Source organism: Methylomonas sp. PHL2-19 (genome assembly GCF_059331595.1).
Genome location: NZ_CP196839.1, coordinates 3,170,784 through 4,093,529, shown reverse-complemented (window position 1 = coordinate 4,093,529; position 922,746 = coordinate 3,170,784). Strand labels below are relative to the sequence as shown.

General features: G+C 51.2%; 830 protein-coding genes, 15 tRNA genes, 3 rRNA genes, 6 pseudogenes and 1 riboswitch (1 of these 855 cut by a window edge). Of the genes and pseudogenes, 568 read left to right on the top strand and 286 right to left on the bottom strand.

Annotated features, from left to right (window positions below; genetic code table 11):
- The 9 genes from xrtD to grxD form a co-directional block, all read left to right on the top strand.
- A protein-coding gene (gene xrtD / locus ACR02O_RS18825) for a VPLPA-CTERM-specific exosortase XrtD (protein ID WP_494522174.1) crosses the window boundary here: on the top strand, nt 1-314 show its 3' end. Its footprint begins 1,288 nt before the window's first position; 314 of the gene's 1,602 nt are visible here — the last part of the coding sequence; its start codon lies beyond the left edge, outside the window; the stop codon is at nt 312-314.
- An 80-nt stretch (nt 315-394) separates the two neighbouring features.
- Nucleotides 395-1,516: a GDP-mannose 4,6-dehydratase gene (gmd, locus tag ACR02O_RS18820; protein ID WP_458137969.1), complete on the top strand. Its 1,122-nt coding sequence runs from the start codon at nt 395-397 to the stop codon at nt 1,514-1,516.
- Between the two features lie 4 nt (nt 1,517-1,520).
- Nucleotides 1,521-2,495, top strand: coding sequence for a GDP-L-fucose synthase (fcl, locus tag ACR02O_RS18815; protein WP_458137968.1), 975 nt, complete (start codon nt 1,521-1,523; stop codon nt 2,493-2,495).
- 457 nt (nt 2,496-2,952) lie between these two features.
- Nucleotides 2,953-4,486: ribosomal RNA gene (locus tag ACR02O_RS18810) — 16S ribosomal RNA — on the top strand.
- A 60-nt stretch (nt 4,487-4,546) separates the two neighbouring features.
- Nucleotides 4,547-4,623, top strand: a tRNA-Ile gene (locus ACR02O_RS18805).
- A 117-nt stretch (nt 4,624-4,740) separates the two neighbouring features.
- Nucleotides 4,741-4,816 (top strand) — tRNA-Ala (locus ACR02O_RS18800).
- A 322-nt stretch (nt 4,817-5,138) separates the two neighbouring features.
- Nucleotides 5,139-8,033 (top strand): 23S ribosomal RNA (locus ACR02O_RS18795).
- A gap of 160 nt (nt 8,034-8,193) precedes the next feature.
- Nucleotides 8,194-8,309: ribosomal RNA gene (gene rrf, locus ACR02O_RS18790) — 5S ribosomal RNA — on the top strand.
- The 16S, 23S and 5S rRNA genes sit together here with 2 tRNA genes alongside, the layout of an rRNA operon.
- Before the next feature lie 133 nt (nt 8,310-8,442).
- Entirely contained in the window at nt 8,443-8,763 is a 321-nt protein-coding gene (gene grxD / locus ACR02O_RS18785) for a Grx4 family monothiol glutaredoxin (protein WP_319960677.1), read from the top strand.
- 122 nt (nt 8,764-8,885) lie between these two features.
- Here grxD and rnt read toward each other — a convergent pair whose 3' ends face one another.
- Entirely contained in the window at nt 8,886-9,512 is a 627-nt protein-coding gene (rnt, locus tag ACR02O_RS18780) for a ribonuclease T (RefSeq protein ID WP_205453725.1), read from the bottom strand.
- A gap of 90 nt (nt 9,513-9,602) precedes the next feature.
- On the opposite strand from rnt, the gene ACR02O_RS18775 reads away from it, so the two are divergent.
- A complete protein-coding gene (locus tag ACR02O_RS18775; protein WP_033157256.1) occupies nt 9,603-10,385 on the top strand; it encodes an MlaA family lipoprotein in 783 nt (260 codons plus the stop codon).
- Between the two features lie 65 nt (nt 10,386-10,450).
- Here the strand turns inward: ACR02O_RS18775 and mtaB are convergent, their stop codons facing one another.
- From mtaB to ACR02O_RS18740, 7 genes are all read right to left on the bottom strand, one after another.
- Nucleotides 10,451-11,737, bottom strand: coding sequence for a tRNA (N(6)-L-threonylcarbamoyladenosine(37)-C(2))-methylthiotransferase MtaB (gene mtaB / locus ACR02O_RS18770; protein ID WP_101051628.1), 1,287 nt, complete (start codon nt 11,735-11,737; stop codon nt 10,451-10,453).
- Between the two features lie 62 nt (nt 11,738-11,799).
- Nucleotides 11,800-13,029, bottom strand: coding sequence for a nucleoside recognition domain-containing protein (locus ACR02O_RS18765; protein WP_033157458.1), 1,230 nt, complete (start codon nt 13,027-13,029; stop codon nt 11,800-11,802).
- A gap of 15 nt (nt 13,030-13,044) precedes the next feature.
- A complete protein-coding gene (purB, locus tag ACR02O_RS18760; RefSeq protein ID WP_101051510.1) occupies nt 13,045-14,403 on the bottom strand; it encodes an adenylosuccinate lyase in 1,359 nt (452 codons plus the stop codon).
- Between the two features lie 31 nt (nt 14,404-14,434).
- Nucleotides 14,435-15,127: a DUF3226 domain-containing protein gene (locus ACR02O_RS18755; protein WP_101051511.1), complete on the bottom strand. Its 693-nt coding sequence runs from the start codon at nt 15,125-15,127 to the stop codon at nt 14,435-14,437.
- Complete coding sequence (locus ACR02O_RS18750; RefSeq protein WP_101051512.1) at nt 15,127-16,269, bottom strand: AAA family ATPase; 1,143 nt, start codon at nt 16,267-16,269, stop codon at nt 15,127-15,129. Before ACR02O_RS18750 ends, ACR02O_RS18755 begins: the two co-directional genes overlap by 1 nt.
- A 9-nt stretch (nt 16,270-16,278) precedes the next feature.
- A complete protein-coding gene (mnmA, locus tag ACR02O_RS18745) occupies nt 16,279-17,376 on the bottom strand; it encodes a tRNA 2-thiouridine(34) synthase MnmA (protein ID WP_101051513.1) in 1,098 nt (365 codons plus the stop codon).
- On the bottom strand, nt 17,373-17,828 hold the full coding sequence (locus ACR02O_RS18740; RefSeq protein ID WP_033157261.1) for an NUDIX hydrolase: 456 nt from the start codon (nt 17,826-17,828) through the stop codon (nt 17,373-17,375). The genes mnmA and ACR02O_RS18740 overlap by 4 nt, the downstream gene beginning before the upstream one ends.
- A gap of 125 nt (nt 17,829-17,953) precedes the next feature.
- Between ACR02O_RS18740 and clpS the strand changes: the two genes are divergently transcribed.
- Both clpS and clpA read left to right on the top strand, forming a co-directional pair.
- Nucleotides 17,954-18,277: an ATP-dependent Clp protease adapter ClpS gene (clpS, locus tag ACR02O_RS18735; protein ID WP_020482550.1), complete on the top strand. Its 324-nt coding sequence runs from the start codon at nt 17,954-17,956 to the stop codon at nt 18,275-18,277.
- 9 nt (nt 18,278-18,286) lie between these two features.
- A complete protein-coding gene (gene clpA / locus ACR02O_RS18730; protein ID WP_033157262.1) occupies nt 18,287-20,563 on the top strand; it encodes an ATP-dependent Clp protease ATP-binding subunit ClpA in 2,277 nt (758 codons plus the stop codon).
- Nucleotides 20,564-20,597: 34 nt separating this feature from the next.
- Here the strand turns inward: clpA and infA are convergent, their stop codons facing one another.
- The 3 genes from infA to ACR02O_RS18715 form a co-directional block, all read right to left on the bottom strand.
- Nucleotides 20,598-20,816 carry a translation initiation factor IF-1 gene (infA, locus tag ACR02O_RS18725; protein WP_013819653.1) on the bottom strand — a complete coding sequence of 73 codons (219 nt, stop codon included), beginning with the start codon at nt 20,814-20,816 and terminating at the stop codon, nt 20,598-20,600.
- 102 nt (nt 20,817-20,918) lie between these two features.
- A complete protein-coding gene (locus ACR02O_RS18720; protein WP_494522173.1) occupies nt 20,919-23,033 on the bottom strand; it encodes a RelA/SpoT family protein in 2,115 nt (704 codons plus the stop codon).
- 378 nt (nt 23,034-23,411) lie between these two features.
- Entirely contained in the window at nt 23,412-23,885 is a 474-nt protein-coding gene (locus tag ACR02O_RS18715) for a hypothetical protein (RefSeq protein WP_033157264.1), read from the bottom strand.
- A gap of 360 nt (nt 23,886-24,245) precedes the next feature.
- On the opposite strand from ACR02O_RS18715, the gene ACR02O_RS18710 reads away from it, so the two are divergent.
- The 8 genes from ACR02O_RS18710 to ACR02O_RS18675 all read left to right on the top strand — a co-directional run bounded on the left by ACR02O_RS18710 (nt 24,246) and on the right by ACR02O_RS18675 (nt 32,812).
- Nucleotides 24,246-24,968, top strand: coding sequence for an Aq_1264-related membrane protein (locus ACR02O_RS18710; protein WP_494522172.1), 723 nt, complete (start codon nt 24,246-24,248; stop codon nt 24,966-24,968).
- A gap of 28 nt (nt 24,969-24,996) precedes the next feature.
- Entirely contained in the window at nt 24,997-26,289 is a 1,293-nt protein-coding gene (locus tag ACR02O_RS18705) for a cobyrinic acid a,c-diamide synthase CobB (RefSeq protein ID WP_494522171.1), read from the top strand.
- Nucleotides 26,290-26,377: 88 nt separating this feature from the next.
- Nucleotides 26,378-27,430, top strand: a complete 1,053-nt coding sequence (recA, locus tag ACR02O_RS18700) for a recombinase RecA (RefSeq protein WP_494522170.1) — start codon at nt 26,378-26,380, stop codon at nt 27,428-27,430.
- On the top strand, nt 27,393-27,890 hold the full coding sequence (locus tag ACR02O_RS18695) for a regulatory protein RecX (protein WP_494522169.1): 498 nt from the start codon (nt 27,393-27,395) through the stop codon (nt 27,888-27,890). The genes recA and ACR02O_RS18695 overlap by 38 nt, the downstream gene beginning before the upstream one ends.
- Nucleotides 27,891-27,967: 77 nt before the next feature.
- The gene (locus tag ACR02O_RS18690; protein ID WP_494522168.1) at nt 27,968-28,279 is read left to right on the top strand and encodes a nucleotidyltransferase family protein; all 312 of its coding nucleotides are present in this window, start codon (nt 27,968-27,970) and stop codon (nt 28,277-28,279) included.
- Nucleotides 28,269-28,607, top strand: coding sequence for a HepT-like ribonuclease domain-containing protein (locus ACR02O_RS18685; protein ID WP_494522167.1), 339 nt, complete (start codon nt 28,269-28,271; stop codon nt 28,605-28,607). Before ACR02O_RS18690 ends, ACR02O_RS18685 begins: the two co-directional genes overlap by 11 nt.
- Nucleotides 28,608-28,690: 83 nt before the next feature.
- Nucleotides 28,691-31,303, top strand: a complete 2,613-nt coding sequence (gene alaS, locus ACR02O_RS18680) for an alanine--tRNA ligase (RefSeq protein WP_494522166.1) — start codon at nt 28,691-28,693, stop codon at nt 31,301-31,303.
- Nucleotides 31,304-31,870: 567 nt separating this feature from the next.
- A complete protein-coding gene (locus ACR02O_RS18675; RefSeq protein WP_445366460.1) occupies nt 31,871-32,812 on the top strand; it encodes a RexA family antiphage protein in 942 nt (313 codons plus the stop codon).
- A 360-nt stretch (nt 32,813-33,172) separates the two neighbouring features.
- Here the strand turns inward: ACR02O_RS18675 and ACR02O_RS18670 are convergent, their stop codons facing one another.
- A complete protein-coding gene (locus ACR02O_RS18670) occupies nt 33,173-33,448 on the bottom strand; it encodes a hypothetical protein (protein ID WP_458139356.1) in 276 nt (91 codons plus the stop codon).
- 66 nt (nt 33,449-33,514) lie between these two features.
- Between ACR02O_RS18670 and ACR02O_RS18665 the strand changes: the two genes are divergently transcribed.
- The 9 genes from ACR02O_RS18665 (at nt 33,515) to ACR02O_RS18625 (ending at nt 40,595) form a co-directional block, all read left to right on the top strand.
- Nucleotides 33,515-34,735 carry an aspartate kinase gene (locus ACR02O_RS18665; protein ID WP_494522165.1) on the top strand — a complete coding sequence of 407 codons (1,221 nt, stop codon included), beginning with the start codon at nt 33,515-33,517 and terminating at the stop codon, nt 34,733-34,735.
- Nucleotides 34,736-35,012: 277 nt separating this feature from the next.
- Nucleotides 35,013-35,222: a hypothetical protein gene (locus ACR02O_RS18660; RefSeq protein WP_494522164.1), complete on the top strand. Its 210-nt coding sequence runs from the start codon at nt 35,013-35,015 to the stop codon at nt 35,220-35,222.
- Nucleotides 35,223-35,400: 178 nt separating this feature from the next.
- On the top strand, nt 35,401-35,586 hold the full coding sequence (locus ACR02O_RS18655; protein ID WP_033157280.1) for a heavy metal translocating P-type ATPase metal-binding domain-containing protein: 186 nt from the start codon (nt 35,401-35,403) through the stop codon (nt 35,584-35,586).
- 63 nt (nt 35,587-35,649) lie between these two features.
- Nucleotides 35,650-35,901, top strand: a complete 252-nt coding sequence (locus ACR02O_RS18650; protein WP_225587427.1) for a hypothetical protein — start codon at nt 35,650-35,652, stop codon at nt 35,899-35,901.
- A gap of 90 nt (nt 35,902-35,991) precedes the next feature.
- Nucleotides 35,992-36,606, top strand: coding sequence for a hypothetical protein (locus ACR02O_RS18645; RefSeq protein ID WP_033157282.1), 615 nt, complete (start codon nt 35,992-35,994; stop codon nt 36,604-36,606).
- A 69-nt stretch (nt 36,607-36,675) separates the two neighbouring features.
- Nucleotides 36,676-39,126, top strand: coding sequence for a heavy metal translocating P-type ATPase (locus tag ACR02O_RS18640; protein ID WP_494522163.1), 2,451 nt, complete (start codon nt 36,676-36,678; stop codon nt 39,124-39,126).
- The gene (locus ACR02O_RS18635; protein WP_494522162.1) at nt 39,127-39,969 is read left to right on the top strand and encodes a sulfite exporter TauE/SafE family protein; all 843 of its coding nucleotides are present in this window, start codon (nt 39,127-39,129) and stop codon (nt 39,967-39,969) included.
- Nucleotides 39,970-40,042: 73 nt separating this feature from the next.
- Nucleotides 40,043-40,118, top strand: a tRNA-Thr gene (locus ACR02O_RS18630).
- Between the two features lie 87 nt (nt 40,119-40,205).
- On the top strand, nt 40,206-40,595 hold the full coding sequence (locus tag ACR02O_RS18625) for a hypothetical protein (protein ID WP_494522161.1): 390 nt from the start codon (nt 40,206-40,208) through the stop codon (nt 40,593-40,595).
- Between the two features lie 1,952 nt (nt 40,596-42,547).
- Here the strand turns inward: ACR02O_RS18625 and ACR02O_RS18620 are convergent.
- The 3 genes from ACR02O_RS18620 to ACR02O_RS18610 all read right to left on the bottom strand — a co-directional run bounded on the left by ACR02O_RS18620 (nt 42,548) and on the right by ACR02O_RS18610 (nt 43,317).
- Nucleotides 42,548-42,793, bottom strand: a complete 246-nt coding sequence (locus ACR02O_RS18620; RefSeq protein ID WP_494522160.1) for a hypothetical protein — start codon at nt 42,791-42,793, stop codon at nt 42,548-42,550.
- On the bottom strand, nt 42,786-42,959 hold the full coding sequence (locus tag ACR02O_RS18615; RefSeq protein WP_494522159.1) for a hypothetical protein: 174 nt from the start codon (nt 42,957-42,959) through the stop codon (nt 42,786-42,788). The genes ACR02O_RS18620 and ACR02O_RS18615 overlap by 8 nt, the downstream gene beginning before the upstream one ends.
- 205 nt (nt 42,960-43,164) lie before the next feature.
- On the bottom strand, nt 43,165-43,317 hold the full coding sequence (locus tag ACR02O_RS18610) for a hypothetical protein (protein ID WP_494522158.1): 153 nt from the start codon (nt 43,315-43,317) through the stop codon (nt 43,165-43,167).
- Between the two features lie 1,046 nt (nt 43,318-44,363).
- Here ACR02O_RS18610 and ACR02O_RS18605 point away from each other — a divergent pair.
- The gene (locus tag ACR02O_RS18605) at nt 44,364-45,806 is read left to right on the top strand and encodes an alkaline phosphatase PhoX (RefSeq protein WP_494522157.1); all 1,443 of its coding nucleotides are present in this window, start codon (nt 44,364-44,366) and stop codon (nt 45,804-45,806) included.
- Between the two features lie 145 nt (nt 45,807-45,951).
- Entirely contained in the window at nt 45,952-46,677 is a 726-nt protein-coding gene (locus ACR02O_RS18600) for a PEP-CTERM sorting domain-containing protein (RefSeq protein WP_101051524.1), read from the top strand.
- Between the two features lie 183 nt (nt 46,678-46,860).
- Here ACR02O_RS18600 and purM read toward each other — a convergent pair whose 3' ends face one another.
- Nucleotides 46,861-47,904 carry a phosphoribosylformylglycinamidine cyclo-ligase gene (gene purM, locus ACR02O_RS18595; RefSeq protein WP_101051525.1) on the bottom strand — a complete coding sequence of 348 codons (1,044 nt, stop codon included), beginning with the start codon at nt 47,902-47,904 and terminating at the stop codon, nt 46,861-46,863.
- A gap of 129 nt (nt 47,905-48,033) precedes the next feature.
- Here purM and ACR02O_RS18590 point away from each other — a divergent pair, with 129 nt between their 5' ends.
- Nucleotides 48,034-48,816: a DUF2066 domain-containing protein gene (locus ACR02O_RS18590; protein ID WP_494522156.1), complete on the top strand. Its 783-nt coding sequence runs from the start codon at nt 48,034-48,036 to the stop codon at nt 48,814-48,816.
- Here the strand turns inward: ACR02O_RS18590 and ACR02O_RS18585 are convergent.
- From ACR02O_RS18585 to putA, 9 genes are all read right to left on the bottom strand, one after another.
- On the bottom strand, nt 48,802-49,302 hold the full coding sequence (locus tag ACR02O_RS18585; protein ID WP_033157297.1) for a hypothetical protein: 501 nt from the start codon (nt 49,300-49,302) through the stop codon (nt 48,802-48,804). The two genes, ACR02O_RS18590 and ACR02O_RS18585, sit on opposite strands and share 15 nt — an antisense overlap.
- 19 nt (nt 49,303-49,321) lie before the next feature.
- Nucleotides 49,322-50,689, bottom strand: coding sequence for a P-loop NTPase family protein (locus tag ACR02O_RS18580; RefSeq protein WP_458139362.1), 1,368 nt, complete (start codon nt 50,687-50,689; stop codon nt 49,322-49,324).
- Between the two features lie 171 nt (nt 50,690-50,860).
- Nucleotides 50,861-52,282: a nitrogen regulation protein NR(I) gene (ntrC, locus tag ACR02O_RS18575; protein WP_033157299.1), complete on the bottom strand. Its 1,422-nt coding sequence runs from the start codon at nt 52,280-52,282 to the stop codon at nt 50,861-50,863.
- Nucleotides 52,269-53,324 (bottom strand): nitrogen regulation protein NR(II), encoded by a 1,056-nt coding sequence (glnL, locus tag ACR02O_RS18570; protein WP_033157300.1) that lies wholly within the window; start codon nt 53,322-53,324, stop codon nt 52,269-52,271. Before glnL ends, ntrC begins: the two co-directional genes overlap by 14 nt.
- 561 nt (nt 53,325-53,885) lie before the next feature.
- Nucleotides 53,886-54,662, bottom strand: coding sequence for an exodeoxyribonuclease III (locus ACR02O_RS18565; RefSeq protein WP_458139364.1), 777 nt, complete (start codon nt 54,660-54,662; stop codon nt 53,886-53,888).
- A gap of 122 nt (nt 54,663-54,784) precedes the next feature.
- The gene (locus ACR02O_RS18560; protein ID WP_458139381.1) at nt 54,785-55,777 is read right to left on the bottom strand and encodes an alpha/beta hydrolase; all 993 of its coding nucleotides are present in this window, start codon (nt 55,775-55,777) and stop codon (nt 54,785-54,787) included.
- 203 nt (nt 55,778-55,980) lie between these two features.
- Nucleotides 55,981-56,775 (bottom strand): ParB/RepB/Spo0J family partition protein, encoded by a 795-nt coding sequence (locus ACR02O_RS18555; RefSeq protein WP_033157303.1) that lies wholly within the window; start codon nt 56,773-56,775, stop codon nt 55,981-55,983.
- Nucleotides 56,776-56,940: 165 nt separating this feature from the next.
- Nucleotides 56,941-60,006 carry a hypothetical protein gene (locus tag ACR02O_RS18550; protein WP_494522155.1) on the bottom strand — a complete coding sequence of 1,022 codons (3,066 nt, stop codon included), beginning with the start codon at nt 60,004-60,006 and terminating at the stop codon, nt 56,941-56,943.
- A gap of 176 nt (nt 60,007-60,182) precedes the next feature.
- Nucleotides 60,183-63,263, bottom strand: coding sequence for a bifunctional proline dehydrogenase/L-glutamate gamma-semialdehyde dehydrogenase PutA (gene putA, locus ACR02O_RS18545; RefSeq protein ID WP_458139367.1), 3,081 nt, complete (start codon nt 63,261-63,263; stop codon nt 60,183-60,185).
- A gap of 123 nt (nt 63,264-63,386) precedes the next feature.
- Between putA and ACR02O_RS18540 the strand changes: the two genes are divergently transcribed.
- Complete coding sequence (locus ACR02O_RS18540) at nt 63,387-64,745, top strand: type VI secretion system contractile sheath domain-containing protein (RefSeq protein ID WP_458139368.1); 1,359 nt, start codon at nt 63,387-63,389, stop codon at nt 64,743-64,745.
- Here ACR02O_RS18540 and dctA read toward each other — a convergent pair.
- Both dctA and ACR02O_RS18530 read right to left on the bottom strand, forming a co-directional pair.
- Nucleotides 64,728-66,038, bottom strand: coding sequence for a C4-dicarboxylate transporter DctA (dctA, locus tag ACR02O_RS18535; RefSeq protein WP_458139369.1), 1,311 nt, complete (start codon nt 66,036-66,038; stop codon nt 64,728-64,730). The two genes, ACR02O_RS18540 and dctA, sit on opposite strands and share 18 nt — an antisense overlap.
- A 226-nt stretch (nt 66,039-66,264) precedes the next feature.
- Entirely contained in the window at nt 66,265-66,846 is a 582-nt protein-coding gene (locus ACR02O_RS18530) for a hypothetical protein (protein WP_458139370.1), read from the bottom strand.
- A gap of 136 nt (nt 66,847-66,982) precedes the next feature.
- On the opposite strand from ACR02O_RS18530, the gene ACR02O_RS18525 reads away from it, so the two are divergent.
- The 10 genes from ACR02O_RS18525 (at nt 66,983) to ACR02O_RS18480 (ending at nt 76,620) form a co-directional block, all read left to right on the top strand.
- The gene (locus ACR02O_RS18525; RefSeq protein WP_494522154.1) at nt 66,983-67,423 is read left to right on the top strand and encodes an LEM-3-like GIY-YIG domain-containing protein; all 441 of its coding nucleotides are present in this window, start codon (nt 66,983-66,985) and stop codon (nt 67,421-67,423) included.
- Between the two features lie 309 nt (nt 67,424-67,732).
- On the top strand, nt 67,733-68,047 hold the full coding sequence (locus tag ACR02O_RS18520; protein ID WP_494522153.1) for a hypothetical protein: 315 nt from the start codon (nt 67,733-67,735) through the stop codon (nt 68,045-68,047).
- A complete protein-coding gene (locus ACR02O_RS18515; RefSeq protein WP_458139373.1) occupies nt 68,040-68,327 on the top strand; it encodes a type II toxin-antitoxin system RelE/ParE family toxin in 288 nt (95 codons plus the stop codon). The genes ACR02O_RS18520 and ACR02O_RS18515 overlap by 8 nt, the downstream gene beginning before the upstream one ends.
- A gap of 134 nt (nt 68,328-68,461) precedes the next feature.
- Entirely contained in the window at nt 68,462-69,925 is a 1,464-nt protein-coding gene (locus tag ACR02O_RS18510; protein WP_494522152.1) for an NAD(P)H-hydrate dehydratase, read from the top strand.
- Nucleotides 69,925-70,395, top strand: coding sequence for a tRNA (adenosine(37)-N6)-threonylcarbamoyltransferase complex ATPase subunit type 1 TsaE (gene tsaE / locus ACR02O_RS18505; RefSeq protein ID WP_458139375.1), 471 nt, complete (start codon nt 69,925-69,927; stop codon nt 70,393-70,395). The genes ACR02O_RS18510 and tsaE overlap by 1 nt, the downstream gene beginning before the upstream one ends.
- Before the next feature lie 44 nt (nt 70,396-70,439).
- Nucleotides 70,440-71,987 (top strand): N-acetylmuramoyl-L-alanine amidase, encoded by a 1,548-nt coding sequence (locus ACR02O_RS18500; protein WP_494522151.1) that lies wholly within the window; start codon nt 70,440-70,442, stop codon nt 71,985-71,987.
- Between the two features lie 85 nt (nt 71,988-72,072).
- Nucleotides 72,073-73,953 carry a DNA mismatch repair endonuclease MutL gene (mutL, locus tag ACR02O_RS18495; protein ID WP_494522150.1) on the top strand — a complete coding sequence of 627 codons (1,881 nt, stop codon included), beginning with the start codon at nt 72,073-72,075 and terminating at the stop codon, nt 73,951-73,953.
- Complete coding sequence (miaA, locus tag ACR02O_RS18490; protein ID WP_494522149.1) at nt 73,954-74,892, top strand: tRNA (adenosine(37)-N6)-dimethylallyltransferase MiaA; 939 nt, start codon at nt 73,954-73,956, stop codon at nt 74,890-74,892. It abuts the gene before it with no gap.
- Nucleotides 74,885-75,484, top strand: coding sequence for a 5-formyltetrahydrofolate cyclo-ligase (locus ACR02O_RS18485; protein WP_033157315.1), 600 nt, complete (start codon nt 74,885-74,887; stop codon nt 75,482-75,484). The genes miaA and ACR02O_RS18485 overlap by 8 nt, the downstream gene beginning before the upstream one ends.
- On the top strand, nt 75,481-76,620 hold the full coding sequence (locus tag ACR02O_RS18480; RefSeq protein WP_494522148.1) for a type III PLP-dependent enzyme domain-containing protein: 1,140 nt from the start codon (nt 75,481-75,483) through the stop codon (nt 76,618-76,620). The genes ACR02O_RS18485 and ACR02O_RS18480 overlap by 4 nt, the downstream gene beginning before the upstream one ends.
- A 22-nt stretch (nt 76,621-76,642) precedes the next feature.
- Here the strand turns inward: ACR02O_RS18480 and ACR02O_RS18475 are convergent, their stop codons facing one another.
- The 5 genes from ACR02O_RS18475 to ACR02O_RS18455 are packed head-to-tail and all read right to left on the bottom strand — an operon-like array spanning nt 76,643 to nt 79,876.
- Complete coding sequence (locus tag ACR02O_RS18475) at nt 76,643-77,053, bottom strand: hypothetical protein (RefSeq protein ID WP_494522147.1); 411 nt, start codon at nt 77,051-77,053, stop codon at nt 76,643-76,645.
- 5 nt (nt 77,054-77,058) lie between these two features.
- Nucleotides 77,059-77,976 (bottom strand): class I SAM-dependent methyltransferase, encoded by a 918-nt coding sequence (locus ACR02O_RS18470; RefSeq protein WP_494522146.1) that lies wholly within the window; start codon nt 77,974-77,976, stop codon nt 77,059-77,061.
- Nucleotides 77,977-78,032: 56 nt separating this feature from the next.
- Complete coding sequence (locus ACR02O_RS18465) at nt 78,033-78,434, bottom strand: hypothetical protein (RefSeq protein ID WP_494522145.1); 402 nt, start codon at nt 78,432-78,434, stop codon at nt 78,033-78,035.
- On the bottom strand, nt 78,427-79,182 hold the full coding sequence (locus tag ACR02O_RS18460; protein ID WP_171694681.1) for a tRNA threonylcarbamoyladenosine dehydratase: 756 nt from the start codon (nt 79,180-79,182) through the stop codon (nt 78,427-78,429). The genes ACR02O_RS18465 and ACR02O_RS18460 overlap by 8 nt, the downstream gene beginning before the upstream one ends.
- Nucleotides 79,175-79,876, bottom strand: a complete 702-nt coding sequence (locus ACR02O_RS18455) for a TatD family hydrolase (protein ID WP_494522144.1) — start codon at nt 79,874-79,876, stop codon at nt 79,175-79,177. Before ACR02O_RS18455 ends, ACR02O_RS18460 begins: the two co-directional genes overlap by 8 nt.
- A 93-nt stretch (nt 79,877-79,969) precedes the next feature.
- Here ACR02O_RS18455 and ettA point away from each other — a divergent pair, with 93 nt between their 5' ends.
- The 7 genes from ettA to ACR02O_RS18420 all read left to right on the top strand — a co-directional run bounded on the left by ettA (nt 79,970) and on the right by ACR02O_RS18420 (nt 88,165).
- On the top strand, nt 79,970-81,634 hold the full coding sequence (gene ettA / locus ACR02O_RS18450) for an energy-dependent translational throttle protein EttA (protein WP_319960593.1): 1,665 nt from the start codon (nt 79,970-79,972) through the stop codon (nt 81,632-81,634).
- 191 nt (nt 81,635-81,825) lie between these two features.
- Nucleotides 81,826-82,068 (top strand): RNA chaperone Hfq, encoded by a 243-nt coding sequence (hfq, locus tag ACR02O_RS18445; protein WP_020482487.1) that lies wholly within the window; start codon nt 81,826-81,828, stop codon nt 82,066-82,068.
- 11 nt (nt 82,069-82,079) lie between these two features.
- The gene (hflX, locus tag ACR02O_RS18440) at nt 82,080-83,345 is read left to right on the top strand and encodes a ribosome rescue GTPase HflX (RefSeq protein WP_494522143.1); all 1,266 of its coding nucleotides are present in this window, start codon (nt 82,080-82,082) and stop codon (nt 83,343-83,345) included.
- Nucleotides 83,346-83,510: 165 nt separating this feature from the next.
- A complete protein-coding gene (hflK, locus tag ACR02O_RS18435) occupies nt 83,511-84,704 on the top strand; it encodes an FtsH protease activity modulator HflK (RefSeq protein ID WP_458139380.1) in 1,194 nt (397 codons plus the stop codon).
- Nucleotide 84,705: 1 nt separating this feature from the next.
- The gene (gene hflC / locus ACR02O_RS18430; RefSeq protein WP_033157325.1) at nt 84,706-85,560 is read left to right on the top strand and encodes a protease modulator HflC; all 855 of its coding nucleotides are present in this window, start codon (nt 84,706-84,708) and stop codon (nt 85,558-85,560) included.
- Between the two features lie 70 nt (nt 85,561-85,630).
- Nucleotides 85,631-86,827, top strand: coding sequence for an ATP phosphoribosyltransferase regulatory subunit (locus ACR02O_RS18425; RefSeq protein WP_458139311.1), 1,197 nt, complete (start codon nt 85,631-85,633; stop codon nt 86,825-86,827).
- Between the two features lie 42 nt (nt 86,828-86,869).
- Nucleotides 86,870-88,165 (top strand): adenylosuccinate synthase, encoded by a 1,296-nt coding sequence (locus ACR02O_RS18420; RefSeq protein WP_458139312.1) that lies wholly within the window; start codon nt 86,870-86,872, stop codon nt 88,163-88,165.
- A 104-nt stretch (nt 88,166-88,269) separates the two neighbouring features.
- On the opposite strand, the gene ACR02O_RS18415 is transcribed toward ACR02O_RS18420, so the two are convergent.
- Together ACR02O_RS18415 and ACR02O_RS18410 are read right to left on the bottom strand one after the other, a co-directional pair.
- Nucleotides 88,270-89,115 carry a sulfurtransferase gene (locus ACR02O_RS18415; RefSeq protein ID WP_494522142.1) on the bottom strand — a complete coding sequence of 282 codons (846 nt, stop codon included), beginning with the start codon at nt 89,113-89,115 and terminating at the stop codon, nt 88,270-88,272.
- Between the two features lie 2 nt (nt 89,116-89,117).
- Entirely contained in the window at nt 89,118-90,095 is a 978-nt protein-coding gene (locus ACR02O_RS18410; RefSeq protein ID WP_494522141.1) for an NAD(P)H-quinone oxidoreductase, read from the bottom strand.
- Between the two features lie 78 nt (nt 90,096-90,173).
- Between ACR02O_RS18410 and argC the strand changes: the two genes are divergently transcribed.
- Nucleotides 90,174-91,202, top strand: coding sequence for an N-acetyl-gamma-glutamyl-phosphate reductase (gene argC / locus ACR02O_RS18405; protein ID WP_494522140.1), 1,029 nt, complete (start codon nt 90,174-90,176; stop codon nt 91,200-91,202).
- A gap of 84 nt (nt 91,203-91,286) precedes the next feature.
- On the opposite strand, the gene xdp1 is transcribed toward argC, so the two are convergent.
- Together xdp1 and prsT are read right to left on the bottom strand one after the other, a co-directional pair.
- Complete coding sequence (gene xdp1, locus ACR02O_RS18400) at nt 91,287-92,045, bottom strand: exosortase-dependent surface protein XDP1 (protein WP_319960587.1); 759 nt, start codon at nt 92,043-92,045, stop codon at nt 91,287-91,289.
- 234 nt (nt 92,046-92,279) lie between these two features.
- Entirely contained in the window at nt 92,280-95,081 is a 2,802-nt protein-coding gene (gene prsT, locus ACR02O_RS18395; protein ID WP_494522139.1) for an XrtA/PEP-CTERM system TPR-repeat protein PrsT, read from the bottom strand.
- Nucleotides 95,082-95,289: 208 nt separating this feature from the next.
- Here prsT and ACR02O_RS18390 point away from each other — a divergent pair, with 208 nt between their 5' ends.
- From ACR02O_RS18390 to ACR02O_RS18275, 24 genes are all read left to right on the top strand, one after another.
- Nucleotides 95,290-96,495, top strand: a complete 1,206-nt coding sequence (locus ACR02O_RS18390) for a sensor histidine kinase (RefSeq protein WP_494522138.1) — start codon at nt 95,290-95,292, stop codon at nt 96,493-96,495.
- A complete protein-coding gene (locus tag ACR02O_RS18385; RefSeq protein ID WP_425257011.1) occupies nt 96,482-97,864 on the top strand; it encodes a sigma-54-dependent transcriptional regulator in 1,383 nt (460 codons plus the stop codon). The genes ACR02O_RS18390 and ACR02O_RS18385 overlap by 14 nt, the downstream gene beginning before the upstream one ends.
- A gap of 55 nt (nt 97,865-97,919) precedes the next feature.
- Nucleotides 97,920-98,231: a flagellar hook-basal body complex protein FliE gene (fliE, locus tag ACR02O_RS18380; RefSeq protein ID WP_033157335.1), complete on the top strand. Its 312-nt coding sequence runs from the start codon at nt 97,920-97,922 to the stop codon at nt 98,229-98,231.
- A gap of 17 nt (nt 98,232-98,248) precedes the next feature.
- Entirely contained in the window at nt 98,249-100,000 is a 1,752-nt protein-coding gene (gene fliF / locus ACR02O_RS18375) for a flagellar basal-body MS-ring/collar protein FliF (RefSeq protein WP_171694692.1), read from the top strand.
- Nucleotides 99,993-101,003: a flagellar motor switch protein FliG gene (gene fliG, locus ACR02O_RS18370; protein WP_033157336.1), complete on the top strand. Its 1,011-nt coding sequence runs from the start codon at nt 99,993-99,995 to the stop codon at nt 101,001-101,003. The genes fliF and fliG overlap by 8 nt, the downstream gene beginning before the upstream one ends.
- Nucleotides 100,990-101,694, top strand: coding sequence for a flagellar assembly protein FliH (locus ACR02O_RS18365; RefSeq protein ID WP_319960583.1), 705 nt, complete (start codon nt 100,990-100,992; stop codon nt 101,692-101,694). The genes fliG and ACR02O_RS18365 overlap by 14 nt, the downstream gene beginning before the upstream one ends.
- On the top strand, nt 101,691-103,040 hold the full coding sequence (gene fliI, locus ACR02O_RS18360) for a flagellar protein export ATPase FliI (protein WP_033157338.1): 1,350 nt from the start codon (nt 101,691-101,693) through the stop codon (nt 103,038-103,040). The genes ACR02O_RS18365 and fliI overlap by 4 nt, the downstream gene beginning before the upstream one ends.
- Nucleotides 103,040-103,492, top strand: a complete 453-nt coding sequence (fliJ, locus tag ACR02O_RS18355; protein WP_101051562.1) for a flagellar export protein FliJ — start codon at nt 103,040-103,042, stop codon at nt 103,490-103,492. The genes fliI and fliJ overlap by 1 nt, the downstream gene beginning before the upstream one ends.
- Before the next feature lie 27 nt (nt 103,493-103,519).
- Complete coding sequence (locus ACR02O_RS18350; RefSeq protein ID WP_494522137.1) at nt 103,520-104,884, top strand: flagellar hook-length control protein FliK; 1,365 nt, start codon at nt 103,520-103,522, stop codon at nt 104,882-104,884.
- 141 nt (nt 104,885-105,025) lie between these two features.
- Entirely contained in the window at nt 105,026-105,451 is a 426-nt protein-coding gene (gene rpsF, locus ACR02O_RS18345; protein ID WP_033157341.1) for a 30S ribosomal protein S6, read from the top strand.
- A gap of 25 nt (nt 105,452-105,476) precedes the next feature.
- Entirely contained in the window at nt 105,477-105,707 is a 231-nt protein-coding gene (gene rpsR, locus ACR02O_RS18340; RefSeq protein ID WP_020482464.1) for a 30S ribosomal protein S18, read from the top strand.
- 67 nt (nt 105,708-105,774) lie between these two features.
- The gene (locus tag ACR02O_RS18335; RefSeq protein WP_240348250.1) at nt 105,775-106,638 is read left to right on the top strand and encodes a hypothetical protein; all 864 of its coding nucleotides are present in this window, start codon (nt 105,775-105,777) and stop codon (nt 106,636-106,638) included.
- A gap of 46 nt (nt 106,639-106,684) precedes the next feature.
- Nucleotides 106,685-107,131, top strand: a complete 447-nt coding sequence (gene rplI, locus ACR02O_RS18330) for a 50S ribosomal protein L9 (RefSeq protein WP_033157343.1) — start codon at nt 106,685-106,687, stop codon at nt 107,129-107,131.
- A gap of 4 nt (nt 107,132-107,135) precedes the next feature.
- Nucleotides 107,136-108,077 carry an ADP-glyceromanno-heptose 6-epimerase gene (gene rfaD, locus ACR02O_RS18325; protein ID WP_458139319.1) on the top strand — a complete coding sequence of 314 codons (942 nt, stop codon included), beginning with the start codon at nt 107,136-107,138 and terminating at the stop codon, nt 108,075-108,077.
- 137 nt (nt 108,078-108,214) lie between these two features.
- Nucleotides 108,215-109,375 (top strand): nitric oxide-sensing protein NosP, encoded by a 1,161-nt coding sequence (gene nosP, locus ACR02O_RS18320; RefSeq protein WP_458139320.1) that lies wholly within the window; start codon nt 108,215-108,217, stop codon nt 109,373-109,375.
- Nucleotides 109,368-110,504, top strand: coding sequence for a GGDEF domain-containing protein (locus tag ACR02O_RS18315; RefSeq protein WP_494522136.1), 1,137 nt, complete (start codon nt 109,368-109,370; stop codon nt 110,502-110,504). The genes nosP and ACR02O_RS18315 overlap by 8 nt, the downstream gene beginning before the upstream one ends.
- A 437-nt stretch (nt 110,505-110,941) precedes the next feature.
- Nucleotides 110,942-111,496: an RNA polymerase sigma factor gene (locus ACR02O_RS18310; protein ID WP_494522135.1), complete on the top strand. Its 555-nt coding sequence runs from the start codon at nt 110,942-110,944 to the stop codon at nt 111,494-111,496.
- An 85-nt stretch (nt 111,497-111,581) separates the two neighbouring features.
- Nucleotides 111,582-112,547 (top strand): FecR family protein, encoded by a 966-nt coding sequence (locus tag ACR02O_RS18305; RefSeq protein ID WP_494522134.1) that lies wholly within the window; start codon nt 111,582-111,584, stop codon nt 112,545-112,547.
- 94 nt (nt 112,548-112,641) lie between these two features.
- Complete coding sequence (locus ACR02O_RS18300; RefSeq protein ID WP_494522133.1) at nt 112,642-114,969, top strand: TonB-dependent siderophore receptor; 2,328 nt, start codon at nt 112,642-112,644, stop codon at nt 114,967-114,969.
- Between the two features lie 619 nt (nt 114,970-115,588).
- Nucleotides 115,589-117,982, top strand: a complete 2,394-nt coding sequence (gene ppsA / locus ACR02O_RS18295; protein WP_458139325.1) for a phosphoenolpyruvate synthase — start codon at nt 115,589-115,591, stop codon at nt 117,980-117,982.
- Nucleotides 117,983-118,324: 342 nt separating this feature from the next.
- On the top strand, nt 118,325-119,233 hold the full coding sequence (locus tag ACR02O_RS18290) for a hypothetical protein (protein WP_494522132.1): 909 nt from the start codon (nt 118,325-118,327) through the stop codon (nt 119,231-119,233).
- A 303-nt stretch (nt 119,234-119,536) separates the two neighbouring features.
- Nucleotides 119,537-120,796: a lipid IV(A) 3-deoxy-D-manno-octulosonic acid transferase gene (waaA, locus tag ACR02O_RS18285; protein ID WP_458139327.1), complete on the top strand. Its 1,260-nt coding sequence runs from the start codon at nt 119,537-119,539 to the stop codon at nt 120,794-120,796.
- A 96-nt stretch (nt 120,797-120,892) separates the two neighbouring features.
- Nucleotides 120,893-122,104, top strand: coding sequence for an argininosuccinate synthase (locus tag ACR02O_RS18280; protein ID WP_033157351.1), 1,212 nt, complete (start codon nt 120,893-120,895; stop codon nt 122,102-122,104).
- A gap of 142 nt (nt 122,105-122,246) precedes the next feature.
- On the top strand, nt 122,247-122,861 hold the full coding sequence (locus ACR02O_RS18275; RefSeq protein WP_101051572.1) for a hypothetical protein: 615 nt from the start codon (nt 122,247-122,249) through the stop codon (nt 122,859-122,861).
- A 76-nt stretch (nt 122,862-122,937) separates the two neighbouring features.
- Here ACR02O_RS18275 and ACR02O_RS18270 read toward each other — a convergent pair whose 3' ends face one another.
- On the bottom strand, nt 122,938-123,273 hold the full coding sequence (locus ACR02O_RS18270) for a c-type cytochrome (RefSeq protein ID WP_020482446.1): 336 nt from the start codon (nt 123,271-123,273) through the stop codon (nt 122,938-122,940).
- 207 nt (nt 123,274-123,480) lie between these two features.
- Nucleotides 123,481-124,872 (bottom strand): siroheme synthase CysG, encoded by a 1,392-nt coding sequence (gene cysG, locus ACR02O_RS18265; RefSeq protein ID WP_458139328.1) that lies wholly within the window; start codon nt 124,870-124,872, stop codon nt 123,481-123,483.
- A gap of 74 nt (nt 124,873-124,946) precedes the next feature.
- On the opposite strand from cysG (ACR02O_RS18265), the gene ACR02O_RS18260 reads away from it, so the two are divergent.
- The gene (locus ACR02O_RS18260; RefSeq protein WP_020482444.1) at nt 124,947-125,177 is read left to right on the top strand and encodes a sulfurtransferase TusA family protein; all 231 of its coding nucleotides are present in this window, start codon (nt 124,947-124,949) and stop codon (nt 125,175-125,177) included.
- 60 nt (nt 125,178-125,237) lie between these two features.
- Here ACR02O_RS18260 and ACR02O_RS18255 read toward each other — a convergent pair whose 3' ends face one another.
- Nucleotides 125,238-125,894: a histidinol-phosphatase gene (locus ACR02O_RS18255; protein WP_458139329.1), complete on the bottom strand. Its 657-nt coding sequence runs from the start codon at nt 125,892-125,894 to the stop codon at nt 125,238-125,240.
- A gap of 153 nt (nt 125,895-126,047) precedes the next feature.
- Between ACR02O_RS18255 and ACR02O_RS18250 the strand changes: the two genes are divergently transcribed.
- Entirely contained in the window at nt 126,048-126,575 is a 528-nt protein-coding gene (locus ACR02O_RS18250) for an RNA pyrophosphohydrolase (RefSeq protein WP_020482442.1), read from the top strand.
- Here ACR02O_RS18250 and cpdA read toward each other — a convergent pair.
- From cpdA to ACR02O_RS18210, 8 genes are all read right to left on the bottom strand, one after another.
- A complete protein-coding gene (gene cpdA, locus ACR02O_RS18245; RefSeq protein WP_494522131.1) occupies nt 126,572-127,360 on the bottom strand; it encodes a 3',5'-cyclic-AMP phosphodiesterase in 789 nt (262 codons plus the stop codon). The genes ACR02O_RS18250 and cpdA overlap by 4 nt on opposite strands.
- 3 nt (nt 127,361-127,363) lie before the next feature.
- The gene (locus tag ACR02O_RS18240) at nt 127,364-127,816 is read right to left on the bottom strand and encodes a GDP-mannose mannosyl hydrolase (protein ID WP_458139331.1); all 453 of its coding nucleotides are present in this window, start codon (nt 127,814-127,816) and stop codon (nt 127,364-127,366) included.
- Nucleotides 127,817-127,852: 36 nt separating this feature from the next.
- Nucleotides 127,853-129,166: an amino-acid N-acetyltransferase gene (gene argA / locus ACR02O_RS18235; protein ID WP_458139332.1), complete on the bottom strand. Its 1,314-nt coding sequence runs from the start codon at nt 129,164-129,166 to the stop codon at nt 127,853-127,855.
- A 78-nt stretch (nt 129,167-129,244) separates the two neighbouring features.
- The gene (locus ACR02O_RS18230) at nt 129,245-130,072 is read right to left on the bottom strand and encodes an AlbA family DNA-binding domain-containing protein (RefSeq protein ID WP_458139333.1); all 828 of its coding nucleotides are present in this window, start codon (nt 130,070-130,072) and stop codon (nt 129,245-129,247) included.
- 287 nt (nt 130,073-130,359) lie between these two features.
- Entirely contained in the window at nt 130,360-132,207 is a 1,848-nt protein-coding gene (ilvD, locus tag ACR02O_RS18225; RefSeq protein ID WP_494522130.1) for a dihydroxy-acid dehydratase, read from the bottom strand.
- A 94-nt stretch (nt 132,208-132,301) separates the two neighbouring features.
- Entirely contained in the window at nt 132,302-132,940 is a 639-nt protein-coding gene (locus tag ACR02O_RS18220; protein WP_084153328.1) for a TIGR04211 family SH3 domain-containing protein, read from the bottom strand.
- 47 nt (nt 132,941-132,987) lie between these two features.
- Nucleotides 132,988-133,887 carry an ornithine carbamoyltransferase gene (gene argF / locus ACR02O_RS18215; RefSeq protein ID WP_033157364.1) on the bottom strand — a complete coding sequence of 300 codons (900 nt, stop codon included), beginning with the start codon at nt 133,885-133,887 and terminating at the stop codon, nt 132,988-132,990.
- A gap of 2 nt (nt 133,888-133,889) precedes the next feature.
- A complete protein-coding gene (locus tag ACR02O_RS18210) occupies nt 133,890-135,065 on the bottom strand; it encodes an acetylornithine transaminase (protein WP_171694712.1) in 1,176 nt (391 codons plus the stop codon).
- 272 nt (nt 135,066-135,337) lie between these two features.
- Between ACR02O_RS18210 and ACR02O_RS18205 the strand changes: the two genes are divergently transcribed.
- Both ACR02O_RS18205 and dhaL read left to right on the top strand, forming a co-directional pair.
- Entirely contained in the window at nt 135,338-135,850 is a 513-nt protein-coding gene (locus tag ACR02O_RS18205; RefSeq protein ID WP_225893059.1) for a hypothetical protein, read from the top strand.
- Between the two features lie 164 nt (nt 135,851-136,014).
- Nucleotides 136,015-136,662, top strand: a complete 648-nt coding sequence (gene dhaL / locus ACR02O_RS18200) for a dihydroxyacetone kinase subunit DhaL (protein WP_494522129.1) — start codon at nt 136,015-136,017, stop codon at nt 136,660-136,662.
- A 13-nt stretch (nt 136,663-136,675) separates the two neighbouring features.
- Here dhaL and dhaK read toward each other — a convergent pair whose 3' ends face one another.
- Complete coding sequence (dhaK, locus tag ACR02O_RS18195) at nt 136,676-137,662, bottom strand: dihydroxyacetone kinase subunit DhaK (protein ID WP_494522128.1); 987 nt, start codon at nt 137,660-137,662, stop codon at nt 136,676-136,678.
- A 33-nt stretch (nt 137,663-137,695) separates the two neighbouring features.
- On the bottom strand, nt 137,696-138,517 hold the full coding sequence (locus ACR02O_RS18190) for an HAD-IIA family hydrolase (protein ID WP_494522127.1): 822 nt from the start codon (nt 138,515-138,517) through the stop codon (nt 137,696-137,698).
- Between the two features lie 192 nt (nt 138,518-138,709).
- Here ACR02O_RS18190 and ACR02O_RS18185 point away from each other — a divergent pair.
- From ACR02O_RS18185 to ACR02O_RS18135, 11 genes are all read left to right on the top strand, one after another.
- Nucleotides 138,710-138,785: transfer RNA gene (locus tag ACR02O_RS18185), tRNA-Phe, on the top strand.
- Nucleotides 138,786-138,808: 23 nt separating this feature from the next.
- Nucleotides 138,809-138,884: transfer RNA gene (locus ACR02O_RS18180), tRNA-Phe, on the top strand.
- 543 nt (nt 138,885-139,427) lie between these two features.
- A complete protein-coding gene (rimP, locus tag ACR02O_RS18175; protein WP_171694716.1) occupies nt 139,428-139,913 on the top strand; it encodes a ribosome maturation factor RimP in 486 nt (161 codons plus the stop codon).
- Nucleotides 139,903-141,414, top strand: coding sequence for a transcription termination factor NusA (nusA, locus tag ACR02O_RS18170; protein ID WP_494522126.1), 1,512 nt, complete (start codon nt 139,903-139,905; stop codon nt 141,412-141,414). The genes rimP and nusA overlap by 11 nt, the downstream gene beginning before the upstream one ends.
- A 14-nt stretch (nt 141,415-141,428) precedes the next feature.
- Entirely contained in the window at nt 141,429-144,137 is a 2,709-nt protein-coding gene (infB, locus tag ACR02O_RS18165) for a translation initiation factor IF-2 (protein WP_494522125.1), read from the top strand.
- Nucleotides 144,137-144,553 carry a 30S ribosome-binding factor RbfA gene (rbfA, locus tag ACR02O_RS18160; protein WP_101051576.1) on the top strand — a complete coding sequence of 139 codons (417 nt, stop codon included), beginning with the start codon at nt 144,137-144,139 and terminating at the stop codon, nt 144,551-144,553. Before infB ends, rbfA begins: the two co-directional genes overlap by 1 nt.
- Nucleotides 144,553-145,470: a tRNA pseudouridine(55) synthase TruB gene (truB, locus tag ACR02O_RS18155; RefSeq protein WP_494522124.1), complete on the top strand. Its 918-nt coding sequence runs from the start codon at nt 144,553-144,555 to the stop codon at nt 145,468-145,470. The genes rbfA and truB overlap by 1 nt, the downstream gene beginning before the upstream one ends.
- A gap of 109 nt (nt 145,471-145,579) precedes the next feature.
- Nucleotides 145,580-145,849 carry a 30S ribosomal protein S15 gene (gene rpsO, locus ACR02O_RS18150; protein ID WP_171694720.1) on the top strand — a complete coding sequence of 90 codons (270 nt, stop codon included), beginning with the start codon at nt 145,580-145,582 and terminating at the stop codon, nt 145,847-145,849.
- Between the two features lie 83 nt (nt 145,850-145,932).
- Complete coding sequence (pnp, locus tag ACR02O_RS18145) at nt 145,933-148,011, top strand: polyribonucleotide nucleotidyltransferase (RefSeq protein WP_458139344.1); 2,079 nt, start codon at nt 145,933-145,935, stop codon at nt 148,009-148,011.
- 248 nt (nt 148,012-148,259) lie between these two features.
- Nucleotides 148,260-149,912, top strand: a complete 1,653-nt coding sequence (locus tag ACR02O_RS18140; RefSeq protein WP_458139345.1) for an alpha-keto acid decarboxylase family protein — start codon at nt 148,260-148,262, stop codon at nt 149,910-149,912.
- 122 nt (nt 149,913-150,034) lie between these two features.
- The gene (locus tag ACR02O_RS18135) at nt 150,035-150,994 is read left to right on the top strand and encodes a GNAT family N-acetyltransferase (protein WP_458139346.1); all 960 of its coding nucleotides are present in this window, start codon (nt 150,035-150,037) and stop codon (nt 150,992-150,994) included.
- A gap of 86 nt (nt 150,995-151,080) precedes the next feature.
- On the opposite strand, the gene ACR02O_RS18130 is transcribed toward ACR02O_RS18135, so the two are convergent.
- Entirely contained in the window at nt 151,081-152,148 is a 1,068-nt protein-coding gene (locus ACR02O_RS18130; RefSeq protein ID WP_494522123.1) for an OmpA family protein, read from the bottom strand.
- Between the two features lie 409 nt (nt 152,149-152,557).
- On the opposite strand from ACR02O_RS18130, the gene ACR02O_RS18125 reads away from it, so the two are divergent.
- From ACR02O_RS18125 to ACR02O_RS18100, 6 genes are all read left to right on the top strand, one after another.
- Nucleotides 152,558-153,205, top strand: a complete 648-nt coding sequence (locus ACR02O_RS18125) for a uracil-DNA glycosylase (RefSeq protein WP_171694725.1) — start codon at nt 152,558-152,560, stop codon at nt 153,203-153,205.
- Nucleotide 153,206: 1 nt separating this feature from the next.
- The gene (uvrC, locus tag ACR02O_RS18120; protein ID WP_458139383.1) at nt 153,207-155,036 is read left to right on the top strand and encodes an excinuclease ABC subunit UvrC; all 1,830 of its coding nucleotides are present in this window, start codon (nt 153,207-153,209) and stop codon (nt 155,034-155,036) included.
- A complete protein-coding gene (pgsA, locus tag ACR02O_RS18115) occupies nt 155,026-155,586 on the top strand; it encodes a CDP-diacylglycerol--glycerol-3-phosphate 3-phosphatidyltransferase (RefSeq protein WP_033157381.1) in 561 nt (186 codons plus the stop codon). Before uvrC ends, pgsA begins: the two co-directional genes overlap by 11 nt.
- Before the next feature lie 63 nt (nt 155,587-155,649).
- Nucleotides 155,650-156,255 carry a TetR/AcrR family transcriptional regulator gene (locus ACR02O_RS18110; RefSeq protein WP_101051582.1) on the top strand — a complete coding sequence of 202 codons (606 nt, stop codon included), beginning with the start codon at nt 155,650-155,652 and terminating at the stop codon, nt 156,253-156,255.
- 45 nt (nt 156,256-156,300) lie between these two features.
- A complete protein-coding gene (gene tviB / locus ACR02O_RS18105) occupies nt 156,301-157,572 on the top strand; it encodes a Vi polysaccharide biosynthesis UDP-N-acetylglucosamine C-6 dehydrogenase TviB (RefSeq protein ID WP_415878716.1) in 1,272 nt (423 codons plus the stop codon).
- Nucleotides 157,573-157,574: 2 nt separating this feature from the next.
- On the top strand, nt 157,575-158,579 hold the full coding sequence (locus tag ACR02O_RS18100; RefSeq protein WP_415878715.1) for an NAD-dependent epimerase: 1,005 nt from the start codon (nt 157,575-157,577) through the stop codon (nt 158,577-158,579).
- Between the two features lie 54 nt (nt 158,580-158,633).
- Here the strand turns inward: ACR02O_RS18100 and ACR02O_RS18095 are convergent, their stop codons facing one another.
- The 4 genes from ACR02O_RS18095 to ACR02O_RS18080 form a co-directional block, all read right to left on the bottom strand.
- A complete protein-coding gene (locus ACR02O_RS18095) occupies nt 158,634-160,709 on the bottom strand; it encodes a sulfatase family protein (RefSeq protein ID WP_494522122.1) in 2,076 nt (691 codons plus the stop codon).
- A 36-nt stretch (nt 160,710-160,745) separates the two neighbouring features.
- Nucleotides 160,746-162,008 carry a putative O-glycosylation ligase, exosortase A system-associated gene (locus tag ACR02O_RS18090; protein ID WP_458139404.1) on the bottom strand — a complete coding sequence of 421 codons (1,263 nt, stop codon included), beginning with the start codon at nt 162,006-162,008 and terminating at the stop codon, nt 160,746-160,748.
- A gap of 58 nt (nt 162,009-162,066) precedes the next feature.
- Nucleotides 162,067-163,026 (bottom strand): glycosyltransferase, encoded by a 960-nt coding sequence (locus ACR02O_RS18085; protein WP_458139405.1) that lies wholly within the window; start codon nt 163,024-163,026, stop codon nt 162,067-162,069.
- A 172-nt stretch (nt 163,027-163,198) separates the two neighbouring features.
- Entirely contained in the window at nt 163,199-163,966 is a 768-nt protein-coding gene (locus ACR02O_RS18080; RefSeq protein ID WP_494522121.1) for a polysaccharide deacetylase family protein, read from the bottom strand.
- On the opposite strand from ACR02O_RS18080, the gene ACR02O_RS18075 reads away from it, so the two are divergent.
- The 7 genes from ACR02O_RS18075 to sufD all read left to right on the top strand — a co-directional run bounded on the left by ACR02O_RS18075 (nt 163,965) and on the right by sufD (nt 170,125).
- Nucleotides 163,965-164,165 (top strand): hypothetical protein, encoded by a 201-nt coding sequence (locus ACR02O_RS18075; protein WP_458139407.1) that lies wholly within the window; start codon nt 163,965-163,967, stop codon nt 164,163-164,165. The two genes, ACR02O_RS18080 and ACR02O_RS18075, sit on opposite strands and share 2 nt — an antisense overlap.
- 33 nt (nt 164,166-164,198) lie before the next feature.
- Entirely contained in the window at nt 164,199-164,648 is a 450-nt protein-coding gene (locus ACR02O_RS18070; RefSeq protein WP_458139408.1) for an SUF system Fe-S cluster assembly regulator, read from the top strand.
- A gap of 14 nt (nt 164,649-164,662) precedes the next feature.
- Nucleotides 164,663-166,111: a Fe-S cluster assembly protein SufB gene (gene sufB, locus ACR02O_RS18065; protein ID WP_494522120.1), complete on the top strand. Its 1,449-nt coding sequence runs from the start codon at nt 164,663-164,665 to the stop codon at nt 166,109-166,111.
- A gap of 491 nt (nt 166,112-166,602) precedes the next feature.
- Nucleotides 166,603-166,818, top strand: a complete 216-nt coding sequence (locus ACR02O_RS18060; protein WP_458139410.1) for a hypothetical protein — start codon at nt 166,603-166,605, stop codon at nt 166,816-166,818.
- Nucleotides 166,819-166,848: 30 nt separating this feature from the next.
- Nucleotides 166,849-167,502: a hypothetical protein gene (locus ACR02O_RS18055; protein WP_494522119.1), complete on the top strand. Its 654-nt coding sequence runs from the start codon at nt 166,849-166,851 to the stop codon at nt 167,500-167,502.
- Nucleotides 167,503-168,089: 587 nt separating this feature from the next.
- The gene (sufC, locus tag ACR02O_RS18050) at nt 168,090-168,839 is read left to right on the top strand and encodes a Fe-S cluster assembly ATPase SufC (RefSeq protein WP_458139412.1); all 750 of its coding nucleotides are present in this window, start codon (nt 168,090-168,092) and stop codon (nt 168,837-168,839) included.
- Complete coding sequence (sufD, locus tag ACR02O_RS18045) at nt 168,836-170,125, top strand: Fe-S cluster assembly protein SufD (RefSeq protein WP_494522118.1); 1,290 nt, start codon at nt 168,836-168,838, stop codon at nt 170,123-170,125. The genes sufC and sufD overlap by 4 nt, the downstream gene beginning before the upstream one ends.
- Here the strand turns inward: sufD and ACR02O_RS18040 are convergent.
- Entirely contained in the window at nt 170,120-170,680 is a 561-nt protein-coding gene (locus ACR02O_RS18040; protein ID WP_458139414.1) for a Uma2 family endonuclease, read from the bottom strand. The genes sufD and ACR02O_RS18040 overlap by 6 nt on opposite strands.
- Before the next feature lie 80 nt (nt 170,681-170,760).
- Between ACR02O_RS18040 and ACR02O_RS18035 the strand changes: the two genes are divergently transcribed.
- From ACR02O_RS18035 to ACR02O_RS17980, 12 genes are all read left to right on the top strand, one after another.
- Nucleotides 170,761-171,984: a SufS family cysteine desulfurase gene (locus ACR02O_RS18035; protein WP_458139415.1), complete on the top strand. Its 1,224-nt coding sequence runs from the start codon at nt 170,761-170,763 to the stop codon at nt 171,982-171,984.
- Nucleotides 171,984-172,436 carry a Fe-S cluster assembly sulfur transfer protein SufU gene (gene sufU / locus ACR02O_RS18030; RefSeq protein ID WP_033157393.1) on the top strand — a complete coding sequence of 151 codons (453 nt, stop codon included), beginning with the start codon at nt 171,984-171,986 and terminating at the stop codon, nt 172,434-172,436. The genes ACR02O_RS18035 and sufU overlap by 1 nt, the downstream gene beginning before the upstream one ends.
- A gap of 10 nt (nt 172,437-172,446) precedes the next feature.
- Complete coding sequence (locus tag ACR02O_RS18025; RefSeq protein ID WP_458139416.1) at nt 172,447-173,217, top strand: class I SAM-dependent methyltransferase; 771 nt, start codon at nt 172,447-172,449, stop codon at nt 173,215-173,217.
- 35 nt (nt 173,218-173,252) lie between these two features.
- Nucleotides 173,253-173,567, top strand: a complete 315-nt coding sequence (locus ACR02O_RS18020; protein ID WP_458139417.1) for a non-heme iron oxygenase ferredoxin subunit — start codon at nt 173,253-173,255, stop codon at nt 173,565-173,567.
- A gap of 95 nt (nt 173,568-173,662) precedes the next feature.
- A complete protein-coding gene (gene lgt, locus ACR02O_RS18015; RefSeq protein WP_458139418.1) occupies nt 173,663-174,451 on the top strand; it encodes a prolipoprotein diacylglyceryl transferase in 789 nt (262 codons plus the stop codon).
- 85 nt (nt 174,452-174,536) lie between these two features.
- Nucleotides 174,537-175,634: a peptide chain release factor 2 gene (prfB, locus tag ACR02O_RS18010; RefSeq protein ID WP_171694740.1), complete on the top strand. Its 1,098-nt coding sequence runs from the start codon at nt 174,537-174,539 to the stop codon at nt 175,632-175,634.
- 51 nt (nt 175,635-175,685) lie between these two features.
- Nucleotides 175,686-175,919, top strand: coding sequence for a hypothetical protein (locus tag ACR02O_RS18005; protein WP_129871371.1), 234 nt, complete (start codon nt 175,686-175,688; stop codon nt 175,917-175,919).
- Between the two features lie 69 nt (nt 175,920-175,988).
- Nucleotides 175,989-176,219, top strand: a complete 231-nt coding sequence (locus tag ACR02O_RS18000; protein ID WP_033157397.1) for a DUF433 domain-containing protein — start codon at nt 175,989-175,991, stop codon at nt 176,217-176,219.
- Nucleotides 176,216-176,584 (top strand): DUF5615 family PIN-like protein, encoded by a 369-nt coding sequence (locus ACR02O_RS17995; protein ID WP_033157398.1) that lies wholly within the window; start codon nt 176,216-176,218, stop codon nt 176,582-176,584. Before ACR02O_RS18000 ends, ACR02O_RS17995 begins: the two co-directional genes overlap by 4 nt.
- A 39-nt stretch (nt 176,585-176,623) precedes the next feature.
- Nucleotides 176,624-178,120: a lysine--tRNA ligase gene (gene lysS, locus ACR02O_RS17990; protein WP_458139419.1), complete on the top strand. Its 1,497-nt coding sequence runs from the start codon at nt 176,624-176,626 to the stop codon at nt 178,118-178,120.
- Nucleotides 178,121-178,174: 54 nt separating this feature from the next.
- Nucleotides 178,175-178,663: a flavin reductase family protein gene (locus ACR02O_RS17985; protein ID WP_458139420.1), complete on the top strand. Its 489-nt coding sequence runs from the start codon at nt 178,175-178,177 to the stop codon at nt 178,661-178,663.
- A 223-nt stretch (nt 178,664-178,886) separates the two neighbouring features.
- Entirely contained in the window at nt 178,887-179,105 is a 219-nt protein-coding gene (locus ACR02O_RS17980) for a Nif11-like leader peptide family natural product precursor (protein ID WP_033157401.1), read from the top strand.
- A 79-nt stretch (nt 179,106-179,184) separates the two neighbouring features.
- Here the strand turns inward: ACR02O_RS17980 and ACR02O_RS17975 are convergent, their stop codons facing one another.
- Complete coding sequence (locus tag ACR02O_RS17975; protein ID WP_494521800.1) at nt 179,185-180,456, bottom strand: IS256 family transposase; 1,272 nt, start codon at nt 180,454-180,456, stop codon at nt 179,185-179,187.
- A 201-nt stretch (nt 180,457-180,657) separates the two neighbouring features.
- Here ACR02O_RS17975 and folP point away from each other — a divergent pair, with 201 nt between their 5' ends.
- The 3 genes from folP to ACR02O_RS17960 all read left to right on the top strand — a co-directional run bounded on the left by folP (nt 180,658) and on the right by ACR02O_RS17960 (nt 183,545).
- Complete coding sequence (gene folP, locus ACR02O_RS17970) at nt 180,658-181,476, top strand: dihydropteroate synthase (protein WP_458139421.1); 819 nt, start codon at nt 180,658-180,660, stop codon at nt 181,474-181,476.
- Complete coding sequence (locus ACR02O_RS17965) at nt 181,473-182,393, top strand: 1-aminocyclopropane-1-carboxylate deaminase/D-cysteine desulfhydrase (protein ID WP_494522117.1); 921 nt, start codon at nt 181,473-181,475, stop codon at nt 182,391-182,393. Before folP ends, ACR02O_RS17965 begins: the two co-directional genes overlap by 4 nt.
- Nucleotides 182,394-182,495: 102 nt before the next feature.
- Nucleotides 182,496-183,545: a hypothetical protein gene (locus ACR02O_RS17960; RefSeq protein ID WP_458139423.1), complete on the top strand. Its 1,050-nt coding sequence runs from the start codon at nt 182,496-182,498 to the stop codon at nt 183,543-183,545.
- A 4-nt stretch (nt 183,546-183,549) separates the two neighbouring features.
- Here ACR02O_RS17960 and ACR02O_RS17955 read toward each other — a convergent pair whose 3' ends face one another.
- The 5 genes from ACR02O_RS17955 to ACR02O_RS17935 form a co-directional block, all read right to left on the bottom strand.
- Nucleotides 183,550-183,759 (bottom strand): dodecin, encoded by a 210-nt coding sequence (locus ACR02O_RS17955; RefSeq protein WP_033157405.1) that lies wholly within the window; start codon nt 183,757-183,759, stop codon nt 183,550-183,552.
- A gap of 5 nt (nt 183,760-183,764) precedes the next feature.
- Nucleotides 183,765-184,391 carry a thiamine phosphate synthase gene (thiE, locus tag ACR02O_RS17950; RefSeq protein WP_494522116.1) on the bottom strand — a complete coding sequence of 209 codons (627 nt, stop codon included), beginning with the start codon at nt 184,389-184,391 and terminating at the stop codon, nt 183,765-183,767.
- A complete protein-coding gene (thiD, locus tag ACR02O_RS17945; RefSeq protein WP_494522115.1) occupies nt 184,388-185,173 on the bottom strand; it encodes a bifunctional hydroxymethylpyrimidine kinase/phosphomethylpyrimidine kinase in 786 nt (261 codons plus the stop codon). Before thiD ends, thiE begins: the two co-directional genes overlap by 4 nt.
- A complete protein-coding gene (locus ACR02O_RS17940; protein WP_494522114.1) occupies nt 185,170-187,125 on the bottom strand; it encodes a BRCT domain-containing protein in 1,956 nt (651 codons plus the stop codon). Before ACR02O_RS17940 ends, thiD begins: the two co-directional genes overlap by 4 nt.
- Nucleotides 187,126-187,319: 194 nt before the next feature.
- Complete coding sequence (locus ACR02O_RS17935) at nt 187,320-187,832, bottom strand: transcriptional repressor (protein ID WP_240348259.1); 513 nt, start codon at nt 187,830-187,832, stop codon at nt 187,320-187,322.
- Nucleotides 187,833-188,029: 197 nt separating this feature from the next.
- Here ACR02O_RS17935 and ACR02O_RS17930 point away from each other — a divergent pair, with 197 nt between their 5' ends.
- The gene (locus ACR02O_RS17930) at nt 188,030-189,265 is read left to right on the top strand and encodes a diguanylate cyclase domain-containing protein (RefSeq protein ID WP_216614699.1); all 1,236 of its coding nucleotides are present in this window, start codon (nt 188,030-188,032) and stop codon (nt 189,263-189,265) included.
- A 44-nt stretch (nt 189,266-189,309) separates the two neighbouring features.
- Here ACR02O_RS17930 and ppdK read toward each other — a convergent pair whose 3' ends face one another.
- Nucleotides 189,310-192,048, bottom strand: coding sequence for a pyruvate, phosphate dikinase (gene ppdK, locus ACR02O_RS17925; RefSeq protein WP_494522113.1), 2,739 nt, complete (start codon nt 192,046-192,048; stop codon nt 189,310-189,312).
- Between the two features lie 143 nt (nt 192,049-192,191).
- On the opposite strand from ppdK, the gene ACR02O_RS17920 reads away from it, so the two are divergent.
- The gene (locus tag ACR02O_RS17920; protein ID WP_205453847.1) at nt 192,192-193,373 is read left to right on the top strand and encodes a BaiN/RdsA family NAD(P)/FAD-dependent oxidoreductase; all 1,182 of its coding nucleotides are present in this window, start codon (nt 192,192-192,194) and stop codon (nt 193,371-193,373) included.
- Between the two features lie 14 nt (nt 193,374-193,387).
- Here ACR02O_RS17920 and ACR02O_RS17915 read toward each other — a convergent pair whose 3' ends face one another.
- Nucleotides 193,388-193,933 carry a flavodoxin gene (locus tag ACR02O_RS17915; RefSeq protein ID WP_171694752.1) on the bottom strand — a complete coding sequence of 182 codons (546 nt, stop codon included), beginning with the start codon at nt 193,931-193,933 and terminating at the stop codon, nt 193,388-193,390.
- 428 nt (nt 193,934-194,361) lie between these two features.
- Between ACR02O_RS17915 and ACR02O_RS17910 the strand changes: the two genes are divergently transcribed.
- From ACR02O_RS17910 to queA, 8 genes are all read left to right on the top strand, one after another.
- Nucleotides 194,362-195,669 (top strand): citrate synthase, encoded by a 1,308-nt coding sequence (locus ACR02O_RS17910; RefSeq protein WP_415878691.1) that lies wholly within the window; start codon nt 194,362-194,364, stop codon nt 195,667-195,669.
- Between the two features lie 3 nt (nt 195,670-195,672).
- Nucleotides 195,673-195,864 (top strand): DUF1674 domain-containing protein, encoded by a 192-nt coding sequence (locus ACR02O_RS17905; RefSeq protein WP_494522112.1) that lies wholly within the window; start codon nt 195,673-195,675, stop codon nt 195,862-195,864.
- A gap of 38 nt (nt 195,865-195,902) precedes the next feature.
- Entirely contained in the window at nt 195,903-196,274 is a 372-nt protein-coding gene (gene sdhC / locus ACR02O_RS17900) for a succinate dehydrogenase, cytochrome b556 subunit (protein WP_415878689.1), read from the top strand.
- A 13-nt stretch (nt 196,275-196,287) separates the two neighbouring features.
- Nucleotides 196,288-196,668 (top strand): succinate dehydrogenase, hydrophobic membrane anchor protein, encoded by a 381-nt coding sequence (gene sdhD, locus ACR02O_RS17895; protein WP_171694755.1) that lies wholly within the window; start codon nt 196,288-196,290, stop codon nt 196,666-196,668.
- Between the two features lie 3 nt (nt 196,669-196,671).
- Nucleotides 196,672-198,456 carry a succinate dehydrogenase flavoprotein subunit gene (gene sdhA, locus ACR02O_RS17890; protein ID WP_415878688.1) on the top strand — a complete coding sequence of 595 codons (1,785 nt, stop codon included), beginning with the start codon at nt 196,672-196,674 and terminating at the stop codon, nt 198,454-198,456.
- Nucleotides 198,456-199,238: a succinate dehydrogenase iron-sulfur subunit gene (locus tag ACR02O_RS17885; RefSeq protein WP_240348263.1), complete on the top strand. Its 783-nt coding sequence runs from the start codon at nt 198,456-198,458 to the stop codon at nt 199,236-199,238. Before sdhA ends, ACR02O_RS17885 begins: the two co-directional genes overlap by 1 nt.
- The gene (locus tag ACR02O_RS17880; RefSeq protein ID WP_415878687.1) at nt 199,235-199,477 is read left to right on the top strand and encodes an FAD assembly factor SdhE; all 243 of its coding nucleotides are present in this window, start codon (nt 199,235-199,237) and stop codon (nt 199,475-199,477) included. Before ACR02O_RS17885 ends, ACR02O_RS17880 begins: the two co-directional genes overlap by 4 nt.
- A gap of 149 nt (nt 199,478-199,626) precedes the next feature.
- Nucleotides 199,627-200,646, top strand: a complete 1,020-nt coding sequence (queA, locus tag ACR02O_RS17875; protein WP_458139433.1) for a tRNA preQ1(34) S-adenosylmethionine ribosyltransferase-isomerase QueA — start codon at nt 199,627-199,629, stop codon at nt 200,644-200,646.
- Between the two features lie 20 nt (nt 200,647-200,666).
- Here queA and ACR02O_RS17870 read toward each other — a convergent pair whose 3' ends face one another.
- The 6 genes from ACR02O_RS17870 to ACR02O_RS17845 all read right to left on the bottom strand — a co-directional run bounded on the left by ACR02O_RS17870 (nt 200,667) and on the right by ACR02O_RS17845 (nt 209,093).
- On the bottom strand, nt 200,667-201,128 hold the full coding sequence (locus ACR02O_RS17870) for a type IV pilin protein (protein ID WP_084153333.1): 462 nt from the start codon (nt 201,126-201,128) through the stop codon (nt 200,667-200,669).
- Nucleotides 201,129-201,311: 183 nt separating this feature from the next.
- Nucleotides 201,312-206,357 (bottom strand): PilC/PilY family type IV pilus protein, encoded by a 5,046-nt coding sequence (locus tag ACR02O_RS17865; RefSeq protein ID WP_494522111.1) that lies wholly within the window; start codon nt 206,355-206,357, stop codon nt 201,312-201,314.
- 53 nt (nt 206,358-206,410) lie between these two features.
- On the bottom strand, nt 206,411-206,911 hold the full coding sequence (locus tag ACR02O_RS17860) for a pilus assembly PilX family protein (RefSeq protein ID WP_033157422.1): 501 nt from the start codon (nt 206,909-206,911) through the stop codon (nt 206,411-206,413).
- Nucleotides 206,912-206,919: 8 nt separating this feature from the next.
- Nucleotides 206,920-207,987 (bottom strand): PilW family protein, encoded by a 1,068-nt coding sequence (locus ACR02O_RS17855; RefSeq protein ID WP_033157423.1) that lies wholly within the window; start codon nt 207,985-207,987, stop codon nt 206,920-206,922.
- On the bottom strand, nt 207,984-208,454 hold the full coding sequence (gene pilV, locus ACR02O_RS17850; RefSeq protein ID WP_033157424.1) for a type IV pilus modification protein PilV: 471 nt from the start codon (nt 208,452-208,454) through the stop codon (nt 207,984-207,986). Before pilV ends, ACR02O_RS17855 begins: the two co-directional genes overlap by 4 nt.
- Nucleotides 208,455-208,460: 6 nt before the next feature.
- Nucleotides 208,461-209,093, bottom strand: a complete 633-nt coding sequence (locus tag ACR02O_RS17845; protein ID WP_084153334.1) for a GspH/FimT family pseudopilin — start codon at nt 209,091-209,093, stop codon at nt 208,461-208,463.
- 413 nt (nt 209,094-209,506) lie between these two features.
- Between ACR02O_RS17845 and ACR02O_RS17840 the strand changes: the two genes are divergently transcribed.
- The 13 genes from ACR02O_RS17840 (at nt 209,507) to ACR02O_RS17780 (ending at nt 222,029) form a co-directional block, all read left to right on the top strand.
- Nucleotides 209,507-209,869: a response regulator gene (locus tag ACR02O_RS17840; RefSeq protein ID WP_033157425.1), complete on the top strand. Its 363-nt coding sequence runs from the start codon at nt 209,507-209,509 to the stop codon at nt 209,867-209,869.
- A gap of 39 nt (nt 209,870-209,908) precedes the next feature.
- Nucleotides 209,909-211,999: a chemotaxis protein CheA gene (locus ACR02O_RS17835; RefSeq protein WP_033157426.1), complete on the top strand. Its 2,091-nt coding sequence runs from the start codon at nt 209,909-209,911 to the stop codon at nt 211,997-211,999.
- 19 nt (nt 212,000-212,018) lie between these two features.
- Entirely contained in the window at nt 212,019-212,534 is a 516-nt protein-coding gene (locus ACR02O_RS17830; RefSeq protein ID WP_051670100.1) for a chemotaxis protein CheW, read from the top strand.
- Nucleotides 212,535-212,576: 42 nt separating this feature from the next.
- A complete protein-coding gene (locus tag ACR02O_RS17825; protein WP_033157427.1) occupies nt 212,577-214,922 on the top strand; it encodes a methyl-accepting chemotaxis protein in 2,346 nt (781 codons plus the stop codon).
- A gap of 45 nt (nt 214,923-214,967) precedes the next feature.
- Entirely contained in the window at nt 214,968-215,474 is a 507-nt protein-coding gene (locus ACR02O_RS17820; protein WP_033157428.1) for a chemotaxis protein CheW, read from the top strand.
- Nucleotides 215,471-216,232, top strand: coding sequence for a ParA family protein (locus tag ACR02O_RS17815; RefSeq protein ID WP_033157429.1), 762 nt, complete (start codon nt 215,471-215,473; stop codon nt 216,230-216,232). The genes ACR02O_RS17820 and ACR02O_RS17815 overlap by 4 nt, the downstream gene beginning before the upstream one ends.
- Nucleotides 216,232-216,741, top strand: coding sequence for an STAS domain-containing protein (locus tag ACR02O_RS17810; RefSeq protein ID WP_051670102.1), 510 nt, complete (start codon nt 216,232-216,234; stop codon nt 216,739-216,741). Before ACR02O_RS17815 ends, ACR02O_RS17810 begins: the two co-directional genes overlap by 1 nt.
- A 24-nt stretch (nt 216,742-216,765) precedes the next feature.
- Nucleotides 216,766-217,602, top strand: coding sequence for a CheR family methyltransferase (locus tag ACR02O_RS17805; RefSeq protein ID WP_033157430.1), 837 nt, complete (start codon nt 216,766-216,768; stop codon nt 217,600-217,602).
- A complete protein-coding gene (gene cheD, locus ACR02O_RS17800; protein WP_033157431.1) occupies nt 217,599-218,237 on the top strand; it encodes a chemoreceptor glutamine deamidase CheD in 639 nt (212 codons plus the stop codon). The genes ACR02O_RS17805 and cheD overlap by 4 nt, the downstream gene beginning before the upstream one ends.
- A 9-nt stretch (nt 218,238-218,246) precedes the next feature.
- Nucleotides 218,247-219,308 (top strand): protein-glutamate methylesterase/protein-glutamine glutaminase, encoded by a 1,062-nt coding sequence (locus ACR02O_RS17795; RefSeq protein ID WP_494522110.1) that lies wholly within the window; start codon nt 218,247-218,249, stop codon nt 219,306-219,308.
- A 4-nt stretch (nt 219,309-219,312) separates the two neighbouring features.
- Nucleotides 219,313-220,515 carry a methyl-accepting chemotaxis protein gene (locus tag ACR02O_RS17790; protein WP_033157433.1) on the top strand — a complete coding sequence of 401 codons (1,203 nt, stop codon included), beginning with the start codon at nt 219,313-219,315 and terminating at the stop codon, nt 220,513-220,515.
- Nucleotides 220,516-220,559: 44 nt separating this feature from the next.
- The gene (locus ACR02O_RS17785) at nt 220,560-220,859 is read left to right on the top strand and encodes an STAS domain-containing protein (RefSeq protein ID WP_033157434.1); all 300 of its coding nucleotides are present in this window, start codon (nt 220,560-220,562) and stop codon (nt 220,857-220,859) included.
- A gap of 72 nt (nt 220,860-220,931) precedes the next feature.
- Complete coding sequence (locus ACR02O_RS17780) at nt 220,932-222,029, top strand: AI-2E family transporter (RefSeq protein ID WP_033157435.1); 1,098 nt, start codon at nt 220,932-220,934, stop codon at nt 222,027-222,029.
- A gap of 5 nt (nt 222,030-222,034) precedes the next feature.
- On the opposite strand, the gene ACR02O_RS17775 is transcribed toward ACR02O_RS17780, so the two are convergent.
- Nucleotides 222,035-223,447: a PhoH family protein gene (locus ACR02O_RS17775; protein WP_033157479.1), complete on the bottom strand. Its 1,413-nt coding sequence runs from the start codon at nt 223,445-223,447 to the stop codon at nt 222,035-222,037.
- A 321-nt stretch (nt 223,448-223,768) separates the two neighbouring features.
- Between ACR02O_RS17775 and ACR02O_RS17770 the strand changes: the two genes are divergently transcribed.
- The 10 genes from ACR02O_RS17770 (at nt 223,769) to ACR02O_RS17725 (ending at nt 232,388) form a co-directional block, all read left to right on the top strand.
- Nucleotides 223,769-224,308 carry a hypothetical protein gene (locus tag ACR02O_RS17770; protein WP_171694768.1) on the top strand — a complete coding sequence of 180 codons (540 nt, stop codon included), beginning with the start codon at nt 223,769-223,771 and terminating at the stop codon, nt 224,306-224,308.
- A 25-nt stretch (nt 224,309-224,333) separates the two neighbouring features.
- On the top strand, nt 224,334-225,056 hold the full coding sequence (locus tag ACR02O_RS17765; protein ID WP_494522109.1) for a tetratricopeptide repeat protein: 723 nt from the start codon (nt 224,334-224,336) through the stop codon (nt 225,054-225,056).
- Nucleotides 225,056-227,014: a DNA repair helicase YoaA gene (gene yoaA, locus ACR02O_RS17760; RefSeq protein WP_494522108.1), complete on the top strand. Its 1,959-nt coding sequence runs from the start codon at nt 225,056-225,058 to the stop codon at nt 227,012-227,014. Before ACR02O_RS17765 ends, yoaA begins: the two co-directional genes overlap by 1 nt.
- Before the next feature lie 61 nt (nt 227,015-227,075).
- A complete protein-coding gene (gene tsaB / locus ACR02O_RS17755) occupies nt 227,076-227,762 on the top strand; it encodes a tRNA (adenosine(37)-N6)-threonylcarbamoyltransferase complex dimerization subunit type 1 TsaB (protein WP_494522107.1) in 687 nt (228 codons plus the stop codon).
- A gap of 101 nt (nt 227,763-227,863) precedes the next feature.
- Nucleotides 227,864-228,484, top strand: a complete 621-nt coding sequence (locus ACR02O_RS17750) for an L-threonylcarbamoyladenylate synthase (protein ID WP_101051618.1) — start codon at nt 227,864-227,866, stop codon at nt 228,482-228,484.
- 5 nt (nt 228,485-228,489) lie between these two features.
- Nucleotides 228,490-229,143, top strand: a complete 654-nt coding sequence (locus tag ACR02O_RS17745) for a site-2 protease family protein (RefSeq protein ID WP_033157440.1) — start codon at nt 228,490-228,492, stop codon at nt 229,141-229,143.
- Between the two features lie 2 nt (nt 229,144-229,145).
- Nucleotides 229,146-229,967: a segregation and condensation protein A gene (locus ACR02O_RS17740; RefSeq protein ID WP_033157441.1), complete on the top strand. Its 822-nt coding sequence runs from the start codon at nt 229,146-229,148 to the stop codon at nt 229,965-229,967.
- Between the two features lie 223 nt (nt 229,968-230,190).
- On the top strand, nt 230,191-231,075 hold the full coding sequence (gene scpB / locus ACR02O_RS17735) for an SMC-Scp complex subunit ScpB (RefSeq protein WP_458139391.1): 885 nt from the start codon (nt 230,191-230,193) through the stop codon (nt 231,073-231,075).
- A 25-nt stretch (nt 231,076-231,100) separates the two neighbouring features.
- Entirely contained in the window at nt 231,101-231,823 is a 723-nt protein-coding gene (gene rluB / locus ACR02O_RS17730) for a 23S rRNA pseudouridine(2605) synthase RluB (RefSeq protein ID WP_082769390.1), read from the top strand.
- 88 nt (nt 231,824-231,911) lie between these two features.
- Entirely contained in the window at nt 231,912-232,388 is a 477-nt protein-coding gene (locus ACR02O_RS17725; protein WP_458139392.1) for a hypothetical protein, read from the top strand.
- 424 nt (nt 232,389-232,812) lie between these two features.
- Here the strand turns inward: ACR02O_RS17725 and ACR02O_RS17720 are convergent, their stop codons facing one another.
- Nucleotides 232,813-233,121, bottom strand: coding sequence for a sll1863 family stress response protein (locus ACR02O_RS17720; protein ID WP_458139393.1), 309 nt, complete (start codon nt 233,119-233,121; stop codon nt 232,813-232,815).
- 311 nt (nt 233,122-233,432) lie between these two features.
- Here ACR02O_RS17720 and ACR02O_RS17715 point away from each other — a divergent pair, with 311 nt between their 5' ends.
- Nucleotides 233,433-234,986: a hypothetical protein gene (locus ACR02O_RS17715; protein ID WP_458139394.1), complete on the top strand. Its 1,554-nt coding sequence runs from the start codon at nt 233,433-233,435 to the stop codon at nt 234,984-234,986.
- 39 nt (nt 234,987-235,025) lie between these two features.
- Here the strand turns inward: ACR02O_RS17715 and ACR02O_RS17710 are convergent, their stop codons facing one another.
- The 5 genes from ACR02O_RS17710 to ACR02O_RS17690 form a co-directional block, all read right to left on the bottom strand.
- The gene (locus ACR02O_RS17710) at nt 235,026-238,130 is read right to left on the bottom strand and encodes an error-prone DNA polymerase (RefSeq protein WP_458139395.1); all 3,105 of its coding nucleotides are present in this window, start codon (nt 238,128-238,130) and stop codon (nt 235,026-235,028) included.
- Complete coding sequence (locus ACR02O_RS17705) at nt 238,114-239,604, bottom strand: Y-family DNA polymerase (protein WP_458139396.1); 1,491 nt, start codon at nt 239,602-239,604, stop codon at nt 238,114-238,116. The genes ACR02O_RS17710 and ACR02O_RS17705 overlap by 17 nt, the downstream gene beginning before the upstream one ends.
- A 7-nt stretch (nt 239,605-239,611) precedes the next feature.
- Nucleotides 239,612-240,226 (bottom strand): translesion DNA synthesis-associated protein ImuA, encoded by a 615-nt coding sequence (gene imuA / locus ACR02O_RS17700; protein WP_458139397.1) that lies wholly within the window; start codon nt 240,224-240,226, stop codon nt 239,612-239,614.
- A complete protein-coding gene (lexA, locus tag ACR02O_RS17695) occupies nt 240,223-240,834 on the bottom strand; it encodes a transcriptional repressor LexA (protein ID WP_458139398.1) in 612 nt (203 codons plus the stop codon). The genes imuA and lexA overlap by 4 nt, the downstream gene beginning before the upstream one ends.
- 281 nt (nt 240,835-241,115) lie before the next feature.
- Nucleotides 241,116-241,922 (bottom strand): response regulator, encoded by an 807-nt coding sequence (locus tag ACR02O_RS17690; RefSeq protein ID WP_033157448.1) that lies wholly within the window; start codon nt 241,920-241,922, stop codon nt 241,116-241,118.
- A gap of 153 nt (nt 241,923-242,075) precedes the next feature.
- Here ACR02O_RS17690 and ACR02O_RS17685 point away from each other — a divergent pair, with 153 nt between their 5' ends.
- From ACR02O_RS17685 to ACR02O_RS17660, 6 genes are all read left to right on the top strand, one after another.
- Nucleotides 242,076-242,639, top strand: coding sequence for a DUF447 domain-containing protein (locus ACR02O_RS17685; protein ID WP_033157449.1), 564 nt, complete (start codon nt 242,076-242,078; stop codon nt 242,637-242,639).
- Nucleotides 242,636-243,322, top strand: coding sequence for a (5-formylfuran-3-yl)methyl phosphate synthase (locus tag ACR02O_RS17680; protein ID WP_101051623.1), 687 nt, complete (start codon nt 242,636-242,638; stop codon nt 243,320-243,322). The genes ACR02O_RS17685 and ACR02O_RS17680 overlap by 4 nt, the downstream gene beginning before the upstream one ends.
- A 123-nt stretch (nt 243,323-243,445) precedes the next feature.
- Nucleotides 243,446-246,751, top strand: a complete 3,306-nt coding sequence (locus tag ACR02O_RS17675) for a bifunctional diguanylate cyclase/phosphodiesterase (protein ID WP_101051624.1) — start codon at nt 243,446-243,448, stop codon at nt 246,749-246,751.
- Nucleotides 246,752-246,894: 143 nt separating this feature from the next.
- Entirely contained in the window at nt 246,895-247,809 is a 915-nt protein-coding gene (locus ACR02O_RS17670) for an AEC family transporter (RefSeq protein WP_033157484.1), read from the top strand.
- Nucleotides 247,806-249,026, top strand: coding sequence for a competence/damage-inducible protein A (locus ACR02O_RS17665; RefSeq protein WP_458139399.1), 1,221 nt, complete (start codon nt 247,806-247,808; stop codon nt 249,024-249,026). Before ACR02O_RS17670 ends, ACR02O_RS17665 begins: the two co-directional genes overlap by 4 nt.
- Complete coding sequence (locus ACR02O_RS17660; protein ID WP_494522106.1) at nt 249,017-250,903, top strand: ATP-binding cassette domain-containing protein; 1,887 nt, start codon at nt 249,017-249,019, stop codon at nt 250,901-250,903. The genes ACR02O_RS17665 and ACR02O_RS17660 overlap by 10 nt, the downstream gene beginning before the upstream one ends.
- A 12-nt stretch (nt 250,904-250,915) precedes the next feature.
- On the opposite strand, the gene ACR02O_RS17655 is transcribed toward ACR02O_RS17660, so the two are convergent.
- Nucleotides 250,916-251,323 carry a hypothetical protein gene (locus ACR02O_RS17655; RefSeq protein ID WP_494522105.1) on the bottom strand — a complete coding sequence of 136 codons (408 nt, stop codon included), beginning with the start codon at nt 251,321-251,323 and terminating at the stop codon, nt 250,916-250,918.
- A gap of 102 nt (nt 251,324-251,425) precedes the next feature.
- Here ACR02O_RS17655 and ACR02O_RS17650 point away from each other — a divergent pair, with 102 nt between their 5' ends.
- Genes ACR02O_RS17650 through ppk2 form a run of 4 tightly spaced genes read left to right on the top strand, consistent with a single transcriptional unit; the run spans nt 251,426 to nt 255,376 of the window.
- Nucleotides 251,426-252,484: a bacteriohemerythrin gene (locus ACR02O_RS17650; RefSeq protein WP_494522104.1), complete on the top strand. Its 1,059-nt coding sequence runs from the start codon at nt 251,426-251,428 to the stop codon at nt 252,482-252,484.
- Nucleotides 252,435-253,211, top strand: a complete 777-nt coding sequence (locus ACR02O_RS17645; protein ID WP_494522103.1) for an ATP-binding protein — start codon at nt 252,435-252,437, stop codon at nt 253,209-253,211. The genes ACR02O_RS17650 and ACR02O_RS17645 overlap by 50 nt, the downstream gene beginning before the upstream one ends.
- Nucleotides 253,212-253,230: 19 nt before the next feature.
- Complete coding sequence (gene nosR, locus ACR02O_RS17640; protein WP_494522102.1) at nt 253,231-254,550, top strand: response regulator c-di-GMP phosphodiesterase, NosR family; 1,320 nt, start codon at nt 253,231-253,233, stop codon at nt 254,548-254,550.
- A gap of 43 nt (nt 254,551-254,593) precedes the next feature.
- Complete coding sequence (gene ppk2 / locus ACR02O_RS17635; protein ID WP_458139402.1) at nt 254,594-255,376, top strand: polyphosphate kinase 2; 783 nt, start codon at nt 254,594-254,596, stop codon at nt 255,374-255,376.
- Nucleotides 255,377-255,453: 77 nt separating this feature from the next.
- Here ppk2 and ACR02O_RS17630 read toward each other — a convergent pair whose 3' ends face one another.
- Nucleotides 255,454-256,491, bottom strand: coding sequence for an IS110 family RNA-guided transposase (locus tag ACR02O_RS17630; protein WP_458138193.1), 1,038 nt, complete (start codon nt 256,489-256,491; stop codon nt 255,454-255,456).
- Nucleotides 256,492-256,555: 64 nt separating this feature from the next.
- Nucleotides 256,556-257,739, bottom strand: a protein-coding gene (locus tag ACR02O_RS17625; RefSeq protein ID WP_458137018.1) for an IS3 family transposase whose coding sequence is annotated in 2 segments (ribosomal slippage) — nt 256,556-257,475 and nt 257,475-257,739 — 1,185 coding nt in all. Because the reading frame shifts where the segments join, the coding sequence is not laid out codon by codon here.
- Nucleotides 257,740-258,406: 667 nt separating this feature from the next.
- Between ACR02O_RS17625 and ACR02O_RS17620 the strand changes: the two genes are divergently transcribed.
- Nucleotides 258,407-260,836: a TonB-dependent siderophore receptor gene (locus tag ACR02O_RS17620; RefSeq protein WP_494522101.1), complete on the top strand. Its 2,430-nt coding sequence runs from the start codon at nt 258,407-258,409 to the stop codon at nt 260,834-260,836.
- Between the two features lie 18 nt (nt 260,837-260,854).
- Complete coding sequence (locus ACR02O_RS17615; RefSeq protein WP_319961994.1) at nt 260,855-262,036, top strand: PepSY-associated TM helix domain-containing protein; 1,182 nt, start codon at nt 260,855-260,857, stop codon at nt 262,034-262,036.
- Nucleotides 262,037-262,479: 443 nt separating this feature from the next.
- On the opposite strand, the gene ACR02O_RS17610 is transcribed toward ACR02O_RS17615, so the two are convergent.
- Nucleotides 262,480-262,767: a type II toxin-antitoxin system RelE/ParE family toxin gene (locus tag ACR02O_RS17610; RefSeq protein WP_319961993.1), complete on the bottom strand. Its 288-nt coding sequence runs from the start codon at nt 262,765-262,767 to the stop codon at nt 262,480-262,482.
- Nucleotides 262,768-262,782: 15 nt separating this feature from the next.
- Entirely contained in the window at nt 262,783-263,055 is a 273-nt protein-coding gene (locus ACR02O_RS17605; RefSeq protein WP_319961992.1) for a type II toxin-antitoxin system ParD family antitoxin, read from the bottom strand.
- A gap of 296 nt (nt 263,056-263,351) precedes the next feature.
- Here ACR02O_RS17605 and ACR02O_RS17600 point away from each other — a divergent pair, with 296 nt between their 5' ends.
- Complete coding sequence (locus ACR02O_RS17600) at nt 263,352-263,594, top strand: DUF2281 domain-containing protein (RefSeq protein WP_033155290.1); 243 nt, start codon at nt 263,352-263,354, stop codon at nt 263,592-263,594.
- Nucleotides 263,594-263,992: a type II toxin-antitoxin system VapC family toxin gene (locus ACR02O_RS17595; RefSeq protein WP_033155289.1), complete on the top strand. Its 399-nt coding sequence runs from the start codon at nt 263,594-263,596 to the stop codon at nt 263,990-263,992. The genes ACR02O_RS17600 and ACR02O_RS17595 overlap by 1 nt, the downstream gene beginning before the upstream one ends.
- A gap of 9 nt (nt 263,993-264,001) precedes the next feature.
- Here ACR02O_RS17595 and ACR02O_RS17590 read toward each other — a convergent pair whose 3' ends face one another.
- Together ACR02O_RS17590 and ACR02O_RS17585 are read right to left on the bottom strand one after the other, a co-directional pair.
- A complete protein-coding gene (locus tag ACR02O_RS17590) occupies nt 264,002-265,423 on the bottom strand; it encodes an Nramp family divalent metal transporter (protein ID WP_225892873.1) in 1,422 nt (473 codons plus the stop codon).
- Between the two features lie 119 nt (nt 265,424-265,542).
- Complete coding sequence (locus tag ACR02O_RS17585; protein ID WP_033155288.1) at nt 265,543-266,505, bottom strand: helix-turn-helix domain-containing protein; 963 nt, start codon at nt 266,503-266,505, stop codon at nt 265,543-265,545.
- Nucleotides 266,506-266,826: 321 nt separating this feature from the next.
- Between ACR02O_RS17585 and ACR02O_RS17580 the strand changes: the two genes are divergently transcribed.
- From ACR02O_RS17580 to ACR02O_RS17570, 3 genes are all read left to right on the top strand, one after another.
- Complete coding sequence (locus tag ACR02O_RS17580) at nt 266,827-267,924, top strand: IS5 family transposase (protein WP_415878136.1); 1,098 nt, start codon at nt 266,827-266,829, stop codon at nt 267,922-267,924.
- A 259-nt stretch (nt 267,925-268,183) separates the two neighbouring features.
- Entirely contained in the window at nt 268,184-268,642 is a 459-nt protein-coding gene (locus tag ACR02O_RS17575) for a hypothetical protein (protein ID WP_033155287.1), read from the top strand.
- A 12-nt stretch (nt 268,643-268,654) separates the two neighbouring features.
- Entirely contained in the window at nt 268,655-269,215 is a 561-nt protein-coding gene (locus tag ACR02O_RS17570; RefSeq protein ID WP_033155286.1) for a hypothetical protein, read from the top strand.
- Nucleotides 269,216-269,313: 98 nt separating this feature from the next.
- On the opposite strand, the gene ACR02O_RS17565 is transcribed toward ACR02O_RS17570, so the two are convergent.
- Nucleotides 269,314-269,520 (bottom strand): DUF1289 domain-containing protein, encoded by a 207-nt coding sequence (locus tag ACR02O_RS17565; RefSeq protein WP_033155285.1) that lies wholly within the window; start codon nt 269,518-269,520, stop codon nt 269,314-269,316.
- Nucleotides 269,521-269,940: 420 nt separating this feature from the next.
- On the opposite strand from ACR02O_RS17565, the gene ACR02O_RS17560 reads away from it, so the two are divergent.
- From ACR02O_RS17560 to ACR02O_RS17545, 4 genes are all read left to right on the top strand, one after another.
- The gene (locus tag ACR02O_RS17560) at nt 269,941-272,340 is read left to right on the top strand and encodes a TonB-dependent receptor plug domain-containing protein (RefSeq protein ID WP_494522100.1); all 2,400 of its coding nucleotides are present in this window, start codon (nt 269,941-269,943) and stop codon (nt 272,338-272,340) included.
- A 713-nt stretch (nt 272,341-273,053) separates the two neighbouring features.
- Entirely contained in the window at nt 273,054-274,853 is a 1,800-nt protein-coding gene (locus tag ACR02O_RS17555; RefSeq protein ID WP_494522099.1) for a hypothetical protein, read from the top strand.
- On the top strand, nt 274,850-275,980 hold the full coding sequence (locus ACR02O_RS17550; protein WP_494522098.1) for a type 2 periplasmic-binding domain-containing protein: 1,131 nt from the start codon (nt 274,850-274,852) through the stop codon (nt 275,978-275,980). Before ACR02O_RS17555 ends, ACR02O_RS17550 begins: the two co-directional genes overlap by 4 nt.
- 145 nt (nt 275,981-276,125) lie before the next feature.
- Nucleotides 276,126-277,223: an IS5 family transposase gene (locus tag ACR02O_RS17545; protein ID WP_458137750.1), complete on the top strand. Its 1,098-nt coding sequence runs from the start codon at nt 276,126-276,128 to the stop codon at nt 277,221-277,223.
- A 292-nt stretch (nt 277,224-277,515) separates the two neighbouring features.
- On the opposite strand, the gene cysZ is transcribed toward ACR02O_RS17545, so the two are convergent.
- Together cysZ and mtnA are read right to left on the bottom strand one after the other, a co-directional pair.
- Nucleotides 277,516-278,265, bottom strand: coding sequence for a sulfate transporter CysZ (gene cysZ / locus ACR02O_RS17540; RefSeq protein ID WP_494522097.1), 750 nt, complete (start codon nt 278,263-278,265; stop codon nt 277,516-277,518).
- Nucleotides 278,259-279,296 carry an S-methyl-5-thioribose-1-phosphate isomerase gene (mtnA, locus tag ACR02O_RS17535; RefSeq protein WP_494522096.1) on the bottom strand — a complete coding sequence of 346 codons (1,038 nt, stop codon included), beginning with the start codon at nt 279,294-279,296 and terminating at the stop codon, nt 278,259-278,261. Before mtnA ends, cysZ begins: the two co-directional genes overlap by 7 nt.
- Nucleotides 279,297-279,695: 399 nt before the next feature.
- Between mtnA and ACR02O_RS17530 the strand changes: the two genes are divergently transcribed.
- The 6 genes from ACR02O_RS17530 (at nt 279,696) to ACR02O_RS17505 (ending at nt 284,876) form a co-directional block, all read left to right on the top strand.
- Nucleotides 279,696-281,018: a TRZ/ATZ family hydrolase gene (locus tag ACR02O_RS17530; protein WP_494522095.1), complete on the top strand. Its 1,323-nt coding sequence runs from the start codon at nt 279,696-279,698 to the stop codon at nt 281,016-281,018.
- A 142-nt stretch (nt 281,019-281,160) separates the two neighbouring features.
- Nucleotides 281,161-281,868: a bifunctional 2-polyprenyl-6-hydroxyphenol methylase/3-demethylubiquinol 3-O-methyltransferase UbiG gene (ubiG, locus tag ACR02O_RS17525; protein ID WP_458137961.1), complete on the top strand. Its 708-nt coding sequence runs from the start codon at nt 281,161-281,163 to the stop codon at nt 281,866-281,868.
- Between the two features lie 6 nt (nt 281,869-281,874).
- Nucleotides 281,875-282,546 (top strand): HAD family hydrolase, encoded by a 672-nt coding sequence (locus ACR02O_RS17520; protein ID WP_458137960.1) that lies wholly within the window; start codon nt 281,875-281,877, stop codon nt 282,544-282,546.
- Complete coding sequence (locus tag ACR02O_RS17515; RefSeq protein ID WP_445368629.1) at nt 282,537-283,265, top strand: SDR family NAD(P)-dependent oxidoreductase; 729 nt, start codon at nt 282,537-282,539, stop codon at nt 283,263-283,265. Before ACR02O_RS17520 ends, ACR02O_RS17515 begins: the two co-directional genes overlap by 10 nt.
- Before the next feature lie 7 nt (nt 283,266-283,272).
- Nucleotides 283,273-283,821, top strand: a complete 549-nt coding sequence (gene sufT / locus ACR02O_RS17510) for a putative Fe-S cluster assembly protein SufT (protein ID WP_033155276.1) — start codon at nt 283,273-283,275, stop codon at nt 283,819-283,821.
- Between the two features lie 167 nt (nt 283,822-283,988).
- Nucleotides 283,989-284,876 (top strand): GGDEF domain-containing protein, encoded by an 888-nt coding sequence (locus tag ACR02O_RS17505; RefSeq protein ID WP_458137959.1) that lies wholly within the window; start codon nt 283,989-283,991, stop codon nt 284,874-284,876.
- A gap of 40 nt (nt 284,877-284,916) precedes the next feature.
- Here ACR02O_RS17505 and ACR02O_RS17500 read toward each other — a convergent pair whose 3' ends face one another.
- The 8 genes from ACR02O_RS17500 to ACR02O_RS17465 all read right to left on the bottom strand — a co-directional run bounded on the left by ACR02O_RS17500 (nt 284,917) and on the right by ACR02O_RS17465 (nt 295,925).
- Nucleotides 284,917-285,615, bottom strand: coding sequence for a response regulator (locus ACR02O_RS17500; RefSeq protein ID WP_494522094.1), 699 nt, complete (start codon nt 285,613-285,615; stop codon nt 284,917-284,919).
- A 24-nt stretch (nt 285,616-285,639) separates the two neighbouring features.
- The gene (locus ACR02O_RS17495) at nt 285,640-288,378 is read right to left on the bottom strand and encodes a DUF4118 domain-containing protein (protein WP_458137957.1); all 2,739 of its coding nucleotides are present in this window, start codon (nt 288,376-288,378) and stop codon (nt 285,640-285,642) included.
- Entirely contained in the window at nt 288,375-288,965 is a 591-nt protein-coding gene (gene kdpC, locus ACR02O_RS17490; protein ID WP_494522093.1) for a potassium-transporting ATPase subunit KdpC, read from the bottom strand. Before kdpC ends, ACR02O_RS17495 begins: the two co-directional genes overlap by 4 nt.
- A gap of 9 nt (nt 288,966-288,974) precedes the next feature.
- Nucleotides 288,975-291,086 (bottom strand): potassium-transporting ATPase subunit KdpB, encoded by a 2,112-nt coding sequence (gene kdpB, locus ACR02O_RS17485; protein WP_494522092.1) that lies wholly within the window; start codon nt 291,084-291,086, stop codon nt 288,975-288,977.
- A gap of 19 nt (nt 291,087-291,105) precedes the next feature.
- Nucleotides 291,106-292,923 (bottom strand): potassium-transporting ATPase subunit KdpA, encoded by a 1,818-nt coding sequence (gene kdpA / locus ACR02O_RS17480; protein WP_494522091.1) that lies wholly within the window; start codon nt 292,921-292,923, stop codon nt 291,106-291,108.
- Nucleotides 292,923-293,012, bottom strand: a complete 90-nt coding sequence (locus ACR02O_RS17475; RefSeq protein WP_033155269.1) for a potassium-transporting ATPase subunit F — start codon at nt 293,010-293,012, stop codon at nt 292,923-292,925. Before ACR02O_RS17475 ends, kdpA begins: the two co-directional genes overlap by 1 nt.
- A 518-nt stretch (nt 293,013-293,530) precedes the next feature.
- Nucleotides 293,531-294,187 carry a hypothetical protein gene (locus ACR02O_RS17470; RefSeq protein WP_494522090.1) on the bottom strand — a complete coding sequence of 219 codons (657 nt, stop codon included), beginning with the start codon at nt 294,185-294,187 and terminating at the stop codon, nt 293,531-293,533.
- Nucleotides 294,188-294,797: 610 nt separating this feature from the next.
- Nucleotides 294,798-295,925, bottom strand: coding sequence for an aminotransferase class V-fold PLP-dependent enzyme (locus tag ACR02O_RS17465; protein ID WP_494522089.1), 1,128 nt, complete (start codon nt 295,923-295,925; stop codon nt 294,798-294,800).
- 256 nt (nt 295,926-296,181) lie between these two features.
- On the opposite strand from ACR02O_RS17465, the gene ACR02O_RS17460 reads away from it, so the two are divergent.
- Nucleotides 296,182-297,729 (top strand): cation:proton antiporter domain-containing protein, encoded by a 1,548-nt coding sequence (locus tag ACR02O_RS17460; RefSeq protein WP_033155266.1) that lies wholly within the window; start codon nt 296,182-296,184, stop codon nt 297,727-297,729.
- A gap of 108 nt (nt 297,730-297,837) precedes the next feature.
- Here the strand turns inward: ACR02O_RS17460 and ACR02O_RS17455 are convergent, their stop codons facing one another.
- Nucleotides 297,838-298,023, bottom strand: a complete 186-nt coding sequence (locus ACR02O_RS17455; RefSeq protein WP_458137951.1) for a hypothetical protein — start codon at nt 298,021-298,023, stop codon at nt 297,838-297,840.
- Between the two features lie 181 nt (nt 298,024-298,204).
- Between ACR02O_RS17455 and ACR02O_RS17450 the strand changes: the two genes are divergently transcribed.
- The 3 genes from ACR02O_RS17450 (at nt 298,205) to ACR02O_RS17440 (ending at nt 302,357) form a co-directional block, all read left to right on the top strand.
- The gene (locus ACR02O_RS17450) at nt 298,205-298,654 is read left to right on the top strand and encodes a tellurite resistance TerB family protein (protein WP_458137950.1); all 450 of its coding nucleotides are present in this window, start codon (nt 298,205-298,207) and stop codon (nt 298,652-298,654) included.
- A 32-nt stretch (nt 298,655-298,686) separates the two neighbouring features.
- A complete protein-coding gene (locus ACR02O_RS17445) occupies nt 298,687-299,043 on the top strand; it encodes a hypothetical protein (RefSeq protein WP_033155747.1) in 357 nt (118 codons plus the stop codon).
- Between the two features lie 428 nt (nt 299,044-299,471).
- On the top strand, nt 299,472-302,357 hold the full coding sequence (locus ACR02O_RS17440; protein ID WP_494522088.1) for a hypothetical protein: 2,886 nt from the start codon (nt 299,472-299,474) through the stop codon (nt 302,355-302,357).
- A 125-nt stretch (nt 302,358-302,482) separates the two neighbouring features.
- On the opposite strand, the gene ACR02O_RS17435 is transcribed toward ACR02O_RS17440, so the two are convergent.
- Complete coding sequence (locus ACR02O_RS17435; protein WP_494522087.1) at nt 302,483-303,865, bottom strand: hypothetical protein; 1,383 nt, start codon at nt 303,863-303,865, stop codon at nt 302,483-302,485.
- Nucleotides 303,866-303,867: 2 nt separating this feature from the next.
- Nucleotides 303,868-306,381 carry a DUF2339 domain-containing protein gene (locus ACR02O_RS17430; RefSeq protein ID WP_494522086.1) on the bottom strand — a complete coding sequence of 838 codons (2,514 nt, stop codon included), beginning with the start codon at nt 306,379-306,381 and terminating at the stop codon, nt 303,868-303,870.
- A gap of 323 nt (nt 306,382-306,704) precedes the next feature.
- On the opposite strand from ACR02O_RS17430, the gene ACR02O_RS17425 reads away from it, so the two are divergent.
- Both ACR02O_RS17425 and ACR02O_RS17420 read left to right on the top strand, forming a co-directional pair.
- Nucleotides 306,705-308,312, top strand: coding sequence for a methyl-accepting chemotaxis protein (locus ACR02O_RS17425; protein ID WP_458137946.1), 1,608 nt, complete (start codon nt 306,705-306,707; stop codon nt 308,310-308,312).
- Nucleotides 308,313-308,519: 207 nt separating this feature from the next.
- Nucleotides 308,520-309,431, top strand: a complete 912-nt coding sequence (locus tag ACR02O_RS17420; protein WP_458137945.1) for a DMT family transporter — start codon at nt 308,520-308,522, stop codon at nt 309,429-309,431.
- A gap of 7 nt (nt 309,432-309,438) precedes the next feature.
- Here the strand turns inward: ACR02O_RS17420 and recN are convergent, their stop codons facing one another.
- The 4 genes from recN to htpG form a co-directional block, all read right to left on the bottom strand.
- Complete coding sequence (gene recN, locus ACR02O_RS17415; RefSeq protein WP_494522085.1) at nt 309,439-311,121, bottom strand: DNA repair protein RecN; 1,683 nt, start codon at nt 311,119-311,121, stop codon at nt 309,439-309,441.
- A 4-nt stretch (nt 311,122-311,125) separates the two neighbouring features.
- Nucleotides 311,126-312,007 carry an NAD(+) kinase gene (locus ACR02O_RS17410; RefSeq protein WP_494522084.1) on the bottom strand — a complete coding sequence of 294 codons (882 nt, stop codon included), beginning with the start codon at nt 312,005-312,007 and terminating at the stop codon, nt 311,126-311,128.
- Between the two features lie 788 nt (nt 312,008-312,795).
- Nucleotides 312,796-313,596, bottom strand: coding sequence for an abortive infection family protein (locus tag ACR02O_RS17405; RefSeq protein ID WP_033155250.1), 801 nt, complete (start codon nt 313,594-313,596; stop codon nt 312,796-312,798).
- Nucleotides 313,597-313,726: 130 nt separating this feature from the next.
- Nucleotides 313,727-315,664: a molecular chaperone HtpG gene (htpG, locus tag ACR02O_RS17400; protein WP_494522083.1), complete on the bottom strand. Its 1,938-nt coding sequence runs from the start codon at nt 315,662-315,664 to the stop codon at nt 313,727-313,729.
- A gap of 126 nt (nt 315,665-315,790) precedes the next feature.
- Here htpG and ACR02O_RS17395 point away from each other — a divergent pair, with 126 nt between their 5' ends.
- From ACR02O_RS17395 to ACR02O_RS17250, 30 genes are all read left to right on the top strand, one after another.
- The gene (locus tag ACR02O_RS17395; protein ID WP_445368649.1) at nt 315,791-317,419 is read left to right on the top strand and encodes a tetratricopeptide repeat protein; all 1,629 of its coding nucleotides are present in this window, start codon (nt 315,791-315,793) and stop codon (nt 317,417-317,419) included.
- A gap of 4 nt (nt 317,420-317,423) precedes the next feature.
- A complete protein-coding gene (locus tag ACR02O_RS17390; protein ID WP_033155247.1) occupies nt 317,424-318,107 on the top strand; it encodes a sensor histidine kinase in 684 nt (227 codons plus the stop codon).
- A 110-nt stretch (nt 318,108-318,217) separates the two neighbouring features.
- Nucleotides 318,218-319,288 carry a dTDP-glucose 4,6-dehydratase gene (rfbB, locus tag ACR02O_RS17385; protein WP_033155745.1) on the top strand — a complete coding sequence of 357 codons (1,071 nt, stop codon included), beginning with the start codon at nt 318,218-318,220 and terminating at the stop codon, nt 319,286-319,288.
- A 24-nt stretch (nt 319,289-319,312) separates the two neighbouring features.
- A complete protein-coding gene (gene rfbD, locus ACR02O_RS17380; protein ID WP_033155246.1) occupies nt 319,313-320,209 on the top strand; it encodes a dTDP-4-dehydrorhamnose reductase in 897 nt (298 codons plus the stop codon).
- Nucleotides 320,210-320,211: 2 nt separating this feature from the next.
- A complete protein-coding gene (gene rfbA, locus ACR02O_RS17375; RefSeq protein WP_458137940.1) occupies nt 320,212-321,096 on the top strand; it encodes a glucose-1-phosphate thymidylyltransferase RfbA in 885 nt (294 codons plus the stop codon).
- Entirely contained in the window at nt 321,096-321,644 is a 549-nt protein-coding gene (gene rfbC / locus ACR02O_RS17370; RefSeq protein ID WP_494522082.1) for a dTDP-4-dehydrorhamnose 3,5-epimerase, read from the top strand. The genes rfbA and rfbC overlap by 1 nt, the downstream gene beginning before the upstream one ends.
- A 61-nt stretch (nt 321,645-321,705) precedes the next feature.
- Nucleotides 321,706-322,503, top strand: coding sequence for an ABC transporter permease (locus tag ACR02O_RS17365; protein WP_458137938.1), 798 nt, complete (start codon nt 321,706-321,708; stop codon nt 322,501-322,503).
- Nucleotides 322,504-322,505: 2 nt separating this feature from the next.
- Nucleotides 322,506-323,222 (top strand): ABC transporter ATP-binding protein, encoded by a 717-nt coding sequence (locus tag ACR02O_RS17360; protein ID WP_458137937.1) that lies wholly within the window; start codon nt 322,506-322,508, stop codon nt 323,220-323,222.
- A 33-nt stretch (nt 323,223-323,255) separates the two neighbouring features.
- Nucleotides 323,256-324,197: an NAD-dependent epimerase/dehydratase family protein gene (locus ACR02O_RS17355; RefSeq protein WP_458137936.1), complete on the top strand. Its 942-nt coding sequence runs from the start codon at nt 323,256-323,258 to the stop codon at nt 324,195-324,197.
- 121 nt (nt 324,198-324,318) lie between these two features.
- Nucleotides 324,319-324,891 (top strand): SIS domain-containing protein, encoded by a 573-nt coding sequence (locus tag ACR02O_RS17350; RefSeq protein ID WP_458137935.1) that lies wholly within the window; start codon nt 324,319-324,321, stop codon nt 324,889-324,891.
- A 29-nt stretch (nt 324,892-324,920) separates the two neighbouring features.
- A complete protein-coding gene (locus tag ACR02O_RS17345; RefSeq protein WP_458137934.1) occupies nt 324,921-325,907 on the top strand; it encodes a GDP-mannose 4,6-dehydratase in 987 nt (328 codons plus the stop codon).
- 3 nt (nt 325,908-325,910) lie between these two features.
- Nucleotides 325,911-326,732 carry a transketolase gene (locus ACR02O_RS17340; RefSeq protein WP_458137933.1) on the top strand — a complete coding sequence of 274 codons (822 nt, stop codon included), beginning with the start codon at nt 325,911-325,913 and terminating at the stop codon, nt 326,730-326,732.
- A complete protein-coding gene (locus tag ACR02O_RS17335; RefSeq protein ID WP_458137932.1) occupies nt 326,729-327,655 on the top strand; it encodes a transketolase family protein in 927 nt (308 codons plus the stop codon). The genes ACR02O_RS17340 and ACR02O_RS17335 overlap by 4 nt, the downstream gene beginning before the upstream one ends.
- A gap of 7 nt (nt 327,656-327,662) precedes the next feature.
- Complete coding sequence (locus ACR02O_RS17330; protein ID WP_494522081.1) at nt 327,663-328,271, top strand: hypothetical protein; 609 nt, start codon at nt 327,663-327,665, stop codon at nt 328,269-328,271.
- Nucleotides 328,271-329,320, top strand: coding sequence for an aminoglycoside phosphotransferase family protein (locus ACR02O_RS17325; protein WP_458137930.1), 1,050 nt, complete (start codon nt 328,271-328,273; stop codon nt 329,318-329,320). The genes ACR02O_RS17330 and ACR02O_RS17325 overlap by 1 nt, the downstream gene beginning before the upstream one ends.
- A complete protein-coding gene (locus tag ACR02O_RS17320; RefSeq protein ID WP_458137929.1) occupies nt 329,307-329,978 on the top strand; it encodes a class I SAM-dependent methyltransferase in 672 nt (223 codons plus the stop codon). The genes ACR02O_RS17325 and ACR02O_RS17320 overlap by 14 nt, the downstream gene beginning before the upstream one ends.
- Before the next feature lie 25 nt (nt 329,979-330,003).
- Nucleotides 330,004-331,041 carry a zinc-binding dehydrogenase gene (locus ACR02O_RS17315; RefSeq protein WP_494522080.1) on the top strand — a complete coding sequence of 346 codons (1,038 nt, stop codon included), beginning with the start codon at nt 330,004-330,006 and terminating at the stop codon, nt 331,039-331,041.
- Nucleotides 331,042-331,050: 9 nt separating this feature from the next.
- Nucleotides 331,051-333,108, top strand: coding sequence for an acyltransferase family protein (locus ACR02O_RS17310; RefSeq protein ID WP_494522079.1), 2,058 nt, complete (start codon nt 331,051-331,053; stop codon nt 333,106-333,108).
- Nucleotides 333,108-335,213 carry an acyltransferase family protein gene (locus ACR02O_RS17305; protein WP_458137927.1) on the top strand — a complete coding sequence of 702 codons (2,106 nt, stop codon included), beginning with the start codon at nt 333,108-333,110 and terminating at the stop codon, nt 335,211-335,213. The genes ACR02O_RS17310 and ACR02O_RS17305 overlap by 1 nt, the downstream gene beginning before the upstream one ends.
- On the top strand, nt 335,200-335,961 hold the full coding sequence (locus ACR02O_RS17300) for an SDR family oxidoreductase (RefSeq protein ID WP_458137926.1): 762 nt from the start codon (nt 335,200-335,202) through the stop codon (nt 335,959-335,961). Before ACR02O_RS17305 ends, ACR02O_RS17300 begins: the two co-directional genes overlap by 14 nt.
- A gap of 16 nt (nt 335,962-335,977) precedes the next feature.
- On the top strand, nt 335,978-337,243 hold the full coding sequence (locus tag ACR02O_RS17295; protein ID WP_458137925.1) for a methyltransferase domain-containing protein: 1,266 nt from the start codon (nt 335,978-335,980) through the stop codon (nt 337,241-337,243).
- A gap of 4 nt (nt 337,244-337,247) precedes the next feature.
- Nucleotides 337,248-338,453, top strand: a complete 1,206-nt coding sequence (locus ACR02O_RS17290; protein ID WP_458137924.1) for a methyltransferase domain-containing protein — start codon at nt 337,248-337,250, stop codon at nt 338,451-338,453.
- 5 nt (nt 338,454-338,458) lie between these two features.
- Nucleotides 338,459-338,983, top strand: coding sequence for a WbuC family cupin fold metalloprotein (locus ACR02O_RS17285; protein ID WP_458137923.1), 525 nt, complete (start codon nt 338,459-338,461; stop codon nt 338,981-338,983).
- Nucleotides 338,984-338,986: 3 nt separating this feature from the next.
- Nucleotides 338,987-340,849: a TIGR04372 family glycosyltransferase gene (locus ACR02O_RS17280; protein WP_494522078.1), complete on the top strand. Its 1,863-nt coding sequence runs from the start codon at nt 338,987-338,989 to the stop codon at nt 340,847-340,849.
- 152 nt (nt 340,850-341,001) lie between these two features.
- A complete protein-coding gene (locus tag ACR02O_RS17275) occupies nt 341,002-342,840 on the top strand; it encodes a TylF/MycF/NovP-related O-methyltransferase (protein ID WP_494522077.1) in 1,839 nt (612 codons plus the stop codon).
- Between the two features lie 910 nt (nt 342,841-343,750).
- Nucleotides 343,751-345,031: a hypothetical protein gene (locus tag ACR02O_RS17270; protein WP_494522076.1), complete on the top strand. Its 1,281-nt coding sequence runs from the start codon at nt 343,751-343,753 to the stop codon at nt 345,029-345,031.
- A gap of 116 nt (nt 345,032-345,147) precedes the next feature.
- Nucleotides 345,148-346,419, top strand: a complete 1,272-nt coding sequence (locus tag ACR02O_RS17265; RefSeq protein WP_494522075.1) for a TIGR04372 family glycosyltransferase — start codon at nt 345,148-345,150, stop codon at nt 346,417-346,419.
- A 270-nt stretch (nt 346,420-346,689) separates the two neighbouring features.
- Complete coding sequence (locus ACR02O_RS17260; RefSeq protein ID WP_415878136.1) at nt 346,690-347,787, top strand: IS5 family transposase; 1,098 nt, start codon at nt 346,690-346,692, stop codon at nt 347,785-347,787.
- A 74-nt stretch (nt 347,788-347,861) separates the two neighbouring features.
- On the top strand, nt 347,862-348,890 hold the full coding sequence (locus tag ACR02O_RS17255; protein ID WP_494522074.1) for an acyltransferase family protein: 1,029 nt from the start codon (nt 347,862-347,864) through the stop codon (nt 348,888-348,890).
- 81 nt (nt 348,891-348,971) lie between these two features.
- A complete protein-coding gene (locus tag ACR02O_RS17250; protein ID WP_458137750.1) occupies nt 348,972-350,069 on the top strand; it encodes an IS5 family transposase in 1,098 nt (365 codons plus the stop codon).
- Nucleotides 350,070-350,398: 329 nt separating this feature from the next.
- Here the strand turns inward: ACR02O_RS17250 and lhgO are convergent, their stop codons facing one another.
- Complete coding sequence (gene lhgO / locus ACR02O_RS17245; RefSeq protein WP_494522073.1) at nt 350,399-351,607, bottom strand: L-2-hydroxyglutarate oxidase; 1,209 nt, start codon at nt 351,605-351,607, stop codon at nt 350,399-350,401.
- A 92-nt stretch (nt 351,608-351,699) separates the two neighbouring features.
- On the opposite strand from lhgO, the gene ACR02O_RS17240 reads away from it, so the two are divergent.
- The 5 genes from ACR02O_RS17240 to ACR02O_RS17220 all read left to right on the top strand — a co-directional run bounded on the left by ACR02O_RS17240 (nt 351,700) and on the right by ACR02O_RS17220 (nt 356,717).
- Nucleotides 351,700-353,178, top strand: a complete 1,479-nt coding sequence (locus ACR02O_RS17240) for a PfkB family carbohydrate kinase (RefSeq protein ID WP_458137917.1) — start codon at nt 351,700-351,702, stop codon at nt 353,176-353,178.
- On the top strand, nt 353,175-353,867 hold the full coding sequence (locus tag ACR02O_RS17235) for a nucleotidyltransferase family protein (RefSeq protein WP_458137916.1): 693 nt from the start codon (nt 353,175-353,177) through the stop codon (nt 353,865-353,867). The genes ACR02O_RS17240 and ACR02O_RS17235 overlap by 4 nt, the downstream gene beginning before the upstream one ends.
- A 116-nt stretch (nt 353,868-353,983) precedes the next feature.
- Complete coding sequence (locus tag ACR02O_RS17230) at nt 353,984-354,964, top strand: glycosyltransferase family 2 protein (RefSeq protein WP_458137915.1); 981 nt, start codon at nt 353,984-353,986, stop codon at nt 354,962-354,964.
- Nucleotides 354,961-355,836, top strand: coding sequence for a glycosyltransferase family 2 protein (locus ACR02O_RS17225; protein ID WP_458137914.1), 876 nt, complete (start codon nt 354,961-354,963; stop codon nt 355,834-355,836). The genes ACR02O_RS17230 and ACR02O_RS17225 overlap by 4 nt, the downstream gene beginning before the upstream one ends.
- Nucleotides 355,837-355,844: 8 nt before the next feature.
- Nucleotides 355,845-356,717 carry an SDR family oxidoreductase gene (locus ACR02O_RS17220; RefSeq protein ID WP_458137913.1) on the top strand — a complete coding sequence of 291 codons (873 nt, stop codon included), beginning with the start codon at nt 355,845-355,847 and terminating at the stop codon, nt 356,715-356,717.
- A 495-nt stretch (nt 356,718-357,212) separates the two neighbouring features.
- Here ACR02O_RS17220 and ACR02O_RS17215 read toward each other — a convergent pair whose 3' ends face one another.
- A complete protein-coding gene (locus ACR02O_RS17215; protein WP_458139247.1) occupies nt 357,213-358,136 on the bottom strand; it encodes an IS4 family transposase in 924 nt (307 codons plus the stop codon).
- A 189-nt stretch (nt 358,137-358,325) separates the two neighbouring features.
- Here ACR02O_RS17215 and rfbF point away from each other — a divergent pair, with 189 nt between their 5' ends.
- The 34 genes from rfbF to dnaE all read left to right on the top strand — a co-directional run bounded on the left by rfbF (nt 358,326) and on the right by dnaE (nt 396,154).
- Nucleotides 358,326-359,090, top strand: a complete 765-nt coding sequence (rfbF, locus tag ACR02O_RS17210) for a glucose-1-phosphate cytidylyltransferase (RefSeq protein ID WP_458137912.1) — start codon at nt 358,326-358,328, stop codon at nt 359,088-359,090.
- On the top strand, nt 359,090-360,172 hold the full coding sequence (rfbG, locus tag ACR02O_RS17205) for a CDP-glucose 4,6-dehydratase (protein ID WP_458137911.1): 1,083 nt from the start codon (nt 359,090-359,092) through the stop codon (nt 360,170-360,172). The genes rfbF and rfbG overlap by 1 nt, the downstream gene beginning before the upstream one ends.
- Entirely contained in the window at nt 360,173-361,483 is a 1,311-nt protein-coding gene (gene rfbH, locus ACR02O_RS17200; protein WP_458137910.1) for a lipopolysaccharide biosynthesis protein RfbH, read from the top strand.
- 4 nt (nt 361,484-361,487) lie between these two features.
- Nucleotides 361,488-362,360, top strand: coding sequence for an NAD-dependent epimerase/dehydratase family protein (locus tag ACR02O_RS17195; protein ID WP_458137909.1), 873 nt, complete (start codon nt 361,488-361,490; stop codon nt 362,358-362,360).
- A complete protein-coding gene (locus ACR02O_RS17190) occupies nt 362,357-363,376 on the top strand; it encodes a GDP-mannose 4,6-dehydratase (protein WP_458137908.1) in 1,020 nt (339 codons plus the stop codon). Before ACR02O_RS17195 ends, ACR02O_RS17190 begins: the two co-directional genes overlap by 4 nt.
- Entirely contained in the window at nt 363,376-364,704 is a 1,329-nt protein-coding gene (locus ACR02O_RS17185) for a lipopolysaccharide biosynthesis protein (protein WP_458137907.1), read from the top strand. The genes ACR02O_RS17190 and ACR02O_RS17185 overlap by 1 nt, the downstream gene beginning before the upstream one ends.
- A 17-nt stretch (nt 364,705-364,721) precedes the next feature.
- Nucleotides 364,722-365,669, top strand: coding sequence for a glycosyltransferase family 2 protein (locus ACR02O_RS17180; RefSeq protein ID WP_458137906.1), 948 nt, complete (start codon nt 364,722-364,724; stop codon nt 365,667-365,669).
- Nucleotides 365,670-365,671: 2 nt separating this feature from the next.
- Complete coding sequence (locus ACR02O_RS17175) at nt 365,672-366,661, top strand: acyltransferase family protein (RefSeq protein WP_494522072.1); 990 nt, start codon at nt 365,672-365,674, stop codon at nt 366,659-366,661.
- A gap of 7 nt (nt 366,662-366,668) precedes the next feature.
- A complete protein-coding gene (locus tag ACR02O_RS17170; RefSeq protein ID WP_458137904.1) occupies nt 366,669-367,589 on the top strand; it encodes a glycosyltransferase family 2 protein in 921 nt (306 codons plus the stop codon).
- The gene (locus ACR02O_RS17165) at nt 367,586-368,677 is read left to right on the top strand and encodes a glycosyltransferase family 4 protein (protein WP_494522071.1); all 1,092 of its coding nucleotides are present in this window, start codon (nt 367,586-367,588) and stop codon (nt 368,675-368,677) included. The genes ACR02O_RS17170 and ACR02O_RS17165 overlap by 4 nt, the downstream gene beginning before the upstream one ends.
- Nucleotides 368,678-368,833, top strand: coding sequence for a hypothetical protein (locus ACR02O_RS17160; protein WP_458137902.1), 156 nt, complete (start codon nt 368,678-368,680; stop codon nt 368,831-368,833).
- Nucleotides 368,830-369,570 (top strand): FkbM family methyltransferase, encoded by a 741-nt coding sequence (locus tag ACR02O_RS17155; RefSeq protein WP_494522070.1) that lies wholly within the window; start codon nt 368,830-368,832, stop codon nt 369,568-369,570. Before ACR02O_RS17160 ends, ACR02O_RS17155 begins: the two co-directional genes overlap by 4 nt.
- Nucleotides 369,571-369,580: 10 nt before the next feature.
- Nucleotides 369,581-370,837, top strand: coding sequence for a glycosyltransferase (locus tag ACR02O_RS17150; RefSeq protein WP_458137900.1), 1,257 nt, complete (start codon nt 369,581-369,583; stop codon nt 370,835-370,837).
- Between the two features lie 12 nt (nt 370,838-370,849).
- Nucleotides 370,850-371,620, top strand: coding sequence for a glycosyltransferase family 2 protein (locus ACR02O_RS17145; RefSeq protein WP_458137899.1), 771 nt, complete (start codon nt 370,850-370,852; stop codon nt 371,618-371,620).
- Nucleotides 371,621-371,663: 43 nt separating this feature from the next.
- On the top strand, nt 371,664-373,019 hold the full coding sequence (trhP, locus tag ACR02O_RS17140) for a prephenate-dependent tRNA uridine(34) hydroxylase TrhP (protein WP_494522069.1): 1,356 nt from the start codon (nt 371,664-371,666) through the stop codon (nt 373,017-373,019).
- Between the two features lie 14 nt (nt 373,020-373,033).
- Entirely contained in the window at nt 373,034-373,519 is a 486-nt protein-coding gene (rraA, locus tag ACR02O_RS17135) for a ribonuclease E activity regulator RraA (RefSeq protein ID WP_494522068.1), read from the top strand.
- Nucleotides 373,520-373,556: 37 nt separating this feature from the next.
- On the top strand, nt 373,557-374,513 hold the full coding sequence (gene ispH / locus ACR02O_RS17130; RefSeq protein ID WP_033155221.1) for a 4-hydroxy-3-methylbut-2-enyl diphosphate reductase: 957 nt from the start codon (nt 373,557-373,559) through the stop codon (nt 374,511-374,513).
- A gap of 25 nt (nt 374,514-374,538) precedes the next feature.
- Nucleotides 374,539-374,895 (top strand): rhodanese-like domain-containing protein, encoded by a 357-nt coding sequence (locus ACR02O_RS17125; RefSeq protein ID WP_494522067.1) that lies wholly within the window; start codon nt 374,539-374,541, stop codon nt 374,893-374,895.
- The gene (locus ACR02O_RS17120) at nt 374,888-375,286 is read left to right on the top strand and encodes an RNA-binding S4 domain-containing protein (protein WP_494522066.1); all 399 of its coding nucleotides are present in this window, start codon (nt 374,888-374,890) and stop codon (nt 375,284-375,286) included. Before ACR02O_RS17125 ends, ACR02O_RS17120 begins: the two co-directional genes overlap by 8 nt.
- Before the next feature lie 235 nt (nt 375,287-375,521).
- Nucleotides 375,522-377,312, top strand: a complete 1,791-nt coding sequence (locus tag ACR02O_RS17115) for a hypothetical protein (RefSeq protein WP_494522065.1) — start codon at nt 375,522-375,524, stop codon at nt 377,310-377,312.
- A gap of 22 nt (nt 377,313-377,334) precedes the next feature.
- On the top strand, nt 377,335-380,277 hold the full coding sequence (locus ACR02O_RS17110) for a DUF748 domain-containing protein (protein ID WP_494522064.1): 2,943 nt from the start codon (nt 377,335-377,337) through the stop codon (nt 380,275-380,277).
- Between the two features lie 94 nt (nt 380,278-380,371).
- On the top strand, nt 380,372-380,818 hold the full coding sequence (locus ACR02O_RS17105; protein WP_494522063.1) for a hypothetical protein: 447 nt from the start codon (nt 380,372-380,374) through the stop codon (nt 380,816-380,818).
- A gap of 108 nt (nt 380,819-380,926) precedes the next feature.
- The gene (locus ACR02O_RS17100) at nt 380,927-381,214 is read left to right on the top strand and encodes a hypothetical protein (protein WP_494522062.1); all 288 of its coding nucleotides are present in this window, start codon (nt 380,927-380,929) and stop codon (nt 381,212-381,214) included.
- 110 nt (nt 381,215-381,324) lie between these two features.
- On the top strand, nt 381,325-382,917 hold the full coding sequence (locus tag ACR02O_RS17095; protein ID WP_171695802.1) for a cyclic-di-GMP receptor FimW-related protein: 1,593 nt from the start codon (nt 381,325-381,327) through the stop codon (nt 382,915-382,917).
- A gap of 62 nt (nt 382,918-382,979) precedes the next feature.
- Nucleotides 382,980-385,304: a ribonuclease R gene (rnr, locus tag ACR02O_RS17090; RefSeq protein ID WP_494522061.1), complete on the top strand. Its 2,325-nt coding sequence runs from the start codon at nt 382,980-382,982 to the stop codon at nt 385,302-385,304.
- Nucleotides 385,301-386,044: a 23S rRNA (guanosine(2251)-2'-O)-methyltransferase RlmB gene (gene rlmB, locus ACR02O_RS17085; protein ID WP_458137894.1), complete on the top strand. Its 744-nt coding sequence runs from the start codon at nt 385,301-385,303 to the stop codon at nt 386,042-386,044. The genes rnr and rlmB overlap by 4 nt, the downstream gene beginning before the upstream one ends.
- A gap of 5 nt (nt 386,045-386,049) precedes the next feature.
- Complete coding sequence (locus tag ACR02O_RS17080; RefSeq protein WP_458137893.1) at nt 386,050-386,346, top strand: c-type cytochrome; 297 nt, start codon at nt 386,050-386,052, stop codon at nt 386,344-386,346.
- Complete coding sequence (locus ACR02O_RS17075; protein ID WP_458137892.1) at nt 386,346-387,644, top strand: FCSD flavin-binding domain-containing protein; 1,299 nt, start codon at nt 386,346-386,348, stop codon at nt 387,642-387,644. Before ACR02O_RS17080 ends, ACR02O_RS17075 begins: the two co-directional genes overlap by 1 nt.
- A gap of 203 nt (nt 387,645-387,847) precedes the next feature.
- Complete coding sequence (bamA, locus tag ACR02O_RS17070; RefSeq protein WP_425257495.1) at nt 387,848-390,184, top strand: outer membrane protein assembly factor BamA; 2,337 nt, start codon at nt 387,848-387,850, stop codon at nt 390,182-390,184.
- 83 nt (nt 390,185-390,267) lie between these two features.
- Entirely contained in the window at nt 390,268-390,768 is a 501-nt protein-coding gene (locus ACR02O_RS17065) for an OmpH/Skp family outer membrane protein (RefSeq protein ID WP_020485707.1), read from the top strand.
- Nucleotides 390,769-390,873: 105 nt separating this feature from the next.
- Entirely contained in the window at nt 390,874-391,323 is a 450-nt protein-coding gene (gene fabZ, locus ACR02O_RS17060; RefSeq protein WP_033155210.1) for a 3-hydroxyacyl-ACP dehydratase FabZ, read from the top strand.
- Nucleotides 391,324-392,094 carry an acyl-ACP--UDP-N-acetylglucosamine O-acyltransferase gene (gene lpxA, locus ACR02O_RS17055; RefSeq protein WP_033155209.1) on the top strand — a complete coding sequence of 257 codons (771 nt, stop codon included), beginning with the start codon at nt 391,324-391,326 and terminating at the stop codon, nt 392,092-392,094.
- The gene (gene rnhB, locus ACR02O_RS17050; protein WP_458137891.1) at nt 392,069-392,659 is read left to right on the top strand and encodes a ribonuclease HII; all 591 of its coding nucleotides are present in this window, start codon (nt 392,069-392,071) and stop codon (nt 392,657-392,659) included. Before lpxA ends, rnhB begins: the two co-directional genes overlap by 26 nt.
- Before the next feature lie 6 nt (nt 392,660-392,665).
- Complete coding sequence (dnaE, locus tag ACR02O_RS17045; RefSeq protein ID WP_458137890.1) at nt 392,666-396,154, top strand: DNA polymerase III subunit alpha; 3,489 nt, start codon at nt 392,666-392,668, stop codon at nt 396,152-396,154.
- Between the two features lie 188 nt (nt 396,155-396,342).
- Here dnaE and ACR02O_RS17040 read toward each other — a convergent pair whose 3' ends face one another.
- On the bottom strand, nt 396,343-397,527 hold the full coding sequence (locus ACR02O_RS17040) for an OmpA family protein (RefSeq protein WP_033155207.1): 1,185 nt from the start codon (nt 397,525-397,527) through the stop codon (nt 396,343-396,345).
- A 168-nt stretch (nt 397,528-397,695) separates the two neighbouring features.
- On the opposite strand from ACR02O_RS17040, the gene ACR02O_RS17035 reads away from it, so the two are divergent.
- From ACR02O_RS17035 to ACR02O_RS17015, 5 genes are all read left to right on the top strand, one after another.
- Nucleotides 397,696-398,139, top strand: a complete 444-nt coding sequence (locus ACR02O_RS17035) for a tetratricopeptide repeat protein (RefSeq protein WP_458137889.1) — start codon at nt 397,696-397,698, stop codon at nt 398,137-398,139.
- 6 nt (nt 398,140-398,145) lie between these two features.
- Nucleotides 398,146-399,552, top strand: a complete 1,407-nt coding sequence (gene gltX / locus ACR02O_RS17030) for a glutamate--tRNA ligase (protein ID WP_494522060.1) — start codon at nt 398,146-398,148, stop codon at nt 399,550-399,552.
- Between the two features lie 41 nt (nt 399,553-399,593).
- Nucleotides 399,594-399,669: transfer RNA gene (locus ACR02O_RS17025), tRNA-Ala, on the top strand.
- 23 nt (nt 399,670-399,692) lie between these two features.
- Nucleotides 399,693-399,768 (top strand) — tRNA-Glu (locus ACR02O_RS17020).
- Nucleotides 399,769-399,833: 65 nt separating this feature from the next.
- Nucleotides 399,834-399,909 (top strand) — tRNA-Glu (locus ACR02O_RS17015).
- Nucleotides 399,910-400,182: 273 nt separating this feature from the next.
- On the opposite strand, the gene ACR02O_RS17010 is transcribed toward ACR02O_RS17015, so the two are convergent.
- Entirely contained in the window at nt 400,183-401,781 is a 1,599-nt protein-coding gene (locus tag ACR02O_RS17010) for a lytic transglycosylase (RefSeq protein ID WP_494522059.1), read from the bottom strand.
- Between the two features lie 85 nt (nt 401,782-401,866).
- Between ACR02O_RS17010 and ACR02O_RS17005 the strand changes: the two genes are divergently transcribed.
- From ACR02O_RS17005 to ACR02O_RS16945, 13 genes are all read left to right on the top strand, one after another.
- Nucleotides 401,867-402,589, top strand: coding sequence for a class I SAM-dependent methyltransferase (locus ACR02O_RS17005; protein WP_101055427.1), 723 nt, complete (start codon nt 401,867-401,869; stop codon nt 402,587-402,589).
- Nucleotides 402,582-403,022, top strand: a complete 441-nt coding sequence (gene rnhA, locus ACR02O_RS17000) for a ribonuclease HI (protein WP_101055429.1) — start codon at nt 402,582-402,584, stop codon at nt 403,020-403,022. The genes ACR02O_RS17005 and rnhA overlap by 8 nt, the downstream gene beginning before the upstream one ends.
- A 23-nt stretch (nt 403,023-403,045) precedes the next feature.
- Nucleotides 403,046-403,327, top strand: coding sequence for a hypothetical protein (locus ACR02O_RS16995; protein ID WP_494522058.1), 282 nt, complete (start codon nt 403,046-403,048; stop codon nt 403,325-403,327).
- A 7-nt stretch (nt 403,328-403,334) separates the two neighbouring features.
- On the top strand, nt 403,335-403,592 hold the full coding sequence (locus ACR02O_RS16990) for a GIY-YIG nuclease family protein (RefSeq protein ID WP_494522057.1): 258 nt from the start codon (nt 403,335-403,337) through the stop codon (nt 403,590-403,592).
- A 129-nt stretch (nt 403,593-403,721) separates the two neighbouring features.
- Nucleotides 403,722-405,155, top strand: coding sequence for a porin family protein (locus ACR02O_RS16985; RefSeq protein WP_494522056.1), 1,434 nt, complete (start codon nt 403,722-403,724; stop codon nt 405,153-405,155).
- 162 nt (nt 405,156-405,317) lie between these two features.
- Nucleotides 405,318-405,869, top strand: coding sequence for an FMN-binding protein (locus tag ACR02O_RS16980; protein ID WP_205800452.1), 552 nt, complete (start codon nt 405,318-405,320; stop codon nt 405,867-405,869).
- Complete coding sequence (locus ACR02O_RS16975) at nt 405,869-406,357, top strand: Aq_1264-related membrane protein (protein ID WP_205800454.1); 489 nt, start codon at nt 405,869-405,871, stop codon at nt 406,355-406,357. The genes ACR02O_RS16980 and ACR02O_RS16975 overlap by 1 nt, the downstream gene beginning before the upstream one ends.
- Nucleotides 406,358-406,507: 150 nt before the next feature.
- Nucleotides 406,508-407,002: a nucleoside triphosphate pyrophosphohydrolase family protein gene (locus ACR02O_RS16970; protein WP_033155197.1), complete on the top strand. Its 495-nt coding sequence runs from the start codon at nt 406,508-406,510 to the stop codon at nt 407,000-407,002.
- Nucleotides 407,003-407,016: 14 nt separating this feature from the next.
- Nucleotides 407,017-407,895: an NAD(P)-dependent oxidoreductase gene (locus ACR02O_RS16965; RefSeq protein WP_033155196.1), complete on the top strand. Its 879-nt coding sequence runs from the start codon at nt 407,017-407,019 to the stop codon at nt 407,893-407,895.
- The gene (locus ACR02O_RS16960) at nt 407,895-408,677 is read left to right on the top strand and encodes a hydroxypyruvate isomerase family protein (RefSeq protein ID WP_494522055.1); all 783 of its coding nucleotides are present in this window, start codon (nt 407,895-407,897) and stop codon (nt 408,675-408,677) included. Before ACR02O_RS16965 ends, ACR02O_RS16960 begins: the two co-directional genes overlap by 1 nt.
- Before the next feature lie 43 nt (nt 408,678-408,720).
- The gene (locus ACR02O_RS16955; RefSeq protein ID WP_033155194.1) at nt 408,721-409,095 is read left to right on the top strand and encodes a VOC family protein; all 375 of its coding nucleotides are present in this window, start codon (nt 408,721-408,723) and stop codon (nt 409,093-409,095) included.
- 5 nt (nt 409,096-409,100) lie between these two features.
- On the top strand, nt 409,101-409,634 hold the full coding sequence (locus ACR02O_RS16950; RefSeq protein WP_415880518.1) for a hypothetical protein: 534 nt from the start codon (nt 409,101-409,103) through the stop codon (nt 409,632-409,634).
- Nucleotides 409,621-410,163: a hypothetical protein gene (locus ACR02O_RS16945; RefSeq protein ID WP_415880519.1), complete on the top strand. Its 543-nt coding sequence runs from the start codon at nt 409,621-409,623 to the stop codon at nt 410,161-410,163. Before ACR02O_RS16950 ends, ACR02O_RS16945 begins: the two co-directional genes overlap by 14 nt.
- On the opposite strand, the gene trkA is transcribed toward ACR02O_RS16945, so the two are convergent.
- Nucleotides 410,160-411,515, bottom strand: coding sequence for a Trk system potassium transporter TrkA (gene trkA, locus ACR02O_RS16940; RefSeq protein WP_205450593.1), 1,356 nt, complete (start codon nt 411,513-411,515; stop codon nt 410,160-410,162). The two genes, ACR02O_RS16945 and trkA, sit on opposite strands and share 4 nt — an antisense overlap.
- 297 nt (nt 411,516-411,812) lie before the next feature.
- Between trkA and secA the strand changes: the two genes are divergently transcribed.
- The 3 genes from secA to trmL all read left to right on the top strand — a co-directional run bounded on the left by secA (nt 411,813) and on the right by trmL (nt 417,677).
- Nucleotides 411,813-414,563 carry a preprotein translocase subunit SecA gene (gene secA / locus ACR02O_RS16935; RefSeq protein ID WP_205450590.1) on the top strand — a complete coding sequence of 917 codons (2,751 nt, stop codon included), beginning with the start codon at nt 411,813-411,815 and terminating at the stop codon, nt 414,561-414,563.
- A 137-nt stretch (nt 414,564-414,700) separates the two neighbouring features.
- Nucleotides 414,701-417,205 carry a glycogen/starch/alpha-glucan phosphorylase gene (locus tag ACR02O_RS16930; RefSeq protein ID WP_101055453.1) on the top strand — a complete coding sequence of 835 codons (2,505 nt, stop codon included), beginning with the start codon at nt 414,701-414,703 and terminating at the stop codon, nt 417,203-417,205.
- 4 nt (nt 417,206-417,209) lie between these two features.
- A complete protein-coding gene (gene trmL / locus ACR02O_RS16925) occupies nt 417,210-417,677 on the top strand; it encodes a tRNA (uridine(34)/cytosine(34)/5-carboxymethylaminomethyluridine(34)-2'-O)-methyltransferase TrmL (protein ID WP_494522054.1) in 468 nt (155 codons plus the stop codon).
- A 12-nt stretch (nt 417,678-417,689) separates the two neighbouring features.
- On the opposite strand, the gene ACR02O_RS16920 is transcribed toward trmL, so the two are convergent.
- Nucleotides 417,690-418,184, bottom strand: coding sequence for a YchJ family protein (locus tag ACR02O_RS16920; RefSeq protein WP_494522053.1), 495 nt, complete (start codon nt 418,182-418,184; stop codon nt 417,690-417,692).
- A 165-nt stretch (nt 418,185-418,349) separates the two neighbouring features.
- Here ACR02O_RS16920 and ACR02O_RS16915 point away from each other — a divergent pair, with 165 nt between their 5' ends.
- Nucleotides 418,350-419,579, top strand: a complete 1,230-nt coding sequence (locus tag ACR02O_RS16915) for a dicarboxylate/amino acid:cation symporter (protein ID WP_494522052.1) — start codon at nt 418,350-418,352, stop codon at nt 419,577-419,579.
- A gap of 13 nt (nt 419,580-419,592) precedes the next feature.
- Here ACR02O_RS16915 and ACR02O_RS16910 read toward each other — a convergent pair whose 3' ends face one another.
- A complete protein-coding gene (locus ACR02O_RS16910; RefSeq protein WP_205450584.1) occupies nt 419,593-420,630 on the bottom strand; it encodes a GGDEF domain-containing protein in 1,038 nt (345 codons plus the stop codon).
- A 477-nt stretch (nt 420,631-421,107) separates the two neighbouring features.
- On the opposite strand from ACR02O_RS16910, the gene ACR02O_RS16905 reads away from it, so the two are divergent.
- The 3 genes from ACR02O_RS16905 (at nt 421,108) to ACR02O_RS16895 (ending at nt 424,801) form a co-directional block, all read left to right on the top strand.
- Nucleotides 421,108-421,183: transfer RNA gene (locus ACR02O_RS16905), tRNA-Val, on the top strand.
- A gap of 657 nt (nt 421,184-421,840) precedes the next feature.
- Nucleotides 421,841-423,991: an adenosylcobalamin-dependent ribonucleoside-diphosphate reductase gene (locus ACR02O_RS16900; protein WP_494522051.1), complete on the top strand. Its 2,151-nt coding sequence runs from the start codon at nt 421,841-421,843 to the stop codon at nt 423,989-423,991.
- A 120-nt stretch (nt 423,992-424,111) separates the two neighbouring features.
- Nucleotides 424,112-424,801: a TSCPD domain-containing protein gene (locus tag ACR02O_RS16895; RefSeq protein ID WP_458137873.1), complete on the top strand. Its 690-nt coding sequence runs from the start codon at nt 424,112-424,114 to the stop codon at nt 424,799-424,801.
- Nucleotides 424,802-424,902: 101 nt separating this feature from the next.
- On the opposite strand, the gene ACR02O_RS16890 is transcribed toward ACR02O_RS16895, so the two are convergent.
- The 3 genes from ACR02O_RS16890 to ACR02O_RS16880 form a co-directional block, all read right to left on the bottom strand.
- The gene (locus ACR02O_RS16890) at nt 424,903-425,052 is read right to left on the bottom strand and encodes an IS3 family transposase (protein WP_458139245.1); all 150 of its coding nucleotides are present in this window, start codon (nt 425,050-425,052) and stop codon (nt 424,903-424,905) included.
- A gap of 60 nt (nt 425,053-425,112) precedes the next feature.
- Nucleotides 425,113-425,517, bottom strand: coding sequence for a DUF6538 domain-containing protein (locus ACR02O_RS16885; RefSeq protein ID WP_458137872.1), 405 nt, complete (start codon nt 425,515-425,517; stop codon nt 425,113-425,115).
- Nucleotides 425,518-425,608: 91 nt separating this feature from the next.
- Nucleotides 425,609-425,696, bottom strand: a tRNA-Ser gene (locus ACR02O_RS16880).
- A 389-nt stretch (nt 425,697-426,085) separates the two neighbouring features.
- Here ACR02O_RS16880 and ACR02O_RS16875 point away from each other — a divergent pair.
- The 7 genes from ACR02O_RS16875 to ACR02O_RS16845 all read left to right on the top strand — a co-directional run bounded on the left by ACR02O_RS16875 (nt 426,086) and on the right by ACR02O_RS16845 (nt 437,664).
- The gene (locus ACR02O_RS16875) at nt 426,086-426,508 is read left to right on the top strand and encodes a response regulator (protein WP_033158109.1); all 423 of its coding nucleotides are present in this window, start codon (nt 426,086-426,088) and stop codon (nt 426,506-426,508) included.
- A 43-nt stretch (nt 426,509-426,551) separates the two neighbouring features.
- On the top strand, nt 426,552-428,573 hold the full coding sequence (locus ACR02O_RS16870) for a two-component system response regulator (protein ID WP_494522050.1): 2,022 nt from the start codon (nt 426,552-426,554) through the stop codon (nt 428,571-428,573).
- Between the two features lie 209 nt (nt 428,574-428,782).
- The gene (locus ACR02O_RS16865; RefSeq protein ID WP_494522049.1) at nt 428,783-431,650 is read left to right on the top strand and encodes a TonB-dependent receptor; all 2,868 of its coding nucleotides are present in this window, start codon (nt 428,783-428,785) and stop codon (nt 431,648-431,650) included.
- Nucleotides 431,650-432,159 (top strand): YfiR family protein, encoded by a 510-nt coding sequence (locus ACR02O_RS16860; protein WP_494522048.1) that lies wholly within the window; start codon nt 431,650-431,652, stop codon nt 432,157-432,159. The genes ACR02O_RS16865 and ACR02O_RS16860 overlap by 1 nt, the downstream gene beginning before the upstream one ends.
- Before the next feature lie 16 nt (nt 432,160-432,175).
- Nucleotides 432,176-435,679: a response regulator gene (locus tag ACR02O_RS16855; protein ID WP_494522047.1), complete on the top strand. Its 3,504-nt coding sequence runs from the start codon at nt 432,176-432,178 to the stop codon at nt 435,677-435,679.
- Between the two features lie 122 nt (nt 435,680-435,801).
- Nucleotides 435,802-436,809, top strand: a complete 1,008-nt coding sequence (locus ACR02O_RS16850) for a cytochrome-c peroxidase (RefSeq protein ID WP_494522046.1) — start codon at nt 435,802-435,804, stop codon at nt 436,807-436,809.
- Nucleotides 436,810-437,130: 321 nt separating this feature from the next.
- Nucleotides 437,131-437,664, top strand: coding sequence for a hypothetical protein (locus ACR02O_RS16845; RefSeq protein ID WP_319961371.1), 534 nt, complete (start codon nt 437,131-437,133; stop codon nt 437,662-437,664).
- Nucleotides 437,665-438,036: 372 nt separating this feature from the next.
- Here ACR02O_RS16845 and ACR02O_RS16840 read toward each other — a convergent pair whose 3' ends face one another.
- Nucleotides 438,037-438,615 carry a beta-class carbonic anhydrase gene (locus ACR02O_RS16840; protein ID WP_033158105.1) on the bottom strand — a complete coding sequence of 193 codons (579 nt, stop codon included), beginning with the start codon at nt 438,613-438,615 and terminating at the stop codon, nt 438,037-438,039.
- A gap of 155 nt (nt 438,616-438,770) precedes the next feature.
- Between ACR02O_RS16840 and ACR02O_RS16835 the strand changes: the two genes are divergently transcribed.
- Entirely contained in the window at nt 438,771-439,655 is an 885-nt protein-coding gene (locus ACR02O_RS16835; RefSeq protein ID WP_494522045.1) for a LysR family transcriptional regulator, read from the top strand.
- A gap of 879 nt (nt 439,656-440,534) precedes the next feature.
- Here ACR02O_RS16835 and ACR02O_RS16830 read toward each other — a convergent pair.
- From ACR02O_RS16830 to ACR02O_RS16820, 3 genes are all read right to left on the bottom strand, one after another.
- Nucleotides 440,535-442,082, bottom strand: a complete 1,548-nt coding sequence (locus tag ACR02O_RS16830; RefSeq protein WP_458137867.1) for an AbiV family abortive infection protein — start codon at nt 442,080-442,082, stop codon at nt 440,535-440,537.
- Nucleotides 442,083-442,459: 377 nt separating this feature from the next.
- Nucleotides 442,460-443,359 (bottom strand): carbohydrate kinase family protein, encoded by a 900-nt coding sequence (locus tag ACR02O_RS16825; RefSeq protein WP_458137866.1) that lies wholly within the window; start codon nt 443,357-443,359, stop codon nt 442,460-442,462.
- Nucleotides 443,356-444,834, bottom strand: coding sequence for a RimK family ATP-grasp domain-containing protein (locus tag ACR02O_RS16820; protein ID WP_415878525.1), 1,479 nt, complete (start codon nt 444,832-444,834; stop codon nt 443,356-443,358). The genes ACR02O_RS16825 and ACR02O_RS16820 overlap by 4 nt, the downstream gene beginning before the upstream one ends.
- Nucleotides 444,835-444,996: 162 nt before the next feature.
- Here ACR02O_RS16820 and ACR02O_RS16815 point away from each other — a divergent pair, with 162 nt between their 5' ends.
- The 15 genes from ACR02O_RS16815 to ACR02O_RS16745 all read left to right on the top strand — a co-directional run bounded on the left by ACR02O_RS16815 (nt 444,997) and on the right by ACR02O_RS16745 (nt 463,518).
- Complete coding sequence (locus ACR02O_RS16815) at nt 444,997-446,094, top strand: DUF2817 domain-containing protein (RefSeq protein WP_494522044.1); 1,098 nt, start codon at nt 444,997-444,999, stop codon at nt 446,092-446,094.
- Nucleotides 446,091-447,209: a GNAT family N-acetyltransferase/peptidase C39 family protein gene (locus ACR02O_RS16810; RefSeq protein WP_458137863.1), complete on the top strand. Its 1,119-nt coding sequence runs from the start codon at nt 446,091-446,093 to the stop codon at nt 447,207-447,209. Before ACR02O_RS16815 ends, ACR02O_RS16810 begins: the two co-directional genes overlap by 4 nt.
- A gap of 78 nt (nt 447,210-447,287) precedes the next feature.
- Entirely contained in the window at nt 447,288-447,443 is a 156-nt protein-coding gene (locus tag ACR02O_RS16805; RefSeq protein ID WP_165385966.1) for a hypothetical protein, read from the top strand.
- Nucleotides 447,444-447,571: 128 nt separating this feature from the next.
- Nucleotides 447,572-448,756, top strand: coding sequence for an alanine transaminase (alaC, locus tag ACR02O_RS16800; protein WP_494522043.1), 1,185 nt, complete (start codon nt 447,572-447,574; stop codon nt 448,754-448,756).
- Nucleotides 448,757-448,793: 37 nt separating this feature from the next.
- Nucleotides 448,794-450,104 carry a homoserine dehydrogenase gene (locus ACR02O_RS16795; RefSeq protein ID WP_036275601.1) on the top strand — a complete coding sequence of 437 codons (1,311 nt, stop codon included), beginning with the start codon at nt 448,794-448,796 and terminating at the stop codon, nt 450,102-450,104.
- Nucleotides 450,105-450,107: 3 nt separating this feature from the next.
- Entirely contained in the window at nt 450,108-451,202 is a 1,095-nt protein-coding gene (gene thrC, locus ACR02O_RS16790) for a threonine synthase (RefSeq protein WP_458137860.1), read from the top strand.
- 54 nt (nt 451,203-451,256) lie between these two features.
- Nucleotides 451,257-453,002, top strand: a complete 1,746-nt coding sequence (recJ, locus tag ACR02O_RS16785) for a single-stranded-DNA-specific exonuclease RecJ (protein ID WP_458137859.1) — start codon at nt 451,257-451,259, stop codon at nt 453,000-453,002.
- 6 nt (nt 453,003-453,008) lie between these two features.
- A complete protein-coding gene (locus ACR02O_RS16780; protein ID WP_458137858.1) occupies nt 453,009-454,550 on the top strand; it encodes an ArnT family glycosyltransferase in 1,542 nt (513 codons plus the stop codon).
- On the top strand, nt 454,531-455,226 hold the full coding sequence (locus ACR02O_RS16775; RefSeq protein ID WP_458137857.1) for a phosphatase PAP2 family protein: 696 nt from the start codon (nt 454,531-454,533) through the stop codon (nt 455,224-455,226). Before ACR02O_RS16780 ends, ACR02O_RS16775 begins: the two co-directional genes overlap by 20 nt.
- Nucleotides 455,223-455,684, top strand: a complete 462-nt coding sequence (locus ACR02O_RS16770; protein WP_458137856.1) for a YaiI/YqxD family protein — start codon at nt 455,223-455,225, stop codon at nt 455,682-455,684. Before ACR02O_RS16775 ends, ACR02O_RS16770 begins: the two co-directional genes overlap by 4 nt.
- A 69-nt stretch (nt 455,685-455,753) precedes the next feature.
- A complete protein-coding gene (dapA, locus tag ACR02O_RS16765) occupies nt 455,754-456,629 on the top strand; it encodes a 4-hydroxy-tetrahydrodipicolinate synthase (RefSeq protein ID WP_458137855.1) in 876 nt (291 codons plus the stop codon).
- 2 nt (nt 456,630-456,631) lie between these two features.
- Entirely contained in the window at nt 456,632-457,387 is a 756-nt protein-coding gene (bamC, locus tag ACR02O_RS16760; protein WP_458137854.1) for an NlpB/DapX family lipoprotein, read from the top strand.
- Nucleotides 457,388-457,486: 99 nt separating this feature from the next.
- Nucleotides 457,487-461,380, top strand: a complete 3,894-nt coding sequence (purL, locus tag ACR02O_RS16755) for a phosphoribosylformylglycinamidine synthase (RefSeq protein ID WP_458137853.1) — start codon at nt 457,487-457,489, stop codon at nt 461,378-461,380.
- 183 nt (nt 461,381-461,563) lie between these two features.
- Nucleotides 461,564-462,877: a histidine kinase gene (locus ACR02O_RS16750; protein ID WP_458137852.1), complete on the top strand. Its 1,314-nt coding sequence runs from the start codon at nt 461,564-461,566 to the stop codon at nt 462,875-462,877.
- Nucleotides 462,874-463,518: a response regulator transcription factor gene (locus tag ACR02O_RS16745; protein WP_494522042.1), complete on the top strand. Its 645-nt coding sequence runs from the start codon at nt 462,874-462,876 to the stop codon at nt 463,516-463,518. Before ACR02O_RS16750 ends, ACR02O_RS16745 begins: the two co-directional genes overlap by 4 nt.
- Before the next feature lie 102 nt (nt 463,519-463,620).
- Here the strand turns inward: ACR02O_RS16745 and ACR02O_RS16740 are convergent, their stop codons facing one another.
- Together ACR02O_RS16740 and ACR02O_RS16735 are read right to left on the bottom strand one after the other, a co-directional pair.
- Complete coding sequence (locus tag ACR02O_RS16740) at nt 463,621-464,451, bottom strand: HDOD domain-containing protein (protein WP_458137850.1); 831 nt, start codon at nt 464,449-464,451, stop codon at nt 463,621-463,623.
- Between the two features lie 146 nt (nt 464,452-464,597).
- Entirely contained in the window at nt 464,598-466,349 is a 1,752-nt protein-coding gene (locus ACR02O_RS16735) for a methyl-accepting chemotaxis protein (RefSeq protein WP_033158087.1), read from the bottom strand.
- Between the two features lie 125 nt (nt 466,350-466,474).
- Between ACR02O_RS16735 and ACR02O_RS16730 the strand changes: the two genes are divergently transcribed.
- The 13 genes from ACR02O_RS16730 to ACR02O_RS16670 all read left to right on the top strand — a co-directional run bounded on the left by ACR02O_RS16730 (nt 466,475) and on the right by ACR02O_RS16670 (nt 480,576).
- Entirely contained in the window at nt 466,475-466,957 is a 483-nt protein-coding gene (locus ACR02O_RS16730; RefSeq protein WP_458137849.1) for a low molecular weight protein-tyrosine-phosphatase, read from the top strand.
- Nucleotides 466,958-466,979: 22 nt separating this feature from the next.
- The gene (locus ACR02O_RS16725) at nt 466,980-467,699 is read left to right on the top strand and encodes a dienelactone hydrolase family protein (RefSeq protein WP_458137848.1); all 720 of its coding nucleotides are present in this window, start codon (nt 466,980-466,982) and stop codon (nt 467,697-467,699) included.
- 126 nt (nt 467,700-467,825) lie between these two features.
- Complete coding sequence (gyrA, locus tag ACR02O_RS16720) at nt 467,826-470,441, top strand: DNA gyrase subunit A (RefSeq protein ID WP_458137847.1); 2,616 nt, start codon at nt 467,826-467,828, stop codon at nt 470,439-470,441.
- 2 nt (nt 470,442-470,443) lie between these two features.
- Nucleotides 470,444-471,523, top strand: a complete 1,080-nt coding sequence (serC, locus tag ACR02O_RS16715; RefSeq protein WP_494522041.1) for a 3-phosphoserine/phosphohydroxythreonine transaminase — start codon at nt 470,444-470,446, stop codon at nt 471,521-471,523.
- 10 nt (nt 471,524-471,533) lie between these two features.
- Nucleotides 471,534-472,619, top strand: a complete 1,086-nt coding sequence (pheA, locus tag ACR02O_RS16710; RefSeq protein ID WP_458137845.1) for a prephenate dehydratase — start codon at nt 471,534-471,536, stop codon at nt 472,617-472,619.
- 11 nt (nt 472,620-472,630) lie between these two features.
- On the top strand, nt 472,631-473,734 hold the full coding sequence (gene hisC / locus ACR02O_RS16705) for a histidinol-phosphate transaminase (RefSeq protein ID WP_458137844.1): 1,104 nt from the start codon (nt 472,631-472,633) through the stop codon (nt 473,732-473,734).
- Nucleotides 473,727-474,602, top strand: a complete 876-nt coding sequence (locus ACR02O_RS16700; protein WP_458137843.1) for a prephenate dehydrogenase — start codon at nt 473,727-473,729, stop codon at nt 474,600-474,602. Before hisC ends, ACR02O_RS16700 begins: the two co-directional genes overlap by 8 nt.
- Before the next feature lie 10 nt (nt 474,603-474,612).
- A complete protein-coding gene (gene aroA, locus ACR02O_RS16695; RefSeq protein ID WP_458137842.1) occupies nt 474,613-475,929 on the top strand; it encodes a 3-phosphoshikimate 1-carboxyvinyltransferase in 1,317 nt (438 codons plus the stop codon).
- Between the two features lies 1 nt (nt 475,930).
- Nucleotides 475,931-476,587, top strand: a complete 657-nt coding sequence (gene cmk, locus ACR02O_RS16690; RefSeq protein WP_458137841.1) for a (d)CMP kinase — start codon at nt 475,931-475,933, stop codon at nt 476,585-476,587.
- A gap of 96 nt (nt 476,588-476,683) precedes the next feature.
- Nucleotides 476,684-478,345 carry a 30S ribosomal protein S1 gene (gene rpsA / locus ACR02O_RS16685; RefSeq protein ID WP_033158077.1) on the top strand — a complete coding sequence of 554 codons (1,662 nt, stop codon included), beginning with the start codon at nt 476,684-476,686 and terminating at the stop codon, nt 478,343-478,345.
- A gap of 66 nt (nt 478,346-478,411) precedes the next feature.
- On the top strand, nt 478,412-478,717 hold the full coding sequence (locus ACR02O_RS16680; RefSeq protein WP_084153381.1) for an integration host factor subunit beta: 306 nt from the start codon (nt 478,412-478,414) through the stop codon (nt 478,715-478,717).
- A gap of 167 nt (nt 478,718-478,884) precedes the next feature.
- Nucleotides 478,885-479,844 carry an acetylxylan esterase gene (locus tag ACR02O_RS16675; protein WP_458137840.1) on the top strand — a complete coding sequence of 320 codons (960 nt, stop codon included), beginning with the start codon at nt 478,885-478,887 and terminating at the stop codon, nt 479,842-479,844.
- A gap of 3 nt (nt 479,845-479,847) precedes the next feature.
- Complete coding sequence (locus ACR02O_RS16670) at nt 479,848-480,576, top strand: esterase family protein (protein WP_033158075.1); 729 nt, start codon at nt 479,848-479,850, stop codon at nt 480,574-480,576.
- A 64-nt stretch (nt 480,577-480,640) separates the two neighbouring features.
- On the opposite strand, the gene ftsH is transcribed toward ACR02O_RS16670, so the two are convergent.
- The 3 genes from ftsH to purE all read right to left on the bottom strand — a co-directional run bounded on the left by ftsH (nt 480,641) and on the right by purE (nt 484,116).
- Nucleotides 480,641-482,455, bottom strand: a complete 1,815-nt coding sequence (ftsH, locus tag ACR02O_RS16665) for an ATP-dependent zinc metalloprotease FtsH (RefSeq protein WP_494522040.1) — start codon at nt 482,453-482,455, stop codon at nt 480,641-480,643.
- Between the two features lie 72 nt (nt 482,456-482,527).
- On the bottom strand, nt 482,528-483,622 hold the full coding sequence (locus tag ACR02O_RS16660) for a 5-(carboxyamino)imidazole ribonucleotide synthase (RefSeq protein ID WP_458137838.1): 1,095 nt from the start codon (nt 483,620-483,622) through the stop codon (nt 482,528-482,530).
- A complete protein-coding gene (gene purE, locus ACR02O_RS16655; RefSeq protein ID WP_445369701.1) occupies nt 483,619-484,116 on the bottom strand; it encodes a 5-(carboxyamino)imidazole ribonucleotide mutase in 498 nt (165 codons plus the stop codon). The genes ACR02O_RS16660 and purE overlap by 4 nt, the downstream gene beginning before the upstream one ends.
- Before the next feature lie 146 nt (nt 484,117-484,262).
- Here purE and ccmA point away from each other — a divergent pair, with 146 nt between their 5' ends.
- From ccmA to ACR02O_RS16570, 17 genes and pseudogenes are all read left to right on the top strand, one after another.
- Nucleotides 484,263-484,895 (top strand): cytochrome c biogenesis heme-transporting ATPase CcmA, encoded by a 633-nt coding sequence (gene ccmA, locus ACR02O_RS16650; protein ID WP_458137837.1) that lies wholly within the window; start codon nt 484,263-484,265, stop codon nt 484,893-484,895.
- Nucleotides 484,886-485,560 (top strand): heme exporter protein CcmB, encoded by a 675-nt coding sequence (gene ccmB / locus ACR02O_RS16645; protein ID WP_033158071.1) that lies wholly within the window; start codon nt 484,886-484,888, stop codon nt 485,558-485,560. The genes ccmA and ccmB overlap by 10 nt, the downstream gene beginning before the upstream one ends.
- Nucleotides 485,560-486,321, top strand: a complete 762-nt coding sequence (locus ACR02O_RS16640; RefSeq protein WP_458137836.1) for a heme ABC transporter permease — start codon at nt 485,560-485,562, stop codon at nt 486,319-486,321. The genes ccmB and ACR02O_RS16640 overlap by 1 nt, the downstream gene beginning before the upstream one ends.
- On the top strand, nt 486,318-486,485 hold the full coding sequence (ccmD, locus tag ACR02O_RS16635; RefSeq protein ID WP_033158069.1) for a heme exporter protein CcmD: 168 nt from the start codon (nt 486,318-486,320) through the stop codon (nt 486,483-486,485). The genes ACR02O_RS16640 and ccmD overlap by 4 nt, the downstream gene beginning before the upstream one ends.
- Nucleotides 486,482-486,916, top strand: a complete 435-nt coding sequence (ccmE, locus tag ACR02O_RS16630; RefSeq protein ID WP_458137835.1) for a cytochrome c maturation protein CcmE — start codon at nt 486,482-486,484, stop codon at nt 486,914-486,916. The genes ccmD and ccmE overlap by 4 nt, the downstream gene beginning before the upstream one ends.
- On the top strand, nt 486,913-488,850 hold the full coding sequence (locus tag ACR02O_RS16625) for a heme lyase CcmF/NrfE family subunit (RefSeq protein WP_494522039.1): 1,938 nt from the start codon (nt 486,913-486,915) through the stop codon (nt 488,848-488,850). Before ccmE ends, ACR02O_RS16625 begins: the two co-directional genes overlap by 4 nt.
- A 5-nt stretch (nt 488,851-488,855) precedes the next feature.
- A complete protein-coding gene (locus ACR02O_RS16620; protein WP_458137833.1) occupies nt 488,856-489,386 on the top strand; it encodes a DsbE family thiol:disulfide interchange protein in 531 nt (176 codons plus the stop codon).
- Entirely contained in the window at nt 489,383-489,841 is a 459-nt protein-coding gene (locus ACR02O_RS16615) for a cytochrome c-type biogenesis protein (RefSeq protein WP_458137832.1), read from the top strand. Before ACR02O_RS16620 ends, ACR02O_RS16615 begins: the two co-directional genes overlap by 4 nt.
- On the top strand, nt 489,838-491,046 hold the full coding sequence (gene ccmI / locus ACR02O_RS16610) for a c-type cytochrome biogenesis protein CcmI (RefSeq protein WP_458137831.1): 1,209 nt from the start codon (nt 489,838-489,840) through the stop codon (nt 491,044-491,046). Before ACR02O_RS16615 ends, ccmI begins: the two co-directional genes overlap by 4 nt.
- On the top strand, nt 491,046-492,425 hold the full coding sequence (gene hemN / locus ACR02O_RS16605) for an oxygen-independent coproporphyrinogen III oxidase (RefSeq protein ID WP_458137830.1): 1,380 nt from the start codon (nt 491,046-491,048) through the stop codon (nt 492,423-492,425). The genes ccmI and hemN overlap by 1 nt, the downstream gene beginning before the upstream one ends.
- A gap of 848 nt (nt 492,426-493,273) precedes the next feature.
- Nucleotides 493,274-493,663: pseudogene (locus ACR02O_RS16600) on the top strand (type I restriction enzyme HsdR N-terminal domain-containing protein); the annotation flags it as partial.
- Between the two features lie 634 nt (nt 493,664-494,297).
- Nucleotides 494,298-495,281, top strand: a complete 984-nt coding sequence (locus ACR02O_RS16595) for an HsdM family class I SAM-dependent methyltransferase (protein ID WP_458137829.1) — start codon at nt 494,298-494,300, stop codon at nt 495,279-495,281.
- Nucleotides 495,275-496,699 (top strand): restriction endonuclease subunit S, encoded by a 1,425-nt coding sequence (locus tag ACR02O_RS16590; protein ID WP_458137828.1) that lies wholly within the window; start codon nt 495,275-495,277, stop codon nt 496,697-496,699. Before ACR02O_RS16595 ends, ACR02O_RS16590 begins: the two co-directional genes overlap by 7 nt.
- 316 nt (nt 496,700-497,015) lie before the next feature.
- Complete coding sequence (locus tag ACR02O_RS16585) at nt 497,016-497,234, top strand: hypothetical protein (RefSeq protein ID WP_458137827.1); 219 nt, start codon at nt 497,016-497,018, stop codon at nt 497,232-497,234.
- Nucleotides 497,231-497,500 carry a type II toxin-antitoxin system RelE family toxin gene (locus ACR02O_RS16580; protein ID WP_458137826.1) on the top strand — a complete coding sequence of 90 codons (270 nt, stop codon included), beginning with the start codon at nt 497,231-497,233 and terminating at the stop codon, nt 497,498-497,500. The genes ACR02O_RS16585 and ACR02O_RS16580 overlap by 4 nt, the downstream gene beginning before the upstream one ends.
- An 87-nt stretch (nt 497,501-497,587) precedes the next feature.
- Nucleotides 497,588-497,830, top strand: a complete 243-nt coding sequence (locus ACR02O_RS16575) for a hypothetical protein (RefSeq protein WP_494522038.1) — start codon at nt 497,588-497,590, stop codon at nt 497,828-497,830.
- Nucleotides 497,831-497,896: 66 nt separating this feature from the next.
- Nucleotides 497,897-498,922 (top strand): restriction endonuclease, encoded by a 1,026-nt coding sequence (locus ACR02O_RS16570; RefSeq protein WP_494522037.1) that lies wholly within the window; start codon nt 497,897-497,899, stop codon nt 498,920-498,922.
- Between the two features lie 270 nt (nt 498,923-499,192).
- Here the strand turns inward: ACR02O_RS16570 and ald are convergent, their stop codons facing one another.
- Nucleotides 499,193-500,308, bottom strand: coding sequence for an alanine dehydrogenase (ald, locus tag ACR02O_RS16565; RefSeq protein WP_171694958.1), 1,116 nt, complete (start codon nt 500,306-500,308; stop codon nt 499,193-499,195).
- Nucleotides 500,309-500,571: 263 nt separating this feature from the next.
- Between ald and ACR02O_RS16560 the strand changes: the two genes are divergently transcribed.
- A complete protein-coding gene (locus ACR02O_RS16560) occupies nt 500,572-502,233 on the top strand; it encodes an ATP-binding protein (protein WP_033158061.1) in 1,662 nt (553 codons plus the stop codon).
- Between the two features lie 232 nt (nt 502,234-502,465).
- On the opposite strand, the gene ACR02O_RS16555 is transcribed toward ACR02O_RS16560, so the two are convergent.
- Nucleotides 502,466-503,818 (bottom strand): IS1182 family transposase, encoded by a 1,353-nt coding sequence (locus tag ACR02O_RS16555; RefSeq protein ID WP_494522036.1) that lies wholly within the window; start codon nt 503,816-503,818, stop codon nt 502,466-502,468.
- Nucleotides 503,819-504,028: 210 nt separating this feature from the next.
- Between ACR02O_RS16555 and ACR02O_RS16550 the strand changes: the two genes are divergently transcribed.
- From ACR02O_RS16550 to ACR02O_RS16525, 6 genes are read left to right on the top strand one after another with little or no spacing between them, the layout of a single operon-like run.
- On the top strand, nt 504,029-504,880 hold the full coding sequence (locus ACR02O_RS16550) for a sulfotransferase family protein (RefSeq protein WP_458137823.1): 852 nt from the start codon (nt 504,029-504,031) through the stop codon (nt 504,878-504,880).
- Nucleotides 504,881-504,908: 28 nt separating this feature from the next.
- Complete coding sequence (locus ACR02O_RS16545) at nt 504,909-513,812, top strand: DUF4347 domain-containing protein (protein ID WP_494522035.1); 8,904 nt, start codon at nt 504,909-504,911, stop codon at nt 513,810-513,812.
- Between the two features lie 22 nt (nt 513,813-513,834).
- Nucleotides 513,835-515,424 (top strand): TolC family protein, encoded by a 1,590-nt coding sequence (locus tag ACR02O_RS16540; protein ID WP_458137821.1) that lies wholly within the window; start codon nt 513,835-513,837, stop codon nt 515,422-515,424.
- Entirely contained in the window at nt 515,424-516,191 is a 768-nt protein-coding gene (locus tag ACR02O_RS16535; protein ID WP_458137820.1) for an efflux RND transporter periplasmic adaptor subunit, read from the top strand. Before ACR02O_RS16540 ends, ACR02O_RS16535 begins: the two co-directional genes overlap by 1 nt.
- Before the next feature lie 7 nt (nt 516,192-516,198).
- Nucleotides 516,199-517,536 carry an efflux RND transporter periplasmic adaptor subunit gene (locus ACR02O_RS16530; RefSeq protein ID WP_458139244.1) on the top strand — a complete coding sequence of 446 codons (1,338 nt, stop codon included), beginning with the start codon at nt 516,199-516,201 and terminating at the stop codon, nt 517,534-517,536.
- Nucleotides 517,521-519,653, top strand: coding sequence for a site-2 protease family protein (locus tag ACR02O_RS16525; protein WP_458137819.1), 2,133 nt, complete (start codon nt 517,521-517,523; stop codon nt 519,651-519,653). Before ACR02O_RS16530 ends, ACR02O_RS16525 begins: the two co-directional genes overlap by 16 nt.
- Before the next feature lie 45 nt (nt 519,654-519,698).
- Here the strand turns inward: ACR02O_RS16525 and ACR02O_RS16520 are convergent, their stop codons facing one another.
- Nucleotides 519,699-519,905, bottom strand: a complete 207-nt coding sequence (locus tag ACR02O_RS16520; protein WP_155931079.1) for a hypothetical protein — start codon at nt 519,903-519,905, stop codon at nt 519,699-519,701.
- Nucleotides 519,906-520,449: 544 nt separating this feature from the next.
- Here ACR02O_RS16520 and ACR02O_RS16515 point away from each other — a divergent pair.
- The 5 genes from ACR02O_RS16515 (at nt 520,450) to ACR02O_RS16495 (ending at nt 526,403) form a co-directional block, all read left to right on the top strand.
- Nucleotides 520,450-521,412 (top strand): PQQ-dependent catabolism-associated beta-propeller protein, encoded by a 963-nt coding sequence (locus ACR02O_RS16515; RefSeq protein WP_033158059.1) that lies wholly within the window; start codon nt 520,450-520,452, stop codon nt 521,410-521,412.
- Nucleotides 521,409-522,146, top strand: coding sequence for an ABC transporter ATP-binding protein (locus ACR02O_RS16510; RefSeq protein WP_033158058.1), 738 nt, complete (start codon nt 521,409-521,411; stop codon nt 522,144-522,146). Before ACR02O_RS16515 ends, ACR02O_RS16510 begins: the two co-directional genes overlap by 4 nt.
- Nucleotides 522,143-522,952: an ABC transporter permease gene (locus ACR02O_RS16505; protein ID WP_033158057.1), complete on the top strand. Its 810-nt coding sequence runs from the start codon at nt 522,143-522,145 to the stop codon at nt 522,950-522,952. Before ACR02O_RS16510 ends, ACR02O_RS16505 begins: the two co-directional genes overlap by 4 nt.
- A 635-nt stretch (nt 522,953-523,587) precedes the next feature.
- The gene (locus ACR02O_RS16500; RefSeq protein ID WP_494523472.1) at nt 523,588-525,180 is read left to right on the top strand and encodes a peptide chain release factor 3; all 1,593 of its coding nucleotides are present in this window, start codon (nt 523,588-523,590) and stop codon (nt 525,178-525,180) included.
- Between the two features lie 275 nt (nt 525,181-525,455).
- The gene (locus ACR02O_RS16495; RefSeq protein ID WP_494522034.1) at nt 525,456-526,403 is read left to right on the top strand and encodes a histone deacetylase family protein; all 948 of its coding nucleotides are present in this window, start codon (nt 525,456-525,458) and stop codon (nt 526,401-526,403) included.
- 26 nt (nt 526,404-526,429) lie between these two features.
- Here ACR02O_RS16495 and ACR02O_RS16490 read toward each other — a convergent pair whose 3' ends face one another.
- A complete protein-coding gene (locus ACR02O_RS16490; protein ID WP_415878486.1) occupies nt 526,430-526,921 on the bottom strand; it encodes a cytochrome P460 family protein in 492 nt (163 codons plus the stop codon).
- Between the two features lie 240 nt (nt 526,922-527,161).
- On the opposite strand from ACR02O_RS16490, the gene ACR02O_RS16485 reads away from it, so the two are divergent.
- A complete protein-coding gene (locus tag ACR02O_RS16485) occupies nt 527,162-529,237 on the top strand; it encodes a carbon starvation CstA family protein (protein ID WP_494522033.1) in 2,076 nt (691 codons plus the stop codon).
- A 141-nt stretch (nt 529,238-529,378) separates the two neighbouring features.
- Here the strand turns inward: ACR02O_RS16485 and leuB are convergent, their stop codons facing one another.
- Genes leuB through ACR02O_RS16470 form a run of 3 tightly spaced genes read right to left on the bottom strand, consistent with a single transcriptional unit; the run spans nt 529,379 to nt 531,014 of the window.
- Nucleotides 529,379-530,485 (bottom strand): 3-isopropylmalate dehydrogenase, encoded by a 1,107-nt coding sequence (leuB, locus tag ACR02O_RS16480; RefSeq protein WP_445369684.1) that lies wholly within the window; start codon nt 530,483-530,485, stop codon nt 529,379-529,381.
- 34 nt (nt 530,486-530,519) lie between these two features.
- Nucleotides 530,520-530,747, bottom strand: a complete 228-nt coding sequence (locus ACR02O_RS16475; protein WP_494522032.1) for a hypothetical protein — start codon at nt 530,745-530,747, stop codon at nt 530,520-530,522.
- Between the two features lie 57 nt (nt 530,748-530,804).
- Nucleotides 530,805-531,014, bottom strand: a complete 210-nt coding sequence (locus tag ACR02O_RS16470) for a hypothetical protein (RefSeq protein ID WP_415878482.1) — start codon at nt 531,012-531,014, stop codon at nt 530,805-530,807.
- 310 nt (nt 531,015-531,324) lie between these two features.
- On the opposite strand from ACR02O_RS16470, the gene ACR02O_RS16465 reads away from it, so the two are divergent.
- Nucleotides 531,325-533,472, top strand: coding sequence for a hypothetical protein (locus ACR02O_RS16465; RefSeq protein ID WP_494522031.1), 2,148 nt, complete (start codon nt 531,325-531,327; stop codon nt 533,470-533,472).
- A gap of 344 nt (nt 533,473-533,816) precedes the next feature.
- Here the strand turns inward: ACR02O_RS16465 and ACR02O_RS16460 are convergent, their stop codons facing one another.
- The 4 genes from ACR02O_RS16460 to ACR02O_RS16445 form a co-directional block, all read right to left on the bottom strand.
- Complete coding sequence (locus tag ACR02O_RS16460) at nt 533,817-533,960, bottom strand: hypothetical protein (protein WP_458137814.1); 144 nt, start codon at nt 533,958-533,960, stop codon at nt 533,817-533,819.
- 231 nt (nt 533,961-534,191) lie between these two features.
- Nucleotides 534,192-535,739 carry a hydroxymethylglutaryl-CoA lyase-like TIM-barrel protein gene (locus ACR02O_RS16455; protein ID WP_494522030.1) on the bottom strand — a complete coding sequence of 516 codons (1,548 nt, stop codon included), beginning with the start codon at nt 535,737-535,739 and terminating at the stop codon, nt 534,192-534,194.
- Nucleotides 535,740-536,168: 429 nt separating this feature from the next.
- Nucleotides 536,169-536,690: a DUF1097 domain-containing protein gene (locus ACR02O_RS16450; RefSeq protein WP_494522029.1), complete on the bottom strand. Its 522-nt coding sequence runs from the start codon at nt 536,688-536,690 to the stop codon at nt 536,169-536,171.
- A gap of 325 nt (nt 536,691-537,015) precedes the next feature.
- Complete coding sequence (locus ACR02O_RS16445) at nt 537,016-537,837, bottom strand: hypothetical protein (RefSeq protein ID WP_319961313.1); 822 nt, start codon at nt 537,835-537,837, stop codon at nt 537,016-537,018.
- A gap of 599 nt (nt 537,838-538,436) precedes the next feature.
- On the opposite strand from ACR02O_RS16445, the gene ACR02O_RS16440 reads away from it, so the two are divergent.
- The 10 genes from ACR02O_RS16440 to ACR02O_RS16395 all read left to right on the top strand — a co-directional run bounded on the left by ACR02O_RS16440 (nt 538,437) and on the right by ACR02O_RS16395 (nt 551,143).
- Nucleotides 538,437-539,195, top strand: coding sequence for a class I SAM-dependent methyltransferase (locus tag ACR02O_RS16440; RefSeq protein ID WP_033158048.1), 759 nt, complete (start codon nt 538,437-538,439; stop codon nt 539,193-539,195).
- A 175-nt stretch (nt 539,196-539,370) separates the two neighbouring features.
- Nucleotides 539,371-539,706, top strand: a complete 336-nt coding sequence (locus ACR02O_RS16435) for a trypco2 family protein (RefSeq protein ID WP_494522028.1) — start codon at nt 539,371-539,373, stop codon at nt 539,704-539,706.
- Between the two features lie 25 nt (nt 539,707-539,731).
- Entirely contained in the window at nt 539,732-541,183 is a 1,452-nt protein-coding gene (locus tag ACR02O_RS16430; RefSeq protein WP_494522027.1) for a trypsin-like serine peptidase, read from the top strand.
- Nucleotides 541,180-542,166, top strand: coding sequence for an AAA family ATPase (locus ACR02O_RS16425; RefSeq protein WP_415878474.1), 987 nt, complete (start codon nt 541,180-541,182; stop codon nt 542,164-542,166). Before ACR02O_RS16430 ends, ACR02O_RS16425 begins: the two co-directional genes overlap by 4 nt.
- A complete protein-coding gene (locus ACR02O_RS16420) occupies nt 542,166-545,132 on the top strand; it encodes a formylglycine-generating enzyme family protein (protein ID WP_494522026.1) in 2,967 nt (988 codons plus the stop codon). Before ACR02O_RS16425 ends, ACR02O_RS16420 begins: the two co-directional genes overlap by 1 nt.
- Before the next feature lie 118 nt (nt 545,133-545,250).
- Complete coding sequence (locus tag ACR02O_RS16415; protein WP_494522025.1) at nt 545,251-546,069, top strand: formylglycine-generating enzyme family protein; 819 nt, start codon at nt 545,251-545,253, stop codon at nt 546,067-546,069.
- 125 nt (nt 546,070-546,194) lie between these two features.
- Nucleotides 546,195-547,391: a 1-acyl-sn-glycerol-3-phosphate acyltransferase gene (locus ACR02O_RS16410; protein ID WP_319961308.1), complete on the top strand. Its 1,197-nt coding sequence runs from the start codon at nt 546,195-546,197 to the stop codon at nt 547,389-547,391.
- On the top strand, nt 547,384-548,253 hold the full coding sequence (locus tag ACR02O_RS16405; RefSeq protein ID WP_319961307.1) for a phosphatase PAP2 family protein: 870 nt from the start codon (nt 547,384-547,386) through the stop codon (nt 548,251-548,253). The genes ACR02O_RS16410 and ACR02O_RS16405 overlap by 8 nt, the downstream gene beginning before the upstream one ends.
- Entirely contained in the window at nt 548,237-550,744 is a 2,508-nt protein-coding gene (locus tag ACR02O_RS16400; RefSeq protein WP_494522024.1) for a PEP/pyruvate-binding domain-containing protein, read from the top strand. The genes ACR02O_RS16405 and ACR02O_RS16400 overlap by 17 nt, the downstream gene beginning before the upstream one ends.
- Nucleotides 550,745-550,777: 33 nt before the next feature.
- Nucleotides 550,778-551,143 (top strand): hypothetical protein, encoded by a 366-nt coding sequence (locus ACR02O_RS16395; RefSeq protein ID WP_205454082.1) that lies wholly within the window; start codon nt 550,778-550,780, stop codon nt 551,141-551,143.
- A gap of 54 nt (nt 551,144-551,197) precedes the next feature.
- Here ACR02O_RS16395 and ACR02O_RS16390 read toward each other — a convergent pair whose 3' ends face one another.
- On the bottom strand, nt 551,198-551,674 hold the full coding sequence (locus ACR02O_RS16390; RefSeq protein WP_494522023.1) for a hypothetical protein: 477 nt from the start codon (nt 551,672-551,674) through the stop codon (nt 551,198-551,200).
- A gap of 518 nt (nt 551,675-552,192) precedes the next feature.
- On the opposite strand from ACR02O_RS16390, the gene ACR02O_RS16385 reads away from it, so the two are divergent.
- From ACR02O_RS16385 to cysK, 9 genes are all read left to right on the top strand, one after another.
- Nucleotides 552,193-552,408 carry an addiction module protein gene (locus tag ACR02O_RS16385; RefSeq protein WP_494522022.1) on the top strand — a complete coding sequence of 72 codons (216 nt, stop codon included), beginning with the start codon at nt 552,193-552,195 and terminating at the stop codon, nt 552,406-552,408.
- Complete coding sequence (locus tag ACR02O_RS16380) at nt 552,405-552,608, top strand: hypothetical protein (RefSeq protein WP_494522021.1); 204 nt, start codon at nt 552,405-552,407, stop codon at nt 552,606-552,608. The genes ACR02O_RS16385 and ACR02O_RS16380 overlap by 4 nt, the downstream gene beginning before the upstream one ends.
- A gap of 578 nt (nt 552,609-553,186) precedes the next feature.
- Nucleotides 553,187-554,224, top strand: a complete 1,038-nt coding sequence (locus ACR02O_RS16375; protein WP_494522020.1) for an AAA family ATPase — start codon at nt 553,187-553,189, stop codon at nt 554,222-554,224.
- Nucleotides 554,225-554,661: 437 nt separating this feature from the next.
- The gene (gene hrpA / locus ACR02O_RS16370; protein WP_494522019.1) at nt 554,662-558,555 is read left to right on the top strand and encodes an ATP-dependent RNA helicase HrpA; all 3,894 of its coding nucleotides are present in this window, start codon (nt 554,662-554,664) and stop codon (nt 558,553-558,555) included.
- Between the two features lie 42 nt (nt 558,556-558,597).
- On the top strand, nt 558,598-559,305 hold the full coding sequence (locus tag ACR02O_RS16365) for a rhomboid family intramembrane serine protease (protein ID WP_415878466.1): 708 nt from the start codon (nt 558,598-558,600) through the stop codon (nt 559,303-559,305).
- 155 nt (nt 559,306-559,460) lie between these two features.
- The gene (locus ACR02O_RS16360; RefSeq protein ID WP_033158040.1) at nt 559,461-559,784 is read left to right on the top strand and encodes a hypothetical protein; all 324 of its coding nucleotides are present in this window, start codon (nt 559,461-559,463) and stop codon (nt 559,782-559,784) included.
- 84 nt (nt 559,785-559,868) lie between these two features.
- Nucleotides 559,869-560,069, top strand: coding sequence for a hypothetical protein (locus ACR02O_RS16355; RefSeq protein WP_494522018.1), 201 nt, complete (start codon nt 559,869-559,871; stop codon nt 560,067-560,069).
- A 319-nt stretch (nt 560,070-560,388) separates the two neighbouring features.
- Nucleotides 560,389-560,706 (top strand): hypothetical protein, encoded by a 318-nt coding sequence (locus ACR02O_RS16350; RefSeq protein ID WP_494522017.1) that lies wholly within the window; start codon nt 560,389-560,391, stop codon nt 560,704-560,706.
- A 90-nt stretch (nt 560,707-560,796) separates the two neighbouring features.
- Nucleotides 560,797-561,774 carry a cysteine synthase A gene (gene cysK / locus ACR02O_RS16345; protein WP_494522016.1) on the top strand — a complete coding sequence of 326 codons (978 nt, stop codon included), beginning with the start codon at nt 560,797-560,799 and terminating at the stop codon, nt 561,772-561,774.
- A 612-nt stretch (nt 561,775-562,386) separates the two neighbouring features.
- Here cysK and ACR02O_RS16340 read toward each other — a convergent pair.
- Entirely contained in the window at nt 562,387-563,136 is a 750-nt protein-coding gene (locus ACR02O_RS16340) for an IS5 family transposase (protein ID WP_129871393.1), read from the bottom strand.
- Between ACR02O_RS16340 and ACR02O_RS16335 the strand changes: the two genes are divergently transcribed.
- The 13 genes from ACR02O_RS16335 to ACR02O_RS16275 all read left to right on the top strand — a co-directional run bounded on the left by ACR02O_RS16335 (nt 563,130) and on the right by ACR02O_RS16275 (nt 581,319).
- Nucleotides 563,130-563,831 (top strand): hypothetical protein, encoded by a 702-nt coding sequence (locus ACR02O_RS16335; protein ID WP_494522015.1) that lies wholly within the window; start codon nt 563,130-563,132, stop codon nt 563,829-563,831. The two genes, ACR02O_RS16340 and ACR02O_RS16335, sit on opposite strands and share 7 nt — an antisense overlap.
- A 908-nt stretch (nt 563,832-564,739) precedes the next feature.
- Nucleotides 564,740-565,996: a glycosyltransferase family protein gene (locus ACR02O_RS16330; protein WP_415878462.1), complete on the top strand. Its 1,257-nt coding sequence runs from the start codon at nt 564,740-564,742 to the stop codon at nt 565,994-565,996.
- Between the two features lie 63 nt (nt 565,997-566,059).
- On the top strand, nt 566,060-567,415 hold the full coding sequence (locus ACR02O_RS16325) for a glycosyltransferase family 4 protein (protein WP_494522014.1): 1,356 nt from the start codon (nt 566,060-566,062) through the stop codon (nt 567,413-567,415).
- Nucleotides 567,390-569,399 carry an alginate lyase family protein gene (locus tag ACR02O_RS16320; protein WP_494522013.1) on the top strand — a complete coding sequence of 670 codons (2,010 nt, stop codon included), beginning with the start codon at nt 567,390-567,392 and terminating at the stop codon, nt 569,397-569,399. Before ACR02O_RS16325 ends, ACR02O_RS16320 begins: the two co-directional genes overlap by 26 nt.
- Nucleotides 569,400-571,532, top strand: a complete 2,133-nt coding sequence (locus ACR02O_RS16315) for an alginate lyase family protein (protein WP_494522012.1) — start codon at nt 569,400-569,402, stop codon at nt 571,530-571,532.
- Nucleotides 571,529-572,857 carry a phosphotransferase family protein gene (locus tag ACR02O_RS16310; protein ID WP_494522011.1) on the top strand — a complete coding sequence of 443 codons (1,329 nt, stop codon included), beginning with the start codon at nt 571,529-571,531 and terminating at the stop codon, nt 572,855-572,857. Before ACR02O_RS16315 ends, ACR02O_RS16310 begins: the two co-directional genes overlap by 4 nt.
- Entirely contained in the window at nt 572,841-573,488 is a 648-nt protein-coding gene (locus ACR02O_RS16305; RefSeq protein ID WP_458137775.1) for a histidine phosphatase family protein, read from the top strand. Before ACR02O_RS16310 ends, ACR02O_RS16305 begins: the two co-directional genes overlap by 17 nt.
- A complete protein-coding gene (locus ACR02O_RS16300) occupies nt 573,485-574,762 on the top strand; it encodes a phosphotransferase family protein (RefSeq protein ID WP_494522010.1) in 1,278 nt (425 codons plus the stop codon). Before ACR02O_RS16305 ends, ACR02O_RS16300 begins: the two co-directional genes overlap by 4 nt.
- Nucleotides 574,763-574,782: 20 nt before the next feature.
- Entirely contained in the window at nt 574,783-576,585 is a 1,803-nt protein-coding gene (locus tag ACR02O_RS16295; protein ID WP_494522009.1) for an ABC transporter ATP-binding protein, read from the top strand.
- On the top strand, nt 576,582-577,793 hold the full coding sequence (locus ACR02O_RS16290; RefSeq protein WP_458137772.1) for a glycosyltransferase family protein: 1,212 nt from the start codon (nt 576,582-576,584) through the stop codon (nt 577,791-577,793). The genes ACR02O_RS16295 and ACR02O_RS16290 overlap by 4 nt, the downstream gene beginning before the upstream one ends.
- Nucleotides 577,783-578,625 (top strand): polysaccharide deacetylase family protein, encoded by an 843-nt coding sequence (locus ACR02O_RS16285; protein WP_458137771.1) that lies wholly within the window; start codon nt 577,783-577,785, stop codon nt 578,623-578,625. Before ACR02O_RS16290 ends, ACR02O_RS16285 begins: the two co-directional genes overlap by 11 nt.
- Before the next feature lie 14 nt (nt 578,626-578,639).
- Nucleotides 578,640-580,163 carry an alginate export family protein gene (locus ACR02O_RS16280; RefSeq protein WP_458137770.1) on the top strand — a complete coding sequence of 508 codons (1,524 nt, stop codon included), beginning with the start codon at nt 578,640-578,642 and terminating at the stop codon, nt 580,161-580,163.
- A 13-nt stretch (nt 580,164-580,176) separates the two neighbouring features.
- On the top strand, nt 580,177-581,319 hold the full coding sequence (locus ACR02O_RS16275) for a glycosyltransferase family protein (protein ID WP_458137769.1): 1,143 nt from the start codon (nt 580,177-580,179) through the stop codon (nt 581,317-581,319).
- Here the strand turns inward: ACR02O_RS16275 and ACR02O_RS16270 are convergent.
- The 6 genes from ACR02O_RS16270 to ACR02O_RS16245 form a co-directional block, all read right to left on the bottom strand.
- Complete coding sequence (locus tag ACR02O_RS16270; RefSeq protein WP_458137768.1) at nt 581,316-582,557, bottom strand: S8 family peptidase; 1,242 nt, start codon at nt 582,555-582,557, stop codon at nt 581,316-581,318. The two genes, ACR02O_RS16275 and ACR02O_RS16270, sit on opposite strands and share 4 nt — an antisense overlap.
- Nucleotides 582,558-582,563: 6 nt before the next feature.
- On the bottom strand, nt 582,564-583,271 hold the full coding sequence (locus ACR02O_RS16265; RefSeq protein ID WP_415878449.1) for an anti-sigma factor family protein: 708 nt from the start codon (nt 583,269-583,271) through the stop codon (nt 582,564-582,566).
- 4 nt (nt 583,272-583,275) lie between these two features.
- Nucleotides 583,276-583,836 (bottom strand): RNA polymerase sigma factor, encoded by a 561-nt coding sequence (locus ACR02O_RS16260; RefSeq protein ID WP_458137767.1) that lies wholly within the window; start codon nt 583,834-583,836, stop codon nt 583,276-583,278.
- Between the two features lie 119 nt (nt 583,837-583,955).
- Nucleotides 583,956-584,699 (bottom strand): TorF family putative porin, encoded by a 744-nt coding sequence (locus tag ACR02O_RS16255; RefSeq protein WP_458137766.1) that lies wholly within the window; start codon nt 584,697-584,699, stop codon nt 583,956-583,958.
- Nucleotides 584,700-584,832: 133 nt separating this feature from the next.
- A complete protein-coding gene (locus ACR02O_RS16250; protein WP_458137765.1) occupies nt 584,833-585,579 on the bottom strand; it encodes a DUF5765 domain-containing protein in 747 nt (248 codons plus the stop codon).
- Nucleotides 585,580-586,086: 507 nt separating this feature from the next.
- Nucleotides 586,087-586,554 (bottom strand): ProQ/FinO family protein, encoded by a 468-nt coding sequence (locus tag ACR02O_RS16245; RefSeq protein ID WP_033158021.1) that lies wholly within the window; start codon nt 586,552-586,554, stop codon nt 586,087-586,089.
- Between the two features lie 267 nt (nt 586,555-586,821).
- Between ACR02O_RS16245 and hemF the strand changes: the two genes are divergently transcribed.
- The 13 genes from hemF to ACR02O_RS16180 all read left to right on the top strand — a co-directional run bounded on the left by hemF (nt 586,822) and on the right by ACR02O_RS16180 (nt 597,906).
- Nucleotides 586,822-587,736: an oxygen-dependent coproporphyrinogen oxidase gene (gene hemF, locus ACR02O_RS16240; RefSeq protein WP_494522008.1), complete on the top strand. Its 915-nt coding sequence runs from the start codon at nt 586,822-586,824 to the stop codon at nt 587,734-587,736.
- A 235-nt stretch (nt 587,737-587,971) separates the two neighbouring features.
- Nucleotides 587,972-588,898: a hypothetical protein gene (locus tag ACR02O_RS16235; RefSeq protein ID WP_494522007.1), complete on the top strand. Its 927-nt coding sequence runs from the start codon at nt 587,972-587,974 to the stop codon at nt 588,896-588,898.
- 74 nt (nt 588,899-588,972) lie between these two features.
- Nucleotides 588,973-589,049: transfer RNA gene (locus ACR02O_RS16230), tRNA-Val, on the top strand.
- A 48-nt stretch (nt 589,050-589,097) separates the two neighbouring features.
- On the top strand, nt 589,098-591,005 hold the full coding sequence (thrS, locus tag ACR02O_RS16225; protein WP_494522006.1) for a threonine--tRNA ligase: 1,908 nt from the start codon (nt 589,098-589,100) through the stop codon (nt 591,003-591,005).
- A gap of 22 nt (nt 591,006-591,027) precedes the next feature.
- A complete protein-coding gene (gene infC, locus ACR02O_RS16220; protein ID WP_081607885.1) occupies nt 591,028-591,552 on the top strand; it encodes a translation initiation factor IF-3 in 525 nt (174 codons plus the stop codon).
- Between the two features lie 159 nt (nt 591,553-591,711).
- Nucleotides 591,712-591,909 (top strand): 50S ribosomal protein L35, encoded by a 198-nt coding sequence (rpmI, locus tag ACR02O_RS16215; RefSeq protein WP_033158016.1) that lies wholly within the window; start codon nt 591,712-591,714, stop codon nt 591,907-591,909.
- A gap of 29 nt (nt 591,910-591,938) precedes the next feature.
- The gene (rplT, locus tag ACR02O_RS16210) at nt 591,939-592,301 is read left to right on the top strand and encodes a 50S ribosomal protein L20 (protein ID WP_020481986.1); all 363 of its coding nucleotides are present in this window, start codon (nt 591,939-591,941) and stop codon (nt 592,299-592,301) included.
- A gap of 140 nt (nt 592,302-592,441) precedes the next feature.
- Nucleotides 592,442-593,461 (top strand): phenylalanine--tRNA ligase subunit alpha, encoded by a 1,020-nt coding sequence (gene pheS / locus ACR02O_RS16205; RefSeq protein ID WP_458137761.1) that lies wholly within the window; start codon nt 592,442-592,444, stop codon nt 593,459-593,461.
- A 15-nt stretch (nt 593,462-593,476) separates the two neighbouring features.
- Nucleotides 593,477-595,852 (top strand): phenylalanine--tRNA ligase subunit beta, encoded by a 2,376-nt coding sequence (gene pheT / locus ACR02O_RS16200; protein ID WP_458137760.1) that lies wholly within the window; start codon nt 593,477-593,479, stop codon nt 595,850-595,852.
- A gap of 2 nt (nt 595,853-595,854) precedes the next feature.
- Complete coding sequence (gene ihfA, locus ACR02O_RS16195; RefSeq protein WP_026146839.1) at nt 595,855-596,151, top strand: integration host factor subunit alpha; 297 nt, start codon at nt 595,855-595,857, stop codon at nt 596,149-596,151.
- Nucleotides 596,135-596,488: a MerR family transcriptional regulator gene (locus ACR02O_RS16190; RefSeq protein ID WP_020481982.1), complete on the top strand. Its 354-nt coding sequence runs from the start codon at nt 596,135-596,137 to the stop codon at nt 596,486-596,488. Before ihfA ends, ACR02O_RS16190 begins: the two co-directional genes overlap by 17 nt.
- 70 nt (nt 596,489-596,558) lie before the next feature.
- Nucleotides 596,559-596,635 (top strand) — tRNA-Pro (locus ACR02O_RS16185).
- 218 nt (nt 596,636-596,853) lie between these two features.
- Nucleotides 596,854-597,906: a phosphotransferase gene (locus tag ACR02O_RS16180; protein ID WP_494522005.1), complete on the top strand. Its 1,053-nt coding sequence runs from the start codon at nt 596,854-596,856 to the stop codon at nt 597,904-597,906.
- A 751-nt stretch (nt 597,907-598,657) separates the two neighbouring features.
- Here ACR02O_RS16180 and ACR02O_RS16175 read toward each other — a convergent pair.
- The 3 genes from ACR02O_RS16175 to ACR02O_RS16165 form a co-directional block, all read right to left on the bottom strand.
- Entirely contained in the window at nt 598,658-599,047 is a 390-nt protein-coding gene (locus ACR02O_RS16175; RefSeq protein ID WP_458137758.1) for a hypothetical protein, read from the bottom strand.
- A gap of 312 nt (nt 599,048-599,359) precedes the next feature.
- On the bottom strand, nt 599,360-601,525 hold the full coding sequence (locus ACR02O_RS16170) for a DEAD/DEAH box helicase family protein (protein ID WP_458137757.1): 2,166 nt from the start codon (nt 601,523-601,525) through the stop codon (nt 599,360-599,362).
- Nucleotides 601,522-602,604 (bottom strand): hypothetical protein, encoded by a 1,083-nt coding sequence (locus ACR02O_RS16165; RefSeq protein ID WP_458137756.1) that lies wholly within the window; start codon nt 602,602-602,604, stop codon nt 601,522-601,524. Before ACR02O_RS16165 ends, ACR02O_RS16170 begins: the two co-directional genes overlap by 4 nt.
- A 549-nt stretch (nt 602,605-603,153) precedes the next feature.
- Here ACR02O_RS16165 and ACR02O_RS16160 point away from each other — a divergent pair.
- Together ACR02O_RS16160 and ACR02O_RS16155 are read left to right on the top strand one after the other, a co-directional pair.
- Nucleotides 603,154-605,730: a tetratricopeptide repeat protein gene (locus ACR02O_RS16160; protein ID WP_494522004.1), complete on the top strand. Its 2,577-nt coding sequence runs from the start codon at nt 603,154-603,156 to the stop codon at nt 605,728-605,730.
- A gap of 91 nt (nt 605,731-605,821) precedes the next feature.
- The gene (locus ACR02O_RS16155; RefSeq protein ID WP_458137754.1) at nt 605,822-606,598 is read left to right on the top strand and encodes a hypothetical protein; all 777 of its coding nucleotides are present in this window, start codon (nt 605,822-605,824) and stop codon (nt 606,596-606,598) included.
- Between the two features lie 516 nt (nt 606,599-607,114).
- On the opposite strand, the gene ACR02O_RS16150 is transcribed toward ACR02O_RS16155, so the two are convergent.
- Both ACR02O_RS16150 and ACR02O_RS16145 read right to left on the bottom strand, forming a co-directional pair.
- The gene (locus ACR02O_RS16150) at nt 607,115-607,411 is read right to left on the bottom strand and encodes a hypothetical protein (protein ID WP_458137753.1); all 297 of its coding nucleotides are present in this window, start codon (nt 607,409-607,411) and stop codon (nt 607,115-607,117) included.
- A gap of 45 nt (nt 607,412-607,456) precedes the next feature.
- The gene (locus tag ACR02O_RS16145; RefSeq protein ID WP_458137752.1) at nt 607,457-608,065 is read right to left on the bottom strand and encodes a helix-turn-helix domain-containing protein; all 609 of its coding nucleotides are present in this window, start codon (nt 608,063-608,065) and stop codon (nt 607,457-607,459) included.
- 197 nt (nt 608,066-608,262) lie between these two features.
- Between ACR02O_RS16145 and ACR02O_RS16140 the strand changes: the two genes are divergently transcribed.
- From ACR02O_RS16140 to ACR02O_RS16130, 3 genes are read left to right on the top strand one after another with little or no spacing between them, the layout of a single operon-like run.
- Complete coding sequence (locus ACR02O_RS16140) at nt 608,263-608,622, top strand: type I restriction-modification system subunit M N-terminal domain-containing protein (RefSeq protein WP_458137751.1); 360 nt, start codon at nt 608,263-608,265, stop codon at nt 608,620-608,622.
- The gene (locus ACR02O_RS16135) at nt 608,589-609,317 is read left to right on the top strand and encodes an HsdM family class I SAM-dependent methyltransferase (RefSeq protein WP_494522003.1); all 729 of its coding nucleotides are present in this window, start codon (nt 608,589-608,591) and stop codon (nt 609,315-609,317) included. The genes ACR02O_RS16140 and ACR02O_RS16135 overlap by 34 nt, the downstream gene beginning before the upstream one ends.
- The gene (locus ACR02O_RS16130) at nt 609,298-609,408 is read left to right on the top strand and encodes a hypothetical protein (protein ID WP_458137748.1); all 111 of its coding nucleotides are present in this window, start codon (nt 609,298-609,300) and stop codon (nt 609,406-609,408) included. The genes ACR02O_RS16135 and ACR02O_RS16130 overlap by 20 nt, the downstream gene beginning before the upstream one ends.
- On the opposite strand, the gene ACR02O_RS16125 is transcribed toward ACR02O_RS16130, so the two are convergent.
- Nucleotides 609,389-610,138 (bottom strand): IS5 family transposase, encoded by a 750-nt coding sequence (locus ACR02O_RS16125; protein WP_129871393.1) that lies wholly within the window; start codon nt 610,136-610,138, stop codon nt 609,389-609,391. The genes ACR02O_RS16130 and ACR02O_RS16125 overlap by 20 nt on opposite strands.
- 73 nt (nt 610,139-610,211) lie before the next feature.
- On the opposite strand from ACR02O_RS16125, the gene ACR02O_RS16120 reads away from it, so the two are divergent.
- Nucleotides 610,212-610,634 carry an AAA family ATPase gene (locus tag ACR02O_RS16120; protein ID WP_494522002.1) on the top strand — a complete coding sequence of 141 codons (423 nt, stop codon included), beginning with the start codon at nt 610,212-610,214 and terminating at the stop codon, nt 610,632-610,634.
- Here ACR02O_RS16120 and ACR02O_RS16115 read toward each other — a convergent pair.
- Nucleotides 610,600-611,367 (bottom strand): annotated as a pseudogene (locus ACR02O_RS16115) (IS5 family transposase); the annotation flags it as partial. The gene ACR02O_RS16120 and the pseudogene ACR02O_RS16115 overlap by 35 nt on opposite strands.
- On the opposite strand from ACR02O_RS16115, the gene ACR02O_RS16110 reads away from it, so the two are divergent.
- Nucleotides 611,293-611,745 carry a hypothetical protein gene (locus ACR02O_RS16110; protein ID WP_494522001.1) on the top strand — a complete coding sequence of 151 codons (453 nt, stop codon included), beginning with the start codon at nt 611,293-611,295 and terminating at the stop codon, nt 611,743-611,745. The pseudogene ACR02O_RS16115 and the gene ACR02O_RS16110 overlap by 75 nt on opposite strands.
- Before the next feature lie 10 nt (nt 611,746-611,755).
- On the opposite strand, the gene ACR02O_RS16105 is transcribed toward ACR02O_RS16110, so the two are convergent.
- Nucleotides 611,756-612,499, bottom strand: a complete 744-nt coding sequence (locus ACR02O_RS16105; protein WP_494522000.1) for a site-specific integrase — start codon at nt 612,497-612,499, stop codon at nt 611,756-611,758.
- Between the two features lie 132 nt (nt 612,500-612,631).
- On the opposite strand from ACR02O_RS16105, the gene ACR02O_RS16100 reads away from it, so the two are divergent.
- Nucleotides 612,632-613,903 carry an IS256 family transposase gene (locus tag ACR02O_RS16100; RefSeq protein ID WP_494521800.1) on the top strand — a complete coding sequence of 424 codons (1,272 nt, stop codon included), beginning with the start codon at nt 612,632-612,634 and terminating at the stop codon, nt 613,901-613,903.
- Between the two features lie 27 nt (nt 613,904-613,930).
- Here ACR02O_RS16100 and ACR02O_RS16095 read toward each other — a convergent pair whose 3' ends face one another.
- The 3 genes from ACR02O_RS16095 to ACR02O_RS16085 form a co-directional block, all read right to left on the bottom strand.
- Nucleotides 613,931-614,731 (bottom strand): DUF6538 domain-containing protein, encoded by an 801-nt coding sequence (locus ACR02O_RS16095; RefSeq protein ID WP_494521999.1) that lies wholly within the window; start codon nt 614,729-614,731, stop codon nt 613,931-613,933.
- A gap of 108 nt (nt 614,732-614,839) precedes the next feature.
- Nucleotides 614,840-614,926, bottom strand: a tRNA-Leu gene (locus ACR02O_RS16090).
- Between the two features lie 249 nt (nt 614,927-615,175).
- Entirely contained in the window at nt 615,176-615,886 is a 711-nt protein-coding gene (locus ACR02O_RS16085; protein ID WP_033159358.1) for a DUF6901 family protein, read from the bottom strand.
- 197 nt (nt 615,887-616,083) lie between these two features.
- Between ACR02O_RS16085 and ACR02O_RS16080 the strand changes: the two genes are divergently transcribed.
- The 3 genes from ACR02O_RS16080 (at nt 616,084) to ACR02O_RS16070 (ending at nt 618,556) form a co-directional block, all read left to right on the top strand.
- The gene (locus ACR02O_RS16080; protein WP_033159357.1) at nt 616,084-616,473 is read left to right on the top strand and encodes a lipocalin-like domain-containing protein; all 390 of its coding nucleotides are present in this window, start codon (nt 616,084-616,086) and stop codon (nt 616,471-616,473) included.
- A 102-nt stretch (nt 616,474-616,575) separates the two neighbouring features.
- Complete coding sequence (locus tag ACR02O_RS16075; protein WP_458137743.1) at nt 616,576-617,391, top strand: ferritin-like domain-containing protein; 816 nt, start codon at nt 616,576-616,578, stop codon at nt 617,389-617,391.
- Nucleotides 617,384-618,556: an NnrS family protein gene (locus ACR02O_RS16070; protein ID WP_458137742.1), complete on the top strand. Its 1,173-nt coding sequence runs from the start codon at nt 617,384-617,386 to the stop codon at nt 618,554-618,556. Before ACR02O_RS16075 ends, ACR02O_RS16070 begins: the two co-directional genes overlap by 8 nt.
- 328 nt (nt 618,557-618,884) lie before the next feature.
- Here ACR02O_RS16070 and ispG read toward each other — a convergent pair whose 3' ends face one another.
- A complete protein-coding gene (ispG, locus tag ACR02O_RS16065) occupies nt 618,885-620,105 on the bottom strand; it encodes a flavodoxin-dependent (E)-4-hydroxy-3-methylbut-2-enyl-diphosphate synthase (RefSeq protein ID WP_319961503.1) in 1,221 nt (406 codons plus the stop codon).
- 102 nt (nt 620,106-620,207) lie between these two features.
- On the opposite strand from ispG, the gene ACR02O_RS16060 reads away from it, so the two are divergent.
- The 8 genes from ACR02O_RS16060 to nqrM all read left to right on the top strand — a co-directional run bounded on the left by ACR02O_RS16060 (nt 620,208) and on the right by nqrM (nt 627,317).
- The gene (locus tag ACR02O_RS16060) at nt 620,208-620,936 is read left to right on the top strand and encodes a metallophosphoesterase (RefSeq protein WP_458137741.1); all 729 of its coding nucleotides are present in this window, start codon (nt 620,208-620,210) and stop codon (nt 620,934-620,936) included.
- A gap of 186 nt (nt 620,937-621,122) precedes the next feature.
- Nucleotides 621,123-622,469, top strand: a complete 1,347-nt coding sequence (locus tag ACR02O_RS16055; RefSeq protein WP_458137740.1) for a Na(+)-translocating NADH-quinone reductase subunit A — start codon at nt 621,123-621,125, stop codon at nt 622,467-622,469.
- Nucleotides 622,469-623,668: an NADH:ubiquinone reductase (Na(+)-transporting) subunit B gene (locus tag ACR02O_RS16050; protein WP_319961502.1), complete on the top strand. Its 1,200-nt coding sequence runs from the start codon at nt 622,469-622,471 to the stop codon at nt 623,666-623,668. Before ACR02O_RS16055 ends, ACR02O_RS16050 begins: the two co-directional genes overlap by 1 nt.
- Complete coding sequence (locus ACR02O_RS16045; protein ID WP_033159350.1) at nt 623,661-624,524, top strand: Na(+)-translocating NADH-quinone reductase subunit C; 864 nt, start codon at nt 623,661-623,663, stop codon at nt 624,522-624,524. The genes ACR02O_RS16050 and ACR02O_RS16045 overlap by 8 nt, the downstream gene beginning before the upstream one ends.
- 8 nt (nt 624,525-624,532) lie before the next feature.
- Complete coding sequence (locus tag ACR02O_RS16040) at nt 624,533-625,201, top strand: NADH:ubiquinone reductase (Na(+)-transporting) subunit D (RefSeq protein ID WP_020481963.1); 669 nt, start codon at nt 624,533-624,535, stop codon at nt 625,199-625,201.
- A complete protein-coding gene (gene nqrE / locus ACR02O_RS16035) occupies nt 625,201-625,809 on the top strand; it encodes an NADH:ubiquinone reductase (Na(+)-transporting) subunit E (RefSeq protein WP_101052580.1) in 609 nt (202 codons plus the stop codon). The genes ACR02O_RS16040 and nqrE overlap by 1 nt, the downstream gene beginning before the upstream one ends.
- A 10-nt stretch (nt 625,810-625,819) precedes the next feature.
- Nucleotides 625,820-627,040 carry an NADH:ubiquinone reductase (Na(+)-transporting) subunit F gene (gene nqrF / locus ACR02O_RS16030; protein ID WP_033159347.1) on the top strand — a complete coding sequence of 407 codons (1,221 nt, stop codon included), beginning with the start codon at nt 625,820-625,822 and terminating at the stop codon, nt 627,038-627,040.
- 88 nt (nt 627,041-627,128) lie between these two features.
- Nucleotides 627,129-627,317: a (Na+)-NQR maturation NqrM gene (gene nqrM, locus ACR02O_RS16025; RefSeq protein WP_033159346.1), complete on the top strand. Its 189-nt coding sequence runs from the start codon at nt 627,129-627,131 to the stop codon at nt 627,315-627,317.
- A gap of 28 nt (nt 627,318-627,345) precedes the next feature.
- Here the strand turns inward: nqrM and ACR02O_RS16020 are convergent, their stop codons facing one another.
- The 3 genes from ACR02O_RS16020 to xseA all read right to left on the bottom strand — a co-directional run bounded on the left by ACR02O_RS16020 (nt 627,346) and on the right by xseA (nt 629,777).
- Nucleotides 627,346-627,918 carry an alpha-ketoglutarate-dependent dioxygenase AlkB family protein gene (locus ACR02O_RS16020; protein ID WP_171695024.1) on the bottom strand — a complete coding sequence of 191 codons (573 nt, stop codon included), beginning with the start codon at nt 627,916-627,918 and terminating at the stop codon, nt 627,346-627,348.
- Nucleotides 627,915-628,319, bottom strand: coding sequence for a bacteriohemerythrin (locus ACR02O_RS16015; RefSeq protein ID WP_051670515.1), 405 nt, complete (start codon nt 628,317-628,319; stop codon nt 627,915-627,917). Before ACR02O_RS16015 ends, ACR02O_RS16020 begins: the two co-directional genes overlap by 4 nt.
- Before the next feature lie 114 nt (nt 628,320-628,433).
- Nucleotides 628,434-629,777, bottom strand: a complete 1,344-nt coding sequence (xseA, locus tag ACR02O_RS16010) for an exodeoxyribonuclease VII large subunit (protein WP_458137739.1) — start codon at nt 629,775-629,777, stop codon at nt 628,434-628,436.
- 160 nt (nt 629,778-629,937) lie between these two features.
- On the opposite strand from xseA, the gene dmeF reads away from it, so the two are divergent.
- Nucleotides 629,938-630,945: a CDF family Co(II)/Ni(II) efflux transporter DmeF gene (gene dmeF / locus ACR02O_RS16005; protein ID WP_494521998.1), complete on the top strand. Its 1,008-nt coding sequence runs from the start codon at nt 629,938-629,940 to the stop codon at nt 630,943-630,945.
- On the opposite strand, the gene ACR02O_RS16000 is transcribed toward dmeF, so the two are convergent.
- Nucleotides 630,908-631,567, bottom strand: coding sequence for a class I SAM-dependent methyltransferase (locus ACR02O_RS16000; protein ID WP_458137737.1), 660 nt, complete (start codon nt 631,565-631,567; stop codon nt 630,908-630,910). The two genes, dmeF and ACR02O_RS16000, sit on opposite strands and share 38 nt — an antisense overlap.
- A gap of 64 nt (nt 631,568-631,631) precedes the next feature.
- On the opposite strand from ACR02O_RS16000, the gene ACR02O_RS15995 reads away from it, so the two are divergent.
- Nucleotides 631,632-631,708 (top strand) — tRNA-Asp (locus ACR02O_RS15995).
- Nucleotides 631,709-631,777: 69 nt separating this feature from the next.
- Here ACR02O_RS15995 and ACR02O_RS15990 read toward each other — a convergent pair.
- Nucleotides 631,778-632,281 (bottom strand): NUDIX hydrolase, encoded by a 504-nt coding sequence (locus ACR02O_RS15990; protein ID WP_458137736.1) that lies wholly within the window; start codon nt 632,279-632,281, stop codon nt 631,778-631,780.
- Between the two features lie 68 nt (nt 632,282-632,349).
- Here ACR02O_RS15990 and ACR02O_RS15985 point away from each other — a divergent pair, with 68 nt between their 5' ends.
- The gene (locus ACR02O_RS15985; protein ID WP_458137735.1) at nt 632,350-632,979 is read left to right on the top strand and encodes a TetR/AcrR family transcriptional regulator; all 630 of its coding nucleotides are present in this window, start codon (nt 632,350-632,352) and stop codon (nt 632,977-632,979) included.
- Here ACR02O_RS15985 and lplT read toward each other — a convergent pair.
- The 5 genes from lplT to ACR02O_RS15960 form a co-directional block, all read right to left on the bottom strand.
- Nucleotides 632,918-634,093 (bottom strand): lysophospholipid transporter LplT, encoded by a 1,176-nt coding sequence (gene lplT / locus ACR02O_RS15980; RefSeq protein WP_458137734.1) that lies wholly within the window; start codon nt 634,091-634,093, stop codon nt 632,918-632,920. The genes ACR02O_RS15985 and lplT overlap by 62 nt on opposite strands.
- A gap of 46 nt (nt 634,094-634,139) precedes the next feature.
- The gene (locus tag ACR02O_RS15975; protein ID WP_458137733.1) at nt 634,140-636,305 is read right to left on the bottom strand and encodes an AMP-binding protein; all 2,166 of its coding nucleotides are present in this window, start codon (nt 636,303-636,305) and stop codon (nt 634,140-634,142) included.
- Nucleotides 636,306-636,506: 201 nt separating this feature from the next.
- Nucleotides 636,507-637,136 (bottom strand): cohesin domain-containing protein, encoded by a 630-nt coding sequence (locus ACR02O_RS15970; RefSeq protein ID WP_458137732.1) that lies wholly within the window; start codon nt 637,134-637,136, stop codon nt 636,507-636,509.
- A gap of 63 nt (nt 637,137-637,199) precedes the next feature.
- On the bottom strand, nt 637,200-638,669 hold the full coding sequence (locus ACR02O_RS15965) for a putative Ig domain-containing protein (protein WP_458137731.1): 1,470 nt from the start codon (nt 638,667-638,669) through the stop codon (nt 637,200-637,202).
- 269 nt (nt 638,670-638,938) lie between these two features.
- A complete protein-coding gene (locus tag ACR02O_RS15960; RefSeq protein WP_494521997.1) occupies nt 638,939-639,568 on the bottom strand; it encodes a cytochrome b/b6 domain-containing protein in 630 nt (209 codons plus the stop codon).
- 136 nt (nt 639,569-639,704) lie between these two features.
- Here ACR02O_RS15960 and ACR02O_RS15955 point away from each other — a divergent pair, with 136 nt between their 5' ends.
- From ACR02O_RS15955 to ACR02O_RS15875, 17 genes are all read left to right on the top strand, one after another.
- Complete coding sequence (locus ACR02O_RS15955; protein WP_458137729.1) at nt 639,705-640,370, top strand: response regulator transcription factor; 666 nt, start codon at nt 639,705-639,707, stop codon at nt 640,368-640,370.
- Complete coding sequence (locus ACR02O_RS15950; protein WP_494521996.1) at nt 640,367-641,710, top strand: sensor histidine kinase; 1,344 nt, start codon at nt 640,367-640,369, stop codon at nt 641,708-641,710. The genes ACR02O_RS15955 and ACR02O_RS15950 overlap by 4 nt, the downstream gene beginning before the upstream one ends.
- Nucleotides 641,711-641,745: 35 nt before the next feature.
- Nucleotides 641,746-643,137, top strand: coding sequence for an argininosuccinate lyase (argH, locus tag ACR02O_RS15945; protein ID WP_494521995.1), 1,392 nt, complete (start codon nt 641,746-641,748; stop codon nt 643,135-643,137).
- A 60-nt stretch (nt 643,138-643,197) separates the two neighbouring features.
- A complete protein-coding gene (locus tag ACR02O_RS15940; RefSeq protein ID WP_171695036.1) occupies nt 643,198-643,899 on the top strand; it encodes a type IV pilus assembly protein FimV in 702 nt (233 codons plus the stop codon).
- Nucleotides 643,896-645,125 carry a hypothetical protein gene (locus ACR02O_RS15935; RefSeq protein WP_319961493.1) on the top strand — a complete coding sequence of 410 codons (1,230 nt, stop codon included), beginning with the start codon at nt 643,896-643,898 and terminating at the stop codon, nt 645,123-645,125. The genes ACR02O_RS15940 and ACR02O_RS15935 overlap by 4 nt, the downstream gene beginning before the upstream one ends.
- A 19-nt stretch (nt 645,126-645,144) precedes the next feature.
- Nucleotides 645,145-645,681 (top strand): GTP-binding protein, encoded by a 537-nt coding sequence (locus ACR02O_RS15930; protein WP_033159328.1) that lies wholly within the window; start codon nt 645,145-645,147, stop codon nt 645,679-645,681.
- A 5-nt stretch (nt 645,682-645,686) separates the two neighbouring features.
- Nucleotides 645,687-646,343 (top strand): hypothetical protein, encoded by a 657-nt coding sequence (locus ACR02O_RS15925; protein WP_205454134.1) that lies wholly within the window; start codon nt 645,687-645,689, stop codon nt 646,341-646,343.
- A gap of 40 nt (nt 646,344-646,383) precedes the next feature.
- A complete protein-coding gene (locus ACR02O_RS15920) occupies nt 646,384-646,746 on the top strand; it encodes a roadblock/LC7 domain-containing protein (RefSeq protein WP_101052602.1) in 363 nt (120 codons plus the stop codon).
- Between the two features lie 27 nt (nt 646,747-646,773).
- Nucleotides 646,774-647,250 carry a PAS domain-containing protein gene (locus ACR02O_RS15915; protein WP_033159326.1) on the top strand — a complete coding sequence of 159 codons (477 nt, stop codon included), beginning with the start codon at nt 646,774-646,776 and terminating at the stop codon, nt 647,248-647,250.
- A 12-nt stretch (nt 647,251-647,262) separates the two neighbouring features.
- Complete coding sequence (locus ACR02O_RS15910; protein ID WP_033159325.1) at nt 647,263-648,009, top strand: phosphate/phosphite/phosphonate ABC transporter substrate-binding protein; 747 nt, start codon at nt 647,263-647,265, stop codon at nt 648,007-648,009.
- Between the two features lie 10 nt (nt 648,010-648,019).
- The gene (locus ACR02O_RS15905) at nt 648,020-648,619 is read left to right on the top strand and encodes a histidine phosphatase family protein (protein ID WP_033159324.1); all 600 of its coding nucleotides are present in this window, start codon (nt 648,020-648,022) and stop codon (nt 648,617-648,619) included.
- 42 nt (nt 648,620-648,661) lie between these two features.
- A complete protein-coding gene (locus ACR02O_RS15900; protein WP_494521994.1) occupies nt 648,662-651,460 on the top strand; it encodes a class I adenylate cyclase domain-containing protein in 2,799 nt (932 codons plus the stop codon).
- Nucleotides 651,461-651,516: 56 nt separating this feature from the next.
- Nucleotides 651,517-652,584, top strand: a complete 1,068-nt coding sequence (locus ACR02O_RS15895) for an SPM autocatalytic domain-containing protein (RefSeq protein WP_240618024.1) — start codon at nt 651,517-651,519, stop codon at nt 652,582-652,584.
- A gap of 389 nt (nt 652,585-652,973) precedes the next feature.
- A complete protein-coding gene (locus ACR02O_RS15890; protein WP_101052607.1) occupies nt 652,974-654,959 on the top strand; it encodes a TOL_0244 family TonB-dependent receptor in 1,986 nt (661 codons plus the stop codon).
- A 63-nt stretch (nt 654,960-655,022) separates the two neighbouring features.
- Complete coding sequence (locus ACR02O_RS15885; RefSeq protein WP_033159321.1) at nt 655,023-655,562, top strand: YfiR family protein; 540 nt, start codon at nt 655,023-655,025, stop codon at nt 655,560-655,562.
- Nucleotides 655,563-655,575: 13 nt separating this feature from the next.
- The gene (locus tag ACR02O_RS15880) at nt 655,576-660,687 is read left to right on the top strand and encodes an EAL domain-containing protein (RefSeq protein ID WP_494521993.1); all 5,112 of its coding nucleotides are present in this window, start codon (nt 655,576-655,578) and stop codon (nt 660,685-660,687) included.
- Nucleotides 660,680-661,540, top strand: coding sequence for an HDOD domain-containing protein (locus ACR02O_RS15875; protein ID WP_494521992.1), 861 nt, complete (start codon nt 660,680-660,682; stop codon nt 661,538-661,540). Before ACR02O_RS15880 ends, ACR02O_RS15875 begins: the two co-directional genes overlap by 8 nt.
- Nucleotides 661,541-661,558: 18 nt before the next feature.
- Here the strand turns inward: ACR02O_RS15875 and ACR02O_RS15870 are convergent, their stop codons facing one another.
- On the bottom strand, nt 661,559-662,878 hold the full coding sequence (locus ACR02O_RS15870) for a PepSY-associated TM helix domain-containing protein (RefSeq protein WP_494521991.1): 1,320 nt from the start codon (nt 662,876-662,878) through the stop codon (nt 661,559-661,561).
- Nucleotides 662,879-663,136: 258 nt separating this feature from the next.
- Here ACR02O_RS15870 and ACR02O_RS15865 point away from each other — a divergent pair, with 258 nt between their 5' ends.
- The 3 genes from ACR02O_RS15865 (at nt 663,137) to ACR02O_RS15855 (ending at nt 666,049) form a co-directional block, all read left to right on the top strand.
- Nucleotides 663,137-665,434: a DNA internalization-related competence protein ComEC/Rec2 gene (locus tag ACR02O_RS15865; RefSeq protein WP_494521990.1), complete on the top strand. Its 2,298-nt coding sequence runs from the start codon at nt 663,137-663,139 to the stop codon at nt 665,432-665,434.
- A 106-nt stretch (nt 665,435-665,540) separates the two neighbouring features.
- A complete protein-coding gene (locus tag ACR02O_RS15860) occupies nt 665,541-665,855 on the top strand; it encodes a PilZ domain-containing protein (protein ID WP_240348293.1) in 315 nt (104 codons plus the stop codon).
- 11 nt (nt 665,856-665,866) lie between these two features.
- Complete coding sequence (locus ACR02O_RS15855; RefSeq protein ID WP_205454142.1) at nt 665,867-666,049, top strand: YbdD/YjiX family protein; 183 nt, start codon at nt 665,867-665,869, stop codon at nt 666,047-666,049.
- A 201-nt stretch (nt 666,050-666,250) separates the two neighbouring features.
- Here ACR02O_RS15855 and ACR02O_RS15850 read toward each other — a convergent pair whose 3' ends face one another.
- The 4 genes from ACR02O_RS15850 to ygfZ all read right to left on the bottom strand — a co-directional run bounded on the left by ACR02O_RS15850 (nt 666,251) and on the right by ygfZ (nt 670,920).
- Nucleotides 666,251-667,999: a DEAD/DEAH box helicase gene (locus ACR02O_RS15850; RefSeq protein ID WP_494521989.1), complete on the bottom strand. Its 1,749-nt coding sequence runs from the start codon at nt 667,997-667,999 to the stop codon at nt 666,251-666,253.
- A 122-nt stretch (nt 668,000-668,121) separates the two neighbouring features.
- A complete protein-coding gene (locus ACR02O_RS15845; RefSeq protein WP_494521988.1) occupies nt 668,122-669,096 on the bottom strand; it encodes a COX15/CtaA family protein in 975 nt (324 codons plus the stop codon).
- Nucleotides 669,097-669,109: 13 nt separating this feature from the next.
- The gene (locus tag ACR02O_RS15840; protein WP_494521987.1) at nt 669,110-669,952 is read right to left on the bottom strand and encodes an HDOD domain-containing protein; all 843 of its coding nucleotides are present in this window, start codon (nt 669,950-669,952) and stop codon (nt 669,110-669,112) included.
- A gap of 14 nt (nt 669,953-669,966) precedes the next feature.
- Nucleotides 669,967-670,920 (bottom strand): CAF17-like 4Fe-4S cluster assembly/insertion protein YgfZ, encoded by a 954-nt coding sequence (gene ygfZ, locus ACR02O_RS15835; RefSeq protein WP_458137719.1) that lies wholly within the window; start codon nt 670,918-670,920, stop codon nt 669,967-669,969.
- A gap of 101 nt (nt 670,921-671,021) precedes the next feature.
- On the opposite strand from ygfZ, the gene ACR02O_RS15830 reads away from it, so the two are divergent.
- The 3 genes from ACR02O_RS15830 to ACR02O_RS15820 are packed head-to-tail and all read left to right on the top strand — an operon-like array spanning nt 671,022 to nt 673,497.
- A complete protein-coding gene (locus ACR02O_RS15830; protein WP_445369558.1) occupies nt 671,022-671,429 on the top strand; it encodes a protein YgfX in 408 nt (135 codons plus the stop codon).
- Nucleotides 671,429-672,298 (top strand): HDOD domain-containing protein, encoded by an 870-nt coding sequence (locus tag ACR02O_RS15825; protein WP_458137718.1) that lies wholly within the window; start codon nt 671,429-671,431, stop codon nt 672,296-672,298. Before ACR02O_RS15830 ends, ACR02O_RS15825 begins: the two co-directional genes overlap by 1 nt.
- Nucleotides 672,298-673,497 (top strand): sensor domain-containing diguanylate cyclase, encoded by a 1,200-nt coding sequence (locus tag ACR02O_RS15820; protein ID WP_445369556.1) that lies wholly within the window; start codon nt 672,298-672,300, stop codon nt 673,495-673,497. Before ACR02O_RS15825 ends, ACR02O_RS15820 begins: the two co-directional genes overlap by 1 nt.
- 264 nt (nt 673,498-673,761) lie before the next feature.
- Here the strand turns inward: ACR02O_RS15820 and ACR02O_RS15815 are convergent, their stop codons facing one another.
- Nucleotides 673,762-674,202 carry a tetratricopeptide repeat protein gene (locus ACR02O_RS15815; protein ID WP_445369555.1) on the bottom strand — a complete coding sequence of 147 codons (441 nt, stop codon included), beginning with the start codon at nt 674,200-674,202 and terminating at the stop codon, nt 673,762-673,764.
- 277 nt (nt 674,203-674,479) lie between these two features.
- Between ACR02O_RS15815 and ACR02O_RS15810 the strand changes: the two genes are divergently transcribed.
- The 3 genes from ACR02O_RS15810 to ACR02O_RS15800 all read left to right on the top strand — a co-directional run bounded on the left by ACR02O_RS15810 (nt 674,480) and on the right by ACR02O_RS15800 (nt 676,708).
- Complete coding sequence (locus ACR02O_RS15810) at nt 674,480-675,346, top strand: hypothetical protein (protein WP_192395307.1); 867 nt, start codon at nt 674,480-674,482, stop codon at nt 675,344-675,346.
- A 140-nt stretch (nt 675,347-675,486) separates the two neighbouring features.
- Nucleotides 675,487-676,578, top strand: coding sequence for a redox-regulated ATPase YchF (ychF, locus tag ACR02O_RS15805; protein WP_171695057.1), 1,092 nt, complete (start codon nt 675,487-675,489; stop codon nt 676,576-676,578).
- Nucleotides 676,579-676,630: 52 nt separating this feature from the next.
- Nucleotides 676,631-676,708 (top strand) — tRNA-Met (locus ACR02O_RS15800).
- 559 nt (nt 676,709-677,267) lie between these two features.
- Here the strand turns inward: ACR02O_RS15800 and ACR02O_RS15795 are convergent.
- On the bottom strand, nt 677,268-678,080 hold the full coding sequence (locus tag ACR02O_RS15795) for an arylamine N-acetyltransferase family protein (RefSeq protein ID WP_458137717.1): 813 nt from the start codon (nt 678,078-678,080) through the stop codon (nt 677,268-677,270).
- 98 nt (nt 678,081-678,178) lie between these two features.
- A complete protein-coding gene (locus ACR02O_RS15790) occupies nt 678,179-678,667 on the bottom strand; it encodes a metallophosphoesterase family protein (protein ID WP_458137716.1) in 489 nt (162 codons plus the stop codon).
- A 235-nt stretch (nt 678,668-678,902) separates the two neighbouring features.
- Here ACR02O_RS15790 and ACR02O_RS15785 point away from each other — a divergent pair, with 235 nt between their 5' ends.
- From ACR02O_RS15785 to ACR02O_RS15765, 5 genes are all read left to right on the top strand, one after another.
- Nucleotides 678,903-679,331: a YciI family protein gene (locus ACR02O_RS15785; protein WP_458137715.1), complete on the top strand. Its 429-nt coding sequence runs from the start codon at nt 678,903-678,905 to the stop codon at nt 679,329-679,331.
- Between the two features lie 48 nt (nt 679,332-679,379).
- A complete protein-coding gene (locus ACR02O_RS15780; RefSeq protein WP_458137714.1) occupies nt 679,380-679,979 on the top strand; it encodes a hypothetical protein in 600 nt (199 codons plus the stop codon).
- Nucleotides 679,980-679,997: 18 nt separating this feature from the next.
- Nucleotides 679,998-681,656 carry an NACHT domain-containing protein gene (locus tag ACR02O_RS15775; protein ID WP_494521986.1) on the top strand — a complete coding sequence of 553 codons (1,659 nt, stop codon included), beginning with the start codon at nt 679,998-680,000 and terminating at the stop codon, nt 681,654-681,656.
- A gap of 86 nt (nt 681,657-681,742) precedes the next feature.
- Nucleotides 681,743-682,492, top strand: a complete 750-nt coding sequence (locus tag ACR02O_RS15770) for an IS5 family transposase (protein ID WP_458137371.1) — start codon at nt 681,743-681,745, stop codon at nt 682,490-682,492.
- A 48-nt stretch (nt 682,493-682,540) separates the two neighbouring features.
- The gene (locus ACR02O_RS15765; protein WP_494521985.1) at nt 682,541-682,921 is read left to right on the top strand and encodes a pentapeptide repeat-containing protein; all 381 of its coding nucleotides are present in this window, start codon (nt 682,541-682,543) and stop codon (nt 682,919-682,921) included.
- A gap of 144 nt (nt 682,922-683,065) precedes the next feature.
- Here the strand turns inward: ACR02O_RS15765 and uvrA are convergent, their stop codons facing one another.
- Nucleotides 683,066-685,882 carry an excinuclease ABC subunit UvrA gene (uvrA, locus tag ACR02O_RS15760; RefSeq protein WP_494521984.1) on the bottom strand — a complete coding sequence of 939 codons (2,817 nt, stop codon included), beginning with the start codon at nt 685,880-685,882 and terminating at the stop codon, nt 683,066-683,068.
- Between the two features lie 101 nt (nt 685,883-685,983).
- Nucleotides 685,984-686,505, bottom strand: coding sequence for a hypothetical protein (locus ACR02O_RS15755; protein ID WP_458137710.1), 522 nt, complete (start codon nt 686,503-686,505; stop codon nt 685,984-685,986).
- Between the two features lie 77 nt (nt 686,506-686,582).
- Between ACR02O_RS15755 and ACR02O_RS15750 the strand changes: the two are divergent.
- Both ACR02O_RS15750 and ACR02O_RS15745 read left to right on the top strand, forming a co-directional pair.
- Nucleotides 686,583-687,640, top strand: a pseudogene (locus ACR02O_RS15750) (IS481 family transposase).
- A gap of 176 nt (nt 687,641-687,816) precedes the next feature.
- Nucleotides 687,817-688,566: an IS5 family transposase gene (locus tag ACR02O_RS15745; RefSeq protein WP_458137371.1), complete on the top strand. Its 750-nt coding sequence runs from the start codon at nt 687,817-687,819 to the stop codon at nt 688,564-688,566.
- Between the two features lie 68 nt (nt 688,567-688,634).
- On the opposite strand, the gene ACR02O_RS15740 is transcribed toward ACR02O_RS15745, so the two are convergent.
- Nucleotides 688,635-688,976 (bottom strand): coiled-coil domain-containing protein, encoded by a 342-nt coding sequence (locus ACR02O_RS15740; RefSeq protein WP_458137709.1) that lies wholly within the window; start codon nt 688,974-688,976, stop codon nt 688,635-688,637.
- A 152-nt stretch (nt 688,977-689,128) separates the two neighbouring features.
- On the opposite strand from ACR02O_RS15740, the gene ACR02O_RS15735 reads away from it, so the two are divergent.
- The 8 genes from ACR02O_RS15735 (at nt 689,129) to ACR02O_RS15700 (ending at nt 700,141) form a co-directional block, all read left to right on the top strand.
- Nucleotides 689,129-690,514, top strand: coding sequence for an MFS transporter (locus ACR02O_RS15735; protein ID WP_494521983.1), 1,386 nt, complete (start codon nt 689,129-689,131; stop codon nt 690,512-690,514).
- Nucleotides 690,515-690,550: 36 nt separating this feature from the next.
- A complete protein-coding gene (locus ACR02O_RS15730; protein ID WP_033158801.1) occupies nt 690,551-691,012 on the top strand; it encodes a single-stranded DNA-binding protein in 462 nt (153 codons plus the stop codon).
- Between the two features lie 464 nt (nt 691,013-691,476).
- A complete protein-coding gene (locus ACR02O_RS15725) occupies nt 691,477-695,406 on the top strand; it encodes a response regulator (protein ID WP_494521982.1) in 3,930 nt (1,309 codons plus the stop codon).
- Nucleotides 695,407-695,413: 7 nt separating this feature from the next.
- Nucleotides 695,414-696,409 carry a response regulator gene (locus tag ACR02O_RS15720; protein WP_319960733.1) on the top strand — a complete coding sequence of 332 codons (996 nt, stop codon included), beginning with the start codon at nt 695,414-695,416 and terminating at the stop codon, nt 696,407-696,409.
- 171 nt (nt 696,410-696,580) lie between these two features.
- Nucleotides 696,581-697,744 carry an MlaE family ABC transporter permease gene (locus tag ACR02O_RS15715; RefSeq protein ID WP_101053301.1) on the top strand — a complete coding sequence of 388 codons (1,164 nt, stop codon included), beginning with the start codon at nt 696,581-696,583 and terminating at the stop codon, nt 697,742-697,744.
- Between the two features lie 2 nt (nt 697,745-697,746).
- Entirely contained in the window at nt 697,747-698,538 is a 792-nt protein-coding gene (locus ACR02O_RS15710) for an ABC transporter ATP-binding protein (RefSeq protein ID WP_033158798.1), read from the top strand.
- The gene (locus ACR02O_RS15705) at nt 698,535-699,527 is read left to right on the top strand and encodes an MlaD family protein (RefSeq protein ID WP_033158797.1); all 993 of its coding nucleotides are present in this window, start codon (nt 698,535-698,537) and stop codon (nt 699,525-699,527) included. Before ACR02O_RS15710 ends, ACR02O_RS15705 begins: the two co-directional genes overlap by 4 nt.
- A gap of 20 nt (nt 699,528-699,547) precedes the next feature.
- Entirely contained in the window at nt 699,548-700,141 is a 594-nt protein-coding gene (locus tag ACR02O_RS15700; protein WP_165385963.1) for a PqiC family protein, read from the top strand.
- Nucleotides 700,142-700,204: 63 nt separating this feature from the next.
- Here ACR02O_RS15700 and ACR02O_RS15695 read toward each other — a convergent pair whose 3' ends face one another.
- The 3 genes from ACR02O_RS15695 to ACR02O_RS15685 all read right to left on the bottom strand — a co-directional run bounded on the left by ACR02O_RS15695 (nt 700,205) and on the right by ACR02O_RS15685 (nt 705,881).
- Entirely contained in the window at nt 700,205-702,391 is a 2,187-nt protein-coding gene (locus ACR02O_RS15695) for a CHASE2 domain-containing protein (RefSeq protein ID WP_494521981.1), read from the bottom strand.
- 122 nt (nt 702,392-702,513) lie between these two features.
- Nucleotides 702,514-703,005: a hypothetical protein gene (locus ACR02O_RS15690; protein ID WP_458137652.1), complete on the bottom strand. Its 492-nt coding sequence runs from the start codon at nt 703,003-703,005 to the stop codon at nt 702,514-702,516.
- Between the two features lie 44 nt (nt 703,006-703,049).
- Complete coding sequence (locus ACR02O_RS15685) at nt 703,050-705,881, bottom strand: TonB-dependent receptor domain-containing protein (protein ID WP_494523471.1); 2,832 nt, start codon at nt 705,879-705,881, stop codon at nt 703,050-703,052.
- A 24-nt stretch (nt 705,882-705,905) separates the two neighbouring features.
- On the opposite strand from ACR02O_RS15685, the gene ACR02O_RS15680 reads away from it, so the two are divergent.
- The gene (locus tag ACR02O_RS15680) at nt 705,906-706,040 is read left to right on the top strand and encodes a hypothetical protein (protein ID WP_458139248.1); all 135 of its coding nucleotides are present in this window, start codon (nt 705,906-705,908) and stop codon (nt 706,038-706,040) included.
- A gap of 6 nt (nt 706,041-706,046) precedes the next feature.
- Here the strand turns inward: ACR02O_RS15680 and ACR02O_RS15675 are convergent.
- The 3 genes and pseudogenes from ACR02O_RS15675 to ACR02O_RS15665 all read right to left on the bottom strand — a co-directional run.
- Nucleotides 706,047-706,418: pseudogene (locus ACR02O_RS15675) on the bottom strand (FecR domain-containing protein); the annotation flags it as partial.
- A gap of 195 nt (nt 706,419-706,613) precedes the next feature.
- Nucleotides 706,614-707,279: a Crp/Fnr family transcriptional regulator gene (locus tag ACR02O_RS15670; RefSeq protein ID WP_033158819.1), complete on the bottom strand. Its 666-nt coding sequence runs from the start codon at nt 707,277-707,279 to the stop codon at nt 706,614-706,616.
- 225 nt (nt 707,280-707,504) lie between these two features.
- Nucleotides 707,505-710,822 (bottom strand): bifunctional diguanylate cyclase/phosphodiesterase, encoded by a 3,318-nt coding sequence (locus tag ACR02O_RS15665; RefSeq protein WP_494521980.1) that lies wholly within the window; start codon nt 710,820-710,822, stop codon nt 707,505-707,507.
- Between the two features lie 620 nt (nt 710,823-711,442).
- Here ACR02O_RS15665 and ACR02O_RS15660 point away from each other — a divergent pair.
- From ACR02O_RS15660 to ACR02O_RS15635, 6 genes are all read left to right on the top strand, one after another.
- Nucleotides 711,443-711,625: a hypothetical protein gene (locus tag ACR02O_RS15660; protein WP_033158792.1), complete on the top strand. Its 183-nt coding sequence runs from the start codon at nt 711,443-711,445 to the stop codon at nt 711,623-711,625.
- Nucleotides 711,626-711,667: 42 nt separating this feature from the next.
- Complete coding sequence (locus tag ACR02O_RS15655) at nt 711,668-711,961, top strand: hypothetical protein (protein WP_033158791.1); 294 nt, start codon at nt 711,668-711,670, stop codon at nt 711,959-711,961.
- Nucleotides 711,962-711,968: 7 nt separating this feature from the next.
- Complete coding sequence (locus ACR02O_RS15650; protein ID WP_033158790.1) at nt 711,969-712,403, top strand: hypothetical protein; 435 nt, start codon at nt 711,969-711,971, stop codon at nt 712,401-712,403.
- Nucleotides 712,404-712,448: 45 nt separating this feature from the next.
- Complete coding sequence (locus ACR02O_RS15645) at nt 712,449-713,696, top strand: HlyD family secretion protein (RefSeq protein ID WP_033158789.1); 1,248 nt, start codon at nt 712,449-712,451, stop codon at nt 713,694-713,696.
- A 2-nt stretch (nt 713,697-713,698) separates the two neighbouring features.
- Nucleotides 713,699-715,828, top strand: a complete 2,130-nt coding sequence (locus ACR02O_RS15640; RefSeq protein WP_225892856.1) for a peptidase domain-containing ABC transporter — start codon at nt 713,699-713,701, stop codon at nt 715,826-715,828.
- 84 nt (nt 715,829-715,912) lie between these two features.
- Nucleotides 715,913-716,257, top strand: a complete 345-nt coding sequence (locus ACR02O_RS15635; protein WP_033158788.1) for an FUN14 domain-containing protein — start codon at nt 715,913-715,915, stop codon at nt 716,255-716,257.
- A 162-nt stretch (nt 716,258-716,419) separates the two neighbouring features.
- Here ACR02O_RS15635 and ACR02O_RS15630 read toward each other — a convergent pair whose 3' ends face one another.
- The 4 genes from ACR02O_RS15630 to ACR02O_RS15615 all read right to left on the bottom strand — a co-directional run bounded on the left by ACR02O_RS15630 (nt 716,420) and on the right by ACR02O_RS15615 (nt 719,910).
- Nucleotides 716,420-717,085 carry a phage tail protein gene (locus ACR02O_RS15630; RefSeq protein ID WP_205454198.1) on the bottom strand — a complete coding sequence of 222 codons (666 nt, stop codon included), beginning with the start codon at nt 717,083-717,085 and terminating at the stop codon, nt 716,420-716,422.
- Between the two features lie 27 nt (nt 717,086-717,112).
- Nucleotides 717,113-718,045, bottom strand: coding sequence for a PEP-CTERM sorting domain-containing protein (locus ACR02O_RS15625; protein WP_494521979.1), 933 nt, complete (start codon nt 718,043-718,045; stop codon nt 717,113-717,115).
- A 635-nt stretch (nt 718,046-718,680) separates the two neighbouring features.
- Nucleotides 718,681-719,508, bottom strand: a complete 828-nt coding sequence (locus tag ACR02O_RS15620) for an MOSC domain-containing protein (protein WP_494521978.1) — start codon at nt 719,506-719,508, stop codon at nt 718,681-718,683.
- 12 nt (nt 719,509-719,520) lie between these two features.
- Complete coding sequence (locus tag ACR02O_RS15615; RefSeq protein ID WP_101053327.1) at nt 719,521-719,910, bottom strand: PilZ domain-containing protein; 390 nt, start codon at nt 719,908-719,910, stop codon at nt 719,521-719,523.
- Nucleotides 719,911-720,048: 138 nt separating this feature from the next.
- On the opposite strand from ACR02O_RS15615, the gene ACR02O_RS15610 reads away from it, so the two are divergent.
- The 4 genes from ACR02O_RS15610 to ACR02O_RS15595 all read left to right on the top strand — a co-directional run bounded on the left by ACR02O_RS15610 (nt 720,049) and on the right by ACR02O_RS15595 (nt 725,400).
- The gene (locus tag ACR02O_RS15610) at nt 720,049-721,272 is read left to right on the top strand and encodes an ABC transporter substrate-binding protein (RefSeq protein ID WP_458137648.1); all 1,224 of its coding nucleotides are present in this window, start codon (nt 720,049-720,051) and stop codon (nt 721,270-721,272) included.
- Nucleotides 721,273-721,305: 33 nt separating this feature from the next.
- Nucleotides 721,306-723,402: an excinuclease ABC subunit UvrB gene (gene uvrB / locus ACR02O_RS15605; protein ID WP_458137647.1), complete on the top strand. Its 2,097-nt coding sequence runs from the start codon at nt 721,306-721,308 to the stop codon at nt 723,400-723,402.
- A 133-nt stretch (nt 723,403-723,535) separates the two neighbouring features.
- The gene (locus ACR02O_RS15600) at nt 723,536-725,155 is read left to right on the top strand and encodes a putative bifunctional diguanylate cyclase/phosphodiesterase (protein ID WP_458137646.1); all 1,620 of its coding nucleotides are present in this window, start codon (nt 723,536-723,538) and stop codon (nt 725,153-725,155) included.
- Between the two features lie 32 nt (nt 725,156-725,187).
- A complete protein-coding gene (locus tag ACR02O_RS15595; protein ID WP_033158783.1) occupies nt 725,188-725,400 on the top strand; it encodes a TraR/DksA C4-type zinc finger protein in 213 nt (70 codons plus the stop codon).
- 12 nt (nt 725,401-725,412) lie between these two features.
- Here ACR02O_RS15595 and ACR02O_RS15590 read toward each other — a convergent pair whose 3' ends face one another.
- The gene (locus tag ACR02O_RS15590) at nt 725,413-726,549 is read right to left on the bottom strand and encodes a GNAT family N-acetyltransferase (RefSeq protein WP_494521977.1); all 1,137 of its coding nucleotides are present in this window, start codon (nt 726,547-726,549) and stop codon (nt 725,413-725,415) included.
- A gap of 51 nt (nt 726,550-726,600) precedes the next feature.
- On the opposite strand from ACR02O_RS15590, the gene ACR02O_RS15585 reads away from it, so the two are divergent.
- The 6 genes from ACR02O_RS15585 to ACR02O_RS15560 all read left to right on the top strand — a co-directional run bounded on the left by ACR02O_RS15585 (nt 726,601) and on the right by ACR02O_RS15560 (nt 730,655).
- Nucleotides 726,601-727,203, top strand: a complete 603-nt coding sequence (locus tag ACR02O_RS15585; protein ID WP_494521976.1) for a DUF938 domain-containing protein — start codon at nt 726,601-726,603, stop codon at nt 727,201-727,203.
- A gap of 88 nt (nt 727,204-727,291) precedes the next feature.
- Nucleotides 727,292-727,882, top strand: coding sequence for a LemA family protein (locus ACR02O_RS15580; RefSeq protein ID WP_494521975.1), 591 nt, complete (start codon nt 727,292-727,294; stop codon nt 727,880-727,882).
- 1 nt (nt 727,883) lies between these two features.
- A complete protein-coding gene (locus ACR02O_RS15575) occupies nt 727,884-728,744 on the top strand; it encodes a TPM domain-containing protein (protein WP_494521974.1) in 861 nt (286 codons plus the stop codon).
- A gap of 103 nt (nt 728,745-728,847) precedes the next feature.
- Nucleotides 728,848-729,597 (top strand): IS5 family transposase, encoded by a 750-nt coding sequence (locus tag ACR02O_RS15570; RefSeq protein ID WP_033159547.1) that lies wholly within the window; start codon nt 728,848-728,850, stop codon nt 729,595-729,597.
- Nucleotides 729,598-729,649: 52 nt separating this feature from the next.
- Nucleotides 729,650-730,102: a TPM domain-containing protein gene (locus tag ACR02O_RS15565; RefSeq protein WP_458137641.1), complete on the top strand. Its 453-nt coding sequence runs from the start codon at nt 729,650-729,652 to the stop codon at nt 730,100-730,102.
- 124 nt (nt 730,103-730,226) lie between these two features.
- The gene (locus ACR02O_RS15560) at nt 730,227-730,655 is read left to right on the top strand and encodes an Hsp20/alpha crystallin family protein (RefSeq protein WP_494521973.1); all 429 of its coding nucleotides are present in this window, start codon (nt 730,227-730,229) and stop codon (nt 730,653-730,655) included.
- Nucleotides 730,656-730,821: 166 nt separating this feature from the next.
- On the opposite strand, the gene ACR02O_RS15555 is transcribed toward ACR02O_RS15560, so the two are convergent.
- The 3 genes from ACR02O_RS15555 to ACR02O_RS15545 all read right to left on the bottom strand — a co-directional run bounded on the left by ACR02O_RS15555 (nt 730,822) and on the right by ACR02O_RS15545 (nt 738,750).
- Nucleotides 730,822-731,349 (bottom strand): DUF4184 family protein, encoded by a 528-nt coding sequence (locus ACR02O_RS15555; RefSeq protein ID WP_458137639.1) that lies wholly within the window; start codon nt 731,347-731,349, stop codon nt 730,822-730,824.
- Between the two features lie 79 nt (nt 731,350-731,428).
- Nucleotides 731,429-733,168: a sulfite reductase subunit alpha gene (locus tag ACR02O_RS15550; RefSeq protein ID WP_458137638.1), complete on the bottom strand. Its 1,740-nt coding sequence runs from the start codon at nt 733,166-733,168 to the stop codon at nt 731,429-731,431.
- A 98-nt stretch (nt 733,169-733,266) separates the two neighbouring features.
- Entirely contained in the window at nt 733,267-738,750 is a 5,484-nt protein-coding gene (locus ACR02O_RS15545; RefSeq protein WP_494521972.1) for a glutamate synthase-related protein, read from the bottom strand.
- Between the two features lie 252 nt (nt 738,751-739,002).
- Between ACR02O_RS15545 and ACR02O_RS15540 the strand changes: the two genes are divergently transcribed.
- Nucleotides 739,003-740,223 (top strand): UbiH/UbiF/VisC/COQ6 family ubiquinone biosynthesis hydroxylase, encoded by a 1,221-nt coding sequence (locus ACR02O_RS15540; protein WP_494521971.1) that lies wholly within the window; start codon nt 739,003-739,005, stop codon nt 740,221-740,223.
- Between the two features lie 5 nt (nt 740,224-740,228).
- Here ACR02O_RS15540 and glnD read toward each other — a convergent pair whose 3' ends face one another.
- Together glnD and map are read right to left on the bottom strand one after the other, a co-directional pair.
- Entirely contained in the window at nt 740,229-742,874 is a 2,646-nt protein-coding gene (glnD, locus tag ACR02O_RS15535; RefSeq protein ID WP_494521970.1) for a [protein-PII] uridylyltransferase, read from the bottom strand.
- Complete coding sequence (gene map / locus ACR02O_RS15530) at nt 742,871-743,635, bottom strand: type I methionyl aminopeptidase (protein ID WP_494521969.1); 765 nt, start codon at nt 743,633-743,635, stop codon at nt 742,871-742,873. Before map ends, glnD begins: the two co-directional genes overlap by 4 nt.
- 281 nt (nt 743,636-743,916) lie before the next feature.
- Between map and rpsB the strand changes: the two genes are divergently transcribed.
- The 9 genes from rpsB (at nt 743,917) to ACR02O_RS15485 (ending at nt 752,091) form a co-directional block, all read left to right on the top strand.
- Entirely contained in the window at nt 743,917-744,660 is a 744-nt protein-coding gene (gene rpsB / locus ACR02O_RS15525; protein ID WP_020481858.1) for a 30S ribosomal protein S2, read from the top strand.
- Between the two features lie 122 nt (nt 744,661-744,782).
- Nucleotides 744,783-745,661 carry a translation elongation factor Ts gene (gene tsf / locus ACR02O_RS15520; RefSeq protein WP_415878345.1) on the top strand — a complete coding sequence of 293 codons (879 nt, stop codon included), beginning with the start codon at nt 744,783-744,785 and terminating at the stop codon, nt 745,659-745,661.
- An 83-nt stretch (nt 745,662-745,744) separates the two neighbouring features.
- On the top strand, nt 745,745-746,464 hold the full coding sequence (gene pyrH / locus ACR02O_RS15515) for a UMP kinase (protein WP_020481856.1): 720 nt from the start codon (nt 745,745-745,747) through the stop codon (nt 746,462-746,464).
- Between the two features lie 4 nt (nt 746,465-746,468).
- Complete coding sequence (gene frr, locus ACR02O_RS15510; protein ID WP_020481855.1) at nt 746,469-747,026, top strand: ribosome recycling factor; 558 nt, start codon at nt 746,469-746,471, stop codon at nt 747,024-747,026.
- 12 nt (nt 747,027-747,038) lie between these two features.
- Complete coding sequence (gene uppS / locus ACR02O_RS15505; protein WP_415878344.1) at nt 747,039-747,803, top strand: undecaprenyl pyrophosphate synthase; 765 nt, start codon at nt 747,039-747,041, stop codon at nt 747,801-747,803.
- A gap of 40 nt (nt 747,804-747,843) precedes the next feature.
- Nucleotides 747,844-748,767 (top strand): phosphatidate cytidylyltransferase, encoded by a 924-nt coding sequence (locus ACR02O_RS15500; protein ID WP_033158770.1) that lies wholly within the window; start codon nt 747,844-747,846, stop codon nt 748,765-748,767.
- A complete protein-coding gene (gene ispC / locus ACR02O_RS15495; RefSeq protein WP_458137634.1) occupies nt 748,764-749,948 on the top strand; it encodes a 1-deoxy-D-xylulose-5-phosphate reductoisomerase in 1,185 nt (394 codons plus the stop codon). Before ACR02O_RS15500 ends, ispC begins: the two co-directional genes overlap by 4 nt.
- Nucleotides 749,949-749,952: 4 nt before the next feature.
- On the top strand, nt 749,953-751,317 hold the full coding sequence (gene rseP / locus ACR02O_RS15490) for an RIP metalloprotease RseP (protein WP_494521968.1): 1,365 nt from the start codon (nt 749,953-749,955) through the stop codon (nt 751,315-751,317).
- Between the two features lie 63 nt (nt 751,318-751,380).
- On the top strand, nt 751,381-752,091 hold the full coding sequence (locus tag ACR02O_RS15485) for a DsbC family protein (protein WP_458137632.1): 711 nt from the start codon (nt 751,381-751,383) through the stop codon (nt 752,089-752,091).
- Between the two features lie 53 nt (nt 752,092-752,144).
- On the opposite strand, the gene ACR02O_RS15480 is transcribed toward ACR02O_RS15485, so the two are convergent.
- The 4 genes from ACR02O_RS15480 to mutS form a co-directional block, all read right to left on the bottom strand.
- A complete protein-coding gene (locus tag ACR02O_RS15480) occupies nt 752,145-752,735 on the bottom strand; it encodes an OmpA family protein (RefSeq protein ID WP_494521967.1) in 591 nt (196 codons plus the stop codon).
- Between the two features lie 14 nt (nt 752,736-752,749).
- Nucleotides 752,750-753,196 carry a FecR family protein gene (locus ACR02O_RS15475; protein WP_225892855.1) on the bottom strand — a complete coding sequence of 149 codons (447 nt, stop codon included), beginning with the start codon at nt 753,194-753,196 and terminating at the stop codon, nt 752,750-752,752.
- Between the two features lie 281 nt (nt 753,197-753,477).
- Nucleotides 753,478-755,739: a CHASE2 domain-containing protein gene (locus ACR02O_RS15470; RefSeq protein WP_494521966.1), complete on the bottom strand. Its 2,262-nt coding sequence runs from the start codon at nt 755,737-755,739 to the stop codon at nt 753,478-753,480.
- Nucleotides 755,740-755,878: 139 nt separating this feature from the next.
- Nucleotides 755,879-758,479, bottom strand: coding sequence for a DNA mismatch repair protein MutS (gene mutS / locus ACR02O_RS15465; RefSeq protein WP_494521965.1), 2,601 nt, complete (start codon nt 758,477-758,479; stop codon nt 755,879-755,881).
- Between the two features lie 166 nt (nt 758,480-758,645).
- On the opposite strand from mutS, the gene ACR02O_RS15460 reads away from it, so the two are divergent.
- On the top strand, nt 758,646-759,356 hold the full coding sequence (locus tag ACR02O_RS15460; RefSeq protein ID WP_494521964.1) for an integrase arm-type DNA-binding domain-containing protein: 711 nt from the start codon (nt 758,646-758,648) through the stop codon (nt 759,354-759,356).
- A gap of 1 nt (nt 759,357) precedes the next feature.
- Here the strand turns inward: ACR02O_RS15460 and ACR02O_RS15455 are convergent, their stop codons facing one another.
- Complete coding sequence (locus tag ACR02O_RS15455) at nt 759,358-760,629, bottom strand: IS256 family transposase (protein ID WP_494521800.1); 1,272 nt, start codon at nt 760,627-760,629, stop codon at nt 759,358-759,360.
- A gap of 361 nt (nt 760,630-760,990) precedes the next feature.
- Nucleotides 760,991-761,120: riboswitch (cobalamin riboswitch) on the top strand.
- 87 nt (nt 761,121-761,207) lie between these two features.
- Here ACR02O_RS15455 and ACR02O_RS15450 point away from each other — a divergent pair.
- From ACR02O_RS15450 to cysG (ACR02O_RS15385), 14 genes are read left to right on the top strand one after another with little or no spacing between them, the layout of a single operon-like run.
- Complete coding sequence (locus ACR02O_RS15450; protein WP_101052980.1) at nt 761,208-761,384, top strand: CbtB domain-containing protein; 177 nt, start codon at nt 761,208-761,210, stop codon at nt 761,382-761,384.
- Between the two features lies 1 nt (nt 761,385).
- Nucleotides 761,386-762,033, top strand: coding sequence for a CbtA family protein (locus tag ACR02O_RS15445; RefSeq protein WP_101052982.1), 648 nt, complete (start codon nt 761,386-761,388; stop codon nt 762,031-762,033).
- Between the two features lie 2 nt (nt 762,034-762,035).
- Nucleotides 762,036-763,331 (top strand): cobyrinic acid a,c-diamide synthase CobB, encoded by a 1,296-nt coding sequence (locus ACR02O_RS15440; RefSeq protein WP_101052984.1) that lies wholly within the window; start codon nt 762,036-762,038, stop codon nt 763,329-763,331.
- Nucleotides 763,328-764,128: a precorrin-4 C(11)-methyltransferase gene (gene cobM / locus ACR02O_RS15435; protein WP_494521963.1), complete on the top strand. Its 801-nt coding sequence runs from the start codon at nt 763,328-763,330 to the stop codon at nt 764,126-764,128. Before ACR02O_RS15440 ends, cobM begins: the two co-directional genes overlap by 4 nt.
- A 2-nt stretch (nt 764,129-764,130) precedes the next feature.
- Entirely contained in the window at nt 764,131-764,952 is an 822-nt protein-coding gene (locus tag ACR02O_RS15430) for a sirohydrochlorin chelatase (RefSeq protein WP_171695199.1), read from the top strand.
- Between the two features lie 6 nt (nt 764,953-764,958).
- Complete coding sequence (locus ACR02O_RS15425; protein WP_026600442.1) at nt 764,959-765,627, top strand: precorrin-8X methylmutase; 669 nt, start codon at nt 764,959-764,961, stop codon at nt 765,625-765,627.
- A 4-nt stretch (nt 765,628-765,631) separates the two neighbouring features.
- Nucleotides 765,632-766,735 carry a cobalt-precorrin-5B (C(1))-methyltransferase gene (locus ACR02O_RS15420; protein WP_415878329.1) on the top strand — a complete coding sequence of 368 codons (1,104 nt, stop codon included), beginning with the start codon at nt 765,632-765,634 and terminating at the stop codon, nt 766,733-766,735.
- A gap of 2 nt (nt 766,736-766,737) precedes the next feature.
- Nucleotides 766,738-768,045 carry a precorrin-6y C5,15-methyltransferase (decarboxylating) subunit CbiE gene (cbiE, locus tag ACR02O_RS15415; protein WP_458137626.1) on the top strand — a complete coding sequence of 436 codons (1,308 nt, stop codon included), beginning with the start codon at nt 766,738-766,740 and terminating at the stop codon, nt 768,043-768,045.
- Nucleotides 768,035-768,811 (top strand): precorrin-2 C(20)-methyltransferase, encoded by a 777-nt coding sequence (cobI, locus tag ACR02O_RS15410; RefSeq protein ID WP_101052992.1) that lies wholly within the window; start codon nt 768,035-768,037, stop codon nt 768,809-768,811. Before cbiE ends, cobI begins: the two co-directional genes overlap by 11 nt.
- The gene (locus tag ACR02O_RS15405) at nt 768,804-769,541 is read left to right on the top strand and encodes a cobalamin biosynthesis central domain-containing protein (protein WP_101052994.1); all 738 of its coding nucleotides are present in this window, start codon (nt 768,804-768,806) and stop codon (nt 769,539-769,541) included. The genes cobI and ACR02O_RS15405 overlap by 8 nt, the downstream gene beginning before the upstream one ends.
- 4 nt (nt 769,542-769,545) lie before the next feature.
- A complete protein-coding gene (locus ACR02O_RS15400; protein WP_101052996.1) occupies nt 769,546-769,938 on the top strand; it encodes a cobalamin biosynthesis protein in 393 nt (130 codons plus the stop codon).
- Nucleotides 769,935-771,296 (top strand): precorrin-3B C(17)-methyltransferase, encoded by a 1,362-nt coding sequence (cobJ, locus tag ACR02O_RS15395; RefSeq protein WP_494521962.1) that lies wholly within the window; start codon nt 769,935-769,937, stop codon nt 771,294-771,296. The genes ACR02O_RS15400 and cobJ overlap by 4 nt, the downstream gene beginning before the upstream one ends.
- Nucleotides 771,289-771,648 carry a (2Fe-2S) ferredoxin domain-containing protein gene (locus tag ACR02O_RS15390; RefSeq protein WP_101053000.1) on the top strand — a complete coding sequence of 120 codons (360 nt, stop codon included), beginning with the start codon at nt 771,289-771,291 and terminating at the stop codon, nt 771,646-771,648. The genes cobJ and ACR02O_RS15390 overlap by 8 nt, the downstream gene beginning before the upstream one ends.
- A 17-nt stretch (nt 771,649-771,665) precedes the next feature.
- Entirely contained in the window at nt 771,666-773,054 is a 1,389-nt protein-coding gene (gene cysG, locus ACR02O_RS15385) for a siroheme synthase CysG (RefSeq protein WP_101053002.1), read from the top strand.
- 159 nt (nt 773,055-773,213) lie between these two features.
- Here the strand turns inward: cysG (ACR02O_RS15385) and ACR02O_RS15380 are convergent, their stop codons facing one another.
- From ACR02O_RS15380 to ACR02O_RS15355, 6 genes are all read right to left on the bottom strand, one after another.
- Nucleotides 773,214-773,333 (bottom strand): transposase, encoded by a 120-nt coding sequence (locus tag ACR02O_RS15380; protein WP_117433616.1) that lies wholly within the window; start codon nt 773,331-773,333, stop codon nt 773,214-773,216.
- Between the two features lie 175 nt (nt 773,334-773,508).
- Nucleotides 773,509-774,084, bottom strand: coding sequence for a hypothetical protein (locus tag ACR02O_RS15375; RefSeq protein WP_205454230.1), 576 nt, complete (start codon nt 774,082-774,084; stop codon nt 773,509-773,511).
- A 286-nt stretch (nt 774,085-774,370) separates the two neighbouring features.
- Nucleotides 774,371-776,023 (bottom strand): ATP-binding protein, encoded by a 1,653-nt coding sequence (locus ACR02O_RS15370; RefSeq protein WP_458137623.1) that lies wholly within the window; start codon nt 776,021-776,023, stop codon nt 774,371-774,373.
- Nucleotides 776,024-776,157: 134 nt separating this feature from the next.
- Nucleotides 776,158-777,921: a DUF4942 domain-containing protein gene (locus ACR02O_RS15365; protein WP_494521961.1), complete on the bottom strand. Its 1,764-nt coding sequence runs from the start codon at nt 777,919-777,921 to the stop codon at nt 776,158-776,160.
- Nucleotides 777,922-778,034: 113 nt separating this feature from the next.
- Nucleotides 778,035-778,532 (bottom strand): hypothetical protein, encoded by a 498-nt coding sequence (locus ACR02O_RS15360; protein ID WP_033158744.1) that lies wholly within the window; start codon nt 778,530-778,532, stop codon nt 778,035-778,037.
- 149 nt (nt 778,533-778,681) lie between these two features.
- Nucleotides 778,682-779,344 (bottom strand): hypothetical protein, encoded by a 663-nt coding sequence (locus ACR02O_RS15355; protein ID WP_101053444.1) that lies wholly within the window; start codon nt 779,342-779,344, stop codon nt 778,682-778,684.
- Nucleotides 779,345-779,508: 164 nt separating this feature from the next.
- Between ACR02O_RS15355 and ACR02O_RS15350 the strand changes: the two genes are divergently transcribed.
- Entirely contained in the window at nt 779,509-779,886 is a 378-nt protein-coding gene (locus ACR02O_RS15350; protein ID WP_033158743.1) for a hypothetical protein, read from the top strand.
- On the opposite strand, the gene ACR02O_RS15345 is transcribed toward ACR02O_RS15350, so the two are convergent.
- From ACR02O_RS15345 to ACR02O_RS15295, 11 genes are all read right to left on the bottom strand, one after another.
- Nucleotides 779,864-780,400 (bottom strand): hypothetical protein, encoded by a 537-nt coding sequence (locus ACR02O_RS15345; RefSeq protein WP_033158742.1) that lies wholly within the window; start codon nt 780,398-780,400, stop codon nt 779,864-779,866. The two genes, ACR02O_RS15350 and ACR02O_RS15345, sit on opposite strands and share 23 nt — an antisense overlap.
- Before the next feature lie 520 nt (nt 780,401-780,920).
- Nucleotides 780,921-782,741: a VWA domain-containing protein gene (locus tag ACR02O_RS15340; protein ID WP_458137622.1), complete on the bottom strand. Its 1,821-nt coding sequence runs from the start codon at nt 782,739-782,741 to the stop codon at nt 780,921-780,923.
- An 88-nt stretch (nt 782,742-782,829) separates the two neighbouring features.
- Complete coding sequence (locus tag ACR02O_RS15335) at nt 782,830-784,041, bottom strand: DUF3150 domain-containing protein (RefSeq protein ID WP_458137621.1); 1,212 nt, start codon at nt 784,039-784,041, stop codon at nt 782,830-782,832.
- A gap of 83 nt (nt 784,042-784,124) precedes the next feature.
- Nucleotides 784,125-784,892 carry a hypothetical protein gene (locus ACR02O_RS15330; protein ID WP_458137620.1) on the bottom strand — a complete coding sequence of 256 codons (768 nt, stop codon included), beginning with the start codon at nt 784,890-784,892 and terminating at the stop codon, nt 784,125-784,127.
- A gap of 2 nt (nt 784,893-784,894) precedes the next feature.
- Nucleotides 784,895-785,836, bottom strand: a complete 942-nt coding sequence (locus ACR02O_RS15325) for an AAA family ATPase (protein ID WP_458137619.1) — start codon at nt 785,834-785,836, stop codon at nt 784,895-784,897.
- Nucleotides 785,837-785,947: 111 nt separating this feature from the next.
- Nucleotides 785,948-786,160 (bottom strand): hypothetical protein, encoded by a 213-nt coding sequence (locus ACR02O_RS15320; RefSeq protein WP_033159580.1) that lies wholly within the window; start codon nt 786,158-786,160, stop codon nt 785,948-785,950.
- A 351-nt stretch (nt 786,161-786,511) separates the two neighbouring features.
- On the bottom strand, nt 786,512-787,513 hold the full coding sequence (locus ACR02O_RS15315; RefSeq protein WP_494521960.1) for a YqaJ viral recombinase family nuclease: 1,002 nt from the start codon (nt 787,511-787,513) through the stop codon (nt 786,512-786,514).
- Nucleotides 787,510-787,845, bottom strand: a complete 336-nt coding sequence (locus ACR02O_RS15310; RefSeq protein ID WP_415878312.1) for a hypothetical protein — start codon at nt 787,843-787,845, stop codon at nt 787,510-787,512. Before ACR02O_RS15310 ends, ACR02O_RS15315 begins: the two co-directional genes overlap by 4 nt.
- Before the next feature lie 94 nt (nt 787,846-787,939).
- Nucleotides 787,940-788,989 carry a phage recombination protein Bet gene (gene bet / locus ACR02O_RS15305; protein ID WP_494521959.1) on the bottom strand — a complete coding sequence of 350 codons (1,050 nt, stop codon included), beginning with the start codon at nt 788,987-788,989 and terminating at the stop codon, nt 787,940-787,942.
- A 142-nt stretch (nt 788,990-789,131) separates the two neighbouring features.
- Nucleotides 789,132-789,695: a single-stranded DNA-binding protein gene (gene ssb, locus ACR02O_RS15300; RefSeq protein ID WP_458137616.1), complete on the bottom strand. Its 564-nt coding sequence runs from the start codon at nt 789,693-789,695 to the stop codon at nt 789,132-789,134.
- Nucleotide 789,696: 1 nt separating this feature from the next.
- Nucleotides 789,697-789,960 (bottom strand): hypothetical protein, encoded by a 264-nt coding sequence (locus ACR02O_RS15295; protein WP_133120691.1) that lies wholly within the window; start codon nt 789,958-789,960, stop codon nt 789,697-789,699.
- Between the two features lie 14 nt (nt 789,961-789,974).
- Here ACR02O_RS15295 and ACR02O_RS15290 point away from each other — a divergent pair, with 14 nt between their 5' ends.
- From ACR02O_RS15290 to ACR02O_RS15240, 11 genes are all read left to right on the top strand, one after another.
- Nucleotides 789,975-790,628: a hypothetical protein gene (locus ACR02O_RS15290; protein ID WP_101053448.1), complete on the top strand. Its 654-nt coding sequence runs from the start codon at nt 789,975-789,977 to the stop codon at nt 790,626-790,628.
- Nucleotides 790,629-790,640: 12 nt separating this feature from the next.
- Nucleotides 790,641-790,841: a DUF7706 family protein gene (locus ACR02O_RS15285; protein ID WP_033159584.1), complete on the top strand. Its 201-nt coding sequence runs from the start codon at nt 790,641-790,643 to the stop codon at nt 790,839-790,841.
- Nucleotides 790,842-790,989: 148 nt separating this feature from the next.
- Nucleotides 790,990-791,589, top strand: a complete 600-nt coding sequence (locus ACR02O_RS15280) for a hypothetical protein (RefSeq protein WP_033159585.1) — start codon at nt 790,990-790,992, stop codon at nt 791,587-791,589.
- Nucleotides 791,586-792,695 (top strand): helix-turn-helix domain-containing protein, encoded by a 1,110-nt coding sequence (locus ACR02O_RS15275; protein ID WP_033159586.1) that lies wholly within the window; start codon nt 791,586-791,588, stop codon nt 792,693-792,695. The genes ACR02O_RS15280 and ACR02O_RS15275 overlap by 4 nt, the downstream gene beginning before the upstream one ends.
- Nucleotides 792,696-792,789: 94 nt before the next feature.
- Complete coding sequence (locus tag ACR02O_RS15270; protein ID WP_458136872.1) at nt 792,790-793,965, top strand: integrase; 1,176 nt, start codon at nt 792,790-792,792, stop codon at nt 793,963-793,965.
- 267 nt (nt 793,966-794,232) lie between these two features.
- The gene (locus tag ACR02O_RS15265) at nt 794,233-795,687 is read left to right on the top strand and encodes an ATP-binding protein (RefSeq protein ID WP_033159587.1); all 1,455 of its coding nucleotides are present in this window, start codon (nt 794,233-794,235) and stop codon (nt 795,685-795,687) included.
- Between the two features lie 193 nt (nt 795,688-795,880).
- The gene (qatA, locus tag ACR02O_RS15260; protein ID WP_033159588.1) at nt 795,881-797,824 is read left to right on the top strand and encodes a Qat anti-phage system ATPase QatA; all 1,944 of its coding nucleotides are present in this window, start codon (nt 795,881-795,883) and stop codon (nt 797,822-797,824) included.
- 269 nt (nt 797,825-798,093) lie between these two features.
- Nucleotides 798,094-798,699, top strand: a complete 606-nt coding sequence (qatB, locus tag ACR02O_RS15255) for a Qat anti-phage system associated protein QatB (protein ID WP_201798989.1) — start codon at nt 798,094-798,096, stop codon at nt 798,697-798,699.
- Nucleotides 798,696-800,063, top strand: a complete 1,368-nt coding sequence (gene qatC / locus ACR02O_RS15250; RefSeq protein ID WP_033159590.1) for a Qat anti-phage system QueC-like protein QatC — start codon at nt 798,696-798,698, stop codon at nt 800,061-800,063. Before qatB ends, qatC begins: the two co-directional genes overlap by 4 nt.
- 13 nt (nt 800,064-800,076) lie before the next feature.
- Entirely contained in the window at nt 800,077-800,847 is a 771-nt protein-coding gene (gene qatD / locus ACR02O_RS15245; RefSeq protein WP_033159591.1) for a Qat anti-phage system TatD family nuclease QatD, read from the top strand.
- Nucleotides 800,848-800,990: 143 nt separating this feature from the next.
- Complete coding sequence (locus ACR02O_RS15240) at nt 800,991-801,263, top strand: HU family DNA-binding protein (protein ID WP_033159592.1); 273 nt, start codon at nt 800,991-800,993, stop codon at nt 801,261-801,263.
- A gap of 13 nt (nt 801,264-801,276) precedes the next feature.
- Here the strand turns inward: ACR02O_RS15240 and traN are convergent, their stop codons facing one another.
- The 18 genes from traN to ACR02O_RS15150 form a co-directional block, all read right to left on the bottom strand.
- Nucleotides 801,277-804,060, bottom strand: a complete 2,784-nt coding sequence (traN, locus tag ACR02O_RS15235) for a conjugal transfer mating pair stabilization protein TraN (protein ID WP_494521958.1) — start codon at nt 804,058-804,060, stop codon at nt 801,277-801,279.
- Complete coding sequence (locus ACR02O_RS15230; RefSeq protein ID WP_336643898.1) at nt 804,060-805,091, bottom strand: TraU family protein; 1,032 nt, start codon at nt 805,089-805,091, stop codon at nt 804,060-804,062. Before ACR02O_RS15230 ends, traN begins: the two co-directional genes overlap by 1 nt.
- Nucleotides 805,088-806,296 (bottom strand): TrbC family F-type conjugative pilus assembly protein, encoded by a 1,209-nt coding sequence (locus ACR02O_RS15225; protein WP_494521957.1) that lies wholly within the window; start codon nt 806,294-806,296, stop codon nt 805,088-805,090. The genes ACR02O_RS15230 and ACR02O_RS15225 overlap by 4 nt, the downstream gene beginning before the upstream one ends.
- Nucleotides 806,283-806,873, bottom strand: coding sequence for a signal peptidase I (gene lepB / locus ACR02O_RS15220; protein WP_240618072.1), 591 nt, complete (start codon nt 806,871-806,873; stop codon nt 806,283-806,285). The genes ACR02O_RS15225 and lepB overlap by 14 nt, the downstream gene beginning before the upstream one ends.
- Nucleotides 806,851-807,168 carry a hypothetical protein gene (locus ACR02O_RS15215; RefSeq protein WP_101053600.1) on the bottom strand — a complete coding sequence of 106 codons (318 nt, stop codon included), beginning with the start codon at nt 807,166-807,168 and terminating at the stop codon, nt 806,851-806,853. Before ACR02O_RS15215 ends, lepB begins: the two co-directional genes overlap by 23 nt.
- The gene (gene traC, locus ACR02O_RS15210; RefSeq protein ID WP_494521956.1) at nt 807,158-809,572 is read right to left on the bottom strand and encodes a type IV secretion system protein TraC; all 2,415 of its coding nucleotides are present in this window, start codon (nt 809,570-809,572) and stop codon (nt 807,158-807,160) included. The genes ACR02O_RS15215 and traC overlap by 11 nt, the downstream gene beginning before the upstream one ends.
- A complete protein-coding gene (locus ACR02O_RS15205) occupies nt 809,569-809,826 on the bottom strand; it encodes an RRXRR domain-containing protein (RefSeq protein WP_494521955.1) in 258 nt (85 codons plus the stop codon). The genes traC and ACR02O_RS15205 overlap by 4 nt, the downstream gene beginning before the upstream one ends.
- A 13-nt stretch (nt 809,827-809,839) precedes the next feature.
- Complete coding sequence (gene traA, locus ACR02O_RS15200; protein WP_026600538.1) at nt 809,840-810,139, bottom strand: TraA family conjugative transfer protein; 300 nt, start codon at nt 810,137-810,139, stop codon at nt 809,840-809,842.
- A gap of 129 nt (nt 810,140-810,268) precedes the next feature.
- Entirely contained in the window at nt 810,269-810,781 is a 513-nt protein-coding gene (locus tag ACR02O_RS15195) for a TraV family lipoprotein (protein WP_494521954.1), read from the bottom strand.
- Nucleotides 810,778-811,602, bottom strand: a complete 825-nt coding sequence (locus ACR02O_RS15190) for a DsbC family protein (RefSeq protein ID WP_494521953.1) — start codon at nt 811,600-811,602, stop codon at nt 810,778-810,780. Before ACR02O_RS15190 ends, ACR02O_RS15195 begins: the two co-directional genes overlap by 4 nt.
- A gap of 27 nt (nt 811,603-811,629) precedes the next feature.
- The gene (locus tag ACR02O_RS15185; protein ID WP_494521952.1) at nt 811,630-813,009 is read right to left on the bottom strand and encodes a TraB/VirB10 family protein; all 1,380 of its coding nucleotides are present in this window, start codon (nt 813,007-813,009) and stop codon (nt 811,630-811,632) included.
- Entirely contained in the window at nt 813,009-813,968 is a 960-nt protein-coding gene (locus ACR02O_RS15180) for a TraK protein (protein ID WP_494521951.1), read from the bottom strand. The genes ACR02O_RS15185 and ACR02O_RS15180 overlap by 1 nt, the downstream gene beginning before the upstream one ends.
- Entirely contained in the window at nt 813,965-814,576 is a 612-nt protein-coding gene (locus ACR02O_RS15175; RefSeq protein ID WP_033159425.1) for a TraE/TraK family type IV conjugative transfer system protein, read from the bottom strand. Before ACR02O_RS15175 ends, ACR02O_RS15180 begins: the two co-directional genes overlap by 4 nt.
- Nucleotides 814,573-814,854 (bottom strand): type IV conjugative transfer system protein TraL, encoded by a 282-nt coding sequence (gene traL, locus ACR02O_RS15170; protein WP_033159426.1) that lies wholly within the window; start codon nt 814,852-814,854, stop codon nt 814,573-814,575. Before traL ends, ACR02O_RS15175 begins: the two co-directional genes overlap by 4 nt.
- Nucleotides 814,855-815,050: 196 nt before the next feature.
- Nucleotides 815,051-815,524, bottom strand: coding sequence for a nuclear transport factor 2 family protein (locus ACR02O_RS15165; RefSeq protein ID WP_033159427.1), 474 nt, complete (start codon nt 815,522-815,524; stop codon nt 815,051-815,053).
- A 31-nt stretch (nt 815,525-815,555) separates the two neighbouring features.
- Nucleotides 815,556-816,161: a glutathione S-transferase family protein gene (locus ACR02O_RS15160; protein ID WP_494521950.1), complete on the bottom strand. Its 606-nt coding sequence runs from the start codon at nt 816,159-816,161 to the stop codon at nt 815,556-815,558.
- Nucleotides 816,162-816,176: 15 nt separating this feature from the next.
- On the bottom strand, nt 816,177-817,466 hold the full coding sequence (locus ACR02O_RS15155) for a pyridoxamine 5'-phosphate oxidase family protein (RefSeq protein WP_494521949.1): 1,290 nt from the start codon (nt 817,464-817,466) through the stop codon (nt 816,177-816,179).
- Between the two features lie 146 nt (nt 817,467-817,612).
- Nucleotides 817,613-818,158: a carboxymuconolactone decarboxylase family protein gene (locus tag ACR02O_RS15150; RefSeq protein WP_458137603.1), complete on the bottom strand. Its 546-nt coding sequence runs from the start codon at nt 818,156-818,158 to the stop codon at nt 817,613-817,615.
- Nucleotides 818,159-818,291: 133 nt separating this feature from the next.
- Here ACR02O_RS15150 and ACR02O_RS15145 point away from each other — a divergent pair, with 133 nt between their 5' ends.
- The gene (locus ACR02O_RS15145) at nt 818,292-819,194 is read left to right on the top strand and encodes a LysR family transcriptional regulator (RefSeq protein WP_458137602.1); all 903 of its coding nucleotides are present in this window, start codon (nt 818,292-818,294) and stop codon (nt 819,192-819,194) included.
- A gap of 10 nt (nt 819,195-819,204) precedes the next feature.
- On the opposite strand, the gene ACR02O_RS15140 is transcribed toward ACR02O_RS15145, so the two are convergent.
- Nucleotides 819,205-820,080: a helix-turn-helix transcriptional regulator gene (locus ACR02O_RS15140; protein ID WP_458137601.1), complete on the bottom strand. Its 876-nt coding sequence runs from the start codon at nt 820,078-820,080 to the stop codon at nt 819,205-819,207.
- A 139-nt stretch (nt 820,081-820,219) separates the two neighbouring features.
- On the opposite strand from ACR02O_RS15140, the gene ACR02O_RS15135 reads away from it, so the two are divergent.
- The 3 genes from ACR02O_RS15135 to ACR02O_RS15125 all read left to right on the top strand — a co-directional run bounded on the left by ACR02O_RS15135 (nt 820,220) and on the right by ACR02O_RS15125 (nt 821,736).
- Nucleotides 820,220-820,801 carry a carboxymuconolactone decarboxylase family protein gene (locus ACR02O_RS15135; RefSeq protein ID WP_033159433.1) on the top strand — a complete coding sequence of 194 codons (582 nt, stop codon included), beginning with the start codon at nt 820,220-820,222 and terminating at the stop codon, nt 820,799-820,801.
- A 28-nt stretch (nt 820,802-820,829) separates the two neighbouring features.
- Nucleotides 820,830-821,432: a cysteine hydrolase family protein gene (locus ACR02O_RS15130; RefSeq protein ID WP_033159434.1), complete on the top strand. Its 603-nt coding sequence runs from the start codon at nt 820,830-820,832 to the stop codon at nt 821,430-821,432.
- Nucleotides 821,433-821,514: 82 nt separating this feature from the next.
- Nucleotides 821,515-821,736 (top strand): tautomerase family protein, encoded by a 222-nt coding sequence (locus ACR02O_RS15125; protein WP_033159435.1) that lies wholly within the window; start codon nt 821,515-821,517, stop codon nt 821,734-821,736.
- A 36-nt stretch (nt 821,737-821,772) separates the two neighbouring features.
- On the opposite strand, the gene ACR02O_RS15120 is transcribed toward ACR02O_RS15125, so the two are convergent.
- From ACR02O_RS15120 to ACR02O_RS15100, 5 genes and pseudogenes are all read right to left on the bottom strand, one after another.
- The gene (locus tag ACR02O_RS15120; RefSeq protein WP_033159436.1) at nt 821,773-822,399 is read right to left on the bottom strand and encodes a TIGR04282 family arsenosugar biosynthesis glycosyltransferase; all 627 of its coding nucleotides are present in this window, start codon (nt 822,397-822,399) and stop codon (nt 821,773-821,775) included.
- A 3-nt stretch (nt 822,400-822,402) separates the two neighbouring features.
- Nucleotides 822,403-823,197, bottom strand: a complete 795-nt coding sequence (locus ACR02O_RS15115) for a sterol desaturase family protein (protein WP_458137600.1) — start codon at nt 823,195-823,197, stop codon at nt 822,403-822,405.
- A pseudogene (locus tag ACR02O_RS15110) lies at nt 823,194-823,760 on the bottom strand (TIGR04283 family arsenosugar biosynthesis glycosyltransferase); the annotation flags it as partial. The gene ACR02O_RS15115 and the pseudogene ACR02O_RS15110, both read right to left, overlap by 4 nt.
- A 15-nt stretch (nt 823,761-823,775) precedes the next feature.
- Nucleotides 823,776-824,843 (bottom strand): IS630 family transposase, encoded by a 1,068-nt coding sequence (locus tag ACR02O_RS15105; RefSeq protein ID WP_458137599.1) that lies wholly within the window; start codon nt 824,841-824,843, stop codon nt 823,776-823,778.
- Between the two features lie 169 nt (nt 824,844-825,012).
- Nucleotides 825,013-827,166, bottom strand: coding sequence for a dihydrolipoyl dehydrogenase family protein (locus tag ACR02O_RS15100; protein WP_033159438.1), 2,154 nt, complete (start codon nt 827,164-827,166; stop codon nt 825,013-825,015).
- A gap of 279 nt (nt 827,167-827,445) precedes the next feature.
- Here ACR02O_RS15100 and ACR02O_RS15095 point away from each other — a divergent pair, with 279 nt between their 5' ends.
- Complete coding sequence (locus ACR02O_RS15095) at nt 827,446-827,940, top strand: MerR family transcriptional regulator (RefSeq protein ID WP_051670526.1); 495 nt, start codon at nt 827,446-827,448, stop codon at nt 827,938-827,940.
- A gap of 166 nt (nt 827,941-828,106) precedes the next feature.
- Here ACR02O_RS15095 and ACR02O_RS15090 read toward each other — a convergent pair whose 3' ends face one another.
- From ACR02O_RS15090 to ACR02O_RS15050, 9 genes are all read right to left on the bottom strand, one after another.
- Nucleotides 828,107-829,171 (bottom strand): cobalamin-independent methionine synthase II family protein, encoded by a 1,065-nt coding sequence (locus ACR02O_RS15090; RefSeq protein ID WP_494521948.1) that lies wholly within the window; start codon nt 829,169-829,171, stop codon nt 828,107-828,109.
- Between the two features lie 67 nt (nt 829,172-829,238).
- On the bottom strand, nt 829,239-829,538 hold the full coding sequence (nrtS, locus tag ACR02O_RS15085) for a nitrate/nitrite transporter NrtS (protein WP_165786332.1): 300 nt from the start codon (nt 829,536-829,538) through the stop codon (nt 829,239-829,241).
- A gap of 230 nt (nt 829,539-829,768) precedes the next feature.
- Nucleotides 829,769-830,731 carry an arsenosugar biosynthesis radical SAM (seleno)protein ArsS gene (arsS, locus tag ACR02O_RS15080; RefSeq protein ID WP_033159440.1) on the bottom strand — a complete coding sequence of 321 codons (963 nt, stop codon included), beginning with the start codon at nt 830,729-830,731 and terminating at the stop codon, nt 829,769-829,771.
- 2 nt (nt 830,732-830,733) lie between these two features.
- The gene (locus ACR02O_RS15075) at nt 830,734-831,381 is read right to left on the bottom strand and encodes a DUF3047 domain-containing protein (protein WP_494521947.1); all 648 of its coding nucleotides are present in this window, start codon (nt 831,379-831,381) and stop codon (nt 830,734-830,736) included.
- A gap of 2 nt (nt 831,382-831,383) precedes the next feature.
- Complete coding sequence (locus tag ACR02O_RS15070; RefSeq protein WP_033159442.1) at nt 831,384-831,938, bottom strand: HvfX family Cu-binding RiPP maturation protein; 555 nt, start codon at nt 831,936-831,938, stop codon at nt 831,384-831,386.
- A 17-nt stretch (nt 831,939-831,955) separates the two neighbouring features.
- Nucleotides 831,956-832,717 carry an HvfC family RiPP maturation protein gene (locus ACR02O_RS15065; protein WP_101053409.1) on the bottom strand — a complete coding sequence of 254 codons (762 nt, stop codon included), beginning with the start codon at nt 832,715-832,717 and terminating at the stop codon, nt 831,956-831,958.
- A complete protein-coding gene (locus ACR02O_RS15060; RefSeq protein WP_033159444.1) occupies nt 832,714-833,586 on the bottom strand; it encodes an HvfB family MNIO-type RiPP peptide maturase in 873 nt (290 codons plus the stop codon). The genes ACR02O_RS15065 and ACR02O_RS15060 overlap by 4 nt, the downstream gene beginning before the upstream one ends.
- A gap of 15 nt (nt 833,587-833,601) precedes the next feature.
- Nucleotides 833,602-833,925, bottom strand: a complete 324-nt coding sequence (locus tag ACR02O_RS15055; protein WP_033159445.1) for a hypothetical protein — start codon at nt 833,923-833,925, stop codon at nt 833,602-833,604.
- A 115-nt stretch (nt 833,926-834,040) separates the two neighbouring features.
- Nucleotides 834,041-835,342: a tetratricopeptide repeat protein gene (locus ACR02O_RS15050; RefSeq protein WP_051670530.1), complete on the bottom strand. Its 1,302-nt coding sequence runs from the start codon at nt 835,340-835,342 to the stop codon at nt 834,041-834,043.
- A gap of 207 nt (nt 835,343-835,549) precedes the next feature.
- On the opposite strand from ACR02O_RS15050, the gene ACR02O_RS15045 reads away from it, so the two are divergent.
- Nucleotides 835,550-836,458 (top strand): HD-GYP domain-containing protein, encoded by a 909-nt coding sequence (locus tag ACR02O_RS15045; protein ID WP_033159446.1) that lies wholly within the window; start codon nt 835,550-835,552, stop codon nt 836,456-836,458.
- A gap of 73 nt (nt 836,459-836,531) precedes the next feature.
- Here ACR02O_RS15045 and ACR02O_RS15040 read toward each other — a convergent pair whose 3' ends face one another.
- From ACR02O_RS15040 to ACR02O_RS15030, 3 genes are all read right to left on the bottom strand, one after another.
- Nucleotides 836,532-836,642 carry a GDCCVxC domain-containing (seleno)protein gene (locus tag ACR02O_RS15040; protein WP_432205825.1) on the bottom strand — a complete coding sequence of 37 codons (111 nt, stop codon included), beginning with the start codon at nt 836,640-836,642 and terminating at the stop codon, nt 836,532-836,534.
- A gap of 485 nt (nt 836,643-837,127) precedes the next feature.
- On the bottom strand, nt 837,128-838,555 hold the full coding sequence (locus tag ACR02O_RS15035; RefSeq protein ID WP_133120690.1) for an MptA/MptB family glycosyltransferase: 1,428 nt from the start codon (nt 838,553-838,555) through the stop codon (nt 837,128-837,130).
- Entirely contained in the window at nt 838,519-839,079 is a 561-nt protein-coding gene (locus ACR02O_RS15030; protein WP_033159447.1) for a carboxymuconolactone decarboxylase family protein, read from the bottom strand. Before ACR02O_RS15030 ends, ACR02O_RS15035 begins: the two co-directional genes overlap by 37 nt.
- Nucleotides 839,080-839,356: 277 nt before the next feature.
- On the opposite strand from ACR02O_RS15030, the gene ACR02O_RS15025 reads away from it, so the two are divergent.
- Nucleotides 839,357-840,106 (top strand): IS5 family transposase, encoded by a 750-nt coding sequence (locus tag ACR02O_RS15025; RefSeq protein ID WP_129871393.1) that lies wholly within the window; start codon nt 839,357-839,359, stop codon nt 840,104-840,106.
- Here ACR02O_RS15025 and ACR02O_RS15020 read toward each other — a convergent pair.
- The 11 genes from ACR02O_RS15020 to mobH all read right to left on the bottom strand — a co-directional run bounded on the left by ACR02O_RS15020 (nt 840,095) and on the right by mobH (nt 852,564).
- Nucleotides 840,095-842,209, bottom strand: a complete 2,115-nt coding sequence (locus tag ACR02O_RS15020; RefSeq protein ID WP_458137597.1) for an NAD(P)-binding domain-containing protein — start codon at nt 842,207-842,209, stop codon at nt 840,095-840,097. The two genes, ACR02O_RS15025 and ACR02O_RS15020, sit on opposite strands and share 12 nt — an antisense overlap.
- A 28-nt stretch (nt 842,210-842,237) precedes the next feature.
- Nucleotides 842,238-842,978, bottom strand: coding sequence for a glycosyltransferase family 2 protein (locus ACR02O_RS15015; protein ID WP_458137596.1), 741 nt, complete (start codon nt 842,976-842,978; stop codon nt 842,238-842,240).
- 12 nt (nt 842,979-842,990) lie between these two features.
- A complete protein-coding gene (locus ACR02O_RS15010; protein WP_133120689.1) occupies nt 842,991-843,839 on the bottom strand; it encodes a transporter in 849 nt (282 codons plus the stop codon).
- Nucleotides 843,840-843,864: 25 nt separating this feature from the next.
- On the bottom strand, nt 843,865-844,182 hold the full coding sequence (locus tag ACR02O_RS15005; RefSeq protein WP_033159450.1) for a hypothetical protein: 318 nt from the start codon (nt 844,180-844,182) through the stop codon (nt 843,865-843,867).
- A 299-nt stretch (nt 844,183-844,481) separates the two neighbouring features.
- Complete coding sequence (locus ACR02O_RS15000) at nt 844,482-844,682, bottom strand: zf-HC2 domain-containing protein (RefSeq protein ID WP_033159451.1); 201 nt, start codon at nt 844,680-844,682, stop codon at nt 844,482-844,484.
- Entirely contained in the window at nt 844,675-845,292 is a 618-nt protein-coding gene (locus ACR02O_RS14995; RefSeq protein WP_033159452.1) for a sigma-70 family RNA polymerase sigma factor, read from the bottom strand. Before ACR02O_RS14995 ends, ACR02O_RS15000 begins: the two co-directional genes overlap by 8 nt.
- Complete coding sequence (locus ACR02O_RS14990; protein WP_033159453.1) at nt 845,283-846,326, bottom strand: methyltransferase domain-containing protein; 1,044 nt, start codon at nt 846,324-846,326, stop codon at nt 845,283-845,285. Before ACR02O_RS14990 ends, ACR02O_RS14995 begins: the two co-directional genes overlap by 10 nt.
- Nucleotides 846,327-846,345: 19 nt before the next feature.
- A complete protein-coding gene (locus ACR02O_RS14985; protein WP_033159454.1) occupies nt 846,346-847,467 on the bottom strand; it encodes an inorganic phosphate transporter in 1,122 nt (373 codons plus the stop codon).
- A 200-nt stretch (nt 847,468-847,667) separates the two neighbouring features.
- Nucleotides 847,668-848,300, bottom strand: coding sequence for an IncC plasmid conjugative DNA transfer DtrJ family protein (locus ACR02O_RS14980; RefSeq protein WP_101053405.1), 633 nt, complete (start codon nt 848,298-848,300; stop codon nt 847,668-847,670).
- Nucleotides 848,297-850,141, bottom strand: coding sequence for a conjugative transfer system coupling protein TraD (gene traD / locus ACR02O_RS14975; protein ID WP_494521946.1), 1,845 nt, complete (start codon nt 850,139-850,141; stop codon nt 848,297-848,299). Before traD ends, ACR02O_RS14980 begins: the two co-directional genes overlap by 4 nt.
- Nucleotides 850,138-852,564 carry a MobH family relaxase gene (gene mobH, locus ACR02O_RS14970; protein ID WP_494521945.1) on the bottom strand — a complete coding sequence of 809 codons (2,427 nt, stop codon included), beginning with the start codon at nt 852,562-852,564 and terminating at the stop codon, nt 850,138-850,140. Before mobH ends, traD begins: the two co-directional genes overlap by 4 nt.
- A gap of 130 nt (nt 852,565-852,694) precedes the next feature.
- Here mobH and ACR02O_RS14965 point away from each other — a divergent pair, with 130 nt between their 5' ends.
- Nucleotides 852,695-853,159 (top strand): hypothetical protein, encoded by a 465-nt coding sequence (locus ACR02O_RS14965; protein ID WP_494521944.1) that lies wholly within the window; start codon nt 852,695-852,697, stop codon nt 853,157-853,159.
- 10 nt (nt 853,160-853,169) lie between these two features.
- Nucleotides 853,170-854,039: a plasmid replication initiator TrfA gene (gene trfA / locus ACR02O_RS14960; protein WP_494521943.1), complete on the top strand. Its 870-nt coding sequence runs from the start codon at nt 853,170-853,172 to the stop codon at nt 854,037-854,039.
- A gap of 520 nt (nt 854,040-854,559) precedes the next feature.
- Here the strand turns inward: trfA and ACR02O_RS14955 are convergent.
- The 4 genes from ACR02O_RS14955 to mobI form a co-directional block, all read right to left on the bottom strand.
- On the bottom strand, nt 854,560-855,708 hold the full coding sequence (locus ACR02O_RS14955) for a 5'-methylthioadenosine/S-adenosylhomocysteine nucleosidase family protein (protein ID WP_494521942.1): 1,149 nt from the start codon (nt 855,706-855,708) through the stop codon (nt 854,560-854,562).
- Nucleotides 855,705-856,154, bottom strand: a complete 450-nt coding sequence (locus tag ACR02O_RS14950; RefSeq protein ID WP_494521941.1) for a hypothetical protein — start codon at nt 856,152-856,154, stop codon at nt 855,705-855,707. Before ACR02O_RS14950 ends, ACR02O_RS14955 begins: the two co-directional genes overlap by 4 nt.
- Nucleotides 856,155-856,164: 10 nt before the next feature.
- Entirely contained in the window at nt 856,165-859,218 is a 3,054-nt protein-coding gene (locus ACR02O_RS14945; protein WP_494521940.1) for a hypothetical protein, read from the bottom strand.
- Between the two features lie 222 nt (nt 859,219-859,440).
- Entirely contained in the window at nt 859,441-859,926 is a 486-nt protein-coding gene (gene mobI / locus ACR02O_RS14940; protein WP_494521939.1) for a conjugative transfer protein MobI(A/C), read from the bottom strand.
- A gap of 488 nt (nt 859,927-860,414) precedes the next feature.
- Here mobI and traF point away from each other — a divergent pair, with 488 nt between their 5' ends.
- The 3 genes from traF (at nt 860,415) to ACR02O_RS14925 (ending at nt 866,136) form a co-directional block, all read left to right on the top strand.
- Complete coding sequence (gene traF, locus ACR02O_RS14935; protein ID WP_494521938.1) at nt 860,415-861,428, top strand: conjugal transfer protein TraF; 1,014 nt, start codon at nt 860,415-860,417, stop codon at nt 861,426-861,428.
- A complete protein-coding gene (locus ACR02O_RS14930) occupies nt 861,425-862,876 on the top strand; it encodes a conjugal transfer protein TraH (RefSeq protein ID WP_494521937.1) in 1,452 nt (483 codons plus the stop codon). The genes traF and ACR02O_RS14930 overlap by 4 nt, the downstream gene beginning before the upstream one ends.
- Nucleotides 862,877-862,938: 62 nt before the next feature.
- Nucleotides 862,939-866,136 (top strand): conjugal transfer protein TraG N-terminal domain-containing protein, encoded by a 3,198-nt coding sequence (locus tag ACR02O_RS14925; protein WP_494521936.1) that lies wholly within the window; start codon nt 862,939-862,941, stop codon nt 866,134-866,136.
- Here ACR02O_RS14925 and ACR02O_RS14920 read toward each other — a convergent pair whose 3' ends face one another.
- From ACR02O_RS14920 to ACR02O_RS14910, 3 genes are all read right to left on the bottom strand, one after another.
- Nucleotides 866,137-866,742, bottom strand: coding sequence for a hypothetical protein (locus tag ACR02O_RS14920; RefSeq protein WP_240618057.1), 606 nt, complete (start codon nt 866,740-866,742; stop codon nt 866,137-866,139).
- 122 nt (nt 866,743-866,864) lie between these two features.
- A complete protein-coding gene (locus ACR02O_RS14915; RefSeq protein ID WP_494521935.1) occupies nt 866,865-867,353 on the bottom strand; it encodes a PIN domain-containing protein in 489 nt (162 codons plus the stop codon).
- 6 nt (nt 867,354-867,359) lie between these two features.
- Nucleotides 867,360-867,704: a UPF0175 family protein gene (locus ACR02O_RS14910; RefSeq protein ID WP_033159614.1), complete on the bottom strand. Its 345-nt coding sequence runs from the start codon at nt 867,702-867,704 to the stop codon at nt 867,360-867,362.
- 223 nt (nt 867,705-867,927) lie between these two features.
- Here ACR02O_RS14910 and ACR02O_RS14905 point away from each other — a divergent pair, with 223 nt between their 5' ends.
- On the top strand, nt 867,928-869,280 hold the full coding sequence (locus ACR02O_RS14905) for an IS1182 family transposase (RefSeq protein WP_494521934.1): 1,353 nt from the start codon (nt 867,928-867,930) through the stop codon (nt 869,278-869,280).
- A gap of 177 nt (nt 869,281-869,457) precedes the next feature.
- Here ACR02O_RS14905 and ACR02O_RS14900 read toward each other — a convergent pair whose 3' ends face one another.
- From ACR02O_RS14900 to ACR02O_RS14880, 5 genes and pseudogenes are all read right to left on the bottom strand, one after another.
- Nucleotides 869,458-870,009: a FlhC family transcriptional regulator gene (locus ACR02O_RS14900; protein WP_494521933.1), complete on the bottom strand. Its 552-nt coding sequence runs from the start codon at nt 870,007-870,009 to the stop codon at nt 869,458-869,460.
- Nucleotides 870,006-870,317: a flagellar transcriptional regulator FlhD gene (locus ACR02O_RS14895; protein WP_494521932.1), complete on the bottom strand. Its 312-nt coding sequence runs from the start codon at nt 870,315-870,317 to the stop codon at nt 870,006-870,008. The genes ACR02O_RS14900 and ACR02O_RS14895 overlap by 4 nt, the downstream gene beginning before the upstream one ends.
- Before the next feature lie 18 nt (nt 870,318-870,335).
- Nucleotides 870,336-870,983, bottom strand: coding sequence for a transglycosylase SLT domain-containing protein (locus tag ACR02O_RS14890; RefSeq protein WP_494521931.1), 648 nt, complete (start codon nt 870,981-870,983; stop codon nt 870,336-870,338).
- A gap of 349 nt (nt 870,984-871,332) precedes the next feature.
- Nucleotides 871,333-872,079 (bottom strand): annotated as a pseudogene (locus ACR02O_RS14885) (IS5 family transposase); the annotation flags it as partial.
- A 165-nt stretch (nt 872,080-872,244) separates the two neighbouring features.
- The gene (locus ACR02O_RS14880; protein WP_494521930.1) at nt 872,245-872,607 is read right to left on the bottom strand and encodes a hypothetical protein; all 363 of its coding nucleotides are present in this window, start codon (nt 872,605-872,607) and stop codon (nt 872,245-872,247) included.
- 251 nt (nt 872,608-872,858) lie between these two features.
- Between ACR02O_RS14880 and ACR02O_RS14875 the strand changes: the two genes are divergently transcribed.
- The 3 genes from ACR02O_RS14875 (at nt 872,859) to ACR02O_RS14865 (ending at nt 875,986) form a co-directional block, all read left to right on the top strand.
- Nucleotides 872,859-874,676: a serine hydrolase domain-containing protein gene (locus tag ACR02O_RS14875; protein WP_494521929.1), complete on the top strand. Its 1,818-nt coding sequence runs from the start codon at nt 872,859-872,861 to the stop codon at nt 874,674-874,676.
- A gap of 99 nt (nt 874,677-874,775) precedes the next feature.
- Nucleotides 874,776-875,525, top strand: coding sequence for an IS5 family transposase (locus ACR02O_RS14870; RefSeq protein ID WP_129871393.1), 750 nt, complete (start codon nt 874,776-874,778; stop codon nt 875,523-875,525).
- A gap of 89 nt (nt 875,526-875,614) precedes the next feature.
- Nucleotides 875,615-875,986, top strand: coding sequence for a TfoX/Sxy family protein (locus ACR02O_RS14865; RefSeq protein ID WP_033158739.1), 372 nt, complete (start codon nt 875,615-875,617; stop codon nt 875,984-875,986).
- A 10-nt stretch (nt 875,987-875,996) separates the two neighbouring features.
- Here the strand turns inward: ACR02O_RS14865 and ACR02O_RS14860 are convergent, their stop codons facing one another.
- Together ACR02O_RS14860 and ACR02O_RS14855 are read right to left on the bottom strand one after the other, a co-directional pair.
- Nucleotides 875,997-876,482, bottom strand: a complete 486-nt coding sequence (locus ACR02O_RS14860; protein ID WP_033158713.1) for a P-loop nucleotide/nucleoside kinase family protein — start codon at nt 876,480-876,482, stop codon at nt 875,997-875,999.
- A 1-nt stretch (nt 876,483) separates the two neighbouring features.
- On the bottom strand, nt 876,484-876,882 hold the full coding sequence (locus tag ACR02O_RS14855) for a YybH family protein (protein WP_033158712.1): 399 nt from the start codon (nt 876,880-876,882) through the stop codon (nt 876,484-876,486).
- A 264-nt stretch (nt 876,883-877,146) separates the two neighbouring features.
- Between ACR02O_RS14855 and ACR02O_RS14850 the strand changes: the two genes are divergently transcribed.
- The 5 genes from ACR02O_RS14850 to ACR02O_RS14830 all read left to right on the top strand — a co-directional run bounded on the left by ACR02O_RS14850 (nt 877,147) and on the right by ACR02O_RS14830 (nt 882,106).
- Complete coding sequence (locus ACR02O_RS14850; protein WP_165385959.1) at nt 877,147-877,287, top strand: DUF1697 domain-containing protein; 141 nt, start codon at nt 877,147-877,149, stop codon at nt 877,285-877,287.
- Between the two features lie 406 nt (nt 877,288-877,693).
- Nucleotides 877,694-878,416 (top strand): response regulator transcription factor, encoded by a 723-nt coding sequence (locus tag ACR02O_RS14845; protein ID WP_033158711.1) that lies wholly within the window; start codon nt 877,694-877,696, stop codon nt 878,414-878,416.
- Nucleotides 878,413-880,170, top strand: a complete 1,758-nt coding sequence (locus tag ACR02O_RS14840) for an ATP-binding protein (RefSeq protein WP_494521928.1) — start codon at nt 878,413-878,415, stop codon at nt 880,168-880,170. The genes ACR02O_RS14845 and ACR02O_RS14840 overlap by 4 nt, the downstream gene beginning before the upstream one ends.
- Before the next feature lie 2 nt (nt 880,171-880,172).
- A complete protein-coding gene (locus tag ACR02O_RS14835; RefSeq protein WP_494521927.1) occupies nt 880,173-881,489 on the top strand; it encodes a hypothetical protein in 1,317 nt (438 codons plus the stop codon).
- Nucleotides 881,459-882,106: a methylamine utilization protein gene (locus ACR02O_RS14830; protein ID WP_171695252.1), complete on the top strand. Its 648-nt coding sequence runs from the start codon at nt 881,459-881,461 to the stop codon at nt 882,104-882,106. The genes ACR02O_RS14835 and ACR02O_RS14830 overlap by 31 nt, the downstream gene beginning before the upstream one ends.
- A 60-nt stretch (nt 882,107-882,166) precedes the next feature.
- On the opposite strand, the gene ACR02O_RS14825 is transcribed toward ACR02O_RS14830, so the two are convergent.
- Together ACR02O_RS14825 and ACR02O_RS14820 are read right to left on the bottom strand one after the other, a co-directional pair.
- A complete protein-coding gene (locus ACR02O_RS14825; protein ID WP_494521926.1) occupies nt 882,167-882,994 on the bottom strand; it encodes a spondin domain-containing protein in 828 nt (275 codons plus the stop codon).
- A 288-nt stretch (nt 882,995-883,282) separates the two neighbouring features.
- On the bottom strand, nt 883,283-883,699 hold the full coding sequence (locus ACR02O_RS14820) for a winged helix-turn-helix transcriptional regulator (protein ID WP_494521925.1): 417 nt from the start codon (nt 883,697-883,699) through the stop codon (nt 883,283-883,285).
- 108 nt (nt 883,700-883,807) lie between these two features.
- Here ACR02O_RS14820 and ACR02O_RS14815 point away from each other — a divergent pair, with 108 nt between their 5' ends.
- Complete coding sequence (locus ACR02O_RS14815) at nt 883,808-884,356, top strand: MAPEG family protein (protein WP_445369141.1); 549 nt, start codon at nt 883,808-883,810, stop codon at nt 884,354-884,356.
- Nucleotides 884,357-884,384: 28 nt separating this feature from the next.
- Here ACR02O_RS14815 and ACR02O_RS14810 read toward each other — a convergent pair whose 3' ends face one another.
- Nucleotides 884,385-885,095, bottom strand: coding sequence for an autoinducer binding domain-containing protein (locus ACR02O_RS14810; protein WP_101052365.1), 711 nt, complete (start codon nt 885,093-885,095; stop codon nt 884,385-884,387).
- A 237-nt stretch (nt 885,096-885,332) separates the two neighbouring features.
- On the opposite strand from ACR02O_RS14810, the gene ACR02O_RS14805 reads away from it, so the two are divergent.
- The 37 genes from ACR02O_RS14805 to ACR02O_RS14625 all read left to right on the top strand — a co-directional run bounded on the left by ACR02O_RS14805 (nt 885,333) and on the right by ACR02O_RS14625 (nt 909,898).
- The gene (locus ACR02O_RS14805; protein ID WP_101052366.1) at nt 885,333-885,764 is read left to right on the top strand and encodes a GNAT family N-acetyltransferase; all 432 of its coding nucleotides are present in this window, start codon (nt 885,333-885,335) and stop codon (nt 885,762-885,764) included.
- Nucleotides 885,765-885,771: 7 nt separating this feature from the next.
- Nucleotides 885,772-886,872 (top strand): NAD(P)H-dependent oxidoreductase, encoded by a 1,101-nt coding sequence (locus ACR02O_RS14800; RefSeq protein ID WP_101052367.1) that lies wholly within the window; start codon nt 885,772-885,774, stop codon nt 886,870-886,872.
- 11 nt (nt 886,873-886,883) lie between these two features.
- Nucleotides 886,884-887,429, top strand: coding sequence for a class IV adenylate cyclase (locus tag ACR02O_RS14795; RefSeq protein ID WP_101052368.1), 546 nt, complete (start codon nt 886,884-886,886; stop codon nt 887,427-887,429).
- On the top strand, nt 887,398-887,877 hold the full coding sequence (locus tag ACR02O_RS14790; RefSeq protein WP_240618010.1) for a PaaI family thioesterase: 480 nt from the start codon (nt 887,398-887,400) through the stop codon (nt 887,875-887,877). The genes ACR02O_RS14795 and ACR02O_RS14790 overlap by 32 nt, the downstream gene beginning before the upstream one ends.
- Before the next feature lie 12 nt (nt 887,878-887,889).
- The gene (locus tag ACR02O_RS14785) at nt 887,890-888,231 is read left to right on the top strand and encodes a cupin domain-containing protein (RefSeq protein WP_101052370.1); all 342 of its coding nucleotides are present in this window, start codon (nt 887,890-887,892) and stop codon (nt 888,229-888,231) included.
- A gap of 70 nt (nt 888,232-888,301) precedes the next feature.
- Complete coding sequence (locus ACR02O_RS14780; RefSeq protein WP_101052371.1) at nt 888,302-888,910, top strand: GyrI-like domain-containing protein; 609 nt, start codon at nt 888,302-888,304, stop codon at nt 888,908-888,910.
- A 34-nt stretch (nt 888,911-888,944) separates the two neighbouring features.
- A complete protein-coding gene (locus tag ACR02O_RS14775) occupies nt 888,945-889,505 on the top strand; it encodes a histidine phosphatase family protein (RefSeq protein WP_101052372.1) in 561 nt (186 codons plus the stop codon).
- Between the two features lie 47 nt (nt 889,506-889,552).
- Nucleotides 889,553-890,356, top strand: a complete 804-nt coding sequence (locus ACR02O_RS14770) for a shikimate dehydrogenase family protein (protein WP_494521924.1) — start codon at nt 889,553-889,555, stop codon at nt 890,354-890,356.
- A 206-nt stretch (nt 890,357-890,562) separates the two neighbouring features.
- Nucleotides 890,563-890,964 carry a DUF4260 domain-containing protein gene (locus tag ACR02O_RS14765; protein WP_101052374.1) on the top strand — a complete coding sequence of 134 codons (402 nt, stop codon included), beginning with the start codon at nt 890,563-890,565 and terminating at the stop codon, nt 890,962-890,964.
- The gene (locus ACR02O_RS14760) at nt 890,918-891,616 is read left to right on the top strand and encodes a class I SAM-dependent methyltransferase (protein ID WP_205454250.1); all 699 of its coding nucleotides are present in this window, start codon (nt 890,918-890,920) and stop codon (nt 891,614-891,616) included. The genes ACR02O_RS14765 and ACR02O_RS14760 overlap by 47 nt, the downstream gene beginning before the upstream one ends.
- Before the next feature lie 268 nt (nt 891,617-891,884).
- Complete coding sequence (locus ACR02O_RS14755) at nt 891,885-892,292, top strand: DUF7768 domain-containing protein (RefSeq protein ID WP_101052375.1); 408 nt, start codon at nt 891,885-891,887, stop codon at nt 892,290-892,292.
- A gap of 75 nt (nt 892,293-892,367) precedes the next feature.
- The gene (locus tag ACR02O_RS14750; protein WP_101052376.1) at nt 892,368-892,928 is read left to right on the top strand and encodes a hypothetical protein; all 561 of its coding nucleotides are present in this window, start codon (nt 892,368-892,370) and stop codon (nt 892,926-892,928) included.
- Nucleotides 892,929-893,071: 143 nt separating this feature from the next.
- On the top strand, nt 893,072-894,064 hold the full coding sequence (locus ACR02O_RS14745) for an alpha/beta hydrolase (protein WP_494521923.1): 993 nt from the start codon (nt 893,072-893,074) through the stop codon (nt 894,062-894,064).
- Nucleotides 894,061-894,690, top strand: a complete 630-nt coding sequence (locus ACR02O_RS14740; RefSeq protein ID WP_494521922.1) for a class I SAM-dependent methyltransferase — start codon at nt 894,061-894,063, stop codon at nt 894,688-894,690. Before ACR02O_RS14745 ends, ACR02O_RS14740 begins: the two co-directional genes overlap by 4 nt.
- Nucleotides 894,691-894,797: 107 nt before the next feature.
- Nucleotides 894,798-895,532: a class I SAM-dependent methyltransferase gene (locus ACR02O_RS14735; protein ID WP_494521921.1), complete on the top strand. Its 735-nt coding sequence runs from the start codon at nt 894,798-894,800 to the stop codon at nt 895,530-895,532.
- Nucleotides 895,533-895,538: 6 nt separating this feature from the next.
- Complete coding sequence (locus ACR02O_RS14730; protein WP_494521920.1) at nt 895,539-895,814, top strand: GFA family protein; 276 nt, start codon at nt 895,539-895,541, stop codon at nt 895,812-895,814.
- Nucleotides 895,815-895,986: 172 nt separating this feature from the next.
- Entirely contained in the window at nt 895,987-896,496 is a 510-nt protein-coding gene (gene lspA / locus ACR02O_RS14725; protein ID WP_494521919.1) for a signal peptidase II, read from the top strand.
- Entirely contained in the window at nt 896,493-897,989 is a 1,497-nt protein-coding gene (locus tag ACR02O_RS14720) for an amidase (RefSeq protein WP_494521918.1), read from the top strand. Before lspA ends, ACR02O_RS14720 begins: the two co-directional genes overlap by 4 nt.
- On the top strand, nt 897,977-898,801 hold the full coding sequence (locus ACR02O_RS14715; RefSeq protein ID WP_458137573.1) for an alpha/beta fold hydrolase: 825 nt from the start codon (nt 897,977-897,979) through the stop codon (nt 898,799-898,801). The genes ACR02O_RS14720 and ACR02O_RS14715 overlap by 13 nt, the downstream gene beginning before the upstream one ends.
- 19 nt (nt 898,802-898,820) lie before the next feature.
- Nucleotides 898,821-899,510 carry a CTP synthase C-terminal region-related (seleno)protein gene (locus ACR02O_RS14710; protein ID WP_458137572.1) on the top strand — a complete coding sequence of 230 codons (690 nt, stop codon included), beginning with the start codon at nt 898,821-898,823 and terminating at the stop codon, nt 899,508-899,510.
- Entirely contained in the window at nt 899,507-899,797 is a 291-nt protein-coding gene (locus tag ACR02O_RS14705) for a DUF1330 domain-containing protein (protein ID WP_033158694.1), read from the top strand. The genes ACR02O_RS14710 and ACR02O_RS14705 overlap by 4 nt, the downstream gene beginning before the upstream one ends.
- A 42-nt stretch (nt 899,798-899,839) precedes the next feature.
- Nucleotides 899,840-900,229, top strand: a complete 390-nt coding sequence (locus tag ACR02O_RS14700; protein WP_033158693.1) for a tautomerase family protein — start codon at nt 899,840-899,842, stop codon at nt 900,227-900,229.
- A gap of 40 nt (nt 900,230-900,269) precedes the next feature.
- Nucleotides 900,270-900,902 (top strand): FMN-binding negative transcriptional regulator, encoded by a 633-nt coding sequence (locus ACR02O_RS14695; protein ID WP_033158692.1) that lies wholly within the window; start codon nt 900,270-900,272, stop codon nt 900,900-900,902.
- 24 nt (nt 900,903-900,926) lie between these two features.
- Nucleotides 900,927-901,400 carry a GNAT family N-acetyltransferase gene (locus ACR02O_RS14690; protein ID WP_033158691.1) on the top strand — a complete coding sequence of 158 codons (474 nt, stop codon included), beginning with the start codon at nt 900,927-900,929 and terminating at the stop codon, nt 901,398-901,400.
- Between the two features lie 3 nt (nt 901,401-901,403).
- Nucleotides 901,404-901,991, top strand: a complete 588-nt coding sequence (locus ACR02O_RS14685) for a phosphatase PAP2 family protein (RefSeq protein WP_051670375.1) — start codon at nt 901,404-901,406, stop codon at nt 901,989-901,991.
- 38 nt (nt 901,992-902,029) lie between these two features.
- Nucleotides 902,030-902,185 (top strand): hypothetical protein, encoded by a 156-nt coding sequence (locus tag ACR02O_RS14680; protein ID WP_165385957.1) that lies wholly within the window; start codon nt 902,030-902,032, stop codon nt 902,183-902,185.
- Nucleotides 902,186-902,297: 112 nt separating this feature from the next.
- Nucleotides 902,298-902,903, top strand: coding sequence for a DUF6624 domain-containing protein (locus tag ACR02O_RS14675; RefSeq protein WP_033158690.1), 606 nt, complete (start codon nt 902,298-902,300; stop codon nt 902,901-902,903).
- A 166-nt stretch (nt 902,904-903,069) separates the two neighbouring features.
- On the top strand, nt 903,070-904,005 hold the full coding sequence (locus ACR02O_RS14670; protein ID WP_225892847.1) for an alpha/beta fold hydrolase: 936 nt from the start codon (nt 903,070-903,072) through the stop codon (nt 904,003-904,005).
- 86 nt (nt 904,006-904,091) lie between these two features.
- Nucleotides 904,092-904,763, top strand: coding sequence for a glutathione S-transferase family protein (locus ACR02O_RS14665; protein ID WP_494521917.1), 672 nt, complete (start codon nt 904,092-904,094; stop codon nt 904,761-904,763).
- Nucleotides 904,764-904,860: 97 nt separating this feature from the next.
- Entirely contained in the window at nt 904,861-905,265 is a 405-nt protein-coding gene (locus tag ACR02O_RS14660; RefSeq protein ID WP_033158687.1) for a GFA family protein, read from the top strand.
- A gap of 27 nt (nt 905,266-905,292) precedes the next feature.
- Complete coding sequence (locus ACR02O_RS14655; protein WP_033158686.1) at nt 905,293-905,778, top strand: protein tyrosine phosphatase family protein; 486 nt, start codon at nt 905,293-905,295, stop codon at nt 905,776-905,778.
- A 92-nt stretch (nt 905,779-905,870) separates the two neighbouring features.
- Nucleotides 905,871-906,515 (top strand): glutathione S-transferase family protein, encoded by a 645-nt coding sequence (locus tag ACR02O_RS14650; RefSeq protein WP_051670373.1) that lies wholly within the window; start codon nt 905,871-905,873, stop codon nt 906,513-906,515.
- Nucleotides 906,516-906,539: 24 nt separating this feature from the next.
- Nucleotides 906,540-906,842: an antibiotic biosynthesis monooxygenase family protein gene (locus tag ACR02O_RS14645; RefSeq protein WP_033158685.1), complete on the top strand. Its 303-nt coding sequence runs from the start codon at nt 906,540-906,542 to the stop codon at nt 906,840-906,842.
- A gap of 100 nt (nt 906,843-906,942) precedes the next feature.
- Complete coding sequence (locus ACR02O_RS14640) at nt 906,943-907,557, top strand: hypothetical protein (protein WP_458137571.1); 615 nt, start codon at nt 906,943-906,945, stop codon at nt 907,555-907,557.
- Between the two features lie 117 nt (nt 907,558-907,674).
- Nucleotides 907,675-908,292, top strand: a complete 618-nt coding sequence (locus ACR02O_RS14635) for a TetR/AcrR family transcriptional regulator (protein WP_458137570.1) — start codon at nt 907,675-907,677, stop codon at nt 908,290-908,292.
- Nucleotides 908,289-908,825, top strand: coding sequence for a methyltransferase family protein (locus tag ACR02O_RS14630; protein WP_458137569.1), 537 nt, complete (start codon nt 908,289-908,291; stop codon nt 908,823-908,825). Before ACR02O_RS14635 ends, ACR02O_RS14630 begins: the two co-directional genes overlap by 4 nt.
- A 203-nt stretch (nt 908,826-909,028) precedes the next feature.
- A complete protein-coding gene (locus ACR02O_RS14625) occupies nt 909,029-909,898 on the top strand; it encodes an AraC family transcriptional regulator (protein ID WP_458137568.1) in 870 nt (289 codons plus the stop codon).
- Between the two features lie 1,701 nt (nt 909,899-911,599).
- Here ACR02O_RS14625 and ACR02O_RS14620 read toward each other — a convergent pair.
- From ACR02O_RS14620 to chrA, 8 genes are all read right to left on the bottom strand, one after another.
- Nucleotides 911,600-912,448, bottom strand: coding sequence for an EAL domain-containing protein (locus ACR02O_RS14620; RefSeq protein ID WP_458137567.1), 849 nt, complete (start codon nt 912,446-912,448; stop codon nt 911,600-911,602).
- 322 nt (nt 912,449-912,770) lie between these two features.
- On the bottom strand, nt 912,771-913,232 hold the full coding sequence (locus ACR02O_RS14615) for a cytochrome c (protein ID WP_458137566.1): 462 nt from the start codon (nt 913,230-913,232) through the stop codon (nt 912,771-912,773).
- 35 nt (nt 913,233-913,267) lie between these two features.
- Entirely contained in the window at nt 913,268-913,978 is a 711-nt protein-coding gene (locus ACR02O_RS14610; protein ID WP_458137565.1) for a cytochrome b/b6 domain-containing protein, read from the bottom strand.
- Nucleotides 913,979-913,996: 18 nt separating this feature from the next.
- A complete protein-coding gene (locus tag ACR02O_RS14605) occupies nt 913,997-914,890 on the bottom strand; it encodes a dienelactone hydrolase family protein (protein ID WP_494521916.1) in 894 nt (297 codons plus the stop codon).
- A 158-nt stretch (nt 914,891-915,048) separates the two neighbouring features.
- Nucleotides 915,049-915,459, bottom strand: coding sequence for an ExbD/TolR family protein (locus ACR02O_RS14600; protein ID WP_171695287.1), 411 nt, complete (start codon nt 915,457-915,459; stop codon nt 915,049-915,051).
- Nucleotides 915,459-916,235: a MotA/TolQ/ExbB proton channel family protein gene (locus ACR02O_RS14595; protein ID WP_415878195.1), complete on the bottom strand. Its 777-nt coding sequence runs from the start codon at nt 916,233-916,235 to the stop codon at nt 915,459-915,461. The genes ACR02O_RS14600 and ACR02O_RS14595 overlap by 1 nt, the downstream gene beginning before the upstream one ends.
- A gap of 20 nt (nt 916,236-916,255) precedes the next feature.
- On the bottom strand, nt 916,256-917,065 hold the full coding sequence (locus ACR02O_RS14590; RefSeq protein WP_494521915.1) for an energy transducer TonB: 810 nt from the start codon (nt 917,063-917,065) through the stop codon (nt 916,256-916,258).
- 609 nt (nt 917,066-917,674) lie between these two features.
- A complete protein-coding gene (chrA, locus tag ACR02O_RS14585) occupies nt 917,675-919,051 on the bottom strand; it encodes a chromate efflux transporter (protein ID WP_494521914.1) in 1,377 nt (458 codons plus the stop codon).
- Nucleotides 919,052-919,518: 467 nt separating this feature from the next.
- Here chrA and ACR02O_RS14580 point away from each other — a divergent pair, with 467 nt between their 5' ends.
- Complete coding sequence (locus ACR02O_RS14580) at nt 919,519-919,878, top strand: hypothetical protein (RefSeq protein ID WP_415878192.1); 360 nt, start codon at nt 919,519-919,521, stop codon at nt 919,876-919,878.
- Between the two features lie 65 nt (nt 919,879-919,943).
- On the opposite strand, the gene ACR02O_RS14575 is transcribed toward ACR02O_RS14580, so the two are convergent.
- The 4 genes from ACR02O_RS14575 to ACR02O_RS14560 form a co-directional block, all read right to left on the bottom strand.
- The gene (locus tag ACR02O_RS14575; protein WP_415878191.1) at nt 919,944-920,543 is read right to left on the bottom strand and encodes a hypothetical protein; all 600 of its coding nucleotides are present in this window, start codon (nt 920,541-920,543) and stop codon (nt 919,944-919,946) included.
- Nucleotides 920,544-920,823: 280 nt separating this feature from the next.
- Complete coding sequence (locus ACR02O_RS14570; protein ID WP_494521913.1) at nt 920,824-921,684, bottom strand: carbon-nitrogen hydrolase family protein; 861 nt, start codon at nt 921,682-921,684, stop codon at nt 920,824-920,826.
- Entirely contained in the window at nt 921,677-922,279 is a 603-nt protein-coding gene (locus tag ACR02O_RS14565) for a GNAT family N-acetyltransferase (RefSeq protein ID WP_033158668.1), read from the bottom strand. The genes ACR02O_RS14570 and ACR02O_RS14565 overlap by 8 nt, the downstream gene beginning before the upstream one ends.
- A 116-nt stretch (nt 922,280-922,395) precedes the next feature.
- Nucleotides 922,396-922,704, bottom strand: a complete 309-nt coding sequence (locus ACR02O_RS14560) for a DUF6156 family protein (protein WP_033158667.1) — start codon at nt 922,702-922,704, stop codon at nt 922,396-922,398.
- Nucleotides 922,705-922,746 lie beyond the last annotated feature (42 nt).

Here is a 922,746-nt window from a genome sequence, read left to right as displayed (position 1 = left end):
GTCAGGCATTGCAGGTAAATCGGGCCATTATTCAAAAAGGCGAAAGCAGACAATTAGTGTATTTTTGGTTTCAGCAGCGCGGTCGGATGATAACGAATGAATATATGGTCAAATGGTATTTATTTTACGATGCCATCACTATGAATCGCACCGACGGGGCGTTGATTCGCTTAGTGACCCCTGTAGATAAGGTGGAAGATATTGCCATAGCTGACAAACGGCTGCATCTATTTTTAAAAGATTTATTGCCTGAGTTACCCGCCTATTTGCCGGGTAAGATTATTGAGCCTGTTTATTCGGCTTTACCGGGTTAATCAATTAAGACGTCGGCTTCATTGCCTGACGAATTTATGCGGTTTTACGTCGATTTGACTCAAAAGAAAAGGAGCTGTAAATGAGTAGAAAAAAAGCATTGATCACTGGCATAACCGGGCAAGACGGATCTTATCTTGCCGAATTTCTGTTGGAAAAAGGCTATGAAGTGCATGGCATCAAACGGCGTTCGTCATTATTTAATACCGAACGCGTTGATCATATCTATCAAGACCCGCATATTAAGGATCCCCAATTCTTTCTTCATTACGGCGATTTGACGGATAGTTCGAACCTTACCCGTATCCTTAGCGAAATTCGTCCGGATGAAGTCTACAACTTGGGCGCGATGAGTCATGTCGCTGTATCGTTTGAGTCTCCTGAATATACGGCCGATGTGGACGGTATGGGGACATTACGGCTATTGGAAGCCATTCGTTTTCTCGGTATGGAGAAAACTACGCGTTTTTACCAGGCATCAACTTCTGAGTTGTATGGCTTGGTCCAAGAAATTCCGCAGAAAGAAACTACGCCGTTTTATCCCCGCTCGCCTTATGCGGTAGCTAAACTTTATGCCTATTGGATCACCGTTAATTATCGTGAAGCATACGGTATGTATGCCTGTAACGGTATTTTGTTCAACCACGAATCGCCGCGCCGAGGCGAAACTTTTGTGACGCGCAAAATTACTCGCGGCCTAAGCAATATCGCAATTGGTCTGGATAAATGTCTATACATGGGCAATATGGATTCTCTTCGAGATTGGGGGCATGCTAAGGACTATGTGCGGATGCAATGGATGATGTTGCAGCAAGAACAGCCCGAGGATTTTGTGATAGCCACTGGCGTGCAGTATTCGGTAAGGCAATTTATCGAAATGTCGGCTAAAGAATTGGGTGTGTCTATTCGTTGGGAAGGCGTGGGAGTGGACGAAAAGGGTTATATCGATGCTATTACCGGAGATAAAGCGCCTGGTATGGAGGTTGGACAAAACATCGTCGCTATCGATCCACGCTATTTTAGACCGGCCGAAGTGGAAACCCTGTTGGGTGACCCAAGTAATGCCAAGAACAAATTGGGTTGGGTGCCGCAGATTACCTTGCAGGAAATGGTGGCCGAAATGGTGGCTTATGATCTTGAGCAAGCGCAAAAACATGCTCTGCTGAAAGAACAAGGTTACAACGTGGCTGTTAGTCGGGAGTAACAGCATGGTAGATAAGCAAGATAAGATTTATCTGGCGGGTCACAGAGGTATGGTCGGCTCGGCAATTTATCGGCAATTGACTGAGGCTGGTTATCAAAACATTGTAGTGCGTACGCATGCTGAATTGGATTTGACCGATCAAACGGCGGTACGGAACTTTATGCAGCAAGAGTGTCCGAATCAGGTGATTCTCGCTGCGGCCAAGGTTGGCGGTATTCATGCAAACAACGAATATCCGGCTGAGTTTATCTATCAAAATCTGATGATGGAAGCCAATGTGGTCCATCAAGCTTGGCTTGTCGGGTGTAAGCAACTGCTGTTCTTGGGCAGTTCTTGTATCTATCCGAAATTCGCTGATCAGCCTATGCGAGAAAGTGCGCTGTTGACCGGGGTATTGGAGTCGACCAATGAACCCTACGCAATTTCCAAGATTGCCGGGATTAAGTTGTGCGAATCCTATAATCGGCAGTACGGCGTAGATTATCGGTCTGTGATGCCGACCAATTTGTATGGCGAAAATGATAATTTTCACTTGCAAAATAGCCATGTTATCCCGGCATTAATTAGAAAGTTTCATGATGCCAAGGTTAGTAATTCTCCGACTGTCAGTGTGTGGGGAACTGGTAAGGCTATGCGCGAGTTTTTGCACGTCGAGGATATGGCTGCTGCTTGTCTGCATGTGATGGCCTTGGACAAAGAGCAATATCAATCTTGCACTGAACCCATGCTGTCGCATTTAAATGTTGGGACTGGTGAAGATGTAACGGTGTGTGAATTGGCTGAAATCATCCAAGACGTCGTTGGTTTTCAAGGGCAAATTAACTGGGATAGTACCAAGCCTGATGGTACTCCGCGAAAACTGATGGATGTCTCAAAGCTTAAGTCTTTGGGTTGGCAACCAAAGATACCGCTGAAAGCAGGTCTGGAGCTTACCTATCGTTGGTTTTTAGAACATCAAGGCCAGTTTAAGGCGGAATAGTGTTGCCAAAATCCGTGCGCCTGCGAGGCATGTTTATCAAGTAGGGAAAAGAAAGTTTGCGCGAATAGAAATAATTTCTTGACGCGAGGATGTTGGGTGATTAGAATGAGCGGCTCTTCACTGCTCTGGCTTTTAAGTTTTAGCGGTGAAGCGGTCGACTTAGTTCGGCGGGTTTGAAGTTGTTGATTGACGGGTTTGTTTTTTTAGTTTCTGTTTTTGAAGCCACTTAAAAATAAATTTGACAAACACTGAAAACGCTGTAGAATGTGTCGGCTCAACAGGGCGAAATGCTCTGGCTCTTTAACAAACGAAATCGAAATAATTTGTGTGGGTATGTGTAGCGACTATGTGCTGTTTAAAAATAGTCGACACAGAAACCACGTCAATTCGCAAGAAAAGATGTTCTGTAGTCGAGCCAAGATTGGTCACTAATCTTATTTAGTGACAAGTTAAAATTAAACTGAAGAGTTTGATCATGGCTCAGATTGAACGCTGGCGGTATGCTTAACACATGCAAGTCGAACGGTAGCAGGCCTTCGGGCGCTGACGAGTGGCGGACGGGTGAGTAATGCATAGGAATCTGCCTATTAGTGGGGGACAACGTGGGGAAACTCACGCTAATACCGCATACGCCCTACGGGGGAAAGCTGGGGACCTTCGGGCCTGGCGCTAATAGATGAGCCTATGTCGGATTAGCTAGTTGGTGGGGTAAAGGCCTACCAAGGCGACGATCCGTAGCTGGTCTGAGAGGATGATCAGCCACACTGGGACTGAGACACGGCCCAGACTCCTACGGGAGGCAGCAGTGGGGAATATTGGACAATGGGCGAAAGCCTGATCCAGCAATACCGCGTGTGTGAAGAAGGCCTGAGGGTTGTAAAGCACTTTCAATAGGAAGGAATACCTATCGGTTAATACCCGGTAGACTGACATTACCTATACAAGAAGCACCGGCTAACTCCGTGCCAGCAGCCGCGGTAATACGGAGGGTGCAAGCGTTAATCGGAATTACTGGGCGTAAAGCGTGCGTAGGCGGTTGTTTAAGTCAGATGTGAAAGCCCTGGGCTTAACCTGGGAACTGCATTTGATACTGGGCAACTAGAGTTTAGTAGAGGGGAGTGGAATTTCAGGTGTAGCGGTGAAATGCGTAGAGATCTGAAGGAACACCAGTGGCGAAGGCGGCTCCCTGGACTAAAACTGACGCTGAGGTACGAAAGCGTGGGTAGCAAACAGGATTAGATACCCTGGTAGTCCACGCCGTAAACGATGTCAACTAACTGTTGGGTTCTTAAAGAACTTAGTAGTGGAGCTAACGTATTAAGTTGACCGCCTGGGGAGTACGGCCGCAAGGCTAAAACTCAAATGAATTGACGGGGGCCCGCACAAGCGGTGGAGCATGTGGTTTAATTCGATGCAACGCGAAGAACCTTACCTACCCTTGACATCCAGAGAATCTGTTAGAGATAGCGGAGTGCCTTCGGGAACTCTGAGACAGGTGCTGCATGGCTGTCGTCAGCTCGTGTTGTGAAATGTTGGGTTAAGTCCCGTAACGAGCGCAACCCTTATCCTTAGTTGCCAGCGGGTCATGCCGGGAACTCTAGGGAGACTGCCGGTGATAAACCGGAGGAAGGTGGGGACGACGTCAAGTCATCATGGCCCTTATGGGTAGGGCTACACACGTGCTACAATGGCCGGTACAGAGGGCTGCGAACTCGCGAGAGTAAGCGAATCCCAAAAAGCCGGTCCCAGTCCGGATCGCAGTCTGCAACTCGACTGCGTGAAGTCGGAATCGCTAGTAATCGCGGATCAGAATGCCGCGGTGAATACGTTCCCGGGCCTTGTACACACCGCCCGTCACACCATGGGAGTGGGTTGCAAAAGAAGTAGGTAGTTTAACCTTCGGGAGGGCGCTTACCACTTTGTGATTCATGACTGGGGTGAAGTCGTAACAAGGTAGCCCTAGGGGAACCTGGGGCTGGATCACCTCCTTACAAAGACGGCACACCGTTACACGTACTCACAACAAATTATTTCGATTGAAAGACGCACCTGGGTCTGTAGCTCAGTTGGTTAGAGCGCACCCCTGATAAGGGTGAGGTCGGAGGTTCAACTCCTCCCAGACCCACCAACGCATAAAAGGCGAAAGCAATAAGGCGAAACACAATCAGACCACACGCCTGGTTAGAATAACTGGCGCTGTGTCTAGTCACGTTTCGGCTTGAGTCTTGGTCTTTAGTCTGCTTTAGGGGCCATAGCTCAGCTGGGAGAGCGCCTGCCTTGCACGCAGGAGGTCGGGAGTTCGATCCTCCCTGGCTCCACCATCATGCTGAACGCTGAGGGTCAACCAGTTCGTCAAACGTAAGAAAAATAGTGGGTGAACATCAACGCTATACAGTTTTATCAGCGGCAGCGGATAAAGACTTTATAGCATTGGTATTCGTACCGATAGCTCTTTAACAATATGGAAATCTGTAACTATAGTAATGATCAGCAATGATCAACACTAAAACGAGTTGCGGTTTGAATGACGTCGTTCTCGAAAGGGAAAGGCAGAAAACAAACGGCATGTCGTTCTCAAGCAGAAAAATCAGCGAAAATGTCAGCTGACAGTATAACCAAAATACAGACGTATTCGGGTTATATGGTCAAGTGAATAAGCGCATACGGTGAATGCCTAGGCAGTAAGAGGCGATGAAGGACGTTGTAGCATGCGAAAAGCTTTGGGGAGCCTGCAAACCGGCTGTGATCCAGAGATGTCCGAATGGGGAAACCCGGCGCGCATAAGCGCGTCATCTTTGAGTGAATACATAGCTCACTGAAGCGAACCCGGAGAACTGAAACATCTAAGTACCCGGAGGAAAAGAAATCAACCGAGATTCCCTAAGTAGTGGCGAGCGAACGGGGACTAGCCCTTAAGCTAGGATAAGGTTAGTGGAACGGTCTGGAAAGTCCGGCGATACAGGGTGATAGCCCCGTACACGAAAACCTTTTTCTAGTGAAATCGAGTAGGTCGGAGCACGTGAAACTTTGACTGAATATGGGGGGACCATCCTCCAAGGCTAAATACTCCTTACTGACCGATAGTGAACTAGTACCGTGAGGGAAAGGCGAAAAGAACCGCGGAGAGCGGAGTGAAATAGAACCTGAAACCGTATGCGTACAAGCAGTGGGAGCCCCTTCGTGGGGTGACTGCGTACCTTTTGTATAATGGGTCAGCGACTTACATTTTGTGGCAAGCTTAACCGAATAGGGGAGGCGTAGCGAAAGCGAGTCTTAATAGGGCGTTTAGTCGCAAGGTGTAGACCCGAAACCGGGCGATCTATCCATGGCCAGGCTGAAGGTTGGGTAATACTAACTGGAGGGCCGAACCCACGTCTGTTGAAAAAGACGGGGATGAGCTGTGGATCGGAGTGAAAGGCTAATCAAGCTCGGAGATAGCTGGTTCTCCTCGAAAGCTATTTAGGTAGCGCCTCGTGTATCACTGCTGGGGGTAGAGCACTGTTTCGGCTAGGGGGTCATCCCGACTTACCAACCCGATGCAAACTCCGAATACCAGCAAGTGCCAGCACGGGAGACACACGGCGGGTGATAAGGTCCGTCGTGAAAAGGGAAACAGCCCAGACCGTCAGCTAAGGTCCCCAAATCTATGCTCAGTGGGAAACGATGTGGAAAGGCACAGACAGCCAGGAGGTTGGCTTAGAAGCAGCCATCCTTTAAAGAAAGCGTAATAGCTCACTGGTCGAGTCGGTCTGCGCGGAAGATTTACCGGGGCTAAGCATAGTACCGAAGCTACGGATTTACACGTAAGTGTGAGTGGTAGAGGAGCGTTCCGTACGCCTGCGAAGGTCGATTGAGAAGTCGGCTGGAGGTATCGGAAGTGCGAATGCTGACATAAGTAACGATAAAGGGGGTGAAAAACCCCCTCGCCGAAAACCCAAGGTTTCCTGCGCAACGTTAATCGACGCAGGGTTAGTCGGCACCTAAGGCGAGGCTGAAAAGCGTAGTCGATGGAAAACAGGTTAATATTCCTGTACCAGTAGTAACTGCGATGGGGTGACGGAGAAGGCTATATCAGCGGTCGGTTGGAAGTGGCCGTTTAAGCAGGTAGGCATGCATCTTAGGCAAATCCGGGGTGCTTTATGCCGAGACGTGATGACGAGCGGTTCGAAAGAACAGCGAAGTGATAGATGCCCTGCTTCCAGGAAAAACCTCTAAGCTTCAGGTTACTAGTGGCCGTACCCTAAACCGACACAGGTGGGTGGGATGAAAATTCTAAGGCGCTTGAGAGAACCCAGGTGAAGGAACTAGGCAAAATGATACCGTAACTTCGGGAGAAGGTATGCCCTCATTACGTGAAGGTCCTCGCGACTGGAGCGGAAGGGGGTTGCAAAAAATCGGTGGCTGCGACTGTTTAGCAAAAACATAGCACTCTGCAAACACGAAAGTGGACGTATAGGGTGTGACGCCTGCCCGGTGCTGGAAGGTTAATTGATGGGGTTATCTTCGGAGAAGCTCTTGATCGAAGCCCCAGTAAACGGCGGCCGTAACTATAACGGTCCTAAGGTAGCGAAATTCCTTGTCGGGTAAGTTCCGACCTGCACGAATGGCGTAACGATGGCCACACTGTCTCCACCTGGGACTCAGTGAAATTGAAATCGCTGTGAAGATGCAGTGTACCCGCGGCTAGACGGAAAGACCCCGTGCACCTTTACTATAGCTTGACACTGGACTTTGAACCTACTTGTGTAGGATAGGTGGGAGGCTTTGAAGCGGGAACGCCAGTTCTCGTGGAGCCAACCTTGAAATACCACCCTGGTATGTTTGGAGTTCTAACCTCGACCCGTTATCCGGGTTAGGGACAGTGTCTGGTGGGTAGTTTGACTGGGGCGGTCTCCTCCTAAAGAGTAACGGAGGAGCACGAAGGTACCCTCAGCCTGGTCGGAAATCAGGCAATGAGTGCAAAGGCATAAGGGTGCTTGACTGCGAGACGGACAAGTCGAGCAGGTACGAAAGTAGGTCTTAGTGATCCGGTGGTTCTGTATGGAAGGGCCATCGCTCAACGGATAAAAGGTACGCCGGGGATAACAGGCTGATACCGCCCAAGAGTTCATATCGACGGCGGTGTTTGGCACCTCGATGTCGGCTCATCACATCCTGGGGCTGAAGCAGGTCCCAAGGGTATGGCTGTTCGCCATTTAAAGTGGTACGCGAGCTGGGTTCAGAACGTCGTGAGACAGTTCGGTCCCTATCTGCCGTGGGCGTTTGAGATTTGAGGGAAGCTGCTTCTAGTACGAGAGGACCGAAGTGGACGAACCTCTGGTGTTCCGGTTGTCATGCCAATGGCATTGCCGGGTAGCCACGTTCGGACAGGATAACCGCTGAAAGCATCTAAGCGGGAAGCCCCTCCCAAGATGAGATCTCACTGGGACTATAAGTCCCCTGAAGGGCCGTCGGAGACTACGACGTTGATAGGCACGGTGTGGAAGTCCAGTAATGGGCGTAGCTAACGTGTACTAATTGCCCGTGAGGCTTGACCATATAACACCCAATGCGTTTGGGTGTCACTGACACGCTGATAAACGCAAGATAACGACACACTCGATACAGATTTCCATGAAGACAGGTAAACGGCAAATGCCGGGAAGCAAATACGCTTCAAACCTGTGCATGACGGCTGCAAAACAGCCAAACCAGTTTGCTTGGTGAACATAGCAAGCGTGAACCACCCGATCCCATCCCGAACTCGGAAGTGAAACCGCTTAGCGCCGATGATAGTGTGGCAGGTTGCCATGTGAAAGTAGGTCATCGCCAAGCTCTTAAACCAAAAGCCCTGCTTACCCATAGCAGGGCTTTTTTTTTGACCCAAAATCACCCCACTGCTGCTCTCTTCTCTTTTGCGGACGGGGTTGTTAGAATCCCCTCTCATCAATGTTTAACGAGAAAACGCATGAGTGCAATAGACAGAATCCAAGCCCAATTAGCCAGCCATCCTGTGGTCTTATACATGAAAGGCACCCCGGACTTCCCTCAGTGTGGATTTTCCAGCCGGGTGGTGCAAGTCTTGCGGGCATGCAATGCGGATTATGCCCATATCAATATCTTCGAAGACCCTGAAGTGCGTGAAGCCTTAAAAGAATACTCGCACTGGCCTACCTATCCCCAACTGTATATCAACGGCGAGTTAATCGGCGGCTGCGACATTGTCATCGATCTCTTTAATAAAGGCGAGCTTGATAATATGCTGGCGAGCGTTGGCTCCAAACTTTAGTCGAAAAAGGTATATTAATTAAGCAGCAGCGTGCCTATTCGACCGTGTATTGCGATGGACTTTCTGCCATTCTCGCCAATGTGTTTGGGTGTAATGTGTTCTAAGTCGCTAATTGGCTACATTTACGTCGCTTCGTACTCGCTTAATTTTTTCCAGCGGTTGATAATCATACAAAACAACTCGGCAGTTTGTTCGGCGTCGTAAAGTGCTGAATGTGCTTTTTCGTTATCCCAGACAATTCCGGCAGCTTGAGCAATTTTTGCTAAAACTGTTTGGCCGTACATTAGCCCTCCGAGTGTGGCGGTATCGAAACTACTGAATGGATGAAACGGGCTTCGTTTGTAGTTGGTTCGTTCAATAGCGGCGTTCAAAAAATTGATATCGAAAGCTGGGTTGTGACCAACCAAAATAGCTCTCTTGCATTCGTTACGTTTTACAGCGGCTTTGATAGGGGTAAACAGCTTGGTAAGCGCATCCTTCTCTTCTATAGCCATGCGGAAAGGATGGTATGGATCGATACCGGTAAATTTGAGCGCTGCGTCATCCAGCTCTGAGTTTTTGAAAGGAATGATATTGCAGTGATGTTTTTCGGTGACATGCAGCCATCCATCAGTGTCTGGTTCGACTATTACGGCGGCGATTTCCAATAGTGGATTTTTTTTTGAATTAAAGCCGGCGGTCTCTATATCGACAATAACAGGAAGGTAACCTCTGAAACGGTTGCCTAACGGATTTAGGTTTATTTCCATTGAGTTTGATGGGCTAAAAAAGTCGGTTGTGCGTTATGTTACGTGAGTTTTGGATAGGTATAAACAATATTCAATTGGTGAGGTGAAGTTATGCAAGATCGGAAAAAAGGTTGGGTTATCTTAGGGTTACTGACCGTATTAAACGGTTGTGCCACGACCCGCGGTGTCGATCCTAAAGATCCTTGGGAGGGCTGGAACAGAGGCGTGCAATCATTTAATGACGGCGTGGACGATTATGTCATGAAACCGGTTGCCAAAGGCTACGATTGGGTGATGCCCGATTTTGCGGACCAAGCGGTTACTAATTTTTTCAGCAATGTCGATGACATAGGTGTTTGTACCAACGATGTTTTGCAAGGAAAACTCCTGCAATCGGGTCAGGACGGCGCGCGTTTCTTGGTGAACACCACCATCGGTGTCGCCGGGCTTATCGATGTTGGGACGATGATCGATTTGCCGAAGCATAATGAAGATTTTGATCAAACCTTAGGCTATTGGGGAATACCTACCGGCCCTTACTTGGTCCTGCCGTTTTTCGGACCCAGTTCGCCACGTGGCGTGTTCGGGTTGGTTGGCGATGCCGCGATGAATCCGTTTACTTATGCCGGTATCTACATAAATCCAAATTGGATTGGCGCGGCGGTTTCGATTGGTCCTGGTGCATTGAAAGTCATCGACGCGCGCTCAGATCTGCTGGGTATGGAAAAAGTCGCTACCGAGGCGGCACTGGATCGTTACGAGTTTTTTAAAAATGCCTATCTTTCCAGACGTAATTATCTGGTTCACGATGGCAAGGTTCCAGACGAAGATGTGTTGAAATTCGACGAAATGCAGGGCGGTGGGCGTGGACCGCTCGATCCGAATCCGTATTGATTTAAACTGTTCTACTCTTATGTAAAAGGCCGTAAAGCAAATAGCTTTGCGGCTTTTTTATTGCTTCAATCCAAGCGGACGAGCACGAAATCCGGTTTCGCTTCTATCAGTACTCCCGACATTATCCTATTTTCCAGAATGAGGTCGGGTGCCACATCGCAGGCTACCCTTAGATAGTTCGGTGTGTAGCCGAAATGGCGGACCACGCCATCTTGCTGAGCTTCTTTTTGCCCTTCCCATAAAATGTTGGCCTGTTCGCCGAGGTTTTCGGCAATGAAGTTATGCTTCATTGTGTCGGCTAATTCATGCAATTGCTTGCTGCGCAGTTTCTTTGTGTTCTGATCGACTTGATCCGGCAAACCCGCGGCTTTGGTGCCTTCCCGAGGCGAATAGCTGAAAATGTGAATATGACCAAAACCCAGGCTTTTGATGTAATCAAAACTTTCCTGCCATTCCAGTTCGGTTTCGCCCGGAAAGCCGACGATGATGTCGGTAGTGATATTGAAATGCGGAATCGTCGCTCGGGCCAGTTTAACAATCTGGCCGAATTCCTCCGTTTTACAGCGCCTGGCCATGCGCCGTAGTACGCTGTCACTGCCGCTCTGCAAGGGCAAATGCAGATGTGGCATCAGTCTTGAATTTTTGAACAACTCGAAGAAACCATCCGGCAATTCCCAAGGTTCCAGAGAACCCATGCGCAGGCGTGGAATCTCCGTCTTAGCCAGGATTTCGCTAACCAATTCGACCAAATTACTGTTGATGTCACTGCCGTAACCGCCCAAATGCACACCGGTGATGATGGCTTCGTTGATGCCTTGAGCGTGCAGCGCGTTGATCTCGTCAATGACTGCTTGAATCGGCCGGCTGCTTTCCTCGCCGCGAGCAACGGTAACGATGCAGAAGGTGCAGCGGTAGCGGCAGCCGTCCTGTACCTTGACGAAGGCGCGCTGGCGGCCACGGCTGAACAGCGACACTTCGCCGGGTTCGGTCGACATCGTCGGCATGCTATCCAAATTCAGTTCGGCCAGGGTTTTCTCCACCAGCTGGTTTTTGTCCTGGTTGCCGACTATCAAGTCCACGCCCATCAATTGCGCGGCTTCTTCCTCGTTCAGTGTCGCGTAACAGCCGCTGACCACCAGCTTGGCTTGCGGATTATCACGGTGAATGCGGCGTATCATTTGCTTGGATTTTTTCACGGCGTCCTGAGTCACCGCGCAGGAATTGATGATCACCAATTGCGCGTCGCTCAAGTTACGGGTGATGTCGTGGCCTCTAGCCTGAAAGGCTTGTGCCCAGGTTTCCAGTTCCGCTTCGTTGAGACGGCAGCCGAGGGTTTTTAAATGTATCTGCATGTAAATATAAAACAAAATGTAGGGTGCATAAGCGTAGCGTCATACGCCGACAATCAAAATAATTAACCAAAAAACCAATAAGTCACCAAAATCGCGGTCACGATGCCGCCAAGGTCTGCAACGATGCCGCAGGCGGCAGCATGGCGAATCTGCTTGATGTTCACCGCACCGAAATACACCGCCAACACATAAAAGGTGGTCTCGGTGCTGCCTTGCACCACCGATGCCAGCCGGCCGGCAAAGGAATCGGCACCGTGGGTCTGCATGGTGTCTATCATCATCGCCCGCGCGCCGCTGCCGCTGAACGGTTTCATCAGTGCAGTCGGCAGGCCGTCGATGAAACGGTTGTCGATGCCGGCAGCATTGACCAATAGCCTTACACCGTCGGTAATCAATTCCAACGCGCCGCTGGCCCGGCACACTCCGAAAGCCACCAGCATCGCCACCAGATAAGGAATGATGGTGATCGCGGTCTGGAAACCGTGCTTGGCGCCTTCGACGAACAATTCGTAGGCGTTCAGACCTTTGTAGGCAGCGGCGGCGATGAACGACACCACCAAGCCGAACAAAATCACATGGCTGACCAGAGCCGATTGCTTGAGCATTTCTGCCTGATCCAAGCCCGCGAAATAAGCCAGTATGCCGCCGACCAAGATGGTGATGCCGCCCAGATAAGCCATCACCACCTTGTCCAGCAAATTGATCTTCTGCACGGCGGCGACGGCCAGCAGGCCGGTCAGCGTCGACATATAGGTGGCGATCAATATCGGAATGAACACGTCGGTCGGATTGGCGGCACCCAGTTGAGCCCGGTAAGCGAAGATCGTTACCGGAAACAGCGTCACCGAGGAGGTGTTGATCACTAGAAATAAAATCTGCGCATCGCTGGCCCGCTCGGGATGCGGATTCAAGGTTTGCATTTCCTGCATGGCCTTGATGCCCATCGGCGTCGCGGCATTGTCCAGCCCCAACATATTGGCGGCGATGTTCATCACCATTGCCCCCTGCGCCGGATGACCTTTGGGAATCTCCGGCATCAACCGGCTGAATAGAGGATTCAGTGCCTTGGTCAATAGATCGATGAAACCGCTATGCTCGCCGACTTTCATGATGCCCAGCCACAAGGCCAGCACGCCGCTAAGCCCCAGCGAAATCTCAAACGCGGTCTTGGATAGGCTGAACATCGCATTCATCAACTCGGAAAACACCTGGGTATCGCCCAGCACCAGCAGCTTGAAGGCGGCGGTGGCGAAGGCGGTCAGGAAGAAGAATATCCAGATGAAGTTCAGCAACAACCGGTCCCGTGATTAGCCGATTTTCTTGGCCAAATCTGCCGCGTAGCCGGTGTAGCTGTGCGGCGTGAGTTTCAGCAACTCGGCCTTGGCTTCCGTAGGAATTTCCAGCTTCTCGACGAAGGCACGCATGCCGTCGCCGGTGACGCGATTGCCGCGGGTCAGCTCTTTCAATTTTTCGTAAGGCTTTTCGATACCGTAGCGGCGCATCACGGTTTGGATGGGCTCGGCCAACACTTCCCAGTTTTGGTCCAGGTCTTGATCGAGTAACGCCGGATTGATTTCCAATTTGGAAATACCTTTCAAGGTCGATTGTATGGCGATGCTGGTGTGGGCGATGCCGACGCCGATGTTGCGCAAAACTGTGGAATCGGTCAAATCGCGCTGCCAGCGCGAGACCGGCAGTTTGTCGGCCAGGAAGCCAAAAATCGCATTCGCCAATCCCAGATTGCCTTCGGAGTTTTCGAAGTCGATCGGGTTGACCTTGTGCGGCATGGTCGAGGAGCCGACTTCGCCGGCCACGGTTTTTTGCTTGAAATAACCCAGCGAAATATAGCCCCAGACGTCGCGGTCGAAGTCCAGCAGAATAGTGTTGAAACGGGACAGGGCGTGAAAAAACTCGGCCATGTAATCGTGCGGCTCGATCTGGATAGTGTATGGGTTGAAAGTCAGGCCCAGCGACTCGACAAAGTTTTGCGCAAAAGCAGCCCAATCCACATCCGGATAGGCGACGCTGTGTGCGTTGTAATTGCCGACCGCGCCGTTGATTTTGCCCAGCAGTTCGACGTTCGCCAGTTGTTGGCGCTGGCGTTGCATGCGGGCGACGACATTGGCGAATTCCTTGCCAACCGTGGTCGGTGTCGCCGACTGGCCGTGGGTACGCGACAGCATCGGTTGTTCGGCGCTATTCAGTGCCAATTGCTTGATCGCGTCTATCGTCGCATCGACTTCCGCCAGCATCAGGCCGCGGCCTTCCTTCAGCATCAGCGCATAAGACAGATTATTGATGTCTTCCGAGGTGCAGGCGAAGTGGAAAAACTCATTGATGGCCTGCAGTTCCGCGTTGCCTTCGATCTTTTTCTTCAGGAAATACTCGACTGCCTTGACGTCGTGGTTGGTGGTTTTCTCGATGTCCTTGACCGCTTGGGCGTCGGCTTCGGAAAAATCGCTGACGATGTTATTCAGCACGGTGGTCGCTTCGGCGGATAAGGCTGGCACTTCGGCAATTTTGGCTTCGGCGGCCAGTGCTTGCAGCCAGCGCACTTCTACCTCGACCCGGTAACGGATCAAGCCGTATTCGCTGAAAATGGGGCGCAAGGCGTCGACTTTGCCGGCGTAGCGGCCGTCGATGGGGGAGATGGCGGTGAGTGTCATAAAGCTATTTCCTTAGAAAATATTTGGATAATTATTTAAAAACCGAGACTAACCAGTTGCTGAAATTAGCAGCGGCTTCGATAGTTAATAGGTTTTCGGACAACGCATCCGGCAATCTTATGCCAGGCTCTTTTTGCCAAGCTCGCCATGTATAGATTCTGGCTTTCGACAAATGAATGTCTTTAAATAGCTTGGTCGGTAAGTTATTTATTGAGAAGTTTGCGTGAGCTAATAGCGATTGTTGTTCGGCGCTGGCTGAAATCATTTGCTCGACAAAATTTTCAATCATTCCGTCATTTTGATGATCGGGCATGATCCATAAGCCAATATCAGGTAAGCCGTTTGTGTGCTTGAAAATATCGCCTGTTTTGTAATTAGGCTGATCCGATATTTCGTAGAGGCCGTAATTTTGTTTTTGTAAAAAGTCGTTTATTTTCTTGGTGACCAAATCTCGTCTTGAAGTAACTCCACCATTGTTGTCTAGCTCAAAGTCAGCATCTATTACAATGGCTAACTTATCAATATCACCGCTACGTAAGCGTTTAATTTCTGTTGGTAAATGGTCAATCAGGTTGGTCCAGCCGTTTCGTTGTGAGCCCCTGTCCTTCGGAGTGACGATAGTTATTTCGGGTACTTCGACATCAATAAGTCCCAGTTTCTTGCAGAATGCTTTGAAAAAGGCTCGATCATCATTACCTTCAACTAACAATATCTTTTTAGACATTATCTAATCTCAAGTTCTGATGCAGTTATGGTTTGTAACTCGGCTTCATCGTAAACAGTGGTAATGATCTTTCCATTATCGCTGGTGAGTTTGCTTCTGGATACTTTCAGCAAAATGCCATCGCCAGGGCTTTCAATTGCCGTTTTGGTAAAACTCTCGATACAATCCCAGCTATGGGTCGTTGCAAATACTTGTATATTTAATTCTTTTGCAAGTTGAAAAATGATACGCCAGACTTCTTCTTGAACACTGTAGTGCAAGCCGTTTTCAAACTCGTCAATTAATAAAATGCCATCTTTTGCAGGAAATACAGATAATATCAGCTGTAATATGCGCGACATGCCGTCGCCCATGCTGCTGAGAGGGATTCTATTTTCAACATCTTTGGTTTTAACGATCGCAAAACGGCTGTTGTTTTGATGAGATTCGATGAATGCAAGTTTTTCAATACGATCATCAATCAACTTTAAAGCTTTTATGACAATATTCTCGTATGGGCTTAGTGTTATTTCATCCCAGAGAGTAGATAGTTGTTCTGATGATAAAAAATCTGACGGAACATAACTTAATCCAAATGAATAAAGTTTAGAATTCAGGAGCCAAAATGTAGAAAACTGATTTTTGGTTTCCTCTAATTCCTGAATTGTATTTTTACCTGATTCTAAGGTTATGCGAATTGCCGGATATAATAAAGCTGAATCTTTAACATTTGACAAGTCAGGTTTTACGATAACTCTTCGGCGAGTGGAAAATGGCTGCCCGTCTTCATCAATATCTGATTCATCTTTAAAATAATAAAAGATATACTCAATTTTTAGAAGATTTTTTTCATTGGATGATAAAGATATATTGATATTTTCACTTGAAGGGAACTTTCGATTAGGAAAGAGGTTTTTTAGCCCTAGCCAATTTTTTATACTACCGTCAAGAGATGTGCGATCTAAACTATATGATTCGTCATGTTCATTCAGTATTGCGCTGAGTAGCTCAAGATTTGCGTCCCCAGCATAGATGCGCAGTGCCTCAAGAATAGAGCTCTTGCCACTATTATTTTTTCCTACAATTAAATTCACGCGGCCAAGCTTTGGGATTTCCAAATCCTCTAACATGCGGAAATTTTTAATGCGTAAATTGGTTAGCATTGTTAATCCTTATGTTTGATTATATTTCGACTCAATTATCCCGCCACCCAAACAAACTTCGCCCTTATAAAACACCACCGACTGTCCCGGCGTAATCGCTCGTTGTTGTTCGTCGAAGCGGACTTTGACGCGGCTGCCGCCGTCGGTTGGTTCGACTATGCATTCCTGGTCAGGCTGGCGGTAGCGGGTCTTGGCGGCGCAACGAATGGTTTCAGTCAAAGGCCGGCTGCAGCACCAATCCAGTTGACCTGCTTCCAGGGTGTTATGCAGCATCAGCGGATGTTCATGCCCTTGGCCGACGATCAGCACGTTGTTATCCAGGTCTTTGTCCAACACGAACCAGGGTTCGTCAGGCGCGTCCTTGACGCCGCCAATGCCCAAGCCCTGGCGTTGGCCCAGGGTGTAATACATCAAGCCATGATGCTTGCCGATATATTGCCCTTCCGGAGTGCGCATTTCACCAGGTTGGTGCGGCAAATAGCGTTGCAGAAATTCCTTGAATTTGCGTTCGCCGATGAAGCAAATGCCGGTGCTATCTTTCTTCCGGCTGTTGGCAAAGCCGGCTCTGTCGGCCATTGCGCGGATTTCCGGCTTGTGCAGGTGGCCTATTGGAAACAGGGTACGAGACAAGGCTTTTTGTCCCATCGCATAGAGAAAATAGCTTTGCTCTTTGTTGGGATCCAGGCCTTTTAATAGCTGGAATTCGCCGTCTTGTTCGCGAACGCGGGCATAGTGGCCGGTGGCAATATATTGGGCGCCCAAGTCTTCAATGGCGTAATCCAAAAAAGCTTTGAATTTGACGTGTTTGTTACAAAGTATGTCGGGATTGGGGGTGCGGCCGGCCTTAAACTCTGACAAAAACACTTCAAATACCTCGTCCCAATATTCGGCGGCGAAGTTGACGGTTTTTAGTTTTATGCCAAGTTTGTCGCAAACTTGCTGTGCGTCGGCTAAGTCTTGCATCGCCGTGCAATATTCGGTGCCGTCGTCTTCCTCCCAGTTTTTCATGAACAAGCCCGTGACTTTGTGGCCTTGTTCTTGCAGGGCTAGAGCGGTAACGGAAGAATCGACGCCGCCGGACATGCCGACGATGATGTGTTTGCTCATTCTAAATCGATAAAAGACTGTAAGATGCTAAGCGGAAAGCGGTGACCTTTCAGGTATTCGTCCACAGTGGTCAATACCAAAGGGCTGCGCAATTGCTGGCGTTTTGCGTAAATTTCATTGCGGCTTAACCAGTGAGTGTCGATAATGCCGTCGTCGAGAGCTTGTTCTGGATTGTGGTTGTTGACTGTGCCGGAAAAACAGAAGCGAACAAAGCTGGGCATATGCGGATTTCTGCGCCATAACTGTGTGGCGATTAAAGCCTCCGGTTCAAATTGCCAAGCTGTTTCCTCGCAAACTTCGCGTTTGACGGCACTGATTAAATCTTCACCTTCTTCCAAATGACCAGCGGGCTGATTGAACGCAAGGCCTCGTGCCGTTGTCTCCTCAACCAGCAGGAAGCGACCGTCTTTTTCGATCACGGCGGCGACGGTGACGTGAGGTTTCCAAACCATGATATTGATAGAAAACGGTAAAAGGCGCGCATTTTACTAGAAATGTTTTTTATGTGCCTAAAGATTGAAATTTAATGTTTAAGACGCTATTTTTAAGACCACAATGATTCACAGCACCAAAGATTATGTCAGATTTTGAACCCTTGAAAGATGGTGACGGTAACACCGCGCTGCAAGAAGCCAAACCGCAGCTGAAAAGACCGCCACTGTATAAGGTTATGTTGCTTAATGACGACTTTACGCCGATGGATTTTGTCGTCGAAATATTGACTGATTTTTTTAACATGAGCCAAGAGAAAGCAACGCAGGTGATGTTGCAAGTGCATACGCAGGGTGTCGGCGTTTGTGGTACCTACACCAAAGACGTGGCTGAAACCAAAGTACATATTGTTAATGAATATTCCCGTGAGCACCATCACCCGCTGATGTGCACGATGGAAGAGGCGTGAGGGGTAACCATGCTAAGTAAAGAACTTGAAGTGACATTGAATGCTGCTTTTACCGGAGCTCATGCCAAAAGACACGAATTCATCACGGTCGAGCATTTGTTGCTGGCCTTGTTGGACAATGTCACGACGATACCGATTTTGATCGCTTGCGGCTGCAATGTTAATGCATTGCGGGCCGAACTAACCCGATTTATAGATGAAACCATTTCCTTGATTCCGGAAGGTATACAGCGCGAAACGCAACCCACTTTGGGTTTTCAGCGTGTTTTACAGCGCGCCGTATTTCATGTCCAGGCTTCCGACAAAAAAGAAGTCACCGGCGCGAACTTATTTGTTGCCTTGTTTAGTGAACAGGATTCGCACGCGGTTTATCTGTTGAACAAACAAGACATCACTCGTTTGGATGTGGTCAATTATCTGGCGCACGGGGTTTCCAAAATCGAGCAGTTCAGAAAAGAAAATAACGAAGAGCCGGAATCCGAGCGCGGCAGCAATGAAGCTTTGTCCAGCCCATTGGAAAAATACGCAACCAACTTGAACGAAGAAGCCCTGAAAGGCAACATCGATCCTTTAATCGGCCGCGAGCTGGAAGTGGAAAGAACCATTCAGGTGCTTTGCCGCCGCCGCAAAAATAATCCGCTATTGGTAGGGGAGGCTGGTGTCGGTAAAACCGCTATAGCTGAAGGTTTGGCGAAACGAATTGTTGAAGAACAAGTGCCGGATATTTTGTTGAATAGTGTGATTTATTCACTAGATATGGGTGCACTGGTGGCGGGTACCAAGTATCGCGGCGACTTTGAAAAACGACTCAAGGCTTTAATTAGCCAGCTCAAAAAAGAACCGGACTCGATTTTATTTATTGACGAAATTCATACCATTATTGGTGCGGGTTCCGCTTCCGGTGGGGTTATGGATGCCTCTAACTTGATCAAACCGGTGTTGGCGTCCGGACAATTGCGTTGTATTGGGTCCACTACTTATCAAGAATATCGGGGTATTTTCGAAAAAGACCACGCTCTAGCGCGGCGCTTCCAGAAAATCGATGTGATAGAGCCATCGATAGAAGATACTGTATTAATTTTGAAGGGCTTGAAGTCGCGGTTTGAAGAGCATCATGGCCTGAAATACACCCAAGAAGCATTGCGACTGGCGGTGGAATTATCAGCGCGTTATATCACAGACAGGCATTTGCCTGACAAAGCCATTGATGTGATCGACGAAGCCGGGGCCAGGCAGCGGTTGTTTGCCGGTATTGATCGCAAGGATCTGATCGATACTGCCGAGATAGAAGAAATCGTCGCCAAAATTGCCAGGGTTCCGGCACAATCGGTATCGTCAAACGACATTGATAAATTGTCGAGCTTGGAAAAAAACCTGAAGATGCTGGTGTTTGGCCAAGACGAAGCCATTTCAGAGCTGGCGTCGGCAATTAAGCTATCGCGGGCCGGATTGCGCGATACCACTAAAACGATCGGTTCGTTCCTGTTTGCCGGTCCTACCGGGGTCGGTAAAACCGAAGTGACTCGGCAGCTAGCCAAAGTATTGGGCATTGAGTTGATTCGCTTCGATATGTCTGAGTACATGGAGCGGCATACTGTATCACGCTTGATCGGCGCGCCTCCGGGGTATGTCGGGTTCGATCAGGGCGGATTGCTGACCGAAGCGGTGACCAAACATCCGCATGCCGTGTTGTTGCTGGACGAGTTGGAAAAAGCGCATCCGGATGTATTCAACCTGTTACTACAGGTGATGGATCACGGCACCTTGACCGACAACAACGGTCGCAAAGCGGATTTTAGAAATATCATTTTGATTATGACCACTAATGCCGGTGCGGAAGAAAGCAGCCGGGCATCTATCGGCTTTACCCAGCAAAATCATGCTTCCGATAGTATGAAAGTGATCGAGCGAGGGTTTTCGCCGGAATTTAGAAATCGTCTGGACGCAATTGTGCAATTCAAACCGCTGGATTTGGCGGTGGTGGGCAGTGTGGTCGATAAGTTTATTTTCGAGCTGGAAGCCATATTGGCGGACAAAAATGTCACATTGACTTTAGAACCTGCGGCGAGAGCGTGGCTGGCCGAACATGGTTGCGATCCAAAAATGGGTGCGCGGCCAATGGCGCGATTGATTCAGGAAAAGATCAAAAAACCGCTGGCAGAAGATTTATTGTTCGGTCGTTTAGCGAATGGCGGTCACGTGCGAGTGCATGTCGAGAACGATGCGTTGGCTTTTGCGATCGAGAGCAAACAACTAATCGTTTCGGAATTGAATCAAGTAGTATAAAGCGAGGGAAGCAATCGCTTTCCCGAAAGACGGGTTAGCGATTGCGGAAAGTAATGCGGCCTTTGGTCAAGTCGTAAGGTGTCATTTCTACGCGGACTTTATCGCCAGTCAGGATGCGGATGTAGTGTTTGCGCATTTTGCCGGAGATGTGGGCGGTAACGATGTGACCATTTTCCAATTCGACGCGAAACATAGTGTTGGGCAGGGTATCGATAACCTTGCCATCCATTTCAATCTGATCTTCTTTTGCCATAGTCAAAGCTCTAAATTTAAAACGCCTATGTTAGCATGAATCCTCTGCTGAGCCGCTAAAAAAGTCTCCCGGATAGTTGAATTAGTGCTGATACAGGGCGCGTCAGACTTTCCTTCTCACTTCAATAATATTTGGCAAATGGCTGATACGTGCCAGCACCAAACTAAGTTGCTCGGTATTTTCGATTTGAATTGTCATATTCAGAATCGCGGACAAATCGTCGTGGGTCTTCAATGAGGCGTTGCTGATATGTACTTTCCCGGCGGCTAATACCTGAGAAACGTCGTTCAACAAATTTTGCGCGTTAAAGGCATGAATCAAAATCGGTACGCTGTGATGTACAGTTTGTTGACCGCTCCAATCGGCTTTCAACAATTGCAATTGCTGCTCGGGCGACAGATGCCGAATATTCTCGCAGTCGCGGCGATGAATAGTGATACCGCGTTTATGCGAGATAAAGCCGATAATTTCGTCACCCTTTACCGGCGAGCAGCAATGGGCCAGCGTGGTCACTACATTATCAATGTCATCGATAGTAATCGCTGATTGCGTAGAGGATTTGCTGGGCACCAATTTGATCGGTGTTGGTTCCAATTCCGGAATTTTCAACGCGCCGGCCAATTGCCGGTTGTTGATGTCGCCGTGGCCTAGCGCTTCATAAAAATGTTCTGTATCCGCGAATTTAAAATGCCTTAACAATTCGTTGATATCGACGGTTTTCAAGCCTAGCCGCTTGCTTTCCTTATCCAGCAGCAATTTGCCGGCCGCAATATTTTCGGCTTGCTGTTGTTGTTTGAACCAGCTTTTTACCTTGCTGATGGCTCGCGGGGTTTTTAGGTAACCGAGGTTGGGATTCAGCCAATTGTGATTGGGTTGACCGTTTTTAACGGTGATGATTTCCACCTGCTCCCCAGAGCACAGCTTGTAAGTCAAGGGCTTGATCTGGCCGTTAACTTTTGCGCCGCGGCAACTGTGACCCACCTCGGTATGGATCGCATAAGCAAAATCCAGTGGCGTAGCGCCCTTGACCAGGTCGATCAATTTGCCGGCAGGCGTCAGCACGAATACCCGGTCGGAGAACAGCTCGGTATGAAAGTTTTCCAGCAAGCCGTCAGTGTTATCTTTGTCTTCCAGCAGTTGTCGGAGCGAGGCGATGTTCTTCTCGGTGGCGGCGTTGAACTTGCTGCCCTCTTTATAACGCCAGTGCGCCGCCACACCCAGCTCTGCAAAGTCGTGCATGGCTTTGGTACGGATTTGAATTTCGATACGGTTGCCGTCTTCATCCAAAACTACGGTATGCAGGGACTGATAGCCGTTTTCCTTAGGGTTGGCGATGTAATCGTCGAATTCCCGCGGAATATGCTGCCAATGGCTGTGCGCCAAGCCTAGCACCATGTAGCAGGCCGACAAACTGTCCACCACCACGCGCACTGCCAATAAGTCGTACAGTTCGTTTATCGCCAGTTGCTTGCGGCGCATCTTGTTCCAGATGCTATAGATATGCTTGGGCCTACCGTAGACCTTGGCCTGTATGCCTTCCTGGTTTAAACGGTCTTGAAGTGCCGCTAAAAACCGCTCAATAAAGGCTTGGCGTTGTTCCCGATTGACAGCCAATGAGTCGGTGACAAAGCGGTAATGCTCAGGATCGGCATAACGAAACGCCAGGTCTTCCAATTCCCATTTGAATTGATTAATACCCAGGCGATTGGCGAGCGGCGCATAAATATCCAGGGTTTCCCTGGCAATGAAGCGGCGGATATTTTCTTGCTCGTGTTGGAGTCCGCGCAGCCGCTGAATGCGAAAAGCCAATTTAATCAGCACCGCCCGCACGTCATGGGTCATTGCCAGCAGCATGCGTCGCAATATCTCAGCTTGATTGGGCTGGTTTGCCATGTCGGTACTGTAAATGCTGACATTATTCAACCAGCTCACGTCTTTAACTAAGTCGGCGACTAACGGTCCGAATTGCTCGCGTATTGTCGAGTCGCTGAGTTTCCCGGCAACACGTGAATCGCTGAGCAGCGCCGCCAGAATAGTTTCCAGATCGATATGCACACTCATTAAAATCGAGGCGACATCGACGCCTTTGGGGCGGAGAGTGTCCTTGCAGTTCGCCGAAAGTTGCTCGACCAGCTTCAGCGCGTGGCTTATCTGTAAGCTATCGGCGTCTGAAAACCCGGGAAACAGTTTGCTGACGGAAGAATTATTTTGAGTCATGCCAATATTGTAAGACTAGCGAGGTGGGGCGGAAAATAGGGAATTTCCTGAAACTTGGGGTTCGAATCCAGGCGTCAGATTAAACGGCTAGCGACGCGCTTTACCCGTCCGCGTTCCCCAAGTGTCTATACGGGCAAAGCTATTGGGCAAAATTCAGGACACTCTCAAGCAGCCTACTCAGGCAGTAAGAAAACCACTCAAGTATGGCCGGATTTATTAAACCGGCCCTCAATATAGTCGCTCACGCTTATGCTTAGGCCGAGTTTTCAAGATGGATTCCCGCTTACGCGGGAATGACGGAGCAGGGAAATTTAAGTGTCCGATTAACAGGCAGGAAACTCTAAGATTCTTAGCATTAAGTGCCTGGGGAGACAGCCATTAATAAGCATCTTTATCCGTGATTTTGCCCTTGTCGTTGACCGCCACCTTCCATTTGCTGCCACCCACCTCAATAAACAATTCGTATTCTTCGCCCACGCCGTTCGGATTAATCACCAATTCCGCCTTATGCAGCTTATAGCCGGGGAAGTTATCGGCCAGCACTTTGGTCACGTCAGGTGATATTTCTAGACCGTTGTCCAGCAGGATTTCGTTCGCAAACAACGCGCCGTCGGTTCTAAATAACTCATGCTTCAATTCGTCTTCCGTATCCTTAAAGCTGACTTCCAGTAGCTGTTGACCAAAGTGGGTTTCCTGAGTCGCTTTCAGGTCCTGCGCTTGCGGGTGTCGTTTCAAAATATTGGCCCTGACTTTATCCGGGATTGCCACGCTAGCAGAATCTTGGGCTTGAGCGGTTGATAAGCTGCTGTAAAAGGTGGTAGCGGCAAGTAAGGAAAGTAATAAAGTACGCATATGTTCTCCTGCTGTGTTGGATCCCCCAATGACTTAAAGCGCTGGGGATGGTTTCATCGTTGTTTTTGCGGTATTAGCAAAAGGTGGACGTTGGAAAAATTCATTCAAAACCAGAACGTGCTCTTCTGAGAGCTTGAAGCACTCTTGGCGCTTAACCATGGTCGATTATGCGATAAAAATAAAAATCGCCGGTAGGATTTTTCCGCGAACTTGGCATAGATCAATATTTACATATCGATTATTCTAAAAGCAGTTTGATGCCATTGAGCCGCTGGGGAGCCGATTTGGCTTGTCAGAAGCTTCCGCAGCACCAGTCTAGCGCCATGGATCGTGCCCACTTTGCCTTTTTCTTAATTGCCTATGCCGAAGCAATATCGCCGTTTTCGAGATATATCCACCAGCGAGAAAATATTAAATACTGTCTTCCTGTTGACCATCGGGCTGGGCTATCTGATGGCCCTGGTGAATTTGTATTACACCCATCAGGGCCGCGACGGTAAGCGCGGTTTGTCGATAGACGACATTGTCATCATGTACCACGGTTCGACCACTCAGTCCAGGCTTGGCGCGGCAGTCAACGGCATCATGGAGCCGAATCTGAAATACAAAAGCGATAAGGAAGTGATCTTGAAATGGATCCAGGATGGCGCGGGGCAGCCTGCTTACGAGCAAAGAATTGCGCCGATTTTGAACCGCGACTGCATCCACTGTCATAACCCGGCCGCCAACCCGAGCCTGCCCAATCTGACGCATTACGAAGGTGTCGCGGAAGTGGCGCATAAAGGCGGGGCGTCGACGCCGGCGCTGGTCAGGGTGTCGCATATTCATTTATTCGGCATTGCCTTCATCCTGTTTTTCATTGGCAAAATTTTTCTGCTCTGCGATATGAATATCTACGTCAAGCGGGTGGCGCTGGTGATTCCGTTTTTTGCAATGCTATTAGACGTGGTGTCCTGGTTTGTCACCAAGCATATTTCCGAATTTGCCTATGTGGTAGTGCTTAGCGGTGCATTGATGGGCTTATCGATGGGCGTCCAAATATTAATGAGTGTTTATCAAATGTGGTTTTACCGAAAGGACTGATGTTTTGACTGTTTCTCCCATTTCATCCATGACGACCAACCCGCGCAGTTGTCCGGCCATGTTAATCAGCGCCCCGGCTTCCGGGCAAGGCAAAACGACCGTCACCGCCGCGCTGGCTTACTATCATAGACAGCAAGGCCGTCGGGTTCGGGTATTCAAGACCGGCCCGGATTTCATCGATCCGCAGATTTTGGCTTACGCCAGCGGCCAGCCGGTTTATCAACTGGATTTATGGATGATGGGCGAGGTGCATTGCCGCGAATTGCTGTATCGCGCCGCCGGCGAAGCCGATCTGATCTTGATCGAAGGCGTGATGGGCTTGTTCGATGGCGACAGTAGCAGCGCCGATTTGGCCCAAGCCTTGTCGGTGCCGGTGGCGGCGGTGATTGATGCGCAAGGGATGGCGCAAACCTTTGCCGCGGTCGTATTCGGTTTGGCGAACTATCGGCCGGGTTTGGCGTTCGCGGGCGCGATAGCCAACAAGGTCGGTAGCGCGGGCCACGCCAGGATGTTGCAAGAAGCCTTGCCGGCCGGCATGCCTTTGTTGGCGGCGATGAGTCGAGACGAGGCAGTCGGCTTGCCTTCCAGGCATTTGGGCTTGCTGCAGGCCAATGAAATCGGTGATCTGGATACCCGGTTGGGGCGGGCTGCGGAATTATTAAATAGTTTTACGCTCTGTGTTTTACCCGAGCCAGTCGCCTTTGTCGCCGCTTTGGCCCATCCGCCGCCACGCTTGTTGCAGGGTAAACGCATCGCGGTGGCGCGAGACGCGGCGTTTTCGTTTATTTATCAAGCCAATTTGGATTGTTTGCGAGCGATGGGGGCGGAGCTGTTGTTCTTCTCGCCGTTGGCTGATAGTGCCTTGCCGGAGGCCGATAGCGTTTATTTGCCGGGCGGTTATCCGGAATTGCATTTGCAAACGCTGGCCGAAAATTTGGCGATGAAGGAGGCTTTAACCGCCCATCATCTAGCCGGCAAAGCCATCTATGCCGAATGCGGCGGCTTCTTATATTTGCTGGATAATCTGGCTGATAAAGAAAGTCAGCGAGCGGCGATGGTAGGCTTGTTACCCGGCAGCGCCGTCATGCAAACCCGCTTGGCCAATTTAGGAATGCATAGCCTGCAATTGGAGCAGGGCGAGATTCGTGGTCACAGCTTTCATTTTTCCAAGCTGGATACCGCGTTAGAACCGTTTGCCGTCTCCACCGCGCAACGCAGCTTTGGGCATGGCGAAGGCTTTTTCCGCAAAGGCTCCCTGCAAGCCTCTTATCTGCACTTGTATTTTCCCTACAACCCACAGCTTGCCGCTAGCTTTTTCTAAGCTGAGAAGGGATATTAAAACTGTTTCACAGCCAGGGTCTATGGGATAATGCGCGGCTTTCACCGGCCAGACAACAGCAGGTACTCAAATGGACGAAAACAAGAAAAAGGCGCTGGGCGCCGCGTTGATGCAGATCGAAAAACAATTCGGCAAGGGCTCCGTGATGCGGATGGGCGATGTCGCCGCCAGCCGCGACATCGAAGTCGTATCTACCGGCTCCCTGTCCTTGGATATTGCGTTGGGTGTGGGCGGTTTGCCGCGCGGCCGGATTATCGAAATTTACGGCCCGGAGTCGTCGGGTAAAACCACACTGACCCTGCAAACCATCGCCCAGATGCAAAAGTTGGGCGGCACCGCTGCCTTCGTCGATGCCGAGCATGCGCTGGACCCTATCTACGCGCAAAAGATCGGCGTCAACATCGACGACTTGCTGGTCTCGCAGCCTGATACCGGCGAACAAGCCCTGGAGATCACCGACATGCTGGTGCGCTCCGGCGCGGTCGACATCGTGGTCGTCGACTCGGTGGCGGCTTTGACGCCGAAAGCCGAAATCGAAGGCGACATGGGCGACTCGCACATGGGCTTGCAAGCGCGCTTGATGTCGCAAGCCTTGCGCAAGCTGACGGCCAATATCAAACGTTCCAACACCTTGGTGATTTTCATCAACCAGTTGCGGATGAAAATCGGCGTGATGTTCGGCAACCCGGAAACTACCACCGGCGGTAATGCGCTGAAGTTTTATGCCTCGGTGCGTCTGGATATTCGCCGCATCGGCGCGATCAAGAAAGGCGACGAGGTGATCGGTAACGAGACCCGCGTCAAAGTGGTCAAAAACAAAGTGGCTCCGCCGTTCAAGCAAGCCGATTTCGAAATTCTGTATGGCGAAGGCGTGTCCTTCTTCGGCGAACTGGTGGATTTAGGTGTGGAATTCGGCTTCGTACAAAAATCCGGTTCCTGGTATGCCTACAACAACGAGAAAATCGGCCAGGGCAAGGACAACGCCAAGCAGTTTTTACGCGATAACCCGGAGAAAGCCGTCGAACTGGAAAAAGCGATTCGTGAGAAAGCCTTTGCCAAATTAGCGACAGCGCCGGCAGCAGCCAGTGAAGACGACGACGCCGAGTTTGTCGACGGCGATTGAGCGCCGGCAACAGATCGAAGCCATTTGCCTGAGGTTGTTGGCCCGGCGCGAACATAGTCGTCGGGAACTGCTGGATAAATTGGCCTTGCGCGGTTTTGACCGCGACGACGTTGAACCGGTTATCGATCAGATAGCCGAGCGGAACTGGCAAAACGATGCACGCTATGCCGAAGCCTATGTCCGCCAACGTATCCAGAATGGCTATGGTCCGATGCGAATTCGCTATGAACTGCAACAGCGCGGTATCAACGACGCCGATCTGGATGAACAGGTCGAGGAGCAAGGCGGTTGGCAAAATGTGCTGCTGGATGTGTATTCGCGTAAATACGACGACGAAAAATCGCTGACCCAAAACGAATGGCTAAAGCGCAGCCGCTTTTTACAGCAACGCGGTTTCAGCGGCGAGATGGTCAAGCGCTTGGTTGCGGAGTTGAAAATTAAATTGAATAGAGCTGGTTAGCTCGTAGCTCTGAATAGCGAAGCGTATTCGGAGAAATAGTTGATAAAGTTCAAGCAAATCTAAGCTAATAGCTATTTATGCATCCTCTGATTCAGCAAAATAAATCCGCAATCGTCGACTTATGCAGGCGCTATCGGGTTAAGCGTCTAGAGATATTCGGCTCGGCCGCGCGGGCTACCGACTTCGATTTGGAACACAGCGATGCGGACTTTTTAGTCGAATTTGCCGAGGACGGTCAGTCGTCTTCGTTGCAGGTATTTTTTGCCCTACGGCAAGAACTGGAGAATCTAATTGGGCGGCATGTGGATTTAGCGGAGACTACAGCGTTGAAAAACCCTTATTTGCTAGCCAGCATCGAACAAAGTCGCGAATTGGTTTATGCAGCGTGATCCTCGGGTCTTTTTGTGGGACGCTCATTCCGCTGCTGGAGCGATTCTGGAGTTTGTTGACGGTAAAACTATTGCGGATTACAGATCAGACCGTTTATTACGCTCTGCTGTGGAGCGCCAATTTGAGATTATTGGCGAAGCTTTAAACCAGTTATGCAAAATAGAACCTGCTTGGGCCGAACGCATTCCGGATTTGCCGCAAATTGTGGCTTTTCGCAATCTATTGATTCACGGATATGCGTCGGTTAACGATTTAACGGTTTGGAATACCATCGAATCATCTTTGCCAGCATTGCACGAAACGCTGGCGAATTTGTTAAACGATTGAAAGTCCTATAGATGAGCTCTTATCATCAGCATATGCAACGTAAATTTACTTTCTGAAGTATCAAATCAACCGAAGTAACCACCATGAAAAAAATGACCAGCGCCGAATTGCGGGCCGCCTTTTTGGAATTCTTTCGCCAACACGGCCACGCCGTGCGTCCCTCCAGTTCGCTGGTGCCGGGTAATGATCCAACCTTGTTGTTTACCAACGCCGGGATGGTGCAGTTTAAGGACGTATTCTTGGGCCGCGAAAAGCTCGACTTCACCCGCGCCGCCACGAGCCAACGCTGCGTGCGGGCCGGCGGCAAGCATAACGATTTGGAAAACGTCGGTTATACCGCGCGCCACCATACCTTTTTCGAGATGCTCGGTAATTTCAGCTTCGGCGATTATTTCAAACGCGACGCGATTCATTTTGCTTGGGATTTTTTGACCAAGGAATTGGGCATTCCTAAGGAAAGACTTTGGGTGACCGTGTTTGATGAAGACTCCGAAGCCGAAGCGATCTGGCTGGAAGACGTCAAGCACGATCCGAATCGTTTCTCGCGGATCGGCGCCAAGGACAATTTCTGGTCGATGGGGGATGTCGGCCCCTGCGGTCCCTGCACCGAGATTTTCTACGATCACGGCGAGCATGTGGCCGGAGGCCCTCCGGGCAGCCCGGACGAAGACGGCGACCGTTACATCGAAATCTGGAATCTGGTGTTCATGCAATACGACCGGGACAAGGACGGCAACCTGACGCCGCTGCCGGCGCCATCGGTCGATACCGGTATGGGCCTGGAAAGGATTTCGGCGGTAATGCAGGGCGTACACAGCAACTACGAAATCGACCTGTTCCAAAACCTGTTAAAAGTGGCGGCGCAATTGGCCGGCACCACCGACTTGAGCAACAGCTCGTTGCGGGTCATCGCCGATCACATTCGTTCCTGCGCTTTCATGGTCGCTGACGGTGTGTTGCCGTCGAATGAAGGTCGCGGTTACGTGTTGCGCCGAATTATCCGTCGGGCGATTCGTCACGGTTACCGCTTGGGTATTCAGGATACCTTCTTCTACAAACTGGTCGCGCCGCTAGTGGCGGAAATGGGGGATGCTTATCCAGAACTGGCGAATGCCCAGGAACAAGTCGAGCGGATACTGAAAAAAGAAGAAGAGCGCTTCGCGGAAACCCTCGAACAGGGCATGAAAATTCTGGAAGCCTGCGTCGCTAAAATGGACGGCCATGTCATTCCCGGCGATGTGGTGTTCTTGTTGTACGACACCTACGGCTTCCCGGTGGATTTGACCGCCGATTTCGCCCGCGAACATAATCTCAGCGTCGATCATGCCGGTTTCGAAGTGGAGATGGCCGCTCAGCGTGACCGGGCTCGCGCCGGCGGTACGTTTGCCGCTGATTACGATCAAGACATCAAGCACGACAGCAGCACCGAATTTACCGGTTATTTTCATTTGGACGGCTCGGTGCAAATCCTGGGCTTGTTCAAGCAAGGCCAGCCGGTCGAAGCGTTGGAAGCCGGCGACGAAGGCGTGGTGATTCTGGATCAAACTCCGTTCTATGCCGAGTCCGGCGGCCAAGTCGGCGACACCGGGCGCATCGAATGTGGTGACGCGGTTTTCGAAGTTCACGATACCCAGAAACAGGGCGGCAAACTATTCCTGCATAAAGGTAAAGTGTTGCGCGGCACGCTCAGCGAAGGCCAAGCTTGCGAAGTCAGCGTCGATGCCGAAATCCGCAAAGCGACCGAACGCAATCACTCGGCGACGCACTTATTGCACGCCGCGCTGCGGGCGACCTTGGGCGAGCATGTTCAGCAAAAAGGCTCGCAGGTCAATTCCGAACGCTTGCGTTTCGACTTTTCGCATTTCGAACCGATGACGCCAGCGGAAATTGCCACCGTCGAACGCTTGGTCAACGAACAGATTCGTTTAAACAACGCGGTCGCCGCCGAAATCATGGCCAAGGACGATGCGGTGAAAGCCGGCGCGATGGCCTTGTTCGGCGAGAAATACGGCGACGAAGTGCGGGTATTGACGATGGGCGAATTTTCCACCGAGCTTTGCGGCGGCACCCACGTGCAACGTACCGGCGACATCGGCTTGTTCAAAATCATCGGCGAAACCGGCGTCGCGGCCGGCGTCAGACGTCTGGAAGCTGTCACCGGCCAAGGCGCCTTGGATTGGATCGAGCAGCGAGAAAAAGCCTTGCTCATCATCGCCGGCTTGCTGAAAGCCGCACCGGACAAAGCTGCCGACAAAGTCCATCAACTGATGGAAAAAACCCGCGGTCTGGAAAAAGAATTGGAAAAACTCAAAGCCAAACTGGCTAGCTCGGCCGGCGATGAAATGACCAGCCAAGCCGTCGATGTCAACGGCGTGAAAGTGTTGGCCGTGAAACTGGACGACGTCGACCCGAAAGCCTTGCGCGATTTGGCCGATCAGTTGAAAAACAAACTGGGCAGTGCAGCCTTGGTCTTGGCGGCGGTCAGCGGCGATAAAGTCAGCCTGATCGCCAGCGTGTCTAAGGATGCGATGGATAAAGTCAAAGCCGGGGAGTTGGTGAATTTTGTTGCGACCCAAGTCGGCGGTAAAGGCGGTGGTCGGCCGGATATGGCGCAAGCTGGCGGTAACGATCCAGCCGGATTGCCGGCGGCGTTGGCGGCGGTGCCGGAGTGGGTGAGGGAACGTTTGGCTGGTTAATTTCGGAGAAGGCTATGACAAATGCAGAAACTAGGTCTCCGAATTGGCATAGGGCGATTCTAAAACAGAGGATGGACTTGCTTAAGTCAAATCAAGCTGAGTTGCTTACTTTGCAACAATTACGCGGCCTATTGAAAGCTGCCAATACCGAAGATGTTCGGGATCGCAACGATAGGGTTTGTAGGCTTGAATTAGGCCGATAGGCATTTCTGACGGTGATGTGTCGCTATCGCGACGGATTGTTTTGAAGTCGGTTCTCGGACCGACGACCGAGATACTTTCTTTTGCGTCGCCAAAAGAAAGTATCCAAAGAAAAGGCGACCCGGATGCCGCTTATTCCCTGCGCTCCTCGCTTTTGGCGGGGGTTGCCGAAAGGGGCTTCCTGCCCCTTCGTCAACGCGATGCATCCCTGCATCGCCCCTGCGGGCTGTTCCCGTCAAAAGCTCCGGTGCTCGGCGCGGCATACGGGATAAAGCCCGCCCCAACCTATGAAGCGGCATTCAGCACGGGTAAACAAAAACTGTCATAGATAAGCGGTTATTTAACTTTTAGGATAAAAAAGCAGACATGAAACTGAGCTATTATGGATATGTTTTTACTGAGGTAAAAACTGGCGTTAAATACAGAATGCCTATTAAGAACTTCATTCAAGCCTTTTGTCAGTTTAAAGATCCAAATTATAAAAACAAATTTACACATAATGGAGAACATATCTTTTTGTTGCATGGGCCTGGTGACTTGTATTTGTTTATCCAGACTCGAAGCAAAGAAGTTATCAAAAAGATAAATTCGCAAGATACTAGTGTGGGTGAAATTTATGATGTACTTGATAAGGATGAGATGCTCGGTTTTGCATCTTACGTTTTTGTCATGGATAGCTACCTTGGATTTGCTTCTACAACGATGGCGCCACGTCTTGCATCGTTTGGTAATTTCATAAATGACGTTTTGTCGTCGATAGGAATTACGGAATATCAATTTAACTTAATACCATTTCTTCACCAAGCCACGAAAGCAGAAGCTATGTCTATGCCTTTTATTGGGAAATCGACGATTCAGATAAATAAATCGAATGATTTTTTTGATGATATCGCCAATTACCTTGGAGGTAGCGCTGATGAGTTTGAAGATGTTGATAGTTTAGAAATTGTGATCAAACCTAAAGCTAGAAAGGATATCGGAAAAGCTGTCAAAAAAATGATGGCAAGAATTCCTGATGAAGGTCTTGAGAAGCTTGTTGTTCGCGCAAAAGATGATCTTCACCCATCCTTGATTGATTTATATCTGGCTGGCAATGGGATAGTAGCAGACAATATCAACACGCGGGATGAGAGAGAAATTGCTACAAAGATTAGGGAGAAAATTACCAACAATTCAGTTCTCAAAAAGAAGGTGATCGAACATGAGCAGGATGAAGCGATCAAGCAAGGTAATGTTGAATCTATTTCTAAGTTTTGCGATGCTGGTTCCTGGTCCAGTGCTTTATCTGATCTACAAGAAAACGACTGAGCTTCACTGGATTTCTCCTTGGTTGTTATCCGAAAACAAGAAAGATCTGGCTAATATGATTGCTGGTTTTTCTTACACAATGCTTGGTTTTCTAGCGACTGTAATTACTATTTTATTTGTTTTCACGAAATCGCCTAATTTTGAGGCTTATAAAAGAAATGGATACCTCGATACGTTTTTCTTTACCTATTATTTTTCGATAATTTGTTTATTAATCACTGCTTCGTTATCGGTTTACGGATTTTCTCCAAATAGCAATTCTTTGCCGTTCTATTTGTTACTTATGTCTTTTATAAATAACTTGGTGCAAATTTTTCTTGTTACATTTGTCATATGTAACATCGCTAGGAAATCGGCTGATTAACGCGAAAGAAATATTATAGGTTTTTCAATAAATGCCTGGATGGTTTTTGCCCCGTATGCCGCGCCGAGCACCGGAGCTTTTGGCGGGATCAGCCCGTAGGGGCGATGCAGGGATGCATCGCGTTGACGAAGGGGCAGGAAGCCCCTTTCGTCAACCCCCGTCAAAAGCGAGGAGCGGAGGAAATAAGCGGCATCCGGGTCGCCTTTTCTTTGGATACTTTCTTTTGGCGACGCAAAAGAAAGTATCTCGGCCGTCGGTCCGAGAACCGACATTAAAATACCCGTCGCGATAGCGACACAACTATAAAAGCCTAACAGCCGAGAAAGGTCTAAAAAAGCATGGCATTGTACGTCTATAAATTTGGCGGCACTTCCGTTGGTACGGTGGAACGTATCAAGGCGGTCGCCGAGAAAGTCAAAAAAGCCCGCGATGCGGGCGATCAGATTGTGGTGGTGGTGTCCGCGATGAGCGGCGAAACCAATCGCCTCGTGGCCTTGGCAAAAGAGTTGCAGCCGCAGCCGACCGACCGCGAGCTGGATGTGTTGCTGTCCACCGGCGAGCAAGTCACCATCGCGTTGCTGTCGATGGCCTTGCATCAGCTCGGTTGCGAGGCGCGTTCCTATACCGGCGCGCAAGTGCGGATTCTCACCGATAGCGCCTTCACCAAGGCCCGCATTCGCGAGATCGACGAAGCCAATATGCGTGCCGATCTCGACGCTGGTCGCGTGGTGGTGGTAGCGGGATTCCAGGGTGTGGACGAGCATGGCAATATCACCACGCTGGGTCGCGGTGGTTCGGATACCACCGGCGTGGCGTTGGCGGCGGCTCTGAAAGCCGACGAATGCCATATCTACACCGACGTGGATGGCGTCTATACCACCGATCCGCGCGTGGTGCCGAAAGCCCGCCGCCTGGACCGCATTACTTTTGAAGAAATGCTGGAAATGGCCAGCCTCGGCTCCAAAGTCCTGCAAATCCGTTCGGTTGAGTTCGCCGGCAAATACAATGTCAAATTGCGCGTGTTGTCTTCGTTTATGGAAGGCAACGGCACCCTAATTACCTACGAGGAATCAGAAATGGAAAGAGCGTTAATTTCAGGCATCGCGTTTAACCGGGACGAGGCCAAGCTGACCTTGACCGGCGTGCCTGATCTGCCGGGCGTGGCGTCGAAAATCTTGGGACCGATCGCCGCCGAGAATATCGAGGTGGACATGATCGTGCAGAACATCTCCGCGCATGGCACCACGGATTTTACCTTTACCGTCAACCGCAACGATTTCGCCCGCGCGCAGAAAGTGTTGGACGGTTTGCGCGCCGACCTGGGCGGCAATACCACGGTGATTGGCGATAACAGTATCGTCAAAGTGTCGATTGTCGGCGTTGGTATGCGTTCGCATGCCGGTATTGCCAGCACGATGTTTAAAGTGCTGGCCGACGAGGGTATCAATATCCAAATGATCTCGACATCCGAAATCAAGATTTCCGTGGTGGTTGACGAGAAGTACCTGGAACTGGCGGTGCGCGCGCTACACAAGGCGTTTGGTCTGGATCAGGAGTAGTTCCGGCACACTGTGTTTGCTCGTTGCTAGCGCTAGACAGTCAATAAATTCCCAGCTTTTTGTATCGTATTCAGATACAAGGCTGGGGATTTTTTTTGAACTCCTTTAGCAAAAACTATGTTAAATAACTTAAAAATAACGAGGCATTTCCCTTGTTTTTTCTGGTTTTTTATAAGGCGTTTACTTTTAGTTAATATAATCAAACGATTATATTTTGGCATTCTTTATGCTGTTTACCTCCGGTGGATTTTTAATTTTTTCTGCGTGAGGTATGTTAATGGCTCAAGAATTAATTGTTGCAAATCAAGAAGTCGTGGCACAGCAAATCAATACTGCCGGCTTGGTGCTGGGAGCAGGTTTGGCGGTGGCGTCAATGATATTGGTACCTGCCTTGGCGATGCGTCTTGGTTTGAGCGCAAGTTTGACTGGCGCCCTGAGAATTGCATTGATGAAGGCATCCAGCCGAGCCGCACACGGCAAACGATGATCGCAGTCGCTACCTCAGCGGATGTATTGATTGGTCAGCTTCAGAGTGATCGATCATTTCCTGCTTGCGCTGGCCTTGTCAGCGTATGATTTTGTTTTCGCTCGTGCCGTGTTTACCAAGGTTATTTAGGCGCTATAATCCGCACATGTGCACAGGTAATAAGTGAGTTCGTGTAACAATGGATGATAATAAGAAAAGCTGCGATCTTTGCGGGCTAGCTGTTGAAGTGGAAGGGTTTAGATTAAAAACCCTGCAAGGCGACAAGCGCTTTTGCTGCGAGGGCTGCAAAGGGATTTATCAAATGTTGCACGAGGCACAGGTTTTACCTGAAGACGCCGACGATTCAACCCAGCCCCAGTCTTAACCAGCAACGAGGACGCATATGGCACATGTTCACAACCCAAAGAAGAGCTCGAACGATTCATCCATGACTAAGCAGGTGGTGGCTGGTACACTAGCCACTGCAACTGTAAACACTGGAGGAAAATTGATGACTAAATTAGCGAAACACCCTCTGTTGGTGTTCGGTGCGGGCATGGTGGCGGGCTATTTTGTGTACAAATACAGAAAGGAAATTATTTCCAGCGCCACAAAAACGATTGATGCCGGCAAGGATTTTGTATTGCATCAAAAAGAAAACCTCGAAGACATCGTTGCCGAAGCGAAAGAAGGCAATTAACCCCGTTCGATTCTTGGACATTTGGCTGTAACTTGAAACGGGTGGTCGTTGCCATGGCAGGACCGCCCGTTTTACTTTTCCCTGTTGACTATGGCTATCCAAAAAGAATTTGTACTACGTTACCGCCATGACGGTCATGTGCGTTTTCAGGTGCCCGCGCAAGCTTGTCAACCGACTGCGGCGAACTTAATCAGCACCAAGCTTGCCGCAATTAATGGCGTCCAATCAGTGAAACTTTATCGCGGGCAGGGCAAATTATCAATCCGATACGATGGGGCTGTCTGTGGCTTTACCAGTTTGGCGGCACAGCTGTTTCAAATTCTTGCCGAGCTGGAACAGCAAGGTTATTTCGACAGTAAGCCGCTAGCGGAGAAGGCTAAAAAGTCTGTTCTCGGCATTAAAAAGCGCTTGAAAGGCACCCGGATTGGTGGCTGGTTCAGTGATAAATATCAAGCCGGCAAGGAAACGGTACAGGCGGCCAAAATTATCGGCAAAGTCAGTACCAAAGGCCCGAAAGCCCTGTTTAAAGATCCCGAAAAAGCCACGATAGATTTCTTGAATGATGTGCTGGTCTTGTATTTGATAAAAACCCACTGGACCCGCATCACCCAGGAGTGGCTGGTCAAACCCATCGTGCATCGTTACGAGTGGATGGCGGTGTTTTATATGTTTTTCTTATTAGTACGTTCGCGCCGGCCCAAGTAGAGATTGTCAACGCCCATCCTATGATTTCCATAGGATGGGCTCGCTAGTCCATCAAATCCTCAGTCGCCCATGGAAACCGATACTCTAAACTACGCGCATTTTTCCGTTCGACATCAGCTAAAAAATCGGATTCGGATCATTACGCCGGTGTTGCTTAACGACCCGGAGCGTGGCTATATTTTGGAAATCTTGCTGAAAAAGCGCCCGGAAATTAAAAGTGTGCGCTCGGTGTTTGAAATCGGTTCGGTAGTCATCGAATTCGATTCTAATCGTTTGCCGGCAAAAAACTTGCTGATTATGTTGGACGCGGTGTTGGGCAATATCGCGTTAAAGCAGACTGAGTTAAAAAAAGACAAGAAAAAAGCATTCGACGGGCCGTTGCAAGAAGTTGATTTGGCCGTGCAAGGCATGAGTTGCGCATCCTGCGCGCTTTTGATCGAAATGGTCTTGAACCGCGACGAACGGGTTAAAAAAGCCGGCGTTAATTTTGCCACTGAAACCGTCACGGTGCAGGGCCAGATCAGCAAGGCGGAGGTGATCGATAAAATCGAAAAGCTGGGATACAGCGCCATGCCTATCGACACGCTTTCGCAGCGGAAGAAGCTCATCGAAAAGGAGTTGCAACGAATTGACGTAGCCCGGCGTCGATTTGTATGGGCAGGGCTGTTAACCACTCCGGTGGTGACGATAGCCATGATGATGGGCGGCCGAACCTGGATGCATTGGTTGCAGTTTGCTCTGACCACGCAGGTGGTATTTGGCACAGGCTGGCAATTTTTCAGCAAGGCGTATCGGCTGGCCAAACAGCGCGCGGCCAACATGGATAGCTTGATTGCGCTGGGCGTGGGTTCCGCTTACGGCTACAGCATTCCGTCTCTATTTAGACGGCGCGGCCATGTTTATTTCGAAGCGGCGGCGGCCATCATCACGTTTGTGTTGCTGGGCCGTTATCTGGAAGAACGGGCCAGAGGCAAGGCCGGGGAAGCGATCCGGAAATTGGTGGATTTGCAACCGCAAACCGCGACTTTACTGGCAGATGACGGCAGCGAGCGCAGCATTGATGTAGACGAAATCAAGATCGACGACGTGATGCTGGTCAGACCGGGTGAAAAAATTCCTACCGACGGCCAGGTGATTGCCGGGCTTTCCACCGTCGATGAAGCAATGATTACCGGCGAAAGCATGCCGGTGGTGAAAAGTGTCGGCCACGCCGTGATCGGCGGTTGTGTCAACGGCAACGGCGTATTGCATATCAAGGCCACGGCGATAGGCATGGATACGGTGTTGGCGGGCATTGTGCATATGGTCGATCAAGCCCAGGCAGCCAAACTGCCGATTCAAAAACAGGTTGATAAAATATCGGCGGTATTCGTGCCGGCGGTGATGGCGATTTCCGCCGCAACGCTGGTGGGGTGGTTGCTGGCTGGCGCGCCGTTTGCGTTTGCTTTCGGCAATGCCATCACCGTTTTGTTGATTGCTTGTCCCTGCGCGTTGGGTCTGGCGACGCCGGCGGCCATCATGGTCGGCACGGGTCAAGCCGCTAAGCAGGGCGTGTATATCCGCAATGGCGAAAGTCTGGAAATAGCCAGTAAACTGAATGCCATCGTTTTCGATAAAACCGGCACCATCACCGAGGGCAAGCCCAGGGTCAGCAAGGTTTATAAAATATCCCGCCTGGCTGAAAACAAACTAGTCATGTTGGCGGCGTCCGCCGAGCACAACTCAGAGCATTTTCTCGGCAAAGCCGTGGTGGCCTATGCCCGAGACGCGGGGGTCGAGTTACAGGATTGCGCTTATTTTTATAGCGAAACCGGTCAGGGTATTCGCGCCGAGGTGGACGGTTATAAATTGTTACTGGGCAACCGGGCTTGGCTGGAGAATCAGCAAGTTGATATAAGTCGCTTGGTGGAGCAAGCCGACAATTTTGCTGATCAAGGGCAAACCCCGGTTTACATGGCGATAAACGGCAAGGAAGCGGCCATATTTGCGATTGCTGATAATCCGCGCTCGGAAGCCGCCGCCGCTATTGCGCGGCTGCACGACTTGGGTATTAAAACCATGATGGTCACTGGCGATACCGAAAAAACCGCTTATTGCATCGCGGATACGGTCGGCATCGCGGATGTGGTCGCTAATGCCAAGCCCGAGCAAAAGCTGCAAATCATTCGTCAGTTGCAGGATGAAGGGCATAATGTCGGCATGATAGGTGATGGCATCAATGATGCGCCGGCGCTGGCCGCGGCCAATGTCGGCTTTGCAGTAGGCGGCGGCACCGACATCGCCATCGAATCAGCGGACCTGACGCTGGTGCAGGGCGATATTGGCAAGGTCACCGACACTATCGAACTTAGCGCATTTACCATCCGCGTCATTAAGCAAAACCTATTCTGGGCGTTCGGTTACAACACCATAGCGATTCCGGTGGCGGCGCTGGGCAAGCTCAATCCGATGATAGCCTCCGCGGCGATGGCCTTGAGCTCGGTGTCTGTCATCGTCAACTCACTTCGATTGAACAAATAAATGGAACACAATATGGAAGGTATGGATCATGCCATGCACGGCATGACCGAAATGGCTGCGGCCACGGGATTTGATTACTCCCTGGCGTTCGTTGCCGGATTCTTGGGCAGCGGTCACTGCCTGGGGATGTGCGGGGCGCTAGTATCCGGTTACTTCATGCGGGCAGGGAAAAGCCGCAGTTATCTACCTTACATTGCCTATCAAGCCGCTCGCATTTCCGTGTATACGATGATCGGCGTATTGGCTGCTTCTTTGGGCGTAGTGCTGGTATCCAGCGGCTTGTTCGGCAAAATCCAAAGTATCTTACAAATGTTGATGGGCGCGGTCGTCATTGTGCTGGCGCTGGGCGTATTGGGCTGGATACCTTGGCAAGGCTCGATACGCTTGATTCCCATGCAAGTGTTACGCAAAGGCTATGCTGCGGCGAATCAAAAAGGGCCGCTGCTAGGTTCGGTTATCGCGGGTCTCTTGAATGGTTTGATGCCCTGTATGTTGACGTTTGCGATGGCTGTGAAAGCCACCACGGCTGCTACCTTGCTTGAGGGGGGCGCGTTGATGTTGGCATTTGGTGCAGGGACTTTACCGATGATGCTGTTTATCAGCGTCGCCTTCGGCAAAATGAGTGTGAAATTACGCGGTTTAATGCTGAAGGCGGCGGCGTTCATCATGTTGTTGATGGGGGCCAATACCATTAACAACGGTTTGAGTTTTTACAAAGATCAAAACTTCAACCACAGTCATTTTCTGATGTTTGTGCAGGATAAACTCGATGAATTAATTGTTTTTCTGCACGAAACCCTCAATTACATCGGCAGCATGCTGAGCAGTATTCAAGGTGTGTGATTGCAATTCGGCGAGTTGACCGAACTTAGTGCTGGAAAAGTTCGAAATTACAGGTATAATGTGCGAATGAATTGCTGGTGTAGCTCAGTTGGTAGAGCAGCTGATTTGTAATCAGCCGGTCGCGGGTTCGAGTCCCATCGCCAGCTCCATATTTATCAAAGGCTTAGGTGTTTTTTCACCTAGGCCTTTTTTATTGGTGCTACGCTAGTGCTACGGCTTCGCGAAAAAGTTTTGTTTTGTGGCCCCCGTTTTTATTCGGTGTTGATCCCCAAGCCCGCCGGTTATCGATTGCCGATACCATGCCGCCCGGCAACAGCGATCAGGATCAGCGCCGCCGTGCTGGCTTGGCTGGGTTGCATGTGGATCAGGCCAGGCAACCAGCGCCCACCATCAATCCCCACCTTCGGCCTTTTGTCGGTTTAGTCAGTTTTGTCGGTAGGGGGTGGCCCCCATTTTTATTCGGTATTGATCCCATAGCCCGCCGGTTTTCGATTGCCGTTACCTTGCCACCCGGCAAAAGCAACCAAGATCAGCGCCGCCTTATTGGCTGGCTGTGTTGTATGTCGATCAGTCCGGACAGCTACCACCCGCCATCAATCCCCACCTTCGGCCTTTTGTCGGTTTAGTCAGTTTTGTCGGTAGGGGGTGGCCCCCGTTTTTATTCGGTATTGATCCCCGGCCCGCCGGCTTATCGATAGCCGATACTTTGCCACCAGGCACAAGCAACCAGGATCAGCGCCGCCTTGTTGGCTGGCTGTGTTGTATGTCGATCAGTCTGGACAGTCACCACCCACACTAATCCCCACCTTCAGCCTTTTGTCGGTTTAGTCAGTTTTGTCGGTAGGGGGTGGCCCCCGTTTTTTATTCGGTATTGATCCCCGGCCCGCCGGCTATCGATAGCCGATACCTTGCCACCAGGCACAAGCAACCAGGATCAGCGCCGCCTTGTTGGCTTGGCTGTGTTGTATGTCGATCAGTCCAGGCAACCACCGCCCGCCATCAATCCCCACCTTCGGCCTTTTGTCGGTTTAGTCAGTTTTGTCGGTAGGGGGTGGCCCCCGTTTTTATTCGGTATTGATCCCCGGCCCGCCGGCTTATCGATAGCCGATACTTTGCCACCAGGCACAAGCAACCAGGATCAGCGCCGCCTTGTTGGCTGGCTGTGTTGTATGTCGATCAGTCTGGACAGTCACCACCCACACTAATCCCCACCTTCAGCCTTTTGTCGGTTTAGTCAGTTTTGTCGGTAGGGGGTGGCCCCCGTTTTTTATTCGGTATTGATCCCCGGCCCGCCGGCTATCGATAGCCGATACCTTGCCACCAGGCACAAGCAACCAGGATCAGCGCCGCCTTGTTGGCTTGGCTGTGTTGTATGTCGATCAGTCCAGGCAACCACCGCCCGCCATCAATCCCCACCTTCGGCCTTTTGTCGGTTTAGTCAGTTTTGTCGGTAGGGGGTGGCCCCCGTTTTTATTCGGTATTGATCCCCGGCCCGCCTGCTTATCGATAGCCGATACCTTGCCACCATGCGCAAGCAACCAGGATCAGCGCCGCCTTGTTGGCTTGGCTGTGTTGTATGTCGATCAGTCCAGGCAACCACCGCCCGCCATCAATACCCACCTTCGGCCTTTTGTCGGTTTAGTCAGTTTTGTCGGTAGGGGGTGGCCCCCATTTTTATTCGGTATTGATCCCCGGCCCGCCGGTTATCGATTGCCGATACCCTGCCGCCCGGCAACAGCAATCAGGATCAGCGCCGCTGTGCTGGCTTGGTTGGGTTGCGTGTGGATCAGACCAAGCACAAACAAACAGGCATACAGTCAGCGTTCGCCATGGGGTAGGGGGTGGCAAAAGTCTAGGGGTTGAAGGTGCTAGACCGATTGCAATTAGATATTTGCAGGGCCGCGAGTTTTCGGAGGGGGGTATATCCCATTCATGGCGCGAATAGGGTGGGGGCGGGTCAAAAGTCTAGGGCTTGCCCGGTCCTTTGCGTCGCCCTAGCTACATTTTCGCTAACGGGTTATTGAATAGAAAAAGCCCACTATAACCATAATAAGTTATTGTTATATAAAAATAATAATAGAATACTAATATAGTCTTTTTATATAAGCACCGACAAAACCGACGCCAAAGGCCCGCCTGGTGGGGGCGGGTCAAAAGTCTAGGGGTTGGCCGGTCCTTTGCGTCGCCCTAGCTATTTTTTCGCTGGGTGATTTTTTGGAAATACAAAAAGCCACTTGCTAACATTGTGTGCCTGTGCCGCCGTGCTTCTGTTGCATGGATGATAGCCACCAGGCGACCGCGCCCGGTTGCGGTCCGCCATGGCCGCCGGTTCGGGTTGGACTATTCGCGCACAAACGCGGGCCACCCCCCACCGACAAAACTGACTAAACCGACAAAAGGCCAGCCGGCCACCTGGGCAACTGTGCCGCCGGCTATCGATCCCCCGCCGGGGTAAGGCATGGCGGCCAAGCCAACCAGGCCGCCCAAGGCTTCGCCGCCGTGCTTCTGTTGTATGGATGATGGCCACCAGGCCCCAGCGCCCGAATGCGGGCCACCATGGCCGCCGGGCCGGGCTGACCTATACGCGCGAAAACGTGGGCCACCCCCTACTGACAAAACTGACTAAACCGACAAAAGGCCAGCCGGCCACCTGGGCAACTGTGCCGCCGGCTATCGATCCGCCGCCGGGGCAAGGCATGGCGGGCAGGGTCACCAGACCGCCCAAGGCTTCGCCGCCGTGCTTCCGTTGTATGGATGATAGCCACCCGGCCACCGCGCCCGATTGCGGGCCACTATGGCCGCCGGGCCGGTCTGATCTATCCACGCGAAAACGCGGGCCACCCCCCACTGACAAAACTGACTAAACCGACAAAAGGCCAGCCGGCCACCTGGGCAACTGTGCCGCCGGTTGTCGGTCCGCCGCCAGGGTAAGGCATGGCAGCCACGCCAACTAGGCCGCCCAAGGCTTCGCCGCCGTGTTTGTGTTGCATGGATGGTTGCCACCATGGCACGGCGCCCGATTGCGGGCCACCGTGGCCGCCGGTTCGGGTTGGGTTATTCGCGCGAAAACGCGGGCCACTCAATAGACCGTCGCAGCCTGTGATAACTTTGATCACCAAAGCCCCCTACCGACAAACTGACTAAACCGACAAAAGGCCAGCCGCTCAACTGGGCACCAGCGCCGCCGGCCATCGATCAGCCGACAGGGTAAGGCGTGGCAGCCAGGGCAGCCAGGCTGCCCAAGGCTTCGCCGCCTCGTTTGTGTTGCATGGATGGTAGCCACCAGGGCACCGCGCCCGATTGCGGGCCACCGTGGCCGCTGGTTCGGGTTGGACTATTCGCGCACAAACGCGGGCCTCCCCCCACCGACAAAACTGACTAAACCGACAAAAGGCCAGCCGCTCAAACTGGGACCAGCGCCGCCGGCAAGGTCGCTAAATCCGAAGGCGAAAAAAACCGGCCTAGGCCGGTTGGTTTTGGGCGGGTGACCTCGTTTTCTGGTGCTACGCTGGTGCTACGCATTTCGTTAAAAATAAGCATATTTCGTGTAGCACCGTTAAGGTGATGATAGGCTGAAAGCCTTGGTTTGTAAAGGTTTGTTAAGTTTGAGTAATCAGCAGAAAATAGCGGGCCTTCAAATTTGTAATCAGCCGGTCGCGGGTTCGAGTCCCATCGCCAGCTCCATATATATCAAAGGCTTAGGTGTTTTTCACCTAGGCCTTTTTTATTGCTTGTACAAAATACCGTCCAAAATCGTTTGTGTAATCGGTAAAACCCCTGGTGACAAATTTTCACCCGGTTCTTAAGTTCCCTGTCACCGATAGGGACTGCAGTTAAATCTCCCTTTCCTCCGAAACGTGCGTGCGGTTTTCTGTGCGCAGTTCTCCAGTTGATGCTTTTCTCATGTTGGGTGTCTTTCAGTGTTACTGAAGCAATTCTGTATTCCGGAAATATTTGATGATGTGCCGTTCTGCACATGCCAATTCGCTGAGGTTTCTTGAGCAAAACAGAGAAAATAAGCAGTTTTCGTCCATTCGGACTTATTTCGCCAAACTTTTTTTACGGACAGGACTGCAATATCCGCTCTTGAGCGTCTTGTAGCCTAATGGCCATGCTGAGTCCCTGGTGCGCACGACGTTTGTCGCCACGCATTGTCGGGGATTCAATTTCTTCTAGGTTGAAGGGCAGGAGCGGCTGCCAGTAAGAGTCGATAAGGTGATTTTAGTCGCACCAGAATGGGTGCTAGCGGCGTATTACATGTCATGAAAACTTAACAGAACTGCAACTTTAATTTCTTGAGCGCTGGTTAACATTCTTTCTGCAAATTCTGTGAGGCAGATTTTTGCGGAAGACCAAAAACAATTAACCGACTTTGCTTTAGGAATGACTTTTTTATGAAAGCTTTTAAATTAACTCTGATTGCCGCAGCTGTTACCGCTGTCGTTTCACCTTTGACTGCGCAAGCGGCTTCAACCGAATTCGACAATTTTACGCCAATGACAGGCAACACGGTTCCTGTTAACCCAGGTTCAGCGACACCTTATAAATTGTCTTCGCCCAATTTTACTCAACAAACCATCGCCGACCGTAAGACCCAAAACACCTTGGTGCCAGGTTCCAACTCAGGTAGCTGGGACATGATAGCCGCCAACGAAACCGGTCCTGACGCCGGCCGTTATTTGTTCATGCCGTTCGAAACCGGTTCCGCGGGCGTGCAACGTATCGATCTTTGGAATAACGACTACAACTCGCGCACCACCACTATCGTTGCGCCAGGTACGCAAGGTTTTATTTCCGGCGATGCCTCATTATGGACACCATGGGGTGGTTATTTGACCGCTGAAGAATCTTGGGGAACTGGCAGCAGCAAAGGCCGTTTGTTTGAAGTGACCAATGCCACCACTGCGGCGGCGAATGGCGGCACATTTATCCAACGTTCCATTCTGCCGCGCGTTTCTCACGAAGGTTTGGCGTTCGACAAAAACAACAACTTGTATTTTGTCGATGAATTGAACGGTGGGTCTGTATACAAATACGTATCGGCCAATCCATTTGCCACTAGCGGCGACAGCTTTTTTGCCGCGGGGCAAACATTTGCTTTAAAAGTCGGTGCAGGAGCCCAGTTTGAAGGCACTACCGGTGCTGCTATCACCGGTGCATCAACATGGGAAGCTATTACCGATGTCAACGGTGGCGTTTTAGCCGGTATTTCCGCACAGCTTAGCGACGGCACGATCGACGGCCGCGTCAGCGCTGATAATGCCGCTGTAAAAGGCACAGGTTTTAATCGCCCTGAAGACATGGAAATTCAAAACTTGGCTAACGGTAACCAGTTTTTGTACTTCACGACTACCGATTCAGACACCGACGGCAACCAAGGCACCGGCCGCAGCCGCGTTTATTCTATTGATCTTGGTACTAGCGAAGTCAAACTGTTTGCCGACAGCAACACCATCGATTTGGCGACTGGTTTGGCGGCAGGCGGTGAATTCAAAAATGCCGATAACTTGGCTATTGATGCCGAAGGCAATATCTACATCGTTGAAGATCAAGATGGTGGTGTGGAAGATGTATGGTTTGCCAAGGATGCAGATCGTGACGGGGTTGCCGAGTCTCTCTCCAAATGGATCAGTTTGACTACTCAAGGTGCTGAAAGCACCGGTTTGTATTTCGACAAATTCAATCCAAACAAAGCGTATATCAACGTACAGCATCCAGCTGATGGCATTGATCGCACCATTGAGTTGACTGCTGCGCCAGTACCGGTACCTGGAGCGGTTTGGTTGTTCGGTTCAGCAATTGCCGGCATGATCGGCCTGCGCCGCCGTAAAGCCTGATTGCTTAGGGGGCAGGGCGTGTTCCCAAATTGATTGATCGAAAGCCCGACTTTATGTCGGGCTTTTTTGTGATGGATATTCTTCCGGGCCCGATAAGCAGTCCGGAAATGTCTTCTTGACCACCAATAATTAAGAGAATCCAAACATGAACAAAAAAATGATGATGGCTAGCGCGCTAGTGGTTCTATCTGTAAGCGCCGGCGCGGAAGCGGCTGTAATTACACAATGGAATTTCAACTCGAATCCTGCTGATTCTGCCACCGGTACCGGCACAGGCGCCCCTAGCATCGGTAGCGGCTCGGTTTCGCTGGTAGGAGGCACCACAGCAACTTTTGCTAGCGGCGATGCGAGTGGCGGTTCATCCGACCCGGCGATAGGCGATGATAGTGGTTGGAATACCACCAGTTATGCGGCTCAAGGTGCCGGCAATAAAACCCGCGGTACGCGGTATCTGGTTAGCACTGTGGGTTTCAATAACATTCAGGTTAGTTACGACTTACGCCACAGCAATACGTCTTCTAAATATGAGCAAGTGCAATACACTACGGACGGTAGTACCTGGACTGATTTTGCCTTGTTTAGCGGCGCAGCAGGCGATACTTGGTTCAACGGCCGTTCAGTCGATTTCAGCAGTATCGCCGGGGTAGCCAACAATGCTAATTTTGGCTTTCGTGTCTTAGCGGCATTCGCGCCTTCAACAAGCGCATACGCGGCATCTTCTCCAACCGGTACTTATGGTTCTACCGGCACCTGGCGTTTTGATATGGTAACGGTATCAGGCACTGCGGTAGTAGCCGTACCAGTCCCTGGCGCAGTTTGGTTGTTCGGTTCCGCATTGTTAGGTTTTTTGGGCGTTCGCCGCAAAGCTTAATCACCGTAGTTCAAGATATTGGCAATTTCTTTAGGAATGGCGACATGAGGTGGCTTGCTTCAAAGCAGCTGGCAACTCACTGATCAGGAAATGACCTTCTTGGTGTTGAATTGATCGCAGATGAAACGGGAGAGTTTTTAACGCCATGCCTGTGGATTCAGACATGGCGGAGGATTTTCAGACTCAGGAGTAGATTACGTGTGGTTTGCCGTCGCCGAGGACTATGTCGCCGATGCTGAAGGCGGTTTCGCCTTGCTGTGCCAATATTTCCAGCGTAGCGGCTTCGTCTTCTGCCGCGACGCAGACTATCATGCCGATACCGCAATTAAAGGTAACCAGCATGTCGGCTAATTCGACATTGCCTTGTTCTTGCAGCCAGGCAAAAATCTCCGGCAATTGCCAGGCGGATAGCTGAATGCTGGCGTTCAAACCGTTGGGCAATACGCGCGGCAGGTTTTCGGTGATCCCGCCGCCGGTGATATGGGCCATTGCGTGTACCGGCACAGTTTTCAGTAGTTCCAGCAGGGGCTTGACGTAAATACGGGTTGGAGTCAGCAGGGTTTCGCCTAGTGGTTTGCCGTTGACATTGTCGGACCAAGCCAGACCACTACGGGCGACGATTTTGCGAATCAAGGAATAGCCGTTGGAATGCGGGCCGGACGAGGCCAGGGCGATCAGTTTGTCGCCGGCTTTGACTTGGCTGCCGTCGATGATGCGATCTTTTTCGACGATGCCGACGCAAAAGCCTGCCAAGTCGTAATCGCCATCAGAATACATGCCGGGCATTTCCGCCGTTTCACCGCCAACCAAAGCCGCGCCGGATTGCTCGCAGCCTTTGCCTATGCCTTCGATGACGTTGGCGGCGGTATCGACTTCCAGTTTGCCGGTGGCGAAATAATCCAGGAAAAACAGCGGTTCAGCGCCCTGGACGATGATGTCGTTCACACACATGGCCACCAGATCGATGCCGACGCTGTTGTGGATGTTTAAATCCAGCGCCAATTTCAATTTGGTGCCGACGCCGTCGGTGCCGGAGACCAACACCGGCTGTTTATAACGATCCAGCGGTAATTCGAACAGCGAACCGAAGCCGCCTAAACCGGCCATGACGCCCGCATTACGGGTTTTGGCCGCGATGGGTTTGATGCGCTCGACCAAAGCGTTGCCGGCTTCAATATCGACGCCCGCGCTTTTATAATTCAGGCGGTCTTGTTGTTGTTCGCTCAATGTCAGTCTCTCGTTAAAGTTAAGGTTGAAACGGGCGATATTGTACTATAGTTCCCATTAATGCACTGTCAGGGTAGGCTTGTGGTCAAAGTTTTTATGAAGGGTAAATCGGGGTTTTTCAGCCTTTGTATGTGGGGATTGTTGTGCAATTGCCCAATAGCGGAGGCTGTCGAAGTAAAAGGTTTGTATGAGATTGAACTGATCGCCAACAGCCAATCCGCGGAGGATAGGACGCAAGCAATCAAGCAGGCCATGTATGCCGTTTTGAGTCGGGTCTTGGTGTCTGAGGATATTTCCAAAATTCCGGTAGTGCAGCAGGCGTTGTCCAGTGCGCAGAACTATGTCAAGCAATCGCAATTTTCCTTGATTTCCGCCGATGAACTGCCTGACACCGACGCGCGCTTGCTTAGAGTGCAGTTTGATGAAGATCAACTGATGGAAGTCATGCGCAAAAGCCAAGTGGGTATCTGGAGTGAAATTCGGCCGGAAACCCTGGTGTGGCTGGTTGTCGATGACGAAGAGGGTAGACGGTTTTACAACGCTGACAGCATGCCGGAGTTGGAAAGTGCATTGGCGTTTGCGTCCAAAATTAAGGGCGTGCCGATGATATTTCCGATGCTGGATTTGGAAGAACAGCAAAAAATTTCGCTAAGCGAAGTGCTGGGAGCTGATTCCCGCAATTTGTTGGCAGTATCTGCTCGCTACGAAGTGACCTCCGTGATGGCGGGTCGCATCGCCAAAAAAGGCGATTGCTGGCAGGGCGAATGGGCGTTTTATTTCGATGGCAAGATCAAGCAATGGAGCGGGGCTTGTTTACCTTTGAAAGCGGCAGCGGTTGCGGGCGTGCAAGGCGCCTATGATGTGCTGTCGAATTATTACGGCGTTAAACCGGAGTCCTCAGCCGCCCACTAAGCTGTAGATGCCGTAGGCCCCGCCGTAAGTGGTTAGAAAATAGAATAAAGACACCACCAAACTGGCCGGAGTATTAACCTGCAATACGTCTTTAAATATCCGCGCAATAATCGCCATGTCCCACATCAAAAACAACGCCAAGGTTGCATAGCTGGGCGTATCTTCCGCTACGGTCACCCAAAATACGATAGGAATCAGAAAGATCGCGACGACATTTTCACAAAACAAAATAGCCGACGCGACTTGTATGAAGGTGTTAAAAGTTCTATTCAGCAGTAAAACCAGCGCGATAAAGCCCAGCGTTAGCAAGGTCTCCAGCAGCACTTCGAAGGCTGAATCAATGTCGTCCGACATGTTGAATTGAATAAAAAACACCGCGATAAAATAAAAAATCGCATTGTTTTTAAAAAAGCGCGTCGATCTGGGCAGATCCAATACCGAGACATTGAACCAGCACAGCGGGAAATAATGTCTGAAAATTTCCATCACGACGCACGCTACTTAATCAGTTTTCCTCTGAGTCGGCATAAGAATATGCGTCGTATTGGCTGCGATATTCCGGTTGCTGACCGTGGCTGAACTGGTCGTTCAATGCTTGTACCAGATCTTTGGTTTGTTCTATGAGACCGTTCAGTTTTTTGCGGTTTTTCTTGTTTTTACCGACTGGGTCGGTGATGGGCATTAAAATTCGCCAGAAACTCAGGCTTTTTTCAAACAAACCCGCCAAGTCTTCACTGAGATTCAATTGTTTCTGCCGCTTGTGCAAGTGCTTGATCAGAAATTTGGCATGCACGCGGCTGACGATTATATGTAGCGGCGTCAATAAGGCAATCAGTGTTGCGAGGATGGCCGGGCCGATAATCGGGTCGATCAGTAGTTCGAGTATCCCCACCGCAATTTCCGCAAATAACATCAGCATTACGATAAAGCCCAGCACAATGAGCGTGGAGGCGTTGCATCTGTCCTTCCAGGTGGTTAACGCTTCTTCCACTTCTTGGAAAATGGTGTCATCGATGGCGCGGATGCTGTTTTCCAGCGTGCCGAGTATGCGGTACGAGCGGTCATTATAAATGTTGTTGAAGCGCTGATCGAACAGCGAGGTATCGCCCGATTGCGATAACACGATGAATTGGCCGGTGTGGATACCCAGTTCGGCCAGGCGGCGTTGCCAGGACGCGGCGATTTCCTGGCTTTTCAGCGCATCGATAGTTATTTCCGAATGGTCGATCACGAAAATGAATTTATTGGCATCCTGGTGAGCAACGATCTCTGCCAGGGTGTCCTTGATCAAATCGGCATCGGCCTCGAACAAGTCATTAAATACCAATACCAAATCGGAGATGCCTATCACGTATTTTCGCAACAGGCCGGAGACTGGATTTTCCGCAGCGGGATTGAATACCGGGGTGTCAATCAACAGCTTGTTTTTTAATTTGCCGCTATTGACCGTGACCAGTTCCAGATAGCCGTTGAGTTTGCTGCCTTCGCCGTTGGCGACCAAATCGATTTGACGGCTGATTTGATAGAAAGGTAAGCGGTGGTCGGCGTCCAGTGCGGTGCCGGGTAGCGTCGCGGTATTGGTTTGTGGCGTATATTGCAGTACGGTGAATTTATGGCGGGCGGTGTGTAGTTGCACGCCCAGGTAACGATTAACAAAGTCTGATTTGGCGGGCGAGTAACCGCCCAGCGTGCTGACGATGGGCCACCAACTTGTCTTGCGTGCGGTGGTCTCGTCGTTATCGATCAACCCCAGTTCAAACTCGATTTCATCCAGGTCCTGGAATATCTTGGCGGTTTTTTGCAAAACCGGATCGTTCGCCGCGAACTGCCGTTCAAGATTGCTCAGGTGTTTACTTACCGTTTTATCCGCCATTAGATATGAACCTTCTCTGCTTGTTATTGAGGTTAATCAGACGGCGGGAGTATACACCGATGGCATTTAAACGGATAAAAAAACCTGCCGGTTTTTGCCGGTCAAAATGCCCCCGCAAACGGGCGTCGCAAATACCAAGCTGCGCCGGAAATGGCGGCTTTCCGGCCGCGCTTATTCTCTAATATCCAGCTCCTTGATTTTGCGGGTCAAGGTATTACGGCCATAGCCCAATAATAGTGCCGCTTCGTGTTTGCGGCCATGCGTATGATTCAAAGCCGCCTCGATCAACAGGGTTTCCAAGGTGGGGATAGCCTGCTTGGCGATGTCCACTTTACCGGTCGATAATTGCTGCTTGACCCAATTTTTAAACTGGCTTTCCCAATCTCCCGGTGTTGTGTCGCCGGATGCGGAATCGCCGCTATTGTGCGTCAGTTCCGGCGGTAAATCTTCCAGATGAATTTCCCGGCCCGAGGCCATCACCGTCAGCCAGCGGCAGATATTCTCCAATTGCCGCACGTTGCCTGGCCACCTCAAGCCGCTTAAAAATGCCTCGGTTTCCGGTTTTAACAGTTTGATTTCGGTATTCAGTTCCTTCGCGCTTTGATAGAGATAATGCCGCATCAACAAGCCTATATCCTGCCGGCGTTCGCGTAAGGGCGGGATATGAATCCGAATCACGTTCAGGCGGTGAAACAAATCTTCGCGAAACCGGCCTTGCGCCACCAACGCTTCCAGATCCTGGTGGGTGGCGGCAATGATCCGCACGTTGACTCGCACTGAGGTATGCGCGCCCACCGGATAAAACTCGTTATCTGCCAGCACCCGCAGCAAGCGGGTTTGCAATTCGGCGGGCATGTCGCCGATTTCATCCAGAAACAATGTGCCATTGTTGGCCTGCTCGAAACGGCCGATCCGTCTGGCTTGGGCGCCGGTAAAAGCGCCTTTTTCGTGGCCGAACAGTTCCGATTCCATCAAGTCTTTGGGGATGGCCGCCATATTCAAGGCAATGAATGGCTGGTCCGCGCGCGGACTGTGACGATGCAGGGCCTTGGCGACCAGTTCTTTGCCGGTACCCGATTCTCCATTAATTAACACTGTGATATGCGAGCGGGCCAGACGGCCTATCGCCCGAAACACTTCCTGCATGGCCGGCGCTTCGCCTATGATCTCCGGGGTTTCCTCGACGGTAGGCGGGGCTTGCACAAGGTCGCTTTGCCGCTGTTTGCTGTGCGCGCAGGCGCGTTGTACGGTTTCGACCACTTCGGTGACGTCAAAGGGTTTGGGCAGGTATTCGAAAGCGCCGCCGTGAAATGCCGACACCGCGCTTTCCAGATCGGAATGCGCGGTCATCACGATCACCGGTAAATCCGGATAACTGTTTTGAATATTGCGCAGTAACTCGAAGCCGTCCATGCCCGGCATGCGAATATCGGTGATCAGCACTTGTGGTAGGCCGCCGGGTAACGATTTCAGCAACTCGTTGGCGCTGGCGAAGCTTTGGGTATGCACGCCGGCTTTTTGCAAGGCTTTTTCAAGTACCCAGCGGATGGATTTGTCATCATCGACAATCCAGACCTTGTCAGGTATTTGCATGATTCGTCTCCAAAGGTAGGTAGATGGAAAATACGGTATTGCCCGGCTCGCTTTCGCATTCGATCAAGCCGTTATGCTGGTTGATCAAAGATTGAGCAATCGACAGGCCAAGTCCGGTACCCTCGGCGCGGCCGGTGATCATCGGATAAAAAATCTGTCCCATCAGCTCGGGTTTGATACCCGGGCCGTTATCGATAATGTCGATTTTGACGGTCAGCTTGTAGCGTTTGCGGCCTATAGTCATATGCCGCTGCACCCGGGTTTTTATCGTAATCACGCCATGGTTTTGCACGGCTTGTACGGCGTTGCGGACGATATTGAGTATGGCCTGGATCAGCTGGTTTTTGTCGGCGAAAATCTCCGGGATGCTCGGATCGTAATTGGTCTGCAGCATAATGCCGTGGGCGGCCTCCACCGTAACCAGATGCCGGACCCGTTCCAATACCTCGTGAATATTGAGCTGGCTTTTATGCGCGGGTTTGTTGGGGCCGAGCATTTTGTCCATCAGATCCTGCAAGCGGTCCGATTCGGCGATAATGATTTGCGTATATTCCTTTAATTCAGGATCTTGCAATTCCAGGTCCAACAATTGTGCTGCGCCGCGCAAACCACCTAGCGGGTTCTTGATTTCATGCGCCAGGCCGCGCACCAGCATGCGGCTGGTGTTTTGCTGGGCCAGCAACTGTTCTTCTTTGGTGATCCGCAAATGCCGGTCTACCTGTTGCAGTTCGATCAGGATTTCGCTTAATTTCCCATCCTCGAGCAAGGGCGTGGCGCTGAGGTTAACCGTAATCGATTGGCTGAGCCGTTCTAGGATTAATTCTCTATCGACCAGCGGCTCGAGCAAATACAAGCGGGGTAATAAATCGTTAAATAGCGTGTTGTGCGCGGTTTTGAACAGTTTGTGCGCCGTTTGGCCGAGCAAATGCTTGGCGCTGTCGGCAAGCAGCATTTCGCCGGCGGGATTGATATAGGTCAGGCGCAAGTCCTTGTCGAACAGCAGGATTGCTTCGTTTAAATGATCCAGTATCTTTTTGTGCACGGGTTAATTTAAGTGTTAAGAGTTGTAGTGAACAAGCAATTTGCACGCCAAGCGTAAAGTTGCCTTATTGCTTCATTTGTCTGATAAAAAACGGCTCTAATGCACAATATTAGTGCGTTCGCCCAGTTTGGTGATTCATGTTAGTGCAAAGGTGGGTGCGGAGTGGGATTTTTATCGCTATCCCGGCTTTAAGCCTTATGCTTAGGAATACGATCAATATCGATTAAGGCGGCTAAAATGTTTGGGGACCTTATCAGCAGCTCGGATACGCGGCTATGCGGCATATGATTGCACAGTGTTGGTGCATATGAGATTGAATTGAGTCAAGCGACGTTCCGGGGTGAGAGTGATCCATTCAAGCTGTTTGCATCGTGTATCCTGGTCGCTGTTCCCGCGGAGATGAAGGTGTCATGGGTTGAAGGGCTAGTGAATAAACCGGTAGGTGATCTCTGGCAATGGCACACTTTGAACTGAATTGGTGCGCCTTTCGGTATCGGTAACCAGGCTGGTGCGTCAGTCGAACAGCTGCTTCGCTAATTCGGTGCGTTTGTCGATTGGCGGCTAGTCTGCGTAATCAACGATCAATGGCGCATGGTCGCTGAAGCGTTGCTCTTTAAAAATGCTGGTTGACTGTGCACGATTGGCGATACCCGGCGTGGCGACTTGGTAATCGATACGCCAACCGACATTTTTGGCCCAAGCCTGGCCACGATTGCTCCACCACGTGTAGCAGGCGTCGGTAGCGTCGGGATGTAGTCTGCGATAAACATCTACCCAGCCCAACTCATCATATATTTGGGTCATCCAGGACCGTTCCGCCGGCAAAAACCCGGAGTTTTTCTGGTTGCCGCGCCAATTTTTCAAATCCGCTTCTTTATGGGCGATATTCCAGTCGCCGCAAATGACCACTTCCCGGTCGCTGGCTTTGAGGTCGGCAAGATGCGGATAGAAGCGTTCCATCACGCTGTATTTGACGGTTTGTCGTTCCTCGCTGCTGGAGCCGGACGGCAGATACAGGGAAATGACCGATAGATTACCGACTTGCACTTCCAGATAGCGGCCCTCGCTATCGATGTCGGCATGCCCTAAGCCTGCTATTACTGCATCTGCCGGCTGTTTGCTGTAGATGCCTACGCCGCTGTAGCCCTTCTTTTCAGCATAATGAAAATAACCGTGGAGACCTTTCGGAGCCAGCATCTCGGCTGTCATATCGCCGGCCTGGGCTTTAAGTTCTTGTAGGCAGACGAAGTCTGGATTTTGGGTGTCTAACCAGTCGTAAAAACCTTTTCTGGTTGCCGAGCGAATGCCGTTTAGATTGGCGGAGATGATGCGGAGCATGGACTTTGGTTGGGGAATAGGTTAATAAACTGCGTCGCAGTTTAACAGTTTCGATGCCATCGCCCCAAAGCGCTTACGGCCGCTTGGCCGACACTCCGCGCACGTCTGTCGGGAATGAGGCTTTAGCCCTTACTCAACAATTGCCGGGCTCGGCTATCAGCTCCGGAAGGCAGTTGGTTCGGGCCAGATTTGATCCAGGCGACGATGTCCTGCCAGGCGGTGGGGGCTTGTAAATCGCGGAGCAGCATGTGGTAACCATTTTGGTAAATAGCCACCGTTTTTTCCGCGGTATCGGTAGTCAGCATTTGTTGCAAAAAAGCGTAGGTCGGTTCTTTTGGGATGACTTCGTCTTTCTCGCCGTACAGCATCAAGGTATGAGCCCTTAGCGAGTTTGCACTATCGAACGCCGCATCCATCAGGTTGGTTAAGCCGTATACCGTTTCCACACGGGTGGCTTTGATGACCATCGGATCGCGGCCCATCGCCCGCAACATATCGATATTATCCGACGGTAAAATTTCCAGTCCACTGCCGGTCAAGGTCAGCCAGGGCATGCTGTGCGCCAGCGTCCACAGCAAACTGGTTTGATACCAAGGCATGGTTGATCTGGCCCATAGCGCCGGCGCGGCCAGGATGATGCCGGCGACGTCCGGCATGTTTTCCTGCTGCATGGCGGTGATCACAATCGCACCGCCCATGCTTTCGCCCAACAGGTAAAGCGGTTTATCTGGGTAACGCTGTTTCAGCAGTCGGGTTAATTGTTTTAAATCCTGCGCGTAAGCGTCACTGCCGGCCCACAAGCCGCGCTGCGGTGCCGCGCCGAAACCGCGTTGATCATAGGCGAAACAGGCGATGCCGAGTTTGCTGAAATAATTGCCCGGCGCATCGAAAAAGTGGCTGTAATCGTTAAAACCGTGCAGCGCAATGATCACTGCATTGGGTTCTGCCTCGGGCAGCCACCGCCGTAGTGGCAGACTTGCGCCGTCTTCGGTTAGGAAAGCATTGTCGCCTAACTGCGCGGTATTGGTTTTGGCACCGGGTGGATAGCTCATCGGCATGCAGCCGCTCAGTGAGAGCAGCACTAACAAGCCGGCCAGTTTGCCGGCGTGTGGCATGCGTTGTCGATAGGTTCTGCGAGCGTTCACTATTTTAAAAACAAGATTGTTCATCGCTAACACATTATTTCAGTATTGAATTTCCCAAAATATCCCGGCGTGTGATGCGCAAAACGGGGCATTGTTCCGGTCAAACTTATCTTAGCTGAAGTGGATGCCCAATTTTATGACAATTCAGGAATGGCTCGTTTCCTGTTATCGAACTATTCATCATCCCACAACACGGGAAATGCTTTACGCACCCGCTCGATGGCCTCTTGATCGACGTTTTTACCACGCAAAGCCAGTACCAGCGCGTAAACATCCTGAGTGCTGACTTTAAACGTGCGTTTGGGATCAGCTTTAACGGCGCTCGATAGGTGTTTGATGGCCGTGCGGAACGGCAAAGGCTTGGCGGCCGGTTGCGCTGGCCGAGACAGTTCGCTTTCGATAATCGCTTTTTCGTTGCCGGGCGGTGCGTTTAAGGCTTTACGCAAGATGTCGCGGGCCCTGGCCCAGGATAGCTCTCCACCCGCCAGTTTTTCGCGCATGGCTTCCGTCGTCAGTGGCGCGTAGCGAATGATGTCGTCAATCCAGCTGACGCTTTTGTCGAAGAATTCGGCGATGCGCTCCCTGGACCAGTTGGCATTGTTCAAGTAAATCACCGTTTGAAAATAATCGGTGATGCGGGTATCGACCCGGTCGGAATTCAGCTTCAGATTCAGTGCCTTGATCTCGTCCGGATCGCCGGTGACGATTCTGACGTCCACTCTGTCGAAATAGCCGGGATTGGCGCGGCGGATACCTTGAATGGCTTCCATGCGGTGAAAGCCGCCGACCAGATAATATTCGCGGTTGTTGCGCTCCCACACCACTAACGGTTCGAACAAGCCATTGACCACGATGTCTTTTTCCAAATGCGCGACTTTCGCCCGATCCAGTTCTCTGTGGTTGGTGAGGGTGTGGTGAAATTCGATTTGGTCGATGGGAAGATATTCATAGCGTTTGGTGGCTAGCATATTCGATTCTCCGAGAAAGCGGGATCCGCCTCGGGGTGTGTCGGCCTGGTGCCTATTCCCTTGTCCGGGCAGATAAGCAGCCACCATCGCATTTTTTCTAACGAAATTCAATCGTTTGGCATTGGCGATACGCGGCTCCTGCGGACGGTGGACGGCTTTGCGAGGCTAACCGAGTACTTTCATCATGATGGATAAGTAGTCTGTATAACCGATGGCGGCGGCCATGATAATTAGCAGCATGCCCTGAAAAATCGGGCGCTGCACAAACGGTTTATAGGTATCTTCGGCGTAGCGTTCCGCCAACTCGGAGAGGCTGGTCAGTTTGCCGGCGAGGGATGAATCTTTCACGTTGCCATGATTGGCTATCGATAATCGGCGCAGGTTTTTCATGGCGTTTTGCTCGGTTTCATCCGCTAACGCTTTCAGGCGGAAGTCGCAATAGAACAAGTATGCGATGCAAACGCCGATCACGATCAGCAGACCGGCCGGCGTATGCCAGTTATCGAAATAACTCATGCGCGCCAAAACCATCAGAGCGGCGGCGAATAGCGGATACGAGATCAGGCGGCTTGTCTGTTGCGTCATATCGCCGACCAAACGTATCGTCACCCAGTCCTGAAGGTACGCTGCATCGATATTCAATGTGTCGCTGTATTCCTTCGTCATGGACGCCGGCCAGGGCGCCGCGCGCGGAATGGTGCGGATAAACTGGATGATCGCTTGCGCTGCCTCGGTGACGCTGATCATCAAAAACAGGAATGCCGGCACCAAGATCGCCTTCAGCAGGATTAAATCGAGGTAATAGACTAAAGGGCCGCGATACGGCGTAAAAGGCACGCCCAAGGACAAAATCACCACAAACGATAAGATCCACGCTAAAAATGTCAAAATGCTGATTCGCCTAATATGCATATTTCGTTTCAGTCGCCTGTCCAAATATCTATCGTGCGCGTAACAGCGATTGTCGGCGGATACGCCGAACTTACCGCTGAAGTTCAGCTGTTCCCAAAGCAATAGCGGAAACTTGGCGGTTTCGATAACCCAATACACTGTGACAACCAGTGCGGCGAAGCGGATTGCCTCCGTCGACCACATGCTTACGCCTTCGATTAAGGCCAATGGTTCGGGTTGTGGGTTATTGAGCACGAAAGCCGCTAGTCCGCAGCCAATGGCGAAAGCGATTAGCAACCAGACTCTTTGCCGGCGCAGCACGGCGGCTTTCACCGGGAGTTTGGCGGCGGTCGCGATTTTGATTTTGCGCCGAAAATACAGCCCGAGCCCGATCAATACGAATGCGCCGATTAACATTTTCAATGCCAGGCGCGGAAATCTTGAAAACGATTGCGCGGTTGCCGAATCCGGTGTCGGCGCGGTGTCGCTGAGATCGCCTCCGGATTGTATCAGGGTCTCCATAGGCCCTAAGGCATCACATTTTTGCCGGTCGGTTTTGCCGGTGTCCGTGTTGAGAGGGAAAGCTTTGCTACGGCCGATTTCATGCAAGGCGGGTTGATTGAATACCTCGCTGTCCAGCAATTGTTGGCGCGTGGTCGTATCGCACCCGGTTGCTGCGCCAGTCGCTTCGGAGGGCTCATGGTTGGAATCCCACAAGGCCATTTGCGCGGCTAAAAAATATGCAGTTTGATAGCTGTCGCGGAACGGCGGGATACGAGTTTGTAATGCCGGCGGTAATTGCAAACCGAAACTCGAGACAACAATCAGGTTACGAGCCCACTCGTTTTGCTCCGGGTGTAGAAGTCGGGCATCCATCACGTTTGTGAAATACCAAACATCCGGAAATTTGGCATGCAGCGCTTGCAGCACCAGTAGTTTGTCGTAGACATCGCTGCCGAGGATACCGATGGCACCTATGGCTTGGTCGTGGTCTTCCAGTTCCTGTTCCAGTTCTTCAACCCTGTCGGTTAACCGGCGCATGTAATCAAACTGACTGTCGCCGTCGGCATGCTCCATGGCTTTGGAAGCCTCGGCGGCACTGTTGGTATCATTGTTGCCGGATTTGTTGCCGGTGCTGGTACTACTTTGGCCGCGCAGGGTTTTGCCGTCCAAGCCTCGGAAATAGGTGTATTGGTGTACGTATTTTTGCAAGTAATTCGCGCAACCCGCTGTTGAAATCATGGGGTCGCGGCATGCGCCAAACGAGTGTTTTCCGTTCATGGCGGTTTCGACTAACGCATCGGCAAATGTGGTGCCAATATGGTAGGCGTACAGTGATTCGGTTTCGGAGATCAATACCACGTGTTTAGTGGGCTTAGCCAGCTCGGCTTGGTCGCCGATCCGTACGCCGCGGAGTTCCAGTTCCTGGCTCAGCGCGCCCGCCAGCTGGCTGTCGGTCGCCGTGGTGCGGAGGAACGACAGGTGATTTTTGAAGTGCTCGGCCAAGTTGCTCGGTTGATGGGCCGTTGCCGCTTGGTTGCCGTACATTAATTTACCTTCATCGACCGTTGCTCGGGGCGAATACATTCGAAACAACGGCGCGTCCTTGGGCTTGCCGACTTTCAGTGCCTCGCTCGCCATGGCTTGCAGATCGTCCGAAGTTGCCGGTCCCAGTACGTTGAGCTCTAGCTTGTTGTTTTTCTCGTAAAGTTTGCGCAAATTTTTGAAAAGATCTTTTAGCGGCTCATAGCCGAAGGCTTTGCTGTCAAGGTATAGCAGCAAAATAGGCGGATGTTTCTCCGCTTCCGGACTCCGGGCCATCGGTTGGGCTTTCCAAACCAAATGTTCGAATGCGATCAAGGTACTCGATTTGTTCAGCAGGTAATTGACGTAACCGATATGCTCCTCGTCGCTTGGGCCGTACTCTTGTTTGGAATTGCCGATTAACCCTGATAATACCGCGTAGCGGATACGGCGCCGGGTTTCCACGTCTTCTTGATAATGACCATTGGGCATTAGTGTGGCGATGACGATTTGCCGCCCGTCGGGAATGTCTTCCAAGTGGGACTGAAGGGTTTTTATCAATTCCTTCTGGTCTTTATATTGCTGATACCCCTGACTATTCACATTTTGGTTGGCGATGGCTTCGAATGGGTCTTGCCACAAACGCGCGTCTATGTCGGACTTAAAGCCGGCTTGTTGCAATTGCGATAAGGACGCTTTATTGGGTCTGGAATCGTTGAAGGGGCTTTGGCCTACGAACAGGCTGCCGCCCAAAATGATCAATAGCACGCTTAATAAGTTAGGCGAGATCGCTGTGGATTTGTTTTCTTTAGACATAAGCGCCAATCTCTGATTGCGATGGAGAGTAGTGGGGCATACCCGGTTGTGCAACTAGACTAACACTAGAGGTTTTCGGCTTCAAAGGCAGAAACTAACAACGTTTTTTGTAAAATTGCACTATCGAGCAGGGCGCGGATTTCAAATTTCGCGAACCGAGACCATGAAATCCATGTTTATTTTCGCAACAACCAAGGATTGCCGCCGATAGCGGTGAGGTTGGTGGTCAGGGTTTGTTCGTTGGCAAAGCGTTGCAAGTAATGGGGGCCGCCGGCTTTCGGGCCGGTGCCGGACAGGCCCATGCCGCCGAACGGCTGCACACCCACCACCGCGCCTATCATGTTGCGGTTGATGTAAATGTTGCCGACCCGCGCGTGCTCTTGGATGTAACGCATATTGGCGTTGATGCGGCTGTGAATGCCCAGTGTCAAGCCGTAGCCGCTGGCATTGATGGCCTCGACCACTTTTGCCAGCTCGTTGGCTGGGTAACGGACTATATGCAGGATGGGGCCGAACACTTCGTGGTCAAGGAAGGATAGGGCAGGTATTTCCGCTAACGTCGGTGGAAAAAAACAGCCGTTTGTTAGATCGTCGGTCAAGGGCAGTTGATATAACAGCTTGGCGTCGTGTTCAAGCTTCTCGATGTGCTGTTGCAGGGCGGCTAACGCGCGTTGATCGATAATAGGGCCGACGTCGGTGGCAATATCCAGCGGCGAACCGACCCGCAGCACACGCATCGCGCCGATCAAGCGCGCAATGACGCTGTCGGCGATGTCGTCCGGTAGAAACAATACCCGCAATGCCGAGCAGCGTTGGCCCGCGCTGTTAAATGCTGATTGCAAGGCGTCCGTCACCAGCTGTTCCTGGTGCGCGGAGCTGTCGGCGATCATCGCGTTTTGCCCGCCGGTTTCGGCAATAAGCGTGGCGATGGCGCCGTTACGACTCGCCAGTTGCCGGTTGATATTCAGGGCGGTGGCGACGGAGCCGGTAAACGCCACGCCGGCGACGCGCTCGTCGCTCAGCAAATGACGGCCAATCTCGGCGCCCTCGCCCGGCAAAAACTGCAGTACCTGTTCCGGGACGCCGGCGCTATGTAACAGGCGCAAACAGGCCGTGGCCGTTAATGATGTTTGTAGCGCCGGTTTCGCGATTACCGTATTGCCGGCCACCAACGCGGCGGCGATTTGGCCGATGAAAATCGCAATCGGAAAATTCCACGGACTGATGCAGACAAACACGCCGCGCCCGACACTAAATAATTGATTGTCTTCACCGGTTGGACCCGGTAAGCGCAGTGGCTGAGCAAATTGTTCGACCGCGCAGGCCGCGTAATACCGGCATAGATCGACAGCTTCCCGCACTTCCGCCAGCGCGTCGCGCACGGTTCGGCCACCTTCGCGAATGCACAGCGCCACCAATTTCAGGCGCTGCTGCTCCAATAAATCTGCCGCTTTTAGCAGATACCCGGTGCGGGTTGCGACCGGGCATAAACGCCAGTCATCGAACGCGCGTGTGGCTTGTTGCAAGGCTTGTTCTATATCATTTGCGGAACTGAACACCACTTCGCCAACCAGGCTGAGCTGGTCGTGCGGACTATAAACCGGATGCGGTTCGCCATGCATTTGTTGACCAGCAATCAATGGTGCGGCTTGCCAAGTCTGGTCCGACATAGCAGCCAATTCATTTTGCAACTGCTGTAATTTCTCGGGATCGCTTAAATTCAGCCCCTGCGAGTTCTTGCGTTGCGCGCCGAATAAGTCAGTGGGAACAGTAAGAGGGTTAGTCTCGACTTCGTTTAACTGGTTCAAAGGATCGCCGGACAGCATGGCAGAGCTAATCGCCGGATTTTCGATTTGATTGATAAACGAGGTATTCGCACCGTTCTCCAGCAAGCGTCTGACCAAATAAGGCAACAAATCCCGGTAGCTGCCGACCGGCGCATAGACGCGGCAATTGATCGGGCGTTGATTGAGCAATTCATCATACAAAGCGCTCCCCATGCCATGCAGTCGCTGGAACTCAAACCCCGGATGCTCTTTGCCAAACTCGCAAATCGCCGCGACGCTGTGGGCATTATGCGTGGCAAATTGCGGATAAAAAGCTTGAGGCTTGGACAGTATCAGCCGAGCGCAAGTCAGATAAGACAAGTCGGTGGCAGGCTTTCGGGTGAACACCGGGTAGTCGTCCCAGCCGTTTTCCTGGGCGCGTTTGATCTCGCTATCCCAGTACGCGCCTTTTACCAAGCGAATGGGAATGATGCGCTTCTGGGATTCGGCCAATGCCGCCAGCCAATCGATCACCGCCAACGCGCGTTTTTGATAAGCTTGCACTGCCAGACCGAAGCCCGGCCAAGCGGCCAGCGCCGGATCGTCAAATACCGCCGCGAAAATATCCAAAGACATATCCAGCCGTTCGGCTTCTTCCGCGTCGACAGTCACGGAAATATTCGCCGCGCGGGCCAGCTTAACCAAAGCTAACAGTTTGTCGCTGATGGCCGGCACCGCATAACGCTGCTGTAATGGCTCATAACGCGGATATAACGCCGACAGCTTGATGGAAATGCCGGGGTTGGTAAATAAATCGGCTGTTGCTGATTCGGCCAGCGTTTCAATGGCATGCCGATAGGCCGCGCAATAGCGTTCCGCATCGTCTTGGGTTAAGGCCGCTTCGCCGAGCATATCGAAAGAATAGTGATAGGCCGGATTGCGGTCGGATTGTTTGATAGCCGCGTTTATGTTTTCGGCGATGACGAAATGTTCGGCCATTTGCTGCATGGCTTGCTTGATCGCCGCGCGGATCAGCGGCTCGCCCAGCCGGCTTAATAATCCATCGAAAACCCGCTGCCGAACCAGTTCTTCCATTTTTCCGCTCATCCATAACGCACCGCTTGCCAGGTTAACCGGCAGCGAATCACTGTGCAGCCAGTGGCTATACCAATCGGCATCGGCGAGTTTGTCGCGCAAGAACAGGTTTTGCGTGTCGCTATCCGGAATCCGCAGCAGCGCTTCGGCGATGCTCATCAAGACGATGCCTTCATCGCTGCTCAGGCTGTATTCGTGCAAGAAGGCTTCGAAAATGCCCGGCTGTTTATACTTGGCACGTACCGTTTCTATCAAAGCTTGCGAACAGGCGCCGATGGCCTGGCTATCGTAATCTCCCAACCTGGCGATCAGGCCTGAGATGGCTTGCGGCTCTGCTTGGGTAAATGCTTGATTGATGCGCCGGCGCAGTTCGGCTAAACGGTTGGCGTTGCTCATGGCTATCACCTGTTGGACTGACACCCATAAGCATACCGCTATCCGGAAAAACCGGCTGGCTTGTTGGACCGGGTTTGCTCTGCTACTGTTGATGCTAAAGCACTGAACGCGCGAGGAGAAAACATGTCAGGCAGAATTGATTTTACGATGGGTTTTAATGCCGGAAAAACGGCCAAGGCCGGCGGCGGCGAAAGTAGCTACCGGGTTTATATTTTCGGCAATTTTTCCGGTGCCGCCGTGTCTTGGGAGCAAAGCAAAATCCGCAAAATCGATGTCGATAACTTTGAGCAAGTGCAGGCGCAAGTCACACCCTCACTGGAAGTCAGTTCGGGCATCACGCTGCAATTTCCGGCGTTGGAGGATTTTCATCCCGATGCCTGGTTGGGAAAAGTCAAGCTGCTGGCCGATTTGCGGACTTTAAAATCGGAACTGGGCAACCCCAATACCGCCGCGCAGGCGGCGGCGAAAATTCAGGCCTTTTTTCCTGGCGTAGTCGCCAGCGAAGCAGCAGCGCCTGTGGCGGAAACGGAAAGCCAAGAGGATATGCTGGAACGTCTGCTGGGGAAAAAGCCGGAAGGCGCAGTCGCGGCGTCCGATTCTCTGGATAGTTTGTTGAAACAGATTGTGGAGCCGCATGTCGCCAAAGACGCTAATCCGCAGCATCGGGCGTTAATTGATGTGATCGACGCCGCGACCGCACAGTTTGTGAAAGCCCTGTTACACCGGCAGGATTTTCAAGCCTTGGAAGCTTTGTGGCGGGCGACGTATGAATTGGTGCATGAAGAAGCCGCCGACGCGCAACAGCTCTATTTGCTGGATATTAGCCAAGCCCAATTGCTGGCGGAGCTGGAAAAAGGCGGTGAGAGTGTCGTCCAGCGTTTGCAGCAACATATGCAAACCGGTGACGGCGAGCAGGATGTGTTGATCGTGGCCGATTATCTGTTTGCCGAAAATGCGGACGACAAAGCCTTGCTGGGTTATTGTGCGGATTTAGCCGCCAAATGCGGGGCGGGGTTTCTGGCGGGCGCAGGGAACGGTTTGGTGGTCGAGGCTTTGCAGAATCCGCCGGATTGGCTGGCATATCGCCAGCAGATCCAGGCCGACAGCGTGATCTTGACCTATCCGCGCGTGCTGATGCGTTTACCTTACGGCAGTAAACGCGATCCACTGGAGAGCTTGACGTTTGAAGAGTGCAGTAATATCCCGCAGACCGACGAGTTGTTGTGGGGAAATTCGGCCTTTTTAGCGGCCAGGGTATTGTTGAGAGCTGCTCAGGATGACGCCACCGCGGAGCAATTCTTTTTTGCCGATGTACCGGCGTTTAGCTACGAACTGGACGGCGAGCAGGTATTGCAGCCCGCGACGGAAGTGGTGTTGAACGAAGTGCAGGCGAATAATCTATTGGCGCAAAACATCATGCCGGTAGTCAGCTATCGGCAACGGCAAGGGCTGCGCTTACTGGGGTTAGACACCCTGGCTTGACCGGTTTTGACCAAGCTGTGCCCGCATCTTTTCCCTATCCAGCTCGCCTTCCGAATGCGACACTACAATCGTAGCTACCGCATTGCCGACGATATTGGTCAAGGCCCGCGCTTCCGACATAAAGCGGTCTATGCCCAGGATCAGCGAAAGTGCCGCGACAGGTACCGCCGGCACTACCGCCAGTGTAGCCGCCAAGGTGATAAAGCCGGCGCCGGTGACACCGGACGCGCCCTTGCTGGTCAACATTGCTACCAACAACAGCGTTAATTGTTGCGTCGGGTCTAAATCGACATTCAAGGCCTGGGCGACGAATAGCGCGGCCATGGTCAGATAAATATTGGTGCCGTCCAGATTGAACGAGTAGCCGGACGGTATCACCAAACCCACCACCGAGCGGGAGCAGCCCAGTTTTTCCAGCTTGTTCATCAACGGCACCAGCGCCGATTCCGACGACGAGGTGCCGAGCACCAGCAACATTTCTTCCTTGATGTAGCGCAACAGCCGAAAAATATTGAAGCCGGTCAGTGCGGCTATGCTGCCTAGAATCAAGACGATGAACAAGCCGCAGGTCAGATAAAAACTACCCATCAGCGCGGCCAGCGGTTTCAATGCGGCCACGCCGTATTTACCGATGGTAAACGCCATCGCCGCGCCGGCCCCGAACGGCGCCAGCTTCATGATCACGCTCATCATCGCAAAAAAGATGTGCGAGCATTCTTCGATAAACACATACACCGATCTGCCGGCGCTGCCCATTTGCTGCAAGGCAAAACCAAACAACACCGCCACTAGCAACACTTGCAGCAAATCGCCGGAACCGGTGAAGGCGTCGGTAAAGGTTTTGGGGATGATATGCAGCAGAAAATCGGCGGTACTTTGCTGGCTGGCCTGTTTCACATAACCGGAGACGGCTTGAGCGTCCAGCGTGGCCGGATCGACGTTAAAGCCTTGGCCTGGTTTGAGCAGATTGGCCACCAGCACGCCCAACCCCAGCGCGAAAGTCGAGACGATTTCGAAATACAGCAAGGCTTTGACGCCCACCCGGCCAGCCTTTTTCATATCGTCGGCACCGGCGATGCCCAGCACAATAGTGCAAAACACCACCGGGCCTATCAACATCTTGATCAGGCTGATAAAGCCGTCTCCTATGGGTTTGAGCGAGATAGCGTGTTCGGCGTCCAGGTAACCGAACAGGCCGCCGGCAACGATAGCCAATAGAACCCATAGATAAAGCCGGGCGGAGGGGCTGGCTGCTTGTGACGATGGCGGTTTGCTGAGGTTTTCCGAGTTCATGGTTTAGCGCGTGGCTCTTAGAATGTAGCGCGGGTGTTGAGCGCACTATCGTTTAAAAGCTGCGCGTATGGCAAGGATAAGTTACGAGGCCAACAGCCCGTCTTACGATGGTATGGAATCGTTCGTCGCCAACTTAAACCACAAGGCTATGGTGGACTCAATTATTGCAGTAAAAGGCTGCCGGAATCTTTTTGATTTAGACAAAGCGGCTGTTAGCGCCTTCCAGTTATTTGTCTTCCTTCTTGTCAAACACGCCGCTGAAGCTAAAGCCAATATCGATTTTGCCGATTTCCTCGATCACTTTCTGGCTCAATTCATCTACCGGCTTATCGGAAAACACCGCGTAGCGCATTAGATTTTCCGTGTAGGTTTGCTTGTCTTTGTATTGGCTGTAAAACGCAAACATCAATGCGGCGATGCCTGTCACCGTGGTTTGCACTATCGCCGACTTATACCATTCGCGCTCGCCCAGCCGGTCTTTCAACAACACCCCCAGCGAAGGCCACAAAAACACCGCCACCGCAGAAATCAGCGACAGCCAGAAAAACACTTTGTTTAAAATCGCATAACTCCTGGCTTTAACATACAAATCGTAAATCAACACCAGCTTGCGCTCTTCGTCTACAGTTGTAGGCTTTGCCGTGCTCGTTGAATCTGTCTTACAGACGGCGGTTTTGGCGTAATCCATCAGCAACTTCGCGCTGGTTTGATTGGGGTTGAGGATGCTCACCACATCTTTATCGCAGGATTCCGACGCGCAGCCGCTCAGCGCAAGCAGTGTCATGATGATTAACAGAAATTGGCGCATGGTTTTGCTCCGTATCGATTTAGTGGGGCAATTGTGACATAAGCGGGTTGACATCCTGCGGGGAAAATTGCATTGGGCGAGGCTTGAGTTTCTCGCTGCCTAATGCCAGCCCGTTGTGGTTGGTCACTCGATCTGTTTGAATGACAGAAATTTACACGTTACCGATAGTTATACAATTAACAACATAGCTCCGATTGTTGATGTAATGAACCCTTATTATATTTATTCGCTTAAAGATCCACGTAACTCACCGGCGCAGCCTTTCTATATTGGCAAAGGAACGGGTAATCGAGCTTGGGAGCACACCCTTCGAGTAGATCAAACTCAAAAAGGAAGGCGCATTGCCGAAATTCAGGCGGCCGGACATGCTGTCATTACCACCGTATTAGCTGATGATCTTACTGAAGTACAAGCACTTAAACTTGAAGCGGAGTTAATCTCTGCTTTTGGCACAGTGACCAATGGGGGTATTCTCACTAATGTTGTGTCACCGAGTGGCGAATCCGAAAGTTGCGCAAGGGGCTTATTATTCCTTCTGGTTCTGTCGAGAAGGCGCAAGTGGCACTTGAGCTTTTGAAGTCAGCGGTCCTTGAGTTGGCTCAAGCAAATCCAGACGGAATTACAAACTCCGATACGGCTAAATCACTGGGTCTCCAATGTGACTATCTTGGCGGTTCGAAAGATTATTTGTCTTGGAGCATCTTAGGGTTACTGATGCGTGAGGGTAAAATGATTCGCGGTGAGTCCAAGAAACATAAGGCTACTGTCAAATGAGCACGTTATGGGTTTTGTAAACCTGTTCTGAACGTTTCAAGAATATGGGAAAGTTTGGCAAAACCTTTGGAGCGGGTTGAACAGCCCACCCCGCCTATTTTCAGAATTGGCTATGCAATGGTTTGGCGTTATGCTTTTCAAACTTCCTTGTGCGGCCCTGTGGGTCATAATGGGCCTGAAAAATAATGCAATAACTAAATCTTTGGAATTCATCATGTTAAACATCGAAATCGATAACCCTGAGTTGGAAGCCAGCCTGCAGCAGTTGTTTGGCAATAATCAGCAGTCCGTTGCCAGTGCCTTTGCCGAGTTTGTACAGCAGCGCAAAATCAAGCAGGATATCGGTGTGTCAATTACACAATTGGCTGCTGGCGAAGGCCTGCCGTTGCAACAGGTGATGCAGGACATTCGCCGGAAATATGAGTGAGTACCGCATTGTCTTTTCGCCGCGCGCCGGACAGCGCTTGGCGGAAATAGCCGACTATCTTTATCGGCAAAACCTGTCGCAGCGCTTTGTGCTGGATTATCTGCAACGTTTTGAAAATTGGCTAAATACCCTGCCGGTGCAGTTTCCCGAGTCGGGTACGCCGATGCCGGAGTTTGGCGACAACATTCGCCGGGTGGTCTATCAACAATACAGCTTTGTTTACCGTTTAAACGGTGATGCCATCGAGATACTAACCGTGTACCGTGAAAATCAACCATGAGCACCGAATTGATTTTTTCCAAACGGCCGAGAGTTTGATTTAAGTTAGTTTTGCCGACTGGTACTGGAGCAATCCAGCTAAGCAATCTTGGCAAGATCACCGACAAAAATCCTATCGACTTTTCCAAGGTCACCATGCAAACACCCCCAAACAAACTCTTTTGCACCGCCCAAATCCGCGAAGCCGAGCGTTATGTGATCGACGAACTGGGGATTCCTGGTAGGGAATTGATGCGGCGGGCCGGATACGCGCTGTTCGAACAAATACAGCGGCGTTGGCCGGAACACGCCGCGATCACGGTGTTTTGCGGCGGCGGCAATAATGGCGGCGACGGTTATGAGGTGGCGACGCTGGCCTTGCAGGCTAATTACCAGGTAACCGTTTACGCCTTGACCGATCCGCATGGATTGCCGGGCGATGCGCTTGCTGCGTATCAAGATTTTTTAAAGGCTGGAGGTTGTGTCAGCGACTTCGAAGCCGGGCAATCCAGGCTGCAAGGCGTGATCGTCGATGCCTTATTCGGAATTGGTTTGAGTCGCGAAGTCGGGCAAGGTTATGCGTTAGCCATCGCCGCAATTAACGATTCAGACTGTTCGGTAGTTGCCGTGGATGTACCGTCCGGTTTACATGCCTACACCGGTTCGGTGTTGGGTTGCGCAGTCAAAGCTGATGTGACGGTGACTTTTATCGGTTTGAAGTGCGGCTTGTTTACCGGCGCAGCGCCGGAATATTGCGGCGAGATTATTTGCAACACTTTGGATATCGACGAGGCAGTGTTGGCGGCAATGCCGCCGTTCGCGGAATTGCTGGAAAAGTTAGCGTTACCGCGTCGTTCGCGGACGGCGCATAAAGGCCATTTTGGTCACGTACTGCTGATTGGCGGCAATCTGGGTTATACCGGGGCGATTCGTTTGGCGGGTGAGGCGGCCTTGCGTTCCGGGGCCGGTCTGGTTAGTATCGCCACCCGCGCTGCGCATAGCGGGCTGATCAATATTGGCCGGCCGGAGTTGATGTGCCACGGCGTGGAATGTGGCGAAACGCTGCACGCCTTATTGGATAAAGCCAGCGTCATCGTGATCGGGCCCGGCCTTGGTCAGGACGATTGGGCCAGGGAAATGTTTGGCACCGTCATGGGTCGCGATAAGCCTTGCGTGCTTGATGCCGACGCGCTGAATTTGCTGGCGGAGCAACCGAAGCGCCACGAAAACTGGGTTTTAACACCGCACCCCGGCGAAGCCGCGCGCTTGTTGGCATGTAATACCCGGCAAATCTCGGCAGACCGCTTTGCAGCCTTATCGGATATTCAGAGTCAGTACGGTGGTATCTGTTTGTTAAAAGGCGCCGGTACCTTGATTAGCAACGGTGAAACGGTATATGTCGGCACCACCGGTAATCCCGGCATGGCCAGCGGCGGCATGGGCGATGTGTTGTCCGGCTTGATCGGCGGTTTGCTGGCGCAAGGCTTGAGTTTGGAGCAGGCGACTAGGCTGGGTGTCTATGTGCATGGCGAAGCGGCTGATAGTCTGGCTGCAGAATTGGGCGAGCGCGGCTTGTTGGCCGGTGATTTGCCGGAACGAATCAGGAAATTATTGTATTAATGAACATCACGCTGGAAACCCCCGAAGATACCGAAGCGCTGGGCGCTGCGCTTTGGCAAGCCTTGCCGGCAAAATGTCTGCTGTTTTTGTACGGCGATTTGGGTGCCGGCAAGACGACGCTGGTGCGCGGCTTATTGCGCGCTGCCGGCCATTCAGGCGCGGTGAAAAGCCCTACTTACACCTTGGTCGAGGAATACGAAGTCGATGGCCGGCGCTTGTTTCATTTTGATTTGTATCGGCTGAAGGACCCCGAGGAATTGGAGTGGATGGGCATGGACGATTATCTCAACCAAAACGCATTGTGCTGCATCGAATGGCCGCAAATGGGTGCCGGCTTTCTGCCCAATGCCGATGTGGAGGTTAGCTTGAATTATTTTGAGCAGCAACGTACCGCTGAAATCAATGTGTTAGCAAAAAATCGGCTTGGCGACATAAAACTAAACTGGAAAAACAATAACCTACTGCTATAATTTCAACGAAGTTGTCACTAGTGGAAATGTGGGGTATGCAGCAGATGTCTAAAATTTTCTGGATATGGGGTTTGTTATTACCCACGTTTTCGGTGCTCGCGGCTCAGACTGAACTGGGTCCGATCAGTTATTCATCCACCAATCAACTGCTGGTCAATTTGCCGAGCACGGTCAAGCATCATGCGTTTGTGTTGAAAAGTCCCAATCGTCTGGTTATGGATTTTAGCGATGCCAAAATGGCGCAGGATTTGAATCAACCGGTTGCGGATCATCCCTTGTTTGGTTTTGCCCGCAGCGCAATGCGTAACAACAAGGATTTGCGTATCGTCGTCGAATTGAAATCTGATGCGGACGCCAAAGTCGCGATGGTCGGTAAGAATTTACAAATCGATTTGGCGGCAAAAGATCAGCCAGCGCAGCCGCAATTGACAGCCAAGCCGGCGGAAAGAGCATTTACTCCGGTTGCGGCGGTTAAAACGGAAAAGCCGACAGCTACCCCGGAGGTTGCTGCTGCCGAAAAAGCCGATAAATCCACTAAAAAATCCGAGACCACTGCCAAACCTGTCGCGGTTAAATCAGTCGCCAAAGCCAAAGGCCGTCACATCATCGTTGCTATCGACGCTGGCCACGGCGGCAAAGATGTCGGTGCGCAGGGCGCGAACGGCACGCAGGAAAAAGACGTGGTGTTTGCGATTGCCAAAAGTTTGCAAGGCATGGTCAACAGCCAGCCGGGTATGAAAGCGGTGATGATTCGCGATGGTGACTATTTTGTGAAATTAAACGAACGCCGCCGTATTGCCCGCGCGGCCAAGGCAGATTTGTTTGTGTCGATACATGCCGATGCGTTTAGCGACAGCCAGGCGCACGGTGCCTCGGTATATACGTTGGCCAATAAAGGCGCGTCAAGTGCCGGCGCCACGTGGCTGGCTAACAGCGAAAACGCGGTGGATGGCGGTGCTGGCGAGGACAGAGATGACACCTTGACCTCGGTGTTGATGGATTTATCCAATAAGGCGGCGAAGGAAGCGAGCCAAAATATCGGTAATAAAGTGTTGAGAAGCGTGAAGGGTGTTGGTCATTTGCATCGCAATACCGTGCAAAAAGCCGGATTCGTCGTGTTAAAGTCGGCGGAAATTCCGTCGATCCTGGTCGAAACCGCCTTTATTTCCAATCCGGAAGAAGAGCGCCGTTTAAACACCAAGGCTTATCAAAACAAAATGGCCTCTGCCGTATTTAGCGGGATCGTCGGCCACTTTAAACAATATGCCCCGGCCGATACGATGATGGCGCAGCTGAATCGTTCCGGCAAATCCAAAGCCGTGCAATTGGCGGCAGTGGATGTGGATAATAGTGAGCCGGTGGCTAAAGCAAAACCGGAACAAAAACCGGTGTTGGCGGCTAGAGAGCTGGATGCTGCTCCAGCAGTGGTGGCAAGCAATGCAGGCACTCACCATGTCATCAATCGCGGCGAAACCCTGTCCGGTATTGCTCAGCAATACGGCATAAGCATGCGGGCCTTGCGGATGGCCAATGCGATGAATGACGGCAATGTACGGGTTGGGCAGGTGTTGCAAATTCCGCATGACAGCTGATTAAACTATCTTAAAACGGCGCGAATCATTTCGCCCCGTTTCATTTCCATCCGCTAAAATATGCGCTTTTGTTTGAGCGCGGCCAATGCGGATTCATGCTTTACCTACCCAATTAGTCAATCAAATCGCTGCCGGCGAGGTGGTCGAGCGGCCGGCGTCCGTGGTCAAAGAACTGGTGGAAAATTGTTTCGATGCTGGCGCCACCCAGATTCAAATCGATGTGGAGCAGGGCGGCACTCGGCAAATTCGAATCCGCGATAATGGTTGCGGCATCGTTAAGGATGACCTGGCTTTGGCTTTATCCCGGCATGCCACCAGCAAGATTGCTTCGTTGGATGATTTGGAGCATGTGATCAGCATGGGCTTTCGCGGCGAGGCCTTGCCCAGCATCAGTTCGGTGGCGCGTTTGACTCTGATTTCCCGTACTGCCGATGCCGACTGCGCCTGGCAGGTCAACGCCGATGGCACCGAGCAAAACTTCGATCCGCAACCCGACCCGCATCCGCCCGGTACCACGGTGGATGTGCGCGACCTGTTTTACAACACCCCGGCTCGGCGTAAGTTTTTAAAAGCCGAGAAGACCGAGTTTTCTCACATAGAAAGCCTGATTCAAAAATTGGCCTTGGCGCGTTTTGATGTCGGTTTTCTGTTGAATCACAATCAGCGCGAAGTCCTGAACCTGAAACCGGCGGACACCCAAGCCGCCCAGGAAAAACGTATCGCCGCGATTTGCGGTTCGGCCTTTGTCGAGAATTGCGTGAAAATCGATTTTGCGGCGTCGGGCTTGCATTTACATGGTTGGGTCGGCTTGCCGACCTTTTCCCGCAGCCAGCAGGACATGCAGTTTTTCTACGTCAACGGTCGCTTAATCAAAGACCGCTTGGTCGCCCACGCCGTCAAGCAGGCCTATCAGGACGTGCTGTATCACGGTCGGCATCCGGTGTTTGTGTTGTACTTGGAACTCGACCCAGCGCTGGTTGACGTCAATGCGCATCCGACTAAATTGGAGGTGCGGTTTAGGGAAGGACGGATGGTGCACGATTTTCTGTTTCAGGCTTTGCACCGCAGCTTGGCGGATCAACGACCCGGCGCTACCGCGGTGGCGCAGCACATTGAAACTGTAGGCGAAGTTTCGCCTGCGCAAGCGCCGATGACGCAGTTGCGGACGCCTTTGAATCAGCAAACCTCTTTACCGCTGACGATGCCGGAGTCGGATGTGGACAGCATGCCGCAACGAGTTACGCCTGAAGCATTCGGCGCTTATCGCTACCCGTCCGAACGAGCCAATATGTCGGATGTGGCCGAGCAAATCACAGCCTATGCCAAACTGTATCCGCAGACCGAGCGAGCCAACTCAACCCTGCCAGTCGGCGACTCGCCGATACCGCCACTGGGTTTTGCCTTGGCGCACATCCACAATATTTACATCCTGGCGGAAACGGCCAATGGCATTATTTTGGTGGATGCCCACGCTGCCCATGAACGGGTGACTTACGAGCGCCTAAAACAACATTACCATCAGCGGGCGATAGTCTCCCAGCCCTTACTGTTGCCGATCAAATTGCAAGTCACCGCTGCCGAGGCCGATCTGGCAGAGCAAGAGCACGAATTTTTTATGAATCTGGGGTTCGAAATCAACCGTTCAGGCCCGGAAACGGTGGTGCTCAGAGCCACGCCGGCCCTGCTGGCAAAAGCTGATGTCGATCAGTTGGTGCGCGACATCCTGGCCGATCTAGCCACTCACGGCGTCAGCCATAAAGCACTGGAAAGTATTAACGCGATTCTGGCGACCATGGCTTGTCACAGCTCGGTGCGGGCCAAGCGCAAACTCAGCATCGAAGAAATGAATGCCTTGCTGCGCGACATGGAGCAAACCGAGCGCATCGGCCAATGCAACCACGGCAGACCGACCTGGGTGGCGCTGAGCCATCAGGACTTGGACCGGTTTTTCATGCGTGGGCAATAAATGAGCGAGTTGCAAAAACCGTCGGCCATTCTGTTGATGGGGCCGACCGCATCCGGCAAGACCGCGCTGGGCGTGGCGCTGGCGCAAGCCTTGGACACGGAAATCATTAGCGTCGATTCCGCCTTGGTTTACCGTGGCATGGACATCGGCACCGCCAAACCCACATTAGCCGAGCGCGACGGCGTGCCGCATCATTTAATCGACATTCTCGATCCCCGCGAAAGTTTTTCCACCGGTCAATTCCGTGACAGCGCTTTGGCGTTGATGGCAGATATGACTGAACGTGGCAAGTTGCCGATTTTGGTGGGTGGCACGATGCTGTACTTTAGCGCCTTGACCCAAGGTTTGGCGCAATTGCCGGCAGCCGATCCGGAAATTCGCCAGCGATTGGACGACGAATTGCAAACCTTGGGGAAAGACACCTTGCATGCCCGCCTGGCGCAAGTCGATCCGCAATCGGCGGCGCGGATCCACGTCAACGACCCGCAACGTATTCAACGGGCGTTGGAGGTCTTTGAAATCAGCGGCCGGCCGTTATCCAGTTTCTTCGACACGGATCAGCAGGCCGAGCATCCGTACCGGTTTATCAAATTGATTATTGCGCCTGAGCAGCGTAGTACCTTGCATGACAAGATTGCCGAGCGCTTCGATCTGATGTTGAAACACGGTTTTCTCGACGAAGTGCAGGCTTTATGGCGACGCGGCGATCTGGACGAGAGCATGCCGTCGATACGCTGTGTTGGGTATCGGCAGGCTTGGTCCTATCTAAGCGGCGAATACGACCTGGCAACCATGCGGGAAAAAGCTATTATCGCGACCAGACAACTGGCCAAACGGCAATTTACCTGGCTACGTAAAGAACAGGATGCCCAGCATTTGATTACCGGTTCTAAAGACCTGGTCGGACAAGCCTTGACCTATTGCCGCGCCTATGAATAAAGCCGAACAACGCCAAATCGCCTACGCAGCGCGTAATGCTCAGGCAGATAAAGATGCGATCAGCGCCGACATTTGCCGGCGTGTCGTCGAGCAAGCCTGGTATCAAGAGGCTCGGACGGTGATGTGGTATTTAAATAGCCGTTCAGAGGTGCAGACTTTGCCTACCGTAGCCGCAGAACTAAATTCGGGTAAGCGCATAGTCGTACCTTATTGTACGGTCGATACCGCGGGCCATAAGCAACTGGGTTTGTGGCAGTTGGAATCACTCGACGAATTGCAAGCGGGCATGTGGAATATTCTTGAGCCGCCGCGGGCACGTTGGCTGGAGCCGGCAAAACAAGTGGTTGCTGATGAGCTGGATGTCGTCGTCGTGCCCGGCGTAGCGTTTGACAAGCAAGGCGGGCGCTTGGGCAACGGTGCCGGTTATTACGACCGGCTACTGCAAAAAGTGCGGCCCGACGCGGTGTTGGCGGCGATTTGTTATGAAGCCCAACTATTGCCGCAGGTGGCGATGGATACACATGATGTGTTCATGGACTATGTGCTTACCGAGCGCGCGATTTATTCAGGCAACAGGCATGCTCAACGATGAATTGGAGCGAGCTAAAGCAACAAATTCCCACCAGCCCCGCCTTGGTGCTGGACGAAGCGCAAATTCTCGCCAATCTTACACCGCTACAAGCGCTAAAGCAGGCAAGCGGCTGCAAGATTTTATATTCGATGAAAGCGTTGCCGTTGGCGGCATTGCTGGCGCTGATAAAAGATCAAGTCGACGGCTTTTCGGTCAGTTCCTTGTTCGAGGCGCGGTTGGCGAGAGAGGTGTTGGCAGAAGCGGGCGGTAGCATCCATTTGACCACGCCGGGCTTGCGCCCCGACGAGTTCGCAGAGTTGGGCCGGCTTTGCAGCCATATCAGTTTCAATTCCTTGCCGCAGTGTCAGCGGCTAAAGGCGTTGGCTGACGGTTATTCGCCAGGTTTGCGAGTTAATCCCAAGCTGTCTTTTGCCGATGATCAACGCTATGACCCGTGCCGGCCGCATTCGAAATTGGGGGTCGATATCGAACTGCTGCGGGATGGTTTGCCGGCTGATGTGGAAGGACTACATTTTCACACGGTGTTTGCCTGCCGGGATTTTACGCCCTTGCAACACACGCTGGAAAAGCTGCGGCCTCTTCTAAAACGCAATCGGCTTAAATGGCTGAATTTGGGCGGCGGCTATTTGTATCACACCATCACCGAACAACAGGATGTTGCCGAGTTGATTAGGAATGTGCGAGCCGAATTTGGCGTCGATGTGTATGTGGAGCCGGGTAAGGGGCTGGTCGGAAATGCCGGTTATTTACTGACCACCGTGCTGGATCGGTTTGTCAGTGACGGCAAGCAGGTGTTGATTTTGGACACCTCGGTGAATCATCATCCGGAAGTGTTCGAATATCAGATGAAACCGCGCTTGCTGGAAGAAGAGGGTGCCGGTGAACAATCGGCAATTTTGGCGGGCTCGACCTGCCTGGCCGGTGATGTGTTCGGCGAATATCGGTTTGGGCGGATTCCCGAGGTTGGCGAGCGTTTAGTGTTTGCCGACGTGGGGGCGTATTCGCTGATCAAGGCTAACCGGTTTAACGGTTATCAATTGCCGGATGTTTACAGCGTCAATCCGGCCCGCTGGGTGCTGCAAAAACGTGATAGCTATGTCGATTATCGCCGGCAATGGGCGAATAGCGGCGATTAGCGTTTCGCCGCCGGTTTTACGTTTAAGGGTGGGCGTGCGGCGGCGCTTGCTCTTGGTCCAGGCCGCTCATTAGCGCTTCCATCTTCTGAATACTGGCATCGCAGCCTTCGATGCTGGCTTGTACCTTGGCTTTAAAGCGCAGGCCCATGTGTTCGCCATCGCTTTCCCGTTCCGCATATTCGTTCAACAGATGACAGGCATCGTGCATGGTTTGTTCGGCATTTTCGAAGGCCTCGTTATCCGGCAATTGCTCGGCTTCACTGAGCATCATCAGTCGGCTTAATAGCGCACTCTGGTGGCGGAATACCGATTCGGCGTAGTCGGCAAAGCTGTCATGCTGGCTATTGGCCGGCACGCTGGCGCAACCCATTGCACCGCATACTACCAATGTAAATAGAGTCAGAAACTTCAAACGCGGTAAAACCATCGGCATGGTGTTTAAGCCTTTTGCGCAGTAAAAATGCAATATTCGGTGAGTTTTTCGGTAAACAACTGATGTTGGGCCAGACCGACCAAATAATTGGCTGTTTGTGCCTTGGAACGCAGCCCCAGCCATTGGCTGATGGTTTGTACCGGTTTCAGGCGTTTGGCGACTTTGTACATGTGCTCGACTGATGCCTGTGTTTGCGCGGTGATGTCGTGGCAAACAATCGTTTGAAAACCTTGCTGTTCCAACAAGCCGGTAAATTCGTCGCGCGCGCACAGATTCGGTACGGCCCAACCGTTCAAGCAGGTTACCACTGCCCGCCATTGATGTTCGTCGAATTGACGCTGCAACACAAAGCCGTCGCAAACCACAATTCGGCCGCCAGGCTTTAATACCCGCCAGGCTTCGCGCAAAAAGTCGCCTTTTTTTAACGCATGGCAGGAGCTTTCCAAAGCCCAGACGACATCAAAAGAGGCGTCGGGGAAGGGCGTGGCGCAAAAATCCGCGACTTCGAAATCGACTAATTCTGCAACGCCGTGGCGCTTGGCGTGCTGACGGGCATAGTCGGCTTGCTTGGCGCTGATGGTGATGCCGGTTACCCGATTGCCGTGCTGTTTAGCCATCCAGATCGTGCTGCCGCCGATGCCGCAGCCGGCGTCCAGGACTTTGTCGCTGGCCTGAATGCCGGCTTTTTTATAAAGAATCTGATTTTTGTTCAGCAAGGCTTGATGTTGATCGTAAGGCTTAGCTTCGTCCCAATAGCCGTAATGCAAGGCCAGATTGTCGCGGTTGCACCAAGCGACCAGATAATCGTTGTAACAGTCATCGTAGTGCTTGGCCGCGTCGGCCTGTAGTTCGCTGCTGGATAATTCGGTGTCATCGCGCAGGCTTTGGTCGCGGTAGTCTTGATCGGGTTCTAGGGTGTACATCGTAGCGGGAATCGAGGAACGGGACGGCTGAGCGTAAGGCAAGGTAAACGGCCGGATTAGTTGGGTTGCCGGCCATTATAATTCAGATCGGCGATTCGCTTCATGTTAGCCGACAGATTGTGCAATTGCGGGTGATTGATTTCCAGCAATGCAAATATCTGTTTTATTGCTAAGTCTTTGATTTTCTCGGGCTCCACGCCAAAGCGAATCTTGAACAAACGACGCTGTTTACCAATTGGAAGCGCTGCAAGAATTTCGGTTAGGCGGTGATCGATCAATTGTCTAGCCAAGGCCATTTCCGGACTCATGTTTTCGTCTTTCGCTTGAAAACTGGGTTGAGCAGGCGCGGGAGCCGGCTGATTTGCCGTGGCCGCGCGCTGCCGCATCTCCTGCAAACGCGAACTTTTGCCTGGATTGACCAGTAAGGAATCCGCTGGACGGCTGGGTAATTTATCCATGATGTTTATTGTGGTGCGAATGTACGGGATCGTGAATCAAGTTGCGGATGACTACCGAAGCGCAGACGCCGCCGAACGCCGCCGGCAAATAGGAAATCGTGCCGTAAGCGGACTTTTTATAATTGCTGCCATCGGTAAACATCAACGAATCTTTATTCACCACTTCCGGCGAAAACACCACCTTCACGCCGCGGCTGATGCCGTGTTTGCGCAAACGTGTGCGAATGAATTGCGCAAACGGACAGTTATAGGTTTTGGAAATATCGACCACCTTGAGGTGGGTGGGGTCCATCTTACCGCCCGCACCCATGGAGCTGACGATTTTCATTTTGTTGGTTTTGGCGGCGCGGATTAGATGGATCTTCGGCGTCAGGCTATCAATGGCGTCGACTATGTAATCGTAATGGGTGGTTAGCAAGTCGGCGGCGGTGTCCGGGGTGATGAATTCGTGGCGGATATGCAATTTCAAATCCGGATTGATCGCCAGCAGACGCTCACCCATGATGTCGGCTTTAGACTGACCATGCGTTGTGGCCAGCGCCGGCAACTGCCGATTGCGGTTGCTCGGGTCCACCACATCGCCATCGACGATGGTCATTTCGCCGACGCCGGCCCGGCAGATAAATTCGGCGGCAAACGAGCCCACGCCGCCCATGCCCACCACCAATACATGGGATTGTTGCAGCTTGTCTAGTTTGGGTTTGCCGATTAGGAGTTCGGTGCGAGAGAGCCAGCTTAAATCAGTCATGCAGAAATACTCGTTTGAAATTGCTCAGGATTTGTTGGCGCAAGGTCGCGATGTCCAAATCAAGCATTTTAGCCGCTGCGGCATATATTGCGTCAATGGATACGTTTGCGGTGTCGGTTTCCAGGAATAGGCGATCAGTTGGCGTGCATCTTAGTGCTTCGCCGGCATGGCTGCGAGGATTTAGCAAGGCGGCGCCAAAGGATAGATAAACCCCGTGTCTCAGTAATTGTTCAGCCAAGGCAGGGTTGCCGTTAAAGCCGTGAATGACCCACGGCGTCTGGATGTTTGGAGTGGATTTTTTAATCTGGATCAGCTCGTTAAAGGCGCGTACGCAATGAATGATCAACGGTTTGCCAAGTTGGTTGGCGAGCTTGATCTGGCCTATGAATGCGGGGATTTGCATAGCCAACGGCGTGGCAATAGCTTTGTCCAGTCCGCATTCGCCAATTGCCAATAGCTGTGGATCCAGGCTTGCTGCGCTGATTTTCCATAAAGCGGTTTCGGCGTCTTCTTTATCGAGATGCCAGGGATGTAGACCCAAGCTGTAAAAACCGTGGCGTCTTGCCGTGACGTCGAAATCCTGGGTGGCGATGCTGATCATTCCAACGGCCTGATGGCTGCCGGTTTGGTGGCAATGGATGTCAATGTAGGCATCGACCGAGCTCAGCGTGTTGTTAGCTGTTTCAATAATCACTGAATTACCACCTGATACTCGATAAAAATTAACACCCTTAAAAAACCGTTATCGCACGGTATAATGCTATTTTATTTCTTCAGCAGAAAAACAATGGCGCAATATATTTTCTCGATGAACCGGGTCGGCAAGATCGTACCGCCCAAAAAGTACATCCTTAAAGACATTTCTTTATCGTTTTTTCCTGGCGCCAAAATCGGTGTGCTCGGTTTAAACGGCTCCGGTAAATCCACGCTGCTGCGCATCATGGCTGGCATCGACAAGGAAATCGAAGGCGAAGCGATTCCGCTGAAAGGCACCAAGATCGGCTATCTGCCGCAAGAACCGCAATTGGATCCGAATAAAACTGTGCGGGGCAATATCGAAGAAGCGGTTGCGGAAATCAAAGATGTGCTGGCCCGATTGGACGCCGTCTATGCCGCTTACGCGGAGCCGGATGCCGATTTCGACGCGCTGGCCGCCGAACAAGCCAAGCTGGAGGACATTATCAATGCGTGTGACGGCCACAACCTGGATCGCACGCTGGAAGTGGCGGCCGATGCCTTGCGCCTGCCGGATTGGGATGCCGATGTCACCAAGTTGTCCGGCGGTGAAAAACGCCGGGTGGCGCTGTGCCGCTTGTTGCTGTCCAAGCCTGATATGCTGCTGCTCGACGAACCGACCAACCACTTGGATGCGGAGTCCGTAGCGTGGTTGGAGCGCTTCCTGCACGATTATCCAGGTACCGTGGTAGCGGTAACCCATGACAGGTATTTCCTCGATAATGTGGCCGGCTGGATCTTGGAGCTGGATAGAGGCATGGGTATTCCGTGGGAAGGCAATTATTCGTCTTGGCTGGAGCAAAAAGAGAAGCGCCTGGAGCTGGAGGAGAAACAAGAGTCTTCTCGGCAAAAAGCCATGAAAGCCGAGCTGGAGTGGGTGCGCTCAAACCAAAAAGGCCGGCACGCGAAGAGCAAGGCGCGTCTGGCGCGCTTTGAGGAGTTGTCATCGGTCGAGACGCAAAAACGTAACGAGACCCAGGAAATTTATATTCCACCCGGTCCACGGCTGGGCGATGTGGTCATCGACGTCGAGAACATCAGCAAGGGTTTTGGCGACAGGTTGTTGATCAACAACTTGAGTTTCAAATTGCCGCCGGGAGGTATCGTCGGCATCATCGGTCCGAACGGCGCGGGTAAAACTACACTGTTCCGGATGATGGCGGGATTTGAAAAGCCGGATGCCGGCGAAATCAAATTTGGTCAAACCGTGCAGATGGCTTACGTCGATCAGTTGCGCGACGACATGGACAACAACAAGACGGTTTGGGAAGAAATTTCCGACGGTCTGGACATGATTACCGTCGGTAAATACGAAACGCCGTCGCGGGCGTATATCGGCCGGTTCAACTTCAAGGGTGGCGATCAACAAAAACGCATAGGTGAACTGTCCGGCGGCGAGCGTAATCGCGTGCATTTGGCCAAGCTGCTGAAAAGCGGCGGCAACGTGTTGCTACTCGACGAGCCGACCAACGATTTGGACGTGGAAACCTTGCGAGCCCTGGAAGAAGCCTTGTTGGCTTTCCCCGGTTGCGCGGTGGTGATCTCGCATGATCGCTGGTTCCTGGATCGGATCGCCACACATATGTTGGCGTTCGAAGGCGATAGCGAAGTTGTGTGGTTTGAGGGTAATTATGCCGACTACGAGGCCGATAGGCATCGCCGCCTGGGCACAGATGCCGACAATCCGCGTCGTATCAAATATAAAAAAATCGGCTAAGCTGAACTTAAGCAGCCGTTGTTATTTTCGCAACGGCTTTGCTAATAAAGATTCGATTGAACTTGAAATAGCGGCGAGCAGTCCCAAAGTCACTAACAGTTTTTTATTGATCCGCAGCCCGCGTGTTGAAATTGGTGGGTCTAGCGGGTAATGTATTAATAGCGCACCGAACAATAATAAGGAGAAATAGGATGTCGAAAGCACAAAACTTGCAGGACAACTTTTTGAATGCCCTCAGAAAAGAACACACCCCCGTGTCGATTTTTTTGGTTAACGGTATCAAACTGCAAGGCCGCGTCGATTCTTTCGACCAATACGTGGTGATGCTTAAAAACACTGTGAATCAGATGGTTTACAAGCATGCCATATCCACTATCGTTCCCGGCAAAAATGTCACGATGCACCGTGACCCCGACGTTAGCGACGAAAGCTAAGAGGTTATTTTTTGTTTGAACGTCCCGATGCGGGTGAACGAGCCATTCTCGTTCACCTCAATTTGCAAGTTGGTCAAGAAGACCTCGACGAGCTGAAAGAACTAACCAAATCCGCAGGCGCCCAACCCACTCATGTAGTCACCGGTAGCCGGTATCGGCCTGACCCGAAATATTTCGTCGGCACGGGCAAGGTTGAAGAAATCAGGTCGGCGATCATCGAACATGAAGCCAATATTGTTATCGTCAATCATCCACTCACACCCAGCCAAGAGCGTAATTTGGAGAAAGCCCTGGAAGTCAGGGTGGTGGATCGCAACGGCCTGATTCTGGATATTTTTGCGCAGCGGGCGCAAACCTTTGAAGGTAAATTGCAGGTCGAACTGGCGCAGCTCAAACATCTGTCTACCCGATTGATTCGCGGCTGGACGCATTTGGAGCGGCAAAAGGGCGGTATTGGTTTGCGTGGTCCCGGCGAAACCCAGCTGGAAACTGACAGGCGGTTGTTGGCGGTGCGTATCAAGCAGATTCAACAGCGCCTGGGTAAAGTTGAAAAGCAGCGTCATCAAGGCCGAAGTAAGCGTAAAAAGGCCGAAACTCCTACCGTATCTTTAGTTGGCTATACCAACGCCGGTAAGTCCACCTTGTTTAACACCTTAACCGGTGCCGACATTTATGCGGCCGATCAATTGTTTGCCACATTGGATCCTACCTTGCGGCAATTGTCGCTGAGTAATGGCGGCGAAATCATTTTGGCCGATACCGTGGGCTTTATTCGGCATTTACCTCATGAATTGGTGGCGGCATTCAGATCTACTTTGCAAGAAGCCAGCGAGGCGGATTTGCTATTACATGTGATCGATGCGGCGGCGGAAGATCGCGAAGATACGATCTATCAGGTTAACCAAGTCTTGAGCGACATCGACGCCGCTAAAATCCCCCAGTTGATGGTGTTCAACAAAATTGATTTGCTCGAGGATGTGGCGCCGCATATTGATTACGATGCTGACGGGAAACCCGTCAGCGTCTGGATTTCCGCGCAAAACGGGGTAGGCTGTGATTTGTTGCAGCAGGCCTTGTCCGAGTTATTTGCTAGCAGCAAGGTGATTCGAAAATGCTATTTGCCAGCCGGCCAAGCGGGATTAAAAGCAAAGTTATTCACTTTCGTGAAAATAATCGACGAAGTCAATAACGATAGCGGCGATTGCGAATTGACGATAGAAATCGACAAAAAGCATTTGGGCTTGTTGAAGGGTATTGACGTTCATGAGCAGGCTTAGCCGGGGGATTGACGTAAGAATCCCCCAGTTATTTGCTCGGAAATGGTTAAGTTACGATAGAATGGCGATTTTTCGGATAGACCAGCCAGTGCTTCGAATCATCGAACAGGCGGTCATTACGAAATAGCTTTAGAGTTTTCAAATCCAATCTTTGGAGTGTTTGGTATGTCTTGGAATGAACCCGGCGGTGGTAAAAAAGACCCCTGGAGTGGTCGTAATGATAAGAATGATCCACCCGATTTGGACGAGGTAATTCGTTCGCTACAGGACAAGCTGGGCGGTATTTTCGGTGGCGGTTCTAAAGGTGGTATCGGCAATGGCCCGTCGATGAAAGGTGTCGGTTTGCTGGCTGCCGGTGCAATCGTTCTATGGGGTTTGAGCGGGTTCTATACCGTCGACGAAGGTACGCGCGGCGTGGTGACTCGCTTCGGTGCCTATGTCAATACCACACAGCCCGGTCTGAACTGGCATATCCCGTCGCCTATAGAGCAAGTGGCGGTCATCAATGTCGAGCAACAACGCTTTATTGAAGTGGGTTACCGTTCCGGTGGCGGGCAGGGTATGGGTTCAGTGCCTAAGGAAGCGATGATGCTGACTAAAGACGAAAATATCGTCGACGTCCGTTTAGCTGTCCAATACCAAGTCAAAGATGCCAAGGACTATGCGTTCAACGTACTCGACCCTGCCTCAACGCTGAAACAAGTCACCGAAAGCGTGCAGCGTGGCGTGATCGGTCGCAGTGATATGGACTTTGTGCTGACCGAAGGCCGTAGCGACATTGTTTTGGCGGTTAAGTCAGAAATTCAAGCGGTCATGGATGCCTACAAAACCGGTATTTTGATCACCAGCGTTAACTTGCAGGACGCGCAGCCACCTGAACAAGTACAAGGTTCCTTTGAAGATGCCATCAAGGCGCGGGAAGACAAGCAGCGCTTGATCAACGAAGCCGAGGCATATTCCAATGACGTGGTGCCTAAAGCCCGTGGTGCGGCCTCACGTATTGTGCAGGAATCTGAAGCCTATAAAGAAAAAGTGATTGCCCGAGCTAACGGTGATGTCAGCCGCTTCTCGCAATTGCTGGCCGAATACAAAAAAGCACCGGCGGTAACCAAGCAGCGGATGTATATCGAAGCGATGGAATTGGTCCTGGGCCGTTCCAACAACGTGCTGGTGGATGTGAAAGGCGGTAATAACATTATGTATCTGCCGTTGGAAAAGTTGGCGAATAAGGCTGCTGAAGATGCCGCCCCGGCCCCCGTAGTCAGCCACGAGCCGGTTTCTTTAAGCCCCCAACCCGTGAAAGAAATTAAAACCGATGTGCGCGCGTCAAGCCGTGAGCGCGATGTGAGAGGACGCTAAGATGGGAAATAAGATTTTAGTCGCCGTTGGCGCAGTAGTCATCTTGCTCTCGATGTCGGTATTTACCGTGGCAGAAACCGAGCGGGTAATTAAGTTTCAATTAGGCGAGATTGTCGGTGCCGATTTCCAACCGGGCATGCACTTTAAACTGCCGTTTATCAATAATGTTAAAAAGTTCGAAGCGCGCATTCTGACCATGGATTCCACGCCGGAGCGCTTTTTAACGGCGGAAAAGAAAAATGTTATCGTTGATTCGTTTGTCAAATGGCGGATAGGTGATGTCAAGACCTTTTACACCACCGTTGCCGGTGATGTGAACCAGGCTAATATTCGTCTCGATCAAATCATCAAAGATTCGGCACGCAGCGAGTTCAGTAAACGCGAGATCAAACAATTGGTTTCTACTGATCGCAGTGCGATCCGCGATGCGCTGATTACCAATGTGTCGCCACATGCCGCGAAACTGGGCATCACTATTGTTGATGTGCAAGTCAAGCGCATCGACTTGCCTGCCGAAGTGAGTACCTCGGTTTATCAAAGGATGGAAGCCGAGCGGGCGCGGGTAGCTCGGGAGTTCCGTTCGCAAGGTTCGGAAGCCGCCGAGCGGATTCGCGCCGATGCTGATAAGCAGCGGGAGATCATTTTGGCCAACGCATATCGCGATTCCGAAGTGATGCGAGGTGAAGGCGACGCTAAAGCTGCGGATATTTTCGCTAAAGCATACAGTGAAGACAGCGATTTCTTTGCGTTTTATCGTAGCCTGATAGCATATAAAGAAAGCTTGGGCAAATCCGGCAACATCATGGTGCTGGAACCGAATTCCGACTTCTTCAAATATTTCAAGAATCAGAAATAACCTCCATTTGAATGACTAGTAGTCAAACGCCCCGCTATGCGGGGCGTTTGCTGTGTTTGAGACAGACAAAATGCAAAAAAAAGACACCTGGCTATTGCCGGAAGGAATTAGCGAAGTATTGCCGGAACAAGCCGCGCATCTGGAGAAGTTGCGCAGAAAGCTTTTGGATACTTTCGCCTGCTGGGGTTACCAGTTGGTCATTCCGCCGTTTGTGGACTTTCTCCACTCCTTGCTGATCGGTTCAGGACATGACCTGGATTTACAGACGTTTAAGCTGACCGATCAATTAAGCGGCGAAATGTTGGGGGTGCGCGCGGATATGACGCCGCAAGTGGCGAGAATCGATGCTCATCACTTCCAGCACGACGGTCCAACTCGCTTGTGCTATGCCGGTACTGTGCTTCACACTTTGGGCGATCCCCTGGAAAAAAGCCGTAGCCCGATGCAAATTGGTGCTGAACTATACGGGCATGCTGGTCTGGAAAGTGATTACGAAGTCATCCAGTTAATGCTGGAAATGTTGGCGATTAGCGGTTTGCAAAACGTGCACTTGGATTTAGGGCACGTCGCTATCTACCGAGCTTTGGCTGAACATGCCGGTCTTGATCCGCAACAGGAAGCTGAATTGTTCGATGTTCTGCAACGTAAGGCCAGAACCGAACTGGCGGAATTACTTGCCGAGTTTAATATAGACACGCGCTATAAAGACGTCTTCAGTGCTTTACCTAAGCTGAATGGCGGCCGGGATGTACTTGATAAAGCTAAAGCCTTATTGACCGGTTTTGCCGGTGCCGATGAAATTGCCGGCGCCTTGGCGGATTTGCAGGGTATAGCCGATAAATTACGCCGAGATTTTCCGGCGTTGACGGTGAGCTTCGATTTGGCCGAGTTACGGGGTTATCACTATCATACCGGCATGGTATTCGCGGCTTTTGTGCCTGCTCTGGGTAAAGAAATTGCCCGTGGTGGCCGTTACGATAATATCGGTGAAGTATTCGGAAGAGCGCGAGCCGCTACCGGTTTTAGTGCAGATTTAAAAGTATTGGCGGGCATGTATAAAGTCGATGACGAAGTAGCGCAGTTAGTGTTTGCCCCTTTTGCGGAAGATGCTGATTTGCGGGAAGCTATTAGAGATTTACGTGCGCAAGGCGTGGCAGTGATTCAACATCTGCCGGAACAACAAGGCGGCGCTGAACAGCAGGGCTGCAATGCTATTTTAGAAAAACACAATCAACGCTGGGTTGTTAAATCAATAAGCTGTCGTTAGATCAATAAGCTGTCGTTAAACCACTAGTTTAAGGTTAGAAATATGGGAAAGAATGTTGTTGTTATCGGCACGCAATGGGGCGATGAAGGTAAAGGTAAGCTGGTCGATCTTTTAACCGAACAAGCTGCTGCGGTGGTGCGCTTTCAAGGCGGCCACAATGCCGGTCACACCTTGGTGATTAACGGCGAAAAAACCGTATTGCATCTGATTCCGTCCGGTGTATTGCGGGAAGGCGTGCAATGCATGATAGGCAATGGCGTCGTGCTGTGCCCGGAAGCGTTATTGAAGGAAATCGAGATTTTGGAAAAATCCGGCGTACCGGTCCGGCATAGGTTGCAGATCAGCGAAGCCTGCGCCTTGATTTTACCGATACATGTTGCTATCGATCAGGCTCGTGAGAAGGCTAGAGGCAGCAAGGCCATCGGCACGACTGGCCGCGGTATTGGGCCTGCCTATGAAGACAAGGTAGCCAGACGCGGCTTGCGAGCCGGCGATTTGCGCAATACCGAAGAATTCGCCGCTCGCTTAAAAGAGCTGGTCGAATATCACAACTTCATGTTGATTAATTATTACCATGCCGAGCCGGTTAATTATGACGAGGTACTGGCAAATACCTTGCGTTTGGGTGAGATCATCAAGCCGATGCTGACCGACGTTGGCGAGGCTATCTACAGCTATCAAAACCAAGGCGAAAACGTGCTGTTCGAAGGCGCGCAAGGCGCACTTCTTGATATAGACCACGGTACTTATCCCTACGTCACTTCATCCAATACCACGGCGGGCGGTGCGGCTACCGGTACTGGAGTAGGGCCTTTGGCGCTGGATTATGTGTTGGGTATTACTAAAGCCTATTCCACTCGCGTCGGTAACGGCCCGTTCCCCACCGAATTGCTGGATCATTACGGCGAGCATCTGGGCGTGAAAGGCCACGAGTTTGGCGCCACCACGGGCCGTAAACGCCGTTGCGGCTGGTTCGACGCGGTGTCCATGCGTAAATCGGCGCAATTAAATAGCTTGAGCGGTATCTGCCTGACTAAGCTCGACGTGCTGGATGGTCTGGATAAAATTGGTATCTGCACCGCTTACAAGATTAACGGTGAAATGACTGAGACCGCCCCGCTAGGTGCTGATCAATATGCGGCGTGTGAAGCCGTGATCGAGGAAATGCCGGGTTGGACAGGTACGACTGCTGGCGTTACTGATTTTGCGCAATTGCCGGAAAATGCCAAAGCCTATATTGCTAGGCTGGAACAACTGGTCGGTGTAAAAGTCACGATCTTGTCTACCGGCCCGGATCGGAACGAAACCATAGTCTTGGAAAATCCGTTCCAGGCTTAATGCTTAAGCAATAAACCTGCCTTTAAGACGCTGAATATATTCAGCGTCTTTACAGTTTTAATCGTTCAGAAAATACAGCACCGCTGTTTCGGTTTATGCTGGGGTCAATCTCTAGCGACAGCTCTGTTCCGGTTGGTAATCCATTCGCTCCATGAGCCGGCGTAAAGTTTTGAACCAGTCAGTCCTGCAATTTCCATCGCTAACAGGTTATGGCAGGCGGTCACACCCGATCCGCACATATGTACTACTTGCTCGGCTGGATAAGGAGCTACTAGTGCGCTAAATTGCTGGCGTAGCTGATCGGCGGGTAAAAATAATCCCGATTTGTCCAGATTGGTTTGCAAGGGCCTATTTCTCGCTTTGGGTACATGGCCGGCTACTGGGTCTATAGGCTCTTGTCGGCCATGGAAGCGTTCAGGTGCCCTGGCATCTATCAAGGTGATTTTTCGTGTCGCCAAACCGTTTGCCACTTGATCGGCATCCAGCCATTGTTTGTTGTCCAGATAGACGCGGAATTGGCTGGCGGTAATGTTTGGAAGCACGGTAGTGACCGGAAAATCTTGCTTTTGCCAGCGTGTAAATCCGCCATCCAGCACCGCGACTTGAGTATGGCCCATGGTGCGCAGCAGCCACCACATCCGCCCGGCAAACGCGCCACCGGCATCGTCGTACACCACGATTTGACTGCGGTTGTTAACGCCCCAATCGCCCAACTTTTTACCTAATACGTTAAAGTCAGGCAATGGATGGCGACCAGTATACGATTGCACCGGCGAAGACAAATCCTGATTTAAATCAGCATAGCGCGCGCCGGGAATATGACCTTGTCGATAGGCTTTATGCCCAGCTGTCACCTCAGCTAGCGAGAATCGGCAGTCGAATATTCGCCAATCCGGATTGTTCAAATTAGCAGCTAGAATGTCTGTGGAAACCAGTGTGGTGTAGGGCATGCTTATACCTCCAAAATTATTTTACCGATATGTTGGCTGCTTTCCATGCGCTCGTGGGCTTGCGCGGCCTTAGCTAATGGAAAAACCGAATCGATGATGGGTTTGATTTGGCCGGATTCCAGTAGTGGCCAAACCTTTGCAAAAAGTTGTTGGGCTATTTTAGCTTTGAAATCATCGTTGCGGGGGCGCAAAGTCGTGCCGGCAATGGTTAGCCGTTTCATCAATACGGAAGCCAGATTGATTTCGCTTTTACCGCCGTGTTGGATGGCGATCTGCTGGAGTCGGCCATCGATAGCCAGGCATTTCAAGTTACGGGGTAAGTAGTCGCCGCCGATCATGTCTAAAACGACATTAACGCCTTTGCCATCTGTCTGATGCATAAGGGCTTCGACAAAGTCCTGCTGCCGATAATCGATCGCAAGGTCTGCGCCCAATTTTTCGCAATACTGGCATTTATCTTCGTTACCTGCGGTGACAATCACTTGCGCGCCAAATGCTTTGCCAAGCTGAAGGGCGGTGGTGCCGATGCCGCTGGTGCCTCCATGCACCAGTAACGTTTCGCCGGCTTGCAGTTTCGCGTAGTCGAAGACGTTGCTCCAGACCGTAAAAAAGGTTTCCGGTAACGCGGAGGCCTGAATAAAACTCAGGCCTTGCGGTATTGGCAGGCAGCAACAGGCGCTTGCCAGGCAATATTCCGCATAACCGCCGCCGGTCAGCAGTGCGCACACAGGGTCGCCAATATTGAGGTGTTTTACTTGGCTGCCAAGTTCAGCGATAGTGCCCGCTACTTCCAGGCCTAGAACCGGGGATGCGCCGGGTGGCGGAGGGTACAGGCCTTTGCGTTGCATCAGGTCCGGGCGGTTTACTCCGGCTGCGGCCACTTTTATCAATACTTGATGTGGGGCGGGTGAGGGTAGAGCTTGATCGGCGACGATTAAATCGGTCAACTCAGAGGAGCGATAAATCTCGATGGCGCGCATGGTGTTAAGCTTTGCGGGGAGAGTGGCGTATTATATGCGCCGCATTAGATTAACAGTATTTTTTCAACGAGAGCATTCATGATACGTGCAGGCATTGTCGGCGGTACCGGGTATACCGGCGTCGAATTATTAAGAATTTTGGTATTGCATCCCCAGGTCGAAGTGAGTGTGGTGACTTCGCGCGCGGATGCCGGAATGCGAGTGGATCATTTGTATCCGAGTCTACGGGGCTGCTGTGATGTGACATTTAGCCTGCCGGAGCTGGGTAATTTAAAAGACTGCGATGTGGTGTTTTTCGCAACGCCAAACGGTACTGCGATGCTGATGGCTCAGGCATTGATGGAACTTGGTATCAAAGTCATCGACTTATCCGCCGATTTCAGAATCAAAGACCGGCAGGAATGGGAGAAATGGTATGGCATGCAACATGCGAGCCCGGATCTCATCGCCGAAGCGGTCTACGGTTTGCCGGAAGTCAATCGGGAGCAGATCAAGCAGGCGCGATTGATTGCATGCCCTGGGTGCTATCCGACTGCCGTGCAATTGGGATTTTTGCCGTTATTGGAGGTCGGCGCGATTGATGAGCAGCATTTGATCGCCGATGTGAAGTCCGGCGTCAGCGGTGCCGGGCGCAAGGCGGAAATATCGTCGTTGATGAGTGAGGCAGGTGAGAGTTTTAAGGCTTATGCAGTCGCCGGGCACAGACATTTGCCGGAAATCAGGCAGGGTTTGCAAAATGTCGCCAAACAGGCAGTTGGTTTAACTTTCGTGCCGCATCTGACGCCGATGATACGCGGTATTCACGCCACGCTGTATGCGCGATTAAACCGAAAGCTGGATTTGCAAAATCTGTTTGAAGAGAAGTATCGCGATGAAAGATTTGTCGATGTGTTGCCAAGCGGCAGTCATGCCGACACTCGCAACGTGCGCGGCAGTAATCGCTGTCAAATTGCAGTGCATCAACCGCAAGGTGGCGATACGGTAGTGATTTTGTCTGTGATTGATAACTTGGTGAAAGGCGCGTCGGGGCAGGCGGTGCAAAATATGAATCTGATGTTCGGGCTGCCCGAGTATCTGTCTTTAGAGACGGTTGCTTTATATCCTTAATATGTATTAAAAAACGTGGTGCATAAAAAAACCGTCTTCCAGTTTGGTCTGGAAGACGGTTTCTTATTTAGAGCTTCTGTGCGCTTATGCGGCCAAGGCTTGAGTTTTGCGATTCATTCTCCAGCCCAGCATGCCGCCAGCCAGCAACAACAGGCTGGTTGGCTCCGGCACGCTGCCGGCACCGCCGCCACCGCCTGGCGTTCCTGATGTGCCTTCAAGCTTGGTGAGCTTGAAGTAGTCGTTGCTGTTGTCGACGTTAGAGTCTCCCAAGCCGGAACCCCATCTGCTGCTGTACGCGCTAATCAGCCAAAGACTTGAAGACAGGCTGTTTGGGTTGATGTCTTCAGCCACGTCGCCAACGGTATTGTAACTACCTACGAATTCCCAGCTGTTGCTAAGAAGACTGGAAATACTTTTTCCGGAAATATCTGCTGCGCCAGTAAGCGCACCGGTAGCCGGTACCGTGCCTTTGTATCTGAGAACCGATATATCTGAGTCGTAGGCCGTGGTATCCGGCCAACCGACAGTTAGTTTGTCTAAAATCGTGCTGCCATCAAACCGAAATAGTACCGCTTCGATTCTGCCGTTGTTATCAACCGCATGGTCTGGGTAGCTATTTGTCGTCTCCGAGCCGCTTAATACACCCAGGCCGTTAGCACTACCGTACCAAGCTAGTGTGGCTGCTGAAAAAGTTGAAGTGCTTGTAGTCCCAACTGAGTATGCAGCCATACTTTGAATGCCCGTCGGTGTCACTGAACTAGTACCGTTTATAGTCCATATGGTGGCGTTAACCGACCACGGGGCCAGCAGCAGAGTTGCTATAGCCAAGAGTTTTAGGGTCATAATGTCCTCGCAATTTTTGAAATTTTACCTTCCGGTATTGTCTTCGTCGGCCTGGAAATAACCATTGTACTATTGGTCATGAACAAAGTTTTACGGTCTGTTTATATCTGAGCACTTATTGGGCCATAGTAAAAATTATTATTCTAATACAATGCGTTAATTGTTTTTTTGTGAATAAAATAAGTCGGCGATTACGCATGGTGTAAAAAATTACGACATGTTTTGAAAAATCGACTATCTGCTCAGCTTTTCAAGCAGTGCTTTGGCTTGTTCGCGGCCATTGAAAATAGCTTCGCCTTTTAGCGCTTCTTGTAATTCTTGCTTAGCCTCTTCCTGGCGTTGCAACTGATTGAGGGCAACTGCGATATGGTAGCGTATCTCAGAATCTTGCGAGAGTAGTGAGTGTGCATTTCGTAAGTAATGAAGCCCCTGTTCTATTTGTCCCGTGTTAACCAGAATCCAGCCCAAGGTGTCGTTCGTTGCCGGTTGGTCAGGAGCCAATTTATGGGCCTGTTCGGCAATCGACAAGGCTTTGCTGTTGCCGTTATTGAGATATACATAAGCAAGGTTGTTCAGGAACTGCGGTTCGTTGGGGAATTGTTTCAATAGCTCGACGTAGTACTTTTCCGCCTCTTTAAACTTTCCGCTTTTCAGTAATTCGTTTGCAAAGGCTGCCATCGGTAGCTGGTCTTGAGGATGCTTTTTGACCCACTGATCCAGTAAATTGTAGGCTTTGTCCGGCTGATCGATTTTTTTCAAATTTTCATAAAGCAGCATCAATGAAGCTGTATCCGGCTCCAGCTCGAAAGCTGTTTGGTAATGGCTGTTGGCCAAACTAAGGTTTTTGTCATGATCGGCGATGTTTCCCAATAGTCGGTGGGGAAAGGCGCGTTTGGGATATTGTTTTAACAGGCTTTCTGCGCGGCTCAACGCGAATACCGGTTTCCCATGGAGCAGTTCCATTTCCACCAAGGCAATTTGCGAAGGTATATGATTTTCGTCGACCAAAACGGCTTTTTTCAAGGTCTTTATGGCTTCAAAATAATCGCCTGCATCTATTTGATAACGAGCAGCTTTGTAAAGTTGTTTGACATTAAACCGGGCTTGGTCAGCCATGCGGATAAATACACCTAAGGCTTTGTCCTTATTGTTATTAGCCAAGTAACTTCGAGCCAGGGCGTCCATAACCTGGGGGTTGTTCTTGTCGATCACTTCCGCTGCTTGTGCGGCGGCATTAGCCTCAGCAGCTTTGCCCATCTTCAGATTCAACTCAACCAAAGCCAAAAGAGTCGGTAATGATTTTTGATCAATCATCTTCGCTTTTGCCAGCCAGTCATTGGCTAGCTCATAGCGTCCGGCACTTTGTTCGACTTTGGCCAGCTCAATAAGAATATCTATGTCCCCCGGATGATTCTGCTGCAAGGTTTGCAGGCGCTGTCTGGCTTGATCAAGTTTGTTCTCGCCGACGTCCAGTTTACTTAGGTTGATTTGCGCGTCGAGAAAATTGGGGTTCAGTTCAATCGCCTTCTCGAAACTTTGCCGGGCCAGCTTATATTGCCCGGTATTGACTTGAGCGGTCCCCAGTAAATTTAGTAGTGTAAAGTTTTTCGACGCTTTTTCATGCAGGGCTTGTGCGGTTTTCAACGCTTTTTCCGGTTCGCCACGGCTCATGTAAAGTGCCACGAGAGGAATACCGGCCTTGACCGCATCCGGATTTTTTTTGAATGCCACTTCAAGGTCTTGAACTGCTGCCTGTTCCTGGCCCATTGCTAATCGGTTAAGGCCTATTTCGGCTTGTAGGCTGCCACTGTCATTGCCTAAAGCAGCGGCTTTTCCAAACATATTATTAGCCATATCGTGTTTGCCGGCCTGCATGAAAGCGCTTCCCAATAAAAATGCCAGACGCTGATCCTGGGGATTGCGGATTTGCACCGGGCGGAGCAGATCAATAGCTTGCTCGGGTTCGTTTTTTTGTAAAAGTATGGTGGCCAACAATTTATACGTGCCTGATTGTTCCGGGTATTGCTTAACGTACAGACGCAAATACTCCGCTGCCAAGTCGTATCGTTGCAGGCTGTAGTTAACCAAGCCGGAGAGCATTAAAGTCGGACCATGTGCCGATAAATATTCCGGTTTGATGCCGGTGATGATGTCGGCCGCCACTTCCAATTCTTTGGTCGCCGCTTCTTTCTGGTTATTGCGTTCGAGTAAAACCGCATGTAGATAGGCTGCTTTCGGTTCAAATGGATAAGCCCGGCGCACATATTCCAAATCTTGCCGTGCCCGATCATCTTGCTTCAAGTCCATTAACAGGCCTGCTCTGGCAAGCCGTGTGTCTACGTGATCGGGGTTGAGCTCAATTGCTTTGTCGTAAAATTTTAAAGCTTCATCCAGTTCCATGTTGGCATGCTTGATCGAGCCTTTTGTATACCAAACGCCGGCATCGCTGGCTTGGATTTGTATGGCTTTCTCGGCAGCTTGATCGGCGCCTTTAATGTCGCCACGCTTTAACAGGGCATTCGCGCGCCCGATTGTGGCGTTCACCTGATTGGGAGCAATTTGCAAGGCAATGTCGAATTCATTCAGCGCTTCGCTGATTAGATTGAGTTGCAGGTATGCGTTACCGCGGTAAACATGCAAAACCGGACGCAAACCGCTATTGAACTGCGCCGGATCGATTTCCTTCAATAGGTCGTTGTAACGGATTTGGTAGGTATAGAGCTTGGCCAGGTTTTCCGCAATTAAAGATGGGTCCGCGCCTAATTGTTTGGCTAAGCCAAGTTGGACTTCTGCTTCCGTCAACGATTTCTGTTGCAAGTAAATTTCGCCAAGCAGCATGTGAGCCGAAACATATCTTTCATTTTGCTGCAGCGCATTCTTTAACTGGATGATCGCTTCGGCGTTGTTCTGATTTCTGTAGGACTGTAACGCCTCTTCGTAAAACTTGCCGGCTTGGATGTCATCGGCAAAGCTTATCTGTACGGGGCTGAGCGCGAGAATCAGCAGTAATTTATTGAGTGGGAGATGGGATTTCATCGGATGTTTGCGCATAGCGAAATTGGGAGTTGCTCAAGTGTGCACATAGCATAGTCGCAAAGCCAACTCGTCACCAGTCCGGAGCTAATAGCCGGCTTCTTGTCGTCAAAAACTTGACTGGGTGCATTTAAGATGATGATTTTAAATGTAAATTTAAATGGTCTAAATTTTGCTTTTAGCGTCTAGACAATCAATTAGGCGACTAAATATGGGTACTTTAGAGCTGCATCAACAACAAAAAACCGAGCGCTTGACCGATGCATTCCGGATATTTAACGAACTTTCAGAAAATCTGGCGCATTCTTACCAAGGTTTGGAAGAGCAAGTAGCTAAGCTGAATCGCGAGTTGCAGGCCGCGCGTAGCGAGCGACTAAACACGCTGATCGAGAAGGAAAAGCTCGCCAGTCGCTTGCAACAGATTCTGGCGGCCTTGCCGGCGGCAGTGGTTGTGCTTAATTCGCACGGTTTAGTCATCGATTGCAATGTCCATTCCGTGGACTTTCTGGGTGAACCTTTGCTGGGCCAATTGTGGTCGAGTGTGGCTGCGCGCAGTTTGCAACCGGTGTTCGAATCGCCGCATGAACGACAGCTCCGAGACGGACGTAAAGTCAATATCACTCATAGTTCATTGGGTAACGATAACGAGCAAATTATTTTGTTATCGGATGTCAGCGAATTGCGTTCCTTACAAGACACGCTGGCTCAGCATAAGCAGCTAAGCGCCATGGGCGAAATGGTGGCCGGTCTGGCGCATCAGGTGCGCACGCCGCTGGCGACTGCGATTTTGTATGCGTCGCAAATGAGCAAACCCGCGATAAGCGATGAAAAACGCCAACAGTTCTCCGAGAAAATTTTAGAACGCCTGCATCACCTGGAGCGCCAAGTGAACGACATGCTGATTTTTGCTAAACAGGGTCGAATGGCCATGCAAAGCTTTTCATTGCGGCGGCTACTGGCGCATCTTGCCGAAGCGGCTGATAGTTTTGCCTGCGAATTTAGCATTGAAAATCGCATCAGCACCGATCAGTTACTTGGCAATGAGGATGCGCTGCGAGGAGCGCTACTGAATTTAATCAATAACGCGGCCGAGGCGGGTGCGCGCAACATTGCATTAACGGTCCGGCGTAGCGATTTAGGCTGCATCGACATCAAGGTGACGGATGATGGGCCCGGTATAGCCCAAGCCCAGCAAACTAAATTATTCGAACCGTTCTACACCACCAAATCCAATGGCACCGGCTTGGGGTTGGCGGTGGTGGACAGTGTGGCACGCGCCCATGGCGGCAGTGTCATATGCCGTTCGACGCCGGGGCTGGGGACGAGTTTTAGTTTGAGTCTGCCCTGTGTCAGTCAATACACCCTCGGCTTATCCGTCGGTCATGCCAAAATGGAGCAAAATGATGAAACAGTATGATGTACTTATCGTCGAAGACGACATGGCTTTATGCGAGGCCCTATGCGATACCTTGGAAATTGAAGGCTATCGGGTCATCTCCGCTAAACACGGTATCGAGGCTTTGAGCCAATTAGCCAAGCATCCGGTCCGGCTGGTGGTCAGCGATGTGCAAATGCCGGTGATGGACGGTTTTCAGCTGTTACAGAATATTCAGCAAAAGTTCGAACAGTTACCTGTGTTGCTGATGACGGCTTACGGCACCATTCCCAAAGCGGTGGAAGCTATGCAATCCGGTGCGGCCGACTATCTGATCAAACCGTTCGAAGCCGGGATGTTGGTCGATAAGGTGGCGTCGTTGATTACGCGGCAAGCTCCTGTGGTTAACGAGCGGGTGGTGGCTGACGAGAGCATGAAAAAGCTTTATGCCTTGGCCAGTAAAGTTGCCAAAACCGACGTGACCATGTTGCTGGAAGGCGAGAGCGGTACCGGTAAGGAAGTGCTGGCCCGTTACGTTCATCGCAACTCGCATTATCATGCCGGCCCGTTCGAGGCTATTAATTGCGCGGCGATTCCGGAAAACATGCTGGAAGCGATGTTGTTCGGTTATGAAAAAGGCGCATTTACCGGCGCTATTCAATCGGCGCCCGGCAAGTTCGAGCTGGCGCAAGGCGGCACCTTATTACTGGACGAGATTTCCGAGATGGATATTTCGCTGCAAGCCAAATTGCTGCGGGTGTTGCAGGAAAAAGAGGTTGAACGCCTGGGTAGCCATCGCAAAATTGCGCTGAACGTCAGAATTTTGGCGACTACCAATCGCAAATTAAAAGAGTATGTGCAGGATGGCCGGTTTCGCGAAGATCTTTATTTCCGCTTGAGCGTATTTCCACTCAAAATTCCGCCGCTCCGGGAACGGACGGGCGACATTTTGCCGTTGGCGCTGGAGTTGTTGCACAAACATAGTCCGTCTGGGAAAGCGGTTGGCGGCTTTGACGAGGCGGCCATGATCAAGTTGTCTGAATACAGTTGGCCGGGTAATGTCAGAGAGTTGGAAAACGTGGTGCAGCGGGCCTTGATCCTGCAAAGCCGGCATCAAATTGGCGCCGACGACCTGATTTTTGAGGAAGATATGTTGGTTTTGCCGAGTTTGCCCGCTGCTGTGCAAAGTCTTGCCGTAGAATCGCGGCAAACCGACGGCGAGAATAGCCCTTTCGAACTCGGCAGCTTGGGCGACGGCGTGCGTTCGGCTGAGGAAAAAATCATTTTGCAAATGTTACGCGACGTCAGCGGTAGCCGGAAAACCACAGCCGCCAAGCTGGGGATCAGTCCGCGTACTCTGCGTTACAAAATTGCGCGGATGAAAGAAGCGGGAGTGATGGTACCAGGTTAAATTTTGGCTTGAAAAATGCTTATGCTAAGCAAGGCAACCTAAAAGAGTCATTATCATGTCAGATATGAATGTTAACCAAGTGCTCGCCCAGATGCGGGCCATGTCCATAGAGGCCGGTGCCAAGCCACAGCCTAGCGACACCTCCGGCGATTTTGCCGCCATGTTGAAACAATCCATCGACGCAGTGAATAACACTCAGCAAACCGCCAGCGGTTTGGCTAAATCCTTTGAGATGGGTCAGAGCGACGTCAGCTTGGCGGAAGTGATGATTGCCTCGCAAAAAGCCAGCGTTTCCTTTCAGGCCATGCTCCAGGTGCGTAATAAACTGGTGGATGCTTATAAGGACGTGATGGGCATGTCAATGTAGGCAGCGGAAGATAAGCCATGAGCGAACTAGACAGAAATCTACCGATGGAGGCCCATACCCAATCAAGTATGGCAAACGCCGACAAAATGCACCCTGCTTTGAAAAGCCTGAGCAAAATGCCGATGGTGCGCCAGCTGGGTCTGATGCTGGGTTTGGCGCTCAGCGTGGCAATAGGCGTGGCGGTCGTGTTGTGGTCGCAGGCCCCGTCTTACGATTTACTGTTTTCCGGCGTGGCGGAAAAAGATTCTGCGGAAATTCTCGATGCGCTGAGCAAGTTAAATGTCGATTACAAGGTCGAAACCGGCTCCGGCGCGATCATGGTGCCGGCCGATAATGTCCGGGAGCTGAAATTGAAACTGGCCGCGCAAGGCTTGCCGCGCAGCGCCAGCCTGGGCTACGAACTGCTGGATAAAGACAACGGCTTCGGCGCCAGCAAAAATGTCGAGCAAATGCGTTTTCAACGCGCATTGGAAGGCGAAATTGCCCTGACGATTCAAACCATTCAAAACGTCAAATCCGCAAAAGTGCTGCTGGCTATTCCGGTGCAATCGGTATTTGTCCGGGAACGCAAAAAGCCCAGCGCCTCGGTGGTCGTAGAGCTCTACCAAGGCCGCACCCTGGAAAAGGAGCAAATCGAATCCATTGTGCATTTGGTCGCTTCCAGCGTGCCATTGATGGAAGCCAGCCAGGTGACGGTTGTGGATCAGAAAGGCCGCTTGTTGAACAGCAAGGAAGGCGGCGAAGACATGTCCTTGTCCAGCAAGCAGTTCGAATACAAGAAAAATATAGAAGAGCATCTACGTGGCCGGATCGAAAACATCCTGACGCCACTGGTAGGCGGCGACGGCATGCGGGCGCAAATTTCTGCGGACGTCGATTTCACCGTCACCGAAAAAACCCAGGAAATGTTTAACCCGGATTTGCCTGCTCTGCGTAGCGAGCAAACTCAGGAAGAAAATAACTCCTTATCCAAAGTGCAAGGTGTGCCCGGCGCCTTATCCAATCAACCCCCACCCACGGGTACCGCGCCTGAAGTCGCTAGCGGCCAGGAAAAACAAGCCGCCGCAGAATCCGGTTCCGGCTCGTCCAACAAAACCGCGACTCGTAATTACGAACTGGATAAAACCATTACTCATACTAGACTGGCCACAGGTGCCTTAAGACGCTTGTCGGTGGCGGTAGTGGTGGACGACAAAAAAGTGGTGCAAGCCGACGGTAAAGCGACCTTAGTAGCTTACTCGCAAGAAGATCTGAATCAACTTCGCGACTTGGTCAAACAGGCAGTGGGTTATGATAACAGCCGCGGCGATCAGGTAACGGTCACCAATGTCGCGTTTAGATTGCCCGATGCTCTGGAAGAAGTCCCTTCCGAACCCATCTGGCAACAACCCTGGTTTGCCAGCGCGCTGAAACAATTGGCCGCCGTTGCTGTGGTGGTGTTGCTGATCATGGGGGTATTGCGTCCCGGCCTGCGCACCTTGGTGGCGAAGGAAGAACAGTTAGAAGCCCTTGAGCAAGCCAAAGCAATCGCGGAAGCGACGGGTGGTGTGGTGCGTTTCGACGAGACCGGCAAGCCGGTGGCTGTGGCGGTGTCGGTGGATGAAGAAACCGGCGAGGTGCGCACCATCACCACTGGCGTGGAGGATTTATTGTTACTCGAAGCGCCGCAAAGTTACGAAAAACGTTTGGAATATGTGCAAAAACTGATTGACGAAGATCCTAAATTGGTCGCGCAAGTGATCAAAACCTGGTTGAAAGACGATGGCTGAGCAAGAGAAATTAACGCATGCGCAACGGGCTTCGCTGCTGTTATTGGCAGTGGGGCAGGATAGAGCAGCCTCGGTATTGCGGCATATGGGACCGAAAGAAGTGCAATTGATCGGTTCGAACATGGCGCAGCTTGGACCGATTAGCTCGGGCATGGTTGATGAGGTATTGGAAGAATTCATCATCGAAATCAAAAACGAAACCGGCCTGGGTCTGGACTCCGACGAATACATCCGCAACATGCTGACCAACGCGCTGGGCGCGGACAAAGCCGGCAGCATCATCGACCGGATTTTGTTGGGCGCCAACAGCAAGGGTATCGAACAACTGAAGTGGATGGATACTCGGTCCATCGCCGACTTGATTCGTCTGGAACATCCGCAAATCATTTCCATAATTTTGTCCTTGCTGGATGCCGATCAGGCCGCCGACGTGCTGACCTTATTGCCGCAAAACATGCGCTCGGATATTTTGATGCGCATCGCCACGCTGGAAGGCGTGCAACCCGCCGCTTTGCGCGAGTTGGACGACATCATGGAGAAACAGTTGACCGGCAGCGACGGCGTCAAATCCTCGCAAATCGGCGGTATCGATGCAGCGGCCAATATCCTTAACTTTATCGAAAGCGGTATCAGCGATCCGATGATGCAAGACATCAACGAAGCCAACGCCGATTTGGGTCAACGTATCCAGGATAAAATGTTTGTGTTCGGCGATTTGATCAATGTCGATGATCGCGGTATTCAAACCCTGTTGCGCGAAGTGTCCACCGATCAGCTGCTGTTGGCTCTGCGCGGCGTGGAAACCGGTTTACGCGACAAAGTGTTTGCCAATATGTCCAGGCGCGCGGCGGAAATGTTGCGTGACGACTTGGAAGCTGCACCGCCTGCGCGTTTAAGCGAAGTGGAGGCCGCGCAAAAAGATATTCTGGCGATAGCCAAACGCTTGTCCGATGCGGGTGAAATAGCTTTGGGTGGCGGTGGCGGTGGCGATGAGTTCGTCTAAGGGCAATAAGTTTTCCGAGTCTGAATTACAGGCTCTGGATCGCTGGACCAATCTGCAGGATTTCAGCAACCCGCGTTCCGAAGCCGTCGAATTGGAGGAAGTAACCCAGGTTTTGACCGCCGAACAGATTGAAGAAATTCAAAAGCAGGCCTACGCAGAAGCCTTCGAACAAGGTAAGCAGCAAGGTTATGCGGACGGGCAAAAGGAAGGTTTTGAAGCTGGGCGCAAACAAGGCTATGAAGAAAGCGTGCATTTGCTGCAAAAGCAGGCGGCCGAGTTCGCCAATTTACTGGAGGCGCTCAGCGAGCCCTTCAAACAACTCGACGAGTCGGTCGAGCAGGAGTTGGTGAAATTAACCATCGCGATTGCCAGTCAGTTGATTCGCCGGGAGTTGAAGTTAGAGCCCGGCGAGATCGTCGGCGTAGTCAGGGAGGCGATCAATGCCTTGCCGCTGGCATCTCAGAAGGTCACCGTCAACTTGCACCCCGAAGACGCGGCCTTGGTCCGCACCGCGTTAAAACTCGATGAAAACATGCCGCCTTGGCGCTTACATGAAAACCCCTTGTTGAGTCGTGGCGGTTGTACCGTTGAAACTGAAATGTCCAGAATCGATGCCAGCGTCGAAAGCCGGGTAGCCGCCGTGATCGCCACCGTATTAGGCGGGGAGCGCCGCGAGGATTTTGGGCGATGATTCCCAGTGCCGACCGTTCCGACTTGTGGTTGGCGCGCTTGCAGCCGTATCGGGAAAGATTGGCTGCGGACCCGCTGGAATTGGTGGTCGAAGGCAAATTGTCGCGGATGGTGGGCTTAACCCTGGAAGCGGAAGGTTGCCGGGCGGCAATCGGTTCATTGTGTCAAGTAATTACCAAATCCGGCAAGATCATCACGGCTGAGGTCGTCGGTTTTGGCGGATCCCGCTTATTTTTGATGCCGACCGGCGATACGCACGGCCTGGAACCAGGCTGCCGTGTCATTCCCATGGGCAAGAACAGTCTGGCCAGCGTCGGTTTTGGTTTATTGGGCCGGGTGCTAGACGGTGCCGGCAAGCCCTTGGATAGTAAGGGGCCGCTGGATACCGATGCCAAGGTCTCTTTATCCGGCGTTACCATCAATCCGCTCAGCCGCAAACCGATCCGCGAGGCGTTGGATGTCGGTGTGCGGGCGATCAACGCCATTCTCAGCGTCGGCCGTGGACAGCGCATGGGCTTATTTGCCGGTACCGGCGTGGGCAAAAGCGTGTTGTTGGGGATGATGACCAAGTTTACCAATGCCGATGTGGTCGTGGTGGGATTGGTCGGCGAGCGGGGCAGGGAGGTCAACGAATTTGTGTTGAAAATTCTTGGCGAAGAAGGTTTGCGCAGAGCCGTGGTAGTCGCCTCGCCGGCTGACGACTCGCCGTTGATGCGGGTGCACGGCGCCTTGCTGGCGACCAGTATTGCCGAATATTTTCGCGACCAGGGTTTGGATGTGTTGTTGTTGATGGACTCCTTGACTCGATATGCTCAGGCGTACCGGGAAATCGCCTTGGCGATAGATGAACCGCCGGCGACCAAGGGCTATCCGCCCTCGGTGTTTGCGAAATTGCCACAATTGGTAGAGCGTGCCGGAAACGGCGATGAAGGCGGCGGTTCGATTACTGCGTTTTATACGGTATTGGCGGAAGGCGACGATACTAACGATCCGATTGCCGATGCGGCGCGGGGTGTACTGGACGGCCATGTGGTGCTGTCGCGCTCGTTGGCGGAGTCCGGGCACTATCCGGCAATCGATATTGAAGCCTCGATCAGCCGGGTGATGCCGGACATCATAGAACCGGAACATCTGCAAATGGCGCGCGATTTGCGGCGATTGTATTCCATCTATCAACAGAATAAGGATTTGATCAGCGTCGGTGCTTATCGGCCGGGAGCCGATCCGCGCATCGACAAAGCGATAGAAAAAAATCCGGCGATCATGGATTTTCTACAACAAAGCATGGACGAATCGGTGGACTTGAGCCGGAGTCTGAGCGAGTTAGCGCAATTGCTGGCGAGCTGATGAAAAAGTCGCAGCGACTGAAAGTGATTATCGACTTACATGCGCGTCAGGAACATGACGCTTTGCAGGCTTTGGGTATCTGTCAGCAAAAACTCCAAGAGCAGCAGGCCCAGCTGGAAAATTTACAAAGTTACCGTTTGGATTATTTAGGTAAGTTCGCCGTCAGACAGCAGGCGGGGATCAACATCAGTCAGTTGATGGAATTCAGGGCTTTTGCCGATAAGCTCGATCAGGCTATTGAAAGCCAGCAGCAGACGGTAAGCAACCATGAGCGCGAGGTGCAGCGGGCCCGTAAGCGCTGGGAAGAGGCGCATCAACGTACCAAAAGTTTGCAAAAAGTCAGTGAGCTGGCTTTGATTGAAGAAATGAAAGTCGAACAAAAGCGCGAGCAGGCCGAGCAAGATGACCGGGCGGCGCGATCAGGACGCAAGGATGGCACGGGAAGTGCTTGATTAAATAAAAATGTCAGGAGAAATGCCATGAATATCCAAGGTTTAAATCCGCTGTCTCTATTAGCCTCCGTCGATAGCGCCGGTGCTGCGACGACAGCTCTATTGGGCGAAGGTGGTGGTGGTGGCGTGTTTTCGGCGACGCTGCTTGAGCAGCTGGCACAATTGCAAAACAGTTTATTGAGTAAAGGGGCGGCCGGTGACGCCGGCTTGGCGAATTTACAGCAGCTGGGCGGATTGGGGACGGATGCTCTGAACAGTCAAAGCTTGCAAGATTTTACCGCTCTATTCGGCAAGAGTTTGCCGACGGCAACCAAACTTGATCAGGATATTAATCTCGACGATACCATGCAAGCCTTGGCGGGTGTTTTGCAATACTTGCAAGGCTTGGAGGCCACCGGTGCCGCGCCGCAAGCTCCGGTTTTACCGGTTGCATCGGCCGATCAAGAGAATCTTGCCGATATAGTGACGGAAAATATCGAGGCTGCACATGATGAGCAGGCGGTGAATGCTGCGATCTATGTAAGCACGCAAGCTCAGCCCTTGCCGGTGGCGGATAGCGTGAGTGTTGTTAACGACGCGCTGAAATCAGCGGTAGCAACCAGCGAGGCGATGTCTGCGATCAAAAACAGTCCGGAGCTGTTGAGTATGGATGCCAAAAAAGAGGCGTTGACGGCATTGAGTGGCGCTGATGAAGGGCGGAAGACGATGGTAGCGGAGAGCGGTTTTGCCAAAACCCTGGCCGCCGAAGACGGCGCGTCCCCGCAATTTGCGCAAGACAGCGCGGCTGATACTTTTCAAACCGAGCAGCGCGATGTGCCGAAGCAGCAAATTGGCGGTAGCGAGGCTGATGTGGGGTTATCGAGAATGACGGCCGACATCAACCAGCTGAATAAATCGGTAAATAGCGTCGGGCAAACGTCAGCGCCGACGATAGAAAAACATTTGACTCATCCGGAATGGAACACCGAGCTGGGCGAAAAATTGTTGTGGATGCATAAACAAGCGGTGCCTTCCGCTGAAATTCGGCTGAATCCTGAGCATCTCGGCCCTATTTCCATCAAGATCGATGTCAATCAAGATCAAGCCAATGTGGTCTTCACCGCCCAGCACGCGGCGGTCAGGGACGCAATCGAAGCGGCAATCCCCAAGTTGCGGGAAATGTTGGGTGGGCAAAACTTGAATTTGGCGGATGTTAATGTTTCCCAGCAACAATCAGAACAAAGACCGGGGCGCGAGTCCTTCCAAATGGCCGGCGAGCAAAATCGCAGTGGCAATAGTCAAAGCCAAGGCCATGCCGATACTGCGGCAACCGAGCCCTCCAACACTATGCTCGAAGAAATTGAAGCAGGTCGTGCTATCGCCAGTAATGGCTTATTGAGTCTGTTTGCCTAGTCAACTTTAGGCGCTGTTGAAAAATTGCTTTGCAAAAACAGCGCCTATTTCTATAATGCCCAGCTTTTTGGGGAATTTATCCCCACCCCTTGCCTCACTGTTCAAACGGATGGGAGGCTTTTAAACCCGTAAGGAGAAATCATGCGACATTATGAAATTGTCTTCTTAGTCCACCCTGATCAAAGTGCTCAGGTGCCGGCTATGATAGAACGTTATAAATCCACCGTTGAAGAAGCCGCAGGCAAAATTCACCGTTTGGAAGATTGGGGCCGTAGACATTTGGCTTACCCTATCAAAAAAATTCATAAAGCACACTACGTGTTGATGAACATCGAATGCGATCAAGCCACTCTTGAAGAACTGGAAAGCGGTTTTCGTTTCAACGACGCCATTTTGCGTAGCCAAACGCTGGCGCAAAAAGCGGCCGTAACCGAGCCTTCCGCGATTGCTGTCAGCGGTAACGACGGTCAAAAAGCCGGTAGCCGCGTTAAGGAAGAAGTCGAAGAAGAAACCGAAGAAGCTGAAGTAGAAGTCGTTGAGACTGAAGTCGCAGCGGATTCCGAATAATCAACATTGAACCAAGAGAATTGTGATGGCACGTAACAACATTAGACGCAAAAAAGGTTGCCGTTTTAGCGGCGAAGACGCGATCAAAATCGATTATAAAGATCTGGATTTATTGAGCGAGTACGTTACCGAAACCGGCAAAATCATTCCTAGCCGCATTACCGGTACCAGTGCGAAATATCAAAGACAGCTGACTTCCGCTATTAAACAAGCGCGTTTCTTGGCTTTGTTGCCGTTCTGCGACGCACACAAGTGATTTAGCACGGGGGGCGTAGCGCGTGCAATTTCTGGCCACTTTCATTATGAAAGGACGGATGCAGGCCATGACGGTCGCATCCAGCCTGGCCTTGCTATCGCTGCTGTTTCCTCCTGTCAGTATTGTAAGTTCAGCCGCTGTCTCATTGGTAACATTGAGGCGTGGGGCTAGCGAAGGCTTGTATGTGCTGATGTGCTCATGTCTTGCTGCCGCCGTATTAAGCACCTTATTGATCGGTAATTACCAGTACGCATTGCTTTACGGTTTGGCCTTTTGGCTACCGGTTTGGCTGATTTCGATAGTACTGCGCGAAGGCCGTTATCTGACACTGGCAATTGAAATTGCCGTGTTGCTGGGTGTGGCGGTGGTGCTGGGGATTTATACGATTCAGGACCAACCGGTACAGCTTTGGCGCGAAGTGTTGAGCTTTATGCTGCAGCCCATGCTTGAAGGCAAAACCGATGTGCCGCTTGAGCAAATTAGGCAGTCTGCAGAATTGTTGGCGCATTTCATGTCCGGAGTTGCCGCGGCAGGCAGCGTTTACGGCTTGCTGTTCGGTTTGTTTTTGGCCAGATGGTGGCAAGCAGCGCTATACAATCCGGGCGGTTTCAGAGCCGAGTTTTTGGCGTTGAAAGGGCATGTGCATCTGACATTAGGCACCTTGTTGGTGGCCGGAGTAGCCATGCTGACTTCCGGTAAAACCGCGGAACTTTGTTGGAACGTGCTACTGGTGCTGCTGGTGACCTACACAATGATAGGCACCGCAGTGTTGCACGCGGCGTTCTCGGTGATGAAGGGTAGTCGTTTCATGGTGCCTTTTTTATATGTCACATTGATGTTGATCCCGCATGTGATGGTGGTGATCGTGTTATGCGGACTGACTGACACCTGGCTGGACTTACGAAATAAACTAAAACCAAATGGAGCGTAAGCTCCCGATTTTTCGACAATCAAGTCGATCTAAGAGGTAGAAAACGATGGAAGTCATTCTTCTGGAAAAAACCGCCAATCTGGGTAACCTGGGCGATAAAGTAACCATCAAAGCGGGTTACGGCAGAAACTATTTGATCCCGCAAGGCAAAGCAGTGCCTGCTACGCCCAAGAAAATCAGAGAGTTTGAAGAGCGTCGCGCCGAGCTGGAAAAACAAGCGGCTGAAAAATTGGCTGCTGCAACTGCTCGCGGCGAAGCAATCAGCAAATTGAACGTATCCATTGCCCACAAAACCGGCGACGAAGGCCGTTTGTTCGGTTCTGTTGGTACACAAAACGTTGCTGATGCCATTACCGCTGCCGGCGTAAAAGTTGAGAAGCACGAAATCCGTATGCCAAACGGCGTCATCCGTAACATCGGCGAATACGACATTGCTATCAATCTGCATACCGACGTCGTTATTACGCTGCCGGTAAAAGTGGTAGCCGAGTAAAACCGTGATCATCGTAACCGGTGGCGCCGGCTTCATCGGCAGCAATCTGGTATTGGGCCTGAATGCCCGCGGTTATGATGATATTTTGGTCGTCGACCATTTGACCAACGGTATCAAATACCGGAATTTGGTCGAGTGCAAGATAGCGGATTATCTGGACAGAAGCACCTTTTTGGAACGACTGCAACAAGGTGCTTTCCAAGCAGAAACGATAGAAGCCATATTTCATCAGGGCGCCTGTTCCAGCACGACAGAGTGGGACGGCCGCTACATGATGGACAACAATTATGAATACAGCAAAACGCTGTTTCATTATTGCCAAAGCCATAAAATCCCGTTCATTTACGCCTCCAGCGCCGCTACTTACGGTGCCGATTTAACCTTCAAGGAAGAATTGGCTTACGAAGGTCCGCTGAATGTCTACGGTTATTCCAAGTTTCAGTTCGACCAATATTTGCGCAGACAGCAAAAATTGACCGCGCAAGTGGTGGGTTTACGCTACTTCAATGTCTACGGTCCGCGCGAAGCCCACAAAGGCAGCATGGCCAGCGTAGCCTTTCATTTGAATAATCAGATCAAAGATTCCGACGAATTACGCTTATTCGAAGGTTGCGACGGTTACGGCAACGGCGAGCAGCGCCGCGATTTTGTTTATGTCGGCGATGTGGTGGCTATTAACCTTTGGTTTCTGGATAACCCGCAAGTGTCCGGCATCTACAACTGTGGCACGGGTCGTAGCCAGACCTTTAATGACGTAGCCAATGCGGTAATCAAATTTCACCAGCGCGGCCATATCAAATATATTCCCTTCCCCGAGCACCTGAAAGGCTGCTACCAAAGCTTCACCGAAGCCAATCTGGATAAATTACGCGCCGCTGGTTGCAAACATTCGTTCCAAACCGTCGAGCAAGGCGTACAACTTTATATGGAATGGTTGAACGGCTAGTCAGGTCAATTTCTGTCATCGATCCAGATGATTTTTATAAGCAAATAACGACAAATCTCGATTTTTCTACAGCATGGTCTGGAGCCCGGTTGTAGAATATTTCCCTAATTCGTCAACAGTAACTGCCGAGAACGCAGATGAGTCCCCGCACGGCAATTCGCATTGCCCATTCCTGTTTAGCTGACCCCCAGCGGGCGGTCGAAGAGCTTGCTTTAGGTTTGCAGCACGCCGACACCACCTTGGTCATTTTCTTTTGTTCGAATAGTTATGACCGAACTGTGCTGGCTTCCGAAATAAGACGTCGATTTCAAGGTATCCAAGTGCTTGGCTGTACGACTTCCGGCGAAATTGGCGGTGCAGGATTACGTCAACAAAGCCTGGTAGGTGTCGGCTTTTCCGCACCGGATTTTATGGCAACCAGTGGCCTAATTCCTAATTTGCAACAGTTTCGCATCGCCGAAGGGCACGCGCTTGTCAACGAGCTTTTGTATGGCTTGCAAGATAGAGTGACGCATCTTAACGCGGAAAATTGCTTCGGTTTTTTGTTGATCGACGGCTTATCGGTCCGTGAAGAGCAGGTCACCCATGCGATACAAGACGCATTAGGCAATATCGCCATGATTGGCGGCTCGGCGGCCGACGACTTGCAGTTCCATAAAACATACGTTTATTGCGAGGGTGACTTCCATACGGACAGTGCCGTGTTGTTGCTGGTGCATACCTCGTTACCGTTCAAAATATTCAAAGCCCAGCATTTTGAGCCGACCGCGGAAAGATTGGTAGTCACTCTCGCCGATGCCAGACGCCGCGTCGTATATGAAATCAACGGCCTACCAGCCGCGCCGGAATACGCCAGACTCATTGGGGTTTCGGCAGACGCTTTAAGCCCAGCGTACTTTGCCGCGGCGCCGGTCGTGGTATCTATCGACGGAAACTATTATGTGCGGGCGATTCGTAGCGCCAACCAAGATCAAAGCCTGACTTTTTACTGCGCGATTGAGGAAGGCTTGGTATTGAGAGTGGCGCTGGGCGTCGATCCTATCGAAAGTCTGCAACAGGTTTTTGCCGAAGTTCGGGCCGAGATAGGCCAACCTCAGGTTGTTATCGCTTGCGATTGCATCCTGAGAAAGCTTGAGCTGGTACAGCGCGGGTTAACGGCGCAAGCAGAACAAATCCTGAGTGATAACAAGGTGATAGGTTTCAATACTTATGGCGAACAGTTTCGCGGCGTGCATGTGAATCAGACCTTCGCCGCGGTTGCCATCGGGGCAGTAGATAGGTGTGACGAGGATGATTGATATAGATGCACTCGATATAGAGAGCGAATTAAGGGCGGAAATCGTTCGCCTGAATAAAGTGGTGGAAGCCTTAATGAATCGAGTAGAGCATAGCGCCACTCAACACTACTCGGATTTTGATCAGTTTCAAACCACCATCATGCTGGAAAATTTGGTACGGGCGCGGACAAAGGAACTGCATGCGGCGTTGCGGGAAAACGAGAAAATTAATCGGGCCCTGCAGGAAGCCGAGGAGAAATTTCACCGGGTGCTGGATCAATCCTTGGTCGGCATCACCATGATTATCGAAGACCGCTTTCATTATGTGAATCCCAAGTTCGCGGCAATCTTCGATTACCCGGTCGATCAACTCATGACGATGGACATCATGGAACTCGTCAGCGATGCCGATGAACCTACCGTGCGCGCAGCGATGCAGAAAGCGCTGAACCAAGAGCTTGCCAAAATTAATTTTGTCGCCAACGCCGTGCGTAGGAATGGCCAAATGATCACGGTGGAGGTATCGGTGAGTCCGGCCATAGATATTGGTGGCAAGCCTGCGCTGATAGCGGTCTTGGCGGATATTAGCGAGCGATTGCGCTCCGAGCGGCAAGTCCAAGCGCTACACGAGCAACTCCAATATCAGGCGATTCATGATCCGTTGACCGGACTATATAACCGCCTGTTCCTTAACGAGAATTTGGAACGTGAATTGCTGTTGGCAGAGCGACAAGGCTACGAGGTGAGCGTGGTGATGAGCGATCTGGATCATTTCAAAATGATCAATGATTGTTATGGACACCAGGCTGGCGATGCAGTTTTGAAAGCATTTGCCGACATCCTGAAGCGTCATGCCCGCGCCAGCGATTTGGATTGCCGTTATGGCGGCGAAGAGTTTTTTCTGGTGTTGCCGGATACTTCGCTGCAAACCGCTAGTGAACGCGCCGAATCGATACGTTTGGCCCTGATTGCGCAGCCCATTGCCGTTGCCGACATCAGTATCCATGTCACCGCATCATTTGGTGTAGCCACCTACCCGGCAAACGGTCTATCCCCGGTGGCCTTGATCGGGGCGGCGGACAAAGCGCTCTATCTAGCCAAGGACGCTGGCCGCAATCAGGTCGTCGCAGCTGCCCAGCCATTGTCGTAGATGTTTTTAGCCCAGTTTGCGGATAGCCCGATTCGGTTTGTTTCTGTTGCGAAGTGCTTGCCGATTGCTCGCCGCTGCTGAGGTTGACCGCTTCTAGCTGCAGCCTGGCCGCGCTTTATTCGATACGTTAGATGCCGATGTTCTGGCGGATTCGGCTCAACGCGCTCAGCATGCGTGCGATTTGGTGCGCCCGGCACCATTGCCCGCTGATTTACCAAAACACATTCTCGATACTTTCGCACGGGGCGTAACCAAACCTAGAATGTCGCTGCCAATCAGGGATTCGCCGCAAAGCGCTGTGGCATATCACGTATTTTCTCTGTCTGTCATTCCCGGTATGTGCCGGCGAAAAAACTTAATAGCCTGATTTCTATTTGCTTGTGCGATTGGGCGCGTATCGTGCTGGTAACATCCGGACAATAACGCAGCGATGGCACATGTCCGACCAAGTATTTTCCGCAAAACCTTCCGACAGCGGCGAGCAAGCCGAACTCAGCGCCGAACAGTTTGCGGCATTCATCGATAAACATCGCGATGAACTCAGTCGTTTTATCGTGCGTAAACTGGGTTCGGAAGACCTGTCCGCAGACATACTGCAAGATGCTTATTTGCGACTGAGCCGCCAGCAAGCGCAGGAAACCATCGAGAATCCGCGGGCTTTTGTGTTTCGGGTTGTCGGCAATCTGGTGATCGACTACCAACGCCTTAGCGCCAATCGTCTCAAGCAGGATGTCGACGACGACACCTACAACGCCGTTCCCGAACAGTCGCCCGGCCCCGAGCAGCGTTATCAACAGAACCAGCGTTTGCAAGCCATTCATCAGGCCTTGGCGGAATTGCCCGAAGACTGCCGTCTGGCTTTTTACTGGAACCGGGTCGAAGGCCTTAGCCATACCGAAGTCGCGGCCCGCCTGCGCATTTCGGACAGTATGGTCGCCAAGTATCTGGCGCGGGCCATGCGGCATTGCCGGGACAGACTCAAACAACATTGAGGCACATGCCGACCGCCCGGAAAATATCAGCAAGAACCGCCGCGTCATCCGTCATAATAGTTTCAACCGTCCACACCTTATGCCGATGAGTAACGTACCCGTTTCCGAAATCACCACCTTGTCCGATCAGGCCATTGATTGGGTGATACGGCTGCGCGCCGGAAACGCCGGCGAGCAGGAGCGACGCGCGGCCGCCGAATGGCAAAATCGCAGCCCCTCGCACCGTCGCGCCTTTGCTGAGGCCGAACAACTGTGGTTGGACATGGGCGAGGGCTGGTCGGTAACCGATCTGCCGATTCCGGCGCAATCCATGAGCCGCCGGTATAGCCGGCCCGTCTGGCGCGGCTTGGCCGCGGCCGCGGTTGCCTTGGCTCTGGTGTTGCCGTTTTCCGGCCTTGGCGACCGCTGGTTCAGCGACTATTACACCGCTGTCGGCGAACAAAAAACCCTGACTTTGGCCGACGGCAGCCAGGTGCTGTTGAATACCGATACCGCATTGACGGTTGCCTATTCGGATACCGGCCGCAAACTGACATTGAAACACGGCCAGGCCTTGTTCAAGGTCGCCGCCGACCGTAAACGGCCGTTTGAGGTCGCCACCGATACTGTAGTGGTCAAAGCCTTAGGCACGGTCTTTGAAGTGTTGCAGCAAGACCACGCCGCCCGCATCACGGTGCAGGAACACGCGGTGGGTGTCAAAGGTCTGCAGGCCCCGGATTACCTGCCCGACGCCCGCATTCAAGAAGGGCAACAAGCGGTTTACAGTGCCGCCAACGGCTTGCAAGCTGCAGTGCCGGCCGATCCGCAGCAAAGCGCCGCCTGGCAACGCGGTAAACTGGTCTTTAAAAATCAAGCCCTGGCCGATGTGGTTGCGGAATTGGACCGCTATTTCCCCGGAAAGATCGTCATCAGCGACGCCAAATTGGCGGCGCTAAGGGTCAGTGGTGTCTTCCCCCTGGCGGACCGCGCCGCCACGCTGGCGATGCTGCAACAAATCCTCGCGGTAAAAATCAGTCAAATCACGCCGTGGTTGACCGTGTTGCACGGCTAGCGCAAAAAAATCCCGCCGCCATTACAAGATTTTTCCAGCCGTCCGTCTTAACCGGTACGCGGCAATGGTGCCGCCGCCACGTTAAGGACTACAGATGAAAAAATCGCTCGATACCGGTAGCATCCATCCCGGCCAGGCCCGTATGTTTAAACCCAAGCCTATTGCCGCATTATTACTGCTCGGCACTGTCAGCCTGGCCGCGATGGCCGGCGACGCTGCGCAAGCCTTCAACATCCCGGCGCAAGCCCTGGACAGCGCGCTGACCGAGCTTGCCTACCAGACCAACCTGCGCCTGCTCTATCCGGCGGACCTGGTCGGCAAACTCCGCTCCAGCCCGGTGTCCGGCCAATACACCCCGGAGCAAGCCATGCAGCGGATGTTGCAGGATTCCGGCTTGACGGTGCGGAAAACGGCGGACGATACGTTTACGTTGGAACCCGCCGCGAATGCCGAGCCGCGCACGGCTACGATGCCGGCGGTAACGGTGATGGGGAAGGCGGTTTATGATTCGACTGATCCTTACAATCCGGATTACAGCCTACCTAACGCGGCTACTGCCACCAAAACCGACACGCCGATCATGGAAACACCTTATTCCATCCAGGTCGTGCCGAAACAGGTTTTGGAGGATGTGCAAGCCATACGGCCAGGTGACGCTTTGAATTACGTCAGTGGTATCTATCAAGGATCGGCGAATTCCGGTGACTGGCTGGATTGGACAAAGCGGCGCGGTTTCGATCCGTTTCCTACCGGCGACTACCGGGACGGTGGCGCGTTTCCGCTTTCCAGTGCCTGGGGTGGGCGAGATTTGGCCAATATCGAGCAAGTCGAAGTGCTAAAAGGCCCCGCTTCGTTATTGTACGGTCAGGCAACACCAGGTGGTGTCGTCAATTATGTGACCAAGAAGCCGCTGGCAACGCCCTATTATTCCTTGCAACAACAATTCGGTTCTTACGATTATTACCGAACCACGCTGGATGCGACCGGACCGATTACTCAGGATAAAAACCTGCTGTACCGTTTCAATTTGGCATACAAAGATGCCAATTCATTTCGGGATACTGTCAGTAGTGACCGCATCTTTATCGCTCCGACCGTGACCTGGATTATCAGTCCGCGCACTCGAATGAATTTTGAATTGGAATATGATCACGGCCATATGGTGTGGGATCGCGGCATTCCGGCGATTGGCTCGCGTCCCGCCAATGTGCCACGAAGCCGTTTCCTTGGGGAAGCAGACCCCCAAAGCGAGTTTGAACGAATTTTAGTCGGCATGAACTGGTCGCACTCATTTAATGAAAACTGGACGTTTAATCATCGGTTTACCGCAGTTTTCAATGGTATTGACCAAGTCGCGAGTTTTCAAAATATAGATGCCGACAATACAACTCTTAATCGCTATATTGAGCTAGCGTCGGTTAAGCCGGAGGATGATGCCTCTTATTTTAACTCTGTCAATTTAACCGGGCATTTTGATACTTGGGGTTTGCAGCATACCTTGCTGTTAGGATGTGACTATTTTAGACAAGCAAAAAATGGAGCGATTAAAGGTTTTTCAGCCCCGACAACAAGTATTTACAATCCAATTTATTTGAGTGGGGCGGAAATACAAAGTCAAGTGTCATCACTTCAAGAGACTAAATTTACTGACTCAAACGATTGGTTTGGTTTGTATTTGCAGGATCAAATCAAGTTATCTCGAAATATTCAAATGCTTGCCGGTTTTCGCTATGACAGTTCCGAGAGCGACTGGACATTCGGAACAAGTAGTGGCCGCAGTCCTCGGACGGATAGCGTCACGCCACGCGGGGGCATGGTTTGGCAGCCCATCCCTGAGCTTAGTGTTTACGGCAGTTACTCGGAGAATTTCACCGGCATTAACGGTAACGGCCTCGGCGGTGTTTTGTTAGCACCCGAAACAGCGCAACAGTGGGAGTTCGGTTTAAAAACGGAATTATTCAACCAACGATTTTTGGCTACCTTGGCGTGGTTCGATCTAACCAAGCAAAATGCCTTAGTGGCTGATCCAAGAGATACCCGCTTTTCCGCCGCAGTAGGCGAAGCGAATGTTGCGGGGCTAGAGGTCGATTTGAAAGGCGAAATTCTGACGGGCTGGAATATGATAGGCAGCTATGCCTACACGCCGGATGCCGTCACGACAATTGGTAGTGACGCTGAAATCGGCAAGCGGTTTCCGGGCGTTCCGCGTCACGGCGGCAGCTTGTTTACCACCTATGAGTTGCAGTCCGGCCTCATGCAGGGATTGAAATTCGGTGGCGGGGTGATTATCCGCAGTTCTCAACACACCGAATCGACTAATAACGAAGTCGTATTGCCCGGCTACGCGACCGTTAATTTACTGACCAGTTATTTCCTGGAAAGTAGGGGCGAGCAAATTAACCACGCAATTAAACGTCAATAATTTGTTGAATAAAGAATATTACCCCGCAGCGGCGTTTAGTCGAAACAGTATCGAAGTGGGCGCGCCCAGGACGCTTATGGGCTCGGTGCGGATTGAGTATTGACCCGCGTAAGGCGGAAGCCGGCAGGCGTGCTCGTTCCCACGCGCTGCGCTTCTTTCTGGTTCCCAACCTCTAGGTTGGGAACCTCGGCCTTGGAAGCTCCAGCTTTCTAACTCTACAGGAAGCAAGAGCTTCCAAGTGTTTGGTTCCCAAGCGGGAGCTTGGGAACCAGGGAGGACTGTTCTCCTTCCCACGCGCTGCGTGGGAATTCCAGACTTCGCCGCGCTGCGGCACTAAATTACCATGTCCGCACGATTGGGTTTTAGTCCCTGAGCGCAAAGGATCGGCTTCCGGCCCGATGGTTTAAAACCCGTTTCAAACCCAGCCCGAAACCCTAGTCCTTAAGTTAACGGCATTGGGAGTGAATCCAGACCTTAACAATTAACCCGCCTTAAAATCTGCCAAAACCTTGCGTACCGGGATTTCATCCGCCCCAGGCGACAGCTCCAAACCCTTGCCGATTACCGCCAACGGCGTATGCTTATCAGGACAAGCATAACAACAGCCAAGGAGCGCAACATGTCCACGCACAATCAATACATCCGCTGGTTTGCAGAACTTACCATCCACGATATTCCGCTGGTCGGCGGTAAAAATGCCTCGCTCGGCGAGATGTATCGCGAGCTGGCCACCGAGGGGGTGATGGTCCCCAATGGTTTTGCGATTACCGCCGAAGCTTACCGTTATATGCTGGATCAGGCCGACGCTTGGCCGCGTTTGCACGCCTTACTCGACGACGTCGATGCCGACGATGTTGCCGATTTGGCACGCCGTGCGCAACAGGCGCGCGATTTGGTGTATGCGGCGCCGTTGCCGGCCGATTTGCAGCAGCAAATTCTGGATGCTTTTGGGCAATTACAACGGCAATATCAAGACGATTTAACCGTCGCGGTGCGTAGCTCCGCGACTGCAGAAGATTTGCCTACTGCCAGTTTTGCCGGCCAGCAGGATACTTATCTGAATATTCGCGGCGGCCAAGCCTTGCTGGATGCCTGCAAACGGTGTTTTGCCAGCTTGTTTACCGACCGGGCGATTCATTACCGGCTCGATCAAGGCTTCGATCATTTCAAAATCGGTTTGTCGATAGGCGTGATGAAAATGGTGCGTTCCGATTTGGCGGCCAGCGGTGTGATGTTTTCCCTGGATACCGAGTCGGGCTTTAGCGATGTCGTGTTTATCACCGGTGCTTACGGTCTGGGTGAAAACGTGGTACAGGGCGCGGTCGATCCGGACGAATTTTACGTGCATAAACCCACTTTCGCCCAAGGTTATCGAGCGGTATTGCGGCGTACGCTGGGAGCAAAAAAAATCAAGATGATCTATAGCGACGGCCGCACCCGCGAACCGATTCGCAACGTCGCCACCTCAAATCAGGAGCGCCGGCAATTTTGTATCGACGATGCGGAAGTGCTGCAATTGGCCGATTACGCGCTGAAAATCGAACGCCATTATGGCCGACCTATGGACATGGAATGGGCTAAGGATGGGTTGGACGGTAAGTTGTATATCGTGCAGGCCCGCCCGGAAACCGTGGCCTCACAAAAGCGGGGTAACGTGTTAGAACAATACCAGCTCAAACAGGCAGGCGAAGCCATCGTCAAAGGCCATGCCGTGGGCAGCAAGATTGCAGTTGGGCAGGCGCGGGTGATAGACAACGTCGCCAAACTCGGTAGTTTCAAACCGGGCGAAGTGCTGGTGGCCGATATGACCACGCCGGATTGGGAGCCGGTGATGAAAACCGCCGCCGCCATCGTCACCAATCGCGGTGGGCGCACTTGTCATGCCGCTATCATTGCCCGCGAATTGGGCGTGCCGGCGGTGATCGGTTGTGAGAACGCGACGGCCGCGATAGCGAGCGGCAGCGTGGTGACGGTGTCGTGCGCGGAAGGCGATGTCGGCAAAGTCTATGCCGGCCGGCTGGATTTTGACGTGACGCAGACGGATTTGTCGCAACTGCAACGGCCAAAAACCAAGATCATGCTCAATCTGGGCAATCCGGAGTTGGCGTTTAAACTCAGTTTTCTGCCCAACGACGGCGTCGGTCTGGCGCGGATGGAGTTCATCATCACCGAATATATCAAGGCCCATCCGATGGCTTTGATTCACCCGGAAAAGGTCGCGGATGCCGGCGAACTGGAGCAACTTAAGCAGTTGACCGAAGGCTATGCCCAACCGGAAGAGTTCTTTATTCAACGTCTGGCGGAAGGTGTCGGTACGATCGGCGCGGCGTTTTATCCGAAGCCGGTGGTGGTGCGGATGTCGGATTTCAAAACCAACGAATACGCCACCTTGCTGGGCGGACGTTGGTTCGAGCGCGACGAAGCCAATCCGATGATTGGTTTTCGCGGCGCCTCGCGCTATGTGCACCCGGCTTATGCCGAGGGGTTTGCGCTGGAATGCGCGGCCATGAAGCGGGTGCGCGAGCAAATGGGCCTGAAAAATGTGGTGTTGATGATCCCATTCTGTCGGCGCATAGACGAGGCCGAGAGAGTATTGGCTTACATGGCGGAGCTGGGTTTAAGGCGTGGCGATGACGGCCTGGAAATTTACGTGATGTGCGAAATACCGAATAACGTCATCTTGATCGATGAATTCGCTAAATTATTCGATGGTTTTTCGATCGGTTCCAACGACTTGACCCAATTGACCTTGGGTGTGGATCGGGATTCCGAAATCGTTGCCAACGACTTCGACGAGCGAGATGCCGGCGTGAAGACGATGATTCGCCTGGCCGTGGAAGGTGCTCGCCGCAACGGCAGGCATTCAGGTCTTTGCGGTCAAGCGCCGTCCGATTACCCGGAAATGGCCGAATATTTAGTCGAAATCGGCATTGATTCGATGAGCTTGAATCCGGATACGGTGTTGCAGACTACCCAGCGTCTGCTGGATTTGGAACGTAGGTTGAGACGATAGCTACGCTGGGCGTTTGATGGCTCTGTGACTTGCCGCTGATGTTTTCAATACAATGTTACACCTAACTCTGTGTTGCTCTCGAACTTTGGTCGGAAACGGTTGCTCGAGTAAGGGGAAAATCTAAATTATGTTATTTCACCTGTTTTTTGTGAGCTAAATCACGGAATTTGATTAGGGGCTGAGAATAAGTAAATTCTAATTGTTTGTAATTAATACGTTTTATAGGTGGCATAAGGATTGCGTTAGGGAGGCAGGTGCCTGTCAGTGATGGCTTACAAGATTGTTAAGTCCTGGACTCAAGGTGCTTTCTCCCCAAAACTTAAGATTTAAGGTAAAAAACGTATGATCAAAACAAAATTGGCTAAAGCTGTTTCGATGGCGGTCGCGGGTGTTGCGCTTTCAGCGGGTGCATCTACCGCATCAGCGCACGTCATGTACAACACCTTCACGACAACGGCGGCCAGTGCAACCGATGGTTGGAATTACACTTATGACGGTCCTGATGACAATACAGTTGCGACCGGCCCTGAAAGCGGTGGCTATCAAGGTACCCAAGTGCCTTGGCTTGGTACAGCAGGCGGTGCGTTGCCGTTTGGATATACCGGTCGCGCGCATTTGAACTGGGCTGCGGCGATTCACGGACCAGGAACCTTGGAGGTGTCTGCCGCCGACGCACTGGCTGATTATGGCGTGGCAGCGGAAATTGATACGGGCGCCGGTGCTTGGAAAGATAATGGCCTGGGTAACGACGGTTTACCCACTGCAACAGGTCCAACCGGTTGGAAACACCAAATTGACATGGGTTTGATTAAATCCGACATCTCTACTGTACTGAGGCTGAACCTGACCTCGCTGGGCACCATTAACGGTAATTTTGGCGTTACCGTGTTTAAAGGTATGGATACTACCAACTCGGTAGCTTATAGCCACCACGGTAGTTGGAATAACACCGGCAAGCCGGAAAATACCAGCAACCCTTTCTACAATACGGGCGTTGGTTCCGGTATGGAGTACCTGACTCATGACGCTACCGTAGATGCCGTGAATTATCTTGAGTTTTTCGCAGAGGCAGGCCAAGTTTATACCATTGCGCTGGGTGGTAACGGCGTCGGCAGATGGAATGCAAACGTCTCCGGCTATGAATTGTCCATCGCCGCAGTACCGGTCCCTGGCGCCGTTTGGTTATTCGGCAGTGCGATGGCCGGTATGATCGGTTTTGGCGGTCGCCGTAAAGCTGCTGTCGCGGCGTAAGGATGAAAGCATGCTGCAAGTCTGACGGTTTGTAGCGCAAGGAAATGTGGTTTTAGGAATAATCAGGAAGATTCGCCAGGGATGGCGTCTTTGTTACGGGGCTGCTAAGGATGTGGTCGACCGTTCCTCCCAATAGATTCGTCGCTACCTTGTACCGAGTTCTAATCATAAGTTAGCAGTTAAATTTTAGATTTACCCTTTGATATACTCCCTGGTATTTTTGAGGGTGTGCTAATGTCCAATGACGCAACGCTAGCTTTAAAACGCTTTGTTTCGCAGCTGGCTTACAGGTTTTAAAAGCCGATGCGTCGTCTCTATACATTGGTTTTCGGTTTAATTTTACCCGCCGTTTTGTTTAGGCTTTACTGGCGCGGCATCAAAGCGCCGGCCTACCGGCAGCGTTGGCGCGAACGCTTAGGCATCTATTCCACCCCATCAAAGCGCGATGTCATTTGGTTGCACGCGGTTTCGGTGGGCGAAGCGGAAGCGGCTTTTCCATTGCTTAAGCTATTGCAGGCTGAATATCCGGAAATACCGGTGTTGGTCACCACCACCACGCCGACAGGGTCGGCGCGTGTTCAAGCTGTACTGGCTGACCAAGTCGAACACGTCTATCTGCCTTACGATTTACCTTTTATAGTCGCGCGCTTTCTTAAGCATTTTCGGCCAAGGCTGGCGGTGATCATGGAAAAGGAGATCTGGCCGAATTTGTTTGCCGCCTGTGCGATGCAGGCGATTCCACTATTTGTGATTAACGCGCGATTGTCCGAGCGATCTGCGCGTTCTTATCAAAAAATCCCGCGGTTGGTTAAACCGGCTTTAGCTTGCGTGCACACGATTGCAGCGCAAACCGAGGAAGATCGCTCGCGGTTTATCGAGATTGGCGCCGAATCGACGCAAGTACAGGTGCTAGGGAATATCAAGTTTGATGTGACCATAGATGCGGCCACGGTTGCGGCTGGGCAGGCTTTGAAACAACAATTGTTTGCCCGGCGCTGGGTTTGGATTGTCGCCAGCACTCATCAGGGCGAAGAAGAGATATTTCTGGTGCTTTACCCGCTCCTTAAAGCATCGATACCCGAATTGCTATTGTTGATAGTGCCGCGTCATCCTGAGCGCTTTCAAGCAGTTAAAAGGCTCTGCGAACAGCAGGGTTTGGTGGTGGCGATGCGTAGCGAGCAAAAGCAGCATCACGAGCAAACCGATGTTTATATCGCGGACAGCATGGGCGAGTTAAAAATGTTGTACGCCGCTGCCGATCTGGCTTTTGTCGGCGGTAGTCTGGTGCCGGTCGGTGGTCACAACGTATTGGAACCGGCTGCCATTGGCGTACCCGTGTTATTTGGCCCGGAAATGTTTAATTTTCAGGAAATTGCTGAGCGCATTTTAGCCTTGGAGGGAGCGATACAGTGTCGTGATAGCCAAAGCCTAAGCGATGCAGTGTTGCGTCTCTATCGTGATGTGGCGTTTAGAAATAGGTTGATCGATAACGGCAGGTTGTTTGTAGAAAATAACCAAGGCGCGACAAAGCGGGTGGTGGGTTTGTTGGCGCAGTGCCTGTAGTTTTACGTATGGGTTAGGGTGGTTAGCGGGCAACTCGTTGAGGTTTTCCGTTATAATTCGCCCGTTTTTTAATTTGTAAAAGGTGTGAAGCGCATTATGTCGGATATTAAAAAAGTGGTGTTGGCCTATTCCGGTGGTTTGGATACCTCGGTTATTTTGAAATGGCTGCAAGATGTCTACGACTGCGAAGTGGTGACATTTACCGCCGACATCGGCCAGGGTGAAGAACTGGAACCGGCTCGCGCTAAAGCAACTGCTGCCGGCATCAAGGAAATTTATATCGACGATTTGCGCGAAGAATTTGCTCGTGACTTCGTGTTTCCGATGTTCCGTGCCAATACCATTTACGAAGGCGAGTATCTGCTCGGCACTTCGATTGCCCGTCCCTTGATTGCCAAACGCTTGATCGAAATCGCCAATGAAACCGGTGCTGACGCGGTCTCTCACGGCGCGACCGGCAAGGGCAACGACCAAGTGCGCTTTGAGTTGGGCGCTTACGCCTTGCGTCCGGATATTAAAATCATCGCCCCTTGGCGCGAATGGGATTTGAACTCCCGGCAGAAGCTGCTGGATTATGCCGAACAGCATGGCATTTCCGTGGAAATGAAAAAAGGTAAAACCTCACCTTATTCCATGGATGCCAATTCGCTGCATATTTCGTACGAAGGCCGGATTTTGGAAAATCCCTGGACGGAACCGGAAGAAGATATGTGGCGCTGGACCGTATCGCCCGAGAACGCCCCTGATCAAGCGACCTATGTTGAGCTGACTTATCAAAATGGTGACATCGTTGCTATCGACGATGTGCCGCATACGCCGCATCAGGTGATGGAAAAATTGAACAAAGTTGCCGGTGCTAACGGCGTTGGTCGTCTGGACATCGTCGAGAATCGCTATGTCGGTATGAAGTCCAGAGGCTGCTACGAAACCCCTGCCGGCACTGTGATGTTGAAAGCGCATCGAGCCATCGAATCGCTGACCCTGGACCGCGAAGTGGCGCACTTAAAAGACGAGTTGATGCCGCGTTATGCGTCCTTAATTTACAACGGTTACTGGTGGAGTCCGGAGCGGGCGCTGTTACAAACCATGATCGATGCCTCACAGGTCAACGTCAACGGCAAGGTCCGGGTGAAGTTGTATAAAGGCAATGTGGTTGTGGTCGGTCGCGCCTCGGAAACCAATAGTCTGTTCGATGAAAATATCGCGACTTTTGAAGAAGATGGTGGTGCTTACAACCAAAAAGACGCCGAAGGCTTTATTAAACTGAATGCCCTGAGAATGCGGATTGCCGCCAAAAAAGGTCGTTGATCGCGGTTTGTATAAAACAGGACATTTTTGATTTAGCTTGTATAATGCGCCGATGTATTTCCGGCGGGCATGGGGTGCCGTTTAGGCGCCGCGTGCTCTAGGAAATCAATAGAGCTTCCCGATTAGCAACACTAAAAGAATAATGAGCGATATGCCTGAGATTAATCTGGATGATGTCAATACCGATAAGCATGAGATAGTCTATCTGCGCGCCCATCAGCATCAGGCGCTGATGAAGGCTAATCGCTTTTTGTTAATGCTGGTTCTGGCGTTGATGGCGGCGGTTTTTTTGTTGGGTTTTGTCTTACTGCCTAAACAAAATCTGTTGACCGAAATACAAAAGCATCAGGCTATCTCGGCAGTGTATGCCACGCAGAATCCGGCGCTATCCGCCGAAATCAGCGCCTTGAAAGGTCAGTTGTTCGGCTTGTTAAGCGGGTCTATCGACAGCAAGCTAAGAGCTCTGGAAGAGAATATCAAAAAGGGTAGCGTGGCCGATTCCCTGGAGACCATTCAGGATCTGAAAGGCGATGTCAAAATACTCACTACCTATTCCGTTGATTCGCCGGCAAAAGTGGAAGGTGCGGCTGCCAATCAGGCCCTGATCAAGGAATTGAACGACATTAAGGATTTGGTTTATCTGACCTTTGTGTCTTGCGGATTGATGATTGCGGCGGTTGCCGGAGTTTGGCTACGCAACCGCTACCGCTTAACCCATCAACGCAGCCAACAGGCGTATCTCGGTCGTCAAGACTAACTTGTAGTATAACGACCATAAAAAAGCCGCTGTCCCGTGAGGGGCAGCGGCTTTTTGTTTGCCTGTAAGGCTACGATTATTTTTTCAGATATTCGTAAACTGCATCGATAGCTTGGTCTTCGGTGTAACCTGCTTTTTTCACAGGACCGACTTCCATGATAGCCGCAACAGCTTTAGGCATACCGTTTTTGCCTTCTTTCAGAACTTTAGCGAACTGGTCTTTAGGCAGTTTGCCGGCGCTGATCAAGGCCGATAATTGTGGGTTGGAAGCGATGTCATGGCAAGCGCCGCAACCACGACCGAAAGCACGCTCATAAATTTTCGCGCCGATTTCTTCCGCTTCGTTAGCTGCAACTTGTCCGCTGATAGCGATCAAAGCTGCGCCTACTAATAAACCGAATGATTTTTTCATATGATTCTCTCGTTGTGTTTAAAAAAAGAACTGCATATTGTTATTTGCATAGGCAGTTCATTGGGAAATTAAGCGGGTAAAGGATAGGGAACTTTAGCGAAAAATTCAATCGATTTTCTCTGTCGTTCGCGCCTTTACCGGGTTTGCGGGCTGATTTTTCCAAGTAAAACTTAACATCGTCTGAAATAAGGAAAAATTCACACGTGCTTAGTTTTGGCCGGGTTGAAACCATTCCAACTGTTTGCGCAGGCGCACTACGGTGCCCACTATGATCAAGGTCGGTGGTTTAATGTCCGCGTTTTCGACACGTTTAGGCATATCGCCCAGGGTGCCGGTAATGACTCGCTGATGGCGGGTAGTGCCTTGTTGAATCAATGCAATTGGTTGATCGACCGGGCAGCCGTGATCGATCAACGATTGGCAGATAGTCTCCAAACCGACCAGACCCATATAAATCACGACGGTCTGGTTGGGAGAGGCTAACTGGCTCCAGTTGAGGTTGATGTTGCCGTCCTTCAAATGCCCGGTAACGAAGGTGCACGACTGTGCATGGTCTCGATGTGTCAGCGGTATGCCGGCATAGCTGGCGCAGCCGGCGGCAGCGGTAATGCCTGGTACGACTTGAAACTGAATGCCTTGCTGCATCAGGGTTTCGATTTCCTCGCCACCTCGGCCGAAAATAAACGGATCGCCGCCTTTCAGGCGTGCGACGCGCTTGCCCGACAAAGCCAGATTCGCCAGCAACTCGTTGATCGATTCCTGCGGTAAGCTGTGATTGCTGCGTTGCTTGCCCACGTAGATTTTCTCCGCGTCGCGGCGAGCCATTTCTAATATTTCCTGGGAGACGAGCCTGTCGTAGACGATCACATCCGCTTGCTGCATCAAGCGCAGGGCTCGGAAAGTCAATAAATCCGGATCGCCGGGGCCGGCACCGATCAAATACACCTCGCCGCGATTTTGTGTCTGCTCAGCCGCATCAAGTTTGGCTTGTAATTCTATTGCAGCTTGCTCGCGGCGGCCGGAAAACACCAATTCGGCGATGTGGCCTTGCAAGGCGTCTTCCCAGAATACCCGGCGGCGGTTGGGTTCTTTGAGTCGTTCCTTAACCAATGCTCGAAAATCCTCGGCAAACTGCGCCAGCAGCCCGAACGCGCCGGGAATGGCGCTTTCCACCTTGGAACGCAGTAAGCGCGCGAGAACCGGTGACACGCCGCCGGAAGACACTGCTACGATTAACGGCGAGCGGTCAACGATCGCTGGAAAGATAAAACTGCACAAATCGGGATTATCGACCACATTCACCGGAATATTATGAGCTGTTGCAGCTTGCGCAACCGTTTCGTTGACCGTGCGCTGGTTGGTGGCCGATATGACCACGCGCATGCCTTTCACATCGTCCGCAGCAAAGGCCTTTTGTTGGATTACTACTTGATTATTGCGCCCCATTTCCGCGACGCTGGCGCTAATTTCCAGCGCTACCAAGGTAATACGCGCGCCGGTTTTTGCCAGGAGCTCGATTTTACGCGAGGCGATTTCGCCGGCGCCGACAACCAGGCATGGCTGGTCTTTTAGTTTTAAGAAAAGCGGGAAGTAATCCATGGTGCTTGATTTTCGTGGTCTGGGGTTGGTGTTATTATAAGCGTTGTCTAAAGAACAGTTGAGTGAACACCACTATGATCGAATTTGATTTGGAAGTCGATGCCAGCGGATTGCAATGTCCGTTACCGTTGCTGCGTTTGAAAAAGGCGATTATGGAAGTGGAAAGCGGCAGGGTAGTCAAAGTGATTGCTACCGATCCGGCGGCCCATTTGGACTTTGGCGTCTATATCGATCAGGCGGGACATATTCCGCTGAAGATATTCAAGGAAGCCGATAAACAAGTATTCTTTATACAGAAAAAATAGAAGCGATTCAATATTATAAAGGGTCAAAAGGGCGCTTCTTTTGACCCTTGTCCTCAGCTTTTATTTCCTCAAGCTAATAATCGGCCAGTTTGCTTGCCGAGCAACTTCCCGTAGTTTTTCGTCGGGATCGACAGCAACCGGTTGATCGACCAAGCTCAATAGCGGCAAATCGTTATGCGAATCGCTGTAGAACCAACTGCCTGCCAGCGTTTCCGTGGAATTGGCCAGCCAGTCGTTCAGCTGCACTACTTTTCCTTGCTGAAAGCAGGGTGTGCCGTTGAATTTACCGGTGTAGCGACCATCGACAAATTCCGGTGTGGTAGCCAGCAGGTTGTCGATACCGTATAGCTTGACGATCGGTTCGGTGACGAAGCGATTGGTGGCAGTAATCACCAGCAAGGTGTCGCCGGCCGCGCGATGCTTTTCCACCAAAGCCTGGGCAGCCTCCAGCATGATCGGCTCGATCAGCGTTTCGACGAATTCAGCGCGCCAGCGATGCAGCTGCTCTGCGTCGTGTTGGGCTAGTGGCGCCAGTGAGAAATGCAAAAACTCGACAATATCCAGCGTGCCGTGTTTGTAATCCTCGTAGAATTTTTTATTGGCCTGTTCATACTGGTCTTTGTCGACAATGCCACGGTCGACTAAAAATTGGCCCCATAAAAAATCGCTGTCATCGGCGATCAGCGTGTTATCCAGATCAAAAATCGCTAAGCTCACGGCAAATCCGTCGTCATAAAGAAAAAAGTAGCGGCCTGTGGCGTCCGCCGGTTATTTGTGGAACAATTGCGCCATTCATTTTAATGGCCGTGCCGTTGTTAATTTTAACATCCAGGCATTAGCAACAGGGCGGCAAATAATACAGGTTTTTACATGATAGACTCGAAAGGATACCGGCCTAATGTCGGCATTATCCTTTGCAATGACGAGGGTCGTGTGTTTTGGGCAAAGCGCAAGGGCGCTAACTCGTGGCAGTTTCCGCAGGGCGGGATCGATGGCGACGAGGACCCGGAAACCGCGATGTATCGGGAGTTGTGGGAGGAAACCGGCTTGTGTGCAGAGCATGTGCAGTTGCTGGGGCGCACCCGTTATTGGTTGCGCTATAAACTGCCGGATCGGTATATCCGCAAAAATTCCACGCCCTTGTGCATCGGGCAGAAACAGATTTGGTTTATTTTGCGCTTGATGACAGATGAATCGAATGTCAGGTTCGATTGCGGGCACAAGCAGGAGTTCGATAACTGGAAGTGGGTGGAGTACTGGTATCCGCTGAAAGACGTGGTCTACTTCAAGCGCCGGGTGTACCGCAAAGCGATGGACGAACTGGGAGCTTTGCTGATTGCCAATGACGTGGGTGTCAACGCCGAGAGTTATTTATCCGGAAGATTGGCGTTTGGTTAGTAACTGTGCTGGTTGGTTTGTAAGCCGCTCATGCTGATGGGCAGGTGATAGCATCTGGATCGCAAGTCGCCGTCATCCCCCAATTCGAAGACCCTGTACCCGGGTGCTAGCGTGTCCAATTCAAACTCAGTGGCAAACGGTTTGAACTGAAAACAGCTGGCCGGCGTGGCGTATATCGCTATTTGTCTATGACTAGTTTGCATTTCCTGATGCAAATGGCCGCAAGTGATGGCTTTAACTTGTGGGAAGTGTTCCGCTATTGCTAGCAATTCCTCACCGTTCTCAATTTGCATCGTATCCATCCAGCTACTTTGGCTTGTAACGCAATGATGGTGTATCGCCAGCAGGGCGGGCGCGTCATTTGTGCTTAGTGTTTGCTGCAAAAATGCCAGTTCTTCCTGTGATACAAGCCCGCCAGGGCACCCGGGTTTTTGGCTGTTTAACGCAATAATCTGCCAATTCTTCAGCAGCACATGTTTACGGCAACTGACGAAGTCAACGTTCGACTCGGTTTGCATCAGTTCCCAGTCGTCATGATTACCCGGCAAACACAGGCAAGGTGTTTGATAAGTTTGCAGATGCCGGCAAATTCGCCGGTAGCTATCGGCGCTAGGGTCTTGGCCCAAATCGCCGGTCAATAAAATCAAATCGAATGGGCCGTGCGTGACATGCGCGTGGGCCAAGGTGTTTTGGAAATACTGTTCGGTATCGATACCCAACATTTTATCGCCGGCATGCGGCAATATATGCAGGTCGGTTAACTGCAAGACTTTTAAAGCAGGCATTGGTCAGCGCAGATAGGGGTAGTAGGCTTGACTGTTAGGGTGCACTTCACTCAAGTCTTCGTGTTTGCCAATCCAACGGTAATTTGAGTGTTGTTGTGCCGGTAACTGATTAATATCGATATCCAGCTGTAATTGATAGCCTAAAACCACGTAATGGGTGCCGATACCAGGCTGTTTGGCAAAATTAGTCTCATATAGATGGGTGAATGCACCGAGTAAATCTGCGCTTTCTATGCTGTAAGCAGTGCCTAATTCGGTTTCAGTGATTCTTTGGAACGCATCTTCCAGGGTTTCGGATTTAAAAATTCTGCCGCCGGGCACAAACCAATAGCCTGCCGCCGGTTCATTCACGCGCATGCCCATCAATATTTCGTCCTTGCTGGAACGTACAATTAAATCGATAGAGACTAAGGGCGTGTTTTTTACGACTGTCAGAAAATCCTGTTTATCGAGCATCCTATATTCCGTGAGCTGAGTGGGTGGAAGGTGATGTTAAACGTCTTTATACAATACCTTGGCATTGCGCTGATAGTTGTAAGCGCTTTTCATCGGTTCGGGCAAATCGTCGATTTCGCAAGGTGTAAAACCGCGCTCGACGAACCAATGCACGGTTTGCGTGGAACGTACGAACAAGCGGCGAATAGTTTCGGATTTGGCTTTGTTGCTTAGATAGTCCAACAAGCTGTTGCCGCGCGCGCCTTTTTGATAATCGGCATGCACTGCCAGACAAGCAATCTCCGCACTGTTGCCGTCGGCCATCACATGAAACGCCGTGCAACCAATGATCAAGCCATCACGCTCGATGACTATATAGTCGCCAATTTCCATCTCTAGCTTTTCCCGCGAACGCTTGACCAGGATGCCTTGCTGCTCCAAGGGTTTGATCAACTCCATAATGCCGCCGATGTCGTCCAATGTCGCTGCCCGTATGGTTTCGAAGGCGTTAGAGCTAATCAGTGTACCGATACCGTCGCGGGTAAACAGTTCCAGGAGTAAGGCGCCGTCCACATGCCTATTGATCAAGTGCGCGCGCTGTACGCCTTTTTCGCAACTTTGCACCGCGGCGCGCAAGGAGCGGGCGACTTCATCTGGGACCGTTGGTATCTCTTGCAATAATGCTGAAACTTGAGCGGTAGTGAGCTGTTGTATGGGGTGATTATCGCCAGGCGATACGCAATTTTGTTCGGTCAACAAAATCAACTTTTCGGCTTGCAAGGCGATGGCTACTTCGGTTGCCACTTCCTCGGCCGACAGATTAAAAATTTCGCCGCTGGGCGAATAACCGATAGGTGAAATCAGCACCACATTGTGTTGATCCAGTTGCTGATGAATGGCTTGTGCATCGATACGCCGGACCTTGCCGGTGTGACAATAGTCGATGCCATCCAGTACGCCCAAGGGTTTGGCCGTAACGAAATTGCCGGACGCGACACGTATTTTGGCGCCGGCCATCGGCGAGCCGGACACACCCATCGATAACAGGGCCTCAATTTCCACCCGTACCAAACCTGCGGCCTGCTTGACGTATTGCAAGGTCGTGGCGTCGGTGATCCGTAAATGGTGGTGAAACTGCGGCGTGTTGCCATGCCCGGTGACTTGTTCGTCGATCTGCGGGCGAATGCCGTGCACTAGTACCAGCCGGACGCCCAGACTCCTCAGCAACGCGAAGTCGTGAATCAGATTGTCGAACTCCGGCTCCGTTACCGCGTTCCCGCCGAAAAAGATCACAAAGGTGCGGTTGCGATGAGCATGGATGTAAGGCGACGAATTTCTGAACCAATTAACGAAAGTTGATTGATGTTCCATGGAGTGTTTACGAATCGTTTACTATGTTGCCGGTTGCTTAGTTTAACTTTGCCAGCGTTAAAACCCAATCAGGGCTGGTTATTTGGTTTTTTTCCAACGGCTGGCCACATAATCCAGCGCTTCTTGAATGTTCAGGTCCCGAGTACCGCCGCCAGTTCGCACGAAGAATTTGGGGGTGTTGCTCTGCGTCAGAAACACCGGCCGGTGCGAGGGGGAAACAATAACCCTGCACACATCACGGTCGGCCAATTTATGAAAAAGCACGTGGATCAGCGGGCACAAATCGGCCCCCAGATTGCTGGAGATCGCAGTCATCAAGGTTTGCTCGAAACCATCGTGGTCCGGTTTTTTCAGGGTTTGGAAATCCGATTCCAGGCCGAGGACTTCGCCATTGTCGGCCACGCCGATCAGCAAGGTGCCGCCAACCGGACTGTTAAAGAAACCGGCCAGCGTTTTCATAATCACCCCTTCCAGGGCTTTATTGACGCGCTGTTCCTGAATATCCCAGCGTAGCGACGATTTAAACTCCAGCAGCGGTCCTTCGCCTTGGCGGATGATGGTCGGCAAATCCTTTTCCAGCTCGACTTTCAACGCATCCAAAGCGACCAACCGCTTGTGCAGTATCTGATAAAAACCCAGCGATAGCAGACCTAGTATCGCGCCGATTTCGGCGTAGAACAGAATCAGGTTGTTCTGATTGATTTGGCCGGTCATTACTTCAGTGAACTGGCCGAGCACGAATTCGATAGAGGAGAGCGGGTCGGCGTTGCGTTCGCGCGAACTGATGTAATCGTAACTGGGCGCCAATAAAAATATTCCCATGCCGGCACCGATCCAGCCGGCTATGAAATAGATTTTCAGCTTTTGTTTCCAGATGTAGAGCAGTTGCAGCAGGAAGCGTTTCATCAGCGATTGGGATTAAGGCCAAGTTGCAGCGGAAATGGATCAATTACACGATTTAGCCGGTTTGATCGCTTCAGTTGCAATCGCTACCAAAAATTATGTGCTGCCTCTATGGGGTACAGCATTGAAAATTCTGGCGAAGCTTGTAAGGAGTTAACCGGAATAGTAAGGCTGCTTCCAGATATTTTGGAAGCAGCAAATGACCACGTGTTGGTTGATATGCAAAGTTGAAGACTTGATGGCGTCTTAACTGCCAAAGCCATCGAGCCTTTTGTTGCATCGTAAAGGTACTAATCTTCGAGCCTGGACAAATCCCGCACGGCGCCCTTGTCGGCGGAGGTGGCAAAATGAGCATAAGTCTTCAGCGCCACTGAAACTTTGCGGGGGCGCAGCTTGGCTGGTTTCCAGCCCAATTTATCCTGTTCGGTCCGGCGCTGGGCCAGTTCCTCGTCGCTCACCATTACGTTGATCGTGCGCTTGGGAATATCAATACGAATACGGTCGCCATTTTTTACCAAACCAATCGCGCCGCCAGCTGCCGCTTCCGGCGAACAGTGGCCGATGGACAAGCCGGAGGTGCCGCCGGAAAAACGGCCGTCGGTCAATAGCGCGCAGGCTTTGCCCAAACCCTTGGATTTGATGTAGCTGGTCGGATACAGCATTTCCTGCATGCCGGGTCCGCCTTTGGGGCCTTCGTAACGCACCACTACTACATCGCCGGCTTTGACTTTGTTATTGAGGATGTTTTCTACCGCTTCATCTTGCGATTCGACCACATGGGCGTTGCCTTCAAATACCAGCAGGCTGTCATCGACACCGGCGGTTTTGATCACGCAGCCATCCAGAGCGATATTGCCGTGCAATACCGCCAACCCGCCTTCCTGGCTGAAGGCATGGTCAATGGAGCGGATACAGCCTTCGGCGCGATCAGTGTCCAGGCTGGGCCAGCGGGTGTTCTGACTAAACGCTACCTGAGTCGGAATACCGGCGGGGCCAGCCATATAAAAAGTTTTTACGGCATCGTCGGGGTTGGCGGTAATGTCCCATTGTGCCAGGGCATCGCCGAGAGTCTTGGCGTGCACGGTGGGTACATCGGTGTGCAAGCGGCCCGCCCGGTTAAGTTCGGCCAGAATCGCCATGATGCCCCCAGCGCGATGTACGTCTTCGATATGATATTTGTCGGTGTTGGGCGCGACCTTGCACAATTGCGGCACCACTCTGGACATGCGATCAATATCCGCCATGGTGAAATCGATGCCGGCTTCTTGAGCAATCGCCAATAGATGCAAGATGGTGTTAGTGGAGCCGCCCATGGCAATGTCCAGGGCAATCGCATTTTCAAAGGCTTTAAAACCCACCGCGCGCGGCAGCACCGATGCGTCATTTTGCTCGTAATATTGTTTGGCCAGTTCGACGATACGGCGACCGGCTTGTTTGAACAATTGTTCGCGATCAGCATGGGTGGCTAACATGGTACCGTTGCCCGGCAACGACAAGCCCAGCGCTTCGGTCAGGCAGTTCATCGAATTGGCGGTGAACATGCCGGAGCACGAGCCGCAAGTCGGGCAGGCAGAGCGTTCGACAGCCGCTAGATCGGTGTCGGATACTTTGCTGTCTGCCGCCATGACCATGGCGTCCACCAAATCCAGCCTCTTGATGTCCGCGCTTTCCGCCAACCGTACTTTACCGGCTTCCATCGGGCCGCCGGAGACAAAGATCACCGGAATATTGATGCGCATAGCCGCCATCAACATGCCTGGGGTGATTTTGTCGCAGTTGGATATACAGACAATCGCATCGGCGCAATGCGCATTCACCATGTACTCGACGCTGTCGGCAATCAAATCGCGGCTGGGCAGGCTATACAACATGCCGTCGTGACCCATGGCAATGCCGTCGTCAACCGCGATGGTGTTGAATTCCTTGGCGACGCCGCCGGCCAGTTCAATCTCGCGCGCCACCAATTGGCCAAGATCTTTTAAATGTACGTGGCCCGGCACGAACTGAGTGAAAGAATTGGCTACTGCGATAATCGGTTTATTGAAATCGCCGTCTTTCATGCCGGTGGCGCGCCACAATGCGCGCGCGCCAGCCATATTGCGGCCTTGAGTGGTGGTATGAGAACGGTATGCAGGCATGGTGATTCCAGATGAAAGCAAAAGCGGCGCTTAAACTGCCGCGGGAAAGGGCGTCATTTGAAGCAGGGCGGTCCTGCGGCTAATTCGTTTAAAACTAAAAACTATCCCAGCCGCTGGAACGGCGGCGCCAGCTGAGTTTGGGCAGAATAAAGCCCAGCAATACGCCGAATAAAGCCAAGCCGCCGCCGTACAAAAACCAGTCCTGGTTACTGCTGTCGGTCAACGCCTGATTTTCGCGTTTTAATTGTTGTAGTTCGCGTTCGACGGAGATGACGCGCTCCTGCAATTGGTCGCGCTGTTGTTTGAGTTGTATCGCATTGGCGGCAGTTTGCTGAAGTTCGCTAAGGTCGGCGCTGAGCTTATCGCGTTCTTTGCCAATTTCCTGGCTGTTGGCTTGTCCGGCTTTAAGTTGTTTGTTTTCTTCCTGCAGCGCTTCGAGTTTTTTGCTGACGGCTTCCAGTTGATTGCGGGCGCTGGGTTCGCCGGTCAGGTAGCGGCTGAGAATGAAGCCCTCCGCGCCGCTGCTGGTTTGTATATAGGTATAGCCGTTTTCGGTACTTTCTTGCAATACGCTGACTGGGATGCCGTTTTCCAACATTTTGACGATCTTGGTGCGCTCACTTTCGCCGCTGCGCAACGGCACCTCAACTTTGTCGGTGACGTAGGCGGTTCTTGCCATGGCAAGCGGGCTAATCAGCAGACAGGCAAACAGGTAGGCAAAAGTTTTTTTCACAGTATCACTCTTCGTTCGGCGTAAAGAAAGCGGCGATTCTAGCGAAATTATCGGCAGATGAGAAATTCCAGTAGCGCTTTCTGAGCGTGCAGGCGATTCTCGGCTTCCGGAAATATCACGCTTTGTGGGCCGTCGATGACCTCGGCTGTCACTTCTTCGCCGCGATGTGCCGGCAGGCAGTGCATGAACAGCGCATCGGTTTTGGCGGCAGCCATGGTTTTGCTGTTGACCTGAAAATCCTTAAATACGAATTCGCGTTTTTTTTGTTCCTCTTCCTGTCCCATGCTGGCCCAGACGTCCGTCACCACTAAATCGGCTTGCTGTGCCGCTTGCTCCGGCGTATTGAAAAACGCCACTCTATGTCCGGCGGCATCGACGATACTTTGCTGCGGACGGTAATCGACAGGGCAGGCGATGTTCAATTTAAAGTCGAATTGGCGAGCCGCATTGATATAGGAATGGCACATATTATTGCCGTCGCCGATCCAGGCTACGGTTTTGCCGGCGATGTCGCCGCGCAGCTCGAAATAGGTTTGCATATCGGCCAGCAATTGACACGGGTGCAGCAAATCGGTCAGGCCGTTGATGACGGGTACTCGCGAGTGCTTGGCAAAGGTGGTGACCGTTTCGTGATTGTTGGTGCGCAGCATAATACAGTCCACCATGCTGGAGATCACCTTGGCGCTATCTTCCAGGGGTTCGCCGCGGCCGAGTTGCGTGTCTCTGGGTGATAGAAACAGGGCGCTGCCGCCGAATTGGGCCATGCCTGCTTCGAAGGAGATACGGGTGCGGGTCGAGGATTTTTCGAAAATCATCGCCAGCACTTTACCTTTGAAGGGCTGATAGTCCGGGGTGCGATGCAATTTGAGCTGAATGGCCCGTTGAATCAGGTTGTGTAGTTCGGCGCTGGACAAATCCAGCAGACTGATGAAGTGTCTGGGTTGCATGGTTATTGTCTGCAAAATGCCTGAATGAGCGCTGTCAGGGTGTCTGTCAGCGTTGATATTTGTGCGTCGTCGATGATTAGCGGCGGCAGCAAACGGATAGTGTTGTCGGCAGTGACGTTGATCAATAAGCCTTCCGCCAAGGCTTTTCCGACCAATTCGCCGCAAGGCCGATCCAGTTCAATGCCTATCATCAAGCCTTTATGGCGAATATCGACGATATGCGGGGTGTTTGCCAGTGCGTTTTTGAAGCGCTGGCAAATTTGTTCGCCCTTTGATTGCGCATCGGCGATCAAGGTGCCGGTTGATAAAGTTTCCAGTACCGCTAAGGCAGCGCTGCAGGCCAGTGGATTGCCGCCAAACGTCGAGCCGTGATTGCCGGCTTGTAACACATCCGCTGCTTTGCCGCGTGCCAGGCAAGCGCCAATTGGCACGCCGTTGCCCAAGGCTTTAGCCATCGTGCAAACATCCGGCAGGATGCCGGGATGTTGATAAGCCAGAAAGCGCCCGGTACGGCCGGCGCCGGTTTGAATTTCATCCAGCATCATCAGCAGATTGTGCCGATCACATAGTGCGCGAATTTGGTTTAAGTAATCCGCCGCCGGAATATTCACCCCGCCTTCGCCTTGCACCGGTTCAACCAGGATCGCGACTATGTTTTTATCGGCGGCGAGAGCTGCTTCGATAGCCGGCATGTCGTTGTACGGCACATGGGTAAACCCGGCCAACAGCGGCGCGAAGCCTTGCTTGATCTTGGTGTTGCCGGTGGCGCTCAGCGTGCCCATAGTCCGGCCATGGAAGCTTTTTTCCATGGTCAACACTACTGGGTTTTCAACGCCTTGCTGGTGGCCGTATTTGCGGGCGATTTTTATCGCCGCTTCGTTGGCTTCGGCGCCGGAATTGCTGAAAAACACATTATCCATGCCGCTTAGCTCGATCAGTCTATCCGCCAGTTGCGACTGCAACTCTACGCCGTAAAGATTGGAGGTATGCAGCAAGGTTTTGCTTTGCCGGCACAGCGCTTCATGCACGGCCGGATGGGCGTGGCCCAGGTTGCACACGGCAATACCGGCCACCGAGTCGAGATAGCGGCGTCCATCGGTATCCCACAACCACGCGCCTTCGCCGCGTGTAAAAGTGACCGACTGGCGGGCATAGGTAGGCATGATGTGACTGGTCATTGTGCTAAGACTCTGAAAGTGTTTTGAAAAACGCTATTCGCTCGAAAAAAGCGCGCGATTATATTTTTTTCATCCCGCGTACGCAATAAATACTTTTCCTCAAAATCCAGTGTTTTGCCGGATGTCCGTAGCAATAGTGGAGCGATTTGCCCGAAATTTTCGCGTGTCTGGGCGTTTGTTATAAATCTGTAACATTGATGCTTTAAATTCTCGCAAATTAAGTTGTTTCGACCGGTTTGAGTTTGCCGGCGATTACTCACAAAGGACTTGCGTTGAACGACAACGAACATCTTTTAGACGATAAAAAGCACATCGTTTCGATCCGGTTGAACAATTCCGATCGGATTGCCGTGCGTGCCATGGCCGCTCGGCTGTTTGTGCGTGAGTCGGAATTGTACCGGTTTGCGGTCTACCATTTGCTGAATCGGTTACACAAGCTGCATGAAGACTCGTGTGTCGGTAGCGATTTGTTACCGTTATTCATCGAGTTTAAGGACGAGCTCAACACGCATTTGGGCTTAAAAAAGCATCAGCTATTCAAGATTTTTAACGGCAAGAACCCCGATCCGGAAAAATTCGTATCAATGGCCGATATTGAGCTGTTGTTATTGCCGCAACACGCGGTGCGTCAGCGCTTGCAACAAATGAACGAGGCTGCCGGGCAGCGCAGAGCCGACACCAACGCCTGGCTTTTGGAATATTTGAAGGATAAATATCACTTCAGCGTGTATGACGCGGATACGGAGTTGCCGTTTCTGGATGCGTTGGCGCTGGAAAATAGATAAATCGTCAGTCATTCAGCTATCTCGGCCGTCATCGGTTCGGCGGAAGCTGAGAATTTGCCAAATGTTCTCTAGCACAGTGTGTCTGCGAATGTGTATGGCTGGACAGTAATAGGGCGTTTTAGCTATGCTCAGCAAACTTAATTGTTTTGTTGCGCGGAGGCGGCATGTCATTGACCCCATCTTTGTTTCCGGAATTGATTCAAGCGTTGATTGAGACCATTGATGCGCATGCCGAAGAAGTAACCGAACTGGATCAAGCGATAGGCGACGGCGACCATGTGTTTAATTTACAGCGTGGTTTGCAGGCCTTACGCGAGCATGCCGGTGAGATAGCGACACTCGACTGGGTGGCGGCTTGGCAGAAAATCGGTATGACGGTGATGGCTGCTGTCGGCGGTGCTTCCGGCTCTTTGTATGCGACTTTGTTTATCGCGCTGGCAAAGAATGCTAAGGACAAGCTTATCGATCTTGCTGGGTTTTCTGATGCATTTTTGCAGGCAGTCCAGGCTGTGAAGCAACGCGGCAAGTCTGATGTTGGTGAGAAGACCATGCTGGATGTGCTAGTGCCGGTCGCCAAGGCGTTGCGGGAGCTTGCGGCTGCGGGTAAGCCGCTGGCCGAGATTCTGGATAGCCTAAGCCTGGTGGCGGCAGAAGGCGTGGAAGCGACTCGGGACATGCTGGCTACCAAGGGCCGCGCCTCGTTTCTGGGCGAGCGCAGCAAGGGCCATATCGATGCCGGCGCCAAAACTGCGCAGTTGATGATCGCGGCGATTGCCGAGGTGTTGAAAAACGCCCAGGCGCAAGCCGCTTAGATTGTTGCTTGCTTCAACAACCCCAGCGCAACGCAGCGGTATTCACCGGTGCATCCCACAAACCCAGCATTTCTTCGTCCAGCATCGTCAGCGTTAGCGAACAGCCGGCCATATCCAGCGAGGTGGTGAAGTTACCGACCAAAGAGCGCTGGATGATTAATCCGCGTTTGCTGAAATATTGCCAGGCCAATTCGTAAATCAAATGTAGTTCGATCAGCGGTGTGGCGCCGAAGCCGTTCACATGCAGCAACACGGCTTGACCGGCGGCCGGTTGCAATTCGTCGAAAATATGTCCGGCTAATTGGTCGACAATTTCGCTGGCGCTCACCAGCTTCTTTGTCTCGCGGCCGCGTTCGCCGTGGATGCCGACACCTAACTCGATTTCGTCGTCGGCAATAGCAAAAGTTGGATGGCCCAAGGCCGGCACCGTACAACTGGTCAAGGCGACACCCATGGAGGCGGTTGCTTGATTGACCCGTTCGCCCAGTGCCTTGCAGGTGGCTAAGTCAGCGCCGGATTCGGCGGCGGCGCCGACGATTTTCTCGACGATGGTGGTGCCGGCCACGCCTCTACGGCCGATGCTGTGGGTTTTGGGTAAGGAGATGTCGTCGTCAATCAAAACGCTGACGTTGGGCAGGTCCAGCATCTCGGCGGCCATTTCAAAATTCATCACATCACCGGCATAATTTTTAACGATAAACAGCACGCCAGCGCCGCCGTCCATGGCTTGCGCCGCGGCCAGCATCTGGTCAGGCGTTGGTGAAGTAAATACCTGTCCGGGGCAGGCGGCATCCAGCATGCCGACGCCGACGAAGCCGCTGTGCAGCGGTTCATGACCGGAGCCGCCGCCGGAAATCAGCGCGACTTTGCCGGTTTTGCGCACGTTTCGATATACGAATTTTGGTTCCGGATTGAATTGCACGATGTCGGCATGGGCTTTGGCAAAGCCCTGCAGGCTGGTTTGCAGTAAGGTGTCCGGGCTGTCGATAAATTTTTTCATGATTCGCCTCCGCTGTTAGGGCGTGGAATGAGCTTAGAGTTTGCTGTGGCGCAAGCTTTCGGTGATGTCGCGTATGTCCGGCATAATCCAGGTTGGACCGAAATCCGCTGCAGCGACATCTTGTTCGGTGGATACGCCGCTGAGCACCATCAGGCTGCGGATACCGGTGCGCACTGCGCCGAGAATGTCGGTATCCAGCCGGTCGCCGATGGCGACAGTATAGGCTGGGTCGACATTCAGCAGGCTCAATGCTTGTCGGTAAATGATAGGCTCCGGCTTGCCGATAATCATTGGTTTGATGCCGGTGGAAGCTGTCAAGCCTGCCAGAATGGCGCCGTTGCCGTGGGTTTCGCCGCGTTCGGTCGGTAGCGAAAGGTCACCGTTGGTGCCGATGAAGTGCGCGCCGGCTCGCAGATTCAGGGTGGCGGTGGCCAGTTTGTCCCAGCTTAATTCTCTGTCCATGCCGCAAACAACCAGATGCGCGCGCTGTTCGGGCTCGGTCTCGTAAAGTCCGGTAAGTTTAAAGCCCAAATCCAGCAGCGGTTGCCTGGCTCCGATGCCGCCAATCACAAATACGCGAGTAGTCTGTGGATCGTAGCGTTCCGACAAATACAGCGCGGTGGCCATCCCCGACGTCAATATCTCATTCAAGGCTACCGTCACGCCCATTTTTGCCAGCTTGTTTACGTATTGTTCTGCTGTCAGGCTGGCGTTATTGGTAGCCAGGATGAAAGGCAGCTCCATATCGCGTAAGGTCTGAAAAAACTCAACAAGTCCTGCTTGAGCTCGGTCGCCGTGCCAAAGTACGCCATCCATGTCTACGATCAGGGCGTGGATGTCGGTGAAAGCTTGCATAAACGGTCTCGGTTGTTTGGGTTGTTTAAATGGGGTTTGTGTCTGCAAAGTCTGATATTTGGCGCTAAAAATGTCAGGAATTTGTGGTGCGGAAGAATTGCATACATCACCGCCTGCTGTCCAGTTAGCCGGGATTGGTGGTATTTTCCTTGACTAATTGTTTGTAACCTAGTTTAATGCGCGGCTCTTGACGCCCAGGTAGCTCAGTCGGTAGAGCAGAGGACTGAAAATCCTCGTGTCGACAGTTCGATTCTGTCCCTGGGCACCATTCTGGTTTTAGGTTAAGTCGCTGCCCAGGTAGCTCAGTCGGTAGAGCAGAGGACTGAAAATCCTCGTGTCGACAGTTCGATTCTGTCCCTGGGCACCACCTGAACAAATATTCCCCTCGCAATAGCGTTTGATCGGCTAGAGTCTCTAAAATCCAAGATTTTCCTTGTTTCAGTCGGTAAGTAGCTGACGAATAGCGGCATCGGTTCGATGTCCTCTCTTTGGATGATTTTGCTGGTGAGCGAGCCTGTAGGCTCTGTCTTCTGTGCCATCCTTGTAAATTTCGGTGTGAATACAATTCTGTCGAGAGTGCAGGTTTCAGGATTTAGCCAAGTACTTGTAGGGTGGCGTGGAATGTCGATTTACATCCTTGAAAGATATGGTTATAATTCGGTTTTTAATTTTTCGCCGCAGTTTTTGAGGCGGTAAATTGTTTCCTGATAAGCGTGGTTTTTTGAGATTATTGTCTCGATAAACGAGTGAGTTCTCCTCAATGCTGTTTCAGGCGTGGTTTTGCTAAGAAAGCCCCTTTCAGGGGTTTTTTCTTTTGTGGGCTTTCGAAAAACGCGAAGCCCACGGGTTTTGGTTGTTTATGGAAGAGCCTGAGGCTCTTTTTTTTTGGGTTTGAAAAGGTGAGGCGTTAATGAAACAGGCTCCTGAACATTTGGTGGAATTGATCGAGCCAATTGTGGAAGGTCTTGGCTATGAGTGTGTGGGGATAGAGTACAACCCGCATCCAACACACGGCATGTTGCGCATTTATATCGACAGCGACAATGGGATATTGCTGGACGATTGCACCAAGGTTAGCCACCAGATTAGCGGGGTGCTGGATGTCGAAGATCCGATTCAAGGTGAATACCATCTGGAAGTGTCCTCGCCGGGTGCGGATCGGCCGTTTTTCAAACTCAGCCAGTTTCAACGTTTTTTGGGGAGCACTGTGCTGGTGAGCTTATTCAAGCCCATCGATAAACGCCGCAAAATTACCGGACAGATCAAGGTGGTCGAAGACGATGCCATTCTGGTACAGGATGGTGAGCAGTTGTTAAAAATCCCGTTTCAGGCAATGAGCAAGGCACGCTTGGTGCCGGATTACATAATCAATAAAGGAGGTCGCAGTGGCAAATAAAGAAATTTTATTGGTGGCAGATGTTTTTGCTAACGAAAAAGAAATAGACAAGGAAATTATCTTTCAGGCCATTGAATCCGCTTTGGAAGCGGCGACTGTCAAGCGTTACGAAAATCCGATCAAAGCCCGGGTAGCCATTGATCGTCATACCGGCGACTATCTGACTTATCGGCGTTGGCTGGTGGTCGATGCTAATCCGGAAATCAATGGCGACGTCGAGCATCCGGGCTGGCAGGTGTTGCTGGAAGTTGCGCAATTCGATAATCCCAATATTCAAGTCGGCGACTACGTAGAAGAAGAAATCGAATCGGTCGATTTTTGCCGGATTGCCGCGCAAACTGCCAAGCAAGTCATTATTCAGAAAGTGCGCGAAGCCGAGCGCAAGAAAATTGTCGAAGCCTATCAAGATCGCGTAGGCGAGTTGGTCACCGGTGTCGTAAAACGCCTGGAGAAAGGCAGCGTTTACCTGGATTTGGGTGGTCACGTGGAAGCGTACATCGCTCGGGAAGATATGATCCCGAAAGAGCCGGTTAGAATGGGTGATAGGGTGCGTGGCTATTTGAAAGCCGTACGTTCCGAGCCACGCGGTCCGCAGCTGTTTGTCAGCCGCACCGCGCCGGAATTATTGATTGCGCTGTTTCGATTGGAAGTGCCGGAAGTCGGTGAAGGTTTGATTGATATTTTGGCGGCGGCTCGCGATCCCGGTTCCCGCGCGAAAATCGCCGTCAGAGCCAACGACCCGCGTCTGGATCCCATCGGTGCTTGTGTCGGTATGCGCGGCTCCAGGGTGCAAGCTATCTCCAATGAGTTGGCTGGCGAACGGGTTGATATTATTTTATGGAACAGCAACGACGCGCAATTCGTGATTAATGCCATGTCGCCAGCCGAAATTCAATCGATTGTGGTCGATGAAGATAAGCACAGCATGGACGTGGCGGTGGCCACCGACAGTTTGTCGCAAGCTATCGGTCGCGGTGGTCAGAATGTGCGCTTGGCAACCGAATTGACGGGTTGGGAACTAAATATTCAAGACGCCGCGCAGGTAGATAAAAACCACGACGAAGCCGCGGCAAAATCCAAACAACAGTTCATGGAGTTGCTGGATGTCGATGAAGAAATTGCTAGCATCTTGGTTGATGTGGGATTGAATAATATCGAGGAAATTGCGTATATCCCCGTCGACGAAATGCTGGAGATCGAAGGCTTCGACGAAGAGTTGGTAGAAGCTTTGCGCACTCGCGCCAAGGACGCTTTGCTGATCAGTGCGATCGCATCCGAAGAAAAAATTGAAACCGCCGTGCCTAGCGAGGAATTGTTGAGCATGGATGGGATGGACGAAGAGTTGGCACACCAAATGGCTGCCAAGGGCATTGTGACCTTGGACGATCTGGCGGAGCAGGCGATAGACGACATTATCGAATTTACCGGCATGACCGAGGAGCGTGCTGGTAAACTAATCATGAAAGCCCGCGAATCTTGGTTCGCAGAGGATAAGGGCTGAGGCAGGAGGATACTATGAGCGATAAAACAGTACAGGAATTGGCAGAGGTTGTTGGCATCCCTTTGGAACGTTTTTTAGAACAATTGAAGGAAGCCGGCTTGACAGCCAGCGCGCCCGACGATGTGATAAACGATGAAGAGAAAGTCAAATTACTCGCGCACTTGCGCAAGCGCCACGGCAAGTCGGACGCCGATCAAGAAGCCGCCGCCCCCAAACGCATTACCTTGAAACGCAGTACCAAAACCGAATTAAGACAATCCTCACCGCCGGGTACAGCTGTGAAAACCGTCAGTGTCGAGGTGCGCAAGCAAAAGACTTATATCAAGCGCAGCGATGCGTCCTCTGTTAATGACGAGCTAAGACAGGCCGAATTAGCCAAACAAGCTTTGGACGAACAGAGACGGCAACAAGCTATCGAAGAAGAAAAGCGTAAGCACTTGCATGAGCAGAAGGCTGCTCAATCTGTACAGGAAGAGCAAGTAGTCAGTGCGGAAATTGCTCAGCCGGTTGAGGTGTCCGTGCCGGTTGTGACGGCAACCGCAGAACCGATTGCGGCAGAGCAGCAGGTGACTGAGGAGTTGCCGGTTGTTGCTGAAGCTCAGCCTGAAGTGCTTGCTAAGGTCGAAGCGCCCGCCCCGAGTGCCGCGCCGGAGATGACTGAAGAGCAGCGTCTGGAAAAAGAAAAGAAAGAAAGGTTGGAAGCTGCGGTGCAAAGAACCGCGGAAAAAGTCAAACAAAAAGCCGAAGCCAAGCAGCAACAAACCACGCTGCATAAGAAAAAAGCCGAATTCAAGCCCACTCGCGGCCCGGCTACCGATGGGGATATCGGTGGCGGCGGCGATGCCGCGCGTCGCGGTGGCAAAGGCAAAAAAGGCAAGGCGCCTTCGCGTCGGGAAAAGCCAGAATTCGAGATCGATGTCAATCAGGCTAGACATAAGTTTGAGAAGCCGGTTGCGCCGACTGTGTATGACGTCACCATTCCGGAAACCATCGTGGTTTCGGATTTGGCTGCAAAAATGAACATCAAGGCTGCCGAAGTTATCAAGCATTTGATGAAGCTGGGCATCATGTCCACGATCAATCAAACCATCGACCAAGAAACGGCGGTGATTTTGGTTGAGGAAATGGGCCACAAAGCCATCATGCAGAGCGAAGATGACTTTGAACAGGAAATGCTGGCCGAGGTGCAAGGTGATAGCGACGAACGTAAGGTTCAATTACGCGCGCCTATTGTCACCATCATGGGCCACGTTGACCACGGTAAAACCTCTTTGCTGGATTACATCCGCAAAACCCGGGTTGCTGCCGGCGAAGCGGGCGGGATTACCCAACACATTGGTGCTTACCAGGTTAAAACCGACCACGGTGCGGTCACATTTCTGGATACGCCAGGCCATGCCGCGTTTACCGCGATGCGGGCGCGTGGTGCGGAAGTAACAGACATCGTGATCGTAGTGGTGGCTGCTGACGACGGTGTGATGCCGCAAACCAGAGAAGCCATCGATCATGCGCGCGCCGCGAATGTGCCCATCATCGTGGCCTTGAACAAAATCGATAAACCGGAAGCGAATCCGGACCGCGTCATGCAAGAACTGGCCAACTTGAATGTGGTGCCGGAAGAGTGGGGCGGCGATGTGCAATTCCTGAGGGTATCGGCGAAAGTGGGTACCGGTATTGATGAATTGATCGAAGCGCTGATCGTTCAGGCGGAAGTGCTGGAATTGAAAGCGCCGGTCGATGGCATCGCCTCCGGTATTTGTATCGAATCGCGTCTGGATAGAGGCCGCGGCGCGGTGGCGACGATATTGATTCAAAAAGGTACGTTGAGCAAAGGCGAGTTCGTCCTCTGCGGTCACGAATATGGCCGGATAAGGGCAATGTTCGACGAAAACGCCCACGCTATTAAGTCGGCTGGGCCTAGTATGCCTGTGGAGATTCTTGGCTTGTCCGGTACCCCGGATGCGGGTGATGAATTCCTGGTGGTTCAGAATGAACGGGTTGCTAGAGAGCTTGCCGCTCACCGGGAAGATCGCAAACGCTCCACCCGTCACGCTGCGCAACATGCGTCAAAATTGGACGACGTGTTCTCGCGGATGTCCGCCGGCGAAACGTCCACACTTAACGTCGTTATCAAAACCGACGTGCAAGGTAGTTTGGAAGCCTTGCGTGAGTCTTTGGTTGGCTTGTCCACCGAAGAGGTGCAAGTTAAATGCATCTACGGTGGTGTTGGTGGTATCAACGAAGGCGATGCTAACCTGGCATTGGCTTCCAGCGCGATCTTGATCGGTTTCAACGTGCGTGCCGATGCGGTGGCTCGTAAATTGATCGAAGAAAAAGACATCGATCTGCATTACTACAGCATCATCTACGAAGCGATCGATGAAGTGAAACGGGCGATCAGCGGGATGTTGGCGCCGGAAATTCAGGAAAAAATCGTCGGTCTGGCCGAAGTGCGGGACGTATTCCGTTCGCCGAAATTCGGCGCGGTGGCCGGTTGTATGGTTATCGACGGCTTCGTCAAACGCAATCTGCCGATTCGCGTATTGCGCAACAATGTGGTGATTTACGAAGGCCAGCTGGAATCCCTGCGCCGCTTCAAAGACGATGTCAATGAAGTGAAAATGGGCATGGAATGCGGTATCGGCGTGAAAAACTACAACGATGTGCAAAACGGCGACCAGATCGAAGTGTTTGAACGTATCGAAGTCAGACGGGAAATCTAATGGCAAGAGAGTTCGGCCGCAGTCAGCGGGTTGCATCGGAAATGCAGAAAGAGTTGGCGTCGATTTTACAGCGCGATGTCGATGACAGCCGTTTGGGTTTTGTCACGATTAACGACGTTGAGTTGTCCAAGGATTTAGCGGTCGCCAAGATATTCGTGACGGTGTTGGATGCCCAGGACGATGCCGCTAAGCGCGCGAATGTGAAGGTGTTGAACGAAATTTCGCCGTTTATTCGGCATGAGCTGGCTAGGCGCATGCGTTTGCGGCATATCTCGGAGCTGCATTTTTACTACGATCACTCATTCGACACCGGGATGCGCGTCGCCGAGTTACTGGGCGATTTGCATCACGACGAAGTTAAGGATGCTGTTGCTGCGCCGGAAGCTGGGGCCGATAAACCGCAGCAGGATGATTGATGGCAAAACGTAAGTCCGGGCGCGATGTGCACGGCATCGTGCTGCTCGACAAACGTTTAGGCGTATCGTCCAATCAGGCCTTGCAGGAAGTCAGGCGATTATTTAATGCCAACAAGGCCGGGCATACCGGGGCGCTGGATCCTCTTGCTACCGGTTTGTTACCCTTGTGCTTCGGTGAGGCGACCAAGGTCTCGGCATTGATGCTGGATGACGATAAGCGTTATCAGGTAACGATACAACTGGGCGTGATGACCGATACCGGCGATAGCGAAGGTAAAATCGTCGCCGAAATGCCGGTGCCAGCCCTGGATGGCGTGCAGTTGCAAGCTTGTTTGCAGCATTTCACCGGGCCGATTGAGCAGGTGCCGCCTATGTATTCGGCGCTCAAGCATCAAGGCAAGAAGTTGTACGAGTTGGCTAGGGAAGGCAAAACCGTGGACCGTCAGCCCAGGGCCATCACTATTTATGAATTGCAGCTGTTAAATTTCGATGCCGAATTGGGGCAATTGAGGCTGGATGTATTTTGCTCTAAGGGTACTTATATTCGTTCGCTGGCCGAAGATATTGGTCACAGGTTAGGGACCTGCGGCACGGTAACTGCGTTACGCAGAACCACGGCGGGTATGTTCGATCTGGAGCAAGCTTATACCTTGCAGCAGTTGCAGGCTATGGGCTTTGCAGAATTGCAGAATACCTTAATCGAACTGGATGTACCCCTGAAGGCGATCCCGGAGGTATCTTTGTCTACTGAGCAGGCCGAAAAAATCAAGCTGGGTCAGCGCATAGCCTTTAACGGCGGTATGGCCGGCCAGGTCAGAATATACTCGCCACAGGCCTTTTTGGGGTTGGGAGAAATTCTATTGGATGGTAAACTAGCGCCGAAAAAACTATTTCATTTGGAAGATCAAACAACTTGATTTTCCGGGAAAAACCGCAAAGTTTCTACACCCTATTGTGGAGATAGCGGCTACACGGTCATCAAACGATGGCCTTTATTCAATCAAAATTAATCGATAGGGATTAAGAATGTCATTAACCGCAGAACAAAAAAAAGCCATTGTTGAAGAATACCGTTTGTCGGATACCGATACAGGTTCAACCGAAGTCCAAGTTGCTTTGTTGACCGCCAACATTAACCAACTGACTCCGCATTTTGCGACCCATAAAAAAGACAACCACTCGCGCCGCGGCTTGCTGCGCATGGTAAACCAACGCCGTAAATTGCTGGATTACCTGAAAGACACAGATGTGGCTCGTTATCGTTCGTTGATCGAACGTTTGGGCATTCGTAAGTAGCACAAACTGGAAACGGCGCATCGGGCGCCGTTTCTGCTTTAAGGCAAATTTTTAGCATAACCTTTAAACAAAGGAACCTTATAGTGAATCCTATCAGGAAACAATTTCAGTACGGCGATCGTCTCGTCACCTTAGAAACCGGCGAAATTGCCCGCCAAGCCAACGGCGCGGTAATCATTGATGTCGAAGGTACCACTCTGTTGGTGACCGTGGTCGGCAAAAAAGAAGCCAGTGGCGGCGACTTTTTCCCGCTGACGGTGGATTATCAGGAAAAAGCCTTTGCCGCGGGTAAAATTCCTGGCGGCTTTTTCAAACGCGAAGGCCGCCCAAGCGAAAACGAAACGCTGATCTCGCGCCTGATCGATCGTCCGATCCGTCCGTTGTTTCCCGAAGGCTTCACTAACGAAGTCCAAATCATTGCCACCGTGCTGTCCTTGAATCCGGAAATCGATACCGAAGCGCCGGCCATCATTGGTGCGTCCGCTGCGCTGGCGGTCTCCGGTTTGCCGTTTAATGGCCCGCTGGGCGCCGCAACCATCGGCTATATCGATGGCCAATATGTGCTGAACCCCACGTTGCCGCAACTGAAGGAGTCGCGTTTGCGCCTGATGGTTGCCGGTACCTCCAAAGCCGTATTGATGGTAGAGTCCGAGGCCGATGTGCTACCGGAAGACGTGATGCTGGGCGCGGTGTTGTTCGGCCACGAGCAAATGCAGGTTGCGATCAATGCGATCAATGAATTTGCTGCAGAAGCAGCTGCACCGGCAATAACCTGGACAGCACCTGCGGATAACGAAGCATTGAAAGCCGCTGTTGCCGCTGAAGCCGAAGCGCAAATCAAATCGGCCTATCAAATCCCCGAGAAACTGGCTAGACAGGATGCCCTAAGCGCAATCCGTGGTGCCGTGGTCGAAAAACTCACCGCCGAAGGTCTCTACGACGAAAAAGACATCCGCAACGTCATCGAAACCTTGGAATACAATGTTGTGCGCGGTGCGATTCTGAACGACCGCAAACGTATCGACGGCCGCGACCTGACCACTGTTCGGCCAATCACGATCCGTACCGGCGTGCTACCCAGAACCCACGGTTCGGCGCTGTTCACTCGCGGCGAAACCCAAGCCTTGGTCGTCGCGACCTTGGGCACCGAGCGCGATGCGCAAATCATTGATGCGCTGGCCGGCGAATATAAAGATACTTTCCTGTTCCATTACAACTTCCCACCGTTCAGCGTTGGCGAAACCGGCCGTACCGGCTCGCCGAAGCGCCGTGAAATCGGCCACGGCCGTCTGGCCAAGCGCGGCGTGCAATCGGTGTTGCCGAACATGGGTGAGTTCCCTTACGTCCTGCGCGTCGTATCGGAAATCACCGAATCCAACGGTTCCAGCTCCATGGCGTCTGTCTGTGGTAGCAGCTTGGCCTTGATGGACGCCGGCGTGCCGATCAAGGCGCCCGTTGCCGGTATTGCGATGGGTTTGATCAAGGAAGGCGATCAATTTGCAGTATTGTCCGACATCCTGGGCGACGAAGATCACTTGGGCGATATGGACTTTAAAGTGGCCGGTTCCGAAAACGGCGTCACCGCGCTGCAAATGGACATCAAGATCGACGGTATCACCGCCGAAATCATGAAAGTGGCGTTGGAACAAGCGAAACAAGGCCGTCTGCACATTTTGGGTGAGATGAACAAAGCTCTGGCCAGCACCCGTTCCGAAATGTCCGACTTTGCGCCGCGCATTATCACCTTCAAAATCGATCCGGCTAAAATCCGCGAAGTCATCGGTAAAGGTGGCGTGACTATTCGCGCGATTACCGAAGCCACCGGCGCCAGCATCGATTTGACCGACGACGGCGTGGTCAACGTAGCCTCTGTCGACAGAGCGGCGGGCGAAGAAGCCAGACGCATGATCGAAGAAATCACCGCCGAAGTCGAAGTGGGTAAAACCTACGAAGGCAAAGTGGTGCGTTTGATGGACTTTGGTGCGTTCGTGACCATTCTGCCGGGCAAGGACGGTTTGGTGCATATTTCACAAATCTCCGACGAACGTGTGGAAAAAGTCAGCGACAAACTGTCGGAAGGCGATGTCGTTAAAGTCAAAGTACTGGAAATCGACCGTCAAGGCCGCGTACGCTTGAGCATGAAAGAAGTCGATAGCGAATAAGTTTGGTTCGACTCTGCAACGAAAAGGGCCGCAAGGCCCTTTTTTTGTGGCTGAAACTCAGAATCTTATGTCGCCGCGATTGTGATGCTTTTGAATCGTAATTACCGGGGACTATGAATGTCTGTTGACTTTTTAGGCGGGGCTCAGCAGTATTGACTCTTAATCGTCCTGTTAAAACGGTTGAGCAATATGGGTCTTTTACGAATCAGTGCTCACAGTTTAATTCTATTCGGAGGTCACAAAGCGCTATGAGCACTGCCAAATTCGATACGATTGGACAATACCTCCTCAAGCGCCTATATCAAGCCGGTGTAAAAGACATCTTTGGCGTGCCTGGCGACTATGTGTTGGGGTTTTATGATCTGATGATAAAAAGTCAGGTTCGGCATATCGGCACCACCCGAGAAGATTCCGCAGCCTTCGCTGCCGACGGTTATGCGCGTTGCGCGGGCATGGGCGCGTTGGCGGTGACATATGGCGTTGGTGCCTTAAACACAGTGAATGCGATTGCCGGCGCTTATGCAGAATCCTCGTCGGTGGTACTGATCAGTGGCGCGCCCGGCGTTGGCGAGCAGAAAGACGATCCGTTGATTCACCATCGATTTGGGCCGTTTACTTTTCAGCGGGAAATTTTCGAACGGATTAGCTGCGCGTCGGTGGTGCTAAACGACCCGGTGATCGCCTTTCGGCAAATCGACCATGCTATCGAAGCCGCGCGCCGTTTTTGCAAGCCGGTATACATCGAGCTTCCCCGCGACTTGGTAATGGCGGAAGGCTATCCCATGCCGACTGAGTCAGTAGAACAGTTTACCAGTGACCAAACTGCTCTATCCGAAGCGCTTGCCGAAACCATGGCGTTATTATCCAAAGCGAAGTCGCCGATGATCGTGGCGGGTGTTGAATTGCATCGACGCGGGCTGCAAAGCGCTTTGGCGGATTTCGTGGAGCGTACCGGTTTGCCCGTAGTCGCCACGCTAACTGGTAAATCGGTGATGTCCGAACGGCATTCGGCGTATCTAGGGATTTACGAAGGTGCGATGAGTTCGGAGTCCGTGCGAGACAGAGTCGAAAAGTCCGATTTGCTGTTGATGTTGGGTGTAACCTTGAACGAGATAGATACCGGCATCTACACTGCAAAACTCAATTCCCATTCAACCATTCGCGCGGCATTGAACGAGGTGGTAATCAGCGCGCATCGTTATCCAGGCATTGCCTTGGAAGACTTTCTCGGGGCTTTAGCCGGCTCGGTTAATACCTCCGGAACCAGTTGCGTTTCCATTCCGGAACCGTTAAAAAACCATGCTTTTCCGGAATCGGACCGGCCAATCACCACTGCCAGGCTAGTCGAGCGGCTGAATAGTGCGTTAAGTAACGACATGATCGTGGTGTGTGATGTCGGCGATTGCCTGTTCGCAGCTATCGATTTGCGCGTCCACGAGCAAAGCGAATTTTTGGCGTCGGCTTTTTACACCACGATGGGTTTTGCTGTGCCGGCTGCGTTAGGTGCGCAAATCGCGCGTCCGGATCGGCGGGCATTGATTTTAGTCGGCGATGGGGCGTTTCAAATGACCGGCACCGAGCTGTCGACTCATGCCCGCTTGGGATTGAATCCTATCGTAGTGGTATTTAACAACGACGGTTACAGTACGGAGCGTTGTATTCTTGAAGGTCCATTCAACGATATTAATCCATGGCGTTTTGATCGTTTGGGAGAGCTATTTGGGCCTTTAGCCGGCTACGATGCGCGAACGGAAGCTGAATTTGAAGAGGCTCTGTTCAATGCCCTGAATAACCAAAGCATGCCCAGTATCATTAATGTCCATCTGGCAGCCAACGATTCGTCGGAAGCGATGAAGCGTCTTGCCGAGCATTTGCAATCGAAGATCAAAAGAGAGGTTTGAAGCGAGGCTTGTGTTCTCTGCCATCCGATCTGCCGGTAGGTAATACAATCGGCTTGCCGAGTCGAATTTTCAGCAGAGTGCATCTAAACTCATTCACTCACTTACTACTCATCCGTCGCGCTATGCAAATTGCCAACTGTTATCTCGAGCCAGCCAGCTATGCCGTTGATTTTGAGGACATATGTTATGTGCGAAATTTGGTGTTCGTTGTCGAACAGCAAATACCGTTAGAAGTGGAGTTCGACAAACTTGATGCGGACTGCCATCATTTTTTAGTGCGGGATGCGGATTATCGGCCAATCGCTACGTGTCGACTTTCGCCGGAGGGCAAGCTTGGACGAATGGCGGTTCTACTCGAATGGCGCGGACAAGGTGTTGGTGAATCTTTGTTGCGTGCAGCAATCGACAAAGCGCGTAACTTGGGGCTGACTACTATTACCGCCAACGCGCAACTTAGCGCATTGAGGTTCTACCAAAAATTCGGTTTTGTCGCGGAAGGTGAAGGGTTTGCTGAAGCCGGCATTCCGCACCAGGCTATCAGGCTTATATTGCAGCCGCTTGAACAAGCGTTGCGATCCGTGCTCCAGACCCGAGAAGTTTCTGTTGACGCTGTCCGCCTGGAGACTGTCGAATCGACCTTAACCGCTACCCGGCAATTGGTGATGGCGGCTCGTCGGCAGATTTGTATCTACAGCAGGGATCTGGACTTTGCTTTATATGGACAAAAAGACCTTGTCGAGGCTCTGAAACAATTTACTCTCGGCAATCGTAACGCCAGTGTGCAGATTATCATTCAGGAACCAGCCAGCCTGCGTCATCAGGTTCATCCTATCGTGGAATTGGCTCAGCGCTTACCGTCATATTTTTTGATTCGTGTGCCCGATGAAGCTGAAGATTTGCAATATCCTTCTGCTTTTATCATCAACGATAGCGACGGCTATTTATTTCGCTTGCTGGGTAATCGCTACGATGGGCATTGGAGTCCTAATTTGCCGGCACGTCATCGGCCATTGCGTGAAGAGTTTGAGCGGGTCTGGCAGCGTTCAAGTGCTTGTGCGGAATTTAGGGCATTGAGTTTGTAATTTTTGATCTTCCTCGTGCGCATATAAAAAACCCGCCTAACGGCGGGTTTTTGTGCTGAATCAATTGACTTAACCAGGTTCGCTGACTATTTCAATGTCTGTTGGGCTTTACCATCCACTTCCAACTGTACTCGGCGGTTATTGGCGCGGCCTTCTTCGGTTTCGTTGGTATCGATTGGCCTATCCCAGCTATAACCGTGTGAAGTGATATTAGGAGAGTGGCTGCCTTTGGTCAGGTATTTCTTAACCGCCAATGCCCGGCGCTCCGACAAGTCCAGGTTGTGTTTGTACGAACCGGTATTGCTGGTATGGCCTTGAACTTCAAACGCCATGTCAGGATACTGTTTGATGCGGTCAACGACTTTATCCAGTTTTGGGAAATATTGTGGTTTTATAACGTCTTTGTCGTTATCGAATTTCACATCAACAATCCAGCAACCGTAGATGCTAACTTCTACCCCTGGTAATGTCGTTGGACACTTATCGACGCAATTGTTTACGCCGTCTTTGTCGTCATCCATTTTTGAGCAATCCAGTTTTGCTGGAGCCGGTACTGGGGTGGGCGGCGGGGTTGGTTCGGCTTTTGCGACAACTGCTTTAGGTTTTTCGCCGAACGGGACCACGAAACCCAGATTAACCGTCATGTCGTGAAATTCTTCGGTGCCGGGTTGTAGTTTGGCGTTGAAGTTGTTGTTGTAACGGTAGCGGACGTCGCTGCGAATCAGGAAATTATCGTGCAGTTCATAGGTAAAACCCGCACCCGCTTCGCCGATGAAGCCCGCGCCGCTGTCGCCATTGTGGGTGCTATTGATGCCACCCACGCCGATTACTGCATAAGGCGAGAATTTATCTCTAAACAAATAATACTGCGCGTCGACAGTACCGCCGGTCAAATCCCAGTTGCCATTGCTTTTAGCGCCTTCCAGGTTTTGGTACAAACCTCTGATCTCAATGTTCAGATGTTCATTGATGATCTTACCCAGGCCTAAACCGCCGCCCCAACTGCTATGCGCATTACGATCACCGCCCGGTTGCACGAAAGTGCCGAAGGGCGCCGCGTACCATCTGTCGTCAAGGAACTCGTCGGCTTGTGCCGTCGACACGGAACCGAGCGCCGCCATCATGGCGATTGCCAGTAAACTTTTCTTCAACATAAAGACTCCTTTTGTTATTTGTAAAAAATAGATAATTCGTTGCTTTTGAGAGGGAGTAATAAAGCCGTGGTTAGAAAAAATAGGCTTTAAAAATCAAAGGGAATTGCAGATTCTGCTAAGCATGTTGTAAAAATACCACAATTTTGGCTATTAGCAAACGTTTAGGTTTATCCGGTGCCAGTATTTGCGGTATTCCAGTCGGCTGTTTCCGGGCTTGGATTATGGGAATTTGGAAAGTCCGGGCTAGGACCGCTTGCGGTCAAGCCGTCGTTTATTCTCTCCGGATAAGGTTATTCCGGAGAAGACGGAAGTAAAGATGTTGTAGATACACAAGTTAATAAGCAAAGCGAGCGACGCAAGAAATCTGGGGCTCAGGTAAAATTCCGCCAATTTGAGTGTTTATCGTTTTATGACTTATTCATCCTATTTCAAGCAAGACTGCCGAGCATGCCCGCGGTTAAGCGAATTTCTCTGTGAAGTGAAGGCGAAATATCCTGCTTATCACGCCTTGCCGGTGGCACCGTTCGGCGATCCGCAAGCGCACTTGCTGGTTGTTGGCTTGGCACCGGGTATGCACGGCGCGAACGCCACCGGCAGACCGTTTACCGGCGACTATGCCGGTCTGTTGCTGTATCAGGCTTTGTATGATTTTGGTTATAGCAATCAATTGGCATCGACGAATTTGGCCGATGGTTTGCAGCTCAGCAATTGTCGGATTACCAACGCCGTGAAATGTTTGCCGCCGCAAAACAAACCCACCGGCGATGAAATTAAACAATGCAATCCTTATCTGGCGGCCGAAATTAAAACTCTACCGAAACATTCGGTGATTTTGGCTTTGGGTAATATCGCCCATCAGGCGGTATTGCGAGCATATGGGTTGAAGACTAGTGCGGCTAAGTTTGCTCATCATGTAAGTTTTGAATTGCCGGACGGCAACACGCTGGTCAGTTCTTACCATTGCAGTCGCTATAACGTGCAGACCAAGCGCCTGAGCATGGAGATGCTGGCGGCGGTGTTTGTAAGCATTCAAAACTTGCTATCTGCCGGTGACTGAAATGCAACCGGGCGAATTTGACGCCAAAGCCTTTCTGAAGACGCTAACCCAGCGTCCCGGCATTTACAAGATGTTGGACGAGAAAGGCGAGATCATCTACATAGGCAAAGCCAAGAATCTGAAAAATCGGGTTTCCAGCTATTTCAGAACTCAAAATGCTTCGCCCAAACAGCAGGCCATGGTAGCCAAGGTCGCCGGTATAGAGGTAACCGTGACCCACACGGAGGGGGAAGCCTTACTATTAGAAAGCCAGCAGATCAAACGCCACAAGCCGCGCTACAACATCAGCTTGCGCGACGATAAATCCTATCCCTATGTATTCATCTCCAGTTTCCACGATTTTCCGCAGCTAACTTTTCATCGCGGTGCCAAGAAGCGCCGTGGCAAGTATTTCGGGCCGTATCCCAGCGCCAGTGCGGTGAAGGAAACCTTGAAGTTATTACAAAAAATTTTCCCGGTGCGGCAATGCGAAGATTCCTATTACAGCGCCCGATCCCGGCCTTGCCTGCAACATCAAATAGAGCGTTGCACTGCACCTTGCGTGGGACTGGTCAGCAAAGAGCAATATGCCACCGATGTGGAAAATACGATTCTATTTTTGGAGGGGCAGGGCGGCTTACTAATCGATCGCTTGGTGGCGAAGATGGAAGCTGCGGCCACGCAATTGGAGTTTGAGCAAGCCGCTGCGTATCGCGACCAAATCGCCCGCTTGCGCGCTGTATTGGAAAAACATTGTGTGGAAGGCGAAAAAGGTGATGTGGATATTGTTGCTTGCGCGGTTAAGAATGGTTCGGCCTGTGTACAGGTGTTTTTTATCCGGAATGGTCAGCATTTGGGCAACCGGCAGTTTTTTCCGAAAGTCGACGATGAAAATCAGCCCGAGGAAATCTTGCAGGCTTTCATCGCCCAATATTATTTGGACAAAACCGTACCTCACGAATTGATCGTCAGTCATGCCTTGCCCGAAGCGGCTTTGGTGGCCGAAGTATTGGCCGAACAGGCCAAACATGCGGTAGCGATTGCCAATAATGTGCGCGGCGAACGGATGAAGTGGTTGCAAATGGCTATCACCAATGCCGACAGTGCGCTTAACGCTAGGCTGGCTGATCGACAGGGTTTGCAAGGGCGCTTTATCAGTTTGCAGCAGGAATTGGGCTGCGATATCACCCCCACTCGTCTGGAGTGTTTTGATATTAGTCATACCCAAGGGGAACAGACCGTGGCGTCTTGCGTGGTGTTTGACAGAGAAGGGCCGGTGAAATCCGACTATCGACGCTTTAATATCGATGGTATTACTGCCGGCGATGACTATGCGGCGATTCATCAGGCGGTTTTTAGACGCTTCAGCCGCTTGAAGAATGGCGAGCATCCTGCGCCGGACATCCTTTTAATAGACGGCGGCAAAGGCCAGGTCGCTGAGGCGGAAAAGGCTTTGGCTGAATTGGAGATAAACGATGTTATGATAGTCGGTGTTGCTAAAGGTCCTGATCGCAAAGCCGGCATGGAAAAAATCATTCTGGTCGGTAATCGGCAGCCCTTGGATGTGACGCCGGGGGCTTCCGCCTTGTTATTGATTCAACAGATTCGCGATGAAGCGCATCGTTTTGCGATAACCGGACACAGGCAGCGACGCGGTAAGGTTAACAAACAATCGGTACTGGAAGATATTGCCGGACTGGGGCCGAAAAGACGACAGGTTTTGCTGAAACAGTTTGGCGGGTTACAGGGTGTGTCCAGCGCGGGTGTGGATGCTTTAGCCAGTATAGATGGCATTAGCCGACAATTAGCGCAGCGAATTTACGATACATTTCACCATCAAGATGGCCATTAGATTTACCATTCCGACCTATTTAACCCTGTTGCGGATCGCCCTGATTCCCTTGTTGGCCATCGTGTTTTATTTGCCGTGGCAATATTCCAATCTGGCCTGTACCGCAATTTTTCTGGTTGCCGGTTTCACCGATTGGCTTGACGGTTATCTGGCCAGAAAAATGAATATGCAAACCGCTTTTGGTGCATTCCTGGATCCGGTGGCTGATAAATTGATGGTGGCGTTTGTTCTGGTATTGGTGGTGCAGGCTCAAGGCAATCCTTATCTCGCGGTGCCGGCGGCTATCATTATCGGTAGGGAAATTGCGATTGCGTCGCTGAGAGAATGGATGGCTGAGATTGGTCAGCGTGCCAAGGTCAAGGTTTCGCAATTGGGAAAATGGAAAACCACTGCGCAAATGACGGCAGTGAGTTTGTTGCTTTATAGGGATGATTTATTAGGCCTGCCTATCAATACCATGGGTTACTGGTTGTTATACTTGTCGGCGATTTTAACCTTATGGTCTATGGTTAATTACCTGGTCGCGGCGTTCTCCACCATCAACGAATAATAAAAGCAGTATCGATACTGCCACAACAGAGAGTAAACAGCAGGTAAAGCTGTATATAAGAGCATGGAACAAGAATTAGAATTAGAAAATAAACCGAATAAAACCATCAGTCAGGACGAAGTGTTGCAGGCTGCTTTAAAGCTGTTTGCCAAGAAGGGATATTTCAATACCTCATTAACCGATATTAAAGATGCGGCGGGTATAACAACCAGTACCGGCATTAGTCAGTATTTCAAAACCAAGCAAGCCATCGCGCAAACCTTGTACGAAAATATTCTGGATAGCCTGAGCATATCGATTGATGATATTCGCCGCCGTAATCGCAAAGCTGCCGAACAATTGCGGGAAATAGTCGATTTACTCTTCAAATTAACCGATGACGCTCCGGAAATCGTTGAGTTCTTGTTATTTGTAAAAAGCGAAGAGTTTTTGGCGGAACCTAAGCCCCTGCTGGAAACGCCCGCGTTTATTAAAATAAAACGGATTTTTCAGAATGGCGTCAAAGACGGCGAGATGAAGGCACTGGATCCCTTATTGGCCTACACTTATTTCTTCGGCATTATCAATCATACCTTGGCGATGGTGTTGAGCGGCAACTTGCCGAAAACGGCGGAAAGCTATCAGGCACAAGCTTGGCTGACGGCGTGGGGCTGTATAGTTAAAAAGTAATTCAAGTCATTAAAACTCAGAGCGGGGCGGAGGAGGATTTACTAGATGTTAGATAACATTAAAATCGGTATGATTGGGCTTGGTTACGTGGGGTTGCCGCTAGCTGTCGAGTTTGGACGAAAATATCAAACCGTAGGTTTCGATATTAACCAGCATCGGATTCAGGAATTACGCGCAGGTCGCGACCATACTCTGGAGGTTAGTGAAGAAGAACTCGCCGAAGCCAAGTTACTGACTTACAGCGCAGATTTACAAGATATAGCCGATTGTTCGGTTTATATAGTCACAGTCCCCACGCCAATCAACGAACATAAACAACCTGATTTGACGCCGCTGCAAAAAGCCAGCGATTTGTTGGGTAAGGTAATAAAGTCCGGCGATATCGTCATTTACGAATCCACTGTTTACCCCGGCGCAACCGAAGAGGTGTGCATACCGATTCTGGAGAAAGTGTCGGGTTTAACGTTTAACCGGGATTTTTATGTCGGTTATAGCCCTGAGCGCATTAATCCCGGCGATAAACAACACCGCGTAACCAATATTCTGAAGGTTACTTCGGGCTCTACGCCCGAAATAGCAGAAAAAGTAGATGCTTTATATAAAAGCATCATTACTGCGGGCACGCACAAAGCCAGCAGCATCAAAGTCGCCGAGGCTGCTAAAGTCATTGAAAATACTCAGCGCGACGTCAACATCGCTTTAATCAACGAATTGGCTTTGATCTTTAACAAACTCGGAATAGATACTGAAGAAGTATTGCTGGCAGCGGGAACTAAATGGAATTTCCTGCCGTTTCGCCCAGGTTTGGTGGGTGGACACTGTATCGGTGTGGATCCCTACTACTTAACCCATAAAGCTCAAGCGATAGGCTACAACCCGGAAGTGATACTCTCTGGCCGTCGAATCAACGATGGCATGGGGGTATACGTTGTGTCGCAATTGGTAAAGCTGATGCTGAAGAAGCGTGTGCATGTCCAGGAAGCTAATGTGTTGATCATGGGCTTGACCTTTAAAGAAAACTGTCCGGACATTCGTAACACTCGGGTGGTAGACATCATTGCCGAATTGAAGACTTATGGCGTCAATGTCGAGGTCTACGACCCCTGGGTTAATGCTGAGGAAGCGAAACACGAATACGGTATAACGCCGGTCGCTAAACCGGCGGCGGGAAAATATGACGCGATTATTCTGGCTGTGGCCCATGACGAGTTCAGAAAAATGGCGATTTCAGACGTCAGAGCTTTAGGTACGCCGCAAGCCATTGTGTATGACCTGAAATACTTGTTTCCTACGGATCAAACAGACGCAAGGCTTTAAGAATGAAGATTATGGTGACCGGCACGGCCGGTTTTATAGGCAATCATTTGGCGCTCAGATTGTTGGAGCGTGGTGACGAAGTTATTGGTGTCGATAATCTCAACGACTATTACGATGTTAACCTGAAATTGAGTCGCTTGGATCGGATCAAGGATTTTGCCGGCTATACCGATGTCAGGCTGGATATTGCCGATAGAGCCAGTATGGATGCACTATTCAAAAAGCACCAGCCGCAAAAAGTGGTTAATCTGGCGGCTCAGGCCGGTGTGCGCTATTCCATCGAGAATCCGCATGCCTATATCGATAGTAATATTGTCGGTTTCATCAATATCTTGGAGGGTTGCCGGCATAATCAGGTGGAGCACTTGGTATATGCCTCAAGCAGTTCGGTTTACGGTGCCAACGAATCCATGCCGTTCTCCGTGCATGACAATGTCGATCATCCCTTGAGCTTGTACGCGGCGTCAAAAAAAGCCAATGAGCTGATGGCGCACACCTATAGCAACTTGTATCAATTGCCTACCACAGGTTTGCGCTTTTTTACTGTGTATGGGCCGTGGGGTCGCCCAGACATGGCGTTGTTTTTATTTACCAAAGCGATTTTGAATGGCGAGAAAATCAATGTATTCAACTACGGTAAGCACCGCCGCGATTTCACTTATATAGACGACATCGTTGAGGGAGTGATTCGGACCATGGATCATAACGCTTCGCCGAATCCGGACTGGAGTGGAGAAAAACCCGATCCAGGCACCAGTAGAGCACCTTGGCGGGTTTATAACATTGGTAACCAGAATCCGGTAGAACTGCTGTCTTATATCGAAACCTTGGAACGTTTTCTCGGTAAAACTGCCGAGAAAAATTTATTGCCCTTGCAGCCTGGTGATGTCCCGGATACGTTCGCCGATGTAGAGGCCTTGGTAGCGGATGTTGGTTATAAACCAAACACGACTATCGAGCAGGGGATTGAACGGTTTGTTGCTTGGTATCTTCAGTATTATCAGTGAATAATTTTTGATACCCTGATTGCGCAGTTTTAAACTGTGCAACAGCTTTGTATTTTAATTAGCAGATTCAAATAAAGGGTCACTCTCGATGTGGCTATCCAATAGCTTTTTAAGCTCCGCGAATATATCGGGATGAGACTCTATTACATCCCGATATGGATCGTTTTCTAAGTCGTATAGCTGATACACAGGTTTTGTATAAGTCGCTATATATATTAGTTTCCACTTTTCATTCTGTACGGAACGGCTTTTCGCGCGGATAACCGTGGGATAATGTTTTTCGTTGACGACCAGTGTGCCGGATTTTTTATCAGGAATATCCAGTAATTCAACAATATTGGGATATAAAATTTGTTCAGGATGTAAGCCAGGTATCTTTCCTAGCCAAATCCCTGTTTCTTGAAAAGCAAAAAGCTCCGGCGATGTCTGTGCTTTCACATAAGGAATCAAATTAACACCGTCGAGCGTTGTTGGAATAGGTATATTCAACAAATCTAACAAAGTTGGCATGACGTCAATGGAGCGGGTGGTCGGCTTAAAGTTTACGCCACCAGGCACTCCTGGGCCTTTCATCACCAATGGAATTCTGCCGCTGGGGTCGTTTCCTACCAAGGTATTGCCCTGGCCCCAGCATCCCGTTTCAAAAAAATCCGCACCATGATCGCTATATATGATGACGATGGTATTATCGGATAAATCCGACTTTTCAATATAGTCTATTATTTTCCCCACTTCATCGTCGAATTGTTTGACGCAGCTGTCATATAAATTAATAATTTGCGGGATGTCGAAAAACTCCGAGGTTTTTTCCTGTTTTTTGATAATTTCTTCCGCCGAGGCGAGTCTGGTCATAATAAACCGTGACTCACCTTTATAGTCTTTTGGGGTAAATAAGTTGTAATAGGGATACTCCGAATTGAAAGGGACGTGCGTGGCCGAAGTGAACAAATTAATAAAAAAAGGCTGCGAGTTTTTCGCCGAATGGGCAATTAATTGGCGGCATTCGCGACTTAAGCTTCGGATCAAGGGTACGCCGGCCAGATAATAGAACTCGGGTAAGAAGCGTTTTCCTAATGCGTTATTGGTGAAAAGCGATAATACGTTTCGGATTAAAGACGGCCCTTGTCTTAGTAGTAGTTTGATATTCCATTGATCTTCAGCGACCGAGATTTCCTTGAAGTTAAAACTTAATTTTGCGAAATCGGCTCCGCACCAATCGGAGATGCATGCAGTCAAGTAACCGTGTTCGTTTAATATGTCGATCAAAGACGGTTGCGGTAGTTTACAGTCTGCCAAGGATGGATAATTATCGCGAATTTTATGGTTATGCGGCCATAATCCGGTAAATAGGGACGCAATACTTGGTGCCGTTCTGGCGACAGGGGTTATGCATTTATCGAGTCGTAAGCCGTTCGCGCTTAATTTATCAATGTTGGGGGTGAGGTTTCTGTGATAGTTGCTGCCGCCTAGTCTGTCATGGCGCAATGTATCAGAACCTATCATAATCACATTGGGTTTTGTTTGAGACGATGCTTTAACGACAGCTGGTTCGTTAACTATCGTTGCGTAATAGATGTAAGCATATAAACCAGCCAAAGCTATTATATAGAGCACTAGCGGCGTATTATTTTCTTCGATAGCTAAAAATAGAGCGATTACCGATGTTACAGACAGTAATGAAATTAATGAAAACTTTATGCCACTTATTATTTTCGGAGATAATATCTTCCATATAACAAATAATCTGGAAAATCTATACTGGAAAGATAATTGAATGGTGCCAGGTGTATACAGGAGTTGGTGTAAAAAAAAGTAGGTAGTAATTAGCGTGGTTGATATTAAGCAGCAGCTTAAGCCTGTGATGAAATTAAATTCTATCAATGTAGTAAGCTTTGATAGTGAATAAGCTGCAATAGAACCGGGTAAGGATGTCAGAAAAAATATGACAAATAACCAAGTGGCTAACCTGGTTAGGGCGAAAACCACATAATACCCAAATTTTTTTTCTATTTCTTTTTGGATACCGGGTCCGGTACGAGAATAGTTGTGTAAGGTAAGTATTATTAATGTAATAGTAAACAGCAGTGCGGCAGCAGATGAGCAGTAGAGGGACACCAGTATTTTTTCCATCTCTATTTTATTCGATTGGATGAGTATGATTGGTGGCTAAATTATTATATTTCGATTTTTTTTGTACTGCTGTTCATTTATGCGTGCTTTTTCCGAAAACTCTTGCAATGCGAATTTTTTAATTAACATCGATATAAATACTAAATGATAAATCAAATCCCAGTAGGATAAGCCGAGGAAAGCGGTGCCAACCATATAGCAAATGATCGAGGTTCTGACCATTAGGCTGTAATGGCGTACCCATTCCATGCCTTCTACTCGTTTCGCTTGACTCGATAAACGGGTTAAGCCAAGAACGCTACCCAGTATCAGCGAAATCCATAATCCAAATGCAATAAAGCCATGCTCAGCAAGCATTTCTACGTAAGAACTGTGCCAATCCCTCATCGTGACATGTATCCAGCCATCGAATCCCGCCCCGGTAAACGGGTGGCTCAGTGCATGATTCCAGCCATCTGTCCATGCTTCGATACGTGACATGGCGGATGCGTCCTCCTCATAGGTTTCCAGAGTGTGCATGCGTCCGAACCATTCTTCAGGCAAATAGGGGAGTACAAAAAATGTACCGACAATTACTAGAGGGATCATCAAGTATTTACGTTTGCTGTTTGAGATCAGCGTAAACGTCAGAGCGATCATGGTAAGTAGTGCACCTCGCGACCATGATGATAATGAAGCGGCATAAATGATAGGAATGGATAGCAATATTCCTTTTTTAAGCCAGCTCTTCCGTACTTCTTTTTCCCATACTAGTAGCAATGGCACTGCAATCAACATCGCAACGGCAAATAAATTGTTGTCTTCGAATTGCGTATTGGGGGGGCCGTATACGCGGTGACCAAAGCCGGTTAGGATGGCAAATATACCACCTTTTACTGCAACAAGGCCGATAGAGGCGCCTATGGTGGAAATCAAATAATAGAGTTTCTCTCTGGTATTGATGAGTACCCATGTGAAATAGAATGGCACAAATACCTTTGAGACGAACAAAAATTTTTCCCAGGCAATATCCTGTAAAGGCGATTGGGTTGTGGTAAATATAAAATAGAACCAAAGTGTTATAAAAACTGAAATTCGCCAGTCCTTAGGGATGGGCTGTTTATCTTTGGTGTTGAACGTGCTGACAACAACTACCAAAAATAACACATAGTATACCGGTAGCGAACGTACCGCTCCCCAGGCATAGGCGTGCGGATTCAAGTAGCTGAATATTGCTAATGATAGCACCCCCCACCATGGTTTTTTTAATGCGGCAACTATGCAGCATATCAGAAAAATAAGAACAACTATGTCGCGCACGGAGTTTAATTTAGTAGGTTTTAATGCATTTAACTAAGCTTTTAATGGACAGATTAATTTAATTATTTATTAATAATTTGTTTTTCCAACGTGAAAAACAGCCACATATTTGCCCGAGAGAGTAGCTGATATTCATTGCCTGGCGCAGGCTATGTTTTGCGGTAAATGCCAATGCAAGCCATTGCCAAGTTTGGCGGACAATTTGCGAGATTAAGAATGGCGGTATGCCTAGGTAGGTGCGATGGTAGACCGGAAAGTCATTAATCGCTCCGCGATAGCCGGCCAGAAAATGAACATCTAAAAAGTAGCGCCGCCGCAGTCGCCAAGGTTCGACGGCGTGAAGTATTGCCATGTCCGGGCGGTAACGTATTCGGCGCTTTTGCTGGAGCAGCACATTAAACATCATCACATCTTCGCCTCCTCCTATGGTTTTACCTTTGCGGTCATACCTGCGATCAAAGCGCAATGCCGGATCGTTTCGGAATATCGCCATGTCGTATGCAATGTTGCCGGCCCAAACCGGTGTGGTGCTGTCTTCTATCCAGAAAGCTTGTTTGCCGTGATCTAGCGCACCTAGAAATCCCAACAATTCGTCGTCAAGCCATTCCGGACGCTTATGGTGCGTAAAGTCTATATCGATTCGTCCGCCAACACATTCGGCGCCTTCGCTGAAATATGCGTGTGTAACGGTTTCTAAAAGTCCGGTTAAAGGTAGTTCATCGTCGTCGATAAACACCAGAATGTCGGAATTGATTGCCTCTTGTATGGCTCTGTTGCGCGCTGCGACTATGCCTTGGTTGGGCTCGTGCACCCAGCGGAGCGTCGGGCCGGGTAGTTGCTGAAGTTGTTTCAATACCTCGCTTGTCGCGTCGCTACTGTTATTGTTGACAGCAAGAATTTCAAATGGAATCGGACAAGATTGTGCGCGCATGGCAAAGACCAGGTTCTCCAGTCTTTCCGCTCGGTTGTAGGTGCAAAAAGCGAATGTGAGCTTTTTAGAGGCTTTTTCCAGGCTCATTTTCGATATCTAAATGCAGAGAGTGGTAAAGAGTTGCCGGGCAAAGTCATGTTCTTAGGGTTTTAGGTTTTAGGCTCGGCGTAAAAGTATTGAATTCTGGTGGGGACGAATTTATGCGCTGTTTATCGCTGTTGGTTCATAGCGACGCTAAACGCTGCATTGGTATTTGTCATCAACTCGTATGACGCAGTTTATCCCAAACACGGTTCGCATAGTAGCGAGTCATCTTTTTCCACGATACGTCGTTGTCCGCAAAGTTTAGTTTGCGGGCTAGTGTGCTGACGCTGTCGCCGGAGAATATGGCAATACGCCTAACTAGGTAAGGGTTTGGTTCGCTATCGAACCAGCCGGGGCGGGTGGTGCAAGCCATACTATAGCCTGTCTGTTCGGCTATGGTGATTGAATCCGAGTTGAATCTACCAAAGGGATAGGCCAGGCTGCTGACTTGGGTTGACAATAAATCTTCGAGGACAGCTTTGGCTTTTGAAAGTTCGAATTGTTGTTGGTCGGAGCTGAGTAAGGATAGGTCTGGATGCGAGCAGGTGTGCGAAGCAACTTCCATTCCGGCTGAATGCATTTCAAGCAGTCGTTCAGTCGTTAGCATCCGTGTCTGAGTGGATGGTTTGCCTAGCCAATGGGCATGACCGCCGATGCAATCGGTAGCGATAAACCATGTGGCCTTCATCCCAAGCGTCATCAGAGGCAAAAAAGCCCCCGAATAGTTGTCTTCGTAGCCATCATCAAAAGTAATGACCACACTTTTTTCAGGTAGCGATTTGGCACTTTGCAAGTCTTTGAACAAAACCGTTGTCCAACCTTCTTGCTGTAGATACCGCAAATGCTTCGCAAACAAGTCCGCGCTTATCGAGTAATGCGACTCGGGTTGAGCGTCGGGCGTACCGTGATACATCAAAACAATAGGGCTGCGAGTTTGGGACATGGCTTTTATCAAATGGCTTATGTTTCGTTCCTTAAAAATAAGTGTATTGCAAAAAACCAAGATTTTCAGGGAAAAGTTATCTCAGGCTGTTTTCCGGGATGCTAAGCCAGATGGCGCAGTGCGCGAAAACCCAAAAAAGCGGTGTCCATGCGAAAGTAAAATTTTTAATAACCAAGCTATTTACTCAGGATTTAAATAAGACTAAAATAGTCCTAAATGAAAAGAGAGTGTAATGTTAAGGCTGAGTAAGTTGACGGACTATGCCACGGTTATCTTGAGCTATATGGCCAGAGATACGAGTCGCGTGCACGGTGCCCTGGAGATCGCAGAAGCGACCGGCATCGCTCAACCTACGGTCAGCAAAATATTAAAGATTTTGCTGAAGGCTGGCGTGTTGAGTTCCATGCGGGGTGCCAAGGGCGGTTATGCGTTGGCAAGAGATCCTGGCCGAATTACCGTGGCCACCGTGATTAGTGCTTTGGAAGGACCGATTGCCCTGACCGAATGCACGGCTTCTCATAAAGGCTGCGATCAAGCCAGCGGTTGCCGGATTCAAGGCAATTGGCATTTGATCAACCAAAAGATCGCCAATGCGCTGGAATCGGTGACCTTAGCCGATCTGATTTTGCCTTTTAAACCGCCGGAAGAAGTCTCCATTCCGGTTAACCAGTTGTTTCGCTAATTATTGAAAAGATTATGTCTACCAGCGCACAAGAAATTGAACATCTCATCAGTCAGGAATACAAACAAGGTTTTGTGACCGAACTGGAAGTAGATACCTTTCCGCCAGGCTTGGACGAAGATGTGATTCGCCGCTTGTCCAAAGTCAAAAACGAGCCGGAGTTCATGCTGGAATATCGCCTGAAAGCCTTTCGGCATTGGCAAACCATGCCGTCGCCAGACTGGGCGCAGCTCAAGATCGATCCTATCGATTATCAAGCTATCAGCTATTACTCCGCGCCCAAATCAAAAAAAGCCGGCCCTAAAAGCCTGGATGAGGTCGATCCGGAGTTGCTGGATACTTATAAAAAACTCGGCATCCCGCTCGACGAGCAAGAGCGACTGGCTGGGATTGCAGTGGATGCAGTATTCGACAGTGTGTCGGTAGCTACTACCTTCAAAGGCAAATTGAAAGACGCCGGCGTGATTTTCTGCCCGATTTCCGAAGCCCTGCACGAACATCCTGATTTGGTGAAGCAATATCTCGGTAGCGTAGTGCCGACCGGCGACAATTTTTTCGCCGCCTTGAATTCAGCGGTATTTACCGACGGTTCCTTCGTTTATATCCCCAAAGGCGTACGTTGCCCGATGGAATTGTCCACGTATTTTCGTATCAACGCCGCCAACACCGGCCAGTTCGAACGGACTTTGATCATCGCCGACGAAGGCTCGCATGTGTCGTATCTAGAAGGCTGCACGGCACCGATGCGCGACGAAAACCAGTTGCATGCGGCAGTCGTAGAATTGGTTGCTTTGGATAACGCTCAGATCAAATACTCCACCGTACAAAACTGGTATCCGGGCGACAAAGACGGCAAGGGCGGTATCTATAACTTCGTGACCAAACGCGCCGAATGCCGTGGGCATAACTCCAAAGTGTCCTGGACCCAAGTCGAAACCGGCTCGGCGATTACCTGGAAATACCCAAGCTGCGTATTGCTGGGCGATGACTCGGTCGGCGAATTTTATTCGGTGGCTTTGACCAACAATCTGCAACAGGCCGACACCGGCACCAAAATGATCCACATCGGCAAAAATACCCGCAGCACCATCGTATCGAAAGGGATTTCCGCTGGCCGCGCGCAAAATACCTATCGCGGTTTGGTGAAGGTCGCTAAATCGGCCGAAAACGCGCGTAATCACACCCAGTGCGACTCGCTGTTAGTCGGTGACAAATGCGGTGCGCATACGTTTCCTTACGTGGAAGTGAAACAGCCGACTGCCCAGGTTGAGCACGAAGCGACCACATCCAAAATCAGTGAAGACCAATTGTTCTTTTGCCAGCAGCGTGGTTTGTCCGCGGAAGATGCGGTGTCGATGATTGTGAATGGCTTTTGTAAGGAAGTGTTTAAGGAGCTGCCGATGGAGTTTGCGGTAGAGGCGCAGGCGTTGTTGGGGATCAGCCTTGAAGGAGCTGTTGGTTAAAAGGTTTTTTGTTCCCTCTCCCTCAGGGAGAGGGCTAGGGTGAGGGGCTTTTGAATTTGAGGTGTCGTTAAGGTGTCACTATCGCGACGGATTTTTTTGAAGTCGGGTCTCGGCCCGACAGCCGAAATACTTTCTTTTGCGTGGCCAAAAGAAAGTATTCAAAGAAAAGGCCACCCGACATTCCGTCTTAATCCTGCGCTTCTCGCTTTTGACGAGGGTTTTCGGAAGGGGCTTCCTGCCCCTCCGAAAACGAGCGGCATCCCTGCCGCTCCCCTGCGGGCTATTCTCGCCAAAAGCTGCGATGCTCGGGGCGGAATAACGGGAACAACCCCGTCGCGGATTTAAAGCAGTTGGATGTTTTTTGATTGGGAAAGAATTTGTAGGATGTGCCGACGAAAGGAGGCGCATTGTTGGCGACTGTGTTCAGCACATCCGAGCTTGACCGGAACAGTAGGCTATCGTTGATTATAAATATTTTCAGGAGGCAGATAATGGCATGGGTTGAAGTGAATATGGATGGTGAAAAATACAAAGCTTTAACACACGCACTTCACGCTATAGGATTCACACCTACAAGTGGTAGACCTTATAAGGACGAAATTGATGTTGTTTGGCGTAGCGCAAGAGCACAATTAAAAAAAGATGGTTTTTGTTCTGTTATCAGGAATGGTAAAGAGCACAAAATTCAACTTTGCAGTAATAAATAGTTGAATGTGCCTAAAGCATATAATGCAGATATGGAAAATCAACAGAAATTATCTAATCCAAGGTTTTCAGAATTAATTGAGCGTAGAATATTGTGGGCAATTATTTTTATTTTAGTTTTATCAAATGTATTAACGGTAGCGAATAACTCGTTTCAAAAATCATTATATGGTCTGCTTTCTTATATTCCAGTTGAGAGTCTTCTGAAAAATAGTCTGATCAACAATCAGAAATTACTCGAATTGGAAAAACAAAATCTTCAAAAGCAAGTCCATCACATGAATGCCAGGTGGGAGTCTCATCGTTTTAGAGCAATGGGTATTTCTAAGAACATTGGTAAACGGTTGAAAGCAAATACCCAGAGGAATGTTAGCTCGATTTTCGGTGAAGCAATTCCCTATTTGGGAGCTGCTTTAGTAGTTTCAGTGACGGTTGCTGATGTTAAAGATGCTTGCGACACCATCGGAGAAATGAGTGAATTAGCTCAATCATTGGATTTTGAAACAGATAACGAAGAGCAACTCACGGTCTGCGGAACAGAGATACCAAATGTTGATGAAGTGCTTGCTTCGGTAAAACAACATCTTGAAATTTCGGTCAATCAAGCTGAGGAGCAAGCCAAAGAATCTGCTATAAATCTTTATGATGCGATTGGCGGTACTCTTAATGTATTGCTAAATAAATAGCCGGGTAGCCCGCGTAGGTCCGATTAGCGAAGCGTAATCGGATGAATGAATTTAAATAAAGAATTAATGTTTCTATTTTCGGAAATAATTTTTTAGGTATTTAGCTAACAGATCGGGTTTTAAACATGCGTCCGATTAGGCTTCGCTAATCGGACCTACTATTTCGATTTCTAGCTTTAATTTTGGGGATGGTTTTATTCCCGTATGCCGCGCCGAGCACCGGAGCTTTTGAACGGATTAGCCCGTAGGGGCGCCGCATGGATGCGGCGCGTTGCCGAAGGGGCAGGAAGCCCCTTTCGGCAACCCCGTTCAAAAGCTTCGGAGCGCAGGGAGCAAGCGGCATCCGGGTCGCCTTTTCTTTGGATACTTTCTTTTGGCGATGCAAAAGAAAGTATCTCGGCCGTCGGGCCGAGACCCGACTTTAAAACACCGTCGCGATAGCGACACAAAAACAAAGATTTAAGTGCTAGGTTTAAAAGCCTAGCCAGGCCAATGGTGACGCTGGAGCGTCGACGACTGCGTTCCCACGCCGGAGCGTGGGAACGATAAGGTTCGGAATTATTTAAAAAACTTAGGTGACTAAACGTATGCTCAGCATCAAAAATCTCCACGTAACCATCAACGATAAACCCATTTTAAAAGGCCTAACCCTGGATATAAACCCAGGCGAAGTCCACGCCATCATGGGCCCCAACGGTGCCGGCAAGAGTACCTTGTCGCACGTGTTGTCCGGCAAAGCCGGCTATACCGTTACCGAAGGTAGCGTGACTTATAACGGCAAAGACTTGTTGGAACTGGCCCCGGAAATCCGCGCCCGCGAAGGGGTGTTTCTGGCCTTTCAATATCCGGTCGAGATACCCGGCGTCAGCAACATTTATCTGTTGAAGGCGGCGTTGAATGCCATGCGCAAGCATCACGGCTTGCCGGAAGTGGATGCGATGGATTTTCTGACCATCGTCAAAAGCAAGGTGAAGCTGTTGCAGATGGACGAAAAGTTTTTGTACCGCGCGGTTAACGAAGGCTTTTCCGGTGGCGAAAAGAAGCGTAATGAAATCTTGCAAGCGGCCATATTGGAGCCCAAATTGTGCATTTTGGACGAGACCGATTCGGGTTTGGACATCGATGCGCTGCGTATCGTCGCCGAGGGCGTTAACTCACTACGTTCCGCCGAGCGTTCGTTCCTGATGATTACCCATTACCAACGCTTGCTGGATTACATCAAGCCCGATGTGGTGCATGTGTTGGCCGACGGCAAAATCGTCAAGTCCGGCGGGCCGGAACTGGCGCTGGAATTGGAAGAGCGCGGCTACAGCTGGCTGGAAGGGCAAGCGGCATGAGCGGCGCGGCGTATTTGACTTCGTACCCCGATTTGGCGGCGAGTTTGCCTGGACTGGATTTGCCTTGGTTGCAAGGTTTCAGAAATCAGGCCCTGCAAACTTTTGCGGTCAACGGTTTTCCCGGCAATCGCGAGGAAGAATGGCGCTATACCAATCTGTCGGCGCTGAATAAAACCGTGTTTGCACCCAGTGCCAGTCAAGTTGTCGATGAAGATTGGTTGAACCAATACCGTTTGGAGGATGCCGCCAGTGTGGTGTTGGTTAACGGCCAATTTTCCGAGTCCTTGTCGCGACTGCAAGACATGGCTGGCAAAGTGTCTGTGTCCAGTCTGAAACAGGCTTTGCAAGACAATCCGGCTTGGCTGGAAAGCCGCTTGGGTCAGGCGGTGACTAGCGCCGAACACAATTTGGTGGCGTTTAATAACGCTTGGTTTAGCGACGGCGTAGTGATTGAAGTGGCGGCCAAACAGCAATTGGACAGACCAGTGCAGATTTTGCATGTGGTTACCCAAGCCGACGCATTGGCGGCGACCCGTAATTTGCTGGTGATCAACGAGCAAGCTGAAGCGGAAATCATCGAAACCTATGTCGGAAGCGTCGATAGTTATTTCACCGCCTCGGTTAACGAATGTCTGCTGGGCAGCAATTCGGGTTTGACGCTGTATAAAGTGCAGCTTGAAGCGGAAAAAGCCCAGCATTTTGGCGGGACTTATGTGAAGCAGGCGCGTGATAGCCGCTTCAATCATCACAATTTTGCCTTGGGTAGCGGTTTGGCGCGCAGCGATATTCATAGCGATCTGGATACCGCAGCCGAATGTTCCTTGAACGGGCTATTTGTGGTCGGCAAGCGCCAGCATATCGACAACCATACCCGTATCAACCACTTAAAACCGCACGGTATTAGCCGCGAGTTTTATAAAGGCGTGTTGGATAACAAGGCGCGTGGGGTGTTTCAAGGTCGGGTGATCGTCGCCGAAGATGCACAGCGTACCGATTCGGAAATGAACAACCGCAATCTGCTGTTATCGGCGGATGCCGAAGTGGATACCAAACCGCAGTTGGAGATTTACGCCGACGATGTGAAATGTTCGCACGGCGTAACGGCGGGGCAGTTGGAAGAAAAATCGGTGTTTTATCTGCAATCGCGCGGCCTGGATGAAGAGGCGGCCCGAAATATTCTGACCTTTGCGTTTGCCAACGAGATGGTGGATAAGGTTGATAACGCCGAATTGAAAGCCTTGCTGCTGAAAGAGTTATTAGAGCGGTTTCCGGCGATCAGCTTATAAGATAGCCGCGACCGAGACCTGAAGCGCCGGCAACGCCACTACATCGATGCTATCGGCTGCTGTCAGTACGGATTGATCCAGATAATCGCCGTCTTGCGGTTGCCGATACACTTCCAGGCACTGGTCGAGCAGATTGACTATCCAGTATTCGGTAATGCCATGGGTGGCATAAAGGCGCAGTTTTTGAGTGCGATCGAAGCGCAGAGTGCTGTCGGAGACTTCGATCAGCAATAGCACGTCGGCGGAGTTGGGGTGGCGGGTGGTGTAGTCGTTGGTATCGGGTTTAACCAGAACCAGATCGGGTTCCGGCTCGGACAAGTCGCCAAGTTGGACGGGGCCTTGTACGCGAACAGCAACCCCCTCGTCCCACAAGCGGGCAAAAATGCGATTTAAACGGTCAACATGCCCTGCATGGTTAAATCCAATTGGTGCCATAGTGAGAATTTCTCCTTCGATGAGTTCCAAGCGGCTTTCGGGCGGAAAAATTCCGGCCTCGCCCATGCGGTGCCATTCGGTGATGTCGGTGAGATGTTTTTGCGGAAAGACGGCGACCATAGTTTTATCCCATTAGCGAATCGACTCCCTCGATTCTAGTGTTTAGTACAGACGAAATCAATTAAACCAAACAGTTAGCGATGAGCATATTTCCAGTAGAACAAATCCGCGCCGATTTTCCCATCCTCGGCGAAACCATCCGTAACAAACCCTTGGTGTACCTGGATAACGCCGCCAGTTGCCAAAAACCGCAAGCGGTCATCGACAGCATCGTGCACACCTATAGTCACGAATACGCCAACATCCATCGCGGCGTGCACACCTTAAGCGTCCGCGCCACGGATAAATTTGAAGCTGCGCGGGAAAAGGTCAGGGCGTTTATCAATGCCGCCAGCGTTAAGGAAATAATTTTCGTGCGCGGGGCGACCGAGGCGATTAACCTGGTGGCGCAAAGCTACGGCAAATCGCAACTCAAAGCCGGTGACGAAATTATTATCAGCGCGATGGAGCATCACGCCAACATCGTGCCCTGGCAAATGCTTTGCCAACAAATCGGTGCGGTGCTGAAGGTCGCGCCGATGAACCGAGCCGGCGAATTGCTGTTCGACGAATTCGAAAAACTGTTGAACGCCAATACCAAACTGGTAGCGATCACCCAGATGTCCAATGCGCTGGGTACGATCAATCCGGTAGAGCAGATTATTGCCGCCGCCCATGCCAAAAACATTCCGGTGTTATTGGATGGTGCGCAGGCGATTCCGCATATGGCGGTGGATGTACAAGCCCTGGATTGCGATTTTTACGTGTTTTCCGGACACAAGCTTTACGGCCCGTCCGGCACCGGCGTGCTTTACGGTAAGCTGGCTTTGCTGGAAGCCATGCCACCCTACCAAGGCGGTGGCGATATGATTCGGCAAGTGACCTTCGCAAAAACCGAATACGCTGGATTGCCGCATAAATTTGAAGCCGGCACGCCGGCCATCGCTGAAATTATCGGCTTGGGCGCGGCCATCGATTACGTGACGGCGATTGGTATGGATAACATAGCCGCCTACGAAGCCGAGTTGCTGGATTACGCCACGCAGCAAGCCGAGCAGATCAAGGGTCTGAACATCATCGGTCAGGCGGCGCACAAGGGCGGTATCTTGTCGTTTACGCTGGACCGGATTCACCCGCACGACATCGGCACCATGCTAGACAGTTTGGGCATCGCCATCCGCGCCGGTCACCATTGCGCGATGCCGGTGATGGACTTTTACGGCGTACCCGCCACGGCGCGGGCCTCGTTTGCCATGTACAATACCCGCCAAGAAATCGATGTGTTGATGCAAGGCATCAAGTCCCTAATAGAGGTGTTTGGCTAATGTTTGAAGATTTACGCGATCTATACCAAGAGGTCATATTCGACCACAACCGCAATCCGCGCAATTTCCGGGTGATGGCGGATGCCAATCGCCAAGTGGAAGGTTTCAATCCTTTGTGCGGCGATAGGCTTACGCTGTTTTTGAAAATCGACGATCACGTGATTAGCGACGCCAGTTTTCAAGGTTCTGGTTGTGCGATTTCCACGGCGTCCGTATCGCTGATGACCGAGATTGTCAAAGGTAAAACCGAAGCCGAGGCCGATGCCTTGTTCAAGCAGTTTCACGAAATGACCACCGGCAAAACCGAGGAAATTAATCTGGAGGCCATCGGTAAATTGGCGGTATTGGCCGGTGTGCGCGAATATCCTGCCAGGGTGAAATGCGCGACTTTGGCTTGGCATACGCTGGATGCCGCTTTGAAAAACGAAGCCCAGTCTATTTCCACCGAATAAGTTATCGCGTGTGACGAGCTTGTCCGAACAGGGGGCGGTTGTCTATGCCGATGGCTCGGTGTTGTCCGCCAGTCAGGCGCTAGCCGAACGCTTGGGCTGGCCCTTGCTGGCCTTGCAGTGTTTACCCACCGAATTGCCGCAAACGTTCTTCCTTTGTTACCGGGATGCTTGTCTGAAGTTACTGGACAAACAAACCCTGAAAAAGGGCGGTTTGGCGGTCGATGTGGATCCGCGTCCCGGCGAACAGCATTCCTATCCAGCGCCCAAAAAAGACTTGTTGGCGCAGGCCATCGGCAAGAAAACCAAAACCGTTGTCGATGCCACGACCGGTTGGGCGCAAGACAGCTTGGTGCTGTTTCGCATGGGTTATCAATTGACCTGCATCGAGCGCTCGCCGGTGATGGCCGAATTGATTGCCGATGGTTTTCAGCGTCTGGCGCAGAAGGATTGGGTGCTGAACCGGAAGTTGCAAACGCCCGAATTACTGGTCGGAAACGCCATCGAATTACTGGGCGGTTTATCGGAAAAGCCGGATTGTATTTATCTGGACCCGATGTTTCCCGCCAAGCGCAAGCAAACCGCGGCGACTCGCAAATCGATGGCCATACTGCGCGACATATTGGGTGATGATCTGGATAGGGCGGAATTGTTCGCTGCGGCCTGGCAGGCTACCGGCAAGCGGGTGGTAGTGAAAAGCCCCGATTATGCGGAGCCGCTGGGCGGCAAACCTAGCGAAACTTATCAGGGCAAATTGCTCCGATACGACGTTTATCTAAAATAAATGGGCAGACGCAGCCCAACCCAAACGAGGCAAGCATGAGTGATTGGATAGATGTTGTAGCCGAATCGGCACTGGCAAATGGCGAGCATGTGCTGGTCGATGTCGATGGCACCGATGTGGCGATTTTTAAAATCGACAACCAATGTTATGCGATCGAAGACGTGTGCACCCATGACGGCGCTGAAATCGCCAGTGGCGAGTTGGATGGCGACGAAATCGTTTGCCCGCGCCACGGCGCCCGGTTTTGCGTGAAAACCGGCGCGGTAAAATGTGCCCCGGCTTACGAAGATGTGGCTACTTTTGCGGTACGGATAGTTGACAGCCGGATACAAGTCGAGAATCCTAACTAAACCGGCGCCAGGCAAAAGATAAACGGCGAAAAAAGCCAGTCGGCGTTAGAATTCCCGATCTTTCGCGATTCAACCGTAACAACTCCCGCATCATCATGGAACACTTCATCTGGAATATAGACCCTATTCTCGTCGACTTCGGCTTCTTGAAAATCCGTTGGTACGGCTTGATGTTCGCATCGGGCTTTGTCGGCAGTTTTTTGACCATGCAATGGATTTATCAACGCGAGGGCAAAAACATCGAAGAGCTGGACACGCTGCTTTGGTACATGGTGATCGCCACCATCGTCGGTGCGCGCCTGGGTCATACTATGCTCTACGATCCTGCTTATTATTTGTCTCACCCTTTGAAAATCCTGGCAGTATGGGAGGGCGGTTTGGCCAGTCACGGCGCGACGCTGGGTATCATTCTGGCTTTATATTTATACCGGCGCAAATACGGTGATAGTTATTTCTGGTTGTTGGATCGCGTCAGTATCCCGACCGCCCTGGCCGGTGCACTTATCCGGATCGGCAATTTCTTCAATTCCGAGATTTTAGGGATTCCGTCAGAACAACCCTGGGCCGTGGTGTTTGCGCGGATCGATCCGCTGCCGCGCCATCCGGTACAGCTTTACGAAGCGGCGTGTTATCTGCTGATTTATGGGATTTCGTTGGCGATTTATAAAAAGCACGCGGATAAACCCGGTTTTGTGTTTGGCTGTTTCATCAGCATGCTGTTCAGCGTGCGGTTTGTCCTGGAATACTTTAAAACCGAACAAGCCATGTACGACACCGGGGTGATGTTCACCACCGGCCAGCTACTCAGTGTGCCGTTCGTGCTGGCCGGCATTGGCTGTATCGTGTGGGCTATGAAAAACCATCAGCCCAAGCCTGTCGCTTAATCGTTTATAATCCCCGGCTTTTAATCGCCGGGGTTGCCCGGCGTATGCTGCCCCGTTGGGGTATCCGTTTCGGTTTTGAGAGTTCATGCAAGAAATTAATCCCATTAAATACAAGATAGCCGACCTGCGTGAACGTAGCGCCGGTCTGAAAAGCTATCTGGATTTCGATACAAAAAGTGAGCGTTTGGTGGAAGTGCTGCGCGAACTGGAAGATCCGGCGATCTGGAATAAACCGGAACAAGCGCAAGCCATGGGCAAGGAACGGGCAATGTTGGAAGGCATTGTCAATACTATCCTGGAACTGGAACAAGGTCTGTCCGACGCGGAAGAATTGCTGTTAATGGCGGTGGAAGAAAACGACGAGGACACCGTCGATACCGTGGCCGCCGATCTTGAAGAGTACGAAAAGAAAGTCGCGGCGTTGGAATTTCAACGCATGTTCGCCGGCGAAATGGACCCGAACAATGCGTTTTTGGATATTCAGGCCGGTTCCGGTGGTACGGAGGCGCAGGATTGGGCATCCATGATCGAACGCATGTATTTGCGTTGGGGCGAGGCGAAAGGCTTTAAAACCGAGTTAATCGAGGAATCGCCGGGTGACGTGGCCGGTATCAAAAGCGCGACCATCAAGTTCGAAGGGCCATATGCTTTTGGCTGGCTACGCACCGAAACCGGCGTGCATCGCTTGGTACGAAAATCGCCGTTCGATTCCGGCAACCGCCGCCACACTTCGTTTGCCTCGGTATTTGTTTCACCTGAAATCGACGACGATGTGGAAATTGACATTAATCCCGCCGACTTGCGTATCGACGTTTACCGCGCCAGCGGTGCAGGTGGTCAGCACGTCAACCGAACCGAATCCGCAGTGCGGATTACCCACGGTCCCAGCGGCATCGTCACCCAATGCCAAAGCGATAGGTCGCAGCATAAAAACAAAGACACGGCGATGAAGCAACTGAAAGCCAAATTGTACGAAATGGAAATGCTGAAACGTAGTGAAGGCTTGCAGGCGATTGAAGATTCCAAATCTGACATCGGCTGGGGTAGCCAGATTCGTTCCTATGTATTGGATCAATCTCGTATCAAGGACCTACGTACCAATGTCGAAACCGGCAATACCCAGGCGGTGTTGGATGGCTCGCTGGATCAGTTTATTGAGGCTAGTTTGAAGAGCGGGTTGTAAGTTTGATAATCATTAATTACGTCGTCGCCAAAGCATGAGTGGTGTGTTTGAATGACACAAAATAACAACGAATTTTCATCTTTATCTGATCATGAACTCGTGGATGCGTATGGGCATTCTGGAGACCCTTGGGTTCATGAAATGATTAGAGCAGAAGAACGTCGGCGCATGGCCGAGCGTGCTTTAGCTCAAGCGACAATATCCAACAAAATCGCAATCGCTTCTTTGGTGATAGCATTTGCAAGCCTAATTGTTGCGATTCTAGCATTACTTAAAACTGATTGACGCACACTGGGCATCATAGGGAAACGCTCCCGCTTTACTTCAAGCTCTGAATTTACTGTCGGAGGGACTATGAAAGGTTTTTCACGGATTACGTTTGACGCTACGGTGATGGGCGGAAAACCCTGTCTGCGAGGACTAAGGGTGACAGCGGGAATGCTTGTTGGTTTGGTGGCCAGTGGCTATTCGACCGAACAGATACTGGAGTTGTACCCTTATTTGGAAGCCGATGATGTTACGGAAGCCCTTCGTTTCGCCGCGTGGAGAGCCGAGGAGATTGAGTTACCATTGAATGCCGCGTGAAAATATTATTGGACATGAATTTATCCCCTGCTTGGACAGGTGTGCTAAACCAAGCAGGGTTCGATTCCGTACACTGGTCCACAGTCGGCCCTGCGGATGCTCCAGACGTTCAGTTATTTAAATGGGCCAGGGAAAATGAAGCCGTGGTATTTACCCACGATTTGGATTTTGGCGCGCTGTTAGCGTTGACTGGTGTGGAAGCACCGAGCGTGTTTCAAATTCGTACCCAAAATATTTCACCACAAGTGCTCGGACCGAGAGCTATTGAATTGTTGCACCGCTTCAAAACGGAGCTTGATAATGGTGCTTTGATCGTTGCCGACGAATTGCGCGAAAGAGTAAGGTTGTTGCCCTTAAGTCGCTAAATTTAAGCCTAATTTATCTCTATATAATAATTTTTGAAAATGTCAGAACTCGAACACGACGAACAAGAACAGATCAAACAACGCCGCGAAAAACTTAACGCCCTGCGCGAAGAAGGCATCGCATTCCCGACCGATTTTCGGCGCAATGTGGTGGCCGGTGAATTGTTGGCCGAATACGGCGATAAATCTGAAGAGGAATTATTAGCCGAACCGATTCGGGTGAAGATCGCCGGGCGGATGATGACGCGGCGTATCATGGGCAAAGCCAGTTTCTGCCATTTACAGGATATGTCGGGACAGATACAGGTCTATGTCGCGCGCGATAATCTGCCGGAAGGGGTTTACAACGACCAGTTCAAGAAGTGGGATATCGGCGACATTATCGGTGCGGAAGGCATCTTGTTCAAAACCAAGGTCGGCGAACTCAGCGTCAAAGTCGATGACATTCGACTGCTGACCAAAGCCTTACGGCCGCTGCCGGAAAAATTCCACGGTATCGCCGATCAAGAGATCAAATACCGTCAGCGTTATCTGGATTTGATCATGAGTGACGAGACGCGCAAAACCTTCCTAATGCGTTCGAAAATCGTCAATTACATCCGCGAATTTTTGATCGCGCGCGACTTCCTGGAAGTGGAAACACCGATGATGCAAGTCATCCCCGGCGGCGCGACTGCCCGGCCATTCACCACTTTCCATAATGCGCTGGATATGGAACTCTATCTACGTATCGCGCCGGAACTGTATCTGAAAAGACTGGTGGTGGGGGGGTTCGAACGGGTTTTCGAGATCAATCGTAACTTCCGCAACGAAGGTCTGTCGACCCGCCACAATCCCGAATTCACGATGATGGAGTTCTACCAAGCCTACGCCGAGTATGGCGACTTGATGGATCTGACCGAAGCGATGCTGAAAGGCATAGCCGAAGATGTGGTAGGAAATAGCGTTATTGAATATCAAGGTGATCAATACGATTTCGGCAAACCGTTCGCGCGGATGACAGTGTTGGAGTCGATTTTGCATTTCAACCCCGAATTGACTTTGGCTGATCTGACGGCTCGGGAAGCGGCCGTGAAAGTTGCCGAGAATTTAAAGATTCCGGTTAAAGACAGTTATGGCTTGGGCAAGGTGCAAATCGAGATTTTCGAAAAAACCGTCGAACACCGCTTGATGAATCCGACTTTTATTACCGCTTATCCGGTGGAAGTATCACCGCTGGCGCGCCGTAACGACAACGATCCGCATGTCACCGACCGCTTCGAATTCTTCGTCGGCGGCCGCGAGATTGCCAACGGCTTTACCGAGTTGAACGATGCTGAGGACCAAGCCGAGCGCTTCCAGAAACAGGTCGAGGAAAAAGAAGCCGGCGACAACGAAGCCATGCATTTCGATGCCGATTACATTACTGCGTTGGAGCACGGCATGCCGCCCACCGCCGGCGAGGGCATTGGTATCGACCGTTTGGTGATGCTGTTTACCAACTCGCCGAGCATTCGCGATGTGCTGTTGTTCCCGCACATGCGTCCCAAAAACTGATGTCACAATCAGACGTCTATGCCGTGTTATCGCTATTGGATTTAAGAGAAAATTATGAGCGTTGAAGCCAAAGAATTTAAAAATGCCCTGAAATTATGGGCCAGCGGTGTGACAGTGGTGACAACCCAAGGGCGCGATAATCAGCCCCGAGGCATGACCGCCACGGCGTTTAGCAGCGTGTCCGTGGAGCCGCCGCAAATATTGGTCTGCCTTAACCAAGCGACCGATACCGGTGCTGCATTGCTGGAAAGCCGCCGCTTCGCCGTGAATATTCTGAATAGTGCACAAGAAGACGTTTCCAATCAATTTGCCGGCAGTACCACCCAAGAACAGCGTTTTGCCAGCATTGCTTGGCAAGCCGGTGAAAATGGCGCGCCTATTTTGAACGAAGCTCTGGCGGCACTGGAGTGTCGGGTAGTGCAACAAGTTCAGGCCGGTAGCCACTGGGTGATTATCGGTGAAGTCGATAGCGTGGTTTGCCGGGAAGGTGAGCCTTTGCTTTATTACCATTCCGCTTACCGCACGGTGGCGGCGCAAGATTAAGCCAAAAATCCTCGTTGCGATTGTTGCTTGATAGAGCAGACAATTGTCGTATACCCGACAAATTTCTCATGAATTGTGTGTGAATAGACGCGATTGTTGCCGGGTTTGTTGATTTGTAACGCCATGAACCGCATGAAAAATAACGGTCATATAGATATGGCCGATTTTTTGCTTATGAGAGATTGGATTTTATCCATCTTTCAGAGTTATCACGGAGTTATCAATGTCAATCAAGGTTATCAAAGAGTTTTCTGAAAAATCCAAAAGCGATGAGGGCTTGAAAGAAAAGCTGAAAGCCTGTCTCAAAATCAAGGAGCTATTGTTATTGGGTAAGGAATACGGGTTCGAAATCGATGAAGTGGAATTGTATCCACCCAACGAACCGCAATTTGTTGAAGAACAGCTTTCAGAAAAACTTGCCAAAGCTCTGCTCAGAGTTTAACGATTGAGTGCCATCCTGCTTCCCGGCGGGGTGGCACCGTTATGAGAAATAGTCAAATCTGGTGTATGGCTGATTTGAATCAGGCGGCCATCTGCTGTGTTTCTTCTGTTTTCTCCGGTTCCATAATGACAGCCATGCCGTCCTGAAAACGAATGCCCTCAATCACATCCGGCAATCGTTTAAAGCCGCGTATCTTGCGCCAACTCTTCTCGGCGGTTAACGCCAATTGGAACACCAAGCCCAACAAGGTATTGCGGGACACGCAGTTCTTGGTGCGGGTGGTCCGATGGCGAATCGTCGCAAAGCTGGATTCGATCGGATTTGTCGTCCGAATGTGTATCCAGTGCTCGGCGGGAAAGTCGTAAAAGGCCAATAGCGATTCACGGTCTTTTTCCAACACGCCCACCGCCTTGGGGTACTTGGCTTCAAAGTCACGCAAGAACGTGTCGAAGGCTTGATTGGCCAGGGCTTTGGTTTCCGCCATCCAGATTTCTTTCAGCCCCGCCTTGGCCTTGCCTTGGATTGAATCGGGTAGCGTCGCCAGCACATTCGCCGTCTTATGCACCCAGCAGCGCTGGTGTTGTGTGGTGGGCCAAGCTTCGTTGATGGCTGCCCAGAAACCCAAAGCGCCGTCGCCGGTAGCCAGTTTCGGCGCGTCCTGTAGACCTCGCGTTTGTAAATCCTGCAAAACACTCAGCCACGAGGCTTTCGATTCCCGATAACCGTCCGATAAGGCCAGCAAGCGCTTTTCACCCTGTTCGTTGACTCCGATGATGACCAATAGGCACAGCCGATCATCCTCGCCACGCAGGGTCGAATAGATGCCGTCGGCCCAGACATACACAGTGCGCTCCTTCGATAAATCTCGCCGATTCCAGGCCAGATAATCCTCGGCCCATTGGGCTTTCAGGCGGCTAACCACGGCAGGTGACAAGCCTTTGGCATCGTCACCCAGCAACACCGATAAGGCCGACTGCATGTCGCCGGTGGAAATGCCGCGCAAATACAGCCAGGGTAAGGCCGCTTCCACCCGTTTTGTCTTGCGAACATACGGCGGCACCAGCGACGAGTTGAACTTGATCCTGCCGCCGGAACGGTCTCGAACCTTGGGGATTTTGACCGTCACGTTACCCACGCCCGTCACGATCTCCCGCTCCGGCAAATAGCCATTACGCACCACGGTTTGCCGGCCCCGTAAATCGGTAACCTTGGCGTATTCGCCCAGAAAAGCCTGTAGCTCCGCCTCAACGGCTTGTTGGATCAAGGCTCTAGCACCCGTCTTCAACAAATCCGTCAAAGGATCGTTAATCCCACTGGCATTATTCCAGTCTTTTGCATTATCTTTGTTCATGGCGTCTCTCATTTTGCTGTTATTCGATCTCGACAATCTCATTTCAGCAGAGGGCGCCACCTTTCATCAAGTCGGGCCGTACACCAGATTTAGTTATAACTCCACCGTTATCGGTAAGGCGTAAAACGGCAGTCCGTAAATTCTAAAAACGACTCGACAACGGTAAACTACACGTTTGCGGCTATCGAGGAGTTTTCAAACATGTTCAATGCTATCCACGCTCCCCAACTGATGGGGATACTCAATGTCACTCCCGATAGTTTTTCCGATGGCGGCAAATTTACTGGCGTGGCGGCAGCGATAGCTCAAGCTGAAAAAATGATCGCTGAAGGCGCCGATATTATCGATGTCGGCGGTGAGTCGACGCGGCCTGGCTCCGATCCCGTTATGGCGGATGAGCAAATTCGCCGAGTGGTGCCGGTGATTAACGCGATCCGTGCGAACAATCCCCAAGTTCAAATCAGTATAGATACCACCTTAAGTCAGGTTGCAGCATCAGCGGTGACGGCGGGGGCGAGTATCATCAACGATGTCTCGGCCGGCCAAGGCGACCCTAAGATGTTGGCTTTTGCGGCAACAACGCAACTTCCCATCATCCTGATGCATATGCAGGGCACGCCCAAAACCATGCAAGATAGGCCGCATTACGACGACGTGTTGACCGAGGTACTCACCGCTTTGCAACAACGCATTTCAGAAGCATTGGCGGCAGGCGTGTTGCCGGAAAACATCGCGATAGATCCAGGGATCGGTTTTGGCAAAGGCAAACAGGACAATATCGATCTGTTGGCGCATTTATCCCGCTTCGTCGACTTGGGTTATCCCGTGTTATTGGGAACCAGCCGCAAGCGCTTCATGGGTAGCATCTGCAATGTCAGCGAACCCGCAGAGTTGGTTACCGCGACAGCCGTGACCACGGCGTTAGGGGTGATGGCGGGGGTACAAATGTTTCGGGTTCATGATGTCAAAGCCAACCGGCAGGCAGCGGATGTGGCGTGGGCCATCAAGCTGGCGCAGTGATAGATCTAGATCTAGATCTGCGTTTGCAGGTATTGCAGGCTAAATTGGCGGTATCGCCGCTGACTAAGATCAACCACCCAGAGTTAACCAACCGACAGTTGGAGTTGTGGATCAAGCGCGATGACTTGCTACATCCGATTATCTCCGGCAATAAATGGCGCAAGCTCAAATATATCCTCAATCAGGCCTTACACAATGGCGCCGACAGTATCGTCAGCATGGGCGGCGCCTATTCCAATCATTTACACGCCCTGGCTTTTACCGGTAAAGCCTTGGGGCTGAAAACCATAGGCTATATTCGCGGCGAGCGGCCCACGCAACTTAATGCCACGCTGCATGATCTGCTTGATTGGGGCATGGAGCTGCGTTTTGTGTCGCGTAGCGACTACAGGCAATTGCGCGACTACAAAGGTCACGACAGCTTACCTGAACTGCAGGCCGGCCAATATTGGTTGCCGGAAGGCGGAGCTACAGACTTGGCTTTGCAAGGCGTTGCCGAACTGGTCGATGAAATTGACGTCGGCTTTCATACGCTGGCCGTTGCCTGCGGCACGGGCACCACTTTGGCAGGTTTGCTTACCTCGCCGCTAACTCAACAGGCTATCGGTGTGGCAGCGCTGAAGGGTGGCGACTTTCTAATCGACGATGTCGAGCAATTGCTGAATAAACGGGGAATGAACAGTCATGCGGACTGCCGAATTTTAGTGGATTACCATTTCGGCGGTTTCGCCAAAACGACGCCGGCTTTGTTGGCGTTTATGCAGGATTTTCAACGGCAACACGGTATCGAGCTGGAACCGATCTACACCGGAAAATTGCTGTTTGCGCTCTACGATTTAATCCGGAAGGGGTATTTCCCGGCTGGGCAGCGGATAGTGGCAATCCATACCGGCGGTTTGCAAGGCAAGCGCAACTAGCATTTCTGGTGGTTTTACCGGTTAAAAATCAAATAGATATTGAGTCATTACTCAAAATGGTGATAATAGCCGCTGCCTAAAAAATAATAACAAGGTGGCACCGTGGTTGCGCAGATCATTTCATTCCCCGAGCAAAAAAGTAGCAATAAACTGGCGGTGTCTTTCCGCTTTTTACTGAGTTTGTATGCCATTGTGCCGCTGTGTTTATTGGTCCTTTGGCTAGACGAATTCGGCTTTAATTTTGCATTACGCGATATGCTGCCCAGTAGCCCCACGCATTTTTTGTTGTTTCAAATTTTGTTCGGTACTCCGCATATCGTCGCTAGTAACCTATTATTGGTCAGTCATCAGGACTATCTGCAAGCCTTTAAAGGCAAATTAATCGCCATGACTTTGTTCATCATGGTGTTTTTCGGTATCGGCAGCCTGTTTATTCCATACCGTGCGCTATACATCATTACCGCTTGCTGGACGGTCTATCACGTTTTGAAGCAACAGCATGGTATCGCCAAAGCCGCTTGCCGCTTGCCGGGCTGGGCGTTTTACCTGCAACTGTGGCTCAGCGTCGGTGCCGGTATCTTCATTTACATGGGGATTTTTCTGAAAAACAGCCTGGAGCCGGAACAAGCCGCCCAAGTGTTGCAAATTGCCAGCGTGCTGACGACGGCTTTGGTTATCAGCACGGTGTTTTGCCAACGTTACGTGCCCAGCCGCTTGGGTATCTATTTTTTGTGGGCCAACACACTGCTGGTCGTTAGCAGTTGGTATGTTTACAGCCAGCAGTATTATTTTCTGGCGATCTTGATGCCGCGCTTGGTGCACGATATTACCGCTTACAGTTTTTACGTGACTCACGACGTGAATCGTCACAGCGAACAGCCGCAGAATAATTTGTTCCTAGCTGCAACGGCGATTCGATTACCTGTTTGGCTGGTATTGCCGCTGCTGTCGTTTGTTTTGACCTACCTGTTACAGGCTTATGGCGACGATCTGGTCAATTTATTGCTGCAAACCCTGTTTTCCACGCAAATTTATAAAGCCGTCACCTTGGGTTTTCTTGGATATTTGGCCTTGATGCATTATTACACCGAGGCGTTTGTGTGGGCCGCCGGCTCGCCGCTAAGGCGTTATATTCGCTTTAGCGGCGTCTAATCGCCTAGTGCGGCAGCGTGTAACCCACTTTAATGGTGACCTGCCAATGCGCGACCTTGCCGTTATCGATATGGCCGCGGGTTTCCACCACTTCAAACCAACGCATGTTTTGGATGGTTTCGCCGGCTTTGGCGACGGCGTTCTCGATGGCTTGTTGGATGCCTAGGCTGGATGAGCCGGTTAGTTCGACTTTTTGATAGACATGTTCTGGCATGTTATTTACTCCGCTTGAGGGTTGAATAAGGCTTGATAGGCGCGCGCGGCCGCTTCCGGTTCATGGTCAAATACGCCGCCTATCACCGCCAATAAGTCTGCGCCCGCCGCCAATAAAGTTCCACCGTTTTCCGGCAGAATGCCGCCGATGGCGACTATTGGCACATTTATAAATTGTTTGGCGCGATGCAGGCTGATAATGTCGGCGGGGGCGGCCAACGGTTTTGAACCGGACGGGAAGAAGCGGCCGAATGCGACGTAGTCGGCGCCGGCAGCGGCCATGTTCTGGGCTTTGTCCACATCGTTATAACACGATACCCCAATGATGGCGTCCGGACCCAACAGGCGCCGCGCTGCAGCGATTTCGCCATCGTCGCGACCTAGATGCACACCGTCAGCACCGATACTCATCGCCAACTCGACGCTGTCGTTAATCAACAGGGGGGCATCGTAAGCGTGGCAAACTTCCAACAAAAGCCTCGCTAATTGCGGCGCATCCAGCGGATTTTTGTCGCGGTATTGAATCACTCTGGCACCGCCGCGCAAGGCCGCTTCGACGTCTTTTACAATTTGGGAAATCGTTTTGTTTTCGGGCTGGGTGATGGCGTACAAACCGTGACGCGGAAATTTCATGCTTCTACCCAAAACAGCCGGTCGGGGTTGTATTGACCTTGTCCCGGACGGTAGGCGGCGGCCAGCGACTGCCAAGTAAATTCCTGAGCTTCGCTGACGGCGGTAAATACATCCAGACCTTGCGCCAGCAGCGCGGCGCTGGCGCTGGCCAGCGTGCAGCCCGAGCCGTGATAGCTGTGCGGCAGACGTTCCCAGTTAAAGGTTTCATTGAGATTGTCGGGCATATACAAACGGTTATGTACCAGTTCCGAGCTTTCGTGGGTGCCGGTGATTAGCACGTATTCGGCGCCTTTGCCCTGCAAGAAACGGCCGCAGTCGCCCAAATCGTTTTGCCCGGACAGACGGCGGGCTTCCTCGCTGTTGGGCGTCAATAAGGTGGTCAACGGCAGCAGTTGTTCGACGATGACATCAATTAATTGCTGGCCGGCCAATTCGGTGCCGCCGCCCGCCGCCAGTACCGGGTCCAGTACCACCGGAATAGCCGGATGTTGCCGCAAAATTTGCGCAATCGCTTCGGCTACAGCGGCGTCGCCAATCAAACCGATTTTGAATGCGGAGACTTTAAAATCGGCCAACAGGGTTTTTGCCTGAGTGAGAATGTCCTCCGGCTGTTGCGGAATCAGCGTCTTGACGTTGCGGCTGTCCTGTTCGGTTAACGCCGTAATCACACTAGCCGCATGGCATTGGTGGCTATTTATGGCCTCGATGTCGGCTTGCACACCGGCGCCACCGCTGGGATCGTGGCCGGAAAAACAGACTACCACCGGGCGGTTGCGGCTCATAAGCCGTCTCCATTCAGCAAGGCTAGAAACTCTTGTTCGCTGATGACGCTGACGCCTTTCTCGCGAGCGGCGTTGGTTTTATTGGCGCCGACATTGTCGCCAGCGACCAGATAGTCGGTTTTCGCCGACACCGAGCTACCGACTTTAGCGCCTTTGGCTTTGGCTAGTTTGCTCAAGTCGTCGCGGCTGCCGCTGTGTAGGGTGCCGGTGAATACGAGGGTTTTGCCGGCTAGCGGATGGGCGTTGTCGGTAGCTTGGTTTTGCGTTGGTATCAGAGTAAAACCCAGTGACATTAGGCTATCGAACAAGGGTTTGATTTTGCCAAAGCCTTCCGTGATTACCGCGGCGGTTTTTTCCGCAAAGCCCTCGATAGCGACGATGTCCGCTTCGCTGAGATTGAAAATCTCCGGCAACGCATAATGCGCCAACAGCCGTTCGCAGTTGCCTAGGCCCATTCGAAATACGCCGAAGGCCGACAGAAAGCGCCAGTCTTCGATGGCTTCGTTGCGGCTGCGTACTAATTGATCGACCAGATTTTGCGATTGCTTGGGACCGAAGCCCATGCTTTCGAATTCTGCGGCGGTTAAGGCGTAGATTTTGTCGACGCTTCGGATTTCGTTTTCGTAAAGCTTTTTGATGGTCGCAGCCCCGAAGCCGTCGTTGTTTTTCAGCACCCGGAAGAAATGTTCCATGCTGTTGCTGATTTGCGCCGGGCATTCCAGGTTGTTGGGGCAGACTAAATAATCGTTGTCCCAAATCAATTGGTGGCCGCAGCTGGGGCAGGTACTGGGTACTTGCGGCTCGGCGGGACGCAGAACTTCCTCGATTTTGGGGATGACCTCGCCGGAGCGGGCCAAGCGGATCAGCGCGCCAGGGCCTATGCCTTTATCCAGCACCATTTTGTAATGATGGGCGGTGGCTCGGGAAAGCAGGGCGCCGCTAAGGCGGACCGGTTCCAACTCGGCGACCGGGGTGATGCGGCCGGAGCGCGAGGTTTGCGGCGTGACGCCGATGACGGTGACTTCTGCGGTTTCCAGGTTTTCTTTGTAAGCCAGCTGCCAGCGGTGATGGTGGCGGGTGGCGCCCATCGCTTGTTTGAGTTGCTCGTCGACGATTTCCAGAATCACGCCGTCCACGTCGTAATCGAGCTTATGCCAGATGTCTTTGACGATGGTTTCGAAGTTGTCGATCAGGTCCTGCCAGACTCCCTCCCAGCAAGGCAATAAAGCAAACGGATAAAACACCGCCGCATGATCGGCGATGGCGCGTTCGGCGTGCTCGTCCAGTTCCTTTTCCTTGATCACGCTGGCTTGGAAGTTACGGGCGTTGTCGAAATATTCGGCCAGATTGGCGTCGAAATAACTGCGGCTGACCACGATTTCGCCGGCACCCAAGCCGCGTTGGCCTTGATTGGCGACTTGCAAGCCGCGCTCGAATACGCGGGTGATGTCGGTGCCTTTGCGGCCGTCGCCGCGGGTATACAGCATCCGGCCGTCGTCATAGGCGGCGTAACCATCCAACTTGGGCGTGACTTTAAAAGTCAGTTCGGCAAAATTTTTATCCAATTCCAATGCAGCCTTCTCGATACGGCTGGCCCAACGCTCCACTTCTTCGCGGCTATAGGCTTTGTCGGTGGAGAGCATCAGGGTTGGCAGATCGACGGTTTTACCCGCGAAAGCGGGTTCCGGCTCGACTGTGTGCAACAGCGGATGCTCGGGATGACGTCTTTTCAGTTCTGCCAGATAAACGAAGTCGTAATCGGTATCGCTGATGATCGGTTCTCCGCCGCGATACAAAGCGTTGGCAATCTCCAGAAACGTCACTAATTCACTGTCCGTGACGGTATGCAGCAAATCCGCGTGTGTGCACAATTCGCAAAAACGATTCTCACCAAGATCGTTCGAACTTAGCGCGGTCTGCAAAAGAATAGCTTTTTGACTGTCGGTAAACATGCCGGGGATAGATGTGTCGGGTAAGGCGGCGATTATAGAGGATAATATCGCAAAAAAAAGGCGGGAGAGAGAACTCGCCCGCCGAAGCATCTATCTTTCAAGAGGATCATGTCAACGGTAGGAAATCGCGTGACATGGGCTTAATATAAAGTTTTCTAGGGAACAAGCGTTGATCTAGGTCAATATTTGGCGGGTTATTGAATAGCCTGTTCTTCAGCCGTGTTGGTGGCGGGGTGGCAGGTTTTACACAAGCCGTGAATTTCAATGGTTTTACGCTGCGGTACGAAGCCGGCATCGCCAAGTTCTTTGGATAATGCGCTGAGTACCGAAGGCGCGGCGCGCTCCTGAACCGTATGGCACGCGGTGCAGATTAACAGTAGTTGATCGTGTTGGGTGCCGGAGCAGTGGCAGCCGACGAACGCATTTAAACTCTCCACCCGATGAATCAGGCCTTGTTCCAACAGAAAATCCAAGGCCCGGTAGACTGTCGAGGGTTTTGCGGCGTCGTTTACCGGCCTGATTTGATCCAGCAAGTCGTAGGCTTTAACGGCCTTATGACTGTTCCAGATCAGCTCCAAAATCTTATGGCGGATGGGGGTCAGTTGTACGCCGCGCGTCAAGCAAAGTTGTTCGGCTACACTTATCGCCCTGTGGATGCATACGTTATGGTCATGCTCTGGTGCCGGGAAAATTGCTTGGTCGGTCATTTTGCAAAGGGTGATTGGGTTCATTCATTTTGTGGATGCGGTAAGTTATAGTGCCAGCATAAACAACCCATTTCAAATCGGATTACCAAATAAATTTTGTGTGTTTTTAAGGCGCGCGGTTAAGCGCCATAGTATGGTTGTTTGGCGGTTTCTCGGCGGACTTTTGCGAGCGGCTATAAGTAATTTTGAGGCAATAAATGAGAAGGATTACATTCCTGGTTTATGCAGTGCTATGGATTTTGTTGATTAGCCTGAACCTTTACCAGCAAGTCACGGATACCAAACAGTACGCGCAAAAAATTGCCACGCGGCAGGCAGAGATGTTTTTCGATCACATCGTATTGATCAGAAAATGGAATGCGTTGCACGGCGGCGTTTACGTGCCTATCACCGAGAGTACTCAGCCCAATCCTTACCTGGAAGTTCCTCATCGCGATGTAGAGACCACCGATGGCAAGCACCTGACTTTAATTAATCCAGCTTATATGACTCGGCAGCTCTCGGAAATGGGTGACGAATCGGATATTGCCTTTCATATTACCGGTTTTAATCCGATTCGCCCGGAAAATCGGCCGGACCAATGGGAAGCAGAGGCATTGTTGGCGTTCCAGCAAGGTCAAAAAAGTGTGAGCAGTATCGGCACTATCAACGGACAGTCTTTTTATCGTTACATGGCGCCGCTGCATGTCGATCAAAGTTGCCTCGTTTGCCATCAGCGGCAAGGCTATAAAGAGGGCGATATTCGCGGCGGTATTAGTGTCAGTATTCCCAGTGCCAGTATCGATGCTTTTGTGAGCGAGCGTCTGGAGCATTTGACAATCACCCATGCAATTGTGGCAGTTATCGGTTTGATCGTATTGCTGTTGTCTTATTTGGCGCAAGCCAGACTAAGCCTGCGCCTGGATAAAGCCAAAAGCCGTATGCAACTGGCGTATCTGGATTCGTTGACCTTGCTACCCAATCGCCGTTACTACGATGCCTTTGTAAAAAGGGAGTGGAAGCGCGCCTTGCGGCATAAATATCCTATCTCGATGATCATGATAGACATCGATTTCTTCAAGCTATACAACGACAATCTCGGACATATCGAGGGCGATCATTGTTTGCGGCAAGTGGCTAAAACCTTGAAGCGTTTCTTTAGAAGGCCGGGCGATTTGATTGCACGTTACGGTGGCGAAGAGTTTTGCGTGGTCGCGGCCTGCGATGCCGAACAAATCATGGTGTTGGCCGAAATTCTGCGTAAAGCCGTCGAGAATATGCGTCTGCCGCATCCGGCTTCCAAAATTTCCGAATTTGTGACTATCAGTCTTGGCGTTGCCAGTATCGTTCCGAGTGACGACCTGTCTTTCGAAAGCCTGCTGCACGCTGCGGATCAGGCGCTATACGATGCCAAGGCCACCGGTAGAAACCGGGTTGGCAAACGCCGGGTTTGAAACGATGGCCAGGGCCGGTGTTTGACCGGCCCTGGCCATGTCAGTTACGAATATTTTTCCAATAGTTTGGCATGAGCGGCTGCCAAGCGAGCCACGGGAATGCGCGGCGCGGAACACGATACATAGTTCAAGCCTAGGTCGTGAACGAATTTAATCGAACGCGGATGGCCGCCGTGTTCGCCGCAAATGCCTATTTTCAAATCCGGGCGCTGCTGACGACCCAGTTCCACGGCCATTTTCATCAGTTTGCCCAAGCCCTCAATATCCAGCGTTTCGAAGGGGTTGTCTTCCAGCAGGCCTGATTCTTCGTACAGCGGTAAGAATTTGTTCTCGGCATCCTCGCGGGAGAACGAGAACGTGGCCTGGGTTAAATCGTTGGTGCCGAATGAAAAGAAAGCAGCCGTCGCGGCCAGACGGTCGGCACGGGTACATGCCCGCACTGTTTCAATCATTGTGCCGAACTTGAAGTTGAGCTTGAGTTTGTATTGCGCTTCCACTTCAGCTTGAATCTCGTCGACATAGGTTTTCACGGTTTTCAATTCCTGTGCGGTGATCACCTGCGGCACCATGATTTCCGGTTCGACCGGAATCCGTTGTTTCACGCACAATGCCGCCGCTTCCAGAATTGAACGGATCTGCATTTTGTAGATTTCCGGATAGCTCATACCCAGCCTGACGCCGCGATGACCCAGCATTGGGTTAACTTCGTACAGCTCCAGCACTTTGTCCAGCATCATTTGTTTTTTGCTGATTGCTTCTAAAATCACGTCTTCGTTGAGCATATTGAACGGTGCCGGCATTTCCGCCGGGTGCGCCAGCGTATCCAGCGTGACCCGTTGGCCTTTGACGATGGTCAGGTAGTGTTTCAGCGCATCCAGCTCATCAATCAATTGGTGCTCATTGGGCAAAAACTCGTGCATAGGCGGATCCAGCAAACGCACGGTAACCGGGTGCGGCGACATGGCTTCGAACAACTGTTGGAAGTCATCGCGTTGAATCGGGAACAGTTTGGCTAAAGCCGCCTCGCGTTCTTCGGTGTTGTGCGCCAGAATCATGTCTACCACTAAGGGTAAACGGTCGGCGGCGTTAAACATGCGTTCGGTACGGCACAAACCGACACCTTTGGCGCCGTAGCTGATCGCCAGTCTCGCGGTTTCCGGCGTGTCGACATTAGCATGCACACGCAAGCGGGCTATGCTGTCGGCCCAGCCCAGCAAGGTTTTTAATTCCTCAGAGAATGAGGGCGGAATGGTGGGGATCCGGCCCAAATAGATATTGCCGTTGCTGCCGTCTATCGTAATCAGGTCGCCTTCCTTGATATGGATGTCGCCGACGATAGCCAAGCGGGCGCGGACATCGACTTTGATGTCTTCAGCCCCAGCCACGCAGGCTTTACCCATGCCGCGCGCCACCACCGCAGCGTGCGAGGTTTTGCCGCCGCGGCTGGTTAAGATGCCTTGTGCAGCGAAAAAGCCGTGGATGTCTTCCGGTTTGGTTTCTTCGCGTAGCAAAATCAAGTCTTGGCCGGTTTTACCCAGTCGAACGGCGGTGTCCGCGTCGAATACGCAATGGCCACACGCGGCGCCGGGGGAAGCCGGCAGGCCTTGGGCAATGGCTTTGACCTCGTGATTGGGGGCCAATTGCGGATGCAGCAATTGTTCCAGCATGTCGGGATTGATCCGCAGCAGCGCTTGTTCTTTGCTTATCAGGCCTTCCGCCACCATATCGATGGAGGTTTTCACCATCGCGGTCGCGTTCATTTTGCCGTTTCGGGTTTGCAAACAATACAGAATGCCGCGCTCTATGGTGTACTCGTAATCCTGCACTTCGTGATAATGCGCTTCCAGTTTATTGCGCAGCTCCACCAGTTGCCGGTATTGCTCGGGCATTTCCTTCGCCATTTCATGGACCGGTTTGGGGGTACGAATGCCGGCGACCACGTCTTCGCCTTGGGCGTTGACCAGGTATTCGCCGTACATCTCGTTGACACCTGTGCCGGGATTACGAGTGAAACCGACGCCGGTGGCGCAGTCGTCGCCCATATTGCCGAATACCATGGTGACGATATTGACGGCGGTGCCGTTGGCAATGTCCGGGGTGATGTGAAACTCGCGGCGGTAATCGACCGCACGTTTTCCCAGCCAGGAGTTAAAGACCGCACGAATGGCGATTTCCAATTGTTGGTAAACGTCTTCCGGAAATGGCCGGCCGGTTTCTTCGTGGACGACGGTCAGGAACAGTTCGCTGATTTCCTGTAGTTGGTCGGCAGTCAATGCCACGTCGGCTTTGATGCCGGCTGCACGCTTGACGTTGTTGAAATGGACGTCGAATTTTTCGTCGTCGATACCCAGCGCTACCTTGCCGAATAATTGGATGAAGCGGCGATAGGCATCGTAAGCAAAGCGCGGGTCGTCGGTCATTTCGATCAAGCCGGCCAGGGTTTGCTTGTTCAAGCCCAAGTTCAGAATGGTGTCCATCATGCCCGGCATCGAGATGGCCGAGCCGGAACGTACCGAAACCAGTAGCGGGTCGTTGGCGCCGCCAAACGATTTACCGCTCAGTTGCTCGATTTCGGCGATTTGCTGACGAACTTCATCCATCAGATCGACGGGTAACTGTTTGTTTTCCAGGTAAGTCAGACAGGTTTGGGTAGTGATGACAAAGCCTGGCGGTACGTTAAAGCCCATTTGCGTCATTTCGCACAGGTTTGCGCCTTTGCCGCCCAGTAATGCCTTGTTTTTGCCGTCGCCCGTATTGAATGAATAGCTGTATTTTGGAGTCATTATGGCCTTGTCGAAGTGTTGAAGTTAAATGATGGCTGCGGGAAACGCCTTGAGTAGCTTGTCGGCGTCTCGTGATGCCGGGTATTGCGGTTAGAATACCCCACTTTTTACCTATTTTTTTGAGTCATTACAAGTTACGCGCCATGGATAAATTTGATGTCATCATCGTCGGAGCCGGCGCGTCCGGCTTAATGTGCGCTATCGAAGCCGCCAAGCGCGGCCGGCGGGTGAAGATAGTGGAACATGCCAACAAGCCGGGCAAAAAGATACTGATGTCCGGTGGCGGCCGTTGCAATTTCACCAACTACAGCATAGCCCCGGAAAATTACATTTCCAATAATCCGCATTTTTGCAAGTCGGCGCTTAGCCGCTTCACGCAGTGGGATTTTTTGAGTTTTGTGCAGCGCCACCAAATACCGTTTCACGAACGCTTGCACGGGCAATTGTTTTGTGACAACAGCGCCAAGGATATTTTGGATGCGCTGTTAAAAGAATGCGGGCAAGTTGGCGTGACGCTGGCGTTAAATTGTCGGGTGGAGCGATTGGAGAAACGCGGCGACGGCGATTTTTTACTGCACACCAGTAGCAGTGTGATGTCTGCATCAGCCTTGGTCATTGCCAGCGGCGGCTTATCGATACCGAAAATGGGCGCCACGCCGTTTGGTTATAAAGTCGCGGAACAATTCGGCATCAAAGTTTGGCCGACCCGAGCCGGTTTGGTGCCGTTAACGCTGCAACCGGAGGACTCACAGCGCTTTACCCCGCTGACCGGTATCGCCGTGCCTTGCCGGGTAAGCAATCATCAGCAGTCGTTCAAAGAAAATATTTTATTCACCCATCGAGGTTTAAGTGGGCCGGCAATCCTGCAAATTTCCTCGTATTGGCATCCCGGCGAAGCGCTGCATGTGGACTTATTGCCGGATATGGATCTGGCGGAGATATTGAAAGAAAAGCGGCGGCAAGGTAGCAAGTTAAAAATCCAAAATTTACTGGCCGACTACTTACCCAAACGCTTGTTACAAGCCTTATTGGACGAGCGGCAGCTAGATATTACCGTCGCCAATTGCGCGGACAAAGATCTGAACGTGATCGCGGAAAATCTGCACCACTGGACGATCAAACCCAATGCCACCGAAGGCTATCGTACTGCCGAAGTAACCGTGGGGGGCGTGGATTGCGATGCGATTTCCTCGAAAACCATGCAGAGCTTGCAAGTGTCGGGGTTGTATTTTGTTGGGGAAGTGTTGGATGTCACCGGGTGGCTGGGCGGATATAACTTTCAGTGGGCTTGGGCCTCGGGGTGGTGTGCGGGGCAATATGTTTGAGGGTAGCAGTACAATCAATTCAGTTTTTCCAGCAAAGCCGGCTTTACCAAGTCAAGCCAATCCAGAATTCGGGTTTTGGTCAATTCGGGTTGGTTGTGATGATCCAGCACCAGGCCGACAAATTTGCCATCGACTACCGAACTGGAGTGGGTAAAGTGATAGCCATCCGTGCTCCAGGCACCGGTCACCTCGGCACCATAAGACCGAACGTGGTGATACAAATGAATTAATGAGCTGGCAAAGCGCGCGTAGTATTTTTGTTGGTTACCCAAACCAAACAGGGCAACCCGCTTTCCGGATAAATCCGCCTCATCCAGGCGGAATAAAAACTCTTCCCAGTTGCCTTCTTCGCTGCCGGTGGTTCTGCCGGGTATTTCGCCGACGCCGTAACTGGGCATTCCCAAAATCAAGGCTTTGTAACCAAGCAGTTCCGTTACTGTTGCTTGATTAACATTCACCGGTTCGCTGGCAATTTCGTCGCCCAAAACTCGGTACATGACCTGCGCCATCATCGCTGTCATACCTTTCTCGGTGCCGTAGAAAATTCCAATCTTGTTCATTGTTAAATCTCCATCGAATTGTCTACAAGCAGCAAAGCAAAATTTAAACCATCGGTAATCTTGGGTTCTGAGTTCTCGCTAAGTCGGTAACTTCAACGCTTTGCGGTAGACTGCCCAGTGGAAAGGGGCGAAACAGTGACTAACGTATTTGGTTATCTTTGTAACAATGAAACAGACACTCTGTCCGTTGCTTACAAAATCTGACAGAAATGTTGCTGTGTTTGGCTGATGCATAACGCTTTTTCTGAATTAGACGGTTTTTTATCAACCAGCCGAACAATGGCTTGAACCTTTCTGGGTATAGGCGGTAATCATTAATGGCTTAATCTTGAAATGGTTCATGGCACAAGCGGTTGGCCTAATCACATTCGCTGTGTGATAATCGAATTCAACTGCTAAGCTTCTGCTAACAGAAAACTGAGGAAACCATGTCAAACGATACTTTACTGGTCAGGCACAACGCCACCGGAAAAGAAGTTGAATATCCGTTGTTGAAGGGGTCTTTGGGTGCAGATACTGTCGATATTCGCTCTTTAAACAAAGATCTTGGGTGTTTTACTTACGATCCGGGCTTTATTGCCACGGCTGCTTGCAAAAGCAAAATTACATACATTGATGGTGATAACGGGATTTTGTTGTATCGCGGTTATCCCATCGAGCAATTAGCGGAAAACTGCGAATTTACTGAAGTTGCCTATTTGCTGATGAATGGCGAACTGCCCAATGCGGAGCAGTTGCGTGATTTTAATGAGGAAGTCAGCGATAGGGCCATCATCCATGAAGCTTTGCGCAAATTTTTTGATGGTTTCCATTACGATGCCCATCCTATGGCGATGTTGGTGGGGGTGGTGGGGTCCTTGTCGGCGTTTTATCACAGTGATTTGAACATTAAAGATCCTGCCAGTCGCATGATCTGCGCGACCCGGCTAATAGGCAAGATGCCCACCATTGCCGCAGCGTCATACCGGCATTCCATCGGTCGACCTTTTGTTTACCCCCGTATGGATCTGAGTTATTGCGAGAACTTCCTGAATATGATGTTCTCTCGTTCCTCGCAAAACTATATCGATCAAGAACATTACATCGATCCCAATCTGGTCCAAGCGCTGAATCTGTTGTTTATTCTGCATGCCGACCACGAGCAAAATGCCAGTACCTCGACGGTGCGCATGGCGGGCAGTACCGGCGCCAATCCTTATGCCTGCGTGGCAGCCGGCATAGCGGCATTGTGGGGACCGGCTCACGGCGGCGCCAACGAAGCGGTTTTGAATATGTTGGCGCAAATCGGTAGCGTCGAAAACGTCCCCAAATATATCGCCAAAGCCAAGGATCACGACGACCCGTTCCGTTTAATGGGCTTTGGGCACCGGGTTTATAAAAACTTCGATCCGCGCGCTACCATCATCCGCAAAACCTGCTACGAGGTGTTGAGCAGAACCAACACCAACGATCCTCTGTTTGAACTGGCCTTGGCCTTGGAAGAATATGCGTTGAAAGACGAGTATTTCATCGAGAAAAAACTCTACCCCAATGTCGATTTCTATTCCGGCATTATCTATAAAGCCCTGCACATCCCCGTCGAAATGTTCACTGTGATGTTTGCGATAGCCCGAACCGCCGGCTGGATTTCACATTGGCTGGAGATGATGGAAGAGCCGGCTACGCCGATCAGCAGGCCGAGACAGTTATACGTCGGGCCCCCGCTCCGTGACTATACCGCTGTGAATAATCGCTAAATTATGCAGAAAATCGACATGAAGTCAGCACAAACCAATACGCAAGAACCGCCTGAGAACGCCAAGACAGAAGCCGAGAAGACGCCGTCTGCGGAGCAAGATCCTGCCATTCCGACAGAAATTAATGGCCCGAAAGGGCCGGAGCCTACTCGCTTTGGCGATTGGGAACGCAAAGGCCGTTGCGTCGATTTCTAACAAAAAATTATTTTTCAACTTTAAATACAGGGTAAATCATGTCAGCAAACAGACCACTTTCGCCCCATCTGCAAGTTTATCGATTGCCCTTAACCGGCTTGGTGTCAATCACCCACCGCATGACCGGGGTGTTCCTTTCCATGGGCCTGGTGCTATTTGTCTATGTGCTGTTCGCCATTGCCGCTGGTGAAGGTGCGTATGTCGCCATGCAGGCCTTTATGTCCTACTGGTTGTTTAAACTGGTGTATTGGGGCTTTATTTATGCGTTATTTTTTCATTTGGTGCACGGTATTCGCCATCTGATTTGGGATTTTTGCAAAACCTTCGAACGCATGACACTGGACAAATATGCAGTTTACGAGCTGATTGCTTCGGCGTCGTTGACATTGATTACCTTTGTGGTTTCTTAAAGGAGGGCTGGTTATGGATTACAAAGCAACATTGGAAAAAGCCGCTGATTTTTTCTCGGTACATAGCGGCTCGGGTCATTTCTGGTATCAGCGCGTCACCGCTGTGGCCTTGGTGCCATTGTCTATTTGGTTGATTGTGCTACTAAACAAGGCTCTAAATGCGCCGTATGCGGATACCGTGGATTGGTTGTCTTCACCATTTAACACCCTGGCGATTATCGCCTGGACCGTGGCAGTGGTTTATCACGCCGCGTTGGGTGTGCAGGTGGTGATCGAAGATTATGTGTCGACTATTCCGGTAAGAAACTTGGCAATACGTGCCACCAATCTGATTTTTTTAGTTTTGGGTGTCGCGGCATTGCTCGCGATTATCATCATCTTTTTCGCAAGGTAACTCATGGCCTCAGCATATAACATCATCGAACACCAACATGACGTTGTGGTGGTTGGCGCCGGCGGGGCCGGTTTGCGGGCTACTTTTGGTATGGTGGAAAAAGGTCTGAAAACCGCCTGTATCAGTAAAGTGTTTCCTACCCGCAGTCACACCGTCGCAGCACAGGGTGGTATAAGCGCCGCGCTCGGCAATATGGGTGAGGATGACTGGCGTTTTCACATGTATGACACCGTAAAAGGTTCGGATTGGCTGGGCGATCAAGATGCGATCGAGTACATGTGCCGGGAAGCGATTCCGGCCATCATCGAGTTGGAACATTACGGCGTACCGTTTTCCAGGACCGCAGAAGGTAAAATTTACCAGCGGGCTTTTGGTGGTATGTCTACGCATTTCGGTAAAGGCCAGGCGCAAAGAACCTGCGCAGCAGCCGACGTAACCGGTCATGCCATTTTGCATACCCTGTACCAACAGGCTTTAAAACACAAAGCTGAATTCTTCGTCGAGTACATCGCGTTGGATTTGATCATGGAAGAGGGCGAGTGCCGCGGCGTCCTGGCCTGGTGCCTGGATGACGGTTCCATTCACCTGTTTCGCGGCCATCAAACGGTAATGGCAACCGGTGGCTACGGTCGTACCTTTCTATCGTGCACCTCGGCGCACACGGTTACCGGCGACGGCAATGGCATGATCTTGAGAGCGGGTTTGCCTTTACAAGATATGGAGTTCGTGCAATTCCATCCAACCGGTATTTATGGTTCCGGTTGTTTGATGACCGAAGGCGCGCGCGGTGAGGGGGGGTATTTGACCAACTCAGAAGGCGAGCACTTCATGGCGCGTTACGCCCCGCATGCTAAAGACTTGGCGTCTCGCGACGTAGTGAGCCGGGCGATTACGGTCGAGATTAACGAAGGACGCGGCATCGGTCCTAAGAAAGACCATGTGCATTTACATCTAGAGCATCTAGATCCGGCTATCATCCATGAACGCTTGCCCGGCATCACCGAAACCGCCCGAATTTTTGCCGGTGTCGATGCGACGAAACAACCGATTCCGGTTTTACCGACCGTGCATTACAACATGGGCGGCATTCCCACCAACTACAAGGCCGAAGTGGTCACACTGAAAGACGGTAATCCTGATTATGTAGTACCGGGCTTGATGGCTATCGGCGAAACCGCCTGCGTTTCGGTGCATGGCGCCAATCGTTTAGGCTCTAACTCCTTGTTGGATTTAGTGGTATTTGGGCGGGCGGCGGCGATTCGTTGCACAGAGCTGATCAAGCCGGGCATGCCGCATAAGCAGTTGGCAAAAGACGCCACGGATCAAGCATTATCGCGTTTCGATAAAATCCGCCATGCCAACGGTAGCCGTAAAACCGCGGAAATCCGCATGGATATGCAAACGACCATGCAGTCTAAGGCGGCGGTATTCAGAACTGAGGCCACGCTAAACCAGGGTATCAAGGCCATAGGGGAGATTGCTGCATCGTTTGATGATGTCAAAGTGGGTGATAAATCGCTGATTTGGAATACTGATCTGGTGGAAACCCTGGAGCTGGATAATTTGCTCGGCCAGGCTCAGGTTACTATTACTGCTGCCGGTAATCGTCAAGAAAGTCGCGGTGGCCATGCACGCGAGGACTTCCCGAAACGCGATGACAAGAATTGGATGAAGCACACTCTGACCTGGCGGGAAGGCAATAAAGTCAAAATCGACTACCGCCCCGTCCACCTGTATACGCTTACCGACGAAGTCGAAGTCGTTGCGCCTAAAGAGAGGGTTTACTAATGGTTGAATTTACACTGCCCAAAAACTCGGTGATTAAAAAGGGTAAAACCTATAAAGCCGAGGGCGCTACCAACGTCCGCCATTTTGAAGTTTATCGCTGGGATCCGGATTCTGGGGAAAATCCGCGCATCGATACCTATGAGATCGATATGGACCAATGCGGACCGATGGTGCTGGATGCGATTCTGAAAATTAAAAATGAAATCGACAGTAGTCTGACTTTTCGCCGCTCCTGTCGCGAAGGCGTCTGCGGTTCATGCGCGATGAACATCAACGGCAAAAATACGCTGGCATGCACCAAAGCGATTAGCGACTACAAAGGCACCGTGAAAATATTCCCGTTGCCGCATATGTCCGTGGTCAAGGATTTGGTCGCGGATATGACGCATTTCTTCGAACAATATACGTCGATAAAACCCTGGTTAACTGCTGAATCAGAAGCGCCTGCCGAAACCGAACGCCTGCAAAGCAGGGAAGATCGTGCCAAACTCGACGGCCTCTACGAATGCGTACTCTGCGCATGTTGTTCAACCAGTTGCCCAAGTTATTGGTGGAATAGCGATAAATATCTCGGCCCGGCAATCCTGTTGCAAGCCTATCGTTGGTTAGCCGATAGCCGCGATGAAAACGATAAAGAACGTTTGGACGAACTCGATGAGTCGTTTAAATTGTATCGCTGCCACACCATTATGAATTGCACGGATACTTGTCCAAAAGGACTTAACCCCGCCAAGGCGATTGCCGAAATCAAGAAGCTCTTGGTGGAACGCGACCATCTGTGAGCGAAAACATCAATAAGCTGCGCTGGCGTTGCCGGCGCGGTACCCTTGAGCTGGATTTGATGCTGCTCAGGTACTTAGAACATCGTTACCTCTTCGCCGACACTACGGAACAGCAAACGTTTTTGCAAATGTTGGAACTTGAAGATACTGAACTGATGCGATACTTGATGGGTGAACAATTGCCGAGCGAAGAGAATATGAAAAGCTTGGTCTTGGTAATCAGAACTATGCCGGTTTAAGTTTTGCTAAAATCTGGCTGCAAAAGCGATGCTCCTCACCATACAAAATGATCTAACGTATTAAAAAACTTCAAATAAACTCTCCTTTACGTATCTTGCGGCAGATAAAGTCCCAAGATTGTTCAAAAGTCATTTAAAACCTATTCGGAATGAAAAAGAGCGACTTCAATTATCAGTTGCCGGAGCAACTTATTGCCCAGTATCCGCTGCCGGAACGGAGCGCCAGTCGATTGCTGCGTCTGGATAGACAAAGTGCGGCAATTGCAGACTGTCAGTTTGCCGATTTTGTCGACATGATAAGCAGCAACGATTTATTGGTTTTTAACAATACCAAAGTCATGCCTGCTCGCTTGTTCGCGCATAAGTCAAGCGGCGGTAAAGTCGAAATGTTGATCGAGCGAATCGAGGATACTTACACAGCGCTTGCTCATGTTAAAGCAAGTAAGTCGCCAAAGACCGATGCCTTGTTGAGCTTGGAGAATGGCGCGGTATGCAGGGTTATGGGTAGACATAACGATTTATTCAGGCTGCGGTTTGAAACGGAAGCCGGCTTGTTTGCGCTATTGGACGAAGTAGGGCATATTCCGCTGCCGCCCTACATTAGCCGTGTTGACGAAGCAAGTGATTTGGATCGTTATCAAACGGTATTTGCCGAGCAACTGGGTGCCGTGGCTGCACCTACAGCCGGGTTACATTTCGATCAGCCAACTATGGATCGCTTAGATCAAAAAGGCGTAGCGCGCAGTTTTGTGACTTTGCATGTCGGCAGCGGCACATTTCGTCCTGTGCGGGTCGAGGATCTATCCGAACACGTGATGCACAAGGAGTTTTATAGCATCTCGCAAGATTGTGTAGATGCAGTTAATCAGGCGAGGGCCAGGGGAGGCAGAGTTGTGGCTATAGGTACCACTGCGGTAAGAGCTTTGGAGTCAGCCTCACATAGTGGCGTATTGCAGGCTGGATGCGGTGATACTGACTTATTTATCACGCCGGGTTATTCGTTCAAATCTGTAGATGCGTTGCTGACTAACTTTCATTTGCCGGAGTCGACGTTGTTAATGTTGGTTTCGGCATTCGCGGGCTATGACGCAGTCATGAACGCTTATCGCCATGCTATTGAGCAACGCTATCGATTTTTCAGCTATGGCGATGCGATGCTGGTTATTTAAGGATTTTCTGAGGGAAGATTCTATCTGCTCCAGCATGTTGAGGCATCTAATGTTGCGCTCGCTACGGTTTTGCTGCCGGTATTGTCTATTAATAAGGTACCGCATTTGTCACTGGCTTGGGCTCCGGTCGGAACCGCGCTCAAGGTATAGCTGCTAGCACTGGCGCCACTAATAGTTACCGTGTAAAACCCGGCGGTTTCTGTTGGGATCGTATAGATCGATGGTGTCCCGGTATCGCCGGTTGACGATCCACAACCGGTTACCGCAGTTCCTCCAGCAGCGGCGTCACAAAAGGTATTGGCTTCCGTAAAACGTCGCTCCATGGCATTGGTTAGTCCGAGCAATACGCCTTTGACATCCGCTCTTCGCGATTTGCGTACACTCTCTTGATAGCCAGGTATCGCGACGCCTGCAAGTATGCCGATGATGGCCACTGTAACCATTAACTCTATAAGAGTTACGCCTTGTTGTGTTTTGTTCATTTTAATTTTGACCGGTTTGGGTTTTATCGGTTATTGAAATATATAAGCCTGTTATCGCATATCGGTTTAATTCAGTGAATACACGCAAATTCGTACGACTAAACCCCGATTAACCAAAAGTCACAGGCATTAAATTCTTAGTATCAGACTAATTCCAAAATAAGCTCTGAACAACTGAGCTATTTATCTCAATTGGCGCCAAGAAGTTCTTTTGCCGCCACCACCTCCTCCGCCAGGGGTAGTTGGGGGTTTTTTAAAAGCTTTCTTGTCCAGGCCATCGCTACCGGATCCGATACCAATATTCTCAACAAGACTAAGATTTTTATGTATGCCAATGCCCAAGTCAAAACCAGTAGCAGCAACTAATTTGCCATCAATTAGCATAAGATCGTTTATATCAGCTTTACTATCATTACCGAATAAATCGAAAGAGGCTGTAGCGGGGCGTTTACCTGTAATTGCCTCCACAGTCATGACGCGGCTCGCACCACCACCCGAGCATGGGTCAGCACTCGGAATCATTGTCGAGAAAATCACTAAATCTAGATACATCACCGGTGGACTAACGACTCTTTCACCTTGAGCGATGTTCGTGGGCTTAAGGAGGTTCATAGCCCAGCCTTTTTTAAGATTGGCTGCACTGCAAGTGGCGGTGGGCGTATCGTCGTCCGTTGATGGAATGGTTGCCACCGAGTAACACACAGTATTTCTAGAGCTTACCCGTACCACGCCTGTTTCCTCTACGCCGGCAGAGTTTTTGGGGTTACCCTCATATGTGATAGTTTGCTCTTGTAGTTTCGCTCTGTCGGTGATTGCCCCAGAGTTGTCATCCCACAGGCCGTAAAAAGACTGAACCTGTGGACTCGTCGGTATGACGTTGTCAGTAGTCTCAAAATATTTGCCTGTACCGAAATACACCATAATGCCACCGGTTTGCTCTGAGCCAACTGCACCAACACTAGGTTTTCCGGTAATCGGTTGACGGTTTGCCGATGTGCATGACGTGCCTGTTGTGGTGCAGGCGACGAATAGTGGCGCGCCACTGTTAGCAATAGTCCAACTAGTTGCGGAGGTCGTGCCTACGTTGAATTTCCAAAGGTTTCCGTAGAGATCCCCGGCGTATATGGTGTCTACAATTGTGTCCCCGTCAGTATCAACCGCCTTTGGTGATGACAGACCATTTTTTTGTGCGGCGTCACCGACTCCGGTATCAAATTTTTTGATTAACGCGCCTGTCTTGGCATTCAATACAAACAACACTGCCTTACCCGCGTCGCTGTTATAACCATTCGCAACGATAACGGCCCACGTGCCGTCTTTCATTCTAGCGATAGCGGGTTGACCTATTGTATAGCCTAGGTCATTGTCATCCGTGCTAGTGAACTCCCATAAAACGCTGCTGGCGCCAAACGTATCAGGATTAGTGACGTCGAGCGCGAATGCGGCTCTGCCTCCGGCTCCTGTGACACCTGCGAGAAGGGTATGCCAGCTCGAATCGTAATACACGTCGCCAAAGCTTGACATGCCGTCAATAAAATACTGATGGGCATAAGTGAGCGATGTCAACTTGCTTAATTCCGGAAATAACGCATTCGGAACATAAGCAAAAATCTCTGTGCCGCCAGTGGTGATCGAGCCGGAGTTCTTTTTAGCGTCGAACCCATGTAGCATGCCGTCATTGGCACCTACGTAAATCATGGGTCTGCGATTTTGGTAACTCGTACTGGCCCGAAATGAAGTGTAGTCGCTACCTTCTGCTCCGGGTAGTGAACTGTATCCGAAGTCATCGGTTCCAACATAGATGGGGTCGGAGTTTACGATGTCACCGAGCTTGTTGGTAGCAATTGTGGCATTCGCTAGATCCGTGTTGTTTTCTAGGAAAGTGCCGTCAAATTTCTTGATTCTGTTTCTAAAGTTTCCGGTACCCAAGCGCTGTTCGTTTGTGTTATCCCCGCGTAACCAATTGAGCCGTAACTCACCTTTGCCGTCAGCAGTACCCGATATTTGGTTTAAATAGTCCTGCTGCGAACTGCCTGTTGGCGCGGTGGTTAAGTTTGCCCATCGAAACTCTATACCCCGTGGAGCACTAGTTAACGTTGGGTTGAGCGTGTAAATTTTGCGGCTACTTGATGTCGGTAACTTTGTGGCAGCGTCCCAGTTGAGATTGTTTGTTTCCAATGCGCCAGTAGTGTCATTGACCGGGATTGCCAACAAATGTCCGCTCCAGTCTCTGGGATCGAATTTGGCTTGATAAACCAATGTCCCGGTATTTAATTTTGCGGTATTGGCTGCTACCGCAGAGGAAGAACTGACGTTGCTGAGTATTTTGGCGAAAGCTTTTCCCAATTGTTCGGAAAGTTTACCGGCATTGGTTACCAGAAAATAACCGTCAGGAGTACCATTTTTATCTTCGTCCCATTCATTTTGGTCAAGAATGTTGTCTTTGTTTTTGTCGTTTACACCCCATTTTGCCGCGTACCAAAGCGGGTCATGTTTAATAAAGCTGGCTGAGGTGGTGGTGCCCACGTTAAATGTTCTGGATGCCGTGAGCGGTAAAGAGACGCCATCGGCCCAAGTACCACCAGGAAACTGACCTGGAGGTGTATCAAGAAAATAATCTTTATCATTTTCTCCGGCATCGGGTTTGTCACGTACTTCCAGATAAACGCCGTCCTTGGTGGTACCGGAAATAACGTAACCCATGTGCTGGGTTATGCCGCCCGCGGCATAGGTTGAATTCAGATCGACCACTACTTGGTTTGATGCATTGACCGTAAACGTATATTCCACAATCGCATCCATATCGTGATCGGCAGCTTGCTCGACGTCCTCGTAATTTATACGGAATTTTCCGTACGGGCGTCCTCCGTTAATCGCGGCATCTTTATTGCCTGGAGTAACACCCGAGACTGGTTCTACCGTGTTGACAATCTTTTCTACGTAAAAGTCTACGATCTGATTGGTGGGCTGAAAGCTGGTTGAGGACTGGGAGATGCTGGAGCCCGCTACGGATTTTGCGAAGGGTACCAAGGTTACTATCTTGCCGTTGACCGGTATTTCGATTCTGGGGAGCGGCGAAGCTAATGCCACTGCCAACGTATCAGTTTTCTGATCGCCGGTAGCGGCGTTTAGATCGGTTTGTCTGCCGTACAAAGCAATGCTACCGGCATAAAAGCCACCTAATTTGGTGGGTTCTTCCGGAGCGAGGCCACGGATATTTTTAAAGCTGTTTGCCGATTTTGCCGTGGGGGCACCGTCGCTGAGAATCCCCGATTGACCGATAAAAATATTGCTCGATTCGGATTCGTTACCCCAAATTGTATCGGCTAGAGTCGATACATTCAGACCAGACAAATCACCTGAGAACGACGAGTCAAAATAGCTGCCGGGTAACTGATTGGTATCGTAGGATGCGTTTATATCGCTTATAACCAGTTGCATTGGTTTCGCACAGCTCAGATATTTACCGCCTGTATTTGAATATGGATCAAGCCAAGTCGGCAAAGGCAATCCTAGTGTTGCATCAGGGGTATCCGTGGCTGTTATGGAGTAGGCTGAGGTGGGGGCTGCTTTACCAGCAAAATAGCGTAAACCCTCGTACATCATTTCCGCTATAGGGTTACCCCATTCGGCTGCTTCACCTTCCGTTATTGCGCGCGTGGTAATCCACCCAGAAGCGTAAGCGTGATCCGAGTAGTTGAAGGTGTTGATACGTAGGTTGTTGATTGTCTTGACGATACCGTTGGTTGTCGTAAATATGCCTGTAGTAGGGTCTACTTCGTTGGTGAAAGATTCTATGTTTTTCCTGAGTACGCCGCCCGAGATGTTCTTTTTATAAGAACCGGTCAGCAAGCCAAATGCCATCGAGTCATTTTCGCCATAGGTGTGTAGCAACCCTGTGGGTTTATAGGTTGTGGTTGATCCACTTTTGTAGGCTTTGCAGTTGGCTTCCAATTTGCCGGTTTCGCAGACGTTAACATTGACACTGTAGTCGGTGATGCTAGAGGCGGTATTCGAGGTGTCCCAGCGCAATACGAAGCTGTCGTCGCCGTAAGCCTCCTCGTGGTGGTATTCAATATCGTAAGCGACACCAGCGGTGAGATGAATAGTGCCATTATTAGTATTGCAATTGCAGACGCCATGGCCTCCGTAATATCCTGCCACTACCGTACCGTTAATCAATACTTCTACTGCATCGTCGCCATCTACCGAAAACTTGTAATTGAGACTGGCAGGAACAGTGATTTTTCCTTTTACAACGGTTAAATAACGTTCGGTACGTTCAGGATTACCATTGGCCTCCAGTCTAGTCATGTTGTCAGTGTGGCGTAAGTTACCGGTGGTGCCGTAATTAGTAACAAATGTTGCATACTCCGCAGCGCTCGATGGATGGGCGGGAGCAGTATCTCCGGTTCTATAAGTTTTTCTCACCAAATTGCTGAATACTATATCGGGAACTACCGACCAGTTAGAGCTACCCGTGGTTGCACAGGCTGTACGGCTGCCGTTATCGCAATCGCTACCGGCCACGGGCCGTTCGATGGAAAGCCATTCCCAAACGCGGTAGGAAGTATTATTTAAGACGCGCATCAAGGGTTGGCCGGTGTAACTTAAGGACACATTTGCAAATAGGTGGCTTTTCCCCGTAGCGGGCTCGGCCAACGGTGTGTAGTCTGAGATAAGGTATCCCGGGTTATTGCTAGGATTGTATTCCTTACCCCATGAATGGGCATCTTGAGGGATAAATGAGCGTTTGAGTACGGTCTTCGAGGTGGTGTCGTCGCCTCGGTAACCGCCATATAGTACCTTGCGGAGAGCGTCAATACGCGCGGTTGTAATGTAGTTAAGAAAATCACCGCTCCAGTCACCGTCCACCGATGAACAGGTTTTATCAGTAGCTGATGGTGTTTTTGCTTTCGGTGTAAAGTATCCTCCGTCGCTGTCCACGTAATCGTAACAACGATGCGAGTCGAAATACCCGAAGTAGTCGATGCTTGGTTTATAGCCAACGTCAATTAATCCATCGCCGTTAAGGTCAGAGGCATCGTTATAGGCTTCATAATACAACTTATGATCGCGGCCCATGGTCAGCATGACGATAGGTGGAACGCTCGAGGTTAGAAATAAGGGTTGTTGAGAAATACCTGCCGAAGCGTTGAAGCTTGCTAGCAATGTCTGAGACAGAATCAGCAAAAAAAAGGCTTTTACTTGGCGTTGCTTAGTTTTCATGATTTTGCCCTCTGCGCGTTTCTGTCTGAAATCAACATAGTCAGTACGACTCACTAAATTTGGTAAATAGACTGGAGCATGACGATAGTGTCTGCTGTGCCGCCGGTTGCTCTGGCGGTAATTCGATAGTTATGTTTTCCGGGACATGCTGCAGGTGCGGGCAAGCAGCCCAAGTCTTCGATTATGTAACGAGGATTAGCGCTGAGGTTTGACAAAACGCCCGTATAAAGCACCGAATCATTGTCGTCCCAACTTATGCTGTCCCAAACTTCCGACGTTTCCGCTGTTGCGCTATTGCAATCTTTATCGCGCGGATTGAATCTCCCGGCAGCTTTGCTGCAGGTGTAGGCATGGGTATTTAGCCAAGTTTCCCCCGCTTGCAAGGCGGACTCCGCCGCTTGAAAGGCAAGATTACGGTCACGCATATTGCCGGCCATTTTTTCTTCCAGACTAGTGACATTGGTGCCGGTCACGCCAATGATCGTCAGAAGCATCAGCATGATTAAGGCGACGACTAGCACTGCGCCAGTTTGTTTTGTTTTCGACTTATTCATGGTGCCACCTATTGCAGCCGATTACGCACTGCAAGCGTCGCGTTGAACACGCGGCGAATTCGCCGGTCACCTGGGTTAATGCCAGTGTTCCCGTTGTAATCGTAAGTGAGGGTTTGCGAGGCCAGATTCTCGCTGGTGCGCGCCAGGATGGAGATACGCACGCTGGCGACATGGGTGATATCGGTGACGTTGGCGGCGGTTTTATATTGGTTGGCTACCCCGTCGGCATCAGTATCTTCTCCGTAGAGAATTTGCAGGTTTTCGATGCCATCGAGTATTTCAACTGGATTGCTGCTACTTGCAGCCTTGGTATTGTCGTATCGCCAAAGAGCTGGTTCCCCGCTTGCGCCTGGACGGATGAAATAGCTGTATGCGCGGTAAGCAAACACTTCCGAGCTGGTTTTGTAGCAGGGTGGGGAAGCGCAAGTTGCCGGCAAAGACACCGCATTGTGCTTAATCAGTGTCGAGGTAGTGCCCGTGGTGGCCCGGAAAAGGTCGGCGTTGCTACAGCTGGATATTAAAACCGGATCACCATCAACTATGCCGCAAGTATTGGAACTGGAAATTTGTATATCCGAGCTTGCGCTTGCCATATCTGCTGATAAATAACCGCCGCAACTTTCACCGTAAACCACTGTTATGACATCGGTGCCAGGAGTGATCGGCGTAGCTAAACCTGACAAGGCGCTTGGCAAGGCTGGGGACCAAGTGGTCGTTACCGGCGATGCCTCACTGCCGTTGTAGCCGACTATGATAGTGGCTGGTGTTGGCGACGATATAGCTGGCGCAACAACGGGCGAGGTAATTGCGGTTGTGGCAGTATTGGTGGGTGTTAAATCGGTTATGGATATACAGCCTTGAAAACCGCTTAAGCGTAAGTCTTTGCTGAGTATTTCCAACGCATAACGGCTGTTTTCTTGTAAACGGGATAGGCCTTCCTGCATTCCGTAAGTCTGCTTCGCGTTAACGAAAATCTTAATTACCCCGCCTAATAGGAAGGCGCCCAGAAGCAGCGCAATCATAATTTCTATGAGAGTCATGCCTGTTTGCAGGAAATAGGTCTGATTTTTTTTCATGGCTGGAAACTCATTACAAACCGTTGCGTCGCCGCTCCATCATGGTCGTCATCCCACCAAATTTTTACCGCATACGCATCGCCTATCCCGTCGCAGTTGTGTGCGGATTTTGAATTTCCGTCCCCCGGGGTTTTGTCCTTACACACGACACCTTCGCCGCTAGGTAATTGACTTCTTAGTTGGTCGTTCCATTGTTTTAAATCGTAACCAGCCATTTGTGCCGGTGTGCAAGTGTTTGCTAAGCAATCGTTATTCGTTTCTGCTTGGTTATCGTAGTTACCCACTGCGTTTGCTCGTACTCGGTCTGCTATATCGTAAGCAAGCAAAGTAGCCTGTGAGCGAAAATATGCACTTTGATTGTTCCGCAGGCTTGTGGATTGCAAGCCCGCCAAGCCAAGCAAGCCCAGGGCAAGTATCACCACGGCGATCAAGACTTCTATTAACGTGAAACCGTTGGCTGTTTTCATGGGTGACTAAAATGGGGGTAAGCAGGATGTGATATTCGAGGCGGTGCTCGCCACCGTGTCAGTGTTGGGTATGCCGTCATTATTGGCGTCCAGGCCCATGCGTACTCGGCCTATGGAGTTCACAATAATTAATCTAGAAGTATTTGCTTCTGGCGTGTTGTTGCCGTCGCTGTTGTTACAAATCACGAAACTGCCGTTGGTATTACTTTGTCCGGATGAAGTAAATCGAATGAAGTTGGCAAAATTATTTCCGCGTAAGGTGTAAGAAGCGCTCAGTGCCGCATAAGTTTTGAGAAGCACATCGTCGCCTGTGTCGAACTCGCCATTGTCATTTGCGTCCGTGAAAACATCCCAGCCTTGCTCCCAATTCGCTGAAGCCCAGGCGGTCTTGTTCTTATTAGTCGATGATTTGTCGTCAATTTTGCGCACAGTCACCGATACGCCACGTTTTACCGCTTCGCTTCGCGCTAAATTCAATGCTGTGACTAATTCGTTGGCTGATGTGGTTAAGCGGTTGTTGCTGATAATCGAAGTGAAGCTTGGAATTGCAATACCCACCAGAACGCCGGCGATAGCGATGGTCACCATCAGCTCAACCAGCGTGAATCCTTTAGATGTTTCGGTGAATAATTTTTGCATAATTTATTGGATTGTGACTCAGGTAGTTGGGCGCAAATGAACTCAAACTCTGTTGCTGTTATTTGCCGCTCCGGCCTATGAAAAGTGCGTTTCTACTCTGGGAACAGGGAAGCGTTGGCTCGTCAAAATCGAATTTGAAGATAGCACAGGATTCAACAAAGTTATGCGAGTTAAACCACAATCACAATGTGAGTGTTTACAGATTTTCGCCAAAATGGCGGTCCCAGCAACGAAGCGTCTTAGATTTTTAAAATGAGTGTTTTTCGGCAAGATCAGCTTTCTCTAACTACAATCTTGGCTGAGCTTAGCTACAATCTGAGCAATGTAAAATTCTAATCAGGTGAACTGGCAATCGCAGTTTGTGCTGATTTAACGGTTTTAAATTATGTTCGATAAATTTTGAGGAGAAAATTGTGGCAACAATTCTTGCTGTAGACGATTCCGCATCAATGAGGCAGATGGTGGCGTTTACCTTAAAAGGCGCCGGTTATAACGTGGTAGAAGCGGTTGATGGAGCGGATGCCTTGAATAAAGCGAAAGCGCAAGCTTTTGATTGCGTCGTTACCGATGTCAATATGCCAAACAAGGACGGAATTGAGTTGATTAGAGACTTACGCGCTTTACCAAACTACAAGTTTACGCCGATGTTGATGCTGACCACTGAAGCGGGAGCGGATAAAAAGCAGCAGGGCAAAGATGCCGGTGCAACGGGCTGGATAGTGAAGCCATTCAATCCCGACCAACTCTTGAAAACGATCAAAAAAGTGATGGGTTAAGTATCCGCCTCTTCAGAGACATCAGCACCGGGTAATTCTATGTCAATCGATATGGCGCAATTTCATCAGGTTTTTTTCGAAGAGAGTTTCGAAGGACTTGACGCGATGGAATCGGGATTGCTCAACCTTGATTTGGGGGATGTTAACGTCGAAGACATCAACACCATTTTCCGCGCCGCGCATTCGATCAAAGGCGGTAGCGGAACTTTCGGTTTTACCGCGGTTTCCGACTTTACCCATGTCATGGAGACCTTGCTTGATGAAATGCGCGATGGCCGCAGAAAGATCACGCAACCGGCGGTTGATGTATTGTTGGGGTCAGTCGATTGTCTGAGAGATATGCTGCAATCGATACAAAACGGTAGTGAAGTGGATCAGTCTGATGTCGCTGAGCATAAATTAGCTTTGGATAACGAGCTAAATAATACAGTGCCCAGTTCCCCTGCAGGGAGACACGCTCCGGACACTTCGGCGTCAAAAAGTGCTGCGGATTTGCCGGCTGAAGAAGCTGAACAAATCGCCGGCTGGGTGATAGCCTTCAGCCCACATTTACATTTGTTGAAGACCGGTAACGAACCGGTGCGGATGTTCAGGGAGTTGGCAGCCCTGGGCCAATTGACGACAACCGTTGATTTACAAGGTGTACCCGATCTTTACGATTTGGATCCGGAAGAGTGTCATTTGTCCTGGAAATTGCGTGTTTTGGGCGATATTCCGGAGGCGGAAATTGACGAGATTTTCGATTGGGTCGAGGACGATTGCGATTTGGCTAAACAGCCAATCTACAAAACGTCCACAGGTTCTGCGCAAGCCGAGGTCTCAGTAGACATCGCTATAACGCCCGTTACAAACAGCGTTCATAGAGACATCAGCCCTGAGTTTGCAAGTACCGGAGAATCTGAGTCGAATACGCTGGAGCGTAAAAACGGCAAAAAAGAGGAAGCAAAAGCCGCACCGAAAGGTTCAAGTTCCATTCGCGTGGATACCAGCAAAATCGATACCTTGATTAACATGGTAGGGGAGTTGGTCATCACCCAATCCATGCTCAGCTTATTAGGCGAACATTTCGAACTGAATAAACTTGATCAATTGAAAAACGGACTTTCTCAGCTAGAGCGACATACCCGCGAACTGCAGGAAAGCGTGATGAACATTCGCATGCTGCCTATCAGTTTCGTGTTTAGCCGTTTCCCACGGCTGGCGCATGATATCAGCAGCAAACTAGGTAAAAAAATCGAACTTAAATTGGTGGGTGAACACACCGAAGTGGATAAGACCGTCGTCGAACTGCTCAGTGATCCCTTGGTTCATTTAGTCAGAAACAGCTTGGACCATGGCATTGAAATGCCCGATGTCAGGCTCGCGGCCGGCAAACCCGAGACGGGTACGGTCACCCTTGAAGCCTATCATCGCGGCGGGAACATCGTGATTGAAGTGACTGACGATGGTAAAGGCCTCGACAAAGATAAATTAAGGGCCAAAGCCATTGAAAAAGGCTTGATCGATCCCGATGCGATCTTAAGCGATAAGCAAACATACGAGCTGATTTTTATGCCGGGGTTTTCTACGGCCGAAAAGCTTACCGATATTTCCGGTCGCGGCGTGGGGATGGATGTGGTGCGACGTAATATCCAGGCTTTGGGCGGCAACATAGAAATCCTTTCCGAGTTAGGCAAAGGCTCCACCATTTCCATTCATCTCCCGCTGACTCTGGCTATCCTGGATGGTCAGTCGATTGCGGTTGGCGACGAAACCTACATATTACCCTTGGGTTCTATTATCGAGTCACTCCATGTCAAGGAAGACAGGCTCAATCGAGTAGCGGGCAAAGGCGAAACTTTCCTGTTACGCGGCCAATATCTGCCGATTATTAGAATGCATCAAATTTTTAACGTACCCACCGCGAAAACCACCAAGCTAACCGAAGGTTTAATTGTGGTTGTCGAAGGGCAAGGGTTGCGTTGCGGATTGTTCGTGGATGATCTGCTTGGACAGCAGCAAGTGGTAATCAAGTCGCTCGAGGCGAATTATCGACGGATTGACGGGGTATCTGGCGCAACTATTCTGGGCGATGGTTCGGTGGCACTGATTCTTGATATCCCCGGTCTCGTGCGTTTAGCCAATCAATAAACCTAACCTAAAGCGTGTCATGTCGGAAATAATCGAACTCAGCAACACTGACCAGCAAGATGCAAAGCGCTTGGATACTAGTTTGCAGTTTTTAAGCTTTACCTTGGGCCAGGAAGAATATGGGGTAGATATTCTGCGAGTTCAGGAGATTCGCAGTTGGGAGCCGGTATCGCGAATTCCTAATGTGCCGGCTTATGAAAAAGGTGTGGTCAATCTGCGCGGTGCGATAGTGCCTATCATTGATTTACGCGAGCGATTTCAACTGGGACACAGTGATTATTCGCCTTTGACGGTCGTTGTGGTCTTGCAAGCGCACATGGCCGATAAAACCAGGATCATCGGGGTCGTGGTGGATTCAGTTTCAGACGTTGTCGATGTCAATAAAAAAAGTATCCAAAGCGCGCCGAATTTTGGTGCAAAAGTCAGTACTGAATTTATCAACGGCCTGGTTTCAGTAAATGGCCGAATGGTGATGCTGTTGGATGTAGATAAATTATTAAAACTTGATGGCCTGGATGGTGAAGATGAAAGTTAAAAAAAGAGCTGTTTATGGCTGGGTTGTAATGGAGGATATGCAATGAAACTCAATCACCCTGTGACTGATCGCGAAGTCTTAATGAAGCCAGGCACCATTTTGGTCACGCGCACCAATTTAAAAGGCATTATTACCTATGCAAACGACGCTTTTATCGAAATTAGCGGCTTTAGCAAGGATGAACTTGTGGGGGCCAATCATAATATGGTTCGTCATCCTGACATGCCGCCGGCGGCATTTGAAGATTTATGGAATTGTTTGAAGGCTGGACGCCCGTGGACCGCACCCGTCAAAAATAGGACCAAGACCGGAGATTATTATTGGGTGGAAGCAAACGTAACGCCGGTGTTCAAGAATGGCAAAGTGCAGGAATACCTGTCGGTTCGTTACGCGCCATCCCGGGAACAAATCCAACAAGCCGAATCTTTGTATGAAAAACTAAATGCCAATAAAGCCACAATACGGCCGACGGGGATTAATGCGCTCATCAAGAAATTACTGGAATTGGGCTTGTGGAAAAAAGTGGGGATTATCTATCTGATCTTTTTGTTGCCGACGATCAATTCCATTTACGATCACTATATCGAACAAAAATACCCGGAGATGTTCCTGTTTTTGGGCTTGGCCGGATTTGCCTCAATATTGGGATATTCGGTGATTCGCAGTGTTGTAAAGGCTCTAGAGAATTCGATACGTATTTCTTATCGGATGGCGGATGAACAATTCCGGAATACGATAGATTTGGACCGTGGTGATGAGATCGGCGATTTCTATCGGGCCTTATACGGCATGCAGGTTAAATTGAATTCCGATTTGGCTTATTCCAAACAGGTAGCGTCGGAAGCGATGCGCATCAAACAGGCGCTCGACAATGTGCAGTCCTGTGTCATGGTGGCTAACAACGATTTAGATATCATCTACATGAATAAGACAGTAGCCGATATGTTCCAAAATGCGGAAGCGGACATTCGCAAGCAGTTGCCTGACTTCAATGCCAGCAAACTGATGGGCGCCAACATCGATCAATTCCATAAAAAACCAGCTCACCAACGAGGCCTGTTGGCAAACCTATCCAGCACATTTAGTTCTGCGTTGGTGATTGGCGGCAGACACATGAATATCGTTGCCAACCCGGTTAAGAACGACGAAAACGAGCGTATCGGCATCGTGGTCGAGTGGTTGGATAGAACGCATGAAGTAAAAATCGAGCAGGAAATTGCCAGCATTGTGGAAGCTGTCAAAGTGGGTGAGTTGTCCAGCCGGATTGAGATGGCCGACAAACAAGGCTTTTTTGAAACGCTCAGCGAAGGCATCAACGAACTGACCGATGTGATCGAAAACGTCTTCCGAGATGTTGGCAGTACCATGCAAAGTATGGCTTCTGGAGATTTGACCAATCGAATCACCAGTGATTACCAAGGAGTTTATTTAAACTGCAAAAACGATATTAATACCACCATCGATAAGCTGAACGAAATTTTCGGTCAGGTTAGCGAGTCTGCTCATTTTATTAACAACTCGTCCCAAGAAATTGCCAGCGGTAATAACAATCTATCGCAACGCGCCGAGCAACAGGCTGCGAATTTGCAGCAAACTGCCGCCAGCATGGAAGAGTTGACCAGTACTGTAAAAAATAACGCCGATAACGCTCAGCAAGCTAACGCAGTGGCCAATAACGCCAGAGAATTGGCTGAAAAAGGCGGGAATGTCGTCAAGGCGGCGGTTTCCGCCATGCAGGAAATCAACGAGAGCAGTAATAAAATCGCTGACATCATCAGCGTGATTGATGAAATTGCCTTCCAAACCAATTTGTTGGCTTTGAATGCCTCAGTGGAAGCAGCCAGAGCAGGCGAGCAAGGTAGAGGCTTTTCCGTTGTTGCCACAGAGGTGAGAAATCTGGCGCAACGCAGTGCTACTGCGGCCAGGGAGAGTAAAGAGCTGATTCAAACCAGTGTGCAAAAAGTCAGAGCAGGCACCGAGTTTGTGAACGAAACCGGTAAAGCTTTGAACGAAATTGTGGCAGGTGTGCAGAAGGTGGGGGATATCGTCGCCCAGATTGCCGATGCAAGTATTGAGCAGTCTGCGGGTATAGGGCAGGTGAATCAGGCTGTTGCGCAAATGGACGAAATCACCCAACAAAACGCGGCCTTAGCCGAAGAAGCATCTGCCGCCAGTGTTTCAATGAGCGACTTGTCGACGAATATGGTCGAGATGTTGGCGTTTTTCAAAACAGAAAAAAAATCCGGGCAGCAAAAAGTTGTTCATCAAGCCGATAGTGCCAGTGTTGTTCGTGCAGAGGCCAATAGAATGGCATCATCGCCAGCGGTTCGTCAGCCGAGTAGTTTTAAGCAAACCTCACAAGCCGACGACGAGTGGCAGGATTTTTAGCGGAGTTGCTTGATTGACCAAACCATTAGATAGGGAATAGCCGCCATGACAGCCGATTTAGAATCCAATCAGCACGTTGAGCAATTTCTGACTTTCGAGTTGGAAGGCGAGGCATATGGCATCGAAATTTTGAAAGTCCAAGAAATTAGAGGCTGGGAGCCCATTAGAAAAATTCCCAATACCCCTGATTTTGTAAAAGGTGCGTTAAATTTGCGCGGTTCCATAGTGCCGATTGTCGATCTGCGCGAACGTTTTCAGATGCAAAAAGTGGAATATACCCCGGTGACAGTCGTTATTGTGATGAGTGTCAATACTGCTTCCGGTACTTCGGTGATGGGCATCGTCGCTGATGCCGTATCCGACGTGTTGGATATTAAGCTGTCCGATATAAAAGAAGCGCCGAATTTGGGGTCGAAAATCAATACTCAATATATGCGCGGCATGTTCGTCGGCAAGAAAAATATGGTGATGTTATTGGATGTCGATAAGCTTTTAAATCCGGAAGAGTTTGTCGGTATTGCCGGGCTTGCTGCTATTGCCGAGGGTAAATGAGCGCGAGGATTGTAGCGGTCCTTAACCAGAAAGGCGGGGTAGGAAAAACCACCACTTCGGTCAATTTGACCCACGCTCTAGCTAAACTCGGTAAGAAAATTACAGTGATAGACTTTGATCCACAGAGTCATTTGGCCGTTTCGCTAGGTTCTGTAGATACGCAAACAAGTGGGATTGATAAGGTTTTGTTGGAAGGGGCGAGTCTCGCGGAGCAATCAATTCCGGTTAGAAAGAATCTGAATTTGGTGGTTGCCGGTCCAAGATTGCAGGAAATTGAGCAATTGACGGATGGTGGAGCCAGACGTGGTGATCTGCTTCGCAGAGCTTTGCTTGACGGCAATCGCGATGAAGATTTTATCTTTATCGATTGTCCCCCTTCTTCCGGGGTATTGGTGGCCAATGCCTTGTTTGCCGCCGATGAAATATTGGTGCCGATGACCAGTGATTATTTGGCATTGCAAGGCTTGTCGCATTTGGTGGGAACCATCAGGAAATTTGAAAGTGCTTTGAAAAGGCCCTACAAGTTTTCCCTGGTCATGTCCAGGTATATACCGGCCAGACGCATGTCAAAGGAGGTGTTGAGTGTTATACAAAAATACTTCCCTGGGCAAATTTTGGCGACCACCATTCGGGAAACGGCTTTACTCGCCGAGTGCCCTAGTTTTGGTAAAACCATTTTTGAATATCGCCCGGGTTGCCGTTCCGCACGAGATTTTATGGCACTTGCCGAAGACTTTTTAGAAGGGAGGATGATGTAATGGCGGAACAAAATGAAGATAGTTTGATCGGTTACGACCCTCTGGCCTGGATGCATCGATCAGATTTCAATCACGACTCACAAAAAGCCCAAGTTAGTGAAGCGGAAGCGGACAGTTCGACAGAACTTGCGAGCTCGACAGAAACAGCGTCAAACCTTGAGACAGACTTGGATCAAGCGCCGGCCGACGCCTCTGAGTCATACGCCTCTCAAAGTGAGCGAGCGGTTTTGGTATTGGATTCGGTACTTAATATTCAAAATGTCTCGGCTCTCCACCAGCGCTTAACGCAGATGCTCAGCAATTTTGAGGCTATCGATATCGACGCTTCCGGCGTGACGATGATAGATACCGCAACTCTGCAACTGTTATTGATTTTAAAGCAGACCGCAATTGGCTTGCAGAAATCCGTTTCTATCGATTTTCCTTCCGATAAGTTTATTGAAGCCTCGGAGTTGTTGGGGATTGCCGAAATGTTGGAAGTTGATCAGGCAGCATCCGGCTTCTTTTGATGGGGTACTACCCGAATATACAAAATGAAAGAAAAAGCGCGCGAGTTTGAATATACCCAAGCAGATTTTGACGTTCTAAGGAAAATATCCAACCAACATTCCGGAATCTTGGTGCCGGACGATAAATTCGATATGTTTTATTCGAGGTTGTCGAAACGGGTCCGCATGCTGGGCTTCACCAGCTTCAAACAGTATTGTCACTATTTGAAAAACAACCCGGATACTGAGTTTACTGAATTTATTAATGCTGTCACCACTAACCTCACTTCTTTTTTTCGCGAAAATCACCACTTTGAATATTTAAGTAAGACGGTTGTACCGGGCTTGCTTAAAAAGCATGCCGGGACTAAACAGATTAAAGTTTGGTCCGCAGGTTGCTCAACAGGTGAGGAGCCTTATTCTTTGGCGATGACCTTGAAGGAAAGCGTTCCGGCTGATTGGACTATAAATATTCTGGCTACCGATCTTGATACGAATGTTTTGGCCACCGCCGCAGCCGGTATTTACATGGCTGATCGCGTGACAGGAATAGCCGAGCAACGCCTTAAGCGCTGGTTTCAAAAAGGTGTGGGTGGACAAGCGAACAAGGTGCGAGTTAAACCGGAATTGAAAGAATTGATAGAGTTTAAACAATTGAATTTGATGCAGGAGTGGCCCTTGAAAGGGTATTTTGATTTTATTTTTTGCCGAAATGTTTTGATCTATTTTGATCGGGAAACCAAGGCGATGTTAGCGAATCGTTACTGCGGCTTATTGGAAGAGGGTTCATATTTATTCATTGGACATTCAGAATCCTTGCATCAGCTCGATACCGGATTCAGTTTGATAGGTAACACCATCTACAGGAAGTCGATTAAGTGAGTCATGTGCGACATGTGGATAGACCGCTTATCGCCGGCTTCGAAAACGTCAATCGATATTGGGATCAAGAAAATCAAATAGTGGCGGCAAAATTAATGCCCGGTGATTACTACGTCACCAAACAGGATGAAATGATTACGACTGTGCTGGGTTCTTGCGTGGCAGCCTGTATCAGGGATGTGGTGACCGGCGTGGGTGGTATGAATCATTTCATGTTGCCGGAGACCAGTAAAAGTCGCTTGAATGCCAGAGACGAAGCTGTCGTTGGTAATGCCTCTCGCTATGGCAATTACGCGATGGAACATTTGATCAACGCTATTTTGCAAAATGGCGGTAAGCGTAAAAACCTGGAAGTTAAGCTGTTCGGCGGCGGCAAAATCATTGCTACCCTGGGTGATGTAGGGGCCAGAAACATTCAATTCGTTTTGGACTATGTGGACACTGAAGCGTTGAATTTGGTTTCTCATGATTTGGGCGATATTTATCCGCGTAAGGTGAATTTCTTTCCGCATACCGGACGGGTCAGAATGAAAAAAATTAAAGATTTACACAACCAAACTATCTTCCTGCGCGAGAAGCAATATAGTTCCAGTATCAAGGACGCACCGGTTGAAGGTAGCGTAGAGCTATTTTAGGAAACCAGGATGACAAAAATTAAGCTATTGATTGTTGACGACTCGGCATTAATTCGCCAAATGTTGACGCAAATTTTTAATGAGGCAGGCGATATTGAAGTTGTCGGCACGGCCAGTGATCCGATTATTGCCCGGGAAAAAATAAAGGCCTTGAATCCCGACGTATTAACACTGGATGTAGAAATGCCGCGTATGGATGGTCTGACATTTTTACGTAATTTGATGCGTTTACGACCGATGCCGGTGGTCATGATTTCAACGTTGACCGAAAAAGGCGCCGAAGTGACCCTTGATGCGTTAGCGCTCGGTGCGGTTGATTTCGTGGCAAAACCAAAAATCGATGTCTCCCATGGCTTACGAGCCTATGCGGATGAGATTATCGGTAAAATCAGGATGGCCGCTCAAGCAAAAGTCAAAGCTTTGGAAACCAATAGGGTTAATGTCCCAGCTCTTAATTCAGTGAATGAGAATGCAGCCAGTACGATGAAAAAGCATTTCAAAACGACTCATAAAATTGTGGCGTTGGGTTCTTCAACGGGCGGCACCGAAGCGGTCAAGGAACTGGTAAAAAGCCTGCCCAGGACGGCGCCGGCGATTGTCATTACCCAACATTTGCCGCTCGCCTTCAGCACTTCGTTTGCCAAACATGTTAACGAGGCCACTGAGATGACTGCTTGCGTGGCTAGCGATGGGCAACTGATATTGCCCGGAAATATCTATATAGCGCCAGGTGATCAACATTTAATGGTTGTGAGAGATGGTGCTCGTTATGCGTGCCGCCTTGATGATGGTCCACCTGTCAACAGACATAAGCCTTCCGTGGATGTCCTGTTTCGATCAGTTGCCGAGAATGTGGGTAGCAATGCGGTTGGAGTTATGTTGACGGGCATGGGGGCGGATGGTGCCAGAGCCATGCTTGAGATGCGCGAGGCCGGGGCCGTCAACATAGTGCAGGATGAAGCATCCAGTATCGTTTGGGGCATGCCCGGCGAGGCCTACAAACTGGGAGCCGCGCATCATGTGTTATCCTTGGGGAAAATAGCGGAAAAAATCCTGGCCCTGGTGGATTGAAAATATGTTGCAGTTCCTAAAAGATAACGCGCTTCTGGTTTTATTCACGCTGGTAGTTTTGTTATTGCCGTTGCTTTTGTCCAACGCGCTGGTTTATTGGCTAGCCGCCGCCATCGCAACGATGTTGTGGATGGTCAAAGCATTTCGTGCGCAACGTGCGCAAGTGTCAGCCTTGACAAACAGCAAGGGTCTAAGCGAAGCCGAATTGGTGCGCGCGATTGATGACTATTTACTGCATTTGAAAGATTGTATCGACCAAGAAGCCTCCTATTTTCGCGCGGAATTGGAACAGCTCAAATCCATGCTTGCCGATGCGGTGACTACGATGTCCAACAGCTTCAATAGCTTGGCTAGTTTGACGTCCGGGCAGTCATCGATAGTATATTCGTTGGTAGCTGATCTGGAAGGAAGTACCGACAAAGGGCGTAGCAGTATCAATTTCACGAGTTTTGCTCAGGAAACCGATGATGTCCTGCAGTTTTTTATCGACCATATTCTGCAAATCAGTAAGCAGAGCATGGAAATGGTCGCGGTCATCAATGATGTTGGGGGCCATATGGCTCATGTCGAGAAACTATTGGGCGATGTGCAGAAGATTGCCGATCAAACCAATTTGTTGGCGCTGAATGCCGCCATAGAAGCAGCCAGGGCGGGAGAAGCCGGTCGAGGCTTTGCAGTGGTTGCGGGAGAAGTGCGGAATCTTTCAAAAAACTCCGATAAGTTCAGCGAGGAAATTAAGCGCGTGGTGAAAGCCTCGAAGGATAATATCCGCGAAGCGCAAACCATGATCGAAATAATGGCCTCCAAAGACATGAACGTGGCGATTAGTTCCAAGGCCAGTATCGACAAGATGATGGATGATATCGCCATCATTAATGCCAATATCTCCAACAATGTCGGCGAAATTTCCCAACTGACCAATCAAATCGAGTTCAATGTGGGTAATGCGGTGAGAGGTCTGCAATTTGAGGATATGGCCCGGCAATTGATTGAATACTTACAATTCAATTTAGAACATTTCGGTTCGCTATCCGACGAGGTCAGTATAGGTTTGGGGGTATTTAAAACCGGTGGCGACACTGATTGGCGTGACCAATTACGGCAAGGCTCGGATCGCTTGAAAATCATGAAGCAACAGTGGCAAGTCAGAAAATCGCACATTGTGTCGCAATCTTCCATGGAAGAAGGCGATGTGGATCTGTTTTAGGCTAAAGGTAAGAGATGACATGAAAATTTGTGAGGTTAAAAAATATGGGTATTGATGCACGTGTTGATGCGGGAGTGCTGTCGATTAAAATAAGCGGTCGGTTCGATTTCGGCGTGCACAACGAGTTTCGCGAAGCTACCAAGCTGGTTGAAAGTGGCGTGAAGTTGATAGAAGTGGATTTGATCGGTACCGAATACTTAGATAGCTCCGCCCTTGGCATGCTGTTAGTTCTGCGAGATAAGATGGCGGGTGATAAGTCGGCAATACGGATTAAAAATTCGCGTACCGAAGTTAAAAAAATTTTGGAAATCGCTAATTTTGATAAATTATTTACACTATCCTGAGCAATCCCGCTTTTTTATATAACCTAATGGCGCGATCAAACCGACAACGGTTTGCGTAGCCGCCAACACCTCATGAACCAGCAGACTGACTTTTCCAGTTCCGATTTCATTAGAAATTTTTTCCAGCGATTTCTACCCAATTCCCAAGTTGTTTCCCTAGCCATAGTTTTGCTGGGCGGCTTTTTATTGATATACGGTTTGCTGGATTTGCTGATGCCGGTCTTTGTGGCGATTGTGTTGGCGTATCTACTGGAAGGGCTGGTGGTTAAAGCCGAACAGCGTCAACTCGGTCGTTTGATTTCGGTGCATCTCGTATTCTTTGCGTTTATGGCTGTGCTGGGTTTTGTGTTGTTCGTGCTGGTGCCGATAGTGTCCGAGCAAACCGTGCAACTGGTGCAACACATACCAGAGATTGTTTCCAGTACCCAAGCCGAAATCATGCGCTTCCCTGAACGCCATCCGGAACTGATTTCGGAAGTCCGGATTCGCGAAATCATGTTCTCCATTCAGCAAGACTTGCTCAAGTATGGTCAGGATTTGATCTCCGGCTCCGCCCAATCGTTTGTCGGATTGGTGGCGGTGATCATTTATTTGTTTTTGGTGCCGTTGATGGTGTTTTTCTTTCTGAAAGATAAACAGGTTTTATTGGGCTGGTTTGTACAGTTTCTGCCAAGGGATACCAGTCTTAGCCTGCGAGTGTGGCATGAAGTCGATAGGCAAATAGCCAATTACGTTAGAGGCAAATTTCTCGAAGTGTTTATCCTGTGGGCGGTCAGTTACATAGTCTTCTGGTTGTTGGGTTTGAATTATGCGATGTTGCTTGCGGTACTGATGGGCTTGTCTGTGGTGATTCCTTATGTCGGTGCGACATTAGTCACTTTTCCGGTATTGGCGGTGGCTTATGTGCAGTGGGGCGTGGGCGGCAGTGATCATTTTATGTATGTGTTTATTGCCTATTCAGTGATTCAGGCATTGGATGGCGTCATATTAGTGCCGCTGCTGTTCTCCGAAGCCGTGAATTTGCATCCTATTGCAATTATTGTTGCCATCCTGTTTTTTGGCGGCTTGTGGGGTTTTTGGGGGGTATTTTTTGCGATACCCTTGGCCACGCTGGTTAAAGCGGTATTAATGGCGTGGCCAAAGGCTGAGATCAGTGAATCATCGGCTTGATGGCTTTACAAATTATCGGATGCAAAATCCGCCAGGCGCGAACGCTCGCCACGCCGCAAAGTAATGTGGGCGCTATTCGGCCAAGATTTGAAACGGTCAACCACGTAGGTCAAACCGGAGCTGGTTGCCGTTAGATACGGCGTATCGATTTGTGCCAGATTGCCGATACAGATGATCTTAGTGCCGGGCCCTGCTCGGGTAATCAAGGTTTTCATCTGTTTCGGCGTCAGGTTTTGTGCCTCGTCGATAATCAGGTAGCGGTTCAGAAAAGTCCGGCCACGCATAAAGTTCAGCGAACGAATTTTTACCCGGTTCATCATGACGTTTTGCGACGCGCCTTGTTCCCATTCGGTCGTGCCCGAGCGGCTGCCCAGCAACTCCAGGTTATCCATCAACGCCCCCATCCACGGCGCCATTTTTTCCTCTTCCGTACCCGGTAAAAAGCCAATGTCCTCGCCGACCGGCATGGTCTCCCGTGTCATGATAATTTCCAAATAGGCTTTGCTTTCCAGAGTCAAAGACAGGCCGGCTGCCAGTGCCAGCAAGGTTTTACCGGTGCCGGCAGAGCCTATTAACGTCACGAAGTCCACGTTTGGGTCGAGCAGGGCATTCAACGCAAAATTTTGCTCGCGGTTTTTGGCGGAAATCCCCCAGATGCTATTGTGTTTGGTCCGATAATCGCGGGCCAATTGCAACACAGCCGTGTCGCCTTCGCGGCTTTTTACGATGGCTTCGAAGTTATCTTCGCCTTCCATATACAGATATTGGTTGGGATACCATTCGGCCACCAGCGGACCATTCACGCGGTAGTATGTGTGGTCGTTTTCCTGCCACGATTCCATCTTACCGCCGTGTTCCTCCCAGAAGTCGCTGTCCAGCGGCATCGTGCCGGTGTAGAGCAGGTCTATATCTTCGATGGTTTGATCGTTATGGTAATCCTCGGCAGTAATCTGTAGCGCGGCTGCTTTGATGCGCATATTGATGTCTTTGGAGACCAGGATTACATTCACATCCGGGTATTCCTTACCCAAGGCCAACACGATACTGAGGATAGAATTATCGGCAATCTGTCCAGGTAGGTCGGCAGGGAGTAGATGCGACAATTGCCGGGTTTGAAAATACAGACGGCCGTCGAATTCTCGCTCGCCGTTCCGAGCATAATCGATGCGCGACAGCGGTAAGCCGGCGTTGATGGTTTGTTGATCGGCATCGCGGATTAATTCGTCCAAAAACCGGCTAACTTGGCGGACGTTGCGCGATACGTCGGATAAGCCTTTTTTGGCGTGATCCAATTCCTCCAGCACCACCATCGGAATGAAAACATTATGTTCTTGAAAGCGAAAAATGGACGTTGGGTCGTGCATCAGTACGTTGGTGTCCAACACGAACAATTTTTTGCCGGCGGATTGAATATTCATATTATCCTTGTAAAAAGCGTGGAAAAGCGGTTTCAACGCAAACCCGGTGCTGCGCTAAAGGTATTTCTACTCCAAGTGTAGAGTTATCGTCAACCGAGCTATCGCTTGCCCTGTGCCCGATAAGCGTTGCTACCCTATGCAAAAGAGTAGTGCGATTTCACCGTCAATTCCGGGTTTTTTAAAAATACCGGTGCCAATAATCGACTAATCTCCAGTTTCTCTATACTTAAGCCGTCGTCATTGCTTTTGTATAGTCGGTTACAATAGGGCGCATATGTCGCGACAACTTAATTTGTATCGGTATTTTTAGGATAGTTATTTATGACACTTTCACCATCAAGCCAGCCAGACTTGGGTTGGAGCCAGATTAGGGAAACCATCAAGCTGTTGACCGTTTCGGTTGCTCAGGTTGAGGGCAGCATGAAAGCCGGCGACGAGTCGGTCTCAGCCTTGGCCGACTCGTTTACCGGTATGGTTGAAGATATGAAAAATATTCATCAGTTACTGAGTAGTTTTCAGCAGAGCGAGAGCCGCGACCAGGCTCTGGCGCATTGCGAGGCGACCCAGGATAAAATCTATTCGGCGATTGTGGCGTTCCAGTTTTATGATCGCCTGCAGCAATGCTTGCAACACGTGTCCAACAATCTAAAAGGTTTGTCGGTCATCATCGATACGCCGCAGAGGTTATATAATCCTGCCGAATGGTATAAGTTTCAGGAAAGCATTCGCAACCAGTACACTATGGAATCTGAAAAAGTGATGTTTGATGCTATCCATCAGGGCAAAAGCGTCGATGAAGCGCTAGCCTTGTTTCAACAAGCAAATCGGCAAAGCGACGACGATGAAATCGAACTGTTTTAATTTTACTTGGCTACTCAAATCGTAAATGAAAAAAAAATCTCTGTTAATTTTGTGCCCTCTGTTACTGATATTAACGGCGTGTAGTAATCCTGGCTCAGAACCACCGGTGGCCGGCAGCGTACCGGCCAAAAAAGCCCCGGCTAAAAAATCAGCGGCAAACAAAGCTCCCGCAACTACGTCTAAAAAACCGGTGTCTAGTCCCGATACCGCCACCTATCCTATCGAAAGTGTCAGCAATAACTTTAAAGATGAACCGAATCTGCCGGCCTTTCGCGCCGAGCCGTTGATGCCGCCGGCCGATATTCCGCCGCCTGCGCCAGCCAGTCCGGCTCTGACTGCACCCGCTCCGGCGGCGGTGGCTACAGCAACTGCGCCGGCACCAAGGTTTGTTATAGAAGACGCGCGCATCCCCAGCGGCACGCCGCCGGCGGTGGTGGCTTTAATTAGCGAGTCAGACCGCAGCCGTAATAGTGGCGACCTGGATGCTGCAGTGGTCGTGATGGAACGGGCGCTACGCATCGATTCACGCAACCCCACGCTGACTTACAAGCTGGCGCAGCTCAGAATCAAGCAAAATAAACCGCAACTTGCCGAAGAATTGGCCGGCAAGGCCGCTCTGTTGGCGGGTGGTGATCTGGATCTGAAGCGCAAAAGCTGGTTGTTGATCGCCGAAGCCCGGCAAATGCAGCAAAATGCCCAAGGGGCCAGAGAAGCTAAAGCCAAGGCGGACAGCTTTTTCGGTCGCTAGTGGTTGACAGTTCCAAGACGGCGCTTGCCGGCGCCGCCAGCAAATTGGCCGATGTTTTTGGCGACGGCGGCGCCTTAGCCGAGGTTATCAGCGGTTATTCGCCGCGCGCCGCGCAGATCGAGATGGCCGAAAAAATCGCCTACGCCATCGAGTCCCAGCAAAACCTGATTGCCGAGGCCGGCACCGGCACCGGCAAAACCTTTGCCTATCTGATTCCCGCCATTCTGTCCGGCAAGAAAGTCATCGTTTCCACCGGCACCAAAAATCTGCAAGATCAATTGTTCAACAAGGATTTGCCGGTGATACGCAAAGCCTTGAGCAGAAGGCCGTTCAAAGCCAGTTTGCTGAAAGGCCGCGCCAATTATTTATGCACTTATCGGCTGGAACAGGCCTTGAATTCCGCGTTCGGTTACAGCCAGGAAGACGCGGCGGCACTGGCGCAGATCAAGGCTTGGTCGAAACGCACCAAGGCCGGCGATGTCTCGGAAGTGGCTGACGTGCATGACGGCGATCCGGTCTGGTTTCACGCCACCTCCACCACCGACAATTGCCTGGGGCAGAACTGCCCGGATTATGCCGATTGCTTTTTAACCAAAGCCCGCAAACAGGCGCAGGAAGCCGAGATCGTGGTGGTCAATCATCATCTGCTCTGCGCAGATTGGTCGATCCGTGAAACAGGCTTCGGTGAATTGCTGCCGGATGCCGAAGTCGTCGTTATCGACGAAGCCCATCAACTGGCCGACACCGCCTCCAATTTTTTGGGCGTGACCATCAGCGGCAAACAACTGGTCGATTTGGCCGATGACAGCTTGGCCGAATACTTCACCGACGCCAAGGACATGCCGGACCTGCGCACCGCCTGCGAGGACCTACAACACGAAGTCAAGGATTTGCGCTTGGCGTTTGGTCTGGAACTGCGCCGCGGTGACTGGCAGGACATCGAAACCAACCCCAAAATCGCCGGCGCGTTGGAATCCTTGCAAAAGCAATTGGCCCGGCTAACCGATCAATTGGAACGCGCCTCGGTGCGCAGCAAAGGTTTGGAATCCTGCTTCGATAGGGCCGAAGCGCTGGACGCGCAACTGGAAACGCTGATCAACGACAAGGACGGCCAGTGGATCAAATGGTACGAAACCTACAGTAAGTCGTTCACGCTCAGCCGCACGCCGCTGGATATCGCCAAGGAATTTCGTGGTTTCATGGCCCGGCACAAAGCTACGTGGATTTTTACCTCCGCGACCCTGAGCGTGGCCAATAACTTCGTGCATTTTTCCAAGAATCTGGGCTTGAGCGGTGCGCTCAGCCAGAGCTGGGAAAGTCCGTTCGATTACCCGAATCAGGCCTTGTTTTATCACCCCAAAGGTTTGCCGCAGCCCAGCGATCCGGACTTTACCGACAAAATTGTCGAGTTTGCCTTACCGGTGTTAGAAGCCAGCCGGGGCCGGGCGTTTTTCCTGTTTACCAGCCACCGCGCCTTGCAACGCGCCGCGCAATTGTTGGAAGGCAAGCTCGACCATCCCATCCTGGTACAAGGGACAAAGTCTAAAGGCGTATTGCTGGATCAGTTCAAGGAACTGGGTAACGCGGTATTGTTAGCAACTGCCAGTTTCTGGGAAGGCGTGGACGTGCGCGGCGATGCTTTATCTTGCGTGATTATCGACAAACTGCCGTTCGCTTCGCCCGGCGATCCGGTATTGAAAGCGCGGATGAGCGCGATGGAAAAGCAGGGCCGCAACCCGTTTTTCGAGCATCAACTGCCTAGCGCCATCATCATGTTGCGCCAGGGCGTGGGCCGCTTGATTCGCGACGTCAACGACCGCGGCGTATTGATGGTTTGCGACCCCAGATTATTGAAGCGCTCCTACGGCCAAATGTTTTTAGATAGCGTGCCGGCGATGAAGCGCAGCCGTGAGATAGCCGACGTGCGGCAGTTTTTTGCGTTGGATGAATCACATTGAACATTGCGTAGGCCGGAATAAGCGTTAGCGTTTCCGGCATCTTGTTGACAGAGGTACAGATTTGAAATTATTGGCAGTAGAAACCTCCACCGACGCCTGTTCGGCGGCTTTGTTTATCGATGGTGAGATTAGCGAAAAATTTGCGATAGCGCCGCGCGAGCACACCAAACTAATCTTGCCGATGATCGATGAGTTGATGGCCGATGCCCAACTCAAACCGCAACAACTGGACGCTATCGGTTTGAGTCGCGGGCCCGGTTCGTTTACCGGTGTCAGAATTGCCGGCGGCGTGGTGCAAGGCATTGCTTATGGTGCCGACTTGCCGGTGGTGCCGGTTTCGACCTTGGCGGCCATCGCCCAAGATTTTTTTAACCGGCGGTCCGATGCCCAGCTGAGTTTTACCGCAATGGACGCCAGGATGGACGAGATTTTTTGGGGCGTGTATCAACGCAATGAATTGGGCCTGGCGGATTTGATCGGTGCGGAAGCCGTGACGCCTGCCGGAGAAGTGATCTTTCCCGATCTGGCCGGCTTTGGTGTCGGTTCAGGCTGGGGCGTTTATGCGGAGCAGTTGGGCCAGCGTTTAGCCGAGCGTGTGCTGGGCGTCGAGGTGGAAGTCTGGCCGCGCGCCGGCTGTATCGCGCAATTGGGCGCTTACGGTTTTGCCAACGGTTTGGCGGTGCCTGTCGAGCAAGCCATGCCGGTTTATCTGCGCGATAAAGTCGCCAAAAAACAATCGGAAAGATAAGCTGGTTTCTGATTTCCAGCGGCCGCTAAAACGGCCGCGCCACATTTTTAAATACCTTCTGGGGTACAATGGCCCTTTACCTAAGCCGATAGTTTTAGCCCATGGCGCAATATTTCGAAATTCACCCGAAGAACCCGCAGCCGCGCTTGATTCAACAAGCAGTCAATATATTGCGCAACGGCGGAGTCATCGCCTATCCCACTGACGCATCCTACGCGCTGGGTTGCCAGATCGGCGATAAGGCAGCCATGGATCAAATTCGCAGCCTCCGCCGGCTGGACGATAATCATAACTTCACACTGTTGTGTACCGACCTGTCACAGGTTTCCACCTTCACCAAAATGGGCAATGAAGCCCACCGCTTGATCAAAAAACTGACGCCCGGTCCGTTTACGTTTTTACTGGATGCCACACGCGAAGTGCCGCGCCGGTTGCAGCACCCCAAAAAGAAAACCATAGGCGTCAGAATCACCGACCATCCGGTAGCTCAAGCCTTGGTCGAGCAGCTTGGCGAACCATTATTGACCTCCACGTTGATGATGCCCGGCGATGAGGAGCCTTTGGCCGATCCTTACGAAATCCGCAAGCGGCTGGAAAAAGAGTTGGCCCTGGTCATAGATGTGGGCGTGATCGAATATCAACCCACTACCGTCATTGCTTGCGGCGACAAGTCGATTGACATTGTTCGGCAAGGTATCGGTATTGCGCCGATGTTGGAGTAAAAGCCATGATGGACGAATTAACCCTGATACAAAGGATCGTGGTGTGGATTTTGCCGGTGATTTTCGCGATCACCGGTCACGAGGTGGCGCACGGCTGGGTGGCCAAGAAGTTAGGCGACAACACCGCTGCCGACCAAGGCCGTTTAACGCTGAATCCTCTCAAACATATTGATGTGCTGGGCACCCTGATTATTCCCGGTTTATTGTTGCTGACCTTTACCGGTTTTGTGTTCGGGTGGGCCAAGCCGGTGCCGGTCGATCCCCGCGCGTTTAAAAAACCGCGCCAAGCCATGGCGATTGTGGCGGTAGCCGGCCCCCTGTCCAATCTATTAATGGCGGCGGCCTGGGCTTTGCTGTCTAGAATCGGCGTGATGTTGGAAATCGAATACATCTCTTTTCCGCTGATATACAGCGGCGTAGCAGGCATCAGCATCAATTTGGTTTTGGCTTTGATTAATCTTCTGCCGATACCGCCCTTGGACGGCAGCCGGATTTTGTCTGGAGTGCTATCGGATTACTGGGCTTGGCAATACAATCGTTTGGAACGGTTTGGTTTTATTTTTTTGTTGATATTACTCGCTACCGACGTGTTGCAATATTTGCTGGCTTATCCGATGTACTACGCCCAACAATTATTTTTTAGTTTGGCGGGCATGTAGTTTTGAACGACGTCGCATTACCGGTTGAAGCCGCGCTGCCGCCTCTGGCGCTGGTGCAAGGTCAGCCTTATCAGGATTTACCGGAAGACCTTTACATCCCGCCGGATGCGTTGGAAGTGTTTCTGGATGCGTTCGAAGGGCCGCTGGATTTGCTGTTGTATTTGATTCGTCGGCAGAATCTGGATATTCTCGACATCCCCATCGCGCAGATCACCCGGCAATATATCGCCTACATCGATATGATGGAAAATTTGCGTCTGGAGCTGGCCGCCGAATATCTGGTGATGGCCGCGCTGCTGGCGGAGATCAAATCGCGGATGCTGCTGCCCAGGCAGCCGGAAAGCGAAGAGGAAGAAGAGGACCCCAGAGCATTTTTGATTCGCAAATTGCAGGAATACGAAGCGATCAAAAAAGTGGCCGAAGAGATCGATCTGCTGCCCAGAAACGAGCGCGATACCTTTGAATTCGGCGTCGACACTTCAACCGTGGATGTACAGCAAATTTTGCCGGATGTGCAACTCAAGGAACTGCTGCTGGCCTTCCAGGACATACTGAAGCGCGCCGAGAGGCTTACCCATCATCAAATAACCAAAGAACCCCTATCAGTCCGTGAACGAATGGCAGCCATTTTGGAAAAACTTAACGGAGCAAATCAGCTCCCTTTCGCAGCGTGTTTTACCCGAAGTGAAGGAAAAAACGGAGTGGTTGTCGCGTTTCTTGCCATCCTTGAACTCTCCAAGGAACGCATCATCGACATCTTCCAATCCGAACCCTACGCCGGCATTCAGGTCAGAATCCGCCTCGATAGCGGCGCCGGCGACTGACTCACTGCTAGCCGAAACCGTCGTTGATGATGTTATTCCCACAGCCAAACCCAGAACGCCCCGCAAGCCGCGCATCAAACCCGAGCCGGTTACGATATTCGTGCCGGTCAAACGGAGGGCCGTTCGGTTTCCGGCTATCTGGACTAGCGAGCCGCGCGTTGTGGTTGTTCAAAGCCAAGAACCAAGTAAACCCGTGGTTTTGCCAATTTCCCGTAGGCACGCGGTGCGCTTGTTGCCGGGTTGGCGGAGTAGTTGGCAAGCACCCGTGCCGGAGGCTGCGGCCGTTAGCGAGTCTAGGCGCGCAACCCGTTTACCGCAGCGTTGGGCCGAGATTATTCGCGCCAGCACCTACGAACCCATTGTGGTCGAACGCCACCGACTACAGCCCGACATCATTAAAGAGTGCGACATGAACACCAAGCGCATCGTGGAAGCCATTTTGTTCGCCGCCAATCGGCCGATGACGATCAGGCAGATTCAGGAAACCTTTCCGGAATTGGAGCAACCCGATACCTTGTCGGTACAAATGGCCCTGGATGAAATCGCCCGCGACTACGCTGACCGCCCCATCGGCCTGCGGCAATTGGCCAGCGGCTATCGGTTTCAGGTGCGCGAAGGCTTGTCGCCGTATGTCACCCGCTTGTTCGAGGAAAAACCCGCGCGATATTCGCGGGCACTTTTAGAAACATTGGCTATCATCGCCTATCGCCAGCCGGTGACGCGCGGTGAAATCGAGGATATTCGCGGTGTCAGCGTCAGCAGTTCCATCATTCAAACCCTGTTGGAGCGCGAATGGATTCGCGTCATCGCCCATAAGGAAGTACCGGGCCGGCCGGCCTTGTTCGGCACCACCAAGCAATTTCTGGATTATTTCAATTTAACCTCATTGAGCGAATTACCGACGCTGGAAGAAATCGTCAATTTCGATTTCGGCAATTCGCCGCAACCGCAACCCGAGCAGGACCACAGTGAAAGACCGCAAACCGCCGAGATCCAACAACCCGTCAGCTCCGCAGGACAAACGGACCCAGAAACCGCAACCGCGGAAACCGAGTTCGACCCACAAGCCGAAGCCAGCCTCGGCACCGAAAAGCTCACCCTCCACTAAAGCTGCACCGGCCGGCGGCGAGCGCATCCAGAAACTGCTGGCGCGGGCTGGTGTCGGTTCGCGCCGGGAAATCGAGCGCTGGATAGAAGAGGGCAAGCTCACCGTCAACGGCAATCCGGTACAGCCCGGCTACCACTTAAAGCCGGACGACCATCTGCAAATCAACGGTCGGGTCGTCAAATGGGAAAAATACGCCGAGCAACCGACTCGGGTATTGGTGTACCACAAGCCGGTCGGCGAATTGGTCACCCGCCGCGACCCCGAAGGCCGGCCGGTAATCTTTACCCAACTGCCGCGCCTGCAAGTCGGCCGTTGGATCGCGGTCGGCCGGCTGGACATCAACACCTCCGGCTTGATTTTAGTGACAAACAACGGCGAGTTGGCCAACCGCTTGATGCACCCGTCGCGCGAAGTCGAACGGGAGTACGCGGTTCGAATCTTAGGCGAAGTCGACGATGCCATGCTGGCGCGCTTGAAACAAGGTGTGGAACTGGAAGACGGCCCTGCACATTTCGAAGACGTCAGCTTTTACGCCGGCGAAGGCGCCAACAAATGGTTTTACGCCACGGTGAAACAGGGGCGGAATCGTTTGGTACGGCGTTTATGGGAATCGCAGGGGGTTAAAGTCAGCCGCTTGATTCGGGTCCGTTACGGCGATGTTGGTTTGCCGGAACGGGTCAGGGCGCATTCGTTTTATGAGCTTGAGCCTAAGGAATTGCAGGGATTGATGGAGTTTGTGGGACTGTAGTCTGGTTTTTTTATTTATAATTGATATTTAAACTTCGATCCTTGATCTCGACACGAGAAATTTTTCTATAGATTAATCAAGAGTAATTATGGATGCTTCTGTTATTGCTGCTTATATAAGCGGCGTATTCGCAATATTCGGTCCAATAATAGTTTTCATAGCTACAAAACATTATGAGATCAGATATCTTCAGCCAATTAACCATGACAGACGAATTGCTGTTGTTGGACGCTGTAGAGGGGAGATTGTTCAACCTAACCTTACTTCAAATATTGAGTTGAGGTTTGATGTCAGAAACAAAGAAGTAATTGGTGAAGCGCAGATCAATCGGGTTGTTGAGGGTCGAGAGAGGTTAATTACCTTGACGATGACTGGTGGCTTTTTATATGACCGATTCTTAAAATTGGATTATAAGAATGCAGACGCCAGCACTATACAGTTTGGTTCAATTACTTTGGAGTTAGCCGCTGATCCTCGAGCTATGGAGGGAAAATACTCTGGCTATGGTTCTGTAAGCAATTGCATTGTATTTGGAGAAATTCACCTAACTAAGGTGGAGGCTTGATTACGTAGTGTAGGCATGCTTTTTAAGTCAACGCGGAATTTCGGTTTGCATAACCAATGATTCGCTGTCGCGAAACTTAATTGAATACCGGTTCTCGCCCCGGCGGGCGAGATACTTTCTTTTGCTCCGCCAAAAGAAAGTATCCAAAGAAAAGGCGGCCCGGATGCCGCTTCTCCCCTGCGTTCCTCGCTTTAGCTAGGGGTTGCCGAAAGGGGCTTCCTGCCCCTTCGGCAACGTGCGGCATCCATGCCGCACCCCTTCGGGCTATTCCTATCAAAAGCTCCGGTACTCGGCGCGGCATACGGGACAAAATCGTCCGCAAATTTATATTGCGTAGGCTGGGTAGGAGCGATAGCGGAAACCCAGATTAAAGGTCTCTAACCTAAAGAAGAACGGCATTTTTGGATAGTGCGTTCGGCGCGGATCAAGACAAGAAGGATTTCAGCTTGTCCGTGAAACTGTGCCAGCCTTCTTCCAGTTTTGCGGCGGATTCTTTCCAGCTACTTTCAAAACTCTCTTTTACTTCGTCCCAGGTTTCGTCGGCGACGGCAGCGATTTCTTCGGCTTTAGCCTTGGCTTGGTCCAATTTCGGCTCTAGCTCGGCGATGGCCGCGCGAACATCATCCAGCGCCTCGTGGGATTCGTCTAGAGCTTTTTGCTTTAGCGCTTCCAATTTCACTTGCTGTTCGTCAATCGAAGTATTAATTTTCGCTAGCAGTTCATCTTTGGTCATGGCACAGTCCTCCCGCGCGGGGATTGGTTGATTGAGTGTGCAGTCTAACAAACTTGTGTCACCGGTTGTCGGATTTGCTAAGGTTATGAAATTAAAGATTAGTTTATGCTTAGCAGCTAAGCATAAACGTTGTCCCTGTAAGTACCTGATCGAAAAATGCCCCCGCTTTGTCCGGTTCGGTAAAACACCATTTGAAACAATTGGCTAGCCTTTGGAAATCAGGATGGCTTACCATGGGCCAACTTTCGATTTGTGTTCCAATTCGAGCAGGTTTTTATACCGGGGCGGATAGAAAAATGGCAATTTGGCGGATGAGCTCAACCCTAAGATTTACCTTTCTGGCGGCTGTTTTCCTGGTTTCCGGGTGCGTCAATCATGCCGATTTGGCGGAGGCTCCCGGCGAAAGCCTGGTAGTCCAATCCGTGCCGGATTCGAATTATCTGGCAACGCAAAGTTACTATCACGAACTCATTTCCGGCACGATGCCCAGCATCGCCGAATTGACGCTGTTTACCAATCAATTGCCCAAGGGTGGCGATCTGCATCACCACTATTCGGGTGCGCTGTACGCGGAGACTTATCTGGATTGGGTGGATAAAAGCCATTTTTGCATTTGCCTGGACAACGCCTGCCAAGGCGGCACCAAAGCCGGTCCGGAGCCGGTGGCTAAATACGAGGTTGTCAAGCATTGGAAGTCAGGCACTTGTGTTGGCGCGGGTGAACTGCGGACCAAGAAAAAATATTCAACCGTCTACCGCGATCTGCTGAAGCGTTGGTCAGATAAAGATTTTGCCAACCACTTTCACGAACAATCCCCGCCGGACCAACAGTTTTTCGATACCTTCGGTTTCTTCGGATCGGTATCCGACTATTCCTATCAAGCAGGTTTGCAGGCGCTTAAACAGCGGGCCATAGCCGAAAACGTGCTGTATTTGGAGACTATGCTGAAAAGCGCGCCGGCCATCGATAACCCGGCGCTGGCAAAGACACTCAACGCCTTAAATGCCGACAGCACCGATCTGGAAATGGAGGCGGCTTTTCAGGCTTATTTCGATTTTCTGGCAAGCGATCCGGCAGCCAAGGCCGCCGTCGAGGAGTACGCCCGCTCCCATGAACAAGCGGCGACCGGCATCAACGATGGAAGTTTTATACTGCGCTTTCAGACCTATGTGTCGCGCAACAGCGAGCCAGCCAAGGTGTTTTCCGGTTTGTACGCTGCGTTTGCCGCCGCGCAGCAATCGGCCTTGATTGTGGGCGTTAATTTGGTGGGACCGGAAAACGGTTATATCGCGATGCGCGACTATAGTCTGCACATGAAAATGCTAAGGTTTTTGCGGCAGCATTTTCCCGAAACAAAATTGTCCCTGCATGCCGGTGAGTTGGTGTTGGGCATGGTGCCGCCGGAAGGCTTGAAAAGCCATATCCAAGAAGCGCTAAATACCGCCGGAGCGCGGCGTATTGGGCACGGGATAGACATCGTGCATGAAACCGATGCCTATCAATTGCTGGAGCAGATGAAAACCGGCGACGTGGCGGTCGAGATCAATCTAACCAGCAATGCGTTTATTTTGGGAGTGGAATACGAGACCCATCCCTTGCAGTTATACCGGCGCTATCACGTGCCTTATGTGATTTCCACCGATGACGCCGGCGTGTCGCGCAACAATTTAAGCAACGAATATCTGTTATTTACCAGTCGCTACAAACCGTCTTACGACGAATTGAAGGCTGTGGTTTACAACAGTATCGATTACGCTTTTTTGCATGACCAGGAAAAGGCTGAGGCGCGGTGGGCGTTGGATAAACGTTTTGCCGCTTTCGAAGCACAAATAGCCAAACAGCTTGAACTTGAAGACCAGCCCTGAGCCAGGCGACGGGGTGAGAGGCTTGGTGGCGTTAACATTTCAATGAAAATCCCGGGATTTAGTTTCCAAATCGCCGATCCAGCTGCTCCAGTCTTCCAGCTTGCCGGCTACCAAGTGCAGCACACCGTCTTCCTGTTGAATCGTGCCGGTCACCGACAACAGGCGAGCTTTCAGCAAGGGTTTACGTTGGGCCAGGGCAGTGGCGGGCCAGACCACCAGGTTGACCTGGCCGGTTTCGTCTTCCAGCGTTACAAAGGTCACGCCGGATGCCGTCATCGGCCGTTGCCGGCAGATCACCAGGCCCGCGACTTGGACGATGCTGCCGTTACGGCGTTGCCATAAGGATGCGGCGGTGGTGACGCCGCGGCGGCGCAAGCGTTCGCGCAGCAGGCTCAGCGGGTGTTCGCGCAGGCTGAGCCGGGTGCTGGCATAATCGGCCAATACCTCCTGTCCGGGCTTGGGGGCTTTTAATAGCGGCGTGGCTTCGGCAATCTCTGCGACCCCAAATACCGGCGTCGCAGCTTCCACACCACCAGCCGCCCAGAAGGCCCGATGCCGGTTGCCGGCCAGGGTTTTTAACGCATCTGCTGCCGCCAGGTGTTCCAAATCTTGCCGATCCAGTCCGGCGCGCTCGGCCAGATCGGTGACGCTGGTAAACGGTTTAGCTCTGCGGGCTTGGACAATCTTGGCCGCCGCTAGTGCTGATAAACCTTTAACTTGATTAAAACCCAAGCGTAAGGCCGGTGCGGCGTTGGCGGGAAACTCCAACGAGCATTCGCTGAGACTGGTCTGTACGTCCACCGGCCGTACCTCCACGCCATGCCGCCGTGCATCCTGCACCAGTTGCGACGGGCCGTAAAAGCCCATCGGTTGGCTGTTCAGCAAGGCGCAGCAAAACGCCGCCGGATGATGGCGCTTCAACCAGGCCGACACATAAGCCAGCAAGGCAAAGCTGGCGGAATGCGATTCCGGAAAACCATAATCGCCAAAGCCCTTGATTTGTTGAAAAATCCGTTGGGCAAACTCGGTGCTGTAGCCGCGCGCCTGCATGCCGTCCAGCAGTTTGCGCTCGAACGGTTCCAGGCCGCCCTTGCGTTTCCAGGCCGCCATGGCTCGGCGCAATTGATCGGCTTCGTCGGCGGTAAAACCGGCCGCGACCATCGCCAGTTGCATGACTTGTTCCTGAAAAATCGGAATGCCCAGTGTACGTTCCAGCACGGCTTGGACTTCCGGGCTGGGGTACTCCACGGGCTCCAAGCCTTTGCGCCGGGCCAGATAAGGATGCACCATTTCTCCCTGGATAGGCCCGGGGCGGACGATGGCGATTTCGATGACCAGATCGTAATAATTGGCCGGCTTCAGACGCGGCAGCATGGTCATTTGCGCCCGCGATTCGACTTGGAACACGCCGATGCTGTCAGCCTGTTGCAGCATCGCGTAAACCGCCGGGTCTTCGGCCGGAATGTCGGCCAGGGTCCAGGTCTGACCGGTATATTGATCAAGATATTCCAGGGCTTTGCGAATCGCACTGAGCATACCCAGTGCCAGTATATCGACCTTTAATAAGCCCATCGCTTCCAGATCGTCTTTTTCCCATTGAATCACGGTGCGGTCGGCCATTGCGGCATTTTCCACCGGCACTAATCGGGATAATTCATCGCGGGCGATGACGAAGCCGCCGACGTGTTGGGAAAGATGGCGCGGAAAGCCCTTGATTGCCTGAAACAGCACGGCCAAGCGTTGTACGGTGGGGCTTTCCGGGTCGAAGCCGCATTCTTTCAGTGATTCCGGCATTAGCTGATAGCCATCCCAACGATCCACGCTGTCGGCCAGGCGTTCGACTTGCGCCAGGTTCAAGCCCAGGGCTTTGCCGACGTCGCGCACCGCGCTGCGGCTGCGGTAGGTAATCACCGTAGCGGCCAGCGCGGCGCGATGCCGGCCGTATTTTTGATAGATATATTGAATGACTTGCTCGCGGCGTTCGTGCTCGAAATCGACGTCGATGTCCGGCGGTTCGTTACGCTCACGAGACAGAAAACGCTCGAACAGCAGATTCATTCGGCTCGGGTCGACTTCGGTAATCCCCAGGCAATAGCACACTGCCGAATTGGCCGCCGAGCCGCGGCCTTGGCAGAGGATGCCTTGCTCCCGCGCGTATCTGACGATGTCGTGTACAGTCAAAAAATACGGTTCGTAAGCCAAGTCGGCGATCAGCGCCAGCTCGTGTTCGATTTGTTGACGAACTTTTGCCGGCTCGCCATGCGGCCAACGTTTGCGGATGCCGGTTTCGGTCAAATGTCGTAGCCAGGAAGTGGGCGTATGCCCATTTGGCACCAGTTCTTGCGGGTACTCGTAGCGCAATTCATCCAGTGAAAATTGGCAGCGCTCGGCGATAATCAGGGTTTGTTGCAGCCATTCAGACGGATACAGCTCGGCCAGCCGGGGCAGGGGCCGTAGATGCCGTTCGCCGTTGGCAAACAATGCGTAGCTCAGTCGCGATAGGGGCTGGCCAAGGCGGATCGCGGTAAGCGTATCTTGCAAGGCTTGGCGCGAGCGCCGGTGCATATGCACATCGTTGCAAGCGACTATCGGGATGTCTAATTGCCGGGCGGTAGCTTGGGCCTGTTGGCAATAGTCTTCGTCGCGGCCGGATAGAAACAGGCCTATCCCCAGCCATAAATCGCCGGCAAATAGTTGTTTCAACCAATAGCCATCTTCTTCCCGGTAACAGTCGTTGGTTAGCCAGATGGCCAGACAGCCTTGCGGACAGTGGGCGGCCAGATCGGATCGGGTTAGCCGGTAGCTGCCTTTTTCAGCTTGGCGGCGGGCGAGGGTAATCAACGCAGACAGGTTGCCGTAGCTGCTTCTATCGGTTGCCAGCAAGACCAGTTTCAGACCGCCTTCCAAGACAAACTCACTGCCGATGATCAGTTTGATATGGTGTTTCTTAGCGGCCAGATGCGCTCTTACCACGCCGGCCAGCGAGCATTCGTCGGTCAGTGCCAGTGCCTGGTAACCCAGGCGGGCAGCTTCCTCGACTAGTTCTTCCGGATGCGAGGCGCCGCGCAGAAAGCTGAAGTTGGACAGACAATGCAGTTCGGCAAAACCACTGTCCGGCGCGCTGGCCTCATCCGAACAAGCCATGCACAAACCATTGTTGTTTGGCGTTTAAGTCGCGATACACCCACAGTTTTCGGCCGCGTTGATCTTGGGCGCTGTGATAGTCACGGCGGATCGGCTGGTCGTCCCACCAGCCGGACTCGATGCGTTCCGCCGACGATAGCAGGCTAAGGCAGCTTAGCCGCACCGGTTCGGGATTAGTTAGCAGCCACAAAGGCCTGGGCGCTAAATCGGGATTGGCGGTTAGTTGGTTTGGTGCAGCGGTCATGGCGCGTTCCGGGCGATGGTCGGCTTGCGCGCCGGGAAACTTTAAGGCTTGATGCCCCAGCCTGGCTTGCAACTGATCCAAAACGGCTTGCCATTCGGTGTCACTATCCGGTTTCTCGTGGTCGTCGAACAGGCTGAAGCGTTCCGGCTGAAATGGGACTATGGCGGTGCTGAGCAGGGTGATAGCCAGCACCGGGGCCGGCAACGGCGAGCGCTCCAGTTTTTCGGACAGTAAGCCGCACCAGTGTTTAGGATCGCGGTTACCGGCGCGAAAATCCAATGCCAAGCAAGTGGCCGGGCGGCCGTGATGCAGTAGTTCCAGCGTGATGCCTAAGGTTGTGGCATCGCGGGTTTTTAGAAACGCGGCAAACTCGTCGGCCAGTTGTTCGATGGCCGGGAAGAAATGTTCGATACGTTCCAGCTCGATGGGCATCTCACGGCTGGCCTGGAAGCGATGCGGCCTGTGGAAAGCCTGTAAAACTTGAGTTTGCCGGCCGGCAAGTCTGTCCAGTTGTTGCAATAAACCGGCACCATAACGTTTCGCCAGGCCGTCGCGCGGTAAGCGCCACAGGTCGGTGAGTTGGCGAATGCCGGTGCGCATTAGCCGGTGTAAGAGTTTATCGTCCAGTGCCAGCGCGGCGATGGGCAACGGGCCCAGTGTCGACCGCAAGGCCTGGCTGTCGATGACGATTTTTTCCTGACCAAGTTTGGTTAGCAATACGCTGGCTGTAGGCGCGGGGCTGATGGCAATCGACGGCCGATGTCCGCTGCTTTGCCATGCCGTTTTTAGCTTGTCTCTTAAGCTTTCCACGCCGCCGAATAACGTCAGGCAGGAACGAATTTCCAAAAGCAGGCAATCCGCCTGATCCAGGCTGACCCAGGGACTGAAATCCAGCGCAATTTCGGCAAGTTGTTGTAATGCTAGGCGTTCGGCGAACGGGTCGCGGTTACGAATGCTTAGGCCGGGACACAGGGCTAAAGCGGCGGCGGGTGTCATGCCTGACTCGACGCCGGCTTGCCGGGCCGGCGCCGAGACCGTATGCAGGCGAGTCTGGCCTTTGTAGGGCATAGCACTGGCGACGGCCTGATTTAAATCCAGATGTAGTGCAGTCAAAGCCAAGTCAGGAAAATAGGCGCATAGCCAAAGTTGGCTGTTGGTCGGATTGGGCTTTACGAGTGTGCCGATTCGCTCTGGCGGCGTTGGCGATAGCGCACTGGCGGTGGCAGCCATGGCGGTCTTACAGCGGCAAGGTCAAAGACGCACGTTGCAAGCTACCGCGCGCCTTTAAAATGTGCAGTGCTAGGCCTGGGTTTACCGGTTTGATCTCCAGGCGCAATGCCGTGTAACCACTGCCGCTAGGGCGTTTGGGAAATAGCACCGCCAAGGCAGAGCCGGCTTCCGCGGCCAGCTGCAAGCGGCGGATTTGATGATCGCTGAGCCGGCGTGGCCAGGCCAAGGCCATGCCGCAGCGGCCGCTACGCAGCAGTTTTTCCAGACTCCAGGGAATGTCCGCCTCTTGCCGGCAATCCACTACCAGAACATAGCTTGCATCGATGCCTGCCTGTCGTAAGGCGGGTGCATAGACTTGCTGCGGCGGTGCGATCCAGGCTATCCAGCGCTTGCTTTGAGATAGGGAGGTCATGGCCGGCAGCAACAGGCTTAATTCGCCGATGCCCAAGCAGGGCGATAGAATTTCCAGTACGCCGCCCAGCGGCCAGCCGCCACCGGGCAGCAAGGCATCCAACTCGGCAAAACCGCTGGCAATTGTTCGCCAGTTTTGATTTTCCGAATGCAATCCGCGCCAAATCCCGGTCTGGGTGCGTAACAGCTGATCCAGGGGAGTTGCATTCATAGCCCGCTACGAATCACGCCGACCACCACGCCTTCTATTACCAATAGCTCGCGCTGCAAATCGACTGCAATGATGGAAAAATCCGGATTGGCCGGCTCCAGAAACGCTTTAGCACCTTCCAGGCGTAGCCGTTTTACCGTGGCTTCATCGTGAATCCGTGCCACAACGATCTGGCCGTTGCGCGCTTCCGGTGTGCGTTGCACGGCCAATAAATCACCATCCAGAATGCCGGCATCGCGCATGCTCATGCCTTGCACCCGCAGCAAATAATCGGCGCGGTGATCAAACAGCTTTGGCCCCAGGCGGCAATAACGCTCGATATGTTCTTCGGCCAGTATCGGTTGTCCGGCCGCTACTCGACCAACCAGGGGTAGGCCTTGCTCGGGATTGGATGTCGGTTTCAGCAAGCGGATGCCGCGCGATGCGGCTGGCACGAGTTCGATGGCGCCTTTGCGCGCCAAAGCCTGCAAATGGCCACGGATACTGTTGGTGGAGCGCACGCCAAAAGCATCGGCGATTTCGGCGATGGTCGGCGGAAAGCCATCCTGTAACAGGCTGCGCTCGATGAAGGTCAGGATGTCTTGTTGGCGGTCGGTGAGTGGTTTCATGCTGTTTTTATAGTTACTGCTTTTATAGGCAGTATAGTGCGCATGGTGGGATTAGCGCAACTATCCGGCAGCTATAAAAACTGCCGCCTGCACGCTAGCGGCTTTGAGCGGTTGGGCGGGTTTTATATGTTCAAACTTAGGCTGGGCAAGCGTTTGCCCGGAGCAAACCGGATGCTAGACGCGCAGGTAAAGGACGAGTGATGACAGGAAGGGGGCTGTCAATTATTAGCGGGTGGAACGGTTAAACAAGATAAAGCTTAAGCAAGCCGGTAATTGCAGCTTCAATCCGGCTCCAGCACCCGAAACAGCATTTCCTTCACAGTTTGCGGGTCGAAGGGTTTATCGCAAATCGCCGAGACGCCGGCTTTGTGCACATTACTGAGGCGGGTTTCGTTTTCTTCGCTGGTCACCATCAAGATCGGTACGATGGAATTGCCCAAATCCTGGCGGATGGTTTTGATCAATTGTTGGCCGTCCATGATAGGCATATTGTAATCGGTGACGATCAGGTCGAAAGCGTTTTGGTCGCGAGCGAATACATCGACGCCTTCCTTACCGTCCTGGGCCTGGGTAATCTTGACGATGCCCATATTGTTCAACACGCGGCTGATGTGTTTGCGCGCTAGCGGACTGTCGTCCACCACCAACACCCGCACGTTTTCGATGTCGTAATGTTCCAGGCTGATTTCTTGCGGATCGATAAACTCGATGGTCGCCCGCAAGGCGTTTTTTAAATCGTCGTGCGCAAACGGCTTGGGCAAAATCGCTACCACGCCGGCTTGGCGGATGGTGTCTAGTACCGCAAAGCTGGATTCGCTGGAAATCAGCATGAAGGGGATATGGCTCAGGGCTTCTTCATTGCGCAGATGCTCGACCAGTTCGGTGGCCATCATATCCGGCAGATACAGGCTGCTGATAATTAAATCCGGGCGGTGATTATGCAAGCTTTCCAGCGCCGCCGCCGCGTTGGAAACGCCTTCGATTTTGGCTATGCCTTCGTCACGTAAATGCTGCATGATGACTTTTAATTGTGTGGTCGAAGGTTCAATCAGCAAAATCGATAAGTCGGCAATATCTATGGCGTGCATAAGCGTGTGGCCTGGTTAATGTTGAACGGAATTGCATCCTGCAGGCGCCGGCTGGAAAAAAAATCCCCAAGGGTAGCCGGCGAGATTAAAATTGCGCGTTGGTTTGCCGGTAAACCGGCAACATTTCACGCTTCAGGATAGACCTAAACCACCATGATTCAAGAAACCCTCGTCACTACCATCAATCTGCAGGGCGATACGCACATCGCGCCGATGGGAGTGCATGTTGAACAAGATCACTACATTATCTTGCCGTTTCGGCCCTCGACTACGCTGGATAATCTGCTGGCAACCGAAACCGCCGTCATCAATTATTGCGACGATGTGCGGATTTTTGCCGGCTGTCTGACCGGGCGTAGGGACTGGCCCTTATTGCCCGCCCAACAAGTCGCGGGGTATTATTTAGCCGATACTTTGGCGCATACCGAACTGCAATTGGTGCGAATCGAAGACGACGACACCCGGCCGAAATTGTTTTGCCGGGCCGTGCACACGGTCAACCATAAGCCGTTTCAAGGCTTTAATCGGGCGCAATATTCAGTGCTGGAAGCGGCGATTTTGATCAGCCGGCTGGATAGATTGCCTGGGGAGAAAATTCAAGCCGAACTGGATTATTTGCGCATCGGCCTGGATAAAACCGCCGGTGAGCGGGAGCGTCAGGCCTGGGATTGGCTGATGGCGGCGATTGAACAACATCGCCGGGGAGTGCAAGTATGACCGCGATGTTGGCAAGCGTGAATAGTTTGGCGGAAGCGCTGTTGGTCGAAGCCGCCGCCGTCGATATTATCGATTTAAAACAACCCGCTCGCGGCGCCTTGGGTGCTCTGGATGTGGCCGAGGTTGCCGAGATTGTCCGCCGCTTGCAACCGGGCAGCTGTGTTAGTGCCACTATCGGCGATTTACCGATGCAGCCCGAACTGGTCCTGCCGGCCGTGCAAGCCATGGCGGCTACCGGCGTCAATTATGTGAAAATCGGGTTTTTTCCGGGCGGCGACTGGCTGGCGTGCGTCGAGGGTTTACAGGCGATTGCTGCGCGGGGCGTGGCCTTGGTCGCGGTATTGTTTGCCGATACCCGCCCGGATTTTGCGATGATTGATGCTTTAGCCCAGGCCGGTTTTCGCGGGGTGATGCTGGATACCGCCAATAAACAACTCGGTTCATTGACGCGGCTGATGACGCTCGACGAATTGCAGAGTTTTGTCGATAGGGTCGCCGGCCTGGGTTTGCTGAGTGGCTTGGCCGGTTCCTTGCGCGTCGACGATGTAGCGGGTTTAGTGCAGTTAGGTCCGGATTATTTGGGCTTTCGCGGCGCCTTATGCCGGGAACATTCCCGCACTGCGCAACTGGACGTCGGGCAAATCGACATAATTAGGCAACATTGGCGAGCTTTAGCGTACTGAATGAGCCCGCTGATGCATTGACAGTACCCATAGCACCATCGACAAAACATAACAATAACACTAGCCGCCAACAGACTTAAATCTACATAATGTCGGCAGACCGGTAAACAGCAAGGGATCACTGTGGAGCAATATAGCGAACAAAACCAGGCCAGGCCTCTGCTTTGGACGGTGCTACTACTTTTACTTGCGCAGTTGCTTAGCTGGTATTTTCCGCTGGCAGACTACTTACGGCCCTTTGTCAGCCAATCCTTGGGCGTGCATACCTTGATGGAAGGTTTTTCCATCGTGATTTCCGCATTGGTTTTCGCGGTGGGTTGGAGCGTTTATCAAAAGGAGAATTCCGCCGGATTCCTGATGCTGGCCTGCTGCTTCTTGGGGGTGGCGGTCCTCGATTTAATGCATACCCTGTCTTTCAGCGGCATGCCGGCCTTTATCACCGAAAGCGATCCGGAAAAAGCCATCGCTTTTTGGCTAATGGCCCGCGGGTTTGCAGCGATAGGTCTGGTGATGGGATGGTTGCTGCCAAACCGGCCGATAACCCCGGTGTCGCGGGCGTTGATGCTGAGCGTTGTGCTGCTCTATATTGGCCTCAGTTGCTGGCTGGTGTTTTTCCATCAAGATTGGTTGCCGCGCACCTTTGATGCAGTTGATGGTTTAACCTCTTTTAAAAAGACCTGCGAATATGTATTGGCCGGCGTCTATGCTGTCAGCGCCATCGGCTATTTACGCCAAACCCGCCGCCAACATACCTACGATCCGGCCGGTTTGGCGGCGGCTGCTGCGATCATGGCCATGAGCGAGTTGTTCGCGACCTTTTATGCCAGCGTCAGCGATTTGTATATTTTGCTCGGGCATGCCTATAAGTTGGTCGCCTATGGCCTGATTTACCGTTCGGTTTTCCTCAACAGCATCCAACTGCCTTACCAGCGGCTCTATCAAGCGCATCAGGCACTGTCTGTTAGCGAAGCCAAATTTCACGCCATTATCGAAGAGTCGCCGATTGCCTATGCTTTGCATGATAGCCAGGGCAATATCAGTTATTTGAACTCGGCTTTCGTAAAAACCTTCGGTTATACGCTAAGCGATATTCCGACCTTGGCGGAATGGTGGTGGCATGCCCATCCCAACGCTGAATATCGGCAACAGGTCATCGCTAATTGGCATACTTATCAGCGTGTTCCCCAGTCTGCTACCGAGTCCGGCCAAACCGCGGAATTGAAAGTCTGTTGCAAGGATGGCAGGAGCCGGATGGTGTTGGTCGACATCGTCTTATTGGGCGATAGCTTGGCCGGCAATCAATTACTGATTTTGCGCGATATTTCCGAACGGTTGGAAGCGATGCACAAACTGGCCGATTCGGTAAACATGCTGCAAACCGTCATCAACACCATCCCCAGCCGCGTATTCTGGAAAGACCTGAATTACCGGTATCTGGGCGCCAACTTAGCCTTCAGTCAAGATGCCGGGCTAGAGAATCCGGCCGAATTGATCGGTAAATCCGATGAGCAATTGGTTTGGCGGGATTTAGCGCACTTATATCGAGCAGACGATAAGCAGGTCATCGAGAGCAATACGGCAAAATTGAATTACGAAGAAACGCTAATGGGGCCGGCAGGTAAAACCATGCATTTAAGGACCTCAAGAGTGCCTTTACGTAATTTACAGCAACAGATCATCGGCGTGCTGGGCGTGTATGAGGACATCACCGCGCGGAAAAGCGCCGAAGAGGAAATGCAGCTGGCGGCCCTGGTGTATTTGAACAGTAGCGAAGCAATGATGGTTACCGATGCCACGGGCACCATCATCACGGTTAATCCGGCATTTACCACGGTAACCGGTTATTCGGCGGACGAAGTGATAGGCCGGGCCTTTGTCGGTACCACCACAGAGCCGCATGATCAGGCTTTCTATAAAACCGTCTTGCGAGTGATCAATACCCACGGCCAGTGGGCCGGCGAAATCAGCGGCCGCCGCAAGAACGGCGAGGATTGCATTCAGTGGGTCACCATCAACTCCATTCTGAACGAGAACGGCGGCGTGCACAGGCGGGTGGCCTTGATCGCGGATATTACCGAACGCAAAAAATCCGAGGAATTGATTTGGCGGCAAGCCAATTTCGATCCGCTGACCGGTTTGCCGAATCGCAATATGTTTTTAGATCGGCTTAATCAGGAAATCAAAAAGGCTTTTCGGCATGGTCGGCATGTGGCATTGATGTTTCTGGACTTGGACCGCTTCAAGGATGTCAATGACAGCATGGGCCACTTCATGGGAGACATCTTGTTGAAGGAAGCCGCGCGGCGCATCAGCGGCTGCGTGCGCGATTGCGACAGCATTGCCAGACTGGGCGGCGATGAATTTACCGTGATTCTCGGCGAGTTGGATCAAGTGGATGGCGTCAACCGGATCGCCCGGAACATCTTGCAGGCTTTAGCGGAACCGTTTCGTTTGGGCAATGAGACGGCCTATATTTCAGGGAGTATAGGCATTGCCCTGTATCCGGACGATGCGCTGGACACCGATTCCTTATTAAAAAATGCCGATCAGGCAATGTACGCTGCCAAAAATCAGGGCCGCGACCGCTATCAATATTTCACTGCCTTGATGCAGCAGAACGCCCAACTGCGCATGCGGCTGGCCAACGATTTGCACGGCGCGCTGGCCCGTCAGCAGTTTTTACTGCATTACCAACCGATTATCGAGTTTGCCAGCGGCAGCATAGCCAAAGCCGAAGCCCTGCTGCGTTGGCTGCATCCGACGCTGGGCATGGTCAGCCCGGCCGAATTTATTCCGGTTGCCGAAGATACAGGGGTTATCGTCGATATTGGCGATTGGGTTTTTGACACTGCCGCGCACCAGGCTAAGCAGTGGCGGCAAACCTATAATCCGGATTTCCAGATCAGCGTCAACAAATCGCCCGTGCAGTTCCGCCGGCAAGCCATGGAAGCCAACCAATGGCTTGCCTTATTGCAAGAGCTGGATTTGCCGGGCCAGAGCGTGATCGTTGAAATAACCGAGGGCTTGATATTGGATGCCAGCAACAGCACGCGCGAGCAACTGTCGGCGTTTCGCGATGGCGGGATGCAGGTGGCTTTGGACGATTTCGGCACCGGGTATTCGTCTCTGGCCTATTTGAAAAAATTCGACATCGATTACATCAAGATAGACCAGGCGTTTGTCCGGAGTCTGGTGGCCGGCTCCAGCGACATGGCCTTGTGCGAAGCCATCGTGGTAATGGCGCACAAATTGGGCATTAAGGTCGTCGCCGAAGGTATAGAGACCCAGGAACAATACGATCTATTAAACCGAATGGGCTGCGATTACGGACAAGGCTATTTAATTTCCAAACCGGTCCCGGCCGACCAATTCGAACAGTTGCTCGATAAGGCTTTTACCCAAGCACCGTCCGGCGATGGACGGCATTAGCCAGAACACTGGAATGATTACCCAGCCTTTATCTATCGCCGCCCCCGTTCTTGCGGGACACGCATCCGGAAAATTTAAGGGCCTTGGTTGATCGGAATGCTTTAGCCGGGTGGCAGCATCGCCAGCCTGATAAAATGCGCGGCATGAATACAACCTTGATGCAAATGACCGCGCTGATGCTGTGCGGTGCCGGTTGGCGAGTATTAACCCCTAACCGCTTGACGGCGGACCAGACCCGGTTGGTATTAACCAGCGTGGTGTACTATTTTTTTATGCCGGTTATGGTGCTGGAGGTGCTGTGGCGGGCCGATATTGGTTGGCAATCGCTGCAATACTCCGCATTGGGTTTTATCAGCATCTTGTTGTCGATTTTGGCGACTTGGCTGCTTGCTAAGTTGTTTAAATTTAAAAACCCGCAAACCGGGGCGGTGATTTTGGCGGCGGCTTTTCCAAACGTCACCTATCTGGGCTTGCCGGTATTGGAGCAGATTTTCGGCGACTGGACCCGGTCTTTGGTCATTCAGATCGATTTATTTGCCGAAGCGCCGTTGGTCTATACCTTGGGTATCATGCTGGCCCGCCATTACGGCGCTAGCGGCGAACCTAAGCCAAAATCGGTGTTGGCATTTTTCAATGCGCCGCCGTTCTGGGCTGCGTTTGTCGCGGTCGTGTTAAACCTCAATCAGGTGCCGATACCGTTTTGGGTGGCCGGCTTACTGCAAAAATGTTCCGGAGCGGTCGCTCCGTTGATGATTTTTTCGTTAGGTTTGGCGCTTAGCTGGCGGGATATACGCCTGCGCAACGTACCGTTCATCGTCCCCACTGCATTAGTTAAACTAGGCTTGATGCCGCTGATTGCCTTGTGGCTGGCAAACCTGCTCAATTTGACTGGTCAACCCAGGGCGGCGGCCGTGATGGATATAGCCATGCCGAGTATGGTGATGGGCATCGTGTTATGCGACCGCTATAAGCTGGACAGCGGTTTATATGCGATGGCCGTGACGGTGACGACGGCCTTGAGTTTAGTGAGCTTACCGCTCTGGTATCGGGTGTTATGAAACAGATTGCCGAAATATTCTCGCAAGGCGAGGAAATTGTCTGCGGGCAAACCGTGGACAGCAACGCCGCCTGGCTCTCCCAGCAATTGGTTGAGTTGGGCTTTACGCTGAAACGCCACACCGCAGTGGGCGATGACGTGGACGATTTGGTGGCCTTGTTCACGGAAATTGCCGAGCGCGCCGACTGCTGTATTTGCACCGGCGGTTTGGGGCCGACTATCGACGACTTAACCGCCGAAGCAGTCAGTATCGCCAGCGGTCAGCCTTTACGATTCGACGATCAGGCCTTTGCCGACATTCAACAATATTACGCCCGCCGCAATCGCGTGATGCCGGCGGCAAATCGCAAGCAAGCTATGCTGCCGCAGTCGGCAATACGTATCGACAACGCTTACGGCACCGCGCCGGGCTTTGCCTTGCAATTCAAACGCTGCTGGTTCGTGTGTCTGCCGGGTGTGCCGTCGGAAATGAAGAATATGTTTACCTCGCTAGTTCGGCCGCAATTACTGCAGGGTTTTGAGCTACAGCCGGCGTGTTTGGTCAGCTTGCGCAGCCTAGGCATAGGCGAATCGGCCATTCAGCAATGCTTGGTGGATATTGATTTGCCAGCGGGTGTGCAACTGGGGTTTCGTGCCGCGCCCGATGAAGTGCAGACCAAACTATTGTTTCCCAGTAATTTCCCCGAGCACGAAAAGCGTGATTGCGTGGCCACCGTGGCGGACAGAATCGGCGATTACGTGTTTGCCATTGATGGCCTGGACGAAGCGCAGGGCGATCTGCTGGATGTCGTGAGCAAAGCCATGAGCCGGAAATCTTATTCGCTCGCCTTGCTGGAAACCGCCAGCCAAGGCCGGTTAGCTGCCAAATGCTTGGGATGCGACTGGCTAAGGCGCGTAGAAATCAATCTGGATTGGGGACGCAACACCGGCGCAGGCGAAGCGGGGGGCGGCGATTTACTGCCTATCGCCAAAATTTGGGCGGAACAGCTGAAAGCTCGCGAGCAAACCGATTTTGCCTTAGTTCAGCTTTTTGCCGGCAGCGCCGAAGATTACCGGGATAAGGATAAAGCCATAGTCCTTTACAATGCCTTAGCCACACCCAGCGGCGTGGTCTCGACCCAGCTAAGCGCCTATGGCGCCCTTAAAACCAAACAAAACCAGGCGGCTTTATTCGCGCTGGACTTACTCAGACGTTACCTACAAAACAAATGCCTTTAATCCGTTTAACCAATGTTTCCATCGCCTTCGGCACCCACGCGCTGCTCGATAACGCCGCCTTTCAACTCGACGCCGGCGAGCGGGTCGGCCTGCTGGGCCGCAACGGCGAAGGCAAATCCACTTTAATGAAAATTATCGCCGGCGATATTCATGCCGATCATGGCGAAATCTGGAAACAGCCGGAATTGCGTTTAGCCTGGCTGGAGCAATCGCCCAATCTGGACGAAAACGACACAATCTACGAAGCCGTCGCTGGTGGACTTGGCGAATTGGGCCGGGTGATCGCCCGTTACCATGAATTATTGAGCCATATGGATGGCAGCGAGCAATCCCTGCAAGCCCTGGGCGATGTGCAACATAAGCTGGAAGCCGACAATGGCTGGGAGTTTCAAACCCGCGTCGAAGCGGTATTGAGCAAACTGCAATTGCCGGCGGACGTGCTGGTCGGCAGTTTGTCCGGCGGCTGGAAACGTCGAGTCGCACTAGCGCGCGCTTTGGTCATCGAGCCGGAAGTGTTGTTGCTGGACGAGCCGACCAACCATTTGGATTTTGAAAGTATCACCTGGCTGGAAGAGCAAATCCTGGCCTTCCAGGGTGCGGTGATGTTTGTCACCCATGACCGGGCATTTTTACAAAAACTGGCGACGCGGATTATCGATCTGGATCGCGGGCAATTGACTTCCTGGGCCGGTAATTATCAAGACTATTTGACCCGCAAGGCGGCGGCTTTGGAAGACGAAGCCAATCAAAACGCCGAGTTCGACAAGAAGCTGGCCAAGGAAGAAGTCTGGATTCGCCAGGGCGTCAAAGCCCGGCGGACCCGCAACGAGGGACGGGTTAGAGCGCTGAAGAAATTGCGCGCCGAGCGCTCGGAACGGCGCAATACCCAGGGCACCGCTAAGCTCAGTTTGAATAAAGGCGAAGCCTCCGGCAAGAAAGTCGTCGAAGCCATTGATGTCAATTTTCAATATCAGGACAAACCCATCATCAAGGATTTTTCGCTGCGCATCGAACGCGGCGACAAGATCGGTTTAATCGGCAATAACGGTGCCGGCAAATCCACTTTATTAAAGTTGCTGCTGGGCCAATTGCAACCGACCACCGGCACGATAGAGCTGGGTACCAATCTGCAAATCGCGTATTTCGACCAATTGCGCGAACAGCTTGATCCGGAAATCTCTGTGGCTGACAGCGTGCTGGACGGCGGCGAGTTTGTCGATACGCCGGACGGCAAACGCCACGTGATGTCGTATCTGGCCGACTTTTTATTCGCGCCGGCCCGCGCTCGTTCGCCGGTGAAAAGCCTGTCAGGCGGCGAGAAAAATCGGTTGCTGCTGGCGCGCCTGTTTACCAAGACCGCCAATCTGATCGTGATGGACGAACCCACCAATGATTTGGATTTGGAAACTCTGGAGATTCTGGAAGAAAAACTGGTCGAGTATCAGGGCACTTTGCTGCTGGTGAGCCATGACCGAGAGTTTTTAGATAACGTCGTCACCAGTGTGTTGGTGTTCGAAGGCGAGGGCAGGGTGGAAGAATACATCGGCGGGTATGCCGATTGGTTTGCCCTGATGGAGCAGAACAAAAAAGCCGAAGCAGTAAAGATTGCCGAACAAGCGGTGAAAAAAGAAAAGCCCAAAACCGCGCCGGCCAAGAAACTTAGCTTTAAAGAACAACGGGAACTCGAGCAACTGCCGGCGCTGATCGAACAACTGGAAACATTGCAAACCCAGCTGACAGCGGAAATGAACGAAGCCGGTTTTTATAAGCAAAGCCCGGAGGCTGTGGCTGCCAAGCTGGCGCAATTGCAGACCGCCGAGGCCGATCTAAGTCAGGCCTATCAGCGTTGGGATGAATTGGAAGCCCTGCAGGGTTGAGCAGGTTGCTGCTTAGGGCAACAGTTCAATATTCAGCAGCGCCACCAGCGTATTAGGTTGGCCTTGTAAAAATTTGATAATCTCCATGCGGGCCACGTCTGCGGGAATGTTTCGGGTTTGCATGGCCCGCAGTATCGTCTCGAAAGCCAGACGCTGCTGCAGGCCGTTCTGGTTTTGGTCGCGCCGACAGCCGAATTCATCCATCAGCGTAGAGCCGCAGCGGCAGTTTCTGAATACTTCCACTAGAATTAAGCCATCGTCCTCAATAGCCGACCGTAACGATGAACGGCCATGGGGCATGTCTTGGGTTTCGATGAAAAACTGCTCGGCCGAGAGATATACGTAACCGCAACTGCGACAGGTTTTCGGAAACGTTGAATCCAGCAAGGCTTGTAAACCGTCGAAATCTTGAATATCCATAGCAATAAACCTGAGTCTTGAAATAACCGACAGCGTAAATGCATTGTGCCATAATGCCAAACGTCGGCAATCAGACTTGACCCTCCTGAGAATGGATCGCGGATGAGTATTTTAACGTGGAACGACCAACTATTGGTTGGTATAGAAAGTGTGGATAATCAGCATCGGCAACTGGTCGCGTTGATTAATCGCCTGGATGAACTAAACGCCTTGGGCGCGGACCTGCAAACCGTGCTGGAAACCGTCAAGCAGTTGGTCGAGTATACCGTCGAGCACTTCCAACACGAAGAGCAACTGATGATGGAGGCAGGCTTCAATCCGCGGATGCAGGACCAGCATTGCCAGCAACATCAAGAATTTATCGATAAAATGCAGCAAGTGCATGTCGAGGCGCAATCCGATGTTTCGGTCATTTCCAAGGATCTGTTGGATTTTTTGGTGGATTGGCTTTGCCACCATATTCTAAAAACCGACAAGTTGATGGCGATCAGCCTTAATCAAGGCATCGACGCCGAGCAAGTCAGTATCGATAAGGATGAACATGTCGATATTTTGCACAGCAATTTGTATTCGGCCTTGCGGGAAAGCGAAGAGCGTTTCAAGGAACTTGCCGACCATCTCCCGGCCCTGATCTGGATCACCAACGCCAAAAACCTGCCGATTTTCTGCAATCGTTTCTGGTTTAAAACCTTTCGCATCGAACGCGGTTTCGTCGACCGCCGGCAATGGCTGAACACGATACACCCCGACGATAGGGACAAGGTGGTGCAGACCTATCAGCAAGCCGCGCAGGAATTAACCAAGTTCAAGATTCAGTACCGGCTGTGTACCGAGGATGCCAAGGAAACCTGGATTCTGGAAACCGCTGTGCCCAGGATGCGCAAGAACGGTAAATTTGCCGGCTTGATGGGCTGTGGAATGGACATTAGCACCCAAAAGCAGGCGGAAACCGCTTTGCTGAAACTGAACCAACAACTGGAAGAACGGGTTCGCGAGCGCACCCAAGCGCTGACAGAAGCGAATCAGACGCTGCAGATGGAAAAAAACCAGCAAACCCTGCTCAATCAGAAACTCCAGGAAACTCAGGCACCATCTGGTGCAATCGGAAAAAATGGCCTCGATCGGCCAATTGGCCGCCGGGGTGGCGCACGAGATCAATAATCCGCTCGGTTATATTTATTCCAACCTCAACAGCCTGAAACAATACATACAAGAACTCACCAAGGCCGCCGAATTGGCTGAGCGTCTGGCCGGGCAACTGGCGGATAATCACCCGGACGTGCAAGCTTTTAAACAGTTTAAAAATACGGTCGATCTGGATTTTCTGAAAGATGACGCCGCCGACCTGGTGGAAGAGTCGCTGGAAGGCGCGACTCGCGCGAAGAAAATTGTCCAGGATTTACGCGATTTTTCCCGGATCGATAAGCAGGGCCGGGAGATGTTCGATTTGGAAGCCGGGATTGATGCCACCTTGAATATCGTCAACAACGAACTGAAATACAAGGCCGAAGTGGTGAAGGAATACGGCGGTATCAAACCTTTCGAATGCGTTGGCGCGCAGTTGAATCAGGTATTCATGAATCTATTGGTCAACGCCGCGCAAGCCATTGAAGATTTCGGCAAAATCACGGTGCGTACCGGTTATCAGGATGCCGATTGGGTTTGGGTGGACGTGGAGGATAACGGCCAAGGTATGAGCGAGGCAACCCGAATGCGGATATTCGATCCGTTTTTTACCACCAAGCCGGTCGGTAAAGGTACCGGCCTGGGCTTGTCGCTATCGTACAAAATCATCCAGGACCATCATGGTCGTATCGAGATAGATTCGGAAATAGGCCGAGGAACTCGGTTCCGGATTTATTTGCCGACCCGTAGCCCTGCCAGTTAACGATTATCGCAGCCGCGCCATGACCGAGCTATCCCCAGACCCCCAAACCGTTGCCAGTTTATTATTCGTTGATGACGAACCCAATGTCTTAAAGGCCCTGCGACGCCTGTTTCGCGGTGCGGAATATCAAGTCTATATGGCGGAGAGCGGCGCCGACGGCCTGGAGATTTTGGCGCAACAGCCTATCGATCTGATTATCTCCGACATGCGCATGCCGCAGATGGATGGGGCCGAGTTTCTCACCCGGGCGGCTGAACGTTGGCCGAATATCGTGCGAATTTTACTGACCGGCTATGCCGACATTGAATCGACCATCGCCGCCGTCAACAAAGGCAAGATCTACAGTTATTGCAGCAAGCCTTGGGAAGACAACGAACTGAAAATTCTGGTGAACAACGCGCTGGAACAAAAGCGCCTGCGCGACGAACGTCGGCAGCTGTTTGATATTATCAACCGGCAAAACCAGGAGCTGAAAGAGCTGAACGCCGGTTTGGAAGACAAGGTCGAAAAACGCACCGAGCAGTTGAGAAAGTCCTTGCAGATGATCGATCAAGCCCACGATGCCTTGAAAAAACAGTATGCCGATTCGGTTAAGGTGTTCGCCAAAACCATCGAAATGCGGCCGGGCATCAAAAGCGGACATGCCAAATATGTGGCGGAAAATGCCAGGGAAGTCGGGCGGCGGCTGGGCATGGACGCCGCCGAGCTGAAGGATTTGGTTTATGCCGGCCTGTTGCTGCAAATCGGCAAAATGAGTTTGCCGGACAGTTTGCTGACCCAGGCTTTGTTAAGCATGAACAGCCAGCAACGCAAACGCTACTTAAACCACGCTTTGGAAGGGCAAACGCTATTAAAAGGCCTGGAACCCTTGCATAACGCCGCCGAGCTCATCGCCGCCCAATACGAGCATTTCGACGGTTCCGGCCAACCTTTGGGTTGGGCGGGCGCGGAGATACCCTTGGGTACCAGGATATTGACTCTGGTGCGTGACTATATCAATTATCTGGACGGCTCGATCACCGGCACCGCGATGACAACCGAGCAAGTGAAAGAGCGGCTGCTGAGCAAAAAAGCCAAGGACTACGACCCACGGGTGGTTGATACCTTTCTGGCGCTGCTCGCCGAATCGGAAACTGTCGACGAACGGCCGATTATCGAAATTTCCTGGACCCAGTTGCAAGCAGGCATGGAAGCCGCCGAGATTATTTGTAACGACGTGTTGTATTTAAAGAATCAGGTTCTCAACGAAAAAAACGTCGAAGACATTCTTGAACTCAGGAAGCAAAAGAAAAATCTGATTTTGCGGGTGAGAATGGGCAGTGAGCGACAACGCGGTTGAATAAGCCGGAACGGTGGAAACCCTTTTAGACAGGCAGGTAAATATGAGTAAAAAGCACCCACCAAAGTCCGACAAACAGGTCTACAAAGATACCTTGCAGCAATTGCAGGTGGAACTGGTCAAGTTGCAGAATCACATCATCAAGCATGGCGACAAAATCCTGATCATCCTGGAAGGCCGCGATGCCGGCGGTAAAGACGGCACCATCAAGCGCATCATTCAACATCTTAGTCCTCGGGAAATCCGGGTGGTGGCACTGGGTAAACCGTCCGACCGCGATCTCAGTACCTGGTATTTTCAACGCTACACCCACCATTTGCCGGCCGCCCAGGAAATGGTGTTGTTCAATCGCAGTTGGTACAACCGGGCCGGCGTGGAGCGGGTGATGGGATTTTGCAACGACGACGAATACCACGAGTTCATCGAAACCGTCTCGCATTACGAACAGTTGCTGGTGCGCTCCGGCATCAAATTGCTGAAATACTATCTGGACATCAGCAAAGCCGAACAAAATGAACGCTTAAAACAACGCCAAAAAGATCCGCTGAAACAATGGAAAATCAGCCCCATCGACAAGGAAGCACAGAAACACTGGCAGCAATACAGCGAAGCCCGCAATATCATGTTTGCCAGAACCCACCATTTATCCGCGCCCTGGACTGTCGTTAGATCCGACGATAAACAAGCCGCACGGATCAATATCATCAAGGATTTATTGTTTCGTTTGGACTACAAAGGCAAGGACGAAGCGCTAGTCTTGCCGGACGCGAACATCGTGTTTAATTACGAGGAAAGTTATTTGCATAATGGCATGATTGCGCCGTGAGGCGCTTGATGGTCAGGATTTGGGTGGAGTAATGAAAAGTAGATACTCTGTTCAAAAGCAACAAATTTCATCATCTTTTACTCGGCGATGATGGATTCAGGGATGGCATAAAACCGCGTGTTATCGAACGGCTGATCGTGCTTCAACATGCCATGGATCGCATGCAGTAATTTACGCATGACGGCGCAGACGGCTTGCAAAGGTTTCTTGCCGTTGTCGATCAAATCCTGGAAATACGCTCGCACATGCGGATCGTGCTGTTTGGCACTCAAGGCCGGCATATACAACGCCGAACGAATATGCCGGTTACCGGCCTTGGATAGCCGCATTTTCTTGTGTACGCTTTTGCCCGACTCAAAGGCCTTGGGATCGAGTCCGGCAAACTTGGCCCATTCGCGATGCGACAGGTTGGGCGGCAATAGCAGTAGTTCGCCCATCAAGGCAATGGCGCTGGTTTGGGCCATGCCTTTGATGCCGGTCAACAGGTCGAATATTCGTTGCAGTTCCGGATGCTGGTCGATCAACGCCAGCGCCTCGCCAGCCAACGTATCGATGCGTTTTTCCAGCTGACTAATCGCCAATTTGGCATCGCGTAGTAGGGCCTTCGGCGTTTCCTCGGTCGCACTCAGCGCATGTAGATGATTTTTCGCGGCGGCCTTCTGACCGGTTAGCGCGTCGATACGGCGAGCATAGCCGCGCAAAGTCAGCGCTTGATTCGAAGGACGAGTCCAGGCGACGAAATCCATGCGCTCGACATATTCGGCCAAGGTGTTGGCATCGACGGCGTCGGTTTTACTGTTTTTCATCAATACCTTAGCGAAGTGATGCGAAGCCTTGGGATTGACCACCATCACAGGTACACCGGCGTCGTGTAGCGCAATAGCGAGATCGAAATGGTAAATACCGGTGGCTTCCAGACAGACCTTGATGCCGGATAATTTGATCAGCTTATTGACCAACCGGGTACGGTCGCTACGAGTGTTAGCATATTTTTGCGAATCGAACGGCTTGCCGTTCTTGCGGATCACCAGCACCAATTCATCGGCGCCCACATCCACGCCGGCAAACAGGCGAGGGATAGATTCAGCGGTGGTGTTGAGCGGGTGGTTCGTCATAATCGTTTTTGAATACAGTTAAAGGGAAGTACACTATTCACCGGTTCCCGACCCTGTGTAGTGGTCAACTTTTTTCGGACAGCCAAATAGGTTGTTGATCTGCCATTTTCATTTCATAGCCATTGGGCGGCAGGTAGCCCAGTGACGAATGCAAGCGCCGACTGTTGTAGAAATTGACGATATAGTCGGTCACGTCGCGGCTGGCTTCGGTATGGTTGGCATACTGGCGGCGCCAGACGCGCTCCATCTTCAGATTCAGAAAAAAGCGCTCCATCACCGCATTGTCCCAGCAGTTGCCCTTACGGCTCATACTGCCTTGAAAACCATGGCGTGCCAGTAAATCCCGGTATTCGTGACTGGCGTACTGGCTGCCCCGGTCGGAATGCACGATCAGGCCCGGCGGCGGTCGGCGCTGGGCGATGGCAATCTGCAAGGCCGTGCAAACCAGTTCCGCCGGCATATTCGGCGCCATGGCCCAGCCCACGATTTTGCGCGAATACAGATCCAACACCACCGCCAGATACAGCCAGCCGCTCAGGGTCCGAATATACGTGATGTCCGAGACCCAGGCACGATTAGCCTCAGTCTGTTCAAACTGGCGATCCAGCACGTTCTCGTACACCGGCAGATTGTGATTGCTGTCGGTGGTATGCACGAATTTGGGCTTCCAGATCGGCTTGAGCTGGAGTTCCTTCATCAGGCTGCGCACACGATAGCGGCCGATCTCAACGCCCTGTCCCGCCAATTCTTTACGCAGACGGCGACTGCCATAACATTGACCCGTGGCGTCAAACAGGCTCCGCAGCCGAACCCGCGTGCCGCAAAGCGCTTGCGGCTGCCGAACGCGCCGTCGGGCCGCATACAGTCCAGATCGACTGACGCCCAGCAATTGGCAGCTCTGTTGTACGGTGACGGCCTTCTCTGCTGTTAGCTGCTGAATCACTTGGTGTTTCATCGCAGTTCTCTGGCAAAGAAGGCCGAAGCCTTTTTGAGCAGTTCGTTATCCGAACGCAGTTGCCGATTTTCCTGTTCCAGCTGCCGAATCCGCTGCTGGTCCGGGGTTAACGGCTTGCCCATACCCGGCTGACCGGATTGCTCCGCCTGCACCTGCTTCAACCAGCGACGCACCGCCGTCTCACCCAGTTTGAGTTCCTGGCAAACCTGAGCCACCGTCAGTCCTTGCTCCTGGATCATCTTCACTACTTGCAGCTTGAACGCCGCATCAAAACTTCGTCTTTCTTGTTTCATTAGGTTCACCTTCTAGATTGATAGTTTATCAACCTATCTCGGTGTCCATTATTATTAGACCACTACACTGCGCATGCACCTACCTTCCTTCCTTGTGTATGCAGGCTCTAAGCCTCGGATACTCCACGGTATGGGTGAATAGGGCGGGGGCCAATCTACACGACAGGCTCTGATCAAGGATCAGTCCTCAGGATGGGACGGCCTCCCAATGAACAATCACAGCTTAATCGGTTTTTCTGCGCTGTCGGTTGTTAAAATTCATCATACAAGGGTGGGGACGACTGCATGGATGCAGGAGCTAGAGCAACGCATGGAGCAGTTGCCGAGAGCGTAGCGAAACCCATCATCAAGAGTTTATTCCCGCCTCAAATCATTTTCCAATTCCACCACGACACTCCTTATTACAGAGAACAAGCCGTATTTTTCTGGTTTCGATACGGCGAGTTGGGACTGGCTTAGTTAAAGATGGGTTTCGCTACGCTCTAACCATCCTACGATACTGCGGCAAACACCGGCCTGCATTAACGCCCACTCTCAATTTGCCGTCGCCGATTTCTCCCGATGAAAAAATTCCATGACCGCCCGATGTGGGTTTTCAAAAAGTTTCCGTCTTAACTAACACCAGCCCAATTGCTGCCGTGTAATCAGACCGAAACCAGGAGAATCCATGTCCAACGCAAAGCATTGCAAACCCGTCTCAGCCGGCAAAATCCGGCGCCATGCTGCCAAAGCCGCCTTGCTCGCGGCGCTGATCTCGCAAACCGCCCTCGGCGAAGCCGCCGGCAAACACCATTTTGACATCCCCGCCCAATCGCTGAACCAGGCCTTGCTGATGTTCGGCAGGCAAAGCCAGCAGCAACTGATGTACGGCACCGACATTGCCGACCATCTGCGCAGCCGCGCCCTACAAGGCGACTACACCGCCGACGAGGCGATCAGGATATTATTGGGTGACGCGCCGCTACAGGCCGTGACGACCGGCGAAGGGGCTATCACCTTGCAGCCGCGAGCGGCGGAACTGCACAACAATCTAGGGCCGCAGACCATGCCGGCGGTGCAGGTGGTAGGGAAGGCGGTTTATGATTCAACGGATCCATATAACCCGGATTACCGTTTGCCCAATGCTTCTACAGCAACTAAGACTGATACGCCGATTATGGAGACACCGTTCTCGGTACAGGTGGTGCCGAAACAGGTACTGGAAGATCAGCAGGTAGTGCGTTTGGATCAAGCAGTACGCAACGTCGCCGGTGTTAATACCAGTTCGTTAAATCAAGGGACCACCGACGGATTCATTATTCGCGGATTTCAAAACAATATTACGTACCGAGACGGCATGTTGTTGCCAACCATTTTGGGTGGCGGAACAACCAAGCGCGAGATGGCCAATCTTGAACGAGTAGAGGTGCTGAAAGGTCCGGGATCGATATTGTTTGGCCGTTCCGAACCGGGTGGAATTATCAATATGGTTACTAAGCAACCGCTGTCGACGCCATATTATTCGCTTCAACAACAGTTCGGTTCTTACGACTTTTACCGAACCACAATTGATGCCTCCGCGCCGCTAACCAATGACGATACCTTGCTGTACCGGTTGAACCTGTCGTACGAGAACGCGGGATCGTTCCGTGATTTTGTCGACAATGAGCGCGTGTTCATTGCGCCGGTCTTAAAATGGAATATCAGTCAGCGCACGCAAGCGACGTTTGAATTGGAATACCAACACTTTGACGAAACCAATGATCCAGGAATTACAAACATTGGCACTCGTCCAGCCAATGTACCAATTAATACCGCTTTGCACGAGCCGCTTCTGAGTAAAAACAAAGGGGACAGGGTATTAGTTGGGTTTAATTGGTCGCATGAGTTTAATGACAACTGGAAAATTAGCCATCGGTTTAACTATGAAAATTATGATTTCAGCACCATGTCTTTATTTTTTGGTGCCGCCAGTAATAACGGGGATGTTGACAGGTTTTTGAATCTTGGGCCGGAAAATGACTCCGGTCGATATTTTAATAGCTTAAATTTGTCCGGCAAAATTGATACAGCTGGCGTGCACCATCAGCTTCTGCTTGGGTTTGATCATTTTATAATTGATGATAAATTTGTTGGCAACTGCTGCCAATCCGCACCAAGTTATAATATTTTTAGTCCGTCATATTTAGCCAATGTGCCGGTGCTGGATTCCGCAAATTCATTTAAAGGCAGCTATACCCAAGACTGGTACGGTTTATATATTCAAGATCAAATTGAGTTGCCTTACCATCTGCATGCATTGGCCGGAGTTCGATACGACAGCGCTCAGGGATCAGATAACATACTTGGCAAGGTGACTTCCGATGAAGATTATCTGAGCCCAAGAGGGGGATTACTCTGGCATCCTATGAAGTGGTTATCAGTATACGGAAGTTACACTGAAAACTTCGGCCCCTCCAGCACCTTATTTAGATCTGACGGTTTAAGGCTACCCCCGCAAACAGCACAACAGTGGGAAACCGGCATCAAAACCGAGTTTTTTGACGGACGATTAAGCAGTACGATTTCCTATTTTGATCTGACAAAACAGAATATTCGCGTAGCCGGCATTCAGGCACCGCTATTTCTCCCACGTGCCGCCGGCGAAGCGGAAAGCCGTGGTGTCGAGTTCGAGCTGTCCGGCGAGATAATGCCCGGCTGGAATATGATTGCCGCATACGCCTACACGCCTTTCGCAAAAATCACCAAAGACAATGACAGTAACGGCGGCCTGGCTAATACCGGAAAGCGGTTGTTTCTCGCCCCCGAACATTCAGGTAGTTTTTGGAATACCTACGAATTTCAAACAGGTTCTTTACACGGTTTAAAGTTTGGAGCCGGGGTATCTGGTGTGGATCAGCGTCAGGGCGATGCGGATAATTCTTTTCAATTGCCTGGATATATGACAGTGGGTTTGCTAGCTAGCTATCAAATGAAGATTGGAAAAACCAAACTCACCACGCAAATCAATGCCGATAACTTATTGGATAAAGGCTATTACGGGGGCACTAACAGCGGCAACTTTATCGCAATCGGTGCACCGAGAAGTTTTATGGGGTCGATTCGTCTTGAGTATTAATTTCAGCATTTTATATTTATGTTGATACCGGCAAGAAAACACCGCCGAAAATTCTGGCTGTTCCTGCATCGTTACTTGGGTTTGTTTGCCGGGGCCATATTCGTGATTATCGGTTTGACCGGCAGTATTTTGGCTTTTGGACATGAACTGGACGAGTGGCTGAACGCGGATGTCAGGGCCATTAGCCGGCAAGCGTCCACTGGCCGGGCGCCACTGGACGCCATCGTCGCGGCGGGCATCAAAGCCCTGCCGACCGGCGCGAAAGCCATCAATCTGGATTATCCGCGGCACGAAGGTTTAGCTTTTGCGCTGTGGTTTGAGCAAACTTCGCCGGGCCGGGATTATCCGGAACGCCACCAAATCTTCATCGATCCCTACCGCGCGCAAGTTACCGGCCAACGTCTGCTAATCGATTTTCACAGGATTTGGCGCGATCCGCTGCTGGATTTCGTATTGCGGCTGCATTACTCGCTGGGTTTCGGCGAAAATGGAATGACACTGATTGGCTGGGTGGGCATTGCGATGTTGTTGTCGGTACTGGCGGGGTTGATCGTCTGGTGGCCGCTAACCGGCAAGTTTCGCTCGGCATTGACCTTAAAACCTAAAACCAGCCGTGAGCGCTTGGTTTACGACTGGCACAAGATATGTGGTGTCTACGGCAGCATCGTTTTGCTCGTGATCGTCGCGACTGGCATTTATCTGGAATTTCCCATTTATGGCCGAGGCTTGGTTGGTTTATTCTCACAGGTTGCCTCGCCGTGGCCGGAATATGCCAGCCGACCGCCGCAGAATCTCGACACTCCCAAAACCATCAGCTTGTCCGAACTGGAACAGATCGTTGACGCAAATTGCCCCGAGGGCGACTTTCGTTACATCGTGTTCCCAAACGATGCAACCGGCAGTTACGAAGTTGGTAAACGAGCGCCCGGTGAACCGAATCGGCTTCAAGCGCAACGGCGGATTTGGATCGATCAATATAGTGGTGAGGTTCTGGCGTTACGGGACCGATCCTCACAATCCAGTGGTGATGTTTTTGTCGAATGGCTTTATCCATTACATACAGGTGAGGCATTTGGCCTAACCGGGCAGTTAATCATTCTACTAATAGGCTTCGTGCCCTTGTTGCTGTATGTCACCGGTGTAATACGTTGGCTGCAGAAATGCCGCGTCAAGCGCTTGGAGGGAGGCGGATGCCGCTAGGGCGCCCACGTACCTAGAGGTGATTTACCGCGTACTTTGAGCTGGCGCATATACAGTCCCCCAATCTTGTTTACAACAATCCATTGCGGCCAAGTCCGCGACGGTTAGACTGTGTAGGGCATTATTTTTGCGGGGAGATATGGACTTTAAGCTTAGTAGCCTGGCGTGAATGGTGTTTTGCTATTCACGAAAGCTTCGTTAGCTTGGGCGTCAACCAAAATGCTTTGCCCTCAAGGCTGTTAGCTTGATGCGAAAGGCTATCGTGGCTCGGGTCCAAGCTTAATTGCCTTGAACGCAAGGCTTTTAGCTCGATTCGCAAGGCTATGTAGGTTCACGCGCAAGCTTTTATACCTGGCGAGGATAGCGAAAAACTTCGTGCGCCAGTCTAAATGCCTTGCGCACGAGGCCAAAAGCCGAAGCGGAATACCAATGTGCATCGGCGACTAGATCACGTTGGGTAAATCCCTGGCGCCATGAATGACGCGAACTATCTGCACGCCATCGGTTAGGGTTCTGTAAAGGATAAGGTATTTGCCCGATATAAAATACCGTAGCTCCGGTGCAATATCCGGACGGTAACGACCCATCTGGGGATTGTCTGCCAGCATGATGAAACGCTGTTCCAGATCATCCAATACTCTATCAGCCGCAGGAGGATTGTCTTGGGCAATGTAGAGCCATATCTCAATTAAATCTTCTTCGGATTGAGCAGTACGCTGGACGCTACCCATGGATAGTTTGCCGTATTATTTAGTGGATGATGCAAGGCGTTTTCTGGCCTCCATCTTAATGGCATCCATATCGGTAAATTTTCCAGAGCCGCTATCAATACCTGTCTGCCAAAGACTTTTCAGTTCTTGAAGTTCACTTTGTTGCAACAACCGTTTAGTTTTCCAGTCACGCAATGCTTCACGAATGAGTTCGCTGGAGCTGGCGTATTCACCGCTTTCAACACATTGCCGCACAATAGTCGCCATTTCGGGTGTTAAAGCGATAGATATTTTTTCGACGTTGGCCATATTTATTACCTCCAGCGATGATGGTAGTAATGTTTCACACTATCTGCAAATGATTCTTGAGCAACTACCGATTTTGGGTTCTGGTCTGCAACCTAAGCTCTGTTGGCTAGATCCATACGCTGATTCCTCGCAAGTTTGGAGGGTGCGAACACTACCAAGCCCTCAATATATCGCGTTTTAGCAAATTCCCTTTGTGCTTCTTACGAATTTACGCTATAGGTTTAGGCTTGTAGCTGCCAGTACTGGCGGATAGGATATTCTTAGACGTGATACCGACTTAGCTCAGGAAATGACCAATGAACCTAGCCGAAACTATTTATAAACACAGTTTAAATCTCCCGGAATCGGCTGCTCGCGAAGCCTTGGATTTTATCGAGTTTCTGGAGCAACGTTATTCAATGGATCAGCCGCAAACAGAGCAGAAGAACGATACAGCGGCCTTTCTGGCTGCATTGGCTGGTGGTTTAAGCGAAGATTTTCCGGATGATATTAGTGATGCCGATTTAGGAACTGACACACTCAGAGAGACTTGGGACTGATGGCTTATTTATTGGATACCAATGCTGCCATTGCACTGTTGAAGGAAAATCCAAACTTGCTTAATCATGTTCGTCACGTAGGTAGGACATCATTAAAACTGTGTGCGCCTGTCGAAGCGGAGTTGTGGTTCGGTGTGGCAAAAAGCGTTCGGCAAGAACAAAATCGCTCCCGCCTGCTTACGTTATTAGAATGGGTACCAAGCTTACCCTTTGCAGGCCCGGCAACACAGCGTTTTGGTGAGATTCGGGCCTTTTTGGCTAGTCAAGGGACACCCATAGGCCCGTATGATTTGCAGATTGCCGCTATCGCTGTTGCCAATGACTTAACGGTTATAACGAATAATACCCGGGAATTTCAGCGGGTGCCGGGTCTCAAATTAGAGGATTGGCTGTCGTGACGAACCGGCTCAAAGTTTAAGGCTGGCCTTTAAATACAACAATGCCAACAGCAAATACACCACAAAGCTCAAACCCAACAGCCACGGCTTACCTTTAGGTCTGGCCCATGCCGGCAAATGTGGCGGCAGCATTTTGTGGTTGATCAGATACAACGCCACCGGGAACATGATGGTGCCGCCGAAGCCGATGATCGCGCTGGTTAAAATCAGCGGGCCAGGGGCGTCGAGTTGCATGGTCAGCGAGGTGATGACCGTCAATAAGCCCAGAAAGATGTAATACCAGCGCCGGGCCGGCAGACGGCGGCTTTTCGGAAACAAGGTCAAAATAATATCGGTCTGGATACGGCTGACCGCGTCGGCGGTGGCCAGCCAGGTGTCGGTTAAAAACGCGGCCGCCACCACCAAAAACAGTAAGCGGCCTATCTCGCCCCAACTCACCGCAAAAAACTGGCTTTGCACCACCGCCAGTTCGTATTCCTGCGGCAGCAAACCTTTGGGAAACAACAGCGCATAAGCCAGCAGACAGGTCATCAGCGTGGTGAGCAGATTGCCGATAATGCCGACCAATATGTCCGCGCTTAAAAACCGTCGCCAGGTCGACCAGTTTTTTGCGCTTTCCGCTTCGTCGGCGGGCAGGAAGCCGTCGCTCAATACAGCTTCTTCTGCACCTCCCAAGCCGGTGATACGACCCACCAGGCCGGCCATGCCCGCACCTTTGTCGCGCAACCAGTAGGAATAAAACAAAATCCAAAAGCCGCCCAGCCCGGCAAAGGTAATTGCGGTTAATAACTTGCTGGCATCGGCGCTGTCCCAGGGGCGCGGCATCTCGCCGACCGGGCCGAGCAGGCCCAAACTAAACGTCGGCAGGGCCTTAAGCACATCGCTTTGCAGGCAGGCTGACATTAAACCGACCACGGTCACTACCGCGACCAGTTTCATAAAGCGCTCTATCAGGGTGTAAACCACGCCGCTGGCCAGAATCGCGGTAATGAACACCGCAATGGAAGCATAGCCCCAGAACAAGCTTTGCCCGCGCTGGGTCCAGCCTGTCGGCCAGTGCGTCAATTCCGCCATCGCCGTGCCGCCGGCCGAAGCAAACGCACCGAACCACAAGAACGACACGGTCATCAGCAGCCACAGAAAGATCCCAAAGCCGCGATGCAAACGAATAAATCCGTGGAAAATGCTTTCGCCGGTCAGCATCGTGTAACGGCCAATTTCCAGGTTCAACGGATATTGCAGCAAACAGGCCGGGACCAGCAGCCATAAAAAAGTCAGGCCGTATTTGGCAATCATGTAAGGCCACCAGATCAACTCGCCGCTGCCTTGCGCTAGCGCCATCCACACCACGCCGGGCCCAAGCGCCGCCCACCAACCGGGGAAGGCTGGGACACTTTGGCGGGGGAGGGATTGCAAGTCGGTATTGTTCATGGTTTGCAAAAATGAAAGCTTTGTTGGAAAAGCCGCCATTTCCGCAAATTTGCTTGGATTTGGCAAATCCTGTTAACAACAGGATGTGTTACTGGTGGAAATGGGAAAACCAGGGGTTTTCAGCGTTTCTTGGAAATTTGTTTGGGTGAGACGCCAAAATGTTTACTAAAAGCCAAGCTGAAGTTGCTGGTGTGCCTGTAACCCACCATCTCTGCCACCAAGCTGACGGGTTGCCGAGTCGACGCCAATGCGCGATAAGCATGCTGCATTCTGATCTCGGTCACTACGCCATAAGGAGAGTTATTAAAATAATGTTGGAACAGATTTTTTAACTTGAACGGGGAGATGCCTAGCGTTTTTGCCAGCTGTTCCAGCGACGGTGGGTCTTGGTAATGCAGTTCGAGGATCTCGCGAGCCTGGTCCGCCATGCGCCGGCTGGCTTCATCGAATCTGGAATAGCCATATTTTTCAGGCCGGCAGAGTTCGCTTAGTTCGTTAGCCAGTATCGTCATGACATGGCCGTTTAAGGTTAGCGGTGCTAAAGGGGCGCTGAGGTCACATCCCAGTAATTGCCGGGCAGAAATCGTGCTTTGAGTATGGCTTGGCCGGCTGCTTAACAGTTGCAAGGCATTGTTCCGGAAGAAAAATGCCGATTCATTTTCGCCCAAATAACGGTCCATCCAGCGCTTGCCGATTGAAAAACGCAATTGCTTTATAGGCTGATTTGCTTGGTACCGGCGTTCGCCGTGACTGCTGTCGAAACTGGTAATCGTGGTATGGCCTGCGCTGAATGTCAGCTCGTGCTTGTCGCTGTCGATGAAGCGGGTGTGACCGGTTATCCCAAGCGTTACTACCAGGCGTGGTTCGCCGAAATCGATTTTGCTGGTGATCGCCAGATCGTGCAGGGGGTGATAGGTCGTTTCTATGTAACTCAGGGACGGATCGAGCTGAAAAATTAGCGATCTGCCCTCGCCAAGCTGAGAAGGTAAGGATTGACGCCAGCAATGTTGTTGCTGACCGGGTTGCATAGATAATTCGTCACTGTGCAGCCTTTTGTATCCCGCCTTTTTTCTGTCGGTCATGTCGTGAAATGTCCTTGGCCTGGAAAATTTGCCCACCTCTTTTGGGCATACGACTTACTTTTACAATAATTTGTGACATAACACTAATTTTTAGCATAAATCGGTTTGAATCGGTCTGTTTTACCGGACGAATTGGATGCGTGTTTTCTCTTATCTTGTTGTTTTATATGTTTTACTAAATCGGTGGCATAGGGATTGATAGGTAGTTTTGGGTTGCTTCCCTACTTAACAGGCTGGTGAAAAACTCGAAAAGCCAAGTAAGCTAAGGCATAGATGAGCGGCTAACTGTTAAAATAGGCTACCTAAATTTGGAGCCTTTCAATGCGCGGACACGATGCCATTCAAAACAGCTGGTTCAGCTATGTTAGCCTGGAAGACCGTATTCCCAAACAGCATCCGTTGCGTCGTTTACGGCTACTGGTTGATGGCGTATTGGCCTCAATGGATGCCGTCTTTGCCGAGCGTTACTCGCACACAGGCCGTCCCTCGATTGCCCCTGAAAAACTGCTGCGCGCCTTGCTGTTGCAAGTGCTGTACACCGTTCGCAGTGAGCGTCAGTTGATGGAACAACTGGACTACAACCTGTTGTTTCGCTGGTTTGTCGGTCTGGGCATCGACGACGCCGTGTGGGAACGCACAGTGTTCAGTGCCAACCGCGAACGCCTGCTGTCCGAAGCCCTGAGTCGCGAATTTTTTGAGCGGGTACTGGCCATAGCCGAATGGCAAAATCTGGTGTCCGACGAACACTTCAGTGTCGACGGTAGCCTCATTGAAGCCTGGGCCTCGCACAAAAGCTTCGTCAAAAAAGATGGTAGTGGTCCCGATAAACCCGCCGGCCGCAATCCCGAGATCGACTTCAGTGGCGAAAAGCGCAGCAACGCCACCCATCAAAGTACAACCGATCCCGAAGCCCGGCTTTACAAGAAAGGCGAATACACCGAGGCCAAACTGCGTTACATCACCCATGCCTTGTCCGAGAATCGCAACGGCCTGATTGTCGATGTCGAAACCACTCAAGCCACCGGCACCGCCGAAATCGAAGCCGCGCAAAAAATGATCAAACGCCGCGTGCCCCAAGGTGGCAGCGTCGGTGCCGACAAAGGCTATGACCAACCGGCGTTCGTCAACGGACTCGAGTCCCGTGATATCAAAGCCCATGTGGCCCGCAAAAAGATTGGCAGTGCCGTCGACGGCCGCACCGCGCGCGGCAAAGGTTACGCCCAAAGTCTCAAGCGCCGCAAAATCGTCGAAGAAGCCTTTGGCTGGGTCAAAACGGTCGGCGGCCTGCGCAAAACCCGTCACATCGGCTTAGCCAAAGTCGCGGGTCAGGCCTTGTTTTGCTTTGCCGCCTACAACCTGACGCGCATGCTCAACCTATTGGTGTTCACGCCGAAACCGGCGTGGAGTGCACCCGCCTAGGGTGAAGTTCGCCTGAAAACCGTCCACAGACGGCTTCAGGCGAATAAAAAGCCCTTGAAACCGGGGCAAAACGCTTGAAACTCGATGTCATGACCGATTTCAACTCGAAAAAATCACGAACATCGTGGGTAAGGGGAAATATCGGCGGGTTTTTCACCAGCCTGTTAAGCCTCAGATTGCGCGGAATCGCAATCAGCAGGAATGATTAGGGGTAATTCGCCAATCACAAAATAACTATCAAGATTTTCGAGAGGACACGATGAAAAACTTTAAATATCTACTGCTCGCTGCCACGTTGGGGCTGTCCAGCCAAGTTCAAGCCGCACCAGGTTGTAGCGCCGCTAATTTGAACGGCAGCTATGTGCTGTATCAAAACAGCGTGGCGCTGGCTAATCTGCATACCGGACGGTGTGAAATTACGGTTCTTAACGGCGTCGTCGGCGGTTCATGCGCATTCACTACCACGCAAAGCGGAATTATTACCCCTGGTTTCGCCGGCCCGGTCAGCGGTACCGCCACCATGAACACCGATTGCTCGGCCGTGGCACAATTAGATTTTTCGCCGGCGCCGAACGTCACCGTGCAATCATTCTTTGATTTGCAATTTACCCCGGACAAACAATCGTTTATCGGGCAATGGACCAATAATTTCGGCTTATTGGGCACCTCCTCCGGTACCCGTTTCTCGCCGTTCCTGCCCTCCACACCCGCGCAATAAGGCCTGCTGATTATGACAACTAAATCTATAAAGCTGGCCTTGGCGGTTGCGGCCGCGTTATTGGCGCCCGGCGCTAACGCGGCCGTTTACAATTTTGTGCAAACCGGTTTTGACGACGGGGCGACCATTTCCGGTAGTTTTACCGTGAATGACGCCAATCACTCCGGGCAAATTAACGTGGGAAGCGCCAATTTCGGGATGAATTTCAATGAAATCTCGGCGTTTTCTTTGTCGTTCTCGGGTAACTCTATCGTCGCTGCGTTTACTCATAACCTGGCTGATTTGTCGGCGATGGTCTACAACCTCAACAGCCCGTATCTCGGCGACGAGATTAACGGCGCGCAACAAGAACTGATTGCCACCAATTACTTTGGCACCACTGGCTTTGATTATTACAGCGGCATGGGCTTTGGCGGTTTCGGCGGCGCGGTATTCGATAAAGCCAACAATGCAACATCTTACAGCTACGAATTGGTGTCGGTAACGCCAGCCGCCGTGCCGGTTCCTGGCGCAGTTTGGTTGTTTGGATCGATGCTGGCCGGGTTTATCGGTATGAAGCAGCGCAAAGCTTGATAGCCGGTTGCAAGGCTTGGTTAGCAAAAACGCCCGTTAAGGGCGTTTTTTTTAATGATCGTTTCTTGTTGACGTGGGGCGCAATCAATTCGCAACGGTCAGGCGGTTTTTTGCAGCTTTTTCAAAATGCTTTTGCTGATCCGTTCCACAAAGTCTTCGGGATTTTCGTAGTCATGCTCCCGGATAAACTCCACGACCGATGTCACCAATTTTTTGGTGTCGGTGATTTCCTGGTGCGATCTGCCGCAACCGCCGCAGTGGGTGCCTTCGGATGTGCATTGGTCGATACAAGGTTGGTATTTCATAGAGTGTTCTCAAAGGTTAATGGCTAAATGAAGATTATTGTAAGTGGCGGCAGTGAGTTACCGCAAAACTTAACGCTAACATTGGGTCTTTCGATTCTGATGTTTGGCAAATTGCTGTTTACGTTGTTTTGATTACTGTGGTCATGGCAGCATAAGTTATTGAAATTCATCAAATATTAAGTTAAATAACATAGTTCAATAACTTGAATTAAATAATTCTAATATTACAATATAGTTTGCTTTAATTTGTTATAGCTAATTGACCGCTTCAGGCTTCCGGCTGTAGTCAATCATAAAAACTGTTTCTACATTTCACAGAATTCCAGCTTTTTTGATGGTTTCAAGGGCGGAAAGGTCTTGATGATCTTGGTAGGGAGCAATAGCAAATTGACGTTATTTTTGACTTTCGAAAGGCGAATTATGAAAAAAATCTGCACAGACAATCAACAAACGGTCCGGCACGTCCCCTCGTCAGTAACAACAGGTCTCGGCTTATTGGGTTTGTTGGCGACTGGCATGCTGCCTCTCGGCTTTAGCTCGGCGGTTAGCGCCGATGACACAATCGAAAACTCCCTGGTTGATGAAGTGGTACTGGAAAAAGTCATCGTCACCGACAAGTTTCCCGGGGTAAAGGCCTTAAACGCTTCAGACATGGAAGCGGATATTCTCACCAGCAAGCGCGCGGCGGTTAGTGACACCGCTAAACTCCTGGAAGACACGCCGGGGGTGAGTTTATACGGTGCCGGCGGCGTATCCAGTTTGCCGGTGATACACGGCTTGAACGATGACCGTGTCAAGATCGACATCAACGGCATGACCTTGACCTCGGCTTGCGCCAACCACATGAATCCGCCGCTGTCGTATATCGATCGCAGTAATATTGGCAAGATCACGATTCTGACCGGGGTGACACCGGTGCGTCTGGGCGGCGATAGCATCGGCGGCACGATCTCGGTGCAAACGCCGGACCCGGTATTTGCCGAGCCGGGCAAGGATATTTTGCTGGATGGCAGCGTATCCTCGTTTTACCGCAGCAACGGCGATGCCTTTGGCGGCAGCATCGCCGCCGGCGTGGCGACGCAAAATGTGCGGCTGGACTATACCGGTTCGCATACCGAGAGCATGAATTACAACGACGGCAACGGCCAGATCGTCAAGTCCACCGCTTACGAAAACCAAAACCATTCTGCGGCCTTGTCGTTCAAAACCGATAACCATTTGGTCGTGATTCGTGGCGGTCAGCAGCATATTCCGTTCCAGGGCTTTCCCAATCAGCGGATGGACTTGACCAACAACGACAGCATCTTCGGCAACATCATGCACAAAGGCAGTTTTGATTGGGGTTCGCTGGAGAGCAAATTCTATTTCGAAAGCACCCAGCACAGCATGGATATTGGCGAGGACAAACACAGCCAGTTTCTGGATGGCACGGCCAGTGGCGGTACATTTGCGCCGCCCAACGATCAAATGCCGATGGAAACCCGTGGCCGCAACCTGGGGTATAAAATCCAAGCGGAAATTCCCTTCAACAAACGCGACACTTTCCGCATCGGCAACGAATATCACAGCAACAAAATCAACGATTACTGGCCGGCGGTACACACCAATACCAGCATTGCCGCCAATAACACCGACGCCCGCAGCGCCTATTGGATGATGGCGCCGGAAGCCTATCTGAACATCAACAACGGCGAACGCGACCGGGTGGGATTTTTTGGCGAGTGGGAAGCCAATTGGGACGCCAAATGGCGCAGCTTGTTGGGTCTGCGCTACGATCACACCACCACGAATACCGGTGAGGTTCAACCCTACAACCCCGATTTGATCAACACCGGTCCGACTCGTACGGTGGATAGAGCCGGGGCGATTACCGCGCTAAACGCCGCCAATGCTTTCAACGCCCGCGACCGCGAGCGCAGCAACGATACTTTCGATGTCACGGCTTTGGTGCAATTCACCCCCAACGACATGAGCCAATACGAATTGGGCTACGCCCGGAAAAACCGCGCGCCTAATTTATACGAACGCTACGTCTGGGGCGCGCGCAATATGGACATGGCGATGATAGGCTGGCATGGCGACGGCAACGGTTACGTCGGCAATATGGATTTAACCGAGGAAACCGCGCACATCGTCAGCTTGACCGCCGCATTCCACGAACCGAAAAACAATCTGTGGGAACTGAATGTCACGCCGTATTTTACCTACGTGAACAATTTCATTGACGCCGACCGCTGCGTCAGCGCCTCCAATGCGGCGGCGAGCGGGTGCAAGGCCACACCACAAACCGCCACCAACAGCTTCGTCTATCTGCAATATGCCAATCACGACGCCAGACTGTGGGGGATGGATGTGTCCGGCCGGACACGGATTTATAAAGACCAAACCGTCGGTGAATTTGCGGCCCATACCACCATGAGTTACGTGCGTGGCGAGCGCATGGACGGCGGCAATCTGTATCACATGATGCCATTCAACATGAAGCTGAGCTTGGATCACCGTTTGAGTAGCTGGCAAAGCGCCATAGAAATGCAGTTCGTCGACGGCAAGGACGATGTGCAGGCCATCCGCAACGAAACCGAGACGGCGGCGTATATTTTGTTAAACGCCAGAACCGGCTACGAGTGGGGCAAAGTGCGTTTTGATGTGGGTCTGGATAACGTGCTGGATAAACAGTATTACCATCCGTTGGCAGGCGCCTACCTTGGCGACCGCTATGGCATGAATCCAACCGCTGCCGCTAATGTCACCGTACCCTGGGGCAGAAACGTTGCCGGCATGGGCCGCTCGGCGTTTGTGGGCTTGACGATCAAGTTTTAATGCCGAGTGTGAGACTCAGTGGAAATTGATTGAACGAAGCTATTTGATTGTTGTGTCACGACCCAGGTGGGTTTTGACACAATGATTGGAAAATCGCGGGCTTTTAGCCTTAATTGGTATTCATCTTTGCGGCATGGTGCTGTTGTGACTTTGGGGTGGGGCAAGTCTCGGCCACTAAGAGACGATCAGCTTTGCTTTCCTGATAACGGCAAGTGAACGCAATTCCGCCATTCCATCGCCAACTAATCAAAGCTACTAATATTTTTATGTCCCGGTGACTTAGTACGTTTGTACTGGCACAAATGTAACGTTGACTAATGACACTACTCATTACATGATTATACTCAAATGAATTTGTGTTATCGGTCAAAAGCAGACTATTAGAAAATGAATATATAATTCAATCTACCAGACAGGCCGGTAGTAATACAAAGAATTAGTTGCAAAACATTGTGAAAGGTGCAAAATTCAAAATTTATTAATTCAACAAAGAAAATTGAAGGTGTCTGGAAAAATCATAATGATCAGTTAATGATTATAGCTACCCAACAATTAACAGAACCACACTTTGGTTCAATTGTTCATAGCGAGCCGAAAGTCGTGTTGCTAGGGTGAGATTTTTTCATGCATCTATTTTTATCTTGCGGCATAATTAATCCTATATTAATTTAATATCTTAACATTCAATCTATTAAAGCCTTGTTAGTAGCACAATGGAACGGTTTCAGCTAGACAGCAATGATCAAGTTAAATTTTATTCAATAGGAATTAATGGGGTTAGCATTGATGGTCAGAAAATTGATACATCGCAAATCAGAGAACAAGATACGTTATATGTAGCAAATGTTACCACTCCAACATTTGATGTATATCTCAGAGTAAAAAATGGATTTGGTGAGCGTCGCCAATTACAACTAGTGGTTGGTTGTAATAATGGAGATATAAATGTAACGGTAAATGAAAATCCATTTGCAAATTTGCAAATTTCCAAACCAGAAACGAGCGGCATTGACCTGATAACCATTGAACGATCAATCAACTCTAAAACAGAACCTAATGAGGTTACTGATCTAATTGAATATGGTCAATATATTGATGTAAAAATAACATTCGATAAATTAGATGTCGGAGATCGAGTATATATATTTACTGGCGGGACTGATGATTCTAAGGGTTCTATAATAAAAAATATAACTGATAAGGCTTATTCTAGAACAGCTAAGTTCATTCAATACACTTTTTGGATAGTTGCCATTCAAATGTGTTTTTTATGGCTTTATTTTCAAAAGGACTCTAATGCATTTCAAGGGATATTGCCTGTAATTCTTGGTGTTCTTTATTCGGTTGCTACCACATTTTTACCCTCAGATGCTTTAAAGAATTGGTCCCCAAATGAAATAATCCGAAAAATTCACTCAAAAACCCCAGCGAAACATAGAAAATCAATGGTTATTTCTCTTGTGTCATTATCTATTGTGATTTTTGTTTTCGTGGCTTTTTTTCTTCGGGCCATATGGATAAAGGACTCCTATATATCTTTAATCAAATCTTCAGTCTCAGCCAATGAGAATAATTTTAAGAAAATTGCCGATGCATTCTATCTTGTTCCGTGGCGAAGAGAATCTTTTCTAGTCTATGAATTAAGATCTAAAGAACTAAAAACAACAATCGAAACGCAAAGTCAATGGCGGTCTTTCTCAAGAGACCTTATCGATGATCCACATATTCAGAAAGTAATAAACCCAAGCAAAATTCAGCTAGGAATTGATAATATAGTTAAATGGATTTTGTTGGAACAAGATGATAGCAATATTGTTACTCAAGATCCAATCCTTGCAATTGCTCAGATTATGGCTGAGTCTCAACCTGAGGTGCAGGTTGAAAACTTAGAAAAAGCATTTCAGTTGTTAGAAAAACACTCATCTGATGCTCGGGCCCGTCTACTTAAATTGTACTTTGAGTATGATCTCGCAAGTCATATTGATATAGATGGAAAAAAAGTTTGGTCTCGAACAACAGACGAGGTAGTTTCTGACTTAACACGTGAAACTGATGAATACATAAGAAAAAAAAATACACCCAACACACAAGAATATTTACAATCAATAGACTTAATTGGATATCATTCTTTAAAGTCAGCAATTTCTGCTTGCAATGAGCAAGGGATTCAGCTAGCGATTTCCCAGTTTGAAAAGGTGTTAGAGTATCGCAGCCAAATTGACCCATATTCATCAAGATTTACGTTACGATCACCTGGAAAATTGCGAATATTTCATTTGTTTAGATTTTTTCACTTTGACGGGGATTCAAGTCGAGATCCCATTTGGGGGCAATACTATTATGAATATAAGAAGATATTTGATCTTTGCCCAAGCCTTAAAGATAGAATTAATAAAATACTAAATGAAAGGGATTTATCAAAATGGGAGAAATGGACGGGCGGCAATCCGTTTGATAATTCAAAATATCGAGATTTTATACTTAAAGAAATTAATATAGGATGGTTGATATGAGTAGCACAAATGAACTAGAGATCAGCTTAAATAAAAGTCTTAAACAGCATAGTAACCCCGGTATTTATGGAGTTCACCTAATTTCTGATTTTCCTGAAAATCTTAGCCCCCAAAAAAGTCGAAAATTATTTACCTATAATTCTTTGGCAGAAGTTAAGTATGCACCGGTATCTTCAGCTTGCCCACGAGACTATGAGACATCCCCCTTTTCTTCAGGATGCCCTGCTGACATTAAGCTCGCACCGTTATCTGCAGCTTGCCCATCTGCTTATGAGACGCATCCGCTTTCATCGAGCTGTCCTTCAGACGTTGAACGTGCACCATTTACTGCAGCTTGTCCATATCCAAAATTTCAAGCGAATTTAAATAACGGCTTGCAAATGTTACCTTCAATACAAACCCTGAGCATCGATGGCTCATTTGTGGAAGATTTAGGCTTCAAAAATAATAATTATTTCGAGCGCAGTTCTTCAAAAATGTTTCACGTTTTTTCATTAGATGAGATTGACTTAGTTTCTGCCAGAACAGATTGTCATGCTATTATCGCGCATGGTATAAGTAAAATTACTCCAGGATTTAAATATTTGAAAATTACAACTGAACATGCTCCTGTTTTTGTATCCACCACGAATCCTGTTCAAAATATTGGTTTTGAAGAAATTCTCGATATTTTACGTGGAAAAATCAAAAGCTGGAATGATTTAGGTGTATGTTTTGATTCACCATTACAAATTTATCTCAATGGCGGATATTTGCAAAGGCGAAAATTCTGCGTTCTTTTAAATAGACTTTCCATACCAACAGATGAGCTAAAAAAGACGAAACCTATTTACGGTGACTCTTACGATGACCTTGAGCTACTTGCTTCAAAGGACCCAGGTGCCATTGTCTTTGGACTGAAAACGCCCTCTTTATCCGGTTTGCGAGTTGTAAAGGTCAATAATGAGCTCCCGTGTATATCAAATTCTTATCCAATTGGTCTGCCGATTTATTTTTTCCAAAGGGATTCAAATGAAGGAAAATATTTTAGAAAGGTCTTATCAAATAGATTAACAGAAATGAACACTAGTTTCGTTTCTTTGATACAAAGAGACAACCTAATCAAAAACGGGGAAACCAGTTTTTGAATGGCTTTCAATAATGCCTGTATAGATTTTTCGCAGTTAGTTCGTTGCTTTAGCAGGCTGGTGAAAAACTCGAAAAGCCAAGTAAGCTAAGGCATAGATGAGCGGCTAACTGTTAAAATAGGCTACCTAAATTTGGAGCCTTTCAATGCGCGGACACGATGCCATTCAAAACAGCTGGTTCAGCTATGTTGGCCTGGAAGACCGTATTCCCAAACAGCATCCGTTGCGTCGTTTACGGCTACTGGTTGATGGCGTATTGGCCTCGATGGATGCCGTCTTTGCCGAGCGTTACTCGCACACAGGCCGTCCCTCGATTGCCCCTGAAAAACTGCTGCGCGCCTTGCTGTTACAAGTCCTGTATACGGTCCGTAGCGAGCGTCAGTTGATGGAACAACTGGACTACAACCTGTTGTTTCGCTGGTTTGTCGGTCTGGGCATCGACGACGCCGTGTGGGAACGCACAGTGTTCAGTGCCAACCGCGAACGCCTGCTGTCCGAAGCCCTGAGTCGCGAATTTTTTGAGCGGGTACTGGCCATAGCCGAATGGCAAAATCTGGTGTCCGACGAACACTTCAGTGTCGACGGTAGCCTCATTGAAGCCTGGGCCTCGCACAAAAGCTTCGTCAAAAAAGATGGTAGTGGTCCCGATAAACCCGCCGGCCGCAATCCCGAGATCGACTTCAGTGGCGAAAAGCGCAGCAACGCCACCCATCAAAGTACAACCGATCCCGAAGCCCGGCTTTACAAGAAAGGCGAATACACCGAGGCCAAACTGCGTTACATCACCCATGCCTTGTCCGAGAATCGCAACGGCCTGATTGTCGATGTCGAAACCACTCAAGCCACCGGCACCGCCGAAATCGAAGCCGCGCAAAAAATGATCAAACGCCGCGTGCCCCAAGGTGGCAGCGTCGGTGCCGACAAAGGCTATGACCAACCGGCGTTCGTCAACGGACTCGAGTCCCGTGATATCAAAGCCCATGTGGCCCGCAAAAAGATTGGCAGTGCCGTCGACGGCCGCACCGCGCGCGGCAAAGGTTACGCCCAAAGTCTCAAGCGCCGCAAAATCGTCGAAGAAGCCTTTGGCTGGGTCAAAACGGTCGGCGGCCTGCGCAAAACCCGTCACATCGGCTTAGCCAAAGTCGCGGGTCAGGCCTTGTTTTGCTTTGCCGCCTACAACCTGACGCGCATGCTCAACCTATTGGTGTTCACGCCGAAACCGGCGTGGAGTGCACCCGCCTAGGGTGAAGTTCGCCTGAAAACCGTCCACAGACGGCTTCAGGCGAATAAAAAGCCCTTGAAACCGGGGCAAAACGCTTGAAACTCGATGTCATGACCGATTTCAACTCGAAAAAATCACGAACATCGTGGGTAAGGGGAAATATCGGCGGGTTTTTCACCAGCCTGTTAGGTGGGCAATTTGTTGCCCACCATCTCAATGTCGGCTTAGGGTCGGTTGCGTCGAAAAAGCCCCGAGTCTAAAAACGTGCAGCACGTCGTCTAACCAGGTCGAGCCTGGGCAGCTAACATGGTGGTTAAGCAATCGTTTGCTCGGCCGCTGACGATTCAGCTTCCCCTAGCCGGTACACGTAAATCGTCGCACCTATAACAGCCGCCTGACCCATCACTAAATTGACAATAGGCAAGGTCAAACTCAAGCCGGTCAAGCCACCGAAGCTTAAAACCCCCCAGCGGGTTTGCTGCATGAATTGCTTCTGTTCGGGAAACGGCAGGCCGCGTTCTTCCAGCGGATACGCCAGAAATTCCATGGCGATACCCCAGGCGGCAAACACTGCCCAGATAAAGGGCGCTATCAGATTGACGACTGGAATCAAAAATAGCAGCAGTAGTGGCAAGACCCGCAACAACAGATAGCCGACCCGGCGTAATTCGCCGAAAAACACCTTGTCCCAAGGCAGCTCGGCTTTGACCGCGCTGCCGCCGCTGATCAGTTGCAGCGTCTTAGCCGCAAGCTGGCTGTAATACGGCGCGGCGATCAAATTGGCGAACAGCGTAAAGGTGAAGAAGCCGATCACTAAAAAGCTGACAAAAAACAGCGGCCATAAAATCCAATTCAGCCAGGACAACCAGTCCGGGATAAAGGAATGTATCAAAGCCGATACCGAATGGTAGCCCAGCACGAAGGCGCCGGTGTACAACACCATGTTGATGAACAAGGGTATCAACAGGTATTTGCGCAGTTCGGGGTGGGTGAGCATTTTCACGCCCTGCCACAAGCAGTTCAGCGCAAAGACAGGGTTATTGCCGCGCGGTAAATTTAACATGGTGCCAAACTCCTTACCCCGTGCAGGCCGGGATCGATAACTACGCCGCGTTCGGTGACGATGGCGCTAATCAGGGCGGCTGGGGTGACGTCGAACACCGGGTTCCAGGCGTTCACCAGTGAGCCTTCCGTTAAGTAACAATCCGCCAACAATTCTTTGGGATTGCGTTGTTCTATTTCGATACTGTCGCCATTCTCCATGCTGAAGTCGAAGGTGGATGAGGGCGCGGCGACCATCATTTTCACGCCGTGTTGTTTTGCCAGTACCGCCAGCGAATAAGTGCCAATTTTGTTGGCGACGTCGCCGTTGGCGGCGATGCGGTCGGCGCCGACGATGATCCAGTCGATTTTGCCGGATTTCATCAACCAGGCCGCCGCCGAATCGGCGATCAGCGTGGCCGGGATGCCGTCTTGCGCTAGTTCCCACACCGTCAAGCGCGCGCCTTGCAGCCAAGGCCGGGTTTCGTCGGCGTAGACGTTTTGCAAGTGACCGCGCTGGTGCAAACTGCGAATTACGCCCAACGCGGTGCCGTAACCGCCGGTAGCCAGCGCGCCGGCGTTGCAATGCGTCAATACGGCTTTGGCATTGCCGATGACATCCGCGCCGCGCTCGCCCATGGCGTGGTTAGCGGCGATGTCTTCGGCGTGGATTTGCTCGGCCAATTGGTTTAGTGCGGCGACGGGTTCCGGCGGATTTTGCGCCATCAGGCCGCGCATTTTATCCAGCGCCCAGAACAGGTTTACCGCCGTCGGCCGGGAGGCGGCCAGCTGTTGAATGTCCTGTTCCACCAGGCTTTGCCATTCTGTATTTGGATAATGCCGCAGTGCCGATAGCACGACGCCGTAGGCAGCGGCGATGCCGATGGCCGGCGCGCCGCGCACCCGCATCGAGGCAATGGCCTCGGTGACGCCGGCGGCGTCGCTGTATTCGTCGTAGGTGATGGTTTCCGGCAGCAAGCGCTGGTCCAGCACTTTCAGGCTGTGTCCGCTCCATTGCAAGGCTTGTACGGAAAGTTTTTGCGTTGTAGTCATGATGATTTCGTCTAAATCTATATTTGAGGAGGTTATGAAATGCCCGGCAACTGCTACTTTTCCCTATGCGCTTGAGGTAAAAGCGCGGCCAATTTGCGTTGAAAAGGCAAATCAGATGCGGCGGCAGCCCGTTGTACGAGTGCTATTTTAAGGTGTTTTTGCACTTACTGCCGGGGGATATTGACTTCCCGTTGGCTGCGATCCGTGTCAATACAATGGCGGGGGTTGGGTTTTCGCGCAGGCGAGACGGTACAGTGCCCCGTCCCATTCCGGCATCATGACGTTCAGCAAAATTAAATTGGGGTGTGGGTCGGAGTGGGTGGCGGCCTGCGCTGTTCTCCGCAGGCGAGCAAGCCGGCTAACGAGGTATAATCGCCGCTTTGCATATCGGGAGAACCCATGCTGGTCGACCTTCTCATTCAAGCCCGTTGGATAATACCGGTAGAGCCGGCGTCCGAAATCCATGAGCACGCCAGTCTTGTGATAGATGACGGCAGAATTGTCGATTTGTTACCGACTGAGCAGGCCATGTCAAAGTACCAAGCCCGACAGCTCGAAGTGCTGGATCAGCATGCACTGATTCCGGGTTTGATTAACTGCCACACCCACGCCGCGATGTCCTTGCTGCGCGGAATTGCCGACGATCTGCATTTAATGGATTGGCTGCAAAACCATATCTGGCCGGCCGAACAAAAACGGGTCAGCGAAGCGTTTGTCAGAGATGGCACCGATCTGGCGATTGCCGAGATGCTGCGCTGCGGTACGACTTGTTTTAATGACATGTATTTTTTTCCGGAAATCGTCGCGCAACAAGCCATGCAACACGGCATACGCGCCAATATCGGTTTGATCGTGTTCGATTTTCCGACCGTCTGGGCGGAAAACGCGGATGCCTATCTGACCAAGGGTTTGGCGCTGCACGAGCAACTCCGGCATGAAACTTTGATCAGCACCTCGTTTGCGCCGCACGCGCCATACACCGTGTCGGACGGACCGTTGCGTAATGTCATCACCTACGCCGACGAGATGAATCTGACCGTGCACATGCACTTGCACGAAACCGCGCACGAAGTCGACGAGCAAAAAAGTAAAAACGGCCAAACGCCGCTACAGCGTTTACATGAACTGGGTTTGCTGACGCCATCGTTTATTGCAGTCCATATGACGCAATTGTCCAGCGAGGACATCCAACTTTACGCGGAAACCGGCGGCCACATCGTGCATTGCCCGGAATCCAATTTGAAATTGGCTAGTGGCTTTTGTCCGGTGGCGGCGTGTCTGGCGGCCGGCATCAATGTGGCTTTGGGTACCGACGGCGCGGCCAGCAATAACGATCTGGATATGCTGTCGGAAATGCGCACAGCAGCCTTGCTGGGTAAGGGCGTAGCAGGCGATGCCAGCGCGGTATCGGCGACGACAGCGTTGGAAATGGCGACTATTAACGGCGCCAAGGCCTTGGGTTTGGACGCTGAAATCGGTTCACTGGTTATCGGCAAAGCGGCCGACGTGGTAGCGATAGATCTGAGTGAACTGGAAACTCAACCCTTGTTTAATCCGCTGGCGCAAATCGTCTATGCCGCCGGCCGGCATCAGGTGACTGATGTTTGGATTAACGGCAAGCAGTTACTGCGCAAGCGCGAATTGACCTCGTTTGATGTTCCGGCTCTGCGACAAAAAGTCACACTTTGGCAAGAACGCTTGCAAGAACATCCAGCGAATTAATCGTTTTTTTATAAGTCGCCAAGAAGCCTTGTGAAAGGCCATTTAAGCCGTGGTACTGAATTCAACATCAGGGCCGGAAGTTGGCGCATGACGAATAACCTAGTAATACAGTAAACTATAGCCCCATGAACAGGTTGGCATTATGACAGCGACAGAAAACGTACATCCTCACGAAATTCATAAGTTCGGCTCGCAAGCCGAGCGTTGGTGGGATCCGAACGGCGAATTTAAAACCTTGCATGACGTCAATCCTTTGCGCTTGCAGTTCATTCAGCAGTACGCTGATTTGTCAGGCAAGCGGGTGGTGGATGTCGGTTGCGGCGGTGGGATTCTTACCGAAGGTTTGGCGAAAGCCGGCGCGGATGCCTTGGGTGTGGATTTAAGCGAAGACTTGCTGGATATTGCCGATTTGCATGGCCTGGAAACCGGCGTCAACGCCAGTTACCGGAAAATCAGCGCCGAACAACTGGCCGAGGAACAGCCGGCCGGCTTCGATCATGTCACCTGCATGGAAATGCTGGAGCACGTGCCCGACCCCGCATCCGTCATTGCCGCGTGTGCAACGCTGGTTAAACCTGGCGGCATGGTGTTTTTCTCGACATTGAATCGGGTGCCGAAAGCTTGGTTGCTGGCTATCGTCGCCGCCGAGCATGTGCTGAAAATGGTACCCAAAGGCACGCACGACTATAAAACCTTTATCAAACCTTCCGAGCTTGGGCAAATGGCTAGAAACGCCGGACTGGAACTGCAAGGGATGGTCGGTATCGAATACAGCCCCTTCAGCAAGCGCTTTAGTTTGGGTAAAGATATAGACGTCAACTATATAGCGGCGTTTCAGCGCCCCGAGTAACCCGGCATGACTGGATTTAAACTGGATTGCGTGCTGTTTGATCTGGACGGGACCTTGGTCGATACCGCACCCGATCTGATCGCCTGTTTGAACAAGACGCTGCTGGCCCACGGTTTTCCGGAAGCGCCGACAGAGTCGGTGCGTCCGTTCATTTCCCACGGTGCCATGCCGATGATCAGGCATTGCGTAAATGTGAACGACAGTCTGGCGCAGCAGATGCTGGCCTTTATGCTGGATACCTACGAACAGAATATCGCTGAACATAGCCGTTTTTTTCACGGCATTGCCGACAGTTTGGAAGCTATAGAACAACTGGGTTTGAAGTGGGGCGTAGTCACCAATAAAAAGTCCCGTTTTACCGTGCCCTTGATGGAGGCGATGCAACTCAGCGACCGAGCCGCCTGCATTATCAGTGGCGATACCACTGCCAATAGCAAGCCGCATCCGGAACCGATGTTGGCCGCTTGCCGCCAAGCCGAGGTGTTGCCGGAAAATTGCGTGTATATCGGCGACGCGATACATGATATTACCGCCGGCAAACGCGCGAATATGAAAACCCTGGCGGCACTATACGGTTATTTGAAAAGCGACGATCAGCCCGACACCTGGGGTGCCGACGCTTTGATCGAACAACCGCCACAATTGATGGAATGGATACACGCTAATTTATGTCATTAAGCAATAAGGTTTTACTCATTACCGGTGCCGGCGGCGGTCTGGGTGGCACAGCGGCGCTGGCTTTAGCCGGGCAGGGCGCGCAAATCATTCTGCTGGATAAAAGCATTCCCAAGCTAGAAAAAATCTACGATGCGATTGTCGCTGCCGGCGGTCCTGAACCGGTGATGTATCCCTTCGATTTGGCAGGTGCCAGTGAAGCGCAATACGAAGAAATGGCCGAAGCGATAGCGCAACGCTACGGCGCTTTGCATGGCGTATTGCATGCGGCCGTGGAATTTAGCGCCTATAGCCCCATCGCCAATTACAAAACCAAAGATTGGGGACATGCCTTAAACGTCAACCTCAGTGCGCCTTTCCTGTTGTGCCGGGTGTTGTTGCCTTTGCTGCAACGCAGCGAGCATGCTTCCATCGTGTTTATTTCCGATTCCTCGGCGCGTAAAGTCCAGGCTTATTCCGGTGCTTACGGCGTAGCGAAAATTGCGCTGGAAGGCTTAGCCGGCATTCTGGCTGCAGAACTGGAAGCAGCAGGAAAAATCCGTGTTAATACTTTGGTACCGGGACCGGTGGATTCACCTTTGCGGAAGAAAGCTTTCCCGGCCGAAGATAAAACCAGGCTGCCAAGTATGAACAGCCTGGACCCGCTGTATGTTTACTTATTCAGCGACGCCAGTATCGGCAAGACCGGTCAAATTATTGACGCCCAAACTTTCAAACCTTAAGAAACTTATGGCAGACAGAGAAGTTGTATTTTTAACCCGCGACGTCAACATCGTGACCATTCCGGACGGCAATCACGGCACCTTGAGTAAAGGTCAGGAAGTGACCATCCATCAGGCTTTGGGCAGCAATTACACCGTGGTGACCGATTACGGCCATATGGTGCGGATCGCCGGTATCGATGCCGACGCCCTCGGCAAGGAAACCCAGCATTTGCATACCCTAGTGTCGGAAACCGACAGCAAGGCGGTGGAAAAGAACTGTTGGGAAGTGATGAAAACCGTCTACGACCCGGAAATCCCTGTCAACATCGTCGATTTGGGTTTGGTTTACCATTGCAGCGCCAAGCCCAACGCCGATGGCGGCAACGATGTGCATATCCAGATGACCTTGACCGCGCCCGGTTGCGGCATGGGCCCGGTGATCCAAAGCGACGTGGAAAAATGCATCCGCGCCTTACCCGGCGTTAGTTCGGTTGATGTCGAAGTGGTGTTAGATCCGCCTTGGTCGCGGGAAATGATGTCGGAAGTCGCGCAAGTACAGTTGGGTTTGTTTTAAAAGTCGGCAAAGGTAGGCGGCGGCAGCTAAGCGGCGGAAAATTGCCGCTTGCTGAAGAAACCTGCGGTTGTTTGTGTTTAAGTTATTGTATTTTATAGCTATAAAATAATTGGCACGCTCTTGGCTTTATTCTCCTTGAAGTTTGATTCAAGACTCGGGGAACCGTCATGAGAGATAAAGCAGCCGATTTAGCGATAGTCAGTAATAAAACCTTTGAAGCGTCAACCGCTGTCAATTTGCATCACTACGATATCAGTAGTGCTTTGCAGACTTCATTGGAATTCAACGAGTTGATCGCCATTTTCTGCGACAAAATTCAAAATACCATTCCGCATAACGGCTTTGAATACATCAACGAAGAGTTTGATTTGGAATTCAAACGCGGCGTGATGGCCCGCCACTCTTGCAGCTATGCCCTAAAAGTCGAAGAGCAGCAGCTGGGCGAGTTGAAGCTAACCCGCAGCAATCGCTTCAGCAAAGACGAATTAAAAATGCTGGAAAGCCTGTTGTGCTGCCTGATTTACCCACTAAGAAATGCCACCTTGTTTCAACAAGCATTGAAAATGGCGTTTACCGATCCATTAACCAAAACCAACAACCGCACGGCGTTTAACGACTGTTTGCTGCGCGAAATTAAACGTGCGCATCGTAATTCGCAGCATTTGTCGGTGATTTTTGTGGATGTCGATCACTTCAAGCATATCAACGACGATTACGGGCATGCTTGCGGCGATTTGGCTTTGTCGTCATTGGCCGGCTGGTTGAAAGACAGTGTGCGCGGCAGCGACGCGGTGTTTCGTTACGGCGGCGAAGAGTTTGTGATTTTGCTGAGCGATACCGACATCGACGGTGCGATGGTCATAGGCGAGCGCATCCGCGCAGATATTGAATCGCACACTTTGGCTTATGGCATGGACGTGTTGAATCTGACCGCCAGTTTGGGAGTTGCAGCCTTAAAAGGTAGCGATAGCCCGGAATCCTTGCTCAAACGGGCCGATGCCGCGATGTATCAAGCCAAACAACGCGGTAGAAACCGGGTAGAAGTGGGATATTGATTCGGTTTTCGCACTGCGGCCATCAGACGGCGATAGTCGCTTAACCCACTTTAAAGCGATAGCCCACACCCGACTCGGTCAGCAAATATTTCGGCTGAGTCGGATCGCTTTCCAGCTTTTGCCGCAATTGGCTCATGTAAATCCGTAAATAATGCGGATTTTCCTGATACGACGGCCCCCAAACTTCCTTCAAAATTTGCTGATGCGTCAAAACTTTGCCGGCATGCTTGATCAGCACGCAGAGCAAGCGGTATTGAATCGGCGTCAGATGAATGTCGTTGCCATCGACGCTGACAACCCGATTGCGTAAATCCACTTTCAGCGCATCGACGACAAACATCTCATCCTGCGTATGTTCCGCCGGCCGGCTCGCATGCCGCAAAGCCACCCGTATGCGCGCCAACAGCTCACCAAATCCAAACGGTTTGGTTAGGTAATCGTCCGCGCCGGCGTCCAAGGCGTCGATTTTTTGCTGTTCGTTACTACGGGCCGACAGCACGATGATAGGCACGGCCGACCAGCTGCGCACACTCTTGATCACCTCGACGCCATCCATATCCGGCAAGCCTAAATCCAGAATCAGCAAATCCGGTTTACGCACGCCGGCTTCAATCAGGCCTTGTTTGCCGGTCTCGGCTTCGAATACGGCAAAATCGTGCGTCGCCAGACTGGTACGCAAAAAGCGCCGGATCGGTGGATCGTCTTCGATCACGATAATGACGGGATGCGTTTTAGCCATGGCCAAAATCCAGTGGGATTACGTTCATTCCTCCGGCTCCATAAGCGGAGGGCATTCGTCGTTGGGTAGCGCGAAGGTAAAGATCGCACCGCCCCCCGGTTTGTTGTTAGCGCGAATCCGGCCGCCATGCACTTCGACAATGGCTCGGCAAATCGCCAGCCCCAAGCCGACGCCGCTTTGCGCCGATTCATGACGGGCTTGGTAAAATTTCTCGAACAATTTATCCTCCAGACCTTTGGGAATACCGGGGCCGTGATCGGCGACCGAAATTTCCATCGTATTGCCGACGTATTGGGCAAACACTTCAAGTTCGGAACCCGCAGCGGTATAGCGCACGGCGTTTTCCAATAGATTAATCAACACCTGCTCTATCATCACCGCATCGACAAATACCAGCGGAATACCCGGCGGCAGGCTGACGCTGACTTTTCGGCCGGCCAGGTGTTTTTGCAAACGGGTCAGCACCGTGCCGATAATTTCTTCGACAGGATGCCACTGTTTGTTTAATTCCACCACGCCGGCGTCGAGTCTAGCCATGTCCAGAATATTATTCACCAAATTGGCCATGCGTTCGGCTTCGTCATAGATGGCACGGCCGAGTTCCAGCCGGTGCTGGGCCTGTAAATGGCCTTCGTCTTCGACCAGAGCGCTGGCCGAGCCGATGATCGTCGACAACGGGGTCCGCAAGTCGTGAGAAATTGCGCTGAGTAAGGAGTTGCGCAGTCGTTCGGCTTCGATTTGCAATTGTGTCGATTTGGCCTGTTCGGCAAAGCGTAAACGGGCGACGGCCTGGCCGATTTGCCGCAAAAAGGTTTCCAGTAATTTCTGCTGCTCCGGCAAAAACACCCGGCGTAAATTGACCGGTAACAGCGCCAATACGCCGATGGCTTTGTCTTCGTCTTGAATCGGAAAATAAATCGCCGCGCTGCCGGGTAAGGTATGGGTGCCGTGCCCGGCCATTTCGTTGTGATCGTAGACCCACTGCGCCACGCTCAAATCCGTGCCGCGCAAAGACTGAGGCAGGCTGTGTTGTTTCGGATAGACCAGCCGTCCGCCCGCGTTGGCAAATAAAATGACATTGCGGCTGCTGAATTCGGCGTATAGATGTTTAACAGCGGTCGCGACGATCTGCTGTTCGCTTTGCGCCACCGCCAACTCCTTGCTCATCGCGTATAAGGCCGCGGCGCGGCGTTCGCGATGCGCGGCAACCTTGGCCTGCGCGCGGACGTTGACCATCAGATTGCTGATGACAAAAGCCACCACCAGCATGGCCAACAACGTGATCAGATACTGGCTATCGGCTACCGACAGACTGTAGAAAGGCTGCACGAACAGCACGTCGAATACGCCGACGCTGAGCAAGGAGGCCAACACCGACGGCCCGCGCCCGAAATGGGTGGCGACAAACACCACACCGAGTAAATACACCATCACCACATTGGCCAGTTCCACCTTGCCGAACAACATCTTGCCCACCGCCGTGCAGAGCAAGGTCACTCCCATCGCCCACAGATAGCCGCGATAGCGTCGGCGAGTTTTACTGGGGATGCGTTGTCGCAGGCCGGGCAGGGGTGATTTCTTGAATAAAGACAGCTCGGCTTCCAGTTCCTCGCGTTCGCCCAGTTGCGGGCTGCCCAGCAGGTAAATATTGATATTGTGAGCGTGGCTGATCAATACATCGACCACAGAACCCAACAGCCAGCGCCGCCAGCCGCGCCGGCTGGGCTTACCGACCACGATTTTGTTGATATTGCGTTCGCGGGCAAAGCGGATGAGCGCTTCGCTCATCTCCGGCGCGCTGAGTGTCACCGTTTCGGCGCCAAGCTGTTCCGCCAGCCGCAAAACCCGCAAAATACCGTCGCGCTTTTCGGCGGGCAAGCGCGCCAATTCGGGCGTTTCCACGTATACCACGATCCAGGCCGAGCGCAGGCTGGTCGCCAAGCGCTTACCGGCTCTGACCAGACGCTCAGCCAGCACATTCGGGCCGATGCACACCATCAGCCTTTCGTTGACCTGCCAGACTTCGCGAATCGCATTGTCTTCACGATAATCCAGCATCTGCGCGTCGACGCGATTGGTGGTTTGCCGCAAGGCCAGTTCGCGTAGCGCAATCAGGTTGCCTTTACGGAAAAAATTCTGAATCGCGTGTTGGGCTTGCTGCGGCAAATAGACTTTGCCTTCTCGTAGGCGCAGCAACAATTCGTCCGGCGGCAAATCCACCAGCTCGACTTCGTCGGCATCCTCGAATACCGTATCCGGCACGGTTTCCCAGATACGAATGCCGGCAATCTGCCCTACATCGTCGTTCAGGCTTTCCAGGTGTTGCACGTTCAGCGCGGTATACACATCAATCCCGGCTTCCAGCAATTCGCGAATATCTTGCCAGCGTTTCGGATGGCGCGAGCCGGGGGCGTTGGTGTGCGCCAACTCGTCGACCAAGATGATGGCCGGCCGGCGTTTTAAGGCAGCATCAATATCAAACTCCTGCAACACGGCGCCTTTGTAGTCGATCTTGCGGGTTGGGAGGATTTCCAATCCCGCCAACAGCGCTTCGGTGTCCGCGCGACCATGAGTTTCCACCAGGCCGACGATCACATCAAGATTTTCCGCGCGGCGTTCGCGCGCCGCCAGCAGCATCGCATAGCTTTTCCCGACTCCTGCCGCCGCGCCGAAAAAAATCTTCAGGCGGCCGCGTTTGGCCTTGGCTTTGTCGCGTTCGACGCGGGCCAGCAGTTGATCGGGGTCCAGGCGTTGTTCGTTCATGGTCTGGCGACTTGCGAGTAGGCGTCCAAAGCCAGATTTAAACTCAAGACATTGACTCTAGGTTCGCCGAATACTCGCCATTGCCTTGGCTCGCTATGCGATTCGACCAAATCCCGAACGACACTTTCCGGCAACTTGCGCGCCTTAGCCACGCGCTTGATTTGGTAATGGGCCGCCGCAATACTGATGTGCGGATCCAGCCCGCTGGCGGATGCGGTAACCAAATCCACAGGCACCAGAGCACGATTGTCCGGGTCGAGTTGCTGTAGTGCTTGAATGCGCAGTTTTACCGCGTCGCTCAAGGCCGGATTGGTCGGGCCGAGGTTGGAACCGCCGGATGCCGCTGCGTTGTAAGGGTAGGGCGCGGTCGCCGACGGCCGACCCCAAAAATAGCGGGCCTGGCTAAAGCTTTGACCGATTAAAACAGAACCGACGGCTTGGTCTTGTTTATTGAGTATCAAGCTGCCGTTGGCTTGGGCAGGAAAAACGCCTTGCGCCAGTAAAGTGACCAGCGACGGATAGATACCGCCAGTGAGGATGGTTAGCAACAGTAGCAGTGTTGCGGCAGGTCTGAAGTAGCTAATCATGTTTTTCTCCTACACCAGATTCATCGTTACCAGTATCAAATCAATCGCCTTGATGCCGATGAACGGCACGATTAAGCCGCCGACACCGTAGACCAGCAAATTGTTTTGCAAAAGTTTTTCGGCGCCGAGCGGCTGATATTTGATGCCTTTCAAAGCCAGCGGGATCAAGGCGATGATGATCAGCGCATTGAATATCACCGCCGACAGTATAGCGCTGGCCGGGGTGGCCAAACCCATGACGTTCAAAACGTTCAAAGCCGGATAGGTGGTGGCAAAGGCGGCCGGAATGATGGCGAAATATTTTGCCACGTCGTTGGCCACGCTAAAGGTGGTCAATGCCCCGCGAGTCATCAACATTTGCTTGCCGGTTTCGACAATCTCGATCAGTTTGGTGGGGTTGGAATCCAGATCGACCATATTCCCGGCTTCTTTGGCGGCCTGGGTGCCGCTGTTCATCGCCACCGCCACGTCGGCTTGCGCTAGCGCCGGTGCGTCATTGGTGCCGTCGCCGGTCATGGCTACCAAGCGTCCATCCGCTTGATGCTGACGAATCAAAGCCAGCTTGGCTTCCGGCGTGGCTTCGGCCAGAAAGTCATCGACACCGGCCTCGGCGGCAATCGCCGCAGCAGTCAAACGATTGTCGCCGGTAATCATGATGGTTTTGATGCCCATCTGCCGCAGTTCGATGAAACGTTCCTTAATGCCGCCTTTGACGATGTCTTTTAATTCGATGACGCCCAGGGCCTGCTTGCCATCGGCTACCACCAGCGGCGTGCTGCCGCGCCGCGCCACGTCGACGACCATTTTCTGGATTTCGTCGGGAAAGCGGCCGCCTTGTTCGGTCACATACTGTTTAATCGCATCCTCGGCACCCTTGCGGATTTGCCGCATGTTTTCGCTCCCTCGCCCTTCGGGAGAGGGCTGGGGTGAGGGGAAATTGACCCCGCTCATCCGGGTTTGGGCACTGAAGTGGATAAAGGTGGCGCCCAGGGATTGCACGTCGCGCTCGCGCAAACCAAACTTTTGTTTGGCCAGCACGACGATGCTGCGGCCTTCGGGGGTTTCGTCGGTTAACGAGGCCAGTTGCGCGGCATCGGCCAACTGTTTTTCGCTGATGCCCTTGGCGGGAATGAAAGCCGCAGCCTGCCGATTGCCCAAGGTAATGGTGCCGGTTTTATCCAGTAACAGTACATCCACATCGCCGGCCGCTTCCACCGCTCGGCCGGAGGTGGCAATCACGTTTTTTTGCATCATCCGTCCAATTCCGGCCACGCCGATAGCGGACAGCAAGCCACCGATAGTGGTGGGAATTAAGCACACCAACAGAGCCACCAGCACGGTGAGCGAAATTGGGTGGCCCGCACCAGACGTTTCCACGCTATACAACGAGAACGGCAGCAAAGTCACCGTGGCCATCAAAAACACCAGCGTCAGGGCCACTAGCAAGATGGTCAAGGCAATCTCATTCGGAGTTTTCTGCCGCTTGGCGCCTTCCACCATCGAAATCATCCGGTCCAGAAAGGTTTCGCCGGGGTTAGCGGAAATCCGCACCACCAGCCAATCGGACAATACCCGGGTGCCGCCGGTCACCGAACTGAAATCGCCGCCGGATTCGCGGATCACCGGTGCGCTTTCGCCGGTGATGGCGCTTTCGTCCACCGAGGCCACGCCTTCGATGACATCGCCATCGCCGGGTACAAAATCCCCCGCTTCGATCAACACCACATCGCCTTTCACCAGGCTGGATCCGGCGATTTTGGTGTAGTTACTACCGTAACGCGGTTCATCCAGCTTCTTGGCGGCAATATCGCGCTTGGCGGTGCGCAAGAAAGCCGCCTGCGCTTTGCTGCGGCCTTCCGCGGCGGCTTCGGCGAAATTAGCGAACAGCACGGTAAACCACAACCAGACTGTGATGGTTAAAATAAATCCAGCCGGTTCTTCGCTATCGCCGGCCAAAGCTTGTAGCCATAACAGCGTAGTTAACAAACTGCCCAGATATACGACAAACATCACCGGATTTTTCCACTGTTGCTGCGGTGTCAGTTTTTTAAAGGCTTCCCAAACCGCTTGCTTAAGCAGGTCAGGGTCGAATAAGGAAGACGAGAGCGCTTTGTGAGTCATATGCTTACCTGCTATGAAATCAAGAATGAGCGAGCATGTGCAACTGCTCGACGATAGGGCCTAAGGCCAGCGCCGGGACAAAAGTCAGCGCGCCGACCATTAACACCGTGATAATCAGCAACACCGCGAATAAAGGCGTATGGGTGGGTAAGGTGCCGGGGCCGACCGGTACGTGTTTTTTGGCGGCCAGCGAGCCGGCGATGGCTAATACCGGAATCATCAACCCGTAACGCGATACCAGCATGGCCAAGCCCAGCAGGTAGTTATAAAACGGCACATTGGCCGATAAACCGGCGAAGGCGCTGCCGTTGTTATTGCCGGCGGATGACAAGGCATACAGCACTTCGCTAAAGCCGTGGGCGCCTGGATTGAGGATGGATGCCTTGCCGGCTTCGGTCATTAGGGCTATCGCCGTGCCGCCCAGCACTAAGAGCGGGGGAATTAAAATAATTACCGCCGCCATCTGCATTTCAAAGGCTTCGATTTTTTTACCCAGATATTCCGGCGTCCGGCCTATCATCAATCCGGCGATAAACACTGCCACCAGCGCGAACACGATCATGCCGTAAAGACCCGAGCCGACACCGCCGAAGATCACTTCGCCCAGTTGGATCAACCACATGGGGATCATGCCGCCGATGGGAGTGAACGAGTCATGCATGGCGTTCACCGAGCCGTTGGAGGCGGCGGTGGTCGCTACTGCCCACAGTGCGGAATTGACGATGCCGAAGCGGGCTTCCTTACCTTCCATATTGCCGCCGGCTTGTTGATTGGACGCGGCTTGATCAACGCCCAAACTCGCCAGCGCCGGATTGCCGTGCTGTTCGGCGGGTACGGTGACGAACACCAGCGCTACAAACACCAAGGTCATCGCCGCCAACAGTGCCCAGCCTTGCCGGCTATCGCCGACCAGAAAACCAAAGGTATGGCATAGCGCGGCGGGGATTAACAGGATGGCAAGCATTTCCAAAAAATTGCTTAGCGGGGTGGGGTTTTCGTAAGGATGCGCCGAGTTGGCATTAAAAAAACCGCCGCCGTTGGTACCAAGCTGCTTGATGGCGATTTGCGAGGCCGCCGGGCCCAAGGCCAGGGTTTGTTCCTGGCTTTGTTGGCTTTGTTGGCTTTGAGTGACGGGTTGACCTTGTGCATCCAGAACAGCGTGCCCATCCGCATCAATTGCTGGTGCCGAGTAAGTTAGCGGTTCTTGCAGCTTGACGGTGGCATAGCGATCAAAAGTTTGCACCACGCCTTGCCCCACCAGCACGACGGCCAGCAGCAATGAAAGCGGCAACAGGATATACAAGGTCGAGCGGGTCATATCTACCCAGAAATTGCCGATAGCGTTGGTGTTACGCCGGCTGAAACCGCGTATCAAGGCCACCAACACTGCCATACCGCTGGCCGCCGATAAAAAGTTCTGCACGGTTAACCCTAGCATTTGCGTGAGATAACTCATGCTGGCCTCACCGGCATAGCCTTGCCAATTGGTGTTGGTGGCAAAACTGATGGCGGTATTTATAGCTGAGTCGGAGCTGATGGCCGGCAGGGCCTGCGGATTGAGCGGCAACAGGTCTTGGCAGGTTTGCAAGCCATAAACCACCAGTAAACCCAGCACGTTAAAGACCAGCAATGCACCTGCGTATTGCTGCCAGCGCATATCTTGCTGGATTTGGATGCCGCACAGCCGATACAGCCCGCGCTCAAGCCCGGCAAACCAAGTGTTGGCGACGATGGATTCGTCTTGATACACCCGTGCCATGTACGTACCCAGCGGCTTGCTCAGCAGCAGTAAGGCCAGCAGATAGATAAAAATTTGTAAGAAGCCGGTTTCGTTCATCAGAATTTCTCCGGATAAAACAGCGCGACCACTAGATAAATAAACACCAGCAGCGCCAAGCCGCCGCTTAATAGATAAATCCCGCTCATATAGACCTCCTGCAAAGATGCTTAAGCATTTTTTAGACGGGCGAATACGTCAAACAGTCCAAAATTTTGGCGGTTTTGCCGCTGATCGCCTGAGTCACAATCTACCGATTGGCGGGTAAAAATGTCGTAAAAATTCTTGGGATATTCGTTAAGAAAACATAAAACTCAATCGAATTTGTTGATCAAGAAGGCTTTTCTGTTGGGAAACTTGCTCTTGCTTTGGCGGGATGAATTCGGGATTGATGGCTGAATTGTTTTGCCGATTGACGGTAGTTCGTGGTCAAGGACGCAATAGCCTGCGGGTATTGCGCCGTAAGTAATTAACCCGGCCCTATTCATCGCTGATACGCCATTCGGGCTGAGCCCGGCGGAGCCTGAGGTGGTTGGCCCTGCGTTAGGGCGAACGGTAAAGGACCGGATTAATCAGCGCCGCCACAGGGCGAAATATGCCTTTGTCTATTGCCGCCCTGTGGATTTAGCCTTACTGTCTTGAAACGCGACGAATTAACCAGTTGCGTTTAACGGGACCAGCGTAATGCCTTGGCGATATTACGTCGACTGATGAAGCCTAAGCCGCTCAGCAGCAGCCAGGCCGCGCCGGGAACTGGTACGGCCGAAATCGGCGAAGGAAGGCCCAGTTTGATGTTGTCAACCTGCGCATAGGTCGAGCTGAAGATAATTTTATTCAGGTTTTTGAAGGAATCGTTGAAATAAAGGGTTTCCAGCGTATTTGTGGTCGCGTCAAGCAGGAATGACTGGCTGACGAAGCCGCCGGCTTGCGGGTAGCCATAAACAGAGAACTGCCGGCCGCTGGCAATTGTCCAAAACGACGCCGCGTCCATACTGAGTAAGTCAAACGAACCGCCATCCCGTTTTTCCAGTAAAAAGACGCTACCTTGATTGGTGACTACCCCGGAATACAAACCGACGCTGCCGGTCCAATAAGGGCTGGCAGGCATGATCGCGTAGAGGGTTCCGCCGCTTAATTGGAATGATACACCGGCCAGTGTGCTCAACTTGAAGCCGTCTTCCAGATAGGGTTTGGGCACTGAAATTTCGTGATTGGTGGGATGTAAAGCAATGCTGTTGAAATCGATGGTGGTGACGGCAGCATGGCCGGAGCTTGCCAAACCGGCAAGCAACATTCCGATCGCCGGAAACAGTGTCTTTTTCATTCAATTCTCCTAATTGTTTGGGGTGGTGACTGCATTGAGGGTTGAGTCTAACGAAGCCGATAGCTTGCGAAAACTGCACAAAGGGGTAGGGGAAAGGTAGAACTGATGATGCCGGTCAAACAGAATTTGTCCATTGACCAAGCGCATCTCCGATTTTTATATAAAAAATTAGGTGCTGGTCCTGCTCCGTAACAAGACGTTTGTTCTGGTAGCCGTTATCAAGTAGTTGGGTCTATCGACGGCAGTGTGTTTATCAAATGAATGAGACCGCACTTCCCGTGACTGCAACCGCATTTTAAAGCGCGCCGTTGGCATGTAAAAACATCCAGAATGCAAGCACGAGATGTCCAGTGGTGCCGCCGATTCTTGTGGCGGCACTGCTAAACCGCTTGGCGGCGCCTTACCGCCAGCCGGATGTGCATTCGAGATGTTGGGGGACGCAGACGAGGGAATTTTATATGCCGCCGGGACTTTTTAGGATGCCCTCGCAGCGGCCGGAAACCCGCACGGGTGCTATGGAAGTCTGGGCAAAGCGGCTGTCTATGCCTTCGGCCCGTTTAATCAGGCAAAAGTTACCGATAATATTCGTACCAATACAGTTCGGCGAACGTCATTCCGAAACCGCTGTGGCCAGTATTAGCGCCCGATCCAATTCCGCCAATGTATTGTAAAAATGCGCGGAAAAGCGGATTCCGCCGCCGCGTAGGGCACAAACCACACCATTTTTTTGCAAATGCTTATAAAGCACCTCATTGTCTATGGATCGGTGTTTGAAGTTGACGATGCCGGACTGCAAACGGCTGTGCCGCTGCGACAGTAAAATCAGCTCGGCGTTGGCGCTGATGGCTTCGCGCAGGTAGGCGCTGCGCTCCAGAACCAGGGCCTCAACCGTCGGCATGCCGGTTTCCAGCAATAAAGACAAACTGGCCGACAAGGCGTGAATGCCTAACATGTTGGGACTGCCGCATTCGAAGCGCCGGGCGCCGGGATGGATCTCCCAAGGCAGGTTTTCGTAGTTATGGGTGTCCTTCATCATGTGCCAACCGTACTGGCTCAGCTTGAGCCGGTCGCGTGCGGCCGGGTTGGTGTAAAACACCCCCAGGCCTTCCGGGCCGAACAGCCATTTATGGCCGTCGGCCATTACGAAGTCGGCGTGATAAGCTTGCACATCGAATTGCACGGCGCCCAAGCTTTGAATCGCGTCGATGCAAAACAAAATGCCGCGTTGCCGGCAAAACTCGCCGATGCGCTCCAGATCCATGCGCAGGCCGGAGGCGAATTGAATGGAACTGATGGTCAACAAACGGGTATTGCCATCCACCAGCGCAAACAGGGCATCTTCCGGGGTTGCGGCACTGTGCAAATCGGCTTCTCTAAACTCGACGCCGCGCTCGGCCAAGGCTTGCCAGGGCAGGCGGTTGGACGGGAATTCTTCGTTGCTGGAGACGATGTTGTCGCCGGCTTGCCAGGGTAAGCCAAAGGCCACGAAAGACAAGGCTTCCGAGGTGTTTTTCACCAGCGCAATATCGTTAGCCGAGGGTGCATTCAATAAGGTCTGCAATTGGCGGCGGATTTCGTTTTCTTTTTTCAACCAATCCAGATAGTAATGCGAGCCGAACTGGCAGTTTTGTTCGGCAAATTGAATCACCGCTGCGCGGGTGCGTTTCGGCCAGGGGGCTACGGCGGCGTGGTTGAGATAAATCAGCTCGTCGGTTAACGGGAATTCGGGGTGTTTCATGTTGCGTACCGGTAAAAAGGGGGAGGGCGAATCGATAGGGATGATGCGGTAAAACACTCGGCCTATCAACCTTCTGTACAGATGATGGGCTTGCTCGGACGGCTAAAATTTGGGATTTCCGCGAAAATAGTTGGGCCTAGATCGTCCGGAAAATCCAGGCGCAAGTGGCGTAGCTGTTTAAAAATTAGCCAGTAACCTTTTAAAACAGGTTACGATCCCGATATATTAAACGGCGTTTTTATTTTGGTTGATAGATATGATGGAATTAACTTGGATTAGTACGGCATATATCGCTGGTTTGGTAGCCAGCCGCCTGTCTTTTCCGCCGCTGGTTGGTTATTTGGTCGCTGGTTACGTACTGCATGCCCTGGGCATTGCGGTATTGCCGGATCTTCACCATTTGGCGGAGATCGGTATTGAATTATTGTTGTTTTCGGTCGGTTTAAAACTCAAGCCCAGTTCGCTGATCCGTCGAGAAGTGCTTAGCGTCGGTGGCTTGCATTTAATGTTGATGGCGTTGATTTCCGCGCTGGTGTTTCTGTGGCTAGAGCAGCGAGTGACCGGCGGCTTGGTGCTGGGGCTCAGTTTGGCGTTTTCCAGCACCGTGTTGGCGATCAAGGTGCTGGAAGATAACGGCGAATTGTCGTCGCTGCATGGCCGGGATGTCATGAGTATCCTGATTTTGCAGGACATCGTGGCAATCGGTTTGTTGGCGCTGGCGGAAGGCAGGCAGCCTACGCCTTGGGCATTGGCTTTGTTACTGGTGCCGCTGTTACGGCCGATAGCGCATCGGGTATTGTCGGTCAGCCGATCTTCGGAACTGAAATTGCTGTTGGGGGTAACGCTGGCGCTGGCCGGCGGCGTCGCCGCGGAAAGTGTGGGTATTGCCGCGGATATTGGTGCTTTGTTGACCGGCGTGATGTTGGCTAATCATCCCAGGATCAAGGAGTTAAGCGATAGACTCTGGGGCTTGAAAGAGCTGTTTTTGGTGGCGTTCTTCTTGCAGATTGGTGTCAGTGACTTACCGAACCGGGCGCAGATTATGGACGCCTTGCAATTGCTGGCGTTGTTGCCTTTGCAATGTGCGCTGTTCTTTGGTCTATTTGTGGTCGCCGGACTCCGGGCGCGTACTGCTTTCGTATCGTCCTTGGCCTTGACGACGTACAGCGAATTTTCGCTGATTACCACCAGCGCCGTCGTCAAAGCTCAACTGTTGCCAGCGGAATGGAACGCTATCATCAGTTTGGCGGTGGCCGGTTCGCTGGCCATTGCCGCACCGTTAAACCGTTATTCCCATCGCTTGTTTTCCTGGGTAGAGCCACTGCTGGTGAGGTTTGAAAGAAAGTCCGACCACCCGGACCGCCTGCCGGATTCGTTCGGCGCCGCCGAATGGCTGGTGATAGGCATGGGCCGAACCGGTGGCGTGGTCTATAAAACCCTGTGCCAGCAAGAGCAAAGGGTGGTTGGCTTGGATGCCGACCCTACCGTGCTGGAATATCATCTTGCCGCCGGCAGAAGGGTGCTCTACGGCGACGCCGAGGACACCGAGTTATGGAGCGGTTTACCCTTGCATAAGGTTAAAGGCATTATCCTGACGGTGCCGGCATTCGAGGTGCGTTTGACTGCTGTGGCTCAGCTTAGGAAGCGCGGTTTCACGGGGCAGATCAGCAGTATTTGTTACCACGGTGTGGAAGAGCAGCAATTATCAAAAGCGGGCGCCAATTTTGTGATCCATCCCTTGATTGAAGCTGGTAATCGTCTTGCCCACCTGATGCTGAATCGCCGGGAGCAATCAAGCCAGTGAAGGGCTGCTGATCTTGGATGGGCAGCGAATCCAGGTGTTTGCTGCTTTAAGGCCCGCTTTCAGCGTAACCAAGGGCAAACCGCTAAAATACCCGGGTTTGTAGCGAGACTAAGCGGCTTTGTTGACAAACAAAACGATATTGCTTGTGTCCATTGGCGGCCACGCCTGAAAATCGATAGGCAGCTCCAGCAATGGCCCGGTAACGCATGACTTCAACGAGCCATCGGTTGCGATATAAAGCTTTTTCGGCAACTTGGCTTTGTGATTGTCGATTTTGGCGGTTTGAGTGTTCATTACGCTTAGGCTGGTTAGCTTGGGAGATTTCACTTTATTGCCGGTTTCTTATTGCTGCCTTAACCACGCGATGGCATTTGGATTACGGCGATCCTGGGCGGAATGACAATCTTCGGAAATAGGGGCCGTGTAATAGGATTAACGGGTTATTTAATTATCTGCAATGTATGCCAAACCCAATATGCTCGAGCAAATTAAACTGTTTTTTGAAAAACACCTGTCCTTACCGCCACCGGAGGCTGCGGAAGCAAAGCTTCAAGAGGCTTTGACTGCCTTAATGACCGAAATGATGACCATGGACGATGTCTGTCAAGATGTCGAACGGACCAAAATCCTGTCCTTGGTGCAAAAGTGCTTTTCGCTCTCCACCGAACAGGCTGAAGCCTTGATGGCCAAGGCGGAACACAAGCGTCAGCAGGCGGTTGATTATTACGAATTTACCTCAACAATCAACCAATGCCTTGGTCCTGAGGAAAAGATAAAGTTTGTTAAATCTCTCTGGCAAATCGCTTATGCCGACGGCACTATCGATCCGCAAGAGGAGTATCTGGTGCGGAAGATTGCTGACCTGCTTGGCGTCTCGCACACCGATTTTATTCTGGCCAAACTGCGCGCGAATCCCGATACTTGAAAATCCCCATACCTGTTTAAATGAATCACCCCATGAAAAAGACTAAGAAAAACAAAAATCTGTGGCTAACAGAAGCTGATATTGCGGTCGGTGATTTGTATTTCACCACCGCCCAGCAATACCGCGCAGTCCTGGCGATGAACGGCGATTTTTTGATTTACGCACCTAGCTCGGAAGGCATGGAACCCTTGCCGGCCGATAGCCCAATGCCGTTTGCCAACTCGCCCGCTAAAAAATGCCAGATCGCCACATTTGCGCAAAAGGAATATCAAGCATTCGATTGGTATGGAACGGTTGCCGTTAAACATAAACTCACGCCGTCTCAGATAGCCGAGGCCATCGGCCAATGTAACGCCAAAGCCCAAATCGCCGGGTTGATGGCTGAATAAGATGCGTTGGAAAAGATTTTTAACAGCCTGAAATCCTGCTTTTTCTGGTTTTCAAATGGGAGTTTGGAAACCACGTCTTGGCAACGCCAGCAGTGGTGTAAGCACCACTTACCATTCAAACACGAGTATGTTGACCAAAGCGAAAAGCTAGGCGTTGCGTACCGGGCTGATCGGCCTGGCAATCAACGATATTTCGTCACTCGAACGACATATCGTCGCCGCTTCCGCCCGCCGGCTCATTGCCGCCAACCTGAAATGCCTTAAACAACAAGACCAAAACAACATTAAAACAATCGCTTACCGGGCAATAGCAGCAAACTCGCGGCAATTGGCACAAGAAATGACCAGTAAACGCCAACCATCGGACATTGGTTAGCCACTAACCGCCTCCGAGACCACACTTTTATCGTTTACTCAGGAGCCGCACCATGTCCCGCCCATATTTCAAAGCTCACCCATTAGCGCTGGCGTTGGCCGGCATCCTAGCTAAAGGTCTTTTGCCCTCACCCGTCCTTGCCTCTGAGCTGGTTTGGGACGGCAGCGGCGACAGCGACAGTTGGTTTTACTCGAACAACGACTTCCTTCATCCCAATACCAATTGGCTCAATAACGACCCATTATTACTGCCGAAACATTACGATACCTTGGTCTTCAAAGGCCACACCCGGTTGACGCCGCTTAACGACGGCCCGGAAGGCCTGGCCTTCAAGGGCATGACCTTTGCGGCCGATGCCAGGGCGTTTACCCTAAACGGCAATCGCATCGTCAGCATCGGCAATATCGTCAACGCCAGCCGCAATCTGCAAACCATCAATATGCCGATCATTATCGGCGCCGATCAGATCTGGGATGGCGGCAATATCCCCGGCGGCTTTTTGCAAGTGAATCAATTCGCCGGTTTGCGCGACCATTCCCTGACCTTGCTACGCTACGCCAGGGTTTCCGCAGGCAATAACCCATTGATTCTCGGCGAAACCGGACAAGCACAATTGCTGGTGAAAGGCAGGAGTACGCTGGACAGTGTCTCGGCTGTCATCGGCGCCGGCCAGGGAAGTACGGCGGAAATGACCGTCCAAGGCTCGGGATCGAAATGGACCAACAGCGGGAACATGAACATAGGCACGCGCGGCAAAGCCATCCTGAATATTCTCGATTCCGGCTCGGTGATCAGTAAGACGGCGTCTATCGGCAACGGTGCCCAAGTGACTATCGATGGCCTGGGATCGAGTTGGACCAATAGTAACGATCTGCACATTGGCTATCTTGGTGAAGGCACGCTGAGCGTGACCAATGGCGGTGTGTTGAACTCCGGCAAAAGCACCATAGGTGGCGGTAACACCATGCATCCCAGCTTAGTCACCATCGACGGCGCCGGATCGCGGTGGACGAATCAGAGCCTGTTTATTGGTTCGCCTGGCCAAGGCAGTTTGAAAATCGCTAACGGCGGCATAGTCGTAAGCGGCCAAAGCGTTATCGGCGATCAAGGTGCGGGCGAATTGAATATCGTCAAGGGCGGGAGCATGGAAAGCCAATCTACCATTATCGGCAATCAGGGCAAGGGCAAAGTTTTAATCGAGGACTCGGGCTCCAGTATGCTGAGCATCGGCAATTTGTCGGTTGGATACGAGCGCGGCGGCAGAGGTGAGTTACTCGTCGGTCCTGGCGGCACCGTCAGCAACCAGTTCGGTTACGTCGGCGCAAAATCGCAAAGTATCGGCCGGGTAAACGTGCAGGGTTTGGGCGCCCAATGGCTTAACAAAAGCGAGCTGTTTGTCGGCGATCAGGGTAATGGCAGCTTAGTCGTCGATAGCGGCGGCAGCGTGAAAAGTGACAGAGCAACTATCGGCAATGCCAGTGGCGGTGTGGGGGAGGCAAGTATCAAAGGCCAAGGGTCGACATGGACTATCCGGGATAGCCTAACGTTAGGCAATCAAGGCACCGGCACGCTGAATGTGGAAAATGGCGGAAAAGTGGAAAGCGCAAGCGCGGTCATCGGCAATGCCATCGGCAGCTTGGGCAAGGTGATGGTCAATGGCGACGGCTCGCAATGGTGGAACCAAGGCGATCTGATCATCGGCTCTAACGGACGGGGATTGCTCAACATCGAAAACCAGGGCCTGGTTTCGGTTGGCGGACGCTTCCGAATTTTAAGAGCCGGCGTCGTGAATCTGGACGGCGGCACGCTCGAAGTCGTCAATCAAGACGACGTTCGCCCTGGGCCTGGCGGGCAGTTTAACTGGCTCGCCGGCATCTTGAGCATCACCGGTGCCGACGGCGTGACCTTGGGCCGCAATGAGATTTTTGGCCCGGCCACCATCCTGACCAGCGGCAAAACCTTGGCGGTAACCAACAGCCTGAACGTCAACAGCGGCAGTCTATTATGGCTAAACGGCGGCTCGCTAAAGGCCGGCACGCTGGCAGTGAACGGCGGACTAATCGTCTTCCATAATGGTAGCCATCTGGATATGAACGACATCGGCACCTTGTCCGGTTACGGCACGCTGACAACGACAGTGAGCGGCGGCACGGCGGCCAACACCATCCGCGCCAATAGCGGCAAACTGGTGCTGGGCAACGTCAATTCCAATCAAGGTTTCGAATTTGGCGGCAAGCTTGATGTCGGCTCAAATCAAGTGACGTTGCTGGATAAAGATAAAGCCCAGTTGGGCGTCTCCACCAGTTTGGGCAAGGGCGGCGAACTGGGCAGCATCAACGGCATCGATTTGGGCGACGGTGACACTCTGAGCTACACCGGTAGCGCCAGCATTCTGGGCGACTTCACCAACAACGGTCTGGTGACTGGATCGAGGGGCACCTTGACTTTCCTGAACGATGTCAACGGTGCCGGTGGGTTTGGCGGCAACGTTGTTTTTCGCGGCGGCTACAATCCCGGCAACAGCCCGGCCGCCATCGACTTCCACGGCGGCAGCCTCCGCTTTGGTGCCAGTTCGGTGCTGACGATGGAAATCTTCGGTAATCAGCCGGGCAGCCAATACGATCAATTACTGAATATCGGCCATTTTGATTTTAACGGCACCCTGTCCTTGGTGTTCGGCGGTAACTTCACGCCGGTCGCCGGCGATGTTTTCAAGTTATTCGACTTCGCCGGCTTCAGCGGCAGTTTAAACCCGGACCGCATCAGTGTCGCCGGCATAGACCGCAGGCTACTCGACTTTTCCAACTTGGCAACCAACGGCAGTCTGCGGGTCGCCGCCGTGCCGCTGCCGACTACGGCTTGGCTGTTCCTGGGCGGTTTGCTGGGCATACTGGCCAAGTCGCGCCGCCACATCCTCCATCGCGCGAAGCTAGCGTAAAAGGGGATTAGGGCGAAGCAATGCCAAGTGTCGACACTGTGGCATTGCTTTAATTTATGTTGATTGGTGGATGACGCTAGGCTTATCCGCCCATTTTTTTATTTGCTGGGGTATCACAGCGCACTTCATTTCCGCTCAGTCGAATCAGACAGATTGGCAACGCGCTTGCCGACCCGAAACAAACTCCACGCCAGCACGACCACCATCAAGGTGATGACCAGGCCCAGAAACCACGAGCTGTTCAGCAGTTTAGCGACATTGAAGTGTTGTTCGCCGATTGTTGCCTCGGTTTCCGGCCCCAATCCGGTTCGATTGCTCTGGTAACCGCGGCGTAATAACTCCTGGATCGGTGCGGTGTCATAGTGCGGCGCCTCAGCTGCTTCGGCGCCGTATTTGATTTGGTAGCCCAGGCCGGTTTGCGGCAGGAACAGCAATTGGTAGCCGGGACCGGTGCCGGCGACGGTGTTGATATGCAGTTCCGGGTTGTCCTGGTCACGAATCACAATGCGGTAGCGCGTTTGCCGTTGTTCCGGAAAGCCGATGGTGGTTTGTTCGCGGTTGATGTCTTGATAATGTAGGGCTTCCAAGGTGCCGGTGCCGATGGTGCGCATTTGGGTTTCCAGCCCTTGCGTCAGCGGGATTTGTACTTCGGCCTGGCGGCTGAAGTTTGGGGTCATTATTTGCAGCTTCAAACCGTTCAGCGGTTGCCGCAGCGTGTCGACGTCGATGATAGTGGCTTTTTGCTCGGCATCGAGTTTGATTTTAAAACCGGCCGGGTAATCAAATTGCTGATCGGCGTCGGCAACCGTTTCGCTGGCGTTATGCCAGAGCTCGATGCGCTCGACATGCAGCGGTTCCTTGATTTGTTGCGTGGTTTCCTGGCGTTGCACTTCCTCGCTGCCGCGCACGGTGCGGGTCAGTTCCAACAGTTCGGCAACCCGGGTTTGGCTGGCTTTGGCGACGACGATTTTGAATTGGCGGAAGCTATTCGCGGGCAATTCGACGTCGCGGTTACCGACATTCATATAGCGCGAATAGTCGTAAATCTGCGCGCGCTCGACCAGCAGTTGCCAATTCTCGCCGTCGTTGGAACCGTGAATTTGCAAGGCGTATTCGAAGTCGCGCTGGTCGGTGATCAGACTCAGGCCATCAGCGTTGGCGGCTTTTTTGTCCAGTTGCACGGTCACGACGAAGCCTTCGTCCTCGTCGCCGAATTTTTGCAAATCGACGGTTTTACTGGTGCTGGCTACGCGCTTACTGACCGTTTTCTGGCTGGCGATTTTTTGCAGCAAATACGGGGTTTCGACGCCGTTTTGATCGACCAGGCGCAAGTCGCGAAAATCGGCGGCGGTGTTGGCATACACCGCACTGTCCAGCGGCACGGCCAGCAGGCTTTGTTGCCCGTTATCCTGGACCAGCACCGGCCGGCTGAACCGGTAAGCCGGTGTTTCGTTGGCCCAAGCCTGAGTCAAAAACAGGCAGCATAACACTGCAAATTTGGCGATCATGATCATGTTTTGTTTTCGGTATTGCCGATAAAAGTTTGTTGATAACGCATGTAAAAAAACGCGCCGCCCAGCGCCAGCATGCCCAGCACGATAAAGGCGACGATCCGGTAAATTTGTTCCAGCCGGGCCAGGTCGATGAAAAACACCTTCCAAGCTACCAGGGCAAATAACGCTAGACCGACCAGGCGCAATGCGGCAATTTGCCGCTTGATGCCGTTGAACACCAAGGTCAACGCAAATATCGACCACAAGATCGACACGCCACCGGAACGCAAACCCGGCACATAGTGATACAACAGCGAGTTAATTTCCAGACTTAAAAAGGTAAATAACAAGACCAGCGCCGCACCGCCCAGCCACTGGCGGATATTGCCGCTGTCGGTTCCGTGGTCAGTCAGGCGGCGTAAGGCCAACAGTAAAAAGGCTATCGTCGCTGCAAAATCCAGCAAGCGCATCAAGGCCAATTCAAACGAATAGCCGCCGCCGTAACGCAAAGTCCAGACGCTGTCGCCGACGCTTATATGGCCCAGCGTCAAATCCCAGGACGGCAGATCGAACAACAGCATCTTCAGGAACACGCCGATCAGGAACAGCCTGAGTGCTTGTAACAGCCAATCGCCCGTACCGGCTATGTAACGGCTCAACAACAGCCAGCACATGGCCAGCCAGACCAGGGTCAGCACCGGCAATTGCAAGGGCGGATACAGATAGGCAAAGCTGCGGAATAATTCCAGTTGCAGCACCACAAACAACAGCCCGCCGCCGATCAGCAGGATGATTTGCAACAGCAGATTGTCTTTTAGCCATAGCGGTACATCGTTGCCGGCATCGCAAGCCAGTGGCGAGGCGGGCGCCGGTTTTTCGATCAGGGTATAGGCCAAGGCCAGCGACAGGATGGGGATACCGAAGCTGATTACCCGTTCCAGTAAACCCAACAGGAAGGCGCCGAACGATTGTTGGCTATCCATTTGCATGCCGTATTGGCCGGGCAAGTCGATGAAACAAAAACGCACCAGCACCAGCGCGTAAAGCAGATACGCCACTTGTTGTAAAAACGCGCTGCGCAGTTTGCCGGCCATCCACAGCATCACCAAGGCCTGCAAAGACCAACTGACGGTGATCCATTGATTGGAGAGCAGCAAGGGCAGGGTGATGGTCACGAAGAACGCCGCCAAGCCGATGAAGCTGATCAGTAGTTCTTTATCTGCGACCTTCCGCGCCAGGCAGTAGTAGACATGGCCGACATAGAACGCCGCCAGCGCGACGGTTAACAAGGCAGTCCAGATTTGCCCGTAAGCCTCGTCGATCAAGTGATAAGCAGTGCCGAAGAAGATGGCCGCGTTGACGATCAGGCCAATCAAATCCAGCAGGGTCGATTTGCTTTGGTTGACCAAGCAGAACAAAAACACCGTGGTGGAATACAGCACAAAAAAGCCGCTCAAGAACGGTAAAACCTGCCAGAAATATTCGACCTGATAATTCTGCATCGAGCCGAAGAACAACAGGTAATTAAAGAAAAAGCTCAGGAAATTTAATAAATGCCAGTGCTTGTACCAGTTGATCGCCAAGATACCAGTGCCGAGCAGCAGCATGTAACTAAACAAGCCGGGAAAGTTCACCTGGCCGGTGGACAGCATGATGGGCGTGCAATAGCCGCCGATGATGGCAAAGATGGCGACCAACATCGAATCCAGCTTGATCGCCAAAAACGCCGCGCAAGCGGTGACTAAAATCATCAACGCAAACGTCGGGTAAACGTCCAGCAGATGGTAAAAACTGTGCGCGGCAAATACGCTGAAATACAACACTGCAATGCCGCCGCCCAGCAAACCCTGGCTGAACAGATGGTAGGTACCGCCGACCAAGCGCACGCCGCCAATAATCATGGCGACCCCGGCCAATACCGACAAGGCAACCCGCGCTTGTTCGCCGAGCAGGCCGTTATCGATGGAATATTTCAGGAAAAAGCCGATGCCGGTGACCAGAATCAATACACCGATTCGTAGCAACCAGTTGCTGGCTACCGCATATTCCATCGCCACGCCTTCCGGCCGATGGCCCTCGCCGACGATGATCCAGTTCCAGATTTCTTTGAGGATTTTCTGCGCCGCCAGTTCGAAGCGGCTGGGTTCGGCGGGTTGCCAGGTGTTTTGACTCCAGGGATTTTCCTGGACTGGCTCTGCAATCGGTACCGGCGTCGTTGGGGGGGGCGGTGGCTCTTTTTCCGCAGGCAGTTGGCTGTCGGTAATATCGAATATCACCTGTGCCGTTGCCGGTGTTTGCGCTTCGAACAATGCGGGTTGCTGCGGCGTTTCGCTGGTGGGCATTACTTGCGCTTTTGCCAGCTCGCGCAGCAGTTTGCGGTCTTCGCGCAGCGCTGCTTCTATCTTGCGCAAGGCCTGATTAAGGTCATCCTGGTTACGTCTTTGGCGGCCCATTAGAACGGTCAACATCGCGATTATTACGATGGGCACCAAAATCAGGACAAAAGCGATAAAACCGAAGAAATCGTCCACGGCAACTCTCCAAGGCTGGGCAAACGGCAGGTTATTGGGGTTATCAAGCAAGCTTTTCAGGTTACGGCCGGGTCTTCTGCGTGACGCGGGCAAGGTGCTGGGTTAAGCGTCAAGTGGCGAAACTAGTCGTATTCGTGAGCGGCGTCACTATTCAGGATAACCGCTTGTTGGGCGGATTGCTATATCCAGCGCGTGTGGTAGGGATTTGTTCTATGCTTGATGCATGGATTACAAGGGTCAGCTTAAGATTACATATAGATTTTCCGGAAGCTGCCGACAACCCAAGGTGTATCACCACACACTCCAATACATTGGCTCATCTCATGAACAAGAACTCCACAATCCAATCCAAAATATTGCTAAGTATCGCCAGTGTATTTTTGTTGCTGATGTTTGTCAGCACACTGTTCATGGCGGAAAGGCAAAAAGACATGATACAAACGCTGGCGACCGATAAAGCTCGGGATATTGCCAACAGTTATTTCGACGGCGTGAATACGCTAATGCTGACCGACGCGATGGCGCAGGGTGAAGTATTGCGCGAAAAAGCCCTGTCGCATGGCAATGTCACGGAAGTGCGCTTAATTCGCGGTAAGCAGATTACCGATTTTTACGGTCCAGGCAAAACCGAGCAAAGACCCCTTGATAATCTGGATGATCGCGCGCTGACGGGTGAAAGCATCATTCAACCGGGTAATGACAAAAACGGACGCCTGATCACCGTGTTGGAGCCGATCAAGGCTAGCGCCAATTTTCGCGGCACCAACTGTCTGACTTGTCATACGGTGAGCGAGGGGACAGTGTTGGGGGCAGTACGGGTGAGTTTTTCGTTGGCGAATCTCGATGCGCAGATTAATCGCGATTTGGTGATTGCTTCGGCCATTTCCTTGGTGATGTTCGCCGGCGGCCTGTTGCTGGTCAACATGCTGATGCGCAAAATTGTAGTCAATCCACTAGTGACTATGCGCGACACGGTTAACGCTATAGCCGGACAGTCGGATTTACGCCAAAGGTTGCAAATCGATTCCGGCGACGAAATCGGCCAGGTCAGTGAGTCGTTTAATACCATGTTGGCGAATTTTGCCGGTAGCTTGGGGCAGGTGTCTTCGGTCAGCCAGCAATTGGCGTCCGCAACCAACCAAATATCCGGTGTGGCCCGGCAAACCTCACAAGCGGCCACGCAACAACGTAGCGAAACCGAGACGGTGATTCAAGCGATACACGAACTCGAAAATTCTGTGCAGGACGTGCGCGGCGGGGCGACCGGCGCGGCGCAAGCCTCCGTGGAAGCGGACCAGGAAGCCGCGCAAGGCGCGGCGACCACTAAAAATGCCATCAACGGCATCAACGAGCTGGTGAATGAAATCGACCGTGCCGCCGAAGTGATCAAACGCCTGGATCAAAAAAGTAACGGTGTCGGCGCGGTGTTGGATGTAATCAAAGGCTTGGCGGAGCAAACCAATTTGTTGGCCTTGAATGCCGCCATCGAAGCCGCCAGAGCCGGCGAGCAGGGGCGCGGGTTTGCGGTGGTGGCCGATGAAGTCCGTACCTTGGCAACACGTTCGCATAAGGCCACCGAAGAAATTCAAAGCATCATCGATCAATTGCAACGCGAAGCCAAAGACGCGGTCACGGTGATGAACAATGCCAAAAACAGCGCTGAGCAGCGCCGCGAACAAGTGCAAAGCGCCGACCAGGGGCTAAGCGCGATTGCCGAACGGGTGACGCAGATCCGCGAGTTGAACGCGCGGATGTCGCAAGCGGCCGATAATCAAAGCCGCGTTGCGCAGCACGTGGGGCAAAGTATTGCCAATATCGGCCAACTGACCGAACGCACCGCGCAGGATGCCGCGCAAACCAATGCCGCTAGTAACGAATTGGTGAAATTGGCCGCGCAATTGAATGAGTTGGTGAGTCAGTTCAAGCGATAGTCGTGTTCAGCTAAGATTGACAGCGGCATCAGCCCGCTTATATAGTTCGTGCATGAGTAATCCTATCGATACAAAAAACAGACACCCATGGCTGTGGGCATTGCCTACCGCCGTGGTGTTTGCGTTTTTCTAAACAATCAAGCAACCGCGGGTCTTACCGCAGTTGCTTCGACACTCGCCTAAGGCCCGCATCACTAAGGAGGCCCAATGGCAACGACTAAATCCACCACAGCATTCAACCGCAACCGATTATTCGGCTTTGCCCTGGCCACCCTGGCGGCTATCGGTTTTTCCGGCAAAGCCATTTTGGTCAAACTGGCGTATTACCAGCCGGTGGATGCAGTGACGCTATTGGCCTTACGCATGCTGTTTTCCTCGCCGTTTTTTTTGATTGTCGCCTGGCGGCATGCCGGCCAAAAGGATCTTAGGCCATTAAACCGGCGAGATTATCTGGCCCTGTTGATATTGGGCTTTCTGGGTTATTACCTGTCCAGTTTGTTTGATTTTATCGGCTTGCAATATATCTCCGCCGGGCTGGAGCGCTTGATTCTGTTCCTGTATCCGACCATGGTCGTCGTGCTGTCGGCGTTGCTGTTGGGCAAACCGTTTGGCCGCAAGGAAGTCGTGGCGCTGGTGCTCAGTTACGCCGGCATCGGCGTGGTGTTTTTCGACGAAATCAATATTCAGTCTGAACATCTGTTGCTGGGAGCCGGCTTCGTGTTTGCTAGCACCTTGACTTACTCGGCTTATCTGATCGGCACCGGCGAAACGGTGGCCCGCATCGGTGCTTCACGCTTTACCGCTTACGCGATGCTGGTGGCTTGCGCGGCGACGCTGACGCAATTTTTACTCACCCATCCGCCGCAGGCTTTGCTGCTGCCGATGCGGGTATATCAATTGAGCTTGCTGATGGCGATTTTCTCGACGGTGCTGCCAGTGTTCATGCTGTCGGCAGCGATCAAGATGATAGGTTCCAGTCACACCTCGTTGATCGGCTCGCTGGGGCCGGTGGCAACCTTGTTTATGGCCAGTTATGTGTTGGGTGAAGAATTGACGCCCGCGCAGATAGGCGGGGCGGCGTTGGTGATGGTTGGAGTATTGAGTTTGTCGTGGAAGTGAGGGGCCGTTAATCGGACGCCAAGCCGCCCGATACCAGCATCTCCCGCGCATGCGCCAAGGTGTTTTCGGTAATCGTTACGCCGCCCAGCATGCGGGCCACTTCGTTGACTCGTTCGTCTTCGCTGAGGCGGCGAACCGTGGACGATGTTACCGCCGCTTTTTGATTCTTCGCGACGAATAAATGCTGATGCGCTTGCGAGGCAACTTGCGGCAAGTGGGTGACGCATAAGACCTGCCGGTTCTTGCTCAAACGCCGGAGCTTTTGGCCGACGATCTCAGCGATGCCTCCGCCGATGCCGGAATCGACTTCATCGAAGATCATCGTCGGCGTAGTCTTGTCGGTGCTGGTGGTGACCTGGATCGCCAAACTAATCCGCGACAATTCGCCGCCGGACGCCACTTTTGCCAGCGGCTTGGCCGGCAAACCGGGGTTGGTGCTCACTAAAAACTCGATGCTGTCGACGCCGTTGCGTTGCGGTTCTGCGTCTTCCGGCGTGCGGAGATTGACGAGGAACTCGCCGTGCGGCATGCCCAGTTCCTTGATGGCGTCGGAAATGCGTTGCTGCAACTCCGTGCCGGCTTGGCGGCGGCTGGTGGACAATTCTCCGGCCAATTTGCGGTACTGGCTTAATAGCCGCTCGCAATCGGCATTCAGGCTTTCGATACGTTCGCTGCTGTGGCTGAGGTTATCCAGTTCTGTGGCAAAGCGCGCGGCCAATTCCGGCAATTCTTCCGGCTGGATTTTATGCTTGCGGCTCAGCGATTGAATCACGCCGATCTGGTTTTCCAGCCAAGTCAGTTGTTGCGGATCGGCCTCCTGGTTTTCCAGGAAACGGCGCAATTGCTGGGTGGCTTCGCCGATCTGGATTTCCGCATCGCTCAATAACTCGGCAACACCGTTCAACTCGCCGGCATATTGGGCCAGTTCGTTGATGGCATGAATCACATGGCCCAGCATGTCGGCCACCGATTGCTGATCGTTGTCGTACAAAATATCCAGTTGCTGTTGGCCGACACCGAGGATTTTGCCAAGGTTGGCCAACTTGTGATGTTCGTCTGCGAGGGCTTGGTAATCGAAATTTTCCAAATCCAATTGCTGCAATTCTTCCAGTTGATAACGTAGCAATTCCTCGCGCTCGGCTTGGTCGCTGCCGGCTTTTAACAATTGCTGCAGTTGCTTATGTGCTTGCTTCCAGTTTTGGTAACAGGAATTCAGATCGTCCAGCAAGGCTCGATTGCCGGCGAAGCCGTCCAGTAGCCGGCGTTGTTCCTCGCTGTCCAGCAAGGTCAAATGGGCGTGTTGGCCGTGGATTTCCACCAATTGCCGACTCAGGCCTTGCAGGGTTTGCAGATTGACCGGCCGGTTGTTGATGTAAGCCTTGGAACGGCCGTCGTCGCTGATGGTGCGGCGAATCATGCACTGGCCTTCATCGTCCAATTCGTTATCGATCAGCCATTGCTTGACCAGCGGCGCCTTGCCTAAATCGAATTCGATATTCACTTCGGCGCGTTTGCTGCCCGGCCGCACGTACCCAGAATCGGCGCGGTCGCCCAAGGCCAGGCCCAAGGCGGTCAGCAAAATCGATTTGCCGGCGCCGGTTTCGCCGGTTAGCACCGACATGCCGGGATCCAGATCAAGGTCCAGCGCGTCGACGACGGCTAGGTCGATAATATTCAGGTTTAACAGCATAGCCTTAGGCGGGGTAGCCGCTCCAGTTGAGTTTGCTTCTTAGGGTATGGAAAAAATCGTGATCCGCAGGATGCAAAATTTTAATCGGTTTGGCGGCTTTTTTGATGACGATTTTGTCGTTGATCCGCACGTCCGGAATCTCCATGTGGTCGCAAGTTACTAGGGCATTGATCTGTTTGGTCTGGCTGAAACGGATCTCGATGACCACGTTGTCGTCGATGACGATGGGCCGATTAGACAAGGTATGCGGGTTCAACGGCACCAACACCAGCGCGTTCAAAGCGGGATGCAGAATCGGGCCGCCCGCCGATAGCGAGTAAGCGGTAGAGCCGGTCGGCGTGGCGACGATCAGGCCGTCCGAGCGCTGGGTATTCAGATACACGCCGTCGATGCTGGTGACAATCTCGATCATGCTCGGCGTCACCCAGCGGTGTACCACCACCTCATTGACGGCCGTTTGCTGGTGGATGATTTCGTGATCGCGGATGATATGGGTGCTGAGCAACTGGCGCTGCTCGCTCTTGAACTCCCCCGCCAAAATTTTATCCAGGCGGCTGGACAACTGCTCCGGCGAAATATCCACTAAAAAACCCAGCCTGCCGAGGTTAACGCCCAGCAGTGGCGTTTCAAAATCAGCGGCGGCGCGGGCCGCGGCCAGAAATGTGCCGTCGCCGCCCACGGCGATAATCAAGTCGCACAATTCCGGCAGGCGCTCGATATGCACGCCATTTATATTTTCACCGGCTATTAACTCCGCGCTTTGGCTGTCTACGACAATGTCGTGACCACGGGTTTTTAGGTAACGGAAAAGTTCGTTCAGCGTCACGGCAATACCGGGATCGCCGCATTTGCCGATGATACCGATACGCTGGAAGGGGCTTGGCATGGTTGGGGTGGTTAATTTTGAGTAAGTTCGATTATAGGGGATTGTGTTTTTATTCGGTAGCCTTGTGTGATTTATGTCGCTGGCGCGACGGATTGATTTAATGTCGGTTCGCGGACCGACAACCGCGACACTTTCTTTTGTTTGGCCAAAAGAAAGTGTCCAAAGAAAAGGCCACCCGGATGCCGCTTTGATCCTGCACGCCGAAGCTTTCGCCGGGGGTTGACGAAAGGGGCTTACTGCCCCTTCGTCAACGTGCGGCATCCCTGCCGCACCCCTTCGGGCTGATCCCGCCGAAAGCTCCGGTGCTCGGCGCGGCATACGGGAGAGACTCCACTCCGGAATTTATCGTTAAGTAGGCTAAATTGCTCTAGTTCCCACGTGTCACGTGGGAACTCAGATGTACCGCGCCGCGGTGTATTTGTGCCGCAGCGCGGCCAAGCCTGCATTACCACGCGGCGCGTGGGAACGAGGAAAATCAATTTGACACGAGTCAAGTGTAGCCTCGATGGAGCGCCAGCGGAATCGAGGGCGACGACCATCCGGTTATCAAGCCCACGACGGAAATTGGGAAAATTGGCCATCAGATCATCAGGGCAACGTCGACAAACGGTAGGGGATTGGCCTTCGAATCCTCGATTGCATCGAGGCTACTTACTACTTGCTAGTTCCCACGTGTCACGTGGGAACTCAGATGTACCGCGCTGCGGTGAATTTGTGCCGCAGCGCGGCCAAGCCCTGCATTACCACGCGGCGCGTGGGAACGAGGAAAACCCGTCCCGCTCAAGGGGTTATGCGCCTGCGTGCCAGCGTTCCATTACGAATGTGACGACAGTATGTGCTGCGTTAACTGCCAAGCGTGCCTCGGCTACTTTAATCTTGGGCGGCGCGACCCCGCGCCCATGTGCTGAACCAATGTGCGTTCGATAGGCGCCGACGCCATCTATTATTGAAGCTACGCCTTGAAGAATCTTCTTCTGATCGTCTCTCAGAGTTGGGTCAATGTTCAACCCCAAATGAGTCTGAACGGTCTTCCAGAGCGGTGAAATAGATTGGACGGTAGGCATATCGAGTGCAAAGGTGTCAATGTACGTTTTACAGAGCGCTTCCACGATTGAGCTTGCAGCGGTTATTGCAGCTTGAGGATCTCGCTCAAGCTGAGTGATCGCGCGCGCAAATTCTGCCTCAATAGACGCAAAGTCACCTTGCTTTAGGTAGTCGGATAGAGTCTTTGCAGTGATGCACGCTCCGGCTAAAGTCACATAGCCGTTGATCTGATAGGTAAGTTGATTCTTTGAAAGGCTCTCCCGAATGCGGTTCTGGCCTTCGGCGATGTTCGGCTGCAAATCCGAGGGTTCTAGGTCCATGAACCTCTGAATTACCTGTCCTAGCACGGAGAGTGCATCTATAGCTGGATCATTGTTGCATCTTTTAAGCCAAGCTGTGCACTTGGTCTCGCAGTTGCCTTCTGGTGCATCACCGGGTGCACCGCATTCTAAGAACAGGGCGTTCAATTTCGAATGGCTGTAATAGTGCGCCGCGATGACTGATGACACGGCGCCAATGACTGAGTTGGGAATGCTGTTAGACATGGAAGGTTCAGACGACTATAAGCAATTAAAAGGATCTGTCTGTCGGCAAAAGTTAACGGATATACTGACCACTTTAGCGCGACAACCACAAAAAAGGCCGGTTTCCCGGCCTTTTCCAATACAAAACAGCTTATTTCAACAACCCCTGCAACAACCCATTCAACTTATGCACAAACGCGGCCGGGTCGTCCAACTGGCCGCCTTCGCTGAGGATGGCCTGGTCGAACAATATATGGCTGATGTCGGCGAACCGCGCGTCGTCCTGCTCGTTTTTCAGGGCTTGGACGATGGCGTGGTCCGGGTTGATTTCGAAGATCGGCTTGCTGTTGCCGCCCATGCCGAACATGCCGCCGGCTTGGCCGGCTTCCTTCATGATCCGCTCCATGTGCAGGCTCATGTCGTAAGCGCCGGTGACCAGGCAAGCCGGGGAGTCGGTCAACCGGTGGCTGATTTTGACTTCGCTGACTTTGTCGGTCAGGACCTCTTTGAGTTGTTTAACCACCGATTCGAAGTCCTTGCTGACTTCTTCCTGGTGTTTTTTCTCTTCTTCGGTATCGAATTTGTCCAGATCCAGCTCGCCTTTGGCAATGGATTGCATGTGCTTGCCGTCGAATTCGGTCAGGCTGGAGACCAGCCATTCGTCGATACGGTCGGTCAGCAATAGCACTTCAATGCCTTTTTTACGGAACACTTCCAGGTGCGGGCTGCTTTTGGCGGCGGCGAAGCTGTCGGCGGTGATGAAGTAGATTTTCTCCTGACCTTCCTTCATCCGGCTGACGTAGTCGGCCAGCGACACGTTCTGGGTTTTGTCGTCGGTGTGGGTCGATGAGAAGCGCAACAGGCCGGCAACGCGGTCCTTGTTTTTGTGGTCTTCAATCGGGCCTTCTTTGATGACGTTACCGAATTGTTCCCAGAATTTTTGGTATTTCTCGGCGTCGTTTTCGGCCAGGTCTTCCAGCAATCCCAACACCTTTTTAACGGCGCCGCCCTTGATGGTGCTGATCTGCTTGCTTTGTTGCAGGATTTCCCGCGAGACGTTCAGCGGCAAGCTGTCGGTGTCGATCACGCCGCGGATGAAGCGCAGATAGCGCGGCATCAATTGCTCGGCGTCGTCGGTGATGAAGACTTTCTTGATGTACAGCTTGACGCCGTGTTTGGCGTCGCGGTCCCACAAATCGAACGGCGCGCGGCCCGGTACGTAAAGTAACAAGGTGTATTCGTTGGTGCCTTCCACCTTGCTGTGGACGTGAGCCAATGGGTCTTGGAAGTCGTGGCCGACGTGTTTGTAGAACTCGTTGTACTGTTCTTCGGTGATGTCGTCTTTAGACTTGGTCCATAGTGCCGAGGCGCTGTTGACGGTTTCGTCTTCGACGCGAGCCGGTGCGGTCTCATTGCCTTCGTCGTCTTTCTCGGCCGGAATTTCCTTGCTCATGATGATCGGCAGGGAGATGTGGTCGGAGTATTTTTTGATGATCGAACGCAGTTTCCAGGCGCTTAAAAATTCGTCTTCGCCTTCTTTTAAATGCAAGACGATTTCGGTGCCGCGGCCGGCTTTGTCGACCGATTCGATGCTGTATTCGCCCAGACCGTCGGATTCCCAGCGCACGCCTTCGCTGGCTGGCGCGCCGGCTTTGCGGGTGGTTAAGGTGACTTTGTCGGCGACGATGAACGACGAATAAAAACCCACGCCGAATTGGCCGATCAGTTCACTATCTTTGGCTTGGTCGCCGGTCAGCCTTTCGAAGAAGGCTTTGGTGCCGGATTTGGCGATGGTGCCGATGTGGTCCTGCACTTCTTCGCGGGTCATACCGATGCCGTTATCGGTAATGGTGATGGTCTTTTTGGCTTCGTCGAAATCGACGCGGATTTTCAGTTCGCTGTCGCCTTCGTACAGGCTGTCGTTGGCCAGGGCTTCGAAGCGCAATTTGTCGGCGGCGTCGGAACCGTTGGAGATCAGCTCGCGCAAAAAGATTTCCTTGTTGCTATACAAGGAGTGGATCATCAAGTGCAGCAAATGTTTTACTTCGGTTTGAAAACCAAGGGTTTGTTTGTTTGCTTCAACAGTCATGTCTATACTCATTTGGTTGTAAAGTGGACTCGGGCGAGTTGGGGATGATAATTTTATTTTTCAAGTCCGCCCGCTACGTGGATTTTATGGAGCCGATTTCTTGAGCGTTTTATTAGCCTTTCTGCCATGAGTTTTAGTTTAGCCGGCAAAAGTATCCTGATTGTCGAGGACAATCCCGTGTTTCGGAAAGCGATGCGCGACATGCTTTATAGCTTGCAAGCCGTCACTGTTGTCGAAGCGGATAATGGCATAGCCGCGATCAATGCCATGAACAAAAGCAGTTTCGATATTGTGTTGTGCGATTACAACCTGGGTGTGGGTAAGAACGGGCAGCAGGTGCTGGAGGAAGCCAGACACCGGAATTTAATCGATTATCGCTGCGTGTTTGTATTGATCAGCGCCGAGCAGACGACCAGTGCCGTGTTGGGGGTTATGGACAGCAAGCCCGATGAATATCTGACCAAGCCCTTCAACGCGCAGCAACTAATGAGTCGGCTGACACGTAATTTTGCCCGCAAGGAATTTATGGCCAGTGTCGACAAGGCGTTGGCCGCTGGCGATTTGTCTAAAGCCATTCAGTTGTGCGATGCACTATTGCTGTCCGGGGACAAGAAAATGCATTTGCATTTGCTGAAAATGCGAGCCGAGCTGGCGATTTCCGCCGGCGATTTCGATAAGGCCAGGCAGATATATCATGAAGTTCTGGAGCATAGAGAACTGCCTTGGGCGCGCTTAGGTTTGGGCGTGATCGATTTTCAAAACAATAACATCGAACAAGCGATTGCCGGTTTTCAGAGCCTGGTGGCTGATAATCCGATGTTGATGGAGTGTTACGACTGGCTGGGCAAGGCCTACGAAGCATTGGATCAGTACAGCGACGTCGAAAGTGTGTTGCAGCAGGCTTTGCAATTGTCGCCGCAATCGATACTCAGGCAAAAAAAACTGGCCGAAGCGGCGGACCGGAACGGCAATCTGGAAACCGCCGAGAAGGCCTATAAGTCGGTGGTGAAGCTGGGCAAGCATTCCGTGCATCGTTCCTGCAGTGATTTTGCCGGATTGGCCAAGCTTTATGCCAAAACCAATGCCGCGGACGAGGCATTAAAAACGCTGGAGGAAATGCGCAAAGAATATGCCAATCATCCCGAGGCGGAATTACGCGCCTCGACTGTGGAGGCGGATGTGTATAAAACGCTGGGTAACGACGAGTTGTCGCAGAAAGCGTTGCTAAAAGCGGTGGATATATGCAGCCGCTTGGGTAATAAAGCGCCCAGGGACTTGCAGTTGGAGGTAGTGAAAACCTGCTTCCTCAGCGATGAACACGATAAAGCCGAAGAAATACTTTACGATCTGATTCATGCACATATCGACGACGAACAATTTTTGAACGATTTACGCCGCATGCAAAGCGGCATTGGCATGGATAATCACTCGGAAATTCTGATTCAAAAAACCAAGCAGGCTTTGATTGCGACTAACAACAAAGGGGTGGCGCTTTATAAACAGGGTAAGTTTTCCGAAGCATTGGATTTGTTCGAACAGGCCATTCTGACTATGCCGGATAATAAAACCATCATCGTGAATATGTTGAAGATCATGATTCATGATTTGAAGGTTAATGAGTTTTGCGAAGAAAAAAATCAGCGCATCAGAGCTTTATTTATTAAAGCCAAGCAAATTGGCGTTGATCCACATAAGCTGGGGATATTACAAATGGAGTATGCGAAATTGCGGCAGTCTCAAGCGGTCAAGGCTTAAAACCATGCAAACCCATCCTAAAAACAACGATTTGTTTCCGACTATTCTCGCGTCAACCGTTCACGATATAAAAAACTCACTGGGTACCTTGCTGGAGCTGGTTAGGCAAACTGCTGCCAAACAAGACGGCCCGTCTGCCGAATTAAATCAGTTGGAATTCGAAGCGGCTCGTATTAATCACAGTCTGATGCAATTGCTGGTGATGTATAAGGTCGATTCGCAAAAATTTAGTTTGCATATTGAAGAATGCCCGGTAATCGATATTCTCGATGAAGCGATTCATCAACAGGCGCGCTTGGCTGGATTGCACAACATTGATCTACAAGTGGATTGTGGCGATGACGAGATGTGCTACTGCGATAACGCCATCATCAGCAATGCGCTGGCAGCTGTCTTGAATAATGCGTTGCGCTATACCCACAAAACCGTATTGATTGCCGTGACTGAGAAGGACGGCTATCTAACCATCGCCATCGAAGACGACGGTGCGGGTTATCCGCCTCATTTTTTAACCGCGGACTTAAACGATACTGCCGAATTGGACTGGGTGTCGGGAAATACCGGCCTGGGTTTGTATTTTGTGTCGGTAATGGCCGGCCTGCACAAAAATGCCGGGAAAAACGGATTTGTGCGGATCGACAACGAAAGTCGTTTGGGTGGGGCGAGGTTTAAACTTTTTTTGCCTTAAGGATTGCAGAATCATTAGACACTGAAGGATGGTACTAAGGTACAATGGCCCCGGTAATAATAGCGTTTTTCGTCGGGCAGACGGTTAGAAAAAATAAGAAAACTTTAAAAATGAGTATTTTAGTCACCGGTGGGGCCGGGTTTATCGGCAGCAATTTTGTATTGGATTGGTTGGCGCAAAGCGACGAATTGCTCGTCAATTTGGATAAATTGACCTATGCGGGTAACTTACAGAATTTGGCTTCTCTACATGACGATGACAGGCATGTATTTGTTCAAGGTGACATTGCGGATTACGATTTGCTGCTGAGTTTACTGCAAAAGTACCGGATTCGGGCCGTGATCAATTTTGCTGCCGAATCACATGTTGATCGTTCCATCCACGGACCGGAAGATTTTATTCAAACCAATATCGTCGGCAGTTTCCGTTTGTTGGAAGCGGTACGGCAATACTGGAACAACTTGGAACAGCCGGCCAAGCAGGCTTTTCGTTTACTGCACGTGTCTACCGACGAGGTGTACGGTTCTTTGGAAAAGACCGATGCGCCGTTCGCTGAAACCCACCAGTATCAACCCAATAGTCCTTATTCAGCCAGTAAAGCCGCCAGCGATCATTTGGTGCGTGCTTATCACCATACTTACGGTTTGCCTGTATTGACTACCAATTGCTCCAACAATTACGGTCCTTATCATTTCCCGGAAAAACTCATCCCGCTGTGCATTCAGAACGCCTTGTCCGGCAAAGCTTTGCCGATATACGGCGACGGTCAACAGATACGCGATTGGCTGTTTGTGAAGGATCATTGCAGCGCGATTCGCCGGGTGCTGGAAGCCGGCAAGCTTGGCGAGGTTTATAACGTCGGCGGTTGGAACGAAAAAGCCAATCTGGATGTAGTCAACACGCTATGCAGTATTCTGGATGAGCTGCAGCCGCGTAGCGACGGCAAATCCTATGCCGAACAGATTACCTATGTCACCGACCGGCCTGGGCACGACAGACGTTATGCCATCGATGCCGGCAAGCTGGAACGGGAGCTAGGCTGGAAACCGGCGGAAACCTTTGAGACCGGCATTCGCAAAACCGTGCAGTGGTATTTGGATAACCAAGCCTGGGTTAGCAATGTGTTGTCCGGTGACTACCAGTCCTGGCTCGATAAAAACTATGCAGGGCGCACTGCGTGATCAATGCTTTGCATGGTTGAGTGAATGAAAGTTTTATTGTTCGGTAAAAATGGCCAGCTGGGTTGGGAGTTGCAACGCAGTTTGGCGCCTTTGGGCGAATTGCTTGCGCTTGACAGATTCGACCAACATTATTGCGGCGATTTAAGCAACCCCAACGGGATTGCCGAAACGGTTCGCGCGCTGCGTCCCGATGTCATCGTCAATGCTGCTGCCTATACCGCAGTGGATAAGGCCGAGTCGGAAAGCGACTTGGCGAATACGATCAATGCGGTGGTGCCGGGAGTTTTGGCGGCAGAAGCCAAACGTATCGATGCGTGGTTGCTGCACTATTCGACGGATTACGTATTCGACGGCAGCGGTGATAAACCCTGGCGGGAAGATGATCAGGTTGGGCCGTTGAATGTCTATGGGCAAAGCAAATTGGCTGGGGAACGAGCCATTCAGGCCAGCGATTGCCGGCATTTGATTTTTCGGACCAGTTGGGTTTATGCAGCCAGAGGTAATAACTTTGCCAAAACTATGCTGCGCCTGGCGCAAGAACGGCAACAGCTATCGGTGATTAACGATCAAATCGGTACGCCAACCGGCGCCGAATTGCTGGCGGATGTGAGTGCCCACGCCATTCGTCATGCCTTGAAAACACCTGAAGTGGCTGGTGTTTATCATCTAACCGCTAGCGGCGAAACCAGTTGGTACGACTACGCACATTTGGTGCTTGACTATGCCCGTCAAGCCGGACTGGCGCTGAAAACCGACAAACAATCGGTTACGGCAATTCCCACCAGCGTTTACCAAACGCCGGCGCAGCGGCCATTAAACTCACGTATGAACACCGAAAAGTTGCAAAGCGTGTTTGATTTACAACTGCCGGCTTGGCAAAAGGGTGTCGAGCGAATGTTGTCTGAACTGTACGGAAAGTGACTATGAACCAGCGCAAAGGCATCATCCTGGCCGGAGGATCCGGCACCCGGCTGTATCCGGTAACGAAAGCGGTTTCCAAACAACTGCTGCCGATTTACGACAAGCCGATGATTTATTACCCGCTCAGCACGCTAATGCTGGCCGGAATTCGCGATATTTTGATCATTTCCACGCCGCAAGACACCCCTTTGTTTCAGCATTTGCTGGGTGATGGTAGCGATTGGGGGATTAATCTGCAATATGCCGTACAACCCAGCCCGGACGGACTGGCGCAAGCTTTTATCATCGGCAGGGATTTTGTCGGCTCGCAACCCAGTGCATTGGTATTGGGTGACAACATTTTTTACGGCCACGATTTACACGTTCAATTGAAACGCGCGACTGATCAATCCTCAGGGGCAACGGTTTTTGCCTATCATGTCAATGACCCGGAGCGCTACGGTGTCGTCAGCTTTGATCCTCAAGGCCGGGCAACTTCACTAGAGGAAAAACCGACGCAGCCAAAAAGTAATTATGCAGTCACCGGTTTGTACTTTTACGACAATCAAGTCGTCGATATAGCCGCCAATTTGCAGCCGTCGCCGCGCGGCGAGTTGGAGATTACTGACGTCAATAAAATGTATCTGGACCTAAATCAGCTTAGCGTCGAAATCATGGGTCGCGGCTATGCCTGGTTGGATACGGGTACTCATGCCAGTTTGATCGAGGCCAGCAATTTCATCGAAACCATCGAAACCCGGCAGGGTTTGAAAATCGCCTGTCCGGAGGAAATTGCCTGGCGTGGCGGCTGGGTTGGCGATGAGCAAATCGAAAAATTGGCCAAACCATTGGCGAAAAATGGCTACGGCCAGTATTTACTGGGCCTATTGAATAAGCAGGTGTTTTAATGCAAGCAACTAGACTTGCTATACCCGATGTCGTTTTATTTTCACCAAAAGTATTCGGTGACGAACGTGGTTTTTTCTTTGAAAGCTTCAACCAAAAAATTTTTCAGGAGCTGATAGGATTAAGTGTCAATTTTGTTCAGGACAACCACTCCAAATCTCAAAAAGGAGTGTTGCGCGGATTACATTACCAATTGCCGCCTAAGGCGCAAGGCAAGTTGGTGAGGGTGGTGCAAGGCGAAGTCTTTGATGTGGCTGTTGATATTCGTAAAAACTCACCGACGTTCGGGCAATGGGTCGGCGAAATATTAACGGCGGAAAACAAGCGGCAATTGTGGATACCAGAAGGATTTGCGCATGGCTTTCTGACCCTATCGGAGACAGCAGAATTTCTATATAAAGCTACTGATTATTACGCGCCGGAATATGAGCAGTGCATTGCTTGGGACGACAAAAAGCTTAATGTAAATTGGCTTCTTACAGATGATCCGGTTTTATCTGCAAAAGATAGGCAAGGTCATACTTTGGGAGAGGCGGCAGTATTTACTTGAATTATAGAAAGCTTCTTCGTATATCTCTTTACTAAAAATTACACAATTTTCATTATATTAAATGTTGTTTTTCAGAAGACTTTCTTTAGCGGTAGATGATATTTTTATGGGGTTATCCCAATATCATATTTGGTTTTACTTGGCATGGCAGGATATCAAGCAGCGCTATAGACGCTCGGCCATTGGGCCATTTTGGATTACAATTAGTACTGGTATTATGGTTTTAGCCATGGGCCCCCTCTATGGGGCGCTTCTTAAGCAGGATATTGGTCCCTACATTCAACATTTGTCAGTTAGTATGATTATTTGGGGTCTTATTTCTGGATATATTAACGAGTCTTGTATGGCTTTTATCAGTGCCGAGGGGTATATTAAGCAGATCAAGATGCCTTTAACAGTGCACCTGCTAAGGGTGCTGGCAAAAAATTTGTTGTATTTTTTGCATAATGTTGTGATTATCTTAGTTGTGCTGTTTTTGTATCCACCTCAAAATTTAAAAGCTTTTTTTTTAATACCGTTAGGTTTTTTCTTGTTATTTGGAAATCTTTTTTGGATTGGGTTGCTTTTGAGTATCCTTAGTGCGAGATTTCGAGATATTCCCCAGATTATCGCCAATATAATGCAAGTATTGTTTTTTATCTCACCGATAATATGGAAAGTAGATATGCTAGGCTCGAATCATTTTGCTGCGGATGCAAATCCACTATATCATTTCATTGAATTGATCCGGGCTCCCTTGTTAGGTGGAAACATTGATTCGCTTTCATGGGTCGTATCAACATCGCTGATATTCGGGGGGGGGGGCGTGGCGCTATTGGTGTTTACTCGTTATCGCTCACGTATTGCGTATTGGTTGTAATAATGTCCTTGATACACGCGAAAAATGTAGTAGTGGATTTTCCTATTTACGGAAGTACGGGCAATCGATCATTTAAAAAAGTAGTGATGAATGCTGCTACTGGTGGATTGTTTGCCAAGGATGCGGGCGAACGAGTTGTAGTTCGGGCGTTGGATAATATTAATTTTGACTTTAAGGAAGGTGATAGAGTAGGTCTGATAGGTCACAACGGCTCAGGGAAATCAACGCTACTTAGAGTTTTAGCTGGTATCTATGAGCCGGTTAGTGGCGAATTGAAGGTGAATGGCCGAGTGACTTCCATGTTGAGTATTACCCTTGGTATGGATATGGATGCGTCCGGGTTGGAAAATGTATACATGCGCGGTCGTGTAATGGGATTGCGTGCAAAACAACTTGATCAAATTGTCGAAGATATTGCCGAATTTTCGGGTATTGGTGATTATTTGCATCTTCCGATGAGAACCTATTCAAGTGGTATGTCCATGAGGCTAGCGTTTGCGATTTCTACCTGCGTAGATGCCGATATTATTCTCATGGATGAATGGTTGAGCGTAGGCGATGCGGAATTCATTGGTAAGGCTCAAGAACGAATGAATGGATTGGTGAAAAATGCAAGAATTGTAGTTATTGCATCACATGATCATGCGTTAATTAAAGAACAATGCAACAAAGTTATAAAGTTGGAACATGGTAAAATCGTTAGTTTTGAAGAGTCTTGAAAATTTGAACAATCACATGAGAGGAATGAAATAATGAGGGTTTTTGTAACAGGGGCTTGCGGCTATAAAGGTACTGTGTTGGTTCCAAAACTATTGGCCGCCGGACATGATGTAGTTGCTTTCGATACCATGTGGTTCGGAAACCATTTGCAGCCGCATCCGAGTTTAACGGTCATCCAAGGAGATGTGAGGGATATTGAAACCATCAACCTGGATGGCGTCGACGCGATTATTCATTTGTCCTCTATCGCCAACGATCCGTGTGGCGATTTGAATCCGCAATTGACTTGGGAGGTCAGCGCCCTGGCAACAATGCAATTGGCGGACAAAGCCAAGCGCAAAGGCGTAAAACAGTTTATCTATGCCTCTTCGGGTAGCGTTTATGGCGTCAAGGAAGAAGATCAAGTTACCGAAGATCTTGAGCTTAAACCCATTTCGGAATACAACAAAACCAAGATGGTTGCCGAGAGAGTTTTGCTAAGCTACCAAGACGATATGGCAGTGCAAATCGTCCGTCCAGCTACTGTTTGCGGCCTGTCGCCGCGCATGAGATTGGATGTGGCGGTCAATATGTTGACCATGCAGTCCCTATCAAAAGGTAAAATTACGGTTTTCGGAGGCAATCAGGCGCGCCCGAATATACACATGGACGATATTACCGATGTATATTTGCATTTTCTGGCGCATCCGCAATTTACCGGTATTTATAACGCTGGCTTCGAAAATATTACGATCCTGGAAATCGCAAATCTGGTGACCCAATATATCCCGGTCGAGATTATCGTCACAGAATCCAACGATCCTCGTTCTTATCGGGTTAATTCCGATAAACTCCTGGCCACCGGTTTCAAACCCAAGAAAACGGTCGACGACGCCGTGCGTGAAATTATCGTGAAGTACAAAGCCGGGGAGTTGAAGGATGAAGACCGTTGCTACAACCTTAAATGGATGCAGCAAACCGTTCTCGCCCAATAACGAGCGTTTTTGATAATAAATCTAATCAAGCAAAGTCAATTTCTTATGTTTATGCTTACTGATCTAGGGGTTTAGATGAGTATTGGGCCTGGATTGGCTGTGCGCAAAAAACCAATAAAATATGAGTCCTCAAGATTCTTGCCTTCAATATAGTGCTCGCCTTCAGTCCGTGCTTTCGTCTGCCGATTGGAGTGGTGTTTCGTCTCTGGCGGAGGCGATGGAAAAGTGCTGGCAGTCGGGCCGTCAGGTGTTTTTCTGCGGTAACGGTGGTAGTGCGGGGAACGCTGTGCATATGGCAAACGATTTTGTCTATGGCGTGGCAAAAAAGACCGGCGGCGGCATCAAAGCCACGGCGTTGTCAGCCAATCAGTCGGTCATGACCTGTTTTGCCAATGATGTCGGCTACGACAGCATATACTCCGAACAGCTTGCCGTTTTTGCGCAAGCCGGTGATGTGCTGGTGGCGTTGTCCGGGAGCGGTAACTCGCCTAATATCGTTAAAGCCATCGAACAAGCCAAGACCATGGACGTCAAAACCTATGCAATTCTGGGTTATAGCGGTGGAAAATGTAAGGATCTGGCCGACGTGTCAATTCATTTTCCTATCGATGACATGCAGATTGCGGAAGATATGCAGCTGATCGTCGGGCATATGCTGATGCAGTGGTTGTACACCAAAAGACCTAGCGTTTGAATCGCAAGCACCATTTAAGAGACATACACATGCAGACTATCTTTGTTATCGGCAGTAATTCATTTTCCGGCGCCACCTTTGTCGATTACGCGTTAAAGCAGGGCGTTAGGGTGATCGGGACCAGTCGCTCAGCTGAACCGGTAGACGCGTTACTGCCGTATAAATGGTACGATCATTCGAATTTTCAATTTCATCAGTTGGATCTTAATCTGCACTTGGCTGAGATTATTGCGCTGATTCAGGCCGAGCAACCCGCCTATGTGGTGAATTTCGCGGCGCAGAGTATGGTCGCGGAAAGTTGGCGGGATCCAGCGGATTGGTTTATGACCAATGCGGTTTCCACCGTCAAATTGCACGACGAATTGCGCAAATGCGATTTTCTGCAGCGCTATGTGCATGTTTCCACCCCGGAAGTCTACGGAAGTTGTTCCGGATTCGTGCAGGAAGACTTTCCGTTCAATCCCAGTACGCCGTATGCGGTTTCGAGAGCCGCCGCCGACATGAGTTTACGTTCCTTCCATGCGGCTTATCAATTTCCGGTTGTCACCACCCGGGCTGCCAATGTATATGGGCCGGGGCAGCAACTTTATCGGATCATTCCGCGGACTATCTTGTTCATCTTGTTGGGCCGCAAATTACAATTGCACGGCGGCGGTGTATCCACGCGTTCGTTCATCCATATGCAAGACGTCTCCGATGCGACTTGGAAAATCATGTTGAACGGAATTAACGGCAGCACCTATCACATCTCTACCGACAACGTAATCTCGATCCACGACCTGGTGTTGCGGATTTGCGAAAAATTGGGTGTGCCTTTTGACGAGCACGTCGAGGTAGTGGGAGAGCGATTGGGTAAGGACGCCGCTTACCACCTCGACAGCAGTAAATTACGCGCCGAACTCGGCTGGCAAGACGAAATCGGTTTGGAGCAGGGCTTGGACGAATGTATTGCTTGGGTACGGCAAAACTTCGACGTCCTGAAAAACCAACCCTACGATTACATTCATAAGGCCTGAGCCATGGTCGACATCTCCGAACTCAAGGGCTTGGCCAGCGTTTTGCGCGCACGCATCATCGAAAACTCTCACAAGACCGGCACGCCGCATTTGGGGTCCTGTTTATCTACCGTTGATATCTTGGTCGGCTTGTATTTTTCGGCCCTGAAAATTGACCCGCGAGCGCCTGCGGCTCCGAACAGGGATAGATTTATTTTAAGCAAAGGGCACGGTGCGCCGGCTTTATTTCAGGTATTGGCCATGAAAGGGTTTTTCCCGGAGTCCTGGCTGGATGCTTACGGGGAAGACGGCGGTATTTTTGCCGAACATCCGCCCACGCCCGATCATCTGGTGGGTATCGAAGCGGCAACGGGTTCCCTGGGGCACGGTCTGCCCATCGGTTTGGGCATGGCCCTTTCCGCCAGAATTCAGCGGCAAACGTACAAAGTTTACGCGCTGCTGGGTGACGGCGAGTGCAACGAGGGATCGGTATGGGAAGCGGCGATGTTGGCTGCTGCCCAGAAAGTGGAGAATTTAATGGTGTTCGTCGATTTCAACAAATGGCAGGCTACCGACCGTAGCGAATCGGTGCTGGCATTGGCGCCGTTTGCTGAAAAATGGCGGGCATTCGGGTGGGATGCTTGCGATATCGACGGGCATGATATGGAACAAATACTGGATGTGCTCGCGAAGCCGAATACTTCCGGCAAGCCGGTAGCGGTGATTGCCCATACCGTAAAAGGCAAGGGTGTGTCGTTCATGGAGGATGATAACAACTGGCATTACCGGATACCGAATGCGGAAGAAGTGATCGCGGCCAAGCGAGAATTGGGGGTGGCGGCATGAGAAACGCATTTGCCGATGAGGCAACTAAATTAGGTCAAGCGGACTCGCGCGTCGTGTTGTTGTCCGGCGATATCGGCAATAAATTGTTCGATAAATTTAAAAGCGCCAACGAAGGGCGTTTTATCAATTGCGGGATCGCCGAAGCCAATATGATGGGCGTGGCCGCGGGTATGGCGTTATCCGGTCTACGCCCCATCGTCTATACCATCACTCCGTTTACCACTACCCGTTGCTTTGAACAAATCAGGGTGGATGCTTGCTATCACAACGTACCGGTCATCATTGTTGGAACCGGTTCCGGACTATCGTATGCGGAATTGGGGCCAACCCACCATTCCTGCGAGGATTTGGCGATCTTGCGTGTGTTACCGAACATCACGGTATTGGCGCCCGCCGATGAGGTCGAATTGCGGCAATGCATGCGCGCGGCCCTGAAATTGGACGGCCCGGTATATATCAGGATAGGTAAGAAGGGCGAAGAGATCATTCCCAAGCCTGACGACTCTTTCGCAATCGGACACTCGATCACGGTTAAGGGCGGTGCTGATGTTTGTTTGATTGGCACGGGCACGATCATGCCTGAAGTACTTAAAGCCGCGCAGTTACTTGAGCAGGAAGGCGTTTCGGCGCGAGTGGAAAGTTGCCATACCGTCAAACCGCTTGATTTGGTCATGTTGGCGGAGGTGTCGGGCAAATTTTCGCTGCTGGCGGTGGTGGAAGAACATAGCAAAATTGGCGGCCTCGGCGGCAGCATCGCGGAATGGCTTGCGGCGCAAAATGGCGTTAAGCCTAGGTTATTGGGTTTCGGTACCGACGACGAGTTCATGCACGAAGTGGGAACTCAGGAGTATGCGCGCGCAAAATACGGGCTGACTGCTGAAAACATCGCCAGCAAAGTAAAGCTTGCGTTAGCTGCTGGTTGAGGTGGGCATGCGTATCGGCCTGGATTTTGACAATACTATCGTCAGCTACGACGAACTGTTTCATAAAGTAGCCAGAGAACAAAATTTGGTGCCGCCAGAGACACCGGTAAACAAATTGGCGGTGCGAGACCACTTGCGCGCGGTAGGTCAGGAAGATCGGTGGACGGAAATGCAGGGCTATGTCTACGGTGCCCGCATGGATGAAGCTGCGGCTTATCCGGGAGTCATCGAGTTCATGCGTCTAGCCAGTGGAGCAGGTCATGCCCTGGCGATAGTCAGCCACAAGACCCGCCATCCGTTTCTGGGGCCGCAATACGATCTTCACGCCTCGGCTCGCGGCTGGATCGAGCGGCATTTGCTGGCGGATGGCGAGCCATTGATTCCTGCGTCGCAGATCTACTTTGAACTGACCAAGCAGGAAAAAATCGCGCGCATAGCCGACACGCAATGCGATATTTTTGTCGACGATTTACCGGAAATTCTGATGGCGGAAGGATTTCCGCTCACGGCCGAACGCTGGCTTTTCGATCCTGAATGCCACCATGCGCAGTCGAGTCTCAAAGAACTGAAGCACTTTAGCTCCTGGGCCGCTATTGCCGAGTGTCTCGTCGCTTGATGAATCAGACAGTTAACGCCAATTTTCCTATCGAGGCGCTGCTGGGGCAGGCTGGTATCTCCACGAAGATATTATCCGTAGAGCCGGCTAACGCCGGCGGCAATAACCGCATCTATCGTTTGGAAACCGGCGCGGGAAAGTTCGCGGTCAAACAATATTTTCGCAGCGACAAAGACCAGCGCGACCGCCTGAAGGCGGAATATCTGTTTTTACAGTATGCCGATACATACGCTTCAGACTTTGTGCCGCGCGTTTATGCCTGTGATCACGACGCGGGCGTTGCGCTATATGCCTATGTCGACGGCAGGCATATTGCGTCCGATGAACTAGTCTGGCGGCATGTTGAGCAGGCGGCGGATTTTTTTTGCGCGCTAAACCAGCCAGATGCCAGAACAAACGCCCTGAATTTGCCGCATGCGTCCGAGGCTTGCTTTTCTATCGCTGAGCATCTCGGTTTGATAGAAAAGAGAATCGGCCGGTTGCGCGAAGCGTTACCGGCAGTGCCGGATGAGGATGGTGAGGCCGGCAAGTTTCTCGCGGAACTGCAGGAATATTGGGATTTTCTGGCTGATTCGGTAAGTCGAGGAGCCCGTCAGTTTGGCCAGTTGGAGCAAGCGCTCGATAGTCAGCATTGCTGTGTGTCGCCATCCGATTTTGGCTTTCATAACGCTTTGCTGCAAACGGACGGCAAAATCAAATTCATTGATTTTGAATATGCCGGCATCGACGACCCGGCGAAAATGGTCGGCGATTTTTTTGCCCAACTGGCGGTACCCGTGGCGAGCGAGTTTTACGACGCCTTCGTTCGGCAATGCCTGAGTGTCTTTCCGGAATCGGCAACGCTTACAGCTCGCGCCGAATTATTACGGCCCGTTTACAAAATCAAATGGTGTTGTATCGCGATGAACGTGTTCTTGCCGGAGCATATGGCACGCAGAAAATTCGCCGACTCCTTGCTTGACGAACGCGATCTCAGAAAAAGCCAGCTGAAAAAGGCTAGACAAATTCTCAAAACACTCCAAAAGGAAGCGATACATGGCATACATTGACTTTATGTCTGCGGTTCATAAAAGTACGACGCGGGATTATCTGGCAAGGGTAAACGAACCCGAGTACCCCAAGGCCAAAGCCGCCGCACTGGCGAAAAAATGGGACTTTGATTATTGGGATGGCGACCGCAGGATTTGCTACGGCGGCTACAAATATATGCCAGGCCGTTGGGCACTAGTGGCGCAAGCCATGATCGATCATTACGGCATTAAACCCGGCGACAAGATTTTGGATGTGGGTTGCGGTAAGGGTTTTCAGCTTTACGAAATCAGCTTGCTGGTGCCCGGGGTGGAAATATACGGCATCGACATTTCCCCTTATGCCATTGAAAACGCCAAGGAAGAAATCAAAGACCGCTTACAAGTGGCTAATGCCAATGACTTACCGTTTCCGGACGATTATTTCGATTTGGTGTTTTCGATTACCACGCTGCATAACCTGCATAATTACGACCTGGATAAAGCGCTACGGGAAATGGAGCGGGTCGGCAAGAAAAATAAATATCTCTGCGTCGAGTCGTATCGCAATGAAGAGGAAAAAGCCAATCTGCTTTATTGGCAGGTAACCTGCGAAGCTTTTTGCACTCCGGAAGAATGGGAGTGGTGGTTTAAACAAACCGGTTACACCGGCGACCATTCTTTAATTTATTTCGAGTGACATAAGCATGGCAATTCCAAAAACAATGAAAGCGGCCATTCTGGTCGAGCAGCGCCAGCCTTTGGTAATTGATGAGGTAGAGTTACCGCAAACGCTGGAAGTGGGTCAAGTATTGGTCAAAGTGCACTACAGCGGTATCTGCGGTTCGCAGATCGGCGAAATCGATGGAGCGAAAGGCGAAGATAAATTTTTACCGCACTTATTAGGCCATGAAGCGTCTGGAACCGTTGTTGAAATCGGACCGGGTGTTAAACACGTCAAACCAGACGATGTGGTGGTTTTGCATTGGCGTAAGGGGCTGGGCATAGAAGGTGCACCACCGGTTTATAGCTGGCGCGGGAATAAACTCAACGCCGGTTGGATTGCGACCTTTAACGAGTATGCAATTGTCGCGGAAAACCGCGTTACCGCTATTCCTGCCGATAGCGACCTGGAAGTGGCGGCTTTGTTTGGCTGCGCGGTGACTACCGGCTTTGGTGTGGTGGAAAACAATGCTCGGGTACGGATCGGCGAATCGGTCGTGGTTTTTGGCGCTGGCGGAGTTGGTTTGAATATTGTTCAGGCAGCAGCCTTAGTGGGAGCATATCCGGTCATTGCGGTAGACCTTTACGATAATCGTTTGGCGCTGGCTCAGGATATGGGCGCCACCCATTTGATCAATTCCAATACACAAGACGCCAAAGCAGCGATAGAAGCAATTGTCGGTGCGCAAGGGGTTGATGTGTTTATCGACAACACCGGTCAACCGGCCATTATCGAATTGGGGTACCAAATCACCAAGCCGCAAGGCAGAGTGACCTTGGTCGGTGTGCCGCGCAAAGGCAACAATATCAATATTTACTCGTTGCCCTTGCATTTTGGTAAGGTGCTTTCCGGCTCTCATGGTGGCGAGTCTGTGCCAAATCTTGATATTCCTCGTTATCTAGGCGCATTTGGTGCTGGGAAAATAAAGTTGAACAACTTGATTACCGATGTTCTTTCATTAGAGGATATTAACAAAGCAATTGATAGTATGCGCTCTGGTCAGCTAAGCGGGCGTTGCATGATAAAGATGTTTGAGTAGTCATTGGTAATGAGCGAACAGCAAGAAGAGTTGCGTGAAGAGTTGACGCATCCAAAATATCGAGCCGACATTGATGGATTAAGAGCGGTGGCGGTAATATCGGTATTGATATACCACGCCTATCCAGATGTGTTGCGCAGTGGTTTTATCGGTGTCGATATATTCTTCGTAATCTCTGGGTTTTTAATATCGACCATCATTTTCAAAAGTCTGTTAGTTGGAGAATTTAGTTTTCGAGATTTCTATGCTCGTCGTATTCGTCGAATTTTTCCAGCGCTGATAACCGTTTTATTGAGTGCCTTTTTGGCGGGCTGGTTTATTTTCTACCCCGATGAGTATCGGCAATTAGGCAAACACATTTACGGAGGGGCTGGTTTTATCTCCAACTTCATACTGTGGGGTGAAAGTGGCTATTTTGATGCGGTAGCGGAATCGAAGCCGTTGCTGCATCTTTGGTCCTTAGGTATAGAAGAGCAGTATTACATCTTTTTCCCGTTTCTCGTGTGGTGTGCATGCAAGCGTCAACTTAACTTCCTGACGTTCACGATCTTAGTCGGCCTGATCTCGTTTGGCTTGAATCTCCATTTTGTATACAAGGACGCCGTATTTAATTTTTATCAACCGCAAACCCGAGTTTGGGAATTGATGGTAGGGTCAGTTTTGTCCCTAATAATGATTGATACCCTGGGTTGGGGCAGCAGATTTGATGGATGGTTAGATCGTTTGGGTAAGCGGGTTATCTATCAACCTGAAGCGGCTATAGCCAAGGGGCAGGCGGCGGCAAATGTCAAAGCCTTTGTGGGCTTGAGTTTACTGGTGGTGGGGTTGGTTCTGATCAACAACCAAATGCACTTTCCGGGTAAATGGGCCATATTTCCGACGGTTGGGGCAGCGCTGTTAATTTGGGCGGGTCCAAAGGCCGTAGTAAACCGAGTTTTACTAGCGAATAAATTTATGGTTTGGGTGGGAAAGCTTAGTTACCCACTGTATTTATGGCATTGGGTAATTTTGGTTTACCTAAGAATATTGGCAAACGAGACCCCGTCAGCCTGGGTGCGAGGCGGCGGACTGGTTGGAGCGCTTGCACTTGCGTGGTTGACGTACACGTTTATAGAAAAGCCATTGCGCTTTGGTGGCGATAGTCGGAAGAAAACGCGGTGGTTAGTGATAGCAATGGTTGCAATGGCGGGACTCGGAATCGCTGCTTATAAATCGCATGGGTTTAGAAAGTTTCGTACCGGCGCAATTTCGGCGAATATTGACGCGTTCGAATGGAAATACATGGGTAATGCACCATGTGCTGCTCTCGTGACTACTAGCCCCGGTTTTTGCATGCTTATTGGTAATGCTGACAAAATTACTGTCGGTATTTTGGGAGATTCGACGGCTAATTCCCTAGTGCCTGGCATAGCGTCAATTGTGACCGGACGGGGAGAAGGTTTGATTAATATCGGTCATGGGGCGTGTCCGCCAATCCGTGGGTTGATACCCACTGAAACTTGGGGAGCTGTGCCCAATTGTCCCGCAATCGTAGAAGAAGCGTACAAGATTGTTCTACGAGATCAGAATATTAAGACGGTGGTGATGTCCATTTTTGGCCATGACATGCAATATTGGGGATTCAAGGACTTACCGCAAGGGGCGTCTCTTCAAGAACGGTTTGATAGAGCCAAGCTGATGCTGGATGAGGATATTCGTGCGCTGACGGCCCAGGGCAAAAAAGTGGTGTTGTCATATGATGTTCCTTACTCTCCGGTTTCAAGTAGGGCCTGTATCTCTCGGCCGTATGCGCAATTTTGGGACGTAAAACCGGAATGTAAGGTAAAAGAGGAGCAAATGATTGACCGCTACCCTTTCTTGACGCTATTTGAAAATTACTACGGTAAAAGAAGCGATCTATGCGTTTTTCACCAGTCGGATGTTTTATTTACAAATGGTATATACAACTTCACAGATGAAGTGGGAATGGTGATGATACGTGATACGCATCATTTGTCTGAACATGGCTCGAAAATAATGGCCGAAGCGCTATTAAAATCTAACTGCCGTTCCTATATGCCTTGGTAATGAGCGAACAGCAAGAAGAGTTGCGTGAAGAGTTGACGCATCCAAAATATCGAGCCGACATTGATGGATTAAGAGCGGTGGCGGTAATATCGGTATTGATATACCACGCCTATCCAGATGTGTTGCGCAGTGGTTTTATCGGTGTCGATATATTCTTCGTAATCTCTGGGTTTTTAATATCGACCATCATTTTCAAAAGTCTGTTAGTTGGAGAATTTAGTTTTCGAGATTTCTATGCTCGTCGTATTCGTCGAATTTTTCCAGCGCTGATAACCGTTTTATTGAGTGCCTTTTTGGCGGGCTGGTTTATTTTCTACCCCGATGAGTATCGGCAATTAGGCAAACACATTTACGGAGGGGCTGGTTTTATCTCCAACTTCATACTGTGGGGTGAAAGTGGCTATTTTGATGCGGTAGCGGAATCGAAGCCGTTGCTGCATCTTTGGTCCTTAGGTATAGAAGAGCAGTATTACATCTTTTTCCCGTTTCTCGTGTGGTGTGCATGCAAGCGTCAACTTAACTTCCTGACGTTCACGATCTTAGTCGGCCTGATCTCGTTTGGCTTGAATCTCCATTTTGTATACAAGGACGCCGTATTTAATTTTTATCAACCGCAAACCCGAGTTTGGGAATTGATGGTAGGGTCAGTTTTGTCCCTAATAATGATTGATACCCTGGGTTGGGGCAGCAGATTTGATGGATGGTTAGATCGTTTGGGTAAGCGGGTTATCTATCAACCTGAAGCGGCTATAGCCAAGGGGCAGGCGGCGGCAAATGTCAAAGCCTTTGTGGGCTTGAGTTTACTGGTGGTGGGGTTGGTTCTGATCAACAACCAAATGCACTTTCCGGGTAAATGGGCCATATTTCCGACGGTTGGGGCAGCGCTGTTAATTTGGGCGGGTCCAAAGGCCGTAGTAAACCGAGTTTTACTAGCGAATAAATTTATGGTTTGGGTGGGAAAGCTTAGTTACCCACTGTATTTATGGCATTGGGTAATTTTGGTTTACCTAAGAATATTGGCAAACGAGACCCCGTCAGCCTGGGTGCGAGGCGGCGGACTGGTTGGAGCGCTTGCACTTGCGTGGTTGACGTACACGTTTATAGAAAAGCCATTGCGCTTTGGTGGCGATAGTCGGAAGAAAACGCGGTGGTTAGTGATAGCAATGGTTGCAATGGCGGGACTCGGAATCGCTGCTTATAAATCGCATGGGTTTAGAAAGTTTCGTGAAACTGGAAACCGCTTGGACTTGATTGAAAAATTTGAGGCAATAAAAGCAAGCGGGCCAAAAGAGCTTACTGATCTCAAGGGGTACGTGTGTTTTCAACTCCCGCCACACAAGAATTTTGATTTTTATTCACAAAATAACTGTATTCCTCCCAATCAAGTTGGAACTGGAAAGAAAACTATTTTATTGATCGGAGATTCCCATTCTGCGTCTTTGTCATTAGGACTCAGAGCGTGGTCAGAGTCACAAGGCTTTAATTATTATCAAATAAGTTCGGGATCGTGTTCACTATTTAGTGATGATATTTCTGATCCAGCATGTCAGGAATACAGTCGCAAATCGTTTGAAGCGATAAGCTTGATTCGGCCAAATGTTTTAGTTGTCGATTCATTCTGGTCACATGTGGAAAAAGACTTTTTTAAAAACTATGGTAAGTGGCCGAGCTTTCTTCAATATCTTTCCGAAAGGTTTTCTAATATATCAACCTTGGGTGCAAATAAGGTCATTTTAATTGGAGAGGTTCCAAATTGGACCAATAACTTACCTGATGTGTTAGTTAAAGATTATGTGAGTGAAGGTAAGCCTATTCCAGAAAAAACCTTTAGTAAGATCAATCCTGCATCTCTTGAAATGGACAGACAGATGCGGAATTTGGTTTACCCTAAGCAGTTTGTTTATCTGTCATTACGCGATCTATTTTGTGATAGCGACGGTTGTATGACCCGCTTATCTGAACAATCTGATTGGGAAAAAGACATAGTATTTTGGGATTATGGGCATTTGACAGCGACTGCTGCAAGATGGGTCGTCGATAATTTATTGGGGGCGGCAATTATTAAAGCTTTAGATGACAGCGAGAACGGAAATGAGTCGAAGTGAGCCGGTTAATCAAAGCGAACAAATAGCCAATGTTGTGATTGTCGGTGGAAGCTCAGGCCTGGGGAAAGAGCTTGCGCTTATGTACATCAAATTAGGTCATCAAGTTGTTATTTTGTCGAGGAATTGTCCTGGTTTTATCGAGGATTATGAGAATATGATTCATATCAGTGTTGATCTTCTAACATGTACCCCTAATGTCGCCAATATATTAGTATCTAAAGTTTTTGAAAAGATTGGGAAAATTAATTACTTAATATTCTGTCAACGATATCGAGGGGAAGATAAAACCTTAATCAATGAATTGTCTGTGTCGTTGACCGCCACAGAAGTTCTTATCGATGAGTTTTTACCTATTTTTTCTGACGATAGTGATAAATCGGTTGCGGTAGTGAGCTCAGTGTATGGCGATTATGTAGGCTCATCGCAACCCATAGATTATCATGTGGTAAAAGCTGGCTTAAATGCTCTCGTCCGATATTACGCCGTTAAATTGGGAGCACAGGGTATCCGCATTAATGCGATTTCTCCCCTAACATATCTAAAAGAAGAGTCTAAGCAGTTCTATTTGTCAGATGAAAAAAAAATGGCTAAGTATGAAAAACTGGTACCTTTGCAGCGTATGGGTACAGCCGCTGAATGCGCTAGCGTAGTATATTTTTTGTGTAGCAGATTATCTTCGTTTGTAAATGGTCAAAATATTTACGTAGATGGCGGAGTTTCTGTTATCTGGCCAGAAGAATTGGTTTAACAAAAGGATAAATTTAATGAATTATTTGAAACGCCGTGAAACCTGTCGCTTGTGCGATTCCGAATCTTTAGAATTAGCAATCCCCATGAAGCCTTCCCCCATCGGGGATGCTTTTGTTGCAGATAAGAATATTAACCAGGAATTATACCCACTAGACGTATATATATGTAATGACTGCGGTCATTTACAAAACCTAGATGTCGTTGATCCTAAATTGCTATTTGGCAGTTACACTTATAAAACATCCCATTCGCTAGGACTTGTTGAACATTTTAAAAAATATGCTGTTCATGTCGTGAATAAGCTGGGGCTGACCGAACCAAGGCTAATATTGGAAATTGGTAGCAATGACGGTTCGCTTTTAAAAGAGTTTAAAGGATTGGGTCACAGGGTACAGGGGGTTGATGCTTCCGATGCTGTATCCGAATATGCCAATCAACAAGGAATACCGACTATAGCTGATTTTTTTAGTCTGGAATTATCCAAGGACATTCTCAACGAACTTGGCAAAGCTACTCTTGTATGTGCAAACAATGTATATGCTCACGCCGATAATCTTAGAGATATTACTGCTGGCATACGTAATATATTGTCTGACGACGGCGTATTTGTATTTGAAGTTTCATATTTACCAGATATGATCCATAACATGGTTTTCGATACGATATATCACGAACATGTTTCATACCACACAATTAACCCCTTAGAGCGTTTTTTTAATTCTTTGGATTTGAGTTTTTTTGACGCGGAACTGGTTTCAACTAAAGGAGGATCGATACGGGGATTTGTGCAAGTGAAAAGCTCCGGTAGGCGCGAACAATCAGAGTTCCTTAAAGAACTCATGGCGAATGAGCTTAATCAGGGATTTGCCAGAATCGATGTATATAAGGATTATGGCAACCGGATTGTTGCCTGCAAAGATGCAACAAATAGGCTGTTACGAGAAATAAGCCCTGATATGACAGGAATTTCCGGTTTTGGCGCATCGACAACAACAACAACGCTGCTTTATAACTTTGAACTGGAGACAGTTCTTGAAAGGATTTATGACGATAATTCCATCAAGCATAGTCTTTATAGTCCTGGTGCCCATATCAAGGTTTATTCATCGGATGAGATAGTTAATCATCTGCCTAAAGCAATCGTAATTCTCGCTTGGGTTTATTCCTTACCTATTATTAAGAAGAATCTAGCTTACTTGGAGGCTGGCGGGAAATTTATTATTCCTTTACCGGAGCCAAAAGTGGTGGATTACTCCATAGCTAAGAGTTTGCTGGGTTAATAGTGTGTCAAGAAGGGAAATACTTTGCACAACTTGCATTTCAGCAGATATTGAAGAGATAGTCTCCTTTGGGATTCAGCCATTATCCACTGGGTTTTTTCATGGTATATCTGGCAAACCAATTACCATAAGTCATGAGCTAAGCTTGGGGTTTTGTCGAAGTTGTTCAACAATTCAGCTGGTTAAACGCTTTCCGATTCGGGTGTTAGCGAGAAAAAATCCAAAGATAGCATTTAGAGAGCCTCAAAAACATTTACCGGATTTAGTCGAAATAATAAAAAAACTGCCAGGTATTAGTCTGGATTCGGGAATACTCGGTTTATCCTATATAGATAGAGATCTCTTGAATCTCATAGGTGCCATTGGATATAAGAATATTCATTATGTTGACCTAAGTCGTTGGAAGTTTTGGAACGAACATGTAGGTCTTGAAGTATTGCAAAGTATATTGTCTTCGCAAAAATGGTTGCAGCGTATTAGTCTGAGCCTAGGTAAGATAGATTTAGTGTCTGCCAGATTTATTCTGGAGCATGCGGAGTCCGCAATTGGTTTCTTAAAGTCACTAGGTAGTATAGTTCGGCCGGGTGGTTATATTCTGCTGGAAGTTCCAAATTGCCAGAAGATATTAAATTTAGAAAATCATGCTTTGATTTGGGAGGATCACTTTACATATTTTACACCAGATACCCTTTCAGATTTAGTCGGTAGATTGGGTTGGCAAGTCGTTAACTTTGTCGAGTATAGTTATGACTATGAAAATGCACTCGTGGCCATTGTTAAAGTTCCAGAGTTCGAAGCACTGCCAACTTCTAACGAAACAAAAAAAATGCCTCACCAACTTCAACTCAGTCTTCAAAAATTCAATTCCGGATATGAGAAAAAAAAATCTGTTCTGAGGCAGCAATTTACGTTGCTAAAAATGAATGGCGAAAAGCTGGCGGTATTTGGGGCGGGTCATCACGCAGCAAAATTTTTAAATTTCTACGATATACATGATTTATTTGAATTTGTGGTAGATGATAATCCTATTAAGGACGGAATGTATATGCCTGGCTCGGCTCTGAGAATACGAAAGGCGAGTGCGTTAGAAGAGTCAGGGATATCAATTTGCGTGTCGATGCTAGGTCCTGAGGTTGAAGCTAAAGTTCGTTTTTCTATGCCAAGTTTTTTTAAGAACGGCGGTCAGTTTATTTCTGCATTTAATATTTAGTATATATGAATAGTGAAAGTTTCTTGTTTAAGTCTAGTGACGTGCTTGTTTGTAATGATGAAATTGTTTCTATAGATTATTCAGTTTTAACCCTTCTAAACCAAATGGCTGTTTCTAGCCCCAAGAATCGGGCTAGAGTCTGCGCACACAAGGATAATACAGCATTGATTCAGGAGATGATAATCCAGATTAATCATGGGTCTTATATTTGCCCACACAGGCATGATAACAAGTGCGAATCTTTTCACCTTATCGAGGGGAAGGCGGACATCGTTGTGTTCAAAGACAGCGGAGAGATTCATAAGGTTATTCAGTTTGACCGAGATCATTCTTTTTATTACCGGTTAGATAGCAATTTATTCCACACAATAGTAGTGCGTTCTGAGGTTTTGATATTTCATGAGGTGACTAACGGTCCATTTGTGCAGAATGCCACTGAGTTCGCCAAATTTGCGCCTGCGGAAGGTGATCAAATGGTTGATGACTACAAATTATTGCTTGATGTAAAAATTCGCAACTGGTTGGGATAGAAAATGGTAAGAAGATTTTTAGCGATTAATAAAAATACTTTAACTAAGCCTATAAAACGGCTGGTTTTTTATATGCTTTTAAAACTGGCTGAGACTGACCCGGTTGGCGATAGCTTTAAGTTAAATATCGATAATTTATTTCGGAATGCGGCGTTGCCTGTGCTTCGTCTTACAGGTAAGCTATTTTTTGTGCGCAAAAAATATCAGAGCCTATTGTTAGGTATTATGCATTTTGCCGAGGGTCAAGAACAACAATGTATTGATAATTTTAAAGCATCTGCATTACTAGGGTTGTCTGGGGTTGATATTGTGTTAAATCACCTCGCGCGCGTTCAGTTCTCAAAACATAACTATATTTTTACTCATGAGTTATTAGGTTTGGCGCATGCCCTTGAGCCTAAAAATGCGGATGCATCTTACAATTTGGCTCTGACCAATTTGATATTCGGCGATATAGACGTCGCGGTCGAGTTGATAATGAACGCAATTAAGTTGGATGTGAAATATGCGATGCCTCATCAAAATCTAGCTGCTCGATATGACAGAGAAGGGTGGAAGCCAACAGCATTAGATCTCACTGGAATAAATGATTTGCATCTATACGATGCTTGTCATTACTTGGGACAACTGTTAGTAAATCATGGTAATTCCAAAAAGGGACTGGAAATATTTGGGATCGCAATGGCTGCTCAGGATCGCTTATCCAAAGAAATAAAGCTACCGATAGATTTAGTTGATAAATTAAAAGAAATTCAGCAATTTGATCCAGATAAGCCAATTAGAATAATGCCTTATGAATGGGTAACTCAAATTGGCCACATAGGAATGATAGATGCGTTGTTAAAAATGCAGCGTTTAGGTATTAGGCCTGATTGCAATTGGATACTCTTGGCGCCGAGAAGTAAAGTTGCCAATTATGATTTTTTAAAGTGCTTTGATAGATATTTAGTAATTATTGAAGATATAGATTTTATCAACGCGCTGTTTCCTTATCAGCGTATTTGTGGTGAGCAGTTTAACTGCTACATAAATGAGCAAGGTCAATCAATTGACTGGTCAGATGCGGCAGCTAGAGCATTTATCGAGTGGGATCAACGCGAACTGGGTCCATTGATTTCCGCTGATCCGCTTGTTGTAAAACGTGGACGAGATAAACTACATGCATTAGGCGTCCCACAAAACACCTGGTTTGCTGTTTTGCACGTACGCAGCAGTGGGTTCTACGGCGAGGGTTTTGGATTTATTCAAAGTCATAGAAATTCGCCATTAAATAGTTACATTCCCGCAATTCAGCGAATTCATAAGGAAGGAGGATGGGTTATTAGGATCGGGGATCCTTCCATGCCTAAGCTTGAGAGTATGCCGATGACTATTGATTTGGCTCACAGTCCATATCGCTCTAGGGAGTTTGATGTATATTTGTGGTCTCATGCTAGGTTTTTCTTAGGTACCACATCAGGGCCAACAAATGCAGTTATCTCTTTTAATACTCCGACACTCTTAGTCAATTGCGTTTCAAATTATGCACAGTCGTGGAACAATCGAGTTTTGTTTGTATTAAAGCCGTTTTGGTCAAAGCATGAGGGTCGGTTGTTAAAAATGCGCGAAGCCTTTACACCTGAGATGCGATCAAAAATGTTTAACATTGATTCCATGAATGCTGGCGGGTTTTATCCGGTATCTAATTCTGCGGAGGATATATTAGATGCAACAGAAGAAGTTCTAGACTTTCTTAACAGAGATGGCCTGCCAAAGATGAGGGATAGCGATTTATTGGCGGGCGCAGGTTGTGAACCCTGGCTATGGGGGAATGCTCACCCCTGCGCCACATATTTCAAGAAAAATAAAGCTAATTTAATTGATTAGATTGTTGCTTAAGTGTTATACGGAATTGTTATTTAAATATGTTGGTTTTTCTTGGGCTTCTGAACAACAATAAGTCTGTTATTGTGCGCTAGTTATTCAGTTTTAATTGAATTGTTTTGAAGTTAAATGTTTGGTTTTCTTGGGGGTAGACGATGGGGATGAACATTGAGTGCATGTTATATTTACAATCAAAAAATATTCTTTCAAAAGACAAGAATAAAGTTTTGGATATTGGTCCACAAAATGTCTACAACTGCACAGTCGATCAAATTAAAGAGTTCGTCCTTAATCAAGGTGGAGACGTTTCGTCAAGCCATTTTAATGATGAAGCGGTCAGGTTAGAATATTTTTCTACTCCTCGACCTGATGAGCGTACCACTTTGTTTTCTGAGGTCACTGATCTTACTAATATTGAATATAAAGCTTTTGACGTGTGTCCCGCATTCAAAACCCAATTGTTGGATTTGAATTTTGATCCGTTGCCTGCTGAAGATTATGAGCGTTTTGATGTTGTATTGAATTTTGGCACTACTGAACATGTATTTAATCAGTGGAATAGCTTTTCAATTATGCATGACGCGCTTAAGGTTGGAGGCGTGCTTTATTGTGTATTGCCTGCTAGCGGCTATTTGGATCATGGCTATTATTGCTATACGCCGCTATTCTTTCGTGATTTAGCGAATGCCAATGGGTATGAAATACTGGATATGTTTTTTGCCCAAGCAGGTGAAAACAGTCTTAAAGGTATTCAAGCGGATATCCGGAAGGAATCAATGTTTCAATTGAGTAATTCCGCTAATCTTGCTCCGCAAGACGATAGGGTGCCTTGTCTAAACATTCATGTAATTGTCAAAAAATCGAGAAGTGGGGCTTTCAAATGCGGGTTAGAGGTTGCAACTGCTCATTCCTCAGCCAGCGAAGCTATGACTGCCCGGTACGACAATCCAGGGCTTATATCGGCTAGTGCTCCGGATTTAACCGGTTTAGCTGCGATCTGTCGGAGATTGGAAGAAGAGAAGGAAGCCCGTATCGTAGAGAGGGATCGATTTCATACGGAACGTGATGAGATTGAGAGAAAGTTATCAAAAATATACTCATCGACTTCTTGGCGCATAACGGCCCCACTTAGGTTTTTGGTTTCCTTTTTGAGGTCCGGTGAAGAAACACGCTACGTTTCGACTAAGGATGATACAAACGAACTGCCTGCGGAGCAGCCTGAAACAAAAAGGCATCCTGAGTTTGAACTATTGCATGATCGAATTGAATCGATAAGTGAACAGTTATCAGCTGAAGCTTGGCAAGGGCATTGGCTTCAAAGCCATAGATGGCATACTGTGAAGGAATTGTCGATGGGTGTTGCTGCGACTTATGGTTACGGTATTGAAGGAGATGTCGTGGAATTTGGCACTATGTCGGGTGTTTCTGCTGAGGGATTAGCGCGAGCAATCGCCCGTAACGACGCTGATTACCGTGAGGCGCGACCAGCTCATTTGTTGCCTAAAAAAAAGCTGTTTCTATTTGATAGTTTTGAAGGACTACCACCCACTGATAATTATATTGATGCTGAGTCCCTGCATGTGAAAGAGGGGACTTGGTCTCCTGGAACTTGTCGTGGCCTAACCAAGGAGGAACTAGCTCTTGTTGTTGGGAAATTTCTATCAAGTGAAAGGGTAACTATTAGCGAAGGTTGGTTCAAAGATACAGTACCACTTCTACCTGAGGGGCAGAAGTTTGCGTTAATTCATGTGGATGGGGATTTATATTCTTCAACTATGGATTGTTTAACGCCATTGTTCGAAAGAGGAATGGTTGCTGAAGGGGCGCTCTTATACTTTGATGACTGGAGCCCTAATAGATGTTCACCTGAACATGGTGAGCGTCGCGCATGGCGCGATTTAATAGAGCGATTTAAGATTTCTTATTCAGATGATGGGTCTTACAGTTTGTTGGCTAGGCGATTTGTAGTTCATTCATATTCAAATGTATCTTAGGGGGCTTTGTTGAGAAATTATCGACTTTTTGCCCCAATTTCTCTACAAGGCGGCGATAAAAACAGTTGGAACTTAAAGGGCTTATGCTATCGCTGCGACGCCTGGAAAGCAATACGCTAGCGAGCGAAGGCCGAGTAGTTTCCAGAGGTCAAGCACCGGGCGGTTTTTCGATGAGAAAAACTGCGAGGACTCGCGAAACGGCGTCGAGTCATGCGAGAGTCCCCTTATAGGATTAAAGCCTAGGTGACGTGGACTGCCTGGGCCGCCGCAGGCAATCACTGCGACGGTGGAAACGCGATTATTCAATCAGGGATGGTGAATAATCTCGCCGGCACTGGCTGATGGTTTTCAATCTCTTTCGCTGTGAATACTTACAAGGAGTAAAGGCGATCGGTAGCTAAAAGTTTTCACTTTGCTTCCCACTTCGTTTAGAAGGTTAGTAGTCCGAAAGTTTTAGATGTGTTATAACAACAAAACCCCTGTTTTTTGGATCAACTCTTTTTAGTAATTAGGCACAGTTAAAATGTACGCCGTCAATTATAGCTATTTTAGCTTCATCGCATTCTCAAATTACTATTACAAAAAACTTTCAATTGTATTCGGAGTTGTTATTGTGCAAATGGGGTGGTTAATTGAGTTATTGCTAGAATGCAATGCTAGTGTGCTTCAATGCAAATTGTTCAGGTAAGAACACTTTAATATTTGCTAAATTTTTTTCTAAAAATACTCTGTCTTGATTCTATTTGGTCTAACATCTCTAAGGAACCTCTGATTAATTCAGTTTTGCAAGACAACTCGGTGCGCAAGTCATTGATTTGATTTACGTTGAAATTCTATGTTACGAATTAATCAGAGACTACCTAACGAAATAGAGAGCCATGTTTTAATAAAAATACTATCGGATATATAGGTGATTAAAATATTGTGTGTTGGAACCGGAAGAGACGGTACCACAAGTTTGGCTGGGATGATCGAGGATGCATTTGAAAAAGACCATCTCATTTTAACAATTATGCATGAGTGGGCGAGTACAGAGCTAAATAGCCTTTTTTGCGAATATAGAGAAACTCTAGATGATTGTTATGTGACTCGCATAAAAGAGCTTATTCATGATTGTCCCTATGATTGTGTTGTTGGTAATGGGTATGCTGCAATATTACCCTTGTTTCGAGAAGTATGTGGCCCTAATCTTAAGATTGTTCACATAAAACGTCATGCTAAACTAGCATGCATAGAATCTCTAGTTCGTAATTCACAATTATTTCCATGGCCTTATAAGTATTACATAGATTCAGCCGATGCTACTGATAAGCGCATGGCGGCATTTCATTTCAACGAAATGCCGATGGAGGAATGGCTTGCCTTGCCAATTAATACTAAATTTGAATGGTATTATGATAAAACACATGAGCTTATCAAAGAAAATTTAAAACTATTTGAGGTGTCCTTGCTGGCCGAGACTGAATCATTGTCTAGCGAAGAGTTTCGCCAAATGTTACAGAAGTTTCTATGTTTAGATAATCTTCCTCCGTTGAAGCATTTGAATAAGCATGTTGAGCTTGATACTTTCAATCACGATAACTTTGTTTTCGTTCAGCGTCTCATCGGCAAGCTGGATGTATCCCGTCTAGGAAAAGACCCAATCTATGGATTGTCGCATTTTCTTGATGAATTCTCTTTATATTTGTTAGGGAGATTTGCTGGGGCTTCTGGGTCGGTTGATTTTCAGAGTTATCTTTCGGAATCGCTTAAGTTATTGGACGCAGCTATTCGTAGGCTATCTTTATTATCAAATGTTAGTGTTGATGGAGGAGGAGATGTTCCATTGTCGTCATCAAATGATTTTCAGCTGTCGCAAAATCAAAGCATTGAACTGGTTCATCATGTTAAACGACTTAATTCTGAGATTTGTGAGCGTATTGCAGAACGTGACAAGATGATTGCAGAGCGAGATGAGGCGCTAGTCCAATTGGGAAGGCTAAGGGTGGAAGTTGATGAGCGTGTTACGGAGCGTGACAAGATGATTGCAGAGCGAGATGAGGCGCTAGTCCAATTTGCAAGGCTAAGGTCTGAACTTGATGAGCGTATCGCAGAACGCGACAAAGCGACAACTGAGCGAGATCAGATTCGAGCAAAACTGGCGGGATTGATTGCGGATGCTGAGGGACATGTTACTGAAATCATTCAATGACTTTATGTATTTGCCGGAAGATATTTTCGCTTATACCAGTCGGAATAATTCGAAAGAAATGATTCGAAATCGTCCCTTATTTGTGGCGCCGCAACTAACAAGAGATCAAATTTCCAATGAGTAACTTTAAGGTGCCGGTCGATTCTACTAAGGTGTATTTGCATATTCTTCTACAGGAAATTTTGAAAAGATATAGAAAATATGGTTTGGTTTGGTTAATTCGAGGTATTTTTAAAAAGCTGTTGTGGGAGGTTTCGTGGCTTACTATGTTGCCAGTTTCAGTTTTAGGTCATTTTATTGGCTACAGAAGGCTAGTAATTCGTATCGAGCACATTGGTCATTTATCAGTTCAGCCGGATACTTTACTTAAAGATTTGAAATTAGGCCTAATTAGAGAAAGGAAATGGTTTATAACGGCCCCTGATAACAAAGTAGCGAATAAGCATTTATTAGGCTATTGGTCTGCTTATTTTCCGATTATAAGAAACGTATGGAAATGTTATTTACTCGATGCCTTGACTAAACATTATTTCATGCGAGATGATCTTTCAAAGTATGACTCAACTTTTTTTGGCGCACAACCGGTATATAGAATTAATAATCTTTGGGGAAAGCGCCCAGCGATTTTGACGTTGTCAAACGATGATATTTCATGGGGTAAATGTGCTTTAGCTATATTGGGTATCCCTGAAGATAAATGGTATGTTTGCATTCATGTTAGAGAGGGGGGGTTTATTCCCAATAACGAAGCTGTTCAAAGCCATCGAAATGCAAGTATTGAATATGTTATCCCGGCTATCAACGAAATTGTAAGTCGCGGTGGGATTTGCGTGCGAATGGGTGATAATACCATGAAGCCGCTACCAGAAATGGAAGGTGTTATTGATTACGCACATCACCCTTTGAAATCAGAGCGTATGGATGTTGTGCTTTGCGCGCAAGCGAAGTTCTTTCTTGGTTGTACTTCAGGGCTAGCTTTTTTATCAATGATTTTCGGAGTGCCTTGTGCGCATGCCAATATGATTCCAGTGGCAACTCTTGGTATTCGGTATTGTGATCTAAGTATTCCTAAATTGGTTTGGAGTGAACAAATGAACCGCTATTTGAGGTTTGATGAGTTGCTCGGCTGTCCAGAGGGGAATTTCTTTTTTACACACCAATACGCCGATGCCGGTCTGATCGTTGAGGAAAATTCATCCGAAGATATTCTTGAACTTGTCAAGGAAATGTTTCAGCGATTGGGAGGCAGGGAAAGGCTTTCTGAGGATGAGAAAGCACTATTATCAAACTATTTGTCGCTATTGACGCCAAATGATTATTCACATTTGGCGGCCTCTTCAATCGGCATAGGTTTTTTAAAGAAACATTCCAGATTATCTCCGCGGTAATCAAAAATTTTATAAGTGTTTGTGAGTATATTTATTGACCCTAAATCGTAAACAGCGTCAATCAAAATCGGATTATTATGCCCGCTGATGCTTAGCATTTATATTTTTGCTTAGAGTCCGCTTGGGAAGTGGGAGACGATTACAAAATTCAAGATACCTTCTATAATGAAAACATTAACAGGCTGGTGAAAAACTCGAAAAGCCAAGTAAGCTAAGGCATAGATGAGCGGCTAACTGTTAAAATAGGCTACCTAAATTTGGAGCCTTTCAATGCGCGGACACGATGCCATTCAAAACAGCTGGTTCAGCTATGTTAGCCTGGAAGACCGTATTCCCAAACAGCATCCGTTGCGTCGTTTACGGCTACTGGTTGATGGCGTATTGGCCTCAATGGATGCCGTCTTTGCCGAGCGTTACTCGCACACAGGCCGTCCCTCGATTGCCCCTGAAAAACTGCTGCGCGCCTTGCTGTTGCAAGTGCTGTACACCGTTCGCAGTGAGCGTCAGTTGATGGAACAACTGGACTACAACCTGTTGTTTCGCTGGTTTGTCGGTCTGGGCATCGACGACGCCGTGTGGGAACGCACAGTGTTCAGTGCCAACCGCGAACGCCTGCTGTCCGAAGCCCTGAGTCGCGAATTTTTTGAGCGGGTACTGGCCATAGCCGAATGGCAAAATCTGGTGTCCGACGAACACTTCAGTGTCGACGGTAGCCTCATTGAAGCCTGGGCCTCGCACAAAAGCTTCGTCAAAAAAGATGGTAGTGGTCCCGATAAACCCGCCGGCCGCAATCCCGAGATCGACTTCAGTGGCGAAAAGCGCAGCAACGCCACCCATCAAAGTACAACCGATCCCGAAGCCCGGCTTTACAAGAAAGGCGAATACACCGAGGCCAAACTGCGTTACATCACCCATGCCTTGTCCGAGAATCGCAACGGCCTGATTGTCGATGTCGAAACCACTCAAGCCACCGGCACCGCCGAAATCGAAGCCGCGCAAAAAATGATCAAACGCCGCGTGCCCCAAGGTGGCAGCGTCGGTGCCGACAAAGGCTATGACCAACCGGCGTTCGTCAACGGACTCGAGTCCCGTGATATCAAAGCCCATGTGGCCCGCAAAAAGATTGGCAGTGCCGTCGACGGCCGCACCGCGCGCGGCAAAGGTTACGCCCAAAGTCTCAAGCGCCGCAAAATCGTCGAAGAAGCCTTTGGCTGGGTCAAAACGGTCGGCGGCCTGCGCAAAACCCGTCACATCGGCTTAGCCAAAGTCGCGGGTCAGGCCTTGTTTTGCTTTGCCGCCTACAACCTGACGCGCATGCTCAACCTATTGGTGTTCACGCCGAAACCGGCGTGGAGTGCACCCGCCTAGGGTGAAGTTCGCCTGAAAACCGTCCACAGACGGCTTCAGGCGAATAAAAAGCCCTTGAAACCGGGGCAAAACGCTTGAAACTCGATGTCATGACCGATTTCAACTCGAAAAAATCACGAACATCGTGGGTAAGGGGAAATATCGGCGGGTTTTTCACCAGCCTGTTAAATCGTGTTTCGCCTGACGTATGGGCAACCCTTTCATATATTAGGTTTGTATTAGCTGTTTGGGTTTTGTTCGCGCACACTGCGAATTTTGGTCCAGTGGAAAGAGCGATGCCAGTGCCGTCTAGCAATGCGTTGGTAGCTGTCTACTGCTTCTTAGTAATATCTGGCTTCAGTATTCATCACTCTATATTGCAGCGACCGGGTAATTATACTTCCCGTCGATTTTGGCGAATAGCACCTACCCATATTGCATCTCTTACTATAGCCGTGTTAGCTTATCTGGTTTCTGGTCCCATCTTATTCGATGGTAAAGGTAATCCATTTCCAGTTCCGACTGTCTCCGGATGGCTAACAGCAGCCTTCCTCCTTCAAGCGTTTGTGCCAGTAGCTAGGTTAGCAGTATTATTTCCGGCCTGGTCTCTTTCGCTTGAGTGCGTCTATTACGTTTTAGCCCCATTGCTGATACGACTGCGTGTTAGATGGGCTTTATGCTTTATTTCGGGGTCAATAGTTTTTTGTATATTGCGACCAAAAATTTCAAATTTATATATTGGCTCCGATACTTTTGGTATTTCGGTAATTGCGCTTTTATGGGCTTGGCTTTCAGGCTGGATTGTTTATACAAACGTCAACCGTGTTTGGTGGTTAATGTTAACGGGCTGTACGGGTTCAGTTGCCATAGTGGTCGACCCGTTGCTAAATGGGTGGTTTAATCACGTTATATGGTGGACAACATTATTGGTTTGTCTTTTTGCCAAGGGTAACTTTCTAAATGCATTTGCAAGAAAATTAGGAAACTACCTTGGCGACTTGAGTTATCCCCTGTATTTGACTCACTATCCGGTACTTTTTTTGAGTTATAACTGGATTTTAAAAAAACATTTCTCCCTAAACTTTGGAATAACACAGGTATTAATCGCCCTAACAGGCTGGTGAAAAACTCGAAAAGCCAAGTAAGCTAAGGCATAGATGAGCGGCTAACTGTTAAAATAGGCTACCTAAATTTGGAGCCTTTCAATGCGCGGACACGATGCCATTCAAAACAGCTGGTTCAGCTATGTTGGCCTGGAAGACCGTATTCCCAAACAGCATCCGTTGCGTCGTTTACGGCTACTGGTTGATGGCGTATTGGCCTCGATGGATGCCGTCTTTGCCGAGCGTTACTCGCACACAGGCCGTCCCTCGATTGCCCCTGAAAAACTGCTGCGCGCCTTGCTGTTACAAGTCCTGTATACGGTCCGTAGCGAGCGTCAGTTGATGGAACAACTGGACTACAACCTGTTGTTTCGCTGGTTTGTCGGTCTGGGCATCGACGACGCCGTGTGGGAACGCACAGTGTTCAGTGCCAACCGCGAACGCCTGCTGTCCGAAGCCCTGAGTCGCGAATTTTTTGAGCGGGTACTGGCCATAGCCGAATGGCAAAATCTGGTGTCCGACGAACACTTCAGTGTCGACGGTAGCCTCATTGAAGCCTGGGCCTCGCACAAAAGCTTCGTCAAAAAAGATGGTAGTGGTCCCGATAAACCCGCCGGCCGCAATCCCGAGATCGACTTCAGTGGCGAAAAGCGCAGCAACGCCACCCATCAAAGTACAACCGATCCCGAAGCCCGGCTTTACAAGAAAGGCGAATACACCGAGGCCAAACTGCGTTACATCACCCATGCCTTGTCCGAGAATCGCAACGGCCTGATTGTCGATGTCGAAACCACTCAAGCCACCGGCACCGCCGAAATCGAAGCCGCGCAAAAAATGATCAAACGCCGCGTGCCCCAAGGTGGCAGCGTCGGTGCCGACAAAGGCTATGACCAACCGGCGTTCGTCAACGGACTCGAGTCCCGTGATATCAAAGCCCATGTGGCCCGCAAAAAGATTGGCAGTGCCGTCGACGGCCGCACCGCGCGCGGCAAAGGTTACGCCCAAAGTCTCAAGCGCCGCAAAATCGTCGAAGAAGCCTTTGGCTGGGTCAAAACGGTCGGCGGCCTGCGCAAAACCCGTCACATCGGCTTAGCCAAAGTCGCGGGTCAGGCCTTGTTTTGCTTTGCCGCCTACAACCTGACGCGCATGCTCAACCTATTGGTGTTCACGCCGAAACCGGCGTGGAGTGCACCCGCCTAGGGTGAAGTTCGCCTGAAAACCGTCCACAGACGGCTTCAGGCGAATAAAAAGCCCTTGAAACCGGGGCAAAACGCTTGAAACTCGATGTCATGACCGATTTCAACTCGAAAAAATCACGAACATCGTGGGTAAGGGGAAATATCGGCGGGTTTTTCACCAGCCTGCTAAGCGCTTCATGTTTGATTTATCATTTTGTCGATTATCCCCTAAGAAAGAGAGCTGCAATCAGTCGTATTGATCTTACCTCTGTATCCCCTGAAGTTTACCGGAGTTAAAAAATAGAGGATAACTTCTGAGGATTGTATTGCATGATTGCGGGCGAAGTATGTTCATGATGCTGTATCTACAACATAATCTGCAAACGGAAATGAGCTGGTAAAAGCAGGCGACACTGCATTAAGTACATGGATAGTGTTGTTATGAGTATGCACCATAAAATCCATTTCAAGTTGTCTCGTTTCCGTGTTTAGCAATTGTGCTCTAATGCCGACCTTGCTGCTAGGGATCAAGTGGTGGGTTTGTAACCTGGGAATCAATACTTTTGCTGCCGCTGAAAAACGAGATTTCAGGAATCTTCCTGCTTCTTCATGAGCGTAATTCCTAAATCCCTGTTGGTTTTTCCAGTATTGAATGGCTAGGTTTCCGCAAATTCTGGCGGCTTCTGCGGGTTCCAGGCCTTCAAGGCCTAAGTAGTTTTCTCTGCCGAGCGCTGGAATAGCGGTAGGCCCAAAATAGATTTCGCCGCTGATTTTTTTCACGCTATGTACGCCTAGAAATGGCACATTCAAGTCCGGTACCGGGTAAACCAAACCATTCAAATGAATTCCAGATTGTGGATCCAGCGAGAAATACATGCCTTTAAAAGGGAGCAGAGTGTACTGCTTGGCCGTGTCGAACAGATGGGCGATTCTGTCGGCATGCTGGCCGGCGGCATTTAACAGGGTGCTGTAACTGACTTTATTCCCTGATTGGGTGGTAAAGCAATTTTGTTCAGGCTGTGCGCTTTCAAGCCCTTCGCCGTAGTGGAAAGTTACGCCTTCCAATTCTAATAGTTGGTTAAGTTTTCGCAATACCTGCATTGGGTCGACGACGGCAGTGTTCGGCGAGTGCAATGCACGGTCACTGGCACTGGCTGCTTCTGGTTCAATTTCTTTCAATTGTCGGCGGTCGATTATATTAACTGTTGCGCCATTGTGTTTGCCTCTTGAGTACAACAATTCGACCTGCGCGTCTTGTTCCGGCCGGGTTGGCACGATAACTTTCCCCATGCGGCTAAGTGGGAGGTCATGCTCTTCGCAGAATTCAGCGAGTTGTTTTGATCCTGCGGCGCAAAATTTCGCTTTAAGCGATGTCTCGGGGTAATAAATGCCTGAATGCAGCACACCACTGTTTCTGCCGCTGCCATGGATACCCGGAGAAGTTTCTTTTTCAAAGACACCGATTTTTGCGCCGGGATGTCTAGTCAACAGGCTGCGGGCGATCGCTAAACCGGTTATGCCGGCGCCGATGACTGCATAGTCGTACTGGTAGTTGTTCATTTGAAGTGCATTTCGATTAATTAAACAGTAATATTAACCGTTTTAAGGTGGCTGACAAACTTGATTTGTAGGCTTTTGGAGTTGTTTATCTAATGCAAAAATGTTTGGAAATAATTGCCCGGATTCGGGAAACAGCGGGACGTGGGCGCAAAATTGTATTTGTTTCTGGCAACTTCAATGTGGTCCATCCAGGACATTTGCGGTTATTAAATTTCGCAGCGGAGTGTGGTGACGTTCTCGTGGTTGGAGTGGCCAGGGATAATACGATTGGGGCGTTGGTCCCTGAAAACCTTCGTCTGGAGGGTGTGCAGGCTATCGGTGTGGTGAATTTTGCCGTCTTGTTGCCGTGCTCTGTTGAAGAGTTTATTTCCCTCCTGAAACCGGATATGGTGGTTAAGGGCAAGGAACATGAGGAACATTTTAATCCTGAATTGGCCGCAGTTGAGAGCTACGGCGGAAAGTTGCTTTTTACTGCCGGTGAGGCGAGGTTTTCATCGTTTGATCTGTTACGTCGCGAACTCAGTGAAGTCAACCTGGGGTCTATCCGCAAGCCACCTAGCTACCGGAAGCGGCACCATATAGAGCACAATGACTTAATTGAAATGATTGGCCGATTCGCTGAGCTCAAGGTGATCGTGATTGGTGATCTGATTGTCGATGAATACATTACTTGCGATCCGCTGGGTATGTCTCAGGAGGACCCAACCATCGTGGTTACGCCGATTATGCGCGATATATTTGTCGGTGGTGCTGGTATCGTCGCCGCTCATGCGCGGGGTTTGGGGGCCAAAGCGTATTATTTTGGGGTTTCCGGCGATGATGAAACAGCCAGCTTTGCCGAAGCCAGACTGGCTAGTCAAGGTGTCGACGTTTGTCTAATTCGTGATGCGAATCGGCCAACCACGCTAAAACAACGCTTTAGAGCACGCGACAAAACGTTGTTGCGGGTTAGTCACCTGCGTCAACACGCGATTGATCATGAGATTGCAGAAGAGCTGTTCTCAAAAATCAAGTCGGCAATTGAACAAGCGGACTTGTTGATTTTCTCCGATTTTAACTACGGTTGTCTGCCGCAGGGATTGGTCGATGCCATCAGTTCTTATTGTGTCAAATGTGATGTACCGATGGTTGCGGATAGTCAGGCGTCCTCACAAATGGGTGATGTGTCCCGGTTTACCGGTATGCATTTAATAACCCCCACAGAGCATGAGGCGCGTATCGCCGCGCAAGATAAAGAATCGGGATTGGTAGTGCTTTCCGAAAAGCTGCTGCGTAAAGCCAAGGCCGGTCATGTGTTTATTACCCTGGGATCGGAAGGCATGCTGGTGCATACCCCTGAGATTAATAGTGTCGGCTTGATTACCGATCAATTGCCTGCTTTTAACGAAGCGCCAAAAGACGTGTCCGGTGCGGGAGACTGTTTATTGACATGTGCTTCAATGGCATTGGTATGCGGCGCGACCATTTGGGAGAGCGCTTATCTCGGTTCAATAGCGGCTGCTTGTCAGGTCAGCAGGATGGGAAATTTACCCTTGTCTGCTCAAGATATTATTCAGGAGTTGAAGATTTGAAGGCTTTGTTGCTTGCTGCTGGTTTTGGTACTCGCTTGCGTCCCATTACCGACACTATACCGAAATGTCTGGTACCGATTCACGGCAAGCCACTGTTGGGGTATTGGCTGGATCTATTGTTGCCTGCAGTCATTGAGAGAGCACTGATCAATACTCACTATCTGCCGGATGTGGTTCGAGAGTATGTTTCCAAATCGTCTTGGCGAGAGAAAGTCGATCTAGTTCATGAAGACCGCTTATTGGGCACCGGAGGCACAGTACTGGTCAATCGCGACTATTTTGGGCGCGAGTCTTTTTTTGTAGCGCATGCCGATAATTTGACCCGATTTGATCCCAACGCGTTTATTCAGGCACATGCTAACCGCAGGCAGGGAACGCTGATCACCATGATGACTTTTGACACTGATGTTCCTCAAAGTTGCGGTATCGTCGAGTTGGACGGGGACGGTCTAGTTGTTGCGTTTCATGAGAAAAAACCTAATCCGCCTGGGCGTAGGGCAAGTGCTGCTGTCTATTTGTTCGAGCCGGAAGTTGTTGATTTTATGCTTAGCCTAGGTACAGAAGAGTTCGATATAAGTATGCACGTAATACCGTATTTCCTCGGAAAAATTCAAACCTTTCACAATGCCGATTACCATCGGGACATTGGTTCCCCCGAAAGTTTGCGATTAGCTGAAATAGAATTCTGAGCAGTTGGGACTGCTCGTCACACAATTCAAGTGTAGGTAGTCTTGCTAGATATTTGGAACTAGAGTTGTTCTGTTTAGCGTGAGGCTTACCCATTGCATTCGGGCCGAAATTTAAATTGAAAACACCATCCGTATCCGTAATCATCGTTAATTGGAATGGTGGCGAACTACTACATGTTTGCCTCGATCACTTACTACGCCAATCCACCTTGCCGGATCGGATATTGGTCATGGATAATGGCAGTTCGGACAACTCGGCTGACCATGCGGATGGGCTACCAGGAGTTACTGTTATTAATCTTGGTACAAACCTGGGGTTCGCAACGGCCAATAATAGAGCTCTGGCGCTATGCGACACCGAATTCGTTGTTCTCTTGAATCCTGACGCATTCGCCGAACCAGAATGGTTAGATAGATTGCTCCAAGCTGCTGTAAATCACCCTGATGTGGCCACTTTTGGATCCTGCCAATTGATTTATAGTTCGGAGAATCTTATCGATGGTACCGGAGATTGTTATCATTTTTCCGGCTTGGTTTGGCGGAATAAGCACGGTGAATCTATAGAAAATGTCGATCTTGTATCACGTGAAATATTTGCACCTTGTGCGGCGGCAGCAATGTATAGACGCCAGACTTTATTGGATCTAGGAGGTTTCGACGAGGACTTTTTCTGTTATGTTGAAGATGTCGATTTAGGCTTTCGGTTACGTTTAGCGGGAAATAAAGCTATGTACGTTGCAAACGCTGTTGTCCACCATGTTGGTTCGGCGATGACAGGTGGTCAGCATAGCGATTTTTCTATTTACCACGGGCATCGTAATCTTGTCTGGGCTTTTGTCAAAAATATGCCTGGGTTGCTTTTTTGGTTATTAATACCTTTTCATTTGGCATTAAATATTGTGACAGTTATATATTTCATAATTCATGGTCACAGTCGAGTTATTATCCGAGCGAAGATCGATGCCGTAAAAGGTTTAAAGTCTATCTGGAAAAAACGCAAGAAGATTCAGAAGGACCGTATTGCATCAATTATCGATATTTGGCGTGTTTTGGATAAACAGCCATTCGCCAATAATCGCAAAATAAAGAACTTATGACGGCAAAACTCTCGGCAATCATTGTCAATTTCAACGCTGGTGAATTGTTAAAATTCTGTGTCGAGTCTTTGTTGGACTGTTCTGAAGATGTGGAAATCATTGTTATAGACAACGCATCAGAGGACGATAGCCTTAATGCATTATTGACAATACCTGGAGTGAGGGTTGAAAGAAATTCTGAAAACTTAGGTTTCGCGGCAGGATGTAACCAAGGCATAAAGCTTGCGAGTACCAATAATTTACTGTTCATCAATCCCGATTGCTTTGTTGAAAAGCATGCGTTGCAGGACTTGATGAATGAATTGGCGCTGGATTATCACATTGGTATGGTCGGCGGTTTTTTAATTAATCCGGATGGTACTGAGCAAGCGGGTGGGCGACGTGCCATTCCTACACCATGGCGTTCTTTTGTACGTGCTTTCGGATTATCTAGGCTTGATAACCGTTGGCCTCGCTTGTTTTTCGACTTTCATTTACACAAACAGCCTTTGCCTGAAAAGCCAATAGAGGTAGAAGCTATTTCGGGTGCTTGCATGTTGGTTAAGCGCCAGGCGATTGAGGATGTGGGAGAGTGGGATGACGGCTATTTTTTACATTGCGAAGACCTGGATTGGTGTATGCGTTTTCGGCAAAAAGGTTGGAAAATCAAGTTTGTACCAACCGCAAAGATTGCACACGTGCATGGTGCATGTGGTCGCTCCCGTCCCCTATTTGTAGAATGGCATAAGCACAAAGGGATGTTACGCTTCTACCGTAAGTTTTTTCGCCATCAATATCCTGGGGGGCTAATGACTTTAGTTGCACTCGGTGTCTGGTTTCGGTTTTTGCTGGTGGCAGGTTATTTGACATTTACGCGTTTTTTAAAATCATAATGGTTTCAATGGCTAGAAAACGCATAGGCGTATTGGGTGCAACCAGCCATGTTGGGTTGGCCATTTTGCCTTTGCTCGTGCAAGCAGGTTTTGATGTTGTTGCATTTTCTCGTCAGTCAGTTAAATCTGTTATGTCAAATGTAGAATGGCAAGTTGTCCAATCACTAGTGTCTAAGGTTGACGATGAAGAAATTTCTTTTTGGATTTGTTTGGCACCGATTTGGACTTTGCCGTCGTATTTTGCCGCGATTCAAGCGAGTAAAGCAAAACGTGTTGTAGTATTGTCATCGACTAGTCGTTTTACTAAACAAGGTTCGTCAGATCCCGTGGACCAAATGCTTGCCCAGCGTTTTGTAAAATCAGAATTTGATGTGCAGGAATGTGCTGCCAATGCTGGTATTGAATGTGTCATTCTGCGGCCTACATTAATTTATGGACTGGGTCGCGATAAAAATATTTGTGAAATTGGGTGTTTGATTCGCCGATTCCACTTTTTTCCGCTGCTAGGACAGGCTAAGGGATTACGACAACCTGTTCATTGCTCTGATGTGGCACAAGCTTGCGTCTCCGCTTTGTTTGCCGAGAATGTGGCCAATAAGAGTTACAATCTGTCCGGTGCGGAGATATTGAGCTATAGAGATATGGTTGCTCGCATATTTAATGCTATAGGTCTTAAGCAGCGTTTTATTCAAATTCCTATGCTGTTATTACGGATAGGATTTGTCATCCTAAAAATCTTGCCACGCTATCGTGGTTGGTCTTTTTCAATGATGGAACGCACAAATCATGATTTGGTTTTCGATCATCATGATGCAACCCGTGATTTGGGATTTAGTCCGAGACCGTTTCGGCTTGGTGCTGAAGATTTAGCGATAAAATAAATGTAACTTTCAGTACCCAATTAAGAGAAAGGATTTACTCCGTCTAATGCTGGAGGACTGCATGGATGCAGGAGTTAGGGCAACGCTGTGTTGGTTGCAGAGAGGGAGGGGATTAATAGAGCTAAATAGGAGGGATGTATGGCAATGCCGTTAAGTTAAGCCTCACCGATACTACCGCCTAGGCTTGGGGCTGACACGATTTTTAGGACGAGGCGCTTTTCGGTCGGGTCGTTTGCGTTCGAGGGTTCTGGCGTACAGAGCAATCAACTCCAACACCTGATCGTGCGGCACGCGCTGAATAAGCCAGACGAACAACCGGTTCTTCAGGGAGTTTAGGATGTAGGTGAAGTTGGGATAATAACGCGCCGCTTTATTGTCCGGTAGCGTCTCGTAAGCCTGGCGTGCGAGGGCTTCCGCTAAATTGGCGGTAAAGAGTTTGGCATGCGCATCCTGGCGTATCGATTCGGGTAATTCGCCGGTGAATTCCAGGTAGAGTCAGTGTTTGAGAACTTTGAAGGCTTCCTCGATGTTCCAACGCGCATGGTATAACTCAGCGAAAGCCTGGACGGGATAAGCGTCGGCATCGGTGAGCGATGTCGCCAGAACTTCGATGTGGCCGGTGGACAATACGACTTTGATCAGGCGAAAAGTCAAGGTTTGGGCAGTCAAGGTCATGCCGACTGCCTGTGCTTGACGTCGGGCATTAGCTGATACCGGTTGCGTCATCACGGTTTCGGACAAATTTGAGCGTAAAAACCTGTCCACCGTCGGCCATTGGTTGCCGTCCATGCGGGCGAGGAAAGGCAAATGACGGTGTTGTAACAGGGTAAACAGCCACACCGCCGGAAAGCCGCGACCCATGACCAATAGATCGTCGCTGGCAAGATGAGGCAGCAGTTGTACCAGCAGCGCTCGTTCGGCATCGTCAAAACGCCCCAGTACGGTTTTGATCCTCAGCTTTGAAGTGGTGGTAAACAACCCCAAGGCGCGCGCCAACACATAAGGCTGGTCGCCGCTGTCGGTTTGGACGCCGAACTCAGCCTGATTTTCCAGCCAGAGTGGCAAACGTAAGGTCGTTGAATCCGTGGCGACTAAACGCAACCCTTGCCAGCGAGGTTCGGGCAATAGTTCATTGAGTAAGCCGATTAAACTGTCGTTCAGCGCTTCGAAGGCCGTGGCCTTGAGTTTTTGCCGGGCTTGAGAAACGGCGCTTTTACTCACGGCCCGCAATGAATGACCATCCAGTGTGGTGAACAGATCGTCCAACAGGGTTTGCAAGCTGCCTTTGAAGGCGCAGAGCAGGAAAGAAACCAACACTGGAAAGGTAAGAACGCGTTGCAGGGTAAGGGCTTTGTCGTGAGTCCGATGCGCGGCGATGAAGTCGGGCGAGTGGAGAAGCTTTGAAAGATGGGCAAGAATGCCGGCATGGATACTGCTAAGTCGGCTTCATTGATTTATCCTTGTTTTTCAGTATGTTACATTGATCATTGTAACACGAATTTCTTAACTTAACGGCATTGGGGTTACTATACCGGGTTTTGCCACAGGAGCTATAACGCGGTTTTACATTTACATCGAGTATTAGCCATACACCGTAATATCACCAAAATGAAAACAGTTATCCTAGCCGGTGGATTCGGCACTCGTATCAGCGAAGAATCGCATCTCAAGCCCAAACCCATGATAGAAGTTGGCGGCAAGCCGATTCTGTGGCATTTAATGAAGATTTACTCGCGCTACGGCATTAACGATTTCATTATCTGTTTGGGTTACAAGGGCTATGTCATCAAAGAATACTTTGCCAATTATTTTTTGCACATGTCGGATGTCACATTTGATATGGAGCACAACCGCATGGAAGTCCACGAAAAAAATGCCGAGCCTTGGCGAGTGACGCTGATCGATACCGGGCAAGATACCCTGACGGGCGGTAGACTACTACGCGTGAAAGATTATATTGGCGATGAGACCTTTTGTTTTACCTATGGTGACGGCTTGGCTGACGTCAATATCGATACATTAATTCAATTTCATCGTTCGCAAGGCAAAGCGGCGACGTTGACAGCCATCCAACCACCGGGCCGATATGGTGCGTTGAATATTGTCGGCAACGCGGTGCTTGATTTCCAGGAAAAACCAGCCGGCGATGGCGCCTGGGTCAATGGCGGGTTTTTCGTGCTGGAGCCGTCGGTTTTGGATTATATCGATGGCGATCTGGTGACTTGGGAGGCGCAGCCTTTGCAACGCTTGGCTAGAGAAAATCAATTGGCCGCTTATCATCATAAGGGTTTCTGGCAGGCGATGGACACCATGCGCGATAAGAATCATCTTGAAGAATTGTGGAGTCTTAATCCGCCCTGGAAAGTATGGTAATGAAATCAGAGTTTTGGGCGGGCAAGCGGGTCTTACTGACCGGCCACACCGGTTTTAAAGGTAGCTGGTTGTCGCTATGGTTACAATCCAAGCAAGCACATTTAGTCGGCTATGCGCTTGCGCCGCCGACCAATCCAAGTTTGTTCGAAGTCGCTGAAGTGGGTAAAGGCATGGTCAGCATCATCGGCGATATTCGCGATTTGTCAAAGTTGCGAGCGGTGTTTGCCGAGCATCAGCCCGAAATTGTCATCCATATGGCGGCCCAGCCTTTGGTACGCTATTCCTACAGCGAACCCGTCGAGACTTACTCAACCAATGTGATGGGTACGGTCAATTTGCTTGAAGCGGTGCGTCATACCGTCAGCGTCAAGGCCGTCGTCAATGTTACCAGCGACAAATGCTACGAAAATCGCGAATGGGTCTGGGGTTATCGCGAGCATGAAGCAATGGGCGGTTACGATCCCTACAGCAACAGCAAGGGCTGCGCGGAACTGGTGACAGCTGCGTACCGTAATTCTTATTTTCATCCGGATAACTATACCGATCATGGTGTGGCTTTGGCTTCGGCCAGAGCCGGTAATGTGATCGGCGGTGGCGATTGGGCCGAGGATAGATTGATTCCGGATATTATGCGCGCAATTACCCAAGGCCAGCCGGTCAATATTCGCAATCCCCTCGCCATCCGCCCTTGGCAGCACGTATTGGAGCCATTGTCAGGGTATTTGTTGTTGGCGGAAAAACTGTATGAACTAGGGCCGGACTTCGCGGAGGCCTGGAATTTTGGGCCGAACGAGGACGATGCCAAACCCGTGCAATGGATAGTGGAAAACTTGACTAAGAGTTGGGGCGAGGGCGCGGATTGGATTTTGGATGACGGTAATCACCCACACGAAGCACATTATCTGAAGTTGGATTGTGCCAAGGCAAAAACGCATTTGAGCTGGCATCCTAGATGGCATCTCGAAAAGACATTGACGTCGATTGTCGAGTGGCACAGAGCCTATCGTGACGAACGTGATATGCGTGCATTAACCTTGCGGCAGATTGATCAATATAACAGAAACACCAAGCAGGCAAATTAAGTGGATAAGACAGAGTTGAAGCAGCAAATATTCAATCTGGTAGAGCAATATAGCGCGTTACATTTTGCGGAAAAATCGTTTCAGGCAGGAACCAGCGCCGTTCCGCCTTCCGGCAAAGTACTCGGTGCCAGTGAGCTTAAAAATATGGTCGAAGCATCGCTGGACGGCTGGTTGACCTCCGGGCGTTTCAACGAAGCATTTGAAAAACGTTTTGCCGAATTTGTCGGCGTGCCTTATGCATTGACCACCAATTCCGGTTCCTCGGCTAATTTGTTGGCATTCACCGCATTGACCTCGCCCAAATTAGGCGAGCGTGCCTTAAAACCGGGCGATGAGGTGATTACAGTCGCGGCGGGTTTTCCAACGACTGTCAATCCGATTTTGCATGCGGGCATGGTGCCGGTGTTCGTCGATGTCGATATTCCGACCTATAACGTTGATCCGCAAAAAATCGAAGCGGCAGTGTCAGAGCGCACTCGAGCCATCATGATTGCTCATACCCTCGGTAATCCTTTTGACCTGGATGCGGTCATGGTTGTCGCCAACAAGCATAATTTGTGGGTTATTGAAGACTGCTGCGATGCTTTAGGGTCAACCTATAAAGGCCAACACGTCGGCCAGTTCGGCCACATTGCAACCTGTAGTTTTTACCCGGCGCATCACATTACCATGGGCGAGGGCGGCATGGTGTTTACCAAGGATCGCAAGCTGCGCAAAATCATCGAATCCTTCCGCGATTGGGGACGCGATTGTTATTGCGCGCCGGGTTGCGACGATACTTGCGGTATGCGCTTCGGTTGGCAGTTGGGTACTTTGCCGAAGGGCTACGATCACAAATATACCTACTCGCATTTGGGCTACAACCTGAAAATCAGCGACATGCAGGCTGCCTGCGCATTGGCGCAAATGGATCGTCTATCCGATTTTATTGCGATCCGTAAACGCAATTTCGAGTATTTAAAACAGCGCCTAAAATCCTGCGAGCAGTTTGTAATCTTGCCTGAAGCGACGCCCAACAGCGATCCTTCCTGGTTCGGTTTCCCCATCACCTTACGCGAATCGGCTGAATTTGTCCGAGTCGATCTACTGAAATACCTGGACCAATACAAAATCGGTACCCGCTTACTGTTTGCCGGCAACCTGACGCGTCAGCCTTATTTTCAGGATAGGGCTTATCGAATCAGCGGTGATTTGCAAAACACCGATACCGTGATGAATAACACTTTGTGGATAGGTGTCTATCCCGGTCTGACCGAAGAGATGTTGAGTTTTGTGGTCGAGAGGTTGGAATCATTCTTTGGTGTGAGTTAATAGTTTGCGTGTCCTACTGACTGGAGTGACTGGCTATTTAGGCAGTCACTTAGCGACGGCATTGCTCGATGAAGGGCACGAGATTGTCGCCATTAAAAGAAAGTTGTCCCCGCTCAACCGGATAGCAGCTATTTTACCCAGGCTGGTCGTCTGCAATTTAGAGGAAACCTATCTCGTTGAATTGTTTACACGTTTCGGTAGATTCGATGCGGTGATTCATACCGCTACCTGTTATGGCAAGGGCGGTGAGACTATCAGTCAAATCACAGAAACCAATCTGTTGTTTTCGCTGAAGCTATTAGAAGCAGCGGTTTGCGCAAATGTCGATGTATTTATCAATACCGACACGGCATTGGATAAACATCTGAATCCATACGCACTTTCCAAAAGGCAATTTTCAGAATGGGGTAAATACTTCGCATGCCAAGAGAAAATTCGTTTCATTAATGTGAGACTTGAACATTTTTATGGCCCCGGGGACGATAATTCTAAATTTACCGCACATGTTATCAATAGCTGCTTGGCTAATGTACCGAAATTAAATCTGACATTGGGCGAGCAGCGTCGTGATTTTATATACATAGATGACGCCGTATTTGCATACTCGTTATTGCTGAATAAACGAAATTCAATTGCAGACTGGTTTATTGAATTTGAAGTCGGTAGTGGTGTTGCGGTGACCATCAGGCGGTTTGTCGAAACGGTACACAACTTAACGGCATCGACAACCTGCCTGAATTTCGGTGCATTGCCTTACCGGGCAGGGGAAGCAATGTTTTCGCAAGCAAATACTGAGGCAATACAGGCACTGGGGTGGCGCTGCGAATATGGACTTTTGGAAGGTTTACAAATGACAATTGAAGGAAATAAGCAATGAAATTGCTGATCACTGGCGGCTGTGGTTTCTTAGGGAGCAATTTAGCCGCCGATGCGATACGGCGGGGCGATGAGTTATTGATATTTGATAATCTCTATCGTAGTGGCTCGCGCGAAAACCTGACGTGGTTACAAACACAAGGGAAATTTCTTTTTGAGCATGGCGACATTCGGAATCAGAATGACATTACCCGAGCCATCCAGTCATCCAAACCGGACGCGATATTTCATTTGGCCGGGCAAGTGGCTATGACTACGTCGATTGCCAATCCACGTATGGATTTCGAGGTCAATGCAGTCGGGACCCACAATCTGCTGGAGGCTGTCAGACAATATTCGCCGGAAACGATCGTTGTGTATTCCTCCACCAACAAAGTGTATGGCGATTTGGAGCAGTATTCTTATACCGAAACTCAAACGCGATTCCAGTGCCAAGAGCATCCCAACGGCTTCGATGAAAATGTACCTTTGGAATTCCATTCACCCTACGGCTGCTCCAAAGGCGCTGCTGATCAATATATGCTTGATTATGCAAGAATATTCGGGCTTAAGACCGTGGTTTTTCGCCATTCGTCGATGTATGGCGGCAGGCAGTTCGCTACCTATGATCAAGGCTGGGTTGGCTGGTTTTGTCAAAAGGCGATAGAGACAGCCAAAGGCCTAAGTAAAGAGCCGTTCACTATTTCCGGTACTGGCAAACAGGTTCGTGACGTACTCCATGCCGAAGACATGAAGCGTCTTTATAGTGCGGCATTGAGCAATATCGATAAAGCTCAAGGGCAAGTGTTTAACATTGGTGGTGGTATAGAAAACAGTCTGTCTTTATTGGAACTGTTTGAGTTGTTGGAATCGATCGTTGGTGTTCGCCTTAATTACGACCAATTGCCAGTGCGTGAAAGCGATCAACGCGTGTTTGTGGCCGACATAAGCAAAGCTAAACGCTTGCTTGCTTGGCAACCACAAGTCACAGCGCCGGAGGGTGTGTCGGCCATGGTGAAATGGGTTGACCAATCGTAATGAGTGACGCAGTTTCCAACGAACGTACCCGGAATTATCTGCGGCAGATAAAAGGATCGGTGATTTACAAAGCTATCAGCATGGTAGCGTCGTTTTGTGCGATTCCTTTGATGATCGATTGCCTTGGGCAGGAGCAGTTTGGTGTTTGGTCCACATTACTTACCATAATGTCATGGATTGTGTTTTTCGATCTAGGCATCGGCAATGGCCTTCGCAATAAGGTGGCGGAAGCGTTGGCGAAGAATGATAGTGTGGAAGCTGCTCATTACATTTCATCGGGTTACAGCTTGATTGGTGTGATAGCGCTGATAGTGTGGGTGATAGTCACTGGTGCCTCATTTTTTGTTCCTTGGCAAATAGTGTTTAACTCCCAGGCAATTCCGGAAGACACGTTGCGCATAACCGTGCAAATTTCGGCATTTTTTATCTTGTTGAATTTTTGGATCGGTTTGATCAGTGCGCTACTTGGCGCGGTACAAAAATCCTCATGGGTTGCTTTGGGCCCGTTGATTTCAAACGTACTTACCTTAACTCTTATTTATGGTTTGACGAAGTTCGCTGACGCATCGATTAGTAATTTGGCAATTGTTTATGGCATTTCAATGATTGCTGCAAATTTGATGTTGAGTATTAGGTTTTATCAACAGAATCCAGGCTTGGTTCCGTATTTTTTTTGGGATAAATCTCATGTGCGCCCTTTGTTATCGGTGGGAGTGCAGTTCTTTATAATACAGCTTGCCGTATTGGTTATATTCACCACCGATAAGTTTCTGATTGCCCAGATTTTTGGGCCTCAATATGTCACCGAATATGAGGTTGTGTTTAAGCTTTTTAGTATCATTAGTTTTGCGCATACGTTAATTTCCGCGCCGCTTTGGTCTGCTTATACGGATGCTTTTCATAGAAATGATATTGCATGGATTCGCACTATGTTGCGAAAACAGTTAATGCTTTTAGCCGGCATTGCTATGGCAGTGGCAATCTTGGCTTTAATAGCGAAATCTGTTATTTCTTTATGGATAAGTGTTGAGTTTTTTGTATCATTGCCATTGATAGTTGCAATGGGATTGTTTGTGGTGATTTCCAGTTGGAATAATATTTTTGCGATGTTTGTAAACGGTATCGGCAATATCTCTGTTCAGCTATATACAGCAATAGCAGCCATGTTAATCAATATTCCACTAGCCCTATTCTTTACAAACCAATTAGGCTTTGGTTCATATGGTGTGGTATTGGCAACTTGCGTAAGTTTGCTTTTTGCAGGCGTGGCGCTTCCAGTTCAGGTGCTGCAGATAATCCGTCGCCAGGCTTGGGTAGTCGATAAATAGTGGGTGTTTTGAAGTTTATGCCAAGAGTCAGTATCCTAATTCCTGTATTTAATCGTAGAAACTTTATCGCTGATTGTATTCAGTCTGCATTGGACCAAACAGTTGCTGATTTTGAAGTGGTGGTGGTAGATAACGCCAGTGACGACGGAACATGGGAGATATGTCAACAGTTTGCGGAGAAAGACCGGCGAGTCCGTATTTTTCGAAACGATAGCAATATTGGACCAGTAAGAAATTGGCTGGCTTGCGTGGAGAAAGCGCGAGGAGAATATGGGAAAATACTGTTCAGTGACGATTTGATCTCGCCAAATTTTCTTGAAAATACACTGCCTTTTCTTGAAAATCCAGATGTTGGTTTTGTTTCAACCGCCGTAACAATTGGTATTTCACCAGAAAGTGGGAAGATCAATTTTTCGTTATCCAGCGCTGAGCAAGTCATTTCCACGGCACGATATTTTCAGTTGCTATTAAACGCCAGAGTGCCATTCTCTCCGGGAGCCGCTATTTTTCGTATGGCGGATATTAGGAAAAATCTGCAACTGTCTTTCCCGACATGTATTCCCCGTGACTTCACATTGAACGGGGCTGGGCCGGATGTTTTGTTGTTTGCATTAACTGCAACAACTTATAAATCTGTGGTAATGCTTCCCTCGGCGGATGTGTTTTTTCGCTCTCATCCAGATTCGTTTACCACACTGAATAATGACAATGAAGTAGAAAAAGGTTATCGGGCTGCATTGGCATGGTTTTTCGCTGAAAAATTGAGCAGAAGCCATTGGGTCAAATATGCCGCCCGTTCTTGGTTGTCAAGAATACAGCGCACACGGAATATAATTTCATTAACCAAGCATTGTTCCGAATACGAGGGACGCGGGACTATTTTTGAAGCGTTAATTGTGTTGGCTACAACGTTTTCCATTGCCGCTGGTGAAATATTAGAGTTCTTTCGCCGGGCCAATACTTAGGTATGAGCAGTCGCAACTTTAATCAGTCATTTAGTATTGCAATAAACGCCTGCAAAGGATTTTCTATTTTACTGGTAGTGCTGGGGCATATCCAATCGCCATTAGGCTCTTATATTTATTCATTTCATATCCCTTTGTTTTTCTTTATAGGAGGGATTTTTATCAATCCCGAGAATTCGCCGATTGAGTTCTTTAAGAAAAATGCTAGGCGTATTCTCCTGCCATACTTTCTTTTTGGAATAGTTGGTTTGGTGGTTAATTCAGTAAAGGAGATTGTATTGGGGCGTGACAGGGAAAGCGTTTTCGATGAGTTGGTTGGGATTTTCTGGTGGATGGATATTGATCATCTACAGCATTATGGATTTGTATTATGGTTTTTGCCGGCTTTGTTTTGGGCAAGAGCGTCTGTCTTTTTGTTAATAAAATATCTGAAAGTAAATTCAATATTGTTGTTGATATTTACGTTAATTTTTTACAGTTATATGACTGATTATCCAGTATTGCCATTGGCTTTGGATAAAGGTGCTTCGGCTCTGCCATGGGTATTGTCTGGCTATGTTTTTGCAAAGTATAAACAAAATTTGTTAAATAATTCAGCGTGGGTGCTGTTGTTTTTTGTGGGAGGGTTTTGGCTGATTTATTATTTTAATCTATTGTTGTCGCTTGATATGGCAAGAAATAATGTAGGAAATATTTATGTTACCTTTTCTTGCGTTTTATTTATTGGTTATTTTTTAATTTTCTTGTTTTTTAAATTTGATTTTCTCGTTCAAAAGTCTTCATTCTTGATGGTATTTGGAATGGAGTCTATGTTGGTTTTGGTTTTGCATCCTTATTTAAATAATATTTTTCATCTAATTATAGAGCATTATTTTAATGGAGAATGGTATTTGAAATTTTTATGTACCTTAGTGGTTTTGTCTTCGTTGATTGCTCTCAAGGGTAAATATTTTGAAAACAAAAGCTTGAGCTTGTTGCTGAAAACTTTGTGAGCTTTAAATGATGTTGCCGAATAATCAGATAAATTTCAAAAGTAATGCCGAGCTCAAGGTTGAACAAATGCTTTTTCTTCCCGCTAAAAGTCAGAGACAGGGCGAGGGTGGGTTGCGCAAACAGGGTCACTTCAAATCGTCGCGCCCCGAAATGCCCCTAGTTAGTATTTTGACGGTCGTTTTTAATGGCGCTGAATTTATTGAACGTACGATATTAAGCATTCTTGATCAAGACTATGAAAACTTGGAGTTTATCGTCATTGATGGCGGTTCCGCCGATGGCACCGTGGATCTTCTCAAACGTTACGAGCATGTGATCGATTATTGGGTTAGCGAGCCGGATAAAGGCATTAGCGACGCATTTAATAAAGCCGTTACCTTGGCGGCGGGGGACTACTTGAATTTTCAGGGAGCCGGAGACTATTTATTATCCAGGCATGTCGTCAGTGAAATGATGGAGGGTGTCGATCCGGAACGCGATATGTTGATTGGTGCCAGAGTACAGCGCGTTTCGGAACAAGACGACAAACAAGTTTTATGGGTGGCGCCAAAGCGATTTAACCCAAAATTTAATAAGCGATCATTATTGTTCCGGATGTCTCTGCCGCATCAAGCCCTGTTTACGCATAAGAAAATGTTCGAACTTTATGGCTTATTCGACGTCAATAACCGTTTTTGCATGGACTATGAGCACTTGTTGCGCGCTTATAGCGATTTTCCGACAGTAAAATTGAAAAATATTATTTTTTCTGCTTGGCGTGAAGGTGGTGTGGGGCAAGATAGGACGCTGGAAGTGCTTAAGGAATATGGGCAAATCAAAATGAAGAATCGGGTGGCGCCTGCTTTTGTTTTATGGCTAATTGAATACTGGATTTTTCTAAAGCACTATTCTAAAAAATATTTGACGCGTAGCCAGGTGGCGAAATGACAGAACCCATTATAACGCGCGTCGCTATTTTATGGACCCAACTCTCCGGCTACATGAATGCCTGTTTAAAGCAATTGGCGCAAACTGAAGGCGTGGAAATTTTTGTTTCGAATATGCGGGTTACTAAAGATTCGCCCTATGATGATAGCCTGTTTTCCTGGATTGAAGAGCGATATGAGTGGGATGTTCGCTTGGACGAAACTGAATTGCTTAGCAGGCTGGAAAAATTTAGACCGAATATCATTGTCTCTTCCGGATGGAATGTGCCTGGACACAGACATATCTTGAAAAAATTTCGGAGTAGGGCCGTTAGGATCATTACCGTCGATAATCCATGGCGAGGAACTATCAAGCAAAGATTGGGGGGGATGATTTCCCGCTTTTATTTAAAGCCGATATGTGACGCACTATTTGTCGCCGGCGAACGGCAGGCTGTTTTTGCGCATCACTTGGGATTTCCACAGCGTCGGATTTTGCGCGGCGTATTAAGCTGTGACCATCAAAAGTTTTCCGCCATCCATTTCGAACGGCAACACTTGTCAGACGAGTCTCATGCTTTTGTATACGTCGGTCGGCTCGCGGCGGAGAAAGGTCTGGATGTGTTGGTAGAGGCTTATCGGCGCTATAGACAGTCCGTAGCAGAGCCTTGGCCGTTAAAATGTTATGGAACTGGACCGTTGAAAGCCATGCTCGAACCTGTGGAGGGTATAGAGCTGATGGGTTTTTGTCAGCCGGGCGATTTGCCTGGAGAATTACTGCGGGCAAACTGTTTAATCCTGCCGAGTACTTTCGAGCCTTGGGCGCTAGTACTGCACGAGGCGGCGTCGGCTGGGTTGGCGCTTATCTGCTCTGCGGAAGTTGGGGCTTCTGTGCATCTGGTTCAAACAGGTTATAACGGATATGTGGTCGAAACCGGGGATGTTGATGAGTTGGCCTCGGCAATGTTGCAATACACTGCGCTACATGAAGGTCAAAGAATGATCATGGCGGAGAACAGTTATTTAATGTCTTTGCAATTCACGCCGGAAAGATGGGCGAATAATTTACTTGATGGCGCCTACCGTATTCTGAGGGAAATGGAGGCATAAATGGAATTATTCGATGTTTTAAAAACCGTTACCCGTCATCCGCTTAATCGGGGACGAAAATTAAATGCAATACTAGGATTTATTCGATGGCAAGTTGCCAGTCGTTTAATTGATAGTCCCATAGCCTTGACTTTGTCAATGGAACGCGCCTTTTGACCGCTAACGGCATGACGGGAGCGACCGGGAATATTTACACCGGATTGCATGAGTTTGAAGATATGGCTTTTATCATGCATTTGTTAAGGGCTGCGGATGGTTTTGTCGATGTCGGGGCTAACGTCGGGTCTTATACCGTATTGGCTTCCGGTGTGGTTGGAGCGAACTCGATCAGCATGGAGCCGGTACCAAGTACATTTTTGCATTTAAAGGATAACATTAATTTAAATGCCATCGGCGGCAAGGTATCGGCACTTAATGTTGGTGTTGGTCGTGAGCACGGTGTTTTAAAGTTTACAGCTGCGTTGGATACCGTCAATCATGTTGTTGCGGCTTCGGAAGAAGGTTTAGAGACGATTGAGGTGGAAGTAAAGACGCTGGATGATATTTTAGAAGACTTCGAGCCGACGTTGATAAAGATCGACGTGGAGGGATTTGAAACGAATGTGATAGCCGGGGCTAGAAAAACCTTATCCAATCCGTCGTTGCTAGGCGTTGTTATGGAATTGAACGGAAGTGGAAGTCGTTATGGGTTCGATGAGGCGAGTTTACATGCTGTTATGCTCGATTATGGCTTTACTACTTTTAAATACGATCCACTTACGCGCCAGTTAATGCCCAACAATAGGCAAAGCCAAAATGTCGGAAATATGCTTTATCTTCGAAACGTCGAGCAAGTGATTGAGCGAATAGCATCCGCACCGAAATTTACGACCAATAATGGTTGGGAAATCTAAGGGCTACGTCTTGATTTCGCTCGTATCATTCTCGGAATCTCGCGGCGGCGCGGCAAAAGCCGCCCAAAAAGTTTTTCTGGCCTTACGGAAAAAGCGGATTTCTGTTCAGTATGTTGTCGTGGAAAAATTCTCGAACGATGAGTCTGTTATGGCGCCTGGAAGGTTGGAGTTCTTTTGGCATTTCCTTAAAAGATTGTTTGCTTTTATTGTGCAGAAATGCCAATTAAGTAAAAATTCCGTCAAGCATTCTCTTAATTTATTTAGTTGCGATAGCGTTCTGAATATCATTCGAAACTCAGAGTTAGTTCATTTGAATTGGATAAATAATGAAGCTATTGCTTTAGAAAAAATCCCCAGTATAAATGGAAAGATAATTATTACTTTGCATGACGAATGGTTTTATTGCGGAAGCGAGCATTTGGCATTAGAAAGCACCCGATTTATAGAGGGTTATCATGCCGCGAATAAAAATGTGACTGGAGTTGATCTGGATAGATTCACCTGGATTAGGAAGAAGCGAGTCTTAAATGCCATCAAAGACAGAGTTATTTTTACTGCTCCCTCTACCTGGATGGTAAATCGGGCAACCGAAAGCCCTTTATTGAGAGATTTTGATATACGGCTTATACCCAATTGTTTGGATACAGAGCTTTATAGGCCGATGACTAATGATTTTTTAGCGGATTACGGCGTGTCTCCCAAAGACAGAGTCATTCTGTTCGGTGCCGTGCATGGCAAGAACATGGGCATGAAAGGCTTTCATTTGTTGTACCAGGCTTTACGTTTGTTGGCGGCTCGGCTGCATGAAAAAAACAATATTGTGCTGGTCAGTTTTGGAGGAACGGTAGGCAAAAACGCCATGGATTTTGGCTTCCGGCATGTCGAGATCGGCCATGTGATTGAACCGTCGCGGTTGGTGAAACTTTATAGCCGCGCGGACTTTACCGTGGTGCCCTCGCTAGTCGAGTCATTCGGACAGGTCGCCGCTGAAAGCTTGGCCTGTGAAACGCCCGTCATCGCCTTTGATTGCTCAGGCCTAAAAGACATTGTATTTCATAAAATCAACGGTTATCTCGCCACTCCATATTCCACGAATTCATTGTGCGAGGGCATGCTGTGGATGCTGGAGACCGATCTACCCACTTTACGGCAATTGGGCAAAAATGGCAGACAGCACGTGCTTGAGACGTTTTCCGAAGATGTTGTCGTTGAAAAACTGCTTAATCTTTATCGCGAACATGCTCAATCGGGCATTGTTTTCCAATAAAAAAAACCAATTGTGTCTAATTTAATATCGATCATCACAGTTTGCTTCAACAGCGTTTCCACTGTCGAAGACACCATTCTTTCCGTAGCCAATCAAAAATATCCGGACAAGGAACACATCATTATCGATGGTGCCTCGACAGACGGAACCATGGATGTGGTAACGCGATACAAGGATTTATTGCGAGCGGTTTCCGAACCGGATCGCGGTATCTACGATGCCATGAATAAAGGTATTGCAATGGCGAGCGGCGAAATTATCGGGATACTCAATGCAGATGATTTTTATGCTGACGACACGGTGCTGGATCAAGTAGCCAACGTGTTTTCCGATGCGACAGTCGATGCTTGTTACGCCGATTTGTTATATGTAGAGCAGAAAAATACCAACCGAGTTATGCGCTATTGGCAATCGAAGCCTTTTCAGCATGGTCTTTTTGAAAAAGGCTGGATGCCTGCGCATCCCACTTTTTTTGTGCGCCGGAAAATATACGAGCAATACGGCGGTTTCGATCTTAATTTTCCGCGCCAGGCGGACTTTGATCTGACCATGCGTTTTTTGGAAGTTCAAAACATTAAATCAGTCTATGTGCCGGATATTTGGGTAAAGATGCGTATAGGCGGAGTTTCCAATAATAGTATCCGAGGCGTTTTGGAAGGTAATATCGAGGCGTATAAAGCATGCACAAAGAATGGCCTATGCGTATCCCCGCTGCCCTTTATTATCCGCAAAATGCTATCCCGAGTACCGCAATTCTTCAAACGTCCAAAAGTTACCGAATAGATTCTTTGTTAAAATGCCTGTCAGCTCAATTTAAAGTACAGACATGAAACACATCGAACTCCTTTCCCCCGCTGGCACCATTCGTAACATGCGTTACGCTTTTGCGTTCGGCGCTGACGCTGTCTATGCCGGGCAGCCGCGTTATAGCCTGCGTGTGCGTAACAACGATTTTATGGCCGACAACTTAGCCAAAGGCATCGCCGAAGCGCATCAACTAGGCAAAAAATTCTTTTTGGCTGCCAACGTCATACCGCATAACGCCAAGATCAAAACCTTTTTGAAGGATATGGCGCCGATCATCGCGATGCAGCCTGATGCGCTGATCATGGCCGATCCAGGGTTGATCATGATGACACGGGAACAATGGCCGGAGATGCCGATTCATTTGTCGGTGCAAGCCAATACCGTCAACTATGCCAGCGTAAGATTCTGGAAAAGCATGGGCGTAGAGCGAGTGATTCTGTCACGCGAGTTGTCGCTGGACGAGATTGCCGAGATTCGTCAGCAGTGCCCTGATATGGAACTGGAAGTATTCGTACACGGCGCGTTATGTATCGCTTATTCCGGCCGTTGCCTGTTGTCAGGTTACTTCAATCATCGTGATCCAAACCAAGGTACCTGCACAAATTCTTGCCGTTGGAAATACGACACTAAGCCAGCTGTGGAAAATGCGGAAGGCGATTATTTGTTGGCCGATAGTGCGGTCATTTCGATGAATGACCTGAATCAGGGCTTAAACACTGCCAGTTGTGGTAGCGCTGATAGGCATCCTTTGGCAGACAATATCTATTTCCTGGAAGAAGAAGGTCGTCCGGGCGAATTGTTGCCGGTCATGGAAGACGAAAACGGCACTTACATCATGAATTCTAAAGACTTGCGCGCGATAGAGCACGTGCAGCGCTTGGTGGAAATCGGTGTCGACAGCCTGAAGATCGAAGGCCGTACCAAATCGCATTTTTACGTGGCGCGCACCGCGCAAACCTATCGGCAGGCAATAGACGATGCGTTGGCGGGCAGACCGTTTCAGCCGGAGTTATTGGGTATTCTGGATAACTTGGCAAATCGTGGTTATACCGATGGTTTTTATCAGCGCCACCATACCCACGAACATCAAAATTACCTATCCGGCTATTCCAAAAGCCATCAACAACAGTTTTGCGGGGAGATTACCCATTACGACGCCGAAACGGGTTGGGCCGACATTAGCGTCAAGAACAAATTTTCGCTGGGTGATAAGCTCGAATTGATTCTACCGCACGGTAATCGGGATATAACCGTGGAGAATATGGTCGATAAATACGGTCAGCCCATGCAGGAAGCGTCTGGGGGTGGTTATGAAGTGAAAATTCCGCTGCCTGATGCTGATTGCCAGTACGGATTGCTGGCACGTTATTACTAGCCTTTGGAGGCTGTATGTCATTTCTTACCGGCGCTTTATGTGATCGCTTTTCCGCCCAAGAAAATTTTCAAATTGCCGAGCCTTTGTTTCGGTATTTCGGTGGCAAAAGCCAATTCAGTGGGCAAATCACGACTTTGAAAGTGTTCGAGGACAACACTTTGGTGCGGACCGTCCTGGAAGAGAAAGTCGCTAATCGAGTTCTGGTGATCGACGGTGGCGGCTCAAAGCGTTGCGCCTTGCTGGGGGATACCTTAACTGCTTTGGCAGTCGAAAATGGCTGGCAGGGTATCGTCGTATACGGCAGTATTCGCGGTACGGAAGCCATCAACAAAATGCCGATTGGGGTGGCGGCTTTGAACACGCATCCGCTCTGTAGCAGTAAGCACGGGCATGGTCACCGGGACTCCATGATCACTTTTGCCGGCGTCAATTTCAAAAAAGATCACTATCTTTACGCGGATAGCGACGGAATTATCGTCTCGGAAACAAAATTGGATTAAAATCGTTTTGTCTTAACCAAGTAAAACACTCAAGAATATGCAAATCGTACTCGCTAACCCTCGTGGATTCTGTGCCGGCGTAGACCGGGCTATTGAAATTGTCGATCAAGCGATCGATACCTTCGGTGCACCCATTTATGTGCGGCACGAAGTGGTGCATAACCGTACGGTAGTTGACGGCTTGAAGGAAAAAGGCGCAATTTTTATCGAAGAACTCAGTGATGTGCCGGTGGGGTCCTATCTGATTTTTAGTGCTCACGGTGTGTCCAAACAGGTCCAGAAAGAAGCTGAAGAGCGCAAGTTAACCGTGTTCGACGCGACTTGTCCGTTGGTGACCAAAGTGCACATGCAAGTGGCCAAACATGCCAAACAGGATAGAGAAGTGATTCTGATTGGCCATGCCGGCCATCCTGAAGTTGAAGGCACGATGGGTCAGTACGACAAATGTACTGAGCATGGCGATATTTATCTGGTGGAAACTCCGGATGATGTAAAAAACCTGAGAGTCAATAATCCGGATAATTTGGCTTATGTCACCCAGACCACATTGTCTATGACCGACACCAAAATAATGGTCGACGCATTGCGTGAACAATTTCCGTCCATCAAGGAACAGAAAAAAGACGATATTTGCTACGCCACTCAAAACCGCCAAGACGCGGTCCATGATCTGGCAAAAATTTCCGATTTGATTTTGGTGGTAGGTTCGCCGAACAGTTCCAACTCCAACCGCTTGCGGGAAATTGCCGAACAGTTGGGTAAGCAGGCATTTTTGATCGATACCTATAAGGATTTGAAACAAGAGTGGTTGGAGGGCATCAACGTAGTCGGTGTGACTGCTGGTGCCTCTGCGCCTGAAGTGTTAGTACAGGAAGTTATTAATCAGCTCAAAGAGTGGGGCGGAGAAACCACTCAGGTTCGTGAAAACAAAGGTATAGAAGAAAAAGTAGTATTCTCGATTCCGAAAGAATTGAAAAAACACATGGAAGCTTGATTCCGTTTACGTCTGGAGAATTTTTATGAGCCTTACTGCCCAAGAACTGGTGGCGGCAGCCAAACAACAGATTACAGAAATCGATGTGGCGACTGCGCAAACGCGCTTGAGCGGTTTATTGCTGGATGTGCGCGAACCAGCCGAGTACGCAGCCGGACATTTGCCGGGGGCTGTTAACATTCCTCGTGGCTTGCTGGAATTTAAGATCGATAGCCATCCGGATTTTCAAGGCCGGCAACAAGCAGAGATAGTGGTTTATTGCCAGACCGGAGGACGTTCGGCACTGGCTACTCAGGTCTTGAATCAACTAGGTTATAGCGGTGCAGTCAGTATGGCGGGCGGTTTTAAAGCCTGGACGGAGAGCGGTTTAAGCGTTGAGTGAGTTAAACCAAGTCCGCATCGATAAGTGGCTGTGGGCTGCGCGTTTTTTCAAGACGCGCGGTTTGGCTGGCGATGCGGTCAGCGGCGGCAAAGTGCATGTCAACGGCCAGCGCTGCAAGCCGGGCAAGGAAGTGAAAGTCGGCGATTTGATTAGCGTTACCAAAGACCAATACACTTGGGAGCTTACGGTGACCGATCTGAATAATCAACGCCGTCCCGCTAAAGAGGCTGTGGCGCTTTACAGCGAAGACCAAGCCAGTATCAATAAGCGGCTTAAGCAAATCGAGTTACACAAGCAGCAGCAAGCCTTGCTGCATCCGTCTGAGCGCGAGCATAAACCCAACAAAAAACAACGCCGGCAAATTCATCGCTTCAAACAGGACGCACTTTAAGCGCTATTTGCCGCGTCGAACAAAACAATAGCCACAAAACACACTTCAATTTATTATTCCCGGCCAACTTGCATGGAATTAGTGCTTCAATAGCGTCTATCCACGGCACCAAGATGCCTTACGATAAATTTTATCGCGCCACAATTAAGCGGCGCCTAAGAACTCGATTCTACATTTAAACGATACTGCGTCAGGCATATACCGGCTTGCGTTTCGCGACACCATAGGATATTTAATGTCGATACGTTGTTTTTCTGTCCTTACTACTGTAATGCTAACTGGCGGTTTGCTGGCCGGTTGCGCCACAACCCGGCAAATTGCCGTCGATTATCCCAAAACCGAGTCTTTACCGATCAAGCCGCTACGCGGTCAAACCACGGTGAGCGGTGACGACTACTATGTACAATTGGTCTCCGACTTTGATTTCAAGGGGGATAACGCCCTGAAAGGCGGTTGTAGTGATGTGGGCGGCCATTACGAAAACGGAGACCTGTCTGCGGCGCTGGTATTTAGTGTGCATAACGATGCGTTAAAACTGAAGCGCGAAGCCAGCGGCTTTTTGTATCAAGCCACCACCGGTAAATGCAATTTCAAACTGGAAACCAAAAAATCCTATCTGACCCCTTGGTTACGCCTCGATTCCAGCAAGGATACCTTAATCGAATACAATTTTTTGACCAGTAACAGCCACGAAGCCAATCTTTCCCAGTTAATTAACGACGTGAATGCCGCCAGCAGTTTGTTCGCATTCACCGGTGTCGGCGCGGGTATGGCGGTGATGGGCAAGCTGGCCGGCAACTGGGTGGAGAGCAATCCACAAGTGGTGGCCAAAACTCCCGCAGCCGGTACTTCTGGTAACGGTAAATACAGTTCCGAGACGCATTCTTTGCCTGCCAGTGTGGTACTTGCGGGGGACAGTAGTAGTTTCAATCAAATCCGTCTGGGCGTTTATGAAGTGGTTGAAGGTGGTTTGAGTGCTTGGTCTTCCGAAAGCAAATTGTTGGGCGAATTGCGGGTATACCCGGAAATAGTCTCCTCATTACTGTTGAAAACCTCGGGCGACCTGCCGCCCGACGCGCATGATTTGTCACTTGATGAGTTGTGGCGGATACCGATTCAAACGGCCAATGGCGAAGTCAGTTTGCGGCAGTTGATCGATCAAGTCGACCCGGCCGCGAAACCCAATCTGCAACCGGATTGGCAAAACTACCCGGATGTGGAAAGCCAATGCCGGCGCTTGAAGCTGGCGATGAAGGATTTGGGCTTCAATAAATTTGATCGCAATGCGGTGTTGTACTATTTCCTGAGCAAAACCTCGCCGGATTGGAAAAACTTTAATATCTCCGCGCAGCGGGCCATGACCGACGAAATCCGCCCCAAGTTGCTGGAACAATATCGGGCTAAGGACTTCGCCGGCTGTCTGGCGAGCGAAGACTACGCCGTTATGAAGAGCATGAAGCTGGCGGTTAACACCGAGCAGGATTGGGAGGCGCTGACCAACTCCCGGCAGAAAAAAGAAGGCGTCATCAACCCAATTCAATCGGCGGCGCGGCAATTTTTATCGGCTTTGCAAAATCCCAACAAAGACGAAGCCGCTCGGCAGCTATACCCTTTATTAAATACCGAAAAAGGCGGGAACGGCACGGTGCTACTGCAAAACCATTTGGGCAACTTTGGTTTGGAAGCGCTACTGCAAGTGCCGACGGTTGCTGACGAAGGCGTGCTGATCAACGCCGCTCAGCTGGCGGGTGTGTTTAGCGGGCTCAATGTCGAGACTTACACTTGTGCGCGTCCGGCTCAAGATCAAGGCCAGCCTTTGGCGAATATCGGCATCATGCTGTTTGTCACCAAACCCGGCAGCCCGCGTGAAAAAGGCGGGGCTTTGGAGTTTGAGTTAGTGCAAGGCAAGATTACCCGCCTGGCTTTTCAACATCCGTCCTTTCGAGATTTTGAACAAAACCTGGCCGATTATCCGGATCTCGGTGGATGCCGGATAGATGCCGATTTGTTGAATAAGCTGCACTAATTTCCAGCGTGTGGTGGTGACAATGAATCGAAAAAAAGGCTTGATCGCAGGATTGGGGCTTATTGCGCTTTTGGCGATCTACGCCTTCTTGGGGTTTTATCTGGTGCCGGCACTGGCCTTAAAAAAACTGCCGGCTTTAATTCAGGAAGAAACCGGACAGCAAGCCCGGCTTTCGGCAATTCGCTTTAACCCCTTCAAATTCACACTGACCTTGGAAGGCTTTGCCCTGGCGGCGAAAGACGGCAAAGATCTGGCGGGTTTCGAGCGTTTATTTGTCGATTTGGACACCGTCGAGTCGGCAAAGCTGGGCGGTGTGGTTTTAGACGTCATTGATTTGCATAATCCGCAAGTCAATATCGAACGTCGCGCCGACGGCGCATTCAATTTTGCGGATATAAAAACCAAGCAATCAGAGTCGCAGCCTGACACAAAAGAGAGTGACGGCGAAAGCTTGGCGCTGTTGGTTCATCAAATCGCGATCACAGAAGGACGCATAGGCTGGCAGGATGCTACCAGCGGTCAAGTGCTATCGGAAAACCTGTTACCGCTTAATCTATCACTCAACGAATTTAGCACTCAGGCGGCAAGCAGTGCGCCGGGGGAATTGAGTGTGGGTTTGGAATCGGGCGGCACTATCCAATGGCATGGCGATTTCTCGATTGCACCGCTGGCTTCTAAGGGTCAGTTGCAGTTGGAAAAAATAGGTCTGGCCAGAAGCTGGCAATTATTTTTGCAACAAATCCTGCCGGTGGAAATCGTCAACGGCGTGCTGGGTTTGCAAGTCGATTACACGCTTGCCCAAGCAGCGGATGGGATGCTCACAAAGCTAAGCAACGGCAATGTCGAGATCAAACAGCTGGAGATCACCGAGAACAATCACGGTAAGCCGTTAGTGAGTCTGCCGGCCTTGGCGGGCAACGGCATTAATGTCGATGTTAATCAGCAGCAAGTTGAGATTGGAGCGGTATCCAGCAGCGATGCGGGGATTAGCGCATGGTTGCAAGCTGACGGTATTGTCAATTATCAGGCTTTGTTTGCCGGAGATGCCGCGGCTCAAGACGTTAATCAACCACCTGCAACGCCGATGGTTGCCGAGGAAAGCAAGCCCTGGCTGGTTAGAGTGGATGAGTTGGCATTCAACAACTACAACATTCATTTTACCGATTACAGTTTGCCGAAGCCGCTGGAGCTGCAACTGAGCGAGTTGAGTGGCAAGGTGCAAAAATTTAGCACGCAGGACAGTGGTAAATTGCCGGTGCAATTGAGCTGCAAGTTCAATAATACCGGCGGGTTGAAAGTGGACGGCGAGATGAGTTTGCAGCCTTTTGAGGGGACTTGGGCGCTGGATATTCACGATATTAATCTGAAAGTGTTCCAATCTTATCTGGACCCCTTTTTAAAACTGGAATTGGTGGATGGCGATTTCAGCGGGAAGGGTAATCTGCAATTAGCGGTGGCCGAACAGCTGCAACTCACGTTTCAAGGGGATGCGAATTTAGAAGGTTTGGTGACTCGGGATCAGCTCAAAAACGTGGATTTCTTGAAATGGTCCAATCTGGAGGTGTCGGGAATAGACATCGATTTGGCGAAACAGGATTTCAAATTCGCCAAGGTAATGTTTGACCGTCCTTACCTGCGGTTTAATATCAAAAAGGATGGTAAAACCAATATCGACGATCTAATGCTGCCGCAAACACCCGCAAAACCAGCGCCGGCAGCTAAACCTCCTGCAAAACCGGCGGCCGGCAAATCCACCGAGCCGCGGGTCAGTATCGGTAAAATCGAACTGAAAGAGGGTAAGTCGGATTTCTCCGACTACTCCTTGATATTACCGTTCGTAGCGGCGATGAACAGTCTCAACGGCGAAGTCAGCGGGTTTTCCTCGGACAAAGATGCCGAGGCCAAGTTGGCTTTAAAAGGCAAGGTTTACGAGATGGCTTCGGTCGGTATCAAAGGAAAATATCAATTCGATACAGGGGATTCGGACATTGCCCTTAATTTTACTAACATGCCTTTGCCGTTGATTACGCCTTATATGGCTGAGTTTGCCGGCTACCGGATTGAGAAAGGCCAAATGGCGCTGGATTTGCGATACACCATCAAGCAGGCGCAGTTGGCAGTGCAGAATAAATTGCTCATTGATCAGTTGACCTTGGGTGAGCATGTGGAAAATCCGAATGCGGTGTCCTTGCCTTTGCATTTGGCGATTGCCTTGCTGAAAGATGCGGACGGCAAAATTAATCTGGATTTTCCCATCACCGGCAGTCTGGAAGATCCGAAATTCAGTATTGGTTCCTTGCTGGCCGATGTGTTGGTTAATCTGATTTCTAAAGTGGCGATGTCGCCGTTCAAAGCGCTGGGTTCGCTGCTCGATGATGACAAGGATTTTAGCGCGGTGGCTTTCGCACCGGGTAGTGCTGAATTGGCTGTCGAAGAATCCGCCAAACTGGATCAGCTTAATAAAGCCTTGCTCAGCAAACCCGAGTTGACCCTGGAAATCAAAGGTATTGCCTACCAAAACATGGATTGGCCGGCGATGCGCTTTGAAGCAGTAAAGGATGTATTGAAAAAAATGAAGTCCGGCGAGTTGCGCGACAAGGGTGAGAAAGTTCGGCACGAATACATCGAATTATCCGACGATGACTACAAGCGCTTGCTGGCCAAGTTTTTTGGCGAAGTCTTCCCGCAGGAGATGGATAGATCCCTATTAGGCAAGCCGCGGATCAAGGCTAATCCGGACTCTGACTTTTACCCGTTGGCGCAACAGAAACTGGAAGGCATTTTTCCACCCGATCCGCAGCGCCTTAACGATCTGGCGATTGCCAGAGCCAATCATATCGCGCAGTATCTGGCCGAACCGGGCGGGATTAGCAAAGATAGGCTGTATCTGATGGCGACCGAGTTGAATCAGGCTGAAACAGCCGATGGGATTAAATCGGTGCTATCGTTGAGCGTTTCACAGTAAACGGAAGCTTACACTGTTTGTAATATAATGGCGTTTACGCAGCGATAGTGGCGCATCGATTTGTATTTAAGGTTTTATAAAAATGGAGATTCTAATGTCAACCCAGTTTTTTCGATTTATTCCACTGTTGGCGCTAAGCGTTGGCGGACTGTTTTTCGTGTCTCCGGCGGCTGCGCAATCGCTAACATCCTGCACGATGACTTACAAGTTGAGCGGTTGGTCACTCGTTTATAAGCAATACGATGGCCTGGGTAATATCAGCTGCAGTAACGGACAGCGGGCGCAAGTAGCACTGGCGTCCAAGAGCATAGGTTTTACCATCGGTAAATCGGAAATCGAGGGGACAGGGGTGTTTTCCGAAGTTAGAAATCTGAATGAAATCTACGGCAGCTTTGTCGCCTTCGAAGGCCATGCCGGTGCCACCAAGTCGATAGACGGGCAATTGTTAACCCGAGGCGAAATTTCTTTAGCACTGTCCGGCAAGGGTCGCGGTATAGACATTGGCGTCACCTTGGGCGCTTTGACTATCTCACCTAGATGATCGGTTTTTGCGTTGCCGGTGCTTACCGATAAGGTCTGGGATTTTGCTGATTATGTCGATAGTAGGTGACCTGTGCCGTTTGTAGTCCGAGATCAGACGGGGGCAATCGTGCAGCTGTGCGACAGCGGCGATGAGTGGCTCGATGTCGACCACCCGGAAGTAGCGGTATTCTTGCAGCAGGTCCCAAGTGATAAGGCAAGGGAAGCCTTGTCAGCTACCGATAACGATATGGTCAGGGTCATAGACGACTTGGTGGATTTACTGGTAGCCAATCAGGTGTTAATTTTTACCGAGCTTCCTGAGCGCGTGCAAACCAAGTTGTTGGCAAGGAAGCAACTCAGAAAGGATGTGAATGCCTTGCAAAATTTGATGGTAGACGATGAAGGGTTGTTCTAGGCAATGGTTGAGGGCTTAGCAACACAGCGCGCTGTTGGTTTTGTCGCCTATTGGGATGTCATCCTGAATAGTGAGCGATTCGCAGCACGTTCATCAATAATGGATGCTCTGTGAAAAACTCGTTTTTTCTGGTCATACCCCAGCAAAAAAATGATCCCCAATTGTCGGCGTCATTTACCGACGATGCGCTACGGCAATGGATCGCGGAACTGCCGACGGCCAATCCCGGTCTGGCCGCCCGTTTGTTTTACGAGTTGTTAGGTGAATTAATTTCGGTGGAAATGCCGGCGGCGAAACGCTTGCATGCCTTGGAGTTACTCAGAGACAGCTTTTACTTGATTGACGATTATTTGCGCTCGCGGCTGATCAAGTTCGGTTTTCCAAAGGGCGAAAGCGAAAAAAAAATATTCGGCTTAGCCTGCGCAATCGAAAGACAATTTACCATCGGCTATTGGAGCGTGGTCAAGGATTTGACCCGCCGAGAAATCGGTTGGTTGCAGGGTAAATCCACGGCCTTGGCGATACAGCGGACTATCCGGGGCTTGAGCCGCATCGTGATAAGTCATTACATGATGAGCTATCCGGTGCCGGATTGGATCTGGATCGATTTGCACTCGTTGTATAAACTCGCCGTGAAGCTGGATAAGGCGGGCTCCAAGGTGGCCGACCAGGGCGGTATATTCAGCAAACTGTCGTCAGTCGAAGACAGCTATAAACAAATATTGCTGTTAAGTTTGGCCTATCCATCCGGCTTAATGCAGAAAGAGTTTCAACTGGTTTATGAGTTTCTGGAGAAAATCAGCGATTTTCTGCAAATCGAAACCAAACCGGTAGCCGAACAAGCCGTGCAATGCGCGATTTTAATGGACGAAGACCTGCCGCCGGCTTTTTTGCTCGGTGGCACACAGACAGATCGCCGGTCGGATTCGGCCATGCTTTACCTGAATCTGACCAAGTTGGGTAAAGTCATCAAACAGGCGGACAAACTGTGCAGCAAGGAGGAAGCGCGCTTTAGTTCGCTGGAAGTCGATAAGAATAATCATCAAAAGTTATCCGCGGAACTGTTCGACTATCTGATGCAGCGCTGGCAAGGGAAGGAGCCGCAAGGGACGGTATATTTTGCCGATAGGCTGGATAGATATGTGGCTATTGGTTTGGAAACGACCTATGATCTATTGGAAACCGGTAGACCCGGTCTGGAAACTGGTCTGGAAATTCGGGCAGAGACTGACTCCGAACGCGCCTTGTCCTGTAATTTCCACAAGGAAGGCGTGCTGTCTATCGGCAGCTTGGTGAGTTTTCGTAAGATAGACGCGATGCCGCAACAACGTTCGCTCGGCGTGGTTTGCAAAATACTGCTCCCCAAGCAGGATTCCAAACTGATATTTGAGGTGATGGTCATCGCCGCGCAAGCTTTCCCGGTGGCTTATCAGGCGCTTGAGGCGGATACCGATGCGGAGCGCAAGAAAGCCTTGATCTATGGCATAAGAGATAATGAAGGCGAAAAGAGCTTTATCATCATGGATTCTTTTCGCTTGAAAGACGGCGATTTATTGCGAATGTTCATGGGGCATGAGAATTTTCCCATTATTTTGAACGGCCGTAGAAATATCGGCTTGGGCTATTGGCAGTTCGAATGCCGGCGTATTCTGGACGACGTCGTTCCCACGCAGAACAAGAAGAAAGGCTATGATTTTATATAACAAAGACGATTGCCGCCCGGTTCCGATAGGGAATAGGCGGCAGAACCCAGCAAACAGACTCAATGACAGCAAATACCGATCAGACATCTGATTTTAACGCCCTCGTCGATCCGCACGCCCAGCGTGAGGCCGAAAAATACGAGAATCCCATCCCCAGTCGCGAGCTGATCCTCCAGCTTATTCAAGAAGCCGGCAAGCCGCTACGCCGCCAACAAATCGCCCAACAATTTGCCCTGGAAACACCTGATGCCCTGGAGGCGCTGCGCCGCAGGCTGCGCGCCATGGAGCGCGACGGCCAGTTAAGTTTTAACAGCCGGCAAAAATATTGCCTGGGCTCCGGCGGCAACACTATCGCCGGACGGGTGCTTGGCCATCCGGAAGGCTTCGGTTTCTTGAAACCCGATGACGGTAGCGAAGATTTGTTCTTGTCGCCGCGGGAAATGAAGCCGCTGATGCCTAATGACCGAGTCATCGCGCGCGTGGCCGGCATTGATAGACGCGGCCGTCGCGAAGCGGCAGTGATTGAAATCAGCGAACGCAATACGCATCAAGTGGTCGGTCGGTTTTTTACCGAGGGCCGCGTGGCTTATGTGGTGCCGGATAACAAAAAGATTGCCCACGAAGTACTGATTGCCAAGGAAGACGTCGGCCATGCCAAACAAGGCCAGATTGTGGTGGCGGAAATCATTCAGCAACCAAGCCAGCATTGTCAGCCCTTGGGTCGCATCACTGAAGTGCTGGGCGTGCATATGGCGCCGGGCATGGAAATCGAAATGGCGATTCGCTCGCACGATTTGCCCAATCAGTGGCCGGATCAATTACTGGAAGAAATCAAGGAACTCACGCCGCAAGTGCCCGAGTCCGCCAAGCAGGGCAGGGAAGATATTCGCAAGTTGCCCTTGGTCACCATAGACGGCGAAGATGCCCGGGATTTCGACGATGCTGTCTACGCGCAGAAAACCCCAAAAGGCTGGAAGTTGTTGGTGGCGATTGCCGATGTCTCGCACTATGTAAAAGTCGATACAGCCTTGGATGCCGAAGCCAAAAACCGCAGTACTTCTGTATATTTTCCGGAAAAAGTCATTCCGATGCTGCCGGAGATACTGTCTAACGGTTTGTGTTCGTTGAACCCGGAAGTGGATCGTTTATGCATGGTCTGCGAATTACTGATCAACGATGAAGGTAATGTCCTGCGTTCGCGGTTTTTTGAAGCGGTGATGCGCTCCCATGCGCGTTTGACCTATACCGACGTAGCAAAAATGCTGGTGGACGGCGATCAGAAACTGGCAAAAAAATACGCCGCTTTGTTGCCGCATTTACAGACTCTGTATGACTTGTACAGGGTGATGCGTAAGCAGCGCGAGTTGCGCGGGGCGATGGATTTCGACACCCAGGAGACCAAAATCGTCTTTGGGCCGGAGCGCAAAATCGCTGAAATCGTGCCTTTGCAGCGCAACGATGCCCATAAGCTGATCGAAGAATTTATGATTACCGCCAACACGGCAGCGGCGAAGTTTCTTAATAAGAAAAAAATGCCGCGCCTGCTGCGGATCCACGATGGCCCCGGCCCGGAAAAATTACTGGCACTGAAAACCTTTCTAGGCGAACTGGGTTTATTTCTGGGGGGTAAGGCGCAACCCACACCATTGGATTACATGCATCTGCTGGAGTCGGTAAAGGAACGTCCCGACGCGCATTTGATTCAGACGATTTTGCTGCGCTCCATGTCGCAAGCCGTTTACAGCCCGGAAACCAAAGGCCATTTTGGCTTGGCGCTGGATGCCTATGCGCACTTTACTTCGCCGATCCGGCGCTACCCTGATTTGCTGGTGCATAGGGCGATCAGGCATTGTCTGGCCGGTAAGTCGGTTGATAGTTTTTATTACACGCATCCTGACATGGTGTTGTTGGGTGAGCATTGTTCGGCGAACGAGCGCCGCGCCGACGACGCCACCCGCGATGTGGTGAGCTGGCTGAAATGCGAATACATGATGGATAAGATCGGCGAAGAGTTCGACGGCGTGATTTCCGCCGTGACCGGTTTTGGCTTTTTCGTTGAATTGCAATCGATTTACGTGGAAGGCTTGGTGCATATCGCCTCCCTGGTACAGGATTATTTTGCTTTCGACGCCAGTAAACATCAGTTGTACGGCGAGCGCACCGGCGTACGTTACCGCTTGGGCGATATGGTGAAAATTCGCGTGGTGCGGGTTAATCTGGACGACAAGAAAATCGATTTTGAGTTGCTACAGTCGGGTAAAAAAATCGCTAAGACCAAATCCTCTTCGAGCCGCAAAAAAGCCGAAGCCGGCGCTAAAGCGACGAAGTCGAATAAAGATAAGAAATCCTCAAGTAAGCCAAAAGCCAAAAAACGCCGTCGCTCATGACTTTAACCCAATTGTTTGGTATTCACGCGGTGCAAGCCGCGCTGGATTATTCACCGCAAAAAATTCGCCGTGCCTGGGTGGATAGTCAACGCCAGGATGTACGCCTGAAGCAAGTGATAGACGATCTCGTCAAGCTGGGTATCAATCCGGAAAAAACCGAGCGTAAAAAGCTGGAAAAGATGGCCGACGGCAAAAATCACCAAGGGATTGTGGTGGCCGTGGAATTGCCGGCGATGCGCAGCGAAGACCAACTCAAGCACGATGTCGAAGCGCTAACCACTATGCCGTTTTATCTGGTGCTGGATCAAGTGCAAGATCCGCACAATCTCGGCGCTTGTCTGCGTACCGCAGATGCCGTGGGCGCGCATGGTGTGATCGTTACTAAAGATAATGCCGCCGGTATCACGCCGACGGTTTGTAAAGTAGCCAGCGGCGCGGCGGAAACAGTGCCGGTGTATCAGGTTACCAATTTGGCCAGGGTACTGCGCTGGTTGAAAGAGCAGAATATCTGGATCATGGGCGCGGCCGGCGAAGCTGAACAAACTGTGTTTCAGATGGAACTGGATATGCCTTTGGCGGTGGTGATGGGTACGGAAGGTACTGGCATGCGCCATCTGACCCGTCAGCATTGCGATTTTCTGGTGAAAATTCCTATGGCTGGACAGGTGGAAAGCCTGAACGTATCGGTGGCTGCTGGCGTATTGTTGTACGAAGTGTTTCGGCAGAAACTGCTTGCTTAAACGGCATGAAGCGCATGGGCTATGTTTCGGCGGCGTTGCTTGCCAGCGCATTGAGCTCGATGGCTTATGCTGAAATCGATGCGAGAGCAATCGCCTTTAATTGCCGTAATTGTCACAACGAGTCGAGCTTGGGTGCCCAAAGCTCAAGCCCTTCGCTAAAAAGTTTATCCGCTCAGCAGATCCAGCAGGCCTTGCTGGATTTTAAATACGACAAAAGGCCCGCCACATTGATGCCGCGTTTGGCTAAAGGTTACAGCGACACCGAGCTGGCGGCGGTTGCCGAGTATTTGAGTCGCCATTAATGACCGGATTATCCCGCAGACGTTTTTTACAAGGCCTTGCCGGAGTTGGGGCTGGTGTTCTTAGCGGTTGTGGCGGATTGTCGTTCTTTTGGGGTGCCAAAGCGCATGTCGTAGTGGTCGGTGGCGGCTTCGGTGGCGCGACTGCAGCGAAATATTTGCGTTTATTGAATGCGAATATTCAAGTCACGCTGATCGAACCCAAAGCCAAATATATCACTTGTCCTGGCAGTAATTGGTTGTTTGCCGGTTTGACGGGCCTCGACCAGTTGACGGTCGATTACCAGGCTTTGCAAGACAAATATGGAATCAAACTGTTAATTGATCGCGTCAGCAGTTTAGATGTTGGGCAACGGCGATTGCGATTGGCCGGTGGGCAGAGCGTGAGCTATGACAGGTTAATCATGTCGCCCGGTATAGATTTTCGTTGGGATACGATGGCTGGTTACGATCAGGCAGCCGCGGAGCAATTTCCGCACGCCTGGCAGGCCGGTTCGCAGACCTTAATTCTGGCGCGGCAACTGCAAGCGATGCCCGACGGTGGCGTAGTGTTGCTAGCGGTGCCTGCCGATCCTTATCGATGTCCGCCCGGCCCTTACGAGCGAGCCAGTATGATGGCGTATTGGCTGAAAAAGCATAAACCGCGTTCGAAAATACTCATCCTCGATGCTAAACGCAGCTTTTCCAAGCAGGCTCTATTCGAAGCCGGCTGGACCAAGCATTACGGTTACGGCACCGCCAATAGCCTGATCGAGTGGCATAGTTTGGCGGATAATCCTTTACTTGAACTGGATAAGCCGAATAGGGTGCTGACTAGCGAATTCGGCGACCGAATCAGAGGCGACGTGTTGAACATCATTCCGCCGCAAACGGCTGCGCACATCGCTTTGCAGCAGGGCTTGGCCGATAGCACCGGTTGGTGTCCGGTTCGGCCGCTGACCGGCCAATCGTTATTTGACGACTTTATCCATGTCATTGGCGACGCTGCGCATTATGCGCCTATCCCTAAATCTGCTTTTGCCGCTAATTCCGAAGCTAAAGCGTGTGCGTTGGCGGTGACGAGCTTGCTTAATCAGACCCCCGTCCCCGAAGCACATTGGCTGAATACCTGCTATAGCCTAATCGCGCCTGACCACGGTATCTCCGTGGCCGGTGTTTACAAACTGGATGCAGCCGATGCGATTGCTCCGGTGAAAGGCGCCGGTGGAGTAAGTGCGCGAGCCGATGCCCAAGTTGCCGCTGCGGAAGCGGATTACACGCGAGCCGTTTATCGGAACTTGATTGCTGATACGTTTGGTTAACTTGATGTTTTGATCAAAAATATTTTATTTCAATAGCTTGCATTGGATTTTTGTAATTTTTTTTGAATTGTTTTTCCTTGCAATTGAAACTGAATAAGAAAGCAATTTTTCGGCCAGTATTTACGAGTATTTACCATTGAAGGCGCGGGAATCCGAAAACAGCGTGTTACAATCGCGCCTGTTCATTTTCCATGGTTGACTGCGTGAAGAAAAACCCACTATTACAAATACTGTTGCTGAGTATGCTGTCCGGCAAGGCCGCTCATGCAAGCAGCTTTGTAGTTGAGGATATTCAGGTCAAGGGCTTACAAAGAATTTCCGCCGGTACCGTCTACAACTATTTGCCGGTTAATGTTGGCGAAACCTTTTCCGAAGACAAGCAAGCCGCGGCGATCAGGGCTTTATTCAATACCGGATTTTTCAAGGATATATCGCTGGAACGCGATGGCGGCACGCTGGTGGTGAATGTAGTCGAGCGGCCTTCGGTAGCGAAAGTGGTTATCGAAGGCAACAAAGACATTAAAAAGGAAGATTTGACCGAAGCCTTGAAAAAAATCGGCTTGGCGGAAGGCAAGGTTTACAACAAGCAAATCCTCGACAAGGTCGAACAAGAGCTACGCCGGCAATATTTCAGCCATGGTAAATACGGCCTGAAAATTAAAACCGAAGTTTCGGAATTGACGCGCAACCGGGTCGGCATTCATATCGATATTTCCGAGGGCCGGGTTGCCAAGATCAAGCAAATCAATATCGTCGGCAGCAAATCCTTTGCTAACGATGTCTTGCGGAAAGAGTTCGAATTAAGCACCACCAACTTCCTGTCTTTTTATTCCAAAGACGACCAATATTCCAAACAAAAGCTGTCTGCTGATTTGGAAAAGCTGCGTTCATTTTATCTGGATCGCGGTTATATCAATTTCTCCATTGAATCCACTCAGGTTGATATTACGGCCGATAAGAAGGAAATTTACATCACCATCAACGTCAAGGAAGGCGACGTGTACACCTTGGAAAAGGTCAAATTGTCCGGTGAATTGATCGTGCCGCCGGAAGAGTTGATCAAGTTGGTTAAGGTGGGTCCCGGCGAGATATTCTCCCGGAAGAACGCTACGGAAACGTCCAAATCCATTTCGGATCGCCTGGGTGACGAAGGCTATACCTTTGCCAACGTGAATATGGTGCCGGAGATTAACGAGCAGCAAAAAACCGTCGCGATGACCTTTTTTGTTGATCCGGGCAAGCGTGTGTATGTGCGGCGCATCAACGTCAAAGGTAACACCAAGACCCGTGACGAAGTGATTCGCCGGGAAGCCAGACAAATGGAGTCCAGTTGGGCGGCCAGCAGCAAGATTGAACGGACCAAGACCCGTCTGGATAGATTGGGTTATTTTGAGGAAGTGGGCGTGGAAACGCCGCCTGTGGTCGGTTCGGCCGATCAGATCGACGTCAATTACACGATCAAGGAGAAAGCCTCCGGTAACTTGCAGGCCGGTGTCGGTTATTCCCAGGTGCAAGGGATTATCTTTAACGCCAACGTGTCGCAAGACAATATCTTTGGTACCGGTAAACGGGTCGATTTCGCGTTCAACAACAGTAGTATTTTGACGCGCTACAACCTGGGCTTTTCAGATCCTTATTACACGCTGGATGGCGTGGCGATGGGCTACAACCTGGGTTACACCTCCCGAAATGCCTACGCGGCTAACTTGGCGGCTTACAATACAACCATTACAAACGCCGGTATCAACTTTGGTATCCCGTTGAACGAGTTCGACAGAATCGGTTTTGATATTGATCTAAAGCGCACCGAGATCGAAAACACCACCTTGTCTTCGGACACGATTCTAAAATTCCTAGGGTTTAAAAAGGGCGACGACATTTCTGCAATCCGGTCGAAAAGCTTCGATACGCTCTCAACTTCTGCGGGCTGGACTCACGATACTTTAGACAGAGCCACATTCGCACATAGCGGTGGTCAGCAAAGGCTTTCCGGATTGATTACCGTACCCGGTAGTGATTTGGAATATTTCAAAGTCGGCTATAAGCATCAGCATTATTTTCCCTTGTCCAACGACTTTACCTTCCGCTTGTTAGGTGAGGTGGCGCATGGCGGTAGCTACGGTGGTAGTTCCGGCTTGCCGTTTTTTGAAAACTATTTTGCCGGTGGTACCGGTGACGTTCGCGGTTTTATGCAAAATACCTTGGGTGTCATTGACCAAAACGAAATCAATACCGCCAATACCTACAATCGACCCATCGGGGGCTCCACCAAGCTGATTGGCAAGGCCGAGCTGTTTTTCCCTGTGCCGTTCTTAAGCGATATGAAATCGGTGAGGATTGGCTCGTTTGTTGATGCCGGCACGCTGGCCCCTGGACTTAATTCCGGCGATTTGCGCAAGTATTTTCGCTATTCGGTGGGCTTGTCGGGGGAATGGTTGTCTCCTTTTGGGGCCTTGGCAGTGAGTGTCGCCCAGCCCTTGAATTCGGAGAGTACCGATAGAACTCAAGCCTTCCAGTTCACCTTCGGCTCGGGATTTTAGTTTAGTTTGAGCCTGTTTTGCCCTATAATCGCCTTTGCGTTCTGTCTTAAACTCAAAAAAATTAACCGGAGATGGTTTTGACCATGAAAAATAGAATTTCTTTGTTTCTAATGCTGATGATTTTTGCTGGCGTGAGTCACGCAGAGCTGAAAATCGGTTTTGTCAATGTGGCCAAAGTTTTGGAAAAAGCACCACAAGCCGCCAAAGCAAAAACTCGCTTGGAAACTGAATTTTCACCAAGAGACAAAGCGCTGGTTTCTCAGCAAAAAGAGATTAAATCGCTGGAAGAAAAATTGGGCCGTGACACTGCGGTGATGGGCGAAGAAGAGCGTCATAGAATCGAAAAAGACATTCTGGACAAAAAACGCGATGCGGCTCGTGCACAACAAGAGTTCAGTGAAGATTTCAACATGCGTAGAAACGAAGAGTTGGGCAATCTGCAAAAACGCATTGTAGAAGCAGTAAGAGCGTTAGCCAAAGAAGAGTCTTTTGATCTGTTGCTGACCGACGGTGTTATTTACGCCAACGATCAAATTGATGTTACCAGCCGCGTTCAGCAAAAACTGGAAAACTTGTCGCAATAAGATTTTCCCCAATGCTTCCTGATTGAGGGAGCATGCAGCACTTAAGTTGGGGAGTTCCTAGTCTAAGCGAACTTCCCGCTTCCCCTCATTTCGCACAGAATACTCATGGCCGGCACACTCGATATTTTACAAATTCAGGAACTCTTGCCACATCGCTATCCTTTCTTGCTGGTAGACAGGGTGCTTGACTGCGAGCCGGGCGTGCGTTTGCTGGCTGTGAAAAACGTGACCTTTAACGAGCCGTTTTTTCAAGGCCACTTTCCGAGTCAACCTATTATGCCTGGGGTGTTGATCATGGAAGCCCTAGCGCAAGCTACTGCGCTACTGACGTCGCAAAGCAACGATCAATTGGGCAAAGGCACGATTTATTACTTGGCGGGCATCGATAACGCCCGCTTCAAAAAGCAAGTTGTTCCCGGTGACCAATTGCGCCTGGAAGTGACTTACATCAAACACAAGCGTCACCTCTGGTCCTTCGATTGCCGTGCGGAAGTAGATGGTGAACTGGCCGCCAGTGCGCAAATCATGTGTGCGGCTGTGGCAGCAGAGGCATAAATGATAGATCCCAGAGCGGTTGTGCATATCAATGCCGAATTGGCCGACGATGTTAAAGTCGGTCCGTTCTCGGTTATTGGCCCGGATGTGCAGATAGATTCAGGTACCGAGATTGGGCCGCATGTGGTGATTAAAGGTCCTACCGCCATCGGCAAGGATAATACGATCTACCAATTCACCTCGATAGGCGAAGACCCGCAAGATAAAAAGTACGCCGATGAAATCACCCGTCTGGAAATCGGCGACCGCAATGTAATACGCGAATTTTGTACGATGCACCGTGGCACGCAGCAAGATCGAGGATTGACGTTGATCGGCAGCGATAATTTGTTCATGGCTTACACCCACGTGGCGCACGATTGCGAAATTGGCGATCATGTGATCATGGCGAATGGCGCCTCGATTGCCGGGCATGTGCATTTGGGTGATCATGCTATTTTGGGCGGTTTTACCTTGGTGCATCAATTTACCAAAATCGGCGAATACAGTTTTTCGGCGATGGGTAGTGCAATCACTCAGGATATTCCGCCGTATGTGATGGTTGGTGGCAGGCCCACTCGGCCGCACGGCATCAATTCGGTGGGTATGGAGCGTAACGGCGTGCCGCCGGAAGTGATTCGGCAGATTCGCAAAGCCTATAAAATCCTCTATAAAAACAATCTGCGTCTGGAAGACGCCATCGAAGAAATGGAAGATATGGCCGGCGAAAGCAACGAACTTTCCAATATGGTCAGCTTTCTACGTAATGTCACACGCGGTATCCTCCGATAACCCCCCACGCATAGCCGGTATCGACGAAGTTGGCCGCGGCTGCATAGTCGGGCCGGTGGTTGCCGCTGCGGTGATTCTCGATCCACTCAGACCCATCGCGGGTTTAACAGATTCCAAAAAACTTACCGAAAAGAAACGCAAGCTGCTGGCCGAGCAAATCACGGCCAATGCCTTGTGCTGGGCCGTTGCTCGCGCCGAAGCCAGCGAAATCGACACTATCAACATCTTACAAGCGACGATGGTGGCGATGCAAAGAGCAGTGTCGCAATTGAACTATCGCCCGGATGCGGTCAAGGTGGACGGCAATCGACTGCCGGCACTGGATGTGCCTGGCGAAGCTATCGTACAAGGCGATTTGCTGGTTGCGGAAATTTCCGCCGCCTCGATCCTAGCCAAAGTCGCCCGCGATGAGGAAATGCAGACGCTGGATAGGCTGTATCCCGGTTATGCTTTTGCTATTCACAAAGGCTATCCTACCCAGCAGCATTTAGCGGCGTTACAACAACTTGGGATTTGCCCGCAGCATCGAAAATCGTTTGCTCCTGTTAAAAAGTATCTTGTTTAAACAGCCATGACGCCGAGTTTCGTTCATCTTCGTATTCATACTGAGTTCTCCCTGGTTGACGGTATCGTCAGAATCAAGCCCTTGGTAAAGAAACTGGCTGAGTATCAAATGCCGGCCGCGGCGATTACCGAACAAAGCAATTTGTTCTCGCTGGTTAAATTCTATAAAGCCGCACAAGGCGCCGGCATCAAACCCTTGATCGGCGCCGATGCGCTGATTTTCAATCCTGACGAGCCGGCCTCGCCGTTTCGCCTGACCATGTTGGCGCGCAATCAAAAAGGCTATGTGACGTTGACCGAGCTGATTTCCCGAGGCTACCAGGAAGGGCAGCACCAAGGGATACCGATGCTGCAAAAAGACTGGATTTCCGAGAATCATGAGGGTTTGATCGTGTTATCGGGAGCGATGGATGGTGACGTCGGTCAGGCTTTGTTGGCAGAAAATGCCGAGCAAGCTAAACGTTGTGCCGAATATTGGCGGGATTTGTTCGAAGACAGTTTTTACCTGGAATTGCAGCGGCTTGGTAAAGCGGACGAAGAGCGTTACATCAAATTAGCGGCGGATTTGGCTACCGAACTGGATTTGCCGGTCGTCGCCACCAACGACGTGCGTTTTATCAGTAAAAACGATTTCGATGCGCATGAAGTGAGGGTCTGTATCCATCAGGGCCGGGTGCTGGACGACAGCCGCCGGCCGAAAAATTACACAGCTCAGCAATACCTGCGTACTGCCGAGGAAATGGCCGAATTGTTTGCCGATATTCCGGAGGCATTGGCCAATAGCGTGGAAATTGCTAAACGCTGTAATGTCGAGCTGACTCTGGGCGAAAATTATTTGCCCGATTTTCCGGTCCCCGAAGGTATGACGCTGGACGACTATTTCAAGCACGCCTCGCGTCAAGGGCTTGAAGAGCGTTTAATCCAGTATCCGCCGATTGGCAAGGGCAGCTTCGCGGAGAACCGTAAAGTCTATGACGATAGATTGGAAGTAGAGCTGAACGTGATCACCCAGATGGGTTTTCCCGGCTATTTCATGATTGTTGCCGACTTTATCCAGTGGGCCAAGAACAATGCGATACCGGTAGGGCCGGGGCGGGGATCGGGTGCCGGTTCCTTGGTGGCGTATGCGTTGAAGATTACCGATCTCGATCCCATCGAATTCGATTTGCTGTTCGAACGGTTTTTGAACCCGGAGAGGGTGTCGATGCCCGACTTTGATATCGACTTTTGCATGGAGCGCCGCGACGAGGTGATCGATTACGTCGCTCGTCATTATGGCCGCGATCATGTATCGCAGATTATTACTTACGGTTCGATGGCCGCTAAGGCCGTGATTCGCGACGTGGGCAGGGTGATGGGTCATGCGTATGGCTTTGTGGATAGGCTGGCCAAATTGATTCCATTTGAAATTGGCATGACGCTGGATAAGGCCTTGCAAGACAGCGCTGAATTGAAGGCGTTATACGAAACCGAGGAAGAAGTTAAATCCTTGATCGATATGGCGCGTTCCCTTGAAGGGATTTCCCGAAATGCCGGCAAGCATGCCGGCGGCGTGGTGATTTCGCCGACCAAGCTGACCGATTTCAGCCCGTTGTATTGCGAGCAGGGCGGCGGCAATCTGGTCACGCAGTTTGATAAGGACGATGTCGAAGCGGTTGGCTTAGTTAAATTCGACTTCCTGGGTTTACGGACCTTGACGATCATTGATTGGGCGCTGCAAACCATTAATCGCCAACGCGCGCAGCGCGGTGAAGAGCCGGTGGACATAAGCCAGATTCCGCGCGATGACCTGCCCAGCTATGAATTATTAAAAAACGCCCAGACCACGGCCGTGTTTCAGCTCGAGTCGCGGGGCATGAAGGAGTTGATCAAAAAGCTGAAACCGGATTGCTTCGACGACATCATCGCGCTGGTGGCTTTATTCCGGCCCGGACCGCTGGAATCGGGGATGGTGGACGACTACATCAACGTCAAACATGGTGCCAAGGCCGAATATGCTCATCCCTTGCTGGAGCCGATTCTAAAACCCACCAATGGCGTTATTCTGTATCAGGAGCAGGTGATGCAGATTGCCCGGGAATTGGCCAGCTATACCCTGGGCGGTGCCGATATGCTGCGGCGGGCGATGGGTAAGAAGAAACCGGAGGAAATGGCCAAGGAGCGGGAAAAATTCATGTCGGGCGCGGTAGCGAACCAAATCGATGCGTCGATAGCCACCTATGTTTTCGACCTGATGGAAAAATTCGCCGGCTACGGTTTCAATAAATCGCATTCGGCTGCTTACGCCTTGGTGGCCTATCAAACGGCTTGGTTGAAGGCGCATTTTCCGGCTGCGTTCATGGCGGCGGTGATGTCGTCGGATATGGATAACACTGACAAAGTGGTGGTGTTGATCGATGAATGCCGGGAGATGAAGCTGGAGATTTGCCCGCCGGACATTAATGTTTCCGACTTTCGTTTCACGGTAAACGACCAGGGGCAGATTGTTTACGGTATAGGCGCGATCAAGGGTGTTGGCGAAAATGCAATTGAAGATTTATTAAAGGAACGGGCTGCCAACGGCGCGTTTGCGGGCTTGTACGATCTGTGCAAGCGTGTCGATTTGCGCAAGGTCAATCGCCGGGTTTTGGAAGCATTGATCAGAGCCGGAGCGCTGGATACCATCGATCCTAATCGTGCGGCGCATCTCGCTGAATTGACTACCGCCTTGCGAGTGGCCGAACAACACGGAAAAATGGCGTTGGCCGGTCAAAACGATCTATTCGGTTTGGCGGTACAAGTGGAAGTCAGCGACGGTGAAGCGGAAGCTTATTCCACCGTGGTCGAGCCGTGGACCGAAAAAGAAAAGCTGGAAGCGGAAAAGCAGACTTTGGGTCTGTTTCTGACCGGCCATCCCATCGCCGAATATCTGCCGGAATTAAAACATATCACCCACGGCTCGTTAGCCAGTCTGGAAGTCGATGCCGGCCGCTCCAGAGGTAAAATGGAAGCGCGTGTTGCCGGCCTGATCGTGGAAATGCGTACCCGGCAAACCAAGCAAGGCAAGATGATGGGCTTCGCAACGCTGGACGACCGTACCGGCCGGCTGGAAGTGGCGGCCTTCAGCAATATATACGACAAATACCGCAACCTGCTCAGCAAAGACACGATCCTGATTGCCGAAGGCTCATTGGCAATGGACGACTTTACCAACAGTCTGAGGATGACTGCCGAGAAGCTTTACAGCATGGAAGAAGCGCGGGAATTATATGCCCGCGGCATTACATTAACGATAGATCTGGCCAATAGCGGCCTGCCGTCCGGTTGGCTGGCAAGCCTACAGGCCACGCTGACGCCATTCTGCGGCGGTCAATGTCCAATCCAAATCGAGTACCGCACTGGCACCGACAAAGCGACCCTGCAATTGGGCGACGACTGGCGCGTGCGCCCGAGCGATGAACTCCTGATCCGCCTGCGGCGCTTGCTGTCTAGCGAAACGGTGCTGGTCAGATATTGAACTGGCGTTTGACGCATTGTATTTCTGGGAGCGGGGATAGGCGGGGTTCGGCTAAATGCACACATCGAGTGTGTATTGAGTTTACGGACCGCAACAAGCGCGAACGATGCTGAGCCCATTTGATTGATCTGGACATAAAAAAGGGAGGCCTGGGCCTCCCTGGTTTCGTTAAGCTGGAAGCTTATCGTTTAGCGGTCGGTACGTTTGTATTCGACACGGCGGTTGTAGGCACGGCCCTCGTCAGTTTCATTGGTATCGACGGGTTTGGACTCGCCGAAGCCAACCGCTGTCAGGCGTTTGCCTTCCACGCCTTGTTTTATCAGCTCGGCTTTAACTGCATTGGCTCTGCGCTCGGAAAGCTTTTGGTTGTAAGCATCTTTACCGTAACTATCGGTGTGGCCCTGAATCTCTATGGTCAAACCAGGGTTCATTTTCATGACTTCCACGGCGTTTTGGATCAGCGGGCCGTATTTGGCTTTGACGTCGGATTTGTCGAAATCGAACAGTAGGCCGCGGAACGCCCAGCAACCGTCTTTATCGACGATAGCGCCTTTAGGGGTGTCAGGGCATTTATCGGCACAGTTGCTTACGCCGTCTTTGTCGTCGTCTTGGGTTGAGCAATCGGCCACTTTGGGTGTGCCTGCTTTCAAGAAGACGTTTTTAACGAAATCACTCATGCCTTTGGCGCTGGTGATCGCTTCGGCAGTAGTCGAGAATCCGCAACCCGATGCATTGGCTAGGTCTTGCAGCACCGCTTGTCCGGCCACATCTTGGTCATTACCGACCCAGACTGTGTAAATGCATAGCTTGTCTCCGTACTGGGATTTAAGCGCTTCGGCAGTCGGTAGGGGCGAGACTTCCTCGATACCGTCGCTTAAAACGATTAAGGCGATATTGCCGGGAGCAGAGGTGATGTCTTTGCCGGACTCGCTTAGCGCCGTGGCCAGTGGGGTGCCGCCGCTAGAGCATTGTAGAGAGGTAATTGCAGTTTCGAAACCGGCCTGAGTGTAATTTTGCACGGCTTGGTTGAGATAAGTTGAGCCCCAAGACAGGCATGGGCCAAAACCGAAGCTGCGCAAACCGGATGTCAGCGGCATAACCGGAATGGATTTGTTAAACTTGTTGAGCAGATTTTTTTCGACATCCAGCTTGGTGCCGCTGTAATCCGCAGAATTTACATAGGTACGGCTCATGGATGAAGACGAATCATTAATCACGAAAAAACTGTTGGTTTTTTGTACCAGTTTTCCGGATTTAACCAGCGCGTTAAGGTCTTCAGGCTGGAAAGCCTGGAAATTATTGCTCGACTGCGTCGCGCAACCGGAAAGCAGCGCTCCGGCCAGAGTGGCCGTGAATAAAAGGTTTCTTTTCATGTATTGATTCTCCAGGTTATTGTTCTGCATCGACAAGGCCTAGCGTACCGCCTTGGTGTCTTAAGTCTAACATCAATCCCTTATTTTTAAATAGTGCGTTCATCTTAGCCGGGCGCCGTGAAATAATGCCGGTTTGTTTTTAATCCTTAGGCTTCCTTGGAGAATGTAATGGGCAAGATTTTATTTTTCTGTGCGATGTTTTTACTTGCCAGTGCGGTAAAGGCTGACAGCGTGAAAGAAATGGCTGAGCAGGGGAATGCGCAGGCTCAAGCCAAGTTGGCATCGCTGTATTTACTGGGCCGAGAGGGTTTCGAGAAGGAAGAGCGCAAGGCCGCGGAGTGGATGGAAAAGGCGGCGAATCAAGGTTTGCTCGATGCTCAGGTGGTCATGGGTGCGATGTATGATCGAGGCATGGGCGTGAATAGCGACAGAGATAAGGCTACCGATTGGTACGAAAAAGCTGCCAAACAAGGACATGCCACCTCGCTGGCGATTCTGGGCAGAAACGATGCAGCGAAAGGCAGCGTGCAATTTAATTACCAGGCGATGCGTTTAAACGCCTCTCGCTCCATTCCCGGCGAATATGCCAAGAAATTTTTAACAACTAAATAATTGACGATGAGTATTAGAACCCGCTTTGCCCCCAGTCCCACCGGTTATTTACATGTTGGCGGTGCCAGAACCGCTCTGTTTTCGTGGTTGTATGCGCGCAAACACGGTGGCAAATTTATTTTGCGAATCGAGGACACCGATCTTGAACGTTCCAGCCAGGAGTCGGTGAATGCAATTCTGGAAGGCATGACTTGGTTAGGCTTGGAATATGACGAGGGTCCGTTCTATCAGACGCATCGTTTTGATCGATACAAAGAGGTCATTCAGCAATTGCTGGCACAGGGAGATGCCTATTATTGCTACTGCAGTCGCGAAGAGTTGGAGGCTTTGCGCGAGCAGCAAATGGCCAACAAGGAAAAGCCGCGTTACAACGGCAAGTGCCGGCATGGCGTTGACAATCCGCAAGGCGAGCGGGTGGTGCGCTTTAAGAACCCGGAGCAGGGCGAAGTGATTATCGACGATTTAGTAAAAGGCCGCATCGTCGTTGCCAATAAGGAACTGGATGATCTGATTATTGCCCGTTCCGATGGTACGCCGACCTATAACCTGACGGTAGTAGTCGACGATATGGATATGGGAGTTACTCATGTAATACGGGGTGACGATCATGTTAACAATACGCCCAGGCAGATTAATATTCTGAAAGCCTTGGGTGCGCAATTGCCTGTGTATGCGCATGTGCCGATGATTTTAGGTTCCGACGGTGCAAGATTGTCCAAACGCCACGGCGCGGTCAGCGTGATGCAATATCGTAATGACGGATATTTACCCGAAGCTTTGTTGAACTATCTGGTGCGGTTGGGTTGGTCGCACGGTGATCAGGAATTGTTTTCCTTGGAAGAAATGGTGGCCTTGTTCGAGTTGGAAAAAGTCAACGTTTCCGCGTCCACGTTCAATACCGAGAAGTTGGTGTGGTTGAATCACCAGTACATTATGAATGGTGATCCGGCGCACGTCGCTCGGCATTTGGCTTGGCATATGGGGGAGCGTGGTATCGATCCGACCACCGGCCCGGCACTGGCGGATGTGGTTAAAGCGCAGCGCGAGCGATGCAAAACTCTGGTGGATATGGCCGCCGAGAGCGAATACTTTTACAAGGAATTCGACGCATATGAAGAAAAAGCCGCGAAAAAGAATTTCAAAGCGGGCGTGGACGATGTATTGCAACATTTACTGGTGCAATTTAGCGCTATCGGCGAATGGGAAGCTTCAGGCCTTCATCAAGTGGTATTGGACAGCGCGGAGCAGTTGCAACTTAATCTGGGTAAGGTTGCGCAGCCCTTGCGCGTTGCGGTTTGTGGCAGCGGCGTATCGCCGGCTATTGATCTGACTTTGGCTCTATTAGGCAGAGAGAAAACCTTGCACAGAATAGAGCGAGCGATCAGATACATAAAGAATGTAGAAAATTCCTAGACAAAGCTCTGAAAACCCGTATAATACGAGGACTCAACTACGGGGCCATAGCTCAGCTGGGAGAGCGCTTGCATGGCATGCAAGAGGTCAGGAGTTCGATCCTCCTTGGCTCCACCAAATAATAGTTGATTTAGTCCTGAGTCCCCATCGTCTAGTGGCCTAGGACACCGCCCTTTCACGGCGGTAACCGGGGTTCGAACCCCCGTGGGGACGCCAATTTGGCTAAAGTCGGTTAAGCCGGCAATTCGTATTAAAGAAGTCATTCTTAAAAAATAGTCTTAGTCCCCATCGTCTAGTGGCCTAGGACACCGCCCTTTCACGGCGGTAACCGGGGTTCGAACCCCCGTGGGGACGCCATCAATTCTTAAGGTTATAGCTCTGGCATAGTGGCAATAATGCGGTGCCAAGTTTGCTATGCCGTCTGTGTTAATTCAATATCTTAAGTCGAATCGCTATTTCTCTGGGATGTAGCGATTAGTTTCTTCTGTGCTGATCGCTTTAGTAGGGCGGTTTGATCTCGCGAAGCGTAAGGGTAAACCTAAATTGCTGATTTAAGTTTACCCTTATGGCGAATTAGAAAGATCTAATTTCGCAAATCGATTTGAACTGTACGCATGGTTATCTGAAGCCTTAGGTGGACGGATGGCCGGCCTCAATCATTACTTTTAGCTTAGAGCCCGGTTTGATGTCCGCCTTGTTTTTGGGAACGTTATTCCATTTGCGGAGCTCGGTGACGTTGACGTTAAATTTCTTCGAGATCTGCGCCAATGTATCGCCGGCTTTCACCGTGTAGCTGATTTGCTTGATGGAAGGCGCGGTCGATGCCACTGTTATACTGCTGCTGGTTTTCTTGATAGTCAGTTTTTGACCGGGTTTCAGCGCCGCTTTTTTGGGTAATTTATTCCAACTCACAATATCGTCTTTATCAACAGAAAAACGTTGCGAGACATCCCATAGGGTATCGCCTTTCTTAACCGTATATTGTTGTTTGCTTGATTGAGCAGGCGTTGGTGTGGATTGTTGCGATACTGCAGCAACAGCCGGTGTGGTTGGTTCGCCCTTTTGTGAATGAAAAGAGACCGGGATTAACAGGATTGAGCCTTGGGCAACCGTATCGTCGTCAAGATGATTGACATTGATAATCTCTTCGACGCTGGTGCTGTGTTTGCTGGCTATGCTTTTTAGAGTCTCTTTCTTGCCCACCGTATGGTGTTCCCATTTGATTCTCTCTTGGTGTGGCAATTCAGCCAGTTTTTCTTTAAAAGAATCGGCTTTGCTTACCGGAATCAGCAGATGTTGCGCGCCGTTCGGATCGGTGCTCCAGCGGTTATAGCCAGGATTGAGCTTTAAGAAATCATCTAGCGGGGTTTGTGCCATTTCGGCGGCTTTACCCAAATCGAGCTGGGACTTTACATCGACCAATTCAAAATAAGGTTGGTTGGCGAATTGATGCAGATTGACGTTGTATTTTTCCGGGTTGGCAAAGATCTTGGCGATAGCCAGCAGCCTGGGTACGTAAGCTGAGGTCTCGTTGTTCAAGTCCAAGGACCAGAAGTCGGTAGGCTGTCCGCGTTCGAGGTTTCTATCCACGGCGTTTTTTATATTGCCTTTGCCGGCGTTGTATGAGGCGAGAGCAAGTAACCAGTCGTTATTGAAAGTCTCGCTCAGTTCTTTCAGGAAGGTAGTGGCTGCCTGAGTCGATTGCACCACATCGCGCCGTGCGTCATACCAGCTATTCTGTTTTAACCCGTAAAGACGCCCGGTAGGCGGAATGAACTGCCAAAGACCGGATGCTTGAGCTGGCGACATTGCGTCAGGTCTGAAAGCGCTCTCAACCGCAGGTAACAGTGCCAGTTCTCCGGGGATATTTTTCGCTTCAATTTCGTTGAGGATGAAATATAAATAGGGCTCGGCGCGCTGTTGTACTCTGGTCAGATATTCAGGGTTTTTAAGATACCAGTTTACTTCGCGGTCGATTCTGGCATTATCGATTTCCGGTAAGGCATAAAGAGACAGCATCCTATCCCAGATGGTGGCGTGCTCTTTTGCTTCTACCTGTTTGTTATGGATTTTTCCGGCATTGCCATTCCGGGTAAATACGGAAAACTTGCTAGTTGATGATTGGCTTAGATGGTCTTTTTGCGCATGTTGGCTACAACCGGTTGCCAGAAAAATAGGTAGTAGATAAGACAGATGACGGCCTGATTTTTTGGAAATTGAGCGGGGCATTGTCTGAACTCGCTAAAATAAAAAAATTAGATCCTAGCATGGCTTTCTAAAATAGCCAAAAAAACATACCCTTAGCGGCGGTTAAATGAAGAGACAATTTCTGTTTGCGTTGTACCAAACCCCAAGGGGTAAGCTACTGCAAACCATGGAGGCCAACTATCTGCGAAGATCAATAACGGTGAGTTGTAAACAACAACAACTCCAGATCGGTGGCTTAGGTTGGGAAAATGAGTTCGTCGATTTTTCCTTGTATAAGAATTATCTAATTCTGGACGGCAAGGCCTTGGGTGATGCTGGCGCGTTGAAGGTGACTGCTAAGGCATTCAGCTTGCCTATTCAAACTGAATCGATGGATTTAGTCATACTTCCGCACATTTTGGAGTTCGACGCGCGTCGATTTCAAACCCTACGCGAAGTCAATCGCGTGTTAAAACCGGGTGGCGAATTGGTCATGTTGAATTTCAATCCGTTCAGTATGTCGGTACGTTTTCAGTTTTTATGGGACTGGAAGCTTGCGGAATCCTGGCGGGCGCATTTGATTACCAAAGCACGGGTATTGGATTGGTTGAAACTGATGAATTTCGAATTGTTAACGACTGCCGAGTTTGGGCTAGACAGTTACACCATTGCTCACGGTAAATTCGAGTTCAGCTTTGCGTCTTTGTTTGCGATGGCTTACGGCATTAAGGCGGTGAAAAGGCAATACACATTGATTCCTTTGACTGCGGCACAGCAACGCCGCACCAATTTAGCTGCGGTTGGATTGGGATTGAAATCGAACTTACATAGAAAGGTGGGCCATGACTGAAGTCATTATTTATACGGATGGTGCATGCAAGGGCAACCCTGGGCCAGGAGGTTGGGGCGTGCGCTTGGAATACCGAAATAAAGAAAAGGAGCTATGCGGCGGTGAACCTGAAACGACGAATAACCGGATGGAATTAGTGGCCGCAATACAGGCTCTGGAAACACTAACAAAACCGTGTAGCGTCAAATTGCACACTGACTCTAAATATGTTTTGCAAGGTATTACCGAATGGATGGCTAATTGGAAAAAGCGGGCATGGAAAACCGCGGCAAATAAACCAGTGAAAAACGAAGATTTATGGCGACGTTTGGATGCTGCTATCCAGCGTCACAACATCGATTGGATATGGGTGAAGGGACATGCCGGGGATGTCGGTAACGAGCGTGCCGATCAGTTGGCCAATCTGGGAATCGAGCGCTTGTCTCGCCGATAAATCACTTAAAATCAGGAAAATACATGTTAGGTTCGATAGCTGCTGCGTTAGTCGGCATTTGGTTTTACAACACGGCGGCACGCTCAAGTCGTCCGCCAATCTCATGGGCGGTGTCGGGTGTGGTGGTCTATTTTTTGGCGGCGCTGCTCTGGACTTTGGCTATCACGCCAAGTGTCAAAGATGCTGCAAGTCACAACCAAAGCGCCGCACTGATCTTCATCGTTCGCTATGCCTATATCGGGTTTGGCGTATTGGTAGCGATTTTGTTGAACAGTTGGTTGAATAAATCCACCGACTCTGAATAGCGCGCCAGTGTCGAATTGGTCGGTGTATATCATTCAGTGTGATGACGGTAGTCTGTATACCGGAATCAGTACCGATGTTGAAAGACGTTTCCGCCAGCATATGATGCAAAAAGGAGCCAAATACTTTAGAAGCCGTCAACCTCGGCAATTGGTGTTTGTCGAAGCGGGACATGATCGTGTTTCTGCCTCAAGAAGGGAAGTGTTCATCAAAAAAATGAAACGTACTGAAAAACTTCATCTTATCGCAATGTGTAGCTGCTTATAGCGGCCGAATTGGATGGGAGTCAATATTTTGGGGATAGCTATTTTTTCGTAATGCGGATAGATTTGAGAATGATTTGCATTAGTTGTTGTAGGGGTTTTATACTCGAGTCTCAAATTCTTGGAGACCGATATGAAGCCATTAAACTCAAAACTTAGCGCCGCGATTTCGGCGATTGTCGTCAGTGCCGGGGTAAACGCTGCAGGTATTCCCGCCGAAAAGCCGCAGACCATGGATGAAATGTGGAAGATCATTCAGGCTCAGCAGCAGCAGATTGACAGCATGACCAAAAAGTTGGAAGCGGTTGCGCAAAAGGCGCCTACAGGTGAAGTCAGCAATTTGGAGCGTAAAACTAATGTGTTGACGGAAGAAGTGGAAAAACTGCGTACCGAATTGGTGGTGCCGGAAAAAGTCGAATACAAAAGTGCCTACGGTTTGGGGCCGGCTGCTTCCAAGGTTTATCAAGTCGGCAAGGGTCTGTCCTTAGGTGGCTATGGTGAGGCCAATTATCAGGCGCGAGTTGATGATCAGGGTGGGCGTAATGCGGCAACCGGCACCGTCAATAATCCGGATAATACAGATTTCGAACGACTAGTCATTTACGCGGGTTATAAGTTCACTGACAGCATACTGTTCAACAGTGAAATAGAGTTCGAACATTCCTCGACCGGCAATAACGGATCGGGTAGCACGGGCACTGTCTCCGTTGAAATGGCCTCCTTGGATTTCTTCATCGACCCGCTGGTCAATGTCCGGGCCGGGATGGTGTTAATGCCGATGGGCTTTATCAACCAGATACATGAGCCGCCGTTTTTCTTCGGTAACAATCGCCCGGAAGTCGAAAGACGCATTATTCCCAGCACTTGGCGTGAAAACGGTGTGGGGTTATTCGGTGAATTGTTGCCGGGTCTGACCTACACAACCTATGTGGTTAACGGTATGAACGCTAAGAATTTTGGCGCTGACGGCATTCGTAGCGGCCGGCAATCAGGAGGACAGGCGTTGGCGGAAGATTTGGCTTATGTCGGTCGCGTGGACTATGCGCCGCCGATGTTGCCTGGCGTCATGGTGGGCGGCTCGGCGTATGTCGGTAATTCCGGGCAGAATCAGCTGTATAACGGGCGGCAACTCGAAGTAGCAACGCAACTTTACGAAGCCCATCTGCAATGGAAATACCGTGGCCTGGAATTTCGTACTTTGGGTTCCTGGGGGCATATCGGCGATGCAGCCTTGCTGAGTGTTGCCAATGCTAAAAGTATTGGTGAAGAAAACTATGGTTGGTACAGCGAAGTTGGTTACGACATACTGCCGCACTTTGCGCACGATACGACCCAATATCTCGCCCCTTTCGTGCGTTACGAGCGTATGGATACTGTTGCCAGCGCTTCGACATGCGCAAATGCCATTTGTCGAGACGATCTGACCAGAGACGTCGAAATCTACCAAGTCGGCCTCAACTACAAACCCATTCCCAATGTCGTGATCAAGGCCGATTACCGTAATTTCACCCAAAAATCGGGCACCTCTCCCGACGACTTCAATTTGGGTGTAGGCTTTATATTTTAAAGTGGCTGGATAGTTGCTTCTTAAGCCCCGCCGGTTCATACGGCGGGGTGCATCGGTATATAATGCCTTCTTAAATTGCTTATGCGCGTATCGGCTTGGCAAATTGTTTGCCGGTCTCTATCATAGCCGCCGTATTGTTCACTCCCTGGATTTTTCCCACTCATGCTGATTTCAAAAACTCGTCGGCTTATGCTGACGCTGCTGGTTTTTTGTTTAACGAGCGTAAACCTTGTCGCCGCTGTGTTTTACAGCAAGGACGAAGCGATGAAGCTGGCCTTCGGCGACGACGCTACTGTGGAAATGCAATCGTTGTTTCCCACGCCAGAGGAAGTGGCGCAGATCGAACAGCTTGCGAAGGTCAAGTTGGAATCCAATCTGTTTAGTTTTTATGTGGGTAAGAAGCAAGGTGCAGTGATCGGCTATGCCGCGATTGAGGCCCACACTGTCAGAACTAAACCGGAAACCTTGTTAGTGGTACTAACGCCGGATGGCAAATTGCGTAACGTTCATACGCTGGCGTTTCATGAGCCGCCGGAATATCAACCGCCGGAACGCTGGATGGCCTTGCTGGCTAATCATTCCATCGAAGAGTTGAGCCTGAATCAGGATATACAGGGTGTGGCGGGGGCAACGCTCAGCACCCGAGCCGCAATTAACAGCGCGCGCAAGGTATTGGCGATTTATCAAGTTCTCATCCAAAACAAGCCCAAATAATGCGTTTCTTTGTAACCGGCGAGCAAAATCGCCAGCTGTTGATCAATACTTTGATCTTGATGTTCTTGGCCTATGTGGCCTTATTGTGGATCAGCAATGGTCTGATGTATTTCCATAAAATGAATCTCACCCCGGAGTCGGTGATTTCTTACTATTTGGGAAACGAGCAAGAGTTTAACGAACCGAAAAGCTATCAAAGTTTGCTGGAAGTCAGTCATTTTCATTTATTTGCCATGGGTATGTTGGTATTGACGCTCACGCATCTGATGCTGATGACCTCGTTGCCGACTCTGATGAAAGTCTGGATCAGCGCAATCGTTTATGCCGCGGCAATTGCCGATGAAGCGGCGGGTTGGTTGGTGCGTTATGTCGATCCGGCTTTTGCTTATTTCAAAATAGCCGCGTTTTTATTATTGGAAACATCCTTGTTCCTGCTGATTGTAATAGTCAGTTTGTCGTTGATTGAATCGCGCCGGCAACTGCGTTAAAACCGATTTCCCTATTGCCCTACTTGATGCATTGGCGCATTCTCCGATTGTGCTAATGTCCTAAAAATGGCTAGGTCGTTGACTACCGATGTTATCCAGCGCCGCGCCATTATTCCCCGAATTCTTTGAATCCAAGCCCGGAGTAGAATCATGAACAAACATTTACAACAAGTTAGAGATTTTCACCGGAAATTCGCTATCAAGCAGCCCGATGACGGCGAGATCGGGCACTTGTCAGATATGGATATTGTGCTGCGCCAAGCGCTATTATTGGATTGCGGTAGCGAGACCTTTAAAGCCATTGCCAGCGGCGACCTCATCAAAATTTTGGCTGGGCTGGTGGATTTATCCTTTAATGCGCTGGCGGCTATCGCGAGCCGGGGCGATGAGGTGGTCAGTGTGTCCGCCAACTGGCGGCAAGATGGTTCAGTGCTGTCAGTGATGCGGGTGCTGTCCGAGAAAATCAACCTATGTACTTCCGGCGAGACCGTGCATTATTCCGGCTTATATGCGATTTGCGTGCATTTGTCCCAGCGTTTCGTGAATGCCGATTTCGACGAAGCTTTTCAAATCGTCTATCAACATCTGATGAGCGGGCGCGGCGATGCTGAGCGTTTGGATTTAAGCCCGGCGCTATTCGAATAACAGCGAGCGTCACTATGGCAGAACAACACTACACGCTCGGTTTCGTCGGCATCGGTCTGATGGGGCAACCTTTAACCATGCGGCTTCTGGCGGCGGGTTTTCAGGTGAATGTCTGGAATCGCACTGCCGCTAAATTGGCTGTGGTGGCTGGCGCCGGTGCGAAGGTCTGTGGCAGTGTCGGCGAATTGGTAAAAGCCTCCGATGTGGTGATTTTGTGCCTGGCCGACACCATGGCCGTTGAAGCGATGGTGACGGAACACATTATCGCCAACGGCGCTGCCGACAAACTGTTGATTGATTTATCCAGCATTCATCCGGAAGCTACCCGGCGCATGGCATTTCAATTGCAGACAGCTTGCGGCATGCGCTGGGTCGATGCGCCGGTATCCGGTGGCACGGCCGGGGCAGAGCAGGGTAGTTTGGCGATTATGGCCGGCGGTGCGGAACAAGACATTCAAATTGCCCGTGAAGTATTGCGGCCGCTGTATAGCCGTTTGACGCATATGGGGCCGGTCGGCAGTGGTCAGACCACTAAAATCTGCAATCAGATGATCGTCAGTTGCAATGTGCTGGTGATCGCGGAAATGATGGCGCTGGCCAATTCGGCCGGCGTCGATGCCGCAAAAATTCCGGAAGCGCTGGCCGGCGGCTTTGCCGATTCCAAGCCTTTGCAAATCGTTGGCCCGGAAATGGCGGACCAGCGTTTCGAGCCGGTAAAGTGGCGCGTGAAAACCTTATTGAAAGATTTAAATATGGCCGTCGATTTAGCCGGCAAGCAGGGCAGTGCGATACCCATGTCGGGCTTGGCGGCGCAACTCATGCAATTGCACGGCAGTAGCGGCTTTTTGGAGCAAGATCCCTCGACACTTATCAAACTGTACGCCCAAGACTGATGCTGCACTTTTCAGCCAATCTGAGTTTATTATTTACCGAGTTGCCCTTGCCGGAACGGTTTCAGGCGGCTAAACAGTGCGGTTTCGACGCAGTGGAAATCCAGTTTCCCTACGCGCTGCGAGTCGAACAAATCGGTGACCTATTGGCTCAACAAGACTTAAAGCTGGTGTTGTTCAATGTCGATGCCGATACCTTGCTGCAGGGCGGCGAGGGTTTGGCGGCGGTTCCGGAAAAACGCGATCAATTTAAAGCCGCGGTGGAGCAGACGCTGGCTTATGCCGAACGATTAAAGCCCTGCGTTATTAACGTGTTACCGGGGCGCTGTTTCGACCCGCAACGCTTGGGCGAATATCACACTACTTTGCTGGAAAATCTGGTTTACGCCGCAGCAGCTTTTGCCGGGTTGGGTATCAAAACCGTATTCGAGGCGGTCAATAGCCACGAGATGCCAGGTTTTATCGTCGACACCGGCGACAAAATGCTGGATGTGCTCAAGCAAATCGATCATCCAAACTTATTCATGCAATACGACATTTATCACATGAGCCGGATGGGCGAAGATTGCGCCGGATTTTTGCGCCAACATACGGATAGAATCGGGCATATTCAATTTGCCGACTCTCCAGGCCGCGGCCAGCCGGGTACGGGCGCCGTAGATTTCAAAATTTTGTTCGATGTTATCGCAAACTCGGATTACCAAGGTTGGGTGGGTGCCGAGTACCGGCCGACGATTGAGACCGCTGTCAGTTTGGAATGGTTGAAAACCTACGCGGTGAAATAATCGGGCGGTATAATCTCGCTGCCTTACTCACCTGTTGATTGCCATGTCCAAACATAATTTCACGATACATCACGCCAGTTTGATCGTCTCCGATACCGAGCAATCGCTGCTTTTTTACCGCGATGTGTTAGGAATGGAGCAGACCGAACGGCCGAATCTACCGTTCCCGGGCGCCTGGCTGCAAATTGGTGCGCAGCAAATTCATTTGTTGGAATTGGAAAATCCCGATCCCACTACCGGCAGACCGGCGCATGGCGGCCGTGATCGGCATGTGGCGATGCATATCGATTCGGTTGATGCTCTACGCGAAGATCTGGAGCGGGCCGGTACGGCGTACACGCTGAGTATCTCCGGCCGTAAGGCGCTGTTTTGCCGGGATAGAGACGGCAATGCGCTGGAGTTTATCGAGCGGCCTTGAGAACCATGTTCGGACGGCTTTTTTTCGGCGGACTACTGATAGGCAGCCTGGCCATGCTGCTGTTTGTGCTGGGGTTTGTGTGTTTGCAGTTTGGCTTGGTTTTGTTGATGGGGCTGTTTTATCTGTTAGCCAGTAAAGTGATGTTGTTGGCTTTGGGTCTGCTGGCTTTGCTGAGCGTGCTGACCTTATTTAAAGCGGTTTACCGTGAGCTGCGCGGGTATTTCAGTCGCGAATCGGCGGCGGTACGGCAGCTGTTGTCTTTGCAGATTCGTCGGCAAAATATTGAGCGGCGCCAGGCTGCGGAATGCCGGCAGTTGAGCTATCTGAGCAGATTCAAGCGGCAACGCCTGCTGGTAGCCGATAACCGCAAACAGGCCAGGGCCTTGTCCGCGGCAATTGGCCATGAATTGCAAGCGGTGCGGGAGCAACTGCCGGCCGCTCGATATAAAAATCTGCGCAAAGCCTTGCGTACCTATCGTAAACAAGCCGATGCTGCGGCAATGCTGGCTTTACGCCAACAACTGCATGTCGTCGATTAGCCGTTGGCTGGGCGAAGCGCTGGCGTTTTTGCGGCGCAGTCGCGACGACAATTTGCAATGGCATTTATCCAGGCACGAAGATGTTGCCGAACTGCGGCAAACCAAGGCGCTGGCGGAACAGGCCTTGGTGGCGCAACTGAAAAAACAGTCGCAGCAATTGGCTCACGAGCTGGCCGTCAACAAAGCCCGCAACAGCAACGAGTTGGCGATGGTGAAAACCCAATGTCAGCAGGATTTAAAAGACTATCAGCAATATCTGCAATCGCTGGATAAGCTGAAGGAGTCTTTGCGCAGTAGTTACGCACATCTACCGGAAGCGGTGGCGTTCACGATTCACCATCACGCCAAGCAGTTATTGAATCGGATGTGGGATACCCAAGAGCCGCAGGAAAAAATGAAGATTGAAATGCAGTTGTTGCAGTTCATGACAGCGGTGCATGAAGACAGCCAGGCTTCTTTGCAAGGCGAGGGAAACGACGGTTTGCCGCAACGGGCACTGGCTTTTATCGATGCGGATTTGGCGGACTAGATCGGCTGGAAATAGCCTTCAATGTCTCTAACCATTTTCTTGTTTAACGCAAACATCACCACGTGATCGCCTTCCGCGAATACGGTGTCGTGATGCACCGGAATCACTTCCTTTTCGCGAATCAGCGCGCCTAATATCACGCCGTCCGGTAAATTGACCTGGTCTACCCGTAAGCCGACCACTGAGCTGGAGTTCTTGCTGCGGTGAGCAATCGCTTCGATCGCTTCCGCACTGCCGCCGCATACCGAGCTGACGCCGACCACGTCGCCTTTACGTACGTGTTTGAGGATGCCGCCCAAGGTTTCCAGTTTCGGTTGAATCGCCAGATCGATTTCGGTGCCGTCCAACAACTTTAGGTAGGAATTATTGTTAATCAGGCAGATTGCCTTTTTGGCGCCGAGTTTTTTCGCCAGACCGGCGGCAATCAGGTTGATGCCGTCGTTATTCGTAATCGCGCAGAACAGATCGATGTCTTCGATCATTTCTTCCTGCAGTAGCGATTCGTCGGTACAGTCGCCATGCAAAATTAAGGTGTTACGCAAATCGTTGGCGATTTCCCGCGCTCGCTCGATGTCTTGCTCGATGACTTTGACGTGGTAGTTTTTTTCCAAGGCAATGGCCAGCCGCTTGCCGACGTGGCCGCCGCCGGCCAACATAATGGTTTTGATCGGCGATTCCAGTTTATGTAGATCCACCAGGGTTTTACGGACCTTATCGCGCGGGCAGACAAAAAATACTTCATCGCCGGTGGCAATCACCGCCTCGCCGTTTACCGCGATGGCTTTGCCGTCGCGGAAGATCGCCGCGACCCGGATCATACTGTCGGCCAGTTTTTCTTTGACGGCGTGGATGCGTTTGCCTGTCAGAAAGCCGGTCGGTACCACGCGAATCGAAAACAGCCTGACCAAGCCGTCGGCAAACTCGGACACATGCAGCGCGCCGGGGTATTTGATCAGGTTGTGGATGGATTCGGTGACAACCTGCTCAGGGCTGATGACAATATCAATACCGCCCGGCGCAAATAATTCCGGATGGTTGAGAAAATCGATGGCGCGCACTCGGGCGATGGTTTTGGGTTTGCTATACAGGGTGTTGATCACCTGACAGGCCAGCATATTGGTCTCGTCGCGGTCGGTAACGGCAATCACCATGTCGGCGTCCTGAATCCCGGCTTGTTCCAGCACGCTGGGATGGGCAGCGTTACCTTCGACAGTGGCTATATCCAGGCGGCCTTTTAATGCGGTGAGCAAGTGGGCATTTTTATCGATAACGACAATATCGTTTTCTTCACTGGCCAATGCGCCGGCAACCGAAGAGCCGGTCACACCGGCACCGAGAATCACTATTTTCATAAATTGTTAAAGCCAGTAATGATGTCGAATGCTTGCCGCCACAAGGGCCGAAGCCGGCGAATTATACGCTGATCGATAGGCTTGTCCATGTTCCAGAGAGTGCTAACTTTGCGGCGATGGAAATCGCCGGATGATGCCGTTAGGCTGCGGCTGCCAAGCAAAAATCCTGTTTTAAATAGCTGATTTACAAAAACTGGCTGGTGAATAGTCTCAGCTTGCCGGGCTTGTTTTCTGGTCACAGCCGCCCCATACCGTTTATAATCGCAAACTTTGGTTCACTCTCACTCTGGAAATATCATGCTGGGTAAGCTGGTTAAATTGGTAGTTGGCAGCCGCAACGACAGGCTGGTCAAGAAGAAACGCAAGCTAGTCAAGAAAGTCAATGCTCTGGCCGCCGAATACGAAAAATTATCCGATGCGGCGTTACAAGCCAAGACGCAGGAATTTCGCGACCGCCTGGCCCAAGGCGAAAACTTAGACAATTTACTCCCAGAAGCCTTTGCCGCCGTGCGGGAAGCCTCGACCCGTGTATTTGGCATGCGTCATTTCGACGTGCAGTTGATCGGCGGCATGGTTTTGCACAGTGGCAAGATAGCCGAGATGAAAACCGGTGAGGGTAAAACCCTGATGGCGACCTTGGCCGCCTATTTGAATGCCTTGCCGGGTAAAGGCGTGCATGTGGTGACCGTCAATGATTACTTGGCCCGCCGCGACGCGGAATGGATGGGCAAATTATACGGTTTCCTGGGTTTGACCACCGGTGTCATCGTCAGCGATTTGACGCACGAGCAACGCCAGGTTGCCTATGCAGCGGATATTACCTACGGCACCAACAACGAATTTGGTTTCGATTATCTGCGTGACAACATGGCCTTCAGTCTGGAACAAAAAGTCCAGCGCGATTTGAATTTTGCCATTGTCGACGAGGTGGATTCGATTCTGATCGACGAAGCCAGAACGCCGTTGATCATCTCCGGTCAGGCGGAAGGCAGTACCGATATTTACCTGAAGACCAATCAAATCATTCCCTACCTGACCAAACAGGAAAAAGCCGACGATCCGGAGAAACAGGATCAAATGCCCGGCGATTATGCGGTCGATGAAAAATCCCGGCAGATTCATCTGACCGAAGCCGGCTATGAGCACGTCGAGCGCTTGTTGGCGGAGCACGGCTTGATAGCCGACGGCTCCACCTTATACGAAGCTGCCAATATCCGCTTGATGCACTATTTGAACGCATCGCTGCGAGCTCACGTACTGTTCCAAAAAGACGTGGATTATGTAGTGAAGGACGGTCAGGTCATCATCGTCGACGAATTCACCGGCCGGATGATGAGCGGTCGGCGCTGGTCCGAAGGTTTGCATCAAGCGATGGAAGCCAAGGAAAACGTGACTATTCAAAACGAAAACCAAACGCTGGCTTCGATTACCTTCCAGAATTATTTCCGTCTTTACAACAAATTATCCGGTATGACCGGTACTGCGGATACCGAAGCGTTTGAGTTGAACAAAATCTACGGCCTGGAAGTGGTGGTTATTCCTACCCACAGACCGATGATCCGTAAAGACAAAGGCGATTTGGTTTATCTGTCGGCGCGGGAAAAATACAACGCCGTCATCGAAGATATTAAGGATTGCGTGCAGCGCGGCCAGCCGGTGTTGGTCGGTACGACGTCGATCGAAAACTCTGAATTGATTTCCCGGATGCTGCAACAACAAAACATCCGCCATGAAGTCTTGAATGCCAAGCAGCACGAGCGCGAAGCCCACATTATCGAAAATGCCGGTATGCCGGGAGCTGTGACGATTGCTACGAATATGGCCGGTCGCGGTACCGACATCGTGTTGGGTGGCAATCTGAATGCCGAACTGGCTGCCTTGGGACCGGATGCCAGTGAAGCCGATAAAGAGCGCGTGCGTGCTGCTTGGCAGGAAAGACATGAAAAAGTCTTGGCCAGCGGCGGTCTGCATGTCATCGGTTCGGAACGCCACGAGTCGCGGCGGATCGACAACCAGTTGCGCGGCCGTTCCGGTCGGCAGGGCGATCCGGGTTCGACCCGTTTTTATCTGTCGCTGGAAGACGATTTGATGCGGATTTTCGCGTCCGAGCGCGTCGCCAGCTTGATGCAAAAACTGGGTATGGAAGAAGGCGAAGCGATTGAGCATCCTTGGGTGACTCGTTCCATCGAAAGCGCGCAACGCAAAGTGGAGAATCGTAACTTCGATATTCGCAAAGAAATTCTGGCTTACGACGACGTCGCCAACGATCAACGTAAAGTTATTTACGCGCAGCGCAATGAGTTGATGGCTGCCGAAGATATCAACGACATTATCAACGCGATACGTGCTGACGTGTTGAACGACGTCATCACCGAATACATTCCGCCGAAAACCATGGAAGAGCAATGGGATGTGCGTGGATTGGAAACCCATTTGCAGCAAGAATTTAATCTGCAGATGCCGCTAGTGGAAATGCTGGAGCACGACCGTACCCTGAATGAAGCGAAATTGCGCCGGCTGATTATCGAAAAAGCCGAGCAAGAAAGCCGCGCCCGTGAAGAGGCCGTAGGTGTGCAAGTGCTAAGGCATTTCGAGAAATCCGTGATGTTGCAAGTGCTGGATAATAGCTGGAAAGAACATCTGGCGGCGATGGACCAATTGCGCCAAGGTATTCATTTCAGAGGCTATGCGCAAAAAGATCCCAAGCAGGAATACAAGCGGGAGTCGTTCCAAATGTTTACCGGCCTGTTGACGCATATCAAGCAGGAAGTGGTGGGTATACTCGCCAAGGTGCAAGTGGCGCGTGAAGAAGACGTGCAGGCGATCGACGAACAACGCCAAGCACCGCTGGAAATGCACTACGAACACGCGGAAGCCCACTCCATTTTTGAAGAAGAGCCAGCGGCGGCACAGGCAGCTCAGCCAGACTCAGACTCGGAGAGCGCGGAGCAGCCTTTTGTCAGGCTCGGCAACAAAGTGGGCCGTAACGACCCATGCCCCTGCGGTTCCGGTAAAAAGTACAAGCAATGCCACGGCAAATTGAACTAATGTTTAACCGCGGCGCCCCAAACCGGGCGTCGCGGCTGCCCGACAATTCGATTTAGAGGGCCTTTGGCATCGCTTTCAGCCTTGCAAAACCAGCGGCCCACGGCTTTTAATTTTCACTGTCCTCAAGGGTAAGTACTATGCCGCATAGAGTCTTTAATAAGAGTAATCCCGCCGCCGATATTACCAAGCTCCCCAAGTTGGGCATGGAAAAAAAGCATTTCATCGCCGACTTCAAACACTACTACAGTCATCGGCTCGGGCGCGATGAAAATTGCCGTTCTCCGCATTACGCCTACGAAGCCTTGTCTTTGGCGATCAGCGACCGTTTGGTCGAGCGCTGGAAGAAAACCTACAACGTCTATCGCGACTCCGATTGTAAAAAGGCCTTCTATCTGTCGATGGAGTTTTTGATGGGGCGTTCTTTGAGCAACGCCATGTTGAATCTCGGGGTTGACGATATTGTCACGCAAGCCTTGTATGACTTGGGTTTGGAAGCCGAGGAACTTATCGAGAGCGAGCCGGACGCAGGTTTGGGTAATGGCGGCTTGGGACGCTTGGCGGCGTGTTTCATCGATAGTTGTGCCACCTTGCAACTACCGGTCACGGGCTACGGTTTGCGTTATGAATACGGCATGTTTTCGCAACAAATCGTCAATGGCGAGCAGGTCGAGAAACCCGATCATTGGTTGCGGATGGGCAACGTCTGGGAAATCGAACGTCCCGAATACATGCACCGCATCAAGTTCGGCGGCCACACCCAAACCCACATCGACGAAAAAGGCAACAAGCGCACCAGCTGGCTGGATACTCATGATGTGATCGCCATGCCTTACGACACGCCGGTGCCGGGGTATAAAAACGGTACGGTCAATACCCTGCGCTTGTGGAAAGCCATTGCCACGGAAGAATTCAATTTGCAGGAATTCAATGCCGGTGATTACGCCGAAGCCGTGGCCGAGAAAAACACCGCCGAAAACATTACGATGGTGTTGTATCCCAACGATGCCAACGAAAACGGCAAAGCCTTGCGCCTGCAGCAGCAATATCTGCTGGCCTCCGCGAGTTTGCAGGACGTCATCGCCAACTGGGTGGGGCGCCACGGTAATAATTTCAGTAAATTTGCCGAGAAAAACTGCTTTCAGCTCAACGACACCCATCCCAGCATTGCGGTGGCCGAGCTGATGCGCTTGTTGATGGATATTCACGGTTTACCTTGGAAAGAAGCCTGGAACATCACGCGGCAAACGATGGCCTACACCAACCATACCTTGTTGCCCGAGGCCTTGGAAAAATGGTCGGTTAATCTGATGCAGCATTTGCTGCCGCGCTTGATGGAAATTATTTTTGAAATCAACGCACACTTCATGGCTGAAGTGTCGGCGCGTTGGCCTGGCGACAATCCACGCATGGCACGGATGTCCATCATCGAAGAAGGTTATCAAAAACAGGTGCGGATGGCATTTTTGGCTATCGTCGGCAGTTTTTCGGTCAACGGTGTCGCCGAACTGCATTCCAAGTTGTTGCAGGAAGGCTTGTTTAAAGATTTTTATGAGCTCTGGCCGCAAAAATTTAATAACAAAACTAACGGTGTGACCCCCAGACGCTGGCTGGCCGGCTGTAATCCGGAATTGGCCGAGTTTATCACCGCAACTATTGGGGATGGCTGGATTACCGACCTATCTCAGCTGTCCAAATTAGCGCCTTATGCCGAGGACGCGGCGTTCAGGCAAAAATGGTACGACTTGAATCGGGCCAGTAAACAACGTTTGGTTGACTACAAAAAAGAAGAACATGACATTGAAATCAATGTCGATGCTTTGTTTGATGTGCAGGTTAAACGTATCCACGAATACAAACGGCAAATTTTGAATGTGCTGCATGTGATTCATCTCTATGATCGGATTAAACGTGGCGATACGCAAAACTGGGTGGATCGTTGCGTCTTGATCGGCGGCAAGGCGGCCCCAGGCTATGTCATGGCGAAAAAAATCATCAAGCTGATTAACAATGTCGGCAATGTCATTAATGAAGACCCGGAAGTAGGCAACAAGCTGAGATTGGTGTTTATGCCCAATTACTGCGTATCGGCGATGGAAAAAATCTGTCCGGGCGCGGATTTGTCGGAACAAATTTCGACTGCCGGCAAGGAAGCGTCCGGTACCGGGAATATGAAATTTATGATGAACGGCGCGCTGACCATCGGTACCTTGGACGGTGCCAACATCGAAATTCGTGAAGAGGTCGGTGCCGACAATTTCTTCCTGTTCGGCTTGACCGAAACCGAAGTGGAGGCGATGCGGCCGCATTACGATCCGCAATGGTTCATCAATCAGGACAGCGATTTACAAGGCGTGATGCGCTTGCTGGAATGCGGGCATTTCAATCAGTTTGAGCCGGGGATTTTCGACGACATCATTGCTTCGATTAAAAGTCCGCACGATCCTTGGATGACTATCGCCGATTTCCGTAGCTATCTGGAAGCACAGAAGCGCGTCGAGCAAACTTGGCGTGATCAAGAGCGCTGGACCAAAATGAGTATTCTCAATACCGCTGCCAGCGGTAAGTTTTCCACCGATAGAACGATTAGCGAATACAACCGCGAGATTTGGAAGCTGTCGCCGGTGGACGTGGAAAAATACTGATACAATGCTGGATATTGTCTTGTTCGAGCCGGAAATACCGGCCAATACCGGCAATATCATCCGTTTATGCGCGAATACCGGTGCGCATCTGCATTTAATCCAGCCTTTGGGGTTTGATTTGGACGACAAACGTCTGCGTCGCGCCGGGCTGGATTATCATGAATGGGTGAACATCCGCCAGTACGGTTCCTTGCACGATTACGTCGAAAAAGCCAAGCCCCAGCGTTTATTTGCGTTAACCACCAAAGGCCACACCGGTTACAGCGAGGTGCGATACAAAGCCGGAGATGCCTTGTTATTCGGTCCGGAAACCCGAGGCTTACCGGCCACATTCCTCAGTCAACATCCGGCCGAGCTCCAGTTGTATTTGCCGATGCGTAAGGAAAGCCGCAGTCTTAATCTCTCCAATACCGTAGCCATAGTGCTTTACGAAGCCTGGAAGCAATTGAATTTTGTGGATGCGGCGCGTTGACTTAGTGATAGATCAGCGCCCGCAGCAGCGCTTAAATTTCTTGCCGCTGCCGCACGGACAAGGCGCATTTTTGCTGGTATCCGTGCTTGCCGCGACTTTGCCCGCGGCTTTGATGACGCCGTCCAGATAAAACCAGCGGGAATTGGATTTAACGAAGCGACTGATTTCGTGCATGAAATAGTCTTCGCCGTCTTGTCGGTAAAAAGCCTTAAACTCGACAATACCCTTGCTGTCTTGGCCGCTGCCTTTTTTAGTGCTGACTATCGCCAGTTTTTGCCAGTGTGCGGTTTCCTTGGAAAAGTCGATGTCGGCCGGCCGTTTGCTGGTATCCCAAGTATTCAATAAATAGCCCACATCGCGCCGGGCGTAGGCACTAAAACGCGAGCGCATCAAGGCTTCCGCAGTTGGCGGGTAGTGTTCGCCGCTGTGATAGCGGCCGCAGCATTCCTGATAATGCTGGCCGGTGCCGCATAAACAAGTTTCTAGTGGGTCGGTGATTGTCGTCATAACGACGGATTTTACCGAAATAGACAAGCCAAAAGCCAATCTTAGCCGCTCTCGGCGGAACGTATCCGCGCATTGACAGAGCTGTTAGATGATGGGGGCCGGGCTTGTTATGATAAATCGCTAAGCTTTGGCGTTTTACGATCAGCGTATTTTCAGGAGGCCGGATTGAAAGTCGCATTAAACACACAAATTTTTCTGGGTGCCGTATTCGGCGTAGCGTTGGGCATGGGATTCGCCAAGTTGGGGCCGGACGCCGCGCTTAGCAAACAAGGTATCCACGTTTGCGGTCTATTGAGTACTTTATTCATGGATTTGTTGAAAATGGTGTTGGTGCCTTTGGTGTTTACCTCTATTGCGGTTGGGGTGGCGAATTTGCGTATGCACGGCCAATTGCATCGAGTCTGGCTGTATACGTTGATTTTTTTTGTGGTCTCTATGGCTCTGGCTATCCTGCTGGGCGTGGCGGCGGCAAATATATTCGAGCCCGGAAAAGGTTTGAATCTGGACTTGTTCAATAACGCTGTTCCCAACTTCGCCGCCAAGCAAATGAGCTTTGCGCAATTTGTAGCCAGCTTTCTGCATGGCTTGTTCGTTAACCCGTTCGCGGCACTAGCACAGGCCAATATCCTGGCAATCGTGATGTTTGCACTGTTGTTGGGTATTGCTTTGGTAGTGGGAGGGGATCGTTATCGCAATATCTTGCTGCTGTTGCAGGAAGGCTTGGAGTTGATGCTGCGCTTGGTCGGCTGGATCATGCGGCTGGCGCCGCTGGGCATCATGGCTTTGCTGGCGCAGTTGCTGGCGACGCAAAATCTGGCCTTGTTAAGCAGTTTGGCGGAATTTGTCGCGGTGGTCATTGGTACCACTTTGCTGCATGGCTTGGTCGTGTTGCCTTTGTTGTTAGGTATAGTTGCCAAGGTTTCGCCGCTGAAGTTTTTCCTGGGCGCCAGGGAAGCCTTAATCACTGCATTTGCCACCAGTTCCAGCTCTGCCACATTGCCCGTCACCTTGCGTTGCGTTGAACAGCATTTGCACGTCAAACCCGGTATTGCCGGTTTCGTGGTGCCGCTGGGTGCCACGGTCAATATGGACGGCACCGCGCTCTACGAAGCTGCCGCTGCGTTATTTGTCGCGAATTTAGCCGGCATAGAGCTGGATTTGGCGCAACAATTGATCGTGTGTTTTACCACGATGATCGCCGCCATGGGCGCGCCGGGCATCCCCAGCGCCGGCATGGTGACCATGATGATGGTGTTGCAATCGGTTGGTCTCCCAACCGAAGCCATTGCGATACTGTTACCCATAGACCGCATACTGGATACGGTGCGGACCATGGTCAACGTCGAGGGCGATATGGTGGGTTGCATAGTGGTACAGCGCTTGACGGATCGCTAGTTTTTTCTGCGGTTTATGAATGGATTACCCGATTGCGGCCGCTTTGCTTGGCTTTATACAAGGCGTTATCTGCGCGGACGATAAAGCTTTCCGGATTATCGCCGGATTGCAATCTGGCAACGCCTATCGACAAGGTGATTTTGCCCAGCGACTGGTTGTCGTTTTTGCGTTGCAAGCGGCTGGCTGCCATCGCGGTGCGAATATTTTCGGAGATTTCTACCGCCTTTTCGTGGCTGGTGTTGGGCATGATAATCGCCAGTTCCTCACCGCCGTAACGCGCAACGTGATGATGTTCCTCGGCGTGTTTCTTCATTAAATTTGCTACATATTTAATGACATTGTCGCCAATAGTGTGGCCGTAAGTGTCGTTAATGCGTTTGAAATGGTCTATGTCCAGCATCGACAGGCACGCGGTATCGGGTGCGGATTGTTCGATGATTTCGGCCAGGGTCATGTCGAATGCGCGCCGATTCAACAAGCCGGTTAAACCGTCGGTGGTGGCGATTTGTCTGGCTTGAGCCAGCTCGGTGCGCAATTGCTCCATTTCTTGGTTGGCTTCGGTCAGCTTGGTTTGCATGGCCTGACTGGTCATCGCCAGCGCTTTGGTTTCCTGAATGATTTCTTCCAAGATGGTTTTCAAGCCGTCTGAAGCGGAGAAGTTCTCCAAGATGACTGATTTTTTCTGAAAGCTGTCGTTGGTCTCTTCGGCCTTGTTGTAAGTTTCGTTGATCGCGCTAGTGGCTTGCTCGATGACTTTGTGCAGTTGCCGGTTGATTTGCTCGAAAGATTCCAAAGACGCATTACAAATGTGTGATTTGTAAAGCTCGACGCTGTTGTCGTAATCGAAGGCCTTGTTTTCGGCGAGCAACGAGTCGACTGCTTTGTTTAAGCTCGGGTTGCCGCCGGCCACATAGTCGTACCAAATAGCGTAGTTGATGGGATTGGCAGCAACGTTATGACGCATCAATAATGGCAGGATTTGTTTTAGATGGCCGGCGTTAACGCTCGGCGAGAAATCGTAAATCGGTATGTAAGTGGTGCCTTTACTCATCAGATTTTTGTCGATAAACGTATAACGGTTTAAGTACTGCTCGCGCCGGGATTGTTAACCCTGTCACTGCTTTCGATTGTTCCGTATCGATGCGCCGGGTTTAGCGCTTAGTAGAACGTGTCTTAAAGTAACTTGGATAATTGTGCTTGAAACACTATGAGCCTCCAGGCTTTCATTTTACGTAGTCATAAGCCTACATAAAGGTAACTTAAAACCGGGATTTTTCAATACATCCGGAAAATAAGCTTACGCACACGGTGTTTGCGGTTTGTGTGTAGGGGCCGGTTTTGAGGGGGTGAGTTTATCAGTGTAATTTTTTTCTAGAAATGGTTTGCGTGTACCGGCTGTTTTTCTAATGGCTGTCCGGAGAATGCAAACTCTTGGCAACTGCACGTGTGGCACGAGTATTTGCATCGCAAAGTTAACAAAACATTTTGCAGCAGCTCCAGTTTTGGATAGAATGCGCGTCCTTTAGTCGGGTGCTTAGCTCAGCTGGGAGAGCATCGCCCTTACAAGGCGAGGGTCGGGGGTTCGAACCCCTCAGCACCCACCAGACTATCGGAGGTTAAATGTAGAATCTCCCACGATTCTATTCGGTAATCTCAAGCGTCCCAATCAATACCCCTAAGGCAAGCGCTACGCCAATTCGTCGCAACGGATTCCTATTTTCGGCAAAATGGCAAGCTGGGTTTTGCCTTGCCATTGTTAGCTTTGCGGTTTATCGAACTCTCCATTACTTCCAGCCCTTTGACTGGCCCAGGCCGAGCGCAACACCAGAACTGTCTGTCTTATTGACGCCATTTTCAATCCCCACGATAAACACCAAATGCAGTGGCGGTCCGCTGTTGTTAGGCGCGTCCGCATACCGGGAATAATCGGTTGATATGGCAACCTCGACTCCTCCCGCGCCTGTGTAAATCATCCGCTCAATTCGAAATCTTATGGCTAGGCCATCTAATTAGGAAATTGAAATTAAATGCCGCCGCTAACTCCTTGAGTTAAAAAACAAAGCACGCAAGTGCGGCTAATTAGTAAAAATTTCCCGCTGACAGCACAATATGTTGTGCTAGAATTTCAAAATAGACACTATATGCAGTATATCGCCGGACTGTATTGTTTTCGGTTTTAATCCAATAAACATCAATATCTTAGCCGTGCCGGAGCGGCAAGATAGGCCTATAACCATTCAACTAGAAAAGGGAATCCACGAATGACCGCAAAACTTCATGTTGTGACACAAGACGCCACCGAAATCCCGCTGCAAAGTGCTTCTCTGGATATTTGGGACAGTAAATACCGCTTAAAAACCAAGGATGGCAAAGCGATTGACGAAACCATTGATGACACCTACAAGCGCGTCGCCAAGGCCCTGTCTAGCGTGGAGAAAACCAAGGCGCTGCAAGAAAAACACTATAAAGAGTTTCTGTGGGCGCTGCGGAAAGGCGTGATCCCGGCCGGCCGCATCACCTCCAACGCCGGCGCTTTGGATCATAAACCGGCCACCTCCACTATCAACTGCACCGTGTCCGGCATCATCGAAGATTCGATGGACGATATTCTGCACAAGGTCCACGAAGCCGGTCTGACCCTGAAAGCCGGTTGCGGCATCGGTTACGAATTTTCGACATTACGGCCGCGAGACGCTTATGTATCCGGCGCCGGCGCCTATACCTCCGGCCCGTTGTCGTTCATGGATATTTACGACAAGATGTGTTTCACCGTATCGTCGGCCGGCGGCCGCCGTGGCGCGCAAATGGCTACCTTCGACGTCGCCCATCCGGACGTGGTGGACTTTATCCGCGCCAAACGCGAAGACGGCCGCTTGCGCCAGTTCAACCTATCTCTGCTGATTACCAGCGAATTCGTCGAAGCTGTGAAAAGCAACGGCCAATGGCCGCTGTCTTTTCCGGTTACCGAACGCGAAGCCAATGCCGATAAACTGGATTTAACCGATACCGACAAAATCGTCTGGCGCGATCTGCCCAATAAAAAAGGCTATGTGGTCAACGAGGCCGGCTTGGTGGCTTGCGGCATTACCAAAGTCATGCCGGCGCGCCGCTTGTGGGACATCATCATGTCTTCCACCTACGATTACGCCGAACCGGGATTTATCTTGATCGACAAAGTCAACGAGATGAACAACAACTGGTTTTGTGAGCACATCCGCGCCACCAACCCTTGCGGCGAACAACCGCTGCCGCCTTACGGCAGTTGCTTGCTGGGCTCGATCAACCTGACCCGCTTCATCGATAAACCATTCTCCAAAGAAGCCCGCTTCGATTGGGAAGCTTATCGTAAAACTATTCGTATCTTTACCCGCATGTTGGATAACGTCGTCGAGATCAACGGCCTGCCTTTGGAAAAACAGCGCGAAGAAATCATTGGCAAACGCCGCCACGGCATGGGCTATTTAGGCTTGGGTTCCACCATCACCATGCTGGGCATGAAATACGGCAACGAAGAGTCTCTGGCATTTACCGAACAAGTCACCAAAGAGTTGGCTTTGGAAGGCTGGAAAGCCGGCCTGGAACTCGCAAAAGAAAAGGGCCCGGCACCTATCATGGACCAGCTATTCACCGTCACCGGCGAAATGCTGCACAAACGCCCGGAAATGACGGCGGACGGTTACAAACTGGGCGACCAAGTGCCCGGTAAAGTTTTGCACGCCAAATACAGCCGCTACATGCAAAAAGTCGCGCAGGAACTGCCGGAATTGGTCGCGGAACTGGCGGAAGTGGGCTGCCGCTTTACCCACCACAGCTCGATCGCGCCGACCGGCACCATCTCACTGTCGCTGGCCAACAACGCCAGCAACGGTATTGAACCGAGCTTTGCCCATCATTATTCGCGCAACGTAATCCGCGAAGGCAAAAAGTCCAAGGAAAAAATCGACGTGTTTTCCTTTGAATTGCTGGCCTACCGCGAACTGATCAACCCGCAAGCCATGCCATACAGCCAGGATCCGGCTCAACAATTGCCGGATTATTTCATCGCTGCCGATGACATCAGCCCCAAACAGCATGTCGATATTCAAGCCGCCGCGCAACGCTGGATCGATTCGTCGATTTCCAAAACCGCCAACGTGCCGACCGATTATCCGTATGAAGACTTCAAGTCCATCTACGAATATGCGTACGACCAAGGCCTGAAAGGCTGCACCACTTTCCGCTTCAACCCGGAAGTGTTCCAGGGTGTGTTGGTCAAGGAATCCGACCTGGAAAACACCACCTACCAGTTCACCCTGGAAGACGGCCATGTGGTGGAATTTAAAGGCAACGAAGAAGTGGAATACGATGGCGAAACCCACACCGCTGCCAACTTGTTTGATGCTTTGAAGGAAGGTTATTACGGCAAGTTTTGATTTTTAAAAAATGTAGGTTGGGTTAGGCGTTAGCCGTAACCCAACACGACGGCAATTTTGGGTTACGCATGCGCTTTTATGCCCGGCCGGTAAACCCAAGCTACAGAATACGGAAAACCCATGACCCTACACAAAATCAACAAAAAAATCGTCGGCTACAAAGTGCTGACCAAAGAAAACCTGGAAGCAGCTGCCCAGGCGGAAGCCGAACTGGCAAAACCTTCACTGGAAGAAATGCACGAAAATCTGGCACGCCCGGAGATGCTGCTCGGCTCCACTTATAAGATCAAAACCCCGCAGTCCGAGCATGCGCTGTATATCACCATCAATGACATCATCCTGAACGAAGGCACGGTACATCAGGAACGCCGCCCTTACGAAATTTTCATCAACTCCAAGAACATGGAGCATTTTCAATGGGTGCTGGCACTGACTCGCTTGATTTCGGCGGTATTTCGTAAAGGCGGCGACGCCACCTTTTTGGTGGAAGAAATGAAGGCGGTATTCGATCCGCAGGGCGGCTATTTCAAAAAAGGCGGGGTGTTCATGCCATCCCTGGTTGCCGAGATCGGCCACGCCATCGAATCGCACATGAAACACATCGGCATGATCAAGCCGGAAAAACTCAGCGATCACCACCAGCAATTACTGGATGAAAAACGCCGGGAGTTTGAAGCCCAGCATGGCGCGTCGGAAGGGCAGGCGTTTCCTGAGAAGGCTGTTTTATGTAACAAGTGCAGCACCAAGGCGATGGTGTTGATGGATGGGTGTATGACTTGTTTGAATTGTGGGGAGAGTAAATGTGGGTGATTGTCGAGCAAGCCTTTTCGATGCATCAGCTATAGTCAGGTGTTCTCTCAGGAGCCAGGCAAAGAAATTGTTGATGTGTCAACACTAAACCGGACACATAGTTAAGCGGCTTGATGCCGCAATTCATAATTAACCGGAGACAGATAGCCATTGGCGGAATGCAGTCGCTCTCGGTTGTAAAACACTTCGATATATTCGAGCATTGCTTGTTTGACCTGAGCGCGAGTCAGGAAAGTCTGTTGGTGAATCAGTTCGGTTTTCAGGGGGGGTGCTCTACGAAACCGCGTTATCCCAACAGTTACCTTTTCGGCTCATGCTTTGTCGAATGCCGTGTTGTATAAGCAAAGCTCGATGGCTTTCCGATGCAATTGGCTACCCCGGTCGGTATGCCTAGTAAGTCCTTGCAGTAGGGGAGCTTTGGGAGTGTTTGATCTAACAGTGATTGTTGAGATTTTTGCCAAAACTTGTTTCTGTGAAACCTGAGAAATCAGCTCTGAAGAGCGTAAATCGCAGATTGTTCCAGACTTTAATTCATTAAACGTTGTAGCAATATTCGCTGCTAATTGCAGAGCACGTGGAATAGCTTCGTGACGACTTTCTGTCTTTAAGCTTCGCACAATCTCTGTTGCGTTGAGCAATTCTTGATGCTCGGCAGGAACGCGGATTCTGAAGTAGTAGACGTTTTTGCGTCGAAAAAGATAGGGAAATTTTCCCACAAAAAGCCTCTTGTGTAACAGGTTTGTGTAGCAAACGCTGTTTCTTGAGGCTTTACTTTGAAAAGTTACTTGCAAAACAGTAACTTAAAATTGGCGGAGAAAGAGGGATTCGAACCCTCGATACGTTGCCGTATACACACTTTCCAGGCGTGCGCCTTCGACCGCTCGGCCATCTCTCCTAATACATTTTTGGGCTGATCAGCAGATTTAGTGCTTCAGAAATTGATCGCTTCATAACTTAATCTGCGTTTGTCGCCGTGATAGCGACCACCCAATCCCGACTAGGATAATGGATACACGGTTATTTTGCAATTCGGACGAGTATTTTCTCGGTTATTGGCTGCATTGAATTTCCCATGGGAGTTACTTCCCTAAAAGACAATCCAGTTTAGTCATTGGTTTAGCGTCCGATCAGCCCTTACTTGTACTAGGTTAACCATGTTCTGTCGGATAAATAAATTGTTGAATTTTGCTCTTCAGTGGATCGTGGTCTAAGTTTGCGCAGGAGTTTGCTGGAGAGTGAACTCACCTTTTGTCGATGGCCTATCGGAGTGAACGGGGGAGCTCTATGAACGATATTTGTATTTCAAACGAAAAACCAAAAATTCTGATCGTCGATGATGTTCACGAAAACTTGCATACCTTGCTGAATATTTTGCGGCAAGATTATGCGGTGATGGCTGCTACTTCCGGTGAAAAAGCCCTGGAAATCGCCCGGCGCGCGTCGGCTCCTGATTTGATTTTGCTGGATATAAAAATGCCGGAAATGGATGGATACCAGGTGTTGGAATATCTGCGCGATGATCCGGCAACGGCCGAAATCCCGGTCATTTTTGTGACTGCGGCCGCCGAAGTCGGTGACGACGCCAAGGGTATGGCGCTGGGCGCCGACGACTATTTACTCAAGCCCGTAGTGCCTGAGTTGCTTCTAGCTCGGGTTAGACTGCATTTGGAGCTAGCCACCTATCGGAAACGCTATGGCAGACTATAATCGTTGGGGTCAAGCAACGCTGATCTAACTATTTCCTTGGATAATGAACAAAGACAAATCCCTATCGCTCAATCCCAGGCCGACTATTTTGGTGGTAGACGATCTTCCCGAAAATATTCACGGCTTACTCGAAGCACTTAAGGACGATTACGGCATTATGGTGGCGACGGAAGGCATGCGTGCGGTGGAGTTGGCGCAAGGCTCGACGCCGCCTGATTTGGTATTGCTGGACGTCAGAATGCCGGGTATGGATGGCTATGAGGTTTGCCGGCGGCTCAAGAGCGATCCTAGAACCGCGGGGATACCCATTCTCTTCGTGACGATAGTCGAAGCGTCCATCGAAAAAATTCGCGGTTTTTCCATGGGCGCCGCCGATTTCATTACCAAGCCGTTTGATATTGACGAAGTACGGGCCAGGGTCAAAACGCATCTGGAACTGAGCCGCTTACGCCGCGCTCTGGAAGGCCGGGTGAAACGTCTGAGCGAATACCGGCATGCCACCGATGTGTCTAATATCGTATTCCGCACCGATCCGCACGGCGTCATCACTTTTGTAAACGATGCGTTTGTGCAAACCTACGGTTATACCCGCGAGGAGGTTATAGGCAAAACCAGCCGGATTCTCAAAGATCCCGACGCGGCTCCGGGTTTGCATCGGGAGTTATGGAACACGATTCTAGGCGGTGCAATCTGGCGCGGGACCTACAGCAATCTTACTAAAAGTGGCGAGGTGATTTACATCAACAACACCATCGTCCCCATCCTTGACGCTGACGGCTCGATTCGCGAATTTATATCCACCAGCGTTAATGTCACCCATTTGATTAAACAGGAAGAGTTGATTAGGGAACAGACCACGGATGCGTTAACCGGTTTGCCCAACCGGGTGAAATTGATGCAGGATTTGGCTGACGCCGGTCCGTCGATATTGGGCATGATCAACATCGATCAATTCAAAGCCATCAATGATTTTTACGGTTTGCGCAACGGCGATAAAGTTTTGTTGGAAATTGGCGAGCGTTTGCAAAAAATGAGCGGCGCCGATGCGCAGGCTTACCGCATCGGCGGCGATTTATTTGCTTTGCTCTCCAAAACCGGTGGCGATCCGGGCCGTTTCGAGCAATTGATAGACAGCATTATCAAGCGTTTGGAATCGGAAGCGATCGATTGCGGCGAAGACAAGATTAACATCCGCGTGACTGCAGGCATCTGTTCGGGGGCCGACAGTCCTTATACGCATGCGGCGCTGGCGTTGGAGCGCGCCAGGATCGAACGTCGGGATTATTTGATTTATACCGATCAGATGCAGATCAAGTCGCACTACAAGGACAACATCCACTGGAGCCAGAAAATTCGCAGTGCCCTGGCCGACGGCCGCATCGTGCCTTTTTATCAACCCATCATCGACAATCGCAGCGGGAAAGTCGTGAAATATGAAGCGCTGATGCGGATGATAGACGAAGAGGGTAATGTCATTCCGCCCAGCTTTCTCGGCGTGGCAAAACGCACCCGGCAATATACCGCCTTGACTCGCACCATCGTCGAACAAGTCGTGAAAGCCTTGCCCGAGTCGGAGGGGGAGATGAGTATCAACTTAACCGTCGAGGATATTATCGATGCCAATACGGTGAGCTTTATTGCCGAAAAACTCTCTCAGCCCGGCGTCGGTTCGCGCATTGTATTGGAGATTACCGAATCTGAAGGTATCGAAAGTTACGAGGAAGTGCGCCAGTTTGTTAATCGCATGAAAGGCTATGGCTGTCACTTTGCGATTGACGATTTCGGTAGCGGCTATTCCAATTTCGTGCATTTGTTGCGGTTAAAGATCGATTACTTAAAGATCGACGGCTCCATCATCATGAATATTATCGACAATCCGGATTCTGAAGTAATTGCCCGCGTCATAGTCGATGCCGCGCGGCGCTTGGGTATGCGCACGGTTGCCGAATTTGTGGGGAGTGCGGAGATCCAAGCCAAGGTCGTTGAGCTGGGTATCGATTTTTCGCAAGGTTTTTATTTGGGCAAACCGGCACCGCATACGCTGGGGACGCCCCGCCATGATTGAATCCAACGTGCATCCGGGGGAGGACAGGAATCAGTCTGATCCAGGCAACTCTGCTACTAAAGCCGGAATGGAGTTTTAAGATGCGGCCGGTTTTTAATCAACATCCTCTGCGCAAGACCATAACTTGGCAGAGGCTCGTCGGTTTTACGGTCAGCCGGTTATCAAGCGCCGCCAGCGTTCTGCTGACGATAAGCTGTTGGAGTCAGCCAGTGCAGGCCGACATCAGTGCGGCGACAATTCGTGGTCAAGTCACGCTACGGGGGGCTGACACTCAGGCAGGCGCGCAAATCATCGTTACCAGTCTGGAGCGGGGGTTTTCCACGCGGACCTTTTCCCGAGCTGACGGCTCTTATGTGCTGATGGCATTGAAACCCGGCCGTTACCAGCTCAAGGTGTTAGGTTTGGAAGGCCAGCAAAACAGTCAAGAGCTGACGCTGCAAGTGGGGCAGGTGGCCTTGGTAGACGTTGCGTTAGGCGATGATAATAGCGTCGCCGAACAGACGAGTGAGGGCAATTCCGCGGAGTTGGCTACCTATTTAACGCCCGAGCAAATGCAGCGCTTGCCGCAGGTAAACCGCAATTTTCTGAATTATGCCGATCTGGCGCCCGGTGTGAACGTGGTAAACGATGAAAATGGCAGTACCCGCTTGCAAAGCGGCGGGCAGCGGCCGGATAGCGTCAATTTGTTTATCGACGGCGTCAGTCAGAAAAACTATGTGGTCAGGGGCGGCGTAGCCGGCCAGGATTCCAGTCGCGGCAATGTGTTTCCGGAATCGGCGGTTGCCGAATATAAGGTCATTAGCCAGAACTATAAGGCCGAGTACGATCAAGTCGGCGGCGCGGCAATTTCGGTGCAGACTAAATCCGGCGGCAATATTTTTCACGGCGAAACATTTTACGATCATACCAATCAGGATCTGCGCAGCGTTACCCCCAGCGAACAACTGGCGGGCGGCAAGCGCGACACCGAGCAAGTGCAATTCGGTGTGACCTTAAGCGGTCCCATCGCCAAGGATGTCGCGCATTTTTTCATGGCATACGAACGTAAACTCAACGACGATTACGCCAATATTAGCGCGGGTGACGGCTCCCGCTTACCCGAGCCGTATCAAGCGCAGCTGGGCCGGGTGAACAGGCCGTTCAGGGCGGATTTGTTCTTCGGGAAACTGGATTGGGCGCTTAACGATAGTAATTTGATCGAAGTGTCTTTTAAGCTGCGCGACGAAACCGAAACCTTAGGGATTGGCGGTGAAAACTCAGAGTCTTACGCGCTGACCAAGGGTAACAGCGAAAAGCGCCTGGATTTTAAATATCAATACAGCGCGGAACATTGGGTCAACGAAGCCCGGTTTACTTATGAAGATGCCAATTGGCGGCAACTGCCGGCCACGCAAAGCGCGGGTTTGCAGCTGCGTCGCCTGGACGGCAGTTTGAGCGGGGGAAATCTGAATAGCCGGAGTGTGTTGAATAGCGGCGGCGCGACCAATTATCAGGACAAGGGCCAAAGCGGGCCGGGTTTTCAAGACGATCTAACCTTCAGCGGTTTGGATTGGCATGGCAACCATGTCGTAAAGCTGGGCGCTAAAGTCAAACAGATAGAACTGGGCGCGGTAGAGCGCGATCCTTACCACCCGCAGTTCGGCTTGAATTTAAACAATCCTGCCGGCAACCCGTATCAAGTGCGTTGGGCAACGCCTTTGGTCGGCGGCGGTGACGGTTCCGCCCAATCCGATGTGACGCAATTCGGCGCGTATCTGCAAGACGATTGGAACCCTAATCGACATTTGAGCGTGAACCTGGGCGTCCGCTGGGATTACGAATACAACCCCGGCTATCTAAACCATGTCACGCCCGGCGATGTCAGCAGTGCGCTCCGCAACTGGCGTAATATTCACAACGCGAATACGGGTTACGACATCGAGAACTACCTCAGTAACGGCGCTAACCGCGCGGCGGACAGCAATAATATTGCGCCCAGATTAGGTTTGGCATACGACTTATTCGAAGACCAGCGGCATGTGTTGTTCGGCGGTTACGCTAAAGCCTACGACCGCCATATTTACGACGTGTTGCAACTGGAACGTACCAAGGGCAGTTATCCCAGTTTTAGCGTCAATTTTCAGGGCGACCCCAATTACGATTGCGTGGCCGGCGTCGATTGCATCGCCTGGAATCCCGAATATTTAAACTATACGCCGGCGCAATTGTCCGCACTGACCGGTGTAGGTACGGGTAGCAGCCGGGAAATCAATTTAATGCGCAACAATCTGCGCACGCCCTATGCCGACCAATTTAATATCGGCATGCGCAATCGTTTCGGCGACTGGCATACCGAAGTCAGCGTGTCGCACGTCCACAGTTACAACGGTTTGGTCGGTTTGCTGGGCGGCCGCAATGCCGACGGCAGCTTTTACGCAGCCGGGTCCGGGTTCGGGGGCACCTTTCAGGCCGTGCCTGGCTTTGGGCAATTAATTTTGTTCGATAACGGTGTACAGACCAAAACCAATTCGGTATTTGTCAAAGCCGAAAAACCGTACAGCAAAGACAGCGGCTGGGGTATGACGTTTGCCTACACCTTTACCGATTCCGAGGAAAACAAACCGCAGTCTTTCTTCGATAACAGCAGTTATTTGTTTGAACATCCCAATACCCACACCAATGGCTGGCTGGATACCGCCGGGGTCAGAAAACATAAGCTGGTGACAACCGCCAGTGTCGATTTGCCGTGGGATTTGATTTTTTCTACCAAGCTGACGCTGGCGACCCCGGATACCCGCTCCGGTGTCAACTGTGCAAGCGGTGCTTGCCGTTTTGATACCTTTACGCCGCAAGGTAGCGATTTTATCTTTCCGGGGCAGTGGTGGGGATACAAACAAGTCGACATTGCGCTGATAAAAAGTTTCGACACGCCGCACGACACCCGGATGAAACTGCGTCTGGATGTATTGAATTTATTCGATTTTAAAAATTATGCGGCATTTAACAGCGACTTTGCCTCGCCGAATTTGGGGGCGCCGCTGACTGTGCTGGCCGGACCGAGTTTGACGGTGAAATTGACCGCCCGCCTGGAGTTTTGATGCCGGGCAAGTTAGTGAGCGCGGGTTTATTGTTGTGGGTGTTGCTCAGCAGTTTCGGCGCCGCTGCCGACGACATGCTCAACGCCAAAACCAAGGCCAATTATGTGTTCAATTTCACCAAGTTCGTGGAGTGGCCGGCGCTGATGAACGATACGCTGCATGTCTGCATTGTCGGCGCCGAACCTATCGTCAACTTGCTGAGCGAGTTGGCCAGCCGCGATACCAAGGGGCATTTATTGCAAATCTGGTCGGGCATAGACGACCCGCAGATTTGCCAGATTTTGTATATCGACCATGACGCGCCGGAATTGCCAGCCTTGATACAGCAGGTGCGCGGCAATCAGATATTAACTGTCAGCGATGCCGAGGGGTTTGCCGGCCGCGGCGGCTGTATCGGATTTTATAGCGAAAACGGCCAGATCAAACTGGAAATCAATCCGGACGCCGTGCGCCGAGCGCAATTAAAAGTCAACGCCTTGTTGATGGAAATCGCCCGTATCGTCCGTTAATTCACTCCGGAATCCCATGACAAACCAGGCTGAATTTAAACGCGATCTGACCATAAAAACCAAGCTGGTGCTGATTATGTTGGCAACCAGCATCTTGTCCCTGCTGTTGGCGGGGGCCGGTTTTATTGCCCAGGAACACATGCGGGTAAAAGAGGATATGGGCCGGGATTTGAGTTCTCTGGCTCGTATCATTGCCAATCGCAGTACCGTGGCCTTGTCGTTTAATGGCAGTAGCGTCGCCAACGCCACTTTGGCCGCTTTAAGCGTCAAGCAGAGCGTGGTATCGGCCTGTATTTACGATAGTGCCAATCAGCTGTTTGCACTTTACGAACCCGGCTTGGCCTGTCCGCTGCAACATCCGGAGCCTTCGGCTAGCGAGCGGCCGCGATTCGACGATGCCTATTGCACCATAAGCGAAACGATAGCCTTAGACGGCCGCATTTTGGGAAGGGTTTGGATAGCCTCCAGTCTGGCGGAGCTGGATTCCTTATGGCGGGATTTTTTGGCTGCGGCGATGGGCATTGTGATGTTATCCGGTCTGTTCGCCTTGCTATTGGCTTCCAGTTTGCAGCAAGTGGTGTCCGGTCCGCTGGTCAGGTTGAAGAAAACCGTCGAAACGATCAACAGCGAAAAGAACTACACCTTGCGCGCCGCACAAGAGAGTAACGATGAATTGGGTGCGCTGATTCAAGCCTTCAACACGATGATAGCCACCATCGAAGCTCGCGATAGCGAACTGTTGGCTTTGAACCGGCAGCTTGCCGAAAACGAAAAACTATTGGCCAGCATCAACGAAGGTCTGGAAGAGCGCGTGGCTGCCCGCACCACGGAGTTGGCGGAAATTAACGCCAAATTGGCGCATAACAGCGTCATGCTGGCCACCGTGCTGGATAGCATGTCGCAGGGCTTGATAGCCTTTGACAGCAATTTAAAGTTATTGGTTTGGAATAAAAAACTCAGCGAGGTGCGCGGTTATCCGGAAAGTATGCTGGCAGTGGGCAGGGACCATGCCGATTTCGTGCAGTTTGATTTAACCGATCCGCAGTTGCGTTTCCGTGATCCCGATACCGAACTGCGGCAATTGCTGGAAGAAATAAGACATTTTCGGCCGCACAATTTTACTCGGCAAAGATTGGACAACCGGGTCATCGAGATCAGCGGCGGGCCGATAGCCGATGGCGGTTTCGTCAGTACTTACGAGGATGTGACCTTACGCAAACAGGCCGAGCTGGCGTTGAAAGAGGCTCGGGACGCCGCCCAGTCAGCCACCCAGACTAAAAGCCAGTTTCTGGCGAATATGTCGCACGAGATTCGCACGCCGATGAACGGCGTGCTGGGTATGTTGCATCTGGCTTTGCAGACCGAATTGACCGCGTCGCAACGCAACTATTTGGCAAAAGCCCACAGTTCCGCACGTACCTTATTGGGGATTCTTAACGATATTCTGGATTTTTCCAAAATCGAGGCCGGTAAATTGGCGCTGGAAGAAACCGAATTTCGCTTCGATAGCGTGGTGGAGCAATTGGCTGACATGATCGGTTACCAAGCCGGCTTGAAAGGTATCGAGTTTCTGATCCGTCACGATCCGCAAATTCCGCCGGTGTTGTTAGGCGATCCCTTGCGTTTCGGCCAGGTGTTGACCAATTTATGCGGCAACGCGCTGAAATTCACCGAAGCCGGTGAATTGGAACTGGCATTCTATTGCCTGGCCAAAACCGATAGCACTATCGATTTGCGGGTATCGGTCAGAGATACCGGCATCGGCATGGCGGAAGACGATCAGAAAAAACTGTTTCAAGAGTTTACCCAAGCCGATCAGGGCACCAGCCGGCGCTTTGGCGGCACAGGTTTAGGCTTGGCCATCTGTAAAACCCTGGTGGAAATGATGCAGGGCCGGATCTGGATCGAGCAGTCGCAACTGGGCCAGGGCACAACCTTTTGTTTTACCGTGCGCTTGGGCGTTGCTAAGGATACTTTGCTGCATCAAGACGCGCTGGAGCAAAGCATAGGCGTGTTGTTGGCCGAGGTGCGGGTATTGGTGGTGGATGACAACGAGGCCTCCCGGGAAATCATCAGCGATATGTTGCGGCCGTTTCAGCTACGGGTGAGCTGTTCGGCCAGTGCGGCCGGGGCGCTGAGAGCGTTGCGGGAGGCGCCGGCCGACCAGCCTTTCGATGTGGTGTTGATGGACTGGAAAATGCCGGGTATGAACGGCGATGAGGCGATCAGGCAGATTCGCGCCGACACCAGCCTGATGCCGCAGCCCAAGATTATCATGGTTACCGCTTACGGCAGCGAAGATGTGATGGTGTTGGCGGGCCGGGCCGGTATCGATGGCTTTTTGATCAAACCGGTATCGCCGTCCTCCTTACTGGATGCGATTTTGTCGGCACTTGGACGCGGCCGGGTGCTTGGGGTGGTGGATAAATTTAAGCAATTGGGCGGGGCGGATATTGCCGGTATCAAACAACTGCAAGGGATTCGGTTGTTACTGGTGGAAGATAACGAAATCAACCGCGAATTTGCCTGCGAATTGCTGCGCAGCCACGAGATTGAGGTTGACGAAGCGGTGAACGGCGAAGAAGCGGTCAGCATGGTTAGGCAGCATCATTACGATGCGGTCTTGATGGACATCCAGATGCCGGTGCTGGACGGCTTGCAAGCCACCGTCAAAATTCGGGCCTTAGCGGAATCCGAGAACGATCAACGTTTTGCAACTATGCCCATCATCGCGATGACCGCCCATGCCATGGCCCGCGATGTCGAGAAAAGCCTGGAGGCAGGTATGAACGATCACGTTACGAAACCGATTGATCCCGACCGGTTGTTCAAAGCATTGGCAACCTGGATTCCGCTCACGGCCGACGACGAACAGAGCCAGGAGGCGGCGCGGATTTATCAAGCTGCCGATTATCCCGAAGATTTACAAACCTTGACCAGCCTGGATATTGTGCAAGGTATACGCCGGATCGGGGGTAATCCGGAGGCCTATCGCAAACAGTTATACCGTTTTAAAGAACACTACCCGGATGCGGTCGCCGAGATTCGCGGCTTGATCAATGCCGGGGAACTCAAACAGGCTGAAGAGCGTTGCCATGCCTTGAAAGGGGTTAGCGGCAATCTGGGGGCGACTGATTTATTCGAAGCCGCCGCCGGTGTGGATATTGTCCTTAAGCAAAATCAAATACCGCCCGCTGAACACTTGCAGTACATGGAAGGATTTTTGCGCCAAGTCATCGGGCAAATTGAGGCCTTGCAAGCACTGGCGAGCAGCCAAGCGCCCGACACGGATCCGCTTTTGACAGGGGTTACCGACGCCGAGATAGCGGCGGATTTACAGACATTGTCGCGATTGCTGGAAAGCGATCTAGGCGCGGCCGAAGCCATGTTGGAGCAATTACAGCGTAGTATGGCCGGTCATCAGTATTTGCCCTTGCTGGAGGACATCGCCAAAAAAATCGACCGATTTGCCATTGACGAGGCACTGGCGCAACTGAGCGAGTTGCTGCAAAAACTTTAACGCCAGCCTAACCCCGGCTTTGCAGCGTGCGGTCGATAACGATGCAATTTAATTTACCTGCCCAGCGTCAATATCTTACAATTCGGTAGCCCACGGCTAAAATAATTACTTAGGAGGATCTCATGTTTAAATTTCGTATGCTGGTTTCTGCGATAGCGCTGGCTAGTTCGATGTCTGTTATGGCGGCAGATGCGCTGCCCACCACGGCGCCAGCGCCTGCCAACAACCCCACAACCCCCGAAAAAGTTGAACTGGGTAAAATGCTGTATCACGATCCGCGTCTGTCTTCCACGGGCACCGTTTCTTGCGCGTCTTGCCACAACACCATGCTGGGCGGCGAAGATAACCGGCCCAACTCCATGGGCGTCAACGGCCAAACCGGCGGCCGCAGTGCACCAACGGTCTGGAATGCCGCATTCAACAAAGTGCAATTCTGGGACGGCCGCGCCGACAGTCTGGAAGCGCAAGCAGCAGGTCCAGTCACCAACCCAATTGAAATGGGTATGAAAAGCTGGGATGACGTGGTTGCTCGCTTGAAAACCATCAAAGGCTATCGCCATGCTTTCGAAGTGGCCTTTGGTAGCGATGCCGAAGCTATTACCAAAGACAACGCCACCAAAGCGATTGCCGCCTACGAAAGAACTTTGATTACACCGAATAGCGCTTACGACAAATATGTCAAAGGCGATAAAGACGCCTTGACCGAACAGCAGGAACGCGGTCTGAAAAAAGCCGTGGAACTGGGTTGCACCAGTTGCCACAGTGGTCCGGCCTTTAACGGCCCAGGGGTATTCCAAAAATTCCCTGTTAACCCTAGCGGCTACTTCGAAGCGCAATACCACTTCCAAAAAGACAAAGGCTTGGCTGAAGTCACCAAAAAAGAAAGCGACGAGCACCTGTTTAAAGTGCCGACTCTGCGTAACGTCGCTTTGACTGCACCTTATATGCACAACGGTTCGGTAAAAACCTTGGATAAAGCTGTTTGGTTAATGGCTAAACTGCAATTAAATCAAGAGTTGTCCGATGCTGATGTGGCTGACATCGTCGCGTTTTTGAATGCGCTGACCGGTGAATTCCCAGCGCAAACCATGCCGCAATTGCCAGGAACACCGGGTTCCAGCTTTAACTGAGTTTTATCAGGTAGTTAAAGATTAAGGGGGCCGCAAGGCCCCTTTTTTTGTCAAAATACTTCCCTCACGGGGCACAATACGCAATGTAGATTAAGAGTGTTGGGTACTTTAAGTCGTTTCCAGGGCAAAGTTATTGGACGGTTTGCCAACTTTTGCATGGTGAGAATACGTTGACCCTGATTTTATTTGAAGGGTCGCCAAAGCATATTACCGAACAAGCACCGGCAAGCCGAAAATAATCATTGCGGGAAAATATTACCGTTTCGCTGATAGGCAAAGATATGTATAACCTTATCTTTACCATCTGCTTGGGGGCTTTTTATGAAAAAATACTTAACGATAATATGCCTGGTCATCGCGTCATTTTCATTTCAAGTTAATGCGTCAACTTTAAGTTGGAGCACAATTACCGGTTACGGCCCTATTCTTGGAAGTTTGCAATCAGGGCAAAATTCGCCGCAGGATCTATTCGGCATAGTAACCGGCCTACGTATTGAGACCAATGTGCTTGACGATTGGACTTTTAATTTACACAACAGCAGTCAAGTTAGGGTTTCAGTGAGTTCCCTAGAAGCTAACACTGGGAGTCTGTTATACGCCGTCAACTTGGATGGAAGTCCATTGGCTAAAAGTGCCGGACCTGCCGATGAAGCTTGGTCCTTTGACGGTATATTGACTGCCGGCTCTCACACGATAAATATTCTGGGTATCGCCATTTCCCTGGAGAGCACAAGTGGCTACCAAGTTAATGTTAGCGCCATGAATGCAGTTGTTCCTATCCCGGCGGTTGGGTGGGTTTTCAGCTTTTTTCTGTTTTATATGTTCCGAAATATGCCGCGCCGTCGAGGTTATTGATGCTGGGTATAACAAATGGATGCAATCTTTCCGCTGTCTCCGCGGGACCAACAAAGACTCTGAACGCCGGTAAGGATTTGTGTTCCGTTGCCACTTCAGGTAGTTGGATATTGCAAAGCTTCTACGACAAAACCGCTGATATTTCTGCGGCGTTTTGCGATTGAGTCTTCGGGCGGTAAGTCCAATAGACTTTTGATTTTCAGCTAAGCAAAAGCTGACAATTTTAGGATTGGCGATTAAATCGCTCCCGCATTTGCGGGAGCGCATTGCTTAAAGTAGCGTAACTTTGAGTCCTATCACTTCACTTTCTACGGGAATGCCTCTGTCTATTTCGCAATAGAACAGACGGATTCCTAAGGCTGGCAGCAAATTTTAGCTGGCTTGGCCGGCGGCAGTCGCTTCCGGTACTTCGATTAAACGGCCGGTTTTGACGTCGTAAACATAACCGTAAACCGGAATATCGCTAGGCACCAACGAATGGGCTTTGATGCGTTTCACATCTTCCAACACGCTTTCGGCTTGGTTTTTGATGGTCAGCCAATTGATGTATTTGCCGTCGGTGGAGCCAGGGCCAACGCCGCTGTCGTGCCAACCGGTGGCATCGACGCTGGCGGTTTTCAAACTGCTGGCGAGCAAGTCGCTCATGATGTCGTTGGTAAAGGTTTCCATACCGCAGTCGGTGTGATGAATCACAAACCATTCCTTGGTGCCGAGCAATTTGTAGGAAATAACCAGGGAGCGAATCGCGTCGTCGCTGGCGCGGCCGCCGGCGTTCCGGATCACGTGGGCGTCGCCTTCGGATAAACCGGCGTACTTTGCCGGGTCCAGGCGGGCGTCCATACAGGTCAGTATGGCAAACTGACGAGCAGGGGGCATAGCCAAATCGCCTTTAGTGAAACTGGATACATAATCGCGGTTGGCTAACAGTACTTCGTTGTGAATTTTGCTCATAAAAACCTCGGTGCATGAAAAAACGTCTGGTCTGAATGTCAAACCAGACGAGGTAACGACTATCTCCGGGCGGCATTGTAGCCAAGCGGCATTCTGGTTTAAAGACGCTATTTGGTTTATAAAATATAAACTTTAAGTTTATATTGAGTGCCGCGATGGATAAATTTAACAACATGCGTGTTTTTTGCCGGATAGTCGAGCTAGGCACTTTCTCGGCAGTCGCTAAAGAACTGAAGCTTTCTACCATGATGATTAGCAAATACATTGCCCAATTGGAAGCGTCTCTGGGGGTGGTGCTATTGCATCGCACTACCCGCAGTTTAAGTCTGACTAGTGCCGGCGAAGCCTACTATAACCGCAGCAAGCAATTGCTGGAAGATTTAGCCGATTTGGAAGCATCTACCGCACAATCAGGCGAGCGGGTAAAAGGCACCATTAAAATCAGCGCGCCTATCGATTTCGGCGGCATGTACATGGTGCCGGCCATCGACGCTTACATAAAGCGCTATCCGGAAGTGAAGATTTTAATGTCGCTGGATAACAAACCGCCGAATTTGCGGGTGGGCAGTTTCGATATTTCCCTGTTAGTGACCGATACCCTGGACCCCGGCGTGGTGGCGCGCAAAATTGCCGAGACTGAACTCTGTACCTACGCTGCGCCGGCCTATCTAGCCGAAAAAGGTTATCCGCAAACCATAGACGAACTGAGCCATCATCAATGCCTGCATTATGTGGACACGCCCCACGGCGAGTTTTGGTTGTTCAACGTCGACGGCGAATTGAAGAAAATCAAATCCGATTGGGTGCTGGCGTCCAATAACGGGCGCGCGCTATGTCAGGCAGCAGCCTTGGGTATGGGCATCGTGCAGGCGCCTAGACTATCGGTAGCTCCGTATTTACAAAGCGGCGAACTGGTGGAAATCCTCAGGCAATATCGCCGGCCGGCCATCGCGATTTATGCTACCTATCTGCAACGGCGGTTTTATCCAGCCAAGTTGACGACGTTTATCGATTTTTTGTTGGAGTATTTTGAGCGGTAGTCCGCATTTGTCAAAGACAACAAACTGTTCAGTGCCGCAGTAAAATTGTCCGCAGTCATCGGATGCATTAACCTGAACAGAGCATTGAGCCTTGAAAAATCCCGTTCGTCCTGAGTTTTGTCGAAGGGCGAGCGGGATTTTTCAATCACCCGGCGGGTGAGTATGTGGTAGGCCGTCCATGCTTCGACTTTGCTCAGCACGAACGGCCTACCACACCCCCCAACTGCTCTTTTTAGGCTACACAATAGCGTCATGCCCCGAGAGGCTTAGCCAACGTGGCGGATGACGCTCCGCTCAAAGCATTTAAGCTCGCGCACGCGGTTATTTGCTATCGTCGCAATCTTTTTTACTTTGCACATAAGCCTGCCAAGCCTTGCGATTAAACCTAAAAGCCTTGCGGGCAAGGCAAATTGATTTGCCCCTCTGGCAAAACGCCTTGCGCGCAACCTGTTTGAGCTCGCGCACGAGGTATTTTTGCTATCGTCGCAAAGCTTTCTTTATTACTCGCCAGCTTACTAAGTCAGGCGGCAACGTGTTTTAGTTTGAGTCCGAGCGAACGGGGTTTGCGCGAATAGCTCAATGCGATTAGCGCGAGGCCCGAATGAGGGGGAAATCCCTAATGCCCCAAAGAAAATCATGCTCGGCCCTACCAATCGCCCTGGACTTGAATGCAATTGATCAATGTGTTGCTGGCGGGCTTGCGCGTTTACCGGTCATAGGCAGACGCTTGGTTTTTCTGACGAAGGTCTGTTGATTGACCTATAGCTGTTAGCGGTATTCTCGAATTGGTACGACCATCTTATAGGTTGTGCCGAGCCATGCGAGGCGCAATGATCGCGAACGGTGCGCCTAACGGCAGCACCCTATAGTCAGCGCACCTTATGGCCTTTCTCGGTTGCTCTCCTTTGGCGTGCGACCCAAGGCTCTAGGACATATTTTTGTCAAAATATAAATGTCACAGAAAAGCTTCATAAAAGAGGCGTCTTTGAGGGTAATTGTAACTTTATTCATTTCATTGGCATCAAAGGCCTTGGCAATACTTATCAGGCGCTCTTTGTCATCAAGATTATCGGTGATGATGTTGTCAATGTACTCACTAAAGGTTTCTGAAAATGGTGTCTCAGGATTCCATTCTCCCGTTTCTTCCATGAGCTTACGTAAGCACTCCAGGAAATTTCCGAAAATGTTATTCTCACATTGCCAATGAACATCATTCAAGGAAAGGAAGGTAGTCCCGCCAATGTAATAGTTATAAGGAATCAGTTTTAGAGCATCGCCCGGACCTGGAAGTGCTATCAGGCAGTTAATTACCTGTGCTAGATCTTCGGATGTAAGAACACGGTTTTCGCCCCAGTCAATTTTTAGGCTAGGGCTTCTCGTAAGTTTTATCTGATGCTCGTTCTCTAGATCATCAATTTTCTCGTAATAGCTATCCATCTGCTCAGGCACCTTCCACCACCAGAACCCCATAGTCCCTATATTGAGAGCTGCTACAAATTGCCTAGCGACTCCCCAAGCAAAGTGCCACAACCCATGTACTGGTATGTTGTCCTTCAGGATTAGATCAACGATCAATTGATTCTTGCTTTTGTTAACGGGAGTGAGCTTTATCCATCCAACTTTTTTGTTCCACTCGTTGAGCTCCTTGGGGCGGATAGAATGGGAGGCGGAATAAATCTTTAGGCGGATGCGCCATTTGTCTTTCACTCCACTGTTTGGAAGATTTTGGCTTCTGGCTATTTCTGCTTCAGTTAGGGCGAGATTTTCGGCATCCGTCTTATCGAATTTTATTTTCAACCAACGTATCCATTCCCGAGCATTTGCAAGTTCATGTAGCTTTTCCATTGACGCGCCGGAGAATATAACTTTTGTTTTATCTGGATGATCGGCAGCTTTAAGAAACCATCGCATGGTAGCTTTGTCATCGTCAGAAATTTCTAATTCGGATCTCGGTTTCTCCGCTTCCGCTATGGCTAAACGAGATTCAGCAAGCTGGATGATTTTTTCGCACTCTTCGGGTGGTATAACCTTCGAAGGCACTGTTAAGGCATCACTGGCTTTATCGATGTACAAAGCCTGTAATCTCGTCGAGTGCAGTTGTTGAGCAAGTTGAGTGATGGAATTGAGAGTTTCATTGGTGATCTTTCTTGTAGAGAGACTTGGCCCGAGGAAACACCAGAACAACTTCTGCTCATGTGACTGTGTTTGTTTTTCATACCGGCTCGCATCTTCTTCTGATCTAGTGCTGGCCATGGATTGAACGCCAAGAAGTTCCATGCGCCCCAACTCTTCCAAAGCGATTACGGCCAAGTGATAGGCAATATGAGGTTGCTCGATCGTCTGTACCGCCCTAGCAGAAACTATTAGGTTCCTTGCATGAGTAATGCAGGCATTATGGACTTTAACTAGGTCAATGCGTCCTGACATCAAATTCCTCTATGATGCCATTCGGTTTGGACTAATTTTTTGGAGACTTGCTCTTGACGATCAATTCCTTCCGGGAGTTGATTGCAACACTTAGACTGGGTTGGCATCTGGACGCCCAAAGCTCGATTCTAAAGACACAACAATATCATTTTATTAATTTCTAACGCATATAAAAGTTAGCGTTGTTCTGCTCGAAAATGTTGGGCTTTACGTTGCATCTGCCTTCAGCCTAGCGCGTGTATGAGGAATGTTGAATTCGAATTGTGTGATTACGCAAGCTAATCGCACATTGGAATGCTAAATCCGTAGCGTAGACCTGTGCAGCAGTTACCCATCTCCGATTGATAGCGGCTTAATTGCCGTTTCTTGTCTTGAAATCAATCGCTATCTTTCCAACTTTTCAGCAAATTTTGATGCTCATTTAAGCTAGGTAAACCTGGCCTGGCGCCTATTTTGGTGCAGCATAACGCGCCAGTCACACTGGCGTAACGCAATAATTCTATCCAGCTCAAGCCTTTGGCAAGACCTGCGGCAAAGGCGCCGTGAAAGGCGTCGCCGGCACCGGTGGTGTCTATGGCGACGATAGGCGGCGCGCCGAGGCTACCGTGCTCCTGGCCGCGTTGCCAGATCAGGCCGCGTTCGCCCAGGGTAATGACTACCACCGGGGCAAGTTGCGCCAATTTGGATAAGGCCAGGTTTTCATCGCTGGCATATTGCAGTGCAAACTTTTCCGAACAAACTAAATAATCGACCTTAGTCATGAGAGCCCGCGTACCGTCGTGTAGGGAGCCGGCGTCTAACACCGTCGGTACCGGGTGGCTAAACTGATTCAGTAAGCGACGGGAAATATGCGGTTCATGACCATCGAACAACAGCACTTTGGCTGCTAAGCCGTCAAAGTCGATAGCGGTGACCGGCAAGGCGCTGGTTTGGCCCTTGTAGTTGATTAGGGCGCGCTGACCGTTGGGTTTGACCAGCACAGTTGATAACGGCGTTGGCGAAGCGCCGCGTACCACTAAGCGCATATCGACGCCGTGATTCTGTAGTTCCTGTAAATGACTTTCGCCATACACATCGTTACCCAAATAGCCGCAAAAGCCGGCTTTGCCGCCTAATTTGGCAACGGTGACGGCTGCATTGGCGGCTGGTCCGCCGCCGCAGCCCAGCAAATCGTCGGCGACGATTTTTTCATCGGCGCCGGGATGATGGGGCACGGAAAATACCAAATCGTAACTGGCATGGCCGATACAAAGTACGTCGAGTGCTGTGGATGTCATTGCGCCACACCCTTGCTGCGGTTGTCCATACGCCGCAGGAATTCGCTCATGATGGCTTTGTACAATTCATCGCCCAGATATTTGTCTTCCACGCCGCTGTCGATGCTGGGGTTGTCGTTGACTTCTATCACGTAACCTTTGCCCTTGATTTCTTTGACATCGACGCCGTACAAGCCATTACCTATCGGTTGGGTAGCCCGTAATGCCGCGTCCAGCACGCCTTTGGGGACTTCGAAGGTGGGCAGGGTGTCGAAATTGCCGCTGTCGGTGCGTTTGGCACCGTGCCGGTAGATTTGCCAATGGTTTTTCACCATGAAATAGCGGCAGGCGTACAAAGCCTTTTGATTGAAAATGCCGATGCGCCAATCAAAATCGGTGTACAAAAATTCCTGGGCCAGCAATAGCGCCGATTGCTCGAACAACTCGGCGACTTTGCTTTCCAGTTCCTGGCGGTTATGCACTTTGACGATGCCGCGCGAGAACGAGCCATCGGGAATTTTAATCACCACTGGGTAACCGGCGCTGGCTTCCAGATTGTCCAAGTGTTGGGTATTGCCCTTGTGCAAGATCCAGGTTTTGGGAGAGGGCACTTTATGGGTGCGAAACAGGTCGGCCAGATAGACTTTATTGGCGCAGCGCAAGATGGACGTGGGATCGTCGATCACTACCAAGCCTTCCGCTTCGGCTTTTTTGGCGAAACGGTAGGTGTGATGGTCGATGGCGGTGGTTTCGCGGATGAATAAACCATCAAATTCCGGCAGGCGGCCGTAATGATTCAAGGTAATCAGTTCTACATCGATACCCAGTTGCCGGCCGGCATCGATAAATTTTTTTAGCGCACCGCGATTGCTGGGCGGTAATTGTTCGGAAGGGTTGATCAGAATCGCCAAATCATAACGCGCGGTTTTTCGAGTTCGGCTTTTCCGCCAGACCTTTTTGCTGAAGCGATCCAGCGCATCGGCGAACAAAGTCTGCATCGCATCGTCCAGCTGCCTGGGGGAGACGGCTTTGAGATCGGTGATTTGCCATTGCTGCTCAAAGCGCAAGCTGATTTCCAAGATCGGGCAGGCGAAACGCTCGAACAATAACCGCGCCAGTTCTTGAAAGGCCGGTTCCGGCGTGGTGCCGAAATAGCTATACAGAGTAACTTCGCCGTTCTGGTTTTGATGTTTGAAGGCGCGCGCCAGCGGCTGGTTTAGGTCCTCCAGTTGCAGGCGGTACAGGGCATTTTTGCCCAAGTCGTTGATGACTTTAACCGACGGAATGACGTGGTGATTGCGGGCCTCGGCCAGTAGCGAGCAATAATAGCCATCGGATAGATAGGTGTAGCTGCTGCAAAGGTTTATCACCCGCACCCGCTGATCGGGATCGGTTTGCTCACTGGCCAGATAGTCTTCAAAGCTGACGACCTGATCGCTAGGGTAATAAGGATTCCAATCCGAAAGGTCGTCAACGACCAACAGCGTGCTTGCCATGGTAAAAAATACTCGAAAGGTTTATGTTGGGCGGGGATTTTGAAACCAGTCGAGTATTAAGACAAGCCCAATTCTGCAATGCCCTCTGCTGCTGCCTATTGCCTGCGGCTTGGGGGTTTGCCACACTGTACCATTACCGTCTCCGAACAGTTGAGTATGCAGATGAGTTTGTCCCCCTACGGCACCGAAATCGATACCCGCGTCTTCCCGGCCAGTTATGCCAAGGCGCGCCAGGCTTGGTTGTCGCGAATCACTGCGGTGACACACCCGCTAAGACACGAGATTTATCAATGCGCCGGACTGGGGCCGGACGGCGAATCTTTGCTGACCGATACCGCCTGGATAGGCGATGAGCAAGCGGACAACGTGGTGGTGTGCCTTGCCGCGACGCACGGGGTGGAAGGCTTTGCGGGCAGCGCGATTCAGCTTGATTTGCTGCAAGGCTTAAGCAAACGCCAACTGGACATTCCAAATGATACGGCGCTGTTGCTGGTCCACGCCTTAACGCCCTGGGGCTATGCCTGGTCGCGGCGCTGCGACGGCGACGGGGTGGATTTGAATCGCAATGCGGTGGATTTTTCGCAGCCCGTGCCGGAAAACCCGGATTACGATTTGTTGCGGGAATGGTTATTCGTGGCGGATGCCGGGCAAAGACAGCAGGCGTTTGCCGATTTTACCCAGGAATACGGTCGAGTCGCGTTGGAAAAAGCCATCAGCGGCGGCCAATACCGCGACCCGTCCGGGCCGTTTTACGGTGGCCGGGCGCCGGCGCATGGCCGGCTGGTCTGCGAGGATTTGATTCAACGTCATAATTTGGCGCAACGTCGTGTCGCCGTGGTGGATTTGCATACCGGTCTCGGTCCTTACGGTTACGGGGAAATTATCTGTGACCATCAACCCGATAGCGCCGGCGCGGCGGTTGCGCAACACTGGTATGGCGATTCGGTGACCTTGCCGCTGGCGGGCACGTCTAGTTCGGTACCCAAGTTAGGCCTGTTGGATTATCTGTGGCACGCCAACATGAACCCGCAAAGTTGTTATGTGACGCTGGAGTTTGGTACGTATAGCACCGACCACTTGTTTGAAGTGTTGCTGCGCGATCATCAACTTTGGGCTGCCGAGGATATTAATGATGAGCGTTTTGCGCACAGTATGGAAATGCGCCGGCATTTCTGTCCCAACGACAATGCCTGGCAGGAAATGGTGTTGTTCCGCGCGCGGCAAGTACTGGGTCAGGCGCTGCGCGGGGTGTCGTCGTGACAGCTTTAGCCACTGAGTTGGCGGTGCGGCCGGCGCAAAGCGCCGATCTGGAGGGCTTGGTAGCCTTGGAAAATGCCAGCTTTGCCACCGACAAATTAAGCCGGCGCAGTTTCCGGCATTGGTTAAGTTCCGATCATCGCGCCCTGTTATTAGCGGAATGGGCGGGGCTGGTCGCCGGCTATATATTGATCATTTATCACCCCGGCACCCGCTTGGCGCGGATTTATTCGCTGGCCGTGGCGCCGCAATTGCGCGGCAAAGGCATAGCCAAGACCTTAATGCTGGCCGGCGAGCAAGCCGCGCGCGATGATGGCCGTTTGTATCTGCGTCTGGAAGTGAGTGTGGATAACACGCCGGCCATCCGTTTATACGAGGCGCTGGGTTTTCAAAAGTTTGGTTTGTATCGCGATTATTACCAAGACCATAAAGATGCGTTGCGCTACCAAAAGCGCATCCGCCGTTATCGTGATACTCCGCAACACCGCTCGGTGCATTGGCTGCGGCAAACCACGCCGTTTACCTGCGGCCCGGCGGCGTTGATGATGGCGATGCACGCGCTCAATAAAACTTATTTGCCGTCGCGCGAGCAAGAAATCGAGTTATGGCGCGAAGCCACTACTATTTTCATGACCTCCGGTCATGGCGGCTGCCATCCCATCGGTTTGGCCTTGGCTGCCAAACGCCGACAGTTTGCGGTGGAAGTGTGGATCAACCAAACCGGCTCTTTATTTATCGATAGCGTGCGTAGTGACGATAAAAAGCAGATCGTCGAGTTGGTCGATACCTGTTTCAAGCGTGACGCAGCAGAGCAGGGCGTGGCGATTCATTATGCCAACGTCACGCAGAACGATTTGATCGCCGCGTTTGAAGCCGGGGCGATCCCGTTGATCCTGATCAGTACCTTTTCGATGGACCGCAAAAAAGCTCCGCATTGGGTCGTGATGAGTGGTTTTGATAAGGATTGTTTGTACATGCACGATTCCGACCCGGACGACGGCCGGCAGAATGAGTTGGATTGCCAGTTTATCCCCATCGCCCGCGAGGATTTCGACCGCATGTCCTGTTTCGGCAAATCACGTTTGCGGACCGCGGTCATTGTTTGGCCGGGTGCTTAGTTCGAGCTTCTCATTCTCAGCTGCTTGCGCAAGCGTTACAATTGCCTTAGCAACTATTTATTCACGAGACTTTAATTCATGAACAACCAGCATCACGACGACAGCAAGAAAGTTAAAAATATTGCCGCAGTTTTGTACCTATTGGTGCTGACTTTTCTGGTCGGCGGTTCTTATTTGCATCAGCAGAGCGCGGATAGTGCTCAAGTCCCGGCAACGACAGCCGCGCAACCTTAAATTTCGCCCGATCAGCATTTTCGGAAGCGTCTCGCTGCACCAAAATTGACATCGCCTTGCAACAACAGTACCTTAGCCGGCTTTCTTTTAGAAGCCGTCTTTAAAATTCAGAATCTCAAGAGTGATTAATGGAAGAATTTCATCGTATTAGCCGCCTGCCGCCTTACGTTTTTAATATCGTCAACGAGCTGAAAGCCAAAGCCCGCGCGGAAGGCGAAGATGTGATCGATTTTGGCATGGGCAATCCGGACCAGCCCACGCCAAAACACATCCTCGATAAAATGCTGGAAGTGGCGCAGCGCGATGATACCCATCGTTATTCGGTTTCCAAAGGCATTCCGCGTTTGCGCAAAGCGATTTGCGGTTGGTACAAACGGCGCTTTGACGTTGATCTGGATTTCAATACCGAAGCGATTGTCACCATAGGTTCGAAGGAAGGTTTGTCGCATCTGGCTTTAGCCACCCTGGGCCCCGGCGATGTAGTGTTGGTGCCGAACCCTGCTTACCCGATTCATCCGTATGGCGTAGTGATTGCCGGCGCGGATATTCGCCATGTGCCGTTGACCCCAGGTGTCGATTTTTTTGAGGAATTGCAAAAAGGCATAGCCGAGTGCTGGCCTAAGCCGAAGATGTTGATTCTGAATTTTCCGGGCAATCCCACCTGCCAATGCGTGGAGCTGGATTTCTTCGAAAAAGTGGTGGCGATTTGTAAGGAACACAATATCTGGATCGTCCACGACATCGCTTATGCGGACATCGTGTTCGATGGTTATGTGGCGCCGTCGATATTGCAGGTGGAAGGTGCGAAAGACATCGCCGTCGAGTTTTTCTCCTTATCCAAAAGTTACAACATGCCCGGTTGGCGGGTGGGATTTATGTGCGGTAACCCAACCTTGGTCGCTGCATTAACGCGGATCAAATCCTACATGGATTACGGTACATTTACGCCTATTCAAGTCGCGGCGATTACTGCTCTTGAAGGTCCGCAGGATTGTGTGAAGGAAATCTGCGATATGTACGAAGCTCGCCGCGATGTGTTGTGCGACGGCTTGAATGCGATGGGTTGGCACGTGGACAAACCGAGGGCGACCATGTTTGTCTGGGCGAAGATCCCGGAAGCCTATCGAGAAATGGGCTCCATCGAATTTGCCAAGAAGTTGATCATCGACGCCAAGGTAGCGGTATCGCCGGGTATCGGTTTCGGGCAGCACGGCGACGACCATATCCGCTTTAGTTTGATCGAGAATGAGCACCGGACGCGCCAAGCTTTGCGCAGCATCCGCAATATGCTGAAAAAAGACAACGTAGTATAATCGCCGCCATTTTTGGGTATCACGTTAGGAGTCAGGTTTGAAGCCGGTAACAGTTGGGGTTTTGGGATTGGGTACCGTCGGTGGCGGCACCGTCAACGTGTTGAAAAGGAATGCCGGAGAAATCGCGCGCCGGGCCGGCCGTGAAATTGTGGTCACCCGCGCCTCCGCCCGTGATCTAAATCGGACGCGGATTTGTGCAACCGATGGCATTACCTTGACTGCCGATCCGTTCGAGATCGTCAACGATCCTGATATCGATGTGGTCGTTGAGCTGATCGGCGGCTACGATCTGGCGAAACAACTGGTGTTAACCGCGATTGCCAATGGCAAGCATGTCGTCACTGCCAATAAAGCTTTGATCGCCTTGCATGGTAACGAAATCTTCGCGGAAGCCAGTAAAAAAGGCGTGATGGTCTTGTTCGAAGCGGCAGTGGCTGGCGGCATACCCATCATCAAAGCCATCCGCGAAGGCTTGGCCGGCAACCGTATCAAGTGGCTGGCTGGCATCATCAACGGCACCGGTAATTTCATCCTCACCGAAATGCGCGACAAGGGCCGCGATTTTGCTGATGTATTGGCCGAGGCGCAAGCTTTGGGTTATGCCGAAGCCGATCCGACTTTCGATGTGGAGGGTATAGACGCCGGGCATAAATTGACCATTCTGGCGTCAATTGCCTTTGGTATTCCGTTGCAGTTTGAAAAAGTCTTTACCGAAGGCATTACCAAAATCACCCGTCTGGATGTCGAATACGCCGAAGCCCTGGGCTATCGGATAAAAAACTTGGGTATTGCCCGTAAAACCGAGGATGGCATCGAGTTGCGCGTGCATCCGACCTTGATTCCCAAACGTCGCTTGATCGCCAATGTCGATGGCGTGATGAACGCGGTGCTGGTCTGCGGCGACGCGGTCGGACCGACCTTATATTACGGCGCTGGAGCCGGCGCAGAGCCTACTGCTTCCGCTGTGGTAGCAGACTTGGTCGATGTAGTCCGAGCCATGACCAGTGATCCGGAAAATCGGGTGCCGCATCTGGCGTTCCAGGCCGATGCTATCGCCGACATTCCGGTGTTGCCTGCCGAGCAAATCAAGACCGCCTATTACTTGCGCCTGACTGCCGAAGACAAGCCCGGCGTGTTAGCCGATGTGACCCGGATTTTGGCGGCGCACAACATCAGCATTGAAGCTTTGATTCAAAAAGAACCGCCGCAAGGCGAGACTTCCGTGCCCATCATTATGCTGACGCAACTGACGCTGGAAAAAGAAATGAACGCCGCGATTGCGGCCATCGAAGCGCTGGCGACAGTCAGCGGTAAAGTGGCGCGGATTCGCTTGGAAACTCTAGGATAAAAAATGGCAACGCAAACACGCTACACAGGCATCATCGAACGCTACCGCGACCGCTTGCCGGTCTCCGCCGACACCCGGTTGATCAGTCTTTGCGAGGGTAATACCCCGCTGATTCAATTGCAAAATATTCCGCGCTTGATCGGTAAGGATGTCGATATTTACGTTAAATTCGAAGGCCTAAATCCGACCGGTTCGTTTAAAGATCGCGGTATGACTATGGCCGTGACCAAAGCGGTGGAAGAGGGCAGTCAAGCCATCATTTGTGCGTCCACCGGCAATACCTCGGCTGCCGCCGCCGCGTATGCGGTAAGGGCCGGCATTCGTGCCTTCGTTTTGATCCCCGAAGGCAAAATCGCGTTGGGCAAATTGGCGCAAACCATGATGTACGGCGCCAAAATCATTCAGATCAAAGGCAATTTCGATGCCGGCATGTCTATTGTTAAGGAAATCACGGACCATGCCCCGGTAACCATCGTTAACTCCATCAATCCTTTCCGCCTGGAAGGTCAAAAAACAGCTGCTTTCGAAATCGTCGATGCTTTGGGCGATGCGCCCGATTTCCACTGCTTGCCTGTCGGTAACGCCGGCAATATCACCGCGTACTGGAAGGGCTATAAAGAATATTCAACCGATACTGCCACCCATAAAGCCGTGACCAAAAAACGTCCGGTAATGTGTGGCTACCAAGCGGCCGGTGCTGCGCCTTTCTTGGCGGGCCATCCGGTGGAAAATCCGGAAACAGTGGCGACGGCAATCCGCATCGGTAATCCGCAATCTTGGGACGGGGCTTGGACCGCGCAGAAACAATCCGGCGGTTGGTTCGCATCGTTCACCGATCCGCAAATTCTGGCCGCGCAAAAAATGCTGTCTGCCTATGAAGGTATTTTCTGCGAGCCGGCCTCCGCCACTTCGTTGGCAGGTGCCTTGCAAGACATCGCCAATGGCAACATCCCGGAAGGCAGTACCATCGTCTGCACCTTGACCGGCAACGGTATTAAAGATCCTGACACCGCCATTGCTCAGTGCAAGGACGATCAACCGATCACGATAGACGCCTCACTGGATGCGGTGAAAAAAGCTATTCTGGATTCGATGTGAGTCTAGCGATGAGCATCGACAAGCCGGCAATTGCCGGCTTTTTTATTGCCTGATATGTATTTGCAAAGCGTTAAAAAAGTCATTCTGCCCAGGCCGGTGCAGATTAAAAATCCGCACTTTGGCGAGATGGACCCGGTGTTGCAACGGATTTTTAGCAGCCGCGGTGTGCAGAGTGCCGATGAATTGGATCGGAGTCTGGCGAGTTTGCCTTCGCCGTGGCTGCTGACCGGTATGAAGGAGATGGTCGAGCATTTGGTGTCGGCGATCAAACAGCAGCAAAAAATTACCGTGGTCGCCGATTTTGATGCCGATGGCGCCACCAGCTGTGCCTTGGCTTTAAAAGGCCTTGCGCTGCTCGGGGCGAAAGCCGTGGATTTTGTGGTACCCAACCGTTTCGAATACGGTTACGGCTTGACGCCGGAAATTGTTGAACTCGTGAAGCGGCAGAGCCCATATATTATTGTCACCGTGGACAATGGCATATCCAGTATCGACGGTGTCAAAGCCGCCAAGGCTGCCGGTATCAAGGTGTTGATTACCGATCACCATTTACCGGGGCTGGAACTGCCGGACGCCGATGCTATCGTCAATCCCAATTTGCCTGACGATAAGTTTCCAAGCAGAAACATCGCCGGCGTAGGGGTGATGTTTTATATTTTGATGGCCTTGCGGATTCGCTTGCGCGAATTGCATTGGTTTGAGAAAGCCGGGATTCCTGAGCCGAATCTAGCGCGTTTGCTCGATTACGTGGCCTTAGGCACCGTCGCCGATGTGGTGGCCTTGGATCAGGTCAACCGCATTTTAGTGCATCAAGGCTTATTGCGCATCCGCTCCGGGCAATGCCAGTCTGGAATTAAAGCTTTGGCAGAAGTCGCCGGCAAGCAGTTGTCCGGGATTCATGCCAGCGATCTGGGGTTTTCCATCGCACCGCGTTTGAACGCGGCCGGACGGATGGACGATATGTCATTAGGCATTCAGTGCTTGCTGACCGATGATGCCGGCTTGGCGCATGATATAGCCGAGCAATTGCATGCCTTGAACCAAGACCGCAAAGAAGTCGAAGGACAGATGAAGACCGAGGCAATGGTATTGCTTTCGGAAATGAAGGCTCTTGACGAAAAACACGTGCCGGCCGGCGTCTGTCTGTATGACGGCAATTGGCATCAAGGTGTCATTGGCATTCTGGCGTCGCGGATTAAGGATCGCCTACACCGGCCAGTGATCGCATTTGCGCCAGCCGATAATGGCGATATCAAAGGTTCGGCGCGTTCCATCACCGGTGTGCATATCCGCGATGTACTTAGCGAAATTGCCGCAATGCATCCGCAGATATTAAGCAAATTCGGCGGCCATGCGATGGCAGCAGGCTTGACGATTAAGCTACACGATTATCCGCATTTTGCCCTGGCTTTTGCCGAGACAGTGGCCGCAAAACTGGAGCAGGTGGATCTGGAACAGAAGGTCTATTCCGACGGCGAATTGGATGAGCAACATATGACTTTGGCCTTCGCGGAAACGCTCCAGCAGGCTGCGGTGTGGGGGCAGACCTTCCCGGAGCCGGTATTCAATGGCGTATTCGATGTGATCCAATGCCGCATCGTCGGGCAGCAGCATTTAAAGTTTGTGTTGCGTTTGCCGTTTAGCGGCCAGTTGCTGGATGCGATAGCGTTTTTTGCCGATCACCCGGAAAAATGGCTGGGTTGCCGAAAAATCAACGCGGCCTATAAACTGGATATCAACGAATTTCGCGGTCAACGCAGCCTGCAACTGTTGTTACATTATCTGGAGAAATGGGAATAAGCGCCTATGTCTGAGAGACTGTTACGCTGGATAGATTCACATACGCTGGCTTTGCTGCTGGCGCTCATGTTGTTGCGCGGCGGATTTCTGCTGATCAATGGCTTTGATTTGATCGGCGATGAAAGCTACTACTGGGATTGGTCGCGGCGACCGGACTGGTGCTATTACAGCAAACCGCCGATGATAGCTTGGCTGATCGGTGCGTTTACCTGGCTGTTGGGCGACTATACGTTTACGGTGCGCTTGCCTGCATTATTGTTGGGCAGCGCATTTCTATGGTTTTTTCACGGGACGGCAAAGGCATTTTATGGCGCGCGTGGAGGAGCTTTGGCGTTGTTGCTGGTGTTGGCAACACCGATCAATGTGCTCGCCAACCTCCTGATGACCATCGACGCGCCGCTGTATTGTTTCTGGATAATCACCGTTTACTATTTAAGACGGGCATTGTTCGACAATCAAGCGCGTGCCTGGCTATGGGCCGGTTTGGCAAGTGCCGCTGCCTTGTTGAGCAAGCAATCGGCATTGATCTTGCCGTTAATGTTACTGATCTTTTTAGCCTTGGATAAGCAACGCCGGGGGCTGTTGAAAAAAGAGTTTCTGATTTATTTAAGCCCTATCGTGATCGCGGCAGTGCCGATTTTATGGTGGAACCAGCAACACGACTGGGTGATGTTTGGGCATAGCAAAGGCCATTTCGGTAACCATGAACCGGTCAGCGTGCTCAAGCACTTACAATGGGCCCGAGATTTCCTGCTTTACCAGCTGTTACTGGTTTCGCCGGTGCTGTTTGTGCTGGTGCTGATTAGCAGCGCGCAAGCTGCGTTCAATTTTAAGCGCCTGGCAGCGGAGCAACGCTTTTTGCTATTGATGGGGCCAGCCTTGTTACTCGGGGTTTTGCTGCTCAGTGTGCTGCAAAAAGCCCAAGGCAATTGGCCTATGCCGTTTTATTTTACCGGCTTGATTTTGTTGGTCGGCAACTGGCTGGCCGGTGCCTGGAAAAAAGCCTTGAAATACGGCGTCGTGCTGGGTTTGGCGATGGTGCTGTTGACCTATTCGCTGCCCATCGTCTTGCAAGTGTTTAAATTACAAAACACCGCGTTCGATCCCACCAAGCGTTTCAACAGCTGGCAGGAGTTGGCGATTAACGTGCATTTCGAGCGCATGATCAGTCTGCCCAATCTGGATAATACCTTTGTGGTAGCCTTGGGTCATCGTTATCTGGCGAGCGAGTTGGCGTTTTACTTGCCCGATCATCCCCAGGTTTATCGTTACGAACCCAGTGGTGTGGTGACGTCGCAGTACGAAGTTTGGCCTGGTCCGCAGGCGTTTGTCGGCAAAAACGGCTTTGTGCTGGGTGAAACCTCGGAGGAAAACCTGCCCGCAGAATTGAAAGCGGCGTTTCAAAATTTTCGCTTCTTGGCGCAAATCCCCAATCCTGCCAAGCCGAGTTCCCCGTATTACCTGTATTTAGGTGAAAACCTGAAGTTTTGGCCGGAAACCGTCCGGCTAACATTGGAGAAGGAAAGCTATGCCCCATCGGAAAATTAGACGCGCGCGCAACGAACTCATGCTCGTGTTGCTATTGGCGGCACTGACCACACTATTGTTTGGGCTGACAGACCTGGATTTGCGCCTGGCGGCCTTGTTTTATCATCCGGAAAACCCAAGCGATGTCTGGCCGACCCAGCATTGGTGGCCCTGGAAACTGCTGTATGACTATGCTTTTCCGTTCACCTTGTGGGCCGGTCTGATAGCTTTAGCGGTTTATGTCCTCAGTCATTTCAATACTCATACGCAACGTTTTCGCCGTAAGGCCTTGTATATTCTATTGGTCATTGCCTTGGGGCCGGGCTTGGTGGTTAATCTGATCGTCAAAGATCATTGGGGAAGACCCCGGCCAGTGCATGTCAGCCAGTTCGGTGGTGAGTATCAGTATGTGCCGCCTGCCAAATTCGGCCACACGCCTGATAAGTCTTTCGTCTGCGGCCATTGTTCGGTGGGCTATACATTTTTTGTGTTGTATTTTCTGTCGCAAAACCATAAAGCCATCTATTTTCTGTTGACGATAGTGTTGGCGTGGACTCTGGGCTTTACCCGGATGACTTCCGGCGGACATTTTGCGTCGGATATTTTATGGTCCGGCTACCTGGTATTTTTGGTGGCTTATGCCTTGTACTACGGTTGGTATGTTCGGATAAAGCCGGACGTGAAGACCGCGCAATGACGGGGGCAATCAAGATTTGGGTGGATGCGGATGCCTGTCCTAATTTGATTAAAACGGTTTTGTTCCGCGTCTCCCAAAAAAGGCAGTTGGAATTGCTGCTGATTGCCAATCAAAGCATCGCCGTGCCGCCATCTCGTTATATCCAATCCATTCGCGTCAGCGGCGGTTTCGATGTCGCTGATGACTATATTGTCGCGCATCTGCGGGCCGGGGATCTGGCGATTACCGGCGATATTCCGTTGGCTGCAAAAATCCTAGCCAAGCAGGGGTTTGTGATTCATCCGCGCGGCGAAGCTTATACGGTGGAGAATATCGGTGAAAAACTGGCCATGCGTGATTTCATGGAAGGCTTGCGCGACAACGGTTTGGCATCCGGTGGCGCGGCGGCCATGACGGCCAAAGATGTCCAAAATTTCGCCAACGCGCTGGATAGATTTCTGGCCGCCCGGCAAATATAACAGGCTGAGTTTTCAGGGTTAGCTTGATATAATGCCCCGGTTTTATATACCTAAACACGAGAGATTTGCATGATTCAAGGTAGTATCGTTGCGCTGGTAACCCCGATGACGGAAGACGGTGCGGTGGATGAAACCAGTCTGAAACGGCTGGTCGAATTTCATATAGAGCAAGGGACTGACGCATTGGTAGCGGTCGGCACGACGGGCGAATCGGCTACTCTCGATGAAGATGAACATTGCGCAGTCATTAAATTTATTGTCGATTGCGTGGCCGGACGGATACCGGTCATCGCCGGTACCGGTGCCAATTGCACCCGCGAAGCGATACTCCTGACTCAAAAAGCCAAGCAAGCCGGTGCGGATGCTTGTTTGCTAGTCACGCCTTATTACAACAAACCGACCCAGGAAGGCTTGTACCTGCATTACAAAGCCATCGCCGAAGCGGTGGACATCCCGCAAATTCTGTATAACGTACCCGGCCGCACCGCCTGCGATTTGTTGCCGGAAACTGTGGGACGACTGTCCAAAATCGATAACATCGTCGGTGTGAAAGAAGCAACCGGCAAGTTGGAAAGGGTTAAAGAAATCCGCGATTTAACCGGCGAAGATTTTGCACTGTATACCGGCGACGACGCCACCAGCCGCGAATTTTGTTTGCTGGGCGGCAACGGCAGTATCACCGTAACCGGCAACGTGGCGCCTAGATTGGTGCACGATATGCTGGCGGCAGCGATGGCCGGTGATAGCGCGACTGCGGAGGCGATAGACGCTAAATTGACCGGTTTACACAGCAGCCTATTCGTGCAATCCAACCCCATCCCCGTTAAATGGGCGGTGGCTGAAATGGGCTTAATGGGCAAAGGCATCCGTTTACCGCTGACTTGGCTGACCGAAGACTGTTTCGCTACCGTACGCGCCGCGATGCATCAAGCCGGCGTTTTATAATTATGAAAACTCGCCTATACGGTCGTTTGGCGCTGGTTTCGGCGTTGCTGTTAAATGCCTCGTGCAGCACCATCAAGAGCTGGTTTCCGGATAAGGAAAGAGATTACCAATTTACCACCGAAATCCCCGAGTTAGTGGTGCCGGACGATCTAAAAACCAAGACTTTGGCGACCCACCCGGTAAGCAATACCCCGGAAGCAGCACCAGCGCCGGTACAGCAGGAACCCGTCCGATCAGCGGCAACTGCGGATGCCGCAGAACCGGCGCCCAGTAAGCCGGAAAAAACCGAAGCTAAAGAGACTGTCGCGGCAGCCGGTTCCGGGAAAAGTGTGCAAGCGGCCGGCAGCAGTGGCGTCAGCAGTTTACAAATCGATCAATCCGCCACTCAAGCGTGGTGGATAGTCGGCAAAGCCTTGAGCCGCCAAAAATTGGAAGTGGTCGAGCGGAATATGGACAAAGGCTATTTCTTCGTCAAATACGATCCTGACGCGATTAAGCCGGAAGACGGTTCCATTCTGGACGAAATCACTTTTTTATTCGGCGACGATCCCAGCCAGGAACAGGAATATCGGGTAAGCCTGCATCAACTTGATGAACTGCTTACCGAAGTGACGGTGCAAGATAGTGACGGTAAGACCCTGTCAAATGTCGCTGCCACCTCTTTGCTCAGATTGATCACCGAAGGCATTAATCAGGATATACCCAGCGGTACCGCTGACAAGTCGGACAAAGCAGCCGACGATACGCCGTCGCCATAAAATCGCCGCCTTGTTTGCGATTTGGGGCTTGCCGTGTTTTATCTGCGGAATGTCCTGTATTTACTCTTTTAGCTATAAAAAACCACTCAAACACAGCCCATGTTGACCCTATCCGGAACCTCCGCTCTTTCCCGTTTTCGTATTGAAAAACTGCTGACCGAACTGCAGGCAGTGGCCGGCAGCATTACTGCTGTTAGTGCCCGGTTTCAGCATTTCGTGCAAATCGATGGTCAGCTATCCGCCGAGCAAGCTGCGATGCTGGAACGCTTGCTCGATTACGGCCAAAGCGATGAAAGCAGCGAAAATATAGCGGTGGAAGAGAGTGGAGGATCGCCTGAGCCTCAGTTTGTCTCCTTGTGGGTGGTGCCACGTTTGGGCACTATTTCGCCTTGGTCGAGTAAAGCCTCGGAAATAGCCGAGCGTTGCGGCCTGGCCGCGGTAAAACGCATTGAGCGCGGTATCGAATACCGCTTTACCTCTTCCGAGCCTTTGAGCGATGCTGTTAAACACCAACTGGCGTCTTTACTGCACGATAGAATGATTCAGCAAGTGGTTTACGATCAGGCTGGCCTTGATTTGTTTGCCGAGCACGATCCGCAACCTTTACAAACCGTAGCTATCATTGAGCAGGGCAGGGATGCCTTGGTTAAGGCCAACGCTGAGTTAGGCATGGCCTTGTCGGCCGATGAGATCGAATATTTAACTGAGAGCTTCATCAGTTTGGGTCGTAATCCGACCGACGTGGAACTGATGATGTTCGCCCAGGCCAACTCGGAGCATTGCCGGCATAAAATCTTCAACGCCAGTTGGACCATTGATGGCGAAGAGCAAGCCAAGTCCTTGTTCGCGATGATCCGCAACACCCACACGCTGAATCCGCAAGGCGTGCTGTCAGCCTACAGCGACAACTCGTCGGTGCTGGAAGGCACGACCGCGCAGGTTTTCATCCGCGATGCGGCGAATAACTATGCCTACGGCTATGTCGAAGAACAGGCGCACATGCTGATGAAGGTGGAGACCCACAACCATCCGACTGCGATCTCACCGCATCCCGGCGCGGCAACCGGTTCCGGCGGGGAGATTCGCGACGAAGGCGCCACCGGCCGGGGTTCGGCGACCAAGGCCGGTCTGACCGGTTTCAGCGTCTCGCATCTGAAAATTCCTGGTTTCTCGCAGCCTTGGGAAGCGGATTACGGCAAGCCAGAGCGCATCGTTTCCGCGTTGGACATCATGCTGGAAGGGCCAATCGGCGGCGCAGCGTTTAATAACGAATTCGGCCGGCCCAATATCGCCGGCTATTTCCGCAGCTTCGAGCAACCGGCCGAGACCGGAGAGCCTAACCAATATCGCGGTTACCACAAACCCATCATGATCGCCGGCGGCATGGGCAACATCCGGCCCATGCTGGTGGATAAACAGCCGATCCCGGCCGACTCGTTGATCGTCATCCTGGGCGGCCCGGCGATGCTGATCGGTTTGGGCGGCGGCGCGGCATCGTCGCAAACTTCCGGCGAGAGCGCGGCGGAGCTGGATTTTGCCTCGGTGCAACGTGAAAACCCGGAGATGGAGCGCCGTTGCCAGGAAGTGATTAATCACTGTAATTCGCTGGGCGAAAACACCCCCATCATCTCTATTCACGACATCGGTGCCGGCGGTTTGTCCAACGCGGTGCCGGAAATCATTCACGACTGCGATCGCGGCGGCCGCTTCGAATTGCGCAAGGTGCAGAACGCCGACAAGGGCATGTCGCCGATGCAGATCTGGTGCAACGAAGCTCAGGAACGTTATGTCGTCGCGATCAAACCGGAATCGCTGGCATTGTTCGAATCTTTCTGCAAACGCGAGCATTGTTTGTACGCGGTGATCGGTCATGCCACCGACGAGGAACATCTGACGCTGAGCGACGAATGGCTGGGTGGTAAACCCGTTGATCTGCCTATGTCGGTATTGTTCGGCAAGCCGCCGAAAATGCATAGAAATGTCCAGCGTTTAAACAAGAAACTACCCGGCCTGCAACTGGACCAAGTCGAATTGGCCGAAGCCGTGAAACGGGTCTTGGCGTTTCCGGCCGTGGCGGACAAGAGCTTCTTGATTCACATCGGCGACCGCTCGGTGACGGGTTTGGTCGCTCGCGACCAGATGGTCGGCCCCTGGCAAGTGCCGGTGGCTGATGTTGCGGTCACGGCTTCCGGCTTTTATGCCCACACCGGCGAAGCAATGGCAATGGGTGAGCGCACGCCCTTGGCTTTGATCGACGGTCCTGCTTCCGGACGCATGGCGATAGGTGAGGCGTTGACTAACTTGGCAGCGGCTCGTATCGGCAAGCTTAATGATGTCAAACTGTCCGCCAACTGGATGGCTGCTTGCGGCAGCCCCGGTGAAGACGCCGCGCTGTTCGATACCGTCAAGGCGGTGGGTATGGAATTGTGCCCGGAATTGGGTATTGCGATTCCGGTAGGCAAGGATTCGCTGTCGATGAAAAGCGTGTGGCATGAGAAGACCATGACCTCGCCACTGTCGCTGATCATCACTGCCTTCGCGCCAGTGCAGGACGTGCGTTGTACACTGACTCCAGAGTTGAAAAATGCCGATAGCGTGTTGCTGTTGATTGATCTTGGCCGGGGCAAGAACCGTCTTGGCGGTTCGGTGCTGGCCCAAGTTTACAATCAGCTCGGCAACCAGGCTCCGGATCTGGACGACGCGAGTTTGTTCAAGCGTTTCTTCGATACCATTCAAGCCTTGAACGACCAAGGGCTGATTCTGGCTTACCATGATCGGGCCGACGGTGGTTTGCTGGCTACGGTAACCGAAATGCTGTTTGCCAGCCGTGAAGGCGTTGAACTAGATATTTCCGAACTGGGCGACGACGTGCTGGCGACCTTGTTCAACGAGGAATTGGGCGCGGTACTGCAAGTAAAAACGGCTGAATTGGATCATGTCGCGAGACTGTTGGATCAGGCCGGGCTGGACGAGTTTACCCATATCGTCGGTAAATTAAGTTCAGATCAAAAGTTACGAATCGTCCGTAACGGCAAAGAAATCTACAGCGCGGAACGCGCTGAACTGCAACAAACTTGGTCGGAAGTCAGCTTCAGGATGCAAGCCTTGCGCGACAATCCCGATTGCGCACGGCAACAATTCGAGCTAATCGCCGATGACAACGATCCAGGTTTGTCCGCTCAGTTGACTTACGACATCAACGACAACATCGCTGCAAAATTTGCAGATTCGGATCGACCTAAAGTCGCGATTTTGCGGGAGCAAGGTGTCAACGGCCACGTGGAAATGGCGGCAGCCTTCGATAGAGCCGGTTTCGCGGCCATCGATGTACACATGACCGACATCATCAGCGGCCGGGTATCGCTGGCCGATTTTACCGGTCTGGTGGCTTGCGGCGGTTTTTCTTACGGTGACGTGCTCGGTGCAGGTGGCGGTTGGGCCAAATCCATCTTGTTCAACCCGAAAGCGCGCGACGAATTTGCCGCGTTTTTTGCCCGCCCCGATACGTTTGGTTTGGGTGTTTGCAACGGATGTCAGATGATGTCGGGCCTGAAGGATATTATTCCAGGTGCGGAACACTGGCCGCAGTTCAAACGCAATCTGTCGGAACAATTCGAGGCGCGGGTAGCAATGGTCAAGGTGCAGGCTTCGCCGTCGATTTTCTTCCAAGGCATGGCAGGCTCTATTTTGCCGGTTGTGGTGGCGCATGGGGAAGGCCGAGCCGAGTTCGATTCCGAAAATTCTGCCGGAGCCGAGGTTGCGATCAGTTATGTCGATAATTACGGCAATGAAACCGAAGCCTTTCCGGCCAACCCGAACGGATCACCGCTGGGCATTACCGGTTTAACCACCGTCGACGGCCGTTTTACCATCATGATGCCGCATCCGGAACGTTGTTTCAGGGCGATACAGAACTCCTGGCATCCGGCCGATTGGTTGGAAGATGGGGCGTGGTTGCGAATGTTCAGAAATGCTCGGGTTTGGGTAGGCTGAGTCAGCGCCGAGGCTTGCGTTTGGTTGAATAGGATAGAGTTTGAGTAACACATATCCCGACCCTCTCAATGATTCAGGGGCTCCAATTTGCAGTTCTCATCGTCAGGAATAAATAAGAATTTTTCCTATAGCTGTGTGGGAAGCTAGACGGGATAATAGAGGGTTTTCAACGCACTCCATGTCATGAGCCTTCGCTACCAGATTATCTGTCGCATCCTGCTGTCTTCGGTTTGTATTTTGGTATTGGGCGGGGCGATTGCGGTCTGGCAAGCCCGCCAAGCGGTCGAGAAGGAGGTGGATGCCTCGATTCATCTGGCCTTGCAGCTGATCACCTTGGGCATCACCGATACGCCGGTATTTCAACAAAGCGACGATTTATCCCGCTTCAGCGCCTTGCGGCAAACGCGGCATTTGAGCATTCAATTGCAAAAGCCGGACGGACAGTTAATCCATTTCGCCGGCGAAAATCAACCGACCAATCCCGAAGAAATGCCGCCTAGTTGGTTTATCCGCTTGGTGAAGGGCGACTATCCCAAAGTCGAGCATCAGCTGAACATGCAGGACGGCAAGTTATTGACGCTGATTATTCAGGCTCAGCCGCTCGATGAAATCACCGAAGTCTGGCAGGAAAGCGTGGCGTTTTTTGCGTCGATTTCCTTGTTGACTATGTTGACTTTTCTAGCGGTTAATCTGGTATTTAATAAGTCTTTGCAATCGATTGCGGTCATCGTGGACGCCTTGCGCCTGATCGAAACCGGCCAATATCGGCAACAATTGCCGCCATTTTCCACGCAGGAATTCGATGATATTGCCAAGGCAATCAATCATATGACGGTTGAATTGGAAAAAACCCGCCAGGAAAATCGCGCATTGACACAGCATTCGCTAGCCATTCAGGAAGAAGAGCGCCAACGTCTGTCGCAGGAGTTGCATGACGAATTTGGTCAATCCCTGACGGCAATCAAAGTGATGGCCGTTACGGCGGCACATCGCAAAGCCGACGCGGCGAAAATAACCACGACAATCGCGGAAATTTGCGATCACTTAATGACCGTGGTGCGTTCGATGATGCAGCAATTGCATCCTCTGGTCTTGACCGAGTTGGGATTGAAGGCCACTTTGGAAGAGATGGTAAATCATTGGTCGGAACGCAATGCCGACCTGCGGCTTACGATTCGCTGTAGCGATGCGGTGGACGGTTTGGATAAAAATCTGACTATTCAGGTGTTTCGGGTGATTCAGGAGTGTTTGACCAATGTGGTGCGCCATGCACAAGCGCATAGCGTGACTATCGACTTGGATAAGCTGGATCTCCCCCAGGCATGTTTGCAACTTAAAGTGCAGGATGACGGACGCGGCTGCGATTTGCAGACTACCACTCAAGGCTTTGGTTTGCTGGGCATAAAAGAACGCATCAAGTCGCTGGACGGCGAGTTGCAGGTGTTGTCTCGCCCTGGCTCAGGTATGTTGGTTAATGCGCGAATCCCACTCGTATGAATAACAAGATAAAAATCGTGTTGGTGGACGACCACCTGGTAGTGCGGGCTGGTTTTAAAATGCTGTTGGCTGCCGGGGATAGTGTCGAAGTCATTGGCGAAGCCGAGCGTGGTGAACAGGCTATTCAGCTTTATCAAGAATTACAGCCCGATATGTTGGTGATGGATTTGTCCATGCCAGGGATTGGCGGTTTGGAAACGATTCGGCGGATCATTCAGCGCGATAGTGAGGCAAGAATTTTAGTATTTAGTGTGCATCATGAACAAGTTTATGTCAGCCGGGCATTGGCAGCCGGCGCGCAGGGCTATATCACCAAAAATAGCGCTCCCGGTATTCTTGCCGAAGCGATAGCGGCAATTATGGCTGGCCAACAGTATGTCGAGCGCGGTTTGGTTAAGGGGGGCGGGGAAGAGCAGCGGTACACCGGTTATCAAGCGATAATAGCCGGTTTTTCCGCACGCGAGTTCGATGTATTTAGTTTGCTTGCCCAAGGGTTGACGGTGCATAAGATCGCCGATCAGCTGTGTCTGGGCCATAAAACTGTGGCGAACTACGCCACGCAAATCAAGAAAAAGCTCCAGGTTGACACTACCACAGAGCTTGCTCATATTGCGGTCAATTTGGGGATGACGGCGCGCTGATAGTTGGTTTTAGGGCGCGGGGGGGGGGGGCTGAGAAGGAATAAATTAGCCGTCGTTCAGGCAAAATAATTTCGTCTGAACGATTATCGAAAATTATGTTTCTTAATCCAGAAGGCCGTCGAGCTCAGATTTAGCCTCTAGAACATCCGGCAATTTTTCCTTGAGAAGTTGCTCCGATAGGCCTAAAAGTGCGGTGACTTGATTGGGTAGCGAAGCCAAAATTTGATTTTCATCCAAACCCTGATCCTGGCAGTCGCTGATTGCATGGGCGAGAAAAACTGCGCAAGCTAACTTGTTTGGCGCGTCCGCGGCCAGAGGTTCCGCGGATTGTTCGATGGTTTCGACCAATTCGTCAGCAAATTTCCAGCGACGGCAAAGCTCCGCGCAGACTGCCGGGCTGGTATAGCCCAAGCGCCTTTTTTCAATTTCAAGTCTGACGTTGCCGTTTTTTACATGCTGATCAATTTCGTTGGCTTCACGGGGGCTGCCAATGTGAATGAGCAGGTTGCCCAGATTGCTGATTAGCCCGGCTGTATAGGCGATGTCGGCTGCCAGGCCCGCTTGGGCCGCGAACCATCTTGCATAACCTGCTGTGCGAAAACTATTCCGCCAGCTTTGTTTGACATCGAAATTATCCAATTGCGGTACCACACCGACAATCCCGGATGCGATCACCAAGGTTTTCAGCTGGTTCATGCCCAGTAAGGTGATGGCTTCATCTATAGAGCCAATTTTACGGGATAAACCAAAATGCGCGGAGTTGACCAAACGCAGGATTTTTAAAACAATCACCTGCTCTTTTTCCACGTTTTTGGCTATGTCGAGCATATCCGCGTTGGGATTGTTTAGCTGATTGATGAGGGATCTTACGACTTCGGGTACTTGCGGAATTTTGTGGATTTCATCGAACAGTTGGTTCATTTTTGTGGGCATGTCTTCATCCTTAAGCTACGAAACTGTAATTATTCTTAGTGAATTATAGCCAGCCTCGGCGAACAAACCGTACAAATTTAACATTGGATATGGTCCCGGCGCGCCCTGAATAATGGTTACGCCGGGCCGAGCAGATAGAGTTTGCGCTAGGTCTTAAAGTTTCCAACCATGGAGCGTAACTGATTCGCCAGGTCAAGTAATTCGTGGCAGGCATCCGCCGTATTTTTCGCGCCAATCGAAGTCTCTTCGGATACCCGGCTGATATTGCTGATGTTGCGATTGATTTCCTCGGCTACAGCGGTTTGCTCCTCGGCCGCGCTGGCTATCTGATTATTCATATCGTTAATGGTATCGATACGTTCGCTGATAGTGGTTATCGAACCGCCGGCGGATGCGGCTTGCTCTACGCTGGAGTTGGCGCGGCTTCTACCGTTTTCCATCACGGCCACGGCCTGTTTCGCGCGGTCCTGCAAGCGTTCGATGGTTTTTTGAATTTCCAAAGTGGAATTTTGGGTACGGCTGGCCAAGGTTCTGACTTCATCCGCTACTACCGCAAAGCCTCGACCTTGCTCTCCAGCCCTGGCGGCTTCTATGGCGGCGTTCAGTGCCAGCAAATTGGTTTGCTCGGCAATACCTTGAATCACGCCTAATACCTCGCCAATACTGTTACTGTCGTTTTCCAGTTCGTGTATCACATTGGCGGCGTTTTCCACTTCAGACGCCAAGCTGTTGATGCCATGCACCGCATCTTTCACGATGTTTTTGCCTGACGACGCTTCACGGTCGGCGATTTCCGCGGCTTCCGATGCTCTAACGGCATTTTTGGCGACTTCTTGCACCGTCGATGTCATTTGCTTCATGGCATTAGCCACCAACGTGGTTTCGTGCAATTGTCGCTCGACACCGGCTTGAGTCGATTGCGTGATATTCGCAAGCTTGTGAGAAGAGCTGGCCAGTTTTTCGCTGGTGGAGCTGATCTGGTCGATGGTTTTGGCTATTTTGCGCACGAAGGTATTAAAACTCGATGCAATCCAGGCAAATTCCGACTTGCCGCTCGCATCCAGGCGAGCCCGCAGGTCGCCTTCGCCACTACCGATGTCCTGCAGTTTCAAAGCCAATGCTGTCAGCGGACCGATGATGATTTTGCTCATCGTGAAGTAGCCGGTAAAACCGATGATGATCAGTGTTATGCATAAGAAGCCGATAGCGTAGAAGGTATTATTCTTCAGCTCGGCTAGCGCCACGCTGAATGGGGTGACGATCTCAAATGCACCATGCAAGTCGCCGGCGTGGCGATTTTCCATCGGATACCCCAGTAAATCTTGGCCCTTTTCGTTATTCCAGAGACTTTGCGACGTCTTGGGGTCGCCATGGCACAATTCGCATTGTTTGACTAATTTGACCGGGCGTAAATAGCGGACTTCCTGTTTTTCTTCGTCTACGTAGCTGAAGTCTTGGGCGGACGGGTTGCTTCTGAAAAACTCCAGCGCTTGACGCTCGATGTCATCCGCTGCGTTCCGGGGGTTTCGGGGGTTAAGAGACGGTGCTTTGAAACGAAAGCCGTGCTCTTTGGCTTCTGCTTCGATGACATCCCAGGCATTGGCCGTCGGTACGGTGGCGATCACCAGTTCTCTGGCTTTAGAGCTACCTTTTTGTTCGACCAATTGCATGAGTTGCTCAGGCGTGTAGATGCCGGCTTCCCATTTTTTTACGACATTGTCGCGGATTGATTCGGACAAAGTGAGTAGTTGCCGCGAGGCTTTGATTTCCCGGTCAATCAGCTTTTGTTTCTCAAAGCTTGAGTAAACAACCAAAATGGCTATGCCTAAAAGTGTTAGCACCGACATGGTGATAGAAACCACCTTTACCCCTACAGAATGCCAGTTCATCATCAACATCCGAAACTCCCCTAAAATACGCTTTAAATTTCTTGTATTAACTGTCTTTCCAGTACTGCCCTGAAGACATGCCAACCGAGTATAGCTTACAATTTAGCGTCAACTATTCTAAAAACTTAACAACTATGCGGAAAATCAAGGTTTTGTTTGTGTGTATGGGTAACATCTGTCGATCGCCCACCGCAGAAGGCGTTTTCTCTCATTTAGTGTCTACAAGAAACCTGGCGGAGCGCTTTCAAATAGATTCAGCCGGTACCCATGCCTACCATGTTGGCGATGCGCCCGATCTGCGCGCGCAAAAAGCCGCTCGCGACAGGGGGATTGAATTGAAACATCTGCGGGCGCGCAAAGTTGTGTCCGCAGATTTCGAAGCGTTCGATCACATTCTGGTCATGGACGACGAAAATCACGCCGTACTAAAAGAAGCCTGTCCGATTGATTTGAGTCATAAAATTCGCCATTTTCTCGATTATGCACCGCACTTGAATCAACGCGAAGTGCCAGACCCTTACTACGGTGGCAGTTATGGTTTTGAGCGGGTGCTGGATATGGTCGAAGAGGCATCTACGGGATTTTTGCAGGCATTGCAACAAACGGGCGAGCTTTAATTAACCGGATAGGAAAAAGCTTATGGCAATAATATCGAATACGGTCAGTTACCTGGATCGCGACACGGTGCTGGAAGGTTTTTTTGCTTACGACGATGCGATTGGCGGTCAGAGACCGGTGGTGTTGATCCATCATGCTTGGGGTGGGCGAGACCAGTTTGTGGCTGACAAGGCCTTCAAGTTGGCGGAATTGGGTTACTTGGCGTTCGCTACCGATATGTACGGCAAAGGCGTCCTAGGTAAGACGCCGGAACAAAACGCCAAATTGATGCAACCCTTCATACAAGATAGGGCGAAATTGCAACAGCGCTTACAAGCGGCACTATCCACAGTCAAGCTGATGCCTTGGGCCGACAACGCCAAGATTGCGGCGATAGGCTTTTGTTTTGGTGGTTTATGCGCGCTGGATTTGGCGCGGACCGGTGTGGATATTCGCGGGGTAGTGTCGTTTCATGGATTGCTAAGTGCGCCTGAAAATATCCCGAACCCCCAAATTAAGGCTAAGGTACTGGTGTTGCATGGCTATGACGACCCTATGGCCTCCGTTGAGCAAGTACTTGCCTTGCAAGACGAATTAACCAAGGCAGGTGCGGACTGGCAGTTGCATAGCTACGGGCATACGATGCACGCCTTTACCAACCCGGTGGCTAATAATCCTGATTTTGGTACCGTTTATCAGCCGGTTGCTGATCGCCGGTCTTGGCAGGCGATGCAAAACTTTTTGAGCGAGATTTTTGCCTGACGGCAGAGGGTGGCGTTTGCTATAATCGACGGCTTTATAAACCTGTTAGCCATGCTTAAATGGAATTGATGCTTCAGGCTAACCCGTCGATCGATAAGCTTTCGACTGCACTGGAACCACGGACCCATGTCAGACTTCGCTAAAGAAATTATCCCCGTCAATCTCGAAGACGAGATGAAACAATCCTACCTCGATTACGCCATGAGCGTGATCGTCGGCAGGGCGCTTCCCGATGTCAGAGACGGCCTCAAGCCGGTGCACCGTCGCGTCCTTTACGCGATGAACGAGCTCGGAAACGACTGGAACAAACCTTATAAAAAGTCGGCGCGTATCGTCGGTGACGTGATCGGTAAATACCATCCGCATGGTGATACAGCGGTTTACGACACCATGGTGCGGATGGCGCAGCCGTTTTCCTTGCGCTACATGTTAATCGATGGTCAAGGCAACTTCGGTTCGGTGGACGGTGATTCGCCGGCGGCGATGCGGTATACCGAAGTGCGAATGGCGAAAATCGCCCATGAATTACTCGCGGACCTGGATAAGGAAACCGTGGACTTCGTTGCCAACTACGACGAATCGGAATCTGAACCCACGGTGATGCCGACTCGGGTGCCTACTCTGTTAGTCAATGGCTCTGCCGGCATCGCGGTCGGTATGGCCACTAATATTCCTCCACATAATCTGGGTGAGATTATCAGCGCCTGCCTGGCCTTGATCGAAAACCCCGATCTGACCATCCCTGAATTAATGCAAATTGTGCCGGGACCGGATTTTCCGACCGCAGGGATCATCAATGGTGCTTCCGGTATTTTTGAAGCGTATGCCACCGGTCGTGGCCGGATTTATCTGCGTGGCCGCAGCCATTTTGAAGACATTGGCGATAGTGGTCGCCAAGCTATCATCACCACTGAATTACCGTATCAGGTCAACAAAGCCCGCTTGCTGGAAAAAATCGCCGAATTGGTTAAAGAAGGTAAGTTAGACGGTATATCGGGCCTGCGCGACGAATCCGACAAGGACGGCATGCGCATGGTGATTGAACTGCGTCGTGGTGAAGTGCCGGACGTGGTGCTAAATAATCTGTACAAACAAACCCAGATGCAGACCGTATTTGGTATCAATATGGTTGCTCTGTACGATGGTCGGCCGCATTTGATGGGGTTGAAAGACATTCTCTTAGCGTTTGTAGACCACCGGCGGGAGATCGTTACCCGCAGAACCATTTATAACCTGCGCAAGGCGCGAGAAAGGGCGCATATCCTCGAAGGTTTGGCGGTTGCATTGGCCAACATTGATGAGATGATCGAGCTGATCAAATCCTCGCCCAGCCCGCAAGAAGCCAAAGTCGGCTTGCTAGCGCAGACCTGGAATGCCGGTTTGGTTGCGGCCTTGCTGGATAGAGCCGATGCGGATCGTTCGCGGCCGGACGATTTGTCTATCGAATTTGGCTTGGTAGACGGCTCTTACCGCTTATCCGAAAATCAGGCGCAAGCTATTTTGGATTTGCGTCTGCATCGCTTGACCGGCTTGGAACAAGAAAAAATCGTCAACGAATACAAGCAACTATTGGAGTTGATAGACGAATATCTGCATATTCTCGGTAGCGATGTGCGTTTGATGGAAGTGATCCGCGAAGAGCTGGAAGAGATCAAAACTCAATACGGCGATACCCGCCGCACCGAAATCGTCCAGGATTATTCAAATCTGTCCGCTGAAGACCTGATTACCGAAGAAGATATGGTGGTGACGATGTCGCACGAGGGTTACGTGAAAACCCAGCCGCTCAGCGATTACAAAGCTCAGCGCCGCGGCGGCCGTGGCAAGTCGGCGACTGCAACGAAGGAAAACGATTTCGTCGAAAAACTAATCATCGCTAATACTCACGATACGATTCTGTGCTTCTCGTCCGCGGGTAAGGTCTATTGGTTGCGGGTGTTTAATCTGCCGGTCGCCAGCCGGGCATCGCGCGGCAAGCCGTTTGTGAATCTGTTGCCGCTGGAAGAAGGCGAGAAGATCAATGCGATGTTGCCGGTCCGTGAGTACAGTGCGGATAAATACATTTTCATGGCCACATCATCGGGTACCGTGAAAAAAACCCCGTTGCCCGAGTTCGAACGCCAGCGCAGTAACGGCAAAATCGCTATCGATCTAAATGAAAACGACACTTTAGTGGGCGTGGCGATTACAGACGGGCAGCAAAACGTGTTGTTGTTCAGCAGTGATGGCAAAGCGGTGTGTTTCAACGAAACCGATGTGCGCTCCATGGGCAGGACCGCTACCGGCGTACGCGGTATCCGTCTGCAGGAAGGCCAAAAAGTCATATCCTTAATCATCGCCAGCGAAGGCACGGTGTTGAATATCACCGAAAACGGTTACGGCAAACGCACTAAGCTGGAAGAGTTTACCCAGCATAGGCGCGGCGGGCAGGGCTTGATCGCAATTCAAACCTCCGAGCGGAATGGTGCGGTAGTCGGCGCGGTATTGGTTAACGATACTGACGAGATCATGTTGATCACTGACGGCGGTACGCTGGTGCGGACACGGGTTAAGGAAATTTCCATCGTCGGCAGAAATACTCAAGGTGTTACCGTCATTCGTCTGGATAAGGGCGAAAGAGTCGTTGGTGTTGATCGTATCGATGGTCTGGGCGATGAAGACGATGTGGACGGCGATATCGACGAAAACGATGTTGATGTGGTGGAAACAGACAGCGCTGAACAAGGCGGAGAAGAGGAGTAACGATGGCAAGGATTTACAACTTTAGCGCCGGTCCGTCCATGTTGCCGGAATCGGTACTGTTGCAAGCTCAACAAGAGATGTTGAATTGGCAAGACAGCGGCATGTCGGTGATGGAAATGAGCCACCGCGGCAAACATTTCATGGCCATCGCCGAAGCGATGAAAAATGATTTGATCGAACTGCTCGGTATTCCTGCTAATTACAAAGTGCTGTTCCTGCAAGGCGGTGCCAGCGCGCAGTTCGCGATGATTCCGCAGAATATTCTCAACGGCAAAACCAAGGCCAGTTACGTGAACACCGGCGCCTGGTCTACCAGTGCCATCAAAGAAGCCGGTAAATATTGCGAAGTACAGCTCGCTGCCACCTCGGAAGCCGAAAAATTTACTACTATTCCAGCGCTCGATACCTGGAATATCGATAAAGACGCCGCTTATCTGCACTACACCTCCAACGAAACCATTCACGGCGTGGAATTTTCCGAAGTTCCCGACGCGGGGGATTTGCCCTTGGTGTGCGATATGTCTTCGAACATTTTGTCGCGTCCGGTCGATGTCAGCCGCTACGGCATTATTTACGCCGGTACACAAAAAAACATGGGGCCATCCGGCGTGACCGTGGTCATCGTTCGCGAGGATTTGGTCGGGTTGGCACCGAAATCCGTGCCAGCGGTTTTTGATTATCAGCAGCAAGCAAAAGCCGATTCGATGTTAAACACACCGGCCACTTATAACTGGTATTTGCTAGGTCTAGTGTTGCAATGGCTGAAACAGCAAGGCGGCATTGTAGCCATCGAACAACGTAATATCGCCAAGGCAGCCAGATTATACCAAGCCATAGATGAGTCTAATTTGTACAGTAACCCGGTGGTCAAGGAATACCGTTCCAGAATGAACGTGCCGTTCGTGTTAGCCGATGCGGCTCTGGATAAAGAGTTTTTGACGCTGGCCGAGAAAAATGGCTTGGGTTCCCTGCAGGGTCATCGCTCGGTCGGAGGCATGCGCGCCAGTATTTACAACGCCATGCCGGAAGCTGGGGTCGATGCCTTGATCGATTTCATGGCCGAGTTCGAACGTACTCACTAAGCAATCCAAAATGACGGCGATTATTCCTTTATCGGAGCTGCGCGAACGTATCGACGCGATTGATCAGCAAATATTGCAGTTGATCAATCGGCGGGCGGAGTGCGCTATTGAAGTAGCCAGAACCAAAATGGCCGAAGGCGAAACCGGTAGTTTTTACCGTGCTGATCGCGAAGCTCAGGTGTTGCGCAAAATCAAGGAGCTGAATCCGGGCCCGTTAAGCGACGATGCCTCGGTGCATCTATTCCGGGAATTGATGTCGGCTTGTTTGGCTTTGGAAAAACCCTTGGAAGTGGCGTTTTTGGGGCCGGTTGGCACCTTTACCCAGCAAGCAACCTTCAAACATTTCGGTCACGCCGTGAAGGGTATTCCGGTGGCGACAATACCGGAGATTTTTTTGGCGGTGGAAACCGGTCATTGTCAATTCGGCGTGGTGCCTGTGGAAAATTCCACCGAAGGCGTAATTGCGCATACGCTGGACCGTTTTATGACCACGTCCTTGCAAATTTGCGGCGAAGTCGAAATCCGGGTGCATCAAAACCTACTCGGTAAAATGGACACGTTGGCGGCGATTAACGAAGTCTATTCGCATCAACAATCCTTGGCGCAGTGTCGGCAATGGCTGAATAGCTATTTGCCGGGTGTGCCCTGCACGGCGGTCAGCAGTAATGCCGAAGCCGCCAGGCTGGCGTCTTTGGACCACAATAAAGCGGCGATAGCCGGTCTGATGGCGGCCGAATTGTATGAGTTGAACATCATCGAGCAACACATCGAGGATGAATCCAACAATACCACACGCTTTATCGTCATCGGCAAACAGCAGCCGGCATCCACCGGGCTGGATAAAACATCCATTTTGGTGTCCACCGGCAATCAAGCCGGCGCCTTGCATAAGATTTTGGGGCCGTTTGCAGAATACGGCATCAGCATGGCGCATATCGAGTCCAGGCCATCGCGGCAGGGTTTGTGGGAATACGTGTTTTTTATCGATATTGATGGTCATCGAGACGATCCCGACGTGGCCAAAGCACTGGAAGCCCTGCAAAACAACGTCAAAATGTTGAAAATCCTCGGCTCTTATCCAAAAGCCGTCATTTAATCTTTAATTCGATGAACAAATTTTTAGAACTTGCTACTGCCGGCGTTCAACAGCTGGTGCCTTATGTGCCCGGTAAACCGGTGGATGAATTGCAGCGCGAGCTGGGTATCGCAGAAGTCATCAAGCTGGCTTCCAACGAAAATCCATTGGGCACCGGCGCCAAAGTCGCGGCGGCCATTCAAGCAACCTTGCCCGAATTAACCCGCTACCCCGACGGTAGCGGTTTTACATTGAAAGCCGAATTGTCGGCCAAATTAAATGTAGCACCCGAGCAAATTACCCTGGGTAACGGTTCCAGCGAAATTCTGGAATTGGTGATGCGGACTTTCGTTATGCCGGAACTGGAAGTAGTGTTTTCCCAGCACGCATTCGCGTTATATCCGATTCTGACGCAAGCTGTCGGCGCCAAAGCCAAAGTGGTGCCGGCTAAAAATTACGGGCATGATTTGGCGGCAATGCGGGCGCAAGTCGGTCCAAAAACCCGAGTCGTGTTTATCGCCAATCCCAATAATCCGACCGGTACTTTGCTGGATAAAAACGAACTGGAAAGCTTTATCGCTGATTTGCCGGCCGATGTGCTGTGCGTCTTAGACGAGGCTTATTACGAGTTTGTCGATCCTGCCGTGCGAACCGAATCGTTGGCTTGGCCGAATCGTTATCCGAATCTGATTATTGCCCGTACGTTCTCCAAGGCCTACGGCTTGGCGGGCTTGCGCATCGGTTACGGAATTTCCTCGCCTGACATCGCCGATTTGTTGAACCGGGTCCGTCAGCCTTTCAATTGCAGCATGTTGGCGTTAGCTGCAGCAGAAGCAGCACTGGGAGACGCCGATTATCTGAATCAGACCGTGGCTCTTAACAATGCCGGCATGGTGCAATTGACCAACGCTTTTAAGGAATTGGACTTACCGTGGATACCTTCATCCGGCAATTTTGTTTCCGTAGATGTGAAACAACCGGCGTTGCCGATTTACGAGGCCTTGCTGCGCCAGGGTGTGATCGTGCGGCCGGTCGCCAATTACGAAATGCCTAACCACCTGCGTGTCAGCATCGGCACCGAACGTGAGAACGCCATATTTATAAAAGCATTGCGCGAGGTGCTGAGCGGTGTTTAACCGCCTGTGCGTCATCGGCATCGGTTTGATCGGCGGTTCTATTGCCAGGGCCGCGCGTGCCCAAGGCATATGTCGCGAAGTCGTTGCCTACGGCCGCGAGAAAAATCTGCCAAATATGCAATTGGCGAAGCAACTCGGTGTCATCGACCAGTTTTACACTGACATAGCCGCTGCGCTGGAAAATACCGATTGCGTGATTATCGCGACGCCGGTCGGCAGCATGCGGGCTATCTTCGAACAAATTAAACCTTATTGGAACCCGGACACTATTTATAGCGATGCCGGCAGCACCAAGGGCAGCGTGGTATCCGCGCTGGAAGCGGTCTTCGGCAGCGTACCGACGAATTTTGTGCCTGCGCATCCGATTGCCGGCGCCGAGCGCAGCGGTGTGGATGCTTCGACCGTCGATTTGTTTGTCAATCGCCGCCTGATCCTGACGCCGCTAGAAGGCACCGATAAGGTGGCGCTGGCGAAAATCCATGCATTTTGGGAAAAGATCGGCTCCAGCGTTTCGGTGATGTCGGTAGAACATCACGATACCGTGCTGGCCGCCACCAGCCATTTGCCGCATATTTTGGCTTTCGCCTTGGTCGGTTTATTGGGGCGCAAGGACGAACAGCGCGAGATATTCAAATATGCCGCCGGCGGTTTCAGGGATTTCAGTCGTATCGCCTCCAGCGATCCGACCATGTGGCAGGACATCTGTCTGGCCAATAAGCAGGAAATCGTGCCCTTGATTCGCCAGTTTCAAGCGGAATTAAGCAAAATAGAACAATTGCTGGTTGAGGATAAGTCTGCGCAATTGTTTGAAACCTTTACGTATGCCAGAAATGCCCGGCAGCGTTTTCTCGATCAACAAGAAGACTAAGAAGATTAACATGTCACAAACCATTACTTTTCAAGTACAGCCCGGCGGTAGTTTGCGCGGCGAAATCCGTGTGCCGGGCGATAAATCCATGTCGCACCGTTCCATCATGCTGGGCTCGTTGGCGGAAGGCGTCACGCACGTCACCGGTTTTTTGAATGCGGAAGATGCTATTTCTACCTTGGAAGCGTTTCGGGCCATGGGCGTAAAAATCGAAGGGCCTGTTAATGGCGAAGTGACGATACACGGCGTTGGCAAGCATGGCCTGAAAGCACCCGAGAAACCTTTGTATCTGGGCAACTCCGGTACTTCGATGCGTTTGCTGTCGGGTTTGCTGGCCGGGCAACCATTCGATACTGTTTTAACTGGCGATAAATCGCTGGAATCCCGGCCGATGAAACGGGTGACCGCACCTTTGGCGCTGATGGGCGCCGAGATTGTTACCCAGGAAAATGGCACCGCGCCACTGCATATCAAAGGCAAGGCCGGAAAATTACAAGGCATTCATTACGATATGCCTATCGCCAGCGCTCAGGTCAAATCCTGTTTACTGTTGGCGGGCATGTATGCCGAAGGCGAAACCAGCGTCACCGAACCAGCGCCGACCCGCGACCATACCGAGCGGATGTTGAACGGATTTGGTTATCCAGTCATCCGCGAAGGCAGCACAGCCTGCATTACCAATCAAGGCAAATTGACTGCCGCCCGCATTGATGTACCCAGCGATATTTCCTCGGCGGCGTTCTTTCTGGTCGGTGCCAGTATTGCGCCTGATTCGGATGTGACCTTGCGTCACGTCGGCATCAATCCGACACGTACCGGCGTGATCGATATTTTGGGCTTGATGGGGGCGAATATCGAAGTATTGAACGAGAGAGAAGTCGGCGGTGAACCCGTAGCCGATTTGCGTGTGCGTTCGGCACAGTTGAAAGGCATCAACATCCCCGAGCATTTGGTGCCGCTGGCAATCGACGAGTTTCCAGTCTTGTTCGTGGCCGCTGCTTGTGCGGAAGGCCAAACCGTATTGACTGGCGCCGAAGAATTACGAGTCAAGGAATCCGACCGGATTCAAGTGATGGCTGACGGTTTGCAAATTCTCGGTGTCGATGCGCAGCCAACCAAAGATGGTATGGTGATTAACGGCGGCGGTCATATTGGCACTGGGGAAGTGGAATCGCATGGCGATCACCGTATCGCTATGTCCTTTTCGATTGCCGGTTTGCGCGCCAACGGCCCGATCACCATCAGGGATTGTGCGAACGTGAATACATCATTTCCGGAGTTCCGCGATTTGGCTACCAAACTGGGTTTGGCATTAACGAGTTTTTAAGATGCAAGTACCCGTATTGACGATAGATGGTCCCAGTGGCGCAGGTAAAGGCACGGTCAGCCGCGCCGTCGCGAAACTTTTGGGCTGGAATTATCTGGACAGCGGCTCGATTTATCGTTCGTTAGCTGTTGCGGTTTTAAAATCGGGTCTTGAGTTATCGGACGTAACCGCTATTTGCCGAGTCGCTGAAGCCATGTCGTTAGAATTCGATTGCGGCGACGAGTTGATCGTTAAGCTTGATGGCATCGACATTACCAGTCAATTGGGCACCGAAACCACCGGCAATACTGCGTCCGTCATTGCAGCTTATCCGGAAGTAAGGGCAGTGTTATTGCAAAAACAAAAGGATTTTCAAAGACTTCCAGGCTTGGTCGCGGACGGCCGCGATATGGGTAGCGTGGTGTTTCAAGATGCCAAAATCAAGGTTTATTTAACCGCCAGCGCGGAGGAAAGAGCGCTGAGAAGATATAAACAGTTGATTGAAAAGGGGATTGATGCTAATCTTCCCCAAATCACTCGGGAAATAGAAGAACGCGATCATCGCGATCAGCAGCGAGCTGCGGCTCCGCTCACCGTACCGGAAGGTGCACATTTTATCGATTCATCCAGTTTGACTATTCAACAAGTGATTGATCAGGTAGTAAATTTAGTCGCTTAAGGCTATTGGTGGTTATCGAATTGTTGTCGATGACTTTATTTTAATTTCAGAGAAGAGAAAGCTTGCTTGAGTCTTAGCAAGTTTGGGAAAGTAGAGATGGGCGAAAGCTTTGCAGAGTTGTTTGAAGAGAGTTATGCCAAGACGGAAATGCGTCCTGGCGCAATGCTAATTGGTACCGTTGTTGATATCGAAAACGAATTTGTTATCGTCAGCACGCAAGCCAAATCAGAAGGGGTCATTCCGAAATGGCAATTTCTGAATGCCGACGGCGACCTAGAGGTCAACGTTGGTGACGAAATTGAGGTAGCTCTCGATTTATTCGAAGATGGCTTGGGCGCTACTCTTCTTTCCCGTGATAAAGCCAAGAAAAGTAAAGCTTGGGCGGAACTGGAAAAAGCCTTTGAAACACAAGAAACCATCGTCGGCCGTATCAATGGCAAAGTACGTGGCGGTTTCACTGTTGCAGTCGGTGCATTGCGCGCCTTCTTGCCAGGCTCTCTGGTAGACGTTCGTCCTATCCGCGATACTGCTTTCCTGGAAAATCGCGATCTGGAATTTAAAGTCATCAAAATCGACCAAAAACGTAACAACGTCGTGTTGTCACGTCGTGCAGTCGTCGAAAGCGAATACAGCGCAGAGCGCGAAGAATTGGTTAAAACCCTGCAAGACGGCGCGATCGTTACCGGTATCGTTAAAAACCTCACCGACTATGGTGCGTTTATCGATCTGGGCGGCGTCGACGGTCTGCTGCATATCACCGACATGGCATGGCGCCGCGTCCGTCACCCATCCGAGTGCGTAGAAATCGGTCAGGAAGTTAAAGTTAAAGTCCTGAAATTCGACAAAGATAAAACCCGCGTCTCGTTGGGCATGAAACAAATGGATGAAGATCCATGGCAAAACATCGCTCGTCGCTACCCTGCCGGCACTCGCGTGTTCGGTAAAGTCAATAACCTGACCGACTACGGTTGCTTCGTGGAAATCGAAGAGGGTGTTGAAGGCCTGGTTCACGTGTCCGAAATGGACTGGACTAACAAAAACGTCAATCCATCCAAAGTCGTACAACTGGGCGACGAAGTCGAAGTCATGGTTCTGGAAATCGACGAAGAACGTCGTCGGATTTCACTGGGCATGAAACAATGCCGTTCCAACCCTTGGGATGAATTTGCTGCAACGCACAACAAAGGCGACAAAATCAGCGGCAAAATCAAATCCATCACCGATTTCGGTATCTTCATTGGTTTGGACGGCGGCATCGACGGCCTGGTTCACATGTCCGATATTTCCTGGAATGAGAACGACGAAGAAGCGATTCGCAATTACAAAAAAGGTGACGAAGTCGAAACCGTTATCTTGGCTGTTGATTCCGAGCGCGAACGTATCTCTTTGGGTATCAAACAACTCGAACAAGATCCTTTCCAAAACTACATTGCTGTGCATGAAAAAGGCAGCTTAGTTAAAGGCGTCATCAAGGAAATCGATGCTAAAGGTGCGGTTGTAACCTTGGCCGATAACGTCGAAGGTTACTTGCGCGCTTCCGAAATCCAACGTGACCGCGTCGAAGATGCCCGTACTTTGTTGAAAGAAGGCGAAGAAATCGAAGCTAAATTTGTCGGTGTCGACAAAAAGACTAAATCTATTTCTTTGTCTATCAAAGCGAAAGATGTCGAAGAAGAGTCTAATGCTATTAAAGATTACTCGTCACAAAATGCTGGCACAGCCACATTAGGCGATATCTTTAAACAAATGGACAAGTAGTAAAACCATCTCCAAGGGTGGCATGACTAGCTCATGCCACCCTTTTTTGATTATTCAGGGTTGGATGTGACGAAATCAGAATTGATAGAGATGCTGGCACGAAAACAGCCTCATCTCGCGCTTAAAGATGTTGAATTGGCAGTTAGATGCGTTGTTGATCACTTGAGCGATACGTTGGCAAGTGGCGATAGGATAGAAATTAGAGGTTTTGGCAGTTTTTCGTTACACCATCGTTCTGCACGACTGGGACGTAACCCCAAGACCGGCGATTCAGTGTCCTTAACAGAAAAGCATGTGCCGCATTTTAAACCGGGAAAGGAGTTACGGGATATGGTTGATGCTTCCAGGGAAAAATACAAAATCGTCGATTGACGATAGCTTGTAAACCAACAATAGCGACGCCCTCCCATGTTAGGGATGGTGTTGTACTTTAGATGATTTTCTAGTGGCGGCAGTGTCCGCCGCTTAAAATTTTTGCCCCATTGCTAAATAGACCCTTAATACAGGATCTAGCTAGAATTTAATCAGGCCGGTAGCCCGTGAGCTTATTTGATCATTATTACAGCTATGATCCTGGCTATGGCTACAGTCTCGACGATCTGTTAAGTGTTCCCGCACCGCAAGAGCCTGCCGATTTCTGTCGGTTTTGGCAGGATAAATATCAAAAAGCCTTAACGGTCTCTCCGCAATTTTCTCTGAATTACCAATGCCAGCGCGCAGGCTATCGGGTTTATGACATTAGCTATCGGTCTACCGATGATTTTCAGATAGCCGGCTGGTTGCTTGAGCCGGATGCGCACCCCATTACTCAGAGCATAGTGGTCGGCCATGGTTACGGCGGCAGAGAGCAACCCGATTTTCATCTGAACATACCGGGTGCCGCCTTGCTTTTTCCTTGTTTTCGCGGCATATCTCGCAGCCGCTGCGAGCGTTTGCCGGAACAACCCAATCAACATGTCGTGCAAGGCATTGATGATCTTAATCATTATGTAATCGGCGGATGCGTAGAAGATCTATGGTTGGCTGTAACCGTTCTGGCTGAGCATTATCCAGTAAGCGTGGATAAGATCGGCTACATGGGCATTAGCTTTGGTGGCGGAATCGGAGCACTGGCCGCGCCCTGGGATGCCAGGATCAAGCGAGTGCACTTAAATGTGCCCACCTTCGGCAACCAACCTTTGCGTTTAAGCTTGCCTACCAGCGGCAGTGCCGCGGCTTTGAAAGCCTACAGTCAAACTCATCATAATGTGTTTGACACATTAGCCTATTATGATGCGGCTGTTTCGGCGCGTTATGCATCGCAACCCTTGCATGGTGCCGTCGCGCGATTCGATCCGGTCGTAGCCCCTCCCGGACAATTTGCAATCTACAATGCTTGGGCCGGCGATAAACAGTTATTTATATTGGATGCGGGGCATTTTGATTATCCGCGCCAACATGATCAGGAGCGGCAGCTGATTGCGGAGCTGCAAAGTTTTTTCGGGGAATCGTCGCTTTAGATTATGAATCGCGAATATCATCACTGGTACAGCCCGCGCTTGGGTCGCGACATGGAGTTCCTGGTTTTCGGGCATGCCGGGGCCAAAGTGCTGATATTTCCTACTCGAGACGGCCGGTTTTACGAGTACGAGAACCTCGGCATTGTCGAACGGTTACGCAATAAAATTGAAGCGGGACACATACAACTGTACTGTGTTGACAGCATTGATCATGAAACTTTTTACTGCTTTTGGCGCAAGCCGAAAGACCGTATTCAGCGGCACATGTTTTTCGAAGACTACATACTGAACGAAATCATGCCGTTCATGGCCTTGAAAAATCCACACCCCTGCGTCATCGCGCACGGCTGTAGTTTAGGCGGTTATCATGCGGCCAATATTGCTTTCCGTCACCCGCATTTGTTCAGAAAATTAGTAGCGTTCTCCGGTCGTTTCGATTTGACGCTGGAAGTAGAGTGTTTCAAAAACCTATTCGACGGCTACTATGACGATCATGTCTATTTCCACACGCCAACGCATTTTTTACCCAACCTGAATTGCCAAGCGCAATTAAAGCATTTGCAGCAAATGGAAATTACTTTGGTGATCGGTAAGGAAGATCCGTTCTTGCAGAACAATCACGAGTTAAGTCACATATTAGCGGCCAAGGGTATTCCCCATGCCTTATACGAATGGGAAGGGCGCGCGCATCAAGGCCACTACTGGCGCAGAATGGCCCCGCTGTATATCTGACAGACTCTATTTCTGCTTGGTGAAATAAAGCGCACTACTGCTCTAGTGTGTTCCCAGCGTCGAATTATTGTTTTGCATCAAGCGCCGGCGGTGCGATGGTTCGACCTTGCATCAATTCATCTATCTGATATTTATCCAATGTTTCCCAGTCTAATAGGGCTTGCGCCATATTATGCAGAATATCGATATTTTCCTTCAGCAGGGTTTCGGCTCTAAGATAATTATTGTCGACAATTAACCTGATCTCCCGATCAATCAAGCGCGCCATGTGTTCCGACATGGGTTTGGCTTGCGGTCCCAAGTAGCTGCCTTCGTTATCGCCGTAGTCCAGCGGCCCCAGGTTGTCGGATAGCCCCCATTTGGTGACCATATTACGGGCCAATTGGGTGGCGCGTTGGATGTCGTTGCTCGCGCCGGTGGTGACTTTATTCTTACCGTAAACTAGCGCTTCCGCGGCTCGGCCGCCGAACAGGCTGGAGATTTGGCCTTCCAATTTGTCCTTGCTGGCGCTGTATGCATCGCGCTCCGGCAAAAACATGGTAATGCCGAGCGCGCCGCCGCGCGGCATTATGCTGACTTTGTAAACCGGATCGTGCTCGGGTACCAAACGGCCGACGATGGCGTGTCCGGCTTCGTGGTAGGCGGTCATCAGCAGGTCTTCGCGGCTCATGATCATCGTCCGCTTTTCCGCGCCCATGATGGTTTTGTCGCGAGCCTTATCCAGGTCGTTCATCGTAATTTCCCGCTGATTGTTACGGGCGGCGAACAATGCACCTTCGTTGATCAGATTAGCCAATTCGGCGCCGGAAAAGCCCGGTGTGCCGCGCGCCAAATCATTCAAATTGACGTCATCGGCCAAGGGTACTCGGCTGGAATGTACTCTAAGGATTTGCTCGCGGCCTTTGATGTCCGGCAGGCTGACTTGCACTTGCCGGTCGAACCGTCCGGGACGTAGTAAGGCTTTATCCAATACATCGATACGGTTGGTGGCGGCGATGACGATGATGCCTTCGTTGCCGCTAAAGCCGTCCATTTCTACTAATAATTGATTCAGCGTTTGTTCGCGTTCTTCTGTACCGCCCATATTGCCGGGGCTGCGTTGCCGACCGACGGCGTCGATTTCGTCGATAAAAATGATGCACGGGGCCTGCTTTTTGGCTTGTACGAATAGGTCGCGCACCCTGGATGCCCCGACACCGACAAACATTTCCACGAAATCAGAGCCGGAAATTGAGAAGAACGGCACACCGGCTTCCCCGGCAATCGCGCGGGCCAGCAAGGTTTTACCCGTGCCGGGAGGGCCGACCATTAGCACGCCTCTAGGAATTTTACCGCCAAGGGCCTCGTATTTACCCGGTGCTTTTAGGAAATCGACCATTTCCGCGACGTCTTGTTTGGCTTCTTCGACGCCGGCAACGTCGCTGAAACGGATCTTTACCTGATTCTCCGTCATCAACTTGGCCCGGCTTTTACCGAAATTGTTTTGCGCGCCGGCGCCTAGCAGTTGTTTGCGCATGAAATAAATCAATACGCCAATTAGTAGAAAAGTCGGCGCCCAGGAGTAAAACACCTGCATGAATGTCGATTGGGTTAACGGTCTTTGCACGATGATCTTCACACCGTTCTGCAATAGATCGCCTATCACCGTCACATCGCCGGGGCTATAAGCGGTAAAACGTGTGCCGTTATGCCTCAGGCCATCAATGGCTCTGCCGTCGATCACCACTTCGGCTACCATTTTGTCGCGCACATCCTGGATAAAGTCGGAATAAGGAATATCGCCTTGTGATTTGTAGGTGGCAGGGGCAGGATTAAAAATGACAAACGCCGCTATGGCGATGCCGACCATTGTGAGCAACAAGAATAAAAATTTTTTCATCGTTGTGGCCTCTATGTTCTGCGGAGCGATTTTGGCTTCTATGCCAAAACCGCCCGGATTCAAGCTAAGAGATCATGATTCGTCTACAGCCAGCGCTAAATTAGCCAAATGCTGTAAGGCCTCGCGATAGGCGGATTCCGCGTCGGCTCTGACCGTTGCATGCGCGACTTTTCGGCCCTTGCGCGGTGTTTTATCGTACAGATGCAAATGCGCGTTGGGAATGTTTAACAGTGTCGCGTCGTCGGCCAGACCACCGATGAAGTTCACCATGCCCGCATAACCGCGCGGTTCCGTCGAGCCCAGCGGTAAATCCAGAATGGCCCGCAAGTGGTTTTCGAATTGGCTGGTTTCCGCGCCTTCTATGGTCCAATGTCCGGAGTTATGCACGCGCGGTGCGAATTCGTTGGCCAGCAATTCGCCGTTCAAGTCGAACAACTCCAGGGCAATGACGCCGACGTAATCCAGTTTTTCCAGCAACAGACTGACGTAATTTTCGGCAATCGCTTGTTCGGGGTCGTTAGTACAGCATTCGGCAATACGCAGAATGCCTCCGCGATGCTGATTTTCAGACAATGGATAGTAAGCGATTTCGCCGGATGGACTGCGAGCGGCGATGATGGATACTTCGCGCTGAAACGGCACGAAACCTTCGACGATAGAGGCAGCGCCTTGCATGCTTTGCCAGGCGGACTCCAGTTCGTCGGTCGATTTTATGACTACTTGGCCTTTGCCGTCATAACCCATGCGCCGGCTTTTCAAAATAGCCGGGTAGCCGATTTCAGGCATGGCTTGTTGCAAGTCTGCCAGGCTATCGATAGGAGCGAACGGTGCGGTGCGGATGCCTAAATCCTTGAAGAAATTCTTTTCCAGTAATCTGTCTTGGGCGACGGCCAATGCACCGGCGGGTGGGTATACAGTAGTATGGCTGGACAGGAATTCGGCGACATGCGCCGGCACGTTTTCGAATTCGTAAGTCACGATGTCAGCTTTCTCGGCCAGTTCCGCCAGTAGGTCAGGATCGTCGTAAGCGCCCAGCAAATGTTCGCTTAAACCGGCGGCGCCTGCATTGACGTCAGGATCGAGCACGATGAATTTCAAGCCCAGTGGATAACCGGCCAACGCAATCATTCTGGCGAGCTGGCCGCCACCTAATATGCCAATTTTCATCCCGCCACCTGTCTTGGATCGGGGGTGGCGATCACGCTGTCGGTTTGTTGTTGCCGATAAGCATCTAGAGCTGGGCGGTATTGCGGATGTTTGTTGCTGATGATCGCGGCGGCCAGTAAGGCGGCATTGATAGCGCCAGCCTTGCCGATGGCCAAGGTGCCGACCGGAATGCCAGCCGGCATTTGCACGATTGATAATAGAGAATCCATACCGTTCAAGGCTTTGGATTGCACAGGCACACCCAGTACCGGCAGCGGGGTTTTGGCGGCGGTCATGCCCGGCAAATGCGCAGCGCCGCCGGCACCGGCGATGATGACTTCCAAGCCTTTGCCTTCCGCGGTTTCCGCATACTGAAACAACTTGTCGGGGGTACGATGGGCCGAAACCACTTCCACTTCATGCGGAATATCAAGATGCTCTAAGGTTTGCGCTGCATGTTGCATGGTTTCCCAATCGGACGTGGAACCCATGATGATGCCTATCAATGCGGTCATGCAAAATCTCCGGTATTTGCGATCAGTCGAAACAAGCCCGATTATCGCATAAATGGGGAGATTTTCTCTGTCGGCAAATTACTAACTCCGGCTGCCTTGATGATAAGATAGCGCCCCTCATAACAGATCAACCCCAGGACGGATGAATGGAAAGCTCGCAACACGCTTCGCTGCAAGCCAGTGAATTATCGTGTTTCCGCGATGAGCGCTTGTTGTTTTCCAATTTGAATTTCACGTTGCACGCCGGCGAGACCTTGCTGTTGGAAGGCGCCAACGGCAGCGGCAAGACCTCGTTGTTGCGCATTCTGTGCGGATTTAGGGAAGCCGATGCCGGCGAGATTTATTGGTGCGGCAGCAAAATCGCCGACAGCAGTTATTACGATGACATGGCTTATGTCGGTCATGCCGATGGTACAAAAAAGGAATTGACGGTGCTGGAAAATTTGAAGTTTGCGCTGGCACTAGGTAGTGCGGGCAAATATGACATCGAGCAGGCTTTGGACAAGGTGCAATTGGCCGGTTTTGACGATAATCCGGTACATACCTTGTCGGCCGGCCAAAAGCGCCGACTATCGCTGGCTCGGTTATTGATCACGCATAACTTGCTATGGATACTCGACGAACCTTTCACCTCGCTGGATAGACAAGGCATCAAATTGATAGAATCGCTGATGGCCGAGCACATCGAGCACGGTGGCATGGCGGTTTTGACCTCCCATCACGACCTGAGCATGGCCGATCTCAATCTGCAACGCATCCATCTGCAAGCATGCCAATAATCCAGGCTTTTTGGGCGATCATTCGCCGCGATTTGTTGCTGGCGTTTCGGCGCCGTGCCGAAATGGCCAATCCGCTGTTTTTTTTCGTGCTGGTAGTAACCTTGTTCCCGCTGGCGGTTGGCGCGCAACCCAATCTGCTGCGGGCGATGGCGCCGGGCGTGATATGGGTGTCCGCTTTGTTGGCGGCCTTGTTGTCGCTGGATGGTTTGTTTCGTAGCGATTTCGAGGACGGTTCGCTGGAGCAAATGCTGCTCAGTCCGCATGCCTTATCGGTATTGGTGCTCGGTAAGATCATCGCCCACTGGCTGGTGACCGGTTTGCCTTTGTTATTGGTGGCGCCTCTGCTGGCGGTGTTTTTGGGCTTACCGCAGCAAGCGATGGGAACTTTATGGCTGACATTGATCTTAGCTACTCCGCTGCTGAGCCTGATCGGCGCCATCGGCGTGGCGTTGACGGTCGGTTTGCGCCGGGGCGGCATGTTGTTGTCACTGTTGGTATTGCCTTTGTATGTGCCGGTACTGATTTTTGCCAGTGGCGCGGTGGATAGGGCCGCCAGCGGTTTGCCGGTAGGCGCCCAACTATATATTTTATTGGCCATGTTGTTGTCGGCACTGGTATTGGTGCCGCTGCCGACAGCGGCCGCGTTAAAAATGAGTGTTAATTGATGTCTTGGATACCTGCGCCGGTTAGCCGGTTTTTTCACCGCACCTCGTCGCCGCCGCATTTTTATGCGTTGGCGGATCGCTTTATTCCCTGGTTGACGATTATTTTTTTGATTTTGTTGGTTGCCGGCCTTTATCTGGGCTTGTATCGGGCACCGACCGATTACCAGCAAGGCGACAGTTACCGGATCATTTATATCCATGTGCCGGCGGCCTGGATGTCCTTGTTCATTTACGTGCTGATGGCGGTGATGGGCGGCATAGCTCTGGTTTGGCGCATGAAACTGGCTGAGGTGATGCTGATCGGCAGCGCGCCGATCGGCGCCGGCTTTACCTTCGTGGCCTTGGTGACCGGCTCCTTGTGGGGCAAACCGATGTGGGGTACCTGGTGGGTTTGGGATGCGCGCTTGACCTTTGAGTTGATCCTGTTGTTTCAGTATCTGGGGGTGATCAGTTTGTACGGCGCGATCGAGGATAAACGCTCGGCGGCACGGGCGGTGTCGATATTGGCGTTGGTGGGTGTCGTCAACGTACCCATCATCCATTATTCGGTGGAATGGTGGAACACACTGCATCAAGGCCCTACCGTCAGCAAGATGGATAAGCCCTCCATTCACCTCAGCATGCTGGTGCCGCTGTTACTGATGGCGGTAGCTTTCAAATTTTATTATCTGATCGCGGTATTGCAGGCGGCGAAGCTGGAATTATTGAAGCGCGAAACCAGCTCGCAATGGGTTAAAGCGTTGTTGGAGAAACAAGCATGAGCTGGGAAAGCTTTTTATACATGGGCGGGTACGCCGTTTACGTCTGGCCGGCTTACGGCGTGACCGCGCTGGTATTGATCGTCAACATCGTTTGGCCGGTGCTGCAACGCAAGCAGTTACTGCGGCAACTCACCATTAAACAAAAACGCACGCAAGCACGATGAAACCGATACGAAAACAGCGTTTGATATTGATCGTTTTAATGTTGGCGGTGCTGGGATTGGCCGCAACCTTTGCGTTAAAAGCCTTTAACGAAAATCTGATGTATTTTTTCTCCACTAGCGATGTGGCGGCCGGTAAGGCGCCTAATAACGCGGTGTTTCGTTTGGGCGGCATGGTCGTCAAAGGCAGCGTCGAGCGGCCGAATGCCGATTTATTGGTGCGTTTTAAACTCAGCGATTTCGAAAAGGAAGTGACCGTGGAATATTCAGGCATCTTGCCGGATTTGTTCAGGGAAGGGCAGGGCATCGTCGCCAAAGGCCAATTGGACAGCCGAGGCGTGTTCGTCGCCGAGGAAGTATTGGCCAAACACGATGAAAACTATATGCCGCCGGAAGTGGCCGGCAGCCTGAAAAAACCGGCGGCGCAACCATGATCCCGGAAATCGGTCATTTCGCATTGATCCTGGCCTTGTGCATGGCAGTAGTACAAGGCATCTTGCCGATCTTCGGCGCAGCCAAATCGATCACCGGCTGGGTACATGTCGCTCGACCTGCTGCGTTCGGGCAATTGCTGTTCATGGGCGTGGCTTACGGCTGTTTGACCGCCAGCTTCATCAGCCACGATTTCTCGGTGGCTTACGTCGCACAAAACTCCAATACCGCCTTGCCGTTGATCTACTTGATTTCCGGGGTATGGGGTGCGCACGAAGGTTCCTTGTTACTTTGGGCCCTGACCTTGTCGATCTGGACCGCGCTGGTCGCGGCATTCAGTGCGCATATCCCCGATGCCACCCGAGCTCGGGTCCTCGGAGTGATGGGCTTGGTCAGCATCGGCTTTATTCTGTTTTTATTGCTGACTTCCAATCCTTTCGCGCGCTTGTTTCCGTTTCCGGCCGAAGGCCGCGATTTAAATCCCTTGCTGCAAGATCCCGGTTTGGCGATCCATCCGCCGATGCTATACATGGGCTATGTCGGCTTCTCGGTAGCCTTCGCGTTTTCCATCGCCGCTTTGCTGGAAGGCCGATTGGACGCGGCTTGGGCGCGCTGGTCGCGGCCGTGGACCAATATCGCCTGGATGTTTCTGACGCTGGGTATCACGCTGGGTAGTTGGTGGGCGTATTACGAACTGGGCTGGGGCGGCTGGTGGTTCTGGGATCCAGTGGAAAACGCTTCCTTCATGCCCTGGCTAGTCGGCACCGCGTTGATTCACTCCTTGGCAGCCACCGAAAAACGCGGCGTATTCAAGACCTGGACCGTATTGCTGGCGATTTTCGCATTTTCCTTGAGTTTGCTCGGCACTTTTCTGGTTCGTTCCGGGGTGTTGACCTCGGTACACGCCTTTGCCAGCGATCCGGCCCGTGGTTTATTTATCCTGATATTCCTGGCCGTGGTAGTCGGCGGTTCGCTATTGTTGTACGCGATTCGCGCGCCGCAAGTTAAAAGCCATGCCCGTTTCGAATTGGTGTCCAGGGAATCGGTATTGCTGGTGAACAATGTGCTGCTGGTGGTCACCGCCGCCAGCATTTTGCTGGGTACTTTGTATCCCTTGGTGGTCGATGCCCTGGGACTGGGAAAATTGTCGGTGGGTCCGCCGTATTTCAATGCGGTGTTTATTCCGCTGATGGCGCCTTTGGCCTTGGTAGTTGGCTTGGGTGTGTTGATGCGCTGGAAAAGCGACGATTTGAAAGCCTTAGGCTCACGGGTACGCTGGCTGATTGCTGCTTCTATCGGCTTGGCGTTGCTGACGCCACTGTCCATGCCGTTTTATTCCTGGGGCGCGGCTTTGGGTACCGGCCTGGCTTTATGGACTTTGGCGATCACCGGCCTCGCGTTCAAACAACGCCTGCAAAGCTGGTCAATCGAGCGCCTGAAACAAATTCCAGCCGGTTTTTACGGCATGACCTTGGCGCATCTTGGCATCGCGGTGTTCGTGATCGGGATTACCTTTACCTCGGTGTACAGCATCGAACGCGATGTACGTTTGGCGCCGGAGGAAACCCTGGATTTGTTCGGTTACGTATTCCAATTCCATGGTGTGAAAAGCACCGAAGGGCCGAATTACCGCGCCGAGCAAGGCTATCTGACTGTCAGTCATAACGGTGCCATTGTTGCTGAGTTATCGCCGCAAAAGCGGGTGTACCGGGTGCAAACCATGCCGATGACCGAAGCCGCTATCGACGCCGGTGTGTTCCGCGATCTATTCGTGGCCTTGGGTGAGCCTTTGGATAAACAAGGCGCCTGGAGCTTGCGGGTTTACTACAAAGCCTTTATCCGCTGGATCTGGATGGGCGGGGTGTTCATGGCCCTGGGTGGCCTGATTGCCGCCAGCGACCGCCGCTATCGTTTGCTTAACAAGCCTCTCGCGTAAAATCAATGAAATATTTGTTACCGTTGCTGTTGTTCATCGCCCTGTCGGTTTTTTTGGCGATTGGTTTAAAACTCAATCCCCGCGAAATCCCCTCGCCACTGATCGACAAACCCGCGCCGGCCTTTAATCTACCGATTTTGGCGACACCGGAGCAGCATCTGAGTCAGGCCGAACTGAAAGGCAAAGTCTGGCTGCTGAATGTCTGGGCGTCCTGGTGCGTATCCTGCCGCGAAGAACATCCCTTATTGATCGAGCTGGCCAAGCAAAACAAGGTGTTGCTGGTCGGGTTGAACTATAAGGACGAGGCTCAGGCTGCCAACACCTGGCTTAGCAAACACGGTAACCCTTATAACGTCAGCGTGATGGATGCTGATGGCCGCACCGGCATCGATTATGGTGTGTACGGCGTACCGGAAACCTTCGTGATCGATAAACGCGGCGTGGTGCGCTACAAACATACCGGTCCGGTCCAGCCCGGCGAACTGGAAAGCATTTTCCTGCCGTTGATTGAAAAACTGGAGGCGGAAAGCGCATGAAAACTCTCTTCGCCTTGATCTTGTCGTTGTTTGTGTTTCAAGCCCAAGCTGAGATCGAATACCGTGACTTCAAACAACCCGAGCAGGAACAGGCTTATCAAACCTTGATTTCTGAGCTGCGTTGCCTGGTTTGCCAGAATCAAACCATCGCCGATTCCAACGCCGATCTGGCCAAGGACTTGCGCCGGCAAGTCTATGAAATGCTGCAACAAGGTAAATCCCGCCAAGACATCGTCGATTTCATGACCGACCGCTACGGCGATTTTGTGATGTACAAGCCGGCCTTGAAACTAAAAACCATGCTGCTCTGGTTGGGGCCGGTGCTGTTCCTGGTCATTGGTTTGGCCACGGTCTGGGTGTTGCGCAGCAAAACCAGTACCAGCGAGGACCAATCGCTAACGAAAGAGCAACAAGCCAAGCTAAACAGCATTTTGGAAAAAGGTGACGACTCGTGAATCTTGAGTTTTGGCTAGTGATAGCTGGTTTAATCGTGCTGGCGTTGTTGGTGTTGCTGCCGCCATTATTTAAAAAAACGCCGCTACGTTACGCCGATGGCGAACAACGCAATACCGCAATCGCTCGTCAACAACTGGCCGAACTTAAACTGCAATTGCAAAACGGCGTGTTGTCACAGGAGCATTACGATGCTCAATATCGCGAATTGCAACTGACGCTGCTGGACGATCTGGAAGACGATGTGCCGGCCGTGTCCAGCGCCAAAACCGGCCGTTGGATGGTGCCGGTCGTGGCGATTACGGTACCGCTGCTAAGCCTGTTTTTATATGGCTTGCTCGGCGAACCGCAAGCCTTGGTCAAAGCCGAATTGGCGGCCAACAATCAAAAAGTGGCCGACAATGTCAAAAGCATGGTCAACAAACTGATAGAGCGTCTAAAACAGCATCCGGAAGATTTGGAAGGCTGGATGATGTTGGGCCGTGCTTATGTTTACGCACAACAATATCAGGACGCCGCCAACGTATTTGCTGAGCTGAATCGCCGCAAACCTAACGATCCGGCCGTCATGCTGCATTACGCCGATGCCTTGTCGATGGCGCGTAACGGCCAAATGGACGGCGAACCAAGCGAACTAGTCGAACAAGCTTTAAAGCTGGTACCGGAAGACCACACTGCCTTATGGTTGGCGGGCATGGCCAAAGCTGAAGCCGGGGATTTTGCCCAGGCAATCACGCATTGGAAGAAATTATCCGCTCTGCTGCCTACTGACGATGAATCCCAGGCGCAATTGCAAAAAATGATACAGATGGCCGAAGTGGAGCAGCAAAAACCGCAAGCCCCGGCATCATCGGCGGCGGCTATCGATATTACTGTGAAAGTCGAATTGGATGAGGCAGTCAAAGCCAAAGCTGAACCGCAATACACCGTGTTTATCTATGCTCAGGCCGTCAACGGTCCAAAAATGCCGCTGGCCATCGTCCGTAAACAGGTTTCTGATTTGCCAACCAGCGTGGTATTGAACGACAGCATGGCGATGCAACCGCAAACCCATCTGGCGGATTTCAAACAGTTGCGCATCGTCGCGCGAATCTCCAAAACCGGTAATGCCATGCCACAATCCGGCGATTTGCTCGGCGCCGCTGAAGTGGATTTAAGCTCGGCTAATCCCAGCGTCGGCATCACCATCAACCAAGAAATGCAGTAATGGACCAATCAATTCAATTCGACCTGGACTTGATCAAACGCTACGACAAGTCCGGGCCGCGTTACACCTCGTATCCCACAGCGCTGGAATTGCACGAGGGCTTCGGCGAAGCTGAGTATCTGCAGCATATTCAAAAATCCAACGCCGCCGGCGGGCCTCTGTCGCTGTACTTTCACATCCCGTTTTGCGACACGGTCTGTTTCTACTGCGCCTGCAACAAAATCGTCACCAAAAATCGCGCCCACGCCGTGCCATATCTGGACAATCTTTGCAAGGAAATTGAGATGCAGGGCAAGCTGTTCGACAACAGCCGGCCGGTCAATCAGCTACATTGGGGCGGCGGTACACCGACGTTTTTGAATTACGAGCAAATGAAACGCTTGATGGATACCACCCGCGAGCATTTCAATCTGCATGACGACGACAGTGGCGAATATTCCATCGAAGTCGATCCGCGCGAAACCAACGACCTGACCATTGCCCAATTACGCGAGTTGGGTTTTAACCGTATCAGTTTGGGTTTGCAGGATTTCGATCCGGACGTGCAAAAAGCCGTCAACCGCCTGCAAAGCAAGGAACAAACCTTTGCGGTGTTGGAAGCGGCACGCAAGGAAGGTTTTCGTTCGACTAATATCGATTTGATCTACGGCCTGCCCTTGCAAACCGAACAAACCTTTGCCCACACGCTGGATCAAGTTCTGGCCTACGCGCCGGATCGATTTTCGATCTTCAACTACGCCCACATGCCTAGCCGCTTCAAAACCCAGCGGCAAATCAACGATGCCGATTTACCAACGCCGGCCGTAAAGCTGGAAATCCTGCAAATGGTCGGGCAGAAACTCACCGATGCCGGCTATGTCTACATCGGCATGGACCACTTTGCCAAACCCGACGACGAGCTGGCCGTGGCGCAACGCGAAGGCAAGTTGTACCGCAACTTCCAGGGTTACTCGACCCATTCCGACTGCGACTTGGTGGGCTTGGGCGTGACCTCCATCGGCCGGGTCGGCGATGCCTACATGCAAAATTACAAGGAACTGGACGAATACGACGCCGCCATCTCGCAGGGCAAATTGCCGGTGTTTCGCGGTGTGGATCTGGACGAGGACGACAAACTACGTCGGGCCGTAATTACCCAGTTGATTTGCCACTTCGAACTGAGTTTCGGCAAAATCGAAGCCGAGTTTGCTATCCATTTTGCCGAGTATTTTGCGCCCGAGCTGGAAAACCTGCGTCTAATGAAAGCCGACGGTTTACTGGATTTAGACGCCAACGGCATTCAAGTATCCACGGCCGGCCGCTTGTTGATCCGCAATATCTGCATGGTGTTTGACAAATACCTGGCGCGGAAACAGCAGCAATTCTCTAAGGTGATCTGAGCCTAAGCGCAGGCGTAGTTGACTGTTTTAGCATCGCGTTAAGGCTGAACCACCGGCTCCCTGTCGGGTAGGGCTATCCAGGTTTGCACTTAAAGCAAATCGCTTCGTCCGCCAAGCATTTTTGCTTGCGGGCAAGCTGGCGAGGCCGGCCATTAAAGCAAATTACCTGTTTTGCAAGGCATTTTGGGTGGCGCGCAAGCTTATTGCGGTTTGGGCTTGCACTGTTTTGGTTTTCTCGAATAGCTTTTTAGCTTGCACTCAAGCCTATCCAGGCTGGCGATTAAAGCGATTTGCCATTCGCGAGAAGCATTTTTGCTTGCGCGTTGGCTTATGCCGGTTGGCGATAGCAGCAATTTGCCTTGCGCGAATGGCTTTTTGGAGTTTTGGCAAGCCGAAATGCTTGGCGGTTAAAGATAAAAGGCATTCGGGAGGGGCAAATAGCTTGCCGGTGATAGCTTTTTGCTTGAAGTACCAGGCATCTCAAGTCACTCGTAGCCGGCAGAGGCTTGAGAGGTGGAAGGTATAAAGCGGCCAAAACTCGCCAGACGAAACAAAAGTGCCAATGGCAAATGTCGAGCCAAAAGCAGGCGTAGAGTGATGAGTATACGAACCGCACCCATCGGAGCGATGCACGTTGTTTACCGCATCCTGCGGTTCTGCTCGTTATGATGTTGCAGATGCAGGTCGATGTAAGTTGGATTCACCTTCCTATGTAGTGACCGGAAGAGAGGCTAAGCCGATAATGAAGTATTGTTTCCCTATCCTATCGTTGCTCTAACCGGTATCATTTCAATCATGAATTGCCAAAAAACGCTCTCTAACGTAACTATTAATTTCAAACGCAGCACATGACTAACCCAGGACTCATCACGACATTGCCGGACGGCAAAATCTGTGACTTCATTGATGGAACAATTCGAAACGATACTCCGGAAGAATACGTCCGACAAAACATCGAGCGACGCTTGGTCAAGGAGTTGGGTTACAAGCCTGAAAGAATTGCCGTGGAATTTACCATCAAGGTCGGTTCGTCCAAGAAACGCGTGGATTTGGCGATTTTCCCGGAAGGCAAGGCCCATGTGCAGGAAAACATCGACATCATCATCGAATGCAAGCATGACAAGGTAAAGCCTTCCGACAAGAAAGACGGTGAAGATCAACTGAAAACCTACATGTCTTCCTGCCCGAATGCCAAGTGGGGCATGTGGACAAATGGCCGCCACAAATCGGTATTTCTCCGCGCCGAGATCGATGGCCGCATCGAATGGGAAGAACCGAACGACATTCCCGCGCACGACGGAAACATAGACGAAGTGGATCGCCCGCAACGGCAAAATCTGAAGAATGCCACCGATGACAATCTTCTGTTTTCTTTTCGAATTTGTCACGACCACATTTACGTGACGGACGGTTTGCAAAAACAACCGGCGTTCTTCGAATTATTGAAAGTGATATTTTGCAAAATCCACGATGAGCGCAATATACCGAAGCCGTTGGATTTCTATGCCACCGCCAAGGAAAAAGCCAGCAATGACGGCAGATTGACCGTCAAACGCCGGCTCGGCAAGATTTTCGACGACGTCAAGAAACGTTATCCGGCGATATTCGACGCCAACGACACCCTCAAACTCGAGCCGCGTTCCCTGGCTTATGTGGTGGGCGAATTGCAGCGCTACAGTTTTTTGGATACCCATATCGACGTCAAGGGCAAGGCATACGAGGAGCTGGTAGGCGCCAATCTCCGGGGTGACCGGGGCGAATTCTTTACGCCGCGTAACGTACAGCGCATGGGAATTCACATGCTGGACATTCAACCGGGTGAAAAAAATACTCGATCCCTCATGCGGAACTGGCGGTTTCCTGGTCATCGCGATGAACGAAGTGATCAATCGGTTGAAGCAGGAAGCCGAGAAAAGCGGCATGGCGCGTTCCGAGGCCTACCGCCAAGCGCTCAACGAACAAGTTCGCGACATCGCCGGCAGGAGCTTTTTCGGCTTCGACATCAACCCGGATTTGGTCAAGGCCACCAAAATGAACATGGTGATGAATAACGACGGCGCCGGCAATATCCTGCGAACCGACAGCTTGTTGCACCCTCATCAGTGGGATAGCGGGTTTCGCGAGCAACTCGCCAAAGCACTGGAGGTCGATCCGTTTTCGCTACGCGGCCCGGACGATTTATCCCATTTCGACGTGATTGCCACTAACCCGCCATTCGGCGGCAGCTTGCCGATTTCCGACCGCGAAACCTTATCGCAATTCGAACTCGGCTACTTTTGGAGGCCAACGGCCAACGGAGGCTGGGAAAAAACCGACAACCTGCAAACCTCGCAACCACCGGAAATCCTGTTCATCGAACGTTGCTGGCAATTTCTGAAACCGGGCGGGCGCATGGCTATCGTGTTGCCGGACGGCATTCTGGGCAATCCGGCGCTGGAGTACGTGCGTTACTGGATGATGACCCATTGTCGCATCGTCGCCTCGGTGGATTTGCATCCTGATACCTTCCAACCGCGTAATGGCACGCAAACTTCGGTGTTGCTATTACAACGCAAAACACCTACAGAAATTCACAAGGAAGAAAAACAAGGTCAACTCGACGATTACGAAATCTTCATGGCGCAAACTCTAGCTATCGGCCACGACAAGCGCGGCAACGTGCTCTACCGGCGTAACGAAGACGGCGAGGAAATCCTGTTCCCCATTGAAGGCGAACCTGCCGTATTGTTCGAGTTCGACGCCCACGACGATATCAGCAAACGCATTTTGCGCCCCAGTAAAATGGTCGACGACGATTCGCCGTTGGTTGCCAAGGAATTTCTTAGCTGGAAAAACAGGGCGGTATTGGGATGGTAAACGTCATTAACCAGCCGCTAGCCGGAGATAGAGAACATCTCGGCGAACGAAGCGTTGGCGTCCGCTTGGCGGACGTGGCGAGAGCCGGCTTACGTCTGGAAGCCTCGGCCTATGGGGTGGAAGCCCGGCAAGCCGTCGCCGAATTGCATGCCTGCCGTCATCCCTTAAAGCCGCTGCTAGGCGAGAGCGGCTTGTGCCAAAACGCCCATAACGCATTTCGCTTCGCCAGAATTTACGTCGGCGCAGAACATGGTGTGCCGTTTCTGTCCAGCTCTGACATTATCGGCTTGCGGCCTGAGCGGGGGCGTTATCTGAGTAAAAAGCACACCAAGCGTTTGGAGGAATTGAAAATCAACTCCTGGGACGTGTTGGTTTCTCGCTCAGGTACCATCGGCAACGTTGGTTTGGCTTCGCCTCGCATGAGTGATTGGGTTTTGTCTGAAGACGCCATTCGAATTGGCGCGCCCGACCCGGACACCGCCGGCTATGTCGCCGCCTTTTTGCGTTCGCATTGGGGGCGAGAACAATTAAGAGGCGTTACCTACGGTTCGGTAATTCAACATATCGAACCGCACCATTTGACCCAAGTCTTGATTCCGGACTTGCCAGCGATCCGGCGCATTGAAATTGGCCGTGCTTTTGTCGAAGCCGCCAACCAACGCGACCAAGCCAACGATATGCTCGATGCCGCCGATAGCCGACTGCGGCAAACCCTGAAACTACCGCCGCTACCCAAACAAACCAAGGGCCCTTCGGTCAATACGGTACGTGCTTCGCGGTGGGGTAAACGCCTGGATGCCTCGTTCCATAACCCGGCGGTGGATTGGGTCTATGAACAATTGCGCCAAGCCGGCATTGAAACCTTACCGTTGGGCGACGAACGTTTAAGCAAGGCCATTCGCGCCGTGACCAAGTTTCGTAAACGGGTTTACGTCCCCAAGGGCGGAATTCCGCTGCTGTCGAGCAAACAGCTTTTTCAAATCGATCCGATTGACGTGAAAGGGTTGGCGAAAGGCGCGCATGAAGGCGACATGGATGAAATTGCTTTAAAACCTGAAATGGTGACTATCACTTGTTCCGGTACGATTGGCAGGATTCAGATAATTCCTTGTTACATGGATGGCTGGGCTGCCAACCAACATGCGATTCGTGTTATCGGAAAAGATAGAGAACTTGCGGGGTATATTTACGCGTGGTTATCTAGCGAGTACGGCTACCTATTGATCAATCGAAATAGTTACGGATCCGTGATACTAGAACTTGATCGATTCATGGCTTCGAAAATACCTGTTCCATGGATTGATCCACAGCAAATCAAAAGCATAGGCAATTTGGTTCTGAAGGCTAACCAGTTACGCGACGATGCTTGGAATCTTGAGCAAGCGGCTCTGGCGTTGTTGAAAAAAGAGCTGGCTTAACGATGACAAGCAATTGCTCTCACGGCCTCGTTTTTTTGCGGGGGTTCGCATTAATGCCTGCATGCGGGATCATCGCGGCCCCGAACAGCGCAGGAAAACTACCTTCGCGCTGAACTTTGGATGGCCCTAACTGGGTGTATTCCGACCCGGAATTGCTGGAGAATTTTTTGCGACACATGCAGTGTCAAGGTACCAGTACGACCACGACCCGACTAACGGAACTTCGCCGCCGAAATACAAAAAATCGAATAAAACATCGCTAAAGCTCCGGCTCGAATACAGGCCATCATGAGAAGGTATCTATAAGGAGAAAACCATGCAAAGCTCGCCCGCCGAAACCGCGCATCATTTTTATGCCCTTTACGAAACATTGCCGTTGGATACGCAACAAGCGTTTTTGAAGGAATTGCTCGAAAATCAGCACGAGCAATTAGAAACCTTGGCGCTCTATTTGGCTTGCCAGCAGGCCAAAGACGAAAACAATTTTTTGAGCGACGAGGAAGCGGAAGATTTTATTAATAGCCTGCCGCAATGAAAATCCAAATCAGTAAACGCTTTAGCAAAGACGTGCAAGCGATTACCGACCAGCGTATTTTGCAGAAAATCAGATATGTTCTGGAGCAAGCAAAGCAGGCGCAGAGTTTCGCCGATATTGCCGAGCTGGAATCGATGAGCGGTTTTTGCGGCTATTACCGAATCAAATTTGATTACCGCTATCGAATGGGTGTGTATTTTGATAATGAGTGCTTACAGTTTTTGAGAGTAGGCCATCGAGAAAACTTTTACAAAAAGTTTCCATAATCGAAAAAGCTAAACAACCCTATGAACGACGACGAATTGGACGGCCCTAAACGGGTGTAAGACGACGCGGAATTGTTGGAAGATTTTTTGCAACACATACTCTGGCCGTTTCTGAATTTCGGCCTCGATACGGCGGCGTTTTTTACCAATCGCTCCGACCTGAGCGACTTTTTGCCTGACGTCACCGAAGACGACTATCAAAGGTTGGTCGATGCCATCAACCAACGCTACGGCATCGCCATGCAAACCGGAGATTGCGGTCGAATCTACCAAATCCTGGAACGCATCCGCGATGACGAACGGGCAAACAAGGTTTGGCAACAACACTAAGGGTAGGGCGCCCGTTATGGCTTTGGCCCATTTGAAAAATCAATTTACTACCCAAGGACGCTAATTATGGCAATCTGGCTAATCCGCGCCGGCGCGCACGGCGAATACGAACAAAAATTCATACAGGAAAACCGGGTTTACGTGACTTGGGATAAGCTGGACGTGAATCTCGCCAAGCTGGCGCAACGGAGCGATTTGACGGCGGCGATGAACAACCGATACGCCGATTGTAAACCCAAGGCGATTGCCAACTGGGTCAGCCAAGTCTGGCCGTTTGCCCACGACATCAAGCAGCGCGATTGGCTGGTGTTGCCGCTGAAAAGCCAGCCCGCAATTTATATCGGCGAAGTCACCGGCGATTACCAATTCGATGCCAAGGCGGCCAATCCGTTTTATCACTGCCGGTCGGTCAAATGGATAGGCGAGGCAATTCCGCGCGCCCATTTTGGCCAGGATTTGCTGTATTCCTTCGGCGCGTTCCTGACCATCTGCCGTATTCAACGCAACAACGCAGAGCCACGTTTGGCGGCGATGCAAGCCAACGGTTGGAAGGCGGAAAGCCTGTTGTCCACCATTCAGCCCGGTACGCCTATCGCCGACGATGCCGCTGGCAGCGCCAACTTGGCTGAGCTGGCGCAAGACCAAATCGCTCGCCTGATCGACGCTCGTTTCAAGGGTCACGATCTAACTCGATTGGTAGAAGCGATACTCAAAGCCCAAGGCTACACCACCTACCGTAGCCCGGAAGGCGGCGCGGATATTCTGGCCGGTGCCGGGCCCTTGGGTTTCGGTTCGCCGCGCTTATGCGTGGAAGTCAAATCCGAAAGCAATCCGATTGATCGCCCGACTGTGGATAAACTGCTGGGTGCGGTCGCCAAATTCGGTGCCGACGAAGGTTTATTCGTGTCCTGGAGTGGTTTTAAAAACAACGTTCAGAAGGAATTAGCCGCCAGTTTTTTCCGGGTGCGGCTATGGACCCAAAAGGAATTGTTGGAACAACTTTTCGCCTATTACGACCGCCTCGACGACGACCTGAAAGCCGAGCTGCCATTGAAGCGGATTTGGACAGTGGCGTTGCAGGATGAGGAATAAGGTTTTCCGCTCACTTCGATGGTAATCGAAATGACTGTTTTAAATCCACACCGCGCAACGTTACTCCGCGCTGGGTCACCCGGTTAAAACTAGACACGTGCGCGATGCGGCTGTCATTACATTCGATCAAGTCGGCGGGGATAATCCGGTTCACCCTTGTCGAGATGAATGGTTGAGCCGCAGATTGGGTAAGGTGCCAAAGTTGGTTACAAACCACATAATCCCGGGTGTCCTTCGCACCCCTACCACAGTTCGGTCTGGGCGATGGGTTCAGCTCAGGAACTGCTCCGGCGGCAAATAATTAAAACCAAACGCATCGGCAATCCCTTGGCAAGTAACATTACCGCCCACGATATTCAAGCCTTTCAGTAACGCCGAATTGTCCCGCAATGCTTGTTGCCAGCCTTTATTGGCGAGTTGTAGAGCATAGGGCAGGGTGGCGTTGGTTAACGCCAGGGTCGAAGTGCGCGGTACAGCGCCGGGCATGTTGGCAACGGCATAATGCACGACATTGTCGATGACATAAATCGGATCGGCGTGGGTAGTGGGGTGGGTGGTTTCCACGCAGCCGCCTTGGTCCACCGCGACATCGACGATGACCGCCCCCGGTTGCATCGATTTTAAATCGTCGGCCCGGATCAGCTTGGGTGCTGCGGCCCCGGTGACCAATACGCCGCCGATGACCAGGTCCGCCGTGCGAATTTGTTCCAGGATGGCATGACGGCTGGAAAACAACAGCTGCACGTTGGCCGGCAAAATGTCGCTAAGTTGGCGCAGACGCTCCAGCGACAAATCCATGACTGTGACTTGCGCGCCTAAACCTGCCGCCATTTTTGCCGCCTGCGTGCCGACCACTCCGCCGCCCAAAATCAACACTTTGGCCGGTAATACCCCCGGTACGCCGCCGAGCAACATGCCGCGGCCGCCGTACAGTTTTTCCAGATAATGCGCGCCTTCTTGCACCGCCAGTCGGCCGGCTACCTCTGACATTGGCGTCAGCAAGGGTAACTCGCCGGTCGGCAACTGCACGGTCTCGTAGGCGATACAGGTAGCGCCGGATGCCAGATGTGCTTCGGTTAACGGGCGGTTGGCGGCAAAGTGAAAATAGGTAAACAGGGTTTGTCCGGGATGAATCCGCGACCATTCGGGTTCTATCGGTTCCTTGACCTTGATAATCATCTCAGCGGAGTCCCAAACCGGCTCCGGACCGTCCATCAACTGCGCGCCGGCAGCCTGGTATAGCGCGTCTTCGAAACCGGCGCCAACGCCGGCGCCGCTTTCCATCGTCACGCTATGGCCGGCGCTCACCAACGCGGCAACGCCGGACGGTACCACCGATACCCGGTTTTCGTTGGGTTTGATTTCCTTGGGTATACCGATTTTCATATTCACCTCTTGTGCAATATTAAATGATGCCGGTTTGATGACAGCAATAATCAGACCGTATGGCTTTGTCAGCCAAAAGTGCCAAATGTTCAACGACTTACTCTTACGAGCCTAGCGCCATGTTGTCGCGTTTGTAGCGATTTGTTTGCCATTTTGGCGCAAAACCGCTGTGCTGTCCCAGGTGGTTGCATAGATTGCTCTGGACGGGACGGGCCGTAAAAATCGTCTAAGCTTAGCCCAGCGGCTTTACCAGAGAGAACATCATGACCCAACAAACGCAAAACATCCTGATCGGCCATTTAACCGAAGTCAGAGGCGACGGTATGGATGCCCGTATCACTGAAGAACATTCAACAGCGGCGCCCATCATCAAACTCGGCGATGAAGAAATCCTGGCCGGCCATATCGGTTCGTACGTGGTGATCAGGCAGTCGCATATAGGCGTGTTGGCGCTGGTGTTCAAAATGTGGGAACGCGATCGTTTCGACGCTGCCGGCAATCGTGCAACCGACCGTTTTATTGCCTTAATCCCGGTCGGCGAGTTGAACGAAAACAATATCTTCATTCGCGGCGTGCGGCATTATCCGACGCCGGGCGCGGCGGTTTATGCGGTTGGGCTCAGCGAGATCAACGCGATTTTTTCCAAATTCCGCGATTACGAATTTTTTATTGGGCAGCTGGCCAGTCACAAGGATTATCACCTGAGCCTGGACCCACGTGCGTTGTTTGGCCGGCATTTTGCGATTATCGGTCAATCCGGTTCCGGTAAATCCTGGACCGTCACCAGCTTGATCCAGCACACCATGAAAGCCATGCCTAAGACCCATATGATCATGCTGGATCTGCACGGCGAATACTGTTGGAAACGACCAGATGGCAGTATCGAATCGGCATTTCCCGAAGAGCAAGTCAATTACGTTGATGCCATGGATTTGGAGATGCCGTACTGGATGATGTCCTATGCTGAGTTGGTGGACTTGTTCATTGATCGCGATGACAGAGGGGCCTCGATGCAGATGTCTTTCATGCGCGAAGTGCTGCAACAATTGAAGCGTAAGGAAGCCAAAGCCATTGGTCTAGGCGTGGTATCGATAGACACGCCGATTTATTTTTCGCTGGCGGAAATGTATATGCAATTCAAGGCCGCCAACGAGGAGCGTAAAGACTTTGGCAAAACCAAGGGCGCCTTATTCGGCCAGTTCGATGAGTTTTTGGTGACGATGCAGAGCCGTTTCAACGACGTGCGTTACGACTTTTTGTTAAAACCCAAAAAACGCAACAACTCGGCCAGCATGGCGGATTTGCTCAGGCAATTCGTCGGTCTGGGGCAAAAAAAGGCCAACATCACGGTGGTCGATCTCAGTTCCGTACCGACCGACGTGCGGCCGGCGGTGTCCGCGCAAGTCGGGCGGTTGGCGTATGAGTTCAACTACTGGAACCCGCGCCGCCGCGAATTTCCGATCACGCTAATCTGCGAAGAAGCGCATGCCTATATCCCGCGCGAAAAAGGCGGCCAATTCGACGGCACCAAGCGGATGATGGAGCGGATCGCCAAGGAAGGCCGGAAATACGGGGTCTCTATCGGCGTGGTTAGCCAACGGCCCACCGAACTGTCGGAAACCATGCTGGCGCAATGCAGCTCGTTTATTTGTTTGCGCACCACCAATCCGGACGACCAGCAGTATATTCGCGGCCTAGTGCCGGAGGCCGAGGGCGATTTGGCGGATATTCTTAGTTCGCTCGGCCGGGGGGAAGCGCTAGTGCTGGGCGAAGCGGCGCCGCTGCCGACCCGGGTCCAAATCTACCGGCCCAATCCGGAACCGAAAAGTAACGATGTCGATTACTACACTAGCTGGCGCGAAGGCCCGGATGACCTGGATGTGGAAGGTATCGTCGCGAACTGGCGGACGCAGAATCGGCATTGAACAAAATAACTACACTTATGCGGGAACGCTTTTCATGAACGAAGCGGAACAATTCCGGATACTAGGAGCCCGTCGGACTTAAGTTTTTTTAAGCCGAAAATTTGGCGTCAGCCAAATGATCGAAGCCCTCAAGCTGTCGTAAAGTTACTCAGCCGGTCTTGAGAATTGATGTAGACGTGCTCCCCTTGGGTTATTCGACGGCATGCAACCCTATCATTGAGTTCGGCGGGGCTTATGCCCCGGCCAGCGCATACATCCGTTTCAGGTTAAACGCCATCGCCACCAGCTTCCATTCCCCGGTTACCGCGTCCAGTCCGCGTAGCGAGAACTGGCGAAAGCCCAGTACCTGCTTGATGATCCCGAATACGGGTTCCACCGTGCATTTGCGCTTGGCATAGCGGGCCTTGCCTTCGCGGGTTTTCAGGTACCAGGCCATGTTTTCCACCGGGTCGCCGGTGTTGGGTTTCGGCGCGTCGGCCGCCAGATATTCAGCCAGGGGCACAGGGTGGCTGTCGCGGCCCATGGCGATCAAAGGTTTGATGCCGCTTCGTTCGCAAGCCTGAACGTTGGCGGCGCTGAAGTAGCCCGTGTCGGCCAGCAGGGCATCGACTTGGCCCAACGTCTCGGGGAGTTTTTTCAGCTCGGCCAACATCGGTTCGACTTGTTGCTTATCGTTGGTCTGTTGCGTGACGCGGGTGGCGACGATCAGCATCGTGTCGGCGTCGACGGCGGCTTGGCTGTTATAGCCTTGCACGAAGCCTTCATGACTGGGCATGATGCGAGATTCTTCGTCGGTCAGGTTGATTTGGTCGTCAGGCTTGGGGCCTATTTCCGGGGCCTTGGGCTCCGGCCCTCTGGGCTTTTTGCCGGCCTGCCGTTGCGTTTCCCGGCGGGCAATCTTCGCCTCATACTCCTTTTGTGCCTGCTCATCGCGCGGCTTGACCCGCTCGGCGATCTGGGTTTTGGCTTCGCGCAGGGCTTTCAATCGGTCTTCACGCCGCGCCAGTTCGGCCGGCAAGTCCAGATCGTCGCGGTCGTCCGCCGCATCGGTTTCGGCGGCCTTTTGTAATAAGACCTGGACCTCGTCCCGCAGCTGCGCTTCCAGCTTTTCGATGTGACCGTGGGACAAGGCTTTATGCCTGGAGGCGTTCGCCTTCACTTTCGTACCGTCCAGCGCAATTTGCCCCAGTGTCACCAACTTCATCGCTTGGGACAGGCTGAGGACCTGGACGAACAGATCTTCCAGCTCGATCAGGAAGGTTTTGCGGAAATGGGCCAGCGTATCGTGGTCGGGATGCGTATCCGCGGACAGGAAACGGAACGCCACCGAATCGTAGGTCGCTCGTTCGATCTTACGGCTGGAAAACACGCCGGTGGCGTAACCGTACACCAGGAGCGCCAGCAGCACCGAGGGATGATAGGCCGCACTGCCGCGTCCCTGGTAACGGCTGGTTAATTGGCTCAGATCCAGTTGCTCGATGACTTCGACAACAAAACGGGCCAGATGAGCCTCCGGCAGCCATTCGTCCACCGAAGGCGGTAGCACGTAAAGTTGATGGCAGTTGACGGGAATGAATCGACTCATCACAGGCTCCGTATATCTGATCTTTTGACCGTCCTTATTTTACCAAACCGATGTCGCGGTTAGATCTACTGCGCTAAAGTCCGACAGACTCCTAGAAATATATTGCTCGGGATTTATGACGCCCTGGTTTGACAGCTCTCGAAATGCTGTCTAAGTTAGTTCATCGATTCTATTTTTAATCAGGCCCGATTTAACACTGTCTATAAAACTGTGACCTACCGCTTCCATTTCATATCGGGTTTACCCCGCTCCGGATCTACATTGTTGGCGGCTATTTTGCGTCAGAACCCTAGGTTTCAAGCCGGTATGAGCAGCCCCGTTGGTGCCTTATTTTCAGGTTTGTTGAACCAGGTCAGTGCTGGTAGTGAATGGGGGCCGGTCGTTACTGTTGAACAACGGCGTCGGTTGTTAACCGGTTTATTCGAAAATTACTATGCCGATCAGACTGGCAAGGCAGTGGTCTTTGACACCAATCGTATGTGGTGCGCGAAATTACCCGCAATTTTGGATCTGTTTCCTGATGCCAAGGTGATTGCATGCGTACGCAACGTGGCCTGGATTATGGATAGTATCGAGCGTTTATATCGCAGTAATCCTTACGAAAACACCTTGTTATTCAACGATGATGTGGAGCGCAATACGGTTTACAGCCGAGTAGACACCTTAGCGCAACGCAATCGGCTGGTCGGTTTCGCCTGGGCTGCTCTGAAGGAAGCATTTTATAGCGAACAGGCCGCTTCGTTGTTGGTCGTCGATTACGAGTTGCTGGCACGGGCGCCCGAGAAAGTAGTGTCGTTGATTTACGATTTTCTCGGCGAGCCCGCATATTCGCACGATTTCGCGAATCTGCATTACGATGCGCCGGCCTTCGATAATAATTTGGGGCTATCCGGCCTGCACAGCATTCGGCCGCAAGTAGCCTTTGAGAGCAGGGCAACTGTTCTACCGCCTGACCTATTCGCGCAATATGCCGACATGGCATTCTGGCGCGACGGTCGCGGCAGTCGCGCCCACGTGGTCTCCGCGCAGCCGGCCGCCGAGCCGCTGCTGAAATCCGTTTGATGTATTGTCGATTATAGGGAGCAAGACCATGAAACTATTCGAGCGCATTCGCCCTGCCGGGACTGGACATTGTCCCAAGGCGCCACCGTTACGTGCTTGGGCCTTGGAGCCGCGAATTCTGTTCGACGGCGCGGGGGCGGTCAGTGCCGACGCCGCTCATTCGGATGCGGCGCCAACCGCCGATCAGCCGCCATCGGCGCTGGACGCTCAACATTTGCTGGATGCGGCGGCCGGCTGCCAGTTTCCGGAAGCGCCGGCCGCTCAGCCTACCGCCGTCATCTTCGTCGATAGCCGGGTCAGAGACGCCGAAACCTTGCTGGCCGGCGCCGATCCGCGCGCCGAAGTCGTGATGTTGGAGGCCGGCCGTGACGGCGTGCAACAGATGGCCGATTATTTGGCGGATCGCCACGATATTTCGGCGATTTCGATTGTCGCCGAGGGCGGCGAGGCCAACGTTTGGTTGGGCAATGCCTGGCTGAACAATGATTCAATCGGCGGTTACGCCGCTCAACTCAATACGATAGGCCAAGCGCTGGCGGCGGACGGCGATCTGCAAATCTATTCTTGCAACCTGGGCCGTGGTGTCGAGGGTAGCGCGTTTACCCAGACCCTGGCCGATCTGACCGGGGCCGACGTGGCGGTGTCCGACGACCGCACCGGTGCTGGCGGCGATTGGGACTTGGAAGTGCGCACCGGCGACATCTCGGCGCCCGCGGCGTTTTCCGCTTCGGCCATGGCCGACTACGATTACACGCTGGCGACGGTTACCGTCACCAACAATAACGACAGCGGTGCGGGGTCGTTGCGCGCGGCGATTGTGTCGGCGTCGTCCGGCGACACGATTACATTCAACGCCGGGATGACGATTACGTTGACCTCCGGCCAACTAGCGATTGCTAAGAGTCTGACCATAGACGGCGATCTGGACGACAACGGTAGCGCGGACGTTACCGTCGATGCCAATTACCACAGCCGGGTGCTGTCGATTACCAGCGGTACCGTGACCGTGGACGGTTTGACGATGACCCATGGCTTGGTCTCCGGCAACGGCGGCGCGTATAACAGCGTCAACGGCGGCGATGCGTTGGGCGCTGGGATTTCTGTGACCGGAGCGGGCACTAAGGCCACATTTTTGCATTCGACAATCACCGGCAACGTTGCGGCCGGCGGCGGCGGCAACGGCGGTAGCGACAACGGGTCTTACGGTTACGGCGGTGGCGGCGGCGCAGGTTGGGGGACGACAGTCGGCGGGGCAGGAGGCGCATTCAATGCCTCTACGTCCGGGGCTTCAGGTTCGGCGGGCACGGGTGGCGACGGTGGCTTCGCCTCGGTCTCCAGCGCAAAAGGCAGGGGTGGTAGCAGTGGCGTCAGTGGCGCCGGCGGCGCCGGCGGAACCAGTGGTAGTAACAACGCGGGCGGAACCGGTGGAACCGCCGGCTCGGGCGGACTGGGTTTTATCGGCGGCGGTGGTGGCGGATACGGTTCCGGCAGCGGCAGCGCGGTTGTTGGTCGGGGAGGGATTGGCGCCGGCGCTTTAGCGATTGGTTCCGGCGCAACCGTGTATATGGCGTCGACCTCGATCACCAATAATCTCGGTGCCGGTGGTGGTGGCGCGGGTGGTTACGGCGTCAATGGCGGGGACGGTGGAGCTGGTGTCGGTGGAATATACAACAATGGTACCTTCAAATACGAAAACTCCACCATTACCCGTTCTTCGAATTACGGTGACGGTGGTAATGCCGGAACTTCCTCCGGCGGTTCCGCCGGTGCGGCCGGCTCGGGTGGCAATGCCGGAACCGAATGGTTGGCCGGGCCCGGTAGCACAGCTGCCTGGACGCCGCCCGCGCCGACGCCGTCGATTACTTCGGCTACCTACGATGCCGGCACCAACGTACTGACCGTCACCGGCACCAATATGACCACCGGCGATACGATCGATGTGTCGAAACTGACACTGACTGGAGAAGGCGGCAATACTTATGTTTTGACCAGCGCCAATGTGACCGCCGCTAGCGCCACCAGTTTTGCGGTGACTTTGAACGCCACCGACCAAATTAACGTCGAAGGCTTGCTGAACAAAAACGGTACCTCATCGGTGGGCGGCACGACTTTCAATATAGCGGGTGCGGCCAATTGGGATGCAACACAAAGCGCGGCAAGTGACCTTACTGGAAATGGCATCACCGTCAGCAACGTTCAAACCCCGACTATAACCTCATCAACTTACGACGCCAGTGCCGCCACTTTAGCGGTCACCGGTAGCAATCTGGTTAAAGCCAGCGGCGCGACCAATGACATTACCGCCAACAAATTTACCTTTACCGGCGAGGGTGGTACGACTTACACATTAACTGACACTTCGAATGTAGAAGTGACGTCAGCCACTGCTTTTACGATTACTTTGAGCGCCACCGATAAAGCGGCAATCAATCAAATCCTCAATAAAAACGGCACCGGTTCCACCAGCGGGACTACGTATAATTTGGCGGCGGCGGACGACTGGAACACCGTTATCGGCAATGCCGATATTTCCGATGCTACCGCTAACGGCATCACCGTCAGCAACGTAGCGGTGCCGACGATTACCAGTTCGACCTACGATGCCAGCGCTGGCTCGCTGGTGGTCACGGGTACCGGTTTTCTCAAACTAAACGGTGGCACGAATGACATTGTCGCCAACAAATTTACCTTCACCGGCGAGGGTGGTACTACTTACACGCTGACCGACACCGCCAACGTGGAAATTACTTCCGGGACGGCGTTTACCTTGGTATTAAGCGCCACCGACAAAGCGGCGATCAATCAATTGATCAATAAAAACGGCACCTCGTCAACCGGCGGCACCACCTACAATCTGGCGGCCGCCGAAGACTGGACGGCCGGCGCCGACTCCGCCGTGGTGGTGGCGGATCTGACCGGTAACGGCATCACCGCCAGTAACGTCGCGGCCCCGGCGATTACCTCTTCCACCTACGACGCCAGTGCCGGCACCTTGGTGGTGACGGGCACGGGTTTTCTGAAATTGAGCGGCGCGACCAACGACATCGTCGCCAACAAGTTCACCTTTACCGGCGAGGGCGGCGCGACCTACACGTTGACAGATACCGCGAACGTCGAGATTGGCTCCGGCACCGCGTTCACGATGACCTTGAGTGCAACCGACAAGGCAGCAATCAACCAGATGCTCAACAAAAACGGCACCTCATCAACCAGCGGCACCACCTACAACTTGGCCGCGGCCGAAGATTGGGCGGCTGGCGCCAACTCGGCGGCGGTCGTGGCCGACTTGACCGGTAACGGCGTTACCGTTAGCAATGCCTCGGTCCCGGCCATCACCAGCGCCACCTACGATTTCAGTACCAATATCCTGGTGGTCACCGGCACCGGTTTTCTGTCGAAGTCCGGCGCTACCAACGATATAGACCTGACCAAGCTGACTTTTACCGGCGAAGGCGGTGCGACTTATACGCTGACCAATGCCACCGGCGTGGAGATCACATCGGCGACTTCGTTTTCGGTAACACTTAGCGGAGCCGATCTAACCAATGTGGAAGCACTGTTGAACAAGGACGGTACCTCCGCTACCAGCGCCACAACCTATAACCTGTCCGCCGCAGCCGGATGGAGTCGCGGCGATGCGACTAACGGCAGCGATACCGTTAACGCCATCACGGTGAGTAATTACGTTGCGCCGACGGTAACCTCCGCCACTTATGACGCCGGCACCAATGTCCTGACAGTAACCGGCACCAATCTGGTGTCCAAGTCCGGCGCGAACAACGATGTGGCGGTGTCCCTGCTTACGCTGACGGGAGAGGGCGGCACTTATACGCTGACTTCATCCGATGTCGAAATTACCGACGCCACCACGTTCTCGGTAACATTGAATGCCGCGGACCAACTCGTGGTGCACGGCTTGCTGAATAAGAATGGTACTTCGTCATCGGGAGCCACTGTCTACAATTTAGCCGCCGCTGAAGATTGGCTGGCGGGTACCGCCGCCGCGACGGTTGTGGCAGATCTTACCGGTAACGGCATTACGGTCAGTAATGTCCAAACGCCGACTATTACCTCGTCTACCTACGATTCGGACACTGGCGTCCTGAGCGTAACCGGCACCAATTTGTTTGGCAAGGTAGGCGCCACTAACGATATTGACCTCACCAAGTTGACATTTACCGGACAAGGCGGCGCGACTTATACGCTGACCAGCGCCACCGGCGTCGAGATAAGCTCCGCCACTTCGTTTAGCGTTACGTTGACCGGAGCCGATAAAACCAACGTCGACGCATTGCTTAACCAAATCGGTACCAGCGCAGCGGACGCCACCACCTACAATTTGGCTGCGGCCAATAACTGGCTGGCCGGGGCTGATCCGGCGGCCACCATAACCGACGCCACCAATGCCGTTACCGTGTCCATTGCTCCGAAAATTACTTCGGCCACATATGATGCGGCCACCGGCAGCCTAGTGGTGACCGGCACTAATATGCAGGCCAAAGCCGGCGCGGCCAACGACATCACCGCCAACAAGCTGACCTTTACCGGGGAGGGCGGAGCAACTTACACACTGACCGATACAACGAATGTGGAACTTACCAGCGCCACATCGTTTACGCTGGTCTTGAGCGCTACCGATAAGGCCGCGATTAACCAAATCGTCAACAAGAACGGCACCAGCTCGACCGGTTCGACTACTTATAATTTAGCGGCGGCCGATGATTGGGATGCTCAAGTCAGCGCGGGCGATACTTCGGATCTGACCGGCAACGGCATTACCGTCAGCAACGTGGCGGTCCCGGCTATTACCTCGTCTACCTACGATGCTTCCACCGGTTCGTTGATTGTGACCGGCAGCGGCTTTCTAAAACTGAACGGTGCGACTAACGACATCGTCGCCAACAAATTCACTTTCACCGGCGAAGGCGGTACCACTTATACGCTGACTGATACCGCCAACGTCGAAATCACCTCGGGAACCGCGTTTACGCTGGTACTGAGCGCCACCGACAAAGCGGCGATCAATCAGCTGATCAACAAAAACGGCACCACATCGACCGGCGGCACTACTTATAATCTTGCCGCCTCCGAAGATTGGGCGGCCGGTGCTGATGCGGCTGTGGTGGTCGCGGATCTGACTGGCAACGGCATCACCACCAGCAATGTCGCCGTGCCGACCATTACCGGCATGACCTACGACGCTAGCACAGGTAACCTGGTTTTCACCGGCACCGGCTTTCTAAAACTGAACGGTGCGACGAATGACATCGTCGCCAACAAATTCACTTTCACCGGCGAAGGTGGCGCGACTTACACCTTAACTGACACCGCCAACGTAGAAATTACCTCGGGCACGGCGTTTACGCTGATACTGAGTGCCACCGACAAAGCAGCAATCGACCAACTGATCAACAAAAACGGTACCAGCTCGACCAGTGGCACCGCTTATAACCTGGCCGCGGCCGAAGACTGGGCGGCTGGCGCCGATGCAGCGGTGGTCGTGGCCGACTTGACTGGCAACGGTATCACCGCCGGCAACGTCGCGGCGCCGGCCATTATCTCGTCCACCTATGACGCTACCACTGGGTCGTTGGTGGTGACGGGCACTGGTTTCCTGTCGAAGTCGGGCGCAACTAACGACATCGTTGCCAACAAATTCACTTTTACCGGCGAAGGCGGTGCGACCTATACCCTGACTGATACCGCTAACGTCGAGATCACCTCCGGCACCGCGTTCACGCTCACCTTGAGCGCGACCGACAAGGCCGCGATTAACCAGATCGTCAGCAAGAACGGCACTTCATCGACCGGCGCGACCACCTATAATTTGGCCGCGGCCGAAGACTGGGCGGCTGGCGCCGATGCGGCAGTAGTCGTGGCGGACCTGACCGGCAATGGCGTGACCGCCAGCAACGTCGCCGTGCCGACCATTACCGGCATGACCTACGACGCTAGCACAGGTAACCTGGTTTTCACCGGCACCGGCTTTCTAAAACTGAACGGTGCGACGAATGACATCGTCGCCAACAAATTCACTTTCACCGGCGAAGGTGGCGCGACTTACACCTTAACTGACACCGCCAACGTAGAAATTACCTCGGGCACGGCGTTTACGCTGATACTGAGTGCCACCGACAAAGCAGCAATCGACCAACTGATCAACAAAAACGGTACCAGCTCGACCAGTGGCACCGCTTATAACCTGGCCGCGGCCGAAGACTGGGCGGCTGGCGCCGATGCAGCGGTGGTCGTGGCCGACCTGACTGGCAACGGTATCACCGCCGGCAACGTCGCGGCGCCGGCCATTATCTCGTCCACCTATGACGCTACCACTGGGTCGTTGGTGGTGACGGGCACTGGTTTCCTGTCGAAGTCGGGCGCAACTAACGACATCGTTGCCAACAAATTCACTTTTACCGGCGAAGGCGGTGCGACCTATACCCTGACTGATACCGCTAACGTCGAGATCACCTCCGGCACCGCGTTCACGCTCACCTTGAGCGCGACCGACAAGGCCGCGATTAACCAGATCGTCAGCAAGAACGGCACTTCATCGACCGGCGCGACCACCTATAATTTGGCCGCGGCCGAAGACTGGGCGGCTGGCGCCGATGCGGCAGTAGTCGTGGCGGACCTGACCGGCAATGGCGTGACCGCCAGCAACGTCGCTGTGCCGACCATTACCGGCATGAGCTACGATGCCAGCACTGGTAGTGTGGTGGTCACCGGTACCGGCTTTCTGAAACTGAATGGCGCGACGAATGACATTGTCGCCAACAAATTCACCTTCACCGGCGAAGGTGGCGCGACTTACACCTTAACTGACACCGCCAACGTAGAAATTACCTCGGGCACGGCGTTTACGCTGATACTGAGTGCCACCGACAAAGCAGCAATCGACCAACTGATCAACAAAAACGGTACCAGCTCGACCAGTGGCACCGCTTATAATCTGGCCGCGGCCGAAGACTGGGCGGCTGGCGCCGATGCAGCGGTGGTCGTGGCCGACCTGACTGGCAACGGTATCACCGCCGGCAACGTCGCGGCGCCGGCCATTATCTCGTCCACCTATGACGCTACCACTGGGTCGTTGGTGGTGACGGGCACTGGTTTCCTGTCGAAGTCGGGCGCAACTAACGACATCGTTGCCAACAAATTCACTTTTACCGGCGAAGGCGGTGCGACCTATACCCTGACTGATACCGCTAACGTCGAGATCACCTCCGGCACCGCGTTCACGCTCACCTTGAGCGCGACCGACAAGGCCGCGATTAACCAGATCGTCAGCAAGAACGGCACTTCATCGACCGGCGCGACCACCTATAATTTGGCCGCGGCCGAAGACTGGGCGGCTGGCGCCGATGCGGCAGTAGTCGTGGCGGACCTGACCGGCAATGGCGTGACCGCCAGCAACGTCGCTGTGCCGACCATTACCGGCATGAGCTACGATGCCAGCACTGGTAGTGTGGTGGTCACCGGTACCGGCTTTCTGAAACTGAATGGCGCGACGAATGACATTGTCGCCAACAAATTCACCTTCACCGGCGAAGGTGGCGCGACTTACACCTTAACTGACACCGCCAACGTAGAAATTACCTCGGGCACGGCGTTTACGCTGATACTGAGTGCCACCGACAAAGCAGCAATCGACCAACTGATCAACAAAAACGGTACCAGCTCGACCAGTGGCACCGCTTATAATCTGGCCGCGGCCGAAGACTGGGCGGCTGGCGCCGATGCAGCGGTGGTCGTGGCCGACCTGACTGGCAACAGTATCACTGCAAGCGTTAATAACCCGCCGCTGGCTAGTGACGCTGTTTTTTCGGTGGACGGCACCGGCAGCCACGTTTTTAACCCCGCTGATTTTCACTTTAGTGATACCGACAATACTGATAGCTTGCAAGCTATTACCATCCTTAGTTTGCCGACTACTGGTAGTCTGACGCTGAACGGTGTGGCAGTCAGCATCAGCCAGTCGATTAGCGTCGCTGATTTGCATGCAGGTTTGCTGGTATATACGCCAGCTGAGAACGTCGACGCTAGTGTAAGTTTCGGATTTAGAGTTAACGACGGTGCAGCCGATTCCGTAGCCAGCTATACCCAAACGCTTAATGTAATCGCAGCCTCAACGACCAATGCCACGCAAACCGTCGACTTCAATGGCGGTAACACCGGTCTTCGGGTGACGGGTGTCAGTGTGGCAACTCCGCCAACCAGTGGCGCCACCGGCGGATTGGTTGACGCCGGTATTACCACTACCAGTAGTCTTGGCGGTGGCGTGGCAAGTGGTGGAGCTTTTGGTGGTGGGGCGGGTATCGGCGCTGGTCTTATAGGCGTCTCGACCGACGGTTTTGGCGTCGATCCAGCCATTTTTACCTCGGATATTAACGGTTCTAGTTGGTCCTCGAGCAGTGGTCAGACCTCTTCCTTACAAATGGAAGCGAATATCGATTCCGGCAGCGGTAATTTCACTATACCAGCCGAAGCGTTGTTAGGTCTTGATACCAGCTCCGGTGTTAGTTTTCAGGCAGCGCAAGCTAATGGCAGCAGTTTACCGGCATGGATTCGTTTCGATCCGGTCACCGGCAGTCTAAGCTTGAAGGAAGGCGCCACTACTAAAACCATCGTTAAAATCACGGCAACCGACGGCAAGGGAAATCAGACTGTGATAACGGTTATTCTGAAGCCCAAAACCTCGCAGGGCGAGGGCCGGAGTGATGGGCAAGGGCGCCCCACGGGAGGCCGGCCGCAGTCTGGCGGGCAGCGGTCGGGTTCGGCAGCCGATCCTCATGTTACACCGCGAGCCGCGCTTGGCGGTATGTCGCTCAGCGAACAAATCCAAGCCTTTGGCACACAGGGTAACCAACGAGATGCCGATGCATTACTGCAACATATCGGCAAATTGTATGGCCAATCGCACGACGTCGCATAAATTCATTAACCAGGAACGCTTTATGAACAATCATCTCCCCCATTCTCCAAGTTTGTTTCCAGGTAGCCTGTTAGCCGCTGCTATCGGCGCAATCGTTCTCAGTGGTTGCTCGCTGGCGCCGTCGCCATTAACTCAACAAGAGCGGCAGAGCCAGATTGGCAGTGATCAGGTCAAACTGTTTCAGCAGCAGGAGCCGCTGGTCGGGCCGCTTAGTGTGTATCAGGCCATGTCGCGCGCGCTGAAATATAATCTGGACCACAGGGTCAAAATGATGGAGCGGGCGGTGGCGGAAGGCCAGGCGACACTGGCACGCTTCGATCTGTTACCGGACGTGGTGGCTTCCGCCGGGTATCGAAGTCGGGATAATTTCAATGCTTCCAGTAGCCGTTCTATTTCCACGGGCCGGCAATCGCTGGAAACGTCGACGTCCCAAGATCGCAGCCGTTTCATGGGCGATTTAAGCCTGCGTTGGAACATTCTGGATTTCGGCGTCAGCTATTTCCGCGCTCAGCAGGAAGGCAACAAGGCGTTGGTGACGGCTGAAAGCCGCCGTAAAGTCAGTCATAATCTGATGAAAGACGTGCGTAGCGCTTATTGGCGGGCGTTGAGCGCGCAACGGATGACCGCCAGAATTCAGCCGGTGTTGGCCGAGGCGCAACACGCATTGGCATTGGCCGAACAGGCCGAGGCGGAAAAACTACGCTCGCCGCTGGATGCGCTGCGTTATCGCAAAAGTTTGCTGGAAATCGTTCGCCGTTTGGAAGGGCTATTGGAACAGCAGCAAATGGCCAAATCCGAGCTGGCTGGTTTGATCAATTTGCCGCCCAATCAGGACTTTAAACTGGCCGATGATAGCGCGAATCCCTGGCCGCAGGTGGTCAAACCGCAATTAGATATAGACAAAATGGGCGATTTGGCCCTACAACTGCGGCCGGAACTGCGTCAGGAAATGTATCAAACCCGCATCGGCTCCGCCGAGGTTAAAAAAGCCATGCTGCGCCTATTGCCAGGCGTGGAAGTGCAGTTGGGCGGTAATTACGATTCCAACTCTTATCTGTTAAACCAAAGTTGGGGCGAGATCGGTACCCAGATTTCCAAAAATCTGTTCGAATTGTTATCCGCCCCACAAGCCATCGCCACCGCCGAGACACAGGAATCATTGGCGCATTCCCGGCGCTTGGCAGCGCACATGGCGATTCTGACTCAGGTTCATCTGGCGCAACAACAGCTGGCCTTGGCGGACAAGCAATACCAACGTAGCTCCGAACTGGACGACGTTAACCAAAAAATTCATCACCATGTACTGAATAGCGAGTTGACCGAAGCGATGAGTTCCGTGGAGCGGATTCGGGTATCGGTCGATTCGGTATTGTCTGAATTACAGCGCCGCCAGGCCTATGCCGAGTCTCAAGATGCCTTGGGCAAATTGTATGTATCCTTGGGCTTCGATCCGCTGCCGGCGACAACGGCCGACGACTCGGTGGATACCTTGGCGAATGCTATCGAAGCCATCGATAAGGAATGGAACCAAGGGCATTATCCGGTGCAGGCGACGGACGATCCGCAGCCGGAAAATACCACTGAAACGGCGACAGGGGCAGGCAAATCGTGATGTTGAAAAAATCCCTGTGTGTTTGGACGTTAACCGGTTTGTCGGGCTTGCTGTTGGCCAATGCCTCGGCCGAACCGGCCCCCGCGCAAAACCAAGCCGTCGAAACCGAAATTCGCGCCCAGCTGACGCCGCGCAACGAAACCACTTTATCCGCGGAAGTGGCGGCGGTGATCAAAGAGTTGGCAGTACGCGAAGGCGAGCGTTTCAAGAAAGGTCAAATGCTGGTGGGCTTCGATTGTTCGATACAGCAGGCCCAGTTGCAAAAGGCGCAAGCCACTGCGGACGGCGCCGGTAAGACCTTTGATGTCAATTCCAGGCTATCGCAACTGGAATCGGTCAGTTCTCTGGAAGTTGACGTGGCCAAAGCCAAGTTGGGCGAAGCCAGGGCCGACATCGCCCTGACCAAGGCCGGCCTGGAAAAATGCCGGATTCATGCGCCATTCGATGGCCGGGTCGCGGCGCTGAAGGCGCATGAGCATCAACATCTGAAGGTCGGCGATCCGATCATGGACGTGCTGGACGATAGCCAGCTGGAAATCAAATTAATCGTACCTTCCTTGTGGCTGCGCTGGTTAAAACCAAAACAGGTGTTTCAGGTGCATATCGACGAATTGGACCGCGATTATCCGGCCGAGGTCGTGACACTGGGTGCCCGTATCGATCCGGTGAGTCAAACAGTCTCGATAACGGGTCGGGTCACAGGCAAGCATAGCGAACTGTTGGCGGGCATGAGCGGCCGGGCGCTGTTCCCGGATAAGGCGCATTGATTTGGCTGTGCAACAGGAAGACCCTCAGCAACGCCAGTTGCGGGGGCTGGCGCTGCTATTACAGTTGCAGCGCAAGGCCCGTGCCGCCGAGGATTTAGCTGCCTTAGGTTTTGTCATCGTCAACGAGAGTCGCAGCTTGGTGGAATACCGCCAAGCCGCATTGTGGCTGGATAGGCCAATTCAGCCGGTGGCGGCGGTATCCGGCATCGCCCAACTCGACGCGCAAGCCCCTTATATTGTTTGGCTGAACGGTGTGTGTCGCCGGCAGTTTCAAACCGACAACAACCTTGCCTACCAATTATTGCAAGCCGCGGATTTGCCTCCGACCTTACAGACCGAGTGGCAGCAATGGCTGCCGGGGTTTGGTCTATGGCTGCCGTTGAAGGTTCAGGGACGGACACTGGGCGGATGGCTGCTGGCGCGTGAGCAAGCTTGGCAGGAGGGTGAAGCGGTGTTACTGGCCGAGTTGAGCGATGCTTATGCCCATGCCTGGCAGGCTTTGCAGCCGCGTAAGCCTTGGTGGCGCCGTCTTTACACGCCCACCGCGCTTAAACGCTGGGCCGTGGCGGTAGTCTTACTGTTATTGATTCCGGTACGATTGTCGGTGTTGGCTCCTGCCGAAGTGATTGCCGCCCAACCCACGGTGATTCGCGCGCCTTTGGAAGGCGTGGTCGACACCTTTCAGGTGCAACCCAATCAACCCGTCGTTGCCGATCAGATGTTGTTGACGCTGGAAAACACCGATATTGCCAATCGTCTGGAAGTTTCGCGCAAAGTATTGGCGGTGGCCGAAGCCGAATACCGCAAGACTGCTCAGCAGGCGATGTTCGATGCCGACAGTAAGGCGGAGATGACGGTATTGAAAGGCCGGATGGAGCAGCATGCCGCCGAAGTAGAGTATCTGGCGGATCAATTGGCGCGTTCGCAAATCAAGGCGCCGCATGCCGGCGTGGCTATCTTCAGCGATGTGCACGACTGGATCGGCCGGCCGGTGGCCTTGGGCGAGCGGATATTGAATCTGGCCGATCCGACGCAGGTTGAGCTGGAAATGCGGGTGCCGGTCGCCGATTTTATTGAGCTGGCCGATGGTGCCGAGGCGGTGATGTTTTTGAATATCGATCCGCAACACCCGTTGGATGCCCTGGTGTATTCGCTCAGTTACCAGGCCGAGGTCGGGCCCGACCAGGTGTTGGCGTATCGGGTCAAGGCGCGTTTGGCGGATACGGAGCAATTGCCGCGCATCGGTCTTAAAGGCACCGCCAAACTGTATGGCCAACGGGTCACTCTGTTTTATTACCTATTCAGGCGCCCACTGTCCGGCTTACGGCAATGGCTGGGATTGTAGAGACCGCCTCGGCCCTGGCGCCGCTGCGCGAAGAATTGCATTGCCTGCCTGGGCCGCAGGGTTTTGATGGCGCGCCGACCTGGACCTTGTATGATCCGGCCAATAATCGGTTTTTTCGGATCGGTTGGCAAGAGTTCGAAATTCTGGCGCACTGGGCCTTGGGGCAAACAGAAGCGATTGCGCAAGCCGTGAATCGCGAAACGACTTTACATATCGACGAGAGTCAGGTCCGCGAATTTGCCCAATTCCTGTTGAACAACAACCTGCTGCGCTTGAGCGGCGATGCCGGGCTGCAACGGTTGCGGCAACAGGTGGCGATGCGCAAGCAAAGCTGGGCGCAATGGCTGCTGCATAATTATCTGTTTTTTAAAATTCCCTTGCTAAAACCCGATGCCTTACTGGCTTGGCTGTATCCGCGTTTGGCCTGGGTTTACAGTGGGCAGTTCGCTGTATTGTTGGTAGGTTGCGCGCTGTTGGCCGGGTTTTTACTGTCACGGCAATGGGAGCGCTTCCTGGCGACCTTTCCGCATTTTTTCAACTGGTCCGGGCTGACGCAATATTTTTTGGCCTTGATGCTGGCCAAGACGCTACATGAATTCGGCCATGCCTTGACCGCGCATCGCTATGGTTGTCGAGTGCCAACCATGGGTGTAGCGTTCATGGTGATGTATCCGATGCTGTATACCGACGCCAGCGAAACCTGGAAGCTCAGCTCGCGTCGACAACGAGTGGCGATTGCCGGTGCCGGGATTGCCGCCGAGTTGGGTTTGGCAGTGTTCGCCGCCTTGGCCTGGAGTTTTCTGAACGACGGCCCGTTACGCAGCGGGGTGTTTTTATTGGCAACCTCGACCTGGATCATGACGTTGGTTGTCAATCTGAGTCCATTCATGCGCTTTGACGGCTATTATCTGTTGGCCGACTGGTTGGGGATCGAGAATCTACAACCACGGGCATTTGCCTATAACCGCTGGCATTTACGGCGCCTGCTCTTCGGATTGGATCAGGCGCCGCCGGAATCGTTACCGAAACGCTGGCACTGGTTTTTTATTGGCTATGCCTGGTGTACCTGGTTGTATCGTTTCTTTCTGTTTCTGGGTATCGCGCTACTGGTCTATCACTTTTTCTTTAAGTTGCTTGGGCTATTGATGATGGCTGTGGAAGTGGGCTGGTTTATTCTGCGGCCGATCTGGTCCGAGCTGGCAGTGTGGAAAAACTTGGGGCCTGAGGTTTGGGTTAAGCCGCAGAGCCGAACTTCTCTGTTGTTGTTAATTGTTGGCTTCGCGGTTTTGATTGTACCGTGGCAAGGCCATGTGCTTGCGCCGGCGCTAATCAAGGCCGAGCGCTACGCCGAAATTTATCTGCCGACCGCGGCGCGTTTGGATGCTTGGCAAGTCAAAACTGGGCAAGCGGTGAAAAACGGCGAGTTATTAGCGCAACTAAGTTCGCGCGAACTGGATTTTCAAGCCCGAAATTCCGCGCTGGAAGGGCAGTTATTGGAGTGGCAACTGGCGTATCAGGGCTTGGAGCAAAACTTGAATCAACGCCGGCAGGTGTTGCTGAAGGAACTGGAATCGGCCGGCGCAAAACAAGCCGGTTTTCGGCATCAGCAAACCCAGTTAAAGATACAGGCGCCGTTTGACGGCCTGGCTTTGGATCTAAACCAACAGGCGCAAGAGGGACAGTGGTTGAAAGAAGGTGAAGCGTTAATGATTGTGGCCGATCCGCGTAGCCAATTGATCGAAGCCTATGTGGCCGAAGAAGATTTACAAGCCGCAGGGCAGTCCGACAGTGCGGTGTTTTATCCCGATCAACCGGGAATGTCGCCGATAAGATGCCGCGTGGAGCGTATCGATCAAGGTGGGGCGGCTTGGATTCCGGCGATGTTGGCTTCTATGCACGGCGGTGCAATTGCTGCCCGGTTCGATGCCCAGCAACAAGCTGTGCCGGAAAGCGCTGTTTACCGCGTGATCTTAAGGCCGCAAATTGATAGTCAAAATGTCGAACATCCTCCTGGAGAAAGGCGCGGTAATGTCAGACTGAATACGCCGGCTATTAGCCTGTTACATCGCTTTGTCCGACAAGTTGCGACGGTGCTGGTACGCGAATCCGGGTTTTAATCAAATGCATATGTCTGCCTAACGAGAAAGTCTGCGTTTATAGGTTCAAACTAAATCGCAGGTATCGAAAAACAGCTCCAATCTATCCAATTCGCTGTTAGCCATTTCCAACGCTGCATCGAAGGTTTGAAAATCGTCAGCGTGCGCCGCAATGTCCAACATTAGATCGCACAGGGTTCCGGTTTTAAGCAGTGAATCGTGCTTTTTTCCGAGGTTTTCCAGTTGGTCTTCCGTTATCAGATAAAATTTCATTTCTATGTCCTTGTTAGTCCGAAGTGAATATTCACGTCCATTTGCGCAATCTTGCCGATACAAATTATTTTTTTGGCAACTTTCTTTGTATGATTTTGCGATGCTAATAACAAATGGCCAGCGTTGCGCATATCTTCGCCTTGATGGTAGTCAGTTCGGTATTGTTCTAGCGTACAGGTCTTCGTGTTTTTTGGGTGAACGCCGAGCGTGACGTGATTGGTCAAGCTCGACCCCTAGTCAGGCACGAGACATTGTTTTGGACATTGCCAATTCCTTTCTGCCGTCATTACCGTCATGCGGGAACAACTATATTCACGGCTTGGATAAAATAGGGATAATTTCCCACCCGGCGAAAGGATGTAATCCCGTCGAGCTTCGGGTTAAACTTCCCAACCGCAGGGGAGGGCATTGCTTGTGATAGGCCGTGTTAGCGGTTTTATATCTATCCCTCTCCGCTGACTACATCGATTTGTTGGTGAAGCGTTATCTCTCGTTACACTAAATAGACCAGTAAAATGACATCAGGCATACCAAGGAAAAATTTATGCACCCGATAAAAATGGCCGGAATGGCCGCCGTCTTATTGGCTTCGGCCGCGCAAGCCGAAACCGTATTCGTCACACTGGAAAAAGATAATGCGATTGCCGTGCTCGATCCCGTCGAAGGCAAGCTGGTCAAAACCGTTCCGGTCGGCCAGCGGCCACGCGGCATAGCGATAAGTAAGGACGGCAAGACCTTGTTCGTTGCGACCAGCGACGACAACACCATCCGCATGATCGACTCGGAAACGCTGAAGGAAATAGGCAAACTGCCGTCCGGCGAAGATCCGGAAACCTTTGCGTTAAGCCCGGACGGCAAATTTATGTACGTGTCCAACGAAGATGACGCGGAAGTGACGGTCATCGACATCGCGGCAAAAAAAGCCGTTGGTAAGATCAAGGTAGGCGTGGAGCCGGAAGGCATTACCGTCAGTCCGGATAACAAATGGACCATCAGCGCCTCGGAAACCACCAATATGCTGCACTGGATTGATACCAATAGCCGGCAGATTGCGGATAACACGCTGGTCGATCCGCGGCCACGCGCGGTGACATTTACCGACGATAGCCAACAATTATGGGCGACGTCAGAAATGGCCGGCACGCTGACCATTATCGATGCGGCGTCCAAACAGATCGTGCAGAACATCAAACTCGACGTCCAAGGCGTCAGCAGCGATCAGATTCAGCCGGTGGGGATCGCGATTGATAAGGAGCGCCGGTACGGCTATGTGGCGATGGGCCCCGCCAACCGCGTCGCGGTGATCAACGCCCAAACCTATAAAGTGGAGAAGTTCTTATTGGTTGGGCAGCGGGTTTGGAATTTGGCGTTTTCGCCGGATCAAAAGCGTTTGTACACCACCAACGGCGTCAGCAACGACGTGTCGATCATCGATTTGGAAAACCATAAAGTGACCAAATCGGTGGCGGTGGGCCGTTATCCCTGGGGCGTGGCGGTTAAACCATGACCGAGATTGCCTTAGCGGTTGAAAACCTGAGCTTTGCCTACGGTGCGAAAAAAGCACTGGATGCCGTGAGTTTTAATGTGCAATCCGGCGAATGCACGATTTTGCTAGGGCCCAATGGTGCTGGCAAAAGCACGCTGTTTTCCTTGATCACCCGGCTTTACGATGCCAGGGAAGGGCGCATCGAGCTTTGCGGTTTTGATCTAAAAAAACAAAGTCTGCAAGCTTTGACGCGCTTAGGTGTAGTGTTTCAACAGACAACGCTGGACCCTGACTTGTCGGTGACGCAAAACCTGCGTTACCACGCCGCCTTGCACGGTATAGGACGCAAAGTCGCCGACAAACGCATCCAAGAAGAGCTGGAGCGTTTGGCTATGTTCGAGCGCCGCAGCGAAAAGGTCCGGCAATTGAATGGCGGCCACAAGCGCCGGGTGGAAATCGCCCGCGCCTTACTGCATAAACCCAGTTTACTATTGCTGGACGAGCCGACCGTGGGATTGGACATGCCGAGCCGGCAGGCTATCGTCAGCCATGTGCATGACTTGGTTAGTCAGCAAAATCTGGCAGTGCTGTGGGCCACGCATTTGATCGACGAAATTGCCGCAGACGATAGCTTAATTGTTTTACACAAGGGGCAGGTCAAAGCCAGCGGCAAACTGTCTGAGATATTGCAGAGCACCGGGTGGGCCGATCCCGGCCAGGTATTCCAAAAACTGACTCAGGGGCCGCAAGCATGAGGGTTTTACATTACTCGCGAGCAACGGTCGGCATCGTCGGCCGCGAATTGCTGCGTTTTTTACATCAGCGCGAACGCTTCGTCTCGGCCTTAGTGCGGCCGCTGGTCTGGCTGTTCGTCTTCGCCGCGGGCTTTCGCGCCGCGTTGGGCATAGCTATCGCGCCGCCCTACGAGACTTACATCCTTTATGAGGTTTACATTACCCCCGGCTTATTGGGCATGATCTTGCTGTTTAATGGCATGCAAAGCTCACTGTCCATGGTTTACGACCGGGAAATGGGCAGTATGCGCATGTTGATGGTTTGCCCGTTGCCGCGCTGGTTTCTATTGTGCAGCAAGCTGATCGCCGGGACTGCGGTAGGCGTGCTGCAATCTTACGCTTTTCTGGGCATCGCGTGGCTGTACGACATACAGGCGCCGCTGATGGGTTATGTCTGGATTTTGCCGGCGCTGGTGCTGGCTGGCATGATGCTAGGGGCATTGGGCTTACTGTTGTCGTCGTTCATCAAACAACTGGAGAATTTCGCCGGCGTGATGAATTTCGTGATTTTTCCACTGTTCTTCATGTCCACCGCTTTGTATCCGTTGTGGAAGATCAAGGAGTCCAGCGAGTTGTTGTCAACCCTGGCGCAATATAACCCGTTCTCGCAAGCGGTGGAGTTGATTCGTTTTGCGTTGTACGAGCAATTTAACCCGCAAGCGCTGATCTTTACCGGCGCGTCGTTTTTGCTGTTTATGGGCGCGGCTATCATGGGCTATAACCCGAGTAAGGGTATGATGGTTAAAAAAGGTGGTGGAGGAGATTAGTAGTGAATTGCCGAATTTTCTTTAGATGGCCGCAATCCCCTAAAGTTAAGCCGTGCGTGTTGAGCACCGCTAAACCATGGACTGTTTAAGCCTTCATCCTGCGACAGAGCAAGGCCCGCATCGCAAAAACCAAGCGATAATCTTTAACTCAGCCACATTGGTTGGCGGGGTATTGATCTTATTTTGCTTCGCGACATAACGTATTGCCTTGTAGAAAAGAGAATCCGCAAGACCAAAGTCCTTGCCCCACATTAGAGGTAACCCGGACGTGTGAAAAAATGAGTTGCAATTGTTGCTCAGTGGCGGCCTTAAGAGCAAACGGATTGGGTTTGGTATGCTTTCGCGGGGAGTCTGCTTTGTCGATAGCGATTCCAGATGCTTTGCAAATAGGCGTGTCCTAGGTATTTTTCCATGGTGGTAACCTGCTTGATTTCGGTTACACACAATGTAAGGCAACGACCCATTTTTAATGACCCCTTGGCTTACTTTTAATGTGAGGAAATTCGGGGATTTGGACGACGTCATCGCCTGGGTAGAATCTACGATATAATTCCAGAATTTTCCGGCAACACATATCGCATTGCCGGAAATGTACTTTTAATTTTGTGTACATAGCTATGTACACAACTATGCAAATGCAAATAAAACAATCAATGGAATTCCCTGAATACAAGCGGCGCCGCACTTTTGCCATCATCTCCCACCCCGACGCCGGTAAAACCACCATCACTGAAAAATTGCTGCTGTTCGGCGGCGCCATTCAGTTAGCCGGCTCGGTCAAAGGTCGTAAAGCGGCGCGTCATGCCACCTCCGACTGGATGGAAATGGAAAAAGAGCGGGGGATTTCCGTCACCACTTCGGTTATGCAGTTTGAGCACAATGATTGCATCATCAATCTGCTGGACACCCCGGGCCATGAAGACTTTTCCGAAGATACTTACCGGACATTAACAGCCGTAGACTCGGCGTTGATGGTGATTGACGTGGCGAAAGGCGTAGAGGATAGGACCATCAAATTGATGGAAGTATGCCGGCTACGGGATACACCAATCCTGACCTTCATCAACAAACTGGACCGCGAAGGCCGCGAACCGATCGAACTGCTCGACGAAGTCGAAAGCGTGCTAAAAATTCAATGCACGCCAATGACTTGGCCGATAGGTATGGGCAAGCGCTTCAAAGGGGTTTACCAGCTGTATAAAGATGAGATCTTGCTGTTTAGTCCACACCACGGCGGTCGTATCGCCAAGGCCGAAATCATCAAAGGCTTGAACAATCCGAAGCTTGACGAACTGCTAGGCTATCAGGCGGAAGAATTGCGCGACGAGATTGAACTGGTAAAAGGTGCCAGCCACGAATTCGATCATGCTAAATATTTGGCGGGTCAACAAACGCCGGTGTTTTTCGGTTCGGCGATCAATAACTTCGGTATCATCGAATTGCTGGACGCCTTTGCGGAATACGCGCCTGGTCCTAGATCACGCCAAGCCGAGCAACGTGAAGTGATGCCCGATGAAGAAAAATTCACCGGCTTTGTGTTTAAAATCCAGGCCAATATGGATCCGGCGCACCGCGACCGCGTGGCTTTTTTAAGAATCTGTTCCGGCAAATTCGATAAAGGTATGAAGGTCAATCATGTGCGGATTGGCAAAAACATCCAGGTCGCCAACGCCATTACCTTTCAAGCGGACAGCCGTAAAAACGTCGAGGAAGCATATGCCGGCGACATCATAGGCTTGCATAACCACGGCACCATTCAAGTCGGCGACACCTTTACCCAAGGCGAAGTCTTGAAATTCGGCGGCATCCCTTACTTCGCGCCGGAATTGTTTCGCCGCGTGGTGTTAAAAGATCCGCTCCGTGCCAAAGCGCTGCAAAAAGGTTTGATTCAATTGACCGAAGAAGGCGCTACCCAGCTGTTCCGCCCGCTGAAAAACAACGATTTAATCCTTGGTGCGGTGGGTATTTTGCAGTTTGATGTCACCGCCCATCGTCTAAAAAACGAATACAACGTGGAATGTGCTTACGACGTTTCGCCGATTAATACCGTGCGTTGGGTCAGCGCGAAAAATCCGGCCAAACTGGAAGAGTTTAAGAACAAGGCCTTCGAAAACCTTGCTGAAGATGGCGGCGGCTATTTGGTTTATCTGGCCAGCAGCCGGGTGAATTTGCAATTGACCGAAGAGCGCTGGCCGGACATTCATTTCAGTCAGACCAGAGAGCTTTGAAAGCTGATTCAAAGCCCATCTTTTAAATCCAAATCATGCGGAATCGCTTGCGGCCAAGCGATTCCTGCACAGCTTTTTCACGGCCGATACCATCATTTGTAGCCCTTATTTACCCACGAACCCCCCGCGCCGCTATCTCCCAGCGCAAAAACTCAGATCAATAAAAAATAGGCTAAACACTTAATATTTATAGATATATTTGCGCGAGGGATATACACTGCCGAAGCCAATCCGATAAAGATACGACTTTAAGCAACATCCGCAGGAGTAAGCTTATGCGCACACTTTACTATAGTCACCCGGAGTTTTTGGGCCACGACACCGGCGTAGCCCATCCAGAGAGCATTGACCGGCTGCATGTGATCGAACAAGCCTTGTCGGCACCCGAATTTGCACCATTGCAAAGAATCACAGTCGATATTCCCACCGATATTCTCGATAAGATTGGCCTGGTACATAGCAAGGCCATGATAGCGAAAGTGTTATCAACCATTCCTGAACAAGGTTACGCCAATTTTGACGCGGATACCGTGGTATCGCCCGGTTCCAAACCTGCAGCTCTGCGGGCCGTGGCCGCAGTGTGCGATGCCGTCGATAGAATTTGCACCGGCCAAAGCGCCAGGGCTTTTTGCGCCACCCGCCCTCCCGGCCACCATGCCATGCCGGACTATGCGATGGGGTTTTGCCTGTTCAACAATATCGCCATTGCCGCAGAATACGCCCGCAGCCGCTACGGCCTGACCCGAATCGCCATCGTGGATTTTGACGTGCACCACGGCAACGGCACCCAAGCGGCTTTTTGCGAACAGCCGCAAGTGCTCTATGCTTCCAGTCATCAATGGCCGCATTACCCCGGCAGCGGCCATCCCTCGGAAAGCGGTATCGGGAACATCATCAACATTCCCCTGCCTACCGGCAGCGGCGGCGAGGTGTTTCGGGATAAATATCGCCAGTCCATTTTGCCGGCAGTGAAAACCTTCAAGCCCGAATTGATTTTGGTTTCCGCGGGTTTCGACGCCCATAGAGACGATCCTTTGGCATCGCTGGACCTGGTGGAAGACGACTATCGCTGGATTACCGACGAATTGCTTTGCATCGCCGATGCCTGCTGCCAGGGTCGAATCATTTCGGCATTGGAAGGCGGATACAATCTAAGCGCATTAGCTAACAGTGTTGCCGCTCATGTCCGCAGCTTGATGGGCAGCCCAACCAGAGGCGAATGAACCGCCTCTCGTCTCAAATACCGCGTTTATTGGAGATTAGGCAGGGTATAAACGTAATCGCTGTCTTTCATAGGCATATGGCAAGCAAAACAAGGTGCGGATTTTTCCTGATCCAACATTTTTAAAGTTTTACCTTCCCAAATACCGAAGCCCCAACCGCCGGTTTCAGCGTATTTCTTGCTGTCTTTCACCATCGCTTCCGCAGCAGTGAATTCGCCTGGCACAGTCGCTTGTTCCCAATTCGGATGCTTTCTTTCGCCCCACTTTATTTTGGCGATGATGCTGCCGTCCGGCCAAGGTTTGACTTTACCTGCACGCGCGGCAGCGATAGCCACATGGTTACCAACGATGGCGCGTATGCTGTTTTTATCGTGACGTAAAGACACGCCCAACAAACGCCAGTCTCGGTATTCGCCATGTTCGGGTTTAGCAGTCGGTTGGGCTTCCGCGAAAGCCAGGCTAAACGGCATTAACGCCACCGCTGCCAAACATAAGCCGCTGAAAATAGTTCTGTTCATCTTCTCGTCCTCCTTTATCTCTAGTGAATACAAGTCATTATTATACGCTGGCAGCTTAGCGGCTAACGCCTGTTCAATCCAGCTGAATCAAACCAGTCGATGACAATCGCGAATTAGCGGTAAAACCTGGAAAAACAGCCTGTTTCAAAGCGAATCCGCCAACAGCAATTGACGCTGACATGCTACCATTTTGCCAACTCTATCACGCAGTACACCGATTACAATCCAAAGGAACCCGCCATGTCTGGCCCCAACAAACAAGTACCGTCCATTTTTTTCTGGGCTTGCGTTGCCCTGATCGGCGCCGTTGCCATTGGCGGCATTGCTTTGCAACGCGGTGAAAGCATCAATAGTATGTGGCTGATCGTCGCGGCAATTTGCATTTACGCGCTGGGTTATCGTTTCTATAGCGCATTTGTCGCGACCAAAGTTTTGGTATTGGACTCAAGCCGCGCCACTCCCGCAGAGCGTTTCGACGACGGCCGCGACTTTATGCCTACCCATAAATGGGTGGTGTTTGGGCACCATTTCGCGGCAATCGCCGGCCCTGGCCCCTTAATTGGGCCGACCTTGGCCGCCCAATTCGGCTACCTACCAGGCACGTTGTGGATTTTGATCGGCGCCGTATTAGGCGGCTGTGTGCAGGATTTTGTCACGTTGTTCTTCTCGGTGCGCCGCGACGGCCGCTCACTGGGGCAAATGGCCAAGGATGAACTGGGCAATATCGGCGGCACGGCCGCTATGTTGGGCGTGATGGTGATCATGGTGATTCTGATCGCGGTATTGGGCTTGGTGGTGGTCAATGCGATGAAACACAGCCCATGGGCCACTTCCACCGTCGCCGCAACCATTCCGATCGCGATGTTGATGGGCCTATATTTAAATCAGTTGCGGCCGGGCCGAGTCGCCGAAGCCACGCTGATTGGCGTGTCCCTGTTGATTTTTGCGGTACTGGGCGGCGGCTGGATCGACGACAATCCGACCATCCGTGGCTGGTTCGATTACGACGCACCGCAACTGGCGTTGATGGTGATTTTGTACGGCTTTGCCGCTGCCGTGTTGCCAGTCTGGCTATTGCTGGCACCGCGAGACTATTTGTCCACCTTCATGAAGCTGGGCACCATCAGCGCGCTGGCGATTGCCATTGTGGTGTTGCGCCCGGAATTGAAAATGCCGGCCTTGACCCAGTTCATCGACGGCAGCGGGCCTATCTTCGGCGGCAAATTGTTTCCGTTCGTGTTTATTACCATCGCCTGCGGCGCCATTTCCGGCTTTCATGCCTTAATTTCCTCCGGCACCACACCCAAACTGCTGGCTAACGAGCAGGACGCCCGCTTCATTGGCTATGGGGCGATGATGATGGAGTCCTTCGTTGCCATCATGGCGATGATCGCCGCCTCAGTTTTAGAGCCCGGCGTGTATTTCGCCATCAACAGTCCGGCCGGCATCGTCGGCAAGGAAGCGGTGGACGCGGTCACCAAAATCAGCAGCTGGGGCTTTCCGGTGAGCGTCGAACAAATGCAAACCCTGGCCAAAACCATGGGCGAATCCACCTTGTTCGCCCGCACCGGCGGCGCGCCATCGTTGGCGGTGGGGATGGCTAGTTTGTTTGCGCAAGTGTTCGGCGAGCATCTACTGGCGGCCTGGTATCACTTTGCGATCATGTTCGAGGCCTTGTTTATTCTGACTACGCTCGACGCCGGCACCCGCGTCGCCCGCTTCATGCTGCAAGATATTCTGAGCAATGTTGGTTTGCCTAAAACCAACAGCTATCCCAGCATACTGCTGACCAGCGCTGTGGTGGTCGGAGCTTGGGGTTATTTTCTGTACATGGGCACTATCGATCCCTTAGGCGGCATCAACAGCCTGTGGCCCTTGTTCGGCATTGCCAACCAGATGCTGGCGGCAATAGCCTTATGCGTGGGCACCACGATATTGGTGAAGTCGGACAAACTGAAATATGTGTGGGTCACGGCAACACCCTTGGTCTGGCTGATTATCGTCACCAGCTCCGCCGCTTGGGAAAAATTGTTTGCCGCCGATTTGCGGGTGGGATTTTTATCGCATGCCGCAGATTTATCCGCCAGACTTGCCAACGGCGCTCTGCCAGCCGAGCAAATCAAAAATGCACCGCATTTGATTTTCAACGATTACTTGAACGCCGGTTTAACCAGCTTATTTATGCTGATCACCTGGCTATTACTGGCAGACACCCTGCGGGTGATTTATTGCGTCATCGCCGGCAAAAACCACCCGCAATCCAGCGAATCGCCGCATACACCCAGCCGTTTGGTTGAAGAGTGGGTAAGGGACTAAAGCATTTTCGAAAAAGTAGGCGTCGCGGCGGATACTGTTTTAATCACCCGTCCTTGACGTTAATACCAGCAACTGGGATACGAGGCTTGTAGAAGCAAAGATAACGCAGCCTGCGCCGCGTTATCGTATGGCAAGCCCTTATTAGACTTTAGGCATTTCCCGTAGCTTTGCCACCACTTTGTCGCCAAATTCAACCGTGCTGATCATGGTGACGCCACTGCCGGGTTTGGATAAGTCGGCGGTAGAGTAGCCGTCGGCAAACACGCCCTGCATCGCCGCCCAGACGTTTTTCGCTTCCGCTTCCATACCAAAGCTGTTTTCCAGCATCATCGCCACCGAACCGATCATCGAGTAGGGATTAGCGATGTTTTTGCCGGCGATGTCCGGCGCCGAACCGTGGGATGGCTCGTAATAGGCTTTTTCCGGGCCGATACACGCTGACGGCATCAGGCCCAGCGAGCCCAAAATGCCGCCGCCTTGGTCGCTGAGAATGTCGCCGAACATGTTTTCCATCACCATCACGTCAAATTGGGTCGGTTTCAGACACAGTGCAGTGGCGGCCGAATCGACCAGATAATTGACGACTTGCACGTCCGGGTATTCCTTGGCGACTTCTTCCATCACCTCGTTCCACAATACGCTGGATTTCAGCACGTTGCTTTTATGGATGTTGTGCAGCAATTTGCGGCGTTTTTGCGCCAGTTTGAAGGCCTGGTGCATGATGCGACGAATTTGTTCTTCGTCGTATTCCAGGGTTTCGCGCACGTAACGCAGGCCTTGCTCGTTGACTCCCGCTTCTTTTTGGCCGAAATACAGGCCGCCGACCAGCTCACGCACCATAATCAAATCGATGCCATCGCCGATCACTTCCGGCTTCAGCGGCGAGAAATGCGCCAACGACCTCGGTAGGAAAACCGGGCGAAAGTTGGCGTAGGTGTTATAGCGGCGGCGTAGCGGCAACAGAGCGCCACGCTCCGGTTGTTTGTCGACCGGGATTTTCTTCGATTCTTCGTGATTCAAGCCTATGGTGCCTTTCAGGATGGCGTCGGCTTGATCGCAAATGTCGATGGTGGCTTGCGGGAAAGCATCGCCGGTTGCGAAGTAAGCGCAGGCGCCGAACAAAGCCGGCATCAGCTCGAAGCTAACGTCGTTACGTTCTTCGATGACTTTCAAAACCTTGATGGCTTCCGCGGTGATTTCAGGGCCGATGCCGTCGCCGGCCAGAACTGCGATTTTGTAATTTTTCATGAGATGGTGAGTGCTGAGTGATTAAAGCGTTAAATCAGGAATTTCTATCGAAAAATAAACAGCGGATTTTAGCAGATTGGCCGCCACGCTTCCGCCGAAAAACGGCTTTGCTGACAAACGCAGGAAAAGCTTGATCGGGACGGAATTTGTATTCGTTTTTTGTTAATTCACAGGGAAGAAAACACGTCTCATAGGACTTGAATAACCCACCGATGCCGGAAAACCGAGTAATTTTCTCGATCATTCTTTCGCCGAACGCCATCGTTTTAGCTCCGAGCGAAATAGTTGGAGTTATTTGTCCAATGACTGAGAAAAAAGCCTAGATGGTGGTGAAAGTTTCGCTCAACGGCCGAGTAAAAAATAAAGCAGTGGCGAATGGATAATCAGCAATCGGCTTATTTGCCGCAGCAAAGGAGCTGGCCTTCATCATTTCCACGCCGGCGCGTGGGAATGATGAAAAACCCGTAATAACAACCGTCCGTTTACAACAACATTCGACAAAATCAACTAAGCTGGCTAATGTCACCATAGCAAATTTTGTTAGCCGTGAAATTTAGCTCTTCAACCTTCAAATACCCCATATCATGTCAATAGCTAAACCGTCATTTCTTGCAACCGTGCTGTTTGTATTGGGATCGCCATCATTTGCTGTAGATAGACCAAAACTAATAACCGAAGAACTTTACGCATACCGATCCGATGCTCCGCCACATCACAGTTCCGGCGATATTCAAAATTTTGAAGTGTTCTGGCATAAATTATTGTTGGGGATGGGGGTACACCAATTAGGCCCGTTATCGGATGGTCATTCGGCTTGTCATTACGACAATGCGTTGGCAGTGTTAAAGCAAATTCGTCTAGAACTAGGGGAAGCTAACGCCTACCAAAAACTATGGGCTGAGAATCAGGATAAAGTTTTTTCCGCCTGCGATGTCCGACGCGCAAACAGTCAACCACCTCAAGCGATTAAGATCTTAAAGCCCTTGCCTTCCCGAGCTCCGAGCGATTTTCTTTACCAGTCGGCCAGTTACCATTTTTATAAGCGAGAGTTCGACAAGGCTTTAGAGCTCTATCAACAGGTCGAAAATGATTCGAAAGCCCCGCTTCGCGCTACGGCGGCTTACATGACGCTGCGATGTCTGGCCCAACTTAAACGCGCCGACGAGGCTTACGATAAAGCCGACCGTATACTGGCCGACCCTTCGTTCAAAACCGTGCATGATATTGCAGCCAACTATCGATTCATCCTAATGAATCCCACTGCTTGGCCTGTCAAAGCAATTACAGCGGAGCTGGCCAGCAAACATTTAGCATGGCTCATTAGTTTAATTAAAATAGCCCCTGCAAATGCAGCCGATTTTAACCAAGCTTATAAGGATTATTTTGACGCGCTGGAGCAACTTGACGGTTATTTTCCGCTCTTTGCGCCGGATTCCCTTGCGGTGGATTGGTGGATAACCGATACGGCAGCACTGTCGCCCCGCATGCAGGCAGTAAAAAACCTTGCGCCAGCGCATGAATTTGTCGACTGGATGCAGGCCCAATGGGCATACAACGTTTTTACCGCCGATTGGCTGTGGGCTTTACATCAGAAAGATCATGCTTACTGGGCTCAAAACCAAAATATAGTCAGCCATGCCTGGAAGAGATGGCAACACGGAGACGGTGGAGAATGGCTGCAAATAGCCATTACGCGGACTCATCCCCAGACGCCTCTAGCCGGCGAGATCATAAAAAGCGCAACTCCTTTTTTGACGAATTCATGGCAAGGCGAAACCCCCGAATATCGGGAATGGCTGTTTGATCTTTGGGAAAACCTGATCCGTCTCCATTTAGGCCGGGGTGAACACGGCGCTGCCCTAGACTTGATAAAAAACTACGCCAGTTATAAAACTTTATTCGATGGAAGGCTTGGCCGCCGCCCATACACCAATCGGTCGCACGGAAAAAGCTTAAAAAACTTGTTGCGTTGGCTGGTGTATGCCGGCAACACCGACGACGCGCGACTGGCTTTGCAAGTTATTCGTCAACAATATCCCGTTAGTTTTAACCACTGGCGCAACTTGTTGGCATCCGAGTGGAACGAAGTCATCGCCTCGGCACCCAAGCACAATCTATGGGATTATCGCGACGATTTGCTTCTTGAAAACGACGAAGGGCTTTGGCAGTATTTGCTCAATATGTTGCCAGCCAAAGCCTTGTATCAATTGGCGGATGCTGGCAATATCGAAAGTAGCGACCGGGGTTATCTGGCGCGTGCAGCGTTAACACGAGCATTTCTGTTAAACATGGATGACCACACCATCAACCAGTATTCGGCATTGGTTGCAAAACTGAATCCATCGATTCGTGAGCGAGTTTTAAGCGCTGTCGATAACCACAGCAAAAACGATTACATTGATTTGATGTTGCGTATGCCGCGCTTCAGACCGCAACCCTTTACCGGGATTCCACTGGTTAACGCCAGGGAAAATGAAGTGGAAGACAATTTCAAGGCCATAGATATCTTCAATCACAAGGACAATAACTGGTGGTGCCGTTTTGATCAGCGCAAGTTGGAAGACCGGCTTTTTGATTATGCAAAGGTGACACCTTACGGTAATTTGCTATTTCGCGGCGACATCAGCGCCGAGTTTGCGCCGTATATCGAACGCCAAAAAGCCGCGTTCGCCAAGCACCCTTACAAACAGTTGCTGGATAAACAGGAAATAGCGGCGCTAGAAGCTATACCGGATGCACCGCAATATTTATCAGAAGCGGTGATTGCCAGAAAAATCAAGAATCCGGCATCGGATGCGGTTCGTAAACAGCAGGCTTCCAATCTGCATCATGCTATTCGCACCACTAGATACGGATGTGTTGGTCATGGCCCAAGTTCAAAACAAGCATTTCTGCTTTTACAAAACCAATACGGCGACACCGTTTGGGCAACTGCAACACCGTATTGGTTTGATTACTCTAAATTTTTCGGAAACTACTCACCCTAAAAATAATTCCGTAGGATTTAATGACCTAATTATGGGCAAATTTTCCCAGCCTACGAATCTGAGATTTCAATTCGGGACTGCGATGTTTGATAAGCCACGCCGAAGCGCTCAGCCCAAGCCAAACAGCGCTTCCCGCTCGATAAACTCTTACAGTTCGTTTGGTTACAAAGCCTTAACTGGCGTAGGTTGTTCAGGGTTTGGGCTCTCGGCGCAGGTGGCGCGCCACAGGCCAATTCTGCAATGATCAGAGGGTGAATCAAGGCCGAATCGGAAAGCAGTAACCGAACCAAATCCTCGTTACGATTTTTGAAATGGGTTAACCCAAACCGAGGTATCGACCAATATCATGCGGACGAGTTGGTTTGGCCGCGTTCTCGGGGAATATCAGTCATCTCCGGTAGGCTCCCGCCCAAGGCAGCTAAGCGTTTGGCGGCCTGAACGCATACAAAGGTTTTCATCGCTTCCCGGAAGATTTCGGCTTTATCCATGTCCGGGTCGGCGATTTTCAGGGCTTTTGGTATAAGGTGTCGTCAATGGTTACGGTGGTCCGCATAGTATTTTCTCGATATAAATTATGATGGCTTGCTGTATCAAAATTCACTATGTGGATGCCTTAAATTCGGTACAACTCGACGAGCAGATTTTCCTCGGACAATGACTGGGTTAGGGATTGAAGGCGTTTGCTTTCGGCTTGGCAGGCTGTCCTGCGGGCCGCTCATCTATGCTTGCGGGCTATTGGCCTTTTCATGCAACTGGATGTTGATCAACTTGATGGTCGCTAAAATCCCGGCAAACACCTGGTTGACGTGTACGCCGCGGGTTTTGCGCAGTTCGGTGCCGCAATCCCAGGTAATCACGCATTCGGTCAAAGCGCTGGTGTGGCCGCCTTTGGGGATGCGGATTTCGAAATCGGCCAGCGTCGGCAAGGTGTATTCGTAATGTTGCAATACCTTGCCGATGGCGTCGATAAAGGCGTCGAAACCGCCGCTGCCGGCCCCGGTGGTCTGGTGTTTCTCGCCTTTGACATCCACGCGGATACTGACCGTAGACGGCAAATCCAGGCCGCTGTTGATCGAGCAAGCCAGTAGTTTGATGTGCTGATAGCTCTTGCTTTCCAGCACATCTGCGATGATGAATGGCAGGTCGTCGGTGGTAATGGTTTGTTTGGAATCGCCGATACTGACGATGCGCGCCAGAACCTTCTTCTGGTCTTCTTCCGACAGATCCAGCTCCAGTTGCTCCAGGTTTTTTTTCAACGAGGCTTTCCCACTCATTTTGCCCAAGGCATAGCTGCGGATACGGGAAAAACGTTCAGGGCCGAGCTTGGTTTTATACAAACCGCCTTTCTGGTCGCCATCGGCATGGATACCCGCAGTTTGGGTGAACACGTCGGCACCGACGATGGGCGCATTGGCGGCGACGCGCTTGCCGGAGAAGTTTTCCACCATTTCGCTGATGCGCACCAAATGGCTCTCGTCCACGGACAGTTCCATCGCCATTTTATCGCGTAGTACCACCGCCACTTCGGCAATGGAAGCGTTGCCGGCCCGTTCGCCCAAGCAGTTGACAGTGCAATGCACCGCGCTGACGCCGGCCCGCACCGCCGCCATGACGTTGGCGGTCGCCAAACCGTAATCATTGTGCGGATGGAAATCGAATTGCAGCGTCGGGTAGCGCTGGCACATATCGCTAAAGCTGGCGAATACTTCGTCAGGCGCCATCACGCCCAAGGTATCCGGCAGCATGAAATGGCTGATCGGGGCTTGTTGCAAGCGTTCCATCAAACCGTAAACGTAATCCCGGCTGTCTTTGTAGCCGTTGGACCAATCTTCCAGATAGACATTGATCTTTAAGCCTTGCTCGTGGGCGTATTCTATGGTTTGCAGCACATCGGCACTATGCTGATCCAGGGTTTTGCCGAGTTGCTCGCGGCAATGTTTTTCGCTGCCCTTGGCCAGCAGATTGATCACGCTACCACCAGTCGATTTGATCCAATCGACGCTGCGGGTATGATCGACAAAGCCCAAGACTTCAACGCGCTCGGCAAAACCTTCGTGTCGTGCCCATTGATTGATCAGGCTGACGGCTTCCTTCTCGCCTTCCGAAACCCGCGCCGAAGCCACTTCTATGCGGTCAACGCGCAAAAACTGCAACAAAGCTTTGGCTATGCTGACTTTTTCCATCGGAGTAAAAGCAACGCCCTGGGTCTGTTCGCCGTCGCGCAGCGTGGTATCCATTAACTGGATGTGTCTTGAATGGGTAGACATGATTTTTGTTGTTCTCGATGCGTCCTGTAGCGGTATCTGACCAAGTTAATGCGTAGACAGGGTAGAGCGATAGCGACACCCCGTGCATCTTCATTAAATGGCCATTGTGCATAAGCTGGTCGCGCGGTTTATGAGCAATCTGATTGCTTATTCCGAAAGAGACTGAGCTATGCGTAACGCGCCATTTTCGCCTAAAACAGAATGAATTGGCAATTTGCGGCTAATTCCGGGGCTGCGAGCAGCGAAACTCAGGGGAGGGAAATCGGCACTCGCGTTCCTCGCTGGGAGCCGAAGAGTTCTGAGTGGAACGATGATTAAACGACAGATATTTTTGGTGGTTAGGCGGAGTTTTTACATTCCGCCTATTTTTGCCGAACAATCGGAGTGGGTGTTTGCCGGTAACCCCGACGGTTCAGCCTAAAAATGTGGTTACTCTTTAGTCCACTTAGCCGCTAATTGCGCGGAAAGCTGACCAAAATAAGTACCCACTACAATTGAGATTGAAATCACCAGCAAAGGATTGCTCAGCGATGCGCCGAACAAGACTTCCTGTGTCAACTTGTCCGGGGTTTGCAATAAGTACGCGAAGGTAGACGAATAGCCCAAAACGCTGGCGGGAATGGTTGCCAATTGCGGAAAATTGGCGGCCAGGCACATCACCACGACTGCAAAAGTCACGGTAATGGCGGCCATTGTTGGAAAACCTAAGGCAGTGTCCGGCGAAATCCCGGTCAAGATAATCGCCGTTACCCAGGCCATGAATACGCCGAAAATCCCGCAGACGATAGTATTTTTTAAGGCTTCCTTGGTCGCACCCAAGAATAAATAGGCTGCCCAGGCAATGGTGGCTGCCCAGATAAAGAACACGCCGCTAGCCGGTCCCACCGCCAAAAATGTGGCTACGCCCGCCAATACGCCGATGCTTAAAGAAAGTGCTGTAAGTTTGTCCATTATTGTCCCTCTAATATTGCGCCTCATCGATAGTGGTTTGCTCGATGATGCATTGAGGCTGCCCTGCAAAACCAAAATCCATTTACGGCCAAGCAATCCCGCCTCGACCGATTTGAATGGTAGCAGAGAATAGCCTCCAGATACCAATCCTCGGCTGGTTTAAACGCATGCACTGTTATGGGGCTTGATCATTTCGACTGGCGGAAGTGTCAGGTAACGCTGGCGCGCAACCTGAACTATTTGGCTGCAAACCTCAAAACCGCCAGCATATTTAAGGGCTGGCGGCTAAGAGTATTTGCGAAGACAGACGTGCTTTAATTAAGACTCAGACAGACCGCGTAAAGATATTGCGCCGGCGGTAGCCTACAAAACCGAGCAGGGTTGAACCAAATAACCAAAACGCGGCGGGCACAGGCACGGGAGCTGCGACGACTGTCCGCGCAAATTTCTCTGAGCAAGTTGGATCGGGTTGCGCTGCACATGCGGTGCTGGCGATTTCCAGGCTACCGTCGGCGTTAACAAAATCCTCCAAAATCGGATCTCCGTTCCCATCCAGAACCGGTGCACCGTTTTCATCTAATTTCGGAGCCCTAACCGTACCGTAAAAATATAGACTCAATCCCGACGCATAAAACTCGTATTCGCCGGCTGCGGCTGCGCCATTTTTCGGGGTAAATTCGCCAAGCAAATACTCAACGCTATCGCCAGGGTTTAAGGCGATATTCTGTTTACTTAGGATACTGTTCGGGCTGGAGTCGAAATTGAATTCGTAAGGTCCGGAAGAGCAGCTATCGGCCAGAAATGTACCGGCACAACCAATAGAAGTACTCAAAGAAATACTATCCACGGTGATAAGTACGCCATTGTCTATGTATCTGCTTTGGCTAGTGTTTGAATCGTAATAAGTAAAGCTGCTTGGGTAGTTGGCCGGATTGATGCCAAACGGCGGGTTACCGCCACCTGTGCTGGAAAAAACCAAGGGATCCGATGTGGCGTCCAAACTTAGTTTCAACCAAATCGGAATGTTATCGGTCGCAACGACAGTGCCGGTAGGTTGAACAAACGACAGACTACCGCTGTAGGCCGCCTGAGCATTGGGTAGCCAAGCCAACGCCAACGTGGAAACAACAAATCGTAATTTAGACATAACGTATTTCTCCAATTTAAAAGCGCTTGAAAATCATTTTCCCAAGAGGTCTAAACCTTTAGTTTGATGACCAATTCAACCCGTCAATATCGTCGCTCTCATGCAGCAGGCAGTCCAGCGGTTCAAGTAGATTAGCACCGCGGCAGGCGGCAACGAAGAATGCCGGGAATTTAAGGGCAAGCCAGTATTCTAGGCAGAGAGCAGACTACATGGGTCAGATCATAACAAAATATTGCCGGGTTTATATGACAATAACGCTGTATCGAATTAGCGGCAGCATGTCCGCCACATTCATCGAAATCCGGTCACGCATGGCTGGGTTAGGACGCTTAAAGATTGGCCCCCCCATGCGCGTTTTCATCGTTATGTGAAACAAGGCGTGTATCCTGAAACTTGGCGTGTTGACTGCGATTTATCGAGGTTAACGGCTAGAAGATAACGCGAAGGATGCCAGCGTGTGGGGAAGTGGGTGGCTCGGTATCCGTAGCGCGTTTATCTGATTATAATTTCCGAGCAAAAATACGAAATCCACACCCTCCTTCCTGCCCGCTGTAATCAAGCACCAGCGCGTATTTATTAAACAAACCGGGACGCTATTTATGAATTTGAATGAAAATGCCGTGATGCCTTCTTTAACCGCACAGAATCCGTTTACCGGCCGTATCGGTGAAGAGTACGATTTTCTCGGTATGATGTGTCCCAATGTCGTGGTGCTGACGCAAAAGCTCGGCGAGACAGTCGCCGCATGGCATCCCGGCAATAGCATACAGGGGCTTGAGATCGGCTGCGGCACAGGACTGAGCACGCTGTCCTTGCTTACTCAGCGCGAGGACCTGCATCTGCGCGCTTTCGATGCCTCAGCGGCAATGCTTACCCAGGCGCGCGCGAATTTGGCGGAGTATGTCGACAACGGTCGTGTCGAATTCATCGAGAGCGATGCGCTAGCCTTTTTACAGCAGCAACCGGACGCCAGCGTTGAGGTTGTGGCCTCGAATTATGCTATTCATAATTTTCTGAATGACTATCGGGATCAAGTCTTTGCCGAAATCTGGCGCGTGCTTAAACCGGGTGGATTGTTCGCAAACGGCGACCGCTTCGCTATCGATGATCCCGCGCGGCATTTGGCTTCCACGCAAGCCGACATTCGCCATTGGTTCAAGACCTTTGGGGAGCTGCAGCGTTACGATCTTTTGGAAGACTGGGTGGTACATTTGCTGAGCGACGAATCACCGGACCACATCATGCATGTGCCAGCCGTCATATCCACCCTGCAATCTCTCGGATTCAGCGATGTGCATTCGCCTTATCGTGAAGGCGTGGACATGTTGATGACCGCGATAAAGCCGAAATTGGCTTAATTATTTTATCGGGCATTGTTCCGGCGCTGCGCATCGCTGGAGCACGGGAAAGATAACTATTGGGGAGATTGAGTTCAAAGACAATTCAGAGTGCTTAGAAAGGCGCCCGATAACGAATTGGTAAAACACAGTCGGTTACGCCCAACACTTTAAATAAATGACGAAGGGAGCGGCTATGAACGAGAATGACAAGCTGAATTTAGCGGAAGTGATTCAAGAGCTGAGACAAAGTTTGGTGACTGCTTCCGCTCATGGCGAAGCGGAAACCATTCGCTTTAACGTCAATAGCGTAGAAGTGGAATTGCAAATGGTGGTCGAAAAATCGGTGGGTGGAAAAGCTGGCGGTAAATTTAATTTCTGGGTGTTGGGCGGCATCGATGCAGAGGCCTCTGCCAGTTATAAACATGCAGCTACGCATAAGATCAAATTTAATTTACAACCGGTGGATGTGAAGAACCCGGACCCGCATACGGGTGAGCCCAGCAAACTATTGTTGTCAGGTGATGAATAACCGAGGCACTTAGCGGGGATTAACTATGGATACCAAGCTGATTGCAAAGATTCTGCCGACGAAAAAGGGTGGCAAGCGCGCTATTGGCACAGGTTATCCCATCGCTGAGGGGTTGGTGTTGACGGCACGCCACGTCGTTGTTTTTGATAAGCGTGATAAGGCGGTGCCTATTGCGATTGAATGGCCCGATTCAAACCATGTCGATACGAATGTCACCGAATTTGTTTGGGTCAGCGATGAACACGACATGGCCATTCTCAGGTGTCAAACCCCGCCAAACATGTCGCTTTCCTCAGACCTATTGGCGTCACGCGATCCAAAAAGCCATGAACAGTGGAGTGGTTATGGCTATCCGGCTATCGGCAAGGAAGCTGAATCGGGATTGCGCGAAAAAATACCGGTGATGGGGGAGTTCTTTCCACCGAATGTCGCCACGCCTAAACTCACCATTTCCTGCAAAAGTGATGCTTTGGAGAAAGCCGGTTGGTGCGGATTATCGGGGGCGCCGGTATTTCACGGGCCGCAACTATTTGCGATTATCACCGCGACGCCGCAAAAGCGTGATGAATGTTTCACTGCTATTTCCATACCCTGGTTAATTCGAAACGATCCACAATTCCAAGAAATAACGGGTATACAAGGCCAGATTCAAAAACATCAAAAATTCGTTGCCGAGCAGAAACGACAAATTAGCGATGTCTTGTCAAAAATGACCACGCAGGACGCTCTGTTCAAGCAAATCGCCGGTCAATTAAATTTGAATGTGGCGAATATTACCAATCAAAAATTAACAGAAAAATTGCTGGAAGCCTTTAAGCAGGATGACTTGGCGGTTTTAGATCTGTTGCTGTGCGCCGGTGCCGATGCGTTCAAACAAGATTCCGGCGAGTCGATGCGCCGGAATCTCAGGCAGTTATTTTTTTTGTTTGCGGGCTTGATGGCCCCGGAATGCCAAGCAATCAAGCAGGCATTAATTAACTTGCCGGTGCGCACCGCGATGGCGGCTGAATTGTCGCTGGCGGCGCTTTACGATACCAATCCCGAGTTTGTCAGACATGACGGCAAAGTGCATGGCAGGCATACGATCAATGCGGACGTGTTTACCCGCGAAACCGGTTGGAGCCAGGCAGAATTCACAAAAGACGCCACCGAAACCATTTACAAGGCAATTCACAAAGCGCCGCCGCCCGAGCCGCTGGACGCCTTTGAGCTTGAGGCTTTGAATTCCACGATTAAACAGCGGCAAAATCGCTCCTTAAACCAACTGCATCGCCTGGAATTAAATCGGCGGGATGCCAATTTGACTAACAACCCTTTGCTTGATGCAGCCAATTGCCAGGCTTTAAATGCCGCGGACTGCCTCCCGGATTTACCCATCGTCCACTATGGCGAAGCCGCAGCGGAAAAAGAAGCCAAGCTGAGTGCCAAAATCACAGAGCTCTTCAACATACTCGAAACCAGCCAACCAAGCACATGACAGCAACCACCCTCAAACATTTTCAAGCCGATAGCGTTATCGATTACGCGGACTGTGGTTCCTGGCGGCAAGGCCGTTATTTTCTGGATAAAGCCAGCGCTTATGCCCTGGAAATGGCCTTGGCGACCCGCCGCCCCCTGTTGGTAAAAGGTGATCCAGGGTTGGGCAAGAGCTATCTGGCGCGGGCAGCTGCTGCCAAGCTCAAGCGCAAATTCATTGCCGAAGTCGTCAACATCAACACCGAAGGCCAGGATTTGCTCTGGCGTTACGATCCGGTCGCACGCCTCAACGACGCCCATGCTGGTATCAAAGACGATGACAAACTCAACCCCAAGCATTATCTCAATCCCGGTGTGCTGTGGTGGACCTTTGGCTGGGATAGTGCGGCTCGGCATTACAACGATGTCTGCCGTCATAAAGTCTACCGTCCGCAGATTTCCGACGACGGGGAACTGGACAACGGCATTGTTTTGCTCATCGACGAAATCGACAAAGCCGAGCCTTCATTGCCCAACGCGCTGCTGGAAGTGCTGGGTAACGGCGGTTTTGACGTACCGCTGTTGGGAGAAACCATCGGCAAGACACTGCAGACGGCAGACAAACAAGCTGCGCCGCCGCTAATCATCATTACCAGCAACGACGAACGTGAATTGCCGGCGGCGTTTATTCGCCGCTGTCTGGTGCTGCATTTGGCGGTGGATGATAAAAACCTTGAAACCTGGTTTTTGGAGCGCGCCAAGGTGCATTTCAATGATAACCAGTGCAGCGAAGCCATCAAACGCCCGGCGCTACAACAACTAATCGCCGACCGGCAGGAGGCTGAGCGCCACGGCACCATCAAGGCCGGTTTGGCGGAGTATCTGGATTTATTGGCGGCGCTGGATGAAATGACCGATTCCTCGCTGCAAGGCCAAGAACGGGATGCCTATCAGCAATGTTTGCTGGCTGAGATCCAGCACTTTGTGTTGCGCAAAGCGTTGTAATGTCGATTCATACTCAGACCAGTCGCGGCGACTTACTGCGCTGGCTGCAGCGCTGTCAAACCCATGACGAAAAATGCCTGAGCGCTACGATATTGGGTTACGAATGGTGTGCGCCAGTCACGATAAGCCATGAAATTGATTTTAAAGTTTCCCCTCCGGAGCCACCCGAAATCGACCCAGACCCTGTTCCTACGCCGGCTAAATTAGTGCTGAAACGCCCGCAAGCATTATTCTACGCCCTCGCATCTCAGGAGCATTATGCCGATCCGCAACAGCTCGGTGACAGCCTGCCGCCCGCGCTTCAAGGCGTTGAGCCGCTCTCCGGCGCCGATTTGCAGCCCTTTGCCGGCGGAGAACCGCTGCCGCACCAAGCCATCGTCCCCGAAGCCCGTATGCGCGATTTTTTGCGGCAATCCATAAGCCATAGCTTGGGGCAGCGACTGGATATACCGCAGTTGGTCAAACGTATCGCCCGCCTGCAAACCTTGTATCATCTGCCGCGCAAGCCACGTGTTGTGCCGGCCGGGCGGGTTTATGTCGTCCTCGATCTGAACAAACGCTTGCTGCCGTTCTGGTTGGACGCCCATCGTTTGTGTGAAAGTATCGTCCGTCAGTATGGGTTGAACGGCCTGGAAATTCGCGTCATTGACAATGACCCGCTAGGCGAATATTGGGATTGGTTTGATCAACAGCAACGGCTTAAGCAGTGGCAAGCGCTCACCGCGCAAAGTGTGGTGTTCATCGTCAGCGACCTGGGGCAATTGGCTGAACAACACAGCCCCATACGCACGCGGTGGGACAGTTTTTTCCGGCAACTAAGCCGTAAAAACACCACGCCGGTCGTGCTGGCGCCCGTATCGGCGGCCCAGCAACAGCCCGAGCGCCTAAAAACCATCCGCCAAGTGTTGTGGAACAAACACGGCAAGCTCAAACCGGAAAAGATCGATCCGGATATCAAGGCCCACGCTGAACATGTCCGCAAGGTCTTGGCATTATTATCCATTGCCGTACACGTCGAACCTGAGTTGCTGCGCGCCTTGCTACGCTGTTTACCCGCTGAACAAGCCGATAGCGGCATCGAAGCGGCGGTGTATCAGCATGCCGATATGCAATGGGGTTATACCGCCATCAGCATGCGCCCGGAAAAACGGGCCGAGTATCAAGCCGAATTTAAACAGCTGGACGCCGGCTTGCAATATCAAGTCTTGAGTTTGCTCAAACGCCAGCATATCGGCCAGTTTCCGGCGATTTGGGCGGAGGAAGTCATCAACGCCTTGCCCTTGGTGGCTTTCCCGCTCGAACAATTGGCCGATGTCCAGCAGGCGGAGGCTTTTATGCAACGCTTCGCCAAAACTCTGCAGGGTGCGCATTCCGACAGCGGCATGACGCAATTTGCCCGGCGGCATTTAAACCGGTTAAGCGGTGAGGCGATTCGTTTGAATAATGACCGCTATACCAGTGCGCTTTACGGTTTGGCGTATCGCGAGCAACTGCGGGCTGGCGCTCCGTTGCCTGCGGAATATGATGCCGCCATCGTGCATGAGCTGATTCGTGAACGCTCCGAATTAGCTCGCTATGGCATCTGGCAAGTTGGTGAAGCCTTGAGTATCGCGTATGCCGACACCAGGCCCGTAGAGATAGGTGGCGCGAAATTGGCCGAATTCGACGCAATCCACGACAGTATCATGCTGTGCAGAAGTTGGGTAGAAAATGGCCGGATGCGAGTGGATAAACAATTGCTTCGCTTGCCGGTCCGTGGTGAGTCGTGCATCGTCGGTCAGTTGGATGGGCAGACCCTGGATTTTGATACCGGATTGGCGAGCCTGACGTTTGCAGCATTCACAAAGCCCAGTTGGGCTGACAGTATCGTCCGCAATTCAGAAGGACTCTCGGCTAATTTACGCTTTGCGGGCAAAGATTATCGCTTTTGGTTACAAGCAGGGGAGGGTTTCAACCCTTACATCGAGTTAAAACGGTTTACCGAGGCGGAACCCTTGCCGGAAAAATGGGGCGAGCGGTTTATCAATACTATCCTGTTAAATCAGGAAGATAGAAGGACGCTGCTTACCCAAGTGAGATGGGAGCCGGAAAATCCTAGATCCTGGCCTGTTGGGGTAGACCAATATGGTCTCTACGCCGACCTCACCGTCAACCAGGTCACCCAGCGCTTCCGATGGATAGAGCCTGGTAGTTTTGCAATGGGTTCGCCGGAGGATGAGCCGGAACGATACGAATACGAAACCCAACATGCCGTGACCCTAACTCAGGGCTTCTGGCTGGCCGACAGCGCTGTCACTCAAGCCTTCTGGCTGACGGTGATGGGCGGCGACAACCCCAGTTATTTCAAAGACAGCCTGGAAAATCCGGTAGAGCGAGTCAGTTGGGATGATGCCCATCGCTTCATCGAAAAATTGAATCGGCTGATTCCTGGCCTCACAGCTCGGCTGCCCGCGGAAGCAGAATGGGAATGGGCATGCCGGGCTGGCACCTGCACACCGTTTTCATTCGGGGGCAATATTACGCCGGAACAGGTTAACTATGATGGCAATAGTCCGTATGCTGGTGGCAAAAAAGGTTTGAGCAGATACAAAACTGTGCCGGTAAGATCGTTCTCTGCCAATCCGTGGGGCTTGTATGAGATGCATGGTAACGTCTGGGAATGGTGCGAGGATGTCTGGCAAAAATCCCTTGGCAAGGAAGCGGTGGTTGATCCCTTGATTGAAGAAGGTGTCGATATTAGGCTCCGTGTGCTGCGAGGTGGCTCGTGGAACGACGTGGGCAGAGACGTGCGCTCTAGCGATCGTTATCTCTCTGGGTCCGATACACGAGAAGGTGATGTCGGGTTCCGTCTTGCTTTGGGTTATGCCGAACTCATGTCAGGACCGGTAGGAGGAGCCGTAAAACAGGCAAAGGTATGGACGGCGTCCGGCCCGGACAGCAGCGTCGCGGAGCAACCGCCGGCCTAATTCACGGCGACGATGCCTGAATATTGGCGTAAGCTGACCGAAAGTCAAAAATGATGAAGTATCTTTTGCCAAAGACTAAACGCGAATTTTGCCGTTGATGTTTATCTGCCTGTAAATTATGAGCTCACCCCACCGCAATCACTTGTCGCCACCGATGTTCCCCCTGGCTTGGGCCAGCGAATGGGGCGAGGATGGTTATGGCTTATGGCAGACTTTAATATTCAACAATGTCAGGCAAGTGTTTCGCTGGATTGAGCCGGGGACATTTTTGATGGGTTCCCCGGAGACTGAAACAGGACGCTACGACTACGAATACCGGCAGCGGGTGGACTTCGAATCCGGTTTTTGGTTGGCCGAAAGTGCTCTGACTCAAGCGCTGTGGCTGCAAGTTCATCCGGGTGATAATCCCAGCCGCCATCAGGAACATCCCGACTTTCCCGTGCATCGGGTGAGTTGGGACAATGCCCAAGCGTTTATTGCGCAGTTAAACGAGGCTATCCCTGGTTTTCAAGGCCGGCTACCTAGCGAAGCGGAATGGGAATACGCCTGTCGTAGCGGTAGCGATACGCCGTTCAATTTTGGTGAGACGATTGATTCGCAGCAAGCGAATTTTAACGGCGACTACCCCTATGCAAACGCGCCGAAGTGCGAATTTCGCGGTAAACCCGTGCCGGTAAAGAGTTTGCCCGCGAATGCCTGGGGGCTTTACGAGATGCACGGCAATGTTTGGGAGTGGTGCCGGGATGCTTGGCGAGAACAGATGGACGTTGATAGCGACGTTGATTCACCGTTTGCCTCGGAATCGCCCACCGAACGAATTGCTCGCGGCGGCTCCTGGGATGCCGATGCGACCTTCGCCCGTTCCGCCTACCGATACCACTTCGATAAATCCCAACGCAGCGAGTTCTTTGGATTTCGTTTGCTGGTTGATGGCTAGCTTCAATTTTAAAAGTTCTGACAAATACGGCTTACCGCAATGCGTCCGCTAAGCGACATACCTTAACCGGATTCTCCAGCTATATTTCGTGCTACGAATATTGCCTGACAAGGAAGGGCGTTAGTATGACGAGTCTAAATATTGCGGGTTTGCTTCACCACGGCGTATGGCGCTGTATTGGCTATCTGGCATTCAGTCGAATAAGAGTCGTCGGCAAAGAGCGGCTAACGTTAGTCGGCCCTGTCGTGTTTGTAGCCACTCACCGCAATGGCGCACTCGATGCCGCACCCTATTCGCTTGCCGTTCCTTTGGCGATGCCGATGGTATCGGCGCAGCTGCAGCGTTTACCGCTGGGCAGATTTTTGTTTCGTGGTATTGCGGTAGCCCGTGCCAAGGATAAGGCACGCGGCATTAAGGCCAATAACGGCAAGGCCCTGGCAGAATGCATAGACTTACTGAAAGTGGGTGGACAACTGTTCATCATGCCGGAAGGCACCAGTTCGCTCGGTTGCCGACATTTACCGTTCAATCGTGGTGCCGCGCGTATCGTAGCCCAAGCCATGGCTGCTGGCATCAGGCCCATTATCCAGCCCTTGGCTGTTCACTACGAAGACCCTACTCACTGGCAAAGCCGTGTTGAGGTGTTAATAGGCGCACACATAATGCCGCAAAACGCCGACGAGATAGCGATACACCAGTCGATTACTGATGGCCTGGAGGCCGTTGGGGCTAATTTTGTTAATAGCGAAGCTCAGCAAATGGCAGAAAAATTGGCTTATGCCAGCATTTTAAGTACCGATCTTTCTTACGCTGAACACTTAAAAAAACTCGAGGGCCAGATTGCGCCTGGTTTATCCGAGTCGCTACGGGCGTTGGAGGCAGTGGCCAAGGATAAAGGTCTTTTTCTTCATCAAGGCCTACCTTTAATGCCGCTCCGCTTGTGGCAGCGGGATTTAGTGAATTGGTTACTGCTGGCGCCTGTCATCGTTTGTTTCAGCATATTGAATTTCCCGGTACTGGCTGCCGGGCATATCGCTAGTCAGCTTTTGCCGGACGAGCCGAATGTCATTGCCTTTTGGCGCATGGTAATCGGATTGCCGGTAGGATTATTTTGGGTCGTGACCGTTTGCGTGGGTTTGTTTGTATGTGCCGGACCAAGTTGGTTTGTTCTTTACGGCGCGATCAGTACCGTTGGCCTATTGGCTTGGTACCGATTCCGTAAATTGACGGTAGCACTCGGTAACGCGGTTTTTCATCCTGAGATGAGGGCGGTATTGGTAACAGCCTATCGGAATTTGGCGGAGCGTAAAGCGCATGAATAAACTTCTCGACCCCCCCTTACGCTATTTCAGTATCTATCTGGGCGCTGTTTCAGCCATGGAAATCGCGCACCTGACGGTTTGGAGTCTATTGTTTTGTCCGATGTTGGCCGGCATGGCGGGGTTGGCGCGCAGATATTCCAGACAACACAGTTGGGGACTATTGGCTGCCATTTGTGTCAGTCTGGCCGTGGGTATGAATGTGTCATATCAAGCCATGGCCGGAGCGGTCCCCGCTGTCCGGAGCGTACGCTTCGATGCCCAGTTAATGGCATTGGATAGGTTATTGATAGGCGAAACGCCGTCGGTATGGTTGGAACGATGGATTAGCCCACCGCTCACCGAACTAATGAGCGCTTGCTACTTGTTATTGATGCCATTATTGCTGGTCAGCCTACTGCGTTATTTTTTCCGGCGCCGGGAGTTGCTCGGCGAATTTTACACCGGCCTATTCGCGGTATACGGCTTGGGTTTTCTCGGTTATCTGCTGGTGCCGGCTGCCGGGCCTTGGCTGGCTTATCCGGAGTTGTTCAACGTCAAATTGAGCGGCGGCGCGGTCACGGCATTTAATCAAGCGATGGTTGAGCAAGGCAGTAATAAAGTCGATGTCTGGCCGAGTCTACATGTGGCTGTGACGCTTTATATACTGGGATTTGCCGGACGGCATCATCGCCTCGAGTTCTGGGTTTTGTTGTTGCCGATATTGGGTTTATGGATCGCTACTCTTTATTTGCGTTATCACTATTTTGTCGATGTCCTCAGCGGCTTGGCGTTGGCCGGCTTTGGTTTGTACGAAGCTCGCCGTCATGCCGATCACCCTGCCATTAACCCCAGCAAGAAGGATACCTATGCCAACGCTGTTTGATTTTCATCATCCGTCTGCTCTGGATTCCGCCATATCCGGCGGTAAGGGCGCCAACCTTGCCCGCTTGACGCAGGCTGGGTTTGCGGTACCACCAGGCTTTGTGTTGCCGCCGGAGAGTTACTACTCGTTCATTGAGCAATACGATGCATTGCCGGATTTGCTTCGGGATTTGCCTATAGACGAACCCCTGGCCTTGGAACAGGCGTGCACAAGTATATGCGAGCAGTTGACCCAGCTACCGGTGCCAGAAAGCCTGAAGCAGGCAATTGCGGCGATGTTAGCTAAGTTTCCAGGTGATACGGCGTTCTCCGTGCGTAGTTCCGCCACTGCCGAGGACTTGGGCGGCGCAGCATTCGCCGGGCAGCACGAAACGTATCTGAATTGCATCGGCATCGACGACATTGTTTCGCGCATCCGGGATTGCTGGGTGTCGCTGTGGAGTGCCCGCGCCATTGCTTACCGCTTGCAGGCCGGTATCGGCTTATCGAACACTGCGATGGCGGTGGTGGTGCAAAAAATGGCCTTCAATCGGGTCGCCGGCGTGGGGTTTTGCATCAATCCGGTTACCGGCGATCCAGCACAACAGTCGGTCGATGCCAATTATGGCTTGGGTGAATCGGTGGTGGGTGGTGAGCATCAGGTTGATCATTGGTTGCTGGAGAAGTCGTCCGGGCGAGTGTTGGAGGCGGTGTTGGCGCATAAATCCTCATGCATCGTCGCCGACCGCACCGGTACGCGCAGCGAGAACTTGTCAGATGATCAAGCTAATTTACCTTGTCTCAGCGAACCGGAGTTGGCTGAGCTATCCGATTTGATACGGCGCGTCGAAAAGTTTTACGGTTATCCGCAGGACATAGAGTGGGGTTTTGAAGGTGAACAATTATGGCTGTTGCAAGCACGGCCGATTACCCGTATCCCGCCGCGCTGGACCCGTGACGAATCCGCCGAGCGATTTCCCTCGGTGATTACGCCGCTGGCTTGGGACTTGGTGGAGGAGGGTTTTCACCAATCGCTGTCGCATTCTTTCGAATTGATGGGCTTGCCGCCGTTTCACGGCAAGTGGTTCGCCTTGTTCGATAATTATGTATACGGCAATCAGAATGCCGTCGAAGTTTATGCCGAAGGCACTGCAAATTCCTTAAACGTGCGTTCAGTTGCCGAACTGCTGTCTGCTTTACCGACACTGCGCAAACGCTATGCCTGGGTGCAGGAATTACCGATGGCGTGGTCGCGCGATTTGGATCGCTATTTACTGGGACTTGGCGAATTAATGGCCGAGCCGCTGACAGGACGCTCGATTCCCGAGTTGTGGGATTTTGTACTGCGGGTGAAACAGCTAGGTGCGGAATATTTCCTGCCTAATATTGCCATTTCCATTACTCAGCGCACCCTTTACAAACTGGTGTACAGCATCGTTGGGGCGGCGGTTGGCGAAGCGGATGCGCCGGCGACCTTTGATAGCTTGCTGGCGTACTGCGAAACCAAAACAGGTTTCGTCAATAAGGAACTTTACCGGCTGGCACGGCGGATAGCCGAATGCCCCAAACTTGTTCAGGCGTTGCGCACCCAAACGGGCCAGCAATTTCTGGCTTCCGGTGGATTCATACAGGAAGCAGATATTGCAGCCGCTTTCCAGCGTTTTTTACAGGATCATGGGCATCGGGAAGTGGAGTTCGATCCCTATCATCCGACCTGGTTGGAAGCGCCATGGCTGGTGATTGAAAATCTGAAAATGATGTTGGACTCGACCCTGGAAGATCCTGCCGAAAAAGAACGTATTCTGAAAATCCGGATGTTGGAAACCGAGCGGCAATTGATCGGCGGGTTGCCGGAGGATTTGCGGTTTCCTGTTCAGGAGCTATTGCGCTTGGCGCGGGTTTATACCGCATTGGACGACATAGAACATTATCAGACGACACGATTGACATTGCCGTTCCGCAAGGGTTTGCGGGCCTTGGGTGTAGCCTTGCAGGCCAGAGGCATAGTTACGGAAGTGATGGATGTATTCTTTGCCAGAGCCGAACAGCTCTCGGAAACAATCCGCGTTAACGACGCCGAGTCGTGGCATTGTTTGACGGATAGCATAGTCCGGGAAAAACAGGCTTATCAAAACCATAGGCAGCATTCACCTGAATGGGAGTTGGGTAAGTCACAAGCCTATTCCGCTAAAGACGGGGACTTTGTTGGTTTGCCCGGTAGCCCCGGCGTTGCCAGCGGCGTGGTATTTAAGGTGTTGTCGCAGGACGATTTCGCCGATTTTCCCGCCAACGCGGTATTGGTGGCTCGTACCACCAACCCGGCCTGGACGCCTTTATTTTATAAGGCGGCGGCCGTGATCACCGAAAGCGGCGGACCTTTGTCGCATGGTGCAGTGACTGCAAGGGAAGTGGGTTTACCTGCGGTAATGAGCGTCAGAGGTGTGCTGGATGCATTGACGAACGGCGACAAAGTGACAGTCGATGGTATTGCGGGCCGAGTAAGGCTAGATTGACGCAAATCTTCGTAAGCAGGTCGGTCGGTCCACTTGGCAAAAATTCGGGACACCATCGGTTTTTGTCATAAGCGCAAGTTTCAGAGCTTTGCGCGCAAGCCAATTAGAGCTGTGCGCAAGGCTTTTCCGGATTCGCGCAAGCTTATTTGCCTGGCGGGCAAGGCTTTTTTCCTTGTGCGCAAACCATTGAAGCTAGCGTGCGAACCAAATAAGGTGGCGGTTTGGCCTCAAGGCCTTGCGCTTAAGCTATTAAGGCTTGCGTTTATTGCAAATTGCCTTGCCCGCGAAGCAATTTACCTTGCGGGCAAGGCTCTGAAAGTGGCGAGTGGCTCTAATATGCTTGCGGCTTTAGCGGAAAGGCTTGCGCGCTATGCTTTTATCTATTCCGCCAAGGGATAAAGCTTAATCGCTAAGCCGGAAAGCCTTGCCGGACAGCCATTATGCTTATCTTGTTTAGCCGGCAGGTTGGGTGGCCTGGGTTTTTGCCTTGGTGCCGCGATTAAACCGAACAGACATCGCCTGCCGCAGGGTTTCCAAGCCCGCGCCCTTGCCGGCGATTTTTAAAGAAGCGTAAGCATCCAGGCTAAAACTATAAATATCGCTGCCCAGCGCCATATCGGTATCCTCGCCTCTGCTCAATAAATCGCGCAGGCGGTGCAGGCGAGGGCGGAGTTTGTCGAGCGTCACCAGATCGGCTTGCGCTTCGACCATATCGAGACCGGGCGGAATGGCTTGGGTGTTTTGGGTGGCTAACGTCAGCGTCTGCCGGCAGAACGCTTCGGTTTTATCGCCCATTTTCAGGATAGTGCGGCGTTCTTCCGGGGTTAAAACAAGAAAGCCGGCGAAGCGGTCTTCCAATGTCTTTAGCGCGGCGTCTATGTCGGTCAGATCATTATCGGAAAGGCTTAAAGAAATCAGATGTTGACTCATGTTTATCTCCTTTTAGCGTGGCTGATAGTGCGGATGATTGGGTGTGGTCCGCAGAACAAAAGCGTAGGCCATATTTGGAGAAGCGCGTGAATTTATTTGCTAGGAAGTGAGCTGCTTTTGGTTGCTTCTGTGTTGGATTCTGGTTTCCAAGCTCTGGCTTGGAAACTCAATCTTGGAAGCTATTGCTTCCCGGCAAATAAAGAAAGCTAGAGCTTTCGAGCCTCAGCTTACCAAGCTGGAGCTTGGTAATCAGTGGGAAGCCATGAAAACGAAGCTTGGACTGATGTCGGATACGGCCATTGATAGCGGACGCATCTGCCGCGGGCGATGCGCTTCAAATTTTTTATTGCCTTCAAGCTGCGCATACGCTCTGGGGTGGGGACTTAGTAGCGGATGTCTAGCGTGTCGAATGGCACCGCAGGAGCGATACAGGATGGAGCGTGGGCACGATAATTCTTGGCTTTCAACGCTGTTTCGGGCTAGTATCGATCCGGCTATTCCGATACGAGAGCACCCTCATGATCAGCGCTGAACTGCGGCAACTACCTGCAACCGAAAAACTCAAACTTATCGAAGCTCTGTGGGACGATTTGCTCAATAACGAAAACGACGTCCCGGCGTTACCGTGGCATCAGGAGGAATTACAGCGCACAGAAGCAGCTTATGCAGTAGGGGATATCGAGGCGGTCGATTGGCAGCAAGCCAAAAAGGCATTACGCTCGCGGTTCGAATGAAAATTCGGATTTTACGCACTGCCATGGATGATTTGACGGCAGGACGCTTGTTTTACGATAAGCAGCAAGAAGGAGTAGGCGATTATTTTTTCGACAGTCTGTTCGCCGAAATTGATTCATTAGCTTTGTATGCCGGCGTTCATAGCCTGCATTTTGGATTCCATAGGCTTTTGGCAAAGCGGTTTCCCATTACAAAGTGATCGACGATCAAGCCCTTGTGTTTCGAATTCTGGATTGTAGGCGGAATCCAAAGCGGCTTCTGCAGGGATGGGGAGTTAATCGGTTTGGGCTTAGTTGTACCGCATTTCACTGGTATTCAAGCTCCAGCTTGAATACCTACATCTCGGAAGCTCTTGCTTCCCGTCAAATAAAGAAAGCAAGAGCTTTCAAGGTTCGGTTACCAAGCTGGAGCTTGGTAACCAGTGTAAAAGCAGCGGCAGTCGGCCAATTGCGGACCGCTACGTTATGGTTGTGAGTGACAGCACTTGAATGGATAACCGCCTATCAGTTTACCTAAAGATAGTGATTGCACTGCCTGCCCCCCCCGACTTTGTATCGACTTGTTAAAATCACTGATTGCCGAAAAAACTGCAATCCGCCCCATATAAGCGATTGTTCGTAAAGAAATTCTCAGGAAAAACCATTAACAAGTTCGACTAATTTAAAGAGCTGATCAAAAGTAGTTTTACCGAATTCTTTTGGATTTACTCTCATGATTTAGGCTAATGATGGAAAAAATAAACTAGACTATTCGTTTTGAAAAACATGACCTAAGCAAATGAAAATCACCAAGCTTCATGCTGAGAATGTGCATGGATATCTACCTCTAGATGTAACTTTTTTTGAAGACCTAACTTTTCTAATTGGATTAAATGGGTCTGGAAAAACGTCCGCGCTACGATTGTTGATGGCTCTTCTAACACCTAACATCAATGAGCTGGCATCCATCACATTTTCTCTTGCCGAAGTCACTGTTATTGATAGTGAACAAGAGATCGTTGTTTCAGCAACAAAATCTTTAGAAGGCGTCGAGCTTAGTATAAGTTCGATTGATGAATCACTCTGTATCAGCAGATCAGAGCTTGAATTATTTCTGGATACTAAGCGTGGTGATGAGCCTGGTTCCAAAATACGCGAAATGTATCAATCTACGCCTGTTTTTCATTCAATATCGAAGATGTCGACACCTATGTTTTTAGGGTTGGATCGGAGGTTTTTCGTTCCTGGATCAACTACTGATGAGTTAGATGAAGCTAGGCGACGTGAGTTTATGGCTAGAAGATTTTGGCCAGATGATCCTACATTTCGCAGTTCAGCTGCTATAGCAAGCCTTATCGAGGTGAACTACTTAGTTGTTACCAGCATGCAAGAAATTAGAGCGAAGCAAGAGCAACTTGATGAAAGACTTCGTAATGAGTTTTTCAAGAAAGCATTTGAATATAAGCCTGGTGACTTTGGATCGAATGTCGATCTTCCTTCAAAAACTGAATTAGAACAGTACCGCCAGCTTGCCAAAATTGCCCAAGCTGCAGAGGGGACTAAAATACCAATACCTGAGATTCAAAATGCGTTAACGCACTTTTTTGAAAAAATGAGTCGCGTGGTTGAGTCGTTGGACAAAAGTGCCAAAGAATCTAAAAAAGTAACTACGAAAAAAAATAAAAAAAAGGATGACGGGGGTTTTCTCATGATCACCTTGAATGGATTATCAACAGGCCTCAAGCAGATCGTATTCTTGAGCATTTGGAATTACTCCATCAATACATTGAAGATAGAAACTCTCTTAGAACACCTATTACTAGATTTCAAACACTGATTAATAATTTTCTAAAACAAACGAGAAAATCGGTTGAGGTTGCTAGCAATGGCCAACTTACGATCCATGTAATTGGTGACTCAGAGGATAGCCGCACTCACAACGGCCTGATCACGCTGTTCAGTTTGCATTTGGTTAAGCCGGGCTTGATAGCGGTAGAACTTGGCCGGTCACTGAATCGTGTCCAAGAAATTCGTTTGTTGGCCTATTTTCTGGTTTCCAAGCTCTCGCTTGGAACCTAAATCTTGGAAGCTATTGCTTCCTGGCTAATAAGAAAGCTGGAGCTTTCGAGGTTCGGTTACCAAGCTGGAGCTTGGAAACCAGTGGAATAGGCGGCAACACTTGATGGTCAGGAGCCAAGTTAATTCTCCCGAGTCAAATGTAAAACCACCCCATCTGCCCTTATAATGCCGGGCTTTTACCAGATTCTCCGCCCCATGTCCGTCCAAGACACCCTGAAACAACTCGCCAAAAATCTCCAAAACTGCATGGGCACTGACCGCCACGGCTTGAAGCGGCAACTGGACAGACTGCGCAGTGAGGCGAGTAAGGGTAAGGATGTGGCGGGGCAAGTACAGCAAGTGGCTGATAAGATCGAGCGTTCGGTGGGGCGTTGCAACCAGCGCCGGGCATCGGTGCCGGTGATTAATTACCCGGATTTGCCGGTCAGCGGCAAGAAGGACGAGATTGCCGAGCTGATTAAAAACCATCAAGTGACCATCGTCTGCGGCGAGACCGGTTCCGGCAAGACTACGCAGTTGCCTAAAATTTGTCTGGAAATAGGGCGTGGCTTAACAGGTTTGATTGGTCACACTCAACCACGCCGGATTGCTGCCCGTACCGTGGCCGACCGGATTGCCGAGGAACTGGGTCAGCCCATCGGTCAGGCGGTGGGTTACAAGGTGCGCTTTCACGACCAAACGCATCCTAATTCGCTCGTCAAACTGATGACCGACGGCATCCTGCTGGCCGAGTCGCAGAACGATCCTTACTTAAATCAATACGACACCATCATCATCGACGAGGCACATGAGCGCAGCCTGAATATCGATTTTTTGATGGGCTATCTGCGCTGGTTATTGCCGAAACGCCCGGATTTGAAGGTGGTGATTACCTCCGCTACCATCGACCCGGAGCGCTTTGCCAAGCATTTTAATGACGCGCCGATTGTGAATGTTTCCGGTCGCACCTATCCGGTGGATGTGCGCTACCGGCCTATCGAATTGATCGAGGAAGACGACGAAACCTCCGCCGATTTGCAGCAAGCCATTCTGGATGCGGTGGACGAGTTGTACCGGGATATGCGCGGCGACATCCTGATTTTCTTGAGCGGCGAGCATGAGATTCGCGAGACCGCCGAGTCCTTGCGTAAGTCGCACAATAATGCCCGCTACGAGGTGTTGCCGCTGTATTCCAAGCTTAGCGTTGCCGAGCAGGAGCGGGTGTTCAAACCCAGCGGCAACAAGCCGCGCATTGTGCTGGCGACCAACGTGGCGGAGACGTCCTTGACCGTGCCGGGCATCCGCTGCGTGATCGATTCCGGCCATGCCCGTATCAGCCGTTACAGCCACAAAAGCAAGATTCAGCGTTTGCCTATCGAGCGTATCTCCCAAGCCAGCGCCAACCAAAGGGCAGGGCGCTGCGGGCGGGTGGCTGAGGGTATTTGCATCCGGCTGTATTCGAAAGAGGATTATCTGGCGCGCCCGGAATTTACCGAACCGGAAATCTTGCGCACCAATCTGTCGTCGGTGATTTTGCAGATGGCGGCTTTGAAATTGGGCGACATCGAAGAATTCCCGTTCGTCGAACCGCCCGACGAAAAAATGGTCCGCGACGGCAAGACTTCGCTGTTCGAAGTCGATGCGTTGGATAAGCAGGGCAATCTCACTGAAACTGGCCGGCAGTTGGCGAAGATTCCGACCGACCCCAAACTGGCGCGCATGCTGCTGGCAGCGGCGCAACTGGGTTCGCTGCACGAGGTGGCGATCATCGTCTCGGCGCTGAGCATCCAGGACCCGCGCGACAAACCGGCCGATAAATTGCCGCAGGCCGAAGCCAAACATGCCCAGTTCAAGGCCGAAGATTCGGACTTTTTGAGTTTGCTGAATCTGTGGAATGCTTTTGAAGAGCAGAAGAAACATCTGACCAACAGCAAGTTGCGCAAGTATTGCCAGGACAATTTCTTGTCTTACATTCGCATGCGCGAGTGGTACGACATTCACACGCAGATCATGCAGGTGGCGCGTGGTGATTTGGGTTTGAAGACCAGCGGCAATCCGGCTAATTACGAGCAAATCCACATGGCGTTGTTGCCGGGTTTGTTATCGAATATCGGTTTTAGACACGAGCAATACGAATATCTGGGCGCGCGGGGTTTGAAGTTTTTCATCTTTCCGGGTTCCGGCCAGTACAAAGCGCGGCCGAAGTGGATCATGGCCGCCGAACAAGTCGAAACCAGCAAGGTCTATGCACGGACCGTCGCCAAGATCGAGCCGGAATGGATAGAAGCCTGCGCCCAACATCTGGTCAAACGCAATTACTACGACCCGCATTGGGAGAAAAACGCCGGCCGTAGCGGGGTTTACGAGCGCACCCTGTTGTACGGTTTGACCTTGCAAGCCAAGCGCAAAGTGCCTTACGAAAATGTCGATCCTAAGGCCGCGCGGGAGATGTTTATCCGCCATGCGCTGGTGAATCACGATTATCACAGCAATGCGCCGTTCTTTAAGGCCAACGAGGCCTTGCTGGAAGAGGTGGGCTACATTCAGCACAAAGGCCGCCGCGTCGATTTGGTGGAAGACGAGGAATGGCTGTATCAGTTTTACGATAAAAAGCTGCCGGCTGAGGTGGTGAGCGGCATCACCCTCGATCAGTGGCGCAAGAAAGTTGAGCGCGATAATCCGAAGATTCTGTTTCTGACTAAGGAAGATTTGACCCGCCACGACGACGGCAAGATCAACGATTGGGATTTTCCGGATAGCAAGAAGGTTGGCGATTTGACTATCGAATTGCATTACCGCTTTGAGCCGGGTCACGACGAAGACGGGGTGACGGCCATCGTACCTGTGCATCAGCTCAATCAAATTCGCCAGGCGCCGTTCGATTGGTTGGTCCCGGGCATGCTGGAAGAAAAAGTCACGGCCTTGATCAAATCGCTACCCAAGCATCTGCGTAAGCATTTCGTGCCGGTGCCGAACACCGCCAAAGCTTGCCTGGAAATTGAACCGGATTTTAAGGGCTCGTTGTTCGAGTGGTTGAGCGGTCGTTTGCGCAAACTGACCGGCGAATCGATACCCTTGAATGAGTGGCAGCCGGATGCCTTGCCGGACCATTTGAAAATGAATTTCCGCATCGTTGATGATCATGGCCGGGCCTTGGGCTATGGCCGTAACCTGGCTAAGCTGCAAGCCGACTATGCCACAAAGGCTGGTGACAGTTTCGACAAGCTGGCACAGGAAGAGATGAACCATACCGGCTGCATTGCCTGGGCATTCGACGACTTGCCCGAGACCTGGCAGTTCATGCAAAAAGGCCAAACTTTTATCGGCTTTCCGGCGATTGTGGATGAAGGCGACACGGTGGGGGTGAAGATACTCGACACCCAGTACAAGGCCGATCTGGCGCATTTCGATGGTTTGACCAAGTTGTTTCAATTGCAATGCCGCAAGGACGCGCAGTATTTGTTAAAAAACAGTGGGGTCCAGGCTACTTTGCAATTAGCCTATAACCAACTGCCCAAGCATCCGTTGTTGACAGAACGGCCGGGCGGCGATTTTAAGGAGGATCTACTATTCTTGATCTTTAATAGTGTGTTTGTTGCTGATAGTACGATCCGCAGCCAGCAGCAGTTCGAAGCGGCGCTGGCGGCCAAAAAGGCTACGCTGGTCACGGTTGGGAATCAGGTGGGCAAGCATGTCACGGAAATCATGGCAAACTACCAAACGGTAAGACAGCGATTGAAGCAGCCTGGCGTCAGCCCAAATTTGCGGGAAGACTTGGAAAAACAACTGAGTTTGCTACTGTTTAGCGGTTTCTTACGATATACGCCGTTGGCGCAGATACAAGCGATGCCGCGTTATTTAAAAGCCATTGAGTGTCGTCTGGATAAGCAAAAGCCCGATTCGGCGGACATCCAAGGTCTGCACAGGCTATCGCAACGCTTTTGGCAGCATGTCGAAAAGCAAATGAAGACTTTGGTGCCGATGCCGGAACGCGAAGCCTTCCGCTGGAGTTTGGAAGAATTGCGCGTGTCCTTGTTTGCGCAGCAACTTAAAACCGCTTACCCGGTTTCGGTGCAGCGTCTGGAAAAGACTTGGAACGAAAAGTTTTAATCAGCCTCTGATTTTTGTGCCCACTACAGAAGGAAGCCCAAGATGATACCCATTCGAGATTCGATACCTTGTAACATCAAGCCTTATGTGACCTGGGGCATCATGGCTATTTGCATAGCAGTGTACGTAGCGATGCTGTTTATGCCGGATGAAATGGGGCAGCACTTTGTTTACATGTACGGGATGGTGCCGATTCGATATTCCAATCCGGATTGGGCTTATAGTTTTGGTTTGCCGCCGGATCATTATCTGTCGTTTTTTACCAATATGTTCCTGCACGGCGGTTTCCTACACCTGTTGATGAACATGGTGTTTTTATGGATATTCGCCGACAACATCGAAGACTTGATGGGACATAAACGCTTTGCGGCGTTTTATGTGTTGTGCGGACTGTTGGCAACCTATGCGCAGTGGTATTTTTATCCCAAGATGGCGGTGCCGGTGGTGGGTGCATCCGGCGCCATCGCCGGCGTGTTGGGGGCGTATTTTTTTCGCTTCCCACAAGCTACCGTAGTGATACTGGTGCCCATCCTGTTTTATCCGCTGTTTTTCCATGTGCCGGCGATAGCCTTTCTTGGATTCTGGGTGATTATCCAAATCGGCGATGTATTCACCGCAGCGGTTTTAGATAATGTCGCGGTGGATTCGGCTTGGTGGGCGCATCTGGGCGGTTTCGTTGCCGGGGCTTTGCTGCATCCGTTTTTTATCGAAAAGAAACCCGCGGCATATCAATTCCTGTCTGATGAATAGGCCTTTAAGCCGCGTTTAACCGGCAAAAAAGCAAGAAACGGTAGGGCTTTTATTTTATAATGTCGGCAGTTGGCTAACCGGCTGAAAAGGCAACCAAAAACAAGTCCGTTGCCTGTGTTTGCAAAAGATTCTTCATTCATTCGAGACAAATAAACATGAAAAACCTTAATGTCGCATTGGTAAGACTGCTGCAGTTTGTGGTGTTCGCGCTGTTCACATTCATCGTATTGTTGTACTTCGGTACTTTGATTTTGTTGCCGCTGGATATAGTGGTGTTAATTACCAAAATGCTGCATATGGTAGGTATCGGTACCTTGTTCGGTGCGATTGTTGCCGTGCCGGTAGTGGCTTACATGGGCAAAATCGTTTACAGCACACCGGGCTTGATTCAAATGATCGTCGAGAATGGCATCGATTTAGCCAATACCGGCAAGCAACGGGTTGAAGCGTTCAACAAAATTGCCGAGGCGGTTAAATAGACTGCTCCACGCAATCGTAAAAAAGGGGCTTGCAAGCCCCTTTTTTGTGCCTGTCGATTTGCCGAGCATTGATTATTTTCCGAAATGGTTGCTTGGTCCGGCGGCTTGAATAATGGTATTTGGCCCGGTAAATTCCCTGGTAGCCAGCCAGATCCCCGGCGTTTATCAGCTGTCGGAATTTTTTACAGCAGCTTTTTTGCAACCAAACAAACTGGTTCAGTTGATTTTTTCGATTTCACTCTATTAGCTGCTCAAATTCTGCAAATTGGCGTATTAAGCGGCTGATGTATCGGTAAAGCGGATGGTTAGCGTAAATGGCTAAGTCGAGAAAATTTACACCTGACGGTTCGACTTTTGCTGGGTTTGGTCTGCGGCTAATAAAAGTCTTTTAAGTACATAAGCTTGTGTTCTGTGTGTATGTTTTTTGCTTAACTTTTAACGTAAAAAAATTTGTTAAATAATCCTGTAAGTATGCGTAAAGCAAGGGGAATATTATGGACGCAAAGAAATTAGATACATCAACTAAAAGCAGAAATGACGAGCACTGCGACCACCCGTCCTTAGCCAAAGAATATGTCTCCGGCGTACCCACCGGAAACTTTGTTTGCGCACAATGCGGTCGTCATCTGACTTCAATTATCAGAACATCCAAAAAGTAAATTCTGCCGATTCCGCGCATGCCTTCACCGGTGTGCGCATTCAGGATCATTCTTCCAACCTTCAATTACTTTCCGGTAACGCTAGGCTTTGGCTGGCGGAGCTTTCTTGCGGCTTGAATTTACTGTCTTTGATTGATGGCCGGCTATCCCAGGGATGCACGATGCGCCTGGCTGCAGGTTGCAAAAATCTTCAAACAGGCGCAATCTTGGAGCTGTGGTACTACGGCTATTCAGGGCGTGTGCAGCACGTTTTTCTGATTTAGCGGTATGAGCTTAATTCAACCCCACAAACAGCCAGTGCAGGTCAATGCGCACTGGCTTTTTTTGGACTATCCATTTTGAAGGAAAATGTTATGGCATATTGGTATCCCGACAATTCGCAGTCTATCGGCAAAACACCGCTGGTCAGGCTTAACCGCATTACCGACGGCGCTCAAGTCACACTATTGGCTAAAGTGGAAGGGCGTAACCCAGGATATTCGGTGAAATGCCGCATCGGCGCGGCAATGATCAACGATGCGCAACATCGCGGCCTGCTGGGACCCGGCAAAGAGTTAATCGAGCCAACCAGCGGCAATACCGGCATTGCACTGGCGTTTGTCGCCGCCGCCCGCGGCATTCCGTTGACTTTGACCATGCCGGATACCATGAGTATCGAGCGCCGCAAATTACTAGTGGCCTACGGCGCCAAACTGGTGCTGACCGAGGGCGCCAAAGGCATGAAAGGCGCCATCGCCAAGGCGGAAGAGATTGTCGCTTCCGATCCTGAGCGCTATGTACTGTTGCAGCAGTTCAAAAACCCCGCTAACCCGCAAATCCACGAGCAGACCACCGGCCCGGAAATTTGGCATGACAGCGATGGCGCGGTCGATATTTTGGTTGCCGGCGTCGGCACCGGCGGCACCATTACCGGTGTATCGCGCTACATCAAACTCACGCAAAGCAAACCCATCGTTTCTATTGCCGTGGAGCCGCAAGCTAGCCCGGTGTTGACTCAGTATCGCAGCGGCCAAGATATACAGCCTGGGCCGCATAAAATTCAGGGCATAGGGGCCGGATTTGTGCCCGATGTATTGGATTTATCCATGATCGATGCCATCGAACAAGTCAGTAATGATGAAGCGATTGAATATGCGCGGCGTTTGGCGCGGGAAGAAGGCTTGTTATCCGGAATTTCCTGCGGTGCGGCGGTCGCGGCGGCAGTGCGGGTGGCAAAACGGCCTGAAAATGTCGGCAAGACCATAGTGGTGGTACTGCCGGACTCCGGCGAGCGGTATTTGAGCTCTGCTTTATTCGAAGGCTTGTTCGATGCGCAGGGCGTGGCGGTTTGAGTCGGCGCTGAAGTTAAGGGGCAGTGGCTAAGGTTTTTGTAAAAGCTTGGCAAACTGGCTGCTGCCCCCTTTGTATTTCCGCTATATGCATTATTAGGTCGAAACATCATTTTGGCCGGTAGCTGAAATATTTCTGTATTGTGCAAAATGCGGCTGAATAATAAACAGGGAAGTCCGGTGTTCAGGGCAAAGCGGGAGGATTGAGATTGTTGACTTACCGCTATCGACCCGTTGCTGTCTGCCGCTCGATTTGAATGAATGACGGTAACTAGCTCATTAACGGCCACAAATCCTGTTGATCTACAGTAATATATTGATCAGAAAATTATCGTTTGTTAGCCCATTTGTCTGCAGATAAATGGGCTAACTATCTATTTTGTATTTGGGCCACACATGCTGTGTTACAAAGTTCCTCGCTGCGTATTGCGTCAGCGATCTAGTTCAAATGAAATAAAAGCCACACCTCCCAGTGGAGTTGCGCATTGGATGGATGTATGGCTCCCGCGTATGAGTCACTTCGCTCAGTTCGGCCTCTTCCTATTTACTGTATTCAGCCTTTACTTTACGGTCTTACCCCTTTATCAGAAGGCACTACTAGGGGCTGTTGCCGTTTCACATCGGTAACCATATAAATGCACAAGCCAGGGCGATAGCACCTTCAAAATTGCGTTTTAGTTTGTCATATCGGGTGGCAATAGCTCTAAAATGTTTCAGTCGCGCAAATACGTTTTCAACGAGGTGGCGATATTTATAGAGACACCAGTCCATTTCCTCATTCCCGACTATTGAATTTTGTTTTCTTGGGATGATGGGGACTGTGCCTTGGTCTCGAATTTGAATCCGTAACGGCTCGCTGTCATACCCTTTGTCTGCAATCATGTAGCCCGCCTGGGGGAGCTTGGCCACAAATTCCGGCGCTTCTTTGCAGTCATGTACTTCGCCCCCCGTAATCGAGAACTGGATGGGAAGTCCACCGGCATCAACCGCCATATGGATTTTGGTCGTGTTGCCTGCGACCGATTTCCCGATGGCTGTTGGATTTTCATGGGCGCCGCCGCTACTGTGTTGATGGGCTTTAATAATGCTGCCATCAATAAATAGCCATTCCAAATCAGGCTCAATCACTAGCGCTTGAAAGATACCCCTCAGCTTTTCTTGCAGTGACCAGGCATTGAAGCGCTTGTACACGGCATTCCACTTGCCAAAAGCGACGGGCAAGTCTCGCCAAGGGCAGCCAACACGCAAGCGATAAAAAATCCCTTCGACCGTTTGCCGAAGACCGGGTTTGTCGTAAATGCTGAAACTCAACATAATCGTTTTTAGCTTTTCCCAGTGGGTATCTGTAAGCAGTTGGCGTGGCATTCGCTAGTTATCGTTTGATTGAAAACTCAATCAATATGGCTCGCCAATCGATTTTCAAAGGGATTATGACAAAATGGCAACAGCCCCTAGATGAAGCGATTGCAAGGAAGGAACTTGAGTTGAAGGGCGCAACCGCGCTTCTTGAAAAGAAGTATGGGAGAATCCGCTCGTATGCAGTAAGTGAATACGTGACAAAGGCGTCGGTAACATGTTCTGACTTATCAATAAAACCTTCAGAACTGCCGCCACTTAATGCAAAAGAAACCCATCAGACACCCGATGTCGAGGGCGTCTACGAGATTGACGTTGCAAACTGTCTAAAGTCCGTGTTCGAAACAACCAAGTCATTTAAGCGAGAGCTTTCTCCTCAGGATCAAGCCTTTTTTCTAGGAGCAATCACATCTATTGGCACGCAATTGACTGAATTGCGTAACACTTCCTTTGAACAATACAAAATGGTCGATGAAACAATCTCCGAAGACAAGATAATAGCGCAGCGGAAATCGAGTTTCGCCGTTCAGTATCTTGAGCTTATGGAGGCATCCTACTCTCCAGAACGACTTAAGGAAGAACTCCGCAAAGCAGCGATCATTTTAGAGAAGTTGCGGATCGCCCATGAATACGGGGCGACTATTCGGGAGCAAGTTTTTAGCTTGCATCAGTTAACTTGGCCCAAACCCCCAATGCCTTCCTGACTTCGCTCCAACCCCGCAACTAATGTGTTCGCTATTTTAATTGGCGGCTTTCTGATCTATAGCTGCCATATATTCAAATTTTTGAACGTCGCATTATGGCCGATTGAAGCCAGATGCTTGGAAGTGCCAACCAACCCCAAATGCACATGACTGTTATCTCTTTGCTAAGTCAAAGCAAGCACCCGTTTGACTCACGGCGCGCCCAATCACCAGCGCTCCCGGTAATCATATCGGGGCATCGGCCGCGGCGGATAGCCGTAATAGTCCAGCGGCGGCCGCGCGAAATAGCGCGGCGGCGGGGGAGGGTAATAGCCCAATCTTGCCGGGCCATGCATCCTAAAATATGGCCGGTAAGCATGCCCGTGATGGTGATGATGCCGCCTATGGTGGCCATGTCCCCAATTATCTCCATGCGCCAAAGCGGTTCCGGACCATAACACGCCGATTAACAATATCGTTATAAGCCTGAACATATATCCTCCTTTGTGGGATTGTTTCAGTCGCAGCGGATTGTTCGCCTTTTTGCTTAAAAACCTCTTAATTCCGCTGCGCTGTTTGAAAGCAGAGCAGATCGAATGCCGACTTGCACATCGCTCAAACCATTGGCGCCACATTCCCGAAGCGCTTCAAATCCCGGATTTCGTACTTCTCAATTTATTTGCACCGTGTTTAAGGCAGGCTGTCCCAAAAAACCGGTTCATGCGCCTGTGGGCAGGCTGAGTAACATCGCCACATTAAAGTTTGATGAAAATGCCGATTTGAATGAACCTTGCTGGTTTGCCCGGGAATAAACGCTGCACGTAACCACGGTTTTGTCTGGTTACCGAAATTGAACCGGGCGTCAGATTATCCTCACTGGAAACTAATGGCGCCCGCATAGTGACGATGCAGCAAAAGGAATCCGGGCCATGACGCTTAGCAAGCAATCCAAAAGAATCATTGTGTATTCTCACGATACCTTCGGTCTGGGCAATATCCGGCGGATGTTGGCTATTTCTAAATCCTTGGTGGATGCCGATCCGAATGTCTCGGTTTTGATTTTGTCCGGCTCGCCGATGCTGCATGCCTTCCGGATTCCGGACCGCATCGATTACATCAAGTTGCCTTGTCTTTCGCGTAGCGTCAAAGGCGATTATTCGGTGAAGTTTCTGGATATGGAATACGCCCAATTGCTCAAACTGCGCAGCAACATCATCCGCAGCGCAGTGCTGGATTTCGACCCCGATTTGATTCTTGTCGATAAAAAGCCCTACGGCGTCAGCGACGAATTGGGCGCGGCTCTCAATCTAATGCAACGCCGCGGCCACCGCGCCAAACTGGTCTTGTTGTTGCGCGACATCCTCGACAGTCCGGAAAGCACGATACCCGTGTGGAAGAAAAACGGTTACCACGATGCCATTCAGTCCCATTACGACAAGGTGCTGGTGGTCGGTTCGCCGGAGATTTACGACATGCGCAAGGAGTACGAATTTCCCGAAGCCAGCCACGAAAAAGTCGACTTCTGTGGCTATATCGCCCGCGAACGAAGCGACAAACGCGCCGGCGAAATTCGGCAGCAAATCGGCTGTACCCAGGAACGTCTGGTGCTGGTGACCGCGGGTGGCGGTGAAGACGGTTACCAATTGCTGCACAGTTATCTGGAAGGCTTAAATCGGCAAGATCTGGGCGACAACACCATGACTCTGATGATTTGCGGCCCGGAAATGTCGGAAAGCCGCCGCCACCAGCTCGAAGTTTTGGCTCGCGGCTGTCGTAACGTGGTGATTCAGGAATTTAACACCGACATGATGGCCTGTATGGAAGCCGCTGATTTGGTGGTCAGCATGGGCGGTTATAACTCCACCTGCGAGCTATTGACCCTGCGTAAACGGGCGATTTTGGTGCCGCGCGTCAAACCTTCGCAGGAGCAATGGATACGCGCGGAACGCCTGGCCCTGCAAGGTTTGGTGCGCGCCATTCACCCCAACAATCTGACGCCCAAATTGCTGATGGATACCGTCCGCGAGGAATTGCGCCGCACCAACGTCCACCACAGCCGGATGTATCAAATCGACATGGGCGGCTTGCCGCGCATCAGCCAGTCGATCAGCGACCTGCTTTACGACTGCCCGGCAAACCTGCCGGCAACGATCAGGGCTTCGACTCGTAGCGCCAGCGCCGACTAACTCAATTTGCCGAATACATCACTCGGCGCGAGCAACGCCGAACGGCCCCTTATGGATTACACCATGCAAAACCACGACAACCAGGCGCAAGTCGCCTACATCCTCAAAGGCTTTCCGCGCACCTCGGAAACCTTTATCACCAATGAAATCCATTTATTGGAAACCTTAGGCCTCAAACTGTCGATCTTTTCGATCAAGCAACTCGAGGGCCAAAAGCACCATGCCGTGGTTGACCAGATCAAAGCGCCAGTGACTTATCTGCCGCAAGCCGACGATTTGACCGGGCGCAGCTTTTGGGTCTGGCTGAAGGAAAACCTGCCGAAATTTACGGCCAGCCACGGCCGGCTGTTCCAGAAGCGGCCAATCGCCTATCTCAGCGCTTTGCTGGAGTGTTTAAGCATGTCGATCAAGTACCGCGAAAGCTGGCTGGATTGGCCTCGCACCGTTTTCATCAAGGAATTTCTGCAAGCCGGCACTATCGCCGAAGCGGTGTCGCAGAATCCGGCCATTCGCCACCTCCACGCGCATTTCTGCCACGGCGCCACGACGGTGGCGATGTTCGCCAGCCGGATCAGCGGCCTGCCGTTCAGCTTTACCGCCCACGCCAAGGACATTTACCTAAGGGAATTGAATCCCGGCGATTTGCTGCAAATTAAAATGCGCCGCGCCAAATTTGCCGTGACCTGCACCGGCGCCAATCAGCAACATCTGGACGCCTGCAAAGGCAGCGATATTGCCGTGCACCGGATTTATCACGGCCTGGACACCGATTTGTTTGTGCCGGAGCCACGCGAGCAATCCGCCGCTGACTCTGTTCCAACCATTCTGTCAGTTGGGCGGCTGGTCGAGAAAAAAGGCTTTGATTATTTAGTCAGGGCCTGCGCAATGCTGCGCGACCGTGGTATCAAATTTAACTGTCGCATCGTCGGCGGCGCCGATAAATACGCGCAGGTGATCAAACAACTGATCGCCGAACTGGATTTACAAGATGTGATTAGTCTGCCCGGCGCAGTAACCCAGGAAGAACTGCGCGGTATTTACCAGCAAGGCAGCGTGTTTGCGCTGCCGTGTCTAGTGGTGGACAACGGCGACCGCGACGGCATTCCGAATGTCTTGGTCGAAGCGATGGCGATGGAAATGCCGGTCATCTCCACCGACATTTCCGGCATCCCTGAACTGATTCAAGACCAAGTCAACGGCCTGCTGGTGCCCGAGAAAAACGCCGCAGCCATGGCCGATGCCATCGAACGCTTATTAAAAGATCAGGCATTGCGCCAGCGCCTGGGCCAAGCCGCGCGGCAAACCGTCTGCCAGGATTTTAATTCCCGCCACACCACAGTGGCATTAAAAAAACTGTTCGACGCCTGTCTGGCCGGTGAAATGGTGGAAGCGCATGTCTGCTGTGTTGAACATTCTTAATACCGACCCGCGTCTGCAGGCGCTGGCGGCGCCGTATTGCGATATGACGCCGGTTGACTTGCTGGCGTATTTCCATAGCCGCCGGCATGTCCGCTATTTTTCGGTGATCGACGAAGAGCAAAACACCCCCGAAAAACTGGACGGCGTATTGCATAACCGCTTTGATTTCAATCACGAGACTTATCAGCTGGATGATGACTTCGACTGGCGGAGCAACCCCAGCACCGATGTCGAATGGCTGATTCTGTTGCACAAGTTTTATTATGCAGTCGGCTTGAGCCGGCGCTTTGCAGAGACCGGCGATCCGCGCTACCGCGATAAATGGCAAACGCTGACTCACAGCTGGATAAATAGCGTACCCATCGATTTTCTCTCCAGCGACGTCACCGGTCGGCGGGTGCAAAACTGGATTTTTGCCTACCGCTATTTCGTTTCGACGGCCTCGGTACCGGCCATTGATGCGCAGTTTCATCTGGATTTTCTGGCCTCGCTGCAACGGCAAGTGGCCTATCTATGCGACCACCTGACCCCGGCCCGCAATCATCGCACCCTGGAGCTTTACGCGATTTTCCTGGCGGCGGTGGTGTTTCCGGAACTGCGCAGCGCCGACGAATGGTTGAAATTTTCGATAGCCGAATTGCAACGCAACCTGCAAACCGATCTGCTGGCCGACGGCGTACATTGCGAACTATCGACCGATTACCACCACATCGTGCTGCGCAATTTTTTGGGCATTCGTCGCTTGGCGATGCTGAACGACATCGCGCTGCCGGTGGACATGGACGCAGCTATAAAAAAAGCCCTGAACTTTTGCCTGCATGCGCATAAACCCGACGGTTTTATCCCTGCCATCAGCGACGGCGACAGCACCAACTTCCTGGACTTGCTGCGCCAAGGCCATACGCTGTATCAAGATGAGTCAATGCTGTACGTCGCCACGGCCGGCCAACAAGGTCAAGCACCGGCGGAACGCTCAAAAACCTTTACCGCCAGCGGCTACAGCATTTTGCGCAGCGGCTGGGGCGATCAAGGCGAAGCGTATCAGGACGAACGCTACTTGTTTTTTGATTGCGCGCCACTGGGGGCCGGCAACCACGGTCATCTGGATTTACTGAATATCGAAATGGCGGCTTACGGCCGCTCGTTGATCGTCGATCCGGGCCGTTATACCTACGACGAATCCGGCGACACCAATTGGCGGTTGCTGTTTCGCGGCACCGGCTACCACAACACCGTGCAGGTGGACGGCAAAAACCAGACGCTTTACGCGCCGCACATTCGCAAATACAAGATTCAAGGCCCGGAACCGGCGCGCGAATTTAAATGCGCGCTGCACCGGCCGGGTTTCGATTACTTACACGGCATCGCCGCCAGCCATGAATATCCGGTGATTCACGAGCGCAAAATCCTGTTCATTGCCGGCGAATACTGGCTGATCTGTGATGTGCTGCGCGCGAAACAAAACCACGACTACGAACTGCGGTTTCATCTGGATGCGCTAGCCCTGCAACGCACGACAACCCGAGTCGATGCCGCCGGCTTGCGTGTCGATTCGCCGAATTTGCTCATGCTGCAAGCCGCGCAACCGGATACCCAACTCACGCTGGAGCAGGGTTTTGTCTCGCCCAGCTACGGCAGCAAACACCCGGCACCGGTCGTCAAGTTTGCCGCGCATGCCGCAGATTATTGCTTTTTGACCGTGCTGTTTCCTTATCAATCGACGCCGCCGCGGCTGACATTGAAACAGCTGCCGGTCAGTCAACACGACCAAACGGTGGGCAATACCGTCGCTAGCGCCCTAAGGATTCACAGTCAACAGACGCACGGGGACTATCTCGACACGCTATTTCTGGCGCATCGCGAGGGTGGCGGTTACGCGTTTTCTAATCTAAATACCGATAGCGCGTTCGTATTCCGCCGCCAGGACAGTCAGGGCCGGGTGATGGCGTGGCATACCGAATCGGCTGTGGCGGCACGGGGATAAATGATGAAACCCGAATATCCCGCGATGGATAGCACACCCTTGTCTGACAACCCAGCCTCCTATAGTCCGGCGTTATTGGTTGCGCCTTTCGCTGAGTGGTCACCCGCCGAGGTACTGGCGCATTTTCGCCAGCGCGGCGTCGACAACTACTTTCCGCTCAAACCCGGAAAAGCCAAACATGTCGCCAGCGCGGCACCTATTCTGGATAACCAATTTACCCTGAATAACGAACCCCACCGTTTAGACAGCGGATTTGACTGGCTGCATAACCCCAGCGCCGATCTGGAATGGCTGATTTTGCTGCACAAGTTTTATTATGCCCGCGATCTGGCGCTAGCTTACGACTACAGCGGCGACGAAGGTTATGCCGATAAATGGGTGGGATTGGTCGGTTCCTGGATCAAGCAAGTGCCGGACGGGTTTGTGAACAGCCAGGTGACGGGACGCCGCTTGCAACAATGGCTGCTGGCTTACCATTACTTCGTGCCGGGCCGGTACTGCCAAGCGATAAGCGCCGAATTTTTGCTGGCTTTTTTGCAATCAATACAGTCGCAGGCGCTATTTCTCAGCCGCAATCTAACCTCGGAAGGCAATCACCGCACCATCGAGCTGTCAGCGATTTTCACCATTGCAATTATATTTCCAGAACTCAGTGCCTCGGCAGAGTTACAGGCCTTTGCCCAACGCGAACTGCTGGCCAATCTAAGCCAGGATTTCCTGGCTGACGGCGTGCAAAAAGAGCTGTCCACCGACTATCACCATACGGTGTTGAAGAACTTTCTGCGGGTTCGCGAACTCGCGGATTTAAACGGCGTGACCTTGCCCGAGCCATTCGATGCCGTCATTGAAAAAGCCCTGGAATTTTCGATTTACGCCCACAAACCCGACGGCTGGCTGCCGGCCATCAACGACGGCGACGTCAACAGCTACTTGTCTCTGCTTGGTAAAGCCGAACGCTATTACCCCAGCGACGCGCTGCGCTATGTGCGCAGCCAAGGTAAGCAAGGCCAGCCGCCGGCGCAACGCTCGCGTCGGTTTGTCGACAGCGGTTACTGCATTTTGCGTAGCGACTGGGGCGAACGGCCTTATGCGGACGGCCGTTACCTGTTTTTCGATTGCGGCGATTTGGGTTTTGGCAGCCACGGCCATTACGACTTGTTAAGTTTTGAAATGGCCGCTTTCGGCCGTTCCTTGATCGTCGACCCGGGCCGGTATACCTATCACGAACACGATGGCGACGACGTCAACTGGCGGCATGCGTTTAAAGGCACCGCCGCCCACAACACAGTCATGATCGATGACAAGGATCAAATGGCCTACCAATGCCATGCACCGGTAGGCCCGCAACCCCACGCCTCGGTAGTCCGTTTTGAATCGAATCAAGGCTTTGATTTTGTCCACGGCCGGGCACTCAGCCCCCGTTACGAAGTCGATCATCAGCGCAGCATCTTCTTTGCCGAAAACGAGTACTGGATTGTCAGCGACCTGCTAAGCGGCTGCGCCAGTCATCGCTACCAACAATTTTTTCATCTGTCGCCGCCATCGTCAGCGCCAATCCAGCGACTGAACAATCGGCAAGGCCAGGGTATTTGCCTGCCTAATCTATTAATCGCGCAGGCGCCGCGTGCCGAGGTGGCGATGCACATTGAATCGGGCTGGTTTTCGCCGGAGTATGGCGTCAAACACGCCACGCCGGTGCTGAGTTTCAGCCAACAGGGTGACGGTACCCGCTGGTTTCAAACCGTGCTGTATCCCTATCGCGATGACGCGCCGGACATCCGGATCGACAGCTTGCGGGTCAGCCAGTCGCAGCATCCGGCAACGCCAATGCACGCCATGGCCTTGAGTATTAGCTTAACGACAGCTGACACGGTTTACCGCGACTGTTTTTTTGTTAGCCATCTCAATAAGCCCGCGGAATACCGCTTTGCGGATATTGTCTGCCGGGCAAAGCTGTTGTTCGTGCGCCGCAATCTGTTGGGAGAGATCGTCAGCTTGCAAGCCGATGCCGCCGAAAGTCTGAGCATTGCCGGCCGCACGCTATTAGACAGCCTCGACAAACCGGTTGTATTGAATTATCGGCAAAGCCCGACCAATCCAGCACCATCAGCAGCTTGGGAGTGCGCGGCATGAATCAAGACCCGCAATTTCCGCAGATGCCGACGGCATTGAATCCGACCTTGATGGGCCCTTTGCTAAATTGGCTGCTGGACGATGCGGATAGTCCAGCGTCCGGAAGCGGCTGGCAGATCGGCGAAAAACGTTACAAACCGGGGAAGAGCCTGTTGGTGGGGTATCGGTGGGTAGGTCAATCCGGCCATCCGCGCACCCGCTTTGCCACCGGGCGCTTATGCTCGCCTGCCGAGGTTAACCACGAGTTTGAACGGGAAATCGCCAAGCGGCCGGACTTGGCGAAAGGCGCGCTGATGCTGTTGCAACATCCGGCCATGCTGGTTTGGGCGTTTCCTTATGATCGCAAACTGCGCCATCTGCCCACGCTGCTGGACCACCAAGCAATGGCGATCCGCCTGCAAGCAGCCGACTTACTGGGCATGCCTGTAGAAGGTTTGCAATCCGAGGTGTTGCATTATCTTGCCGAGCATTCCTGCATGATTCGTTATAGCCTGCAAACTGCCGAATCAGCCCAGCCGCAGCTGCTGTACGCCAAAAATTATGCCGATGATGCGGGCCGCGAAACCTTTGCCGTCATGCGCCAGCTTGATGAGCGATATAGCTGGGGCGCCGAGGCGCTGGCTTTTGACGCGGACACGCTGACGCTTTGGCAAGCCCATCTGCCTGGTCAGGCTTTGACGTGGACGGAGTTGCAGGCGGATCGGGATGGAGTCTTGGCGGATCGGATGGGACAGTGCGTGGCGGACTTGCACGCCTGCCGTATCGATACGCCAAGACGCTACACGCAAAACGATGTGGTGCAGGGTTTGTTAGCCACGCCAACCCTGGCGGAGCAAGTTCGTCCCGAATGGGCCGGCCGTATTGCCCGCTCGGTAAACAGTTTGTTGGCACAGGCGCCGCGTCAAACATCATCTACGCTGGCAACGCTACACCACGACTTGAAACTGAATAATTTTTTGTATGACGGTCAGCGCTTGGGCTTGATCGATATGGACTGCGTATGCCTCGGCGACCCCATGCTGGATCTGGCCAGCCTGATCGCCAATCTATATTTAAACGGCATCCGCGATGCGGCCTTGATTGAATCCATCCATCCCCTGGTCAATCGCTTGGTGTTGAGTTACCAACGCCATCGCCGGGAAACACTAAGTCTGGCCGATTTACGTTGGCAGGTCGCCGCCGCGTTGATACACGAAGTGGTGCGCCGCAGTTTGCGCCAACTGGACGAAACCCGTCTCAAACAAATCAAACATTATCTGGCGCTGAGCGATATGTTCGCGGCGCGTTGTGGGCAGGCTACTGGAGCGGATGATGTATTCATCTGATCAGCCACGGCGGATTTATTTGGCTCGTCACGGCCAAAGCGAATTGAATCTGCAACAACGGATTTCCGGTCAGGCCGATGCGAAATTATCCGTCAAAGGCATGCAGCAAGCTGAAGCCTTGGCGGACGTGCTGAAACAGGAAACTCTGAGCACGATATACAGCAGCAGCCTGATCCGAGCCATACAAACCGCCACACCCACCGCTGCCTTGCAGGGCTTGCCCATCAAGACTTTGGCGGGTCTGCGGGAAATTGGCCTGGGCATCCTGGAAGGCCGGCATGTTGATGAACGCGATCCGGAAGCCAGCCGGTTATGGGCGGCACGCGAACAGGATAAATATGGCTTCAGCGTACCCGGTTGTGAAGCGTATGCGGATTTTAGCGCGCGGGTACTGAACAGCCTGCAAGCCATGTTGGCCGGCGGCGGCAAGGCGATGTTGATCGTCGCGCATCGCAACACCAACGAAATCATCTTAAACCATTTGTTGGGTGCCGATTTTGCCGGCGTAGCCCAGATCAACGTCAAAAACAAATACCTGTACGCCGTTGATTTGCACAGCACCGCGGAAGTGATGACGATACGCCTGGGCGGCGAACAGCATGGCCGGCGCTATGCGGGGTTGCGCACATGATTAACCCCTTGGCGCAATTTGCCCCCTTGCTGGATGGCGATCTGATGGCCACCGCGCTGCAACAGCATTTGCCCGAGTGCCGGTCTGGCGACTGGCAAGTGACCGGCTGCGAGATTCAGCATCCGCGTTACAAGACCTATCGGCTTGCAGAAAACCGCGAGCGCTCGTTTTTATCGCTGGTTTACCATCTGCGCGGCCGCCACCCAGATGAAACGATCGCCGAGCAGCGCATACTTTACGCCCGAGCCTATATAGGCAAACGCAGCCAGCAAGCCTTCGCCGAAGCGCAAGCCAACGGCGAACGGGCGATACATCTGGCCGAACTGGGCATGATCGGCTGGCGTTTTCCGAACGATCCGGCGATGCCCTGGCTGGCGGACTTGGTGGATAGCCGGCAGATTCCCGAATTGGGCCAACGGCGATTGTCGGCTATCGAGATCGTCAATTACCGTCCGGAAATTCGCTGCACGGCGCGTTATCGCTTCGCCGCCAGCGAAACTGAACCGGCGCGGGTGGTTTATGGCAAAACGTATGCCGATGAACAAGGTCGGGCGGTCTATACCAACCTGCGGGCGCTGCAACGCCAATCGGCCGTAGCCTTTGTCATGCCTGAAGCCTTAGCTTACGACGCCGATCGCCACACTTTATGGTTAGAAGGCTTGCAGGGCCACATGCTAACCGAGTTGGATTTTACAGTCGATGTCGCAGAGAAAATCCCGGCCTTAGCTAACGCACTTGCCGCTTTTCACCAAGTCACACCACCGCCGCTGCCGGTCATCACCTCGCAGCAACAGCTAAAAGAGTGGCTCAAGAAAGCCGATAAATTGAGCCATGCCTATCCCACCATTCAACCGGCGCTGACTGGGTTACTCAACGAGTTACGCCAAGATTGCCCAGAGTTTGAAGTGTTAGGCCTGATCCACGGCGATTTTCATATCGATCAATTATTGGTGTTGGCGGACGGCCGCTTGGCGCTGTTCGATTACGACGAATTGGCGCTGGGCGACTCGTTGCAGGATTTGGCCAATTTCGCGGCGGATTTATACAACTATCCCTATCCGATTGCCTTGATAGACCTGCTCGTTCAAACACTGTTTACAGCCTACTCAGCCGCCAGCCCCAACCCAACCGACCCGCAACGCTTTGCCTGGCATCTGCGAGGCCAGTTACTCACCCGCGCTTACCGTTGCTTCATCCAGCAAAAACCCGCGGCGCCGCAACGGGTCGCTGATTTTATTGCGCTGGCTTTGCGTCCCTGGCCGCTGGCCGACTGAATTCACCGGAAAAACCGTTCATGACCAACCCCACTCAATCGAACAGCCGCTTCAGACAAATCGTGTGGGCGCATCTGCGCCGGGTTCGCGGCAGTATCGTCGCGGCGATTGTCTGCATTCTGGGTTCGACACTGACCAGCCTGATCGTGCCTTGGCCGATGAAGCTGATCTTTGACCATGTGTTGCTGAATCATCCGTTGCCGGCCCATCTGGCCGCCGCGCAACCGCTGTTGCACGGCGGCAGCGAACAAGCGTTGTGGTTACTCTGCGGCATCATGGTGCTGATTGCCCTGTGCAAAGGCTTGTTTTCCTACTATCAGTTGTTTCTGACCTCGCGCATAGGCTATTTGCTGGTCTACACCTTGCGCAGCGAGTTGTTCGACCATTTGCAACGCCTGTCGCTGGCATTTCACAGCCGCACCCCGTCCGGCGAGTTGCTGAACAAACTGACCAGCGACACCAACACCTTGAAGGACGTCTACGCCGATTCGGCCTTGACCTTCACCACCCACGTGCTGACCGTATTGGGCATGTTCGCGATCATGTTCAGCCTGAGCGTGAAACTGAGTTTGATCGTGCTGGCCAGTTTCCCGCTGCTGTGTCTGGCTATCGTGCTGATTTACCGTCGAGTCAAGCGCTCGGCGCGCAAGCAACGCCATAATGAAGGCCGCTTGGCGTCGCGGGTCAGCGAACTGTTGAACGCGGTGCCGCTGGTGCAAACCTACGGCATGGAAGATGTCGAGCGCGAGCGTTTCGATGTGGAAAGCAGCCAGTCGATGACCGAAAGCGTGCGTACCGCGCGCATCGAGGCCGGGGCGACACGGATGATCGAAATCATCAGCGCCATCGGCACCGGTATCGTGGTGCTATTTGGCTGTTTGCAAGTGTTCGACGGGGTGCTGACGCCAGGGGATGTGCTGGTGTTCAGCTCGTACATCGCCCAAATGTATCAACCGATTCGGCAAATCACCCGCTTGGCCACCCGTTTTTCCAAGGCCAGCGTCAGCATCGAACGCATCAGCGAAATTCTGGATACCGAGCCGGACATTCAGGACCCACCGGATGCCATAGTGCCCAGCGGCTTGCGCGGCGAAATCGAGTTTAGCAATGTTTCGTTCGGCTATCCGACCGGCAAACCCATCCTGCGGGATGTTTCGTTTCATATTCAGCCGGGCGAACGGGTGGCATTGGTTGGCGCTTCCGGGGCCGGCAAATCCACCATCGCCCGCTTGCTGATTCGACTTTACGATTCGCAACAGGGCGTTGTGCGCATCGACGGCATCGAAGTTGATCGTTACCAGCGGACCGCGTTGCGCCGGGAAATCGGTGTGGTATTGCAGGATTCGATACTGTTCGGCACCAGCATTCGCGAGAACATCGGCTACGGCAGCCCGGATGCCACGATTGACGACATCGAAGCCGCCGCGCGTCTGGTGCACGCCGACGAATTCATCCGCAATCTACCGAACGGTTACGACACGGTGTTGGGCGAGAGCGGCGGCAATCTGTCCGGCGGCCAAAAACAACGCTTGTGTCTGGCGCGGGCCTTGTTGCGCCAATCTTCGATTCTGATTTTGGACGAGCCGACTTCGGCGGTGGATGCCCAGTCTCAAGCACTGATCCGCGATGCCATTGATCAGCTGCACGGCGGCAAAACCGTGCTGGTGATTGCCCATCAATTTCACACCATCCGCCATTTCGACCGGATTTTAGTGTTGAAGCAAGGCGTGATTGTCGAGCAAGGCAGTCATGAAGCCTTGATGCAGATGGGCGGCCATTATCACGAACTGTATAAACTTCAACACGGATTGCGTGCCGCATGAACCACTACAAACCGCGCTTATTGCTGTATTGCCAGCATTCACTGGGCATGGGCCATTGGGTCCGAGCCATGACTTTGGCCAATGCCTTGAGCCGCGAATTTCGGGTGACATTTCTGAACGGCGGTCGCGCTCCCGATCATCAGACAACTGCTGGCGACCTGGATATGTTGAATCTGCCGCCGCTGGGCATGGGCGAGGATCATCAATTGTATAGTCAGGATGACCGTTACAGCGTCGAAGAAGCGCTGACCGCTCGCAAGCAAATAATTTTGGATGAGTACGCAATGCTCAGACCCAAAGTGGTATTGATTGAGCTGTTCCCGTTCGGCCGCAAGAAATTGGCCGGCGAGTTGCTGCCGCTGTTAAAGGCTGCCCGCCGGGATAAGCAGGACCGGCCGCTGGTTTTGTGCAGTCTGCGCGACATCATGGTCAGCGCTCGCAAGGATCAAAGCCGCCATGACGAACGCGCCCGCTGGATTACCGACCGCTATTTCGACGGCCTGCTGGTGCATGCCGATCCCAGGTTTGCCCGTTTGGAAGACAGTTTTAAGCCGCGCCATCCCTTGCAAACTCCGCTGCTGTACACAGGTTTTGTCGCTCCCGGTCGCGTGCCGCCTGAGGTCAAACCGCCACGGCGCGGAGTGTTGGTGTCGGCTGGTGGCGGCATGGTCGGTGCGCCGTTGTTTCAAGCAGCGCTTCAGGCTCATGCCATCAATTGGGCTAAGGAAAAGCTGCCGATGACCATCGTCGCCGGGCCGTTTTTACCGGAAGCGGATTGGCAGGTTTTAGTGACGCAGGCCCAAGGTATTGAGGGTTTGACATTAGTGTGCTCGGTACCGGCCATACAGCCTTTGTTGGAGGCGCACAGTCTGTCGGTGAGCCAATGTGGTTACAACACGGTGATGGACATTCTGGAATCGCGTACCCCAGCGCTGGTGGTGCCGTTCGTGCGCGGTCAGGAAGACGAGCAGATTCAGCGGGCGCGGAAGTTAGCCGAATTGGGCTTGGTCGAAATGCTGAATCCAGCCGAACTGACCGGCCAACGCTTGGCCGAGCGGATTTTGCAGTTAAGGGATTTTTACCCCAATCCCGCCGGCCTCGATTTGGCTGGGGCCGATACCACCGTACGCCTGATTCAGGACTTGCGGGCCAGCAAAAACGACTCTATCCCAGAAGCTCAATCAAAGGAGTATGCCCATGCTTGCTGATTGGCTCAGACCTGTGCGTATGGCCTTGGATGACCGAGAACAAGCCATCCAGATTTTCTTTCGCGACGACGACGCTGGTTGGGATGATGACCGACTTTATGCCTTGCTGGACTGCTTTCGGGATTGCCATACGCCCATCGATCTTGCGGTGATTCCCGATGCTCTTAGCCAGTCGCTGGCGGACTCGCTGCTGGGGTGTTGGCGGCGAAATCCGTTTCTGTTGGGCGTACATCAACATGGATGCAGCCATCAAAACCATGAAAACCACGGCCGCAAATGCGAATTCGGCATCAGTCGTAGCGAAGAGCAGCAATTTAAGGATTTATTGGCTGGCAAACACCAGCTTGAGTGCCTGTTCGGGTCGGCGCTGGACAGCATCTTCACGCCGCCTTGGAACCGCTGCAGCCAAACCACGGCTGATAGCCTGATCAAACTGGGTTTCCAAGCCCTGTCGCGCAACCTAGGCGCCGCGCCGCTGTATACCGGAAGATTACGGGAAATTCCGGTGGCTATTGATTGGTGCGGGATCAGAATCAAATCCGCTCAGCCCTGGATGGCGCTGGGCCAAGCCATCGCAGAGGCGTTGCATCCGTCGCACCCGCTACCACTGGGCATTATGTTGCACCATGCCGTGATGGACGGTGACGACCTTGAGCATCTGCAAGCCTTATTGCAGTTATTCCGCGGACATCCCAATACGCGCTGCCGCTTGATGCGTGAATTTTTACGTCCCGCAGACGTTGTCGATATGGCGACCCGTGCTTTGGCGCTTGATTCCCCGGTCAAGCCGTTGACGCCCTTCGGCCTCGCCTCGGATAAACCCATCCACTGATTTTCGTTCCACTGATGAGCTCCAAACCCTTCAAAATAACAACAATTAAGTCGGCCCTGCTGGCCGGCGGCGCCTTGCTCAGCCTGTCTGTGTTTGCCGACGCGAGTCTCCAACAAGCAGGGGCTTCCGCAAAACGCGCAGACAACGCCTTCCGCCAGGATAACGGCGATACCGTCAGAAAAGAGCCGCTACGTATCAACCCCGGCGACAAACGGCCGGCAGACCAGTTCAAGGTCGATGTGTTCGGTCACCCGCTGACTATCGGCGGCGCTTACGAACTGGAACCGCGCTACGTGGAAGACCGGCGGCTGGACCCGCGCCGCGATGACGACGTGGCCAACGTTTATCAAGATTTAAAGCTGGAGTTGTTTTACCAGTGGTCGAAATCGCTATCGTTTTTTGTGCAGTCCGATGTGTATTACGATCCGGAGGTGTATACCGAAAGCGGTCTTGACCAATACGAGGCCGGCATCAAACTAACTCAGGCCTGGCTGTTTATTCACCAAATCCTGGATTCGGGTTTTAGTCTGCAATTGGGCCGGCAACGTATTGCCGATAAGCGCCAATGGTGGTGGAACGACGAACTGGACGCGGCGCGGCTTTATTTCGGCGAAGACACGCTGTTCGCCGAGTTGGCGATTGCCAAGGAGTTGGGCTCCAAGCAGTCGGATCAGGATTTTATCGATCCGCTCAGCGACCGGGTGGTGCGGTTGATGGGCGATATGGTCTGGCAATGGGACCCGAAGCAAAACTTGTCCTTGTTTTTTCTCAGTCAGTTCGACAATTCCGACAACCAACGCCCCGGCGATTTGATCCGCGCCAATCGTAAAGACGCCAGCGACGGCGATTTAAATTGGTTCGGCGGCCGGGCGATGGGCAAATTCAAAATCGAACATGTCGGTAAAATCGGCTATTGGCTGGATTCAGCGTTGGTATTCGGTGAAGAGACCACCCAGACCTTTACCGATATCAACAGCAATTTCTCAAGGGTCAGAGCGCAAACGCCGCGGCATGTCGCAGCCTGGGGTATGGACGCCGGCATCACTTGGTACAGTAACTTGTTCCTGGAACCTTATCTGACCGTGGGCTATGCCTACGGCTCCGGCGACACCAATCCCAACGACGGTACCGATAGTGCTTATCGGCAATCCGGAATCCATAACAACAAGATTAAATTATCCGGCAGCCAGCGCTTTCGTTATTACGGTGAGTTATTTCGGCCGGAATTATCGAATTTGAACATCATGACTGCGGCGCTGGGCTTTCCGATCTCCGAGCAAAGCTCTATCGATTTGCTTTACCACCACTACGAACAGGCCACGCCGTCGTCGGTGATTCGCGATTCGCGAATTCGCGCCACGCCCAACGGCCGCAGCGGCACGCTGGGCGACGAGTTCGATTTGGTATTGTCCCTGGACGAATGGAAACATTTGCAGGTGCAATTTGCCGGTTCTGTCTTCATGGCCGGTCCGGCTTTTGGCGCGTTGGAAGGCAATAATTCCTTTCAGCTCGATTTGACCTTCAAATACAGCTTTTAGCGGCTTGTTTGCCATGCGCGCAAAGCGCCGCAAAATTCTGTTTTATTGCCAAAGCCTGGTTGGCCTGGGGCATTTGACCAGCAGCCTTCTGGTGATCCGTGAGTTATCGGCTTACGCCGATGTGGACTTGATCCACGGCGGCCAAGGCCTACAGCAGATGCCGGAATTGCCGGGATTTCGGCATCTGCGTTTGCCGACCATTTTGATCGATAGCACCAACGACGAACTTTATGCGCCGGACAGCGATGAGCCCATCGAACGTATCTGGGCCAAACGCGCGGCGGCTATCGAGCAGTTTGTAAACTGGCCTTACGATGCGGTAATGGTCGAATTTTTCCCGTTCGGCCGGCGCCGCTTGAAACAAGAGATTCTGGGTTTATTTGCCAAGGTCAGACAGCGCTGCGGGGCGATTCCGATTTTTTGTTTTGTCCGGGAAATCTTGGTGCCGGCGCCGCTGGACGCAGAAAGGCGCATGGTCAAACTGGTGCGGGAGCATATCCATACCGTGTTTGTGCGCGGCGATCCGAATATTGTCCGCTTCGAGGAAACCTTTAGCCTGACCACCGAAATTGCCGACCGTTTGGTTTACGTGGGCTACGTCAGCCCGCCACCGCCAACAAGCTGGCCAGTACGACGAAACCGGATAGTGGTCAGCCAGGGCGGCGGCGAAATCGGTAAATCGCTGTTGCGCGCCGCGATCCGGACCGCGCCGCTGCTGCCGGAATATCAGTTTTTAGTGATTACCAGCTCCCGAGCTTCGGCAACGGAAATCGCTGAATTGCAAGCTTTGGTCGCCAGCCCGAATGTACAAGTCGTCTCGTTCTTGCACAACTTCCAGGAAAATTTACAAGCCGCCGCGTTGTCGATCAGCCTGGGCGGAGATAATACCTTGATGGACGTGATCAGCACCCGCACGCCGGCGTTGGCGTATCCTTACGCCGGCAATAGCGAGCAAGGTTTGCGGATCGAGAAACTGGCCGCTAAGGGCTTTGTGTTGCCGTTGACGGAAATGGATCTGGTGCCCGAGAGGCTAAGTACCAAGATAATGGAAACGATAAACCAAACTTATCCGCAACAGGCCATAGCGATTAACGGCGCGGCAGAGATTGGTCGGCGAATAAGGGCGATTCTTGACTGTGGATTTTGTAAAGACTAGTGCGTGCGTTCCGGAGAGGCGAGGGCGGTGCTCGAATCCAGCAAATTGGCGGTCGATGCGTCGTTCCCCAGCCGGCGTTTGATGTCCGCCGTTTTCCAGTTCGGATGCAATTGCAACAGCAAAGCGGCCATGCCGGCCACGTGCGGCGTGGCGAAGGAACTGCCGTTCATAAAGTCGTAGGCTTGGTGCGGCACGGTGGTCAGAATGTCTTTACCAGGCGCGGCGATGTGCTGGTGGTTGCCGTTGTTTTCCTGACCAACGGCTATCACACCGGCGATGTTGGCCGGGAAACCACCGCTTTGGTCCTGGCTAGGGACTGCCGCAACCACGATAATGCCTTTGGTCAACGCTTTCTCGATTAACTGCTGCACTAAAGGATCTTCGGGGCCGCTCAGGCTTAGATTGATGATATGGCTATTCATTCTGATAGCTTGATTTAAGGCCAAAGCCAAGGTAAAGCTGTTGCAATGTGCCGCCAACGAGTTGGGTTTCTCCGGCCAGCAGGCTCGAAATGCCAAGATTTCCGCCTCGGGGGCGATACCGGCTATGCCTATGCCGTTGTTGGGATGAGCGGATAATACGCCGGCTACCGCCGTACCGTGAATATCGGCCAAATTATGATCGCTGGGTTCCGGTGCGGTGTTTTCCGAATACTTGATCCGGCCTCGTAAGTCCGGGTGCTCGGTATCTACGCCGGTATCAATCACTGCAATGCGCACGCCCCGGCCGGTGGTGGTGCGGTGTAAATCGGCTATGCCGAGGGCGTTGAATCCGGTTTGTAAATGCAGATAAGGGTCGCTGTAGGTTTGAGTCGGCGCAGCTTGTTTACCCAATACCTGAAAACTATGCATTTGCTGGACGGACGACACGTCCCTGTCCTGTTGCAACTCCGCTATTGCCTGTTGCACGGGCAGGGTGTCCGGTACCTCGTATACCACGCAGCTGACGCCCAATGTGGTCACCGGCCACTGCGCGACGAACTGCAAATGATGGCGCTCGGCCAGTTCCTGCGCAATATGTTCGCTCCAGCCGGAATTGCCATATTGACCCCGCAAACGATAACCGTCCAAGCTGTTGGCCGGCAACGCGCGGTCAATGCTGCGGTCGGTAAAGGTGACCAGCAGACGCCGCTCTTCCGCAGTGTTGCTGTCGCCCAGCCGCGATAAATCGCTGGTACTCGCGCAGGCGCTAAGCAGCCCGATCAAGCAAATAAACAGATTTAAGCGCACTAATTTCATGATCGGTTACGGTTGTAAAATCGGTTCGGCCAGTATCACATCCTGTCGGCTGCGGAGCAATGCCAAGGCGCCGGCCATGTCGGCATCGGGCTTGCCGGTGGCGATTTTGACAGTATAGGCGCCGACGCTGTTCGGTCCATCTACCCGTATCCCGTCAATTTGGCTAAGCGCGGCGTCTATGTCTTTTTCCATCAGATTCTTTGCAAATACCACACGTATCTGACCGGTCGCACCGGCGTCCGGTTTGGCTGCTGACAGCGTGTGATAATCGGTGGTATTGGCGGGGTGCAGGTACTGCACGGCAGCCGGTAGTGTAACCAATAACAAGGATGCGGCAATAGCCAGACCTTTACCGGTATTGCTGGCGATTCGCCAAAATCCCTGGCCCGCGCTGAATGGTTTTATATTGCCGCCACCCAGTTGTTCGCTTGGGATGTCGGTCTGTTTGCTACGCGGGACTTGACTGGCTGTTTGCATTTTGGCACGCAGGCCGGCAAAAGAGGCTTCAGCGGCTATGTCCAGATCGGCTGCTTGTTGCACGGCTGCCGCAAGTTTTTGCAAAGTTAGTAGTTCGCGTCTGCAGACTAGGCAGCTTTTTAAATGTTGGTCTACCTGTTGGCGTTCGTTAACTGTCAGGCTTTGATTGACATACCAGGGCAGTAACAACACGATGTCCGAATGGGAAGTAGTAGATGAGGAAATCTGTGAGTTCATGGCCTTATTTCTCCTGTGCGTCGGCAAAAACCTGCAGTTTCCTGCGGGCATGAAACATGCGGGTTTTGACGGTATTTTCCGGGCAATCCAGGATTCTGGCGACATCCTGGTAAGACAAGCCGTGGTAAAAGGTTAATTCGATGACGGCGCGTTGGTCCGGCGGTAAAGTGGCTAATGCATAGTTTAAGCAATCTTGGTTTTCCCAATTATTCGCTGGATTTGCGCTTGGATCGCCGATAGTTTCTATCAAGAAGTCGATATCGACATCGTTGTCGCGCCGGGCGCTTTTGGCCATGGCTTTCAAGGTTTTGTGATAGGCGATGCCGAATACCCAGGTGGAAATTTTGCTCTCATGGTTGAAGCCGTGCGGTTTTTCCCAAACCACCAGCAAGGTCTCCTGTATTAATTCCTCTACCGCTTCGGGCTGGCGCATCATGCGCAAGATGAAACGAAACAACCTTGGATAGTAATTTTTGTAGAAGGCTTCGAACGCGGCGGTATCGCCTTCGCCGATACGTTGCAGCAGGGCGTATTCGTCCGGGCCGATTTGGGGCTGTTCGGGCATGGGTGGTCGATGTAAGTTAGGGACTAAACGCAGCATGGCTCAAACCTGGGTTCCGGTGATTTTAGCGTGGTGTGCGAGTGTATTCCGCCGCGAAGCCGGAAGGTTCAAAGGGGGATTATTTAAAATCCGGCGGTCACGGAGATTAAAAACTTGTTGTCCTGTAAGCGCGGATAAAACTCGTGGTGATGGGTATCTTCTTGATGATTGTCCAGATGAACGTCAGCGTAGCGTAAGTCTAGTGCCAGATTGTTGGTGATGAACCAGGAGACCCCGGCATTCCAATAAAAATAATCCTCATCCAATAGTTTGTTGGCTTGGTAGTAGCCCAATCCCGTTGAAAATTGTAGGTTGTCGAGAATGTCGCGGCGATATTTGAGTTCGTAATTCAGCACAGTGGCGTCGCGGCGATAGGCGTTAGGCGCAACGGACACGGTGCCGCTGAGCCAGTCCTGATAGTGTAGGGATGCGTAAAACTCGGCGTAATCGGCATATTTTCCAAAAATCTTGCCGTCGAACAGATAGCCGGTTACCGAGAATTCAGTACGCCAGTCGCGATTTAACGGCAAGCTCCAACCCAGATAGGGTTTGATTTCGACATCGGCATGGTTTTTATAGCGACGGTCGTCGAAGCTGATTTGTGAAACGCCTACGCCGCCGAACCAGCCCATAGCGTCCTGGTAATCGATATGCGCCTGAGCCAGCGGGTTGCCGCGATTCTTGGAATAGCCCCTGTATAAGTAATCGCTGAGAAACGTCAGTTCGCCATGCCATTCCGCTTGAGCGCAAGTTAAAACCGAGGATACGCCGAAAATTCCTATGGAGATTGCAAACACGCCTTTGCGGAAGATTTTATCTGTGTCCATGGCTGGGTAGTTTGAGATTTATGCGGGCATTGTCAGTGATTGGCTGTCAGTATAGAACTACCCTTTTGTGCATTATTTCCTAGTCGGCTTGAACCTTCAACAAACTTGAGGGATGTGTGGTGAATTGATCAACTTATTTAAAAAACTGCGGATACCGGCAACCGTACCAGTTGGTTACATACAGATAGTGGCGGATGGGTGTTTTAATTAACAATAGCAGCAGCCCTATCGAATATAGACACCATACGGCAGCCCATTCGTTCATATCGTTGGTTGTCAAATAGGCCAACAGCGGGCCGGTCGTGAAATGATACAACACCAGTTTCCATGAGCCGTAAAGCAAGGGCATCAGAAAGGCGGCGTATACGTAACTGTTAGCCATCTGAATGCTGCCGCTGGCCGGTATGGCCCAGGCAATATGCCATTGTCCGGATGTGGAGCAAATCTCCGTGCCGCAAAAGGGCATTAAGAATTTAAGGTGAGTGCCCGGTAGAAATTGGTAGTAGTGGTCAAAACAAAAACTGCTCCATTGGAATGGATAAATTCGCATCATGAAAACAGTGGCCGCTGCAAAGCACAAGATATAGACAAACGGCGCGATGCGTTTTCGTGACGGTTCCGGGATGAAATGCATGCTGACTGCGTTGACAAAAAACGGTTGAAACGCAATGTGCATATATCCCAAAAACGTAGCAATCTGGTTGTTCGGATTTAGGCATTGGTCTATCACCGAATAGGTATAGGCCTGTAGTAATTCCATCAGGGAAAAGTAGGCCAGTGCCAGGCATAAGACCTGGGATTCGCCGCGCCGATAAAAAAAAGCAGTGCTCGCAAAGCCGGTTAAGGCAAGCGCGGCTGATGCCTCGCCACTCCAACACATAATTCCCCCTGGGAATAATCTAGGATCGGGTAAACTGCGATCCAGTGTCGGAGTTTGAAAAGGGTATAAGAGTAACGCCTGGCAGATGCCGAGGGGCTTTAAGGCTCTGTGTTGCCGACTTTTGCTTTTTGGGCTTGGTCGTGAAGAGGTTGCCTTGGGGGGATTAACCTAAGGCGTGATCGCGCGAAGAAAACGACGCAAATGTTGCAGTCGATACGTTGTGATTCCACAATATTTTTGCAGAATATTTGCGCATTCTAATGGCTTATTCAGGGTTTATGACAAAAATTTTCCGGGAACTGACAAGGTCGGTAAGCACCCGAGACAACTTTGGGTGCTAAGCGCGTATCGATTGGTTCTGAGTTTTGGATGGGGACGGGCTGTCGCATCGGCAAGCAGGCTTTGGAAATAACTTGTTTCGGTGGTTATACGTGCTTTAAAGTATTGTAAAATCAATAGCTTGAAGTCGTGCTTTCCTGGTGTGTGCAATCTCTTTATGAGAAAAACTTATGCTGACCCTGTAGGTAATGCTTCGACGGCTTCTGGCTGTTTCCGCCGTTGCGCTTTTAATTTGCTCGCTTGTTCAGCATCTGCTTTTGTTACTTGGCCGGCCGGCATTCCTTGCAAATCCACTCTGACGGCATCTTCTGTCAGGCAATCCCAGTATCGATGTCCCCAACACCAGGCCTTCAGTGCGGTGCGGAGTTGGTTTTTATCTGCACCGAGTTGATCGGCATGGGCCAGGATGTCTTTGTGGATGCCTATTTTTAAGGGCAGTTTGGCAGCGGGTTTTTTGGGAAATGCCAAGGGAAAATTCTTTTGCAGCAAGCCGATAATGGCGACTAGCGCGTCAGCTTTGCCGGTCTTTTTGATAGGCGATTTCTCCGCTATCTTTTTTTCTCGTTTTACCGGTTTATTGGCAGCTGCTTGCTTGGCAAGTTCATCTCTAAGCGCTGCTAGTTCTTCAAATCCCATAATGTATCCACACTTTTATCAAGGAATAAAAAGCAGATTGTACATCGGGAAACATCAAGCCAATAGTGCAATCGAATTTTGGTGCGCTCTGCTAACAATTTCTTAGATAAATAATATAGCGTTCCGCACTTTATCGGGCGCTGCCGGGATTTTTCCTGAGAACCGACTTAAGTGTTTGCGGAATGCTTATTGTGGTAATTTGCGCTCAGAGGGCTGCCGCATAGCGGTTGCTGAGTAAAATTACTATCGACGGGACAGTGCTTTATCATGATTGAGAACGATATATCCGCAGTTAAAACGTATTTGCTGAAGTTGCAAGATCGAATTTGCACTGCTTTAGAAGCGGAAGAACCCACCGCGCGCTTCATGGAAGATGCCTGGGAACGCGCCGAAGGTGGTGGCGGGCGTTCGCGGGTGTTGGCGAATGGTGAGGTATTTGAGCAAGGCGGGGTTAATTTTTCGCACGTGTTTGGCAGTCATCTGCCGCCATCGGCAACCGCCAAACGTCCCGAGCTAGCCAATCGGCAATTTGAAGCGATGGGCGTGTCCCTGGTGATGCATCCTCGCAATCCTTATGTGCCGACCTCGCACGCCAATGTGCGGTTTTTTATCGCCAAAAAAGACGGTGAACCGGCTATTTGGTGGTTTGGTGGTGGTTTCGATTTGACGCCGTTTTATCCTTTCCAAGAAGACGTGTTGCATTGGCATCAAGTGGCGCGTCAGGCTTGTCTACGGTTTGGTGAGGATGTTTATCCGCGCTATAAAAAATGGTGCGACGACTATTTCTTTTTAAAGCACCGCAACGAAACTCGTGGCGTCGGCGGGTTGTTTTTCGACGATTTGAACGAGCCTGATTTTGCTCAAGCTTTTGCATTTATGCAGAGCGTAGGTGACCATTACCTGGATGCCTATTTGCCTATTGTGCAAAAGCGTAAAGACACGGTCTATGGCGACCGGGAGCGTAATTTTCAATTGTATCGGCGTGGGCGTTATGTCGAGTTTAATTTGGTGTACGACAGGGGGACTCTATTCGGGCTGCAATCTGGCGGGCGGACCGAATCGATTTTGATGTCCATGCCTCCGGTCGCGCACTGGCAATACAATTGGCAGCCTGAATCAGGTAGTCAGGAAGCCCGGTTATACGACACATTTTTACGCCCACAAAACTGGCTGGGAATTTAGGCGGAAATTGGTTAGTAACAGTGCTTCGGAATGTCTTAGCAAGATTTGTTCGCAAGGTTTTGTTTTCAGTCAAGCGTGTTGGGTCTTTTTTTTGGATAGTTAGCTAAAGTTCACAAAATTTCTGCCGCTAAAAGAAACGGCATGGTTGTAATCGCCAAAATATAGGAAGTGATTTGAATCTGTCCTGTCTTTGGCTATCCGCCATTTGTTTTTATGTAGCGTCAAGGTGAATCTAATGACTACGATCAATTCATTGACAACATCATTGTATGTATCGCAAACCACCATCAGCATATCCAGCACCAAAAGTACGCACAACGATGACGATCAAGAGCGTCCGGCGGTAAGCGGGAGAGGGGAGAAGCATGGGCATCATCATAGTGGTGGGGCGTTCATGCGCAATGTCATACAAACATTGCAAAGTTTTGGATTGAATATTCCTGGCGGTAATAGTGATTCTGCCGCCGATGACGCCACTGAGAGCAACGCTGGCGGCAGTCAAAATAATTCATCCAATCTTGGGCAATTGTTGCAGACCTTTTTGCAGGATTTAAGGCAGGTATTGAAACAAAGCGGTGTGCAGCAACCAGCTACGGCGGCGCAAGGCGATGCAAGTGCCGCTCAAACGCCGCCAAGGCAGGTCGCATCGGCCGCGACTACATCGACGCCTGCAACAACGAGTACGACTCAAACTGGACAAACAACGGCTGCGACACCGGCAACTAGCGTAACGAATAATGCGGGTACGCAAGCAACGACCACACCTACTGCCGCGCCACGCGCAACTGTTGCCGATGTACGCCAAGCGTTGCACAGCTTCTTGCACGATTTGCGTCAGGCTTTGAAATACAGTGCTGATCGTCGTCACGGCTCTGACGATGACGGTCGGCATGGCGACAAAGCGGTAGGTCGAAATGGCTATGGTAAATTCACCGATAATTTGCAAAATTTGATCGCGGCTTTGGGTGATGCTGCCGGTGAAACTAGTGGCAAATATAAAAAATTGCAAGATAGTTTTAACGATCTAGTGAATGTGTTGGGAACTCCGGGGAATGGTAAAAAACCGACTTTGTTGGAGTTTCTAAACAAGTTGTCAGGTAATCGTGAGAGTAACACTCCGGCCTCTGTTGCTAAGGGTTCTATCTTAACTGCTACAGCTTGAACCGTTGTTGCTATAGAAAAAGCTTGCATAAACGGTTTAGGTCGTTATAATGCGCGGCTCGAACGATAGACTTTAGGCGCGTAGCTCAGTTGGTTAGAGCACCACCTTGACATGGTGGGGGTCGGTGGTTCGAGTCCACTCGCGCCTACCAAAACATAAAGCACCGCATGACGGTGCTTTTTTTATTGTGGAATCGAAAATGCCTGTAATCACTTTGCCCGACGGCTCTCAGCGTCAATTCGACCAAGCGGTATCTGTAATGGATGTGGCCCTGTCTATTGGTACGGGTCTGGCTAAAGCGACGTTGGCAGGTAAAGTAAATGGCAAATTGGTAGATGCCAGCACGTTGATCGATTCCGATGCGAGTTTGCAAATCGTCACTGCCAAGGACGAGGAGGGTGTTGATGTGATCCGCCACTCCACAGCGCATTTGCTGGCTCAGGCTGTCAAACAGTTATTCCCCTCAGCGCAGGTAACCATCGGTCCAGTGATAGAAAACGGTTTCTATTACGACTTTGCCTTTGAGCGTTCCTTTACGCCTGAAGATCTGACGGCTATCGAAAAGAGAATGGCGGAACTGGTTGCGCAAGATATTGCCATTAGCCGTTCGCTGTTGTCGCGCGGCGAAGCCGTAAAGTTTTTTGAAGCTTTAGGCGAGAAATACAAAGCTGAAATTATCGCTTCGATTCCTGCCAATGAAGATTTGTCTTTATACCAACAAGGCGACTTTACCGACTTGTGCCGCGGTCCGCATGTGCCCAGCACCGGCAAATTAAAAGCGTTTAAATTGATGAAAATTGCCGGCGCCTATTGGCGCGGCGATTCCAAGAACGAAATGCTGCAACGCATTTATGGTACTGCCTGGGGCGATGCTAAGGAATTAGCCGCTTATCTGCATCGTCTGGAAGAAGCTGAAAAGCGCGATCATCGTAAAATCGGCAAGGCCCTGGATTTGTTTCATACCCAGGAAGAAGCGCCGGGCATGGTGTTCTGGCACGACAAGGGTTGGACCATATATCAGCAGATCGAGCAATACGTGCGCGAGAAATTGCGCGTCAATGGCTATGGCGAAGTCAAAACCCCGCAAATCGTTGATCGCACGCTGTGGGAAAAATCCGGTCACTGGGATAAATTCAGTGCGATGATGTTCACCACGCATTCGGAAAGCCGCGATTATGCGGTGAAGCCGATGAACTGTCCTTGCCATATTCAGATTTACAATCAAGGTATTAAAAGTTACCGGGATTTGCCGGTGCGCCTAGCTGAATTCGGCTCCTGTCACCGTAACGAGCCATCCGGCACTCTGCATGGCTTGATGCGGGTCCGGAATTTTGTGCAGGACGATGCGCACATCTTTTGTACCGAAGATCAGATTCAATCCGAAGTCTCCACGTTTATCGATCTGTTGTTTGAGGTATACAAGGATTTCGGTTTCGAGGAAGTGATTATCAAACTGTCAACTCGTCCGGAAAATCGAGTGGGTGACGATGCGGTATGGGATAAAGCGGAAAGCGCGCTGGAATTGGCCTTGAACACTAAAGGCCTGGATTGGCAATTGCAGCCGGGCGAAGGTGCTTTCTACGGTCCTAAAATAGAGTTTTCCTTGAAAGATTGTATAGGTCGGGTCTGGCAATGCGGTACTATACAAGTCGATTTCTCGATGCCGGAAAGGCTGGATGCCTCGTATATAGGCGAAGATAGCGCCAGGCATGTGCCGGTAATGTTGCATCGGGCAATCTTGGGCTCCTTGGAGCGTTTCATCGGAATTTTGATCGAGCAATATGCCGGAACTTTTCCGCTATGGTTGGCGCCAGTGCAGGTGATGGTGATGAATATCACCGACCGCCATGCCGATTATGCGGAGCAGGTGCGGCGAGAACTTGAAAAACAAGGTCTTAGAGTCAAAATTGACTTGAGAAACGAGAAGATAGGCTTTAAAATCCGCGAGCATTCCATGCAGCGAGTGCCGTATCTTTTGATTATCGGCGACAAGGAATTAGAAACTCGGACTGTTAGTGTACGCACACAACAGGGCGAGGATCTAGGAAGTCTGTCAATTGGCGAACTTGGCGAACGCTTGAGGAACCAGATTGCGGATCGAAAATAATAACAACTTGGAGGATTAGGGTATCAGCTCTAAAAAAGATGCAACGCGCTTAAATACCGAAATTACCGCCAGGCGGGTTCGGGTAGTAGGCGCTGAAGGTGAACAAGTCGGGGTTGTTTCAATAAACGAAGCGTTACAGCTCGCCTACGATGCAAATATGGATCTGGTCGAAATATCGCCCAATGCCGATCCGCCGGTTTGCAAAGTCATGGACTTCGGCAAATACCAGTTTGAGTTAAACAAAAAACTGCAAGCCGCCAAGAAAAAGCAAAAACAAATCCAGATCAAGGAAATCAAGTTTAGGCCCGGTACCGAAGAAGGCGATTACCAGGTCAAGCTGCGCAGCCTGATCAAATTTCTAAACGAAGGCGACAAAACCAAGATCACCGTGCGTTTTAAAGGCCGTGAGCTGACTCATCGTGAGCTTGGCATGGACTTGTTGAAACGTATCGAAACCGATCTGGAAGAAATGGCCATAGTCGAGCAATTTCCGAAATTGGAAGGCCGGCAAATGGTCATGGTGATGGGCCCGAAGAAAAAGAAATAACTCAATCACACGGTTTTAGCCGTTTTTTAAAACGGCAAGGCGATTCAGGAACGAATCGGTTGAAGGATGCTTTTGTGTCCGGAAATTCAATGGGGCCAAGCATTTTGCCTCACTGGGTTTTGTCTCAAGGACTTTACTTTTAATCATTGGAGAAAACAAATGCCAAAAATGAAAAGCCATAGTGGTGCAGGCAAGCGCTTCAAGAAAGTTGGAAGCGGCGGTTTTAAATGCAAACAATCGCATAAACGTCATATTTTGACTAAAAAAACCACCAAACGTAAAAGACAACTGCGTAAAACAGCCATTCTTCATCCGTCGGATACGCCATTGGTTGCGCGTATGCTGCCGTACAGTTGATTTATCATTGATATTGGAGAGAGTAGAACATGGCTAGAGTTAAACGCGGAGTCACCGCTAGAGCAAGACACAAAAAGATTTTAAAACTGGCAAAAGGTTACTACGGTGCCCGTAGCCGGGTTTACCGCGTCGCCAAGCAGGCGGTCATTAAGGCCGGTCAATATGCTTATCGCGACCGTAAACAGAAAAAACGCCAATTCCGCGCCTTGTGGATCGTGCGTATCAACGCTGCCGCACGTTTGTACGGTATCTCCTATAGCCGTTTGATCAACGGTTTGAATAAAGCCAATGTTGCGATCGATCGCAAAGTATTGGCCGACTTGGCTGTACGCGACATCGACGCTTTCGGCGCGATTGCGAAAGTGGCTATAGCAAACCAAAGCAAACCGTAAGGAAAACATTAAGCCGCTTTGAAAGAGCGGTTTAATTGCTCGACTCCCCGTTTTTGATGGGGAGTTTTCCGCCAAATCTCGTTGGCGGAAACCTATCGTTTTGGAATTTCCCTCAATTGCAGACAAAAGTGAGCTGAGTCGTGTCGGCTAGTATCGAAGATATTGTTACGCAGGCATTACAAGCGCTTGCACATGCACAAGACCTTAGCCAACTGGATCAGGTCAGAGTCAATTATCTAGGCAAAAAAGGTCTATTCACTCAGCAGATGAAGGAGTTGGGTAGCCTGGACCCCGAGCAACGCCGCAGTGTCGGGCAAATTATCAACGATGCCAAAAATACTTTTCAAGAGGCGTTAGAGGCTCGGAAATCGACTTTGGAAAATGCCGAATTGGCGGCGCGTTTGGCTAGCGAATGTATCGACGTAACCCTGCCGGGGCGCGGCCAAACCGTATCCGGATTGCATCCTGTTACGATCACCTTGCGGCGGATTGCTAAAATTTTTGCTGAGGCCGGCTTTAATATCGTCGAAGGCCCGGAAATCGAAGACGATTACCATAACTTTGGCGCCTTGAATATTCCCGAGCATCATCCCGCGCGGGCGATGCACGATACCTTCTATTTCGATGCGCACACCGTATTGAGAACTCACACTTCGCCGGTACAGATTCGGGTGATGGAATCCGAAAAGCCGCCCTTGAAAATCATCGCACCGGGCCGCGTGTACCGTTGTGATTCGGATATGACGCATTCGCCTATGTTTCATCAGGTCGAAGGCTTTTTGGTTGATACTGATGTCAGTTTCGGTGACCTGAAGGGTGTGATTTTTGAATTTCTGCGCGCCTTCTTCGAAAAAGAAGTCAACGTGCGCTTTCGCCCTTCTTATTTTCCATTCACAGAACCTTCCGCCGAATTTGATGTGTCCTGCGTAATGTGCGACGGCAAAGGTTGCCGCGTCTGCAAACAAACGGGCTGGCTGGAAGTGGGCGGTTGCGGCATGATTCACCCGGAAGTATTCAAATCGGTCGGTATCGATAACCAAGTGTATTCCGGCTTTGCCTTTGGAACTGGAGTCGAACGTCTGGCGATGATGAAATACGGTATCAACGATTTGCGGATGTTTTTCGAAAACGATCTGAAATTTTTACAACAGTTTAATTAACGGTGGATAGTCATCATGCAAGTCAGTGAAGCTTGGTTAAGAGAACTGGTCAATCCGCCTATCGCCACCGCCGAATTAATCGCGCAACTGACCATGGCCGGTCTGGAAGTCGATGCCGTGACGTCTGTTGCCGCCGAATTTTCCGGTGTGGTAGTTGGCGAAGTACTCTCCACCATTCAACATCCAAACGCCGATAAACTTAAGGTTTGTCAGGTCAACGTCGGCCAAGCCGAACCATTGCAAATCGTCTGCGGTGCCAGCAATGTCAGGCCCGGTTTGAAAATTCCGGCAGCATTGATTGGTGCGATATTGCCCGGCGATTTCAAAATTAAGGAATCCAAACTGCGTGGCGAATTGTCGTTCGGCATGCTGTGTTCGGAAAAGGAATTGGGTTTGGCGGTTAGTTCCGAAGGCTTGATGGAGTTGCCCGCTGATGCGCCGGTGGGTGCCGATATTCGCGACTATTTGGCGCTGAACGACAATTTGATCGAATTGGGCTTAACGCCAAATCGCGCAGATTGCCTGAGCGTCGAAGGCGTCGCCAGGGAAGTGGCGGTTTTGAACAATCTGCCGTTTCAGGCTACGACGTTTACTACTGTCGAACCGCAGCACACGGAAACCCTGGAAGTTAAAGTCGAAGTCACGGAAGCTTGCCCGGTTTATCTGGGGCGTTTGATCAAAAACATCAATCCTGCTACGGTCACGCCACTGTGGATGCAGGAGCGTCTGCGCCGTTGCGGTATTAGAAGTTTAAGCCCGGTTGTTGATGTTACCAACTATGTGTTGATCGAATTGGGCCAACCGCTGCATGCTTTCGATGCCGATAAACTGAGTGCGCCTATCGTGGTTAGACGTAGTCGGGCCGGCGAGTCCTTGGCTTTATTGAATGACCAAACCATAGAGCTGGACGGCGAGGCACTGGTCATAGCCGATCTACGGCAAGCCTTGGCCTTGGCCGGCGTGATGGGGGGTAAGGACAGCGCCGTATTTGGCGAAACCCGCGATATATTCCTGGAATGTGCGTTTTTTACGCCCATTGATGTCGCCGGCAAGGCCCGCCAATTTGGTTTGCATACCGATTCCTCGCACCGCTTCGAAAGAGGTGTGGATTTTAACTTGCAACGCCGGGCGATCGAACGCGCCACGCAATTGATTCTACAAATAGCCGGCGGTAGTCCTGGACCGGTTCAAGAGGTTATTTCCACTGCCGAACTGCCCGCCAGAATGCCGGTAAAGCTGCGTAGCCAACGTATTACAAAGGTGTTGGGCATTCAATTTGGCGACGATGAAGTGCATGCGCTGTTCGAAGGCTTGGGTATGCAGGTTCAAGTAGTCGAGAACGGCTGGGAAATTACCCCGCCCGGCTTTCGTTTCGATATTGCCATCGAAGAAGATTTGCTGGAAGAAATCGGCAGAATCTATGGATATAACAATCTGCCTAGCAGCAGTTTGTTGATGCGCTCTGAGCTTGGTAAAGCGCCCGAGGCGCAGTTGCCATTGGCGAGATTGCAGGATTGCTTGGTAGATCGCGGTTATCAGGAAGCGATTACCTACAGTTTTGTCGATGAGGCAATGCAAAATGCCGTCGCGCCTGGTGAAGAATTTATCCGGATTCAAAACCCTATATCCTCTGAACTAGCCGTGATGCGCACTACGCTTTGGTGCGGTTTGTTGAATGCGGCTTTGTACAATATCAACCGCCAACAGAATCGAGTGCGCTTATTCGAAGCCGGCTTGCGGTTTTTCTATCAAGATGGGCAAATTCAACAGCGAAAAATGTTATCCGGTTTGGCCTTGGGTTCCGTTAATCCCGAACAGTGGGGCGAAAAAAACAGAAAGCTGGATTTCTTCGATGTGAAAGCTGATGTCGAAGCGTTATTTGGTTTGACGGGTATTGTGGCTGAGTTTGTTGCCTACCAACATCCGGCTTTACATCCCGGTCAAACCGCGCAAATCAAAAACCAACATGGCGAAGTGATAGGTTTATTGGGCATGTTGCACCCAACGCTCGAAAAGCAATTGGGTTTCGATAGTCCGGTATTCTTGTTTGAACTCGAACAGGATGCCGTATTGCAACGCAAGGTGCCTAAATTTAGTACATTATCCAAATACCCTTCTGTACGCCGCGATCTGGCTTTATTGGTGGAAGAGGCTGTATCAGCTGCCGCAATCACCAGTGTAATTGAAGAATGCATGGAGACGGCGATACGCGAAATATCGATCTTCGACGTTTATCGCGGACCGGGCGTCGCCGAAGGTTATAAGAGTGTCGCGTTAGCTTTACTCTTGCAGGATTTTACGCAAACGCTTACCGACACAGAAATTGATGCTATATTTCGCAAAGTGCTGGACACTTTAGCGGCTAAACTGAATGCAAAATTGAGGGAGTGATTGTGGCATTAACTAAAGCAGATATTGCAGAGAAGTTGTTTGAAGACCTCGGTTTAAACAAGCGAGAAGCCAAAGAAATCGTAGAGTTGTTTTTTGACGAAATTAAAAAAAGTCTGGAAAGCGGCGAGCAAGTGAAGATTTCCGGGTTTGGTAAGTTTGAATTGCGCGACAAAAGTGGTCGGCCGGGTAGAAATCCCAAAACAGGTGAAGAAATTCCCATCACTCCGCGGCGTGTGGTGACTTTTAGAACAGGGCAAAAATTGAAAGCTCGAGTAGAAGCGTATGCTGGAACCCAGTAATAATAACGAATTACCGGTTATTCCGGCCAAGCGGTATTTTACGATTGGCGAAGTTAGCGACCTCTGCGCGGTAAAGCCCCATGTATTGCGCTATTGGGAACAAGAGTTCACCGAGCTTAGTCCGGTAAAACGCCGAGGAAATCGCCGTTATTATCAGCGCCATGACGTGTTGTTGATTCGACAAATTCGCGCTTTGTTATACGAGCAAGGTTACACAATAGGTGGTGCGCGTGCTCATCTGGCGAGTGGTAGCGCCAAGGAAGACAGTTTACGCACCAAACAACTTATTCATCAGATGATTGGCGAGCTGGAAGATATTTTGGAGCTGCTGAAATAGCGTTTCCCAAATAATATGATATTATGTTCGGCTTGCTGTCCTAGGTGGGCATTGGTTTAATCATAAACTTCGGGGCGTAGCGCAGCCTGGTAGCGCACTTGTCTGGGGGACAAGGGGTCGTGGGTTCGAATCCCGCCGTCCCGACCAAGTTTTTTGAGATTGAATATTGAATAACCCGCAAGTTACTTGACTTGGCGGGTTTTTTATTGCTTGAAAAACTATAGGAATACATGGCGTTTTTGATAATTAATCACTGATTGATCGATAAAGTTAAATTGAATGAATACGGCGGCTAACATTTCGATTTATCAAATATTTGAGACAGGCCTAATCCGATGTTGAGCCGTTTTAGAGATCATATTGTCGTGAATCACCCGGATCAATTATCTAGGCAATGGGCGCAACGTATTGTTGATAGATACGCAACCAGTGCCAAAGTACGTACAGTAGATATTCAATCCGTCAATATTGGCACATCGACGCGCTTGCGGCTAACCGTGAATCATGACGCCATCGGCGTCGTTCCAAGTCGGTGGTTTGTAAAAACGCCGTCGCTGGCAATTAAGTCCAGAGCGATTACCGCCATACCCCGGTTATTGCATAAGGAAGTTCATTTTTATAATTCGCTTTCTCAGGGGGTTCCGGTGAGTGTGCCGCAAATTTTAGCGGCTGAAAGTGTGTTAGGGCGCGGTACTACATTGGTAATGGCGGATTTGGATGAACTGGGATTTAGGCCCGGGTTTACCGCAGACGCTCTGTCTTTGGAACAAGCTCAGCAGGTGGTTGAAAAGCTAGCCGGTTTTCATGCTCACTATTGGGGCAATGCTGGGCTATTGAAAACGCATCGCTGGTTAAACGGTTTTAGTTACAATGTCGAGAATCATATGGGTACCTTGCTGGCTGTGCCCTTGATGAAGCGTGGCCTTGATCGCGCCGGGCGCTTGGTGCCCAACAAATTGCATAGATCCGCGTTGCGCTATGCAGCGGATCGGCGGCGAATCACCAGGATATTGGCAACCGGTGTGCAGACCTTGGTGCATCATGATTGTCATCCAGGCAATCTATTTTGGAATCACTCTGAGCCCGGCTTTCTGGATTGGCAATTGGTGCGGATGGGGGAGGGTGTTAGTGACCTCGCTTATTTTTTAGCGACATCGCTGAAGCCGGAGTCTCGGCGTGCTCATGAAAAACAATTGCTGAACCTATACATGACGGCGTTAGCTAGTCACGGGATTAGCGACTTGGATGAAGAAACGTATTACCAACGCTACCGTGCTCATTTGGTGTATCCGTTCGAAGCGATGATTGTTACCTTGGCTATAGGGGGTATGATGGAGCGTAATAGCAACTTGGAGTTAATTGCGCGCGTTTCAGCGGCGGTTGACGATAACGATAGCTATTCTGCGTTATCTCTATAAGCGTTCTTACCTGCGTTTCTGGAAGGCAGTTATATACTGAATTTGATCTGAGAATTGGGTCGATGCTATTTGGCGGAGAATCTCCCGATAGAGAGATAATTTGGCGGGTATATGAACCCACAAAAATTTTAAATAAGTATTGACTTTATAATTGACTGCTACATCGTTTGTAGCTACGAGAAAATCTATAAGGATTTTTTAATCTCTGTCTTGCTGGTTTCCGCAAGAAGAAAATAAAAATGGTGCGAGGAGAGGACTTGAGGTTCCTCTAAAACAAGGTGGCACTATAACTTAATGATAATTAAGAAAATATCTTCTTCGCAGCCTACTCTGCTCACAACTCTCCTCGGAAAGTGTGTAACAGATTGAGTAGCATTCTATGTATAACACTTAATGTTGTCAAAGCTGTTGTCTTCAGCGTGATTCGATCCCGAATACTGCGGTTATGTCGAAGTAGATTTTTTTGTTAGCTTCATCGCTAATCTTGGTGCTGAATACATCGAAAACATGATGTCTTCCGGTGATAATTAAGGTTTGCTCTAATATTTTGTATGATACGTTTTGTAATGAAAAAATGTATCGTATGATTTTGTATTCAAGTTTTACAAAGTCGATTAAATAATCCGGGTCGAAAGTAATTGAATGCTTGAATGAATATCCATTGCCATCTTGAATGGATTTTGTAATGTAAAATGGTAAATTGTACGATTCCATAATAATATTTTGTATCATATATTTTTATCGTACAAAATTATAGAAAGCTCTTTATCAATGATTCTGGTGGATAATATTCCAGATCAGGATCGAAAATCTTGCAGTTTGTAATGTTGAAATAATAATTTTTAACAAATATTTTTCTCGTCAGTTTGCATTCTATCTTCAACTGTATCTTGTCATATTGTTTCTTGTCGATAGTTAGCATTTCTGATTGTATTAGCTCATAGCTATAATCTTGCAATGTCATCATCAAATCCAGCACATGTTGCTCGATTTTGTATGAATCTATAATGCTCACATAATAGAGAATTATGGCATCATTAATGCTTTCACCACATCCGCCCATTATTGGGAGAGATGCGCCATATATTTTATTGATAAGTCTGTTTAAGTTCACTTGAATCACCTTGATAAATTGCAGCATATGTATTTATCCTAGTGATAGTTGTTGCCGATGCGTTTCTGTGGTGTGGTGTATGAGGCGGCTGAGGAACTTTTATGATTATATTTCGAACAATAATCAAATATAATTACAAAAAACAATCAAAAAACCGATATATCAAGGGATATTTATTTTCACCTAGTGTTTGAAAATATCACTTGTATGATCAATGGGTATAGCTGAAATACAGTTCTTGAATGACAACAGGAGCTATCATCTCCTTGTTAGAGACGTAGCTTTTTTATTTTATATATATAAATAATAAAAAGGTCTGTCCCTAACAAGTAGCTATCATCAGACAATGACTAATACATAATATTTTAGATTCATTTGTTGCACTTGTTGTATGATGAATTCAGGTAAAAAATCTCTCAATATCTTTACTGGACGATTACAAGAGCAACTCACAATACCATTATTCAATATTATCTTATCTGCTAGTTTTCGCCATCGCGGCAATCTAATAACGAACTGGAATGCATCATGCTTATCGATATGGGTTGCATTCATGATGTGACGGATCAATGACTCAATAATATCAGCAACAATCTGCAATTTTTCAGCGGGTAATATTCTAGTGCCTGATGGATAGCGTTTTTCTAATTCACTGATAATGCCACACTCTGCTGCACTTGCGTTCGCATGCATAATGATAGTTTCATCACACATTTGACCATTTTCTAAACGTTCAATGGCATTTACTAGGTAATCATATGTTACCTTTTTGGTATCAATCTGTTTTAACACTGCCATAATACGTTTTTGAAATGCTGTTAATTCTTTGTCATATATCTCTAATAATCGTTCAACCTTTTCTATGTTGACATGATTATTTTCAGTAGATTTGAACATAAGATTGAGAATCAACGTTGATTCTGCACGTCGCATCTCCTTGATGTTTTCACGGCATTGCTTTCGAGTCGCTTTAGAAAGATTGATAAATTCCTCATCTTTTCCGTAGGATTGAAATTTGCAGACAGTGAACCCCAACGATTTTAGAACCTGGTTGGCATAATCACGGTTAGCGTAAAATTGTTTGTGTTTAGCTTCAGCGGATATGAATAATGTTGATAACGGTGAAACCAGATACTGATTAGATGTTGAATCGAACAATATGCCTTGACGTTTAAAATCCATGCTTAAACACTTCTCAAATGCCGCATGATCATTGCTATTGAAAGCGCGGTACTGTTGGGTCATGAAGGTAGCGGTCTCTTTTGCCATTGCGGATAAACGCTCCTGTTCAATAATCCATTGATCAATATCAAATACATCTTCATCGAGATTGTTGGTTGCAATGTGCAGACAATGAACTGTTGATGCTTTACGGAAGCGTCCGCACAATTGCTTGATGTACTGCACCGGTTCCTTACCGATGACACACACATTCGCTACATCGATATTATCCTGGATCGAAATACCTTCCACTAAAGAGGTGGTACCTAGAACAATATCCACCTCATCCATTTGGAATTCACCATCATTGGTAAGACGATGGGCAAATGATCCTGATGTTCTGCATAGGTCGGCGTTTACAATTTCAACAACAAGATGGCTACCATCGTCCTTGGGGACCTGATTTAGAAGCTGTTTGAATCCCAGTAACGTCTCGGTATTGTTATGGAGTATCAGAGATTTATTGGGATGTTGCAGCCAAAAATAGATGAATTGTTGCAATGCATGATGGGGGTCACCGATATGCAAACGGTAATACATCAAATCAGGTGCTACGGTTTTATGGATACGTATCCTGCTGTCAAACTCAATAATTCCATCAAAATCATCACTACCAATGGTTGCCGATTGGCACACAACCTGTTTCCACGGTAGCTGCATCAATTTCAGCACATTGTGTAACGGTTCTAGGCGGTAATCCGCCAGTAAAAAATTATGCACTTCATCGATGATCAAAATTTCATCTGTCACATCAATTTCATGATTTGAAGCCATATCGAGCAATCGTTTAGATTGATCATAGGTAGTAACCATATCCGTTTGTACGCAATTTCTGCTGCCCTGCTGACCAACGATGGAACGTAGCGGTGCTAGCAATCGATGGGCGATTTTCGCGTGTTTAGGCGCGTAATTCTTACCCATACTCATATCCGCATTCAGCAGTACACGTTTCCCATCTCCGTAGTCGTCAACACTGATGAAATCAGTCGATTTAACAACATCCCAATGATCATCAGCGAGTGTAAAGGGTTTAATGGCGCCACTGGATAACCGATGATAGTAGGACAGTCGATAGTCATCCTTTTGGATTTTTTCCAGTAGGATATTTGCTGCATCATCAACCAGGATTGGGTGATACTCAGCAAGGTATTCCACAAGATCCATCAACGCATCTTTGGGTAACGTTGATAGGTAACGTTTTTTGTCCGATTTTTTTCTAGGTAATCGGGTTTGCAAGACCATTTGATTGAAATCAGCTTGCGACATGCTATTGCTGGTCATCATGCCACCTTCCTTTGTTTCAATTGTGCAAGCCTTTCCTTTATCCTTTCATTCTCCGATTGTTCCCGCTCAATCCTTGCCAACATCAATTTGCTTTTAACGGTTGTTTCACCCAACTGTTCATACAAATAATGTATGACTGTACCAAGGGTGATTACCTGATCAACGGGTTGGTGACTGTTCCATAGTGCTGCCGCGGCAATTGCTGATTTTTTATTCATAATGGACGAGGTAACGGTTTGGTAATCCTCCAGACTGAACCCGGCATATTTCATACCCCAACCGATGTCACGCCAGGTTGGATAATATCCACAGAATGTCTGTAAAAGTAACTGGATAATGGTGGATTTTTCATGGGTACTTGGCAAGGTATAGGATGCTGGTAACGATGGGGTTGCACTCGTATGGTTTTGAGTGTCACAACCCTGACGATTCCGAGATGTTGGGGGGGATATTACCAACGCCCGATTCTTGTGATCCTCAATCAGCGTCTTTACAACCGATGTAGGTAACTGGCGATCAGCGTTTAAAGCTTTATCAGGGCAATGTTGGGTACCGTTGAAAAATCGAGAAGCATCTTTACACGCCTTATCACCGCCCAGAATCTGAAGCAGGATGGTATACAACCATGTCATATCATCAGGATGATCGATTGGATGCTCTAACGCGAATAATACCCTGAATCGTGGATGTTCATCGGTATGAGACGGTGTTACATAATACCCGGTACCATATTCAACATAGAACGGATTTGCCCTTAATTCTTCAAGGGTTAGCCCATGATCAATGTCAACCATTGCAATGGAATGACAGATAAAGTTAGTGGATTTCCGATAGCCATTCCTCAATGATGCGCAGATTGGAAACCCATCTACAGTGAGATGGTTGAAAATATCCGCGAATGGTAGATGAACGGTTTCCCAACCCTTAGCAAGATTGATTCTCTTACCACCCTGGTTGGTATGATAGGTGTTGCCGGCTATACTTGAAGCGACTAACGGTTTGCTCCACCAGTTCTTATTGATAGATACGGTATAAAGTTGTGGTATGACTACATCCGTAGTCTGATTATATTTTTCCATATTGATTCACCATCGAGACACTTATGGTCATACACTATGCAGGTATAGTGTCATCGGATTAATTGCATAGTCATTACATTCTCCGTTTAAAATGCTGGTTGAGATGGCCGTCTCAACCAACCGGTGAATGCAATTAATTTTGGAAATGATATGAAGAAATGAATTCCTCATAGTTATTTATCATTTGACGACTATTTATAAAACGTATTCAATGCATTATAGCGGGATGAGCAATAATCGCCCACCTAAACAGAGTTTATAAATTATAGATTGAATATTCATATTAATAGAAAGTATGATTAGATATTATTTGACGTGACGAAGGGGTAGGCTCTAAAGCGACAGCCGCCGAGTATCTATATTATACTTCGGCAGATGCTAATGCTCCTCGTGTGAATAATTCATTTCCAAATATATATAGTATGCTTAATAATTTAGAATTACTTAGCGTTAAAAATATCATATAATATTTTTATAGTAAATTTAATATAATGTTCAATAGTAAATAAACAATTATAGTGAACTGACAAACCTCATAGGATACTTGAAATGGAAAAAATGTCTATTTTTACCTTTTTAGGGTTGATGTTTACATTTTTATTAACAGGAATATATATTTCAGATCGTATCAAGCCTGACTTAGATAGAGTTATAAAATTTTTAGTGCAATTGCTAGCCTCGATTATTGGAAACACACTAAATTACATTCGAAGTGAACTTATAATAGACGTTGCCAATGCGATTTTGATGATTAAGTACGTTATAAAGCACGAGCAAAAGTACGATGAACGCATCATTTCTTATGATAGAAAAACTAGGGAAATAATATATAAGGTTAGCGAGCAGAATGGAGAATCAGATATCCTTGTATCGAATATAAAAGATAAGACAGAGAAGGCCTCTCACGCGCCAATTGAAGCAACTGAAATCGACGTAATAATTGAAAAATCTAGACCCAGTATTGAGCTGATTGGCATTAAATCAAGAGGGTATAAAAAAAAGGCACTACTAATTACAGCATCTATTGCTTCCCTATTTTTGTATTTTTTAGGAATGGGGTTTCTAGAGGGGATGGAGTATAGAAGACACCCAAGTTATAAAGGGGTAATTGAATTATTTTCAAACGAAGAACCTAATAAGATAGTAAGTAGAATTTTGATATTATTGCCGGGAATTCCTGCATATAATAAAAACACCCGAGATTGGATTTATTTACATTCCAAAGTAAGTGATAACTTTTATAATTCGATGCTTCTAGAGCATAATTTTTTTAGTATGGAAGAAGATCAAAAGCTAACTTACTTGGAATCTTACCCAATTACTCCTACAAAAAAATTTACCACTTATCTCAAACAGGTCATTGAAGACGGAAATTATGACCAAGCTATAAGCTTTATATCGAAACATAATAGCCCAGAGCTGAAAGACCAGTTAGGTTATGCGATGGTTTATAGTTATAAGATAAACCCCTTGCCTGAAAACTTCAATACAATATTTACTTGGCTTCTCCAAAACAATATTAGATTGTCAGTAGATTTTCTTACCGAGAACAAAAACATCGGAGATATGGATTTTTATCTCGGAATGGTTGATTTATTGGATCAAGATGTTGTTAAGAGTGATAAAGATTTAAGTATCAAATTATATGCTGCATCCGAAAGCAGAATCTTTGGAGAGGATAAAAAAATAAAACCAGAGTCATTAGAGCTGATTTCTCTACTATTGTTTAATGGGAGTTATAGCGGAAATTTGAAGGATTCTTTGATAACAAACCTAGGAAATATTGACGATAAAGATATTGTGAGGATTTTTACTCATGCTGGATCAAACCTAAGTGAAAGTGATTATGAACTATGTGATACAATCTTTTTAAGGTTGATTGATAAACCGACGCCAGTAATTGAAGCCTTGGGTACATTGGCAAAGGCCAACAATATAGGTCTTGTTGAGCATTTTTCGGAGGCTATACTAAATAAAGATATAACCAAAATAGAGAATAGTGAGGTAAAAAAATCTATCATAGTAATACTAATAAATTATAATTCTGACCTTGGAAAAGGTTATTTAGATCACGTTTTTATGGGTCTAGCTAAGCCAAAAAATAAAATTTATCTTGTAAATAACTACACAACTGGTAGCGCAGCTTCGGATAAATATATATCACTTGCAAGTCACGATTATACCGAGACTGGAAAAACATGGCCCCCCAGTTATATCAAGTTCCCACCATCTTTTAATGAGACTGAGCAATGGCGTAGCTTTATAAACGAATATCCTTGGTTTCCTGCCACAGATGACGCATATTACAGGTTAGCTTTTTCATATTTTTATTTTAAACAGTATCAGAAATCGTTAGATACAATTCTGGAGTTCTATAATAAATCTGATTTTGTTGATAATGATGCCAGTCCATACGTTGGATATTTGCTAAAGTTTGTTCTTGCAAATATTAACATACCAAGCCAAAACGAACTTCTAAAGAACATAAAAATAATCTATGAGCAACCAGTAAGTGGATTTATATATAGCCAACATCCAGATATTAAAAATCTTAAACGTGCGATAAATTGGTTCATTGAAAATGAGTCTAAGCTCGTTTATTTAAATACAGATATTAAAACAATTGGTTTAATGAAGCGTATTTGTGATGTGATTAGTGATTACTCAGATTTATCTGAGAGGATTGATATAATCGCTAAAATATTACTGCAAGAATATCAGGATAAATCGGAAGATGTCGATAATATTAAAACATCCGCAAATCTTTCGGGGGTTCTATATTCTAGGTTTTTCTCCCCCAAAGCCGCTAAGTTAAGCAACCTCGCTTCAATTCCCGGCGGCGAATTAGGAGAACTTCCTAATTCATTTTTTATTAGAGAGATGAAGTTAATTCTTAAAAATGTTGCCCCAAATGAGAAGCTTTATCTTGGAACTTTAAATCTATTGGAGCTCCATAGAGATAATAACTTTGGACGGTTAATAGATTCAAGCCAGGAATTGTTCGATTTAATAAAAGAATTCGTTCCATCAATCTTAGATACAAATTCAATTGATAATAATACAATATCTGGGAAGCCCGCTGAAGAAGAAGTGGAAATCAATAACATAGTCAATAAAGTACCATAGAGCTTTAAATATCATGATAATATTATTGCTTAGCATAGCTACTATACTACTCGTATTGATAGTGATTTTGATTATATATAGACAGTCTAAAATGTACTCTATCGCAAGGATCATTACTGATGTATCCCCTATTACTGCCGAAACATTAGGGCATCTTGTAGAACTTTCAAAGTTGCAACAAAATGAACTTCCTTGGTTTGAACGTAGCCTTTCTACTATTGGAGTTGTTGCATTTTTTAGTATGATTATAGCTACCGGTGTTCAGACATTCAAAGCCACTATAGATCAATTAGAATTAGCATCTTTGAAATATGATATAAAGCAATTAGAAAATCAAAAGAAGATTTTCGATAAACTTATACCAGACATAAGCAGAACTGTGCTTCAAGAGTATCGAAAAAATGGATACTTATTTCCTGATGAAAAGGAATTTGCAACACAGAGAATTGCTCAACTCGACGAAAAACCCACCCTTTCCATGCCCGAAATTGAGGAAATGTTCAATCTTTCTATCGCAACAGGTGATTTGAGTCATGCTGTAGCCTCTATTAGAAAAAACAGCGATCTTTTGATGCAAACTGATGTAAACTCTTTGATGATACTTGCTGAATATAACTTCCATAATGGTGCATCGAATATTGCGAATCAAATTCTTGATAAAGTAAGAGATAGAATTATGAGTTCCAATGGGAATGTCCCTGATGGTATTAAGTTCCGATTTTATGTTTTAGATAGTATTCTCGAACCTAACTTGAATCACGAAAATTATGTAGGACTTCTAGCTGGCCAACTAGGTATCACAAAGAATGAAGCCAAATTAAGGTTGGAATCTGAAATACAAAAATATAAAAAAGTTAATGGTCACTAAGTTCATTTTTTCTTCCCGCACTGAGCGATTGCTCATCTAACCACGAACGTATTTTTATATATGTTCATGCCTTAGTTACCTTTGCACCCAATAACTGAACCGCATTAACTTTCCATAATCTATGTATGAATATGAATCTTCAATGCACTTATAAGGATCTGCGTAAAAATATTTTTTAGTTCAAGAATGAGTTAATATAGATTGAAACGGAGTGTCGGTTTTTAATAATTTGAATAAAGCAAATTACAATCGCGACACGCAGCAAGTTACTGAACGGGGTGAATGGTGGTTTTGAAATAGGAATCAGCGGTGGATTTAATTGGAATTTGCAAATACATCCAGAAACAGTCGAATGAATAGTTGATGAACAGCATTTGATAAAAAATCGCTTACATTTTCAATCTAAAATGAGTTTTTTGTTAAAAATTCATTTACATGGATTAATGGTCTGTTCCCAAAATATATAAAATCAATAAGTAATGTATGACGATATCAATGTATCGTGATCAACATGATTTAATATAATGCAGAATGGGTTGGTGAAATATGCCATGCGTTTGGGAATGCTGATTGCATCATCTGAATAGTGGTTGAATTAGCATTCCAAATTATGATTGCTGACGGAAAAGGGGCAACATCATTCTTACCTTCAGCTGCAAATCTGATACGCCCCTTCAACATAAATATATCTGCTTTATTGATAATCCAATTATGCCAAGCGATGGTGTCGGGTCTAGCAGGAATAACAGCGATGCAAAGCTTGATATTTCCCATCATTGTTTCGTCATGAGATTTTTTAATCCATTGTTTCAATGATTTACCATAAGGTGGATTGACAAATACCTTGCCATACCAAGGTTAGATCAATCCATTGTCTCCATCTTCACCGGTATAATGAATCTTCGCTTTGACGGGTGCTTTATTTTTGTCTTTAGTAGTACTACAAGGGTCTAAATCAAATTGCCCACCCACTATTGGATATAATTTGTCTAATATTTCCGGTGGTGTTGACCATGATTGGTAATTACTACTGATAGCCGTTGTCTTATAAAATGGCAATGGTGTACCAATAGGATGCAGAAACAATCCAGCACCCAATGCTGTTGCGATCTGTTCTATAGGGAATAGATGACCTGGATGATTGGATTCAATTGCTAATATCGTTGGAACACTCACCTTGGTCAGTTCGGAAAGTGACCGTAATGATATTTTCTGACGTTCCCTGAGTATTGCTAAGCTTTCGCCTAATGATTCAGCACTGGGTAAAGTGCGCCCCGAAATTTCATAATCCAAACATTTCGCTATGGTTTGAAAACTATTAAATAATCCCTGTCCTTGTTCTGCTTTGATAATAGTGGGTAATGAAAACGCGCACTTTGTTGCTATATCTAACTGTTTCAGACTTTGGTTTTTCCTAACAGTTTTTAGAGAATTGCCCAGATTGGAAGGTAAACGATTGTTTAACAATTGATTTTAAAAATGAGTTGAAATGTAAACGATAGTTTAGCAATTTTTGATTTTTATAGTGTACAGAAGCAATGCATTATGTGATGCCACTTGCGTTTATGGGTGTATTTGCTGAACCGATCATCTATTGCTATCCTTGAGATAACATTAGTTCACCACCCTGTAGTCATCAGGATATCATTCAAAAAGGACAGTCAATGGCGAAAGCCCCCAAACAACCCGCTAAAGAAGAACCGTTAGAAAAACAGCTGTGGAAAGCAGCTGACAAGCTCCGTAAGAACATTGATGCCGCCGAATACAAACACGTCGTACTGGGGTTGATTTTCCTGAAATATATCTCGGATGCATTTGAAGAGATGTTCAGTAAATTAGCGGCTGGTGAAGGTGAATATGCCGGCGCTGATCCAGAAGATAAGGATGAATATTCCGGTGAAAACATCTTCTTCGTACCGATGGAGGCACGCTGGTCCTATCTGCTGGGTAAAGCAAAGCAACCCGATATCGGACTTTTGTTGATGGTGCAATGGATGCTATCGAAAAGGAGAACCCATCGTTAAAGGGTGTACTGCCCAAAGTATTTGCCCGTCAAAATCTCGATCCTACCAGTTTGGGAGGGTTAATTGATTTGGTGGGTAACATTGCATTAGGTGATGCAAAAGCGCGTAGTGCTGACGTTCTAGGACACGTTTTCGAATACTTTCTGGGGGAGTTTGCGTTAGCGGAAGGTAAACAAGGTGGTCAGTTCTATACACCCCGTAGCATCGTTGAATTATTGGTTGCTATGTTGGAACCCTATAAAGGTAGGGTGTTTGATCCATGCTGCGGCAGCGGTGGGATGTTCGTACAATCCGAAAAGTTTGTGGAGGAACATCAGGGCAGAATCAATGATATTTCCATCTATGGTCAGGAGAGTAACCAAACCACCTGGCGGTTAGCAAAAATGAACCTTGCTATCCGGGGTATCGATAGTTCACAAGTTAGATGGAACAATGAGGGGTCATTCCTGAATGATGCCCATAAAGATGTGAAGGCAGATTTTATTATTGCTAATCCTCCCTTCAATGTTAGTGATTGGAGTGGTGAATTGTTACGAACCGATGGACGCTGGCAATACGGTACACCACCCGTTGGTAATGCTAACTTCGCCTGGTTACAGCATTTTATTTACCACCTGTCCCCAAATGGTAAAGCGGGTGTGGTACTGGCGAAGGGTGCATTAACCAGTAAAACCAGTGGTGAAGGCGATACGTGAAAACGCATCCATTGATTGGACTATCAAACACAATGTCAAAGCAAAATTAAAAGCTAGGGGCTGTTGCCGTTTCACATCGGTAACCATATAAATGCACAAGCCAGGGCGATAGCACCTTCAAAATTGCGTTTTAGTTTGTCATATCGGGTGGCAATAGCTCTAAAATGTTTCAGTCGCGCAAATACGTTTTCAACGAGGTGGCGATATTTATAGAGACACCAGTCCATTTCCTCATTCCCGACTATTGAATTTTGTTTTCTTGGGATGATGGGGACTGTGCCTTGGTCTCGAATTTGAATCCGTAACGGCTCGCTGTCATACCCTTTGTCTGCAATCATGTAGCCCGCCTGGGGGAGCTTGGCCACAAATTCCGGCGCTTCTTTGCAGTCATGTACTTCGCCCCCCGTAATCGAGAACTGGATGGGAAGTCCACCGGCATCAACCGCCATATGGATTTTGGTCGTGTTGCCTGCGACCGATTTCCCGATGGCTGTTGGATTTTCATGGGCGCCGCCGCTACTGTGTTGATGGGCTTTAATAATGCTGCCATCAATAAATAGCCATTCCAAATCAGGCTCAATCACTAGCGCCTGAAAGATACCCCTCAGCTTTTCTTGCAGTGACCAGGCATTGAAGCGCTTGTACACGGCATTCCACTTGCCAAAAGCGACGGGCAAGTCTCGCCAAGGGCAGCCAACACGCAAACGATAAAAAATCCCTTCGACCGTTTGCCGAAGACCGGGTTTGTCGTAAATGCTGAAACTCAACATAATCGTTTTTAGCTTTTCCCAGTGGGTATCTGTAAGCAGTTGGCGTGGCATTCGCTAGTTATCGTTTGATTGAAAACTCAATCAATATGGCTCGCCAATCGATTTTCAAAGGGATTATGACAAAATGGCAACAGCCCCTAGGAATTATTTGTCTGCATACGATAGCTCTGAAGGTACACTATATTTATTATTTTTAGTCGTATTATTGCTGCACAGGGAAACTCCTGCAATTTTTGCAATTGATAATATAGACAACGCTCTTAATCCAGCAATTACCAAAAAACTAATAGAAACAATAATATACGTATTATGTGCTAGTGATCATAGCGATGTGACAATTAGTCCTAACAGGCTGGTGAAAAACCCGCCGATATTTCCCCTTACCCACGATGTTCGTGATTTTTTCGAGTTGAAATCGGTCATGACATCGAGTTTCAAGCGTTTTGCCCCGGTTTCAAGGGCTTTTTATTCGCCTGAAGCCGTCTGTGGACGGTTTTCAGGCGAACTTCACCCTAGGCGGGTGCACTCCACGCCGGTTTCGGCGTGAACACCAATAGGTTGAGCATGCGCGTCAGGTTGTAGGCGGCAAAGCAAAACAAGGCCTGACCCGCGACTTTGGCTAAGCCGATGTGACGGGTTTTGCGCAGGCCGCCGACCGTTTTGACCCAGCCAAAGGCTTCTTCGACGATTTTGCGGCGCTTGAGACTTTGGGCGTAACCTTTGCCGCGCGCGGTGCGGCCGTCGACGGCACTGCCAATCTTTTTGCGGGCCACATGGGCTTTGATATCACGGGACTCGAGTCCGTTGACGAACGCCGGTTGGTCATAGCCTTTGTCGGCACCGACGCTGCCACCTTGGGGCACGCGGCGTTTGATCATTTTTTGCGCGGCTTCGATTTCGGCGGTGCCGGTGGCTTGAGTGGTTTCGACATCGACAATCAGGCCGTTGCGATTCTCGGACAAGGCATGGGTGATGTAACGCAGTTTGGCCTCGGTGTATTCGCCTTTCTTGTAAAGCCGGGCTTCGGGATCGGTTGTACTTTGATGGGTGGCGTTGCTGCGCTTTTCGCCACTGAAGTCGATCTCGGGATTGCGGCCGGCGGGTTTATCGGGACCACTACCATCTTTTTTGACGAAGCTTTTGTGCGAGGCCCAGGCTTCAATGAGGCTACCGTCGACACTGAAGTGTTCGTCGGACACCAGATTTTGCCATTCGGCTATGGCCAGTACCCGCTCAAAAAATTCGCGACTCAGGGCTTCGGACAGCAGGCGTTCGCGGTTGAACGTTCATTCATCGGTGGATTGAATATTCTGGTTCAGTTTGCAGAAGACAATAGATGTCAACATATCTATATCATTGACCAATGGAATGATAAAAACATTACAATGGCGAGATTGTCTGGTTATTATCCGGTAATGATTGAGTTATCAGAAGATAACATTGATAAAATCAATCAACTTGCCATTCAGCATATGTTCTATGATGGTGTTAAATCATCATTAGCGTCAGCAATATTCCCTGATAAATTGCTGGGTAGTAATGATGCCTTTTCTGCTATTGCCATTGATATAAACAACCAAATGAAAATAGTTCGAAATAGTCATTTAGGAACTATGAATGATATGGTGATTGACTCTATTAGAAGGCTTTATTTGTAGATCATTTATATTATTTTGGTATCCAGCGAACATTGCTAAGTTCATTACGAAAGTCCACCTTAATTATTTCTGTTAATAATCTTGCAACACTAACGTCATCGGCATAATTTTCTCTTCCAAGAGTGTTATTTCCTGCTTCTCTTCCGCATATTTGTTCAGTTATATAATCCATTACGCCGGCTCTATCCAATGCGGACGTCATTGTGTGCCTGAAGGAGTAGAACACTTTTTTGGTTTTAATGTATATACCTAGTTTTACCAAGTATTCTCGATTAAACCAATCTCCGATTGGTCTTGAGTATCCATCCTTAGTTGTCCAATTGGATAATTCTTGAAATAGTCTATGATTATCGTTGCAGGATTCTACAAAGTCTATGAATCCAATTTCTATAAGATGGGGGTGAATGGGTGTCTTCCGGAAACTGTTCGCTGATTTTAACCGCTTGTCTTTTGTATTTTCGTTAAAATCAAATACCCAGTTATTGTCAATTTGTTTTATATCTTCTTTGTAAAGTGCTGCTATTTCTGCATTTCTTGCGCCAGTGTACAATGCGATCAATGGTGTCCAAAACTTGTAAACTGAATCATATTGACCGTTGGTATAAAGCTCTGTAGAGAAAATTCTTACTAGATCTTGACTGGTAAAGCTCTGTCTACGTTGATTCTGCTTTATTTTCTTGTTGGCTTGTACTCGTAATTCAACAAATGGATTGTCCGTATATTCTTTGTATTCAGATACTATCCATTTAAACAATCTGCTATACATCTCCATATGATCATTGATGAGTTATAACTAAATCTGGTGTACGGCCCGACTTGATGAAAGGTGGCGCCCTCTGCTGAAATGAGATTGTCGAGATCGAATAACAGCAAAATGAGAGACGCCATGAACAAAGATAATGCAAAAGACTGGAATAATGCCAGTGGGATTAACGATCCTTTGACGGATTTGTTGAAGACGGGTGCTAGAGCCTTGATCCAACAAGCCGTTGAGGCGGAGCTACAGGCTTTTCTGGGCGAATACGCCAAGGTTACCGATTTACGGGGCCGGCAAACCGTGGTGCGTAATGGCTATTTGCCGGAGCGGGAGATCGTGACGGGCGTGGGTAACGTGACGGTCAAAATCCCCAAGGTTCGAGACCGTTCCGGCGGCAGGATCAAGTTCAACTCGTCGCTGGTGCCGCCGTATGTTCGCAAGACAAAACGGGTGGAAGCGGCCTTACCCTGGCTGTATTTGCGCGGCATTTCCACCGGCGACATGCAGTCGGCCTTATCGGTGTTGCTGGGTGACGATGCCAAAGGCTTGTCACCTGCCGTGGTTAGCCGCCTGAAAGCCCAATGGGCCGAGGATTATCTGGCCTGGAATCGGCGAGATTTATCGAAGGAGCGCACTGTGTATGTCTGGGCCGACGGCATCTATTCGACCCTGCGTGGCGAGGATGATCGGCTGTGCCTATTGGTCATCATCGGAGTCAACGAACAGGGTGAAAAGCGCTTGCTGGCCTTATCGGACGGTTATCGGGAATCGAAAGCCTCGTGGCTGAGTGTTTTGCAGGATTTACAAACGCGAGGTCTACAGGACGCGCCGAAACTGGCTACCGGCGACGGCGCTTTGGGTTTCTGGGCAGCCATCAACGAAGCTTGGCCCACCACACAACACCAGCGCTGCTGGGTGCATAAGACGGCGAATGTGCTGGCGACGCTACCCGATTCAATCCAAGGCAAGGCCAAGGCGGGGCTGAAAGAAATCTGGATGGCGGAAACCAAAGCCCTGGCCAATCAAGCCTTCGACACGTTCTTGCGTGACTTTGAAGCCAAGTACCCCAAGGCGGTGGGCGTGTTGGAAAAAGACCGTGAATCGCTATTGGCCTTTTACGACTTTCCCGCCGAGCACTGGATACACATTCGGACGACAAATCCGATCGAATCCAGCTTTGCGACGATTCGCCATCGGACCACCCGCACCAAGAACTGCGTGTCCCGCAATACCTTGTTGGGCTTGGTGTTCCAATTGGCGTTAACCGCCGAGAAGAGTTGGCGCAAGATACGCGGCTTTAAACGATTGCCGGATGTGATTGAGGGCATTCGTTTTCAGGACGGCATGGCTGTCATTATGGAACCGGAGAAAACAGAAGAAACACAGCAGATGGCCGCCTGATTCAAATCAGCCATACACCAGATTTGACTATTTCTCATCATTGATGGTCTTCGTAGTGAACTTCTCTTCATCAATGTTTAGGGAAATTATTTTATCGACTGTCATTCCTCGATACTTTGCTGTATTTGCAGGTAGTAGCTTCAATTGCTTTAGTACCTGTTTTGCATCATCTCTTGTGATTTCACTGATTGCTTTATCGCCAGTGATTTCAATTAGACGTCGAAAAAATGTAGTGTGTTTGTTCGAAGGCTTCCAATCTTCTCCGTACTTAACGATTTTCAAATCGTCATAGTAGCGTTCAATAATTTCGCTCAAACTATGTTTCGCGGAATTCGCTGCTGGATTTCCCTTTTTCGTTCTTGTTTCGTTTGATTTCGCCGTTGATTGAGCGGTCTTGTTCTCGGCAGGATCTTGTAGTGGTTTAGATGAGTGCAGTTCGTTATTGATTCTGGATAATTCGCGGAAGTATGCGGCGGATTCTTCAGGGGACATTCCTGAATCTAAACATGCTTTTATGTCTTCAGGTTTTATCTCGACTTCATTGGTGACGGTACCATCAGGAGCGACTGTTTGTTTAACGGTGAAGTCTATCGCGTTAGGAGGGCGTCTGGAACTCATATTTCTGAGGATTTCGTTTGTTATCAGATCGTCAAAGTATCGATCATATCCAGAACAAAGTTTTTTTGCATCGCTAATATTTGAAGTCCTTAGCGAAACGATGAACTCAGGTCTATTGAAGTGAGATTTTAGAAGGGAGGGGATTCTGCGGCGATAGTACAGGATGTCCTTTCGCTGGCAGAGATATTTGTGCGGGGATTTTTCGAGCATTTTCCTCTCCTCATCAGCACATCTTGTGTAGCAAAATGTGTGGCAAGTTGTGTAACAAGGAAGAAGAATACTCTCCTCATGAAAAATATGAGGAAAATCAATAAGTTATGGTGCCGAGGAGAGGACTTGAACCTCCACAGGGTTACCCCTACTAGCACCTGAAGCTAGCGCGTCTACCAATTTCACCACCTCGGCATTACTTATCTAGGTAAGTAATTTGGTTATTATAAGTGTATGGATGGGATGTGTCAACCTTATGATTATACACATCATGATTATACACATCGCTGAGCAGCTTAACGTCGGCACTCCTGAAGGATTGGTTGTTGTCGCCAGGTGATGCAGTCGTTCTGAGGCAGTGGCTTGGGTATTAGGGTGGCTTGGTCTATTTGGCTGCTTCCATTGGCGAGCGATAGTTTGTGCAAGAAAGTTTTTGTCGGCAGACTATTGAGCTAATTTGCGGTATCCATCGAATAAATGATGAATTTCCTCAAGACCGTCTTCGATTGACCAAGAAACCGACTTTGACAATAAATCCAGTAAAATCACGCCGTTTACCGCCGCATCTTCGCTAATCGCAGTTTTTAACCGTTGGCTTAAATGGAGGTTGATAACTTGTAAGTTTTGATATAGCGCGAGCAGTTCATCCAGTTCCAGGGAATAGGGTAGGTGGTCTTTTTGCCGAAAATACTGTGCCAATAGGAACATCGTGGTTACTCGGTAAATCGTTTCAGTTTGATCGGCCAAGGGTAAGTGAAAACGTGCCATTGGCTTTAAAAATTCAGTATGCGGACACGGGCTGGTGGCCATAATTAAGCCTAGAATCGAACTGGCGATATGTTGAGCAGTGGTTTCGGCGCGTATGGTTCTTCTATCGGTAATGACTTCTACAGCCATTTGCTTGTGGGACACTAGGTGCCCACATAAATTTAACAGTGACACCAAATTAATCGCGACAGGACAATGCGGAACCTGCTCCGGTTTTAACGGGCAATTGCGGCATTGTTGATACGTGAGTTCCGTCCATAGAGGATAGGGAGGGGGGGCGGCAGAAATAAGGGTCATGCTTTGTTTATCAACTTCGATTAGGAAATCGGCGCTGTCGTAATCTTCTGCGCTTAAGCGGTAGGTAAAATGTAGGATGTCTTCGGACATATAAATTCAGCAAACTTGTGATGTGCGTTTTCTTGGATGGATTTTAACCTGGCTAAGCCGCGTTATTGGCCGATTGTAGGGGCGTCGTCTGACTAGTTTGGCTTGAGTATAGCTGCGGTATTCAAGTAAAGGAGGCTGCCTCCGGCTCCGTGTTACAATCGACGGCTCTAAAAACATAATCTCAAAAAGGCTTTACCATGCAATTTATTAAACTCTCCGCTGTTGCTTTATTGTTTTTATCTTTTCACGCCACAGCGGAAGTTCAGCTGACCAAAGCCGATGTTTTGGGTACATGGCAAATCGACAAAGAATCCAACACCAGTGATGGCAGCAAGGCCCGAAGCTCTAATACCACCTGGACGTTTAAAGACGATGGCACTATCGAAGGCATGACCCATGAAAACGATTCGCATGCCAGACTTGACCAAATGCGGGCTGTGCTGAATTACGCCGTCGAAGGCGGCAAGATTGTCAAACAGGCGGCGCCGGGTCGCTCGAAGATGGAAACCTGCGAGGCAATCGAAAAATCCGGCAACAATATGGTTTTGAAGTGCCAAACCGTTTATTTCTTTATGTCTAAAAAATAAAAACGCCGGGCACTTCTGATATTGTCGTGCTTAGTTTGACCTATTTACGTGGTTGTCGGATGGGATGGACTCATCGGTAGCGAGAAAACAGGAACTTCGATTTTGGCAGAGCAGCCCCAAAGCCTATCCGATTTTGCGGAGCATTGTTTATTCAATGGCGACATTGAGCAAAAGCTTGTTTTAACTCATCAAGCCAGGCAGTTGTTGGATAACGGCTTATTGTCCCTGCAAACAGACCGGGCGGTCTTGCCGATATGCAACACCGTATTTCCAAGCCGGCCGAAATTGTTGATGCCGCGAGAAATGCCTAAACGTCGTCTGGATTCCAACGAGGGTAAAGCGGCTTTTTTTCATGCACTCGCGCATATCGAGTTCGTGGCAATTTATTTGGCTTGGGACATCATTTACCGATTTCCCGGCTTGCCGGACGATTTTTATCGGGATTGGCTGATCATCGCCGACGAAGAGGCGCAGCATTTCGAGTTGATTCGCACTCATTTGCTTGGTTTAGGATTCGATTACGGCGATTTGCCCGCACATCGCGGGCTTTGGTCGCATGCCGAAGAGACTTCGGATGACATTTTGGCGCGTTTGGCGATAGTGCCGCGTTGCATGGAGGCGCGCGGATTAGATGTGACGCCGGGTATGATGGATAAATTAGTCGCTATTGACGATCAGCCCGGTCTGGCTATCTTGCAGCGGATTTACGACGACGAAGTCGGGCATGTCGAGCGCGGTTCTTACTGGTTCAATAATCTGGCCAGACAGCGCGGTATGGAACCTGAACACTGCTTTAAAGACCTGATACTGAATTATTTCAAAGGCAAGCCCAAGGGACCCTTTAACCGAGAAGTGCGTATAATTGCCGGCTTCTCGAATAACGAAATCGATTGGCTGGAGGAGCGTTTGCATGAATAACAAACCGGTTTTTGATTATCCACTGTTTGCGATGGGCTTTAGGGCCTTTTTCGCGCTGGCGGGATTATCAGCTCTGGCTTTGATTGCAGTATGGAACTCAATGTCCAACGGTTCGCTGCATATCGATAATTACTTCACCGGCAGCACGTGGCATGCTCATGAAATGTTGCTTGGCTACACCACAGCGGTGATTGCCGGTTTTTTACTAACAGCAGTTAGAAACTGGACTGGCTTACAAACAGTGACTCCCGATCAACTGGCGTCGCTGTGTTTTTTATGGATTTATGGCCGGGTATTGCCTTTTTATTCCGAACTATTGCCCGATTTGTTGATAGGCACCGTCGATTTCGTATTTTTACCGGTGTTGGCGTATTTTGTGGGTAAGCCAATTCTAAAAACTGGCAACTATCAAAATCTGATTTTTATCGCCTTATTGCTGTTATTGGCCTTGGGCAATGGTTTGATTCACGCCCAAGTTTTGGGTATGGCCGCTAGTGCCTCGCTAGGGCTGATCCTGGTGGTTACCGTTATCGTTGCGATGATTTTGGTCATCGCTGGCCGGGTATTTCCGTTTTTTACCGAACGGGGGCTATCTGGGGTTATTTGTATTCGCAATCCGGCATTGGATATAGCCGCTGTTGCGGTGAGTTTGGCGGTGTTTGCATTATTGATGCTGAATATATCCGGCGCATTGTTGGCTGGTGCTGCGGTAGCGGCGATTGTGATTAATATTGTGCGAGTGGCGGCTTGGTACAACCCGCGGATTTGGTTTGTGCCCCTGCTTTGGGTTTTGTACATCGGCTATGGTTGGTTGATCCTTGGATTTGGCTTGGTATCCCTCTCTGCTTTTGCTGTGGTTCCGCAGTCTTTGGCTTTACACGCCTTTACTGTGGGCGGCATCGGTATTTTGACTTTGGGCATGATGGCCCGCGTTGCGTTGGGCCATACCGGCAGGGCGCTAAAAGCCTCGAATGTGATGGCGCTGGCCTTTGTGCTGATAAATCTGGCCGCGTTGTTTCGGGTGTTATTTCCGGCTTTGTTGCCAAACTGGTATGGCGGTTTGGTGATGGTGTCCACCTATTGCTGGTTGGCGGCGTTTTCCTTGTTCGCATTTTATTATTCGCCAATTTTGATGTCGCCCAGGTTGGATGGGCAGCCGGGGTAGCGTAGTTCATAAAAACAGTGGCGATGGCGGATGGTCTCGTCCAAGCGTGCCGTATTTTTTATACATTGAATTTGTTGGAGCGACAGTGTTAGGGTTGCTATATCGGTTTACTGCGCGATCTGGTCAATGAAATGAGAGTGAATGGAAGCAAATTGCGCGACAGGTTTGATGTGAACATGAGTCGGACGGATTGACTTTGGTCAACGGCGTCAAGGGTGTAAGCGGGTCTGTTCCTGGCAGGAGTAATGATCTTGGTCAGTGATAGCGGGCTTTGATAGGGTTGTAAAAAAGGCGGCTTTCAGCCGCCTTTTTTTGTGTCGAAACGTTTTTACTGCGCGCTGTAATGCGATTCGATATAACGCTCGACTATAGCTTGGAACTCTTCAGCGATATGTTCGCCTTTTAGGGTGACGGTTTTGAAACCGTCTTCAAAAACCGGCGCAACAGGTGACTCGCCGGTTCCGGGCAGACTGATGCCGATGTTGGCATTTTTGCTTTCGCCGGGGCCGTTGACGACGCAGCCCATCACCGCGACTTTCATATCTTCCACGCCTTTGTATTTATCTTTCCAAATAGGCATTTGGTCGCGTAAATAGCCTTGAATGTCTTGCGCCAGACGTTGGAAATAATCGCTGGTGGTGCGTCCGCAACCGGGGCAGGCCACTACCATGGGTGTGAAGGAGCGAAAATTCATGGTTTGCAGAATTTCCTGGGCCACAATGACTTCTTTGGTGCGCGCTGCGCCGGGTTCGGGTGTTAGGGATACCCGAATGGTGTCGCCTATGCCTTGTTGCATCAGTACGCCGAGCGCTGCTGCTGATGCGACGATGCCTTTGGAGCCCATGCCAGCTTCGGTAAGGCCTAAGTGCAAGGCGTAATCACAACGGCTGGACAGGTCTTGGTAAATGCTGATCAACTCCTGAACATCGCTAATTTTGCAGGATAGGATGATTTTGTCTTTGCCTAGCCCGATTTCCTGGGCTCTAGCCGCGCTTTCCAGGGCGGAGAGTATGATGGCTTCCCGGGTGATCAGGGGTAATTCTTTGGGTTGCGCTAATTGTCTGTTCTCGTCAAGCAAGCGGGTTAACACGGCTTGATCAAGACTGCCACCGTTGACGCCAATCCGCACGGGTTTGTTGTATTGAATCGCAAACTCTATCATCTGCTGAAATTGTGGGTCCCGCGCTTTGCCTTTGCCGACATTGCCGGGGTTGATACGGTATTTGGAAAGTGCTTGAGCGCAATCCGGATATTTTTCCAGTAACTTGTGGCCGTTAAAATGGAAGTCGCCGATAATGGGCACCGAAAAGCCTTTTTGTGCCAGTCGGTTGACGATTTCCGGTACGGCTTGCGCAGCTTCTTCACGGTCGACCGTGACGCGGACCATTTCCGAGCCGGCTGTTGCTAATTCCATGATCTGTTGAACGCTTCCTGCAACATCAGCTGTGTCGGTATTAGTCATGGATTGAACTACAATCGGAGCGTCGCCGCCGACTTTTACGTTTCCTACCAAAACCTGTTGGGTGTGTTTTCTGGAGCTAATCGACATAGAAGTGTGGTCTGCAAAAACTGAAAGTTATCTAAAAAATACCAAGTAATTCACTTAGGATATAAATTATACCTCCTTAGTAACAGGACGAAAGAGCAAATTGTGCGGATAAATTACTTTTCTGATGTGCATCTGGAATTTGGCGAGCAGAGTCTGCCGGAAACCGATGCCGATTTGGTCGTGGCGGCAGGCGATATCGGCATATTCAAACAAGGTGTCGAATGGTTGAGGTCTATCGGCAAGCCTGTGGTTTATGTGGCGGGTAACCATGAGTTTTATGGTTACGAATATCAACAGACTATCGATATGTTGCGTAGGGAATGTGCGGGCAGTCAAATTCAGTTCCTGGAAAAAGATCAGTTTATCTTCCAGGGTGTGCGCTTTTTGGGTTGCACCTTGTGGACGAATTTGTTTATCGAGGGCGCCGAAAAGGCCGAAGTGCTGGGAAATACCTTGAATGACTTTCGCAAGGTGTCATTTGCAGGCCAAACTTTCGAGCCCAAACACTTTACCGAACTACATCGGGAATCTAAATTCTGGTTAGAACAACAACTTGCCACGCCCTTTGCCGGCAGGACCATAGTGGTCACTCATCATGCGCCCACCGAATGGAGTTGGATCGATTCACCCAACGTACTTAAAAAGCTGGCTTATTGTAATGACTTGAAGCCTTTATTTCACGAATATGAAATAGCAGCCTGGTTTCACGGTCATGTGCACAATTTGGGTGATTACCGGATAGCGGATGCCCGTATCTTAAGCAATACCCGGGGGTATGTCGGGCGCAAGTATGTGAGTGGTTTTGATATCGATAAAGTGGTTGATATTTGAGCGGTATTTCCACTTATGCAGGGCGCTATCGCTCGGCTTAAAGGGCTACAAGCCTTGGGATTTTCCGTTGAGAAAGCCGATAACTTGTGATGTAATGAACATGTTTTGTCTTGAAGTGCCCTTTGGGATCGGTGTTTCGCAATGGGCTTTTTGCTGCAACTAGTCTGGGGAGCAGGCGTATTAACTATGCAATTTAATATAAAGAAAGGTTTGGATTTGCCTATAACAGGCGGACCCGAACAAAAGATTAGCGATGGTAACAGCATCAAATCGGTCGCCTTATTGGGTGCCGATTACATCGATCTGAAGCCGAAAATGATGGTTGCCGAAGGAGATAAGGTCAAATTAGGACAGGCCCTTTTTTCTGACAAAAAAAATCCTGGCGTCAACTTTACCTCACCCGGTGCGGGTGTGGTTAAAGCTATTAACCGTGGCGACAAGCGTGCGCTGTTGTCTGTGGTCATTGAATTGCAAGGAAATCAGCAAGAGTCTTTCGCCAAATACGGCGAAGCTGAGTTAGGCAATTTGACTCAAGAACAGGTTAAGGAAAATTTGCTGGCATCAGGATTGTGGACTGCGTTCCTGACACGTCCTTACGGCAAAATCCCTGCTGTCGATACAACGCCTAGTTCAATTTTTGTCACAGCGATAGATACTCGTCCGCTGGCGGCAGATCCTGCTGTCATTATCAAGGAACGTGCTGCCGATTTTGCTAATGGCTTGACTGTAGTTTCTAAGTTGACATCCGGTAAAACCTATCTTTGCAAAGCGACGGGCACTGATTTGGTAGCGAATCAAGCCGTTCAGGTAGCGGAGTTTTCCGGGCCGCATCCTGCCGGCTTGCCAAGCACCCATATTCATTTTATCGATCCGGTCAATATCCATAAATTCGTATGGCATATTGATTACCAGGCGGTGATTGCTATTGGCGCATTGTTTACTACAGGTAAGCTGAATGTAGAACGCATCGTTTCTTTGGCTGGTCCAACGGTTAAAAACCCAAGATTGGTACGCACACGTGTGGGCGCCAATCTGGACGATTTGGTTGCCGGCGAATTGCAAGATGTTGAAAACCGCGTAATTTCGGGCTCTGTTTTGTATGGCCACGAGGCTGCCGGATCTGTGGCATTTTTGAGTGCTTACAGTTTGCAAGTTTCTGCTATTAAAGAAGGTCGTGAACGTGAGCTTTTCGGTTGGATCGTTCCCGGCAAAGACAAATACTCGGCTATGAATGTGTACGTGTCGAGCAAAGATCGCAAAGATAATCGCCTGTTCCCGTTAACCACTGACAAAAATGGTAGCAATCGCGCCATTGTGCCGGTGGGAGTGTACGAGACAGTTATGCCTTTGGATATTTTGTCTACACCTTTATTGAAAGCCATTGTAGTCGGCGATACCGACACTGCACAGTCTCTTGGCTGCCTGGAACTGAGTGAAGAAGACGTGTCTTTGTTCACCTTTGTCGATCCAGGCAAGCATGACTTCGCGCCTGTGCTCAGAGCTAATTTAACTAAAATCGAGAAGGAAGGATAATGTCGGCTAGAGATATTTTAGATAGCATAGAGCCGCATTTTACAAAGGGCGGCAAGTTTGAAAAGTATTACGGTCTCTACGAGATGGTGGATACTTTTATTTACACGCCATCCGATGTAACGCGCGGAAAAACCCATGTACGTGACGGTAACGATCTGAAACGCACTATGACGTTTGTGGTAATCGCCACGGCGTTTTGTGTTTTGATGGCTTGGTACAACACGGGTTATCAAGCCAACTTAGCCATGAAGGGTATGGGTGTCGAGTCGATCAACAACTGGCGCAGCATTCCAATGGCGCTATTCGGCTACAACCCGTACAACCCGATTTCCTGTCTGGTGCACGGCATGTTGTATTTCTTCCCTGTTTACATCACTACCTTAGCGGTAGGTGGCGTTTGGGAAGTGTTGTTTGCAACCGTACGCAAGCATGAAGTCAACGAAGGTTTCTTGGTATCGTCAATGCTGTATACCTTAATCTTGCCGCCTGATATCCCCTTGTGGCAAGTGGCTTTAGGTATCTCGTTCGGTATCGTGTTGGGTAAAGAAGTTTTCGGTGGTACCGGTAAAAATTTCCTTAATCCCGCTTTGACAGGTCGTGCGTTCCTGTTTTTTGCGTATCCGGCTTCAATTTCCGGCGATGCGGTATGGGTTGCGGTGGACGGTTACAGTGGCGCGACGGCTTTATCGTTGGCATCGGCTGGTGGCGTGGAGGCGATTAAAGAGAGTTTCAGTTGGATCCAAGCGTTTTTGGGATTCATTCCCGGCTCGATGGGTGAAACATCCACATTAGCTTGTATGTTGGGCGCAGCATTCTTGTTATACACTCGCGTTGCTTCTTATCGCATTATGGCTGGTGTGTTGATCGGTATGATCGCTATGTCCACTTTATTGAATATCGTTGGCAGCACAACCAACCCAATGTTTGCGATGCCTTGGTACTGGCATATGGTAGTCGGTGGTTTTGCTTTCGGTACGGTGTTTATGGCAACTGATCCTGTTTCTGCCGCTGTGACCGACACCGGTCGCTGGATTTACGGCTGCATGATCGGCGTGATGATTATCATCATTCGGGTTATTAACCCGGCTTTCCCGGAAGGTGTGATGCTTGCAATTCTTTTCTCAAACATGTTTGCACCATTGATTGATTACTTTGTTGTTCAAGCAAATATTAGAAGAAGGATCAAACGCCATGCTTAATGCCGAGAAAAAAACCTGTAAGTACAACGAGCAGCTCTGCAAGTACTACGAACAGTTCAGAGTTTACGCCGACAGAATCCTGGCTTTAAGTAACGACAGCCTGGAAAAAACCGTCAACGTGGCTTTGGCCTTATGTTTGGTGTGCGCCGTATTGGTATCTATCGCTACAGTCGCTTTACGGCCTTTGCAAGGCTACAACAAAGCCCTGGACATGAAGAAAAACATTCTTGATGTGGCTGGTTTGTTGGAAGAGGGTACTGATATAGATAAAGCCTTTGCGGAAAGAATCGAAAGCAAGATTGTCGACCTGAAAACGGGTGATTACGTAGACAATATCAATGTCGACGAATACGACCAACGCAAGGCTGCTAAAGACCCTGCGCAGAACGAGTTGATTCCGGTCGAGAAAGATATTGCCAGCATCCGTCAAAAAGCCAAATACACCAAAGTGTTTTTGGTTAAAAACGGCGACCAGTTGCAATCCATTATTCTGCCTATCAACGGTTACGGTTTGTGGTCTACGATGTACGGCTTTTTAGCCTTGGAAGCTGATGCGCAAACGGTACAGAGTATCAACCTGTACGACCAAGGTGAAACCCCTGGCCTGGGTGGTGAGGTAGTCAATCCTAACTGGCGCGCGTTGTGGAAAGGCAAAAAAGTCTATTCCGATAAAGGCGAAGTGGCTTTGACTTTAGTGAAAGGTGGTGTCGATTCCAGTCGCCCGGATTCTGTTTACAAAGTGGATGGTTTGGCCGGCGCAACCCTAACCAGTCGTGGCGTCAGTAATTTGATCCAATACTGGATGGGTACCGAAGGTTTTGCCACCTATCTAAACAAAATTAGAAAAAACGGTTAGGACTTATCATGGATAAAGAAACTAAAAAAGTATTATTCGAACCGTTGGTCGATAACAACCCAATCACCCTGCAGGTGCTTGGTGTGTGTTCGGCGCTGGCGGTAACGTCGCAAATGTCTACCTCATTGATCATGGCATTGGCCTTGACCTCGGTTACTGCCTGTTCAAGCGCAGCGATTAGTGCGGTGCGCGAGCATATACCGAGCAGCATTCGGATTATCGTGCAGATGATCATCATTGCTTCGCTGGTTATTGTGGTCGATCAGTTGCTTAAAGCCTTTGCCTTTGATGTCAGCAAAAAGCTGTCGGTATTCGTTGGTTTGATTATTACCAACTGTATCGTCATGGGGCGTGCTGAAGCCTATGCGATGAAAAATCCGCCGCTGCAAAGCTTTGTTGACGGTATCGGTAACGGCTTAGGTTACAGTTTGATTCTGGTCATCGTGGCGCTGTTCAGAGAAACTTTGGGTTCAGGCAAACTGCTTGGTTTCGATGTGCTGCCTTTGGTCAAAGATGGTGGTTGGTATGTGCCTAACGGTATGATGCTACTGCCGCCCAGCGCGTTTTTCATTATCGGCTTGATCATTTGGGGTTTCCGTACCTGGAAACCCAAACAGGTGGAACACAACGAGTTCAAAATCATGTCGATTGCTCACGGTGAAGGGGGACATCACTAATGGAAGCCTATATCAGTCTGTTTGTTAAAGCGGTTTTCATTGAAAACCTGGCGCTGTCATTCTTCCTGGGTATGTGTACCTTCTTGGCGGTGTCCAAGAAGATCTCCACGGCCATGGGTTTGGGTATTGCCGTTATGGTGGTGCAAACCCTAACAGTGCCTGCCAATAACTTCATTTACCAAACTTTGTTGAAAGAAGATGCATTATCTTGGATAGGCATTACTGGCGTGGATTTAAGTTTTTTAAGCTTGTTGAGCTGCATCGGTATGATCGCTGCGATTGTGCAGATTCTGGAAATGATTTTGGATAAATTCTTTCCGGCTCTGTATCAAGCCTTGGGTATTTTCCTGCCGTTGATTACAGTGAACTGTGCGATCTTGGCTGGCAGCTTGTTCATGATCGAACGTGACTACAATTTTGGTGAAAGCGTGGTATACGGTATAGGCAGTGGTTTCGGCTGGGCTTTGGCGATTACCGTGATGGCCGGTGTGCGTGAGAAATTGAAATACAGCGATATTCCTGCTGCATTACAAGGTCTGGGCATCACTTTTATTACCGCTGGCTTGATGTCTCTGGGCTTCATGGCTTTCTCTGGAATTCAATTATAAGGGTATCGTAATGCTGGAAATTGCATTAGGTGTTATTTTCTTCACGGTCATCGTGATAGCGCTGGTATTTTTGATCATCGGCGCGAAAAGTAAACTGGTGGCCTCTGGCGATGTGGAAATTCTGATCAATAACGAAAAGAAAATCCATGTACCAGTTGGTTCCAAATTGTTGACCGCATTGGCGGACAACCAATTGTTCGTGTCCTCAGCTTGCGGCGGTGGCGGCACTTGTGGTCAATGTAAAGTGAAAGTGCACAGCGGCGGTGGCGACATTCTGCCAACCGAGCAATCGCATATCACCAAACGGGAAGCTGCACATGGTGAACGTCTGGCTTGCCAAGTGTCCATCAAGCAAAACATGGATATCGAAGTTGAAGATAGCGTATTCGGTGTAAAAAAATGGGAATGCACCGTTAAGTCCAACGACAACGTCGCAACGTTCATTAAAGAATTGGTGTTGGAATTGCCTGAAGGCGAAGCCATCAATTACCGTGCAGGTGGTTATATCCAAATCGAATGCCCGCCCCATATTTCAAAATATGCGGATATGGATGTTGCCGAGGAATACCGTCCTGATTGGGATAAATTCAATTTGTGGCGCTATGTGTCGGATGTAAAAGAACCGACTCTACGCGCGTACTCAATGGCATCTTATCCTGAAGAAAAGGAAATCATGCTGAACGTCAGGATTGCTACGCCGCCTCCAGGGGCGCCGGATGGCATTCCGCCAGGCATCATGTCGTCTTTTATCTTCAATCTGAAACCAGGTGATAAAGTCTTCGTATCCGGTCCTTACGGCGAGTTTTTTGCCAAAGAAACCGATGCTGAAATGGTCTTTATCGGTGGTGGTGCCGGTATGGCGCCGATGCGTTCGCATATCTTCGATCAACTACGCAGACTGAAATCCAAGCGTAAAATGACTTTCTGGTATGGCGCACGTAGCAAACGCGAAATGTTCTACGTTGAAGATTTCGATATGCTGGCCAAAGAAAACGACAATTTTGAATGGCATGTAGCCTTGTCGGATGCTTTACCTGAAGATAACTGGAAAGGTTATACCGGCTTCATTCACAACGTGTTGTTCGAAGAATTTATCAAGAAACATCCGAACCCAGAAGATTGTGAATACTACATGTGCGGGCCGCCAATCATGAACTCTTCAGTGATTAACATGCTGCTGGCTAATGGTGTGGATCCTGAAAATATTATGTTGGATGATTTCGGCGGTTAAGTTGTATTAATCTGACGCGAAGCACAGGGAGCGATTTTCGGATCGCTCCTTTTTTCGTTTCAGTGATTAGAAAAAACAGGAGAAAAAAATGGGTTATTTTTTAGTAACATTTTTATTTATGTTGATCGTTATTGCCGTCATGGCAGTCGGTGTGCTTTTCGGTCGGAATGCCATCAAGGGGTCTTGCGGAGGCACCGGCAATTGCGTATGCAGTGAGAAATGCGACAAAAGAAAGAAGTTTGAAGCTGAGCAAGCTAAAACATTGGAACAACATTAGGACTGCTTGCCCAAAGCGATAAACTAAGCTACTTCGGAGCGATAACTCTCCGAAACGTTAAGTTTATGCGTCCTTGAGTCAACTTCTGATCGACAGGAATACTATGCAGCCAGTGGTGTTGAAAATCGGGCTGCATAATCAATAGCATTCCACTAGTCAGTAAAATACTGCCGCTTTCCGCGGTTTTTTTATGCCGAAATGCAAATTGTCGGGTCGCTCCCAGCGTCAATGATGCGATAAAAGGCTGTGGTCCCAACTCCGCTTCGTTATCCGCATGCCAGCCTACATAATCATCGCCGTTGCGATATAAATTCACTAATACCGAATTAAACGAAAAGTTTAAGAACTGTTCGATTTTTTGCCTTATATCCGATAGTAATGGCGTCCAGGGCCGAGTTTTTAATAGATTATTGCTGTAGCTATAAACTATCCCCGGATCAGCATGCCAGGTTTGCAGGCGGGGTAAAGTAAATTCCCGACCGGCAACGCTGTAACAATTGTCGGGCCAATTTTGTTCCTGGAGCAAACGCCTATAGATAGCATCGCTTTCGGCGGCGTCGTAAAAATCTCTTATTATTCTCAGCTCCTTATCAGGCGTCATTCGTCTTGCAATTCCTGCTGTGCTTTAATATGCGAAGCTAGTGCACTGTCCATTGTCGTAATGTGCAATAAAAACCATTGCGGCAGACGCTCCTTGACAAAAGCACGACCAAAGGAAATTAAGCCTTTGTCGATCCGGGTTTTAAACTGTTTGAATTCTTCCAAAACCCGTTGATGTTCGCCTTTGTGTTCGGTTTCCGCCGGAAATCCGAATTGCGCCATTAACCGATTTTCAGATTCAAAATGTTCTTCGGTGTGTTGATACAATTGCGCAAACAAGCCCGGAAAGTCAGTGTTATTGGCCTTATCCAATTGATTTACCAAATCAATAAAGATGCCGTGATCATGATCGATGTGAGCATAACCAACACTCAGGGGTATGGTTCTGTCGAATATTGTCATTTGAACACTCGTGTGATTTGTAAACTAATGCACTAAAGCATGTTTTATGCCCAGTAATCGCCGACGATAAAACCGATGGATGATTGTCGATGGCAATTAAAGCGCCGGCCAGATTTAATCGGGTATTACCTCATCAACTCTACTAACGATGCGCCCATCGGCCATTCTAATGTCGAACAGTTCAAGCTTGGCTAACTGTTTAACCGACTTCACCAGCTGGGAGCTTTCGTGTCGTTGCACGATAGCATAACCGCGTTCCAGCGTTGCCAGTGGACTAATCGCATGTAAGGTTTGTGACATCGCGTGTTGCCGATTTTTCAATGCCGTCAGTTTAATTTGCATCGAACGGCTTAATCGTTGTTGGAAGTAATCAAGTTGCTGCCGATAGCCGTGAATCGATACCAACGGTTGCTGTCCGTTCAGACGCTGGGTGTTTAACGCCAGACGCTGGCGGCACAGCCCCAAGCCGGCTCGCGTCGCTCGATCCAAGCGTTGTTCCAATTCGTCGAGACGCTGGGCATTGCGTTGTAGTTTTTCGCCCGGATGTTGGGTTTGTAGGGCTTTATTTAGCCAACTCAAATGCATCTGTTGCTGCTGTAATTTATCCTGCATTTGCCGGGTTAGTTGGCGCTCGATAGCTGTAAAGCGATTAAGCCAGGCGGATTGGTCCGGCACCGCACATTCGGCCGCTACCGATGGTGTCGGCGCGCGCAAATCAGCGACGAAATCGGCGATGCTGAAATCCACCTCGTGGCCTATTGCTGAAATCACTGGAATTTCGCTGGCCGCTACCGCCCTGGCGACAATTTCTTCGTTAAACGCCCACAAATCTTCCAGCGACCCGCCGCCGCGCGCTAGGATGATCACATCTACCAGAGCTTGTTTATTGGCTGCTGCCAATGCCGCGCTGATCTCGAATTTAGCGCTTTCGCCCTGCACCGCTACCGGATAGATCAGCACCGGGATCGCCGGAAAGCGCCTTTTCAGTACGCTGAGAATATCGTGAATCGCTGCGCCACTGGCCGAGGTGATGACGCCGATTTGTGTTGGCAGTGGCGGCAGCGGTTTCTTGCGGTTTTGCTCGAACAAACCCTCCTGTAATAGCTTTTGTTTTAAGCGTTCGTAAGCCAGACGCAATGCGCCGTCACCTGCTTCTTCCAATTGTTCCACCACCAATTGATAATCGCCGCGCGGTTCGTACAAACTGACTTGCGCGGTGGCGACCACCAGATTGCCGTTGGCAGGTTTGAACCTTAGTCGTTGCTGTTGTCCTTTGAACATGGCGCAGCGGATCTGGGCTTGCGCGTCTTTCAAGGTAAAGTAGTAATGGCCGGAAGAGGGCAGGCTGAGATTGGAAATCTCGCCTTGTACTTGCACGGTTAAGAAATGGCTGGCCAGCAAGCGTTTGGCTTCGCGGTTTAGCTGAGATACGCTGAAGATCTGCTCGGAATTACTCATCGAATGCTTGAAAGTGCAGGGCGAATAGGTTGAAAACCTTATTTTACGGCGGTTTGCCGCAAATAACAGGGGCTTTTACTTTGCGGAAGTGTTTCCAGGTAAGCTGCGCTAAAATGCTGTCTCGGTAATGATTTCGGCTTTAGCGAACAAGGAACTACGGATGCATGAACATCAATTGAGTAACTGGCAACATTCGCACGATTTCGCGCGGATCAATCGCAAAGGCGAGCGGCGTACGAAATGGGTGCTGCTTCTGACGTTTGCGACGATGATTGTGGAAATTGTCGCCGGTATGCAGTTTCATTCGATGGCGTTGTTGGCGGACGGATGGCATATGGCTACGCATGTGGTGGCTTTTATGATCGCAATCTTCGCCTACCGTTACAGCCGTATCCACCAGAATGATCAAACCTTCGCATTTAGCCCCGCCAAGGTGGGTGTATTGGGCGGATTTGCCAGTTCGATAGCATTGGCGATGGTAGCCTTGGTAATGATTGCCGACTCGGTACAACGGCTACTGATGCCGGAAATAATTCGCTTTGACGAGGCGATTTTAGTCGCGCAAGTGGGCTTGCTGATCAATCTGCTAAGCGCGCTGTTATTGCGAGATCATCACGACCACCACCATGGACACGGGCATAATGCTCACCATGACCATGACCATGACCATGACCATGACGAACATGATCATGATCACAAGGATCATGGCCAGCGCTCCCACCATCACGATCACAACCTAAGAGCGGCCTATCTACACGTAATGGCGGATGCGCTGACATCGGTATTGGCCATCGTCGCCTTGGTGGCTGGCAAATATTACGGTTGGGTTTGGCTGGATACGGTGATGGGTTTTGTTGGCGCGACAGTGATTCTGGTCTGGGCTTACGGCTTAATCAAAGACACTAGCCCCGTATTGCTGGACCAGACCATGAACCCCAAATACACCCACGCGATACAAACCGCGCTGGAGGAAGACGGCGAATGCCTTGTCAGTGATCTGCATGTTTGGCCCGTTAGTGCAAATCATTATGCGGCAATCGTGGTTTTGGTCACGCAGCAGCCAAAATCGCCCAGTTATTACAAGAATCTATTGGGCAAATTCGCGCAGCTCGACCATATCACCGTGGAAGTCAATTGTTGTAAGGGTCAGGATTGCGTTGCAGAATAATCGCGTCGTTGCCGATGAATTCTATTTGGCAATGATAATGCGCCGCTAACCAATGAAAAGTCGGTCGCGAGAAAAAAGCGATGTGGGTTTGATCGTTTTTGTAATGCCATTTGGCAAAGGCCTCGGCATCTATGACCAATTTGGTCATGATGCCCAGCCAGCCGCCCGGTTTTAATAATCTAAATAGCGTGTCGAATTCGCGTTGCGGCGCGCGAAAATGCTCTACAACCTCGGTGCAGACGATAAATTCGTAGGTCCCTTGCAAGTGCTCAGGAAAGTCCGCATAGAATGGGTCATAGACATTGACTCGATGCCCTTGCGCCTTGAACAGTTCTGCAAGCGCCGGGCCCGGGCCGCAACCATAATCAAGTCCAATGGAATTGTTAGGTAATTTTCTGAGCAAAGGCTTTGCCAAGCGGGATAGAAATTCGATGTAGCCTGGATCGTCGATGGTATTTTGATGTAGATCATAAATTGCTTTTTCCTGGCTTGGCGTTAAGTGCTGAGAGCAAGCGATATACACCAGTAAGCAATGCCGGCACTGAGCGTAATCGCGTTTTGCGTCGCGGTGATAAAGATGGATATCGAGGCTGTTACAGAGTGGGCAGGATGGTGCCGGCATAATTAATTTGGGCTTTTGCTTGACGCATGGGCGATATGCTGTAGAATGCGCCGCTCTCTACTGCGGAGCGGTAGTTCAGTTGGTTAGAATACCGGCCTGTCACGCCGGGGGTCGCGGGTTCGAGCCCCGTCCGCTCCGCCACTTTCGTTTTTATCTGCGTTTTAATCTCATCGTTTAAGTGACATTGATGATGAGTATCTAACAAGCATTTTAGTTTGCAATATTCCTAAACCGTTGCCAGATAATTTTAAATGTCAGCGTCAAGGTTGGATCGTTCTCGGCAACGCGCTTATCCAGGTTATCCGGATCTGCCCAACAGCCTTCGTCGATTTCATCTGCCGCTAAGCTAAACGGTCCGTTATGCCGGCAACGGTAGACCTGGATAAATTCCATACCCAAGTCGGTGCTAGGTTCCAATTTAAATAAACTCTCCAGGCTTTCGGCAAATATGCCCAATTCCTCCTTTAATTCACGAGGCGCGCAACGGTCATAGCTTTCGCCGGCGTCGACGTGACCAGCCGCCGAGGTATCCCATAAGCCTTTGTTCAAATCTTTTTTCATCGAGCGCTTTTGCAGAAACAACTGACCCGCATCGTTGAAAACCAGAATATGCACGGCCCGATGACGCAGTCTGTTGGCGTGAATCACCGACCTGGGTTGTTGGGCAATCACTGTATCGTCGCTATCGACGACATCGAGAAGTTCGTTGTGCATGTAAACTATCGATTCCTGAAGCAAGGTCGTGTATGGTAGCTGTTTTTAGTGCATGTCGCAGAGAACATATGGCAAGAAGAAGCGAACATAGTCAGGAACAAATCAAGGAAATGGTGTTGGTCGCCGCGGAAACTATCGTTATAGAGGACGGCTATAGTGCTCTGACGGTGCGCAAAATCGCGATGGAAATCGGCTATACCGTGGGCAGCATTTATATGGTATTTGCCAACATGAATGATTTGCTGACCCACGTCAAAGGCCGCACTCTGGACGAGCTGGCTAAACAATTGCTTAACTGTGAACCTTCCGCTAGTGTCGAGGAAAATATTATGATCTTGGCTGAAACCTACCTGAATTTTGCCGCCCAGCATTTCAATCGCTGGCGAATGATCTTCGATATTCAGAGCGAGGAGCCTCAGCCTGACTGGTATCTACAAAAGGTGGAGCAGATGTTTGCGATTGTCGAGGTGTTGTTTATCCAGCTTACACCCGGCAGCTCCGCGGAACAAAGCCGGCTGGCAGCCAGAACTTTGTGGAGCGGCGTGCATGGAATCTGTATTTTGTCGCTAACCGCCAAACCGCAGGCTAGCGACATCGAAGCATCCAGGCTAAGCGTGGATTTATTGGTGCAAACCTTTATTCAAGGCTGGAAGGCGCTTGCTCCAGTTCAGGTAAATGCCAAACCACCAGAAAAGTAGCCGCTAGCAGCAGAAAACCCAGACCGATCAGCGCGGTAATCGGTGTGACTTGTTCGGCCGCCGCCAGGGTGTAGCCGCCGACCGACAATAACATTGCTACATTCTGGAAAAAATTCTGCATCGCTACCGCGCCGCCGCTGCCTATGCTTTGCTGGCCGATCTCCTGTAAAGCAGCGTTGATTGGGACGATAAACATGCCGCCGGCCATACCCATTAAAAACAACACAAACCGCGCCGGCCAGACTGCTTCCGTGAAACTTAGGGCGATGATGAAGATGCTCATCAGATAGGCCGGGATGCGCGCCCGGCGCAAATGTTCCAGCGGAATTAAGCGCGGGACCAGGACCGAACCGGCGATGATACCGATAGCCAAAAATAGCGTGAGATTGGCAATATCGCTGGCGTTATGCGTCATTAACACCAACGGCGCCCAGGCGATGATAATCACCCGCACACTGGCTGCTGCTGCCCAAAACAAGGATGCGCCCAGCACCGCGAACCGCGAACGCGGCATCGCCAAAAAAGTTTTAACTTCCAAATAAAACAATACAATTTTCGAGCCGGTCGGCGCCGCTTTACGTAAACCTATCGGTAAGAACAAGGTGGCTGCCGCCGAGATCAAAAACAAGACTATTGTGGCGACCAACGCCCAACTGGTCGAATAATCGGCTAGTTTTGCACCAACCACCATACCGGTTAATATCGCCAGTATCGTCGAGCCCTCAATCCAGCTATTGGCTTTGACCAGACCGTTGTGGCCGGCCAGTTCCGGCAAAATGCCGTATTTGGCCGGACTGTACAAGGCAGCGCCGACACCGACCACGCAATACGCCAATAGAGGCTCGACGTTAAATAGCAACAAACCCGCGCCGCAAGCCTTGATCAGATTGGCGACAATCAACACCCGCGATTTGGCGTGACTGTCCGCAAATCCGCCCACCCAGGGCGCCAACACTACGAATGCCACCAGAAACACGCTTTGCAAAGCCGGCACGTACCAACTGACAGGGTGCGCATCCTGCATCACCATGGCGATGACCGTAAACAATATGGCGTTGTCGGCAAATGCCGAGAGGAATTGCGCGATTAAAAGGGGATAGATGTGTTTGCTCATGGCGTTACATGGTAGTTAATTTAGGCTGGACATTCGCGGAACTCGCTCAATCTGAATCGGCGTTACCGCCTTCCAGTAATCGCGCCGCTAACGCTGTCGCGCCTGGATAATCGGTTTTTCCGGTCGCCAATACCGGCAGTTTATCCAGCACAAACAATTTTTTAGGGAGATTGATGGTGGCGACGCCAGGGGAGGCGTCGGCTAATTGTTTGGCGTTGGCGTCGCGGCGGGTCGTCAACAGAATGAGTTGTTCGCCTTTTTTAGGATCGGGCAGACTGACCACCACATGCTGCGCTTCCGGCCAAGCGTGGATGGCCAATTGTTCCACCGCGGTGAGAGATACCATTTCCCCACCGATTTTCGCGAAACGTTTACTGCGGCCTTGAATGTGAATAAAGCCTTCCTCGTCGACATGGACGATGTCGCCGGTATCGTACCAACCTTCGCCGAAAGCAGCGGAGCAGGGTGGCACCAAAACCCCAGGATTGTCCGGCAGTAGATAACCTTTCATGATGTTGGGGCCGGCAACATGCAATTTACCGGCGTTCTCAATGCCAGGCACCGGTTCCAGCTTGTGCAGCATATCGGGCATGAAGCGGCCGACGCTGCCGGCTTTGTAATCCATTGGCGTATTCACCGACGTAACCGGCGAGGTTTCCGTAGCGCCATAGCCCTCCAAGATACGGATACCGAATTTATCCAGCCAAGTGGTGCGGGTGGTTTCCTGCAATTTTTCGGCGCCGGCTACCACGTAACGCAAAGAGTAAAAATCGTAAGGATGGGCTTTTTTGGCATATGCCGCTAAAAATGTATTGGTGCCGAACATGATGGTTGCGCCGACCTCGTATGCCATCTCCGGTATTACCGCATAATGCAGTGGCGACGGGTAAAAAAAGCTGGTCATGCCGTTCAATATCGGCATCATCGTACCGACCGTAAAGCCGAAGGAATGGAACATCGGCAGAAAATTCAGCACCACATCGCCCGGTCCAAAATCGATGCGCGCTCTGATTTGTTTATGATTGGCCAGGATATTGGCATGCGACAACACCACGCCTTTCGGTAAGCCTTCCGAACCTGAAGTAAACAATACCACTGCCGCATCGTCGGCATCATAATCCTGGCTTTTGTACCAAAATCTTGCAGTTTTAGCCTGTAGCAAGCCGATGATTTTGTCGAAGCCTGTTAATGATGTCGCCAAGTCTTCCAAATAAATTAATTTGACGTGTTGTGCCAGCGTTGCGGCTTCGTCTCCGAGTTTCGCTAATTCAATGAATTTGCGAGAAGTCAGCACAATATTGATTTGTCCGGTGCGGCAAGCGGCAGCCATACCGGCGGCGCCTATTGAATAATTCAGCATCGCCGGTACCCGCTGATAAATCTGTAAACCCAGTACCACGTTCAGCGTCTTACAGCTATTGGGCAGCAACACGCCGACATTCTCGCCGGTTTGCGTGAGGGTTTTGATTAGTTTGCCCACGATGATGCTGCGGGTGATCAGAGCATCGTAGCTTAGTGGCTTGCGCTCCAGATCTTCCGCAACGGTGTAACGTCCGCCATGTAAAGCCCGAGCTTCCAATAAGGCCGCAAAGATGGTTTGTTGGTAATGACTGGTGGCAAACATCATTTCCGTCATGATGTCAGCCAGGATGTGGCCGCTATGCTTGCGGCGGGCTTTGCCGGTCACATCGCCGTGAGTCTCGATCAAGGTTGGCGGCTGAATATGAATGGTGATGCGCGGAAACCAGTGTTGACGCACGCTGCCCAGCTTGGAAAAGCGGCTGTATTCAGCGCCGTCGATGCGAATCGGCAACAAGGTTGCCCCCGATTTATCGGCAACCATGCCGGTGCCGTCGTAGATTTTCATCAAGGAGCCGGTCACGGTGATCCGGCCTTCCGGAAAAATCACGGTTTTGGTATCGCTTTGTAAATGATGAATCAACGCCTTTAAAGACAAGGGATGCGTTGGATCCATCGGAAACACTTTGGATAAACGCAAAAATGGTTTCAGCCACCAGCGTTCAGAGATTTGGGTATTGATCGCAAAGGTGATGTCGTCCGGCAAAAACACGCCCAGCAGCAAAGGATCGAGAAATGAAGTGTGGTTGGCGACGATCAACACGCGGTTGCCGGCTTTAGCGTAATTTTCCAGCCCGTGGACCTTCACTCGATAGACTAGCGTCAACAGCCAGCGTAAAACAATTTTTAACATGATATTCCTCCCGTAAGCGCATATTAGCAGACAGATTGCGATTTGCCGGAAGGCACTATAACGACAAACTAAACGTTGTTCAATTTAATTTTCCCTTTGCCTACTAAAAACGAAAAAGCCATCCCCAAGGGATGGCTTTTGACATTGCTACCACCTTGTCCGTCGATGGACAAAATCGGTGCGATAACCCGGCGAACTGCTTTATGGCTTTTTGAATTGGTTTTTCCCAAATCCGAATACGCCTAACAGAGCCGGAACAAACAAGAAGGCAGAAGCAGGTAACGGAACGGTGGCTGGTGCGGCAGTGACGTGGACAGTAGCGCCTGTGATGGTTGTGGCGGGTCCGCTACCATCGGAGAGAAATAGTAGTTGTGCCGGCGTATAGATCGGGTCGGGGATTATGCTTAAGGCATTCCCCGCGCTGACATTGAGTGCTTGAAATTTGACGGTGCCCAGCAAGGTGGGCTCAGAGATATTTAAACCGGTTGCGACACTGCCCGACAACATTTCGGCAAAATGAATTTTCCCCAAGGTTGCGCCCGAGCCTGGGGTAATGCTGTTCGCCAGACTTTCGGTGTCAGTGCCAAAAATACTGCCACTGCTTAGCAATTGCGCCGATAGATTGGTGCTGTTGTAGGTCAGATCGAAATCGAAGCCCGCCAAATCAGCAACGTTATTAATATAAATATTGACGTCGAAAATAGAGCCTTTAGCGAATGAGCGGATATTCGTGTTGTCAGAAAATTTAAGATTAAGGGTGGCCGCTTCGGTAGTCTGGAAAAATCCAACGAATGCCAGCGCAAGCAGTTTGGTAAGTAAATGTTTGTTCATAAAATATTCCGTAGGGCTGGAAACCGGAGCCAATCGCTCCGGCAAACTGATTCAAAAAATGGGCTAGGGCGCAGGGTTGACCACGGCACATTGCGGCAAAGTACAAAGCGAAGCTGCCTTTCTGTAATCGATAATATTGACTCGCAAATCGCCATTCAGATCAGCGGGGTCGTTGGCTGCTACCACTTTGCCGTATTTGGCTTTGATGGCGTTCAAATCGTTCATGTCGATGTCGTTATCGCGATCCGTATCGCCGGGGCCTGTTACTTTCACGGTAAAAGCTTTAGATGCGCTGGTGTTATCGGCATCGTTTGCTGAGACGGTAAAGTTGAAAATGCCTACCTTGGAAGGCACGCCTGATAACAGGCCTGTGTCTTGCGCAAGAGTCAAACCGTTTGGTAATGCGCCGGCGCTGACGTTGACCACGTAAGGCGTGTTGCCGCCGCTAACGGTGGGCCGCTCCGGAAACACTTCGTTGACATTGCCGTTTTGCAGCGCATCGACCATTGCGAAGGGCGAAATAGCCACGAATTCCGTCATTTGCGAACCTTGATAGGCGCCGACGATTTCCGCAGTCGAACAATCGAATTCATGAGAGCCGCCGTTGGCATCGGTTACTTCCACTACGCCGTCGCCGTGCAGATTATCCGTTCCGACCGCATCGCACATGGCTTCACCCTTTTCGCCATCAATGGACGCGGCGGGGCCGCCATAGGCATAAAACTCATAACGGCGGGTGACGACTTCTTCGGCGTTGTTGCCCATGCTGTCGCTGCCGCCACGCAATTCGGATTTGGCGTTGCTGACACCATTGTGGGATTGCAGCAAATACCATTCGGATTCGACTTCGTCCGGCTCACCATTGGTCCAGTCTGCTAGACCGTCGTGGTCATGATCATCACTGATCAGTGCGCCTAAGGCCAAAACCCGAGTGTTGTGAGTTTTAGTTTTAATAACCTTGACCCAACTAGGTTCGCCAAATTCTTTTACGACGCTTTGCGGAACAACCGGAGCCGGCATGGTTGCCACGACTTGAGCAGGGAAGTCAGTGGTCGGTGGGGTGTAGTCGAATACCGGCGTATTCAACTGCAGCGCGGGACCAACAACCAGTTTGCCGCTGCCATCCTTGACCAGCCAGTTGTATTTGACCGCGCTATAAGGCGTGGTGGCGGAGTAGGCAAAGTGCACCCCAAAATGTTCGCAGCCGACATTTTTGCTTAAATCGTAGCAATACAAGGTACTGCCGATTGGATAGGGATTGGTGACGGCACCGTCTTTTTCGTAACGTACGAAGGTTTTGGGGTGCGCAGGGTCGCTGAGGTCTTCCCGTATTTTTCCGTAACCGTAATGATTACCTGGGTAGGTGCTGACTACATCTTTGCTGTTTGTATCGTCCAGTTCTATTTCTATGCCGTAGACCGGACCGCCGGTGTGATTCAGTGCGTCAAAGTTGCCCAGCCCGCCCCTGATGTCGCTTGCTTCGGCAATAGAACCGAGCGCCAGCAATGGCAGTAAGAATGTCATCTGTTTCATTGAGTGTTCCCCGTAGGTTTGTGGTGTGTCAATTGACTTTAACTAACAATGAAACTTGGCGGGGTGAACCGACGACCTCCCGATTTTGATAGACCGAGATAAAGCCTGACTAAGTCAAAAAGCTAAGAAGTCTTGCCGCAAGGCACGTAGTCAGTTGCCTAAACTCAAAAGTCGATTTCGACATATTTAGACAACTAAAAGTCGCGGGACTTATAACAATGGAAAATGAATTCAAAATTAAAATTGCGGGAAATCTCACATTTCTATTGTCATTTAATTGATTTCTTTCCGGTTAGCATGGCTTTGATTAAGTGTTCGTTGTGCGCTCTACCAGAAACAAAGACGCCCACTACGTGTAAGGCAATTAGGACTAGCATAAAATTGGTTGCCCCTTCATGAATTTCCTCCCAAAATTCTTCATCTTGGCTTTGCGTTTCTGCTTTTCTATCCTCTTCGTCGTCTTCTTCCGCATGGGCAGCGCTAATCAAAGTTAGTGTTGTTGGATTGGCAGCCAGCGGACCTCGCCCTTCTTCTATCGCATATACTTTCAAGCCGCTGACAGTCACAACCAGCAACGTTGAGAGCAATGCCATGACCATCCAGCCGCCCAAAGGATTGTGGCCGACATAATGTTTCGCGGAGCCTGCGCGCAGTTCGCGAATATAGCTGTAAACAGTTCCGGGAGAACGGACAAAGTCGCTAAATCGGGCATGGCGGCTGCCGATGATTCCCCACAGAATGCGGAAGATAGTCAGACCCAAAACCGTGTAACCGGCGTAAATATGCCAAGCGTTTTCTTCCTCGCTGGTGAAATAGGCCACAGTAAAGGCAACGACCAGCGACCAGTGAAAAATACGGATAAAAATGTCCCAGACCGCTACGGTGTGTTGGTTATTCATGTGGTTTACCTCGGCATGCTTAGTTGCAGATGTAGCTAGTGTAGGAAACCGAGATAAATCCAATCTTAAAAGTTCGGGGTTAAAATACCCTTACTCCGAGTAAATCTTTGAAACCAACCATTGTTATGACTCAACTATGCGACTATTGCTGGTAGAAGACGATCCAGGCCTGTCCCGATCTTTAAAAGCCGATCTGGAAAGAGCCGGGTTTGCGGTCGATTTGGCCATGGATGGCGAGAATGGCGAATTTTTGGGCATGACTGAATCCTACGATATTGTCATCCTGGATTTAGGCTTGCCGAAAATGCCCGGACTGGAAGTGCTGGGACGATGGCGGCAAGCGGGTAATCATGTGCCGGTCATTGTGCTGACGGCCAGGGACGCCTGGCATGAAAAAGTCGACGGCTTCAAAGTGGGTGCCGACGACTATCTAGGCAAACCGTTTCATATCGAGGAGTTACAGGCACGCATCCAGGCCCTGTTAAAGCGCATGCACGGGATGATGCAGCCGCAACTGTGTGGTTGCGGCGTGGCCTTGGATGAAGACAGGCAAACCGTCAGCGTTGATGGTGCTGAGCATGTCGAGCTGACGGCAATCGAATTTCGTTTGCTGCGCTATTTCATGCTGCATCCCGGCAAGTTGCTTACCAAAACCCATTTACTTGAGCACGTCTACGAATGCGACGGTGACCCGGCCAGCAACGTTATCGAAGTGTATATCAACCGGTTACGGCGTAAATTGGGTAAGGATTTGATCGCTACCCGGCGTGGGCAAGGCTACATCTTCGGCGATAAGCCGTGATTTCATTACGCCAGCGTCTTAACCGCGGCCTGATCATTATCCTGAGTATGGTGTTTGCCGGACACTGGTTGGCAGCAGATTGGGTGATTCGCTCTGTGGCGGAAAAACAAATGCTGACCCGCTTACAGCACGATGGCGATTCGTTGCTGGATACCTTGACGCTTAACGCGGAAGGACAACTGATTTTCGATAGCTCGCATGCCGGCACGGTATACGGCCAAGCCTATTCGGGTCACTACTTTGTGATCCAGCTTGACGGAAAAACCTATTATTCAAGTTCGCTGCAAGACGACGTTTTGCCTTTTACTACCGAGCCGCCCAATACCGCCAGGCAATTCCATTTTCCTGATGGACCGCATCACCAACCTTTACTGGTTTTGAGTCGAGGTTTCGAGCGATTTGGTCATGCAATCACCATTAGCATCGCCGAGGATTTAAGCGATATTGGCCATGACATAGATCATATCCGGCTTGCCTATCTGGTATTGACTGCCATGGTGCTTTTGATCGCAATCGCCCTGCAAAGTAACGATGTACGCAGATCGCTGAAACCGTTGCAGGCAGCGCGCGACGAACTGGCCGAGATTGCCTACGGCCGTCAGTCACAGATCCAAGCCAGAGTGCCGGCGGAAATCAAACCCTTGGTTGCGGAAGTCAATCGCTTGTTAGTGTTGGTTGAGAGGCGCTTGCACCAGTCTCGCACCGCAATTGGCAATTTGGCGCATGCGCTGAAAACGCCGTTGGCGATGCTGTTTCGTCTGGCTGAAAATTCGCAACTGGATGCCCATTCCGAGCTGCGTAATCTGCTGCAAAAGCAAACGCAAGCGATCCATGAGCGCATCGAGCGAGAATTAAAACGCGCCCGTATCTCCGGTAATATGCAAACCGCCAGCGTGTTTAATCCACAGCAAGAACTCACTGCTTTAGTCATGCTGTTGCAAAATGTCTATGCCGAGAAAAATTTAGCGATCCAAGTCAATGCCCCCGATCAACTAATCAATTTTGATCGGGAAGACATGCTGGAGCTGACCGGTAATTTGTTGGATAACGCCTGCAAATGGGCTGATAAACAGGTTCTAGTCTCGGTTGAACATGGCGCCGGCATTACCATCAATGTCGAAGACGACGGTCCGGGTTGTTCGGCGCAGGACATGCAGCAACTCAGTAAGCGCGGTTTAAGGCTGGACGAAGCAGTGCAGGGACATGGGCTAGGCTTGGCGATTGTGCGTGACATCGCCGTATTTTATGGCGGCGAGTTGGAGATTATGCGTTCCGGGCAACTAGGCGGTTTGCGAGTAACAGTGCAATTCCCAAGGTGGATAGCCGCAGCATCGGTATAATTCCCGCTTCTTTTGCATTTACCGTTTGATTGCTTATGACCACCGTTAACACCGAAAAACTTTCCAGCGCCCGTTTTGCCGAAGCCACCGATGCTTTTGTCGAAGAATTTACCGCTTCCGTCAATTTTGACCGGCGCATGGCCCGGCAAGATATTCAAGGCTCGTTGGCGCATGCGGCCATGCTTTGCAAAATAGGTATTCTGACCGAACAGGAGCTCGCCGACATTCGCAGCGGATTGATGCAAATCGGCGGTGAGATCGAACGCGGCGAGTTCCTCTGGTCAATCAAGCAGGAAGATGTGCATATGAACATCGAAGCGCGCTTGACTGATTTGATCGGGATTGCCGGCAAAAAACTGCATACCGGCCGTTCGCGTAATGACCAGGTAGCGACCGATATAAGACTATATTTACGTAGCGAAATCGAAACTATATTGACGCAGTTACAACGCCTGCAAATCGCTTTGTTGGATGTGGCGGAACGCGAGGCCGATACCATCATGCCCGGTTTTACCCATTTGCAAGTCGCGCAACCCGTGACATTCGGCCATCATTTAATGGCGTGGTTCGAAATGCTGTGCCGTGATAAAGAACGTCTGCAAGATTGCTGTAAACGCCTGAATGTGATGCCCTTGGGTGCCGCAGCATTGGCGGGCACCAGCTATCCCATTGATCGCTTCATGACCGCCGAATTGTTGGGATTTTCCCGGCCGTCTAATAACTCTTTGGATTCGGTCAGTGATCGCGATTTTGCGATTGAGTTTGCCGCGGCCGCTAGTTTAATCATGATGCATTTGTCCAGGTTCTCGGAAGAACTGGTGTTGTGGGCCAGTGCGCAATTCAATTTTATCGATATTCCGGATGCATTCTGCACTGGCTCATCAATCATGCCGCAAAAGAAAAATCCCGACGTACCGGAACTGGTGCGCGGTAAATCCGGCCGGGTTACCGGGCATCTGGTGTCCTTATTGATGTTGATGAAAAGCCAGCCCTTGGCTTATAACAAAGATAATCAGGAAGACAAAGAGCCCTTGTTCGATACCGCCGACACCTTAATCAATTGTCTGCGAGCCTTTGCCGACATGATGCCGCGCATTCAAGCCAAACGCGAAAATATGTACAACGCCGCAAAAAGAGGCTTCGCGACGGCTACCGACTTGGCTGATTATTTGGTTCGCAAAGGTATGCCTTTTCGCGATGCCCACGAAGTCGTAGGTCAAGCTGTGCGCTTAGGACTGCAAACAGAGCGGGATCTATCGGAACTAACTCTCTCAGAGTTGCAGGGCTTTTCCGGCACCATTACAGCGGATGTTTTCGATATTCTAAAATTGGAAGGCTCGGTCGCTGCCCGCAATCATATCGGCGGCACGGCACCGGCAGCCGTTCGTCAGGCAATATGTGAAGCAAGACAACAAATACCCCACTAAATCCTGGAATTTGGCATTTTAACTGCTACCCTTCGAGCATCGTTTGATTCGGAGGGTGGTATGCCCCAATATTTTTCCCGACTGCTTGCTGGACCATCGCTGGATGCAATCCCGCAAGAAACCGACTTTTGGCACGACCGGGAGCTTAGTTTGTTTAGCTGCCCCAGCGCCGATGCTGATTACGCATTGACCGCATTAGTTTTTAAAATTAGTAGAAACCCGAAAGATCTGCTGGCGCATCTACGCCGAATTTATTTTTGTTACGACCGGCGCCTGTCCGAGCAACTCTACGCGGCCTTGTTGGATTTAATGATTATTTTGGATGGGAAGGGAACTGCGATCAGTCGCCGTATGATACAAGCTAGCCAGTCGCGGCTGCTGGTCCAGCAATGTCAGGATTTGCTTAAAACTGACGGGCAAACGCCGCCAGCTAACCGATATTCTTTGTTCAGTAAAGGTCTGTTGGCTAGCCGCGAACTGGTCAGGTCCAGACGGCAAACCGAAGCGCAACATGATTACTTGGCCTTAGCCAACGACTTTATCGAATACAGTCAGCTCGAACAAGCCATGGATGTGCTGGAAACGGGTATCAACCTGCAACATGATCGTCCGGATTTGCAACTGGCTTTGTTAGAGCTGTATAAGTCTACAAAAAACCGGGAGCGCTTTCAGCTCAATCGGCAGCGATTTAGCGACTCCGGCGTGGTGCTGGAGGGTGAATGGCTGGAATTGGCACATTATTTTGAAGGACAGGCATCATGAGCAAGTCGAACAAAACGCCATTTCGAATCGCTCTGCATGGCATGGATACCCGCACTTATAAAACCATGGAAATGTATCTGAAGGGGCCTTGTCGGGGGGCTGCCGTCGTGGTCGAGGATGCCGAAGCCAGCATTGATATGATCGACGCGGATCACCCCAAAGCCCGGGATATTCTGGATGCCAGAAAAGCCGCCGCGCCGGGCCGACCGATCATCTTATTGTCATTACAAAACCTACAACTGGATAATACTTACTTCATCAAAAAGCCGGTGAATGTCCAGCAAATAATGGCGGTGCTGGACAAGATTAAGGCGGTTGCCGAGGCTCGCAAAGCCGCTGCCGAACGTACGAAGATTGCGCAAGCACCTGCAAAGATACCTGATGTGCCCAAACCGCCCATGGACGAGAAGCCGAAAAAAATGGCTATGGATGTCTATGTCAATAAGGCTAAGGCGCCAAAAACGGGTGATGCCGCTGAGCACCACAAGGCCAGCAAACATCATTCTGCAATGCAGTTGAACGAAGGCGGCTTCACAGCGTTTTTAGGGACACTGAGCGACATCGATTTTGACGACGAGGTGCAGTTGTTAACAGCCTGTTACGACCCCAGGCAGTATTTTTTAGGCTACGTCATGTCGGCATATAAAACGGCCAATTTACAGTCGCGTGTTTTGCAACTTTGTTCGATTTGGAAACCTTTGACGATTTTTCCGGAAAGCCAGGAAGTATGGATCGATGCCGACGATAAACAAACCCGCGCATTTGCCGGGATGCCCTTGGGTAAAGGCTCCGTCGGCAAAATGATTTTGACGGCAGTCGATTCCACAACCGCCATTCAGCGCGCCGAAGATAAGTTTCAAGATATGGGTGCTTTTATTTGGAAATTGGCAATCTGGACATCCAAAGGACGCTTCCCGATAGGTCTGGATATTCAAGGGCCGGTCTACTTAGAAAGATGGCCGAATTTTACCCGACTGGTCATCACGCCAGACGCTTTGCGCATTGCCGCATTGTTGGTTCAGGCACCGAGAACGCCGTTGGAAGTTGCTGGTCTGTTACATGTCAAACCGCAGTATGTGTTTGTGTTTATTAGTGCCTGCCAGACGATAGGCATATTGAAACAAAGCGAACGTCAAGCCGATGCGGTGATTGCCGTAGAACCCACCAAGAAGCCCAAAAATGAGGGTTTATTAAGCAAAATTCTCAATAAATTGCGCGGCGCTTAGCAAACGATAAGGAATCTCGATGAGTCAATACAAAATTATTTTCACGGGCCCGGTAGGCGCCGGCAAAACGACTGCAATCAACGCTATTAGCGATGTGCCTCCGATCAAAACTGATGCGGCTGCCAGTGATATGACAAAAAATCGTAAAGCATCCACTACGGTGGCGATGGACTACGGTGTCATGAATTTGGCGGGCGGCGAAAAAATTCACTTGTACGGTACTCCCGGCCAGGAACGGTTTGATTTTATGTGGGATATTTTGACCAACGGCGGCATCGGCTTAATTTTATTGCTAGACAACACCCGCGCAGACCCTTTTCAGGATATGCGTTTTTTTCTGGATGCGTTCGGTAAGTTTATCAACGACACCAGCGTAGCGATTGGGGTGACGCAAATGGATTTAAGCAGCACACCCTCAATAGAAGACTACCATGCGCAACTGCAAGGCTTTGGCTTGAAACCGCCGGTTTTTTCGGTGGATGCGCGGGAAAAGAATGATGTCTCTTTGTTGGTACAAGCTCTTTTATATTCCCTGGATCCTGGTTTGGCGGGCTAATCACCATGGAAAGATTTGATCTGATTAACGGGCTGTATCTCTATCCTACTCCCGCTGGTGCTTACTACGCTGTCTCGTCACCCGAAAACGATAAACCCCGGCGGTTTTTAATCCGCTTGCTGCAACAGGAACAGACTCCGGCACTGACTATCGCGCAGTTGCAAACATTGATGGAAATCGATGACGAGGACAAAGCCTTGCAATTGCTGCTGTACTGCCAAAAGCTAGGTTGGGTGCAAGGCGTAGACACGCCTTTACAGGCGCCACAGGCTGCGCTTGAGACGATGTTGCCGGATTTATTGGCAACGATTTCCGAGAGCGGCAAAGTGCTATTGGCAGATGATCAAGGGTTTTATCTGGCGTGCAGCGGTTTTCCGCATGAGGTCGCCGAAGAATTGTCCGCGCTCAGCGCGGAACTGGCAACGGTGCATAAACGCCGTTCCGGATTACTGATAAACAATATGGGTATTTCCAGCCATGCCTGGGCCATCGTTGATCCGTTCGGTAACAGTCAAATCGGTTTTTGGCCGATGTTCGTCGGTAAGCACCGTTTTGTGCTGGCGATCAGCGGCGTACCGCATTTTAACCAAGCGGAGTTTGTAACCTTGGCCTGGGCTTTAATCACCCGTTATTTAAGCAAAGCCGCTGATGCTGCCAATTAAGCGGATCGCATATCACCCATTAATGAATAGGAATTAGATTATGAAAGCAGACATGCTGACGTCGGTTTTAAACGAGCTGAACGGTACTTCGGCGGATATAGAAGCCTCAGGTGTGATTTCCACCGACGGTCTGATGATGGCGTCGGTGTTGCCAGCCGGTATGGACGAGGATCGGGTAGGCGCTATGAGTGCAGCCATGTTGTCTTTGGGCGATAGAACGGCCCAAGAATTAAATCGCGGCAATTTGGAACAGGTGTTGATCAAAGGTGCCAGGGGCTATGTGCTAATGACCTATGCCGGTAATGAAGCCGTGCTTACCGTACTCGCCAAACCCAACGCCAAGCTCGGACTCATCTTTCTTGATGTGAAGCGTGCGGCAGAGAGTATTTCCGAAATGCTGTAAACCCTAACCGGCAACCCGGAGTAAATCATGATCGTTGATATGAAGCCCGAAGACATCATTGGCGAGTACCAGGAAGCAACGCTTACCTATTGCGACGGCAAATCCAGAAAAGTGCTGTACACCGAGCTTGAAACGCCGTATCCCGACGGCAAATTGATTGTTTCCACCACGACGCCGGATGGCATTATCAGCCACGTCAATCGCGCATTTGTGGAAATGTCGGGCTATACCGAAGCGGAGTTAATCGGCGCGCCGCATTGTATTCTCAGGCACCCGGACATGCCGTCCGCTGCGTTTAAAGACTTATGGGATACGGTGCAACGCGGTGAAAAATGGCAAGGCTTCGTGAAAAACTTGCGTAAGGACGGCGGTTATTACTGGGTAAAAGCCACGGTCATTCCGAATGTGCGCGGCGGTAAGGTGGTTGGCTATACCTCGGTGCGCCGCAAACCCTCGCGCAGTAAAGTCGATGAATGCATCGCACTGTATCCGACACTTAGTTAATTGGGGAGCATCATGTCTTACATGTTTACAGTCAGCCCGGATTTTGCCCCAGACCACCTGTCGGGTTGGTATATATTCAACACTTGGTTGCAAAAGCAGAGCGCCGAGGCCATCCATTTGGAAATGTACAATCACTATCAAGACCTGCATCAGGCCATCGCAGCCGATAAGATCGATTTGATTTACGCCAACCCCTTCGACGCCGCCATGCTGGTCCGAGAAAAAGGTTTTTTGCCGCTGGTACGCGCCCAGGGCGAATCCGACGAAGCGATCATTGCCGTTAACGCCGACAGTAATATCAACGATGTGGCCGACTTACAACCGAATACTCGGGTGGCTTTCACCGACGATCCGGATGTGCGCCTGATGGGCATGATTATGTTGGAGCCCGCGGATTTGCACGCCGGGAATATCGTCCCGTTGTTATCGGACAATCATGTTTTGGTGGCCAAACACCTGCTGAAAGGCGAAGCGGATGTCGGCATCATTCTGGCGGAGGCCTATGACAACCTGTCCGGTGTGATTAAAAAACAGCTGCGGATCTTGGTGCGTAGCCAAATAAGCGTCATCTACCATTCTTTGATGATAGGGCCGAGATTACAGAATCGCCGCGCCGACATTCAAAAAATATTACTGGAGATGGATAAGGATGAAAAAGGCGGTGGGGTGTTGAATGCCCTGGGCTTTAGGGCATGGCAACGGATCGAAGACGAGGAAATGGAGTTCATGATCGATTTGATGGATACCTTGAACACTTGATTCCATCGCGATGCATCAGTCGACCGTAATCGATTTTCTGCGACACGGCGAAGCCCGTGGCGGTTCGTATTATCGCGGAATCACCGACGATCCGCTGACTGAACGCGGTTGGCGGCAGATGTATGGCCAATGCGGGGCAGGGCAGTGGGATGTGGTGATCAGTTCGCCGCTACGCCGTTGCCGTTCCTTTGCCGCGGCCTGGTGCGAACAACAGCAACAGGATTTGGTGATTGAACCGGCATGGGGTGAAATTGATTTCGGCGCTTGGGAAGGCCAAACCGCCGAGCAAATTTCCAGTCGCTGGCCCGACTCACTGGCGGCATTTTATAAAGACCCCGTCCATTTCACCCCGCCGAACGCGGAAAGCTACCAAGCATTCGCCGCCCGCGTCAGGAAGGGCTGGGAAAGTTTATTGGCTGAGCAGGCCGGACGCCGCGTGCTGGTAGTAACCCATGCCGGTGTGATCAGAGCAATATTTGCGGAAGCCTTCAAGCTGCCGGTTACCCAAAGTTTTCATATCGATTTGCCGCACGCCTGTTTAACCCGTTTTACCTGTTTTGATGACGGTAACGGGCGCTTCGTCCAGCTTAATTTTCACAAGCCGGTTTGATTCTTCTATACTGGCCTTACACTTGATTTAGGCGCGGCCGTTTTGATCAATCGATTCCTACCCATCCATTTAGGCGCGCCGGGCGAAGAGATCAGCAAAAAAGATCTATATGCAGTTGCCCAACGATTCAAGCACTTCAATCAGTTGCGTTTGCAACATGTACAAAGTTTTTTGCAGCCGCGCCAACAGGATTTCTTAAAGCTGTTGCCGTTACTGTTTCATCAAAATCATCCCTTGTTGCCCGGTTTCGTGTCGCTGGAAGGCCCGGCGGGTATTCCCGATTACACGCCCAACAAGCAGACTATAGATGTTGCCAAGCAGTTTTCCAAAGGCTTTGTCTACAAGCGCAAGGCCTTAAGACACTATCCTATCCAGGCGATTTTTTTGATGGGTAGCGTCGGGAGTATGGCGTTTTCGAAAAACAGCGATATTGATATTTGGCTTTGCCATTCATCCACTTTGGCGCCGGATGAATTAAACGAATTGCGGCAAAAAGCCCAGGAAGTGGAAAAATGGGCGGCGACCTTAAAAATTGAGACGCATTTTTTTCTGGTTGATGCGGCGCAGTTTTTGCGCGGCGAAAATACGCCGATCTCTAAAGAGAGTAGCGGCGAAACCCAACATTATCTGTTATTGGAAGAGTTTTACCGCACCTCGATTTACATCGCCGGGCGGATACCGGTCTGGTGGTTGGTGCCGCCGCAACAGGAAAAATACTATAAGCAATATGTCGCGCATTTGCTGGAAAACCGGTTTATCTCCGAAACCGACGTCGTCGATTTCGGCGGCCTAGAAGATATGCCGATGGCGGAATTCGTCAGTGCGACGCTTTGGCATATCTACAAGTCTTTGACATCCCCGCATAAGTCCTTGTTGAAGCTGCTGCTGATGGAAAGTTATGCCAGCGAATTTCCCGAACCGCAGTGGCTGTGTCTGTCATTGAAGCAGGCGGTGTATCAAGGCGATTTCAGTGTCGAAAGCCTGGATCCTTACCTGCTGATGTACCGCAAAGTGGATGCCTATCTGCGCCAGGCTCAGTCCAAACGCCGCTTGAATCTGATTCGGGAATGTTTTTACATGAAGATCATGGCCGCGTCCGATAATCTCACGGAGAATAGAGTGCGCTTGCAGCGTGAAGATTATCTGCATAGTGTGGCAGATCAATGGGAATGGCCGGAGGATTTGCTGGACAATTTAGCCAGCCAAAAATTTTGGGACATTAAGAAAGCCAGTGTCGAGCACGTGGTGATTCGCGATCAATTGCAACAATGTCTGCGGATGATTTTAAAGTTTTCCGGTTTGCCATTGGATCAGGCGCAGCGGGAAAACAGAGACTTGAAATTGATCGGCCGGAAATTGCGGGCCACCCTGGATTTACGTCCCGATAAAATTGAAGTGCTCACCACCAGAACCACGGTCCACGCCAAACCCGATTTGCTGATAGCTGTGGAAGTCCTGACTGACGACGCTCCGCCTCGCTGGTGTTTATACGATGACCGGGCGGCGTCACAGAAAGCCTCTCTGGAAAGCGCGATTAAATCCGGCGAGAGCTTGCTCGAAGTTTTATGCTGGGCCGTGGTAAACGGCTTGTACAAAAAGTCGCTCAATCTGCAACTGGTGACTCCCAATCTTAAAATTGCCAATAATGATTTATATCAACTGTTTAATGAGTTGAATGCGTTTCTAAGCCGCTATTTGCCGGGCAGGGAGAACGATCTGGAGGTTTACGGCGAGCCGAATCGCGTCTCGTCGTCCTTGTTACTGATAAACCTCGGCGAAAGTTTGGCGATTGACGCGAACAATCAACAGTTGGTGATGAGCGAACGCTCAGACCCGTTAAGTTACGGTGATAGCCGTCAGTGTTTCATCCAGAGCATTCAGCGCTTGTCGGTATCCAGTTGGGGGGAGGCCAGCTTGCAGCGCTATATAGGCATAGAGGGAGTATTTAACTGCCTCGTTGACGTGTTTAACAACAGCGCCGCGCCCTTGTCTGCCGATAAACTCCAAGCGCTATGTTACAACCCGGTACGCGGCAAAAGCATCCTCTTGCGCATCGAATCTTTGTTCGGCAATTTGCTAAAATTTTTTGCATCCGCTCGGGACGGCTTGCAGCGCTATATCGTGGCTGCCGAGACCGGTTATGGCTTGTTCCAACTCAGAAACGGCAGCCTCGGCTATTACCGGCTGGACACGCAAAATCAACTGCTGCATGAATTAGCCAAGCCTAATCCGCAATTTTCCGCAGTATTTTTTGATGCCTACGTACTGGATCAAACCTATATTCCGTCTTTATATACGCAGAATTTGGCTGATGTGATTCAGGTTTTTTATCATGCAACCAGCAAACACGTGGGTGTTTACGTGCTTGACGAAAAAGGCGCGCTGTTTGTCCATCAGCATAGCAATGCCAATCCTGAGCACGTCATCACGCACTATTCCGTGTTTTTAGGCACCTTGCTGGCGCGCGCGCAATTGCCGGATGGTTTGAGTGTCAAATTTTACGAAATCCAGCGCAATTCAGCCGGAGTGCTATCTTGCCAGGCCGTGCCGGTCAAACTCGGCGCCAGTGTGATGGATCTGAGAGTGCGGATAGCGACCGATGAGGACGGTGCAATTGCGATTTACTGTAACCAACAAAAGTTTTCTGTCGCCAACGCCGATAGCTTCAAACCGATTCGCGCCCACATACTGGGCTATCGGAAAAACCGCGACGACTATCCGTTTCACATCACCGAAATAGATGTACCTTGTCGTCTGTTGGGAACAGACCGAAACGAGCAGTTACAAGCCGCCCATTTCCTAAACTACAAGCAAAAAATAGAAGACAAACTAAATATTTAATATTTCAGGGTCGCAGCCGATATTTAGCTCACACCAGTCGAGCTATGGGGGTTGCCATGATTATCCAGAATTCCGCCGTCCACCTGCAAAGTCAGCATCAAGCGCAACAGATCAGCAAACGCAACGAATCGCTGCGGGTCTGGATCGATAAGCCGGAAGATACCCCCAATGCAGCGCGAAAGACTCGTCCCGAAACCGCGCGCAAAGTCATTCAAGATTCCCTTGATCTCAGCCGGTCGGCGCAAACTTCGGCAACCGCTACGCAAACCCTGGATGCCGATAGGGCGCTCAGTTCCAAAGATAATCTGCTGTTGCAAATCATTAGACGCATGGTCAAGGAGATTACCGGCCGCGACTTTGAATTATTCGCACCGGATGATCTCAAGGGGCAAGCCGACTCTGTGACCATTCAGGCCCCGCAGCAAGCACCGGCAACATCAGTCCCCGAGCGCGAAGGGTATGGACTGGTCTACCAAAAATCCGAGTCTTATTTCGAAAGCGAAACGACTAATTTCAGCGCAGAAGGTAGTATCACTACCCGGGATGGGCAAACGCTGAGTTTTTCAGTGTCAATGTCGATGAGCCGCAGCTTTTATACCGAATCCAATCTCAGTATCCGCGCCGGCGACGCGGTGAAAACCGATCCTTTGGTTATCAATTTCGACGGCAATGCCGCAGAGTTAAGCGGCAGCCGATTTCAATTCGATATCGATGCCGATGGTCGTTTGGATCAAATAGCCGGTTTGAAAGCCGGCAGCGGTCTGCTGGCATTGGACAAAAACCAGGATGGCCTGATCAACGACGGTTCGGAATTGTTCGGTCCGCGCAGCGGCAACGGCTTTGCAGACTTAGCGGCTTATGACGACGATAACAATCAGTATATCGACTCCGGCGATGCCGTTTATAAACAACTCCGCATCTGGCAGCGGCATGATGACGGGTCGCAGCAATTATTGGCGCTGGGTGATAAAAATGTCGGCGCGATTTACTTAGGTCACTTGACGACGCCGTTTCAATTAAGAGACACCGCCAATCAAGCGTTGGGTGAAATTGCCAGTAGCGGTATTTATTTAACCGAACAAGGCCAAGCCGGCAGCGTGCAGCAACTTAATTTCCTGGCTTGAAACAAAGATTTCCTATGATTTTCCTGCGGCCGAGTCGGGGCATTTTTTTCCGGCTTGGCCGAGCATGGATACGGAAGCCTCTCATGCCTGCCCCATCATCTGTCTGAATTCGATAATTGAGCTAGACTTGCCCACATTGCAAAACAATATCGAAACGATCATGACACGCCATGCTTTATGGTTAGCCCGATCCTCAAATATTGCTGTTCCTGCGAATCCGGACTGATTCCCTTCGCGGCCTATAAGGCCCCCCAAGCTGCGGGAATGTCCCTCGCTGTCGATATGAAGGCTGGTTGATAGTCAAACCGCATGCCGGAGTCGCAATCCAGGTATCCGGGATTGCTGATTAATAAAGATTGAATGACTCAAAGTACTGCTCATAAGACCCTATGAAAAAATATATTGCCGGATTTTTTGTATTAACTGGTCACGCCTGCGTCTTGCAGGCTGCATCTCAAGACGCACTTGAGCTGAATGTGGAAGACTTGCTGAATGTTGAAGTGACTTCAGTGTCCAAAAAAGCCCAAGCACTAAACGATTCCGCGGCCGCGATATTTGTCATTACCAACGATGACATCAAACGAACGGGCGCGACCAGTATTCCCGAGGCACTGCGCATGGCCCCAGGCCTTGACGTGGCGCGTATCGATTCGAACAAGTGGGCGGTCAGTTCCCGGGGCTTTAATGCGCGTTTCTCCAACAAGTTACTGGTATTGATCGATGGTCGCAATACTTATAGCCGCATGTTTTCCGGTACCTACTGGGAAAACCAGGATGTGATGATGGAGGATGTCGAGCGGATTGAGGTGATTAGAGGCCCTGGCGCGACGCTGTGGGGCGCAAACGCGGTAAACGGTGTAATCAACATCATCACCAAACACAGCTCGAAAACGCAGGGCGGTCTGGTGGCTGCAGGCGGCGGTACTGAGGAACAGGGGTTTGGCGCATTTCGCTACGGCGGCAAGTTGGGCGAGGATACGACGGGCCGGGTTTATGCCAAGGGGTTCAAACGCGATCAAAATACCAATGCCCAAGGCCATGGCGCCGGCGACGATTGGGACAAAGTACAGGGCGGGTTTCGCATAGATTCTCAGTTGTCGTCAGCAGACGAACTTAAATTTCAGGGCGATCTTTATCACAGTCATCTCAATCAAGTGTTGTCTAAGCCCAGTATTTTAGCGCCCTACAGTACAACTTTCCGTGATAAAGCCGAAGCTTACGGCGGCAATATCATGGGTCGCTGGCAGCACACGTTTTCCACCCAGTCCGACATGTCCCTACAGTTGTTTTACGACTATTATCGGCGCAATGAGGAATGGATGTCTGAAGGGCGGGATACATTTGACTTGGATTTTCAGCATCGCTTCGGCTTGTTTGATAGCCATGAATTGATTTGGGGGCTGGGTTACCAACTAACCTCGGATCGCCTTGAAAGTAGCACTATATTCAGCATGTCTCCTGCCCACCGGAAAAATCAGTTATTCAGCGCATTCGTCCAGGATGAAATGGAATTGATAGACCAAACGCTGTGGTTGACCTTGGGCAACAAATTTGAACATAACGATTTCACCGGCTTTGAAGGCCAGCCCACCGCCCGATTAATGTGGGCGCCGGCGCTGAATCATCGGCTTTGGGCCGGGGTATCCAGAGCAGTGCGCACGCCCTCGCGCGGCGAAGCCAATATGCGCTTGACGACAGCGGTTGTGCCGCCGTCATCGCCATTTTTTATACCGGTGGAACTGGCGCTGGAGGGTAACACAAGCTTGCGCAGCGAAGATGTGATTGCTTACGAAGTGGGTTACCGCACCACCATGATCAAATCCGTATCGGTGGATGTGACGGCGTTTTATAACGATTACGCGCACATGCGCGACGCTTCCCAAGGCGCCGTTTATTTCGATCCTATTCGCGGTGTGTTGGTCCAGCCTTTACCCTTTAGTAATAATTTAAAAGCCAAGACCTATGGTGTCGAAGTCTCGACTGTCTGGCAAATGCTGGACTGGTGGCGGTGGGACGCCAATTACAGCCTCCTTAAAACCGAAGTGCCGCAAACCGCAATGGCGGTGGTGGGCATTAGTCCGCAGCAGCGCATGAATTTACGCAGTGCGGTGAATATACGGCCGGATTTGGACTTTGATGTTTGGTTTCGCTACGTCGGCAACAATGCCGCAGCAACAGCTTCCGGCAACAGTTACATACCCGATTATGTGACGATGGACGCGCGCTTGGCCTGGCGCCCCGAACCTGATCTGGAAATATCATTGGTAGGCCAAAACTTATTAACTAATAGCCACTTGGAATATCAACAGGAAAACCTGGTACTGCCAACATTTATTGATAGGGGTATGTACGGCAAAATCAGTTGGAATTTCTGATGCCGCTGGCAGGTAGACTGTTTTGCATTTTTTCTATTTAGTTGGATTATTGTTGCGACGGATATGCAAAACGCAATAAAAATTTATCTGTTGGCATTAATGTTATTTAGTTCAAGCGCGTCTTGCGCGGCGCCGTTGGCGCTTGAGCAATATACGGTGTTGGCCGCATTGACGCTTAATTTTGCCCGTTTTACGCAATGGCCGGAGCAGGCGTTTGCCAATTCCGGAAATAACCTGCAGGTTTGTTTGGTAGGAGACAATGCATTACTGCAATCTTTTGATTCAATTAGCGGTAAAGCAGTTGGAGATAGAGTGATTAAAATAATTAATTCGGATAAGTTACGCAATTTAAATCAATGTCATATTCTGTTTTTAAGCGAATTATCCAATAGTGTTTTGTCGCAAGTTTTTTTAGATACCAGGCAGTTTCCGGTGTTGACGATAGGTGAAGAAGCCAATTTTATCGAATCGGGGGGCATGGTGGCTATGGTGAATACCGATGGAAAAATACAGTTACATATCAATCTTGCGACGGTTAAAAGCTCGGGGCTAACGATTAGTTCGAGCCTTTTGCGCTTAGCGAAAATTGTCGGCGATAATTAGGAGAGATAATCGCATGTTTAAATGGTTTAATAATGCGCCTATCAAGATAAAGCTAGTATTTATTATGACTTTGATCGCTGTGTTGACGCTGTTTTCGGCAAGCACTGCGATTGTTGTGAATGAATATTATGCAAAAAAGAAAGATACCGAGCAGCAGCTGGTATTAATTGCCAATATTATTGCATCGAACATTTCAGCGGCGCTGGTTTTTGAAGATACGGTCTCGGCTAATACTATGCTGAATAGTATGAAAACCCGGGACAGCATATTAAATGCCGAATTATATGATAAGCAAGGTAAGTTATTTGCCGACTATCACTCGCAAAAGCTGGGTGTTAGTCATTGGGATGCGGAAAAAGCTTCCGCGCTTTTAAACGATGCGCAATCCCTCCCTAGTTCTGAAGGCCTATATGGTTTTATCGGCGAAGTTTTCGCTTATTGGTATGAGCGCTTATTTCCTTATACCAATAATATTGACGGTAAGTCTGGGGAAAAAAACGTATTCAAATACGATGAGGACAATAATCTGCATTTTGTCCGTTCGATAGAACTGGATGGTGACGTCGTAGGGGTATTGCATTTGGTGGATGACCAAAGCGGTTTCTACGCCATATTAAAAGCGTTTTATTCAACTATGGGTTTGATCGTGGTGTTTACCATGGTCTTAATCGGTATGTTGACCACCAAATTGCAGCAAATATTTTTGGCGCCCCTACTCAAACTGATGGATGCCATGCAATCGGTTGGACATGAGAAGAGTTTTTCGCATCGGATTAACAAGACCAGCAACGACGAATTCGGCGATTTAGCCGATGTGTACAATGCCATGCTAGCCGAAATCCAGTTCAGAGACGATCAACTAGCCATGCACCGAGATTCTTTGGAAAGGCAAGTTATCGAACGTACCCAGCAATTGGAAGAAAAAAATCAAGAGCTGAGTATCAGCATCGCCGAAGCGCTCTCCGCCAAAGAGCAAGCCGAACAAGCCAGTAAAGCCAAGTCGCAATTTTTGGCAACCATGAGCCATGAGATCAGAACGCCGATGAATGGCGTGTTGGGCATGACCGAGTTGTTGATGTCGTCCGGTTTGGACGACCGGCAAACCAGATTTGCCGATACCGCCTACCGTTCCGCCAATTCGCTACTCAGCATCATCAATAATATTCTCGATTTTTCCAAAATCGAAGCCGGCAAATTGCAGTTGATCGTTCAGGAGTTCGATCTGCGCCGCTTATTGGAAGACACCGTGGAAATGATGGCGGAGCAAGCCCACCGTAAAGGCCTGGAATTGATATTGAATCTGCCGCACCAAATGCACTTTATTGTGCAGGGCGATGCGGAACGATTACGGCAGGTGCTGGTTAATCTGCTGAGCAATGCCATCAAGTTTACCGAAGAAGGCGATGTGCAGCTTAAGGTGAGTGTTCCGGAAAATACAGCACGCGATAAAGTCAGATTATTATTCGAAGTCATCGATACCGGCATAGGGGTTGCCGCTGAGCGTCAGGCGGAAATTTTCGATAGTTTCACGCAGTCCGACGGCAGCATTACCCGGCGTTATGGCGGGACCGGTTTAGGTTTGACCATTTCCAAGCAATTAGTCGAATTAATGGGCGGTAGTTTGGGACTGGAAAGTAATATCGGTCGAGGTTCCCGGTTTTACTTTGACTTAGAATTGGGGTTGGGCATCCAGACCGACATCGAACGTGCCGACACCAGCGCGTTGGAAGGTCTGCACATCCTGGTAGTGGATGACAATGCGATAAACCGCGACATACTCCACGATCAAGTTTCGCTATGGGGCGCCCATGTTACGACCGTCGATAGCGGCCCCAGGGCGCTGAAGCTATTGGTCGAGGCGGCTACTTTAAATAATCCGTTTCAAGTTGCTCTGCTGGATTGGCATTTGCCGGTAATGGACGGCTTGACGCTGGCCAAGGCCATTCAACGCGACCAGCGTATTCCCAAGCTGCCGTTGATCATGCTCAGCTCCGAAAATGTCAGCATTAAAACCGGCCTGACCCACGAATACGGCATCAGCTTTTATTTGAACAAACCGGTTTTTCAACAACGCCTGCTGAATTGCTTGCTGGAAATCGCTACGTTCGCACCCGTGGAGCAAACGGCGCCATCCGCTGTTACACCGGAGCAAATTAAGTTATCCGGGCGCATTTTGGTGGCCGAGGATAACTTAGTTAATCAGGAAGTGGTCAAAAGCTTCTTAGAAAGCATGGGCTGCATCGCGGAGGTGGTAGCAGACGGTCAGGAAGCGTTGCAAGCCGCCTGCCGGCGTCGTTACGATTTAATTTTGATGGATTGTCATATGCCGGTTATGGATGGCTTTTCGGCAACCGTCAAAATTCGCGAGCATGAACAAGCCACGACCTCGACCCGAATTCCGATTATCGCTTTAACCGCCGATGTACAAAAAGGCATACACGATCAGTGTGAAATGGTTGGTATGGACGGCTATTTAAGTAAACCGTTCAGCAAAGAACAACTGCGCCATCTATTGATAAATTGGCTGCCCAATGCTGCGGATAATGCACTGGAGCCGGCTCCGCTGGCATATCAAGACCCAGTGATGGCAGGCGAATTTCCCCCCGGACCGATTTGCCAGGCCGATCTGGCTCAGCTTCGGGATATTTACGATGCGAATGGGGTAAGTTTATTAAACAAGGCCATCGCACTCTATCTGCAAACCGCGCCGGAAACAGCCGAAAAACTTAGACAAGCCGCTACCGATGGGCAGGCGGATTTGCTGGCCGATATGGCTCACGCCCTCAAATCGTCCAGCGCCAATCTGGGTGCCAGGGACTTGTCTAAAACCTGCCGATTGCTGGAAACTGCCGGTCGCCAAGTGGATCTTGCAGCAATTCCGGCACTGCTGGCAGAATTTGAGGCGCAATTGCCGGCGGCTTTGGCCGAGTTGCGTGCTATTGCCCATGCCAGCGTAGTGCAGCCCGATGCATCGCAAACCGGCATGGATAAGCGGGTAGCCGACCTGGCGCTGGAAGCCAAGCGAATTTTACTGATAGACGACGATCCGAACTTCAGGTTGATTACCGGCGAACAGTTAAAAGCCTCGGGTTTCGACGTCGTGGAGGCCGAGAGTGGTGAGGCGGCGCTGCTCTTGCTGGAGACGGCCATTCCGGATCTAGTCATAGTCGATGCGATTATGCCGGGTATCGACGGTTTTGAAACCTGCCGGCGCATGTCCGCCAACCCTGCCATGACCGACATTCCCATCATTATGTCTACCGGCTTGGAAGACATCGAATCGATTAATCGGGCATTTAAGGTCGGCGCTACCGACTTCATCATCAAACCCCTTAATCATGTGGTGTTGATTCATCACATCCGTTTTCTGCTGCGCTCCAGCCATGACACGGCGGAATTACGCAACAGTAAGCAGCAACTGTCTGCTGCGCAACGCATCGCCGGTTTGGGCTATTGGACTTGGGATCCAAGGCAGGACAAATTCGAAATATCGCCGTTTTTAGCGGAAATGTGCCAAATGCCGGCCGACTATTTTCGGGGAGAGCTCAGCAACTATTTGAATTTAATTGAGGCTGCGGACCGCAAAATAGTGCAGACCTTGATAGAAGCCGCTGCCCAGGGCGAACAAGTCGAGTATGTTGAGTACCGCTTGCGGCCGGATCTGGAAACGCCCATCAGCGTCCGCCAGGATACGGCCATGATCAGCAGCGGACAGCAGAGTTTTGTCACCGGGACGGTGCAGGATATTTCCAAGCAAAAGCAATCGGAAAAAATCATCCATCAGTTGGCGTATTTCGATGAGTTGACCGGCCTGGCCAGCCGTGTGCATTATCACAAGCGTATTCAACAGACCATCAAAGCCTCGGCGCGCGGCAAGCTGGAGTTTGCATTTTTATTTCTGGATCTGGACGAATTTAAGTATGTCAACGACAGCTTTGGACATAACGTCGGCGATCAATTTCTGAAAGCGATCGCCCAACGTATCCAAAGCGTGGTACGTGAAGAAGACTTTGCTGCGCGATTGGGCGGAGACGAATTTTGTATCATCGCCAGCAGCATTACCGACGAATTTCAAGCCATGGAAATCGCCGAACGCTGTTTGCAGGAAATCAACCGACCTTTAATTTTGGATACCCACCATTTAAAGCCCCGCGTCAGTATCGGTATTGCTATTTATCCAAAAGATGGCGAGAACGAGCACGACTTGATGAAAGCCGCCGACACCGCCATGTACGCAGCGAAAAGCGCCGGCAAACAGCGCTACGCTTACTATCGGCCGGAGATGACGGGCCTGGCGATTAAGCGCATGCAAGACGAGCAAACCTTGCGCGACGCGCTGGAGCACCAGCAATTGCAATTGTATTATCAGCCCCAGGTAAGTATGTTGGATGGGCGAATGATAGGTCTCGAAGCCTTGGTGCGCTGGCGACATCCGTTGCGCGGTTTGTTGGGGCCCGGCGAGTTTATTCCTTTGGCTGAGGCTTTGGGTTTGATCGGTAAAATTAGCGACTGGGCTATTCAACAGGCTTGCGAACAATTAATTGCCTGGCAAAATCAAGGGCTGCCGTTATTCACCACGGCTGTCAACGTCTCGGCAAGCCATTTCCGCGATCCGCAATTCCCGTTCACGTTGCGGGAAATCCTCAAACATACCCAATTGCCGGCTCACTATTTACAAATCGAAGTCACGGAAAGTGCCATGCAAACTTCGGCAGACTTAGAGATATTTAAAAAACTAAAGGGCATAGGAGTGAAAATCGCGATAGACGATTTCGGCACCGGCTTTTCGTCGCTGGCGTCGCTGAAGCAGTTGCCGGTGGATTGTCTGAAAATCGACAGAACCTTTGTTCAGGATGTGTTGTTTAATCCGCAAACCCCGATTTTGCTCGGTACGATTATCGGCATGGCCAATGCGATGAATTTCTCGCTGGTGGCGGAAGGCGTGGAGACGATAGAGCAAGCCATGGTGATGAGTGGTTTGGGCTGCCAAGTGGTGCAAGGCTATTTGTTTAGTCAGCCTCTGACCGCCGCCGAAGTGCCGGCCATGTTTGACAAAGATTTCCGGCTGGAATTTATTCACTCCAAACCAGCCCATAACGATATTCATCGAAACAATTATGACTGATCTTGAATTGCCGGAACGCTTTGCAGATATTAAACGGCTGCCTTCTCTGCCGCACGACGTTCATCAAGTGGTCAAAGCCTTGTCCGACGATAATCTGGATTATGCCCGGTTAGCCAAGATTCTGGCGGGGCATGCGACGATTTCGTCGCGACTGATTGCCTTGGCCAATTCAGCGTGGTTTAACAACTCCAGCGAACCGGTGACGTCATTGGAAAGAACCTGTTTGAAACTGGGTTTGAATATTGTCCGAGGCGTCGGTATCGGTTTGGCGGTGATGAAGCCGTTTAATATCAGGGATTGCCGAAGTTTCGATATCAAACGTTATTGGATCAGTACCATGCTGGTGGCGCACGCTGCCCGCGCGCTGGCCGACGAGCTTGCGGCCGAGCGGGGCAATGAACACTTGCCGCAAACCGTGCACACCGGCGGCATTCTGCATAATATCGGTTTGCTGTGCATGGCCGACATCATGCCCGAAGAAACCCACCAAGCCCTGCGTTTTAAACAAGCCAATCCCGAATTGGACTTGAATCAAGCCTTACGCAAATTGCTGCATACCGATTATTGCGAAGTCGGGGCGCATCTCACCGTTTCCTGGGGAATACCCGAAGCGTTGGTGGCGATTATTCGTTACCATCGTAATCCGGGTTATCAAGGCAGCTATTGGCGGCAGGCAGCTTTGGTTGGCGCTGCGACGCATATGGTGGGTAGTGTGTTCGACGAAAAAGAGACGTGGCCGGTCTCGGCCTTTGAGAAACTGAGCATCAGCCCGGCCTGTCAGGCTGAGATATTCGCCGACCTGCAAAGCCAATATTTAAAAACTCAGGAATTAGCGAAAGTGCTATTTCCTTAAGAAGTGGCGCTGAAAACACTACTTTAGTCTTTTTATCCGCCTGATTCGGCCGTAGATTTTTTGCAAAAAACGGTTAGCAGCGGGGATCACGACCCTAAGAATTGCCTTGGCGGCGCGTTTTAATGTCGTCATGCAAGCAGTTGTCGCCGCGTCTGTCGCCTGTTTCAGGTTGATTTCTCGATCCGCGACCCAGCCATGTCGGTGTAACCAGTGTAATAAGCCGCTCAAAAACAGGCATGTCGGCGTCAATCCCACAAAAAACCACAGCAAGCGGCCGCTTTCGCCTAAGGCCTCGCCGGTATGGAGCGGCCAAAGCCAGGTGGTAAATGTTTGTCCGGCTGAGAATTGGCTGGGGTTTTGCACATCGCGAATTTGTCCGCTCCAGCGGTCCACCCAAACGGTCGTGAACGGGTGGTGTTGATTGATCTCGTTAAGTTGCCGCAAATTGATCCGATACGTCCCCAGCTCGCCAACCGGTGTGGTAATTCGCCGGACTTCCGAGCTGGGAAACGGTCCGCGGGCCACGAGGATTGCTTCTGATAGACTGGTCGGCCTGTCATTGGGTATGGCGCTGCTGCGCACATTGGGGCCGGCGTCACCATGTCCCATGCCGGACGCAGCGGTCAGGTTCTCCAGCAGGCTAGGGTAGGCCAGATGAAAACCAGTGAAGGCCAGCAACATTAAAAAGCCGGAACTGGCGACACCCAGTAGTCGGTGCAAATCAAATACTAGCCGCATCAAGCCGCCATCGTGGCGCAGCGAAAAGGCGCGCAATACCTTGTGCCAGCCCGGCCACCACAGGTACAAACCGCTGATTACCGACAACATTAATAAGCCGCCTAAAACCGCCAACGCATTTCGGCCAAAGCCGTCCAATTGCAGTTGGGTATGTAAATCCAACAGCCAGGTCGTCAGGGTTTGGCCCCATAATCGGCTGTCGACAACCTGGCCGGTGTAAGGATTAACCGAGACCATCAACGGCGCATAAAAGGCGTCTACGCTTTCCTTGGGCTTTTCAAACCAGGCGGTGATCATGCCGTCCGGTGCTCGCGGCATTTCCAAGGTCCAGGCACCGTGGCGATCAGGATGGGCAGCACGCACCGCCGCGACGATTTTGTCCAGCGATAAAGCCGTTGATTGTGGGGTATCGACGCGCAATTGCGGATTGAGCAAGCTATCCAATTCTTCCCGGTAAATACTTAAACTGCCGGTCAAGCCGATCAGCGCGAAGATGAGTCCCAAACTCAGTGCCAGATAAACATGGCACAAGCGCCACCATTTGCGGGCATTCAGGATAAAGCGAGGGCGGACAATCAGCGGGTAATGGGTTTCTTGCATGGGGTAAACAGTCGGAGATTTAACGACAGCCCGCCTGTTGGGCGGCGTAGGCGTTATCAATTTAAAAAACAGCATTTGCCAGGCACGGCAACCGGCTATTTTGCAGGATTAATGCAACAACAACCAGCCCATGGCAGCCGTTGCGCCGCAGACAAGTTTAAAAAATCGGCTAGACTGCGTGAAATACGCAGGGCGGCGGAGTTTGATTGGTAGAGATATGAGGCGTTTTATACAGGATAAATGTAGGTCGGAGAGGCGATGAATCTGAGCAGTTTGCTATTTCTGGCCGGAATTGTTGCTGTCCAACAGTTCAGCCGCTTGCCTAGTCTGTTCGAGTTTATCGGTTTGGTGGTTAGCGGCTTGTTGTTGATTTATCGGCACCATTGGCGATTTTTCGCGCTGCTGGCTGGGGTGCTGTGGGCGAGTCTATTGGGTAGCTGGCGGCTGTCCCAACAACTCCCCGATACCTATCAAAACCAGGAAGTGAAAATTCAAGGCTATATCGCCAGTCTGCCGCAACAACAAGGGCAGCGCACCAATTTTGATTTTATTGTCACGGCGCCCTCCGGCAACTTTCCGGATAAAATTCGCCTGAGCTGGTATTACCCAAAGCTCAACTTGGCTGCGGGGCAGGGCTGGGAGTTTCGGGTAAAGTTGCGCAGGCCGCACGGCCGCCTCAACCCCGGCGGCTTTGACTTCGAAGCGTGGTTATTTGCCAACCATATCGGTGCGGCAGGTTATGTGCGCGACAAACCGCCGCCGCAAATCGTGAGCTTATCGCCGAGTATCGGTCAATATTTTGCTCGGTGTCGGCAAGCAATTGCTGACCGACTGGATGCTGCTTTGCCCGGCAGCGGTCAGTTGGGCGTCCTAAAAGCATTGACCATCGGCAGCCAAAACGCAATCACCCAAGAGCAATGGCGCGTGTTTAGACTCACCGGTGTGGTGCATTTAATCGTGATTTCCGGTTCGCATATTAGTCTGATTGCCGGCCTGATTTACCTTTGGAGCAGACGGCTGTGGGCTTGGACCGGGATATTAAGCATTTCGCCGCAACGGGCCGCCGCATTGTGCGCTTGGCTGGCTGCGCTGTTTTACGCCGGTTTGGCGGGCTATTCGGTGCCCACTCTACGTGCGGTGGTGATGCTCAGCGTGGCGTTGGCAGCAATCGCTTGGCAGCGTAACACCGCGCCGATGCGAGTTTTATTGCTGGCGTTGCTGGCTGTCTTGCTGTTCGATCCGTTGGCCGTGCTATCGGTCGGCTTTTGGCTGTCATTCGTGGCGGTGGCATTATTGATTTACGTGTCGGCGGGCCGATTGGGCAGACCTTCGTATTGGCGCGAAGCCGGCGCCGCGCAATTGGCCACGGCCGTGGGCTTGTCGCCCTTATTGGTCGTGTTTTTTCAGCAGGTATCGTTGATATCGCCTGTCGCCAATTGGTTGGCGGTGCCGGTTATCGGTATATTGATCGTGCCGCCAGCTTTGTTGGCGGTAGTGTTACTGTTTATCTGGCCGGCGTTCGGGGCGCTGTTGCTGCAAGTTCTGGATTATGTGTTGCAAGGCTTGTGGTGGGTGCTTTCGCATATGGCCGAACTACCATTAGCCAGCATCTATTGCCTCCCTCCGCCGTGGTATGCGATTGGCTTGGCGGCCATCGGCGTGCTCCTGCTGTTAGCGCCAAGGGGCTTTCCATGCCGGTATTTAAGTCCGTTACTGTTTTTGCCGTTAATATTGGTTGATGTTGAAAAACCGAAACCCGGTGAAGCTTGGTTGACTGTTTTGGACGTGGGCCAAGGATTAGCAGCCGTGGTGCAAACTGCGGAACATACTCTGGTGTTTGATACCGGCGCACGTTATTCGGAATATTCCGACATGGGCGATTCAGTGGTCCTGCCGTTTTTACGCGAGCAGGGTATCTCTCGGGTCGATAGTTTGGTGATTAGTCATGGCGATAACGATCACAGTGGCGGCGCGGAGTCAATATTTGCCGAATTGCCGGTCGACAAGGCTGTTAGCAGCGTGCCTGAATGGGCCGCACGCGAACACGGCGAGTATTGCCGGGCCGGACAAACCTGGCGTTGGGATGAAGTTACTTTTATGATGCTGTCCCCACCGGAAAGTGGATTCAACGGTGATAACGATAACTCCTGCGTATTACAAGTAAGCTCCGCACAGCAGGTTTTTTTGCTGACCGGCGACATCGAACAAACAGCCGAAAACTGGTTGGTGCGCGAATACGCTGACAAACTTGCCAGCGACGTATTGTTGGCACCGCACCATGGCAGCAAAACTTCATCAAGCCTGGCTTTGCTTGAAAAAGTTAATCCCACGCTTATTTTGATTCCCGCCGGTTATCAAAACCGTTTTGGTTTTCCGCATCGCCAGGTTATCGAACGCTATAGCCAGCTTGGCATGGCTTGGTTGAATACGGCCGAACAGGGCGCTATTTCGGTGCGTAGTGGGCCCGAAACAATTAAGCCGAAAGCCGAGCGAGCCAAGCGGCAACGCTATTGGCGAACACCTGCGCCGAATCGGCAGAGTATTGATGTCAGATAAATTTTGCCGTGTCGGCGTTTCTGCCTATACTCTGAGGATCAAAATATGGAGCATTGCAGTGGAGAATGAAAACCGTAGCAGAATACGTTTTAACCCGGAAGGACTCGTGGCGCACATCATTATCGAACCGCCTCCGCCCGGCGGCGAGATCATCATTGACGGCCAAGTCGTCGATATGAGTTACAGCGGCATAAAAATTCGCTTGAAAGAACCTCTGGGTCAAGCTGTGGACGAAGCGGAATTGCGGATTTCCATCATACTACCGGAGTCGCGGGTGGCGATGTCTATACACGGTAACATCAAGCATATCCGCGAAGATCGCGAATGCGGTTTGCAATATAGTCCGAGCAAGCACAGCGAGGACGAATTCGACGATCTGATGTTCGAATGCGTTAAGCTGGCACCGCAGCGTAAAGATTAATCGAGACCCCTATGAGCAGATTGATACGGTGTGTGCGGTCATTCTGGGGTCACCTCAATGGCGATGCCGCTTATGAGCGTTATTTGCTGCATTGGCAAGCGCATCACGCCGGGCAGTTTCCGCCGTTAAGTCGAAAAGGATTTTTTGCGGCTGAAACGCAGCGGAAATGGAATGGCATCAAGCGGTGTTGCTGAATTTAATTGTTGCTTGAGTTGCTGGTGCTAAAAAGTATTCCAACCGCAGTTCACTATTCCATTCAAATAGTCCAGTCTTAGAAAGCCGGTGCAATTCGGTGAACTTGTGTACGGCGCAAGTTTGGCATTGCAAGCCGCAAGGCAATAAAAAAGGCTTAGGTTTTCCAACCTAAGCCTTTGTAGTCCATTCCGAGGGGACGATTATTCGGCTTGGTCTTTGTTTTTGCCGCGTCTTGATGGTGAGCCGACCCGCTTTTTACTTTTGTCTTTTTTCACCAAAGCCGGGTCGAATTTGGAAATATCCAAAGGTTTACCGACTACCCGGACTTTTTTCAGGGCCTGGAACAAGTCTTTGGGCATGCCGGCGGGTAGCTCTACGGTGCTGTAGTGCTCCTCGATTTTGATGCGGGCGATATGATCGCCGTCTATACCGGTTTCGTTGGCGATAGCCCCGACGATATTGCCCGGTTTCACGCCGTCGGCATGGCCTACTTCGATGCGGAAGGTTTCCATTTCTACCGCGCCGACGCGACCTTTTTCCCTTCTTGGGCCGCGGTCGTTACGATCATTGCGGTCGGAACGGCCTTTTTCATCGGCGTCTTTACGCGGTTTTCTGCTGGGTTCTTTCATCAGCAAAGGTGTATCGCCTTGCAATAACTTGGCTAACGCCGCTGCAATGTCAAGTGCCGGGACATTATGCTCAACCTGATATTGGTTGATTAATTGGTTGTAAAAGCTGAGTTCCTCGCCGGCTAGCGTATCGGTAATCCGCTGTTTGAAACGGTTGATGCGGGCGTTGTTGATAAAGTCGGTGGAAGGCAATTGCATTTCTTCGACTTTTTGTTTGGTGGCTTGCTCGATATTGGCCAGCAGGCGTTTTTCGCGCGGCGAGACAAACAAAATCGCGTCGCCGGTACGGCCGGCACGACCGGTACGGCCGATACGATGGATATAAGATTCGGTGTCGTAAGGGATGTCATAGTTGACGACATGGGTAATACGATCAACGTCCAGACCGCGGGCGGCAACGTCTGTGGCAATCAGAATATCCAGTTTGCCGCTTTTCAGATTATCAATAGCCCGCTCACGTAAGGCTTGCGACATGTCGCCGTTGATCGCCGATGCCGAAAAACCACGTGCTTCCAGTTTTTCCGCGACTTCGATGGTAGCGGTTTTGGTTCTGACGAAAATAATCATGCCGTCGAAATTTTCCGCTTCCAGAATACGGGTCAGCGCATCCATTTTGTGCACACCGCTGACAAACCAGTAGCGTTGGCGAATATTGGCGGCAGTGGCGGTTTTAACCTTGATGGTGACTTGTTCGGGGTTGTTCAGGTATTTCTGCGCAATTTTGCGAATTTCGGTCGGCATGGTGGCCGAGAACAGCGCGGTTTGGCGCGTCGATGGGGTTTGTTCCAGAATCCATTCCACGTCATCGATAAAGCCCATCCGTAACATTTCGTCGGCTTCGTCCAGGACCAGCGTAGAAAGCTGATCCAGTTTTAGCGTGCCGCGACGCATGTGGTCCATGACCCGTCCCGGTGTACCCACCACGACATGCGCACCGCGATTCAATTGGCGTAGCTGGCTGGTGTAATCCTGGCCGCCGTAGATTGGCAAGACGTGAAAGCCTTTGATGTGCGCGGCATAACTTTGGAAAGCCTCGGCAACCTGTATCGCCAATTCGCGCGTAGGGGCTAGTACCAAAGCTTGCGGGTCTTTTTGATTGAGATTAATACGCGACAAAATCGGCAAGGCGAATGCAGCGGTTTTACCCGTACCGGTTTGGGCTTGGCCCAACACGTCGCGACCTGCCATGACGAACGGAATAATCTGTGCTTGAATCGGAGAAGGCGTTTCGTAACCGACACTTTCCAGCGCTTTTAAAATGGTGTCTGAAAGCGATAAATCTTTAAAGGAAGGCGTGGCGGAGGAAGGGGCGTCGGACATTAATAATACCTGTAGAAAAAAAGAGAGTTGCCGGCCATGAGCTAGCTATGCCCGGCATTGTATCGCAACTTAGTCTGATATTGCTTAACTTATTGATAATTACCGTAAAAATCCTGGCTTGTTCAGTTTGCTTTTCTGGACGAGTAATTTAAGCAGATAAAGATGAAAAATTGCGCACCGAAAATCAGATTAGCCATCAACAAATGTACCGGTTGAGCGACGGCGGGAAATCCCAGTCTGTCCAAGCTGACTCCAGCCAAAATGGCGGTAACGATCAATCCCACTAGAAGATAAGCAGTGCGCAACAGCAGGCTCTGTTTGTCGGCTTGTTGATAAATTTTCCAAGCCAGCCACAGGTTGGTGAACAAAATGACCGATGAAAAAGAGCGGTGAATATAAAAAATGATCGGAAAACTATCGTGCCAATATTGCCTGTCGATATAGCTGTGCTCATGAGCAATGTAATCGACCGCTTCCCTGACTTGGGTGCCCATTGCCACTTGCAGCAAGGTCATTGCCATGGCGATTTTTAAAACCAACGCAAATCGCGGCGTTAGCCAATGGCTGTCGATGGCTTGCAGTAGGGGTTTTTGCGATCTGGCAATCGCGTAGATGAGTAGCGCGACGATAAATAAGGCCAACAACATGTGCAGCGTTATCATCAAGGGCTTTAAGTTACTCGCTACCACGGCCGAACCCAGCCACCCCTGAAATCCGACCAGCAAGAATACCGATAACGCTAAGTAAAAGATGGCTTTGTCGGCTTTCAGATAAACCCGCGACGTCCAGGCGGTGAGAAAAATCAGAAAACCAATCGTCACGCCGACCAGGCGATTGGTGTATTCGGTCCAGGTTTTTACCGGATTGAAGGCGGTGTTTTCATAACCGCGTGCCGCATAAATTTCGTGATAATTAGCCGGCAATTGCGACTCGTGGGTCGGTGGCACCCATTGCCCGAAGCAGGTCGGCCAATCCGGGCAGCCCATGCCGGCTCCTGAGGCGCGGACGATGCCGCCAACCAGAATTACGAAATACACAGCAAAGATGGTCAGTGTGCCTAAGCGGCGAAAACGGGCGGCGTCTTGGGCGTCTATCATGTGCTTTCAATTCTCAAAGGAACATTGAATGGGCGAGTTCGATCTCTTCAGAGACCCCTTCAATTTCCAGAATTTCGGTATCAGGCTGTATGCCCAGTTTCACAAAAGCGGGTACGGTGTTCCAGTCGACGCGGCAGGCTGGATGGTCGGTGCCGGCGATGCTTTGCAAAAATGCGACTTGCACTAAATCGACGTAATCGGCCTTGGCTCCGGAGTTGCGCTGAAAATCCACATATTCGGACGGCACCAGTTTCAGTTCTTCCGGGAAATTCCAGGTGTTCATGATCAGTTTGCCAACATGCGGGTGGGCTTTTTCCAATAACTTATCCAAACGGGATGGGCTGTCTCTAAACTCCGGAATTTTTTCAACCAGCGTCAGTATCGGTAATTTACCGATTTGATGGATGAGCCCAGCCAGCATCGCTTCGTCGGCGTTTAAATGCGGCACAAAAGCGGCCAACGCCCGACTGATCGCCGAGACGTTCACACCTTGCTCCCAGGTGCTGCGAAAATAGCCTTCCAGTAGCGCCGTGGTGGGCGTGAACATTTGCTGCATGATCAAGCTGGTAATCAGCGTGCGAATAGTGTTGTTACCGAGCCGGGTTACGGCCATTTGAATATTTTTGATTTCCATGGTGCCGCGATACAGAGGGCTGTTGGCCACTTGTATCAAACGGGCGGAAATGGCGGCGTCGGTTGCGATGATCTCGGCCAGGCTTTGCGCGGTGGCATCGCCTTTACTCACAGCATCGCGGACTTTGATGGCTACATCCGGTAAGGTAGGCAGGATTAATCGGTTGGCGTCCAGTTCCGCTTGCACATGGACTAAAAAGTCTTGAACAGATTTGAATTGCATGGATTGAATTTCCGCTATTGATCCGAAATTATCGCGATTGGCGTCCGATAGTCGTCATCAAGTATAAGGTTTTTTGGCAGTCCATCAACTATTTGCAAGACCACCAGCGCCCGGTTTATTTCGGACCAGACCGCGTTAGCCAATACGCACCCCATGCTTTGCTGAGAAATACCGTCTAACACCTTGCAGCCATTAACCACGCCGCTGGCTGAGGGCTGACACTCGGCGATAAACAGCGCGCGTTTAACTTTGCCCAGATAGTGGCTGCGAGCCACGATTTCTTGGCCTGTGTAGCAGCCTTTACTAAAACTGATGCCGCCAAGTTGGTCAATACCCAACATCTGCGGTATGTGCTGTTCCGATTGGTTAATATCGAACCAGGGTAGGGCAGTGGAGATGTCTTGATAACGCCACTCGTCCAGGCAGCCGGATTCGAAATCGTATCGGCTACTGAGTAATCCGGCAAATTCATCGATCTGATCAGGTGTACCCAGTGTCAAATAACGCGGGGCGCCAGGTAGTTTAATGGTCGTTAACGGTATTTGCCCTACAGCGAAATTGCCTGTTGGAGCGTCTATCTCAGGCGCAAAACCCGATATGCCCAAAATATGCATGTTTCCAGTTTGATCCTGCAATGTTACATCGGCACGCAATACGTACATCCGCAATTTTTTTAACACCGTGTCGAGCAAATCCGCAGGCAATATCAGGTAAAAAGACGCTGGCGATTTAACTACCAACAGTGTACTGATGACTCGGCCCTTGGCGTTACAGAATCCGGCTATACTGGCTTGCGATGCCGATAAATCATTAATATTGCACGTCAGCTGGCCTTGTAACAGTTTTGCGGCATCCTGACCGCTGACTTCTATAAGGCTAAGACCGGTGGACGCGAAAATTTTTTTGGATAAAGCAAGTGCATTGGGTTCGCTAAAAGCGTTTGTGTGATTTGTGCGGTCTTCAAGCATGGCGGCAACGTTTGTAGGAATACATGAACATAATTTAGCAGGGTAGTTTACCTTAGCTCGAAAAAGGTGCAGCGATTGTGTCGAAAAATCTTGAACAGAGCATGAATTTTAAAGTGGAGCGCTCGAAGGCGCTGAGATTCGTTGTTAGCGCTATTCACAGCGCGGCGCTGGCGGCATGTTGGCTAAACGCGCTACCTTCGCCATACAAATATTTGCTGACGATGCTGGTATTACTAAGCTGGCGAAACAATATGGCATTCGGCAAAATTGATGTTACTTATCTGCGCTATACTCCTCAGTATGGATGGTCGCTGCTTGGAACGGGCGACCACTACAGTTCTATCGAGATTCAAGCGTCAACTGTGGTAAGTGGATTACTGATCGCACTGCATTGGGTGCACGATGAAGGGAGGTGTCAATCGATGATAATTCCAAAAGATGCAATGAGTAACGACGATTACCGCAAACTCTCGGTTTGTTTAATTATTTCAGGTTATGGTCATGGTTGATGAATGCCGGTGTGAAGCAAACAATTGAACTGCAAATCGGTTCGCTGAAAAACTTGCCGGTTTTGCCCGAGGCGAGTCTGCGAATTCTGGATGTCATCAATACGCCGGACATACCCATAGAAAAGTTGGCGGATGCCTTATCGTTATCGCCTGGTTTAGTTGCTAGATTGCTTGGATTAGCAAATTCGGCCTATTTCGCCCGTGGCAGAAATGTCTCAGATATTCGCACCGCTATTTTTCAGGTCTTGGGTCTGGATTTGGTGAAGGCTTTGGCACAGGCAATTATTTTTAATGTCCAATTTGATACGCGCAAATGCCAAGGTTTCGACGCCGAGTATTTTTGGATACGCTCATTAACCACCGCGGTATCCGCGCAAAAACTGGCGATCGAAATTCCGCAATTGCGAGCATTTACGCCATCGACAATTTATTCCGGTGGATTACTTCTTAATATCGGCATATTGGTGCTCGGCTATTTGCAGCCGGAAGAGCTGCATGAAGTGTTTGTCGAATGCAAAAAAACGGGTTTGCCTGTAAGTCAGGGAATTTCTCGACAAATGGGCCAGAGCCATTATCAAATCGGTCATTTTTTATTGCGTAAATGGCATTTGCCGGTTTTGTACCAAGTGCTATTAGACAATTATGAAAATAAGGACTTTGAAGGGATAGAACTGCCCTTGCTGATTTTATTGAGGGTTTGTGAACGCTTAAGTGTAACCGTGATTTCAGGGGAGTCGATTAATCTGCAAGAGTTTGAATCGGAATGCCGGCAGATTAAGTGTCCATTGTGTAACATACAAGAGCTTGCTGAACAACTGGCAGAAAATCAGCCCGCTATGCAAAAACTTGCCGCCATCATGGGGAATTGATGAACCAGCCTAGCGCAAACAGTCAAGATGTGAAACTGGCAGGTTTCGGCGTGCAGGATTTGCTGATAGATCTTGTCAATGCGCTGTCTGCAGTGAAACAGTTATCCGAAATCGATTGTCAAGTCGATGATGAAAAAACCCTTATCAGACAAGCTTTGGCAAGCCTTATCCAATATCAAGATATGGAGCGGTGCTCTTTTTTTATCGTGGATAGCGAAGGCTTATTAAGCAATGTTGCCGGCATTAGTGCGGGCGAGCTTGGCGCTCCTGAAGTAAATATGGATAGCTCTTTGCGCTTTAGAGTAGGGGAAGGCTTGATTGGCGCTGCCGCGGCCACCGGTGTTTTGCAGCATTGTCAAAATTGCCACGAAGATAAGCGATTCGAAAAAACCGGAAACTCGAAGCAATCGCCCGGTTCAATTATCAGTGTGCCGGTATTTACTTTCAATCGCACCCTGATTGGCGTTTTAAACGTATCGCATCCGCAAGCCTATTATTTCAACGATTGGCATATCCGTTTGTTGGAAGTTTATAAAAACATTCTTGGTCAGTTGATTACCACTAGGCGCCTGGTTCAGCATATGGAACAGCAAATTGCTTCCAGGACGGCCGAGTTGGAGAGTTTGGTTGCCGAAACCAATCAACTTAAAGATCATTTTGCCAGTATGTCCATGCATGACCAGTTAACAGGCTTGCATAATCGGCGGTTTTTTTATGACCAAGTCGAAGTCGTTATCGCTCACCATAAGCGCTACAAAACCGGTTTTTGTTTGCTGGTGATGGACATCGATCATTTCAAAGTCATTAATGATCGCTTCGGACATTTGTTCGGCGATCAAGTGCTGACCGGTGTAGCTAAAGCGTTAAAGCGGCAAGTGCGTAATACCGATATTCTGGTACGTTTTGGTGGCGAAGAGTTTGTAGCAATTTTTACTAATACCCGCTGCGATAGCGGTAAAACATTTGCGGAGCGCATTCGTCAGGAAATCAAAACCCTGGAATGGTCTATCAATCAAGAGGTGGTTAATTTGACCCTGAGTATTGGCATATATTGCTTGAATAGCGATTTAATTCAATCCGAACAAGCCCCAGACATTGATCAAATGATTAATTACGCCGATGCTGCGTTGTATCAAGCTAAAGCCAGCGGCCGAGATAAGACGATAGTATTCGGCGAAGCCTGCTCGGATCAGTTGTAAGAGTATTTGGGATGGTTCTTCGGGATATTCATAACCTTAAGTTGTGACTAAAAATATTTGAATTTCTCACTCAGCACGACATCAGGAGTGTCTGTCAGTCCGCTAGTTGATTTTTAGGTAATTACGTATTCTTGGTATTAATCCGGCCCTATTTATTAACGGTTATTCCGTCCGGGCTGAGCTGGTCGAAGCCCAAGCTGGTGTGACTGTCAACGGGCTCAGTGCCCTCAAGTACATTTTGGCGAACGGCATTTAAGGGCAGGGTCAATAATACAAATACCAGCGTCCTGTTCCCCAGTACCAATTGTAGCGATAGCCGGAATACCAGTTGTTATAAAAAATCTGTTGCCATCGTCTCCGCCATTGGTAATCGGCTTGCTCCGATTGGCGCGCTTTTACTGCTTCTTTAAGTAAGCTGCTTGCTTCTTTGTCGCCTTTGTTGGCGGTAATAGACAACCATTTTTCAGCCTCGCCCGGATCGGATCCCATTTCACCAAGACCAGTCAAATAAACCCTACCCAGTGCTTTTTGAGCATCGAAGTTGCCTTTCTCGGCGGCTTCGCGCATCCATTTGATCGACTTGTAGGTATCTTGACGAACGCCGTCCGCTCTAAAGAAACGTAGCGCCAAATCGTAAGCGGCGCGCGGATCGTTTGCGGCCAGTTCTTCAAGTGCTTTGATTTTGGCGCTGTCTTCGGCGGACATCGCCGGCTCCGGTTGAAAAGAGGCATAGTCTTTCGGGCGGTCCGCGCATCCATTTTCGTCGCAAATTCTAATGGTGTCCGACTTAACTTGTTTTTCTTGATGTGTACAGGCGACAAGGCCAAACGCTACGAATAAAACAAATAGCGTTGACAAAAAAGGCTTTTTTGAATGCATGAGTATTTCCTTTTTCTTTTTATAAGTTTTGGTCTATTATCGCTCGAATTTTTTAGTTTGCTAGGCACCATTAACTGAATGGCAATTTTTTGGAGTTTTTTGGATGAGCGTTAAATCAATTCGAGATTTATCATTACTGGTCTCTGTTTTTGCTTTTGCCGGCTGCGCGCAACAGCCTGGCTTGCAGACAGGTGGTAGTTCAAATTTAGTTTCTGGTTCTGCCGGCGGCGCGACCAGCGTCAACGCCAATAAGTCGTTGGAACGTTGTGCAAGCCCATTGGGTACCTTGGCGGTCAGCGACGGGCGTTTTTCGGGTGCATCAGGGGTTACCACGGTTGATCCGTTAATCCGCTTGGCGGTACAGCAATCCAATTGTTTTATTATTACCGGCATTGGCAATATGAGCACCAGTGCCATGCTGGATAGAATCACCGATCAACAAAGAAACTCCGGAGAATACCGCTCAGGTTCAAAACAACACAAAGGCCAACGTGTTGCGGCTGACTATCTACTCGATCCGCAGATTATCGTCGCTAACGAATCGACAGGCGGACAACAGGGCTCTATCGGTGCCGGATTAATCGGTGCCGGATTAGGCGCTGCCGGATTGGGCGGTCTAGGCGCCATTGCCGGCGCAGTTTCGCATGCCGTGGAAACTCGAACCACCGATGTGGCGCTTACCCTGACCGATATTCGTTCAACGGTGCAAATTGCCATTTCCCAAGGCAGTGCCACCGCAAATAACATGAGTACCTCGGGCGGCGGCGCATTCGGTGGATGGGGAGGGCTTTTTGCCGGCGCGGCGGGCGGCAGCATAGGTATGTACAGCAGAACTCCGGAAGGCATAGCGACTGCGGCAGCCTTTTTTGACGCTTATAACAATATGGTCCAGTCGCTCAGAAACTATAAGGCGCAAGAAGTGCAAGGCGGTGGCGGCAGCGGTCAAGGCGGCGTTTTGCAAGTCAAATAACCAAACGATAGCGCATCGCTCGCAAGCGATGCGCTACTTCTCGCATCGGCACGGCCGTATTCTTAAATTCTCTGTATAATCGCGCCCGCACTCTTCCGGTTCATCCGGCTCCCGTTAAACTATCCTTCTGTATAAAATTCATGGCACTACACTGCGGAATCGTTGGGCTGCCCAACGTCGGTAAATCAACTTTGTTCAACGCGCTTACTAAAGCGACTATCGCCGCCGAAAATTATCCTTTCTGCACTATCGATCCTAACGTCGGCGTCGTCCCGGTTCCTGATCCGCGCATGGATAAACTCGCGGAAATCGTCAAACCGGAACGGGTGTTGCCCACCACGATTGAGTTTGTCGATATAGCCGGCCTGGTGGCGGGTGCCTCGAAAGGCGAAGGTCTGGGCAACCAATTTCTGGGGAATATTCGCGAGACCGATGCCATTGTCCATGTTGTGCGCTGTTTTGAAGACGACAATGTGATTCATGTTGCCGGCAAGGTCGATCCGATTAACGATATCGAAGTCATCAATACCGAATTGGCTCTGGCCGACATGTCTTCCGTCGAGAGAGCGCTGCAAAAAGCCGCAAAAGCGTCAAAGTCTGGCAATAAGGACGAACTGGCGAGAAAAGACGTTCTGGAACGGGTGCTGGATCACCTCAATGCCGGAGAAGCCGTGCGTACTCTAGGCTTGACCGAGGACGAGGCTAAACTTATCAAGGAATTATGTCTGATCACCATCAAACCGACTCTATATGTTGCCAACGTCCAAGATGATGGATTCGACAATAACCCGATGTTGGATAAGGTCAAGGCTTTTGCCGAGAAGGAAGGTTCCAAAGTGGTTGCCGTCTGCGCCGCGATAGAAGCGGAGATCGTGCAGTTGGATGAAGACGAAAAGAAAGAATTTCTCGAAGATTTGGGCTTGGAAGAGCCGGGCTTGAACAGGGTGGTGCGTGCCGGCTACGAGCTCTTGAATCTCTCGACGTATTTCACTGCTGGCGTCAAGGAAGTCAGGGCTTGGACAATTCCGGTCAATGCGACCGCGCCGCAGGCGGCGGGCGTAATCCATTCCGATTTCGAAAAAGGTTTCATCCGCGCCGAAGTTGTCTCGTATGCGGATTTCATCGCATATAGCGGCGAACAAGGTGCCAAAGATGCCGGTAAATGGCGGTTGGAAGGCAAAGAGTATAAAGTCCAGGATGGGGATGTGATGCACTTTCGTTTCAATGTTTGACAATAGAAAAGACGCGCCCTATAATGCGCGTCTTTTCAAAGCTGTTCCCAGTGGCGATATAGCTCAATCCGGTTAGAGCGCGGGATTCATAACCCCGAGGTTCCAGGTTCGATCCCCGGTATCGCCACCATTTAAATCAAGGACTTGCGTTAATTCGCTAGTCCTTTTTTTATGCCTGCGAGATATTGAGTACCGGTTGGTATAAAAACGACAGTACTCAGCAGCACACTAAACTGCTCTGCCGGTTAATCCTACTTCACAATTAGCAACCGTATTGACGGTTGGTCACGCTCTTCAAAAAGCTGTGTTAACTGCAGAGTAATTCACTAGCATGTAGTCCTGGTGCTGGACTGAATTTGGCTCCGAGGCCTTGGGTAAGCGCACATCGACGGGTGCGATAAACGCGCGACAAGACTTGCCTTAAAGTGCTCGCCGAGTTTGGAAATAAATTTTCCCTGCTACAGCATACGTATGAGAATGCCAAAATCATTTTTTTACACCCAGTTTGCCTTGCTGATAGCACGCGACCTTTGTATTAGCCAGTTGTGTCGCCATTTCCAAGCAAAAGCCGTTTCAGACATCTTGAGCGATGGATAAATCGTCAAGTTTGCTTGAACAAATAGGCAAATTTGCCGAGTACCTGCTCAGACAGGGCGCTGCAATGCCGATAAAACCCGCCGGACAAATGCTTAGTTATCCCGGTTTAATGCCAAGCGCTCGGCGAGGCGGCGCAACTGCTCACTGTTGAGCGCTATATCAAACTGCTCGTCCAGCAAGTCATTTAATTGCGCCTGACTGTCAATTGAATGGCTAATTTTCTCATCCGCGCGGCATCTTGAAAACTGGGTATTGAACAATTGTACCCAGCCTTCGGCGGTATTCCGGCAAATCAATAAATTTTGCGACAGCAGCGATTGGTCCCAGATTGTGCATACCAGGTTGGCCGCGTCCAGGTCGCAGCGTTGCACTTTTGAGCGGTCGAAACTATACAAGGCAAACCACTCGCCGTCCTGTAGCCGTTCGAGCACCGTTTCTCCGGATTCCGCCTCCTGGCGCAACCGAAACCGGTTGTGGTCCTGATTTTGCGTCTGCTCGGTATTCAGGCGCAACGGTCGATAGTGGCTAGGCCCGCCGAAGCCGGCATCCACCAGCCACGATTCGCCTTCAGCCTCTACGATAAACGCCAAATGCAGGCGCGGTCCGCCCTCGTTACGGCCCATTCGCACTCTGGCCATAATCGGCTGATACGCAAATCCCAAGGCATCCAGCGCCTGTCCAAACAACCCGTTCAATTCGAAACAATAGCCGCCGCGTCGATTGGCGACGATTTTTTCCATCAACGCCGCCGTTTCCAACTCGGGCAGTAAGCCCAATAGCGGATTGATGTTTTCGAACGGAATAGCGCCGAGTTGCGCCTGTTGCAATTGGCTGAGCCCGGCGAGGGTCGGCTCCGGTTTGGCTATGCCGATGCGGTTTAGGTAAGCGTTAAAATCAAAACTCATGGGGTAATCTTGTAGAGTAAAAAAAGCGATTAAAAGGAAGAGAATCGTGCGCCGGCAATCCAGCAGGTGGCAACGATAACAAATTCTTGCAATCGGTTTCAAACCGCCAGCTCGACGATTCGCGCCTCGATTGCGGTATCCCTGATGACAAGTTCGGCAACGGCTATCGGCAATTTGAACCGGCGTGGACCGGCGCTGCCGGGGTTGAGACACAGCACGCCATCGCGTTCTTGAATCGAGGGTTTATGCGAATGGCCGGAGATGACGACGCGAATCCCGGCCGCGACTGGATCAATGCGCATCTCGGTCAAATCGTGAATCACGTAAAGGCAGGCTTGCTCAACTGTCACACTGGCGCTAAGCGGCAGTTCCTCAGCCCAAGCACCTTTATCGTTGTTACCACGTACCGCCGTGACTGGTGCCAACTCGTTCAGCCGCTGCAACACCTCCTGTTTGCCGATGTCGCCGGCGTGGATAATCCGCGCGCAACCCTGCAACGCCGCCAGCGCCTCGGGGCGGAGCAAGCCGTGGGTGTCTGAGATGATTCCGATGCGCTGAGTAGTTGGGGGTTCGGTTTCGGTAGCCATTTTGGTGCTAGTTTACGCCGAATTTGGGGCGATTAAATTAAAGTAAAAGCCGATACAGGAATCGTTGCGACCAAAGCTTAATCAAGCCAATGCAGGCTATGAAGACTGTCAATGGTCCCCATAGCCTTTGCATAATCGAAAAATAGTTTTTCGAGCCGTTGTCGATTTGGAAGCTTCTCAAACGATTATGTGCCGAAAGCCTTCTTGTCTTCATAAACCAACTTGGGAGAAAACCATGAAATACATTTGCTTCGGCTACCTGGACGTCGAAAACTGGACTAGTAAGCCGGAAACCGAACAACTAGCCATGATCGATGCCTGCTTTATCTACGATGCAGTCCTGAAGAAAAACGGCAATTGGGTAAGCGGGGAAGGGCTGCAAGGCCCCAACACCGCGGTCACCCTGCGTTACCGAAACGGCGAGGTTTTCCGCACCGACGGCCCTTACGCCGAAACCAAAGAACTGTTGGGCGGACTATTGATTTTGGACGCGACGGATATTAATCACGCCATTCAATTGATATCCAACCACCCCGGAATCAAGATGGGGCCTTGGGAAGTTCGCCCCGCCGAGGATTTATCGGCCATGATTGCCGAAAGCGAGAAGCGGCGGTTGGTAGCGAGTTTGGATTCAAATCGACAGGCTGGTGGATCGGAATACTAGAATTTGGTAAAACCTAGTTTTTATTCTCTGCAACTGTCGACACAGAAAATGGATATTCAACGCGGTTTAACCATCAGCAAGCCCGTTTCAATCTGGAATAAGCCACTAAAAATTGAACCGAAAAAGTTTTTCCTCGGATTAGCGAAATCCCTAGCCAAGGGTGTACAAGGAGAATTGGAAGATGCGACGGAGACCTTAGCCGATGCTCTGACTGATTTGAAATCTGATGACAAAGCCGGTCAACTTGCGTGGCTGTTGATCTACCGAGCATTCACGGCGGCTCTAGTGGAATTGCTAGATGACAGTCAGGATTTGTTTAACCAGAATTCTATTGACGATTCAACGCTAGAAAACCTGTCGGGTATTCTTGCCGATCATCTCGATGGTTTAACCGTCAGCATAGACTCTGAGTTTTTCCACAAGCCGCAACAATTGCCATTACTGACTGAATTCGGTAAATCCATGCAGCAATGGCTAGCAGGTTTGAGTTTGCCGGAAATTCAAGCTCAAGCGCTGGTTCAGCGCTTACCCGACAAATTTGTATTAGCGCTACACAGCGAATGGTTGAAAGATTCGGAACGATACGTATCAATCACCGCAGCAATCGATTCGCCTTTTACCAAGGCAGCTCAACAGCAACGCCAATAGCTGCATTACAGCGCTTGGTTGCGCGAACAAGTTAATCAGCGCATGTTTGCTGAGGCTTTCAGCCTGCAAAGTGTTTATGTGCCGTTGCGCGCTTACTATGAAGAATCACCCAAAGAAATCAAACACCGCGCTCTTGACCATGAAAAGTCTGAAACTACCCGTCACGTGGTTGATTTACAGACCGAGTTAACTCAGTGGGTACAGCATTTTAACGCTGATGATGCGGTGCGGTTGATTAGTGGCGGCCCGGGTTGCGGAAAATCGTCGTTCTGTAAAATGTTCGCCACCCATGTGGCCGAGCACATTGGGATTAAAGTTCTGTTTATATCGTTACACTTGTTTGATCTATCTGCGGATTTGATTGATGCAGTGGGGCGCTTTGTCAATCAAAATCGCTATTTGGTTGGCAACCCTTTAGATGCCAAAGAGGGAGAGAGTCGATTATTGGTGATTTTCGATGGTTTGGATGAGCTGTCGATGCAAGGTAAGGCGGCGGCGCAAGTGGCGCTGGAATTTGTCGACGAAGTGTTACGTAAACTCGATCACTTCGCTGCGCAGAAATTGCAACGGCAAATATTGATTAGTGGTCGCGATTTGGCAGTGCAAGCTAACGCCAATAAACTCCGCCAGCCCAAACAAATATGGCACGTTCTGCCGTACTTTGTTCCGGAAAAACAGCTAGAGCAGTATCAAGACGTGCAACATTTGCTGAATGAAGATCAGCGTCAGATTTGGTGGAAAAAATATGGTCTAGTCAGCGGTAAAAACTATCAGTGTATGCCGGAGAATTTGTCCGGGGATAATCTCACGGAAATAACCTGCTGGCCTCTACTAAATTATTTAGTAGCCTTGAGCTACCAGCGCCAGCAATTGGAATTTGATTCAGACACCAGTTTAAATCTGGTTTATCAAGACTTATTACAAGCTGTATATGAGCGTCAGTATGAAGGCAATAATCGCCGACACCAAGGCACCGGTAATCTCAGTTTTGCTAACTTTTGTCGAATCTTGGAAGAAATTGCGTTAGCGATTTGGCATGAAGACGGTAGAACTACTACGGTCGAGAACATCCAAACAAGATGCCAAAAAGGTAGTCTTCATCGCTATTTAGAGGAGTTTCAAGAGGGGGCTGAAAAAGGCGTAACTCGCCTGTTAACGGCATTTTATTTTCGGCAAAGTGGTGAAATTAAAGGCGATAAAACCTTCGAGTTTACGCACAAAAGCTTTGGTGAATATTTGACTGCTTGCCGCATCGTCAGAATGCTGGATAGGGTTTGCAAACAAATACTACTTCACGATGAAGATCCTGATGAAGGCTGGGATGAGCGCCAGGCATTAGTGCATTGGGTTGAGATTTGCGGGCCGACTGGAATTAATTTTTACCTGGATTCGTTTATTTCAGATCAGGTTGCATTAGCACCTTTAGACCAAATTCAACAATGGCAAGTGATGTTGATTCGGTTATTAAAATCGGTGTTTTCTCATGGCATGCCGATGGAAAAGATGGGGTTGTGCAATTTTCAGGAAATGCTCAGGCAATCCTGCAATGCCGAGGAAGCATTATTGATATTACATTCCGCGTGTGCAAAAAAAACCTTGGAAGTTATTCTGCTCGATTTGCCGGACGAAGACGCTTTTGGCAATTGGTTGTATTATCTTCGGGGCTGTGGACATTAGGGGCTGTTGCCATTTTGTCATAATCCCTTTGAAAATCGATTGGCGAGCCATATTGATTGAGTTTTCAATCAAACGATAACTAGCGAATGCCACGCCAACTGCTTACAGATACCCACTGGGAAAAGCTAAAAACGATTATGTTGAGTTTCAGCATTTACGACAAACCCGGTCTTCGGCAAACGGTCGAAGGGATTTTTTATCGCTTGCGTGTTGGCTGCCCTTGGCGAGACTTGCCCGTCGCTTTTGGCAAGTGGAATGCCGCGTACAAGCGCTTCAATGCCTGGTCACTGCAAGAAAAGCTGAGGGGTATCTTTCAAGCGCTAGTGATTGAGCCTGATTTGGAATGGCTATTTATTGATGGCAGCATTATTAAAGCCCATCAACACAGTAGCGGCGGCGCCCATGAAAATCCAACAGCCATCGGGAAATCGGTCGCAGGCAACACGACCAAAATCCATATGGCGGTTGATGCCGGTGGACTTCCCATCCAGTTTTCGATTACGGGGGGCGAAGTACATGACTGCAAAGAAGCGCCGGAATTTGTGGCCAAGCTCCCCCAGGCGGGCTACATGATTGCAGACAAAGGGTATGACAGCGAGCCGTTACGGATTCAAATTCGAGACCAAGGCACAGTCCCCATCATCCCAAGAAAACAAAATTCAATAGTCGGGAATGAGGAAATGGACTGGTGTCTCTATAAATATCGCCACCTCGTTGAAAACGTATTTGCGCGACTGAAACATTTTAGAGCTATTGCCACCCGATATGACAAACTAAAACGCAATTTTGAAGGTGCTATCGCCCTGGCTTGTGCATTTATATGGTTACCGATGTGAAACGGCAACAGCCCCTATTTGTTTTCTAGCTCTTTAGCCTTTTTGGATTTGGAAGCCAGTGCGCTGTTTGGGCAATTCTTCTGGGGAGCCGATTTTGAAGGAACGGATTTGTCACATGCTAGTTTTTCTGGCACAGAGCTCTGTGAAGCATTTATGGATGGCGCATGTTTGGTAGAAGCTCATCTTGAAGAATCAAATTTGGGCTTTGCGTCTCTAAGATATGTCAATTGTGAAGGCGCAATTCTAATCAACGCAAACTTTAGAGAAGCAGACCTAGAGGGGGCTAACTTTAAAGACGCGAATATTGCGGGTGCAAACTTCGAAGGCGCCAATCTGAAAAATACAAATCTTCACGAAGCACTGAATTTCGAATCGGCGAATCTTAAAAACACTATTTACGACAAAAGTAATCCTACTTCTACAGATTAGGTTGGAATAAGCTTTTCTCCTCGTTCCAACGCGCTGCGTTGGAACGAGTGGCTAGGCCGCGTTGCGGTTATTTGCACCGCAGCGCGGTGCTTTCCGGTTACCACGCAGCGCGTGGGAACTAGGGGAAAAGATCGTGAACAGGCTCTAAGCAAAAAACCGCTTCAAATACTTCCCGGTATGCGAGCTTTTGTGCTTGGCGATTTGCTTGGGCGTACCTTCCGCCACCAGCAGGCCGCCGCCGCTGCCGCCTTCCGGGCCCATGTCCACAATCCAGTCGGCGGTTTTGATCACGTCCAGATTGTGCTCAATGATGATTACGGTGTTGCCGTGGTCGCGCAGGGTGTGCAACACGGTCAGCAATTGTTTTATGTCATGAAAGTGCAGACCGGTGGTCGGCTCGTCCAGGATGTACAACGTGGTGCCGGTGTCGCGTTTGGATAGTTCCTTCGCCAGTTTCACCCGTTGCGCCTCGCCGCCGGATAGAGTTACGGCGTTCTGGCCCAGCGTGATATAGCTCAATCCCACGTCGATCAAGGTTTGCAGCTTGCGGGCCAGGCTGGGGATGGCCGAGAAGAATTGGGTGGCGTCTTCCACGGTCATTTCCAGCACTTCGTGGATGGTCTTGCCTTTGTAGCGGATTTCCAGGGTCTCGCGGTTATAGCGCTTGCCGTGGCAGATGTCGCAAGGCACGAAGATGTCCGGCAGAAAATGCATTTCTACTTTAATCACGCCGTCGCCGGCGCAGGCTTCGCAGCGGCCGCCCTTGACGTTGAAGCTGAAACGGCCCGGCGTGTAACCGCGCGAGCGGGCCTCCGGCGTCGCGGAGAACAGCTCGCGCACCGGTGTGAAGATGCCGGTATAGGTAGCCGGATTGGAGCGAGGGGTGCGGCCGATGGGGCTTTGGTCGATGTCCACTACTTTGTCGAAGTGTTCCAAACCTTCAATCGCTTCGCAGGGTGCTGGAATGCAACTGGCGCCGTTAATCAGCCGCGCGGCATGGCTGTATAACGTATCGTTGATCAACGTCGATTTACCCGAACCCGAGACGCCCGTCACGCAAGTCATCAAACCCACCGGAAAGCTGACATCGACATTTTGCAGATTGTTGCCGCTGGCTTTGCGGATGGTAACTTGTTTGCTTGGATCGCGCGGCGTGGTTTTCTTGGGAATGTCTATGCTCAAGCCGCCGGACAAATACTGGCCGGTCAAGGAATTGGGATCGGCCAGTATTTGCGCCGGTGTGCCTTGCGACACAATCTGCCCGCCGTGCACGCCAGCACCGGGACCGATGTCCACCACATGGTCGGCGGCGCGGATCGCGTCTTCGTCGTGCTCGACCACGATGACGGTGTTGCCCAAATCGCGCAATCGAAACAGCGTGTTCAGTAGGCGTTCGTTGTCGCGTTGGTGCAAACCTATCGACGGTTCGTCCAGCACGTACATCACGCCCACCAGGCCGGCGCCGATCTGGCTGGCTAGCCTGATACGTTGCGCTTCGCCGCCGGATAAGGTGTCGGCGCTGCGGTCCAGCGTCAGATAATCCAAGCCCACGTTGACTAAAAACTCCAGGCGTTCCTGAATTTCCTTGTTGATTTTGGCGGCGATTTCGCCACGGTGTCCGGGAATATTCAAGCCTTGAAAAAAGCCCAAGGTTTGTTTAATTGGCAAGCGGGTGACGTAATGCAAAGGTTGCTCATCGACAAACACGTTGCGGGCGCCAATGTTTAACCTTGCGCCGTCGCACACCGCGCAAATTTGTTGCGCTAGGTATTTCGACAATTCATCGCGGACCATTTGCGAATCGCTCTCGTGGTAACGGCGCTGCATATTGGGAATGATGCCTTCGAAGGCGTGGCGGCTGGTTTTGGGTTTGCCGTTGCCCATTTGAAAGGTAAAGCTAATTTTTTCCTCGCCGCTGCCGTACAGAATTGCTCCCTGTACATCTTTAGGTATATGCGAGAACGGCGCTTCTGGATCGAAATTGTAATGCTCGGCCAAGGCGCAAATAATTTGATAATAGTATGCGTTGCGCCGATCCCAGCCGCGTACCGCGCCGCCGGCCAGGCTGATCTCAGGATTGTGCACCACCAATTGCGGATCGAAGTGCTGGCGCACGCCCAGACCGTCGCAACTGGGGCAGGCGCCTTTCGGGTTGTTGAACGAGAAAATACGCGGTTCTAGTTCGCTGAGGCTGTAGCCGCAATGTGGGCAGGCGTAACGTTCGGAGAACAATAATTGCTGATCGTTTTCCATCGATGCGGCAATTGCCAAGCCTTCGGATAAGCGTAGCGCTGTTTCGAAGGATTCGGCCAAGCGCAGTTGGATGTCATCACGGATTTTGAAGCGGTCGACGATGACTTCGATGGTGTGTTTTTTCTTTAAATCCAGGGCAGGCGGCTCGTCCAACTCGTAGACTTCGCCGTCGATGCGGGCGCGTAAAAAGCCTTGGGCTTTCAAATCTTCCAGCAGCAACACGTGCTCGCCTTTGCGGTCGTTGATCACCGGCGCCAGCAGCATCCAGCGCTCGCCTTCCGGCTGGGCCAACACTTGATCAACCATCTGGCTGACGGTTTGTGCTTCCAGCGATACGCCGTGCTCCGGGCAGCGCGGAATCCCGACTCTGGCATAAAGTAGACGCAGATAATCGTAAATCTCGGTGATGGTGCCGACCGTGGAGCGCGGATTGTGCGAGGTCGATTTTTGTTCGATGGAAATCGCCGGCGACAAGCCTTCGATATGATCGACGTCGGGTTTTTCCATCATCGACAAGAACTGGCGGGCGTAGGCGGACAAGGATTCGACGTAACGGCGCTGGCCCTCGGCGTAAATCGTGTCGAACGCCAACGATGATTTGCCGGAGCCGGACAGGCCGGTAATGACGATCAACTTGTCGCGCGGCAAGTCCAGATCGATGTTTTTTAAATTATGAGTGCGGGCGCCGCGTATGCTGATGGTGTCCACTGCTGTGCATTCCTGTTTTTTTGAACAACTCCATACTATACGGGGAACGGTGGGCGTTGGGCAAAGAGCGATTTGCTTATGTAGGTTCGTAAGGGGGATGCTCAAGGCGATACATAGATCCATTCCTGGGTCTTGAAGTTATAGCTCCACCAGTCCATGTAATCGTAGGTTACATCGTATATCAGAGTTGGCTGGCCGTCGTAGACATGGAAATACACTCTGCAGCAATCGCGCGCTGCTCGGGAATCAATTCCCATGTCTTTTAGCTTATCCGGGTATCGCTGGTTTTGTAGGTAAAACATTTCAATAGTTTTGGCGATTTGATGGCTCTTGGCTCTGACGCTGTAGTGTCGATAGATGTGGAAAACGAGTACGCTGCTTAGTGATGCTAAAATAATGGCAATCGCAGTCAGGCGGATGGCGCGTTGCAGTGGCGAACGCCAGTAACGCAGGATTTGGATAACTTGGTAGAGCAGTGCTGCTATGGCAATCGGTATGATGATGTAGGCTTTGAGTCGCTCACAACATAAAAAGGTTGCAATGGCAAATAGGATTACGGTGCTCTTATTTGCTTTAAGCAGGGGTAATATTTTATTTGTATTAGTCACGACTTGATCTGACACATCGACTTGAAAAGATGAGAGTTACCGGTTTTGATAGGGGTGTCGAATCCTTACACAAAACACAAAAGGTAACTCCCATGATCCATACAAACAATCCGATCATTAAACACAAAGCGGGGCTGTTAAATTTAGCCCAAGAACTGAATAACGTCTCCAGAGCCTGCAAGGTGATGGGTGTCTCGCGCGATACGTTTTATCGTTATCAAGAGCTTGTGGCCGAAGGTGGCATTGATGCCTTAATCGACAAAAACCGCCGGTCTCCGAATCTGAAGAATCGCGTCGATGAAAGCATTGAGCTAGCAGTGAAAGCCTATGCGGTTGAGTGGCCAGCGCATGGACAGCATCGAACCAGTCATGAACTGCGTAAACAAGGGGTATTCGTATCCGGCAGCGGCGTTCGCTCCATCTGGTTACGGCATGACCTGGAGAACTTTAAAAAGAGGCTTAAAGCACTGGAAGCCAAGGTAGCCGCCGAAGGGTTAATGCTGAGCGATGCGCAGATTGCGGCGTTGGAGAAAAAGCAGCAGGATGATCAAGCCTGCGGCGAAATCGAAACAGCCCACTTGTGCCCTGTGGGTATCCCGGTTACCTGGGTTCGCAGGATACCTTTTACGTTGGCAACCTCAAAGGGGTTGGGCGGATTTACCAGCAGACTTACGTGGACACCTACAGCAAAGTCGCTCACTGCAAACTGTACACCACCAAAACGCCGATTACTGCCGCGGACATCCTGAATGACAAAGTATTGCCGTTCTATGAAGCCAACGCATTACCCGTTCTACGCATTCTGACGGATCGCGGCACAGAATATTGTGGCAAGGTCGAACAGCATGATTATCAGCTATATCTGGCGATCAACGACATCGACCAGACCAAAACCAAGGCCATGTCGCCGCAAACCAATGGGATTTGCGAACGCTTCCACAAGACCATCTTGCAGGAGTTCTATCAGGTCACGTTCCGCAAAAAGCTCTATAGCGACCTGGATGAACTCCAAAAAGATCTGGACGAATGGCTGGTTTATTACAACAATGACCGAACTCATCAGGGCAGAATGTGCAACGGCAGAACGCCGATGGATACCTTGCTGGATGGAAAACAGATTTGGGCTCAAAAAAATCTGAACCAAATCTAATCTGACAGACACCCCGCAAAAACGGTAACTGTCAGATCAGGTCTGAGCTAATACACAAACGCTAAGGCCGGTTTCCCCGTGCATATTTAGGGGCTGTTGCCATTTTGTCATAATCCCTTTGAAAATCGATTGGCGAGCCATATTGATTGAGTTTTCAATCAAACGATAACTAGCGAATGCCACGCCAACTGCTTACAGATACCCACTGGGAAAAGCTAAAAACGATTATGTTGAGTTTCAGCATTTACGACAAACCCGGTCTTCGGCAAACGGTCGAAGGGATTTTTTATCGCTTGCGTGTTGGCTGCCCTTGGCGAGACTTGCCCGTCGCTTTTGGCAAGTGGAATGCCGCGTACAAGCGCTTCAATGCCTGGTCACTGCAAGAAAAGCTGAGGGGTATCTTTCAAGCGCTAGTGATTGAGCCTGATTTGGAATGGCTATTTATTGATGGCAGCATTATTAAAGCCCATCAACACAGTAGCGGCGGCGCCCATGAAAATCCAACAGCCATCGGGAAATCGGTCGCAGGCAACACGACCAAAATCCATATGGCGGTTGATGCCGGTGGACTTCCCATCCAGTTCTCGATTACGGGGGGCGAAGTACATGACTGCAAAGAAGCGCCGGAATTTGTGGCCAAGCTCCCCCAGGCGGGCTACATGATTGCAGACAAAGGGTATGACAGCGAGCCGTTACGGATTCAAATTCGAGACCAAGGCACAGTCCCCATCATCCCAAGAAAACAAAATTCAATAGTCGGGAATGAGGAAATGGACTGGTGTCTCTATAAATATCGCCACCTCGTTGAAAACGTATTTGCGCGACTGAAACATTTTAGAGCTATTGCCACCCGATATGACAAACTAAAACGCAATTTTGAAGGTGCTATCGCCCTGGCTTGTGCATTTATATGGTTACCGATGTGAAACGGCAACAGCCCCTAGTAAGTTGCATCAATCCTTACAGATGCTTCAGCATGTCCCGTTTGCTAGCGTTAACCCAATGCGCTCAACTTAAGCAACAACGCCGAAATCAAGGCAGTTTGCAACAAGCCCACGCTGACTATCCAGCGGATCAATTCGCTTTTGGTTTCGGCCAATTTGGCGTCTTGCTTCAGCTCCAGCTCCTTGATGTCGCGCTTAAGGCCGGTTTCCAGTTCCTTTAAGTCGCGCTTGGTCGATAAATCATCCAAATCGTAATCGTGTTTCGCTTGTTCCAATGTTGCGGAAATGGCGGTTTTTTGCAACTTGGTGATGATTTCCGCTTGCTCTTCGCTAAATCCCGCTGCTTTCAGTTCTTTCACAAATTCATGGGTGTCGAACATGATCGCAGTCATTTTGGTTTCCTAGATGGATATTTTCCGCTGCATTCTAACACGCGAAAATCCTTGGCAAATACTCTTCAGGCTTCATTCCGGCGCTGGAGTCTCTCCTTGATAAACTGGTACTATAGCCACCTTTAACGACGCAAGGCAAAGGGGAGTTTGGTTTGACACAGGTTCAGGATATTACCAGTCCGATGACGGCCATGGAGAAGCGGGCTACCGTATCGCTGGCCAGTATCTATGCGCTCAGAATGCTGGGTTTGTTCATGTTGCTGCCGGTGTTGTCGCTGTTTACCGAACAAATGCCCGGTTCGACGCCCAAGCTGGTAGGTTTGACGATGGGTATCTATGGCCTGACGCAAGCCATCCTGCAAATTCCGTTCGGTTTGTTGTCGGACCGTTTTAGCCGTAAGACGGTCATTGTGATTGGACTGGTTTTATTTGTGGCCGGCAGCGTCTGGGCGGCGCTGGCGACCGATATTTACGGCGTTTTGATTGGGCGAGCCTTGCAAGGCTGCGGGGCGATTTCTGCTGCGGTCATGGCCTTGCTGGCCGACTTGACCCAGGAAGTACACCGCACCAAAGCCATGGCGACCATAGGTGCCAGCATCGGCGTGTCGTTCGGGGTGGCTATCACTCTGGGACCTATCATCGCCCATCATTTCGGCATTGCCGGCATCTTCTGGATGATTGCGGTATTGGCGGCGCTGGCCATTTTGGTGATTCTGTTTGTCGTGCCTAACCCGGAAAAAATTACCACCCACCGCGATGCCGAGTACATCCCTTCGGAGCTGGGTTCGGTCATCAAGAATGCCGATCTGTTGCGCTTGAACTACGGTATTTTTGCGCTGCATTTGATCCTGATGGCCAGTTTCGTGGTGGTGCCGCTACTGATGCGCGATGCTGGTTTGCAAGGTGGGAATCACTGGATGGTATATCTGCCGGTGTTGGTGACGTCGATGGCTATGATTATCCCCTTCGTGATCATCGCCGAGAAAAAGCGGCAGATGAAGAAAGTGTTTATCGGCGCGATTGCCACCTTGGTGATTGCCAACATTGGCTTTGTGTTGCTGCACGGCGAGTTGATCGGATTGATCGCTTGCTTGTGGATCTTTTTCTGCGGGTTCAATCTGCTGGAAGCCACCTTGCCGTCATTGATTTCCAAAACCGCACCCGGCGACCTAAAAGGCACGGCGATGGGCATCTATTCCAGCGCCCAATTCCTCGGCGCGTTTTTAGGCGGTGGCGCTGGTGGCTGGTTGTACGGCGAATTCGGCGCCGCGGCGGTGTTTATGTTTTCGGCGGGCGTTGCCGCCAGCTGGATAGTCATCGCGCTGTTCATGTCGCCACCGCGCTACTGGGCCAATTTGCTGTTGCCATTGCAGGCGATCAAACCCGAACGCGGAGCGGAATTTTCCAAAGCTTTGTTGGCGATTAACGGCATTGAAGAGGTACGGCTGCATTTCGAAGAAAATGCCGCGTATCTGAAAGTCGATAACCAGCAGCTCGATAAAAATCAATTAGGTCTTTTTTTGAAGCAGTGGCAATAAGCCGCTGTTACTCGCAATTTTTACACGGAGAACACCATGCTGAATAAAGTTATGCTGATCGGCCGCCTCGGCGCCGATCCGGAAGTGCGCTATATGCCGAGCGGCGATGCTATTACCACGATACGGTTGGCCACCGATAGACGCTGGAAAGATAGGCAAACTGGTGAGCGCAAGCAAGAAACCGAATGGCACCGGGTAGTGTTTTTCAGTGGTTTGGCGAAAATCGCCGGCGAATATCTGAAAAAAGGTAGCCAATGTTATGTCGAAGGCCGTATCCGTACCCAAAAATGGCAAGGCCAGGACGGTCAAGATAGGTACACAACCGAAATCGTTGCCGACAATATGCACATGCTGGACAGTAAAAGCGGCGGCACTGCCAGCTACTCGGACAATAATACTCCGCCGGCCAGTAGCTATGACAATCGCTCTTCCGGACCTTCAGGCCCACAAGCTGCGCCGGCTTCCTATGACGATTTCGACGACGATATTCCGTTCTGAGACTTACCTTAGAAGAAGCAAAAAGCCCCTACTCAGGGGCTTTTTTATAGCGCGCGAAATCTGTTTGTTCTGCGCCGTCTAAAACGCCACTTTACATATTATTCGCTGTCTACAGATACTAGAGCCCCTCGATATTTGCCGCAATAAACTCATCTGGTAAGCTAGCGTTTTAGAGGGCTACCTAAAGCACGGGGGGGGCATATGTTTTTCGGTTTGCGCAACATTTTCATAGCGGATGACAAAACGTGCCGGTTGATACTTGCCGAGCAGCGTTGGCAATACACCGGGTCTGACGCGGCGACAGTCTCCGATTCAGTACGTTCGTTAGTTGTTTTTAGACTGGCAGCTACACACCTGAATTGCTGCAGGATTGCTAATAAAGTGGCGGCCGGCATTGTTTTGCATGGATAACTTTTGCATTTTTATGCGTTGCGCAACGGCTGAATGTTGCAGGGTTTATCGCGGTGATTAAGGACACGCTGATTAAATTCTTCGACCCGCTCAGGTTTAACCAGCAGCGAAATCGGCATGCTGAGCGTTTTCTGCAGATCCGCTTCCAACGAATTCCCATCCACTTGACTTCAATTGTGTCTGTGGCGATACCTATGGCCGCAGGTTTACTGCAATGGTCGCTATGGTCCGCGCTGTCGCCCCTGACCTGGAGTTTGTTTTATCCGGCGGTATTTTTAAGTGCCTACTTGGGAGGAGTGCTTAGCGGCCTGCTTGCTACCGCAATGGCCGTTTCAATGGGTATCTATTTTTTTATCCCGCCTGAGGGAAGTTTTAACATTGCGGACGTGCGTTATTACTATTCCACGGCGATTTTTTCCTTGATGGGGCTGTCGTTTAATCTGGCTTTCGAACAATTGCGCCGCTCCAAAGCCGAATTGCAGCGCATTGCCAGTTTGGAATCGGAGGTTAACCACCGGCGTTTGAACCAAGCACTTCGCGCTGCCAACGCCGGTATCTGGGAGTGGAATTTACAGACCAACGAAAATCAATGGGATGAAGGTTTGTGGCGCCTGTATGGCTTGGAGCCGTTTGCTTGCCAAGCAAGCTACGACGTCTGGCTGTCCACTGTGCATCCGGATGATCGCGCCATCGCACAAGCGGCAATTCACCAAGCGGTACAGCAAAATATCGAGTTGAACGTGGAATGGCGGCTTGCCGCACTAGTCGACGGCCGGGAGCGTTGGCTGATGTCGCGTGGTCAACCAGAGTTGGATGAGAAAGGTCGGCCTTTACTCTATCGAGGTATTGTCTTAGACATCACCGAACGCCGGCAAATCGAGCAAAGCCTGATAGAAAAAGAACGGCTGCTGGCAGATTCTCAGGCCGTGGCTCATATTGGTTCTTGGGTTCGCTACCTACCTGGCGGCCAAGCGATGTGGAGCGAAGAAACCTTTCGGGTATTTGGCCTATCACCCGAAACCGATCAAGCCTTATCCATGGAGCAGTTGTTGGAAACGGTGCATCCCGATGACCGTGCCGCCAGACGCGCCTGGCATCAGGACTGTTTGGCGGGTAACAGCGGTAATGGTTTGGAATACCGTATTTGTACTCCGCAAGGACAGCAGCGTTGGGTGTTGTCCAAAGCCAAACTGGAGACCACGGCCGATGGTCAACCCTGGCGCTTGATTGGGACCGTACAAGACATCACCGAAGCCAAGCTCGCGGCCGCGGAAAAGCAGCGTTGGATCGATGCTTTCCGCTATTGCGGGCACGGTATAGCCATAGGCAACCCCGAGACCGGCCGCCTGGTAACCTGCAATCCGGCGTTTGCCGAGATGCTGGGTTACGACAACGCCGATCAGTTTGAAGGCCAACTCATTCTGTCCCTGTACGCGCCGGAATACGTCGAATCGGCCGCACAGCGTCTGCATGAAGCCGACCAATTCGGCAAAATACGTTACGAATCGGTTTATCGGCGCCAGGATGGTTCTAAGTTTGACGTGGCGGTGGATTTGGTCAGCGTCAAAAATGCCGAGCAAAAGGTGATGTATCGGGTGGCCACGGTACAGGACATCAGCGTGCGGAAAAAACAGGAAATGGAATTGCTGCAATATCGGGATCATTTGCAGAACCTGGTCGAACAACGGACGGAACAGCTCAACCAAGCCTTGCAACGCGCAGAGCATTTGACGCAGGTAAAAAGCAGTTTTGTGGCGAATATGAGCCACGAAATCCGCACGCCGATGAATGCGGTGCTGGGGTTTTGCTATTTGCTGGAACAACACACGCTGAACGAAGAAGAACACAGTTTGGTGCGGAAAATTCGTGATGCCGGGCGTTCTTTGTTGGCGATTATTAACGATATTCTGGATTTTTCCAAAATCGAGGCCGGACGCCTGGAGATCGAAAACCTGCCGTTCCGGCTCAGCGATATGTTCGATCACCTTGCGGCCTTGATGGCGGCGGCAGCCGACCACAAAAATCTGGAATTGATCATTATCCCGCCGGCCGGTGTCGATGCTCTGGTCGGCGATGGCCTGCGCATTCAACAAGTCTTGATTAATTTACTCGGCAACGCGATTAAATTTACCGAACGCGGCGAAGTCGTGTTGCGCGTGACTGTCGATGATTGGCAAAGCGGCGATACGGTGGCGATGCGCTTTGCCGTCAGCGATACCGGTATCGGTATTTCCGAACCGCAATTGGACGATGTGTTTGCCGCCTTTACCCAGGCAGATAATACAATCAGCCGCCGCTTTGGCGGCTCGGGCCTTGGCTTGGCAATTTGTCGCCAGCTGGTGAATTTGATGGGGGGCGAGTTGCGGGTAAACAGCGTAGCCGGCCAAGGCAGCGAATTTTGGTTTGTCCTGCGGTTGCAGCGGCATCTTGATTGCAATCCGGCGCAGTCTCTCCCGCATTTGCACCATTTGAAATTGCTGGTGGTCGATGATTGTGAGACTACGCGCGAAGCCGTCAATACCTCGGCGCGAAGTCTTGATTGGTATGCCAACGCCGTCGACTCGGGTGAGGCGGCAATCGTCGAACTGCTCGCCAGTCTGGAACGCGCCGATCCTTATGACGTGCTGTTGCTGGATTGGCCTATGCCGGATGTCGACGGTACGAGCATAGCCGAAGCTATCCGGGCTTCATTGGCGGCGGTTAACCCAGATCAGCCGCGTATAGCCATTATCTTGATGATCAGCTCATCCTATTCCCGGGAACTGCTGGCGGTTGATGCCGACATGAAGCATGTCGAGGGGATATTGAGCAAACCGGTAACCCCTTCCGCATTGTATAACGCCGTCGCGGCGGTATTGTCGAAATCCCCGCCGCTGCCAGTTTTGCCGGATAAATCGTGCAATTCGGCAGGCACACGTATGCAAGGTCTGCGGATATTGGTGGTGGACGATAGCGACATCAATCGCGAAGTGGCCAGGCGCATTTTGGAGTCGGAGGGCGCGCAAGTCAGCTTGGCGTGTGACGGCCAAGACGCGGTGGATTGGTTGTTTAAAAACCCTGGTGCTGTGGATTTGGTATTGATGGATGTGCAAATGCCGCGCATGGACGGTTATGCCGCCACGCGGCGGATACGCAAAAATCCGGCGTGGTCTGATTTACCCATCCTGGCACTCACGGCCGGCGCCTTTAAAAACTTGCAGGAAGCAGCGCTGGAAGCCGGTATGAACGATTTTATCGCCAAGCCCTTTAACGTACCGCAAATGCTGGCTTTGATCAGGCGTTGGGCCGGAAACAATTCGCCGCTCGGATTGACGGGGCTGGCATCCGGCGATCTGGATGACGGGCTGATTCCCCGCGGCCAATCCGCCCCACTCATTGTGCCGACAACTCCAGACCCAGACGATTGGCCGGGAATCGATGTTAACGCCGGCCTAAAAATGTGGCATAAGCGCGATCTTTACCAGGCCTATCTGGCACGCTTTGTCGAGCAGTATCGCACAGCCGGACGGGACATTAGTGTCGCTGCAGAGCAAGGTCAACTTGCCGAGCTTGCCACCCTGACGCACAAGTTAAAAGGCGCGGCTTACGGTTTGGCTCTGACCGAGGTAGCCAAACGCAGCGTCGAACTGGAAACGGCCTTGCATCACAGTCAGCCGTTGGGCGCGGCCGCCGCAGCGCTGCAACAGGCGCTTGACGCGGTGATCATCAGCATCGGTAACTTAAGCGCAAACACCCTGTCACCGCTTGATCATAGTACTCAAAGCGAGGCGCCCGATGGTATCAAACCCTTGTTAAGCGAATTATTAACGGCGCTGGATGAAGATAACCCCGGTCATGCCGAGCGCCTATTGCTGAAATTGGCGGGCTTGGTGGATGCCGATTTATTGGTGCCGCTCGCGACACAAATTCGCGACTATAATTTTCGGCAAGCTGAAAGCTTAGTTCTGGCGTTAATAAGCCAGCTCGATATACCAAAACAGTAAGATACTCATGCCTAATAATCCGATTTTGATCGTGGATGACGAACCCGCGAATTTGGCGATACTTCGTGAAATTCTGGAGCCTACCTATCGTTTGGTGTTTGCGCGTAACGGTGAGGAAACCCTGCTGGCGGTTGCCAAACACCGGCCGAGTTTAATTTTGCTAGATATTCAGATGCCGGATATGAACGGCTACCAAGTTTGTCGGGCTTTGAAAGCCGATCCGGTCACCGAAACCATCCCGGTCATATTCGTCACGGCTTTATCCGACTTGGGCGATGAAGAGCAAGGGTTTGCGGTGGGTTGTGTGGATTACTTGAGTAAGCCTGTTGTACCCAGTCTGGTGCGGGCGCGAGTAAAAACCCATTTATCATTGGTAAGAGCGACGCAGTTGGAAAAAAGCCACCGCGACGCCATCTATATGTTGGGCGAAGCCGGCCACTATAACGACAACGATACCGGGGTACATATTTGGCGGATGGCCGCTTATGCTAAAGCCTTGGCATTAAATGTCGGCTGGACGTGTGCCGATGCCGAATTGCTGGAGTTTGCCGCGACGATGCATGATACCGGCAAAATCGGCGTGCCCGATGCGGTACTGAGTAAACCGGGTGCGCTGGATGAAGACGAATGGCGCATCATGCGCCGGCATTGCCAGATTGGTTACGATATTCTGTCAAAAAGCGATGCACCGATTTTTAAACTGGCGGCCGAAGTGGCCTTGTCGCATCACGAAAAATGGGACGGCACCGGCTACCCGAATGGGCTGGCTAACCTCAATATTCCCGAATCGGTGCGTATCGTCGGGGTGGCCGACGTGTTCGACGCGCTAACCATGCGCCGGCCTTATAAAGAAGCATGGCCGGTCGATAAGGCGGTCGCGACTATCCGCGAAGGCGCCGGGCAGCATTTCGATCCGGCGATGGTGACCTGTTTTCTGGATATTCAACCGCAAATTTTGCAAATCAAGGCCGACTGGGAAATTCGCGAATTGGCGAAAACTTGATAGGTACTGATAAGCTTTTTGCTGCCGACATGACGATTTTGAAGATGCAGGGCTATCCAGTCAGAGCAGTTGCTTCCGGCAATTTTTAGGAAAAATACTTCTCGGTCGGCTATTGCCATGCGTCGGTGTTCTGCGCATACTTGCGGCTAAGTTTTATCAGTATCAACAGGGATGAAAACGTCAAAAATCCTACCGCCAGCCATCAATAGTGCTCCAAGCTGCGCCATCAGCGCGATTCGCCAGGCAAAGACTTTGGAAATCTCGCTGTCCGGAGACTGGGTGCTGGATGCGCAATTACCCGCTTTGGAACCCATACTCGCGCAGATTGAAACCCAGGTTATCGAAAAAATCGTCGTGTCTACGGCGGCGCTTGGCCGTTGGGACAGCATGTTGGTGACGGAATTAATTAAGCTAATTGATTACGCCGAGCAAAAACAGGTGGGCGTGGATAAGGCCAGCTTGCCGGCATCGATTCAAGGCTTGTTGGCTCTGGTTGCCGCCGTGCCGGAGCGCGTCGATGCGCACCGCGAGCAAACCCAGAGGTCGTGGTCGCAGGCTTTGGCGGTCAGCACCGGAAAAGCCATTCAGCATGGCAAGGAGATGTTGATTTTTGTCGGGGAAATGATGATCAGCATCTTCGCCACGCTGCGCGGACAAGCCCACTTTCGCCGCCAGGATTTATGGCTGTATATTCAAGAGTGCGGGCCGTCGGCGTTGCCTATCGTCACCTTGATCAGCTTGTTGGTGGGGTTGATTCTGGCTTTCGTCGGCGCGGTGCAGCTGTCGTTGTTCGGCGCGCAAATTTACATTGCCAACTTGGTTAGTCTGGGCATGACCCGGGAAATGGGCGGTTTGATGACGGCGATTATTATGTCCGGCCGCACCGGCGCCGCGTATGCCGCGCAGATTGGTACGATGCACGTCAACAGCGAAATCGATGCGTTAAAAACCATGAACCTGGACCCGATGGCGTTTCTGGTGTTGCCGCGCATGTTGGCCTTGATCATCATCATGCCGCTTTTATGTCTTTATGCCGATTTGATGGGCATCATCGGCGGCGGCTTTGTAACGGTGAATTTTTTTGACGTGTCGCTGACCGAGTATCTGGACCGCACCGCCCATGCCGTGAAGATGAAGGATTTTATTATCGGCTTCGTGAAGTGCTCGGTGTTCGGGATTTTGATTGCGCTATCGGGTTGCATGCGCGGCATGCAATGCGGCCGCAGTGCCTCGGCGGTCGGCGATGCCGGCACCTCGGCGGTGGTAACCGCCATCGTGTTTATCGTCGTTGCCGACTCGGTAATGACCATCATCTGCAACCGGCTGGGGATTTAACGATGGCCGAGGCCTGCATTACAGTAAAAAATCTAACCATGACTTACGGCGATTTCGTGATTCAGCGCGATCTGAATTTTACGATCAATCGTGGCGACGTGTTTATTATCATGGGCGGCAATGGCTGCGGCAAAACCACCTTGTTGCGGCACATGATAGGCCTAAAGTCCCCGGCAAAAGGCGATGTCTGTTATGGCGATCAAGGCCTCTGGCAAGCCAATCCCAAAGCCCGCCAGCAAATTTTGGCACGCACCGGCGTGTTGTTTCAAAGCGGTGCTCTGCTCAGTTCGATGACCTTAGCGGAAAATGTGGCGCTGCCGATTACCGAAGCTACGCAGTTGCCAGCTAAAAAGGTGCGGGAGATTGTCTCCTATAAACTGGCGTTGGTCGGCTTGGCGGGATTTGAAGATTATTATCCCTCCGAACTCAGCGGCGGCATGCAAAAGCGCGCTGGTCTGGCACGGGCCATGGCCCTGGACCCGGAAATTTTGTTCTTCGACGAACCGTCGGCCGGCTTGGACCCTATCACCGCCAAATTACTGGACGATCTGATTCTGAGCCTGAGTAGCGCTTTGTCGGCCACCATCGTCGTGGTTACCCACGATCTAGACAGTATTTTCGCGATTGGCAACAATTCGGTGTTTCTGGATGCCGAAACCCGTACCAATATTGACGGTGGTTCCCCGCAAAAACTGCTGCACGAATCCAAACACCCCAACGTGATTCGATTTTTAAATCGCGGCGACCAAACCGAGCAAAATAGCAATCATCGACACATGAGGAGTCCTGCGTGAGCAAACAAGCCAATCCACTCGCCATCGGCGCGTTTTTGGTCGGCGCGTTGATTCTGCTGACGGCGGGCGTGATGATCTTTGGCGGCAGTGATTTTTTTAAGGATAAAAAACGCTTCGTGATTTTTTTCGACTCGGCTTTGAACGGTTTGAATGTCGGCGCGCCGGTTAAATTGCAGGGCGTGCAGATCGGCAATGTCAACGAAATTTCCTTGGTGATGGATTCCGCGACCGGCCGGATTTTCAAGCCGGTGGTGATCGAAATCGATCCGGCCTTGTTGCAAGACTTGTCGGTACAGCAATCCGGCGGCCACAGCAAAAAACAGCGTATGCAGGACGCGCAACGGCTGATAGACGCGGGCTTGAAAGGGCGGCTGGAGACGCAGAGCTTGCTGACCGGCTTACTCTATGTCGATCTTAATTTTTATAGCGATAAACCGGTCAATCTGATTAAGCTGGATTACAAAAACCTACCCGAGCTGCCCAGCGTGCCGACTACCGTTGACGAAATCCGCAATACCGCCGATGAAATTCTCAATCGCGCGCGTCAGCTGCCGGTCGAGGAGATGATGAAGAATTTGGCGGATACCCTCAGCGAAATGCGTAGTTTGCTGCAATCCGACGACACCAAGCAATCGTTGGCTGCTTTAGCTAAATCCTTGCAGGAAACTCAGCGTTTGATGGCGACATTAAACAATCAGATCGGACCGTTAATGAGCAACGCCAATGGCGCTTTGAGCGATACCCGCACCACCTTGCAGGACTTTAACCAGGAATTGTTGCCGGTGTTGAAAGCCGCCGAACAAAGTCTGAACGCCGCGACCAAGGTGATGGAAGGCTCGCAAAACGCTTTGACCGCTGTCGAAACCTTGGCCGCGCCGGATGCGCAACTCGGGCAAGCCTTGGTGGAAATGCGCAATGCCGCCCGGTCCTTGAAGGATTTAACAGAGTCGCTGGAAAGGCGGCCGGAGTCGTTGATATACGGCAAATAGCTAGATTTAACCGGATGAATATGAAACACATAATTTATTTGCCAATGCTACTTTCAGCGCTGCTGCTGGCCGCTTGTAGCAGTCAGCCGATGCAGTTTTACATGTTGAGCGCCGAAACCGACACGCCGTCTGTTGCTGCCGTTTTACCGGCCGATACGGTGTTGGGCTTAGGCCCGATTCATTTGCCGGCGTATTTGGACAGGCCGCAGCTAGTCACTGCGCTGAGCGAGCATCAATATGAATTGGACGACCAACATCGCTGGGCTGAACGTCTGGATGACAATATTGCCCGGGTTTTGCGGCTTTCTTTAGCCAAACAATTGGGCATAGACCAAGTGGTTCGCTATCCCTGGACACCGCGTCAGGCTATCGATTACCAAATTAGTTTTGATATTCTTGAGTTACATCAAACCGCCAGCGGCCAAAGCCGCTTCTCCGTGCAATGGCAGTTAAAAAAAGCCGAACAAGTCGTGCTCGGCAAACGCTTCGAATGCAGCGAAGCGGCAGGTAAGGGCGCTGAAGCCAGTGTCGCTGCGCAAAGCCGTTGCTTGACGCGCTTTAGTATTGAATTGGCTAATGAAATTGCCGGACTGGACTCAATGCATGGCCGTTGAAAGCGGCTAAGACCATCTGATCGTTCTGCTGGAACGCCATTTTTTAGGTGTCGCTGCTACGGCTTATTTGCCATCCAACACCACGATTCCGTCCCATGCCAAAGGCGGCATTTCACTATAGTGCAAAGCTTTTTGCAGATAAAAACGGCTGGGTCCGTCGTTGGAGTCGACAGCGAGTGCCGTTTGGAATAAGCGAGTAGCCTCCGGCCACCGGCCTTCCTGGAATGCGGCCAAACCGTCGGCAAACAGAGCGTGCATTTGGTTCTGCGAGTTATCGCCGCTGATTTTTACCCCGACGACTTCCACTAGATTCAACGGCTCCGCACGGCCGACGACGCGAAACGTACCTACCGGTCGGGTAACGATGCCCTCCAAGTCGGCTGCGATGCTCTGCGATGCCAGAATCCGGGTGCCTAAATACTTGTTCACTCCCTGAATCCGCGACGCAATGTTGACCGTATCGCCAATAGCCCGGTAATGACTGGAGCTGCCGGCGTCCAGGCTGCCCAGCGTTAGATCCCCTTCATGCAAGCCGATGCGGGTGGCGAGTGGCTCCTGGCTGGAGGAGAGGTTGAACGACGCCACCGCCGTGGCCATTTCCAGCGCGGCCAAGCAGGCGGCGCGGCGTTGCTGGGTTGCCGGCGCATCGAACCACACCGCCATCATCGCGTCGCCGGTGACGTCGGCGATGACGCCGTCGTGCGATACCACGGGGTGGCCTAACACTTGGTAATAGGTATTCAATAACTCCCACATTTCTCGGGGCGAGTGTTGGGCGGCGATGGCGGTATAGCCTTCTATGTCGGTGGCTAGACACAAACCGGAAACATCTTTTTCGCTTTTAGCGATGCCGGCGTTAGTGCTTTCGGTCCATTGTCCCGGCGCCGCAGGCAACATGCCGACCCATTGCGGAAACACTCTGCTGACGAATTCAAGTATCCGCCCCCGTTCGCACATTAAGTCGTAACGCGACCAGGCCAAACTGAGCAACCATGACAATGGCAATTGAATCAATAAGGGTCCGGCGATTGGCAACCACCAGTGGCGCTGCCCAAACAACCAGACAGCCGAGCCGGCGTAAGCCGAGGCAAACACCAGGCTGAGGACGATACCGGGCCAGCCGGCAAAACTGAATAGCAACAAGGCGACAAGCAAACCAAATACGCTGGAAATTATCCAGCCCGGCGCCGGGATCTCGATAAAACTGTCTTCCAGTAAATTGGCGAATTGCGTGGCCATGATCTCCACGCCGGCCATTTTGCCGGTATGCGAGTCGGAATAGGGGGTTGGAAAAAAGTCCGATTTGCCCGGCGAGAATTGGCGGTTGGCGCGGCCGACGAATATCACTTTGCCTTGTAAGTCTTTAACCTTACCTTCGTAAACATCGGCGTAAGATTCCATTCTGAGCGTGCGCGGCGGGCCGTAGTAATTGAGATAGCGGCTGTCGCCTTCGCAAAATAGTTTGTTGATTCGGAGTTCAGGTGAGGCCTGGCTGGATGTAACGCTGCCGTCAACTTGGCAAGCTCGGCGTTGTTGGGTTAACCAGGCAGACAGTGGTTGACCCTGATCGGGTATTGCGCCGGAATGCTGCAAATAATAAAACCAAACCAGTGTCGGCAGGCTGGGCGATTCAGCCAGCCCGTCGGAAAAAGTCCAGACTTCGCGCACGCTACTATTGCTGGCATCGTTGATCAGATAGAACGGCGCGCTATCCAAAACAGCGCCGGCAATGGTCGAGGTCGGCGACACTTTGCGCATCCCGACCAATTGTTCCGGAAGCTGGATGTTGGTGTCTCCTTCTCGGGAAATGGCCGGGCGGCTATTGCTGTCTGAGCATTCCTCGCGGCCATAAAAATCCTCGGCGCCGTGGCGAAATTTTTGCACGCATTCGACCACTAAAACATTGTCGGCGGCACGCATCGTTGCGGCCAGTTCCTGATCTTCCGAAGATTGGGGGCGAATGAATTGCAGGTCGAAGACGATAAAACTTACTGCCTGCTTTTGCAATTGGCGGATCAAGTCGGCGTGAAAGCGTCGCCAGCGTGTCAAGTCTTGGCCTACGCCAAGAGCGGATTCTGACGTTTCATCCATCGCCACGATGACGACATCGTCGGGTGGTATTTGCGGGCCGCGAATTTGGAATAGTAGGTCTAGACCTTGTGAAATTTCGAAGTTAAAAAGCTTGGCGCTAATATTACTGACTAAAAAACCAGAAATAGTAATAACAGCTATTCTTCTAAAATAACCCATATGAACATATTAGCCTTAGTGTAATAAAAAAATTCAAAGATATGATTATTGTTGCAACTGAGGTTAATATTTTTCTGACAAAGGCTCCCGCATGTCCGGGGAGCCTTTATGCATGATTTAATTTAGTCTAAAAGATCAGCGAGTTGTTGATCCGTTATGCATTGTTGATACTGATATCCGTTGGCGTAAATAGTGGTACAGGGATCATCGTAAACAGCTTTGACTGAAACAAAGAATTTTGCGGGAATTTCCTTGCCGTTTTTAAGGATCACGCCTTCTATGGGGGCCTGGATTTTAATTGCATTTAAGACTTCATCATTTACTTTGGCGATAGTGGTTTGGCAGTCTGAGCTTTTATTCTGACTACGTTTTGATTCCTCTTCGTGGGCTTTTACATCTTTTTCATTCTCTGTTGGGAGGGTTGTTTTTCCGCAAGGCGGCAGTAGTTTGCTATCCAGAGGGTTAATAACTACAAACTCGTCGGTTTTGGCGTTAACACCTTCAGCGATGACAACGGTTTTTTTGAGTAGCGATAAAATGGGTTGGTCTGTCTTTCCGCAAGAAGTTAAAAAAAGACTTGTCATTAAGCAGATTGCAGTGGTTAGTTTCATCATGGATTTTATCCTGTGTTGGTTTTAGGGGTTGGTTAGGGCTCATATTAATAAACAAAACTCAGTCGTATAAATAGCTGTCGCTCCGGTATGTAAGGGCTTAATTGTGGGCCGCTCGCATCGAAAGCGCTTTGGTACGCAAAATGTCTGTTAAATATGTTTTTAGCTTCGAATGTAATGGTACCCAAACGCTTTGGAAAGCGATAACCAATCGCTGTGTCAAATAACCAAAAATTTTGACTTGAACCGATAATCGAAACGCCTGATATGGGAGTGGTTGATGGGGCGATTTCTGCGACTCTTTGATCGACAAATGTAGCCGATAGCTTAGAAAATAATCCGATTTTATGGAATAGGTTAATCGATAACGGAATTTGATGAGTGCTTACACCCACTGGATTGGTTGAGTCTGCTGAGCTATTAAAAAGTGACCTTTTGCTTTTGTCGAATCGGTATTCACTTTTGAATGTGATCCAATCGTTTGGTGCCCAGTAGGCATAGGCTAAGTGAGATAATTCGTTGCGGCTGAATGCTGCACGGTATTCAGGCGCTGTTAAATCAATCAGTTCTTGATGGCTCTCTCTCCAGCTGACTTCCCCGCCGGCAAAGACCTCTTTGGTAAGTTTAAAATCAATTCCGGATGAGTATTGCCAAGCCGATGCACCATTGTTAGCATCGTAAAATTGATTAAATCCGGCAACTTGAGTGGGTTCTATGGTTTGGTTATTTGTAAGTGGTCTGTTGATTGTTCGAAATGCCGCTGCTCTTAGAGTGACGCTATTGGTTGCGTCCCATACGATGCCGAACTTCGGGTCTAATTGATATTTTTTGGAGGTTGGTTCTTCATAACTATCGTAACTCAGCCCGAAAGTTGCGTTTATGTTGTTTGGCAGCCTGTATTTAAAATAACTGTAAATATTGAAATACTCTGTGGAGAAACTGCTGGACGTTGAGTTTAAAAATACGATATTGAAAGGTGATCTTATTCTTTTTGCCAATTGGCTGTATACACTGTTATTGTCGGCGTTTATATAGCTGGCTCCTGTTGTTATATTTAAACGTTCGCCGCCAAAATTGTGCTGTAATTCTGTTTGATAGCTTTTTGTGTCTACTATTAAATCATCTAATTCATCGAAGTTTCTGGTCAATGGAAGTCGATTGTTAATGGTTGTTTCTCTAGTAGTATAAAAAGATGAAAATAGTACATCTTGCTGGCTATTTATTCGGTAATGGCTACCAATTCTTGCGGTATCTTGAGCGATGACATTTCTAAGATTGGTTGAGTGTGATCCGTTTAAACGGTAAGGGACATCACCAGTCTCAATGTCTTCGGTTTTTAATTCGAATTGCAAACTAAAATCTGGGGTGAAAGCATATTGAGCGAAAGCATTATAAACATCTTGATGATAGTCGTCGTTAATGCGTATTCCGTCCGTTTGGTAATGGAACTGGCCTAGGCTAAGCGATAATTTATCGTATAAACCAGAGATAATCGTGTTATCTGTCAGCGTGTTACGACTACCGTAGGCACCATTGGCAACTAAATGAGCGCCATTTCGGGTGTACAGGCTGTCATATTCATTCGCGGACAGAGTGCCCGGACCGGTATTATTTAAGATACCGATATTTTCCGCCGTAAGTTGCGGCTGTACCGGGGTGATATTAATTGGTTGTAGTAGTTGAGCTTGTAGTAACTCACTGGCCCTCGCAATTCGATATCGAGGTTGGCCGATATATGCGTCCGACAGAAAGCGGTGGGCCGAAGGATCGGTGGCATCGTGACCCAAGGACTTCCAGGCTTCCTTCAACGCGACTCGGCCGAAGCCCAGGTCGTTATAAATACGTGCCAAGTTGGCGGTGCGGGCGGCGGCGTCTTCGTCCAGCAGCAGTTTTGACCGGTACACGCCACGGTTTTCGTTCAGTTCTATGGCCTGTTGCATGTCTCGCATTGCTTCGACTGGGCGATTGGAGGCTTGCTTGAGCAATGCATCGTAGAAATACGGTGTTGGATCTTTAGGGTCGTGTTGTTTTGCCAGGTCGAATTGGTCGCCGGCCAACGCGGGGCGCTTTTCTTCGTAATAGGCTTTGCCCAGATAGCTGCGTAACAGGGAATTATTTGGGTCGAGAATAGCGGCGATTTCCAGGTCGCGGCGGCCGGCTTCCAGGTCGCCGCTGCGGATTTTTGTTAGACCTAAGCCCAAGCGCGGTAAAGGCGCGGTAGAGTCTAATTGGACGGCGGATTCGAAATGCCGCATGGCTTGGGCAGTATCTACTCGGAATAAATGCGAAAAGCCCTGTACGGTTTGCGTTCTTTCCAGATTGGCGTCGAGCATGAAGGCTTTAGTCGCCGATTGTGCGCTTTCTTCGCGCAAGCCCAGCGCCAATTGCAGCTCGGACAGCCGCGCCCAAGTCATCGCATCGTCAGGTGCCAACTGGCTGGCACGCTGCGCCGCTGCCAAGGCTTTTTCCAGTTCGAAGCCGGCTTGTTGGTTGTAGGATAGTGCTGAGTAAGCGGTCGCCGATTGCGGATTTGCCGTCACTGCACGCTCGGCCAGATTCAGCGCGTCTGTTTTGCGATTTTGGGTCAACGCCAGAATGCTCTCCAGCGCTAAAGCTTCTGCATCATTTGGGTTGCCGGAGCGTAGGGCTTGAATGTCTTGCATCGCCAGCTGGCTTTGCCCGGCTGTCAGCCTGATTGCTGCACGGATTTTCAAAAACTCCGGCGACTGTTCAACTGGTGGCGTCCGCTCTAAACTGCTTAGCGCCAAATCGATCCGGCCTTGCCGATAATTCTGAATCGCGGCACGCAGAGCCGGGGTTATCGGGGCGTCCGGCTCCGCATAGGCTGATAGCGGCGGGTAATACAAAGCCCAATTCACTGCATCGGCGGGCTTAAGATCGATTTGCGCGCGCGGAGCCTGGCCCAACAAGGTCTGACCCGCTTCGCCGGCTTTCAGGTGAATGTCGCCGTAGGTATTGAAAAAGCGCACGGCACCTTCGTAGACCCACAATTCGGCGCTGGCATCATCGGCGCGTAGTGCAAATTCGGTGCCTTCCGGGCCGGCGTTGGCGATGGGTGTGGTGATTTGTAACTGCTTGGGTGTGCGGCTGATGAAATGCACAAAGCCCTTCAGTAAATCGACTAAAGTGGGCTGGCTGGGGGCGATGCCGTTTAAGGTCAAGACGGTGCCTTCGGCCAAACGCAGCGTGATGCCGTTCGGAAGTAACAAAGATGCGCGGCTGTACGTTTCGACTTTAACCCTGCTGCCTTCGCAAAGAGTTTGCTCCAATTGTGCCGGCTGCCATTGTCCTTGCGCGCCGGCGTCGTAATATAAACTGCCTTGCAGCGAAACCAGTTTGGCGGCTTTTTCCACGCTACAGCTTGTCGCGGTCGCATCGGTTTCCGCCAAACACATTGGCGCAAATAAAACCATGAAGCAAATCACAAGGCAGCGCATTTTATCTCCGAAAGATGTTTTTTTTCGGATGATAAAGTCTGAAACCCTAACTGATCAAGGTAATAATTAACTTTGCTCGGGATTTTCTTATTTTTGTCAATTGGCCCAAGGTGCAGTTGCGATCATGCGCTGCCGATAATCGCTACAGGCAGCTCACCATGCGGCCGGTGGGGTGGTTTCGATGCGTAGCGTTTTTTCGTCGACGCTGATGTAACCGCCTTTGGTTAGTTCTTTCATCACTTTGTTAATCATTTCCCGAGATGAACCCACCATGGTCGCCAGCTCTTGCTGAGTCGGGCGGTTATGAATCACGTAGACGTCGCCTTCCTTTTCCGCCATGTCTTGCAGTACCTTAATGGTACGTTCGTACACATTCGACAAGGCCATTTGTTTGACTTTCTCGGTCAGAAATCTGACTTTTTCAGCCAATACTTTAAGTAAGGCAATCGCCGCATCGGGGTGTAGTTTCAACCAGTGGATGAAATCGGTTTTGGCGATGACCGCGCACACGGTTTTTTCCTGGGCTTCCACCGCGGCGGAACGCGGTTCGTCGCTAAGCAAGGCCAGTTCGCCGAAATAAGAGCCGGCCTCCTGAATCAATAAGGTGACCTCCTTGTCTTTGTCGTTACTGCCAAACACCCGCACCTTGCCGGACAAAATAATGTACAGCGAACTGGTCTGGTCGCCCTCGGCGATGATCATGGCCTTTTTCGGAAATTTAATGACCTTGGCCCTGGATGCCAAAGCTTCCAAAGCCTCCTCGGGCAGATCGGCGAGAAAGGGGATGTGGTTCAGACTGGCGATGACTTCTGCTTGCATGATGAGGCTATAACCGCTTGGTTTAGTAGAGTGCCGCTTTTGATAACGGTCTGGTTTGTAGTTGACGCCTAGCATACTAATTTTGCGTCATGATAGTGAAGTATTTCACAGATTGTCAGCCAATTAAATCACAGACATACCCCTTTTACGGCGGCAGCGGAAATAGCGCTCGGCGCATTGGCGAACTTCAACTTTGCAAAACCCATCCCGCCAAGCGCCTGCCGTTTATACCCAGCTTTTGCCGGTACGCAGCAAGACCTCGAATGCTGATGCCGGTAATGGCTTGCTGAAGTAATAGCCCTGTATCTCGTCACAGTGGTGTTCGCGCAGAAACTGGCAGTGTTGTTCGGTTTCCACGCCTTCGGCGATCACCTTGAACGCCAGGTTGTGCGCCAGTGCAATCACCGCCAATACAATAGTGGCATCTTCCGGATCGGTGAGCATGTCGCGCACGAAGGATTGATCAATTTTCAGGGTATCTACGCGAAATCGTTTCAAGTAGCTGAGGCTGGAATAGCCGGTACCGAAATCGTCTATGGACAGCTTCACCCCGGCGGTCCGGAGCTGACTAAAAGTGGCGATGACCTTCTCGACATCCTGAGCGATCAAACTCTCGGTCAGTTCCAGTTCGAGTTGAGAGGCCGGTAGACCGGTGTCTTCGAGCGTATTCATCACCCAACTGATCACATCCTGCTGTAGAAACTGGCGTGCGGATATGTTCACCGCCACACAGACCGGCGGCAAACCGGCGTCTGTCCAGGCTTTTGCCTGAGCGCAAGCTGCGCGCAGCACCCAATCGCCAATGGGCACGATAAGCCCGGAGTCCTCGGCGATTGGAATGAACTGGGCGGGAGATACCGCACCCATTTCGGGATGTTGCCAGCGCAATAAGGCTTCGCAGCCGGAAATTTGGCCGTTTTTCAAGTTGACCTTGGGTTGGTAGGCCAACTGAAACTGTCCCAATGCCAACGCTTCCCGCAAGCGCGTCTCTATATTGACACGGCGTAGGGTTTCCTCGCTCATCTCGCGGGTGAAGAATTGACAGGTGTTGCGGCCTAGGTCCTTGGCGCGGTACATCGCCACGTCAGCGTTGTCGATCAGCGCCTCGGCGGTTTCGCCGTCCTGCGGGAATACGCTGACGCCAATGCTCACGGACAAATGGATATTACGCCCCTGAACCAGGAGCGGACAATCAAGATGCCGGACCACTTTTTGGGCGAGGAAATAGGCATCGCTATCTTTATTTAAATCAGTCAGCAAAATTAGAAATTCGTCACCACCCAGGCGAGACACGGTATCACCGTCCCTGACCAGGCTGCCTAGCCGTTCGGCGGCGACCTTTAACACCGCGTCGCCGAATGGATGGCCGTAGCCGTCGTTAACTATCTTGAAGCGATCCAGATCCAGATAGAGCAGTGCCAGCTGATTGCCGGCGCGGCGCGCGTGGGCGATGGCTTGGGCAATGCGGTCCTGGATCAGGTCGCGGTTGGGCAGGCCGGTGAGGCCGTCGTAGGTGGCCAGATAGCGAATCTGTAGCTCGGCCTGTTTGCGCGCGGTGATGTCCTGAATGGCACCTATCATCCGCACGCCGCGTCCCGTGTCGTCACAGAGCAATTGGCCGCGATCAAACAAGTCGGCATAGCTGCCGTCCTTGCGCCGAAAACGGTATTCCTCGGACCATGTGTTCTCGCTGCCGGCTACGGTGGCTTGAAGGTGTGCAACCACGCGGTCGCGGTCGTCGGGGTGGATGCGGCGGGCCCAGAAGTCGAATGAAGGCAAAATTTCGTCAGTGGTGTAGCCGAACACAATTTGAAAGTTCTCGCTCCACCAGATGTTGTTGCTGGTGAAGTCCCAGTCCCACACGACATCGCCGGTCGCACGGGTGGCGGCGTGGAAGCGGGCTAAGCTTTCCCGCAACGCGGCATCCGCGCGTTGTCGTTCCGAGATGTCGTTTAGAAACAGCGTGCGGACTTCCAAACCGTTGCGTGTAAAAGCCGCCACTCGCAATTCCGCGTCGAACACGCCTTGGGTGCCGACAAATTGAAACGCGCCGGAATCGGTGGTGCTGAGAATCTCGGCCCAATCAGCGTGGCCGTCGGGCGCAAGCACAGCATCGGTGATGGCCTTACCCAGAATGAATTCACGCGCCAGGCCAAACAAACGTTCTGCGGCGGCGTTCCATTCTATAACGGTCAATTGGTGATCCAGGCTAAAGATTGCGGTGTGAGTGGAGTCGAAAATTGCGCCTTTTAAGGCCAGAGAAGCGGCTTGCTGTTCCTTGGCTTCCAGCAGTTGTTTAACGGCCACGGCCATGTGGTCGAGGGCTTCCCCCAGAATTTGGGTTTCCCGGAACTCGTTCGTGGCGAAAGTGGCGGCCGCCGGGGGTTCCAGTTCGGTATGACCGATGCCGGCGACCCGGCGCTCCAGCGCCGCCAGCGGTTTGCCGAAGCGCCGGGCCATGCGCATTGAGACCAGCACCAGTCCTGCGGTAATTGCCACGCCCATACCGCCCACCTGATACAACTGGCGACGCAGCATGTCTTCGATAAACGATACTTTTCGCGAAGTAATGACCAACCAAGACATGCCGCCTTTCAGCGGCATGCGGCGGGCGGCAACCCAGCGTTGCTCGCCTTCCAATAGCATGCGGTCTAGGAATAATTCGCCGGTGAAATTCAGCAAAGGGCTCAAATCGGCAGGCAAGGGCAACGGCGCTCGGCCTACTTGCAACTGATCGCCGATTAGGCGGGGAGCGGCTCCCAACTCCAGGACCTGAAACCGGGAGTGATATTCCGTACCTATGGCGCTTAGAAAGCTATTCAATGCCGGGATGTCGAAGTCAGCATCCAGAACGCCGATCAAACGTCCGCCCGCATCTTTCAGCACTTTGCCGTAGCTGAAGCCCCACAAAGGCTCGTTGCCTGTAAATGGCGCCGCCCAGCGGTAAGCCGGAACCCAGGTGTCGCCGCTCGGGCTGCGCAAAGCGGCTGCGTAGAACGCATCGCTGCGGGGATCGTAGTGTTGGTTAAACAGCTGTTGATGGAGCACGAATCCCTGCTCGGTCAATATGAACTTTCGCGCAGGCGGGCCTTCCGTGCGGTCACCCGGAAATAGCCAAAGTAAAATCTCGCCATTTGCAGTTCGTTCCAACGCGCCGTATTCGCCTGAAGCTGCCAAGGAAATGCCCAGATAACTTAATTCCGGGCGTTGTTCGAATGCCGCCAGCGAATATTCCAGTGTCGATTGTAAAGTGGCGCCCGTTACCTCCGGGGCTATCGCGGCACGTTCAGCGGATTCGGCTGTCATCTCCGCCGCGCGAATCAAAATCTGCAGGCGCTCGGTCGCGCGGTCCAGGGTTTCTTTCACCTCCCGCCGGGTGGTTTCTTCGGTGCTGGCGACGCTTTGCCAAGTCATGCCTATTAACAGCGCCAGACCAAGCAACATCACCAAACCCACGATATTGGAAATTAAAACTCGGGTAAATGAAGGAGCAACTGTTTCGGATAACGTTGTCTGTTTCGCGGGTGAAGGCGCGTTATTCATGGTTGTTTGGTCAATGGCTATCGCTGTGAAGTGATCTTGTTAGCGCATCTTGGGCAGTACGCTGCAAAGCTGGAATCGTGTCGAGTTCGGGCAATTGCGTAAGCGGCAGCTCCCGATCAGTTTGGTTCTCGAAAATCGCCAAATTCTATAAATGCCGTCATTTGTATCAAAGACATTGTCATGCAAATCGGCCCAATTTATCGCTGCTGCCCCGTTTGGGCTGCATTCGTCGAAGCCTGAAACGGTTTAAGCCTTCGATAGAGCCTTTACCCCAAAGGCATTTAGGCCAGCGGTATTTTAGGGCCGCGATAATAATTGTAGATGCTGAAGACGATCTTTAAATTTAGCCGGTAAAAAAGTTTCGCAAATTACGCATCCAGCCAAGCTCCGCTTTTAGCGTAGCCGCCATAGCGGCACGAATCCTTGTCGAATGAAAAACTACCGCCATTCGCAGTGGAATTTTTCACAGCTTTCCAGGGTGGCGAACACCTAAAGTATCAATACCCGCTCAAGTTCACAAACCGGTAGATGGGGATGTGGTTCGGTAAGCAATGCTGCCGGTATCGCAGTCGTTGGGCCAGCTATGAGCCGGCCTCATCACTTTTTTAAGGAGAAAGACAATGTCTCAAAAATCCAAATTAGATCAAGCTCTGAAGGTGTTGCAACCTGAGGAAATCAGCCAAGTTTCCGGCGGTTTAGTCGATGTCGGCACTGATTTAAGTCAGTTTCCCCGTAAATTCTGGCCGGTCATCAATCCAGGGTCGTTCGTGATTAAAGCCAATGCTGGCTTGGTTGTGCGCTAAATCACTTCCCTGAAGTCATCTTTTATTTTTTGGAGAGCTGTCATGTCAAACAAAACCACTCGAATTTCTGCCGATGAATTATCCGCCTTTGCCGCGCAAGGTATAGAACGCGCTTTGCAAGCCCGCGAGGCTGCCGGCGTGGAATTGAATCAGGCGCAACTGGATCAAGTTAGCGGCGGCGCCTCGTTAAGCTTGGTGCTGAATAAAGGCATTATCGCCGGCGGCCCCTGGTTCGATCAGTTTAGAGGATTAAATAATGTGATTACCAATCAGGGTGCCGGCGGTTTGGCCGGTGGCTTAGCGGGCGGCCTGCAAGGAGCAACCCAGCTGGGTTGATAAGGCCATGACCTCGGAGAACCCAGTGTTATGTCCCAGCGCGCAGCCGGAATGGGAAGGTGCCCAGGTCATCGGGGTGATGACTGGCACTGCGGATCAGCCGGAAATGGCTTATCTGCAAGCCCCGCAACCGGTGACCGAGCAATTGCTCGAATTGGCGGGCCCGGTCAGTCCGGCGGAAGTGTTCCGCTTTTCCGCGCCGTGCGCCTGCACCGGTTGCGGTCACTACGCGGAAGCGGAGTCCAAATGCCGGCTGGCTGAAAAAGTCGTGCGTTTTACGCCGACGGTCACCGAGCAATTGCCGGTGTGCGCGATTCGTGCCGACTGTCGTTGGTGGCTACAGGAAGGCCGCTCGGCGTGTTTTAGATGTCCGCAAGTGGTGACCAATAACCTCAAGCCGACCGAAGACATGCGGCGGGCAGCCGACTACGGCGTTCTCTGAGGGTTTTGGTCGCAATGTCAAAAAGGGTGAGAAGGAAACGGCGCTATGAAACATGAGTTATTTCGACAACAAGCCTTGGACTTTAAAAAAGACAAGCCCTTAGGGGAGGTTATTCACGTGGAATCCTTGTCGTTTGCCTTTCTCACCGCTTTAGCCGTCAGCAGCGCTTTGCTGCTGGTCGCCTTTGCCTTTTGGGGCGAGTACACCCGCAAATCGCATGTGAATGGTTATTTGTCGCCGAGCATGGGATTAATCAAAGTGTATGCGCCGCAGGCCGGCACCTTGATCGAAAAACACGTGCGTGAGGGGCAAGCCGTGAAAGCCGGCGATACGTTGTTCGTGTTATCCACCGAAAGTAGTTCACGGGAAACCCCGCAAGCTCAGGCCGCGGCGATTGAACAACTGAAACAACGCCGGGAAAGTCTGGAGACCGAACTGGTGAAGCAAGAGCAAATCGATCAGATTCAATACCGTTCGGTGTTGGATAGACTGCATGGCATGCAACGCGAATTGCAACAAGTCAATAATGAAATAGACACCCAGCAACAGCGTTTGGCCGGTGCCGCGGCAACTTCGCAACGCTATCAGCAGTTGCTAAGCACAAAATTCGTTTCGGCCGTGCAAGCCCAACAAAAACAAGATGAATGGTTGGATCACCAAGCCAAGCTGCAAGCCCTGCAACGGGTACAGATGACCTTACAACGCGACATCCGCTCCGCGCAGTTGGAAGCGGACAGTAGCCAAATGAAATTTAAAAACCAGCGCGCGGCCATCGAACGCAATATTTCGAGTTTGGCGCAAAACATCACCGAATCCGAATCGCGCCGCAATATTGTAATCACCGCGCCGCACGACGGCACCGTCACCACCATCCTGGCGGAGCAGGGACAAAATGCCACGACCGCCAATCCCTTGCTGTCCATCCTGCCGCAAGGTGCCAAATTGCAAGCCCAGTTATTGGTACCGTCCAGCGCGGTGGGCTTTGTCGAGCAGGGGCAGACCGTGTCGGTGCGTTATCAAGCCTTTCCCTATCAACGCTTCGGTAGTCATCAAGGCCGTATCGTCGAAATCGCCAAAACCTTGATTACCCCCAAGGAAGCCGATTTGCCGGTGGCTTTGCAAGAGCCGGTGTACCGGGTCACTGTCGAGATCGATAAACAAGCGGTGCAAGCCTATCGCCAGGATATTCCGCTGCAATCCGGCATGCTGCTGGATGCGGATATTTGGTTGGATCATCGCCGCCTGATCGAATGGGTGTTCGATCCTCTTTACAGCATTCTAGGACGGGTTTAATCATGACTATGCAACATATCCTCGACTTTTCCGGCCGCAGGAAGACCCCGCTGATCCTGCAAACCGAAGCAGCCGAATGCGGTCTGGCTTGCCTGGCGATGGTGGCCAATTTTCATGGGCACCGGGTGGATCTGGCCAGTTTAAGACAAAAGTTTTCCCTGTCTTTGAAAGGCTCGACCTTGAATCATCTGATCCAGATCGCCAACCAATTGCATCTGGGTTCGCGGCCGGTACGGGTGGATTTGAACGAACTGAGCAGACTAAGCCTGCCGGCTATTTTGCATTGGGATTTCAATCATTTCGTAGTTTTGACCCAGGTCAAACGCGGCGTGGCGACGATACACGATCCGGCCAAAGGTACCGTGCATTTGCCCTATACCGAGGTCTCCAAACATTTCACCGGTATTGCTTTGGAGTTGCAGCCCACCCAAGCTTTTACCGCCAAAACCGAACGTCAACAAATCAAACTTTCCCGCCTCATCGGCCGATTGAACGGTGCCTCCAGCGCTACCTTGCAAATCATTTTATTGGCGGCAGCCATCGAAGTGTTTGCAATCGTAGCGCCTTTTTTTATGCAACTGGTGGTGGATAACGCGGTGGTGGCCCGGGATACCAATTTATTGACGGTATTGGGATTGGGATTTCTATTGCTGGCCTTGATTCAGATAGGCATTACCGCGCTGCGTTCGTGGGTGGTGCTGGTACTCAGTACGTCGGTGAATTTGCAGATGATGAGCAATCTGTTCGGACACTTATTGCAGCTGCCGATGAATTTCTTCGAGAAGCGGCATCTGGGCGACATCGTCTCGCGCTTCGAATCCTTAAACGTGATTCAACGCACCCTGACCACCAGCTTTCTGGAAGCGATTATTGACGGCGTGATGGCGTTGGTGACACTGGGTATGATGCTGGTGTACAGCTGGAAGCTTGCGGCTATCGTCAGCTTGGCCGCGCTGCTTTACGGAGTATTGCGCTTGTTGTCGTTCGCCCCATTACGCGCAGCCAGCGAAGAGCAAATCCTGCGCGCCGCCAAGCAGCAAACCAATCTGCTGGAAACTGTGCGTGGCATGCAAAGCGTGAAGTTATTTAATCGCCAGTTGCAACGCCGGCACGGGTATCAAAATTTGATGGTCGATCATTTCAACGCCGGCATCCGCGTGCAAAAGCTCAATATCATTTACCGCGCCCTGAACAGCTTGTTGTTTGGGGTGGAAAACATCGCGGTGATCTGGCTAGGCGCCTTGTTTATTCTGGACGGCGGCTTTTCGGTGGGGATGCTGTTTGCGTTTATGTCCTTTAAAGACCAGTTCACTCATCGGGTGGGCAGCTTCATCGAAAAAGGCATCGAATTCAAAATGCTGGGCTTACACACCGAACGGGTCGCCGATATTGCGTTGGCGGAAGCCGAAGATGAGCATGTTAGTGGTGCCCGTCACGAGCAACTGGCGGCATCGATCCAAATCCGCAATCTGGATTTCAGTTATGCGCCGTCCGAGCCGCCGGTGCTGAAGAACCTGAATCTGGATTTTGCCGAAGGCGAGTCGGTGGCGATCATTGGTCCGTCCGGTTACGGCAAAACCACGCTGGCCAAATTAATCTTGGGTTTATTGCAGCCCAGTGCCGGCGAAATCCTGATCGGCGGTGTGCGCCTAAACCGCATCGACAGCCACGATTACCGCAATATGGTGGCGGCGGTGATGCAGGAAGATCAATTGTTTGCCGGCTCGATTGCCGACAACATCTGTTTTTTTGACCCGGAGCCGGATCAAGCCTGGATCGAAACCTGCGCGCAACTGGCGGCGGTGCATCAGGATGTGATGACCATGCCGATGGCTTACAACACACTGATCGGTGATATGGGCACGGTGTTGTCCGGCGGCCAAAAACAACGGGTGCTGCTGGCCCGCGCTTTATACAAACGCCCAAAAATTCTGGTGTTGGACGAAGCCACCAGCCACTTGGATGTGGCCCGCGAAAAACTGGTGAACGGTGCGGTGCAGCAACTGAAATTGACCCGCATCATCATCGCCCATCGCCCGGAGACTATCGCCTCGGTGGATAGGGTGATTGACTTACAAGCCATAGCGGCAGATGCGCTTGCCGGCCCGTGTTATGCGTCGCAGGCGGCTTAGATGTTGCTGCGCAGTAAATGCTCTATGTTGCCGGATTCGTTATAAAATCGTCGAAAATTTTTAAACATTTTACGACTGGATTTTATGAATAACGCCATTGAAACACACGCATCCAACGATATTTTTTCCGAAGCCTTTTTGCTGGGTAATTTAGGCGCACCGTTTATTTTGGGAATGGCGATTGGCTATTTCGCCAAAAAAATGCTGCGCACGGCCTTGTTTGTCGGTGGGGCGATTGTGTCGATATTGTTCGTTGCCGAATATTACGATCTTATCAACATCAACAATATGGCGTTGGAAAATGCGGCTAGCTCAGCCGCAGAGGCTGCCAAGGAATCCGGCAGTTTCTTGCTGGATCGGCTGGCGGTGTTTACCAGCCGGGGTGTTAGCGGTGCAGGCGGTTTTTTTGTGGGATTTAAACTCGGGTAAACCGGTTTTTGCTTACCCGGCTAAGGGTTGATCATGTGGCTCAGTCAGCAGCGTGTTTTGCCTAGCTACATAGTGCCCACTTTTTTGCGTGGGCACTATGTGTCGTGAATATCACTTCAGACTATTTGCGATTAACAGGGCAGATTTATAAGATTCCAGCCGTTAATTTCGGCCAGGAAAAATACCTTGTGTGGCTACACAGTAAGTGATACCCAAAGCAGGTGAACGGTTATCAAAAGGCAGGCTTTGTCCCGCAGGCTGAACGGAAGTGGTTGGCCTACCCGTAAATTTTATGATGTTTGCCTTTAGGGAAGCGTTGGGGGCATCGCTTGAATAGATATTATCTCTCGATGTCGAGGCCGCCAATACATTGCCGGAGGGCGTACTCTTATTGCCGGCTGTACTTACTGCGTCAATCGTAGCGGAAACGTTATCTAAAAAAGTTTGCGCACCATGGGAGTGTAAAGGCATTTGGCTTGGTTGTAGGGTTACAAAGTCTATGCCGATTTCTTGGCCAATCGATATTGGCGATAGCCCCGGACCTTGTCCGACCCCGATTGGCGAACGGCCGCGCAGATCCGGTAGCATAAATGTTGTTTGTCCATCACCGCCATACTGCGTACCCAACAGCGAAAACAAGGCTGTGTTTTGCGCAATGCTCAGCGTCTGTCCGGCGGCCTCCAGATAACCGCGCGGGCAAAAGTTAAAGCTAAATGTGCAAATCTCGCCGAGAAAGGGGTCGGAACCGCAAGCCGAGGCTGATACTGGTAAGCCGGTGATAGCGATCATGGCGAGTTTCAAGAGTGGTTTATTGAATGCTTTTGACATGTTGAGTACCTTTAAATTGAGTTGAAATTAATTGAAAGCGTAGTGACGGCGTTTGCTGGTAAGGACTGAGATCAAGCCGATAGCCAGCAACCACAGGGTTTCCGGCTCCGGTACCGTGTTGTTGGTTTGCTTGGTGACCGACTCGACTGTAATCAGGCTGGACGCATTTATCGAAAATCTGCCGGAGTCCGCACCGCCGAATATGAATAGATCGGGGTTGCTATCGCCAAAGCTGATTAAGTCGCCAGGGTTTAATAGAAACGACAGCAGCAGAGTGCCGACGTCGGATACCAGGCCGCCTTTACCGGTAGCGATATTGGTATTCGGATTACTGGGTATGAATTTTTCGTTACCGCGAACGGGATCCGAAATAATTTTAGAAAACGCCAGTTCCTTGCCATCGGCTTTGTAAAAGCCAATTATGGACTGTGCGAATTCGCCGTCATTGTTCAGCGGCGGTGTGTCGGTGGCTTCGACTTGATGGCTGTATTGGAATTGCAAGTTCACCACAAAACTATCCACGGCAGACTTGTTCTCAATCGAAAAGGTATAGTCGCCGAACAGCGGGCTGATGCTTGAGGGCTCGGCGCCGCCAGTGCCGCTAGCGTTTAAATTGATACCAAAACCGTCGCCGATCTGGCTTAAGGTGCCTGACAAGGGGTCAGGACCAGTGACCGTGGAATCCACCAGCGTGGTGGTGGAAGTAGAGCCGGCGATAATGCTGGTCAGCGAGCCTGTCTGGATGGCGTTTATGGGATCGGCTGGGGAACCGAGGCTATCAAACTCGGCCGAACCGCGAATTACAATATTGCTGTCAAAAGCTGCGGCCGACACCCATCCGGAATGGGCGCCGAGCAGCAATGTGATAGCCAATGCGACATTGCGAGTCCGGCAACCGTGGTTTGTAGGTAGCTTCTTAAAATCGCTACCGATGCTCTTTTTAAATTTAATTGATTCCATCTTGATACCTCTATATTTGATTAGATTTGGCGGTAATATATTTATATTAATGACTTGTTCCGTGCAAAATGCAGGCATCTAGTAAGTATTTAAATGCAGTGGATTAAAATAATTTCTCATGCTGCTAAATTGCCATATAAATTGAATTAAATTACTTCTGTTTTATTCAAAAAATTGTATTACGGGAATTAATAGCCAATTCTTATGCCAGTTATTAGTTTTGTGCGGGAAAATAATTTATCTTTATGTTTTTAAAGATATTTTATGGCTGTGCTTGGTAGGAGGAGTCAGCATGCATAATTGGTGTGGAAGCGTTTTGGCACGATATGTCGCATGAAGTACGAAATATCGTTTTTATTTCGAGGTGGGGTTTGATTTATTGCTTAGCTCGATAGAGCGGGTAATTGAAAGTAGGCTTTTTAGCTTAGAAATACCCATTACTAAATAAGCAGAGGAAGGCTTTGTCAAACTGATGTGAAACTGCAAAAGCCCCGATTAGCCAAGCGAACAGCTTCGACAAACAAGTAAACAAAGCATCTACATGGGAAGCACCCAAATGCGCGGATACCACCATTGACGGCGTGACTGGCGAACCGGCAATCGCCGGACGAGGAGTAATGAAAGTGCGGGATTTTCTAAGTTAGGGATAGCGGAGGCTGCGGTTCGCCGATTTCATGGATCAGCACGGTCTGGCCGACTGCCAAGCTGCCGGGTTTATCGTGCAAGGCGTTTTGCCCAAAATAGACTTTGTTTTGCCATTTGCGCAGACGATTCAGCGTCGTCAACGGCTCTTTGCCGGTTGCGGCGGTGAGCGGGTCTATGGTGGGCACCGAGCAGCGCGAGCAGGGTTTGGGCAATCTAAAACCAATATCGTTGATGCTAAGCCGTCGCCAAGTGTCTTCGGCGTAGCTGTCGCAATCGCTGACGACCAGATTTGGCCGAAAGCGAATCATGTCAATTGCCAACGGCATGGCTTGGTTGAGAGCGTTTAAGGAATTTTCCGACACAATCAAAAACGGAAAGCCGTCGGAAAACGACGTTTGATCGCTTTCTAAAGCATAGTTAGGATCGACCTGACGAATATCGTCATCACTTTGGTAGACCAGCCGGCACTCGGTTTGTAAAAAATCGCTCAGCCAGGCATCGGCAACAGCGCCACAGGTTTTGGCGACACAAACGTCGTGCCAGACTACCACTTCAATGTCGTCGCCGTCTTCCGATTGCAAAGGCAGTGTTAGGTCCGCTTGATTGGGCGCCGACAAAATTAACTGTTGATCTGCAATGCGGGTTTGAATCAAGGCCATTTTGGGTAAGCGGCGCTGGCTGAGGAACTGTCTATCGCCGTCTATCAGCATCCATTTTCGGTCGTACAGCAAGCCTTTGTGGTCGACCGGCCAGTGTTCTACGCGAATGCCGGCCAGCGATTTGACCGGGTATATATAAATTTCACTGAGTATTGGCATATTGTTTTGCGCTTAGCTGAATAGCAGATCGGTTTGGGTGTGCAGTAAATGCTCTGCCAAATGTTTTTCAATGTTGTCGAACTTGATGCCGTAACGGCCGTTTTCCCGGTCGCAATGGACAACAAGTGCGGGTATATCGAAACGCTTGCCGTCGGCGAACAATAAATACAGGAATATCCGCTGATTCTTGCCGAGTTTTTTTTCGCTGAATATCGCCGCGCCGCGGCTACTCACATCCCGTAACACGACCGGAAACAGGCGTGGAAACCAGATACTTTTGACTTTGACGGCAGCACGGATGTCGTTGCGTCGATAACGAACCGCACTGCGTTTGTTAGACCATGAGCTATCAATCGTGACCTCTTGATCGAGAAAATCTAAAGAGAAATCTGGCTCAGACATGGCAAGCGCGGCAAATGTAAAGGTGGCTAAGTATTGATGTTAAACCGTTAAAATTCAATAGAGCGTGACGATTATTGACCAAGCCCAGCCAAAGCGAATCCGTTAAAATAGGGCTTTTATATCGTTCCGAACCGGATTATGAAAAAAATAGCGATTGTTTCATTTTGTTATTGTTGGCTCGCCGCGTTGCCTATCAGCAGCGCTATTGCCGCGCCTGCCAAGAAAGCCGCACCCGCCAAACCGCAGATCAGCAAACCCGCCGAGCCTGCCAAGCAGATAGTCAAAATCGGCTATTTTAGTCAGGAAAGAGCCGCCCCGGCTGCCTTATCCAATCTTGATCCGTTTATCCAGAACAAAGGCCAGATCGGCGCCGAATTGGCGATTGCCGATAACAATACCACCGGGCAATTTACCGGCCAGCACTACGAGTTAAAGCAGGTTGTAGTGCCGGTGGGCGGCGATTTGCAGCAGGCCTTCAATCAATTAGGCGAGGATGTTGGTTTGGTGGTGTTGAACGTGCAGCCAGACCAATTAAACAAGCTCGCCGATTTGCCGGCGGCGAAAAACAAATTGCTGTTCGATGCTTCTACCAGCGACGACGAGTTGCGCAACACGGATTGCCGGCATCAGGTTTTGCACCTCTTACCCAGCCGAGCCATGCGTGCCGATGCGCTGGCGCAATATATGTTAAAGAAGCGCTGGCAAAACTGGTTTTTGGTGATAGGTCCCACGCCGGAAGACAAGTTATACGCAGCGGCCATTAAACGCGCGGCCAAGAAGTTTGGTATCAAACTGGTCGCGGAAAAAGCCTGGACCAACGATTACGACGCCCGCCGTAGCGCGCAATCCGACGTGCCGGTGTTCACGCAAGTGGACGATTACGACGTGTTGGTTGTGGCCGACGAACAAGGCTTGTTCGGCGAATATCTGGATTACCGGACCTGGAAACCGCGTCCCGTGATCGGCACGCAGGGTTTGGTTGCCACTGCCTGGCACAGAACCCACGAACAATGGGGCGCGGTGCAATTGCAAAATCGCTTCAAGGACACCGCCGGCCGCTGGATGGAAGAACAAGATTACGCGGCTTATCTGGCGGTGCGGGCGATAGGCGAGGCCAGCGTCCGTAGCAAGTCCAATCAAACCCAAGCCATCAAGGATTATATCTTCTCCGAAGCGTTTGCGTTGCAGGGTTACAAAGGCGTGCCCCTGTCGTTCCGCCCTTGGGACGGTCAATTGCGGCAACCGGTATTATTGGCCGCACCGCGTTCTTTGGTTAGCGTAGCGCCGGTCGAAGGATTTTTGCATCCGAAGACCGAGCTGGATACCTTGGGTCACGACCAGCCGGAAACGGCTTGTAAATAAGCCGGTGTTGAACCAAATTTCAGAGGGTAGGGCATGAGCGATAAACGGCGCATGGAGATTAGCCAGTCGGCGATCACGGGTGTTCTGGGCGTGGAAGAAGCGCGGCCGCAAAAAAAAGGGCCGGCGCATAAACCGTTCAAAATACAAAGCCGCTATCAACCGGCTGGCGACCAGCCCACCGCCATCGCGGCGCTGGTGGAAGGCATCAACGACGGTGAATTGCATCAAACCTTGCTGGGCGTGACCGGCTCCGGCAAGACCTTTACCGTCGCCAACGTAATCCAGCAAACCCAGCGGCCGGCGATGATCATGGCGCCCAACAAAACCTTGGCGGCCCAGCTGTACGGCGAAATGAAGGAGTTTTTTCCGGAAAACAGCGTCGAGTATTTTGTCTCTTATTACGACTACTACCAGCCCGAGGCTTACATTCCTGCCTCCGATACCTTCATCGACAAGGACGCCTCGCTGAACGAACACATCGAACAAATGCGGCTGTCGGCTACCAAAGCTTTGCTCGAACGGCGCGATACCATCGTGGTGGCTACGGTTTCGGCAATTTACGGCTTGGGGGAACCCGAATCTTATTTCCAGATGGTCTTGCATTTGGTGCGCGGCGATATGATCAAGCAACGCGACATACTGCGGCGCTTGGCGGAAATGCAATATACCCGCAACGACACCGAACTGCGCCGCGCTACATATCGGGTGCGCGGCGAGGTGATCGACGTATTTCCGGCCGAATCGGAAGAACAAGCCCTGCGTATCGAGTTGTTTGACGACGAGATCGAAAGGTTGTCGATGTTCGACCCACTAACCGGTGAAGTCACGCAGCGTCTGGCTCGCTTTACGCTTTATCCAAAAAGCCATTACGTCACGCCGCGCGACCAATTACTCAGCGCGGTCGAAAAGATCAAAATCGAATTGGCCGAGCGTCTGGAGCAATTGCGCGATAATCACAAATTGGTGGAAGCGCAACGGCTGGAGCAGCGCACGCTGTTCGACATCGAAATGATCATGGAAGTGGGCTACTGCTCCGGCATCGAGAACTATTCCCGGCATTTGTCCAATCGCGCAGACGGTGAATCGCCGCCGACCATGTTCGATTATTTACCCAAGGATGCCTTGGTGATCATCGACGAAAGCCATGTCACGGTACCGCAGATTGGCGCGATGTATAAAGGCGACCGCTCGCGCAAGGAAACCTTGGTGGAATATGGCTTTAGATTACCTTCAGCCCTGGATAACCGGCCATTGCGCTTCGAAGAGTTCGAACAAATCTGCGGCCAGCGTATCTATGTTTCCGCCACGCCCAGTACTTACGAGAAAGAACATTCCGGCGCGGTGGTGGAGCAGGTAGTGCGCCCGACCGGCTTAGTCGATCCCATCGTCGAAGTGCGCCCGGCGACTAGCCAAGTCGATGATCTGTTATCGGAAATCACCAAACGCACCGCCGTGCAGGAGCGGGTGCTGGTCACCACCCTGACCAAACGCATGTCGGAAGATTTGACCGATTACCTGATGGAACACGGCGTCAAGGTGCGTTATCTGCATTCGGACATCGAAACGGTGGAGCGGGTGGAGATTATCCGCGACTTACGGCTAGGCGTGTTCGACGTGCTAGTCGGGATCAACTTGCTACGGGAGGGTTTAGATATACCGGAAGTCTCGCTAGTAGCGATTTTGGATGCGGATAAGGAAGGTTTCCTGCGTTCGCTGACCTCGTTAATCCAAACCATAGGCCGTGCCGCGCGCAATGCCAATGGCAAGGTAATCCTTTACGGGGACAAGATTACTCGTTCGATGCAACTGGCTATCGACGAAACCGAGCGCCGCCGCGATAAGCAGGAAGCGTTCAATAAAGAGCACCATATCCAGCCTAAAACCATATTCAAATCGGTTACCGATATTTTGGAGTTATCGATACCCGGTTCCGGCGGTTCCATTTCCAACGCCAGAGCGAAAGTCGCCGAACCGGCCGGCAATTACAAGGCTATGACGCCCAAACAAGCCGCCAAGGCCTTGAAGCAACTGGAAGAAAAAATGTATCAGCACGCCAAAAACCTGGAATTTGAAGATGCGGCGCGGATCAGGGATCAGATTAAATTGCTGCAAGCCGAGATGGTGGTTTAAGAGGCTTAGGTTTGTAATTAACGTTTTGGCTAACTATATTTAGTGAATTTTGTCGAGGTTCCCAGCTTGCAAAGCTTGGTCGGCAGAAGCTAAACAACGATAGCGAATTCATGAAACAGACGCCGAGAAACAGATGATACCCGCCAAAAACATACTGAACGAAAATGTTCGCGTGCTGAAAAGCGAGGTATCTAAAACCACTTATCAAGGTGTGGGTATTGCGATTGCCAGCATTCTCAGTGCATTGTTGGCCTTGAGTTATTACTACGTCGGCGAAATCTCTTTAAATGGCGTCATCAAAGCACAAACCGAAAATTACGGTCTGTGGATGCTTGAAGCACTGCCGTTTATTTTCGGATTTTGGGGCCAATATTCCAGCTCAGTCATCGCTTATCAAGCTGGGGCGATGATTTTGGACCAGACCCAGGAACTGCGCTCTCGCGCCGAATCATTAGAAAAACAAGTCAGTTATTCCACCACCCACGATTCGGTAACGGACCTACCTAACCGGGTATTGTTCTACGACCGGGTGGAGCAAGCGATGTTAGCCGCCGGCAATCAAAACAAAATGCTGTCTATCTTGTTGGTGGAAGTCGCCAATTTTAAGGAAGTTTACGACACACTGGGTCGTAACAGCAGCGACTTGATTTTGAAACAGATAGCCACGCGCCTGCAAAGCGTGGTGTTGGGTACTGATAGTGTCGCCCGTATCGACGGCAATATTTTCAGCGTGTTGTTGTCGGCGGTGGATAACGAAACTGCTGGCCTGACATTGGCCAAAAATATCCAGGCGGCCCTGGATCCGGCCTTTAAAGTCGAGCGTCTGAGTCTGGTAATCCACAGTAATATCGGCATCGTAAATTTTCCCGAGCATGGCGACGATGTGGATACTTTAGTGCAAAAAGCCGGCGTGGCATTATTCGTAGCCGGCCAATCGCACGAAGGCTACACCACTTACGCGCCGTCTCACGACGATCACAGCCCGCGCCGTTTAACGCTGATGAGCGAGCTGCGCCAGGCTATCGAAAAAGAGCAATTACATGTTTATTACCAACCCAAGGTGTCGGTGCAAACCGGGCAAGTTTACGGTGCGGAAGCCTTAGTACGTTGGCAACACCCTAAGCATGGCTTTATCGCGCCGGATGAATTTATACCCATGGCCGAAAGAACCCGGGTGATCAAGCATTTGACTGCCTGGATGCTGAAACAATCGTTCAAGCACTGCGCGGAATGGCGCAAGCGCGGTTGGGAACTGATTATCTCCGTCAATCTGTCCGCCAAGGATTTACACGATCCTGAGCTGCCGGATGTGATGGCCGGTGTGGCGGCGGCAGCCAATATCAAACCCGGCTGGATGATGCTGGAGATTACCGAGAGCTCCATCATGACCGATCCGGAGCGGGCCATGGAAGTGATTCAGCGCCTGAATGAAATGGGCTACAAATTGTCTATCGACGACTTTGGTACGGGTTATTCGTCACTGGCTTACTTAAAACGCATGCCGTTAACGGAATTAAAAATCGATAAATCCTTTGTTGTCGATTTGTTGCACAGCGAAAACGATGCAGTCATCGTTAAAGCCACCATCAACTTGGCGCACAACTTAGGATTGCAGGTGACTGCCGAAGGTGTGGAAACTCAGGAAATCATCGAAAAACTCAGCACTTACCGGTGCGACTTGGCGCAGGGTTACTTGTTCAGCAAGCCGATGCCGTTCGAGGCTTTTGGTGCGTGGGTGGAAGCCCATCGTTAAAGCAAAATTATGCAGATTCAGGAGCAGCAGTAATGTCCACAGCCTGGGCGGGTGGTACCGATGCCATTCTGGAAAGAATGGACAAGATGACCGAGCTGTTCGTCGCCGAGACACGTAAAGCTATCTATACGGGCGAATCGGCCAGCCATTGCCAGGAATGTGGGGAGCCGATTCCGGAAGCACGGCGTCAGGCGATTGCCTGCCAGTATTGTTTACCTTGTCAAACCGAGCTGGAAAAAAGCTGACGCAGCACTGTTTTATTGGGCGCGTTTAAACGGCAGGTATTTCGCCGCGTCTTGTTTGTAATGCCCAATCGCCTGTTTTTCCCGGGCTACAAATTGCGCCACGGCCTTGGCAAAACCGGCATCCTTTAACCAATGCGTGGAGTAGGTAGTGACCGGCTCGAAGCCGCGGGAGATTTTGTGCTCGCCTTGCGCGCCGGAATCAAAACGCGCCAAGCCGTGTTCTATACAGTAGTCCAAGCCCTGGTAATAGCAGGCTTCGAAATGCAGGGCGTTGTATTCCGCATCGCATCCCCAATATCGGCCGTACAAGGTATCCGCGCCGATAAAACTCAAGGCCGCGCCGACGTACACATCGTCTTTCATTGCCAGAACCAGCAATAATTGCTCAGGCATGGTTCGCGCAATTTGTTTGAAAAACGCTAGATTGAGATAAGGTTCGGAACTGCGTTTTAAGTAGGTCAGTGCGTAAAAGCGGAAAAATACCTGCCATTGGATCTCGGTAACCTCCGTCCCTGGAACACGCAATAGCTCAATACCTTGCTCCGCTACCCGGCGTCGTTCACGCTTAATCATCTTGCGTTTATCGGCGCTTAGGGTTTGTAAAAAATCTGAAAATGTCAGGTAGTTTCGATTAAACCACTGAAACTGCACGCCCTCGCGGACGCTTAAACCTAAAGATTTCAGCAGTTCAAGCTGGGAAGGGTTGGGAAATAAACAATGCCAGGAAGAAATGCCGTGTCGTTCGGCGAGTTGTTGGATAAAACTGAATAACAAAGCGCAGATTGCCGTTTGGTCTGCATCCGCTGCGAATAGCAGTCGCTGTCCCTGGCAAGGGGTAAACGGGATCGCGCTGATTAATTTCGGGTAATAGGCCAAGCCATGCTGCTGGTAAGCTTGAGCCCATTGCTGATCGAACACATACTCGCCCCAGGAATGGGTTTTCAAATACAGCGGCAATGCCGCCAACAATTTCTGATTGTCGAAAACCAATAAATGTGCGGCTTCCCAGCCGGTCTGCGGGCAAACGGCGGCGCTTTGTTCCAGTGCGGATAAAAACTCATGGCTTAGAAATGGGTAATCCGGTCCGCACAGCCGATTCCAATCCGCAGCGTCGATTTGCGCCATGCTGGCGATTTGTTTTACTTCCATTTTTAATCTTAGTAGAGTTAAAGCCCCCAACATACCATCAAATCATCGCCCATGACGACAGAGAAGCCGTTTTCTCAAGCTTGCGAGAACAACAAGGAACCGATTTTACAGATTCTCAAAACGGTTTTTGACCAACCGATGACAGTGTGGGAAATCGGCAGCGGCACCGGCCAACATGCCTGCCATTTTGCCGGGAACCTGCCGCATCTGACCTGGCAGCCTACCGATAGGCCGGAGAATCTGCCGGGGATCCATTTATGGCGGAACGAGGCGCAACTGGCGAATCTACTGCCGCCGCTAAGCTTGGATGTGGGGGATTTGCAGTGGCCGTGCGCGCAAATCGATGCGGTATTTACCGCGAATACTTTGCACATCATGAGCAGCGATGAAGTGAGGCTCTTATTCGCGCGGTTGGCGATCTATTTGGGTGCCGAAGCGACGATGTGTATCTACGGCCCGTTTAATTATGCCGGTGCATATACCAGCGAAAGCAACGCCCGTTTCGACCTATGGCTGAAAGAACGGGACGTGCGCAGCGGTATCAAGGATTTCGAGGCGATCATGGCCTTGGCCGAACACATCGGTTTGACCTTACAGGCCGACCACGCCATGCCGGCCAATAACCGGCTATTGGTGTTGCGGAAGCGGGCATAAGGACCACAGTCTGACCCTTGGCCTGAGCTAAGTGGCTACGTGTTATGCTGCTGCCACTATAAAATTTTTTCTATTCACGGAGTGGACGATGCAAAACGTACTAACGGTTTTTCTTCTAATCGCGACATTGATGCTACCCGGTTGCGGTTACAACACTTTTCAAACACAAGACGAACAAATCAATGCCGGTTGGGCGGAAGTGCTTAATCAATATCAGCGCCGCGCGGATTTGGTACCGAATCTGGTGAATACGGTGAAAGGCTACGCCGGACATGAAAAGGACGTATTGGAAGCGGTGACAGCATCGCGCGCCAAAGTCGGCAGCATGCAAGTGACGCCGGAATTGGTGAACGACGAACAGGCTTTTGCCAAGTTTCAAGCGGCGCAGGGCGAACTGAGTTCGGCTTTGTCGCGGTTGATGGTGGTGTCGGAAAATTACCCGCAACTGAAGGCTGACGCCAATTTCCGCGATCTGCAAGCGCAATTGGAAGGTACCGAAAACCGTATCACCGTGGCACGCAATCGTTATATCGCCGCGATCAAGGAGTACAACATCACCGTGCGCTCGTTTCCCAGCAATCTGACTGCGATGCTGTTTGGCTACAAAACCAAGCCATCGTTTACCGTTGAAAATGAGAAAGCCATTTCGACTGCACCAGTGGTTGATTTTGGTAAATAAGATGCGGAAGACAGCTGGCTTTTCAGGGTTTTGGGTCGCCCGATTCCTGGCGGTTTGTCTGTTTGCGGCGGCCGTAAATGCCGAGCAAGTAGTGCCCAATCTTGAACAGCGTGTCACCGATATGACCGCTACCTTATCCACACAGCAAAGAACCGAGCTGGAACAACGCTTACAGGCGTTTGAACAACAAAAAGGCAGCCAGATTGCGGTATTGATCGTTGCCACTACCCAGCCGGAAGACATTGCGCAATATGCTATTCGCGTGGTCGAACAATGGCGTCTGGGCCGCAAGGGGGTCGATGACGGCATATTGATGTTGCTGGCCAAGGACGACCGCGCCACGCGCATCGAAGTGGGTTACGGCTTGGAGGGTGTGGTGCCGGACGTATTGGCTAAGCGGATTATTGACGACGTCATGATTCCGTATTTTCGGCAGGGCGACTATGCGGAAGGTATTAATGCCGGCGTGGATAGCCTGATCGGAATATTTGATGGTGTGCCACTGCCTGCCCCTCAAGCTTCGTTTGTCGATGGGCGGGTGCAACGCTTGCTGCCCCTCTTGGTGTTTCTAGCGGTGGCCGGCGCTTGGATTTTACGGACTCTGTTTGGAAGCTTTCTCGGCGGGATAATCAACGGCAGCGTGGTTGGTATTATCGCTTGGCTATTGAACGCGGGTTGGCTGGTTGTATGTCTTGCGGCATTGTTTGCGTTCATGGTTTCGCTTAGCAATGGCAGGCGTGCGTTTCGCGGCCGGCAAAACGACAATTTTTACGACGATGACGATTTTGGCGGCGGGTCGGGAGGCGGATTCTCCGGCGGAGGCGGCGGTTTTGGCGGCGGCGGTGCGTCGGGGAGATGGTAGACCATGCAAGTGATTAGGGGCTGTTGCCATTTTGAAACGATAGCCTTGAAATCGAACGGCTCTGCCTCATTGATTGATTTTTCAATCAGAAGACAAGTGAGCTATGCCGCGACAAATGTTTACGGATGCATACTGGAATAAATTCAAAGCCATCCTGTTAAGCCTGGGGATTTATGACAAGCCTTCGCTCAGGCAAACGGTAGAAGGGATTTTTTATCGCATGCGAGTCGGCTGCCCCTGGCGAGACCTGCCTGCCACGTTTGGTAAGTGGAATGCAGTCTACAAACGGTTTAATGCGTGGTCACTGCAAGAAAAACTGATGGGCATCTTTCGAGGCCTGGTTGTGGCACCGGATTTGGAATGGACCTTTATTGACGGCAGTATCGTGAAAGCGCATCAGCATAGTAGTGGTGCGGCTCATGAACAGGATGCCGCGATTGGGAAATCCGTTGCGGGTAACACCACGAAAATCCATATGGCCGTTGATGCCTGTGGGCTGCCTATTCATTTCTCGATCACCGGTGGTGAAGTCCATGACTGCAAAGAAGCGCCGGAATTAGTGGCTAAACTGCCTTTGGCTGACTACACGGTCGCTGACAAAGGCTATGACAGTGAACCTCTACGGATTCAAATTCGAGAGAAAGGGAGTGTCCCTATCATTCCTAGAAAACAAAATTCAATCGTCGGGAATGACGGAATGGATTGGTGCCTCTACCAATATCGCCACCTCGTTGAAAATGTCTTTGCGCGATTGAAACATTTCAGAGCCATCGCAACGCGATATGACAAATTGAAACGCAATTTTGAAGGCGTTGTCGCTTTGGCCTGCGCTTTTATTTGGTTACCCATGTAAAACGGCAACAGCCCCTAGATTCCTAAAGCATATTTTTAGTGGTCCCTGGCGTGTGCGTCTGGCGTTTTCCAAGCGCAGTTTGCAAGCTATCGAAGCGGCAATCACTGAAAGCGAAACATCACACTTGGGTGAAATTCGTTTTGTGGTGGAAAGTGCGCTGGAGATAGGCGAGTTATTGCAGGGTGTTACGCCGAGACAACGCGCGCTTGAGGTATTTTCACAATGCCGAATCTGGGATACGGAACACAATACCGGCGTGCTGATTTATTTGCTGTTTGCTGATCGTGATGTAGAGATTGTCGCTGATCGCGGTATACATGCCAGAGTTGGCGAAGCGGTTTGGGCCCGGATTTGCAAACAGATGGAAGCGCAGTTTAGGGCAGGTCGATTCGAATTAGGCGTGATTGAGGGGATTGCCCAAATCACCGCGCAATTGCAAAAGCATTTTCCGGCGTTAAATAAAGAAAATCCCAACGAAATAGCTAACACGCCGCTAGTTCTTTAAGCCATTTTTTTGCAGCGATTGTCTGTTGTTTTTTAAGTGTCTTTCTCTTGAATTTCTTGTGGTCTAACACCATATTGATATAGAACCATTCAGGTTTTTACATGCAACAAAGAGGAGAATCGACATGAGTAACTTAAGCCCATTTGTTAGTCGCGGTCTGTTTGACGAACTGTTTCGCGATGTTAATCCCGGTTATTACATTAAACCGCTGCACGGTGACGGTTTGCCGGCGCAAATCAAAGTGGATGTGAAGGAAAATCCAGCCGAGTTTATCGTCCAAGCCGAAATTCCGGGCGCTGGTAAAGAGAACATCCATGTGGATATCGATGGCAACGTGGTTGCCATCCGCGCGCAAATCAGCCAGTTGGATACCGAAAATAAAGACGATAAATTGCTGCGTAGTGAGCGCTATTTCGGTGAAGTGTCGCGCAGCTTTCAACTATCCGCCGAGATTGACGAGGAAGCCAGCAAAGCCCGTTACGAGAACGGCATATTGACGCTGAATCTAGCGAAGAAGCTGAAAAAAAGCGGACAGCGGATGACTATCGATTAAGTGCTGCTAAGGGCCTCCCAGCCCTTAGATACTAATACCCCTGAGCCTTCGAAGGCTAGGCCGATTCTGGCCTCGATAGGCTCAGGGAGAACGGAATGTCTGTCTGGGACGTCATCGTTCGTGCTTCATCTGCACCAAGATAAAACGGATACGGGATGACTGATGATCAAACGTCGATGGACCACTTGCGCCAGGCCCAAACCAGAAATATAGTAAAAACCCCGAAAACGCCAAAAAACACGCAAAGAACGTGCAGGAAGCCAAGTGGTAAAAAACCCAACAGTCCGTTGTTACTACTGAATGGTGCAAACGGCTGCATGTCCGCATGCATCATGCTGTCCAAAAACACATGAGAAAACGTGCCGATAAACGCACCAGTAATCGCGGGTATCCATGCAATGTCGGTTCGGATTCTTAGCCAGCGCAGAGTTTTTGAGCCAAGCCCGGCATTCCAAAACCTTAATAGGAAAACACAAATTGGTTTGCCTACCAGTGCGGAAAAACCGCCGATACAGATGGCGCCAAGGTAGGTGTGAGTCGCGCCGTGTAAAATCATATCGCCGCGAACCATGCGCACCAATGGTTCTATGTCCATCATCACCTGTGCGAATCCAAACACTGTCAAGCTGAAATATTTGCCGAAAACTGCTTTGATTGCCGTGCCGGGTCCCATGTGAAAAGGCGTGAAAGGCATGGGGCTTCAGAGGATTGCGATGGGAGAAAACTTACGGGTACGTCGAGACGCAGATGTACCCGTAAATATCAATGCCGGATCAATAAACGTCTCTGACGTAGCGTTTGTCTTTTTTCAATTGGTTGACATACTCAACCGCCTCGACCAAAGTTTTCTTGCCATGCTCGCGAATCACATCGTGCAGGGCTTGATCGACGTCTTTGGCCATCCGGTAAGCGTCGCCGCACACGAAGAAGTAACCGCCTTGTTCCAGCCAGGCATACAGTTCGGCACCATGCTCTTTCATGCGATCCTGCACATAAATTTTTTCCGCCTGGTCGCGTGAGAACGCTAAATCCAGCTTGGTCAGCAAGCCGCTGGATTGCATCGCTTCGATTTCCTCACGGTAGATAAAATCGGTCGAAGCGTTGCGGTCGCCGAAAAACAGCCAGTTTTTACCAGAGGCCTTGCGGAATTCGCGCTCTTGCAGGAAGGCGCGGAACGGCGCGATACCGGTGCCGGGTCCAACCATAATCATGGGCAGGCTATCATCGGCCGGCACGCGGAAGTTGTTGTTGGGGGTGAAGAATATCCGTATATCGGTTTCTTCATTCACCAAATCCGCCAGATAAGTGGAGCAAACGCCTTTGTGTTGGCGGCCATGCGCGTCGTAGCGCACGCTGGCGACTGTCAGATGCACGCTGTCCGGATGTTTCTTGCCGCTGGAGGAGATGGAGTAAGCGCGATGTTGCAACGGTTTTAATAAACGCAAAAATTCGGCGGCCGAAAATTCCACGCCGGGGAATTGCAACAGTAGATCGAGTATGTCGCGGCCCCACAGGTAATCGGACAGTTTTTCCTTGTCGCCGGACAGCAATAATGCGTTTAACTCTTGATCGCCGGAACGGCTGGCGATCTCTTCAATCAGTTCTTTGCTGGGTAATTTGATCTCGAAATGTGTGCGTAAGGCATCCGACAGCTTCATTAATTCGCCATTGACCGGTTCATCCTCCGCGCCAGTGCAGCCGATGGCTTTGACGATTTGCGCGACCAGATCCGGGCAGTTAGTCGGGATCACGCACAATGCGTCGCCGGCTTCGTAACTGAGGCCGGAGCCGTTGATAGAAATTTCGTAATGCCGAGTTTCTTTCGACGAATCCAATGCCGTGACAATGCGGTTGACGCGCATTTTGGCTGGGAATGGGTTTTTGCGGTTGTAAACCGATTTGGCAGTTTGGGTTTCGGTATCGACTACCGCAACGGTGCTGGCGCCTTCCGCCATCAACGGAATCACTTCGCTGAGCCATTTTTCCGCTGGGGCTTCAAAATCCACATCGCAGTCGACGCGGTCAAACACGCGCTTGGCACCCAGAGCTGCCAGTTTATTATCCCAGTCTATTCCAGCCTGACAGAACAAGTCGTAACTGGTATCTCCCAGGGCCAATACCGAATAATTGACGTTGTCCAGGTGCGGCGCGGCATCACTATTGGCCGCTTCCCAAAGCATTTCGGCGTTGTCCGGCATAGCGCCTTCGCCGTATGTGCTGGTAATGATTAGCAAGTATTGCATTTGCGGCAATTGGCCGATTTCAACTTCATCCATGCTTTTGACGACCGGTTGCAAGCCATGTTTTTTGGCTGCATTGGCGGCGTCGTTAGCCAGCGACTCGGAGTTGCCGGTCTGAGTACCATAAAGAATGTGCAAGGTGCGGGCGTTCGCTTGATTGACACTACCGGCGCTTTGCAACATATGGCTGTGCATGCCGGCGAAAAAACCGCCAAGCCAGGCGCGTTGAGTATCACTAAAAGGGGCGTTTTGCGGGATAAAAGGTGCTTTCATTTCATTACCATCTGTGGACAGGTGTCAGGTTGTCCAGTCACTGTATTTGGTTCTTGCCAAGTGGCGCGCGAAGGGTGCATGAAGCACCCTCCCTCAGCTCAGGCAGACTCGCTTTCCAGCATGTCTTTCACAATAGACAGGCTTTCCAAGCTCGCCAGATTTTTATCGATAGACGGCAGGCCGGCCAACGCTAAACGGTTGAATCTATCTTGTTCGATGATCCAGGCCGTGGAGCCTATCGAGTAAATGCTTTGCACGTCGCGCAGCATCAGCGTGGTTTTGTAGTCGTTCAGGCGTTTTTCCGCCATCAACGAGGCTAACTGACCATCATCGTATTGGCTGTAAGCTTCGCGGATATTTTTAATCAGCGCATCTTGCAGCTTGCGCGGACGTTCCATCACGAGTTTGTAGGCATGCTTATCAACTAAGGCTTCAGTAGCCGGTTGGCCGGCTTTAGTTAACTGATCGCGGGCAATTTGCTGGGCTTTATCGATCACCGCATAGCTGTTGATCAATTTCAAGGTCAGATCGGTGTCGGTTTCGCCGTAACCGGGAATGGCGCCATCGAACAATGGTGTATTGTGTTTGTAAGCCTGTTTGATTTGCTCGATTTGTTTTTGCGCAAATGCCACCGACAGCTCTTCGATCATCGCTTTGCGATCCAGCGCTTTGCTTAGGTATTCCGCCGTTTGCGTGCGATTTAACCAGAGCGGCAAGGCAAATTTGAAGTGCCGACGCTCGTTGGCCCAATTAGCCAGGATAGCCTTGGCTTTTTCCGAGTCGGTATGTTCAACATGTTGTTCCAGCATGTACAAAATAAATTGCTCATGGCTGCTTGCTAGGTCGTTGTCATCGGTCAAACTGTGTATGGATACCGAGGTATCGTCATACAGATCATTTAAACGATTGTCTGGATCGTATTGGTAGGCGTTGCCGCCAGACATGCCGGTGCAGAAGCCTTTACCAAAGCCGCCCAGATTCAATACCGCGCCGTTAATCATGTATTCGCAGGCAAAATCACCGACGCCTTCGACAACCGCCATCGCGCCGGAGTTACGCACGGCAAACCGGTCGCCGGCTTCGCCATTGATAAAGGTTTTGCCGCCGGAAGCGCCGAACAGCGCGAAGTTACCGATCAACACGTTCTCGCCGGGTAACTGGGAGCCGCCACCGGGTGATTTAATCACGATGGTGCCGCCGCAAGCGGTTTTTCCGACACCGTCGTTGCAAGTGCCGGTGTGTTCCATGCGCATGCCGTCGTTGTTGAACGCGGCATAACTTTGGCCCGCCGAGCCATGGGTGCGAACGATAATTGTATCGTCGGCTAAATAGCGGCGACCATGTTGGTTGGTATAGATGATGTTCGATTTAGCGACTTGCTCAGGGCTGAGTTCATAAGCCAACAAGCGTTCCAGATCGACTGCGGTTTGACCGCCGACGGTTTTGTTACGGTTGTTCAGTTTGAATTCGTCGCCTTCGACAAGCACTTGCTTTTGACCTTTTTCGAACAAGGCCGATTTAACGCGGGCAAAGATCAAATCGTCGATGGCGAAATCTTTTTCCAGATAAATCGGTTTCTCAATTTTGACAACCGGTACTTCCGCCAGTAGTTTTTGCAAATGGATTTGGCCGACCATGCTCGGATGATCGATCAAATGCAGCAACTCGGTTTTGCCGCGAATTTCCTGCAAACTGGTGTAGCCTAAGTCAGCCAGGATTTCGCGCACTTCGTGGGCCAGGTTCATAAAGAACTGTGCCAACACGCGCGGGTCGCCTTTGAATTCCTCGTGGGCAGTGGTCAAACCGGCGGGGCAGCGGATGTTGCAGTTTTTCGCCATCACGCAGCGCAGCATCATCAAGGCGGTGGTGCCGAATTCAAAGGAATCGCCGCCTAAAATAGCGGATTTGACGACGTCGGCACCGTTCTGGTGGGCCGCGCTGCAACGTATAATCACCTTATCGCGCAAGCCGTTGGCTGCCAGTGCTTGATGCACTTCGGCGATACCTATTTCCGGCGAACGACCGGTGTTTTTCAAACTGGTCACCGCCGCCGCGCCGGTACCACCCGTGTTGCCGGCCACGTTAATCACATCGGCACCGGCCTTGGCGACACCGACCGCGATAGTGCCGATACCTTCCGAAGATACCAGCTTGACCACCACGCGAACGCGCGCGGCTTTGGCATCGTGGATCAATTGGCCCAGGTCTTCGATGGAATAAGTGTCGTGATGCGGTGGTGGGCTGACCAGTTCTACTTTGGGTGTGCCGCCACGTAATGCAGCGATTTCCACTGATACTTTCGGTGCAGGCAATTGGCCGCCTTCGCCGGGCTTGGCGCCTTGGCCGATTTTGATTTCAATTTCTTCCAGATTCGGATCGGCCAGATAGCCGGCCCAGACGCCGAAGCGGCCGGACGCGAACTGTTTGATTTTACTGGAGCGTATCGTGCCAAAGCGGCTGGAGTGTTCACCACCTTCGCCGGAGTTACTCATGCCGCCGGCAATGTTGGTGCCTTGCGCCACGGCTTCGTGGGCTTCGGCCAGCAGCGCGCCGTGACTCATCGCGCCGGACGCGAAAGTCGGGGTTATTTCATGGGCTGGTTGCACCTGATCCAGTGCTATCCGCGAGCGGGCAGGGCGCACGTTGCTCAAATAATGGTAAATCAGGCTGTCGCTGTCGTTCGCCCGCAGACTGATACTGTCGTTTTCCAGGTTTAAACCAAAATCGTTGCCGGCAAAACGAGCTTTCAGATGTTCTGCTAGTTGTTCCAGACGCGCTTTGCTTGAGTTCTCGGTAAACCGAATGCTGAAGACCACGCCGTTGCTTTTCTCGACTTGTAAGCCGCGGATCAGGTAGTTGTTGTTACCGTGTAAATCTTGGCTGCCCAGCAGGCGATCAAAATCGGCTTTGCTGTTAGCGGCGCTGACATCGGCTGGGAACTCCATCACATCGCGCAAAGCAGCGGGACGGTTCGCGCGTTCCTGAGCCAGATTGTGGGTAAAGCTGCGATAAGCCGGGGTAATGCCGAAAGCGTCGATTTGCTCGGGTGTGCGTTTCTCATAGCCAAAATCTAAATACGCCGTATCGCTGGCTTCCGGCGCTTGTTGTGGTGCTATGTACATGATCGCTTCATCGGTCATGTTGATATATTCTCGCACCGCCGTATTGCCAAACGTGTGACCGGCGCCTTCATTCCGCTCTTTGAATAATCCAAGGAATGGAATGTCGCTTTCGCTGGTGACGGATAGCGCCTTATGGTGCCATTCCGTTGCGCTGGCGGCGATGTCGCTGTATCGCACACCGCCCACCGAGGCATTGATGTTGGGGAAATACGGTTTTAGTTTTGGTTCGTCGGTATCCAGGTAGTTGGATTCGAAAAACTCGCCGCCGATATAGCTTTCCGCGGTACACAGGCCGAATTTGCCCATGGTTTTCATCAGTGATTTTTCGACGCCTTTTTGAAAGCTATACAACGCTTTTTGCTGTGCTGCAGAATCGGCATATTCGGTGATTACCCGGTTATGCACGCTGAGCGGGCAGATTGCGGAGGCGCCGAAGCCCAGTATGGTGGCGACGTCGTGTGGGCTGGCTGCCTGGCCGGTTTCCATGATCAGCGAGCTGTTAAAGCGCAGACCATGTTTGACCAGATGCTGGTTGGCCGCAGCAATGGCGAGCAGCGCCGGGAGAGCTGCCTGGGATTTGCTGATGTTGGCATCGCTTAAAATGATAATGCCGGTATTGTCGCGCGCAGCTTGTTCGACTTGTATGCATACCGCTTGCAAGGCTTGTTCTAAAGCCAGTTCATTTTGCGCGGCATTGTCAAAGTTCGGAGTGTATAGCGCCTCAATAGTCGCGGTTTTTACCTGGCTTTGTCTGCGAATCTGCTCCAGTTGAGTGCGTTGCAGAATCGGCGATTCGATCATCAGCTGTTTGCTGCTTTGCGGGGCAAAAGTGGGTTTGGCGCCCAGGGCCACGCGCAAAGTCATGCCGTCGCTTTCCCGCAGGGAGTCCAGCGGCGGATTGGTCACTTGCGCAAAGCGTTGGCTGAAATAACGCGACATACCGCCTTCAGATGCGCTCAAAGCATTTGGCGTCAGGCCGTAACCCATCGCGGAGACTTTTTCCAGGCCGGTTTGCAGGATAGGGTCCAACAAAAATTTAAAGCTTTCCTGGTTCAGCGAATAAGCTGTGTGACGTTGGTCGATATTCAGTTCATGCTCGTTACTGAGTTCCGAAAGCTCTACTTTGGGCAATTCGCTGATATGAACGCAGCTTTGTTTCAGCAACGTTTTGTAGTCTCTTTCCTTAGCCAAACGCTCCATCACTTGATGGCTGTTGTAAGATTCACCGGTGCTATGGTCGAAATACAGCATGCCGCCTGCTTCGATGCGGCCACGTTTGAGTACTTTTTCCGGTGGAAAATCGATCTGGCCCGCTTCGGACATCACCGCCAGGTATTCTGCGGTTTCGACGGAGCGCAATGGTCTTAAGCCCAGGCGGTCCAGGCGCGCACCGACGCGAATGCCGTCATTGAAGATTAACGCGGCCGGGCCGTCGTTTTTCTCTTCGTACAGGCTGAAATATTCCAGCATCGCGCGTACATCTTCCGATAGGGTGCTATCGTTTTCCCAAGCCGGTGGCATCATCGCCAAAATAGCGGTGACAATGTCCAGTTGATCTTCGTTGATGCGGCGGGTCAGGGTTTGATCCAGGCGGCCGGAATCGGATTGGCCGCAAGGAAACACCACATGTTTGTTGTTTTGCCGAGCAATAGCGTTTTCGCTCAGGCGGTTTTTCTTGTCGGTGTTCAGCTCGCCGTTGTGTGCCATATACCGAAAAGGCTGCGCCATCATCGTCGCCGGTGCGGTATTAGTGGAAAAACGGGTATGGAAAAACAGCGTACTGATTTCGTGGTCCGCGTCGTACAAATCGACAAAGTAGGGGATGACTTCAAACGAGTTCAGGCGGCCTTTGTAAACTTGGGTGCGGGAACTCATGGATAACGGGTAAAAGCCATTCAGTTCCGGGCGAGTAAAGCCATGGGCTTCAATAGTCAGCAGCGCAGATTGAATATGCCTTTCAAAAGCCTCGTGACTGGCATCTTTGAGGGATTTTGGTCGACCGAAAATGACCTGTTTGATCGGTAATTGCGCGCGCAACGCTGCGGCATTCAACACAGAACTGTCAACCGGCACTTCCCGCCATTTGATAATCGGTAGATCGAATTCCAGAAATTGTTCTTCGACCAGTTTTTGTGCTTCGGAATCGTAATGCGCGTGATCTTCCGGGAAGAAAAAGTTGGCTACGCCAAATTGCCCCAGTTCCAGGTCCGCATTCCCTGTGGCCTTACGGAAAAACTTCAGAGACAAATCGATATTAACGCCGGCGCCGTCGCCTATACCTTCCGCGCTCATGCCGCCGCGATGAGGAATAGTACACAAGGCTTCGTGTGACTTGACTAGGAGCTCGTGAGTCTGTTTGCTGTCTTTGCGGGTGATAAATCCAACACCGCAGCTGTCCTGGGAAAGATCAGCGTCGTAAAGCATGTGTATTGCGTTAATTTTCTGGGCGTTTTTAATCATTGCTATCCAGATCCTCTCATACTGAATAAATGCGCTAGCCGGTATTTTCCTTACCGGTAGTGCCGTTTATGGTTTTTCTGCCTGCTGCGTGTTAGAGTCGTCCCATGCGGCGAGAATCCCTGATTAACTTCGGAATTTCAGTTGGCGAAACTTTGTAATTCTACCATGTGGGGCGGCCTCTGTCATTCCGTAAAGCCAATGGCGGCGTCGTTCTCTCGTCTGGTCTCTAGTTTTAAAACTTTGTGAAGAAATATGAAAGAACAATTTGATGTGGTGATCGTCGGCGGAGGGATGGTGGGTGCCGCCGTGGCTTGTTGTCTGGGTGGTAGCGAGTTAAAAGTAGCTGTGATAGAAGCGCAGGTTTCAGAAGCTTTTTCCAGCGAGCAGCCGCATGATTTAAGAGTTTCAGCCTTAAGTATTGCCTCGAAGAACATTCTGGAAGCCGTCGGCGCTTGGGAAGGCGTGACGTCACGCCGTTATTGCCCGTTCAAACGCATGCGGGTTTGGGAAACGGCCGGCGATACCACGTTTAACAGCGATGACATTCGCTATCCCGAGCTGGGCTATATCGTCGAAAATCGCATCACCCAGCTGGCATTACTGGATAGACTGCCAAGTTTTGAGAATATTGAATTACTGATGCCGCAAACCATCACCAAGATAAATTACGACGGCCACGAATCGGAGTTGGTATTGGCGGATGGTCGCGTGCTTCAAGCAAAGTTGCTGGTTGCGGCGGACGGCGGGCAGTCGCGAGTCAGGCAGGCGGTAGGCTTGGGTGTGACCAGCTGGGATTACAATCAGCACGCTTTGGTGATTTACATAGAAACGGGCTATCCGCAACAGGACATCACCTGGCAACGTTTTGTGTCCAGTGGCCCGCAAGCATTTTTACCGTTGACAGGCAATTATGCTTCCATTGTTTGGTATCAATCCCCCGATGAAGTCCGGCGTTTACAGGCCTTGTCTTACGAGCAATTGCGGGATGAGCTGGTAGCGGCTTTCCCTGATTGCCTGGGTGAGGTCAAGCAGGTGTTAGGTGTGGCGAGCTTCCCGCTGAAGCGGCAGCATGCGCAACGCTATGTGAAACAAGGTGTGGCTTTGGTGGGTGATGCGGCGCACATGATTAATCCATTGGCCGGGCAGGGCGTCAATATCGGTTTGCTGGATGCCGCGGCTCTGGCTGAAACTCTGGTGGACGCCCATAAACGTGGTAAGAGCATAGCCGACTTGGCGGTGTTACAACGCTACGAATCCATGCGCCGCAACGAGAATCTGAAAATGATGACCTTAATGGATGTGTTTTATCGGTCATTTAGTAACGACATTTTGCCGATTAAACTGTTAAGAAATCTTGGTCTGGGTTTGGCGCAACGCATCACCCCAGCGCGCAATAAAGCTATGAAGGCGGCGATGGGGCTGGAAGGTCGTCTGCCGAAATTGGCGCGCGGTGAGCGCCTGTTGGCAAGATAGCGTCTCTAACCTTTCAGGCTCAAATATCTCAACATCGTGGTGCGTATCTGGGCCTTCTTATCTTCATCGCTGATCGGTAGCGACTGCTGGTCGCTGATGTAGAACATGTCTTCCGCGCGACTGCCTATCGTCGTGATTTTTGCGTCGTGCAGTTGAATATCCAGCTCCGTAAACGCCTTACCTATGGTCGATAGCAAGCCGGCGCGGTCCGTCGTCACTAATTCGATGACGGTGTGTTTATGCGACGGATCTTCCAGAAATGTGATGCTGGTTTCTATCGGAAAGTGTCGGGCCTGGCGGGACTGCTTGTGGATATTCTTTGACGCTTTCACTTTTTTGGCGATTAAGCCTTGGCGTAGCGAGGTGCAGATATGTACTTCGCGATACAAGTCGTTAATGGCTTCGCCGGATTGTTCCAAAACCTGAAAACTGTTCAGTACGTATTGATCGGCAGTCGTGATGATTCTGGCATCCAGAATTGTCAGGCCCAAATGGTCCAGAGTCGCGGTCGAAATCGAAAAAATCTGTGCTTCGTTGCGGGTGTAAACGAAAATCTCCGCACTGCCGCGCTGGGTTTGCGGGCGCAGTAATACCAACGGCAGTTCGCTTTCCTGACAGGCCGCGATGGCGATGGTGTGCCAGGCGATTTCGTCCGCAGAATAGCGCAGAAAATAGTCGTCGCTGAGATGCTGCCACGACTGCGTGATATTGGTTTTGGATATACCCAGTTTCAAAAGCTCGTCGCCCGCTTCTTTTTTGTTTTCCTGTACCCGTTCCGAGCGGGCCACCGGATTTTGCAGGCCGCGGTGCAAGGCTTGGTGGGTGGAAATATACAAGTCTTTAAGCAATACGTCTTTCCAGGCATTCCATAAGCTAGGGTTAGTGGCGCGAATGTCCGCCACAGTCAGTAAATATAAATAATTTAGCCGCTCTATACTGCCGACTTCCTGGGCGAAGGTGTGGATCACGTCCGGATCGCTAATATCCTTGCGTTGTGCGGTCATTGACATCAACAGGTGCTGACGAACCAGCCAAGTGATCAACTTGGTATCGTGGCTTGATAATTCGTGTTGCTGGCAAAAGTTGTTGGCAATGGTTTCGCCGAGCGTGGAATGATCGCCGCCTCTGCCTTTGGCTATGTCGTGAAACATGGCGGCGATGTACAAAATGTCAGGCTTTGAAATCAGTAAAAAAATATTATTGCAAAACGGTAATTCCTTGTTGTGTTTGGCCAGCGAGAAGCGTCGCAAATTACGGATAACAAACAGAGTGTGCTCGTCCACGGTATAGATGTGGAATAGGTCGTATTGCATGCGCGCCACGATATTGGCGAAATCCGGCAAATAGGCGGCAAGTACACCGTAACGGTTCATGCGCTTGAGTTGGCTGGTAATGCCGCGCGGCTGCCTGAGAATATCCATGAATAGGCGGTTGGCCTGTTTGTTGGTGCGGAATTCGGCATTGATCAGGTGTAGGTTTTTGCGAATCAAGCGGATGGTGCTGGCGCGAATGCCCTTCAAAGAGGGCGATTGTTGCAAAATTAAAAAAATTTCCAGCAAAGCCAGCGGTTGTTTTTGAAATACGTCTTTGTGGCTGACTTCCAGATAGCCGTCAATCGATGAAAAATTGGCGGTGATAGGGATGGGAGTTAGGCTTTCCTTGTTGCTGATCAGTCTCTCGTTCAGCAGTTGCAAGAGCATTTCATTCAGGCGTTCAATGTCCACGACAGTTTTGAAGTAAAACTGCATGAATTGCTCGACGTCGGGTTGTTCGTTTTTATCGATGTAACCGAACTGGCTGGCTAGCTCGCGTTGGTAATCGAACACCAATCGGTCTTCGCAGCGGTTGGTCAGATTGTGCAGTGCAAAGCGCAGGCGCCAGAGGATGTCGCGAGCGGTAATAAGATTGTCGTATTCGGATTTCGGTAAAAAACCGTACTTGATCAACTCGCGGAGAGAGGATGCGTTGTAATGGCGCTTGAATACCCAGCTGATGACCTGCAAGTCGCGAAGTCCACCAGGGCCTTCCTTGATGTTGGGCTCCAGGTTGTAAGCTGTGTCGTGGTACTTGCTATAGCGCTTTTGCTGTTCAGCCATTTTGGCTGGAAAAAATTGTTCCGATGGCCAGAGTGTTTCAGAATTTACCTGGTGTTTTAGATCGCTAAATAGTTCGGAGTTGCCGGTAATCAGGCGCATCTCGAGCAGGTTGGTAAAGACGGTTTGGTCGTCCGCGGCAACCGCCAGACACTCTGCTACAGAGCGTGTACTGAGTCCTGGTTTTAAGCCAATGTCCCAAAGAAAATTACAAAAACTGGATACCGGCTGTTGAAAGTCTATCGGGTTGGCGGCGTCTAGCAGCACCAAGATATCGATATCCGAGTAGGGAAACAATTCGCTTCTGCCATATCCGCCGGTCGCAATCAGGCTATGGCGGCTAGCGGCTGCGTCGAGGAAATGTAGCCAGCAGGCGGTCAATAGATTATCGATGAAGCGAGCTTTCTCGGTCAGTAGGCCGACGGTCGCCTGGTCCGGGTTAAAGCGCATTTTTAACTGCGCATTTTCTTCGTTAATCGCATTCTTGAATTTGGCGACCGGATTTTCGCCTGCAAAGCAGTCGAGAAAATCGTTTTCGGTGAACAGCGCTTGGCTCACAGTTCTTCCTGTCTCAGCGTCAAAATCTCGTAGCCGGTGTCGGTCACCAAAATCGTGTGCTCCCATTGTGCTGACAAGCTGCGGTCCTTGGTCACTGCCGTCCAGCCGTCGGCAAGGATCTTCATATGGCGTTTGCCTTGATTGAGCATGGGTTCTATCGTAAAAATCATGCCGGGCTCGATTATTTCGCCTTCACCGCGTTTGCCGAAATGCATCACGTGTGGGTCTTCGTGAAATTTTTTGCCGATGCCGTGACCGCAGAACTCTCTGACGATAGAGTAGCGATTGCTTTCCGCGTGTTTTTGAATGGCGTGGCCTATGTCGCCCAGGCGGGCGCCGGGTTTGACTTCCGCTATACCCAAAAACAGGCATTCGCGGGTGATGTCTACCAAGCGTTTGGCGTGTGGACTGACCTCACCGATACAAAACATTTTGCTGGTGTCGCCGTGATAACCATCCTTTATCACCGTAATATCGATATTGACGATGTCGCCGCTCTTTAGTTTTTTCTCGCTGGGAATACCGTGGCAAATCTGTTGATTAATGGATGTGCAAATCGACTTAGGGAAGCCGCGATAATTTAAGGGGGCTGGAATGGCTTGTTGCACATCGACGATGTAGTCGTGGCAGATTTGGTCAAGCTCTTCGGTGGATATGCCGGCAACGACGTAGGGGGCGATCATTTCAAGTACTTCGGCGGCCAGTTTTCCGGCAACGCGCATCTTGTCGATTTCTTCAGCGGTTTTTATGGTAATAGTCATCGGCAGGTGGCTAATTATTAGGATAAAAGCGGGTGCGGGCCTGGTTTTGCTATTTAATTCAAGATGCTCTCGCAGGCAGGCGCCGACAGGAGTCTATCAGACTTGAAGTTGTTGTGAAATTCTAATCATGGTATAAAGGTAAGTTCACTATGTAACCAATACTCACACTTGTCGACACGGTCGGTGGGGTGCTGAAAGTCTATTGCAGATTTTCGGTCACTGATCGGGGCGAGTGGAGGCGTAACCCAACGCCGAATTTTCGGCAATATTAGGAGAAGTAAATGGCAGCAGTGTCAATGCGTCAAATGCTGGAAGCGGGTGTTCACTTTGGACATCAAACCCGTTACTGGAACCCAAAAATGGCTTCATACTTGTTTGGAGCGCGTAACAAAATTCATATCATCGACTTGGAACAAACACTTCCATTGTTTAATGATGCGATGAACTACCTCGGCCAAATGACCGCCAACAAAGGTACCATCCTGTTCGTCGGTACCAAAAAAGCGGCGCGTAAAGTGGTAGCCGAAGAAGCAAAACGTTGTGGCATGCCCTACGTCAACCATCGTTGGTTGGGCGGCATGTTGACCAACTTCAAAACCATCAAAAAATCCATCAACCGTTTGAAAGAACTGGAAGCGATGAAAGCCGATGGCACCTTGTACCAACGTTTCAGCAAAAAAGAAGCTTTGGGCATGGAGCGCGAATTGGAAAAGCTTGAGCGTAGCTTGGGCGGTATCAAAGATATGCGCGGCACTCCTGACGCTATCTTCGTGTTGGACGTAGGTTATGAGAAAAATGCCATTATGGAAGCCAAAAAATTGGGCATTCCAGTGGTCGGCGTGGTTGACTCCAATAACTCGCCCGAAAAAATTGATTACGTTATCCCAGGTAATGACGATTCTATCCGCGCAGTGACTTTGTATTGCCAAAGTGCTTCGGCTTCCGTGCTGGAAGCGAAAGCCTTGCGTATGGATGCTTCAGCCAAAGCCGACGATTTTGTCGAAGAAGTCGTAACGGAAGCGTAAGTTTTAAACGCGCTCGGCCAAGGTGGTTGAGCGCCGCTGAATCTGGTATTCAGAACAGACTGTCTTTTAAACGCCTCCTTTGTGAGGCGTTTTTTTAGTTAATAAAATTTGAGGAAAAAACGATGAGTATTAGTGCGGCGATGGTCAAGGAATTGCGTGAGCGTACCGGCTCAGGCATGATGGAGTGTAAGAAAGCCCTGGTTGAAGCCAATGGCGATATGGAACTGGCCATTGAAAACATGCGTAAAGCCGGTTTGGCAAAAGCCGATAAAAAATCCGGCCGTATCGCGGCGGAAGGCATCATAGGTGTTAAAGTTTCCGACGACGCTAAAACCGTTGTTATGGTAGACGTGAACTGCGAAACCGATTTCGTTGCCAAAGGCGATGATTTTATTGGTTTTGCTAATGATGTCGTCAATAGTTTGTTGACCAGCAATGTCAACAGCGACGAAGAATTGCAAGCAATGGTACTGAGCACCGGCGTCAGCGTTGACGATACCCGTCGTGCGTTGATTGCTAAAATCGGCGAAAACATTACTGTGCGCCGTTTCGTTAAATTCACCACCACTGAAGGTGGTCAGGCGGCTTACCTGCACGGCAGTAAAATTGGCGTTATCGTTGAGTTAAGCAAAAACGATCCCGCTTTGGGTAAGGACGTGGCGATGCATGTTGCCGCTGCTAAACCTGAATATGTATCGGATGATCAAGTATCAGCCGATGTCATCGCCAAGGAAAAAGAAATTTTTGCCGCGCAAGCACTGGAAAGTGGCAAGCCTGCCGAGATCGTTGAAAAAATGATTGGTGGTCGTATCAATAAATTCCTGGCGGAAGTGACTTTGTTGGGTCAACCTTTCATCAAGGACGACAGCGTTACCGTTGGTAAATTGCTGGCATCCAAAGACAATGCTGTTGTGCGTTTTGCTCGTTTCGAAGTGGGCGAAGGCATTGAGAAAAAAGAAGAAGATTTTGCCGCCGAAGTAATGGCACAAGTTAGAGGCTAAACGCCTCGGAATAAACCCGGTTCGCCGGGTTTATTTATATCAGTTCGTTGCTTTTAACCCATGTTTACGGTGGATATTTGATTATGAGTCAATTGATTTGTCAGAGAATTTTACTTAAATTGAGCGGCGAAGCACTGGCGAGCGAACGCGGCGGCAGTATCGATCCGGATATAGTGCAACGCTTGGCTCAAGAAGTGAAAGACTTGTGCGATGCAGGTATCCAGGTCGGCTTGGTGATTGGCGGCGGTAATATTTTGCGCGGCGGCGAGAAAGCATCGGAAGGCCTGAATCGGGTTACCGGCGACCAAATGGGTATGTTGGCTACGGTGATTAATGCCTTGGCGATGCAGGACGCGCTGGAGTATCTCGGGCAGCCCGTCCGAGTAATGACTGCTCTGAAAATCAATCAGGTGTGCGAAGATTACATCCGTCGCCGGGCTGTCAGACATTTGGAAAAAGGTAGAGTGGCTATTTTCGCTGCCGGTACCGGTAATCCGTTTTTTACTACAGATACCGCCGCCAGTTTGCGTGCTATTGAAATTGACGCCGAGTTGATGATTAAGGCGACCAAAGTCAAAGGCGTTTATTCGGCGGACCCGAACAAGGTGGCTGACGCCGTATTTTATCCCCGCTTGACCTATGACGAAGCCATCGACCAACGTTTGAATGTCATGGACACCACGGCCTTGGTTTTGTGTAGGGATAACAATCTGCCCATGCGGGTAATGAATGTATTTGAGCCGGGAGCGATTATGCGCTTGATGCGCGGTGAAGATATAGGCTCCCTAATCGAGAGGAACTAACAGAATGATCAGCGATATTCAACAAGATGCCGCCAGCCGTATGGTAAAAAGCATCGAGTCCCTACAAAAAGCATTTACCAAAATTAGAACCGGGCGCGCGCATCCCAGCTTGCTGGACCAAATCAGCGTCACGTATTACGGTAACGAATCGCCCTTGTCGCAGGTAGCCAACGTCTCTGTCGAGGACGCGCGCACCTTGAAAGTCGTGCCTTGGGAAAAGAGCATGATCCAGGCTATCGAGAAAGCCATCATGTCGTCCGGCTTGGGCTTAAATCCCGCCACTCAAGGTACCGTCATCAGACTGCCTTTGCCGGCGCTGACCGAAGAGCGGCGTCGCGATTTGGTTAAAATCGTCAAAAATGAAGCCGAACAAGGCCGCGTAGCGATTCGTAATATTCGCCGCGATGCCAATGCCGCGATCAAAGATGCTTTGAAAGAAAAATTAATTTCTGAGGACGACGCGCGTCAAGCCGAAGAAAAGATCCAGAAGCTCACCGATCAATACATCAAGGAAGTAGAGAAGCATCTTGAAGAAAAAGAAGCCGATTTGCTTTCCATGTAATCGAGAGGCGTGATGACTGCTGCTGACAACGATAAACCGGCGATAAATAACGGCAATCCACGGCATATTGCCATCATCATGGATGGCAATGGCCGCTGGGCGCAAAAACGCTTGATGCCCAGAATCATGGGGCATTACGCTGGTGTGAAGGCGGTCAGGAAGATCGTCGAGTATTGTGCCAAAGAGAACATTGAAGTGCTGTCATTGTTCGCTTTCAGCAGCGAAAACTGGCGCAGGCCGCAAGATGAAGTGAGTTTGTTGATGGAACTGTTCATGAACACGCTGCAATCCGAGGTCGATAAACTCGACAAAAACAACATCAGATTGAAAATCATCGGCGATAAAAGCGCGTTTCCAGAAAAACTGCGGGAAAAAATCGCCGCAGCCGAAGGGCAGACCGCACAAAACGATGGATTGACATTGCTGATTGCTGCCAACTACGGCGGACGTTGGGACATCACCCAAGCTTTGCGGCAAATCGTAGCAGGGGTGAAATCGGGCGAGATCGACGAAAAAGCCATTTCAGAACAGCTCGTCAATCAATATCTGGTGACCGCTGAGTTACCCGAGCCTGATTTGTTTATTCGTTCCGGCGGAGAGGAACGGATCAGTAACTTTCTGCTGTGGCAACTGGCCTATACCGAATTTTATTTTACCGATGCGCTTTGGCCGGATTTCGATCAGCAAGCATTGGAAAAAGCTATCGGCAGCTTCAAAGGCCGGCAAAGACGTTTTGGGCACACTGGCGAACAAGTCATCGATAACAGAGTTCTCTAGGGATTTTTTCTATAACCATAATAATTAAAAAACCACACACATGTTATTAAAACGCATCTTAACCGCGCTAGTATTGGCTACCGTGGTCATCACGGCAGTTATGCTGCTGCCAGCCCTTTATTTCTCCCTATTTATCGCTGTGGTTACGCTGATCGCCGCCTTCGAATGGATGGCCTTGACTGACGTAAACACGCTTATCCGCAAAATACTTTTCCTCTTGTTTTTAATTGTGCCGATGTTGGGCGTTACTTATTGGACGGTATTGCTGGAGTTGCTTAGCGAGGCGATGGAATGGCCGGAAATCAAAGACTATTCGGATGCTTTAGAGTGGTTTGTTATCGCTCCTGTGCTGTTCTGGGTGCTAACAATGGTTTTGATCAGAAAAGCCGGTCCGCAGTTGTTGAATATCGAATTCAAGGCACGGCTCAAGACTTTCAGCGGTTGGTTGGTATTGCTCTCTGCCTGGATGTTTCTCAGCAAATTAAGAGCGTATTACGGTCCTGGCATGGTGATCTACTTTTTGCTGTTGATTTGGGCCGCGGATATTTCCGCCTTTTTTGCTGGTAAAACTTGGGGTAAAGATAAACTCGCGCCAGAAATAAGTCCGGGTAAAACCATTCAAGGCATGTATGGTGCTTTAATTTCCGCGGCTGTCTGCGGCATAGGTTTTACTATTTATGGTTGGATTACCGCGACTCAGCCAGAAGATGTTGACTCCGGAACGTTGCGCTTCCTCAATGGATTGGTGTGGACCGATATGTTGATATTGTCGGTGATGACCGTGTTGATCTCAATTTACGGCGATTTGTTTTTCAGTCTGATAAAACGCAAAAAAGGTGTTAAAGACAGCGGTAACTTGTTACCCGGTCACGGTGGCATTTTGGACAGAGTGGATAGCATCATTGCTGCCGCGCCTTTTTTCTATGCAGGGATTTTATTGATTGGTAGGGTGTTTTACGCATGAAAGGTCTTTGCATACTCGGAGCGACCGGCTCGATTGGCGTCAGCACCTTAGATGTGGTTGCGCGCCACCCCGACCAATATAAAGTGGTAGCGTTAACCGCCAACGGTAATATCGACGCCTTGTACGAACAATGTTTGGCCCATCGTCCTGAGTATGCGGTAGTCGCCAATCCGGATAACGCTCAAGCATTCAAGGACAAAATCGCCGGTTCGCCTCTTGCCGATATTAAGGTGTTAGCCGGCGCGGACGCCTTGACGCAAGTAGCAACCTTGGACAATGTTGACGCAGTGATGGCCGCTATCGTCGGCGCGGCCGGTTTGTTGCCAACCTTGGCGGCTGCGAAAGCCGGCAAAACGGTATTGCTGGCTAACAAGGAAGCTTTGGTCATGTCCGGGCAAATCTTTATGCAAGCCGTCGCCGAAAACGGCGCGACGCTACTGCCCATCGATAGCGAGCACAACGCAATATTTCAGTGCATGCCGGCTGGCTATACGACCGGGCATACTGCCAAACAGGCCAGACGTATTTTGTTGACCGCATCCGGCGGTCCGTTTCGGCAAACGCCAATTGCCGATTTGGATACTGTGACCCCCGAACAAGCGGTCGCGCATCCGAAATGGGATATGGGCCGGAAAATTTCGGTGGATTCGGCGACGATGATGAACAAAGGCTTGGAGTTGATCGAGGCCTGCCTGTTGTTCAACATGGATCCGGATGCGATCCAAGTAGTGATTCATCCGCAAAGTATCATTCATTCCATGGTCGATTACGTCGACGGCTCTGTGTTAGCGCAAATGGGCAACCCCGACATGCGCACACCTATCGCGCACGCCATGGCTTGGCCGGAGCGCTTTGACTCCGGCGTGGCGCCGCTGAATATTTTCGAAGTCAAGCACATGGATTTCGAACAACCTGATTTGCAACGTTTCCCGTGTTTGCGGCTGGCCTACGAAGCTATCAAAGCCGGCGGCATCATGCCGACCGTTTTGAACGCCGCCAATGAGATTGCCGTGGAAGCCTTTTTGAACGAGCAGGTTCGCTTTACCGATATTGCGCGCATCATAGAGCGAAGCATGGCCCAATTTACTGCCGATTGCGCCGATACGCTCGAACACGTCTTGGCAGCCGACCAGCAGGCCAGAGACGTTGCGAATAAAGTGATTGTCGAACTCAAACACTAGTTAGATGGATACTTTGCACACCTTGTTTTATTTCATCGTCGCCATCGCGGTACTGGTGGCGTTTCATGAGTACGGCCATTTTTGGGCGGCACGCAAGGTTGGCATCAAAGTTATCCGTTTTTCCATCGGTTTCGGCAAGCCGTTAATCAGCTGGCAAAAAAGCTCGGCCGATACTCAATTCGTCCTCGCAGCCATTCCGTTGGGCGGCTATGTGAAAATGGTCGACGAACGCGAAGAAGCCGTTAAGGCGGAAGATTTACCTTACGCATTTAACCGACAGCCGCTATTAGCCCGAACCGCCGTCGTCGCAGCCGGACCGATTGCCAATTTACTGCTGGCCGTGGTTTTATTTTGGTTGGTGTTGGTCATCGGTGAAGCGGGCGTTAGACCGGTTATCGGTGGAGTGGAGGCCGGATCTCTGGCCGAGCAGGCCGGTTTTGCGGCAGGGGACGAAATAATCAGCGTCGATGAGACCGTCACGCCTACCTGGATAGAAGCTCTGGACACCTTGCTGACCTCGGCGATTGACGGCAAAACCGAGATCAGCGTAGTGACTAAAGCGATAGACGATAGTCAACAGGTACGTTTGATCCACCTAACGGAACAAGACGTGCAAACGCCGGAAACGCTGCATAAGCGATTGGGTCTGAAGCCCTGGGTGCCCACTATCAAACCGGTTATCGGCAAGCTGCTTGACGATGGTGTCGCCAAACAAGCCGGTTTACAAAGCGGCGATTTAATTATTAGCGCAGACGGCACCGCCATTACCGACTGGCAACAATGGGTAGATTATGTGCAGGCCCGGCCGGATGTTGAAATTAAGTTATTGCTGGAGCGTAGCGGCGCGCCATTATCCTTAAGCATAACGCCGCGTAGCGAACAGCAGGGTGAGGGCAAGGCTGTCGGCAAAATCGGCGCCGGTGTGGATACGCCGAAAGACTTGCTGGACTCCATGATGGTGACCCATGCCTTGTCTCCCTGGGATGCGGTTCCGGTCGCCGGAAAGCGAGTTTGGTTTTACGCGGTGACCACATTAAAAATGATGGGAAAAATGGTGGTAGGTTCGGCTTCCGTCGAGAATTTGAGCGGCCCCATCAGCATTGCTCAATATGCCGGTCAATCGGCTGAAATGGGATTTACGGCGTTTCTGAAGTTTCTAGGCTTGGTTAGCGTCAGTCTCGGTGTGTTGAATTTGCTGCCTGTCCCGGTGTTGGATGGTGGTCATTTGCTGTTTTTCGCCGTTGAGGCCGTTAAAGGCAGCCCGATTCCGGAAAGAATACAACTGTATTTTCAACAGGCCGGCATGTTGCTGTTGATGCTGCTGATGGGTCTGGCGATGTTTCTGGATATAGGCAGATTATTTCAATAACGCTGAACAAAGCAGCCGCGTTGTGGTCAACCACATTCATTTCTAATCTTCCCTGGTAATTACATGAAAAAAATCACACACACGCTGGCTCTGACGCTACTGGCTTTGACTAGTCCAGCATTATTTGCCGACGAAGCTGCGATAAAAAAAGCCTTGAGTAACTTTATGCCGGGTGGGCAGGTTGACTCGGTGAAACCATCGGAAGTCAAAGGTCTGTACGAAGTGTCTATGGGCGGCAATATCTTTTATTCATCCGAAGACGGTAAATATTTACTGCAAGGGCAATTATTTGACGCCGAAGCAAAGAAAAATATCACCGAATCTAAGCTGGCTGAGGTGCGTAAAGCCTCGCTGGATAAAGTCGGCGAACAAAAAATGATTATTTTCAAACCGGAAAACAGCAAATATGTCGTGTCTATCTTTACCGACATCGATTGCGGTTATTGCCGTAAGTTGCACTCTGAAATCGATCAATACATGGCGCAGGGTATTACGATACGCTATATGTTTTTCCCTAGAGCCGGCAAAGGGTCGGATTCCTATAAAAAGGCCGTCTCAGTCTGGTGTGCCGCCGACAAAAACAAAGCGCTAACTACTGCTAAGAAGGGTGAACATCTGGACGCTAAAACCTGCGAAAATCCAGTGGATGAACATATGGCCTTGGGTGAAGCGTTCGGTATGAACGGCACACCGATGATAGTCACGCAAAAAGGTAATATCCTGCCCGGCTATGTGCCTGCCGCGCAATTGGCAAAAGTGCTGGCCAGCGAATAAGCAAATACAAAAAACCGCCAGCTTTCGAGTTGGCGGTTTGATGGGTTAGAAAATTATCGGATCGTCACTTCTACCCTACGGTTTCGCGGTTCGGACGTTTCATCGCCGGTCTTGATCAACAAATTCTTTTCGCCGTGCGATGTCACGGCGACCTCTTTGACATCCATTTTGCCGGCATCGAATAACTTGCTGACCTGAACGGCGCGCTCATTAGCCAGCTTTTCGTTTTTGCCGGCATCGCCCACGGTGTCGGTGTGGCCTATCACTGAAATATCGGCGGCCGGATGTTTGCTGGCGGCTTCGATGATCTTCGGAATCAAGGTCGCAGAATCCGCAGTCAGCTTGGTGCCGCCAGTTTCAAAATACAATAAAAATGTTTCCGGTAATACCGGCTCGGACGCCAAGGCTCGGCCAAAGTCCTTATTGATCTTCTCTTGTTCTACTTTGAATACGGTTTTAGAGTTATCCAGAGCCGCACCAAAACCGGCTTGTTCAACCACGGTTTCGCTGCCGGCACCGCTGAAAATCACTTTTCCGGTTGAGCCGTCGTGATCTTCCAGTAAGACCAAATAAGATTTGGCGCAACCGCTTAAAGCCAGCGCGACTGCGAATGTTAAGGTTTTGGGTATGGAAATTGTCGTCATGGCAAATACTCAGTTTAATCTTCAACTTTGACTAAAAAACGTGTGCCTCTTACCGCAATCACGCCGGTGGGGGTTTTTACCGTTACCGCTTCCGGTTTGAGTTTGGCGATGACGCCGGAAATATAGTGCAGGGTGCCTTTTAATAAGCTGGCGTTTAATTGCAATTTGTCCTGTTGTGGTTCGAATTGATATGCTTCTATCTTGAATTCGGTATTCGGGCCGATCGACAAAATGGTATTGTCTTTCAGTGTTACCCCGGCTGCGCCGTTTTGGTCGGTTTTGATAACGTTGCCGACATGAATTGGCGAACCAAGGCTGGCTTTGATTGGGCCGCTACTCTCGTCAATAGTCGTTTGATCGTTGATGGTTTTGATGTAGCCGATGACTGTTTCATCGGCCGATGCCGCATTCGGCATGCAAAGGGCTAACCCCAGGCTACAACAGGCGAAAAGACGTTTCATAATGGCCTCTACAAACGGTGTTTTGGGACATCAATAGCCGCGCGGGCGGTATCGAAATTCAGCGTGTAAGTATAGACAGCATTTAATTGTTGTCAGATTCAAGAGCTTATTTGTTTTAGGGCTATTCGTACGCCGCTTTTATATATTGTCTCACCGGCGAAGGCGGGAGCCTGGTGGCTATGTGGGATTCGGTTCGTGGTCTGGCTTTCGGGCGCGAGCTCACTATCGGAAACCTGCGCTTATAGAAGGGTTACCTGCATTAGATAAAAGTCTGAGCGGCTTTAACGGATCAGCAATTCCACCCAGAAAGTGCTGCCCACACCCGGTGTGCTGCTAACCCCGACGGTACCGTTCATCAATTCCGCCAGTTGTTTGGTAATTGCCAATCCAATACCGGTGCCTTCTATTTCGGTATTATCCGCACCCAGGCGCTGAAACGATTGGAATAACAATTGTTGTTGTTGCTCCGCCAGACCGTTGCCGGTATCGGTGATAGAAATTCTCACCCGGTTATCGTCCACCCGTCTGCTGCTCAAGTTGATGGAACCGTGGGGGCGATTGTATTTCACGGCGTTGGACAAAAAATTCAATAAAATTTGTTTGGCGCGTTTTGGGTCTGCTTGCAACTCAATGTTCTCGGTTAAGCAATTATCGACAATCAACGCCAGACCTTTATTTTGCGCCAAGGGTGTGATCAGGGTTTGGCAATCCTTGATCAGCTCCGCCAAATTGATGCTGCCGATATTCACGCTGATTTTGCCGGACTCGATTTTAGCCAGATCCAAAAGCTCGTTAATCAGCCCGAGCAAGTGCAGACCGGCCTTGAGTATTTCATTCACCGAGTCCAGGTGAGTTTCAGCCAAAGGATGTTCCTGGTCGTCCATTTGCATCAGCTGCGCAAAACCGATAATGGCATTTAGCGGGGTGCGTAATTCGTGGCTCATTTGCGACAGAAATTGGCTTTTGGCCAAGCTGACTTGTTCGGTCCGGTTAATCAATTCTCGCATTACCGTTTGTTCTTCGGCTTTTTTCAGCAGCATTTTCGCCATGAGCATCCGCTCGCCAATATCGTTGATGGTCAACACAGTGCCCATCAGTGCGCCCCGACTGCCTATCAAAGGAGCGATGGTCAGATTCGCGTTCATCGCATAATGGTCGGAAATGGATAAGCGGGTATTGCTGATTTTCAACGGTCCTTGATTGATGACGCTTTGTTGTATCAATTCTGCGATTCGATGCGGTTTGCCGTCTATTTCCAAACTAAAAATGTCGTCGATATTTTGACTGCTAGTCTTGGGACGTTTGCTGCCGATGATGTCTAGAGCGGCGGCATTCATGTATTCAATCGAGCCTTTGTTATCGGTGGTGATTACCCCATCGACGATAGCGTTTAAGGTGATATAGGCGCGCTTTCGTTCTGCGAATAAGGATTGGATCAGCTTCTCAAAATGCCGCCAGCTGCGTAGTGGATAGCTGATTATTAACACCAGTAATGCCACGGACGGTGCAAACCAATAGTGGCTGGTATGCAGTAAGACTAAGCAAAACAGTAAAATTGCCATGGACAGCATAGAAACCGCCAGCGCCAGCCAGCGCAGTGAAAAACAGGTGCTGATCTTGATGGCGATCCCGGCTATGACCAGGCTTAACAGAAATTGCCAATGGCCCGGCAGCGGTTGCCAAAGCGTTTGCTTAATCAGGCCATCCAAGCCGGCTGCGACGAAATCCACGCCGCTCATGGGCCGACTTCCGATAGCCAGAGGTGCCGGCAGGTCACGTTCTATACCGCTGGCGGTGAGCCCGACCAATACGTATTTATCGGTGAATAATTGTCCGGACACATTACCCGATAATACGTCCAAATAAGAAACCCTAATGAAATCACTGTCCGGCGCAAAGAACGGCAACCAGACCCGATAATCGCCATGTATGCTTTCTGGCGATGTTTCGATCCGTAAGCCCGGTAAATCGGCAAGTATCTCCGGATGGCTCAACGCATAAATAGCCAGCGGCATCGCCGACCACTGCGAGTCGCCCAAGGACAATCGCAATAAAATGCTTCTACTGATGCCGTCTTTGTCCAAATCGACATTGGCGTGCCCCAGGACTGCATGTTTGGCATAGTCCGGCAAGGGCAGCGTTTCCACCATCTTGTTATCGTTTTGTTCGACAATTACCGGCAGTACGACCTGTCCATTGTTGGCTAGAGCACGGCTTAAGTGCGCGTCCAACTCAGGATGTTGCCGATCCGCTTCGGAAAAAATAAAATCCAGCCCAATCGCCTTGGGTTTTGCCGGTGCTAGCGTCTCCAGTAGGCGAGCGTGAATATCTCTGGGCCAGGGCCAGCGCCCCAGTTTTTGCAGGCTTTTTTGATCGACTTCGATAATAACAATATCTTTTGAAGCCGGTGTAGCCAGCAGCTTTAGTTGGGCATCATAAATCCACCGATCAAAGCGCCACAGTGCATCCGTATAGCTTAAACCGACCGTAAACAGTATCAGCAGCAAGACGATCAATGATTTTTCGAAGCGGCAAGTCGCCATGGAATTTACTGTGAAAGTGGAAATACTAGGAAAAGTATACTAGTTGCAACCGCAAACAGTTAATGTAAAACAAGGCTTTCCGCTGTTAACGGCCTGACAGCAGGGCGAAAATTGTCTTGAACCCGCAAACCCGCCGCTATCAACGCTTGTTAGCTTTTAGCAGCGCTTTCAATCGATATAAGGCGTCTAATGCTTGCCGAGGACTTAAATGATCGGGATCGAGTTCTTCCAGCAGCACGACCGCCGGATGGCATTCCTGACTGGTGAATAAATCAAATTGGTTGATTTCGCTATGATTTTGCAGCTCGATATAGGCGGTGTTTTCCAGTTGGGCCAACTTGTTTTTGGCGTTGGCAATCACGCTTTGCGGCACCCCGGCCAGCGCCGCAACTTGCAAGCCGTAGCTTTGGCTGGCTGGACCGTCTTTCACGGCATGTAAAAATACGATCTTGTCGCCGTGTTCCATCGCGTCCAAATGGATGTTATGGATATTGGCTTGTTCTTCGGCCAGCGTGGTTAATTCGAAATAATGGGTGGCGAATAGCGTGAATGCCTGGGTGTGGCGAGCCAAATAATCGGCGCAGGCCCAAGCCAACGACAAACCATCGAAGGTGCTGGTGCCGCGGCCGATTTCATCCATCAAGATCAAGCTGTTGCTGGTGGCGTTATGCAGAATATTGGCGGTTTCCGACATTTCCACCATAAAGGTCGAGCGGCCGCTGGCCAAATCGTCGGATGCGCCGATGCGAGTGAATATCTTGTCTATCGGCCCGCAACGCAGAGATGTAGCCGGCACATAGCAACCGATGTGAGCCATCAGTACAATCAATGCCGCTTGGCGCATATAAGTCGATTTGCCGCCCATGTTCGGGCCGGTGATGACCAGCATCCGCCTATCCATTGAAAAATTCAGATCGTTGGCGACGAAGGGAATACTGGATAGCGCTTCCACCACCAGATGCCGGCCGGCGACGATGTCGATGCCCGGCTGTTGGTCCAATATCGGTTGGGACAAGTTTAAGGTTTCGGCGCGTTCGGCAAAATTTACCAACACATCCAGTTCGGCCAAGGCATTAGCGCACTGCTGTAGATCGAGCAACGCATCGCCTAGCGTATCCAGCAATTGATCATATAAAGCCTTCTCGAAGGACAGGGATTTTTCGCGGGCGCTTAGCACCCTATCTTCAAAAGATTTAAGCTCCGGCGTGATGTAGCGTTCCGCACCTTTCAGGGTTTGTTTGCGGGTGTAATGCACTGGCACCTTGTCGGCCTGGGCGTTGGAAATCTCGATGTAATAACCGTGCACTCGGTTGTAATTGACCTTTAGTGTGGCAATGCCTGTAGCGGCTCGTTCGCGCAGTTCCATATCGATCAGGAATTGGTCGGCGTTCTGACTGAGATTACGTAACTCGTCCAGCTCAGGATGATAACCGGGGGCAATCACGCCGCCGTCGCGAATCAGCACCGGCGGATTGTCGATGATGGCGCGTTGCAACAGGGCCAGTAATTCCGGTTGTTCGCGCAATTGCGTGCGCAGGCTTTCCAGATGCGGATTGTCGCTATCGGCCAGTTGGTTTTGCAGTTGCGGCAAAACCGCCAAGGTCTGTCGCAGTACCAGTAAATCACGTGGTCGCGCTGACTTCAAAGCAATCCGAGAGCTAATCCGTTCTATATCGCCCACCTGACGCAGGCTGGCTTGTAGATCTTCATGTAAATGATTCAGCAACAGGCTGGCGATGCAGGCGTAACGGCCATTGACAACGGCATGATCGCGTAGCGGTCGGTGTATCCAACGCCGTAGGCAACGGCTGCCCATCGCGGTGGCGGTTTTGTCCAACACCCCCAACAAGGTGTATTGCATTTGGCCGCTGGGATGGCTGTCCAGCTCCAGATTACGGCGGCTGGCGGCGTCCAAGCTAATGCTGTCGTCGCTGTTCTCGACACAAATGCCTTGAATATGGGGCAGGGCGCTTTGCTGGGTATCGCGGATGTATTGCAACAAACAACCTGCCGCGCAAATGGCCGACGGTAAATGTTCGCAGCCGTAGCCTTTTAAATCGTGGCTGTTGAACTGCTTTAAAATCAATAGCCGACAACTATCCAAGTCAAAATGCCAGGGCGGCCGTTTGCATAAGCCCCGGCGTTCCTTGATAGCCGACGGCAGTTTAATATCCTCGCTAAACAACAATTCCGCCGGATTCAAACGCTCAATCTCGCTCAGCAGCTGGGTTTCGTTGTCTACCTGCTGCAGCGTGAATTTACCACTCCCTAAGTCCAAGCAAGCCAGCCCGAACAACTTGTCGAATACGGCTAAAGCCACCAGCAGGTTGTCCTTGCGATCCTCCAACAACGCTTCGTCGGTGACAGTGCCGGGCGTGACGATGCGCACCACCTTGCGTTCCACCGGCCCTTTGGATTTGGCTGGGTCGCCGATTTGCTCGCATATGGCGATCGATTCGCCTTGTTTCAGCAGGCGGGCGATGTAGTTTTCCGCCGCATGATAAGGAATGCCGGCCATAGGAATGGGTTGCCCGCCGGACTGGCCGCGAGCGGTCAGCGTAATATCCAATAACTGCGCGGCCTTTTTCGCATCATCGAAAAACAGCTCGTAGAAATCTCCCATTCGGTAAAACAACAGGGTGTCAGGCTGGCCGGATTTGATGCGCATATATTGTTGCATCATCGGGGTGTGCTGTGTTTTGTTGCCTTGCCTGCTGTCTTGTTTTGTTTGGATATTCATTCGTAAGTTAATGAAATAACAGATAATATGTCTATGTTGTGAGCCGGGTTCACTCCAGCTACACTTTTCAAAACTTCCCTGCACTTTGCTGTTTAGTATAGGTTTTAGTATAGGTTTTTTCGAGTTATACTCGTGTCATCGATCAACATAAAAAACCTATACTAAAATGCAATTCGATGCCCGCACCGCTAAAGCTTTGCAGCCAGGACAGCATATGGCTTTTGACGATTACCCAGGACTGCGTTTGTCTGCCATGGCAAAAGTGAGAACTTGGTTTTATCGGTATAGAAGCACTGTTGATGGACGCCTTAGGCAGGTGTCAATTGGTCATTGGCCATCTATGTCATTTCCCGTGGCTATTGTCGCTTGGGAAGCTTTGAAAAACCAGCGTGATTCTGGTAATGATCCTGTATTAGAGGCAAAGCAAGCTAAGTTAGAGGCAAAAGCTTTAATATTAAAACAAGAGGCGGCAAATTCTGAAAACGCTTATACAGTTAGAGTGCTGTGTGATGAATATTTAGCTGGACATGTTTGTCGCCACAGAGCCAAAAAAGGTTCTACTGAAATTACTAGGATGTTTAACACAATGCTGGGTGATATGGCGGATTTACCATCCACTGCAATTACCCGCTCAATGGCTTTTGATTTGATTCAAAAGTACGCCGCAATATCGCCCGTGCAGGCCGGAAAATTACGATGTGAGTTAGGAGCAGCATGGGATTATGCAATGGATGCCGGCAGACTACCTGAAGCTGCAGTAAATTGGTGGCGCTTAATTTTACGTGGAAAAATTAGATCAAAAGGAAAGACCATAGAAGGTAAGAACATCGGCGTGGTCAAACGAGAAATAGTCAAATCTGGTGTATGGCTGATTTGAATCAGGCGGCCATCTGCTGTGTTTCTTCTGTTTTCTCCGGTTCCATAATGACAGCCATGCCGTCCTGAAAACGAATGCCCTCAATCACATCCGGCAATCGTTTAAAGCCGCGTATCTTGCGCCAACTCTTCTCGGCGGTTAACGCCAATTGGAACACCAAGCCCAACAAGGTATTGCGGGACACGCAGTTCTTGGTGCGGGTGGTCCGATGGCGAATCGTCGCAAAGCTGGATTCGATCGGATTTGTCGTCCGAATGTGTATCCAGTGCTCGGCGGGAAAGTCGTAAAAGGCCAATAGCGATTCACGGTCTTTTTCCAACACGCCCACCGCCTTGGGGTACTTGGCTTCAAAGTCACGCAAGAACGTGTCGAAGGCTTGATTGGCCAGGGCTTTGGTTTCCGCCATCCAGATTTCTTTCAGCCCCGCCTTGGCCTTGCCTTGGATTGAATCGGGTAGCGTCGCCAGCACATTCGCCGTCTTATGCACCCAGCAGCGCTGGTGTTGTGTGGTGGGCCAAGCTTCGTTGATGGCTGCCCAGAAACCCAAAGCGCCGTCGCCGGTAGCCAGTTTCGGCGCGTCCTGTAGACCTCGCGTTTGTAAATCCTGCAAAACACTCAGCCACGAGGCTTTCGATTCCCGATAACCGTCCGATAAGGCCAGCAAGCGCTTTTCACCCTGTTCGTTGACTCCGATGATGACCAATAGGCACAGCCGATCATCCTCGCCACGCAGGGTCGAATAGATGCCGTCGGCCCAGACATACACAGTGCGCTCCTTCGATAAATCTCGCCGATTCCAGGCCAGATAATCCTCGGCCCATTGGGCTTTCAGGCGGCTAACCACGGCAGGTGACAAGCCTTTGGCATCGTCACCCAGCAACACCGATAAGGCCGACTGCATGTCGCCGGTGGAAATGCCGCGCAAATACAGCCAGGGTAAGGCCGCTTCCACCCGTTTTGTCTTGCGAACATACGGCGGCACCAGCGACGAGTTGAACTTGATCCTGCCGCCGGAACGGTCTCGAACCTTGGGGATTTTGACCGTCACGTTACCCACGCCCGTCACGATCTCCCGCTCCGGCAAATAGCCATTACGCACCACGGTTTGCCGGCCCCGTAAATCGGTAACCTTGGCGTATTCGCCCAGAAAAGCCTGTAGCTCCGCCTCAACGGCTTGTTGGATCAAGGCTCTAGCACCCGTCTTCAACAAATCCGTCAAAGGATCGTTAATCCCACTGGCATTATTCCAGTCTTTTGCATTATCTTTGTTCATGGCGTCTCTCATTTTGCTGTTATTCGATCTCGACAATCTCATTTCAGCAGAGGGCGCCACCTTTCATCAAGTCGGGCCGTACACCAGATTTAGTTATAACTCTAATTCGGTTAGTTCGGTATTCGGCGGCATGTCCCATTTGTGGCGCCACTATTTATCTCGAAAAAGGCGAGCCGGATTACAGACGAAGATTGGTGGGGCGTTGTTATGAAAGCCCGAGAGAGCATGTGTTTAGTTTTGATAGAATCACTCGTTGCGGGCGATTACTGGTTGATCGATAACTTGTCGAGAGGAGCTGCTGCCGCACCGTTTATTCTTATTTCAATACATTTCATTTGCCCTACGACTAGCTGCGGCATACAATCGCCGCTGGTTTTAAGGTTCCCGCTCTTGGCGGGTGAAACTGGAAGTCGGTTAAATGCCGACGCTGCCCCCGCAACGGTAGGTGATTCGTCACGAGCCCGGAGACAGGCCTAAAACTGTAGTCAACAGTATTGCGGAGGGCGATCTGTCAAATCGGTTTTTTTGGTTTGTCTTTCCCTCTGTTATTCCGTCCACCTTTTTCGGAACAGACAACCATGAAAACACTCGCGGCATCTACCATCCTTTCTTCCTCAAAAATCCTGCCCGGCCTGAGTGCTATTGTTTTGGGCCTGACCGTCGTGTTAGGTTTGGGTTTCTTGCAGGACGCTAACAACTACCTGCATAACGCCGCCCACGACGGACGTCACAGCGCAGCTTTTCCTTGCCATTAACATGGCGGATTTTCGTAAGCTGGTCACCATCTCGCTACTGGCGGGACTATTGGGCGGCTTGTTACTCAGCGTGCTACAACACTATCAAACCTTGCCCTTGATTTTGGCCGCCGAACAATTCGAAACGCCATCGGCTGAGCATGTGCGTGACTGGCAACCGATGGACGGCTGGCAACGTAATGGCTTTACCTTGCTGTTCAATGGCCTAACCGGCTTCGGCTTTGCCTTGTTTATCAGTGTCGCCCTGTACTGGCGGGATCAACATGGTTACCTGTACGGACTCGGCTGGGGTTTGGCCGGTTATTTGGTATTTTTTGTCGCGCCATCATTGGGCTTGCCGCCGGAGTTGCCGGGCACCGACAGCGCCGAATTACACAGTCGCCAAGCGTGGTGGCTTTTTACGGCCGCCGCTACCGCGATTGGCTTGTTTGGTCTGTTTTTGACCAAACAGCGCTGGCTGCAAATCGGCGGCGCTGGCTTACTGGCCTTACCGCATCTGATCGGCGCACCGCATCCGGAGGTTGCCCAGGCTTTAGCGCCCGAAGCCTTACAACAGCATTTTGTGGTGTTGACATCCATCAACAACGCTATTTTCTGGCTGACCTTGGGCGCAATATCGGGCCGATTGTTGCGTAAAGTAACGTTTTAGTGGTGAATGCTACTGCAACACGCCATTGCCCGGCGATATTGATCAGCGCTCCTGCCTCCGGGCAAGGCAAAACCACCATTACGGCGGCTTTGGCCTATTACTATCGCCAGCAAAACCGCAAGGTACGCGTGTTCAAAACCGGCCCGGATTTTATCGATCCGCAAATATTGAGCTTTGCTTGCGGACAACCGGTTTATCAGCTGGATTTATGGATGATGGGCGAAGCGCATTGCCGTGAGATGCTTTATAACGCCGCCGACGCTGACATCATCTTGATTGAAGGTGTCATGGGCTTGTTCGACGGCGATAGCAGCAGCGCCGATTTGGCACAAACACTAGACGTGCCGGTGGCCGTTGTCATCGATGCGGGCGGCATGGCACAAACTTTTGCCGCTGTGGCTTACGGCTTAGCCCATTACAGAGCCAACTTGCCGTTTGTCGGCGTCATCGCCAACAAAGTCGGCAGTCCGGGTCATGCTAAATTGCTGGAAGAAGCCTTGCCGGACAGCATGCCGCTACTGGCGGCGATGGCGAAAGATGAAACGGTCGGCTTGCCGTCGCGGCACTTAGGCTTAGTGCAGGCCGATGAAATTGCAGACCTTGACCTTCGCCTGGCGCGCGCAGCCGAATTACTCAGTAGCCATGCGCCGTGCCGATTGCCGCAGCCGGTTGCCTTCGCGCCGATCGCCACCTCCCCGCCGCCACCGTTACTGGCTGGTAAGCTTATCGCTGTGGCTCGTGATGCGGCGTTTTCGTTTATCTATCAAGCCAATCTGGATTGTTTGCAAGCCATGGGCGCTGAACTGACGTTTTTCTCGCCGCTCGCAGACCACGTATTTCCCGAGGCAGACAGTGTCTACCTGCCCGGCGGTTACCCGGAACTGCATCTCCAAACATTGGCCGACAATGTCGCCATGAAACAAGCCTTGCAGCAACATCATCAAGCCGGTAAGCCGATTTACGCAGAATGCGGCGGCTTTTTATATTTGCTGGAACGCTTGATCGATAAAGACGGCCATGCGGCAGCGATGGCTGGTCTGTTACCCGGCAGCGCGCAGATGCAAAAACGCTTGGTGAATCTGGGCATGCACAGTTTGCAGTTAGAACAAGGCGAAATTCGCGGGCATAGCTTTCATCACTCGCAACTGGAAACCACACAGCAGCCGTTCACCGAATCGAAGCCTCAACGCAATCGTAGCCGTAGCGAAAACTTTTATCAGGTGGGTTCGTTGCGAGCGTCTTATCTGCACACCTACTTTCCGTTCAACCCCCAGGTCGCGGCTGGATTTTTTCTATGAGCACTCAACCTAAAGTATGGTTTGTCGGCGCAGGTCCCGGTGATCCTGATTTAATCACTGTCAAAGGTCGCGACTTAATTGCCAATGCGGATGCCATTTTGTTCGCAGGCTCTCTGGTACAGGCCGCCGCAACGCAATGGGCACCAAGCACTTGCCTGATCAAAGATTCCAAAGACATGACTTTGGAGCAGATTACCAACTGGCTGACCGAACAAGCCGGTCCGGGCAAAACCGTCATTCGCCTGCAAACCGGCGACCCTGGCTTGTACGGTGCATTGATTGAAATGGTGCAACCACTGGATGCGGCCAACATTGCCGTCGAAGTAGTGCCGGGCGTCTCGTCGGCGTTTGCCGCGATGGCTTGTGCAGTCGAAAGCCTGACCTTGCCCGAAGTCACGCAGACCGTGATTTTAACCCGTGTTGAAGGCCGCACGCCGATGCCGGACGGTGAATCATTGCAAGAATTGGCCAGCCATCACACCACGCTGTGCCTGTTTTTATCGATCACCTTGCTGCCCACGATCGAACGCGAGTTAAAAGACGCAGGTTGGTCGGATGATGCATCGGCATTGGTGGTCCACAAAGCCAGCTGGCCGGGTGAACAACAGATTATTCGCGGCACCCTGGCTGATATTCGCGAACGCTGCCGGGCCGCCAAAATCAACAGTCAGGCCATGATCGTCATCAGCCCCACCTTGGGCGCGCGGCACTGGCCATCGTTAAAAAAATCCAAACTTTATGATGCCGGTTTTACCCATCGTTTTCGCCGCGCCGAGCGGCCTCAGTCTAAGGAATAAGTATGACAACCACCGTTCTCTTGGTCGGCCACGGATCGCGCAATCAGGCCGGCAACGATGAAATTCGCGAATTTCAACAACAATGGCAGGCGCAACACCCCGACTGGCGCATTGAGTTGTGCTATATCGAACTCGCCGAGGTGCTGTTGGAAGAAGGATTGAGCCGCGCCGCGCAAGGATCTAGCCGCGTGATAATCGTGCCGCTGATCATCAGCGCCGCCGGGCATGTGAAGATGGAAATTCCCGAGCATATCGAGGAGGCCCGCGAAAATTTTCCGGCGGTCGAATTCATCTACGCGCCGCATCTAGGAAGCAACGAAACCTTGCTGGCCATTCTGCAAAAACAGCTCAAAACGGCACTCAAATCTCTGGCGATGCCGGATCCAAAAACCACCGGTGTGATCATATTAGGCCGCGGCTCTTCCGACAAGGTCGCCAACGGGGAATTGGCAAAATTAGCGCGTTGGCTGTTTGAAGCTACCGAGCATGAACTCGTCGACATTGCCTTCACCGGTATTACCCATCCGCGTTTGGAAACCGCTGTGCAACGTCAAGTACGACTGGGCATGACGCAGATTGCGATTTTGCCCTATTACCTGTTTACCGGCTTGCTGATCGAGCGCATCGGCAAACAAATCGAACGCTTGCAAAGCCAATATCCGCAGATTGTCTTCGGTGCCGGTACGTATTTTGGTTTTGATCCGGCCATTTTTAAATTGCTGGATCAACGGGTTACCGAAGCCTGGGACCCGCTCGCGCCGAAAATGCTGGAATGCGACGGCTGTCAGTATCGCGAGCAAGCCGAACATCACCACCATCATTGATTAGCCATGAGCCACAACATTCAAACCGAACAACTGACCCAGGCTGGGCAACAAATCGAACACGATTCCTTTGCCATCGTCGACCGCGAAGTCGGCGAGCACCATTATTCCCACGGCCAATGGCAAGTGGTGCGTCGCATGATCCACGCCACTGCGGATTTTGAGTTTAATGGCCTGACCGAGTTTTCCGCGCATGCAGTCGAAGATGGTATTCAAGCCATTTTAAATGGTGCGCCGATCGTTGCCGACGTGGAAATGATTTGCGTCGGCTTATCGCAGCCGCGCCTGGCGCATTTTGGCATCAGCGCCCGCCAGTTCATCGCCGATGCGGATGTCATAGCCGCCGCCAAACAGGTCAACAGCACCCGCGCGGTACAAGCCATGCGTAAAGCGCAGCGCCTGGGTTTAATCGCCGGCGGTATCGTCTCAGTTGGCAACGCACCGACCGCGCTGTTGGAAGTGTTGCGGATGATCAAAGAAGAAGGCGTCAAGCCGGCACTGATCGTCGGGATGCCAGTCGGATTTGTCTCTGCAGCGGAATCCAAGGATTTACTCGCCGAATTAGCCGATGTGCCATGGATCATCACCCGTGGACGTAAGGGCGGCTCGACCTTGGTCGTCGCGGCGATTCATGCCTTGTTGAGCTTGACGGAAACCCGGCAGAAAAACGGCTGATAGCATGGCAATGCCGGAACGCAAACCCAAAGGTACCCGCAAGGGTTACACCACCGGCGCCTGTTCGGCGGCAGCGGCACGGGCGGCAGTGCAGGGTTTGCTGAATGGGCACGTGCCGGACACTATCGACTGCGTGCTGCCCAATGGGCAAGACGTGGCATTCAAAGTCGAAGAAAGCTTCGTACAGAACGACCGAGCACATGCTGTCATCGAAAAAGACGCCGGCGACGATCCGGACTGCACCCATCGCGCTCGGCTGACGGCGGATGTGATGTGGATAGAACAACCGGATACTATCGTATTGCAAGGCGGCGCGGGCATAGGCCTGATCACTCGGCCCGGTTTGGGGCTGGCGGTCGGCGGTCCGGCCATCAATCCGGTTCCGCGCAAAAATATCGAGGATAACATCCGTCTGATCGCCGCCGAAGCGCTAAAAACCCGAGGTCTACAGGTAACGATCTCGGTGCCGGGCGGCGAAGAGATGGCGAAAAAAACCCTGAATTATCGTTTGGGCATTATCGGCGGTATTTCGATTCTAGGTACGACCGGAATCGTGCATCCGTATTCCACGGCGGCGTTTCGGGCTAGCGTGGTGCAAGGCGTGGAAGTTGCGGCCAATCAGGGGCAGGCTAGCGTGGTGCTGACCACCGGCGGCCGCACCGAGAAATTCGTGATGCGCGAATTGCCCGACCTGGATGAAAGCTGTTTCGTGCAAATGGGTGACTTTCTGACACCGGCACTGGACACCGCCGCTCGTTGCGGCATTCAAAACATCATCATTGGCGGTATGGTCGGCAAGCTGACCAAAATGGCTCAGGGTGAAACCATTACGCATGCCGGTCGCGCCCCAGTCGATGTGGAACTGGTGGCCGACATTGCCCGCAGCATCGGAGCGCCGGACGATGTATGCGACGCCATCGCCGCCCAGGAAACCGCTCGTTACGCCTCCGAATGCATGGCCGAGCTGGGATTGGAATACGAATTTCATGTCGAACTGGCTAACCGAGTCATCGCCACCTTGGAAAACCGGTATCCCGGCGGTTTTCACATCAGTGTTCTGGTGTGCGATTTCGATGGCAACAAACTGGCCGAAGCCGGCAGGAATTGATCATGCAAGCGATGTGCAGTTTTATCGGCGTACTAGACAACGGCGTCGCCAGCCTGAGCCAGGAGGCCTTGCAGGCATTGCGCGAAGCAAAGCATGTCATCGCCGGCAGCCGTCTGCTGGCAACGCTGGCTAAAGACATTACTCAGGCCAGACACTACGACTTAACCGGGCAACTCAAACAAGTGCCGGACTGGATCAATGTCGCGTTGGCGCAAAATGAAGCAGTAGCTGTACTAGCGACTGGTGATCCCTTGTGCCACGGCATCGCCGGTTTCCTGGCCGGCAAGCTGGAGTCCAGAAGGGTACGCATCTTGCCCAATCTAAGTACGATACAACTAACCTTTGCCGAGTTGAAATTGTCTTGGCAAACCGCCGCTATCGTTTCGATCCACAGCAAGGATGCCGGTGAATGGCTGGGCGGGGCCACGCCGGAGCATGGCTTGTACGAATTAGCTCAGCGCTGCCGCCAACACGATTTGCTGGCGATATTGACCAGCCCGGACAACGCCCCAGCACGTATCGCCCGCTTATTGCAAATCGAAGGCTTGGCTGATGCGTTCGAAATGGCGATTGCTGAAGCTCTAAAGCAGCCGCAACAGCGAGTCAACGCCTGGCTGAGTATCGCGGAGGTCGCTCAAAGCCGTTATCTCGATCCCAACGTCGTCATTCTAAAACGCAAAACGGCTTTGTCCGCACCGGTATTGTTTGGCGTCAGCGACGACAGCTTTCAGCAGCGCAAGCCGGAAAAAGGCCTGATCACTAAACGCGAAGTGCGTGCGGTATCGTTGGCGAGGATGCAATTGGCGCGTCGAAGTATTGTCTGGGACATCGGCGCCGGCTCCGGATCGGTGGGTTTGGAGGCGGCGCGGCTGTGTTCGGAGGGTCATGTCTTTGCCATCGAAAAAAACGCCGATGACATGGCTAATGTCGAACAGAATCAGGCTGCCTGGGGTATCAGCAATTACAGCTTAGTGCATGGCAAGGCGCCGCAATTTCTCGACACCTGGCCCGATCCGGATGCAGTATTCATCGGCGGTTCCGGTGGCGAATTGGCGGAATTGATAGCCTTGTGTTTAGGGCGTTTGCGCCCGGCGGGTTGGCTGGTGATGAACTTCGTCACGCTGGAAAACCTGTCCACCGCCGTCGATACCCTGAAACAACTCGGCGCAGACTGGGACGTCTGTCAGATTCAAGCCTCGCGTAGTAGCCCGATTCTCAATATGCATCGCATGCAGGCCGAAAATCCAGTGTGGATCGTATCTGCCACCCATTCTTTACAGCCCATATTATTCGGTCACGATGAACACTAAACTCGGCACCCTCTACGGCGTTTCCCTTGGTCCCGGCGATCCTGGCCTGATGACCCGGCACGCCTGGGATTTACTGACCGGTCCGGGCCATTGGACTTATCCGGTGCGCAAAAAAAACAGCGATAGTTATGCCTTGGACATAGCCTTGCGCGCCGGCCTGAAACTGCCTGTCGAACATAGCGAACTGCATTTTCCGATGACTCACGATGCCGAGATTCTGGCCCGTTACTGGCTGGCAGCAGCACAAACCGTGTTAGCACTATTACAACGCGGCGAGGATGTGTTGTTTCTGGTGGAGGGCGACGCCTCGACCTATTCCACTTTCGGCCATTTGCAACGCAGCGTGCGTGCTTTGCAAGCCGATGTCACCGTGGAAGTCGTGCCGGGGGTGTCGTCGTTTCATGCCGCTGCGGCGCGTAGTGGCGAACCGCTGGCTGATGTTGATGACACTATCGCCATCATCCCCGCCGGATACGGCATTGATCAGATTGAACGCCTGCTCGAGGATTTCGACACCTTGGTGCTGCTTAAGGTCAAACCTTTGCTGGACGATGTAATCGATTTGCTGCGCCGCCGTGATTTGCTCGGTCAAGGCTGGTTTATCGAAAAAGCCGGGGCGCCGGAAGAACGCATGGTGCACGACATCGCCAGCCTCGAGGGGCAAAAGGTCAATTATCTGTCGTTACTTATCATCAAAAACCCAGGCCGTCAGCGCAGCGAAATGCAGCGCGGTTGCCGCAAGAAAAAGGACTCAATCGATGAATGAAGTGCGTGTCGCCCTGGTGGCGATTACCAAACACGGCGCCGGGATTGCCACTCGCCTGGCACCACAACTCCCCGAAGCGGAGGTGGTGGTATCGGAGAAGCAATCCGAACATTTGGGTGATTTTGCCAATCCGCGTTGCGTGTATCAGGGGGCGTTGAGCGCGCAACTCGGCAAGTTGTTCGCATCCTACGACCAAATTATTTTTCTGGTGTCGCTCGGTGCGGTGGTACGGCTGATTGCGCCGCATCTTAAATCCAAGGATGTGGATCCCGGTGTGCTGGTGATCGACGATGCCGCCGAATTCGTGATCCCGGTGCTATCCGGCCATGTCGGCGGTGCCAATGCTTATGCCGAAAAGGTCGCCGCGTTGCTAAATGCCACGCCGGTACTGACCACCGCATCGGACGTGGGCAAAACCATTCCGGTGGATATCTTGGGCCGTGAACTGGGCTGGCAAGTGGAAGCCCCTAAGGTCAACATCACGCGTGTGTCGGCGGACGTGGTCAATCAACTGCCGATTGCCTTCGTGCAGGAAGCCGGCAGCTCAAATTGGTGGACGCGGCCATCGCCGTTACCGGCCAATATTCATCTGTTCCAGCGTTTCGAGGACGTTGATACCGAACAATACCGGTCGGTTTTATGGGTTACACACCGGGCCATCGATCCGGCCGTTTGGCAACAACTGGCTGAGCGATTGGTGGTGTATAGGCCGCCCACGGATCAAGCGTAAGTGTATGAAAGTCATGATTGGCATGGGTTGCGACCGCAATGCCAGCCTGGATACCTTGCGGCAAGCCTTGGCCCAGGCCTTGTGGCGTTGCGGGCTCGATGCATCTACGGTAGCCGGCTTGGCCAGCATCGACAAAAAAAATGATGAAGCAGCCTTGTTACAACTAGCCCAGATATACGATTGGCCGCTGTATTTTTATCCGGCTGAGGCTCTGGCCACCATCCCGGTACCGAATCCATCCGAGGTGGTCATGAAATACATGGGTACTCCGGCTGTGGCGGAAGCGGCCGCTTTGAGAGCGGCCAATGCCGAATTGTCGGATTTACTGGTAGAGAAACATAAATATTGCGGCACGGACGGCAAGAACGCCACCGTTTCGATAGCGAGAATCAAATGAAAAAAGCAGGCAAAATTTTACTGGTGGGTATCGGCCCCGGCGCGCATGAGCACATGACTGCCCGCGCTCGCCAAGCGATTGCGGAAGCGGACGTGGTGATTGGTTACAGCACCTACATCAAACTGGTGCAAGACTTGCTCGATGGCAAGGAAGTCATCAAAAAAGGTATGACCGAAGAACTCGATCGCAGTATCGAAGCGTATGAACATGCCAAGCAGGGCAAAATCGTCGCTATGGTGTCGTCCGGCGATATCGGTGTTTACGGCATGGCCGGGCCTACTTACGAACTGCTGCTGGACAGTGGTTGGACGCCGGATGATCCAATTCAGGTGGAAGTGGTCCCCGGTAGTACGGCGTTGTCGAGTTGCGCATCCCTGGTCGGAGCGCCGCTGACCCATGATTTTTGTTCGATCTCGCTGTCCGACTTGTTGACGCCTTGGCCGGTGATCGCCCGCCGCCTGGAAAGCGCGGCGCGCGGGGATTTCGTGGTAGCTTTGTATAACCCGAAAAGCGGTCGCCGCACGCAGCATATCGTCGAAGCGCAAACTATATTGCTGCGTCATCGGAGCCCGGACACGCCGGTTGCGATCGTTAAATCCGGTTATCGTGCTCGGCAACACATCCAGCTCGTACGCTTAGCGGAGATGGCCGATTGCGACATCGGCATGTTGACCACGGTGTTGGTCGGCAATAGCAGCACCTTCGTCCGTGCAGGGTTGATGGTAACACCGCGCGGCTATGCCAATAAATATGACGCCATGACCGGCGAAACCTGCGCAGGCGAAAAGGCGGGGCATTCGCTGAGCATGGGATTGGAGGGCTGGAAAGCTTGTGTGCGGCAATATTTACGCGACACGCCCAAGGTGACATGGCAACAGGCTGCAGCATACTTCGCACAACCGTTGGCGGACATTCTCGACGCCGTCAGCCAGTCCACGCCGAGCGATCAAGCCGGTTTATTCTGCTCGCAACGTGCAACCCCAGACAGTCATGAACGTTTACTTGTGTCACTCCAGGGTTGGGGCAAATTACGCGCCGTCGTGCGCAGCGAAGCGGGCGCCGTGGCGGAACTGTTGATCAACGCCGCTGATTTGCAAAGCAAAAACGGCTGGGTGAGTATCGTCAACAACGCCTTTCATTTGCACATCGACTGGCGCAAAACGCAGCAGATTTGGTTTGTCAGCCGTGATGATCAAACCTATGGCATTCAGGTACTCGATCAACACGGCGACGCCTTATTCAATTTATGGTTAGTCGCTGACGAAGCAGGATTCGACAGCACAGCCCTACAACACTACCGCAATGACCGAGCGCAATTTAGCGCCCCAACTGTTCTGGAACCAACCCACCATGACTGATAACACCATCCCCATGCCGGAAAAACCCAAAATGGGTGACTACAAACGCCACTTGCTGGTGTGTACCGGCCCCCGCTGTACAGAGAATGGCGAAGCACAAGCCTTGTTCGAAACCCTGGGGGACAAGTTTAAAGCAGCCGGCATCGACAAAGGCGAACTCAGGGTTAAGCGCACCCGCACCCACTGTTTCGCCACCTGCAAATCCGGCCCCATCCTTTGCGTGCAACCCGATGGCGTCTGGTATTACAACGTCAATGAAACCAATTTACAGCGCATCATTGATGAGCATTTGGTGGGCGGTCAACCTGTCGAAGCGCTGATTTATCATCAAAGTACTTGCTCGGTTCCATAGCAGTAAAACAAAGCGTTATGGATTATTTTCCTCTTTTCTTAAAAGTTAAAGACCAAACGTGTTTAGTGGTAGGCGCTGACGAAATTGCGGCGCGAAAAATTGAATTACTGCTGCAGGCTGGGGCGAACATCGTCGTCGTTGCTTTGGAAATTGGTAACGCGGTAGCCGCTATGCAACAGTCAAATCAAATCGTTATCCGTCAAAAAGCATTTACGCATGAGGATATCGACGGTATGGGGCTCGTGGTTTCCGCTACCAATTGCCGCTCCACAAATATAGAGGTCTCCAAGTTGGCGAATCAGCGGAAAATCCCTGTTAACGTGGTTGATGATCCGGCGTTATGTTCCTTTATATTCCCGGCCATTATTGATCGTTCTCCCCTACTTATCGCCATATCCTCAAGTGGTGTATCTCCCGTATTAACGCGACTTTTACGCGCCAGGGTGGAAAGTGCCATTCCGGCATCGTTTGGCCTGTTGGTGCAATTGGCTGAAAAATTCAAATTATTGGTCAAACAACGCATTGTACAACCGAGTCTGCGTAGAGTTTTCTGGGAAAAGATTTTACAAGGGCCTGTGGCTGAATTAGTTTTTGTAGGCAAGCAGAGCGAAGCGGAAGAATTGCTGCGATCGCAACTGCAGCAGGCTGACCCTACAGCAAATCAGGGTGAAGTGTATTTAATAGGCGCCGGTCCTGGCGACCCCGATTTATTAACGTTTAAAGCCTTGCGTCTGCTGCAGCAGGCAGACGTTATTGTTTATGACAGGCTGGTTTCTATCGAAGTGCTCGATATGGCCCGACGAGACGCCGAGAAAATCTATGTCGGCAAACAGAGGGATAACCATAGCCTACCGCAGGAGTCGATTAATCAACTGTTAATTGATTTAGCCCTGGCCGGCAAACGTGTCGCCCGATTAAAGGGGGGCGATCCTTTTATCTTTGGTCGTGGGGGTGAAGAAATCGAGTCCTTTATCCAACTCGGGATCCGCTTTCAGGTTGTGCCTGGCATTACTGCAGCGGCAGGCTGTGCCGCTTATGCGGGCATTCCGCTGACCCATCGCGATCATGCTCAATCCTGCACATTTGTCACCGGCCACTTAAAAGACGGCAGTATCAATCTCGACTGGCAGCAATTATCTCGTCCCCATCAAACCATTGTGATTTATATGGGACTGGCTGGATTGGCAATCATCTGCCGATCGCTGATCCAGTACGGTTGTCCGGCCAATCACCCCATTGCCGTCATTCAGGAAGGTACAACCCGAAACCAGCGGGTTTTAACCGGAACACTAGCGGATATGCCAAGTCGTATGGAACAGTCCGAGATCAAGCCGCCGTCACTGATTATTGTCGGTGCGGTAGTTACACTTCATCAACAATTGGACTGGTTTCAGCGTTCGGACTAAATCACAAGTGGAGGTTAGCATTGCCCGAAACTGAGGCTTTTTGGTAAACGGTCTCATTAGGAACAATATGAGATTCTTAAAAACGAGCCAATCAACAGACGATAGCGGGTTTATGTTCAAGAACTGACGAAAATCAACCTCGGAGGCGGTGGAGCGGATTTACATCCAGGTTTCCAGGGCGGTTCGCGATTGTTGCCAGAGATTGGAAATCCCCCACGAGCGTTTCAGATTGTGGAACAAGGGTTCTATCCACCAGCGACGGGCGTAAAACTCGACCATCGCTTCGACCTGACAGTTCGGTTTCAGTCACCAACAACAGGCGCGGCTTTGCCCAGGATAGTTTTTTGTCGTCGTAAAACTCGCACCAGCCGGCCCGCACAGGTGCTCCTTTCAGGAAGCGGGCCAAGGCTAGCGCCGAACGTATTCGCGTTTGCCCTAGATGGTCAGCGACAACTCAATCGCCGGCAAGGTGGTGATCGCCTCCGCCGTCAGGCGTTGGCCATACTTCCGCGGTCGGCCACGACCAGACTTGCCGGACATGTCGGGCGGCAAAAACAAGGCGGATCGATGCGGGCTTGGGTAATGGCCTGGATGCCACGGCTGAGCAACGGCAAAACCAAACGGCCGCGCATGAACCATGAGTCGCATAACAACCGTGTCGGCACCGTCTGTGTTGTTGCCAAGACTCGCGCAAGGCTAATGCGAGGGGCAGCTTGTTACGATTGCCGGTGTCTGACACCAAACGCGAAAAAATCTGCAGCACCAACTTAGCCTTGTTGTGACCCAAGACGCTGACGCTAAGCGTCGCCCAACATTGTGCCTGCACGAAATCAGGGCGACTGGTTTTGTGCTCATGATCGTGGCGCATCGCCAGTGTATCGTCGATCACCAAGTTCAGGGTTTGCACCGGCAACACTAGGCAGGCGCGCAGCAATCTGATGAAGGTCGCCCGCGAACGCGGCGGCACGGCGGGAAGCAAGGCGGAAATCCATTGGGACAGAAAATGGCTACTACGCAGAGAAAAGGACATGAAGTGAACCCGGAGCAAATAAATGCTCCATGGGCCGCCACTCGACAATCTATCAATGGGTTGTCGAGTGGCGGCCGCGCGGGTTAGGTATTATATTAACTACTTTTTTACGCAACGTGAAAAAGTCATGCACAAAAAAGCCGCCGACCCTAACGGATCTGGCGGCTGAATGTCTAAAGTTGATTTTTCACTATCCATGAATGGAGCTTTAATTTGATTTCATTTGCGGTGATTAAGGAGAGCGCATTATTCGGCTGGATAATGCGCTAATATAAAAGTGACTTAGCTACCTATCAGCTGCAGGTGTTTGTGCTTGAACGGATTGAGCCGCTGGATACGCCATTACCGAAGCCAGTTTACCTTGCTGATCCAACTCCACCACGAAGGCTTTGCCGTACAACGCCGGACAGCCGCAAAAGTTTGGCAATAGTTGCTGCATGGCATTGGCTGGATCGCTGGCGGTATTGGCCACCACAAAGGCGATGAAGGCATCCGAATCACTTTCAAAGGTCGATTCCTGAAATTCATCGTATTCGCTTCTGAAACTGGCCATTTGTTGCAAAACCTGAGCCGAGCAATCGCCCTTGGGCACAATGATGTCATCAGCGTTTTCCTGACCTTGATAGCAAGCCTCATCCCTGATTTCAACAACATCCTGCCCAAGCCGGATACGGTAAGCATCGCAAAAACGTACGCTAACCCAACACCAAGCACCTTGGAATTGAGCTTGGTGCGTTTCATTGACCGTTTCAATCGCTAGCTCTTCGTCGTTAAGATGCCGAACCAGTGAATGAAGCCAATGCCCGTTATCCAGGTTGCCGTGGTACAGCAAATAATCACGGTTCCAGGCAAACAAATATCGCGCAGCGCCGTCCTGTTTGATGTCATCGTCAATCGAGACGATGCCGCGGGCCATTATGTCTGCACGGGGCATGGCTTTTTCCGGCCGCTGCTCGAAGTTATCAAAAACTTCGGTATCGCAAACCGGATAAGCGATGATTTCGCGTAAGGCCTCGGGCGGTACTACGGGCACATCGTTGAGTAACCGCAGAAGCTCCCAATGCCGCAGCATGTCATAAAATCCGACAAATTCTTCGGCAGACAGCGTGGCTTTCATCTGGATAAAGCGCTGTTCGATGGTTTGCGCCAGCACGGCTTTAACCCGCTTGACCACATCAGCCTCGTCGACCAGCTTGTCACGATCCGGCAAGCGGGCGTGAAAACGGGCAGAATCCAGATGAATGATATGGCGGTGCGATGTATAGTTGTGCGAGGAATATAAAGGTAAACCCTGCAGGTAGACATCGAACTCATATTGCGCCCCATTGGGTTGCTCCATGCCATGCAGATAAATCGCGCCAATCTCAGTGTCAACAAAAGTCAATCCGCTATCCAGTGCGCAGGCACGTTCCAGCAATTGATCGTTAAACAGCACGGGAATAGGAAAACCGCGCACCAAGCGTTTCAGCGTGGTGGCAATTTGCCCCATCTCCAACGCCACATCCTGCAATGTAATACGGGTAATACCGTTCCAGTCTTGGACGGGTGTGATCGTCACCGGCTTAAATGCCAGAATGTGGTCAGTTTCGACATCGATCGAACCGCTTTTGCTGGTGACGCTGATGTGTCGACAGGCAAACAGTGCCGATAAAAAGCCGATTCCGAACGGATGCTCATGGGCAACCACATCCGCATTCCAGCCGGATTCGGCTACTGTTAGTAGTGTTGCCATCGAGTCGATGCCGCAGCCATCATCCAAAACCTGTAGCGTTTTGGTTTCAGGACAAAATTTAATCACCACCATGGCCGCATTGGCCCGGCGAGCATTTTGGATCAGCTCGCCCAGGACCGTGGTTTTGTTGGTGAAACTGAAGCGTAGACTTTTGACCAAATTGGCTTGGTTGACTTTCATCGCGACTTCGTTGTTTTGTGTGTTCATGTGTTATCTCCGGGTATAAAAATGCCCCAAGGACATGACATAGTCCAACCCCGACGGGGAGAACGGATCATCTCCCCGAGGCGGGTAGTACTGGCTAGGCCAGTGGTTAAGTTAAAGACCTGTATAACACCGGATTACGATGCCAAAGCCAGATCAATAGCCGATGGTACAGACCCCGCCCATTCCAGCAAGCTGGATTGGGCGTTTTCCAATACCGCATCGGGATCGATACCCCGACTGACAAGTACCGTGCTCATTGCTTGTGTCAACAGGCCATGGCCTCTTTCCCGTTCCGACTCCCCGCCGTGCTTGATAGCCCAAAAGGGATCGAATCGGATAGCTCGACCATTGCGTTTGCACTGCTTGTTCACTTCGGTGTGAAACGCCTTATCGAACGCTTCCGCTTGTTCGAACTGATGCCAGAAACCTTTTCCAGCTTGGATGTCCACCGGCGGCAACCAGCGGCGCTGGCGGCCGACCCAACGGTTCATCCGATCGATCAGGGTTTTACTTTTCGGAAAAAAGTGAATGGTGCCAACGCCGGGATAATAGCGAACGTCAAAATAACTACCGCCAATCCGCTTGCCGACCCGAAGTGCGTGAAAATGCTGCCGAAACACCGATACCAAACTTACTTCCGCTTCGGTCTTGCCGTCGAGCAAGGCAAATACCTTGTCGAAGTCGGCCAGCAGCCGTTCCGATTCCCAGTTCAAACCATTCTGGTAAGAACTCGAGCCGTGACCCGGCAGAATGAAGCGCGTGGTTTTGATCCGCATACCCAGCGTGCGATGTTTATCATTGAATTTCCAGCCCATGTAAAACACCGCGTTATCGCTGTAATAGCGGGTGATCAAATCGAATACATCGCATACCATGCTCAGTTGAATTTCACCTTGCTGATCGATGATGCCTTGCAAAAAGCCGTAGATATTCGGTACGGTAAATTCCAAAGACTTGACCGTTTCGAAATCCGATTCCAAGCGTTTTTGCGCCGCCGACGACAAGCGCGACGTGACCTGTGTCGAGCGTAAAATGCTGACCCAGGCCCGATTCTTCAAATCGTGATAGCGTTTAAACAGCGTCCGCTTCACCGCATCCGAAGACGACTCGTCTTCACTACTGATACCGCCACCGCTTAGTTCGCCGAGGGTTTTGCCCAGCATGGTCCGATAACGACTGGCACGGGCTTCACTGACCACGGCCTGTCGCGCTGCTTCGACCGCGGCATTGAACATCAGTACCGCATTGTCGATGAAGGCGTTTGGTAAGGCCAACTCGTTGGGCATTTGAAACTCACCGGCTAAATCGTCGGCCTCCCGCCTATCCTGGCGCAAATCATCCAGAATACAGCCGAGGATGTCCTGCTCAAACGTTGAGGTTTTCCTCAACCAGACCAAGGCCACCTCGACCGGCGTTTTGCGTTCGGCATCCTCGCCGGCGAACATTTCTGGCAGAAACTCGACTTCGCCGTGCTGCTCGATCAAACGCAATAACAGCTGGCGTTCCTTCGAAAACGGATTGCGCACGGTTTCGGCGTTGAGGATGGCGACGATTTCACCGTCAAACAAAATCTCCCAAGCCTTCAACACGTGTTTGGCCCCGTCGGCAAACGGCGGATTCATGATGATGTGCGAATAGACACTGCCGCTTTGAAACTGCAGAAAATCCATCCCCACCACGGCAAAGCCTTCATCGCGCAGAACCGCGTGCTTGCGGATATCGATTTCAATGCAATCGATCGGCAAACGTTTCCCGTATTGGTACGGTACTGAACGAAGCAAATGGCCTTCGCCTGCTGAAGGCTCCAATACCCGAGTGAATTGTTGGTTCTTGAACGTCGCCCAGGCTTTACGGCTCAGTGCTTCTGGCGTGGGGTAATATTGATAGGGGTCTGTCATGATCTTCTCCAAAGAAGCCCCTGACGACCGATTTATCCCTGGCGGGATAGCATCATCCCGCAGGGGTAGTGTGAAAGACTCGGTTTAACCGAGTGTTGAAATTAAACGGCGCGTCATATCAACGCGAACCGCTTACCTTGAATGAAGTCCTGATACTGCCGGGCTTCGGTTTTTACTTTGAACCGGGCATGCACGCTGCCGTCGATCCAGATTTCCCAGGGCAAGCGGTTAAGCTCGCCTTTCACCAGTTCTACCTCGCCAACTCGAAAATCATCATGTTGGTAAAGTACCTGGCGGGGACTGTCGACACGGACGATACAATGATCCAGTAACGCTGGACCTCCGATGTCACCTGGTTCGATCAATAACGGCACTTTGATGGTGCCTGTCGAACGGCCAATCCAGCCGATGACATCGTGTTCATCAAGCCACGACTGACCGGTTTGGGTATCGCCGTAATAAACCCGAATTTTGCGTCGGCTATGGCGAAGTTGTTCCAACAAATCAACCATCGGTTCCGGTGTATCGGCGTGATAACAGGTGCCGGACGGCAAACGCTGATACTGGATGCAATGACCCGTGCCGAAGGTGTGTTCAAAGACTTGTGTCATGATGTTGTCCTCAAAAAATACGGAAACATCACGATTCCCCAGCGGGAATAGGACATTCCCGTGTGGATGGACAAAAATGAGTGCCGAATAGAATGACGTGGCTAACTCAGGTTTTTGCAAATTGCGCGCTTAAACACCGCGCGCACTTTTCAGGATGGGATCTCCAGTACAGGCTTTCCCAAGGCTTGTAAGGCCAGAGGGATTAACTGATCTAAATTTTCCCAATCGATACTGCCGCCGTTGGTTTCGCCTTGTTGATAGGCTTCAACCAAACCGCGGCAAACTTGCATGGCCGCTTGCTCTTTCTTCAATTGCCGAACCGAATGATCCGGTTCCGGCCATTGTTCAACGGCCACGCATTCCCAGGCCAAACTTTCATCGCCCGACTCAAGGTATTCGTCGGATAATAGCGGCACGTTAGCTGTGTCATCCCAAATGGTGGCATCGTTGAATGCCTGCTCGGCAATCTGTTGTGCAGCTTCGGGACTATCCGCGGTGATACCCACCGACACCCGGTGCACATAGTCGATTTCATAAGAAACTACGAAAAGCCGATTCACAGCCGCCGCCGTGACATTGGCGGAGGCGGGTTTTTCGTCTGGCAATTCGGTTTCCACCGATTCACCCTCGATCAATGCGCTTTCATAAGGCTCGATCTCCTTGTTGCAGTCCGGGCAGCGATCGTTACAGGCGCAATCCCATACATCCTCCCATTCGGTTTGGCAGTAGGGACAGCGGTACTGATTCAGATAGCGAACCGTGCTGTTTTCGACAGCGGTTGTGCCAACGATGGGTTGGTTGATTGTTTTCATGGTCATGTTCTCCAAAAAATGCAGGAACGACCACCCGGCAGGATGAAGTTCCTGCAAGGGTAAAGTCGCTGAATAAAGCCGAAAATCGGCTTGCGCAGCGGGGTTGAATTCGCGCAAAAATCGGTATATGGTGACTAAAACTCATTAAAAGCAGAGAAATAGCCATGTTTGACGATATTTTGCGCATTTTTGATTTCCTCAGTCCTAAGCAGACGGAAGAGACGTATCCAAGTCGAAAACCGATGGCGATTCCGTTGGATTCCAACGATCAAGCCACCCCAATCTGCAAAAAATTATTTGCTGATTTGGACGCTGCCGAAGCGGAAGTCTTGAACGATATTGACGATCCAGAAATCGCTTGGACGTTATTAAGTCGTATTCGCCAACTCAGGCGAGAGAGCCAACACGATTTTTCGGCTTTGTTGCCATCAAACTTATTGCCGACTCAATTTGATCAACCAATCAACAGAAACCCCGTTCGTATCTTCAAAACACAAACGGGTGCTCAGTGGTCGGTTTTCAATGGCGGGCAAGCTCATTAGCCTGAATCTCCAGGCCATTACCAGACTTGAGAGCAGTCCTCAATTGACGCACTGGATGGGATGATTTGGATAAATCTTCATCCATCACTGAAGTAGTTTTTTTCGAGCGTTTTGTCAGTTTACCGGCTTTCGGCTCATCTAAAGCTGCCATTGGTCTGACTTTTTCCAATTCCAGTTGTAACTTGGCGATTTGAATATCGGCTTTAATCAGTTCCATGGTTTTGGATTTTATCTGCAACTCCACATCCAATCGATCAACTTGCCGATTGGAACCTGCGTTGCGACTATGAATTTCCTGACGCACGGAATCCGACATGGCCAACCAATCTACCTCGTGACGGATGGTGGGCATGATCACCGGTAGCCGGTGTCGTGCCAAACGCTGCGCACGATAGCGGTGAAACGTTTGAGCTGTGTGTTTGAATGCGCTCAGCAGTTGCAATGCTGTTGCCCAAATCACCCGCAAGGCGAGGATAAACATAGCCAGTAGGATGACGCCGAAAATAAAGTTCATTGAAGTTCTCCTTTAAAGATTTAAGAAAACACTTCGAATGAGCAGCGCCCGGCCGGGCGATGGTCGCCCGAAGCGGGTTTTGATTTTCAGTGGGTAGCACCACTGCGATTTACATCGGGCTTAACGCACCCGACACGATCAAGGGATCACCTTGCTCGCCGCCTAATGACGGAACGCCGACCAAGGTCGGATTCAGCATTCTTCGAAAAGAACGCATGAAAGGTCTGTTTGTCGAATGGGCTCCAGGATGTGAGTGCATTCGACAAGGCTATGTTCGCGTTAATAGTTGACGTCGCCCCGGCATGGATTGCCGGGGCCCAGAAGTCATGGATGGCAAGATTTCTTCACATCCTTGTGACTTGGATCCCGGCAATCCATGCCGGGATGACGGCTTCAATGTCCTTTCAACTACTAACGCGAACATAGCCTTCGACAAACTACGGTTGCAATCAGCTACCCATAGCCACAATCCAAGGCATTAAGCCAAGGATTGGGCTACGGATAAATGACTGGCCGAGACTTAGGCAGCCAACAACACCGCTTTCGAGAGTTCGAACAATTGCGCTCTCAGCTCTGATAGATCGTGAATGGTGATCGCAATCGGGAATAGATGACTGACATCCAATCCCAATCCCACACCGACCGTTTCAATGCCACTATCGCGGCAACGCTGCAACAGTTCCAGCGTGCTCAAGGTATCGTTGGGCTGACCATCGGTCATGACCATCAACACTTTGCGAGGTTCTCGGCAACCTAATAGCGACGCCGCACCAAACCAAATCGCTTCGGTCATCGGCGTACTGCCAGTGGCTGCCAGCGAAAAAGCACCGGTGCGAGTATTCACACGTTGACCATGCTCCAGCAGACGAAATACCGAGTCATCTTGAATGCCGGGAAACGCAGTGACGCCGGGATTAACCCCCGGAATGCCTTCAAAGGCCAATGCCAGCGCCAAGGTGGCTTCCAACGCAATCGGCATACGCGATCCGATGGGTTGGCCTTGGCTATCGGTCACCTGATAACCCATGCTTTCGGATTTATCGAGTAGCAGATGAATCGCAGTATTGGGCGCCGATTTGGCCTGCTTACGCTGAAACACCTTGGTTTCGCCGAGTGGTAAGCGGTGTAAACGCTTACCATCCATTCGCCGTCCACGACAGGCGTGTTGCGAGCGGTTGAGGGTTTGTGACTGCACCAGGCCTTGTAAAGCGGCGCGGATTTTCCCCGATTCGCTTTGTACCTTACGCAGAAAAAACGCACCGGCCTGATCGTCCATAGGTGGCTCGTGGCCACTGGGCATTAGCAGTTCTGACACGTTTTCCGCCGCCAACGACAAGGCTGATTTAAGGGATTCAAACAGGTCTTGTTCGATGTCACCGTCGCCGGCGGACAACAGGGTTTGCAAGACGCCCATCGGGTCTGCAATCTCCGTGCTCTCTTCGTCATCACCTTGCGGATTGGATGAAGAACTTTCTGCCTGCGCACTGGGTTCATCGTCAGGATTTTCCGGATTGGAATCATCGTTACCACCGGATTCTGAAGACTGTTCGTCGTCATTATCCGTAGGTAAATCTTGATCGTGTTCCATATCATCCTCGGAATCCGAAGCGTTCGAATTGTCCAAGTCAGCTGTTTCACCGGCCTGATCCGTATCATCCGATTCACACGATGTGTCCTCATCAACCGATGGCTGAGTCTGATTGCGCTGCCGTTGTTGCTCGAACTCCTGCTCAATCATGGTCAGGATGCGATCAGTCAATTGCAGGCAATCGGATTCGGATTGCAATCCCTCCGGGACTTCGGACAATAAGCCTTTCAAACGTGTCACAGCGCCGGTGGGGAACGTTGCCTTCAAAGCGGTTTCAGTTTCTTCGACCAACGGCCGTAACGACGACTGACCCAATACCCTGGCACGCAAGCTTTTCAACACGAAGCTATACAGAATATTGGCCGGATGATCAGTGATATTGCTGGCGACAAAGTCGCCTTTGGCAATCATCTTTTCAATTACCGTGCGAATCGTCAGCCGAGTTCCCGGAAAATCCTTGGCCAGTTCATACTCAATGCGGACATCTTCAATCGCGTTGCAAAGCCGACGGCGTAATACTGAATTACCGTAGCGCAGCGTAAAGTCCGAATAACGAATGTGCGCCGCTTCGTGGGCCAACAGCCCCCAGGCCACATCCTGATATTCCGCATCGTCACCGTCATAAGCCGGCAACTGAATGGATTTGCCATCGGTATAGGCTTGATTCCCACCGACACTGACTTTGACGCCAAAGCGATTGCCGATGGCGGCCGCCACGATGGGGAAGGCGTTGTGTAAGGTTCTATTTTTCATGGTGTGCTCCAAAATTTAGGGCAAACCACGGCCCCAAAGGGACATGAATTTGCCCCAGTGCGTGAATAGTTAAATGGCGTCAGATCATTCAGAACCAGTAGTCCTGGTCAGAATGCTCCGCAGCGACCTCATCATCATCGCCATCAGCAGTGACTGCTACCAAATCGGATTGATCATCCGGTTTGATGTCTTCATCAGAATCATTAATAGCAGCATCGGCTTGGCTTTTATCTAGCAAGACCCCAGGCGCCCAGTCCCCCGATACCGATTCAGGTTCCATTTCATCGTCAAAGATGCCGTCAAACAGATCGAAAAAATCGTGGCTGTCTGAAACACTTTCGGCGATGACTGGTGTTGGTTCGGTTGCGACTGTTGTTGCTGTTGGTACCGTTGGTGGTTCTAACTCTGCAGGATCGACGATTTCCTCAACATCCGTCTCTTCAACAACAGGTGTTTGATTTACCAACAAGCCTTCACCGTGCCGCCGGGTTTTATCCGGATCGGACAACAGCATCGCTGTCGCCAGAATCTCCTGCAAAATGCTGCCTTCAATGGCGCCTTTGTTGGGAATTCTCGTCAGTAGATCGTCAATGGTGCTGACCACCGGTGCGACCCGATGATCCAGAAAGCCCAAACCATCGAGCTTGTCACGCATACGGCGAATCGGTCGTAACGCATTTCGCGTCACTTGCTCCTTGCCTAGCAACGACTGCTCGATGAGTTGATTGGCTTCCACGGAGATTTCGTAGAACATCTGCTCACTGAGTGAACTGATTTTGCTTTCCAGACGCGCGACGTCTGCCGGCGGCAAACTATCGGGCAAACCGACACTGACCACCAAAAAATCAAACGACAGCCGCGTCGAGACAAACTCCACCGAATCCACCGCTTGCTCGATAATGCCGGCAAATTCCGGATGGCGAACCACCCAGTCAGTCACCGCCGCATCGTAACCGGCAATAAACTCGGTTTTAGCCGCTGCAAAATCTAGCGCGATGCGTTCCAATTCAGCGGTAATGCTCGAAGCAGACTCAACCGGTACGGCAAAGCCACCCAGAAAGCGAGTGCCGACTCGTAAACAAATGCGTTCGGCTTCTTTCTTCAGGCGGTTAAACACCGTCAACTGGTCAGGATCGAGTAAACGTTTAGACCCTAAGCTGGCTAAGTCCTCCGGCGGCAGTTTGCTACCGTCGGCCAGCACCAGATCTTCTTTTTTCAGTTTCTTGCGGGCACCGTAGATATTGGCTTCGACTTTCACCAAGACCACGCGATCTAAGATCACTTGCGTTTCATGCGACATGGGAACCTCCTAAAGAAAAGAGGCACACCCATCCCGCTGGGGCAGATGTGCCCCTTTCGGGTTAAATAAAAATAACAGTACGCTTAAAACCAGCAGTCGTCCGTGTCGGACATGGCCACTGCCAGATTTAATCGGGGTTTGAGCAAGCCCAAAACTTCAGCGGTTTCACGAATGCTATCCAGATCTGTGCCAAAAAATGCCAGCACCTCCTGTTCAACCTTCAGATCGACCGAGAGATCTCGGGCAGTTTCGGTGGCAATATCAATCTCCACGCCTTTAAAGCCTTTTGCTTTCAGCGCCAGTAAAAACAGCCAGGGCAAAACGCCATGCACTGATTTGATCTGACCACTGAGTTCAAAGGTTTCGGCATTGAGGGTCGCATCAATGAATTGTTGCCAGCCATTCCATTCCTGTTCAGGCGTAGCATGACCATCCGACAAGGTTTGAATAGCGCCGATCAGTCGCCTGACCTCGTTACTCAATTCCACACGGATAGACTGTTTTGCATGGCAATCAATGGTCCAATACAGTGCCTCGACTAGCGGTGTTGGCACGGGTTCGGGATTGGAATCAGGCTCAGACGTTTGTAATGGCGTTGCCGAAGTCTTGACCGGAAACACCACTTTGCCGTTAACATCAATATCCACCTCGGCGACAAACACATAGCCTTTGGCCTGCTTTTGTCGTTCGATGTCGAGCTGCTTAACGCTGTATCGGTTGCTAACGCCCGGCAAACTATCTGCCGTTTTCCCCCAACGCGTCGTAATCGAACCATCCGAATTACTCCTGACCGCCCAGTCTTTGGAGCTGCCATCACTGTTACGATGACGATATAAATTCCAGGCTGCCATGGTCAGACCTGCCAGTCATCGCCAAACACATCTTTCGCTATACGATGAATCGCTTCGCGCTCAGCCGGTTCGGCCCGAAAGGTCAAAGCCCGATCCAGCGAGTAGGCCAAGGCATTAGGCGCACTTTTGAAGGTGGCCACCAATGACGCCCAACGCACTAAACCGCGCGTCGATAACGTCACCGATAACATGCCAGCGCCATCCGCGCCGCCAATGAAGACTTTTCGAATCTGGTTGGCGACCTTGATCATGCTTTCGCGTACCGTTTCCGGCATGCTCGGCACCACATCAGCCAACAGTTTCATTTCGTCTTCCGGCTCCGGGTAACCGACTTCCATCAAGCGAAACCGGTCCAGAAACGCTAGGTTCTGCCGCAACACCCCTTGATACATTCCCGATTGATCACCCGATCCGGCACTATTGCCGGTGGCCACCAAACGAAACTTGGGATGCGGGGCAATTACGTCGCCAGTCTGTGGAATCGTTAGAGGTTTCCCTTCGACGATTTCATTCAAACCGATCAGTTCAGCGGGGTCGATGGCATCGATTTCGTTGATCAACAGCACATGACCCAGGCGGACTGCCAGGGTCAGCGGGCCATCGATCCACTTCATCGCGCCGCCGTCGACCAGCATGTACTGACCGAGCAGATCGTTCAGTTCCAGTCGACCGTGACCGGTGACCGAATGCACGCCCCAATTCAGACGTGCCGCGACTTGCTCCAACAACGAGGTTTTTCCAGAGCCGGTAGGGCCAGTCAGGTATAAGCCATCGCCGTTATGCGCGCCTAAAAACGCCAATACATCCCGTAAGTGATCCTTGCGAAACACATACGGCTTAATAGCCGGTACATAGAGGTTATTTGCCGGAACAAAGCCTTCCACTTTCATGGAAGCCGGTGCCTGGATGCCGAAGGAGTCGGTAATGGAATATTGTTGGTACATGGTGAGCTCCTCGAGGACTAGCCTCAGAAAAAACAAGGGGCACGCCGCCCCGAGGGGTGATGAGCCCCAGCGGGTGAATAAAGCCCTGGCATGCCAGGACGGATTAAAAAATCAACGTAGCTGCATGACGCAGTACATCGCCCATTCGGCGCGGGCCAACAGCTCCCGATCCATCAAACGCAGGATGCGCTGAATGTCGCTTCTCAAACCGGGCTCCGAGATTTGACGGTGCATCTCCAGCAGCAAACGCTTTTTGGCCTGGATGTCGTTGCTATGAGCAACGTTCAACCAGCCGTGCAAGGTTTTCCAAAAGTCGTGATTCATAATGACCTCCTTCAAAAGTGAAAAGGGGTCACCGTCCCGCAAGGGTGATGAACCCCAACGGGACAAACTAAACACACCAGGCTTGACGCACCTGGCACACGAGGCAAATGCTCATGCCGCTTAACAACGGAACGCCGGTCGAAACCGGATTCGGGATTCCAGAAAGGAATGCCTGAACGATGCGGGTTTTGGGTTGGACTTTTCTGTTGAAAGCCCAGCCTAAAACCGACAGGCCAGAAATAACTGATTCGATCATATGGCCGGCGTAAATTATCTTGGCCGGTTGACGTCAATCAAAGAACATCCCATAACCACAGGGGTTACAGGATGTCTTGGAAAGACGACGAAAACTCAAAACCAAAAATCCACGCCCGCCAGGTCTTTCAGGGTTTGGGCGTCGAACGGCACTTCGGCATGTTTGCCGTCGTCGTCCCGACAGGTCACGCGGACACGCGTAGCCGACGGTTTTCGATAGACTTCCAGCGCCGAGGCCTGAACACCCGGTTGCAAGGCTTGCAATGCTGCCTTGTAATCGATAGCACCCTGGCTTTGAAATCGGCTGATCCGCAATCCGGAATGCTCCGCAGCCACGTAATCACCCATCAACGCTACCAACGTGTCTTCAATGCGCGACTGCTCATCCTCCAAGCCGTTGAGTTGGCTTTTCAGATCCAGGATGGTCAACGCCCGTTGCCGATACGTCGCCGCCAGTTGTTGCCATTGCCGTTCCACATCGCCGTGGGGCAAGTACAAATCGCGCTCAGGATCCTTGGGTGGTTCCTTTTTCGATTTGACCGCCGACCAGAAATCCATCGCGGACTCGACCAGAGCCGTGAGAAAGTGCTCATCGCGCTGAATCTCGAATTCCACATCCTGGTCTTGTTGGTAGAAAAACAAAAAGCCGCGTTGCGCTTCGGCGACCAGCAGTTGCTGTTGCACCTGGCACCAATACAACTGATAGGCGGCCGAGGCTTCCCGATTCAACAGTACATCCAGAAACGTGGTCTCGTGCGGACATTTGATTTCCACGGGTTCATTCGCGTCGGACAAACCGTCGAATGAAGCCCGCATCAAGGGATACTGTTCCGACTCGCCGCACAGCGGCAACAACATCAGATCGTGTTTGTCCTCGAAGCGTTGCAAAGCCTCGGGCTCTTGCTGGATGCCGGCGCGGATCAACGGGTTGTTGTCCAGGCTGGCTTCCAAAACCAGGCCGATTTTCTCGGCCCAGAGACGCCACGGGGTTTTGTACGGCGAACGGTTCATGACAATGGCCGCTTCGCTGGCACTGACGCCTTGTAAGCGCCACTGCCGCCAGGCGGCGGAACGCTGCGAAACGTCGACGACCTTCATCGGAAAAATCCGGTCAACTGCACCTGACAACCAAATCGCACCGTCTCAATGCCAAGCTTGTGCAACTGGGTCTGGCAGCGCCGGGCCCAATAGCCATCGCCGAACAGCAACAGCAGTTCGTCTTGCGCCGGCAGACACACGCCGCCAAAACTCTCGGCAAGTGTCGTCAGTTCCGGTTGGCTCAAAGGTTGCGGATTCGGTTCGTTGCCCTGGGGTCGCCACAGGCGTTCCAGAAAGCCCCGGCCGTGACGGCGTAATACCGTGGGGGAATCGTAACGTTGCCAGTCGGTATGACAGGGCACGCGGTTTAATGATTGATCGTTTGTGTTCATGACCTCTCCTAATAAAAGAAGGGTGTCATGTCCAACCCCGTGGGCGAAACATGACGCCCTCGTGGGTGGTTAGGGAATTTTGGGTAGCAGCGTATTAGGCGGCGTTACCCAAGGTTTGACGGGCCTGATTCATAGCCATGTCTTTCGCTGACAAGGGTGGCATGCCAGTGTTTTCGGTTTGCTCCAGGGCTTGTGTTGCCTTGGGTTCAACTTGCGATACCTTGTCCAACTCGGCCAACGCAAAGGTCAGATCCATGCCTTTGAACTTCTGGTGGGCATAGTCGTAGGCTGCTTTCCAGGCACCTGCCGCCGCAGTCCGTCTAACCAGCTCTGCGACCGCTTTTTGCACCTTGGGATGGATTTGCGACAAATCAATCACGTGCGGTGTAGGCTCGGATGCTCCTATAAACCGATCATCAGCAGAACCAACATCGGTTTCCCAATGCGTCGCCTCGCCATCGATTACGGTACCGTCGACAACATCGTCGAGCGTTTTGCCATCCATCTCCTCCGCGGCATAGCCGCATTCCTCTGGAAAGGCAGTACGCAAAGACGCCGCTTTACCGCATTTGGCCAATTGCCCCTTGGGGCGTTTGATCCACATCGCGGTCGGCACTTGTGAGTTTTTACCGCCGGCCGTGCTGTAGGCTTCCAGCCAATACACTTCCTCGGTAAAGGCGCAACGTTTGCCGCCGACAATCCGGTACACGGTGACTGCCACCCATTCGGGAAAAGTCACGGTGACACTGGACTCCTGCCATTGCTCGTTGTCGTCCTTGTAGCGCCCGGTAAAGGTCTTGCTGACATCAGGACCCCAGACGGGCCTATCCATGCCGGCCCAAACACCGGTCCGAGACGCGGTAGTCTGGATTTCCATGATGGACGGCCAGACGGTCTCGACATTGCGGCCCAATGCCGCACTCCACATCGGCACGATATGCACCGGCTTTTTGAAGATGTCGAGTTTGCGAGCCTTGCAATAATCCAGCGCCATCAGAATGGCTTCCGGGGTTTTGGCCGTGGGAAAAGTGACTTCGGTCAACACTTTCCAGGATTGCTCCGACAGACCGTAGCTTTGCTGGACAACTGCCGGCATCGGCAAGTCACGGGTTTTGGGTAAATTGTTGCGGTTGTTTTGGCTCATGGTGAGTCTCCTTCAATAAAAAAGGGAACGCCATCGCCCGCCAGGGAATGGAGTTCCCCAGGGGGTTGAAATACCGAAACCTGAAAAAGGTCGGCGGTGTAACCGTCAAACCATCGAACGCCAATAATCGGCGCGCCGGGGTTTAATGAATCGGCATATCGCTGTATTCGTCATCCCAATCGGCGTCCTCAGGGGCTGCTGGCGATGATGACGAACTGTTGGCGGCTGCCGATGCGCTAGGGCGATCCAGCATCTGCAATTCAAAGGCGGCGATTTCGGTACGGTATCGCTTGTCATTCGCTTGACCCCATTGCTGGGTACGCAAACGGCCTTCGATGTAGATCTGGCTGCCTTTGTGCAAATACTGTTCGGCGGTATCAGCGAGTTTTTTGAAAAACACCACCCGATGCCACTCGGTCCGCTCCTGTTTACCGTTTTTGGGATCGTTCCAGATTTCGCTGGTTGCCAAACGGATGGCGACGACTTTGCCGCCGTTATTGGGCATAAAGCGAACGTCCGGATCGGCGCCGAGCCGGCCCAGCAAGATGACTTTGTTCACGCCGCGATTGGCCATGATGACATTCCTCCTGTCGGCCGCGCCCGACTCAACGATAACAATACCCAGCGGCGCGGCGATGGGCATGCCGACGCCTCGAATCCCTGGGGGAATCGATACGCCCGGCAGGGTTAAACAATTAATACTCACATCAGGCTTGACGCACCTGACACGCCGATGGAACACCACCGTCGCCGCTTAAAAACGGAACGCCGACCGAGGTCGGATCAAGGCGGTCGTGAAAGACCAGCCGAGAAAGTCTGGGGAGAAGCGGAAGGCTGATGGCCAACCAATTCCGTTGGCTGGTATTGAAGCAGAGATTTTTTGAAGGGCTTTTGCAGCTGATGCCGAATTCGCCATCAGCTGCGGAAAGGCTAAAAAGAATCTGGCTTACGATCATGAACCATTCGTTCACATCAGGAAACGGTCATGTCCGAAGCAGCTCCACAGCCCAAACCAGCCCCGCGCCGTGCCATCAGTCGGCCAATATTTGAACGTACATTTAGCATCAACAGCGAACAAGCCATTCGGGTGATTCGTAACAGCTATCATCGATTGATGGTGTCCCTGTACGCCATCGACGTGATTCTGCGCATCATTGGAAGAGAGGAAACGGTCGATGAAATTGAAAGCCTCGTCAGTCAGATGATTGCCGAATGTGCGGAGCAACTGCAGCAGGAAAAGAGTCGGTTGGAAAAACTCAAGGCCGACAACGGCATCACTGAAACGCCGACGTACACGCATCCCAGGGAATTTGTGGCCAAGATTGCCTCGCCCCAGATTGCCCAGTTCGTCGAGTTGATTCGTTTGCTGGACCAGTTGATGATCGTGATGGACACCTTGTGGCTGTGCCAGGTCATTTCCAACAAACATTGCATTGATGCACGTCTTCAGTGGCAGCAGCGCTTGCAGCGGCTAGCGAATAAAATTGTGACGATGGAACGGCATGCGCATCAGGCAGCTTATGAACAAGGGCATGGAGAGGAAGTGCGATTGGCCCGACAGCAATCTGGACTGTTGGGTGAGCCAGTGAAACTTTCCAAGGATGAGGACTCATTGGTTGATGAGACCGACTCGAATTAAGGCAGGTGCGCAATGAGCGTTGATTCGAGTGAAATATGCTTGTGTGTTTCGTTATCCGAACAGGAGGCTTTGGATTTGGCGCAATTTCTAAAGCGAACTGGATTTGCTGATTATTGCAGTCAGGCTGTCGATGATGAGGGGGCTTATCGCATGCGCGCTGTTGCGGAAAAGGTCAGAAGGAACTTGGTTGCCATTGGCTACGACCCACGCTAGGAAACACCCCGTCAATTTCGTTGAAAAGAAGCTAACCGTAAATTCGGCTGAGGATTAGAGTGAATCTGAAGTGCTAAGTTGACAAAATCTTAAAAATGCACAATTATTAGGTTGACGATTTTTTATTTTTGCACAATTTGGAGGGCGAATGCTTCCTCAACCTATACATTACCACTCGGATTTGACTCATGAACGTTTATCCGTCGTCGCAGAGTTGTTACTGGATGAACACTACAAAACGCTCGACGATCTTTCCTCAGAAACAGATGATAACTACACGCGTGGCTGCACCACATTCGGACGGCAAAAAAACCGGATTAAAGGCTTGGCTCTGGCAAAAACTTATTCTTGGTTACAGGTCAGTAATAACGCCAATGATTTGGTCTTCACAATTGGTAGCGTACCTTGTCGATTCAGCAGTGACGATCCAAACAGCCCAAAGAAAAAAGCCGTCTTGACGGTTAATCGCTACCAAGCGTCATTTTTCGATGATATTGAGAGCGACCAGGACCCATGCCGTTACTGTTTCATCATTGATCAAGGCATCAATGATGATGCTGAGCCTTCAGTTGTTTTTCTCGGATTCGACGCGACGGGCGTGGTGCGGTGTCAATGGGAGTCCGGTGCGATTAGAACTTTCCAAAGTGTTAATGCCGTTGTTGTTCCTGAAGCTGTTGAAATAGGCAAACCTGCCGTCAAACCGAAAAAATCAGTCGCGGGTTCCAAAGACGAGGCCAATCGGCTATGACCGCCGATTTTCTTGGGCAAAACCTTCGGCTTGCTCGGTTATTTCACGGGCTGTCTTTGCAGGATTTGGCCGATAGAGTCAATAAGTCAAAGCAATATCTCAGTCGGTTGGAATCAGGCTTAGAGCCTCCGCATGAAAGCCTGGAAACAGCGTTGGCGGAAGCTCTGGACGTGCTGCCCCGATTTTTCAGGGAAGTCGATCCGATGCCGATTTCCGACGAGCAGTGCCATTTTCGTAAACAGCTGACCACGAAAGTTGCGCTTAAGCAGGTCGCTCGTGCACAGGGCGAGATGTTTAAGCGACTGGTGTCCGTTCTTGACCAGAACTTAGATTTTCCCAATTACGATTTTCTACATGAAGAGGTATCAACGCCCGAAGAGATTGAACGCGTTGCTGAAATAAGCCGGTCTCATTGGGGGTTGGGTTTAGGGCCAATTGCTAATATGAGCCGCGTTGCAGAAAATGCTGGTGCGGTATTGGTAAAAACGGGTGGGCTAGCGGACGAGATCGATGCCATTTCGTTTGCTACTCGGCGGCCGGTTATTACGTTAAATGCTGGAGGGAAATCGACTTGTCGTACCCGGTTTGGAATCGCGCATGAAATTGGACACTTGACCATTCACGTTGGCGTCCAAACGGGGGATAGAGCAACAGAATCCCAAGCCAACCGATTTGCGAGCGCGTTTTTAATGCCGCGCGCATATTTTATTAAGGAGTGCCAAAAAGCGTTACGCGGCAGTCGGCTGAATTGGCAAGCACTGTCCGACATCAAAATGCGCTGGGGGGTCTCAAAAGCGGCGATTTTGTATCGTGGTCGGCAGCTCGGCGCGTTTTCGGAAGAGCAATATCGGTCTGGTGTTATTTCATTGCGTCGGCACGGGGAAGCGCTTCAGGAGCATGAAGATCGTGATATGGTTCAGGAAAAGCCTGAAGTTATTTTGGACAGCATGAAAGTTTTGGCCGAGCAATGCGGCATGTCCAGAAAAATGATTGCCGACTTGATGTTTGTAAAACCTGAACTTCTCGATCAGTTGGTTGGCGTTAAAGCTGATGAATCGTTTCAGAATAATATTGTTATTCTGCAATATCATCGTAGTTTGAATTAGGCGAATTGCCTCAAATTAAAAGTAACCCAAGGGTTCAGTAAAAACGGGTCGTTGCCTCACATTGTGTGTAACCGAAATCAAGCGGGTTACCACCATGGGAAAACACGAACGACGAGCCTATTTACACGCCATCCAAAAACGTTATCGACAAAGTGATAGGGCCACGAAACAAACGATCCTGAACGAGTTTTGCGAAGTCTGCGGCTACGCCCGTAAGTACGCGATTCGTTTGCTGAATCGAAAAGCCAAGCCAACCGCTTCGCCTAGCAAACGGCCCGGCCCCAAGCGGAAATATCAAGCCGAGGTGTTGCTGGAGCCATTGAAGCGCATCTGGTTCGCTAGCGATCAACTGTGCGGCAAGCGCCTGAAAGCAGCGATACCGATCTGGCTGCCGCACTACGAAGCGCAGTACGGCTCACTCTCCGATCAGGTTCGTGCCGACTTGCTAAAGGTTTCGGCGGCGACCTTGGATCGCTTGCTCAAACCCTTGCGCGTCCAGCACCCCAAAGGCTTGTCCGGCACCAAACCCGGGTCTCTGTTGAAAACCCAGATTCCCATCCGAACTCATTACTGGGACGAGACCCAGCCCGGTTTTGTCGAAGCCGATACTGTCGCTCACTGTGGCAATTCGCTGGCCGGCGATTTCGTCTGGAGCCTGACGATGACGGACATTGTCACCGGCTGGACCGAATGCCGGGCCACCTGGAATAAAGGCTCGCAAGGTATCCTGGAACAGATTCAGGCCATCGAGAACCTGTTGCCATTCCCTTTGAAAGGCTTCGATTGCGACAATGGTTCTGAATTTCTCAATCATCACCTGGTTCGCTATTTCACCGACCACCCGCAAAAGCCTGCGTTTACCCGCGCCAGGCCTTACAAAAAAAACGACAATGCTCACGTCGAGCAGAAAAACTGGACTCACGCCAGGCAATTATTCGGCTACGACCGGCTGGATAATGCCGCGCTGGTGCCGTTGATGAACGAGGTCTACAGCACGCTTTGGTGCCCTTTGCAGAATCATTTCTGCCCCAGTCTGAAACTTCAGAAAAAACACCGAGACGGCGCCAAAGTCGTGAAAAAATACCATGCCCCGCAAACCCCTTACCAACGGGTGATCAATCATCCTGGCATTCCGGAAACCACCAAACAGACTCTCCAGGAACATCATGCCAAACTCAATCCATTTGCTCTTAAGGCCGCCATTGAGCAACAATTGAAACTCATTTTTTCACAAGTCCAGGTTACCTCTAATGTGAGGCAACGACTCTGATACTTCGGTTACCTTTTTCTATGAGGCAATACGTTAGGTTTTCAAAAGTAACTTGATGTCGTTTTTTTTGCTAGACAATCGCCTTTTCTTTAAGACTTGCTTTGGCTCTGGCAAGCCTTCATGAATGGAATTGTTGTCGAAGGGTGACGACATTCGGTTGACAGAAGAATGCGCTAAGGCATAAAAAATTCGGCAGTATTAGCATTATGACCTATTTATTGTTATCTATACATGACAATAAAATCATTATAGTGCTAAGATTGACTCATGAGAGTCTCAAAAGAAGAACTAATTGCCGTATTGGCCCAATTCAATCCCTGGTGGAGAAGCGAACCGATTGCCGATTTGCCAGATTGGCAGCGTGCCGCTTCGCGTGAGTTAAGTCGCTGGATCAATCATCCGCCTGCCCATCGCGCCATTTTGCTGTCCGGCGCACGCCAGGTCGGCAAGACCACATTGCTGCTGCAACAGATCGACGCTTTGTTAAAGCAAGGTGTTCCGGCGGCCAACATCCTTTACGCCACTTTTGACCATCCGGTGCTCAAGTTGGCAGGCATCGAAGCGGTTTTGGAAGCCTGGCGCGAACGCGAGCCGCGGGTCGATGGACCTGAATATCTGTTCCTCGACGAAGCTCAGTTTATTCGCGATTGGGGCACCTGGGTCAAACACCAGATCGATTTCAACAAACAGCGTCGCATCGTCTTTACCGGTTCGGCCATGCCCTTGGTGGAAGCCGACCAGGAGTCCGGCGTCGGTCGCTGGCACACTATTCGGCTGACTACGCTGTCGTTCTACGAGTACCTGCAAATCAAACAAGTGCAACTGCCACCGTTACCGCCATTAAAGAGCTTGACCGAGCTGTTCGACTGGACGCCGCCACAATTTTACCGGGCGCAGGAAATCGCCGTGCCTTATGTCGGCCATTTCCACGAGTATCTGATTCGCGGTGGTTTCCCGCAAACCGCCCAAGTGGAAAGCATCACTCAGGCGCAACGCTTGCTGCGTGAAGACATTATCGATAAGGCGCTCAAGCGCGATATGACCGCGCTGTTTGGTGTGCGCCGGATTCTCGATCTTGAGCATACCTTCCTCTATCTGTGCATGCATGATGGCGGTTTGCTGAATATCACCGACTTATCCAGCAACCTGGAAGTCAAACGTCCCACGGCTCAGCATTTCATCGAGCTGTTGGAAGCCTGCCACCTGATTTATCGCTTGCCGCCGTTTGGCTATGGCAAAGACGTGCTCAAGGGCCGCTTCAAAATTTATCTGGCCGATGCCGCGATCGCGCCCGCTGTTTTACTCAAGGGCAAAAGTATCATCGACGATCCCGCCGCCTTGGGCGTAGCGACCGAAACCGCCGTGTTTAAACATCTTTTTGCGCGCTATTATTCCCAAAATGTGCGTTTTACCTACTGGCACGGGAAAAAAGACCGCGAGGTCGATTTAGTCGCGGAAATCGGCGGCCAATTGATCCCCTTTGAAGTGAAATACCGTGCCCAGCATACCGGCGCACGGGAACTGAAAGGTTTGATCGAACTGTGTGAGCAAAAGAAAATTGCCCGCGGCTACGTTGTCACTAAATCGCTGGATGACTTCGGCTTAATGACCGGTTTGCCGCAAACTGGCGATACTGCCAGCCAGATTATGCGTCTACCCGCACCGTTGCTGTGCTACTGGATGGGGGCTTCGGAATTGAATCAACCCGAATTTAACGATTAAGCCGGGCAACCGGCGATAGGAAACCATGCATCAAAGCCAACTCAAATGGATTGCAGACTTAATCTGGAAATATCGCCGATGACCGTCTGCGCGACGTGTATAGCCGAGGCAAACCAATCGCTGCGCCGCAATCGTAAATTTGAATTCAGTCAAACTTAGCCAAGGTAGCAGACGCAATGTGTAAGGGAAAATAATGATCCTGACCGATAACGAGACCAAAGTCGATTTATTGAATAACGAGGCCATAGCGACGACAATCATTGGCCTTCTTCGGAAAAATCCAGATCATCCTGTGACGATCGGTGTGCATGGCGACTGGGGGGCGGGCAAGTCTAGCGTACTTGAAATGATAGACTCAGGTTTCGAAGGGACTGAAGAAGTGTTATGCCTCAAGTTCAACGGGTGGCGCTTCCAGGGTTTCGAGGATGCGAAAATCGCCCTAATTGAGGGAATCGTAACTGGTTTGATCGAAAAACGTCCGGCGCTTACCAAAGCTGTATCCGGTGTCAAGGAGGTGTTCCACCGCATAGATTGGTTGAAGGTTGCCAAGAGAGCGGGAGGTTTGGCTGTTACGGCTTTTACAGGAATTCCAACGCCTGATCAGGTAACGGGTATTATTGGCTCTCTCGAAGGGGTGTTGGAAGATCCTGCTAAACTGGCAACGAAAGAAAATATCTCGGCCACTATCGGTGAAGTGAAAGCTCTGCTGAAGCCCTGCGAAACCAAGAATGTACCTGAAGAGGTAGAAGCGTTCCGCAAGGCGTTTGAGCAGCTTTTAAAGGATGCGGGTATCGAGCAGCTTGTAGTCCTAATCGACGACCTTGACCGTTGCTTGCCTGATACTGCGATCGAAACCCTCGAAGCAATTAGGCTGTTCGTGTTCACGCCCCGAACTGCATTTGTAGTCGCAGCTGACGAAGCCATGATCGAGTATGCGGTACGCAAGCACTTTCCCGACCTTCCTGATAGCACTGGGCCTCGGGACTATGCCCGTAACTACCTAGAAAAGCTCATTCAGGTTCCGTTCCGCATTCCTGCACTCGGTGAGGCTGAAACACGAATTTACGTAACGTTGTTGCTCGCCGGCGCGGAGATTGGCGAGGGAGATGCAGACTACGCGAAGCTCATTGGTGTGGCTCGGGAGCAGCTTAGGCGTCCTTGGACCAGTGGTGGTCTCGATGCCGCGACCGTTAAAAATGCGCTTGGGCAGAAGGCAGAGAAAGTCAACAATGCGCTCGCCCTCAGTGATCAGATTGGTCCGGTTCTGGCCAGCGGAAGCAAGGGCAATCCGCGGCAGATCAAAAGATTCCTCAATACGCTTCTCTTACGTGAGCGCACCGCTGAGGCACGTGGCTTCGGGGATGACATTAAATTACCAGTGCTTGCTAAGCTCATGCTTGCAGAGCGCTTCATTCCGAGACTGTTTGAGCAGATAGCGTTTGTTGCGGCAGTTCATCCTCAAGGATTATGCGAAGATCTCGAATCACTTGAAAATGACTTGGCGACTTCTGAGGAACAATACAACTCAGAGAACGAATTGAAAGATCAGAAATCCTTCGATCCAGGGGTTAGTGCTGGTTCTGGTGTCTTAGCTGAATGGAAGTCTTTGGAAACAGTATGTGAATGGGCATGCTTATCACCAAAGCTTTCGGGCATCGATTTACGCCCTTACTTGTTCGTAACAAAGGACAAAAAAGATTACTTTGGCCCGGTATCAGTTCTAGGTTATTTGGCTGTTGTGGTAGAAAAACTTTTCGGTGGCAAAATGACTGTCCAGGGTTACGAATCCGAACTGAAGCAGCTCGTTCAACCCGAAGCAGACAAGGTATTTGAAGCAGTGCGTACCAAGATCATGAGCACAGGCACCTTCGATACGAAACCGGTTGGTGTCGATGGGCTCGTCGTTCTCGTTAAAGCTCAACTCGGTTTGCAAGGTCGTTTAATGGACTTCCTTGAGGCATTGCCGAGTAGCAAATGCGGACCTTGGGCCGTTAGTGGATGGCAAAGCGTCATCAAAGACGATGAGTGCAAATTGCGTCTGTCAAAACTACTGGGAGATTGGAGCAAGGTCACCAACAACCCTGGACTTAAGGCCGCTGCCGACGCGGCGCTCAAGGAAATAAAGGGAGGGCGCTGATGGGAACGTCGACGTCGTATGGCGGTCCTGGCGGCGGTACGCCGTTAGTTCCAACATGGCTCGGGGATGCAGATGGTAGGGAGGCTCCCGTAACCCCTCCGGCTGGAACGGATAGCCCGCCACCTGCCGATAGTGCGGGGTCACCAATACCTCCAAAACGTCCACCCATTGGTGAAGCTGCTGACCCACAACGTTTTTCTGGTGCCCGTAATAACTTTACTCGATTCGCTGGTTCTGGTGGTAGTGATAGAGCCAGCCTAGGCCGGGCAGTGTCGAAATATGTTTCTGCGTCGACCGGTGGTGCTCGCCTGGCCGCCCAGCGCATGGGCGCATCACGAACGGCTGGTGCTCGGCTCCTAGGCTTCCTGTCTGATGTACAGGCACGGGGTGTTCGTGAGGCATTGCGTGCACTTGATCTGGAGTCTCTCGCGGGACGTCCGATCACCGAAATTTTTGTTGGCTTAGCTGACTATATCTGCCCTGGAGCTGGTACGGTCGATGAAGGCATTGCTCGCGAAGCTTACATCGAAACCATTGTAGAGTTGGCAAGTGAAGGGCTAACCGATCTTTCCACGTTCACTCCGGATCAAATGCAGACTGTCTTCGAGCTTTATGCGACGCATGCGATCGAAGCCCGGATATGTAATGACATCGGCACCAAGGTGGTAACAATGCCGGCAGATGCTAAGGTCGCCCTTCGCGTCGAAAAACAATTACGCGATTTCATCCGTGGCGGGGTAAGCGACGCGCTAACACGAGCCTACGTGGATTCACCAAATCTGACCATAGAGAAGATCCAATCGTTCGTGGATTCGATTTATGAGTCCGCATTTAGCATCCTGCAGGCAATGGGAGAAGCAGAGGCTAACCAATGAAGAGGCAACTTTTGGTGGGCCGTTTTGGCCCTGATGATCTCCTCGAAGTTCCTTCAGAAGCCGACGAGCAAACGACCTATCTTCAGCTCGTTGCTGGTAATCGATCCTTGGATCACGGCATTGGTGATGCACTGACCAATCTAAATAAGCTTGGTGTATTCCCATCGGAAATTGGTATTGATCTGCTCTTGATTGCTGCTCATGTGCATGCGGCAGATACACGAATCTCTCGTACCGAACAGTCGCAAGACTCTTGGACGCGAGAGATTCGCCTCGTGGTGCCGGTCAGTGAACCGGAACGATGGGGCGGAGTAGTAGCAACGCTGAAGAAAGCGCTGGATTTTCTGACGGGCGATAGGTGGATTATCGGATTCAGGGCGCGTCCGTCCCGTTTTGCGGTGATCGCACAGCAGTCCTCTTTAAGTTTGATGGCTCCACCTTTCGATTCAGTGAGCTTGTTTTCTGGCGGTTTGGACAGCCTGATAGGCGCCATCGACTTGCTGGAAACTGGCGAGACTCCTTTACTGGTTAGTCATTTCGGTGAAGGCGCGACCAGCGATGCCCAAAGCAAGCTGTTTTCTGGGTTGAAGAAGTACTATGACAAGTCGCTGTTCGAGAGATTGCGAGTCGGGATGGTTTTTGAGGATGGCCTTGTGCAAGGTGTTGGGTCAGAAAACACGACCCGTGGTCGATCATTTCTGTTCTTCGCCCTAGGCGTGTTTGCTGGCTCTGGTCTTGGGAAGAGATTCACTCTTCGTGTGCCGGAAAACGGGTTTATAGCACTGAATGTGCCCTTGGATCCCTTGCGACTCGGCTCCAATAGCACGCGCACCACGCATCCTTTCTACATGGCGCGATGGAATGAGCTTTTAGGAGAGCTTGGAATTGACGGCAGCATTGATAACCCTTATTGGGATAAGACAAAAGGTGAGATGGCTGCCTATTGTCGAAATCCTGAACTTTTAAAGCAGCTGGCATCAGATTCGTTATCTTGCTCATCACCTACTAAGGGGCGATGGCACGGGCTAGGCATTGAGCATTGCGGCTACTGTCTTCCATGTTTGATTCGTCGCGCTGCATTGGACACTGCTTGGGGTAAGGGGAGTGATGGGACGACATATACCGTGTCCGACCTACACGCCCGGCCTCTGGATACTCGGGAATCGACTGGTAAGCAAGTCCGTTCCTTTCAGTATGCGATTGAGCGGCTCAGGGCAAATCCGCAGCTTGCACATCTCCTTATCCACAAACCTGGTTCGCTTACCGACGAGATTGCGCGCTTGGATCATTTTGCCGATGTTTACCGACGTGGCTTGGACGAAGTGGCGAGTCTGATTGATGGTGTCAAGACGAAACCAAGCTGAGGGGAAAATGCTCATGAACGCTACAGCGGGTCTCGTGGACTTCCATTGTCACCTTGATTTGTACCCGGACCATCAAGCTGCCGTGCGGGAGGCCGAAGAGGCTGGCGTATACACACTTACGGTCACGACAACCCCACAGGCATGGCCACGTAACCACGAGATTGCCCAGTGTACGAGGCATGTGCGAGCAGCTCTAGGTTTGCATCCACAGTTAGTAGCCGAGCGAGCGAGTGAAATTGAATTGTGGGAACGCTATTTGCCCGAAACTCGCTATGTCGGAGAAGTTGGTCTAGACGCGGGACCGCGTTTTTATAAGTCTTTCGAATTACAGAAGGAAGTATTTCGGCATATTTTGCAACGTTGTGCAGCGGTAGGGGATAAAATTATTTCGGTCCACAGTGCCCGTTCCGCAAAGGCTGTACTGGATTATATTGAAAGGTATTTGCCTCCCCCTAGAGGAAAAGTCGTATTGCACTGGTTCACCGGTAGTAAGGCGGAAGTCAGACGCGCTATCGAGTTGGGGTGTTATTTTTCGGTCAATTCTGCAATGCTTGAAAATGAGAAACATACATCAACCGTTACCCTCATCCCTCTCGATAGATTATTGACGGAAACTGACGGTCCATTTACCAAAATTGGTGATCGCATATCAAAACCGTCCGATGTAACAGGTGTAGTTGAGAGATTAAGCCGGCTTTATGGAATTTCGACTGTACTATTGACGGCAACTATACGTGAAAATCTGCGTATGATGTTGGCATCGAAAGGGAGCTCGGACTACTAAGTCTGTCTTTTGCCATAAAATATGGCTAATCCTCGTTATTCACTGAATCGATTTCAGAGCGAGGGGCAAAATTGCCGAGTCTAGGATCGCGCTCGCTGACAAAACTTCAAATAAACCGTCTCCATAAAAAGGAAATAACATACATGAACAAATCTGACCTCATCGACGCCATCGCCAGCCACGCCAATCTGACTAAATCCGGCGCCGGTCGCGCATTGGATGGCATTACTCAATCCATTCAAGCCGCGTTGAAATCCGGCGATTCCGTGGCTTTGGTAGGCTTTGGTACCTTTGAAGTAAAAGAACGCGCCGAGCGCACTGGCCGCAACCCGCAAACCGGCGAAGCCATTACGATTGCCGCCGCCAAATTGCCTTCGTTCAAAGCCGGCAAGGGCTTGAAAGACGCGGTTCAGTAAGGGATAGACCTCATTATTGCGGCCCCATACCCCAGCCTTCCAGTTCAGACTGCCGTTTGACCGAGGGGACATCCAAATCGGTCATCCGGCCTTGGGTACGAGTTAAGGTATCCTGCCTGCCGCTGGATGCTGCGCCGTATTTCTGCGGATTGAGTCGGCTACCCGACCCGGTGAGTTGATCGAGATTCAGCATGGACGCGGCATTGGCGGCGGACGGCAAATGCCCTGTCTGTGCCAGAATGGCCAACCATTCGTCGAGATTGACTTGGGTCCAGTCCACTCGGTCCAGATCCGATACTTTGATGCCGGTGCAACTCGGACTTTCCGGCGTACCGAAATCCATGCCCAGTTGCGGTTTGATCTGTTCGTTGAGGATGCGCGCTAACGGCGAGTTATAGCAGCAATAGCTCTCCTTGCGCACCCAACACACGCCAGCTACCTTGCTTTCGCAATAGGTACCGAGGTCCGTGCAGACTTTCAGTTGTTTCTTGGCAGCCAGTTCATACTCCGGTTCCTCGCAGGAATAGACGATCTGGATGATCATGATGATGATCATCACCACCGTATAGGCTGTCATCAAGGTGCTGAGCAGTTCGCCGGCAACCGCGGCACCGCCGCCCAATTCGACACCACCGGATTCCGCAGCAGGTGTGAGATTACCCGCCGAATCGAAGGCCGCCTGGCCGCCGGCACTGAACAGCGCATTGCCGGCCGCTTCACCAAAGGTCTGGCCTATCCATTCCGCCACCGACTTCATCAATTCGCCTTTGAGCGAGTCGAGCAAGCCTTGCGAGGCAATGTCGCTAGTGCTGAGCATGTCGGTGCCGACCAAGTCATTCACTGTCGAGGCAAAATCCGCCTGAAAACTGTTCCAGGCATCGCCGGCCAACGTGAACGGGGTACGCATGGTTTCCCAGGCGCCTCGAATCGCCGAGGTACTGTCCATGGCCATCACCGCGCTGTCCATCTGACTGGTGGCGATCAATAAATCAATGTAACGTCCCAGTCCCATCGCACCCGAGGGCGTTTCGCAGCAATCGACCAGACTGAGTGCGCCACCGACCATTTTGCAACTGGCCGGCTTGCCTTGGAATACCTGGCAGGTGGTCGGATCCTTTTGCTGCAGATCGGCATTGGCGTAATCGCAATGCAAATCCATCGCCATTTGCTGGGCGCTGTTGAGTAAGGCCACCGCCTTGGTGAAATCCTGGCTTTGCGTGCGATTCACGCTGATGCAGTCTTCGCCCATGCAGCGGATCGGCCCGGCGCATTGCTGTTGAGTATTGCTTTGAATGCCGGGAATGCCAACGGTTTGTCCGCAGTCGTAGGTATCGACGCTGTCCCAACAGGTACCTGAGGCGAGTACACTGGTACATTGGCTTTTGATGAACGAGCAGCCTTGGGTTTCTAACGAAACGCAGGTTTTTTGGGGCACGCCGTTCGCCGGCGGCTCCAGACAATGGGTGCCGGCGGTATCGGTCCAACATTGGCCGTACTGATTCAAATCGCAGTTTCCGGCGGCTTGGATATTCATACAGGTATTACGAATCCCTGACGAACTTGCCACCGGGGCTTGTGACAAATCCGTACCGCAGACCATGACTTGCGAAGTGGGATCGACGTAACAACCCGAGGTATTGGCGGGATCGTTCGTACAACTCAATTGGCTGCCAGCCTGGCAAATGCCGTCGGTGATCGCATTGGCCAAGTTTTGGCAATTCGGCCCACTCCAGCTCCATTCGTCCTGGGTGATCAGTTTCGACAAGTCATAACGCAGTCGTATTCGCGAATAGCCCTCGCCATTACCGCCGACCATCGTGTCTTGTTTGAAGACTTTATTGCCCGCGCTGTTGAAGGCGTAGGTGACGTCGCGATTGGGATGATCGACCCAGCTATTGCTGAGCTCGCAAGCGCCGCCCCAGCCGGTGGAACCGGTATAAATCAGGTTGCCGCCGTAATACACCCGAGCATGGTCGTCGAACTCCACGTCCTCCAATGTAGCGCTGACAATCGCTTCCGGATGCAGGACGTTATAGGTCACTTGCCAGGTAAACACCGCGCATCCGGACGACCAATAGTTGTCGCCGACCCGACCGACATACAAATCCATGCAGCCCGGCCCGCAATTGGATATGCCGCCGTCACCGGATACAAAACTGAGTAACGGTACGACACTGACCTGATGCGTCGCCGTGCAACTCTGCGGCACGGTTGGTTGCCGCAGACACAATTGATAATCAGGTATTTGTACTGAATGGCTAGTCGCCGTTTGCGTGGTCACAGTGGTACAGTCCGAGAACGACTGTGCCCAAGGCGTGAAGTCGCTGATTACCTGATCGCCGTTGTGCCAGATCGGATCGGCTTGTAAATCCGGATGCGACTGGTGGGCATTGTCGATCAAGGTGCGATAGGCTTCGCCGGTGAAGCTGGTTTCGCCGTTCAGGGCGGTCTGTGCATCCAGACCCGCCGCTAGCGTGCCGGGGTTGTTACCATAAAGATTGGCAAAATCGCTGGTCGTTGTTGATGTGTTATTCGTATCCGGAAACAATGTGCCGATCGAAATGGCGCTTTCGTGACCCGTCCCCGGATTCAAGGTCAGCGAGCCATTGCCGGTATCAATCGGAAAGGCAAAATCGCCGAGGATTTGCTCACCTAGTTGTTGGCCATTGCGCCCAGCTGCCTGAATCGCATCTGCCCAAGATACGCCAAACGGCGTCCAGGCCAGCGTCACGCACAAAATCGCAGACAATGTCTGCGTCAAGCAATGTTGCGGTTCGAATAACTCACTGACAGTCATCACAGCCCCACGCAGCAGTCCTGCCAACGCCACAGCAGGTAAAGATGGTCTTCACCCGGCCCCGGATAGGTACGTCCCGCACCCCACTTGAAGGTGGTTTCGCCAATGGCGTGATTGGACTCGGTTTCGGCAACTGGATAAAACATCGATAGCCGGTATTGCGACTTGGGGATGAAGGGATAGATATAGCCACCGCATAAAGCATCGTTGCCCGAGGTCTTCCAGGCCAGCCCGCGCCGGTGCAAGGAGGCGGTCGCCCGCGTAGCCAATAGACTGGTGATGCGCGGATCGGTGCCATAACTGGTCGGCGAAACGCCGGATAAGGGATACATGTGACCCCAGGCGCCTGCACACCAGAACAAAGCATCCAAAGGATTACCGGCCGCCGCCGCAGCAGCATCGGCGACACAAGCCGAAATGGCCACCGGATTGGCAAATAACGCTGTTTCCAGACTGGTGAAGAACGCCAATAAATCGTTGTTCCAGGTCGGGTCCAGTTCCGAGACATATAGCAAATCAAAATCCCGGTAGCCATCAGTGTTGCAGCGACCATCCCAGAATAGGTCCAGCAAAATGGTCAATGGAAACGCAAAGTAGTGGTAGTTAAAAAAGGACATTTCGCTGGCATCGAAATCGGCTTTGCCGGTAGTGGCGATTAAGCGCACATTCGAGGCGCTGAATTTATGTCCGCCCAGCGCCGGTGAACACCAGGGATTGCGGACAATCTCAATCAGCCGGGCCGGGTTCCAAAGGCCCATGGTCATGCCCAGCTCCGGAATGCCCATCGGATCGGTGCAAAAACAGAACTTCTCGTCGGTGGCGATGCTCGGTACGTTGCCGCCGCCCAACGATGCCCCGGCTGCACGAATCGGAAACAAGCAGCTCCAACAAATATCGGTAATCAGGTTGCCGGACCACAGCTCGGCGTCCGAGCACAATGGGTCGACGCTATTGGTGGTGGTTTCGGAATAGACCGGGGTAGCCAACGTCACCAACACTCCCAAAGTCCAAGGCAAAATCCACAGATTCATGACCGCTCTCCTGTTGAGGCAGGCAGTTTTCGTTCACGAACCACTAACTGGTTACCGACTTGTTCGACAATCGCCGGTACCTGCTGTAATTGAAAGCGGCTGCGCACATCCGGTGTCAATAAATACACCGGTGCCTGAAGCGCAGTTTCCAAACGCTGCAAACTATCCCACCCGGACTGGCGCGGCAGAGCCGTGGCCAGATACATCACCCGAGCCTGTTTATTCTGGCAGGACTGACACTGAATCAACTCGACTTGAGCCGGCACCGTGGCATCGAATACCTTCAGGCATAAGCCAAACGGCATCTTGTCCAACGGATTGACGGTTTGTCCGGCTCGGATGATCAGCTGTCCATTGGGTGCCGTCAGATCGCGCGGGGCGGTGATGGTCAGATCTACGATCCGTTCACGATCGGCCTGAGCCGTGGGTAAGTCTTCGAATTTTTGTTGTCCCCAAAATCTCTCAATCGCTTGTCGTTGCTTTTGTTTCCAGTCGATGGCCGCCATCCGGCGTTTGATCTCTTCGAGCAAGTCGATTTCAGCAATCTCGCCGACATCGCCCAAGGTTCCCAAATCACCCTGTTTGCCGGCTTTGATTTGTTCGTCCAGCCAGGGCAGGCTGCTGACACCTCGAACGTGCAGCCGGGCTTTACCTTCCTGTTCGACGATGATGTCCGGCACGGAGGCCACCGACCAGCGTTGAAAGCGGGTGGGGTCGATGACGATGTTGGGCAGCGGCTCGATGCCTTTCAGCAAGCGTTTGAGGTCGGCCATCAACGCCGGTAGTTTTTGGCCGGGCTTTGGACCGCGAAACACCAGCAACACATCGTCTCGGCCTGCGACTTCTTCAAAGATGCCTTTCAGCGCGGACTCACCCAGCGAGAAGGACACAAACAATTGCGTGACTGATTTGTTTGAAGGCGTTGTTGGCAGACCGCTCGCTAATTTTGTCGGGCTTGTCGATAGCGCCTCTGCCCGAATCGCTTGTGAAGACTCCAGGATTTGTTGCGCCTGGCGTTTTATGTCCAACTGTTCGGATTGGCCATTTAACCAGTCGGGTCGGGACTGGCCTTCTAAGGCTTTCAAAATAGCCTGAGAGCGTTGCAGCCACGCTTCCTCCGCCTGAACCGCTTGCACACCGAACCAACAGAGCAAACAGACCACCGATTGACGCCAAGGCTTTTGGGGAAGATCAAAACAACGCATAGGCCCGTCCAATCACTTGATGGTCGTAGACATAGCCCCAGTATCGTGAATCGAAGCTTTTGTCGGTTTGCCCCGTGACCCAATAGGCTGCAGGTGGAATGGTTTCATGACGTTTGAATTGTGTCGTCGGCTTTTTGAGTTTCTCCGTCAAAGGCAGCCCGTCGATGATCCGTTCACCGTTGATTGAGGTGTGCTGCGGATCGACGTGGATGGTGTCACCTGTAACACCGGCGGCGATTTTGACGATGATCTGGCCATCCTTGAAAAACGGTGCCATGCGCTCGGCGCGAAAGGCAATCAAATCGCCACGCCAGATATCCTTGTTATGAGTGTCGATCAGGTACACCCATTTGTCCGGCAGACAGCGATTGACTTGATCGTCGCCGCCGATCAGAAAGCGTTGACCGATATAGCGTTCAACGACCAGCACCAGCAACAAAATCGGTAAAGCTTTCCCGATGAATCGCCGTAATGCCGCTCGGGTTTGATAGGGTCTCTGCCTGGTTTTGGTTGTCTTGGTGGTGGCGAGGTTTGAATGATTGGATTGCATAGACTCACCGGGTGTGATGCTGAACATAAACATCCGCCGGGGCAGCCACCACCGCCGTTGAATCGATGACCAGATAACCCGCATCACTGAGTTTCTTGGCTTGACCCTGCCAGTCATCGACTATTTTGGCCATTTGCTCCTGGCTGGCATTGGGCGGTATCGATTGAATTAACTTGCCCCGGTCAAGTACGAACACTGGCGTGACCAGACTCAGGCGCGCCAAGGGCTGTTGTAATTGCTGTTGAGCAGCTAGCCAACCGCTGATGCCACCCAGACAGGCTGCGATGAAAACGGTGCTGAGCCATTGCGATTTAGGATCCATAACCAGTCTCCCTGGGTTTGCTGCTGCGGCTGTCGATGAGTTGTTGAATGGCATCACCCAGACTCAAACCTTGCCGGCGTAACTGTTTCAAGGCGTTGACGTCTTCGGGTTTGGTGGAAAACAAAATACGTTTGTAAGGATCGACGATCAGCCGACCAATACCGGAACCCATCTCGGTGATGAAGAAAATCTCGGAATAGGCGCCCGGCAAGGTATGCACGGTTTTGAGGAGTTCGTAGCCGCCGTCCGACAACGGCAAGCGTCGATCCTGCTTCATGCCTTCGATGACTTCGGCTTTCTGGCCGAGCAGATACATATTCGCCGAGTTCTCGACGATGGCCCGACCGGCGGCATTGCGGTACAAGTCGTTGACCGACTGGGTAATCGTCACCGCCGCGCCGCCGTATTTGCGAAACCGCCGGTAGCCGTGTTCCATGAACTTGGCCACATCGCCTTCGGTGAGCAAATCCCAGGCTTCGTCGATGATGACGATCTTGGGCCGGTTGCGTTCACCGAGATACATTTCCTGTTGGATTTGATAGATCAGCTGCAGCAATACGACCTGTTGAAGATGCTTACGGCCTTTGAGTTCTTCCAGTTCCAGTACGGTAAAGTCATTGGTGAACTTGGCGTTGTTGTGGCCATTGAAGTAGCGGCCGTATTCGCCGCGGGTGGTGAAGGGAAACAGCTGCTCGCCGACATCTTTCAATCGTTGATCGGCTTCGGCGCAGAGCTGCCGGGCAATGTCGTCAACGGACATGGCCTGTGCCTTTTCAGTCCACAGCTGTTTCAGGATGCGTTTCAGACCGGCGGTTTGAAAATCGGTCAGTTTCTCGGTCGGCGCAGCCATCTGGCTGACCAAACCGGCTAACATATCCGCTTCTTCCTCGAAGTTCTGCACGATCTCGAAGGGGTTCATGCAGATGCTGGAACCGTGGGTGAATTTGACGAAATCGCCTTCCAGTACCTCGCAGAGGTTTTCATAAGAGCGACCCACATCGATCGCCCAGATTTGTGCGCCCTCGGTCAGGTAGCTGACGATGATCTCGTTGGTCAGAAAGGATTTGCCTTTACCGGATTCGGCAGCGATACTCAGGTTGTAGTTGCCGGTGGTATCGAATAGCGACACCGCCATGTGTTCGCTGTTGCGCGAGACGAAATTCAAGGTCGGCGTGCCGGTGCCGGCCCAGTCGCCGAACAGTGGCAATAACGGAATCGCATGCCGCGTGGCCAGGGTGCGGTAGCGTTTGAGATCGGCAATCGCCGAACGCTCGGGACCAAACGGCAAACAATTCAGGAAAAATGGCAGGCAGAAATACTTGTCTTCCAGTAGCTGAAAACCCAGCTCCCGAAAATAAACCCGCGCATTCGAAACGGCCGCCGCTTCTTCGGCTTCGTCACAGAACAGCAGCACCCCGAAATAAGCCCGAATCGGTCGGTCACCGTCGCGGTACGCGTCGAACAACACGTCGAAATGGTGTTTGCGTTGGACCAGCACCGGTAAAAAACGGGCAATCGGCGTATTGACCTGATTGGTGATGAATTGCCGTACGCCTTCCTGTCGAGTGCGGGTTGATTCGGCATCGGGATAATGCAAGGTCAGGCTGAGCAAAGTATTCTGGCGGATGCCACGAGTACCGGAGAGAATATCGCCCAAGTAACTTTTGGCACTGCCGAAATAAAAATGATCGGGGGTGCGTTTGGCGGACAAGGTTTTGACGCGTTTTGACCCAAGCCAAATGCCTTTCTCGTCGGTTCGAATGGCGTTGTCGTAATCCAATAACTGATCACGAATCAGTTGGGTCGGATCGCACTCGGGTACCACCCGGTCTTTCCAGCCGGCATCGGGCTGCCAGTTGAGTAGCGTATTCACGATACGCACATACTGATCGGCGCCCAATATTTCGGGATACAAACCGATAGTCGACAGCGACTGCTGGGTAGCGAGTTGCAATTCGCTGGCCCGGCGGATGTCAGCTTCACTCGGTCGGGGGGATGCCATCGGTAGTTTGACCGTGACCAGAATGTGGCTGCGCCGTAGGCGTGCCCCCGAAATTGCTTCCGGCGCCTTGGTCGTGCCGCGCCGCAAAAAATCAACGCTGGCCTGGGTCATGGTTTTATAGGTCGGCTTTTGCTGCTTCAAACGCCGGGTCTGCATGATCGCCAGCGCTTCCTCGATGTCCGGCGAAGTCCAGAGGCTGATCTGCAACAAGGTGTCAGTCGGCCAGTCCTGATTGAGCAACACATTGACCCTCGCCGACACGCTGGCGTCGGCACCTGTCATCGGCCGGCACAGAAAACCAAAGCCAATGCTGCTATCGGCCATCAAGAACAGATGATGGTCATATTCATAAGCCAGTACCGTGAATAACTGATCGGCACGTTGGCGTTGCGCGGTGGTCATGGGGTCTGATCCTCGAAATACAGGTGTTGCATGGCTTCGGTTTGATGCTCGGCATGCAGGCGAATCGTAAAGGGATGTCGACAAACGCGAACCGCACACTTTTTGCGTTTCAACTGCCGTGCTCTAGCCGGATGACAGGGGTTGATCGGCTGACAATTGGCGGCTTGGACCTTGACGGTCCGCTTATCCTTCGCCAATGTGCAAGGGCGGCGGTTGCCCGCCGCTTTCTCGGTATCAATAGTTGAACCGGTCATCGTTATTCCAGGCCTAAATCGTGGCCGTCACGATGTTGGTGATAATGGTCGGTGCCGCAAACAGGCCGACCCCGCTGGCAATTCCCAGCACAAAGCCCATGATGCTGCCACGCACGACACCGGCGACCAGGCCGACGATGACGAACACGATGGCGATGATGCGGCCGAGCAAGCCTTCCACCCAGCCGGTCAGCAAGGTCCAGACGTTGTTGAACTCGGTACCGCCGGCACCGGCCATGGCGTCGGATGCCATCAACATAAAAAATAGCGATGCCAGGGTCACCAGTACCCCGGTTCGATACGATGTTTTCATCAAAAATGTCCTCGTTAAGGTTAAAAGACGGTTGCCCGTTGAATCTCGGACGTTCAGTCCGGCGTGTGTTAAGCGGTTGCCCGCTCGCTCTCGCAGGGGGTGTGACCTGCGGTGAAATGGGATCAAGGATCAGGGCAATTGTTTGCCTAATCGATTTACCGGACTCTCGTCTTCAGGGGTATCGACGCTGGATCGTTTCTCCGGTGGGCGTTGCTCGACTTGTAAAGGAATCAACGACGAACTGGCTGTCGAAGCCGCCTTGCCGATCATCCAACGCCGGGGTTCCAGTTCGGTGTAGACGTAGTTGGACACCATCAAATCGCCCTCGGCATCTTCCCAAGGCGCGATCCAGATGCGCATCACCTGGGATGGCGTCCGAATCGGCGTGGGATCTTCGATCTTGGGCACGGGTTGTTGTAACGGTGGTGCGAGTGCCGGTTTTGACATTGTCTCTGATTCGTGGCTGGTTTCGGGAGGCGCTTCGGTTATCGCCGTATTGGTCACCTGGTAGGCCTGCGTCGTCGACAGACAGCTGGGTTCGTCCGGCATGCCTTTACAGCCGTAGTCGGTGGCGCAGCCGGTGGTGATGGCGATCAGCAGTACACTGAGTCTATAAATAGAAAACTGATGAAAGCGTTTCATGGCTTTTTCTCCGTGGCGTTTGTGTTCTGTGCGTTTGTATCGGGCGTTGTTGCCAGACTGGGCGACGGTTTAGGTTTGTCCGCCAACCAATCGGCTAACACCTCGGGTGCGCCACTGTGGGTACGACCGTCAGGAGCAATCAGAAATGGCACACCCTTCAAATCGAATAACTTGGCGGTGACCACGGCTTTTTGCAGCGGCTCTTTGTTGCACTGAACCGGTGGTTCGGTCGGCAAGCCCGCGTAATCCTGTTTCAACAGTCGGTCGCGCACAGCATCTTTGGTTCTGGTATCGCTCGCGCCTAACTGACACGCCAGATGCACGACGAGGTTTTGCGATTCCGGGCCGAGGATGGGGACCATCACCAGTTTGAAGGTGTATTGGTCTTGCAAGGCTTGCAGGTCTTTCATGACCTTGCCGCAGTATGGGCAACGCGGATCGATGAATACCAGCACCTGGCCTTTGCCGTGGCCGACGGTCACCGCACCCAGATCATCGGCCTTGAGCTTCATTCGCGACAGATCGATACGGTTGGCGATTTTGTCGATATCCGCCAGTGCCTTGATTTCCTGCTGGGTCCAGATGTCCATCAATTTGCCGCCGTAAAAGGCAAAGCGGCCATTACTGGAAATAAACACGGTTTGATCGCCGGTTTTGACCATTTTCAGGCCCGAGATCGGCAAGTCTTGCATGCCGTCGATTTTGATCGAGAGCAAACCGGCGGCAATATCCGTGACCGCAGGCTTTTGCGGATTGGCGGCCATGGCGATGGATGTACCGAGTAACGTGGTTATCAATAAAGAAATTTGGCGTAGCGTCATAACGACCTTTGGGTTTGGATTAAGGAATCAGCTCGGCGTCTTCAGCTTCAGTGCCGTGCCTTTTTGCACGATGAAGTTGACCTGGCGGGTGGCGTCGACTTCGATGACCGGGTAAATCTCCTCGGTCATATCCATGTAAAAATGCGACAAGCGTTCCATGGCGTAACCGGCGCCTTTCAGGGCACCGCCTTCCATCGACTGCGATGAAAAGGCACTTTGGAATGGCGTGGTACCGGATAGCGCCCCCAGACCGCCGGTCATCAACACTGGAATCTGGTTGCGGCCAAAGGCATCGGAAAATCCGCGCAGGAAGCCGGCCATCATGGATTGGGCGAGCAGCGCACCTTGTTTGGAAACCACGCGGCCACGCACCCCGTTTTTGCCGTCTTCGCCGGTCGCGTAGGCATTCATCGGTACTTCGATCACACCACCGTCCTGGCGTACGCAGGAAAAGGTCTCGCCGCGAAAATAGGCGCGCTCGGCACTCAGGTCGCCAAAACCCGCAGCCAGCAAAAAACACTCCCGCACATCGGCATGGAAGTGATTAGGCAAGATGGCTTCCTTCTTTATCCGGAACAGTACCGGCATCGGTTCTTTCTTGGCTTTTTTGCCGGTCGGGGCATCGAGGCCGTTCAGTAACACGCCGGTCAAAATGCTGCCGGCCGGGATGAACACGTCGTTGCTGGCCTGATCGCGGTTCGAGCGGCCTCGGTCAGAGGTCGGCACTGCGTCTTTGTCTTTACCATTGGATTGCTCAGCGCCTTCCTGGATGACGCGAATCTGCATCGCCGCCGGCGCTTGGTTATTCGCCCGTCCTCCCGAGACGCCGTTATTGCCGGGTGTTGGTCCAGGAATAGCCGCTTGCTCGAAGACGCGGTTGAGATCGTCCTGGCCATTGTCGAATGGTGTATTACTCGGACGGCGGTTGTAGGGTCTTCCCTGTGTCGTTGGCTCCAAGGTGGTTTGACTGACGTCGCCGGGGTTGCCAGCCACTGCGGGTGTAGACGCTTTGTTCTTCAACGACTCGACTTCACCAGTGACGGCTTGTAGCTTGGCCTCATAGGCTTCGCGTTCTGCTGCCGTCCATTGTTTGAAGCGGATTTCATCGGATTGCTGTTCCCGGCGCTGCTGTTCTTCGATAGCCACTAGCCTGCGGGCTTGCTCGTCGTTCTTCTGCAGCAGATCACGCAATTGCGCGGAAATGCCGTCGATACCCAGCGAGCGAGGATCGCTATCGGTCAGGATGTGTTGGATAGTGGCTTGTTTGCTGAGCGGTTTGCTGACTTCCGGGGTAACGGTGGCCAATGCGATGATGACCGCTAAAACCACGGTACCGATGCCACCGACGGCCAGATTGCGTTTGGCGGCCGGACTCAAGCGTGTCCACCAGGACTCGACGTTGGCCATTAAGGTTGGCCTCCACCCAGTAACGAAGGTCGCAAACTGGTTGACGCTTCAGGCGCCTGTCGGACCACGACATACAGCTCGGTGGCTTCTTGCGGTTTCAACACCACGTTTGGCCAAACCGATACGGCAAGCACGTCCTGTTGAGTGGTTGCGCAACTGCGTTCATCGAACTCGAGCATGTCGCCACCGGTATTCTGGGCAAGGCCCACCAGAATTAAGCGGTCCTGGTTTTCCAAAACTTGGCCGGTTTTAATCTGCACGCGGTCTTGCAGGCAGCGAATTTGTTCCTGCGGCTTGGGTTCGCGTAACGAATAACCCGCTGGGGTCTTTTGCAACCCCAAATCCCGAAACAGCGTTTTCAGTTGGCTGATGTAAGCTTGTTCCTGTTGGCTGGAAGTCCGACTCGCGCTATCGGCGCGCTGCCATTGATTCAGCAACTGATAGCTGTCCTTGTCCAGATCAAGGTGAATTTCCCGTGCCGGAATGCGTTTGGGAATCAGGGTGAGCGACAGCGCGATGTCCTGGTTGTCGCCGGGGGTGATGTATAAGGTCACCGGCGTTTCGTCGGCGGTAGCGACGTAAACGATTTTGTCTTTAGTGCTGGTTGTCGCCTGACTGGTTGTCGTGACCACTGGATGTTCGAACGGCGTGACCAGCCGATTCAAGTGGCCGACCGCAATCGGCATCAGTTCGTTGATGCCGGGTTTAACCGCAATATGCTGGGGACCGATTGATGTGGTTGATGCTGCGTTTGACGCTGCCGCTTGCTGTTTGGCGGCTTTCAAGACGCTGGCATCAACCGGCGGTAACTCAATGCCAAAGTCGGGCTGTGATGGCGATGCGGGTGACTCTTCGGCCACGGTGGTGACCGGTGGTAATATCGTCACCGGTAACTCACCGGCGGCCAAGGCACCATTGGCGAAGCAAAGAAATAACCAGGGGTGCAATAATCGTTTCATGGTTGAGCCTCATGCGGTTGGCCTTGCGTAGATTTCAAACGAGCCAGCGTTCTGGGGGTATCCGGATACACATCGATGTATTCCAATCGGGGCCGATAGTTTTTAATGACGATGATGAATTCGTAAGTACGAGGCTTCACGTCCGGTTTGGAACTGGGACCTTGGCTTTTCAGTTCGCCGCTGACGAAGACTTTATTGGTTTCGGCTTCGTAATCGACATGACGAGGCGTGAAGCTGATTGCCACCCGATCCATCTTGATGGCCTTGATTTGATCGCTCATGGCATCCAGGACACTGCGGTAAATATCCGGCGCCAATAGTGGCTCAACCGCAGTTTTCAGAAAATCGGCATTGGCCGGCGTGGTGTTGCCGAGGAGTTCGGCCAGGAATAAACCCCAGGACTCTTTGAACTCACTGGATGCCTGGCTGCGGGTGACTTCGACTTCCTGGGTCAAGGTCGGCGGCACCAGGATGATGCTACGTTCGGTGCGCCAGGCGGCCAGCGAGGTAGTCACACAAACGACGAGCAATCCAATGATGACGACGCGGCTAAACCGGTTCTCGGTCTCGTGCCCGTCCCAGGTTTGCAGAAACTCCGCCCATTTCATGGCAGAAACTGGCGGATATAAGGATTGGGGATGGTCTGCGCGCGACTGGGCAACAAACCCAGCCAATACAACGCATGTAAGGTGTAACCGTCAGGTCGGTTATCGCGGAAACGCCGGTAAAACTTGACCGCAATCAACCCCAGCGCCAGGCCGGGAATGAACTGGTCGATCAACATGCCGGTGAGCATGCTGACCATGAAGGGTACGATCTCGTCGGCGCTCCACAATAAAATATGGATCGGATCGTCGATCGATTGGGGGATGGCAACGGGTTCCATAATGACCTCCGGTTGGGATGGTCATTATTGTGAAGGGGAATTTGAGAAGGGCTTTTGCAGCTGACGACGAATTTACGCTCAGCTTTAAAAATTGACGGCCGGTTGAGCGATCTACACTTAATCGTCCCTCAGTTTGATCGCGGATGCAAAACTCCAGGAGGCTAAACTTGCTTTAACCGCACCGTCAATCGGCCATTTACAAGCCCAAATCGCTCAAACTGGCATGGTCATCGGGACGCCGGCCCAGCGGCCAGTGAAACAAACGCTGCTCTTCCTTGATCGGCAAATCGTTGATGCTGGCAAAGCGCCGTTGCATGAAACCTTGCGGATTGAATTCCCAGTTCTCGTTGCCGTAACTGCGGAACCACTGGCCGGAATCATCGCGCCATTCGTAGGCAAAACGCACGGCGATGCGGTGGTCGGTAAACGCCCACAATTCCTTGATCAAGCGATAATCCAGTTCCCTGGCCCATTTTCGCTGCAAAAATTCGCGGACTTGTTCGCGGCCTTGCGGAAATTCCGCGCGGTTACGCCAGAGCGTGTCTTCGGTATAGACCAGCACGACGCGGTCCGGGTCGCGCGAGTTCCAGGCGTCTTCGGCCATGCGCACTTTCTGCGCGGCGGTTTCACCGGTAAACGGCGGGACGGGGGCTTTGATTTCTTGGGTCATAGTATTTCTCCGTGATGAAAAGGTGATTGAGTTACGCTTGCCACATACCGGGCATCGCCACATAACCAGGCAATGCGCGAAGGCGTTGGAACCAGGCGATGATGTTGGGGTAGGCGCCGATGTCTAAACCGCCTTCCGGAGCCAGCGCCAAGTAGGGATAGACGGCAATGTCGGCGATGGAAACTGAGTCGCCGACCAGCCAGTCTTGGTTTTGCAGATGGCGGTCGATAATGTCCAGAATCTTGTCGGCGGTTTGCCGGGCTGTTGCCGTATCGATAGGACTCCCGAATTTGTGGTGTACCCGTAGCTTGGCAGGGCCGTGGAAGATTTCATTGGCGGCGGTCGATAGCCAAGCGGCGAACTGCGCAAGTTGATAGGCATCGTCCGGCCACCAAGTTTCACCGCCGTAGCGCTTGGCCAAATAGACCAAAATGGCTTGGCTGTCGCGCACGATCAGACCGTCGTCGTCCAGCACCGGCACCTGGCCGAACGGGTTGCGTTGCAAATGCGCGGCGCCGTGCTGCTCTCCGCCGCGCAAATCTACTGGCTGGGTTTGATAGGGCAAGCCCAGTAAACTGAGCAATAGGCGAACTTTGTGGCAGTTGCCGGATAGCGCCATATCGTAAAGGGTGATCATGCTGGACTCCTTCGGTTAAATGAAACTCTCAAATTGCACCCGTTCGTCGGCGATGCCGAGTTGGCGGGCTGATTGGCGCACGCTTTCGATCAGGCGGGTTGGGCCGCAGACGTAGATGACGGTATCGGCCGTTGCATGACTGAGTATGTTTGGAACGTCCAACCGGGTCGGGGTTTGCGCTTGGCTGAAATAAAACCGGCATCGCTCGGAAAACCATCGTTGCAAGTCTTTGATGAATGCCATTTCCTGCGGCGCTCGACCGGTGTAATGCAGTTGAAATGGCGTACCCCGTGCGGCCAAGGTTTCGGCCATGGCTTTGATGGGGGTGATGCCGATGCCGCCGGCAATCAACAGCGCCGGGCGTTCGTCGTCATGGAGTGGAAAATAGTTTTCCGGAAGATCAGTGTTGATTCTAGTTCCGAGTTGCCAGCCATCATGTAAGGCGCGCGATCCCCCGTCTCCGTCTCCTACCCGCAGCACCGCGATGTGGAAGCAATCCCTTTGGTCCTGTGCATCGGTCAGCGAATAGGCCCGACTGGTGATCGTACCGTCGGGCAGCGCGATCGGCACGCGCAAATGGGCGCCGGCTTGGTAAGCGGGCAATGGCCCGCCATCGGCATGGCGCAATTCGTAGGCGCGAATGCTTGGCGTTAATTGACGAATCCCGCTGATGGTCAAGGGCAATGTGCCATTTCCCAACACGACGGGTGTTTGCGGTGCTGCCGTATAGGTTTGTTGCAGCCGCCGGGTTTGCTCCAACAGTGCTTCGACTTCGCGTTGGCTGTAACGCGGGGTAATGTATTTCGGGCAATTCCAATCGAAGGCCTCGACTCGAATCACGATGCCGCGTTCCACTGGAGCGCGAAAGTCGGGTAATTCCAGCTTGGACAATAATTCCGGCTCGTTAAGTTCGTGGACCACTCGCGCTCGGCCCCAGATTTTCAGACGTTGCCGTCCGGGGTAGTCCATCAGCAACAGGCTCATCCGGTCGTCGCCGCGTAAATTGCCGACCGAAAGGTATTGGCGGTTGCCGCTGAAATCGGCATATCCGATGGTTTGTTCGTCCAACACTTTCAAGAACCCAGCCGGCCCGCCGCGGTGCTGAACGTATGGCCAACCGCTCTGACTCACGGTGGCTTGATAAAAGCTGTCGCGTTCGGCGATGAAGGCTTGTTCGAACTCGCTCAACGCCACCGTTTCGGTGTCGCCGAGTTCGACTGACCGGTAAGCCGTGCGACTGCCCATTTCGGCTTGTACCGCTTGGACGTTAGGGGTGAAGCTGATCTTGGCAAACGCACGGGCCATGGTCTTTACTCCGGACGGGTGAAATATTGACGGCTACTCTGGCACAATCATCCATCGTATTGAATAGTCATTATTGGCAATACCTTATTCCATTTAGCGGAATAAATCGGGCCAAACGCTATCTTTGCGCTTAGCCCGGTTAGGGTTTAGGCGGCTTGTTTTAACGTGACTTTCGGAAAGTCAATGTCAACCCGGCTGGCTTTGCCCAAGATATTGGTCAGGATATTCATGCCGACATGGGTAATCACCTCGACGATGTCAGCCTCACTAAAACCGGCGTCACGCATCGCTTGCAGTTCGGTATTGGTCACCTCGCCCTTATGCTCAACCAGGGCGCGGGCGAATTTGACCGCCACCGCCGCTTTGGCATCTTGACTGGTGCCGGCTCGGTTGGCTTCGATTTCCGCCCCATTCAAGCCGGCTTTGCGGCCGATGGCGGTATGGGCAGACAGACAGTATTCACATTGATTCTGCTGCGCCAACGCTAACGCGATACGTTCGCGGGTACTGGCATCCAGAGAACCATGATTGGCGATGTGATGCAAGCCGAGGAAGGCCTTCAAGGCATCTGGCGAGTGGGCAAACACGCGCAAGAAATTAGGCACCATACCCAGTTGATCCTGGATGGCTTCAAACAGGGCACGTTGTTCGATGTTGGCTGTTTCGTTGCTGATGGTGGTAATACGGCTCATGATATTTCTCCAAAAAATGAAAGGGGTTTTCGTTTGCCTGAATGAAATTCAACAGGCGGGTACAGTGTGATCTATTGCGAAATAATAAAGAATATCTAAAATATTTAATTAACTATTCCGACAAGTGGAATTAATGATGGACAGATTGCATTTGATGAACGTGTATGTGGCAGTAGTCGAAGCCGAAGGCTTTGCCGGCGGCGCGCGCAAGCTACAAATGTCGCCACCCGCCGTGACGCGGGCAGTAGCGGCTTTGGAGGAGCGATTGGGGGTTAAGTTGCTGAACCGTACCACCCGCTATGTGCGGATGACCGAGGCCGGCCAGAAATATTACGAAGACAGCAAGCGCGTCATCGCCTTGGCCGACGAAGCCGACGATGCGGCGCTGGGCATCAACGCCGAACCGCGTGGCCAACTCACACTGACTGCCTCGGTATTGTTTGGGCGTTTGTTCATCATGCCGGGCATTGTCGAGTATTTACGCCGCTATCCGACGGTGGAAGTCAACGCCTTGTTCGTCGACCGGGTAGTCAACATGCTGGAGGAAGGTGTGGATGTGGCGATACGCATCGGCGATTTGCCCGATTCGTCGTACCGGGCGTTGCGGGTGGGTTCGGTTAGGCGGGTAGCGTGTGCCTCGCCGGAGTATCTGGCCGAACATGGCATCCCGCAAACGCCGGAAGATTTAGCCAAGCATCGAATCATCTTGGCGCGCGGCTTGAATCCGAACAATGAAATACGCTTTCAGTACGATGGGCAGGCGCAGACGATCAAATTGCAACCGGTATTGAGTGTCAGTGACAACGATTCGGCAGCCAGCGCCGCCATGGCTGGACTGGGCATTACCCGTTTGTTGAACTATCAAATCGCCGAACCGCTGCGCACCGACCAACTGAAAATCGTGCTGGGCGACTACGAAAGCCCGCCGGTTCCCGTGCATATCCTGCACCGCGAAGGCCGTCATTCCTCTGCCAAAATCCGTTCGTTCGTCGATTTAATGGCTAAAAGGCTGCGGGCAGAATTGGCCTTGAATTGACGAACGGTTGTTAACTTTTCCGGAACGTTCCGGGCGATACGCCAAAGTGACGTTTAAAGGCTTTGCTGAATGCCGGCACCGACTCGTAACCGCATTTTTCCGCCACGCGCTCCACGGTCATATTCGGCTCCATTAACCAGTGAGCAGCGATTTGCAAGCGCCATAGCGTCAGATATTCGATGGGTGAATGGCCGATCAAGGCAGCAAATTTCTCCGATAACACCGACTTGGAAACGCCGGCCTTGGCGCATAGTTCGCTGAGCGTCCAGGCATGCCATGGAGACTCATGGATCAGGGTCAACGCATTGGCCAGGCGTTTGTCCTGCATGGCGGCAAACACGCCCTCGCGCACCAAATCTTGCTCGATGCAATGACGAATCGCCAAGACGAATAAACTATCGCATAAGCGCTCCACGACTGAATCACTGCCGAAACGCGGCGCCGAGGTTTCGCCAATCACCAATTCGAGTAACCGCGTCAGAATCATTCCAGCTTGGCTTTGCCGGATCACGATTTCGGCAGGCAGCGCTTGCCACAACAGGGATTTTGGGGCAGCCAGTTGGATTTCGCCGCACACGAAACCCACGTCACCTGCAGCCCACGGGGTCATTCGGGTGTCGCAATCGTTATCCGGTAAATCCTCGGCGCTATACGACAGAAAATGCCGCGCGGCATGCGGCAAAAACAGAATCAAATCGCCGGTATCCAGCGGCATCGGCTCCGACCAACTTGGCGAGTGGACAAAGCCGCGTCCCTTGCTGACCAAGTGAAACCATACCGAGGTGTCCGAGTTATGGTCCATCAACCAACGCCCGCACACCCCACCGGAATAGACCAATTTGGCGTGCAGATTCAATCCATTAATCAACGGGGTCAAGGCATCCATCGTTTACTCCCGGAATATCGGACAAGTACGCCGGAAGCGTGCGCATGGGATGAAGCAATGGTTTTTCTTAACCTATCCCCGTCGAAACGAATTCGCATCGGCATTACACCTCATGTTTTTAAATTAAAGGAGAGACAGCATGTCCCAATTCAAAATACATTCTATCCAGACAGCGCCTGCCATTGCACAACCACTGCTGGAAGGATCATTAAAAAAATACGGCTTCGTGCCCAACCTGCACGGCGGTTTGGCCGAAGCGCCGGCGGCTTTGAAGTCTTACATCGAATTGACGGCCTTGTTTGATCAGACATCGTTTAGCCCGACCGAACAGCAAGTCATTTTGCTGGCTATCAGCGTCGAAAACCATTGCACCTACTGTGTTGCCGCGCACTCGATGATCGCCAAACACATGGCCAAGGCCGATCCGGCGATCGTCGAAGCCCTGCGCAACGGCAAACCGCTATCGGATGCCAAATTGGACGCTCTGGCCAGTTTTAGCCGCGCAGTGGTGAAAAACCGCGGCGTAGTTTGCGGGCAAACCCTGGACAAATTTATCACGGCAGGCTACAGCCGGGCGCAGGTATTGGAAGTGTTGCTGGGCGTGGCGTTCAAAACCTTGAGCAATTACACCAACCATATTATCCATGCTCCGCTGGATACCGCTTTTCAGGCCGAAGCCTGGGAAGAGCCCGCGCAATGCAGCAGTCGGCAGTGCGCTTGATTGTTTGACTTATAAATAGGTAAACACCATGAAAGTAAAACAAACCGCAGTGGTTTTATTGGAACTGCAAAACGACTTTCTAACTGAAGGCGGCAAACTATACCCGTTATTGAAGCCGGTATTGGAAACCTACGATGTCAAAGCCAACCAAAACGAGTTAATCCGGGCGGCACGGGCTAGCGGTATGCTGATCGTGCATGTGCCTATCAGCTTTTCGACCGATTATCGGGAAATGGGCGATGCGCCATACGGTATTCTGCAAGCGGTAAAAAATGCCGGTGCCTTGATCAAGGATACTTGGGGCAGCGCGATTGCCGACGGTGTCGATATTCAAGCCGACGATATTGTCGTTGAGGGTAAATCAGGCATCGATGCCTTCGCCGGCACGCATCTGGATTTCGTTTTACGATCGCACGGCATTACCGCCATTGCCCTGGCTGGACAACTAACCAATATTTGTATCGAATCCACGATGCGCGCCGCTTACGACAAAGGGTATCGCGTGTTCGGGATTACCGATGCCAGTGCCACTATCGGCTTAGAGCAGTACGACGCTTCCATCGAACACAACTGGCCAATGTTCAGCGAGCCGATGACCCATAACGTATTCCTGGATCGAGCGGCAGCATAAGCGCATGCCAGGATGCGTCACTTCTTTCGCGTTGGCGCATCTTAGTTTTTTTATACCTAAACATTAAATCAGGAGTAACACCATGCCACTTGTACAAATCAAAGGCATCAGCGGCTATTTGTCGCTACAACAAAAACAGGACATCATCAGCAAAGTCACTGATGCTATCGTGTCGGTGGAAGGCGAAGGTCTGCGTCCGGTCACTTGGGTATTGATCGAAGATGTCGCTTCAGGCGAATGGGGTGTCGGCGGGCAACCGGTCACTACCGACGATCTACGGTCAATGAGGGTTGGTAACCCGTAAATTCAGGGTTTTGAGTGCGGCGGAGTCTTCGCCGCCTCAGCCGTTTGCCAACTCTAAATAGCGCTGCCAGTCCTGATAGGTATCCACGTCCCATTGACTATCCAGTTCGTAAACCTTCAAGTCCAAGGCGTTGGCTCGGCGGCGGGTGACCGACATAACCTGGTCATGCCCCCAGGTCATGTCGCTAAACAGTCTCGGTTTTAACTCGTTTAAGCCGATCATGACGTAACCGCCATCGTCGGCCGGTGCGATGACTGCGTCATGCTCTGCGTGTAACTTTACCAATGCTTGATGTAAATCATCGACGCTAAGACTGGGGCAGTCGCAACCCATCAGCACGGCGTGTTGGTATCGGCCCAAGGCATCATCGAAGGCGTGCTGCATGCGTTCGCCCAAATCGTCGCCCTGCTGTGACTTTAGGGTAAGCGGATAGCGGTGCGCGCAATCCTGAAAATAGTCATGGCTGGTATCCGGTGCGCAATGCAGTTCGACCGGACACAACGGCTGTCGAAAGGCCCGATCTAGCGTCATAGTGGTTAGCTGCCGATGGGCTTGCGCGGCTTGTTCCGCAGTCAATGCCGGTTGCAACCGGGTTTTGACCTGACCGGGAACCGGCGCTTTGCAAAAAATCAGCAGTACGCATTCGGTGAATGGATAGGTCATGGTTCAACGCTTGCGCAACGGTCGAAACGGCATGGCTAATAACTGCAAGAAAGCCAACTCTTGTCGGTCGCGAAACCCGTTCAAGCCAATAGCCATCGCGGTTTGCGGTTGCTGTGATCGATGGCGGTAGGTCTTGAACAGACGGTCCCAACACGACAAGGAAAAGCCGTAATTGCTGTCTGTTTCCTGTTGCCGGGCGGAATGATGAATCCGGTGCATGTCCGGCGTGACCAATAGATAACGCAGTATCCGCTCGGCCAGCGGCGGCAGGCTGACATTGCCGTGATTGAACAGCGCGCAGCCATTCAGGATGATTTCGAACGCGATGACGGCCAGCGGGGCGGCGCCGAGTATAATCACCAGCAAAACTTTGTAAGCCATGGACAGCATGATCTCTAAGGGATGAAAGCGCACCGCGGTGGTGGTATCGAAATCAAGGTCGCTGTGATGCACCTGATGCAGACGCCAGAACCATTGCCAACGATGGGCCGCGACATGCTGCGCGTAAATCGCCAAATCCAGTAACAGCAGGCTGAGCGAAATGTTCAGCCAATCGGCTACGGGCAGGTTGTTGAACAGGCCAAGCTGTTGTTCCACTGCCCAGTTCGCGGCCAACCAGGCCGCCGCGCCGATGCTGATGCGCATCACACCGACATTCAATGCCGCCAAACCGAGATTGATAGCCCAGCGCTGGCTGCGCGGGAGGCTCAAATGCCGGGTAGGACTTAGCGCTTCCCAAATCGCCATCAACAACAAAATGCCGATAAACAGGCCAAAGCGCAGTATGACTTCCATCATCGTCTCCCGTAATAACGCATGGCCAGATCATCGGGATCGGCACCGAAAAAGTACATTAAGCGCAGTCGCCACATCAGCAGGATGGTTTTCAATATACCGTGCTGTTGCCAGCGCCGTGCCGAAGTTTGCACGTTGGCGTTTAAACAACAGGGTTTACCAAGTTTTTTAAGCTTGCTGCTGATGGCAATATCTTCCATCAACGCCATCGCCGGAAAGCCGCCCACCGTTGCAAATACTTGCCGAGTCATGAACAACGCTTGGTCGCCGGTGGCAATGCCGGTCAGCCGCGAGCGCTGATTCATCATGAAGGCTATCAGTTTGAAGATGGGCTTGGGGTTGTCGAATGCCGCATCGAAACGTCCCCAGTGGAAACCTTCGGCCACGGCCTGGCTTATCAAATCAATCGCATTATCCGGCAATCGGGTATCGGCATGTAAAAACAGCAGAATCTCCGCCTCAGCTTGTAAAGCACCCACATTCATTTGGATGGCCCGACCGCGAGCAGCGAGTATGATCTTATCGACCAGAGATTTCGCAATCTCCGGGCTGTCATCATGACTGCCGCCGTCAACTAGTGCTTAATTCCGTAAGTTAGCGATAGTATTTCGTAATTGCGCACCGCGGACCTCGCGTTTCCGCCATCGAAAAGGTGTAGCCGTTGGATTGTAAGCGGCAATAAAGTCTTCAATCGCTTGCCGCAGGGCTGCGATGTTTTGGAAACTGGCGCCGCGTAAAGCTTTGCGCGACAGGATGCCAAACCAGATTTCCACCTGATTCAGCCAACTGGCTGAGGTGGGCGCAAAGTGGAAATGGACATTTGGATGCTGAGCCAGCCAGGCGTCGCATTTTTTGTGGGTACAGTAATTGTCCAGAATCACATGCAACTCTTTGCCCACCGGCGTCTCGGCAACAATCGTGTCCATGAACCCGAGAAAATCTTCACGCCGCTTCGTTTCGGTTATCTGGGCGATGATGTTACCGGTCGCAACCTGCAGGGCCGCAAACAAATTCAGTGTTCCATGACGCTTATAGGTGCTCTGGAATCCGCGCGCAATCTTGCCACTGTCGGTTTCAACGTACCCGGTCATTCGTTCCAGCGCTTGGATACTGGGTTTTTCGTCGACACTGATGACTAAGGCATTCTCGGGCGGACTCAAATACAAGCCAACAATGTCCGCCGCCTTTACCGCAAATTCTTTGTCGGTACTGACGCACCAGGAGCGTTGTCGTTGCAGACAAATCCCTTCCTTGCGGAGCACGCGCCAAACCGCGTAAACCGAACTATTCAGGGCCCTAGCTACAGCGGGACCATCCCAGACGGCTTGTCCCTTTGGCGGTGGCAGTTCAAGGATTGCCAAGACACGCTGTCGAAAATGCTCATCATACGTCTTCGGTGCGCCCGGCCGAGGTTCGTCTGACAGCCCCAAAAGCCCCTGAGCCATAAAGCGGTTTCGCCACTTGATGACTGTATTGGCTCGCGTTCGGCATTGCGCGGCAACCGCTTGGACTTGCGCGCCATCCAGACAGCCCAGAATCATTCGGGCTCGCTCGACCATTCGAGCTTCTTCCGTTCGGCTCGCTGCGCGCCGCTCTAACTCTGCCCGTACTTCCGCGGAACACTCAATTTTTGGGGCTACTCGTGACATCCCTACAAGATTACATTATTAGCGCTTAATAACGCAACTAAGCACTAGCACAAGTTGGCAACGGTCACGAAGTCCCTGCAAAGCCTGTAGTTCGCCGGCGAGATGTCCGGCTTCGTTGAGTACCGGGATGATGATGCTAATTGGGTAAGTCATGTTTGAAACTTGTCTCTCAAGCGTTGCGCCGCCAGGCGTGATAACGGCCCAGCCATTCCAGTACGCGCTGGGGCGCGTGATTGTGCTTCCAGACACCCGCTGCATATTTATTGGCTTCCGCCAGGGTGGGATAGATGTGAATGGTGCCGAGGATTTTATTCAAGCCGATACCGTGTTTCATCGCCAGCACGAATTCGGCGATTAAGTCGCCGGCATGTTCGCCGACGATGGTCACGCCAAGAATCTTGTCCTTGCCCGGCACGGTCAGCACTTTGACGAAACCATGGGCTTCGCCGTCGGCAATCGCCCGATCCAGATCGTCAATGCCATAGCTAGACACTTCGTAAGCGATATTCTGTGCTTGCGCATCCTGCTCGTTCAAACCGACGCGGGCCACTTCCGGGTCGGTGAAGGTCGACCAGGGAATCACCGAATAATCAGTGCGAAACTTCTTGAATTGCCCAAACAAGGCGTTGACCGCCGCATACCAGGCCTGATGCGCGGCGGTATGGGTGAACTGATAGGGGCCGGCTACATCGCCCACCGCGAAAATATTCGGATAATTGGTTTGCTGAAATGGGTTGGTCTCCAGTGTATTGCGCGGCGACAAGGCAATGCCCAATTCTTCGACACCGTAGCCTTTAATGTTGGCGGCGCGGCCGATGGCCACCAGTAATTGGTCGAAGGCAATTTTGACCGTTTGTCCGTCGTGCTCGGCCAGCAAAATATTTTCGCCATTTTCGATGATGAATGCCTTGGCGGTATGGTTGACTCGTACGTCCACGCCTTCCCGGCGAAACCGCGCTTCTACCAGCCCGGATACCTCACTATCTTCCCGCGCCATGATACGTGGCGCCATCTCCACCTGCGTGACTTGGCTGCCCAGGCGGGCGAAGGTTTGCGTCAATTCGCAGCCTATCGGCCCGCCGCCCAGTACCAGCAAGCGTTTGGGCTGCTCGCGCAGCTGCCAGACGCTGTCTGAGGTCAGATAGTCGATTTGCTCGATACCGGGAATCGGCGGCACGAACGGCCGAGCGCCGGCGGCAATCACGATCGAGCGCGTGGTCAGCGTTTTTTTTCCGCCTTCAGGCGTACTGACTTCGACTTCCCAGGGCGAAACGATTCTGGCGTTGCCCTGGATCACCTTGACGCCCAGTTCCGTGTAACGCTCCACCGAATCGTGTGGTTCAACCGTTTTGATCACCTGTTGAACCCGTTCCATCACCTCGGCAAAATCGAAATCGGCGGAGGCTGTGGCAATGCCGAATTCCGGCGCGCGTTGAATATGGGAGAGAAGCTTGGCCGAGCGAATCAAGGCCTTGGACGGCACGCAGCCGGTGTTCAGGCAATCGCCACCCATCTTGTGCTTTTCGATCAACGTGACTTTGGCTTTCAAGGCGGCGGCGATATAGGCACTCACCAGACCGCCGGCGCCGGCGCCGATTACGATCAGGTTGTTGTCGAAGCGTTTGGGCGTTTGCCAACCCGCATAGATTTTGCGCGCTTGCCAAACCGCCAACAGCTTTTTGGTCAGCAGTGGGAATAGCCCAAGCAAGGCGAACGACGCCAATAGCCCTGGCGACAGTATCCCTGACAGCGAGTCGATTTTCGCCAATTGGGTGCCGGCATTGACGTAAACCACGGTGCCGGCCAGCATGCCGATTTGGCTGATCCAGTAGAAAGTCCAGGTTTTCATCGGCGTCAATCCCATGGCCAGATTGATCAGAAAAAACGGGAACAGCGGCACCAAACGCAAGGTAAACAGATAGTAGGCGCCATCGCGCTGCAAACCGGCATTGATGGTCTGTAAACGCTGGCCGAACCGTGCTCTGACCCAATCGCGCAGTAGAAATCGTGCCGCCAAAAATGCCAGGGTCGCGCCGATGCTGGAGGCGAACGAGACGATCAGCGTACCCCAGAGCAAACCGAACACTGCGCCGCCGGCGAGCGTCAGTATCGTCGCTCCCGGTAATGACAACGCAATAACCGCAATATACAACATGGCATACAGTGCCGCCGTCAGCAATGGGTGAACCTGTCGGTAATAAGCAATGCCGGTCTGCCGGGTTTTTAAATTTTCCAGCGTCAAATAGTGCTGCAAATCCAGGGTTAAAAACGTCGCCATCAATGCGGCAATGCCCAGCATTAACAAAAGTCTGGATGTTTTCATGCCGACCTACCAATTCTGAGTGGGCTAGGCTTCGGAGGGTGTTTGCAAGTTGTCAGGCTAAACATCAGTGTTCCTTAAATACTATTGGGCTTGCCTGTTAGTCGTGTTTGCCGGTCATTCCTGACAAAAATCTCAACAAATTGAATTTAACAGGCTGAATAAATATCTTCACGAGTTAGTAGGCACCGTATCGGGCAGACGGTGTTGTAAGGGGAATTTGTATTCGGTTAATGCAATACCTACACTATGTGACGTCTACCTTATATTTTGTAACTCATTATGCGCCTTCCGCCCAAACACCAGCGCAATGTTCTCAAAATCGGTGAATTGGCCGAAGAGCTCGGCACTACACCAAGAACGATTCGCCTGTACGAGGAACTAGGACTGATCGCCCCCGACCGCACCGAGGGCGGCACACGTCTTTATGCTCGGAAAGATTTGAAACGTATGGCTATCGCGTTGCAGCTTGGTCGTGTCGGCATCGAACTGGACTCGGTTCAAAAGCTCGCTCAAACCCGGCAGAAATGTGCTTCCGGCAAAGAAGCATCGGCCGCGATGCAGCCGCTCCTGCATGATTTGCGTAAAAGAATTCGGGGATTGCTGGAAGATTTGCAGGAACTGGACAGTGATCTGGAGCGTGCGGATATGCTGATCCGCCAATGCGTAAATTGTCAAAATCGCCCCAATCGCCAGGATTGCCCGGAGTGTCCGGTCAACAAAAACGTTGATTTGACCAATATTGGTCGCCTGGTTTGGGATCCGAGTTGTCCATGACCGAGTTGTCGAGCCATTTCAAATATTACGTTAATGTAATTTATTGCTGTAGGGCGTAATCCGAAGGAGCTCAATTGTCATAGCCTTATTACGGCGTATGCATTTGTTTAACATTCGTTGCATTACCCGTTAGACATTGCGAGTTGTGGCCCGTTCGAACCCGCATTCAGTAATTCAACACCTTAGCAGCCATTTCCGTGCCGATGACGCGGGCTTTGATTTTGGCGAATGCCGTGTCCCGCCCGGTTGATGTGTCGTCTTCGAAAGGCGAAAAGCCGCAGTCGTCGGTGGTGCCGAGCTGATTTAGCGGGATGTATTCGGCTGCGCGCAATACACGATCTCGCACCAATTCCGGTTCTTCCACGTTGGGATTCAGCACGTCGATAACGCCGACAAACACTCGTTGGTCGGGACGAATATTGTCCTTGATGATAGCCAACACGCGCTCTGGCTCTTTTTCGTTAGCCATCTGCATGTAGAAATTACCGGCGTTGAGCTGGAACAAATTCGGTAGCAGCTCGGCGTAATCGACATCGGAGCTGTGGGTGGAATCATGGTCGCCGCCGGGACAGGTATGCACGCCAATGCGTTGGCGTTGTTCCGGGGTAAAGTGTGCCAATACCCGGTTGTTCAGGTCGATAAACTGCCGCAGCAATTGCTTGGATGGATCGAGTTTGACCGACAATCGCCCTTCGGTGAAATCGATTTGCACATGGTGTGCGCCTTGGTCCAAACAGCCGCGAATATCCGCTACCGTTTCCTTGACCAAGTCATCGATGAACGCTTCTCGTGAGTAACCGGTTATGCCTTCTGGCGGATAAAGCAGGCTCAAGGCGGAAGCCGAAATCACCGCCTGTTTGAGCGGGCGCGTGGTATAGCGTTTGGCGGCCTGCACAAATGCGCCGGCATAGACGCCGTAGCGAAATGGTCCCGTGGTTAATCGGGGTAATTGCCTGGTATGGCCATCGGCAAATGGAATCACGATGCCGTCTTCGGCGATATTGTGTAAACCTAGCAACGGGTAGGTGGCGAAGCTGGACTTGGTCTGTTCGCCATCGGAGATCACCGGTGATCCGGTGTCTGCAAAACGTTGTAAAGTGTCGCGTACCGCTTCGTCGTAGCAGGCATCGAGTCGTTGTTGCGATAGTCGGCCCGCGCGAAATTCCCGCAGTGCTTCCAGCAATTGCGGCGGACGGGGAATACTGCCAATAGATTCGGTGGGTATGGACATGTGGCGTTCCTGTATGGCGTTAAGGGAGTGGGTTGCAGAGGTTTTTAGGTCAAGTGAATGGCTGGGATTACGAGCCTGTCCGCTGCTCAGCAATGGTGGTTAAAGCACCGTAGGAAGCCACCAGAAATGGCACTCCATAGGTTAATAGCGCTTTGAAGACATCGAGTTGTTGCATGGCCGTGTAATCCAAAGACAGCAGGCCGAACACAGCTTGCGGCTGATTAATCAAATTCAACAGGGTTCCCACTACCAAAGCGACCTTGCCGGAGCGGCGGTATATGCCGAGTCGACCGGCCGTGCAATGCAGATCCAGTAATGTTGCAAAGAAATTTCCGACTGCTTCGTTGCAACCAAGCCACTTAACCATCCAGGATCACCTCTAACAAAAATGTAGATTTGGAGCGCGCTGTATGGCAAAAATCAATGCGCATAAAACCCTGCACTTAAGCGCTGACGATAAAAATGATAAGCCATGCTCTTTGTTCAAAATATACCATCAAGGTTACATTATGTAAATTCTTGCATGTTTTATGTAATAGGCAGGACCTCCAAGCAAGCACTTTTGTATTGCTTGCTTAAGTCCGGGTAAGGCCAAAGTCAGAGCAAAGCCCCGCCGCAGCTGCTACCTTGGCCGGCGGTGCAACCGTAACAATGGGCTGCGGTGGCTATCGGTGCGTCTTGCAGTTGTTCCAGGTGCAATTCGTTAATATGTTGTTTGGGTTTAGCTGCGGCACCTAACGGCAAATCCAGCATCTGATTAAAATCGCAGTCGTAAACATAGCCTCGCCAATCGATGCTGAGAGTATTCAGGCACATCAGGTTTTCAAGATTTTCGGCGCGAAAACTGCCTTTTAATAACGCCAGGTAAGAATCGAAGCGGCCATGACTGATCAAGGTGCTACCAAAACGCCGAATCGGCATATTGGCGATGGCAAACAGGCGGTTGAAGACGATGCCGTAATGGTGCTGCAAGTGCTGTTTGTAAGCTTGTTCCAGTTGCTGTTGGTTGGGCGGCAACACGGCGTCTTGCGGGTTGAAAACCAAATTCAAGGCCAATCCGCTGTCCGGCTGACCATAACCCAGCCGATTCAGGCGTTGCAAGGCCGCCAGACTGTCTTTGAACACACCTTTGCCGCGCTGCTTATCAACATTTTCTTGCAAATAACACGGTAAGGAAGCAACGATCTCTACCTCATGTTCCGCTAGAAAATCGGCCAAAAATCGATAGCGTGGATCTTCCAAAATGGTCAGATTGCATCTGTCTATGACTTTAATACCCAATCGGCGTGCAGTACGAACCAGATACAAAAACTGCGGATGCATTTCCGGCGCGCCGCCGGTCAAATCCAGCGTGTCAATGTTAGCGGCCTCAGCCAAATCCAGCACCTGATCAATGGTTTCCCGACTCATCATCTCAGTGCGTTTGGGGCCGGCGTTGACATGGCAATGCACGCAACTCAGATTGCACAAATAGCCGAGATTGACTTGCAACACTTCCAGCGGCTTGCGGAATAGGGCCGGAAAGTCACTATTAATCAGCAGAGGTTTGGTGTCGTGCATGCTTAATCCTTGGAAAACCAGATGTCGCCATAAGTGGCAGCGGCTTGACCGCCATTGTTGTCGGTATCGGTCATGATGGCGACGGCATCGATAGCGGTGATGTCTTCACCGAATAGTTTCTTGAAATCGGCCCGGACATTGCGTTTTTCGGTTTGCCAAACATTCAGTGAGGCTTCCGGTCCACGTAAAGCCAACATCATCGCATGATCACCGGCAAAGGCATTGGGCCAGATGGTATCCTTTTTCGTATTGCCGGCCCAGACATAATTGATGGCCTTGGTTTGCCAAAACGCCAGCCCGCCTTTGACCACCACATATACCCGCGCCGCGTAATCGTCGCCGGGTTTGCTTTGTTCATTCAATCCGTTCAAACGCTTGCCGATGCGCCACGACCAGTTCAGGAACGGGGTTTGTTCCAGATCGATATGCTGCTCTTTGAACATGCCGGAACCGGCGGCACGACTATCGGCCGTCAATACCGTCACGCCATCGATAGCTTGCAGACTGTATTCGGTTTCGCCTTTGAAGCTTTTATGCTCCCAACCTTCCAGGCGATTCTGGCTGAACTCGCCGATAGGCAGTTTGTTATCGGCAACCGCCCCGTGATTCATCGATAGCATCGTTAAAAATATCCAGCAGAATTTTTTCATGTTTAACCCGCTGTGCGTTGTTTTAACCAAGTATCAATAGCCAAGCCGCCGCTGCCATTGAACAGCAGCGAACCGAGCATGAACAAATAAACCAACGGCAATTTGTAATTGCCATAACCTTGATCGGTGATGGCATAGCCTTTCCATAATTCGGCCAATGTGTGCCATTCGGCCGGCCAATGTACGGCCGCGATGGCCACCACGGTCAACACCATTAGCGCCGCGCTAAAAAAGCGGGTCATAAATCCCAAGATCAACGCCATCGGGGCGATGATTTCCAAGCCGGTGGCCAAGGTCCAGCTAAAATCCGTTGGCAATAAGCTGAACGGAAATGGGAAGCTCACATCGGCAAACCAGTTATCGCCATGGAGTTTTTCCAGGCCGGCTTCGCCGAACTCGTAAGCCAACAACAGACGTAGAAAAATTGGCGCCAAGCCCTGTAAGTTTCTGTCGAAACAGTGAGAAAGCAGGCTAGGCATAGTGCATAGCCGCTCGATGCAGGAAGGAATCAGACAAGCTGTACAAGGATCTTGGGCGGATTTAGCGAGGTCGTTCATCAGTGAGGCTCCAAAGTTCAAACCGGGCGAATATCGATAATCGCGCCCTGGCTATGTAGATCGGCCAGAATCTGCTGACCGAATTGGGTGAGTTCTAAAAATTGCGCGTCAGGGAGCTCGCCGCCACTCATTGCTTGCAAGGCCTGTTGCCCAGTCAAGCCGTTATTTAACAACAGGATCATCTTGGCCGTGGCCATATTCAGGGTTACAAACTGCACTTGATCATCGCTATCGCGAAAACCCAGGATATGAATCGCCGTGGTCTGTGGTTCACTAGGCAAAAAGTTTGGTCCAATGTCCTGCACCGGCCATTGGTAGCACAACAATTGCATGACCGGTGCAAACACAGGCACATTGGCCAGTAATTCGGCATCGGACAACTGCTTTCGCGTGACCGGCTCCGCCTCGGCAATTGACAGCTGTAATTCGATCCATTCGAACTGCGCCAGTTCGGCCAAAAACGGCCAATCATCGAGATGCTCACGTTCCTGTTGCAGATGCTGCAAAAATTCGTCGGGAATCTGCCGGTAATACGGCGTCAAGCAGCGATGTTTTGCGATGAAATTCAGCAGCAACGCCCGCCATTTTTCTTTAGATAATATACTGCAGGTGACCGGAAAACAGGCCGACAGGCTCTCGTCGAATTTGTTATAGAGTAGATCGACATACACGGCCAGCCGTTCAGGGGCGAAGCCTGCAGGTAGCTGCGATGTTTGCGGTTGCCGCAAGTAATTCAGAAACTGCCGCTGCTGTTGTTGAAAGGCCGGTGTCGGGTTCATGCCGCCACCTCGCTGATGTCATGGGGGTTGCGGTAGAGCCGATGAACATTTTGCAAGTCACGGATCCGTTCCACTTCGACCAATAACTCGGCCAAGGGCGGAATATTGCTATCCCGTTCCACCAAGGTCGGAAACACGCCAAAACGTCGATAAGCCTCGGCCAGCAAGTCCCAAACTGGTGCTATGGTATTCTGGCCGTGGGTGTCGATGATCAAGCCGGATGGCTCCAGGTCGTGACCGGCCACATGCCCATAAACGATGCGCTCGCCGGGCAAGCCGCGTAAAAACGCCACCGGATCGTAGCCGTGGTTAACGCTGTTGACATAAATATTGTTCACATCCAGATGCAGGTAACAGTCGGCTTCGGCCAATACCGCATTGATAAAAGTCAGTTCGTCCATCTCCGCCTGTGGCGGCTGGACATAGTAAGAGGCGTTTTCCAGGGCGATGGGCCGTTCCAGAATATCCTGAGTCTGGCGAATCCGGCTGGCGACATGCTTGACCGCCTGTTCGGTAAACGGGATCGGGTATAAGTCATAGAAATGTCCCTCATCGCTGCAAAAGCTGAAATGCTCGGTGTATAGGGCAAAATCGTGATGATCGAGAAATTGTTTCAGTTCGCCTAAAAACCCGGTATCGAGCGGCGCGGGGCCGCCCAACGACAAGGCCAAACCGTGCGCCACAAACAGGTGGCGCTCGGTCAGGCGGCGAAATTGCTTGCCGAGACGACCGCCGACGCCCACCCAATTTTCCGGTGATACCTCGAAAAAATCGATGCAGTGGGGCACTTCAACCTGCAAGGCCGACAGCATGCTGCGGCGCAAGCCCAAACCGGCGCCGTTCAAACGGAAAGGATGGGTGATAGACATCGGCGCGACTCCGGCTTATTTCGCTGTTTTACCGCTGCAACCTGCTTCCGGCATTTTGCCACTACAGCCTCCTTCAGGCATTTTTGCACTACAGCCGCCCTCGGCGCCTTTCATGTCCTTCATTTTGTTGGCACCACATTTGCCTTCGCCGCATTTACCTTCTTTCATCTTGGCGCTGCAACCGGCCTCAGCCGATTTGCCGTCAGCCGCCAATTGTTGCGCAGAATTGATGCTGGACATCGTAAACGGATTTTCGCCCGCTTGAATGGCGGGCGCCGCGCCCATCAAGGTTGAAGCCAACGCGCTGCCTAGTGTTAAAGACAAGGTTTTTTTGTTCATGGTGTTCTCTCCGATAGATAGATAAATGATCAGGACAAGCAACAATGCCTTCCTGCTCCATCAGTCGGAGTCAGTTTGAATTCCTTACAAATTTTTTTCGATGCTTTGATGTTTCTTAGCGTGCTATCTGTGTCAAGAACCCCATACCCAGCGTAGGCTTACCAAACTCATGCCTTATGTTTGCCTCGTGTTCTTGTAGCAGTATGAAGTCGTGTGCATTTAGCAGCTCAGTGAGATAGCTCTTACTGTGACTGTACCGACCACTAGCATTGAGTTGATAACCCAGAGAGGCTTCAACCGAACTAGCGGATTCGACAGTGAAGCAAAATGTCCCTAACGGCAACAACGCTTGACGGACCAATGCGAAAATGTCGCTTAGGTTGCCAAAATAAACCAGTGTGTCGGCCATTGTTATCAGATCAAACGATTGCTGTTTCCCTTTTAGATAACTAGTCAGTTCCGATTCTACCAAAACGTCGTAAAGCGCTCTTTCCGCCGCCTTGCCAAGCATGCGCGACGAAATATCTACGCCCGTAAGCAGACGTGCGTAAGGTTTTAATACTGGCGCGCACAGCCCCGTACCGCAACCACCGTCGAGTACCGATAGATTTGCATTCGCCGTCAAGTAGTCATTCAGCAAGTTACCGACAATATCGGGGCCGCAATAACCAAGTTTACCGACCAGTTTCGTATCGAAATTTTCAGCCATGTCGTTAAATAGGCTTATCAGGTAACGATCCGTGGCTTTAGCGGGGATGTCTTGACCGGTGCATGCGACAAGGTGATGTCTGGCCAACGGATTGTCGGGTTCGGCATCCAACCAGCTTCGATAACAGTCGGCGGCTTCGGCGACAAGTCCCAGCCGATAGTAAGCAATGCCTAGCATCTTCAAGGGTTTGTCGGTCAGAGGTGGCTGCACATATGCTCGGCAAGCAAAAAAAGAAGACTCTTCCACTTGGTTTTGTTCCGCCAGCAGCGCAGCCAAGTTGTTTAGCGCGGGCACGAAATTCGGACTAATACTGACTGCATTTCGATAGGCGGTTTCCGCTTCGGGAAATTCATTTAGCCGATGCAGTACCGACCCCAAATTGTTCCAGAGATTGGCATCGGTAGCGTTCAATTCAAGCGCGGCGGAAAACGCTTGGCGTGCCTCGGCAAAACGTCCGTTTTCCGTGAGAATGTTCCCCAGATCGTTGTAACGTTCCGGGCTGGATGCATCCAGTTGCAGGGCACGTAAAATCATCTCGATAGATTCCGCTGTATCTCCCTGCTGATGCAAGACTACGCCGAGATAGTGCAAAGCCTCTACATGATCCGGGTCGGCGGCAAGCATTTCACGGTAAGCGATGGCGGCATCGACAATCTCACCGGCCACGTGTTTTGCCGATGCTAAATCAAAGACGGTTTGATTTTTCAAGAGACTTCACCCAAGTTTGATGTGTTATTAAGAGAAGTAATCCTATCGCTGGTGGGTTGAGGGATTAAGTTAGCAACAGGGCACCTATCAGTCGCATCCCGGTCAAAATCCTTACACAGGTCGTATAAAAACCTGTGTAAGGAAATCATCCATTCTCACGACAAAGAAAAATGTACTGAATACAGTATTGCCAAACAGGAGATGCCGATGAAATCAATACAAAATGCAAGTCACACTCAAAATTTGCTGCACACCTTGTACAGCATGGCGTTTCTGGTCGAAGCCCGCGATCCTTATACCGGCGGGCATCTATGGCGGGTGTCGCTGTATTCGACGCGATTGGCATTGGCGTGTGGGTTTTCCAAACAGGACGCTGTGGTTGCTGGGTTGGGCGGCTTTTTACATGATTTGGGCAAAGTCGGCGTGCCGGACACTATTCTTAATAATCCCGGCAAGCTTACCGATGCGGAATATGCCGTGATGAAAACCCATCCGGCCTTGGGCGCTCAAGTGTTAGAGGGGCATCCTTTGGCGCCATTGGCAATGGATGTGGTGCTAAGTCATCATGAGCGCGTTGATGGCCGGGGCTATCCGTCCGGTTTAAGCGGCAGAAAGATTGCGGAATCGGCTCGTATCGTGGGCATTGCAGATGCCTTTGACGCGATGACCAGCACCCGACCTTATCGACGAGGAATGTCTCTGGTTGCGGCGATTGAACAAATCGAGGTGAATCTGGACAAGCAATTTGATCTGCATTTCGGTCGCCGTTTCATCGAGTTGGCACAATCCGGTGAACTGGATGGCATTATCGGACATAGCGACACTGGCATTCCGATGCGCGAATGCCCGGTGTGCGGACCGGTTGTGGTGGTGCATAAACACCAGAAAGCCGGCGACAAGGTCTTCTGCCGGGTGTGTGGCAACGGCTTTGCTTTGGAAAAGCAGCAAGGCAAATTGGCTCTTAAGCCAACCATGCAAAAAGGCAGCGCAGCGGATTTACAAGCCTTGATCGATCATGACTTGCTGGCAAGATTGCTGGAGGAATCGCTGCCGTATTTACCGGTCTGTAGTGGCAACGGCAAAAGCTGGCTGCGGCAGCTGCGGGACTGGCTGTGAATCAGGTTTCGCCGCAACACCCGGCCTGTTTGCCGTGTAACTGCATCGGCGGACAGGGCACGCTACCATAGGATCAGAATACGCAACAATCGCCGGGCTTGGGTTTTAACAGGGTATGACAGCCCTGACACTCGTAAAACCATTGGCAGGCATGGGCATGGTCTCGGTTTTGCGGCACCCGCATTCCGGTCAGATCAGTGTGGATTCCAAAATAATACTTTTCATGGTGTTACCTCTTTTAGCGTCGAAGTATATTCGACGTCGCAAGAGCACTCAGCACGGCTTCGAAAGTGGTTTTAGCCGCATTGAAGTGCACAATCGCTTGACGGCTATCGGGGTTAAACGTCGTGTCTGTGACCCCCGTGATCCGATTCAGAGCTATTTTTTAGACCGCTCAGATCATGCCGGGTAACGTAATTACAGCGGTGCGAGATTTGGCTGATGCCGGTTGAGCAACAGCGAAACTCATCATGAACAAAGCCAGGTATCGATTCATGATATTGGCTTAATAAAAGCAGGAAAGCAGATAAGGAAAAAATCAGCGCCAACAGAATAATCATCGACACCACCCAAAACCGAGTGACTCCCCGTTGACGTTATGGCGATGGTGAGTAGGATTCGCCGGGTTGGCAAGCGGGCATCGAACTCAATATGTGTTGGGACTGCTCACTAATTCATTCGTTGGTTAAACTCTGGCAGCTCACAGGGCTGGAAATATTCGTCAAGCCCCCTGCTTTGCGAGGGTGTTCTGACCGATTGCCGCTTGTCAAACGCCATTCCGAGGGCAATTATTCCGAATTCCAAGGGCCTAACCCACGATGGATGCTCATACGGGGCGAATACGAAATCTTGCAGGTTTAGGCCAGTCACATAAGACAAAATTAGCGCAGCCGATGCAATCCAAACCCCTAAGCCTGAGTAAATACAGGCAAACGGCATTAGCCACAGCAGATACCAGGGATTAATAACCGGGGATATGATCAATAAGCCGCCAAATAACCAGTCTCCGCGAGGCAAATTTTGGCTTCCAAGCCGCCAATACCGGAAAAAATAAACTGAGGTCATACCAATAAAAGCTATACCTAACAGCATTTTTGTCCAATTTGCTGGTAACCCAAGTCTTATCAAGCCGTACAGCGCGGAATTGAATTCAAATTCCTGAGCAAAAACACGGAGTCCTGTCATGTCTGTGGCGCCTTGAACCCAAAAGGGTAGATAAAGCAGCAGATACCCACCTACAAAAGCAGCTATGCCCAAGCACCCGATATTGATGGCAATAAAAGGTACCAATAGCCATGCAGAAGCCTTGGATGCCACAGCGGCGACCAGCATTAGACCAGCAATGATTGGTCGGCCTCGTGAGCTGAATAACCAACTACCGATAAGCAATGCCGGAATCAGGCCATCGGGATGAGCGGTAAAGGCAATTTCTTTAATTACCAGCGGATTCCAGGCATATAGCAGCGTTTGCTTTGCGCCGGCGAAGCGAAATAGCCCCTGGATTAACAACAAATCAGCGGCAATCAATAACAACTTTAAGGCCCACAATTGCCCAGGCGCTATCCAGTTGGCAATCAGAAAAAAATATTGGAAAGTGGGCGCATAGATAGTTGGAATATCCGGATGATTAATCTGGCTCAGGATTGTCCGAAAAGCCTTAGGAACGCTGGGGTCGTTAAAAAATGATTCGGGAGGACGACCGAAAGGTGTTCCGTCGCTGGCAAAGCGATAGCCATCCCACAAATAACGGAAATAATCATCCTCAAATATGGGTTCGCCCAACAAACCGGATAGGCGTAACAGCAGAGCCCAGAAAAATACCGTTCTTGCCATATGTGAACCAGACTGCTGAATCGTTCGGTATGCGATAACATAAAAGGCAAACATTAGCCCCATGGTCCCCGCAAATGTAGGCAAGTTCAAAAATTGCGGTGCACGCGATAACCAAGCGAGCAAGCCGCAGCACCCTAATAGACAAATGCCGAAGCTATTTGGATGGATCAGGCGCGTCAATCGCATTGGACTTTCGGTGTTTAAAAGGCGGTAAATGGTTTTTTCCCTCAATCCGAAGGAAGGTATCCGTAATGGGTCATACATAATTCTTGAGGCGATGCACCTAAGGCAGCATTGAATTTTGCAGACATGTTTTGGTGGGCGATGAGAGCGGTTAAGGCTACGATACTGTCATCATCAAAAGTGTGCCGCAGCTGTTCAATTAGGCTTGCATCAGCCACATTTCCAAGGGTTGTGACAGTCTCCGCATAGGCTAAAGCTACTTTCTCGGCATCGCTATACAATGACGAGTCGGAAAACCAGGCGAGGGCTTCTAACTTTTCACGACTGAGACCGCAATCCAAGGCGCGGGCAGCATTTAAATCGATGCAAAACCGGCAGCCATTGAGTTGAGAAACGCGCGTTCGGACTAAAGCGCGAAGCGTTTTGCTTAATGACGGATTCCCATGATCCAAGGCACGGTTCATCAGTAAAAATCCAAAAAATGCCATGGGCTGACGCGCCCACAAACGTACTGGCTCCGATAATCCGCTCCGGCGTCTGCTCATTAGGGCCAGCAACGGGCGTATATACCATGCATAGGAATGGTGGGAGTCGATAATACTCATGATCGCTCCGACTGAGCTAGCGCTTCTCGGATTTGTACCGGTGAGGCAGGAAGCCGATCAAGCATTATGCTGCCATCGGACTGTAAACGGCCAAAGCTCAATGTGCCGGTTGGACAACTACTCACACAGGCGGAACAGCGCACGCATTGCGGATCTGCCATCGGTAGGCCTTTATTGGCAAAATTCATTAGGGGCTGTTGCCATTTTGTCATAATCCCTTTGAAAATCGATTGGCGAGCCATATTGATTGAGTTTTCAATCAAACGATAACTAGCGAATGCCACGCCAACTGCTTACAGATACCCACTGGGAAAAGCTAAAAACGATTATGTTGAGTTTCAGCATTTACGACAAACCCGGTCTTCGGCAAACGGTCGAAGGGATTTTTTATCGTTTGCGTGTTGGCTGCCCTTGGCGAGACTTGCCCGTCGCTTTTGGCAAGTGGAATGCCGTGTACAAGCGCTTCAATGCCTGGTCACTGCAAGAAAAGCTGAGGGGTATCTTTCAGGCGCTAGTGATTGAGCCTGATTTGGAATGGCTATTTATTGATGGCAGCATTATTAAAGCCCATCAACACAGTAGCGGCGGCGCCCATGAAAATCCAACAGCCATCGGGAAATCGGTCGCAGGCAACACGACCAAAATCCATATGGCGGTTGATGCCGGTGGACTTCCCATCCAGTTCTCGATTACGGGGGGCGAAGTACATGACTGCAAAGAAGCGCCGGAATTTGTGGCCAAGCTCCCCCAGGCGGGCTACATGATTGCAGACAAAGGGTATGACAGCGAGCCGTTACGGATTCAAATTCGAGACCAAGGCACAGTCCCCATCATCCCAAGAAAACAAAATTCAATAGTCGGGAATGAGGAAATGGACTGGTGTCTCTATAAATATCGCCACCTCGTTGAAAACGTATTTGCGCGACTGAAACATTTTAGAGCTATTGCCACCCGATATGACAAACTAAAACGCAATTTTGAAGGTGCTATCGCCCTGGCTTGTGCATTTATATGGTTACCGATGTGAAACGGCAACAGCCCCTACATCGATGCCTTGGTGACATACCGAAGAACAGACATTGCAGGAAATGCATTTTTCTTTTTCGGCGAAGATCCTGAATTGGCTGAATCTGCCATAAATGTTCATCAATGCCGCTAACGGACAAAAAAAGCGGCACCAGGTTCTGCCGCTAAAATGAAAATAAAGACCGAGGCCAATTAGCCCAGACAAAAAATAATCCACCACAGCTGAATAATTCAGCGGAATACCAAGCAATGTATAGTCGAAAGTTAGTTGGGTGAACAATGCGCCGACAGCTTCACCTGTTGGTTGAGAGTGCAATAGCCAGGAAACCACTCTAAGCCCCAGTAATACTAGCACTCCGCCTAAAATGACTTGCCCGGCCATATTTACTTTATTCCAAACCGGACCGTGGGGCATTTTAGCGCGCTGGGCGTCACCCAAGGTTTCCGCTAACGCTCCGCAGGAACAAATCCAGCCACAATAAACCCCTTTACCGTATCGGCGCACCAGCCAGGGGATTAACACAAAGGTTTGCAGAAAGGCAATCACCAGCCATAGCAGGTTGGGTTGCGGTGTAAATACATTCCAAATAAATAATGGCCAAGCCAGAATAAAACCCACACTGCGCCAGTATTCTCGGTCTCCACCGTCCCCGACAGGAAACAATTGGTCGGCTAACCATTCCCCTGCGTCTGTTTCAAACAACCCCCATTCCCCGAACAATGGCAAAATAAAGTAAGGCAATATAAACAAGGGAATGGTTTGCACCAAAATCAAAGATGTAGTTTGCCAACGGACATAGGGTGTCGGTGTGCGGAGCATTCTTCGAATGCCAAAAACGATAATGACCAACGTGTAGAGCAGTTCGTAATAGAAACCTGGTGAGTTAACTTCATGTTGGAGGATTTTGACCAGCGGATTTTCGGTAGGCCCGATAGCCACGTCAATGTTATTGGGGAACCAGCTTTTCTCCAGAAATAAATCGGCGACTGCGCTATTTTCAGTTTTCCAGCGATAGATGAATAGCACTGCTAACAGCGTGAAAGCGAAGCCTATCGTCTTTCGCAATGACCAATGGCCCCGGATACTGATGCCGGTACGATGAAAAAAATCCACCGGTGCTTCCCGGCCAATCAACACAAAAACGGCATCATTTGGCAGTTCGATTTGGGTATTTTCGGCGTCATGTAAATAGACCTTGTCGGTTTCGATGCGGGTAACGCGGGTTTGGTACAGTATCTGGCTGCCCAGTAATGCTTGAGCTTGATCGATATTTTCCTGCTTTGGGCGAGTAAAGTTTGAGCCGCGATAACTCAATGTCACCTCTGCTCCGGCTTCACTTAGACTGATAGCCGCTTCCAATGCAGAATCGCCACCGCCCACCACCATGACCTTTTTACCCGTATAGTCTTTGGGATCAAATAATCGATTGTGGACCTTGTCGAGATCTTCTCCGGAAACGTCTAGCTTGTAGTGGTCACCGCTTCTGCCGGTGCAAATTAGGACTCTCGTTGTGCGGACAGCAGTATTGGGTTCGGTGAACTGCACTTCCAACATCTTACCTTTACGAACGATACGGTCTACACGGCGAATTTCGAAAGGGACAGCGGCTTGTAGTGCCTGATTTTGCAATTCTGCGAGCAAATCTTCTTTAACCGATGCGGACAGCTTGACATCGCCTTGCGGCTGCATTTCTCGGGGATAGGTGAAAATCGGTTTGCCATTTGTAAAATTAACAATGGTGGCAAATGGCTCACTGGCTTCATAGACCACAAATTTGAGTCCGGCTTTTTGAGCTTCCAAGGCAGCAGCAAGGCCGGCAACCCCGCCGCCAACTATAGCCAAATCTAAATGATCCGACGCTTGAGTTTTATCAATAAACGCGTTTTCCGCAATAAACGCCCGTACCGCTCTTGCCCCGGAGTCTGCGGCGAATTTTAGTAGCGGCACACCCAAAAGATCGCCGGCAATCCGAATGCCCGGAATGGATGTCGCGCCATCCACACCTACCTCGGGAAGTGCTTCCGGTACTTCAGCCGGCCAGCGCAAATGCAGCCAGTTCGCATAGGCAATAAACGGGTTATTCAATTTATTGATGATATCCATGGTGATCCTTACTCGTTCAAAGATTGAATTAAATTGGCAAACTGGCTTTATCCGCCTGCCTGCCTTGCCACCACAAACGTACTATCATGCCGAACATCCCAAATGCTGCCCCGACTACACCCCGCACGGTGCCGCTAACTTTCGATCGCCCGACTCTAACTAAACAATCGACTGGAATCTCGCGTACGATCAAGCCTTGCTGCAGAGCCTTGACTTGCATTTCGACGGTCCAACCATAAGCACGATCTTGCATCGCCAGCTCTTGTAACGCCGAGTAACGAATTGCGCGGAATGGTCCAATATCCGTTACCTGGGCTTGCCAGAGCAAGGAAATAATCCTGGCAATCAATCCATTACCTATCCGTTGCGGTAAGCTCATTGAGCCGGGTTGGATGTAACCTAAGCAGCGCGAACCTATGGCTATGTCGGCACCATTTGACACGGGATCAAGTAAGAGGATTATCTGGGATACTTGCACTGAACAATCGCCATCGATAAACAGCACCACATCGGTTGCAACAATGCTGTTAATAGCAGCTAAACAAGCTGCTCCATAACCACGCTTTGGTTCGAAGACAACATTTGCACCCGCTACATTAGCCAGTGTTGCCGTGAGGTCGATGGAGCCATTATCAGCGACTATGATTTGATCAATTATGGGTTGGCCGTGATTGCCTTGCTGAGCAATTAAAGCACTAACAACTTGGCCAATTGCCTCTTGTTCATTCAATGCCGGGATAATAGCTGTAACATGTAATTGGTTATACATGGATCTTGCTTCCTAGAAAAAACTGTAGCCAAAATTGACCCCAACGATGTCCTGATTGCTGGTATTTCTTCCAGTGAGCGTGGTTCCATAATTAACTGATACAAATGCTTTTGGTGTTACTCGATAACTTAAATCAAGCCCAAATATCTGCGAGTCCTCGTTAAGCGCTGGAAAGCGGGCAAATGTAAAGCCAGGGCCTCCAATATCGATGCCACCGAGAGACTCGGCTACTTGGTACGAAACACCAACACCCAGTTTGGAGGTAATCGCATACCCGCTCCGCAGATTTGCAAAGAATTCGTTCGGTACTGGGGAATTGCGCGTGCGATAACCTATTTCGGCTGAAAGCGAGAGACCATTTTCGAAATAACGGCCGATCAACGTTGAAAATTCACCCCCCGAAGCACCATCACCAATTGCATTGATGGCGCCGGTCTTGTATGAGCCTTCTACAATCCCCGCAGCACGCAATGTAACTGTTGCCCAATCCCCGACCAGCTCATCCAATGCCCTCCACCGAATCCCTAAGTTGGTGTCGGTCAGGCCGTCCAAACTATCTGCGAAAGGGCTGGGGCCATCCGCCCCTGTTTTAAGAAAATCGCTGGCTGCGTAACCTAGCCGTGCGTCAATGGCAATATTGTCGGTAAGTCCGTATTCCAGATATAAACTTGCCGTATGCTGATCAAGGTCTGTTGGCAGTTCGGCCTTCGTATCGCCAAAATAAAAGTCATCGGCGGTTTGGAACACATAAGAAAGAACAGTGTTTAGGGAACCTGGTTCAGGTAGCCAGGGGTTGCTTGCAGCATGAACAGAGCTGGACAACGTAAGAATAACGAGCTTAAGCGGGCGATGAATATTCATAGTTAACATTCCTTATTCCATTGGATTAGTCGAGTTCGTAACGACGTTTTAGATATACGGTCACCGCCTCGCGCTCGACTTCAGACAGCTTTTCAGCGAGTTCCGGTTTATTAGCTAAGGATTGAATGACTTCTGTCGCTTTGGCGGCATCGATTTCCTGACCGGCCAAAGGGCAGCTTGAGCAGGCTAATTTTTTATAAACCGCTGACTTACCCAAGTTGTAAGCCTGGTTCGCATCACCGCCACCACCGCCGGTGCTATACGAGCCAGATGCAAATGCAAGATCATTGCTGACAACCAAAGTTATTAAGATAAAAATCGTGCGAAAAAAGAAGGATTGCATTTAATATCTCCCTATGCAGGTCAATTACAGTGGATGAACGGGTAAACGGAGCGCGTACTTGCGGGATTAATATCAATCCTCGAAAAGGACCTAGCGTGATTTGAAACTGCGGATATCAATAGCTGCCGGACTCCGAAAATTAGTCGCCGCAAATTGCTATTCCTTACAACAAAAATTAAATATATTTTTTGGATGCGACTTAAATCTGCGATAGAGCGGATTTATTCGGATAAATGAATGGGTTGAAGTGGCAGAGTGATAGAGTTATCGAACCCTGCCATAGAGTAGTTGGCCTCGATTTATGATTTTTTTTCTGACTCATCTTGGAGCCGCTCCAAGTAAGTCTGAGCAGTTGTGCGGATGAAATGCGCTTGACTTTGAAAGTTTCTGCAGCGGGAACACATCATCACATGCGCACCAATCGCCAGACGTTCGCCTAAGCTAAGTTGCTTGTCCATACCCTGTGACACCAGGCCGGTAATATCGCGACAACTACGCATGATTATTCTCCTTTTTTGACTGATTGAACCAGCGAACTTCCAGGCATTCACGCAGCCGCAATCGGGCTCTATGCATAGTAACCCAATAATTGGCGTCGCTTAAGCCGGTTTCTCCGCAGACTTCGGAGGCTTCCAGACCGACCAACTCGCGCAACATGAATACCTTGGCCATTTTCGGCGGTAGATTGTTCTGGCACGTTTCGTAAATGGCCCAGAATTCCTGTTGCTTGAGCGCCGCTTCGGGATCGTTCCAGGTGGTGGGGCCGCCGTTCCAGTGACCATTGCTCATGAAAAACACGTCTTCGTCTGCTTCGTCGTCAGGGTTATCGAGTTGATCGAATTCAGTCGTGACGACTTCGCGGGCACTGTGCCGCCAGTGGTCGGCGATTTTGTGTTTCAAAATACCGATTAGCCAGGTTCTGAGGCCTGCTTTGCCTTGGTAGGCTGCCGCTGTTTGCCAAGCGGCCAGCAAGGTTTCCTGCACTGCATCGTCGGCCAGTTCGTGATCGCGCAGTTTTAGCAAGGCGTAACGAAAAAGCACCGGACGGTGTTCAGACAGCACGGCTTCGCTCAAGCTGGGTGCCGTAACGGGCGCGCTTTTCAACAACATGCGCCGTCCGCCTGGGTGATGGTGTTGCGCGGCCCCGGCACGCAATCGAACAAACCAAAGTGCGTGGATTTATCGCCCAACACTTGAAAATGCCGGCCGTAACGGCTGGCGGCCAGCATGTCGGCAGTGTTGCCGCAAACCCTGAGCGGACGGCCGGTTTCGAAATGATGATGGTCATCCAGCTCGAAGCTGTGTGGGTGTTGCTCTATGCTGCCTAAATAGACCGCGACTTGGCCAAAGTCTTCGCAGCGATCCTCCAACGGCATTTTAAAAGCGCGCACTGTCACCGAGTCGAATTTGACCATGCCGATTTTGCCGAACACCTCGGGATCGTCAATGCTGATCGGGTTCTGTTTGACCTTGCGAACATCGGGGCAGCCCAAATCTTGCAAGATGCGCCGAAAGTCCTCCCAATACAAGGCGCCGCCCAGGCATTCCCCAAGTAGAACCGGGTCTTGGCGCAATTCGCTGGGAATGCGGCGGTCGGCAAATACGTCAGAGAAATACAGTTCGCCGCCCGGCTTCAGTACGCGGAAGATTTCCGCCAGTACCTTGGGTTTTTCCGGGGACAGGTTGATTACGCAGTTTGAAACCACGACGTCGATGCTGTTATCGGCAATGCCGACGGTGTGCAGGTTTTCGATATGGCCGTGCAGAAATTCCACGTTGGCGAAGCCGAAGCGTTCGGCATGCCATTCGCGATGCCGCACAGCAACTTCCAGTTGCTCCGGTGTCATATCGACGCCGATCACTCGGCCTGTCGGCCCGACCAGTGTCGACAGCAGATAACAATCGCGCCCGGTGCCGCAGCCCAAATCCAATACCGTCATGCCTGCCAATGCGGGCGGCAACGGCGAACCGCAGCCGTAAAAGCGTTCCAGCACTTCCGGATGCAAGCCAGCCAGCAGTGCTTTTAGATAAGTCGGCATGGCGTCGATACTACAGCAGGCGCTGGTTTTCAGGTCGCTACTGGACTGCAATACCTGCCCGTAATAGTGCTGGACAGATTCGCTGATTTCGAGGGTGGTGGTCATGGCTGATCCTAAATAAAAATTATTGAAAATGGCTGGCTGTGTAATACACCGCAGCGGCACAGATGGCCGCACAGGGCAGCGTCAATAGCCACGATAAGGCAATGGCTGCAATCATAGACCTATTGGCCTGGCCGTTCACCAGACCAATGCCGAACAGCGAGCCGACCGATACATGGGTGGTGGAAACCGGCATGCCCAGTTTGCTGGCAAAAATAACCAAAAATGCCGTCACCAGATTGGCGGAAAGCCCCTGGTCGTGGCTGATAGACGTGATTTTGTGGCTCATGGTCTCGGCGACGCGTCTCGCATTGAATATCCCGCCCAACAGCATCGCAATCGCTACTACGACAATGATTCCGTGCAGATCGAAACCCGGCGCCAATAACAACAACGCGGCAATTTTTGGCGTGTCGTTCAAACCGCGGGCAAAGCAAACCGCGCCGGCGCTGCAAACATGCAGGCCGTCGCGCAGGCGTTCAAGACTGAAACCCCAAATCTGGCTAGCTTGCCGCTCGGCGCAAGCCTCTTGACGATCGAGGCTTGGCGACGGAATCAATGTCGAATCGATTGCCATGGTCATATTGACGTTACCGGCCAGCGCCAGACTGTCCGGCCTTTCAACGCATAAACACCAGTCGTTATGGCTTGCCCGGCGGCCAAGCCACAGCTTAAGGCTTCGATACAGGAGCCCGGCCGACAATAACGCCACGAACGGACTGAGTAACAACGGCAACACAAAGTTGCTCAGCAAAGGCGCTAGGCTGATGCTGCCGGAGGTCGCCAACAAGGTACTGCCCGCCATGGCGCCCAACAAGGCATGGGTCGTGGAAATCGGAAAACCGAGACGGGTGGCCAGAATCACCGTCATTCCCGCACCGCCCGCAACGGCAATCATGAACGGCAGCGTGTGAATCAAATCGTCGGGTGCCAGACCTTTGCCGGAAAATTTGATCAGCAAGGTCTGGGCCAGAAACAGCGCCGCCATCGAGCCCGCCAAGGTCGTCAGCGTTGCCCAGGCCAACGCCTGTCGAAAACTGACGGTGCCGCTGCCGTATAAGCTGGCCACCCCTTTGAAGTTGTCGTTGGCGCCGTTGGCATAGGCCAGAAAGCAAACGCCGAGGAATAGCAAACTTGTCAACATCGGTAACGCTCCTATGATGAAATCGACTCTAACGGCCATGAGTCGTCTGGGGAGCGTGAAACCTTACAAAAAATTTGCGGTGTGTAATAAGTTGTAAACCACAGGATGTTATTAGATATTGCAACCCCTGGATCTCAGATAGGCCAATATTGCTTGAAAAGGCCTATCACGGAGCTGTAATGACGCTGTGTTGAACATGGCTAAACCCGCTTTTGCGTATTGGCCAACAGCACGTTGACGGCGTAGGCCACGACAAAAACGCCTACCGGCACGGCTTGCGGTGGAATCGGAAACGGTAAGGTCAAACTGACCAGCAATAGATACAGCGCGCCCAGAATCAGATAAAGGCTGTAGCGATGCGCCATGGGACTGGGGTAATCGAAGTTGGTCTGACTGATCTTGCGCCGCACCAGTCCGTCGACGACAAACGGTAGCAAGGCGGCTGCAAGGTACGGTAACCAGATACACGCCGTGGTCAGGCGCTTGATCATTTGAAAGATCGTGTCCCACAGCACATTCAGTCGGCTTTCGATAAAGGGAAATAAATCGTTACGTCCCACATCCTCGAAGCCTTTCGACATCTGGCGTTCGCGCTCGGTTGGGATGAAATAGCGGAACACGCTTTCTCGGATACCGGTGCTGACGAACAGGCGATCAAACCAGCGCTGTGCGGTATGGCTGATCTGTGATTCTTTATCGGCGCCAAAATAGCCGATCATCATTTGATCTTCGGCGCGTTGCAGTTCCCGCGTCCAGCGGTCGGACACGAAGCTGGCCACCAGGATCACTTCCAGTAGCCACAGCATCAGGCTGAACAACAGATTGCGCGTCATGAGCTAGCACCTTGTCGATTCCGTTGTCGATCCAGTTCCGACCGCAGGATCGGCAAGCGACCTTTGACGATCCGGCCGCCGGATAACTTGGCGATGTAATGCAAGTCCGGCAGTTGTCCGAGTAGCTGCGGGGCAAACAAATCACCTTCTTCTTCCATCAGGCGCTCACCGACATTTCCGGAAAACACCGTGGGATTGGTTGCACTGGTGGCCACGCCTTGGGTGCGCATGATGTACTTCAAGCGGGTTTTTGGCAGATTGTCGGTGATGTACTGCTGGGTTTCGCTGTCCATGATCCTGAGTGCGATCAGGTTGTTGACGTTACCCAGCACTTGCCGGGCTTTGTCTTGGGAACCGGTACGGGCGGCAAAATCGGCAAAGGTCTGGGTGGCAATGAACAAACGAATCTTGGCGCCACGGCCTTTGTTCAACACTTGGATGAAGGGATCATTGATGACTTCGGCCGCTTCGTCGACAAACACATTCACGGGTCTATCCGAGACGCCATAATTGTAGCGATCGCCGGCGACGGCGGCCAAGTCGGCTAACAGAATCGAACCAATCGCACTGCCCACCATGCCATCGGATAACGAGTCCAGCCCGATGTAAGCCACCTGGGCTTTTTCGATGATGTGGCCGGTATTGGTAATCGGCCGCAAGTCATCCACGTCGTGCGGATTCGGTGACAGCAAAGGCCCCAAGGAACCCGAGGTCAGCATGTTCATGATGGGAATCAAAGACGCCACCATCTTGCTAAAGTGCGCTCGGTCATGTTCGAACAAGGACAACAAGCCTTCCAAATCCAGATTCGGCAATTGATATTGCACGATCTCTCGGTAGAACTTGACCAGTCCTAGCGCTTTGGAATCGATGTCCTTGGCATTCTTCAGGTAAGGCCGCGCCTCTTGCCGCCAATGCCCAAGGTTATTATCGAAATAGCGTTCCAGGGCCTGAATCACCAACGTGGAAGGACCGCCTTCCAGGTACCTGCGCAGTTTCACTAACGTTGGACGTTCCTCGATCACCATCAATCCCTGAATCACGTTATCCAGTGATTTTTGGCCAAAGGCTTTGAAGGGATCGTTACTGCTTTCGCTAGGCGAAATGGCGCTGATGCGGCTGGCGATTTCCGAAGGCCGGTTGAAATTGTGCAAGGGATCGAGTCGCACGCTGCCTTCCGGAAAAGCCGGATGAAAATACACGAAGCGATCCGGGCGATTGGCCAAGGCACAGGCGCGTTTGGCGCAGACCATCAGATCTTTATCGCCCTTGGGATCGATGATGATCACCGCTTCACCGCGCAAGACGGCTTGCGTAACCAGTACATCAAAGGCGCGCGTTTTACCGGCGCCGGTGGTACCGACCAGCAGCGTATGGCCGGCGGTATGCTGCAAGGGCTGGCGGATGTCACTTTCGGACACTTCCAGGCCATGAATCCAGGCCGAGCCCATGCGCTGATGATCGCTGGGAATCAGCGTCGAAACATCGCGTTTCAAAATCTCGTACGCCAATTGCGCATGCTTTTGCACCCAATCGAATCCCCAGCCGAACCACAAAGCCTCGGGGTTTCGCTTCACCAGGGTTACCAGCTTCTCGGCATCCAGGTATTGGAAACGAAACTGCCGCAACCGGCGTTTCCGATACCAGAGACTCAATGCCGGTGATAATCGCCAAAACGCCATCACTCCGCACGCCGTCATCAACCAGTCGAAGGGTTCGCGTGGCAAGCCCGACCAACGACTGGTGAAATGCGCCAAACCGGCGCCGCTCAACCAACCCGAGAAGGCATAAATCTCGAAAATCGGGCGCCAAGGAAATTGATAGTCGTAATCGGATTTCATGGACGTAATCTCACCTGAATCCCCTCCGTGGCACTGACCGAGCGACAATCTGGATGGTTAGCAATATCGAGCATCAGGCGAGTTCGCTTGACCGTCGAATGTTGGGTCAGAAATTGTTCCAGCTCGGTATTGGATACTGTGTGCCAATTACCGTCTGGCGATGATTCCTCGGGCGGGATGTTTTGTTGCCGCACATGTGTGATCAGCAAGTCGATAGTTCCGGGTTTTACCGGTAGAGTTGTTAGTGGAGCACTTGCCTTATCAGGCTCTGAATTGACCGAACTGGCTGGCGCGTTGCCGCTGATTGATTTTTGCTTGCCTGTCGCTTTTGATTTGGGCCGGACAGGCTTGGGTTCCAGAGGCGCCGCATCTTGAGGCTGAGAAGACTTAACTTGATCTACGGTCTTGTCAGTATTGCTGCTTGGAGATTGCGCGGATGACTCTATTGGCGTGGTTTCGCCTTGAGACTTAAATAATGCCTTCAAAGCCAAACTCGGTTCCAATGCCAGCAGGACGCCGCGAACGGATTGGATAGTTTGTACCTTGCGCATCGGTGACAGAACGTCGGTCACCAGCCACCCCGTCTCCTCCAGTATTTTGATGAACTGGGGCGGCTCGATGGCGAGTTTTTCAGGGGTAGCCGGAAACGGCAGCAAGTATTTGTCTTGAACTTCCAATAGATCGCTGCCTAACTTCCATTGGCCTTGATTAAGCATAGAAGAGATGTCGAATAGCCATTGGCCGGCATCACCGTGGTTTTGTAACCAGCACCGGGCGCTATCGACCGGATTAGAAATGCTTTTCGTGTCTGTCGTGGAGAGATCGGGTTTTGCGGCTGAAGCCGTTTTTTCTGAGTGGGTTGGTTTGGCAGGCGTTGCGTTTTCCGGTTGTTCTGTCTGATCCAACGAAGGGGCGTCATCGGTTGATTTGGCTTGCGACAGTCGTTGATCGGGATCTGATGGCAAGGTATTTAGATCCTTCGCGCCTTGAGAATTCAAAGTGTGTGGTGCCGATTCGATTAGCCGCGAATCGGGTAGGGCGCTTGGGTCATATGCGGGTTCTGGTGAGGTTGCTTCTGGCAAAACTGACGCAGGATTATCTGCGCGTTTGGGTTGATTCGGAGCCGCGACGTTCTTGGTTTTTGCCGGTTTACTGGTTTTCGGTGCCGGATTAGTAGTGGGTTCGGGGTTTTGCGCAGTCGGATCCGGTTCGTTGATTTCGCGCGCTTCAACCACAGTCGGCGGTTCGCCGCTGAAAATGAGTTCCGCGGATTTTAGGCGCAATAGATACAGCGGATTGTCCAGGCCTTCGGGCTGCATTTGCCAATAACGGTATTGCCGGCCATCCGGCCAGGACTTAGGGATTGCCAAGCCGCGTTCGATCAGGATGTCCGCCAAGGTATCTTCGTCGCGCGGAATGCCGGGTACTTTGTCCTTGGCCAACAGGGTAACGATGTCTTGCGCACCGGCCCGCCAGACGATATGAAGACCATCCTCAAAACGCCATAGCCGAGAGCCTTTTTCGTTGACGGTCCATTGTCCGGACTTGACCAAGCGGCGCATAGCGTCGAACAGGTACTTTTCCACCGGCATGCCCAGGGCCGAGTCGATGTTTTGGTAGTGCGCTTTTAAATCCCGTTCCACGCTTTTGCAGTCGGCGGTGATCACCAGTGCGTAAACTTTGGAACCGCGGTCCAAACCGTTAATGGTTTCCAGCATGGCCTGCATGATGTCGGGGCCGGACTCCAGAATGAAGGTGCGGGCTTCGCGGGTCAGGACGCGCTCGATTACCAAGGCCGAAAACTGTTCATGGCGTTTATGGCGGTTATCCCTCCAACGCAGAAAGTATCGGTCAATCTCATTTCGCACAGCCCAGTCGGTGATGTTTTCGTCGCAAGGGTTCCAGGTATGTTGCCCCCGTGCGTCGACCACGGCCATGTCGGCGACCGGTTTGCCGATGTCATGTAACAGCCCGGCAAAACAAACCGCCAGACGCCAACGTAATTCTTGTGCTTTTCGTTCCTTGGGTGATGCTGACGTGGCAAACAAACTGCCTTGGGAAGCCAAGGTCGCCCAATGGGCGACTTCCAGTCCGTGCCGAAACAAGCCACCGGCGCCGCGATGGTGATGCGATTCGGAAGCCGGCAACAAATGGCTGAAGGCGGCATAACGGTGTATGACCGGCGCGGCTATGGTTTGATACAGACTATCCGGCATGGCCAGCGCCTGTTCAATGGCCGCAATCAACTCTGTTTGACTGGACAGGATGCGTTCCACAGGCGCAGCCGGTAGACCCTTCATGAAGGGCGGGTAACGCGGCACGTCCTCATCAATCGTTGTCGCAACCGGACCGACAGGCGCGGAATCGACGCCAAACAGACGTTGGCGGATGCGGGCAATGAAAGTCGAAGGCGTATTTTCCATAACGCCGCATCTTGCCGGGAATTTTTCAATCGTCGCTTGCAGCTGACGACGAATTCGACTTCAGCTGCAAACAGGCTTGGCAAAAGAGTGTTTAGTGTAACGAGCTCCCTTTAATTACTCTGGAGCTTTCATGAAATCCAAATCGCTCGCAATCCATTGTCTTGTGTCTGCAGTGTGCGGCACGGCCTGTACTTCGCTGAACCGGCCCGATGCTGCCGTGAGCGAGACCGTCATCGAATCGATTGTGCCGGTTCAACCCGAACAACCCTGGCGGCTGGATAATGCTTGGCAGACAGGAGGATTGGGCGGTTCGGTATTACGGTCTGCATCGCTTGAACATGTCGTCAGGCAAGTCGATCAGCCGCTTGGCGTTTACGCGGCAAGCGACGACGCAGTGGATCGCGGTCTCAATGTCAGTACGCGGCACATTCCAGATAGCCCGGATAACGATGTACAGGTTATCGAACGCGCCTGGCGAAAATATTGCCATCATCAGCTCGATATGACATCGGAGGAGCAGGCGTTAGTCAAAACCATGCCAATTCCGCACAACGTTCTGAGTCATGGTTGTCATCCAGGCAGCCTGAAGAAGTGAGGTGGTCGTCATGGACAGAAATAGCACAAACCATTCGCTCGATAATCTCACCGAACGTTTTCAGTCTCTGACGGAACGGAAAAAGGCCAAATTGCGGGTCGTCGAACCCATGACTTCACTACCCAATTGGCCGTCGGCGATACGCGGTACGCCCAATGCTTGCTTACGGAGCGCATTGTTCGCCGGCATCCAGGGTAAGGAACGCATTGCTTACAAAAAACGCACTTTGCTGGCTGCAGTCGATGGCATTGAGGTTCGCTACCTTGGCATACAACTCAATCAATCCGACCTCGATGTCTGGATGCAGATCGTGCACTTGTCCCGGCAGCAATTACCGGGATTTAGCGTGACATTCAGTGCCCATGCCCTGTTGACGGCATTGGGGCGCGGTAGCGGCAAGAGCCAGCATGAATGGTTGAAAGAATCGATGGCCCGCTTAGGCGGCGCCTTTGTCGAAATCACCTTTCACGGCCGGGATGCCTTCGGTGAAAAAGGCTTCTTGCGTTATTACCGTGATGAACGGACGCAGCGCTACGTAGTGGAATTGACCGAATCCATGCTGCGCCTGTTCGAAGAGGGCTACACCTACATTGAATTCGAACAGCGGCAGAAATTGCGCAAGCAACCCTTGGCCTTGTGGTTGCACGGCTTCTTGTCGTCCCATGCGGCCCCGTTTCCGATGAAAATTACCACCATTCATCGACTCAGCGGCAGTGGCTCGAAAACCCTGCGCGATTTCAAATATCGGTTGGGAAAAGCGTTGGAGGCCTTGGTGAGTATTGGTACTTTGGCTAGCTTTGAATTCGCCGATGATATCGTGAAGATCAAACGCCAGCCGACGCCCAGTCAACAGCGTTTTCTGGACGACCAGCAGCACTAAAAAAGCACGGCATTAGACCGACGCTATTTTGGGTCGGTCGAAGCCTCTCTATACGGCATTAGGCCGACGCGGATACGGCATTAGACCGACGGAGGCACGGCATTCGGCCGACAAGGTAACGGCATTAGACCGACGGGCACGGCATTAGACCGACAAAAAGCACGGCATTAGGCCGACGTTTGACACGGCATTAGACCGACGCTTAGAGCAAATTGTGAAATCGCCGCAGGCCATGCTATTCGTGGTCTGTGGCGATTCTTTTGCACTGAAAATCGAGGGTGCTAATCTATATATAATCTTTATTTAATCTATATATAGGGACTGGTGATAGCCAGGATTTCGTTTTTGAAACGAATGCTAGGGAGAAGTTTGTCATTAGGCTTGTATGGTGGAATGGCCTTGTTCGTCTTGTGACGACCCGTTGTAGCCCTTCGGTTCATAACTGTCAGATCGACAGGTAATCAAGCGTGGCTGCAGTTCCGGCAAATTCTTCTTTGGTCTCATAATCCACTAAAATTGCTTATGAAAGGGGGCGAGAAAAGAAGTTGCCAATCGCCCTAATCAAAAATTTAGCCGAAATATAAGAGCCATATTGGTGTAGGTCGTTATTCTTTTTACTGTCACCTAGATCAACTACTGTTTTAGCACAAATACATGGTGGCTTGTGAGGAGATAGTTCAGCAGCTCGTTGCACAGCAAAAACTTCCATATCAAGGGCATTAACCTTTCTGTGAATCTCTGTGATTTGATTCATAAGTTTCTTATCTGCAATGACTGCAGAACCACTGGTGAAAACACCTGTCTCTGGCTTGTGCTGCTCGGGTGGACGTTTTCCACCGTTAAATCCTACTTCTAGCTCAGAAAGTAGGCCTTTATTATTTATAAGCGACTTTAATTCAGTGAGCGTGACATGATCAGTTGGTACTTGGTATGGCTCGTGTTTAAAACCATCTGATGCCCATTTTCCAGATTGGTATTCATAAGCCATGCTAGACACGAATAATTGACCCAATTGAGCTCTATCCTTAAATCCGCCACAAATTCCACTCATCCCAACGACTGAAGGTTTGAATCTGTCAATGCATAAGCCTGCCGTCACTGCAGCATTTACAAGACCCATTTGCGGTAAAAGTACAACGCTACCCTTTGTACTATTAATTTCAATATCGTAGCAGTCAATCCCACTCCTGATGACGGGCTTACCTTTAATCAAAGTAATGTAAGGATTTCGTTCCTCCTGTAAGGCACAGAATATTATGAAATCAAAATTCAGATTTCGTTTTATCTGAATCAATAAATGATCAAGCGTAGATTTCCAATTCTTATCTTGCGCAAAATCAGCCAAAATACAACCATGAGACTCATAAAAGGCTCTCAATTCTGGAAAATCGTTTGGATACGAACTTATTGCAAGCAGCAATGCATTATTCTTGCCTGCTTTAACAATACACTCCAAGATTGCTTTACCGTTCTGCGATGCAGTTCCGTTATCAATACTTGGCAATTTAAAATCGATGATAAAAAGCCCAATATCGGCATTGAGGTTTGCCGCAAAATCGGTCATATTTTTCGCGCGAATTATATCACTCGACAAAATTCCACTTTTCGTAATATGCGAAGAAATCGCCTTGAATTTTGATTCATCATCCTCAATCAACATTATCTTCATTGGCAAGTCCTTAAAATTGACGTAATTCGCTGTAACGTAGTTTTCGATTTATAGTGATACAAAACTGCGCCTATGACCTTTTGATCATATTTATCAAAAATTATTTTTGCTGCATCTTTAAGTTTTACTTTGGTCTCGCCAATTTTGAAATCAGGGTATTGAGTCACTATAATTACTTTTGTTGACTTGTTTACCTGCTTAAGAGACCGCAAGACTTCGATGCCGCCCTGTGCTTGGTCGTGCCCTTTGTTCCTGTCATTGGCGTTGTCCCCAAAAGTGGGAAGAGCCATATCTAGGATAATAAGATCGTAGTCTACTTCTATGACTTGCAATATCGCACTACGTACCCCATCAACCACATCAGGAGAAAAGTTATAAACTTGCTGTACGCACTGTATAATTTCGTCCCGTTTATGTATCTCGTCCTCAACAAGTAAAATTCTCATGATATTGTACCTACAATAGCTGATCTTCAGTTGCCCTTTCAGCGTGAATAGTAAAGCTAAGTTTCAGTTCGTTTGTATCATCATTTTCTTTGCATTTTATAGTAGAAAAACCTTCACTAGTTCGAGTAATGAATTTGATTTTTTTGATTCCCGTATAGCCTTCTGTAACCATATCTTCTCCAGTTTCAACGGATTCAATTGCCTTTAAAATTCTCTCCTTGGATTGTATGTATTCTTTTATGGTAACTGTTGATGTAATGTCCACAGATAAAATATCCAAAATCGCGGCAGTACTTGTTCGGTCTGTGTAGACATTAACAAATATGGTTGCATCGTCTTTGCCGTGTTTCTGGGCGTTCTTCAGTAAAACGGCTAAGCAATCGTATAAGCGATGAACGCTTATGCCCGTATATTTAATATCCAAGGCATTTCCGGTATATTCAACACCATTATTTCGATTCAGTTCTAATAAAATAATCTGACATAGATCTCTAACTGATGCTGATATGAACCCTCTTTGTGGAGTCTGAAACCAATCAGCAACTTTTTTAAAGACTTCATTCACAGCCTCATGCAGCTCTGACTTCATTTGCACTTCGAGAGCGCTGATATTTCCGGAAAAAAATTTGTCAATTGAAGTGTTGGCCTCATTTAGAAGTTTTGTTCTTATGATCCGTGCTGCATTTTCAAGCTGGGGGGTTATTTGTTCCCAACAAAATGTTATAAGCAAATCATTGAGTAACTCGCTCCCGCCAGATGATTTCAAAGTGTTAGATATGTTCCGGATATTATCTTTAGTCGTTGAGTCTTCCATGTCCAAGGTGGCGTTAAAGAACGAATTACAGTGTTTAAACTGGAGGTGGTCTTTTTTCAATTTGTCAATGATTGATTTGTACGAAGCTATCCAAGCATCTACCGTTTGGCGCATACCGACATTTGTCATTACAACCTCGTATTCTCGCTTGCGCAATACTGCATCTACAATATCTATTGTTACGTTATCGATAGTATTATGTCGAATGCGGCGGCATAAGTACGATTCAATTCCGAATTCAGCATTCAGACAAAATTGCTCAAATGCATCCTTAGCAATTTGTGAAAAAAGATATTCTTCTTTGTCTTCTAACTGTTCCGAAGACATATCGTTATTGCTGCTAGAGTCGTTCTCAAGTGATGAAACTCTTTCTTCAATGCTCGCATACAAAGAGCGATACTGATCAGTTGATATAGTTGGGTTGCTATCAAGCCACTTTTTCATCGCAACACTGTCAACATACATTCTACTACTATCGAAATATTGCTGTAGCTTTGAAAGCTTGGAACGTGTCGTATTCTGATCGGCCTCGATAAGATATTCAATTCGATTTAGCTTACGGCCCGCTGCGCGCAATATATTTGATCGTATTTCAATGACTTGTGTTGAATTCTCGACAAGGGTATACATTTTTTCAAGTGTTACTTCATCAAGTGTTCTTACAATGTAATTTGCAACCTGTGGCGAGTCTTCTAACAGATAATCAATAAAATCAATGATAGAACCGTTATGATCTTTTTTGACATGCGAAATAAAATCAGTTCGAAACCTAAAATCGATATCGGGATCGATTGACTTTGTCCGAAATAGAGCGAGCGCGAGAACAGTAACCAGGCTTTTTGTCTCTTGAGGTGTAGTTAAATATAACGTATTCATTTCTTCCTCGGTTAATAGCAAGTCCAGACTAAGCGTATTCTCAAAGATGAACTTGATCTCGGTCCTTGTAAAATTTGATATGTTGTTTTTATTGCCAATAAACATCAGAAACAAAGTTGTTCTGTAAAAAGTATCCAACGAAACTGGCAAAATTTCATTTAATGGCACGGAGTCTTGTGAAAGAAGAAGCTCTTTATTGTCGAATGGCTTGGAAATCGAGGTGACTTTTCCGTCAATAATTTCTGCCAGCAATCGAGAACCAATGACTCGATCAAATTTATTCCTATAAATGGCAAATTTCGGGCGCTCAAGAAATGCTGACGAGATCCGGTATAGTTCAAGTGATGGATAGCTGTCTTGATTATTAGCTCGATAGAAGTCAGTAACGATATTTTCATCCTTTGATTGAGCGGCAAATTGGATTACATCTAGCAGTTGTGTCACAAATTCAGGCTTAAGGTGCCGTTCGAATTCGCGCCTCACAGCTGAGAGTTCATCTGAAAGATTAAATATTACTAATACAGAGTAGATTGTATCTAATAGACAAGACTCAGTTGCTCGAAGTAAAAAACCTGCAACATCCTCTTCATCCAATGGAGTTGGTATGAAATTACTCAGGGGAAGAGCCTTTCTGAAATCACCATTAACTATTGAAACATATCTACTGATTCGACTTTGGGCAATCGCAAAGAGCGAAATTTTGGAACTTAGATTTTCAAGAGCGCTAAAGTGCATCCCAGGATTATTACGATGATCTATTTCATTTTCTATTTTAGAAACTATGGTCCATAAGCTATCAGGAAGGCTTCTTGCACTCCTCAAATATGCCAGTTTGTATGATAAATAATTAGATGCTCCATGTTTCTCGGCCAAACTAAGGAGTAATTTGAGGGCATACTCTGAATCCAATGTTTCCAATCGAGATAAATTCTTTATTGCGGACAAAATATCAGTTGCCGCTTTGCTCACGGAGTTGATATATCCAGCTGTATAACAGACCTCATTTTTCCAATTCGTTGGAGGAAATGAATTCATTCTAAGAAGGTCTTTACTCGTTTTCTTTTTTGCTTGTTCATCCAACAGTCCGTGTGGCCCTTTTAATAGTGCGCCTACAATCATGCTGTCATGAGGGGAGTTTGCTCTTCTCATTATTTCAGCTTCATGATGAGTAATATGAGGCTTTGCAATATAACCACGCAATATGTTTCTCTTATCTATATTGCTAATCTTTGATATTAGTTTGTAGATTTCCGCTGGGCGCCATGCCTTGTCGCTCTGAAAGTTATTTTTCACTATTAAAGTTCCACTTAGTTCTGTAGCAAAGATACTTTGTTGAGACACAACGCGCAGATCAACGTCTTGTCCAATTCTCAATATTCACCACAATATAATCGCATATGCTTAAGCTTGGTAGATGCGGTAAACAACGTGCAAAGCATTGCTCGCGATTGGCGCTGCTCGTACTCACCTCACTCCACGCCTGCTTTTGGATCGACACTCGCTATTGGCACTTTCGTTTCGTCTGAGGAATTTTGGACGATCAGGGCCAAGGATTCTCTCAGGTTCATTAGAGCAATGGTTGATCATTTAGCTACGTCAACCGATGAATTTGTCATTGGCATCGGCTTCAATTACCCTGCAATAACGCTGCACCGCATCCCGAATTTTTCTCAGCCGATCGAGCTGTTGCCGAATATGGGCAAATTCGGTTTCCAGTTCTTCAACTAATTCCGCTTCCCAGGTGGGTTCGCCCTTCAGCAGGTTGCCAAGCGGATAGCGATAGCTACGGCCCTTCTTAACGTACTGCGCAATGGGCTTGGTTTGACCGTTTTGCCGTAACGTGGCCATGCGATACCACTCGATGCTGAATGCGCATTGACTTTCCCGGCAGCGGATGCGGACGCCGATTCGGCCCGATTCGCTTTTGCTGTGTTTCTGGCGCTGGCTTTTCATTTGGCGCCAATAATCATCGACCAATACTTTGGCTTGCGCCTGGAGATGATCGCACCGGGTTTCGATCCAATGCAGCAGGTCTTGTTCAGTAAGATTGAGCTGACTGTTGACAGGTTGTTCGCTTGACATGAATTTTCCTATTACTTAACTGTAGGGATAGGCATGAACAATGCCTAACGGGATTTTCTGTTCATTGCGAGCCTTGGAAAGCGCCTTACTGCATAGCCATATGCACATTGAATCCCTACCGCAGTAGGCATTTCACTGTCATTTTCTCGATGGCTCATTTAGGCATTGCCTTGGCAAAACGGCGTGATTCATGCCTATCTAGGAAATAACTTCGGCTTTCAGGCCGATTGCCGTTGCCTCGTTTCCCTACTAGCGTAGGCAAATAGAAAGTCGATTTCCTGTTGGGATTTACGGGTCATCGCCCGTTCGCAATAACGCCAGCATTTTAGGCAACCGATATTGGATACCGATTGCAGTTGACGCCGAATTTGCGATCGTCTGCCGTTACGGTCGCGATCTGTGATCGCTTTTCGAACCATCTTGCAGCTGATGGCGTTTTCGACGTCAGCTGCAAAAGTCGGTGGGAAGATCTGACGGACAATGGCGCGATGAACCGAAACGCCATTTCTTTACCGATCATCATGAGCTTATGTCTCAGAGCCTCGCTGGCGATGGGAAAAGACAGCGCGCCCGAGATTTCCTATTTCTCCGACAAGCAACGCGGCTGGTTTTGGTATGAGGTGTTGCCGGAGCCAGCTAAAAAAGCCAAACCCGAAACCCAAGCCGATCAGGAAAAACCCAAGCCTGACATCAGACCGCCCAGCGTCGTTCATCAAGCTGAAATTGAACCCCAAACTCGACCACAGACTGCTGTAGAACCCCAACCGCTGTCTTCAGCTTGGTTAAAGCAAAACCTTGAGCATTACCTGAACCAGGCGATCGACGATCCGAGTCCCGAGAATGTGGCGGCGTTTTATTACCTGCAGCGGGTGATGATGGACAAAGCCGAGCGTTTTACCAATGCCGCCCGCTACGTGGTGATGTCAGATCCGCAACTCGATGAAACCGTGCGCCGTCCGGTGGCGACCTATGCGGCCAATGAAGCCAATCATCAGGCCAGCGTGGTGGCGGAAAGGGCATTGAAGTCGATTGCCGCGCAAGCTGGCATTTTGTTTTTCTTTCGTTCCGATTGTCCTTATTGCCATGTGCAGGCGCCAATTCTGGCCATGCTGGAAAACGCCTACGGTTTCAAGATTTATCCCGTGTCGCTCGATGGCTTGCCCATGCCGAACGGCTTTTTTAGCCAGTTCAAACGGGATAACGGTCAGGCGGCGATGTTGGGGGTAGAGCAAACCCCAGCGCTGTTTTTGATGAAACCACCGAAGCAAATTGTGCCCTTGGCGCAAGGCGCGTTGTCGTTGGAAGAAGTCACCGGACGGATTCTGCTCGCCGCCAAGGAAGCGGGTTGGATCGATGCTTCGCAATACCAAACTACTCAGGGCATTCGTAATACGCCGATGTTGTTACCGGCCGCCGGTAGCATCAGCCCTGCGGTCACTCAAGATCCACTGTCACTGATCCAGGCATTGCAACGCAGTGCGCAAATGGGGAGCTCACCATGATTTCGCTTTCATTGTCTCTGCGCTATCGCCAGATGCTGGTGTTTATTCTGTTGGTCGAGAGCGCTATTCCAGCTTATGCCGACCTGCAACAGGAAATGGACAGCATGTTCGGCACCATGACCAACTTCACGGCACCCACCGCGCATCTGGGACAGCGTCGTGGCGTGATTACCGGCGGCAGCCTGGTGGCGCGTAACGGTATTACCAATACCAATCTGGTGTCGTTCGTACCTCCGTCGTTCAGCGCCGGCTGCGGCGGTATCGATTTGTTCGCCGGCAGTTTCAGTTTCATCAACTTCAACCAGTTCGTGCAATTGATGCGCAATGTGGCTGGTAATGCGGCGGGCTATGCGTTTCAGTTGGCGGTTGGTGCCATGTGCCCCTGGTGTGCGTCGGTGATGACCGATTTGCAAAAGAAAGTCCAGGAGATGAACCAAATGTTCAGCAACTCCTGCCGGTTGGCACAGGGCCTGGTTAACGATACTGTCAAAGCCTTCGATCTGCAAAGTAAGACCAATCTGTCCAATGCCTCGTTTACCCAAGGCATTTCGGATGTGTTTTCCAGCTGGACCAATACCAGCACCTTGGGTGATCCGGTACAGCAGGTCAAGCAAAACGACCCTGCCGACATGACCAAGATCATTCAAGGCAATTTGGTGTGGCGGGCCTTGGTCAATCAGAACGCTGGCGGCTGGTTTCGCTTCGGCGGTAACAGTTTGCTGGAAGCGGCGATGAGTATTTCCGGTACCGTGATCGTCGATGCCCCGCAAGCCGCACCCGATGGCAAAGGCGAAAACAATGCCATCAGCGCGCCGCCACCGGTGCTGCGGATCAAGGATTTGATGTACGGCAATGACGTCGGCAATAGTTATCAAACCGTCAGGATGTACACCTGTTCGGATGGACACGATGCCGATCAGTGCCTCAAACCCATTGTCCAGAACGTCAATCTGGTGGGCTTGAAGCAACGGGTGATGGAAATCCTGCTGGGTTCGGCCAATACCGGCAACGGACTAATCTACAAATTCTCGACCAACAGCGGTCAAATCACCGACAGCGAAAAAGCCTTCATGCAAACCGTGCCCGATGCCATCGGCGGCATGATCCATAACCTGGCTAGGGAGGATGCCGGCATTGCCAAACTGTGGGCCGAAGAAGCGGCGCCGGTGATTGCCTTGGAACTGGCGCAATTGATTGTTAACGATTTGCTCGCCGCAGTACAAACCGCCGCGCACATGAACGACCATGCCTACGCCAAGTTGCTGATGGATGCCTTGAAGGATGCCCGTGAGCAGATTCAAGACGAGTACGTCACCATCGCCGGTCGCTACGGTAACCCACAAACCTTGATGGCGTTTTATCAGCAATTGATGAATACCGTGAAACCCAAGCATTACGGTACCGTGGCGCAGTTGCCGGCTTCCGGGACGGCTTGGCCCAGTCCTTAAACGCTCATTCTCCCGTCCCCCATGATGGTTTTCTCCCACGTTGTTTAAAAGGCAGGTTGCCCATGTTTGAAATCTTCTCCGTGGGCGATTCCGCCTATTTGCAAGCCGTCCTCAATGCGATCGCGATGATTTCCGGGACCGGCGATTACCGCACCGCAGCGGCTGTCGGCGGCCTGATCGGTGTCATCATCGTCATGCTTAGAGCGCTATTGCAATGGGATGGTCGCGGTATTCGCTATCAGGATTTACTCCTGGCCTATGTATTGTGGCTAATGCTATATGCGCCGTCGGTGCGAGTGTCGATCGAGGATGCCTATACCGGCAGCGTAGTGGTGGTCGACAACGTACCGCTGGGACCGGCGGTGATCGGCAGTGTAATGTCGAACATGGGTTATCGCACCACACGACTGTTCGAACAAGGCTTTGGCACACCATCGATGACCGGCAATGGATTTGCCGACAGTTTGCAGACCTTGACGGCGGTGCGGAAGAATCTATTGTCTCGAGTGAATCTAGGCGCGGCCAACGTGCCAAATGCCGGCAGTGATATGGAAACCTCGTTTGCCAATTACGTGCGCGAATGCACCTTAACCGGTGTCGATCTGAATCAGAAATCGGTGGATGCTATTTTGCGCGATGCGGATCCGTTGAATGCCATCCGCTTCGATTCCGACATCTACATGACGCAAATCTTTGTCGGCGGCCAACCGCAAACCAAAACCTGTACCGATGCCTGGGCCGATTTGAGTGGGGTGGCCAATGGCAATTTCGCGACGACGCTGGAAGGCTTGTTGCAACCGACCTTGGGCGTGCCGACTGCAGGCGATACGGTGCCGAAAATTCAGGATGCCTTCGATGCGCTAGCCGGTCCCGGCGTGGTCGATGCCGCCGATTACATGTTGATGTCGGCCATCCTGCCCATGTTCGAGAAAGGCGTCATCGGCCGGCACGAAGACGGTTTGCATTGGAACAAGGCGGCGATGGTCGATCAAGCCATTCAGCAACGCAATACCCAATGGGCCGCCGAACAAACCCTGTTTGCCAAGATCGTGCGGCCGATGATGGCATTTATCGAAGGTTTGAGTTATGCCATTGCACCGATCATGGCGTTTGTGGTGATGCTGGGCAATGTCGGTATTCGGATGAATATCGGCTACTTCTCAATGTTGCTGTGGATCCAGTTGTGGATGCCGATACTGGCGGTGATCAATCTGTTCATCCAGATGTCGGCTGCGGGCAAGATGGCGGCGCTGACCACGGCCACCTATAACCTGCCGTCGATGATGGGCATTTACCAGTTGGACATGGAGTTGCAACAATGGTTGTCGATCGGCGGCATGCTGGCGGCGTCGACGCCGGCCATTACCTTGATGCTGATCTACCGTGGCGCGGTGACCGCCACCCATTTCCTGGGACGTATGGACGGTGGCGATTACGTGAACGAGAAAATCGCTACGCCCGATGTGATCAGCCCGGCGCCGGTCTTGAATGCTCAAGCGCAACATCAATACAGTCCGTTGTCGGCGGTCACCCAAACGGGCGTCGACAAGGTGTTGCCTACCTTTACCGCCGGCAAGGATATGAGTGCGGCGGTATCGTCGGCTTACAGTGCTTCCGAACAGGCGACCAATAGTTTAATGCACAGTGTTTCATCGACCGCGTCGAAATCAACCAGCATCACCAACGATGCCTTTGATAGTCGTTCCTTGGGTAATCAAATTGCCAGCAGTTCTAGTTACACCGATGCCTACAATCGCCAATTCGGCGAAGCCTTTGCCAAGAAACATGCCGATACCGGTATATCCGCTGATCAATTCTCGGCCTTGGTGGCCGGCAGTGCCAACGCCGGTGCCAAACTCGGTAGCGACCAATTGAGCGGTGCGATCTCTGGTCGTTTGCAAAATGACTTCAAAGTCAGTCAAGACAAGTCAGACGCCATTGCCGCCGATATCAGTCAAACCGTCAACGACAGTCAGGGCTATCAGGCCGGACTGGCCAAAAGCCTGGCGCTGGATGCGCAAACCGGAACTCGAAACGTCGCGTCGATGGGGCTACAAAATCAGTCGCTTTCCTCGTTGCAACACAGTGCAACCGATGCGGTATCCGCTAGCGAATCCTATCAACAAACCCTATCGGCCCAACAACGCTTCGGGACACAAGCCAGTTTCGGCGCGGCGGAAACGGGTTACAAAATTGCGAATGATCCCGGCTTGATGGAGCGTCTGGATCGCACACTGGATCAATACGGCTTGCGAGGCGATACACAGCGATTGGCCTCGCAATGGAAAGCCGCCGGTTGGATTAGCGATGCCGATCAGGCCTATGCCGCTGCCGGGATGTCGTTACTGACCGGATTCTCGTCACCCAGTTACCGCACGCTGGATGATCAACAATCGCATCAGGCACACATCTCGGGTTACCAGCTGCTCGGCGATGCGTTCAATGCTCCGCAAGCGGATCAAGCCTTGAATGCTAGCCGGAACGAATCGCTGAAAACGAATGCACCGGAAACTGGTAAGGTTCAATCAGTCGTCGAACAGGCCAATCTCAAAGACCCACGGGCTGAAACCGAATCGCTAAATCAACTAGCACAGGCACAGATTCGTTCAGCGACGGGAAAAATTGCCGGCGGCGAATCCCAGATTGAAGTGCAACACGATCATAACCTAGCCGAGCGTGAACAAAATTCAAGAGAAGGCTTTGGTCAATTGGCGAATGTCAAAGCGGAGCATTTTAGGCAATCAATTGCGGCAGCGGCCAATGAAACGCCTTCGGCTGCAGAGGCAACTTACGATTACTTAGGCGGGAGTATTTACAGCACCGCTAAAACCCTTGAAGCTGTTGGCAAGGTAGCCAATGAACATGTGAGTCAATTTATTGATTATGCGAGTAGTGCCTATGCCAGGGATGATAATGCTTGGGAGGCCGTTAAATCTGCTGCGGCTCAGTCATATCCTGGGTTTATGGCTGTGGCGCATGTTTGGGCTGATCAGAGGGTAAGTGAAGTGGCTGATAAGTTGACACCAAGCCAACAGGCTTACTATAAAGCCTCGATGTTTGAGGCTTTTGCCGGAATTGCCGTTGGTGGAAAAGATGACGGAAGCCTAGGCTTGGCGAAACAAGGAATGCTAGATGAAGAAACGCCGGCTGACGCAGAGAATATTGCTGTATTATTGAGACAAGCGGCGGGGCAAAACCGATCAGATTTGATCGATCAAATTGCTAACTTTAATCGAGCACGGGGTCGAATCAATTATTAGTTACGATCTTTTTACACCCAAAGCTCGTAATGCGCTTACGGCAATCCAGCGTAACAGCATTACTCCTGAAAACAAAAGCGCATAGTCGATTAAATCTGGATTCTGACTCAACAAAACCGAGAGAATCAGAGCCAATCCTGCCCAGTAATAATTGCTTTCATGTGAGAGTTTTGCAGCTAAATGTTCTATCAGCTGAACAGTTAACTCTGCTGCAGCGATGATTAGCAAGGTAAGTGCGCCGATTGTTCCAATAAGGTTAAGAGATTTAGGTAGCTCAATCCATAGACTGATCAACCAAATCAAGCCGAAGCATGATGCGAAAAATATTAATTTTTTAAATGCATCAAATGAAAGGGTTCTTGAGTGGATACGTTCGAAAAATCGTTGTAAACCGGAGGAAAACTTGGCAAACGTTGCACCACAAAAAGGGCAAATCGATTTTGTTGGTTGCCCGTAATAGGTAATGACGCGCGGCAACATGATTCGATGGCATTCAGGGCAATCCACCGTTGCATGATGGCCATTAAACACCGAGTGATTTAATCGGGTTTGAATCGATTGGCTGGACCTTTTGAATCGATTTGAGAGTGATGACTGTGTCGGCATAGCATTCTCCATGCTTAAGCGGTTGGGCAATCCTACCGCGAATGAACTAACGTTCCAAGTCGGTTTTTTAAATCAAAACTATTTCAACAAGGCAAAGAAAGATGACCTACATATCGAACGGTTTACTCGCCGACACTTGCCAGAATTTTGTTGATGACCGTAGCCGAAATTCGAAAATCTGAACGGTGCAAGACTTCAAAAGCGGCTCGAGCTGACGCAATCAAACCTCGCTTTTTGGCTAATCCGATGACGGCGGCAGTGCCGACAACTTGCAATTGATATTCTTTGGCCACCGCCCGTCCGGCACGTTCGTCCATGATCAGCAAATAGTTTTGGGGTGACGACAGCGCAATGTTGATGCAATCCGTTTCTCCGGTGTCCAGATCAATGTCCAAATGTGGTGTTATGGATTCATGCCATACCGTTAGCCAACCTGAATCAAATGCGTGAGCCAGCGCTTGTTCACCTGGCGCAGATTTGCCCGGTAACACTTCTTGTTTCACCGATTCGGGTACGAAAACCTGGCCAAATAACTTCGGTAGCCAGATTAAACCCTCCACCAACGCCAGTCCGATCAATGGACTGGCATCGACAATTACTTTTTTGGTCATCCGCGATCAGGCTTGGTTGAGCCACTGGTCCAGAGTGTCCAAATCATCCTCGACTTCATCAGCCGTTTGCTCGATGACGGAAATACCCAGGCGCGAGACGTGCGCAATAAAGTTTGCCAACGGCATATCGGCCAGTTTAGCGGAGCGGGCAAGGGACAGGTTACCGTCCTTGAAAAGTGCCGTTGCCAAGGCTTTACGCACGCCCGGCATTCCAATGATTTTGGCGGCTTTGAGGCCGACCATCACCGCGTCTGGTTCGTTTCGATTCATAACCAAGACCATATCCTCGTGAGCCATGCGCAGAGCTTCGCTGGGGTTGTTCTTTAGACCACTGACATTCACGGTTTTCATAGCCTGATTACATAGCCTGATTACATAGGAAGATTGGATAGGTGGATTATAATCCTCTAAATGAAAATTGCTGCATAAAGTTTTCTCCCTGGACAATGATCTCCTATGTGGCCAAGACAACGTTGCTCCTAGGAGCCTGTCGGACTTTAGCGCAGTAGATCTAACCGCGACATCGGTTTGGTAAAATAAGGAGGGTCAAAAGATCAGATATACGGAGCCTGTGATGAGTCGATTCATTCCCGTCAACCGCCATCAACTTTACGTGCTACCGCCTTCGGTGGACGAATGGCTGCCGGAGGCTCATCTGGCCCGTTTTGTTGTCGAAGTCATCGAGCAACTGGATCTGAGCCAATTAACCAGCCGTTACCAGGGACGCGGCAGTGCGGCCTATCATCCCTCGGTGTTGCTGGCGCTCCTGGTGTACGGTTACGCCACCGGCGTGTTTTCCAGCCGTAAGATCGAACGAGCGACCTACGATTCGGTGGCGTTCCGTTTCCTGTCCGCGGATACGCATCCCGACCACGATACGCTGGCCCATTTCCGCAAAACCTTCCTGATCGAGCTGGAAGATCTGTTCGTCCAGGTCCTCAGCCTGTCCCAAGCGATGAAGTTGGTGAAACTGGGGCAAATTGCGCTGGACGGTACGAAAGTGAAGGCGAACGCCTCCAGGCATAAAGCCTTGTCCCACGGTCACATCGAAAAGCTGGAAGCGCAGCTGCGGAACGAGGTCCAGGTCTTATTACAAAAGGCCGCCGAAACCGATGCGGCGGACGACCGCGACGGTCTGGACTTGCCGGCCGAACTGGCGCGGCGTGAAGACCGATTGAAAGCCCTGCGCGATGCCAAAACCCAGATCGCCGAGCGGGTCAAGCCGCGCGATGAGCAGGCACAAAAGGAGTATGAGGCGAAGATTGCCCGCCGGGAAACCGGGCGGCAGGCCGGCAAAAAGCCCAGAGGGCCGGAGCCCAAGACCCCGGAAATAGGCCCCAAGCCTGACGACCAAATCAACCTGACCGACGAAGAATCTCGCATCATGCCCAGTCATGAAGGCTTCGTGCAAGGCTATAACAGCCAAGCCGCCGTCGACGCCGACACGATGCTGATCGTCGCCACCCGCGTCACGCAACAGACCAACGATCAGCAACAAGTCGAACCGATGTTGGCCGAGCTGAAAAAACTCCCCGAGACGTTGGGCCAAGTCGATGCCCTGCTGGCCGACACGGGCTACTTCAGCGCCGCCAACGTTCAGGCTTGCGAACGAAGCGGCATCAAACCTTTGATCGCCATGGGCCGCGACAGCCACCCTGTGCCCCTGGCTGAATATCTGGCGGCCGACGCGCCGAAACCCAACACCGGCGACCCGGTGGAAAACATGGCCTGGTACCTGAAAACCCGCGAAGGCAAGGCCCGCTATGCCAAGCGCAAATGCACGGTGGAACCCGTATTCGGGATCATCAAGCAGGTACTGGGCTTTCACCAGTTCTCGCTACGCGGACTGGACGCGGTAACCGGGGAATGGAAGCTGGTGGCGATGGCGTTTAACCTGAAACGGATGTATGCGCTGGCCGGGGCATAAGCCCCGCCGAACTCAATGATAGGGTTGCATGCCGTCGAATAACCCAAGGGGAGCGCGTCTACATCAATTCTCAAGACCGGCTGAGTAACTTTACGACAGCTTGAGGGCTTCGATCATTTGGCTGACGCCAAATTTTCGGCTTAAAAAAACTTAAGTCCGACGGGCTCCTAGGATCAATTAATCGGTGATGATTCTGGTTTTAGGGATTTGGCTTAGCATGCACATTTGGCAGACTTGCGGGTACTTACAGCCATGAATGACCAAATAGGGCGTATGGCAGGTCGTACAGTAAGGTAATTCAGCGAGACCGTCTCTCAGGGCTTCGACGATAATCCAGGCTTCATCGAAATTTGCAGGCCGTATGCGGCCAAACGGCCGGCGTTCCTGAATATGGTTTGGGTAGAATTTACAAAAAGTGTCCCAGGCAAATACCATGGCATTCAGGTCTATTTCCGCTCTGATAGCGCCTGAGCAAGCGCTTCGATAGATTGAAGCAAATAGGGCCATGTAAAGAAACGACTCGCGTGACTGCGGCATTGACGTAATGCTGGGGATCAGTCCCGCCACTGGGCTTTCGCGGTGCAGCGAAAAGTAAAGGTTACACAATTCTTTGGGGCGCAGGGTTTTGATGACCCGGCTGGCCAATTTGGTACGCAACTTTCGTTTCAGTAATTGATAGGCCCAATACTGATCTTTGAGTCGAGCAGCAAAAGAGCAATGGTTGCTCATGACTCTGGTGAATGGGGGGACAAAAGCGTTAGGAGTTCGACAGTCCGCGCGGCAAGTGCTTCGGGGTCTTCGGTTTTTTGGACGTCTAGGAATTTGCTCCATTTGTGGGTGTTGAAACGGGGGGCAAAGGTTAGGCAATCACTTCGAGCCAGGCTCTTCAACTGTTCGAGTGGCATCTTTCTGAGCAACGACACCGCTTCGGTCGTGAGACCTAAGCAGAATATGGCTTTCTGTTCGCTGCCGGAAAAAATTAAGGATTGAGCGACGATGAGGTAGTCGAGATTGAGTTTGTAGAGATTTTCGTCCATTCAGGAATCCTTGATGGACTAAAGAATCGCTCGGATCTGATCAGCCAAGGCAATCACTTTTTGCCCATACTGGATGGCGGCCGGCTCGTTTTTCCAACTGTAATATCGGCCTATGCCATGTGCAAGATTGTCAGGCACTGATTGGATGGCCTCGGAGAGTATGCTTGCGCCGATTTCGAGATTGGTGCCTGGTATCAAGAGTTGCTCTGGTTTCGCAACACGGTGACCATGCCACCGTAGATTCACTTGCATAATGCCAACGTCGATATTGCGTTTACCTTGATCCATCAATTGATAAAGCAACGCTTCGGCTTCCTGCTGGCTGCCAGGAATAAAGGCGGTACCAGCGTTATTGATGGCCCAGGGCGAAGGTATGACACGATTCTGTCCGCCGTTTTTTCGCGATTCCGTGAGCGCAACGGCATACAGAATATAGGGATCAATGCGATGCCTACGACCTACTTGCCCCCACAGCGTGTTTTGTAATTTAGTGTTTGATGCCAGGGACTGTTGGCTGTTGCCATTCGCTTGAATGGAATCAGCAGCCATTGATTCCATGGGTTGGCTGATGATGCAAAAGCCGCCCATCATGCCAATCCGAAGATGCTTAACAACGTTTTGAAATGGAAACTTATGCTTAAGATTTTTTGAAGGAACAATGAACATCGCAAGCTCGCCATAATGGTCTTGAGGCGAGTTTACGACGATGCCAAAAATTCTATATGTTCGAAAAACCACTCTTTAAGCTGTTTTTCGCCCATCCTCTGAATTTGGCCTTGTTTTTTTACTTAATCTTATGAACGGAAGGAATCCTTGTTACCCGGAGCGCCCCTATCATACTGACCGTCAAATAGGTGAAAGACAAACCATCGTTCTACAACCCAAGCAAGCCTCGATATTGACCAGACAGGAATAGGAACGGCGGTTTTTGGCGGGTAGGTTGCGGGAGATGGTTAGGTTGAATGATAGGGGCTGTTGCCTTTTTACATCGGTAACCATGTAGTGGTCTAATAAAAATGGACACCCAGATAAATGCACAAGCCAGGGCGATAGCACCTTCAAAATTGCGTTTTAGTTTGTCATATCGGGTGGCAATAGCTCTAAAATGTTTCAGTCGCGCAAATACGTTTTCAACGAGGTGGCGATATTTATAGAGACACCAGTCCATTTCCTCATTCCCGACTATTGAATTTTGTTTTCTTGGGATGATGGGGACTGTGCCTTGGTCTCGAATTTGAATCCGTAACGGCTCGCTGTCATACCCTTTGTCTGCAATCATGTAGCCCGCCTGGGGGAGCTTGGCCACAAATTCCGGCGCTTCTTTGCAGTCATGTACTTCGCCCCCCGTAATCGAGAACTGGATGGGAAGTCCACCGGCATCAACCGCCATATGGATTTTGGTCGTGTTGCCTGCGACCGATTTCCCGATGGCTGTTGGATTTTCATGGGCGCCGCCGCTACTGTGTTGATGGGCTTTAATAATGCTGCCATCAATAAATAGCCATTCCAAATCAGGCTCAATCACTAGCGCTTGAAAGATACCCCTCAGCTTTTCTTGCAGTGCCCAGGCATTGAAGCGCTTGTACACGGCATTCCACTTGCCAAAAGCGACGGGCAAGTCTCGCCAAGGGCAGCCAACACGCAAACGATAAAAAATCCCTTCGACCGTTTGCCGAAGACCGGGTTTGTCGTAAATGCTGAAACTCAACATAATCGTTTTTAGCTTTTCCCAGTGGGTATCTGTAAGCAGTTGGCGTGGCATTCGCTAGCTATCGTTTGATTGAAAACTCAATCAATATGGCTCGCCAATCGATTTTCAAAGGGATTATGACAAAATGGCAACAGCCCCTAATGAAATTGCAGAGATGAGCAAAGTCGTTGATATTGTCTGTCGCTAACCGAAAACCGTAGTGACGGGGGGCTGTTTTTAGTCGACCGATAAGCGATTGACGCCGCTAAACAGTGCGCCGGGCGACGCGGTCAGACTGCAAGCCGACGGCCTCATCAGCAAACAGGAACTGGCCGACCGCATAGGCCTGTCGGCATCACCCTGCCTGCGGCGGGTGCGAGCGGTGGAGGAGGGCGCCTGATCGTCGGCTATCGGGCCTTGTTGGATGCCAAAGCCTTGGGTCTGACACTGATGGCCTTGAGCCACATTCCGATAGACCAACACACGTCGGAACGTTTCAACACATTCGAGGCGGCGGTTGCCGGCATTCCCGGCGCGACCGTAGCTTCTTGTTACGGCGGGTCGTGGATAAGACGGCGTTTCCGGTGGGGGTAGGACCATGATCATTCCGAATCCACTGCTGGGCAGAGTTTGCAAACATGGCAAATCACTGACTCAAACCGTTACACAAAAAATGAACGCCGCAATTATCATTCAACGCACAATTACTTCCGATGGCTTAGTCTGCCTTCGCTTAGGCTCAAGGGCGCACTGTTAAAACGTTTGACTGCAATCGGCTCGCCTACTACCATCCATCCACCAAAATCAGCTCCGGTAACAGCCTCAAAGCACCAACCCCACGGCTTTTAATCTTGCTGGCCGAGCTAATCGATGACCACCCCTTCAAGGATCAGATGAAAACCTATTTGACTTGTTTAAGCGCAATTTTGCTTTTGCTCAGCGCTTGCGCCGGTTCGCCGCCGCTAAAACCGGATACCGTAGCACGCGGCGATTACAGTTACCTCAAGACTCATTTAACATGGTTGATCGAGCAGGAAATGTCCGAACAAGACGTGGCAGGTTTGAGTATCGCCGTGGTCGACGATCAGCAGGTCGTTTGGGCGCAAGGTTTCGGCTATGCCGATCAAGACAACCGGATTGCCGCGACACCGGAAACGGTTTATCGAACCGGCTCCATCTCCAAGCTCTTCACCGATACGCTGGTCATGCAACTGGCGGAGCAAGGCAAACTGGATATTGACCGGCCGTTGCAAACCTATCTGCCGAATTTTGCGATCAAAAGCCGCTTCCCGGATGCCGGGCCGATAACGCCGCGCAACATCATGACCCATCATTCCGGCTTGCCGGGCGATAGGGGCAATGGCATGTGGATTAAACATCCCGCGCCGTTCAGTCAACTGGTCGAACAGCTGAATAACGAATACGCCGCCTATCCGCCCAATCACATCTGGGCCTATTCGAATCTGGGCATCACCTTATTGGGGACGATGCTGGAACGGCTGACCGGTGAGGATTTCAGCCGTTATGCCGACCGGCAGCTGTTAAAACCACTGGGCATGACGCATGCGGCATTTACGCCGGGCATAGCGGGTGAATTGGCTTCCAAGGCCTATAAGAATGATCAGGAAAAGGCCGAAGTGGCACTGCGCGATATGCCGGCCGGCGGCTTGAATGCCAATGTTTTGGATCTAAGCCGCTTTATCGCCATGGTCTTGGCGGACGGCAAAGCCAATGGCCGGCAAATACTCAAGCCGGAAACCCTACATGAAATGCTGCGCCAGCAAAACCGCGACGTGGCGCTGGATGTGGGCACCAAAACCGGTTTGGGGTGGTTCTTGACCAGCAAACCCGGTATCGGCGATGTGGCCGCACACGGCGGCGCCACACTGTTTCATCGTAGCCTGCTGACTGTGTTGCCGGAGCACAAGCTGGGCGTGGTCGTGTTGGCGAATTCCCCGCCCACGGGTGACTTGATCGACAAAGTCACCGATAAGGCATTAAAAATGGCGGTTGCGATAAAAACCGGCCAGCCTCTGCCGGATGACATCGAAACGCCTAAAATCGAAACCCGCGGTTTAAGCCCGCAAGAGCAACAATTGGGGGCAGGGCAGTATGCAACCGCGTTAGGCTACATCAAGTTAACAGCCGATGGCGACACCTTGGTCACCGAACTGAACGGCAGCAGTATGGATTTGGTCGGCAGGGACGATGGCAAATTCGGCATTCGCTACAAACTGCTGGGCTTGATTCCAATACAACCAAAGCAGCTGGCCGAGGTTGGCTTGTCGATACGGCATGTCGACGGCCATGATCTGGCGTTGGCCCATTGGCACGGCCAAACCTTTGTATTGGGCGAGAAAATCCAACCCGTACCGATTCCCGCCGCCATGCGTAGCCGTCTGGGTGAATACGAGATTGTGAATCTTGCCGAAGGCGAGGCGATGGTTCCGGAAAAATGCGCGCTACGCGAGCGGGACGGTTTTTTGATGCTGGAGTATTCCATTCCCACATTCGACCTGAATAATCTGACCCTCCCGATTGCACCGGTATCGGAAAACGCCGCCGTCATTCTTGGGCTGGGGCGGGGCATGCAGGAAACCGTGCGGCTGGAGACGATTAATGGTCAAGAATTTGTGGCTTATTCCGGGTATTTATTGCGGAAGAAATGAGCAAAACCTTTAGGGGCTGTTGCCATTTTGTCATAATCCCTTTGAAAATCGATTGGCGAGCCATATTGATTGAGTTTTCAATCAAACGATAACTAGCGAATGCCACGCCAACTGCTTACAGATACCCACTGGGAAAAGCTAAAAACGATTATGTTGAGTTTCAGCATTTACGACAAACCCGGTCTTCGGCAAACGGTCGAAGGGATTTTTTATCGTTTGCGTGTTGGCTGCCCTTGGCGAGACTTGCCCGTCGCTTTTGGCAAGTGGAATGCCGTGTACAAGCGCTTCAATGCCTGGTCACTGCAAGAAAAGCTGAGGGGTATCTTTCAGGCGCTAGTGATTGAGCCTGATTTGGAATGGCTATTTATTGATGGCAGCATTATTAAAGCCCATCAACACAGTAGCGGCGGCGCCCATGAAAATCCAACAGCCATCGGGAAATCGGTCGCAGGCAACACGACCAAAATCCATATGGCGGTTGATGCCGGTGGACTTCCCATCCAGTTCTCGATTACGGGGGGCGAAGTACATGACTGCAAAGAAGCGCCGGAATTTGTGGCCAAGCTCCCCCAGGCGGGCTACATGATTGCAGACAAAGGGTATGACAGCGAGCCGTTACGGATTCAAATTCGAGACCAAGGCACAGTCCCCATCATCCCAAGAAAACAAAATTCAATAGTCGGGAATGAGGAAATGGACTGGTGTCTCTATAAATATCGCCACCTCGTTGAAAACGTATTTGCGCGACTGAAACATTTTAGAGCTATTGCCACCCGATATGACAAACTAAAACGCAATTTTGAAGGTGCTATCGCCCTGGCTTGTGCATTTATATGGTTACCGATGTGAAACGGCAACAGCCCCTAGGATTAACAGTTGCCAGTTAGGGTTTAATGAGTGTTCCCAAGCTTGCCATCATCCAGCAATAAGGTATGCCGATGAGTGAATTTATCGCGTATCTGCCCGAAATGTTCGAACTGTTCGGCACCATTCAGATCCGTAAGATGTTTGGGGGCTATGGTGTCTACCACGATGGCTTGATGTTCGCGCTGGTGGCGGACGATACTCTGTATCTCAAGGCGGATGCCGAGAATGCCAAATTTTTCGAGGAACAGGGGCTTGCGCCATTCGAATATCAGCGGGAAGGCAAAATGACGAAAATGTCATATTACCAAGCGCCGGCCGAGTTTATGGAAGACCGGGAGCAGGCCGTTCTGTGGGCGCGGCGCTCGTACGACGCCGCGCGTAGAGCCCAACGTAAAAAACGCAAAAGCAAAACGGACACGACAGTGATACGTCATTTAGACTGATTCAGAACACCTAATATCGAATAATGTTGAACCCCTCTTCCTGCTGAGGGGCGACGAAGAAACTTGTGATTAGGTCAAATTCGGTATCAGCCACTACAAAAGCGTGAGTGCCAGACGCGTTTCTCGCACGTAAACGTGTCAAGCATTTGTCGTCCGATACATCAAGAAAATGCAACACATGCCTTGATTCGGCTCTGTCGATAAGAGATCTCATCCATTTTCGGTTTGCGACGGTGTTGGCTGGAAAATCCAATACCACGGACACACCTATTCGAAGCAAATCGGTCACGTGTGGACCGATCGCGTCACGCAAATTCGAAGCACATCGAACATAGTCCGCCACAGTCTTGATGTCGTCTGGATATAGATGTACAAGCCAAGTGTCCTCGCTGAGGATCACCGTGTCCGGCGTCTTGGCCAGTTCCTTTGCCAATGTCGATTTGCCAGAGGCGATTTTTCCGCAGAGCAGATGCAATGTTGGCAGTAGCTTTGGCATTTTATATGGCTCCCAGTAAGTCAGTGCCATACGAATTATCGATAACACAAAGCCACTTGCCGACAGGGTCTTCCCGAAAGACATAGGTGGCGCGCCTTGACATGCAATTCGCTACACCGGCAGCATCCGCCGTTTCCAGAACGGTTTCCATGATCACTAGAGCCGTATTTCCGCTCTGAATGACATGCATCGCGCCTTGTTTGACCACAAGACTATGGTTGAAATATTCGGTGATCGCGAGGAACGCCTTATGGATTTGTTCCTTGCCTGTAGCAATCAAGCCTGGCTTGATGACGAGCGTTGCATTGTCTGCGTAGAAAGCCATCAAGGTAACGAAGTCCTCTTCAGTGATTGCTTTGTCAGCAGCTTCGATAATTTGTTTAAGTGGATGGTAAGCCATATCGATCTCCTTGGTAGGTTAAGGCACCAAGAGACAGGCAATATTGAACCCGCCTCAGGGCGGGTTGCAGTAGAAAGTAAACGTGCTAACCCACCATTGTTGAAATGGTGGTAATAATAGCCAGCAGGGTTGGGAGGACGTTAATCATGATGGGATGCTAACAGAAGCTATAGTGCCGATCAAACGATAAACTAGCTGAGCATTTTTAGTAATTCGAATCTGCGTGCAATAAAACAACGCTAACAGATCGAGCCGCAGTTAGTATTGCTGGAACTAGCGGAACTGGAACAGGCCGTGCGGACCTATCCCTTTCCCGACGCGGAAACCCAGCCCGATACCTTGCACCTGAATTTTTTGCTGTCCGCACCGGCCAACCCCGACCTGGCCGCGCTGGCTGCCATCTAGAAAGACAGCGAACGGTTTAGTCTGATCGATCAAGTTTTCTACCTGCATGCACCGGAAGGAATCGGCCGCTCGAAACTGGCGGCCCAGGCCGAAAAGCGCCTTGGTGTGGCGATGATCGGCCGCAATTGGCGAACGGTTTGCAAGCTCGTCGAACTGGCGAGAAGCATGACACTCCCAAACGCCGCGGATCGATAAGCCAAGTGCGAGACGGCATTTGGTTTACCCGCGCATTCGTCATGTGCTTGCCCAGTGCATGCGGCCGCTCGGGCTCGTTCCCATTTCTTAACGTTTGGTTGGCAAATTCGGCGAATTTGTCGAGAACTGATGCCGCCGTGATAATTTCGTGATTAGATTTACGGCTCCGCTTGGCCGATAATCAGCTTTATTTTGTCTAAAACCGCCAACCATGCCGCCTACGAAACACCTGCTCCTGGTCGAAGACGATCCCGACATTGCCGGCCTGCTGGCCGCCAATTTGCGCGAGGAAGGCTACAGCGTGGATTGGGCGGCCGACGGCGAGGCCGCGCTGGCCGCGATTGCCGGCAATCGTTACGACTTGTTGCTGCTGGACGTCATGCTGCCCGGTGTGGACGGCTTGGAAATTTGCCGGCGGGTGCGGGCCGGGCCGGTTTATACCCCCATCATCATCGTCAGTTCCAAATCCAGCGACGTGCAACGGGTGGTGGGTTTGGAAATGGGCGCCGACGACTACATCGTCAAACCGTTTGCATTGGCCGAGGTGGTCGCTAGAGTACGGGCGCTGTTGCGGCGGGTGGCGGCGTTGAGTGAACCCATCGCCATTCAAGCAGATGCCGTTCTGGTCGCTCACGGTTTGCGGATCGATGTGCAAAGCCGCACGGTGGTTTTGGACGGCCAAACGCTGGCGCTGACCGCCCGCGAATTCGACTTGCTGCATTTCTTCGCTCGCCATCCGGGCCGTATGTTCACCCGGCTGGAACTGTTGAACCAGGTCTGGGGCTACAACCACGACGGCTACGAACATACCGTCAACTCCCACATCAATCGCTTACGCGCCAAAATCGAAGCCGATCCGGCCAAACCGGCGCGAATACTGACGGTGTGGGGCGTTGGTTACAAGTTTGCCGAAGCGGACACCGCCGACGCATGACGCTGAGCTTCCAAAGCCGCATCGCTCTATTGTTCGCGGCGCTGTTCGTCGCGGTGCAGGCGCTGACGGTGGCGTGCATTTACGTGGCGGTGCAAGACAACCTGTTGCACCAACTCGACCAGGACTTGCGCTACGCCGAGCAAGCCTTCCGGCAACTGCTGGTCGAACGCGCCGAACGAGTCGCCGGCGAGGCCGGCTTGCTGGTCGCCGATTTTGGGTTTCGCAGCACCGTCACCGGCGGCGACCCGGCCACCATCGCCTCGGCCTTGGAAAACCTGCTGCTGCGCATCCACGCCCAACGCGGCTTGTTTATCGATCCACAATTTCAGGTGCTCGCCGATAGCGCCGGCCAGTGGCAAGGCCAGCCGTTTCCGTATGCGCAAGCCTTGGCAAACACCGACGCCACTCGCTCACTGGTCTGGTTCGGCGTGTTGGACGGCCGCTTGCAGGAATGGGCGCTGGTGCCGGTGTCGGCGCCGCTGCCGGTGGGCTGGGTGGCGGTGGCGCAGGCTGTCGACGAGCAGCGTATCGCCCGATTTCGGCAAAACTCGCTATTGCCGCTGCACATCGGTTTGGCCGAACTCAGTGCCGACGGCGGCCGCCTGCTGGCCGCGTCGGCACCGGACGCGGCCCTGGCCTTGCTGCACAGCTCGACCAACCGGGCGCTGGCGGCCACGGTCGATACCGCGCAAGGCCGCTACCTCGGCCGCATACTGACGTTGCCGGCGGCCGGCGGCGATCAAGGCGTCGCCGCATTGCTGCAAATCAAGTTCACCGATGCCTTCGCCGGCTACCGCCATATGCTGTTACTGGCGGCCGGGGTGTTGCTGCTCGGCCTGTTGACGACGCTGGCTGGCAGCGTGGTCATCGCCCGCAATCTGTCGCGGCCGCTACGGGCCTTGGCCGGTGCCGGCGAACGAGCGGTCAACGGCGATTTCGCTGCCTCGCCGCTGACCGGCCGCAACGACGAATTGGGCAGACTGGCCGATACCTTCGTTCGCGCCGCCCAACTGGCCGGCCAACTGGGCGAACTGCGCCAAAAAGACCAGGAACGCCGCGAACTGGTGGCTTCGATGTCGCACGATTTACGCACGCCGTTGGCTGCGTTACGCGCTTTTCTCGAAACCATGCAGCGCAAGGCCGAGACCTTGCCGGCCACCGAACAACAGCATTTTCTGGATACCGCGTTGCGCCAGACCGAAAAAGTCAGTCGGCTGGCGCAGGAACTGTTCGAACTGGCCAAGTTGGAATGCGACGACGCCAGCTTGAATCCCGAACCCTTCAATCTGGCCGAATTGCTGCAAGACGTCGCCCAAAAATACCGGCTGCAGGCCGAACAGCGCGGCGTCAGCTTGCAAGCCGAACTGCGCCCGGAATTACCACTCATCAGCGCCGATATTGGCCTGATCGAGCGCCTGCTGACCAATCTGATCGACAACGCCTTGCGCCACACCCCGCCAGGCGGCCGAGTTCGGCTGGACGCCTGGCCGGCGCGCGGCCGGATAGCGGTGGCGGTGCGCGATACCGGCATCGGCATCGCCCCGGAATATCTACCAACCTTGTGCGATTGGGACTCGCCGCTGGCCCGCCGCGCCCGCGCCGACGGCGGCGGTTTCGGCTTGATCGTGGTTGGTAAGATCGCCCAGTTGCACGGCGGCCGCTTGCAAGTGGATAGCACACTCGGCGTCGGCAGCGAATTTCGTTTCGACTTACCGCTGGCTGATCCCACCCGCACCGCGACAGGCAAACCGTAAACATGCTGTTATTGGCCGCTCGATTCCCGGTCCTGCCAAGCTCATTCCCGCAGCAGCGGAAAACCTGGAAGTCTTTTCGCCTAATGCTGTCGGTTGGGTTGCCGACGTTTTTCGGTTTGATGGTGCAGGTCTGCCAAGCCGACGACGGCCAATTTCCGGAAGTGACCTGGCACGGCCTGCTGGACCTGCGCTACCAACACAGCGACGCCGCGCCGGGCGAGTTGGAGTACGGCCTGGGCAAGTTGCGCGCCGGCGACGAGCGCGACCGCTGGCGGCTCAACGAAGCCGCCGCTACCTTGCAAGTCAGACTGGACTGGGATTGGATGCTCAACGCCACCATCAAATACGCCGACCGCCAATCAACGCCGTTGGATTTGACCGAAGCCTATCTGGCCTACCGGCCGGTCGGCGCCGCCGGTTGGCGTTTGGCCGGCCGGCTGGGCATGTTCTTTCCGCCGATTTCGTTGGAAAACACCGGCACCGCCTGGAGCAGCCCGTACACCTTGAGCTCGTCGACGATCAACGCCTGGGTCGGCGAAGAATTGCGCGCGTTCGGCGGCGAGCTGCGTTTGGATTACCAGACCGAGGCCGGCGACAAACTCGGCGTGTTCGGCGCCGGCCTGGCCAACAACGACACCGCCGGCCTGATGCTGGCCTGGCGCGGCTGGAGCTTGCACGACTTCGAATCCACGTTGACCGGCCGCCTGCGTCTGCCGGAGGGCATTCGCATTCCGGCGCTGTTTCCCAAGCAGGCCAACGCCAGCCAGACCTTCGTCGAAGTGGACGGCCGCCCCGGCTTTTACGCTGGCATTGCCGCCGAACGGTCGCAACGCTACACGCTGCGCGCGCTGTATTACGACAACAACGCCGATCCGGCCTTTGTGTCCGCAGGCCAATACGGCTGGCACACCCGCTTTTGGAGCCTGGGCGCCAAGGCCGAATTACCGTGGGAAACCACGCTGATTTCGCAAGTGCTGACCGGCCGTACCAGCATGGGCGAGTTACTCGGCGACTTGCGCGCGGTCGATGTTGGATTTTGGTCGGCGAGCTGGCTGTTGAGCCGGCCGCTGGGCGACGGCCGTTTCAGCGTGCGCTACGAACGCTTCGACAGCGACGAACGCGATTACCTGCCGCAAGACCGCAACGGCGAACACGGCCAAGCCTGGACCGTCAATTACAATCTGACCTTTGCCCAGCACCATCAATTGAACGTCGAGTTCAGCCGCATTTTCAGCACCCGCCCGGCGCGGCAGGAACGCGGCGAAGCCGTTTATCAGGAGGACACGCTGTGGCAAGTCGCTTACCGGCTGTTTTTTTAACGGCCTGGGCCGCCGTCGCGCCGGCCGCGGAATTGGCGGGCAAGGCCGTCGCCGGCGGCCGGCCGTTGGCCGATCTGGTGGTCGCCGCCCAAGCCTTGGATGCCGCCGGCCGGGTCAAAGCGCCGCCGGCGCCGGCGGCAATGGCGTTGGACCAGAAAAGCCGCGAATTCGTCCCGCACGTGTTGGCGGTGCGCAGCGGCACCCCGGTGTATTTCCCGAACAGCGACGCGATCAAGCACCACGTCTATTCGTTTTCCGCAGCCAAGCGATTTGAGATCAAGCTCTATAGCGGCGTGCCGCGCGAACCGGTGCGCTTCGACCAGCCCGGCATCGTCGCGCTGGGTTGTAACATTCACGATTGGATGCTGGGTTACGTCTACGTCAGCGATGCCGATTACCTTGCGGTTTCCGACGCCGAGGGCCGCTGGACGCTGGATTTGCCGGAGGGCCGCTACCGCCTGAGCTTTTGGCATCCGGACGCAGCCGAACAAACGGCCGAGCAAATCGTCAGCGTACCGGCCGGTGAACTCGCGGTGACGGTGGAATTGAAAGCCCGCTTCCCCACCGGCAAGCCGCCAGCCAGCTTGCAAAATCAGGGTTACGGCGACGGGTTTTGATGCGGTGCGAAGCTGGAGTACAAATCTAGTTTTGCACTCCACTGCGTTGAAGCGACCGCCTCAAGCCGGCAAAGCCGACACCGGCGCGCGCTTCCGGAACCAACCGAACAACGGCAACGCGCTGCCGAACAACCAGGCCGCCGCCGGAACCGGGACTTGCGACACCGCGCTGATTTGCAGCAGTGGCGTATTGGCGCCGGGCAGATCGGTAAAGTTGTAACCGGCCGGCGTTCCTAATCCGGCATAAACCGCGAAGTCATGGTTAGCCTGGATGGTACCGTTTTGCGCCGGGCTGTCCAAGGCATTGGAACCTACCAAGAAGGCCGCGCCGGTGGTGCCGTCCAGTTCGGTGCCGGCGTCCCAGATGCTGCTGCCGTTCTCGACGAAGGTGCCGCCGGTGAAATGACCTTGGGCGTCGAACAATTCGATTTCGGTCGGCGAGTCGTTGCCGACGAAGCGGTCGTTGGACGGCACTACCATCGCGAAATAACTCAGGTAACGGTTTTTCACCGGGTCCAGGTCCAGGGTGACGCTGCCTTTAGCGCCGGGCAGGAAAATGCCGGGGCCGAAGGCATTAACCGCCGCCGTCACCGTCGCGCTGGTGCCGCCGGCCGCTGCCGCGCTGCTGGCCGCGAATGCAGAGGACAAGCCGGCGCCGCTACCCATCTCGGCAATTGCTTCGATTGCCGACGAAGCCGTGGTGCCTAAGTCGAAGGCATCGAAGGTACCGTCATGCAAGGCGATGAAAAACGGACTCAAGGCCGGCCCGTTGGCAGCAGACAAATTGCTGAAACTCAGCGTGACCTGCGCGGCCTCTGCCGAACTTAAAGGTGCCGCACTGGCCGCTAACAACAGCGCCGACAGCGTAAAAGCATGGTTTTTTTGCATCGTGATTCTCCTTAATATGAATGCCAAATGGCGCGGCCATTGTGCAATCGGAAAAGTCACGAAATCTTCACGGGGAGGTCAAATGCACGTGAGATGTGAGCTGTCATTGGGTCAAATGCCAGAAGGTATCAGTTCGGTCAAAAACAGCCAGACGGAACAGAATTACCAGTCTTAGATGGAAGGCATTGGGAGCGTTGAATTCATGAACCACACCGATCACGAACGATGTGCTTCACGCTGTTCAGATTATCCATGGCCCTCCGGATTTTCGTTTTTGTTGCAAAACGATCAGGTTTGCCGAATTCGTGCCGCTTCCTGCAAATCTGCTATCAGCTGCAGCGGCTCTTCTTGATAGCGGCGCATGAGTTCCGGAGGGGCTGCGGTATGCTTGTCGTAAATGACGCTCCAGCGGCTAATTTCGAGTAACACAGGTATCAGATCGAGCGCTTTTTCCGTTAGTTCATAAAACACTTGGCGTTTGTCTTCGGGCTTGTGTTTACGGATAACGAGTCCGTCCGCTTCCATTTTCTTCAGTCGCGAAGCCAGAATATTGGTTGCGATTCCTTCTTTTGAAGCCATCAACTCCCGGTAATGCCGTTTGCCGCTTAGCATCAGATCGCGAAGTACGATCAGCGTCCATCGGTCTCCGAACACTTCGAGGGCATAATCAATTGGGCATCTATTTTTGAGCTTCGAGTCGGGCATCTGGCTTATTTACTTGCGTTTTGCAATTGAAATGGGATAATTAGTTGCATATTGCAAGTATATCAATCCAAGCTTATTCCGCAAACCACGTTCATCAGGAGATCGTAAATGTCGACGATAAATTCTACTGCCACCAATATCTCGTTGCTGCGGATCTACACAGCTCCTTGCATCATTGTCGGATCGGTCGTAGCTTGGCTATTCTGGCTATTAGCCGGTGAACATCGGGCTTTCCCACCGGAGCGGCTTATTTCTCCAATGGCCGCGCTCTTTATGCTGACGGCTTTGGTATGGCTGATGATGGTCGTCGCACGCAATGTTGCCGTTATTCGAGGGCATGCGTCGATCAGGTATTTCGCGGATTACAAGGCGGATATTCCTGCCGACGATCGATTCGAGCGTCCGGCTCGAACCTTCAATAATCTAATGCAAGTACCCGCGCTTTTTTATGTTATTTGTCTATTGATGCTTGTCGAGAAAAATGCCGACAACGTTCAAATCGCGCTTGCCTGGGCTTTTGTTGTACTCAGGTATGGCCATGCGATTATCTATATGGCCGTAAATTGGGTGCCGTATCGCTTCGCGACTTGGGCTTCAAGCTGCATCGTTCTGGGCACGCTTTGGTTTCGCTTTGTGACGGCGGTTGGGTTGGGATAAGCTTGAATGGACTCCAGTTGGATGGTTGTTACAAAAAACCGAGCAGCGCCGCTTTAACGGCCGCTGCGGTTTTGTTGCTGGCATTTAATTTCGCCGCAGCATTGCTGATATGAAAATTAACAGTCCGCTCGGTAATTTTCATGATATTGGCAATTTCTCCGGCGGTTTTGCCATCCGCCGTCCAGCGTAGTACCGCAATCTCGCGGTTTGATAGTTTCGTATCCGCTTCCGGCAGCAATTTGGGCAATAATCTGCGCGACAAGGCGATATGCGCAGTTTGGGTCAACCAAGCCATTTTAAAAGCCTTGTCCGCCAGCTCGGCTTCGCTCAGCGGCTCATCGGATCGCGCCAACGTCAGCATGCCGGTGGCGCCGGGGACATCCCGCATGGATTGCGCCCAACCGTAACGCAAGCCGAACGAGCGGGCTTCTTCCCAAAACGCCGCCGTTGAAGCGAACAAACCGTCCGTCCACAGAATGGGCTGCGGCGAGCGCAGGGCGTGTTTGACAGTGGGATCGATCGCACAATAGTTTTTGGCCTGATATTGCGCTTGCCAAGCCGACGGATAATTGCTTACTTTCACGATCTTCGGATTGCTCAGCGGCAGCGCCAACCGGAGTCCGTAGGTGCAATATTCAAAACCCAATTCCGCACCGAACGCTGCAATGGCTTGAAAAAGCTGATGCTCGCTATCGCTGGTCTGCAATGCTTGAAGTTGAATTTCTTGCCAGGCTTTCATGGGCTTATTGTCGTTAAATCTGTTCGACAGCTTATCCTAAAGGCTGAGTTCACGGAAACCCCATGTCCGGTAATCCTTACCGGTAAACCAGAATGGCGGTATAAGCTGTCAATGTTGACAGTTGTTAGACCGTTGTAAATAGCGTCTAATCCGGCAAAGCGGGTAGGCGTTTAAACTGCACCTGGTATTATGTTCCAAGCCAACAGCCACCCTTTTTTTGATTATTAAGCCGTAGCCATGACTTTCGATATTTTCATTGCCGATACTGACGCGGAAATTCAAGCCTGTTTTCCGGTGTTCAGCGAGTTGCGCCCGCACCTCAAGCAAGAGCAGTTTCTAGCCCAGGTTCGCCGCCAGCGACTGCAGTCCTACCAAATTCTGGCTGTTAGACAGCAGGGCGCCGTTAAAAGCGTGGCGGGTTTTCGTTTTGCCGAGTTTTTGGCCTGTGGCAAAATACTGTATATCGACGATTTGCCCACGCTAAGCGGCGAGACTGCGCAAGGCTTCGCCGGCGCTTTGCTCGATTGGCTGATAGCCCATGCCAAAGCCCACGATTGCCGGGGCGTGCATCTGGATTCCGGCCATCAGCGCTTTACCGCCCATCGCTTGTATCTTAACAAGGGCTTTCAGCTGAGCAGTCATCACTTTTCCCTGACCCTCAACATCTAGATTTGCCATGAAAATTCTGGCCTTATCGGGCAGTTTGCGGGCGGCGTCTATCAATTCCGCCGTGCTGAGGGTCGTAAAACAGTTGGCACCGGCTTCGATTGAAGTCCGTCTGTTTTCCGGGCTTGGCGAGTTGCCCTTATACAATCCGGATTTGGAAAGCGCGCTTCCGACCGTCGCGAAGCAATTGCGCAACGAAGTCGCCTCGGCGGATGCCTTGCTGATCGCCAGCCCTGAATATGCCCACGGCGTTACCGGCACTATCAAAAACGCGCTGGATTGGTTGGTGGCATTCGAGGGCTTTGTGGATAAACCGGTGGCGGTATTGAACGCGACGCCTCGCGCCCATCATGCCGATGCCGCGCTCCGGGAAACCTTAGTCACCATGTCGGCCACACTGATCGAAGCCGCCTCGATCACCTTGCCGTTGCCGAGCGCGCACATAGGCGAAGCCGAGCTGTTGGCGATGCCGGAAATCGTTTCATTGCTGACCGGCGTATTAGCGGAAATCCAAGGCGCAGCGATGAAACCCTATCTGGACTGCAGTCTTTATATCGATAGCCGACATCCGGCAATTGTCGCCCAAGCAGCCAAGTTGGCGGAGGGCTGCGCCGATGAGGAAGAAATCGCCAAACGCTGTTTCGAATTCGTGCGCGACGCAATCAAACATAGCTGGGACTACCGGCTGAATCCCGTGACCTGCAAGGCTTCGGAGGTGTTGAGCCACGGCACCGGCTATTGTTACGCCAAAAGTCATTTGTTGGCGGCGCTATTGCGCGCCAACGGCATTCCGGCCGGATTGTGTTACCAGCGTTTGACGCTAGACGGCGACCAGCCCCCTTATTGCCTGCACGGTTTGAATGCGGTTTACCTGTCGCAACACGGCTGGTACCGGGTCGATGCGCGCGGCAATAAGCCCGGTGTGGAGGCGGACTTTTGCCCGCCGCTGGAAAAATTGGCTTTCCCGATTGTGAATCCCTTGGAACAAGACTTGCCCGGCATCCATGCGGAACCCTTGCCGGCCGTCGTTAAAGCCTTAACCGAACACCGAACCGTCGAGCAGGTGTATGACAACTTGCCGGATGTCGACCGTCAAAATCATACTGTCTAACAGAAGCAAATATGGCCAGAAATATTGAAATCAAAGCGCGAATCGACAGCGTCGAATCACTATGGCCGCTGGTGGTCAAGATCGCCGATGAAGGACCTATCGAAATCATTCAGGACGATACTTTTTTTCCTTGCCCCAACGGACGACTGAAACTTCGCGCCTTCTCCGATTATGACGGGCAACTGATTTTCTATCAACGCCCCGACAGCGCCGGCCCCAAGCAGTCTTTTTATGTGATATCTCCCACCGCATCGCCGGATGCACTCAGGCAAAGCTTGACGCTTGCTTATGGTGAAAGCGGTAGGGTGCGAAAACACCGCACATTGTTCATGGTCGGCAAAACCCGAGTGCATTTGGATAAAGTCGAAGGATTGGGTAATTTTCTGGAATTGGAAGTGGTGCTTGGCGAGGGTGAACCTAACGAAGCCGGTGTGGTAATTGTGCACGCATTGCTGGAAAGGCTGGGTATCTCTGATCATCAGCTTATCGAGGAGGCTTATATCGACCTGCTTGCCAGGCTGGCGGTTGAAAAACCAGAAATCAAACAATTCACTTGAATACTCATCAGAGATTATTACCATGGACGTTTCGCAATTACCTTTCAATCAGTTGATCGGTTTACGGCTAGCCAACTCGGATAGTGGCTTTTTAGTTTGCTTACCGGGAAACCCTCGATACGCCAATCATCTCGGCACCGTCCACGGCAGCGCATTATTGGCGGTTGCCGAAGCAGGTTCCGGAGCGTTTCTTTCACGGCAGTTTTCCGATACCTCAGGCATCGTTCCGGTGGTCAGAAAGCTTGAGGCCAAATTTCGCAAGCCGGCATTAGGGCAGGTTTCGGCCAGATGCAATGTCTCCATTGCAGAGACTGAGCGCTGGTCTTCTGAGTTGACGGCCCGAGGCCGCGTAGTGGCCGCAATTCCCGTTGAGGTTGTCGATGGGGCGGGAGTGGTGGTCATGTCGGCCGTCGTCGAGTGGTTTATCGCTCAAAACGCAACCAATTAATCGAAAAAATTTATGCAAGCAATCGACCGCTCATCCGCTGAGCACTACACATGGGGCGACGGCTGCGACGGTTGGCATCTTGTAAAACGAACCGACATGTCGGTGATCTCCGAGCGCGTGCCGCCCGGCGCAAGCGAAGTACGACATTTTCATGCCAGCGCTCGCCAGTTTTTCTATATTTTGGAAGGTTGCGCCATGATGGAAGTAAACGGCAAACGCATCCAATTATCCGAAGGACAAGGCATTGAAGTCGCTCCAAGGACGCCACACCAATTCATCAATGAATCCAGCGCTGATGTCCGGTTTTTGGTGATCTCTCATCCCACCACAGTAGGCGACCGTACTGAGGTTTAACATCGCCGTTAATCCGAACGCGTTAACGCGCCTCCCTTATGTTTTACGATAGCCGCCATCGGGAGCATCCATGGACAAGATCGACCTCAGAAAAGAATTGAAGCACTTGTATCAAGCCAGCGCCAAAGCGGTCGTGCAGGTTGAGGTACCGCCGTTGAGATACCTGATGGTGGACGGCGAAGGCGATCCCAATACCTCGCAAGCCTATGCGCAGGCCGTCGAGGCCTTGTTTTCCGTATCCTACACGGCCAAATTTATGGTCAAGAAGGGGTCGCAAGCGCTTGATTATTCGGTCATGCCGCTGGAAGGATTATGGTGGGCGGATGATATGGCTGTCTTTGCAGCCAACGACAAGGCAAAATGGAAGTGGACGATGATGATCTTGCAACCTGACTTCGTAGCGAATGACATCGTCGACGCCGCTCTTGCCGAAGTCCGAAGAAAAAAGAATCTGCCCGGCATAGATAGGCTGCGGCTGGAAAATTTCTCGGAGGGTCTTTGCGCTCAGATTTTGCATATTGGCCCATTCTGCGAAGAAGGACCCACTATTGAGCGGTTGCATGCATTCATCGATACCAGGACTAGCCGGATTGGCAAGCATCACGAAATTTATTTGAGTGATATACGGCGCGCAGATCCGAAGAACTGGAAAACCATCATTCGGCAACCCATGAAATGAGGGTTAATGCCACCGCTATGTTACAAGACGACCCATGGACATTACATTAATCAGGCACGGTAAACCGGCGTTCGAGCTGAAAGGCAAAGCCAAAGCGCGAGAGATTGGCGAGATTATCAGAAATTATGATTTATCAGGAATAGCGGACGAAGCGCCGGAAAACGCCAAGCAGCGCGCATCGGCATGCCATGTCGCCGTTTGTAGCGACTTTATCCGTTCTTTGGAATCGGCCAAGGCACTGGGATTTAGCGATATTTTGCTGAGCGACCCCGTGTTTCGGGAAATCGCTACCCCTCATTTCAAACAGGGGGCATTGACGATGTCGGTTAATGCCTGGGGAATACTATTACGGTGTATGTCGGTGCTTGGTTTCGCTGAAAATGGCGAGTCGCTCTCCATGGCAAAACAGCGGGCGCAAATCGCGGCATCGACATTAATAGATATGGCGCATGAGCATAAAAGCGTCTTGTTGGTGGGGCATGGTTTCGTTAATTACTTCATAGCCCAGGAGTTGTTAGCCAGAAACTGGGTCGGTCCCACGAAGCCGGGCCGCGGCTATTGGGAATATGGAGTATATCGCTATCGTGCAATATGACCCGCAAAGGCACAATCCCTCTCGCATTTTAAGTCACATTCAAAAATATGCTCGCATCGATTACCGGCAACACTAAAATACTCGGCGTCATCGCCGACCCGGTTAGCCAGGCCAGAACGCCGGCTATGGCAAACAGACTGCTGGATGAAAGAGGGCGCCTGGGTGATTTTGTCATGCTTCCCATGCAAGTATCGGCAGAAGATTTTCCCGCGTTTATTACGGGCCTGCGCACCTTGAAAAACTTCGGGGGGGCAGTGGTTTCCATGCCACACAAAGCCGTTGCCGCCCACTTGGCTGATGAACTGACTCCCAATGCACGCCTGGTCGGTGCCGTGAATGTCATTCGCCGGAACGGTGATGGCCGCCTGATTGGCACCATGCTGGACGGCGAAGGTTTTGTTGCCGGATTAGCCGGGGCCGGATACAGCGTGAAAGACGCACATATCCTTCTGGTCGGAGCCGGAGGCGCTGCATCGGCGATTGCTTTTGCCCTTGCCAAACACGGCTGCGCTTCACTTTGCATACAAAATCGTACGCCGGATCGGGTGAGTGCTTTGTCGGAGCGCGTCCGTCATGCGTATCCTCAACTTGAGGTAACCACAGCAATCCACGAAACATCCCACTACGATATCGCTATTAACGCCACTTCTCTCGGCATGAAACCGAATGATGAGCTACCGATAGCCAATCCTTTGATACGGCATTGCGACTTGGTAGCCGAATGCGTGATCGCCCCTGAAATGACACCGCTACTCCAGGAAGCGTCCGGCCAAGGGAAAGTCATCCACACCGGCGTTCCGATGTTGGCCGCGCAAATGCATCTGATGCTGGCTTTCATGGGAGCCGAGTGAGATGCAATAGGCCAAGAGCGCTTGTCGATATAGAATAAATCCTAGACTGCGGTTGCAGCGATGGCGGATCATAAGCGAGCTGTATGCCACAGGTTACAAGTTTCACACCATAACCCTGTCAATACTGACAGTTGTTGCAAGACCTGATCCTGAGTTGTAATTAACCCAAAATAATCCGTTTCTATGCGGAAACTGCCGGAGTCAAAATGTTAGGTGAAACCACAGGTACCGTTCGGGTGTTATTGCGACTGGAGGGATTGTGCGTGCTGCTTGCCGCCTGCCTCGCCTACGCAAAATTCGATTTGGACTGGAGCACGTTCGCAATCTACTTCCTGGTGCCTGATCTATCTTTACTCGGTTACTTCGCCGGCGCCAAAGTGGGCGCCATTAGCTATAACACGGCGCATTCATACCTCGGCGCCGTTGTCAGCCTGGTGATTGGTTTTACGGTTCCGTCCCCGATACTTCAATGTGCCGGTTTGATCTGGTGTGCCCATATCGGTTTTGACCGGGCGCTGGGTTACGGACTCAAGTATCCGGCGGGATTCGGCTTTACCCATCTTGGGCGCATCGGCCGATTTGGTGCCAAACATTGGGAAAAACAATAACCGGGTGAGAAGTCTGGACACAACTTCCATACCCAACGCCCTTAGAACGCCGGGTACCGAAGGTTACAGCGAGTGCGCGGCAACATTGATTCTCCAATACGAAACCATCGTATTCGAGGAGCTTCACCGCGCCGAATTACACCTGTTGCCGACAACACCGGGATTTGTTTTGGACATCGGCGCGGGCATTGGTATCGACGCTGCTTGGTTTGCAGCGCGCGGACACAGGGTGGTTGCAGTCGAGCCGACCGAGGAATTCCGCATTGCCGGAATGGCGAGATCCGCGGGCTCTGCAATTGAATGGCTGGATGACGCTTTGCCTTCGCTCGATCGCGTTTTGGCGCGCCGCCAGATGTTCGATACCGTTATTTTGAACGCAGTATGGATGCACTTGAACGAGCGGGAGCGGCGTATTGCAATGGCTAAAGTGGCCGCACTGTTGGCTCCTAACGGTCTCCTGATGTTGTCGCTTCGGCACGGCTCTGTGCCAAAGGGGCGGCGAATGTTCCAGGTGTCAGGCCAAGAAACGGTTAATTTGGCAGGACAACACGGTTTGCGGCCGATTCTAAATGTTCAGGCCGAGTCCTATCAGCTTCTTAACCGCACCAGCGGTGTTGTATGGACCCGCTTGGCTTTCAGACACGCGGAATAGCTTGCCATAAAATTCGTGCGGTTGCGGCTGCTAGTCGTTTGGAATCGTGTATTTTACGGCGCTAGTTGGACCAATTTTCGCCTTATCTCTGCCTCGTCAGCGAAGAATTTGCCAGCCGAGGATTTGACGTACAGATCGTTAAGGTTGATTACGAATTTCAACGCGGCGGTAATCAAATGCAGGTCATCAAACCTAAATAACGAGCTTGGATCAAGTTCAAAAAGGGCACAATTTTTCGCGCTAATTGCATATTTATAAGACTATTTACATGGCAGAATTCAACCACCTTGCTAAGGACCTTCAACAAGACAAAAAAGTTGTGTTCACGGCTCAATCGTGCAAAAACTTTCACCAGCGCATGCTGGTATGCAAACATGCTTTTGAACAGGGAGTGGTTCCAGTAAATCCCTTCAATTTGTTTGGCTATTTTCTCTACGAACTCGTCGACAGAGATTTGGTTAGAAGCGGGAATAACAATCTCTTGAGTCGATGTGATGAATTATGGGTTTATGGCGAAATTAGCGATGGTGTTCTCGCTGAAATTCAGATGTTCAAAGAGTCCGGAAAACCTATGAGATTCTTTGATATATCTAATCTCCCAGCGGAGGTAAAGGAGATTTCCAAGAAAAATCTTGTCTTTGAAGACAATATCAAACAGTACAAGGGCTATATATAGCAATGGGTAAACGTATACCGGACGAAATTTGCGCTTTACCGTAACGTATGCGTTTTATGCCATGGAGGAAGATCGATGAAATACGCTAGATGGATACTCGCGGTTTTGCTGCTGTTGCCGATTTCCGCGGTCGCATTTTTTAAACCCGTTCGGGTGCTGATTCCGGAAGCATTCGGCGTCAGTTGCAACGAACAACACCTATGCGTGGACAATTTTTCAGAGCTTGCGAAGGCGCAATCACTACTCAACGACTCGAAAAGTTATCTTGCCACGCAATGGGGCTTGTCTATTGGCGAGCCGAAGATCATTTTTTGCAGCACGGAGCAATGCCGGTCCACATTCGGCCTATCCAACAAAGCCGGATTCACCTTGGGCAGTTTCGCAATTGCCGTCGCCCCGCGAGGTTGGCAACAACATTATGTGGCGCATGAGCTCATCCATTATTGGCAGGCCGACCACTTTGGCAGCCTGGCGCTGCTAGCCGGTGAGCACTGGCTAATCGAAGGCATGGCCTACGCGCTGAGCAACGATCCGCGAGGGGAACTGCATCAGCCCTTTGAATCCTATCGTCAGCGCTTCAATGACTGGCATAAACGCCATGCCGATATGCCACTCAAAGAATCGCTGGCTGGATGACTCTAAATATGGCAACCAATATTCTTACTGTATTGCGCACCGTTCGGTGCTGGATATATCGGGCCATAAAAACCGGGCTGGTATTGTCAACCGCATTGCTACTGACTGGGGCCGTTTATCAACACTTCGCGTTAAAGGCCGACTTGGAAAAATACCCGCCACCTGGCCGGATGGTCGAGGTGGATGGGCATCTGTTTCATATTGATTGCACGGGTGCAGGTCCGTTGACCGTGATTCTCGAAGGCGGCGCAGGTGCTTCCTCGCTGGCTTGGGCCTGGATACAGCCGGAGGTGGCAAAAAATGCGAAGGTCTGTTCTTATGACAGAGCAGGATACAGTTGGAGCGCGCCAAGCGAGCTCCCGATGGATGCCATTAATACCAGCCGGCAACTCCACCGATTATTGAGCGCTGCGAATATTCCCGGGCCCTATATTCTTGTTGGCCACTCTATCGGCGGAGCGTATGTGCGTATGTTCGCCGCGAATTATCCTCAGGATGTGGCGGGATTGGTTCTGGTAGATGCGACCAACCCGTCGGTGCTGGAAACCTATGCCGAAGTCGATTTACCCAAGGTCGAAGACTGGACGCCGCCCACCGTTCAGGTATTTCCCTATCTGGCCTCTGTCGGGGCGATGCGCGCGGTTCTCGGTTTGAGGTTGTTCAATCTTGCCGCGGGACTGCCCGCCGATACGGAAGCGGCCGCCAATGCCTTCCTTGCCCAAACCGATTACCTTAAAACCGTCGTTTGGGAATACCGTTTTCTACCGGACACACTGAAGCAAATTCGTTCCTTGCAACCCTTAAACGATCTGCCGGTAGCGGTAATCGTAGCGGGCCGGTTTACTGGGCTTGATGCCGACACCGCGGCAAAATTCATTAATTGGCATCGGAAACAACAACGCAATTGGCTGAACTTATCAACGAACAGCTCGTTGCGAACCATTGAAGAAGCCGATCATATATCCCTGATGACCAATTACCGTCATGCCCACGAAGTGGCGAAGACGATTTTACAAATGGTCGAGACTATTACCGCGAGTGCTGTACAAAGTACTCCCGTTTTCCGAAGTCCTAACGATTCTGCCTCGGGCTCCGCATCACTAAACACATACTCTACGGCTATGGAGGCCGAGTGAATTTCAATAACCTGGTAGCGCCTGTCGACACCCAGCAAAATGCATGGAACCAAGTAGCCGGTGAAATCTCATTTTCGCTTGAGCCGGACTTGGATAAGTTAGCAACGCTAATTAGCAAGAATGCAAAAATACTGGATTACGGTTGCGGCTATGGCAGGATAACGAGCGCGCTGAACGCCAGAGGATACGGTTGTTTGACAGGCGTAGATACGTCAATCGAAATGATCAGGCGCGGCTTAAAACACTATCCAACGCTCGACCTGCGTTACATCGATAGCCATGAAATACCGGCCGACGTTGGAAAATTCGATGCCATTTTATTCTGTGCCGTACTGACCTGCATTCCCAATAAGGCACAGCGCTTGAAAATCGTCGAATCGGTATATGAGTCGTTGAATAAGGGCGGCATTATTTATTGCGTCGAGTTTCATCGGTCGGAAAACGTCCAATATTCTGCAACAGGCACATTCACCGCATCGTTCAACGTGGAAATGAAACATTTTAGGCCGACAGAAATTACTGAAGAGTTATCTCTATTTGATGAAATTGGCCATTTTGTCACTGAGGCCGCGACAGTTACCGGTGCAAAAACCCACGCCATTCATTATTTTGGGAAAAAACGCTAAATTGGAAAACGGATGCGCAATTCGATGAGTGGCGTACTTTATTTTGCAAAGTATCAAAACTCATGATGTATTGGGAATCGAATAACTGAAAGACTACAGGAAATAGCATGACCGTAAAAGAACACTACGACCGGCATCTTGGCGATTTTTATGCATGGATGGTTGGAGACTTCGATGCCAGGCAAAAAGAACATCAACAATTTTTGGTAGCTAACGACCTATCTCCACATAGCACTTCAATCGCCCTAGATCTGGGGGCGGGGCACGGTATACAAAGTGCTTCCCTGGCAAAATTGGGATATACGGTAAAAGCGATTGATTTTAACCAACAGCTTTTATCCGAGTTAATCGACAATACGCAGAGACTTTCCGTTACCGGCTTTAATGACGATATTCGTCTGGTAAAAAAATATGCTGATCCCCAGCCGGAACTCATTATTTGCTGGGGCGACACACTGACACATCTTGAACGTTTGGATGAAATTAGGCAATTGGTTATCGATTGCTGCGAATCATTAATCGAAGGCGGAAAACTGATCTTATCTTTTCGAGATTATTCAACGACCCTCACGGGCGATCAGCGCTTCATTCCCGTAAAAAGTGACGACACAAAAATACTGACGTGCTGTTTGGATTATGAAGCAGACAGGGTGCGGGTGACGGATTTGTTGCAGGTTAAAACGGAAAACGGCTGGCAGCAAAAAGTGAGTTCTTATTATAAAGTCCGGGTTTCACCAAACGACGTTGTGAAAATCCTCGCCGATTGTGGCTTGAGGTTAGCGTATAACGAAGTCGTCAACCGAATGACTACCATCATTGCGATTAAGGCAGAGTCTAGGTAAATCATCATGAGTAAATTAACAGGTGCTTGCCTATGCGGTGCCGTCCAATACGAAATAGCGAACCCGCTACGGTTTGCCCGCAATTGCCACTGCACTATGTGCCGTAAAGCGACAGGCGCGGCATTTGCTACTTGGGCATACGTAGAATATCGAGATTTTCGATGGATTCACGGGAGTGACCAACTGGGAGAGTATCACTCATCCCCTGATGTCAGGCGAACATTTTGCAAGGTGTGCGGCTCTACCTTGCAGATCGGGCGTTTCCAGATGCTTTTGGGTTAGCATTGGGTACGGTTAATGGTGACCCAGGCTGTAAACCGATGCGCCACGTCATGGTCGCCTCAAAAGCGCCGTGGTTTGCAATCGCCGACCATCTGCCTCAGTCAGCGGAAGCCGCACCTAGTGAATAATGCTAGCTTTAAATCATATTCAACTGCTAATCATGGGATATTGAATGAACCTATCCAAACGCATGGTCTTGACCGTTATCGTGCTGATTTCTTGCGTCGGCTGCGACCAGGCCAGTAAATCAGTTGTCCAGTCGTTATTGTCCGAAACCGAAGTCTGGTCGTTTTGGGGTGACGCTGTACGCTTACAGGTGGCCCATAACCATGGCGCATTTTTGGGACTGAGTTCGTCGCTTCCGGACACCCTGCGCGACGGCTTGTTTTCGGGTGGCGTTGCCTTGGCGTTATTGGCTTTGCTGAGTTACATCCTGTTTTCAAAAACGGCCTCGCTGTCCTCAACATTGGCATATGCACTGTTATTGGCGGGGGGATTGGGCAATCTGATCGATAGAATCGATAGATTGGCGTACGGCGGCTATGTGGTGGATTTTATCAATATCGGCATCGGGCCAATCCGCACCGGCGTGTTCAATGTCGCCGATGTGGTCGTGGTCGTTGGCGCACTGATGTTGTCTACCGGCATGCCCCGTGCTGGCAGACGGCCGTCCGAGCGATGAACCCATTCAACGAATATCCGCAATACGACGCCTTGGGCCTGGCGCAGTTGGTGCAATCCGGCGAGGTTACGGCAGGGGAATTGCTGAAGGCGGCTCAGGCGCGTTTGGCTAAGTTCAATCCGTTACTGAATGCCGTTGTCACGCCGATGGATGAACTGGCGGAAGCGCTGGTGAAAAACCTGGGCAACCGTGGACCGTTTTCCGGCGTGCCGTTTCTGGTCAAGGACCTGATGCTGCGTTTCGCAGGCGTCACTATGTCGAACGGCAGCGTGGCGATGAAGGATTACCGTCCCGCCGCCGATAGCGAGATGGCCGCCCGGCTCAATGCCGCCGGTTTGATTACCTTCGGCAAGACCAATACCTCGGAGCTCGGCGCATCGGCGCTAGCCAATAACGCCGTGTTCGGTAGCACCTCCAATCCGTGGGATTTACGCCTTAATTCCGGCGGCTCCAGTGGCGGCAGTGCCGCTGCTGTGGCCGCCCGCATCGTGCCGATGGCTTATGCCAGCGACGGCGGCGGTTCGATCAGATTGCCGGCGTCCTATTGCGGCATCTTCGGTTTCAAACCGTCCAGAGGCTTGAACCGATTCGAAGATTTATCGAAGGCCTGGGGTGGGGCGGTGGTCAGCCACGTTTGCACGATCAGCGTCCGCGACAGCGCCGCCTATCTGGATTTAGTGGCCGGCAACACCGATCAGGCTTACTCCGCGACCAAGCCGCCGCCCCAGTCTTATCTATATGCCGCCACCCAGCCACCGAAACGGCTGAAAATTGCGCTGATCAATCGGGCTCCGGTCGAGACTTCGATACACCGCGACTGTCTTTTCGCAGCGGCCAAAGCCGCCAAACACTGCGAAGCACTCGGCCACGTGGTGGAGGAGGCTGCCTGGAATTTCGACGGCCGCGAATTGATGCGCGCCTTTCTGTCCGTGATTTTTTACTATACCGCGCGGGATGTCACCAACATGGCGCAGTGGCTGGAGCTGGCCGAACCTCAGCTAGCCATCGAATTGAACACCCGGCTGCTGGCCGGCATCGGCAAAGGCGTGAGCGACGAACAGCTGCAGCAGGCCTTGGCTGTTTGGCAGCGGATCGCCGGACGCTTGGCGGATTTTCATCGCCGCTACGACATGATCCTGACGCCGACGGTCGCCACGCCGCCGTTGGCGTCCGACGCGCTCGATCCCAATGTCTTGGAACGATGGCTGATGCGCGGAGTGCTGGCAACCGGCTTGGCCGACAAGCTATTCTGCAACCGCTTGCTGGATGCGATCATTAGCAAAGCCGTGCAGCAAACGCCGTTCACCCCGCTTGCCAACATCACCGGCCAACCGGCCATGTCGGTGCCGCTGTATTGGAGCGGCGACGGCTTGCCGCATGGCGCGCAGTTCATGGCCGCAATAGGTAACGACCGGCTATTGTTTCAACTGGCCGCCCAGCTCGAACAAGCCGAACCTTGGAAACACAGGATGCCGCCGTTATGCAATCAATAAAATTTAGCCAATACGGCGCTGCCGACGGTCAGCCGGTGATCTATTTCCACGGTACGCCGGGTTCGCCTGACGAATGCGAAATTTTTGATCTTCATGGCAAACAACATCATCTGACCATCATTTGTTATGACCGCTCGACCATAGCTCCTCGCTTGCAAGGCGACGTTTATTACCAATGCATAGCCGATGAGATTGCCAAGAAGGTTGGCGCTAACCCCGTCGATTTTATCGGCTTTTCGATCGGCGCTTTTATTGCCTTGCAAGTCTGCCGCGCGATGAGCGGCAAAGTCCGCAGCCTGCATTTGGTTTCCGCGGCTGCGCCGCTGGATGCTGGCAACTTCATCGACGCAGCGGCGGGAAACGCCGTTTTCCGATTGGCTCAAAATCATCCGTCCGCTTTTATGTGGCTGGCTCGAGTACAAGGATGGCTAGCGAGTAGGTTTCCCGGCCTGTTGTTGCGGATGTTGTTTTCCAGCGCGGCCGGCGAAGACAAGGTTTTAGCAGAGGACAAGACGTTTCGGACCACCATGACCAAAATGCTCAAAACCTGTTTCAAGTGCGATTCGCTAGGCTATGCTCGCGACATCATCGCCTACGTGCAGCCCTGGAAAGCGACGCTGGCCGATGTCAGCACCGATACTCATATCTGGCACGGCGCGGAAGACAACTGGTCGCCGGTTGCGATGGCGGATTATTGGGCATCGGCGCTGCCTGACTGTTCGAACATCACGGTACTGGACGGGCTTTCCCATTATTCCTGCCTGCATCGAAGTGCGCCGACGATCTGTATGTCGATCAACACCTTAAATTAGCCGAGGAATTTACGCACCCATGACCAAATCAATCGCACTGCTTGGCGAATACACTCCGACATTTTCGCCGCATCTGTCGACCAATACCGCCATCGAACATGTCAAGGCGGCGTTCGGTTTGGATATTAGCTCCGACTGGGTTTCAACTGCCGACATCGACCAAACGCTGTTCGAGCGCTGTTCCGGTATCTGGATCGCCCCCGGCAGCCCATATAAGAACATTGACAAAACATTGGCGGCAATTCGCCATGCCAGAGAAAACAACATCCCATGCTTCGGTACCTGCGGCGGCTTTCAACATATGATTATCGAATATGCTCGCAACGTGTTGGGATTTAAAGACGCACAGCATGCCGAGTACGATCCGTATGCCTCGAATTTATTTATCTCGCAGTTGGCTTGTTCGCTGGCCGGACGCGAGATGCAACTGAGCTTCGAACCCAACTCTCGCGTGGCAGCCATTTACGGTGCAACGACGGCTACCGAGCAGTATTACTGTAATTTCGGCATCAACCCGGACTATGTCGATGCGCTGAAACAAGGTCCCATGCAAATTAGCGGTGCCGATGCCGAAGGTGATATCCGGGTGATCGAGTGGCTTGGACATCCATTTTTCGTCGGTACGCTGTTCGTGCCGCAAGCCCGATCCACGCCGGAACGACCGCACCCTTTGGTTTCGGCTTTTTTAAGGGCCGTGGAAAACCTATGAATGCTTATCTCATTTTGGATCTAACGATCCATGATTTTGATCGATTCCGAGAATACATCTTGAAAATACCGGCAGTCATAGAAAAACATTCCGGAAGGTACGTGGTCCGGGGCGAACAGCCTACCGTTATAGAGGGTGATTGGACGCCTGAAAGGGTTGTTGTCATCGAGTTTCCATCACGAGAACAAGCTAACGGCTTTCTTCAAGACCCCGAAGCGCAACCGCTTTTTTCATTGCGCCATCAAACGACTACCAGCAAACTCGTTTTAGTGGATGGATGTTTGTAACGCAATCGTAAAGTCCAACATATCAATGGTTAGATCATCAAAATGGCGCAAATCAAAATATACGGCATCAAAGACCATCTCAACCCCATCAAACGGCCATTGTCCGATGTGATTCATGAGTGTGTGGTGGAAGCGCTGCAGTTTCCGCAAGATAAGAGAGCGCATCGATTCTTTCCTATGGAAAAAGACGACCTGTTCGCGCCATGCGGCAGGACCGACGCCTACACGATTATCGAAATCAGCATGATCACCGGCCGGGAGACCGCCACCAAGAAAAAACTCATCCGTTTGCTGTTCGACCGCATTCAGGAACAGATCGGCATTGCCCACCAGGACATCGAAATTTGCATATATGAAAGTCCTGCCTGCAATTGGGGATTCCGCGGCATGCACGGCGACGAAGTGACCTTGAATTACCAAATCAATGTCTAGTGCCAGCAACACTTAAGCGGCCAGTATCCAGCAAGAACACATGTATATACCTAAGCATTTCGAAGAACCCAGCATCGATGTCATGCAGACATTGATACGCGATTATCCGCTAGCAACATTGGTCGCCTCATCCGCCAGTGGTTTGAACGCAAACCACATTCCGTTGCATTGGGTAGAGGAGGGCGGTTCACCTTACGGCAGCTTGCGAGGTCATATCGCCCGCTCGAATCCGCTGTGGACGGACTTCGACCCGCAAACCGAAGTATTTGCGGTGTTTCAGGCAGAAAACGCCTACATCTCGCCATCCTGGTATGCGACCAAACCCCAAACCGGCAAGGTGGTGCCCACCTGGAATTATGCCGCTGTGCATGCTTACGGCAGGCTACGGGTGATTGATGATTCAGTTTGGATTCGCCGGCAATTGGAGTCTATGACGCGGGAGTTCGAAGCTGGTTTTCCCGAGCCCTGGTCTGTATCGGACGCGCCTGCCGATTTTACCGAACGCTTGATCACACAGATTATCGGCATAGAAATCAGCGTGACGCGGCTGCAAGGCAAGTGGAAAGTCAGCCAAAACCAGCCGCCGGAAAACCAAAATAGCGTGATCAAAGCTTTGCGAGAATCCGGCCAGTCGGCCATGGCGAGTTTGGTCGCCGATGCAGCCAAGCCTTGAGTCCGACCATTGAGAGAAGTCGTCATGAAGCCATTTGCAGTTCGCCAAGCTACGCTGTCCGACCTGGAAGCACTCATTCCGTTATTCGACAGTTACCGCCGGTTTTACGGTAAACCCAGCGATCCGAATGCGGCGAAATCATTTTTGCGGGATCGATTCGAACACGGCGAATCGGTACTGTTCCTGGCCGAGCAGGACAATAGAACCACCGGCTTTGTCCAGCTATACCCCAGCTTTTCGTCCGTCTCGCTGGCTCGAACCTTCATTCTCAACGATCTATTCGTCGATGCCGGATTTCGTAGGCAAGGCATTGCCGGTCGGCTCATAGCTGCGGCAGTCGAATATGCGGCCAGCTTGGGCGCTGTTCGCCTGACCTTGTCAACGGCAGTAATCAACACCGAGGCGCAGGGGCTTTATCGAACAACAGGCTGGACGCGCGACGAACAGTTTTATGTCTACCATTTGCCGATCCCGGCCATTGAACTTTTAAGCGAATAAATCATGAATGCTTTGTATGATTGGTTCGGTATGAACCAAGAAATTTTTTACGCCGTTAATGGCTGGCATGGACCTTTGATTGATGCGTTGATGTTGACTGGTACAGCGGTTGGTGACTTCAGAAATATGCCTTGGATACTTGGTGTAATACTCCTTGCGATCGCCTTTCAGCAACTATTTCCGTTTAATGCGGAGCGGCTCCCATCGCTGCCAGGCTTGAAACAGCTGCTAATGCGTTTAATGCTCGGTTATATGGTGACTGCGGGAACTGTGGCACTGTTGAAGATCGGGTTCGACATGCCTAGACCTAGTGCCGTGCTGCCCTCAGGACGTGTTACCGTTTTGGCTCTGCCGGAATCAAGACACAGTTTCCCCAGTGGTCATTCTGCGTTTGCGATGCTGATCATGACGATGTTTTGGCCGTTATTAACAATTCGCGATCGGTTGTTGTTAGCCGTTATGACGCTATGGGTAGGCCTATCGCGAATCAATGTGGGAGCCCACTTTCCGGCTGATGTGTTGGCGGGTTATGTCTGTGGGATAGTCGGCGGCTTGCTTGCCAATAAGGCCGTTATGAGTCGGCTAAGATGAAAATACTGTAGATGTGTAATGCTTAGGAGAACGGGAATATGAAACATCACATCATCACCGTAATGATTTTAGCGGTAGCCGTGGCTTGTTATCTGGCCGGCTATTCCGGTGTTGGTAAAACCGCCTTCATCGTTGGCGCAGGCTTCGAGACGTGGTTTTGGATTCGGCTCTTGATCAAACGTCCGTCCGCTTAAAGCAGATTAGTGTTCGACGCTGATTGGCAGCCGGGTACGTGGCGCGCGGCAGATCGTTCACCGGTGGGCACAAGCTGAAGCGCCTCTTACTAATTGCCAAAACAGAGCCCCGATGCACCATTCAAACGAAATGTTAAGCCAGGAACTGGTGGCGATGGCAAAAAACGACCTTTCAGTACGGGAGGCGTTGGTCGCCGATGGCTCTCTAGGCCACGCTCTCTATCACCCGCATATGGAAGCCGTACATATCAGCAATGCCGCTCGCCTGATGGCCATCATGGACCAATATGGTTGGCCCGGAAACAGTCTGGTGGGCGAGGAGGGAGCTTGGGCGGCCTGGTTGATCGTGCAACATGCTATCGGCAATCCCCCATTCATGCGGCATTGCCTATCTTTGCTGAAGCAAGCCGCTGCCAACAACGACGTGATGTCTTGGCAAGTTGCGTTTCTGGAAGACCGCATTCGCATGTATGAGGGAAAACCTCAATGTTACGGGACTCAATTCCAGCCGAATAAGAACGGCGAACTGGAACCGTATCCAATCGAGAATCCGGAATCCGTCAACGATCGACGGCTTGCGGTCGGTTTGAATACCATCGAGGAAAGAACCGCCGAATTAACAGCGCAAAGCACTCGCGAGAATATTTCAACCCCGCCCGACCTGGACGCGCAATATCAACAATGGCTTTATTCCGTGGGCTGGAGGGTCGCAAGTTGAAGCCCGACAACCGGTTCGGATATTGTTCGATTTTCTCGTACCATCCAACCCTCCGTTGGCTGACATGAAATTGGTATGGTCTCGGCGCTTTCGCTTCTTGTGCTTCGGGTTGGCAATCACATGTTTTGCCGCGCTATCGGGAGCCGTTTATCAAGCCGAAAGAACCGTGGCCGACCTTGCCGCATTCCCGCCACCTGGGCGCATGATTTCGGTGAATGGCGTGAAGCTTCATCTTTACCGCATCGGTTCCGGTTCGCCAACGCTGGTTCTCGAAGCGGGCCTTGGCGAAAACGTGTTGAGTTGGCATCCGGTCCAAGCCAAGCTTGCACAGACCATGCGCGTTTGTGCCTACGACCGCCCCGGATTGGGCTGGAGCGATCCCGTAGACACAGCCATCCACCCGGAAGATGTAGCTAAAAACCTGCATACGCTACTCAACGATGCCGGTATTACGCCGCCTTTTGTGCTGGTCGGTCATTCTCGTGGCGGAATCTACGTGCGTGCTTTCTATCACCAGTTTCCCGAAGATACGCAGGGTATCGTTCTTGTCGATTCGACGCATGAGCAAAGCCCGATGCACCAGTATCCCTATGCCTCGTGGGACTACCGCAAACAAGCCATACAGATTGCAGTGGCCGAGCCGTTATCGCGAATTGGTCTCGTAAGGCTGTTGGGGATTGCCGATGCCGACCGCAAGCCTTCTCCGCTACCGGCGGCAATCCTGGCAGCGAAAACGGCGGTACAGAATCGCACCGATACCGCTCATGCGGTGGTCAATGAAATTGCCGTCATGCGCCGAGGGCTCGATCCGGCCACACCGCCTCCGGGCAGCTTAGGCAATCTCGTGTTATTGGTTCTAACCGCCGGCAACTTGGTGGACCTGGATTATGTCGCGCGCGAAGCGGAGAGATCGGGCAAAGATGTCGAAGCGGAAAAAGCACTTGCCAAAATTCAACAGGCCGAGCAGGACGAACTAGTCCATCTGTCCAGCCATTCACGGCTTATCATCGTCAGCAACAGCGGCCATTTCATCATGCAGGATCAAGCCGATGAATTTGTCGGCGCCGTGAGCGAGTTTGCGAAACCTCTTGCTCAGAAATAGGATGGCGAACGGCTGACCAATTTTTCCGCCGGGCTTGCGCGAAGTGCCAAAATCAACGTTTAAGAAACCAAGGGGATATATCGCTCGTGTTCGAACTCTACATTGCCAATAAAAACTACTCATCATGGTCGCTAAGACCTTGGATACTGATGCGTGAGCTCGGCATACCATTTGTCGAAAAGCTCGTCCCGTTTGCCCAAACCGATGAAACTAACGCCTTCCACAGTTTTTCGCCGACCGGAAAGGTACCCTGTCTGATCGACGGCGAAACAGTGGTCTGGGATTCGCTGGCGATTACCGAATATTTAGCCGAGCGAACGCCGGCGGTTTGGCCGGCCGATGCCTTGGCACGAACCTGGGCGCGTTGCGCGGTTGCGGAAATGCATTCGGGGTTTCAGGTACTGCGGTGCGGATTACGAATTCAAATTGCATCGCCTTCGCCGACCTTGGAAAAGGATCTGGCGCGACTGAATGACCTATGGCATGAGGGCCTGACTCGCTTTGGCGGTCCCTACCTGGCTGGACCTGCTTTTACCGCCGTCGACGCTTTCTTCGCGCCCGTCGCGTTTCGCGTACAAACTTATGGACTGGAAATGACTCCGGCTTGCCGAACCTACGCCGATCGTTTGTTGGCCTTGCCCGCCATGCGTGACTGGTATGCGGCTGCGCTAAGCGAGACCTGGCGAGATGAAGAACACGAACAGATGGCCAGAAACGCCGGAACTTGGCTAGACGACTATCGTAAGGTTGGCTTGTAACCTCCGCTGCAAAATTTAAACAATGTCATGAAATACGCCAGTCGCCCCAGCCGAAAGCATTAGAACCATCGACTTAAACCTAACCGACAACCACGATATGATCAAAAAAGTAGGTAGCACAATCATTAATGCCAAACACCGCGCCACCTGCCATTGCGGCGCGGTGGAACTCGAACTCGATCTTCTCGACGGCATTGTCGATCCACGCCGTTGCGATTGTTCGCTATGCCGGCGCAAAGGCGCCATTATGGCATCGGTTCCGCTATCGGGAATCAGGGTCGTTAAGGGTCAAGAGCACTTAAAGCTTTATCAATTCAACACCATGAGCGCCAAACATTATTTTTGTTCGAATTGCGGCATCTATACCCACCATCAACGCCGTTCGATGCCTAGCCAGTACGGCTACAACGTCGGCTGCCTGGAAGGTGTTAATCCGTTTGATTTGGGCGAAGTGCGAACCGGTGACGGTATCAATCATCCGGCGGACCGGCAGTCGCGTTGATCAGCGAGCTATCGGTCAAGATTTTTTATGTCTAATTTCCAAGACGCTCCGCTGCAGTCGAGACACCATGGCATGGAAGCTGAAAACGTATATCAGGTTTTCGATTGGCTTTGGTGTTCCGCGCAACTGACTGAGAAGGACATCGCCAAACTTCCGGCGCTTGGCATAGAGGCGGTGATTAACTTGGCGCCGCCAACGGCTAGCAACGCATTGCCAGGCGAAGCAGAATTGGTTGCAGCCCAAGGCATTGCATATATGCAAATTCCCGTGGCGTGGGAACACCCCAGACTTAATCAGTTGGAACAGTTCTTGGGTGTTATCAAGGTATTCGAAGGACATAAAGTCTGGGTGCATTGCGCAAAAAATATGCGAGCATCCTCGTTCATTTATCTCTATCGCAGGCTGTACTTGGCGGAAGAGGAGGTGATTGCATCGTATCCGATGAGCGAAATCTGGGCGCCGAATCCCATCTGGCAAACGTTTATTCGTAATGTACTGAGTACAGCGCTCTAGCTCATTCACTGGGCTGGTTGTTTCTGCAAAGCGCCAACCTGATGGGGTTTGAATGGCATATCGTTTTAAATGTACTAAGGAATCATCACGACATGATTAAAATTTGGGGAAGGCGTAGCGCATACAATGTGCAGAAGGTGTTATGGACTATTGGTGAGTTGGGTTTGGCATATCAGCATATTGATGCCGGCGGCAGTGCGGGCGGTCTCGATCAGCCCGATTTTCAAGCCATGAATCCGCATGGCCGTATACCGGTGTTGGTCGATGACGACCTGACAGTTTGGGAGTCCAACAGCATCGTCCGCTATTTGTGCGCCAATTACAGTCGTGATCATTTGTGGGCCGAAGCGCCGGCAAAACGCTCGTTGGCGGAGCGCTGGATGGACTGGGAGCTGGCAACACTGCAACCAGATTTTCTGGATTTGTTTTGGGGATTTTACCGCACGCCGGAGGCACTACGGGATCAGCAGAAAATTCAGCATGCCGCTATGCGCTGCCAAAAACATTTTGCCATCTTGGATGCGCATCTTGCCGAACAGGCTTTTTTGGCGGGCGATGCGTTCAGTATGGGCGATATTCCCGTCGCCACCTCGCTTTATCGATATTTTGAAATGGGCATTCCCACTCCGAAAATACCTAATGTTCGCAGATGGTACGCTGCGCTTTGCGAACGTAAAGCTTACCGCGAACATATCATGACCACCTTTGATGAGTTGTACGCTCGACAAACGTTTTAATGCCGTTGGCAAGTAGAGAAAAAAATGATTTTGGAAATTGCAATACTCAACGTCATTGCCGGACGGGAGCTGGAGTTTGAGACTGCCTTTCGTAAGGCGTCAGGCATTATCGCCTCAATGAACGGCTATATTTCGCATCAATTACAGCGCTGCATAGAAAACCCCAACCGATATGTATTGTTGGTCAATTGGGATTCGCTGGAGGATCATACCGAAGGCTTTCGCGGCTCAATCCAATACGACGAATGGCGTGCCTTACTGCATCACTTCTATGAACCGTTTCCGACGGTAGAACATTACTCGCTGGTGATGGAAAATCACCTCTAACACTTCTTCCTGTGTTACTGAGGAAAACGGTACTCCTAATAACAATGGCTATGGTCTTTATCGACTTCGACCAACGCCCCAATATTTAGGCAAACACAACATGCACATTTTCGAAAAACTCGGCGGCATCGCCATCATCGTGGGATCTTTATTGCTCAGCGCCTATGCGGTCTTGTTCCCGATCTTGTTACCGTTAGGGACGGGGGCTTTCGACTATGCCGAGGTCGTGCGCAGTCCAGGCTGGGTGCCTTTAGCCATGGTAGCCTTCGCTGGTGTGTTAGCGTTGTTGGTGGGGTTTTATGCCGTTTATACCAAGATGCGTGACACGGCTGGATTGCGCGGTGCCGTCGGTTTTTTATTCGTGGAGGCGGCTTATTTGTTGCAGGCCTGCAAGGTGACTTGGGAGCTGTTTCTTTACCCAGTGATCGCCCGCTATCCGGAAACCGCTTTTCTGTTACGAGACGCCGTCATCAAAAACGATCCGGCGGTGTTGGCGTTTAGAATTTCGGCATCCGCGACGATATTGATCGGCATCGTGTTGTTTTGTCTGTCGATCTATCGTTCGACTATCTATCCCAAACCCGCGGCGGTATTGATCTTCACCGGAGCTTTGGTTTACGCGCTAGGGCCTGCGATTTCGGTATTCGTGTCTATCGTTGGGATTTTCATCTTTGCCATGGGCTGTATGTTGCTTGGGGTTCGCTTGCTACGCTGACTGCGACGGCTTCCTTTCGTAGTTCAATCAAACCGCGCATCTTGATTGGCGAAAACGCTAGAGCCCCTGAGCCGCCGGTGCTAATCTGCCGCCATCTTGGCTTGCAGGAATTTTACGATGAACGATATTCGCGATCCGGTTTACGCGCGACTGCTCAAGGCGGCGCTGGAGTGTTTCCTTGCCGACGAACACCACAAGGTTACCACTCGTGCAATTGCCGACAAGGCAGGCGTGAACGTCTCGATGATCCGTTATTACTTCGGCAACAAGGAAGGTCTCTATGAAGAGATGATACGTGAGACGCTCAAGCCCATCCTGGACATGCTCGACAGCGATACGCTGTCCGACGTCGGCGGCTTCACCGAATATCTGCGCTTCTATTACGACACCATGCGCAAGCATCCCGAGTTTCCCAAGCTTATTCTCAAGGTGCTTGCCCTCAACCACGGACCGGGCCGACGTTTTATCCTGCAATTGTTGGAACGTGGCCGAAGCGGCGGCGCAAGGCGGCTGGAACAACTGAAGGCAAGCTGTCAGGTCGATCAGGCGATCAATCCCGACGTGGCGCGGATAGCTTTCGTCAGCCTTGCCATGATGCCCATGCTGCTGAAAGACATCTTCGAGGAACAGATGGGCGGGCAGATGGACGAAGCCTTCCTCGACGAACTCGCCGCGCTTAACGGCAAACTGTTGGCGGCTGGCATGGCCATCGCACAACCGGGAGCATTGACATGAGATTGCAAAAGAATGCCGGCGCGGTGCGCCGTTTCGCCAAACTCGCTCGATTTGGCACCTGGCTGCAAAACCTGCCCAACAAAATCGTGCCGGCCCCGTTCCGCTTGATCCAAATTGGTTCGGCCTTTTGGCAATCGCGGGCGCTGTATGTCGCCGCGCGGCTGGACATCGCCGGCGCGCTGGCCGACGGCGAATTGAGCGCCGAAACCCTTGCCGAACGCGTGGCAGCCGATGCCGATGCGCTCTACCGCTTGCTGCGCATGCTGGCGGCGATGGGCGTGTTCGAGGAAGTCTCGCCGCGTTGCTTCCAAAATAACAAGCTTTCGTCTTGTTTGCGCCCGGATCATCCCCAAAGCGTGCGGGCGATGGTGCTGATGCACAATTCGCCGGAAATGAGCCGGCCGTGGTTCGAACAATTGGAACAGGGCGTGCGCAGCGGCGTGCCGTTCGAATTGGCGCACGGGCAGGCTTTTTACGACTACATGGACAGCCACTCGCAGCGGACAGCAGGCCATTGTGTCGCCGAAACTTGAGTGGCGATACTTCTGTCACGCTTGCATCCCTGGCAGGCCCCGCCTCCCGTGTGGTCGGCAAAACGGTGGCGTCCGACGATCTGCCGCACTCGCGCCAGTGCATTCCATTTGTTCTACGCATTTCCGGTATCAATTGAGCACGTTGAGTAAGGCGCGAAGATTAGGCGCTTGTTACAGTAGCGCTCGATTGAGGAGGTATGAAAGTGGACGATAAAACGGCCAGCGCGGCCTATGCCATGCGTTTCGATAGGGTTTTCGATTACATAGACCAACATCTGTTCAAGCCGTTGTCGGTCGACGAACTGAGCAAACAGGCCAATTTTTCCCGATTTCACTTTCAACGCCAGTTCTCCGCTTACACCGGGTTGAGCACGACGCGCTACATTCGGTTATTGCGCTTACGCAAGGCGTCTTACCAACTGGTATTTCAGGAGCGGCGCAGCATTACCGATATTGGCCTGGACGCCGGTTTCGAGAATGCGGAATCGTTTTCCCGCGCGTTCAAAAAATGCATTGGACAAACGCCTACTCAATTTCGAAAGCACCCGGCATGGCAGCCATGGAATGAGCGCATGCTATTACCCAAACGCCTAAGGAGTCCCCGGATGAACGTTACCATCGTCGATTTTTCAGAAACCCTAGTCGCAGCGCTGGAGCACCGTGCATCACCCAGCCTGCTTATGGACACGGTCAGAAAATTCATAACCTGGCGTAAGCAAAGCGGCTTGTCGCCGATCATCAGCAGTCGGACGTTTGGTATCGCGTATGACGACCCGACTAACACGCCCACGGACTCATTCCGATTCGATGTCTGCGGGGAGGTCAAGCAACCCGTGCCGGCCAATTTGCACGGCGTGGTCAACAAGCAGATTCCGGAAGGGCGATACGCCGTGGTGCGCCATATCGGTTCAACCGACCGTATCAGCGACAGTGTTTATTACCTCTACCGGGAGTGGCTGCCGGAAAGTGGTGAGGAATTTCGGGAATTTCCGGTATTTTTTCATTACATCAAACGCGTGTCTGAAACGGCCGAACACGAACAGGTTACCGATGTTTATCTGCCTTTGGTGTAAGCGGAAAGCGGTCTAACTGCCGAGCTAGGGTAAAACTCGGGGTGCGTGGAGAGCAGGGCCGGGTGAAGATAATCTTTGCCATCCCTTGTGAAAAAGCGGAAGACTAAGATTTAGCTTTTCCGATGGCCTCCAGGGAGAAGAGTGAGTAAGCAGGCGTGTCATCGGTGTAAAAAAATCAGAACTGCGATCGCCTTGGTAAACACCTGCGCTTGGTCGACCTACGCCGATTTCTTCCGCAATAAATAGCCGGAATAAGCCACGTGTTCTCGGCCGGCGACATCGACTAGAAAGCCGGTAGTAACGAACAATCGATCGATCAAACCAGCGTTGTGTGGTGTAGCGGATTTGAGATTCCAAAAAGCCAATCATCACTATCCAATAATCAGAGAATCAAGTTAAACGACTGCTTTCCGTGGCGATGAACGGGTGAATCTTGGCGCCTCGGCCTTTGTTCAAAACCTGAATGAAGAGATCATTGATGAGACTTACGTCGCCTCGTGGACAAAGACAGCCACGGGCCATTCCGAGACGTCATAGTTGTAGCGATTGCTAACGACGGCGGCCAGATCCGTCAACAGAATCGAATCAATGGTGCTGCCAACCATGCCATCCGATAATGAGTCAAAGCCAACGTGAGCGACTTGGACTTTAGTGGCGAGCCACAGGGATGCGGAGTCAGCAGAAAAACATCATAATTTCAGTGTGAAATTTTCTGACAACAAAGAGTGTGTTGTGAAGATCTGGCACCTAAAAGCCAAGGAATTGAGACGATGAGGCGTTTCATTAGTGACAGTATAGGTTTTAGTATAGTAAATTAAGTTTAATATAAAAAAATCCTTATATTTCATGGGTAATACATTGCTGCATCATGGGCGTGTGTTGCATTTTCTCGTCTTGCTTGGCGCCTTGCGCTTTCTGGTTATTCATTTTTTAATTAATTGATATATAAACAATATTTGTTTTATATTTTTATTGGAACATTATCGACACTTATAAAAATTTATCTGCACTTTAGCGGGTAGTGTAGGTTTTAGTATGGGTTTCTTCAGGTTGTAGACATGCCTTAATTCGTTAAAAAAACCTATACCAAATGCAATTCTACGCCTGCACCGCAACAGCTTTGCAACCTGGGCGGGAATGGCTTTTGATGGTTACCCTGGAATATGTTTGTCTGCGAAGGTGAGAATCTGATTTTGTCGCTATAGAAGCTGTATTGATGGATGTCTTCGGCAGGTATCGATTGGTCATTGGCCGGCTGTGTCGTTTCTATTGGCTATTGTCGCCTGGGAGGCTTTGAAAAACCAGTGTGATTCTCGCAGTGATCCAGTATTAGAAGCCAACTGGACATGTTTACCGCCATAGTGCCTCAAAGGCTTCAGCTGAAATTGCGAGGATGTTTTACACGATGCTAAGCGACATGGCGGATTTACGATTCACTTTAATTAGCCGAGCAATGGCTTTTGATTTGATTCAAAAGTACGCTGCAGTATCGCTCGTGCAGGCTGGAATATTACGATGCGAGCTGGCGCTGCGTTGGATTATGCAATGGATGCTGGCAGACTGCCTGAAGCCGCGGTAGATTGGTGGCGCTTAATTTTGGCGTCTGCGACAAGATTTATGAGCGCAAATAGCCCATTTACCAAGCCGTGTCTAAAAGCTAAGCCCGCTTTACGCGGGCTTTTTTGTGCGGATTGCTTTGAATTAGCCGTTGGCCGCAGAGAGCTCGACGCTTCGTTCGAAATAGTCTCCCTGTATCAGATCAAAGCCGGTATTGCGAGCCAATGCGGCTGTGCGTTTGTCATCGATTTGCAGTATGAAGCTTCGGCTGTTGATCGAGCTTGCCAAACTGCTTAATTGTTGGAGTTTTTCCAGGAGTTTATTGTCGCGGATGCGGTCCAATTCCAGCGCCGAGATGCCGACGAAGTCGGGCGCCGCGCGAGTAATTAACTCGAAGGCCGATTTTTCCAGCGAGTGATAATCAAACTTCAATGCCAGTTGGTAACCGCGGCGTTGATAATTTTGCAGGCCGCGCAGCAGCAATTGATAAAAACCGGCATAGGCGTTGTTGGCGGTCAGCGTGATGGCGACGTTGGTGGTTTGCAGGCCGCAGGCCACTATCACCTCTTCAAAATAAGCGCCATGATCTTCCTTGACACCGAGAATGTGCCGCGGGTCGACTTCCAGAAACAATAATTCGTCGAGATGCGCTTGCGGCAAATAATTCAGCATATGCACGGCTCGCGACATCCGGTCGAAGTTGATGATGGACTCGACATTAGCCTGTTCGGCCTGGGGCTGGGCCAGGTATTGTTCCAGCTCGCTGCTTTGTATCGTTTGTTTGTTGATAGTGGATACGTTCAGTTGCGCAATGTGACCTATAACATTGGCCGTGCGCAAAGTCTGGCGCAGTGGTGACAATCTGCTGCCGATGCAGATGGGGCCGAAGACCCCGTGCACCGCGCCGTTATCCAGCACAAACGGCCGTAAGCCGTTATTGTGTTCCTGCTCCAGTCTATCGTTAAAATATTCGACTAATTGTTGTAAAGGCATGAGTATCTGTCCAGTAAATCCCTAATAACTGATGGTTTGCTAATAAACGCAGAGGGTAGCGAAACTAACTCATTAAATAAAACGATAATATTTGAAATTAATATGCCTAAATTAGAAGTGCAGCCGCAAAGCCAGGCATGCCGATTTTTAGGAAAGTGGTCAAACGCAATGCGACGTGTAGGTCGATCTGCACGGGCGGTTGTTTCTATGCGTGGTTTGGAAATGGAACTCGTCCGAGTGGGGCTCGGACAAGTCCCGACAAGCCGGGTTGCTGGCTGGAAATGCCTTAATGCTGGATGTTTGGCGTTTGGAGCCGATGGAATTATTCGCGAACCCGAATCAAATCGTGGCAGCTTTTGCAAGATGCGCCGACTTTACCGAACTGAGCTTTAACTTCCGCCGCATCGCCATTGGCCGCCACTTTTTGCAACTCGTTGGCTTCCTTGATGAAGGTCGCTTCAATTTCTTTCACCTCGTCCTGCTTTTCGAAAAATTCAGGTTTCAGACGGGTCGGTTTCCAGCCGGTGCCTTTATCGGTGCCTGGGCCGTAAAGGCTGAGCAGGCCGGAATTAGCGACCGCAGCAACGGCATTCGCGGCCGCGATCACCTGATCCTTGTTAAAGGTTTCCGGATGGTCGGCTGCCTGCGCTTTGATTTTTGCGGTATTCCAGCCTAAGAACGAGTAGGCGGATTGGCGGAAGCGGATTTGATCTTCCATGTCGCCGGCCACGGCCGCCGTCGTGGCAGCGCCCAGCGCCAGTGCGAATATCAGTTTCAATTTCATGGGTTAACTCCTTGTGGTTGTAGAAAATGTAACGTTTAAGTTTTTGGATGGGCCGTAGCCGTTTGGAAGCTGGCCAACGGCGCCAGATAATTCACAAAGCCGCCGCTCCAAACGCCCCAGACCACCGTCACCGAAATCAACAAAGTGATGACGAAACGGAACGGACCGACCGGTTTGATCGGGGAGGGCGCCAAGGATCTGGGCAATTGCTTTTTGCCGGTCAGCATCGCGCCGACCAGATTGGTTTTTTTCAGGCGTTGGTACAGGACAATCGCGCTGACATGCACGGCTACCAAACCCAGTAGGATATTCACCGCGTATATATGCCAGCCGCTCAGTTTATCGCTGAGCTCTTTATCGATGCTATGAAACAGCGGGCCTTCGAAAGCAATATCGTCGTTGGCGAACAAGCCGGTGACGGCCAGAAAGCTCAAGACTGCCAGCAAAGCAATAATCGCTATCGCACCGGCCGGATTGTGGCCGACGCCTTGCCATTCGCCTTTAACGTATTCCACCAGTCTGGAAAAGGTCGGAAAGAAACTGGCGAAACGGGCATGGGTCGTGCCGATGAAGCCCCAGATCAATCGAAATACCAGCAAGCCCAAAATCAAACTGCCGAAGCGGGCATGCCAGTCGGTCAGATTGCCGCCTAGTTTGCCCGTGGCGTAAGCGCCAGCCACGGCTATGACCAGCAACCAGTGAAACAATCGTAATGGCCAATCCCAAATATGCACTTCCACTTTCATTGAAATCCTCCCGATGATTTAACTGTCGCGTAGATAAGCGTTGAAGAAACTGATGGTTCTGTCCCAGGCCAGCTTGGCGGTGGCGGCGTCGTAGCGTGGGGTGGTGTCGTTGTTAAAACCGTGTTGCACACCCGGATAGGTGTGGGATTCGTAATTGACGCCGGCTTTTTGCAGGGCCGCTTCATAGGCTGGCCAGCCGGCATTGATGCGGTCGTCGACGCCGGCGTAATGGATCAGTAACGGCGCCTTGATTTTTGCGGCCTGATCGGCGGCGGGTTGCGCGCCGTAGAACGGTACGCCAGCGCCCAGATCCGGTAGCCGTGTAGCCAGGAAGTTGACGATGCCGCCGCCGTAGCAAAATCCTACCGCGCCCAACTTGCCGTTACCTTGCGGCAGTTTTTTGATGGCTTGCGCCGCTGCCAAAAAGTCGGCCTGGGTTTTTTCTTTATCCAGTTTTTGGAACAATTCGCGGGCTTTGTCTTCGTCGCCCGGATAACCACCCACGGTAAACAGCGCGTCCGGTGCGAAGGCAATGAAATTGTCGAGCGCCAGGCGCCGGGCGATGTCTTGGATATGCGGATTCAAACCCCGGTTTTCGTGGATAACCAACACCACGGGTAGTTTGCCGGCGGCTTTGGCCGGTTGCACCAAGTAGCCACGTATTCTGCCGTTACCGTGGGGGGAGGGGTATTCCACGTAAGTGGCTTTGATGCGCGGATCGTTGTCGGCGACTTGTTTCGCTTCAGCGAAACGCGGATTCAGCGCTTCCAGCAGCGCTTCGGCGGTCAGGCCTAATAAAGCGTATTTAGGCACCGACGATAAAAAATCCCGTCGGGAAATATCGCCGTGCACATATTTGTCAAAAGCTTGTAACGCTTCCGGATGAAAGTCTTGAGCGGTCTTGCGCGCCATCCTACAGTTCCTCTAAAAGTTTGTTCCTAAACGCAAGGAAACCCTGGACGCAGCGTCTGCATCCTTGGTTTTGGCGTGGTTCGGATTGTGCTTGTGCCACGGCGTTTGGTGCCGCGATTAGCCAGCCGGGCAAACTTGTTACCCGGCCGGATCATGATTTATTGCGGAACCGTCAGAACCGACAGCTTGGTGACGCCGGCTCGTTCGATGGATGACATAACCTTGGCAACGATGCCGTATTGCACCGCGTCATCCGCATTCAGGTTTAACGCAAACTCCGGATTGGCCGCCAGGCGGTTTCTCAGTTCGCCTTCGATGATTTCCAATGGAAACTCCTGTTTATCGATGTAGATTTTGCCTTGCGCATCGACACTCAAGTAAGACGCTTGTTTGTCATCCGGCGGCGCGGTTTCCGCGGTTTTCGGTAAGTTGACGTGTACCGCCTGGGTTAATAAGGGTGCGGTGACGATAAACACCACCAACAGTACCAACATCACATCCACCAGGGGCGTGACGTTGATTTCACCCATGACGTCATCGCCGCCGTCTTCTTTCGTATTGAATGCCATTATGCGTGCGCCTCTTTCGCGATTAATTCTTCATGGGTATCTTTGATATTGGATTTTTTGCCGCCGCTGACATCGGTCAAACGTGCGGAAGCTGCCGCCGCTGCCGGTTTGCTGCCGGCGCGTTCGATGATGAACGAGCTTTTCAGGGCCAAATGCACAAAGTCGATCGCAAAATCGTCCAGGAAGGCCCAAACCACTTTATTGCGGCGGATGAAAAAGTTGTAACCCACTACCGCCGGTACCGCGACCGCGATACCCACTGCCGTGGCGATCAATGCTTCCCCGATAGGGCCGGCGACTACTTCCAAGCTGGCCGAACCGGTTTTGCTAATATTGGTCAACGCGCCCATGATGCCCCATACGGTACCGAACAGACCGACGAACGGCGAGATACTGCCAATAGTCGCCAGCACTGCCAGACCGCTTTCCAGGGAGCCGCGTTCTTTTTGCATTTGCTGACGCAAGCGTCTGTCCAACAATTCCTGTCTGTCCCAGGTGTGTTCCAGGTCATGGGTAGACGCACCGCCGTCAGTCTCGATCAATGTGGAAAAACCGATACCGGCGACTCGGGCAGCCGGGCCATCCTGGTTTTCCAAATGTGCGGCAGCCTGGATATTAGGCGCGCTCCAGAATTCCTTGTTGTAACGGCGGTTGTGATAGGAAATGCGGATGTGTTGGACGCCTTTGATCAGGATTAAGCCCCAAGTCACGGCCGAAGCGGCGATTAAGGTGTTCAGGGTGCCATCGACTATGACATTGGTTGCGATATCAGACATTTTTGATCCTCAAAAAATAATTACAATTTAAAAGTGAATGGAACCGTGGTGTAGCGGGCAATCGCCGTATCGCCGCGTTTGGCCGGCACGAAAGACCACTTCAGAACGGCTTTGACGGCAGCATCGTCCAGGACTTTCTGGCCGCTGGATTTGCTGACGGTCACGCTATCGGTGGTGCCGTCTGGCAGCACGTGTACTTTCATCACCACTTTGCCTTCCCAACCGCGTTCTTGCGCGACTTCGGGATATTCGGGCAGCGGGTTGTGCAGGTAAGCCGCGTCGGCTACCGGCTCGGTGATTTTTTCTTCAACCACTGGTGCAGGTGGTGCGGGCGGAGCCGGTGGGGCGTTTTCTACCACCGGCCCTTCAACAGGCGCCGGCGCCGGCGCTTCCTCAACGACTTTGGGCACGGGTTGGATTTTTGGCGGCTTTAGCGGTACGACCTTGGGTTTGGGCGGTTGCGGTTTAACTTTTGGCGGCGGTGGCGGCACCGGTTTGGGTTGCGGCCTGGTCAAAGTGATTTGTACTTTGGTTTCGGGCTTGATCGGCTCCACAATTTCTTGTTCAAACGCCGCGCCGCTGAAGTGATCGACTACCGTGTTGTGGATAAAGATGGTTAGTGCGCCGATTAATAGAAAATCGACCCATTTGTGATCGCGGGTTTCGGTGACGTATTTAAAGTCTCCCAAGGCCACCGCAACCCGTGAATGCGTCAAACCTTCCGGCAACGGAGTGACAGGCGATTTTAATGAAACCACCTCTGCCGCGTCCCAATCCGCGGGGGCTCCCGCCGGTACCAGTTTATTAAAAGTTGCTAAAGGACTACTCATGCCAATGTTCCCCATTTCTTAAATATAAAGGCCATATTCCCCGTTGTGCCGCGTAAAGTAAGCGATTGTTTAAAATGGTGAATAGGCTTTGATCGCTGCTATTGATTTCTAATACAGCACGAGCTGTGCCAGATTGTCGGATGGCGTCGCTATATCTGGCTTGGATGGCGAGTTAGAACGCTAAGTGGTTTATTTATCGATTGTTTTTCAGGGAAAACGCCGGGTGGTGCGCGAGCGGATAGCTAGGAATTTCAGTGGATGTTCAACCCCGCATTGCTTGCTGAGCACCAATTTTCCGGAGCTTGTGTTTAAAGGGTGTTTACAGGGCAACAGTTGTTGAGTGGAAGAGATGTCTTAGCCGCAAACGACAACTTGCGTTGAGTGTGGGATGGGCCTAAGTAAGCCGGCGAGGACGCGCTGCTGTCGGCTTGCGTCGCCAATGCCGACAGCTACAGAAGACCTTTGGGTTTGGTCGGAGCTTTTGTCCGCCAGCAATTTCAATACCTGCCGCAAGCGTTGTTAGGCGGTTTGGGATTGCAATCGTTGCCGTTTCGCAAAAGGCATAAAGGCTAACGGTATGTAAGGTTGGGGTTAATAGTTTGCCGGTAGCTATAAGTTTATGCCGTGTTGACTTAGCCATGGCTTTAGAAAGCTCCATAACAGTCCGGCTGTACCGCTACCGACAATAACCGGAATAACCCCGGCTTTGTAACGAAACAAAGCCAGTATGGCGGCTAGCCCGATTACTAGAGCGACCTTGTCCGCCACGCCTTCAGATCCTTGGGGCCAGAAGACGTGATAGGCAAAGAATACAGCCAGATTCAGAATGACACCTACCACGGCGGCGGTAACGCCGGTCAATGGTGCGGTGAATTTCAAATTGTTGTGAGTTGATTCCACGAGCGGTCCGCCGGCCAAAATGAACAGAAAGCTGGGCAGGAAGGTGAAGTAAGTCACCACGGTAGCGGCTAGTGCGCCCGCTAAAAATAAATGCTCGCCGCCGAATAGTGTTTGGTTCCAGCCGGCGACGAAGCCGACGAAGGTGACGACCATGATCAGTGGACCGGGTGTGGTTTCGCCCAAGGCCAGACCGTCAATCATTTGCGTTGGTGTCAGCCAGTGGTAATGTTCCACCGCGCCCTGGTACACATAAGGCAGCACCGCATAGGCCCCACCGAACGTGAGCAGGGCCGCTTTGGTAAAAAACCAACCCATCTGCGTTAATGCGCCGTCCCAGCCGTACTGAGTGCAAAGCCAACCGAGCGCACCGCCCCATAATCCCAAAGCGATAAAGGCCAGCCTGACCAGCTTACCGGTATTGAAACGGGCGTGCTCGGGGGGAGGCGTGTTGTCGTCTATCAATGCCGGGCCGAAGTGTGGGTTAGATTTGCCGTGACCTCCGCCCAAATTAAAATATTGGGGGGCCCATTTACCGCCAAGCGCGCCAAGCAAGCCGGCGACGAACACGATTAGCGGAAACGGTATTCGTAACGCAAAAATAGCCAGAAACGCTAGGGCGGCGATTGCCCACAACCAAGCGTTTTTCAAGGTTCGGGAGCCGATCCGATACGCGGCAAACAGTACAATCGCGGTTACGGCGGGTTTTATGCCATACAGTATCCCGGCCACGGCTGGTAAATGCCCGTAAGCCATATAAACCCAACCCAAACCGATTAGAATCAACAAGGATGGCAATACAAACAAGCCGCCGGCCATGATGCCGCCCCAGCTGCGATGCATCAGCCAGCCGATATAGGTTGCTAATTGTTGGGCTTCCGGGCCGGGCAGCAGCATGCAGTAATTTAAGGCATGCAGGTAACGGCGCTCGGAGATCCAGCGCTTATTTTCTACCAGATCCTGATGCATGATGGCGATCTGTCCGGCGGGACCGCCGAAGCTGATAAAGCCCAGTTTCAGCCAATACCCAAAAGCCTGTTTCAAACTCACGGGCGGCGGTGGATTGCTGGATGCCTGATTGTTGTTCATCGGTTTGTTCCTGAGAGGGCCTTACAAAAAGTGTCGAAAATATTTCCCGGTTTCGATCTGCGAAGCAAACGCGGCTTGCCATGACTTTGCCTGATTTGGCGCGTGTCTTTGTTGTTTGGCATCAATTATGCTCGAAAATTTATGAGATTTGTTTGTCAACTAATTGACTATCATAAGAAAAATTTTGCAACTAAGCGTTTTAAAATTCGCCACGCAACGGGTATCGGACTATTATTAGTCCTGTTTCCAGGAATGCTTTTGCGGCCTGGTTCGCAGTACGGAATTAAAAATGTGTTAAGCGATCGATGCTTAGATAGGAACGCATTTGCCATAGCGGATTGTTAATCGTCAGGGTAATTTTGGCCGCTACCGGCAGATAGCTTAGACCGAGCGGGTTGGACAAGCGTCTGTAACAGGAGGATTTGTTCGCCGAGCTCATAATGCCAACTTTGGAACAGGAGGAAATCATGAAAGCCCATGATTTTTCGTTTCTGAAGCAGTCCAAACCCATTTCCGCCGTCATTGGCGGCTGGCTGGTTATTTGTGCGCTAAATGTCCTCGCAGATGCGCCGCCGGTAAGTTTTGAAACGCCTTCCGCGTTAATTCTGACTCCTTCGGATCAAGCACTGACAGCCGATGCCACTGATAGCTCGAATCTTTTGTTGAGTAATGCCGGGCGCAGCACGGCAAACATTAATCCGACTGAAAAACGCAAAAGCCGACCGGTAAACTTGGGTTGTGGTGTCGATGTGAATCAATTCCCCAGTGAAGACAATTCGCTGTCTAGTCGATTGGTTGGGGCATGCGATTTGAAGCTTCGCTATTGAATTAGGTGTCTGTCGGCCGGGCCAGGTTCAGCCTGAAGTTTAAGTTTTTAGGCCTGGAAATATGCTTAGCCGACCAGATGTTGGATTTGCTGACTGGTGATCGCGACGGTATTTAATTTGCGGATTTGCGGTTCGATGCCGTCGAAATTGCCGCGAAACTCCATCAAGCGCAGTTCGGCTTCAACATCGGCTACATCCAGCAGGTTTTTCAGCAACCTATCCTGCATTTCTCGCCAGCCGCGCTGCCGGCCGAAATAACCTTCCAGGCATTCGCCCACCAGCATGAATGCCGCGGTAAATACGGTCAATACGGCAAACGCCAGTACCAACTTGGGTATTCCCTGAGTCAAGGCCGCTATCAATGCGCCCGCCGACACGGTGGCGATGGTGCTGCCGATCAGACGTAAGCGCACCGAGCCTCGCAAACGCGCGCTCAGCAAATTATAGTTACTCAAACACTCCTGCTTGACTAGGCCCTTGGTGTTCATGGCTAAATCAACCAGTAACTGCGATTGCGAAGCGCTGTCTTGCCCAAGTAATTTTCCGGGCCTGAGGGTTTCGGTGTAACCGGGGTGTTTCGCGCAAATTTGATCCAGCAATTCCGGTCTTAACCTGCTTAGCAGATTGACCAGAGCCTGTATATCAAGAGCGATTGAGTCAAGCATGCATATCTCCGCCGGGGCGAGTAAATGGACAACACCTCAATAATAACCGGGCTTGGCTATTGCGGGCACTGTTTTTTCGGCATTGCGCAAGTTTAGGAGAATTGGCGCAAAAGCCAAGGAGATAAACTTTGCTAAAGCAACCGGCCTTGATGATGTACGATTAGATCGCCTGAAATGTCTTAATTGATCGGCGTTTTGTTGGAGCGAAATTACGAGATTATTCCGGCCACGCCAGGCCTCGTGCTGCCTGGCGTACTGGTTAGAAAAGGGTTGTGAGTACCTAGCGGCAATCGAATTGCTTAGGCCAGTCCCGGTAATTGAACACCTGGCCTTCCTGACGTACGGTGTCGACTGCGGCCAAATCCAGGTCAGCGTAAACCCATTGAACTTCGTTATATTCGCCGATAGCCAAAATCCCGTTATTCGGAAATCCACGATCTACCGGCGTGTAAATCGCCGCCGCGCCGCAGTTGACGTCCACCGCTTCCGACCAATCGGCGTTGCCAACCAAGGAGGCTTGTACGACATAGCATTGATTTTCCAAGGCGCGGGCCTGGCAACCGATGCGCACCCGGTAATAACCGGCCTCGGTATCGGTGCAGCTAGGCACCAGAATCAAGGTGGCGCCGCGTTCCGCTTGTTGGCGGGCGTAATGCGGAAATTCGCTGTCGTAGCAGATATTGATGGCGACTTTGCCGAATACGGTATCAAATAACTTGATGTCCAAGCCACGGGAAATATGCCATTGCTCGTTCTCGAAGCGCGTCATGGTCAGCTTTTCTTGATAATCCAAGTTGCCTTGCGGGGTGAAGAAATAGGCGTGATTGCGAAATTCGCCGTTGGCGTGTTTGACCGGGTAAGTCCCTGCTTGAATGTAGACTCGGTATTCGGCGGCCAGCGCTTTAAATAGGTCCAGATAGCCGGGCAGCAAGGTTTGCAAAGCATCTAACTGGCCGTTCAACGAGGAATACACTTCCTTGGGAAACAGCGATGCCAGTTCCATGCAGGCATATTCCGGGAACAAAAGAATGTCGGCTTTGTTATCGGCGGCTTCTTTGACCCAACGGCGGGCCTTGATTTCAAAGTTTTCCCAGGTTTCCAGGAAGCTGATGTCGTATTGGGCGCTGGCAATTTTAGGCACGGTCTTCCCTCAACCAAAAAGTCATCGGTTTGGCGGTTTCGGCGACGTCGTCGAGATCCTTCCAGGTGTAGGTGGTTTTCAACTCGGGATGTTTGAAGTAGCCGCGCTTGTTCCAGAACGCATCCAGTGGCACGTAATCGGCTGGCCGGCGCGGGTGGTCAAGCGGGCGCTCGACGCAGCAAAAGGTGATGTGTCTGAAACCGCCCAAATCTTCGGCATGGGCTTCGCGTTGTTCGAAAAACTTCACGCCAATGCCGAGCCCACGGTAGGCCTTGTTCAACACCGATTCACCACAATAAAACACTTGATTCGGATCGTAGCAATGTTCGATGAACGGCTTTTTGACCTCGTCGGTTTCATATTTCAACGGGATCGCCGTCGACGCGCCGATGATGGCGTCGCCATCGAACGCCAGCACGATGACGCTTTCCGGGCAATTTATATAAGTTTGCAGGTATTTCTTCTCGTACTCGTAATCGCCGTCATACAAATACGGAAAATCCCGGAACACCTCGATGCGCAGTCGCGCCAGTTCCGGAATGTATTGAATCAAGGCGTCGCCGCTGAGGCGCTGGATGCGGATGTCTTTGCTCATGCTGGTTTGCGGTTGAATGAAAACAAAATGTCGGTCGCCAAGCTTAAGGCGCGAAAGACATATTGTATTGTAGGCGGTAGCGAATTGCCTATGGCAAAGGTTTATGAACCAGCCAGCTAATCAAATTTCAATGCAGCTCCCGTTTCGTCAAAGCGTAACAGGTCGATCTCGCCATCCGCATCCGTTATTTCCGCCTCGGCTAGAACCCCGTTAGCATGATAGGTGTAGACATGGCGTAATTCCACTTCGCCATAGACCAGTTTTTCCAGCAGCATCAGACGTTCATCGGCAGCGTAGCAGCCGCGGAAGTAGGTGTTGCGGTTTTCCAGATGGCTTTCGTCTGCCAGTTCGTTGACCAGTTTCAAGGGTAGTTTTACGCCGCTATAGCTAATGAAATAGCGGGTATCGCAGTTTTCTAATTCCACTTCAATTTTCCCAAGTCAAAGAAACTAATTTCCGCAATATTT

Coding starts and splice junctions, on each gene's coding strand:
- ACR02O_RS18660 (WP_494522164.1), top strand. CDS start 35,013: ATGGCTCAAGAATTAATTGTTGCAAATCAAGAAGTCGTGGCACAGCAA.
- argC (WP_494522140.1), top strand. CDS start 90,174: ATGATACGTGCAGGCATTGTCGGCGGTACCGGGTATACCGGCGTCGAA.
- ald (WP_171694958.1), bottom strand. CDS start 500,308: ATGAAAATCGGTATACCCAAGGAAATCAAACCCAACGAAAACCGGGTA.
- ACR02O_RS15875 (WP_494521992.1), top strand. CDS start 660,680: ATGACTGATCTTGAATTGCCGGAACGCTTTGCAGATATTAAACGGCTG.
- ACR02O_RS17035 (WP_458137889.1), top strand. CDS start 397,696: ATGGGCAAGATTTTATTTTTCTGTGCGATGTTTTTACTTGCCAGTGCG.
- ettA (WP_319960593.1), top strand. CDS start 79,970: ATGGCGCAATATATTTTCTCGATGAACCGGGTCGGCAAGATCGTACCG.
- fliJ (WP_101051562.1), top strand. CDS start 103,040: ATGAAAAAGTCGCAGCGACTGAAAGTGATTATCGACTTACATGCGCGT.
- ACR02O_RS18085 (WP_458139405.1), bottom strand. CDS start 163,026: ATGAGCCTGGAAAAAGCCTCTAAAAAGCTCACATTCGCTTTTTGCACC.
- ACR02O_RS16560 (WP_033158061.1), top strand. CDS start 500,572: ATGACCCAACAAACGCAAAACATCCTGATCGGCCATTTAACCGAAGTC.
- ACR02O_RS15445 (WP_101052982.1), top strand. CDS start 761,386: ATGGCGGATTTTCGTAAGCTGGTCACCATCTCGCTACTGGCGGGACTA.
- ACR02O_RS17295 (WP_458137925.1), top strand. CDS start 335,978: ATGAATTATTTGAAACGCCGTGAAACCTGTCGCTTGTGCGATTCCGAA.
- ACR02O_RS15400 (WP_101052996.1), top strand. CDS start 769,546: ATGAAAGTCATGATTGGCATGGGTTGCGACCGCAATGCCAGCCTGGAT.
- ACR02O_RS15555 (WP_458137639.1), bottom strand. CDS start 731,349: ATGCCTTTCACGCCTTTTCACATGGGACCCGGCACGGCAATCAAAGCA.
- ACR02O_RS16730 (WP_458137849.1), top strand. CDS start 466,475: ATGCGGAAAATCAAGGTTTTGTTTGTGTGTATGGGTAACATCTGTCGA.
- ACR02O_RS15275 (WP_033159586.1), top strand. CDS start 791,586: ATGACCGCCGATTTTCTTGGGCAAAACCTTCGGCTTGCTCGGTTATTT.
- ACR02O_RS17515 (WP_445368629.1), top strand. CDS start 282,537: ATGTCATTAAGCAATAAGGTTTTACTCATTACCGGTGCCGGCGGCGGT.
- ACR02O_RS16920 (WP_494522053.1), bottom strand. CDS start 418,184: ATGACGACAATCACCGACCCACTAGAAACTTGTTTATGCGGCACCGGC.
- ACR02O_RS15155 (WP_494521949.1), bottom strand. CDS start 817,466: ATGGCCCGTGCGTTTGCCAAGATCAGCTTCACCCCTAACGTCCAAGCG.
- ACR02O_RS15310 (WP_415878312.1), bottom strand. CDS start 787,845: ATGAACACAAACGATCAATCATTAAACCGCGTGCCCTGTCATACCGAC.
- ACR02O_RS15450 (WP_101052980.1), top strand. CDS start 761,208: ATGAAAACACTCGCGGCATCTACCATCCTTTCTTCCTCAAAAATCCTG.
- pheA (WP_458137845.1), top strand. CDS start 471,534: ATGACGGCGATTATTCCTTTATCGGAGCTGCGCGAACGTATCGACGCG.
- ACR02O_RS16400 (WP_494522024.1), top strand. CDS start 548,237: ATGCCAACGCTGTTTGATTTTCATCATCCGTCTGCTCTGGATTCCGCC.
- ACR02O_RS18740 (WP_033157261.1), bottom strand. CDS start 17,828: ATGGTTTGGAAACCTCACGTCACCGTCGCCGCCGTGATCGAAAAAGAC.
- ACR02O_RS15940 (WP_171695036.1), top strand. CDS start 643,198: ATGCCCCAATATTTTTCCCGACTGCTTGCTGGACCATCGCTGGATGCA.
- ACR02O_RS17725 (WP_458139392.1), top strand. CDS start 231,912: ATGGATGCTTCTGTTATTGCTGCTTATATAAGCGGCGTATTCGCAATA.
- ACR02O_RS17410 (WP_494522084.1), bottom strand. CDS start 312,007: ATGCCAAGCCCCTTCCAGCGTATCGGTATCATCGGCAAATGCGGCGAT.
- ACR02O_RS17350 (WP_458137935.1), top strand. CDS start 324,319: ATGAGTCCTCAAGATTCTTGCCTTCAATATAGTGCTCGCCTTCAGTCC.
- rnhB (WP_458137891.1), top strand. CDS start 392,069: ATGTCACACGCGGTATCCTCCGATAACCCCCCACGCATAGCCGGTATC.
- ACR02O_RS16255 (WP_458137766.1), bottom strand. CDS start 584,699: ATGGACACAGATAAAATCTTCCGCAAAGGCGTGTTTGCAATCTCCATA.
- kdpB (WP_494522092.1), bottom strand. CDS start 291,086: ATGACTCACAAAGCGCTCTCGTCTTCCTTATTCGACCCTGACCTGCTT.
- ACR02O_RS16775 (WP_458137857.1), top strand. CDS start 454,531: ATGCCCCATCGGAAAATTAGACGCGCGCGCAACGAACTCATGCTCGTG.
- ACR02O_RS15975 (WP_458137733.1), bottom strand. CDS start 636,305: ATGTTAAAAATTGTTTTACGCTGGCTGTTGACGCTAGTCTATCGAGTG.
- ACR02O_RS15745 (WP_458137371.1), top strand. CDS start 687,817: ATGCCACGCCAACTGCTTACAGATACCCACTGGGAAAAGCTAAAAACG.
- ACR02O_RS16860 (WP_494522048.1), top strand. CDS start 431,650: ATGCCGGGCAAGTTAGTGAGCGCGGGTTTATTGTTGTGGGTGTTGCTC.
- ACR02O_RS18465 (WP_494522145.1), bottom strand. CDS start 78,434: ATGGATAAATTACCCAGCCGTCCAGCGGATTCCTTACTGGTCAATCCA.
- ACR02O_RS16300 (WP_494522010.1), top strand. CDS start 573,485: ATGATTAACCCCTTGGCGCAATTTGCCCCCTTGCTGGATGGCGATCTG.
- ACR02O_RS17595 (WP_033155289.1), top strand. CDS start 263,594: ATGGCTTATTTATTGGATACCAATGCTGCCATTGCACTGTTGAAGGAA.
- ACR02O_RS14900 (WP_494521933.1), bottom strand. CDS start 870,009: ATGAGCAACCATTGCTCTTTTGCTGCTCGACTCAAAGATCAGTATTGG.
- sufT (WP_033155276.1), top strand. CDS start 283,273: ATGGCAGACAGAGAAGTTGTATTTTTAACCCGCGACGTCAACATCGTG.
- qatD (WP_033159591.1), top strand. CDS start 800,077: ATGAACGCTACAGCGGGTCTCGTGGACTTCCATTGTCACCTTGATTTG.
- ACR02O_RS15635 (WP_033158788.1), top strand. CDS start 715,913: ATGAATAACGCCATTGAAACACACGCATCCAACGATATTTTTTCCGAA.
- sufB (WP_494522120.1), top strand. CDS start 164,663: ATGTCTACCAGCGCACAAGAAATTGAACATCTCATCAGTCAGGAATAC.
- ACR02O_RS17795 (WP_494522110.1), top strand. CDS start 218,247: ATGACAAAAATTAAGCTATTGATTGTTGACGACTCGGCATTAATTCGC.
- ACR02O_RS14595 (WP_415878195.1), bottom strand. CDS start 916,235: ATGTCTGATATCGCAACCAATGTCATAGTCGATGGCACCCTGAACACC.
- ACR02O_RS15485 (WP_458137632.1), top strand. CDS start 751,381: ATGAAAAAAATCACACACACGCTGGCTCTGACGCTACTGGCTTTGACT.
- prfB (WP_171694740.1), top strand. CDS start 174,537: ATGCAAGAAATTAATCCCATTAAATACAAGATAGCCGACCTGCGTGAA.
- cysK (WP_494522016.1), top strand. CDS start 560,797: ATGGCATATTGGTATCCCGACAATTCGCAGTCTATCGGCAAAACACCG.
- ACR02O_RS14965 (WP_494521944.1), top strand. CDS start 852,695: ATGAAATCCAAATCGCTCGCAATCCATTGTCTTGTGTCTGCAGTGTGC.
- ACR02O_RS17560 (WP_494522100.1), top strand. CDS start 269,941: ATGAAAAAAATCTGCACAGACAATCAACAAACGGTCCGGCACGTCCCC.
- ACR02O_RS17300 (WP_458137926.1), top strand. CDS start 335,200: ATGAGTCGAAGTGAGCCGGTTAATCAAAGCGAACAAATAGCCAATGTT.
- ACR02O_RS17915 (WP_171694752.1), bottom strand. CDS start 193,933: ATGAACAAGATTGGAATTTTCTACGGCACCGAGAAAGGTATGACAGCG.
- ACR02O_RS17780 (WP_033157435.1), top strand. CDS start 220,932: ATGAACCAGCAGACTGACTTTTCCAGTTCCGATTTCATTAGAAATTTT.
- ppdK (WP_494522113.1), bottom strand. CDS start 192,048: ATGACTCCAAAATACAGCTATTCATTCAATACGGGCGACGGCAAAAAC.
- ACR02O_RS16930 (WP_101055453.1), top strand. CDS start 414,701: ATGCCGCATAGAGTCTTTAATAAGAGTAATCCCGCCGCCGATATTACC.
- traA (WP_026600538.1), bottom strand. CDS start 810,139: ATGAAAACATCGTATCGAACCGGGGTACTGGTGACCCTGGCATCGCTA.
- ACR02O_RS15880 (WP_494521993.1), top strand. CDS start 655,576: ATGTTTAAATGGTTTAATAATGCGCCTATCAAGATAAAGCTAGTATTT.
- rplT (WP_020481986.1), top strand. CDS start 591,939: ATGGCTAGAGTTAAACGCGGAGTCACCGCTAGAGCAAGACACAAAAAG.
- ACR02O_RS17885 (WP_240348263.1), top strand. CDS start 198,456: ATGGTTGAATTTACACTGCCCAAAAACTCGGTGATTAAAAAGGGTAAA.
- ACR02O_RS15420 (WP_415878329.1), top strand. CDS start 765,632: ATGGCAATGCCGGAACGCAAACCCAAAGGTACCCGCAAGGGTTACACC.
- ACR02O_RS14645 (WP_033158685.1), top strand. CDS start 906,540: ATGATTTTGGAAATTGCAATACTCAACGTCATTGCCGGACGGGAGCTG.
- ACR02O_RS17855 (WP_033157423.1), bottom strand. CDS start 207,987: ATGAAAAAAAATCAGACCTATTTCCTGCAAACAGGCATGACTCTCATA.
- ACR02O_RS18410 (WP_494522141.1), bottom strand. CDS start 90,095: ATGCGCGCCATCGAGATTTATCGCTCCTCTGAGTTGACCGATTTAATC.
- ACR02O_RS16745 (WP_494522042.1), top strand. CDS start 462,874: ATGAATAACAAGATAAAAATCGTGTTGGTGGACGACCACCTGGTAGTG.
- ACR02O_RS15715 (WP_101053301.1), top strand. CDS start 696,581: ATGAAAACGTCAAAAATCCTACCGCCAGCCATCAATAGTGCTCCAAGC.
- ACR02O_RS18240 (WP_458139331.1), bottom strand. CDS start 127,816: ATGCTCGATAAACAGGATTTTCTGACAGTCGTAAAAAACACGCCCTTA.
- rnt (WP_205453725.1), bottom strand. CDS start 9,512: ATGGAAATAAACCTAAATCCGTTAGGCAACCGTTTCAGAGGTTACCTT.
- ACR02O_RS18425 (WP_458139311.1), top strand. CDS start 85,631: ATGCAAAAAAAAGACACCTGGCTATTGCCGGAAGGAATTAGCGAAGTA.
- ACR02O_RS14810 (WP_101052365.1), bottom strand. CDS start 885,095: ATGAAAGCCTGGCAAGAAATTCAACTTCAAGCATTGCAGACCAGCGAT.
- rnr (WP_494522061.1), top strand. CDS start 382,980: ATGACAGCAAATACCGATCAGACATCTGATTTTAACGCCCTCGTCGAT.
- traN (WP_494521958.1), bottom strand. CDS start 804,060: ATGACTGTCAGTGAGTTATTCGAACCGCAACATTGCTTGACGCAGACA.
- ACR02O_RS17325 (WP_458137930.1), top strand. CDS start 328,271: ATGAATCAGACAGTTAACGCCAATTTTCCTATCGAGGCGCTGCTGGGG.
- ACR02O_RS17865 (WP_494522111.1), bottom strand. CDS start 206,357: ATGAAAACTAAGCAACGCCAAGTAAAAGCCTTTTTTTTGCTGATTCTG.
- ACR02O_RS15905 (WP_033159324.1), top strand. CDS start 648,020: ATGCATCAGTCGACCGTAATCGATTTTCTGCGACACGGCGAAGCCCGT.
- kdpC (WP_494522093.1), bottom strand. CDS start 288,965: ATGATTAGCTACTTCAGACCTGCCGCAACACTGCTACTGTTGCTAACC.
- fabZ (WP_033155210.1), top strand. CDS start 390,874: ATGGCCGGCACACTCGATATTTTACAAATTCAGGAACTCTTGCCACAT.
- ACR02O_RS18270 (WP_020482446.1), bottom strand. CDS start 123,273: ATGAAAAAATCATTCGGTTTATTAGTAGGCGCAGCTTTGATCGCTATC.
- ACR02O_RS14985 (WP_033159454.1), bottom strand. CDS start 847,467: ATGTTGACAAGTTTGCTATTCCTCGGCGTTTGCTTTCTGGCCTATGCC.
- ACR02O_RS15615 (WP_101053327.1), bottom strand. CDS start 719,910: ATGTCTGAGCCAGATTTCTCTTTAGATTTTCTCGATCAAGAGGTCACG.
- dhaK (WP_494522128.1), bottom strand. CDS start 137,662: ATGAAAAAATTTATCGACAGCCCGGACACCTTACTGCAAACCAGCCTG.
- ACR02O_RS16595 (WP_458137829.1), top strand. CDS start 494,298: ATGAACGAAGTGATCAATCGGTTGAAGCAGGAAGCCGAGAAAAGCGGC.
- ACR02O_RS17405 (WP_033155250.1), bottom strand. CDS start 313,596: ATGTCTAACAGCATTCCCAACTCAGTCATTGGCGCCGTGTCATCAGTC.
- ACR02O_RS18585 (WP_033157297.1), bottom strand. CDS start 49,302: ATGGAAATTTTCAGACATTATTTCCCGCTGTGCTGGTTCAATGTCTCG.
- ACR02O_RS16960 (WP_494522055.1), top strand. CDS start 407,895: ATGCTGCACTTTTCAGCCAATCTGAGTTTATTATTTACCGAGTTGCCC.
- ACR02O_RS18560 (WP_458139381.1), bottom strand. CDS start 55,777: ATGCCACACGCCGGCAAACTGGCCGGCTTGTTAGTGCTGCTCTCACTG.
- ACR02O_RS16825 (WP_458137866.1), bottom strand. CDS start 443,359: ATGACATCCACAGCACTCGACGTACTTTGTATCGGCCATGCCAGTTAC.
- ACR02O_RS16955 (WP_033155194.1), top strand. CDS start 408,721: ATGTCCAAACATAATTTCACGATACATCACGCCAGTTTGATCGTCTCC.
- lpxA (WP_033155209.1), top strand. CDS start 391,324: ATGATAGATCCCAGAGCGGTTGTGCATATCAATGCCGAATTGGCCGAC.
- ACR02O_RS17440 (WP_494522088.1), top strand. CDS start 299,472: ATGTCCCGCCCATATTTCAAAGCTCACCCATTAGCGCTGGCGTTGGCC.
- lplT (WP_458137734.1), bottom strand. CDS start 634,093: ATGAGCAAACACATCTATCCCCTTTTAATCGCGCAATTCCTCTCGGCA.
- ACR02O_RS17460 (WP_033155266.1), top strand. CDS start 296,182: ATGATGGAATTAACTTGGATTAGTACGGCATATATCGCTGGTTTGGTA.
- ppk2 (WP_458139402.1), top strand. CDS start 254,594: ATGAGTAAAAAGCACCCACCAAAGTCCGACAAACAGGTCTACAAAGAT.
- ACR02O_RS18420 (WP_458139312.1), top strand. CDS start 86,870: ATGGGAAAGAATGTTGTTGTTATCGGCACGCAATGGGGCGATGAAGGT.
- ACR02O_RS18250 (WP_020482442.1), top strand. CDS start 126,048: ATGATAGACTCGAAAGGATACCGGCCTAATGTCGGCATTATCCTTTGC.
- ACR02O_RS14765 (WP_101052374.1), top strand. CDS start 890,563: ATGTTAGGTGAAACCACAGGTACCGTTCGGGTGTTATTGCGACTGGAG.
- ACR02O_RS18305 (WP_494522134.1), top strand. CDS start 111,582: ATGAGTAACGTACCCGTTTCCGAAATCACCACCTTGTCCGATCAGGCC.
- ACR02O_RS14785 (WP_101052370.1), top strand. CDS start 887,890: ATGCAAGCAATCGACCGCTCATCCGCTGAGCACTACACATGGGGCGAC.
- ACR02O_RS18020 (WP_458139417.1), top strand. CDS start 173,253: ATGAGTGATTGGATAGATGTTGTAGCCGAATCGGCACTGGCAAATGGC.
- ACR02O_RS14635 (WP_458137570.1), top strand. CDS start 907,675: ATGAACGATATTCGCGATCCGGTTTACGCGCGACTGCTCAAGGCGGCG.
- ACR02O_RS17835 (WP_033157426.1), top strand. CDS start 209,909: ATGTCAATCGATATGGCGCAATTTCATCAGGTTTTTTTCGAAGAGAGT.
- qatA (WP_033159588.1), top strand. CDS start 795,881: ATGATCCTGACCGATAACGAGACCAAAGTCGATTTATTGAATAACGAG.
- ACR02O_RS18125 (WP_171694725.1), top strand. CDS start 152,558: ATGACTTATTCATCCTATTTCAAGCAAGACTGCCGAGCATGCCCGCGG.
- ACR02O_RS15205 (WP_494521955.1), bottom strand. CDS start 809,826: ATGACCGGTTCAACTATTGATACCGAGAAAGCGGCGGGCAACCGCCGC.
- sdhA (WP_415878688.1), top strand. CDS start 196,672: ATGGCCTCAGCATATAACATCATCGAACACCAACATGACGTTGTGGTG.
- ACR02O_RS17315 (WP_494522080.1), top strand. CDS start 330,004: ATGAAAGCGGCCATTCTGGTCGAGCAGCGCCAGCCTTTGGTAATTGAT.
- ACR02O_RS16580 (WP_458137826.1), top strand. CDS start 497,231: ATGAAAATCCAAATCAGTAAACGCTTTAGCAAAGACGTGCAAGCGATT.
- lhgO (WP_494522073.1), bottom strand. CDS start 351,607: ATGAACAACTACCAGTACGACTATGCAGTCATCGGCGCCGGCATAACC.
- ACR02O_RS15970 (WP_458137732.1), bottom strand. CDS start 637,136: ATGAACAAACATTTACTTACCAAACTGCTTGCGCTGGCATTCGTTGGA.
- ACR02O_RS17180 (WP_458137906.1), top strand. CDS start 364,722: ATGCCAAGAGTCAGTATCCTAATTCCTGTATTTAATCGTAGAAACTTT.
- ACR02O_RS14775 (WP_101052372.1), top strand. CDS start 888,945: ATGGACATTACATTAATCAGGCACGGTAAACCGGCGTTCGAGCTGAAA.
- thrC (WP_458137860.1), top strand. CDS start 450,108: ATGGCAACGCAAACACGCTACACAGGCATCATCGAACGCTACCGCGAC.
- fliG (WP_033157336.1), top strand. CDS start 99,993: ATGGCTGAGCAAGAGAAATTAACGCATGCGCAACGGGCTTCGCTGCTG.
- ACR02O_RS15585 (WP_494521976.1), top strand. CDS start 726,601: ATGACGACAGAGAAGCCGTTTTCTCAAGCTTGCGAGAACAACAAGGAA.
- gltX (WP_494522060.1), top strand. CDS start 398,146: ATGAGTATTAGAACCCGCTTTGCCCCCAGTCCCACCGGTTATTTACAT.
- ACR02O_RS17645 (WP_494522103.1), top strand. CDS start 252,435: ATGGCCTCGATCGGCCAATTGGCCGCCGGGGTGGCGCACGAGATCAAT.
- nqrE (WP_101052580.1), top strand. CDS start 625,201: ATGGAAGCCTATATCAGTCTGTTTGTTAAAGCGGTTTTCATTGAAAAC.
- argA (WP_458139332.1), bottom strand. CDS start 129,166: ATGGAACATCAATCAACTTTCGTTAATTGGTTCAGAAATTCGTCGCCT.
- ACR02O_RS17115 (WP_494522065.1), top strand. CDS start 375,522: ATGTCGATACGTTGTTTTTCTGTCCTTACTACTGTAATGCTAACTGGC.
- ACR02O_RS15140 (WP_458137601.1), bottom strand. CDS start 820,080: ATGGATGCCTTGACCCCGTTGATTAATGGATTGAATCTGCACGCCAAA.
- ygfZ (WP_458137719.1), bottom strand. CDS start 670,920: ATGCTTGAAGACCGCACAAATCACACAAACGCTTTTAGCGAACCCAAT.
- ACR02O_RS16485 (WP_494522033.1), top strand. CDS start 527,162: ATGTCTGGCCCCAACAAACAAGTACCGTCCATTTTTTTCTGGGCTTGC.
- ACR02O_RS16290 (WP_458137772.1), top strand. CDS start 576,582: ATGAACCACTACAAACCGCGCTTATTGCTGTATTGCCAGCATTCACTG.
- ACR02O_RS16750 (WP_458137852.1), top strand. CDS start 461,564: ATGAGCCTTCGCTACCAGATTATCTGTCGCATCCTGCTGTCTTCGGTT.
- ACR02O_RS14650 (WP_051670373.1), top strand. CDS start 905,871: ATGATTAAAATTTGGGGAAGGCGTAGCGCATACAATGTGCAGAAGGTG.
- ACR02O_RS18135 (WP_458139346.1), top strand. CDS start 150,035: ATGCAAATTGCCAACTGTTATCTCGAGCCAGCCAGCTATGCCGTTGAT.
- ACR02O_RS14720 (WP_494521918.1), top strand. CDS start 896,493: ATGAACCCATTCAACGAATATCCGCAATACGACGCCTTGGGCCTGGCG.
- clpA (WP_033157262.1), top strand. CDS start 18,287: ATGCTAAGTAAAGAACTTGAAGTGACATTGAATGCTGCTTTTACCGGA.
- trmL (WP_494522054.1), top strand. CDS start 417,210: ATGCTGGATATTGTCTTGTTCGAGCCGGAAATACCGGCCAATACCGGC.
- ACR02O_RS15780 (WP_458137714.1), top strand. CDS start 679,380: ATGGATATTCAACGCGGTTTAACCATCAGCAAGCCCGTTTCAATCTGG.
- ACR02O_RS14840 (WP_494521928.1), top strand. CDS start 878,413: ATGACGCTGAGCTTCCAAAGCCGCATCGCTCTATTGTTCGCGGCGCTG.
- ACR02O_RS17665 (WP_458139399.1), top strand. CDS start 247,806: ATGAAACAGATTGCCGAAATATTCTCGCAAGGCGAGGAAATTGTCTGC.
- mobI (WP_494521939.1), bottom strand. CDS start 859,926: ATGTCAAGCGAACAACCTGTCAACAGTCAGCTCAATCTTACTGAACAA.
- cysG (WP_101053002.1), top strand. CDS start 771,666: ATGGATTATTTTCCTCTTTTCTTAAAAGTTAAAGACCAAACGTGTTTA.
- ACR02O_RS17075 (WP_458137892.1), top strand. CDS start 386,346: ATGACCGGATTATCCCGCAGACGTTTTTTACAAGGCCTTGCCGGAGTT.
- ACR02O_RS17355 (WP_458137936.1), top strand. CDS start 323,256: ATGAGGGTTTTTGTAACAGGGGCTTGCGGCTATAAAGGTACTGTGTTG.
- ACR02O_RS15180 (WP_494521951.1), bottom strand. CDS start 813,968: ATGAAACGATTATTGCACCCCTGGTTATTTCTTTGCTTCGCCAATGGT.
- ACR02O_RS14880 (WP_494521930.1), bottom strand. CDS start 872,607: ATGGTCCTACCCCCACCGGAAACGCCGTCTTATCCACGACCCGCCGTA.
- ACR02O_RS16815 (WP_494522044.1), top strand. CDS start 444,997: ATGAGTTTGTCCCCCTACGGCACCGAAATCGATACCCGCGTCTTCCCG.
- secA (WP_205450590.1), top strand. CDS start 411,813: ATGCTGGGTAAGCTGGTTAAATTGGTAGTTGGCAGCCGCAACGACAGG.
- ACR02O_RS17475 (WP_033155269.1), bottom strand. CDS start 293,012: ATGAGCGGGATTTATCTATTAAGCGGCGGCTTGGCGCTGCTGGTGTTT.
- chrA (WP_494521914.1), bottom strand. CDS start 919,051: ATGAACAACAATCAGGCATCCAGCAATCCACCGCCGCCCGTGAGTTTG.
- ACR02O_RS18280 (WP_033157351.1), top strand. CDS start 120,893: ATGTCGGATATTAAAAAAGTGGTGTTGGCCTATTCCGGTGGTTTGGAT.
- ACR02O_RS17530 (WP_494522095.1), top strand. CDS start 279,696: ATGCTGGTCGACCTTCTCATTCAAGCCCGTTGGATAATACCGGTAGAG.
- ACR02O_RS16250 (WP_458137765.1), bottom strand. CDS start 585,579: ATGTGTTGGAGTGGCGAGGCATCAGCCGCGCTTGCCTTAACCGGCTTT.
- ACR02O_RS17820 (WP_033157428.1), top strand. CDS start 214,968: ATGACAGCCGATTTAGAATCCAATCAGCACGTTGAGCAATTTCTGACT.
- ACR02O_RS15845 (WP_494521988.1), bottom strand. CDS start 669,096: ATGATAGACGCCCAAGACGCCGCCCGTTTTCGCCGCTTAGGCACACTG.
- ACR02O_RS17500 (WP_494522094.1), bottom strand. CDS start 285,615: ATGGCTAAAACGCATCCCGTCATTATCGTGATCGAAGACGATCCACCG.
- ACR02O_RS17715 (WP_458139394.1), top strand. CDS start 233,433: ATGAGCTCAACCCTAAGATTTACCTTTCTGGCGGCTGTTTTCCTGGTT.
- ACR02O_RS17585 (WP_033155288.1), bottom strand. CDS start 266,505: ATGACCGACAGAAAAAAGGCGGGATACAAAAGGCTGCACAGTGACGAA.
- alaC (WP_494522043.1), top strand. CDS start 447,572: ATGGAAGAATTTCATCGTATTAGCCGCCTGCCGCCTTACGTTTTTAAT.
- ACR02O_RS16140 (WP_458137751.1), top strand. CDS start 608,263: ATGGCGAAAGCCCCCAAACAACCCGCTAAAGAAGAACCGTTAGAAAAA.
- ACR02O_RS15475 (WP_225892855.1), bottom strand. CDS start 753,196: ATGAAACGTCTTTTCGCCTGTTGTAGCCTGGGGTTAGCCCTTTGCATG.
- ACR02O_RS16280 (WP_458137770.1), top strand. CDS start 578,640: ATGAGCTCCAAACCCTTCAAAATAACAACAATTAAGTCGGCCCTGCTG.
- ACR02O_RS16510 (WP_033158058.1), top strand. CDS start 521,409: ATGACCGAGATTGCCTTAGCGGTTGAAAACCTGAGCTTTGCCTACGGT.
- ACR02O_RS17745 (WP_033157440.1), top strand. CDS start 228,490: ATGATGGACGAATTAACCCTGATACAAAGGATCGTGGTGTGGATTTTG.
- ACR02O_RS18080 (WP_494522121.1), bottom strand. CDS start 163,966: ATGTCCCAAACTCGCAGCCCTATTGTTTTGATGTATCACGGTACGCCC.
- ACR02O_RS18140 (WP_458139345.1), top strand. CDS start 148,260: ATGAGCACTGCCAAATTCGATACGATTGGACAATACCTCCTCAAGCGC.
- ACR02O_RS18670 (WP_458139356.1), bottom strand. CDS start 33,448: ATGTCGGTTCTCGGACCGACGGCCGAGATACTTTCTTTTGCGTCGCCA.
- infB (WP_494522125.1), top strand. CDS start 141,429: ATGAGCGATAAAACAGTACAGGAATTGGCAGAGGTTGTTGGCATCCCT.
- ACR02O_RS15230 (WP_336643898.1), bottom strand. CDS start 805,091: ATGAATCTGTGGATTTTGCCTTGGACTTTGGGAGTGTTGGTGACGTTG.
- ACR02O_RS16155 (WP_458137754.1), top strand. CDS start 605,822: ATGTACTCTATCGCAAGGATCATTACTGATGTATCCCCTATTACTGCC.
- ACR02O_RS16875 (WP_033158109.1), top strand. CDS start 426,086: ATGAACGATATTTGTATTTCAAACGAAAAACCAAAAATTCTGATCGTC.
- ACR02O_RS14715 (WP_458137573.1), top strand. CDS start 897,977: ATGCAATCAATAAAATTTAGCCAATACGGCGCTGCCGACGGTCAGCCG.
- ACR02O_RS17250 (WP_458137750.1), top strand. CDS start 348,972: ATGCGCGGACACGATGCCATTCAAAACAGCTGGTTCAGCTATGTTGGC.
- ACR02O_RS16970 (WP_033155197.1), top strand. CDS start 406,508: ATGAACAAACATTTACAACAAGTTAGAGATTTTCACCGGAAATTCGCT.
- ACR02O_RS16735 (WP_033158087.1), bottom strand. CDS start 466,349: ATGTTGATGATGAACTGGCATTCTGTAGGGGTAAAGGTGGTTTCTATC.
- ACR02O_RS16270 (WP_458137768.1), bottom strand. CDS start 582,557: ATGAAATTAGTGCGCTTAAATCTGTTTATTTGCTTGATCGGGCTGCTT.
- ACR02O_RS15955 (WP_458137729.1), top strand. CDS start 639,705: ATGCGACTATTGCTGGTAGAAGACGATCCAGGCCTGTCCCGATCTTTA.
- ACR02O_RS15660 (WP_033158792.1), top strand. CDS start 711,443: ATGTCTCAAAAATCCAAATTAGATCAAGCTCTGAAGGTGTTGCAACCT.
- ACR02O_RS18600 (WP_101051524.1), top strand. CDS start 45,952: ATGAACAAAAAAATGATGATGGCTAGCGCGCTAGTGGTTCTATCTGTA.
- ACR02O_RS14735 (WP_494521921.1), top strand. CDS start 894,798: ATGACCGTAAAAGAACACTACGACCGGCATCTTGGCGATTTTTATGCA.
- ACR02O_RS16850 (WP_494522046.1), top strand. CDS start 435,802: ATGTTTAAATTTCGTATGCTGGTTTCTGCGATAGCGCTGGCTAGTTCG.
- ACR02O_RS15610 (WP_458137648.1), top strand. CDS start 720,049: ATGAAAAAAATAGCGATTGTTTCATTTTGTTATTGTTGGCTCGCCGCG.
- ACR02O_RS18210 (WP_171694712.1), bottom strand. CDS start 135,065: ATGACCAGTCACATCATGCCTACCTATGCCCGCCAGTCGGTCACTTTT.
- ACR02O_RS16095 (WP_494521999.1), bottom strand. CDS start 614,731: ATGCTCGAAAAATCCCCGCACAAATATCTCTGCCAGCGAAAGGACATC.
- ACR02O_RS15650 (WP_033158790.1), top strand. CDS start 711,969: ATGACCTCGGAGAACCCAGTGTTATGTCCCAGCGCGCAGCCGGAATGG.
- ACR02O_RS18655 (WP_033157280.1), top strand. CDS start 35,401: ATGGATGATAATAAGAAAAGCTGCGATCTTTGCGGGCTAGCTGTTGAA.
- ACR02O_RS16475 (WP_494522032.1), bottom strand. CDS start 530,747: ATGGCGTTCGGCGAAAGAATGATCGAGAAAATTACTCGGTTTTCCGGC.
- ACR02O_RS14640 (WP_458137571.1), top strand. CDS start 906,943: ATGCACATTTTCGAAAAACTCGGCGGCATCGCCATCATCGTGGGATCT.
- ACR02O_RS17600 (WP_033155290.1), top strand. CDS start 263,352: ATGAACCTAGCCGAAACTATTTATAAACACAGTTTAAATCTCCCGGAA.
- ACR02O_RS16265 (WP_415878449.1), bottom strand. CDS start 583,271: ATGAACTCACAGATTTCCTCATCTACTACTTCCCATTCGGACATCGTG.
- ACR02O_RS17680 (WP_101051623.1), top strand. CDS start 242,636: ATGACCGCGATGTTGGCAAGCGTGAATAGTTTGGCGGAAGCGCTGTTG.
- ACR02O_RS18005 (WP_129871371.1), top strand. CDS start 175,686: ATGACACAAAATAACAACGAATTTTCATCTTTATCTGATCATGAACTC.
- ACR02O_RS16830 (WP_458137867.1), bottom strand. CDS start 442,082: ATGTCAGGACGCATTGACCTAGTTAAAGTCCATAATGCCTGCATTACT.
- ACR02O_RS15035 (WP_133120690.1), bottom strand. CDS start 838,555: ATGTATGACCCATTACGGATACCTTCCTTCGGATTGAGGGAAAAAACC.
- ACR02O_RS17395 (WP_445368649.1), top strand. CDS start 315,791: ATGAGTTTTAGTTTAGCCGGCAAAAGTATCCTGATTGTCGAGGACAAT.
- ACR02O_RS17785 (WP_033157434.1), top strand. CDS start 220,560: ATGGGTATTGATGCACGTGTTGATGCGGGAGTGCTGTCGATTAAAATA.
- ACR02O_RS17175 (WP_494522072.1), top strand. CDS start 365,672: ATGAGCAGTCGCAACTTTAATCAGTCATTTAGTATTGCAATAAACGCC.
- ACR02O_RS15630 (WP_205454198.1), bottom strand. CDS start 717,085: ATGTCAAAAGCATTCAATAAACCACTCTTGAAACTCGCCATGATCGCT.
- ACR02O_RS17790 (WP_033157433.1), top strand. CDS start 219,313: ATGTTGCAGTTCCTAAAAGATAACGCGCTTCTGGTTTTATTCACGCTG.
- ACR02O_RS16445 (WP_319961313.1), bottom strand. CDS start 537,837: ATGTCTAAATTACGATTTGTTGTTTCCACGTTGGCGTTGGCTTGGCTA.
- uvrC (WP_458139383.1), top strand. CDS start 153,207: ATGCAACCGGGCGAATTTGACGCCAAAGCCTTTCTGAAGACGCTAACC.
- ACR02O_RS15865 (WP_494521990.1), top strand. CDS start 663,137: ATGAATCTGAGCAGTTTGCTATTTCTGGCCGGAATTGTTGCTGTCCAA.
- ACR02O_RS15040 (WP_432205825.1), bottom strand. CDS start 836,642: ATGCGGGTGCCGCAAAACCGAGACCATGCCCATGCCTGCCAATGGTTT.
- ilvD (WP_494522130.1), bottom strand. CDS start 132,207: ATGCCTGCATACCGTTCTCATACCACCACTCAAGGCCGCAATATGGCT.
- ACR02O_RS16855 (WP_494522047.1), top strand. CDS start 432,176: ATGACAAACCAGGCTGAATTTAAACGCGATCTGACCATAAAAACCAAG.
- traD (WP_494521946.1), bottom strand. CDS start 850,141: ATGAAATCCGATTACGACTATCAATTTCCTTGGCGCCCGATTTTCGAG.
- ACR02O_RS15815 (WP_445369555.1), bottom strand. CDS start 674,202: ATGTCCGCCGAAGACAGCGCCAAAATCAAAGCACTTGAAGAACTGGCC.
- ACR02O_RS14835 (WP_494521927.1), top strand. CDS start 880,173: ATGCTGTTATTGGCCGCTCGATTCCCGGTCCTGCCAAGCTCATTCCCG.
- ACR02O_RS17340 (WP_458137933.1), top strand. CDS start 325,911: ATGGTCGACATCTCCGAACTCAAGGGCTTGGCCAGCGTTTTGCGCGCA.
- ACR02O_RS17390 (WP_033155247.1), top strand. CDS start 317,424: ATGCAAACCCATCCTAAAAACAACGATTTGTTTCCGACTATTCTCGCG.
- ACR02O_RS15855 (WP_205454142.1), top strand. CDS start 665,867: ATGAGCAGATTGATACGGTGTGTGCGGTCATTCTGGGGTCACCTCAAT.
- ACR02O_RS14615 (WP_458137566.1), bottom strand. CDS start 913,232: ATGAAATTGAAACTGATATTCGCACTGGCGCTGGGCGCTGCCACGACG.
- lgt (WP_458139418.1), top strand. CDS start 173,663: ATGGAACACTTCATCTGGAATATAGACCCTATTCTCGTCGACTTCGGC.
- ACR02O_RS18615 (WP_494522159.1), bottom strand. CDS start 42,959: ATGCAACACAAACACGGCGGCGAAGCCTTGGGCGGCCTAGTTGGCGTG.
- purL (WP_458137853.1), top strand. CDS start 457,487: ATGTTGACCCTATCCGGAACCTCCGCTCTTTCCCGTTTTCGTATTGAA.
- ACR02O_RS18635 (WP_494522162.1), top strand. CDS start 39,127: ATGGAACACAATATGGAAGGTATGGATCATGCCATGCACGGCATGACC.
- ACR02O_RS16375 (WP_494522020.1), top strand. CDS start 553,187: ATGAAAATCACCAAGCTTCATGCTGAGAATGTGCATGGATATCTACCT.
- queA (WP_458139433.1), top strand. CDS start 199,627: ATGAAAAAGAGCGACTTCAATTATCAGTTGCCGGAGCAACTTATTGCC.
- ACR02O_RS14820 (WP_494521925.1), bottom strand. CDS start 883,699: ATGCCCGACTCGAAGCTCAAAAATAGATGCCCAATTGATTATGCCCTC.
- ACR02O_RS14780 (WP_101052371.1), top strand. CDS start 888,302: ATGGACAAGATCGACCTCAGAAAAGAATTGAAGCACTTGTATCAAGCC.
- ACR02O_RS16235 (WP_494522007.1), top strand. CDS start 587,972: ATGACTACGATCAATTCATTGACAACATCATTGTATGTATCGCAAACC.
- ACR02O_RS15190 (WP_494521953.1), bottom strand. CDS start 811,602: ATGACGCTACGCCAAATTTCTTTATTGATAACCACGTTACTCGGTACA.
- ACR02O_RS17105 (WP_494522063.1), top strand. CDS start 380,372: ATGTCAACCCAGTTTTTTCGATTTATTCCACTGTTGGCGCTAAGCGTT.
- ACR02O_RS16500 (WP_494523472.1), top strand. CDS start 523,588: ATGCAAATAAAACAATCAATGGAATTCCCTGAATACAAGCGGCGCCGC.
- ACR02O_RS17655 (WP_494522105.1), bottom strand. CDS start 251,323: ATGGATATTCAAGATTTCGACGGTTTACAAGCCTTGCTGGATTCAACG.
- mutS (WP_494521965.1), bottom strand. CDS start 758,479: ATGAATATCCAAACAAAACAAGACAGCAGGCAAGGCAACAAAACACAG.
- ACR02O_RS17610 (WP_319961993.1), bottom strand. CDS start 262,767: ATGGGTAGCGTCCAGCGTACTGCTCAATCCGAAGAAGATTTAATTGAG.
- ACR02O_RS16100 (WP_494521800.1), top strand. CDS start 612,632: ATGAACAAAGATAATGCAAAAGACTGGAATAATGCCAGTGGGATTAAC.
- ACR02O_RS15840 (WP_494521987.1), bottom strand. CDS start 669,952: ATGCAATTCAAATCTGTTCAAGACTTTTTAGTCCATGTGCAAGCGGAA.
- ACR02O_RS17465 (WP_494522089.1), bottom strand. CDS start 295,925: ATGAAACACCCCGAATTCCCGTTAACCGACGAGCTGATTTATCTCAAC.
- ACR02O_RS17985 (WP_458139420.1), top strand. CDS start 178,175: ATGAGCGTTGAAGCCAAAGAATTTAAAAATGCCCTGAAATTATGGGCC.
- ACR02O_RS15985 (WP_458137735.1), top strand. CDS start 632,350: ATGGCAAGAAGAAGCGAACATAGTCAGGAACAAATCAAGGAAATGGTG.
- rfbD (WP_033155246.1), top strand. CDS start 319,313: ATGAAAGTTTTATTGTTCGGTAAAAATGGCCAGCTGGGTTGGGAGTTG.
- ACR02O_RS16740 (WP_458137850.1), bottom strand. CDS start 464,451: ATGCCCACAAAAATGAACCAACTGTTCGATGAAATCCACAAAATTCCG.
- ACR02O_RS16495 (WP_494522034.1), top strand. CDS start 525,456: ATGCGCACACTTTACTATAGTCACCCGGAGTTTTTGGGCCACGACACC.
- ACR02O_RS15550 (WP_458137638.1), bottom strand. CDS start 733,168: ATGAAAGCACCTTTTATCCCGCAAAACGCCCCTTTTAGTGATACTCAA.
- ACR02O_RS15500 (WP_033158770.1), top strand. CDS start 747,844: ATGTTATTAAAACGCATCTTAACCGCGCTAGTATTGGCTACCGTGGTC.
- rfbB (WP_033155745.1), top strand. CDS start 318,218: ATGAGTATTTTAGTCACCGGTGGGGCCGGGTTTATCGGCAGCAATTTT.
- ACR02O_RS16305 (WP_458137775.1), top strand. CDS start 572,841: ATGATGTATTCATCTGATCAGCCACGGCGGATTTATTTGGCTCGTCAC.
- ACR02O_RS17565 (WP_033155285.1), bottom strand. CDS start 269,520: ATGAAATACCAACCTTGTATCGACCAATGCACATCCGAAGGCACCCAC.
- ACR02O_RS18275 (WP_101051572.1), top strand. CDS start 122,247: ATGAGCGATATGCCTGAGATTAATCTGGATGATGTCAATACCGATAAG.
- ACR02O_RS16450 (WP_494522029.1), bottom strand. CDS start 536,690: ATGGACAAACTTACAGCACTTTCTTTAAGCATCGGCGTATTGGCGGGC.
- trhP (WP_494522069.1), top strand. CDS start 371,664: ATGAAACACATCGAACTCCTTTCCCCCGCTGGCACCATTCGTAACATG.
- ACR02O_RS15665 (WP_494521980.1), bottom strand. CDS start 710,822: ATGAATAACGCGCCTTCACCCGCGAAACAGACAACGTTATCCGAAACA.
- ACR02O_RS18480 (WP_494522148.1), top strand. CDS start 75,481: ATGAATTGGAGCGAGCTAAAGCAACAAATTCCCACCAGCCCCGCCTTG.
- ACR02O_RS15130 (WP_033159434.1), top strand. CDS start 820,830: ATGAAAGTAAAACAAACCGCAGTGGTTTTATTGGAACTGCAAAACGAC.
- ACR02O_RS14600 (WP_171695287.1), bottom strand. CDS start 915,459: ATGGCATTCAATACGAAAGAAGACGGCGGCGATGACGTCATGGGTGAA.
- lysS (WP_458139419.1), top strand. CDS start 176,624: ATGTCAGAACTCGAACACGACGAACAAGAACAGATCAAACAACGCCGC.
- ACR02O_RS18415 (WP_494522142.1), bottom strand. CDS start 89,115: ATGCCCTACACCACACTGGTTTCCACAGACATTCTAGCTGCTAATTTG.
- ACR02O_RS15930 (WP_033159328.1), top strand. CDS start 645,145: ATGAGTCAATACAAAATTATTTTCACGGGCCCGGTAGGCGCCGGCAAA.
- ACR02O_RS15820 (WP_445369556.1), top strand. CDS start 672,298: ATGAACCAGCCTAGCGCAAACAGTCAAGATGTGAAACTGGCAGGTTTC.
- ACR02O_RS15990 (WP_458137736.1), bottom strand. CDS start 632,281: ATGCACAACGAACTTCTCGATGTCGTCGATAGCGACGATACAGTGATT.
- hisC (WP_458137844.1), top strand. CDS start 472,631: ATGAACAAATTTTTAGAACTTGCTACTGCCGGCGTTCAACAGCTGGTG.
- lepB (WP_240618072.1), bottom strand. CDS start 806,873: ATGTTCAGCATCACACCCGGTGAGTCTATGCAATCCAATCATTCAAAC.
- ACR02O_RS18690 (WP_494522168.1), top strand. CDS start 27,968: ATGCATCCTCTGATTCAGCAAAATAAATCCGCAATCGTCGACTTATGC.
- ACR02O_RS17520 (WP_458137960.1), top strand. CDS start 281,875: ATGACTGGATTTAAACTGGATTGCGTGCTGTTTGATCTGGACGGGACC.
- mutL (WP_494522150.1), top strand. CDS start 72,073: ATGCGGATTCATGCTTTACCTACCCAATTAGTCAATCAAATCGCTGCC.
- ACR02O_RS18685 (WP_494522167.1), top strand. CDS start 28,269: ATGCAGCGTGATCCTCGGGTCTTTTTGTGGGACGCTCATTCCGCTGCT.
- ACR02O_RS15740 (WP_458137709.1), bottom strand. CDS start 688,976: ATGACTGCGATCATGTTCGACACCCATGAATTTGTGAAAGAACTGAAA.
- ACR02O_RS14800 (WP_101052367.1), top strand. CDS start 885,772: ATGAAAATTCTGGCCTTATCGGGCAGTTTGCGGGCGGCGTCTATCAAT.
- map (WP_494521969.1), bottom strand. CDS start 743,635: ATGACTATTACCATAAAAACCGCTGAAGAAATCGACAAGATGCGCGTT.
- ACR02O_RS16055 (WP_458137740.1), top strand. CDS start 621,123: ATGCAATTTAATATAAAGAAAGGTTTGGATTTGCCTATAACAGGCGGA.
- ACR02O_RS15370 (WP_458137623.1), bottom strand. CDS start 776,023: ATGAACACACAAAACAACGAAGTCGCGATGAAAGTCAACCAAGCCAAT.
- ACR02O_RS18070 (WP_458139408.1), top strand. CDS start 164,199: ATGTTAAGGCTGAGTAAGTTGACGGACTATGCCACGGTTATCTTGAGC.
- ACR02O_RS15280 (WP_033159585.1), top strand. CDS start 790,990: ATGCTTCCTCAACCTATACATTACCACTCGGATTTGACTCATGAACGT.
- ACR02O_RS15810 (WP_192395307.1), top strand. CDS start 674,480: ATGAGCGTTAAATCAATTCGAGATTTATCATTACTGGTCTCTGTTTTT.
- ACR02O_RS15645 (WP_033158789.1), top strand. CDS start 712,449: ATGAAACATGAGTTATTTCGACAACAAGCCTTGGACTTTAAAAAAGAC.
- ACR02O_RS18130 (WP_494522123.1), bottom strand. CDS start 152,148: ATGTTGAAGAAAAGTTTACTGGCAATCGCCATGATGGCGGCGCTCGGT.
- ACR02O_RS16780 (WP_458137858.1), top strand. CDS start 453,009: ATGTCTGAGAGACTGTTACGCTGGATAGATTCACATACGCTGGCTTTG.
- ACR02O_RS16870 (WP_494522050.1), top strand. CDS start 426,552: ATGAACAAAGACAAATCCCTATCGCTCAATCCCAGGCCGACTATTTTG.
- ACR02O_RS17320 (WP_458137929.1), top strand. CDS start 329,307: ATGGCATACATTGACTTTATGTCTGCGGTTCATAAAAGTACGACGCGG.
- ACR02O_RS16570 (WP_494522037.1), top strand. CDS start 497,897: ATGGCAATCTGGCTAATCCGCGCCGGCGCGCACGGCGAATACGAACAA.
- ACR02O_RS18510 (WP_494522152.1), top strand. CDS start 68,462: ATGCAAACACCCCCAAACAAACTCTTTTGCACCGCCCAAATCCGCGAA.
- ACR02O_RS17420 (WP_458137945.1), top strand. CDS start 308,520: ATGGCAACGACTAAATCCACCACAGCATTCAACCGCAACCGATTATTC.
- truB (WP_494522124.1), top strand. CDS start 144,553: ATGGCAAAACGTAAGTCCGGGCGCGATGTGCACGGCATCGTGCTGCTC.
- ACR02O_RS18705 (WP_494522171.1), top strand. CDS start 24,997: ATGACGACCAACCCGCGCAGTTGTCCGGCCATGTTAATCAGCGCCCCG.
- ACR02O_RS17170 (WP_458137904.1), top strand. CDS start 366,669: ATGATGTTGCCGAATAATCAGATAAATTTCAAAAGTAATGCCGAGCTC.
- ACR02O_RS15595 (WP_033158783.1), top strand. CDS start 725,188: ATGTCCACAGCCTGGGCGGGTGGTACCGATGCCATTCTGGAAAGAATG.
- miaA (WP_494522149.1), top strand. CDS start 73,954: ATGAGCGAGTTGCAAAAACCGTCGGCCATTCTGTTGATGGGGCCGACC.
- ACR02O_RS15600 (WP_458137646.1), top strand. CDS start 723,536: ATGATACCCGCCAAAAACATACTGAACGAAAATGTTCGCGTGCTGAAA.
- ACR02O_RS18550 (WP_494522155.1), bottom strand. CDS start 60,006: ATGTCTAAAGAAAACAAATCCACAGCGATCTCGCCTAACTTATTAAGC.
- ACR02O_RS14930 (WP_494521937.1), top strand. CDS start 861,425: ATGATTTCGCTTTCATTGTCTCTGCGCTATCGCCAGATGCTGGTGTTT.
- ACR02O_RS17650 (WP_494522104.1), top strand. CDS start 251,426: ATGAGTATTTTAACGTGGAACGACCAACTATTGGTTGGTATAGAAAGT.
- ACR02O_RS16945 (WP_415880519.1), top strand. CDS start 409,621: ATGTCGTCGATTAGCCGTTGGCTGGGCGAAGCGCTGGCGTTTTTGCGG.
- ACR02O_RS16275 (WP_458137769.1), top strand. CDS start 580,177: ATGCGCGCAAAGCGCCGCAAAATTCTGTTTTATTGCCAAAGCCTGGTT.
- ACR02O_RS16390 (WP_494522023.1), bottom strand. CDS start 551,674: ATGAGTCAACATCTGATTTCTTTAAGCCTTTCCGATAATGATCTGACC.
- ACR02O_RS17580 (WP_415878136.1), top strand. CDS start 266,827: ATGCGCGGACACGATGCCATTCAAAACAGCTGGTTCAGCTATGTTAGC.
- ACR02O_RS16360 (WP_033158040.1), top strand. CDS start 559,461: ATGAAAAACCTTAATGTCGCATTGGTAAGACTGCTGCAGTTTGTGGTG.
- ACR02O_RS16000 (WP_458137737.1), bottom strand. CDS start 631,567: ATGCCGGCACCATCCTGCCCACTCTGTAACAGCCTCGATATCCATCTT.
- ACR02O_RS15925 (WP_205454134.1), top strand. CDS start 645,687: ATGGAAAGATTTGATCTGATTAACGGGCTGTATCTCTATCCTACTCCC.
- leuB (WP_445369684.1), bottom strand. CDS start 530,485: ATGAAAAATTACAAAATCGCAGTTCTGGCCGGCGACGGCATCGGCCCT.
- ACR02O_RS17590 (WP_225892873.1), bottom strand. CDS start 265,423: ATGAACAATACCGACTTGCAATCCCTCCCCCGCCAAAGTGTCCCAGCC.
- ACR02O_RS17810 (WP_051670102.1), top strand. CDS start 216,232: ATGGCGGAACAAAATGAAGATAGTTTGATCGGTTACGACCCTCTGGCC.
- ACR02O_RS16615 (WP_458137832.1), top strand. CDS start 489,383: ATGAAAACTCTCTTCGCCTTGATCTTGTCGTTGTTTGTGTTTCAAGCC.
- ACR02O_RS16840 (WP_033158105.1), bottom strand. CDS start 438,615: ATGAGCAAAATTCACAACGAAGTACTGTTAGCCAACCGCGATTATGTA.
- ACR02O_RS18470 (WP_494522146.1), bottom strand. CDS start 77,976: ATGTACACCCTAGAACCCGATCAAGACTACCGCGACCAAAGCCTGCGC.
- ACR02O_RS17310 (WP_494522079.1), top strand. CDS start 331,051: ATGAGCGAACAGCAAGAAGAGTTGCGTGAAGAGTTGACGCATCCAAAA.
- ACR02O_RS14955 (WP_494521942.1), bottom strand. CDS start 855,708: ATGAAGATAATGTTGATTGAGGATGATGAATCAAAATTCAAGGCGATT.
- ACR02O_RS16470 (WP_415878482.1), bottom strand. CDS start 531,014: ATGGTGACATTAGCCAGCTTAGTTGATTTTGTCGAATGTTGTTGTAAA.
- ACR02O_RS16995 (WP_494522058.1), top strand. CDS start 403,046: ATGTTAGGTTCGATAGCTGCTGCGTTAGTCGGCATTTGGTTTTACAAC.
- ACR02O_RS17365 (WP_458137938.1), top strand. CDS start 321,706: ATGTTGTTTTTCAGAAGACTTTCTTTAGCGGTAGATGATATTTTTATG.
- ACR02O_RS17830 (WP_051670100.1), top strand. CDS start 212,019: ATGTCGGAAATAATCGAACTCAGCAACACTGACCAGCAAGATGCAAAG.
- dapA (WP_458137855.1), top strand. CDS start 455,754: ATGATTCAAGGTAGTATCGTTGCGCTGGTAACCCCGATGACGGAAGAC.
- sufC (WP_458139412.1), top strand. CDS start 168,090: ATGCTCAGCATCAAAAATCTCCACGTAACCATCAACGATAAACCCATT.
- ACR02O_RS17080 (WP_458137893.1), top strand. CDS start 386,050: ATGAAGCGCATGGGCTATGTTTCGGCGGCGTTGCTTGCCAGCGCATTG.
- ACR02O_RS16640 (WP_458137836.1), top strand. CDS start 485,560: ATGTCTTGGATACCTGCGCCGGTTAGCCGGTTTTTTCACCGCACCTCG.
- cobJ (WP_494521962.1), top strand. CDS start 769,935: ATGAAAAAAGCAGGCAAAATTTTACTGGTGGGTATCGGCCCCGGCGCG.
- ACR02O_RS17165 (WP_494522071.1), top strand. CDS start 367,586: ATGACAGAACCCATTATAACGCGCGTCGCTATTTTATGGACCCAACTC.
- ACR02O_RS15390 (WP_101053000.1), top strand. CDS start 771,289: ATGACTGATAACACCATCCCCATGCCGGAAAAACCCAAAATGGGTGAC.
- ACR02O_RS15915 (WP_033159326.1), top strand. CDS start 646,774: ATGATCGTTGATATGAAGCCCGAAGACATCATTGGCGAGTACCAGGAA.
- ACR02O_RS14990 (WP_033159453.1), bottom strand. CDS start 846,326: ATGACCACCACCCTCGAAATCAGCGAATCTGTCCAGCACTATTACGGG.
- ACR02O_RS15960 (WP_494521997.1), bottom strand. CDS start 639,568: ATGAATAACCAACACACCGTAGCGGTCTGGGACATTTTTATCCGTATT.
- hfq (WP_020482487.1), top strand. CDS start 81,826: ATGTCGAAAGCACAAAACTTGCAGGACAACTTTTTGAATGCCCTCAGA.
- ACR02O_RS14695 (WP_033158692.1), top strand. CDS start 900,270: ATGTATATACCTAAGCATTTCGAAGAACCCAGCATCGATGTCATGCAG.
- ACR02O_RS15770 (WP_458137371.1), top strand. CDS start 681,743: ATGCCACGCCAACTGCTTACAGATACCCACTGGGAAAAGCTAAAAACG.
- purE (WP_445369701.1), bottom strand. CDS start 484,116: ATGACCGCATTGATAGGCATCATCATGGGTTCCACGTCCGATTGGGAA.
- ccmB (WP_033158071.1), top strand. CDS start 484,886: ATGCCAATAATCCAGGCTTTTTGGGCGATCATTCGCCGCGATTTGTTG.
- ACR02O_RS14890 (WP_494521931.1), bottom strand. CDS start 870,983: ATGTTCATTGTTCCTTCAAAAAATCTTAAGCATAAGTTTCCATTTCAA.
- ACR02O_RS17765 (WP_494522109.1), top strand. CDS start 224,334: ATGAAAAAAAAATCTCTGTTAATTTTGTGCCCTCTGTTACTGATATTA.
- ACR02O_RS14805 (WP_101052366.1), top strand. CDS start 885,333: ATGACTTTCGATATTTTCATTGCCGATACTGACGCGGAAATTCAAGCC.
- ACR02O_RS18520 (WP_494522153.1), top strand. CDS start 67,733: ATGCAATGGTTTGGCGTTATGCTTTTCAAACTTCCTTGTGCGGCCCTG.
- ACR02O_RS18515 (WP_458139373.1), top strand. CDS start 68,040: ATGAGTGAGTACCGCATTGTCTTTTCGCCGCGCGCCGGACAGCGCTTG.
- ACR02O_RS15575 (WP_494521974.1), top strand. CDS start 727,884: ATGCGGAAGACAGCTGGCTTTTCAGGGTTTTGGGTCGCCCGATTCCTG.
- ACR02O_RS16490 (WP_415878486.1), bottom strand. CDS start 526,921: ATGAACAGAACTATTTTCAGCGGCTTATGTTTGGCAGCGGTGGCGTTA.
- ACR02O_RS15920 (WP_101052602.1), top strand. CDS start 646,384: ATGAAAGCAGACATGCTGACGTCGGTTTTAAACGAGCTGAACGGTACT.
- ACR02O_RS16820 (WP_415878525.1), bottom strand. CDS start 444,834: ATGGCAAGCACGCTGTTGGTCGTTGACGACCTTTCGGATTGGAATCCT.
- ACR02O_RS16460 (WP_458137814.1), bottom strand. CDS start 533,960: ATGGATAAAGCCGAAATCTTCCGGGAAGCGATGAAAACCTTTGTATGC.
- ACR02O_RS16520 (WP_155931079.1), bottom strand. CDS start 519,905: ATGAAATTTTATCTGATAACGGAAGACCAACTGGAAAACCTCGGAAAA.
- ACR02O_RS15340 (WP_458137622.1), bottom strand. CDS start 782,741: ATGAAAAATAGAACCTTACACAACGCCTTCCCCATCGTGGCGGCCGCC.
- ACR02O_RS15125 (WP_033159435.1), top strand. CDS start 821,515: ATGCCACTTGTACAAATCAAAGGCATCAGCGGCTATTTGTCGCTACAA.
- ACR02O_RS15935 (WP_319961493.1), top strand. CDS start 643,896: ATGAGCAAGTCGAACAAAACGCCATTTCGAATCGCTCTGCATGGCATG.
- ACR02O_RS15265 (WP_033159587.1), top strand. CDS start 794,233: ATGAGAGTCTCAAAAGAAGAACTAATTGCCGTATTGGCCCAATTCAAT.
- ACR02O_RS18530 (WP_458139370.1), bottom strand. CDS start 66,846: ATGCGCCAATTTCTGTTAATCATCATGACACTGCTTGCGCTGAGCGGC.
- ACR02O_RS18110 (WP_101051582.1), top strand. CDS start 155,650: ATGGAACAAGAATTAGAATTAGAAAATAAACCGAATAAAACCATCAGT.
- ACR02O_RS18720 (WP_494522173.1), bottom strand. CDS start 23,033: ATGACTCAAAATAATTCTTCCGTCAGCAAACTGTTTCCCGGGTTTTCA.
- rpsB (WP_020481858.1), top strand. CDS start 743,917: ATGGCAGCAGTGTCAATGCGTCAAATGCTGGAAGCGGGTGTTCACTTT.
- imuA (WP_458139397.1), bottom strand. CDS start 240,226: ATGAATGCAACTCCCCTGGATCAGCTGTTACGCACCCAGACCGGGATT.
- xseA (WP_458137739.1), bottom strand. CDS start 629,777: ATGAGTAATTCCGAGCAGATCTTCAGCGTATCTCAGCTAAACCGCGAA.
- rpsO (WP_171694720.1), top strand. CDS start 145,580: ATGTCATTAACCGCAGAACAAAAAAAAGCCATTGTTGAAGAATACCGT.
- ACR02O_RS18645 (WP_033157282.1), top strand. CDS start 35,992: ATGGCTATCCAAAAAGAATTTGTACTACGTTACCGCCATGACGGTCAT.
- ACR02O_RS16420 (WP_494522026.1), top strand. CDS start 542,166: ATGTCGATTCATACTCAGACCAGTCGCGGCGACTTACTGCGCTGGCTG.
- putA (WP_458139367.1), bottom strand. CDS start 63,263: ATGAGCAACGCCAACCGTTTAGCCGAACTGCGCCGGCGCATCAATCAA.
- ACR02O_RS18580 (WP_458139362.1), bottom strand. CDS start 50,689: ATGGCGGATAAAACGGTAAGTAAACACCTGAGCAATCTTGAACGGCAG.
- ACR02O_RS15090 (WP_494521948.1), bottom strand. CDS start 829,171: ATGTCCATACCCACCGAATCTATTGGCAGTATTCCCCGTCCGCCGCAA.
- ACR02O_RS14655 (WP_033158686.1), top strand. CDS start 905,293: ATGTCTAATTTCCAAGACGCTCCGCTGCAGTCGAGACACCATGGCATG.
- trfA (WP_494521943.1), top strand. CDS start 853,170: ATGGACAGAAATAGCACAAACCATTCGCTCGATAATCTCACCGAACGT.
- rpsA (WP_033158077.1), top strand. CDS start 476,684: ATGGGCGAAAGCTTTGCAGAGTTGTTTGAAGAGAGTTATGCCAAGACG.
- kdpA (WP_494522091.1), bottom strand. CDS start 292,923: ATGAACGAAACCGGCTTCTTACAAATTTTTATCTATCTGCTGGCCTTA.
- hrpA (WP_494522019.1), top strand. CDS start 554,662: ATGTCCGTCCAAGACACCCTGAAACAACTCGCCAAAAATCTCCAAAAC.
- ACR02O_RS15795 (WP_458137717.1), bottom strand. CDS start 678,080: ATGAGTTTTGATTTTAACGCTTACCTAAACCGCATCGGCATAGCCAAA.
- ACR02O_RS14855 (WP_033158712.1), bottom strand. CDS start 876,882: ATGGCTTACCATCCACTTAAACAAATTATCGAAGCTGCTGACAAAGCA.
- ACR02O_RS14690 (WP_033158691.1), top strand. CDS start 900,927: ATGAAGCCATTTGCAGTTCGCCAAGCTACGCTGTCCGACCTGGAAGCA.
- ACR02O_RS17720 (WP_458139393.1), bottom strand. CDS start 233,121: ATGACCAAAGATGAACTGCTAGCGAAAATTAATACTTCGATTGACGAA.
- grxD (WP_319960677.1), top strand. CDS start 8,443: ATGAGTGCAATAGACAGAATCCAAGCCCAATTAGCCAGCCATCCTGTG.
- waaA (WP_458139327.1), top strand. CDS start 119,537: ATGCGTCGTCTCTATACATTGGTTTTCGGTTTAATTTTACCCGCCGTT.
- ACR02O_RS17750 (WP_101051618.1), top strand. CDS start 227,864: ATGGCGCAATATTTCGAAATTCACCCGAAGAACCCGCAGCCGCGCTTG.
- ACR02O_RS15055 (WP_033159445.1), bottom strand. CDS start 833,925: ATGAACAAAAAAACCTTGTCTTTAACACTAGGCAGCGCGTTGGCTTCA.
- ACR02O_RS14620 (WP_458137567.1), bottom strand. CDS start 912,448: ATGCCTTTACAACAATTAGTCGAATATTTTAACGATAGACTGGAGCAG.
- ACR02O_RS14710 (WP_458137572.1), top strand. CDS start 898,821: ATGACCAAATCAATCGCACTGCTTGGCGAATACACTCCGACATTTTCG.
- ACR02O_RS14910 (WP_033159614.1), bottom strand. CDS start 867,704: ATGAAAACCGTGAATGTCAGTGGTCTAAAGAACAACCCCAGCGAAGCT.
- ACR02O_RS15470 (WP_494521966.1), bottom strand. CDS start 755,739: ATGGCGACTTGCCGCTTCGAAAAATCATTGATCGTCTTGCTGCTGATA.
- ACR02O_RS15005 (WP_033159450.1), bottom strand. CDS start 844,182: ATGCAATCCTTCTTTTTTCGCACGATTTTTATCTTAATAACTTTGGTT.
- ACR02O_RS14590 (WP_494521915.1), bottom strand. CDS start 917,065: ATGAGTAGTCCTTTAGCAACTTTTAATAAACTGGTACCGGCGGGAGCC.
- ACR02O_RS16070 (WP_458137742.1), top strand. CDS start 617,384: ATGAATAACAAACCGGTTTTTGATTATCCACTGTTTGCGATGGGCTTT.
- nosR (WP_494522102.1), top strand. CDS start 253,231: ATGACCGAGCTATCCCCAGACCCCCAAACCGTTGCCAGTTTATTATTC.
- htpG (WP_494522083.1), bottom strand. CDS start 315,664: ATGACTGTTGAAGCAAACAAACAAACCCTTGGTTTTCAAACCGAAGTA.
- ACR02O_RS14575 (WP_415878191.1), bottom strand. CDS start 920,543: ATGCTTGACTCAATCGCTCTTGATATACAGGCTCTGGTCAATCTGCTA.
- ubiG (WP_458137961.1), top strand. CDS start 281,161: ATGACAGCGACAGAAAACGTACATCCTCACGAAATTCATAAGTTCGGC.
- rbfA (WP_101051576.1), top strand. CDS start 144,137: ATGGCAAGAGAGTTCGGCCGCAGTCAGCGGGTTGCATCGGAAATGCAG.
- ispC (WP_458137634.1), top strand. CDS start 748,764: ATGAAAGGTCTTTGCATACTCGGAGCGACCGGCTCGATTGGCGTCAGC.
- ACR02O_RS16165 (WP_458137756.1), bottom strand. CDS start 602,604: ATGGAAAAATATAATCAGACTACGGATGTAGTCATACCACAACTTTAT.
- ACR02O_RS17910 (WP_415878691.1), top strand. CDS start 194,362: ATGTCAAACGATACTTTACTGGTCAGGCACAACGCCACCGGAAAAGAA.
- ACR02O_RS15965 (WP_458137731.1), bottom strand. CDS start 638,669: ATGAAACAGATGACATTCTTACTGCCATTGCTGGCGCTCGGTTCTATT.
- ACR02O_RS17360 (WP_458137937.1), top strand. CDS start 322,506: ATGTCCTTGATACACGCGAAAAATGTAGTAGTGGATTTTCCTATTTAC.
- ACR02O_RS15720 (WP_319960733.1), top strand. CDS start 695,414: ATGCCTAATAATCCGATTTTGATCGTGGATGACGAACCCGCGAATTTG.
- qatC (WP_033159590.1), top strand. CDS start 798,696: ATGAAGAGGCAACTTTTGGTGGGCCGTTTTGGCCCTGATGATCTCCTC.
- ACR02O_RS17905 (WP_494522112.1), top strand. CDS start 195,673: ATGCAGAAAATCGACATGAAGTCAGCACAAACCAATACGCAAGAACCG.
- ACR02O_RS17770 (WP_171694768.1), top strand. CDS start 223,769: ATGACACTTTCACCATCAAGCCAGCCAGACTTGGGTTGGAGCCAGATT.
- ACR02O_RS15360 (WP_033158744.1), bottom strand. CDS start 778,532: ATGACACAAGTCTTTGAACACACCTTCGGCACGGGTCATTGCATCCAG.
- ACR02O_RS18650 (WP_225587427.1), top strand. CDS start 35,650: ATGACTAAGCAGGTGGTGGCTGGTACACTAGCCACTGCAACTGTAAAC.
- ACR02O_RS15455 (WP_494521800.1), bottom strand. CDS start 760,629: ATGAACAAAGATAATGCAAAAGACTGGAATAATGCCAGTGGGATTAAC.
- ACR02O_RS16175 (WP_458137758.1), bottom strand. CDS start 599,047: ATGCTGCAATTTATCAAGGTGATTCAAGTGAACTTAAACAGACTTATC.
- ACR02O_RS14750 (WP_101052376.1), top strand. CDS start 892,368: ATGAAATACGCTAGATGGATACTCGCGGTTTTGCTGCTGTTGCCGATT.
- ACR02O_RS16585 (WP_458137827.1), top strand. CDS start 497,016: ATGCAAAGCTCGCCCGCCGAAACCGCGCATCATTTTTATGCCCTTTAC.
- ACR02O_RS18040 (WP_458139414.1), bottom strand. CDS start 170,680: ATGGTCGCCGTCTTTCCGCAAAAACATCTCACCGACATCACCGAATGG.
- ACR02O_RS16040 (WP_020481963.1), top strand. CDS start 624,533: ATGGATAAAGAAACTAAAAAAGTATTATTCGAACCGTTGGTCGATAAC.
- ACR02O_RS15825 (WP_458137718.1), top strand. CDS start 671,429: ATGAATGCCGGTGTGAAGCAAACAATTGAACTGCAAATCGGTTCGCTG.
- sdhD (WP_171694755.1), top strand. CDS start 196,288: ATGGATTACAAAGCAACATTGGAAAAAGCCGCTGATTTTTTCTCGGTA.
- ACR02O_RS17930 (WP_216614699.1), top strand. CDS start 188,030: ATGAGAAGGATTACATTCCTGGTTTATGCAGTGCTATGGATTTTGTTG.
- ACR02O_RS15640 (WP_225892856.1), top strand. CDS start 713,699: ATGACTATGCAACATATCCTCGACTTTTCCGGCCGCAGGAAGACCCCG.
- sufU (WP_033157393.1), top strand. CDS start 171,984: ATGTTTGAAGATTTACGCGATCTATACCAAGAGGTCATATTCGACCAC.
- ACR02O_RS18390 (WP_494522138.1), top strand. CDS start 95,290: ATGGGTACTTTAGAGCTGCATCAACAACAAAAAACCGAGCGCTTGACC.
- ACR02O_RS15315 (WP_494521960.1), bottom strand. CDS start 787,513: ATGAAGGTCGTCGACGTTTCGCAGCGTTCCGCCGCCTGGCGGCAGTGG.
- ACR02O_RS15030 (WP_033159447.1), bottom strand. CDS start 839,079: ATGAGTATTATCGACTCCCACCATTCCTATGCATGGTATATACGCCCG.
- ACR02O_RS16245 (WP_033158021.1), bottom strand. CDS start 586,554: ATGGGATTTGAAGAACTAGCAGCGCTTAGAGATGAACTTGCCAAGCAA.
- ACR02O_RS15695 (WP_494521981.1), bottom strand. CDS start 702,391: ATGGGTTATTTTAGAAGAATAGCTGTTATTACTATTTCTGGTTTTTTA.
- rplI (WP_033157343.1), top strand. CDS start 106,685: ATGGAAGTCATTCTTCTGGAAAAAACCGCCAATCTGGGTAACCTGGGC.
- ACR02O_RS16805 (WP_165385966.1), top strand. CDS start 447,288: ATGAACAACCAGCATCACGACGACAGCAAGAAAGTTAAAAATATTGCC.
- ACR02O_RS15590 (WP_494521977.1), bottom strand. CDS start 726,549: ATGGAAGTAAAACAAATCGCCAGCATGGCGCAAATCGACGCTGCGGAT.
- ACR02O_RS16410 (WP_319961308.1), top strand. CDS start 546,195: ATGACGAGTCTAAATATTGCGGGTTTGCTTCACCACGGCGTATGGCGC.
- ACR02O_RS16330 (WP_415878462.1), top strand. CDS start 564,740: ATGACGCTTAGCAAGCAATCCAAAAGAATCATTGTGTATTCTCACGAT.
- ACR02O_RS15100 (WP_033159438.1), bottom strand. CDS start 827,166: ATGAAAACATCCAGACTTTTGTTAATGCTGGGCATTGCCGCATTGATG.
- ACR02O_RS15425 (WP_026600442.1), top strand. CDS start 764,959: ATGAGCCACAACATTCAAACCGAACAACTGACCCAGGCTGGGCAACAA.
- rpsR (WP_020482464.1), top strand. CDS start 105,477: ATGGCACGTAACAACATTAGACGCAAAAAAGGTTGCCGTTTTAGCGGC.
- ACR02O_RS17110 (WP_494522064.1), top strand. CDS start 377,335: ATGAATCGAAAAAAAGGCTTGATCGCAGGATTGGGGCTTATTGCGCTT.
- dnaE (WP_458137890.1), top strand. CDS start 392,666: ATGACGCCGAGTTTCGTTCATCTTCGTATTCATACTGAGTTCTCCCTG.
- ACR02O_RS16515 (WP_033158059.1), top strand. CDS start 520,450: ATGCACCCGATAAAAATGGCCGGAATGGCCGCCGTCTTATTGGCTTCG.
- ACR02O_RS17975 (WP_494521800.1), bottom strand. CDS start 180,456: ATGAACAAAGATAATGCAAAAGACTGGAATAATGCCAGTGGGATTAAC.
- ACR02O_RS16295 (WP_494522009.1), top strand. CDS start 574,783: ATGACCAACCCCACTCAATCGAACAGCCGCTTCAGACAAATCGTGTGG.
- ACR02O_RS18350 (WP_494522137.1), top strand. CDS start 103,520: ATGAATATCCAAGGTTTAAATCCGCTGTCTCTATTAGCCTCCGTCGAT.
- ACR02O_RS17065 (WP_020485707.1), top strand. CDS start 390,268: ATGAAAAATAGAATTTCTTTGTTTCTAATGCTGATGATTTTTGCTGGC.
- ACR02O_RS15560 (WP_494521973.1), top strand. CDS start 730,227: ATGAGTAACTTAAGCCCATTTGTTAGTCGCGGTCTGTTTGACGAACTG.
- ACR02O_RS17330 (WP_494522081.1), top strand. CDS start 327,663: ATGCGTATCGGCCTGGATTTTGACAATACTATCGTCAGCTACGACGAA.
- cobM (WP_494521963.1), top strand. CDS start 763,328: ATGAGCACTCAACCTAAAGTATGGTTTGTCGGCGCAGGTCCCGGTGAT.
- ACR02O_RS17305 (WP_458137927.1), top strand. CDS start 333,108: ATGAGCGAACAGCAAGAAGAGTTGCGTGAAGAGTTGACGCATCCAAAA.
- ACR02O_RS14755 (WP_101052375.1), top strand. CDS start 891,885: ATGGCAGAATTCAACCACCTTGCTAAGGACCTTCAACAAGACAAAAAA.
- ACR02O_RS14565 (WP_033158668.1), bottom strand. CDS start 922,279: ATGAGCAAAGACATCCGCATCCAGCGCCTCAGCGGCGACGCCTTGATT.
- rpmI (WP_033158016.1), top strand. CDS start 591,712: ATGCCAAAAATGAAAAGCCATAGTGGTGCAGGCAAGCGCTTCAAGAAA.
- ACR02O_RS15015 (WP_458137596.1), bottom strand. CDS start 842,978: ATGTATAACCAATTACATGTTACAGCTATTATCCCGGCATTGAATGAA.
- ACR02O_RS14895 (WP_494521932.1), bottom strand. CDS start 870,317: ATGGACGAAAATCTCTACAAACTCAATCTCGACTACCTCATCGTCGCT.
- uppS (WP_415878344.1), top strand. CDS start 747,039: ATGACTGCTGCTGACAACGATAAACCGGCGATAAATAACGGCAATCCA.
- nrtS (WP_165786332.1), bottom strand. CDS start 829,538: ATGGTTAAGTGGCTTGGTTGCAACGAAGCAGTCGGAAATTTCTTTGCA.
- ACR02O_RS16660 (WP_458137838.1), bottom strand. CDS start 483,622: ATGAAAATTGGCATATTAGGTGGCGGCCAGCTCGCCAGAATGATTGCG.
- ACR02O_RS15345 (WP_033158742.1), bottom strand. CDS start 780,400: ATGAACTTTATTTTCGGCGTCATCCTACTGGCTATGTTTATCCTCGCC.
- cmk (WP_458137841.1), top strand. CDS start 475,931: ATGCAAGTACCCGTATTGACGATAGATGGTCCCAGTGGCGCAGGTAAA.
- ACR02O_RS14705 (WP_033158694.1), top strand. CDS start 899,507: ATGAATGCTTATCTCATTTTGGATCTAACGATCCATGATTTTGATCGA.
- dmeF (WP_494521998.1), top strand. CDS start 629,938: ATGCATGAACATCAATTGAGTAACTGGCAACATTCGCACGATTTCGCG.
- ACR02O_RS18075 (WP_458139407.1), top strand. CDS start 163,965: ATGGCTTTTATCAAATGGCTTATGTTTCGTTCCTTAAAAATAAGTGTA.
- ychF (WP_171695057.1), top strand. CDS start 675,487: ATGGCACTACACTGCGGAATCGTTGGGCTGCCCAACGTCGGTAAATCA.
- ACR02O_RS16625 (WP_494522039.1), top strand. CDS start 486,913: ATGATCCCGGAAATCGGTCATTTCGCATTGATCCTGGCCTTGTGCATG.
- ACR02O_RS18335 (WP_240348250.1), top strand. CDS start 105,775: ATGACGGTCGCATCCAGCCTGGCCTTGCTATCGCTGCTGTTTCCTCCT.
- ACR02O_RS17860 (WP_033157422.1), bottom strand. CDS start 206,911: ATGAATAAGTCGAAAACAAAACAAACTGGCGCAGTGCTAGTCGTCGCC.
- ACR02O_RS15545 (WP_494521972.1), bottom strand. CDS start 738,750: ATGATTAAAAACGCCCAGAAAATTAACGCAATACACATGCTTTACGAC.
- recN (WP_494522085.1), bottom strand. CDS start 311,121: ATGCTGTTAAACCTGAATATTATCGACCTAGCCGTCGTCGACGCGCTG.
- ACR02O_RS15270 (WP_458136872.1), top strand. CDS start 792,790: ATGGGAAAACACGAACGACGAGCCTATTTACACGCCATCCAAAAACGT.
- gyrA (WP_458137847.1), top strand. CDS start 467,826: ATGTCAGACTTCGCTAAAGAAATTATCCCCGTCAATCTCGAAGACGAG.
- ACR02O_RS16725 (WP_458137848.1), top strand. CDS start 466,980: ATGGCAATAATATCGAATACGGTCAGTTACCTGGATCGCGACACGGTG.
- ACR02O_RS18775 (WP_033157256.1), top strand. CDS start 9,603: ATGCAAGATCGGAAAAAAGGTTGGGTTATCTTAGGGTTACTGACCGTA.
- ACR02O_RS16435 (WP_494522028.1), top strand. CDS start 539,371: ATGAACGAGAATGACAAGCTGAATTTAGCGGAAGTGATTCAAGAGCTG.
- ACR02O_RS16845 (WP_319961371.1), top strand. CDS start 437,131: ATGAAAAAATACTTAACGATAATATGCCTGGTCATCGCGTCATTTTCA.
- ACR02O_RS17040 (WP_033155207.1), bottom strand. CDS start 397,527: ATGAAAAGAAACCTTTTATTCACGGCCACTCTGGCCGGAGCGCTGCTT.
- ACR02O_RS14995 (WP_033159452.1), bottom strand. CDS start 845,292: ATGTTGTTGAAAAGCGCGCCCGTTACGGCACCCAGCTTGAGCGAAGCC.
- ACR02O_RS18750 (WP_101051512.1), bottom strand. CDS start 16,269: ATGCTAACCAATTTACGCATTAAAAATTTCCGCATGTTAGAGGATTTG.
- ACR02O_RS15020 (WP_458137597.1), bottom strand. CDS start 842,209: ATGGATATCATCAATAAATTGAATAACCCGTTTATTGCCTATGCGAAC.
- cbiE (WP_458137626.1), top strand. CDS start 766,738: ATGCAAGCGATGTGCAGTTTTATCGGCGTACTAGACAACGGCGTCGCC.
- ACR02O_RS14610 (WP_458137565.1), bottom strand. CDS start 913,978: ATGAAAGTGGAAGTGCATATTTGGGATTGGCCATTACGATTGTTTCAC.
- ACR02O_RS15175 (WP_033159425.1), bottom strand. CDS start 814,576: ATGAAATGGGCGGAGTTTCTGCAAACCTGGGACGGGCACGAGACCGAG.
- ACR02O_RS16545 (WP_494522035.1), top strand. CDS start 504,909: ATGAAACTATTCGAGCGCATTCGCCCTGCCGGGACTGGACATTGTCCC.
- ACR02O_RS17670 (WP_033157484.1), top strand. CDS start 246,895: ATGAATACAACCTTGATGCAAATGACCGCGCTGATGCTGTGCGGTGCC.
- ACR02O_RS17620 (WP_494522101.1), top strand. CDS start 258,407: ATGTCCAACGCAAAGCATTGCAAACCCGTCTCAGCCGGCAAAATCCGG.
- cpdA (WP_494522131.1), bottom strand. CDS start 127,360: ATGCCTGCTTTAAAAGTCTTGCAGTTAACCGACCTGCATATATTGCCG.
- ACR02O_RS16900 (WP_494522051.1), top strand. CDS start 421,841: ATGACCGCAAAACTTCATGTTGTGACACAAGACGCCACCGAAATCCCG.
- ACR02O_RS18035 (WP_458139415.1), top strand. CDS start 170,761: ATGAGCATATTTCCAGTAGAACAAATCCGCGCCGATTTTCCCATCCTC.
- ACR02O_RS17435 (WP_494522087.1), bottom strand. CDS start 303,865: ATGATCGCCAAATTTGCAGTGTTATGCTGCCTGTTTTTGACTCAGGCT.
- ACR02O_RS18315 (WP_494522136.1), top strand. CDS start 109,368: ATGATTGATATAGATGCACTCGATATAGAGAGCGAATTAAGGGCGGAA.
- ACR02O_RS17265 (WP_494522075.1), top strand. CDS start 345,148: ATGAGTAACTTTAAGGTGCCGGTCGATTCTACTAAGGTGTATTTGCAT.
- tsf (WP_415878345.1), top strand. CDS start 744,783: ATGAGTATTAGTGCGGCGATGGTCAAGGAATTGCGTGAGCGTACCGGC.
- rseP (WP_494521968.1), top strand. CDS start 749,953: ATGGATACTTTGCACACCTTGTTTTATTTCATCGTCGCCATCGCGGTA.
- ppsA (WP_458139325.1), top strand. CDS start 115,589: ATGTCCACGCACAATCAATACATCCGCTGGTTTGCAGAACTTACCATC.
- argH (WP_494521995.1), top strand. CDS start 641,746: ATGACCACCGTTAACACCGAAAAACTTTCCAGCGCCCGTTTTGCCGAA.
- ACR02O_RS17455 (WP_458137951.1), bottom strand. CDS start 298,023: ATGAACACTCAAACCGCCAAAATCGACAATCACAAAGCCAAGTTGCCG.
- ACR02O_RS17470 (WP_494522090.1), bottom strand. CDS start 294,187: ATGAAAAAGACACTGTTTCCGGCGATCGGAATGTTGCTTGCCGGTTTG.
- hflC (WP_033157325.1), top strand. CDS start 84,706: ATGGGAAATAAGATTTTAGTCGCCGTTGGCGCAGTAGTCATCTTGCTC.
- nqrF (WP_033159347.1), top strand. CDS start 625,820: ATGCTGGAAATTGCATTAGGTGTTATTTTCTTCACGGTCATCGTGATA.
- uvrB (WP_458137647.1), top strand. CDS start 721,306: ATGAGCGATAAACGGCGCATGGAGATTAGCCAGTCGGCGATCACGGGT.
- ACR02O_RS16975 (WP_205800454.1), top strand. CDS start 405,869: ATGCGTTTCTTTGTAACCGGCGAGCAAAATCGCCAGCTGTTGATCAAT.
- ACR02O_RS18310 (WP_494522135.1), top strand. CDS start 110,942: ATGTCCGACCAAGTATTTTCCGCAAAACCTTCCGACAGCGGCGAGCAA.
- ACR02O_RS15330 (WP_458137620.1), bottom strand. CDS start 784,892: ATGGCAGCCTGGAATTTATATCGTCATCGTAACAGTGATGGCAGCTCC.
- ACR02O_RS16835 (WP_494522045.1), top strand. CDS start 438,771: ATGGATAAATTTAACAACATGCGTGTTTTTTGCCGGATAGTCGAGCTA.
- ACR02O_RS18190 (WP_494522127.1), bottom strand. CDS start 138,517: ATGCAAGCTTTCACCGACATCCACGCCCTGATCGTAGACATGGATGGC.
- ACR02O_RS15000 (WP_033159451.1), bottom strand. CDS start 844,682: ATGCGTAGTTGTCGCGATATTACCGGCCTGGTGTCACAGGGTATGGAC.
- ACR02O_RS18100 (WP_415878715.1), top strand. CDS start 157,575: ATGAAGATTATGGTGACCGGCACGGCCGGTTTTATAGGCAATCATTTG.
- ACR02O_RS18300 (WP_494522133.1), top strand. CDS start 112,642: ATGAAAAAATCGCTCGATACCGGTAGCATCCATCCCGGCCAGGCCCGT.
- ACR02O_RS17275 (WP_494522077.1), top strand. CDS start 341,002: ATGGGGATGAACATTGAGTGCATGTTATATTTACAATCAAAAAATATT.
- ACR02O_RS14675 (WP_033158690.1), top strand. CDS start 902,298: ATGCACCATTCAAACGAAATGTTAAGCCAGGAACTGGTGGCGATGGCA.
- recA (WP_494522170.1), top strand. CDS start 26,378: ATGGACGAAAACAAGAAAAAGGCGCTGGGCGCCGCGTTGATGCAGATC.
- ACR02O_RS14815 (WP_445369141.1), top strand. CDS start 883,808: ATGTCGACGATAAATTCTACTGCCACCAATATCTCGTTGCTGCGGATC.
- ACR02O_RS16950 (WP_415880518.1), top strand. CDS start 409,101: ATGTTCGGACGGCTTTTTTTCGGCGGACTACTGATAGGCAGCCTGGCC.
- infA (WP_013819653.1), bottom strand. CDS start 20,816: ATGGCAAAAGAAGATCAGATTGAAATGGATGGCAAGGTTATCGATACC.
- gmd (WP_458137969.1), top strand. CDS start 395: ATGAGTAGAAAAAAAGCATTGATCACTGGCATAACCGGGCAAGACGGA.
- folP (WP_458139421.1), top strand. CDS start 180,658: ATGTTCAATGCTATCCACGCTCCCCAACTGATGGGGATACTCAATGTC.
- ACR02O_RS14920 (WP_240618057.1), bottom strand. CDS start 866,742: ATGCCGACACAGTCATCACTCTCAAATCGATTCAAAAGGTCCAGCCAA.
- ACR02O_RS17605 (WP_319961992.1), bottom strand. CDS start 263,055: ATGGCCAACGTCGAAAAAATATCTATCGCTTTAACACCCGAAATGGCG.
- ACR02O_RS16540 (WP_458137821.1), top strand. CDS start 513,835: ATGAACAATCATCTCCCCCATTCTCCAAGTTTGTTTCCAGGTAGCCTG.
- ACR02O_RS18460 (WP_171694681.1), bottom strand. CDS start 79,182: ATGACTGATTTAAGCTGGCTCTCTCGCACCGAACTCCTAATCGGCAAA.
- ACR02O_RS15540 (WP_494521971.1), top strand. CDS start 739,003: ATGAAAGAACAATTTGATGTGGTGATCGTCGGCGGAGGGATGGTGGGT.
- traC (WP_494521956.1), bottom strand. CDS start 809,572: ATGACCACCGCGCAACGCCAACGTGCCGATCAGTTATTCACGGTACTG.
- ACR02O_RS17630 (WP_458138193.1), bottom strand. CDS start 256,491: ATGACGAACCACCCGCTCAACACCACCGCTGAATCTATCCCTCGCCTG.
- ACR02O_RS15785 (WP_458137715.1), top strand. CDS start 678,903: ATGAAATACATTTGCTTCGGCTACCTGGACGTCGAAAACTGGACTAGT.
- mnmA (WP_101051513.1), bottom strand. CDS start 17,376: ATGAGCAAACACATCATCGTCGGCATGTCCGGCGGCGTCGATTCTTCC.
- ACR02O_RS15010 (WP_133120689.1), bottom strand. CDS start 843,839: ATGAATATTCATCGCCCGCTTAAGCTCGTTATTCTTACGTTGTCCAGC.
- ACR02O_RS18675 (WP_445366460.1), top strand. CDS start 31,871: ATGAAACTGAGCTATTATGGATATGTTTTTACTGAGGTAAAAACTGGC.
- ACR02O_RS16125 (WP_129871393.1), bottom strand. CDS start 610,138: ATGCCACGCCAACTGCTTACAGATACCCACTGGGAAAAGCTAAAAACG.
- pgsA (WP_033157381.1), top strand. CDS start 155,026: ATGGCCATTAGATTTACCATTCCGACCTATTTAACCCTGTTGCGGATC.
- ACR02O_RS18365 (WP_319960583.1), top strand. CDS start 100,990: ATGAGTTCGTCTAAGGGCAATAAGTTTTCCGAGTCTGAATTACAGGCT.
- ACR02O_RS16260 (WP_458137767.1), bottom strand. CDS start 583,836: ATGCCCGAACAGCCCCAAATCGGCCCGGACGAATACGCCCTGCTGCAA.
- frr (WP_020481855.1), top strand. CDS start 746,469: ATGATCAGCGATATTCAACAAGATGCCGCCAGCCGTATGGTAAAAAGC.
- ACR02O_RS15150 (WP_458137603.1), bottom strand. CDS start 818,158: ATGAGCCGTATTACCACCATCAGCAACGAAACAGCCAACATCGAACAA.
- ACR02O_RS18590 (WP_494522156.1), top strand. CDS start 48,034: ATGTGGGGATTGTTGTGCAATTGCCCAATAGCGGAGGCTGTCGAAGTA.
- thiD (WP_494522115.1), bottom strand. CDS start 185,173: ATGAGCCGCAACCGCCCGGTGGTAGTCTGTTTTTCCGGCCACGATCCC.
- rfbC (WP_494522082.1), top strand. CDS start 321,096: ATGCAAGCAACTAGACTTGCTATACCCGATGTCGTTTTATTTTCACCA.
- ispG (WP_319961503.1), bottom strand. CDS start 620,105: ATGTCGATTAGCTCCAGAAAACACACCCAACAGGTTTTGGTAGGAAAC.
- ACR02O_RS15325 (WP_458137619.1), bottom strand. CDS start 785,836: ATGTACCAACAATATTCCATTACCGACTCCTTCGGCATCCAGGCACCG.
- ACR02O_RS15380 (WP_117433616.1), bottom strand. CDS start 773,333: ATGGTCGAGTTTTACGCCCGTCGCTGGTGGATAGAACCCTTGTTCCAC.
- ACR02O_RS18555 (WP_033157303.1), bottom strand. CDS start 56,775: ATGCTAGCCACCAAACGCTATGAATATCTTCCCATCGACCAAATCGAA.
- ACR02O_RS15655 (WP_033158791.1), top strand. CDS start 711,668: ATGTCAAACAAAACCACTCGAATTTCTGCCGATGAATTATCCGCCTTT.
- ACR02O_RS18605 (WP_494522157.1), top strand. CDS start 44,364: ATGAAAGCTTTTAAATTAACTCTGATTGCCGCAGCTGTTACCGCTGTC.
- ACR02O_RS16620 (WP_458137833.1), top strand. CDS start 488,856: ATGAAATATTTGTTACCGTTGCTGTTGTTCATCGCCCTGTCGGTTTTT.
- ACR02O_RS17845 (WP_084153334.1), bottom strand. CDS start 209,093: ATGCAAAAATTATTCACCGAAACATCTAAAGGATTCACGCTGGTTGAG.
- fliI (WP_033157338.1), top strand. CDS start 101,691: ATGATTCCCAGTGCCGACCGTTCCGACTTGTGGTTGGCGCGCTTGCAG.
- ispH (WP_033155221.1), top strand. CDS start 373,557: ATGCAAATCGTACTCGCTAACCCTCGTGGATTCTGTGCCGGCGTAGAC.
- ACR02O_RS17220 (WP_458137913.1), top strand. CDS start 355,845: ATGGCTAGAAAACGCATAGGCGTATTGGGTGCAACCAGCCATGTTGGG.
- thiE (WP_494522116.1), bottom strand. CDS start 184,391: ATGAAATTTCCGCGTCACGGTTTGTACGCCATCACCCAGCCCGAAAAC.
- fcl (WP_458137968.1), top strand. CDS start 1,521: ATGGTAGATAAGCAAGATAAGATTTATCTGGCGGGTCACAGAGGTATG.
- serC (WP_494522041.1), top strand. CDS start 470,444: ATGGCAAGGATTTACAACTTTAGCGCCGGTCCGTCCATGTTGCCGGAA.
- ACR02O_RS15730 (WP_033158801.1), top strand. CDS start 690,551: ATGCTGAATAAAGTTATGCTGATCGGCCGCCTCGGCGCCGATCCGGAA.
- ACR02O_RS17190 (WP_458137908.1), top strand. CDS start 362,357: ATGAAATTGCTGATCACTGGCGGCTGTGGTTTCTTAGGGAGCAATTTA.
- ACR02O_RS16320 (WP_494522013.1), top strand. CDS start 567,390: ATGTCTGCTGTGTTGAACATTCTTAATACCGACCCGCGTCTGCAGGCG.
- ACR02O_RS16415 (WP_494522025.1), top strand. CDS start 545,251: ATGAGCTCACCCCACCGCAATCACTTGTCGCCACCGATGTTCCCCCTG.
- ACR02O_RS15570 (WP_033159547.1), top strand. CDS start 728,848: ATGCCGCGACAAATGTTTACGGATGCATACTGGAATAAATTCAAAGCC.
- dctA (WP_458139369.1), bottom strand. CDS start 66,038: ATGAACTCGGAAAACCTCAGCAAACCGCCATCGTCACAAGCAGCCAGC.
- ACR02O_RS18755 (WP_101051511.1), bottom strand. CDS start 15,127: ATGTCTAAAAAGATATTGTTAGTTGAAGGTAATGATGATCGAGCCTTT.
- ACR02O_RS14700 (WP_033158693.1), top strand. CDS start 899,840: ATGGCGCAAATCAAAATATACGGCATCAAAGACCATCTCAACCCCATC.
- pilV (WP_033157424.1), bottom strand. CDS start 208,454: ATGAAAACAGCCAACGGTTTCACGTTAATAGAAGTCTTGATCGCCGTG.
- ACR02O_RS17870 (WP_084153333.1), bottom strand. CDS start 201,128: ATGAACAAAACACAACAAGGCGTAACTCTTATAGAGTTAATGGTTACA.
- ACR02O_RS18715 (WP_033157264.1), bottom strand. CDS start 23,885: ATGCGTACTTTATTACTTTCCTTACTTGCCGCTACCACCTTTTACAGC.
- rfbA (WP_458137940.1), top strand. CDS start 320,212: ATGAACCAGCGCAAAGGCATCATCCTGGCCGGAGGATCCGGCACCCGG.
- ACR02O_RS18665 (WP_494522165.1), top strand. CDS start 33,515: ATGGCATTGTACGTCTATAAATTTGGCGGCACTTCCGTTGGTACGGTG.
- ACR02O_RS15625 (WP_494521979.1), bottom strand. CDS start 718,045: ATGGAATCAATTAAATTTAAAAAGAGCATCGGTAGCGATTTTAAGAAG.
- ACR02O_RS15060 (WP_033159444.1), bottom strand. CDS start 833,586: ATGTCTATCACCCATCCTTTCCGTTTGAACGGCGCCGGTTTGGGCTTG.
- ACR02O_RS17545 (WP_458137750.1), top strand. CDS start 276,126: ATGCGCGGACACGATGCCATTCAAAACAGCTGGTTCAGCTATGTTGGC.
- argF (WP_033157364.1), bottom strand. CDS start 133,887: ATGCAACCCAGACACTTCATCAGTCTGCTGGATTTGTCCAGCGCCGAA.
- ACR02O_RS17425 (WP_458137946.1), top strand. CDS start 306,705: ATGAACAAGAACTCCACAATCCAATCCAAAATATTGCTAAGTATCGCC.
- ACR02O_RS16120 (WP_494522002.1), top strand. CDS start 610,212: ATGGCAACAGCCCCTAGGAATTATTTGTCTGCATACGATAGCTCTGAA.
- thrS (WP_494522006.1), top strand. CDS start 589,098: ATGCCTGTAATCACTTTGCCCGACGGCTCTCAGCGTCAATTCGACCAA.
- ACR02O_RS16080 (WP_033159357.1), top strand. CDS start 616,084: ATGCAATTTATTAAACTCTCCGCTGTTGCTTTATTGTTTTTATCTTTT.
- traF (WP_494521938.1), top strand. CDS start 860,415: ATGAACCGAAACGCCATTTCTTTACCGATCATCATGAGCTTATGTCTC.
- ACR02O_RS16310 (WP_494522011.1), top strand. CDS start 571,529: ATGAATCAAGACCCGCAATTTCCGCAGATGCCGACGGCATTGAATCCG.
- ACR02O_RS15460 (WP_494521964.1), top strand. CDS start 758,646: ATGCAATTCGATGCCCGCACCGCTAAAGCTTTGCAGCCAGGACAGCAT.
- ACR02O_RS15430 (WP_171695199.1), top strand. CDS start 764,131: ATGACAACCACCGTTCTCTTGGTCGGCCACGGATCGCGCAATCAGGCC.
- ACR02O_RS17690 (WP_033157448.1), bottom strand. CDS start 241,922: ATGCACGCCATAGATATTGCCGACTTATCGATTTTGCTGATTGAACCT.
- ACR02O_RS17570 (WP_033155286.1), top strand. CDS start 268,655: ATGACAACTAAATCTATAAAGCTGGCCTTGGCGGTTGCGGCCGCGTTA.
- hflK (WP_458139380.1), top strand. CDS start 83,511: ATGTCTTGGAATGAACCCGGCGGTGGTAAAAAAGACCCCTGGAGTGGT.
- ACR02O_RS14860 (WP_033158713.1), bottom strand. CDS start 876,482: ATGCCAAAGCTACTGCCAACATTGCATCTGCTCTGCGGAAAAATCGCC.
- rfbG (WP_458137911.1), top strand. CDS start 359,090: ATGAAATCAGAGTTTTGGGCGGGCAAGCGGGTCTTACTGACCGGCCAC.
- ntrC (WP_033157299.1), bottom strand. CDS start 52,282: ATGCAAATACCTGACAAGGTCTGGATTGTCGATGATGACAAATCCATC.
- sufD (WP_494522118.1), top strand. CDS start 168,836: ATGAGCGGCGCGGCGTATTTGACTTCGTACCCCGATTTGGCGGCGAGT.
- ACR02O_RS16085 (WP_033159358.1), bottom strand. CDS start 615,886: ATGTCCGAAGACATCCTACATTTTACCTACCGCTTAAGCGCAGAAGAT.
- ACR02O_RS16455 (WP_494522030.1), bottom strand. CDS start 535,739: ATGTCTACCCATTCAAGACACATCCAGTTAATGGATACCACGCTGCGC.
- ACR02O_RS15480 (WP_494521967.1), bottom strand. CDS start 752,735: ATGACGACAATTTCCATACCCAAAACCTTAACATTCGCAGTCGCGCTG.
- lexA (WP_458139398.1), bottom strand. CDS start 240,834: ATGAAACCACTCACCGACCGCCAACAAGACATCCTGACCTTCATCGAG.
- aroA (WP_458137842.1), top strand. CDS start 474,613: ATGTCACAAACCATTACTTTTCAAGTACAGCCCGGCGGTAGTTTGCGC.
- ACR02O_RS16505 (WP_033158057.1), top strand. CDS start 522,143: ATGAGGGTTTTACATTACTCGCGAGCAACGGTCGGCATCGTCGGCCGC.
- ACR02O_RS15870 (WP_494521991.1), bottom strand. CDS start 662,878: ATGCAAGAAACCCATTACCCGCTGATTGTCCGCCCTCGCTTTATCCTG.
- ACR02O_RS16670 (WP_033158075.1), top strand. CDS start 479,848: ATGAATCGCGAATATCATCACTGGTACAGCCCGCGCTTGGGTCGCGAC.
- rfbF (WP_458137912.1), top strand. CDS start 358,326: ATGAAAACAGTTATCCTAGCCGGTGGATTCGGCACTCGTATCAGCGAA.
- ACR02O_RS18710 (WP_494522172.1), top strand. CDS start 24,246: ATGCCGAAGCAATATCGCCGTTTTCGAGATATATCCACCAGCGAGAAA.
- sdhC (WP_415878689.1), top strand. CDS start 195,903: ATGTCAGCAAACAGACCACTTTCGCCCCATCTGCAAGTTTATCGATTG.
- ACR02O_RS17685 (WP_033157449.1), top strand. CDS start 242,076: ATGATTCAAGAAACCCTCGTCACTACCATCAATCTGCAGGGCGATACG.
- ACR02O_RS17010 (WP_494522059.1), bottom strand. CDS start 401,781: ATGCCCCGCTCAATTTCCAAAAAATCAGGCCGTCATCTGTCTTATCTA.
- purB (WP_101051510.1), bottom strand. CDS start 14,403: ATGACACTCACCGCCATCTCCCCCATCGACGGCCGCTACGCCGGCAAA.
- ACR02O_RS14980 (WP_101053405.1), bottom strand. CDS start 848,300: ATGACGCGCAATCTGTTGTTCAGCCTGATGCTGTGGCTACTGGAAGTG.
- ACR02O_RS15225 (WP_494521957.1), bottom strand. CDS start 806,296: ATGCGTTGTTTTGATCTTCCCCAAAAGCCTTGGCGTCAATCGGTGGTC.
- mobH (WP_494521945.1), bottom strand. CDS start 852,564: ATGGAAAATACGCCTTCGACTTTCATTGCCCGCATCCGCCAACGTCTG.
- ACR02O_RS17280 (WP_494522078.1), top strand. CDS start 338,987: ATGGTAAGAAGATTTTTAGCGATTAATAAAAATACTTTAACTAAGCCT.
- ACR02O_RS17225 (WP_458137914.1), top strand. CDS start 354,961: ATGACGGCAAAACTCTCGGCAATCATTGTCAATTTCAACGCTGGTGAA.
- ACR02O_RS15790 (WP_458137716.1), bottom strand. CDS start 678,667: ATGGCTACCGAAACCGAACCCCCAACTACTCAGCGCATCGGAATCATC.
- ACR02O_RS18500 (WP_494522151.1), top strand. CDS start 70,440: ATGTCTAAAATTTTCTGGATATGGGGTTTGTTATTACCCACGTTTTCG.
- ACR02O_RS15120 (WP_033159436.1), bottom strand. CDS start 822,399: ATGACCTATCCATTCACCGAATGCGTACTGCTGATTTTTTGCAAAGCG.
- ACR02O_RS15910 (WP_033159325.1), top strand. CDS start 647,263: ATGTCTTACATGTTTACAGTCAGCCCGGATTTTGCCCCAGACCACCTG.
- ACR02O_RS15240 (WP_033159592.1), top strand. CDS start 800,991: ATGAACAAATCTGACCTCATCGACGCCATCGCCAGCCACGCCAATCTG.
- ccmE (WP_458137835.1), top strand. CDS start 486,482: ATGAAACCGATACGAAAACAGCGTTTGATATTGATCGTTTTAATGTTG.
- ACR02O_RS16590 (WP_458137828.1), top strand. CDS start 495,275: ATGGTAAACGTCATTAACCAGCCGCTAGCCGGAGATAGAGAACATCTC.
- ACR02O_RS17705 (WP_458139396.1), bottom strand. CDS start 239,604: ATGGCTGCCACCGCCAGTGCGCTATCGCCAACGCCGCCAGAGCGAATC.
- ACR02O_RS15700 (WP_165385963.1), top strand. CDS start 699,548: ATGAAACACATAATTTATTTGCCAATGCTACTTTCAGCGCTGCTGCTG.
- pheT (WP_458137760.1), top strand. CDS start 593,477: ATGCAAGTCAGTGAAGCTTGGTTAAGAGAACTGGTCAATCCGCCTATC.
- ACR02O_RS17285 (WP_458137923.1), top strand. CDS start 338,459: ATGAATAGTGAAAGTTTCTTGTTTAAGTCTAGTGACGTGCTTGTTTGT.
- rlmB (WP_458137894.1), top strand. CDS start 385,301: ATGACTTTAACCCAATTGTTTGGTATTCACGCGGTGCAAGCCGCGCTG.
- ACR02O_RS16340 (WP_129871393.1), bottom strand. CDS start 563,136: ATGCCACGCCAACTGCTTACAGATACCCACTGGGAAAAGCTAAAAACG.
- ACR02O_RS17555 (WP_494522099.1), top strand. CDS start 273,054: ATGGAACGGTTTCAGCTAGACAGCAATGATCAAGTTAAATTTTATTCA.
- recJ (WP_458137859.1), top strand. CDS start 451,257: ATGTATTTGCAAAGCGTTAAAAAAGTCATTCTGCCCAGGCCGGTGCAG.
- ACR02O_RS18095 (WP_494522122.1), bottom strand. CDS start 160,709: ATGGAAAAAATACTGGTGTCCCTCTACTGCTCATCTGCTGCCGCACTG.
- ACR02O_RS16355 (WP_494522018.1), top strand. CDS start 559,869: ATGGTTGCTTGGTCCGGCGGCTTGAATAATGGTATTTGGCCCGGTAAA.
- ACR02O_RS17955 (WP_033157405.1), bottom strand. CDS start 183,759: ATGCCAGAACATGTCTATCAAAAAGTCGAACTAACCGGCTCATCCAGC.
- ACR02O_RS16770 (WP_458137856.1), top strand. CDS start 455,223: ATGACGGGGGCAATCAAGATTTGGGTGGATGCGGATGCCTGTCCTAAT.
- ACR02O_RS14770 (WP_494521924.1), top strand. CDS start 889,553: ATGCTCGCATCGATTACCGGCAACACTAAAATACTCGGCGTCATCGCC.
- ACR02O_RS17575 (WP_033155287.1), top strand. CDS start 268,184: ATGAAAAACTTTAAATATCTACTGCTCGCTGCCACGTTGGGGCTGTCC.
- ACR02O_RS15025 (WP_129871393.1), top strand. CDS start 839,357: ATGCCACGCCAACTGCTTACAGATACCCACTGGGAAAAGCTAAAAACG.
- ACR02O_RS16405 (WP_319961307.1), top strand. CDS start 547,384: ATGAATAAACTTCTCGACCCCCCCTTACGCTATTTCAGTATCTATCTG.
- ACR02O_RS15145 (WP_458137602.1), top strand. CDS start 818,292: ATGATGGACAGATTGCATTTGATGAACGTGTATGTGGCAGTAGTCGAA.
- ACR02O_RS16985 (WP_494522056.1), top strand. CDS start 403,722: ATGAAGCCATTAAACTCAAAACTTAGCGCCGCGATTTCGGCGATTGTC.
- ACR02O_RS15135 (WP_033159433.1), top strand. CDS start 820,220: ATGTCCCAATTCAAAATACATTCTATCCAGACAGCGCCTGCCATTGCA.
- alaS (WP_494522166.1), top strand. CDS start 28,691: ATGAAAAAAATGACCAGCGCCGAATTGCGGGCCGCCTTTTTGGAATTC.
- ACR02O_RS15710 (WP_033158798.1), top strand. CDS start 697,747: ATGGCCGAGGCCTGCATTACAGTAAAAAATCTAACCATGACTTACGGC.
- ACR02O_RS16020 (WP_171695024.1), bottom strand. CDS start 627,918: ATGACGCCTGATAAGGAGCTGAGAATAATAAGAGATTTTTACGACGCC.
- ACR02O_RS15045 (WP_033159446.1), top strand. CDS start 835,550: ATGAAATCAATACAAAATGCAAGTCACACTCAAAATTTGCTGCACACC.
- ACR02O_RS16365 (WP_415878466.1), top strand. CDS start 558,598: ATGATACCCATTCGAGATTCGATACCTTGTAACATCAAGCCTTATGTG.
- ACR02O_RS15320 (WP_033159580.1), bottom strand. CDS start 786,160: ATGAATCACGACTTTTGGAAAACCTTGCACGGCTGGTTGAACGTTGCT.
- ACR02O_RS15885 (WP_033159321.1), top strand. CDS start 655,023: ATGCAAAACGCAATAAAAATTTATCTGTTGGCATTAATGTTATTTAGT.
- rnhA (WP_101055429.1), top strand. CDS start 402,582: ATGACTGAAGTCATTATTTATACGGATGGTGCATGCAAGGGCAACCCT.
- ACR02O_RS15335 (WP_458137621.1), bottom strand. CDS start 784,041: ATGTCGCATGAAACGCAAGTGATCTTAGATCGCGTGGTCTTGGTGAAA.
- ACR02O_RS16910 (WP_205450584.1), bottom strand. CDS start 420,630: ATGAGTAAAGGCACCACTTACATACCGATTTACGATTTCTCGCCGAGC.
- traL (WP_033159426.1), bottom strand. CDS start 814,854: ATGGAACCCGTTGCCATCCCCCAATCGATCGACGATCCGATCCATATT.
- mtaB (WP_101051628.1), bottom strand. CDS start 11,737: ATGCAGATACATTTAAAAACCCTCGGCTGCCGTCTCAACGAAGCGGAA.
- tviB (WP_415878716.1), top strand. CDS start 156,301: ATGTTAGATAACATTAAAATCGGTATGATTGGGCTTGGTTACGTGGGG.
- ACR02O_RS18385 (WP_425257011.1), top strand. CDS start 96,482: ATGAAACAGTATGATGTACTTATCGTCGAAGACGACATGGCTTTATGC.
- ACR02O_RS18485 (WP_033157315.1), top strand. CDS start 74,885: ATGAATAAAGCCGAACAACGCCAAATCGCCTACGCAGCGCGTAATGCT.
- ACR02O_RS15830 (WP_445369558.1), top strand. CDS start 671,022: ATGAATTTTAAAGTGGAGCGCTCGAAGGCGCTGAGATTCGTTGTTAGC.
- mtnA (WP_494522096.1), bottom strand. CDS start 279,296: ATGACTACAACGCAAAAACTTTCCGTACAAGCCTTGCAATGGAGCGGA.
- ACR02O_RS15580 (WP_494521975.1), top strand. CDS start 727,292: ATGCAAAACGTACTAACGGTTTTTCTTCTAATCGCGACATTGATGCTA.
- ACR02O_RS16535 (WP_458137820.1), top strand. CDS start 515,424: ATGTTGAAAAAATCCCTGTGTGTTTGGACGTTAACCGGTTTGTCGGGC.
- ACR02O_RS16170 (WP_458137757.1), bottom strand. CDS start 601,525: ATGATGACCAGCAATAGCATGTCGCAAGCTGATTTCAATCAAATGGTC.
- ACR02O_RS15070 (WP_033159442.1), bottom strand. CDS start 831,938: ATGAACGACCTCGCTAAATCCGCCCAAGATCCTTGTACAGCTTGTCTG.
- ACR02O_RS18540 (WP_458139368.1), top strand. CDS start 63,387: ATGTCAGGCAGAATTGATTTTACGATGGGTTTTAATGCCGGAAAAACG.
- ftsH (WP_494522040.1), bottom strand. CDS start 482,455: ATGAAAAAATTTTTATTCTTGTTGCTCACAATGGTCGGCATCGCCATA.
- ACR02O_RS17445 (WP_033155747.1), top strand. CDS start 298,687: ATGAAAAAGACTAAGAAAAACAAAAATCTGTGGCTAACAGAAGCTGAT.
- cobI (WP_101052992.1), top strand. CDS start 768,035: ATGAACACTAAACTCGGCACCCTCTACGGCGTTTCCCTTGGTCCCGGC.
- ACR02O_RS15350 (WP_033158743.1), top strand. CDS start 779,509: ATGTTTGACGATATTTTGCGCATTTTTGATTTCCTCAGTCCTAAGCAG.
- ACR02O_RS16045 (WP_033159350.1), top strand. CDS start 623,661: ATGCTTAATGCCGAGAAAAAAACCTGTAAGTACAACGAGCAGCTCTGC.
- ACR02O_RS14825 (WP_494521926.1), bottom strand. CDS start 882,994: ATGCAAAAAAACCATGCTTTTACGCTGTCGGCGCTGTTGTTAGCGGCC.
- tsaE (WP_458139375.1), top strand. CDS start 69,925: ATGAACATCACGCTGGAAACCCCCGAAGATACCGAAGCGCTGGGCGCT.
- prsT (WP_494522139.1), bottom strand. CDS start 95,081: ATGAAATCCCATCTCCCACTCAATAAATTACTGCTGATTCTCGCGCTC.
- ACR02O_RS14795 (WP_101052368.1), top strand. CDS start 886,884: ATGGCCAGAAATATTGAAATCAAAGCGCGAATCGACAGCGTCGAATCA.
- rraA (WP_494522068.1), top strand. CDS start 373,034: ATGTCATTTCTTACCGGCGCTTTATGTGATCGCTTTTCCGCCCAAGAA.
- ACR02O_RS18260 (WP_020482444.1), top strand. CDS start 124,947: ATGATCGAATTTGATTTGGAAGTCGATGCCAGCGGATTGCAATGTCCG.
- ACR02O_RS15095 (WP_051670526.1), top strand. CDS start 827,446: ATGCGCCTTCCGCCCAAACACCAGCGCAATGTTCTCAAAATCGGTGAA.
- ACR02O_RS15690 (WP_458137652.1), bottom strand. CDS start 703,005: ATGATGAAACTAACCACTGCAATCTGCTTAATGACAAGTCTTTTTTTA.
- ACR02O_RS17550 (WP_494522098.1), top strand. CDS start 274,850: ATGAGTAGCACAAATGAACTAGAGATCAGCTTAAATAAAAGTCTTAAA.
- ACR02O_RS14605 (WP_494521916.1), bottom strand. CDS start 914,890: ATGGCGCGCAAGACCGCTCAAGACTTTCATCCGGAAGCGTTACAAGCT.
- ACR02O_RS18475 (WP_494522147.1), bottom strand. CDS start 77,053: ATGCCGATGGTTTTACCGCGTTTGAAGTTTCTGACTCTATTTACATTG.
- ACR02O_RS16135 (WP_494522003.1), top strand. CDS start 608,589: ATGGATGCTATCGAAAAGGAGAACCCATCGTTAAAGGGTGTACTGCCC.
- ACR02O_RS17710 (WP_458139395.1), bottom strand. CDS start 238,130: ATGGCTTGTTCGGATGAGGCCAGCGCGCCGGACAGTGGTTTTGCCGAA.
- nqrM (WP_033159346.1), top strand. CDS start 627,129: ATGGGTTATTTTTTAGTAACATTTTTATTTATGTTGATCGTTATTGCC.
- ACR02O_RS15285 (WP_033159584.1), top strand. CDS start 790,641: ATGAGCGTTGATTCGAGTGAAATATGCTTGTGTGTTTCGTTATCCGAA.
- ACR02O_RS14950 (WP_494521941.1), bottom strand. CDS start 856,154: ATGAGAATTTTACTTGTTGAGGACGAGATACATAAACGGGACGAAATT.
- ACR02O_RS15195 (WP_494521954.1), bottom strand. CDS start 810,781: ATGAAACGCTTTCATCAGTTTTCTATTTATAGACTCAGTGTACTGCTG.
- ACR02O_RS18055 (WP_494522119.1), top strand. CDS start 166,849: ATGGAAAATCAACAGAAATTATCTAATCCAAGGTTTTCAGAATTAATT.
- ACR02O_RS17815 (WP_033157429.1), top strand. CDS start 215,471: ATGAGCGCGAGGATTGTAGCGGTCCTTAACCAGAAAGGCGGGGTAGGA.
- ACR02O_RS16315 (WP_494522012.1), top strand. CDS start 569,400: ATGATGAAACCCGAATATCCCGCGATGGATAGCACACCCTTGTCTGAC.
- ACR02O_RS17450 (WP_458137950.1), top strand. CDS start 298,205: ATGCTCGAGCAAATTAAACTGTTTTTTGAAAAACACCTGTCCTTACCG.
- ACR02O_RS17825 (WP_033157427.1), top strand. CDS start 212,577: ATGAAACTCAATCACCCTGTGACTGATCGCGAAGTCTTAATGAAGCCA.
- ACR02O_RS17660 (WP_494522106.1), top strand. CDS start 249,017: ATGCCTTTAATCCGTTTAACCAATGTTTCCATCGCCTTCGGCACCCAC.
- ACR02O_RS14905 (WP_494521934.1), top strand. CDS start 867,928: ATGAGTCGATTCATTCCCGTCAACCGCCATCAACTTTACGTGCTACCG.
- ACR02O_RS15215 (WP_101053600.1), bottom strand. CDS start 807,168: ATGGATCCTAAATCGCAATGGCTCAGCACCGTTTTCATCGCAGCCTGT.
- ACR02O_RS18565 (WP_458139364.1), bottom strand. CDS start 54,662: ATGCTCCGCATCATCTCCGCCAATCTAAACGGCATTCGCTCGGCAACC.
- hemF (WP_494522008.1), top strand. CDS start 586,822: ATGATTGAGAACGATATATCCGCAGTTAAAACGTATTTGCTGAAGTTG.
- ACR02O_RS17495 (WP_458137957.1), bottom strand. CDS start 288,378: ATGAACGAACAACGCCTGGACCCCGATCAACTGCTGGCCCGCGTCGAA.
- ACR02O_RS15890 (WP_101052607.1), top strand. CDS start 652,974: ATGAAAAAATATATTGCCGGATTTTTTGTATTAACTGGTCACGCCTGC.
- ccmD (WP_033158069.1), top strand. CDS start 486,318: ATGAGCTGGGAAAGCTTTTTATACATGGGCGGGTACGCCGTTTACGTC.
- ACR02O_RS16555 (WP_494522036.1), bottom strand. CDS start 503,818: ATGAGTCGATTCATTCCCGTCAACTGCCATCAACTTTACGTGCTACCG.
- ACR02O_RS15670 (WP_033158819.1), bottom strand. CDS start 707,279: ATGCAAGCAGAAGTCATCGCCAGTCTGAACCACATCCCCTTTCTCGCC.
- ACR02O_RS16160 (WP_494522004.1), top strand. CDS start 603,154: ATGGAAAAAATGTCTATTTTTACCTTTTTAGGGTTGATGTTTACATTT.
- ACR02O_RS17940 (WP_494522114.1), bottom strand. CDS start 187,125: ATGTTTACCGACAGTCAAAAAGCTATTCTTTTGCAGACCGCGCTAAGT.
- ACR02O_RS14660 (WP_033158687.1), top strand. CDS start 904,861: ATGATCAAAAAAGTAGGTAGCACAATCATTAATGCCAAACACCGCGCC.
- ACR02O_RS15105 (WP_458137599.1), bottom strand. CDS start 824,843: ATGTCACGAGTAGCCCCAAAAATTGAGTGTTCCGCGGAAGTACGGGCA.
- ACR02O_RS16385 (WP_494522022.1), top strand. CDS start 552,193: ATGATCAGCGCTGAACTGCGGCAACTACCTGCAACCGAAAAACTCAAA.
- ACR02O_RS15375 (WP_205454230.1), bottom strand. CDS start 774,084: ATGTCCTTTTCTCTGCGTAGTAGCCATTTTCTGTCCCAATGGATTTCC.
- ACR02O_RS17775 (WP_033157479.1), bottom strand. CDS start 223,447: ATGAATATTCAATCCGCCGGCAAAAAATTGTTCGTGTTGGACACCAAC.
- ACR02O_RS16285 (WP_458137771.1), top strand. CDS start 577,783: ATGCTTGCTGATTGGCTCAGACCTGTGCGTATGGCCTTGGATGACCGA.
- ACR02O_RS15290 (WP_101053448.1), top strand. CDS start 789,975: ATGTCCGAAGCAGCTCCACAGCCCAAACCAGCCCCGCGCCGTGCCATC.
- ACR02O_RS17345 (WP_458137934.1), top strand. CDS start 324,921: ATGCAGACTATCTTTGTTATCGGCAGTAATTCATTTTCCGGCGCCACC.
- ACR02O_RS14870 (WP_129871393.1), top strand. CDS start 874,776: ATGCCACGCCAACTGCTTACAGATACCCACTGGGAAAAGCTAAAAACG.
- ACR02O_RS15185 (WP_494521952.1), bottom strand. CDS start 813,009: ATGGCCAACGTCGAGTCCTGGTGGACACGCTTGAGTCCGGCCGCCAAA.
- bamC (WP_458137854.1), top strand. CDS start 456,632: ATGAAAACTCGCCTATACGGTCGTTTGGCGCTGGTTTCGGCGTTGCTG.
- ACR02O_RS17160 (WP_458137902.1), top strand. CDS start 368,678: ATGGAATTATTCGATGTTTTAAAAACCGTTACCCGTCATCCGCTTAAT.
- rimP (WP_171694716.1), top strand. CDS start 139,428: ATGAAACAGGCTCCTGAACATTTGGTGGAATTGATCGAGCCAATTGTG.
- trkA (WP_205450593.1), bottom strand. CDS start 411,515: ATGAAAATAGTGATTCTCGGTGCCGGTGTGACCGGCTCTTCGGTTGCC.
- ACR02O_RS14685 (WP_051670375.1), top strand. CDS start 901,404: ATGAATGCTTTGTATGATTGGTTCGGTATGAACCAAGAAATTTTTTAC.
- fliE (WP_033157335.1), top strand. CDS start 97,920: ATGTCAGATATGAATGTTAACCAAGTGCTCGCCCAGATGCGGGCCATG.
- ACR02O_RS15895 (WP_240618024.1), top strand. CDS start 651,517: ATGATTATCCAGAATTCCGCCGTCCACCTGCAAAGTCAGCATCAAGCG.
- fliF (WP_171694692.1), top strand. CDS start 98,249: ATGAGCGAACTAGACAGAAATCTACCGATGGAGGCCCATACCCAATCA.
- ACR02O_RS18230 (WP_458139333.1), bottom strand. CDS start 130,072: ATGAAACGCTTCCTGCTGCAACTGCTCTACATCTGGAAACAAAAGCTG.
- ACR02O_RS18290 (WP_494522132.1), top strand. CDS start 118,325: ATGATCAAAACAAAATTGGCTAAAGCTGTTTCGATGGCGGTCGCGGGT.
- ACR02O_RS16190 (WP_020481982.1), top strand. CDS start 596,135: ATGCTGGAACCCAGTAATAATAACGAATTACCGGTTATTCCGGCCAAG.
- ACR02O_RS18060 (WP_458139410.1), top strand. CDS start 166,603: ATGGCATGGGTTGAAGTGAATATGGATGGTGAAAAATACAAAGCTTTA.
- xdp1 (WP_319960587.1), bottom strand. CDS start 92,045: ATGACCCTAAAACTCTTGGCTATAGCAACTCTGCTGCTGGCCCCGTGG.
- ACR02O_RS14630 (WP_458137569.1), top strand. CDS start 908,289: ATGAGATTGCAAAAGAATGCCGGCGCGGTGCGCCGTTTCGCCAAACTC.
- ACR02O_RS16325 (WP_494522014.1), top strand. CDS start 566,060: ATGCAAAACCACGACAACCAGGCGCAAGTCGCCTACATCCTCAAAGGC.
- ACR02O_RS14925 (WP_494521936.1), top strand. CDS start 862,939: ATGTTTGAAATCTTCTCCGTGGGCGATTCCGCCTATTTGCAAGCCGTC.
- ACR02O_RS18000 (WP_033157397.1), top strand. CDS start 175,989: ATGAAAGGTTTTTCACGGATTACGTTTGACGCTACGGTGATGGGCGGA.
- ACR02O_RS15365 (WP_494521961.1), bottom strand. CDS start 777,921: ATGACAGACCCCTATCAATATTACCCCACGCCAGAAGCACTGAGCCGT.
- bet (WP_494521959.1), bottom strand. CDS start 788,989: ATGAGCCAAAACAACCGCAACAATTTACCCAAAACCCGTGACTTGCCG.
- ACR02O_RS18640 (WP_494522163.1), top strand. CDS start 36,676: ATGGAAACCGATACTCTAAACTACGCGCATTTTTCCGTTCGACATCAG.
- ACR02O_RS17260 (WP_415878136.1), top strand. CDS start 346,690: ATGCGCGGACACGATGCCATTCAAAACAGCTGGTTCAGCTATGTTAGC.
- ACR02O_RS16380 (WP_494522021.1), top strand. CDS start 552,405: ATGAAAATTCGGATTTTACGCACTGCCATGGATGATTTGACGGCAGGA.
- dhaL (WP_494522129.1), top strand. CDS start 136,015: ATGTCATTGACCCCATCTTTGTTTCCGGAATTGATTCAAGCGTTGATT.
- ACR02O_RS16895 (WP_458137873.1), top strand. CDS start 424,112: ATGACCCTACACAAAATCAACAAAAAAATCGTCGGCTACAAAGTGCTG.
- ACR02O_RS15115 (WP_458137600.1), bottom strand. CDS start 823,197: ATGATGGAAGTCATACTGCGCTTTGGCCTGTTTATCGGCATTTTGTTG.
- nosP (WP_458139320.1), top strand. CDS start 108,215: ATGAGTCCCCGCACGGCAATTCGCATTGCCCATTCCTGTTTAGCTGAC.
- pyrH (WP_020481856.1), top strand. CDS start 745,745: ATGAGTCAATTGATTTGTCAGAGAATTTTACTTAAATTGAGCGGCGAA.
- ACR02O_RS14730 (WP_494521920.1), top strand. CDS start 895,539: ATGAGTAAATTAACAGGTGCTTGCCTATGCGGTGCCGTCCAATACGAA.
- ccmA (WP_458137837.1), top strand. CDS start 484,263: ATGGAAAGCTCGCAACACGCTTCGCTGCAAGCCAGTGAATTATCGTGT.
- cysZ (WP_494522097.1), bottom strand. CDS start 278,265: ATGTTAAATTTACCGCGCGGCAATAACCCTGTCTTTGCGCTGAACTGC.
- ACR02O_RS15160 (WP_494521950.1), bottom strand. CDS start 816,161: ATGATCACCCTTTACGATATGGCGCTATCCGGCAACTGCCACAAAGTT.
- ACR02O_RS15075 (WP_494521947.1), bottom strand. CDS start 831,381: ATGAAAAAATTCTGCTGGATATTTTTAACGATGCTATCGATGAATCAC.
- ACR02O_RS17185 (WP_458137907.1), top strand. CDS start 363,376: ATGAGTGACGCAGTTTCCAACGAACGTACCCGGAATTATCTGCGGCAG.
- ACR02O_RS16965 (WP_033155196.1), top strand. CDS start 407,017: ATGGCAGAACAACACTACACGCTCGGTTTCGTCGGCATCGGTCTGATG.
- ACR02O_RS17805 (WP_033157430.1), top strand. CDS start 216,766: ATGAAAGAAAAAGCGCGCGAGTTTGAATATACCCAAGCAGATTTTGAC.
- ACR02O_RS17005 (WP_101055427.1), top strand. CDS start 401,867: ATGAAGAGACAATTTCTGTTTGCGTTGTACCAAACCCCAAGGGGTAAG.
- ACR02O_RS17505 (WP_458137959.1), top strand. CDS start 283,989: ATGAGAGATAAAGCAGCCGATTTAGCGATAGTCAGTAATAAAACCTTT.
- ACR02O_RS15405 (WP_101052994.1), top strand. CDS start 768,804: ATGAATGAAGTGCGTGTCGCCCTGGTGGCGATTACCAAACACGGCGCC.
- arsS (WP_033159440.1), bottom strand. CDS start 830,731: ATGCACGACACCAAACCTCTGCTGATTAATAGTGACTTTCCGGCCCTA.
- ACR02O_RS17240 (WP_458137917.1), top strand. CDS start 351,700: ATGCAAAAATGTTTGGAAATAATTGCCCGGATTCGGGAAACAGCGGGA.
- ACR02O_RS15065 (WP_101053409.1), bottom strand. CDS start 832,717: ATGAACCCGACACCGGCCTTTCAACAACAGCAGCGGCAGTTTCTGAAT.
- ACR02O_RS14580 (WP_415878192.1), top strand. CDS start 919,519: ATGAAAGCCCATGATTTTTCGTTTCTGAAGCAGTCCAAACCCATTTCC.
- ACR02O_RS16425 (WP_415878474.1), top strand. CDS start 541,180: ATGACAGCAACCACCCTCAAACATTTTCAAGCCGATAGCGTTATCGAT.
- lspA (WP_494521919.1), top strand. CDS start 895,987: ATGAACCTATCCAAACGCATGGTCTTGACCGTTATCGTGCTGATTTCT.
- ACR02O_RS15850 (WP_494521989.1), bottom strand. CDS start 667,999: ATGTCCGACGCCCCTTCCTCCGCCACGCCTTCCTTTAAAGATTTATCG.
- ACR02O_RS16430 (WP_494522027.1), top strand. CDS start 539,732: ATGGATACCAAGCTGATTGCAAAGATTCTGCCGACGAAAAAGGGTGGC.
- ACR02O_RS14680 (WP_165385957.1), top strand. CDS start 902,030: ATGAAACATCACATCATCACCGTAATGATTTTAGCGGTAGCCGTGGCT.
- ACR02O_RS17935 (WP_240348259.1), bottom strand. CDS start 187,832: ATGACCGACCAAGCAATTTTCCCGGCACCAGAGCATGACCATAACGTA.
- ACR02O_RS15165 (WP_033159427.1), bottom strand. CDS start 815,524: ATGACCCAAGAAATCAAAGCCCCCGTCCCGCCGTTTACCGGTGAAACC.
- ACR02O_RS16525 (WP_458137819.1), top strand. CDS start 517,521: ATGGCTGGGATTGTAGAGACCGCCTCGGCCCTGGCGCCGCTGCGCGAA.
- ACR02O_RS16980 (WP_205800452.1), top strand. CDS start 405,318: ATGCTGATTTCAAAAACTCGTCGGCTTATGCTGACGCTGCTGGTTTTT.
- ACR02O_RS15355 (WP_101053444.1), bottom strand. CDS start 779,344: ATGAAAACAATCAACCAACCCATCGTTGGCACAACCGCTGTCGAAAAC.
- ACR02O_RS16015 (WP_051670515.1), bottom strand. CDS start 628,319: ATGACAATATTCGACAGAACCATACCCCTGAGTGTTGGTTATGCTCAC.
- cysG (WP_458139328.1), bottom strand. CDS start 124,872: ATGGATTACTTCCCGCTTTTCTTAAAACTAAAAGACCAGCCATGCCTG.
- rpsF (WP_033157341.1), top strand. CDS start 105,026: ATGCGACATTATGAAATTGTCTTCTTAGTCCACCCTGATCAAAGTGCT.
- ACR02O_RS14865 (WP_033158739.1), top strand. CDS start 875,615: ATGAGTGAATTTATCGCGTATCTGCCCGAAATGTTCGAACTGTTCGGC.
- ACR02O_RS14845 (WP_033158711.1), top strand. CDS start 877,694: ATGCCGCCTACGAAACACCTGCTCCTGGTCGAAGACGATCCCGACATT.
- ACR02O_RS17920 (WP_205453847.1), top strand. CDS start 192,192: ATGGATAAATTTGATGTCATCATCGTCGGAGCCGGCGCGTCCGGCTTA.
- ACR02O_RS17125 (WP_494522067.1), top strand. CDS start 374,539: ATGAGCCTTACTGCCCAAGAACTGGTGGCGGCAGCCAAACAACAGATT.
- ACR02O_RS17335 (WP_458137932.1), top strand. CDS start 326,729: ATGAGAAACGCATTTGCCGATGAGGCAACTAAATTAGGTCAAGCGGAC.
- ACR02O_RS14915 (WP_494521935.1), bottom strand. CDS start 867,353: ATGACCAAAAAAGTAATTGTCGATGCCAGTCCATTGATCGGACTGGCG.
- ACR02O_RS16440 (WP_033158048.1), top strand. CDS start 538,437: ATGAATTTGAATGAAAATGCCGTGATGCCTTCTTTAACCGCACAGAAT.
- ACR02O_RS17615 (WP_319961994.1), top strand. CDS start 260,855: ATGTTGATACCGGCAAGAAAACACCGCCGAAAATTCTGGCTGTTCCTG.
- clpS (WP_020482550.1), top strand. CDS start 17,954: ATGTCAGATTTTGAACCCTTGAAAGATGGTGACGGTAACACCGCGCTG.
- ACR02O_RS15620 (WP_494521978.1), bottom strand. CDS start 719,508: ATGCCAATACTCAGTGAAATTTATATATACCCGGTCAAATCGCTGGCC.
- ACR02O_RS17980 (WP_033157401.1), top strand. CDS start 178,887: ATGTCAATCAAGGTTATCAAAGAGTTTTCTGAAAAATCCAAAAGCGAT.
- ACR02O_RS16050 (WP_319961502.1), top strand. CDS start 622,469: ATGTCGGCTAGAGATATTTTAGATAGCATAGAGCCGCATTTTACAAAG.
- hemN (WP_458137830.1), top strand. CDS start 491,046: ATGGACCAATCAATTCAATTCGACCTGGACTTGATCAAACGCTACGAC.